The sequence below is a fragment of the Vibrio sp. QJM3NY_27 genome, from assembly GCF_057785955.1.
In genome coordinates this window covers 461371-1384116 of the sequence record NZ_CM173512.1, presented here as the reverse complement: position 1 = coordinate 1384116, position 922746 = coordinate 461371, and the positions used below count along the sequence as shown (strand labels likewise).

Annotated in this window: 742 protein-coding genes, 12 pseudogenes and 1 riboswitch (1 of these 755 only partly in view); of the genes and pseudogenes, 359 read left to right on the top strand and 395 right to left on the bottom strand. The window is 44.3% G+C overall.

The annotated features are described in order from the left end of the window. Both AC3CIA_RS21755 and AC3CIA_RS21750 read right to left on the bottom strand, forming a co-directional pair. Positions 1–810, bottom strand: the 5' portion of a protein-coding gene (locus tag AC3CIA_RS21755) for an NADH:flavin oxidoreductase (protein ID WP_054545620.1). 303 nt of this gene lie to the left of the window's left edge; 810 of the gene's 1113 nt are visible here — the first part of the coding sequence; it begins with the start codon at positions 808–810; the stop codon falls past the left edge of the window. A 293-nt stretch (positions 811–1103) separates the two neighbouring features. Continuing rightward, a complete protein-coding gene (locus AC3CIA_RS21750; protein ID WP_428784799.1) occupies positions 1104–1739 on the bottom strand; it encodes an SDR family oxidoreductase in 636 nt (211 codons plus the stop codon). Positions 1740–1970: 231 nt separating this feature from the next. Here AC3CIA_RS21750 and AC3CIA_RS21745 point away from each other — a divergent pair, with 231 nt between their 5' ends. Beyond that, positions 1971–3899, top strand: coding sequence for a winged helix-turn-helix domain-containing protein (locus AC3CIA_RS21745; RefSeq protein WP_488519052.1), 1929 nt, complete (start codon positions 1971–1973; stop codon positions 3897–3899). Positions 3900–4002: 103 nt separating this feature from the next. On the opposite strand, the pseudogene AC3CIA_RS21740 reads toward AC3CIA_RS21745, so the two are convergent. Together AC3CIA_RS21740 and AC3CIA_RS21735 are read right to left on the bottom strand one after the other, a co-directional pair. Beyond that, positions 4003–7050: pseudogene (locus AC3CIA_RS21740) on the bottom strand (efflux RND transporter permease subunit). 9 nt (positions 7051–7059) lie between these two features. Then, complete coding sequence (locus tag AC3CIA_RS21735) at positions 7060–8124, bottom strand: efflux RND transporter periplasmic adaptor subunit (protein ID WP_488519051.1); 1065 nt, start codon at positions 8122–8124, stop codon at positions 7060–7062. Positions 8125–8310: 186 nt separating this feature from the next. On the opposite strand from AC3CIA_RS21735, the gene AC3CIA_RS21730 reads away from it, so the two are divergent. The 4 genes from AC3CIA_RS21730 (at position 8311) to AC3CIA_RS21715 (ending at position 13659) form a co-directional block, all read left to right on the top strand. Next, positions 8311–9510, top strand: a complete 1200-nt coding sequence (locus tag AC3CIA_RS21730) for an IS4 family transposase (protein ID WP_488518938.1) — start codon at positions 8311–8313, stop codon at positions 9508–9510. A gap of 276 nt (positions 9511–9786) precedes the next feature. Further along, a complete protein-coding gene (locus AC3CIA_RS21725) occupies positions 9787–10047 on the top strand; it encodes a hypothetical protein (RefSeq protein WP_488519050.1) in 261 nt (86 codons plus the stop codon). Positions 10048–10193: 146 nt separating this feature from the next. Further along, on the top strand, positions 10194–11912 hold the full coding sequence (aspT, locus tag AC3CIA_RS21720; RefSeq protein WP_488519049.1) for an aspartate-alanine antiporter: 1719 nt from the start codon (positions 10194–10196) through the stop codon (positions 11910–11912). A 148-nt stretch (positions 11913–12060) separates the two neighbouring features. Next, complete coding sequence (locus tag AC3CIA_RS21715) at positions 12061–13659, top strand: bifunctional aspartate transaminase/aspartate 4-decarboxylase (protein WP_488519048.1); 1599 nt, start codon at positions 12061–12063, stop codon at positions 13657–13659. Positions 13660–13772: 113 nt separating this feature from the next. Here the strand turns inward: AC3CIA_RS21715 and AC3CIA_RS21710 are convergent, their stop codons facing one another. The 7 genes from AC3CIA_RS21710 to AC3CIA_RS21680 all read right to left on the bottom strand — a co-directional run bounded on the left by AC3CIA_RS21710 (position 13773) and on the right by AC3CIA_RS21680 (position 23092). Next, positions 13773–14462 (bottom strand): hypothetical protein, encoded by a 690-nt coding sequence (locus AC3CIA_RS21710; RefSeq protein WP_237298220.1) that lies wholly within the window; start codon positions 14460–14462, stop codon positions 13773–13775. Beyond that, positions 14462–15634 (bottom strand): OmpP1/FadL family transporter, encoded by a 1173-nt coding sequence (locus AC3CIA_RS21705; protein WP_488519047.1) that lies wholly within the window; start codon positions 15632–15634, stop codon positions 14462–14464. The genes AC3CIA_RS21710 and AC3CIA_RS21705 overlap by 1 nt, the downstream gene beginning before the upstream one ends. A gap of 93 nt (positions 15635–15727) precedes the next feature. Then, positions 15728–16540, bottom strand: coding sequence for a crotonase/enoyl-CoA hydratase family protein (locus AC3CIA_RS21700; RefSeq protein WP_488519046.1), 813 nt, complete (start codon positions 16538–16540; stop codon positions 15728–15730). 268 nt (positions 16541–16808) lie between these two features. Continuing rightward, on the bottom strand, positions 16809–18803 hold the full coding sequence (gene fhuB / locus AC3CIA_RS21695) for a Fe(3+)-hydroxamate ABC transporter permease FhuB (RefSeq protein WP_488519045.1): 1995 nt from the start codon (positions 18801–18803) through the stop codon (positions 16809–16811). Next, a complete protein-coding gene (locus AC3CIA_RS21690) occupies positions 18803–19756 on the bottom strand; it encodes an iron-siderophore ABC transporter substrate-binding protein (protein WP_488519044.1) in 954 nt (317 codons plus the stop codon). Before AC3CIA_RS21690 ends, fhuB begins: the two co-directional genes overlap by 1 nt. Positions 19757–19847: 91 nt before the next feature. Continuing rightward, the gene (locus tag AC3CIA_RS21685; RefSeq protein ID WP_488519043.1) at positions 19848–21977 is read right to left on the bottom strand and encodes a TonB-dependent siderophore receptor; all 2130 of its coding nucleotides are present in this window, start codon (positions 21975–21977) and stop codon (positions 19848–19850) included. A 206-nt stretch (positions 21978–22183) separates the two neighbouring features. Beyond that, positions 22184–23092 (bottom strand): AraC family transcriptional regulator, encoded by a 909-nt coding sequence (locus tag AC3CIA_RS21680; RefSeq protein WP_488519042.1) that lies wholly within the window; start codon positions 23090–23092, stop codon positions 22184–22186. A 220-nt stretch (positions 23093–23312) separates the two neighbouring features. Between AC3CIA_RS21680 and AC3CIA_RS21675 the strand changes: the two genes are divergently transcribed. Together AC3CIA_RS21675 and AC3CIA_RS21670 are read left to right on the top strand one after the other, a co-directional pair. After that, positions 23313–24074, top strand: a complete 762-nt coding sequence (locus tag AC3CIA_RS21675) for a siderophore ferric iron reductase (protein ID WP_488519041.1) — start codon at positions 23313–23315, stop codon at positions 24072–24074. 77 nt (positions 24075–24151) lie between these two features. Beyond that, positions 24152–24937 (top strand): ABC transporter ATP-binding protein, encoded by a 786-nt coding sequence (locus AC3CIA_RS21670; RefSeq protein ID WP_171309395.1) that lies wholly within the window; start codon positions 24152–24154, stop codon positions 24935–24937. A gap of 116 nt (positions 24938–25053) precedes the next feature. On the opposite strand, the gene AC3CIA_RS21665 is transcribed toward AC3CIA_RS21670, so the two are convergent. Further along, on the bottom strand, positions 25054–26247 hold the full coding sequence (locus tag AC3CIA_RS21665; protein ID WP_488519040.1) for a multidrug effflux MFS transporter: 1194 nt from the start codon (positions 26245–26247) through the stop codon (positions 25054–25056). A gap of 270 nt (positions 26248–26517) precedes the next feature. Here AC3CIA_RS21665 and AC3CIA_RS21660 point away from each other — a divergent pair, with 270 nt between their 5' ends. From AC3CIA_RS21660 to AC3CIA_RS21640, 5 genes are all read left to right on the top strand, one after another. Beyond that, complete coding sequence (locus tag AC3CIA_RS21660) at positions 26518–27603, top strand: PQQ-dependent sugar dehydrogenase (protein ID WP_488519039.1); 1086 nt, start codon at positions 26518–26520, stop codon at positions 27601–27603. Between the two features lie 449 nt (positions 27604–28052). Continuing rightward, positions 28053–28262 carry a cold-shock protein gene (locus AC3CIA_RS21655; protein WP_004731543.1) on the top strand — a complete coding sequence of 70 codons (210 nt, stop codon included), beginning with the start codon at positions 28053–28055 and terminating at the stop codon, positions 28260–28262. A 117-nt stretch (positions 28263–28379) separates the two neighbouring features. Continuing rightward, a complete protein-coding gene (locus tag AC3CIA_RS21650) occupies positions 28380–28919 on the top strand; it encodes a YaeQ family protein (protein WP_004731545.1) in 540 nt (179 codons plus the stop codon). Next, on the top strand, positions 28912–29493 hold the full coding sequence (locus AC3CIA_RS21645) for a hypothetical protein (RefSeq protein ID WP_065207122.1): 582 nt from the start codon (positions 28912–28914) through the stop codon (positions 29491–29493). The genes AC3CIA_RS21650 and AC3CIA_RS21645 overlap by 8 nt, the downstream gene beginning before the upstream one ends. Before the next feature lie 607 nt (positions 29494–30100). After that, the gene (locus AC3CIA_RS21640) at positions 30101–31573 is read left to right on the top strand and encodes a C69 family dipeptidase (RefSeq protein ID WP_488519038.1); all 1473 of its coding nucleotides are present in this window, start codon (positions 30101–30103) and stop codon (positions 31571–31573) included. Between the two features lie 66 nt (positions 31574–31639). Here the strand turns inward: AC3CIA_RS21640 and folE are convergent, their stop codons facing one another. After that, positions 31640–32293 (bottom strand): GTP cyclohydrolase I FolE, encoded by a 654-nt coding sequence (gene folE / locus AC3CIA_RS21635; RefSeq protein WP_004731548.1) that lies wholly within the window; start codon positions 32291–32293, stop codon positions 31640–31642. A 216-nt stretch (positions 32294–32509) separates the two neighbouring features. On the opposite strand from folE, the gene moeA reads away from it, so the two are divergent. The 7 genes from moeA to AC3CIA_RS21600 all read left to right on the top strand — a co-directional run bounded on the left by moeA (position 32510) and on the right by AC3CIA_RS21600 (position 41630). Further along, the gene (gene moeA, locus AC3CIA_RS21630) at positions 32510–33745 is read left to right on the top strand and encodes a molybdopterin molybdotransferase MoeA (RefSeq protein ID WP_488519037.1); all 1236 of its coding nucleotides are present in this window, start codon (positions 32510–32512) and stop codon (positions 33743–33745) included. 12 nt (positions 33746–33757) lie between these two features. Further along, entirely contained in the window at positions 33758–34507 is a 750-nt protein-coding gene (gene moeB / locus AC3CIA_RS21625) for a molybdopterin-synthase adenylyltransferase MoeB (protein WP_488519653.1), read from the top strand. Positions 34508–34762: 255 nt separating this feature from the next. After that, entirely contained in the window at positions 34763–36898 is a 2136-nt protein-coding gene (locus AC3CIA_RS21620) for an LruC domain-containing protein (protein WP_488519036.1), read from the top strand. Between the two features lie 11 nt (positions 36899–36909). Further along, the gene (locus tag AC3CIA_RS21615; RefSeq protein ID WP_488519035.1) at positions 36910–37524 is read left to right on the top strand and encodes a hypothetical protein; all 615 of its coding nucleotides are present in this window, start codon (positions 36910–36912) and stop codon (positions 37522–37524) included. A gap of 185 nt (positions 37525–37709) precedes the next feature. Next, on the top strand, positions 37710–38024 hold the full coding sequence (locus AC3CIA_RS21610) for a hypothetical protein (RefSeq protein WP_428783844.1): 315 nt from the start codon (positions 37710–37712) through the stop codon (positions 38022–38024). A gap of 71 nt (positions 38025–38095) precedes the next feature. Continuing rightward, positions 38096–38944 carry a sulfurtransferase gene (locus AC3CIA_RS21605; protein WP_488519034.1) on the top strand — a complete coding sequence of 283 codons (849 nt, stop codon included), beginning with the start codon at positions 38096–38098 and terminating at the stop codon, positions 38942–38944. Between the two features lie 394 nt (positions 38945–39338). Beyond that, positions 39339–41630, top strand: coding sequence for a putative bifunctional diguanylate cyclase/phosphodiesterase (locus AC3CIA_RS21600; RefSeq protein ID WP_237298232.1), 2292 nt, complete (start codon positions 39339–39341; stop codon positions 41628–41630). Between the two features lie 125 nt (positions 41631–41755). On the opposite strand, the gene AC3CIA_RS21595 is transcribed toward AC3CIA_RS21600, so the two are convergent. Genes AC3CIA_RS21595 through AC3CIA_RS21585 form a run of 3 tightly spaced genes read right to left on the bottom strand, consistent with a single transcriptional unit; the run spans position 41756 to position 45056 of the window. Next, complete coding sequence (locus AC3CIA_RS21595; protein ID WP_488519033.1) at positions 41756–42946, bottom strand: patatin-like phospholipase family protein; 1191 nt, start codon at positions 42944–42946, stop codon at positions 41756–41758. After that, positions 42936–43982, bottom strand: coding sequence for a DUF2955 domain-containing protein (locus AC3CIA_RS21590; RefSeq protein WP_488519032.1), 1047 nt, complete (start codon positions 43980–43982; stop codon positions 42936–42938). Before AC3CIA_RS21590 ends, AC3CIA_RS21595 begins: the two co-directional genes overlap by 11 nt. A gap of 9 nt (positions 43983–43991) precedes the next feature. Beyond that, a complete protein-coding gene (locus AC3CIA_RS21585) occupies positions 43992–45056 on the bottom strand; it encodes an HlyD family secretion protein (RefSeq protein WP_488519031.1) in 1065 nt (354 codons plus the stop codon). Between the two features lie 98 nt (positions 45057–45154). On the opposite strand from AC3CIA_RS21585, the gene AC3CIA_RS21580 reads away from it, so the two are divergent. After that, positions 45155–46033, top strand: coding sequence for a LysR family transcriptional regulator (locus AC3CIA_RS21580; protein WP_488519030.1), 879 nt, complete (start codon positions 45155–45157; stop codon positions 46031–46033). A gap of 171 nt (positions 46034–46204) precedes the next feature. Here AC3CIA_RS21580 and AC3CIA_RS21575 read toward each other — a convergent pair whose 3' ends face one another. Continuing rightward, complete coding sequence (locus AC3CIA_RS21575; protein WP_054545652.1) at positions 46205–47209, bottom strand: sugar-binding transcriptional regulator; 1005 nt, start codon at positions 47207–47209, stop codon at positions 46205–46207. Positions 47210–47666: 457 nt separating this feature from the next. Between AC3CIA_RS21575 and tal the strand changes: the two genes are divergently transcribed. After that, entirely contained in the window at positions 47667–48617 is a 951-nt protein-coding gene (tal, locus tag AC3CIA_RS21570; protein ID WP_029224345.1) for a transaldolase, read from the top strand. A 90-nt stretch (positions 48618–48707) separates the two neighbouring features. Beyond that, the gene (tkt, locus tag AC3CIA_RS21565; RefSeq protein ID WP_065207112.1) at positions 48708–50699 is read left to right on the top strand and encodes a transketolase; all 1992 of its coding nucleotides are present in this window, start codon (positions 48708–48710) and stop codon (positions 50697–50699) included. A 188-nt stretch (positions 50700–50887) separates the two neighbouring features. Here the strand turns inward: tkt and AC3CIA_RS21560 are convergent, their stop codons facing one another. Together AC3CIA_RS21560 and AC3CIA_RS21555 are read right to left on the bottom strand one after the other, a co-directional pair. Further along, a complete protein-coding gene (locus AC3CIA_RS21560) occupies positions 50888–52450 on the bottom strand; it encodes a methyl-accepting chemotaxis protein (protein WP_488519029.1) in 1563 nt (520 codons plus the stop codon). Positions 52451–52627: 177 nt separating this feature from the next. After that, positions 52628–53095, bottom strand: a complete 468-nt coding sequence (locus AC3CIA_RS21555) for an Lrp/AsnC family transcriptional regulator (RefSeq protein ID WP_017086398.1) — start codon at positions 53093–53095, stop codon at positions 52628–52630. A 153-nt stretch (positions 53096–53248) separates the two neighbouring features. On the opposite strand from AC3CIA_RS21555, the gene AC3CIA_RS21550 reads away from it, so the two are divergent. The 4 genes from AC3CIA_RS21550 to AC3CIA_RS21535 all read left to right on the top strand — a co-directional run bounded on the left by AC3CIA_RS21550 (position 53249) and on the right by AC3CIA_RS21535 (position 59289). Continuing rightward, the gene (locus AC3CIA_RS21550; RefSeq protein WP_488519028.1) at positions 53249–54214 is read left to right on the top strand and encodes a hypothetical protein; all 966 of its coding nucleotides are present in this window, start codon (positions 53249–53251) and stop codon (positions 54212–54214) included. Between the two features lie 137 nt (positions 54215–54351). Beyond that, on the top strand, positions 54352–55683 hold the full coding sequence (locus tag AC3CIA_RS21545; protein WP_488518170.1) for an IS4 family transposase: 1332 nt from the start codon (positions 54352–54354) through the stop codon (positions 55681–55683). A 476-nt stretch (positions 55684–56159) separates the two neighbouring features. Next, entirely contained in the window at positions 56160–56477 is a 318-nt protein-coding gene (locus AC3CIA_RS21540; RefSeq protein ID WP_474357232.1) for a hypothetical protein, read from the top strand. Positions 56478–56532: 55 nt separating this feature from the next. Beyond that, positions 56533–59289 (top strand): immune inhibitor A domain-containing protein, encoded by a 2757-nt coding sequence (locus AC3CIA_RS21535; RefSeq protein ID WP_488519027.1) that lies wholly within the window; start codon positions 56533–56535, stop codon positions 59287–59289. A 295-nt stretch (positions 59290–59584) separates the two neighbouring features. Here AC3CIA_RS21535 and AC3CIA_RS21530 read toward each other — a convergent pair whose 3' ends face one another. Next, the gene (locus AC3CIA_RS21530; protein WP_054545657.1) at positions 59585–60760 is read right to left on the bottom strand and encodes an MFS transporter; all 1176 of its coding nucleotides are present in this window, start codon (positions 60758–60760) and stop codon (positions 59585–59587) included. A 230-nt stretch (positions 60761–60990) separates the two neighbouring features. On the opposite strand from AC3CIA_RS21530, the gene AC3CIA_RS21525 reads away from it, so the two are divergent. Beyond that, the gene (locus AC3CIA_RS21525; RefSeq protein ID WP_488519026.1) at positions 60991–61881 is read left to right on the top strand and encodes a LysR family transcriptional regulator; all 891 of its coding nucleotides are present in this window, start codon (positions 60991–60993) and stop codon (positions 61879–61881) included. 132 nt (positions 61882–62013) lie between these two features. On the opposite strand, the gene AC3CIA_RS21520 is transcribed toward AC3CIA_RS21525, so the two are convergent. The 4 genes from AC3CIA_RS21520 to AC3CIA_RS21505 form a co-directional block, all read right to left on the bottom strand. Then, the gene (locus AC3CIA_RS21520; RefSeq protein ID WP_488519025.1) at positions 62014–66936 is read right to left on the bottom strand and encodes an ATP-binding protein; all 4923 of its coding nucleotides are present in this window, start codon (positions 66934–66936) and stop codon (positions 62014–62016) included. Then, a complete protein-coding gene (locus tag AC3CIA_RS21515) occupies positions 66929–67954 on the bottom strand; it encodes an HD-GYP domain-containing protein (protein ID WP_054545659.1) in 1026 nt (341 codons plus the stop codon). Before AC3CIA_RS21515 ends, AC3CIA_RS21520 begins: the two co-directional genes overlap by 8 nt. 223 nt (positions 67955–68177) lie before the next feature. Then, positions 68178–69152, bottom strand: coding sequence for a DHH family phosphoesterase (locus AC3CIA_RS21510; RefSeq protein WP_171309336.1), 975 nt, complete (start codon positions 69150–69152; stop codon positions 68178–68180). An 8-nt stretch (positions 69153–69160) separates the two neighbouring features. Then, entirely contained in the window at positions 69161–69295 is a 135-nt protein-coding gene (locus AC3CIA_RS21505) for a hypothetical protein (RefSeq protein WP_017101536.1), read from the bottom strand. Between the two features lie 249 nt (positions 69296–69544). On the opposite strand from AC3CIA_RS21505, the gene AC3CIA_RS21500 reads away from it, so the two are divergent. The 6 genes from AC3CIA_RS21500 (at position 69545) to AC3CIA_RS21475 (ending at position 75609) form a co-directional block, all read left to right on the top strand. Then, entirely contained in the window at positions 69545–71353 is a 1809-nt protein-coding gene (locus AC3CIA_RS21500) for a caspase family protein (protein ID WP_253656784.1), read from the top strand. 84 nt (positions 71354–71437) lie between these two features. After that, on the top strand, positions 71438–72100 hold the full coding sequence (locus AC3CIA_RS21495; RefSeq protein ID WP_171309335.1) for a hypothetical protein: 663 nt from the start codon (positions 71438–71440) through the stop codon (positions 72098–72100). Further along, the gene (locus AC3CIA_RS21490; RefSeq protein WP_171309334.1) at positions 72100–73074 is read left to right on the top strand and encodes an LPP20 family lipoprotein; all 975 of its coding nucleotides are present in this window, start codon (positions 72100–72102) and stop codon (positions 73072–73074) included. The genes AC3CIA_RS21495 and AC3CIA_RS21490 overlap by 1 nt, the downstream gene beginning before the upstream one ends. A 21-nt stretch (positions 73075–73095) precedes the next feature. Further along, positions 73096–74319 (top strand): murein transglycosylase domain-containing protein, encoded by a 1224-nt coding sequence (locus AC3CIA_RS21485; RefSeq protein ID WP_171309333.1) that lies wholly within the window; start codon positions 73096–73098, stop codon positions 74317–74319. Between the two features lie 9 nt (positions 74320–74328). Then, positions 74329–74781: a hypothetical protein gene (locus AC3CIA_RS21480; protein WP_488519024.1), complete on the top strand. Its 453-nt coding sequence runs from the start codon at positions 74329–74331 to the stop codon at positions 74779–74781. 9 nt (positions 74782–74790) lie between these two features. Further along, positions 74791–75609 (top strand): ETEC_3214 domain-containing protein, encoded by an 819-nt coding sequence (locus AC3CIA_RS21475; protein ID WP_171309331.1) that lies wholly within the window; start codon positions 74791–74793, stop codon positions 75607–75609. A gap of 203 nt (positions 75610–75812) precedes the next feature. Here the strand turns inward: AC3CIA_RS21475 and AC3CIA_RS21470 are convergent, their stop codons facing one another. The 4 genes from AC3CIA_RS21470 to AC3CIA_RS21455 form a co-directional block, all read right to left on the bottom strand. Next, entirely contained in the window at positions 75813–76577 is a 765-nt protein-coding gene (locus tag AC3CIA_RS21470) for an iron ABC transporter ATP-binding protein (RefSeq protein ID WP_102444260.1), read from the bottom strand. Positions 76578–76589: 12 nt separating this feature from the next. Further along, on the bottom strand, positions 76590–77540 hold the full coding sequence (locus tag AC3CIA_RS21465; RefSeq protein WP_488519023.1) for an iron chelate uptake ABC transporter family permease subunit: 951 nt from the start codon (positions 77538–77540) through the stop codon (positions 76590–76592). Further along, a complete protein-coding gene (locus AC3CIA_RS21460) occupies positions 77533–78486 on the bottom strand; it encodes an ABC transporter permease (protein ID WP_488519022.1) in 954 nt (317 codons plus the stop codon). The genes AC3CIA_RS21465 and AC3CIA_RS21460 overlap by 8 nt, the downstream gene beginning before the upstream one ends. Before the next feature lie 99 nt (positions 78487–78585). After that, complete coding sequence (locus tag AC3CIA_RS21455; protein WP_428785892.1) at positions 78586–79518, bottom strand: siderophore ABC transporter substrate-binding protein; 933 nt, start codon at positions 79516–79518, stop codon at positions 78586–78588. Between the two features lie 970 nt (positions 79519–80488). Here AC3CIA_RS21455 and AC3CIA_RS21450 point away from each other — a divergent pair. Continuing rightward, positions 80489–80698, top strand: a complete 210-nt coding sequence (locus AC3CIA_RS21450) for a hypothetical protein (RefSeq protein ID WP_004731601.1) — start codon at positions 80489–80491, stop codon at positions 80696–80698. 231 nt (positions 80699–80929) lie between these two features. Here AC3CIA_RS21450 and AC3CIA_RS21445 read toward each other — a convergent pair whose 3' ends face one another. After that, on the bottom strand, positions 80930–81523 hold the full coding sequence (locus tag AC3CIA_RS21445; RefSeq protein ID WP_488519021.1) for a hypothetical protein: 594 nt from the start codon (positions 81521–81523) through the stop codon (positions 80930–80932). 687 nt (positions 81524–82210) lie between these two features. On the opposite strand from AC3CIA_RS21445, the gene AC3CIA_RS21440 reads away from it, so the two are divergent. Further along, positions 82211–82750, top strand: coding sequence for a DUF3332 domain-containing protein (locus AC3CIA_RS21440; protein WP_029222428.1), 540 nt, complete (start codon positions 82211–82213; stop codon positions 82748–82750). A gap of 112 nt (positions 82751–82862) precedes the next feature. Here AC3CIA_RS21440 and AC3CIA_RS21435 read toward each other — a convergent pair whose 3' ends face one another. The 4 genes from AC3CIA_RS21435 to AC3CIA_RS21420 are packed head-to-tail and all read right to left on the bottom strand — an operon-like array spanning position 82863 to position 86777. Further along, entirely contained in the window at positions 82863–83522 is a 660-nt protein-coding gene (locus tag AC3CIA_RS21435; RefSeq protein WP_488519020.1) for a potassium channel family protein, read from the bottom strand. Then, on the bottom strand, positions 83523–84623 hold the full coding sequence (locus AC3CIA_RS21430) for an AI-2E family transporter (RefSeq protein ID WP_488519019.1): 1101 nt from the start codon (positions 84621–84623) through the stop codon (positions 83523–83525). A 23-nt stretch (positions 84624–84646) separates the two neighbouring features. After that, positions 84647–85666, bottom strand: a complete 1020-nt coding sequence (locus AC3CIA_RS21425) for a DUF2955 domain-containing protein (RefSeq protein WP_102554426.1) — start codon at positions 85664–85666, stop codon at positions 84647–84649. Then, entirely contained in the window at positions 85656–86777 is a 1122-nt protein-coding gene (locus tag AC3CIA_RS21420) for an HlyD family secretion protein (RefSeq protein ID WP_488519018.1), read from the bottom strand. The genes AC3CIA_RS21425 and AC3CIA_RS21420 overlap by 11 nt, the downstream gene beginning before the upstream one ends. A 159-nt stretch (positions 86778–86936) precedes the next feature. On the opposite strand from AC3CIA_RS21420, the gene AC3CIA_RS21415 reads away from it, so the two are divergent. After that, entirely contained in the window at positions 86937–87932 is a 996-nt protein-coding gene (locus AC3CIA_RS21415; protein WP_488519017.1) for an AraC family transcriptional regulator, read from the top strand. Between the two features lie 37 nt (positions 87933–87969). Here AC3CIA_RS21415 and AC3CIA_RS21410 read toward each other — a convergent pair whose 3' ends face one another. Then, entirely contained in the window at positions 87970–89043 is a 1074-nt protein-coding gene (locus AC3CIA_RS21410) for a sensor domain-containing diguanylate cyclase (RefSeq protein WP_488519016.1), read from the bottom strand. Positions 89044–89161: 118 nt separating this feature from the next. Next, positions 89162–90166 (bottom strand): Solitary outer membrane autotransporter beta-barrel domain, encoded by a 1005-nt coding sequence (locus AC3CIA_RS21405; protein ID WP_054545669.1) that lies wholly within the window; start codon positions 90164–90166, stop codon positions 89162–89164. A gap of 343 nt (positions 90167–90509) precedes the next feature. On the opposite strand from AC3CIA_RS21405, the gene AC3CIA_RS21400 reads away from it, so the two are divergent. After that, entirely contained in the window at positions 90510–90977 is a 468-nt protein-coding gene (locus AC3CIA_RS21400; RefSeq protein ID WP_004731619.1) for a hypothetical protein, read from the top strand. A 96-nt stretch (positions 90978–91073) separates the two neighbouring features. On the opposite strand, the gene AC3CIA_RS21395 is transcribed toward AC3CIA_RS21400, so the two are convergent. From AC3CIA_RS21395 to AC3CIA_RS21375, 5 genes are all read right to left on the bottom strand, one after another. Further along, complete coding sequence (locus AC3CIA_RS21395) at positions 91074–92273, bottom strand: carbohydrate porin (RefSeq protein WP_488519652.1); 1200 nt, start codon at positions 92271–92273, stop codon at positions 91074–91076. A gap of 164 nt (positions 92274–92437) precedes the next feature. After that, complete coding sequence (locus tag AC3CIA_RS21390; RefSeq protein ID WP_253656786.1) at positions 92438–92986, bottom strand: DUF3299 domain-containing protein; 549 nt, start codon at positions 92984–92986, stop codon at positions 92438–92440. Between the two features lie 202 nt (positions 92987–93188). After that, a complete protein-coding gene (locus AC3CIA_RS21385; protein ID WP_488519015.1) occupies positions 93189–94565 on the bottom strand; it encodes a metal-dependent hydrolase family protein in 1377 nt (458 codons plus the stop codon). A gap of 327 nt (positions 94566–94892) precedes the next feature. After that, positions 94893–95873: a helix-turn-helix domain-containing protein gene (locus AC3CIA_RS21380; protein WP_488519651.1), complete on the bottom strand. Its 981-nt coding sequence runs from the start codon at positions 95871–95873 to the stop codon at positions 94893–94895. A gap of 181 nt (positions 95874–96054) precedes the next feature. Further along, positions 96055–96483, bottom strand: coding sequence for a PACE efflux transporter (locus AC3CIA_RS21375; protein WP_488519014.1), 429 nt, complete (start codon positions 96481–96483; stop codon positions 96055–96057). Between the two features lie 139 nt (positions 96484–96622). Here AC3CIA_RS21375 and AC3CIA_RS21370 point away from each other — a divergent pair, with 139 nt between their 5' ends. Beyond that, complete coding sequence (locus tag AC3CIA_RS21370) at positions 96623–97525, top strand: LysR family transcriptional regulator (protein ID WP_061021942.1); 903 nt, start codon at positions 96623–96625, stop codon at positions 97523–97525. Between the two features lie 418 nt (positions 97526–97943). Next, positions 97944–98288, top strand: coding sequence for a thiamine-phosphate diphosphorylase (locus AC3CIA_RS21365; RefSeq protein ID WP_146456574.1), 345 nt, complete (start codon positions 97944–97946; stop codon positions 98286–98288). Positions 98289–98472: 184 nt separating this feature from the next. Here AC3CIA_RS21365 and thiE read toward each other — a convergent pair whose 3' ends face one another. After that, positions 98473–99090, bottom strand: a complete 618-nt coding sequence (thiE, locus tag AC3CIA_RS21360; RefSeq protein ID WP_372244639.1) for a thiamine phosphate synthase — start codon at positions 99088–99090, stop codon at positions 98473–98475. A 260-nt stretch (positions 99091–99350) separates the two neighbouring features. On the opposite strand from thiE, the gene AC3CIA_RS21355 reads away from it, so the two are divergent. Continuing rightward, on the top strand, positions 99351–101294 hold the full coding sequence (locus AC3CIA_RS21355; protein ID WP_488519013.1) for a methyl-accepting chemotaxis protein: 1944 nt from the start codon (positions 99351–99353) through the stop codon (positions 101292–101294). Positions 101295–101440: 146 nt separating this feature from the next. Here AC3CIA_RS21355 and thiM read toward each other — a convergent pair whose 3' ends face one another. The 11 genes and pseudogenes from thiM to AC3CIA_RS21300 all read right to left on the bottom strand — a co-directional run bounded on the left by thiM (position 101441) and on the right by AC3CIA_RS21300 (position 111640). Further along, on the bottom strand, positions 101441–102226 hold the full coding sequence (gene thiM, locus AC3CIA_RS21350) for a hydroxyethylthiazole kinase (protein WP_488519012.1): 786 nt from the start codon (positions 102224–102226) through the stop codon (positions 101441–101443). A gap of 29 nt (positions 102227–102255) precedes the next feature. Beyond that, positions 102256–102936, bottom strand: coding sequence for a thiaminase II (gene tenA / locus AC3CIA_RS21345; RefSeq protein WP_017109110.1), 681 nt, complete (start codon positions 102934–102936; stop codon positions 102256–102258). An 8-nt stretch (positions 102937–102944) separates the two neighbouring features. Beyond that, positions 102945–103901, bottom strand: coding sequence for an ABC transporter substrate-binding protein (locus AC3CIA_RS21340; protein ID WP_017067315.1), 957 nt, complete (start codon positions 103899–103901; stop codon positions 102945–102947). Between the two features lie 118 nt (positions 103902–104019). Beyond that, positions 104020–104754: pseudogene (locus AC3CIA_RS21335) on the bottom strand (ABC transporter permease); the annotation flags it as partial. A 103-nt stretch (positions 104755–104857) separates the two neighbouring features. Next, complete coding sequence (locus tag AC3CIA_RS21330) at positions 104858–105616, bottom strand: ABC transporter ATP-binding protein (RefSeq protein WP_488519011.1); 759 nt, start codon at positions 105614–105616, stop codon at positions 104858–104860. Further along, positions 105606–106499: a bifunctional hydroxymethylpyrimidine kinase/phosphomethylpyrimidine kinase gene (gene thiD, locus AC3CIA_RS21325; protein ID WP_488519010.1), complete on the bottom strand. Its 894-nt coding sequence runs from the start codon at positions 106497–106499 to the stop codon at positions 105606–105608. The genes AC3CIA_RS21330 and thiD overlap by 11 nt, the downstream gene beginning before the upstream one ends. A 96-nt stretch (positions 106500–106595) precedes the next feature. Next, a riboswitch (TPP riboswitch) is annotated at positions 106596–106707 on the bottom strand. Between the two features lie 98 nt (positions 106708–106805). Beyond that, the gene (locus AC3CIA_RS21320; protein WP_488519009.1) at positions 106806–107723 is read right to left on the bottom strand and encodes a DMT family transporter; all 918 of its coding nucleotides are present in this window, start codon (positions 107721–107723) and stop codon (positions 106806–106808) included. An 85-nt stretch (positions 107724–107808) separates the two neighbouring features. Then, on the bottom strand, positions 107809–108537 hold the full coding sequence (locus AC3CIA_RS21315; protein WP_372049542.1) for a helix-turn-helix domain-containing protein: 729 nt from the start codon (positions 108535–108537) through the stop codon (positions 107809–107811). 172 nt (positions 108538–108709) lie between these two features. Next, on the bottom strand, positions 108710–109738 hold the full coding sequence (locus AC3CIA_RS21310) for a DUF4382 domain-containing protein (protein ID WP_488519008.1): 1029 nt from the start codon (positions 109736–109738) through the stop codon (positions 108710–108712). A 422-nt stretch (positions 109739–110160) separates the two neighbouring features. Further along, entirely contained in the window at positions 110161–110412 is a 252-nt protein-coding gene (locus AC3CIA_RS21305) for a DUF2999 family protein (protein WP_009844829.1), read from the bottom strand. A 130-nt stretch (positions 110413–110542) separates the two neighbouring features. Then, complete coding sequence (locus tag AC3CIA_RS21300) at positions 110543–111640, bottom strand: ElyC/SanA/YdcF family protein (protein WP_428786070.1); 1098 nt, start codon at positions 111638–111640, stop codon at positions 110543–110545. A 498-nt stretch (positions 111641–112138) separates the two neighbouring features. Here AC3CIA_RS21300 and AC3CIA_RS21295 point away from each other — a divergent pair, with 498 nt between their 5' ends. Continuing rightward, positions 112139–112813 (top strand): glutathione S-transferase family protein, encoded by a 675-nt coding sequence (locus tag AC3CIA_RS21295; RefSeq protein WP_488519007.1) that lies wholly within the window; start codon positions 112139–112141, stop codon positions 112811–112813. Positions 112814–112982: 169 nt separating this feature from the next. On the opposite strand, the gene AC3CIA_RS21290 is transcribed toward AC3CIA_RS21295, so the two are convergent. The 3 genes and pseudogenes from AC3CIA_RS21290 to AC3CIA_RS21280 all read right to left on the bottom strand — a co-directional run. Beyond that, complete coding sequence (locus AC3CIA_RS21290) at positions 112983–113900, bottom strand: retron St85 family RNA-directed DNA polymerase (protein WP_017066175.1); 918 nt, start codon at positions 113898–113900, stop codon at positions 112983–112985. Continuing rightward, positions 113887–114837 carry a retron St85 family effector protein gene (locus AC3CIA_RS21285; RefSeq protein ID WP_488519006.1) on the bottom strand — a complete coding sequence of 317 codons (951 nt, stop codon included), beginning with the start codon at positions 114835–114837 and terminating at the stop codon, positions 113887–113889. Before AC3CIA_RS21285 ends, AC3CIA_RS21290 begins: the two co-directional genes overlap by 14 nt. A 451-nt stretch (positions 114838–115288) precedes the next feature. Next, a pseudogene (locus tag AC3CIA_RS21280) lies at positions 115289–115546 on the bottom strand (IMP dehydrogenase); the annotation flags it as partial. A 499-nt stretch (positions 115547–116045) separates the two neighbouring features. Here AC3CIA_RS21280 and AC3CIA_RS21275 point away from each other — a divergent pair. Next, positions 116046–117517, top strand: a protein-coding gene (locus AC3CIA_RS21275) for an IS3 family transposase (protein WP_488519005.1) whose coding sequence is annotated in 2 segments (ribosomal slippage) — positions 116046–116436 and positions 116436–117517 — 1473 coding nt in all. Because the reading frame shifts where the segments join, the coding sequence is not laid out codon by codon here. A gap of 712 nt (positions 117518–118229) precedes the next feature. Here AC3CIA_RS21275 and AC3CIA_RS21270 read toward each other — a convergent pair. From AC3CIA_RS21270 to AC3CIA_RS21240, 7 genes and pseudogenes are all read right to left on the bottom strand, one after another. Continuing rightward, complete coding sequence (locus tag AC3CIA_RS21270; protein ID WP_488519004.1) at positions 118230–119174, bottom strand: hypothetical protein; 945 nt, start codon at positions 119172–119174, stop codon at positions 118230–118232. Between the two features lie 289 nt (positions 119175–119463). Then, positions 119464–119660: pseudogene (locus AC3CIA_RS21265) on the bottom strand (hypothetical protein). A gap of 2 nt (positions 119661–119662) precedes the next feature. Further along, positions 119663–120079 (bottom strand): annotated as a pseudogene (locus tag AC3CIA_RS21260) (hypothetical protein); the annotation flags it as partial. Between the two features lie 116 nt (positions 120080–120195). Continuing rightward, a complete protein-coding gene (locus tag AC3CIA_RS21255; protein ID WP_488519003.1) occupies positions 120196–121239 on the bottom strand; it encodes a GMP reductase in 1044 nt (347 codons plus the stop codon). Positions 121240–122105: 866 nt separating this feature from the next. After that, positions 122106–122543, bottom strand: coding sequence for a PAS domain-containing protein (locus tag AC3CIA_RS21250; RefSeq protein ID WP_004731659.1), 438 nt, complete (start codon positions 122541–122543; stop codon positions 122106–122108). Between the two features lies 1 nt (position 122544). Next, positions 122545–123549: a response regulator gene (locus AC3CIA_RS21245; protein WP_488519002.1), complete on the bottom strand. Its 1005-nt coding sequence runs from the start codon at positions 123547–123549 to the stop codon at positions 122545–122547. Positions 123550–123868: 319 nt separating this feature from the next. After that, positions 123869–124114, bottom strand: a complete 246-nt coding sequence (locus AC3CIA_RS21240; RefSeq protein ID WP_004731665.1) for a hypothetical protein — start codon at positions 124112–124114, stop codon at positions 123869–123871. A gap of 225 nt (positions 124115–124339) precedes the next feature. On the opposite strand from AC3CIA_RS21240, the gene AC3CIA_RS21235 reads away from it, so the two are divergent. Beyond that, entirely contained in the window at positions 124340–124777 is a 438-nt protein-coding gene (locus AC3CIA_RS21235) for a Spy/CpxP family protein refolding chaperone (RefSeq protein ID WP_488519001.1), read from the top strand. 186 nt (positions 124778–124963) lie between these two features. On the opposite strand, the gene AC3CIA_RS21230 is transcribed toward AC3CIA_RS21235, so the two are convergent. Then, positions 124964–126316: an MATE family efflux transporter gene (locus AC3CIA_RS21230; RefSeq protein ID WP_488519000.1), complete on the bottom strand. Its 1353-nt coding sequence runs from the start codon at positions 126314–126316 to the stop codon at positions 124964–124966. A 100-nt stretch (positions 126317–126416) separates the two neighbouring features. On the opposite strand from AC3CIA_RS21230, the gene AC3CIA_RS21225 reads away from it, so the two are divergent. Continuing rightward, a complete protein-coding gene (locus AC3CIA_RS21225; protein WP_488518999.1) occupies positions 126417–127415 on the top strand; it encodes a LysR family transcriptional regulator in 999 nt (332 codons plus the stop codon). Positions 127416–127501: 86 nt separating this feature from the next. On the opposite strand, the gene AC3CIA_RS21220 is transcribed toward AC3CIA_RS21225, so the two are convergent. Beyond that, on the bottom strand, positions 127502–128902 hold the full coding sequence (locus AC3CIA_RS21220) for an alpha-amylase family protein (protein WP_488518998.1): 1401 nt from the start codon (positions 128900–128902) through the stop codon (positions 127502–127504). A 269-nt stretch (positions 128903–129171) separates the two neighbouring features. Between AC3CIA_RS21220 and AC3CIA_RS21215 the strand changes: the two genes are divergently transcribed. After that, a complete protein-coding gene (locus AC3CIA_RS21215) occupies positions 129172–130059 on the top strand; it encodes a DMT family transporter (protein ID WP_488518997.1) in 888 nt (295 codons plus the stop codon). A gap of 177 nt (positions 130060–130236) precedes the next feature. On the opposite strand, the gene AC3CIA_RS21210 is transcribed toward AC3CIA_RS21215, so the two are convergent. From AC3CIA_RS21210 to AC3CIA_RS21175, 8 genes are all read right to left on the bottom strand, one after another. Further along, positions 130237–130653, bottom strand: a complete 417-nt coding sequence (locus AC3CIA_RS21210; protein ID WP_132762292.1) for a VOC family protein — start codon at positions 130651–130653, stop codon at positions 130237–130239. Positions 130654–131008: 355 nt separating this feature from the next. Continuing rightward, positions 131009–131902 (bottom strand): DMT family transporter, encoded by an 894-nt coding sequence (locus AC3CIA_RS21205; RefSeq protein ID WP_488518996.1) that lies wholly within the window; start codon positions 131900–131902, stop codon positions 131009–131011. Positions 131903–132057: 155 nt separating this feature from the next. Continuing rightward, positions 132058–132822: a Fe(3+) dicitrate ABC transporter ATP-binding protein FecE gene (gene fecE, locus AC3CIA_RS21200; protein WP_488518995.1), complete on the bottom strand. Its 765-nt coding sequence runs from the start codon at positions 132820–132822 to the stop codon at positions 132058–132060. A 2-nt stretch (positions 132823–132824) separates the two neighbouring features. Further along, positions 132825–133796, bottom strand: coding sequence for an iron chelate uptake ABC transporter family permease subunit (locus AC3CIA_RS21195; RefSeq protein WP_488518994.1), 972 nt, complete (start codon positions 133794–133796; stop codon positions 132825–132827). Beyond that, entirely contained in the window at positions 133796–134830 is a 1035-nt protein-coding gene (locus tag AC3CIA_RS21190) for a FecCD family ABC transporter permease (protein ID WP_488518993.1), read from the bottom strand. Before AC3CIA_RS21190 ends, AC3CIA_RS21195 begins: the two co-directional genes overlap by 1 nt. Beyond that, entirely contained in the window at positions 134827–135804 is a 978-nt protein-coding gene (locus tag AC3CIA_RS21185; protein ID WP_114634940.1) for a Fe(3+) dicitrate ABC transporter substrate-binding protein, read from the bottom strand. Before AC3CIA_RS21185 ends, AC3CIA_RS21190 begins: the two co-directional genes overlap by 4 nt. 87 nt (positions 135805–135891) lie before the next feature. Next, positions 135892–138024, bottom strand: a complete 2133-nt coding sequence (locus AC3CIA_RS21180) for a TonB-dependent receptor family protein (protein ID WP_488518992.1) — start codon at positions 138022–138024, stop codon at positions 135892–135894. A gap of 206 nt (positions 138025–138230) precedes the next feature. After that, positions 138231–140267: a TonB-dependent receptor gene (locus AC3CIA_RS21175; protein ID WP_488518991.1), complete on the bottom strand. Its 2037-nt coding sequence runs from the start codon at positions 140265–140267 to the stop codon at positions 138231–138233. A 240-nt stretch (positions 140268–140507) separates the two neighbouring features. Between AC3CIA_RS21175 and AC3CIA_RS21170 the strand changes: the two genes are divergently transcribed. The 7 genes from AC3CIA_RS21170 (at position 140508) to AC3CIA_RS21140 (ending at position 149005) form a co-directional block, all read left to right on the top strand. Next, positions 140508–141719: an ATP-grasp domain-containing protein gene (locus AC3CIA_RS21170; RefSeq protein WP_065207057.1), complete on the top strand. Its 1212-nt coding sequence runs from the start codon at positions 140508–140510 to the stop codon at positions 141717–141719. Further along, the gene (locus AC3CIA_RS21165; RefSeq protein ID WP_237288727.1) at positions 141716–143527 is read left to right on the top strand and encodes an IucA/IucC family protein; all 1812 of its coding nucleotides are present in this window, start codon (positions 141716–141718) and stop codon (positions 143525–143527) included. Before AC3CIA_RS21170 ends, AC3CIA_RS21165 begins: the two co-directional genes overlap by 4 nt. Before the next feature lie 6 nt (positions 143528–143533). After that, positions 143534–144751, top strand: coding sequence for an MFS transporter (locus AC3CIA_RS21160; protein WP_237288726.1), 1218 nt, complete (start codon positions 143534–143536; stop codon positions 144749–144751). Beyond that, entirely contained in the window at positions 144723–146588 is a 1866-nt protein-coding gene (locus tag AC3CIA_RS21155; RefSeq protein ID WP_237288725.1) for an IucA/IucC family protein, read from the top strand. The genes AC3CIA_RS21160 and AC3CIA_RS21155 overlap by 29 nt, the downstream gene beginning before the upstream one ends. Next, a complete protein-coding gene (locus AC3CIA_RS21150) occupies positions 146581–147783 on the top strand; it encodes a type III PLP-dependent enzyme (protein ID WP_237288724.1) in 1203 nt (400 codons plus the stop codon). Before AC3CIA_RS21155 ends, AC3CIA_RS21150 begins: the two co-directional genes overlap by 8 nt. Positions 147784–148058: 275 nt before the next feature. Next, entirely contained in the window at positions 148059–148325 is a 267-nt protein-coding gene (locus AC3CIA_RS21145; protein WP_171308387.1) for a DUF3081 domain-containing protein, read from the top strand. A gap of 47 nt (positions 148326–148372) precedes the next feature. Then, complete coding sequence (locus AC3CIA_RS21140; RefSeq protein WP_237288723.1) at positions 148373–149005, top strand: CIA30 family protein; 633 nt, start codon at positions 148373–148375, stop codon at positions 149003–149005. A 111-nt stretch (positions 149006–149116) separates the two neighbouring features. On the opposite strand, the gene AC3CIA_RS21135 is transcribed toward AC3CIA_RS21140, so the two are convergent. Then, a complete protein-coding gene (locus tag AC3CIA_RS21135) occupies positions 149117–150142 on the bottom strand; it encodes a zinc-binding alcohol dehydrogenase family protein (RefSeq protein WP_237288722.1) in 1026 nt (341 codons plus the stop codon). Between the two features lie 156 nt (positions 150143–150298). Next, positions 150299–151066, bottom strand: coding sequence for a glycine betaine ABC transporter substrate-binding protein (locus AC3CIA_RS21130; RefSeq protein WP_237290150.1), 768 nt, complete (start codon positions 151064–151066; stop codon positions 150299–150301). A 267-nt stretch (positions 151067–151333) separates the two neighbouring features. Between AC3CIA_RS21130 and AC3CIA_RS21125 the strand changes: the two genes are divergently transcribed. Beyond that, entirely contained in the window at positions 151334–152266 is a 933-nt protein-coding gene (locus AC3CIA_RS21125) for a LysR family transcriptional regulator (RefSeq protein ID WP_488518990.1), read from the top strand. A gap of 156 nt (positions 152267–152422) precedes the next feature. Here the strand turns inward: AC3CIA_RS21125 and AC3CIA_RS21120 are convergent, their stop codons facing one another. Further along, positions 152423–152812, bottom strand: a complete 390-nt coding sequence (locus tag AC3CIA_RS21120) for a hypothetical protein (RefSeq protein WP_054545708.1) — start codon at positions 152810–152812, stop codon at positions 152423–152425. A gap of 171 nt (positions 152813–152983) precedes the next feature. Further along, entirely contained in the window at positions 152984–154177 is a 1194-nt protein-coding gene (locus tag AC3CIA_RS21115) for a benzoate/H(+) symporter BenE family transporter (protein ID WP_171308382.1), read from the bottom strand. Positions 154178–154276: 99 nt separating this feature from the next. On the opposite strand from AC3CIA_RS21115, the gene AC3CIA_RS21110 reads away from it, so the two are divergent. Further along, a complete protein-coding gene (locus AC3CIA_RS21110) occupies positions 154277–154843 on the top strand; it encodes a helix-turn-helix domain-containing protein (RefSeq protein ID WP_171308381.1) in 567 nt (188 codons plus the stop codon). Between the two features lie 105 nt (positions 154844–154948). Here AC3CIA_RS21110 and AC3CIA_RS21105 read toward each other — a convergent pair whose 3' ends face one another. Further along, positions 154949–155998: a cysteine synthase A gene (locus AC3CIA_RS21105; RefSeq protein WP_171308380.1), complete on the bottom strand. Its 1050-nt coding sequence runs from the start codon at positions 155996–155998 to the stop codon at positions 154949–154951. 175 nt (positions 155999–156173) lie between these two features. Between AC3CIA_RS21105 and AC3CIA_RS21100 the strand changes: the two genes are divergently transcribed. Beyond that, positions 156174–156389: a hypothetical protein gene (locus tag AC3CIA_RS21100; RefSeq protein ID WP_004731730.1), complete on the top strand. Its 216-nt coding sequence runs from the start codon at positions 156174–156176 to the stop codon at positions 156387–156389. A gap of 170 nt (positions 156390–156559) precedes the next feature. Here AC3CIA_RS21100 and AC3CIA_RS21095 read toward each other — a convergent pair whose 3' ends face one another. Together AC3CIA_RS21095 and AC3CIA_RS21090 are read right to left on the bottom strand one after the other, a co-directional pair. After that, positions 156560–157753, bottom strand: coding sequence for an acetate/propionate family kinase (locus tag AC3CIA_RS21095; protein WP_171315941.1), 1194 nt, complete (start codon positions 157751–157753; stop codon positions 156560–156562). 765 nt (positions 157754–158518) lie between these two features. Then, positions 158519–160528: a DEAD/DEAH box helicase gene (locus AC3CIA_RS21090; protein WP_029224327.1), complete on the bottom strand. Its 2010-nt coding sequence runs from the start codon at positions 160526–160528 to the stop codon at positions 158519–158521. Between the two features lie 393 nt (positions 160529–160921). On the opposite strand from AC3CIA_RS21090, the gene rnb reads away from it, so the two are divergent. Both rnb and AC3CIA_RS21080 read left to right on the top strand, forming a co-directional pair. Continuing rightward, positions 160922–162928, top strand: a complete 2007-nt coding sequence (rnb, locus tag AC3CIA_RS21085; protein WP_488518989.1) for an exoribonuclease II — start codon at positions 160922–160924, stop codon at positions 162926–162928. Between the two features lie 220 nt (positions 162929–163148). Beyond that, positions 163149–163955, top strand: coding sequence for a helix-turn-helix domain-containing protein (locus tag AC3CIA_RS21080; RefSeq protein ID WP_004731740.1), 807 nt, complete (start codon positions 163149–163151; stop codon positions 163953–163955). Positions 163956–164116: 161 nt separating this feature from the next. Here the strand turns inward: AC3CIA_RS21080 and AC3CIA_RS21075 are convergent, their stop codons facing one another. Further along, positions 164117–164479 (bottom strand): DUF3024 domain-containing protein, encoded by a 363-nt coding sequence (locus tag AC3CIA_RS21075; RefSeq protein ID WP_237288713.1) that lies wholly within the window; start codon positions 164477–164479, stop codon positions 164117–164119. A 309-nt stretch (positions 164480–164788) separates the two neighbouring features. Here AC3CIA_RS21075 and AC3CIA_RS21070 point away from each other — a divergent pair, with 309 nt between their 5' ends. Beyond that, complete coding sequence (locus tag AC3CIA_RS21070; RefSeq protein WP_488518988.1) at positions 164789–165604, top strand: phosphate ABC transporter substrate-binding protein; 816 nt, start codon at positions 164789–164791, stop codon at positions 165602–165604. A 158-nt stretch (positions 165605–165762) separates the two neighbouring features. On the opposite strand, the gene AC3CIA_RS21065 is transcribed toward AC3CIA_RS21070, so the two are convergent. From AC3CIA_RS21065 to AC3CIA_RS21055, 3 genes are all read right to left on the bottom strand, one after another. Then, the gene (locus tag AC3CIA_RS21065; RefSeq protein WP_004731744.1) at positions 165763–166449 is read right to left on the bottom strand and encodes a MaoC family dehydratase; all 687 of its coding nucleotides are present in this window, start codon (positions 166447–166449) and stop codon (positions 165763–165765) included. A 333-nt stretch (positions 166450–166782) separates the two neighbouring features. Continuing rightward, positions 166783–169935 carry an efflux RND transporter permease subunit gene (locus AC3CIA_RS21060; protein WP_474357195.1) on the bottom strand — a complete coding sequence of 1051 codons (3153 nt, stop codon included), beginning with the start codon at positions 169933–169935 and terminating at the stop codon, positions 166783–166785. Positions 169936–169946: 11 nt separating this feature from the next. Further along, positions 169947–171083 carry an efflux RND transporter periplasmic adaptor subunit gene (locus AC3CIA_RS21055; RefSeq protein WP_029405039.1) on the bottom strand — a complete coding sequence of 379 codons (1137 nt, stop codon included), beginning with the start codon at positions 171081–171083 and terminating at the stop codon, positions 169947–169949. Between the two features lie 259 nt (positions 171084–171342). Between AC3CIA_RS21055 and AC3CIA_RS21050 the strand changes: the two genes are divergently transcribed. Continuing rightward, positions 171343–171786 (top strand): dCMP deaminase family protein, encoded by a 444-nt coding sequence (locus AC3CIA_RS21050; RefSeq protein WP_054541800.1) that lies wholly within the window; start codon positions 171343–171345, stop codon positions 171784–171786. A gap of 134 nt (positions 171787–171920) precedes the next feature. Here AC3CIA_RS21050 and AC3CIA_RS21045 read toward each other — a convergent pair whose 3' ends face one another. The 3 genes from AC3CIA_RS21045 to pepT all read right to left on the bottom strand — a co-directional run bounded on the left by AC3CIA_RS21045 (position 171921) and on the right by pepT (position 174705). After that, positions 171921–172763, bottom strand: coding sequence for a mechanosensitive ion channel family protein (locus tag AC3CIA_RS21045; protein WP_054545721.1), 843 nt, complete (start codon positions 172761–172763; stop codon positions 171921–171923). A gap of 165 nt (positions 172764–172928) precedes the next feature. Then, complete coding sequence (locus tag AC3CIA_RS21040) at positions 172929–173396, bottom strand: DM13 domain-containing protein (protein WP_054545722.1); 468 nt, start codon at positions 173394–173396, stop codon at positions 172929–172931. A 76-nt stretch (positions 173397–173472) separates the two neighbouring features. Further along, the gene (gene pepT, locus AC3CIA_RS21035) at positions 173473–174705 is read right to left on the bottom strand and encodes a peptidase T (RefSeq protein ID WP_171328379.1); all 1233 of its coding nucleotides are present in this window, start codon (positions 174703–174705) and stop codon (positions 173473–173475) included. Between the two features lie 348 nt (positions 174706–175053). Here pepT and AC3CIA_RS21030 point away from each other — a divergent pair, with 348 nt between their 5' ends. The 3 genes from AC3CIA_RS21030 (at position 175054) to AC3CIA_RS21020 (ending at position 177543) form a co-directional block, all read left to right on the top strand. Beyond that, complete coding sequence (locus tag AC3CIA_RS21030) at positions 175054–175200, top strand: hypothetical protein (RefSeq protein WP_171315947.1); 147 nt, start codon at positions 175054–175056, stop codon at positions 175198–175200. A gap of 349 nt (positions 175201–175549) precedes the next feature. After that, a complete protein-coding gene (locus AC3CIA_RS21025; RefSeq protein ID WP_267136080.1) occupies positions 175550–176602 on the top strand; it encodes an aldo/keto reductase in 1053 nt (350 codons plus the stop codon). 206 nt (positions 176603–176808) lie between these two features. Further along, a complete protein-coding gene (locus AC3CIA_RS21020) occupies positions 176809–177543 on the top strand; it encodes an RNA methyltransferase (RefSeq protein WP_171311645.1) in 735 nt (244 codons plus the stop codon). 97 nt (positions 177544–177640) lie between these two features. Here the strand turns inward: AC3CIA_RS21020 and fdxA are convergent, their stop codons facing one another. Continuing rightward, positions 177641–177964 (bottom strand): ferredoxin FdxA, encoded by a 324-nt coding sequence (gene fdxA / locus AC3CIA_RS21015; protein WP_050650887.1) that lies wholly within the window; start codon positions 177962–177964, stop codon positions 177641–177643. 253 nt (positions 177965–178217) lie between these two features. Between fdxA and AC3CIA_RS21010 the strand changes: the two genes are divergently transcribed. Continuing rightward, the gene (locus AC3CIA_RS21010; protein ID WP_237298284.1) at positions 178218–179849 is read left to right on the top strand and encodes an NAD(P)/FAD-dependent oxidoreductase; all 1632 of its coding nucleotides are present in this window, start codon (positions 178218–178220) and stop codon (positions 179847–179849) included. 142 nt (positions 179850–179991) lie between these two features. Here the strand turns inward: AC3CIA_RS21010 and AC3CIA_RS21005 are convergent, their stop codons facing one another. The 3 genes from AC3CIA_RS21005 to bluB form a co-directional block, all read right to left on the bottom strand. Continuing rightward, positions 179992–181452, bottom strand: coding sequence for a hypothetical protein (locus tag AC3CIA_RS21005; RefSeq protein WP_054545726.1), 1461 nt, complete (start codon positions 181450–181452; stop codon positions 179992–179994). 176 nt (positions 181453–181628) lie between these two features. Next, positions 181629–183284, bottom strand: a complete 1656-nt coding sequence (locus tag AC3CIA_RS21000) for an ABC transporter substrate-binding protein (protein WP_488518987.1) — start codon at positions 183282–183284, stop codon at positions 181629–181631. Between the two features lie 137 nt (positions 183285–183421). After that, positions 183422–184078 (bottom strand): 5,6-dimethylbenzimidazole synthase, encoded by a 657-nt coding sequence (bluB, locus tag AC3CIA_RS20995; RefSeq protein ID WP_237298287.1) that lies wholly within the window; start codon positions 184076–184078, stop codon positions 183422–183424. A gap of 167 nt (positions 184079–184245) precedes the next feature. On the opposite strand from bluB, the gene AC3CIA_RS20990 reads away from it, so the two are divergent. From AC3CIA_RS20990 to AC3CIA_RS20980, 3 genes are all read left to right on the top strand, one after another. Next, positions 184246–185442, top strand: a complete 1197-nt coding sequence (locus AC3CIA_RS20990) for a DEAD/DEAH box helicase (RefSeq protein WP_017109066.1) — start codon at positions 184246–184248, stop codon at positions 185440–185442. Between the two features lie 113 nt (positions 185443–185555). Continuing rightward, positions 185556–185960 carry a PPC domain-containing DNA-binding protein gene (locus tag AC3CIA_RS20985; protein WP_488518986.1) on the top strand — a complete coding sequence of 135 codons (405 nt, stop codon included), beginning with the start codon at positions 185556–185558 and terminating at the stop codon, positions 185958–185960. Positions 185961–186026: 66 nt separating this feature from the next. Next, a complete protein-coding gene (locus tag AC3CIA_RS20980) occupies positions 186027–186650 on the top strand; it encodes a 3'-5' exonuclease (protein ID WP_237298291.1) in 624 nt (207 codons plus the stop codon). Between the two features lie 69 nt (positions 186651–186719). Here AC3CIA_RS20980 and AC3CIA_RS20975 read toward each other — a convergent pair whose 3' ends face one another. Further along, positions 186720–187556 carry a DUF6279 family lipoprotein gene (locus tag AC3CIA_RS20975; protein WP_488518985.1) on the bottom strand — a complete coding sequence of 279 codons (837 nt, stop codon included), beginning with the start codon at positions 187554–187556 and terminating at the stop codon, positions 186720–186722. Between the two features lie 304 nt (positions 187557–187860). Here AC3CIA_RS20975 and AC3CIA_RS20970 point away from each other — a divergent pair, with 304 nt between their 5' ends. Further along, a complete protein-coding gene (locus AC3CIA_RS20970; RefSeq protein WP_102537597.1) occupies positions 187861–188034 on the top strand; it encodes an RNA helicase in 174 nt (57 codons plus the stop codon). 84 nt (positions 188035–188118) lie between these two features. Here the strand turns inward: AC3CIA_RS20970 and dbpA are convergent, their stop codons facing one another. From dbpA to AC3CIA_RS20925, 9 genes are all read right to left on the bottom strand, one after another. Then, positions 188119–189498, bottom strand: a complete 1380-nt coding sequence (gene dbpA, locus AC3CIA_RS20965; RefSeq protein ID WP_017074818.1) for an ATP-dependent RNA helicase DbpA — start codon at positions 189496–189498, stop codon at positions 188119–188121. Positions 189499–189674: 176 nt separating this feature from the next. Next, positions 189675–190583 carry an aldo/keto reductase gene (locus AC3CIA_RS20960; RefSeq protein ID WP_237298295.1) on the bottom strand — a complete coding sequence of 303 codons (909 nt, stop codon included), beginning with the start codon at positions 190581–190583 and terminating at the stop codon, positions 189675–189677. Between the two features lie 217 nt (positions 190584–190800). Then, positions 190801–191385, bottom strand: coding sequence for a hypothetical protein (locus AC3CIA_RS20955; RefSeq protein ID WP_488518984.1), 585 nt, complete (start codon positions 191383–191385; stop codon positions 190801–190803). A 210-nt stretch (positions 191386–191595) separates the two neighbouring features. Beyond that, positions 191596–192540: a PstS family phosphate ABC transporter substrate-binding protein gene (locus AC3CIA_RS20950; protein ID WP_102467612.1), complete on the bottom strand. Its 945-nt coding sequence runs from the start codon at positions 192538–192540 to the stop codon at positions 191596–191598. Further along, the gene (locus tag AC3CIA_RS20945; RefSeq protein ID WP_488518983.1) at positions 192540–193178 is read right to left on the bottom strand and encodes an OmpA family protein; all 639 of its coding nucleotides are present in this window, start codon (positions 193176–193178) and stop codon (positions 192540–192542) included. The genes AC3CIA_RS20950 and AC3CIA_RS20945 overlap by 1 nt, the downstream gene beginning before the upstream one ends. After that, on the bottom strand, positions 193178–194491 hold the full coding sequence (locus tag AC3CIA_RS20940) for a TolC family outer membrane protein (protein ID WP_488518982.1): 1314 nt from the start codon (positions 194489–194491) through the stop codon (positions 193178–193180). Before AC3CIA_RS20940 ends, AC3CIA_RS20945 begins: the two co-directional genes overlap by 1 nt. A 34-nt stretch (positions 194492–194525) precedes the next feature. Further along, positions 194526–195851, bottom strand: a complete 1326-nt coding sequence (locus tag AC3CIA_RS20935; RefSeq protein ID WP_488518981.1) for an HlyD family type I secretion periplasmic adaptor subunit — start codon at positions 195849–195851, stop codon at positions 194526–194528. Beyond that, a complete protein-coding gene (locus tag AC3CIA_RS20930) occupies positions 195844–198003 on the bottom strand; it encodes a type I secretion system permease/ATPase (RefSeq protein ID WP_488518980.1) in 2160 nt (719 codons plus the stop codon). The genes AC3CIA_RS20935 and AC3CIA_RS20930 overlap by 8 nt, the downstream gene beginning before the upstream one ends. A 33-nt stretch (positions 198004–198036) precedes the next feature. Next, positions 198037–207213: a T1SS-143 repeat domain-containing protein gene (locus AC3CIA_RS20925; RefSeq protein WP_488518979.1), complete on the bottom strand. Its 9177-nt coding sequence runs from the start codon at positions 207211–207213 to the stop codon at positions 198037–198039. Between the two features lie 254 nt (positions 207214–207467). On the opposite strand from AC3CIA_RS20925, the gene AC3CIA_RS20920 reads away from it, so the two are divergent. After that, on the top strand, positions 207468–209315 hold the full coding sequence (locus AC3CIA_RS20920) for a M3 family metallopeptidase (protein WP_237298304.1): 1848 nt from the start codon (positions 207468–207470) through the stop codon (positions 209313–209315). A 92-nt stretch (positions 209316–209407) separates the two neighbouring features. Here AC3CIA_RS20920 and AC3CIA_RS20915 read toward each other — a convergent pair whose 3' ends face one another. The 3 genes and pseudogenes from AC3CIA_RS20915 to AC3CIA_RS20905 form a co-directional block, all read right to left on the bottom strand. Beyond that, a complete protein-coding gene (locus AC3CIA_RS20915) occupies positions 209408–209719 on the bottom strand; it encodes a hypothetical protein (protein WP_029222415.1) in 312 nt (103 codons plus the stop codon). Positions 209720–209900: 181 nt separating this feature from the next. Beyond that, a pseudogene (locus AC3CIA_RS20910) lies at positions 209901–210931 on the bottom strand (porin). 156 nt (positions 210932–211087) lie between these two features. Further along, positions 211088–211165: pseudogene (locus AC3CIA_RS20905) on the bottom strand (DUF3187 family protein); the annotation flags it as partial. 255 nt (positions 211166–211420) lie between these two features. On the opposite strand from AC3CIA_RS20905, the gene AC3CIA_RS20900 reads away from it, so the two are divergent. After that, a complete protein-coding gene (locus AC3CIA_RS20900) occupies positions 211421–212179 on the top strand; it encodes a response regulator transcription factor (protein ID WP_436404771.1) in 759 nt (252 codons plus the stop codon). Between the two features lie 40 nt (positions 212180–212219). Here AC3CIA_RS20900 and AC3CIA_RS20895 read toward each other — a convergent pair whose 3' ends face one another. Beyond that, positions 212220–213053 carry a RecX family transcriptional regulator gene (locus tag AC3CIA_RS20895; RefSeq protein ID WP_488518978.1) on the bottom strand — a complete coding sequence of 278 codons (834 nt, stop codon included), beginning with the start codon at positions 213051–213053 and terminating at the stop codon, positions 212220–212222. 234 nt (positions 213054–213287) lie between these two features. After that, entirely contained in the window at positions 213288–214892 is a 1605-nt protein-coding gene (locus AC3CIA_RS20890) for a mechanosensitive ion channel family protein (RefSeq protein WP_065207019.1), read from the bottom strand. A gap of 252 nt (positions 214893–215144) precedes the next feature. Here AC3CIA_RS20890 and AC3CIA_RS20885 point away from each other — a divergent pair, with 252 nt between their 5' ends. From AC3CIA_RS20885 to AC3CIA_RS20865, 5 genes are all read left to right on the top strand, one after another. Next, entirely contained in the window at positions 215145–215393 is a 249-nt protein-coding gene (locus AC3CIA_RS20885; RefSeq protein ID WP_004731805.1) for a hypothetical protein, read from the top strand. A 351-nt stretch (positions 215394–215744) separates the two neighbouring features. Further along, positions 215745–216221, top strand: a complete 477-nt coding sequence (locus AC3CIA_RS20880) for a hypothetical protein (protein WP_065207018.1) — start codon at positions 215745–215747, stop codon at positions 216219–216221. A gap of 95 nt (positions 216222–216316) precedes the next feature. Continuing rightward, on the top strand, positions 216317–218380 hold the full coding sequence (locus AC3CIA_RS20875) for a protein-disulfide reductase DsbD family protein (RefSeq protein ID WP_488519650.1): 2064 nt from the start codon (positions 216317–216319) through the stop codon (positions 218378–218380). A gap of 3 nt (positions 218381–218383) precedes the next feature. Beyond that, positions 218384–218953, top strand: coding sequence for a protein disulfide oxidoreductase (locus tag AC3CIA_RS20870; RefSeq protein WP_488518977.1), 570 nt, complete (start codon positions 218384–218386; stop codon positions 218951–218953). A gap of 127 nt (positions 218954–219080) precedes the next feature. Next, positions 219081–219800: a DsbA family protein gene (locus AC3CIA_RS20865; protein ID WP_488518976.1), complete on the top strand. Its 720-nt coding sequence runs from the start codon at positions 219081–219083 to the stop codon at positions 219798–219800. 261 nt (positions 219801–220061) lie between these two features. On the opposite strand, the gene AC3CIA_RS20860 is transcribed toward AC3CIA_RS20865, so the two are convergent. Continuing rightward, complete coding sequence (locus tag AC3CIA_RS20860; RefSeq protein WP_146456450.1) at positions 220062–221075, bottom strand: succinylglutamate desuccinylase/aspartoacylase family protein; 1014 nt, start codon at positions 221073–221075, stop codon at positions 220062–220064. Positions 221076–221451: 376 nt separating this feature from the next. On the opposite strand from AC3CIA_RS20860, the gene AC3CIA_RS20855 reads away from it, so the two are divergent. From AC3CIA_RS20855 to AC3CIA_RS20845, 3 genes are all read left to right on the top strand, one after another. After that, positions 221452–222450: a porin gene (locus AC3CIA_RS20855; RefSeq protein WP_171311613.1), complete on the top strand. Its 999-nt coding sequence runs from the start codon at positions 221452–221454 to the stop codon at positions 222448–222450. 153 nt (positions 222451–222603) lie between these two features. Further along, positions 222604–223494, top strand: a complete 891-nt coding sequence (locus tag AC3CIA_RS20850) for a DMT family transporter (RefSeq protein WP_017089881.1) — start codon at positions 222604–222606, stop codon at positions 223492–223494. Between the two features lie 68 nt (positions 223495–223562). Then, positions 223563–224180, top strand: coding sequence for a glutaredoxin domain-containing protein (locus tag AC3CIA_RS20845; protein ID WP_004731823.1), 618 nt, complete (start codon positions 223563–223565; stop codon positions 224178–224180). A 157-nt stretch (positions 224181–224337) separates the two neighbouring features. Here AC3CIA_RS20845 and AC3CIA_RS20840 read toward each other — a convergent pair whose 3' ends face one another. The 3 genes from AC3CIA_RS20840 to AC3CIA_RS20830 all read right to left on the bottom strand — a co-directional run bounded on the left by AC3CIA_RS20840 (position 224338) and on the right by AC3CIA_RS20830 (position 226488). Beyond that, positions 224338–224472, bottom strand: a complete 135-nt coding sequence (locus AC3CIA_RS20840; RefSeq protein WP_267136081.1) for a hypothetical protein — start codon at positions 224470–224472, stop codon at positions 224338–224340. A 337-nt stretch (positions 224473–224809) separates the two neighbouring features. Next, positions 224810–225160, bottom strand: a complete 351-nt coding sequence (locus AC3CIA_RS20835) for a hypothetical protein (protein ID WP_114634842.1) — start codon at positions 225158–225160, stop codon at positions 224810–224812. Positions 225161–225282: 122 nt separating this feature from the next. Beyond that, positions 225283–226488 (bottom strand): multidrug effflux MFS transporter, encoded by a 1206-nt coding sequence (locus AC3CIA_RS20830; protein ID WP_171311611.1) that lies wholly within the window; start codon positions 226486–226488, stop codon positions 225283–225285. 108 nt (positions 226489–226596) lie between these two features. Between AC3CIA_RS20830 and AC3CIA_RS20825 the strand changes: the two genes are divergently transcribed. Both AC3CIA_RS20825 and AC3CIA_RS20820 read left to right on the top strand, forming a co-directional pair. Continuing rightward, positions 226597–227493 (top strand): LysR family transcriptional regulator, encoded by an 897-nt coding sequence (locus AC3CIA_RS20825; protein ID WP_004731832.1) that lies wholly within the window; start codon positions 226597–226599, stop codon positions 227491–227493. 131 nt (positions 227494–227624) lie between these two features. Further along, positions 227625–229463 (top strand): putative bifunctional diguanylate cyclase/phosphodiesterase, encoded by a 1839-nt coding sequence (locus AC3CIA_RS20820; protein WP_488518975.1) that lies wholly within the window; start codon positions 227625–227627, stop codon positions 229461–229463. Positions 229464–229585: 122 nt separating this feature from the next. Here AC3CIA_RS20820 and shyA read toward each other — a convergent pair whose 3' ends face one another. From shyA to AC3CIA_RS20805, 3 genes are all read right to left on the bottom strand, one after another. Further along, complete coding sequence (gene shyA, locus AC3CIA_RS20815; protein ID WP_017077403.1) at positions 229586–230878, bottom strand: peptidoglycan DD-endopeptidase ShyA; 1293 nt, start codon at positions 230876–230878, stop codon at positions 229586–229588. Positions 230879–231109: 231 nt separating this feature from the next. Further along, entirely contained in the window at positions 231110–231409 is a 300-nt protein-coding gene (locus AC3CIA_RS20810; RefSeq protein ID WP_009845720.1) for an isoamylase early set domain-containing protein, read from the bottom strand. Positions 231410–231535: 126 nt separating this feature from the next. After that, positions 231536–232189 carry a hypothetical protein gene (locus tag AC3CIA_RS20805; protein ID WP_237298316.1) on the bottom strand — a complete coding sequence of 218 codons (654 nt, stop codon included), beginning with the start codon at positions 232187–232189 and terminating at the stop codon, positions 231536–231538. A gap of 32 nt (positions 232190–232221) precedes the next feature. Here AC3CIA_RS20805 and AC3CIA_RS20800 point away from each other — a divergent pair, with 32 nt between their 5' ends. The 4 genes from AC3CIA_RS20800 (at position 232222) to AC3CIA_RS20785 (ending at position 237459) form a co-directional block, all read left to right on the top strand. Beyond that, a complete protein-coding gene (locus AC3CIA_RS20800; RefSeq protein ID WP_488518974.1) occupies positions 232222–232704 on the top strand; it encodes a GFA family protein in 483 nt (160 codons plus the stop codon). A gap of 150 nt (positions 232705–232854) precedes the next feature. Further along, complete coding sequence (locus tag AC3CIA_RS20795) at positions 232855–233529, top strand: YoaK family protein (RefSeq protein ID WP_004731845.1); 675 nt, start codon at positions 232855–232857, stop codon at positions 233527–233529. A 229-nt stretch (positions 233530–233758) separates the two neighbouring features. Beyond that, on the top strand, positions 233759–235129 hold the full coding sequence (locus AC3CIA_RS20790) for a YjiH family protein (RefSeq protein WP_488518973.1): 1371 nt from the start codon (positions 233759–233761) through the stop codon (positions 235127–235129). Positions 235130–235587: 458 nt separating this feature from the next. Continuing rightward, positions 235588–237459 (top strand): methyl-accepting chemotaxis protein, encoded by a 1872-nt coding sequence (locus tag AC3CIA_RS20785; protein WP_114634832.1) that lies wholly within the window; start codon positions 235588–235590, stop codon positions 237457–237459. Positions 237460–237607: 148 nt separating this feature from the next. On the opposite strand, the gene AC3CIA_RS20780 is transcribed toward AC3CIA_RS20785, so the two are convergent. Beyond that, a complete protein-coding gene (locus tag AC3CIA_RS20780; RefSeq protein ID WP_488518972.1) occupies positions 237608–239014 on the bottom strand; it encodes an alpha-amylase family glycosyl hydrolase in 1407 nt (468 codons plus the stop codon). A 283-nt stretch (positions 239015–239297) separates the two neighbouring features. Beyond that, entirely contained in the window at positions 239298–239576 is a 279-nt protein-coding gene (gene ppiC, locus AC3CIA_RS20775; RefSeq protein ID WP_004731852.1) for a peptidylprolyl isomerase PpiC, read from the bottom strand. A gap of 282 nt (positions 239577–239858) precedes the next feature. Between ppiC and AC3CIA_RS20770 the strand changes: the two genes are divergently transcribed. Continuing rightward, positions 239859–240773 carry a chemotaxis protein gene (locus AC3CIA_RS20770; RefSeq protein ID WP_488518971.1) on the top strand — a complete coding sequence of 305 codons (915 nt, stop codon included), beginning with the start codon at positions 239859–239861 and terminating at the stop codon, positions 240771–240773. A gap of 93 nt (positions 240774–240866) precedes the next feature. Here AC3CIA_RS20770 and AC3CIA_RS20765 read toward each other — a convergent pair whose 3' ends face one another. The 4 genes from AC3CIA_RS20765 to hutW all read right to left on the bottom strand — a co-directional run bounded on the left by AC3CIA_RS20765 (position 240867) and on the right by hutW (position 244248). Further along, positions 240867–241409, bottom strand: a complete 543-nt coding sequence (locus AC3CIA_RS20765; RefSeq protein WP_488518970.1) for an ATP:cob(I)alamin adenosyltransferase — start codon at positions 241407–241409, stop codon at positions 240867–240869. Between the two features lie 178 nt (positions 241410–241587). Then, positions 241588–242118 (bottom strand): heme utilization protein HutZ, encoded by a 531-nt coding sequence (hutZ, locus tag AC3CIA_RS20760; protein WP_017074765.1) that lies wholly within the window; start codon positions 242116–242118, stop codon positions 241588–241590. Between the two features lie 141 nt (positions 242119–242259). After that, positions 242260–242781 carry a heme utilization cystosolic carrier protein HutX gene (gene hutX, locus AC3CIA_RS20755; protein ID WP_016784265.1) on the bottom strand — a complete coding sequence of 174 codons (522 nt, stop codon included), beginning with the start codon at positions 242779–242781 and terminating at the stop codon, positions 242260–242262. 57 nt (positions 242782–242838) lie between these two features. Further along, positions 242839–244248 carry a heme anaerobic degradation radical SAM methyltransferase ChuW/HutW gene (gene hutW / locus AC3CIA_RS20750; RefSeq protein WP_341634546.1) on the bottom strand — a complete coding sequence of 470 codons (1410 nt, stop codon included), beginning with the start codon at positions 244246–244248 and terminating at the stop codon, positions 242839–242841. A 161-nt stretch (positions 244249–244409) separates the two neighbouring features. Here hutW and AC3CIA_RS20745 point away from each other — a divergent pair, with 161 nt between their 5' ends. The 6 genes from AC3CIA_RS20745 to AC3CIA_RS20720 all read left to right on the top strand — a co-directional run bounded on the left by AC3CIA_RS20745 (position 244410) and on the right by AC3CIA_RS20720 (position 249317). Further along, positions 244410–245198 (top strand): energy transducer TonB, encoded by a 789-nt coding sequence (locus AC3CIA_RS20745; RefSeq protein WP_488518969.1) that lies wholly within the window; start codon positions 244410–244412, stop codon positions 245196–245198. Positions 245199–245200: 2 nt separating this feature from the next. Then, positions 245201–245902: a MotA/TolQ/ExbB proton channel family protein gene (locus tag AC3CIA_RS20740; RefSeq protein WP_017087354.1), complete on the top strand. Its 702-nt coding sequence runs from the start codon at positions 245201–245203 to the stop codon at positions 245900–245902. Further along, positions 245899–246312 carry an ExbD/TolR family protein gene (locus AC3CIA_RS20735; RefSeq protein WP_017077389.1) on the top strand — a complete coding sequence of 138 codons (414 nt, stop codon included), beginning with the start codon at positions 245899–245901 and terminating at the stop codon, positions 246310–246312. The genes AC3CIA_RS20740 and AC3CIA_RS20735 overlap by 4 nt, the downstream gene beginning before the upstream one ends. A 168-nt stretch (positions 246313–246480) precedes the next feature. Next, positions 246481–247371: a heme/hemin ABC transporter substrate-binding protein gene (locus tag AC3CIA_RS20730; RefSeq protein ID WP_488518968.1), complete on the top strand. Its 891-nt coding sequence runs from the start codon at positions 246481–246483 to the stop codon at positions 247369–247371. Between the two features lie 126 nt (positions 247372–247497). Next, the gene (locus AC3CIA_RS20725; RefSeq protein WP_488518967.1) at positions 247498–248535 is read left to right on the top strand and encodes a FecCD family ABC transporter permease; all 1038 of its coding nucleotides are present in this window, start codon (positions 247498–247500) and stop codon (positions 248533–248535) included. Further along, complete coding sequence (locus AC3CIA_RS20720; RefSeq protein WP_488518966.1) at positions 248535–249317, top strand: heme ABC transporter ATP-binding protein; 783 nt, start codon at positions 248535–248537, stop codon at positions 249315–249317. Before AC3CIA_RS20725 ends, AC3CIA_RS20720 begins: the two co-directional genes overlap by 1 nt. Before the next feature lie 420 nt (positions 249318–249737). On the opposite strand, the gene AC3CIA_RS20715 is transcribed toward AC3CIA_RS20720, so the two are convergent. Next, positions 249738–250199, bottom strand: coding sequence for a TetR/AcrR family transcriptional regulator (locus AC3CIA_RS20715; protein ID WP_004731875.1), 462 nt, complete (start codon positions 250197–250199; stop codon positions 249738–249740). A gap of 530 nt (positions 250200–250729) precedes the next feature. Here AC3CIA_RS20715 and AC3CIA_RS20710 point away from each other — a divergent pair. Then, a complete protein-coding gene (locus tag AC3CIA_RS20710) occupies positions 250730–251029 on the top strand; it encodes a YfcZ/YiiS family protein (RefSeq protein ID WP_065206993.1) in 300 nt (99 codons plus the stop codon). A gap of 39 nt (positions 251030–251068) precedes the next feature. Here AC3CIA_RS20710 and AC3CIA_RS20705 read toward each other — a convergent pair whose 3' ends face one another. Then, positions 251069–251368, bottom strand: a complete 300-nt coding sequence (locus AC3CIA_RS20705; protein WP_065206992.1) for a DUF1496 domain-containing protein — start codon at positions 251366–251368, stop codon at positions 251069–251071. Positions 251369–251469: 101 nt separating this feature from the next. Between AC3CIA_RS20705 and AC3CIA_RS20700 the strand changes: the two genes are divergently transcribed. Next, positions 251470–252069, top strand: a complete 600-nt coding sequence (locus tag AC3CIA_RS20700) for a hypothetical protein (protein ID WP_065206991.1) — start codon at positions 251470–251472, stop codon at positions 252067–252069. Positions 252070–252226: 157 nt separating this feature from the next. Here AC3CIA_RS20700 and AC3CIA_RS20695 read toward each other — a convergent pair whose 3' ends face one another. Next, a complete protein-coding gene (locus tag AC3CIA_RS20695; RefSeq protein ID WP_004731881.1) occupies positions 252227–253333 on the bottom strand; it encodes a 1-acyl-sn-glycerol-3-phosphate acyltransferase in 1107 nt (368 codons plus the stop codon). Between the two features lie 175 nt (positions 253334–253508). On the opposite strand from AC3CIA_RS20695, the gene AC3CIA_RS20690 reads away from it, so the two are divergent. Continuing rightward, complete coding sequence (locus AC3CIA_RS20690) at positions 253509–254135, top strand: hypothetical protein (RefSeq protein ID WP_017077381.1); 627 nt, start codon at positions 253509–253511, stop codon at positions 254133–254135. Between the two features lie 114 nt (positions 254136–254249). On the opposite strand, the gene AC3CIA_RS20685 is transcribed toward AC3CIA_RS20690, so the two are convergent. Then, positions 254250–254738: a hypothetical protein gene (locus AC3CIA_RS20685; protein WP_428783779.1), complete on the bottom strand. Its 489-nt coding sequence runs from the start codon at positions 254736–254738 to the stop codon at positions 254250–254252. 22 nt (positions 254739–254760) lie between these two features. Continuing rightward, the gene (locus AC3CIA_RS20680) at positions 254761–255282 is read right to left on the bottom strand and encodes a nicotinate-nicotinamide nucleotide adenylyltransferase (RefSeq protein WP_488518965.1); all 522 of its coding nucleotides are present in this window, start codon (positions 255280–255282) and stop codon (positions 254761–254763) included. A 109-nt stretch (positions 255283–255391) separates the two neighbouring features. Between AC3CIA_RS20680 and nadE the strand changes: the two genes are divergently transcribed. Then, the gene (nadE, locus tag AC3CIA_RS20675; RefSeq protein ID WP_065206987.1) at positions 255392–256222 is read left to right on the top strand and encodes an NAD(+) synthase; all 831 of its coding nucleotides are present in this window, start codon (positions 255392–255394) and stop codon (positions 256220–256222) included. 99 nt (positions 256223–256321) lie between these two features. Here nadE and AC3CIA_RS20670 read toward each other — a convergent pair whose 3' ends face one another. Beyond that, positions 256322–258178 (bottom strand): MOSC N-terminal beta barrel domain-containing protein, encoded by a 1857-nt coding sequence (locus AC3CIA_RS20670; RefSeq protein ID WP_488518964.1) that lies wholly within the window; start codon positions 258176–258178, stop codon positions 256322–256324. A 217-nt stretch (positions 258179–258395) separates the two neighbouring features. Between AC3CIA_RS20670 and AC3CIA_RS20665 the strand changes: the two genes are divergently transcribed. Both AC3CIA_RS20665 and pyrC read left to right on the top strand, forming a co-directional pair. Beyond that, complete coding sequence (locus AC3CIA_RS20665; protein ID WP_004731890.1) at positions 258396–258554, top strand: YqaE/Pmp3 family membrane protein; 159 nt, start codon at positions 258396–258398, stop codon at positions 258552–258554. Positions 258555–258756: 202 nt separating this feature from the next. After that, positions 258757–259785, top strand: coding sequence for a dihydroorotase (gene pyrC, locus AC3CIA_RS20660; RefSeq protein WP_488518963.1), 1029 nt, complete (start codon positions 258757–258759; stop codon positions 259783–259785). 138 nt (positions 259786–259923) lie between these two features. Here pyrC and AC3CIA_RS20655 read toward each other — a convergent pair whose 3' ends face one another. Next, complete coding sequence (locus AC3CIA_RS20655; RefSeq protein WP_488518962.1) at positions 259924–260829, bottom strand: DUF808 domain-containing protein; 906 nt, start codon at positions 260827–260829, stop codon at positions 259924–259926. A 174-nt stretch (positions 260830–261003) separates the two neighbouring features. Between AC3CIA_RS20655 and AC3CIA_RS20650 the strand changes: the two genes are divergently transcribed. Then, positions 261004–261930 (top strand): M14 family metallopeptidase, encoded by a 927-nt coding sequence (locus AC3CIA_RS20650; RefSeq protein WP_488518961.1) that lies wholly within the window; start codon positions 261004–261006, stop codon positions 261928–261930. Positions 261931–262182: 252 nt separating this feature from the next. On the opposite strand, the gene AC3CIA_RS20645 is transcribed toward AC3CIA_RS20650, so the two are convergent. The 10 genes from AC3CIA_RS20645 to xsc form a co-directional block, all read right to left on the bottom strand. Beyond that, entirely contained in the window at positions 262183–263790 is a 1608-nt protein-coding gene (locus AC3CIA_RS20645) for a BCCT family transporter (protein WP_061022093.1), read from the bottom strand. A gap of 486 nt (positions 263791–264276) precedes the next feature. After that, positions 264277–264849 (bottom strand): aldolase/citrate lyase/malate synthase family protein, encoded by a 573-nt coding sequence (locus AC3CIA_RS20640; protein ID WP_017094519.1) that lies wholly within the window; start codon positions 264847–264849, stop codon positions 264277–264279. A 236-nt stretch (positions 264850–265085) separates the two neighbouring features. After that, positions 265086–266006 carry a cache domain-containing protein gene (locus AC3CIA_RS20635; RefSeq protein ID WP_102457745.1) on the bottom strand — a complete coding sequence of 307 codons (921 nt, stop codon included), beginning with the start codon at positions 266004–266006 and terminating at the stop codon, positions 265086–265088. 11 nt (positions 266007–266017) lie between these two features. Continuing rightward, positions 266018–267358 carry a TRAP transporter large permease gene (locus tag AC3CIA_RS20630; protein ID WP_004731904.1) on the bottom strand — a complete coding sequence of 447 codons (1341 nt, stop codon included), beginning with the start codon at positions 267356–267358 and terminating at the stop codon, positions 266018–266020. Positions 267359–267395: 37 nt separating this feature from the next. Further along, complete coding sequence (locus tag AC3CIA_RS20625; protein ID WP_017074740.1) at positions 267396–267938, bottom strand: TRAP transporter small permease; 543 nt, start codon at positions 267936–267938, stop codon at positions 267396–267398. Positions 267939–268102: 164 nt separating this feature from the next. Beyond that, positions 268103–269104, bottom strand: coding sequence for a TRAP transporter substrate-binding protein (locus AC3CIA_RS20620; RefSeq protein WP_102513168.1), 1002 nt, complete (start codon positions 269102–269104; stop codon positions 268103–268105). A gap of 117 nt (positions 269105–269221) precedes the next feature. Beyond that, on the bottom strand, positions 269222–270688 hold the full coding sequence (locus AC3CIA_RS20615; RefSeq protein WP_146456495.1) for an NAD(P)/FAD-dependent oxidoreductase: 1467 nt from the start codon (positions 270686–270688) through the stop codon (positions 269222–269224). Positions 270689–270736: 48 nt separating this feature from the next. Further along, the gene (locus AC3CIA_RS20610; protein ID WP_004731912.1) at positions 270737–271174 is read right to left on the bottom strand and encodes a nuclear transport factor 2 family protein; all 438 of its coding nucleotides are present in this window, start codon (positions 271172–271174) and stop codon (positions 270737–270739) included. 264 nt (positions 271175–271438) lie between these two features. After that, the gene (locus AC3CIA_RS20605; RefSeq protein WP_488518960.1) at positions 271439–272254 is read right to left on the bottom strand and encodes an FRG domain-containing protein; all 816 of its coding nucleotides are present in this window, start codon (positions 272252–272254) and stop codon (positions 271439–271441) included. A 430-nt stretch (positions 272255–272684) separates the two neighbouring features. After that, the gene (gene xsc / locus AC3CIA_RS20600; protein WP_004731917.1) at positions 272685–274496 is read right to left on the bottom strand and encodes a sulfoacetaldehyde acetyltransferase; all 1812 of its coding nucleotides are present in this window, start codon (positions 274494–274496) and stop codon (positions 272685–272687) included. A gap of 262 nt (positions 274497–274758) precedes the next feature. Here xsc and AC3CIA_RS20595 point away from each other — a divergent pair, with 262 nt between their 5' ends. Both AC3CIA_RS20595 and AC3CIA_RS20590 read left to right on the top strand, forming a co-directional pair. Beyond that, the gene (locus AC3CIA_RS20595; RefSeq protein ID WP_488518959.1) at positions 274759–275742 is read left to right on the top strand and encodes an AAA family ATPase; all 984 of its coding nucleotides are present in this window, start codon (positions 274759–274761) and stop codon (positions 275740–275742) included. A gap of 3 nt (positions 275743–275745) precedes the next feature. Then, positions 275746–277467 (top strand): cobaltochelatase CobT-related protein, encoded by a 1722-nt coding sequence (locus tag AC3CIA_RS20590; protein ID WP_488518958.1) that lies wholly within the window; start codon positions 275746–275748, stop codon positions 277465–277467. A 50-nt stretch (positions 277468–277517) separates the two neighbouring features. Here AC3CIA_RS20590 and AC3CIA_RS20585 read toward each other — a convergent pair whose 3' ends face one another. Continuing rightward, complete coding sequence (locus AC3CIA_RS20585) at positions 277518–278285, bottom strand: TSUP family transporter (RefSeq protein WP_488518957.1); 768 nt, start codon at positions 278283–278285, stop codon at positions 277518–277520. A gap of 61 nt (positions 278286–278346) precedes the next feature. Further along, the gene (gene pta, locus AC3CIA_RS20580; protein WP_488518956.1) at positions 278347–279426 is read right to left on the bottom strand and encodes a phosphate acetyltransferase; all 1080 of its coding nucleotides are present in this window, start codon (positions 279424–279426) and stop codon (positions 278347–278349) included. Positions 279427–279579: 153 nt separating this feature from the next. Here pta and AC3CIA_RS20575 point away from each other — a divergent pair, with 153 nt between their 5' ends. Continuing rightward, positions 279580–280362 carry an IclR family transcriptional regulator gene (locus AC3CIA_RS20575; RefSeq protein ID WP_016767893.1) on the top strand — a complete coding sequence of 261 codons (783 nt, stop codon included), beginning with the start codon at positions 279580–279582 and terminating at the stop codon, positions 280360–280362. A 182-nt stretch (positions 280363–280544) separates the two neighbouring features. After that, on the top strand, positions 280545–281972 hold the full coding sequence (locus tag AC3CIA_RS20570; protein WP_488518955.1) for an NAD-dependent succinate-semialdehyde dehydrogenase: 1428 nt from the start codon (positions 280545–280547) through the stop codon (positions 281970–281972). 226 nt (positions 281973–282198) lie between these two features. On the opposite strand, the gene AC3CIA_RS20565 is transcribed toward AC3CIA_RS20570, so the two are convergent. Together AC3CIA_RS20565 and AC3CIA_RS20560 are read right to left on the bottom strand one after the other, a co-directional pair. Beyond that, positions 282199–284382, bottom strand: a complete 2184-nt coding sequence (locus AC3CIA_RS20565; RefSeq protein ID WP_488518954.1) for a malate synthase G — start codon at positions 284380–284382, stop codon at positions 282199–282201. Between the two features lie 174 nt (positions 284383–284556). Then, positions 284557–285510, bottom strand: coding sequence for a LysR family transcriptional regulator (locus AC3CIA_RS20560; protein ID WP_054545783.1), 954 nt, complete (start codon positions 285508–285510; stop codon positions 284557–284559). 141 nt (positions 285511–285651) lie between these two features. On the opposite strand from AC3CIA_RS20560, the gene AC3CIA_RS20555 reads away from it, so the two are divergent. Both AC3CIA_RS20555 and AC3CIA_RS20550 read left to right on the top strand, forming a co-directional pair. Beyond that, complete coding sequence (locus AC3CIA_RS20555) at positions 285652–287250, top strand: isocitrate lyase (RefSeq protein WP_488518953.1); 1599 nt, start codon at positions 285652–285654, stop codon at positions 287248–287250. A 252-nt stretch (positions 287251–287502) separates the two neighbouring features. Then, positions 287503–288081: a hypothetical protein gene (locus AC3CIA_RS20550; RefSeq protein ID WP_488518952.1), complete on the top strand. Its 579-nt coding sequence runs from the start codon at positions 287503–287505 to the stop codon at positions 288079–288081. A gap of 120 nt (positions 288082–288201) precedes the next feature. Here AC3CIA_RS20550 and AC3CIA_RS20545 read toward each other — a convergent pair whose 3' ends face one another. Together AC3CIA_RS20545 and AC3CIA_RS20540 are read right to left on the bottom strand one after the other, a co-directional pair. Beyond that, positions 288202–288576: a cystatin domain-containing protein gene (locus AC3CIA_RS20545; protein WP_017074727.1), complete on the bottom strand. Its 375-nt coding sequence runs from the start codon at positions 288574–288576 to the stop codon at positions 288202–288204. A gap of 263 nt (positions 288577–288839) precedes the next feature. Continuing rightward, positions 288840–291287: a M9 family metallopeptidase gene (locus AC3CIA_RS20540; RefSeq protein WP_488518951.1), complete on the bottom strand. Its 2448-nt coding sequence runs from the start codon at positions 291285–291287 to the stop codon at positions 288840–288842. 443 nt (positions 291288–291730) lie between these two features. Here AC3CIA_RS20540 and AC3CIA_RS20535 point away from each other — a divergent pair, with 443 nt between their 5' ends. Together AC3CIA_RS20535 and luxN are read left to right on the top strand one after the other, a co-directional pair. Next, positions 291731–292966: an acyl-homoserine-lactone synthase gene (locus AC3CIA_RS20535; protein ID WP_488518950.1), complete on the top strand. Its 1236-nt coding sequence runs from the start codon at positions 291731–291733 to the stop codon at positions 292964–292966. Continuing rightward, entirely contained in the window at positions 292959–295562 is a 2604-nt protein-coding gene (gene luxN / locus AC3CIA_RS20530; RefSeq protein WP_171327933.1) for a quorum-sensing autoinducer 1 sensor kinase/phosphatase LuxN, read from the top strand. Before AC3CIA_RS20535 ends, luxN begins: the two co-directional genes overlap by 8 nt. 144 nt (positions 295563–295706) lie before the next feature. Here the strand turns inward: luxN and AC3CIA_RS20525 are convergent, their stop codons facing one another. After that, the gene (locus tag AC3CIA_RS20525; RefSeq protein WP_488519649.1) at positions 295707–295997 is read right to left on the bottom strand and encodes a hypothetical protein; all 291 of its coding nucleotides are present in this window, start codon (positions 295995–295997) and stop codon (positions 295707–295709) included. Positions 295998–296885: 888 nt separating this feature from the next. Here AC3CIA_RS20525 and AC3CIA_RS20520 point away from each other — a divergent pair. Next, positions 296886–297806 carry a LysR family transcriptional regulator gene (locus AC3CIA_RS20520; protein WP_054545793.1) on the top strand — a complete coding sequence of 307 codons (921 nt, stop codon included), beginning with the start codon at positions 296886–296888 and terminating at the stop codon, positions 297804–297806. A gap of 43 nt (positions 297807–297849) precedes the next feature. On the opposite strand, the gene AC3CIA_RS20515 is transcribed toward AC3CIA_RS20520, so the two are convergent. After that, on the bottom strand, positions 297850–298776 hold the full coding sequence (locus AC3CIA_RS20515; protein ID WP_488518949.1) for a LysR family transcriptional regulator: 927 nt from the start codon (positions 298774–298776) through the stop codon (positions 297850–297852). Positions 298777–298906: 130 nt separating this feature from the next. Here AC3CIA_RS20515 and AC3CIA_RS20510 point away from each other — a divergent pair, with 130 nt between their 5' ends. Both AC3CIA_RS20510 and AC3CIA_RS20505 read left to right on the top strand, forming a co-directional pair. Beyond that, complete coding sequence (locus tag AC3CIA_RS20510; protein ID WP_054545795.1) at positions 298907–299695, top strand: hypothetical protein; 789 nt, start codon at positions 298907–298909, stop codon at positions 299693–299695. Between the two features lie 125 nt (positions 299696–299820). Further along, positions 299821–301332 (top strand): DUF1214 domain-containing protein, encoded by a 1512-nt coding sequence (locus tag AC3CIA_RS20505; RefSeq protein ID WP_488518948.1) that lies wholly within the window; start codon positions 299821–299823, stop codon positions 301330–301332. Between the two features lie 222 nt (positions 301333–301554). On the opposite strand, the gene AC3CIA_RS20500 is transcribed toward AC3CIA_RS20505, so the two are convergent. Together AC3CIA_RS20500 and kduD are read right to left on the bottom strand one after the other, a co-directional pair. Beyond that, a complete protein-coding gene (locus AC3CIA_RS20500) occupies positions 301555–302193 on the bottom strand; it encodes an RpiB/LacA/LacB family sugar-phosphate isomerase (RefSeq protein ID WP_054545797.1) in 639 nt (212 codons plus the stop codon). A gap of 63 nt (positions 302194–302256) precedes the next feature. Beyond that, entirely contained in the window at positions 302257–303018 is a 762-nt protein-coding gene (gene kduD, locus AC3CIA_RS20495; RefSeq protein WP_488518947.1) for a 2-dehydro-3-deoxy-D-gluconate 5-dehydrogenase KduD, read from the bottom strand. A 316-nt stretch (positions 303019–303334) separates the two neighbouring features. On the opposite strand from kduD, the gene AC3CIA_RS20490 reads away from it, so the two are divergent. The 3 genes from AC3CIA_RS20490 (at position 303335) to AC3CIA_RS20480 (ending at position 306176) form a co-directional block, all read left to right on the top strand. Then, the gene (locus AC3CIA_RS20490; protein ID WP_488518946.1) at positions 303335–304666 is read left to right on the top strand and encodes an MFS transporter; all 1332 of its coding nucleotides are present in this window, start codon (positions 303335–303337) and stop codon (positions 304664–304666) included. 143 nt (positions 304667–304809) lie between these two features. Continuing rightward, on the top strand, positions 304810–305691 hold the full coding sequence (locus AC3CIA_RS20485) for a DMT family transporter (protein ID WP_019825118.1): 882 nt from the start codon (positions 304810–304812) through the stop codon (positions 305689–305691). A gap of 239 nt (positions 305692–305930) precedes the next feature. After that, on the top strand, positions 305931–306176 hold the full coding sequence (locus tag AC3CIA_RS20480; protein WP_054545801.1) for a hypothetical protein: 246 nt from the start codon (positions 305931–305933) through the stop codon (positions 306174–306176). Positions 306177–306248: 72 nt separating this feature from the next. Here the strand turns inward: AC3CIA_RS20480 and AC3CIA_RS20475 are convergent, their stop codons facing one another. Next, complete coding sequence (locus tag AC3CIA_RS20475; RefSeq protein ID WP_488518945.1) at positions 306249–307436, bottom strand: GGDEF domain-containing protein; 1188 nt, start codon at positions 307434–307436, stop codon at positions 306249–306251. Positions 307437–308033: 597 nt separating this feature from the next. On the opposite strand from AC3CIA_RS20475, the gene AC3CIA_RS20470 reads away from it, so the two are divergent. After that, a complete protein-coding gene (locus AC3CIA_RS20470; RefSeq protein ID WP_488518944.1) occupies positions 308034–308822 on the top strand; it encodes a phytanoyl-CoA dioxygenase family protein in 789 nt (262 codons plus the stop codon). A 20-nt stretch (positions 308823–308842) separates the two neighbouring features. Next, positions 308843–309832, top strand: coding sequence for a zinc-dependent alcohol dehydrogenase family protein (locus AC3CIA_RS20465; RefSeq protein WP_488518943.1), 990 nt, complete (start codon positions 308843–308845; stop codon positions 309830–309832). 21 nt (positions 309833–309853) lie between these two features. Here the strand turns inward: AC3CIA_RS20465 and AC3CIA_RS20460 are convergent, their stop codons facing one another. From AC3CIA_RS20460 to AC3CIA_RS20450, 3 genes are all read right to left on the bottom strand, one after another. After that, the gene (locus tag AC3CIA_RS20460; RefSeq protein WP_488519648.1) at positions 309854–310801 is read right to left on the bottom strand and encodes a FecCD family ABC transporter permease; all 948 of its coding nucleotides are present in this window, start codon (positions 310799–310801) and stop codon (positions 309854–309856) included. Positions 310802–310902: 101 nt separating this feature from the next. Beyond that, the gene (locus AC3CIA_RS20455; protein WP_488518942.1) at positions 310903–311865 is read right to left on the bottom strand and encodes an ABC transporter substrate-binding protein; all 963 of its coding nucleotides are present in this window, start codon (positions 311863–311865) and stop codon (positions 310903–310905) included. Further along, positions 311862–312704: an ABC transporter ATP-binding protein gene (locus AC3CIA_RS20450; protein WP_488518941.1), complete on the bottom strand. Its 843-nt coding sequence runs from the start codon at positions 312702–312704 to the stop codon at positions 311862–311864. The genes AC3CIA_RS20455 and AC3CIA_RS20450 overlap by 4 nt, the downstream gene beginning before the upstream one ends. 372 nt (positions 312705–313076) lie before the next feature. On the opposite strand from AC3CIA_RS20450, the gene AC3CIA_RS20445 reads away from it, so the two are divergent. Further along, positions 313077–314981 (top strand): bifunctional metallophosphatase/5'-nucleotidase, encoded by a 1905-nt coding sequence (locus tag AC3CIA_RS20445; RefSeq protein ID WP_488518940.1) that lies wholly within the window; start codon positions 313077–313079, stop codon positions 314979–314981. Between the two features lie 345 nt (positions 314982–315326). On the opposite strand, the gene AC3CIA_RS20440 is transcribed toward AC3CIA_RS20445, so the two are convergent. The 3 genes from AC3CIA_RS20440 to AC3CIA_RS20430 all read right to left on the bottom strand — a co-directional run bounded on the left by AC3CIA_RS20440 (position 315327) and on the right by AC3CIA_RS20430 (position 317824). After that, positions 315327–315527, bottom strand: coding sequence for a hypothetical protein (locus AC3CIA_RS20440; RefSeq protein ID WP_108196711.1), 201 nt, complete (start codon positions 315525–315527; stop codon positions 315327–315329). Positions 315528–315684: 157 nt separating this feature from the next. Beyond that, positions 315685–316599 carry a hypothetical protein gene (locus AC3CIA_RS20435; RefSeq protein WP_488518939.1) on the bottom strand — a complete coding sequence of 305 codons (915 nt, stop codon included), beginning with the start codon at positions 316597–316599 and terminating at the stop codon, positions 315685–315687. Positions 316600–317071: 472 nt separating this feature from the next. Beyond that, positions 317072–317824 carry a DUF2971 domain-containing protein gene (locus tag AC3CIA_RS20430; protein WP_045407183.1) on the bottom strand — a complete coding sequence of 251 codons (753 nt, stop codon included), beginning with the start codon at positions 317822–317824 and terminating at the stop codon, positions 317072–317074. Between the two features lie 138 nt (positions 317825–317962). Between AC3CIA_RS20430 and AC3CIA_RS20425 the strand changes: the two genes are divergently transcribed. Further along, a complete protein-coding gene (locus tag AC3CIA_RS20425) occupies positions 317963–319162 on the top strand; it encodes an IS4 family transposase (protein ID WP_488518938.1) in 1200 nt (399 codons plus the stop codon). 127 nt (positions 319163–319289) lie between these two features. Here AC3CIA_RS20425 and AC3CIA_RS20420 read toward each other — a convergent pair whose 3' ends face one another. The 3 genes from AC3CIA_RS20420 to AC3CIA_RS20410 form a co-directional block, all read right to left on the bottom strand. After that, positions 319290–319712, bottom strand: a complete 423-nt coding sequence (locus AC3CIA_RS20420) for an HTH-like domain-containing protein (protein ID WP_203498367.1) — start codon at positions 319710–319712, stop codon at positions 319290–319292. A 525-nt stretch (positions 319713–320237) separates the two neighbouring features. Beyond that, entirely contained in the window at positions 320238–320417 is a 180-nt protein-coding gene (locus AC3CIA_RS20415) for a type 2 periplasmic-binding domain-containing protein (RefSeq protein WP_371963902.1), read from the bottom strand. Positions 320418–320694: 277 nt separating this feature from the next. Continuing rightward, on the bottom strand, positions 320695–321582 hold the full coding sequence (locus AC3CIA_RS20410) for a LysR family transcriptional regulator (RefSeq protein ID WP_016796941.1): 888 nt from the start codon (positions 321580–321582) through the stop codon (positions 320695–320697). A gap of 113 nt (positions 321583–321695) precedes the next feature. Between AC3CIA_RS20410 and AC3CIA_RS20405 the strand changes: the two genes are divergently transcribed. The 6 genes from AC3CIA_RS20405 to AC3CIA_RS20380 all read left to right on the top strand — a co-directional run bounded on the left by AC3CIA_RS20405 (position 321696) and on the right by AC3CIA_RS20380 (position 329203). Then, on the top strand, positions 321696–322562 hold the full coding sequence (locus AC3CIA_RS20405; protein ID WP_102338690.1) for an MBL fold metallo-hydrolase: 867 nt from the start codon (positions 321696–321698) through the stop codon (positions 322560–322562). Beyond that, a complete protein-coding gene (locus AC3CIA_RS20400; RefSeq protein WP_488518937.1) occupies positions 322556–323170 on the top strand; it encodes a DsbA family protein in 615 nt (204 codons plus the stop codon). The genes AC3CIA_RS20405 and AC3CIA_RS20400 overlap by 7 nt, the downstream gene beginning before the upstream one ends. A 539-nt stretch (positions 323171–323709) precedes the next feature. Beyond that, positions 323710–324345, top strand: a complete 636-nt coding sequence (locus AC3CIA_RS20395; RefSeq protein ID WP_488518936.1) for a protein kinase family protein — start codon at positions 323710–323712, stop codon at positions 324343–324345. A gap of 471 nt (positions 324346–324816) precedes the next feature. Then, positions 324817–325515 (top strand): ABC transporter ATP-binding protein, encoded by a 699-nt coding sequence (locus tag AC3CIA_RS20390; protein ID WP_488518935.1) that lies wholly within the window; start codon positions 324817–324819, stop codon positions 325513–325515. An 8-nt stretch (positions 325516–325523) separates the two neighbouring features. Further along, positions 325524–328070, top strand: a complete 2547-nt coding sequence (locus AC3CIA_RS20385) for an ABC transporter permease (RefSeq protein WP_488519647.1) — start codon at positions 325524–325526, stop codon at positions 328068–328070. Further along, positions 328070–329203 carry a lipocalin-like domain-containing protein gene (locus AC3CIA_RS20380; RefSeq protein ID WP_488518934.1) on the top strand — a complete coding sequence of 378 codons (1134 nt, stop codon included), beginning with the start codon at positions 328070–328072 and terminating at the stop codon, positions 329201–329203. Before AC3CIA_RS20385 ends, AC3CIA_RS20380 begins: the two co-directional genes overlap by 1 nt. A gap of 76 nt (positions 329204–329279) precedes the next feature. On the opposite strand, the gene AC3CIA_RS20375 is transcribed toward AC3CIA_RS20380, so the two are convergent. The 6 genes from AC3CIA_RS20375 to AC3CIA_RS20350 form a co-directional block, all read right to left on the bottom strand. Next, positions 329280–330311: an HlyD family secretion protein gene (locus tag AC3CIA_RS20375; RefSeq protein WP_473577731.1), complete on the bottom strand. Its 1032-nt coding sequence runs from the start codon at positions 330309–330311 to the stop codon at positions 329280–329282. Beyond that, on the bottom strand, positions 330308–330619 hold the full coding sequence (locus AC3CIA_RS20370) for a hypothetical protein (protein WP_010432893.1): 312 nt from the start codon (positions 330617–330619) through the stop codon (positions 330308–330310). The genes AC3CIA_RS20375 and AC3CIA_RS20370 overlap by 4 nt, the downstream gene beginning before the upstream one ends. Before the next feature lie 180 nt (positions 330620–330799). Continuing rightward, complete coding sequence (locus AC3CIA_RS20365; protein ID WP_488518933.1) at positions 330800–333154, bottom strand: sulfatase-like hydrolase/transferase; 2355 nt, start codon at positions 333152–333154, stop codon at positions 330800–330802. Between the two features lie 230 nt (positions 333155–333384). Beyond that, positions 333385–334230, bottom strand: coding sequence for a LysR family transcriptional regulator (locus AC3CIA_RS20360; protein WP_428785668.1), 846 nt, complete (start codon positions 334228–334230; stop codon positions 333385–333387). Between the two features lie 3 nt (positions 334231–334233). Then, positions 334234–335559 (bottom strand): anaerobic sulfatase maturase, encoded by a 1326-nt coding sequence (locus AC3CIA_RS20355; RefSeq protein WP_428785667.1) that lies wholly within the window; start codon positions 335557–335559, stop codon positions 334234–334236. A 297-nt stretch (positions 335560–335856) separates the two neighbouring features. Beyond that, positions 335857–336990: an OmpP1/FadL family transporter gene (locus AC3CIA_RS20350; protein WP_488518932.1), complete on the bottom strand. Its 1134-nt coding sequence runs from the start codon at positions 336988–336990 to the stop codon at positions 335857–335859. Positions 336991–337664: 674 nt separating this feature from the next. Between AC3CIA_RS20350 and AC3CIA_RS20345 the strand changes: the two genes are divergently transcribed. Further along, positions 337665–338594, top strand: coding sequence for a LysR family transcriptional regulator (locus AC3CIA_RS20345; RefSeq protein ID WP_054545821.1), 930 nt, complete (start codon positions 337665–337667; stop codon positions 338592–338594). A gap of 91 nt (positions 338595–338685) precedes the next feature. Here AC3CIA_RS20345 and AC3CIA_RS20340 read toward each other — a convergent pair whose 3' ends face one another. Then, positions 338686–339750: an alpha/beta hydrolase gene (locus AC3CIA_RS20340; protein ID WP_488518931.1), complete on the bottom strand. Its 1065-nt coding sequence runs from the start codon at positions 339748–339750 to the stop codon at positions 338686–338688. Positions 339751–340015: 265 nt separating this feature from the next. Between AC3CIA_RS20340 and AC3CIA_RS20335 the strand changes: the two genes are divergently transcribed. The 4 genes from AC3CIA_RS20335 (at position 340016) to AC3CIA_RS20320 (ending at position 344024) form a co-directional block, all read left to right on the top strand. After that, positions 340016–341107, top strand: coding sequence for a calcium:cation antiporter (locus tag AC3CIA_RS20335; protein ID WP_054545823.1), 1092 nt, complete (start codon positions 340016–340018; stop codon positions 341105–341107). A gap of 67 nt (positions 341108–341174) precedes the next feature. Then, complete coding sequence (locus tag AC3CIA_RS20330; RefSeq protein WP_248391936.1) at positions 341175–341825, top strand: DedA family protein; 651 nt, start codon at positions 341175–341177, stop codon at positions 341823–341825. A 9-nt stretch (positions 341826–341834) separates the two neighbouring features. Then, a complete protein-coding gene (locus AC3CIA_RS20325; protein ID WP_488518930.1) occupies positions 341835–343226 on the top strand; it encodes a magnesium transporter in 1392 nt (463 codons plus the stop codon). Between the two features lie 147 nt (positions 343227–343373). After that, complete coding sequence (locus AC3CIA_RS20320) at positions 343374–344024, top strand: MarC family NAAT transporter (protein ID WP_054545826.1); 651 nt, start codon at positions 343374–343376, stop codon at positions 344022–344024. Between the two features lie 467 nt (positions 344025–344491). Here the strand turns inward: AC3CIA_RS20320 and AC3CIA_RS20315 are convergent, their stop codons facing one another. The 7 genes from AC3CIA_RS20315 to AC3CIA_RS20285 form a co-directional block, all read right to left on the bottom strand. After that, positions 344492–347545, bottom strand: a complete 3054-nt coding sequence (locus tag AC3CIA_RS20315; RefSeq protein WP_488518929.1) for an efflux RND transporter permease subunit — start codon at positions 347543–347545, stop codon at positions 344492–344494. Continuing rightward, positions 347545–348636, bottom strand: a complete 1092-nt coding sequence (locus tag AC3CIA_RS20310; protein WP_488518928.1) for an efflux RND transporter periplasmic adaptor subunit — start codon at positions 348634–348636, stop codon at positions 347545–347547. Before AC3CIA_RS20310 ends, AC3CIA_RS20315 begins: the two co-directional genes overlap by 1 nt. 118 nt (positions 348637–348754) lie before the next feature. Continuing rightward, on the bottom strand, positions 348755–350554 hold the full coding sequence (locus tag AC3CIA_RS20305; RefSeq protein ID WP_054545829.1) for a mechanosensitive ion channel family protein: 1800 nt from the start codon (positions 350552–350554) through the stop codon (positions 348755–348757). A gap of 756 nt (positions 350555–351310) precedes the next feature. Continuing rightward, positions 351311–351994 (bottom strand): hypothetical protein, encoded by a 684-nt coding sequence (locus tag AC3CIA_RS20300; RefSeq protein ID WP_488518927.1) that lies wholly within the window; start codon positions 351992–351994, stop codon positions 351311–351313. Positions 351995–352293: 299 nt separating this feature from the next. Next, on the bottom strand, positions 352294–353238 hold the full coding sequence (gene secF, locus AC3CIA_RS20295; protein WP_428786289.1) for a protein translocase subunit SecF: 945 nt from the start codon (positions 353236–353238) through the stop codon (positions 352294–352296). Continuing rightward, the gene (gene secD / locus AC3CIA_RS20290) at positions 353225–354985 is read right to left on the bottom strand and encodes a protein translocase subunit SecD (RefSeq protein ID WP_488518926.1); all 1761 of its coding nucleotides are present in this window, start codon (positions 354983–354985) and stop codon (positions 353225–353227) included. Before secD (AC3CIA_RS20290) ends, secF (AC3CIA_RS20295) begins: the two co-directional genes overlap by 14 nt. A 10-nt stretch (positions 354986–354995) precedes the next feature. After that, the gene (locus tag AC3CIA_RS20285; RefSeq protein WP_428787147.1) at positions 354996–355433 is read right to left on the bottom strand and encodes a DUF1214 domain-containing protein; all 438 of its coding nucleotides are present in this window, start codon (positions 355431–355433) and stop codon (positions 354996–354998) included. Between the two features lie 308 nt (positions 355434–355741). Between AC3CIA_RS20285 and AC3CIA_RS20280 the strand changes: the two genes are divergently transcribed. Further along, positions 355742–356104 carry a hypothetical protein gene (locus tag AC3CIA_RS20280; RefSeq protein WP_054545834.1) on the top strand — a complete coding sequence of 121 codons (363 nt, stop codon included), beginning with the start codon at positions 355742–355744 and terminating at the stop codon, positions 356102–356104. A 47-nt stretch (positions 356105–356151) separates the two neighbouring features. Here the strand turns inward: AC3CIA_RS20280 and AC3CIA_RS20275 are convergent, their stop codons facing one another. Beyond that, positions 356152–356940 carry an AraC family transcriptional regulator gene (locus tag AC3CIA_RS20275; protein ID WP_054545835.1) on the bottom strand — a complete coding sequence of 263 codons (789 nt, stop codon included), beginning with the start codon at positions 356938–356940 and terminating at the stop codon, positions 356152–356154. A 98-nt stretch (positions 356941–357038) separates the two neighbouring features. Here AC3CIA_RS20275 and AC3CIA_RS20270 point away from each other — a divergent pair, with 98 nt between their 5' ends. From AC3CIA_RS20270 to AC3CIA_RS20255, 4 genes are all read left to right on the top strand, one after another. After that, on the top strand, positions 357039–357932 hold the full coding sequence (locus AC3CIA_RS20270) for a DMT family transporter (RefSeq protein ID WP_428785750.1): 894 nt from the start codon (positions 357039–357041) through the stop codon (positions 357930–357932). 194 nt (positions 357933–358126) lie between these two features. Then, positions 358127–359749, top strand: coding sequence for a peptide ABC transporter substrate-binding protein (locus tag AC3CIA_RS20265; RefSeq protein WP_428785751.1), 1623 nt, complete (start codon positions 358127–358129; stop codon positions 359747–359749). A 427-nt stretch (positions 359750–360176) separates the two neighbouring features. After that, the gene (locus AC3CIA_RS20260; protein WP_139685920.1) at positions 360177–360680 is read left to right on the top strand and encodes an acyl-CoA thioesterase; all 504 of its coding nucleotides are present in this window, start codon (positions 360177–360179) and stop codon (positions 360678–360680) included. 258 nt (positions 360681–360938) lie between these two features. Further along, positions 360939–361211 carry a hypothetical protein gene (locus AC3CIA_RS20255; RefSeq protein ID WP_186733082.1) on the top strand — a complete coding sequence of 91 codons (273 nt, stop codon included), beginning with the start codon at positions 360939–360941 and terminating at the stop codon, positions 361209–361211. Between the two features lie 9 nt (positions 361212–361220). Here the strand turns inward: AC3CIA_RS20255 and AC3CIA_RS20250 are convergent, their stop codons facing one another. The 5 genes from AC3CIA_RS20250 to malE form a co-directional block, all read right to left on the bottom strand. Beyond that, positions 361221–362873, bottom strand: coding sequence for an ABC transporter substrate-binding protein (locus AC3CIA_RS20250; protein WP_146456297.1), 1653 nt, complete (start codon positions 362871–362873; stop codon positions 361221–361223). A gap of 79 nt (positions 362874–362952) precedes the next feature. Next, entirely contained in the window at positions 362953–363564 is a 612-nt protein-coding gene (locus AC3CIA_RS20245) for an outer membrane beta-barrel protein (protein WP_146456299.1), read from the bottom strand. A gap of 622 nt (positions 363565–364186) precedes the next feature. Beyond that, a complete protein-coding gene (malG, locus tag AC3CIA_RS20240) occupies positions 364187–365077 on the bottom strand; it encodes a maltose ABC transporter permease MalG (RefSeq protein WP_017081399.1) in 891 nt (296 codons plus the stop codon). A gap of 11 nt (positions 365078–365088) precedes the next feature. Further along, complete coding sequence (gene malF, locus AC3CIA_RS20235) at positions 365089–366660, bottom strand: maltose ABC transporter permease MalF (protein ID WP_280621100.1); 1572 nt, start codon at positions 366658–366660, stop codon at positions 365089–365091. An 81-nt stretch (positions 366661–366741) separates the two neighbouring features. Further along, complete coding sequence (gene malE, locus AC3CIA_RS20230; protein ID WP_017084832.1) at positions 366742–367926, bottom strand: maltose/maltodextrin ABC transporter substrate-binding protein MalE; 1185 nt, start codon at positions 367924–367926, stop codon at positions 366742–366744. 665 nt (positions 367927–368591) lie between these two features. Between malE and malK the strand changes: the two genes are divergently transcribed. After that, the gene (gene malK, locus AC3CIA_RS20225) at positions 368592–369704 is read left to right on the top strand and encodes a maltose/maltodextrin ABC transporter ATP-binding protein MalK (RefSeq protein ID WP_017084833.1); all 1113 of its coding nucleotides are present in this window, start codon (positions 368592–368594) and stop codon (positions 369702–369704) included. Between the two features lie 250 nt (positions 369705–369954). On the opposite strand, the gene AC3CIA_RS20220 is transcribed toward malK, so the two are convergent. Both AC3CIA_RS20220 and AC3CIA_RS20215 read right to left on the bottom strand, forming a co-directional pair. Continuing rightward, positions 369955–370155: a restriction endonuclease subunit S domain-containing protein gene (locus tag AC3CIA_RS20220; RefSeq protein ID WP_017091765.1), complete on the bottom strand. Its 201-nt coding sequence runs from the start codon at positions 370153–370155 to the stop codon at positions 369955–369957. Between the two features lie 224 nt (positions 370156–370379). Then, on the bottom strand, positions 370380–372296 hold the full coding sequence (locus tag AC3CIA_RS20215) for a methyl-accepting chemotaxis protein (protein ID WP_171307597.1): 1917 nt from the start codon (positions 372294–372296) through the stop codon (positions 370380–370382). 458 nt (positions 372297–372754) lie between these two features. Between AC3CIA_RS20215 and AC3CIA_RS20210 the strand changes: the two genes are divergently transcribed. From AC3CIA_RS20210 to AC3CIA_RS20185, 6 genes are read left to right on the top strand one after another with little or no spacing between them, the layout of a single operon-like run. Next, entirely contained in the window at positions 372755–373711 is a 957-nt protein-coding gene (locus tag AC3CIA_RS20210; protein ID WP_017081852.1) for an AAA family ATPase, read from the top strand. 10 nt (positions 373712–373721) lie between these two features. After that, a complete protein-coding gene (locus AC3CIA_RS20205; RefSeq protein WP_488518925.1) occupies positions 373722–374648 on the top strand; it encodes a DUF58 domain-containing protein in 927 nt (308 codons plus the stop codon). Further along, the gene (locus AC3CIA_RS20200; RefSeq protein WP_280543928.1) at positions 374645–375130 is read left to right on the top strand and encodes a DUF4381 domain-containing protein; all 486 of its coding nucleotides are present in this window, start codon (positions 374645–374647) and stop codon (positions 375128–375130) included. The genes AC3CIA_RS20205 and AC3CIA_RS20200 overlap by 4 nt, the downstream gene beginning before the upstream one ends. Beyond that, positions 375123–376115, top strand: coding sequence for a vWA domain-containing protein (locus AC3CIA_RS20195; RefSeq protein ID WP_488518924.1), 993 nt, complete (start codon positions 375123–375125; stop codon positions 376113–376115). Before AC3CIA_RS20200 ends, AC3CIA_RS20195 begins: the two co-directional genes overlap by 8 nt. Further along, positions 376108–378060 carry a VWA domain-containing protein gene (locus AC3CIA_RS20190; protein ID WP_488518923.1) on the top strand — a complete coding sequence of 651 codons (1953 nt, stop codon included), beginning with the start codon at positions 376108–376110 and terminating at the stop codon, positions 378058–378060. Before AC3CIA_RS20195 ends, AC3CIA_RS20190 begins: the two co-directional genes overlap by 8 nt. Positions 378061–378062: 2 nt before the next feature. Next, entirely contained in the window at positions 378063–379745 is a 1683-nt protein-coding gene (locus tag AC3CIA_RS20185) for a BatD family protein (RefSeq protein WP_488518922.1), read from the top strand. A gap of 137 nt (positions 379746–379882) precedes the next feature. Here AC3CIA_RS20185 and AC3CIA_RS20180 read toward each other — a convergent pair whose 3' ends face one another. The 5 genes from AC3CIA_RS20180 to AC3CIA_RS20160 all read right to left on the bottom strand — a co-directional run bounded on the left by AC3CIA_RS20180 (position 379883) and on the right by AC3CIA_RS20160 (position 385944). Further along, on the bottom strand, positions 379883–382027 hold the full coding sequence (locus AC3CIA_RS20180; RefSeq protein WP_488518921.1) for a sensor domain-containing diguanylate cyclase: 2145 nt from the start codon (positions 382025–382027) through the stop codon (positions 379883–379885). Positions 382028–382362: 335 nt separating this feature from the next. Next, positions 382363–383112 carry a phosphate ABC transporter ATP-binding protein PstB gene (pstB, locus tag AC3CIA_RS20175; RefSeq protein ID WP_065111481.1) on the bottom strand — a complete coding sequence of 250 codons (750 nt, stop codon included), beginning with the start codon at positions 383110–383112 and terminating at the stop codon, positions 382363–382365. Between the two features lie 90 nt (positions 383113–383202). Continuing rightward, the gene (pstA, locus tag AC3CIA_RS20170; protein ID WP_004732038.1) at positions 383203–384066 is read right to left on the bottom strand and encodes a phosphate ABC transporter permease PstA; all 864 of its coding nucleotides are present in this window, start codon (positions 384064–384066) and stop codon (positions 383203–383205) included. A 15-nt stretch (positions 384067–384081) separates the two neighbouring features. Then, a complete protein-coding gene (gene pstC, locus AC3CIA_RS20165; RefSeq protein ID WP_004732040.1) occupies positions 384082–385011 on the bottom strand; it encodes a phosphate ABC transporter permease subunit PstC in 930 nt (309 codons plus the stop codon). A gap of 111 nt (positions 385012–385122) precedes the next feature. After that, positions 385123–385944, bottom strand: a complete 822-nt coding sequence (locus tag AC3CIA_RS20160; protein WP_004732042.1) for a phosphate ABC transporter substrate-binding protein — start codon at positions 385942–385944, stop codon at positions 385123–385125. Positions 385945–386405: 461 nt separating this feature from the next. Between AC3CIA_RS20160 and AC3CIA_RS20155 the strand changes: the two genes are divergently transcribed. Further along, a complete protein-coding gene (locus AC3CIA_RS20155) occupies positions 386406–388049 on the top strand; it encodes a methyl-accepting chemotaxis protein (protein WP_488518920.1) in 1644 nt (547 codons plus the stop codon). Between the two features lie 154 nt (positions 388050–388203). On the opposite strand, the gene AC3CIA_RS20150 is transcribed toward AC3CIA_RS20155, so the two are convergent. Together AC3CIA_RS20150 and AC3CIA_RS20145 are read right to left on the bottom strand one after the other, a co-directional pair. Then, on the bottom strand, positions 388204–389097 hold the full coding sequence (locus AC3CIA_RS20150; protein ID WP_488518919.1) for a lipase secretion chaperone: 894 nt from the start codon (positions 389095–389097) through the stop codon (positions 388204–388206). 38 nt (positions 389098–389135) lie between these two features. Continuing rightward, positions 389136–390077, bottom strand: coding sequence for a lipase family alpha/beta hydrolase (locus AC3CIA_RS20145; protein WP_488518918.1), 942 nt, complete (start codon positions 390075–390077; stop codon positions 389136–389138). A 529-nt stretch (positions 390078–390606) separates the two neighbouring features. On the opposite strand from AC3CIA_RS20145, the gene AC3CIA_RS20140 reads away from it, so the two are divergent. Beyond that, positions 390607–391854 carry an SGNH/GDSL hydrolase family protein gene (locus tag AC3CIA_RS20140; RefSeq protein ID WP_488519646.1) on the top strand — a complete coding sequence of 416 codons (1248 nt, stop codon included), beginning with the start codon at positions 390607–390609 and terminating at the stop codon, positions 391852–391854. Between the two features lie 154 nt (positions 391855–392008). Here the strand turns inward: AC3CIA_RS20140 and AC3CIA_RS20135 are convergent, their stop codons facing one another. After that, positions 392009–393340: a DEAD/DEAH box helicase gene (locus AC3CIA_RS20135; RefSeq protein WP_004732064.1), complete on the bottom strand. Its 1332-nt coding sequence runs from the start codon at positions 393338–393340 to the stop codon at positions 392009–392011. A gap of 361 nt (positions 393341–393701) precedes the next feature. Here AC3CIA_RS20135 and AC3CIA_RS20130 point away from each other — a divergent pair, with 361 nt between their 5' ends. Continuing rightward, a complete protein-coding gene (locus AC3CIA_RS20130; protein ID WP_029223276.1) occupies positions 393702–393968 on the top strand; it encodes an Lpp/OprI family alanine-zipper lipoprotein in 267 nt (88 codons plus the stop codon). Between the two features lie 145 nt (positions 393969–394113). On the opposite strand, the gene AC3CIA_RS20125 is transcribed toward AC3CIA_RS20130, so the two are convergent. After that, positions 394114–395190 carry a L,D-transpeptidase family protein gene (locus tag AC3CIA_RS20125; protein ID WP_488518917.1) on the bottom strand — a complete coding sequence of 359 codons (1077 nt, stop codon included), beginning with the start codon at positions 395188–395190 and terminating at the stop codon, positions 394114–394116. A gap of 347 nt (positions 395191–395537) precedes the next feature. On the opposite strand from AC3CIA_RS20125, the gene deoD reads away from it, so the two are divergent. The 4 genes from deoD (at position 395538) to AC3CIA_RS20105 (ending at position 401035) form a co-directional block, all read left to right on the top strand. Further along, positions 395538–396248, top strand: a complete 711-nt coding sequence (gene deoD, locus AC3CIA_RS20120; RefSeq protein WP_004732072.1) for a purine-nucleoside phosphorylase — start codon at positions 395538–395540, stop codon at positions 396246–396248. 81 nt (positions 396249–396329) lie between these two features. Then, positions 396330–397799 (top strand): lactate dehydrogenase, encoded by a 1470-nt coding sequence (locus AC3CIA_RS20115; protein ID WP_029222154.1) that lies wholly within the window; start codon positions 396330–396332, stop codon positions 397797–397799. 186 nt (positions 397800–397985) lie between these two features. Further along, the gene (locus tag AC3CIA_RS20110) at positions 397986–399455 is read left to right on the top strand and encodes a hypothetical protein (RefSeq protein ID WP_017090319.1); all 1470 of its coding nucleotides are present in this window, start codon (positions 397986–397988) and stop codon (positions 399453–399455) included. Next, a complete protein-coding gene (locus AC3CIA_RS20105) occupies positions 399455–401035 on the top strand; it encodes a GGDEF domain-containing protein (RefSeq protein WP_017081835.1) in 1581 nt (526 codons plus the stop codon). The genes AC3CIA_RS20110 and AC3CIA_RS20105 overlap by 1 nt, the downstream gene beginning before the upstream one ends. A gap of 119 nt (positions 401036–401154) precedes the next feature. Here the strand turns inward: AC3CIA_RS20105 and AC3CIA_RS20100 are convergent, their stop codons facing one another. Further along, positions 401155–402057: a DMT family transporter gene (locus AC3CIA_RS20100; RefSeq protein ID WP_488518916.1), complete on the bottom strand. Its 903-nt coding sequence runs from the start codon at positions 402055–402057 to the stop codon at positions 401155–401157. Positions 402058–402399: 342 nt separating this feature from the next. On the opposite strand from AC3CIA_RS20100, the gene AC3CIA_RS20095 reads away from it, so the two are divergent. From AC3CIA_RS20095 to AC3CIA_RS20070, 6 genes are all read left to right on the top strand, one after another. After that, a complete protein-coding gene (locus AC3CIA_RS20095; RefSeq protein WP_017073668.1) occupies positions 402400–402795 on the top strand; it encodes a DUF3302 domain-containing protein in 396 nt (131 codons plus the stop codon). Continuing rightward, positions 402795–403925 (top strand): HlyD family secretion protein, encoded by a 1131-nt coding sequence (locus AC3CIA_RS20090; RefSeq protein ID WP_488518915.1) that lies wholly within the window; start codon positions 402795–402797, stop codon positions 403923–403925. The genes AC3CIA_RS20095 and AC3CIA_RS20090 overlap by 1 nt, the downstream gene beginning before the upstream one ends. Positions 403926–404245: 320 nt before the next feature. Beyond that, positions 404246–404794, top strand: coding sequence for an ECF-type riboflavin transporter substrate-binding protein (locus AC3CIA_RS20085; RefSeq protein WP_048609818.1), 549 nt, complete (start codon positions 404246–404248; stop codon positions 404792–404794). A gap of 6 nt (positions 404795–404800) precedes the next feature. After that, a complete protein-coding gene (locus tag AC3CIA_RS20080; protein ID WP_488518914.1) occupies positions 404801–406495 on the top strand; it encodes an ABC transporter ATP-binding protein in 1695 nt (564 codons plus the stop codon). Beyond that, positions 406492–407331: an energy-coupling factor transporter transmembrane component T family protein gene (locus tag AC3CIA_RS20075; protein ID WP_017086560.1), complete on the top strand. Its 840-nt coding sequence runs from the start codon at positions 406492–406494 to the stop codon at positions 407329–407331. The genes AC3CIA_RS20080 and AC3CIA_RS20075 overlap by 4 nt, the downstream gene beginning before the upstream one ends. A 222-nt stretch (positions 407332–407553) precedes the next feature. Further along, on the top strand, positions 407554–408024 hold the full coding sequence (locus AC3CIA_RS20070; RefSeq protein WP_004732091.1) for a TetR/AcrR family transcriptional regulator: 471 nt from the start codon (positions 407554–407556) through the stop codon (positions 408022–408024). A gap of 80 nt (positions 408025–408104) precedes the next feature. Here the strand turns inward: AC3CIA_RS20070 and glgB are convergent, their stop codons facing one another. The 3 genes from glgB to AC3CIA_RS20055 all read right to left on the bottom strand — a co-directional run bounded on the left by glgB (position 408105) and on the right by AC3CIA_RS20055 (position 415271). Next, positions 408105–410285 (bottom strand): 1,4-alpha-glucan branching protein GlgB, encoded by a 2181-nt coding sequence (gene glgB, locus AC3CIA_RS20065; RefSeq protein ID WP_065206705.1) that lies wholly within the window; start codon positions 410283–410285, stop codon positions 408105–408107. Positions 410286–410460: 175 nt separating this feature from the next. Next, entirely contained in the window at positions 410461–412641 is a 2181-nt protein-coding gene (gene malQ, locus AC3CIA_RS20060; RefSeq protein ID WP_488518913.1) for a 4-alpha-glucanotransferase, read from the bottom strand. Positions 412642–412817: 176 nt separating this feature from the next. Then, positions 412818–415271 (bottom strand): glycogen/starch/alpha-glucan phosphorylase, encoded by a 2454-nt coding sequence (locus AC3CIA_RS20055; RefSeq protein WP_010431613.1) that lies wholly within the window; start codon positions 415269–415271, stop codon positions 412818–412820. A gap of 568 nt (positions 415272–415839) precedes the next feature. On the opposite strand from AC3CIA_RS20055, the gene malT reads away from it, so the two are divergent. From malT to sstT, 7 genes are all read left to right on the top strand, one after another. Next, on the top strand, positions 415840–418548 hold the full coding sequence (gene malT / locus AC3CIA_RS20050) for an HTH-type transcriptional regulator MalT (protein WP_171307614.1): 2709 nt from the start codon (positions 415840–415842) through the stop codon (positions 418546–418548). Between the two features lie 591 nt (positions 418549–419139). Next, positions 419140–420060 carry a polyprenyl-phosphate transporter gene (locus AC3CIA_RS20045; protein ID WP_065206704.1) on the top strand — a complete coding sequence of 307 codons (921 nt, stop codon included), beginning with the start codon at positions 419140–419142 and terminating at the stop codon, positions 420058–420060. 203 nt (positions 420061–420263) lie between these two features. Then, positions 420264–420704, top strand: a complete 441-nt coding sequence (locus AC3CIA_RS20040) for a hypothetical protein (RefSeq protein ID WP_017086565.1) — start codon at positions 420264–420266, stop codon at positions 420702–420704. Further along, complete coding sequence (locus AC3CIA_RS20035) at positions 420701–421297, top strand: SCO family protein (RefSeq protein WP_004732104.1); 597 nt, start codon at positions 420701–420703, stop codon at positions 421295–421297. The genes AC3CIA_RS20040 and AC3CIA_RS20035 overlap by 4 nt, the downstream gene beginning before the upstream one ends. A gap of 84 nt (positions 421298–421381) precedes the next feature. After that, complete coding sequence (locus AC3CIA_RS20030) at positions 421382–421840, top strand: copper chaperone PCu(A)C (RefSeq protein ID WP_065206703.1); 459 nt, start codon at positions 421382–421384, stop codon at positions 421838–421840. A gap of 544 nt (positions 421841–422384) precedes the next feature. Next, positions 422385–423449 (top strand): ribosome small subunit-dependent GTPase A, encoded by a 1065-nt coding sequence (gene rsgA / locus AC3CIA_RS20025; RefSeq protein WP_488518912.1) that lies wholly within the window; start codon positions 422385–422387, stop codon positions 423447–423449. A gap of 458 nt (positions 423450–423907) precedes the next feature. Next, on the top strand, positions 423908–425122 hold the full coding sequence (gene sstT / locus AC3CIA_RS20020) for a serine/threonine transporter SstT (RefSeq protein WP_004732110.1): 1215 nt from the start codon (positions 423908–423910) through the stop codon (positions 425120–425122). A 215-nt stretch (positions 425123–425337) separates the two neighbouring features. On the opposite strand, the gene AC3CIA_RS20015 is transcribed toward sstT, so the two are convergent. The 3 genes from AC3CIA_RS20015 to AC3CIA_RS20005 form a co-directional block, all read right to left on the bottom strand. Further along, positions 425338–426582 (bottom strand): tetratricopeptide repeat protein, encoded by a 1245-nt coding sequence (locus AC3CIA_RS20015; RefSeq protein WP_488519645.1) that lies wholly within the window; start codon positions 426580–426582, stop codon positions 425338–425340. A gap of 322 nt (positions 426583–426904) precedes the next feature. Next, complete coding sequence (locus AC3CIA_RS20010; protein ID WP_488518911.1) at positions 426905–427507, bottom strand: response regulator transcription factor; 603 nt, start codon at positions 427505–427507, stop codon at positions 426905–426907. An 11-nt stretch (positions 427508–427518) separates the two neighbouring features. After that, the gene (locus AC3CIA_RS20005) at positions 427519–429402 is read right to left on the bottom strand and encodes a sensor histidine kinase (protein ID WP_488518910.1); all 1884 of its coding nucleotides are present in this window, start codon (positions 429400–429402) and stop codon (positions 427519–427521) included. Between the two features lie 270 nt (positions 429403–429672). Between AC3CIA_RS20005 and dsrO the strand changes: the two genes are divergently transcribed. From dsrO to AC3CIA_RS19980, 5 genes are all read left to right on the top strand, one after another. Beyond that, positions 429673–430509 (top strand): sulfate reduction electron transfer complex DsrMKJOP subunit DsrO, encoded by an 837-nt coding sequence (gene dsrO, locus AC3CIA_RS20000; protein WP_488518909.1) that lies wholly within the window; start codon positions 429673–429675, stop codon positions 430507–430509. Beyond that, positions 430506–431699 carry an NrfD/PsrC family molybdoenzyme membrane anchor subunit gene (gene nrfD / locus AC3CIA_RS19995; RefSeq protein WP_065206696.1) on the top strand — a complete coding sequence of 398 codons (1194 nt, stop codon included), beginning with the start codon at positions 430506–430508 and terminating at the stop codon, positions 431697–431699. The genes dsrO and nrfD overlap by 4 nt, the downstream gene beginning before the upstream one ends. Positions 431700–431713: 14 nt before the next feature. After that, on the top strand, positions 431714–434806 hold the full coding sequence (locus AC3CIA_RS19990; RefSeq protein WP_488518908.1) for a molybdopterin-dependent oxidoreductase: 3093 nt from the start codon (positions 431714–431716) through the stop codon (positions 434804–434806). A 526-nt stretch (positions 434807–435332) separates the two neighbouring features. Further along, on the top strand, positions 435333–435974 hold the full coding sequence (locus AC3CIA_RS19985; RefSeq protein WP_016797888.1) for a c-type cytochrome: 642 nt from the start codon (positions 435333–435335) through the stop codon (positions 435972–435974). A gap of 9 nt (positions 435975–435983) precedes the next feature. After that, positions 435984–437045: a c-type cytochrome gene (locus AC3CIA_RS19980; RefSeq protein WP_171307570.1), complete on the top strand. Its 1062-nt coding sequence runs from the start codon at positions 435984–435986 to the stop codon at positions 437043–437045. 184 nt (positions 437046–437229) lie between these two features. Here the strand turns inward: AC3CIA_RS19980 and AC3CIA_RS19975 are convergent, their stop codons facing one another. After that, positions 437230–438159 (bottom strand): LysR family transcriptional regulator, encoded by a 930-nt coding sequence (locus AC3CIA_RS19975; protein ID WP_054545872.1) that lies wholly within the window; start codon positions 438157–438159, stop codon positions 437230–437232. Positions 438160–438185: 26 nt separating this feature from the next. Continuing rightward, positions 438186–438626 (bottom strand): Lrp/AsnC family transcriptional regulator, encoded by a 441-nt coding sequence (locus tag AC3CIA_RS19970; protein ID WP_010431662.1) that lies wholly within the window; start codon positions 438624–438626, stop codon positions 438186–438188. 141 nt (positions 438627–438767) lie between these two features. Between AC3CIA_RS19970 and AC3CIA_RS19965 the strand changes: the two genes are divergently transcribed. Then, on the top strand, positions 438768–439352 hold the full coding sequence (locus AC3CIA_RS19965) for a LysE family translocator (RefSeq protein ID WP_010431665.1): 585 nt from the start codon (positions 438768–438770) through the stop codon (positions 439350–439352). A gap of 57 nt (positions 439353–439409) precedes the next feature. On the opposite strand, the gene AC3CIA_RS19960 is transcribed toward AC3CIA_RS19965, so the two are convergent. After that, on the bottom strand, positions 439410–439799 hold the full coding sequence (locus AC3CIA_RS19960; RefSeq protein WP_372124634.1) for a DUF1294 domain-containing protein: 390 nt from the start codon (positions 439797–439799) through the stop codon (positions 439410–439412). Between the two features lie 179 nt (positions 439800–439978). Between AC3CIA_RS19960 and AC3CIA_RS19955 the strand changes: the two genes are divergently transcribed. Both AC3CIA_RS19955 and pulA read left to right on the top strand, forming a co-directional pair. Beyond that, the gene (locus AC3CIA_RS19955) at positions 439979–441751 is read left to right on the top strand and encodes an alpha-amylase family protein (protein ID WP_488519632.1); all 1773 of its coding nucleotides are present in this window, start codon (positions 439979–439981) and stop codon (positions 441749–441751) included. A gap of 403 nt (positions 441752–442154) precedes the next feature. Further along, entirely contained in the window at positions 442155–445814 is a 3660-nt protein-coding gene (gene pulA / locus AC3CIA_RS19950) for a pullulanase-type alpha-1,6-glucosidase (protein ID WP_488519644.1), read from the top strand. A 604-nt stretch (positions 445815–446418) separates the two neighbouring features. Here pulA and AC3CIA_RS19945 read toward each other — a convergent pair. Together AC3CIA_RS19945 and lamB are read right to left on the bottom strand one after the other, a co-directional pair. Then, positions 446419–447249 carry a MalM family protein gene (locus AC3CIA_RS19945; RefSeq protein WP_488519631.1) on the bottom strand — a complete coding sequence of 277 codons (831 nt, stop codon included), beginning with the start codon at positions 447247–447249 and terminating at the stop codon, positions 446419–446421. A 162-nt stretch (positions 447250–447411) separates the two neighbouring features. Continuing rightward, the gene (gene lamB / locus AC3CIA_RS19940) at positions 447412–448620 is read right to left on the bottom strand and encodes a maltoporin LamB (RefSeq protein ID WP_065206686.1); all 1209 of its coding nucleotides are present in this window, start codon (positions 448618–448620) and stop codon (positions 447412–447414) included. A 434-nt stretch (positions 448621–449054) separates the two neighbouring features. Between lamB and glgX the strand changes: the two genes are divergently transcribed. The 3 genes from glgX to AC3CIA_RS19925 all read left to right on the top strand — a co-directional run bounded on the left by glgX (position 449055) and on the right by AC3CIA_RS19925 (position 453866). Further along, a complete protein-coding gene (gene glgX, locus AC3CIA_RS19935; RefSeq protein WP_488519630.1) occupies positions 449055–451028 on the top strand; it encodes a glycogen debranching protein GlgX in 1974 nt (657 codons plus the stop codon). A gap of 230 nt (positions 451029–451258) precedes the next feature. Continuing rightward, positions 451259–453001 carry a sensor domain-containing diguanylate cyclase gene (locus AC3CIA_RS19930; protein WP_488519629.1) on the top strand — a complete coding sequence of 581 codons (1743 nt, stop codon included), beginning with the start codon at positions 451259–451261 and terminating at the stop codon, positions 452999–453001. Between the two features lie 142 nt (positions 453002–453143). Next, on the top strand, positions 453144–453866 hold the full coding sequence (locus tag AC3CIA_RS19925) for a tRNA (adenine(22)-N(1))-methyltransferase (protein WP_488519628.1): 723 nt from the start codon (positions 453144–453146) through the stop codon (positions 453864–453866). A 154-nt stretch (positions 453867–454020) separates the two neighbouring features. Here AC3CIA_RS19925 and yihG read toward each other — a convergent pair whose 3' ends face one another. After that, a complete protein-coding gene (gene yihG / locus AC3CIA_RS19920) occupies positions 454021–454965 on the bottom strand; it encodes a 1-acylglycerol-3-phosphate O-acyltransferase, YihG family (RefSeq protein ID WP_488519627.1) in 945 nt (314 codons plus the stop codon). Positions 454966–455320: 355 nt separating this feature from the next. Between yihG and AC3CIA_RS19915 the strand changes: the two genes are divergently transcribed. From AC3CIA_RS19915 to AC3CIA_RS19905, 3 genes are all read left to right on the top strand, one after another. Beyond that, positions 455321–456124, top strand: coding sequence for a ferredoxin--NADP reductase (locus AC3CIA_RS19915; protein ID WP_488519626.1), 804 nt, complete (start codon positions 455321–455323; stop codon positions 456122–456124). 64 nt (positions 456125–456188) lie between these two features. Continuing rightward, the gene (locus AC3CIA_RS19910) at positions 456189–456521 is read left to right on the top strand and encodes a TehB family protein (protein WP_017072581.1); all 333 of its coding nucleotides are present in this window, start codon (positions 456189–456191) and stop codon (positions 456519–456521) included. Between the two features lie 223 nt (positions 456522–456744). Beyond that, positions 456745–457737, top strand: a complete 993-nt coding sequence (locus AC3CIA_RS19905) for a 2-hydroxyacid dehydrogenase (RefSeq protein ID WP_017081793.1) — start codon at positions 456745–456747, stop codon at positions 457735–457737. A gap of 120 nt (positions 457738–457857) precedes the next feature. On the opposite strand, the gene AC3CIA_RS19900 is transcribed toward AC3CIA_RS19905, so the two are convergent. The 8 genes from AC3CIA_RS19900 to ltnD form a co-directional block, all read right to left on the bottom strand. Then, the gene (locus AC3CIA_RS19900) at positions 457858–458730 is read right to left on the bottom strand and encodes a patatin-like phospholipase family protein (protein WP_488519625.1); all 873 of its coding nucleotides are present in this window, start codon (positions 458728–458730) and stop codon (positions 457858–457860) included. Between the two features lie 242 nt (positions 458731–458972). Beyond that, complete coding sequence (katE2, locus tag AC3CIA_RS19895) at positions 458973–460424, bottom strand: catalase KatE2 (protein WP_237298453.1); 1452 nt, start codon at positions 460422–460424, stop codon at positions 458973–458975. A 200-nt stretch (positions 460425–460624) separates the two neighbouring features. Beyond that, entirely contained in the window at positions 460625–461794 is a 1170-nt protein-coding gene (locus tag AC3CIA_RS19890) for a glycerate kinase (RefSeq protein WP_054545883.1), read from the bottom strand. A gap of 113 nt (positions 461795–461907) precedes the next feature. Further along, positions 461908–463362 carry a GntP family permease gene (locus AC3CIA_RS19885; RefSeq protein ID WP_054545884.1) on the bottom strand — a complete coding sequence of 485 codons (1455 nt, stop codon included), beginning with the start codon at positions 463360–463362 and terminating at the stop codon, positions 461908–461910. Positions 463363–463523: 161 nt separating this feature from the next. After that, positions 463524–464300 carry a 2-oxo-tetronate isomerase gene (gene otnI, locus AC3CIA_RS19880; protein WP_054545885.1) on the bottom strand — a complete coding sequence of 259 codons (777 nt, stop codon included), beginning with the start codon at positions 464298–464300 and terminating at the stop codon, positions 463524–463526. Further along, positions 464300–464947, bottom strand: coding sequence for a 3-oxo-tetronate 4-phosphate decarboxylase (otnC, locus tag AC3CIA_RS19875; protein ID WP_200909001.1), 648 nt, complete (start codon positions 464945–464947; stop codon positions 464300–464302). The genes otnI and otnC overlap by 1 nt, the downstream gene beginning before the upstream one ends. An 11-nt stretch (positions 464948–464958) precedes the next feature. After that, the gene (gene otnK, locus AC3CIA_RS19870) at positions 464959–466215 is read right to left on the bottom strand and encodes a 3-oxo-tetronate kinase (protein WP_054545886.1); all 1257 of its coding nucleotides are present in this window, start codon (positions 466213–466215) and stop codon (positions 464959–464961) included. 2 nt (positions 466216–466217) lie between these two features. Further along, positions 466218–467132: an L-threonate dehydrogenase gene (gene ltnD, locus AC3CIA_RS19865; protein WP_054545887.1), complete on the bottom strand. Its 915-nt coding sequence runs from the start codon at positions 467130–467132 to the stop codon at positions 466218–466220. A gap of 280 nt (positions 467133–467412) precedes the next feature. Between ltnD and AC3CIA_RS19860 the strand changes: the two genes are divergently transcribed. Together AC3CIA_RS19860 and AC3CIA_RS19855 are read left to right on the top strand one after the other, a co-directional pair. Then, positions 467413–468177 carry a DeoR/GlpR family DNA-binding transcription regulator gene (locus tag AC3CIA_RS19860; protein ID WP_054545888.1) on the top strand — a complete coding sequence of 255 codons (765 nt, stop codon included), beginning with the start codon at positions 467413–467415 and terminating at the stop codon, positions 468175–468177. A 226-nt stretch (positions 468178–468403) separates the two neighbouring features. Beyond that, positions 468404–469303 (top strand): AraC family transcriptional regulator, encoded by a 900-nt coding sequence (locus tag AC3CIA_RS19855; RefSeq protein ID WP_102387921.1) that lies wholly within the window; start codon positions 468404–468406, stop codon positions 469301–469303. 291 nt (positions 469304–469594) lie between these two features. Here the strand turns inward: AC3CIA_RS19855 and AC3CIA_RS19850 are convergent, their stop codons facing one another. Both AC3CIA_RS19850 and AC3CIA_RS19845 read right to left on the bottom strand, forming a co-directional pair. Next, positions 469595–469894, bottom strand: a complete 300-nt coding sequence (locus AC3CIA_RS19850; protein WP_261383211.1) for a hypothetical protein — start codon at positions 469892–469894, stop codon at positions 469595–469597. A gap of 53 nt (positions 469895–469947) precedes the next feature. Then, entirely contained in the window at positions 469948–470286 is a 339-nt protein-coding gene (locus AC3CIA_RS19845) for a Fis family transcriptional regulator (RefSeq protein ID WP_488519624.1), read from the bottom strand. A gap of 222 nt (positions 470287–470508) precedes the next feature. Here AC3CIA_RS19845 and AC3CIA_RS19840 point away from each other — a divergent pair, with 222 nt between their 5' ends. The 7 genes from AC3CIA_RS19840 (at position 470509) to AC3CIA_RS19810 (ending at position 477083) form a co-directional block, all read left to right on the top strand. Beyond that, positions 470509–471234, top strand: coding sequence for an IclR family transcriptional regulator (locus AC3CIA_RS19840; protein WP_237298462.1), 726 nt, complete (start codon positions 470509–470511; stop codon positions 471232–471234). Positions 471235–471292: 58 nt separating this feature from the next. Then, positions 471293–472348 carry a TRAP transporter substrate-binding protein gene (locus AC3CIA_RS19835; RefSeq protein ID WP_050643400.1) on the top strand — a complete coding sequence of 352 codons (1056 nt, stop codon included), beginning with the start codon at positions 471293–471295 and terminating at the stop codon, positions 472346–472348. 135 nt (positions 472349–472483) lie between these two features. After that, positions 472484–472957, top strand: a complete 474-nt coding sequence (locus tag AC3CIA_RS19830; RefSeq protein WP_054545892.1) for a TRAP transporter small permease — start codon at positions 472484–472486, stop codon at positions 472955–472957. 9 nt (positions 472958–472966) lie between these two features. Next, complete coding sequence (locus AC3CIA_RS19825; RefSeq protein WP_048614493.1) at positions 472967–474235, top strand: TRAP transporter large permease; 1269 nt, start codon at positions 472967–472969, stop codon at positions 474233–474235. 14 nt (positions 474236–474249) lie between these two features. Then, positions 474250–475395 (top strand): mandelate racemase/muconate lactonizing enzyme family protein, encoded by a 1146-nt coding sequence (locus tag AC3CIA_RS19820; protein WP_488519623.1) that lies wholly within the window; start codon positions 474250–474252, stop codon positions 475393–475395. A 151-nt stretch (positions 475396–475546) separates the two neighbouring features. Further along, positions 475547–476455 carry a 2-dehydro-3-deoxygalactonokinase gene (locus AC3CIA_RS19815; RefSeq protein WP_054545895.1) on the top strand — a complete coding sequence of 303 codons (909 nt, stop codon included), beginning with the start codon at positions 475547–475549 and terminating at the stop codon, positions 476453–476455. Continuing rightward, positions 476445–477083, top strand: a complete 639-nt coding sequence (locus AC3CIA_RS19810) for a 2-dehydro-3-deoxy-6-phosphogalactonate aldolase (protein ID WP_054545896.1) — start codon at positions 476445–476447, stop codon at positions 477081–477083. The genes AC3CIA_RS19815 and AC3CIA_RS19810 overlap by 11 nt, the downstream gene beginning before the upstream one ends. 110 nt (positions 477084–477193) lie before the next feature. Here the strand turns inward: AC3CIA_RS19810 and AC3CIA_RS19805 are convergent, their stop codons facing one another. Beyond that, positions 477194–478168: a Gfo/Idh/MocA family protein gene (locus tag AC3CIA_RS19805; protein WP_488519622.1), complete on the bottom strand. Its 975-nt coding sequence runs from the start codon at positions 478166–478168 to the stop codon at positions 477194–477196. A 3-nt stretch (positions 478169–478171) separates the two neighbouring features. Further along, complete coding sequence (locus tag AC3CIA_RS19800; RefSeq protein WP_054545898.1) at positions 478172–478495, bottom strand: putative quinol monooxygenase; 324 nt, start codon at positions 478493–478495, stop codon at positions 478172–478174. A gap of 106 nt (positions 478496–478601) precedes the next feature. Between AC3CIA_RS19800 and AC3CIA_RS19795 the strand changes: the two genes are divergently transcribed. Continuing rightward, entirely contained in the window at positions 478602–479540 is a 939-nt protein-coding gene (locus AC3CIA_RS19795) for a LysR family transcriptional regulator (protein ID WP_054545899.1), read from the top strand. Between the two features lie 65 nt (positions 479541–479605). Here the strand turns inward: AC3CIA_RS19795 and AC3CIA_RS19790 are convergent, their stop codons facing one another. Then, the gene (locus AC3CIA_RS19790; protein WP_488519621.1) at positions 479606–480814 is read right to left on the bottom strand and encodes a winged helix-turn-helix domain-containing protein; all 1209 of its coding nucleotides are present in this window, start codon (positions 480812–480814) and stop codon (positions 479606–479608) included. Positions 480815–480848: 34 nt separating this feature from the next. Continuing rightward, complete coding sequence (locus AC3CIA_RS19785; RefSeq protein ID WP_488519620.1) at positions 480849–481496, bottom strand: DsbA family oxidoreductase; 648 nt, start codon at positions 481494–481496, stop codon at positions 480849–480851. Positions 481497–481709: 213 nt separating this feature from the next. On the opposite strand from AC3CIA_RS19785, the gene AC3CIA_RS19780 reads away from it, so the two are divergent. Next, positions 481710–482123 carry a GNAT family N-acetyltransferase gene (locus AC3CIA_RS19780; protein ID WP_102553343.1) on the top strand — a complete coding sequence of 138 codons (414 nt, stop codon included), beginning with the start codon at positions 481710–481712 and terminating at the stop codon, positions 482121–482123. A gap of 84 nt (positions 482124–482207) precedes the next feature. On the opposite strand, the gene AC3CIA_RS19775 is transcribed toward AC3CIA_RS19780, so the two are convergent. After that, positions 482208–483005, bottom strand: coding sequence for a Cof-type HAD-IIB family hydrolase (locus AC3CIA_RS19775; protein WP_488519619.1), 798 nt, complete (start codon positions 483003–483005; stop codon positions 482208–482210). 480 nt (positions 483006–483485) lie between these two features. Between AC3CIA_RS19775 and AC3CIA_RS19770 the strand changes: the two genes are divergently transcribed. Both AC3CIA_RS19770 and arsB read left to right on the top strand, forming a co-directional pair. Next, the gene (locus AC3CIA_RS19770) at positions 483486–483827 is read left to right on the top strand and encodes an ArsR/SmtB family transcription factor (protein ID WP_016794841.1); all 342 of its coding nucleotides are present in this window, start codon (positions 483486–483488) and stop codon (positions 483825–483827) included. Positions 483828–483929: 102 nt separating this feature from the next. Beyond that, complete coding sequence (arsB, locus tag AC3CIA_RS19765; protein WP_488519618.1) at positions 483930–484985, top strand: ACR3 family arsenite efflux transporter; 1056 nt, start codon at positions 483930–483932, stop codon at positions 484983–484985. Between the two features lie 159 nt (positions 484986–485144). Here the strand turns inward: arsB and AC3CIA_RS19760 are convergent, their stop codons facing one another. Beyond that, on the bottom strand, positions 485145–486032 hold the full coding sequence (locus AC3CIA_RS19760; RefSeq protein WP_488519617.1) for a LysR family transcriptional regulator: 888 nt from the start codon (positions 486030–486032) through the stop codon (positions 485145–485147). Positions 486033–486161: 129 nt separating this feature from the next. Between AC3CIA_RS19760 and AC3CIA_RS19755 the strand changes: the two genes are divergently transcribed. After that, a complete protein-coding gene (locus AC3CIA_RS19755; RefSeq protein WP_145569796.1) occupies positions 486162–486593 on the top strand; it encodes a PACE efflux transporter in 432 nt (143 codons plus the stop codon). A 58-nt stretch (positions 486594–486651) separates the two neighbouring features. On the opposite strand, the gene rtxA is transcribed toward AC3CIA_RS19755, so the two are convergent. The 3 genes from rtxA to rtxH are packed head-to-tail and all read right to left on the bottom strand — an operon-like array spanning position 486652 to position 502814. Next, the gene (rtxA, locus tag AC3CIA_RS19750; protein ID WP_488519616.1) at positions 486652–501960 is read right to left on the bottom strand and encodes an MARTX multifunctional-autoprocessing repeats-in-toxin holotoxin RtxA; all 15309 of its coding nucleotides are present in this window, start codon (positions 501958–501960) and stop codon (positions 486652–486654) included. A gap of 21 nt (positions 501961–501981) precedes the next feature. After that, complete coding sequence (gene rtxC, locus AC3CIA_RS19745) at positions 501982–502443, bottom strand: RTX toxin-activating lysine-acyltransferase RtxC (protein WP_102436863.1); 462 nt, start codon at positions 502441–502443, stop codon at positions 501982–501984. A gap of 26 nt (positions 502444–502469) precedes the next feature. Then, positions 502470–502814, bottom strand: a complete 345-nt coding sequence (rtxH, locus tag AC3CIA_RS19740; RefSeq protein ID WP_004732223.1) for a protein RtxH — start codon at positions 502812–502814, stop codon at positions 502470–502472. Positions 502815–503165: 351 nt separating this feature from the next. On the opposite strand from rtxH, the gene AC3CIA_RS19735 reads away from it, so the two are divergent. The 7 genes from AC3CIA_RS19735 (at position 503166) to glpD (ending at position 514745) form a co-directional block, all read left to right on the top strand. Further along, positions 503166–505271, top strand: coding sequence for a peptidase domain-containing ABC transporter (locus tag AC3CIA_RS19735; RefSeq protein ID WP_488519615.1), 2106 nt, complete (start codon positions 503166–503168; stop codon positions 505269–505271). Beyond that, positions 505268–506629 carry an HlyD family type I secretion periplasmic adaptor subunit gene (locus tag AC3CIA_RS19730; RefSeq protein ID WP_488519614.1) on the top strand — a complete coding sequence of 454 codons (1362 nt, stop codon included), beginning with the start codon at positions 505268–505270 and terminating at the stop codon, positions 506627–506629. Before AC3CIA_RS19735 ends, AC3CIA_RS19730 begins: the two co-directional genes overlap by 4 nt. Positions 506630–506715: 86 nt before the next feature. Further along, on the top strand, positions 506716–508824 hold the full coding sequence (locus AC3CIA_RS19725; RefSeq protein ID WP_488519643.1) for a type I secretion system permease/ATPase: 2109 nt from the start codon (positions 506716–506718) through the stop codon (positions 508822–508824). A gap of 590 nt (positions 508825–509414) precedes the next feature. Further along, on the top strand, positions 509415–510269 hold the full coding sequence (locus AC3CIA_RS19720) for an MIP/aquaporin family protein (RefSeq protein ID WP_488519613.1): 855 nt from the start codon (positions 509415–509417) through the stop codon (positions 510267–510269). A gap of 59 nt (positions 510270–510328) precedes the next feature. After that, positions 510329–511855 carry a glycerol kinase GlpK gene (gene glpK / locus AC3CIA_RS19715; protein WP_017072631.1) on the top strand — a complete coding sequence of 509 codons (1527 nt, stop codon included), beginning with the start codon at positions 510329–510331 and terminating at the stop codon, positions 511853–511855. Positions 511856–512131: 276 nt separating this feature from the next. After that, positions 512132–512917, top strand: coding sequence for a DeoR/GlpR family transcriptional regulator (locus AC3CIA_RS19710; protein WP_004732237.1), 786 nt, complete (start codon positions 512132–512134; stop codon positions 512915–512917). Between the two features lie 268 nt (positions 512918–513185). Continuing rightward, positions 513186–514745, top strand: a complete 1560-nt coding sequence (gene glpD / locus AC3CIA_RS19705) for a glycerol-3-phosphate dehydrogenase (RefSeq protein WP_488519612.1) — start codon at positions 513186–513188, stop codon at positions 514743–514745. Positions 514746–515016: 271 nt separating this feature from the next. On the opposite strand, the gene AC3CIA_RS19700 is transcribed toward glpD, so the two are convergent. The 7 genes from AC3CIA_RS19700 to AC3CIA_RS19670 form a co-directional block, all read right to left on the bottom strand. Beyond that, positions 515017–515253: an HP1242/YdcH family protein gene (locus AC3CIA_RS19700; protein ID WP_012600119.1), complete on the bottom strand. Its 237-nt coding sequence runs from the start codon at positions 515251–515253 to the stop codon at positions 515017–515019. A gap of 625 nt (positions 515254–515878) precedes the next feature. Next, positions 515879–516574 (bottom strand): aspartate/glutamate racemase family protein, encoded by a 696-nt coding sequence (locus AC3CIA_RS19695; protein WP_488519611.1) that lies wholly within the window; start codon positions 516572–516574, stop codon positions 515879–515881. Between the two features lie 204 nt (positions 516575–516778). Further along, on the bottom strand, positions 516779–517762 hold the full coding sequence (locus tag AC3CIA_RS19690; RefSeq protein WP_488519610.1) for an HAD family hydrolase: 984 nt from the start codon (positions 517760–517762) through the stop codon (positions 516779–516781). Between the two features lie 177 nt (positions 517763–517939). Continuing rightward, positions 517940–519205: a RidA family protein gene (locus AC3CIA_RS19685; protein WP_488519609.1), complete on the bottom strand. Its 1266-nt coding sequence runs from the start codon at positions 519203–519205 to the stop codon at positions 517940–517942. Between the two features lie 175 nt (positions 519206–519380). Then, a complete protein-coding gene (gene argF, locus AC3CIA_RS19680) occupies positions 519381–520427 on the bottom strand; it encodes an ornithine carbamoyltransferase (RefSeq protein WP_004732254.1) in 1047 nt (348 codons plus the stop codon). A 169-nt stretch (positions 520428–520596) separates the two neighbouring features. Next, positions 520597–521688 carry an agmatine deiminase gene (gene aguA / locus AC3CIA_RS19675; RefSeq protein WP_488519608.1) on the bottom strand — a complete coding sequence of 364 codons (1092 nt, stop codon included), beginning with the start codon at positions 521686–521688 and terminating at the stop codon, positions 520597–520599. Positions 521689–521704: 16 nt separating this feature from the next. After that, positions 521705–523141: an APC family permease gene (locus AC3CIA_RS19670; protein WP_488519607.1), complete on the bottom strand. Its 1437-nt coding sequence runs from the start codon at positions 523139–523141 to the stop codon at positions 521705–521707. A gap of 396 nt (positions 523142–523537) precedes the next feature. Here AC3CIA_RS19670 and arcC point away from each other — a divergent pair, with 396 nt between their 5' ends. Together arcC and AC3CIA_RS19660 are read left to right on the top strand one after the other, a co-directional pair. Next, the gene (arcC, locus tag AC3CIA_RS19665; protein WP_065206654.1) at positions 523538–524446 is read left to right on the top strand and encodes a carbamate kinase; all 909 of its coding nucleotides are present in this window, start codon (positions 523538–523540) and stop codon (positions 524444–524446) included. Positions 524447–524570: 124 nt separating this feature from the next. Then, positions 524571–525197, top strand: a complete 627-nt coding sequence (locus tag AC3CIA_RS19660; protein WP_065206653.1) for a TetR/AcrR family transcriptional regulator — start codon at positions 524571–524573, stop codon at positions 525195–525197. Between the two features lie 126 nt (positions 525198–525323). Here the strand turns inward: AC3CIA_RS19660 and AC3CIA_RS19655 are convergent, their stop codons facing one another. From AC3CIA_RS19655 to AC3CIA_RS19635, 5 genes are all read right to left on the bottom strand, one after another. Next, entirely contained in the window at positions 525324–526568 is a 1245-nt protein-coding gene (locus tag AC3CIA_RS19655; RefSeq protein ID WP_488519606.1) for an NADH:flavin oxidoreductase/NADH oxidase family protein, read from the bottom strand. Between the two features lie 177 nt (positions 526569–526745). Continuing rightward, entirely contained in the window at positions 526746–528194 is a 1449-nt protein-coding gene (locus AC3CIA_RS19650; RefSeq protein ID WP_488519605.1) for a DUF1254 domain-containing protein, read from the bottom strand. Between the two features lie 73 nt (positions 528195–528267). After that, positions 528268–529806: a sulfatase-like hydrolase/transferase gene (locus tag AC3CIA_RS19645; RefSeq protein ID WP_488519604.1), complete on the bottom strand. Its 1539-nt coding sequence runs from the start codon at positions 529804–529806 to the stop codon at positions 528268–528270. Between the two features lie 185 nt (positions 529807–529991). After that, the gene (locus AC3CIA_RS19640; protein ID WP_488519603.1) at positions 529992–530888 is read right to left on the bottom strand and encodes a LysR family transcriptional regulator; all 897 of its coding nucleotides are present in this window, start codon (positions 530886–530888) and stop codon (positions 529992–529994) included. A 17-nt stretch (positions 530889–530905) separates the two neighbouring features. Then, positions 530906–532057, bottom strand: coding sequence for an anaerobic sulfatase maturase (locus AC3CIA_RS19635; protein WP_488519602.1), 1152 nt, complete (start codon positions 532055–532057; stop codon positions 530906–530908). A gap of 242 nt (positions 532058–532299) precedes the next feature. Here AC3CIA_RS19635 and AC3CIA_RS19630 point away from each other — a divergent pair, with 242 nt between their 5' ends. The 3 genes from AC3CIA_RS19630 to nfsA all read left to right on the top strand — a co-directional run bounded on the left by AC3CIA_RS19630 (position 532300) and on the right by nfsA (position 535959). Beyond that, positions 532300–533700, top strand: coding sequence for a DUF1254 domain-containing protein (locus tag AC3CIA_RS19630; RefSeq protein WP_488519601.1), 1401 nt, complete (start codon positions 532300–532302; stop codon positions 533698–533700). Positions 533701–533886: 186 nt separating this feature from the next. Then, entirely contained in the window at positions 533887–534999 is a 1113-nt protein-coding gene (locus AC3CIA_RS19625; protein WP_146455078.1) for an OmpP1/FadL family transporter, read from the top strand. Between the two features lie 237 nt (positions 535000–535236). Then, a complete protein-coding gene (gene nfsA / locus AC3CIA_RS19620; protein WP_012600115.1) occupies positions 535237–535959 on the top strand; it encodes an oxygen-insensitive NADPH nitroreductase in 723 nt (240 codons plus the stop codon). Between the two features lie 140 nt (positions 535960–536099). Here the strand turns inward: nfsA and AC3CIA_RS19615 are convergent, their stop codons facing one another. Beyond that, on the bottom strand, positions 536100–537632 hold the full coding sequence (locus AC3CIA_RS19615; RefSeq protein WP_488519600.1) for a phospholipase D family protein: 1533 nt from the start codon (positions 537630–537632) through the stop codon (positions 536100–536102). Positions 537633–537793: 161 nt separating this feature from the next. Continuing rightward, positions 537794–538357: a TetR/AcrR family transcriptional regulator gene (locus tag AC3CIA_RS19610; RefSeq protein ID WP_237289677.1), complete on the bottom strand. Its 564-nt coding sequence runs from the start codon at positions 538355–538357 to the stop codon at positions 537794–537796. Positions 538358–538449: 92 nt separating this feature from the next. Here AC3CIA_RS19610 and AC3CIA_RS19605 point away from each other — a divergent pair, with 92 nt between their 5' ends. The 3 genes from AC3CIA_RS19605 to AC3CIA_RS19595 all read left to right on the top strand — a co-directional run bounded on the left by AC3CIA_RS19605 (position 538450) and on the right by AC3CIA_RS19595 (position 540106). Next, entirely contained in the window at positions 538450–538983 is a 534-nt protein-coding gene (locus AC3CIA_RS19605) for a dihydrofolate reductase family protein (RefSeq protein WP_488519599.1), read from the top strand. Positions 538984–539110: 127 nt separating this feature from the next. Then, positions 539111–539608, top strand: a complete 498-nt coding sequence (locus tag AC3CIA_RS19600; RefSeq protein ID WP_488519598.1) for a hypothetical protein — start codon at positions 539111–539113, stop codon at positions 539606–539608. A gap of 207 nt (positions 539609–539815) precedes the next feature. Next, positions 539816–540106, top strand: coding sequence for a putative quinol monooxygenase (locus AC3CIA_RS19595; RefSeq protein WP_114634517.1), 291 nt, complete (start codon positions 539816–539818; stop codon positions 540104–540106). 111 nt (positions 540107–540217) lie between these two features. On the opposite strand, the gene AC3CIA_RS19590 is transcribed toward AC3CIA_RS19595, so the two are convergent. The 6 genes from AC3CIA_RS19590 to AC3CIA_RS19565 form a co-directional block, all read right to left on the bottom strand. Beyond that, positions 540218–540778: a sugar O-acetyltransferase gene (locus tag AC3CIA_RS19590; RefSeq protein ID WP_171315254.1), complete on the bottom strand. Its 561-nt coding sequence runs from the start codon at positions 540776–540778 to the stop codon at positions 540218–540220. Between the two features lie 212 nt (positions 540779–540990). After that, positions 540991–541989, bottom strand: a complete 999-nt coding sequence (locus tag AC3CIA_RS19585; protein ID WP_171315252.1) for a LacI family DNA-binding transcriptional regulator — start codon at positions 541987–541989, stop codon at positions 540991–540993. Positions 541990–542088: 99 nt separating this feature from the next. Continuing rightward, the gene (locus tag AC3CIA_RS19580; protein ID WP_171327715.1) at positions 542089–543528 is read right to left on the bottom strand and encodes a 6-phospho-beta-glucosidase; all 1440 of its coding nucleotides are present in this window, start codon (positions 543526–543528) and stop codon (positions 542089–542091) included. 269 nt (positions 543529–543797) lie between these two features. After that, complete coding sequence (locus AC3CIA_RS19575; RefSeq protein WP_488519597.1) at positions 543798–544928, bottom strand: RHS repeat-associated core domain-containing protein; 1131 nt, start codon at positions 544926–544928, stop codon at positions 543798–543800. Further along, positions 544918–548610 carry an RHS repeat domain-containing protein gene (locus AC3CIA_RS19570; protein ID WP_488519596.1) on the bottom strand — a complete coding sequence of 1231 codons (3693 nt, stop codon included), beginning with the start codon at positions 548608–548610 and terminating at the stop codon, positions 544918–544920. The genes AC3CIA_RS19575 and AC3CIA_RS19570 overlap by 11 nt, the downstream gene beginning before the upstream one ends. Before the next feature lie 63 nt (positions 548611–548673). Next, positions 548674–549801 (bottom strand): hypothetical protein, encoded by a 1128-nt coding sequence (locus tag AC3CIA_RS19565; protein ID WP_488519595.1) that lies wholly within the window; start codon positions 549799–549801, stop codon positions 548674–548676. Between the two features lie 789 nt (positions 549802–550590). Here AC3CIA_RS19565 and AC3CIA_RS19560 point away from each other — a divergent pair. Then, entirely contained in the window at positions 550591–550899 is a 309-nt protein-coding gene (locus AC3CIA_RS19560) for a hypothetical protein (RefSeq protein WP_488519594.1), read from the top strand. A gap of 169 nt (positions 550900–551068) precedes the next feature. Here the strand turns inward: AC3CIA_RS19560 and AC3CIA_RS19555 are convergent, their stop codons facing one another. Together AC3CIA_RS19555 and AC3CIA_RS19550 are read right to left on the bottom strand one after the other, a co-directional pair. Then, the gene (locus tag AC3CIA_RS19555) at positions 551069–551593 is read right to left on the bottom strand and encodes a hypothetical protein (RefSeq protein ID WP_488519593.1); all 525 of its coding nucleotides are present in this window, start codon (positions 551591–551593) and stop codon (positions 551069–551071) included. Between the two features lie 51 nt (positions 551594–551644). Further along, positions 551645–552034, bottom strand: coding sequence for a VOC family protein (locus AC3CIA_RS19550; protein WP_488519592.1), 390 nt, complete (start codon positions 552032–552034; stop codon positions 551645–551647). A gap of 209 nt (positions 552035–552243) precedes the next feature. On the opposite strand from AC3CIA_RS19550, the gene AC3CIA_RS19545 reads away from it, so the two are divergent. Then, the gene (locus AC3CIA_RS19545) at positions 552244–553143 is read left to right on the top strand and encodes a DMT family transporter (protein ID WP_488519591.1); all 900 of its coding nucleotides are present in this window, start codon (positions 552244–552246) and stop codon (positions 553141–553143) included. A gap of 112 nt (positions 553144–553255) precedes the next feature. Here AC3CIA_RS19545 and AC3CIA_RS19540 read toward each other — a convergent pair whose 3' ends face one another. Then, the gene (locus AC3CIA_RS19540; protein WP_145562724.1) at positions 553256–554158 is read right to left on the bottom strand and encodes a LysR family transcriptional regulator; all 903 of its coding nucleotides are present in this window, start codon (positions 554156–554158) and stop codon (positions 553256–553258) included. 197 nt (positions 554159–554355) lie between these two features. Here AC3CIA_RS19540 and AC3CIA_RS19535 point away from each other — a divergent pair, with 197 nt between their 5' ends. Then, complete coding sequence (locus AC3CIA_RS19535; RefSeq protein WP_488519590.1) at positions 554356–556434, top strand: alkyl/aryl-sulfatase; 2079 nt, start codon at positions 554356–554358, stop codon at positions 556432–556434. A gap of 342 nt (positions 556435–556776) precedes the next feature. Further along, positions 556777–557607 (top strand): SDR family NAD(P)-dependent oxidoreductase, encoded by an 831-nt coding sequence (locus AC3CIA_RS19530; protein WP_488519589.1) that lies wholly within the window; start codon positions 556777–556779, stop codon positions 557605–557607. 152 nt (positions 557608–557759) lie between these two features. Here the strand turns inward: AC3CIA_RS19530 and AC3CIA_RS19525 are convergent, their stop codons facing one another. After that, on the bottom strand, positions 557760–558461 hold the full coding sequence (locus AC3CIA_RS19525; RefSeq protein ID WP_488519588.1) for a lipoate--protein ligase family protein: 702 nt from the start codon (positions 558459–558461) through the stop codon (positions 557760–557762). Positions 558462–558632: 171 nt separating this feature from the next. Then, the gene (locus AC3CIA_RS19520; protein ID WP_488519587.1) at positions 558633–559457 is read right to left on the bottom strand and encodes a DUF6602 domain-containing protein; all 825 of its coding nucleotides are present in this window, start codon (positions 559455–559457) and stop codon (positions 558633–558635) included. A gap of 98 nt (positions 559458–559555) precedes the next feature. On the opposite strand from AC3CIA_RS19520, the pseudogene AC3CIA_RS19515 reads away from it, so the two are divergent. The 5 genes and pseudogenes from AC3CIA_RS19515 to AC3CIA_RS19495 form a co-directional block, all read left to right on the top strand. Next, positions 559556–559746 (top strand): annotated as a pseudogene (locus AC3CIA_RS19515) (IS110 family transposase); the annotation flags it as partial. 143 nt (positions 559747–559889) lie between these two features. Continuing rightward, positions 559890–560789 carry a homocysteine S-methyltransferase family protein gene (locus AC3CIA_RS19510; protein ID WP_488519586.1) on the top strand — a complete coding sequence of 300 codons (900 nt, stop codon included), beginning with the start codon at positions 559890–559892 and terminating at the stop codon, positions 560787–560789. A 113-nt stretch (positions 560790–560902) separates the two neighbouring features. Continuing rightward, positions 560903–561913: a Gfo/Idh/MocA family protein gene (locus tag AC3CIA_RS19505; RefSeq protein ID WP_488519585.1), complete on the top strand. Its 1011-nt coding sequence runs from the start codon at positions 560903–560905 to the stop codon at positions 561911–561913. Positions 561914–561923: 10 nt separating this feature from the next. Beyond that, the gene (locus tag AC3CIA_RS19500; RefSeq protein ID WP_488519584.1) at positions 561924–563444 is read left to right on the top strand and encodes an SgrR family transcriptional regulator; all 1521 of its coding nucleotides are present in this window, start codon (positions 561924–561926) and stop codon (positions 563442–563444) included. 194 nt (positions 563445–563638) lie between these two features. Continuing rightward, positions 563639–564040, top strand: a complete 402-nt coding sequence (locus AC3CIA_RS19495; protein WP_488519583.1) for a DUF1090 domain-containing protein — start codon at positions 563639–563641, stop codon at positions 564038–564040. 111 nt (positions 564041–564151) lie between these two features. Here the strand turns inward: AC3CIA_RS19495 and AC3CIA_RS19490 are convergent, their stop codons facing one another. From AC3CIA_RS19490 to AC3CIA_RS19455, 8 genes are all read right to left on the bottom strand, one after another. After that, positions 564152–565246, bottom strand: a complete 1095-nt coding sequence (locus AC3CIA_RS19490; protein WP_488519582.1) for an HDOD domain-containing protein — start codon at positions 565244–565246, stop codon at positions 564152–564154. 234 nt (positions 565247–565480) lie between these two features. Continuing rightward, positions 565481–566536, bottom strand: a complete 1056-nt coding sequence (locus tag AC3CIA_RS19485) for an alcohol dehydrogenase family protein (protein ID WP_488519581.1) — start codon at positions 566534–566536, stop codon at positions 565481–565483. After that, complete coding sequence (locus AC3CIA_RS19480; protein WP_488519580.1) at positions 566533–567051, bottom strand: TetR/AcrR family transcriptional regulator; 519 nt, start codon at positions 567049–567051, stop codon at positions 566533–566535. Before AC3CIA_RS19480 ends, AC3CIA_RS19485 begins: the two co-directional genes overlap by 4 nt. 418 nt (positions 567052–567469) lie before the next feature. Then, positions 567470–568945: a glutathione synthase gene (locus tag AC3CIA_RS19475; protein ID WP_372243357.1), complete on the bottom strand. Its 1476-nt coding sequence runs from the start codon at positions 568943–568945 to the stop codon at positions 567470–567472. A 61-nt stretch (positions 568946–569006) separates the two neighbouring features. Next, positions 569007–570815 carry an ABC transporter ATP-binding protein gene (locus AC3CIA_RS19470; RefSeq protein WP_488519642.1) on the bottom strand — a complete coding sequence of 603 codons (1809 nt, stop codon included), beginning with the start codon at positions 570813–570815 and terminating at the stop codon, positions 569007–569009. A 40-nt stretch (positions 570816–570855) separates the two neighbouring features. Beyond that, positions 570856–572676 carry an ABC transporter ATP-binding protein gene (locus AC3CIA_RS19465; RefSeq protein ID WP_488519579.1) on the bottom strand — a complete coding sequence of 607 codons (1821 nt, stop codon included), beginning with the start codon at positions 572674–572676 and terminating at the stop codon, positions 570856–570858. Positions 572677–572682: 6 nt separating this feature from the next. Continuing rightward, positions 572683–574314 (bottom strand): glutamate--cysteine ligase, encoded by a 1632-nt coding sequence (gene gshA, locus AC3CIA_RS19460; RefSeq protein WP_488519578.1) that lies wholly within the window; start codon positions 574312–574314, stop codon positions 572683–572685. Positions 574315–574473: 159 nt separating this feature from the next. Next, on the bottom strand, positions 574474–575409 hold the full coding sequence (locus AC3CIA_RS19455) for a LysR substrate-binding domain-containing protein (RefSeq protein WP_488519577.1): 936 nt from the start codon (positions 575407–575409) through the stop codon (positions 574474–574476). Between the two features lie 120 nt (positions 575410–575529). Between AC3CIA_RS19455 and add the strand changes: the two genes are divergently transcribed. Both add and AC3CIA_RS19445 read left to right on the top strand, forming a co-directional pair. Next, a complete protein-coding gene (gene add, locus AC3CIA_RS19450; RefSeq protein ID WP_171315215.1) occupies positions 575530–576528 on the top strand; it encodes an adenosine deaminase in 999 nt (332 codons plus the stop codon). 167 nt (positions 576529–576695) lie between these two features. Continuing rightward, entirely contained in the window at positions 576696–577271 is a 576-nt protein-coding gene (locus tag AC3CIA_RS19445; protein WP_488519576.1) for a sugar O-acetyltransferase, read from the top strand. 46 nt (positions 577272–577317) lie between these two features. On the opposite strand, the gene AC3CIA_RS19440 is transcribed toward AC3CIA_RS19445, so the two are convergent. Then, the gene (locus tag AC3CIA_RS19440; protein WP_488519575.1) at positions 577318–578274 is read right to left on the bottom strand and encodes a helix-turn-helix domain-containing protein; all 957 of its coding nucleotides are present in this window, start codon (positions 578272–578274) and stop codon (positions 577318–577320) included. Positions 578275–578513: 239 nt separating this feature from the next. Here AC3CIA_RS19440 and AC3CIA_RS19435 point away from each other — a divergent pair, with 239 nt between their 5' ends. Beyond that, positions 578514–579758 carry a membrane dipeptidase gene (locus tag AC3CIA_RS19435; protein ID WP_341634258.1) on the top strand — a complete coding sequence of 415 codons (1245 nt, stop codon included), beginning with the start codon at positions 578514–578516 and terminating at the stop codon, positions 579756–579758. Positions 579759–580041: 283 nt separating this feature from the next. Next, the gene (locus AC3CIA_RS19430; protein WP_208774559.1) at positions 580042–580755 is read left to right on the top strand and encodes a GntR family transcriptional regulator; all 714 of its coding nucleotides are present in this window, start codon (positions 580042–580044) and stop codon (positions 580753–580755) included. A gap of 29 nt (positions 580756–580784) precedes the next feature. Here the strand turns inward: AC3CIA_RS19430 and AC3CIA_RS19425 are convergent, their stop codons facing one another. Then, positions 580785–581984 (bottom strand): enolase C-terminal domain-like protein, encoded by a 1200-nt coding sequence (locus AC3CIA_RS19425; protein ID WP_488519574.1) that lies wholly within the window; start codon positions 581982–581984, stop codon positions 580785–580787. A 261-nt stretch (positions 581985–582245) separates the two neighbouring features. Between AC3CIA_RS19425 and AC3CIA_RS19420 the strand changes: the two genes are divergently transcribed. The 3 genes from AC3CIA_RS19420 to AC3CIA_RS19410 all read left to right on the top strand — a co-directional run bounded on the left by AC3CIA_RS19420 (position 582246) and on the right by AC3CIA_RS19410 (position 585387). Beyond that, entirely contained in the window at positions 582246–583679 is a 1434-nt protein-coding gene (locus tag AC3CIA_RS19420) for a PTS transporter subunit EIIC (RefSeq protein WP_065206597.1), read from the top strand. A 106-nt stretch (positions 583680–583785) separates the two neighbouring features. After that, positions 583786–584754: a sugar kinase gene (locus tag AC3CIA_RS19415; RefSeq protein WP_488519573.1), complete on the top strand. Its 969-nt coding sequence runs from the start codon at positions 583786–583788 to the stop codon at positions 584752–584754. Positions 584755–584757: 3 nt separating this feature from the next. Beyond that, positions 584758–585387 (top strand): bifunctional 4-hydroxy-2-oxoglutarate aldolase/2-dehydro-3-deoxy-phosphogluconate aldolase, encoded by a 630-nt coding sequence (locus AC3CIA_RS19410; RefSeq protein ID WP_488519572.1) that lies wholly within the window; start codon positions 584758–584760, stop codon positions 585385–585387. A gap of 102 nt (positions 585388–585489) precedes the next feature. Here the strand turns inward: AC3CIA_RS19410 and AC3CIA_RS19405 are convergent, their stop codons facing one another. Continuing rightward, positions 585490–586044 (bottom strand): disulfide bond formation protein B, encoded by a 555-nt coding sequence (locus AC3CIA_RS19405; RefSeq protein WP_488519571.1) that lies wholly within the window; start codon positions 586042–586044, stop codon positions 585490–585492. Positions 586045–586053: 9 nt separating this feature from the next. Further along, a complete protein-coding gene (locus AC3CIA_RS19400; RefSeq protein ID WP_017075701.1) occupies positions 586054–586209 on the bottom strand; it encodes a DUF5993 family protein in 156 nt (51 codons plus the stop codon). Positions 586210–586506: 297 nt separating this feature from the next. Between AC3CIA_RS19400 and AC3CIA_RS19395 the strand changes: the two genes are divergently transcribed. Next, entirely contained in the window at positions 586507–588750 is a 2244-nt protein-coding gene (locus AC3CIA_RS19395) for a hypothetical protein (RefSeq protein WP_488519570.1), read from the top strand. 78 nt (positions 588751–588828) lie between these two features. Here AC3CIA_RS19395 and melR read toward each other — a convergent pair whose 3' ends face one another. Then, entirely contained in the window at positions 588829–589848 is a 1020-nt protein-coding gene (gene melR / locus AC3CIA_RS19390; RefSeq protein ID WP_488519569.1) for a transcriptional regulator MelR, read from the bottom strand. A 327-nt stretch (positions 589849–590175) separates the two neighbouring features. On the opposite strand from melR, the gene melA reads away from it, so the two are divergent. Beyond that, positions 590176–591528, top strand: a complete 1353-nt coding sequence (gene melA / locus AC3CIA_RS19385) for an alpha-glucosidase/alpha-galactosidase (protein WP_054545982.1) — start codon at positions 590176–590178, stop codon at positions 591526–591528. 72 nt (positions 591529–591600) lie between these two features. Then, the gene (gene melB / locus AC3CIA_RS19380) at positions 591601–593019 is read left to right on the top strand and encodes a melibiose:sodium transporter MelB (RefSeq protein WP_488519568.1); all 1419 of its coding nucleotides are present in this window, start codon (positions 591601–591603) and stop codon (positions 593017–593019) included. A gap of 130 nt (positions 593020–593149) precedes the next feature. On the opposite strand, the gene AC3CIA_RS19375 is transcribed toward melB, so the two are convergent. Further along, positions 593150–593410, bottom strand: coding sequence for a DUF5062 family protein (locus AC3CIA_RS19375; protein ID WP_004732406.1), 261 nt, complete (start codon positions 593408–593410; stop codon positions 593150–593152). A gap of 448 nt (positions 593411–593858) precedes the next feature. Here AC3CIA_RS19375 and AC3CIA_RS19370 point away from each other — a divergent pair, with 448 nt between their 5' ends. Next, entirely contained in the window at positions 593859–594074 is a 216-nt protein-coding gene (locus tag AC3CIA_RS19370; protein WP_237297626.1) for a hypothetical protein, read from the top strand. A 131-nt stretch (positions 594075–594205) separates the two neighbouring features. Here the strand turns inward: AC3CIA_RS19370 and AC3CIA_RS19365 are convergent, their stop codons facing one another. Beyond that, complete coding sequence (locus tag AC3CIA_RS19365) at positions 594206–594862, bottom strand: Qnr family pentapeptide repeat protein (RefSeq protein WP_054545985.1); 657 nt, start codon at positions 594860–594862, stop codon at positions 594206–594208. Positions 594863–595182: 320 nt separating this feature from the next. On the opposite strand from AC3CIA_RS19365, the gene AC3CIA_RS19360 reads away from it, so the two are divergent. After that, positions 595183–595773: a TetR/AcrR family transcriptional regulator gene (locus AC3CIA_RS19360; protein WP_488519567.1), complete on the top strand. Its 591-nt coding sequence runs from the start codon at positions 595183–595185 to the stop codon at positions 595771–595773. Between the two features lie 114 nt (positions 595774–595887). Here the strand turns inward: AC3CIA_RS19360 and AC3CIA_RS19355 are convergent. The 19 genes and pseudogenes from AC3CIA_RS19355 to AC3CIA_RS19265 all read right to left on the bottom strand — a co-directional run bounded on the left by AC3CIA_RS19355 (position 595888) and on the right by AC3CIA_RS19265 (position 618382). After that, positions 595888–597135, bottom strand: a pseudogene (locus tag AC3CIA_RS19355) (anaerobic sulfatase maturase). 118 nt (positions 597136–597253) lie between these two features. Next, a complete protein-coding gene (locus AC3CIA_RS19350) occupies positions 597254–598999 on the bottom strand; it encodes an arylsulfatase (RefSeq protein WP_488519566.1) in 1746 nt (581 codons plus the stop codon). A gap of 107 nt (positions 599000–599106) precedes the next feature. Beyond that, a complete protein-coding gene (locus AC3CIA_RS19345) occupies positions 599107–599538 on the bottom strand; it encodes a tetratricopeptide repeat protein (RefSeq protein ID WP_488519565.1) in 432 nt (143 codons plus the stop codon). A 195-nt stretch (positions 599539–599733) separates the two neighbouring features. Further along, positions 599734–600939 carry an iron-containing alcohol dehydrogenase gene (locus AC3CIA_RS19340; RefSeq protein WP_488519564.1) on the bottom strand — a complete coding sequence of 402 codons (1206 nt, stop codon included), beginning with the start codon at positions 600937–600939 and terminating at the stop codon, positions 599734–599736. A 213-nt stretch (positions 600940–601152) separates the two neighbouring features. Beyond that, entirely contained in the window at positions 601153–601596 is a 444-nt protein-coding gene (locus tag AC3CIA_RS19335) for a hypothetical protein (RefSeq protein WP_004732424.1), read from the bottom strand. Positions 601597–601681: 85 nt separating this feature from the next. Further along, complete coding sequence (locus AC3CIA_RS19330; RefSeq protein WP_488519563.1) at positions 601682–603097, bottom strand: coniferyl aldehyde dehydrogenase; 1416 nt, start codon at positions 603095–603097, stop codon at positions 601682–601684. 276 nt (positions 603098–603373) lie between these two features. Then, positions 603374–603856, bottom strand: a complete 483-nt coding sequence (locus tag AC3CIA_RS19325) for a MarR family winged helix-turn-helix transcriptional regulator (protein WP_004732429.1) — start codon at positions 603854–603856, stop codon at positions 603374–603376. A 362-nt stretch (positions 603857–604218) separates the two neighbouring features. Further along, on the bottom strand, positions 604219–605430 hold the full coding sequence (choV, locus tag AC3CIA_RS19320) for a choline ABC transporter ATP-binding protein (RefSeq protein WP_488519562.1): 1212 nt from the start codon (positions 605428–605430) through the stop codon (positions 604219–604221). 2 nt (positions 605431–605432) lie between these two features. Beyond that, positions 605433–606275 (bottom strand): choline ABC transporter permease subunit, encoded by an 843-nt coding sequence (gene choW / locus AC3CIA_RS19315; RefSeq protein WP_488519561.1) that lies wholly within the window; start codon positions 606273–606275, stop codon positions 605433–605435. A 95-nt stretch (positions 606276–606370) separates the two neighbouring features. Further along, positions 606371–607342: a choline ABC transporter substrate-binding protein gene (locus AC3CIA_RS19310; RefSeq protein WP_488519560.1), complete on the bottom strand. Its 972-nt coding sequence runs from the start codon at positions 607340–607342 to the stop codon at positions 606371–606373. A gap of 119 nt (positions 607343–607461) precedes the next feature. After that, complete coding sequence (gene betA, locus AC3CIA_RS19305) at positions 607462–609174, bottom strand: choline dehydrogenase (RefSeq protein ID WP_488519559.1); 1713 nt, start codon at positions 609172–609174, stop codon at positions 607462–607464. Between the two features lie 72 nt (positions 609175–609246). Continuing rightward, positions 609247–610707 carry a betaine-aldehyde dehydrogenase gene (betB, locus tag AC3CIA_RS19300; protein WP_488519558.1) on the bottom strand — a complete coding sequence of 487 codons (1461 nt, stop codon included), beginning with the start codon at positions 610705–610707 and terminating at the stop codon, positions 609247–609249. A 96-nt stretch (positions 610708–610803) separates the two neighbouring features. Then, positions 610804–611406 (bottom strand): transcriptional regulator BetI, encoded by a 603-nt coding sequence (gene betI / locus AC3CIA_RS19295; protein ID WP_017075682.1) that lies wholly within the window; start codon positions 611404–611406, stop codon positions 610804–610806. Between the two features lie 402 nt (positions 611407–611808). Further along, a complete protein-coding gene (locus AC3CIA_RS19290; RefSeq protein WP_102421243.1) occupies positions 611809–612990 on the bottom strand; it encodes a M24 family metallopeptidase in 1182 nt (393 codons plus the stop codon). A 37-nt stretch (positions 612991–613027) separates the two neighbouring features. Then, complete coding sequence (locus tag AC3CIA_RS19285; RefSeq protein ID WP_102421244.1) at positions 613028–614371, bottom strand: TRAP transporter large permease; 1344 nt, start codon at positions 614369–614371, stop codon at positions 613028–613030. Then, positions 614368–614910 carry a TRAP transporter small permease gene (locus tag AC3CIA_RS19280; protein WP_102421245.1) on the bottom strand — a complete coding sequence of 181 codons (543 nt, stop codon included), beginning with the start codon at positions 614908–614910 and terminating at the stop codon, positions 614368–614370. Before AC3CIA_RS19280 ends, AC3CIA_RS19285 begins: the two co-directional genes overlap by 4 nt. Positions 614911–615030: 120 nt before the next feature. After that, positions 615031–616074: a TRAP transporter substrate-binding protein gene (locus AC3CIA_RS19275; protein WP_488519557.1), complete on the bottom strand. Its 1044-nt coding sequence runs from the start codon at positions 616072–616074 to the stop codon at positions 615031–615033. 185 nt (positions 616075–616259) lie between these two features. Beyond that, a complete protein-coding gene (locus AC3CIA_RS19270; RefSeq protein ID WP_488519556.1) occupies positions 616260–617486 on the bottom strand; it encodes a M20 aminoacylase family protein in 1227 nt (408 codons plus the stop codon). Positions 617487–617587: 101 nt separating this feature from the next. Beyond that, entirely contained in the window at positions 617588–618382 is a 795-nt protein-coding gene (locus tag AC3CIA_RS19265) for a maleate cis-trans isomerase family protein (RefSeq protein ID WP_488519555.1), read from the bottom strand. Positions 618383–618691: 309 nt separating this feature from the next. Between AC3CIA_RS19265 and AC3CIA_RS19260 the strand changes: the two genes are divergently transcribed. Continuing rightward, positions 618692–619183, top strand: coding sequence for an Lrp/AsnC family transcriptional regulator (locus AC3CIA_RS19260; protein ID WP_029225134.1), 492 nt, complete (start codon positions 618692–618694; stop codon positions 619181–619183). 160 nt (positions 619184–619343) lie between these two features. Here AC3CIA_RS19260 and AC3CIA_RS19255 read toward each other — a convergent pair whose 3' ends face one another. Beyond that, entirely contained in the window at positions 619344–620543 is a 1200-nt protein-coding gene (locus AC3CIA_RS19255) for a diaminopropionate ammonia-lyase (protein WP_488519554.1), read from the bottom strand. Between the two features lie 337 nt (positions 620544–620880). Continuing rightward, positions 620881–621993 (bottom strand): alpha/beta hydrolase, encoded by a 1113-nt coding sequence (locus tag AC3CIA_RS19250; RefSeq protein WP_488519553.1) that lies wholly within the window; start codon positions 621991–621993, stop codon positions 620881–620883. 278 nt (positions 621994–622271) lie between these two features. Here AC3CIA_RS19250 and AC3CIA_RS19245 point away from each other — a divergent pair, with 278 nt between their 5' ends. From AC3CIA_RS19245 to AC3CIA_RS19225, 5 genes are all read left to right on the top strand, one after another. Continuing rightward, entirely contained in the window at positions 622272–622976 is a 705-nt protein-coding gene (locus AC3CIA_RS19245; RefSeq protein WP_017075673.1) for a response regulator, read from the top strand. Positions 622977–623012: 36 nt separating this feature from the next. Beyond that, positions 623013–624332: an ATP-binding protein gene (locus AC3CIA_RS19240; RefSeq protein WP_145569673.1), complete on the top strand. Its 1320-nt coding sequence runs from the start codon at positions 623013–623015 to the stop codon at positions 624330–624332. Positions 624333–624551: 219 nt separating this feature from the next. Further along, complete coding sequence (locus tag AC3CIA_RS19235; RefSeq protein WP_017075671.1) at positions 624552–624827, top strand: hypothetical protein; 276 nt, start codon at positions 624552–624554, stop codon at positions 624825–624827. A gap of 559 nt (positions 624828–625386) precedes the next feature. Continuing rightward, positions 625387–627771 (top strand): M4 family metallopeptidase, encoded by a 2385-nt coding sequence (locus AC3CIA_RS19230; protein WP_488519552.1) that lies wholly within the window; start codon positions 625387–625389, stop codon positions 627769–627771. A 143-nt stretch (positions 627772–627914) separates the two neighbouring features. Next, entirely contained in the window at positions 627915–629465 is a 1551-nt protein-coding gene (locus AC3CIA_RS19225) for a M28 family metallopeptidase (protein ID WP_488519551.1), read from the top strand. Between the two features lie 145 nt (positions 629466–629610). On the opposite strand, the gene lhgO is transcribed toward AC3CIA_RS19225, so the two are convergent. The 4 genes from lhgO to AC3CIA_RS19205 form a co-directional block, all read right to left on the bottom strand. Continuing rightward, positions 629611–630825, bottom strand: a complete 1215-nt coding sequence (lhgO, locus tag AC3CIA_RS19220) for an L-2-hydroxyglutarate oxidase (RefSeq protein ID WP_488519550.1) — start codon at positions 630823–630825, stop codon at positions 629611–629613. 25 nt (positions 630826–630850) lie between these two features. Continuing rightward, positions 630851–633028 carry a TRAP transporter permease gene (locus tag AC3CIA_RS19215; RefSeq protein ID WP_488519549.1) on the bottom strand — a complete coding sequence of 726 codons (2178 nt, stop codon included), beginning with the start codon at positions 633026–633028 and terminating at the stop codon, positions 630851–630853. Between the two features lie 213 nt (positions 633029–633241). Next, positions 633242–634255 (bottom strand): TAXI family TRAP transporter solute-binding subunit, encoded by a 1014-nt coding sequence (locus AC3CIA_RS19210; protein WP_010432072.1) that lies wholly within the window; start codon positions 634253–634255, stop codon positions 633242–633244. Positions 634256–634573: 318 nt separating this feature from the next. Then, complete coding sequence (locus tag AC3CIA_RS19205) at positions 634574–635917, bottom strand: sigma-54-dependent transcriptional regulator (RefSeq protein WP_145563432.1); 1344 nt, start codon at positions 635915–635917, stop codon at positions 634574–634576. A gap of 208 nt (positions 635918–636125) precedes the next feature. Here AC3CIA_RS19205 and AC3CIA_RS19200 point away from each other — a divergent pair, with 208 nt between their 5' ends. Then, entirely contained in the window at positions 636126–638201 is a 2076-nt protein-coding gene (locus tag AC3CIA_RS19200) for an ATP-binding protein (protein WP_237289919.1), read from the top strand. 120 nt (positions 638202–638321) lie between these two features. On the opposite strand, the gene AC3CIA_RS19195 is transcribed toward AC3CIA_RS19200, so the two are convergent. The 6 genes from AC3CIA_RS19195 to AC3CIA_RS19170 all read right to left on the bottom strand — a co-directional run bounded on the left by AC3CIA_RS19195 (position 638322) and on the right by AC3CIA_RS19170 (position 646310). Then, on the bottom strand, positions 638322–640772 hold the full coding sequence (locus AC3CIA_RS19195; RefSeq protein ID WP_488519548.1) for a family 20 glycosylhydrolase: 2451 nt from the start codon (positions 640770–640772) through the stop codon (positions 638322–638324). Positions 640773–640899: 127 nt separating this feature from the next. Continuing rightward, positions 640900–641535, bottom strand: coding sequence for a bifunctional 4-hydroxy-2-oxoglutarate aldolase/2-dehydro-3-deoxy-phosphogluconate aldolase (locus tag AC3CIA_RS19190; RefSeq protein WP_488519547.1), 636 nt, complete (start codon positions 641533–641535; stop codon positions 640900–640902). A gap of 14 nt (positions 641536–641549) precedes the next feature. Continuing rightward, positions 641550–642497: a sugar kinase gene (locus tag AC3CIA_RS19185; RefSeq protein WP_488519546.1), complete on the bottom strand. Its 948-nt coding sequence runs from the start codon at positions 642495–642497 to the stop codon at positions 641550–641552. Positions 642498–642627: 130 nt separating this feature from the next. Next, complete coding sequence (locus AC3CIA_RS19180) at positions 642628–644139, bottom strand: sodium:solute symporter family protein (protein WP_102556398.1); 1512 nt, start codon at positions 644137–644139, stop codon at positions 642628–642630. A 205-nt stretch (positions 644140–644344) separates the two neighbouring features. Then, positions 644345–644737: a RidA family protein gene (locus AC3CIA_RS19175; protein WP_004732497.1), complete on the bottom strand. Its 393-nt coding sequence runs from the start codon at positions 644735–644737 to the stop codon at positions 644345–644347. A gap of 139 nt (positions 644738–644876) precedes the next feature. Beyond that, on the bottom strand, positions 644877–646310 hold the full coding sequence (locus AC3CIA_RS19170) for an N-acyl-D-amino-acid deacylase family protein (RefSeq protein ID WP_488519545.1): 1434 nt from the start codon (positions 646308–646310) through the stop codon (positions 644877–644879). 176 nt (positions 646311–646486) lie between these two features. Between AC3CIA_RS19170 and AC3CIA_RS19165 the strand changes: the two genes are divergently transcribed. Continuing rightward, on the top strand, positions 646487–647761 hold the full coding sequence (locus AC3CIA_RS19165) for an amino acid deaminase (protein WP_488519544.1): 1275 nt from the start codon (positions 646487–646489) through the stop codon (positions 647759–647761). Positions 647762–647878: 117 nt separating this feature from the next. Then, on the top strand, positions 647879–648742 hold the full coding sequence (locus AC3CIA_RS19160; RefSeq protein WP_488519543.1) for a MurR/RpiR family transcriptional regulator: 864 nt from the start codon (positions 647879–647881) through the stop codon (positions 648740–648742). Positions 648743–648866: 124 nt separating this feature from the next. On the opposite strand, the gene AC3CIA_RS19155 is transcribed toward AC3CIA_RS19160, so the two are convergent. Both AC3CIA_RS19155 and AC3CIA_RS19150 read right to left on the bottom strand, forming a co-directional pair. After that, complete coding sequence (locus AC3CIA_RS19155; RefSeq protein ID WP_488519542.1) at positions 648867–649409, bottom strand: AAA family ATPase; 543 nt, start codon at positions 649407–649409, stop codon at positions 648867–648869. A gap of 53 nt (positions 649410–649462) precedes the next feature. Next, positions 649463–650002, bottom strand: a complete 540-nt coding sequence (locus AC3CIA_RS19150) for a hydrolase (protein WP_488519541.1) — start codon at positions 650000–650002, stop codon at positions 649463–649465. Between the two features lie 191 nt (positions 650003–650193). Here AC3CIA_RS19150 and AC3CIA_RS19145 point away from each other — a divergent pair, with 191 nt between their 5' ends. From AC3CIA_RS19145 to AC3CIA_RS19115, 7 genes are all read left to right on the top strand, one after another. After that, positions 650194–650763 (top strand): porin family protein, encoded by a 570-nt coding sequence (locus AC3CIA_RS19145; RefSeq protein ID WP_488519540.1) that lies wholly within the window; start codon positions 650194–650196, stop codon positions 650761–650763. Positions 650764–650996: 233 nt separating this feature from the next. Continuing rightward, positions 650997–652619, top strand: a complete 1623-nt coding sequence (locus AC3CIA_RS19140; protein WP_488519539.1) for a phosphoethanolamine transferase — start codon at positions 650997–650999, stop codon at positions 652617–652619. Between the two features lie 330 nt (positions 652620–652949). Further along, complete coding sequence (locus AC3CIA_RS19135) at positions 652950–653885, top strand: CorA family divalent cation transporter (RefSeq protein ID WP_488519538.1); 936 nt, start codon at positions 652950–652952, stop codon at positions 653883–653885. Continuing rightward, positions 653885–654460, top strand: coding sequence for a mechanosensitive ion channel family protein (locus AC3CIA_RS19130; RefSeq protein WP_102551883.1), 576 nt, complete (start codon positions 653885–653887; stop codon positions 654458–654460). The genes AC3CIA_RS19135 and AC3CIA_RS19130 overlap by 1 nt, the downstream gene beginning before the upstream one ends. 265 nt (positions 654461–654725) lie before the next feature. Continuing rightward, the gene (locus tag AC3CIA_RS19125; RefSeq protein ID WP_488519537.1) at positions 654726–655571 is read left to right on the top strand and encodes a GNAT family N-acetyltransferase; all 846 of its coding nucleotides are present in this window, start codon (positions 654726–654728) and stop codon (positions 655569–655571) included. A gap of 121 nt (positions 655572–655692) precedes the next feature. Next, on the top strand, positions 655693–656532 hold the full coding sequence (locus AC3CIA_RS19120) for a helix-turn-helix domain-containing protein (RefSeq protein ID WP_488519536.1): 840 nt from the start codon (positions 655693–655695) through the stop codon (positions 656530–656532). Between the two features lie 121 nt (positions 656533–656653). Then, entirely contained in the window at positions 656654–657286 is a 633-nt protein-coding gene (locus tag AC3CIA_RS19115) for an esterase/lipase family protein (RefSeq protein WP_488519535.1), read from the top strand. 132 nt (positions 657287–657418) lie between these two features. Here AC3CIA_RS19115 and AC3CIA_RS19110 read toward each other — a convergent pair whose 3' ends face one another. Then, complete coding sequence (locus AC3CIA_RS19110; protein WP_017061193.1) at positions 657419–658393, bottom strand: arginine deiminase-related protein; 975 nt, start codon at positions 658391–658393, stop codon at positions 657419–657421. Positions 658394–658979: 586 nt separating this feature from the next. Here AC3CIA_RS19110 and AC3CIA_RS19105 point away from each other — a divergent pair. After that, entirely contained in the window at positions 658980–660830 is a 1851-nt protein-coding gene (locus tag AC3CIA_RS19105; protein ID WP_488519534.1) for an ABC transporter ATP-binding protein, read from the top strand. Between the two features lie 297 nt (positions 660831–661127). Then, positions 661128–661832 (top strand): DUF445 domain-containing protein, encoded by a 705-nt coding sequence (locus tag AC3CIA_RS19100; RefSeq protein ID WP_004732525.1) that lies wholly within the window; start codon positions 661128–661130, stop codon positions 661830–661832. Between the two features lie 135 nt (positions 661833–661967). Here the strand turns inward: AC3CIA_RS19100 and AC3CIA_RS19095 are convergent, their stop codons facing one another. Then, positions 661968–662456, bottom strand: coding sequence for an Lrp/AsnC family transcriptional regulator (locus tag AC3CIA_RS19095; RefSeq protein ID WP_004732526.1), 489 nt, complete (start codon positions 662454–662456; stop codon positions 661968–661970). A 279-nt stretch (positions 662457–662735) separates the two neighbouring features. On the opposite strand from AC3CIA_RS19095, the gene AC3CIA_RS19090 reads away from it, so the two are divergent. Then, complete coding sequence (locus AC3CIA_RS19090; protein WP_017078425.1) at positions 662736–662906, top strand: hypothetical protein; 171 nt, start codon at positions 662736–662738, stop codon at positions 662904–662906. 617 nt (positions 662907–663523) lie between these two features. On the opposite strand, the gene AC3CIA_RS19085 is transcribed toward AC3CIA_RS19090, so the two are convergent. From AC3CIA_RS19085 to AC3CIA_RS19060, 6 genes are all read right to left on the bottom strand, one after another. Next, the gene (locus tag AC3CIA_RS19085) at positions 663524–664378 is read right to left on the bottom strand and encodes a nuclear transport factor 2 family protein (protein ID WP_488519533.1); all 855 of its coding nucleotides are present in this window, start codon (positions 664376–664378) and stop codon (positions 663524–663526) included. 122 nt (positions 664379–664500) lie between these two features. Continuing rightward, on the bottom strand, positions 664501–665391 hold the full coding sequence (locus AC3CIA_RS19080; protein WP_488519532.1) for a helix-turn-helix domain-containing protein: 891 nt from the start codon (positions 665389–665391) through the stop codon (positions 664501–664503). Positions 665392–665653: 262 nt separating this feature from the next. Then, complete coding sequence (putP, locus tag AC3CIA_RS19075; protein ID WP_029203037.1) at positions 665654–667144, bottom strand: sodium/proline symporter PutP; 1491 nt, start codon at positions 667142–667144, stop codon at positions 665654–665656. Positions 667145–667331: 187 nt separating this feature from the next. Next, positions 667332–668036: a hypothetical protein gene (locus tag AC3CIA_RS19070; protein ID WP_054546029.1), complete on the bottom strand. Its 705-nt coding sequence runs from the start codon at positions 668034–668036 to the stop codon at positions 667332–667334. Between the two features lie 11 nt (positions 668037–668047). After that, complete coding sequence (putA, locus tag AC3CIA_RS19065) at positions 668048–671185, bottom strand: bifunctional proline dehydrogenase/L-glutamate gamma-semialdehyde dehydrogenase PutA (RefSeq protein WP_488519531.1); 3138 nt, start codon at positions 671183–671185, stop codon at positions 668048–668050. A 181-nt stretch (positions 671186–671366) separates the two neighbouring features. Further along, complete coding sequence (locus tag AC3CIA_RS19060; protein ID WP_017075637.1) at positions 671367–672191, bottom strand: AraC family transcriptional regulator; 825 nt, start codon at positions 672189–672191, stop codon at positions 671367–671369. A 482-nt stretch (positions 672192–672673) separates the two neighbouring features. On the opposite strand from AC3CIA_RS19060, the gene AC3CIA_RS19055 reads away from it, so the two are divergent. The 3 genes from AC3CIA_RS19055 (at position 672674) to AC3CIA_RS19045 (ending at position 676972) form a co-directional block, all read left to right on the top strand. After that, a complete protein-coding gene (locus tag AC3CIA_RS19055) occupies positions 672674–673777 on the top strand; it encodes a PEGA domain-containing protein (protein ID WP_004732542.1) in 1104 nt (367 codons plus the stop codon). Between the two features lie 203 nt (positions 673778–673980). Beyond that, positions 673981–675810, top strand: a complete 1830-nt coding sequence (locus AC3CIA_RS19050) for an SUMF1/EgtB/PvdO family nonheme iron enzyme (protein ID WP_488519530.1) — start codon at positions 673981–673983, stop codon at positions 675808–675810. Between the two features lie 376 nt (positions 675811–676186). Next, positions 676187–676972: a helix-turn-helix transcriptional regulator gene (locus AC3CIA_RS19045; protein ID WP_065206539.1), complete on the top strand. Its 786-nt coding sequence runs from the start codon at positions 676187–676189 to the stop codon at positions 676970–676972. A gap of 133 nt (positions 676973–677105) precedes the next feature. On the opposite strand, the gene pdxH is transcribed toward AC3CIA_RS19045, so the two are convergent. Further along, positions 677106–677741, bottom strand: a complete 636-nt coding sequence (gene pdxH, locus AC3CIA_RS19040; protein ID WP_004732548.1) for a pyridoxamine 5'-phosphate oxidase — start codon at positions 677739–677741, stop codon at positions 677106–677108. 166 nt (positions 677742–677907) lie between these two features. On the opposite strand from pdxH, the gene AC3CIA_RS19035 reads away from it, so the two are divergent. The 6 genes from AC3CIA_RS19035 to AC3CIA_RS19010 all read left to right on the top strand — a co-directional run bounded on the left by AC3CIA_RS19035 (position 677908) and on the right by AC3CIA_RS19010 (position 687505). Beyond that, positions 677908–679830 carry a sensor histidine kinase gene (locus AC3CIA_RS19035; protein ID WP_488519641.1) on the top strand — a complete coding sequence of 641 codons (1923 nt, stop codon included), beginning with the start codon at positions 677908–677910 and terminating at the stop codon, positions 679828–679830. Between the two features lie 98 nt (positions 679831–679928). Next, positions 679929–681224, top strand: a complete 1296-nt coding sequence (locus AC3CIA_RS19030; RefSeq protein ID WP_488519640.1) for a sigma-54-dependent transcriptional regulator — start codon at positions 679929–679931, stop codon at positions 681222–681224. Positions 681225–681336: 112 nt separating this feature from the next. Beyond that, positions 681337–682728 (top strand): HlyD family type I secretion periplasmic adaptor subunit, encoded by a 1392-nt coding sequence (locus AC3CIA_RS19025; RefSeq protein ID WP_065206536.1) that lies wholly within the window; start codon positions 681337–681339, stop codon positions 682726–682728. Positions 682729–682787: 59 nt separating this feature from the next. Beyond that, positions 682788–683456, top strand: coding sequence for a transglutaminase-like cysteine peptidase (locus tag AC3CIA_RS19020; RefSeq protein WP_237298647.1), 669 nt, complete (start codon positions 682788–682790; stop codon positions 683454–683456). 5 nt (positions 683457–683461) lie between these two features. Further along, positions 683462–685372 carry a bifunctional diguanylate cyclase/phosphodiesterase gene (locus AC3CIA_RS19015; RefSeq protein WP_488519529.1) on the top strand — a complete coding sequence of 637 codons (1911 nt, stop codon included), beginning with the start codon at positions 683462–683464 and terminating at the stop codon, positions 685370–685372. Positions 685373–685390: 18 nt separating this feature from the next. Then, positions 685391–687505, top strand: coding sequence for a type I secretion system permease/ATPase (locus AC3CIA_RS19010; RefSeq protein WP_017078412.1), 2115 nt, complete (start codon positions 685391–685393; stop codon positions 687503–687505). Between the two features lie 148 nt (positions 687506–687653). Here AC3CIA_RS19010 and AC3CIA_RS19005 read toward each other — a convergent pair whose 3' ends face one another. The 4 genes from AC3CIA_RS19005 to AC3CIA_RS18990 form a co-directional block, all read right to left on the bottom strand. Then, positions 687654–689324: a flagellar assembly protein A gene (locus AC3CIA_RS19005; protein WP_488519528.1), complete on the bottom strand. Its 1671-nt coding sequence runs from the start codon at positions 689322–689324 to the stop codon at positions 687654–687656. A 419-nt stretch (positions 689325–689743) separates the two neighbouring features. Then, complete coding sequence (locus AC3CIA_RS19000) at positions 689744–691843, bottom strand: tRNA(Met) cytidine acetyltransferase TmcA domain-containing protein (protein WP_488519527.1); 2100 nt, start codon at positions 691841–691843, stop codon at positions 689744–689746. A 93-nt stretch (positions 691844–691936) separates the two neighbouring features. Further along, positions 691937–692911 (bottom strand): ParB/RepB/Spo0J family partition protein, encoded by a 975-nt coding sequence (locus AC3CIA_RS18995; RefSeq protein WP_004732564.1) that lies wholly within the window; start codon positions 692909–692911, stop codon positions 691937–691939. A 5-nt stretch (positions 692912–692916) separates the two neighbouring features. Then, entirely contained in the window at positions 692917–694134 is a 1218-nt protein-coding gene (locus AC3CIA_RS18990) for a ParA family protein (RefSeq protein ID WP_004732566.1), read from the bottom strand. A gap of 1260 nt (positions 694135–695394) precedes the next feature. Here AC3CIA_RS18990 and AC3CIA_RS18985 point away from each other — a divergent pair. After that, positions 695395–697374, top strand: coding sequence for a replication initiator protein RctB domain-containing protein (locus tag AC3CIA_RS18985; RefSeq protein WP_004732568.1), 1980 nt, complete (start codon positions 695395–695397; stop codon positions 697372–697374). A 445-nt stretch (positions 697375–697819) separates the two neighbouring features. Here AC3CIA_RS18985 and AC3CIA_RS18980 read toward each other — a convergent pair whose 3' ends face one another. From AC3CIA_RS18980 to AC3CIA_RS18970, 3 genes are read right to left on the bottom strand one after another with little or no spacing between them, the layout of a single operon-like run. Next, on the bottom strand, positions 697820–698302 hold the full coding sequence (locus AC3CIA_RS18980) for a hypothetical protein (RefSeq protein ID WP_054546038.1): 483 nt from the start codon (positions 698300–698302) through the stop codon (positions 697820–697822). Next, on the bottom strand, positions 698299–699231 hold the full coding sequence (locus tag AC3CIA_RS18975; protein WP_017078405.1) for an ATP-binding cassette domain-containing protein: 933 nt from the start codon (positions 699229–699231) through the stop codon (positions 698299–698301). Before AC3CIA_RS18975 ends, AC3CIA_RS18980 begins: the two co-directional genes overlap by 4 nt. 9 nt (positions 699232–699240) lie before the next feature. Continuing rightward, positions 699241–700065, bottom strand: a complete 825-nt coding sequence (locus AC3CIA_RS18970) for an ABC transporter ATP-binding protein (protein ID WP_054546040.1) — start codon at positions 700063–700065, stop codon at positions 699241–699243. 362 nt (positions 700066–700427) lie between these two features. Between AC3CIA_RS18970 and AC3CIA_RS18965 the strand changes: the two genes are divergently transcribed. Together AC3CIA_RS18965 and ybiA are read left to right on the top strand one after the other, a co-directional pair. Next, the gene (locus tag AC3CIA_RS18965; protein WP_017075617.1) at positions 700428–700622 is read left to right on the top strand and encodes a hypothetical protein; all 195 of its coding nucleotides are present in this window, start codon (positions 700428–700430) and stop codon (positions 700620–700622) included. 190 nt (positions 700623–700812) lie between these two features. Next, entirely contained in the window at positions 700813–701373 is a 561-nt protein-coding gene (gene ybiA / locus AC3CIA_RS18960) for a riboflavin biosynthesis intermediates N-glycosidase (RefSeq protein ID WP_102450073.1), read from the top strand. Between the two features lie 182 nt (positions 701374–701555). Here the strand turns inward: ybiA and AC3CIA_RS18955 are convergent, their stop codons facing one another. Beyond that, positions 701556–702314, bottom strand: a complete 759-nt coding sequence (locus AC3CIA_RS18955) for a substrate-binding periplasmic protein (protein WP_146455227.1) — start codon at positions 702312–702314, stop codon at positions 701556–701558. A gap of 88 nt (positions 702315–702402) precedes the next feature. Here AC3CIA_RS18955 and AC3CIA_RS18950 point away from each other — a divergent pair, with 88 nt between their 5' ends. Then, complete coding sequence (locus AC3CIA_RS18950; protein ID WP_488519526.1) at positions 702403–704832, top strand: response regulator; 2430 nt, start codon at positions 702403–702405, stop codon at positions 704830–704832. Between the two features lie 118 nt (positions 704833–704950). On the opposite strand, the gene AC3CIA_RS18945 is transcribed toward AC3CIA_RS18950, so the two are convergent. Then, positions 704951–705679, bottom strand: coding sequence for a UTRA domain-containing protein (locus AC3CIA_RS18945; protein WP_488519525.1), 729 nt, complete (start codon positions 705677–705679; stop codon positions 704951–704953). 211 nt (positions 705680–705890) lie between these two features. On the opposite strand from AC3CIA_RS18945, the gene AC3CIA_RS18940 reads away from it, so the two are divergent. The 7 genes from AC3CIA_RS18940 to AC3CIA_RS18910 all read left to right on the top strand — a co-directional run bounded on the left by AC3CIA_RS18940 (position 705891) and on the right by AC3CIA_RS18910 (position 712531). After that, positions 705891–706994 carry an ABC transporter substrate-binding protein gene (locus tag AC3CIA_RS18940; protein WP_488519524.1) on the top strand — a complete coding sequence of 368 codons (1104 nt, stop codon included), beginning with the start codon at positions 705891–705893 and terminating at the stop codon, positions 706992–706994. An 84-nt stretch (positions 706995–707078) separates the two neighbouring features. After that, positions 707079–708259 (top strand): IS3 family transposase gene (locus tag AC3CIA_RS18935; RefSeq protein ID WP_237290650.1). Its coding sequence is split into 2 segments (ribosomal slippage): positions 707079–707364 and positions 707364–708259, totalling 1182 coding nucleotides; the frame shifts between segments, so codons are not numbered across the junction. A gap of 38 nt (positions 708260–708297) precedes the next feature. Then, positions 708298–709176 (top strand): alkaline phosphatase family protein, encoded by an 879-nt coding sequence (locus AC3CIA_RS18930; protein ID WP_488519523.1) that lies wholly within the window; start codon positions 708298–708300, stop codon positions 709174–709176. Next, complete coding sequence (locus AC3CIA_RS18925; protein ID WP_488519522.1) at positions 709173–710066, top strand: ABC transporter permease; 894 nt, start codon at positions 709173–709175, stop codon at positions 710064–710066. Before AC3CIA_RS18930 ends, AC3CIA_RS18925 begins: the two co-directional genes overlap by 4 nt. Further along, complete coding sequence (locus AC3CIA_RS18920; protein WP_004732591.1) at positions 710066–710851, top strand: ABC transporter permease; 786 nt, start codon at positions 710066–710068, stop codon at positions 710849–710851. The genes AC3CIA_RS18925 and AC3CIA_RS18920 overlap by 1 nt, the downstream gene beginning before the upstream one ends. After that, on the top strand, positions 710851–711870 hold the full coding sequence (locus AC3CIA_RS18915; RefSeq protein ID WP_102551828.1) for an ABC transporter ATP-binding protein: 1020 nt from the start codon (positions 710851–710853) through the stop codon (positions 711868–711870). The genes AC3CIA_RS18920 and AC3CIA_RS18915 overlap by 1 nt, the downstream gene beginning before the upstream one ends. Before the next feature lies 1 nt (position 711871). After that, positions 711872–712531, top strand: a complete 660-nt coding sequence (locus tag AC3CIA_RS18910) for an HAD family hydrolase (RefSeq protein ID WP_488519521.1) — start codon at positions 711872–711874, stop codon at positions 712529–712531. Positions 712532–712625: 94 nt separating this feature from the next. Here the strand turns inward: AC3CIA_RS18910 and AC3CIA_RS18905 are convergent, their stop codons facing one another. Further along, a complete protein-coding gene (locus tag AC3CIA_RS18905; protein ID WP_081008141.1) occupies positions 712626–712808 on the bottom strand; it encodes a hypothetical protein in 183 nt (60 codons plus the stop codon). Between the two features lie 83 nt (positions 712809–712891). Here AC3CIA_RS18905 and hppD point away from each other — a divergent pair, with 83 nt between their 5' ends. From hppD to maiA, 4 genes are read left to right on the top strand one after another with little or no spacing between them, the layout of a single operon-like run. After that, positions 712892–713965, top strand: a complete 1074-nt coding sequence (gene hppD, locus AC3CIA_RS18900) for a 4-hydroxyphenylpyruvate dioxygenase (protein ID WP_114634421.1) — start codon at positions 712892–712894, stop codon at positions 713963–713965. After that, positions 713958–715118 carry a homogentisate 1,2-dioxygenase gene (locus AC3CIA_RS18895; RefSeq protein ID WP_488519520.1) on the top strand — a complete coding sequence of 387 codons (1161 nt, stop codon included), beginning with the start codon at positions 713958–713960 and terminating at the stop codon, positions 715116–715118. The genes hppD and AC3CIA_RS18895 overlap by 8 nt, the downstream gene beginning before the upstream one ends. 9 nt (positions 715119–715127) lie before the next feature. After that, a complete protein-coding gene (locus AC3CIA_RS18890; protein WP_488519519.1) occupies positions 715128–716165 on the top strand; it encodes a fumarylacetoacetate hydrolase family protein in 1038 nt (345 codons plus the stop codon). 21 nt (positions 716166–716186) lie between these two features. Continuing rightward, positions 716187–716891: a maleylacetoacetate isomerase gene (gene maiA, locus AC3CIA_RS18885; protein ID WP_488519518.1), complete on the top strand. Its 705-nt coding sequence runs from the start codon at positions 716187–716189 to the stop codon at positions 716889–716891. Positions 716892–717126: 235 nt separating this feature from the next. Here maiA and AC3CIA_RS18880 read toward each other — a convergent pair whose 3' ends face one another. Next, positions 717127–718056 (bottom strand): carbamate kinase, encoded by a 930-nt coding sequence (locus tag AC3CIA_RS18880; RefSeq protein WP_012601290.1) that lies wholly within the window; start codon positions 718054–718056, stop codon positions 717127–717129. A gap of 608 nt (positions 718057–718664) precedes the next feature. Beyond that, the gene (locus tag AC3CIA_RS18875) at positions 718665–720716 is read right to left on the bottom strand and encodes an acetoacetate--CoA ligase (protein WP_488519517.1); all 2052 of its coding nucleotides are present in this window, start codon (positions 720714–720716) and stop codon (positions 718665–718667) included. 199 nt (positions 720717–720915) lie between these two features. Between AC3CIA_RS18875 and phhA the strand changes: the two genes are divergently transcribed. From phhA to AC3CIA_RS18855, 4 genes are all read left to right on the top strand, one after another. Next, positions 720916–721710: a phenylalanine 4-monooxygenase gene (gene phhA / locus AC3CIA_RS18870; RefSeq protein ID WP_488519516.1), complete on the top strand. Its 795-nt coding sequence runs from the start codon at positions 720916–720918 to the stop codon at positions 721708–721710. Continuing rightward, positions 721700–722038, top strand: a complete 339-nt coding sequence (locus AC3CIA_RS18865; protein ID WP_488519515.1) for a 4a-hydroxytetrahydrobiopterin dehydratase — start codon at positions 721700–721702, stop codon at positions 722036–722038. Before phhA ends, AC3CIA_RS18865 begins: the two co-directional genes overlap by 11 nt. Positions 722039–722323: 285 nt before the next feature. Continuing rightward, positions 722324–722533 carry a DUF3283 family protein gene (locus AC3CIA_RS18860; protein WP_004732615.1) on the top strand — a complete coding sequence of 70 codons (210 nt, stop codon included), beginning with the start codon at positions 722324–722326 and terminating at the stop codon, positions 722531–722533. Positions 722534–722629: 96 nt separating this feature from the next. Continuing rightward, positions 722630–723346 (top strand): YebC/PmpR family DNA-binding transcriptional regulator, encoded by a 717-nt coding sequence (locus AC3CIA_RS18855; protein ID WP_004732617.1) that lies wholly within the window; start codon positions 722630–722632, stop codon positions 723344–723346. Positions 723347–723623: 277 nt separating this feature from the next. Here the strand turns inward: AC3CIA_RS18855 and AC3CIA_RS18850 are convergent, their stop codons facing one another. Further along, a complete protein-coding gene (locus AC3CIA_RS18850; RefSeq protein WP_488519514.1) occupies positions 723624–723890 on the bottom strand; it encodes a DUF2798 domain-containing protein in 267 nt (88 codons plus the stop codon). Positions 723891–723975: 85 nt separating this feature from the next. Between AC3CIA_RS18850 and AC3CIA_RS18845 the strand changes: the two genes are divergently transcribed. Beyond that, entirely contained in the window at positions 723976–724878 is a 903-nt protein-coding gene (locus AC3CIA_RS18845) for a LysR family transcriptional regulator (RefSeq protein WP_054546063.1), read from the top strand. Positions 724879–724890: 12 nt separating this feature from the next. Next, positions 724891–725766 carry an NAD(P)-dependent oxidoreductase gene (locus tag AC3CIA_RS18840; protein WP_488519513.1) on the top strand — a complete coding sequence of 292 codons (876 nt, stop codon included), beginning with the start codon at positions 724891–724893 and terminating at the stop codon, positions 725764–725766. Between the two features lie 151 nt (positions 725767–725917). Here AC3CIA_RS18840 and AC3CIA_RS18835 read toward each other — a convergent pair whose 3' ends face one another. Beyond that, on the bottom strand, positions 725918–726799 hold the full coding sequence (locus tag AC3CIA_RS18835) for a LysR family transcriptional regulator (protein ID WP_237298676.1): 882 nt from the start codon (positions 726797–726799) through the stop codon (positions 725918–725920). A gap of 116 nt (positions 726800–726915) precedes the next feature. Here AC3CIA_RS18835 and AC3CIA_RS18830 point away from each other — a divergent pair, with 116 nt between their 5' ends. The 6 genes and pseudogenes from AC3CIA_RS18830 to AC3CIA_RS18805 all read left to right on the top strand — a co-directional run bounded on the left by AC3CIA_RS18830 (position 726916) and on the right by AC3CIA_RS18805 (position 733846). Further along, positions 726916–727893, top strand: a complete 978-nt coding sequence (locus AC3CIA_RS18830; RefSeq protein ID WP_065206506.1) for a DUF1254 domain-containing protein — start codon at positions 726916–726918, stop codon at positions 727891–727893. Positions 727894–727896: 3 nt separating this feature from the next. Then, positions 727897–728088, top strand: a pseudogene (locus tag AC3CIA_RS18825) (NAD-binding protein); the annotation flags it as partial. Between the two features lie 417 nt (positions 728089–728505). Further along, a pseudogene (locus tag AC3CIA_RS18820) lies at positions 728506–730026 on the top strand (M20 family peptidase). A 94-nt stretch (positions 730027–730120) separates the two neighbouring features. Further along, entirely contained in the window at positions 730121–730729 is a 609-nt protein-coding gene (locus AC3CIA_RS18815) for a DUF3299 domain-containing protein (RefSeq protein WP_017075586.1), read from the top strand. 333 nt (positions 730730–731062) lie between these two features. Continuing rightward, positions 731063–732346 carry a serine hydrolase domain-containing protein gene (locus AC3CIA_RS18810; protein WP_488519512.1) on the top strand — a complete coding sequence of 428 codons (1284 nt, stop codon included), beginning with the start codon at positions 731063–731065 and terminating at the stop codon, positions 732344–732346. A gap of 177 nt (positions 732347–732523) precedes the next feature. Further along, positions 732524–733846: an IS4 family transposase gene (locus AC3CIA_RS18805; RefSeq protein ID WP_488518169.1), complete on the top strand. Its 1323-nt coding sequence runs from the start codon at positions 732524–732526 to the stop codon at positions 733844–733846. A 684-nt stretch (positions 733847–734530) separates the two neighbouring features. On the opposite strand, the gene AC3CIA_RS18800 is transcribed toward AC3CIA_RS18805, so the two are convergent. After that, positions 734531–735283, bottom strand: coding sequence for a hypothetical protein (locus tag AC3CIA_RS18800; RefSeq protein WP_065206503.1), 753 nt, complete (start codon positions 735281–735283; stop codon positions 734531–734533). Between the two features lie 324 nt (positions 735284–735607). Here AC3CIA_RS18800 and AC3CIA_RS18795 point away from each other — a divergent pair, with 324 nt between their 5' ends. The 16 genes from AC3CIA_RS18795 (at position 735608) to rlmJ (ending at position 755105) form a co-directional block, all read left to right on the top strand. Beyond that, positions 735608–736507 (top strand): LysR family transcriptional regulator, encoded by a 900-nt coding sequence (locus AC3CIA_RS18795; RefSeq protein ID WP_488519511.1) that lies wholly within the window; start codon positions 735608–735610, stop codon positions 736505–736507. A 405-nt stretch (positions 736508–736912) separates the two neighbouring features. Next, positions 736913–737527: a hypothetical protein gene (locus tag AC3CIA_RS18790; RefSeq protein ID WP_102460159.1), complete on the top strand. Its 615-nt coding sequence runs from the start codon at positions 736913–736915 to the stop codon at positions 737525–737527. 522 nt (positions 737528–738049) lie between these two features. Next, positions 738050–738418 carry a regulator gene (locus tag AC3CIA_RS18785; protein ID WP_488519510.1) on the top strand — a complete coding sequence of 123 codons (369 nt, stop codon included), beginning with the start codon at positions 738050–738052 and terminating at the stop codon, positions 738416–738418. Positions 738419–738743: 325 nt separating this feature from the next. Further along, complete coding sequence (locus AC3CIA_RS18780; protein WP_488519509.1) at positions 738744–740084, top strand: hypothetical protein; 1341 nt, start codon at positions 738744–738746, stop codon at positions 740082–740084. Positions 740085–740472: 388 nt separating this feature from the next. Continuing rightward, positions 740473–741153, top strand: coding sequence for a hypothetical protein (locus AC3CIA_RS18775; protein ID WP_488519508.1), 681 nt, complete (start codon positions 740473–740475; stop codon positions 741151–741153). 87 nt (positions 741154–741240) lie between these two features. After that, complete coding sequence (locus AC3CIA_RS18770; RefSeq protein WP_488519507.1) at positions 741241–741939, top strand: ABC transporter ATP-binding protein; 699 nt, start codon at positions 741241–741243, stop codon at positions 741937–741939. Then, positions 741927–743225, top strand: coding sequence for an ABC transporter permease (locus AC3CIA_RS18765; protein WP_488519506.1), 1299 nt, complete (start codon positions 741927–741929; stop codon positions 743223–743225). Before AC3CIA_RS18770 ends, AC3CIA_RS18765 begins: the two co-directional genes overlap by 13 nt. After that, complete coding sequence (locus AC3CIA_RS18760) at positions 743218–744018, top strand: outer membrane lipoprotein-sorting protein (protein ID WP_488519505.1); 801 nt, start codon at positions 743218–743220, stop codon at positions 744016–744018. Before AC3CIA_RS18765 ends, AC3CIA_RS18760 begins: the two co-directional genes overlap by 8 nt. Positions 744019–744026: 8 nt before the next feature. After that, entirely contained in the window at positions 744027–745319 is a 1293-nt protein-coding gene (locus AC3CIA_RS18755; RefSeq protein WP_488519504.1) for a hypothetical protein, read from the top strand. Next, complete coding sequence (locus AC3CIA_RS18750; protein WP_488519503.1) at positions 745319–746377, top strand: sensor histidine kinase; 1059 nt, start codon at positions 745319–745321, stop codon at positions 746375–746377. The genes AC3CIA_RS18755 and AC3CIA_RS18750 overlap by 1 nt, the downstream gene beginning before the upstream one ends. 51 nt (positions 746378–746428) lie before the next feature. Continuing rightward, a complete protein-coding gene (locus tag AC3CIA_RS18745) occupies positions 746429–747253 on the top strand; it encodes a LytR/AlgR family response regulator transcription factor (RefSeq protein WP_488519502.1) in 825 nt (274 codons plus the stop codon). Positions 747254–747468: 215 nt separating this feature from the next. Beyond that, positions 747469–750243: a M16 family metallopeptidase gene (locus AC3CIA_RS18740; protein ID WP_488519501.1), complete on the top strand. Its 2775-nt coding sequence runs from the start codon at positions 747469–747471 to the stop codon at positions 750241–750243. A gap of 317 nt (positions 750244–750560) precedes the next feature. After that, a complete protein-coding gene (locus tag AC3CIA_RS18735) occupies positions 750561–751025 on the top strand; it encodes a hypothetical protein (RefSeq protein ID WP_010432361.1) in 465 nt (154 codons plus the stop codon). Positions 751026–751296: 271 nt separating this feature from the next. Next, positions 751297–753096 carry a protein translocase subunit SecD gene (gene secD, locus AC3CIA_RS18730; protein WP_081008945.1) on the top strand — a complete coding sequence of 600 codons (1800 nt, stop codon included), beginning with the start codon at positions 751297–751299 and terminating at the stop codon, positions 753094–753096. Between the two features lie 2 nt (positions 753097–753098). Then, complete coding sequence (gene secF / locus AC3CIA_RS18725) at positions 753099–754037, top strand: protein translocase subunit SecF (RefSeq protein ID WP_237298696.1); 939 nt, start codon at positions 753099–753101, stop codon at positions 754035–754037. Between the two features lie 201 nt (positions 754038–754238). Continuing rightward, positions 754239–755105: a 23S rRNA (adenine(2030)-N(6))-methyltransferase RlmJ gene (gene rlmJ, locus AC3CIA_RS18720; protein WP_372334534.1), complete on the top strand. Its 867-nt coding sequence runs from the start codon at positions 754239–754241 to the stop codon at positions 755103–755105. Positions 755106–755412: 307 nt separating this feature from the next. On the opposite strand, the gene AC3CIA_RS18715 is transcribed toward rlmJ, so the two are convergent. The 3 genes from AC3CIA_RS18715 to AC3CIA_RS18705 all read right to left on the bottom strand — a co-directional run bounded on the left by AC3CIA_RS18715 (position 755413) and on the right by AC3CIA_RS18705 (position 758554). Continuing rightward, positions 755413–756501, bottom strand: a complete 1089-nt coding sequence (locus tag AC3CIA_RS18715) for an alkene reductase (RefSeq protein ID WP_488519500.1) — start codon at positions 756499–756501, stop codon at positions 755413–755415. A gap of 52 nt (positions 756502–756553) precedes the next feature. Further along, positions 756554–757762, bottom strand: coding sequence for an MFS transporter (locus AC3CIA_RS18710; protein WP_488519499.1), 1209 nt, complete (start codon positions 757760–757762; stop codon positions 756554–756556). Positions 757763–757870: 108 nt separating this feature from the next. Continuing rightward, complete coding sequence (locus tag AC3CIA_RS18705) at positions 757871–758554, bottom strand: SDR family oxidoreductase (protein WP_488519498.1); 684 nt, start codon at positions 758552–758554, stop codon at positions 757871–757873. A 143-nt stretch (positions 758555–758697) separates the two neighbouring features. Between AC3CIA_RS18705 and AC3CIA_RS18700 the strand changes: the two genes are divergently transcribed. The 8 genes from AC3CIA_RS18700 to AC3CIA_RS18665 all read left to right on the top strand — a co-directional run bounded on the left by AC3CIA_RS18700 (position 758698) and on the right by AC3CIA_RS18665 (position 765967). After that, entirely contained in the window at positions 758698–759627 is a 930-nt protein-coding gene (locus AC3CIA_RS18700) for a LysR family transcriptional regulator (RefSeq protein ID WP_488519497.1), read from the top strand. Positions 759628–760252: 625 nt separating this feature from the next. After that, the gene (locus AC3CIA_RS18695) at positions 760253–760657 is read left to right on the top strand and encodes a hypothetical protein (protein ID WP_171307424.1); all 405 of its coding nucleotides are present in this window, start codon (positions 760253–760255) and stop codon (positions 760655–760657) included. 14 nt (positions 760658–760671) lie between these two features. Beyond that, positions 760672–762234 carry an NAD(P)-binding protein gene (locus tag AC3CIA_RS18690; RefSeq protein WP_488519496.1) on the top strand — a complete coding sequence of 521 codons (1563 nt, stop codon included), beginning with the start codon at positions 760672–760674 and terminating at the stop codon, positions 762232–762234. Next, on the top strand, positions 762231–763022 hold the full coding sequence (locus tag AC3CIA_RS18685; protein WP_488519495.1) for a hypothetical protein: 792 nt from the start codon (positions 762231–762233) through the stop codon (positions 763020–763022). The genes AC3CIA_RS18690 and AC3CIA_RS18685 overlap by 4 nt, the downstream gene beginning before the upstream one ends. A 181-nt stretch (positions 763023–763203) precedes the next feature. Then, entirely contained in the window at positions 763204–763596 is a 393-nt protein-coding gene (locus tag AC3CIA_RS18680; protein ID WP_102550830.1) for a GFA family protein, read from the top strand. A 28-nt stretch (positions 763597–763624) separates the two neighbouring features. Then, positions 763625–764092, top strand: a complete 468-nt coding sequence (locus tag AC3CIA_RS18675; protein WP_114634386.1) for an OsmC family protein — start codon at positions 763625–763627, stop codon at positions 764090–764092. 122 nt (positions 764093–764214) lie between these two features. Continuing rightward, a complete protein-coding gene (locus AC3CIA_RS18670; protein ID WP_488519494.1) occupies positions 764215–765447 on the top strand; it encodes a MalY/PatB family protein in 1233 nt (410 codons plus the stop codon). A 175-nt stretch (positions 765448–765622) separates the two neighbouring features. Continuing rightward, positions 765623–765967 carry a ribosome recycling factor family protein gene (locus AC3CIA_RS18665; protein ID WP_488519493.1) on the top strand — a complete coding sequence of 115 codons (345 nt, stop codon included), beginning with the start codon at positions 765623–765625 and terminating at the stop codon, positions 765965–765967. Positions 765968–766154: 187 nt separating this feature from the next. Here AC3CIA_RS18665 and AC3CIA_RS18660 read toward each other — a convergent pair whose 3' ends face one another. The 16 genes from AC3CIA_RS18660 to AC3CIA_RS18585 all read right to left on the bottom strand — a co-directional run bounded on the left by AC3CIA_RS18660 (position 766155) and on the right by AC3CIA_RS18585 (position 778854). Next, positions 766155–766394, bottom strand: coding sequence for an RNA recognition motif domain-containing protein (locus AC3CIA_RS18660; RefSeq protein WP_010432413.1), 240 nt, complete (start codon positions 766392–766394; stop codon positions 766155–766157). 112 nt (positions 766395–766506) lie between these two features. Further along, a complete protein-coding gene (locus tag AC3CIA_RS18655) occupies positions 766507–767181 on the bottom strand; it encodes an SDR family NAD(P)-dependent oxidoreductase (RefSeq protein ID WP_488519492.1) in 675 nt (224 codons plus the stop codon). A gap of 201 nt (positions 767182–767382) precedes the next feature. Next, entirely contained in the window at positions 767383–767646 is a 264-nt protein-coding gene (locus AC3CIA_RS18650) for a hypothetical protein (protein WP_004732701.1), read from the bottom strand. A 278-nt stretch (positions 767647–767924) separates the two neighbouring features. After that, complete coding sequence (locus AC3CIA_RS18645) at positions 767925–768467, bottom strand: DUF3833 domain-containing protein (RefSeq protein ID WP_017075553.1); 543 nt, start codon at positions 768465–768467, stop codon at positions 767925–767927. Then, on the bottom strand, positions 768464–769051 hold the full coding sequence (locus tag AC3CIA_RS18640) for a chalcone isomerase family protein (RefSeq protein ID WP_488519491.1): 588 nt from the start codon (positions 769049–769051) through the stop codon (positions 768464–768466). Before AC3CIA_RS18640 ends, AC3CIA_RS18645 begins: the two co-directional genes overlap by 4 nt. Positions 769052–769054: 3 nt before the next feature. Beyond that, positions 769055–769576, bottom strand: coding sequence for a DUF2878 domain-containing protein (locus tag AC3CIA_RS18635; RefSeq protein WP_017082959.1), 522 nt, complete (start codon positions 769574–769576; stop codon positions 769055–769057). Beyond that, entirely contained in the window at positions 769554–770834 is a 1281-nt protein-coding gene (locus tag AC3CIA_RS18630) for a class I SAM-dependent methyltransferase (protein ID WP_488519490.1), read from the bottom strand. The genes AC3CIA_RS18635 and AC3CIA_RS18630 overlap by 23 nt, the downstream gene beginning before the upstream one ends. Before the next feature lie 118 nt (positions 770835–770952). Continuing rightward, a complete protein-coding gene (locus AC3CIA_RS18625) occupies positions 770953–771759 on the bottom strand; it encodes a DUF1365 domain-containing protein (protein ID WP_488519489.1) in 807 nt (268 codons plus the stop codon). Then, on the bottom strand, positions 771756–773027 hold the full coding sequence (locus AC3CIA_RS18620; RefSeq protein ID WP_019819977.1) for an NAD(P)/FAD-dependent oxidoreductase: 1272 nt from the start codon (positions 773025–773027) through the stop codon (positions 771756–771758). Before AC3CIA_RS18620 ends, AC3CIA_RS18625 begins: the two co-directional genes overlap by 4 nt. Positions 773028–773029: 2 nt before the next feature. Beyond that, the gene (locus AC3CIA_RS18615; protein WP_488519488.1) at positions 773030–773761 is read right to left on the bottom strand and encodes an SDR family NAD(P)-dependent oxidoreductase; all 732 of its coding nucleotides are present in this window, start codon (positions 773759–773761) and stop codon (positions 773030–773032) included. Beyond that, complete coding sequence (locus AC3CIA_RS18610; RefSeq protein WP_488519487.1) at positions 773761–774192, bottom strand: nuclear transport factor 2 family protein; 432 nt, start codon at positions 774190–774192, stop codon at positions 773761–773763. Before AC3CIA_RS18610 ends, AC3CIA_RS18615 begins: the two co-directional genes overlap by 1 nt. 14 nt (positions 774193–774206) lie before the next feature. Beyond that, a complete protein-coding gene (gene phrB / locus AC3CIA_RS18605; protein WP_488519486.1) occupies positions 774207–775652 on the bottom strand; it encodes a deoxyribodipyrimidine photo-lyase in 1446 nt (481 codons plus the stop codon). Continuing rightward, a complete protein-coding gene (locus AC3CIA_RS18600; RefSeq protein WP_488519485.1) occupies positions 775649–776596 on the bottom strand; it encodes a YbgA family protein in 948 nt (315 codons plus the stop codon). Before AC3CIA_RS18600 ends, phrB begins: the two co-directional genes overlap by 4 nt. Positions 776597–776772: 176 nt before the next feature. Further along, positions 776773–777483: a ChrR family anti-sigma-E factor gene (locus AC3CIA_RS18595; protein WP_488519484.1), complete on the bottom strand. Its 711-nt coding sequence runs from the start codon at positions 777481–777483 to the stop codon at positions 776773–776775. Further along, positions 777476–778123 (bottom strand): sigma-70 family RNA polymerase sigma factor, encoded by a 648-nt coding sequence (locus tag AC3CIA_RS18590; RefSeq protein ID WP_488519483.1) that lies wholly within the window; start codon positions 778121–778123, stop codon positions 777476–777478. Before AC3CIA_RS18590 ends, AC3CIA_RS18595 begins: the two co-directional genes overlap by 8 nt. A gap of 110 nt (positions 778124–778233) precedes the next feature. After that, on the bottom strand, positions 778234–778854 hold the full coding sequence (locus AC3CIA_RS18585; RefSeq protein WP_114634375.1) for an LON peptidase substrate-binding domain-containing protein: 621 nt from the start codon (positions 778852–778854) through the stop codon (positions 778234–778236). A 274-nt stretch (positions 778855–779128) separates the two neighbouring features. On the opposite strand from AC3CIA_RS18585, the gene AC3CIA_RS18580 reads away from it, so the two are divergent. After that, complete coding sequence (locus tag AC3CIA_RS18580) at positions 779129–779515, top strand: tautomerase family protein (RefSeq protein ID WP_065206470.1); 387 nt, start codon at positions 779129–779131, stop codon at positions 779513–779515. A gap of 133 nt (positions 779516–779648) precedes the next feature. Here AC3CIA_RS18580 and AC3CIA_RS18575 read toward each other — a convergent pair whose 3' ends face one another. Beyond that, positions 779649–780446, bottom strand: a complete 798-nt coding sequence (locus AC3CIA_RS18575; protein ID WP_488519482.1) for a DUF4344 domain-containing metallopeptidase — start codon at positions 780444–780446, stop codon at positions 779649–779651. Between the two features lie 374 nt (positions 780447–780820). On the opposite strand from AC3CIA_RS18575, the gene AC3CIA_RS18570 reads away from it, so the two are divergent. Both AC3CIA_RS18570 and gltS read left to right on the top strand, forming a co-directional pair. After that, complete coding sequence (locus AC3CIA_RS18570) at positions 780821–781177, top strand: YibL family ribosome-associated protein (protein ID WP_004732722.1); 357 nt, start codon at positions 780821–780823, stop codon at positions 781175–781177. A gap of 316 nt (positions 781178–781493) precedes the next feature. Beyond that, entirely contained in the window at positions 781494–782720 is a 1227-nt protein-coding gene (gene gltS / locus AC3CIA_RS18565) for a sodium/glutamate symporter (RefSeq protein WP_048660602.1), read from the top strand. A 113-nt stretch (positions 782721–782833) separates the two neighbouring features. Here gltS and norW read toward each other — a convergent pair whose 3' ends face one another. The 4 genes from norW to AC3CIA_RS18545 form a co-directional block, all read right to left on the bottom strand. After that, positions 782834–783982 (bottom strand): NADH:flavorubredoxin reductase NorW, encoded by a 1149-nt coding sequence (norW, locus tag AC3CIA_RS18560; protein ID WP_488519481.1) that lies wholly within the window; start codon positions 783980–783982, stop codon positions 782834–782836. A 1-nt stretch (position 783983) separates the two neighbouring features. Beyond that, a complete protein-coding gene (gene norV / locus AC3CIA_RS18555; RefSeq protein ID WP_488519480.1) occupies positions 783984–785474 on the bottom strand; it encodes an anaerobic nitric oxide reductase flavorubredoxin in 1491 nt (496 codons plus the stop codon). A gap of 555 nt (positions 785475–786029) precedes the next feature. Continuing rightward, positions 786030–786686: an NAD(P)H-dependent oxidoreductase gene (locus AC3CIA_RS18550; protein ID WP_009846099.1), complete on the bottom strand. Its 657-nt coding sequence runs from the start codon at positions 786684–786686 to the stop codon at positions 786030–786032. A 323-nt stretch (positions 786687–787009) separates the two neighbouring features. Then, positions 787010–787876 (bottom strand): hypothetical protein, encoded by an 867-nt coding sequence (locus tag AC3CIA_RS18545; protein WP_009846100.1) that lies wholly within the window; start codon positions 787874–787876, stop codon positions 787010–787012. A 565-nt stretch (positions 787877–788441) separates the two neighbouring features. Between AC3CIA_RS18545 and AC3CIA_RS18540 the strand changes: the two genes are divergently transcribed. From AC3CIA_RS18540 to AC3CIA_RS18530, 3 genes are all read left to right on the top strand, one after another. Further along, positions 788442–790328, top strand: coding sequence for a PTS mannitol transporter subunit IICBA (locus tag AC3CIA_RS18540; protein WP_488519479.1), 1887 nt, complete (start codon positions 788442–788444; stop codon positions 790326–790328). 192 nt (positions 790329–790520) lie between these two features. After that, positions 790521–791669, top strand: coding sequence for a mannitol-1-phosphate 5-dehydrogenase (locus AC3CIA_RS18535; RefSeq protein WP_488519478.1), 1149 nt, complete (start codon positions 790521–790523; stop codon positions 791667–791669). A gap of 50 nt (positions 791670–791719) precedes the next feature. Continuing rightward, a complete protein-coding gene (locus AC3CIA_RS18530) occupies positions 791720–792256 on the top strand; it encodes an MltR family transcriptional regulator (RefSeq protein WP_208638372.1) in 537 nt (178 codons plus the stop codon). Between the two features lie 264 nt (positions 792257–792520). On the opposite strand, the gene nagB is transcribed toward AC3CIA_RS18530, so the two are convergent. Together nagB and AC3CIA_RS18520 are read right to left on the bottom strand one after the other, a co-directional pair. Continuing rightward, positions 792521–793321 carry a glucosamine-6-phosphate deaminase gene (nagB, locus tag AC3CIA_RS18525; RefSeq protein WP_004732731.1) on the bottom strand — a complete coding sequence of 267 codons (801 nt, stop codon included), beginning with the start codon at positions 793319–793321 and terminating at the stop codon, positions 792521–792523. A 548-nt stretch (positions 793322–793869) separates the two neighbouring features. Then, entirely contained in the window at positions 793870–794223 is a 354-nt protein-coding gene (locus tag AC3CIA_RS18520; protein ID WP_017092459.1) for a MaoP family protein, read from the bottom strand. 156 nt (positions 794224–794379) lie between these two features. Here AC3CIA_RS18520 and AC3CIA_RS18515 point away from each other — a divergent pair, with 156 nt between their 5' ends. Further along, positions 794380–795270 carry a LysR family transcriptional regulator gene (locus AC3CIA_RS18515; protein ID WP_004732733.1) on the top strand — a complete coding sequence of 297 codons (891 nt, stop codon included), beginning with the start codon at positions 794380–794382 and terminating at the stop codon, positions 795268–795270. Positions 795271–795485: 215 nt separating this feature from the next. Here AC3CIA_RS18515 and AC3CIA_RS18510 read toward each other — a convergent pair whose 3' ends face one another. Further along, positions 795486–795689, bottom strand: coding sequence for a hypothetical protein (locus AC3CIA_RS18510; protein WP_004732734.1), 204 nt, complete (start codon positions 795687–795689; stop codon positions 795486–795488). A gap of 236 nt (positions 795690–795925) precedes the next feature. Between AC3CIA_RS18510 and AC3CIA_RS18505 the strand changes: the two genes are divergently transcribed. The 3 genes from AC3CIA_RS18505 (at position 795926) to AC3CIA_RS18495 (ending at position 798392) form a co-directional block, all read left to right on the top strand. Next, complete coding sequence (locus AC3CIA_RS18505) at positions 795926–797302, top strand: AlkA N-terminal domain-containing protein (protein WP_488519477.1); 1377 nt, start codon at positions 795926–795928, stop codon at positions 797300–797302. A 65-nt stretch (positions 797303–797367) separates the two neighbouring features. Further along, a complete protein-coding gene (locus AC3CIA_RS18500) occupies positions 797368–797850 on the top strand; it encodes a methylated-DNA--[protein]-cysteine S-methyltransferase (RefSeq protein WP_488519476.1) in 483 nt (160 codons plus the stop codon). A 158-nt stretch (positions 797851–798008) separates the two neighbouring features. Further along, positions 798009–798392, top strand: coding sequence for a hypothetical protein (locus AC3CIA_RS18495; RefSeq protein ID WP_488519475.1), 384 nt, complete (start codon positions 798009–798011; stop codon positions 798390–798392). 9 nt (positions 798393–798401) lie between these two features. On the opposite strand, the gene nhaD is transcribed toward AC3CIA_RS18495, so the two are convergent. Together nhaD and AC3CIA_RS18485 are read right to left on the bottom strand one after the other, a co-directional pair. Further along, complete coding sequence (gene nhaD / locus AC3CIA_RS18490) at positions 798402–799841, bottom strand: sodium:proton antiporter NhaD (RefSeq protein WP_237298742.1); 1440 nt, start codon at positions 799839–799841, stop codon at positions 798402–798404. Positions 799842–800139: 298 nt separating this feature from the next. After that, the gene (locus AC3CIA_RS18485) at positions 800140–800316 is read right to left on the bottom strand and encodes a hypothetical protein (RefSeq protein WP_488519474.1); all 177 of its coding nucleotides are present in this window, start codon (positions 800314–800316) and stop codon (positions 800140–800142) included. 530 nt (positions 800317–800846) lie between these two features. On the opposite strand from AC3CIA_RS18485, the gene AC3CIA_RS18480 reads away from it, so the two are divergent. The 4 genes from AC3CIA_RS18480 (at position 800847) to AC3CIA_RS18465 (ending at position 803600) form a co-directional block, all read left to right on the top strand. Then, positions 800847–801584: a nucleoside recognition domain-containing protein gene (locus tag AC3CIA_RS18480; RefSeq protein WP_017082976.1), complete on the top strand. Its 738-nt coding sequence runs from the start codon at positions 800847–800849 to the stop codon at positions 801582–801584. Beyond that, positions 801584–802051 carry a YjiG family protein gene (locus AC3CIA_RS18475; RefSeq protein ID WP_004732741.1) on the top strand — a complete coding sequence of 156 codons (468 nt, stop codon included), beginning with the start codon at positions 801584–801586 and terminating at the stop codon, positions 802049–802051. Before AC3CIA_RS18480 ends, AC3CIA_RS18475 begins: the two co-directional genes overlap by 1 nt. Before the next feature lie 623 nt (positions 802052–802674). Then, on the top strand, positions 802675–803061 hold the full coding sequence (locus AC3CIA_RS18470) for an MAPEG family protein (protein WP_054546115.1): 387 nt from the start codon (positions 802675–802677) through the stop codon (positions 803059–803061). A gap of 8 nt (positions 803062–803069) precedes the next feature. Beyond that, the gene (locus AC3CIA_RS18465) at positions 803070–803600 is read left to right on the top strand and encodes a DNA mismatch repair protein (RefSeq protein WP_237298744.1); all 531 of its coding nucleotides are present in this window, start codon (positions 803070–803072) and stop codon (positions 803598–803600) included. Between the two features lie 43 nt (positions 803601–803643). On the opposite strand, the gene AC3CIA_RS18460 is transcribed toward AC3CIA_RS18465, so the two are convergent. After that, the gene (locus tag AC3CIA_RS18460) at positions 803644–804279 is read right to left on the bottom strand and encodes an START domain-containing protein (protein ID WP_488519473.1); all 636 of its coding nucleotides are present in this window, start codon (positions 804277–804279) and stop codon (positions 803644–803646) included. Between the two features lie 260 nt (positions 804280–804539). After that, on the bottom strand, positions 804540–805016 hold the full coding sequence (locus tag AC3CIA_RS18455) for a YHS domain-containing (seleno)protein (RefSeq protein WP_017077045.1): 477 nt from the start codon (positions 805014–805016) through the stop codon (positions 804540–804542). Positions 805017–805126: 110 nt separating this feature from the next. On the opposite strand from AC3CIA_RS18455, the gene AC3CIA_RS18450 reads away from it, so the two are divergent. Next, positions 805127–805951 (top strand): AraC family transcriptional regulator, encoded by an 825-nt coding sequence (locus AC3CIA_RS18450; protein WP_237290027.1) that lies wholly within the window; start codon positions 805127–805129, stop codon positions 805949–805951. Positions 805952–806182: 231 nt separating this feature from the next. Further along, complete coding sequence (locus AC3CIA_RS18445; protein ID WP_488519472.1) at positions 806183–807061, top strand: 6-carboxytetrahydropterin synthase; 879 nt, start codon at positions 806183–806185, stop codon at positions 807059–807061. 124 nt (positions 807062–807185) lie between these two features. Here AC3CIA_RS18445 and AC3CIA_RS18440 read toward each other — a convergent pair whose 3' ends face one another. Together AC3CIA_RS18440 and AC3CIA_RS18435 are read right to left on the bottom strand one after the other, a co-directional pair. Beyond that, positions 807186–808226: an acyltransferase gene (locus tag AC3CIA_RS18440; protein ID WP_237290029.1), complete on the bottom strand. Its 1041-nt coding sequence runs from the start codon at positions 808224–808226 to the stop codon at positions 807186–807188. A 122-nt stretch (positions 808227–808348) separates the two neighbouring features. Continuing rightward, positions 808349–809305: an AEC family transporter gene (locus tag AC3CIA_RS18435; RefSeq protein ID WP_054546121.1), complete on the bottom strand. Its 957-nt coding sequence runs from the start codon at positions 809303–809305 to the stop codon at positions 808349–808351. Positions 809306–809480: 175 nt separating this feature from the next. Between AC3CIA_RS18435 and AC3CIA_RS18430 the strand changes: the two genes are divergently transcribed. Further along, positions 809481–810074 (top strand): TetR/AcrR family transcriptional regulator, encoded by a 594-nt coding sequence (locus tag AC3CIA_RS18430; protein ID WP_054546122.1) that lies wholly within the window; start codon positions 809481–809483, stop codon positions 810072–810074. A gap of 193 nt (positions 810075–810267) precedes the next feature. After that, positions 810268–811116, top strand: a complete 849-nt coding sequence (locus AC3CIA_RS18425) for an alpha/beta hydrolase (RefSeq protein ID WP_237290032.1) — start codon at positions 810268–810270, stop codon at positions 811114–811116. Between the two features lie 154 nt (positions 811117–811270). Here the strand turns inward: AC3CIA_RS18425 and AC3CIA_RS18420 are convergent, their stop codons facing one another. Together AC3CIA_RS18420 and AC3CIA_RS18415 are read right to left on the bottom strand one after the other, a co-directional pair. Beyond that, on the bottom strand, positions 811271–813811 hold the full coding sequence (locus AC3CIA_RS18420) for a glycosyl hydrolase family 18 protein (protein WP_372244740.1): 2541 nt from the start codon (positions 813809–813811) through the stop codon (positions 811271–811273). A 454-nt stretch (positions 813812–814265) separates the two neighbouring features. Beyond that, positions 814266–814730, bottom strand: a complete 465-nt coding sequence (locus AC3CIA_RS18415) for a DUF2850 domain-containing protein (RefSeq protein WP_004732753.1) — start codon at positions 814728–814730, stop codon at positions 814266–814268. Between the two features lie 307 nt (positions 814731–815037). On the opposite strand from AC3CIA_RS18415, the gene ppnP reads away from it, so the two are divergent. Further along, positions 815038–815319, top strand: coding sequence for a pyrimidine/purine nucleoside phosphorylase (gene ppnP / locus AC3CIA_RS18410; RefSeq protein ID WP_054546124.1), 282 nt, complete (start codon positions 815038–815040; stop codon positions 815317–815319). A 230-nt stretch (positions 815320–815549) separates the two neighbouring features. Here ppnP and AC3CIA_RS18405 read toward each other — a convergent pair whose 3' ends face one another. Then, the gene (locus tag AC3CIA_RS18405; RefSeq protein ID WP_488519471.1) at positions 815550–816422 is read right to left on the bottom strand and encodes a pirin family protein; all 873 of its coding nucleotides are present in this window, start codon (positions 816420–816422) and stop codon (positions 815550–815552) included. A gap of 177 nt (positions 816423–816599) precedes the next feature. Between AC3CIA_RS18405 and AC3CIA_RS18400 the strand changes: the two genes are divergently transcribed. Beyond that, complete coding sequence (locus AC3CIA_RS18400; RefSeq protein WP_054546126.1) at positions 816600–816881, top strand: hypothetical protein; 282 nt, start codon at positions 816600–816602, stop codon at positions 816879–816881. A gap of 28 nt (positions 816882–816909) precedes the next feature. Here the strand turns inward: AC3CIA_RS18400 and AC3CIA_RS18395 are convergent, their stop codons facing one another. Beyond that, the gene (locus AC3CIA_RS18395; protein ID WP_488519639.1) at positions 816910–818100 is read right to left on the bottom strand and encodes a GGDEF domain-containing protein; all 1191 of its coding nucleotides are present in this window, start codon (positions 818098–818100) and stop codon (positions 816910–816912) included. 333 nt (positions 818101–818433) lie between these two features. On the opposite strand from AC3CIA_RS18395, the gene AC3CIA_RS18390 reads away from it, so the two are divergent. The 6 genes from AC3CIA_RS18390 to manA all read left to right on the top strand — a co-directional run bounded on the left by AC3CIA_RS18390 (position 818434) and on the right by manA (position 825702). Then, positions 818434–818772, top strand: a complete 339-nt coding sequence (locus AC3CIA_RS18390) for a DUF1840 domain-containing protein (RefSeq protein WP_488519470.1) — start codon at positions 818434–818436, stop codon at positions 818770–818772. A gap of 404 nt (positions 818773–819176) precedes the next feature. Beyond that, positions 819177–820571: a hexose-6-phosphate:phosphate antiporter UhpT gene (gene uhpT / locus AC3CIA_RS18385; RefSeq protein ID WP_004732760.1), complete on the top strand. Its 1395-nt coding sequence runs from the start codon at positions 819177–819179 to the stop codon at positions 820569–820571. A 176-nt stretch (positions 820572–820747) separates the two neighbouring features. Then, positions 820748–821356, top strand: a complete 609-nt coding sequence (gene uhpA / locus AC3CIA_RS18380) for a response regulator transcription factor UhpA (protein WP_004732761.1) — start codon at positions 820748–820750, stop codon at positions 821354–821356. Then, the gene (gene uhpB, locus AC3CIA_RS18375; protein ID WP_488519469.1) at positions 821356–822852 is read left to right on the top strand and encodes a signal transduction histidine-protein kinase/phosphatase UhpB; all 1497 of its coding nucleotides are present in this window, start codon (positions 821356–821358) and stop codon (positions 822850–822852) included. Before uhpA ends, uhpB begins: the two co-directional genes overlap by 1 nt. 8 nt (positions 822853–822860) lie before the next feature. Further along, positions 822861–824201 carry an MFS transporter family glucose-6-phosphate receptor UhpC gene (uhpC, locus tag AC3CIA_RS18370; protein WP_488519468.1) on the top strand — a complete coding sequence of 447 codons (1341 nt, stop codon included), beginning with the start codon at positions 822861–822863 and terminating at the stop codon, positions 824199–824201. A gap of 295 nt (positions 824202–824496) precedes the next feature. Next, positions 824497–825702 carry a mannose-6-phosphate isomerase, class I gene (manA, locus tag AC3CIA_RS18365; RefSeq protein WP_488519638.1) on the top strand — a complete coding sequence of 402 codons (1206 nt, stop codon included), beginning with the start codon at positions 824497–824499 and terminating at the stop codon, positions 825700–825702. Between the two features lie 116 nt (positions 825703–825818). On the opposite strand, the gene AC3CIA_RS18360 is transcribed toward manA, so the two are convergent. Next, positions 825819–828500 carry a hypothetical protein gene (locus AC3CIA_RS18360; protein WP_237298760.1) on the bottom strand — a complete coding sequence of 894 codons (2682 nt, stop codon included), beginning with the start codon at positions 828498–828500 and terminating at the stop codon, positions 825819–825821. A gap of 396 nt (positions 828501–828896) precedes the next feature. Between AC3CIA_RS18360 and AC3CIA_RS18355 the strand changes: the two genes are divergently transcribed. Further along, positions 828897–831812 carry an alkaline phosphatase family protein gene (locus AC3CIA_RS18355; protein WP_488519467.1) on the top strand — a complete coding sequence of 972 codons (2916 nt, stop codon included), beginning with the start codon at positions 828897–828899 and terminating at the stop codon, positions 831810–831812. A 44-nt stretch (positions 831813–831856) separates the two neighbouring features. On the opposite strand, the gene AC3CIA_RS18350 is transcribed toward AC3CIA_RS18355, so the two are convergent. The 6 genes from AC3CIA_RS18350 to AC3CIA_RS18325 all read right to left on the bottom strand — a co-directional run bounded on the left by AC3CIA_RS18350 (position 831857) and on the right by AC3CIA_RS18325 (position 836293). Beyond that, positions 831857–832381 (bottom strand): GNAT family N-acetyltransferase, encoded by a 525-nt coding sequence (locus AC3CIA_RS18350; protein ID WP_488519466.1) that lies wholly within the window; start codon positions 832379–832381, stop codon positions 831857–831859. Between the two features lie 96 nt (positions 832382–832477). Further along, positions 832478–832735, bottom strand: coding sequence for an HP1242/YdcH family protein (locus tag AC3CIA_RS18345; RefSeq protein ID WP_010432560.1), 258 nt, complete (start codon positions 832733–832735; stop codon positions 832478–832480). A gap of 156 nt (positions 832736–832891) precedes the next feature. Then, the gene (gene trhO / locus AC3CIA_RS18340) at positions 832892–833881 is read right to left on the bottom strand and encodes an oxygen-dependent tRNA uridine(34) hydroxylase TrhO (RefSeq protein WP_488519465.1); all 990 of its coding nucleotides are present in this window, start codon (positions 833879–833881) and stop codon (positions 832892–832894) included. 268 nt (positions 833882–834149) lie between these two features. Next, positions 834150–834581: a GNAT family N-acetyltransferase gene (locus AC3CIA_RS18335; RefSeq protein WP_488519464.1), complete on the bottom strand. Its 432-nt coding sequence runs from the start codon at positions 834579–834581 to the stop codon at positions 834150–834152. Positions 834582–834654: 73 nt separating this feature from the next. Then, positions 834655–834990, bottom strand: a complete 336-nt coding sequence (locus tag AC3CIA_RS18330) for a 5-carboxymethyl-2-hydroxymuconate Delta-isomerase (RefSeq protein WP_488519463.1) — start codon at positions 834988–834990, stop codon at positions 834655–834657. Between the two features lie 154 nt (positions 834991–835144). Continuing rightward, entirely contained in the window at positions 835145–836293 is a 1149-nt protein-coding gene (locus tag AC3CIA_RS18325; protein WP_488519462.1) for an aminotransferase-like domain-containing protein, read from the bottom strand. Positions 836294–836408: 115 nt separating this feature from the next. On the opposite strand from AC3CIA_RS18325, the gene AC3CIA_RS18320 reads away from it, so the two are divergent. Both AC3CIA_RS18320 and AC3CIA_RS18315 read left to right on the top strand, forming a co-directional pair. After that, the gene (locus tag AC3CIA_RS18320; RefSeq protein ID WP_017085035.1) at positions 836409–837278 is read left to right on the top strand and encodes an AraC family transcriptional regulator; all 870 of its coding nucleotides are present in this window, start codon (positions 836409–836411) and stop codon (positions 837276–837278) included. A gap of 24 nt (positions 837279–837302) precedes the next feature. After that, positions 837303–837545: a hypothetical protein gene (locus tag AC3CIA_RS18315; RefSeq protein WP_054546140.1), complete on the top strand. Its 243-nt coding sequence runs from the start codon at positions 837303–837305 to the stop codon at positions 837543–837545. A gap of 139 nt (positions 837546–837684) precedes the next feature. Here AC3CIA_RS18315 and AC3CIA_RS18310 read toward each other — a convergent pair whose 3' ends face one another. The 3 genes and pseudogenes from AC3CIA_RS18310 to AC3CIA_RS18300 all read right to left on the bottom strand — a co-directional run bounded on the left by AC3CIA_RS18310 (position 837685) and on the right by AC3CIA_RS18300 (position 843844). Next, on the bottom strand, positions 837685–840540 hold the full coding sequence (locus AC3CIA_RS18310) for an FAD-binding and (Fe-S)-binding domain-containing protein (protein WP_488519461.1): 2856 nt from the start codon (positions 840538–840540) through the stop codon (positions 837685–837687). 163 nt (positions 840541–840703) lie between these two features. Further along, positions 840704–841843 carry an FMN-dependent L-lactate dehydrogenase LldD gene (gene lldD / locus AC3CIA_RS18305; protein ID WP_017083007.1) on the bottom strand — a complete coding sequence of 380 codons (1140 nt, stop codon included), beginning with the start codon at positions 841841–841843 and terminating at the stop codon, positions 840704–840706. A 307-nt stretch (positions 841844–842150) separates the two neighbouring features. Continuing rightward, positions 842151–843844, bottom strand: a pseudogene (locus tag AC3CIA_RS18300) (L-lactate permease). 247 nt (positions 843845–844091) lie between these two features. Between AC3CIA_RS18300 and AC3CIA_RS18295 the strand changes: the two are divergent. The 11 genes from AC3CIA_RS18295 (at position 844092) to AC3CIA_RS18245 (ending at position 860622) form a co-directional block, all read left to right on the top strand. Beyond that, positions 844092–845009: a LysR family transcriptional regulator gene (locus AC3CIA_RS18295; RefSeq protein ID WP_054546142.1), complete on the top strand. Its 918-nt coding sequence runs from the start codon at positions 844092–844094 to the stop codon at positions 845007–845009. A gap of 11 nt (positions 845010–845020) precedes the next feature. Then, a complete protein-coding gene (locus AC3CIA_RS18290) occupies positions 845021–847081 on the top strand; it encodes a prolyl oligopeptidase family serine peptidase (protein ID WP_488519460.1) in 2061 nt (686 codons plus the stop codon). A gap of 373 nt (positions 847082–847454) precedes the next feature. After that, positions 847455–848738: a carbohydrate porin gene (locus AC3CIA_RS18285; RefSeq protein WP_102445631.1), complete on the top strand. Its 1284-nt coding sequence runs from the start codon at positions 847455–847457 to the stop codon at positions 848736–848738. Positions 848739–848967: 229 nt separating this feature from the next. Beyond that, positions 848968–850986 (top strand): methyl-accepting chemotaxis protein, encoded by a 2019-nt coding sequence (locus tag AC3CIA_RS18280; protein WP_371706688.1) that lies wholly within the window; start codon positions 848968–848970, stop codon positions 850984–850986. A gap of 446 nt (positions 850987–851432) precedes the next feature. Continuing rightward, on the top strand, positions 851433–852440 hold the full coding sequence (locus AC3CIA_RS18275) for a LacI family DNA-binding transcriptional regulator (RefSeq protein ID WP_488519459.1): 1008 nt from the start codon (positions 851433–851435) through the stop codon (positions 852438–852440). A gap of 18 nt (positions 852441–852458) precedes the next feature. Next, a complete protein-coding gene (locus AC3CIA_RS18270; RefSeq protein ID WP_054546147.1) occupies positions 852459–853706 on the top strand; it encodes an ABC transporter substrate-binding protein in 1248 nt (415 codons plus the stop codon). A gap of 68 nt (positions 853707–853774) precedes the next feature. Next, positions 853775–854761: a carbohydrate ABC transporter permease gene (locus AC3CIA_RS18265; RefSeq protein WP_102551672.1), complete on the top strand. Its 987-nt coding sequence runs from the start codon at positions 853775–853777 to the stop codon at positions 854759–854761. Between the two features lie 46 nt (positions 854762–854807). Then, positions 854808–855656, top strand: a complete 849-nt coding sequence (locus tag AC3CIA_RS18260) for a carbohydrate ABC transporter permease (RefSeq protein ID WP_017077012.1) — start codon at positions 854808–854810, stop codon at positions 855654–855656. A gap of 17 nt (positions 855657–855673) precedes the next feature. Next, a complete protein-coding gene (locus AC3CIA_RS18255; protein ID WP_102299825.1) occupies positions 855674–857023 on the top strand; it encodes a GH1 family beta-glucosidase in 1350 nt (449 codons plus the stop codon). After that, positions 857023–858114: an ABC transporter ATP-binding protein gene (locus AC3CIA_RS18250; RefSeq protein WP_009846155.1), complete on the top strand. Its 1092-nt coding sequence runs from the start codon at positions 857023–857025 to the stop codon at positions 858112–858114. The genes AC3CIA_RS18255 and AC3CIA_RS18250 overlap by 1 nt, the downstream gene beginning before the upstream one ends. Positions 858115–858207: 93 nt before the next feature. Next, complete coding sequence (locus AC3CIA_RS18245) at positions 858208–860622, top strand: glycoside hydrolase family 94 protein (RefSeq protein WP_488519458.1); 2415 nt, start codon at positions 858208–858210, stop codon at positions 860620–860622. Between the two features lie 129 nt (positions 860623–860751). Here AC3CIA_RS18245 and AC3CIA_RS18240 read toward each other — a convergent pair whose 3' ends face one another. Continuing rightward, a complete protein-coding gene (locus AC3CIA_RS18240; protein ID WP_488519457.1) occupies positions 860752–861699 on the bottom strand; it encodes an aldose 1-epimerase in 948 nt (315 codons plus the stop codon). Between the two features lie 64 nt (positions 861700–861763). On the opposite strand from AC3CIA_RS18240, the gene AC3CIA_RS18235 reads away from it, so the two are divergent. Both AC3CIA_RS18235 and AC3CIA_RS18230 read left to right on the top strand, forming a co-directional pair. Then, positions 861764–864862 (top strand): GH116 family glycosyl hydrolase, encoded by a 3099-nt coding sequence (locus AC3CIA_RS18235; protein ID WP_488519456.1) that lies wholly within the window; start codon positions 861764–861766, stop codon positions 864860–864862. 80 nt (positions 864863–864942) lie between these two features. Continuing rightward, a complete protein-coding gene (locus AC3CIA_RS18230; RefSeq protein WP_004732795.1) occupies positions 864943–865956 on the top strand; it encodes a LacI family DNA-binding transcriptional regulator in 1014 nt (337 codons plus the stop codon). Positions 865957–866156: 200 nt separating this feature from the next. Here AC3CIA_RS18230 and AC3CIA_RS18225 read toward each other — a convergent pair whose 3' ends face one another. Both AC3CIA_RS18225 and AC3CIA_RS18220 read right to left on the bottom strand, forming a co-directional pair. Further along, entirely contained in the window at positions 866157–867785 is a 1629-nt protein-coding gene (locus tag AC3CIA_RS18225) for an ABC transporter ATP-binding protein (RefSeq protein ID WP_488519455.1), read from the bottom strand. 12 nt (positions 867786–867797) lie between these two features. Then, entirely contained in the window at positions 867798–868292 is a 495-nt protein-coding gene (locus AC3CIA_RS18220; protein ID WP_114634337.1) for a hypothetical protein, read from the bottom strand. 240 nt (positions 868293–868532) lie between these two features. Between AC3CIA_RS18220 and AC3CIA_RS18215 the strand changes: the two genes are divergently transcribed. Beyond that, positions 868533–870893, top strand: a complete 2361-nt coding sequence (locus AC3CIA_RS18215) for a Lon protease family protein (protein WP_017083022.1) — start codon at positions 868533–868535, stop codon at positions 870891–870893. A 202-nt stretch (positions 870894–871095) separates the two neighbouring features. Here the strand turns inward: AC3CIA_RS18215 and AC3CIA_RS18210 are convergent, their stop codons facing one another. Beyond that, positions 871096–871842, bottom strand: a complete 747-nt coding sequence (locus AC3CIA_RS18210; RefSeq protein ID WP_004732802.1) for a flagellar brake protein — start codon at positions 871840–871842, stop codon at positions 871096–871098. Between the two features lie 274 nt (positions 871843–872116). Here AC3CIA_RS18210 and AC3CIA_RS18205 point away from each other — a divergent pair, with 274 nt between their 5' ends. Together AC3CIA_RS18205 and AC3CIA_RS18200 are read left to right on the top strand one after the other, a co-directional pair. Continuing rightward, complete coding sequence (locus AC3CIA_RS18205; RefSeq protein ID WP_488519454.1) at positions 872117–872401, top strand: GNAT family N-acetyltransferase; 285 nt, start codon at positions 872117–872119, stop codon at positions 872399–872401. A gap of 11 nt (positions 872402–872412) precedes the next feature. After that, a complete protein-coding gene (locus AC3CIA_RS18200) occupies positions 872413–873546 on the top strand; it encodes a phosphotransferase (RefSeq protein ID WP_488519453.1) in 1134 nt (377 codons plus the stop codon). Positions 873547–873627: 81 nt separating this feature from the next. Here the strand turns inward: AC3CIA_RS18200 and dsbD are convergent, their stop codons facing one another. From dsbD to AC3CIA_RS18110, 18 genes are all read right to left on the bottom strand, one after another. After that, positions 873628–875424 (bottom strand): protein-disulfide reductase DsbD, encoded by a 1797-nt coding sequence (gene dsbD, locus AC3CIA_RS18195; protein WP_488519452.1) that lies wholly within the window; start codon positions 875422–875424, stop codon positions 873628–873630. Further along, positions 875421–876380: an FAD:protein FMN transferase gene (locus AC3CIA_RS18190; RefSeq protein ID WP_488519451.1), complete on the bottom strand. Its 960-nt coding sequence runs from the start codon at positions 876378–876380 to the stop codon at positions 875421–875423. The genes dsbD and AC3CIA_RS18190 overlap by 4 nt, the downstream gene beginning before the upstream one ends. Then, positions 876370–877596: a DUF3570 domain-containing protein gene (locus AC3CIA_RS18185; protein ID WP_017111396.1), complete on the bottom strand. Its 1227-nt coding sequence runs from the start codon at positions 877594–877596 to the stop codon at positions 876370–876372. The genes AC3CIA_RS18190 and AC3CIA_RS18185 overlap by 11 nt, the downstream gene beginning before the upstream one ends. Before the next feature lie 51 nt (positions 877597–877647). Beyond that, positions 877648–878148 (bottom strand): DUF4266 domain-containing protein, encoded by a 501-nt coding sequence (locus tag AC3CIA_RS18180; RefSeq protein WP_371715879.1) that lies wholly within the window; start codon positions 878146–878148, stop codon positions 877648–877650. After that, positions 878148–878612 (bottom strand): TlpA family protein disulfide reductase, encoded by a 465-nt coding sequence (locus AC3CIA_RS18175; RefSeq protein ID WP_488519450.1) that lies wholly within the window; start codon positions 878610–878612, stop codon positions 878148–878150. The genes AC3CIA_RS18180 and AC3CIA_RS18175 overlap by 1 nt, the downstream gene beginning before the upstream one ends. An 84-nt stretch (positions 878613–878696) precedes the next feature. Then, positions 878697–879905, bottom strand: a complete 1209-nt coding sequence (locus tag AC3CIA_RS18170; RefSeq protein ID WP_488519449.1) for a vWA domain-containing protein — start codon at positions 879903–879905, stop codon at positions 878697–878699. After that, positions 879898–880461: a tight adherence pilus pseudopilin TadF gene (gene tadF / locus AC3CIA_RS18165; protein ID WP_488519448.1), complete on the bottom strand. Its 564-nt coding sequence runs from the start codon at positions 880459–880461 to the stop codon at positions 879898–879900. The genes AC3CIA_RS18170 and tadF overlap by 8 nt, the downstream gene beginning before the upstream one ends. Then, the gene (locus tag AC3CIA_RS18160; protein WP_488519447.1) at positions 880448–880894 is read right to left on the bottom strand and encodes a TadE/TadG family type IV pilus assembly protein; all 447 of its coding nucleotides are present in this window, start codon (positions 880892–880894) and stop codon (positions 880448–880450) included. Before AC3CIA_RS18160 ends, tadF begins: the two co-directional genes overlap by 14 nt. Beyond that, positions 880894–881634, bottom strand: coding sequence for a tetratricopeptide repeat protein (locus AC3CIA_RS18155; protein WP_488519446.1), 741 nt, complete (start codon positions 881632–881634; stop codon positions 880894–880896). Before AC3CIA_RS18155 ends, AC3CIA_RS18160 begins: the two co-directional genes overlap by 1 nt. Further along, complete coding sequence (locus tag AC3CIA_RS18150; RefSeq protein ID WP_488519445.1) at positions 881631–882482, bottom strand: type II secretion system F family protein; 852 nt, start codon at positions 882480–882482, stop codon at positions 881631–881633. The genes AC3CIA_RS18155 and AC3CIA_RS18150 overlap by 4 nt, the downstream gene beginning before the upstream one ends. Next, positions 882479–883393, bottom strand: a complete 915-nt coding sequence (locus AC3CIA_RS18145; RefSeq protein ID WP_488519444.1) for a type II secretion system F family protein — start codon at positions 883391–883393, stop codon at positions 882479–882481. Before AC3CIA_RS18145 ends, AC3CIA_RS18150 begins: the two co-directional genes overlap by 4 nt. Next, a complete protein-coding gene (locus tag AC3CIA_RS18140; RefSeq protein ID WP_488519443.1) occupies positions 883393–884736 on the bottom strand; it encodes a TadA family conjugal transfer-associated ATPase in 1344 nt (447 codons plus the stop codon). The genes AC3CIA_RS18145 and AC3CIA_RS18140 overlap by 1 nt, the downstream gene beginning before the upstream one ends. Continuing rightward, positions 884736–885896 carry a CpaE/TadZ family protein gene (locus AC3CIA_RS18135; RefSeq protein WP_488519442.1) on the bottom strand — a complete coding sequence of 387 codons (1161 nt, stop codon included), beginning with the start codon at positions 885894–885896 and terminating at the stop codon, positions 884736–884738. Before AC3CIA_RS18135 ends, AC3CIA_RS18140 begins: the two co-directional genes overlap by 1 nt. After that, positions 885893–886516 (bottom strand): CpaD family pilus assembly lipoprotein, encoded by a 624-nt coding sequence (locus AC3CIA_RS18130; protein WP_488519441.1) that lies wholly within the window; start codon positions 886514–886516, stop codon positions 885893–885895. The genes AC3CIA_RS18135 and AC3CIA_RS18130 overlap by 4 nt, the downstream gene beginning before the upstream one ends. A gap of 7 nt (positions 886517–886523) precedes the next feature. Continuing rightward, positions 886524–887921 carry a type II and III secretion system protein family protein gene (locus tag AC3CIA_RS18125; RefSeq protein ID WP_488519440.1) on the bottom strand — a complete coding sequence of 466 codons (1398 nt, stop codon included), beginning with the start codon at positions 887919–887921 and terminating at the stop codon, positions 886524–886526. Further along, positions 887914–888795, bottom strand: a complete 882-nt coding sequence (gene cpaB / locus AC3CIA_RS18120; protein WP_488519439.1) for a Flp pilus assembly protein CpaB — start codon at positions 888793–888795, stop codon at positions 887914–887916. The genes AC3CIA_RS18125 and cpaB overlap by 8 nt, the downstream gene beginning before the upstream one ends. A gap of 30 nt (positions 888796–888825) precedes the next feature. Beyond that, positions 888826–889005 (bottom strand): Flp family type IVb pilin, encoded by a 180-nt coding sequence (locus AC3CIA_RS18115; protein WP_102548127.1) that lies wholly within the window; start codon positions 889003–889005, stop codon positions 888826–888828. Between the two features lie 64 nt (positions 889006–889069). Next, on the bottom strand, positions 889070–893914 hold the full coding sequence (locus tag AC3CIA_RS18110; RefSeq protein WP_488519637.1) for an Lcl C-terminal domain-containing protein: 4845 nt from the start codon (positions 893912–893914) through the stop codon (positions 889070–889072). Positions 893915–894156: 242 nt separating this feature from the next. On the opposite strand from AC3CIA_RS18110, the gene AC3CIA_RS18105 reads away from it, so the two are divergent. Both AC3CIA_RS18105 and AC3CIA_RS18100 read left to right on the top strand, forming a co-directional pair. Continuing rightward, positions 894157–896157 carry a hypothetical protein gene (locus tag AC3CIA_RS18105; RefSeq protein WP_488519636.1) on the top strand — a complete coding sequence of 667 codons (2001 nt, stop codon included), beginning with the start codon at positions 894157–894159 and terminating at the stop codon, positions 896155–896157. 206 nt (positions 896158–896363) lie between these two features. Further along, positions 896364–897545: an MFS transporter gene (locus AC3CIA_RS18100; protein WP_017075273.1), complete on the top strand. Its 1182-nt coding sequence runs from the start codon at positions 896364–896366 to the stop codon at positions 897543–897545. A gap of 100 nt (positions 897546–897645) precedes the next feature. Here AC3CIA_RS18100 and AC3CIA_RS18095 read toward each other — a convergent pair whose 3' ends face one another. Both AC3CIA_RS18095 and AC3CIA_RS18090 read right to left on the bottom strand, forming a co-directional pair. Beyond that, positions 897646–898560: a DMT family transporter gene (locus AC3CIA_RS18095; protein WP_488519438.1), complete on the bottom strand. Its 915-nt coding sequence runs from the start codon at positions 898558–898560 to the stop codon at positions 897646–897648. 270 nt (positions 898561–898830) lie between these two features. Next, positions 898831–899733: a LysR family transcriptional regulator gene (locus AC3CIA_RS18090; protein ID WP_488519437.1), complete on the bottom strand. Its 903-nt coding sequence runs from the start codon at positions 899731–899733 to the stop codon at positions 898831–898833. A gap of 113 nt (positions 899734–899846) precedes the next feature. Between AC3CIA_RS18090 and AC3CIA_RS18085 the strand changes: the two genes are divergently transcribed. Together AC3CIA_RS18085 and AC3CIA_RS18080 are read left to right on the top strand one after the other, a co-directional pair. Beyond that, the gene (locus AC3CIA_RS18085) at positions 899847–900155 is read left to right on the top strand and encodes an antibiotic biosynthesis monooxygenase family protein (RefSeq protein ID WP_488519635.1); all 309 of its coding nucleotides are present in this window, start codon (positions 899847–899849) and stop codon (positions 900153–900155) included. After that, positions 900155–900550 carry a RidA family protein gene (locus AC3CIA_RS18080; RefSeq protein ID WP_145563156.1) on the top strand — a complete coding sequence of 132 codons (396 nt, stop codon included), beginning with the start codon at positions 900155–900157 and terminating at the stop codon, positions 900548–900550. Before AC3CIA_RS18085 ends, AC3CIA_RS18080 begins: the two co-directional genes overlap by 1 nt. 109 nt (positions 900551–900659) lie before the next feature. Here AC3CIA_RS18080 and AC3CIA_RS18075 read toward each other — a convergent pair whose 3' ends face one another. From AC3CIA_RS18075 to AC3CIA_RS18060, 4 genes are all read right to left on the bottom strand, one after another. Further along, positions 900660–901313 (bottom strand): hypothetical protein, encoded by a 654-nt coding sequence (locus AC3CIA_RS18075; protein WP_065206761.1) that lies wholly within the window; start codon positions 901311–901313, stop codon positions 900660–900662. A 73-nt stretch (positions 901314–901386) separates the two neighbouring features. Further along, positions 901387–903069, bottom strand: a complete 1683-nt coding sequence (locus AC3CIA_RS18070) for a hypothetical protein (protein WP_488519436.1) — start codon at positions 903067–903069, stop codon at positions 901387–901389. A gap of 170 nt (positions 903070–903239) precedes the next feature. Further along, the gene (locus AC3CIA_RS18065; RefSeq protein ID WP_054546179.1) at positions 903240–904163 is read right to left on the bottom strand and encodes a LysR family transcriptional regulator; all 924 of its coding nucleotides are present in this window, start codon (positions 904161–904163) and stop codon (positions 903240–903242) included. 134 nt (positions 904164–904297) lie between these two features. After that, positions 904298–905191, bottom strand: coding sequence for a DMT family transporter (locus AC3CIA_RS18060; RefSeq protein ID WP_488519435.1), 894 nt, complete (start codon positions 905189–905191; stop codon positions 904298–904300). 125 nt (positions 905192–905316) lie between these two features. Here AC3CIA_RS18060 and AC3CIA_RS18055 point away from each other — a divergent pair, with 125 nt between their 5' ends. Together AC3CIA_RS18055 and AC3CIA_RS18050 are read left to right on the top strand one after the other, a co-directional pair. Next, positions 905317–905799 carry a MarR family winged helix-turn-helix transcriptional regulator gene (locus tag AC3CIA_RS18055; RefSeq protein WP_010432677.1) on the top strand — a complete coding sequence of 161 codons (483 nt, stop codon included), beginning with the start codon at positions 905317–905319 and terminating at the stop codon, positions 905797–905799. A gap of 274 nt (positions 905800–906073) precedes the next feature. Continuing rightward, a complete protein-coding gene (locus tag AC3CIA_RS18050) occupies positions 906074–906376 on the top strand; it encodes a hypothetical protein (protein WP_488519434.1) in 303 nt (100 codons plus the stop codon). A gap of 28 nt (positions 906377–906404) precedes the next feature. On the opposite strand, the gene AC3CIA_RS18045 is transcribed toward AC3CIA_RS18050, so the two are convergent. Continuing rightward, positions 906405–907310, bottom strand: a complete 906-nt coding sequence (locus AC3CIA_RS18045) for a LysR family transcriptional regulator (protein ID WP_488519433.1) — start codon at positions 907308–907310, stop codon at positions 906405–906407. Positions 907311–907515: 205 nt separating this feature from the next. On the opposite strand from AC3CIA_RS18045, the gene AC3CIA_RS18040 reads away from it, so the two are divergent. Further along, the gene (locus AC3CIA_RS18040) at positions 907516–907953 is read left to right on the top strand and encodes a DoxX family protein (RefSeq protein ID WP_017075257.1); all 438 of its coding nucleotides are present in this window, start codon (positions 907516–907518) and stop codon (positions 907951–907953) included. 122 nt (positions 907954–908075) lie between these two features. On the opposite strand, the gene AC3CIA_RS18035 is transcribed toward AC3CIA_RS18040, so the two are convergent. Beyond that, the gene (locus AC3CIA_RS18035) at positions 908076–908516 is read right to left on the bottom strand and encodes a GlcG/HbpS family heme-binding protein (protein WP_016795812.1); all 441 of its coding nucleotides are present in this window, start codon (positions 908514–908516) and stop codon (positions 908076–908078) included. A gap of 102 nt (positions 908517–908618) precedes the next feature. Next, positions 908619–910244, bottom strand: a complete 1626-nt coding sequence (gene aceB / locus AC3CIA_RS18030; protein WP_488519432.1) for a malate synthase A — start codon at positions 910242–910244, stop codon at positions 908619–908621. Between the two features lie 314 nt (positions 910245–910558). Here aceB and gcl point away from each other — a divergent pair, with 314 nt between their 5' ends. From gcl to AC3CIA_RS18000, 6 genes are all read left to right on the top strand, one after another. After that, positions 910559–912331, top strand: coding sequence for a glyoxylate carboligase (gcl, locus tag AC3CIA_RS18025; protein WP_488519431.1), 1773 nt, complete (start codon positions 910559–910561; stop codon positions 912329–912331). Between the two features lie 117 nt (positions 912332–912448). Then, positions 912449–913225, top strand: coding sequence for a hydroxypyruvate isomerase (gene hyi, locus AC3CIA_RS18020; protein WP_488519430.1), 777 nt, complete (start codon positions 912449–912451; stop codon positions 913223–913225). A gap of 37 nt (positions 913226–913262) precedes the next feature. After that, entirely contained in the window at positions 913263–914159 is an 897-nt protein-coding gene (locus tag AC3CIA_RS18015; protein ID WP_488519429.1) for a 2-hydroxy-3-oxopropionate reductase, read from the top strand. A gap of 252 nt (positions 914160–914411) precedes the next feature. Beyond that, the gene (locus tag AC3CIA_RS18010; RefSeq protein WP_488519428.1) at positions 914412–915722 is read left to right on the top strand and encodes a glycerate kinase type-2 family protein; all 1311 of its coding nucleotides are present in this window, start codon (positions 914412–914414) and stop codon (positions 915720–915722) included. Between the two features lie 192 nt (positions 915723–915914). After that, positions 915915–916523, top strand: coding sequence for a TetR/AcrR family transcriptional regulator (locus AC3CIA_RS18005; RefSeq protein ID WP_019826185.1), 609 nt, complete (start codon positions 915915–915917; stop codon positions 916521–916523). A gap of 259 nt (positions 916524–916782) precedes the next feature. Continuing rightward, on the top strand, positions 916783–918219 hold the full coding sequence (locus tag AC3CIA_RS18000; protein ID WP_488519427.1) for an amidohydrolase: 1437 nt from the start codon (positions 916783–916785) through the stop codon (positions 918217–918219). A gap of 172 nt (positions 918220–918391) precedes the next feature. Here the strand turns inward: AC3CIA_RS18000 and AC3CIA_RS17995 are convergent, their stop codons facing one another. After that, positions 918392–920788 carry a hypothetical protein gene (locus AC3CIA_RS17995; protein ID WP_341634406.1) on the bottom strand — a complete coding sequence of 799 codons (2397 nt, stop codon included), beginning with the start codon at positions 920786–920788 and terminating at the stop codon, positions 918392–918394. Between the two features lie 151 nt (positions 920789–920939). Continuing rightward, a complete protein-coding gene (locus AC3CIA_RS17990; protein ID WP_488519426.1) occupies positions 920940–922178 on the bottom strand; it encodes an alpha-xenorhabdolysin family binary toxin subunit A in 1239 nt (412 codons plus the stop codon). Positions 922179–922746 lie beyond the last annotated feature (568 nt).

The window sequence follows — 922746 nt, the reverse complement described above, 5'->3', positions numbered from 1 at the left end:
AAAACCATCGTGCGACTCGCCAATCATAGTGTCTGCTTTGCCATGAATATTGCCTGACACAACAATGCCATCCACACCAATTTCTTCGAGCTTCTTGCACACCAAGCGAGTTTCATCAAACGTCACTCCGCCCTCGAAAAACTCAGAAGCTGTAAGCTTAACTAAGATTGGGAAATCATCGCCAACTAGCTTACGAGTCGCGGTATAGATCTCTAACAAAAATCTCATACGATTTTCTAAGCTACCGCCGTATTCATCTTCACGTTGGTTGTAATAAGGGCTTAAGAACTGGTTAATTAGGTAAGTGTGAGCGGCATGAATTTCAACGCCATCAAAACCTGACTTCTGTGCTCTTAATGACGCTTGAGCAAAGGCATCAACAATGTAGTCGATCTCATCTTTGGTCATCGCTTTGCCTAGTGTTTGAGTTCCTTTTTCTGGGACCTCACTTGGTGCGTAGATTACTCGCTCGCCAAGATCATGCGTGGTTTTGGTGCCACCATAAGCCAATTGCATCACGATTTTAGAGTCGTTGTCGTGCACCAGTTGAGTCAGCTTCTGATACTCTGAAATGAATGAGTCGTTATACATACCCATCATGCCCGCATTCGGCTTTTCTTCTTCAACGATGTTCGCGTAACCCGTCACGATCAGGCCGACTTCACCTTGAGCCAACTCTTCATAGATAGCGTACAGTTTATCTGTCATATGCCCATCTTCGGTAGCCATATTTTCCCACGTTGCACTTCTCATGAAGCGGTTCTTTAGTGTCATCTTGCCAATGTGGGTTTCTGTAAACAAAGTGCTCAAGTGTCTTCCTCTCAAAATCGTGTTACGCGAGTTACCCATCAAGCATGGGCACTGATTCAGGCGGATACTACAGAGAATAAACTAGGGAAAACTTAATCTAGATTAAGAGAGCGGCACTCTCATATGAGAAAAAGGCAGAAAGAGATCAGAAAGACAGGAATTAGAGAAGACAAAGGAAGTAAACAGAAGCCACTTAATTTCACTAAACGGCTTCACCGATTTATAAGCTTATAGATTTATAAGCTTATAGCTATATAGCTTGAAGGCTTTACTAAAATTCAGACTTAACAGCGTTACCCATATTTAACCGTAGGATCAACACACTGATAGATCTGCCCAATGCTCGCTTCATTGGTTAACAAGGCTTCAATAAGGCGCGCCACTTCTTGCCGGTAAATCACACCATGAACTTCGACCTGCTGGGACAGCTCACCGTTGCCAGTCTCCTCGCCGTCTAACAAGCCACCCGGACGTAAGATTGTGTAATCCAGAGAACTCGAGGTTAGCCAAGCTTCAGCCAACGACTTTTCACGAACCGCTGCGCCAAACCCTTTTCTAGATCGCTCAGACAAATACTGCCAAGAGTCACCACAACCTAACGACGTTACCAGCACAAATCGAGCGATACCATTGGCTTCAAGCGCATCAGTCAGATGTCGGTGTCCAATATAATCAACGGGAACATCCGCTCTGAAGCTGCCCATACTAGAAACGACCAGTGCCGATTTAGGTAATTGAGCGACCACAGCTTCAACCTGTTCTTTATCGGTAGCATCACAACGCAGTGTGGTGATACCAAGTTCAGCCAAGCGCGTGTTCTTCTCTGGGCTTCTCGCAATCGCTATCACTTGATAATCTTGTTTGTGAAAATGCTCAACAATTGCAGCACCCAATCCACTTCCTGCTCCCCATACAACGACCGTACTCATAAAAAACCTCATAATATTCATGTTGTAGTGATACTAACCAGACAATTTAAACCGTTCCTTTATTGAGATCAACAGATGCGAATAAGTCTCAATATTATTTTTATTTTTTTGCTGGCTCTTACTAATCCGCTCAAAAGCACGACCACTTATCATAATTAGGCATTGGTTGATTGAATTGCCCAAACATGTCTACTAAAGTAATTTTAATACAATGACTTAGTCTCGGTGGTTATGAAAAAAGAACGCATTCAATACTCTTTCGACGTGTGGTTATTTATTCCTGATGAAGACAAACTCATCATGAATGATGAAGACGTGATCATCGACAATCGCTTGTCCAAGCTACTCAACTTTTTCTGCCAAAATCCTAAGATCGTATTCTCACGAGATGAGCTGATTAATGAAGTCTGGAATGGCTCAATCTTGACAGATCAGGTGATCACGCAAGCCATTTTTGAACTGCGCAAAATACTCAAAGCGGCTGAACGACATTCCATGGGACACATCATCACCGTGCCCAAACGCGGTTATAAACTCGATGTTGATGTACACAAAACCATCTTAGTACCTGCAAGTATCACCACAGATACCGTGTCAGTTGCAGACATGAATCATGCACCTAATGCTTTTGGTTCCTTTCCTTCAACTCAATCAGACGCACCAGATACATCGCCAGTTTTGGATGAGGATAAAAAACAACAAGTCGAACCAAAAGCAGAATCGGTTACTGGTGAGAACCTAATAAGCGATCAAGGCTCAGAGGCCAAAACCGTACTCGAAGAACCTAAAGAGAGTTCAATCGATGCAACCTCAGAAAAACCTGCTTCACAAGAGCCTGTCCAGCCTGTTGATCCGCAACCTAGCGCTTCGAGACCTAGCGATTCGAGCTATGTCGATCCAAGCCATACCGATTCGAGTACAGCACAGTTCATTCAACAGTCACCTGTAAATAAAACAGCAAACGACAAACAAGCGCCTATAGCAGCCAATAAACCTCAGAAAAGAACGTCTCGTGCTGTGATGTTTGGGGGCGCTATAGTTATTGCGCTTGGGCTTATTTGGTGGACGTTAAAACCGACCAGCCCTACATCGGACGCCTTCGATTTGAGCAGTTTAAATACCGCCGCTAATGAATCAAACCAACCACTCGCTGACTCAAATCAATCAACGGAACAAAATCGTCTTAATCAAACAGCAGACAGCCAAAATCTAGATGCCCACAAAGCACACGAATCTGTGCACTACTTGTCTTTAGAGCCTAGATACATCTACGTCAGTATCGATGACAACTTGAAGACGGATGCCTTTAAGCGTGGGATCATCCATAAATTAATGAGCTACTTGACCACCTATCGCGATTTTCGTGTCGTAATCGATGAAACCTTGGTGCCAAATTCAGCCAACGTGATCAGTTTCAAGAGTGAAATTGATGGTGATAGAGAATACCTTGATATCATCTACTTCAACCGAATTTCTAACTTCAGACACCTAGGTCGAGATTACCTGATTGACCCGGCTTCACTCCACACGACCATGCGTTCAATGCTTGATGACCTATTGGATTCATTTAATTTGGATATTCAAAAATCGATATTGAAGCAGCAAATCTCTGAGTTACCCAAACAAGAAGAAGCCTTAAAGCTCACCCTGGAAGCGCTCGGACTCACCTTCATGACGTTAGACAGAACCGACACCTTGTCTAAGATCGCCCAAGCCAATGAGCTAGAGCCCGACAACCATTATGTTATGTCGAACCGTTACATGTATGAGCTTGCCGACATTTTTATAATGAGATCGAAGAATAAGAATAAGCAGGTTGAAGCGCTCAATAAGAAATTCAAAAAACAGTTACTAAATGCTCAGAACAATGCTAACTCTTATCGAGTCTATGACGCGTTAGCAGCCTACTTCCTCACTGAAGATAACCCTGACCAAGCCGAATACTATCTGAGCTTGATCCCGAGGAATGAATACAGTGTGATGTCTATGATTATCTTGGCAAAAATTGAAGAATCTCAAGGCAACCCTTCAATGGCGGAAGAGTATTACTATGAAGCGATATTAGAATCTGGCCACCCTGTAGTTTTGAAAGTAGCTCAAACACTGTTTTTCAAAAGTAACATCACCGAGATTGAATCCAAATTGGGTATCAAGCATTGATGAGTTTATAATTCTCGATCATTAAGAAGCACACAGCCCATACAGGCGATGTGCTTCTTGTGAGCTAAATACTAGTGAATAAAATAACAAACTGGATAACGGACTAAACTTCTTGCTCTTGCCCGCGGTGATCCGCAGCCAAGTAGGTGTATATCGTTGGTACAACGAACAGAGTGAATAATGTGCCCACCGACATACCAACCGTGATGACCAAACCAATCGAGAAACGGCTTTGCGCACCGGCTCCGCTTGCAATGAGCAGCGGTACGACACCGACAACCATCGCAGCTGTGGTCATCAATACCGGTCTCATTCGAACAGTCGCTGAACGAATAGCGGCCTCGCGTCGGCTACATTTCAATTCCTGTTGCATTTGGTTTGCAAACTCCACAATCAGAATACCGTGCTAACTGATTAAGCCTATCAAGGTCACCAGCCCTACTTCGGTGTATATGTTGAGCGTATCAATGCCTAAATACAGTGGCATCAGAGCACCAAAGATAGACAATGGCACACTGGTTAATACCACTAGTGGGTCTCGCAAACTTTCAAATTGAGCAGCCAGAACCAAGTAAATAATCACAAGAGCAAGGAAGAACGTCGTAACCAGTGAAGAGCCTTCTTGTAGGAACTGTCTCAATTGGCCTGAAGTGTCCGTCGTATAAGACTTAGGCAATATCTTCGCCGCCCCTTCTTCCATCACTTTATAGGCTTCACCGATACTGATTCCCGGCATCATTTTCGCTTCAATCATGGCGCTATTAAGCTGTTGAAACTGATCCACTTTCGATGGCTGTACTGATTGGCTAATTTCAATCAATGACGCCAGCGGGACCATTTCATTGGTGTTAGAGCGTACGTGGTAGTTCTTCAAGTCATCCCAAGAGTTACGGTTCTCGTTAGGTACCTGAGTGATAACTTGGTAGCTGCGCTGATCCATCGAGAAGTAATTCACGAAGCCTTCACTGATAAAGCGAGACAACACGGTACCGATGTCTTGTGCGTTCACGTTCATCTGAGCCGCTTTATCGCGGTCGATGCGAATCTCTACCTGTGGTTTATTAAAATTCAGGTCGTTTTGTACATAGATGAATTTACCACTCTTCTGTGCGTACTCTTTCAGTTTTTCAGCGTACTGATAGAGATCCTGATAAGAACCCGTTGGCGTTTTCAGAACCATTTGGAATGGCAGACCTTGCGGCGTGCCTGGCAAATCCGGTGGAGAGAAGGTATACACCTGCAAACCCGGTAATACAGAACTCTCTTTTTCGAAACGTTGCATTACCTCTTTTGCCGTTGCGTCACGCGAATCCCAATCTTTCAATACACCCAAACCAAAGAACGCATTGTTGTTCATGTAACCGTTATCTAGCATGGTCATTTCGACTTCATCGTTCTTGCTGATAGAGTCAATCAGAGCCGGAGTAAAGTGGCGAATGTAATCGGTATTCGCTTGTGCAGGACCTTGTCCCATCACAATCATCACGCCTTGATCTTCTTCAGGTGCCAGTTCAGATGAAGTATTCATAAACATGAACACCAGACTGATCAGCAACGTTCCTACCACAAGCCAAATATAAACACGGTTATTCAACACATGTTCGAGCACTTTACGATAGCGCTCTGTTACGCCTTCAATTACCGCATCGATTTTCTTAACCAGTTTTCCGTCGAGAACCGATTTATTAAGCAGTTTTGAACACATCATCGGCGTTAGCGTTAAGGCGATGAAACCCGAAATTAGTACTGAACCCGCCAAAGTGAATGCGAACTCAGTAAACAACTTACCGGTGAGTCCACCCATGAAACCAATCGGCGCATACACTGCGGCCAATGTAATGGTCATCGCAATAACCGAGCCTGCAATTTCACGAGCACTGTCTATTGCTGCCTTAATTGGGCTAGTGCCGTCTTCTAAGTGGCGAAAGGTGTTTTCTACAACAACGATGGCATCATCAACCACCAGTGATATTGCTAATACCATGGCAAGCAGCGTCAACAGGTTAATACTGAAGCCCATGCTCAACATGAAGAACATAGAGCCAATCAATGACAAAGGAATCGTTACAAGTGGTATCAACATCGCTCGCATTGAGCCCAAAAAGGCGAAGATAACGATGACAACGATCAGTGCGGCTTCGATTAAGGTTTTCGCTACTTCATCAATTGAGGTTTCGATAAACTTAGTCGAGTCATAGATTACATCCGCTTTAATACCTTCAGGTAAGCCTGCTTGGATCTGTGGAAGCAATTCGTAAATGCCTTCAACAACGGTCAATGGATTAGATGTTGCCGTATTGCTGATCGCCGTTGATACGGTAGTCACACCATTGAACTCAACGTCTGAGTCATAGTTTGCTGCGCCTAGTTCAACCGTCGCCACATCTTTTAAGTGCACCAGTTGCCCGTCATGCGCTTTCAAAGCCATGTTCTTGAAATCGTCTACCGAACTTGAATCGGTATGGGCGTTAATATCAACTTCGATATAAGGGTTTTGCAACTTGCCCGCCGCACTCACAATGTTATTTGCACGAAGCGCGTTTTGAACATCTTCAGCCGTCAGATCATATGAAGCCAGTCGTTGAGGGTTCAGCCAGATTCGCATTGCAAAATCTTCTTGCCCCAATATGTCGACCTTTGACACCCCCTCAACAGTAGAGAAAGTCGGCTTAACTACGCGGCTCACATAGTCCGAGACTTGCTCCGTCTTCAATGTGTCACTCGAAAATGAAACATATAAGATCGGAGATTGAGACGTCGATTTAAGAATACTCGGGTCCAATACACCCGACGGCAGCTTATATTTCACTTGCTGCACGAGAGACAAAATTTCGGTCAAAGCACTATCAGACGGGTACCCTAGCTTCAAATAAACCGTGATAACCGACTTACCCAGAGCACTATCCGATGTCATGTAATCAATGCCCGCTGTTTGAGCAATTTCTGCCTGCAGTGGCTGCGTCACATACCCTTGAACGCTGGATGCACTGGCACCTGGATAACTCGTTGTAATGGTAATAACGCCTGTTTCAATTTCTGGATATTGACGCACTTGCAGTGAGGTGAAGGCTTTAAGGCCTAACACCAACAGTACAAGGCTTAATACCGTAGCCAAAACTGGACGTTTGATAAATACATCAGTAAATGTCATGGGAGTTTCCTAGTTACTTTGCTTAGTACTTTTGTCAGTAATCAACGGATGTTGGTTATTAACCAGAACCCATCCACTATTCTTGAGTTGGTGTTGGTTTGAAGTCACAACCACATCCCCTGCTTTCAAGCCCGAAACCACACCAACATAACCGCCTTGTTTGGGGCCGACTTCAACAGTGCGCTGCACAACCTTGTACTCGTAAAATGGTGATGCATCGTTGCTCGAATGTTCACTGGCCTTTTTAGTCGACGTATCCAACACAAACACGGTGTTCCCATACAAGGTGTAACTGATCGCAACAGAAGGTACCGCCACGATAGTGTCCGATTCTGATGTGATTAACGTAGCGTCGACATACATACCCGCCTCTAACGGCACGGCTTGGTTAGCCATGGCTCTCAATTCGATATTGTGCGTGTTGCTGTCTGAGCTCGGTTCAATGGCAGAAATAGTGCCGTGAAAGACTTCGTCGTTCGTTGCTTCTGAATTAAACTGTAAATCTTGCCCTACCTTCACATCGTGTAAATAAAGCTCTGGAATAGAGAAATCGACATACTGCTTTGATTTGTCTTCCAGCTCGACAATTGCTGTGCTTGAATTAATAAAATCACCCACATCGATATGACGAATCCCAACGCTGCCAGAAAATGGCGCTTTCACTTTCATGTAGTCAATTTGCGTAGCAATATATTCCAACTTTGCACCTTCAGCATTAAATTGAGCTTGTAGCTTATCAACCGAATTTTTTGAAACACTGTTATTTCTAAGGAGCAATTTGTTTCTCATCAATTCGACTCTTACCAATTCAACTTTGGATAGCTGGCTCTTATAGTTGGATTTCAACAACGCATCATCCAATTTAACAAGAACATCATCCTTATTTACTAGCTGACCTGAAGTAAATAGAATCTCTTTTACTTGGCCTGACATTTGGCTCGTCACATCAATAGATTGCTTAGAATGAATGTTACCAATGACTTTTAAACTTTTATCCCAAGTATCTTGGTTTACTTTTTCCGTTGTTACAGATATAGATGGCAATTTAAAATTAGCGACCTTCTCTTTGATCATTTCACCTTTTACATAATGAAAACCAAATACAAAAGACAGTAATATAAAAAGAGCTGACCCGACGATAACGCCTTTATCTTGCGAATCCCCTCATAATCAGGCGTAAAAACAACGAGGTAGACGCGCATCGCCGTCTTTGATCTAATGAATATCGCTGAACACACATTTCGAACAAGTGGGTTAATAATGCGCGACATTCAGATTCTACAACAAACCATACAAAACCAATGCCCCTCCATTCACAAAAAACGCGTTAGTTCTCTGATACTTGCTACAAAAAGTGTACTTGACGGCTCAGACTTAACGCTGACTAAACTAGGTCGCAAACTAGAAACTAATACCACGGTAAAACATGCGATCAAACGCGTTGATAGACTGCTTGGAAATCGCCAACTACATCGTGAAAAAGACCTTATTTATAAATGGCATGCCTACTTAATAACGGGCGCTAACCCATGCCCTGTGATCCTTGTGGATTGGTCTGATGTTCGTGAACAACTTCGTTATATGACGTTAAGAGCATCCGTTGCACTTGATGGACGAGCCATCACAATCTTTGAGCAAGTTTTTGAGTATGGCCAATACAATTCACCAAAAAGTCACCAAACATTCCTCGATAAATTGCAGAGTATTTTACCGAATAAAATCAGTCCGATCATCGTTTCTGATGCGGGTTTTAGAAATACTTGGTTCCGCCAAGTTCAGGAGAAAGGTTGGTTTTGGTTAGGTCGTGTCCGAGGTGAAGTATCAATCAAACAACCCCAAAAACCTTGGGTCTCAAATAAAACCTTTTATCCAAACGCTGTCCATAAACCCAAATATCTTGGCCACTGCTTATTAGCAAAGAGATCACCGATATCTTGTGAAGCCTATGTTTATAAAGGATTAGAAAAAGGCAGAAAAGCCCAACGCCATAGCAGAACCAGTCAAAAACACTCCGCTACACATCTCTATCAACGCAGTGCAAAGGAGCCGTGGCTACTCGCGACCAATGTCCCTAGACATATCTTAAATGAAGTACAAATTACCAACCTGTACGCCAAACGCATGCAAATAGAAGAAGCCTTCCGCGATCTAAAGAGTACCGCCTATGGAATCGCACTTCGTCACAACAGAACTCGTTGTACTAAGCGATTGGATATCCTGCTTCTTATTGCGTTGCTCGCTGAAATCTTGATGTGGTGGAATGGCCTCATTGCAGTACAAGCCAAATGGCATTTTGACTTCCAAGCCAACAGCATTAAACACCGCCGAGTTCTATCCATACCTCGTCTAGGGAGAGAGGTACGAAATCATCGGCGATATCAAATTAATGAATCCCAATATCAATGGGGAATGTTCGAATATCAAAGGCTCACACACAACGCAGGACTAGGGAAATTATGAGGGGATCCGTCAGCGCCTTTATACTTACTCATGTGTTCACCTTGTTTTTTAAGTCTGGTCATTCTACCTATCGACACTGCCAATAAATCAAACTCATATAACATCCACCCAACCTTATATAAAATAAAAATCAAACTTTAAAAATCAAACACTTATAATGAAAACATCAATCGAAACTCAATTTTTGTTTTATTGCTATTTTATTTGAACATGATTTATCTATTTTCTCGATCGATATAATTCTCATCGTTCCTTAAACAAATAAACGAGTTAACTATGTCGAATCAAATTAATAATACTAAAGTCGCTATTAAAGAAAAGATGAAACGTATATATGGAGAAGATGTTAACCATAAACATAATAAAGACCATTTAGAATATAGAGAGCATCAACCTTCTCATTCTGGTCAACATGGTGGCGCCCCAGAAGGTCATAAGCATTTAGTCAATCACCATTCTGATGGTCATCATGATAAACATCACAAAGATAAAATTCATGACCATAAAAAATCATCGCGACTGCATCATAAAAAGTAGAAGACTGGATGAAGTCCAGATTATTAAAAATAAAGCATTAAATCAGTTCTTCCACAAAATATGAATTAATGCTTAATCAAACGTTAAACCAAATTAATAAATGAAATAGCAAGTCAATGATGATGCTATTTCATTCAAGGATTACTATGTCATTTATTATTGAACAACTTAGAGACTATCCGTTTATAGCGCTCTTTTTATCACTCGGTCTCGGTTACTTAATCGGTAAAATTAAAATCGGTAAGTTTGAATTAGGTGGAATCGCAGGTTCACTGCTTGTTGCTGTAGCACTTGGTCAGATCGGCGGTATCACGATCTCTAACGAAGTAAAAAGCATCTTCTTTGCTTTATTTATTTTTATGGTGGGTTACAACGGCGGTCCGCAGTTTTTCTCGTCATTCCGCCTTTCATCGCTAACACGCTTATTCGCTTCGTTTGTGATGACGTTTGTAGGATTAATCACGGTTGTGTTGCTCTCTAAATGGGCAGGACTAGATAAAGGTTTAGCGGCGGGCCTTGCGGCTGGTGGCTTAACACAATCGGCAATCATAGGTACTGCAGGTAATGCTATCGATCAGCTGAACCTAGCGCCAGATGTCACCTCAACGCTTAAAACAAACGTGGCTGTGGGTTACTCAATCACCTACATCTTCGGCTCTCTTGGTCCGATTCTAATGATGTCACTCATTCCAATGGTAATGGGTTGGAACATAACCAAAGAAGCGAAGAAGCTTGCGGAAAAAATGGGCGCTGGCAGCAAGCAACTAAACGAGGGTGAATTCTCGGCATTGAACCGCGTATCTTCTCGTGCTTATCAAGTGACCGCGAACTCTATGTTTGTTGGAAAAAGTGTTGTCGAGTTAGAAGAAGCATTCGATGCCGACCTCACTATTGAAGCGATCTACCGCTCACAGAAAGACACAGAATCAACGTTAGATTTGGCGAAGAACCCTATTTTAGCGGCGGATGACAAAGTTTACCTAACTGGTCTGACTCAGGCATTTCCTAAAGTGACCTCGCTGGGTATCGAACTCGGTGAATTTAGTGAAGAAAGCAATGTTGTCCAAACACAACAGAAGGTCGTACTCACGAATAAGAAACTAGCGGGTATTACGCTACGTAAGCTTCACGATGAAACGAACGCACGTATTCGTCGTGGTGTTTATATCACTCAGCTATCACGCATGGGCCATGATATTTCGACATTGCCAGAAACTGAACTGCACATTGGTGACGAAATCACCTTAGTTGGACAAAAAGAAGACATAGCTAAAGTCATCAAAAAAATTGGCTACAACAGCCCACTGCCTAGTGTTACTGACTTCGTAACAATGTCTTTCGGCATGGTGCTTGGCTATCTGATTGGCGAGATTGGTTTCACTATCGGTGGTTCTCATATCGCTCTAGGTTCAGGTTTAGGTTGTCTGGTTTCCGGCTTACTTGTGGGCTACCTAAGAATGCGTACACCTCGTTTAGGCAGTGTTAACCACGGCGCAGCCAACTTTATACAGACATTCGGCCTTGCAGTATTTGTTGCGGTTGTTGGTATTAATGCAGGCGCTCCAGCGCTGACGGCAATCAAAGAGAATGGCATAACGCTCTTACTGCTAGGTGTGTTGGTCACTCTAATTCCTCAAGTACTGACGTTCCTATTCAACTACTACGTACTCAAAATCAAAAACCCAGTAGAAGCGCTAGCGGTTATCGCGGGTAGCCGCAGTGCAAACCCTGCATTCGCATCGCTACTAGAAAAAACACAAAACAGCACACCAGTACCGAGTTTCACGATGACTTATGCGGTTGCCAATATCTTCCTCACCTTATGGGGTCCGATCATCATCAACCTCATTACCAAAATTTCGTAATCAACACCGAATCAGGCAATTGATGATTCAACTTATTAATTAACGATTTAACACAGTAGCTAGCCAAGCAGGCTAGCTGCTCAAAGAAATTAACTCATTTATATATCCAAAAAACTTGGATCTTAAACAAATTTAAAGAGAAACGACTATGAAACGCACAGATGAAAAACGCCTAGAAACACTAAGCCCATTCGAAGTAAAAAACACACTGATCGACCTTGCTCAGCATTCACATGAAAAAACCATGATCAACGCTGGTCGTGGTAACCCAAACTGGGTCGCGACAGCGCCACGTGAAGCCTTTTTCCAATTAGGTATGTTTGCACTAGAAGAATCAAAATCGAATTTTTCAGGGTATGAAGGCTTTGGTGGAATGGGAGTTCAACAGGATATTAGCCTACGCTTTCTTCAGTTTTGTGAAAAATACGAAGACCAAGAAGGTGTGCAATTCCTCATTGAAGCCTTCCAGTTTATTACGGATCAATATCAGGTAGACGGTGATGCGCTTATTTATGAATGGGTTGAGGGGATTCTAGGTAACAACTACCCAGTGCCTGATCGCATGCTCAAATATTCAGAACTTATTGCTCGCAAATACATTGAGCAAGAAATGGCGGGCTCACAGCCATTACCTGCAGGAAAGTTTGACTTGTTCGCCGTTGAGGGTGGCACAGCGGCCATGGTTTACATCTTTAACACGCTAAAGAGCAACCGACTATTGAACCCTGGTGACACCATCGCGACTGGTGCTCCGATTTTCACTCCGTATATCGAAATGCCCGAGCTAGAAGATTACGCGCTCAACAAAGTAGAAATCATGGCGGATGAAGCGTCTGCGTGGCAAATCCCAGACTCTGAATTAGAAAAACTGAACGATCCAAGTGTTAAAGCTTTCTTCCTCGTTAACCCAAGCAACCCAGCTTCGGTTAGATTAAGCGATGAGACACTCTATAAGATTGCAGAGGTTGCTAACCGTCGCCCTGACCTAATCCTTCTTACTGATGATGTTTATGGCACTTTCGCTGATAACTTCACATCATTAGCAATGCTGGCTCCGAAGAACACTATTCTAGTGTATTCATACTCTAAGTACTTTGGTGCAACAGGCTGGCGTTTAGGCGTGATTGGCGTACATGAAGACAACAACTTCGACCGTATGATTGCTGATCTTCCAGAGGAAACCAGAAGCACACTAACGGCAAGATACCAAGGCATTGCACTTGAGCCGAGTAAGATTAAGTTCATTGATCGTTTAGTGGCAGACAGCCGTGCAGTAGCACTGAACCATACGGCCGGTCTTTCAACACCTCAGCAGATTCAGATGACAATGTTCTCGCTACTGTCTTTGATGAAGGATGGTGAAGAATACAAACGACTCGCGAAACAAATTGTGCGTCGTCGCTACCACACTCTAATGCAAAATAACTTAGCCGCGCCAATCGTTGCTGAAGGCGATCAAACCGGTGCATTCTATTACGTGGAGATTGATCTGAAAGAGATTGCTCAAACGATTCACAGCAACGATTTCTTCGCATGGTTAGAAGAAACGTATGAGCCGCTTGATTTCTTGGTACGCCTTGCAGAAGAACATGGTGTGATTGTGATGCCTGGGGCAGGTTTTGATGCGCCAACGTGGTCTCTGCGTGTGTCTCTCGCGAATCTAGAGGAAGCACAATACGCAAATATCACCAAAGCGATGAACGCGGTAATGCAAAGCTATGTTGAACGTTACGAAGCGGCTTGCTAACACGACCTCAACACTAGAAAGCTCATAGAAGAGCGATAAGTTCTGAGTGTAGATTCACTAAATTAGTGGGCCTACACTCAGTTCTTTTTATCTAAGACGATATGTTAGAAAAGCTATTTGAACTCATAGGTATAAGAAGCGCCAACACTGTTATTTTCACCGAAGTCATCCTCAGCAAAAATAGTGAAGAAGTTGAATGATTGAGCATCACTCAACTTGTAGCTAGCACCGACGCCTGCCCAATACCCTGAATAATCATCAGACCCCATTGAACCGCCACCGAAGCCCATGATCGACCATTCATCAGTAATCGTTTTTAAACCAAACGCACCAATGTAGCCACCGTGTGTTGAGCTTGGCATCAACACATAGTCAGAACCAACATTATCGTCATCGAAAACAGCTACTTCGCCGTCATTATAGCTATAACCAGCCATAGGGAAGATTTGCCAACCGAACGGCTCAATATCGAAATAGCTCAGTGGTATAAATGTGCCAATACTGTAGTTGTTCTTATAAGCATCGTTGTCATATTCAGAACGACTAAAGTTAAAGTTAACAATACCCATAGGCAACAGCCAAGAACCACCAAGTCGCCACTCTTCACCGTCTGCATTGACACGAGCATTTATCATGCGCGCTTCATCAAGCCCAACAGAGCCCGAAAACTTCAGTTCTTCGTTATAAGCAATGCCGGCTTTGGTTACGATCTTAGTGGGATCATCAGGGTGCTTCTCTTCAGCCAAAGCATCCATCGATCCGAACGTTGCCACAGCAACAAGTAATAGATTACGTAATGTCATTAGAAGGTCGCACTAACGCCAACAAAGTGGATACGGCCATCGAAAGAGCCATCAACCATTAAACGATCCATTTCAACCGAACCCAAATCCGCGTATTCGTAGAACACGTCGATCAAGATATCATCCCAATACGTTGAAGCACCTACTGAGTAGCGATACTGTTCGCCAACAGGGAGGTCAACCCATTGCATTGACGGATCATCTTGTGGCGAGGTCTCGTAAGAGAAGCCCGCTTTTAAACGCCAGTCTGAATTCAATTGATAATCAGCACCAACCGCAAATTTCCAAACATCATCCCAGTCACGCTTGATTGGAATTCCGCCTATAGGGTCACCACCAACTGATGCACCAAAGTCTAGTACTGTCTCGTCCCACGCGCTCCAACGATGGAACTGAATACTTGCCAATAGGTCAAGTTGTTGGTTCAAGGCATAACTAGCACTGACATCGACAATCTCAGGTAACGCAATATCCGTAGATAAAGAACGATTGCTACCAGGTAATGGGCCTTTTAACTCATTCTTAAACTCATGTTCTAGTTTCGAGCGGTAGCTGGCACCCAACTTAAGTTTATCCGTTGGTGTATACATCACACCAAGGTTATATCCATAGGTCCAATCGGTATCTTGTTTAGCTGTAAACCCAGAAGTTGACTGCTCAAATGCTGCCCAGCTCAATTGCACACCCGCGCCTACTGACCATTGGTCATTCAGCTTATAACTCAGTGATGGATTCACTTGCATTGCTGTGAGAGTGATATCTTCTAGAAGTGCAGCACCCGCCCATTCACTGCCGTAATCAAGGCTTGAACCGCCAACAGCACCAAGCGCAATACCAAGGTGTAATTTGTCGGTGACTTGATGTGCATGAAACGCGCCAAATGAAGGCAACACTGAATGGCCTTTACCATCCTGCTTGTCGCCGTTATCTTGATATTTCATCTCAAGATCAAACGCCATAGTATTAATGGTCGTCTTGCTTTCGCCCATGTGTGACATGGTGGCTGGGTTGGTCCACATCGCCGCAGCCGAACGAGTGTAAACACCATCACCAGCACCAGTAGTACCGGCATTGGCGACAACAGCTTCTTGCAAAAACAAACCACTTGCGAAAGCATTTAAGCTTGTAAAAATTGCGGTGGCAGCTAGCGAGTAAGTAAAAGTTTTGTTCATCAGATTGCTCATTTAGCCTTAGACATAAAATTGCTCTAAGGTTACCGCAAAGCCCCATAAACAAATGGAATATCCGTTATTCCTGTACAAACGCTATTTGAACTTTCTCGCGACGTATGAACGTGGCTTGTCTCGATGAATTTCACGTTGAGCAGCAATTGCTCTGTTCTTACCTAACCCTACCTTTATCTGATACCAGGTCTCGTAAAATACGGCCATGCCAGGGCTTGACCACCAAGTCTTGTTGTAGAGTTTCTTATTAGCAGCGACGACATCTGGCGACCGATTCGCACACTCAAGTGCCAATGCATAAGCTTCAGCGTAAGGGTCTTCGGCAATCTTAGTTACCAGCCCATAGTCTTTCGCTGTTTTACAATCGATCTCTTTAGCGGTCATCGCCATTTCTAAGGTGTGATCTTTACGCATTAACTCTCGAAATGCGATAGCGCCTCCCATGTCAGGAATCAAACCCCATTTGGCTTCCAGTATCGAGAAAGTCGCGTCTGGACTGGCCATCCTAAAATCACCACCACTGGCTAATTGAAGGCCGCCTCCCCAACAACGACCATGAATCGCAAAAATAACAGGACATGGGATCTCTCGCCAACCAATAGAGAAGTATTGCGCAGCATTCGGCAACGTTGGCCACCATTTAAATAAAAGCTTCAATGCCCCGGCTTTACTGTTCAATAACGATTTAACATCTAAACCAGAACAAAAATCGGAACCACTGCCTTTAACAATAACAGCTCGAATATCTCTGCTCTTCTTGAGCTCACTTATCATGTCATTAACGGCTTCAAACATCGCCATATCAATAGCATTGAGCTTATCGGGTCGATTCAACACAACCGTCGCAATTTGGTTTCCATCGATAGAACAAGTAATACGATCGAGGTTTGGCATGGTGGCTACCTTATAAGTGGTCAGACCTTTAGATTATACATTTTATTAACATATGCCAAACTTGCACATTAAGAAGCGAGACCTGTGTTGCTTAACACCGCCCCTTTAAACAAACGACATAAATAAAAAAGCAGTGATGGATCGCTCCATTCACTGCTTTTCATTCATAGCTTTTTTGCCAATAGCTTTGATCGCCAGTAGTTTTGAATACCAATAGCTTTGAATACCAGTAGCTTTGATAATCAAGGACTCTCAGTTTTGGGAGAACCTATGTTCTTCGAGATTTCAGTAACAAGAAGATGAAGTAGCTGCCACCAATAATGGAAACTAACGTCCCTGCCGCAAGCTGCGCCGGAAACACCACCACTTGCCCTAACCAGTCAGCAAATAACATGAGTGCAGCACCAATTAAAAACGACAAGATGATCTGTTCTTTAACCAAACGCGCACCCACCATTGCGGCAATATGCGGAGCCAACAAGCCGACAAACGCGACTGGTCCCATGGTGGTTGTCACGACCGAACATAAGATCGCAACAATACACAACAATGCCACGTAGGCGATATTGATATTCAACCCTCTGGCACTCGCGAACTGACGTCCCGCCGCAATTAAGGTCACCCAACGACTCAACAGCAGAGCCACACCAATACAAGCCGTTATCACTATGGCCATAATCATTGCTGACTCAGGTTCAACACGATAGGTAGACCCTGCTAACCAAGCCAATAAAGTGTATTTCCCCTCACCCACTCGCGTTAGAGAGAATTGCACCAAAGCTTCCAATACCGCGGTCAACGAGATACCTGTCAGAATTAGAATAGACGGAGCAAACTGATGCTTCTTTCCAAGAAACAGCAATAAACAAAGTGCAATCGCACTACCTAAAAATGCAACCCACGGGCTTAGTGAGTGAATCGAATAGCCCATGAATAAGCTACTGAAAATCAACGCCAGAACTGCACCCGCCGACACACCAAGAATATCTGGGCTTGCGAGCGGGTTGTAGACCAATCTTTGTAAAATCACACCCGCCACCGCTAAGCCGCCACCAGCGAATATCGCGGTTAACATTCTCGGCCAACGAATAGACCATTCAAATGCGTCTGGAATAACAAAGTAGCCCATATCAGAAGAAGGCTGAGACAATGTACTCAACGCCAACAGCCCCAAGATCATCGTCCCCAACAAGAAGTAAGCCACAGGTGAAATAGACTTTGGACCTTTAGGCATCGAGAAAAACAGCTGATCTTGAGCCGATAATTGCTTTCTCGCAATAATAATCAACGCAGGAGCACCAACCACAGCAGTTGCCGTTCCTGTTGGAATCATGTCCAAAGACCATTGCGCCAAGAAAATCGCCAAGCTGTCAGTGACACACAGCAGTAACGCACCTAATACACAGCTTGCGATGAGTTCAGATTTCGCCTTTAGAAAACCTAGATGTCTAGCAATGTTCGGAGCAATCAAACCGATAAAGCTGATCACGCCCACTGAGGTAATCGATACTGAAACCAACCAAACGCCAACCACCATCAATACAAAGAATGTGGTGCCAATATTGAGCCCGCGCGCTGCTGCCCCTTCTGTGCCGATGGAAAGCAAAGTCAGAACTCGCGGAGCTAAGAAGAATATGGCAAAAATCGGCAACAGCTTAGGCATCAACCAAAGCACTTGTTCCCAACCATTCTGTCCTAGGTCGCCCGCTCCCCACACAAATAGATTTTGTGCGTACTGATCGTTGAGCAGAATAATCGCTGTCGCAAATGCCCCTAGCAACAAGTTGACCGCCATACCCGCCAATACAATTGGCAAACCGCTCATGTTTTTGATTCCGACAATCGAAACAATCAGCCCCATCGCAAGCAGCGCACCAATTAGAGCAAACCAAACTGAATACTGAGCGACCAACATCGGCGCAACCACATTCAGAATAACCAGACCAAGCCAAGCGCCTGATGATGTACCGAGTGTAAGCGGAGACATCATGCGGTTTTGCGTTAACTGTTGGAACAAACTACCGATAGTACCGAGTGTCCCACCAACCAAAATCGCCATCACTAAACGAGGTAAATTGACATAGGCTAACGCCATCAACTCGAATGAATCATCGACCATTGAGTTGAATGTGGTGATATCACTGATCTGTGAGACTTGCTGGAGCAACTCACTAATAGGGCCAAATTCCGACTGCCCTAACCACAAATGAACAAGGGCAGCGCAAAACAGCGCAGCCCCCATCATAAAACCACTGGATTTCATTACTGCTCCGCTACCGTCAATAGCGATTTCGCCATGGCTTCTGCGTTATACAAAATCGACATTGCACCGCCGTAACTCCAACTTGCCGCGACTGGGCTAAATTGACCCTTGCGGACGAAAGGCATGCTCTTCCAAACCGGAGAACGGTCTAGCTTGTCTTGATATGGGAAAGGTTCAAAGTAAAGCGCAATACCGTTCTTCACGTTCTTAAGCTCGGTCATGCGTTTTTGACTGATGCCCCACTGACTTGCAGGAAGATCCATCGCATTGTCAAAGCCTAGCTGTTCAAGTGCGTATTGTGGAATAGAGTTATCGCCGTAAATGAACACCGATGTGGTGCTCGCAAAACGGAAAGAAGTGACTTTCGGTTTATCGCCCGGATACGCTTTGTCTAACTCAGCTTTTAAAAACGCGATACGTTCATCCATCGCAGCCAGTTTGTTGTTCGCTTGCTCTTCTTTGCCAAGCAATTGACCTATCTTCTTGAAGTTCTCGATAGCAGCCGCTGCATTGCTGTGCTGGTCACTGTATGTTTGGTAGTAAAGCACGGGCGCAATTTCAGAAAGTCGTTCCTGAAGATCTTTCTGAGGCGAAGCAATAAGAATCACATCGGGGTTTAGCTTCTTCAAAGCAGAAAAATTAGGCTCAGTTCGAGTGCCAATGTCCGCCACGCCTTCTGGAATCGCAGGCTGAACAACCCAATCGGTATAACCTGCAATATCAGGTACCGCTACTGGTGTTACGCCGAGTTCAATCACTTGTTCAGCGATGTCCCAGTTCAGCGCAGCCACTCTAGCCGGTTGTGCTTCAAGGGTTTTAAAACCCTCACTGTCTTCAACTTGAAAATTGGCCATCGCATTAAACGATAAAGCGCTCGCCAACACGGATACCACCAGCTTTGCATTCAAGCTCTTTACTTTAGAAAAATGGGAAGCTATTCGTTGTAAATTCATACTGTTGCCTACTCAATCTAAATTCTATATTTCTTCAAACGACAAAAGCAGCCTTAACTAGGCTGCTTTAAAATGGATAACCCTAACCTAGTTAGAATTCATAGTTGACATTGAATTCAACGGTTTGCTCTTGTCCGTACCAACAGTAGCTCTCATTCCAACAAGTGTAATATTCTTCATTGAAGATATTATTGGCAACAATATTAGCTGTCGCATTCTTTAAAGAACTGTTCATTTCACCTAAGTCATAACCAAGTGACAAATCAACTAACGTGTATGATGGAACGGTGCCTTTGTTTTTATCTGATGCATCGTTTAGTACTGTTTCACCTACATAACGTACGCCACCGCCAACTCTAAGACCATTCACGACACCGTCACGCACAAAGTAGTTAGCCCAAACATTTGCAGTATGATCTGGTACGAAAACAGGTGTTTGCCCAATGTTTGAAGCATCTTTATCTTCAGTGATTTCCATGTCGGTATACGTATAGTTGGCCAACAAGTCTAAGTTATCAGTTACTTGAGCACGTCCCTCTAACTCAATACCTTGCGAGCGAATCTCGCCAACAGCTGTCCACGGCGAAGCTCCGTCAGGACGAACGCCCACATTTTTTTTCTTAACTTGAAACAGAGCCATGGAGCCTGACAACATGTTTTCGTATGAGTCATACTTGAGACCAAACTCTACTTGCTCTCCTGTCTCTGGATCCAAGTTATTGCCGCTAGCATCCAGCTTTGCACTAGGTTCGAAACTAGTCGCAAAATTTGCGAATGGGGATAAACCATTATCAAATTTATATAGAGCACCTAAGCGGTACGAAAAGTTAGTATCATCAGTTTTAGTTTTACTTGGAGTGCCACCAAATACTGATACTTTTGTCGTTGTTTCGACTTTGTCAAAACGACCACCAGCAATGAACACCCAATTATCAATCAACATCTGATCTTGGAAGTAAAGACCAAGCTGACTCATTTCAATGTCGTCATTTTGATAATACACTTTTGTGAAATCGTCCGGATTCAGCTTATCGTTATTTGGGTTATAAAGGTTAATTCCATCAACACCTGCAAAAGCGTCGTAAGCTACATCACCTTCAATGTTTCTGTAATCTAAGCCAAAGAGTAAATAATGATCCAATGAGCCAGTGGACACTAAACCTGATAGTTGGTTATCAACACTGATGCCCTTAGAGCTTTCATCAGTACTATATGCTGAGCGCTCCAACTCTCCCGTTATCGCATCAAAATTGCCACTGGCGGCACTTTCTTGATAAAAATCAGCCTGCATATAGCGGAAGTTTTGTAAGAAAGCCCAGTTAGAGTTGAAGTCATGATTAAATTTGTAACCAGTAATCAAGAAATCTCTTTCGATGGTGTTGTAGTTAACGTCACCAGCAAATGTCGATGGTGAAATTTTACCTGATTCAATCGCAGCTAACGGTAGAGTCACGTTCTGACCGAGTGCAGGATCATTCTGATAATAAAGGTTAAAGTTAATAAAAGTTTTATCAGACACATACCAATCGATTGAAGGCGCAATCACATATCGATCTTCTTCAACACCGTCCACTTGCGTATCTTTTTTACGACCAAGAGCGACTAAACGATAAGCAACGTTGTCACTCAAAGCACCCGTTGTATCAATTGATGCTTCAACTAGGTTATCTAAACCCGTTGCTAAACCAACTTTCGTAGATTCTTCGAACTTAGGAGCTTTCGCAATGATGTTAACCATGCCTCCAGGTGGCATACTTCCATAAAGAACAGACGTTGGACCTTTAAAAATTTCTAAGCGCTCCATCGCAATTGGATCAATTTGAGGTTTTACATTCCATCCAGGAAGGATTGGCAACATCATCCCATCGTAATAGTTATTTGAAGACTCAAAGCCACGAATTTTAACCCAATCACTAAGAACCACTGCACCACCTTTGTTCTCAGTTGAAACACCTGGAGCATAACGAAGAGCTTGCATAACAGACTTAACACCACGTTGTTCCATCTGTTCACTTTCGATAACGTTGAGAGTCTGTGGCGTTTCTTCTGGATCTAAAACGGTTTTCGTTGCTGTATTACGATAGGCTTTACCCATAATAGTGACAGTTTCGATATTCGAATCTGCCGCTGTAACGGTTTCTTCCGCCAACGCTTGCGCTGAAAACGCAGTGAGCAACGCTACTGCAAGTGATGAATATTTAAAACGAGTGTGAGTGGTCATAATTCCCTCGGTACCAATGCTTAATATAAATAATAATAAATCTCATTTGCATTGTATGTATCTAGAGGTGGGATAATTAACAATTTGGTGCAAATTCAAAAAGAACTTGACCTATTTTTATCAGAAAACGGTCAATTGGTGATTTAAAAGACAATTGACCCTATTGATAGGAAAGCTTTGCTAGAAGAGAGTAAGCGGGAATATGACTACGATTTAATAATAGGAACCCAGTACTCCATTTCAGCGTCAGAGGCATGTGCTTGATAGGCAACCGGGTACACTTCAAGCTCATATCCATCGACGCCACGATAACCTGAACTTGGCATCCAATTCAGCACAAACCAACTCAAGGTGTGTCGTAAATTCTCAATTGGACCACAGTGCTTCACTACAGCATAAGTTTGCTTAGGAACCGTCAGGACCTCTAACCTTTCAGAGATAATACTCGGTAATTGCGGGATTGAAATTCCTTCCTGAAGCTCTACCCCTGCCCAATAGTGAATATTAGTCCCGTCAAAGCAAGACTGAGTCAGGTCAACCACGCCAATGAACTGGAGCACGTTGTCGTCAGGGATCTCAACCTCACCTTCTAAACGTGACCATAGCTGAGGGACTTTCTGAGCGAAGTCTTGCGTGAGTGAAAACAAACCACTGATTTCTGATGTCATACCTTTCACTAGGAAAGACTCTCTTTCATCAATGCGCACTTCCACAAAGCTTAACGCCCCTTTTTCAGAAGTACTCGCTGTTTCAGATACTTGTATCGGCTTTCTTAGCCCGACTCTTTTGCCAGCTTTTCTATACTGACTTGGGCTAGACCCAAACATCTGCTTAAACGAGCGACTAAAGCTTATTTCTGAATTGAACCCGAGCCCAAGAGCAATATCTATCACGCGCTCTTTTCCATCAAGCAGGTGTTCTGCAGCTTGGCTTAACTTTAGCTCTCTCACATAGTTAGCCACAGTAAGCCCTGTTTCGGCTTGAAACACTCTTTGAAGCTGCCAACGAGACCAACAGCTTTGTGTCGCAATATCTTCTAACGATAGCGAGGAGCTAAGGTTCGAATGGATATAGGTCAAAACGCGACTGATACGACCAAATGCAGGTGTGTTCATATTTAAGCTTTCATATTCTCTATAGTTGACAGCGACATATTCGATTCACCAATACTTTTATCATTTAAAACGGCTTTTATCACTCAAAAAAAGAAGCGTTCATGTGTGTTCTATAAAATGACCAAAAGACAGAGGCACCGAGTAGATGCTCCATTTTGTATGGTTATCCTCGACTATGTTCGTTATGATAACGCAACTGATTCTCATTTATTGATTTAAGATGTTTCCCCAACTGCACAATATTATCACCCGTCGGAAAGCCCCGTCTCTACATCAAAAAATCTTCGCTTACTCAAAACAAGTGACCCCCTATTTAAGCGGAAGCTTTGGTGCGCTTAATAGCAAGAGCATTGCGGTAACAAATGAGGATAGCCATAAAGAACTCAAACGGGTTTACGATGGTCTTTCGAAAAGTCACCCGGAAGCAGGCAAAGCCTATTGGTTAACGCGAACCTGGGATCTGGTGTGTTGGCAGCCTATCTATGTGACTTTCATTTCTATCTATGGGCTTCATTCATTGCCCGACATCAAGAATATCGGTCAATTTAGATACAAAGAGTTCATTACTGGTTACCGCTTCTTTAATGGTGATCATAAACATGGTTCACCAGAAGAGCTGATTCCAGGTGCTGGTGAAGCCATTCTTGCACTGACTGAGTTTTATCGAAGCCAGATCAGTGAATGGACACGTATTCGCCCAGGGTTTACCAATCATTTATTGGCCGATCTATTGTTAGGCAGTTTGATAAAACTTCAGCAACACGAACCAAGCCTGACCAACGATTACATTACTGCACAAGCAAAGCTTTGGTTAGAAGCATGTCAGTTGCCTGAAAATCATTTAGACAGCCTTAAAGTGGATTCTAATTCGGGGATGTTAAAACTGATCAGAATCAGCTGCTGTTTGGTTTATAAGTGTGATTCAAGAAAGTACTGCGACGATTGCCCAAGACACCCCGACAACAAAAAAACAGCTCAATAACACCCTCTATTTTTAAAAGCCAATAAAGCTCGTTTAATTTCACTGAAGCGCTTTATTAGCCTAGGCACAGGACTGACATGTTTCAGCTTTCAAACATCAAAATTGTTCGTGATGAACGAACGATTCTCTCAATCGAAGACCTCACGATTCCGACCAACGAACTGACCGTCGTTCTTGGCCATAATGGTTCGGGTAAATCTACACTCGTTAATTTGCTCTCAGGGCAAATGTCTCCGGATCATGGCAGCGTGGAACTAGACGGTGCTTCCCTTTCTTCATTCAAAAGCAAAGAGTTAGCAAAGAAGATTGCTTATTTACCGCAAAAGCTTCCTGCTTCTGCAGGCTTAACCGTAGAAGAGCTGGTTCGTTTAGGGCGTTTCCCATGGAGAGGCGCACTAGGTCGTTGGAATTCAGAAGACAAATCGATTATCCAACAAGCGATGGAAAGAACAGGTGTCACTGAATTCTCACAAGCTTTGGCGGATGATTTGTCTGGAGGAGAACGTCAACGAGCATGGGTCTCTATGTTACTAGCTCAGCAGTCACCGGTATTGATCCTTGATGAACCGACCTCTGCATTGGATGTTCATCATCAGTTTCAGCTAATGGGCTTACTGTCTGAACTCAACAAAAAAGAAGATGTTGGGGTGATCGTTATTTTGCACGATTTGAACCTAGCGCTTCGTTACGCGACGCATATTGTCGCCCTGAAAAAAGGTCAGATTGCGTTCGAAGGCAGCGCGGATAAGTTGCTTGATGAACAAGCGCTATCGGCTTTGTATGAGTCCCCTATCCGACTGATCGATCATCCAGTTCCAGCCAATACTGCAGCAAGTGAGAAGGTTGCAGTCGTCTGTGAATAGTTCGGGTATTTCAGTTTAAATCTAAGCTCTAAGCATAATAAAGGCCATTGAAATCATAAACTTCAATGGCCTTTTCGTTTTTCACTCGCTAGCTAAATAATTAAACAACCAAATAACTAGCTCAGCTGTGACTCTCTCGCTTCTTGGCTACTGAAACCACGTAAAATATTAAACAGGGTAATCAGTGTGAACAACATGATGACAAGCGATAGATGCCACGCTTCTCCTAGCCCTAATTGAACTAGCCCCATACTCACCATTGAAGACACCACCATCTGCCCTCCGCCAGACATCGCAGCAGCCGCGCCAGCGTTCTTCTTATAAGGCAACATCACCAAGGCCTGAGCACAAGGTAACGCAATACCATTGCCAAGAATCATCAAGAACTGGCCAAGCATTAAATATAGTGGCTCAAGTGGACAAAAGAAAAGCCATAACGCCGCAGCAACATGTAATACAGGTGTGCATAACAGAGTTTTCTTGTTGCCCAGCATAGGGCGAATACGGTTACATAAGCTTGTTCCGCCCAGCATGCCTAATGCAGGAATCACCGCCCACATCGCGTATTCATCTGACGTCATGCCAATCTGGTTTTGCATGATAAATGGCATCACTGATACGGTGGTGATCATCAAGCTAAAGTTAAGCCAACCGATACTCGCAAAGCTCATAAAATAACGAGAAGTAAGTAACTCTTTATATTGAGAAACCATTTTCTTCGGTGAAGGGATAGCTGAAACCTGAGTGACGGTTTCCTTAAACTTGAACGCCAATACCACCCAAGCCAATGATACATAGCCAAGTAGTGAGATAAACACCATACTCCAGCCAAAGTGGAAGTTAATAAATCCACCGATAACAGGCGCGATCAAAGGTGTTATAGAGGCAACCATCGCAATATAAGACATCGCCAAAGGCAAGTCTGCACCGTTGAATCTATCGCGCGTCGAAGCGCGAGCAAGTACAGCGCAACAGCCGGTTCCTAGGCCTTGCAGAAATCGCCCCATCACCATATTGGTAAACGAGTGGCTGAAGAAAATGATCATCAATAGTCCCAGCATGGCGATTAATAATCCGCTCAGCAGTACTTTCTTGCGCCCGAGAGCATCGGAAATAGGGCCATAAATAAACTGGGAAGGCCCAAAACCTAATAGATACACGCTTACCAATAGCTGGGCTTGCTCTAGGGATACATCGAAATCTTTGGCGATCCAAGGTAGTGATGGAAACACAAGCCCCATACTGAGCTGACCGACACTGATGACCAAACACGCAAGTAAGATCGATTTAAAATCAAATCGACGACTCATCGTTTAATACATCCGTTCGAAGAAAAAACGTGCGTATCTAACTCACAACATAAAAACAGAGAAAATAGCGGAAACGCTGCTGGCGAGTTGTTCATAATGCTCCGACTGGATCAAATAGAGAAAGGCACAGTAAACATACGTGAGCTTGTATAATCATACAATAGGCGTTCAACTAAATATGTGAATAGTCACTTTTCAGCAACCTCAGCTTTCCGCCTGCCCACGACAAGCGCTAGACTAACACTAGATGCTCATAATCAAGGGACTTCAATGAACACTCATCACCGTATTTTTTCATGTGCTTTGGCGCTGCTTGCCCTTGCTCCTACAACGTCAGCCTTTGCATGGCAGGCAGAGAAGATCACCGACGGACTCGTGATCCCTTGGGGGTTGGCTTATATCAACGACAACTCCATGCTAGTAACAGAAAAATCAGGCGTCATTAAACACATTGATTTAAAGACCGGTGATCAAAACACACTGTTCAGGCTGCCCAATGTTTGGGCGAAAGGCCAAGGTGGATTATTGGATATCGCACTCTCTCCTTTTGAAAGCGGAAGGTTCTACGTCACTTATAGTAAAGAGGTCGATGGTGAAGGTGTAACGACACTGGCTTCTGCTAATTACAGTAATAATGAAATCACTAATTGGACAGACGTGTTTGTGTCGAAATCCAGAACGGACACAGGGCGTCACTTTGGTAGCCGTATCACCTTTGATGAGAGCCACCTGTATTTTTCAATCGGCGATCGTGGTGACAGGGACAACGGCCAAGACACCATGACTCATGCTGGCTCAATATTGCGATTAAATGCCGATGGAAGCACGCCAAGCGATAACCCATTCACTGACAACAACAAGGTACTCAATGAGATTTGGAGCTATGGACATCGTAATCCACAAGGGTTGTTCTATGATGCCCCGACTCAAAAGCTTTGGTCGATTGAACACGGCCCGCGCGGTGGTGATGAAATCAACCTAATAAAAGTAGGCGCCAACTATGGATGGCCAGTCACATCGCACGGAAAAGAGTATTGGGGCCCAATTAGCGTTGGCGAGTCTAAAACCAAAGATGGTATTGAAGCGCCTAAAAAAGTCTACGTTCCTTCAATCGCTCCGGGGAGCTTGATTGTTTACCAAGGCGATAAATACCCAGAGTTAAAAGGAAAGCTGCTGGCTGGCGCTCTTAAGCTTACTCACATTAATATTGTGACAGTCAATGAACAAGGTGAGGCAATCAAGGAAGAGCGTATTTTAGAAGACTTAGGCGAAAGGATAAGAGACATCGAAACTTCACCAAGCGGCGACATCTTTTTCAGTACCGATAATGGCAACCTGTACCGCTTGAAAAAGTAGTCTAGTTCTCGTTCAAGTAAAGACATTTTCTTTACAACGACAGTTATAAATATAAGCCGTTAAAAGTGGGGCTAAGCTCCAACTAGCAACTTCAAAATTTGAAAAAATTAACGTACCAAAACAGTGCATTCACTCCAAATTTGTCATCAATTTCGACCACCATTTTCACAAAAACGACAACAAATCACCATACAACTGTAACTCCATGATATTTAAGGAATGCAAAGTTTGACTACCCCCAAGTTTCTGCAACCTTTCACTATGGATTCGATTGACTATCCCCTGATTTGATTTAGACTTCATCTCGGCTAGAAAGAAAGTTCTTTGTATATAAACATTTCGTTGGATTACTAGTAACCCCGTTGTGTTGTACGCAATAGCAATAAACTTTTCCGCGCTATCAGTGCCACAATTGGCTCAAAATAAAAATTTAATTTTAGGATATCATCATGTCTAACACAGTTACTGGTAAAGTAAAATGGTTCAACGAAACTAAAGGCTTCGGCTTCATCGAGCAAGAAAACGGCCCAGACGTATTCGCACACTTCTCTGCAATCACAGGCGACGGTTTCAAAACTCTTGCTGAAGGCCAACAAGTTGAGTTCACTGTATCTCAAGGTCAAAAAGGCCCACAAGCTGACAGCATCAAAGTACTTTAATTTAGTATTTTAAAGCTTTCTAAAAATAGCCAGCCTCTGCTGGCTATTTTTTTACCCGCTATTCAGAGATTTAAGGTAATATTCCCCCTCACTATTTCTACCTAAGACACCCTATCAATGGCTCTTAAACCGACAATCTATAAGTTTCGTATCTCTTTAACCGATATGAATCGCGACTATTACGACTCTTTTAATCTAACGGTTGCACAACACCCTTCTGAAACAGAACAGCGCATGATGGCTCGTATTATTGCTTTCTGTATCAATGCATCTCCTGAACTTGAGTTCACTAAAGGGTTGTCTAGCATTGAAGAACCCGATTTATGGCAGAAGTCGTTAGATGACCAAATCTTAGAGTGGATTGATGTTGGCGAACCCGATCCAGAACGCGTTAAGAAAGCGACTCGCTTATCTAAGTCTGTGAGCGTGTTCAGCTTCAACACTAAATCGAATGTTTGGTGGGAACAGAACAAAGGTAAATTCGGTTACCTGAAAGCTCAGATCGTTCGTCTAGACAACGATGGTATTGAGCAGCTAGCGGCGATGACACAACGTACGATGGATCTTTCAGTGATGCTGTCGGGTAACTCTGCGTTCGTAAACAGCGACACTCAATCTGCAGAAGTAACGTGGGAAGAGCTACAGAGTAATGACTGAGATCCAAACACAGACTGAACCTCAGCGCCAAACTAAGCTCGAAGCATGTTTGCAGCTCGCAGGTCTCGATTCAGTCAAAGCGCTGACGACGGGCTATGAAAAAGAGTTAAAGTCATTTATTGATGACAACCATGCTCTGTTTAAGCACGCTTGCGAGAACAAGCCAGACAACTCTGCACGTCAGACGTTGCTTGGTCTGTTAACCAAGGTACATATCGATGCAAGCTATCGCTTTGAAAGCAATAAAGAAGCGAATGAGGCGATGCAAAATGTATTCGATAATACAGTGGGCACTGAGTACAGCGACAAGTTTCAAAACTCTAACGCCCAGCAGTTAAAATTAGTGACGCATTTGTGGTTGTTCATTCAAGGACGACTAGGAATGGATTACAGCCTTGCCAATGATCATGCTGCTGTAGCCGCTACGCTGTTGTCTCGCATATCGAGAAGCAGTGATGATGAGATTCGCGTAGAGTTTATGGCCAGTTTTTATGATGGTTTGAACCTCTATCAAGCTGAGAATAAGCCGTCCGGTTTTGTTCACCACTTTAAGCGTTTGTTTAATCTTACTTAAGCATTCCACCAGCGGCTGTACCCAAATTTGCGCTTTATAGATTCTGTAGAGCGCATCTAATTTCCGTTCCAACCAACCCACATCGAAAATGCAGATTCCCTATTACGCTCGTTCCTCGCTTTAGGGAATGACAAAAGTTAACGAGTCTCTCATTCTGCAAGATCAGCAGCGTTTTTCTCTAAAAAGCTGTCGATATAATACACGCTGAACCCTCACACGCAGTCATTGCAGTTTACTTCATCACAAACAAAAAAAAACCCCCACAAGATCCTGCGCTTCAGCATCGTTGCTTATCCGATTGCAATCCAAAAACCATACTTTAGAAACGAACAAAGTTTTGTTGTGATAATGATACTTCCCATAAAACGACGAGTTAAAGCTACGTACGTGGCAAGGTTATTTTACAAATATAACTTATCAATTTATTCAAAAAGTGCATATTTTTCAGATAATTATTCTCAAATGGAAATGATCATTTATGTGACGAGCGGAAGCATTTTTTCCTATGATGATAAGTACACTGACTTTTATAAAATGATAATAAAAAACCTGCAAATACAACTAACGTTAACTTTAAATTATCTTGTTTTATAAGCGGAGAATTAAAATGAAAATATGGTCTGTATCCTTTCTTGCAACTGCAGTAACTGTCGCTCTAAGCAGTAATGCGATAGCTTGTACTGGGCTTATTGTTGGTAAAGGAGCCTCGAGCGACGGTAGCATTATGATTGCTCGTAATGAAGATTTTGGCATTAACAACTGGAACAAATACCTAAAGTATCGACCTGCGCAAGATAACCAAGAAGGTGACTGGCAGTTAGGTAACGGGTTAGTTGTTCCGATGCCAAAGCACTTCTTTGCTTACTCAGCGATACCAGACTGGGATGCGGATACCGTTAATCGCGATGGAAAGTTCTATGAAGAACGTGGGATTAATGAACACAACGTTGCCATTTCAGCAACAACCAGCGCAGAAATAAACGACAAAGTCGCCAAAGTAGATCCTTTAATCGATAATGGCGTAATCGAAGCCATTATACCTACGCTAATCCTTCCTCAGGCAGAAAACGCAAAACAAGCCGTAGAATTACTCGGTCATTACATCGAAACCTACGGTGCTGGCGAAGGTAACAGTCTCTATATTGCAGACACCAATGAGGCGTGGTTATTTGAAATTGGTTCAGGTCACCACTGGATTGCTGTAAAAGTGCCTGATGACAGTTACGCCATGATTGCAAATGGCTTACGTGTACATGATGTGAACTTGGCAAACAAAGAGGTACTGCATTCAAAAGATATATTCGAGTTTGTAGAACAGCACAAACTGCTTGATAACCCAGATAAAAAATCTTTCAATTTTGCTAAAGCATTCGGGGTTCTTGGTGATGAGTATAATATCGATCGTGAATGGTTAGGCCAAAAAATGCTTACACCTTCGCTGCATCAACAAAGTCGCATGACGCAATACCCTTTGTTTATGAAGCCAGATACAAAAATCTCAGTTGAAGATGTGGCAGAAGTACTTAGCGCGACTTATCAAGACACGGTTTTGGAAGGAAAATCGAAACGACCAATTAGAGTTGAGCGTCAACTAGAGTCGCATATTATTCAGCTTCGCCCTGAGATGCCAGAAGAGCTTCAAGGTATTATTTGGCAAAGCTTCGGCGTGTTACCAGAATCTGTTTTAGTGCCGTTATACTCAACCCTACAAGATTACCCCAAAGCGTACCAAGTAGGCGATGATAACTACAGCGATGACTCTGCTTATTGGCAGTTCCGTAGCTTAACCGCCCTCGCTTCTGCAAATCCAGACAAGTATTTACCAGTACTAAAAGCAACTTGGGACAAAGAAGAAACTCAACTATACAAGCAGGTCGCACACTTAGATAAAACGTTAACAGACATGTATAAAGTAGATAAACAAGCGGCTCTGAACATGGCTGCCGACTACTCATACGGACAGCTTATGCGTACATTGGATATGGCAACTGAGCTTAGATACAAAATGATTACAGATTTGACTAAAAGCACAGAGAAGAAATACTCAAAGGAAGAGTTTAAGAAAATAGTCAATCTGTAGGCTTATGAAGCAAACAATAAAAACGGAGCATAATGCTCCGTTTTTTTAATCTTAATCGGTTTAGTTCTAACGCAGGCCGTGTAAGAACTCATGGCGCGTTGCTGGGTTTGATCTAAAAATACCGCCCAGTGCTGTTGTTGTCGTTTCACTGGTTGCGTCCATCACCCCACGCGATTTCACGCAGTAGTGAACAGCATCCATAGTTACAGCAACGTCATCGGTTTCTAGTAGCGTTTGTAATGCAACAAGGATTTGCTGCGTCATGCGCTCTTGAACTTGAGGACGTTGAGCAAAGAAACGAACAATTCGGTTTATCTTCGAAAGACCAATGATCTTACCTTGCGGAATGTAAGCCACTGCGGTTTTACCATCAATGGTGACTAAGTGATGCTCGCATGTGCTGGTTACGGTAATGTCTTTTACTCGTACCATCTCACGAACACCCATCTTGTTTTCGATCACGGTGATTTTAGGGAAATTGGCGTAATCCAAACCAGAGAAAATCTCATCCACATACATTTTCGCAATACGTTGTGGTGTTTCTTCCAGACTGTCATCTGCAAGATCAAGTTCAAGGAGAGTTAGAATCTCACGCATATGGTGTTCGATTCGTTCCTTTTTCTCTTCTCGGCTAACCTGGTTAGGACGCATTGGTGTCTCTAATCCGCGGCTTGCTAGCGCATCTTTAACCAACTTCGCTGATTCGCTAAGACCTGACATTCAACTTCCTCTTTTATTGCCCCTTCTGGATGGCAAACAAGGATACTCGGAATTTTGAATAAATACACCCATATTTTAAGGGAGGTCATTATTTACGGGGCTTAAACTATGCTAAAGTGGCTGCAATTTCGTTGGCGAACAACCGTGATTTGATAATTATTAAACCACCATTGCCAACCACTAAATCAAAATAATAACGACCAAAGGATTTCAATTATGGGCTGTTGCGACGCTCCGGGCTTAATGCCAATTGAAGAAGCACTAGATAAGCTGCTATCACCAATTAAACCAATCCAAACGACTTTATCTCTACCTCTTGCTGAAGCATTAGGTTATGTCCTTGCTGAAGATATTCTTTCCCCTATTTTCGTACCTCCTTTTGATAACTCAGCAATGGATGGCTATGCATTGCGCTTAGCAGATCTAGAAAACGGTAAAGTACTACCATTAGCAGGCAAATCTTTTGCAGGCCAACCGTTCGAAGGTAAATGGCCAAGCAATACCTGTATTCGCATTATGACTGGCGCAAAGATCCCTGAAGGTTGTGACGCCGTCATCATGCAAGAAAATACGGCCGAAACTGAGGCTGGTATTGAGATTCAACAAGACAACATAAAGCTGAACAATAACATTCGCCCTACTGGTGACGACATCAAACAAGGCGATATCGTTCTTAGTCGCGGTGAGCGTTTAACACCTCGTGACATTCCAATGATTGCTTCATTGGGTGTGAGCCACGTGACAGTGTTACATAAGCCTAAAGTCGCGTTCTTCTCTACTGGCGATGAGCTAAAGCCATTAGGTCAACCTCTTGAAGACGGTCAGATCTACGACAGTAACCGTTACGGTATTAAACCATTAATCGAAGCCTTTGGTTGTGAAGCTATCGACTTGGGTATCATCCCAGATTGTCCTGCGACGCTTAAAGAAACCTTCGAAAAAGCACAGCAAATAGCAGACGTGGTTGTGACTTCTGGTGGCGTGAGTGTTGGTGAGGCGGATTACACCAAAGACATTTTGGAAGAAATCGGCCAAATCGGCTTCTGGAAACTGGCAATCAAACCGGGCAAACCGTTCGCATTCGGTGAATTAGATAACGCGTGGTTCTGTGGCTTACCGGGTAACCCAGTGTCGGCAATGATGACCATGTATGTTTTGGTTCAACCTATGCTGGCTAAACTGGCTGGCCACACCGCATGGACAGCACCAGAATCGATCCCTGCTATTACCAAGTCTGCATTCAAAAAAGGCCCAGGCCGTACTGATTACCAACGTGGTATCTACTCGATTGAAAACGGTCAGTTTGTAGTAGAAACAACAGGTAACCAAAGTTCAGGCGCTTTCCGCTCAATGAGCTTAGCAAACTGCTTTGTGGTCCTAGAGCGTGAACGTGGCCGTGTTGAAGTCGGTGAAAAGGTTCAGATTCAACTGTTTAACTCGACGCTTTACTAACGAGGCTTGATGATGGAAATACTGTCCGATGCTGAGATGCTTCGCTACAACCGTCAAATCATTCTTAAACAGTTTGATTTTGAAGGCCAAGAAGCACTGAAACAGAGCTCAATCTTGGTACTGGGTGCCGGCGGCTTGGGTTGTGCCTCTGCTCAATACCTAGCGACTGCCGGTATTGGCAAGCTGACACTGATCGACGATGATGTTGTCGAACTTTCAAATTTACAGCGACAAGTGCTTCACAGCGATGCTGATATTGGTAAAAAGAAGGTGGATTCAGCCGCTGAATCGTTACAGGCACTGAACCCTCACCTGACGATTGAAACTGTTGATCACAGGCTTGATGATCAAGCACTTGGCAAGTTGATTGAAACACACTCGCTTGTTCTTGATGCCAGTGACAACGTTGAAACGCGCAATCAACTCAACCGCTTGTGTTACGCCTCTAAAACGCCACTCGTATCAGGTGCAGCGATTCGCATGGAAGGTCAGATCAGTGTATTCACTTATCAAGATGCTGAAGCACCATGCTACCAGTGCTTAAGTGCCCTATTTGGCAACGCTGCTCTAAGCTGTGTTGAAGCAGGTGTGATGGCGCCTGTTGTTGGCATGGTAGGCGCAGCTCAGGCTTTGGAAGCTATCAAGGTTATTGCCAAGTTTGGACAACCAAAGCAAGGCAAGCTTTTGATTCTTGATGCCATGTCGCACAGTTGGCGCGAAATGAATTTAATGAAGATGCCTAATTGTTCAGTGTGTGGATAAACTAAATCATATCCCCTATTATCGAAAACCTAAGCCTTGACTATATGTCAGGGCTTTTTTAGGTCCCAACATCAGCTTCTCAAATCGCTTTATCAATTTGAAAGACTTTATGAGAGATTAGTTTCATTTGAGTTCTCATTTTGAGAATACAATAAAAACCCCAAGATCATAAAATATAAACAATAAAAATCAACAACTTAAAATTGGCACGTAACTTGTACAAGTATTTAGACCTTCCATGACAAGGATGTAAATATGAGAATTACAACGTTAAGTTTGCTATTAAGCGCGCCATTGGTCGCCAACGCAGCGCCCTTCGATACATGCCCGAGTAAGGCTTACCTCTTTCAATCGACCCCAGTGCAAGTTTGGGGCGTTAACCTAGTGACCGGCTCAACCACTCTGTTAGAAGACGATACGGGTATGAATGCCAATATCAATGGTGTCGGTTTCGACTTTCAAGACAGATATATCTATGGCTATGACACAACCAACAAACGCTTAGTGCGCCTTGGCCAGGATTTCCAAGCCGAAGTGATTAACGCTAGCGGCTTACCAACCGACCATACCTTCTATGTAGGCGATGTCTACGACCATGTTTACTACCTCTACCGCACCGGTAAGGGGCTGTTCACTGTTGATCTATCCCCTCTCGATTCAGATCCTAATGCAACTGTTACGGTCAACAAAATCGCAGGAAGCCCAGCAACTGTAAGATTGACTGATTTTGCCTTCCACCCAAGTGATGGCTCTTTATATGGTATCGACAATAACTCTGGTGGTTTGTACAGCTTCAATCCTACAACTGGTGCAGAAACCTACATCGGTGATACTGGAGAAACTGGCACATTCGGCGCAGGTTATTTCGATGTAAACGGCTACTACTACGTATCTCGAAATCAAGACGGTAAAATATACCGTATCAACTTATCTCCAGACAACGCGGCCAACATCGCAGCTGGGATTGTTCCTGCCGTTGAGTTTGTATCGAATGGCCCAGCTTCTGGCCAAAACGATGGTGCTCGCTGTGCTAATGCCCCAGTTGTTGATGAAGATTCAAATATCGACTTCGGTGACGCGCCAGATAGCTACCTGACTCTTCTAGCAAGTAATGGCCCTCGACATGAACTTGATGGCATCACATGGTTAGGTACAACACCTCCAGATGCGGATTTGGATGGTTATGTCACACCACAATCAGACGAAACCGTTGGAGTGGATGATGAATGGGCAAACGGGGGTATCGGTTTTGTTACCGCGCTTGAAGCCGGACTTGATTCAAGAGTTGTGATTGAAGCTTCAACAACCGGTTACCTTTCAGCTTGGATCGACTGGAACCAAGATGGCAGCTTCGATGGTGCCAACGAGCAAGTGTTTACAGATTACGCGCTCGATGCTGGTGAAAACGATCTGTTCCTAAATGTCGATATCAACGCACTAACGGGGACTACTTGGGCTCGCTTCAGATTCAGCCAACAAACCAACCTGAACTACTTTGGTGGTTCAACCTCTGGCGAGGTAGTTGATATTCAAGTTGATGTTCTTAACGACGGCGCTACAGCCCGTTACTTCCCAAGTGCTTCTGGTTACGCAACCTTGGCGTATGAAGATAACTGGCCTTATAAAGCCGACTACGACATGAATGATGCCGTGCTTATGTATCGAATCACAGAAATCCTAAAAGACGGAAAAGTGGTGAAATCCACCATCGACGGTCGCCTAGCTGCTGTTGGTGCAACCTATAGAAATGGTTTCGCCGTTCGTTTACCAAACCTTGCTCCAAACTCGGTAGACAGCGGTAATTCTTACATGAAACACAATGGTGTCTTTACTGACTTGGACATGGAGGAAGGACGTAGTGAGGCGATATTTGTTGCCGCCGAGGACTTAACTTCGAAAATAGACACGTCATGTACTTTCTACCGAACCAGTAACTCATGTAAAGAAAGCGAGCAGTTCTCTTTCCAAATCGGTATCAGCTTGTCTGACTCAGGTATCAGTACCGACACATGGACAGACATGCCTTACGACCCGTTCATCTTTGCAACACCGGGTTACTATCACGGTGAAAATCTACCTCTGCACCCAGGGCGCAGTTGGGAAGTTCACTTGCCAGACCAAGCACCAACAGAAGCCTTTGATACGGCTAATCTCTTTGAGGCTGGATTAGGCGTCGATGACAGTAATCCATCAACAGGTAAATACTTTAAAACAGCAGAAAATCACCCTTGGGCTCTCATAGTAACTTCGGATGACGAATGGGAGTGGCCTCTAGAGTACGTCGATATTGTGACCGCTTACCCAGAGTTTAAAGAATTCGCAGAATCCGGCGGTGACACGAACCAAACATGGTACCAATCACCTGCAGACAACCAACGTTACGAACCATAAGGAGAGACGTTATGACTATTCACACTAAACAATATCGAGACAATCATTGCGTTGATTCAAGTCGCAATCTCTCTGAGGAAAAACGTATGTCTGTACAAAGCACTTGGAACATGAAGAAGTCACTAGCCGTTATTTTAGCTGCAGCTCCATTAGTACTAGCCGGTTGTGGGGGCGGCGGCGGTGGAGGCGGAAGTGCATCTACTCCATCGCCATCTACCCCCTCGACACCTGCAACCCCTTCGACTCCGGTAACAGCAACGCCTTCGCCGTCTCCCGCCACAAGTGCGGTAGCTGCGCAAAGCTATACGATGAGTGATTTGGTAGTACCTGACGGGTTTGACTACAGCTCTGTTGAACAATTTGATCTCGACATCGACATCAGCAGCATTTCGACAGACCGTTCTTTTGTGACCGTTTATAGCCGTTTCAGCACACGAGATGACTCTACCTTAAAACCAGACTACTCAAGTAAAGTGATTGCAGGTTCATTAAACAACGGAGTCTTTGCGTCTAACTTTACGGCTCCAGTCAATCACGACTCACTGTTGGTCGAAATTTGGTTTTATGATGGTCAACCGCCATTACAACAAGTGGTATCAAGCAGTGACTCCCAGATCGTTTGGTAATCGGCGGAGACAGTTTGGTAGTCAACAGGTGCAAAACTGATTCTGTATCAATCCAAAGTGAGCAGCGATGCTCACTTTTTGATCGTATAAGAATGGATAGCCACTCAAACTTTCTGATTGATTACATTCACTTTTCCGCCAATCTCACTTATATTTTTCAATATAACCTTCAAAGACTTACTCTCATGAAACAGTTTAAAATAGGTCTATTTATATTGATGTGTGGTGTGGGGGTGCTATTGGCCCTTACCTATTTCCCGCTAACATCTGAGACGGGACAACGCATTCAAGCCAAAGTGATTTCGAACACGCTCACTCAGTCCTTAGATGGACACAGGCGTTATCTTACGGTTCAGACAAAAGATAATGACGTATTTCGCGTCTCTATTACTCCAACCACAGACTGCCCTATTGATTCTGTGGTCGCGCTTGATACATTAAACAATCAAATAACCGGACAAAGCAGTTATCAGTTCATCCACTGTCGAGCTGCACAGTAGTAATCGACGCAACAACTGTATTCGCAAAAGCAACAGTAATCGCTAAAATAACAAGAATGGATATAACAATAATGAATCAGCCACTCATCTCACCAGAACAACTTCAACAACGTTTGCTAGAAAAAGACAACATCATCCTCCTCGACGCCAGTATCGAATTTCAGATTCCAAGTGAGTCAGAAAAGATCAAAGGACAAATGATTCCTGGTGCGATTCGTTTTGATTACGACAAAGACTTTTGTAATAAGCACACTCTGCTTCCTCACATGTTCCCGACAGAAAAACACTTCAACATACGTGCACAAGAAATTGGCATCAATCAAGACAGTACGATTGTGGTTTACGATAACGCCGGAACCTTCGCTTCGCCCCGTGCGTGGTGGATGTTTATGGCAATGGGACACAACAACGTATACATCTTAGATGGTGGTTTACCAGCGTGGATCGAAGCCGGTTACGCGACAGAGACTGACTATCGAACCGAAGTGAAAACGGGCAACTTTGAAGGCAATATTCAAGACAACTATTTTGTCAGTGCTCATCAGATTGAAAGTTACTCAACTGACAAGAGCGCAAACATTGTAGATGCGCGTTCTCAAGCTCGCTTCGATTCAGAAGTTCCTGAACCACGTGAAGGTTTACGCAGTGGCCACATTCCAAACTCAGTTTGCTTACCGTTCGCTCAGGTATTAAATGATGGCAAATTAAGAACTCAACAAGAGTTAATTGAGATATTTTCCACCATAGAGATCGCCCCTTCTCAACCTATGCTCTTTAGCTGTGGCTCTGGAGTAACAGCCTGCATCATATTATTGGCCGCTAAACTCGCTGGCTATACAGGTGAAATGGGCGTTTACGATGGCTCATGGACTGAGTGGGGCGCTAACGAGAAGCTACCTATCGCCGTAACTGAAAAGTAATTCAACTTCACTCAGTGCTACTGTTAATCTTACTGACATAGCGTGCATCGTGTTCATAAGAAGCTTATTCACCGTGAGAATAAAACCTCATGGAGTAAGCTTTTTACTCTGTAGCTAACGGCTACCTCCGCTTGAAGCCAGAGCTCGATTAGCGTTACTGCTATAAACGACGACTGTTTGCTAACTATAAACTGTGATTAACCATGGGTTATTCGTCATCAAAATTCTGAATACTAATATTTCGCTCAAGAATCTCTGCTCGTAGTCGTTACACTATTTAATCATTAATACTTTCATTATTGATATTTGTATCCTTCGTTGCATGAATCACGCTGACAATCCACTCGTTTGTCACTTGCTCTCTGTTTAAGTAGTAATTAACAAAAGGCATCTCATGGCTCTATTTAAGAAAAATATCTGGTCGCTGTATGTTCTGATCGTACTGCTTACCCTGATACTTTTCGCTGTGTTGGGCGTAAGCAAGTGGCAAGCAAACAGAGACGATTTCACGGAGCAACAGCACATTCAGGTAGAACTTTTTTCTAGCTCTGTTAGCTCGCTGATGACCAGCCAAGAAGCACTACTTGAAGTTGTTGGGCACCAGTTAGCCCAACAATCTGACTTTACTCGCACGGCTTCTATCCAGATTCGACCAATATTAGATAAGCTACTTGATACTCACCCCGCGATAGCCGCATTTGGGTTACTTAATCCTGAAGGTGATTACCTTGCAATTAGCTCGAACCTACAGCTATCCGATCAGCATAATTTGCTTAACGACTCATACACCAGAGATTCATTTCTCGAGGCCATGTCTAGCGAAAAAATGGTGTTGGGACGTACCTATTTCCAGGACTCACTTAACAGCCTAGTAATTCCGCTAAGAAAGTCGATTTCAATCGATGGCAAGCACGTCGATGCAGTCATGACTGCGGGTTTGCGTTTGGACAGTACGATCGTATTTGAAAGCAACGCACACGCAGGTAGCTACAACACGTTAACCTTGCTTAGAACAGACAACTATCGTCAGTTCTTTTCTAGCGACATCGAATCTCTTGACGCCTATTTGAAACCTGTTGCTCACGACCTGATGAAGCGCATTACCAAAAATTTTTTAGAACAAGTGAATGTCAGTGTCAAAGAAGCAAAAACAGGTAAAGACACGTACTCTTTCAGTATCAGTGACGACACATATCACTCGCTCGTTAGCGCTAAATACATTCCAGACTACAAGCTTTGGGTGGTCGGCCGTACAGACCTATCGCACGTCGATGGCATATTCGTAAAAGAGTTTGGCATTCTTTTTGTTGCCTTTATTTTTCTTCAATTTGGTTTCTACTTTTTAGTAAAATCGATTGCCAAGAACGAACAACGCACTCGAAGCCAACTCATCTACCAAGCGAATCATGACCCGTTAACCTCTCTACCCAACCGTTTATACATGCGTAGAAACATTGGTAAATGGATTGAAGATGAGTCAGAGCCGTTCTCACTATTGTTTATCGATATCGATAACTTTAAATGCGTCAACGATACCCACGGGCACGACTTCGGTGACAAGGTGCTCAAGCAAATCGCTTTACGTTTGATGAGATTCCGCTCTCGAGTCAGCCTATTGGTGCGCGAATCCAGTGATGAGTTTTTATTCTTAACGCCTTTATCGAATGAAGTAGAAATTAAACGACTCGCCAAGCGAATTATTGAAGTGCTGTCTCAACCTTATGAAGTCGAAAGTGCGCAGTTCTTGTTAGGTTGCAGCATCGGCGTAGCGCGTTTTCCTGAACACGGAAAAGATTTAGATAGCCTGTTACGCTCTGCCGACATTTCCATGTACAAAGCGAAGCAGCAGCAAAACTCGTACAGTATTTTTACAACGGAGATGCAAGACGCCCACCTCTACAAAATGAAAGTAGAACAGAGGCTACGTATCGCGATCGAGAAACAAACTCTGTTCATGGTTTTCCAACCACTGGTCCGTGCTGATGAAAGTATTCACGGTGTAGAAGCACTCGTTCGCTGGATTGATGACGAGCTGGGTTTCGTTCCACCAGATGTCTTTATACCTGTGGCTGAAAACACTGGCTTAATGCAAAAGCTCGGCACTTTTATTATTGAGTCCAGCATTATGCAGATCGCCCATTTGCACCGAACGACGGAACAAAAAATCGGGCTTTCGATCAACATATCTGTTCGACAGTTTTCTCACCGATCTTTCTCTGAGCATTTATTTACAACGCTGGAGAGGTATCAGCTCTCCGCAAGTTGTCTAACATTAGAGATCACTGAAAGCCTGTTCATTGAAGACGTAGACATAGTAAAACCTATTTTCGAGGCCTTACACGAAAAGAATATTAAAATATCTTTAGATGACTTCGGTACAGGCTATTCATCACTAAGCATGTTGAAAGCACTCCCTATCGATGAACTTAAAATTGATAAGAGCTTTATTGAGAACATTGCAGTCGATCAACAGTCTCTTACCATGGTTCAAAACATCATCGCGATAGGTAAAAATTTCGGCATGGTGGTATTGGCTGAAGGCGTAGAATCGAACGAGCACTTCGCGATTCTAAAGGCATGTGGATGTGACTTAATGCAAGGCTATTACTTCTCTCGTCCTATTCCTTACGGTGAGTTGTACGAATTTTTATCTCCAGCCTCAGTCAAGGAAGTCGAACTGGCATAAACCGCAAGTTAACCAATAGCACCACTATTTCTACCCCTGGCTATTGCGACCTCAGAGTCTAATGAACCAAGAAAGTGAATTTACTGCCATGCCCCCTCAAAAGCATGGAGGTATTCAAATATAACTCAACCTGGATCCGGTAAGTTTCTACGCCATAAGTCACTATCTAGCGTTTTTTGATACCCATAGTCATACAATTTCTGCACATACTCTAAACTAAATGAACTTAGATCATCCTTCGAAAAATCATCATCGATATAGGCAAGATTAAAACCAATTTGGTTACGCTCACTGTAGTTATAAATATGCTCTATATCACCGATACTTTGACGACGAATCAATATTGATAACGCACGATAAGAAACTGATGTTAAGCCATTCTCTATCTCTTCAAACTCAGGTTTAAGAAAACCATTACGTATAACGTAAATGTTCTTTTCTATATTTTTGGGAACAAAGGTTTTTTGGAAACCCTGTGGAATAAGAAAGACCTGCCTTGAAACACCTCCATCCACATGCAATTCGTCGACCGTTCCCCCTCGATATGGCAATGTAATTCGAGTGGCAGGGAATAGCCCAGGAACGGCACTGCTCGCAATAATGATATCTTGTATCAACTGCTGGGCTTGAGGCGTTCCGATCTGGGCAATTTTTCCAACGTCCCAAATCGCCATTTTTTCATTGTCTAAGCTTGTTGTCGCGATAAGTAATATCCGCCCTTTGCTTCTCTCAACAGCAAGTTGATTGACCATTATAGCGTCGACAGCATCACGGACTTTGAATTCAAAACCACTAACATCCACCATTGAATTTCGAAAAGGTAACTGAAAAATTGAGTTACGTTTAAACATTTCATCGGCTGTCGTTCGCGTATAGTAACCCTTCAGTTTTTGATCGTATTCACTGCCTAAAAATGCAAATATCGACACAATCGCACCCGTTGATACCCCTGTAACAACATCAAATTCGGGTCGAGTTCCACTTTCACTCCATGCGTTCAAAACGCCCGCGGAGAAAGCCCCATTAAACCCACCCCCTGACAGCGCAAGATGGTTTACCTGCCCGGACTTGTTACTGTGCTCAACAAGAGATTCTATAGCGTGACTAAAGTCGTAATTATCAGTCGAGATAACGGACTCATCCCAAAACCTCAAACCCGGCGTGTCTAAGGGGTTTAACTGCTCAGAATTTAATAAGACGTTACGTTCAGGTGTATAGGCGCAACCCGATACCAACAACACGAATATTACGATAATGAACAACGCAGGTTTTGGTGTCATCAATGCTGTGTCTCTTTCAGGCGGCTTATACAGCACGATTTACCACCTTATACTCGAGTATTTTCTGCATCAATAAGATAAATAGAGCGCTGATCACTACTGCGATAAAAATAGAGCTAAATCGATATAAAATCGAGAAAAAGGCATCTTGTTCACCGGGAATAAGCACGGTTGTCAACGGCACCGTTAATGAAGCCATCGCAGAAGATGCTAAGGCCGACTTGAGCTTGCCTTGTGTGTGCCAATAACAAAATGGTCCCATCGCAATCGTGAATAAAAGCCAGTATAAAAATGCATTTGCGTACCATTGCCCTAATGTTAACTGCACCACTAAGCCTGCAGCACATCCTGCGGCAGTGCCAATCACTCTCACTTTGGCCATATCGACCGCGCCAGTACAAGTTAAAGGAGCTAAAATCACCAATATTGATGCGTAAGCCGCTGATGAGTCATACAGATCGACCACTTGGAAAACAATAAAAGATAGCATCACGACAACCCAAATCACCATAATTTGCGTGATGTCATACTGAATAGGGAGTTCTACCTCACCTTTCAGATTATCAGCGGGTTGATCTTGCTGCTGTTGATGTACCTCTTGCCGTTGCTGATATTGCTCATCACAAATCGGATCAGGAAAGAGCCAATACGCTATTGAACAGATAACAATATTCAATAAGCAATAAACCCCAATGGTAATAGAGATCTGCTCGACATCGATAAAGTCATAGCTACTTAGATGCAGTAATATAGAGACGACAATTAAGCCCATATAACCGACGACAAAGGTCTGCTTTTTTGTCATGGCGATACATTTAAACAAGAACATCACGGCCACAGCAGTCAGTAAAATAAGGGGATAGCTACCTAAGACTCCCCACAACACATTGGCCTGAATGATTGACCAAATAGCACTGACGAAAATGATCAGTAACAATGGCAAGTTCAAGCTATCGCTGATACTAAGGACAAAAAGAGGCAGCAAAATTGCCAAGAAACCCAGCTCCCAACCCATGGCCATACTAACAGCCAGACCAAAAGAACAACCAAACCATATTCGAAGTGTCTTCATCGCAACCGCCTAATAGATGAAATGAAACCAACTAATCAAACGGATACGCGTTTTTGCTACGAATCGCCAAAAACGGTTGTCGTTTGAATATAAAGCAAGCGTTGCGCGCGAACCTACGAATAACGGGCTTGGCAGTGCATCATCGCTTTGTAGGTTAATTCGAGTGCGCTGTGCATCTCGTACCCAACGGTTGTTCCCTTCAATCTGAGTCAATGTACCATTTGGATTTTGGTGTCCAGAAGCGACACCTAAGTCTCGACTCGCTACGCTGTAGTCAAAGATCTTCCCGGGATGAGCATCAAACGTAACCAGCGCTCGATAACGTTCTTGTACGTGAGCGACTGACTTTTCTCTGAAGTCTGCAGCGACCCACATAGAACCGTCAGAGATTAAGGTAATCAGCGGCATATTCGCGTTCGCCATTGCGCCAACTTCTAAACGCAAGTTAGTCACTACCCCCGCACTTTGTGAACGTACCGTCGTATTAGTCAAATCAAGCTTTGCTTGTCTTACACGGTTTTCAGCTAACAAGACATCTGTTGTTGGTATACCCGGCTCTCCTAAGCGCGCAACTAAAGTACCAAGATGATGTTGCTCAATTTCAAGAACTGAACTTGCCACTTGATACTGCTTGAACACATTATCCAAATTCGACTTTGATACGGCTTGGCTCTTAGCAAGCTCAGCAACTCGTTGGTAATCTGCACGCGCGTTTTCGTAGCCTGCTTCAGCTCTGGAGATACTGGCCATCGCCATCTTCTTTTGAGCGTATAGAGATCTTTCCTGCTCTTGAGCTGCTTTCAATGCGAGTTCAGCTTGCTCTAGTGCTATAACATATTTACCAGGGTCAAGAACAAACAAGATATCGTCCTTGTCTACCGCTTCGTTGTTTTTGACGAGGACTTCTGTGACCCTGCTAGTCACTTCAGGCGCGACTTGCACAACTTGACCATAAACACGTCCCTCTGTCGTAAAAGGAGCTCGACGATCAGCGACAATTAAATACACAAACGAGACAATAAACACGCTACCCAAAATTTTCATGACGCGTTGAAATACTTGCTTTTGCTGCATGATTTATCCTAAGCCTAAAGATTTTGTGCAATTATAGTCATAACAAGGTCATTCTGGTATGCTCATAAAAAGCCCCCATTTGAGCTAAAAATAGGACAATGAAAGCAAATTTTGACGATATCCGACTTTTTTCACAAGTCGTACTTCATGGCGGAATAAGTGCTGCAGCTAAAGCAAACGATATGCAGCGTTCCAAGGTTAGTCGTCGCCTAAAAGCTTTAGAATTTTCGTTGGGTTCAGAGTTGCTTATTCGCACGACACGCAATATTGAATTGACAGAATCTGGGAGACATTTTTACGAATTGGTGGCTAAGCAGGTTTATCATATCGAACAAGGAGTAGAAGCTTTACAGGAGAGCCAGAGAGATTTTAATGGTCTTTTACGTCTTGCGATTCCTTCGGCTTTGATGAGCTCAAGCATCTTTAACTCAACTATTGATGACTACTCAGCACAATTTCCCAACGTACAAATAGAAATTGAAAATCACCAAGACAGTGTAGATTTAAAACGATATGGTTTTGATCTACAAATACTACCTAATGTTGTTGAAGTCATTGATGATAGTTATATTCAGTTTAACTTACTGCAGTACGGATCTCGGCTCGTAGCGACCAAAAAATACCTAGAATCTCACCCATTCTGTGATACGTTAAATGACCTGAAACTCCATCGTATTTTATCCAATAGATACAGTGCAGACTTTCTTGATAAGTCCATTAAAGTACACTTAAAATCTGATGACCTAAACCTCTTACTCAAGTTAGCCTTACAACACCGCGGTATTGCTTTTCTACCTGATATATACCTGACACGTTCGGTTGACGATTCGAGCCTAGTACATGTATTACCCGATGTTGTTTTCCCAAAATTGAGCTTAACTATGCTCTACCCGTCTGCCAATTCTTTATCAAAAAAGACCCGTTCCTTTATCGACTTATTCAAGCTCAATTTAGAACAGAGTATTTCAATAGGTTAGAGGTCACCCTGACTATAATAAAGTTAATTTTATCAGTGTTTTACATCTAAATTATAAACAGAAATGCAAAACGGGAACCTAGATAGATTCCAGTTTTAGTGACGAATGAAGCTCATTTTCGTAAGAACAACAAGGGATAGGACAATAAAGTATATCTCCTTTGTCTTCTCTTTAGTTTTTATCAATCAGTTCAACATGCTTCATCTGCTCATCCAAGTTAAGTACCGTTAATGCATTACTTACACTGGTCGCAATCACGTCAACCACGCCAGTTCTTAACGCACCTAACAGAGCTAATGGCTTACTGTTCTCGGCAGCAATGGCGATTACTTCAGCGATAGGACGAAACTCTTCCAAACCTAAGCCGATGACTCGATCACTCATTACTGTGTTTGCTGCTTTGCCGTGTACGTCGAAAAAGTCATAACCCGCAAAGTCACCGACGACACCTTGTAGTAAACGAGACTGTACTACCTCACCCGCGGTAAACCAACCTAAGTCGACCATATAGCTGTTTTCACTCATATCACCGATACCCACTAATGCGACATCCGCTTTACGAGCTAGATCCAGTGTTTGCTTAACAGTACTGTTTTCCATAAAAGCGGTTTTTTGTGCTTTATTCTCTGCATAAGCAGGCGCATATAAAGTTTCTGATGAACCACCGTACTTCTTAGCTAGTTGTCTACATATATGGTCGGCATTAAACATACCGCCTCTTGGGTGAATACCGCCGATACCACATACAAACTTACAGTCACGCGGTGTAATCACCCCAGTATGGTGAGCAACCGACGATACGTTTCGACCTTGGCCTACTGTCACCACCATGCCGTTTTTCAGTGTACTGGTAAGATAGTTAGAGACTAAACCAGCCACTTGCAGTCGTTGCTTCTCTTCATTCGGTTGGTCTAGTGCAACCAGTGCCCGCTTCACGCCAAAGCGCTCGATCAAACGTTGTTCGATCTTCGCACTGAATACAGGATGGTATTTCACTGTAATCTCGACAATCCCTTCATCGCGAGCTTGCTTGAGCATTCGACCAACCTTTGCACGAGAGATAGAGAACTTTTTAGAGATCTCTTCCTGGGTGGCACCATCTTGATAGTAAGCAACCGCTACTTCAGTGAGGAGATCAGTGTTTTCTTCGGAAACATCTTGGATATTCTTACTCATATACCACTCAACCAATATTTAACAATTATTTTACCTGCTGTACTTCCTAATATAGGAGAGCTCAGTAAGTGATACACAAGCTTACACCCTGAACATATGTAACAACAAGGAACATTTGCTCAGCGTCATAACCATAGTTTCGTTGTTGATTAATTCACATCACTTTGTTCGTTAAACGTTTGCTTGCATACCCCATGATTACTAGAGCGAAATATATTTGACTGAAGTCACCATACGGCACTATTTACCGTTGACTTTGGGGCTAGATCGGATAAATATGGCTACATCATTTACTCATCGAGCGAACAAATGTTCTGTGCAAATGTTCGTTCGGAGAAAAATTTAAATTAATGTAAGTTAGGCTCACTGGTACAACCATGAGGAACTTCATTAGTTCGCTTGCAAATGCCCACACCTCCCATTAAAGGGGTGTTCTGCGATACATAGGATGATCAAAATGAGCAATAAATTAGAGCAACTTCGTAAACTAACAACTGTTGTAGCTGACACTGGCGATATCGAAGCTATCAGCAAGTACACTCCGGAAGATGCAACAACTAACCCATCTCTAATTCTTAAAGCCGCTCAAATTGCTGAGTACGCACCTCTAATCGATGCTTCTATCGAATACGCTAAAGCGCAAAGCGCTGATAAAGCACAACAAGTTCAAGACACTTGTGACATGCTTAACGTGAACATCGGTAAAGAAATCCTTAACGTTGTACCTGGCCGTATCTCTACTGAAGTAGATGCTCGTCTTTCTTACGACATGGAAGGCAGCGTTGCTAAAGCTCGTCAACTTATCAAAATGTACAACGACGCTGGCATCACTAACGACCGCATCCTTATCAAACTGGCTTCTACTTGGGAAGGCATCCGTGCTGCTGAAATCCTAGAGAAAGAAGGCATCAACTGTAACCTAACGCTTCTATTCTCTTTCGCTCAAGCTCGTGCTTGTGCTGAAGCTGGCGTATTCCTTATCTCTCCTTTCGTTGGTCGCATCATGGACTGGTACAAAGCGAAAGAAGGTCGCGATTTCGAAGCTTCAGAAGATCCAGGCGTAATCTCTGTTTCAGACATCTACAACTACTACAAAGAGCACGGTTACAAGACTGTTGTTATGGGCGCAAGCTTCCGTAACATCGGTGAGATCCTTGAACTTGCTGGCTGTGACCGTCTAACTATCGCTCCTCAACTTCTAGCTGACCTAGAAGCAGCTGAAGGCGAAGTAGTAGAGAAGCTAATCGACTCTAACGGTACTAAAGAGCGTCCTGCTGCAATGACTCACGCTGAGTTCCTATGGGATCACAACCAAGACCCAATGGCTGTAGAGAAGCTAGCTGAAGGCATCCGCAACTTCGCCGTTGACCAAGGCAAACTAGAAGACATGATCGCAGCTAAGCTGTAGTCACTACTGAATAAATAAGAGGAACGAATTTCGTTCCTCTTTTACATCTATCCACGAATTTTTAATTTCGAATCAATTTTGGAAGCAATTATGAACCGCAAACATCTAGCTAACGCGATCCGTGCTCTAAGCATGGACGGCGTACAACAAGCAAACTCTGGTCACCCTGGCGCACCTATGGGCATGGCTGACATCGCTGAAGTACTTTGGCGCTCTCACCTAAACCACAACCCGTCAAACCCAGAGTGGGCTGACCGTGACCGTTTTATCCTGTCTAACGGCCACGGCTCTATGCTGATTTACTCTCTGCTTCACCTAGCAGGTTACGAGCTTTCAATTGAAGACCTTAAGAACTTCCGTCAACTGCACTCTAAGACTCCAGGTCACCCAGAGTACGGCTACGCACCAGGTATAGAAACAACGACTGGTCCTCTAGGTCAAGGCATCACTAACGCTGTTGGTATGGCGATGGCTGAGAAAGCGCTGGCAGCACAGTTCAACAAAGAAGGCCACGACATCGTAGACCACTACACTTATGCATTCATGGGTGATGGCTGTCTGATGGAAGGTATTTCTCACGAAGCATGTTCTCTAGCAGGTACGCTAGGTCTTGGTAAGCTGGTTGCTTTCTGGGATGACAACGGCATCTCTATCGATGGCGAAGTTGAAGGTTGGTTCTCTGACGATACGCCTAAGCGTTTTGAAGCTTACGGCTGGCACGTAATCCCAGCAGTTGATGGTCACGATGCTGACGCTATCAACGCAGCTATCGAAGCAGCTAAAGCGGATCCTCGTCCTACTCTAATCTGTACTAAAACTGTAATCGGCTTTGGTTCTCCAAACAAAGCAGGTACGCACGACTGTCACGGTGCACCATTAGGCGCTGATGAAATCGCAGCAACTCGTAAGCAACTAGGTTGGGAGCACGGTCCTTTTGAAATTCCGTCGGAAGTTTACTCAGAGTGGGATGCGAAAGAAGCAGGCGCAGCTAAGGAAGCAGCGTGGAACGAGAAACTTGCAGCTTATGAAGCAGCATACCCTGAGCTGGCAGCTGAATTCAAACGCCGCGTAAACGGTGATCTTCCTGCTGAATGGGAAGAGAAAGCATCGGCAATCATCGCTGATCTTCAAGCTAACCCAGCAAACATCGCATCACGTAAAGCATCTCAAAATGCACTAGAAGCTTTCGGTGCTATGCTACCTGAATTCATGGGCGGCTCTGCTGACCTTGCGCCTTCTAACCTAACTATGTGGTCTGGTTCTAAGTCTCTTGAAGCAAATGACTTCTCTGGTAACTACATCCACTACGGTGTACGTGAATTCGGTATGACGGCTATCATGAACGGTATCGCTCTGCACGGTGGTTTCGTACCATACGGCGCAACGTTCCTAATGTTCATGGAATACGCACGTAACGCAATGCGTATGGCTGCTCTGATGAAGACTCAGAACATCCAAGTTTACACGCACGATTCTATCGGCCTAGGCGAAGATGGTCCTACTCACCAACCTGTTGAGCAGATCGCATCTCTACGTCTGACTCCAAACATGAGCACATGGCGCCCATGTGACCAAGTTGAGTCTGCTGTTGCTTGGAAACTGGCAATCGAGCGTAAAGATGGTCCTTCTGCACTTATCTTCTCTCGTCAAAACCTAGCACAACAAGATCGTGACGCTGAGCAAGTAGCAAACATCGCTAAGGGTGGTTACATCCTGAAAGATTGTGCTGGCAAGCCAGAGCTAATCATCATTGCAACGGGTTCTGAAGTTGAGCTAGCGGTTAGCGCTGCTGCTGAACTAACAGCTGAAGGTAAAGCGGTACGCGTAGTATCTATGCCTGCAACTGACGCTTTCGATAAGCAAGACGCTGAATACCGTGAGTCTGTGCTTCCAGCTGACGTAACAGCACGTATCGCAGTAGAAGCTGGCATCGCTGACTTCTGGTACAAGTACGTTGGCTTCGGTGGCAAGATCATCGGCATGACAACGTTCGGCGAATCTGCACCAGCAGGCGAGCTATTCAAGATGTTCGGTTTCACTACTGAAAACGTAGTAAACACAGCAAAAGAGATTCTTGCTTAGTCTGCTAATCCGTTAGCTGATTTCTAAGCACATAATAGAAAGCCCTACTCTTTTGAGTAGGGCTTTTTTGTATCTGTTGCCTGTTAATCTGTTATCTGTTATCTGTTATCTGTTCTTTTAGCTCACAAAAAAGCCCTGCAAATTTCGCAAGGCTTTCTCTTATCTCTCATTCAGCTTGTCTTTAACGGTTATTTCTCTTCGAAGCGCTTCGCCAAGTGATAGAACTCATTCACTTGCTCTTTTAGCTCAGTGGAGTGATCTTTCACGGAATGTGTTGCCACTAAGTTTTGCTCGGCGGTCGACGCGATAGACTGCATATGCAGGTTTACATCACTCGATAGCTGACGCTGTTTATGCGCGGAGCTTTCAACCGACTGCATCAAATCGTTCATCGATTGCATTAAGGTTTCGACTTCAGACAAGCGCTCTGCACTCACCTTCGCCACATCCCCACACGCGTCCGTTTGCTCTCGGTTCGCCAGAATATCCTTTTGCCAGCCTTCAATCGTCGCTAGCATGGTGTCGATACTCTCTTTGATCTGAACCGTCGCCTTTGACGTGCGACCCGATAGTGCACGTACTTCGTCGGCAACCACCGCAAAGCCTCGCCCTTGCTCGCCCGCTCTAGCCGCTTCAATTGCTGCGTTTAGTGCCAATAAGTTGGTCTGTTCGGCGATTCCACCAATCTCTTCCATTATCTTGCTGACACTTTGCGCTTGGTCGCTCAATTGGTAAGTCGTTTGAGTCGCCTTTTCAGCCTGTGAAGCCAAGCTTTCGAGGTTACGGTGTGTTTGATTAATACTCTCTTTCGCACCCGCACAGGTTTGCAGAGTAACGTCGACAATTTGATGCGCTTCTTCGGTACGAGATGACACTTCATTCGCGGTTACTTCAACTTCTTCAGTCGCCTCTCGTACTTGAAGGATGTCTTTTGTTTGTTGGTCTAAGGCTTCTGATACTTCAAATGACGTGGCATTCAGGTTGTCCGCCAAATCCTGCAGTGGCTTGGCTGAGTCTGTCATACGGCCTAACACTGTTCTGATTCGAGCAGACAGCAACTTCAGATGGAAATCGGCAATAGAGAACTGACTATTGCCTGAATAGACAAGGCGACTGACACTATCGAATTTAGATTGCAGCTTTTTTAACTGCAATGGAGTATCAATGACCTCTTGTCGGAAAAGCAATGCTAATGCGGAAACAGGAAGTAAGCTCAATAACCATTGCGATACTTGCCCTACTTCGATTAGGTTTGAAATCAAAGGGGCAGCTAAAGAACCGAGTAACACTGCGTAACGAACACTGTCACTGATCTGTAACGACCATTGACGACCCGACTTCTCAGCCTTCAATAAGCTTTGGTAAGCCTTATCCGCGACTTGTACCCATTCGTTTTTAGGCTTAACACGAACCGATTGGTAGCCACTCACCTTCCCGCCATCATAAATAGGGGTAACGTAAGCATCAACCCAGTAGTAACCACCAGATTGGGTTTTATTTTTTACGATACCGCGCCACGCTTTACCCTGCTTTAGGTTAACCCACATATCGGCAAAAGCCGCTTTCGGCATATCATTATGCCTCACGATATTGTGGTGTTGCCCTAGCAATTCTTGTTGGCTGTATTCTGCGATGCGACAAAAAGCATCATTACTGTAAGTAATCACACCTTTAAGGTCGGTAGTCGAGACAAGTTGTTCGTTTTCGCTTAGAAGCGTTTCACGAGATTGAGAAGATGAACTGACAGTCATTTATATTAACTTTTGTTAATTATTGTTTTAGGCGAGGAATATATACAATTATTAAAGTTATGACAAAATGTGAACGTCACATTTTATGTAAATGCCTGCTATTTATACAAAAATACGCCTGACACCTCACAAAGCTCAAAGCTTCACGTCTTTTCTCTTCTCTTCTCAAATTAGCGGTCATGACTCATCTAAGTTAACTGCAGTGGTAAATTTCACGGTTCTCATAGAAACAGAGGTATGGAACTTGCGAATGTTTAAATCTTTGCGCAGTACTCGTTCAACAAAATCTTCGTAGGCTTGAATGTCTTTGACCGTCACAATCAACATGAAGTCAAAACTGCCCGATATCTGATAGCACTGCGTGACCTCTGACGCCTTAGAAATAGAATGGCGAAAGATCTGATAAATATCCCCTCGGTCTCGTTCCATTTCTACGGACACAACCAAAGTCATCTTACTGCCTGTAAGTTCTGGGTTGATGATAGACACATCACTCACAATCACGCCTTCCTCTCTCAATCGTTTCACTCGCTTTAAGCAAGCCGGAGGCGATAACCCAACCATCTCAGCCAATGTGAGGTTTGGGATTCGGTTGTTCTTCTGCAGTTCAACGAGAATATTCCTATCTATACGATCAATTTCCATAATTTCTCAAAACTCTAATTTTGTGACCAATAATTTCTAATACTACAACAAATAAAAAATTGGAGTTGAATATTGATATAGATTTTGAAATAACCATCACAATAATCAAGGTAAGATCTTCTCATTCCAAACAATCGAACCATGGTCGTAACTATGAAATCAATCTATCAATTTTTTAAAGAACTCCTCAGAGAGATTTTCGATGTCACCTCGACTCTTTTCCGAATCATGATTCCAATCATCATCGTGATAAAGATCGTTGAAGAACTTGGCGGCGTCGTGATTCTTAGCGAATGGCTAAGCCCAATAATGCAAAGCGTCGGATTACCGAAAGAAATGGGCTTGGTATGGGCAACAACCATACTCACTAACATCTATGCGGGACTGATTATTCTTATTAATTCCGATGCTCCCTTAACGGTTGCTCAAGCCTCGGTTTTAGGCAGCATGATGCTACTAGCGCATTCATTACCGATTGAGGGTGCAATAGCTAAAAAGGCGGGTGTGAGTTGGCTGGCTACCCTATCAGTGAGAGTCGGTGGTAGCTTGGTGCTGGCATGGTTACTCAATCTCAGTTATCAATACGGGGATTTGCTCAACTACCCAGCAACCGTGCTTTGGCAGCCTGAAGTATCTGGAGACACTAGCTATCTTGGATGGGCTATTGAGCAGCTAAAGAGCTTTGCCGTTATCTTCATCGTGATATCAGCACTATTACTGCTACTCAAGATCTTAAAGATTCTAGGCGTTGAAAAGCTCATGGCAATATTGTTAAGACCATTCTTGAGACTACTCGGAATCAGCAAGGACGCGACTAACCTAACCATTATTGGAATCACGCTTGGTCTTTCGTTTGGCGGCGGCTTATTGATCAATGAAGCTAAAAAGGGACATATCTCTGCGAGGGATGTATTCACTGCAATCATGCTGCTCAATCTACTCCACAGTTTGATTGAAGATACACTTTTGATCATGTTAATTGGGGCTGATTTTTACACCATATTTTGGGGAAGGTTAGTATTCTCAGTGCTGGTTATCGCCTTAATATCAAACGTCATTAAGCGCATGAATCCACGTACTTGTGAACGTTATTTTTATCGTGATGTCTCTCAGTCATAAGTAAATCGCCAACGAGAATAAAAGGAAAAGAGCTCAAATACGGGTAATGCCGATCAGTTAAGAAATTTGTGAGATCATTTGACCGATCCTCAAAAGGCTTCAAAATCCGATATTAGGAAACTAATATCGGATTTTTTATGTCTTTAGAAAGCCAACTTGCGAATACTTTTCGATCATGTAACACCTTTCATCACTTTGATAGATATTCTGACATTCTTAGCCCAGACCTTATTCAGCAAGGCTTCGAACAAGCGGGGGTCGCAACGGTGAGAAGAAGGCGTTTACCTTTAGAGGCTGTACTTTGGTCCGTTGTAGGAATGAGTCTTTTTCGACAACAATCTGTTTGGGATATAGCTAATCAACTCGATATTGTCCTGCCAGACAAACAACGTTTTGTTGCCCCAAGCGCTGTTGTTCAGGCGAGACAGAGATTGGGCGAAGAAGGTGTTAAGCAAGTCTTTAAGAAGATGGCAGCGCATAGCTATCAATCGTCTAACTTCGAAACTTGGTGTGGACTAAACCTTCTATCCGTCGATGGTGTCGTTTGGAGAACGACAGATACACCTGAAAATCATCAAGAGTTTAAAGCACAGCGCAATCAATCAGCTGAAAATATTTACCCTAAGGTACGTATGGTTTGTCTGATGGAGCTTACGAGTCATCAGATAATCGATAGTGCATTCTCTGACTATCGAACCAACGAAATGCGCCTTGCAGAAGAACTCATTGAACAAACCCCCGATCATTCTCTGACTATTTTTGACAAAGGATATTACTCTCTAGGGCTACTTAATCGCTGGAATAAAGTAGGCCAAGAAAGACATTGGATGCTCCCTGTGAGAAAGGACTTTCAGTATGAAGTCGTTCATAAATATAGCCAGAGTGACGCTATCGTTGCTATAAAAACGACACCTCAAGCAAGAAAGAAATTCAGTGACCTCCCTGAGATAATAGAAGCACGGTTAGTGTCGAAAATTATCAAAGGAAAGAAATATCAGGTGCTTACATCAATGCGTGATGGGTTGCACTTTCCTGGTGAAGACATTGTAGAGCTCTATCGCTACCGTTGGGAAATCGAATTAGGTTATAGGGAAATGAAGCAAACCTTGCTTGATAGTGAGTATACATTGCGAAGTAAGCGCCCAGATATGGTCAAACAGGAGCTCTGGGGGATTTTGTTAGCCTATAACCTTATAAGGCAGGTTATGACAAAGGCAGCGAGCAAGTTAGATAGCGTCTGGCCGAATCAATTAAGCTTTACGAGTAGTGCCATGGCTGTGACTCAATACTTTGCAGCTTTACCTTTAACGAGTCCTGGGAAACTACCCAAACACTATGAAGTACTACTACAGCAAATATCGATGTTTATCCTACCACCTCGAAGAGAAGATAGAAGTTATCCTCGTTGGGTGAAACTGAAACCTAAGAAATATGCAACGAATAGAAAAAATGCCAGTCAGCTTAACTGACTGGCATTACTCAAATACGGGCTCTTTTTTACGACTTGGTGCTCCTATCACCTCCACTATTGTTAAATTTCACGCCCTTGAAACACTGAAAATCATTCTCAACACCCCAATTATTGATATTTAGAGTGAAAATAATTTCAGTATGGGTATTTACTAAACACTCAATTATTAAATGCAATTTTTAAACACCGATAATAAAAACGTATCTTATTATTTATCACCCCACACCTTGTATAAAGCGGTCTCAAGATAATAAACACTTACCAACCAATGTTATTAAAAATCCAAACTATCAGCTATTCATTCAACAAAACCCATTAAATAGCTGACAATAAAATAAATAACCATCCTTATTTGATATTAACTCTTAATGTTGAAACCGGAACGAATAATGATTTGTAATGATTATTCATTTGATTGGTTAATTTTATAAATATATTTTGTTACATAATCAAAACTGATGGCTTGATATAAGAATGTCACACAAAACAATGGCTTTAATGGTTCTCATTTTTTCCTCACTGTCACAGGCTTCCACTATTGAGAACGACGAACTATTGCTGAAGTCATTGATTGAACGAGGCGTTATCTGCCCTGGCTTAACCTATGAGGGCAATCAAGAAGCTTTGCGTATCTATCTAAACGCCAAAAAAGTAAAGAGCACTCCGTTTGATTCAAAAAATAGAAAAGAGACAACCAATACAAAAGAGATAGAAAGTACGAAACATACAGCAAACACACGTCAGTTAAATAAGACACCACAAGAGTGTATTAGGCCAGACTCGGACAACTGATTCGAATAAGGCAGTTGATACTGATATCGACATGGAAATATAAAAAGGAAATATAATGAAAATGATGAGAAAAACATTGTTGGCTTCAGCAATGCTTACTCTATTTAGCGTCAGTATTTATGCAAAAACACCTATTGATTTAGGCGTTGTTAATGAAGACAAACTTATTGAAATGCTAGTTAGACAAGGCTTAGTCGACCAAGATGCAACCGATGTGGCAAAGCACGACGCACTTGACCGTTACTTAAAAAATAAGATCAATTCCGGTTTTAAAGGCGACGCTCAATTCGGTAAAAAAGCACTTGAGCAACGAGCGAAAATACTCAAAGCCATCGAAAAAGGATCCGGTGTTAAAAAAGCGAGTGTCTTTGCTTTAGAAGTCGGCACCAAGCGTACCGATAAAGTACTCGCTCTGTTAGTCGATTTCCCTGATTTGAACTGGGATAATAACAAGCTGACCGAAGAGCACACGCAGATGCTCTATGAGAGCTACAACCCAGAGCATTATCAAGAGCTGTTGTTCTCAAATTCTGGCTACACAGGGCCCAACGGCGAGAACCTAATCTCGATGCGCCAATATTACCAAAGCGAATCAGGTGATAGTTACAGCGTTGCAGGTCAAGCGGCAGGTTGGTATCGCGCCTCTAAGCCTGCGTCATTCTATGGTGGCAACTCCCCTACCACCGACAACGACTTAAACGCACAGGAACTGGTTCGTGAAGCACTGAATCAATTGGCTCAAGATCCGAGCATCAACCTAGCCGACTACGACATCGAAGATCGTTACGATTACGACGGTGACGGGAACTTCCGTGAACCCGATGGTGTGATTGATCACCTAATGGTGTTCCACGCATCTGTTGGCGAAGAAGCCGGTGGTGGCGTATTGGGCCCAGATGCTATCTGGTCTCACCGATTCAACCTTGGTCGCACACATGTGCTTGAAGGTACCTCTAGCTCGCTTCCTGACCGCTTTGGTGGCCAATACGCAGCATTTGATTACACCATTCAACCGATTGACGCGGCAGCGGGTGTCTGTGCTCACGAGTATGGCCATGATTTGGGTCTACCAGACGAATACGACACACAATACACAGGCAAGGGTGAACCAGTATCTTACTGGTCAATCATGTCTTCAGGCAGCTGGGCTGGTCAAATCGGTGGCACACAACCAACGGCATTCAGCTCTTGGGCAAAGCACTTCCTACAAAAATCGATTGGTGGTCGCTGGGTTAACGATGATCAAATCTCGATTGATGACCTAGAAGACAACCCACAAGTTTATACACTGTTCCAAACAACGGATAACAGCCGTCCGAACATGATTAAGGTCGATCTTCCTGAAAAGCAAATTGAAAGTCTGAAACCCTTTGAGGGAGAGTATTCATTCCACTCTCAAAAAGGCGATGACCTGAAAAACAGCATGACACGCAAGTTGGTGATTCCAGCCGGTGATTCTGCATTGCTTTCGTTCAAAACGTGGTATGAAATTGAGAAAGACTACGACTTCGCTCGCGTGCTTGTGAATGGACAAGCAATAGCTGGCAACATCACCTCAATGGATGACCCATACAATACTGGCCTCGTTCCTACTATTGGCGGCGAATCTGGCGGGTGGATTGACGCTGAGTTTGACGTTTCACAATGGGTAGGCCAAGAAATAGAACTGTCATTTGAGTACATCACCGATGGTGGCTTGGCGATGGAAGGCTTCTATCTGGATAACCTCAGTGTGGTCGTTGATGGTGAAGTCACCTCAATAGACGATGGTGAAAGCAACTCCACCTTCGCCCTAAATGGCTACAAGCTGAGCAATGGATTCCACCAAGCGCAACACTACTACCTGCTGCAATGGCGTAGCCACATGGATGTTGATGAAGGCCTAGCCAACATCAAACGTATGGGGCAACTTATCTCATTCGATCCGGGTTTGATCATTTGGTACGTAGACGAGTCACTGACTGATAACTGGGTAGGCAAACACCCAGGTGAAGGTTGGTTAGGTGTGGTCGATGCAGACCAGAATGCCATGACTTGGGAAAAATCTGGTGAAGTCGCTCAAACTCGTTACCAAGTTCGTGATGCTGCGTTCTCACTCAAAGATCATACCCCAATGCGTCTTGTGAACAGCGACAATGATGTACTTGAAGATACTAGTTTGCTTGGTAACGCTAGCTTCTCTGACGACCAAGACTACACGTCTCCTCAAGCGCCTGATTCAGGACGTATCCTGACGGAGTTTGGTTTAGCCGTTGATATTGTGAATCAGAGTAACGACAACGAATACGGCGTGGTGCGCTTATCTAAAGTAAGCCAACACAACATCGCTCCTACTGCGAACTTCGAGCTTAATGTTAACGGTCTGAATGTTTCTACAAACAACTTCAGCTCTGATCAAGACGGTGAGATCGCCAGTTATCTATGGGACTTTGGCAACGGCACAACAAGTAACGAAGTGGCACCAACTTGGTCTTACGAGCAAGCCGGTGAATACACGGTGAACTTGACTGTTGTCGACGACAAAGGCGCTACCGATTCATTTAGCTCCGTAGTGAGTGTTGAATCTCCAAACGCCCTTCCAGAAGCGAGTGCAAAGTACATTCACTTGGGTCGTTGGGTAACCATGTGGTCTACAAGTTCAGACAGCGATGGTCGTATTGTTGATACCGAGTGGACACTTCCAAACGGAAAGGTGAAACGAGGTCGCACATTCACTTCTATCTTCCCTTCATACGGAAAGCACGAGGTGACTCTGAAGATAATCGATGACCAAGGTGGGATTACGACTAAGACAATTTTGGTCGACCTGTAGCTCATCTTGGGTCTTAGGTCTTAGGTCTTAGGTCTTAGGTCTTAGGTCTTAGGTCTTAGGTCTTAAACGATAGACCATCAAAATAAGTACGCGGCTCTATCACACGTACTTACAAGCAAGCTTAAGCACTGTTGTCTTCGAGCATGAGCCAAGACAGCAGTTTTAAGGAAACGTTATTATTTAAGCCGTAAGCAAAAGCCCTACCGATTTGGTAGGGCTTTTTATTGGTCGCAGTTCGAGATACTAGGGTTCTAATCACAGTAACGAATTTACTGAACCACTATTCGATGAGTCATTACACAGGCTGCTTTTGAATACGCGATTTACGAGCACTAAATGCGAACAGCAAGATAACAGCTAACACGAATGGTAATACGTAGATATTAAGGTTCTGCCACCCTGCTGTCGATTCTAGCCAGCCAGAGAGCATCGCTGTAATAGTCACACAGCCAAAGACAATAAATTCATTAAACGCTTGTGCCTTAGCTTTATTCTGCGATTGGTAGGACTGACTAAACAAACCTGTTGCCGCGATAAACATGAAGTTCCAACCCACACCAAGCACAACCAAGGCCGCTCTGAAGTGCCAAATAGATTCTCCATGAATGTTAATCGCGATACAGACGACGAACAGAATCCCGCCCGCCAAGATCATCATTCTTGAGCCAAACCTCTCGATAAGTGATCCGGTAAAAAATGCAGGTACAAACATCCCCAACACGTGCCACTCAATCACGCCAGCAGCTTTAGTAAAGTCAAAACCACAGCCAATCATTGCCAATGGCGTTGCAGTCATCAAAATGTTCATTACAGCGTAAGCAACCATGGCTGCAAAGACCGCACCAATAAAGTTCGGTGCTTTAACGATCACACCTAAAGGATCGGCTTTGGGAGCCTGACTATTAAAAGAGACTTTAGGAAATTGAATGGTTTGTAAGATGAGTAACGCAAGAATATTCAACCCAATCAAAGAAGCAAAAGCACCAATGTACAAGCCATCTGCTGACCATTGTTGAGACATGATCGCTAAGTTAGGCCCGAGTACTGCAGCAAGAACGCCACCAGCCATCGATATAGAAATTGCGCGATGTCGTGCATTTTCATCACACACTTCGATAGCAGCAAAACGATAAAGCGTGCCAAAACCTATACCTATCCCAAGTAAGAACGTGGCGAAACAAAACAGATAGAAATTTTGCTGAGATAAAGCGTAAGTTGCAAGGCTCGCCCCTGTAATGCCAACCACATTACCGATACTGAACCCTCGTTTTCGTCCTAATTTTCCTGAAATTAAAGATGCAGGAATAGTGGCTGCCATTAAACCCAAAAACTGCAGTGCTACCGGCAAGGTAATCATGCTCACACTGGGCGCAATCTGCTTACCGATCAAACCAATCACCGAGATCAACAATATGTTACCCGTCATCAATAAGGCCTGACACAGTGAGAGCAGCCAAACATTTCTATTCATCTTCGTTCCTAAATATGAGCACAGTGGGTCAATAGACCAAATAATCAACAAAGTCGCAACACTTTGTTACTCAAAAGAACTCCAGCAAACAACCGCAGGCTCTGCCTCGAACAATATTCAATCCAGCATACTTTGATCTTCGCTGCTTTACGCCCTAGGGTTGAAATTATCATTACTTAAGATAATAATAATTTTCTATTATTTATAGGCTTTAGCATTTGAAGGTGAGTATGATTAATCCACTTTGGCTCAATACATTTAAGACTCTGGTTGAAGTTGGACATTTCACCCAAACCGCAGAAAAGTTGTACATGACACAACCAGGGGTCAGCCAGCACATCAAGAAGCTTGAACAAGCTTGCAATTGTGACCTGTTATCGAGAGAAAATAAAAGCTTCGAGCTGACCGAACAGGGTCGGATTATTTATCGCTATGCGCTCAAGCTAGAAAAAGACCAAGAAGATTTATTCGAATCTCTGAGTTTTGACAATCCTTATGCTGGGCAATGTCATCTATCCTGTTCGGGTTCACTCTCTTTACGTCTGTATCCCAAGCTTCTTGAACTTCAGCAGCAACACCAAGATCTGAGCATTAACTTAGAAGCAGCTCCAAACAAAAAGATATTGAACGACCTAATCCAAGGCACCACCGATATCGGCATTGTTAGGCACTCCCCAAACGACAGTTACTATCAGAGCCAAGTCATTGGTAAAGAAGCACTCTGCCTCATCGTTCACAGCAGTCTGGCTCACTTAGAGATAACTCCACAAGTACTGCACGACATTGGCCTGATTGCGCATCCAGATTCTGCTCACTACCTGTCTTTGTATTTCGATCTGTGTGGAGACAAGGATCTCGCGAACATCAACGTTAATGAAATACCAAGATCTGGCTACATCAATCAGCTTCACCAGATCTTGCTGCCAGTATCGAAAGGGTTAGGCTTTACCGTCTTACCGGCAGGTGCAGTTGAGCACTTCCCGGAAAGAGACAAGTTGCACGTTGTGCCACCCAAAATAGAGGTTGAGGAAATACTGTATCTGGTTCAAAAACGAAACCGAAAACTGCCGCACCGATACGATACGGTTATCGATCTGATCAAACAGAACGTGAGTGGTTAGAAGCGTTGATTAGTTGATTAAATTTAAAACCTTTAACCCAGAAGATTAAAGGCTTTAGTACTGAAGCACTTATTATTCAGACAGTAATAGCGATAAGACAGCAACTGTTATATGCCGACTAAGCAAAGCGGCTTATTCCAAGGTACTGAGAACCTGACAGGCTCGCTCGAAGTCATAATTATCTAACGCACTTTGCGCATCGTTAAGCGCAACAGAATTTGGATACTCTTTAAGTAACTCGGCCACGTATTGCGTTGCATCGTTATCATAAGCTTCCAGCAGCGAGAGTAGCTTAACCCTTTGATCTTCTTTGACCACGGTTCCCATCGCACTTGCTTCACTCATGTATTCTACTTGTGGCTTCACAATCTGGCTTTCCGTTGCTGCAATAAGCTCAACTAACCTCGCCTCACCTTCTCTGAGGGCTTGATCATCACACAAACGATTGTGAGCTCTATCTTCTAACTCTCCCATCAAATCAGCAAACCGGAGGCCGCCAATCGACGCTGCCATACTTTTCAAAGTATGCAGGTTTCTTTCAAGCGTAATCCAATCGTCTTGTACCAAATTATCAACCGCATCAACCATCATGCTTGGGGCTCTGCTATGGAACTTCCCAATCAGTTTGTTTTGAAGTTCTGCATCATGATGAGTGAGCTGTTCAAATCGTTGCTGAGAAAACACACTGATCACATCAATGCTGTTAGGTTGATTTGTTAGGCCTTCGAGTTGCTCTGCCTGCCCATCTAACGGCGCTACCTTCTCTTCTACCATCACCTCTGGCACGATGTATTTGATAAGCAAAGAGGTCGCTTTATCAATGATTATCGGCTTATCTAAGAAATCCGTTACCCCTGCGTCTCTTGCTCTCTGTTTTGCATCAGCGAATACATTAGCCGACATCGCAATGATAGGAACTTTCGTATCAAACTCTCTAATTTTTCGTGTCGCTTCGAAGCCATCCATAATCGGCATTTGAAGGTCCATAAAAATCATTTCGTACTCGTTAGTTTGAGCTAACGCCACGGCTTCTGCGCCATTTTCGGCTAGATCAGCATTCAATTTAGCACGACTAAAATATGCCAGAGCTAAATCTTGGTTCAGCTCGTTGTCTTCAACCAACAACACCCTTTGTCCTTTAAACTCAATATGATAATCCAGTTTAAGTTCCTGCGACTTAAAGTCCGCGAGTTCCTCTGTGTTCGATCGAGGTAACGTCAAAGGGAAAGAGAACTCACTACCCTGTCCCAATATGCTCACTACTGAAATTTCACTGCCCATGGCTTGTACAAGCTTTTGACTGATATTAAGCCCTAAACCTGTGCCACCAAACCTACGTGTGGTGGTACTGTCTGCCTGGCTAAACGCTTGAAATAGTTTATGTCGGTTCTCTTCTGATATGCCTATCCCAGTATCCGAAACCATGATCTTCATGCTCACACTGTTCTCATCAGATTTGACCAGTTCAACGGCTAAGGTTACTTGCCCATGCTCTGTAAATTTAATGGCATTACCAATAAGGTTCAGGATTACCTGAAATAGCCTCAATGGGTCACCAAGCATTGGCGTCTCTAGTTCCGGTGCAATCGACATTGATAAATTCAGCTGCTTTTCGATTGCTTTCGACTCCATCAACTCAATCACATCTTTGAATGTCGTTACAGGATCAAATGGAATACTATCAATAACAAGCTGACCCGCTTCTATCTTTGAGAAATCAAGAATATCGTTGATGATAGTTAATAATGAATGGCCCGAACGATGCACTTTCTCGATATAATTTCGAGCAACCGGGTTAGATATTTCCCCAATCGCTAGATAAGATAAACCAATAATCGCGTTCATCGGCGTTCTTATTTCATGGCTCATGTTAGCTAAGAATTCAGATTTGGCTTGGCTCGCCAAATCGGCTCTCTTTTTCTCTTCTTCTAGTTGTTCATTTAGACGTTTCATTTCTGAAATATCAAAAGCCCAAAATAGAGTCGCGACTTCCCCATCAAGCTCGAGTAGGTAGTAACTAACAAGGGCGACAAAACGACTGCCATCAAATTTCCGAAGCACTAACTCCCTATTCACAACCTTACCGTTAAGACTCAGTTCTTTATACAAATTATCACGATCGGATAAAGTGTTATAAACGACTTCAACATCAATAGAAGAGAGATCTCTTCGTTCTACTCCAAAAAGGCGTTTCGCCGTATCATTCGCATAACGAACTTGTTCGTCGACAATAACACTCGCTGCTATCGGGGATGTGTTCAAAATGTTGTAAAGCTGATTTTGTGCTTTACGAAGTGCTTCGGTAGCGTTATTAGCAATAGTGATTTGCTTAGATAATTTCCTATTCCAAAATACAATCAACAACACTATCACCACGGAAAATATCGAGATCGTATAAACGAGTTGGTAATCAACTTTTTCAATTGCTTTAGGTGCCGCCCATTTAGCGGATATTTTTTGGTGGTCTTCTGCAGAGATACTTCCTATTGCTTTGTTAACAATAGACAGTAATAACGGCTCTGATTTAATGACGTGTAAGGTCGGCGACAAAAAGAAATCCAATCGACCAATAATTCCGATACCTCGATAACCAAATGAATTGATCAAATAATTCAACACATCGACAGTATCAATAAATCCATCGAGCTCACCAGATTCAACTCGATCCAACCCTTCTTTGGTGGATTCGACAAGATCCCATTCGATATTTGGGTAACTTTCAACAATGGCTTCGGTATTAGCACCACTGGCTAATATTCCAAGCTTCCAACCTTGAGCTTCTTTAAGCACAATACTATTTACATCACGTCTTGAAGCTATCGCAAGGCGACTAGAAAATAGCGCTTTTGCTGGTTTTACACTTTCGCCTAGTGAGCGATTCTCAACCGCAGCTGACACTAAATGTACTCGTCGATGATCAACGAGGCGACGCGTTTCTTGCCAACTTTCAACGTCGACATGACTAAGGCGCAGTCCGGTTTTTTGTTCAATTAACTTGAGGTAATCATCAATCATCCCTATATATTCATCCTTGTTTGACAAGGCTTCATAAGGTAATGAGTTTGGGTCGATACCTATCTTTAGTTCGGGATGGTCTTTGATCCATTGACGCTCTTTCTGACTTAAATTAAGAAGTTCACCAGTCAGGCTGTTCGATTGGTAAACATCAGAAATATAACGCTGAGCTCCTTCACCAAACGATTCAAATTGATCAATCGAAGGGAAATACACATAATTACTCTCAACCGAATTGACATCAAAATAAAATGTCATGAAGCCCGCATTTATACTTCCTGTTTGCGTTTTATAACCAGCGCCTTTGGTAACAGATGATAATTCAGACGTATTCTTTTTACTCAGTGAAGAATCTAATACTTCGCCTAAATACCAAGATTCAATAGGTCTTTTATTATTATCCGCTTGAGCAGAAATAACCTTAAAGGTGTGCTCAGCATCGAATATATCAAAGATCTCAGGAAGTTCTTCGAAGCGGTCATTCACAATAAAGTAAGCGGAGATTTGAGCGATAATATCGGCTTTTCTAAGTACAGAAGTAAGATCATTCTTAACTTGGGTTTCAAGTATCTGTTCAAACTCATCATCAGTTTGCTTTAAATATTTAATCGCTTCGTTAAAACTGTCTCTTAACTTGGGCGTTCTAAAATCAACATAAATTGGATAGTCGACTTTAAAATCTTCGTGTAGTTCGATTTCACGTATTTCAATGAAACGAGTATTTGTAACAAACCATCTTAATACCCGTTTTTCGACCATTAACAAGTCAACATTTTGTGCTCGTAGTTGAGAAAATGCAGACTCTAAGCTATCAATATCTTCAATTCGATCGATGCTCACCTTATCTTTAAGTAGTTCGACAGAATTTTTTATTGGTGATGTTTCATCGAATAACAAAGCACCTAAAGATAGGTTCTTGGCAGATTTGAGGTTCAAGTTACGTCTTTTTAACGAAACTGGCACGAACTCAACATCCATGACTTTGTCACTCAAAAAGTGCACTGAAGAGCCGTCAGCCTGTATCCCTGAGACAAACGATATCGAACTATTGTTATCGATGGCTTGTTTCGCAGCACTACGAGGCAACGTGACAACGTCACCCAATCGATAGCCCATATTGTTTAGAGCCCTTTGCATAATGTCGTGTTCGATACCGACAGAAGTGCTATCCGGGTACATGTATGGTGGATTACCAAAACCAAACACCCCTTTAACTGGAGTCCGGTAGGGTGAGTCTTTTAACCAATGCGATAGAATCCGGTTTTTCTTCCCAATATCAAACGTTGCGATTTGTTGGTTTAACAAAGCGAGCAATTCGGTGTCCTTAGTTCGAACAACCATTGCAGCTTCTATGTATTTCCAGCGGTCGAGAACGTAATTGACCGCTAAACTGTATACACCACTCTTGTGAGCAAGATTTAATGTTGTAACGGGCTCGGCGAGCATCCCATCGACTGAACCATCTTCCAGTGCTCGGATAGCATCAATCGCAGTATCAAATTGGACTCTTTCGATTGAGCTGAGTTGTACCCCCGACTTTTCTAGATCGATACTATCTTGAACCATGGCGATACGCCGCTTATCGGACTGCTCAATGTTGTCGGTGGTAGGGTCGTCGGTAGGAAGAATCACCGCGATTTGGTAGGGAATATAAGGGCTAGTAGCGAGAAATCGACCACCTTCGCTTGGGTCGAATTGCTGGAAAGGAAAAACATCGCCACGCCCATCAAGTAGGACCTGCTTTGCTTCGGAATGAGAGTTCACACTTATAAAGTTCGTTTCAATTCCATAATTGAGTTCAAACTCGTTCGCCCAATCCCGAATGATACCTGACACCTCCCCTCTATCATCAATAAACGAATAAGGATAATGACTGGAAAGCGCGATAAAGGTCACTTTAGGTTTACTTTCTAACCACCGGGTTAAATCATCTTCACTAACACTCACGGCATGAGCATGTGGTAAACCAATGAGAAGAAACAACAAACTGGAAATGAGTATAAAGCACTGCTTAATCCATATAACAAAGCGCTTATTCATCTTTAAATTTCTCTTTAATCGCTAGTATTTCGGGCAAGTTGACGAAAAAAAGATCGACGATAGTCGGATCAAAATGCTTGCCTTTCTGTTCTTCAAACAAGCTCAGCGCCTCATCGACACTCCAAGCCTTCTTATAAGGACGCTCTGCTGTCAGGGCATCAAATACGTCAGCAACGGCCGCAATTCGTCCGACCAATGGAATATCTTCGCCGGCTATCTGGTTTGGGTAACCACTGCCATCCCACTTTTCATGGTGATACTGCGCGACTTGAATGGCCATACGCATCAGTTTGGAATCGCCCTGCCTACCAAGGATTTCAACACCGAACTCGACGTGTTTCTGCATGGTGGTCCATTCATCGGCATCCAATTTGCCTGGCTTCAGTAACACACTGTCAGGAATGCCAATCTTGCCAATATCATGCATCGGCGCTGCATCACGTAAGGTCTCGGCATCTTCGTCTGTCATGCCCAAGGCTTTGGCTAATATCTCGCAATAATGGCTCATGCGCATAACATGCATGCCTGTTTCGTTATCTTTAAATTCAGCGGCTCTACCCAATATGTTGAGCGTTTCTAGTTTGCCGAGATTGATCTCTTGGGTTTTCTCTTTCACCTGACTAAACAAAGCTCGTTGCTGGTCATAAAGAGCAATATGGGTTTTTACACGTTGTAGTGCAATTTCAGGTGTAATTGGCTTCGTTAAATAATCAACAGCACCTAAGGACAAGCCTTTTACTTCGGCTTCAGGGCCAATCTTTGCGGTAACGAATATAATGGGGATATGCGCAGTATTTGGCTGAGCTTTTAATTGACGGCACACTTCGTAGCCATCGATGTCAGGCATCATGATATCAAGGAGAATAAGATCTGGCTGCGGCACCATCTTCGCTATTTTGATACCGATAGTACCGTTAATCGCGACCTTAACTTGATAGGTATCTTTGAGGATTGCCGTTAACACATCTAAGTTACTTGGGGTGTCATCCACGACTAACACTATAGGTTTACGACTCATTGACACCTCTTATAAAAATCAAACAGTTATAAACATAGTGTAGATGGGTTTTCGTACCTCTCAACATGAAAATGACAAATGATTGTTAAAAATGAAGAGTCGATCTTCGAGTGACATCAAACTAACGCTAGTTGAAGTATGACCAGTCAAAAATTCGGCATCCAGCCTTTAAAGTGAATCAGATAAAAACCATCGATTAGTTTCAAAAAACACTCGCTCCAATTCAACAAACAACCAGTTGAGGACGAATGAGATCATAAACAAAATTTTGTTCAATGGAGTGGTTAAAGACTTGATTAACAACACCGCCAGCCATATGTGAATGTCCTCCACCAAACCCAACGCCTGTATCATTGAGAGCTTTCTTTATCACCTTAGCCACGTCATTTTGGGGGCATTCAGAACGCAATGAAACGAATGTTCTCTCATGGGTACGGGCACTTAACACAACAATATCTATTTCATCAACAGTAAGTAGAAAGTCACCAAGCACTCCCAGCATATTTTTAGGGCACCCTTCTGGTAAGCTCCCAAATGCACAATTCCCGTCTTTCCTAATAGCCTCAAACATGGAATCAAATAACTTCAATTCTTGGTATTCGATTTGGTTGCGACAAATGCGATTGACCATATTCATATCAGCACAGCTTTGAAGTTGAAAGAGGGCTTTGATATCAGCTTTGTTCATTGCTCGGGTAAAATTTGCCGTATCGAACGTTAATCCAACAAGTAGAGCCGTTGCTACGCGTTCGGGAATTGGCAGGTCGTAATGATTAAAGTACTCAACCATAATGGAAGCTGTTGCGCCATAGTTAGGTCGAATATCGGAAAACCAAACGAAACTGGGGGCTTTAACCTGATGGTGGTCGATCACCCCAACTTCTATACCCGGTAAATCGGTAACGTTTTTTTCACCAATGCAGCCATCCACAACAATGATTTTATCATTGGGTTTTAGATCTAATCGGTGAGATTTAACGATGGGAATATCAAGCCACCCAATCAAATTATGTAAAGAAACACGGTCAATAAAGCCTTGATAGGTAATGAGTGGTTTAAAGCCCTTCTTCCTAAGTAAATAGGCGAGAGCAAAAGCGGAGCCCACCGCATCATGATCAGGAAAGTCATGAGCTTGAATAATGATTCGTTCGCAGTCTCTTAGGCGCTCGAGAAAATCGTCAAATGAGAAAATAGACATACTTCACCTTAACCTTTGAGCTTTTCTATTGTATTGAGAACAGTTTCAGTACCACTATCCAATTGACTAACCATCTCATCTCCATATTGAATTCCAATAAAAACGCCGATAGCGATTAAGAGAAGAGCAATAATTTTTAACATGAGAACACCACCATCTATAAATAAAGCGAATCAATTGAGCTCTAAAAGTAAGAACAACACCCTCCTAAGCCTCTCAAATAGAAGCAAATTAAGAAACACTCCTCCCAAATTAACTAAAACTTGCTCACATTTAACAAAACAAACATTGACTTATATCTCATTGCGATTGATGCGCTATTGAGTGATATTCAACTAGATTATATGGTCTTGAGCTCATCTGACACTACGGCCATACGGAAGACTTATCTAATGACACGGAATAGAATTGTCACAGGTATGCTATTTGCGCTAGCACCAACTCTTAGTTTTGCTAACGCTGACAATCAATTTGAATTTTCGCACTCTAAACAGGGAACTGTATGTTCATCTAATCCTGATATTTGGCAGCTTGGCGGTGAGCTGCAAGTTGATGCTCCTATTTCGCTGAATGGCAAGGTCATCACTCGCGGTGGACAAAGAAAAGCAAGCAATAATATTGACTTATTTACAGGAAAAGAGTCCTCTATCGAACAACAATACATGACGAGCTCTATCGGATGTATACAATCTGAGGACCCAATGTCATTGGTTGGCGCGGTCGCCTCTTTATACGAAGTACAACACACTACATTGACCAGTTCAGACATCCCACCACCAATTCGAGAGCCAGATCTGCCCAAGGCGCCAGAAATCGTCAAAGATCAATTTGAAACCAAAACCCAGTTTGATCAACGCGTTGAAAAATTGCGAATAGAACGACAACAACAGATAGCCGCTATACAACTGAAATATCGTCAACAAGTAGAAACTCGAAATGCCAAAATTCGAGTCCTACAAGAAGGTGCAGACTCTCGAAAGGGCAACTTGGGCGTGCAGAAAACTCGACTCGTCGCTAAGGCTTTTAGAGATGTAATGGGTAAGCCGGTCGTCACAACAAAGAGTTATGATGCTGAAAACCAGCAAATGCACCTGTTGTTTAAAGCGTCAAATCAAAACTATCAGCGAGACATTATTCTAAATGTACCTCTTGAGCAGGCGCGTGATGTCTTCAGCAATATCGATAACCTTGACCTCGCACTCACCTACTCTTATGACGAGAATCAACTAGAGCTCGTAAATATAAAAGGCAACTACAATGACGCTATGTTTTCTGGGGATGTAGCTAAAAGTAATTATCAGCCCGAAGCTCTGAGTGTAGTTCTTAACAGTGGCCCAAGTAGTGCCACGACTCCAGGGCTAGAGATGCAAAACCCTAACTTGATCGATGCTTTTGAAGTCGATTCACGCCTCTCGGCAACGGACAACACCGCTTCTGATGAATTGAAGCAACTACTTAATGGCTTTGTGCCTGTGGAAAGTAACTCATCCAACTGGTTCTTCAACCTATCGATCGAAGATTACGCAAATTCAGATCAAGTAGCCTTTGCGCGCAGCAGTGGTGAAGTGATGTCTGACGTCGCGACAAAAGTTCTGGGGGTTCCAGAAAGGCACGTCTACGAACTCATTGACCGTGACGCAACCAGTGGTGCGATTAAAGATAAGTTACGTTTAATGTTAGACAACGTCGATGAAGGCGATACGGTTTACTTCTACTACAGTGGTCACGGTATCCCTGCGATTCCCGATAATGATCCTTACATTCTCCCGCAAGATAAGATCCCTGACTACATAACTGATGATGAGTTCTTCAAACTCGATAACCTCTACAAAACACTGTCTAGCAGCAAAGCAGCCAAGATAGTCGTTATGGTAGACAGTTGTTTCAGTGGAGCGACTGATGGTGTATCGGTCATCAAAGGGGTTGCCGCCTCCAGACTGGCACCGAAAAAAGTCAGTATCGATCCTGAGCGTATGGTCGTGATCACCGCGGGACGCGATAAAGAGTATTCCAATATGTACCAAGAAAAAGGTCATCGCCTGTTTAGTTACTACCTCATGAAGTCAATGATCGAGGGAAACAAGGATGTGAATACGCTTTATCAAGATGTTTACGACAAAGTGAAATCTACCTCTTTTGAGATGGGGGATTTAAAACGTCAACATCCAACAATTACCGGTAACCAGACTATGTCACTTTAAGAGCATGTCTCTTTTAAGATCATACCACTTTTAAAACTATTTCAATTTACAACATATTTGAAACATTGATTAAGGCTTATATCCATGTTTAAGAAAACACTTTTAGCAACATCCGCTCTTCTAATCTCATCAACAGCCTTCGCTGCAGATGTAGAAAACTCGAATCTAGATATCGCTTTCCAAGGAGCTCATTTCCAAGGTGCTGGTAATCAAGTCACCATGCTGCGAGTTCCGTTAACCAACAAGGACACTGGGCAAACTCGATTCTTCGACATGAGTGCAGAATTCGCTGCGGACAAAAATGGCAACCTGATATTCAAAAATATGAGTTCAATAACATCAGTTGCTTTCGCAAGTGCAAATCAACTTATTGCGGGTCACTACTTGGATGGGAATAATTGTAGTTGGTTCGTAGAAGGCCCTTCTGTAACTTCTAATGGTAGAGCTAGTTGGAGCTTCTTTAAGCCATCTAATAACATTGGCTGCTCGAATAGCAACCCACGTTCAGGTCAGGTTCTTGACGGTCCTTTGGCAGGAAATCAACTAGCTGTTACGCAAAGTAAAACATACGATAAAATTATTAAAACATCCGAAGGTAATCTAAATTACGGAGTATATCGCGGCAGTTATGTGATGTCAGCGGTGCAAGCAGGGAAAAGCATCGCAATTAATATTTACAATCAATATGGCTTAGATGGTAGCTGGACAATCATGCAAGCACCTTACCCAGGAAAAAAAGAAGACTAATGAAAAAGTTAGCATTAATCGCAATACTCGCGAATTCATATGCTTTCGCTTCCCCGTCTTGGTACGGGGAAGTGCCATTGGACTCAACTTTGAGCTATGGATTCGGCAAAGGCAATACCTATCAACAAGCCAAAGACGCGGCCTATCATGATCTGGCTAAAGGTGTTGAAAACCGAATAGTCAGTAAAACCACCAGTACTAAAACCTTCGAAAATGGCGAGTTAAAAAAATCGGCTGCCTCTCATAAAGAGTCCATATCCAATGTGGTTTTTCGAAACAACGTCACCATTATCAACAGTGAAAAATCGCGAAAACAGTTTTATGTTCAAGTTCAATATGACCCTGAGTCATTTGCACAAAAGCTCTCGGCTTGGCTAAAAAAATCGCAATGCCACAGTGAATTACACCCATATTGGTCAACAACGACCATGCTAAAAAACTGGGTAGAACAACACCAATGTCTGCCGGATATAGATATCGAGCGGTTTGCTGGGGGCTGGATGCTTTCCAACAGTAGTGGCCAGTTAATACTACCGGAAGCAAAGTATAACCACCTATTTTTCAACTATTCAGATGAAAGTATAAATATTCACTCATCCAAGCCACGACTCAATGCTGGCGACCATTACTTTATTCAACTCAACTCAAACCAAGCGGGTTACCTCTCTTTGTTTCAAGTTTATGAAGATGGCAGTACAGGCGTGTTAGTTGAAAACTATCAAGTTACAGATGGCGACTCTATCGAGTTTCCAGATAGAAACAAGTATGACGGCATCGAAGCACTGCTCAACGATGGACAAGAGACATACGATATCAATATCGCATTGCTCTGCCCTACAAAAATTGACACCTCTCGATTTGAGCGATTGGATGAATCGCGTTTATCAACAGACACCCCAGGGTTTGGATTGATCCTGAACTATTTCGAGCACTGTGATTTTGTCATGGAACGACTCTCGATAGAGAAAGGTTAATCCCTCGGTCAAGGAACAGATATGAAGAAAATAATTTGCCACCTATCCCCTTTAGCAATACTGATCTCTAGTGGATGGGCATCTGCTGATACGCTGCAGCAAGCGTGTGAACTTTCAATTACCGAACAAAGTTGCCCTAGCGTCGAACATTTTGTCAATCAACCTTTTGAAGCTAAAGATGAGTTTGAAAAATACAAACTCTGCAGTGAAGCCCAATTTGATCTTTACAAAGTGCAAAAGAACTGCGAATTCGATCAATATGTGGCGCAAGCTCGACAAGAGTTTAATAAATTTAAAACCAAAGTTTCAGAGTCTTGGGATAATCCTACCTTTAGCGACCAATTTAAATGGGTCAGCTACAACCCCTCTTTACAAATAAAGCGTGAAGTTAACTTCGAGAAAAATACGATTCAAGTCACCACTATTGCAGGTGAAACAACCTCAATAGAAGAGCTCAAAGAAGAGATCGTGCGCACATCTCAGCTGACCATTGGTGAAGCCCAACAAGCCGATGCTTATACCTCTGAACTGATTGAAGCGACAAATGTTGAGAAACTCAGTGACAAAACATTCTTACCAGTTTCCGAAACACCTAAGGTTCAGGCCCAAGAGTTAGACAAGGCTCTTGAAACGGTGACGGTGACCAAAGTCAAAGACAGTAAAGGCAATACCGTTCTCAAAGCCGTTATTTCTTTTCCGCCAAGTTGGCTTAATCGTAAAGAACAACGCTTTTTTGATACCGTTGAGGTTTACGCAGAAAAATACAAACTTGAGCCTGAATTTATACTGTCCATCATCAAGACAGAAAGCGCCTTCGACCCGACAGCAACCTCACATGTTCCTGCCTTTGGCTTGATGCAAATTGTCCCAAGTTCCGCAGGGTTGGATGCGACAAATTTCCTATTTGGTGAGCAGCAGTTACTGAATAAAGAATACCTATTCGACCCCGAAAAAAACATTGAGGTTGGCACCGCATATTTACACTTACTGCGTTCTCGCTACTTCAAAGGTGTTACCAATGAAGAGAGCTTAAAGTACTGCATAACAGCGGCTTACAATGGCGGTATGGGGCCAATCTATCATATTTTCGGTGGCAAACGCTCAGTTGCAATCAAGAATATTAACCAGCTTGAGCCACAACAAGTATTCCAAACGATCCAACAAAAGCATTCTGCCGCGGAAACTCGTAACTACTTGAAAAAAGTAAGTAAAGCAGAAGTTAATTACGAAAATAATATGATTTAAGGATAAAACATGAAAAAAACTCTAATTATCGCTGCAATTGCTACATTATCATTTCAAGCAACCGCTAACTCCGAATTTCCTAGCTGGCGCATGAACCCACAATCTGATTTACCTGAAGGCTTAATCGCGGGTGTTGCTTGTGTTGAAAGTATGGGAGACATGACGCTTGATATGGACATCGCTTCAATGGAGGCGAGAGCATCGCTAGCTGCGTCTCTCGAAGCCATGGTGCAAAAAGAGCTCGATACAAATCGAACCTCGGAGAAAAAGAAGATTGTAACAGCCGATCGTAAAGACAATGTTGTGACTACAACCGTAACCGCTAAATCGACCACAAAACAACTGACCAACCAGTTAATGAAGTTTACCTGGGTAACAGAAAGCGTTTCTGTAGAAAAAGATATCGAAGAATATTTATGTACCCGTGTGGCTGCACGAGCACCTCAAGTTGTTGCTGAATAAGGTTTTATCATGTCAGAACAAGCTCTACCTTCATCTGTTGATAAAGCAGCACCAGAAGAAGACATGTCTTTAACTCAACAAGCTCCCAATGAAGATCAAAAAGATTTTCTTGAAATAATGAGAGAGAAGACACCAAACTCTATCCTTGCCATCATTGCGCTGATCATCGCAGGTGGTCAGTTCAACGATGCTATTGATATGGGAAGCAAAGGTTGGGATCTCTTAATTTCTAACTTTTCAGATGCTCCATCTAACGAGCGTCTTTCTAAAGTCTATATTCGTGCATCCAGTGGCATTTTAGAAGAGACATTTGGCTCTCCGGTTTATACCAAGATGTCGAATGGTGAGGTACAGATAAAGTACTACAAAGACAGTAAGTTTATTCTTTCCGCCATAACATCCAACGATACAATAGATGCCTTTCTCATTTTCCCTAAACCGGGATTTGTCGCTGATGTGAACTACCATGCGGGCAGCGCCACTTATTTGGAAACCAACTTCGTTAACTCGACGGCTGAACAGGATGCCATATCCAATATTGCGCGTTCAGGTAATTATTACATTGAAGAAGCAGAAGGTGGTCGCTATGAACTTTTATACAGCTCTGTCGGTGGTTATAGCGAATACCTATCCCCTCTCTCTGCGCAACAACTCAAGTTACTCGCTGATTTTAATGACAAATTGATGATGGAAGAGAATACAAAAGATTCTTTAACTAAGCTACGCCGTGAAATCAGGCCAAACTTCTATGGGTATACGACGGTCGATTTAGAATCACTCGCCCCTGCAATCCTTACCAAGCTAGAATATGAATTGATCACTGATTAACAGCGTTGTTCATTGATAGTCGGTATCCAGTAATTTGCATATCTGATTCGATTGGCTCTACGTACATTGATGAACTCTTCGAGTTTGTTAGAACTGAGCAAATGTTAGAAAGTGCCAATAACTGAAAACAAAAAAAGCTCCTCATATGGGAGCTCTTTTCATTTCGGTAACTAAGGGGTTAAGCAGGCTAGAGACCCAGTAATCTAACGACCTGAATAATACATACAGATTCGAACGCCATCGAACTCGCGAATCTCAAATGGGATCTCGTAGATCGATTCCATCACTGACTTTTCAACCACTTCAGAGACCTTACCCGACTTAACCACTTGGCCCTTCTTCATCGCGACAATGTTATCAGAGTAACAAGAAGCAAAATTGATGTCGTGAATCACGATCACCACCGCTTTATTGAACTCATGCGCTAAACGACGCAGCGTCTGCATGATTTCGACCGAGTGTTTAATATCAAGATTGTTCAGTGGTTCATCTAGGAACACATAATCTGTATCTTGCGCCACAACCATCGCGATAAACGCCATTTGACGCTGACCACCACTCAACTCATCAAGGTATTTGTTTTGGATATCGGTAATCCCAAGATGCTCTAGTGCCGTATCGACGATCTTATGATCTTCGTCTTTCAAGCGACCTTGAGAGTGTGGGAAACGACCAAAACAAACCAACTCACGAATCGTAAATCGCATATTGATGTTGTTTGACTGTCTTAACACGGCAAGGTGCTTGGCTAGCTCTTTGGTATCCCACTCAGCCAATAACTTATCGCCAATGACTACTTCACCTGCGTCACTGTCTGTTAAGCGACTCGCCATAGAAAGCAGCGTACTTTTACCCGCACCATTTGGGCCAATGATAGAAGTCACTTCGCCTTTCGGGAACATAGCACTGGCATCATCAACCACGAGTGACTTGCCATACTTCTTACTTAAACCTGTTAATTTAATCACAACTTACTACCTTTACTGAATTCTGGTGCGTAACAACAAGAACATAAAATACAAACCGCCGACCAAGTTAATGATCACACTCACAGTGGTTTCAAACGCCATCACTTTTTCGATAAACCATTGGCCAGAAACCAATAAAACGATCGCTAACAAGCTGCTTGCGATGATAAGCACACGATGCTGATAAGATCGGAATATCTGGCGAGCTAAGCTCACGGTGATCAAGCCAAAGAACAGCACAGGGCCAACCAGAGCCGTAGACACCGCGACCATCACCGACACAATCACCAAGGTAATCTGAGTCAATCGCTTGGTGTTCACACCCAGGCTTGTCGCGTTATCAACACCAAGCCAAAGTACATCAAGCTTAGGCGCCAGCAACCACAGGCCAAGCAAGCTCAAACCCAGTGGAATAAGACTGAGGTAAACCAGTTCGCCTTTTACGTTATTGAAGCTTGCGAACATAACATTCTGCAGCACCGCAAATTCATTGGGATCAATCAACATCGCAAGGAAGTTCGCTAAGCTCGAGAATACGCTGCCACACACGATGCCTATTAAAAGCAGTGTGAAAACGTTATTTCGCTTGCTCTTAAAGTAGAAATGGAACAGAGCAAACGAGAACAAGATCATCACAGTTACAGACATCGAAAAGTTTGCGATTGAATCAATCACCCAGAAACTGGTACTGCCAAACACAAACAGAAGTACCGTTTGAACCAGCATATACAAGCTATCAAAGCCCAAGATGGATGGGGTTAGAATTCGATTATTAGTGATGGTTTGGAAAACCAACGACGACGCAGAGATCGCCACCGCCGCCAACACAATCGACATCAGTTTGGGTAGTCGCAGAGACAAGAAGAACTCATAGTTATCCCACGTAAGTCCCTGCCCCACAAATACTGCCGCCATACACAAAGACGCGATGGTCAGAATCGCAATTTTTACTGAATCACGCATTCGACTTGTCTCTCATGATTAGGTAGATAAAAATCAAGCCACCAAAGATGCTGATTATCATCGAGATTGGAATCTCATAAGGGAAGATGACGATTCGAGCTAACAAGTCACAAACCAATACCAAGATCACGCCCCAATAGGCTGTCCAAGGCAGAATCTTCTTCATGTTATCGCCCATCATCAGCGACACGATATTCGGCACGATAAGGCCAAGGAATGGGATAACACCAACGATCATCACCACAGAAGAGGCACAGATAGCGACCAATGCAACACCAATGAAAACGATCTTCTGATAATTCAAGCCGATGTTTTTCGCAAAGCTCTCGCCAATACTCGCCGCACTGAACTGACTCGCGAAGTAGTAAGCCAACACACAAGCAGGCACTGCGAGGTAAAGAATTTCATAGCTGCCTTGCAACACACTCGCAAAGTTCGCCATTGTCCATGCCGACATGGTTTGTACTAAGTCGTACTTGTAAGCAATAAAGGTTGTTAGAGACGAAACAACGTTGCCATACATGATGCCAATCAAAGGCACCAACACCGCATTCTTAAACTTAAGGTGTTGTAGAAAGCGGACCAATAGCATGGTTCCGAAAACCGCAAACGCGAAAATGAAACCTAAGTAGCTCCATTGCGCTGCATTGCCCAGAACCAGAATACCGACTATGTAGCCAAGCATGGCGCAGTCAATGGTACCCATAGTCGAAGGCGCGGCAAACTTGTTCTGCACGATCTGTTGCATGATCAAGCCAGCGACACTCAAGCCCGCACCGGCAAGTACAATCGCGAACAGTCGAGGGATTCGACTAACAACATAAATAGAGTTGGCGTGTTGGTTGCCATTGAAGAAGTCGCTAAAACTGATTTCAGCGACTCCAATCATCAATGACATAATGCATAACACAACAAGAAATACAGCAGCGGCAATGGGTTTCAACATAGAAATAATACTAAAGGTAGGGCTCTTTGAGTCCGTATGAAAAGTGAAAAAGGGCTTATAAGAACGCTCTTATAAGCCCAAAAATCTGATGATTGATGACTATTGAATCGTTCGTTCAATATCACCCAACATTCTGTGAATCGCTGTCACGCCACCACCAGCCAAATACCAAGCACTTGAATCAAGGTAAACGATGTTGCCTTGCTGCGCTGCAGGTGTCGCCGCAACTAATGGGTTATCAAACAGCTGTTGTGCGCGCCCTTCTGATTTACCGATCGCTTTTTCGCGGTCAAGAACGTAAAGCACTTCAGGTTTTGCGTCAGCAATGTATTCGAACGAGATTAGGTTGCCGTGAGTCCCTTTAATTGGAGCCACTGTCGCACTCTTTGACTCCTCGAAACCAAAATCATCAAAAATGATCGAGAAGCGACTGCCCTTATTGAACATCGCAATGTTGTTGCCGTTGTTCATCAGCATCATTGCAGACGTTTCGTCAGACGCGACTTTGTCGTTTACCGCAGTGATAGACGCTTGAGTCTCTTTAATGATCGCTTCTACTTCAGCTTGCTTACCAAAGATGTCACCTAGCGCGCGCCAGTTTTGCTGAGCATCAGCCCAGTATTTATCACCTTCAATAGAGAACATGACCGTTGGAGCGATTTGTGCCAGCTTGTCGTAAACCTTAAGCATGCGGTTTTCCGCGATAATGATGTCAGGCTTCAACATGTAGATAGCTTCAAAATCCGGTTCACTCAATGATCCTGTATTTGCTGTCGTTTCTTTGTACGAAGCTAGGTAATCGGGCAGCAAGCTATGAGGCGCACCAACTGGCTGTACACCAATTTGATCAAGCACATCCAAGCTACCAAAGCCAAGTACTACAACGCGCTGTGGTACTTCAGTAAACTGCGCCGTGCCCTTTACGTGTTCAATGGTCACGGTTTTCGCTTGAGCGGTCATCAGTAATGATGATGCAAGAAGGATGGCAAGCCCGCTTAACAACTGGCGAACTGAATTGATTGTTTTCTTCATGTTTCTTCCTTTGCCATTGATACTAACCACCACTCATGACAATGAAAGTCACACTACTCATAGGCGAGCATGGGGCGAACACAACGGCTAAATAACGATAATTTAAAGTCTGTCATTGCTTTGATAACAAACCCGTAACGCAAGTGAGAACTATTATCAATTATATTTGCGTTAAACTGGCGACACAACAACTTTATTATTCAGAAATGTAAAAGTGAGTATTCATATTTTGCGTAGTCAGGAGAGATACTCGGGATCAGAAATAGCAAAAAGACGCGAAGAGGAAAATGATCATCAATCTGAAGAATAAACTGATGGGGAAAAGTGCCCAAACTTCTGTAATTACAACGCTAAATCACAGAATTACGACGCCAAACTCCAGAATCACAACGTTCAACCTCAGAGTCACGAATTGTAATTTACAATGTAAAGACCATATATAACAGATACTTAATCATCAATAAATTAGCTGAACAATTAAAACCACTAATGACAAAGAATACGAAGCGGTGCAAAGCCAAACATCTGTCAGGTATCATGGTGAATCACCTGCCCATCGCTCATTTAACTCTCAACAAGCGACGGCAAATCATTCAAAATTTTTTTTGAATTTAATTTAAAATAGGGTTGTAATTTCAAAAACTAGGCGTATAGTGCGCCACTTGGCTCTAATCTATAGAGCTGTTAATGCTAAAGTAAGTCCAAGTTCCTCAAAGACAGTTCTCGATTTCCTCGTTACACCATCTCTGCGTCAGCTTTCACCTAGATAGTCATTCAATAGCTTTTAAATTCGATCCTCACTACCGATCTATCGTCATTCGCTCTTTTGCTAGCGAAGTCAAAATAGATCGATCACTTAAATATAAATGTAATAAACACAAGGCACAGTTATGTCACGCAGAACAACACGACAAACCCATTGGTACCAACTATCACGCGACAAATCAGTCAATAAACTAAAAGGTAATAAATGCTCAAGATTAAAATAGACTTACACAAAGAAGAAATTTCATGGGTCACAGAGATTCGACAGCTCAATAGCGATATACTCCACCGCCACATATTGCCCAAGCTACAACATCACAGTTATCTCATCGACTTTGAATTTAATGAACGAGAAAGCATCGGAACTATTGTTTCAGGCAACGGAAACACCCTAGGACATTTCACACTCCTATAGCATTTCCCATAGGCTACAAAAAGAAACACCGTTTAGTCCCAAAGATGTAAAAGATGTCACCCTCAATTCGCTCTAGCAGAACAAAATAGAGTAGAAGTAAAACAGATCAGAAACCTAGCCCTTTTTGCATTTCACGCGCGGCTAACGCTAGCTAGGTTATCGTACTTCTATTGAAACCAACTTATATCAAACTCTGAATCACCAATGAGTCATTATCAGTGCATTCATGGACTAATAAGTTAACGGCATCGACCTTAACTTTTGATCAAGAGTATATAAGTGTTCTGCAGCTTGCATGTGTTGAGGGTAATCACTGAATTTCTCACGATTCTCCTCATTCATCTTACATGTCTCATCCACCAGCATTAACTTCCAATACAGCTTTGTTGTATGCAGCATCGCCAATAGCGGTTTGAATACTTCTTTCTCATAAGCTTGAATCAACTCTTCAATCAATTCGTCACGCTCGTCTTCACTTGCGATTGAACCATTGGTTGCCGACAATACTTTTTGATATTTCAGATTGAGTTGCAGCTTATCCATCACCGTTTGGTTATCTTCCGCCAGTTCGACAAGTTTTGACTTAATGATGTTCACCCAATTCTCTTGGCTAAGAACCCTATCATCGATACTCGCAAAATCTTCGCGTATTTGACGTTCGACGTCTTTTTGAGCTTTCTTTAAAACACCACGCACCTTTTGAAAAGGCAGCTGAAATTCCTTACTTAGCTCGATAATCAGTTTATGAAAACCACCATTTGGCAGGTGTAAGTTTTCCTTAAACGTGACTATTGCAGCTTCTTGTTGATGTGTAAGGTTACTCATTCTTTTTCCTATTCTTTATCACTTATGGTGCTGAGCCCGCGATCATACCACTATATAACCTCGTTTTTTCGGTAACTTGATAGGTTACATCTAGGTACGTACTTAATTTCTCTCAACACGTTATCTTTTGGCTAGTTTTCACACTACTTGGCATTAAATGGTAAGTTTCTATCGATGAATATTCGTACATTAGTCGTACAGGGTATATCGCCAGACAGGAGTCATTACTTACATATGAAAGACAACAGCGAGAAATGAGAAACCATATGACCTATTCCGAATACAAAGAATCCGATCTGCATAAGTGCGTTAGCGTTGGTGCAGAAGCAACGGTATCAATCGCCAAGTTTACCGTTAAAGCCACTACCCTTTTATTTCGATTTTTCCGCTGGCTTGTCGTATCGGCCTATTCTTATGTGATGAAGTAATTCTGTATTGGAGTCGTTGTTTTCATTACGACTTATCCAAATACCCAAAAGCGCGCCCTATTAGGTCGCGCTTTTTTTATGCTCCGATTTTTGTAGCCAGCTTTTCTATGTCCGGTTTTCTAGATCTAGCTTTTGATACTTAAAGTACATAACCAATTTTCTATCGTCAGTGGCGCTAAATGGTAAAACTCTGAATCGAATAAAAACCATACTACACCTGTTCCAACAAAACAGACTTCTAACTTATACAGGTACTAAAATGAAAAAGATTGCACTTAAAATTGTAGGACTAACGGTTTTGGCTTCTGCGCTAACTGGTTGTATCGGCAGCAACGCCGTAACAGGGAAAGTGATGAAATTTAACGTTGAAGTTGTCGATAACCGCTATGCTCGTGCAGGTGTAAACTTCTTATTAGCGCCTGTGTACGGTATTACAACCGCAGCCGACTATGTCGTATTCAACTCACTCGAATTCTGGACAGGTAAAAACCCAATCAGTGGTTCACCACACGTATTTGATACAAAAACAGATACACACTTTGAAGTAAACGACGACCTAGACCCAAGCCTGAAAGAAGCCCCTGTAGGTCCAATTTCAAACAATCGCACGATTGAAACGGGTGAGATGATTAAGATTGACGAAAACACGGTTCAAATGGACATCGTCTATACCTCTGGTGAAACGGCAACTCTGACAGGTATCAAAGAGGGTCAAAACGTTAGCTATTACATGGATGGTCAGCTTGTGTCACAAACGACCATCGCTGAATTAGAGAAGATACAAGGCACTGAAGCGTAAGATTCATCGCCCACACAGAGTTCAAACTTAAAAAGACTTTAAAGCTCACAAAATAGAAGAAGCCCAGCAACTGCTGGGCTTCTTCGTGTGTGCTCTATTATTTGTAAATGCCCTATTGATATTGAGACTGTGTAAGCCGAATACTCACCAAGCTCGCCACCATGATGGCTAAATAGAAACTACCGATGATAGATTCCATAAACACAAAGAACTGAGCAATAGGCAAAGTCGGTGAAATATCCCCATAACCAACCGTAGTCAAAGTGATGAAACTGAAGTACATCGCATTGAACAAATTCGTTAGCCAGAATTGCTCTTCTAACCCATTAAACGCATTTGGGAAGATTTCCAAAATCAACAAATAGATGGTCGACCAAGCAAATCCCAACAATAAGTAAATACAGATAGAGCCGATAATATGATTAGGTGTCACCGTTGTCGCTTTCATCACCTGTTTTAACGCCGAATAAATGTGTGAAAACAAAAAGATAGCTAAGGCAGACAGTGTCACTATCGACAGGTTATAGCCTTCCAAAAACGAAAACACACCGGACACCGTCGCCGTTATCAGCAATAATCCATACCAAGAACGGTACAAGGCTCGCTCTTTATGTATACCAACAATTGAACTCGCTAGAGTAATGATGATAAGGAATAGTATCGTTTTCTGGCCTTGCGGATAAAACTGCTGCATCACCGCACAACCAAAAAACAACACCAATAGTGCATAAAACAAGAAGTAGAAGTTGTCGTCTTTCGAGACTGCCTTCATCTATTTCTCCTCTGTCTCTTCTTGGTATTTCTCAGTTTCTTCTTGATTTGTCTCTTCAAGTCCAAGCCACGCCATCATCAACTCATAAGTCAAACTCAGAACCACAGCACCAACAAACAAACCGACTATTCCTGACATCGCCATTCCGCCGAGCGCACCCAGTAAAATGACCAACATTGGAATATGAGAACCACGGCTTAGCAGTACAGGCTTCAAGATAGCGTCACTGCCACTGACCAAAATACACCACACCAAGAACAAACTGGCAGCCAACGTCGATTCAACGCTGAACATGTAAATAATTGCAGGTAGCAAAGCAAGAATAGGTGGCAGTTGGATGATTGCAATGAGCAGCACAGCTAGCGCCCAAAACGCTGCAGCAGGAACGCCCGCGATAACCAAACCAATTGCCGACATGATGGATTGAATGACAGCAACCCCTATCACACCTTGTACTACGCTACGTACTGTTGCTTTTGAAAGTTGAACGAGCTCTTCACCTTTACCGTCCGTTAAACGCGCCACTAAGTGAGTCACACCTGTTTGGCATTTATCGGCATTACTCATGAATGCACCAGCAATAATAGTCGAGATAATAAATTGGATAAAACCACCACCTAAAGAACCTAAAACCGACGCCGCTTTAGACGCAAGTATCTTCAGTTCTTCGGCATACTTTATGAATACACTCTCGATATTCGAAGAAGCATGAACCAAGGAGGCATAAACTCTTTCGCCAACGAATGGGATATCTTGTAAGGATTCTTTGGGTTTAGGCAGAGATAAGGTTCCATCTTGTAACCCTGTCATTAGATCCGATGCACTGGTGTAAATACCCGAAGAGAGTGCGACCAATGGAATCAGCAGCAACAACACACCGATAAAGCTCAACAATGCGCTGGCTTTACCTTTCGACATCCCCGTTTTATTTGAAATAGCGACAGCCACTGGATACAGCGCAGTCGCAATAATCGCTCCCCATACCACCAATAAAATGAATGGGCGTAAAATCGAAAAACACCAATAGACGAGCATGGCAATGGCTGCAATTTTTATTGCGGCATCAATCGCCTGTTTTGAAAAATCATCGGTTAACTTCATGAGACGTCCTTGTAAGGGGAAAATTAAGGCTGATTTTGTAAGAACTTCCAATTCCTGGTTTCAAGGAAGAGTGAAGCCAAAATCATATAAACTCCAATTAACACTAACTGGAATATACGTATGAATGTGTTGCTATCAATATCACCAGAACTCATCAACGTGCTCCCTACCAGTACCAATAAGGTGCTGAATGCGGTGGCAAAAATAGGCGCTTTTTCTGGAACGGTATAAATTTTTGTCGCGATAAGAATGGCGATAAGGCCTATAAATAAAGAATAGAAGACAATATTGGGAACAATAGAAAGGATTGAAAAAGCAGCAATCGCTAGCAAGCCTCCAATACCATTACTGATCACCAGAAAAGCGCTCAGTTTTACGGATTTTTCTGAGGTAATCATTAACGACAGCAAAGCGATAAACATCATGGTAAGCAGTGCTTCAGATATCTGAAAGATAAAGAAAAAGCACACCACAGGGTAAGAGATGATCATCGCTCTAAAAGCAGCATACCAACGTTGTTTCTTTTCTAGCGGCGCTGCGGCGAAGCCTGAAAACTCCGATTTGGGCTCTGGAAAAAAGATATGCACCAGAGCAAAAATCATCACAGAAACAACACCAGAAGTCGCCAAACCTGATGCCAACAGCACGGACATCCCAGGATTTGAGATAGCCATGAAAGGCAGCATCAACACGGCAATCAATAAAATGGTCGCAAACAGATTCCATTTCGGGTCAACGAATAAGTAATAACCCCACAACATCATTAAGCCAACTAAGATCAACAGAGGGATCGGATAGTGTGTAATTCCGCGAGACAACAACAAACCTAACGCCATGGTGGCGACCACCGCCAACAACAGTTCGTAGACCGTTTCCTTATGTAGATTAGGCTTATCGATTAAGAACTTAGCCGTGAACACTGGCGCCACGAATGCAAGAGGCCAATTTATCCAAGCAGCCAAAAATACCGCCAACGTGACGCCTACGGTATACCGCAGGATCCGTTGTTGTATTTGTTGGTCAATAATCGGCTTATCGGACATAAGACAATACGCTTATAAATCGAATCCACAGCTTACCTATTGCGTTAAAAACAAAGTTGTCACCGCTATACACAATCACATCAGCCTGACCACCAACACGCAACATACCTTGCATATCACCACGTTCAAATTCAATCATGATCGGAAGCATCTGAGTTTGACGTAACCAGCCCGTTTGTTGACTCGCTTGAGCAAGCTTACCCGCTTGATCATTTTGCCCCCAGTCGACCCCCCAATCAATGCTACTCACTCGACCTTTAACGATTTGTCCCGGAGCAAAATCGAGAGCGATTTCAACCTCATCACCAACCGTGACATTGCCTAAGCTATTTTCACGATAATAAGCTTCAATCCAAATATCTTCAGTTGAGACAAACGTCATTATGGCTTGCCCTGCAGAGGCATAGAAACCTTCTGACAAACTGAAGTTAGACACTCCACCTTGAGTTGGTGCTTTGATAACCGTGCGTTCTAGGTTTAATTGAGCTTGCTCCAACGCCAATAATGCCGCTTTCACTTGGCTGTTCTCTTCGCCTTCTTTACCCATTTGTTGCTTCGCACCTTCAAGATCAGCCTCTGCATTCACAACAGCCGCCCGAGAGGTCGCTAATGCTGCTCGCGCTTTATCTGCATCTGATTTAGAAACCACACCTTTATCGGCCATCTCTAAAACCCGCTTGGCTTGCAGCTTGGTGTTTTGTCTTTCAACAATCGCTGAAGTAAGTTTCGCTTGAGCTGAAGCAATGCTCGCGGTTTGAGCACCGACATTTTGGCCTGCAATCTCTAAATTTTGCTCGGCTTGTTGTACTGCAATTTTGTAATCAGACTCATCTAAAATGGCTAACTTGTCGCCTTGATTAACCAGTTGGTTAGGTTGAACCAGTATGTCGAGTACTTTACCCGACACCTCTGGCTTGATTGGAACGATATAACCTTTTACACGAGCATTATCAGTAATAGGGATGATGCGGTCTGAAATGACACTGAAGATCAACATGAATGCAACAAACAACAATAGGTAGTTTGTGACCTTTCTTACTTTGTCTTTTCCATTTTCTTGCTGGCCAACTTCTTCATTGGCTTCTTGCTTATTCCCTTTGGCTTCTGACATGGGACTCCCTTCTAGATAACTAAGATCAACAAAATTAATACTTTAAAAATAAACCCAGCGATGGAAAACTCAAGTAAATAGGGTTAGATTTAGTAAACAAAACGTTGCAAATGATATGCACGTCTAATAATGCAACAATATATACAGGATTGTATTCCAATGACCTCTAGTCACTACCAAGTCCCGGTAATTCAAACGAACTACGCTAAAATTCTGGTTCAGGTTTTTTCTGACTATGGTCTTGATTTACATCTGTTGCTTAAAGATTCCGGTTTACCACCCGACCTTATCGAATCAGAAAGTGATTTTGTGCCATCGGAATCCATTAAGCGTTTGATTTATCTGACATCAGCACAACTCGGCGTATCTCGGTTCACCGATATTCTTGGACTCGCATTTCGACGTCGAATCATCCCAAATGTCTTGCATCAATTTACCGAATTCGAAACCATTGGTGATGCACTAAAACAGATCAATTCAATCTTTGCCTATGACTCCCCAGGCAGCAAAGTCGAGTTTATTCAAGAACACGGTCAGAGCTGGTTTTGCCGAACTGCCCCCGAAGACAATTCCCCTATGTTTCAATGGGGGGAAGCTTTTGCGATTACATATATCATTGAATTAATAACCATTTTATCCCAATCCCCATGGTTACCTAATAAGGTGCGTCTTCAAGGACATGACATCGATGTCGTCAAAACACTTGTGCCAAGTAGCTGCCAACTGTTTGTTGATCAGTCGTCGACGGCTGTGCTTATTCCTGAAGAAATCTTACAACTCCCAATTCGCCTAACCTCTAAAGAACTCAGTGCTAAACCGACACTGATTGAGTGGCACACCAGCTTTACCGATAGCGTTTATGAGCTTCTAAAGCCGTACATGAAAGAACAAGACCTCTCTCTTGAAGAAGCCGCTGAGCTACTCAACTTTTCGGTGCGAACGTTCCAACGCAAACTCAAGAACGAAAACACCACTTATCGAAAGATCAAAGAAAACCTGATGTTTTCGGTAGCTTGCGAACTGATGGAAGAAGGCCACACGCTGACCTACATTTCTAGCCAGCTCGGTTACACCAACATCTCGCATTTTTCTCGTGCGTTTAAGCGCGTTTCAGGGTTAACACCCAAGATCTATCAACGCTCGACTTCGGCTTAGATACCGCTCTCACCGATTAGTTAATTGCAACACACGCCTAACCAAGGACAATGGGCGCTGCACTGCCCGAGCCTGAGCTAGAACTAGAGCTACACACTCTATTTCGCCCATTACCTTTAGCGCGATAAAGCGCCTTATCCGCACTGCGATAGGTCGCTTCGGCTTGTGCCTGTATTTCAGACACACCACTGCTCACAGTCAGGTTCAGTGTTGTTCCTTTGGCAATCACTTCTTTCAATCGATACATCGCCTCAAACGCTTCTGCTAAATTAGTTTCGGGCATCAAGATAGCGAACTCCTCGCCGCCTACTCGCGCGACGATGTCGGTGTCTCGACTGTTATTTCTCAACAGTTCAGCGACCTCTTTCAGCGCTGAATCACCTTGATCATGACCATGATTATCATTGATGGCCTTGAAATGATCTAAATCGATCAACGCCAAACAAGAGTGTGTATAACCATAACGCTCCGCTAAGTTTGAATAATGGTTGAGATCTTTATCAAAACGGCGGCGGTTCCAGCACCCTGTGAGAGAATCTGTGTCCACCAACATTCTTAATCGACGTTCTAATACTTTGCGTCGACTAATATCCGTAAAGGTCACCACATATTTATTATTGTGCGACAGTATTTCAGCTAACTTTTCGACAGCCACATTCACAGTAAAATGTTCACCAAGTCGACTGACTCCACTCAACTCACCCTTCCATCTCTGGTTTTCCTTGAGTGAGCGAGTAATGGTCGATATTAAACTGCTGTTATTCATAAAACAGAGATCAGAAATCGGGCGAGACTCGACTTGATTAAAGGCATAACCTGAAACTCTAGAGAACTGTTGATTGACTTGTATTACCCTCAATTGACTATCGAGGATGATAAAACCAGCGACGCCATCAATGATCGCTTCAGACAAGCTATTCTTGCTTTGAGCCATTTCATGTCGATATAGGCGTGCGGTAATGAGGGTGCTGAGAAAAAACAACGCGCACACAGAAAAAGCCATGACTGCCGAAGAAGCCATACTCAATAACCACAAGCTAACTGCCATATTAAGGGCAAGTGTAGACACCACGTATAGCGGCATTTTTCGGTCCAAACTTAACTTATTCATAGTCTGCTCTAGTGATGGGCGAATGACTATGATGGCTAAGTTTTCACTAAGATATTTACCATTTTACGACACATACAAATTCAAATTATATGAGTACCATTAAGATCAATAACTTATGCTAATTATTGAGTAAGAATAGCAAGCTACCACCACTGAGTGAGCTGCCATAATTGAAGTTAATTCCAATCCCGAAGTTGTCAAAAAAGTAAGAATCGTAAGGCACATCAAATACTAATCCGGCCCCGAATTCATAGTAATAGTGCGTATCTAAAGGAGCAGTCAAATCACCCGCGACATCGATTCTTGTTAAGTTATAGTGGATTTGAGGGTTATTAAGCGACCAAGCATCGAGCGCTACATTTTGCCTAAACTCTAGTTCATTAATGAATCGCATCCCTTCTGGGTTACCGATATCGCCATCGTTCGCTTCGCCCCAGCCTGTTCCATAAAAGTAACGAACTCTGGAAGACACATTCCAACTGCCCCACTCCTTTGGTTGCAAGTATTGAAGTTTGACTGAAGGTTCAGCAACAAGCGCCCATGCTGATGTATTCAATGCGTAGCCATCTAGCTGAGATTGAAATGCTTGAGAGTAGCTGTTGTTGTATTCGTATTTATTGCGGTAATAGAGCAAGTGAGTGCCTAACCCATAGGCGATAGACCAATGCTGGTTTAAATGGTTTTGCCCTCCGAAAAAGCCATACAGGCCCAATACCGAGTCTTCATTTGGGTTAACACGACGGTCAGGAGTCACATCTGATGAGATCTCAATATCCTGTTCAGAAAGCGCATAAGACCCTCGCACAGACCAAATAAGGTCGAAGTCAGGGTCATCCGTTTTAATCACGGAAGAGTAAGGGATGGAGCCCACACTCACTTGGCTTCGAGTATCGATGGTTTTATCGGATCCAAAACCACTGTCGTTTAAATTGATAAACGAATTAGGATCAAAATCCACAAAGCCAATTGAAATGGCATCGCTGTCAGTCAGCGCAATTGACACAGAAAATATCTTCTCTAAGCGGTTCTGAATCAATTCATTGGATGCATAGGCCGAGGAAGAACTGAGGCCCATTAAGAGCAGAATAATAGAACGGGGATAGTGCGATAGGGGTGAAAGCATTAAGTTGACTCCATTCAAACTTATGCTTCAAGTGTAATTGGTAACTTAACTAATTCAATCAGAGAGTTAACGGTGTGGTTGATACTGCTCTCAGTTCCAGCTGCAAGAGCGTTGCTAAATCGATGGCTCCCCAAAGTTCTTCTACGTCTTGGATTCTAAAATGAATAATCATATGCGCCTCTGTCTAAATTGAAGTCTAATCATGAATCATTCTTAAAACGCTTACTTACCATAATGCGCCAAACTGACTTTAAGACCTATTTCGCATATAAAACAATAAGCGCTTGAAAATTATAGGATTATCTCCTAAGTTTTTTATAACCCTTTACTCAGGAAGAAGTAGATGAGCAATATAGAAAAAGTATATGGATTTAATACGCCCCAACGACTCTTTGTCGGTTACACGCTTGCGGTACTCGTCGATTTAACGGTTCTTAATTTTTTTGATGAATACTGGGACTTCGTCAATATCGAGTCTTTCACCATCTCATTTGCAGCTGCGATTCTGCTACAACTCCTGCTCAAACTGTCTATTGGCTTAGAACATAAGCTCGCAGATTACTTCAAATCTAAACCGGGTACAGCGCCTAAGATTTATCGCGGTTTATCCAGTTACGTGATTTTGGTGGGCTCTAAGTTTGTGATGTTGGAAGCCATCAATATCTTGTTTGGCGACAAGGTAGACTTCACAGGCCCATGGAATGGTGTGGTGGCATTCTTCGCTGTGGTATTCACGATTTTGGTCGCAGAGATTATTGTTTCAAAAATCTACTTCGCACTCGATGACACGCCCAAAGCCGAAAAAGCATAGCCGCTTTTGATACAGACCTAAGACAAAAAAAGTGAGCCAAACAGGCTCACTTTTTACATCTATTCTTTACGTTTCAGCGATTAACAAACAGAGAAGTTAGATAAAGACTCTCGCTCTAATACCAAACACCCAAGCGCTACTTTCATTGGAGAAAGCTGGATCTTTAATGTATTGAATATCAGGTGTCACTTGGATGAAATCGTTGAGTTGCATGTTGTAGTAAATTTCAGCCGTCCATTGCTCTGTATTACCGCTTATTGCTTTCGCATCAGCTGCAAAAGAATCACCATTCACTTCCGCCCAGTTTAGCGCAACACCAAGGTTGTTCGTCGGTTTTCCTAACCCGAAATATCCCATACCAACAGAGATTGATTTATCGTAAAGGGCAACATCACCTTCTGAGAAACCACCTCGCACAAACGGCATAACTTGCGGCGTGATAAACTGACTCCATGAGAAATTGACACCTGAGCCACCTTCAGTTGCAAGGCTATTACTGTGGCGAGTATCGTCACCAAAATCCCAGAACGTCACATGGAAGTTGTCTGTATAAATCAGGTCTTGTGAAGCCGTCCAACCTAATTCAAGTGTTGTAAAGTAAGACGCATCACTACCAAAAGCGCTATCAAAGCCATCAAAAATATCATCTGACTGACCATTTGCATCAGCGATACCACCGACCACATAAAAGTTTTCGCCTAGCATATGACCGGCAGAAAGGGCCAATACACCGTCATCCGGTAAGCCCATCGCACCTGAGCCTGTCGAGAATGCCAAGTTAGTAAAGCCAGACCACGGGCTTGCTAAAGCGTAAACATCCGCATAGTTCGTTACATCCTGCCAACCGACGACAATGGTGCCTTTGCCATCATTGATTTTTTGCTTCCAGTTTAAGTCCGTAACACGAAACCCTTGGTCGCTGTATGCCGGACCAATTGCACCGACATAGCCAAGCGGGCCGAATGAATAGTCTTTTGGCGGAGTATCACCATAGGCATGCCTATGTTCCACCTTCCAAACTAAGCTACCTGAGTTCTGTGTGCCGTTTCCTAATAGATGCCATGAACCGTATAATCGTACCACACCCGACGATGCATCAACGCTATCGCCGCCAACCCCATCCCCTGAGGTCAGCCCCAAAGCAAAGTAATCTGCACCAAATGTAAATCCATCTTCAGCTAATGACTCCCTCCAAGATTTCTTTTGTGCTTTCTGCTCTGCAATTGTATTTTCAACAGAATCTGGGCCTTCAAAGTTAGCGCCGTAAACAACGCCGCTCATTGGGCTAGCCGCCATCACAATAGCCATACTTACTTTAGAGAATCTTGAGTTCATCATGTCACCAGTGCTTTTTAAGTTAGTTTTATTTTATTCATTACTCACATTGAAAATTGTCATTTGATGACACTGAGTGATTTAGATACTTCCAACAAGAGATTGGATTCAACTAGATGCACTAGCTAAGGTTGATACTGTTCTATACCTTCCGCTTTCATCGCATACACCGACTGCACATTGGCTGCGCCGTCAGAGTAATTCACATTTTCTTTCGATTGATGACCCGTTAACTGACCTTCAACCCAAACTGGTGTCATTAAGCTGACCAATTCAATGCCCTCAGGAAAATCAATCAATACAAGCTGGTTCGCTGGAGGCGGTGGTGTATGAATACACGCTCCAGCAGAAGGCACTAAAAAGAACTTAGTCACCTTAGTTCCATCCATTTCAATCGGCGTGATGTAACCAGGGATACGATGTTTACTACCTACTACCTCTGTATTGGGTTTCGAACCTAACGCTTCGCGTTGCTTCATGATCTGAGCACGAGCAACGAACAATGCTTCTACATCTATATCTTGCTTTTTTAATCTTTCAGTAACGTCGACGATTTCTTGTCTCGCTTTATCACTTGCCACAAAACCGTCTTCAGCCTGAGCCTCTTTAAAGCGAGCAATAGTCGCCATGTCAAACATCTGATTTCTATCTAACTTTTGAAATGGATCCTCCATTAACTCCATACTCGGAACTAACTCATCCCAGTACGTCACTTTTATTTCACTAGCCAATGATGAAAATGACAAACAACAGAACATAAAAAATGAGCCTATTGATTTTAAATCAACCATCAAAATCTACTCCAACCAACACAACAAAAAGGAAGTAGGTAGAGGAAAAGCTCCTCTACCAAATGATTAAAAATCAAATCGTAAATTACATTTCGTTGCGGTATACAACACCATCTTTCATTACCAATTTGATAGTATCGATGGTTTTGTATTCAGGATCAGCGTCAAACCATTCCGGAGTCGCGCCTATCACTGCCATGTCTTCCAATGGGTTACCCTCAATCAATAAGATGTCTGCAACCGCTCCATTTTCAATAACGCCTAATTTCCCTTGTGTGGTGCCTCTAGGGCCTGACATCGCCAACATTTCACCAGCCGTTGAAGTCATTTGTTTCAATACTTCAAAGTTGCTACCGAAAGCTTGTGTGCGCCAATAAATTTCGTAACGACGAGCTCGCTCGGCATCGGAATCTGCGCCCACATAGTCAGAGGCGAAAACGACCTTCACATTGTTCTCTAACAGTCGTTTACCGTAATCACCGTATTCTTCTTGAAGTTGGGCCACCATTGGCAATTTCTCAGCAGGCATCAACGGATTTTTTGCTAGGTCTGGTGATAATCCCCACATTTGTGGAACAATATATCCGCCCTCTTTGGCAATTCTCTTCATCGTGTCATCATTGATAAAGAACCCATGTTCAAAGCTTTTAACGCCACAATCCAATAGGCGATTTACCGATCGATCGTTAAACGTGTGTGCCGCGACATAGGTATTCCAATCTTTAGTAGCTTCAACAATCGCACATGTCTCATCGATCGAGTATTGAGTGGTATCTATTGGGTCAAATCGAGATGAACCACCGCCACCAGCCATGATCTTGATTTGAGTCGCGCCATTTCGTAGGTTCAATCGTGTCGCTTTCAACACTTCTGGTACGCCATCGGCAACCGCACCAATCCCCATACGTTCAAAGTTAGAAATGTCACCCACAGAATTCGGAGTAAAACCTGGGTCACTTCGATCTCGGAAATCACCATGACCAGAGGTTTGAGAAATAAATGCACCAGAAGGGTAAATACGTGGGCCGACAACGTTACCCGCCTCAATTTCACGAGTTAGACCAAAGGCTGGACCGCCCATATCACGAACAGTGGTAAAACCATCATCTAAGTAGCGCTTAGCCACTTGAGTCGCATGAATTGAAATGTCAGTAAGGTCTTTATTAGATTCAATATCGCCAAAATTATAATTAATCATGACGTGAGCATGGCCATCGATTAAGCCGGGCATCAAAGTCTTGCCCTCGCCATCAATCACTTCAGCTTCGCCAGCCTCTATCGGGCTCGCAGAGATTTGCTTGATAAGATTATCTTCGACTAATACATGATGGTCTTCGTACAATTTGTTTTCAGTACCATTGAACACATCGACGTTAGTAAATAGCGTTGAAGCGGCATTTGCAGAAAGAGCAAATGAACACGAAAGAGCAACAACAGAGAGTTTTAAGCCTGCATTTTTCATTTATACACCTTGATTCCGTTTATGAGTGGAGTCCACTTCCCATAACGATTCCGTAACTACTAATGAGTGTTATGAGGTTTCAAAGGTGTTTTTGTTAGCCGCGATAATCACAAAAATCTAATCAAAATTCCGAGAAAAAATCGAGGCAAAAACAACTCATCAACATTCAATAACTTAGTAGTGATACTGCCAGTGTTCAAGGTTGATAAATGGCCATTTGGTGACAATAAATAATTATGCGTTCAGGCTCCGGTTTCTGCTTGATGGCTGGAGGAACTGTTATTGCCGGAGCTCTTACTGATAGCTTTGTACTGTTGCTTACCGACGTTAGCTGTGCTCTTTTCGGTACTGTCTTGGCGTCATGTTCATCTGTCTTTTGAACGCTCGGGTAAAGTGGGAAGAATCGGAATAGCCCATTTTCGCGCCTACTTGCGTGATCGATAGATCTGACTGCTTAAGCAATTCCAAAACCTGCTCAAGAACCATCTCTTCAATCAAGGTTTTGTAGACCACCCCTTCACTTTCCAACCGACGCTGGATCGTTCTGACATGAATATTTAGAATCTCAGAAGCTAAGCTAATTGGGAGTTTCCCCATCGTGAGATAAGGTTTAATAACAAGCTTAAAAGCGCTCAGGAATGAGCTAGGTAAAGGCTTAGTGAGGTCTGATACTTGAGCAATTTTGGGTAAAACAATCGGTGCAAGCATGATGTCTTCAGGGATCTCAAAGGCAGTGACCGGTCTATGCGTATAAAACTGAGCACTGCCCATTTGTGGTAGAGATTGAAAACATTCGAGATCGCCATTCTGAATTCCGACCTCAGACGGCTTCCAACGACCTTGCGTTAATACTGAAAGTAGCTCGTTAATGAAAATAACAGAAAACAGCTCAGCGAACTTAAACCAAGGTGCGTTAGTAAATGGCTTCTCACGAACCAACCACCACTTGCCTCCGGATTGCTTGGTATAAACATTCGCACCATTGGATACGAGCTTAAGCTGCTCACCAAATTGGTCTAGCGCGATTTTCAATGAACCCTGCTGGCTTAGCTTAGCCACAAACCTTGGCACATAGGTTTGCTTGCAAAAACTCCACATAAACAGCGAAAACTCTTCTCTCGACGCAGATTCCCCCATAATCTTGACCACGTTTTTAATAGTGGTCTCAGGGAGATAATCGTAATGGTCATTACTGGTGAGAATATCATTAGGGATTTGGGCACTGCGTAGTAAGGTGTAGATTTCACCATCAATATGTTTGAACAGTTCCGCGAACAATTCGACTTCTTTCTTATCAACAACCGTCATTGCCTGAGGGGTATTTGGCATCCTTTCCTCTTATCTATCCGTTCACGAACTCAAATTATCACCTTCTTTAAGATAGCAGAACAAACGCCGCGTTACCTAGAGTTACTAACCGAATATACCCGTCAAAATAACGAATAAACAAACGGTTAGTCGCTCAAATTACATTTACTGACTTGGTAGTTTACTGAACCGCTAAATCGGCTTTTCGTACCCAAAATGCTCGCACATGGTCGTAAATCAGATTAAACACAAACGCGTAAATGGTAATAAAAATGGTCACGCCGATGTCCATCAAAAATGCCTGCCATAACCCGACGTTGAGCAAGTACGCCATCACCGGGATCGTCGCCACCAGCAAGCCTGCCTCAAATAACACGACATGAAAAACACGTAACTTGAGCGAACGCTTTGATTTTTCACCCGTGAAATAACGGTCAAAAATGCGATTGAAACAGTAGTTCCAAATCATCGCGATAGTGGCAACAACTATCATGGTTCCTGATAAGGCATTCACATCGTGATCGGTAAATATCGCCAAGCCCATAATTGAAAGTGTTACGGCCAAAACTTCGAATAACACTGAGTGGAACACTCTTTCTAATGTACTCATACATTCCTCTAAATAATCTAGTCTATGTTGGATTAGCTCGGATTATGTCATCGAAAATAATAAGAGAAAGTTAACAGCCATCACGAACAGTGATAGCCTAGGAGTTATCCCCCCCCTTTGGTATTGAGCGAGAGATAGAATGTACAGTTTTGAGCAATTAAAAGTCTTCGTCACCGTGTGTGAAAGTGGCTCTTTTTCTGCTGCTGCACGCAAGCTGAAACGCGCTCAATCCGGCGTCAGCCAATCGATCGCCAATCTCGAAATAGCCATCGACCAAGAGCTGTTTAACCGCGAGAAAAACATCCCCGTTTTGACCAACACAGGCAAAGCCTTATTGCCTGTTGCCAAGTCGATTCTCGACCAACAAAAGTACTTCGACCAAAAAGTAGAATCGCTGACGCAAGAAGATGAACACGAACTGATCATTGCCATTGATGAGAGCATCATAGATAAGAATTTCATTAAGATAATCAGCTCACTAGCCGATCAGTTTCCAATCACACACTTCGATATTATTACGACATCTACCTTCGATGTTGAAGACTTAGTAAGGCGCGGAAAAGCACAGATTGGCATCATCTATGCGGATGGTGAGCTTAAGGTGGATATGGACTTTTTCCTACTTGGCCAAGCGCGCTTTCTTACTGTCAGCTCTGCCACGCACGAGCTGAGCCAAATGCCCGTCGTTCAAGACTCAGACCTAAAGCGCTACCGCCAATGTGTGCATCGCAGTTCGAAGCAGCGCGAATTGTGGTTCACCTATGGTATCAGCTCCATGCTTTGGTATGCCAACAACCACAAAACGATCATTGATCTCGTTGAACAGAACGTAGGGTGGGCAAATGTGCCTGAAATGATGGTGATGGAAGGAATTCAGAAAGGCGATCTCGTTGCACTGCCAGTGGCACACGAGCATGGTGGTTGGATTACTCCAGTGGGTTGCTTAGTGTCTCGCAGCCATATCAATGGGCCAGTGTTAACAAGTTTACTTGAAAAACTAAAGGGCCACTCATTAGAGAACAATCAATGGCAAGCCAACTAATCTTCCCCAATCCTTGAGTTCAGCCTATTTCAGCAACGGAATCCTAAGCCAATGACGGTGGTGTTTTCTCCAGCACTACCTCATTTCCGCTTTTCGTGCCGATAATTTTCTTTGTCGTGTGGATAAAACACCCTAGTTGATATCCCAAAGTGACATAACTAGTATGCGATCCCAAAGGATTTGTCTTATCAAACTGATATCGACAAAACCAAATCGCTCTTTAACACCACTGACCCAACTTCAAATCTCCCACATAAGTGCCCCTGCCCTGCAACCACTTGTGAAATCTTCAAATAGATCACTTTTGAATATTGATTCGCACCCAGTTTATGAGCCCTCTTAGAGTGCTTTTTTATATCTAAATGAACCTTTTGGAAAATTTGTCGTGAACGTTTTAAGAAATATTTGCCCTGAGAAAATGGGCAAAGAGCGTAACAAACGAGAGTATGATTTACGCGTACTTAATTGTGTCAGTGAAAGCGAGTATGAATCGCGTATGGCAGTTTGGAATAGCTTAACTTTGGTTGCTACTCCGTCTGTTTCAGAAACAAAAGGCTTCATCGATGAGGCTTTCAACAAACTTCAGCAAGACTTGAGAGAAGCGAGCCGCGAGTTATCGATTAACTACACAGACTTCATTGCCATGGCGCATGAAGAACTCAACTACATTAAGGTGTTTGTTGCTGATAAGACCGCACAATACGGCTGGTATGCCGCGATCGTTGTTATGATCATCGGTACTGTTGCTCTGTGTGCTCAGTAGATCAAACTGTGCATTCAATAGACGCTTTCAGGCTCAATAAAAACGTTATGCCTCATACACAGCATAGCGTGCTTAATAGTTTGCCTTAAAAGCTCAAGCGATAAACATAAGCACATCTCTGTGCTTGTGTTTTAGCTAAAAAAAACAAACAGTTAAAATCATTTATTTTCTAGTCTAAAAGACTTCACTCTCCCATTAGAGACAACAAATCCTGCGTCGCTTGTTTTGGATCTTCAGCGTGACATATCGCAGATACCAGTGCTAACCCATGAATACCGCTCTCAACTAACTGCGGGATGTTCGACTCGTTAATTCCACCAATACCGACAATCGGTAACTTCGTTGTCTCCAACGCCATTTTAATGCCGTCATAACCCCAATGTTTCTTAAGATTTGTCTTAGTCGGTGTGGCAAAAAGCGCACTGAGTCCAATGTAATCGATCGGCAGACTATCGGCTTCTTGAAGCTGTTGCTCAGTTTCGATCGACAGACCAAGAATCTTGTCTGGGCCAATCAACTGACGGGCTAACTCAGCAGGCATATCTGATTGACCTAAATGCAAGCCGTCAGCATCCACAGCCAACGCAACGTCCACTCGGTCATTAATAATCAACGGCACATTAGAACCTGCCAAAATCGACTTAACAGCTTGTGCTCGTTCAATGAAAGCTCTCACATCCCCATGTTTCTCTCTCACTTGGACCATAGTGACACCACCAGCGACCGCTTGTTCAACCACGAACTTGAGCGTTTCTAAATCTTGTTGGTCATCCGTTACTAAGTAGAGCTTATAAGGGTTCATATCGTGCCTTTGGAGTCGGAGTCTAAATAGAGTTGCTACCATTTTACCGACAAATCGCATCATGTGCATGGAAGTTAATACTAAATTAGCTCAATTAAGCGCGTGCCATTGAATATACAACTCGTTGAGAGCATGCCGAAAATCCTGAAATTTTTAACTAAAGCGTTACTTATTACACAAACTATTCACTTAAGCCTGCCCAGAACGCTGTTTTATGGAATACTTCGCTATGAAGGAATCAGGTAAATATAGGGATAGTTATGCGCCACCTTTCTATAGCGTTTAAGATCAAGCTAGGTTATGCCATCTGCTTACTCTTTTTCGTCATTTCTGGCTTTGTGAGTTACAAAGGTATCCAAACCTTGTCGAACGGCTTTAGCCAGTACAGTGAGCTCAGCCAGAAAGCGACACTGTCAGGCAACATTCAAGTGCATTTTCTTCAGATGCGCTTAGCCTCTGAACGTTACTTAGAGTCATTGGATGAGCAATACGAAACGAATTATCAATCAAGCAAACTCGCGATTGATGAACTGCTGAACAACTTAATCCAAACCACCACCAAAACCGATAGCCTAGCTAGCCTGCAATTAGTGCAAGACAGCGTGGCGGCATTTGACACGGCTTATGGCTCAATGAAACAGAGCCAGCGACTCATCGACCAATTGGTGAATGTCGAGATGGTCAAACGAGAAACCAACGCCCTCAAAGCCGCTCAGAGCTTGTTGTATGAGTCGTACAACAACAATGATCCAAACGCGAGCTTATACGCGGGTATGTTGATGGAGAACTTCCTCGCAGCCAAGATCACTGTACTGAGTTACTCAAACAACAACGATCTAAAAACCTATGAAGCCGGTAAAGATATCTTTGAATATGCATTGCCAGGCATCGAGGGCGATATTGAATCTCTTAAATCATCCCCTTACCAAAGCGAGCTGATTGAAGACTTCTCTAACCAGCGCGAAGCGTATGCAAAAGGCTTTGAACAAGTTCATCAACAGATGATTGAGAACACCCAAAGAACCGCAACCCTCGCCTCTATTGGTGACAGTTTAGCGATTGCGGTCGCGGATGCTCAAAGCATTCTCGAGCGACAGAAACAAGCATTAACGCCAGAACTGCAAGCCAGTGAAAAACGTTCAGTTCAAATCATCTTCTTGCTAACGGGTGTGGCTTTGGTGATTGGCATGGCGAGCGCTGTGTTGGTGACTCGTTCTATTACCAAAGGCATCGCACAGGTTAAACAGATCACCAATGAGCTTTCTCAAGGCAACTTAAATGTTGAAGTGAACATCGAGAGCAAAAACGAGATTGGCGAACTGCTGACCAACATGGAGATCACCATTGAATCTCTGCGCGATATTGTCGGCCAAGTGAACCGCTCTAGCGTGCGTATTGGTGAGATGTCGGAGTCGCTCAATCAAGTGACCAACAACAGCTCGACCAACGCGACACAGTTGAACAATGAGATGATCAATATCTCTTCTGCCGTTGATCAATTGGCTTCGAGCACATCAGAAATTGCTGCAAGTGCTAACCACGCGTCTCAAGTTGCAAACCAAGCAACCGAGAATGTGGCGATGGGACTTAAAGAAGTAGACAAGACACTGCATGAAATTGGCAGCGCCGATGAAAGCATGCAGGTGAGTAGCCAGAAAGTGACTGACCTACACAAAGAGTCGATGAACATTGGTGCCATTCTTGAAGTGATTAAAGGCGTTTCTGAGCAAACCAATCTGTTGGCATTGAATGCGGCTATTGAAGCTGCGCGCGCAGGTGAACAAGGTCGTGGGTTTGCAGTAGTAGCCGATGAAGTAAGAACCTTAGCTAAGCGTACTCAAGATTCTGCTAGCCAGATTGATGAGCTCATCACCTCGCTACAACGTGGCGCTAAAGACGCGCTAGAGTCGATCAAAGAGAGTCACAGCACGGTTTCAGATGCTTCAACTCAGGCACAACAAGCCTCTCAGAATTTGCATGTGATTAACCAACACATCCAAGATTTGAATCAGGCCAACAGCCAGATCGCAGTATCGGTTGATGAACAGGATTGCTTGACTAAGTCGCTGGGTGAAAATGCGCAAGGTGCAAACACCATCGCACAAAGTAACCAAGAGTCTGTAAGCAGTATTTCTGGCGCAGCGAGTGACTTAACCGAGGTTGCTCATCACCTAGAGAGCCAAGTGAATCGATTTAGAACCTAACGAAACCAATTGCTGATATAACGAGATAGCAAACACGACGACGAGTTAATACGGTTTTGAAACAATAATAGAAAAGCCCTCAACACATATGTGCTGAGGGCTTTTTAATAAGCTACGAATGCAGATCTAGATTGAACCTACTGAACCTACTGAACCTTCAAACGTTGGATCAACGTATCTTCATCCAATTGATATAACTCATCAAGTAAGTTCATTTGCAAGCTACCAGGGCCGCGTGAGTTCTCAGCCGCGATTTCGCCTACCACGCCCAATACAGCCGCAGCAGCCAAGCCACTGTCATCCCCGACAGCAGCGAAAGCACCCGTCAACGCCGTTAGCGTGCAGCCCATACCTGTCACATACGGCATCATTGGATGCCCGTTGTTTAATGTAACGACACTGTCTTTGGTGACAACGTAATCTGTCTCACCAGAAATAACCACATTGGCGCCGTATTCAGCCACTAAGCATTGCGCTGCGCCTAATGCAGCATCACTGCTATCTAGCGCATCAACGCCTTTGCTCTGTGCTTGCTCACCCGCTAACGCGATAATCTCAGACGCGTTACCACGAATGATCAACTTATCGGCTAAGCGTGCAATTTCACGAGAAGTCTCGGTACGCAGCGTACTTGCGCCACAACCCACAGGGTCAAGAACCACCACCTTGTTGTTTGCATTCGCTTGTTCAACGGCGAAGCGCATTCTTGGCGTCCACACACTGTCGAGCGTACCGATGTTAATCACCAAAGCGCCAGAGAATGACATCATCTCTGCCAGCTCTTGTTGTGAGTGCGCCATAATAGGCGAAGCGCCAATCGCCAATAACGCATTGGCCGTGTTGTTCATCACGACGTAGTTGGTGATGTTCACCACCAGTGGTTTTTGCTCTCGTACTGCGCGCAGCGATTGGATGATTTGTTCAGTTAGCATGGATTAATCCTTATTCGTGAAAGTCGCTTTTAAGCCGCGGTTGAGTCATTAAGTGCATTCAGACCTTGCTGCCAAAAAGCCACTTCCATACGCGTTGCCGTTTTGAAGATATGAACGATGTTCTGACCGCGCTCGCTGTTGATATCAATTTCAGCCAGTAGCTGATTGAAATACTCAGCGCCCGTCGCCACGCCAGACTGGAATTCTTCACCGCCGTAAAGCTGCAGCCAGCTTGCGTATGGGTTGCCTTCCAATACAGTATCACTGCTTTCTAACAGCGCTTTACCGATAACAGCGTAACCGATTGAACACGGAGCCAGTGCCGCATATAAGTCGACAAGATCACCTGTCATACCCGCATCTAGAACGTAGCGCGTGTAAGCAACTGTGCCGAAGTCTTCAGGTTCATTTTCTAAATCCGATTCGGTTAAACCCCACTGACCACAGTAAGTCACGTGGTGAGAGATTTCAGAATCTAGCAGAGCATGAACACTTGGCAGTGCACGGCGCATATCAGCCAGTGTCTTTGCCTTGTAAATTGCCAATGCATAAGCGCGAGCATACTGCTTCAAAAACAGAAAATCTTGCTTCAGGTAATGCAGAAAACACGGCTGAGCGAGGGTGCCGTTTGCCAGCGTTTTAACAAAATCATGCTCGGTGTAGTCTTGCCAATCTTGCTGACAGGCTTGGATTAAGTCTTGGTATTTCATGAGATTCCTTAGTCAAAAGTCGGTACGTAATCAGCGGCTTTTGGTAGTGATTTGATAATGCCTTTGTCGAACATGAACTGCGCGTAATCATCGTAACGCTTCATATCTACAGCTGAAGGGCGAAGTGCAAAACGAGTCAGTGTGTCGTTCCATGCGCGTTGGTTAAGTTCGTTGTTCAACGTATCTGGTGAATACGCCACAAACTCGCTCCATGACTCTTGTGGGTGGTTCACAATGTAAGTGGTTGCTTGTTCCAATGCTTTGTTGAACGCTTTGATTGCTTCGTCGTCATGCTGCTTTGCGTTCGCAACAAAGATAAGCTCATCGTAAGCTGGTACGCCGTGCTCTTCTGGGAAGAATGCTTTTGCTTTAAAGCCTTCAAGAGCTAACTGGTTGGTCTCGAAGTTACGTAAGCCACCCCAGATTGCATCTACCTTCCCTGATGCCAATGAAGACGACAGTGCCCAACCGACATTGATGGTTTGCACGTCTGTAAACGCAACATTTTCTTGCGCTAGCATAGTGCCAATAGTCGCTTCTTCGTTTCCTGCGATCGCAATACCGATCTTTTTGCCTTTCAGATCCGCTAGTGAATCGTTCTTGCCATTATCCAAAACCATCAGTGTGTTCAGTGGTGTCGCAATAAGGGTTGATGCACGAACCAGAGGCAGGCCTGCCGCTACATCCATGGTTAAACTTGGTTGGTAAGTTACCGCTAAATCGACTTTACCTGCCGCAACCAATTTTGCTGGCGTGCTTGGGTCAGCTGGTTCTTGGATTTCAACCTCTAAGCCTTGGTCAGCAAAGTAGCCACGCTCTTGAGCAATCACAATTGGGCCGTGGTTCGGGTTCACAAACCAATCCAACATCAGTGTCAGTTTCTTTTGTTCAGAGTCCGCTAGAGCATGACCTGAAACTAGCGAAGCAAGCAGTGCCACTGCACCTACCAATTTGGTGTTTTTCATAGTTAATCTTTCCTTTTGAATATTATTATTGTGTTTATAGAGCTAATTTTTAACGAAGTTTTGTTTAGATAAATAGCGTGAGCGAAGCTTTATTAAACAAGTGTTATTGAGCGAACCATCATTGGTTCTCCCAAGGGATAGCTTTTTTGAGTAATTTGTCTGTGATGAAGTAGAGCGAGATGGACAGCACCGCCAAGATGAACAAGGCGGCAAACATCTCATCAATGATCATGCGCGCGTTGGCCTGCAGCATTAGGTAACCTAGCCCTTCACTCGAACCCACCCATTCGCCGACAACCGCGCCAATTGGGGCAATAACCACAGCCACACGAATACCAGACGCCAGTGTTGGCAGCGCAGCGGGCAGTTGGATATAACGCAGCAATTGCCATTTCGATGCACCCATGGTCTTGGCAAGATCAAGGTAACCTGTCGGTGTATTACGCAGGCCGTCGTAACAACAGGTAGTCACAGGGAAGAAGATAATGATCGCCGCCATCACCACTTTTGATGCAATGCCATAGCCAAGCCATAGCATTAACATTGGCGCAATCGCAAACACAGGGATCGCTTGGCTAGCAATTAAGATAGGCAACAGCCAACGTTTCAACGGATCAAACATCAACATCTGCAAGGCGAAAAATAGCCCCATCGACAAACCGAGCAATAGACCAAGTAAGATCTCCTGCGCAGTCACCCAAGTGTGTTTGAGCAATACATCGTAGCGTTCGAATAGTTTAATAAAGACTTCTGCAGGCGCTGGTAGAATGAAGCTCGGCATCTCGAAGATAACGACCACCAGTTGCCATAAACCGAGAATCACAGCACTGCTGATCAGCAAACGCATTACGGGATTCATCTGACGAGGGCGCTTAGTCGTGATCTCTATGCTAGCTGAACTTTCTTCCATTGAGTTTTCTATCTTGGAGCTATCAGTAGCTTCACTTCGCGTTAGATCATTCATAATCACGCTCCAACTGATCTAAGATCGCTTGTTGTAGTTCAGCACATTCACCATCTAACACTCTTGGTGTCGCTGTATTCGGCACAGACAATGACTGAGCACTCGCAGGCGTGCCTTGCAACACATACAAGTTATCCGCCAAACGCACCGCTTCTTGTGGATCATGAGTGATCAACACGACAGTTTTATCTCTTAACAGTTCACACGCTAAGCTCTGTAACTTGTGTCTTGTTACCGCATCCAGCGCAGAGAAAGGCTCGTCCATCAACACGACTGGCTTGTCTTGCATTAAGGTGCGAGCCAAAGCAACACGTTGACGCATACCTCCAGACAATTGATCTGGCATAGTAGACGCGTGATCAGCCAAACCAACCGCAGCTAATAACTCTAGTGCTTGATTGGTTTGCAGTGCTTTATCAGAAATTGGATTTTGAAAGCGATGACTCAGGCATACATTGTCGATAACCGACAGCCATGGCAGTAACAAATCCTGCTGCGCCATGTAAGCGATGCGGTCCGTTAAAGACAATTCATCAGAGGTTGCCAATGTGCCCTGCCACTCTACCTTGTCGTCCAACAAGCCTGCCAGATAACGTAATACCGTGGTTTTCCCGCAGCCACTTCTACCCAACAATACCGTCCACTTACCTGCGTTTAAGCTAAGCGACAACCCAGACAAGGTCGCGTGCTCACTGTCGTTATAACGTAAGGAGGCATTGCTGAGTTGAACACCAACGGTATTAACGGACATTACCGTGTCCAGCGAAGAAGTGATTTACCGGGCCATGACCTTGGCCAACTTGCAACTCATCAGCGTGAGCAATCGCGCGCGAGATGTATTGTTTGCCTAGGTCGACAGCCTCTGACAGCGTATTGCCTTGCGCTAAGAAAGAAGCAATAGCAGATGAAAGCGTACAGCCTGTGCCGTGGGTGTTTTTAGTCGGGAAACGCTTCGCGCTAATCAATGCAGACGTCGTCGGGAGAATCAGTAGATCGTTACTGTTTTCATCTTTCTCTAAATGACCGCCTTTGAGAAGAACGGCTTTAGCACCTAGTGCGCGTAAATCGTCAATCATGCCCTGCATTTCGGCTTCGCTTTCAGGTACTGGCTTGCCTGTTAATGCTGCGCCTTCAGGCAAATTAGGCGTAATGATGTCTGCCAGCGGAATCAGTTCTTGCTTCAGCGTCGTGATGGCTGAGTTTTCTAGAAGAAGATCGCCACTTGTCGCAACCATTACAGGGTCAATCACTAAGTGTTTAGGTTGGTATTGCTTAATTTTGTCAGCAACGGCTTTGATGATTTGCGAATCAGCCAACATGCCGACTTTTACTGCCACGATATTGAGATCAGTAAACACTGCATCTAACTGACTAGCTACATGGTCGAGTGGAATAGGGAAAATGGCTGACACGCCTTGAGTGTTCTGAGATGTGATAGCGGTAATGACCGAACAAGCAAAACTACCGGTAGCAGACATCGCTTTAATATCAGCTTGGATCCCTGCACCGCCGCCGCTGTCTGAGCCTGCGATCGTCAATACAATCGGAGTGTTCGTTCGAATCGAACCATCAGCAGAGTGCTGTGAAACTGAGGCTTTGGGCGTTAAATCTTTTGAAATAGAACTGTGTGTCATTGTCGCTCCTACTATCTTACAAGACGTAGGAGAACGAACACTGATCGAAGGAGAAGTCGCATTAGGCTCATGAAAGTTTTCATGGGTGCAGACGTAGATCGAGTGCTTATAGTTCCCTACGCCAGTGTTAACTGAATCAGGTTCAACGGGTCTCGATTAACGATCTCAGCAAACACCAAATAAGGTATATGCCCCCCGACTATTGATAGCGATAGTAACAGCACTCTCACAACTGAGATACTGATTTTATTCAATTATAAGAATTACACATGAAAAAATTTCAATTAGGTCCAACAAAACAAATACTTATAACGTTCCTTTAGATGGCTTCGACTGTATCAACAAGCACAACACAATCAGAAACATACCTAGCCAGCCTGTAAAAGGAATCAGCTCACCGACAACGCAGACGGCAAGCACCGCTGCGACTACCGGTTCAAACAAAGTAAGTAGATTGGCACTACTCGCGGTCACGTGGCGTAAACCAAAACTGAACGCGATATAGCCCAAGCATTGTGGGATTAGCGTCAGATAACTGATGACTAATACGTTAATCTGCGAGGAAAACAGGTTCTCACCAGTAAACCAGAGCGTTGGCAGCAACAGCATCGCACCCAGGCCAAAAATACTGCCCATCGCCGCTTGTGACTTAATCCCTTTGTCGATCAGTGCTTTGGTCGCCCAAGAATAAATGGCGTAACACAAGCCTGCGAGCAAACCTAAAGCAATACCTAACAGCTTGAGATCATCACCGGATTCATTCGCCGATGAAGATTCTGAAAACACCAACAACCCAATACCCACGACACCAATCGCAAAGCTAGTGAGCCAACGTCGGTCAATATTACTCTTTTTGCTAATCAGACACTCTAGCAATGCGGAAAAGAAAGGTGCGGTAGCAATCGAAACCACGGTACCAATCGCCACGCCTGATAATTTCATTGAAGAATAGAAAGCTAAAGGATAGACCGCCAAAGCCAAAGCGCTCACTGCCAACAGCTTCTTGTTCTGCAAAAGTTTGTCGAAAGCGAATAGGATTTGTCGATACGCCAAGCCCGCTTGCATTAGGCCACCGACACCCATAGAGAAAGCACCAATCGCTAATGGGCTTAGATCAGGCGCAAAACTTGCGGCGGTGCCTGTCGTGCCCCATAAAATAGAAGCAAACAAGATGGCCAAAGTGCCCGTTTGGAATTCGTTAACGCGATTGATGGCAAGATTCATTTCTATTATCCAATTTTCAGTTCTGAAATAGATAATAGTGAAGATTGATAAAGGTTAGTTTGCCGAAAGGACGCTATTATTGTTTCTAAAGACTCTCTTTCATTGAGCCTAGAAACGCCCTTGGAGGCATTCCAAAGTGCTGAGAGAAGCGACGACTGAAAGCAGAGACATCACTATAGCCCACATTTTCAGCAATCAATTGAACCGGTAAATCGGTATGAGTTAACAAGGCTTGAGCTTTCTCCATACGATAGCGAGTGATGTATTTAAGCGCACTGATACCCAGACATTCTTTGAAGCGTTTTTTGAATTGAGTGGGGCTCAAACAGGCCGTTTCTGCAAGTTGTGAAATGGATAACGGCTGCGTGTAATTATCCGCTATCAGCCTTTGTACCGCACGGATTCTTGGGTCGATGCTCTTGCTGACTTGTTGTTGCTCTAACAGCAATGAAAACACATCCAAAACTGATGACTCAATGCCACTATCGACCTGATATTCCAGCTGCTTCTCAACAAACAGCAAGAAGCTCATCAAAGGTGGTGTGATCGTAAAAACCGAGAGCTCATGCTCTAACAAGTGCTGCGGCAACTCCGCCATATCCGCGACAATAAACCGCGCGGCTTCATCCGCCTTAAACGCATGTGCTGTGGTTACCGGAATCACCACACATTCGCCAACGGCCACTTTGCCAACATACCCCACCATTTCGATATTAATACTGCCTTGGATCGGCAATACCAATTGATGATGGTCATCATGAGCATGGGTATTAAATTGCTTGGTGTAAGATCGAATGCTTAAGCTAGATTTCATGAGCAACACCGGAATACATTTCGCTAGGTTAGAGTAAGAGATACAAAGTTACATTATCACTTCCCTAGAGTCACACTCAATGCTCATCAAATTCATCTAGCTAGGTGACATGATCAAAAACGGCCTCCAAATAAGAGGCCGTTTTAATTAAAAATCGTAATTCACATCAAGGTTAGAATGACACTTGGCTGTCTTGACCTACGGTTACTTGCACGCCATTTTGAGCTTCGAATATTGTGAACCCAGCAGCTAATGGCGCAGCATTGTCTTCATCACTGTCGAACTGCGCAGTACAGGTATAACCCAATGAATAAGTACCTGGATCAATGAAGCCCAGAGAAAACTCATAGTTGGTCTGCGCTTTATTCAATGTCACTGACGCTGAAGTGATCGGTTTTTTCTCCGCAGGACCACCAATCGGAGCCATGTCAGCTTTAGCGATGTCACCTTCATACAAATAAACCGATTGAACGAAGGTATTATCATTTGTAGGGTTACAAGCTCCAAAAGTTGTTGTCGCTACAGTACCTTCAATGTTTCCTGTCTCAACCGTATTGATAAGGCTCACAGATGTTCTTTGAATGGTGTAATCAGGGAGACTTGAACTGTTCTTTAAGCCGCGTCTCAGATCGAACTCAACAACAAAATCGTTACTCTGTTGGTTCACATTGAATGAGTTGTTAAAATACAGCACACCAGCGTTATCTTCTTTACCCACACCTTGCGGGCATGCACCTTCACCTTTCACCGTTAACTGACGGTTCGTATCATCGTTTTCTATAACGTAAGAAGGTGTTGTTGGGTGGTCACCATCATGGGCAAACACACACAACTTATAACTGCCTACCGGAATGACCTCATTTTCAATCAAAGGAAGCGCCTCGCTGCCTTGGTAATCCAACAAATTCACACTGAGTGGAATCGGATCCTCACCATCTGGCAATGGATCACCATTTTTATCAACGTAGTTGCCGTTTTCGTCCGTTTTATACACATCATAAATCAGTGGCGAACCTCCCCCTTGAGGAAGTAAAGCCACCTTACTGAATGTCACGGTGACGTCTTTAACATCATCAACGGGCGCATCACTCACGCTCAAGGTAATGGGTGTCGTGCTGCTTGATGATCCTGAGTCTCCGCCACAACCAACAAGCCCTGCCAACACAAGGCTCGCTAAAGCCGTTTCCTTTAAATATTTCATAACTCATTTCCTATAAAATCACTGCTCAATAAAGGGCTTATTTGAGTGCCCTCTTATTCTTTTTCTTGGTGTGACCCATAAATAAACAGCGCTATTGTTTAATGTTTATGTCCCTATTATTCAGGGCGTTCCTCATCCAAAATCACTGTTCATCAAGGTGCACATATCAAGTCGCACATAGGTTAATTAAGTCTAGTAAGTAAATTGTCAGTAGCAACGCATATTTGGCAAAGGTGCTGTCAATTGTGTTGAAATAGTCGTTGAGTAGAAAATGGGAAGCAGGGATTGAAAGCAACTTGATCAAAGTGAATAATCGCCACCAAGATCAAAAAAGGCCGTTAAGACAGCCTGTTGCTGAACTTAAACGACCTTTTCATTGAATTTTGATTAAGCTAAGACGATATCAGCTCATTCAAACTCACTTATTTTTGAAGTTGCTCTTTAGCGGCTTCAACCTTAGAAAAATCTAGGCCAAGCTCTTCAACTGCTTCTTTGATTAGCGCAGGGTTTTGCATTACCTGACCCATCAGCATTTGAAGCTTATCTTGTGGTAAACCAAGTTGGCTGATTGTCGCCATTGCTGCAAGAGGGTTCTCGGTCAACGTCTTGAATATCTCGCTGATCTGCTCGTCGCTAATATTGTTCTCTTTCAACATTGCTAAAATCGGGTTCATTTTTTTGCCTTTGAAACACTAAATTAAGTAGGAGCACAGCATACCATCTAGCTGTGCTCGATTGTACTAACAAGTGAAGCTTTGGTTTAACACGAACTGTGCTTTTCCCAAACGCAAATAATGCTTGGGCTTAACGAGACTCTAATGGGTAAGAACGGTAGCTCCACATACCATACGTTCTCAGTGCGTCACGGTAGATGCCTAGAAGCTCACCACTGCTCGCTTTCTTAAGATCTTCTAGCGGCTTATCTGGGTAAGAAACCGTATCGAAGGTAATGCCCTGAGGGCCAGTTTGCCAGCTAGCAATTTCAAACAGAGTTTGACCACGACGAACATGGCTTGCCGAGCTAATAATGGTCGCGTGTTTAATATCATGACGAGCAAGCGCGTAGCTACTGAACAAGGCATTGCCTACCGTGCTGGTCGCGTAGTTCTCTTCAATGATGCGGTCTTTGCTTACCCCTTTTGAGATAAGCCAATCCGCCATTAACTTGCCTTCTGTCTTATGGTTCTTAGGCACGCCGCCAGTTAACACGATCATCGCGTCTGGGTTAGCTTTAGCCATCGCCAATGTTGTCTCAAGGCGCTCAATCAAGATTTCATGCATAGAACCATCAGGGTTAAGCGCGTAACCCAAAGTGACGATGGCACCGTGGTCGCTTAACAGTCCCTTATCCGCAGACTCTTTCAGTGGTGTTTCTAACACGCGATCAACCGTTGCAAAAATACGTTTGATGTCTTCTGCCTTGCCCTTGTTTAGGCTTTCCAGTTTCTCCATGTGCTTGTTAGATTCACTGTCATTGCCTTCAAATCGCTGCCAAACCGCAAGGTAAGCGTGAAGGTCAACATCGTCTGGCGCAACCGTCAGTGCTTGTTCAAACAACTCAATAGCGCGCTCTGCATTCTTGTTGTAGATCTGAGCGTTCGCAGCCGAGATCAACAAGTCAGTACGGTAAGGTTCTAGCTGGTAAGCTTCTAACAATCGGTTAGTCACAATTTCCATATTGCTTGGCATTTTAGCCGTAAAGCCCGCGTGAGAAATTCTTGCCGGAGACTTAAACGCCTGCAACGCATCAAGAAGTAATTGGTCGACGACTTGTCGCTTAGTCACCAACTGCGCGTAATCCGCTGAAGCTTGCACTGCGCCATCGTTAGCAGCAAAAGAGTAAGGTGTTGCGCCAAAGGCTAGCATGCCACCAAGAGCGAGGGCGATAATGTTCTTTTTCATGGAAAGATCCTGTGTCGTTAAGTGTTCACATCAGATTTGCTCCCCAATGTAAGCCCCTAAGATTAAAAAACCGTGAACCACACCAGAATCTCCGAGGTTAATATTCATTTGTTGCATAAGGTGTGGCAACAGATCACGATTTTGAACTTACCACTAAGCCTGCGCATCGAGATAATTTTGGTTTCGAGGAGAATTTACGGGTAATTTTGGAATATCTAACTGCGGATTTCATACGCCCTATTCCACCGAAAACCACCCATCACAAATCCAAACTCCGCAGAAAACAACACTTCCAAACAGCAACTTTAAGCTCGTTTTTTCAACAACTTAAAATTCAACACACTGAATTGTTCGATGTTAATCTTCCCCCCTGATAACGAAGTTTTAAGCACATAGACTTGGAATACGATTCGACAGCTTTCCAAATAATTTAAAATCAATTATTGAACGATCGTTCAAGCGGTGCTTTAATGAATGACCAATACAAGGAGTTACCCCATGCTTAAGTTCTATTTTCACCAAACACCAAACCCAATGAAGATCGCTCTGTTTCTAGAAGAGACAGGCCTAGATTTTGAACTTGTTCCTGTCGATACCTTAAAAGGCGAGCAACACACGCCGGAATATCGTTTGATCAATCCAAACGGCAAAACGCCCGCGATTGAAGATGATGGACAGCGTGTATTCGACTCTAACGCTATCCTTCTTTACCTATCAGAGAAGACAGGTCAGCTAACAGGCCAACCAGAAGACAGAGCTGAACTGCTATCTTGGATGATGTTCATCGCGAGTGGTCTTGGTCCATATTCTGGCCAATCGGTACACTTCCGTCATGCAGCCCCAGCAGGCCTAGATTACGCTGTAAACCGTTATCTGCGTGAAGCACAACGTCATTACGAAGTGCTAGAAAAGCACATGGAAGGTCGTGAGTTTTTCGTCGGAAATGAGTACACCATTGTCGATGTCGCGGCATGGGGTTGGATTGATAAAGCACCTTTCGTGCTTGGTGAAGAAGGCCTAGAACCTTACCCGAATTTGAAGCGCTGGTTTAATGCCATCAACACTCGCCCTGCCGCACTGCGCGCCCGTGAAATCGGCAAAGGCATTGAGTTTAAGAGCGAACGTGATGAAGAAGCGAAACGAGCACTGTTTCCTTCGAATTATGCGAAGTAGAAGTAAAGTCTAATGATAAGGCTCAGTAGTTACCTGCTGAGCCTTATCATTCTGAAGTTGTTAATGAACTAAAAATCCACCTAAAAAATATTCAATAAAATATACGTTACGTACACTTATTATTAGAGATCTTATACTTGAACAATAACCCTTAAACAATCAAATATAGCTAATTATAAGTTTGAATCTTTACAATAACTTCTGAGCCGTATTTGTTACACAAAGAATTGATGAATTCTGGTTCAATAGAAGAACAAAATGATAAGTAGCCCTGAAGATAAAATTTATCTTTTTCATCTAGGGTATCCCAATTAAAAACCATTGTTCTAACTTTTCTTTTATTACATCGTCCTACAGAAACTTTTCCATCATTAGTTAGTATTAAGCCTGTCACACTCATTCTATTTCTTTTAGATGAATGGTACGTTTTATTTACATTAATCTTTAACTGACCTGGTTCATCTAATTCTGAAACAATCTTAAAAACTTCTTTTTGTATTTTTCTTAATACATTAGGTTTTGACGTGGAAAAAAACAGATCATCAGCATACCTACTATACTTTACATCATTTAAATAACAAATCTTCTCTAGCTCTTTATCCAATAAAAAGCAAATTGCATTAGAAAGGATTGGAGATGTAACTGAGCCCATAGTTAGCTTATGTTTGTAGCAAACAATATCAACAAGTAATTTAGTGTCACTATCAGTCCAACCACTCAACAATAAATCTTTGTTTTTGTTTATAAATGACGTTATATCCTTAGCTTTGATCGATTCAAAAAATTGTTTGAAATCTAGACGTAAAAGGTATCTTGCTGACAAATGAACTTTTGCATGCTGATCAATACCTTTTCCTTTACGATAAGCGAATGCTGATTCGTGGATGGGTAATTTTTTGAGGAGATTATCATGTAGAGCTCTTTGTAATGCTTTAAGCTCTCGACTTGGTTGATGAATAATTCTCTCACCACCTGACTTCTTGGGGATAGAAAAAGAGATATAATTAAGAGATGAGTTAATTGCTAAGTCTTTAATATAACCTTTATCTAAAATCAACTCCCTAGCTAAATATTCAAGCAATATCATGAACAATTTTACCTAATAGTTTTCTATATTCATCAATACGTATTAATTTTGATAAACTTCTTGCTCTCATTCTTTGAGAAACAACAAATACCCCAGAAGCTTCCCCATTCACAAAAAGTCTGGGGTAGTCAATACATGTATAGTAGTCAACACCATCAACCTCGATTACGTTAATTATTTTCAATGCTATGCAAACAGACAAAACAAATGAAATGTGTAGTTTCTCTTTCTTTGACTTGCCGTACTTATTAGTTTTTATACAAACATCAACCAACTCAACTTCATTAATCGGCCCTAGTGAACTAATTATATGAACAATAAAAAACAAAAATTCTTTAAGAGTTAGCGTATGCTCACCAAATGTATCTATTTTATTCCTAAATACTCTTTTCGGTTTTCGATTGAAACGCTCAATTACTTCTGGCATACATGTCAAAATAGTGGAAAAATCAGTGTAAATTGATGGCTTATAGTTAGAGTCTGCGTCTACCCACTTCACTGGACCTGTATTAATAAATGATACGTCGTTTTCATATTTTTTTTCTAATATTGGCAGTAGTTTTTTTCTTAAAGGCTCACTTAATGAAAATGCACCTAATTCAGCTACCGTACCAAAAGATTCAACTAAAATAACTACAACATCAGAAAAATCAGCAAGCCACTCTTCCAACTCTAAAGCATTCTCATTTTTAGCCTGCTTTCTTGTTGGAGAGGATATCGCAGCCCAAGCTCGCTCAGCTCTGAAGTGAAGGAACTCTGGATGATGACGATCAAGATACTCCTCCACTTTGCCTCTATTTGGGCAAAATTTAGGGTCACCGCCGCAGATGAACAATATCTTGGGTAACTGCTTAGATAAAAAGTTGAGATTTGAAGTGTTGGTTTCTTGAATAAAATTATTCTTTGCTACTAAGTAGTAAGGATGATCAAACCACATAATTAAATTACCAACTCAAAAAGAGGAGAAAAAGGTGCCCTTACTCAGGAGCTTGCGACTGTGCACATATGCGCATCAATTTCCGCTCTAGGAGGTACGAGTAGATCGGAAATTGATGCGCATATGTGCAACAAATACCGGTCAAAGAGAACAGATCGGCTATACACCAATCATAAAGGTTAATAGTGAAACTAACCTCATTCTAAGGGCCTAAAAAATATAACAAAACTAATTATTCTTTACTAGCTCTAATGTCAAATTTTGAACTCGAATAAGAGCTAAATTACTCTTTAGCAACCTCAGAAGAGTTAGCCCCAAAATAAACACACCAAACTCGTGCAAGCCTTCCACGTTTTACGTCGCTCGGCTGTCGCCACTTACCCAATTTCAGGTAAAAAAAGAGCCGCTAAAAAGCGGCTCTTGATTTTCAAACTATTCGAACTCGTTCAGATTACTCTTTGCCGAATACGTTGTTCTCTTGCTCTTGTACACGGATGAAAGTCGTACGCTTAGTTAGCTCTTTAAGCTTTGCTGCGCCTACGTATGTACAAGTTGAACGTACACCACCAAGGATGTCAGAAATTGTATTGTGAACAGAACCACGGTATGGAAGTAAAACAGTTTTACCTTCCGCAGCACGGTACTTAGCAACACCACCTGAGTGCTTGTCCATAGCCGACTGTGAAGACATGCCGTAGAACTTAACAAAAATAAGATAAATACCCATAAAATCAACAAGTTAAAGAAAAAAACAATGTATATAAAAACAGTAAAAAATGACGTTTCATACCCATAAATTGCGCTGTTTAACAATGAATGCCGCCATTTTTGCCGCCATTTTTATTGATTCAGAATGTTCGTTCGTCTTACTTCTATAATCAAACTTTCTGCAACATCCAAAATCTCACGCTCTTCACTTTCCACTGCCGTATTTACTATTATTAAGGCGTAGAAGTAGTCAAGCATCACTATCAAGTCGTGCATTCGATTAACTATATCGATACTTACACTTGCTATGTAGCTATCCAGTTCCGAATCTGAGTACCATTCTTTGGGTTCCCCGCCAAGTACTTTAGAAATAGTAACTCGTATGTAGCCCTATCTGGCAGGGTAGTTGTCACTGTTAAAATTTAACCAGTTTGGGCGATAAAGAGTAATTGTGTCTCGTATCTCAATAGAAAGAAAAGAAGCTATTACCTCCCTATTCGATGTCAGTTAAAGAAGTGTCGGAAGAGGAAGGAGTCAGTACTGCAACCCTGTATCATTGGCGCCAGCAACTCAGACGTTCAGGAGCCGCCGTGCCAAATAGTAACACTTCATCAGAGCAGTGGTCTGCTCAAACTAAACTAGCCATTGTCGCTGAAACCTACTCAATGACAGAAAGTGAACTCAGCCAATATTGTCGTGAAAAAGGTCTTTTTCCAGAGCAAATCCAAAGCTGGCGCAGCGAATGTATGCAAGGGTTTAAGTCGAGTAAAGAGCACGAAGCTGAAGCAAAGAAGCAGGCTAAAGCTGACAAACTTGAAATCAAAGAGTTGAAGAAAGATTTACGACTCAAAGAAAAAGCACTCGCTGAAACGGCCGCCCTCTTGGTACTAAGAAAAAAGCTGAGAGCCTTTTACGGGGAAGAACCAGAGGACGACTAACCTCAACCGATGAAAGGCAGACCATAGTGACTCTTATCCTTGAAGCGAAGCAATGTGGATGTCGTTTAGAGCCAGTTTGCCATGAAGTTCAAATCGACTTGAGAACATATCGCCGCTGGTATCAGCAAGGAGAAGTGCAAGCTGACAAAAGGCCAATATGCCTCAGGCCTGAGCCTGCTAACAAGCTGTCGCAGGAAGAGCGTGATGCGATAATCGAGGTGTGTAACCGCTCTGAGTTCGCAAGCTTGCCTCCAACTCAAATCGTCCCGACACTGCTTGATAGAGGTGAGTATATCGCCTCTGAGTCGAGCTACTACCGAGTGTTGAGTACGCAGGGGCAACTTCACAAACGAGGTCGTCAGCGGAGCAGACAGAAGCAAGCGAAGCCAACCAGTTACACAGCGACGGACTCGAACCAAGTCTATACTTGGGATATCACTTACTTACCCTCAAAGGTTCGAGGTCAACATTATTACCTGTATGTCATTGAGGACATCTACAGTCGAAAAATTGTTGGTTATGAAGTGTATGAGCATGAATGCGGTGAGCTGGCGTCACAACTTCTGCAAAGGACGTTGATGCGAGAGCAGTGCTTTAATCAAGCGCTGGTTCTTCACTCGGATAATGGTGCGCCAATGAAGTCGTTGACGTTCAAAGCTAAGATGGAAGAGTTAGGTATTACCTCGTCATATAGTCGCCCAAGAGTCAGTGATGATAACCCTTATGTCGAGTCATTGTTCCGTACAGTTAAGTACATGCCAAACTGGCCAACAAAGGGCTTTGAAACTCTCGATAGTAGCCGAAGTTGGGTTGAAGCCTTCGTACTCTGGTACAACACCGAGCACAAGCACAGTAAGCTAAATTACGTCACGCCTTCAGAGCGTCACAATGGAAAAGAGAAAGAGATCTTGAAGCGTCGTGTAGAGGTATTGTTCGCTGCAAAACAGCGAAAGCCTGAGCGGTGGTCTGGTGATATCAGGAACTGTGCGCCTGTTGGTGACGTTCATCTGAATCCAGAAAGAGAAGCTGCTTAATAAGCAAGCAAATGATGGCAACTACCTTGAAAAACACCGGTAGCGACATAATGGGACTAACTCCTTAGCAATGACCATTTACCTTCCTTCACAAACATATTTGTAATCTATATTCGATAGCAAGTACTCATTCATACAAGAAGATTAGTGCATAAATTCGTCTGACTTAACAAAGTAAGCGTATTTGAGTGCCAATTCCTCACCAACAATTAGCCAAAATCTATACTTATGCTCCCCAGAGGCTCTTCCATGATGATCTTGTAGGCTCAAATAGCAGTAGTAAATCGACACGCCCGATTGTTCAAACTTTCATACTATTGTCTTCAATAGAGTGAGAGGAAAGAAAAATGAGTGGAATCTACATAGCATTAATCCTAGTTTTAACTTATAAAACTAGGATTAATGAAACAGGAAAAAGGGAAATCAACCTTATAATTACCAACTTGTTACGACCATTATTATTGCCTTGCGTTTTGGTTTTTGGTTTAGCCGTAGCATTAGCAATATTTCTTACTAGTTGATGTAATCAATAAGGGAGACGGACCCATCTTAATTTGGGCTCGTCAAATGACTTGCTACTCCCCAGAAGAGCTTCACGCAGAAATTGCTACTTGAACGTTCTGCGTGATCTCGTCGACATGCGGTTTGAAAATGCTCGCGACAGTGCAAACCCCTTTTCAGCCCAAAGATTATCTAAGAGATGTAAACCTTTCTATCGAGTGACCCAAAACTGGTTAGGGTTTGTGGAGTGTGGGATAGCGAATCGCCCATCCCCGATACTGATAGCGTGCTCTTTATTATCACGCCAAAACTTATTTACATCATCTCGACCAAGTAAGCTAATTTCATTCCAAGTTATTGCACCTGTAACAAGGTCTATGGAATTACTTTCTTTCTTAAAATGCATAATAAACCCATTATTTTGCGGCAGTTTTTGAGCAATGACTACGCGTGCTTTAATAGGTTCTAAATAATCACTAACAATAGCAGGCTCAAGAACTATGTTTTTGCACTTGCCCGTAGAGGACACACTAGGGAAAACTATCCCTTTGAGATCAAACATTGATTGCAACACCCTGTAGATAGCAATGGTCTTCTTATATTTGTGAATATTGGATGTCGTTAGCTTCTCCAAAAATGATTCTCTAATCCACTTTTGAAGTAACGTCTGCTTTTTCAATTGCTCTGGAGAAAGTTGCAATTCTGATAAAGATTTCATCGTAGGGTTATTGAAGCTAGGTTTCGCGAGCCCAATTGATATTAGGATTGATATCTCTCGTTTTATTTTGAAGTAGAGCTGGGTTACTTCTGTACCATCTTCAAGCCTAATTTCATCTAACGAACCTAGTTGGGCATTACGATCATAACAAGCGTAGAATTTCGATTCTTGCTTGTCATTAACTCGACCTAGGTTGGTCACATACTGACTTGGAGGGTTCATCAGTTCAGAAACATTAGAAAAAAAACCAGATCTAGCTCGGCAAATAAACCGACTGTCATCGGCTGGCATTCTGACTGAGTGAAATATTGCTGCTTCAATTAATATCTTAATATGGTAGCAATAGTCTTCAATTGTAGACTTTCTAGCATCAAGTTTTTCTATCTTTTCGATTTGTCTTTTAATTCTATTAATTGATAACGCTATGTCCTGATACACTTTTCATCTCAATATTGAACAAGTTGCCTAAAAACAAACTATATCAGATAGTAGATAACAACTTAAATATATGTCTCAGAATAGCTGATATAAACGCCGAATTACCCCGTGATGCATCTCGGAAATCCGAATCTACAGTGCTTTAAAACTAGATAACTTTTAGTTGGTAAAAGCCCATTAACAGGACGTAAATGAGTAAAGTTCTAACGCAAAATAGGGCATTGATGAGTTTGAAATAGCAAGCTCAACTAGGAAGCTTCAAATTTCAACGACTAGGCAAGGTCCAACCCTATACTACATTGTAACTTCCCGCTGAACTCCCCGACTCTACTATCACCTTAGCGTTTTGATTGATTTCATCGACCACAGCGTTCGCGATAGCTTCGGCCATCATGCCGCCATTGCGAATTCGCCATCGAGCACAAAGCCCCGGGCTTTCAGTTCTGTTTCTATCTTTTTCTTTAATGATGCTTTGCTTATTGCCATTGTTACTTACCTGCATAAACGATTTTGGAAACGTCCACATGAGGCTTACCCACAAACGGGCAGATGCTCGCGCCAGTGCACACCCCTTTCCCGCCATTGAACTTGATGGTGTCGGCGTCTTCGGTAATGTTCTTAGCTTTGATGGTTCTATTGCCTTTGACGGTTTCGGTGTGGTTCCCATCAATTTCAGCGATTCGATTTTCTAGTACTTTGATTTGCTGAGTGAGGCATTCAAGCTTGTCAGCTTGGTCTGTCTTACGTTCAAAGTTGCCTTTCTGGTCGACTAACTGATAAACACCTTTGCGTTGTTGGTATCGGCTTTCACCTTCTTTGATACCTGGTAGCTTGAAACCAAGTGGCAGCACGCAACGAATAAAAGGCTTATCCGGTTGGCCAAACATAAAGCCGAGTTCAAACAATACTACCGATTTCCAGCAACTCTAGTAGCACAACAATCGTAGCTTTTGTCCCCAGACAAAAAAAAGAGCCGCTAAAAAGCGGCTCTTGATTTTCAAACTATTCGAACTCGTTCAGATTACTCTTTACCGAATACGTTGTTCTCTTGCTCTTGTACACGGATGAAAGTCGTACGCTTAGTTAGCTCTTTAAGCTTTGCTGCGCCTACGTATGTACAAGTTGAACGTACACCACCAAGGATGTCAGAAATCGTGTTGTGAACAGAACCACGGTATGGAAGTAAAACAGTTTTACCTTCCGCTGCACGGTACTTAGCAACACCACCTGAGTGCTTGTCCATAGCAGACTGAGATGACATGCCGTAAAACTTCATGTATTGCTTACCGTCTTGCTCTACTACTTCACCGCCTGACTCAGAGTGACCCGCTAGCATGCCGCCTAGCATTACGAAGTCAGCACCGCCGCCGAACGCTTTAGATACGTCACCCGCACACGAACAGCCACCGTCACCGATGATCATGCCGCCAAGGCCGTGTGCTGCGTCGCCACACTCGATGATTGCAGAAAGTTGAGGGTAACCTACGCCTGTTTTAACACGTGTAGTACAAACAGAACCAGGGCCGATACCAACCTTAACAATGTCTGCGCCAGCTAAGATTAGCTCTTCAACCATGTCACCTGTTACAACGTTACCAGCAGAGATAACTTTAGTCGGGAATTCTGCACGTACTTTCTGTACGAACTCAACAAGGTGCTCTGAGTAACCGTTAGCGATATCGATACAGATGAATACGAACTCTTCGCTAAGCGCCATAATCTTCTTAACTTTCTCGAACTCAGCTTCAGACGTACCCGTTGATACAAATACGTTGTTCAGAGTTTTCTTGTCTGCTGTTTTAGCGAACTCAGCCCACTGCTCTACTGTGTAGTGCTTGTGTACTGCAGTCATAACATCGTGCTCTGCTAGAGCGGCTGCCATTTCAAAGCTTGCTACCGAATCCATGTTCGCTGCAATTACTGGAGTACCAGACCATTGACGACCGCTATGCTTGAATGTAAAATCGCGGGTTAATTCAACTTGAGAACGGCTTTTAAGGGTAGAACGCTTCGGACGGAAGAGTACATCTTTGAAACCTAACTTAAGTTCTTGTTCGATACGCATGGTGTTTTCCTTGATTCATAAAATTATGTGTCTCTCGCGAAATGCGTAGTAAAACCGTTGGCAGACGAGTTTACTTTTCTTCGGACACAAAAAAACCGGAGCGTTGGCAGACGCTCCGGTTTTCAGCATTATAGGTCGTGATTTAGTAACAGCAAGTCTGATATTTCACTTTTTTTTGTGCTATCCTCTCAAAGATTCCATACCTGCTTCAAACCCCTCAGCTTTACTTTCCCACTAAATTCTTATTAATTAATAACTTAGCGAACTATTCACGCAAACGCTGTCGGTTTATTGCGCAATCGTTTTCCTCCCTATCTCACTCAATATCACCCTCATTAAGCAATAATGTGAAGAAAATGCCTCGAAATCACATAAAAATCACACTTTTCTCCAACAAAAAAATGTCTTTTTTCTTAAATAAATTCGATTTTTTCCCAAATTTTCTTTGTTTTCGACCAAATCCGGCAATCTCATCACCTTGTCAGTTCGCCTCAATTTGGAAAAGCACTGTGCCATGGGGCCGATTTATAGGTCGAGATTCACTTGGGTTTGAGAATCCAGCCCTCGCACTCCATTAAATAATGCTTTGAAGCTCAAACTTTATAAATCTAATTTCTATTAACCCGTAGCATTACCGTTCCAAAAGCACATTTCGTGGCTGCCCTTTCGTTCATTTAACCAGGAACATTCAGCAAAGCGCTTAGTAAAAGAGGATTGGTTGACGTGAAAAACTAGGGGAAAGATTAGATTTGAAGAATAGAAAGCAAAAAAATGGCTAAAGTGGTAAACCTTAGCCATTTTTATTCGCTGATCAGACTGATACTAATACGCACATAGAAAAGTGCTGTTTAGTGAATAGAGCAGTGCTAGTTCTTTTGAGAAACTAACGCTTCAGCGGTCGCATCTTGAATAGATAAGAACAATGAGCTGACTTGCCCTGTTGGTGAGCGCATTGGGTTCAGCGTCACGTTCTGGTACATGAAATCGGCTTGTTGAGTTACAGGGCGAACATTGCGGCACTTAAACAGATAAGGCCTTTGTTGCCATGTAATGAAGCTGCGGCAACCTAGGTCATAGACTGGCTTGGTTTTCAGTCTAAACCACTCTTCTGGGATCTCAGGAAATAACTCAAAGATCGACTTACCGATCGCATCATGCGATTGCTTACCGCTATGGTGCGTCATAAAGCCATTCCAAACTTGTACCTGAAAGTCACGATTAATGACCACCAGCCCCATATCGACGTTTTGAACCATGTCCACCATCCAGTGGAACTGTTCAAATTCAGCAGGAAGATTCAGCATATTAAAACTCCTCCATTAGGTAGGCCAATTTGTTGTCTAGAAGAGGCAGAGACTCATCGACAAACATAAACAGAAGGTCACAACGGATAGAAGTGCCATCAATGTTATAGCTGACTTCGAAAGTCATGGTCTTCTTAAATGAACCACTGGTGTTTTCAATCACAGAATCAATCGAGATGTGTTGACCTAGCAGTACAGGAGAGCTCTGGAAGAAACGAACTTCTGACTGCTCCCCTAACCCATTCAAGAATGAGCCGACTAAGATGTTCGACACATCCATCAGTAGCTCTAACTCTTCTAGCTGCTCGCTTTCAGTTGGCACCTTCATGAGCTTTTTAAGGTCGCTCACGCTGGAGTCACTCAACAAAACTAATGCTTCGCCTGCAATGCCTTCTCCGCTAAAACCTTGGCAAACACCCGACACTTGGTCGTTGTCGGCTAGGTCACGAAGCGCCATGTGCAATTCACTCACTTCGAAGATGTTGACGTTCGGCAGTGGTAAGTGGACAAATACATTAAAGTGACGAGCCAGTGCATCAGCTGCACGGCCTATCGCTACGTTCGCCACTTCCATATAGATATCGCGTCTGCGAAGTATTGGCAGTTCTAAAGCGGTTGGAGTAATGATCTGAGGCTGTTTTGGCGGCTCAACATGCTCACGTAAAATAGCTTTTAGCGCTTCTTTATCGATCGGCTTTTGTAAAAACGCTTTGGCGCCGAGCTCCAACACCTTCTGTTGTGCTTTTGGTTGTATGTCACCCGAAACAACGACAACAGGTGTGGTATCACCCAAACGTTGCATCTCTTCCAATGTGCCATAGCCGTCTAATTCTGGCATGGTGAGGTCGAGGAACATCAATTTAAATTGGTTTTGAGCGAGCTCTTCAAGTGCATTGAGCCCATGAACAGCAAAAGTTATATCTGCATTTAGAGAACTAGGCAGTGATCGAGCCATCTGCTTCCTTGCTAACGCAGAATCATCACATATAAGAACTGGGAACGACATAAATGCACCACCGACAAATTAAAGCTAATTCGGACGAGTGTAACAGAACATTATAGTATCAGGTACGGGGTGAATGAATTTATGTGTAGATTATTAGTAAGAATGATGGAACAAGCAGGTGAGCTATTATCTGGCATTATTCTTCATGAAAAACAATATGCTACAAAGGTAATAACCGTTCATCATAATAGCACTTTTTGATAGAACAATAGAGCTAGTTTATGAAATGGTAGCCTTAATAAGTGAGTTTATTAAGGCTCGGTTTACTCATTCATTTATCGGCTTTATGTAGCCATGATAAGAGACGTAGTGTGAAGAACTAGAACTGGTATGAAGGCCATAAGATCAGTAATGCGAAACGTATAACCACAGCAAACACCAATAAAGCGATACCCAAACGATACCATTTGTATTCCGCGATACTCATTGGGATACGCTTATAAAACATCGTAATCACGCCCTTCCAATCACTACTGCGTCTTCCGTACTGCATCATGCTCGTCAAAACAAACAGTGCGCCAAGCACTAACATTCCTTTTTCAGCCCAGAACAATCCAACTTCCATTTGTGTATTCCTTGATAAAACGGTGAGCAACTCGAATCATTCTAGTCACCTTTACGCTCAGTTTCTGTAAGACCAAGGTCTAACCCGCCCTGTACTATCTGAACATACCAATCTGGACGCTCTTAGTTGCACGTAACTCGCTGCGTGTACTTAACTGAACAGCGTGTTCATATCGAGTTCAGCTTCGCCATCTATACTCATGTTTCCACTAACAGGAGAAATTCAATGAAATCACTGAAAAAGTCGCTTTGTGTATTAACTGCTTCAGCTCTACTCGTTACCGCTCCGTTTGTGAGTGCTTCATCACCACAACAACCGCCACAACCCGCAGTGAGCCCACTGCAAATGGTTATTGCTTCTTTAAACCTAAGCGAAGAGCAACACGCGGAAGTCATCTCCCTTGTTGAAGGCTACCAATCTGATAGAACTGAGATTGATATGGATAGCGCGATCGAGCTCAAGAAGAAACAGATCAGCCTTGTGACTCAACCTGATTTCAATGAAGCCGAAATGGAAAAGGTCATCGACACCGTTCAAGCAACCGAGAAGTCGATGGTGATGCAAGAGATGCGTCTTAAGAACAACATCTATAACGTGCTGACTGAAGAGCAAAAAGAGCAATTCAAAACCATGATGAAGTCTGCGCTCTCTGGTGGAAAGTAGTTTGGTAGAAAATAGTTTGGTAGAAAGTAGCTTGGCAATAAATCGTCTGGCAGAAAATAGCTGCCCCTAATCCTGATATTGATTCTTCCCCTCTCCCCCAAAAGAGAAGAATCGGAATAGACAACAAAAAAGCCGCAGTCACCTTAATGACTGCGGCTTTTTGTTGTTCAGTGCGCCATTAGCAAATCACGTATAAGCATGATTCGACAAATCTGGAGATTGGTTGTTCTTTTGAATGACACGCATCAATTGGATAAGTAGCAGAATACCCGTCACACCTAAACCAACGCCGATTCCGCCCCAAATCCCTGCTAGCTGGAACTTATGCATCAAATACCAAGCAGCAGGTAAACCAAATACCCAGTAACCAATGGCTGTCATCACGGTTGGCATTGAAACAATCTTCATGCCTCTCAATAGGTTAATTGCCAGTAACTGCCAAGCATCAACGATGAAGCACAACGCGACCACCCAGATAACAGAAGCCAATAACGAAGTCATCGCGCCCGTGCCGTCGTCTAGCTTAAAGAGAGAAGCGATCATTTCAGGCCATATGATAAACACGGCAGACAACGCCACGCTCAACACCGACACCAAGATAAAGCTGAGAATCGAGGTTCTTTTGATCCCTTCGTAGTTACCCGCACCAAAATCACGCCCCACCAAAATCGCCGCAGCTTGTGAGAAACCGAAATTGAAGTTCCAAGTAAAGCTTAAGCATTGCAGCAGGATTTGGTGTAAGGCTAAAGAAGCAATACTGATCGTACCCGCCATCAAGGTGCCGCCGTAAATAAGGCCATGTTCGAGTAATGCTGCTAATCCGATAGGTAAACCCATCATTAAAAGCGGACTCATCAACTTAATTGAATACTCTTCTGTGTTTAACCAAGGGGCGAACTGCTTGAATTCGTCACGTTTGAATACCCAAACCGTGTATCCAACCATCACGATAAATGCCGCGATAGCCGTACCTAGCCCTAACCCCGTTAAGCCCATGTCTAATTGGAAGGTTAAGAAGTAGCTGACTGGCACATTCAGAATTACGGTGATAATAGACATCACAAGAATGGAGCGCACATTGCCAAACGCGCTGGTTAAGCCGCGAAGCACCAATAAGATCAGCGAAGGCAACATCACCCACTTCAAAGCATGGACATATTCCATGGCTAAAGTGATCACTTCAGGCGGCTGTTTGGCTGCTTCTAATACCAACGGAGCAAACCAGAAGCTGGCCATTAAGGTCACACTGAGCACGAATGCCAACATAGTTGCGCCTTTCACAGCCAATCTAATTTGCGTGTTACCAAACTCTGGACGAGCGACGCGCTGACCATAAGCGATCGCGATCAGGTTCGCGACACAACCCACGGTGCTGCTCGCAATAATGAAGATGAAAAAGTAGATAGAGGCGCCTAAGCCACCAGCCGCAAGGGCTGACACACTGATACGCGACATCATCCAAACATCAGTAAGGACTAACGCCATAGAGATCAGCTGTGAAATGATCAAAGGGAATGCGAGAGTGAGTATTTTTTTCATGAGCGCCTCAGGTAATTTCGCCCAAAATACGATCGATGGGGCTGGCGTTCAATTGATAAATTTGCGACTCTAACATTCCATAAACTCATGCGAACGAATTATGACCCCATATCCTAGCTTGCCATCCTCACATAATGGCTTAAAAGCCTTTGAAGCTGCAGCAAGGCTGATGAGCTTTACTCTGGCTGCCGAAGAGCTGCACGTGACACAAAGTGCAATCAGCCGACAGATCAAACAGCTTGAAGATGAGTTAAACGCATCACTGGTTATTCGTAAGCATCGAGCCATTGAATTAACGGTACAAGGTCATGATTTGTATGTGGCTTTGCGTGAAAGCTACGGCAATATCGAAGCTGTCATTGCCTCTTGGAGTGAGCCCAAGCAGAAACGTATTGTGATCAAAGCGACCTTAAGTTTCGCGACGCGAGTATTGATCTCTAAAGTGCGGGAATTAAACGAGCGTTATCAAGAGCATGAGATCGTCATTGTTCCTGTGATTGAGGAAGACGAATCAATCAATAGCAGCGAATATGATCTACTGATCTTCCACACGCGCTTCAAAAAGCGCTATGACAAAGCACCAGACATCACCTTCTTGCGTGAAGAGTTTATGGCACCGGTCTGCTCGACTAGCTTAACTAATTCTGCCAATTTAACTAACTCGACCAACTTAACGAATAAAGACACCGACCTCGATTCGATCTTAACCTTGCCAAGGCTCCATCCAACCTTAGATCATCACGACTGGAAAGTATGGTTGGCCGATGTTGAATTCCCACCAAAGAAACCCGTCAGAAATACCAGTTTCTTGTCTTTAGATATGGCGCTCAGTGCCTGTTTATCCGGTGAAGGCGTTACGGTCACAGATCTATTGCTAGTACAACAAGAGCTCCAACGAGGCTTCTTGTACTGCCCTAAGAATGCAAAGATCCAACACAGTGCTTGGACTTACTTTATGCACCAGCGTACTCACACGCCTATCATCAATGACCTTATTGAATGGCTTAGGGAAGAGACAGCAAAAGAGATCGAGTTGCTGAAATCATTAGCTCACCAGAATCATTGGTTTGGTGTTATTAGCGATCATCAGCAACGGTAAGCCGTAAGCCCAAATACAACTAAGCCGCAGAACTTGCTGCGGCTTATGCTTTCTACCAGTCGTTTATTGCTTTTATTTAGTGAGCATTAAAGCTTAAACATACGCGCACTGCGTGGTGGTAGATTGAAGGTATGGTAGCGAGAAGAAATTGTTTCTGTCGCGCTGCTTAATACGTCTTTGTATTGAACATTCCAGTTAAACTCATGTTGGTAGGTATCAACCGTCACGCCACGAGTTTCACCACACTTGTTAATACCAACAACGCCTTCTTTGCCACGCTTAAACAGCAAAGTACATTGGTCGCTGGAAATCATCGTCATCGATTTACCTTGCATCGCGTTATGGAAGCTCAGCATATTCTTCATATTCGAGCTATTCCAAACATTGCCCCAACGACCGTTATCCTTGTCTTCAGAATCCGGTAGGTCATCGCTGTAGATCAACGGCGTACCGCCATCTTTGCCAAGGATGTAAGTGTAAGCAAGCTGCTCGTCTTGTGGATCCATAATTTGGTAACGGAAACCGTCATTGGTTGGAATATCATGTGTGATCGCAAAAGTAATTGAGCGATTATCATCCAATGCTTGGCCGTAGGCTTTAGGATCATGCAGCTGATTCAAGCCACCGCCCATTGAGAATGCCGAGCGAATCGACGCAAACAGCGGGAAATCGTACGCGGAGTGATTAGTATTATTCAGGTACGGCGCTAAGAATGACTCATAGCCGCTGTTCCCGGCTCCACCGCTGGTAATGACTTCACCGAACACATGCATGTTCGCAGTAATTTCAGACGTGAATACCTGATCGATTTGGTACTGGCTCATGTGTTTTACCGCATCAATACGAAAACCTTTGATCCCCATATCTTTTAGCGCTTTCAGATATAAACGTTGCTGTGAAACCACCCAGTTATTCGGATCAAGGTCAGGTAAACCTACATCGCCATCGGCACCACACAAACGCCAGTACTGAACGTGACCTGGATCGTTCCAATCTGAAATACAACCTGCGGCATGGAAATCGTTAGCCGAGACAAAACCTTGCGCTAAGTTGCCAAACAGAGTCTGGTCAGCAAAGTAGCTTGAACGGCTCGCATAATCGTTTAGCACTTCTGTGCCAGGGTAATCCAAGTCACTTCGCTTCCAGCTTTCATTCGCCATATGATTCAACACCACATCGGCATACACATCAACACCCACACCTTTAAGTGCGGCAATCATTGCGGCTAAATCTTGTTTGTTGCCGAGAGGTGAATCAATGGCACGAAGGTCTTGAGGTTGGTAACGCGCCCACCATTGGCTGCCGCTCGATTTCATTGCCGGAGCGACGAGTACTTTCTTATAACCCGCTTGAGCAATCTGATTGGCGTTGGCCGTTACGTCCGAATACTTCCAATTGAAAGCATGCAAAATAGTGTCAGCATAAGTGGCTGAGCTAAAAGAACAAACGGCAAGTGCGGATATGAGTAGGGTATTGATTGGTTTCATAGAACATATCTCTCATTATAAATTCACAAGAATGATATGAATAAGAAAGACAATTAAAACGACGGATAAATCAGAGTTGAATTAGCGTCACCTTCTGTTGATGGTGATTTTATAAAACTGAGCTATCGCCGATGTTATGCTGGATGAATTTTGAAAAGAACTGAAATGAGAATTAATTGAATCAAGTTGACCTGAACAGGACAAAGGCTTTGGTCGGCTCTTCTAAACTACGTTATGATTCCTTTTCCCCTCAACCAATTGATATTTTTATGCCTTCTTTCTCTTTTTCACTGATCCCTGTCGGGGTTCGGTTCATGATCCTTTCCGCTTTTGGATTCGCACTGATGTCAGCTTGTGTGAAATACGTTAGCAATTACGGCATACCTGTATTTGAAATTGTTGCAGCAAGGGCTTTAGTGTCTTTGATCATCAGCTACATCGACGTCAAACGAAAAGGCATTTCTATCTGGGGCAATAACAAACCTCTGTTGTTTGTTCGTGGCGCTGTTGGTACCGCAGCCTTGATGTGCGTTTACTACGCTGTAACCACTCTTCCGTTAGCAGAAGCCACCATTCTACAATACGTGCATCCCGTATTTACTGCGTTACTTGGCGTACTGTTCCTGAAAGAACGCGTCCAAAAGTCGACCATGATATGCATTGTATTCTGCCTAGCGGGGTTATCGGTAATGGTACAGCCAAGCGCGAGCAGCGAGTTGCCTCTATTCAGTGTTATGCTGGCGTTATGTGGCGCGTTTGGTAGCTCAATTGCTTATGTGATTGTAAGAAAGCTTAGCCAAACTGAAGACAGCTCAGTCATCATCTTCTACTTCCCACTGGTCGCTCTGCCAATATCGACCGCCCTGATCTGGAACGACTTTGTGTGGCCTAGCCTTTTCTTAACCATGATGCTGGTTCTGGTGGGGATTTTCACACAAATAGGCCAGTACGGTTTGACCAAAGCAATGCAAACTCAAGCGGCTGGTAAAGCTTCAGCTTACTCATACGTTCAGATCGTATTCTCAGCACTATTAGGTGTTTGGGTGTTCAATGAGATTCCATCGGTTTGGACCTATCTAGGTGGTGGCCTTATTGTAACGGGTGCTCTTATCAATGTGTTTGGCAAACAACTATTGGTACCGTTTAAGGCTAAGTAGATAACCAAATAACAGAGCTGAATACCAGTTAGCCAATCAGCGATTAAATAGATCTAAAAAGGGCATTGCGGATTATTCCACAATGCCCTTTTCTGTAAGTCTTTCCTAGCACCTTTTCTCAGACGTTTTATTTCGAACAAACTCGCTCTAACACACCAACTCGATTAATGAGTTTTATTACGTGGCATTGCGTAGTTTAGGATCATCACTCAGGTATTCTACGAACTCGATTTCAAAACCTGCCGGATCCACAAAGTAGACGTTTTTACGATAAGGTTCTTCGGCTCCGGGTTTGGCTATTGGGAAGCCCGCATCAATAAGGCGTTCAATCACACTCTCAATATTATGGGTCACATAAGCGAAGTGAGCGAGACCAACGGAGTGTCCGGCTAAGTCTCTATTTTCACCCTCACCATGATCACTCATTGCGATATATTGATACTCATCGCCAAAGTGCAGCCAGTTACGTGGCTTGCCTGACCATTCACCTTTCCCTTCATCACGGACATACCAATGAGGGAACGCCGCTTTGTAGAAAGTCAGCATTTCAGGGATGTCTTTGACGACTAAATTTACATGTTCAAGTTGGATCATTCTTCTCTCCTTAAAGTATTCTCATAAGCAACGTTGTACATGCTAATACCTCAAGTTAAGTTGAGGTAAAGGGTTAATTTACGTTTATTTTCAAGAACGTTTTTAGAGTCCAAATTGTTCTATTTTTTGGTGCTATACAAACTTTAAGCATGAGAACTTTAATCACCTAAGTTTTAAACAATAGACGTTAAGTTTAGACGACCTACCCCAAACTGACTTGCTAATCATGCGGCTTGTTAAGCTCGTTTCTTAAGTCTTTAATAATTCAAAAACAAAAAAGCGAACCACTTAGGTTCGCTTTTCTTTCATCTAGCACGTTTCGTCTTTGCAATACGCGGCGGTTAAGCCACAGATATTATGACTTTGGCTGATCCACCTCTACATCGAGAGATGCTCTGTTCCCTAGACTAAAGAACTTCTTCCATTTAATCGGCATCATTGGAATAACAATGAGGCTGATACCAACCAGTGTCAGAATATCGGGGATCTCGTCAAACCACATCACGCCAAACAAGGTTACAAACACTAACCCCGAGTATTCTGCGAGCGCAATTTGGTTTGCTGGAGCCTTTTTATACGCGACCACCACCAATGCATGATAACCAAGAACAAATAGATTGATTGTCATGATCCACCCCACATGACGCCATTCAATCTCGGCCCATGCCGGCAATGCAAACGCCAGTGCAAGTGGCAGAGTCATAACACTAGTCCAAAATAAGGTCGAGATAATGTGTTGTTCGGCGTTCAAACGCTTGATCAAAATATTACCAACACCCATTGCAAGCGCACTGCCTAGCCCTGCAATCGCCGCCCAGTGAAATTGCTCAGGACGCAACACAATTAGCACACCCACGAAACCTATTAGTGTCGCGATCACTTTTGATGATGTCGGCCTTTCTTTCAACAACACAATAGAAAGAGGAAGCATCAGGATTGGCCCAACATAAAACATCGCGTTCGCCGTCGCCAAGGTAAGGTGTGTGATTGCAATCATCGCACAACCACTGCCCACTAATATAAATTGAGCCCGTAAAAAGTTGATGCGGCAACCGCCTTGCATGCGAGTTTCTTTAGGGAGCTTTAGCCAAAAAGGAAGCAGTAAGATCACGCTCAATAGCTGGCGGATAAACACATACTGAAATGTGGGAACTTCACCATTAAGTATTTTTAGTGAGACATCGGAAAAAGACGCCAATAAGTTTGCAAATACCAAAAGCAAGATGGCGTGGTTGGTGACTTTATTCATACGGAAACAGAGTTACACATTTGTCATACAATTATGGACAGGCATAATACATGAGAATGAAAAATAAGTAAGAACAAAGTTTCCGAATACTTATTACCAAAAACCAAAGGTATTAAGGAATAAGTATCCATCCTTTCCAGCTGCCTGATAGTCTCCTAAATAGCAACACACATTGGCGTATTTGAAATAGGATCACGAAACACGCTCGCTTTAAGATCAAATACACTACTGAGCATCGTTTCGGTCATCACCTCATCAGGCGAGCCTTCTGCTATTACGCATCCCTTTTCCAAAACCACTAAATGGTCGCAGTAACGACTGGCTTGGTTAAGATCATGCAGCACAACAACCACCGTTTTTCCTTTGGCATTCATCTGTTGCATCAGGTTCATTAATTCCACTTGGTGAGACATATCAAGGTATGTGGTCGGTTCATCCAACATCACTACGTCCGTATCTTGTGCAATTACCATCGCGATCCATGCTCTTTGACGCTGGCCACCAGACAGAGACTCAACCGGCTTATCAGCAAACTCAAGCACACCTGTATCTCGCATTGCTTGTTCGACAATCCTTTGATCGTCCTGCCCTAGCCTTCCCCAATGAGAGACATAAGGCGAGCGGCCATATTCAACCAATTTTCTTACCGTGATCCCCTCAGGACTGACCAAGATTTGCGGAAGAAGTGACAACGAACGAGCGAGCGCTTTATCGCCATAGCTTGATAGCGGTTTGTCTTCAAACAACACCTCTCCAGCCACTGGCTTGTTAATTCTGACTAACGTCTTTAACAAGGTGGATTTACCGCACCCGTTAGGTCCTATCAATGCGGTGATTTTTCCCTTAGGGATAGAAACAGACAGGTTCGGTATGATCGTTTGTTTGCCGTACGCGACGGAAAGATTCTGCGTTTTAAGCATGGTTACCAACCTCGATAACGATAAAGAAGAAAGATGAAATATGGTGCGCCCATCACAGACGTGAGAACGCCTGCTGGCAATTCAATAGGTGGTTGTAGACCTCTGGCCAACCCATCAGCGCTGGTAACCAGAATTGCCCCTACCAGTGCAGATGCTGGGATTAACAACTTATGATTATGCCCAAACAACAAGCGTGCTAAGTGAGGTGCCAATAAACCCACAAAACTGATCGTTCCAGCAACAGAAACGCTAACACTGGCAAGCAATACAGCGGCCAATAACGCGAGAGCCTGAATCTGTTTTGGCTTAGTGCCCAATGTGGTTGCACTTTCCTCGCCAAGCCCCATCACATCTAATCGCCAAGCAAGCCATAATGCCATAGGTAACAACAAGAGCAGTACGCTCCAAATAAAGGGAACTTGCTGCCAGTTTCGCCCCCAAAGGCTGCCAGTAAGCCACACCATGGCCGTGTTAATCTCGATCGGGTTGGTGACCAGCAAGAAGTCGATACAACTGGCCAGAAACGCACTCACCGCAATACCAATCAGTGCCAATTTGGCGGGTGTTGGCCTTGACCACCAGGCCAATGCAGCAATCAACCCTGCAGCCAATACCCCACCAAACATCGCCACAACAGGAAGCACACTGACAGATGCATTGGGGAACCAAACTAAACTCGCTGTCGCAGCAAGGCCTGCCCCAGCGCTAATACCCATAAGGTCAGGCGATGCTAACGGATTACGTATCACGCCTTGCACTAATACCCCAGAAAGCCCTAACCCTGCGCCCACGCTTATCGCGAGCAACATACGTGGTAACCGATACTGATGGATAACAAAGTCGTCACTGGAAAACGCGACCAAATGTTCGGTGACTTGAGGAATAGAAAGTGACGCTGCGCCAACAAACAAACCAGCAGATGCCACTAATATGAGAATCCCTGATAACAAAACTATCTTAGTGTGATGATGCATTAAGATCTCCTCGTCGCAATCAAAATAAAACAAGGTGTCCCGAGCAAAGCAGTAATAACACCAACGGGTGTTTCAGTCGGGAAAGCAATCGCTCGCGACAGCGCATCTGACCAAGACACTAATGCTGCGCCTGCCAATGCTGAAATAGGAATCAGTAAATGGTAATTGTGCCCAACCATAGGTCGAACCAAATGAGGCACTAACAGTCCTACAAAGCCAATTGGCCCTGCGATAGCGACGCTTGCTCCGGCAAGCAACACGATCGTCAATCCACTAATCAGGCGAGTAAACCTGATGTTACTGCCCAGCCCCACGGCAACCTCTTCGCCAAGTGCCAGCAAGTTGAGGTTGCGAGCAAGACTCATTGCCAACACCAAACCAATCACTACAGGCGGCCAAAGCTGTTGCCATTGCCCATCATCCACACTAGACAGTGAACCAGTAAGCCAATGCAAGACGCTATAAGCCATATCGTCAGCAAGAATCAGCGCTGCTCGTGTCAGTCCTAGCAATAACGCCGTAATGGCGATCCCCGCGAGAACCAAACGTAACGGATGAGAACGTGCGGAGAAAAAACCGCCTAGAAGCATTACGACACCGCCGCTTAGCAATGCACCAAGAACCGCATTAAGGATTGGGTTTAGCTCGCTAACCACAGGTATACCTATTGCAGATAACGCCATAAAACAGGCCGCGCCTGCGTTAATACCAAGAATCGACGGAGACGCGAGTGGATTACGCGTCAAGCCTTGCATCAATAACCCAGCGACAGCCAAACTCGCACCAATAAACAACCCTGCGTAAGCTCTTGGCGCTCTTAGCGTCGCCAATATTTGATGCGTCATGCTGCTTTCATCAAACGCAAACCAGTAGTGAATTAAGTCACTCAATGTTAGAGAGAAATTAGACCACCCGGTCATAGAGGCCGCGTAACCAGATAGTGCCAAACACGACACGAATGCCGTAAATAACGTGACTCGCCACGACAGTATTGGCCAGAATTTCTTACTTTTAGAGAACAACATCGTACTCATGATGGGTCCAAGATCTGCTCAAGATTTTTCGCCATTTGTTCTGCCGCTAACATGCCTCGATTCAATGACCAAAGCGCTGGTGATACTTCTACCACTTGTTTACGTTTCGCTGATGACAGTACGTTAAATAACGGATTTTTCTGCCAATCATTAATAATATTCGGGTGAGAGTAAGCACCAATCAGCAACCAATCCGGATTGGTTTTTAATAACAACTCAAAGCTGGTTGGCAAATACGCCTTCTCTGTTATTTTCGCAATAGGGCTAGCAATACCTAATGTAGTGAGCACTCCTCCGGCATAAGATGCAGGGCTATGTAACCACATACCTTTGTCCGACACGACAGCAAATTGGACGGTTTGTTTGAGCGAGAAATGACTTTTAAATTCAGCCATGGCGTGCTGATGTTGTTGAATTCGTTGTTCCATTGACGATTGCTTGTCGAGAGCGATGCCAATCTTGAGCGCAGACTCCAAATTTTCTTGATAAGTCTCACCGCGGCTTTTCAACAACAGAGTTGGCGCGATTCGTTGTAGATCTTGGTAAACAGTTCGGTGGCGCTCAGCGTCGGCAATGATCAGATCGGGCTTTAATATCGCAATGGCTTCTAGGCTTGGCTGAGAGCGCATACCAACCGACTCCCATGGTTGAACCAATTCACGCACCGCCGGAATCACTCGAGAAGCATCATTGTCGTCGGCGACACCAACCGGAGAAACACCCACCGCAGCGAGTGCATCTACAAATGAAAACTCCAACACCACAATACGTTGCGGGGTAGTCGCTATCTCAAACTGATCCTGCTCGTCTTGTATGACCCTGGTTTGTGCTGAACTGGAGTATGAGAACAAGCTTAAGATCAGCAAAGCTAAGGTTATTGCTATCCTGCTGAATAAAAACGGCCGATTAAATGACAGCAGTCCGTTCGACAGCTGCAATGGATTCGAAAACAAGATTCGGGAGCTGTTTTCCATATTTAATTTTCCTTAAACGCTAGAACCGTGAAAGCCGCCAAGAGTATTGGCGACTTTTATTCGTTATTACTTTCAATAAATTACGTATTAGAACTGATAATTCAGATCCAAAGTGTAAGAACGTCCTGGTGCTGGATAACGACCAACTGGGCTGGTATCAATACCACGGAAGTAATAGTCCTCATCAAACAAGTTGTTCACCGCAAAGTTCATGCGCAGCTTACTGTTTTCATCCTTGTACAAATCCGAACCTAGGTTGAAGTTCCAGACCATGTAGGCAGGCACTTTACCTGTCGCGCCCGTTGCATCTTCGGCACTTGTATTCGCATTGTCAGAATAAGATTCGCTAAAGTAGTAACCAGATAAAGTCGTATCTACCTTGCTAAAGGCGTAAGTCGCATCCCAACTAAATTGATGTTTAGACGTATAAGGAAGTTGATTACCTTTGTTTACGCCCTCTTCCTCGATCGTTGCATCTAAGTAGTTATAGCCAGCGCCTAAACTCAGAGCTTGCATCGCTTGAGGAATATAACGACCAGAGAGTTCAACACCTTGATGGAGGGTTTTACCAATATTGTCGAAAGTTTCAGTCGCTTTTTGCCATTGAAGCTGATCTTCAAAATCGATTCGGTAAAGCGCTACATTGAAACTGGTTGAATCTTGGTTGTAGCGAGCACCCAACTCATAACTCCATGCCAGTTCACTGCCCTCTTCACCTTTACCACGGATATAAGCAATTTGTGGTGCTCGCAAAGATTTCTGAGCATTGGTATAACCTACCCATTGTTCAGTTAGATGGTACGCCACCGTTAAACCAGGCAACCATTCTGTCACTTTGTTATTTGTCTTTTCTGCCTTACCTAGATCGTAAAATGCCATATCTATTGATTCATAGCGAATACCAGGTGTTACCTTTAATACATCATTAAACAAGCCAATTTCATTGCTGATATAGCCTGCGAAAGCGTCAGTATCTAAATGCCAATCGCGTGGCGTTGTGGTTACTCCACTAGAAATTGATGTTTGAGTGAGCTTGTAATCAATGTCTTCGTTAACATAGCGCGCACCCACAATCACATTTTGCGTCACGGTATTACCGTCAAAATACATCGCGAGTTTCGGCTCTACCCCATACACCTTAAATTCACGTGGTGACGTACGAATATCAGTAGATGGCTGCGACGGATCAGACCACTCCACACCTTTAGTACTGTTGTAACCCCACTGGAAGAAACGCTCAGAACGATGGCCAAAGGTCAGTACTTCTAGCTCTGCACTATCAGCAATATTCAAATCATGTAAGTACTTTAAGCTCCAACGTGTCGATTTACCTTGGTACTCATCATAAGGGCGCTTAGATTGGGTACGGTCATTCTCGTAATCTTCTGGCGATAAAGCGCCCGGCATTTGCGTGTCGGCATCATAACGCTGCACGAAAGCTTGTAGTTCTTGAGTATCACTCAGTAACCACTGCAACTTAGCTTGGAAGTTTTTGACATCGGTGTCTGAATGTTCACGGAAGCTTTCACCTTTTAGAAAATTACCTTCGACTTGAAGCGCAAGCGTATCGGTTAACCAGCCACCCGTGCGCAGGTAAAAATCATTAAGTGGCGTATCGCCACCCTCGAATACAGTAAAGCGATTACTGATTTCCGTTTGCCACTTATGTGGGATCGGCTTGGTCACCAAGTTGATCACACCACCGACGTTGTTTGGTCCGTACTGAACCGCTGCACCGCCTCGCACAATATCAATTCGGTCAAGCATCGACAGAGTCGCAGGGAAAATAGATTGTCCGGTATGACCATAAGGCGCAAGAGTCAGTGGCACACCGTCCATTAGAAATTGAGCATGACCACTGCGGCTGGCTTTCAAGCCACGCACCGAGATGTTAGGCAATACACCCGTACCCGTTTCGTCTTGAACCTTAATGCCCGGTACACTTTGGAAGGCCGAATCAATCGAAAGTGCGCCAGTCTTTTTAATTTGTTCTTTAGTTAGAACGGTACGCGCTCCCGGATACTCTTTCACATCCTCAAGCTCTGAATTACCGATCAAGCTACCTGTCACGACAACCGTTTCCATGGTCGTCGTTTGTGGATCTGACGCGGCAAATGCGCTAATGGAAGTCACTGAAGCGATGGCCATTGCAAGGGTACTTAGACGCAACGTTTGATGTGATTGAGTACAGGGTTTACCATCCAAATTCTGGTAAGGCATGAAAATCTCCTAAGTAGGCAGGTTAGGATCAAAGGCCGTGTTTGCGGTTATATCGGCGCTTTGATCCTATGGGCTAAACGGCCTCAAAATAAGGCCAACTTTTCACTAATTCGTAGTGAACAAAACAATCGTTTTTAGAGTTGAAATAGCTCTTTGAAATGAACTAACTCCTAGAGCTGAATTCGCTCTTAGAACTGAATTAACTTTTAAAACTGATAGCCATAGCTGAGCATAAATTCGGCTGGTGCTCCGTAACCAATCTGATTAGTACCAGACGTGCCGTTGGTTGCACCCAGAATGTATTTCTCATTAAGCACGTTGTAAGCGTTCGCTTGAACTTTGTGACGACCCGTGGTGTACGCTGCCATCAAGTCAACCGTGGTGTAGTCACCCAGAGCTACCGCTTCATCATTACCCGCGTAACGGTCACCTACGTATTTCACGCCACCACCTAAACGCCAGTTATCGTCTAGCTGATAAGTGCTCCAAAGCGAAAACAGGTGATCAGACACATCATTCGGCTTTTTGCCTGTCTCTTTTTTTTCTGCATCGAGGTAGCTATAACCCACCGAAATATCCCACTGCTCAGTAAATTGACCGCGAGCTTCTAGCTCAATACCTTGGTGGCGAGCTTCGATCTTGTTAACAACGTCTCCGTCTATATTCGTTTCTGGTTGCTCTTGATCAATTTGGAAGACCGCGGCATTAAGCATCAAGGCGTTATCTAGTAAGTAAGCTTTTGCACCCACTTCTTTTAGATCCGTATGGAAGAATTCAGCCAATTTAGGATTGATATAAATACCCGAGTAAGGCAATTGCCATGAGCGAGCTAAGCTTGCGTACACTGACATATCATTGTTGAGACGGTAGACCAAACCACCACGGTAGCTCACTTTGTCATCGTCTAGATTCTCTTTTGCTGAGCCCGCTTTTTGCTGTTCAAGCTCCATCGAGTCGTAACGCACATTGCCGATCACTGAAAGATCACCAAAGGTATAAACATCTTGAATGTAAACGCCAGTGGTCGTTGTGGTGTTGTCGCGGGAAGGTTTAAACCCCGGATCAGGCGTTGGGCCTGCTACAGGGTTATAGATATCTTTCGGAGGTAAGGTTTCATCTCTTGCGAGCATTAGGTCGATATTGATCTGATTATAATCCGCACCGATCATCATTTGGTTCGAATCCGTTTCCCAAACTAGCTCAGATTGAAGAGTCGTCGTGGTACGAGGGTCGTAACCGAGGTTATTTACACTCTGAGATACTCCATTCCCAGTTACCGTCCCTTGGCGTGTACCCTTTTGCTCAAGTTCGATATGGTTGTATGCTGCGCGGTTTGTCCATGCCCATTCGCTATTCAAAAGCCATTCATAATTAACGCCAACACGAATGCTGTCCGACTCTTGATAATCGTTCGTGCCACCGTAAAACGTGCTTTCAGAGACGTCGACAGGCTTACCATTCTTTGATGGAACACCACGATATGGCACCAACTCTTGGTGAGCATATTCGACATCGAGATCAATAATGTGTCCATCAGAAGGCATCACTCGAATTGTTGGCGCAATAAAGAAATCATTAGAGTCGACATGGTCTACATAGGAATCAGACTGTCGACTTTCCACGTTGATACGACCACTGACCTTGTCAGTAAACGCCATCGAACTATCAACTTGACCAACAAACAAATTGTTGCTGCCAACACTGCCATTTACGTTGGTGAAGTTATCACCGTTAGCTCGCTTGGTGACCAAGTTAATGATACCGCCCGCGGAGCCTCGGCCATAAAGTGCGCCCGCAGGGCCTTTTACCACTTCGACACGTTCGACATTCGCTAGGCTTCGGTACGATTGCATAGTCCCGTCATCACGCATACCATCACGGTAGATATCGTTGAGTGCATCAAAACCACGAATCACAAATTGGTCTCGACTTCCCTCACCCAGGGTATTGTTAACCCCTGCGACACCATCAAGTGCATCCACTAAACGTACCGCGCCACGGTCTTCCATTTCTGTCTTTGTAACAACCGATACCGCTTGTGGCACATCTAACCACTCGACATCCGTTTTGGTTCCTGACTGAGGCATATGCTCTGCATAACCTTCGTATTGATGGCCAATAATTTGCACTGTTTCATCTACAGTGGCTTGTTCTTCCGCCACTGCAGTTGACACACCAGCCACCGCCGCCAAGGCTCCGCCAATTGCCAAAGCAAGAGGGGACAAGGTCAATCTCATGTTCATTTTCTAATTCCGTTTTAGTTTATAAAATAACAATATTGCGAATAAGAACAAATATCATTTATATTTGCAATATATATTTTTTGATCTATATTTGCTTTGCAATATGCAACACTACTAATGACATAAGAATCAATAAAAACAATAAGATAGAAAAATTCTCTTTCTTTTAACCCCGAAAGAGAGCACTTGAAAGCGAGTTGTGAGCAGGCGACAACAACGTTTTAAAATTAGGAAAGCCCCATGAAATCTACGATTATTATCGTAAGTCACGTCGTGAATGATGCAGTCACTCACGGCTTCGTACCTACCGCAAAGGCGATGGGTCTTCACGTCGTTTTGATCACAGATCACAAGCTCAACCACCTGAAATTGAGCAGTGATGATGAACGCTTTAATCCCGATGAAATTTTAGAATGCGATGTCTTCAACCCTCTTGAACTCATCGAAATCATCACCGAGAAAAATCTAGCACCTCATGCTGTTTTCAGTAATAGCGACCACCTACAAACTTCCACTGCAATCTGTGCACAATTCTTTGGTTTACCCGCTAAAGATTGGAACGTGACGATTAAGGCGAAAAACAAATACTTAACTCGTCAGGTTCTCAACGAAAAATCGTTACCTAATACTCGAAGTGTTTTGTTAAGTCGAGAGAGCGCTCCTGTATTCGATTTCGATTTTCCTGTCGTTGCGAAGCCCAAGGAAGGCGTGGCTAGTTTAGACGTGCAGCGCTGCGATTCTGCGGCTGAGCTGGATAACTATTGCGATACGTTTTGGCAAAGGCACCCTACTACTCCCATCTTGGTTGAGGCGTTTTTGCAAGGCCCATTGATTACTGTCGAAACCATTGGCGACGGGGATCATTTGGTCGCGCTTGGTGGGTTTGATGTAGAGCTCTCAGCACCACCCTACTTCATCGAAACAGCGGCGAGTTGGAATGGTGTTAACAGCGTTCACTACCGTGATGAATGTATACGTCAGCTTCAAGAATTCGGGGTGGGGTTTGGTGTCTGTCATAGCGAATTCATCATCACAGATTCGGGGCCTGTACTGGTCGAAATCAACTATCGAAGTATTGGTGATGGACGAGAGTTTTTACTTGATAACCTTAGTGGTGGGAATTGGTTCAATACCATCTTAAGCCTTCACTTGGGTCACAAGCTTGATCCTACATTTCGTATTGATGGCAGTGCCCTTGTGCACTATGTAGTGGCCAAACAAAGCGGTTTAATTGAAGGGTCATCAACCTCTTTCATTCACCAAGAGGGCGATATTGTCATTCAGCAGCAAGTGCTTAAAAAAGTTGGTGATACGTTCCAACAAAGCTATTCCAACAAGGATTACTTAGCGAGAATTTCGGTCGTTTCTCCTTCTGGTCGAACACTAGAACCCGCGCTACAACAGGCAATCTCTCGCTTCAATCTAACAGCAACAAGCGAGGTAACAGCATGAATGAAAACGCGTTATACCTCACTCAGCGACTAATCGATACTTGCTTGCGTGAAGATTTGTTTGGATTAGTTTCCCAAAGCCAATTTAAATCTCAGCTACCAAATACACTCAAACTATCTTCTTATCCTCGTAATCAAATTTGGGCTATTTTTGCGGGTTCAGACTTTACACTCTACTTGCCCGTTACTCCCAGCTATTACATGCAGCGTTGGGTATACGGCCAACCAGATGGCTCGAAAGGTGATGGTTGGTTCATCGAGAGAAATGGTGTCGTTGAAACCCAGCAGCACTATCAAGATTGGATCGAATTATTGAAAGCAAGTGCTCACGAAAGCTCGCATTCGTTATTAGATGGTTATTTGCAAGAACTCGAATGCGCAGAAAAACACAAAGGATTGTGTGATAGCGCCTTCAGTCAGCAATCCGAATCACTCATGCAGCCGATTTCTCAACTAGAACGTTGGGAGAAAAAGTTATTACGTGCCGATCAAATCGCATCCTATCTTGACCACCCTTACTACCCGACAGCACGTGCTAAGTTCGGTTTAAGCGATCACGACCTAGAGCAATTCGCGCCAGAATTTGCACAAAACTTTGAACTTCGTTGGCTCGCAATCGAGAAGTCACTCGTTACATTGACCAGTCCACAACCAGAATGTTGGCCAACGATGGAGCAAGTAGGTCTGCCCGCCGATTTTGCTCTTAGCCATGAGCTATTCCCCGCACACCCATTAACACTAAGAAGTCTTGATGGCATTCCTGACGGTGTCATTGAAGCACCGGTTGCGTATCTTGAGGTAACTCCAACCCTGTCAGTGCGCACTGTGGTCGTGAACACAGCACCACAGGTCCATATCAAGGTGCCGCTGATCATGCGATCTTTGGGTACTAAAAACATTCGCCTAATCAAACCATCTACGCTCTATGATGGGCATTGGTTTGAACGTTTGTTGACGCACTTAGAGCAAACAGATCAAGACTTACATGGCACGCTTTTCCATTGTAATGAGAAACATGGCGGCCATGTTGGAGACGATAAAACCTTTGCTTACATTGTGCGTGAATACCCGCCGAATTACTTCCAAGACAAAGCACTGGTGCCTGTGGCTGCGCTTGCCAGTCCAATGCCTGATGAACGTTTGTTCTTGGAACACCTCGCCGAGCAGTATTATCAGCAAGATACGCTGACTTGGTTTAAAGATTACGTTGATCTACTTTGCAAAGTGCACCTTACATTGTGGATTCGTTACGGTATCGCTTTGGAGTCCAACCAACAAAACGCCATCATTGCATTCGATGAGCAAGGTAAGATGACCTTAGCCATGAAAGACAACGATGCAGCGCGTATTTGGCCAGAACGTTTCCAAACCTTTGAACAACAATCGCCTGTAAAATGTGCGCAGCTTTTAGATCAACGTATCACTGTAGATAACGAGCTTGCTCTTGGTCAGATGTTTACCACGATTACTTTGCAGTTAGACATTGCCGCGATTGTCGAAGCAATGGCGACGAAAGGAATCGCCACTTCAGCTTATCTGTATGAAATGGTCGCCAATAGCCTCTCCCAACAACTTAACCAGTTGGATGAACAAGGACACAACACCAAGCTCGCAAACGAGATGTTGTTTGAATCACCTAACCTATACGCTAAGTATCTATTGAGCTCGGGTAGCTTATTGTCTAAAGAGGCGTCTGGCGCAAGCGATATCAATAAGTTCTATGGCTTGTCGGCACCGAACTTTTTATTGCTAACCAGCGAAGAAGCACAACACGCTTACCTTGAAGACATCAAGCAGAGCGTGAGTTAACCCATCATGACCAAACTCATCTATTGCGTGCTTTTAAGCCACTTTATCGCCGCGTTTGCAGCCTTAGGCATGCCGCTGTTTTTACCAATGGTATTGCCAACACTGGATGCAAACATTACTTCGGATTGGGCGGGGGTACTGTTCATTTTGCCGACCTTTTGCACTGCCGTTGCGGCGCGATTTTGGGGGCAGTTTGCTGATAAATATGGCAGACGTCGCTCTCTATTACGTGCTCAACTCGGGCTTGCAGCAGGCTTCGCGCTGTGTGGCTTAGCCGATAATCTCTCAATGTTTGTGTTTGGTCTTATCGTTCAAGGAACCTTTGGTGGCACCATGGCCGCCTCAAACAGCTACTTATCCAGCCAAATCAAGGATGCAAAATCACTCGGTAAGTCACTCAATAAAACTCAGCTTTCTGCTCGTCTGGCGCTAATTATTGCTCCGATAGGGCTTGGCTGGAGCTTATCAGAAACAAACCCGCTGAACGCGTATCTGTGGCTGTCCGCTTTACCGCTATTCGCGCTATTGATCACCTTAACATTACCCATCGATGACTTAGCGAAATCTAAGGGGATTGTAAAAGATCAGGCGTCGAATAAAGCTCAAAGCAGCCAAACTAATTCGTTAAATACGCTTTATTGGGTGTTTGGCGCGCAGTTCAGCTTTGCTTTCGCCATGGTCGTCACGTTCCCCTATTTCTCGCCTTATGTGCAGCAATATGGCGTGACAAGCCAAGCGTGGATTGGGTTTTTATATGCCCTCCCACATGGTATTTATCTGATCTTTGCAGGAAAAGTTCATCTGTTCTCAGAATGGGTTGATCGCCACCAGCTTGAACGCAATCAAGCGCAGCGTACTTTATGGCTAGGCTTTGGTTTGCTTTCACTCAGTGCAGCAATGCATCTCACTCCTTATCAAGAAGTGTTGATTATTGCTCGTATTGTTTTCGGACTTGGCATGGTTTGCTGTTATCACGGCTTGCATCAAGCGTTAGCAAACCAAATTGATCGACGACAAAGCGGCAAAGTATTTTCGCGCTTTGATGCCATGTCTAAATGGGGTGGCGTTGCGGCTGGATTGAGCGCTTCTTTTATATCAAGCCTGGGCTGGCTTGAGGTTCCTTTCATACTTTCTATGTTGGTCAGTGGCATTGCGGCGATCGCGCTGATCATCCATTCAAAATTTGGACATCAACATGTTACAGACTCAATTATCTCCAAGTGAATATTCCGATGAAGACCAAGTTCTTCAAAATCGTAAAAAAGTACTGCTAAACCGAGAAAAAGCCCAACTCAATACCATCATGGGCGTGGTGAACTGTTACTTACGTGAATACGCGATACCAAAGAAACAGGTTAATTGGTGCTACAGTTCGGCCTCTCTTCCTCAAACTTTGAAAAGAAACTACAACGCTCACCAACGCGTGGCCATTCACCTACCTCACCAAGATCAACCTCAGAAATATGGTCTGATGGTTTTGCCCGTTGAGTACACCAGTAAACTGGGGAAAGTGAAGCTCAGTGATACACCTTGGGCCAAAATGCCTGGTGCAACTTGGTGCAAATTGGACGCAACTCAAACCCTGACGCTTCTACTCAGTTACCTAAAAGAAATGATGACGATTCCATTCAATCACGAGTTGGTCGAGCAAATGGAAAACAGTTTGTTGATTACCGAGCAGTTCCTAAACTCAGACAACTCACCTCAGCATCACAATGCGTTTATCGCATCAGAGCAATCGTTACTTTGGGGACATACTTTTCATCCAACGCCAAAGAGTCGATCAGGTGTCAGTATCGATGATCTGCTCGCGTGTTCCCCTGAGGTTGGCGCTAAAGTTCCTCTCTATTGGTTTAAGGTCGACACCACGTTGCTCGATGTCTTGAGTTCAGATGACCGTACCTCACCAACGACCATGCTTGAACAACTTGCACCTGATGAAAACAATTCAGCAGGTACCATGCTTTACCCTTGCCACCCTTGGGAAAGTTACACACTTTTGCAAAACCCAGTGGTCAAAACGGCCATTGAACAAGGCAGAATCATCCCGCTTGGATTAGGTGGTGAAAAACTCTTACCCACTTCATCCGTGCGCACTCTGTACCACCCAGATATGGATTGGTTTGCTAAGTTCTCTATCAATGTACGTTTAACCAACTGCGTACGTAAAAACGCATGGTATGAGCTCGATAGTGCCGTTCAATTAACCTCGATTCTGCATCCAATCAAAGAAAGCGAACAGTTACGTAATCCAGTATTCAAGGTAATGACTGAACCTTACGCGACCACATTGGATCTAGAGTCGGTTGCCGAGCAGGAACAAACTGAGGTTATTAAAGCTCGCGAGTCGTTTGGTATTTTGTATCGAGAGAATTTCACCTTAAGCGAAACCGATATTTTGCAACCAACGTTAGCGGGAGCCCTCTTTGCTTACGATACAGACGGGAACAGTTGCATCGCCACTCAGCTCAAACAAAAAGCGCAAACAACCCAAAGCCAATATGAAAATGTCGCCACACTGTGGTTTGAGCGTTATCTGCATTGTTTGATTCCGGGCGTCTTTAACTACTACTTCAAACATGGGGTTGCGTTTGAACCGCACTTACAAAATACATTGATTGGATTTGAAAAAGGCATGCCTTGCTGTGTATGGATTCGAGACTTAGAAGGTACCAAGCTACTACAAGAGTTTTGGCCATCAGAAACACTTCAGCAACTTTCAGAACGTGCTCGTCAATCGGTGTACTACAGTCGTGAGCAAGGTTGGAACCGTATTGGCTATTGCACCTTCATAAACAATATCAGTGAGGCCATTTTCTTTATCGCTGAGGGTAATTCGGCACTTGAGAGCTCGTTATGGGGAACTTTAAAAGACGCTATCGTCCGCTGGCAGTCGATCAATGGTCAGCAACCTGAGCTAATGGCATTGCTCAACGATGGTCATTTCCCAAGCAAAAATAACTTCACAACACGTTTGATGCAAAATGCCGATAAAGAGTCAGGGTACACCCAAGTTGCAGCACCGTGGCCAACTTATTCGAAAGGACCTCACCATGCTTAATTCACCTCAACTTCCTGCGAGCATCCACCAAGAAATACAGCAATTGGCCAAGCAACAAACGCAACCATTATGTGCTTATCTTTATGATCTCCACGCGTTGGAGCAGCACATTAAGCAGATGCGCCATGTATTGCCGAAAAACGTCGAACTATTTTATGCCGCGAAAGCAAATCCTTCTGCGCCAATACTGCGCACTTTAGCCCCTTATGTTGATGGTTTTGAAGCGGCATCAGGCGGTGAGCTTACACACCTCCACCAACAACAACTCGACAAACCACTGATCTTTGGTGGCCCGGGGAAAATGCCCAGTGAGCTAGAGCAAGCAATTGAACTCGATGTTGATGCGATTCATGTAGAGAGCCTCACCGAATTACAACGCATTGGTTCTTTAACACAAAAGTTGAATCGACCTGCTTCGATCTTCCTGCGTATGAACATAGACATTGGTGACATCACACTTAGCAAATTAGCCATGGGAGGAAAGCCAACCCCGTTTGGCCTAGATGAGAGTGAGTTAAGTAATGCCTTGATGTACCTACGCGATTTCCCCTTAATAAAGTTGAAAGGCTTTCACTTCCATTTGATGTCACATCAACTCGACGTTGATCGCCACCTCGCCTTGATGCAACGCTATTTCCAAGTGGTCAAAGAGTGGCAAAAAACGTTCTTACTCGATGAGTTGATCATCAACCTCGGTGGTGGCATGGGGATCAATTACCAAAACCCTAAACAACATTTTCCTTGGATGGAGTTTTGCGACAAATTGGAGTTCCTGATTTCCAAGGAACATTTACAAGATTGGAAGCTGCGTTTTGAATGTGGCCGCTACATCTCTGCACCTTGTGGCTATTACGTAATGGAGGTCTTGGATATTAAGCAAAATCTTGGCGAGCATTTTGTGATTGCCCGTGGTGGCACGCATCATTTCCGTACTCCGGCAGCGCAAAGCCATGACCACCCTTTTGTAATCGTGAAAAGTAATCAGCAAACCACTATTTCATATCCGATAAACCATGCCACAGCCACGTTGGTTGGACAGCTTTGTACGCCAAAAGATGTTCTGGCACGAAATCAACATATCGAGCAGGTCGATATCGGTGACTATGTGGTGTTCACTCTAGCAGGCGCTTACGCATGGAATATATCGCATCAAAACTTTTTAATGCATGAACCTCCGGTGTTTCATTACTTCTAAAGCTCTCCAGTGCTCTATGATTTCTAACTTACGGGTTGAGTCAAAACGCCATAGAGCCAGCTAAAGACACTAAATATAAAAGGCACTCAATAAAAAGGCGTTAGTAAACTCAAGCCTACTAACGCCTTTCTTCTGTTTATCGTAGCCCTTTTGCAAAACAGCTGCAGTGATTGAGTAACCGACTCCCCACAGTGATCGTAATGCAGAACCAAACCGTAGTTAATTCAAATACAAGCACTTAGCATTTTTCATCGACTGCGCAGCGGGAGTGGTACATGGACAACAGAATCACCATTTTAGAGTTTCTCAGAGTGTTCGACTGCATTCGCTCCTCGGGCAAGCAATTGGATAGCAAATATCAGTTGGACGAGATGGTAGCGTGGCACGATTACGATGGTTACACCTGTTGGTTGAGCTACCGAGACGTTACGGTAACCCTGATGTTCCACGGCTCATTGAAGATCGAATACGACAAGGCGTCGAACTATGAAGACTTCATCAATCGTTGTTTAACTATGCTTGAAACTGAGCCTTCTTCATAAGTGAACCATCGCTATCGAGTAAACAACGCATAGCCTACGGGGAAAGAGTGGAGAAAAAGATGAACGGAACCCATTGTAAAACGCAGTTACTCCTTAGGTTAACCACACCTTTATTCCTTCTACTCTGCCTACATTCGTTAGGTCTTAAGGCTGAGGCAATAGGAACAATCATGATCGACTTTACACAAGCGAGTGAGCATCAAAACTGGACAGTGACCAACGACGATGTAATGGGCGGCATCTCAACAGGTGAGCTCATTTATGTTGATAATATGAGTCGATTTAGGGGCGAGCTATCGTTAGAAAACAATGGTGGTTTCAGTTCTGTAAAGCGCTCCATTGAATCACCTGCCCATGAAATAGATAGTGCAGAGCTGATATTCGTTGGTGATGGTCGCACCTACCAACTGAGGTTCACCACTTGGAAGGAGGGTAATCGAGTTCAATACAAACACGATTTCGATACCATAAAGGGAGAGCAGCTAAACAAGGTCTTCCACTTCAATGATTTTCAAGCGGTGTTCAGAGGTCGGCTACTGAGCGATGCCCCGGAACTTAAGGCACAAGACATCAAGCAAATTGGCTTTTTGATTGCAGACAAACAGCCCCTGCCCTTCGAGCTAAACCTAATCCAGATTCAATTCAAAGTATCCCAAAAACCTGAGCAAGACTCTAAGTAAACCACAGACGAACAAAAGCCCCTGATATCTTACCGATTCGCGAGTAATATAAGGGGCTTGCTGTTCAAGAGATCATTACTTCAAACCGTCAAAGATCTAAATCATTAACTATTAATATTTAATGGCTGTTTTACCAATCGAAGCGCTGCTTTCAATACGTTGATGCGCATCTTTAATTGTGTCTACACTAAAGCCACCTAGGGTCGTGGTCAGCGTCGATTTAATACGGCCTGCATCAATCAGATTCGCTGCTTGGAATAAGATATCTTGTTGCTTCTGGATATCGTCGGTGTTGAACAGTGAACGTGTAAACATCAATTCCCAAATAAAGCCTGCTGATTTGCCTTGCAGCGCTGATAAGTCAATCCCGCCATCGAACTCTACAATCGAACTGATCAGGCCTTGTGGTGCAATCAGCTCTACCATTGCATCCCAATGACCTTTGGTATCTGCAACATTAAAGATGTAGTCGACATGTTGAATGCCCTGCTCTCGCACAGACTCAACCAAATTACGGTGATTAACCACATGGTCAGCCCCCATGTCTCTTACCCACTGTTCCGTTTCAGGTCTTGAAGCTGTTGCGATAACATTTAAGTTAGTGAGTTGCTTAGCCAGTTGAATAGTGATCGAACCTACACCGCCCGCTCCACCAATGATCAGGATAGACTTTTTCTCTTCAGGACGAACACGCAGACGATCGAACAAAGCTTCCCACGCCGTAAGTGTTGCTAGTGGCATAACTGCTGCAGCTTCATCAGAAAGGCTCTTAGGCGCTTTAGCGGTAATACGGTAGTCCACAGCTTGGTATTCTGCGTTAGCACCCATACGCGTTACATCACCCGCATAGTACACACGGTCGCCAACCTCAAAACCTTCAACGTCTAGGCCTTTTGCAACCACTTCCCCTACTGCGTCATAGCCAAGCACTTTAGGTTGTTCGAGTGTTTTATCCTTGGCATTGCGAATACGAATTTTTGCGTCTGCAGGGTTGATAGAAGTCGCGCTCACTTTTACCAACAAGTCATTATTTTTTAGTTCTGGCAGACTCGTTTCAAACTCAAATAAACTGTCTTGCTCTGTAATCGCAAGTGATTGAGTAAATCCGATAGCTTTCATTTTTGATGGTACTGACATTGTGCTTTCTCCTTGAATTAGACGAGTTAATCTTAGTCAATTCTCACTCTAGATAAACCGCCTAATATTTGAATAATTCTCAAATAATTTTTGATAATGGTGTTACCGCTATCTGGGTAATGCAGACATCTAACTGCATTGCCAAAGACTGAGAGGTTAAATCAGGCCTTTCTCAATCAACCAATCATGTGTGACTTGATCTTGTGGTTTACCTTCACGGCAAACTTTGTAATCCAGCTCTGCGATAATGTCATTCGAGAAGCGTAGGGAATCCAACTTCTGAATCTGCTCTTCGTTAAACAAGTGCTTCTTGTCATCTCTTAAAAGCAGTACCGCTCTGTCAACGATTCCGAGTAAGCCTTTAGGCTCTTTAAGTTCTCGAATATCGTAACGATGGTGCAAAAACTGAGGTTTCCACAGTGGCACTACCACCCACTCTTTGTTTGCCACTGCACTTTCAAAGGCAGTGAAACAATCGTCTTCACTGCCAGGCAAGAACTGGTAACCAGCATCGCTCAGGCCATAGTCTTTCATCATCTGGATAGAGAAGCGTGTGATACCAGCACCGGGGTTGATACCCTGGATGGTCGAGTTCATTTTCTCGATCACTTCGGCTTTTAATAAATCAGATACTTCAGAAACCGCTTCTTCAGGGACATAATCAGGTACACCCCATAACGCGTAAGGTTCATAATGAAGCCCAAGCTCGATAAGCGGCTCAACTTCTTCAACGCCCGCTTTGTAGATGCCGTGACTTGATGGCAGCCACGCAGAAGAAAGCATATCCACTTGGCCTGTTTTCAGCTTTTCAAAGTTCTCCTGATGTGGAGAGAAAATGCGCTCTACCTCAAAACCCATGGTTTTCAATACATTGGCAACCAATGAAGCGGTCGTACGGTGGAACGACAAATCCGTTACACCCATTGTGATTTTCTTAGTCATCTTGTCCCCCTAGATCGTAGGCTTCGTCCATACGGTGTGTACTGCGCTACGTTGTCGATAGGGGAAATGATAGTGAGAAAATTACTAATGAAAAACAGCTTCACATTTGAATTATTATCAAATTAATTTTGACAATAAAGTGTTTGAAGCTAACTTAGAAGCGACAAGTAGAGATAATCCATTTGCAGATTGTGATCGGGAAATATCCCAACCCCATGTTTAGAACATAATTCAATACAGGTAGATAATATGCTTCTTGAAGACTTACAGGTCATCTTAAAAGTGGCGGAGTTTCGCAGTATTACCGCAGCCGCGACGAACCTTGATATGCGTACTGCTACCGCAAGTGCTGCCGTGAAACGTGTTGAAGCCGCGTTAGGCGCTGAACTATTTGTAAGAACCACTCGCCACTTAAGGCTCTCTTCAGCAGGCGAACGCTATTTACCTGAATGCGAACAAGCCTTAAAAATGTTAGAACAAGCGAAGCTCAACATGCGAGAAGAGTTGGGCATCGTTGATGGTGAGATCCGTATTGCGCTTTCATCGGATCTAGGGCGAAACTTAATCACACCTTGGCTTGATGAATTTTTACTGGAATACCCTAACGCCGCACTACGTACTAGCATCAGCGATAGCAATATCGATTTTTACCGTGATTCTATTGATATGGCGTTGCGTTATGGCTCCCCGACAGATGCCAACATGTATGGCTTTAAAATCTGCGATGTACCCAGAATATTGTGTGCGGCCCCTGAATACTTGGCTGAGATGAGCACACCAAAACACCCGAGTGACTTAACTCAACATAATGGTTTGCTCTACCAACTTCATGACATATTGCAAGACGAGTGGATATTCAACGATGGCACTCAAGATCATAAAGTGAAACTAAAAGGGAACCGCGCTTCGAACGACGCTGACCTTGTAAGACGTTGGTGTATCGCGGGTAAAGGAGTGGCAATAAAATCTTGTCTAGACATGTCACCTCATCTGCTTTCAGGCGAAGTAGTTAAAGTCATGCCTGAATTTAAACCAACATCTACAGAGTTGTGGTTAGTATGCCCAAGTCGTCAATCCATCACCCCTACTGTGCGTCTACTGAGAGATTTATTCAGAGAGAAGACCGCAGAGATCCTTTCGCAACTTAGTGAGCAAGGCATTATAGAAAGCAAAATATCATAGGATCTAATACAGCTTAGAGATAAAAAGTAGAGATACAAAAAAGGCGTTAGCGAACTTCAATTCGCTAACGCCTTTAATCATTTGAACATCATATGGGTATGATGAACATACTGACTTTATTACAAGTACTTGGTTTAATAACCTTAATACAAGAGTTTAGTTTGACTCGTCTTCAACAACGTCACAACCTGCACAGCACTGAAGAGCAATTTCATGTTCGAAGGTGATGGTGTCTTCGCCTTCTTCCAGTAGCTCTGCGATTTCATCCGCGACTTCTTTCTCATCATCCGCTTCAATTTCGCTTGCTAGCTCTTCTTCTGAATAACCGAAGAAGTTAAGCAATAGGTACTCACGAGCTTCCTCTTTAGTACAGACCACGTTTGCTGAAAGATCAGGTGTAATCTCACCTTGCGCAAGAGTCGCTGTCAGTTGAGCGAGAGCATCCTCTTTCATCGCAGGCGTTAACCAACCAAGATCAGTACTTACTGTTGTTTTTTTACAGTCGAAGCAAGGCAGTTGGTGGAAGTAGTATTGAAAGGTAGTCATAGGTAATTTCTTCGTTAAGTGTTGTATAGCAAGATTATGCGCGTTTTGTAGCAAAATACTATCTCAATCAACAACCTAAGGCTGGTTCGAACTGAATATTTGTACCAAGTACAAAGCACCATGATGACTACTGATAAATTTAAGGCCTCGTTCACTAGGGACATCATCTCATTACGACGAAGTTTGCGAAGCCTTGCTTTCTCCACCCGACTTAGCTTTGTAATTGTGTAACCAGCAACAAAACAACCCAATACACAGACCCCAAAATGCACTGCCGATTCCCAGTAAATTAGTACCAGAAGCAGTGAATAAGAAAGTAAGCAGTGCGGGTTCTCTGTAATGACTGTCTGCCATTGATACCGCAAGGCAATTCATCAAGGTCGGCATCACCGCTAAGCCAGCAACCGCAATGACAATCTCGGAGGGCACAGCGCTAAACAGCGACACAAATGACATCCCCATAACGCCAGCTAGCAAGTAAAACCCGCCCATACAGATCCCCGCCATATAACGTGTCTTTCGATTACTATCCGCATTCGGGCCCATGCAAATAGCGCCCGTAATCGCTGCAAGGTTATACGCAAAACCACCAAACGGTGCGAAGATCAAACCTGTCACCCCTGTGGTGGTAATGATCTTCGATGAATCGACTTGGTATCCGTTCGCTTTTAGAACCGCAAATCCCGGTAAGTTCTGTGAAGCCATCGTCACTATAAATAATGGAATTCCCACGCTGAACAACGAAAAGAACTCAAAATCGGGCGTGATAAACACTGGGGTCGTTAATCCCATAGTCACCTGACTAACATCGAGTTTGCCAAACCCCACACACATGACCAATGCGATGATGAAAATGCTTGGGATCAGTAAATTTCCTAACCGCGCTTTCGCCAGAATAAATACTGTGAGCATGACAGCTACGACTTGTACCTCTTCCATTAACGACGTGAATAAACCTAAGCCGAATTGCAATAGAATCCCCGCGAGCATCGCAGAGGCAATCGATGTTGGAATCTGTTTTAGGACTTTCTCAAATATCCCCGCTAATCCAACTAACGTGATCAACATCGAACTGAACAAAAACACGGCCACGGCCTGATTCATTGTCAGCCCTTCAAGAGACGTGATTAACAACGCAGCTCCAGGCGTCGACCACGCTGTAACCACTGGCTTCTTGTAGTGAAACGAGAGCAGTATCGTGGTTACGCCCATGCCAATTCCCAACGCCCAAAACCATGACGCCACTTGTTCTTCGGTTGCTCCAGCACTCATTGCCGCTTGGAAAATGATCGCCGCGGCGCTCGCATAACCAATGAAAACAGCGATAAAGCCGGTACTGACGTGAGAAAATTTTAGCTTAGTCATGTTAATTTATTCCTTCGTGCGTTATAACGTCTATAGACTGAACTTAGCACTCGTGCGCTATAACGCACAACTAATTTTTGAAAAACTTGTAGAGAAAATATGCAAACAGAAATTAAAGTCGGCGTTAACTTGAAACGCCTTCGCCAAGAAAAAGGCTGGAGCTTAGACAAAACAGCGAAAGCAACAGGCGTGAGTAAAGCAATGTTAGGACAAATTGAACGTGGAGAATCAAGCCCGACAGTCGCTAAGCTCTGGCAGATAGCTTCTGGGTTCGAGGTGTCACTTTCGAGCTTTATCGCGGCTAGCCCAAACAGTGAACTGACGAGTTTATTCAGAGATGCAAGCGAACTAAGGCATGAGGAATACAACATTGGTTTTTTCGTCAGTTTGTTGTTTCCTTTTGAGGAAGCACTAGGGTTTGAAATATTCGAACTCACCCTAGCCCCCGATTACCAACATAAATCCGCCCCACATAACGCAGGCGTCACTGAGCACATCTTATGTATTTCAGGAGAGATGGCCGTGATGTTTGATGGTGAGTGGCATACGTTACGAGCAGGGCAAGCCGTTCGCTTTAATGCTAACCAGAACCATGGCTACAAAAATATCGGTGAAGGAAATGCCGTATTTCATAATGTGATTCACTACCCTAATAACAAGCAATAGTGCCGGGTTTGGTGATAACGGCTATAACCGGATGTTTAGCGCTAACGGATGTCCATCGCTAACGAAAGAGCAGGCATCCCACTGGCTAGTATTCACTGAGAACGACTATACGTTGACGACCATGCTGCCATCTTCTGCTTGGTAACGTGCCCATAGTTGAGAAAGGTTTTCTTTATTAAGCTGTATCTCTTTTTCTTTCAGAAACGCTTCGTTGTGCAGCTTCGAATACGAGCGCTCAGCAAGGTCACAGCTAAATGTAACGATGGTTTTCCCTTTCCCCATTCTAGCCGCAGCGTATAGCGCACCTGCTACGTTCAATGACGAACTGCTTCCTAGAAGAATACCGTCATGCTCCGCAACAAGGCGGGATATCGTCACCAAATCCTGATCGGGCAGCGTGATGGCACGATTGATTTTTGCTTGCCTGAAATTTTCAACCGTTCGCATGATCCCTATGCCTTCCGTGAACGAACTTCCCGTTGATTGATAGTGTCCATTACGTAGAAACGAATAAATGCCGGACCCATTTGGGTCAACTAACCAAGTTTCGAGGTTGGGTTGCTGCTCAGATAGATAGTGTGAGTTTCCGGCAATGGTTCCTCCAGTCCCCACCACTGAAACTAGAGCATCAATTTTCCCTTGGGTTTGCTGCCAAATTTCCGGTCCAGTATTTAAATAGTGCGCTCGATAATTACTGAGATTTTCAAACTGATCTGCCCACCAATAATTCTCATTTTCGACACCAATCCGCTTAGCCGTGTGGTAAAAATGTTCAGGGTTTGCAAAAGGACAAGGGTCGACCAATAACCGTTCAGCATTATAAAGCGAGATCATGCGCTCTTTCTCTTGTGCCTGCCCTTTTGGCATCACCACCAACATTTTGTAACCAAGGGATTTAGCGACTAGAGCAAGGCCGATCCCCGTATTTCCTGCGGTACCTTCAACGATTGTCATTCCCGGCTTAAGCTTACCGGCTTCTACTGCATCCATAACCAACTGAAGTGCCGCTCTATCTTTAATCGAACCACCCGGGTTCTGGTGTTCGCACTTAATAAGAATCTCACAACCTGATATCTCTGAAAGACTATTGATTCTAACAAGATCGGTATCGCCGATGAGTTCACTGAGATTGTTTGCAATGTGGGCAGATGACATCGCGACTCCATTTATTTATTTATTGAGGATGAGTTTGTTGATCGATTGATCTGTCGATGATCATAAGCGTAGCTCTGAGGTCTGCTTAGTCAAGGAGTGGCGAAATTGAAAAGACTCTCATTTTCAAAATAACAATTATAATTAGGGGTGATCGATTAGATTGAGGGTAAATAAGATGTTTCTAAAAGAGAAAAAAAGCGGTGACCTCGTAGATGTTACTGAAATGACCAAATTAACCAACTTATTTCAGGACAGTATCGAAGGTCGGTTTCAAGCTGGCGAAGAACAGCAAGACCCTGAGATGTTTAAAAAGTCCGAACTGGTGTTTATGTCAGGTGAAGAGTTACCTCGATGCTGGACAGATCCAAACTACCGCTCAGAGGTTAAATAACCTTAACTCTTCCAGAGTACCAAGTGAGTTGTAATTGAAACTCTGTTCTAAAAGCGTTTGACCATATGGGCTATTCCCTCTGTTAAAGCGTTCAAATGCATCTTTACTAAACACAAAAAAGCGAGCCACTTAGGCTCGCTTTTCAATTGTTTCTTAAGCAGTTGCTTCGATTACAGAAGCTCTACAGACTGTTGAGCAATAACAAATTCTTCGTTCGTTGGAATAACCATTGCTACTGCATCAAGCATTTCTGATTTAGCGATGATGCCTTCAGCGCCAAAGCGAGCTGCTTCGTTGCCCGCTACATCTTCAACAAAACCAAGAATCTTAAGGTTGCTTAGGATCTCACGACGAATCGGTAGAGAGTTCTCACCGATGCCGCCAGTGAAGATGATGCCGTCTAAAGAGTCTAGCGTTGCTAGGTAAGAAGCAATGTACTTTGATACGCGGTAAGTAAACACCTCAAACGCAAGCTTAGCGCCTTCATGGCCCTCTTCCATCGCTTCTAAAATGCCACGAGCATCGCTCGTAAGACCAGACACGCCAAGGAAGCCAGACTCCTTGTTTAGAGAGTTGAATACTTGCTCTTGTGACCAACCTTTCTTAAGTAGGTACTCGATGATACCTGGGTCTAAGTCACCACAACGTGTGCCCATCATAAGACCAGAAAGCGGTGTGAAGCCCATTGAAGTATCAACACTGTTACCGTCTTTGATAGCACATACAGATGCGCCGTTACCTAGGTGAACAGAGATGAAGCTCGATTCTTCTACTGGCTTGTTGACCATTTTCGCAGCTTCACGGCTAACGAAGTAGTGGCTAGTACCGTGGAAACCGTAGCGACGAACACCGAAGTCTGTGTATAGCTCTTTTGCAATTGCACCTGTAAATGCACGTTGTGGCATTGTTTGGTGGAAAGCAGTATCAAACACGGCGAACTGAGGTAGAGAAGGGAAAGCTTCAATTGCAGCACGGATACCGATAGCACCGGCTGGGTTATGAAGTGGAGCTAAGTCAGATAGGCTTTCAATCTCACTCGTTACTTCTTCAGTAATACGAACGGTTTGAGTGAACTTCTCACCGCCGTGAACGATACGGTGACCGATCGCCACGATATCAGCTGTGAAGCCTAAGTCTTCCATCAGGCCAACCAATTTGCCAATGGCAATTTTGTGGTGGTTACCCTCGCCTTGAATAGCAATTTCTGTTTTCTGACCTTGATGCTTCCAGCTCATGCGAGCATCTTCAAGACCAAAACACTCCCCTAAGCCACTTAATACTGCGTCACCAGAAACAGAATCGATGACAGCAAATTTAAGGGAAGAACTACCCGAGTTAATAACCAGAACAAACGAATTAGACATTGGATATGGATCCTGTTTCAGTACGAATTTAGTGAAGTTTGCGCTTCAATTTTAGTTAAGTCTATTATTCAATAATTTTTGAATCTTTCAACTTTTGTTTTGCAAAAACCACCAAATGAACACAATTAAGTTGATCTTAGTCATCAATTCATTTCTTTCGAGAACGAAAATTAAAAAATAGTTGAATTAGATGAAGTAAATGCACTTATGAAACTGATAGGTCCATACAAACCACATTGAGAGCAAAGTCACCTTGGATTGAAATATTACCCAAGAGTCCAATTCATAAATTAAGCCCATAAAGCAAAAAAACAAGCTGGCGTTCTACACTGCGACTTAAAAAATACAGCACGACACTTAAATATAGAGCTGTTGGTTGCCAATACCCGCTAATAGACTTTAAGACGTTTAACGTCGCCTCAGCACTATAAAGAGATCACTTATTCGGCTCGAACTGTTGAGCAGCTCTTACTTCAAAATCTATTTTCATTTTTCACTATAGCTGTGCATTTCTTTTGCTAGACATCGCTCGACTCCCATACATCTAGACTAGACACGCTAAACGGCGCTTTACGCACATGTCACTGTGGCAGCCTTATGATGCGAGGCACTATCTTAATCAGGGCTTAGGACGTGCTACAGGCGTAAAGAATAAAATAGCAGGCACAAAAAAGCCGAGCATAATACTCGGCTTCCAATTTCACTGTTTAAGCTATTCGTCTATAAGCACTTGGCTTGTAAATTTCAACTTAAACTAAAGGTTGATTAACCTTCGCTGCGCTCTGGACGACGACCGCGGTTGCCGCCATTGCCAGCTGCTGCGTTGCCATGGCCACGTTCGCCACGGTGGTTACCACGGTGATCACCACCACGGTTACGGTCAAAACGACGTTCGCCATCACGACCACCTGCAGAGTTACCATCACGTGCGCCGTCACGGTTGCCACGGTAGCCACCACGACCGCCATTGCCACCTTCACGGTTACCACCTTCGCGATTACCGCCTTCACGGTTACCACGGTAGCCGCCGCCATCACGACCGCCACGACCGCCATCACGACCGCCACGGTTGCCATCACGACCGCCGCCGCCACGACGAGGCTCACGGAAGTCGTTGAAATCAACAACTACAGCGCCAGCTTCTTTTTGACGAATGCGAAGTTTGCTTAGCTTACCAGCAGTTTCAGAGTTCATTGCTTTTGGCAGTTGAACGTAAGTAGAACCTTGGTCTAGCTTGATAGCACCGATAGAACCTTTAGTTAGGCCTAGTTCGTTTGCTAGTGCGCCAACGATGTCTTTAACCTGAACGCCTTGCTCACGGCCAACTTGTAGTTGGTACGTATCCCAATCTTGAGTATTGAAGTTACGACCACCACCATCACGGCCATTGTCACGATCTTCACGACGCTCTTTGCGACGGTTCTTATCACGCTCAATAGCAGCGATCATTGGGTCTTCGCCAACGTAGAATAGTGGGCTCTTACCTTGCTGACGCTTAAGAAGCATTGCAGCTAGAGTAGCAGCATCAACTTCTAGAGACTCTTGTAGTGTAGAGATTAAACCTGCGAAGTTTTCTAGAGCTTTGCTCTCTTTCTCTGTTTCAAGCTCAGCACCAAGCTTAGCAACACGTGCAGCAGCAACTTCGTCACGTTGTGGAAGTTGGATTTCTTCCATTTGAGACTTAGTTACACGCTCGATTGTGCGAAGCATACGGATTTGGTTAGTGCGAACTAGTAGGATCGCTTTACCTTTACGTCCAGCACGACCAGTACGGCCAATACGGTGGATGTAAGATTCAACATCGAATGGGATGTCGTAGTTAAATACGTGAGTGATACGTGGAACATCAAGACCACGTGCTACAACGTCAGTTGCAACTAGGATATCGATAACACCTTGTTTGATGTGATCAACAGTGCGCTCACGTAGAGACTGAGGAATATCACCATGCAATGCAGCAGCTTTGAAGCCACGTGCAGATAGCCAGTCAGCTAGACGCTCAGTGTCTTGACGAGTACGTACGAATACGATTGACGCGTCAGTTTCTTCAGTTTCAAGAAGACGAGACATTGCTTCGTCTTTCTCTACACCTTTAACAACCCAGTAATTCTGCGCTACTTTGTCAACTGTGTGGTTAGTACCAGCAACGTCAACTCTAGCCGGGTTACGTAGGTAACGGTCAACAATAGTCTTAACCATTGGAGGCATAGTTGCAGAGAAAAGTACACGTTGTGCAGATTCTGGAGCTTGCTCAAGGATCCAAGTAACGTCATCTACGAAACCCATTTTTAGCATTTCATCTGCTTCATCAAGAACAAATGTATGCGCTTCATCTAGGTGTAGACGGTCACGAGTTAGTAAGTCTTTAACACGACCTGGAGTACCAACAACAATGTGAGCACCGCGGCTTAGAGCACGCATTTGGTCAACAATTGAAGCACCACCGTAGATTTCAAGAACTTTAAGACCGTTGATGTCACGACCTAAGTTTTTGATTTCCGCAGCAACTTGAATCGCTAGCTCACGAGTAGGAGCCATGATGATTGCTTGTGGTTTGTGTTGGTTCAGGTTGATTTTGTTAAGTAAAGGCAGAGAGAATGCTGCTGTTTTACCAGTACCAGTCTGTGCTTTACCTAGTGCGTCACGGCCTTCAAGAAGAAGAGGAATAGCTGCTGCTTGGATTGGAGTCGGAGAAACGAAACCCATGCTATCAAGAGCTGAAAGAATGTTATCGTTAAGGGCTAATTCATTAAATTGAATTACAGATTCGGACATTGGGATCCCACTATATATAAGTAAACAAAAGGTCCCGGGAGCTCTATCAATTCCAATACTGATCCAATCAGATACTGATTCCATTCAGAGTTACGAAGCAGTAATAAAACACTTCAAGCCATTAGGGACGTCTAAGGGAGGCGGATTATTCCCTAAATGCATAAAAAAATCCAGAAAAAATTGAAATACATCACATATTTTTCGCTTTTACATCAATACTGGTTATCATATCGTCAAAATTTGATGAATATCTCGTCACAGCACCCATCTTCTAGCAAATTGACCTAGTTAAATAAGAGGGCAATTAATTAACGCTCACTTCGCCTTTAAGTAGTAATCAAGCCTCGCAATGATTATAGTGTGCTCAATTGTCCTCGATAGATAAAAGTCAAAATGTTTCAAGATAATCCTCTACTCGCTCAACTCAAACAGCAAATCCAAGAAACCCTCCCTAAAAAGGAAGGTACAATCAAAGCCACTGAAAAAGGGTTTGGTTTTCTCGAAGTCGATAACAAGACCAGCTTCTTCATTCCACCTCCATACATGAAGAAATGTGTACACGGTGACAAGGTAATTGCCATCATTCGCACCGAGAAAGATCGCGAAGTAGCAGAGCCTGAGGAATTGATTGAACAAGGCCTTACTCGTTTTATTGCTCGCGTGAAGTTGTTTAAAGGTCGTTTGAATGTAGTTCCTGACCACCCGCAACTGAAAAAGCTGCAACTAAAAGCGAAAGCAAAAAAGGGGCTAAACCCTGAAACGCTAAAAGAAGGAGACTGGGTTGTTGCTCATATCGTTCAACACCCGTTAAAAGGTGATAACGGTTTCTTGGCTCAAATATCTGAAAAAATCACAGATGCTGACGACAAGATCGCACCTTGGTGGGTAACGCTTGCACAAAACGACCTACCTAACAGCGAGCCTCAAGGCATCGACAACTGGCAGATCAACGACGATGCCGATCTTGAACGCGTAGATATGACGCACGTACCTTTTGTAACCATCGATGGTGAAAGCACAAAAGATATGGACGATGCGCTTTACGCTAAGAAGAAAGAGAACGGTGATTTTGAGCTAACTATTGCGATTGCTGATCCTACCGCTTACATCTCTCCAGATGATGCGATGGATAAAGTGGCTCGTGAGCGCGGTTTCACTATTTACCTTCCAGGTCGTAACATCCCAATGTTACCTCGTGATCTAGCTGACAACTTATGTTCACTAATAGAGAACGAAGTTCGCCCGGCACTTTGCTGCACAGTAACAGTATCTAAAGAGGGTGTTATCGGCGATGACATTAACTTCTTCGCTGCGAACATCAAATCTCATGCTCGTCTTGCTTACGACCACGTATCTGACTGGCTAGAAACCGGTGTATCAGACAAATGGCAACCATCAGAAGAGATCGCTGCGATTGTTTCTGACCTTCACCAATTTGCACAAGCACGTTCAGCATGGCGCTCAACAAACGCTGTTGTATTCCCCGACCGCCCTGACTACCGCTTTGAACTTAGCGAAGATAACGATGTTGTCGCTATCCACGCAGACATGCGTCGCACTGCAAACAAGTTGGTTGAAGAATCTATGATCAGCGCGAACATCTGTGCAGGTCGAGTATTAAAAGAAAGCTTCAACCAAGGTGTCTTTAACTGTCACTCTGGATTTAAAGCAGAGAAAGTAGCAGACGTTCTAGAACTGGTTAATCCAGAAGCCGAAACACCATTTACAGAAGAGCAGATCGTTTCTCTAGAAGGCTTCGCAACTCTGCGCCGTTGGTTAGGCTCTCTAGACAACAGCTACTACGACAACCGTATTCGTAAACTCCAAGCGTACAGCGAGATCAGCAATGAACCTGCGCCACACTACGCAATGGGTTTAGACATTTACGCGACGTGGACTTCTCCAATTCGTAAATACGGTGACATGATTAACCACCGTATGCTTAAGGCTCACATCCTAGGTAAAGCGCCAATTCAAACACCAGACGAAACTATTGGTGATGAACTTGCCCTGCACCGCCGTCACCACGGTATGGCTGAGCGCAATGTTGGCGATTGGTTGTACGCTCGTACTCTAGCAAACGCTCCTGTAGAAGAGACTCGCTTCCAAGCAGAGATCTTCGACATTAACCGTGCTGGTATGCGTGTGCGTCTGCTTGAGAATGGTGCAGCTGCATTTATCCCTGGTTCTCTCATTATTGATAATAAAGAGAGAATAGAGTGCAACGGTGATATGGGTACTGTATCTATCGATAAAGAAATGGTATACAAACTGGGAGACGTTTTAGAAGTAGTTCTCTTCGAAGTTAATCAGGAAAACCGTAACTTAGTAGCAAAACCTACTCAAGTATTTGCGGACTTGCCTAGCGAGCCTGAAACGACAAACGAAGCCGAAGCTTAAGAGCTTTAACGGTTACGGCTTTCAAGGTTTAGATCTTGCAAGGTTTAGATCTTTCAAGGTCAAAGCTTTCAAGGTCAAAGCTTTCAAGGTCAAAAGCTTCAAAGGTTCACTTCTAAAGGCGCTAATTATTAGCGCCTTTTTTGTAAATGTCTCATGCTTAAACAATACTTAAAAAAAATAATCAATAAGCAATCAGTTTACAACGTCAAAGAAGCGCACTATGTCATCAATCACAGTTACTCAATTCAGAAACTTCATTCCCAGGAAACGGGAACGTTACCCCGCCTCTAAAAACGGTATTTTCATCGTTTCTAAAGGCAGTATTTCTTTCGTGCTACCTGATGGGACTGAAGCCTCATTGCAAGCCGGAGATTTTACTCTTTACAATTCTGGTCAGATTAAAGACATCACCGTTGACACTGAGAATGGCGAATTCAGCGCAACCTGTGTAGATTTTGATTTAGCTATTTTTCAGAAATTCATTAATCAGTTCAGCGATTTAGAACCCACACGAGTCCCAGATAAATACATTAAGTTTAATCAAACTGATACCGAAATATGCCAATTGAAAGAGCTCATCATGTCGCTCGTTCATTCATCGACTCAGAATGACTACGCACTCACTCAATTAGGTTTAGGTTTGCTCTCTCTAATGGTGGAGCAGCACCCTGCTCTACTAGTTATTATTGCCCGAGCGTCAAGGTTAACCGTGACGCAAAAGGTCATTCATTACATTGAACAGAACATTGAGAATAATATCTCACTCGATACCCTAGCCAGCTATATGGGGATGTCACCAGCCACACTTAAGCGCCGTTTATCGGCTGAAGACCTTTCCTTTTCAAATCTATTAAAGATAAAACGAATCGCCCACGCAGCAACACAGCTCAGAACATCGAATAAATCTATTACTCAAATCGCTTATGAATCTGGATTTAAAAGCGCGGCACACTTCAGTACAGCCTTTAAAACCTATCATGGCAAGACTCCAAAAGACTTCCGCTCTTTGGTTGCACAGTCTTATTAGTTGCATAATATTATTGGCTGTACTGTCTTATTGGTTGAACAGTCTTAGAAAGTACGGGGGCAGGTGCAGGTAAAAGTATAAATCTGAAATGTGTTGATTGGAATTTACGAAGGTCGTTCGTTTTTGGTATCAAACCACCAGCGAACGCCTAAGTAAAATGGTCACGACCAGAAGTAAGATTTAGGGTCTTTTTCTATTTCAGCCAAAATAGCATCAAGATCCTTGGATTGAGGAAGATAAGGGTAAGGTCCCCAATTTACAGAGTCGGTTTCCGCATTACCTTCAAGTGGCACCATCACCAACCAGCAAGATAACGACTCATCAAAGGTAACGCAGGCGATCTCGTTGGTATAATCACTATGAGATGAGTCGAGTAGATAATGCGCTTGAGAAAACAGCACACCACCCTCACACTCTTCATAAAGGGATTTGCCTAGCTCTACAGGTAAACTACGATTTCGTGAAGTACAGAGCCTCTCAGCTCCAATTAAAAGACGATTCAGTTCTATATGAATAACGGACATAACACCCCTTGTAACTTCATAGAAACTTCTAAGTAGTGAATTCCTCTACTTAGCTTAGGACTCAACGATCATTTTAGCGAACAAGTGCAAACAAAATACCCGCCCTGCTCCCAGAAACGAATCCTTCTTCAGTAAACACATTCTAAAAGGGTAAAGCCGTCTAAATTTCATTAACCAGTGCCATTTTGGCAGCCACACTGTCTTTCACTCACCAGATTAACTGCTATAACGTATCCGTATAGAATTTCACAAAAGTGTCATATAACCGACCTATCATAGCCAACAAATGTTATTAACTAGGAGTTGTTTATGTTACGAGTCGCGCTTGCCTCTCTTTTATCCTTAGCCCTGTCTTCTCAAGCTGCTTTAGCACAAGAAACCACTATTTCGGGCTCCACTTCAGTATCACGAGTGATGGATGTATTAGCTGAGGAGTACAACAAGACTCACCCTGATAACTATATTGCGGTTCAGGGCATCGGTTCTACAGCGGGTATTACCATGGTTAACAAAGGTGTCTCTGATATCGGTATGAGCTCGCGTTATTTAACCGACCGCGAACAGGACGAGAAGTTGAAGGTGTTTCCAATTGCCTTTGACGGCCTAGCTGTCGTAACTAACCGCTCAAACGCTGTAAGCAACGTTACCCGTGAGCAGCTATTCGATATCTACAAAGGCAAAATTACGAACTGGAAAGCCGTGGGTGGTGCGGATCAGCCTATCGCAGTTGTAACTCGCGAAGCGTCTTCTGGTTCACGCTATAGCTTCGAAAGCTTGCTTGGTTTAACTCAAATCATTAACGACCGTCTAGTGTCTGATATCAATCCAAATAACTTGGTTGTAAACAGCAACAGCATGGTTAAAACGATTGTTAACCATAACCCACACGCGATTGGATTTATCTCTGTAGGTTCGATCGACCGTTCGATTAAGGCAATTACATTTGAAGGTGTAGAGCCAACATCTAAGAACATTGCTAACCACAGCTATGAATTGGCTCGCCCGTTCTTGTTGCTGCACAAAACTGAATCAGTTTCTGACGAGAGCAAAGATTTCATCAAGTTCGTGAAGTCAAAGCAAGGGCAAGATCTTATCGAAGAGTACGGCTACACACGTATTAAGTAGCTATTCACGAATGAAGTAAGATAAGTACTTTTAGTGATGTTATTAGGATGCTGATGATATCGCCTTGATAGACACAAACAAAAAGAGAGAGCCTTAAGCTCTCTCTTTTTTTGAATCTATAATCTTCGCTTAAAAGCAGTTCCACTTATAAAAAAGCTCTAGAAGTGCAGTTGGATTACCGAAACAATCACAGCGCCAGGACGACGAATACCTTCGATTTCTACGCGAATTTCGCGTTCAATCTCTAGGCCTTTCTTAATTGGCGTTACTTTTGTTAGCGTACTTTTAGCACGAACGTTACTGCCCGATTTGACAGGATATGGGAAACGAACTTGGTTAAGACCAATGTTTACAACCATCTTCGCTGTTGGGAATTGAGACTTATCAGGATCAACACTGTCAGTCAGTCTAGGAAGCAGAGACAAAGTCAAAAAACCATGTGCGATGGTTGTTTTGAACGGAGAATCTGTTTCAGCCTTAGAAGGTTCAGTATGGATCCATTGCATATCTTCAGTAACAAGGCCGAACTGGTTGATACGGTCTTGACTAACATTGATCCAGTCGCCAGTATGAATAACTTCACCGATCTGCTGATTAAGCTCATCAAACACAAGCTGTGCTTCTCGCGTTAATACGAGCGGCTGTTCTATTGGCATCTCTGGTGCATCTTCATTTACAGCAGGTTTGTGGTGATCACGAACCCAAGCAAAGAAATGGCTATTTTGCGTACGATTCAGAAAGTCACCCCAGTAATCTCTAAGAGCTGGAGACATCCATTGCATAAACTCTGAGTGTTGCGAAGACACGCTGTCGCCTCGGTGTTTAAATAAATCAATGACTTTCATAAGAACCTCAATGCACAAAAAATTTCAATATAACTAGCTAATTTTGAAACACTTCACACTATTGTGCAAATGTTTTCGAGCATACACTCGTTAGCTGAACACTGTTATTTCCATAGTAAACAGACACTTAATAATAAAACATCATTTTATTACAAAACCTAAATTAGAGTGTTAGCTCCATCACAAAACGAACATTTGATTATATAAATGGCGTTTTTATTCACAAGCGGAATAAAAAAGGCTTAGCGCAATGCTAAGCCTCAGTTTTTATAAAGATTTAATCCTGTAAGGGATTAGCCTTGCAAGGCGTTAATCTTACCGGAGTTAAGTCTCCTATTCGTCATCAAGTGGAATCAACTTAGTCGTGCCACCGTGTGCCTTCTCACGCTTACGTTGCACGAATGCATAGAAGCCTGGGATTAGGAACGTACCCGCTAACAACACACATAGCAGACCGCCGATCAGTGAAATACCCAACGAGTTCTGGCTCACGTGACCTGCGCCCGCTGCGAAGATAAGCGGGAAGATACCTAAGATGAACGACCAAGAGGTCATGTTCACAGCACGGAAACGCAGCGTACCGCCCTTCACTGCCGCATCTTCAATTGATGCGTCTTTCTCTTCACGCTCCACTTTTGCGAACTCTACAATCAAGATTGCGTTCTTCGCGGCCAAGGCTATCAAGAGAACCAAACCAATTTGCGCATAGAGGTTCAACGGTGTGCCTGTTAGATTCAACGCTAAGAAGGAGCCTAAGGTTGCAACCGGTACCACTAAGATAATCGCTATCGGTATTGTCCAACTCTCGTATTGAGCCACCATAAACAGGTAGATGAAGATCAGAGCCAGTGCAAAAGCAAAGATCGCTTGGTTGCCAGCCAATACTTCTTGGTAGGCCATGCCTGTCCATTCGTACTGATAACCCTGAGGTAAGACTTCAGCGGCTACACGTTCCATTGCAGCAATCGCATCACCACTTGAGTAACCCGGCGCTGGCTGGCCTTGAATCACGGCACTGCGGTACATGTTGTAACGCCATGCGACATCTGGTTCGAATATCTGGTCGTAAGTCACCAATGTACTGAGCGGGATCATCTCGCCATTAGACGAGCGCACGTGGAATCGTTGGAGATCATCCATGCTGCTACGGTGTTCACTATCAGCTTGCATGGTCACGCGGAAGTTCTTACCAAACATGGTGAAATCGTTCACGTACAGTGAACCAAGATTACCTTGCAGAGTTTGGAATATTTCCGACAACGGAATACCTAACTGTTGCGCTTTCTCACGGTCGATATCGACATAGTAGTGAGGAACGTTGGCACGGAAAGTACTGAACGTATGTGAAATCTCAGGCTGTTTGTTCGCCTCAGCAATCACGTCATTCATTACCATCGCCAGATCAGTACGACTACGACCTAATGTATCTTCTAGAACAAATTCGAAACCAGAAGCAGCACCCATACCCGGAACTGCTGGAGGTCCCATTGCAAACACAATAGCTTGAGGCAGTTCAGTGGCCGCTCGACCATTAATACGTTGTGAGATAGCTTGTGCGGAATGTTGACCATCCAGTGCGTTACGCATATCCCAATCATGCAGTTTGATAAATAGCGAAGCGCCATTCGAAGCAGAAGCGCCTGTCATGAATGCGTAGCCGTTTACCAGTGTCACACCATCAACACCCGGCTCTTGCTCAACCATCTCTAGCAACTGCTCAGTCACATCTTCTGTACGAGACAGTGATGCCGCGTCAGGAAGCTGCACGTTAACCAGCAAAATACCTTTATCTTCTTGAGGTACAAACGCGGTTGACGTCGTTTTCGCGAAGTAAGTAACTGCGGCTAGCGCCACAACAAAGAAGGTGAACAGCAGAACACCTTTTTTCACAAGGAAGCCGGCGATTTGGCCGTATTTGTTAGTAACAGACTCTAAGCCACGGTTGAACGCTTGGTACCAACGAGCTGTGTTGCCACCGCCCTGCTTGAGAACCAGTGAACACAATGCTGGTGACAGCGTTAGAGCATTAATAGAAGAGATAACAACAGCGATACAAATAGTCAGAGCAAACTGACGATACATGATGCCAGTAATACCCGGCAGCATCGCTACAGGGATAAACACGGCAAGAAGTACCAGTGTTGATGTAACGATAGGACCCGTTACTTCTTTCATCGCGATCAGTGTTGCTTTACGCGGTGAAATCGTTGGGTCTTTGGCCATCGTCGTATCGACGTTTTCGATAACCAAGATCGCATCATCTACCACGATACCAATCGCCAATATCAAACCAAACAGGGTTACCGTGTTGATGGTAAATCCTGTCATCTGCATGACGGCAAATGTACCAATCAACGACACCGGAATCGCAACCACAGGAATCAAGGTTGCACGCGCACTACCCAAGAACAGGTACGTCACCGCGATAACCAGCAAGATAGCTTCGATCAGCGTTTTCACTACGCCCTTAATCGACTCTGCAACAAAGACTGTGGTGTCATAACTCGCTTCGTAAGCCACACCTTCAGGGAAGTTTTTGCTTAGATTGTCGAGCATCGCCATGACCGCTTTACCACTTTCCAACGCGTTTGCGTCTGACTGAAGTGACAGCGTTACGATTGAAGCGTCTTGTCCTCGGTATTTACCATTGCCATCGTAGAATTTTTTACCTAACTCAACGCGTGCAATGTCTTTTAAGTAAACGGTTGAACCATCTTGATTTGCGCGAAGTACAACATTTTCAAACTCATCAGCCGTTTCTAAGCGACCTTTTGTCACCAAGTTGAACTGTACTTCTTGTGGATTGGCGTATGGTGCAGCACCAATACGACCGGCAGCGACTTGAACATTTTGTTCAGCCAATGCGCCATACACATCAGATGTTGTTAGGTTCAGGTTAGCCATTTTCTCAGGGTCTAACCAAACACGCATCGAATACTCACCGCCGCCCAACACGTTTACTTCACTAATACCAGACACACGTGCCAGTTGGTCTTTAATGTTTAAGTTTACGTAGTTGATTAGGAACTGATCGTCATACTCACCGTTTGGAGAGTAGAAGTTCAATACCATCAAAAGGTCAGGTGAACGTTTCTTAACCGTTACGCCGACCATTCTAACTTCTTGTGGAAGCTTCGATTCGATTTGGGCTACTCGGTTCTGAACGTTGACCTGAGCCATATCAGCATCAGTACCGACATCAAAGGTCACATTAAGATTGTATGAACCGTCGTTAGCACTTTTAGAAGACATGTAGATCATATCTTCTACGCCATTCACCGACGTCTCTATGGGGTCGGCTATCGCCTGTTCCACAACTTCAGCACTGGCACCCGTGTAGAATGCCGATACACTGACCGATGGTGGGCTAATTTTTGGATATTCGGCCACTGGTAAGATAGCGAGAGAGATCGCACCCGCCAGCGTTAATATTATGGATATGACAAGGGCAAACTTAGGCCTTTGAATAAAGAAACGACTTAACATAAATAGCCCTCTTACTCAGCTTGTTCAGCAGAAGCTTGAATACGAACGGACATACCATTACGTACACGCTGTAGGCCTTGAGTGATCACCGCGTCGTCTTTCTCTAATCCAGATTGAACAATCACGCCACCTTCAACTTGTCGCCCCATCTCAATATTTCTACGCTCAGCGACTGGTGCAGCTTCGCCTTCAACCAGTACCATTACAAAGTCACCTTCTAGGTCGGTTTGAACTGCACGTCGCGGGATAGTCACAACATCAATCGATTGTTTTTCACGTAGATCAACGCGAACGTGTTGGCCTGGAAGTAGTTGCTGATTCGGGTTATCAGCAATGGCGCGCATCGCGATTGTACCTGTATTAAGGTTGATACGGTTGCCCAAGAAATCAAGCTGACCTAGATGTTCAAACGCTTCACCATTCTCAAGTATGATCTGAACTTCAACCCCTGCAGAGTCACTGCTGCCGTCGCCTTCAATGCGATCCATCCCTAACTCAATACGCTCACGTTCACTGATGCTGAACGACGCATGGATTGGGTCTAGGCTAACCAACGTAGTTAATACACCTGAAGACGGCGAAACCAGGTCACCCGTGCTCACTTTGGTGTCGCTGATTCTTCCAGAAAAAGGCGCGGTAATTTGGGTATGGGAAAGCTGAACATTGGCTGCGTTTAGCTGAGCATGGCTAGCTTCAAGTTGCGCTTGAGAACCTAATAAGTTTGCCGTCAATGCATCAAATTCCGATTGAGAAATACTGCCTTTAGGAAGCAGATTCTTACCGCGGTTGAAATCAAGTTCGGCTTTTTTAAGGTTTGCATTCGCTTGAGCAACAGACGCTTTTGCGCTTGCGACTTCAGCTTCAAAAGAAGATGGCTCGATCGAGTAAAGCAATTGGCCCTTTTCGACCATTTGACCTTCATTGAAATGACGGCTTTGTAGATAGCCTGAAACCTGCGCGGTGATAGCCGTGTCTTCAACGGCTTCAATACGACCGATGTACGACTTACTTTGCTGGTGAGAAACAACGCTAACATCCTGTACAGCTACGAGAGGTAGAGGCGCTTGCTTGGCATTTTGAGCATCTTGCCCACACCCAGCAAGAATAAGAGAGCTTGCAAGAGCCGTAAGGATCAACTTTTTACGCATGGTTATACCGTCACTTATTAGTATTTGAACAGCATAAAATTTACGTAACACACTCGTCACCATTGTCCGAGGAATATCAATTATAACTAGCCAAAGTGTATCAATATGTTAATTGAAACCAAGTGCTTATAAAGTGATTACAAACGCGTTACAATTTCTAAGTAAATCAACCTCTCAGCTTTTGTTCTCTATGGATATTGTCTAACATCATGTATGGTCAGACAGATAAGCATTCACATTTAATTGTTAAGGAATTCTCATGATTTCAAAATGGGCTAAACGTTTCTATCAAATGGCGGAATTGGTCGGTTCTTGGAGTAAAGATCCTTCAACTCAAGTCGGCGCCGTAATCACTAAGCACAACCGTATTGTTTCCGTTGGTTTTAATGGCTACCCACATGGCGTGTCTGATAGTGCGGATACTGATGACAGGGAAATGAAGTACCTTAAGACGCTTCACGCTGAAGAAAATGCAATCTTGTTTGCTAAACGTGATTTAGACAGTTGTGAAGTTTGGGTGACTCACTTCCCTTGTCCGAACTGTGCAGCAAAAATCATCCAAACTGGGATTTCAGCGGTACATTGCCCAGAGCAAAGTGAAGACTTCCTTTCTCGTTGGGGCGATAAAATCAAGATAAGCCAAGATATGTTTGAGCAAGCTGGTGTGGAAATAGACTGGTTACCACTCGCTGATCTGGACTAATATCGAAGCTGAATTTCAGATACAAAAAAGCCGAGAGTCGATATATCGCTCTCGGCTTTCTTTTTTTCGGGCGCTATAGTTTGGACACTATAGTTTAGACGCTGTAGGTTGGTCGCAATAGACTGACGAGTAAATTAATCGTTGCTTGGGAATGCAAGAGCGTAAGCTTCCATGAAATCCTTACGGATATCTTGCTCAAGATGAATCGCTTTTTCGGTCGGACAGAAGATCATAAAGTGCACTTCTTGCTCACCCGTCGAACTGCTCGTGATATGGATATGAGGCTCAGATCCCGGAAGGTCAACGCCAGCGTGTTTTTCGATCACACCGTTATAACGACGGGCAACATCGATAAACTCTTCACAATGCTCTTCAATTTTCACGATAAGACCCGGCACCATTGGATATAGGTTAACGAAGTCTTTTACCGTCACAAAAAAGTTATGATAAACGTAGCGCTTCATGAAATTAAGGTTCTTGACCGGGTAGGTGAAGAACATGCTATTGGGCAGCGTAGCGGTCTTACCTGTGAAATGGTATTGCCCATGATATAGGTCGATTTCTTGAATCACAGTCGCCATCAAGTTGTGCTCAATCACCTCACCGCTGATTTTACCTACTTCAATCCAGTCACCAATTCTAAATGAACGAGAGCTTGCGCGCTGGATAGAGCCCGTGAAACACAAGATGATCTCTTTTGAAGCTACCACGATTGCAACAGCAATGGCGGTGACCGACAGTGCAAATTCGCTGATTTCAGATTTCCACAGCACAAATAAAGTGACCATAATAATGGCAAACGTACCGTTCTTGGTACGTGACATCCAGTTACGTTGATCTTCACTGAGAAAAGCGACATCACCACGGATTCGAGACAGAGTGATTCGTCGGATTATTAATATAATGCAGATGATCAGCACACTAAAAATAAACTTATTAGCGAGTAAGAAATCGATCACTTGCCACAACTTTTCCATTACGTATTCCTTTGTATTACAACAATTAAGCTTTATAACGACGAACTTTACAGCAACGAGCTTTACAACAATTGGTATTTGAAGAACTAGCTGGGCAAGCATTATAAAAAAGCGCTCAAAAATAGAGCGCTTTCTTTCATGCCTAAAGCAGCTTAGGTAAGGCTATCATTTTATCTTGGCAGAAGTAATAAATTGGCCAAAAGTTTCACACCAAATCACAACCGTATTAAATCGATTGAGATCAACACCTTCAGGCAACTCAACCATAAATCGGTCGAATGTTTTTACATCTCCGACTCTCAGTAAATCGCTTTTACTATCATTGAAGGCTTGTTCGGTTTCAATAAACTTAGGTGATAGGTAAACTTTGTAATCAGGCCCCGGTGCCAGTTCACCTTCAAAAGCTATCGCACTTTCAGAAACCGAAACGATGCCTTCTCCCCAATGCAAAAAGTCACTGTCTTGTCGGTCTTTGGTGAACTCACCTGTATAGATAGCCTGCTGACTGATCGCTTCAACAGAACTTGAGGAAGGAGAATCAGGCTCAATCAAGATAGGTAATGCATAGACACCAAGCCCAAAACCAAAAGCACCCACGGCTAAGTGGGTGCAAAGTAAAACTAACTTTTTCATCGCGTACTCCCTTATGCTCAAAGAGAGTATTATTGAATACTCTTAAAAATACAAAGAGATATAACGCTTTGATATCCTATTTTTGGTAATGAGTCGCCGTACGCTGAGACAATTCGACAATCACTTTTACCGCTTGCTCCATGCCTTGAATGGTAATGAACTCATGAATACCGTGGAAGTTATAGCCGCCAGTGAAGATATTCGGACATGGTAGCCCCATGAAAGATAAGCGAGCACCGTCGGTACCGCCTCGGATCGGTTTAATCATTGGCTCAACATCGCACTCGATCATCGCTTGCTTCGCTAATTCAATAATATGTTGATGCGGTTCAACCATCTCTTTCATATTGAAGTAGCTATCGGTTAGCACCAGCTCAACACGGCCTTTCTCAAGACGCTCATTCAGCTCATCCACTTTCTGTTGCATGAATGCCTTACGCGCTTCTACACCCTCACGTTCAAAATCACGGATGATGTAACCCAGTTCAGAGCGAGCCACACCCATTTCAGCTGATTTCAGGTGGTAGAAACCTTCATAACCTTCTGTGCACTCTGGTGTTTCTTGCGTTGGCATCATCAATTGGAATTGCGCCGCGATGTTCATCGAGTTCACCATTTTACCTTTTGCGGTACCCGGATGAACGTTCACGCCATGACAGATAACATCGGCGCTCGTGGCATTAAAGTTCTCAAATTCCAACTCCCCTACCGGGCCACCATCAATGGTATACGCCCATTCGGCACCAAACTTCTTAACATCAAACAAGTTAGCACCACGACCGATCTCTTCGTCTGGCGTGAAGCCAATACAAATATCGCCATGTTTAACGTCTGGGTTTGCTTTAAGGTAAGCAATCGCGCTGATGATTTCAGCGATACCCGCCTTATTATCAGCCCCAAGCAGAGTCGTACCATCGGTAGTGATGAGGTCATGGCCATGCAAGGCATCAAGATCTGGGTATTGGCTTGGATTCAGGCATTCACCGCTTGCACCTAATTCTATCGTTCCACCTTGATAATCTTTAATCACCTGTGGTTTCACGTTCGCGCCGGAAGCATCAGGAGCGGTATCCATATGTGCGACAAAGCCAATAGCAGGCACATCGTAATCGACATTCGACGGCAGTTTCGCCATCAAATAGCCATTTTCGTCTAAAGAGACATCAGTTAACTCTAATGCGATCAATTCTGATTTTAAGGCTTCAGCAAATGTAATTTGACCCGGTGAACTTGGGCACTGCTGATTAGAAGGATCGGATTTAGTATCAAAAGTAACGTAATTCAGAAAACGTTCTACAAGCTTTTCCATAATTCATCTCACCATGGATTAAGTAATTGATTTACTGACTTAATTATTATGTCGATAAGCGATGCATCGTTAAATTAAGACGAACATAGAGTCAGTAGCGAGGTTTTTCATCTTACGCCCCTGACCATGTATGTAATTGCTCTACATCATTATTGTGCGAAATTAGACGAGCTTCCTATACTTGAAATAAGAGGGTTTCGTCAGTTCAACATTGCATACGGATGATAAGAGATCGCTTTGTACGCATTCTACGCCCTCCGCTCTCAGCCTAAAAAAAGTACAAAGTGGATGATGATCACAATTTATCCTTGATGCAGAATCTGTCATACGTTACACGGAGACACAGTTATGACGATTAATAAATATTTCATTTTATCTCCTCAAGCCTCTGAGGAAACGCTTCAACCAGTATTAACTGAGAAAGAAGTTCAAAGGCAGGAAGCTCTAAGACAGGCGCAATCTCAAGGTGGGTTTGACACCAACGCGACCTCGTAACTTAATCAATACTCAGAACATATTTAAGAACCCCTAATAAAAGAGCTCTACTTCTCTATGATGTAGAGCTCTTTTGTCTTTGACTCTTCTTCTCTCTTTCTATGATGTCCTATTCAGGCGTCGAACCCATTCACGTTTTGTGACTCCCCTGCTTTATATCTATAGCTCCACGACTATGCAGCTAGCTCATTCGCTACGTTGAGAAATGACTCATTAAACTTCCCTCAGCCATACCTTGTCGTGTCATTTTGTGCTAATAATTTATATTCGTTTTCATTCCTCACTCGCTCTCTTTTCAAAAACTCTAATGCGAGTACCAGAGAACTTAACCACAGGAATCCCGAATTCAATGGAATATTCAAAACTAGGAAGTAGTCAAATTCCCGTTTCCCGCATCTGTCTCGGCAGCATGACTTGGGGGCTGCAAAATACGCAACAGCAAGCCGACCAACAAATCGAATACGCACTAAGCCAAGGTATTAACTTCATCGATACTGCAGAAATGTATGCGGTTCCCCCGTCTCCAGAGACCTACGGCAAAACAGAAGCGATTATTGGTAACTGGCTATCGCGCCACCCGCAGCGCCGCCAAGAACTGATCATAGCGAGTAAGATTGCAGGCCCAGGTCTTCCTTGGGTTCGAGATGGTGGTCCTATAACGGGTGAAGCCGTAATCGAAGCGGTTGATGCGTCATTAAAGCGTCTACAGACTGATTATATCGACCTATATCAACTGCATTGGCCAAATCGAAATACACCTCACTTTGGAAAACAGTTCCCAAATCAAATTCGCTTCAGTGATATCGACCGAAAGCAGCATGAAGGGGAAATGTTGGAGATCCTTCAAGCCCTAGCGAGCTGCATTAAAGCAGGAAAAATCCGTCATGTTGGTTTGTCTGATGACACCACTTGGGGCATCAACACTTATCTCAAGCTGAGCGAAAAACACGATTTGCCACGCATGGTCTCGATTCAGAATGAATTCAGCCTACTTCACGCAAAAGACTGGCCGTATCTGATTGAGAACTGTGTGCATGAAGATGTCGCTTACCTGCCTTGGTCACCGTTATCTGGAGGAATGCTCAGTGGCAAATACATTGATGGTGCGAGACCAGAAGGAAGCCGTTGGACTTACATGCAGCGTAAAGGCATTTTCCGCGACACTGAGTCTGCCAATGAAGCCGTAAAAGGATATGTCGAAGTTGCGAACTCTCATGGATTTACGCCGAGCCAGCTTGCATTAGCATGGTGTAATCAAGTCGATGGTGTTACCTCATCCATCATTGGGGCGACCACGATGGAGCAGCTAAAAGAGAACGTGGCTGCTTTCAGTAAGCCATTATCAGAAGAGATTCTTACCGATATCAACACAGTGTTTAAGCGCTATCCTGTTCCATATTAAGCTGTAGTTCACCCAGCCTTCTCAGTTTGTCTAGCCTGTTCAGCTTAATCTTTGGTAAGTAAATCAGATAAGAGCGTACTATTTAGTACGCTTTTCTTTTTGTAAGTGGGTCGCTTTGCTTTTTATGTGGATCGCATTGAGCTATCACGCTTTTGGTTCTCCAACCTTTGCTCTATAATGCGCGGGCTTATATCTAGGATAAAAACATGATTTCAAAAAACCAATTAAAACTCCTTCGTGCTTTGGGCCAAAAGAAACAACGTAAAGCCCACGGCTTGTTTCTAGTTCAAGGTGAAAAGAACGTTCTTGAGCTTTTCAATAGTGACTTAGTCGTGAAGAACGTCTTTGCTACCGCTGATTTCTTATCTGAAAATCACGCTTCACTTATTGAGTTTGATTGTGTTGAAGCCTCGCTGGATGACCTAACCAAAGCGAGTACTTTGGTGAGTAACAATGCCGCGATTGCTGTCGTTGAGATCCCAACATTTGAACTGCCAAAAGCAACTGGGTTGATGATTGCACTGGATGGCGTATCTGATCCGGGCAACCTAGGTACCATTATTCGCGTAGCAGACTGGTATGGTATTAAGCATATCGTTGCGAGCAGCGATTGTGCAGACCCATACAACCCTAAGACAATCAGTGCAACTATGGGTAGCTTTGGCCGAGTACACGTAAGCCAAACAGACTTACCGGCTTATTTAGAACAAGCGAACCTACCGGTTTACGGCGCGTTCTTAGAAGGCGAAAGTGTTCATAAGACAGAATTTACTGCCAATGGCATTTTGCTAATGGGCAGCGAGTCTCACGGCATTCGTGAACATACGGCTAAATACGTAACGGATAAGATTACGATTCCTGCATTCGGTGGCGCAGAGTCTCTGAATGTAGCAATGGCGACAGGTATCATTCTCGACAATATGCGTCGTCAACATAGCTAGATTTCATAAGCTAACGAGCCAATCGACAGTGTTCAGATATTAAAAAAGGCGTATTGATTAATATCAGTACGCCTTTTTATTTGAGTTCTCTCAACAATTACTTTTCTAGCATTGCCAACTTGTCAGCGACACCATTCCACTTTTCAGCTTCATCCATCGGTGCTTTGACTTCAGTTTGTACCGGCCAGATTTCGGCAAGCTCGGCATTTACTTCAATAAAAATCTTTTGATCTTCTGGCAGTTCATCTTCTTGGAAGATCGCTTGAGCATCGCATTCAGGTACACATAAACCACAATCAATGCATTCGATTGGGTTAATTACCATGAAATTAGGGCCTTCATGGAACGCATCTGCGGGGCATACCGCCACACAGTCTGTGTATTTACATTGAATACAGTTATCGCCTACGACAAATGCCATGATGCTCTGCTCTATAAGTTAGTCAAAATTGAAGAATGGGGGATAATACTCATCCCAAGGCAAAATTCAACATCATACGACTCTAATATCGTGTCTATTTGCTCGATGCTTCCAAATTAGTATGACAGATAAATCAATTTCTCGTAAAATGCGCGCCATTGTGAGCTTATCGCTTCTTTCAACATCAGCGTTTTATCAAACTCTGTATTAAGAAACGATCTAGCTAAGACACCTATAAAAACGAGACATCAAAATGATACGTTTAACCGAAATTAAACTCCCACTAGACCATGAAGAGTCAGCCATTCAAGACGCTATTGAAGCAAAGCTTGGCATTAACGCTGATCAGGTACTTTCTTTTAATATCTTTAAACGTGGCTACGATGCTCGTAAGAAATCAAAAATCTTACTTATCTACACGCTTGATGTTCTCGTTGAAAACGAAGCTGAGTTGTTAGAACAATTCATCAGCGACCCACACGTAAAAGTGACTCCTGACATGGAGTACAAATTCGTGGCTAAAGCGGTTGAGAACCAAACTGAGCGCCCTGTCGTTATCGGTTTTGGCCCTTGTGGTTTGTTCGCAGGCCTAGTGCTTGCTCAAATGGGCTTAAATCCAATCATCGTTGAGCGTGGTAAAGAAGTTCGTGAACGAACCAAAGATACCTTTGGTTTCTGGCGTAAGCGTACTCTGAACACAGAATCAAACGTACAGTTTGGTGAAGGTGGCGCAGGTACATTCTCTGACGGTAAGTTATACAGCCAAGTGAAAGATCCAAAGCACTACGGCCGTAAGGTAATCGAAGAATTCGTAGCTGCTGGCGCACCAGAAGAAATTCTATACGTAAGTAAGCCGCACATAGGTACCTTCAAGCTGGTTACCATGATCGAGAAGATGCGTGCTTCTATCATTGAGCTAGGTGGCGAAATCCGTTTCAGCACTCGCGTAGACGACGTTCATATGGAAGACGGTCAAATCACTGGTTTGACGCTTTCTAACGGTGAAGAGATTAAATCTCGTCACGTAGTACTGGCTGTTGGCCACAGTGCTCGTGATACGTTTGAAATGCTGCACGAACGTGGCGTTTACATGGAAGCTAAGCCTTTCTCTGTTGGTTTCCGTATCGAACACAAACAAGCAATGATCGATGAAGCTCGCTTCGGTAAGAACGCGGGTAACCCTATCCTAGGTGCTGCGGACTACAAACTAGTACACCACTGTAAGAACGGCCGTACTGTATACAGCTTCTGTATGTGCCCGGGTGGTACTGTGGTTGCAGCGACTTCTGAAGAAGGTCGCGTAGTAACCAATGGCATGAGCCAATACTCTCGTGCAGAACGTAACGCAAACAGTGCCATCGTTGTGGGTATCGATCCTGAACGCGATTACCCAGGTGACGCACTAGCAGGTATCCGTTTACAACGTGAGTTAGAAAGTGCAGCTTATGTTCTAGGTGGCGAGAATTACGATGCCCCCGCACAGAAAATCGGTGACTTCCTGAAAGGTCGCGATCCAAGTGAGATTGGTGAAGTAAAACCATCATTCACGCCGGGTATCCACCTAACGGACATTTCAAAAGCACTACCTGATTTTGCTATCGAAGCAATTCGTGAAGCAATTCCAGCGTTCGAGAAGAAGATCAAAGGCTTCTCTACGCCAGACGGCCTACTAACGGGTGTTGAGACGCGTACGTCTTCTCCTGTATGTATCAAACGTGGCAAAGACTTCCAAAGCATCAACTTAAAGGGCTTCTTCCCTGCAGGTGAAGGTGCAGGCTATGCTGGTGGTATCCTATCTGCTGGTATCGATGGTATTAAGGCTGCAGAAGCACTAGCGATATCAATGGCAGAACAGAACCAAGCTGAGAAAATTGAGATCGCTTAGGCTCTCAATTTGCATATCTAAATTGGCTGTATATCTAAAACAGATTGCAGGTAGCCAAAACTAAAAATCCAGTGTCTTGTAGACACTGGATTTTTTATTGCATTAAGGTATCTAGAGTTATTAAATCACGATTTCGTCAGCGTTACTTACAAGTGTCTTTTGACCAGTTCACACCATCATCTGAACACTCAAATCGACTTGTCCCATTCTGGTAATAATAACCTTTAGTCCAGTTACCTTGAGAATATCTAGACGTTATCGTTTGAGTATAATCAAACGGCGTATTTTCAATGTACGCATACTTATGTCTGTTCCAGCTGTCAGAGCCATATGAACTGTTGTCATTAAAATCTACCGATAGGTAATTGAGCGCATCAAAGTCGCTACGCGACACACTATCCAATGAATCACCTAGATTAACCCACTCTGGATGTGATGCGTTATTTTCAAAATTAAATTTCGCTTGTACTTGGGTAAACTGATCTTTGTAGTCACCGACAACATCTGCCGACAAGGTTTGCATGAATCCAGCACCGATATTTTGACGTGAACAACTTTCCCAATCAGGTTGTTTAGACCAACCACGGTTCAACACACCAAAGGTCGCGAGTGAGTTAGGCAAAACCTGCTGCTTGATCGTCTCTTGCACCGAACATGAATATTCAGTTCCATCACTATCCAATGAGAACCAAGCTTCTTTGTCATACTCTAAGCCATTTTTCTTTTGGCCATTACGCTCAATATGTTTATTTAAAGCCAGCTCAGTCTGCAGATCAGCGGACACTTCATGTTCAATGACAATCAGCTTGTCTGCGGTCATCACCGTTTTAACTTTATACCACTTATTAATTTCGTTCTTCTTGGAGTAATCCCAATGCTCCCAGTAATAATCAACATAAGCTTGCTGAGCTTTTGGATTCTCTTTTTGAATCTCTTTGGTCTCTTGATACGACTTTTTGATAGCCGGCATCATTTTTTGCGCTAAGTCATAGAGCTCAGTATTTTGATCTTTAACGAAATCTCCATACAAGTCTTCAACTGCGATGTTGTATCGATTGGCAATGCGGAAGTCATGATCTTTCACATTTTGGATAATGCTATTTTGGGTGTTTACGGCTTGCTTCAAAGCTGAACAACTGTTTAAGCCACCTTTGTGCAAATCAGCTTGAATCTCGTTCCATAACACTGTGGTTAATGGTGTCGTTGACTTGATTTCTAAATCAGAACTCACCGTCATGACTGGCGGAAAGACTAACTGATAAGGTTCAGTAATCGGCGAGTTTGGGCTATCCGCATCAATTGCGCCGACCGGTACGTTCACTACGATTGGAGCGTAGTCCATGCAGTCAGAATTAGAACCCGTTAAAGATAACTGATAGCTGCCTTCATCGTCTGTGATGCTGCTTGGCTCACCTTCATCTAACACACCGTTATAATTGATGTCCAAAAACGCGGTCGCCCCTGAAATATAACCATCGATAGCCACACCTTGTAAGGTTTTTGTTTGAGGAGCGGAAGCACTGGTACTGCTACCACCGCCTCCTCCGCCACAAGCCGTAAGGCCACCAGCGATAAGTGCGATAGAAATAAGCTTAAGTTTCATGCGATGAGATCCTAATGAAATACATTAATAAGTAGGGTTGTCATTGGAGGGATGACCGAGAATGACTGTGATAGTCATGGTCAGTCATAATAGCGATTGGTATTCAAAAGAAACATGAAAGGGTGCTAGGCAATTTATGCATGTTTTGTTCTAACGAAAGGTCTTAAATGGACTAATTACATATCGCTTGAAGATATCCAGAGTTTATAGAAATCACTGTAGCCAGTTTGATTGATCTCTACGCCTTGAACCTCAACACTATTAAAAACCTTCTCTTTGCCGTGAAATAACGGACAAAGTAACTTCTGTTGATAAAGCGAATCTTCAATTTCTAGCAAGTCGCTCATTGGCTTCTCGCCACTCACAGCGGCTCTAACTCTCTCGCAATGCGCCCTCATCTCCAAATTGTTGAAAATGAATCTGAGGCCAGATGAAGCAAGTAGCCAATCGTAAAGGCCATAATCGGCTGGCTGTTCGATAACTTCTTCAATGAATAACAGGTCTGCCGACTCACTCATGGAGCTAGGGTCACTGATATTGGGAAGCTCAACAACTTCAATAATGACACCTGTCTTTACAATCGTTTGTTGCAGCCAGTCAGCCATCTCTTGAAGTAAAGGAATCGTCATTCTAGGTCGTGTTAACACAACAGTGCCCGTCAAAATAGGAATGGGATTGCTGCATGTTAATTTACTAGGCGAGAAAGAGAGATCATCCGTCACCATATCAGCATCAAACTCTTTACTGCTGGACTTGATAAACGATACCAGCCTGTCGAGTTCTTCAGGGGTTATGCCTGCGTTTTCTCTACGATTAACTGCAAGATACGAAAGTGCATTGATTGTGGTTTCTTCTGCTACGCCAGATTGATTAAAACTCAGGGTGTGATCATTCAAACCTTCTATGTCGGTGAGCGTTATCTGTTCTAACAAGGCATTTTGAGCAAAGTAACCACGGTGACGTTTTAGAATAAGGCGCTCTTCGCTCCAATCATCTAAAGAGAAAGGCCCCGTTCCAATATACGCACTGCGTCCACTAGCAAAATAGCTACGCTTGCAACGGTAGATAGACGCGTGTGCACTACACAGCGCATAGATAAACATTGGGTTTGCGCGCGCTAGCTCGATAGTTAGTTTTTTCTCACCCACCACATGAACATCATTCACCTGCTCAAATAAAGACTGTACCGGGCCATCTATGTTTTTTAACCGTAACAAACATTGAACGACATCTTTTGCACTCAAGGTTTCACCGTCATGGAAAACAACATTAGGCCTTAACCAAAAATGCAGAAAGCGACCTTCTATCTTCCAATGGTGGGCAAGACTGGCTTGAGGCTCGCCATTAAGATCTTGAACTAACAAAGTATTATAGATACTTCTCAGAATTTGATGTTCAGCGATTCTATAGGTTTTGGCGGGCTCAAGATTATCAACCCAGGGGTATTGAGTAATCAACAAATGATCATGCTGTTGATTGAAAAGGTTATGTTTTTCAGTGGCTAGCGTCAGTGCCTTTATTGCGGTATCACCATAGCTGTCTAAAAGGCGAGGAATTACTTTAAAGCGACCTTGCTCTAACTGAAGCGCTAAAACTTGCTCTAATGCTTCAGGGAAGCTAAGCAAAATTTTAAATTGACTAAGCCTCCCTCGTCCTTTGGACGGAATCCAACAAATCCAGTGGTACTCAGATAAGCATTTCAGAACTATCGAGGTGTTTCTGCGCGAAGTCGAAAGCGAATGCTCTAGATCATCGATCGTGAGATGGTACTCTTCGCCTAATTCGTACTTTGCAGTAAGCTGTTGAAGTCTACGTAAGTTAGCGTCGTTCATTGGATTCCAGGCTAGAGCGGTGAATCAAGTGTCATTAATATCAGTATGGATTTTTAAATTCAACCTTATACTGAAATATCTATAACGAGTTTTGACACTTAATATCAATACATTACATAGATACAAGAGCCTTTATGTCACTCCGATTTACTAGAGTTCCACTTCCCTTCATGAATCGCAGAATTGACGTCTCTTCTTGGTAACCAGCCCATGGTTTCAAGTTCGGGTTTATCTTTGAAGTGTTCAACGTAGCCGATACATAAGTACGCCACGATATCGATGTCTTCCGGGATATCTAATGCGTCTCGCAGTGTTGAATCGTGAAGAATACTCACCCACCCTAATCCGAGGTTTTCAGCTCTTGCTGCCAGCCATAAGTTTTGAACCGCACACACGGTGCTGTAAAGATCCATTTCTTGTTTGATGGTTCTGCCTAGCACGACCTTTCCGGTTCGATTACGATCGCAAGTCACGCAGATTCCGATAGGTGATTCGACGATACCTTCAAGCTTTAGACGCTTATACATTGCCTGCTTTTCATCGGTAAACATTTCCGCGGATTCGGCATGAGCTTGATTGAAACCCGCTTTGATTTGTTGCTTGGTTTCGATATCACGGACAACGACAAAATCCCAAGGCTGCATAAATCCAACACTAGGAGCATGGTGCGCTGCGGTTAACACACGCATCAAAACGTCTTCTGGGATCTCATTAGGAAGAAACTGACCACGAACATCTCGGCGAGAAAAAATCGTTTTATATACTGCATCGCGTTCATTCGGCGTAATTTCCATACATCCCTGTCTTATCGTCGTCTTATTGAGCCAGTATTATCCAACTAAAGTGTCTATGTTACTAGCGGTACACAAGCAACATGGTAGAATGCCGCCATTAATCTTATCCTTGTATAAGATTGTTGAACCTTTCCATCGCTATTTAGCCAAATCATACCGAGAAACTTATGCCATTTTCCAAGCTTGGATTAAGCTCACCTATTGTTAAAGCCGTTGCAAAACAAGGCTATGAAAAGCCAACCTCTATTCAAGAAAAAGCAATTCCGATTGTGCTTTCTGGTAAGAACCTAATTGCTGCTGCACAAACAGGTACAGGTAAAACTGCGAGCTTTGTTCTCCCTATCTTAGAAATGCTAAGTAAAGGTGAAACACAACGTAAAAAACGTATTCGTGCTGTTATTCTGACACCAACTCGCGAGCTTGCGATTCAGGTTGAGCAGAACATTACTAAGTACGCGAAGTTCCTAAACCTAACATCATTAGCGATGTACGGTGGCGTCTCTTACCAACACCAGAAAGACCGCTTGATCGAAGGTGTTGATATTCTTGTGGCAACACCTGGCCGTTTGATCGATATGTACGGACAACGTGCCGTTCACTTTGATGAAGTTGAAGTTCTGGTTCTTGACGAAGCCGACCGCATGCTAGACATGGGTTTCATCGAAGACATCAACAAGATCATCGCGCGTTTGCCACAAAACATTCAAAACCTGTTGTTCTCAGCAACGCTATCAACGCCAGTTCGTGCGCTAGCGAAAAGCGCAATCAGTGAAGCGGAAGAGATTTCTATCGCCAAAACTGACGCTTCTAAAGCGAACATCGAACAATGGCTAGTTACTGTAGATAAAGACCGTAAATCTGCGCTATTAAGCCACATGATCACTGATGGTGAGTGGGACCAAGCGCTTATCTTTATCGAGACTAAACACGGTGCCGCTAAGTTGGTTGCTCAACTTGAAAAGCGTGGTATCGAAGCTGAAGCTTTCCACAGTGGACGTAGCCAAGCGATTCGTGAAAAGATTCTGGCAGACTTCAAAAAAGGTCGTCTAAAATATCTCGTTGCGACAGGTGTTGCTGCTCGTGGTATCGATATTGATAATCTAAGCCGCGTAGTGAACTACGACATCCCATTCCCAGCGGACGACTATGTTCACCGTATTGGCCGTACAGGCCGTGCTGATGCATCTGGTGAAGCGATCTCTTTCCTATCGAAAGATAACTTCAAGAACCTGTGCATCATTGAAAAACGTCTTGGCCACTTGATTGAACGTCGTGTTGTTGAAGGTTTCGAACCACGCAAAGAAGTACCAATTTCAGTATTGAACTTCGTGCCTAAGAAGAAAAGAGAACAGCAACAAGACTAAGTAATTTCAGCGACAGAAAATGCAAAAGTCGCGTTAGCCAAAATGAAAATAAAACGAAGCCCTATGTGGCTTCGTTTTGTTCTTTGAAATACAAATAAAACTGAGGCAATAAGATGATCACTCCTATCGCAACGAGATTAACCCGTGGGCAAGACCTAAAGCTTGAACTCCAAAAGCTTGTGACAGCGCACAATATCTCAGCGGGCTCTGTCGCGTCTTGTGTCGGATGTGTTTCTCAACTCAATATTCGTCTGGCTAATGCAAACAACACCAAGCTAATCACAGCTCCGTTCGAAATTGTGTCTGTAATGGCAACGCTAACCCCAAACCACCAGCATGTCCATATATCCGTTGCTGATGAAAATGGCAATGTGATTGGTGGGCACTTGCTCGAAGGGACGATTATCGCAACCACGGCTGAATTGATTGTTCATCGCTACGAGACTTTGACCTTCAACAGAGAGCATGACGAGTCTACGGGTTACACTGAGCTCACTATCAGCGAAAACACGCAATAGATCGCCCCGTAGCAACACTAAGCGCCCCATATAAAGCGATACAACCAAATAGCATTAGGAAACACGATGGCTCCAAACTCCGCAGACTCCGTTATTGTTCTCGATTTCGAAACCACAGGCTTATCACCAAACATGGGTGACCGAGCGATCGAAATCGGTGCGGTTAAATTAGTTAACGGCGAAGTCGTCGACACCTTCCAGCAACTCATGAACCCAGGATTTCGTGTTAGCGGGTTCATTGAAAGCTATACCGGGATCAGTAACCGTATGTTAAGCACGGCGGCCAGTTGCAGCGAAGTGATGAATGAGTTTGCAGACTTTATCCAAGGCAGCCAACTTGTTGCTCACAATGCGTCGTTTGATAAACGCTTTCTAGATGCGGAATTAGACTTTATTGGCCGAGACTACACAGGCAAGTTCGCTTGCTCAATGTTGATTGCTCGCCGCCTGATTCAAGACGCACCCACTCATAAACTGGGTGACCTTGTACGTTTCAAAAATATCGACAACGATGGTACTTTTCACAGAGCGTTAGCCGATTCAGAAATGACAGCACGCTTATGGTTATTGATGATTGATGAACTTCAAAATGACCACGGCATTCAACAGCCAAGCTTTCAATTGATGCAGAAAATATCTAAGACCGCTAAAGGATCTATTCCAAAGCTGCTAATGAGTAACAGAGGCTAACTCTCTGCGTTCGGCTTTGGGTTTGTCAGAAGGCTAGTAGCAAACAGTCACTAGCCTTAAATTGCTACCCTACTCCTGCAGTGACACTAACGTCGTCTTGAGGCTTTCTAGTTCACTCATAAAATAAGCCCATTGTTTATCACTGCTCACTGCGGCGATATCCACCAAGAACTTCGCTGATGTTTGCATATTCTTATCAAGCTTAGACTCTAGCTCTTGCGGATAATAAGCTTCATTGTTCAAAAGTAGTTTCATAATAATTGGCTGTGCAATATGTAAATCGGTCTTCTTTTGCATAAGTGTCGTTAGGTCTTGATACGTATTATTTTGATATTGTCGCCAGCTATCGTTAGTATTTACCCACTCTTGAGACCACGTCAAAATAATCGTTTTTTGCTCTTCCGATACCGACCCGAACCATCGCTCTAACCTATCTTCAATTCGACTTCGATAGCGTTCTCTCGAATCTTCATCATTCAATGATAATCTTTCTTCGTAATACTCTTGCTGCTTTTCCCTAAAGTTCTTTAAGAATTCGTTATCTTGCTCTGGGGTAAGCTGCATACTTAACGCGTAAATATCTGGAGCGAACTTGTTAACGATCGAGCGAATATGATTTTTAGTTTGTTCACTTTGATCAATTATAAAAGCAGAATTCATATCAGAACGGTCTAAGTTTTGAATCGCTTGCAGTTGCGACATATACAGCGGAAGTTGGATTTCTTTGTGCCATTGCTGTAATAAGTCGAGGCGCTCTTCGAGCTCTGATTCTTGACTGTTGGATAGAGAAACAAAGTCTTCAATATAGCTAACCGCAAACCAGCTTATATTGTTGTAGGCAAATTTAGTCCCGCAACCAGCGAATACAAAACAGACTAATAAGACTAACCATCGACACTTTCTCATTTAACCCTCTCACGATATTCAGCAAATCCACAAATCCATTAACTCACCCTTTTAAGGTTAGCTCTAGTTCTTATAACGCTATATTCTAGCTCTTATAAAAGTAGCCTTAATAAGCAGTGGCTGTAAAAACTTTGAGATAAATTGAGACTCAGACTTGCTAATCTAGCTATTTCGGCAAATGATTAAACTAAAAATAATTAATGGCAGTGATGTAACTTGATTTTTATTGCTCACTTGATGTAAACGAATCCTATAAACGAATGGTTTATTTATTTTCAAATGATTAATATTTGGGAGGTAAGCTATGGCCGCTACTCCTCATTATACAAGCGAGTTAGAGTACGAGCTTTGTTATTTTGACGATGGAAAACTAACCACAATTACGATATCCGCTAATAATCGACAGGAAGCGATGACTTGGTATCTTAGCGAAGGAAGACATATTAACGATTTCTATTCGATCAGACCTGATGAATAAACGTTTGATACGTTACTGATTGTGGAACACCCTTTACTGCATTATTACTAGCATGACTTAGCAGTAAAGGGAGACAATCTCGAATTACTTCAGAATTCGGGCGCGGAATTGACGACCCTTCATTTTACCTGATTCGATTTTACCTAATGCTTTCTTAGCCATTGATCTTTCTACAGCAACGTAAGCACGCATCGCGAACAAGTTGATCTTACCTACTGACTTACCATCAATACCGCCTTGGCCTGTCAACGCACCAAGGATATCGCCTGCGCGAAGTTTCGCTTTCTTACCACCATCAATCTGGATGGTTACCATGTTTGAGTAGTACGGCTTAGCAATTGGTTTAGCTGGCAACTGAGACGGTTCGATTGGCATATCCATGTACTCATCAATTTGAGCAACACGGTGCATCTCTTTTTCGCTAAAGAAGCTAATTGCGACACCTTTGCTTCCTGCACGACCAGTACGACCGATGCGGTGCACGTGTACTTCAGGATCGCGAGACAACTCAAAGTTGAACACAGCATCTAGGTTATCAACATCAAGACCTCGAGCAGCAACATCTGTTGCAACCAAGATAGAGATGGTTTTGTTTGAGAACTGAACCAAAGCTTGGTCACGTTCACGCTGTTCCATGTCGCCATGAAGCTCGATAACACTGAAACCACGGTGGCTTAGCTCATCATTTACGTTCTGTACTTCTTTCTTAGTATTACAGAACACAACCGCTGACTCTGGTTGATGATGAAGAAGCATTAGCTCTAGTGCGTCATCACGAGCTTCAGTACCTTCAACCTTATAAAAGTGTTGTTGGATGCTTGAGTGATCGTGCGTTGATTCAACCTTCACCATTTCAGGGTTATTCATGATGCGGTCTGCAACAGATTTAATCTGTTTAGGGAAAGTTGCACTGAACAATAACGTTTGACGATCTTTTGGTGCTGCTTCAATAACAGCATCTAGTGCATCTTGGAAACCCATTTCCAGCATGCGATCGGCTTCATCTAACACAAGTGTGTTCAACTCAGACAGGTCAATACGCTCTCTCTCTAGGTGGTCCAGGATACGACCAGGAGTGCCCACAAGAATGTGTGCGCCATGCTCTAATGAACCAATTTGAGGGCCCATTGGCATACCGCCACATAGTGTCAGCACTTTAATATTGTGAATGCCACGAGCAAGAGTACGGATCTCTTTTGCTACTTGGTCTGCAAGCTCACGAGTCGGACATAACACTAAAGATTGAACACGAAAACGCTTAACGCGTAGGTTTTGCAGCACGCCTAAACCAAAGGCAGCTGTTTTACCTGAACCCGTTTTACCCTGACCGATAACATCCTTGCCATCCAGAATAATAGGAAGACTTAACGCTTGAATAGGCGTCATTTCAGTATAACCAAGAGAATCTAACGTATTTAGAAGCTCTGGCTTAAGGGCGATTGAAGAGAATTTTGAAGTGCTCAATGGAAATATCCAACTGGTGAAAAACAGAGTGCATTATGAGTGTTTTTGAAAATTATTCCACCTTAATCACAGTTTTGGAGCAACATGTTAGGCGAATACAAAAAAACCAGCTGGGGTGCTGGTTTTTTACGTTGAAACATCTAAGTCTGTGGATAAATGCCAGACCCCAAAGGTCTCTATGGCACACCGTGGCCTTTAGATGCAACCCATACGCGGTACCACTGCTCACGAGTCAGTTCGATTTTCAGTGCATCAACGGCCGTCTTCACACGTTCAATCTTTCCTGAGCCAATAATCGCGATCGGGTTAGACGGTAAACGGCGAACCCAAGCGTAAATCACTTGGTCAATGCTGTCCGCACTCACTTCTTGGCGAATCGCTTCTAGCTCATCACGAACGCGAATTGCTTGTGCTGAATCGCCACTGAAGATGCTACCACCACCGAGACAAGACCACGCCATTGGACGAATACGGTTCATCTGCAGTTGATCCAGCGTACCATCGTGGGCTACTTCGAAGTTCAATGGATTGATTTCAACTTGGTTAGTCACCAGTGGCTTACCTAGTCGAGATTGCAGTAAGTCGAACTGACGTGGTGAAAAGTTAGAGACACCGAAGTGCTTAACTTTGCCGACCTTATGCAGTTCAGCGAACGCTTCTGCTACTTCATCTGCATCCATCAGTACATCTGGGCGGTGAATCAGTAATACATCCAGTTCGGTTACACCCAAGCGCTCTAGAGAGTTATTTACCGATTGGTAAATATGGTGCGCGCTGGTGTCATAGTGATTGATCTTGCGATCAGGAGTGTGGTCACCACACAAGTTGATGTCGCACTTGGTGACGATTTGGATATCATCACGAAGGCTTGGCTCAAGCGCCAATGCTTCACCAAACAACTTTTCACATTGGTAGTTACCGTAAATATCCGCGTGATCAACAGTTGTGATACCAAGATCAATGTGCTGCTTCAGGAAAGTCAGGCGTTGTTGCGGGGTCATGCCCCACTCTGCTGTACGCCAGTATCCTTGCACTAACTCAGAAAGTTCTGGGCCTTGTGGCGCTGTCGTTACTCTTGCAACCATGGGTTGTCTCCTTTATCAATACTGAACGTATCGTAAGCTCGTTTTACCGAGGGCTCAACGTATAACAAATGGCAAAGGTAAACGCTTACTAAAAATGTGAGAGCCACAGAAAAACGAACACTTAAATCAGTAATAGCTTGCTGTCTGCCCGTCAGCCGTTTTCCCAAAAGGCTTGTTTACCCTAATGAATTACGAAACTATCTATAAATTTGAGCAATTAAAGACGATTCAGTTCAACCGTTAAGTTGTCACCATCACTATGTAATTGAATCCAAGGAGCTGAAGAAGATGAGGAAGAACTAGGCACATTCCATAAACTCATTTGCTCAGAGGAATGATGTGGAGTATTGATGAATTTGACGAGTTGTTTATCTACCATGTCGTAACCAACTCCCTCACGCTTCGCTTGTTCGAGTTGAGCGACCACATCAAACTCATATTCCCCAATACGAATAGAACTGAGAGCAAAGCCATCTTGGCGAAGGTAGGCTTGAAGCTTTGTGTAACTTAGGTTCGAATATGACAGGTTTAAGCGAACCACCTCGACACTTGAGCCACCCAACTCCAGTTCAACATAAACATCCAAATCGTAATATTGGGTTAAGTCACTGCACAACAGAGTGCCTTCAACTTCGCCACAATCCATAAGATCGATATCGTTAATATAGTTTTGAGAACTCGGTTGAGTTGGGCTGCTATTGAATACCGTTCGCAACCACCAGCTTTCACTCGCTTGCGCAGAGAATGAAAGGGTATTCAGAACCAATAACAAAGGTAGGATTAAGACAGGAAGAGTTCTCATTAATTGTGCTTATTCGCGCGGTATGAAGCGCCCATTATACGTGACCAATCAATAAACAACCGCTCAAGCCACAAATTTTAGGCGAAAAAAAACGGGCATACATGCCCGCTAGATAAATTCTATCGCCGAATAACGTAATCCGTCACGTTGAGAACCATTACGGAACTAACAATACCATTCTGACGATCTACACACAGAACATCACACCAATTATTTGTAGCCACCTTCTATTGCAGGCTCTTCAAGCGATAATCTTACTTTATTACGTTGAATAGCTTCTGGTGGCAAGCTGATGAAACCATATTGGTTCAACACGCCTTGATGCTCTTCCGACAGCGTAAGCCCAACAAAGAACTTCTCTTGCTCCGTAAAGCCTTTGCGATGCGCTGGAATATTCAGGTACATATAGTAAACCGTTGCCAATGGATAACGACCAGAGAGAATCGTTTCTTTGTTTAAGTCGTAGTTCACCCCTAGATTATCAACCACACTCAGCCATTTCACATCTGAGATCTGTTCTGAGTAAACGGTGTAACCAATCGCGGCATCTTCGCCTTCTATCTTGTTAATCAGATCCGGCAAATCCGCTAAGAATTGAGTATTCGCATACTCCCCGTCAGCTCCACATTCAACCCAACTTGAAAAGGTGGTATGACCTTGCAGATTGTGGTCGATAGCGAAAGGTAACATGTGTGTGTCTAAGCTTTCTCCGTCACGAGTGTCACTGCTTGGTGTCCATTTAGGATGCTTAGGGTCGCTAGAACAACCAAACACATCGATAAGTTCAGCAACACTGATGGATGTGGCTGGGTTATTCTCGTTCGCCAGGATCGCTATTACGTCTGCGGTAAACATTAGCTCAGTCGGTCTGTAACCGTAGCGCATGTCGAACCTAGCCATCTCTTTGTCAGTCCACTTTTTGGAAGTAATACCAACACGTGAACGTTGCATGATCATCTGCTCAGGTACACTGTCACTCAACAAGATCTCTAAGTCGATCTCTTGGCTCTTAAGCAAGTCTTCAACAAGGCCCTGCATATTCGGCTCAATCGCAACCAAACCAATATCACTGGCGTCATTCGCTAACGTTGATACTGAGAATAACGCAGGTACAGCAGCAAGCAGTAAGCCCGATTTATTAGATAGACGTTTCATTACTGGCCTCCTACTGGGTCAATCGATGTCTTAGATTCAACATCGCTATTGCTGTCGAGTTGCATCTCTGAGGTGAAGATATTCCAAGATGGATTCACTTCCATGCTCTCGGTTTTTAACACCGCAATGGTTCTGCGCTTACGCTTGTGAAGATGCTGGGTTAAGCTGGTTATCTGAGTAAATTCTTGTTCGAAGATTCGCTCCCCATCGATACCTCTGTCAATCAACGCGTCTCGAATCACGCCTGTCCTCTTCTTAGCCAGTGCCTTGTTATAAACATTGGTACCTTCTGAACTTGTGTCTCCCACTAAGGTAACGGAGGCGTCTGGTTGTTCACCAAGCAAACGCACTAATTCGTTTAACACGACTGTGTGCTCTGATTTAAGCACATATTTATCGAAATCAAATGCCACGCTTAAGACTTCAACATCTTCGACAATTTTCCAGTTTGCACACCCTTTAATGTCTACCGTCACACCTTCTGGCGTATCAGCACAAAGGTCTCGTTGGTTAATCACACCGTCACGGTCATCATCCGCAAGGTCATCAATTTGATGACGAGTCATTGTCGTGTCGGGCGTTTCTGCACACCCCATCAGCAAGATAGAACTAAGTAGCGCTAGTTTAAAATGTCTCATTACTTGTTCTCCCCTTGCCACTCTTCTGGGTGTTCAACCCTTAATGCGTAAGTCAACATGCCCATCGCATTCAGTACGCGGTATGCCGCCAATGTTTGATCATATTCAGTGCTAATAAAGTTTCTTCGAGCCAAGAAGACTTCTACTTTCGCATCAAGTACGTCTAATAGGCTTCGTCTTCCGACATTGAATTGTTGGATATAACCAAGCTCTGCAATTTTTGCTGCATCTACGTTTTGTTGAAGTAGCGATTTTTGCTGCTCAAGCATTTTGTAGGCGTTCCAAGCAAGCTGAGTGCCCTCTTTAACCTCACGCTCTGTTCTCAACCTAATTGCCCTTGCCTCTTCAACTCGCCACGCAGACGATTCAACTCGAGAGTCGGTAGAGAAGCCATTAAACAAATCGTAATCCATGGTCAGCATGATTCGCGCGTCTTCATCAACACCGCCTGGCGGATTAGACACGTTGTCATTCTTGTTAGCATGAAGCTCAAGTTTTACTTCAGGATAATAGTCACCTTTTTCTCGGCGCATCTCTTTACGAGCTGCGTCAATATCCAATAGTGATGCTTGAATTTCAGGGTGATTTTCAACCGCTTGCTCAAGTGCGACCTGCGCAGAACTCGGTAACAACGCGTAATCAAAACGAGGATAAACGAGGTTAACAGCTGGCTTACCCACTAAGCGTAAGTACTTAGTTTGTAAATCAAACAGGTTATTCTGAGCCGCGATTGACGAAGATTGCGCCGTGGCAACACGAGCCGAGATCTGAGCCAGATCGGAGTTACTACTCAACCCTTTGCTCTTTTTGTCTTGAATGTCTTGATAGATCTCTTGGTGTTCTTTTACGTTACGTTTAGACAGTTCAAGTAACGTCTCAGCCTTAAGAATATCGAGGTAGTTTCTCACCACATCTAACGAGACATTTTCAGCGCGTGAAATCAGGGTTAATCGTTCAGCTTCAGCTTCGAACGTTAATCTGTCGACATTCGACGTCGTTTTAAAACCGTCGAATAGTAATTGAGATACCTTAACGCCAATTTCTGTTCGCGTTAGCCCACGATCATCGGTATCAAGCTTGCTGCCACTGTTGTAGCGAGTCTCTTCATAACCTGCCGCCGCGTACAAATTGACTTGTGGCATATACAAACCACCCGCAGCGTCCCCGTCTCTAACCACCGATTGGTATCGGGAGTACTGCGCCAATATCTCTGGACTGTAGTCGATGGCAAAGGCCACGGACTCTTCTAATGAGGCTGCTTGAGACAGCCCGCTCACTAATAAGCAAGAAGAGAGTAAGAATTTTGAATGCATTACACTTCCTTTTATATTTATGCTTTAACACACTTCATCGCTCGCGAAGTGAGTTTTCCTTAGCTCGTAAAATTGGCTTCAACCAATAACTCAATACTGTTTTTTCACCCGTTAATATATCCACCGCAACCTGCATCCCCGGGATAATACTGAACGCAGAGTTGTGTTGTTGATCTTCATCTAATTGAATGTGGGCTCGGTAATAAGCATTACCGTCTTCTGTTTGTAACGCATCGGCACTGACATAAGTCACTTTACCTTTGAGACCGCCATAGATAACAAAGTCATACGCAGAGAATTTGACGGTTGCGCCTAATCCGTTATGAACAAACGCGATGTCTTGAGGTGAAATTCTAGCTTCAACAATCAAATCACTGTTTGAAGGAATGATCTCGATAATCGGCTCACCCGGACGAACAACACCGCCAATAGTACGAACGAATATCTCTTTCACCGTTCCGTCAACTGGCGCTAAGATTTGAGTTCGTTTCAGTTGGTCAGCGATCGCCTGTTGGCTTTCATTCAATTGCGCTATTTTGCTGGCCACTTCGTTCAGTTGACCTTGTACTTTGGCGCGAAAATCTAACGCGATGCTGCGGTGATCGGCTATCGATTCTGAGTAAGCCGCTATCTGCTTTTGCGCTGCTACTTTTGAGCTGGCAATATCGCCTTTCAACTTGACCACATCACGGTTCAGTTTCAGCAGCTCAACTTCTGCAACCGCACCGCTAGCAACCACATCTTTCAACATATTGCGCTCTCGAATCACGATATCGAGGCTGCTTTCTAAAGTCTGAATATTATTGAGCGTATCGACACGTGCTTGGTCTTGTTGCTCAATGCGAAGTGCCGCCTCTTCCAGTTCCGATTTCAACTGACCTAAACGTTCTCGATAGTTGGCTTTGGCGTTCATTAATGCAGGATGGCTCGATACATCGATGACAATATCTTGTGGCACCAAGACAACTCGTTCAAACCACTCTTTTGCATCATTATTTAAAACGACTGTCGACAGCTCTGCTTTCAATCTTAATTGCTGAGCCAGTAAGGTATCCGCTTGTTGAGCCGACTCTAAAAAGGCCGCTTTAAAACGAGTGTCTTCTAACTTAGCTAAAGGCTGTCCTTTCAACACTGATTGACCTTGTCGCACCATGATCTCTTGAACTAGACCACCTTCTAAGCTCTGAATGGTTTGCACCGAAAGACTTGGAACGACTTTACCTTCACCGATCACGACCTCTTCTAATGTCGCCCACGTTGCCCAGCCGATAATTGAGACAATTAATAGTGCACTCAGCCAAATTAGCTTGCGAGAGCGGAATGCCAAATGATTGTTGGTCCATTGAATATCATTACTCATGACGACCTCCCTTCACCACAGATACCGTCTTAAAGCGGCTCGTACCTTTAGGTACACTTTTCTTCTGTAGAGAGAGAATGTCTTTTGGCTCACCCTCTGCCACGATCTGACCTTTATCTAATACAACCACACGATCACACATCATCAAGAAGGAAGATTTGTGCGAGCTGATCAGCATCGAGGTTTCTCTTGGCATACTTTGCAACGCATTGAAGAACTGTATCTCGGCTTGATTATCAAGTGCGCTGGTTGGCTCATCCATGATCAATAATTTTGGACAGCGATAAAGCGCCCTGGCGATGGCCACAGCTTGTCGTTGTCCTCCTGAAAGCAATCGACCACCCTCGCCGACTGGCGTTTCTAAGCCGTTGCTCAAGCGCCCCATGTAACCGTTGAGCCCTGACTGTTGCAGCGCTTGTCTTAGCTTTTCTTCATCAACGTTAGTCGCACCTAAGGTGACGTTGTCGTAAACACTGCCAAAGATAAGATTAGCGGTTTGCCCCACCCAGCCCATGCCACTACGCAGAACACTGGTTGGCCACAATTGCCCATCAATCTCTTGGTAAAAAGCTTGCCCTGTTGTTGGTAAATACTGACGAGCCACAATCGATAAAAGTGTGGTTTTTCCAGCACCTGCCGCACCGACAAGACCAACTCGCTCGCCCGGCTTAATATCAAGAGAAATCTCTTTCAACGCAGGGCTTTGAGTCTCTGGATAAGTAAACGTGACTTCATCTAGCCTAACCCCACCGTCAAAGTCACCCTTATCAATCACTTGATGCTTAGACTCTTCTTGCGGTAACTCCATGATCTGATTCAAACCTTCGACTGCAGAACGGGTTTGTTGAAACCTCAACAATAGAAGAGAAAGCTGGTTCACTGAGCTTGCAGCACGTCCACTCAACATCACCACAGCTATCAAACCACCCATACTCAGCAAGCCTTCAGAGATCTGATACACACCAAAGATGATGAGAGTGATGGTGACGATCTGCTGACTCGACTGAATGGAATGCGTCACGATATTAGAGTAGTGGCGAGATTGAGTCTGCCATTGAGAGAGCGATGAAATAGTCTGTTCCCAACGCTTCTGAGTGATTCCTTCAGCATTGTTTTGCTTGATATCCGGAAGGGTTGTTAAGCAATCAAACAGCTGTGCTTGTCTTTGTGTCGACAAACGTGCGGTTTCATCGAATGTTTTCTCGACTTTACCTTTCATCGCAATGCTCAGCACAATCAATACCAGCATAATTGCGACTGGGATAAACATCATTGCACCACCAAGCCAACCGATAAGGAACAGGAACAGCAAGGTAAATGGTAGGTCGACTAAAGTGACTAAAGAGATGGAGGTGAAGAAATCTTTCACGCTATCGAAATCTTGAAGCTGTCTGGCAAAGGCGCCTACCGACTGAGGTCGATTTTCCAGCTTCATACCAAGGACTTTAGAGAACAGTTGAGAAGACAACTTGTTATCAATATAGCGCCCAGCCATGTCGGTCACAGAGCTTCGTGAGCTTCTCAACACCCAATCAAAAATAACGACAATACCAACGCCTGCCGCCAACACCCAAAGCGTGTTAAACGCTTGGTTTGGCACCACACGATCGTACACATTCATGGTAAAAAGAGGCACGGCTAGCGCGAGCAAGTTGATCAAGAATGAAGCGATAAACAGGTCTCGATACCAAGGTCTCACTTCTTTGACGACACGCCATAACCAACGGGTGTTGGATTTATTCTCGCTACGTTCATGGGATTGAACACGCGCATCATCAAGCGCTTGAGCACCCACTTGCCACACATACGATTCCACTTGAGCAACCAAGTCTTTTAACGATGTTTCTTGGCTTGAGTTGTTTTCACAATCCAATACTTGAAAGTCGCCACCGGAGCCTTGAGTGACGACAACGGGACTCCCTGTCGCGGAATTAACAGCAACAACGGGGAACTGACATTGAGTCAGTAATTCTTTTTTAACGTGGCTCAAAGTTAACCCCGATTTCTCAATGGCTCTTGGGAAAAGGGATTCATTGAGCCTTCCTTCATTTAAAGGTAGGCCAGACACTATTTTGGAAGGATGGCTGCGAACATTAAAATGCTCACATAACCATTCAACACAACCTAGCCAGCTGTCTTTTTGTTCTACCAATCTAAACTTCCTTTTATAGACTGTACATCCAACTTACAGCGTTAAATTATTGTCTTCTATCATTTTTTGTAAAATTTGTGCTTCTAATGCACTGCTACTGTCACCTTGATACAGATCGTCGTACGCGACATCGGCTATTAAGATGTTTTGTTGAACGTCTTCGTCGCCATTAGGTTTAATAGAAATGGTCACGCCATCACCAGATTCTTCTAAATCTAGATATTGTGTTGCCCCTAGCCCTGTATTAAGCCCTAGGCTTCCCAAAATACCCGAGAGGTCAATTGCATCAGTATCTGGAGACGCATCAAAATCTTGAATCACATCGTAGCTTGGTGCTTCTGCACTCCCTAAGCCTGAAGATGCGAACACAAAATTATCTGAGCCCGTCCCGCCAATCAGCAGGTCGTTATCATCTGTCGCGGTAATCGTAGAATCCCCTTCAGCAACAAATTCAACCGATACCGTTTGAGGTAATCCTACCGCTTGGTTGTTGCCTATTTCAGCAGAAGGTTCGATGGTGATTTCAAATGGGTCAACGCCATCATAGCCACCCGTAATCGCTAGATTCGGTACATCTGCCAAGTCCACCACATATTGACCATCGACCATAGAGCCATGTGAGAACGTCAAACCTGCGGGAATATCATAAATTGTAATGAAGCCCACTTCTGAATCAGCAGGGTTTACAAGAGAAAGGTCTAAACCAAGAGGAATCGTGCCACTTGCTTCTGCCACGATCGAAGAGTATTCAACGCTCAATAACGGTGCATCAGGCTCTGGTGTGATAATAAGCGTCATGTCTTGCGAGCTCGGGTCACCCGTGTCGACCACTAACTCACCGAGTACCGTATTTTGATCAACCGTTCGGCCGGTAATCGTAATATCGAGGTTACCAAACGCATCACCTGCAAAGAATTCGAGCTCATCAACAGAGCTTGCTTTAACGAGGATCGTCGCCTGTATGATGCCACCAACACTAGTGAAAGAGCTGGTTTCTGATCCAATTCGAATTCGATCTAGCCCAACTAAACCTGATGGATCCGAAGTCGAATTCACCGTTACGGTAATTGCTAAGAATTCATCACTGTTGGTTTCAAAGCTATTAGCATCGAGAGGAATCACGATGCCATCATCTTCACTTCCAGTGAGCTGTTCAGGTAAATCGAAGAACTCCACTTTATCGCCGATAGGGTTTACACCAACGGTAAATTCAGATTCGGTATAACGAATATCTGTCGTGCCGATTTCCTGAGTAATCGCCTCAAGGACTAGATTCATATCACCACTAAAATCTCGTGGCGGCAGAATAACAAGATTAGCAAGCTGACTTGGATCGAGCTGCCACTCATAAGTAGGGTTACCATCAAAGGTACCGCCATCAACGCCATTATTTGGAACTAATTCGTAGCTATCGCCCACCTTTATCGCAACAACAGCGCCTTCAGGCACGCCTTTCAATGCCAAGGACATATTTTCAGAGCCATCTTGGTCAATCAGCTCCGCGCTAAGTGATGACAGTGAAATGTAGTTGTCTTCGTCGCCTACTATATCCTCCGTCACCAAGTTCGCCGCATCCGCAACAGGTTCAACGGTGATCGTCACCACGGTCGTCTTGTCTTGAGTATCGGTTTCAACGACACAATCCGCTTCATCGGTAATATTGGCCGTCACTGTTAAGGTAATTTCGCCGCTGTAATGTTCTGGTGGTGTTACCAACACATCGCTCAATCGGCTAGGATCCGTGACCGTCCACGTACCATTGCCGTTATCAACCAACAAACCAGTATCAGCAGGATACTCTGATAACGTACCGCCATTTGATACCGTTATCGTCAGAGAGTTAACGGTCTCTTTACCGGTAGCACTGTTACCCTCTCCCGTGATTAACTGCCCGTCTTCAACACTATCACCGAGAACTAACTCAAGGTTAAGGTCGGTTGTAATATCTTCCTGGATTGTTGTCGAATCCGTGGCAACGGTAATGTCATCCACAACAGGCAATACTTGAATACTGATAGTTTGATCTGTTGTGACGGTATCTCCGTTACAAGGAGAGGTCTCAATGGTTTTAATCGTAAAGTCGATACAGCCGGCAAAGTCTTCATCTAATCCTGTTAGCGTTAGTTTGGATAGTCCATCCGCTGTAATCGAGTAACCGACAACCTCACCAGAAGCGTCGTATTCGGCAATAACTCCATCACCTGAAATCTCTACGCCATCAGGCAGAGAGTCCGCAGGAATATAGAAAGAGATCTCATTGTCCGGATCACTACCTACATTGGTATTCAATAAACCGGTAAGGTCGATGTCCTCTCCCTCAGGCGTTTTGATATCACCATCAGGTTGAATTGGGCTTGGAGGTCCAACAGGATCACAAGTGCCGCCACCGCCATCATGGCCAGTGATCTGAATTTGGAATGAAGTATCAATATACTTCGAATCTTCACCGTCAATGACACGAGCACGTACCACTATATCTAAAACAGGCGTGTCGCTTGGGCTCGAGATAGTCATGCCACTTAAGATTTCTTGCGCCAACTCTTGGATAGAGTCACTCGTCAGGCCGTTCGCAGAGATAATCCAGTTTCCTGAAATATCTTGAGCGGCTCCGTTCGGGTGATCGATAATCAGCGAATAACCATCAGGCACATCGATCAAGATATAATCTAAGTACTCTGAGCCATCCATATCGGCGTCAACAAAAGTAACCGCATCCGACACGTTGACCGGAGAACCGTCCTCACTGATATATAGCTGACCAGAACTTTCCAAACGAGTATCTGACTCGACCCTCGCATCGACCGTGACACTGATTGATCCCGAGATATCTTTTACATCAGTTGCGCCTGCCGGCGAAGTATCAGTAACTTCATAGGTAATTGGGATCGAAAATGTACCGCTCAAATCTTCAGTAGCGGTTACTGACAGTCTTCCGCTACTTAAAAGCTCGGATAGTGTTGGTGTCGTAGAGTCTAATAAACTTTCTAAATCTAACCCTGAAACTGGCACTGCAATAACACTGCCATCGAAATAAAGAGTCAGATCAGCAGGTAGGCTATCAATCACATACCCCGTTAAAGACTCACTTCCATCAACATCTTGATTCACAGATGGCTCAAGGTTCAATCCAATTTGGCTGTCTTCAATACCTTGAGTGCTAACCGTTTGGCCATCTTCTTGATCGACAATCGGTGCCAACTCTACCTTCAATGTCATCGGGAATTCGCCCGAATCACCATCAGGTTCAGTTGAGATAGCAATAACGGTCAGTTCCATCTCACCACTGAAATCAGTCACTGGCTTGAGATACAAATCATTAAGTTGTGCGTTAGAGACCTGGAATACAGGGCCTGTTACATCGTCAATGTAGGCGATGGTTAACGAAACTGGCTCACCCAGTGAATCCACCAGCAAGGTGCCGTCAGGAATATTGGTCAGGAGTATATTGATCTCTTCAGAAGCATCGTCATCGGTTGTTTGGACGACAAAGTCGAGTTGAATCAAACCATCTTCATTAAGAACCGATTGGTTACTGATGACTTTGGTATCGCTGTCATATTCCCAATGCGTATTTCCTCCATCCACAACAGTAGGTTCATCAACAACGCCTTTGAGGAAGATATTGATGGTTTGAGTATCGCTTAACGCAGTCACATTGATAGGGTCTAACGAGTCAATTGTCGATTCATAAGAAACCGCAGTCACGTTAATGAATAGGTCTTCCGTAAAGGAACTGATGTCTTCTTTTGGTATTAGATAAGCGGTGCCGTTCTCTATCGCTTCAGCAGAAACGAGATAAGTATTAGGACCAATTAGGTCAAACAATCCACCTTGAATCGCCCAGCCGTCTTGTACTTCAATTTGATAACTTAACGACTCAGAACCATCGGTATCAGTCAACGCACCATTGATTACGTTCTTGAGGAAGATGCTTTCATCTTCCAGACCTTTGTAATCTTTAACAGATAAAATTGGCGTATCAGCATCCGGTGAGATCTCTACAACGACAGTATTAACAATATCGGCCGTTTTATCATCGGGGTCAGCGAAGGTGCTTCCCGCTTCGGTTGCAATCGCAGTAATCTCAAACTCAAATCGACCTGCAAGGTTTTCATCAGCTCTGATTTCCATTTTGTCGATTTGGGTCTGGGTGTACTCTTTGCCTTCTTTAACCGCGTTTCCGTTCAAGGTGATATTCAGCCCATCTGGAATGCCGCTAATGGTGTAAGACAGTTCTTCAGATGTATCTTGGTCAACCAACTGAGCGGTGATATCTAATTTAATTGGATTTGCATCATCTTCTACGGATTGGTAGGTAAATACAGAATCTGACCAATCTGGAGCATCGGCCACCGGTAAAACAGAAACAGAGACATCTGCGGTCAGCTCTTTTGGAACCGTGTCAGTACTTATAATTGCATTGATCGCTAGAATAACCGTTGAGGTCGTATTCGATTCATGGAGTGCAGGTCGATAAGTTAACTGACCATTCGGGCCGGTAAACTGACTGTCAATCGCCGTTAACTGATTACCTGAAAGCGTCACCTTGCCATCAACTACTTGAAGTAATACGCCATCTAAATACAGGCTACCGCCTTGCAAAGAAGCTTCTGAGAACTCGATAGCCGTAACGGTTTCGCTTTGGTCAACGTCTCCAGTAGAAACGCTCACAACGATAATCGCGTTGTTATCTTCTGTAGTTTCAGAATCTTCATAACGAATAAAACCTTCGTTATCATCCAATACAAGCTCTGCGTTACTGGTGACTTCATCACCGTCGGCATCTCGAACCAAATAATCAATGTCATCGACGATCTTAGGATCAGCAGGATCAGTCATCACATTGGGATTAGTGGTTAGCTGGTAGCTACCATCTGGTGAAAGGGTAAACTGACCGTAAATAGAATTACTGTCGTAAACATTAATGAGGTCAATGGTGATCGAAGTACCAGCGTCATCGAAGGTATACGTAACATTTCGATAGGTGAAGCTAATGATTTCGGCACCATCAGCTCCAGTAAACTCCTCCGTCAGGAACTGTCCATTTAGGTTATCACCCTCAACCATTTCAATTGATCCTGAACGCGCAACCGGAATGGCATCTTTCACAATCACTTCATAGATAGCAGGGGCAGAACTGTCTCCATCTGCGTCGTTAACAGTTAGTTCAAAATTAAGAGCCAGATTATTCTCTCCATCAGCATTGGCGTGATCGAGTGGAGCGTACAGGTCAAACTCAGTTGTCCCATCAGTATTAAAACGGATCCTAAATACATTGTTTCCATCAGAGTCTTGCCCGTAATACCAACCATCAGAATCAACTGCCTGAAGTGAAATATTTTGTCCTGCACTGGTGTACGAAAGTGCATCAAAAGCCGATGTATTTATCGTGACAGAAACGACATCATCAGAACCCTCAATAATACCTAAGGAAGGGCTAGAGACTTCTGTTCCTGATGGCTGACCGTCCCCTAATAAACCATCTTCATCAACAGAAATACTGCCGATGACAGATATTTCAGGGTCTTTACCATCATAGATCTTAATATCTGATTCTTGCGTATCTCGAGAACCATCAGAGTCAATGGTGACGATAGAAGCTGGAATTGTCAGTTCGGTGTCTTTAGAACCCAAGCCATGATCAATTGACTGGTATAGCTCAATAACTACGTCTACGTTTGTTGAACCATTGGCTTCAAGGCTAAAGTCATCTGGTAGTTTGATTTTGAAGACAGCATCACCATTACCAAGAACAGCATCAAAAGTACCATTGCCGTTATCGCGCCAAGTCAGCGCTTCACCATTGCTGGTTACCGCTACACCATCGCTATCAAGAACAGCTTGGCCCGTGGTCACATCCAAACCTAAGAAAACCAGAGGGTCATTACCAGCGGTAACTACCAAGCTCACGTTTGCTGTTGAGCCAACTCCCGACGGTGTGCTATCCGCAACGGGGACTTCACTCAATTCAACCGTTCCAGAACCAATCGTTGGCTCACCGCCATCAGTCACCGACACATTCAAGGTTAATTTGGCTTCATCGTTGTCATCATCTCTGGCTGTAACAACAAAAGGTAGTTCGTCTGTAATATTATCTTGGTCAAGTCCCTTAAACAGCTCAAAGGTATAAGTGACATCAGTATCTGCCTCACCTAAAGGAGAGGTAAAACTCAAGGTGAACGCTTTATTTTCAGCACTTTCAGAGCCAACATAACCAGTAAGTTCATTTCCGTCCGCAGAGACCACATAGATGATCTGCACGCCCCCACTAAATAACTGCGGCTGATCTCCAACATCAAAAAATACAGACTCAACAAAATCACTTCCGACGTTGAGGTTGAAAGTGCCAGTATCAGAAACACTGCCGTGAATAAGGTCTGATTCATCCACTGCCGCATTACTAGTGGAAGTTAATACCGGGTCGACTCCATCCTGGATAATCCAATCAAACTGCCCTTGCTTTAAAGAAGTACCATCCAAATCTTCCCCATCAATAATAAGAGGCAGGGTGATGGAGTCGTTACTGATCAGGTGGTTTATAGGCTGTTCTAACACTAGGGAGACATCTGCTAGAACATCAATACCACTAGCGGCTGCACTCAACGTTAGCGTGAATATCGTTTCACCATTTGCTTGCGCGGTAATCGTTTTACCATCATTCACTAACGTGTAGGTTAGAGGGTACTCTTCATCTCCAGTCGTCAAGCCCAAGGCGTCTAGCTGCACCAGAGTATTAGCATTAAATACAATCGAAGCAGGATCTGGATTATCTGAGCCAGCGGAAACGGTAAACTGACCGACTACAGTTTGAATTCCATCAGACACATCACCTTCAGAGCTGGTTGTTGTCCCATCAACAACTAACCCTGCATCACCATCAAAAATATCGATGACTGCAGTGCCATTTCCGAAGTCATTACTGCTATCGCCTGCGACATAGTTGAAAGTGATGTTTTGAGCTAAGGTGTGATCCAAATTTCTGTTGGCAACAAACGTCCAGTGACCATTTGAAAAAACAGTTAAAACCCCTTCATCCAAAGTAAATGAGACAGGGGTGCTACCGGATATTGTTTGAGTCGTGCCATCGACTTCGACACTTTTTATGGTTAGCTGAGTATCAAGATCGATATCGTTGTTTAGTACATTTCCTGACGTGACCTCACCTTCTATCACATCATAAGACTCATCGAAAATTAACGGCTCCGAATCTTTGATGACAATAGGTAGATGACCTATAACGAGCTCAGTAGTACCGTCCGCATCCGTTTGTAAACCTTCAATAACTAGAGCAGTCTGAATTGAATCTAATCCAGCCTCTTGGTCAATCGCCTTATAGAAGTTGATATTTACGTTACTGCCAGATATGGCAGCATCGAATACAATTTCGCCATCGCTTCTTGTTCCGGTTAGGCTTTGTTTGTCACCTGATACGGTAATCGTTATCGACAAGCCTTGAGAAGTTAGCGACTCAGCTATAGTTTGATCTGCGCTAAACGAGAAGTCCGCAAAATCGATCCTAATATCAGAAGTTTGTGTTTCGTCTCCAAAAATACCGATGATGTTTTCCGAAAACACAACTGATTCAGGAAGAATAATCGTCGGCATGTCATCGATGGCTTCGTTGCCGACTGTATTGAAAACTTTTGCGTCGATCGTCCATTCCGCAGAAGAATTTAAGGTAGATATATCAATATTCTCCACCACCCAGTTACCTGCGGAATCAACAACTCCCTCGAACACCAGTGTCTGAGTCCCGTCGTTTACTTCAATGTAAACCGGTAAACCTTCTGCAACATTGGTTGTACCCTGCATGGTTGTAAGTTGGCCACTACGAAATGCCAAAATGCTAAAACCATCTAGCGTATCAATATCAATCACAGGGGAAACGGTATCAATAACAATTTGCCCAGCAGTATTTATCGCTAAAGCAGGGTTACCAGCAACATCAACCGTTTCAGCCTCAATTTGTATACCACCGTCAGCAAAACTTGTTAGATCGACGCCTTCAACTGACCAAGCACCATTAACGACCGTTGCCGTCAGCACAATGATATTCGTTGTACTGTCAGAAATACGGATATTGACCGTTTGACCGTCTTCAACGTTCTGTACCGTACCAAAGAATTTAGCGGATTGAATTTCGAAACTGTTGAGGACACCATCACCTCCATCATCAACACTCGCTGTAATATTCGCCAACGTGTCCTTAACAATGGTGTCAGTCGCCGTGGTAGGGTTTCCTGCAATATCGACGGTACTAGCAACGACAGTGAGCTCACCTTCGGCAAAGCTAGAATAATCTTGAGAGACTAGTGTCCAAGTGTCGCCTGAAACGGTGGTTGTATATTCTTGTGTGAGACCTTGGCTATCGGTAATAGAAATGCTTATCGTCTGGCCATCTTCAACATTGGCAACAGTACCGGCTAAAACCCCGTTGGAAATTTCGAATTGATTGTAAAACTCATCACCAAAGCCATCGAAGTCAACCTCAATGTTGGCTAATGTGTCTTTGATTGTGGAATCGTTAGCGGTAATGCTATTTCCAAAGTCATCAGCAATGATCGCGTCGACCTTAAGGTCACCTTCCGCGAGCGAAGAAAGATCGACGCCGTCGACGACATAAGTTTCGTTGCTAGTCACGGCAGTAGTGGTAACGGTGTTGCCGTTAACATCAGTGATGGTCAGAACAACGGTACGCCCGTCTCGAACATCCACAGCCGTACCCGTAATCGTGACACCAGGTACTTCAAACTGGTTCTCGTAACCATCTCCGCCATCTAATATATCAACGGTTAATAGTGCACTAGGTAACAGAATATCAAGGTTACCTTCATTCGATGCTGTATCTTCTTCGACATATTCTGTAGGACGCGTATCAAAACCTGCCTCAGCGAGCGTTTCATCTAAGGTAGAACGAACATAAGCAATAAAAGAGGCACTGGAACTAGGTTGATCATTCACTGAGTTAGGCTGTTGAGGTGCGCTTTCAATGTTGTTAACGAGTTCAGTGACCACCTTTTCCAACTGTTGTTCAACTGCGGCTATTTGTGGCTCGGTTAGGGGCTGAGCCTCTTGTAAATTCTGAGGTTCAATGCTGACGACTTGCACACCTTCAACTTTTGGCTGCGTAGCTGGTAATTGAAGCCAAGTCCCATCAGGGAATACTTGCCACACAACACCACCAACTTCGATATATAAAATAGGATCCATCCTAAACCTCTTCCTTACAAAAACGCTGACCTTGAGAACATCAATTTACTCAATAAAAAGCCGGAGAAATCAGCACACTCTCTTTAGTTAATACTAGCAAACAACAAATCATTAACAGTTAATTAATTATCACTAATACGCTGTAAAGTAAACCGATAGGTTGTGACTTGCATTCAGTTATATCTATCGTCACAAAATACATTCAATGAATGTGTCATAATGTTGAAATTACTGGTTAATTTTCAAGGAATGTCATGACTGCAACGAACTATCTCAACCAATTGAATCAAAAGTATCTTGCGACTCATAAAGCGAAAGAAGACTTCTTTTGGGATACATATATGGGGATCAGTGACGACCACGATGGCTCGACACTCGCGCAGACTCAATGGACTGAATTTCTAAGCTCTACCGAACAAATTGCTGCTATCGAAACGCAACTAGCTGCTATCGATAAAATTCAAGATCCCCTAGAAAAAGAGAGTACGCTAACAGGCTTGAATGGTTGGTTAGCGACCTTTAGATCTCACGCTATTGAGTCTGAGCAGTCACAGAAGCTTAAAGCCGATCTCATAAAGTTTGAGGCTGAACTGTTTGAGAAAAAACAGAATCATGTGATGACTTACGTAAATGAAACAGGCGACGAAACAGAAGGATCACTGCCAGTTTTAGGTTCAGCAGTTAGAAGTAATGGTAATGAAAAAGTCAGATTTTCTGCACACCAAGCACTATTAGATTTAGAACAGTGGCTGCTGGCTAACGGCTTCATTGAGCTGATCAAAAAACGTAACCAATTTGCTCAATCACTGGGATTTAAAACCTTCTTTGATTACTCGGTGCTGAAAACCGAACAGATGACGACAGAGCAACTGTTTACGATACTGGATGACTTCGAAGCACGCACGCGTGATAGCCATCAGCAAAGCCTAGCCAATTTGGCAGAACAGAAAGGCGAGAATGCACTTCAAGCCCATAACTTTACCTACTCTTTTGCAGGTGACGTTATGAATGACCTTGATCCTTATGTTCCGTTCTCAAAGTCACTTCGACGCTGGATTGAATCTTTTGGTCGCCTAAACATCGAATACTCTCAAGCGACATTAAAATTGGATCTGCTTGATCGTAAAGGTAAGTACCCTAATGGTTTCTGCCATGGCCCTATCCCATCTTTCTACGATCAAGAAACTTGGGTAGCGGCTCAAGTTAACTTCACGAGCAACGCAAAGCCCGATCAAGTAGGTAGCGGTTATGATGGCATCAATACACTATTTCACGAGGGTGGTCATGCGGCCCATTTTGCTAACGTTAAAATGAACGCACCGTGTTTCTCGCAAGAGTTTGCACCAACCTCGATGGCTTATGCCGAAACGCAATCCATGTTCTGTGACAGCTTGTTAAATGACGCCGATTGGCTCAAACAATACGCGCTTAATGCAGATGGCCAAGCAGTACCTGATGAGTTAATCAAAGCAATCATCGATAACAAACAACCCTTCAGAGCTTATCAAGAACGCAGCATTTTAGTGGTTCCGTATTTCGAGCGAGCACTTTACGAATTGGCGGATGAAGATCTGACACCTGAAAAGATCACCGATCTTGCTCGTAGCAGTGAGAAAATGATTCTTGGATTGGCGAGTAGCCCTCGCCCATTGATGGCGATCCCACATCTGTTGTCGGATGAAGCGTCTTGCGCATATCAAGGTTACCTGCTGGCTCATATGGCTGTGTATCAAACTCGTGCATATTTCACCGATAAGTTTGGCTACTTAACGGATAACCCAGAAATCGGCCCTTTGTTAGCTAAGCACTACTGGCACAAAGGCAATAGCGTCAATCATAATGGGACAATCGAAAGCCTGACTGGGGGAGGTTTTAATGCCAAATACCTCGCTGACGAGTGCAACTTATCGCCAGAAGAAGCTTGGGCTATTGAGGAGCAAAAAATCAAACAGCTGTCGACAAGAGAACGATCACCAGTCGCTGATTTGAATGCGAAGATATCGATCGTTGATGGGGCCACCGAGTTGGCGAATAATGATAAGTCAAACCATCAGATGTGTGATGAGTTTGAACACTTTATCGTTGGGCAATACGGCCGATAGCGGGTGCTGAGCATCTATAACCAAGGTTGAACCAAAAGACCAAACGAAAAAAGGACGATAATTTATCGTCCTTTTTATATTCAGCGTTGGATCTATGCCGTGACACATATCGAGCGAGTTTCACAATTAAACTCAACATCAACAGAATCAACACTTCGCAATGATTTTCGATGAATGCCAAACACTTGCCCCGTCAAAACAATATAAAACTTCTCTGTTTTGAGTAGATTCCAAGCTTCATCAAGAGATTCAGCATAAACCTTGTTCTTGAGATCTTGCGGGCGAGTACCTGCTACTCTTCCATGTTTGCGCGCCAATTCAAATAATCCATTACGATTCGGTTTACACGTAAACAGGGTATCATTTCCGTAAATACTACCCTTAGCAGTAATGTTTTTAACCATTACATTTCTCCAAATAATAATTCCACTCGTAACACCTGAGTGGCATACCACATGTCGAACTGTGGATATTTAAACTGCGTAAAGAAGAGAATATGGTGTAAAGACCGGGCAAGCTATTACACCATTATCATCAAATTTCTTAGAAGTTCTTAAGTTCTTAAGTTCTTAAGTTCTTAAGTTCTTAGAAATAGTAGTAAGCTGCTGCGAATACGTGTGTTTCTTCGTCGTATTGCGCGCTAGTTTTACCCACACGGTAACCGTCTAAGTCTTGCTTGATATCAATACCCATGTCAGCGTTGTCAGCAATACGGTACATTGCAGCGATATTGATGTAAGAAGAATCTACGTCAGATTGACCATCTAATTCATTGCTGCTAGACGCGTAACCTGCTGCGATTGTTAGGTCTTCAGAAACTGTGTAGCCACCTGAAACGTAGTAACCCGTATTCTTAGCAGAATCACTCTCTTCAATCCAAGAGTTCATGCCTAGTTTAAGAGCACCAACCTTAACGTTACCTGTCACTGTGTAAACTTCGTAATCAGCATCGTCATCACGAGCTTCATAACCTGCGTATAGGTTGAATACCTCTTGCTCTAAACCGATGTAACCGTTAATGCCTTTATCCGCATCATTATGATCGTCACCTGTTTCAAAGTAAGAAATACCATAAGCGATACCGTTTGTTGCGCCTTGGAATTTAACAACATTGAAGCCGTCAGATGCATCACCAGCAGAAGCGCCAAACTCGTAAGTGTTATCGCCAGCGCCATCCACTTTGTCTAGTGCTGTGTCGTTTTCCCAACCGAATGAAGCAATACCGTAGCCAGTATCGAAACCTAACCATGCTTTGTCTACGTCTGTTGCTCAGTATCGATACCGTTTGTCCAACCAGCTGTTGCTGCGTCGTTCGCAGATACGTTGTTGTCTGTCGTGTAGTTCACCATCAAATCAGTTTCGAAATAACCAACAATACGGTTGTTACGGTAGTTTACGGCAAGAGTAAGACCCGTTGCCCAGTCATCGTAGAACGCTTTAGAGCCAGTGTCGTAGTAACCACCAACACCGAAAGAGCCTGATACTGAGAATTGATCTTTGTGCATTGAATCGAATGCAAACATGTCTTCGTTTTGGCTGTTTTGGCTGCTTGTGCTTACTGCGAAAGCTGAACTTGAAATGCTCGCAATCGCAAGTGCTACTAATGTCTTTTTCATGATAACCACTACCTATATATTAATTCGGCCTTGTTAGTCCGGCCTTTTGGAGTGGCGCTATTGTTCAAAAAAATACGTTATTGATATACCGTAAATTTACTGAAAATTTTATAGCTTTGGTGAATTAAATTACATAATGATATGTTGATATGGCTTTTATATTGAGAATCGCAAGCCGAGCGTAAACCCGATATCCGTGCTGTTATCCATATTCCGGATGTTCTCAATCATCACGGGGTTTGTTAGGCAGAATTAAAATCCTGAGCCTATAAAAAACACCGTTCAATTAATGCAGTAAATGTACTGCTTATCATTCGACAATCTAGAACTAAGAGTTATAAAAAACTTAAAAATAGAACCTATGATATATATAAGAATCTTATCTTGCACTGAGCCACTCGAACGAATATCTTCTGAGTATTGACCTAATGAATATATCGAGAAAGGAAAAACGTGCCTGCTTTAAGCCTAAGTTTTGAACAGCTATTAATGAAACAATCAACCTCTCTTATTAATAGCGATCCTAAAAACTTTCAAACAACGTGGTCAGAAGCAAGCTTTGACGTACTCGATTGGTTCGGGATTGATCGTTTAACGCTATACCCGAATTCAATGGTCTTACTCGAAGACGGGAAAACTTGTTCAGTATCCAAAGCAAACATACCTCCTGTCGATAAGAAAAGTTTGGTTGGCGGTAACTACCTTGATTACCTAAAGCTATTGAAAACCAATGAAACATATCTCACCTTTACCAGTGACGAACTCGTTTCAACCAAAAACTATGTGTTAAAGAGGATCTATAAAGAAGGGGGAAGATGGCACTGCATCATTCCTTTGCAGCTGTTTAACCAACGCTGGGGAGCATTGTCTTTCACTAACTTTCACGACAACGATACCACCTTCGACCTCGAAGACATCCAGCGCTTAAAGTTAGTCTGTGAACTTTGGCTCTGTTATTGGCAGCACTCAACGCTAGCGAGGACACTAAAGCAAAATGAGAATCGGCTAGCAGATGATAGTGAGAAGCTATTATTACTCACCAAAAAACAAACCAAGGTTTTGGCTCTCATTGCTCAAGGGTTTAGTGCAAAAGAGTGTGCAGAACAGCTCCACCTTAGTTCTCGAACGATAGAATCGCATAAATACAGAATGCTTGGATTGCTCGATTTAAACAGCCACAATGACCTGATTCAATTCGCCTTACGTAATGGCCTAGGTCTTACAGAAAGCCTACACACGACACGTTAAAGCAAGGCTATGCACACTTCTTTACGCATAATATTGATTGTTATTCGTTGCCTTCACTCAGAGCAAATTTGATTTCATCCGACGAAAAGCCTTTTCGACTTAACATTGCGTACGCCTTTGAACGCTCTTTGTGATCGTTGAGGTCATATGATTTCTTCTGCAGCTGTTCCAAACAAGATGAATAGAAATCCAGTTGCTCCTCATTAGTTAATCGGTCGACCAACGATGACAACTCGCTGGTGTCGATTTGTCGCTGTCTGAGCTCTTGCTGAATAGCAGTCAAGCCTTTGCCTTTACGAGCATATTTAAGCACCTCTTTTTCCAAATCAGCTTTCTCTGCCTTAATTTGAATATTACTTTTCAGTTCATGCGACTGCGTGTGCTGGTCAATCGCTACCTTCACCTGCTGGTAGCTAAAACCACGCTTTTGCAGGGTCGCGCCAAGCTTTTCACGGCTCATGGTAAAACTTGTATAGTAATGGTTGATGCGGTCTATCAAGATGGTTTGCTCATCAATAGACTTTTCGAAGGACACTTTATGGATTGCATCAGAAATCACTGAATCGGTCAGGCCTTTCTTCTTCAATTTTTCGACAATATATCGAGAACCGAATTCACCAGAAAAAGCTTGTTCCACGAATTGTTCTGCAAACACTTGGTCAGACTTGAGATACCCGAAGCCTTTCAGTGTCCCTAGAGTTTCATCGATCCATTCTTGATTGTCGGTTTTCACTTTGAGCTTCGCAACCAACTCGCTTTCCGTCATATCTCTCTGGGTTAGGTGCCACATCGCAGAGTTCATGACGCTTTCAATTCGTGTTGCTTTTCTTACCGTTGTATTTCTACTATTCGTTTTTTGCTGTGAATCATCCATTCGCTTTCAACTGTCCAAACTAAGCCTACCCCATCATAACGTAATTCTAAGGCGGTTGAGTGACATAAAAGAATGAAGCTCAATATAAACGGAAGCCAATAAAAATGGACGCTTATTCAGCGTCCATTTGATATCACATTAAGAATAATGGCTCTAAGCCATGCTTAGCTTTTTCGTATTAGCTTTTTTCGTAATCGCTCTTTTCGAAATTACTTCTCGTACTAGCTCTTTCGCTTAGCTCTCTTCGTGATTGTAAATATGCACATCTCGTTGAGGGAATGGGATCGTGATACCTTCTTCATCGAAGCGTTTCTTCACAGTTTCCGTCACATCCCAATACACATCCCAATAGTCATCGGTCTTAACCCAAGGTCTGACGACAAAATCAACAGAAGAGGTATTCAAGGTATGAAGCTTGATCATATGCTCCGGTTTTTTCAGTACTAGAGGGTGCGCAAGAATGATGTCGTTCAATACCGCTTTCGCTTTATCGATATCATCTGAGTAACCAATGCCGAAGACCATATCAACACGTCTCACACGTTCTGCAGTGATGTTGTTGATCACGTCACCCCAAATCTTGTTGTTCGGGATCACCAAGCGTTGGTTATCGATGGTTTGAATGGTCGTCGACACTAAGCTCATGTCTTTTACTGTGCCTTGAACGCCGGCCACTTTAACCATGTCGCCCACATCATAAGGACGATAGATCAAGATCATCAAACCTGACGCAAAGTTAGATAGTGTGTCTTGCAATGCGAAACCAATAATGACACCCGCAACACCGAAACCGGTTAATAGTGGCGCTAGCTCAATCCCAATTTGAGACAGAGCGATAAGCAAACCAATAAACACGACCGCTTTAGATGCGATGGATACGAAGAACTCCTGCATCAATACGCTAAAGTCCATTTTAGAGTGCGAGACACTCTTACGAACGGTCTTACGAGCCACGTTAGCAATAAGGCGAGTTACGTATAAAATACCGAGAAACAGAGCGAGTTTAACGATAAATGAAGGCGTGTTGTCAAACGCCCATGAACTGAACGATCGAAGCCAGCTATCCAATAGATCCAGTGCAACATCGACATCCAACACATCGGCGTTAATGTCCCCAGTCGTCGCTAATAGAATGCGCTTGTACGAAGTGACATCCACACCAAACGGGGCCATCATAGAGATACTTGTCTCTAAGCTGGCAACCATTACACTGGTTCGTTCGCTGAAACGTATTAACTCAGTTTTTATTGTCGCCTTTTCGTCTTCACTAACAAAAGACAAGCGACGCTCTAGATCTTGACGCTGCGTGTCTGTATACAGGATCGCATTGGTCAGATATTGAGAACGAGAAACCAATGCGGTTTTTAACTGGCTTTCCGCAGCCGATACATCAACACCTCGATCTTTTGACCAACTTAAGGTTTTAGAGAGTTGCTGATAGTAATCATCCATCATTCCGATACGTTTTTGAATCAACAATTCAAGACGCTTTTTTGAATCCCCCTCAGCCGAACGGTTGTCTTTGCTCATAGAGACAATTTTGACTTCGTTCAATGACAGTAAATGTTGTAAAAGATCTACCTGTTGGGCAAGAACAGCGTCTAAGCCTTCCTTCTTATCGGATGATAATTGCGAGGAAATCTCTTTACGTAGTGCTTGGTTCTTTCGTCTTAATATATCTTCTAGAAACGGCTTCTCAGCATCGTGTGCTGTTTCTAATGTTGTTAGGTCCAGCATTAGCTGGTCTTGTACTTCTGCTATTTTATCGACACTTTGTGCAAAACTCCCTGATGCAACAAACGCCAACATTAAAAATAGACAACGCCAAACCTTTATCATGTTAATTCCTATGAATGTCTAAATTGACCCCTTAAATAGTAGTAAAAAGAATATGGATAACAAGCATTTAAACGTATGTTGTGTTAAAAATTCGCAAAATATCAGTACGTATCTAATATTTGAGAGTTCCAATCCCCTCTTATGATCTGTAGAGTACGCAACCAACAAAGAACAACAGCCAATATCGTCACTTAAGCACATGCACAAAAACGCCTTAAATCCGATGTTAGCTAACAGCAAGAGAGCATAGAAATGAACAACGAACTTGATATTATCGAATCCTTAGAAGAACTAGAAAAGTTCCTAATCTCAGTGGAAGCTGGCGGTTTGGGTCTTGAAGGCGTTGAAGGTGTAGGCATGGCAACCAATAATTCAGATGGTCGTCACTTCGTTGCTGTATTCAACAGCAGCCACAAAGTTCTGCTCGCTCGCTGGATCACCAAAGAAGTTTTCGAAAATGGTAAAGACTTGGTACGTAATGGCCCTCGCCGTACTCACTAAGCCTTTCCAATAGAACCAACGATTAAGCCCAATAAGTTCCTCTAAGATCTGTTGGGCTTTTTGCATCTCCTCATCGTGAATAAACAAATCGATACAGAATAAATTAGTTCTAATTGCCGGTTGTTGTGAACTTTAACCAGAGCCCAATGTCGTACTCGCGTGAGTTGATGTTTATACGTCTTTTATCGTGTATATGCCGTTTCCCGCGTTTATATAGTTTCTCTAGTTTATACATGGTTTCACTTTAACAATTTTATGACTTGTGGCGCGAAGAGAACTTATCTAAGCTAGCCACAATTCAATGAGCTCGCTTTAGCTATTAACTATTAACAGATTTGATTACCGACTAATTTGCTGAACACATCGCTACTTTTCTTACCCACACAGAATCGCCAACAAAAGCAATCGCTTTGGGCGCTTCTCCTTACCGGACTGGTTATCATAACTTGCCTGGCGAGTACGCTGTCTGCAAATAAAGTAACGGCTTCAGCTTCCTTAGTTGGACAATCAATATTTGTCGGCGCAGAAACCAGCAACCCACATGCTGTCATCGCATCTTTAGATAAAATGTCTGAGCTTTATGCCAGCGTTTTTGGTTCAGAAGCATCTAAAGCTCTGACAACACCAAATTCAAGTTCATGCAGCCTGAGTTCGAAAATGCTGACCTTTGCCGCCCCGAAAACCGGCTGGCTGATCCCATTCGTACTTATTATTGCTGTTGCATTTAACTTACCTCCTCACATCTCGAGATTATCTAGAGACAATCATCGCTCTGCTCGACCTACAAAACACCGCTTACACCTAAAGCACTGTATATTTAGAGAGTAAATAACCGGGCTATTCCACCCTTTTATTTATTTTTTGGAGATACATTTGTGTACAACACACTACTAACTAAGTTTGTCGATTTGTTGGCATTCTGCATGCGCACATGCGCAAAAGCTTTCGTCACTGCAATCTTAGTCATGACGTCATTTACCGCCCTGGCTCAAACCACGGGCTGGATAAGCGTGCCTGAGCATCCGCCAGTTAAGATGCGAATGATGTCGACGGGGGAACAGTCGGATAACGGCGGTACCGTTCAAACTGTATTGGACGTTACACTCGACGGTGACTGGAAAACCTATTGGCGCAGTCCAGGTGAAGGTGGCATTCCGCCAAGCTGGAATTGGTCTGATTCAACTAATATAGAGTCTGTAGATTGGCATTGGCCGATCCCTAAATACTACGAACAACTTGACGTAATGACGCTGGGATACAAAAAGCACGTAAGCTTTCCTGTCACCCTAACGTTGAAAGACAAAACGCAACCCGCTGTATTTAGGGCTTCTCTCTCGTTCCCGTCGTGCACCAATATTTGTGTTTTGACTGACTATGACATCGAACTCCCTATCGACACACAGCAATTGAAGTTCGATGAAGAAGCGATGTTCTTGTTCAACCAAGGCATGAGCCAATCTCCAAGAGAAGCGAGCCGGACTTCAGTGAACGGTCTATTTTGGGACAAAAGCAAGCAACAACTGGTCACTCAACTAACCAGTAACGAAGGCTGGGATAAGCCGATGGTGTTGATTGACGGGCAAGAAGTCATCGATGACTTCTTTGCTCAACCAACCGTCCATATCACCGGCAATACGATGACCGCGGTATTTGACGTCAGCAACTGGATAGGCGAAGTCGACTTAACGGATCGCACCGTTAGTGTCACGGTTTCAGACACTAATTTTGCCGAAGAGATGACGGCTCAAGTCGGCTCAGAACCTATTGCTTATCAAGCAAGTAACAACGGTTTTCTTGCAATGATCGGCTTTGCTTTGATTGGCGGTTTGATCCTCAATATTATGCCATGTGTGTTGCCTGTATTAGGAATGAAGTTAAACAGCATCATTCAAAATCAAGGTGCATCCAATCGACATATCCGACTCTCATTCTTAGCTTCTGCGTCAGGTGTCATTACGTCATTTGCACTCCTAGCCCTTGGCATGACCGCTCTAAAAATGGGTGGCAATGCGATTGGTTGGGGAATCCAGTTCCAAAATGTTTGGTTCATCGGGTTCATGCTGATCATCACTTTGCTGTTCTCGATTAACCTACTTGGGTTATTCGAATTCAGACTACCATCAGGTTTAAACACTTGGATGGCGACTAAAGGCGACGACTCACATTCAGGCCACTTTATTCAAGGCATGTTTGCTACGCTGTTGGCAACACCGTGTAGCGCTCCATTCCTAGGAACCGCAGTCGCTTATGCACTTGGGGCAAGCTACCAAGAGTTGTGGGCTATCTTTATCGCACTCGGCATCGGTATGAGTGCACCTTGGTTAATTTTCGCGCTGTTCCCAAGTCTTACAAAACTGCTTCCAAAACCTGGGGCATGGATGTTCAGAGTTAAGCTGGTATTTGGCTTAATGATGTTCATTACCAGTCTATGGTTAGCAAGCCTAATGAGCCCATTCATTGGTAAATTCCCGACGATCCTGTTGTCACTGTTTATCGTGATTACAGTATTGATTTGGATTGGCCGTAAGTTGGGTCGCAAGGTACTTATTCCTATCGTCGCAACCACAACCTTGGTGTTTGGTGCTGCATTAATCGTAGGCAGTGTGACCGCAGACAATTGGGCGACACCGATTGTTGACGATCTCGCTTGGCAAAAGCTAGATGCAAAACAAATCCCTCAATTGGTTGAGCAAGGCAAAACGGTATTTGTCGATGTGACCGCTGATTGGTGTATTACCTGTAAGGCCAACAAGATTGGCGTCATTCTCCAAGACCCTGTCTACAGCCACCTACAGAAAGAAGATATTGTTTTAATGAAAGGCGATTGGACAACACCAAGTGAAAGTGTCACTCAATACCTACAAAGTAATGGTCGATTTGGTGTGCCATTTAATATCGTCTACGGCCCAAGCTATAAAAGCGGTATTCCACTGCCTGTCATTCTAGACAGTGACATTGTCGTTCAAGCCATCGACGCTGCGAGATAATTGATGAAGACTCCCAACAATGAAGAGAAATCTAGCACGACTGAAGACAGCGCTGTAAAGGGTGAAACCAAAAAGCCAAGTCGTCTTAAGAAGTGGGGAAAGGAACTCGTTTCAATGATACTGATCGTTGGCGTAGTTTCATTTGCGATGGACTTTTATCACAGCAGAAGCATGCCTCAAGGAAACGCGATTCCAATCGTGGGTCAGTCGATCCAAGGTAAGGATATTGATGTTATCGAGCTAAGCAAAAATGGTAAGCCCGTTATTGTCTATTTTTGGGCAACTTGGTGTAGCGCGTGCAAATTTGTGAGCCCAACCGTCAATAGCTTCAACGACTCCCATCAAGTGGTTTCGATCGCTCTGTCATCAGGCCCAGACGAACGTGTTCAGCGCTACTTAGAGGCGAAAGAGTATGACTTCCCTGTGATCAATGATCTCTCTGGATCGATCAGCAAAAGTTGGGGCATTAATGTCACTCCAAGTATTGTCATCATCAAAGATGGAAAGATTAGCAGTATCGCAACAGGCGTTACTTCACCAATAGGGCTCTGGTTAAGAACCTACTTTGCCTAACTCGCTTACAAAGAAAAACTGAGCAAAGCAAGGTGAATAACTCGATTTAGCCCGTTTAACGAACAGCATTACCGTGAGCGCGACCCAATGAGCGCTCACGATTATCAAGAATTAGAGAATATATAGCATGAAAAAACATCTGATTAGTACACTGATTTTAGGCTCACTAATGAGCACCGCTGCCTTCGCTGAGTTGAGTACAGAGCAAACCCAGCAACTTGAAGAGATTAACCAATTTCTGAAAGAGAACCCTTCTACGATCTCTGGCTTACATACCAGCTTAGAGCAGTACGTAGCAGGGCAAGAACAGTCGAAGAAAGCTCAAGCAGGAAGCCATGATTGGTTATACAACAATGACGCTCACCCAATCACGGGCAACCCGGATGGCAAATCAGTCATCATTAACTTTACCGACTATAACTGTCCTTACTGTAAGCGCTTGGAAAAAGGCTTGGTTCAATTAGCCTCTGAAAATAGCGACATCAAAGTGATCAACGTGTACTTATCGTTTAAACAACAACAAGTTGCAGGGCTAGACACCAACGCGGCGCTATACGCGATGAAAGTATGGAAAGATAACCCAGAAGCATTCCCTGAAGTTAATAGATTGCTGATGGCCAAAAGCGGTATTCACTCGAAAAGCTCACTAGAAGCCGTTGCCAAGAAGACGGGAACAGAGACGGAACTAAAAACAACTAAAGAACAAAACCAGGTTCTAACCACTAACCACCAAACGTTCAGTGCACTCGGCTTAACGGGCACTCCAACCATGATGATGAACGGAAATGTTTTACCAGGATATGTGCCTTACGACCGACTTAAAGATATCGTGGATGACGCTTTTTAATCGAGTGTAGATAGAGATAAAGACTCGAAAGATAAGTGAATAAAAGCCGACTCGCGCAAACCGCAGTCGGCTTTTTAATGAGCTTAAGATAATGTTTTCAATATTATTTTTGAAACAGAAAAGCAATCGAAGTGTCACTATCTTGCAATGGATTCTTAATTTACCCTCGCTACTCTAAAAGCTGTTCTGTCGATGAGTCAAAGACGTGTTAACTCAAGACAACTGTCCTTTGACCGAGCTTTGCTTGGTCTTTTTTTTTGCTTAACTCAGCAAGCGACAAACAAGCGCTCCCGGTTCCCTTAATGCATCCACGTTATAGCTGAGTACACGCCCAGAAGATGGTGCGTGGTAGCGGCGACATTCATTACCGAACGCATCATATTGGATGGCGAGCAGATCACCTTGTTCCACACTTTGCAAAAGCTCGACCTGAGGCAGCACAAAGCCACCAATATCAGCGCGGATAGACACGACGTTGTTGCCTTCTATCCAGTCCATACTTGGCAGCTGCTTTGCCTCTAACGGGTCTTCACCATTAAGCATTTCATAGTAAGACAGCATATTAAAAACACCGTCCACGGCTCGTTGAATCATGTCAGGCTGAGTAAACTTACCCATCCCCACTTCCACCGTAATGCTCGGAATTCCACTTCGATTCCAAACCGTTTCAAGAATACCTGGGTCACCGGGATCATTGAGAACACAATCTGGCGTCATCAACCTTGCCATTTCAAGGCATTGTTCAATTCGGTAGTCAGCAAAAACATAAAGTGGGTAGACAGCGCCACGAGTTTGGGTATGCAGGTCAACGGCGAATGTCGCATTGTGTTTGAGTAAGCGATCCCACAAAGACGCAACAAAGCGCTCTGCCGCTAAGCCATTCGCATCCCCTGGAAAGAGTCGATTAAGGTTGGCAGGGCAAGAGCCCGGATCCGAAGAGATAAAATCGCGGCTATGGTTAAGCAAACCCGACAAATTCACAGTAGGCACTATCGTTACCGTGCCTTTGAGAGTTTTACCGACTAAGTCTCTGATAATTTGCTGAGCAGCCAACACACCGTTGAGCTCATCACCGTGAATACCAGCGGTGATCATCAACTTAGGACCTGCTTGACTGCCTTTGAAAACAGAAACCGGCATGTTCTTGGGTTGCCCTAGCCCATCACTGGTTACTTGAAACCAAAACTGGTGCTCTCCAACGGGTAGGTCTTCAACATTCAAGGAGCCAATAACCTGCCTACCTTGTAAAACATCGCCTAAGTACTCTGTTTTCATCCAACGTCTCCATCTTGTTGAGCAAAATCTATTCTCTTCTAAGTTTTTGCATCATAGAGGATATCTTAATCAGTACAAACAGTTAATAAGATGAACAAGCTCTGACTTCCCCATAATACTCATTCATCTCATCATCACTTCCCCTAAATAGAAGCCTGTGAAAGTATGCACTCAAGAACATACAAGTTATATAACCATTCACAAACCACTCAGTCTATTGAAATAAAAGTGTAATAAAATCAACACTTAAAAAGTTCCCCATTCACGAAAATGTAATTTTATAGAAATGAAAGCTTAATTTAGCTGCTCTAAATTAGCTTCATATCGAAACGGAGAGCACATTGCTCACGGATTTTAAAATACAAGGTAAGTGATTATGAAAAAGGCAGTTCTAGCTTCTGCAGTGGTAGCGGCACTAGTTTCAGGTTCATCTCTAGCAGCAACAGTTTACAGCTCTGATGGTACTGAGCTTAAGATTGGTGGTCGTGCAGAATTCCGTGGTGATTTCATCGGGTCAGGCGGTAAAGAAATCGACGGAACCATGAAAAATAAAAGCCGTGTGCGTTTAAATGTTGGCGGCACTACTGAAATCACTAGCGATCTATCTGGTTTCGGTTTCTACGAAGCAGAACAAGGCGTAAATTCTTCAGCAGATAACGATGAAACTGATAACTTTAAACAACGCTATATGTACGCTGGCCTTGAAGGTAACTTTGGTGCTGTTTCGGTAGGTCGTCAAGATACAGCCGCTGCTCAAATCTCAGAAATGTCGGATGTTACTATCTACTCAGGTGATCAAAAAGCCTTCATTAACGCGGGCAACGAGCAGATTAACAACACGTTCGTGTACGCTTACGATGCTGATGCTCTTTCGTTGAAGGCAAGTTTAATCGCTGGCGAAGATAAAGATACAGACGGTTACGGTATCTCTGGTATCTACACATTGCCTATGGGCTTAGGTTTTGGTCTTGGTTACTCAGGTAATGACAATGGTACGGGTAATGGCTCTGCAACCGCTGTAATTGCTGGTATCAACTACAAAATGGATGCTCTATACCTAGGTGCCACCTACACAATGGGTGACCTAGACGACAAATCTAAGACTGAGTTCTCTGGTGTAGAAGTTGCGGCTAAGTACAAACTTACCGATCAATTTGAATTGGCTGCTTTGTACCAAAAACAAGAAAAAGACGCGACACAGAACATCACTGTAGATACAGCTGATTTCTTCGAGCTAACGGGTACATACAAGTTCAACAAGTCTATCCGTACTTACGTTGCTTACCAATTAAACAACCTAGACGATGTACAAGTTGCAGGTCTAGAGACACAAAGCGAAGATTCTCTTCGTCTAGGTCTACGCTACGACTTCTAATCTAAATCGGCTTTAGATACAGACTAAAAGGTTGGGCAATAGCTCAACCTTTTTCATATTCAAATATTCTGACTAACTTCATCAATGCTTTTTCTGGTTAAGTGGTGCTAAATCCGTATCATAGGTGAACCACATCAAATAATTAGAAGCATCATGTCACAACACCATCCGATCCAAGGCGCTAGCTGGATGCTAACCGCAGGCCTAGCCTTTGCCGTCATTAACAGCCTAACTCAAATCGCTAGCATTCATTTCGGACTTACTTCTACTACCGTTGCCGTCATTCAATACGCCATCGCGTTGTTCGCTATTCTTCCTTATCTGAAAACGCTGGGCATTCGCCGCGCGCTAAAAACCGACAACCTCAAGTTGCATGTATTCCGTGTGTTTTTATCGGTAATTGGTATTCAACTTTGGATATGGGCGCTGGCTTACCCTGTTCCTATTTGGCAAGGCATTGCCCTTCTCATGACGTCACCACTGTTTGCAACCATAGGTTCAGGGCTTTTCCTCAAAGAGAAAGTTGGAGCTGCTCGCTGGGGTGCGACCTTAGCAGGTTTCGTGGGTGCGATGGTGATTCTAGAGCCGTGGGCTGAGGACTTTAATTGGGCAACGCTACTACCGATTGGCGCCGCTTTCTTTTGGGCATGCTACTCACTAATGGTGAAAAAGCTCTCTTCACAAGACAGCCCTTCTACCATGGTGGTCTACCTTTTACTATTGATTACACCATTTAACATCCTACTTGCTGCGCCTGATTGGCAGACTCCAAGCGGCGGTACGATTTGGGCTATCTTAATTGTCATCGGTGTTATGACGGCACTCGCTCAATGGGCAATTGTAAAAGCCTACTCAGTCGCTGATGCTTCATTCGTACAACCATTTGACCACGCAAAATTACCGCTAAATGTCCTAGCAGGTTGGATTGTATTTAGCTGGGTTCCACCGGGTCGTTTATGGCTCGGGGCTGCTATTATTATTGCGTCAGTCGCATTTATAACGCACTGGGAAACGAAAAAGCCGTCAAAACTGAAGAAAGTTTAGGGTTAGTGAAATAAATAGTTCAACTGTCCGTTCTATATGGATAAGAGAATTCAAACGAGGCCGTAACCATGAAGAAACCAGTCAAGATTACACTATACCGTTGGGCAGGCAGCTGGGGTCCATTTAAAGTTAATATCCCATGTGGGGAATGTACCCTTACCAAAGACATTCTTAAGGATACTTTTGAGAATGAATTATCAGATGTCGATGTCGAACTGGAAGTGAAAGATTGGTTGTCTCACTGGTGGGAGCCTCTAAAACTGGGCTCTTGGCATGCTCCAATCCTTGTTGTTGAAGGCAAGGTTGTAAGCCAAGGCGAAGCGCTTAACCGCGGCGTGTTAGTTCAATCCGTGATCAAAGAGTGGACCAAACGCGACAGCCTAAAAGGCAACATCGTTTATGGTAAAGCGACCTGCCCATTCTGTGTTAAAGCAAAGAAAATGCTTGATGAAGCGGGTGTTGAATACCAATACCACGATGTTGTAAAAGACAGCGCAGCTTTGTATCGCATGATTCCAGAGGTCAAAGCGCACATTGGTGAGAAAACACCAGTAACCGTTCCTCAGATCTGGCTCGATGGTAAATACATCGGTGGAGCAGACAACTTAGAAGCGTGGATGAAAGAAAATGGTTTAGATACCATTCCAAATAACGTTGTCGACCTGTCCAACCAATCGGCAGGCTAAACTCACACAGAGTTACAAATCCGATCGTGAATTAATCAGTGTTTTTTTGTGTCCATCCACAACAAAACGAGCGATGACCTTCATTAATCGCTAAAACGCAAAAGGCCTTAAACTTCATCGAGTTTAAGGCCTTTTTAAATTCCGTTTTTGAAAATGCTTATTTCGCCATTTTCTTCATCATTCGCTTAAAGAACGACGGTTTCTTTGGCTTTGACTTGCCATACAATGCTTCGTGCATCATGTTTTTTGCTACCATTTGACCAAGGTATGCGTGGCCTAGTTCGTAATTCATGCTTATCTCCGCACATAATCGATTTTCTTATGCGCGGATTCTACACTTAAAGCGCCCAAAAACAAGATCTAAATCACACTTTGATGCAAGTAAATCATCCTATTGCAAAATCCGTATTCTTGTCTCTGCATCAGTCAGCATTGTATCTTTATATCAATGAGTTAATGTTAAGCCCGTCTAACCTTGATTCTCCATCCCCATTTGCAATCCAAGACATTGGTTTAGACATCCATAAAAAAAGCAGCTCAAGAGAGCTGCTTTTTAAATACTTAGCTTAGAAACACTGACCTTAAAAAGGACACTATTCGCTAATGCCTAATAATTAGTAACTAAAACACTAACTACGCTTTGGCTGTCTGTAAGTTTTACCAGCAATCTGGTACGTGTCTTTTTGCTTTAATTCGAACATAGTTTCAAAGAACCAAGCTGCAAATTTGATTAAGTCATCGCCTTCATTCATTACATGTTCGATGTACTCTTGCTCTTCGCCTTGTTCATTTTCTTGAAACGTCACGTGGTAAATACGCTTTTCGCCTTCTACTTCAGCTAGCGCAAATTGACCTGTTAGTGATCCAGCAGCCTCAGCGACTTCTGTATCCTCATTGGATTTCAATAGCTCAAGCGCTTGAGGCAGGCCATCTAGTGCGCAGATAGCTTTTACCAGTACTTCAAATTCATTTTGCTGCATGTTTATTACCTATTAAATGGACGCAGGTATTGTAGAAAACCATCCATACAAATACAACGTATTAACGACTGTACTCTGAACTATAGCGAGCTAGTTGCTTAACTGTACTCTACTTCAGCTGTTTAACTGTACTCTACTTCGGTAGCTGCGGCTTTCTTATTCATTTTGGTTGAAGACCAAAGGACTGTACCCATGCAAGCACCAATAATCAGATAAAACCCGCCGAGTTGTAAGTGAGTTGTCACCCAGCTTTCTACTAGATACCCACCCAATAAACCCGCTAAACACATCTGAATTGAGCCAGACAATGCAGACACTGCACCCGCTTGTTTCTTATGGGGTTCTAATAACATGCTGATTGATAGTGGGAACGAGATGCCTTGTGCTATCGCCAACCAAGTAAACGCCCAAACTAAGTTAAAGATGGATAACTCATGAGTAAGAAGCCAAGTTCCCGAAGACAAAATGATCAAAATCGCAAGGCTCATCAATTGCGGAGTGCTAAACCTACGGTTGAGCAAGTTCAAAGCCACGCTACCTATCAGTAAACCTGCCGAAGGGACAATCATCAATGAGCCATATTCAGCGGCGGTCAGCCCCAATTGCTCTTGCATTAAGAATGGAAACAGCGATAAAGATACCAAACTTGCCATGTAGCTCATCCAGTTATAACTGGCACTGGTCAACACTTGGCGGTTAGTCAACAAGCGTCCGTAGTTCTTCACTACTTGGCAGGCATCAAAGCGACTCTTTCCATATGGCAAAGTCTCAGGCAACACAAAGTAACCCAGCGTAAATATTGCCAGTAGATAAAGAAGAACAAACAGGAACACCGCCTGCCAACCGAGGTGAAATGAAATCCAACCACCAAATACGGGGGCAATGATCGGCATGATCGAAGCGGTGATCGAAATATAAGACAACGCTTTGGTCAGTTGAGGGCCATCATAGCTGTCGCGAAGCACACTTCGTCCGAGAACCGAGGCGCTGCCCGCCCCTAAACCTTGCAATAAGCGACCAACCTCTAGCGCCGTCATGTTGTCAGAAAAAACAACACAAACGACAGTACCAATCAAATAAACACCCTGACCTAACAAGAAGATAGGTCTTCTTCCCACTGCATCGGACATCGGCCCGTAAAATAGCTGTGACAGGCCAAAACCCACAAGAAACAGCGTGACGAGCAGCTGTACATCTACCTGAGTCACACTTAAATCAGAAGCAATTAACGGCAATGATGGCAAGTAGATGCTCACACCCACCTGCCCCGTAGCAATAATCATCATTGCTAAAAGTAACGGCGTTTTTTTAAAGGTCGATTGGCTCAAAAAATTCCCTATTCGTTTGATATTTGTTCATGATATAAGTTTATATTCAAAACCAGTAATTGATAATTAACCAAATTGGAATTTAATTAAGTCCTAGCAGGAAATAATATGGATTGGATTCTCAACGTAAAAAGCTACGTTAGAGTAGTGGAAGAAGGCAGTTTCAATGGCGCCGCTCGCAAACTTAATACCACCAGCTCAGCGATCAGCAAAAGAGTAAACTGGCTCGAAGAGCGTATCGGTACTCAACTTTTAAAGCGCACCACTCGCTCGATTAACCAAACCGAAGCGGGAGCACTCTTTTACTTGCGGGCCAAGGATCAACTCGACAATTGGCAATCAATTATTGATGAGACTCGCTCGGTTAACCAAACCCCGGCAGGCCTCTTAAAGATAGGCGCGACGATTGCTGTTGGCTCTAAATTTCTGGTGCAATACATGGACGACTTCTTAGAAAAATACCCAGACATTAAGGTACAGCTGATCACCACGACTCCTGGTCAATTACCTGAACTTGGCTTGGATCTGGTGATCAGTCGTGAACTGGAACAGCTCAACTCATTAAGCTTCAAGAAAACACCGCTGTTTGAACACAAGGCCAGTTTCTATGCTGCGCCGAGTTATCTTGCCAAACATGGTTATCCCACCAACGAGCAAGACTTAGAACAACACAACTCCTTAATATGGGGAGAGCGCCCTACCCGTGAAGTCACACTCACCAAAGGGCAGCGCATCACTTTGAACGGCAACTTTGCGACCACCAACCCTGAGGCTTTGTTTCACGCGGCGAAACGAGGAATGGGTGTGCTGTTAACCATCAAAGCAATGATCAAAGAGGATCTTAAACAAGGGACATTAGTTCCAGTATTGCCAAATATTACCGCCGACGAAGTGATGGTTTACGCGTACTACCCTAAGCTTGATTACTCACATACGCGAACCAAGTTATTTTTGGACCATTTGAAAGATAGGCTAGATAAAGAGAGAAATAACCAAATTTTGTGAAATAAGTCTCAACTTAATTTGAAAAATGATACAACGCGGCCAATAATAAACTAAGAGCATATAAAAATAGATGCGTATAAACTAAACACACAGGCTTACACGCTGGATCTGGTTAACTAGGGATGGTAGCTATGACTCAACAAACGTACAACAATATGATAGACACTGAGCGTATAGGGCGCTTGCTCAAGTTGGAAGGTATCGACCTTTTGGAATCAGCAGTGCTTACTCTACACCAAATGTTCGATACTAAGTACACCACTATCATTGAGAAAAAGTACTTTCCAGACCAAATTGTTCCTTTAGTTATTGCTCATTCTGATCACGTCTTGCATGACAGAATCAACCCTCGTCATGGGCAAATCTATCAGCAAGCCGTCAATCAAAACCACCCTGATTGCTCATTTGCTCAATACGTTGTCAAATCACTACCTACGTCTGCCTTTCGGCAAGAGATTACCTCACAGAATTCCATTGCGATTCCTACACGGACTCAAAGCGGTGAAGTCATGGGGGTACTTTTTTCTACGTTTACTTCCCCAATGAGTAATGCTCAGCAACAAGAAGCGATTAAACATCATCAACTTTTTTCGGATATCATCATCCACACCCTGCGTGAGATGTGGTTCAACGATCGCTCTGAGCAATTGGTCAATCAACTCAGTTATGAGGTCTCACACGATAGCTTAACAGGTTTACTTAACCGCAGTTGCTTATCCGATACGCTAGAATCAATCACTCAGCAAAACTCAACACCGTTCACGTTAGCAATACTGGACATTAATAGTTTTAAAGCGATTAACGATCTTCACGGCAACTATGTTGGAGACAAGGTACTGCAACATCTGGCTGAGATTTTGAGACGAACACTCCCTGAAAATAACCTCACCTTTAGAACGGCAGGAAATGAATTCGCCTTCATCACCTATTACGCCGACCCAACCGCAATTTGTGACCAAATCATCGCCAAAGTAAAACAAGGGTATAACAGTATTGATCTTAGGATCGATTTTGATATCAGCATAGGCATCGCAGGATCAGCCGGAGATAGCAAAGACGTAGAGCAAATCATCTTCAACACCAGCTTAGCGTTGAAAGAATGTAAGCAATATTCGGGTACCCATATCAAGTGCTATGACACCCACTTAAGATCTCGATATCAGAGAAAGACCGAGTTAATTGCGGCCTTGAGAAATGAACTTGAAAACTCTATCTCGCTGAACAGCGGAATGTATGTTGTGGCTCAGCCGATTGTTGGTCAACAAGACAAATGTTGGAAGTATTTCGAAGTACTCACTCGTTGGAAAACAGAAAAGCACGGCGACATATCCCCAGTTGAGTTTATACAGGTAGCAGAAGGATCCGGGCTAATTGTCGAGCTGGGTGAACGCATTATCGAACTGGTATGCCGAGCTAAAACGACATTAGAAAAAGGCTTAGGATACAAGGTTAAGCTCGGAATAAACTGTTCCGCCCATGAGCTTACCGACTCTAAGCGTTACATTTCCTACCTCACTCGGACCATTGAACAGCATCACTTTAAGGCTGATGAGTTTGTTATTGAGCTGACCGAAACAGTATTGCTATCTCCAACTCAAGACACCAAAGACGCACTCAACTTTTTGCGAGAACAAGGCTTTACGATTGCGCTAGACGATTTCGGCACCGGTTACTCTAGCTTGAATTACATTCACAGCTACCCGATTGACTGCATTAAAATTGATGCAATTTTCATTCAAAATTTACTCACCAATTCGACATCAGAGAGCGTTGTTTGGTTGATCATCCAGCTTGCTCATCGACTCAACGTATCACTTGTCGCAGAGGGTGTGGAAAAGCGTGAACAGCTAGAGAAACTTCACGATATGGGGTGCGACAAGATCCAAGGATACCTATACTCGCCTCCTATGCGACCTGAAGCTATCGTGAGTTTAGTGACTCATTCAGAAGCACTCATTCAAAGCCCATAAAAATTAAAAATATAAAGCAGTAGCCAGACCAAAATCTAAAAAGCCGCGAAGCATGACTAAATACTGAAGTATTTAGAAAAGCTCTCGCGGCTTGATTAATCGGCCTAATTTAGAGAAATCTATTAACTGTTATTAGATTGTGCTTCTAAAGCTACCTTTAACAACTTATCAGCTTCATCTCTTGACGCTACGAACGTCGCTTTTTCCTTTTTAGGCACTGAATCAGCCATCGGAATATTCGCTGTCATCGCGTTCACAGGACGACCACGTTCGATTAACTCATAATGCAAGTGTGCACCCGTCACTCGGCCAGTTTTACCTGACAAGCCAATACGCTGACCACGAGATACCGTTTGTCCTTTACGAACGAGGATCTTACTCAAATGGAGATAACGCGTTTTGTAAGTGCTACCGTGCTGAATAACGACGTAGTTACCGGCGTATGGGTGCTTACGGGTCATGATCACTTTACCATCACCCGTCGCTTGAACTGGCGTACCAATTGGCGTAGCGAAATCTGTACCGTTGTGAGGTGAGACTCGGCCTGTCACAGGGTGTAAGCGCTTGGGGTTAAACTGAGAACTCTGACGCCATCCACTGCTTACAGGGTAACGCTGGAAAGCACGTTGTAAGCTATCGCCATTGGCATCGTAATATTGCCCATCAGTGTGTAAGTACGCAGAAACAACACGATTACGATTCATGATCTTAATCGCTTCGATTTCACGCTTTCCGGTTGCGACACCATCAACAAATTGCGCTTTCTGAAGCACTTCAAACTGATCGCCAGCGCGCAGGTCGCGGCTAAAGTTCAGCTTATCTTTAAGAAGCGTCACAATATGGTCAATTTCAAGACTATTCAGGCCAACCTTGTTCGCCGACATAGAGAAACTACCGTGAATATCACCCACTAAAGGCTTTTGCTTCCATTCACCAGGAATAGAAATGTCTTCAAATTCATAGCTGCCATCTTCAAGTCGTCGGTAAACTGCTTTATCCGCAACACTAAATTGAATTTCCATTTTGGAAAGATTGCCCGTCGCCTCATCACGCCAAAAACGTAATGTGTTACCAGGACGAAGTGTGTCTAGGGCAAGGAAGTTTAAATCGGTTTCCATCACGCTCATCATCGATTTATAAGAAAATCCAAGTTGAGTGAAGATGCTACTCAAGTTATCGCCCGTTTGAATTTGATACTCAAACGTCGGCGGTTCGATAATCGCGACAGAAGAAGGTGATAGGATTGACTCAATAACGGTTGAGTCAGGTAAATCAAGATCGATCGTTTTCGTCAGATCCGATTCTGAAGATTGCAAAGCAATACCAAACGCTGCAATAAGTGGCAGTCCTAAAATAGCTACTTTTTTTACAGGTGAAAGCTCAGCAAACGGAGAAGAAAATATTTTTGAATACACGGTAAACAGGTCTTTCTACGATATAAAGGCATAGGATATGCTTTTCAAACGCATAAATCATCATTGCATTGTCATAATATGATGTGAATCTGCCCAATTTGGACTAAGTCATTGAGTTACCGTAAGTGAAAACTCGCTACACGATTAATAATATTAACCGCCAAATAAAAAATTAAAAAAGCAGAAACGGCTAGTTTCTGCTTTCTATTGATTCACGCTACTTCATCTCGATTAAGCGTTAACCGTCGATACCAAGCAATTGTCTTCACCAAACTCATTCGGGATATAACGATCAGCATTCGCATCGTTCACCCATTGTTGGTCATCAACTAGATAGCGGAATTGAAACTCGCCATCTTTAGGTAGGCGAGTTTTAAATTTGTAAACCTTCCCTTTGGCCAGTTTTTTCATTGGGGTGGCTTTCCAATCAAGAAAGTCAGCAACGATGGATACAGAGTTCGCTTCTTGAGCTTCTAGCTCGAAGGTCACTTCAACTTCATCTTTCGTCTTAAAAAAACGTTTATTAATCATTCGCAAGCTCCATTTGTAAAAATAGGCAGACACCAAGCATAAGGAGTGTCTAAATTTCATTCATCTAATTAAGATAATATGTAATTTAGCTCACATAAACAACAGATCCTTGCATTAACGAAAACGTTATTGCTTACCAATTGATTGCGTATCAAAAGAAAAGCTCATTAACACCTTTTCAGAAGGGGATTCTGCAAATGATTGTTCCGCAGAATGCTGAGTAAAGCCGATAAAACCTTCCCCTGTTTGTTTGCTAGCGGATTGTAAATCTTGCTGCTGAGCGACCTCTAAAGTCTGAATTTGCACTCTATCGCCTAGAAAAAGCTGGTTGACTAGCACGACACGGCTTCGCTGCTGGTCATGTTTAAACAAGCCAAGATAATAGAACACGCCACTGCCTTGGTTAGATACCCACATCGGTGCGACAAAGAAACTCGCCTTGCCCAACGTGACGGCTGAAAGGTTGTTGGTGTCTACCGTTACCACACCACGCTCAACACCCGAGTCATAGCGTCCAAAGGCTATAGCTCTAGGTTCATCGACTTCATTAATAAAAGCGTACGCGTTGGTTTCGGGTACTTTAATTGTCCATGGGTTGGTCGTCTTCAAATCAAAAACGGTTTCAACAACAGGGTCATAACTGACTTGAGAAGAAGGAAACTTCGCCAAGATCTCTTCGTCACTTAAGCTAAAGCGATAAATACCCGCCAGTATCACCACAACCAGCATGACAATTGGAATCAGTAAAATCAGAGGTATAGGTAAGATTTTCTTTTTCATGAGCAATTATATTCTTTTGTTTTCATCCAGTTGTGCAGACCATAAAGGGCTTTAGTATAATTATCAATACAGGGTTAACCAGAAGTGGAGCATGGATGGATATCAATCATATTAAAGATAGAAATATCAGAAGTTGCGAATGCCGCTGTGGAGCAGTCAACCTAGTATGCAGAGGCGAGCCTCAACGCACCTCTGTATGCCATTGCTATGAATGTCAGAAACGCACCGGAAGTGTGTTTGGTGTTCAGGCTCGGTTCCCAATAGAACAAGTCACATTAAACGGAGAAGTCACTTCTTTCTCACGCATCAGTGATACGGGTGGTGAAGTGACCTATCAGTTTTGCCCTAAGTGTGGCACCACCATGCTCTTACAATCTGTTGCTGCTGCCGATTTTTATATCGTCCCGCTCGGATTATTTAAAGAGCAAGACTTTCCGCTACCGAGCTTTTCAGTCTACGAAGAACGTAAACACGGCTGGGTCAAATTTGACCATCAAATGAGTCACTACAACTAGCCTGTTACTGACCTTTATCTCGATAAAGCAACGGCATTAGAACAAACTGCAATACTGTTGCCTAAGATCAAATATCAACGCACCACAGCGCTAGCGTATCTTTTCGCTAGCGTTATAATCGGCTCCTCTTTTTAACCCAGGGTGAACCACATGATTTCTAAGCTACCTCGCTGGGTTGAATACGGCGCTTTGCTGCTCGCAGGCCTTGCTGGCAGTGTTAATGCGATTGGCTTACTCGGCTTTCAGCATCAAGCGATCTCCCACATTTCAGGCACCATGTCTTTATTAGGCAGTAGCCTGCTCACACCAACTTCGGCTTCTTTACATCTTTTACTGATTATCATGAGCTTTATGTTAGGTGCAGCCTTCAGCGGATTCTTTATTGAGAACCAAGCACTGAAGTTAGGGCGTCGTTACGGCGTTGCTCTGTGCATTGAAGGGGGGTTGCTATTTTTAGCACTTTGGGCACTGTTACAGGGCTACACTTCAGGCCAATACTTCGCTTCAGCAGCCTGTGGTTTGCAGAACGCGATGATAACGACTTACAGCGGTGCGATCATTCGAACAACGCACATGAGCGGGATCATCACGGATCTTGGGATCATGATTGGTGCTCGCTTAAAGGGGATGCCTTTTGACCGTCGTAAAGCCAAACTACTGATGTTCATTGTGGTTGGCTTTCTGTTTGGTGGTTTAAGCGGAGCTTGTCTGTTCCAGCGCTTTGAAATTTTGGCGCTGGCTTTCCCTGCCTCTTTCGCTTTCATTATCGCATTTAGCTACTGGCTCTACCTGACCTATCGAACTGAAACGCCAGTCAATTTATAAATATCTGGCAATATATCCTCAAATTACGTAACATCCGCAACACTTTATTCTAAACTCTTAATGAGTTGCAGAATAACCAGTGTGAATAGTTAGCGATATTTGATGAATAGTATTGCAAGCACTATCAATACTGGGTAATCTTGCAGCCAGTGAGAAAATACGGATGTTTAGAGAATAAAAACGCCAAGGATGTGGCTTTTTTACATGTAGAAATACGAGAACAATTAACATGTCTAACAACACGAATACTGCTCAACCAGAGAAATCTAAAGGCAGTTTCTGGGTTTTCTTAATCCCATCTCTGATTGGTTTATTCCTTTTCATGGCGCCAATCAGCTACCAAGGTGATCTAACGATCCCTGTCGCTATTCTAGCCAAATCAATTCAAGCGGTTTTCGGTGAGTCTCTAGTTGCTATTATCACTGCAATCGTTGCCTTCATGTCTGTAGCTTCAGTTTTAAGCACCATTTTCAAACCTGCATTCATTACATCGAACTCATTTTTAAGCGGCCTTTTCAACCCATCTCCACTGTGGTTGTTGGTTCGTCTTATCGGTGGTGCTGCAGCATTCATGGCTTTCTTCCAAATCGGCCCTGAATTTATTTGGGAAGAAAACACCGGCGGTCTCGTACTAGAAGGCCTATTGCCGACTCTATTTTCAGTGTTTATCTTTGCTGGTTTGTTACTGCCACTACTACTTAACTTTGGTTTGCTAGAATTGTTTGGCACCTTACTAAGTAAAGTAATGCGCCCAATCTTCAACCTGCCTGGTCGTAGTGCTATCGACTGTATGGCTTCTTGGTTAGGTGACGGCAGTGTCGGTATCCTGCTTACAAGTAAACAGTACGAGAAGAAATTCTACACCCAGCGTGAAGCCGCTGTAGTTGGTACGACTTTCTCTGCAGTCTCTATCACGTTCAGCCTTGTGGTTATTGCTCAAGTAGAGCTAGAGCACCTATTCCTACCTTTCTACGCAGCAATCTGTCTAGCGGGTATTGTGGCTGCGGTAATCATCCCTCGCCTTCCGCCACTAAGCATGAAGAAAGACACCTTCATTGATGGCAGCAAGCCTCACAAAGACGCTGACGCGATTCCTGCAGGTCACTCAACATTCTCTTGGGGTCTTGAGCTAGCAGTAAACAAAGCATCACAAGTTAAGTCAGCTAAGTCAGTATTTGCTGAAGGCATCCGTAACGCCGTAGATATGGTATTTGGTGTACTGCCTGTTGTTATGGGCCTTGGTACGATGGCACTGGTTATTGCAGAATACACATCGGTATTCTCATTCCTAGGTCAACCTTTCATTCCATTCCTAGAGCTACTTGGTGTTCCTGAAGCGGTTGCAGCATCTGAAACCATCGTGGTTGGTTTTGCAGACATGTTCATCCCGGCAATCCTTGCGGCTTCTATCGACAACGAGATGACTCGCTTTGTTATTGCAGCAATGTCGGTAACTCAGCTGATCTACATGTCTGAAGTAGGTGCTCTGCTTCTAGGCAGTAAGATTCCAGTGAACATCCTCGAACTGTTTATTATCTTTATTCTGCGTACGTTAATTACACTTCCGGTTATCGCTGGTGTAGCACATCTAATATTCTAAATTAGACCCTACTGATATAGCGTAATTAAGAACTATTTTATAAAGCCTCACTTTTGTGGGGCTTTTTATTGCCAGTAAAGACATTCCCTACTCGCTTAAAATACATTCACCTACCCACCAAAAATACATCCAAGATATAAAATTGGCATATCATTTAATTTCATATCTGTTTACCTTCCTTCTCGTCTTATAATAGAAAACCACACACATAAACGTCTAATTAATAAATTATCAATACCCGTAGGCTCTAGGCTCGCGTGTATCTTCAACTCATTGAACCAAATGCTAAAAGTAACAAATATATGATTTAGTGAATTTTGTATTGTTTAGGTTGTTGTATTTTTGTAGTCTATTTTGTGAAATTACATTCAAGTAAATTTCAATCTCGTCGATATATATAATTAGAAAAACACGATTAACTTTAGACTTCGCAAAGCCTGTGAGAAGGGGAACACTCAATGAAATTTAGCCATAAGGTGGTTGCTGCATCATCAGCCTTGCTGCTAGTGACAGTATCATTGCTTTCAATACAACAACTTTACACCGTAAGAAGTGCTGTAGAAAACCACGTCAATGCGAGCCTAAAAGAGATGGTCTCTGGCGTAAAAAATACAGTCGTATCAGAAATGAACGCCAAGAAAGCGTTGGCTCAATCGACGACTGAAGTCATCGAGATTAACCCTCAAGACCGTACTTACGTAAAAGAAATCCTAGAAAAACCAAAGCTTAAAAACAGCTTCCTAGCGGTTGGCTTTGGTTATGAAGCAAACGGTTTCGTCATTGAGAATGATGACGGTTGGGAAGCCGGTCCAGATTACGACCCACGAATCCGCCCTTGGTACATTGATGCTAAATCCAAAAACAGTTTAGTGGTTACCGCTCCTTATGTGGATGCATCAAGTAAGAAAGTCATCATCTCTGTGGGTACGCCAGTTAAAGACAGCGGCCGCTTCACGGCAGGTATGTTCTACGACCTAGAACTGACCAACCTTGCGACATTGGTAAACCAAGTGAACTTGTTTGATGCCGGCTACCTATTCCTAGTCACTGCTGACGGCACAACGATTGCTCACCCGAATGCGAAAAACAACGGTGAAACGCTTTCAAGCTACATGCCACAAGCAAGCATTCGTGAAGGCTCTCAAGAAATTGAAGTCGACGGAAAAATGTTCCTAGTTAACTTCACCCACATCCCAAGTGAAGATTGGTACATTGGCGCAATCCTTGATGAAGAGATCGCGTTCCAAACCGTGGAAGATCTGAAGAACAGCTCGATGATCTACTCATTGATTGCGGTAATTCTCAGCATCATTGCACTGACTGTTCTGATCCGTGTGTTAATGCGTCCACTTGATGTGCTTAACCAAGCAATTCAAGATGTGGCGAGCGGTCAAGGTGACTTAACCAAACGACTAGACACCAACACAGACAAAGAGTTCTCTGACCTAGCAAAAGGTTTCAATACCTTTACTGAAAACCTGCAAAACCAAATCATTCAATCAAAAGCGATTGGTGTTGAGATTAAGCGTGGTACTGAAATCACGGTTAAAGGTGCAGGCGAATCAGCAAACGCGATGAATACCCAACTGCAAGAGCTTGAGCAATTAGCGACTGCAATGAACGAGATGGCAGTGACTGCAACAGAAGTCGCGAACAACGCTCAAGGCGCAGCAGCAGCGGCTCGTGAAGCTGACGAAGCAACGCTAGACGGTACATCTGTAGTCAGTGATACCACTCAAGCCATTGATAACCTTTCAGCACGTATCGACCAAGCGGTTGCAGAAGTACAAGTACTGGAATCAGCGACAGCCAACATCGAAACGATTCTTAAAGTAATCAACGATATTGCAGACCAAACTAACCTACTCGCATTGAACGCAGCGATTGAAGCGGCACGTGCTGGTGAATCTGGTCGTGGTTTCGCAGTCGTAGCCGACGAAGTTCGAACTCTGGCGCAACGTACTCAAGAATCGACCACTGAAATCCGCAACATGATTGAGCAACTCCAAGCGGGTGCAAGCTCAGTATCGAACGCGATGAACCAAAGTAAAGACACAGCCACTGACGCCGTTGAACGCGCTCAGCAAGCAAACTCTTCACTTGACCGCATCCGTGACGCGATTCAGCGTATCTCTGATATGAATATTCAAATTGCTTCAGCAGCAGAAGAGCAGAGCTTAGTAGCGGAAGAGATCAACAACAACACAGTTAAGATCAAAGACCTTTCAACACAAGTATCCAACGCGGCTCAAGAAGCAAACACGGCAATGCAGGTACAAACTGACAATGTTCGCCAACAAGACGAGCTATTGAACAAGTTTACGGTTTAACAGAAGTTTGTGTTAATCAGCGCTTAGCTTAACCAATACATAGGCTTAACCAACGTTCCGCCAAGAACCTAAAAAACAAAAGACCCGTTTACTAGATGCTAGTAAACGGGTCTTTCTTTTTTCGACTTCTCTTTCTAACCGATCAGACTTAACTCATCACAGGTTCGAACTCATTGGTCGTCAGCATCATGCACTGATTAGATTCAACCTGAATGGTTAGCGTCTTATCGACACAATCAAACACTGCACCAGACAATAAGTCAGTTACTGTACCAGTCCAAGCCAGTGATGCCGTTTTACTTCGCTTCGACTTGTTGATCACCACAATGCCTTTGTCTCCACGGACAAACACCAGCAAATCATCATTTGCCTCAACCACACGCATCGCTTCGCCATGAACATGGTTATGAAACTGAATCATGTTTTTCATGTAAGGCGCTTGCCAATCGTTAAGCCAACGAGGCTGAACGTTCTGATCCAGAATGCCGCTGGTACTTAGCTCACTGTAAACAAGCGGCACACCCCCGTCTCGACCAAGAATAAAGGCATGAGCTAATCGCTCGTCAACTTCACCCATTACGTGATCCAAAAATACTTCATTATTTGGAATATCATGAGTGACGGCAAAAGTGATTGCTCGCATATTCGATAACGCCTGACCAAAACAGTAAGGATTGATCAAAGACTTAAAGCTGCCCTGCTCTTCAAAGGATTTGAAGATGGTATTGAACAGAGGGAAATCGTAAGCGCCTAAGCGAGTGTGTTTGAGGTAAGGCTCAAGGAACAACTCATACTCTTCTTTGGTCGCACCACCATCAGTAATGATCTCGCCAAAAATATGCATTTCTTCGCAAATATCATCAGTCCACACCTTGCGTAGATGTGACAGTGTCATGTGTTTCGCTGCGTCTATGCGAAACCCTTTCACGCCAATCTCTTTTAAGGCTTTTAGGTAAGCTCTCTGCTGCGCGACCACATTGTCGTTGTCTAACAGCGTTGGCAAGCCAGGGTCACTAACTCCACCAGTAATACGTCCGTTCTGTACTTCCCAAGTGTCTTTCCAGTTTTTGATACCAAACGCTTCAACAAAGTCGTTTTCATCAAATAAAGGCTTAGAAAGATCGCCAAACAAACGTATGGATTCGTAATAGTCAGCATCTTCTTGATAAGACGCCATGTCTTGCTGATTTGGATACGTTAAATCGCCACGGATACCCGACTCATTGGCCATGTGGTTAAACACGACGTCCACATAGGTACGAAGCCCGTGTTGCTTTAACGTGTTCACCATCGCAGTGAAATCTTGCGTGTCACCCAGCTGATTATCAATCACACGATAATCTTGTGGTTGATAGCGCTGCCACCATTGGGTGCCAGAATCACGGTCGCAACCTTTAGGTCCGCGTAACGACTTCATTGCCGGTGATACTAAAACAGATTTATAACCCAATTCTTGGATCAGTGGGGCGTTCTTCATTACGTCAGCGTAGCACCAGTCAAAGGCATGCAATATCACATCTGTCGCTGGGTTGCTTAACATAGCTGAACTATCCATGTTGTTCTCCTACCAAACTTGTTTACAGCTTTCTAGATAAATACAAAGGCTAAAAGGCAAAGCTGCATAAATTTCCTTAAGAATGGTATTTATTATATGAGTTACTCATTAAAAACCCTCCTCCTCCCACCGATTAGTCACGGCGGATAGTCAAGGGCGTAGTGCCAATTATCGCATAACGTCTGGGATGAACACTCAACCGTAGTGCTTTAAACTGCACAAAAAAGTGACAAAAAAGGAGCGTACATACGCTCCTTTTATTCAATCTAACACATATTTATGACTAAGTTCTGTAAAGAACCTTCACTACGTGCCAGCCAAATTTTGTTTTAACAAGGTGTGGTACTAGCGTCTCACCAGAGAAACAAACCTTATCAAACTGAGGCACCATTTGACCTTTTTTGAACTCGCCTAGGTCTCCGCCCTTTTTACCAGATGGACACGTTGAATGCTTCTTCGCTAGCGTTTGAAACTTAGCACCTTTTTTAAGCTGCTTGATGATGTCTTCTGCTACTTCTTTGTGCTTCACCAAAATATGAAGCGCTGCTGCTGTTCTTGCCATGATAATTCTCAGTGCGTTGCGGTCAGTTTACTTACGATGGTTGCTTAGAGCATCGTTAATGAACTGACTATTGTAATTCTGTTTATCGCTAACGACTTGTCGACATAAAACCATCGACAGCGCGCGTTTAGCGTGATTTTAACCCAAGAACTGCCAATCTTCACTCTATAACCGAAAACAACTGCCTTAAAACCCCTAAAAACCGTATAGTGACTTGCCGACATCTCTGTTTCCCTTTAAATTAATCCTTATAAATTAAGCGGGTATTAAGTAGGAGCCACTATGGCCAAACCGATCAGTAAAGCGAGTCAGTCACAGGGAATGTTGATGTTCAAGTTATCCCTTACTCAAAGTTTTGCGATAGGCACGCTTAAAGTCAGAGAAATCGTCCCTTTCCAGCCAATGACCCAGATCCCCTACTCTCATCACCATGTGATTGGTACGGTGACCATCCGCGACCTTACGGTTCCTGTCATTGATATGTCTGCTGCGATTGGTTTTCGCCCTATCACACCCTCGGATTACCAAGATTGTGTGCTCATCGTCACCGATTGTTTAAGAACAGTAGTGGCATTTTTGGTTCGTTCGATTGATAAAATCATTGAATGTGATTGGAAAAGCATTGAATCGCCACCCGCCAGTGTGGGTCGTAATGTGTTTGTGACGGGTATTACGCGTTTTGAAGATCGTATCGTGCAAATGCTCGACGTGGAGTTACTACTTTCTAAGATCTACCCGGCTTATGAAAACGCGCATATTCCAATGCTGACTGATGTCGAAAGGGAACGCCTCAAAGCGCTGAACATCTTATTGGTTGATGATTCTTTGATTGCGCGTAAACAACTATCTGATGCCTTAGACAGCATCAACATCCCTTACAGCATTTGTAATAACGGCTTAGATGCAATTGACCTGATGCGACGCCAAGCTAGCGTAGGCAATGCGATTGATCTTCTAGTGAGTGATATCGAGATGCCTGGACTCGATGGCTATGAGCTTGCGTTTGAAGTACAAAATGACAGCGCACTGAGTCATGCCTACTGTATTTTGCATACCTCACTGTCCAGTGAAATCTGTGTCGACCGAGCCAATCAGGTAGGTGCACATGAAGCACTTGAGAAGTTCAATGCGGGCGAATTAATCGAAGCCATGCTACGCGGCGCAAAAGTCTTAAACGAAGCATCTACGGCTGCTTAGACGCTATTTTGGAAGCTAAACCTAGCATCATGCTTAATGGTTTAGCTTCTTAGCTTCTTTAGGATTAGAGATGATTCAATGTAGAACTCTTCCTTAAGATTTCTTTGGCATAGAATAGCTCTTACTCACAAATTCCACTTCCTCTACCTCATTGACATGATTGGTAAAAGACGCCAATGCATAGAGTGTGTTCGCGACTAAGTTAGCGTATTTAAAAAGAATCGGGTCTGGCGATTTTTTGCTTTCATGATGCTCAATACTCACCAATGCTCGCACGACTTTTTTAGCCTGACAGCGACACAAGTGAAGCTCGCTGGATACTCGATGCCCACCGGGTAAAACAAAACCTTTGAACCCGCCTTCTAGCTGATCACGAACATGATGATAATCTTGCTTGAGCTCGACCAATTCAGATTCTGTGATGGCGAGTTTCCCACGTACAGACCCATTTAAGTGATAGATATTCGGTTGTAGGCGTTGCAGGATTTCACGAACCTGAGGCTCCAATTCCAAAGAAAGCACCAACCCAACTCGACAACAGAGCTCGTCCGATAAGATTTCAAAATCACAGATAGGGCTGTCTTCATAAATAAATGGGTAACAGAACTCGTCCCAATCTCGACTTACTGGTTTCACGTATCGATCCTTAAACTTTAATATTAATCAGACGCCAATATACCAAACTCTTTGATTTAATCTGCTTTTTCTCGAGTTAAAGTCTCGTATTTACAACGTGGCCTTAAGAGACAGCGACAATATTTAGGCATAAAAAAGCCCTCACATTAGAGGGCTCTTAACATTAGATTAAACGAGATTACTCGTTAGATACTTTTTTGTGGCCTTCTTCCAGGTGAACGAAATCCACCAGATCGTCGCCAGATACTTGGTATGCCTGACCAAAACCTTTAACGAACAGGCCGTTTTCTGCTTTAAGGTTGAACAGAGAGAAGTCTTGCAGCTGGCTCAAACCATCAATGATTTCACCAAAACGCTCTTGCATCTGACCGATCACTTGAGTCCAAAGCTCAGTTTCACGCTCTACAACACTTGCTTGAGCATCAAACGTCAAACGCTTGCGTGCGTAAAGTTGCTTCGAGCTCTCTTCATCTTCAATCATCATCAACGAGACTTGAGGGTTTGCTTTCAAGTTACGCGCATGACGAGCAATATCAGAAATGAGAACAAAGTAACCCTCTTGGTTTTGAACGAAAGGTGCGTAACTTACGTTCGGGCGACCTTCTTGATCAACCGTTGCAAGTTGAAGGGTACGGCGCTCTTGGCGAAATTCTTTAATTTCTGGACCTAGGCGACCTTGTAGACGTTCTTGTTTTACTTGCTGTTCCATGGGTAATTCCTTTCTTCACTTTCTCTGATTTATTATTTTTCGCCCGAGGTTGAGCGATCATTAGCAAACTAAACGATCCTCGAGCATTGATGTATGTTCTAATGACCTGGCAACCTTAGTTAAGCTTGCCGTTAATTGTGCTTAAGCTTGTTCTTTTAGCGCTTTGAAGCGTTCTACTTGGTCGGCAATCAGCTCGCGCTTTTCATTGCGGCCTAGGTAGATCTTAAAAATGTTCTCGCCGGTTTCACTGAAGAAGCCGAAGTAATGACTTTCACGACCCATGAACGCCTTGCTCACCAAACCGATATGTTTAACGTTATCAAGCTTTAGGTGACCATGAAGCTCGCCCTCTTTGCCCATCAAGTTGTAGTAACCACGTGCTACTTTTCCTTTCGGGAATGGTGCTTTTACTTCAAAGATAGAACCAAATGAATGCACAATAGTGGTCACAGGGCCCCAACCAACTAAACCTTCTAGAATCTCTTGAGCACGGCTGCCATCTAGCATTACCGCCATGTCGTTTGGAAAAGCAGCAACCACTTCAACTTCTGAAACACCTAGCTTCTCAGCAATTGCTGTCGGCAGTAGTTTTGGCTCTTCTTCTAAAATTAGAGCTACGCGTTGTTCTAGAGTTTCTGTCATTTCTAATGTTGTATCTGTCATTGAATATGTTCCGTATAAACGAGTAATTTACGTAAGTTATAAACTAAAGATTCGATATTAAGCGTGCTTCAAACTTGCATGCGGGTGGCCGACCGAACCGGATGCCTTCGGTGTTGGATGCATAGCCTGATATTCAGCGTTAAGCACTTGAATCACACTTTGAGCGAGGCTTACTGCCCAGAAGCTGCCAGCAATAGTGAGGGTCAGATAATCTTCCGAAAGCTCAACTAGACCATTCTTTTCCCAATGCAAAAACAGAGGCTTCAGATAATCGAACGTGTCTTGCCCCATAAAGCTCGGTAAGGTACTTCTTCTCACAACACCAGAATCAAAACCGGCCTTCAATGAAGAGAAAGTTGGCTCTAATGAGCTTTGTTTCGTCATCATGGCTATTGGCAGTTGACCTTGCTTTATAGACTCCATGTAGCTGTCTAAAGTTCGATGTTGCATCACACCGTGGCCACCAATGTTGCCACCAGCGCCACAACCAATAGGCAGAACTTCGGCGTAGGTTTTCGCTAAGCTGTTATAAATACTGCGTTCACGGTTATCGCGAGTCCAATGATTCACGCTCAGTTGCTTGACCTTATTTTTTGCCATGAACTCGACACCCGCCAAGTACATGCTCGCTTTATCTGGCGTATTGGCCGGTGGTGGGATTTTTCCTTTCTCAACAAGATTAAGCATAGGTGCATTGCCCGAAACAATCAGTTGGTAGAGATCAATACCGTGTGCCCCAGTAGACATGTAGTCTTCTAAATCTTGTTGGAACACTTCCATCGACTGATGTGGTAACCCATATAGCAGATCAAGAACGATAGGCGCTTGTTCAGTACGGCTCAGTGAACTGATACGTTCCATCACAACCTCTCGGTCATCTAAGCGCTTAGCACTGCGCCTAACCTGAGTATTGAAACTCTGAATACCGAATGAGAAACGGTTGAAGCCACCCTCTAGTGCACGGTCAAACATTTCATCGCCAAATCGATTGATGCGCCCTTCCAAGGTCATTTCCACATCGTTTGCCAGTGGGAAATATTGGCGAATAGCCTTGCCTAACTGCTCTACTTGTTGAGGAGACAAATCGGTTGGTGTTCCACCGCCAATATAAACGGCGTGAAATAATCCAGATTGCGCCCAAGGAGTTCTGGCTTTTTGCTTCAGCTCTACCATTAGTGCATCGAAATACTCATCCACTAGTTTGCGGCTTGCAGCATTTTGGAAAAAGTTACAGAACGTACACCGCACGCGACAGAAAGGAATATGGATATACAAACAACGTTTATCCTGTTTTTTCCCTTCAATTAGCATCAGTTCATCAAAGATCTCTAACTTCTTACTCGGATCGACCGGAATTGAACTTCCCCCGGCATGTGCAGAATGCTTTTTTGCAAACGCAAAACGAAGCGGATCAGGGCTAGAAACACCCAAAACTGATTCGTCAAACTTATAAATATCAAGACTCATATAATCTCTCTAAACACTTACATAGCAAAGTCTGGAAGACTATTCGCTAAAAACTGAGAGAATCATAAATAGACGTAAATGATAATGCAATTGATAATTGATCTTATTTAGATTCTAAGCAATAATCCAATACAGATTTTAGATTTGGTAAAGGATTGAATGTGAACGTTCCTAGATATGTTATTGCAGGCGGTGCATCGTTAGTGATTCATGCAGCGCTGTTATTTGTCGCTCAAGAATCCAAAGTCTTTGCGATGCCTGCAGGTAGCCAATCGAACACGGTATCGATCAACTTCACGCCTAAGAGCACGCCTTCCCCGGCTCAACAAAAAACCATCACAGAGCCGGTTGAACCAGAACCAATCAAAGAAACGGTCTCACAAGCTGAACCTAAACCTGTCGAACCCAAGGCCGTTGAGCCAAAGCAAGCCAAACCGACACCAAAGAAAAAAGCGATCACCAATAAGCCTCAACCCAAGAAAGTAGAGAAAAAGGTTGTTGAAAAGAAGCCAGTAGCAAAGAAAAAGGTCGTTAAGAAAGAACGCCCAGAACCAAAGTCCAAACCAACGCCTCAACCAGAAAAACTGGCCGATAAGAAAGTCGATAGAAACCTGGCCGAGTCTGCCAACCAACCTCAGCAAGTAAACCAAGGCGTATCAAACCAAGAGCCTGTGCTAGTCACTAAGCCTTCGTTTTCAGCTCCCCCTACTCCCCCGACTTACCCTCGACAGGCAAGACGTCGTGGTATTGAAGGGGTCGCAATTTATGAGGTCTGGTTAGACGCGGAAGGCAAACAAATTAAGCAAGCATTAGTAAATTCATCAGGCGTACTAATACTCGACAACGCCGCTTTAGACGCCATTAAAAAATGGAAGTTCTCACCCCACACTGTCAATGGTCGAGCGATTGCTCACCGAGTACAACTACCTGTTCGTTTTAGGTTGGAATAATCATGCAACAAATCAGTTACTTACAAGATCAACTTGGCTTAATGACTTGGCCTCTTCTTATCTGTTCAGCATTAACCGCAATGATCATCGCTGAACGTGTCTTCCAAGTGATGTTAAGCATTGGTGTTGGCAAACGCGCCATTCGTCGCGAGCTCAATCAAATATCACCAACCAACAGCAAAGAAATTGAGGCTCTCGCTCAGTCTATTTCTGGTAAACGACCGCTGCTGTACAAGGGCGTCTCGATGTTGCTTGCTCACCACTCTTTTTCGAAAGGACTACGTGAAGATGCGGCAGGCATCTGGCTACAAGAAAAACGCCACCAGCTTCATGCAGGTTTAAGGTTGCTTGGTTTAATCGGCGTGATCAGTCCACTCATTGGCTTGCTTGGTACTGTGCTTGGTCTTATCGAGATGTTCAAAGGTGTAGCTGCTACCACCGGAAGTATTACACCTAACGATCTAGCTGACGGCCTTGGCTTAGCAATGAGAACCACAGCGGCAGGTTTGATGATTGCACTGCCTGCGATCTCAGGGTCTCAACTGCTTGGACTTTGGGCCGATAGGGTTTTGGCGCAGCTAGAACATACTTTGAATTATGTGAATGTGTGGTTAGAAGGCATGTCGATTCAAACTAATCAGTCTGACGAAACTAAAGATTCATCATTAAACAAAGTCGCTGTCGGTGATGCGAGACAAGCATGATTAAAACGCCCCACTCATCTCAAACACAAAGTTTAGCTCCGGACTTAACACCGCTGCTCGACATCATTTTTATCGTGATGGTTTTCCTGCTGCTGACAGCATCGGTGAAGTTGGAGTCATTAGAAGTCGAACTGCCGAGCTCTGATATTAAGAACGTTTCTGAAGTTCATAAAGATTCGATTAGCGTCAATATCTTAGACCACGAACCCTACTGGGCGATTAACGGCCAAGAGTACATCGACTGGGAAAACTTCAAGATTGCATTGCTAGAAGAAACAGGCACATCAGACAAGAAGCCGATCATCATTGGTGCAGATAAAGCCGCCAACGTTGAGAACCTAGTGAAGTTGCTGTCTTTCCTTCAAGAGAACGGAATACCAGCGACTCAATTGCTCACTGAAGATGGCTAGAACAACTCTCAATTTTCATGAGACCTAACACCTTTTATAAGGTTTGGCTATGTACTGGTTGAGTACTCAAACCAAACTTCTATCGATTCGAACTCAACATGCGAACGGACTGCTCACTGAGTATCTTCGCGATTACTCTCCATCAGAAGAAAGTATAAAGAAATTATTATGAAAGACTTAAAAATGCTCAACAAATTAAATAATAACAAAAACTTACTCGCAATCGCTGCAATGAGTTTGGTACTAACAACACCTATCGCCAATGCTAACGACGCTGAGCAACCTCGAATCATCAGTGCGGGCAGTGCTGTGACTGAATTGGTTTTAGCTCTAGGTGCTGAAGAGCAGTTAGTGGCGATTGATGTGACCAGCCATTTCCCTCAAGCAGGGAACCTGCCGAAGATTGGCTACCACCGAAACCTTTCAGCAGAAGGCTTGATTGCCTTAGAGCCAACGACACTGATTGGCTCGGATGAAATGGGGCCAGACAACGCGATTTCTCAATTGAAATCTGCCGGTGTCGATGTCGAGATCGTTAACACCGAAGCAAACGTTGAGGGGTTATTAAAGCGTATCGACCAGATCGCAAAAATTACCCACACCGAAGCTCACTCACAGCAAGTCAAAGCTGAAGTAAATAAGAAGATTGCGGCACTAAAAGCAAACCAAGTACCCAACAACGAAGCGAAGAAAGTTCTGTTCTTATTATTGCATGAAGGTCGCCCGGCGAACGTTGCTGGCGGTGAAACGTCACCAAACGCGATCATTGAATTGGCTGGCGGTGTAAACCCTGCGGCTAAAAACCTGACATCTTACAAACCACTATCGATGGAATCACTCGTTGAAATGCAGCCTGATGTCATCTTGGTGAGTGGCCGCAGCTACAAAAAAATGGGCGGCGCTGACGCCATTCTTAAATCGCTGCCTATGTTAGCAGCGACTCCTGCTGGCATGAACAAGCAAATCATTACCGTAAAAGGCAGTGCATTAGTCGGCGGACTTGGCCTCGAAAGCCTTTCAGAAGCCAAGCGATTAAACGCTCTTATCTATCCGTTATAACTTATCTACCCGCTATAACTCGACCACCCTATTCTTACTGTTGCTAGCTCAGTTTCCATTACCTACCCGCTTTTCCGCAATGTTGGTGATGGATATTGAAGCTAGCGATGGACATTGAGGCCCTTTATGTTGCTACGATCCGTCCCACTGAAAACATCGATGTTAGGCCTAGGGGCTACCCTAGTCTTCGTCGCACTGTTCTCAATTACCGTTGGGCCAATGAACATTAGCTTAGCTGACAGTGCAGCGAGCTTACTCCAACCAAACAATGATTTAGCCCCACACATCAATTTGGTGATTCAAGAAATCCGTTTACCAAGAACCATCTTATGTATGCTAATCGGCGCGATTCTCGCATTATGTGGTGCCGTCATGCAGGGGCTATTTAGAAACCCGCTTGCTGAGCCAGGGATCATTGGTGTGTCTGCTGGTGCGGCGCTAGGCGCAGCACTGGCCATCGTGCTTTTCTCTCAGCTATCGCTTCAATACCCTGCTTTCATGAACTTTGCTGCGGTTCCTGTGTTCGCTTTTCTTGGTGGCGCTTTAACCACACTCTTGGTCTATAAACTAGGCACGGGTAAGTTCGGCACTTCTGTCACCATCATGTTGCTGGCGGGTGTGGCGATCAGTGCGCTCTCTGGCGCTGGTATTGGGTTCTTGAACTTCATCGCTGATGACCAAATGCTGCGTGATCTTTCACTATGGTCGATGGGTTCACTAGCGGGAGCGAAGTGGTCAGGCATTTTGCTTGCTGCAGTTACGCTCGTAACACTGTTTATTGTTTTTTACCGTCAAGCGATGTCACTGAATGCCCTGCTCTTAGGTGAGTCAGAAGCGCAACACCTTGGCATTCCAGTACAAAAACTCAAACGAAAGCTCATTCTACTGACAGCCGCAGGCGTTGGTATCACAGTGAGCCTGTCTGGCATGATCGGGTTCATCGGGCTCGTTATCCCTCATTTAGGTCGTATGTTGGCAGGCCCTGATCACCGAGTTCTTTTGCCATTGTCAGCAGTGCTAGGCGCACTATTGCTAACAGCCGCAGACATGTTCTCTCGTGTGGTACTGGCACCAGCAGAATTGCCTGTAGGTATTGTCACCGCGATCATCGGCGCTCCATTCTTCTTGTATCTACTATTTCAACAGAAAGGGAGAATCCTTTAATGTTTCCTTCAGCGTTAAAAGCGACCGATATCGAAGTGAAGTTCGGCAGCAAAGTGATATTAGATGGCGTTTCTATTGAGATTGAGGCAGGAAAGGTAACCACACTGCTTGGGCCAAATGGCGCAGGAAAAAGCACGTTACTTAAAGCCTTGTGCCAAGAGATATCGAGCAACGGCGATATCCAATATTTTGGACACACCAAAGACAAATGGCCTTCTCAAAAGCTAGCAAAGCACTTGGCCATGCTTCCTCAGCACAGCACTTTGACCTTCCCGTTTTTAGCACATGAAGTTGTAGAGCTTGGTGGTATTCCTCTGCAAGAGTCCAACAAGAACCTCACCAACATCGCGAGTCAAAAAATGGATGTTGCTGATGTGACACACTTAAGTGAAAGGCTCTACCCTTCGCTATCTGGCGGTGAAAAACAGCGTGTTCACTTGGCGCGAGTACTAACGCAGCTTCATTACTCTGGTGACCAATGTATCTTGATGCTCGATGAACCAACGTCAGCACTGGATCTCGCCCACCAGCACAACACCTTGAAAATCGCGAGAGAGTTAGCCGACAACCACAATGCAGCCGTTATCGTGGTGTTGCATGACTTAAACCTAGCCGCTCAATACTCCGATCGATTGGTGGTATTGAAAGATGGACACTTAGTTTGCGACGGAAACCCTTGGGAAGCACTCAAGCCTTCGATGATTGAAAGTGTGTATGGCTACAGAAGTATCGTAGAAAAGCATCCAACCATGAGTTTCCCTCAGGTTCATCCCGCACAATAAACGCAATCAAAAACTGGCGCATTTAGAGTATTCGTTCCTTCTAACGCCGACACCATTCAAAGCCTCGATTTAGTCGAGGCTTTTTTATTGGCTCACAGCCTCTCTCTCGCCTTAAACTCAATTTTGTTAGTAACCATAGCAATAAGCTATAAAACGGCTCACCCAGAGCGTTTGAGGCTCTAGAAATAAACATAATCAGTTAGTGTCGCTAAGCTTTTCGCAATTGAGGTTGAATGTAAGACTCGAGCGTAAGCATATAAAAAGAAAAGAAATAACTTCATTTGGCACAAAGCAAGATAGCAGAAGCGATATGAGTTCGAGAGAGAAAGAGAAAGAGAAAGAGAAAGAGAAAGAGAAAGAGAAAGAGAAATTGCAGACACAAAAAAAGCCCCCGTAGGAGCTTCTTTTATCGTGTGTTGATTACTGACTCATGCGAATCAATGACTTACCAATCAACCACTCTAGTTCTTTACCGCTAGTATCACCAAACTGAGTTTCAGTCAGCTTGTATAGACGGTCAATACCGTTTGCAGCGAACTCATGAGCGCTCTCAGCAGTAACGATATGATGGAAAAGTAAACGTAAAATTGCTAGGAACTCAGCGTCTTCAAGTGCTGCAACCCAGCTAGCTGAAAATGCGTCAAGGCCATTTTCAAAGTCAATGTGTTCCATAAACATCTTGAAAATACGACCGTCTAAAGCAGCAGTAAAATCCGTTTTCTTAGGAAAGTGATGACTAATACCTGTACGAGAAACGCCTGTTTGTTGACTCAATGTCGTGTATGACATCTTGTCGTAACCCAATCTCAATAGCTGGTCCACAACGGCATCCATGATCTTCTGGATCGTGATTTCTGTATCTTCTTTACTACGCTTTGGCATATTCAGGCTCTTCTCTTTGTAAATCCATCTAACTCAATCAAATGAAGTCAGAATGAAAATCGTTATCAGCATTATGTGAGCAAGATGTTTTTTCGCAAGTATTTAGAACTAAATGCACACAAATACTATGTACGAACAATTTTACAGTGATGTCTCTTTGGACACTTTGTCTAATTATTCTTCGAAAATCACCTTACAATCCTAAGTCGATAATTTTAAATAACGACTTAGAATATGAAATACCCAACGAAAAATTCATTGTATAAATACCTATCAAGCGATAGATAGTCTTATAAAATCATTCCTGACGCAACTAAGTGAATGATATTCTGACAAATTAATAACATTCCTTTTCAACAAAACGTGAGGTAAATCACATACATATTTATCGGCGCGAATGTAGATATTCATTAAACACCTTAACAAACAACATAGCATACCAGTATAAATTAGTTCAAAGGTTTTAATTTTTGTAGATACAGTTCTAATTGCTCGTTAGAATAACCTCAGACTTTGTAAGAGGATTATTTATGAGCCAAGATATTGGTAACAACGATGTATGTGAGGCTTGCGGTTGCGCAGGTGAAATTGGCTTCATCATTAAAGAAGGCGACGAGGTTGCTGAGGTAACGGTTTACGGCAACTCTAAAGCCCTTATTGAAACTGAATTAGCTAAGTACGTTGAGTTAGCAAAGCAAGTGTCTAGCAATGTTGAATTTGAAGCATCAGAGATGACTGAAGACAGCACAGAATTGCACGCACGCTTTAAATTTGAAGTAAGCGCTGAGAAAATTATTTTCGAACTTAAGACTCGCTCTCTAGCGCGTTAATATAAGCACTTACACTCATAAAATTAAAAGACGAGTTTATTACTCGTCTTTTTTTATTATTTCAACCCAACCTAGAGCACCATTGGTCTCAAAGTCATTTTCAGCCGCACATTTAATCACAACACCGGAGACCTCAACGATAGCACCAACACTATATGCCTTATCATTGTAATAACAAACTCGTTGCTGTGAAGTACTCTGAGTGACAACCACTGCCGTTTTTGCAGGCGTTGATATTATTTTATTAGCACTTACTGATATTGAACAAAACGCAGAGGTCAGAATCACAACGCATTTTAGAATTTGATGCTTTATTCGAACCGAAAATTTACCTTTCATTGTCTCTTATTCCTTTCTACCTACCAACAAATGAGTAAAACACTATGCGAGAATAATTTTTTCTTTATAGTGTTAACGTCTATCGTAATAAGAAGCTTGTTATGCTCCGAATAATTGCACTTATTATTGGTTCCTTAACCATAACAAATGTGACTGCTGAACCACTCGATCAGTATCAAATATTGAACCATCTGGATAATTACGGAAACTTATATTTACGAAATAAGCCATACACATCACTGCCAACAGGGTTAATCGTTGATGGCAACCTCAATATTGAGAACACTGCGATTACCCGCCTACCCAAAGGGTTGGAAGTAAACGGAAGTCTTAAAGGCGGTAACAGCCAACTCACGCGGGTTCCCTCGGGAGTGAAGATAAAAGGCTATGCCGACTTGATTGGTAGTCAAATTACCAGTTGGCCACGAGGTGTGAGAGTGGGCGGATTTATTAACCTCACGGATACTCCCCTCCAGAGGCTACCCAATGGCTTTAGAGTGAAAGGCGACCTGAGCGTGATTCGTACGCCTTTGACAGAGCTACCAAACGGGATAGTGATTGATGGCGATTTATATATAGGCGGTTCTGGGATTACAACATTTCCTGACACCATGACAGTCAAAGGTAATATCTACCTCGGTGGTAACACGATTACCACGTGGCCGACCAGCCTAGAGCTCGGTGGCGCTGTCGCTCGCTAATTTAGCCTAAAGCTCTAATGCTCTATTGCTCAATTGCTCTATTGCTCTAAAACTCTAATGCAGCAGCAAGTAGTAATTCAGAAACAAAAAAGGAGCCCAAGGCTCCTTTTTCAATTCAATCAAGTTACTACTCAGCTAACAAGCTAACTAACGCTCGTTAACCAATGTTCTTCACTGGATTCGCATAGCTGTCGATTAAGTACTGACGAGCACCTTGTGGCAAGCCAGATAGTTTATCTTCAAACTCCTGCTTAACCGCTGCTGTAATCGACTCGTCTTCTTTTTCCGCTGCCAGCAAGTTTACTGGAAACAGTTTGTAGTTGTCGTGGATCTGGCGATCGATCTCTTGAGCAAGCGCTTCAGGCGTATCAAAATCTTGGTCGATAACCTGACCGAAACCAACATGAACACGTCCTTTATTGCCGATGATACCTTGAATGATACTTTCGATATCTTCAAATTCACCCTTTTCGTAACTGCCGTTTACGTCTTTTTCAAAAAGCTCGATCGCTTTCGCGATGTCACATGGATCGTTTTCGTAAGAAATAGACACAGGAACGATCTTCAACGACTTCACGTATTCAGGGAATGCGATTTTTTGCTTACGACCTTCAACGTGGAACATTTTCAAGATTGCTGGCTCAGTAAAATCATTGCCGTCTTTTGCACGGCCTTCTTTTTGAGCGATCCAGATAGAATTGCCCGTTTCCAAAGAATGCTTGATGTACGAAGACAACTGCCCTAGTGCTTTCATCATCTCACGCGGCCCTTTCAAAGAACGCTTTACAATAAAGCTCTTATTAAGGCGCATCAGTTCAGTCGCACATGGTTTCTTCAACAAGTTGTCACCAATTGCAATTCGGCAAGTTTGATGATTGTTGTGATGCAATGCGTAATTAACTAATGCTGGATCCATAGCAATATCACGGTGATTTGAAATAAACAGGTAAGCTTGGTTAGCATCAAGAGACTCCACACCTGTGTATGTCACACCATTCGTGGTTTTCGCTAATGTATCTCGCAAGTATTTCTTAACTTCAATCTGAATGGATTCAACGCTGGTCAGCTTGCTCCATTTCATTTTCAAGTAAACGCGCAAGATCGGGCTCATTAATGCTTTAAACCAAGACGCATGGTTTGAAAAACGATAGTGCAGAATCGCACTGATAAATTCTTCATCATTAATAAGACGGTTTAGTGCCGCTGGAATTTCATCATCGCCATAAGGACGAATATCAACATATGGATCGGTCGGAGAGGTCATTTTTTAATTCATATAATAAAAAGCTGGCTCATTCTACGCGTTGTTTTGACTTCTCGCAGCTACAGAGCCCATACTTTTGACAAGGTCAGACCAGAAACATTGAAAATACCCTGTTATTGTTGGCATTCTTTAAAATTAACGGTAATCTTGACGCCCCAAAATTAAGGTACTATCTATGAACTTCGCTATTGAATATACATCGGCTTACTTTTCACACTTGGTGATTACACCTCGCAAAAAAGTACTTAAACATAGCCTTGTATCGGTTCAAAGTGGCTTGGTTTTAATAAAGCTGGGTAAACAAGAGTATGCCGTCGAGCCAGGCCAGAGTGTATGGATTCCATATGACTGCCTAACATCACTGACCTACTTTCCAAACACCCAGGTTAATCGTGTCGATTTCTCAGTTCGTTTGACCGACTCATTCCCGAGACAAGCAGGATACATCACGCAAACCAACCTCTCTTCTGCGTTACTGGAAAAGTTGGAGCTAACCAAAGCTCGCGCTTCAAATGCCAATAATACGGAGCAAGCGTTTAAAGATATGCTTTCTGTTCTCAAGCAAGAAGTGTTGGCATTTAAGCCACTGCTTTGCGAAAGTGCTTTGTCTCAGCGATTCAATCAGTGGAACATCGATGACTCGAACCTACCGCAAGAACACACCTTGGTGATGGTAATGCGCGAGGCAAAGAAACGAATGCAGTCCGGTCAGAAACGTGCACTTGTGATTGATGATTTGTTCTCTGGAAAAGAAGAAGAGTTTGAACAGCTGTGCATGCTTGTTTTTGGTGAAGATTTATAGCTTAGCGATAGGTTATAGTTAATATTGAAAGCAGAAAACCAGATACTAAAAAGCCGCAAAAACTCAGTTTTTGCGGCTTTTTTAATTCTTAGCATCGATTAATAACCTAACGGTCTAGAACGGCAATTCAACCTGCATCATGAGGTCAGCGTCTCGTGAGTCATGCCAACGGTAATCAAATCGCATGCGCGGTTGCCCTTCTACTTTCTCACCAAAACCGATACTCAATTGAAGACCATGGTTCATCAACCACTCCTCTGTCGACATATCATATTGATCATCTTCGAGATCTTCAGGGAACCACATACCTAATCCAACGTAATTAGATTCAAGGCTTTGAGTTAATAGAGGCGCATCTTTGCTCTGAATAACCCAATCAGACCAATAGTCGGGAGCTTCAGGCTCTTCGTCACTTAGCCCGCTGATTTCCATCATGCGTTGACCAAAAGACTCAATACTCGAAGAGAAGTCTAAGCAGCTGTTTTCATCATCAGAAGTCAGCATTATCGAATCTAAGCTAAAGAAATCACAATCAGCTTGAGCAGGCATACTGCATGCTGCAATGATCATCGTCGCTGGTATCGCGCGCTTTAGCATAGTCATCAGACCTCTTAAATTAGTGAATCTACATTATTGTATACAGTTCACTATCTTGCAATATCTTTGTAACTGACTTTGTACTCAATTTCGCCACATTGCTCCCATTTTGCAAAGCAAGGCGGATATCGGTACTACGAATCTTTACTTTTTCAGGGCAAGCCATCACAGACCACTGCTTGGTAATCTCATCTGATTTATAGAAAGATGAGAATTTAAAGAAGTTATCTGGGCCAATAACAAACGTCAGTTCAGCGTCACGATGTAACTTTTGGAGTTCACTGAGCACTGCATAAGTCGTGACGCTTTCACTTGGAGTAAATAGGCTCTTTTCGATCAAAGAAAGCTCAACTTGATCCAGTGAAAGATCGCTAATAAATGCGTTAACTAACTGACATCTCGTATCAAAGTCTAGCATCTCTTTTCCCCAAGCATGGGCAATACTGGGAACAAGTAGAATTCTGTCAAAGTGAGCCAACGAATCAATCACACTTTTGTGCCCTAAGCTCGGCGGATTAAACGCACTACCGAAAATGGCTATTTTTTCCATTATTTATTACTGCCTTCTCTTTCTAAGCTTGTGCAAAGAGGTTTTTAAATCGGATGATTTAGGTATGATAACACTAGATTTTTAATTTGCTTGCAGGAAAGGAATACGAATGGAACAGTTAATTCGTGACGAAATGCGCGTACTACCTTCAATTGACCCTCACTTCGAAGTGACTCGCCGTGTGGACTTTATCAAAACTAAACTTCAGCAGTCAGGCTGCAAGTCTCTGATCCTTGGTATCAGTGGCGGTGTAGACTCAACGACCTGTGGCCGTTTAGCACAAATGGCAGTTAATAGCCTGAATGAAAGCGCTGGTAGCGACAACTACCAATTCATCGCCGTTCGCCTGCCTTATGGTGAGCAAAAAGATGAAGATGAAGCACAGCTTGCTCTGTCTTTCATTCAGCCTTCTCAATCCGTTTCTGTAAACATTAAAGCCGGTGTTGATGGGCTCCACGCAGCATCTCACGTAGCTCTAGAAGGCACGGGATTGCTACCAACAGATTCTGCAAAAATCGACTTTGTGAAAGGGAATGTAAAAGCACGTGCTCGTATGATCGCGCAATACGAGATCGCAGGTTACGTTGGCGGCCTTGTCATCGGTACTGACCACTCAGCGGAAAACATTACAGGCTTCTACACCAAGCACGGTGACGGCGCATGTGATTTAGCACCTTTGTTTGGTTTGAACAAACGCCAAGTTCGTGAGCTTGCAGCAACGCTAGGCGCTCCAGAGCAACTTGTTAAGAAAGTACCAACCGCTGATCTAGAAGAGCTTGACCCTCAGAAAGCCGATGAAGCAGCATTGAATCTTTCTTACGATCAAATCGATGATTTCCTTGAAGGCAAAGCCGTTTCTCAAGACGTATCAGATCGCTTAGTAAGCATCTACAAAGCAACACAGCACAAGCGTCAGCCTATCCCAACGATTTACGATTAATTTTTTGAGTTAATCTCAGAATCAAAAAGGCCGGAAGCTCATTCACGAACTTCCGGCCTTTTCTATTTAATGCATTTTTCTTTATGATCTAGCGAGCTATTAATCCACAACTTCGATATCAGTTTGCGGAACACTGCAACACGCCAGTATCTGCCCCATGTTACGCTCATGATCTTGCAACGCAGGTACATCTGGTTGGTGAACTTGCCCTGACTCAAGGGTCACTTTACACGCTCCACAGAAACCCGCACGGCAACTAGAAGCGATAGACACGCCCGCTGACTCAGCTTGCTCTAGCAAAGTGGATTGATTATTACCTTCGAACAAGTAGCCATTGACACTCAATTGCAGTTGCTTCACCGCCTCTTCAGTAGACTGAGCTACACCAAACGCTTCTTGGTGGTAATGCTGAGGATTAAGCCCCATTTGAATCAGTAGTTTCTTTGCATTGTCCATAAAGCCGTCAGGGCCACACACGAAAGCTTGGCGTTTGTGTAACTCTTCAATTTTAGCGACATGCGACACGCTTAGACGCCCAGATAAACCATCCCACTCTTTGGTTGGTTGGCTTAATGAATAAATCACACGAAGACCCGCGTGCTCACTGGCGATCTTATCAATTTCAGCTTGATAAGGGATGTCTTCTTCGCTGCTACATTGATGATAGAAAACCACATCATCAATTTGACCATGGTCTGCCAAGTAACGCAGCATCGACAGCATTGGCGTAATACCGCTGCCTGCAGACAAAAGCAGTAACGGGTGAGTTGGATTTGCTTCTAAGTAGAACGCACCATCTGGATTTTGAGCAACCAAAGTATCACCCACTTGGAAGTGATCATTTAACCAGTTAGAGATTTGACCATCGTCCACTCGCTTCACTGAAATCGCCAAACGACCCGCTCGTGAAGGGCTAGAAGATAACGTGTAACGACGAGACACCTTCTCGCCATCAATCACCATCTCAATCGGTAGATGTTGCCCTGGTTGATAACTTGGCAATGAATGGTTCTCTTTGGCAGGCTCTAACCAAAAGGTCGTAAAGTCTCGAGCGATCTCTTCACGCTCAACGCAAGTTAAGTGTAGCGATTCTACCCATGTATCTTCGTAGTGCTCTTTTTCTTTCGTTTCTAATACTTCAACAACATCACCGGCTTTGACTAAGCCTTCATTTTTAGCCACAAGGTTCTGACCAAAGAAAACGCCACAACGTTCATTAGCTCTGAATGATGAAAAGGTATTAAGCGGCTCTTTTGTCGCTCTGAATTCGCCGCTCTCAACATCAACTGTCGTTAGGATACAGCGCTCACAAGGCTTCACCGCTTCGAATTCAACTTCACCAATTCGGATACGCTTCCAACCGTCTTCGGCAAAGGCTTCTGTATTTGAAACAACAAAGTTAGTGCGGAACTGATCCATTGAATGAACTTCAGGGCTGCGGCGATTGAGTTCATCAAGAGAGGCTTGGCTGATCACTAACATTGGGTAACCGTCGGCAAAGCTCACATTGTGACCGAGCTTTTCACGAACACGATTCGATTGCTCACCAGAGAACAGTAGCTCAACACGAACACCAAGCACATCGCTGAACCAATCATCCGCCTCATCATTGGTGGTGTAAGCCGTGAAACGGTCTTTCCATACCGTTGCAGGCGCTTCTTGCATCTTGAAGTTTGCATACTTAAGGCGCAGTGGCTCTTTATCTTCGTAAGTGAAAATCAAACCGTCTGGCTGCAAGCTTGAAGACACCTTGACCATTTTAGGGTACTTACGCGCCGTCACCATTGATCCGTCAGCCAACGCCAACATAAAGCGTCTGTCGAAAGTAAGACCTTGTTTTTCGACCCAAGCAGAAGAGAGCGCAATCCCTCCCACTGACTTAACCGGAAATACATTGATTTGAGATAGAGAAGGCACTTGATGTGAAGCCTTTTGATCTGACGGTAGCTGCGACATAACGATTCCAATGTTTTGTTGTTTGTCCCAATGCTAACAAATGGTTATAAATAGATAAACTGGCAGGCATTAAACACTTGATACTAAGCTATTATCTTGAGATGTTTAGCTGTCTATTTTGATACATTAAGGCAGCAATGCAGTAACACTCTCCATACGTTCTATACTTTGAACACGATTACTGCATTGAACTTTCATTGAATAAAAAGGATTTATCATGAACAAACTCGTCATTATCATCTTGTGTGTACTACTTCCGCCTGTTGGCGTGTTCTTCGCTCGTGGCGCAGGTAAAGACCTATTGATTAACATCATCCTGACTTTCTTCTTCTGGGTGCCAGGAATGATTCACGGACTCTGGGTGGCGACTCGTTAACCCGTCTCCGACCACCTCCGAGAATTAATACCGAATAAAATACTCAGAAAAACAAGCTCCTAGCCCTGAAGAGTTAAAAATAGGATGAAATGAAAGTGCTTTTCCACTATCATCCTGTCGCCTAAACGTAAGCGATTGCTTTCACAGATTTCGCCGAGTTTAGGCTCCAACTACATAACACTTCAAATGGTGGGAGCCTTCAATGACACAACTTACGATTACTCGTCCTGACGACTGGCACGTTCATCTACGCGATGGCGAAGTATTAAAAGATACAGTGCGCGATATCAGCCGCTACAATGGTCGAGCGTTAATCATGCCAAACACCATCCCACCGGTAACCGATACCGAAATGGCTTTAGCTTACCGTGAACGCATCATGGCAGAGCAGCCAAGCGAGCAATTCCAACCTCTAATGGCACTTTACCTGACAGACAACACAACACCTGAAGAAATTCGCAAAGCGAAAGAGTCTGGTGCAGTAGTGGCTGCAAAGCTTTACCCTGCTGGCGCGACGACAAACTCGGATTCAGGCGTAACTTCAGCTCAAAAGATTTACCACGTGTTAGAAGCGATGCAAGAAGTGGGTATGTTGCTGCTTGTACACGGTGAAGTAACAGCTCACGATGTTGATATCTTTGACCGTGAAAAAGAGTTCCTAGACACGGTTCTAGCACCGATTGTTAACGACTTCCCTAACCTGAAGATCGTTCTAGAGCACATCACGACTGCAGATGCAGCGACTTTCGTTAAGAACGCTAACGAGAACGTAGCGGCAACCATTACAGCTCACCACTTGCTATACAACCGCAACCACATGTTGGTTGGCGGCATTAAGCCACACTTCTACTGCCTTCCTATTCTGAAGCGCAACACTCACCAATTAGCGCTTATCGAAGCTGCAACAAGCGGCAGCAAGAAGTTCTTCTTGGGTACAGACTCTGCGCCACACGCAAAAGGCGCAAAAGAGTCAGCATGTGGTTGTGCAGGTTCATACACTGCGCACGCAGCAGTAGAGCTTTACACTGAAGTGTTTGAACTAGAGGGTAAGCTTGAAAACCTAGAAGCGTTCGCGAGCCACAACGGCCCAGACTTCTATGGCATGCCACGTAACTCAGATACCATCACTCTAGTTAAAGAAGAGTGGAATGTTGCTGAAACCATGCCTTTCGGTTCAGACATCGTTGTGCCAATCCGTGGCGGCGAGACGATTGCTTGGTCGGTAAAATAAACGCTTAGTCGGTAAAAATAAGCGCTTGGGCTGTTAAATAAACACCCTCCATTTAGTGAAAAGGGTCACCATAATAATTATGGTGACCCTTTTTTGTTTCGATGAAAAACTGTCTTACTCTAAGAAGTAATTTAACGATTACTTACCACGAATTTTTCCAATAGCAGTCCAAATAGCAACAACAACCAATCCAGCTAAAACCCCAATCACACCATTCAACAGCGTTGGTACCACCGCAGTCGCAATCGTATGTCCACTGAAGTCCATAATAATCGGTTCAATTAAGTGATGAATTGCAGGCACGTTGTGTACCACAATACCGCCGCCAACCAAGAACATCGCAGCCGTGCCGACAACCGCAAGCATTTTCATTAGCTTAGGTGCAAATGCGACTAGCCCGTTACCCAATTGAGTTTTAATGGTACTCCCATTCGATGTTCGCTGGAGATAGAAACCTAAATCGTCCAACTTCACGATCCCAGCAACTAAGCCATAAACACCAATCGTCATCACAACTGCAATCAAACTCACGACAAGAATCTGAGTGACGATACTTGTACCCGTCACGGTACCCAGAGCTATCACGATGATTTCCGCAGATAATATGAAATCAGTACGAATCGCGCCTGCGACCTTTCTCTTCTCATATTCCTCTATGGATTCGCCAGTACTCGTATCCTCTCCCTTTTCATCATCTTGATGAGAATGAGGAAACAGCTTCTCTAAGATTTTCTCTGCGCCTTCAAAACAAAGAAACAGACCACCAATCAAAAGCAAAGGCATGATCAGCCAAGGAATAAAGGCACTGATCAATAATGCCGCGGGCACCAAAATCAGCTTGTTTTTAAATGAGCCTTTTGCAACCGCCCATACCACTGGGATTTCTCTTTCAGCAGAAACACCGGATACCTGCTGAGCGTTCAGCGCTAAATCATCCCCCAACACGCCAGCGGTTTTTTTAGCTGCCACCTTAGACATCAGTGCGACATCATCCAACACGGTTGCAATGTCATCCAGTAGCGTTAATAAGCTTGCTCCAGCCATTTTATGGTCTCTTTTAAGGGATTAAACAATTGATAAAATGTAACACCATCAATCCACTCATCAAAGTTATGAGTCTGTAAAAAATAGAGTCACAAGTTGTGTTTTCTATTGCTGTCTCAGCTAGACAGGACTAGTCTGTCTTCATCTTTCACGAACATAAAAGAAGAAGTATAGATGAAAAGTGAATACTCCTACCCAATCGGTGAGCCTGGAAAAAAATGGCAACAAGCAGAACGTCAAGCATGGTTCGCTCAAAGAACGGTTAAGCGTGAATATCAACAAGAAGTTGTGCCAAAAATCCAAGCACTCGCAGACCGCTTCGACATCGAACAATACGGTGCACTGAGTTACGACGAAGCTCGCTTCCCGCTTCTTGCAATCAAGAGCAAAAACTGGGATGAATCAAAACCGACGATCCTTGTAACGGGTGGTGTTCACGGTTACGAAACCAGTGGTGTTCATGGCGCGATCAAGTTCGCCGCAACTCAAGCAGAACAATACGCAGCGCACTTCAACATTGTTGTTGCACCTTGTGTGAGCCCTTGGGGTTACGAAGTCATCAACCGTTGGAACCCAAATGCTGTCGATCCAAACCGCTCTTTCTACGACGGTACGCCAGCAGAAGAATCAGCAAACCTACGAGCTTTAGTGGCCTCTTTGCCAGAAGTATTGGTTCACGTTGATCTGCATGAGACGACGGATTCTGATGAAACTGAATTCCGCCCGGCACTCGCATCCCGTGATGGCATTGAGTACATTGAAGGTATGATTCCAGACGGTTTCTACACGGTTGGCGATACAGAAAATCCACAGCCTGAGTTCCAAGCGGCGGTAATTGCTTCAGTTGAAAAAGTAACCCACATTGCACCAGCAGATGCAGACGGCAAGATCATTGGTTCTGAAGTTACACAACATGGCGTGATCAACTACCCTATGAAGAAGCTAGGCTTGTGTGGTGGTGTGACTGATTGCAAGTACGGCACAACCACTGAGGTTTACCCAGACAGCGATAAAGTAACAGATGAAGAGTGTAATGACGCTCAAGTTGCTGCGGTAGTCGGAGCTTTGGATTACGTAATCCAACACGAATTAAACGCTTAAGCGACTACTTAAGACCTCGCACCACGCACTTAATAGCGAGTTCCCTAATAGCTAGTCTCCTAAAGCGAATCCCTAAAACTAAAAAAGAGCCATAAGTGACGATTCACTTGTGGCTCTTTTTTGTCTTATCTGCTTGTCTTTGATTTCTTCTTGGGCATAAAAAAGCTCCCTTGCACACAGTACAAGAGAGCTTTGAAATAATACTTAATAAGGAGTAACTAGCGAACTATCTACTCCCCATACTTGATTAGTTTATTTAGCGGTTTCGCTAACGTTTTCTTGTCCTTTATCTACTTCAGTCAGTAGACCTTTCAACAAGCTGAAACAACCAATCAGAAGAATGATCGTAAACGGCAGTGCAGCAATGATCGTGATCGATTGCAGAGCTTGGATAGATTGAGTACCACCAATCCACAACATCACCATTGCAATAGCGCCTGAGATAACCGCCCAAACCACTTTCTGTTTCACTGGCACTTCTAATTTACCACCCGCTGTCATGCCATCGATAACGATAGAGCCTGAGTCTAGCGTTGTAACGAAGAACACAATGATCAGTGCAACTGCGAGAACTGACAAAATGCTACCGAACGAGTAAGCATCTAGCATGTAGAACAAGCTTAGAGATACGTCTGTAATGCCTTGGTCAAGGCCAAGTTGCCCTACATGATTAATCACCTGCTCGATAGCCACGCCACCGAAGATAGCCATCCAAGCCGACGTTACCAATGTTGGGATAATCAGTACGCAAAGTAAAAACTCACGAACCGTACGGCCTTTAGAAATACGCGCTACAAACATGCCGAAGAAAGGTGCATACGCAACCCACCATGCCCAGTAGAACACAGTCCAGCCATGCAGCCATGTTGTGTCTTCACGACCAGAGCTTTGGCTCAACGCTACGATGTTGTTCGCATAACCCGTCACCGCCGTTGCCACAGAATCAAGCACGGTTGTGAAGTTCAGAATAGCGATAAGACCAAGGAATACGAACGCAATAACCATGTTCAAGTTACTTAGGAACTTAACACCACCGTCCATACCACGTAGAACAGAGATGATCGCCAAGCCCATGATCAGAACGATAATAGATTGCTGAAGGAAGATGTTATTTTCCAAGCCAAATACATGGCTGATACCACTTGCTGCTTGTGTACCACCTAAGCCTAATGAAGTCGCTAGACCAAACAATGTAACCAGTACCGTCAGTACATCGATCACATCACCGGTTTTGCCCCATACTCGCTCACCCAGAATTGGGTAAAACACAGAACGCATAGATAGCGGCAAGCCTTTGTTATAAACAAAATACGCTAGACAAAGTGCCGTCATGCCATAGATAGCCCATGCATGAAAACCCCAGTGGAACAGTGTAGCGCCAAGAGCCAGTTCACGGCCTGCTTCTGTAAAAGGTTCTGCACCGAGTGGCGTTCCGAACCAGTTCGTGAAAAACGCGGTTGGCTCTGCAACACCCCAAAAAATAAGTCCTATACCCATACCCGCTGCGAATAACATTGCTATCCAAGATGACATGGAGTAATCCGCCGTCGCGTCTTCGCCACCTAGACGAATTTTACCCAACGGTGAAAACGCGAGAACAACGGCAAACGCTAGCATGATGTTGGCTCCCCACATAAAGAGGAAGTCAAACTTTGATAAAACAGCACCCTTGATAGAATCAATAGCAGCTTTAGCATCTGCAGGAGGAAGAGCAAGAAGAGTGATGATGAAGAGAAGAGATAAGCCTACTGAGGCTACGAAGACTGTGTTATGGACATCCATGCCCCATTTACTGACGTTGTCTTGACCAACTTGATAGTCAGTAGAATCAATACTGTATTTTTTTGATTTAAAACTCATAAATTATGATGTTCGCATATCCGAATCAACGAATATAAGGACGCTCTCCATATCCAATTACTACTTGATTGGCTCGCCGCACCACCTAAATAAAAAGGCGATAAAAATCACAATGATTGGTGACAAATGGACTTATTGGCTCAATCCCAAGGCGCGGATTATAGCACAGCTCAAAGCATTTTGACTGAGTTTTAGCTCAATAGTCACCCAAACCACCGTCAATAGTGATAGTTAAGCCAATAAAAACAGAATAAAATAAACAAATAAAAATCTTTAAATACAGTACCTTAAATTAAAATAACGCACTGTAAAATCTCATTCAAATTTTCTAAAGATAAAATCAACAACAGCCTAATTTATTTATAGCTCTAACAAAAAAGCCCCGCTATAGGGGCGGGGAAATTACCAAAGGTAAAAGAGAAATCAGTATTCAAATGTCAGTGCTACGTCTAGCAGAGCAGCACTTCACATTTCAAGGACAGCACATTAGATCGCGAAGCAAAAACCTAGGTTATAGTCTTCGCCATTTTTTGCCGTGAACTCTTTATCTTCACTTGAAGCGTTCGGTCGACCGCTTTCATCGCCTTTCACTAAGCTCACCCAGTGACGGATGCCAGAAGAACGGCTCGCCTCAGTTTGGCCAAACGTGGTGCATGTCTCTAACTGGATATCTTGAATATCAACCAATTCTAAGTAGCCAGTGCCTTTACGAGCACCGATTGTCACTTCAACGTGTGTACCGCTTTCATCACGAAATAGGATTGCTGAAGGCTTAGACTTATCGCCGGTGAAAGCAACAAAGTGCTTCGCTCGTTTTAGGCCAGTATGTTCGCCATTTTTGAAGTAAACCTGAACATGTCGGTAGTCAATCTCATAGCTCACTGCGTCTTCGTGTGAACCAGCCTCAAGAGGAAATAGAGTATCAAGCAACTGTTTCGCCATTTTTTGTTTTTCGAGCTGCTTATCTGCTTTCACCATTTCTACGGCAAAGACAGCTTCAGCAATAAATGTTGAATGGTTTCTGTGAAGTTCTGTTTTGTCTAGTGTCAGCATATTCATAGTCTTTCCCTCTTACGGCTTTGAATTTCATGTAGGTCAAAAATCCTGATTGACCCTTTTCAAAATTGTTCTTTACTGTGTTGCTTCCATGTATTTCATACTACTTGTATTTTCGAAACAATTTCACAACAAAAATTTCACAGTGTTAATTTTACTAAATTGCTTTTTTTCACAAACCGGTATTTTTAGCCCCTAGCCCTTTATCTAACTGGGTTGAGGGCTCAATAGAAACACTTTTACGTGTTGTTTGAATTTGTGTAATAACCAACACCAACCAGCTTATTGTCGATCACTCGATAGTAAGTGTGCTTGGTTTCCACTTTGCTCGACAGCGGGTTTAACCATTGATAGGTATAAACGCCTCGGCCATTTTCTTTAGCTAGGTTTAACATCTCAGTGAGAATTGGCTTATCGTCAGGGCTTAGGATTTCGTTGTGTGAACGCCCAACAAGCTCAGGGGATACACCGTGCGCGAGCAGCTTTCCAGAGCTCATATCCATCACGAACACATACAAGTCTCCCTCAACAAAGCTGCCTTCGGTATCATTGAACTCGGCGAGACTGTCCTGCTCTGATTCCACTATTGCGGCCATCGCTCTCGCCAATAATCGCTTAGCTTCTGTTGCACTAGAGCGTTCTGGGTAATACCCCACGGCAACAATCACATCACCCACACGTTCAAAGAAAGTGGTTTTAGGCTCGCCCATGCGGTCAGTCGGATTAGTCCAATGGTACTGAACTTCGCCAAACCCGTTGTGCACAGCCTTAGTGATCATTTCACGGAAAAAGGGATTACCGTAAACGTCTTGAGTATCCAAAACACTGTCGCCCACCAACACCATTGAAGAGCCGCCACTGGCAAGGAATTGGCCATCAATACCAAGAGCAAACACATAGAGCTCACCGTCTATATATTCGGCATCACTCATGAAGTCTTGAACGCTTTCATCGCCTTCTTTTTGTACATGGACAACCGCTTTAGCAAGCAAGGTTTTGGCTCTTCTTTCAGCATCGCTGACGACATGTGGCTCTGAAATATCGAGCACATTAACTGGCTCGTTTTCTTTTGCTGTTTCTGAATGTTCAGCACGTAGTCCAATGCCACTGATCACTGCAAATACGGCACAACCAATAAGGATAATTCTTGATATATTCATAATGACTTCTCCTAATAGCCGACTAAGGACGGTAGCCAAAGCGTAATTTGTGGGAAGAAAGCGATAACGAACACGCCAATGACGGATGCAAGCACAAAGGGATGGATCTTCGCGGTGATCTGTTCGACCGTGGCTCCGCCTATCCCTGAGGCGACAAAGATATTTTCACCGAGTGGCGGCGTAGCAAATCCTATCGAGAGCGTACATACCACCACAATACCAACGTGAGTAGGATCCGCGCCGAGCATGTACATAATTGGCAGCAAGACCGGTACGATAATCATGATCGCGGCTAACGTTTCCATGAACATGCCAACGAAAAGCAGCAACACAATAGTCAGTGCCCACACCATGTACATGTTGTCAGTGAACCCTAACAGTGACTCCGCCACCACAACTGGAATTTTTTGTTCTATTAACAAGCGACCAAATACCGTTGCCGCGAATAGAATCAGCAACACACGTCCGGTGATCCATGTCGTTGTCGACAATGATTTAATCGTGCTTTTGAACGATAACTCTCGGTGAATAAACACCCCGACAAACAGTGAATAGAAGATAGCCACAACCGCCGACTCTGTTGGTGTGAACATGCCGCTGTAGATGCCTCCGAGAATCAAAAACGGAGCCAGTATCGACCAGATACCACGACGCAAAGAGTGTCTTACTTCGCCAAATGACCAGTTTTCAGTCAGCCCTTTGTAACCTTCACGTTTAGCAATAAAGTAGTTAGTGACCACTAGCGTCGACGCCATAATGAAACCCGGCACAACCCCAGCAACAAACAGTTTTGGAATAGATAAAGAGGCAAACTGTCCGTGTTGAGCAATGGCCTCTGGCGGTGCCATTAATCCCATTGCGGAGATGCCGAAAATAACTAACGGGATGGATGGCGGGATAATGATACCTAATCCCCCTGAAGCGGCAGTCACCGCGGAGGCGTAGCTCTTATCGTAATCTCGCTTAACCATTGCTGGTACCATCAACATACCAACCGCAGCGGTCGTGGCTGGCCCTGAACCCGATATAGCACCAAAAAACAGACACGCCATTACCGTTGCGGCGCCAAGACCACCCGTCACGGGGCCGGCTAAGCTCTCGGCTATATCCACCAACCGTTTAGAGATACCTGCCGCCTCCATTAATGCGCCAGCAAGAACAAAAGCTGGCAGCGCCATTAACGGGAAGTTACCCACCGAGGTAAACGCGATTTGTACTAAAGCGATGGGATTTTTGTCGAGTAACATATAGGCCGCCATTGAAGCGCCAGCCAGTGATACGGTGATTGGTGCACCCAGAATTAACAGGGTTAAGAAGCCACCAAATAAAATTAGAGTTAAATAGGATTCCATTATTACATCTCTCTATTACGGCTATTCTCTGTGACGACTACTGTGATGACTTTTGTGCCGTCATTTTTCGCAGTTCTTTAACTTCAGGATCTTCGTTCTTAGCGCCTTTAAACAAACGCTCGTAGTTGTTCCAGATAATTCGAATCATCATCAACGAAAACGCGATAGGCAAAATCATATAGAAGTATTTCATTGGGATGCCTGTTGTCTGAGACTTCCAAAACAGGTTCATTTTGTTGAACACGAAATCGTAGCTGAGGTAGACAAAGTAACCGTTGAACAGCAACCATAAGAAGTCAGCGATGGTTTCACAGACGGTCTGAACAATCGGTGGGAAGAACTTGAAGTGAAAACTGACTCGGTTATGCGCTGACATTTTTGCCGCCACAACGGCTCCTAAATAAGCAAACCAAACAAACATGTAAGTAGCCACTTCATCACCCCAAGGTATGGAGTAATCAAAAAACTGACGAGTAAGGATTTGTGTGAACAGCAATAGGACAAAGCTTGCTAACAACAGACAACAGGTATATTCCTCGATGTTGTTAAGGTGCTTTTTTATCGTTTTAGCGACTGACATATAACCTCCAATGTTGATTTCCACATGACAACCAATCGCTCGCGGTACTAAAAAGATCAGGTACTGAACAGATCAACGAGTAAAGCCATGTAAAGGCCCTATCTCACTGTTCTATCGCTAGGTGATTAAGTAGCGGAGAACAGCAGATAGGGCGTATCTAATCGTTACTTTCTACCTAGTAACTCAAGAACGTCGTCTAGCTTGTCTTTGCCACCAATGCTTGAATAGAACTTAGGCCAAACTGATTTCGTTACCTTGCTAATCCACTCTTGCTCATTGTCTGCTGGGTCTGTGAATACCATGCCTTTTGCTTGTAGCTCTTCACGGATCTTGTTTTCAGTATTCTCTAGATAAGCAAAGCTGTGTTCTGTTGCTTCCTGACCCGCTTCAAGAATGATCTTTTGCATTTCCGGCGTCTGTTGCTGGAAGACCGTTTCACTCACGATTAGCGGCTCAAGTGAGAAGATGTAACGGAGGTTTGTTACGTACTTCTGTACTTCATTGAACTTCATCGCATGAACAGTGATGTATGGGTTGTCTTGACCATCAACCACACCTTGTTGTAGACCAGTAAAGGTTTCTGACCATGCCATTGGTGTTGGGTTTACCCCCCATGCTTGGTACGAAGCAATCATAATTTCGTTACGCGGAACACGAATCACTAGTCCTTTCAGATCCGCTGGTGAAGCGACTGATTTTTTAGAGTTAGTCAGAACCCTAAAGCCAGAATAAGCCCAACCTACGATACGAACGCCTGCATCACGAATCGTGTTATCGACAAGATCTTGGCCCACTTGGCCTTGAGTTAATAGCACCGCTTCTTCTGCACTTTGAATCACGTAAGGCATGGTCAGCAGGCCAACTGTAGGGGAGAAAGGCGTCACGTTGTTGATCGCCAATACAGAGAAGTCGAGAAGGCCTATCGCCGCGTCGTTCACGGTATCTTGCTCGTTGCCCAATTGACCATTCGGGAACAGGTCGATTTTGACTTTACCGTCTGTCTTTTGCTCCATCAATTCAGAAAATGATGTCGCTAATTCCCACTGAGTACCACCAGCAGCATCGCCGATAGCCATTTTAAAATTTGCTGCTGCCGCGGTATGAGATAGCATCGCTGTTGCTACAATTGTGACGCCAGCAATAATTTTATTTTTAATAAATTTCATAGTCTTAACCTTTCATATCATACAGACTTCCTGCCTGTACTTTGCTCACAAGGTGACCTGGTACAACTTTCCTGGTCGTAGTTCTATTTCCCTATTTTGGAAACAATGTTCGAGTAGTTAAAGCACTTCATCCTTTAACGAATACCACTGATAAAGGAACTGTTGCCCTACTCTTCGAAATGGTGCAAACATCTCAGATTCCACCACTTCCCTCACGTTGGGGAACGGAAGTTTTGATTCAAATATTGGCAAGTCAAGCTTATGACCTTCACCTGCAATCCACTGAGCAAGGCGCTTGCCTGCTTGAGCGGAGTACATCACACCATTGCCGCCATACCCTAGTGCGTAGAATATGGATTGCTTTGGATTCGGCTGATAGATTCTTGGCATCATGTCGTGGCTCACATCCACCCAACCCCACCATGAATAATCGATTTTGATCTGATCGAGAGAAGGGAATTTTCGGGTTAAATCCGATCTCAACATATCTTCGTATTTCTTTTCAGGTGCGTTCTTGCCACTGATGGCACTGCGTGTACCTATCTGCACTCGGTTATCGGGTAACAAACGGTAGTAATGACGCAAAATTCTGGTATCAGTAATCACCTGATTGGTTTTGAAGTTACACGCTGCGATTTCGTCTTGAGTTAACGGACGCGTCACCATCGAGTTAGAAAGTACGGGTAATAGGCGATTCTTAAGCTCTGAATGCAAACCTTGGCTGGTGTAACCACCGGTACAAACACCGACAGAACGAGCCTTAACCACACCACCTGGTGTTTTTAGGTAGTGCACACCGTTGCGTGTTTCCCAACCCATCACAGGGCTTGCTGGGTGAACTTTTACGCCGAGTGCTCTCGCCTTTCTCAGATAACCAAACGCCAATTTCCCTGCATGGATGCCAATACCTTCTGGCTCATGCATTGCGCCTGCCGCTTCTTGGTCACCAACGTAATCACGTTTTACGGTTTCTGCATCTAAGATCTGCGCATCGTAATCGAAGGTGTCACGCAGCAACTTGGCTTCTTTCTCGAGTGTTGCCATCACTTTGGGACGATGGGCAACGTATAAGTGGCCGCCCGGCTGTGGGTCACAATCAATGTCTTTGATCAGAGACTTAAAGGTGTTCATACCATCGACGCATTCGCGGTGCATTTTCAGTGCGGTTTCGAGTCCCCAGCGTTCAATCCACTGAGAGCGCTTCAAACGTCCTGACGCACACTGAGCCTGACCACCATTTCGGGTACTGCAACCCCAACTCATACGGTTAGCTTCAATCACAGTCGCTTTAATACCGTACATTTCAGCAAGGTGTATCGCGGTGCTTAAGCCTGTGTAGCCTGAACCGATTATCGCTACATCGACATCCATATCCGACGTAATTGGGCCATCATCTTCAGGTGGCGCGCCTGCGGTATCTACCCAATAAGTCGGGGCGTATTCCTTGCCGTGACCTGGGCTCTTGTCTTTAAGTGGATCGTATTTTGGGTCGTATCTTTCTTTTGCTTGGGTACTTTCTTGTGCTTGGGTGCTTGTCACCTTTGGCGGCACATCGGCTGCCGGTTGTTCCATTACTAAACTCATAATTCGACTCTCCTAGTCATAACACGTGGACTGATTTTGGTTTCGTGTCTAGCTCTTGGGAGTATTGCTGGGAGTCAAAAGAGGTCGTGTTTTACGGAAGGCATTTTTTACGCTGATTTTTCCATCTTTCAGGGTAAACACATCAACCATACGAGCTTCGATGACGGTGCCATCTGGGTTAGTCGCAGAGAACGTTGATTCGCTTACTGCGCGGTCACCACACACAAAGTGGACAGGGTCGCTCCAGGCTGCATCTGGAAAGTTCTGCCAAACCAATTCAAAGCTATTGCGAACGGCTTCGTACCCTTCGATAGTGTTTCCAAGTACGCCTTCTCCTGCCACGGTGTGGAAGACACAGTCTTCGGTCATAAACGACATTAGCGCTTCAATATCATGGTTATTCCATGCATCACTAAAAGACTGTAAAAAGGCGGTGTCGACTTGGTTTTCCAGCACGAATGTCGCTGCATTGGTTTGCATATTCATATTCCAGAATCCTTTATGTTTTCGTTATTGGTTTAAATTTCAGTAGCTTTGCGCCACTTTTTTATTAGAGTGTTTAAACTAGATCTGTGAAATTTAACAACTTGATAACAAGCTTCGCCACTCTAACTTCGAGTTACTTTATAAACAATCTTTAAGCTCACAGATTTCATCTTTTTATAAATTAATTAGTGTTCTAATTTTATTTACACAGTCACTCACTAGATTTATACGAGGTCTAAATAAAATAATTAGAAATATTAGACTTTAGTCGAAGTCAAAATCTTGATGGTACTTTCGGCCATACTGCTCAAGCTGGCGATCATGAGTATTAACTTGTAATTCGATATTACCCTCACCTTTATTAATTGCTTGATTGTTATCTACATGGGCTTCATTTTTCAAATCAGCCAGTTTCTCTTCAATATATTCTGTCGGTTCATTTAAAACATTCATGGAGGTTAATTCCTTTATCAGGTTTACTTTCGCTGATGGAAGAATATGAACGGACACTAGACCGTTTGAATATTCTTTCTCATCGTACAAAGGCTGAATGGCATCATTGCCACCTTCCTTAAATGGGTGAATGGAATACCACTTATCTTTTCGTTGCTCTTGCTGATCACAATCAGCCACATTGAATATCTGAGTTCTATTCAGGTCACATGGTGAGTTAAAAACACTAACCTTATGATAATCAATGGCTTTAATAATATTGATACAGTCTTTGCTTTGGCTATGACACACAGACCACAACGCATTGACCAGGTTATCTGTCCACTCAAGTAAACGGGTTGGAAACCCCTGTTTCTTGGCTAAACACATCAATAACCAATCGTTTATCTCGTTTGCACTCAACGAATGCCCGCCATAAACTCTCACGGTCGAAAGAAGCTCTTGTTCGACACGGCGAATATTCTTTCGATTTGAGCGACCTAAGCTTGGCATCAGGTTATTATTTTCATAATCACACACGTTATAAATCAAACCACGATGCCCACTACACTCTGTAATAAGTGAATCGATTATTTTATACAGGTCTTCGAGTGAGCTTATATAATGTTTATTTTTCACAACATGCATACTACGATTCACTTAATTTAAATCCGGTAAAATCCAAATATCAACAACCCTATCAATCGATTATAAAAATCAACTAATAATAACGATTGACCAATAGTCAACGAGTATCGTTATTGTATTTTTTCCTAAAATGATAATAAGTATATATCTTCATAAACAAGTATCAGTATTAGAACCATTCACTAAGTAGCTATGAGTTAATGGTCGATTAATAATAACGAGTAACAAAGTTTATATAGCTATAACCACTTATTTTCCTAATGAACATTTAATTAGTGTTCTAATGTTTAACTGGAAATTATTGAACTAAGCGTTTACGTTCTTTACCTAAGTCCTTTGCCAATACCCGTTGGTATTGCCCGACCACGTTCTCGATAGCACTTTCTCTAACACTCTCGAGATTTCTGTGGCCGGACAAACTTTCTATGACTTATACGTAATCTTTGTATTTATCTAGGAAACGAACCGGTGTTGATAGTGCATCTCGGCGGAACGGGTCGCCCAACTCCTGAGTACACATGATTTCAATGATGGTTGTTTTGCCTTCGTTCATCTGCATGTCGATGGCTTTTTGCAAGGTTGGACCTACATCTTCAAGCTTATCAACCGTGATACCTTCAGCGCCCATTGCTCGTGCAATCTCTGCAAAGCTTTGGTTTTCAAGTTCACCGGCAACAAAGCGTCGGTTGTAGAAGTCGACTTGGTTCTTCTTCTCAGCACCCCATTGACGGTTGTGGAATACCACAGCTGTCACTGGAATGTTATGGCGAACACATGTCATGGTTTCCATCAGGCTCATGCCCCACGCACCGTCGCCTGCATAAGAAATAGCGGGACGATGAGGTGCCGCGGCTTTCGCGCCAATGATGGTCGGGAATGCGTAACCACAGTTACCGAAACTCATTGCAGCAAAGAAGCTACGTGGTTTCTCAAAGCGTAAATAGCTGTTTGCCACTGAGTTGATGTTACCGATATCTGTCGAGACCATAACGTCTTCAGGCATCGCTTTTTCGAGCTCACGCAGAACTTGACGCGGGTGTAGATATTCACCGCCAGAGAACGGAGTCTCGTGAGAGTTTTCTTCAATCATATCGAGGCTGAAAGAGTCACGTTCGTGTGTCCACTCATCAAGCTCTTTTTCCCAAAGTGCTTTCTCTGTTGCGACCGTATCCTGACGAGCGCCTTTGTTGTCATCACACAACAGTGCACGGCCTTCCAATCTTTCAGATAGAGCAACCGCAGCTGCCTTCGCATCACCACAGATACCAACCGAAATCTTCTTAACCAAACCCAGCATCTTGTTGTCTGCATCAATCTGAATGATTTTCGCATTCTTCGGCCAGTAATCCATGCCATGTTGAGGCAAGGTACCAAATGGACCGAGACGTGTACCCAAAGCGATAACCACATCCGCTTGAGCCATCAGTTTCATTGCTGCTTTCGAACCTTGGTAGCCTAAAGGACCACACCATAATGGGTGACTCGCAGGGAAAGAGTCATTGTGTAGGTAGCTGTTAACTACGGGTGCACCTAGTCTTTCCGCCAACGCTGCACACTCTTGAACTGCATCTGCCATTACCACGCCGCCACCAGAAATGATGACTGGGAATTTCGCTTCAGCAATCAGGTCTGCCGCTTCATTTAGAGATTTCTCACCACCTGGACCTCGGTCTAAACGCGCGGGTTTAGGGATCTCGGTTTGAGTTTCGCCATAGAAGTAGTCACGTGGAATGTTCAGCTGAGTCGGACCCATTTCGCTCATTGCACGGTCAAAACATCGACCCGTGTATTCAGCCATACGATCTGGGTGCGTTACGTGTCCTTGATACTTAGTGAACTCTTGGAACATTGGAAGCTGGTTACACTCTTGAAAACCACCTAAGCCCATTGTTTTAGTGCCTGTCTCTGGCGTCACAATTACGACCGGGCTATGTGCCCAGAACGCCGCAGCAATCGCAGTCACACAGTTACTAATACCTGGGCCATTTTGCCCGATTACCACGCCATGGCGACCCGATACACGAGAGTAACCATCTGCCATGTGAGCAGCGCCTTGCTCGTGTACTACTGGGACCAATCGAATGCCAGCAGGAGCAAAGATATCCATTGCGTCCATAAATGCCGACCCCATGATGCCGAACATATCGGTAACATCATTAGCAACCATAGTTTCAACGAACGCTTCTGATGGTGTCATTGTTACTGTGCCGGAAACAACCGTACGTTTTTCTTGCTCGCTCATTCTTCCATTCTCCTTGAGTTAACCAAAATTTCATTTTTCGGAATGAATTGTCTCTTTTTCGAATTCATTTTCACCTTAGTAGTAGAATTTTTGCGCGTCAACTTTTTACATTAAATTAGAACAATTCATTCTAATTAATAAAACTAGATCACATTATTGGTAGTTTTTCGTACAAAAAGTGCCGTTAACTTAAGCAGAGCTGTTAATAATCGATGACATATCGCGATAGCAGCGACAAGTGATGAGTTATATAGAGGGAAAAATGATGAAAGAGGCGGAATTGATACCAACGCAACCAGTAAGTGTGAGAGAACGCTTTGGGATCGACAGCAACCTAACCGTGATGGCATTTGAACATGCGGGAGAATATGTTCCTAAAGTCGATCCTAACTACTGTTTCGACCCCGAAGTGACGCTAGCGATATTAGCGGGGTTCACCTCCAATCGCCGCACACTGATTCAAGGCACACACGGAACGGGCAAGTCGTCTCACATTGAGCAGATTGCAGCGAGATTGAACTGGCCATGCTTGAGGATCAACCTAGACGGACACTTAAGTCGCTTGGATTTCATCGGTAAAGACAGCATCGTCATTAAAGACGGGATGCAAGTAACAGAGTTTAAAGAAGGCATTCTTCCTCAGAGCATTCAACAACCCATCGCACTGGTCTTAGACGAGTACGATGCAGGACGACCAGATGTGATGTTTGTGATTCAACAACTGTTAGAACAAGACGGCAAATACACCTCTTTAGAACAAAACCGAGTGATCACGCCTCACCCTTCTTTCCGCTTGTTTGCTACCTGCAACACGCTTGGCTTAGGTAACTTCTCCGGTTTGTATTCTGGCACTCAAGTGCTTAACCACAGTCAGTTAGATAGATGGAACATCATTGCTACGCTCAACTATTTAGATCCACAACATGAAACCAAGATCGTGTTATCCAAGCTTCCAGAGCTGAATAATGAGAGTGGCCGACAACTGGTTGAAAAAATGATCGCCACCGCAGGATTAACGCGTAACGGGTTTCGGGCTGGTGACCTTTCTACGGTGATGTCTCCACGAACGGTGCTCACTTGGGCTGAAAACATCCAAATATTCGACGATGTAGCGACAGCATTTAGACTGTCATTCTTGAATCGCTGTGAAGACGAAGAGAAAGAACTGGTTAGCGAATACTATTTCCGTTGCTTTGGTGAAGATTTAGAAACGCATACTCAAAACTATTCACACTCGGAGTCGTAAACCATGGCCAATGTTTCTTCTCAGCAGAAAAAGATCCTCGATCTTGGCGTGTCTGTCGCCAGAGCGATCAGTGGCGAGTTGAGTCTGAATTATCGGGGAGAGCGTCTCTATAAAGGCAATAGCCCTTGTTATTATCAGTCTGCACATACTAACGATCTCACCTTTGTTTCTCGCCATGAGTTGAAGAACAGCAAGCTTTCGATGCAAGGCAAGATCGATTCATCGGCATTACGACTCTTGCTTTCAGATGCTGTTCTTCATTACTCATTGCGACCGAAAAACGAAGTCGAACGTCTGTTATATGATTTCTGCGAACAGGTACGAATCGAATCACAAGTCCCGTCTTACCTAAAAGGCGTCACTAAGAGTATTCAATTCAACTTTGCGTATTGGAGCGACCAGTACCATCAGAATGGCTTTACCGAATCACGAATAGGCATGTTGCTGTTTACTCTGATGCAAGTCATCCACACCCGTTTAACTGGTGTTCCCGTTTCTGAGCCTATCACTGAAACCATTGAATCGACTCGCGCCGGCATCGTGCCTACTTTTGGGCACAGTCTAAAACGTTTAAAGCAACATCGAGCCGACCAACAACTGTTTGCACACTGCGCCAACGAGTTGGCAGCCCTTGCACAAGAGCTCATCAACCAAGAGCAAGAGAGCGATAACTCGCCCACGCCAACCGTTGAAGAAGACATCAAGATCCTTGCGCAACTTGCCCTTATCGTTGATGGCGACATTCAAGATCAAGACGTCGATACTGACATCACAGGCAGTAGTAAGGTGTTCGAGCTTTCGGGCGCGAATTATCAGGTCTTTAATTCAGAATTTGATCAAGTCATCGCCGCAGACAAACTCGTCAGGCGCGCCCTATTACTCGAACTGAGACAGAAACTCACCGATGACATCATGGCGAGACAAGTAAACACTCGCCGTTTGGCCGCTATGCTCACTAGTTTTGTTGCCACGCCACAGAGGAACCGACGTCAGGACCATTTAGAAGAAGGCATTGTTAGCGCCACTACCATCACCAAGCTCATCACTTCGCCATTGGATCGTACTGTCTTTTATCAACCTGATATCGGTGCATCTCATCAATGTGCCATCACGTTTTTGATGGACTGCTCAGGTTCAATGCAAAAGCACAGTCACAAGTTAAGTTTGTTGATGGATACGATTCTCAAATCCGTTGGGCTGGCTGATATCCCATTTGAGATCATTGGCTTCACTACCAACAACTGGAACGGTGGCAAAGTTTATCGACAGTGGCTCAAGCAAGGTCAACCAAAACACCCAGGCCGCTTAAACGAAGTTCGACATATTGTGTTTAAAGATTTTGATACACATTGGAGACGCTCTCGCCTAGGCATTGCTAGCCTTCGGAAAGCAGACATATTTAAAGAAGGGATTGATGGCGAAGCGGTGCAGTTCGCTAGTCAGCGGTTGCAACAGCACAGTGCTCAACGAAAGGTTTTAATCGTGTTCTCAGACGGCTGTCCGATGGATACCGCCACCAGCACCGCCAACGATCAGTTCTATTTGGATAACCATCTCAAACAAGTGATAGAGCGTGAGTCGATCAAAAACGGAATTGAGATTCATGGCGTGGGGATGGGAGTAGATTTGAGTCCGTACTACCGCAGTAACATCACCTTAGATGTGCAGGAGAGCTGCTTATTTGGATTATCTAAGAGCGTATTTGAAATGCTGAAGCGTGTTTAAACAGGGAAGCTTAGGCTAGCGACTCACTAGTCTCCTTTGTCGAGAATGATTTACGAAGAGCCAAACAACGACCATGCAGAGACCGCCATCAAGTACCCACCAATCAACATCAACACAATAAACACTAACTTTCTGAGTTGATCATTAGACAGCGGTGGTGGAAAACGTCGAGCAAACATCGTGACAAGCGCCACCAAGGGAACAGCAATAGCAGATAACCACAGTATGCTCTGTTCCATGTCGCCTGCAGCGTAGACATTGACCGTACGCGACATCGACGTACAAGCGAACACCATCAGCAGTGTGCTTCGCACCAGATCGAGAGAAAAAGGTTGCCGATAGAGATGATAAACAATCGGAGGGCCCGCCATCCCAAATAATCCGCCCGCTAAACCAGAGCTAAATCCTGATATGAGGAATGATACCGTTGCCGAACGATCCTTTCTGGTTTTAGGTTTGAACATAAAACTCAAACCTGCGAATAACACCATCGCACCCAATAGCCCCCGCAAGATATTGGTCGCAGAGTCACTCAACTCGTCCAGCAAAAACACCCCCATCGATACACCGGGAATAATACCGATGACTAACACCACCAGAATTTTGAGCTCCCCAAGCAGTGGCTTACCCATCAAAGCGACAAAGCAATTAAACAAAGTCACAATACTGACCACAGCAGCAATAACGGGTAAGGAAACCAGATTAAGACTGACCGTTAAACCAATTACAATGATCCCAAGACCAAACCCCGTGACGGTTTGGAAATAGGTACCCACCGCGATGGTGGCAAGAATAGCGAGTAAAACAGGTAACTCCATTAGCAGTCCTAGTTAGGTTCTTTTTGGGGTGAATATGAGAGCAAGATTCAGGAGCGAGATGTTAATACCTAAAATCAAACGTCGACTCTTCTCTTTCTTCAACCTCAGCTTCAATATCAATATCAGCGTTAGAATCAGACACTTTCCCTTGCTGCGCTTGTACTGCGGTCACCGCGATTACATTAAAGATGTCTTGTGCGCTACACCCTCTTGATAAGTCATTGGCTGGTTGATTCAACCCTTGTAACAGTGGACCAATCGCAACTGCCCCACCTAACCTCTCCGCAAGCTTATAACCAATATTGCCGGCTTCTAAATTGGGGAATATCAACACGTTCGATTGGCCTTTCACTTCTGAATCGGGCAGCTTTTTCGCGGCTATTTCAGTGACAATCGCGGCATCGAGTTGAACGTCCTGATCGACGGCGATTCCGGGACAACGTTGCTTCACTAACTGAGCGGCATTACGAACCTTATCGACCGATTCATGCTTGGCACTGCCGTTGGTCGAAAACGACAGCATTGCGACTTTAGGTTCTTCCATCAGTAGCGTTTGAGCACTGTTTGATGCGGCTACGGCAATCGATGCCAGCTCGGTTTGATTGGGGTTAATCACCAAACCACAGTCACTGAAAATCATGCCGCCTTTAAGATTATGGAAAGGCTCACACAACATCATCAGAAAGAAACTGGACACCAATTCACTGTCTGGCGCGGGGCCGATAATCTGAAGCGCAGCTCGCACCACATCAGACGTGGTATAAACCGCACCATTAACTGTGCCATCGACCAGCCCCTCTCTGACCATCAAATTGGCAAAAACGAGTGGGTCTTGAACCAACTCTAACGCGTCGTCGTGAGTCATACCTTTCGCTTTTCTTAGCGTATACAACCGCTCAGCGAGCACTTCTTTGAGTGATGACGCCTGTGGGGAAACAATATGAATACCTACAAGATCAATGTGATGTAATTCTGCAGCAGCGATGATCGCTGGTTCATCCCCTACTAGGGTGATGTGAGCGAGCTGTTTGTCTATCGCCATTCTTGCGGCTGCTAGTACTCGCGGGTCCTCAGCTTCACTCAAAACCACTCGCTTACGATCTAAGTGAGCCTTATCAATAATCCGTTCAATCGCCTTCATCTTAAATTCCATTTATTGAGATTAATTGTTCCATAATTTATATCTATATTATTGGAATAATAAAAAAGGTCAAATTTTATTCAGATAATTGAAGAATAATGATTTGGTATGTACACTCTTAGGCATAGACATATCGCAAGGATGGATCATTATATGCAAACAGAAACACCACCAGTTCAAGGGGATACACCGACTCTCCGACTTTTTGCACTATTAGAGGTGATAGCGCAAAAAGACGAGTTTATTTCTCTTCAAGGATTAGTCGAAGAAACTGGACTGCCAAAACCGACCCTGCACCGAATGCTTCAGCAGTTAGAAGCAGCAGGCATCATTCAAAGAGACGGCGATGAGAAACACTACAGCTCTGGTATTCGACTCAGAAAGCTTGCCGAAAACCTATTGTTGAATAGCACCATGCATAGTGCCCGACGCACTATTCTTGAAAACCTGAGAGCAGAAGTTGGCGAAAGCTGTAACCTAACGGCGCTATCAAGTGGCGAGATCATCTATCTTGATCGCGCAGAAACTGAAGCACCCCTTCGTTTTCATCTACACCCAGGTTCTCGCGTCCCAGTGCATTGCTCAGCAAGCGGAAAACTGTTTTTGGCGCACATGTCTAAGTCACAGCGCAGACGATTAATTGAAAATGTGCCACTGACTCAATACACCGTGAACACCATTACAGACTATTCGATGTTAGAGAAAGACATCGAAGAAGCGAAAATCCAAGGCTTTGCGATTGATGACGAAGAATTTTTGCCGGGCTTAGTCTGTATCGCCGTGCTGATCCCATCATCTACGGGTCAATCAAACCTCGGCCTCGCGATACAAGCGCCTGTCATTCGATTAAGACCAGATGAAGCGATTAAATTCTTACCGGCGCTTCAAAAAGCGGCAAAAGCACTCGCAAAAATAGAATCTGATAATTGGGGTTAGTTTTGATAATTTCAGCTTAACAGTAGGTTCTGGCTTTAAGTACATATTGAAGCCAGTTGCCCCGTTGTCACTGTATTCGGTTAAACGGTATTCGGCCAAACGATGTTTGGTCGAAATCATTTTAACGCCCGCATTTATCATAAACAGCAACATACTAAAGTAATCACGACAAAGGAAACACGATGCTAAACATTAACAACCAGCACTTACTCTCTTTTATGGTGACAGAACCAACAAACGCTGTTTCGGTAACAAACCCGGCAACTGGGGAACTCGTAGGGCACGCACCTATTTTATCTGAGTCTGAATTAACAAGTGCTATCGAACGCGCTCACATGGCACAAAAAGAGTGGGCTCAAGTACCTGCTAAATCTCGCGCCGCATTACTTCATCGCTGGCATCAACTGATCCTTGAAAACAAAGATGATCTTGCTCGGCTAATGACAATTGAACAAGGTAAACCGTTAGCCGAAGCAAAAGGTGAGATTGTTTATGGTGCGAGTTTTATAGAATGGTTCGCTGAAGAAGCGAAGCGAACCTATGGCGATTCAATCCCGAGTACAGTCGCGGGTAAACGCTTGGTAACCATCAAGCAGCCTATTGGAGTCGCATGTGCAATTACGCCATGGAACTTCCCTATTGCAATGATCACTCGCAAAGCAGCTCCTGCTCTAGCTGCTGGTTGTAGCTTTGTCGTAAAACCTTCAGATGAAACACCGCTTTCGGCGTTTGCCGTGGTTGAGCTCGCTTATCAAGCCGGCATCCCCAAGAACCTACTTCAAGTCGTACTCGGTGAAAGCCCAGAGCAAGTGGGTGGTCTTTTCACCTCACACCCACTGATTAAAAAAATCTCTTTTACTGGTTCTACCCGAGTCGGCAGTATCTTGATGGCTCAAGCGGCGAAAGGCATCAAGCGCACCTCAATGGAGCTCGGTGGCAACGCTCCTTTTATTGTGTTTGACGATGCCGATATCGACGCGGCCGTTCAAGGCGCAATGGCGTCGAAATTCCGTAATGCAGGGCAAACCTGTGTATGTGCAAACCGATTCTACGTACACAGTAAAGTACACGATGAGTTTGTGGCTAAGTTCGACCAAGCGGTACAGCAACTTAAGATTGGCAACGGCTTAGATGAGGGTGTAACGGTTGGCCCTGTTATCAATGAAGGTGCTAAGCAAAACATTCAAGGATTGATAAATCGAGCTATTGAACAAGGCGCGACACCTGTGACGCCAACTCAAGAGCTTGATGGGCTTTTCCTTCAGCCTGTCATTCTTAAAAATGTAAAACACAGCATGGACATCGTTCAACAAGAGATTTTTGGCCCAGTCGCACCCGTGATGCAATTCGAGACAGACGAAGAGCTTATTGAGATGGCAAACGACACCATTTATGGATTAGCGTCGTACTTCTACAGTCAGAACATTCATCGAGTATGGAACATCGCAGAGGCACTTGAGTACGGTATGGTCGGTATTAATGATGGCCTCATCTCAACCGAGGTCGCGCCCTTCGGCGGTGTTAAGCAATCAGGTATTGGCCGTGAAGGCGCAAAAGAAGGCATCGATGAGTACATGGATATTAAGTATCTGTGTTTTGGTAGTAACTAGGTCTCGAAGTAGTTAGGCTTGGTCGTAACTAAGCCTGACTCTTAGACATCAGCAAGCTTAAACATCGAATAGCCCTACTAACACCTCTCTTCTGAGATTCCCACACACACCAAAAAAACAGCAAAAAAAAAGCCGCGCTATAAAAGCGCGGCACCTTGGGCTCGGTTAAAGGGGGTTTCTTTTTTTAGTATTTTACATTCTCTGTTTTTGTTATTCAGTTGCTTCGCTATTCCTGCGCTTTCAGTTTTAGACGCATAGCATGCAGCACTGGCTCGGTGTAACCACTAGGTTGAGCGCAGCCTTCGAATACCAACTGACACGCTGCTGAAAATGCAATGCTATTTTCAAAGTCAGGTGCCATATTACGGTAGCTCGGGTCGCCAGCGTTTTGCTCATCCACCACTGCGGCCATGCGCTTCATGGTTTTCATTACTTGGGCTTCATTACAAATTCCATGACGTAACCAGTTCGCAATGTGTTGGCTCGAAATACGCAGCGTAGCGCGGTCTTCCATCAAACCTACATCGTTAATATCTGGCACCTTAGAACACCCGACGCCTTGGTCAATCCAACGCACTACATAACCAAGAATACCTTGCGTATTGTTGTCCAATTCGTTTTGGATATCTTTCGCAGTCAGCTTTTGATTACCTAATAGCGGAATAGTCAGAATATCATCAACGTTCGCTCTCACTCGCTCACGAAGCTCTTTCTGGCGGCTTGGTACACTCACCTTGTGATAGTGCAAGGCATGCAAAGTCGCGGCAGTTGGAGAAGGAACCCAAGCAGTATTTGCGCCCGCTTGTGGGTGTCCGATTTTCGCGTCCATCATCTTCGCCATATTGTCTGGTTCTGGCCACATACCTTTACCAATCTGGGCTTTACCTTGCAGGCCACAAGCTAAGCCAAGATCAACGTTCTGATCTTCGTATGCGCCAATCCAAGTCATGGTTTTCAGCTGTGTTTTAGGAGCAAATGGTCCCGCTTCCATACTGGTGTGAATTTCATCACCGGTTCGGTCTAAGAAGCCTGTATTGATAAACACCACACGGTCTTTAGCTGCGCGAATACATTCTTTGAGGTTAACTGAAGTACGACGCTCCTCGTCCATGATACCGACTTTGATCGTGAATCGATCTAAGCCTAATGCATCTTCAATGCGGCCAAATAATTCATTAGTAAACGCCACTTCTTCAGGGCCATGCATCTTAGGTTTTACTATATTGATGCTGTTCGCTGTCGAGTTTTGGTAAGCGCTGTTGCCTTTTAAATCATGCATTGCGATTAGCGAAGTGACCATGCCATCCATAATGCCTTCAGGTACTTCATTACCTTGATCATCAATGATGGCTGGGTTGGTCATTAAGTGGCCCACGTTGCGTATAAACAACATACTGCGACCTTTAAGCGAAATCTCACCACCGGTGACACTGGTGTATTGGCGGTCTGGGTTCAAGCTACGAACGATGGTTTTACCATTTTTCTGTAACGACTCTTGCAAGTCGCCTTTCATCAAACCGAGCCAGTTACTGTAGGCCAGAGCTTTATCTTCACCATCGACCGCGGCAACAGAGTCTTCGCAATCCATAATGGTGGTGAGTGCCGCTTCCACTAACACATCTTTAATGCCAGCAACATCAACGCTGCCAATTGGTGCACTCGGGTCAATTTGGATTTCAATATGTAGGTTGTTGTGCTTTATCAAAATACTTGAAGGCGCACTCGCATCACCTTGATAGCCAATAAACTGGCTATGATCAATTAGAGTGACTTCTTCACCGTTATCTAGTGTCGCCGTCAGCGTGTTACCAATGCTCACGTTGCTGATACTGTATTTGGTCACGTCTTTATGAGAAACACCATTTAACGGCGCAGCATCATCAAGGAACTCACGGGCATAAGTGACTACTTTGGCGCCGCGAACTGGGTTAAAGCTTCCGCCTTTCTCTGCACCATCACTTTCGCTGATCACATCGGTGCCGTAGAGCGCGTCATATAAGCTACCCCAACGTGCGTTTGCTGCATTAAGTGCAAAGCGTGCATTCATAATAGGTACAACAAGTTGCGGCCCTGCTTGTGTAGCAATTTCAGGTTCTACGCTTACTGTGGTGACTTGAAAGTCATCGCCTTCAGGGACTAAGTAGCCAATCTGTTGTAGGAACTGTTTGTACTCTGCCGCATCCAATGTTTGTCCTGCACGCTCTTGGTGCCAAACATCAATTTGGTGTTGAAGGTCTTCACGCTTAATAAGCAATGCGCGATTCTTTGGAGCCAAGTCTGCAAGGATATCTGCAAAAGATTGCCAAAAGTCTTCTGCGATAATGCCCGTTCCAGGAATGACCTGCTCATTAATTAATTGGTAGAGGGTGCTATCAATGTTCAAGCTTCCCTGTTGAATACGACTGCTCATAAAATCTCTCTCAAACTAACTGATGACTACTCAATAATTCTACGTAACTGGCTTAAATTTACGTTCCTAGCTCAAATTTACGTTACTAACTTAAACTTACTTAACGGACATGAATTTAGCTAATTTATGCCGTTTATACTGGATATTCATATAAAAAATACCCTACAAACTGTGTTATTCCGTCACACCACTCTCTATTTCATTGGCAACACTTTTAATCAATCGACGCATCCACTGATGGTCTGGATTGGTTTGTAACAGTGGGCTCCATGCCATCTTCACCTCAAAGGGTTCAATCGCAAATGGCGCTGGCTTGATCAACAATCTAGGGTTATTGCGCTGCAGTTGAGCAGCTTTGGTTGGAATGGTAAGGATCAGATTTTTCTGTTGAGCAAAAAGAATCGCCGACAAATAATGTCGAGTAAACACCGTAATATTTCGGGTTTTACCGATACGCATTAGTGCTTCATCAATCCAACCCAGCTTTTGTGCTTCGCTTGGGTTGATCCCAACACCTGTGCCCATCCCTGTCTTACTCACCCAAATATGTTGCGCCTTTAAATAAGACAAAATATCAAAGTTATCAGCAATCGGGTTATCACAGCTAAATAAGCAGGAGAACCCGTCGTGCCAAAGGCTCATCTGGTGAAACGACTGTGGAATATCATCAAATCGGTTGATGATAATATCAACAGTGCCTTGTTCCACATCCTTATAGCTCACATCACTTGGCGTCATGATATCCAATCGAATTTTCGGAGCTATTTCGCTCAGTTTTTTAAGCAATGGCTGAATAATGGTCGATTCTGCATAGTCACTCGCCATGATACGAAACACGCGTTCGCTGTCTTCCGCATTAAACTCAGTTGTGGGTTGTAGCGTCTTCTCTACATTCGCCAATATATTACGGATCAGTGGTTGCAACTTATGCGCGCGCTCGGTTGGTACCATCCCTTCACTTGTTCTCACCAACAATGGGTCTTCAAACAGATCCCTTAATCGGCGTAGGCCATTACTCATGGCGGGTTGAGTAATTCCTAGCTGATTTGCCGCACGTGTTACGTTTCTTTCACGTAGCAACATGTCTAAATACACAAGTAAATTAAGGTCTATACGAGCAATATTCATATAAAAAATACCGAATATAATAACTATAAATTAACAAAATTATCACATACATGGTTATTCTTTGTCCATGGTTAGATTTAGTCCAAATCAAATGACCTCGCCAAATTGGCCAACATGTCCACGAGAAACTAAGGAATAGTTATGTCGCAAATTACACAAGATATCGAAATGATTGAAGTTGCAAAAAGCGCTGCTGGTGCTCCATGGGATGCAATCAACCCTGAATCTGCAGCTCGTATGCGAGCTCAAAACAAATTCAAAACAGGTCTGGATATTGCGCAATACACGGCAGATATTATGCGTGCAGACATGGCGGCTTACGACGAAGACAGCTCTCAATACACTCAGTCTCTGGGTTGCTGGCATGGTTTCATCGGCCAACAAAAGCTGATTTCGATTAAAAAGCACTTTGATGGCAAGACAGACCGTCGTTACCTATACCTTTCAGGTTGGATGGTCGCGGCACTTCGCTCTGACTTCGGTCCACTTCCAGACCAATCTATGCATGAGAAAACGTCAGTTGCTGGCCTAGTAGAAGAGCTATACACCTTCCTACGCCAAGCAGATGCTCGTGAACTAGGTGGCTTATTCCGTCAACTAGATGCGGCACGTGAAGCTGGCGATGTGAATCTACAAGACCGAATCCAAGACAAAATCGACAACCACGTAACACACGTAGTGCCAATCATTGCCGATATCGATGCAGGTTTCGGTAACGCAGAAGCGACTTACCTAATGGCTAAGCAGATGATTGAAGCGGGTGCATGTTGTCTACAAATCGAAAACCAAGTAGCCGATGAGAAGCAATGTGGTCACCAAGACGGCAAAGTAACTGTTCCGCATGCTGACTTCCACGCAAAACTTCGCGCACTTCGTTACGCTTTCCTTGAACTAGGCATCGACAACGGCGTTATTGTTGCTCGTACCGATTCACAAGGTGCTGGTCTAACAAAAGAAATCGCAGTAGTGAAAGAACCTGGCGACCAAGGTGACATCTACAACTCATACCTAGATGTTGAAGAGATCGATGTTGCAGATATGGCTGAAGGTGATGTTTGCTTCAACCGCGACGGCAAGCTAGTTCGTCCTAAGCGTCTGCCTTCAGGCTTATACCAATTCCGCGAAGGTACAGGTGAAGACCGCTGCGTATTCGACTGTATTGAAGCAATCAACGCGGGTGCTGACCTTCTTTGGATTGAGACTGAGAAACCACACATCGGTCAAATCAAAGAGATGATGGACGGCGTACGTGAAGTTCACCCTAACGCTAAGCTGGTATACAACAACTCTCCATCATTCAACTGGACGCTAAACTTCCGTCAACAAGCATACGATGCGCTGGCAGCAGCAGGTAAAGATGTATCAGCATACGACCGTGCAAGCCTAATGAGTGCGGAATACGATGAAACGGAACTGTCTGCAAGCGCTGACGAGAAGATTCGTACATTCCAAGCCGATGCATCACGTGAAGCGGGTATTTTCCACCACTTGATTACACTACCTACATACCACACTGCAGCGCTGTCTACTGACAACCTTGCAAAAGAATACTTCGGTGACCAAGGCATGTTGGGTTACGTTGCGAATGTTCAACGTAAAGAAATCCGTCAAGGCATTGCATGTGTTAAACACCAAAACATGTCTGGTTCAGACATGGGTGATGACCACAAAGAGTACTTTGCTGGTGAGAATGCACTAAAAGCAGCAGGTGAAGCGAATACATCGAATCAATTTGATTAATCGCTAGCACTTTTGATTAGTCGCTAACACTTTTGATTAATCGCTAACACTAAAGCCTCCCCCGCCCTTCTCTCTTACTTAGGTAAGATCCGGGGGAAGGCTTTGAGATAAAGCTACTACTGCCAGCTTTATCTCAAAGCCTCAGATTTGTGTTCCACACCACGGTTAACCGAACAACTTCTGTTTAAGCTAACTGTATACATATTTGTTCAGATTCCTATTTGTTGAGATTCTTATTTTTTGAGAGTGCCTATGACTTCAATACCGACACACCTACAAGATGCAAAAACACTGTTATCAGAAAATGGTTTCGCAACGGGTGATACTTGGTATCACGGCACATCTTCAGCTTTACTTGCGTCTATTCAAGGTCAAGGGCTAAAGCGCTCTGGAGACAAAGCGCTCAACGAAGCGGCTTCAAAAACCATGGCGACCATTGGCAACAACTACACAGAATCCGTTGAACCCGTCTTCTTAACTCAGAGTAAAGAACTGGCGTATTACTGGGCTCAGCAAACCATTCGCGAGCGCAGCACTCGTTTTGAGGGTGAAGAGCAACCTATCGTGTTAGCCGTCAATCTATCTGACAAACAACAAGCAAAAGTCAGACCGGATGTAGGCGCAATGAGCCTGTTGATGATGAGTGTTGGCGAGCAATTCATGTCTCACCTCACCGAGATCTATCAAGAGAACAACATTGCAGGCCCCGACATCGAGCTTTGCACAGCCGATCGTATGGACTATCTGAATAAACTTGGGATGGCCTACATTGATGAAGACATCAGCCGAGCTTGTGTTCAAGAGTTATTGGAACCTGAACTGACCAGCTAATACCGTTCAATCAACCGACCTTAATTAGAATTAAAAATGGCTCCCAATACACGGAGCCATTTCTACTTTCTGTATACAAACATAATTTACCTAAAAATATAGGTAGTGAAAATATCTATACTATAGACACAGACGGCCTTGCTGCGCAGCTTGCATCATTTCGATATCACCTTGTAGCGAACGATAAACGACGGTATTCCACACCTCACCATTATCCATTTCAAACTCGATAGCATAGTTCAAACCAGCGACGACCTGAGTTCGAACACTCAAGATTTGTTTGAGCTCGGCAGCAGTATTCATTTGACCAAGAACCGCGTTTAAAGCTTGCTCAGCTTGAGGTGTGATATCACTTTTCGACCAACCGCCAGTAAGGTTCTGAGTACTACAGATTGGATTCGCCTTCTCTTGTGATTGAGTCATCACTTCGCCCTTCTGACTGCATCCAGCTAAAACTACGACACCTACCAAAGTAACCAATAATGCTTTTCTCATAAATCCTCACTAAATAATTCATTCAGCCATTAACGAGAGTTCACTCTCAATGGTGTTTCATATGCCTTCAAGATTAAACCTCAAATGTCATCACTTCATCAGGAATCACGGTGTCGCTAATCCATAAACACAGAACAGTGTCAGAAAAAACAAAGCCGGACATTCATGCCCAGCTTTTATCCACCGGATATTGTGACCCTTTATAGGAGTAACGTTTTAGATGGTGCTATTTGTTAATGCCATTTTATCTAGTGCTATGTTGGTTAATGAAAGTACACCAACATCTCGACATCATCCCCTTGTTGTTCTGCACTCAGTAAGAAGTGTAAATAGCCTTCTTCTGTTACAGGGATTTGCAGATACTCATTACTGCCTGCGTAGTTAGACGCATACTCGTGCTGCCCGGCGGTTGGCCAATATGTACTGCTAGCAAACAGATCGACATTACCAGTATCTGGTTGAGCGGTGTTTTTGTCCGTTAACCACACTCGCACCTCTTGCACACCTTCTGGAACATACACCGCAGCATAGCGACGTTGATGAACAGTCAGGATTTGAGCTTTACCAGATTCAAAGAGCACTGGCGTTAAATCATCTTGTTCTTGGATTGGTGGTGTTGGCGTTTTTGTCTCTACGGATGCCACCAACGTCACATCACTAAAATCGGTGCGTCCTGCAATACTCATGTAGTAGCGACCCGGTTTGATGAAACCCGATGACTCTGGTTCAAACGTCACCATCTCATTACTTCCATTTCCGTATTGGCTGAATTCAAAATCATAGTAATGCGCTTGTTTGTTGTAGCTCATGTAAAGATCAGCATCACCTTGGCTTTGGCCTAAAGCATGACCTTCAATCGAAACCTCAAAATGCGTGGTGCTCTCTGGTACATCGACGTAGAACAACTGCTCGCTGTACGCCTCGCCGTTCAACACTACACCTTGGTTTGCTGCAAGCACTATGGCTTGGTCTGTTGGATTTGTAGGGTCAGTCGGTTCTGTGGGATTAGTAGGCTCTGTTGGTTCACTTGAAACAGTGTCTAGCCAACGCTCAAACTCACCATTGTATTGCTGGCCAAGCACTTTCACTTGTTGCGCCCATTCTGAAAATTTTCCAGTACGAGACAGTGCCAACAAGCTCTGCACTTCTTGAGGATGTTTTTCCATCATAAAGCGCACTGCCAAGTAGCCCCATCGATAGATACGGTTGGAATCATGAGAGTAAGTGGTCGCAAGCACATCCGATAGGCTCATCTTCCCGCTGTTAATCAAGCTTACCGCAGCATCGTAGCCTTGCTTGTAATGCATGAATTCGGCAAAACCTTCTAACCACCACACCACATAACCGTGTGCCAAGTTGTCGCTAAAGGAGCCATATTGGTTAAAGCGCGCATCGAGGTAATGAGTGTATTCATGTTCAAGATTAAGAATAGAGAGGTCATCGCCATTGGCGTAACGGTAAGCAACGAAACGCGCCACGTTCCCCACCTCTGCAGGGTTACCCTCTAAGTACTGACCGCCGTTGTCTGTGGTATTACCAAACAGGAACGACGAGTAATCGATATAACTGCCTTTGCTGCCAAACACCGCCACTTCAACTCGGTTGTTGTTATCGTCGGCGACAGGTTGTTGACCCGTATTCGCGACCTGGTGGAAATCGGCCTCTTTAACGGCCAACACATTACAAGCTTCCATCGCTTGTGCTTGCGTTAAATCTTGTGAGCGGATAATTGCAGGCCCTTGGCATTCATGACGATTAGGAAGAACACGCATCGCTAAATCACGTTTTGCTTGCTCAAGATCCAATCCGTTTAAGCCTTCAGGAGCGTAATACCCCATCATTTCAACCGCTGCTAACCAAAGTTTGTCGTGCTCACTGCCAAGCGGGTTTTGTACCATCACTTGCTGCATAAGTCGCAACGCTTTGTATTTAGTTTCTTTGTTTGGGCTTGCAAGCAAGCGACCTGTTTCACGGACTGCGTTATAAACAAGAAAGCCGGCATCAGTATCCAGTGCCCATGAGTTATCACGAGCGAACGCTGCAAGTGTATCAATATGTTGAGAATTGCTTGCCATGTAATCATAAAAATCATCTCTAGCCGCATGACCAGCCATTGCTCGAAACAGATTGTTTAGCCCGTCGACCCATTGTGAGTCTTGCGCGGTCTCTCTATTGAAGTGGCTCAGTGCCGCAAGTTGTGCATCCATTGTGAGTGGCAGTTGCTTTACGTTATCAACCATTAGCGTCAGGCTTTTCATTGCTCCAACTTGTTCACGACCTTGGTCTAGCGCAGTAGGATTAGCTAAGAAGGCAATGGTTGACTGAGCAAACCGCTGGCTCAACGCTTCACTGAAGTCTTGTGCTTGCGCGTTATAGCGAACGTAATAAGCCGCACGAACAAACTCGCCAAGGTTTTCTAGTTTACGAGCTTGTTCTTCTTCACCTCGATAACGGGCAATTTCTAGGCTCAGCGTGGCTTGAATGCGGCTTAAGCTCGCTTCACTATAAATATTGTTTAATGCATTCTCAGATGCAGAGAACCAAGAACCATAGCAACTGTAGTCCGCCGTAGAGACAGAAAGAGCGAGATCAGAGGCCAACTTAAGATCAGAAACATCACATTGATTTTCGGCAAAAGAGAAACTGGAAACACCAGCAAGCACACAAGCGATCGCCAAACGATGACGTGGGAATAAACAGGTATGAGACATACAACACTCATTAGTTAATTATATATTTTGGGTCGCCGTTATATTCCTTACGATTAACAAGGTGAATTCAGTTGCTTATGATTTATGAGGTTGGTTCAAAAAATAGATATTTTGCGTTATTTTATAAATTCAAAGATTTATGCTCGACAAGAACTCATAAGCTCAAAACACTATCGAACAATACAAGCTACTGATAATAAGGTAGTTTATTTGATCATTAATTGATTTAGATATGGCAAGGCTATGTTGTTAAGGATGACCGCAAGTAGTAAACTTGCGACCAATTATGCAACTTATCTCTCAAGTCATAGGCTCAAGTAACGTTACGACAGACTCGCTCCAAGTAACATGACTCAAAAAAATACTAAAAAATTTGTGTCCTGTAGACAGTGCAAATCGAATAAAAATAATTATATAAACCTAGGCTAGGTTCGGTTAATCAAATGAAAATAACGTCGTCTTTAGGCTTACTGTTGGCTAGCAGTCTGTCTATCGAAAAAAAACAGCGAGCGCTGATAGAGCTCGTTATCAATACTTATCAGCCACAAGAGCGCACTGCTCTTTTCCAAAGCGTGACTGAATATCGTAGAAGCCAATTAGAATTGCTTTTCCCTGAGCATCAAAACAAAAGCTATTCGGTATTGTTTGAGGTGATGGACTACCGCGATCTGATTCTGCGCTATCCAACTACACTATCTACAGAGGTTGCTCTTCTAGAGCAGGCCGCAGGACAGTGCTATATGCATTGGCTAGATTTCTGGTGTGAGTGCGAAATTGCTGCGATCAAAGCAAAATCGCCATTGAACACCAAGTCCCCTTCTCCTGTCGATCTGCCCATTAAAGATAGTGCCTACTATGGTGCAATCGTTGAACACATCGAAGATGCTCAACTTGTAGTGCAAACACCCTGTCACCCACAAGGAATGTCAATCAGCGATGCCATTGCTTTAAGCAATCTTGAGGTGTTCATCAAGGGTGAAAAATGGTTTGAGATGCTGCCTTTATTACACCTTTCCCAGGCAGGTAAGCATTTTATTCTACTCAAACATCCCGTTGATGAAGCCTTTCCGATACTGGTTTCCTCTGCGCTGATTCAAGATTGGTCTAAGAATGAAACTTGGTTAAGTTACGCGCCACCGTTCAGCAATGAACAGTGGCAATACTGTTTACCCGATCATGGTTACGATGATTTGGCTGAGTTACAGATATTCACACCGTCTACACTATCAAAATGTCATTCTCTCCTAGAATTTGATAATAAGTTTCAGTTACAATTGTCTGACAAAAGTGCCATATGTGAAGTGCTCCGCCTGACAGTAAGCGGTAATACTCAACAAAGACTCTATTTCCTCTATCTCGCCCAAAAAGAACTAATGAGTGTATTGCACCAAGTAGGGTACAAAATCGGCTTCACCATTATCGAGCAGCCTTTCATGCTTCAGTTTTATCAAACTATTGAACCCAATGCGTACTTCCACTCAGGGTATTGCGAATTAAATGATGACGGCACAACAATTTATCGTGGGTTCTGGAATTTCGAGATGATGGTAAAAGCATTCAATGACGTCGATTTTCGCAGCTACAAAAGCGCAGTGCGTGAGAGCAGAAAGCTAGGCTCAGTAAAAAAAGTAAGCTCGATAGAAAAACTAAGTTCGGTAAAAAGAGATGAACATGTTTGATTTCGGCCTAGAGGCGATCATCTATGCCAAAGCGATAACGCTTCTTATGACGGCAGCAATCGTAGTGATGTGGTTACTCTACTATTGCTATCGTCTGAAGCAAAAAAATGAAGCTATCGCGGGCACGCACCATGTGCCTTACATTGCTTACTCGGTTTGCATTGTTGCGTGGATCAGCAGCAACGCGTATTTCCATACCGACTTATTACCGGAGCTTGGCGCTTCGGCCGCGGTGTTGGCGGCAAAATTTGCCAATCTCGCCTCTTTCTTTGCGTTTGCATTTGCCTACTACTTCTCGTGTCAGCTCGCAGCCGAGCAACGCAATGGTAAAGTACACATATGGCAACAGGCTATTTTTGTCGGATCATCAGTCTATGCCCTCTTTATTAATTTAAGTCCGGGGTTAACCGTTGAACACGTCGACATTGTCGGCCCAAGCCAATTCGTTATTGAGTTTGGTCCTCATACGCCATATTTCTTTATCGGGCTGGTGAGCTTTGTTGTCCTGACCTTAACCAACCTTGTGGCCATGCGAGCGAATAGCAGCAAACTCATACTCGCCAAAACCAGTTACATGATTGCGGGCATCTTAGTTTTCATGCTTTCTACCGCAACCATTCACCTTGGCATGACATACTTCATGCATGATTTCTCACTAACCTGGTTACCACCAGCATTGTCTATTAGTGAGATGCTGTTCGTTGGTTATGCCCTGCTGACCTCTCGCTTCTACAGTGTTAAATACCTAGCTTATATGAGCCTTAACGCGCTATTGGTGTGTGCAATTTTAGTGATACCTTTCGGCGCAATATTCATCCCATTGACCGACAACAACCAATGGCTAATCGCAATACCTATCTGTGCGCTTATCGGCATCACTTGGCATGTACTCTACAAACGCGTGAGCCATTACGCCTCTTTATTGGTTTACAGAAACAAGAAAACGCCTGTACAGCAAATCCTTGCTTTAGAAGAAGACTTCAAACTATCTATTGATGATGCGATGCGTCGCTTGGGTAACCTACTGCAAATTCCAGAGGACAAATTGCGTCTCGTTAACAGCAACTACAACGAGACCTTCTACGAAGACTACCTTTCAACAAATAAGTCCGTTTTGTTATTCGATGAACTTTCTGAAGAGTTAGATTACGCAGAGCCCACGAAAAGCTCGATCAAGGCGCTTTATGACAAGATGAGCTCAAATAACACAGCCTTAGTTATGCCTTTGTTTGGTCAAGGGCAGTCTGTCTCGCACTTATTGATATCATCACACAAGAGCAACGACCAAATGTTTTCTAATGAAGAGATCTTGGCACTGCAAACCCTGTTAACTCGTGTGCAAAGTACCATCGAAGCTGATAGACGCATTCGTCAAAGTCGAGCACTAGCGAACTCAATTGCTCATGAGATGCGTAACCCGCTCGCTCAAGTACAATTGCATTTTGAAGTACTCAAGCAGCACATTGACAACCAAGCACCAGCAAAACAGATACTGCTTGATATTGAAAATGGCCAAGCTGCCATTCAACGTGGGCGACAATTGATTGACATCATCTTGCGTGAGGTCAGTGACAGCTCACCGGAGCATGGGCCGGTTGCGATGACCTCTATTCACAAAGCTGTGGATCAGGCAGTAAGCCAGTACGGTTTTGAAAACGAGAAGATTATTGAACGAATTCGTTTACCACAACATGCTGATTTTGTCGCAAAGCTCAATGAGACCTTATTCAATTTTGTCATTTTCAACCTGATACGTAATGCGATCTATTACTTTGATTCTTATCCGGAGAGCCAAATTGAGATCAGCACTAAAACCGGATCTTACGAGAACATTCTCACATTCCGTGATACCGGTCCGGGCATTGACGAAACCATTGCTCATAAGATTTTCGATGACTTTTTCTCGTATCAAAAAAGTGGTGGTAGCGGCTTAGGATTAGGTTATTGCCAACGCGTAATGCGCTCATTTGGCGGTCGAGTTGAGTGCCACTCTAAACTGGATGAATTTACTGAATTCCACCTGTATTTTCCAGTGGTACCTAATGCGCCCAAAGCAGACGCGCTTCGTACGCCTGATTTCAATGATTGGAAGCAAAGCCAATCAACGAGTGAAGATAAAACCAAAGCGGATATACAAGCAGGTTTACAAACGAGTCAACATGCTCCAAGTAGCGTTCAAGAACAATTAGACCACCTCGCACCCACCGTGCTCATCGTCGACGACAAAGAGGTACAACGCACGCTTGTTCAGATGTACCTGAGCCGACTTGGCGTAAATAGCTTGCAAGCCAAAAACGGGGAAAATGCTGTCGATCTGTTCAGATCACACAAAGTTGATTTGATCTTAATGGACGTACAAATGCCGATAATGAATGGTTTTGACGCAAGCCAGATCATCAAGGCGCGTTCACCTCAAACACCCATCATTGCTTTGTCTGGGGAGTCGGGACAACACGAGTTAGATATGATCAGCAAACTGATGGATGGTCGCCTAGAGAAGCCAACCTCTTTGAAAGCACTGCAACATGTACTCGATAACTGGCTGAAGAAAGACATGAGAGCGAACGTTTCTAAAGAAACACAAAGTGAAGACTAGATGCAATACAGCCGCTGATCCTATGAGAACAACGACTCGAGAAGTAAACCAGCAATTGGACAACCCAGTGATTAATCAAAAATCCCCGCAAGAGCCTTTCTTGAGGGGATTTTAAAATTCAAAGGGCTCGGTATCAATAATTGACTATAGCTCTTTAATCTCGATTTGGCGCAATGCTTCCATGTACTCTAGAGTCTCGTTTACATCGATTGGTTCGTATAAGCGCAGTACTCCCGCCCAACCTTCAGAAACTTCAAAGTCATATTCAGCACCAGTATCACAGTTGAACGTGGCCGAAACGGTACCATCACCGTTGTCACGCATGGACTCGCCAGACGCATAAAATTGCTCAGAATCAATCCAACCGTTTGCGCCATAAGTGGTCAAAGAGTAATAACCGCCACGACCTTCAAAGTCTAGGTTTGGTGTTGGAATAGTCCACTCTTGGCAGGTAGTTTTACCTTGGCCGGGAACACGCTCCAAATATTGCGCTGTATCTGCCGGTAGCCCTGCATAGCCAAACGCCGTCACATATTTAAAATGGTGATCTTCCACGTCATCTAACGTGGCTCCAAACCCTTTCAAGCCCTCAATCGGTGCGCCATGTTTCATCACGTTGTTGATCAGTTTTAAACGATAATCTTCAACGTCGCTTGGGTTGTAACCTTTGCCTTGATAAGGCGTGGCTGAGTTCGCTTTTATAGAGAGTAGACTCTGGCGACGCTTAGTATCTTCAATGGATTCTGCAATGCGTGTTCTCGCTAATACATGGACATGAGTACCGTTCGTCAGATCATCAGCGGTTAGAGTTAGCGTTTCGCCACGGCGAACCACTTTATGCAGAAGATGATTTTCGTCCATGATATGAATGATCTGGAAAGAATCGTTATCTTCTTTTGGTACATGGAACGTTGCACCTTCTGATACGTCAACCACCATCGTCGAGTAAACGACATCACGATTTGAGCGAATCACCGTTTGTGCGTCTTTGGATACTGGGTCTGCGTGCAGCCAATGGTTTACGCCCACTTTGTTTTGTAATCCAAGGAAGTTCCAATCAGACTCGGCTTCAGGGTAGTTATCCCAGTTAACACCACCAACGGCAGCATGGTCATAGGTAGATGAACGATTGTTGTCCTCTGCCGTTACACCAAATGCGGTTAATGCTAGTAGCGTCGCTAACGTCGTTTTATTCATGATGGTTTCTCGTGTTTGTTTCGATGAGCTCAGTATGTAGATGCGCCGTGATATACTCCAATTGATTATATGAAAACAAGATATACACTTTAGGTATATCTAATCATCTTTGTTCTGGATCCCACAATGATAATAAGTAACCGCTTTAAGCGCTTAGACCTCAACTTACTTAAAGTATTGAAGGTGTTGATCGAGGTGAAAAACACTCGAAAGGCGTCAGAACTCCTGTTTACGAGCCAACCCTCAATCAGTCGTTCATTACAAAAGCTACGCGACTACTTTGACGATGAGTTATTTATACGCTCACAACATGGTTTAGAGCCGACCGCTAAATTACTTGAAATTAAACAAACCTTGATGCCAGTGTTACTACAATTAGAACAAGTGCTTGAACCAGAATCTGAGTTTGATGTCGCTCAATTTGATGGCACCGTGAACATTGCTATCAATGGATTCATTGCCAATAGCATCTCGGCGAAGCTGATTAATATTCTGTTAGCACAAGCCCCGAAGGTGAAAGTGAACATCGTCGATTGGGGAGTAAATACATCGGACTTGATGACCTCTGGTGAAATCGACTTAGGAATCAATTACTACCCATTAGAATTATCTAAGCAGGTATACCAAAAACGAATAGCGAGTGATGACTTTGTCTTGATCTGCCGATCTGGGCATCCGCTTGCTGACTCATTATTACCACAAGATCAGGAAGAGCCGCTTCAATTAGCAAGCTTAGTCGTGAGTGATTGGAACGAGAATATTGCACTTGCCCCTAACGTGCTAGCGGACGTTGGAATCAATACTGAAGTGAAAATACGATCGACCTATCTACACAGTTTATTGTCAATCGTAAAACAGAGTGATGTGTTGTTCCCTTGCTCTAAATTACTAGCGAACTCACTATCTGATGAGTTTTCATTTGTGAAATTCCCTCACATACCCAATATGCCGAACAGTGATATTGGCATGACCATTGGACGTAAGCACCGTAACCAATCCAAAATACGCTGGCTTGAATCGTGTATTGAAGAAGTGTTCACAAGATAACGGTGTGCTTGTTATCACCGACAAAAACAAACCAGACTAGCGATTACGAGTGATTAGCATCCACCATCGAAGTTTCGATCAAATCCAGTAGCCATTTGTATTTTGAGGAATGTTGGTTTTTCTTGTGAAGATAGGCGAATACCTCCATTTCCTCAGCCCCCTCCTCTAATCCTTCAATCACGATTGAGCGCAATACTCCCTTATGTTGTTCAATCACTGGAGGCATACAAGGGGCAATAATGTTGGAGTGCTTGATCGTTTCGATGAGTCCAACAATTGACGTGGTTCGAAGCGCCATATTGATCGACTTGCCTTGGCTTAAAACTTCTTCTTCCAATCGCGAGTGCTTGTTTTGGTCGAAGTAAGCGAGGTCAACATGAGCGAATGGAAAGGACAACAAATCATCAATTGTAGCGATAGACGCCTTGAAAGGGTGATCAGCCCTTACCGCCAATACAAACTTTAAGGTCACGAGAGGCACGGCAATGATCTCGGCAGGCAAACTCTCCGCTTCAAAATGAATAACAAAATCAACTTCGTCACTTCGAAGTCTTTCTAACGAGTTTTGGGAACTAGTATGGCTTATCAGCCTAGAAAACGGACTTTCCATTGAGAGTTGATGAAAGAGAGCTGGTGTTAACCAAGGCAAAATATGAGGGTTCGTCTCTATCTTAAAATCTTCGTTTAGATCGGCAGGAGCAAACTGTTTGCCCTCCTCTATCGCCGTGACTAATCCGTCCAGTAGTGGAAAAACACGTCGATACAAATCATCGGAATAAGGCGTCGGTAGAAACTGCTTATAAGACAAAACAAACAGCTCTTCACCTAACGATTCCTTGAGCTTTTTTATGCTTTGGCTTACCGCGGGTGTCGAAACAAACAGTTTTTCGCCGGCTTTGCGCAAGCTCTTTTCCTGATACACCACCACAAAAACTTTCAGTAAGTTCAAATCGACATTGTTCAGTTTCATAACACAACCATAAAGCACAGATTAACGAGTGGTTAAGTTTATATTAATTAACTTAACAATGTCCACTTTGTATAGTTATCCCACATTCACGAATTACACGGACGTAGTGAGATAAATTTATGAGGCAACTATGTTATTACACCGTTCAATCCTTTCTCTTACTTCTTTCCTTTTCGCTGGTTTAGCTATCGCGGAAGAAACCGAAATTCAAGATATGTCCGACCCTCTGGCGGTGTATACACAAGGTGGCTTTGGTTACACAGATAAAGGCCTAAACCTAAAAATAGGCCAAACCTACGATACTGGTAGCGACACAACCATGGGCATGAATGTGTTCGAAATAAAAGGCATCGCCGGTGAAGCCGTTGGTTGGAACAACCGAGGCGCAGACGACAGTATTGATTCGATTCGTTTTAGAAATTTCGGTGTGGATTTAACCAATGGCCGAGGTACACAAGTCGATATGTCTTGGGATTTCGATAGTAATCAAGGTAGTGCGTCTTACAGCTTTATTCAGGCGCTACCACAGATGGGCATGTTTAACTTCTATCCGCTTGCTGGTCTCGGTATCGCTGCGGGTGAAGAGTTGGTTGAAGGGACTGGAGGCGACCTCGATGCCGCGCAGCTCAGCGATCGCTACAACATGCACGGTACTTTCTACGTAGCGGGTATGTACGCCAAGATGCAACTTACCGACAAAATTTGGCTGAACTATAACCCTATGTATTTAGGCACAATGTCAGGTTCTTCAACGTTCAAAGATCATGGCTTTGAAGGCAGTGATTCTGTACTCGCGCATGAGTTTGCAGCAAGTTACCAAATTAACCCAAGAGCCAACGTTCGTTATTTCGCAAACTGGACAGAAAACACCAGTATCGAAGACGGTGATCACCGTATCGAATTTAACTATCAGTTTTAAGCAGTAATTTTCTGTGCGGATAAGCTCTTGCAGTCTTAACCCATGATTTCTGTTTGACGAGCAATTTTAGTTTTAACGAGAAATTCCAGTTTTAACGAACAATTTTGAGTTTTTGAGGACACATTATGAATATGATATCTAAAGCCTTTGCCGGGAGTTTCACTTGCCCATTACGATCTGCTGCCATGCTCGTTTCTGTAACGGCTTTATTTTCAGCAGCGGCGATAGCCGGAAACGATGATGCAACAGAAACGATCCAGACGCGTGCAGGTGACTTTACTTTCGAAACCGACTTTCTTCACGGCATTCCAACACAAGCAAGCTCAGAGAAGCTATTTGAATTAATGGATTATCAACGCGCGTCACAAGCGTATATTTGGTCGGTACCTTTAGTCTCGAACTACGCGTGGAAAAAAGCGTATGCAGATATGGGGGCAGAAGATGGCCAAATCACCTACGTTGAGTCTCATGAATCCAAGCTGGGCGGCTTAACTTACAATACCTCTACGCCTTATGCGATTACCTGGTTTAACGTAGAGAAAGAACCAGTAGTGATTGAGATCCCGACGGATGAGTTGCGTGGCGCAGTACACACCATGTGGCAAATTGGCATTTCTCAGATGACAGAACCGGGTGTCTATGTTGTAAAAGCGAAAGGTTCTGAAACGCCGAGCAACCTTCCAAAGGGTGCGAAGGTATTTGAGTCTGACACAAACAATGTTTTCTTCGGTGTTCGCTTAATGGCTAAGTCAGAACAACAACGTATGAAAGATTTAGAAGCGCTAAAAATCACAGACCTCAGTGGCAAACTACTTAGCAATAAAGGGGTGAACTTCCCTGAGCGTGGCGAAGATGCCAAACACCCGCGTGGCATGGCATTTTGGGAAACGCTAAATGAAGCAATCCAATCTGAGCCAGTAGCAGAGCGCGATCGTATGATGCACGACATGCTGCGCCCATTAGGCATTGAGAAAGGTAATGCGTTTACGCCATCAGCTCAACAACGTGAGATTTTAGAGCAAGCTGTCATCATGGGTGAAGCTATGGTTAAGAACATCGACTTCAACAAAACGGAACGCTTGCCACACGCAGCTTACGGTAATGAAGGAAATTCGTGGGAAATAGCAACCGCTTCGACTCCAAACCAAGATCGTGACTACGGTATGGATCTCGATGGACGTGCGGCTTGGTTTTATGAAGCGGTGACCAACGATATTGCGATGCACGGTTTTGAAAACGGCGGTTGGGGTCAGATCTATCTAGACAATTACCGTGACGATAATGGCAACGGACTTAATGGCAGCAATCACTACACTTTGACACTGGATGGGGATGTAAATTTTGCCGATTTGTTCTGGACAATTACCGTCTACAACGTCGAAAACCGTGCCATCATCGACAATCAGATTGAGCGTGCCGATGTCGGTTCAAACATAGAAGGAACGGTTAAAGATACTCAAGGTAACTACACGTTCCACTTCTCACCAACAAAGCCAAATGGTGTAAATGAAGCGAACTGGGTTCAAACCCGAGAAGATGAAAACTGGTTTGTTTACTTCCGCGCTTATTCACCAAGCAAAGGATTTGTAGAGCAACGACCAGAAACATTATTACCGAACTTTAAGCGTGTAAAATAACAGCAACGCTCGTGAAGTAATGAATAACTGTAGAGAGGAGCCTAAGTGCTCCTCTTTTTTATTATCTCTAACTAATTAACTAATTAACAGGCTAAGAGGCTAAGAGGCTAAGAGGCTAAGAGGCTAAGAGGCTAAGAGGCTAAGAACACATCGTAGAAACGAAAGGAATTAAATAACAAACCTCAATACACCTCACCAAGTCCTCCAAAAACCTTCATAACATTAATCTAAAACCGAACGAACATAATCAGCAATGTCTTGGTTTTGGCAGTTATCAAAGAAACATTGCTGGAAACGCTCGCTGCCAACCGCTGTCTTCACTAACTCTTGATCGATCGCTCTTAGCGAGTCAATAAAGTTATCTTTCACTACCGCCGCTTTCACCTCATTTAACAGTGCTGCGTTACGCTGTTGTGGTTCTGCTCGCTCTAGCGGATACCCGTTACCACGCTCGCCTGTAAACGCTTTTTCAAAGATATAACGAATGTTGAGTTCACCAGCCCAGCCAAAGCCTTTAGCAAAAGCGAGAGCGAGAGCATTACCGTTATTGATTTGGTTAAACAAGAAAGCATCTGATGGCTCTAGGCAGTAACCACAAACCACACCCGGATGCAGGTTCAGTGACATCAAAGCACCTTGCCCTGTTCCACATCCCGTCACAACAAAGTCCACAGCCTTTGAGTTGATGAGAATACTAGCCATGATACCTAAGTGGATATACGTTAAGTGGTGATCATTCTCGTCGGTCATACCTAGATTAAAAACATCATGACCAATGCCACCCGCCACTGACTCTAGCTCAGCTGCAACCATGGCATTTTTACCTGCCTGACTGTTTTCCATCATTAGTGCGATTTTCATTTATGTTCTCCTGCAAGATTGCTGCAAATTTAAAATTCTTAACCGTGTTTGTTACAAGGTCAGTTAACGAGCTAACCAACCACCGTCAACAGCAATGGTATAGCCGTTAATGTAATCCGATGCTGATGAGGCTAAGAACACACAAGGACCTGCGATATCTTGCGGTTTACCCCAACGTTCAGCCGGAATACGCTCAAGAATCGCTTGATTGCGCACAGCATCTTCACGCAGAGCTTGAGTATTGTTCGTTTCCATATAACCGGGTGCTATCGCATTCACATTGATATTGTCGCGCGCCCATTCGTTCGCCATCGCACGTGTCACTCCCATCACAGCACTTTTTGAAGCCGTATAGGAAGGAACTCGAATGCCACCTTGGAATGAGAGCATCGATGCAATATTAATCATCTTTCCGCCAGTGCCTTGAGCCTTAAACTGCTTTGCAACAGCCTGAGACATAAAGAACACAGTCTTAGTGTTCACGTTCATTACGTCATCCCAATCTTGCTCTGAGAACTCAATAGCATCTTGGCGGCGAATAATTCCTGCATTGTTCACGAGAATGTCGACTTGGCCAAACTCAGCCAAAGTGCGCTCTATAACCTCTGGAATGAACGCTTGATCGAGAAGATCAGCACTCACGTTTAGGAACGAATGACCTGCTGCACTCATTTTCTCAATAGTCTCTTCAGGTTCTGTTCGGTTAACACCGACAACCTTACAACCAGCTTCCGCTAGGCCTAATGCAATACCTTGCCCAAGCCCCGTGTTGCAGCCAGTCACTATCGCTACTTTACCTTCCAGACTGAATGACTCTAAGATCATGCTCGCTTCCTCAATTACATTGGATTCATTGCGTATCATTACTACCAATGATTAAATCATACAATAAGATGTAAATGCGAGAGCGACGTTGTAGAAGTTCGATCTTGCACCAAAATCAGTCAAGCAAGTTGAAATGAGCACCACAAACTAAATGAATGGGAAGTGATTTGAAGAAGAGAAACCTATAACCCACTATGAACCATGATCTCGAAGATCACCCAAACCAGATATTTTAGGGATTTGACAACAATTCCATGATTTATAAGGTAAAACGGTTTATACATAATAATGTGTTATCTAAATTACTGAAATTATCATGACGCTCAAAGAGATCCTTAAAATTCCCAATGTCCGCTACTTCTTAATGTTTAGAAGCAGCTACTTTGCGCGTTTTTACTACCCTATATTCACCCTACTTTATTTAGATTACGGGCTAACCCTTTCTCAATTCGCGATGCTCAACGTAGTGTGGGCGGCCACCATTGTGCTTGCTGAAGTACCGTCGGGTGCATTCGCCGATACCTTAGGCCGCAAGAAACTGGTGGTGCTGTCTTCGATTGTGATGTTCGTTGAGATCGCAATGATCGCCTTAGTGCCAACCGGAAACCCCGACTTGGTGTTCATAGTCTTTCTGATTAACCGGATTCTCAGTGGCTTAGCGATGGCACTGGCCAGCGGTGCTGACGAGGCATTGGCATACGACACTTTAAAGGAACGAGGCAATGAAGAGTTGTGGCCTCGAGTGCTGCAAATCCAGCTTCGTGTCGCCTCAACGGTCGGTATCTTTGTCACACTAATTGGTGCGGCGATGTACGACGTGAATTTTATGACGAACATCTTTCATTTCCTTGGACTAGCCGAACCAGAAAGCACTAAAGATCTGATGCGTATTCCTGTGTTCGCCACCCTATTTGTAGCGATGATCGCTATCTATGCCGCGATTAATATGCGCGAAGAGAAAAAGCTGATGCCAAGCGACCAAACCAAATTGGCAACCACCATCTCAAGTCTTAAATTGACGATCGATGCAGGTAAATGGGTATTCGCTACGCCTTACGTGCTGTTCATCTTGCTCTACTACAGCCTATTCGAACACACCTCACGCATGTTCCTAACCATGAACAGCCAATACTATCTGGCGATTGATATTCCAATTATCTACTTTGGTTTTATTGGTGCGGGTATAAGTTTGCTTAAGATTATATTGGCAGGACAAAGCCGAAGATTAGCAGAGAGCATTGAGCCTAAAACCTTCATAGTGGTTATGGGATTGGCCAGCATGGCGACTTATTACTGGATCAGTTTAGGTTGGTCGATTTACGGGGTCATTCCGGCACTAGTATTAATCTTTATCATCATGACGATGAACATTTTCATCAGCTACCACCTGAATAAAAAGACCGAATCGCACAACAGAGCCACCGTTCTTAGTTTCAAAGGTTTGATGTTTAACCTCGGATACGGGCTGATCGGGGTCTTGTACGCTTACTACTATAAGTTGGTGTCTCAGGGCTACACCGAACAAGAAATAGAGCAGAACCTTGCCTTCTTGGCCTCACTGTCTTCGTTTTTCTATTACTTCGCCTTCCTGTTCATTTCGATCAGTGCGCTGTTCTATTTCAAAAACAAGAAACAGCCGATCTTCTGAAGAAAGCATCGAACTGTTGAAGAGATCTCTACTGCCGAATAGAGAATAAAGGTGAGTCTCTGGCTATATACGGATCATGACGCTTCTTATCATGTGATTTTTTGTTAGTATCACCATCAAATTACATAACACATGGAAGCGTCATGTCTTTTAGTTGGATCGCCTTTACCCTGCTTGCTGCCTTCAGCCAATCTTGGCGCAATGCCTTTCAAAGCAAATTAAGTGGCACCATGAGCGTGGCTGGCGTAACGTTAGCGCGATTTATTTGGGCTGGCCCAATCGCCCTTATTTACCTCTACGCCCTCTATCAATGGCAGCCAGTCTCCGCACCGGATTTTTCGGGTGAGTTTGTTTTCTACATTATTGCAGCAGCCATTATGCAGATCCTCGCGACCGGCTTAATGGTGATGTTATTTAAGCTCGAGAACTATGCGATAGGAGCAGGCTTAGCCAAGTGTGAAGCCCCCGTATCTGCTGTGCTATCCGTATTGTTTTTTGGTACTGCTTTGACACTAACAGGTTGGGTCGGCGTACTTATTGGTACTTTAGGCGTGCTAATCATGAGCAGCGCTTCTGGCTGGCGAAGCTTGTCCCCGAGAGTGTTCTTATTAGGTATGGCTTGTAGCACCGCCTTTGCTTTAACGTCTCTTTGGGTACGGGAAGCAAGTTTGAGCATAGGGTTGCCCTTCCCTCATAGCGCTGCTTGGGTGCTGTTCCTAGTTATTTCCCTTCAAACAGTGATTATCTGTACGTATCTCTTTTTCAGAGAACGCGACACGCTGCGCCTGATATTCAAGAAGTCGAAACTGGTCGTCATGACAAGCCTAGCGAGTGTTATCGGTTCTCTGGGTTGGTTTAGCGCAATGTCACTTCAAGCCGTTCCGTACGTAAAGACGCTTGGGCAAGTCGAAGTGATCTTCATGGTGTTGATATCCTACTTCTGGTTAGGGCAAAGCATCGCACGCAAAGACATTGTTGCACTCATCTTACTTTCTATCGCAGCGGTCTTGGTGATGTGGCAGTGATTTGGCCCACACTACCGGCTATGAGTGTAGAGCGAGCGGGAATTAGCGAATCATCTTGCCCACATATTCAAAGCTATATGTTCAAAGCCATACAGCCAAAGCCATAATCTCAGTAAATATGTTGTGCCGCCGTATAAGTTTTACGGTGGCGTAAAATGATAAGAACCATTTTCACATAATTTCTATAGTGCACGTATCAGCTATTCGTAATCTCCACTTACCCAATAGGATACAGCCTAATGAAAACACTCGCTCAAATCGCACTAGCAACAATCGTATTTACAACTTCACTAATGGCATTCGCTGAACCCACGACGACAAATGAAGCCCAATCAGAAGTGGCAACCATAACCGTGAAACATGAAGCAATGACGGTGACGCTAACAGATAAGCATTTTACGTCTGCAGAAGAAACTGAAGCCACTCCCCCTCAGAAGTTAACGCAAAGCCAAAAAACAGACTCAGCGCCACAGCCAACAATATAATGGCCGTGTCAAAACAGTGAACAGCATCAAACTAGTAATCTCATCAAACTACCGCTTAGAGATCTGAACTCATCAAGCAGTAGCGAGTTGATTAATATGACTAGGACAAATTGAAGTCATATTGCGACCGTTTGTCTTCGCTTGATATAACGCTTTGTCGGCTCGGCTAATAAACCCATTCCAACTCTCATGCGGGTGAAGCTGAGCAACACCAAAACTCGATGTCAGAAACATCTCATGTTCTTGTACTGCTGATACCTCTGAAATAGATAATCGCAGCTTGCAGGCAATAGCCTGTGCTTGGAGAAAATTAAAATTGGGCAATAAAATCATTATCTCGTCTCCGCCAAAACGAAACGCACTGGCTTTGGGCGATGTTTTTATCGCACCTTGAACCATTTCAGCAAAAGACTTGATGACGAGATCACCCACAATGTGCCCGTGTTGATCATTGATCGACTTAAAATTATCAATATCCATCATAATGGCACTGACAGGCGTAGTACCCGCCTGCTTCATGATGACTGGTACCATTTCATCTAATGCTCTGCGGTTTCCCAGTACCGTTAAGGGATCGCTGTAGGACAGCTCGTGAATAGAACTAAGCAACCTTGCATTAATCAGCCAAAGCATTGTAAAGCTCATCGACACGATAAGAACAATACTCACTAAAAAGGCAAGTTGATGAATGAGTGCGGCCGCCATGAAATCCTGCATTTCAGCTGAAAATAACGTCACCGTTACTCGGAAAACCATAAACCCGCCATATATCAAAAATGACAAGGCCATCATCCGAGTTGCTAAGGTTAAGTCATCGCGTTGACCCTTCAATACCGCAAAGGCAGTACAAACAGTCACAAAGGCCAAATAGAAACTAATGAGGATGATTCTAGCCTTGATGGAAGGTTCGTAGTACGTGAAATAAATAAAACATGGCAAAAGAGCCAACATCATCAGACTGCTGAGGTAGGTGCATTTTAGGGAATATTCTCGAAACAGGCATAAGCTATACAAAGCGAGATGAAAGCCAAGCGCAATGACCATGTTGGCGCCAATAACGGTTACCCAATCAGGGAGTTCCCCTCTTAGGCTCAACATCAAAGGTCCACTTCCGATAACAAATATTGAAATGGAAAAAATTGAAAGCCCTTTAATGGATTGTTGAGTAAATTGGAACAGCAATAAACCAATACAGTAAATGAAAGAGAACAAAATAATAATAAAATTAAGTGTTCTCATATCCAGCGAAAAACCATCCATGATTTACTCTCTTCCCTAAGCCAATTAAATAACAACATGGTCAATAATTATCGAAATCATAAATTTATTCACCATATGAATCATTACACTTTGTAAAATAGGGGATGTGTCACATATGGGGAGATCTGTATCGCATGAGTCCATGACATGGATAGGCATGTAAAACTCGCCCACACATGGCTTCATAGCATCACGGAATCTACAGGCTTCGGCACTCGTTACTTGGTTGAATGACGACTGTCTGGCATTATGCGCCCAAGAAATCTCTAGGGGCTGTTGACCTTTCGAGCTGGGTTTTGCAGCATCTTGTGGAAAATTTATACAAGGAAGAGGCTTTGACGTGTAGCCGGCCTACATGAAAAACCAATAACGCAGTAGAAATGAACCACAAGATCTGCCCGAAGGATTCGAGCTAGGCGCCCCCACAAAAATCGTTTTATGCTTTGTTGAAGAATATTTGCTTAGAATGACTAGGCTACATACTCTTCGCCGCGCCTAAAACGATTTTGACTAGGCGTCCCCATCCGAACAAAACTTAACCACGAAAGGTCAACAGCCCCTAGTTATTACACAGTAAAGAATGAATGAAGGTAGTCAGTGGTAGAAAACAGCCAACAATTAAGTGACCGTTACAACGAACATGGTTACTTTGTTATCAGAAATTATTTCGATGAAGCTCAAATTGCATCGCTTAGAAAAGTCGTGCTGAAATTCCATGAATCATGGAAAGCAGACAACGAAGAATTCTATAAAGAAGAAGCATTTAACTCGTCTTTAATTACCGGAAGCGAATATTTGCCTGCCGATGATAGAAGCGTGCTTTTTGACTTCATCAGCTCAAAACAAGTGATGGACGTAGTTGATGCGGTGATTCCGAACAAACCGGCATTCATGAATACACAGCTGTTCTTCAACCCGGTAAATCCGCAACAAAAAGACTTCTGGCATCGTGACTGTCAATACGACTACGACGTTAATGACCAGATGAAAGTCATCATGGAAACTCAAGTATTGCACCTGCGAGTCCCTATTTTTGACGAGCCCGGTATGGAGCTTATCCCCGGCACACACAAGCGTTGGGACAATGAAGAAGAGTACAATGTTCGCCAAGAAGAAAACGGCAAAGTGAGCAGTGATGATATATCTGGCGGTAAGCAGATACCGTTAGCCGCAGGTGACTTATTGGTGTTTTCAGCGGATATGATCCACCGAGGCCGCTATGGCTTGGATCGTTTGGCTTTGGATATTTTGATCTTTGACTCGGCGGCAGACTATGTCGACTACGTTGATGACGATTGTCTGCCAACGCCATCGATGTTGAGCAATATTACCGACCCAAGATTGTTTATGAACACGCTACACTTAAAATCAATGCAGTACTCATAATCCATAAAGGTACCCGAACTATGACTGACACTAAGCAAAACACCCGAATTAGCCAGTTCCGTTTCGGTCAGCCAAAAGAATCTCTCAAGTTAGAACATGTCACTTTAGGGGCACTAGACAAAGATAAAGTTCGCGTACAAATTGAAGCCACTAACATTAATCCTAGTGATCTGTTGTCGATTTATGGTGTGGGCCAATACAAACATAGCCACCAACCGCCGAGAGTGCCGGGATTTGAAGCGGTAGGAAGAGTTGTAGAGTCCAGCCATGCTGAGTTTGCAGTGAATCAGCGCGTGCTTGTGGCAACCAGTGGAACATGGCAGAACTATGTCGATGTATCACCAGATGACCTGTTCCAAATTCCTCAGCATCTAGAGAATGGCTACGCCTGTCAGTTGTACATTAATGCGCTAACCGCATGGGTGTTGACGACAGAAGTGGCTAAGCTGAACCAAGAAGATGTATTGATCATCAATGCTGGTAGCTCAGCCATCGGTAAGATCTTTTCCCAGTTATCAGCATCACTCGGCTTCAAAATCATTGTCGTTACATCACAGCCGGAACAATACCCAGCCACTTCTAGTTGGGCGTTAGATTCGAACGCTGATCTAGTTTCTCAAATTAAGGCGTTAGGCTTGCCTATGCCAACCGTTGCCTTTGATGCGATTGGCGGTTCACCCGGAACCGACCTTATTCACACCCTTGGCAACAAAGGGCGTTTTATCAACTATGGGACGCTGTCTCTAGATTTTTACGAACCACGCTTTTTTGAGCACGCGAAAAGCCAAGGCATCGATTTCAGCACCTTCTTCTTACGCTATTGGGAAGAAGCGGAAGGTAAAGATGTTCGCCGTGATAAATTCACGATCATGCTAGATCACTTCATCACAAACGACATTCAGCTCGACGTTGACCGCTATCTGCCATTCGATGAAGTGCAAACCGCGATTGATCTCATTGAATCGAAAACTACACGCTTGAACGGCAAGATCATCTTACTGCCTGTTTAGTTTGGTGGAATTGAGAGCACACTATTTACGCCAAACAAGATACAAAACGAACAACCCACCAAGAGCCGCCGTCACAATACCTACAGGCAGTTCTTGTGGCGCTAATATGGTTCGGCTAATCACATCCCCAAACAGTAAAAGCACCGCGCCCCACAAGGCAACCAAAGGCAGAGCTCGCTTGTGAGTGACACCTGAAAATGGTCGTACTAAGTGGGGTACCATCAAGCCAATAAAACCGACCACTCCGGTCATCGATACAATCGACGCAGTGCAAAACGCACAACAAAGAAAAATCTCGCTTTGTAGGCGGTGTACATTGATCCCCAATGAGCTTGTCGTCTGTTCACTCACCAACAAAGTATCGAGCTCCCGATAACGTTTGAAAATTAACACTATAAGACACAACACGCCCGCCAAGGCAAAAATCAAATTATCCCAACGTGCGAGTCCTAAGCCTCCCATCGTCCAGAATAAAATCGAACTCGCCGCTCTCTGGTCGCCTGAATAAATCAAAAAACTCGTGATGGCTCCGAATAAAAATGAGATCGCCAAACCACACAAAATCAAGTTGTCATTGCCTTTTTTCTTCTGCATCGAAAACAGAATCAGAACGGCCGTCGCCGACACAATACCGCCCGAGAATGCAGCCAGTGGCAGTGACCAAACACCCAGAGCATCTCCCACTTTGGTGATCACCAACACGGCACCAGCAGACGCGCCAGATGACAAGCCAAACAAAAACGGATCCGCTAGATCATTCCGTGTCGAGGTTTGAAGTAACGCCCCAACCATCGCCAACCCTGCACCCGCGATAACGGCTAACAATGCTCTCGGTAACCTCAAATCGATCAGTATTCGACTCGTCATATCCGGCGTTGGATCAGTGAAAGAGCTCAGCCCTACAATCACTTTCTTAAAAGACAAAGGAACCGAGCCAAATTGTAAACTCATCATGAAGGCGATCAGCATGGCAGTGATACCTATTAGCCATGCTGCTCGATATTTATCAAATAAAATCAAGGAACTACTACTCTTATCAAAAACAAGATTTTCTATGACAACCTTCCCGATCACTCAGAAACGAACGCCTCTGCAAGTTTCTCAATGGCATCGATATTGGCAGGCCCAGGAGTGAGTTGCTCATAACGTAGTTTGACATAGCGACTAGAAGTGACCGCATTGGTGTATTTCATTAATGGATGGGCTTCGAGGAAACGTTGCAACGAATCGGCACCACTCGCCGATTGGTAATCAAGAAGGATAATCACATCTGGGTTTTCACGAGCGACATTCTCCCAAGACGTTCTTGCCCAGCTTGCTTCCATGTTGCCTGTAATATTTTGGCCACCAGCAGCTTCAATCATTGCGTTTGGCATTCCATACTTACCCGCGGTGAAAGGCTTGTCTTCACCCGAATCAAACAAGAACACTTTTGGGCTCGGCTTACCTGATGCTTTTTGCTTTTCTGCTATTTTTTCAACTCTCTCTTTCCAGTTTTTCACCAAAGCCTCGGCCTCTGGTTGCTTGTCGAAAATAACGCCTAGCTTTTGCACATCACCATAAAGCAGAACCATTGTCGCACCTTCTTTTTGGTCTTGGGTATGAATACAGCTTTCAGAAAGTACTAAGGTATCAATTCCGTATGGCTTCAGTGTTTGAGGCGTCACTTCACCGCCCACTTTCATTCCGTAATTCCAGCCAGCGAAAAAGAAGTCAGCATCGGCAGCAATCAATGTTTCTAATGAAGGATACTTAGGTGCGAGCTCAGGAATGTCTCCTAAACGTTCTTCGAACGAACTCGACATCTTGTACCACCCTGTAATGCCCGTAACACCCACCATCTCCTTTTGAAGACCAAGGGCAAACACCATCTCGGTCATATTGATGTCGTGTACAACCGCACGCGAGGGGCGCTTTTCAATGGTCAGTCGGCTCCCACAGTTATCAACCGTCACTGGGTATTGAGTGCTTGTCGCATGCGCAAAAGAGAAAGGTAAAAGAAACAAAAAACTGGAAATTACAGGCCACTTCATTGGGCTGCTCCTATTAAAGAGTGATTAGAGAGAGTTAAGTGAGTTGAGTAAGTTGATGCAGCTTCAAAATGATGGATGGTGCTGCACAGATTAGGATGATTGAACGTGAGAACGCACAATCCAAAAACAGGGATCATGTATCGGTCATGCATCACGGTATCTGGGGCTGAGAACGCCACCATTTTTTGGCCTGACATCAACAGGACTTTGTCGGCGAATGGCGCTACTAAAGGTAAATCGTGCAGCACCACGACAGACGCAATGCCACGTTGTTTAATTAGGCTCAGAAGTTCAAGACGAGCGAGAGGATCAAGGTGGTTTGTAGGTTCATCTAAGAGTAAAAGCCTCGGCTCTTGTGCAAATGCGCGAGCAATACTTGCACGTTGCTGTTCACCACCGGATAGTTCACCAAAGCACCGCTGGCTTTTGTGAAGAAGTCCGACATCTTGCATCGCCTGCTGAACCGCTCGTTGGTGCTCTTTTGCGCTACAACAAAACGTATGAGGAGTACGGCCTAAGCCAACATACTCAGCAACACTCAAACGAGGGTCAACATGCTCATGTTGAGTAACCACCGCGACTTGCTTGGCTACCTGCTGCCGCTCAAGGCTTCCAAGCGCAATACCAGACAACATCAACTCACCCGCGGCGGTTTTATATTCGCCTGTAATGCCTTTCAGCAAACTGGACTTTCCACTTCCATTGGGGCCAATGATGGCAACGCATTCACCATCGTTCACATCAAATGTCACGTCGGAGACGGCTCTCCAGTTAGCCAAACCATCAGCGCAGAGCCCGCGCACAGACAATACAGGTTTATTCAAATTCCCACCGAGCATCCAAAAACAACATTTATTGTGATGTTATAACATAACAATAAATTAAAGGTATAGTTAATAATAGAAATATTAAGACCGCGCTAAGAAGCATTGGAAATAGCGGGATAACCCAATCACCTTGAACAAAGACAGAAGTGCTTACGGAAATTGATTCGCTTAGAAAGTTTGATTAAAGGAATTGAATATTGAGAACGTAGCAAAGAGTTGTAGTGAGTTTTGACCATAACTTAAGTGGTTACGAGATGGGCATTAATCACATTTATTTGAAAAATCAGTAAGTTATATCACTATAAATATGACACTGATCACCCATAAGGTAATCTCGATTCTATATGGTAGCGTCATACTTAAAACCACGATGTGAACATACTTATGAAAAGACACATACTATCAAGCGCCATCCTACTCTCTCTCGCCTTTCCCACCTTTGCAGCTGATGGCGACATACACGATGTCACGATACTGGGTACTTCAGATATCCACGGTCATTTTATGGCGTGGGATTACGCGGCAGATAAACTCAACACTCGTGGTAGCTTGAGCCAAATCGCGACCAAGGTTGGGGATATCCGTAAAGAGCAATCTAACATTATCCTTGTCGATGCTGGCGACACCATCCAAGGCAACTTCGTTGAAACCTTCAAAGACGAGCCCGTTGATCCAATGATGCTTGGCTTTAATCACATGAAATACGATGTGTGGGTTTTAGGTAACCACGAATTCGACTTTGGCCTTAAAACGCTTAACAGAGCCGTTACTCAATTTAAAGGGCAGTCTCTCGGTGGCAACATCAAGAACAAAGACGGAAACCCATTCTTGCCGGGTTACACCATTCTTGAACGCGGTGGCATTAAGATCGGCGTGATCGGAATGGATACACCAATGACGGAGGTTTTTGCGCAAGGCACCAACCGTTTAGAAGGCGTCACTTTCACTAACCCAACCTTGGAAGTGAAGAAAATCGTCAAAGAAATTGATGATAAAGTGGATGCCATCGTATTGGTTGCCCATATGGGGATTGAGAACGAGAATGACATTGCTGACACCGGTGTCACCGACATTGCCAATGCAAACCCAGAGCTTGATGCCATCGTCGCTGGCCACATGCACACTCGCATCGATAAAGCCGTTGTGAATGGCGTTATTATTACTGAACCCGACAAATATGGCCGCGCCCTATCTCGTATTGATCTTCAATTTGAAGAGCGCGATGGTAAATTCACTCTCGTTAACAAAGACAGTTTCACCTATAAAATTAAAGGTATAGATTCTGACGAGAATATGGACGAGCTATACCAGCCTTATCATAAACAACTCCGAGAAATGGCGAATAGACCTGTAGCTCAGCTTACCGGCGTTGATTTAGTCCCTGAAAATGAAATCCGCGGTATCCCTCAAGTCCACGTTCAAGACACAGGCATCAGTGCGCTATATCAAGACGCGAGCTTCTTCTATGCACCCAAAGCCAATGTCATCGCACTTCAAATAGACAACGACAATGCAGAGCTTGATGTGGGCCCAATCAAAGCCAAAGACATCGCGTACAACTACCAATACGCGGGTGGCGAAATCACTGTCTACCAGATGACAGGTAAAGAGCTGAGAACCTACATGGAATGGTCTGCTGGTTACTTCAATTCCGTACAACCCGGTGATGTGACCTACAGCTTTAACCCTGAACGTAGAGCTTCAAAATACTCAACCAACGACTTCTTCGCGGGCGTGACTTATACCATCGACCTTACTCAACCTGCAGGTACACGCATCACCAACCTCGCGTTTGCAGATGGCACTCCAGTTACAGATGAAACAGAAATCCGTATTGGTATGAATAGCTATCGAATGGGTCATCTAACCAAGAAAGGCGGCGTGCTAGAAGGAGATTCGTTCCCTGTACTCTTTGATACAGAAGCAGAGTATGGAGAAGAAGCAGGCACGATCCGTAACATGACTATCAAGTATCTTAAAGAAGAAAAGAACGGTCAGTATGAAGGCAAGCCTCAACAACGATGGGCACTTTCTGGTTTAGAAAACCGCTACAATGAACAGCGTGAGATCGTAAAGTCTTTGATTAATGATAAAACCATATCAATCCCAACCAGTGACGATGGCCGCTACACAAACATCGCTTCTATCAACGTGAAAGAACTGATGTTCAAATCTGACGAAGCCAAACAAACAGCCATAACCACACGTGAAAACAAACTGGCACAAGCTAGTGAACAAGAGAGCAAACAGATCAAACGCGAAATCACTCTGATCAAAGCACTCAACTAATCCCTGACCTCAAACCAATAACGACTTAACGACGCTTAGAGCGTGGTTAAGTCGTTCCCGTCCTACAACACCACACCTTTACTAATTACACGGTTGATACTGGATAAATGATCCGCAAAGACTAACTCATAGTTGGACATAAACAATTTAGACCTATAGCTCTAAATCGTTTATACAAGATTAGAAAAAGTATCTTGAAACCTTAAATGCTGGTATGTGTTTTTCCCTCGTAGTCCTATTAAGTTTCCAAATGGGCTCTCAACTTAGCACATTGAAAGCCCACCTTCGATATCCATTAGCCCACGATAAAGACACGCACCTAGTTCTTCAAAGTCCAACTTTTAACTAACCTTTCTTATATAGGAAGTCATTTAACTCTCTTTGTTTCTTATCCCAAGAATCAAGTCTCATTCCAGCCTGATTGGACCTAATTGGTGAGCTTGATTTCGATTCGATTAATAGCGAACTAATTGTAGTTTCGATCAACACACCATACTCAAGTAGTTCTTCTTCAGTCATTTTTTGAAGTTCATGTACTTTATTCATTATTTACACACCTTTGGATATTAGATAAGAACACCTACATTCCCACACTGACACACTACGCCTAATACAAGGGGCGCCACGACCAACTTACAAAGCGCACTTAACTCCGAACCAAAACCGCCGAGTGTAGAGCGTCACCTTTATGTTTTTGTTAGGTTTATCTACGCGTGCGTTCCGTTCTTTTCGCTATCTCAGGAACACTTTCCGAAGGGCTGACTATAGATTTAATAGATACGTTTTCATCTGATTCAAGTACTTTAGAAAAACAGTATTGAAGAGTTTTACCTGTTTTTCTGTGCATTTCTAAAGCTTCATCTATTTTTTCACCAGAAATACCACCATCAGGAGCCATTACCATTGACTGAATATGAACACTGCCATCGTCAGGATTTGATGCGGACATTGCACTCTCCATGTGACCATCAAAGTCTTTAGCGATATCATCCATTACCTCTTGCATACCTTTCCCAGCATATCCAAAGTTATGCTCAAAACCTGAATCCTGATCATTCTCCAAAGACAATTTAAGTTGGTCGTTATTTGAGAATTGTATGTGATAATCATTAAAATTAATAAACTGCCTGCCATCAATACGCATTTGAAAATGCCAATGAGGGAAGTCTGTTTTACTACCTGCATGACCTGCGAAATCATTATGAGAACAATCTAAAGTCCACTCAATATTTTTCCACTTAATTGTTACTTCAAATTTTTTACGATCCGAGCTTTCTTCTTTTAGGTTATTAATATTTTTTGCGCCAGATTCAGCAAAAGCCACCCACCTTAGATAGGCTGAAATCTGATAAAAATCGAATGCTTCACTTATTTTCTTAAAGTCTTTTTTCTTGAATTTGCAACGCCTTAACAGCCAATGTAAGCATGGTTTTTCAGTGCTAATACTAGAAAATGGCTTACCACACATATAACACTTATCTTCATCATATGCGCTTTTGAAAGATTTATACTCAATATCATAAGCTTTCTGCTGCTCAGAAAAATGCTTCATGGACTCTTCTTCAGACATTGTTGATACATGCGTTTTAAATTTTTTTACTTCATTTTCAATATTCATAATTTCAACTTCATAAAGAACTAACCTGATAAACCTAACGCCCTTCTTGAACAGTTTGTTATGTTCTGGCGCTAACAACACCTTACAAACCATTGAATATTATCTAAATCATGCTATGGTTATGCAACTAATTTTAATGTTGAGTTTTGAACTTAATATAAACTAATTGAGAGAATCAGCATTCGTTGATGACTTGACGAGCGGTATCTTGTCTCTGGTTGTATACGCAGGCGCAGTTTTAGGTTTAGCATGTACAGTTATGGGAGTTCCAGTTATGGACTTGAATACGATGATTGAATGGTGCGGCTCAGGGGTACTGCGGGTAACCAAAGATTCAGTTATTGCTTGATATGATTCACAGATGTTCTCGAGATAGTCCCCGGGGTTCGAATCCCCAACCCGCACCATATAATAAAGCTAGTGGAGGTACTTTACCCACTGGCTTTTTTTGTATTGGAACATAAACAGATTGTTATACAAATTCTAACCGATATTGCTCTTTAGCTTTTACTGCGCGCTTAAACGATAGACTTACGTCATGTTTACGTTCAAACGACTTAACTAATAGCTGCAACTCATTCAAATCTGCATCTGACATTTTAGCTCCAGCAATAACACCTGTTATCAACTTCGGATAAAAAGAATGTATTCCAGGACCTGTAATATGAGCTAAACACCTATGCTCTTGCTCGTATTCCCAATCTTTTGCTTTTACCAGAAATTGCTCAGCTAGAGCCTCAAAACCATCAGCCTTTCCCATCGTAACCTTGGGCATATCACTTTTGTACTGCACAGCCCATGCAATTAACAAATATTCAGGCGTCTCCAAAAACTCAGCAAAATTTGTTGGTGTTTCAAACTCTACAACAAAACCTTTATGATTATCCGCATAGTGTGACCACATTAAGATATTTTCAAAAGTCTCAGAAAGAGAACATATACCAAAACTTGAGGTCATGCTTTTAGTAAAATCTCCGGACACCAATGAACTTTTGAGGTTCTCGAGCATTGTCCCCTCATCTGCTACATTCCCTTGAAAAACCATCTTAGCATTCTCAAGTAAATCAGTTCTCGACAAAGCATATTCTAATGACTTTTCAACATCATAAGAGACAACACAATCAAATGGATCATTAAACTCCTCTGCTGACGAAAACTTCATAGTACAATTTGATAGGATGTTCTTAGAACCATCTGAAAATGGAACATATTTGTACAGCTTCAATTTTTCACCTATTTGTATAACGCCCAATTCTTGCGAATCCCCTCATAATCAGGCGTAAAAACAACGAGGTAGACGCGCATCGCCGTCTTTGATCTAATGAATATCGCTGAACACACATTTCGAACAAGTGGGTTAATAATGCGCGACATTCAGATTCTACAACAAACCATACAAAACCAATGCCCCTCCATTCACAAAAAACGCGTTAGTTCTCTGATACTTGCTACAAAAAGTGTACTTGACGGCTCAGACTTAACGCTGACTAAACTAGGTCGCAAACTAGAAACTAATACCACGGTAAAACATGCGATCAAACGCGTTGATAGACTGCTTGGAAATCGCCAACTACATCGTGAAAAAGACCTTATTTATAAATGGCATGCCTACTTAATAACGGGCGCTAACCCATGCCCTGTGATCCTTGTGGATTGGTCTGATGTTCGTGAACAACTTCGTTATATGACGTTAAGAGCATCCGTTGCACTTGATGGACGAGCCATCACAATCTTTGAGCAAGTTTTTGAGTATGGCCAATACAATTCACCAAAAAGTCACCAAACATTCCTCGATAAATTGCAGAGTATTTTACCGAATAAAATCAGTCCGATCATCGTTTCTGATGCGGGTTTTAGAAATACTTGGTTCCGCCAAGTTCAGGAGAAAGGTTGGTTTTGGTTAGGTCGTGTCCGAGGTGAAGTATCAATCAAACAACCCCAAAAACCTTGGGTCTCAAATAAAACCTTTTATCCAAACGCTGTCCATAAACCCAAATATCTTGGCCACTGCTTATTAGCAAAGAGATCACCGATATCTTGTGAAGCCTATGTTTATAAAGGATTAGAAAAAGGCAGAAAAGCCCAACGCCATAGCAGAACCAGTCAAAAACACTCCGCTACACATCTCTATCAACGCAGTGCAAAGGAGCCGTGGCTACTCGCGACCAATGTCCCTAGACATATCTTAAATGAAGTACAAATTACCAACCTGTACGCCAAACGCATGCAAATAGAAGAAGCCTTCCGCGATCTAAAGAGTACCGCCTATGGAATCGCACTTCGTCACAACAGAACTCGTTGTACTAAGCGATTGGATATCCTGCTTCTTATTGCGTTGCTCGCTGAAATCTTGATGTGGTGGAATGGCCTCATTGCAGTACAAGCCAAATGGCATTTTGACTTCCAAGCCAACAGCATTAAACACCGCCGAGTTCTATCCATACCTCGTCTAGGGAGAGAGGTACGAAATCATCGGCGATATCAAATTAATGAATCCCAATATCAATGGGGAATGTTCGAATATCAAAGGCTCACACACAACGCAGGACTAGGGAAATTATGAGGGGATCCGTCAGCGCCCAATTAAGGTGTGAGCCACGCTACCACTGCACTCAATTTGGACACCGTAAACACTGAACTAAACCCAAACCAAAAGTGCCAAGCGTGGGGAATCACTCTTAAATTGTTTGTTATGTACGTTCTTTTAGTTGCACATATTTAGCCAAGCCAATGCCTTTATTTAGCTCAGTTACATAGTTTGTGCTCATTCTAGCTTCGGTGACTAATGTACTGATACTTATGCTTTTTGTTCGGATTACGTCACCAAATTTAATACCAAACAGATGAATCATTAACACCTGCTCACCGCGGGGAGCATCCTGATACATGGCACGCAAAACCTCCGCAAAATCACGGATTGAGCTCGACTCGTTGAGAACTTTATGTACATCCAGCTTAGATTCAAGATAAGTTCCGCTTGTCCTTTCACGACGAACTGTTTGTTTGCAGTAAGGGCAGTCGATATCTTCTAGCTCTTCACCACCAACAAAGCCTGCACCAGAAACAAAAACTTTAAATGCCTTTCCACATTTCTCGTTTGAGCAAATTTCCACTTTTTCCTCCAAAGTACATAACATTTTAATATCGTGCCAGCACGAATTGGTGTATTTAGCATATATTAAGCACCCTCTCTAACCAACTGAAAATTATGTATATAATTCAGTTTTGATATAATTTCTAGTTAAAAACCGTGCAAACACACATTGCCTCCTATTCGAGGCACGTTATCAATCAAGAACTTCTATTTTGTTCTATACTATTCAATCGCTTAGAAACACTTAAACAACGTATTCGTGCGTAGTTGTGTTTGAAGAACAGTCTCTAGTGGTCTAGTGGTCTAGTGGATTAGGAATTTGGGGACAAAGTTAGAACTCTAGGCATGAGGGAAAGTAAGGCAAGTTCCTGAGTTTGAACCTGAGTTCAATCCCTATATGGCTCATTTTGGGGCACTTTCAAGTTAGAAAGTGCCACGAGTCAAAATTCAGATCGATGAAGCCTCTGGACAATTCTGAGTTACGAACCATCAGACACGCTGAACTTTCACATAACTTCTAGTATCGTAACTCTACGGGCATCAATTATGCAGAAGTCCAAAAAGTGTCGAGATAGTTTGGGTCGATATTGCCTTGAGGGGTACAGAGCCCATATGCCAATTGTTTGATTTTAAAGTCCTCCAATAAGACAGTCAAAGTCCCAGTTTGTATTTCGTTGACAATAAAGGGCAATGTTAAACATGATATACCTTTGCCATTAATCACGGCATTGAGAAGTATGGAACTATCATTTACAGAGTAGTTACTTGTGACCGTCACACATTAACGGGCTGAGCGTAGTTAGAGCCGACCTTAGGAACAAACAGCCAATCATTGTCTATTCGTTTGTGGGTTAAGCAATTGTGATCGAGTAAGTCTTCGGGGATAAAGTAGCGACATGTTCTGCTAGATGTGGAGGGGAGGCGCAAACCACCTATAGGCTATTGTAAGTTTCGAATGCGGACAGGAATCTCTTGTCCCACCACTATCTAACCCCCAAGTTCTACCAAGGATTGTCTTTGAAATACTCATGCAAATAATCAATTAATGCTCTTACGGTTGGAGATTGATGTTTTCTTGAAGAATAGAGCGCATATATTGTCAGATCGGCGGGTTTCCACTCTGATAGGACTGGCTGTAATGTGCCGCTCTCGATGTATTGATTAGCTAAGTAGGTTGGTTGAATGGCGACACCTCCACCAATAAGTGCTGCATGGAGTAATGTCGTAGCCTCGTTAGCGGTTAGTTTACATTCAACATCTATTGATTTTTGTTGAGTACCATTCGTGAGGTGCCATACGTGTCGCTGAAAGTTTTTATACCCCAGACAGTTATGCATACTCAGTTGCTCTGGCTCCGAGAGGTCTTTCCTGCTTGCTAAATATGCAGGTGAAGCAACTAGTACCGATTCGCAAATGGCTATCGGTTTACCAATCAAAGATGGTTCCGGATTAGAAGCAATTCTAAGCGCAAGATCAATTTGCTTTTCTGTTAGGTCAGCGACTGAATCCTGTAGGTCGATATCGACATGGACTTTGGGATGCATAGCCATGAAATTCAAAAGCGCAGGGACAAGCTGCGAAAACCCGAATGACATACTTGTCGCAACTCGTACTATCCCAGTTAGCTCTTCACTATTATCACTTAAAGCGACTAACCCGTTCGCTTGCTCAAGCCAAACCTCAACTTCCTTTAAACACCGCTCTCCGGTCGTTGTGAGCGTTACCTTTCGGGTTGTTCGGTGTAGTAAACGGGCGTTTAACCACTTCTCCATAGCTTCAACATAACGTGTCACCATAGGGCGAGACATCTCAAGTCTGTCAGCCGTAGCGGTAAAACTGCCTGATTGAGCAATATCAACAAATACTTTTGCAGCGGTTAATTTATCCATTTATTTGCTCGAATTAAGAAATAATGATGTTTGATTTTGTATGTTTTTCAGATCATGTCAATAATTTATGATTTATCACATCAAAACAAGCCATATAATTTACGGAGCAAGTCATGAAAAGAATCAGCCTATTAGCCGCATCCATCTTAGTCGCAGGTAGCGCCTTTGCCACAGAGCAAACGACACTGACTTTTGATGTTTATAACGCAGACGAAAACAGCTTCCACGCCAACTCAACATTGATTGTTGGAGAGAGTGAGGTAATGCTGATAGATACTGGCTTTACTAAAGCAGATGCTCTGCGAATTGCAGCCAAAATACAGGATACGGGCAAAGAATTAAAAACTATTTTCATTAGTCAGGCCGACCCTGACTTCTATTTTGGCGCTGAAGTATTACACACCTTGTTTCCCGATGCAGATATTGTGACAACGCCTGCGGTAAAGGAAGTCATAGAAAAGAAACTGCCTTCCAAACTCAAGGTGTGGAGTCCTAGAATGGGCAGCAATGCACCTGTTACGCCTTATATTCCTAAAGCAATAGAGGCGACAAGTCTTATTTTGGAAGGACACAAGATTGAGATAAAAGGTACGGATGGCATTTTACCGCACCGCCCATACTTATGGATTCCTTCAAGTAAAACAATATTAGGTAACATAGCAATATTTGGAAATTTGCATCTTTGGACTGCAGATACGCAAACCGAGCAGAGTCAAAATGCATGGAGTGAGCAACTTAAGGAGATGCAAGCTTTACAACCGGAAACGGTTATTCCGGGACATATGAAATCGGGAACTGCGTTAAACGTTGAATCCATTAACTACTCTTTGCAGTATCTTGAAGATTTCAGTGAGTCAAAAAAGAACAGTAAAAATAGCGAACAACTCATTGAAAAAATGTCTGAGAAATACAAAGGCTCGAAGTTACCTATTGCTTTAAGCATTGGTGCGAAAGTTCATATGGGAGAGATGACATGGTAACTATTCACTACTTCTATGATCCTATGTGTGGGTGGTGCTATGGCGCGACTCCATTGGTAGAATTAATTGCAAGCAGCAGTAAGTATCAGTTAGTAATGCACTCCGGAGGGATGCTTCCAGCAAAATTGATAGCACCATCGTTTCGTCAGCATATTTTAAATAGTGACCGACGAATTAGTGAACAGACCAATGCTCAGTTCGGACAGGATTATATCGAACGTGTAGCAGATAATGAGCAACTTGTTCTGGACTCTTATCTTCCTACTCGGGCAATTCTTGTTGGAGAATCTTTAGGGCTTGCTCCATTTGACATGTTAAAAGCAATACAAAAAGCACACTACATTGAAGGGAAAGCTGTCAATACTCTTAGCAGTTTGGAAGAGTTGGCTGTTCAATTAGGGCTCGACCAACAGTTATGGCGAGAGAAAATGCAAACAGGGGAACCCTTAGAAGACGCCGAAATCGATATTAGCCATCAAATGATGACCCGATTGGGCGTTCAGGGTTACCCAACACTTATGATTGAAGACAATGGGGAATTTAAGAGGTTGCCTCATACCGAGTTTTATGGCCGAACAGAGCAATGGAAGACATTATTAGAAATTTAACTAAACGCGACCTTGCGTTAACAGATAGTGTATAAAGCCCCACTCATAATGTTCGTGACGCAAATGAAATTGCGGCGCGAACTTCTTTCAACCAGATGATTATGCATCTTAAGTATTTTTTGCAGATGCCACATATGATAGCTTCTGGGGGTTTCCGTTCACCACCAAGGGTAGCCTGAAATAATAAACTTGAAACAAAACTAATGATGAAGTCTATCGGTGGTATATTGATCAAACACTTAAATGGACAAAGATGATTCAGCAAAGACCTTGCTGAATCGAAGGTGGACAAAAGCTTGTTAGCGTCATTTCTAAATTAGGATTTAACGGATTATCTTAGGTATCGAAAAATATCTAACCTAGTGGCCAAATTAGCTGTTCCACAACACCACAAGCCATAAGTAGAGATCTCAGCATAAACTAGGGGCTTTAGAATAACCCAATACAGAGGACCATATCCTACTTAAGAGATTATTAACTGAATTTATAAGGTAGTAACCTTTAAGTCAGTTGATATTTTCTTTTTTGGGAGGCCTGTTTTGTTATCAAGTAAAGTGGTAATTGATGGAGTTTACGAAACTTCAAAAATGCGTGTTGAAATTCATGATGATGTTGTTATAAAAACTTTCAAGAAAGGTCGTAACTCACAACAACGGTATACAAGAGAAAAGAGAGCACTCAATCTTCTACTCGAAAAGAAAGGCTTCCCACAAGTTTCTGAGTGTGATGACGATTTACTACAAATTGTCATGTCGAGAATCAGCGGAAAACGGCCTGAGACACTCACTGAATCACAGGTTTATCAATTGAGAAAGTTAGTGCATGAATTAAATGCAAACGGTATTTCCCGTCATGCAATGCCGTTACGTGATTTTATTGTTGATGAAGATGGTAACTTGGGTATGGTTGACTTTGAGAGAGTATCCTTCAGAGGTTTTCGTTACTCTCCAATTTGGTACGCCGCACTAAAAGTTAACCAATACAATCTGTTGCGCTTGATAATGGCCCATCAACCACAAGAATTAACAACAAGTGAATCCGAAATATTCAAAAAACTGTTATGGTCGAGAAATAACCTAACCAAATTGAAGCCTTTAAAAAATTCTGTTCGAAACTATTTAAGCCAAATAAAAGTGATGACTAAGTCCACTAATTTTGCATTCAGAGTTAGATGATTTCCACTATCTTACTCAATACTAGGTTAAGCGAGTTTTCAGTACGCGCTAAAGCGAATAAAGTTTATCGAATAAGTTTTGCTTATAGATCTTCCAAGGTGCTGAAACTTGCAATGGGGCAGCTCTGAGTTAGTCACGATGGCTAGCTCGTTGTGATCACCAACCCACCCCGCTTTCATAAATAAAACGTTTAATAATTTGAGCCATGATTTATTGCACTTAAACGAGATCACGAACCGTCTGACGAAAAATTCAAAGCCTCCGAGGTGACTCTAAGCTCCCACCACCAACTGTATTCTCCCCCCACACTGATCTATTTCCCTCTTTTTGAAGTACAAGTTATTAATAATTCGATATAAATCGCTCTGTTGTTTGAAATTGTTGTCTACAGTTTTATAGAGCTTGTCGCTTCAGTAATTGCCACAAGTAACGACACCTTTTGATGGTAAGTTTTGGTTATAAGGAAAGGAAATGGAAAGCCCAATTGTCACACTCACACATGCCAGCAAAAGCTTTGTTGATGGCAAAGATACCCATCACGTATTGGAAGGTGTCGACTTCGCTTTGGCGACAGAGGCAAGCGTGGCTTTGACAGGGGCGAGTGGCAGTGGAAAGAGTACTCTGCTGAACATCATTGCGGGGTTTGAACCTCTATCTGGTGGCGAGTTGTGGCTCGATGGCGAGAACACATCAAATTGGAAAGATCCACAATGGAGTCGATTCCGCCATCAAAAATTGGGGGTTATCTTTCAACAGTTCAACTTACTAACCCCACTCAACGTAAAACAAAACATCGCCTTCCCTCTCCATTTAAATCAACAGAAATGGAGTGGCTGGTGTGACTATTTGGTTGAGGCATTAGGCATCAGCGAGCTACTCGAAAGACATGTATCCGCACTCTCTGGCGGTCAGCAACAACGAGTCGCAATAGCGCGTGCGCTAGCCCATAAACCCAAACTATTGCTTGCCGATGAACCCACAGGCAACCTCGACCACAAAGCAGGCATTGAGGTAATGAAGCTGCTGAGTGAAATCACTACACAAGGCAACACTGCCGTGCTTTTGGTTACGCACAGCCCGGAATGTGCCAACTTTATGCAGACAAAATTGGTGTTAGATGATGGTTGTTTAAGGAACGCAGATCTAACCCTAAGAGCAGCAGCCTTGTGAACCATTCGATGAAGCAAACTGGCTTCGCACAGAACCAGCTCACCCATACTAAACTGACGTTGAATCTATTCGCGGCGCACTATCGTCAATCACCTTTGCAAGCCGCAGCGATTCTGATCGGCATTGTGCTAGCGGTCACCTTGTTTGTCGCCGTGCAAGCCATCAACCTCAATGCCAAGCGCAGTTATGCAGAATCGACCGAGCAACTTAGCGCCCAAGCACAAAACCTTATCATTCCACCAGCAGGGCAAAACTATTTGCCGGAATCGCTCTACTTCAACTTAAGACAAAGTGGATTAAGCGCAGCGCTACCCGTTATAGAAGGGCGAGTAAGAGACGAACAAGGCCGACGCTGGTCAGTTCAAGGCAGTGAGTTGATCGCCGCCCTCACTTCAAGAAATCGTCACGCTCGCGTCGACGAGAAAAGCAATACTCAAACCAAAGAGCCAAACATTTCCCTGTTCGACAATGTCTTACCTTTGCCGCAACTCTTAGCGGGTGAACCCATTGTGATGATGAGTCAATCTCAGCACCAGAGTTTGGACGAAGTGGACACGCTCACTTTGGATGAAGTACTCACCCAAGTGGTAGTGCTGCCCGATGAATGGCAACTGGGCAGCAGAATGTTGATGGATATTGGATTCGCTCAGCAACTGCTTAACAAGCAAGGGCAACTGAGCTACATCGCTGTTTTTGACACCAAGAGCGACACTAAGAGCGACACTAAGAGTAATACTCAAGATAAATGGCAGAGCCTCATAGGCGAGCAAGGGCAATGGATTTCCAACAACCAAAGCACAGATCTCGGTTCAATTACCGATAGCTTTCACCTTAACCTCACCGCCATGAGTTTGTTGGCGTTTTTGGTTGGCCTATTCATCGCTTACAACGGTGTGAAATACAGTTTGCTGAAACGTAATCGGCTGTTGGTGCAAATTCAACAAGCTGGGATTTCGCCGGGCATCGTGTTTTCAGCTCTGTTAGTCGAGCTGACTGTTTTAGTCACACTGGGCGCGTCGCTTGGTTTCATTCTCGGCATTCAACTCAGCCATTGGCTACATCCAACCGTCACGATAACGCTTGAGCAACTTTATGGTGCAACACTGCTTCCCGGCACATGGCAGTGGCAATGGTTAGTGCAGGCACTGCTACTCACGCTGGCCGCAACGCTTGTCGCGTGTTGGCAGCACTTTAAACAGCGGGTACGACAACCCCTCTCTTCCCATGGCGGTTTCTATCAAGCGCCGGAAACGTCTAACGAAAATCAGCTGTTTGTTATCGGGTCAGTATTAACCATTGTCGCGTTAGCAGGGTTATGGCTGAGCGAACACCACCGCTTCACCATGGCATGGCTCGGTGTGTTAGTGGTGTCGATTCCCTTGTATCTCCCCAAAACGCTCAGCGTGCTAGCGAATTGGAGCGAAAAACGCACCCAATCGGGGTTGATACAATATCTATTTGCTGAGCTGCGTGAACTTATCTCCCCTCTCTCCCTTGCCATGATGGCATTGCTTCTCGCCGTCACCGCCAATATCGGGATGAATACCTTAGTCGGTAGCTTTGAATCCACGTTAAAACAATGGCTTGAACAGCGCTTACACGCCGATATTTATGTTAGCCCTGCCCAAGCTGAAATCGCGAATGTGGAACGTGCGTTAGAGCAGTTTGAAAATGTTGAAACCGTTTATAAGCAATATTATGTCGACGATAACTTGCAGGGCTTACCGACTTTGCTCGGCACTAAAGACAAAGACACACTTGAGCAAACCATAGTGTTCCAATCCCGCGTTGATGACTTCTGGCAGCGCTTTTACCAAGGTGAGGTGGTGGCGATCAGCGAACCGACTGCTGTGAAGCTAGGCTTGTCCCTAGAAAGCCGACTCAAGCTCGATGCGCTCCAAGACAAAACACTCATCGTCGGGGCGATTTTCCACGATTACGGCTCACCGAATGGTGAAGTGTTGCTTGCACCTGATTTATGGCTTGAAAGCGGCTTTACTGACCTACCCACTAGCTTAGGGATAAAAGTCTCTGGCGACCCACAAGTGGTATATGAACAGCTACGCCAACAACTCAATTTGCACCCTAGCCAGCTTTACGATCAAGCACAGATCAAATCGATCGCTTTGGATATCTTCTCACAAACCTTTGCCATCACTCGGGCGCTTAATGGCGTCACATTAATGGTCGCGGTGATTGGGTTGTTCTGCGCCTGTTTCATGTTACTCGATGCACGCAAAGCCGCTATTGCAAGGTTGTATGCGCTCGGCGTTAGCCAGCAAAAATTGATGGCGATGGTGATCGGGCAAATCGTAGTTCTGGTCACCTTTACTCTGATTATCGCCTTACCACTCGGCGCTATGGTCGGTTATGTATTGACGGACATTGTCACCCTGCGCGCCTTTGGTTGGAGTTTAAATTACGTATGGAATTGGAGTGACGCACTCAGCATCGCAGCCATCACCATTTTAGTGGCTGTGTTTGCGACCTTGATTCCACTGTGGCATTTGGTCAGCAAACCCGTGGTATCCAGTTTACAGAGCGAGGTGTTGTGATGAATCGACCAATAAGAGTTTTCCTTCTCACATTTGGCATCTTGCTCCTTTTAGGGTGCGACGAGTCTACTCAACCATCAGCTCAAAATATGGGTTCGATACTCGGTACTGAAACACAAACCGAGAATGAAACGGCAATCGATCAAGCGCAATTTTCTCCGGTAGTAAAAGGTATCAACATCACCTTCCCTGCCGACCACCAAGCACACCCAAGTTTTCGTCATGAATGGTGGTATTTAACCGCTAACCTTATCGATGAGAATGGCAATGCTCTCGGCGTACAATGGACACAATTCCGCTTCGCGGCTGCCCCAAAGGATAGCTCGAATAGCACTAAGGAAACTACGTGGCAAAGTCAGCAAATCTACATGGCACACAGCGCAGTCACCACCAAAGACAAACACTACGCCGATGAAAAATGGTCACGTGACCAAGCTGAACTTGCGAGTGTTAGCGATTCGCCGTTTCGTGTTTATCTCGATGATTGGCAATGGACGTCGACGACCGATGACCTATTCCCAGCTACATTGGTCGCTAACTCGGATCAATTTGGATACTCGCTTAAGTTAACCAACAACGCACCTTATCAAAAGCAAGGCGAACAAGGCTACAGCACTAAAAGTAGCGATGGCAAAGTGGCTTCCTACTACTACAGCCAACCATTCATCGATGTATCAGGCGAAGTGACGATTGATGGCGTGACGCATCAGGTTTCCGGCAAAGGCTGGATCGACAGAGAATGGAGCTCACAGTTCTTACTCGACTCGCAACAAGGTTGGGATTGGTTTGCACTAAGGCTGAGTGATGAAACTAGCTTAGTCGTGTTCCAACTGCGAAACTCAGCAACAGGTGAAGCCAGTTATTCCCATGCAAGGTTAATGCAGCAAGATGGCTCTGGCATCGCGATTAAGCAACAAGACATCAACTTAACCGCCATCAAGCAAACGGAAATCGATGGAAGTGACTACCCAACAAAATGGCAAGTTTCAATTCCAACTCAACAAATCGAACTGACCGTTTCAGCTCTGAATCCAAATGCCAAAATGCCGCTGTCGGTTCCCTATTGGGAAGGCCCAGTCTTAATTGAAGGAACTCACTCTGGTACAGGCTACATGGAGTTGACGGGGTATTAATCAAAAAAGCAGCGTAAAGAACTATCCGCCTTTATGCTGCTTCATCACTCTATTCAAAGTTAACAAATGAAAGAGATTAAATAGCCAATAGATACGATTTAACAGACGCAAGACGTAAAGTGGCCCCACCAATGATGTCTATAAAACCGAGTATAGGGTAAGGCTTAGACGCACTGATCCATGCTGAGCCTGTCGCGCCAATGGGTATTTTTTTCATCGTTTCTTCATCAATTTCTAAAATAACGGTTCGACCAATTGCTGGAGAGCCCCTTTGAATGTGTGCCGAAACTCGCTGCTCTTGTGGGAGTAAATTTCCTTGAGCCTCACCGGTTGCTTTTACTTTGCTGTGAACTCGAGAGCGGAAAATTTGCCCCGGAAATGTATCAATAAAGAACTCACTAAACTGACCTTTTTCGATATTGGCAAACGCTTGATCAGGGATACGCATTTCGACAAATTTCTTCGATGTATCCCACACATGCAGAGAACCAACTCGAGATCCATCAGCAATAAAAACATGAGTGATCATGCCATTAAATGGCGCTCGAACCGTAAGACGGTCAAGGTCAAACATCAAACTTTGTTTCTTAGCGAGCAAGCCATCTTTCTTGGCGTGCAACACGTTCAACTCAGCCATAAAAAACTCAACGTTGTCTTGAGTTTCTTCTAACTCTTTAAGGCTAACATGTTGCTCTAAGTTCTGGTTACGCGATAGGTTTCGCTTAGCTTGGGCCACTTTCACTTCTTGAGCTTCAATGGTTCTATCAATTTCAATCAGACCAGAATCAACCTCAGAAATCGACGCAGAGATCAGATCATCTTTGAGAGTGTAAAGCACTTCGCCCTTTTTCACATCGCGATTATGGTCAACGTATATTTTGTCGATATGTTGGCCAAGCGCTGGAGAGAGTACTGCATGAGGTGCTTTGACAGTGGTTGAATTGGTCAAATCAATCGGAGAATAGAAACGATGGCCGACAAACAAACTCACCAGTAACAGCAAGCCAATCACAACAGACACAAAGTAATTCTTAGGGGTTCGTTTGAGTACATTAAATTTGAATAACAACCAAACCACTAATATGTAGGGGAGCATGATCTCTTTCATTGCGAAGCGCCTCTAATCCACTGTTGTAATTTATCCCAGTCCGTCACAATCGCGAGCACCGCAATAATCCAGAGCGGTTTGTAAAACATGCCCAATATGCACAGCCAAAAAATCAACTTGGCCTGAGCCAAACCACGCTCTTTAGCAAGGTGTTTGGGAATAGAATGGACATACCATAGCTTGCTCAATGTCCATACAAGGATGCCCAACGTGACTGCCACAATGAACCACATGAACAATGTCGATTCTAGAATGTTGTAGACCGAAGGATACGCATCGTAAACTAAGGTAGTTGGATGAATCTTCATACGATTTCCTAAATTATCATCCCGTCTCTAAGGCAAAGCCATTGGGACTATTCCAATCACTTAAGCACTTATGTACTTATGTACTTATGTACTTACGCACTTAAGTACTGAGCCCGGAATGAACAAAAAAAGCCGTCTATCAATACCCATTGTCATCGGTATCAATAGACGGCATACACTTTATTGTTCTAGGTACTTAACACGAACTTCTTTGATTTTTCCGTCAAATTTGAACGGCATATCATCATAATAAGCTTGTGATACTGGCGAGCCTAAATCAGAGCCAATATCAAACCCATCATTGAATGAGAAGAACGAAGGCGCTGTTTTTGGAACCACACCAGAGGCGAACGTTTCACCATTCACCTTGATGGTGATATCGAAAGGCGTAAACGGCCCCGGCTTAGTGGCTTTAGATTCAACTTCTATCGTCACTTCACCTTCTGGTAACACTTTCTCAGATTGGATATGTGTGTGTTCCATCAAAAACAGGTTGTACTCATAGTTAAGCTTTCCGTCTTTCACGTACACCGTCATACCACCTGAGAATGCACCGACCGCGTAGAGCACACCATTCGTATCAGGAGTAACCACCGCATCAAACTCGACGAGCGTAGAACGGTTGCCGACTTTTGGTGCTGCAATTTCAGGGATTCTGGTGATTTCATCAGGATACGTCCATTGCGTATATTTACTCTCTGGCGCATCTTGCGGGCTGTGTGCTGCAGTAGACCATAATGATCCACCAATCGGGAATGCTTTGTTATCCTGCGCTTCTTGCTTGAAAATCGCCTTCATTTCTTCCAGTTTTTCAGGGTACTTATCAGCCAGATCAACCGCTTGAGACCAGTCCTCATCAATGTGGTATAGCTCCCATTTATCCGTCTCAGGACTCCACTCTCTAAAACCTTCGGGCATACCTTGAACCCAAGGTGCTCTTGGCCCAAACGCACTCGCAAACCAACCATCATGATAGATACCGCGACTGCCTAAGATCTCAAAGTATTGGGTTTTCTTCTGCCCTTTCGCATCCGCATCGTCAAACGAATAAGTCATGCTTTTACCATCGATTTCATCTTGAACATGACCGTTGACCACTTTAGGTGGTGTAATGTCTAAGATGTCGTAGATAGTAGGCGCGATGTCGTTAACGTGGTGAAATTGCGAACGTGGCGTCGCATCGGGTTCAATTTTCGCCGGCCAACGCACCGCAAGAGGTTGACGTGTTCCACCAAAATGAGCCGCAACTAACTTGGTTGATTTATAAGGTGAGCTGCCTGCCCAAGCCCATGCCGCATGCGCCATGTTCTCGAATTTAGGACCGCCTAACTCATCAATTGAACCGACCTTGTTCATCGCTTCAATTTGTTGCTTTGTCGTGGTTGGAATGGCGTTTTGAGCGAGCAATTCAGCCAGCGTGCCATTTTGCCCTTCCGATGACGCGCCATTGTCACCCCACAAGTAGAAGAAGACAGTGTTGTCTTTGTAGCCAAGCTCATCGATTTCATCGACCAAACGACCAACCTGAGCGTCGGTATGCTCAATGAAGCCGGCGTACACTTCCATTAAACGTGCTTGGAATGCTTTTTCATCTTCAGGTACATCGTCCCACGCAGGCATACTTTCTGGCCTTGGTGTTAGCTGCGCGTTTTCAGGAATCCAGCCCATTTCCTTGGCTTTTTCGTATACGTCTTTTCTGTATTCATCCCAACCAGCGTCGAATTTGCCCTTGTACTTATCAGCCCATTCTTTGGTTACATGGTGAGGGCCGTGTGCCGCACCACTAGACCAATACATCATGAAAGGTTTGTCAGGCTGCAGAGACTTGTGCTGACGCATCCATTTGATCGCTTGTTCCGCAAGATCTTCACTCATGTGATAACCTTCGCGGTGGATTTTTTCTGGATCAACAAACGTGGTGTTTTCCACCATAGTCGGTTCATATTGAGATGCACCAGCACCAACAAACCCATAGAAATATTCAAAACCATAACCCGTAGGCCAGTTGTCAAAAGGCCCGGCAGCTGTGGAATCTAAAGGGTGAGTGTTGTGCCATTTACCAAAAGCAGAGGTTGAATAACCGTAGTTTTTAAGTACTTCAGGAAAGGTCGCACTGGTTTTCGGGATCACCCCTGCATAACCATCCCAATCGTTAGCGTATTCCGCAATAACACCTGCGCCAACACGGTGATGGTTTCGGCCAGTAAGCAACGAAGCTCGTGTAGGCGAACACATCGCTGTCGAGTGAAAACGGTTGTAGGAAATACCTTCACCAGAGATTTCATCTAACGTAGGCGTATTGATTGGACCGCCGTAAGTCGACGTTTGACCTGGGCCGACATCATCGATCATCACGATGACGATATTAGGAGCATCTTCAGGTAGATGGTTGGAAATAGGACGCTTGTTATGAGTAGATTCAGCAAGAGTATGTTTGGCCACCGAGGTCGATGGCTGACTAGGAAACGGTAAGACCTCTTGTGCGACAGAACCCGCAGCAAAACAAGACATCATGATGGCACTAAGCTTTTTCATTCGGACACCTTTGAGAACAGGAATTAACTCCGGTCTACCTGTTGTGCTAAAGACATCCGTATACCGTCATTTAGCGAAGCAAAATAGATCAGAGATGTAAAACTCAATGGCGAGGGGTCAAAGAAAATAGCCTCAGCACCAATGTAGTTTTTCAGTGCTAAGGTTATTCAAAAGGGGGATATGCAGGTAGAGCGTGGCGTTTATATCAGCAATAAGTGGGGGTTATAGTACTAATCCGCGCATTCTAGGTGGGCTCGAATCGCTTCTCTAACTTTTATGTGGTTTTCTGTTTTTTGATAGCGTCGATGGTAAGCCAGACAGTATTCCAATGGCTTATGCTCTATCGGGTTTTCCAGTACTTGAAAATTTAAACGCTCTTGCCAATTGAGTGCAAGATGTCTAGGTACAATCGCAACTCTATCGCTGATGGTGACATCAAGCAGCATCGCTGAAATTGAATGGGTCTTGCATTGGATATTCCTACTTTTTGGACTCTCCAAGCGGATATGTTCGAATCCATCCATTCCTTTCCATTGGGTAGCTAATGCGACATGCCCCTCTTCATAGAATTGATTCCGTGAAATATGACCATGAATTCTTGGATGGTCACGACGGCACACAATAACGGTCGATTCGCTGAATAACGGCTCAGTGACAATGGAGTGGTCTTTGACCATAAATATACCCACGGCTAAATCGACAGATAACGATTTAAGTTGGTGCAGCAGTATTTCCTGATCTAATGGAGTATGTTCTATCATCATTGACGGTAGAACGGGCAAATCCAATGCCAGCGCCTCGTTCACATAAACCGAATAAGTAAAACGCTCACTCAAGGCATTTTGTATTTCATCAAACCCAAGCCGAAATCGAGCGGCTAAACGAATGGCCATCGCAGTCGGTTTCATCGTCCGCCCCTCTCGATAAAACAGGGGCTCACCTATCTCTTGTTCCATTCGCTTTATAGACGCACTCACCGCAGGTTGTGTGATACCTATGGTTTCAGAGGCTTTGGTATAAGAGTGATACTGGTAAACTTCTAAGAATACTTTTATCAAATTCAGATCAAAATCCATGGTTTACCTTCTTACTCCGCAGCAATGTTTGTATTTTATACCACTTCCACAAGAACAGGATTGATTACGACCAATGGTCACCGAGCTTTTGCTTACAACTGCTGTCAGCTTCACATCTTGATAAGCCAATGCCCACATGATTTCATCGGCAAAACGACCAACAGATAATAGCCTACGCATTTCTTTCATGTATTGAGCACTGTACTCGAAAAATTTTCTATAGCCTTGGCAAAAATAGTTATGCCCTGGATGTCCGCTTGAACTGCGTTCAAAACGATGTTTTGGACACCCTCCATTGCAGGCAAACTGAAATGGGCATTTTTTACAGTCGGGAGTCAATGTTGTTTGTTTTTGTAGGCCGAATTCAATGGCTTGCTGGCTGTTATTGCATTCAGAAATCGATTTATGATGAATATTGCCCAAACGATGTTCTGGGTATACATAATGGTCGCAATTGTATAAGTCCCCATTCGCCTCAAGAGCAAAAGCATGACCACAACGTTCAGTAAAATGACACATTCCAGACTGCTGTCCGCACCAAGCACTTAACGTACTATCAAACATATTCACAAAAATGGATCCCACATCTTTGCGTACCCATACATCAAAAATGCCACAAAGAAATTCGCCATAGGCTTGCGAAGGCACCGACCATGACGTCACTTCCGCTAAAGGCTCATCGGGTAAGACAAGTTTTAAATCCGTTTGAGAACATGTTTGCTTCGTTCGTTCGACCAACGGAATAAACTGAATATACGTTGAACCAATCTCTTTCAAATGCTGATACACCCGCTTTGGATGTTTCACATTTTCATTATTGACGACGGTAAGCGTATTAAACTCAACACCATGCTTTTTTAACAATTCGATACCTTGCATAACTTGAGCATGTGTTTGTTTACCCGAGCGGGTGACTCGGTAAGCATCGTGTAGATCTTGTGGCCCATCAATGGACACACCGACTAAAAAGTGATGTTTTTTGAAAAACTCACACCAAGCATCGTTAAGCAAAATACCGTTGGTTTGAAAGGTGTGTTCAAGTTTTTTTCCCTTTCCGTACTGTTCACATAACTGCATGGCTTTTTCAAAAAACGCGAGCCCCATCATTGTTGGTTCACCGCCCTGCCAAGTAAATTGAACATGGTTGTTGCTTTGAGCTTCAATGGTCTGCTTTATATAGGAACTTAGCGTGTCATCACTCATTCGCCAGTTTGTTTGACGTTCAGGATAGAGTTGGTGTTTTTCAAGATAGAAACAGTAACTGCAATCAAGATTACAGACAGAGCCGGTCGGCTTGGCCATTACGTGACAATTGTGAGGTGCTTGCATGAGTGAACCTTATAGTCAGCCCATCCATTGTGGCTAATTAGTGAGAAGCGTCCATAAGTGTGTATCACCATTCTATCGATTCAGTTTCTGGCTAAATAGTCGGTGGTGGTTACATTTACTATAAACAGGATTTATAGTTCATACCTCTGAATAGCTCAAATCCACGACCACCGACAAATATCGACACATTTTAGTGATTAACCAAAGCCTTCTTCTGCTCTCTACTCTTATATTCTTCTGCTTTGGTTCTGGGTGAGTTTAAAGTGTATAACTCGGCATCTAGGCTTGTTAAACGAATCAGTGACGATAAGAAAGGGTCACAAAGTGAATACGGTTATCTTCATAACTTCCTGTTGGCTGGAGCGTCACGTTGTCGGCTGTGATATACGCTGTTCCATTATTTTGATATTGATACGCTAAACCTAACTTGTTGCCAGATTCAAGCTCATACTCACTACCAAACCCAATGCGCCATTGCTGGTCAACGGGCAGTAGTACGTCTCGCTCATTCTCGTTCACTGGAGAAGAGTCGTAGCTAGCGCCGCCATAAATCGTAAACTTATCCATCTTATGCGCTGCGCCAACGCCTACAGAATAGGTCCATGTATATTTGTCGTCATAATCTTCCCAGTTTTCAAACTTAGCGTTAACCATTACATCGGTTTGTTTGGAAAGAGCATGCTTAAGCCCCAAGTCGATACTAGTAACCCAAGATAAATTCGCGGTTGGATTCACATCTAGCGACGTTTCAATATCAATTTCATGGTCTGTTTTATGGCGATATTGCAGACCCAAGTGTGTATTGTCGCTCAACGTGTAGTACGAGCTCAGAGCAAAAGAAGGAGCAATACTGTCACCGGTAGCAAGTTCTTCCAATTGAGTGTTCACGCCACCAACGACGTCTATTTTCATGTATTGAAGAATCAAAGAACCGCCAAGGGAGAGCTTGTCTGTAACTTGATATGAAACACCAGTTGTAACATCGACGACAGCAATAGCGTTCTCTGAAATGACATTGATTGGATTAGCGCCGACACCATTGCTATATTCAGCACCTAAGCCACCCGCGGAATGAAGACTAATTCCAAGCACCGCTTTCTTATTCACTCTTTTAGCGTAAGAGGCGTGAGGTGCGATTAATCCCTTTGAGGCTTCAGTGCTCTCCCCTGAATCATCACGAGTGAACTGGTTGAATACATTGATATACTGAGCGCCCGAAACATACGAGCGATCTTCAATGCCAGAAAGTGCAGCAGCATTTGAGATTGTTGCAGAAGAGTCAGAACTGTTTGTAACGTTGGCGGCCCCTGCTGTTGCAACGCTTTTGGTTGTCGCTATTTGAGACATGCTTAAGCCAGCACTATTGACCCAAAAGGGGGTAAGAGTGGCACATGCAACCACAACATTGAGAGCGACTTGCGTCATCTTCATTTTATAGATTCCTTAGGATGTTTCGAGAGAATTTTTCGGCGTATCGCACACTTGCAACAAGCCCACACTTGAACCATCCGCAATAAAAGCTAGAGCGTTCACGTAATTAGTAATTAAGTGGCGCCCGAACCTTTCTTGTCATTCAACTCAGCCACAAACTCAATATTGTCTTGGATTTCGTTTAACTTAGACCAATTTCACTTGTAGATTTTCGATGCCCCGATTCATATCCGCATTTAACGTGTCATCACTCATTTAACAATTGATTGGGTGTCCAGGACAGAGTTGGTGTGTTTCGAAATAGAAAAGGGAGTTGCAACCAAAATGACAAACAGAACCCGTCGACCTGGCCATTAATGAAAACGGTCCATATAAGTGTGTTCCACTATTCTATAGGTTCAGTTTTGGTCTAAATAGTTGGTGGGGATTACATTTGCTATAAGCGGGGTTTATAGTTAAACCTTACGGCGTCGTCTTTATGCGATTTATATTTAGTGTGATATTAAGCATACGCTTTTGTAACCAAAACTAACTTTTTGCTTCTTGAGGTAGTTCAGTTGGATACCAACAACTTATGTTGCTCAAAGCCCACTTCACAACTGCGGACAAAAATGAGTTTGCGTCACCCTCGTTCAACACTACAATGGAATTCTCTCAATAGTTAAGGACTGACGATGAAAGAACTTCGCGATTTAGATTTAAACCTACTGAAACTATTGCAAGCGGTTGTAGAAACACGAAACACACATCAGGCCGCAGACAAACTAGGGATATCACAAACTAGCGTCAGTCGTGGTCTAGCTAAGCTGAGAGAAACGTTTGGCGATCAACTATTTATACGTAAGGCACATGGAGTAGAACCTTCTGAACTAGCTGAAAAACTGGCAGAAGCGGCCGATGAAATGTTCACGCCATTGGTTAAAGTCGTTGAGTCTTATCAAAATTTTGACCCTCAACAGTTCACCGGTGAAGTATCGATAGCAATGAACATTTTCCTGCTAGAGCAATACGGTGATGGTATTTTTAGTGAGCTGAGAAGCGTATTACCTAATGCCAACTTCAAACTGGTTTACTGGCAAGAACAAAGCTTGAGTGACATGCTCAATGGCCAAGTTGACTATATGCTCCACTTCGCCCAATTCCCATTACCACAAGAAATTTATCAACATAAATTGAAAGAAATCAAGCTGAGCCTTATTGCCCGCAAAAACCACCCTGTGCTTAGTAACGGCAGTGCTTGGGAAGATATTCACCACCTTCCTATAACTCGGATACTCGCAGATGGAATTAACTCGAAGCGTGCGCCAGTTGAAGACCTTTATTTAGCGAAAGGCTACAAGGCTAATATTGTGTTATCCACTCATAGTCTTCGAGTTTTACTTAACAAGTTAAAACACTCTGATGCCTTTTCATTCGGCAGTACCTTCATGACAGAAAATGAACCAGAGTTGAGTTGCTATCCTCTTCCTGTAGTCCCTAGAGAGATGAGGTCCATTCAAATTAACGGTGGCTACCTACAATCTAAACGTGGCTTCCCATTGAACCAACTGTTGCACCAAGCGATGCAAAGCTTCTTCGATAAAGTGGTGCAACCAGAGAAGTAACTCTTGAACATCAAGTTACTTCATATCGGTCACTTATTTTGGAGCCTTTTGTAAACTAAAACTAAAACTAAAACTAAAACTAAAACTAAAACTAATTGATATGCTTATTGAAGAATAAGCCAATCTCTTTGATAGCATCTTCCGATTCAGGCATGTCCGCAACGAGTCCATTCATATAATCACCATGAGACTGACCATCATAAACGTGAAGCTCAGTCTCAACATCAGCGCTGCGCAGTAATCGGTGCATTCGAACCGTATCACTCAGTAATAAATCACGAGTTCCTGAAATAAAAACAGTGGGTGGAAAAGCATCTATATTTGCGTAAATAGGTGAAATTAGTGGGTTATCCAATGCCTCACCATCAGCATATAAATCAAATGTCGCTTGAATTAATCCTTCACGATGACCTAATGAATCTAGCCCCTTCAATGTGTGCCAAGTATCCGATGTTTCTTTCAAATCAACCGCAGGTGTGCCAATAAAAAGCGCTCCCGGAGCCGGTAAATCCATATCTTGTATTTTTAGTGTCGTTGCCAACGTTAAATTACCGCCCGCAGATGTGCCAAAAATAGCCGTCGATTCTGCTGTTTGAGTTTTCATTAGCTCTTTCCAAACGGCAACGGCATCATCAATTGCAGCTGGAAATGGATGTAATGGTGGCTGACGATAATCAACTGAAATCACTTTTGCCCCTAACCCATTCGCGACCCAAATTGCCTCTCGAAGTGCCGATTCACCCCCACCAAAAACAAACGCGCCACCATGAATATGAACTAGCCACTTATCTTTATATTCAGATGAGACTATTTTGGGCGTGACAAAAAAGGTATCTACTCCTGCAAATTTTTTTGCTTCATACGTTACTTCAAAACGTTCCGCTACTGATTTAGCGAGTTCAACTCCGGGTGCATCAAACATAGACTGAAATTCAAGCCACTCCTCTGTACTTTCAGGGACAGGAATCTCTGAAATGCTGCCTCTACCTTCGATCATTTCAGCAAACGTTGTCGATATCCCCACAGGCGTTGGAATCGTGCGCTCAGCCAAGTTGATATCAGCGATTACCGAGGTACTTGAAAGACTAAGTACAAGCGCAGAGACAAGAGTAGTAGGAATTAAATTAGTCGGTATACATTTGCGTAATGTTTTCATTGTGACTCCAAAGGCAATTTATGAACTGCGGTTTGCAGTTTGTTAACGCCATTATTGAAATCAATGAACTTAAAATCGACGAATTAGAGAAATTCAGAATTGGGGCAACAATTGAAGCATTTATGAATTTCTCTAATTCATATTCAACCTCTTCCCACAACCATAAGCTATGAGCAAATCACTACCTTATGGAGGACGTAGTGAACATTCGCGAACCGACAAAGTCACTAGGACCTTACGATGTTGGCCTCAACGAGAAGCTCAAATGTATAAGATTTTAAAACAAGAGAAAACGCTGCTCCTTGGTATTTTGACTGTAATATTCTTCAAGACTTTAGGTGAAAGCATGCTGACCTCAAGTCTCTCAATCTTCTCTTATGTCATCACTACCGCCGTCCTCTTTTATGTCTCAATGACCGCCATTTTTGCGGTGGTTCGCCACTCAGACTCCTTAGCAATTAAGTTGGGAGACCCATTCGGCACCCTTATTCTGACATTGTCAGTCATCTCATTAGAAGTGATTATGATCTCTTCTGTCATGTTGACTGGCGATCCAAATCCAGTTCTTGCCCGAGATACGATGTTTGCTGTGATCATGGCGGTATTGAATGGCTTTGTCGGTATTACCTTATTAGTTGGTGGGATGAAGTATCACACCCAGTCCTACAATTTGGATGGCATTAAAGCGTATTTGGTTGCCATTATTCCTCTTGCGATGCTCTGCTTGATCTTGCCAAACTTTACCAGCAGTAGTGACAATGGAAACATGTCATTGAGCTTGATGGGCACATTAGTTCTCGCATCCATTGCGTTATATGGCGTATTCCTGTTCGTACAAACACGTAGCCATACTCACTTCTTCATTGATGCGGACAATAAAAGTGAACATGACCACCACGGCCCTGTAAGTAGCAATCTATTTCACACCGTCATGCTAATTAGTTACTTACTCATCGTAATACTTCTGGCAAAAGGTTTAGCCATTCCAATTAACGACAGTATTAGCGTTATGGGCGCTCCGGCAGCCCTTGGTGGCCTTATCGTTGCCCTTATTATTCTCGCGCCAGAAGCAGTTGGTGCCGTCAAAGCAGCTCTCACAAACCAGCTACAGCGTGCTATCAACCTGTTCTTCGGCTCAGTATTAGCAACGATTGCACTGACCGTACCGGCCGTTTTATTGATCTCTGGTGTAATGGATCAGCCCTTGAAATTAGGCTTAGAACCCGCAGAAATGGTGTTGCTGGCCGCTACACTTCTCATGACCAGCGTTAGCTTTAGCAGCGGTAGAACCAACTCGTTGAATGGTGCAACCCACCTTGTCCTCTTCTTCGCTTATTTAATTTTGATGTTCGACTAACACGAAGCACAACAGCCAGATCATTCGATCTGGCTGTTACGTCGTTTGATACCATTAAGGAAAGAGTATGAATGAAATATTATCCGCCATTTGGATACAAGATTTTGACACGCTACTTGAGATCAACTCACTCCATATCTTGCTGCTACTGCTTGCGGTTGTGTTATTTCTAGAGTCGAGTTTTGTGTTTTTGCCTCTCCCTGGGGATGGACTGGTCTTGTTTGTAGGTGGACTAGTTGGATTAGGTGCTGTGGATTTTTATACCGCCCTGACTGCTCTCAGCTTATCGGCTTGTTTAGGTACCATTATCGGTTATCTACAAGGACGCTGGTTAGAAGGTTCACGCTTCATGAACAAAATTGAAGTCGTACTGCCTGACGATTCATTACCTAGAGCAAGGCGCCTTCTCAATAAATTCGGGTTCCTATCATTGTTCGTGTCCCGCTTTATTCCTTTCGTTCGAGTTCTAACCCCGATGCTAATGGGCATTGCACACCTGAGCTTTATCCGCACTGTCATGATCAGCATGACCAGTTCCATCGTGTGGGTGTTAACCCTGCTTTATGCAGGAAAGTCCATTATGCGTCACCCGTTTCTACATCAACATCAAGAACTCATCACCAAGTGGTTTCTCTTCACCAGCTTAATGCTGATGGCAATTGCTTTTATCACCTTGTTTATCCGAATAATTCGCAAACGTAATCACATTGCAGTGTAGCCCATTATTATGACCTTAATAACCGTTCCATTACCTAACACTGACGCCGAGCTGCTGTACTCCGAGTTAATTTCAGCAATGCAGACCGGGACTAGTGATGGCATTATCAAACAAATAGAAAGTGCTAACCTGACCGATCTTCCATTCGTGATTAGAAAATTCACCAACGCACAGTGTGAACTGTTTTGGGTGTTGCTTTGTACTCAGCAGCCTAATCTGGCTGCTGACTTTCTGGATTACCTAACAGAGCCAGAGCGTGCACTCTTATTTTCAAACCTTCCTATCGACAGTGCGAAAGACATTCTTTTACATATGCGTTCAGACGTTCGCCGCTCTCTATTACGTAGCTTACCTAAACCACTTCACAAAGCCCTTGAATCCTCGCTACCCGAAACTTGGGAAAACGAAGAAAAATCCGCGATGTCTTTTCCTAATGGTTCCGTGGGGCGAATTTGCAAGAATGAGATAATCAAACTAGAAAGCTGGGCAACCATTTCAGACTTAGAAACCGTCTTGCGTGAAGGCGATCAAAGCTCTGAACGAATTGAATGGCGCTACATTTATTTACACGACAAACGCGGTAACTACTTAGGTACGGTCAAAACTAGAGAACTGTTTCTCGCTCAATCTTGGGATAGATTGCTCGATCATATTGATACAAGTGTCCCCACCGTACCTGCAGATTTTGATCTCCAATCATTAAAAAGTGTGCTCGACTCTACCTCACACTCTACCGTTCCTGTTATCAACGAACATGGCTTTCAAATTGGTATCGTTGGTCACACCCAGTTAAACCAGGCGTTATATGAGAAATCCGAACAACAACAACGTGAAGCCAGCGGTATATTTGGCGGTGACGAGTTTCGTACTATGCCGCTATTACAACGTAATATCCGACGCCTCACATTTTTGTTGCCATCGGTAATCTTGAGCTATGCCGCGGTATCGATCATCGCTTCCTTTGAACATATTATCGAACAAGTTGCCGTATTAGCTGCCGTTTTACCCTTAGTGGCTAACTTATCCGGGGCCGCGGGCAACCAATCCGTTGCTGTTTCTATTCGAGAATTATCAACAAAGCATATTTCCGCTAAAGACTGGTTGTTTGTCGTCGCCAAAGAGTTACCGATTGGCGCTATCAATGGTCTTGCAATTGGTTTGGTTATTGCCCTACTCATGTTGTTCACCCATGGTCAGCAAAGTCATTTATTACCGGTGTTAGTCGCGGCTGCCTACACGATATCGTCCACTTGTGCAGTCATGATCGGTGGCGCTTTGCCCCTAATTCTCAAGCGCGTAAACCTCGACCCAGCCATGTTATCTAGCCCACTGCTCACTACATTAACCGATGCGATTTCATTCTTTAGTGTTCTATATCTTGCACAGTTAATGCTTCTTTAACTTAGTTAACTAGTCAATCATTTATCTAGCCAATCATTTCAGTTAGTCAGCCATTTAGTCATTAATTTGATTCGAGATTAAGCGACACCTAATAATTTAACCACTACCCAATGACACAAAAACCCACCCACACTTAAAGGAAACTGTATGCACATAGAAACGTTATTCACCTATTTAACTCTAACTGTTCTCGGCTTGTTGCCAATGATGAACCCACCAGCCGCTGCCACCGTTCTTCTTGGTTTAAGTAAGGGCCGAGACAAGAGTTATATCGTTTCACAAGCGAAAACCGTTGGGCTTTACCTATTCATCGCCATGTGCATCACCTTTTTTATTGGTGCTTCTGTTTTGGAGTTGTTTAGTATTTCAATTCCGAGCTTACGTTTGGGTGGCGGGATCATCATTTGTGCGATTGGCTTTAACATGCTGTTTCCCAAACCAGAAAGTATGGATGGTAGTGTCGGACAAGATTCGATTGCTTTAGTGCCCCTTACAATTCCATCACTATGCGGCCCCGGAACAATGGCATTGATCATTAGCCTTGCTGCTGAAATCGCATCTAGTGAAGAAGAGTTAGAAAAGATAAGTATTTATACAGGAGTCATTGGCGGATTTGGTGTCGTGAGCTTAGTCGCCGCTTTTATTCTGAGTATGGCTTACCCGTTACTTAAAGCTTTGGGTCAAAATGGTATTAACGCGTTTACCCGAATAATGGGTTTTCTGCTTATCTGTATGGGTGTGCAGTTCTTTACTATCGGTATTACAGAAATCGTACAAGATATCGGCGCATTGCTGTAATTTTTCGTATCAAACCCCGCACTGTAGATTGCTTATTGTGTGGGTTTTTCTGTTTAAACAACGGCACCCAGTTTCCACTCCAACAGCCCACAATACTATCCCCCTCAAAATACCCACTCTAACTCTAATCGCTCGACTTGCTCTACGTTCTTCTATGTAAATGCTCCTCTGAACCAGTAAACATTGGTGCCTTTAACGAACATCTTCCCGAGTTTTCATCACAGAGAATCGATAGCAATGTATGGACGTTTTAAGGTGGTCACACTGGTGGCTTTCTAGCTGAATAGTACTGTTATATACATTGATAACAGCACGTATCTTTCTGCAAATTTGAGTACTAAATCGTTCACTTCCTCCAGGCTAATACGAACAAAAAAGCTGATACCAACATTATTGGTATCAGCTTAATCCTATGCACTTCTGGACGTTCTTTCTTATCCTAATGAAAGGTATTGAACATGTAGATGTTAACGATAGCTTACTCGGTACAACAAGGCATAAATCACAGGCAATGCCACTAAAGTTAGTAGTGTAGCAAACCCAAGTCCGAATATGATGGTCACCGCCATCGACTGGAAGAAGGCATCAAACACCAGCGGGATCATACCCAACATGGTAGTAATTGCCGCCATGCACACAGGTCGAACACGACTCACACTCGCATCTACAATTGCACGGTTAAGATTTGAACCTTGGTCGGTTTCGATATTGATTTGCTCCACCAGCACAATACCATTCTTCACAATCATGCCTGATAAGCTCAATAACCCTAGCAGTGCCGTGAACGAGAACGGAATATTCATTAATAGTAAGCCTGCACTCACACCAATTAATGCCAGTGGTACCGTCAACCAAATCGCCAAAGGCTGACGAATGGTGTTGAATAACAATACCGTAATCAAGAACATGATCAGGTATCCCATTGGCAATGAACCCATTAGGTTGTTGGTAGCCTTTTGCTGACTTTCATATTCCCCCCCCCACTCAAAATGATAGCCTCGAGGGAGTTCAATCGCTTCGATTTTAGGGGCGACCAAACGGCGCAAAGATTCAGCCGTATCATCACCAAATGGCGTCACATCGGCCATAACGGAAATCACGCGTTTAAAGTTACGACGAACAATTAAAGAGTCTTTCGTCGTCAAATTAAAGTCGGAAACGACCTGTGTTATTGGGATATAACGGCTTTGGTCTTGGCTCCACACTTGTAACTCAGGTAATCTATCGATATCAAAACGTTCTTCATCTGGCGCGCGCATGACAATCGGCATGATATGACTGCCATCTCTGAACAAGCCAATCTGCTCACCATTTAAATTGCGTAACAAGGTTCTATCAAGATCACTCTTGGTTATCCCGACTCGCCTTGCTGCTGCACCGTCAAGTTGCGGTTCAAGCACTTGAGTTTTCTCTCGCCATGAGTGACGAACTGCGGTTGCTTTTGGCTCATTACGCATGATCTCATTCGCTTGAGCAGCAAGTTGTCTCAACACCTGTGGATCCGCACCATAAAAGCGCGCTTCTACTTTAGCGGCAGGTGCAGGGCCCAAATCCATTAACTTAAACTTAAAATCAATATCAGGATGTAGACTTTCAAGCCTTGCTTTCATCTGGGGTAACATCGTTTCGATCGCGGCTAAGTCTTTCGCTTCAACAATCAATTGCCCGTAACTGCTGTATGATTTTTCAGGTGCATAAGTCAAAATAAATCGCTGAGCACCCGAACCTACGACGGTCGTGACATTATGAACGTCATTAAACCCGCTCACGGTACGTTCAATTTGTTTTAGGCGTTGTTCTGTTTCACGAACGTCTGTGCCTTGTTGCAGCCATACATCCACATAGAAAATTGGCGTATTCGATGGCGGGAAAAAGGCCTGTTTTACAGAGCCAAACCCGATCACAGCAGAAATAAGCAAGACCAGAGTGATGACCATAGTCGCGACGCGGTTTTTTAGTGCGGTATTAAGAACCGTGCGATACAGGGTAAATATCAACCCTCGATAAGGATCAATATGCTCTGACTCACCTTTGGCTATTTCTTCTTTAAACATCAGTTCGCAGAAGAACGGCGTTAACGTGATAGCAAGCACCCAACTTAGTAATAAAGAAATCGCTAATACTTGGAATAAAGACCCTAAGAAATCCCCCGTTGCGTCGGCAGACAAGCCAATCGGGGCAAATGCAATAATACCAATCAGTGTTGCACCAAGCAGGGGCCACTGGGTCTGTTTAACAACGGATTCAATGGCTTTACGTTTGGTCAATCCACGTTTCAGGCCAATTAAGACACCTTCAGTTATCACTATCGCATTATCAACCAGCATTCCCAGTGCAATGATCAAAGCACCAAGTGAAATGATTTGAATCTCAACGCCTAGAATACTCATTCCAATGAAGGTGCCGAGGATAGTCAGTAATAAAATAGCCCCCATTAAAATGCCTGAACGCAAACCCATGGCAAATAACAGTACGACAATAACAATCAATACCGCTTCGACTAGGCTCATCACAAAGTCAGACACCGACTTATCAACCGCATCGCCTTGGTCGTACACTTTGTTTAATTCAATGCCGATTGGGCGAGCAAAATCGAGTTCAGACAATTTATTACTGACACGTTCACTCACATCAACCACATTGACGCTGTTCGCAAACGAGATCCCAAGAGAAATGGCTTGTTCACCATTGTTACGATACAAGGTATAAGCTTTATCCTGAAACTGACGGCTTACCTCTGCGATATCACCTAATTGGATCAGGTCATTGCTTCCCGGCGGGCTAAATTTAAATGATTTTAACGCTTCAATTTCATTAAACTCACCAGAAGAATGGATTCGGATCGATTGTCCATCAAGTAGCAAATCACCACCATTAGACACCATGTTCTGATTTTGAATCAAACGAGAAAGCCAAGCAGGGTCAAGGTTCAACGTATTAAGATCTTGCTGGGCAATCTCAATCACAATGTGTTCAGAGACTAGCCCGGCCAAGTTAACTTTCTTTACCCCTTTAATAGCAAGAAGCTCACGCTGAAGGTATTCACCGTAATTTTGTAGTTCGCGATAAGTGTATTCATTACTCGTAATGTTGTAGAGAATGCCATACACATCGCTAAAATCATCAATGACTTGCGATGGATTCACTCCCGGTGGCATTCTCGGCTGAATATCATTCACCTTACGACGTAATTCATCCCATACCTGTGGTTGCTGCTCTGCTTGTATGGTCTCTTTTAATATCACCGCAATCTGAGACAGCCCAGCACTAGTAAAAGATTCGACATCTCTAACATATTCAAGCTGAGAAATCGCACGCTCAAGCGGTAAGGTGACCTCTTCCTCAACTTGCATTGCAGAGGCACCAGGGTACGTGGTGTTAACCATAGCTTGTGGAATAGGGAATGCAGGAAATTCCAATTGTCCTAAACCACGAAACGAAAGCACACCGCCCACCAATAAAATGGCAACGACGAGCCAGCTTATGACTTTGTTTTTAATTGCGTAATTAGTCAGGTTCATTATAAACCTCGCTCACGAACGACGGGCGTAACTCTCATCCCCTCTGACAATTGACTGACACCAGCACTCACCACATAGCTATTCTGAGAGAGATCTCCAGAAACAATCGCACCACGCGCCGACACTCCTTGAATGGTGATATCTAACGAAGAAACTAACCCGTTTTGAAATACCCAGACTTGAGGTTGACCAATCAGGTCATTGTCTAAAATGGCGCTAGCAGGAACGACAAAACGTTGAGCACCTTGCTTATCGGCAATGATTTTATCGATATCAAGGTGTAATGTTGCTCCCATACCTGGATACACAGTATGGTTATCTTTTGGCGCGACCAGAGTAAAGGTCACTTCATAGCTTTGTGTTCCTGCTGTTGCTTGCGTTTTATGCTGTTTATAAGTCACAGAGTATGAAGCCGACGAGCCATTAAAGGTCGCTAAGGGCTGATAAGATGGGTCAATTCTCTTAGCATCCATCTGGCTAAGTACGCTCTCAGGTAACTGGATCGTGACATCTATCATTTCATGATCTTGTAAAAGGACGATACCTTGGTGAGCTTGCACTTGTTGATGGTTTTCAATGTGAGTCGTTGCAATTCGACCACTGTAAGGCGCAGTAATGACGGTATCTTTCAACCTGTCTTGTGCAAGCTGTAAAGCTCCCTGTGCAACTTGAAGACGAGCTTGAATGCCATCAAACTCCGCTTGAGCCAATAGATTCTTTTTCATCATTTGGGTCGCTCGATCTAATTCTCTTTTGACTAAATCAAACTCCGATTTTTTCAATGTGACTTCAGTTTTAAAATCTCGCTGATCAAGTCGAGCAATGACTTCGCCTTTTGTCACTCTTTGCGATGGCTTTAAGTTAAATTCAACGACTTCACCACCCACTCTAAAAGCGAGCTCGACTTCCTTCGACGCAGAAACTTGAGCAGGAAAACGTCTTATTTCTTGATGACCCACGGCTTGGACTTCAGTCAAACGGACAGGGCGAGGCGTATCACCTATCAGTGGTGATTCTTCGGTCGAACACCCCATCGACATAAGTAAAACAGAAAAAGAAAGAAGTATGCGTGAAGAACGAATACGAGGCATGGATATCTCCAAAGTAGCTTAAATATTTTGACGCTACTTTGGAGTAAATAGAAGGCAAACACGATGAATTAGAGAAATTCAAATTAGCGATAATCACCTTAGGGTAAAGCTTTCTGTTTTAACCATTTCCATTTGCGCGAACCGCTGAACTTTTCGCAGGGTACATAATGCTGTCTTTGATTCCATCTTTAAATTCATAACTAAAGTCAGGGAATGGGTAGTTATTGTTATCCTGCCACTGCTTAACTGTTTCGGTCGCTTTCTCTTTGAGTTCATCCTCAATAGGGTTAAGTGCTTGCGCAAGTTGGTATTGATTAGAGAATGCCAACTGGGCACCTACCGCTTCAACTTGCTGCATCACCGAAAACATCACATCCTCTTGCACAGCAAGAAACTCTTCATGGTCTTTGCATATAATATAAGCGAGTATATCGATGTGTATCGCAAACTCACCAACGCCCACAAACCTTGCTCTCACCGGATCTTCATCCAGTTTAGGATGTTGTAACAACAGTCGCCTAATACCAACAACCAGGAGTTTGAGTTGGTCTTGAGTCAGCTCTGGCCGCAACCTCAAGCGGTGGCTCATTCTACGCTTATCACGACGCTCTAGATTATCAATTTCCATGTTGGCAAACTCGGAATTAGGAATAGTAATTAATGAACGTTCTAGCGTTCTAATTCTCGTAGACCGTAACCCTATGCTCTCAATCGTCCCTAGATTGTCGCCATAACGACAAAGTTCCCCAATTTTAATTCCACCATCAGCATACAAAGTCAGACCATTAATCACATTTTCCAGTACAGGACGAATGGCGAGTGCTACCGCCAAACCACCAACCCCTAAACCCGTCACGATCGGGGAGATAGAGAAGCCCATAAAATCGACCACATAAATGCCCAAGATGGCAATCGTGAGGCCACCAAAAATACGCGCGAGTACCGTAATTAAAGAGGAGTCAACATACTTACCTTCGTGTTTATTAAATACATACAGCTCAGCAAAGTAATTGAATATGGTCATGATCAACCACGCAACGAAGAAAAACTGGCCAATCAAAAAAGAGGTAGACAAAAACTGGTAGATACCTCCAGTGATCCATATTCCGTCATCAATCACTTTTCGGGTAATAAACAGGATAAAGACAACCCCAACCAAAGATAACTGGCGGCCAACTTGCCATTTCAGTCCATTTCGATACCAATGTAAGTTCCAACGTTCGCCAAGCGAGAAGCTTAACTTAATCATAAATCGACATAACAAAAAGACGCTCACTAAAGCGAACCACTGCCAAAGAGGAATCGATGCGTATAAGGTATTAAAGCTTTCTGGTAAAGATTTAATCAATGATATTGAAAATAGCGGGCCTGGGAGAATTAAAAACTCATGGTACAAATCAACGTCATGTTCACTTTTCTCCGTAGACGCTGAGATCAGGCGATACCATTTCGATAAGCTATTAATGGAAGTGGTCGTAAATAGATATTGGCCAACCTTCTCACCATTCGTCTGTCTAGCGATCAGAATGTCCGTATTAGCGAGACGCCATTGGTGACCAGTGTCACCCGTTGGTGATGCCATTTCTGAAGGATGTAATTGAACGTCTTGTCCTAACCTATTTAAAATTTCGTGCAGCAAAATGATTCTTTCCATCACGACCACGGTTCGACTCCGATTGGGAAGGTTCGACAGATCCATGGTACGCGTTACTTGGGCATAAGCATGTTGGGCTTCAGGTAAATCGAGCTGCTCAAGCTGCCAATAATGGATCACGTGCTCAGAATACTTAATAAAACCAGATAGAGTGCTATTGGGCGTTGAGGTATCCACAAAACTGGGCTTGTCTTGTCCGTGAGCGAATGAACTAAACCAAACAATTTGGATTGAAAAGAAAAGTGTTAAAAGTCGAGCGACCATAATTGACCTTTGATTTAGTAGAGAGCCCCTCTCAGAGGGAATACTATTATTACTATCAATATGATTAGTAAGAATAAAAATTGAAATGAATTAAGAATGGTTCATTATAAATTCGAGCGATAATGAATTTCTCTAATTCATGTGCTTCGTGAAGTAGTTATGCGATAAATAATCATCAATAATCGATGGAGATAAATCATGAAATACTTCCCACTTATTGCCGTTATTCTTGGTTACTTGATTTTTATGTCATTTCTAACATTACGAATATCATCATAAATATATTTTATCTTTAACTATCGCATAGCGAATTACTTCACTATGCGATTACACTTCCCTTTGCGATTAAACTTATCTATGAAGATCATTTTCTTTAACCCATCCCTCCTATCAAAGACAAAAAACCACACATAACAATTACATAAGAAGATAAACCAAAATAAATGTATTTAAAGGGAACTTTCCCATAAAGAATCAATGGCTGAGCAGTTATATTTACCATATATAGTTACACCTATCATTTAACATTTAACATTTAACATTTAACATTTAACATTTAACATTTAACATTTAACATTTAACATTTAATTAAACGTTACGCTTAGCTAATAATCAATTGAACTATCATTTGTTAGCTACTGGTTATTAGTTGTTAGTTATTGTCAATAAAATAAAGATATTATTCATTAAGTAACTGTACACTTCAAAATCAATGTAAATACAGTCACCTAACAAAGGGGGATTTTTTGTGGGAGCTTAAAAGCTCATGTTGTAACTGATACCAGTATGGTGATCATTGTTTTCATCGTAACGATATGTCGCTTCAACAAACTGATTTGGCGCTAATTTGAAACCTAAATTGGTTTCAATAGATAAATCACGGTAACTCTCTTTACCGCCGGCTTTCTGTTTTTGATCGTTAAAGCTATAAGTGTATTCTGGTGTAACATCAAGCCAAACGTGACTAGTGAATGCGTAGGTCATGGTCAGTGCTGCATTAGCTAAATAACTTGTGTTTGTCGATAAGTCATTGGTATTAAAGCCTAGACCCATTGATGGAGAAAGGCTGAAGTTAGAGTCAATAGAGGTTGTTTTTATGGCATTAAAAAATACTGTATGTGAGTTTTTACTTGTATCCTTGTAATCGGTGTCCCATAGGTAATCCAACTGAAGAGCGGCATCGCTATCACTATTCGCTAATGTCGCAATAAAATTATGTTGGTAGAAATCGTTAGAACCAATGTATTCAAACATGGTTGAACCATTGTTTAGCTCCTGGCTTGCAGCAATGCCAGCTGTAAAACCATCACTATCATAACCTAGATTCGCATAAGAATAAGTCGACACTGGGTTTGAAAAGTCGATGTTCTGGTTTGCGTTCGCAACAGCAGAAAGAGTTAAAGGTAAAATAGCAGAGATAGTTAATACAATTTTGTTCATAATGTGTTCCTCAATATTTAATGTCGAGTAAATTGTACCTAACCAACTATTGTTTACGACGAATTACAGAAATTCAAAATAGAGCTCACTGTAAATTATTAATAAACATACATTCATTCGATAAAATGAGCACACTACTATTTTAAATTTTCAATAAAATCCCAAATAGTCACCAATAGGAAATCTAAAATAATATTTGGTACATTAGACGAAAGATGATGAATAATTCCTTTGGCACAAAAAAGGCTCCAATATAGGAGCCATAAGTTTTCAATTAGCTATAAGCTATAAACGGCGGGCTATTCACTATGAATAGGATTACCGCCTTCATCTAACAAAGGAGCTTTTGGCTTATAATGCTCAGAAGACAAACCGATCCTTTCCGGTATTGCTGTACCGATCACTAATGAAGACCAAGTGCCCACAATAATCCCAGCAAACAATGCAAACGCAAATCCACTTAATGTACCGCCTGCGATAAGGCCAATACTGCTTACCGTCAATAACGTGGTTCCAGACGTTACTAGAGTCCTAAACAATGACGATCGTATCGCTTGATCCGTAGATTCACTGGTACTCTGATTCGGTCTACGGGTCAGGTACTCGCGAATTCGGTCTCCGATAACAATAGAGTCATTGAGCGAGTAACCCACAACAGCAAGCAATGCAGCAAGAGCGGTGAGATTAAATTCAATCGAAAACACCACAAACAATGCTAAAACCACCAGCACATCATGCAGTAGAGCAACAATCGCGCCCAGAGCTAATCGCCATTCAAAACGCACAGTTAAGTAAAACATAATGGCGATAGACGCAACAATCAGGGCTAAACCACCTTGCTCAAATAATTGCTCACCCACCTGCGCTCCAACAACTGAGCTCGACACTAGATTAAGCGGATGGCCTAGCTCCAACTCTACAGCTCTTAACCACTGCAACAACTCCAATTCACCCGTTCCGCCAATAGGAAACTGTAACTGCCAAGTTTGGTAGGTAACATCGGGCACTAGATTGGGTAATTCATCAAATACCGTATTCAAAGCTGACTGCATCGCTTCCAAAGTCACTGGAATATCTGTATTGACAACATGAGAGATACCACCGGTAAACTCAAGCCCAAGCGTGAAACCTTTGGTCGATATCAGGACAATTGATAAAAACATCAACCCAAGTGAAACCAATAAACCGTTCCACCTTACTTTTGACCACTGAATATCAGCGACCAACTGGTTAAACTTTGTCATTGTCATACCCCCAAAGTTTTGTCATCCACATTTGGCTATAAAATAATCCCGTAAACATACTGGTCAACAGTCCAATCCCGAGTGTTATTGCAAAGCCCTTCACGGCACCATAACCAATCGCAAACAGAATAATCGCAGTGATCAACGACGTAAGGTTTGCGTCAATAATGGTACTTCTGGCCTCTTTATAACCTCTCGGTATCGCACTCGCTAGCGATCTTCCTGAACGCATTTCTTCTTTGATTCGTTCAAACACTAGAACGTTAGTATCAACCGCCATGCCCATGGTGAGTACAAGGCCCGCAATACCCGGCAAAGTAAGCGTTGCTCCCGGTATCAATGATAAGAAACCCACAATCATGACAATGTTGGTGATAAGCGCGGCACAAGCTATAACACCGAACTTTCGGTACAAAACCAGCATCGACACAAATGTCAGAGCTAAACCTACCATCACCGCGAGCAAACCCTTCTGGATATTTTCTTCACCTAGGCTTGGACCAATCACTTGCTCATCAATAATGGTCACAGGTACGGTCAATGACCCAGAGCGTAGAATTAGCGCAAGGTCTTGTGCATCGGAAATTTGCCCGATACCCGTTATTCTAAAACGACTTCCTAATTGGCTTTGGATCGTAGCAATGTTGATCACTTCATGGCGTTGAACAAGTTGGTTGTTATGATCTTGATGATATTCGCTGTATAAGGTCGCCATAGGTTTACCGATGTTACTACGTGAGAAGTCAGACATTTTGCCGCCTCCCGCACTGCTCAACACTAGGTTCACTTCAGGTTGTCCAAACTCGCCAACCGATGCGGATGCACCAATAATGTACTCTCCCGTTAACACCGGTTGCCTAGACAAGCGTACAGATTCCCCATCACGCGTAGTATGAGTCTGTGCAGCTTGGTTTGAATCAACAACCGTATGAAAAGAGATCGTCGCCGTCGCACCAATAACACGCTTCGCTACTTGAGGATCTTGAACGCCCGGAAGCTCTATCAATATACGGTCAGCCCCCTGACGCTGGGTGACGGCCTCAGTAATACCTAAACTTTCAATACGCTGGCGCATAATATTTAGGGTTTGCTGCATAGCGAGGCTTGCCTGCTCTTCTTTAATGCTTTCATCAAGCGAAAAACGTAATACGTTGTCGTTTACACTGATTTTCCATTCAGAAAACTGTGAACGCATGTGGTCGGTTACGTTTTGAATACTGTTTGAATCACGACTACTTAAATTAGTAATAATGACCGAGAATCCATTGTTGTCTATGTCAGCAATTCGACTGCGTATCCCTTCTGCACGAGCCACGTGGCGAGCATTCGTCGATGTCGCTTCTACCAAACTTCTCACGCTATCATCTATTTCAACTTGCAGCATGAACTGCACGCCACCACGAAGATCTAATCCAAGGTTGATGGGTGTTAGCCCTACCTGGCTAAATAGCTGAGGTGCTGCACTGACGAATGAAAAATGAGAATGAGCTAACGGAAACGCCAATGACAATACCTGTTGCGCTTCTCGCTGTTCTTTTTTACTTTCAAAGATTAATGTAGTTTCGTCTTGTTGGTTCTCAATACCTAACGGAGTTATCTGATTTTTAACTAATGTGCTTAGCAAAGGCTCAATGGGTAATGAACTATCAGCGTGATTAAGAACCAATGCAGGCTTTTCGCCAAAAAAGCTCGGTATGGCGCTAATCAATAAGAGAATTAGCAGGAAATAGGCAAATATTTTTTTCATGTTATCTACCCTATAAGTACACATACTTTACGAGATAAAAGCTACCTTCTGGGGCTTGTAACCAGTTAGTAGCGTTCACATCACCAGGTCGGTACTTCGAGATTTTGATAAGTAAGCTACCATCGAGTTCTCGATGAAAATTCATATTGTCGATATTCGTAATCAATTGCTGACCACCATTTGCTATCTCGTCACTTTGTCCGTCCATGATAACAATCGACCATAAATCACTTTCGGCTTCTGCCTTTGTAATTCGATACGTCAGAGATTGATTTTTACTGATTTGTTTGACATTACTCGTCGCTTCAATTTGAGGTTCACTGTCATAAATGAGCTTGGCTATTGCAGATACGTCATCCAACATCGAGCTCGAAGACCATGCAAAACTTGAGAAAAAACCGTTTACAAAAAGAGAGAATAACAAAAGATATTTATTGATATTTTTCATTGGGTTGACAACTGTTGATTGATGCTACTTAGATTCTTTTTTGAACCTATCTCCTTTGCTGCATTAGGTTTCCTTTCCTAGAAAACCATGAATGCAGAGATCATAAATAACCAACAGTGTCCTGAATATGGTTTACAGAAATTCAAATATGACTTGAGAGATTCACATTTGAATTTCTCTAATTCTTTGAGTCTTTAAGTGAAGTTAAGCAAACTCAATTCAAACGACATTGAGTTAAAAATTAACGTCTAATCCCAACTCAACATTTTCATTTTGGCTGATTATTTAAATCTCGAGGAATCGATAACATGAAATTCAATATTATTTATCTCAATGATCGACGCTATAAGATCTACGATATCGGAGAGGGCCAAAGTGTGATGTTTATTTTCCACAGAGAGAAAAGCATGGCCGATTTAGAAGATATTGTAAGATTGAAGCTAAAAAAGCATCAACGAGTGATCATTGTCGATCTCAGTGATGATTTCCCCAGTGATATTTCAAAAGTGACTGAGGAAAGTTGCCAAGCATTGATTGAAGATCTTCACCTACTTGCAGATATTTACTGGCTTGACGACGTAGCAGTAGAAAGCGATTACATTAACAAGCCAATGATCGCAACGTTGTCGACCCTGTTAGGTAACAGGTGCGTTGCTTTGACTACGTTATAGTTGTGTCGGGGTTTCTCGTCATGTTAGCCATGTGAGATTAGATCGGGTTACAACAAACGGTTCTTATACTGTTCTGGCGTTTGGTTCGCGTAACGTTTGAACATGGTGATAAAAGGGCTTGCTTGGTTGTAACCCAATGTGAGAGCGACCTCCTTGACCGATTGTCCGTTTCTCAACAAGTCCATTGAATAGAGGTAGCGCACTCGCAATCGCCATTCTGTAAAGCTCATCCCAAGCTCGGTCTGGCAGTGGCGAGAAAGGGTTCTTTCCGTGGTGTGGACACGCTCAGCCCAATCTTTCAGTGTCACTTCATCGGTTGGGTTTTCTTCAACAGAAGCCAGTATAGGCGCTAGGTACTTATTGTCAGTTGAAGGCAAGAAGTGGTGTTCAACTTCACGCTGTGCAAGTTGGTCGAGTAGTACCTGAACAAGCCTTTGATCTTGTTCTGTTTCCGCAACATTGATCCCACGATCGCGAAAATCATCAATAATCGAAGACACAATCGGCGTGATCTTTATAAGGCTGGTTTTATCTGGAAGGTGTTGAGTTAGCTCAGGGGCGATATTTAGCGAGCAGTAGTCCAAAGGCTTACGGTTATAACTGCAATGCGTCACCCCGGCCGGTACCCAAATCGCCAAATGTGGTGGCGCTAGAAATCGGGTGCCTTCCGCTTCCATTTCTAATATACCGCCACTGATCAATTGAACCTGTCCCCATGAGTGGCTATGAACTCGGGTCTCAGTGTTCGAAAGAAACGCTTCAAAATTCATAAATACGTTGGATGGTGCCTTATCAATTGATAAGGATGGGTGAAGGTTTCTTGAGTGTTTTTTCAAACTTGTCTTCCTATCGCGCCTGATGTCTTTCTAAAGATACTTGTAAGTATAACGACCTGTCAAACTAGCCGCATCAACTCATTTGCGACGGAATTCACATGCATTATCTCTTACCATTTTTTACAGTCTGTATCTGGGGCGCCAATGCAATCGTCAACAAGCTTGCTGCAAGTACCATTGAACCTAGCGCGATGAGTTTTTACCGCTGGTTTTTTGCGATGTTAATTCTCACCCCCTTCTGTATTCGCTCAGTTATCAAGCAATGGCCGATCATTAAACCTAACTTGTCTAAGTTGGCTTTCCTTGGCTTTTTGGGCATGGTGTTAAACCAATCTCTAGGCTATTACGCGGGCTTAACCACAACCGCTTCTAACATGGCGTTGATCACCTCATTAGTACCCTTGATCAGTGTGTTCCTTAGCGTTCCTCTGTTACACAAGTCGATTTCTAGTTTGAGCATTGTGGGTGGCGTGTTGTCACTGTCAGGCTTAGCTCTGATGTTAGGTAAAGGCGATCCTTTGTTCTTCATGCATCAAGAATTGACTCAAGGCGATGGCTATATGTTAATTGCGGCCTTTGTATATGCTTCATACTGTGTGCTATTGAAACGCTGGAAAATGCCAATCAGTAGTTGGGTTGTAATTTACATTCAGGGTCTGTTTGCTGTCGCGATGCTTACGCCACTTTGGCTTACCAGCGAACAGCTTTTACCACCGCAACAAGCGATCCCATTAATCGCTTACGCCGCGGTTGCCGCTTCCATTTTAGCACCTTGGATGTGGGTGAAAGCGATTGATACCATTGGTGCGGACTCAAGTGCGATGTTCATGAACTTGATGCCAGTTATCGCAATTGTATTAGCTTCCACTTGGCTAGGCGAAGAGATTAATCAGTTCCACATTATTGGTGGTGTAATGGTGATTTCGGGTGTCATCCTTGCACAAATCAAAAGAAAACCAAGGCTTGAGGCTCCTCTCCCTCAACAAAGCTAAACGCATTACCCAACGCTCACATTAGGGTAAATATTCAAACTCACTTTTCTCACAGTGCCTACTCCCGAAGTAGGTACTGTTGTTTTATTCACAAGCCTTTCAAATGCTTTTAATACGCGTTCATTGTGGTTGCAACATGTTACCGACTCAGGTTTAATGCATTGAGTACCGTTTAAGTTGTAAAAGGAATTACAATGACTCAACCAACGATCCCTGTGATCATCTCGTCTCTGCTTGCTTTGTCATCTGCTTCAAGCTTTGCTGCCACTGTTCCTGCTGATACACCATTAGCTGAGGAACAACATTTTGTGCGTGGTAATGGCGCAGAGCCCAACACACTAGACCCAAGCTTCGTAAACTCAGGTATGCCCGGTGACATTATCGTCAATGATATGTTTGAAGGCTTTGTGATTGAGGACAGTGACGGGCAAATCATCCCAGGGCAAGCCAAAGAGTGGTCTATCAGCAAAGACGGCAAAACCGTGACGTTTGTATTGAAAGACAACCTCAAGTGGTCGAATGGTGAGGCAGTCACAGCATCCGATTTTGTCTTTGGTTGGCAGCGCGCTGTGTCTCCGAAAACAGGTAATAACACGGGTTTTGTTTTTTCGACGGCTAACATCGTGAACGCTAGCGAGATTCTATCAGGAGACAAAGCTCCCTCTGAACTTGGCATCAAAGCATTAGATGAGCGCACGGTTGAGATTTCACTTTCAAAACCTACGCCCTACTTTATGAGTTTAATGGGCATCAAGACCTTTTTCCCTTTGCCTGCTAAGTTGGTTCAAGAGAAAGGTGACCAATGGACTCGCGCAGAAAATATCGCGACCAACGGTGCTTACACTTTGAGTAAATGGGTGCCCAACGAATACGTTGAAGTCGAGAGAAACCCAAATTATTGGGATGACACATCGACAGTCATCAATAAGGTAACCTATCTCGGCCTATCCTCTCAAAATGCCGAACTGATTCGTTACCAAGCTGGTGAGATCGATATGACCAATCGCGTTCAGCTTGAGTACTACCAAAAATTAATCCAAGAAAGTCCTGAACAAATCAAAGCGCAAGCTCTATTGGGCTCTTACGTTTATTCATTCAATACACGTCAAGCACCGTTTGATGACGTAAGAGTACGCCAAGCACTCAGCATGGCCGTCAATCGTGAGATATTGGTAGATAAAGTCACTGGTCAAGGTGAGCCAGAAGCATACAGCGTGACGCCGAATAATATTCCTGGCTACACAGCTCCTTTATCCGAATTCAATTCTTTAGACAGCACGCAGCGTTTAACAAAAGCCAAAACGCTACTTGAAGAAGCGGGATACAACGAAAACAAGCCGCTCAAATTTACCCTGACATACAACACCAGTGAGAATCATAAAAAGATAGCTATTGCGATTGCATCGATGTGGAAGCCACTTGGCGTAAAAGTTGAGTTAGAAAACATGGAGTGGAAAGCCTATGTTGCAGCGAAGGGAAGTGGCGACTATCAACTAGCTCGCTCATGGGCATTTGGTGACTACCCAGAGCCTTCTGCACTGTTAGAGGCGTTCTCTTGTGGTCACACGGCAAATGAAAGTGGCTACTGTAATCCCGATTACGATGAGCTCTTACAGCAAGCAAGTAAAACGGAAGATCAGTCTAAACGCTTTACTTTATACCAGCATGCTGAATCGCTACTTAACAAATCGGCAGCAGTTATGCCTTTATATCATTACAATCACACCCGATTAGTGCGAAATACTCTCAAAGGCTTCCCTAACAATAATCCGAAAGGAAATATCTACGCGAAGGATCTATACTTTATTCAAGAGTAAAAATGAGCTGAATAACAAATATTTTTAACTACCACTTTAGTGGTAAAAAGACTAAAATAATTTAACTAAACCAGATAAACAGCGGTTAGTTGGCTAAAACAAAATAAGGTACCGCAATGAGTACCAAACGGCTTAGAAACACCTAGCACTGCGCTAGGTGTTTTTTTTGCAATCGACCTTTCTAGCTGTCAGCTCAACATTTATTGGTTCTTACTCAATATGGCTAGGCACCTGCTCAATATTGCTTCATCCGTGTTTGCCACTCGCCTCTACCGCCTTTAAACATCAATATTCATTCGTTCGTCACCCGTTTGAAAAAATAGTCTTAATCGTGAGAAACACCGCTTTAATTTATGTCATCTTAAGTATATTGTTATTAGCAAGTAACAAGCATGTTATACAGCACAATAATAATGAAGGAAGATAGATGAGCAGTAACAATAACCGACCAGATGGTAAACGAGACGTTACTCTGCGTTTTTTAGCTGAGCCTGGGGATGTGAACTTTGGTGGTAAAGTTCATGGTGGCGCAGTAATGAAATGGGTCGATTTAGCGGCTTATGCTTGTTCTGCTGGGTGGAGTGGTAAATATTGTATTACCGCTTACGCAGGGGGGATTCGATTCGTAGCTCCGATCCATGTTGGTAACCTTGTTGAGGTAAGTGCGAAGGTCATCTATACCGGTTCATCTTCTATGCACATCGCTATCGACGTTCAAGCCAGCGACCCTAAAGAACTCAACAACCGCCTAACGACTCACTGCATCGTTATTATGGTCGCTGTTGATGAAAATGGTAACCCGACTAAGGTGCCAGAATGGGTGCCAGAAACGTCAGAAGACATCGAATTAAGAGATTCGGCTATTCGCCTAATGAACATGCGAAAACAGATCGGTGAAGAGATGGAAGCACACGTTAAGTACCTTAAGTAAACTTCACCAACCACTCTACACTACAAAACCTTATTACAATGCCAAGCACCTGCTTGGCATTTACTTATCTAGCTCTACTCCCCTATTCACACTCTCACAGACAAAGCCGCGTCTTACCCAACACCGCTTGTCTCAATACGGCTTATATAACGTGATACTCAGCCAAGGGCTGAAATGAAGCCGCTATTGTTTAGCAATTTGCTCGAACTGTAATAAAGTCGTCATTTAGCTCTGGTTAAATACCGCCAATCATAATGGATGTATTTGAATTTCTTGGAGCCACTTTTGAGCGTCACACGCCCCACTCTTAGCGAATCTACACTGAACAATTTAAAGGCGGTTGAGTACCAATGGGTTAGAACCTTGTACGTAGAAGGTTACGATAGCAATGAAATTAACCACTATATCCAGACTTGTTTTGGCGGGGATAACACGTTTGCGGATCTCTTTCGCCGTGTCGCACTCGATCAAGAAAGCATTTATGTGTTGTTGCAACACTTGGGTTGTGCTCCTTCTAGTAGAGAATTCTAAACTCAAAAATCACTGTTCGACCCAAAGGCGATAAAAGTCACTATAACCTGTGTTTCTTACTTGAACCCCTCTGACTTGTTGAGTTCTAGACATCTCCTCATAACCAGAAAATAACGGCAAATAGGTATACCTTAAACGTAAACCTCTTTCTATCGCCATCAACTCACTAGATGGTGAATCGCCACTTATCGCTCGCTTGATCTTAGCTTGATGCTCATCCATTTCAAACCGGTCAAGACTAAATCGTAATCCAGTTGACACGCTTAACCATTCATAAGTTCCGTAATCAACGGGAGTCTCAATCACATCTTCAATAAGAAGAATATCCGCTAGCTCGGACACTAAGTGGGGATTGCTAATGTTATTGACGATGACAACTTCCAACTCGAGTCCTGTTGAACGGATGACATCATGTAACCATTTAGAATTACGAATTAAGTATGGAATAGTCCATTTGGGCTCAGCCAAGACAATCTTCCCTCTCAAGCTTGGGGCGTTTGCTATCATTGGCCTAGCTTTACAGGGATCAAAAGCCAAGCTTTCGACCGCATTAATGGGATCATGTAGCTGTTTTTGCTGATGGATATAATCAGCTAATTCACACCACGTCTCTCGAGATATTTTCGAACCAAATCTTTCTCGATAAGTTAAATAAAAGAGGGCGCTGATACTTTGAATTTCAACTTGGTCCGAAGGACAGTTAAAGCTGATCATATTCTGCATATCTGCATTGGCATGAGACAAAGTGACTCGCTCTAACAAAGCTCGAGTAGAAAAATAGTCTTTATGTGCTCGCAATTGAATACTGTCTTGACACCAGTGTTCAATCTTGAACGGTCCAGTTCCAATATGATAACTGTATTTGTCACCGAAACTTTGTATATCTCGGCAAACAATAGATGCGTTAGACATAGCTAGCATATAAGGAAAAAGCTTGTTGGCGTACTTGAGAGTAATAACTAAACAATTGGGTGCGACTGCATCTACGCGTTCGGCACATTGCCATAACTCTTTTATAGGGCCATTACCCTCAATTAAACGTCTAATACTCCAAACTACATCTTGAACTTGCAAAAGCTCACCATCATGTCGGTAAACGCCAGGACGTAGCCAAAGAGTCATCCTTGTATCTTCCATCACCCAATCATGAGCTAAGGAAGGCATTAGATCACCATCTGGACTCTGAACCAACAATACATCATATACGCTTTTTGCTATATGCAGTTCTGCATGGCGAAATGTCTTAATTGGATCAATAGTGTCTACCCACGGATAGGAAGCTATCAATACAGCATTACTTGATTCATTGGTTTGGTTAAGGTGTTCGGTCGCTAAAGTAAGAGCTCTGACTGCAGTCGAACCGTATAGGTCGACAAGACGCGATACTAGTTTAAAGCTACCTTTATTCAGTTCGCTAATCAATAGTTCTGTAATCGCTTGTTGCAACGATTTTTTAATCGTAAGTTTACTAGGGTTACTCCTACCGACTGCGGGGATCCATTCGATCCAATCTTGTTCGGAAAGCTTTCTCATAACAATTGACACATTACGTTTAGAAGTACACAGCGCGACCTCTAATTCTCCTAAACCTATAGAATGAGATAAGTGAATCTCAAAATGCTTAAGCAACTGATCTAAGTGTCTAAGGTTTACATCGTTCACAACAATTCCACTGCTATTTATCTCAGCTAAAACATAGCAAAGGGAGCTAAATATTCCTAGCCCCCATAGATTCTCGGTATTAGAAGTGGTAATTCATTCCAAGAGAAAAAACACTAATCTCAGCATCAACAGAAGCAGTAGCACCAAGTGCTTTTGCCACTTCTAGATCAGGTTTCATATAATCCCATGTTGCTTCAATACGAAGATTATCTGTCAATGAGAAATCGGCTCCCAAACCATACATACCCGTCATTGTTGTATCAGAGAATGTTGAATGGCCAGCAGCACCAAAGAAAGAGTTACTTACCTTAAACTCAGCATTAAAATATGCGACCCCAGCTTTCGCAAAAAGGTTAAAACGGTCATTAATCGGTAAAATAACTTTAGGCTGAATCGCTGCAAATTTCATGTCGCCGACAGTAACTGAATCACCGTCCAAAGCATCATAACCTCCAATTGAGCCTTCCAAAGCAATATAACGGTTGAACTGATACCCGCCGTAGATTTTGCCGGCTAAACTAGAATCATCATCTAACGTTAATGAAGTGTTGTTAGAACCAGATGCAGAATCAATAGAAAAGTTCGCGCTATCAAAATTTGCTTGACCAACAGATGCTCCAATATATGGGTTTGCATATACTGCAGAAGATAGCATCAGGAGAGTTGTTGTGATTGTTGTTTTTCTTAACATTGTATTTAACTGCCTATCTAAGAATAATATTTATTGTTTTTGCACATCCTTTAGCAACCAATGCACTCCCTTTCACTGGGTTTCGAAACAGAATAATATTAATGAATAGGAAACGATTAAAACACGTAATTGTTTATCATCTTTTTTCCACATATCTAAACAATTAAACACAACTGCTCACATTCAAGTTGTTAATCATAAAATCTCTTGGACTTTGGACTTTGGACTTTGGACTTTGGACTTTGGACTTTGGACTTTGGACTTTGGACTTTGGAGAATAGTGTGCTTAGATCACATATCAATGTGTAATTTAAGTATGAACAGTCAATATTTACGCTATACGTCGCATGCTAATTTGACTGAAGTGTTGTTCGGAAGTGAGATTATTATAATTGAGACAAGAAATTAAACACTGGGCATAAAAAAACCCAAGTAAATACCTGGGTTAGAGTTACAAAAACCACTAATCATTAATAGCGTAAGGAACCTGATTAGTAGCCAGCTATGCGTAACCTGAGGGTTATTTTTATTACTGATCGGCGGCCAAACCAAATGATGTAATAAAAATGCCAATACAGAGCGACCTATAAGGTCGCTCTTTGTCTTTCTTATAGGGTACAGCTTATCCTTTTACACCACCTGCCGTCAAACCGCCAACTAACCAACGTTGAGCAAGTAAGAACACGATAGTAATCGGAAGTGCTGAAAGTACAGCCGCTGCCGCAAAGTCACCCCATAGGTAGTTCTGAGGATATAGGTATTGCTGCATACCTACCGCTAGCGTGTAAGAGTTCACATCGGTTAGAAGGATAGATGCTACAGGCACTTCACCTACTGTTGCGATGAACGAAAGAATAAACACAACCGCTAGAATTGGTACAGACAGCGGTAATAGAACCAATCTGAATGCTTGCCAAGGCGTTGCACCATCCAGTGCTGCAGCCTCTTCCAACGAGTTATCAATCGTTTCAAAGTAACCTTTAATCGTCCAAACGTGCAGTGCGATACCGCCTAAGTACGAGAAGATTAGACCACCGTGCGTGTTCAAGCCTAAGAACGGGATGTATTGACCAAGCTTGTCGAACAGCGCGTAAATAGCGACTAGAGCCAGTACTGCTGGGAACATTTGGAAAATCATCATCGCTTTCAAGATAGTTTCTTTACCTTTGAAGCGCATACGAGCAAATGCATAAGCCGATGTTGTAGACAGTGCCACAATAAGAAGCGACGTCACACCCGCGACTTTAATTGAGTTCCATAACCACGTTAGTACTGGGAATGGAGGTGGTGTCACCGAGCCGTCAGCATTCGTTACCGACATACCAAGAGCCAGTTTCCAGTGCTCCAGTGATGGGTTATCGGGAATCAAACTACCTGTTGCGAAGTTACCTTCACGGAACGAGATAGCGATGATCATCAGTAGTGGGAAGATAATCATTGCCAAGAAGCACCACAACACTGCATGCGTTGCCCACACTCGGTATTTAAGGCCTTTACCTTGTACCATAGCCATTGTCGTGCTCCTTAATCTTGAGACAGTTTAGTGAAACGAAGGTTTAGTAACGCAAGTCCACCAACCAATAGGAAAATAAGCGTTGCGATTGCACTTGCTAGACCAAAGTCTTGACCGCCGCCGCCTTCGAATGCAATTCGGTAGGTGTAGCTTACAAGCAAGTCTGTGTAACCCGCTGGCTCTGAGGTGCCAATCATGTTCGGGCCACCGTTCGTCAATAGTTGAATCATTACAAAGTTATTGAAGTTAAAGGCAAACGCTGCAATCAATAGCGGTGTAAGCGGCTTAATCATCAATGGGAATGTAATACGCTTGAAGTTATCAAGGAAGTTCGCACCATCAATCGCTGACGCTTCGTACAAATCATCAGGAATCGCTTTTAGTAGACCCATACATAGAATCATCATGTAAGGGAAACCTAGCCACGTGTTAACCATCAACACCATGGTTTTCGCAAGAATTGGGTCAGAGAACCAGTTCGGGCTTAAGCCGAAGATATTCTCAAGCACCATGTTGATCTCACCAAAGCTCTGGTTGAACAGACCTTTAAAGATAAGAATCGAGATGAACGCGGGTACTGCGTAAGGCAGAATCAGTAGAACACGATAGATTGAACGACCTTTTAGCTCTTCCCATTGCACGATATTCGCAAGTACAAGCCCGATAACAAGCGTGAACGCTACGGTACATACCGAGAAGATCACCGTCCAAATAAAGATGCTGATGAATGGTTCTTTAATACCATCATCTTTCCAAACACGTTCAAAGTTATGTGTACCAATATTAACCACAAAGCCCGGGGAGATTGTGTTACCAGTAAACTCACCATTGGCATCAACAGGTTGATAGAAACCCTCTTCCATGTTCGGCTTGAGAACTTCACCCGTTTCATTGTTGATTAACGTTTGTTCATCGTCTTGTAGCGTGTAAAGCGGAGCAACAGAAGCAAACTTACGTAAGCCACTCATGCGGATGTCGTCGCCGTTAGGCAGATGGAAATCAACCGCATTAATCGCTGAACGGTTTTGGATGATCGCTTTGATCTTCTCTTTCTCACCTTGTGCAGACTCAATTGCAGATAGGTCCATCTCTGTTGCACTCATATCTTCAAAAGAAAATACGTCTGTTGCTAACAGCTGGTCGCCAGCTTTAACAACGATCTGGTGACCGTCATCAGTCTTGTACAAAGTAAATGGGTAGCTCTCACCACTTTGGAATGAGCGATCTAAAAGAACGGTTTGAGTACGCTCTAAAGACAGTTGATTTTTTGCGCTGTAGTTAGTGAACGCAAGCCCGACGGTATAAGCCAATGGGAAAAGAATGAACAAGATCATTCCGGCAATACCCGGGTAAATATAACGGTGGGCGTAAGTTTTCTTACTGCCAAAAATGTAAAGTGCCAAAGCCGTTAAAATCACAGTAAGCAGCGCAAAAGCGAGCTCACCGCGTGAATACATTAGAATTGTAGCGTAGCCGTTAATTAAGCCAACACTACCAAGCAACCCCCATTTGATGAAGACGCTTTTACTGCCTAGAAGGCTTGATGGTGCTGGGATAGCATCTGTACCTTGAACTGACTGCATAGAGGAACCTGCTAGCGATATAGATAAAAAATAGAAAAGTAAGGAGAGGTTACCCTCTCCTTAAAAGGTAGTGCTTAGTTGTTACTTAGTCATACGACCTTCAGCAGCTTTCAGTGCTTGGTCTACTGTTTGACGACCGTCAACTACGTTACCGATCGCTTCTTCCATGCTGTACCAGAACGTTGTGAACTGAGGGATGTTAGGCATGATTTCGCCATTCATCGCGTTGTCCATGGTTGCTGCAATACGAGTGTCGCTGTCTAGTTGACGTTGGAAAGAGTTAAGAGCAACAGCGCCTAGTGGCTTGTCGTCATTCAGGCTCTTCATACCTTCATCAGTTAGTAGGTAGTTTTCCATGAACTCAACAGCTAGGTCGCGGTTTGGAGAAGCAGTGCTGATACCACCAGCCCATACACCAACGAAAGGCTTAGACGCTTTACCGTTGAACTTAGGTAAAGTTGCTACGCCGTAATCGATGCCAGCTTTCTTGATGTTTTCCCAACCCCAAGGGCCGTTGATTGTCATTGCAACGTTACCTGCAACGAATTCAGACTCAGCAACTGAGTAATCCATGTCTGCAGAGATAACTTTGTCTTGTACCATCTTCTCGATGAAACCTAGAGACTTCTGAACACCTTCAGTCGCTACGCCCGCATCTTTAATGTCGTAACCTTCTGCAGTCTGTTTGAATGCGTAACCGCCGTCAGCTGCAAGTAGAGGCCATGTGAAGTAAGCGCCGCCACGTAGAGGCCACATGATCGCTTTTTTGCCATCTTTTTTAAGTTCAGCATCAAGTGCTGGGATTTCTTCCCAAGACTTAGGTGGGTTAGGAACAAGTGCTTTGTTATAAATTAGAGAAACTGACTCAACCGCTACTGGGTAAGCGATTGTTTTACCTTCGTATGAAACAGCGTCCCATGCGAAGTCTACGATACCTTCTTTAATTTCTTTAGAAGGTTTGATATCAACAAGAAGCCCCGCTTCTGCATAGCCGCCAAAACGGTCGTGTGCGTAGAAGATCATGTCTGGGCCATCGCCAGCCGCTGCAACTTGAGAGAACTTCTCTTCTAGTTTGTCAGGGAAAGCCACTGTTACTTTAACACCAGTGTCTTCTTCGAAGCGTTTACCTACTTCAGCCATGCCTTCATAAGCTTTGTCACCACCTACCCAGATTGTTAGTTGTCCTTCTTCGATAGCAGCATTTGCACCAAAAGAACCCAGAGCAACTAATGTTCCTAGAGCTACAGCGCTTAGAGCGTTTTTCATGTGAATATCCTTTTTATATTTATACGTAGGGCACATCTACCAAGACGAGCCAGTTTTCAGGGCTTATGATCTGAGAAAATAGACTCTAACTCATCATCCTAGCCACTACGCCCTAGCTATTATGGCTTAATTTCGTGATCGCCATCCGGTCAGATTAGAGACTGAAATCACAAAACCCATACTCATCGTGATCAACATCACCGTTATGGGGTGGATTTATTTGAACTGGATCGCCAATTATTAATAACCCCATTTATCTACTCCTCCCCTACTACTCCCCCTCGTTAAATTTTCATTGGGAGGATGTACCATTGCGCCAATTCACCGAAACTGCATCCATCCAAGAGTGGATAGTAAGAACCCTTTACCAGCGAATGTCGTGTGTAACCGCACTGTTCATTTAGTTGGCTTCACTGCCCGCTGTTGTCTTTATTAAGCATCGAGCTAAATCTGTGATTGAATCACGGGGGAGATTTAGCTGGATGTGGGGGAAATAGGCACCAGTTTGGCTATGACGGGTGGGCTTGGTTAAAGAATCCAAGTCTCACCCACTTTTTTTCTTACTCATTCAATACTTACCAATTCCTACAGTTACTGCTGACCCAAAAATTTCTTATAATGATAAGCAGTAAAACTTAAAATTTGATCGATCGAGGACTAGCTAGATGGCGAGTGTCACGTTAAAAAACGTTTATAAATCATATGGTGATGTACAGATTTCTAAGGACGTAACCTTAGACATCAACGAAGGTGAGTTCGTAGTATTCGTAGGACCATCAGGTTGTGGTAAATCGACGCTATTACGCTGTATCGCAGGTCTAGAGGACATTACGTCTGGTGATTTGTACATTGGCGACCAACGCATGAATGACGTTGAGCCTTCAAAGCGTGGCGTAGGTATGGTATTCCAATCTTACGCGCTTTACCCTCACCTTAACCTTTACGACAACATGTCTTTCGGCCTGAAACTAGCGAACGCTAACAAAGCTGAAATCGATAAGCGTGTTGAACATGCTGCAGAAATCCTTCAGCTTGGTCACCTTCTTGAGCGTCAGCCTAAAGCCCTATCTGGTGGTCAACGTCAACGTGTTGCTATCGGTCGTACTCTGGTTTCTCAGCCAAACGTATTCTTACTTGATGAGCCTCTATCTAACCTAGATGCTGCGCTGCGTGTTCAAATGCGTTCGCAAATCACTAAACTACAACGTCAACTTGGTTGCACCATGATCTACGTTACCCACGACCAAGTGGAAGCGATGACAATGGCCGATAAGATTGTTGTTCTTGATGGCGGTTATGTTTCTCAAGTGGGTAAACCTCTTGATCTTTACCACTACCCTCAAAACCGTTTCGTGGCAGGCTTTATTGGCTCGCCGAAGATGAACTTTATGTCTGTTCACATCGAGCAAGCTGAAGCAGAACGCGTCCAAGTTCAACTTTCTAACGGTATGACTTTCTGGATCCCAGTTGATGGTACGACTGTCAATGCTGGTGACCGTATGTCTCTGGGTGTTCGTCCTGAACACTTGTTGTCTGCTGAAACAGGTGATGCGACGATTGAAGCTGAAGTGATGATGGTCGAGAAACTAGGCAACGAAACTCAGGTTTACCTAAACCTCGAAAGTGCTGATGCTGACGTTATCTATCGCCAGCCAGACACGTTGACGATTGAGTCTGGTGACAAACTAGCGATTGGTATTCCTGCGCACCGTTGTCACTTGTTCCATAGCGATGGTCGAGCATGTCGTCGCTTGTACAAAGAGTACGGCACCGACTAGTCGGTTCGCCTTTTTAAGATATAACTTGCCCATATCGAATCCCTCTTACCAAGTAAGGGGGATTTTTTTGTTTAAAGGCGCCAACTACTTTCGCTTTGATTGTTTAACTTTGCGCACAGCTCAGTTAACTTATCGCGCAGCAATAAAAAAGGCCTAGCAATGGCTAGACCTTGATTTGTGTAGTCAGGCTAAGCCCAACTACTCATTCCACTCTATCTTAGACAAGATAAAATTGCCTTAAGCTTAGAACTTAGTGGATTGGCGTATCACTTGTTTTGTTGAACTGGCCAAAATGCTTTTCTAACACCTCTGGTGTTAGTTTGCCTTCCGCTTCTAGTCGCTTAAATTCAGCAACGATCGCTTTTTGCTCTTCAATTGATGGCAGTTGTACTTCTGGCTCATCACCCATCTCTTGAGTCATCTGCTCTAGTTCTTTTTCAAAATCGCTCATGATACTTACCTAAATATTAAACCTCATGAGATTTTACTCATTTACGCTCTGTGATGCTAGAGCGATTAAGTGCAAAGCCCGAAACCAGATCAAGCTAAAGCCAGTTAGAAGAAAACAGGCCCGTAAATAAAAAGAGCTGGATTCACGATTAAATGAATCCAGCTCTTCATCTGTGTCCCTTTCTAAGCCATGCTACAGCTTAAAGGATTTAAAGCTTTAAGAGATTAAAGCTTAAACGAGCCAACCATCTTATCTAGGCGAGAAGACAGGTCGCGAAGCTCTTGGCTTGCTTCAGCAAGTTGTTCAGCTGTGCCCGTTGTCACTTCGTTGATCGCATTGATCTCTTCAATGTTCTGGTTGATGGTGTGAACTACGGTTGATTGCTCTTCCGTTGCCGTTGCCACTTGTGTGTTACGGTCAGTGATGTCAACGATACGGTCTGAAATACCACCCAGTACGTCTACCGCTTCATCCGATGCAGCTACACCTTCAAGGGTAATGACTTTACCTGTACTCATTGCTGCTACTGCATCTTTAGCATCGCTTTGCAGTTGGTTGATCATCTTCTGAATCTCTTCCGTTGAGTCTGCCGTGCGACTTGCTAGATTTCGTACTTCATCTGCTACAACGGCAAAGCCACGGCCTTGCTCACCGGCACGCGCTGCTTCTATCGCTGCGTTCAATGCAAGTAAATTAGTTTGCTCTGAAATATCACGGATAACACCCAGAATAGAGCCGATATCTTGTGTTGTTGAAGCAAGCTGCTCCACCACTTGACCCGTGCTTTCGATATCTTGCGCTAAACGGCTGATCGCGTCTTTTGCTTTGTTTACCACAGAACGGCCCACTTCAGTATTGCCCGAAGCTTGAGTGGCTGTTTCTGCTGCAGTTGCCGCGTTTGATGCAATCTCACTGATGGTCATACCCATTTGGTTGATCGCAGCCACCACTTGAAGGGTTTGATCTCGTTGCTCTTGGCTATTGTCGTGAGTGATGTGTGCTTTGTTAGAAACACTCTCTGCCGCCACTTGAAGCGCTTGGCTTGTCGAACATACTTCTTTCATAGACTCGTGAATCTTTTCAATGAATCCATTAAAGCCCTTTGAAAGCTGGGCAATTTCATCGTTGCCTTTCACTTCGATACGTTGCGCCAGATCGCCATCACCTTCGCCAAGGTCACCGAATCGCTTAGCCAGAAGTTTAATCGGTTGAGTGATGCTGTTTGCTAACACTACGCCCATTAGGATAAAGACTAAAGCCACGATAGCAGTCATGATCAGCATCTTCTGCGCAGTCGCATCGAGCTCAGCAAACACTTCACCGGTTGGTACCACACCAATAACGAACCAGTCCATTGACGACACATACAAACTCGCCACAAACAGTTCTTGGCCTTGGCTTTCAGTGGTAATCAGATTGAAGCCCGACTTGTTCAATAGTTGGCTTGATTGAGGGCCGTAAAGTTGTTGAAGTGAAGAATCGCTACGAGAACGCTCACGGTGAATTTGTACATCACCTTGGCTATCGGTCAAAAATACAAAGCCTGTATTTTCAATCTTAAAACCGTTCAGCAGGTTAACCATGTCATCCATCGATTTTGATAGACCTGACATCGCCAAACCAGAAGGCTGTTGGTAGTTAGCAAACATCTTCACTTCACCATTGGCTTCTTGGAACATGCTCACCATGGTTGGCTGGCCTGACTGAGTAAAACCAAAGAACCAACCGTCTTGTTGTTGGTTTAGCTGGCGTAAAAAACCATCTTGGTTCCAGTAGTAAGCTGTTTGACGGTTAGCTACCGAGGCATCATTCAGCTGATATTGGTTACGAACATTGTTCAGTTGTTTAACCAGTTTATTTTCTAGCTCAGCATCACGATCGGTCGATTCGATTGCATCAGAAATGAATTCATTTGAAGCAATTTGCTCCGCCGCTAACAATAGCTGAGAGACTTCACGATCAATTTCACCATTGATTCGCTCCAACATACCGGGAAGCTCAATATCAACCAAACGGTGGCTCAATACATCTCTTGCTTGCTGTTGTGCCATCGCGCCGACAATCACTGTCGATGCAAGAACCGCAAAGGTAATTCCAAGTACAACTTTTTGTTTGATACTCAGAGAGTTAGTTTTAAACATATTTGGACCTTTAAAAGAATCGCTCGTTATTGGTATACCCTGGACAGGACTTTTCTAGTGCACTCCAACAAGCAATGCACAATCTGAGTGATGTATCGGCCAAAACCAATAAAACTAGAGACTTTTCTCTCAAAAAACTGCAAATATGATGTAACGACTCAATCATTTCTTGTGGGGTTGAGATTAATTAGCTAAATACGCCCCCTTATTGATATTCACCCTTAGTATCGAACCCTTTAATTTTTATCTGAGTCAGGCAGCAGCACACCTTTGAGCTTTATTGTATAAAAAGCGATTGATATGGTAAAAATTCACTGTTCAGTGATTTTTCTAGCTAAACACTTGTAAATCTTTCCAATTTTGAAAAAATAAATTCCGCAAATGTACTGGAACTTTTTCCTGGTAATCAGTGACCAATACTCAAAATAAGAATCAAATGGCCCCCAGAGAGTCCAAAAATGCATAAAAATAACTTCGAAATCCTTCAAAACTACCTAGAGTCTCAAATCATTGGTCAGCAAGAGCTCGTAAAACAACTGATGATCGCCTTACTGGCAGATGGTCATATTCTTGTTGAAGGGCCTCCGGGGTTGGCAAAAACCCGCGCCGTAAAGTCGCTAGCTGACTGTGTCGAGGGAGATTTTCATCGTATTCAATTTACCCCTGACCTATTGCCTGCCGACCTGACTGGTACCGATATTTTCCGTCCAGAAACGGGAGAGTTCACCTTCCAATCTGGGCCTATTTTTAACTCGCTTATTCTAGCGGATGAGATCAACCGTGCTCCGGCGAAAGTACAAGCCGCGATGTTAGAAGCAATGGCCGAGAAACAGGTGACTGCAGGTCGAAAAACCTATGCGCTACCGGATCTGTTTTTGGTGATGGCAACGCAAAACCCGATTGAGCAAGAAGGCACCTACCCGCTACCAGAAGCTCAATTAGACCGTTTCTTGCTGCATTTAGAAGTGGCTTATCCAGACATGGAAAGTGAGCTGGAGATCTTGCGCCTAAACAGAGGCGAAGCTCAAGGCAACGAATCTGTTCAGCCACAAGAGATATCTCAGCAAACGATCTTTGAAGCGCGCCAAGAAGTGCTCAACATTCACATGGCAGACACCATCGAGCAGTACATTATTCGACTGGTTATGGCGACTCGCCAACCTAAGCAATACAGCGACCAACTTGATCAATGGTTAGACATGGGTGTCAGCCCACGTGCAACTATTGCTTTAGACCGATGTGCCCGAGCGCACGCATGGCTAGCAGGCCGCGATTACGTAACACCGCAAGATGTTCAAGCGATGGCATTCCCTGTGTTACGCCACCGTCTACTGCGCAGCTACCACGCACAAGCTGAAGGGGTCACCGCAAACCAAGTGATCGCACACCTTATTTCATTGGTTGGCAGCGCATAGGGATACGCGCATGAATAATCAACTACCCAATCATAGTGACGGTGTCACGTTAAATCTAGATGAGCTGCTGCAATACAAAGCGCAGTCTGTTCGCTGGTTGCCTCCAGCCAAAAGCCTTTGGTCACAACTTAACGGCCAGCACGAGAGCAACCGCAAAGGTCGCGGCATGAATTTCTCTGAAGTTCGTCAATATCAGGCGGGTGACGATATCCGTAGCATTGATTGGCGCGTCACGGCGAGAACAGGCAAGGCGCACACCAAACTGTTTTCTGAAGAAAGAGAGCAGCCTGTGATTTTGTTCTTAGATCTGTCGAGCAGTATGATTTTCGGCTCAACCTTGTTGCTGAAATCAGTTCAACTCGCGCACTTTGCCAGCCAACTTTGCTGGTTAACCGTTGCTCAAAAAGATCGTATTGGCGCAGTGATCGATACTGGCCAAGAGATCATTGAGATTAAACCCAGTGCTAGCAACCATGCTCCGCTACGTATTTTACAAAAAGTCATAGAAATCAATAACGCAGCGCTGACCAACCAAGACAATCACAGCGACACAACCTTAGAGCATGGGCTGAAGTCTCTTCACCAGCTTTGTCCGAAAGGCAGCGATATCATTATGCTCAGTGACTTTGTGCGTTACCAAGAAAGTGACTACTCACTTATCAGTCAAATTCGCCGACACAACAGAGTACGTCTGGTGCATTTCTACGATCCGCTGGAGCAAGGTGAAACCGCCTATAAAGGTTCTAAACAGGTCACCGATGGCAGCAAAACCCAATGGTTTAATTTCTCTTCTAATAAAGAAAAGCAAAAGCTTAACCATGCTTTTTCGCTTAAGAAACAGCAGCTGCAACAGATGGGGTTGTCTCTCGCGATACCTTATAGCTCGCTGTCGAGTGCGCAGTCACTCATGAGCCAAGTAGCAGGAGTTCAGTCATGAATCAACCTCTCGACCTGAGCCCGATTATTACGCCAAGCGCACCGTCATGGTGGCCTTTGGCATGGGGTTGGTGGTTAATCATTATCACGGCCATCGTTCTGATCGCCTTAGTATTTTTCATTGTAAAACGCAGACAAAAGAACCAATACGCGAAGAACGAAGCACTTGCTTGCTTTCGTGATAGTCAGCCTTCCAATACCTTATCTCCGAGTGCAGCTCAAGACATCGTTCGTCAGGCTGCACTGAGCTATTTTCCACGCGACAAAGTGGCAGGCTTATCTGGTGACGATTGGTTGGCGTTCTTAGATGCGCAATTGGCGAAGCCGTTGTTCGCCGCAAAACAATCGCAATGGCAACAAGCGCTCTACCAAGATACAGCCTTAATGAGCGACGAACAGAAAAAGGCTCAACAGCAATTGGTTAATGATTGCGAAACATGGCTTCGTAAAGCCCTTCCTCCAAAGCGAGGTCGTTATGACTGATCTTTTAAGCACGAGCTTACTAAATATTGAATTCGTTTGGTGGTGGATGTTTTTCCTCGCGCCACTGCCGGTTCTCGTTTACTTTTTCTCTCCTAAGGCGGAATCGAACAATGCCCTAAGGCTTCCATTTCTGCCCGAGGACAGCAATACCAAAACGCCGAGCAGTCGCTTACCCAAGGCGTTGTCGGTCATCATCTGGCTTTTATTGGTAACAGCCATGGCACGCCCAGTTTGGTACGGTGAACCGGTTGAGTTTCAGCCAAAACACCGTGATTTGATGTTGGTTGTCGACCTCTCCGGCTCGATGAGCCAAGAGGACATGCAATTCAATGGTGAATACATCGACCGCTTATCTGCGGTAAAACATGTATTGAGTGACTTTATTGAGCGACGCAAAGGTGACCGAGTCGGACTGGTGCTATTTGCTGATCACGCCTACTTGCAGACGCCACTGACGTTAGACAGAGACACGCTCTCACAACAACTCAATCAGGCTGTGTTAAAGCTGATTGGTACTCAAACCGCGATTGGTGATGGTATTGGCCTTGCAACCAAAACCTTCGTCGACAGCGATGCCCCTCAGCGTGTAATGATTCTACTCAGTGACGGCAGCAATACCGCGGGCGTATTAGATCCACTTGAAGCCGCGGATATTGCTAAGAAGTACAACGCGACGATTTACACCGTGGGTGTCGGTGCGGGTGAAATGATGGTCAAAGAGTTCTTCATGACTCGTAAGGTCAATACCGCTCAAGACCTTGATGAACGCACACTAATGGAAATCGCCAAACGCACTGGTGGTCAGTACTTCCGAGCGCGAGACTGCAAAGAGCTGGCAACGATTTACGACACCATCAACCAGTTAGAACCCGTGACGAACGCCACTAAGATCTGGCGACCACAACAAGAGTGGTTTGTCTGGCCATTGTCTGCGGCAATGTTCTTCGCATTTATGCTGTTAGCCATTAGGAGAAACAATGTCTAACTTTACTTTTATCTACCCATATTGGTTCTTGGCGCTTGCCGTAATGCCCGCAATTTGGTGGCTGAGCAAGAGACAATCCAAGCAAGGATTATTGGCGTCACACATCGCCCGTTATTTGGCACCTGAATCGAGTAAACCCTCGAAAAACCGCAGTACTTACTTTGGTATTTGGTGGATAGTCGGCGTCATCGCGTTAGCTGGACCAAGCTTTGAAAAAAATGAACAGCCGAGCTTTGAAAAAACGCAGGCGCGAGTTGTGATCATGGATATGTCGATGTCTATGTACGCCACAGATATTAAACCGAACCGTTTAACACAGGCGCGATACAAGGCTTTGGATCTGCTCTCATTATGGCAAGAAGGATTGACGGGAATGGTGGCCTACGCAGGTGATGCTTACACCATTAGTCCTTTGACGTCAGACATCAATACCATCAAGAACCTAGTCCCTAATCTCTCCCCGGATATCATGCCCTTCCAAGGCGGGGATGCTGCATCAGCAATCAAACTCGCGATTGAGATGATGACTCGTGCTCATATCTATCAAGGCGATCTGGTACTGATTGGCGATGATATCGATGCTCAAGAGAAGAAAGAGATCGAATCGCTACTCTCTGGCAACAATTGGACGTTATCAGTCTTGGCTGTAGGTACGGAAAGTGGCGCGCCAATCTCTCTACCAAGTGGGTCGATGCTGCAAACAGATTCAGGGCAAACCGTGGTTGCGAAAACCAACTTAGACAATATGCGCGACCTGACTCGTCGCTCTGGTGGCACATTCACCGAGGTGCAATTTAATAACTCAGATGTTGAGCACATCGCAAGTTATCTCGACCGAGTTGCGACAACATCAGAAGTCACCAAGACCAATAACTCACTCAACACCAGAGTGAACAACGGTTTCTGGCTATTGCCGTTTCTGTTACTTCCTGCCCTTGGGCTATTTCGAAAAGGGGTCATTTGGTGTGGCCTAGCTGTGCTTGTATCATTTAGCCAGCCGAATACTGCGTTTGCAAATCCTTGGAAAACCGATGACCAAGTGGGTTATCAGTTGTATCAAGATGAGGACTTTCAACAAGCCGCAGAACAGTTCGAACAGCAAGAATGGAAAGGCATTGCGCAATACAAAGCCGGTGATTTCGAAGCGGCCGAACAGACGCTGCAAGGTCTTTCTGGCGAAGATGCTCGCTACAATCTCGCCAATGCACAAGCAAAGCAAGGTAAGTACGACCAAGCGATTGAAGAGTATCAACGTATTCTCGAAAGCAACCCTGAACATGCTTATGCGAAGAAGAACCTAGAGATTGTCGAACAGGCTCAGAAGCAACAGCAACAGCAACAGCAACAGCAACAGCAACAGCAACAGCAAGACGATTCTGAGTCCAAAGACCAAAACGAACAAGGTCAAGGTCAGCAAGGTCAGCAAGGTCAGCAAGGTCAGAAAGGTCAGCAAGGTCAGCAAGGTCAGCAAAATGATTCTTCGCAAAGCTCGCAGGATCAACAACAAGACTCTGCTGACAATGGCAAACCGCAAAGTCAAAGCGACAGCCAAGATCAAAGCAACAAACAAGATCAAAGTGAAAGCCAAACTCAGAATACTGACCAAAGCCAAGCTGATAGCCGCTCTGATTCCAAGGCGGATGAAGAAAACGACAAGCAAGCTGAGCAACAAAACAAAGCGGGTCAAAAAGATAAGCCGTCACAAGACAAAGATGACTCAGCATCTCAGACAGCCCAAGTTCAAGAGTCTGATAAAGAAGACAGTGATAACAACGCTCAACAAGCTGCAGCGCAAGTATCAGGTCAACCGATGTCGAGCGATCCTGATATGCGGAAACTTGAGCAAGTAGAAAGCGCCCGTGATCCGAGCCAACTGCTTAAAGCGCAAATGATTCTACAAGCACGACAAAAAAGTGCTCCTAACAACCAAAACAAAAAGTGGTAACCATGCGATTTTTAAACAAGCCATTTTTATCAATAATACTGACACTGCTAATCGGTGTTTTCTCGTCACATTCTGTATTCGCAGCAACCGCTGTTGCGAGCGTTTCGCAAAACAGTGTTACCAAAGATGAAGTCTTCCTACTTAGAGTGGCGACCGATGAAAAAGTATCGTCAGGTGCTTTAGACCTGACCTCCCTTCAGAAGAATTTCTACGTCGGCACCCCAAGCTTTGGGTCATCGATGCGAATCGTCAATGGTAGCCGCACTGTGTCTAGCGAGTGGAATATTACCCTTGCCCCACTTCGATTAGGCCGATTAGAGATTCCTAGCTTTGATATTGAAGGCGCAAAAACCCAACCGATCACCATCAATGTTGCGGTTAATAAAGCCGCTCCAAAGCAGAGTGATATGGCCGAGTTTCAACTTAATCTGAATAAAGATTCGCTATACCCTCAAGAGGTCGCGGAGCTTGATGTAAAACTCATCATTAAGGCTGATCCTAGAAGGCTGCAAGATCCTAAAATTGCGCCACCAAGTTCAGCGCAATTAGACGTGGAACCGATTGGAGAGTCTAAGCAATTTCAAGATGTTATCAACGGACAAGAAGTCACGGTTGTTCAGCAATCTTTCCATATATCGTCACAGCAAGCAGGACAATTTCAGCTTCAAGGACCAAAGTTAACCGGTGCCGTTGTTTACTCAACCAACAACTCAAGCACAACGCGCCTTTTCCAGCTCGACACGCCTGTTGAAACCTTAGATGTCACAGTGAATCCGGTACCCAAAGGCTATCAAGGTGAGTGGTTACCAACATCTAACTTTAAGCTGATACAACAATGGTCAGACAGCCAAGGTAATGAACTCACAGATGGCAATGCTTTGGGTGACGACAAACAGAAGATTGAAATGGAAGCCGGTGATTCGTTAACTCGAACCATCACCATGACAGCCAGTAACTTGACCCAACATCAATTGCCAAAACTGAATATCACCTACCCTAAAACGGTACGTGTTTATGAAGAAAAACCGCAATTTGGCACCACCCAATCCGGTGATGCTGTCGTTGTTTACAAGCAAGTCTTGATTCCGAAAGAGGCTGGAAATATCTCGCTTCCTGATGTTTCTCAAGCTTGGTTTAACACTGACTCACAATCACAAGAAATCAGTAAAGCTCTTGGTCTTGAGTTGTCGGTTCAGGCAAGTGAACGCGCTAGCTCAAGCTCGCCAGCGCCTGTTATGGAGACACCAACTCAGCAAGCCAGCCCGACGATAGTTACCGTAGAAAGCCCCGGAATCTGGCCTTACCTAACCGCGCTATTTGCTGCTTTATGGGTAATTAGCTCTGCAGTTGCTTTTTATTTCTGGTCACACCGTGGTACAGCAGTAAAACCAAAGCAAAAAGATGAACGTCAATCCGATACGACAGAAGCGCTTATTGCCGCTCTGAAAATGAAAGACGGTGTGAAGACCAGAACCTTGTTTGAGCAATGGAAAGCAGAAAATCCAGACTTGAGTGACGAGACAATAGAAGTGATCGAAGCTGAGCTCACCAAGCTAAATCAGAGCCTCTATGCTGAAGCTGGCTCACCAAGTCAGTCATGGGATCCTTCTGAGGTAATCAAAGCGGTTAAGAAACCAAAACGCATCTCGAACACAGCACACAAGAGCACATTAGAAAGGCTTTAATTAACCAGCGTTCTAAGTAAGCAGAAAGCTAGTTAAACAGAAAAGCTAAGTAAACAAAAAAGAACGAAGCCGTGATGACCACATTGTGATCATCACGGCTTCAGTCGTTTTTGAGATAGGGAAAAATAAACGCCAGGTTAAATCAGTGGCGTCGCGACCTTTCTTCGCTTTAGAGCAGAGACAATTCGATTTCGCCCTGAGTCTTTGGCTTGATACAAAGCTTTGTCTGCCTTGCCATACAGTAGATCGAAATCGAATTGGCGTTGATCGGAGGTGATTGAAGCATAACCGACAGATGCGGTTAAATACTGGCTGGTGCTGCTTTCACAATGAAGGATCTTCGCCTCTTCAATACATTTTCTGATCGACTCTGCACGCTGTTTAGTTTCAGAGTGATGAGTGCCGATCATCAACAACATAAACTCCTCACCACCAATACGGCAAAAGGTTTCCTTATCGCTATGAACATGGGCATTGAGTATCTTGCCGATGGTGCGCAGAGCAGCGTCACCTTCTGTATGCCCATAAACCGTATTGTACAAACCAAAATGATCAAGGTCGACGAGGATCAATCCGAATGTGACTTCATTTTGTATGGCAAACGCCCCTCGATCGTCACAATTTAGATCATCTAACACCTGCGACAACATACGCCGATTTCCAAGACGTGTCAGCGGGTCTAATTTAGAGATGATATCCAACTGCTCATTGGCTCGTTCAAGCTCTTGAGTGCGCTTGCTGACCTCTTGCTCTAGCGTCTCATTAAGCTTTTTGAGTTCCTCTTGCGCCATGGTTCTCTGTAGCACCTCAGCTAAACTAGAAGCGAAGATACGTATCACTTCACGCAGTTGTGACGTTAAAGGGCTGCGAGTTAACAAATTGTCCGCGGCTATAAACGCAATCGGCTCACCCGTATTGGTGGTGAGCATCGTCATTGCCGTCCAACCGACTCCCACAATATTGAAATCGTGATAGATAGGCACCGATTCTTCAAAGGCGACTTGATTAGGGCAAGCGCGAGCTGCGGCTACAATGTCACGCTCCACCAGCTCAGAGCGGTAATAGGATTCATCAACAATGTCGCCTTTTATGTCCGTGCCCCACGTGCCTTGCATGTAACTGCAATTTTTATCGGTGAGGAAAACCGCCAATCGATCAATGCCTAAATGCTGAATCGCAAAGCTTACCGCCGATTTGCACACTTCACTGACGCTATCGCAACGAGACAGCTCCACCATACTTGAGTGCAACATACGGATGTTCTGTTCTTGCCGTTTGCGGATGTAGATTTGAGAAAGCAGAGAACCAAAGGATTCAAGCATCTGCTTTTGGTAATTGGTAATTGGTGAACGGTGAATGTAGTTATCCATTGCAATCCAACCCACTGGTTTATCACCTTCACGTAAGATCAACATTCCATTCCAGCCTTGCCCTACTACTTTTCCTTCGGTGTAGAGAGGTGCCTGTTCGATAATAACCAAGTTGGTGTGATTGTCTGACAACGCTTCAATGTATTCCGCTTCGAGTTGATGCAAGTCGTACTGGGTATGATGTTCGCTGTTGGTTTTACCGGCCTCATCAGTACCATAAGTGCCGCTAAAACAGCGCTTTTTCATATCGAGTAACATGAAGATCGCACGGTCAAAGCCTAGACGGTCGCGCACTGCCTCAACAGAAGCCTTATACAAAGCATCCAAAGAGTCAGGATTAGAAAGCTCTAACGCGACCTGATGGACTAGTTTCATGTTCTCAACAAATAGCTCTCGCAGCTTAATTTCATCAAGGTACTGCGCTTCACGTGTGTCTCTGTGTTTGATCTCAAGTGCCGCGTTCTTTTCCGCACGAATACACTGCCAGCGAGCTGCGGCTAGTTGAAGGACATCAAGATCTTGGTCGAACGTTTGGTTGATCTGCTGAGCATTGCAATTTTGAACAATTAAATAAGTTCTGCAGGTAGGCGCGTTGTCTAGCATCATAATGAACGACTCGCCCCCCAGCACCTCCATGTGTTCCCACTTACAAGTATTGATAGACATTGGAAGCACACCATCCGCGGTATCAAACTGGGAAACCCAAGGCCAAAAGGTTGAGGGATACTTGTCGAGAGAGGTTAGCTCACCGCAAGAAAACAAGGGTAACGAATCGCCTTCTGGTGTTGGCTCGGCAAATACTCCGATCCCTTTTGGGGCGAGCACCTCAACAAGGTAACCAAAAAGAGATTCTGCCAACAGACGGTGGTCGCGAGTAGCAGGTATTTGTTTTGCAAAGGCTTTAACAGGCACAGCTTCCGTCCATTGGCTAATGAGATTGAAGCAAAAATACCGAAGCCTTGATATGCAATCAATGTAACTAAAAATGAGATGTTAAGCGGGTCGCAATTTCAATTTTTACATTATCACAAGCATGAGAAGGACGACAAAAATGGGATTTTCTGCCCAAAATTTCATCGACATTAAGACTTTTTTAACGACATAAAAAAGCCCCACATTAAAGTGGGGCAAAACTTCCATCGCTTATAGTTATAGTGATAATTCTGTCGAACGATTTGATTATCTAACCTGCGTTTCAGTTAGCGTGCTGTCCTTTAAAAAACTACAACAGCACTGAGTTAATCTAATTAACCAAAGTCACCGTTTACGTAACCTTTGGTACGATCATCTTTTGGTTCGCTGAAGATAACACTCGTTTCGTTGTGCTCTACAAGCTCTCCCATTAGGAAGAAAGCCGTGCGGTCTGAGATACGACGCGCTTGCTGCATTGAGTGCGTTACGATAACGATCGTGAAGTCTTTCTTCAGATCTTCCATCAATTCTTCAATCTTGTGTGTCGCGATTGGATCGAGTGCCGATGTAGGCTCATCCATCAGGATTACATCCGGTTCCATTGCAATGGTACGAGCGATACATAGACGCTGTTGTTGGCCACCAGACAAACCAAACGCGTGTGCTTTAAGACGGTCTTTCACTTCGTCCCAAAGTGCCGCACTACGTAGTGAACTTTCGACTACTTCATCAATGTGTTTCTTGTCTTTGATACCTTGAGCACGTAATCCGTAAGCGACGTTCTCGTAGATACTCATTGGGAATGGGTTTGGCTTTTGGAATACCATGCCGACACGAATACGTAGGTCAGCCACATCAATATTACCGTAGATGTTTGTGCCATCCATATCCAGCTTACCTTTAATAGTAACGCCTTCAATTAGGTCATTCATGCGGTTTAAACAACGTAGCAGCGTCGATTTGCCACAACCCGATGGACCAATCAGAGCCGTTACCTGACGCGTTGGAATTGGCAGGTTAATAGACTTAAGCGCTTGGTTTTCACCGTAAAACAGATCTAGGTTCTCAATATCAAATTTGTTCATTTTCGTCTTCTCTAAATTCTTAAATTCGTGTCTAACTTGATGCTTTCTTTATCACGGAGGCTCTTTTTATTGTTGAGCCAGCTAATTAGCTTAGTAAGTTGCCGTGTTGAAGCGTCTCGCAATCAGTTTTGTAACCATGTTGATCAAGAGAACCAATACGATTAGGACTGTCGCCGTGCCGTAGGCTTGGTTCCACTCATCGATAGTAAATAGCTCTGTTGTCAGCTTATATAGGTGAACCGTTAGTGTACGGCCAGAATCAAATACCGACTCAGGAACACGTGCCACCATACCTGCTGTTAAAAATACAGGTGCTGATTCGCCAATTACACGACCAATACTAAGAATGACCGAAGTTAAGATACCTGGCATTGCGCTTGGTAAGATCAAACGCCAGATAGTGTAGATTTTTGAAGCGCCAAGGCCGTATGAACCTTCACGATAAGTTTGTGGTACTGACATCAATGCTTCTTCTGTAGTACGAATGATTACAGGAAGAATCAGGATACTTAGTGTTAGTGCACCCGACAGAATCGAGAAGCCAAGACCAAGAATCGAAACAAAGAAGGTCATACCGAACAGACCAAAGATAATCGATGGAATACCCGCTAAAGATTCTGTACAGAAACGAATCACTTTAACCAGTTTACTGCCCACTTTTGCGTATTCGGTTAGGTATATTGCCGTCATAATGCCGAGTGGCGCCGCCACTGCAATCGATGCGATTACCATGTAGATCGTGGCAATGATCATTGGGAAAATACCACGTTCTTCACCGGTTCGAGTGTAGTCGTCGGTGATGAAGTTCCAGTCTACGTATTGCAGGCCATTCGATAGGATGTACCAAATGATCCAGAATAAGAAACCAACGGTGACTGCTGCTGCCGCCCAGATAAAGCCTTTCAAGACATTATCTTTCATTTGACGTGCTTGTTTTAGTTTTACGCGATCCATATTACTTATCCTCGCCTACTTCGTTTTTTCACGATTAAGATAAAGCAGAGCACCATTCAACATCATGATGAATACCAGAAGCACAACGCCGGTTGCGTACAGTGCACTCGCGTGAATACCACTTGCGTAAGACATTTCAATAGCAATGTTTGCGGTTAGCGTACGAGCCGAATCCAAAATACCTTCTGGCATTGCTGGCGCATTACCCATCACCATGATGATTGCCATCGTTTCGCCAAGTGCACGACCGATACCCAGAATCACACCCGTCATAATGCCTGAACGTGCAGCAGGAACGAGTAACTTAAAAATCGTGTAGATTTTCGAAGCACCCAGTGCAAGTGAACCTTCTTTGTACGTACGAGGTACAGCGCGGATCGAAGTTTCAGAAACCGTAATAACGGTAGGAAGAATCATGATACCCAGAACAATGATACCCGCGAAGATAGTGTTACCCGCTGGTACTTGGAAGATGTTCTGAATCATAGGAACGATGATTACTAGACCGAAGAAGCCGTAAACTACCGACGGGATACCCGCTAGAAGCTCTACTGCTGGTCGAATAATATCGGCAAGACGCTTAGGAGCAATCTCAGCAATAAAAATAGCGGTTAATACACCGACGGGTACACCAACAACTACGGCGCCAAGCGTCGAGACAATCGATGCAACAATCATGGTTGCAACACCGAATAGAGCTGGCGGTAACCAATCCACACCCAGAACGATGCCAGAAACACCGGCCTCTTGGAATGCAGGGATACTCTCTGCAACGATAAAGTAAGCGATAACGGCTAGTGATACGATGCCGATTACAGCACTCGATAAGAACAAGCCGTGGAAGATTCTTTCTCTCCAGTCGATGCGCTTCTTAGCACGTAGACTTGGCTTGTTGATTTGAGTCGCTTCAGTATTCATAAGCTTTTCACTATTTGCGATGGTCATATATAAAATCTCAAACTTTGTGGCTCAACAAGAGCTCGAAATAGACAAAGTTGAAAGAAAAGGCTCAGCCTAAGTTAGGCTGAGCAATAATTAAGTGTTGGTCAGTTAAGATTAGTTAACTGTGATGTAGCCTTTCTTGTCAGCGATAGCTTGAGCTTCATCTGCAACCATCCAATCTAGGAATTGTTGAGTTTCAGCTGTTGGAGCGCCGGCTTTGTAAAGAACTAGGAAAGGACGAGCAACTTTGTAAGAACCGTTCTTTACGTTCTCAACTGATGCTGCTGCGCCATCGATAGTTAGAGCTTGAACTGTGTTATCTACAGTACCAAGAGAGATGAAGCCGATAGCGTATGGGTTGCTTGCTACAGAAACTTTAAGTGCGCCGTTACCGTTTGCAACTTGTGCACGTTGAGAGATAGCCGATACTTTCTTGTCGCCAATCTTCTTCTTAAGCTTCATGATGTCTTCGAATGCACCACGTGTACCAGATGCAGTATCACGAGTGATTGCTACGATTGGCTTGTCAGCACCACCAACATCTTTCCAGTTAGTGATGTCGCCTTTGTAGATTGAAGTGATTTGCTCAGCTGTAAGAGCAGATACTTCGTTATTTGGGTTAACAACAACTGCGATACCGTCACGAGCGATAACGAGCTCTTTCAGGTCAGCTGTTTTCTCTTCTTCTTTTAGGTCACGAGAAGAGATACCAAGGTCAGCACTTCCATTTTTTGCTGCTTTGATGCCTGCAGAAGAACCTGGTGCTTGAATTTCGATGAACACTGGTTCGCCTTTATTCATGTAGGTTTCTGCAAAAACTTCAACCAGTGGAGAAGCACTGTTAGAGCCAACTACAGAGATAGTTTCTTTAGCTGAAGCTGTATTCACTGTTAGAGCGCCTAGTAGTGCGATTGCACCGATAACTGTCTTTTTCATCACAAATTTCCTTTAGTGGCGTTATTGCCGTAATGTTTTGCTTGAACGAGGCCTACTTTAGAATCCGAATGTGACAGTTGTGTTTCACTTAATTGAAGCCTATATGACAACTACAATTTATTTTCTTGTTTTCCCCCTACCAAATAGCCTTGAAGTAAAAAATTAGCCTCACTCATAGGCACTGAATATTCATTCCAACTTATTTAAGCCAAACCGCTCAATATCTCGCCCCCTGTCATTACCTAATACCGCACAAGGTTCCTCGTCAAATAACCCTATCTTAAAAATGGCTAAAGCCTTGTTTGTACGATAAATAATCAGAATTTATGAAATATCTATCGCATATATAAAAATAGCATCTATTACTGATTGAATTGTCATTCTCAATAGTTAGAATCACTGATTAATAACAATAATAACAATTGCTTCTGCTCATTTACTTATTCATAGAAGGACAATACATGCGCCAACTTCTCAGTGGCTTATCAATCAAAATACAAATTCTGATTCCAGTACTCTTTTCCGTCGTACTACTTTTGACGGGTGTCATTATCGGTGGTGACAAACTGGAAAATGCTTTTAAAGATGTATCAACAGCAACAGATCAGCTGATTCTACATAAAGAAGAACTTAGCGAGATCGTCGACAACAGTTACGGCATGCGCATCAAGGCGATCTATAGCTTATTTAATCCTGACGACGTCAAAACGCTTGTCGAAACGCTAAATCAAAAACGTGACCAAAATACTCGTCTACTGAACTCGCTTGATACCGTACCAGGCATGCAAGATGAAGTGGCCGCAATGAGCAAAGCGATGAATCACTACGTCGACTTTTCTCGCACCACTATGCTTCCTCTATTAAGAGCAAAGCATGGCAGCGCAGCGCTACCTTCTGACTTTGATAACCGCTATCAGATCGCAATCGACCAATATCGTCACGCGGGTAACGAAATGGTGCAGGCTATCAACCTCCTTTCAAAGCAACTGAACCGTATTGCCACTCAAGAAGTGGACATCAATGGCCAGCAACACACCAGCACACTCAATACCGCAACCATCGCACTGTTAGTGATTCTTTCAATCGCATTAGTCATCAGCTGGACGCTGGCTGGCATCATTGTTAAGCCTCTGAGCAATATTCAAGAAACGATGCGTGAAGTAGCAAAAGGTAACCTGTTAGTAAAAGCCGAAGAACATGGCGACAACGAGGTATCGCGCCTTGCCCAAGACGTAAACAAATCAGTTGAGCAATTGCGTGACACGGTAAGTTCACTGTCTCGAATCAGTATTGAAGTTGCATCTGCGTCGACAGAACTAGCTGCTGTAATGACGCAATCAAGTGCAAACTCAGATCAAGAGAAGCAAGAAGTGGAGCAGGTCGCTTCTGCCGTGAACCAACTTGAGAGTACAGCAGCACACGTTAACGAGAATGCGGTACAAGCAGATTCAGCGTCTAAGCAAGCTGACGAGATGGCAACACACAGCATGAGCTTGTTTAATGAAAGCAACCAAGCCAATGAGCAAATGGCGATTCAGCTTAGCGAAGCTGCGAACGTTGTAGGTACGCTAAAAGAGCACTCTGAACAAATTGGCAAAGTAATAGAGGTGATTCAAAGCATCTCAGAACAAACCAACCTTCTAGCGCTTAATGCAGCAATCGAAGCTGCTCGTGCAGGGGAAAGTGGCCGTGGTTTCGCAGTGGTAGCCGATGAAGTTCGAATGCTGGCTGCTCGTACGCAAGATTCAACCAAAGAGATCCAAGCAATTATCGAAGGCTTGCAAGTTCAATCGGGTAACGCCAATGAGAGCATGAGCAGTTCACTGTCTATGTTAGAGCACAACCAAACGCTCTCAGGCGAGGTGAGTGCAGCCCTTTCTGGTATTGCTAACTCAGTAACCGACATGACAGAAATTAACACTCAGGTTGCCTCTGCCGCAGAAGAACAAAGCCAAGTGACTGCAGACATCAACCGTAATATCTCAAACATCTACAGCCTAGTAAGCCAAAACGTAACCGGCATTACTCAAGCCGCAGCAGCGAGCCACGAGCTATCGAACCTAGCCGAACAGCAAAAACAGCAGTTGGATTACTTTAAGGTCTAAGATTTGAGGTTTAAGGTGCAACGCATAAAATTTAGGGTTTAAGAAATAAAGACACTTAGCTCTATTTATCTTGCAACTCACCTCACAACCAAAAAACCAGTCACTCGTGACTGGTTTTTTATTTTTGATAGCAGTTTTACTAACTCAGCAAACCTTACTGACCGAGCTCAGCAGCTCTGATTCTTTCAATCGCTTCTACCCTTCTAAGCTGTTGTGGCTGAAAATGAGCTTCCCTAAGCTGGGCAATCGTCTCTTTTTGTTCAATATCTGAGAGTGCAGAGTCATTCAAAATGTCATCGCGTTCAACAAAGTAAATCTCTAAAGCTCCATCAAAGTCCGCCCTTTGTTGATCAAGCGCTTCGAGTCTCTGCGTCGCTTCTTCGCCGACCAATTCATTTCTCTTCAAGTATTTGCCTTGTTCATCTGGGCCTTGTGAGCTGGATAGTTGCTGTAATAACACCTGATTTTGATGACTGGCTTGAACATAATCGGGTTGTTCAGATAGGTAAGATTCAAGCCTTTGCTGATATTCTGAATCGTCTAGCCCTTCTTGTTTCAGAAGTAACTTTTCTAAAGCGATTTCCCTCATTTTATTGTCATGGGTAAACAGAATACTTATCTCGCTCTCACTGAAAAACTGCGCTTGAAGATCGAGGAGAGCTTGATTCAGTGCGCGTAGGTCCTCAGCGGATATTGAGGTGGTGTCGAATTGAACATCCAATGTTGTCAGTGCCGACTTGTACTCAAGATACTTTGCGAACAATGCTTCATCGACCACCGCTGCTTGTGATTGCTCGTGGTGATTTGCCACATTGTCACGAATCTCTTCGAGGGTTAATTCTGTATTGCCTGACACGAAATATTCCATCATGTCTTTGGCTGACGCACTATCGATTTCGGTATCTTGTTGAGAGCTAACCTTCAATGAAGAAGCGCTTTGTGCGTTGTTATTATATGAACTGGTATCTTCCTTCTTTAGATATAAAAAGACCGCCGCTGTGCTCATCAGGGCTATCGTGGTTATCGACAAAATGGCGGTCTTTTTCATTCTATTTTCCTTATGAACTTAACTTTGGGCAGCGCGACTTACAGGCCAGCCAACTTCAATCGATTCGCGTGTTGACGATATAACGTCACTGGATCAGTCTCAAAGAGATGATGGATACCCAACAACCCATTAATCTCGTCTAGGTGGTTCATTTTGTAATCATCACCAATCACTTTGCCCAAATGCGCGCTACATGCTCCCACTAACCCGTCGTTAGGTTCATTAAAAGCTAAACCAAGGATTGTCATCGCTCCGTCGGTAGGATCAAGAAGGTTGGTAAAAGTGGAAGATCCTGACCATGAATAGTAATAAACACCGTTGTTTGCTTGCCATTCACCATCACCACACGCAGACGTCGGAACGCCTTCAGGGTAAAACTGATTGAATGCAAGCGAACCTTCAGTGGTCAACGCTTCAAGCGATGCAAGGCCATCTTGGTCAAGATCCGTTCCACCAGATAACAGGTTGATGAGCGTCGTCAATCCACCAGCCAACTTAACCGCAATACCTTCTGTCGCAGAGCCTTCATCTACGGTTCCACGCACTAAGTCAGCCACCTTTGAGCCTTTATGAACCCCGCCAATACTCGTCACGGACGCAACAAGATCAGGTCGAACCGACGCCACATAACGTGCAGTCGGCCCTCCGTGGCTATGACCAACCAAATTCACTTTGCTTGCCCCAGTCGCAGCTAACAGAGTCTCAACTTGAGCCAGTAACTGCTCTCCACGCACTTCAGAGCTGTTGGTCGCTGATACTTGCGCTACATACACACTCGCGCCATCTTTGGTTAGGGACTCAGGTACGCCATAGAAATAATCCACACCCGCTAATGTATCGAAACCAAACAGACCATGTACCAACATAATGGGGTATTTAGTTTCTGTGTACCCGCTGACTTCTAATGCCGATGCGCTTGTTCCGGCATAGACACCAAAACTCGATAGACAGGCTATTGTCCAAATTAATATTTTTTTCAATGCTCTTTCCTTAAACAGATTAGACCTCTGATGAGTAAAGGAACCGTAGGTTATAATTTTATAAAATAAAAAATTCGAGATTGATATTTGTGATGATGGGCTTAAATTAAACAGGGGTAATTAACATTGAAATATGTATCCCAATAAGCAGATTGCTTTTAACTCTTTGATTAAAAATACATTACCTTAGTTTTTAGCACATCTTATAAAGGTCGCATTAGATCTAACAACTTACGGAAACCGCACAGACTGCTAATTTACCCTCACTGCATACCTCTAAAACGGATACCAAAAACCTCAAAAAAAGTGACGAATATCATCCTGTACTTGAGTGTTCTAACAACAGAAAACACGTTGAAAATTTGATGTTTATGCCAGTTATAACCGACGGACAGTTGAATGTATTGACGTGAATTATTGATGTTAGATATAGGTCTTACCAGTTATTCGCTATTCAGTTATTAAAAGTAACAGGCAACAAGAAACAACGTTTTTTTGGCTTACCTAAATACAATAAGAGAATGCAGTGATGAAAAATACGGCTTTAATACTCGCGTTATCCATCCCTTTTGGTGCTCATGCAGCTGAAGATTCTATACCCACTCCAGAATCCATAACGTCTGCACAGGTTCTAAAAACGCAAGGGGAACAAACTTATTCGTATGTTCGATGTTGGTATCGAACCGACGCATCACACGACTCCTCGGCCACTGATTGGCAATGGGCAAGAAAAGAGAACGGGGACTATTACACCATCAACGGATATTGGTGGTCTTCAGTCTCGTTCAAGAACATGTTTTATAGTGACGCGCCTCAATCCGAAATAAAGCAGCGTTGTGAAAAGACGCTCGACATCCAACATGACGTCGCAGATATCACCTATTTTGCAGCAGATAATCGCTTCTCTTACAATCACTCCATCTGGACCAACGATAACGCTGTGCAAGCCAATACAATTAATCGTATTGTCACTTTTGGTGATAGCCTTTCCGACACTGGCAATCTATTTAATGGCTCTCAATGGGTTTTTCCGAATGCTGATTCGTGGTTTTTGGGACACTTTTCAAATGGTTTAGTCTGGACTGAGCACTTAGCAAAAGCTAAAGATCTTCCTCTGTATAACTGGGCAGTGGGTGGAGCAGCAGGCACCAATCAATATGTCGCGCTAACTGGTGTTTATGACCAAGTCACGTCTTACTTAACCTACATGAAAGTGGCTAAAAATTATCGCCCTGAGAACTCGTTATTCACTTTAGAGTTTGGTCTGAATGATTTCATGAACTACGACCGAGAAGTCGCTGATGTAAAAGCTGATTTCAGCAGCGCTTTGATTCGATTAACAGAGTCTGGAGCGAACAATATCTTGTTGTTCACATTGCCCGATGCGACCAAAGCGCCGCAATTTAAATACTCGACCGAGCAAGAGATCATTAAAGTTCGTGGCAAGATATTGGAATTCAACCAATTCATCAAAGCCCAAGCCGAATATTATCAAGGCATGGGGAAAAACGTGGTGTTATTCGATGCAAGCGCACTCTTCGCGAGTATTACCGATAACCCTGAACAGCATGGTTTTAGAAATGCGAGTGACGCTTGCCTAAATATCAACAGAAGCTCATCAACCGACTATTTACGCAGTCATAGTTTAACCAATGACTGTGCCACATACGGCTCTGATAGTTATGTGTTCTGGGGAGTTACGCATCCAACGACGGCTACTCATAAATACATCGCAGACCATATCTTGGCGTACTCATTCTCGACGTTCAATTTCTAACTAGGAAGAGCCCAGCGAGTATCATGAGTTACCTCCTGTAAGTACCGGAAGTTAAGGGCTTACACGAAGTACAGGTACAAAAAAACCGCCATCATCGGCGGTTTTTTATTTGCATCAACCTTTCAAAGCTAAGCTTTTAGGTCACGCAAGTTGATTACTCGTCGTCCACTTTTGGTGCGACTTTCTTCTTAGGGATAAACACGGTATCACCCACAGCCACATTTTGGTGGAAGCTCTTATCGCGCTTAACCGGTTTCTTCGGCGTTTTCTTAACTTGGGTGCTGGTCTTCTTCTTCGCAGGTCCGCCTTTAGCAAAAGCAGGTTTACGAGGCTTAATACCTTTGAATTTACCTTTTAGACCTTCAAGCACAGAGAAAGTAAGATCTTGTTGAAGGTAAAGCTCAACACGCTTAAAGCTGTCCCAGTCTTTTGGACCAACCAAAGAGATTGCATCACCTTTGTTACCCGCACGACCAGTACGACCAACGCGGTGCACGTACTCTTCTGTATGCTTAGGCATATCAAAGTTGATAACGTGGCTTACGTTTGGAATATCGATACCACGCGAAGCAACATCGGTTGTTACCAAGATCTTGTAAACCGCACGCTCAAATTGACTCATGATCGCGTTACGTTGCGTTTGGTTTAGATTACCACTCAATGCAACGGCTTTAAGCTTCTTCTCGTTTAACTTATCCGTTAAACGATCAGTATCGGCACGAGTTGCAGTGAAGATCATCACCTGACGGTATTCAGCTTCTTCAATCACACGATCCAAAATCGCTTCTTTATGATCGAGATGGTCACAAAGGTAGAATTTCTGAGTGATATCAAGGTGCTGCTCGTTAGAAACACCAACAGAGATACGCTTAGGTGCGTCTAGCATTTCATTTGCAATGCCATTCACTTCAGCGTGATCAAGCGTCGCAGAAAACATCAACGTTTGACGACGACGGTGCTTAGCTGCATTCGCAATGCGACGCAATTCAGGCGCGAAACCTAAATCCAGCATACGGTCAGCTTCATCAAGGATCAGCGTTTCAACACCATCTAAAAATAGGGAGCGGTGCTCAAGGTGATCCGCAAGACGGCCTGGAGTCGCAACAATAAAACGAGGGTACTTACGCAGAGCTTTAACTTGGTCGTTAAAGTTTTCGCCACCCAAGATAAGTGTTGCTTCGTAAGACAGACCGCCAAGCATGCTACGCAGCTCGCCGTAAACTTGTTTTGCTAGCTCACGAGTAGGAGCCAAAATTACACCACGAGGATCTTTAGCAGAAAACGCTTTTGTTTTTAATGCTTTATGTATCATCGGCAACACAAACGCCAATGTTTTTCCTGATCCCGTTTTTGATGAAGCCAATAGATCCTTACCAGCAATAGCAACAGGGATCGCTTTTGATTGGATCTCTGTCGCCTTCTTGAAGTCGTAATGTTTTAAGTTCTTCAGTAAGCGGTTATCTAAGCCTAAATCTTTAAAGTGCAAAGGACTCTCCAGTCATGATGGTATTGAATAAAATTAATTTAACGTGACATGATACCGCGAAAGTACTTTATAAGGATAGAGATCACAGTAAATTTATCCTTTTATCTAATGTTAGCCAGAATATTGTGTGCACCGCTAGCAAAGGGGTGACCCCCCTTTCACTGCCTTATTGCCGCACTAAACACTTCATCTCAAAAATGAGACAGATTGTGATACCTAGCTAATTACCTCAAAAATTTAGCAATTTCTTTAGTTATTGTTTTTGCAGTTAAAAAATTAGTCGCTACAATCATTAATGAAGCGACTATATGATAAAGAATGTATAGCGCATCTTTTGATGATAAATAAGCAAGGAGTTCTTATGAATAAGACGTTAATCGCAGCTGCAGCCTCAGTATTTATTTTAGCTGGTTGTTCTTCAGAGCCTGAAGAAGCAGCGGTATCAGAAATGGACCAACTAACTAACCAAGTTGCTGAGCTAACCAGCGAAGTAGAAGCACTTAAGAGTGACAAAGCGGCTGCTGAAATGAAAGCTCAAGAAGCATCTGCTGCGGCTATGGCAGCAAAAGAAGAAGCGGATCGTGCTAACGACCGTATCGATAACATTGCTGAGTCTTACACTAAGTAATTGAGATAGAAGCTCAATTAAGCTGTAGATTTCAAAAGACGTATATACATGCAGTAAATTGACAACACCACCTCTTTCGAGGTGGTGTTTTTTATTTAGGGAGAAGAGAAAGAAAGCTTTAAGGCTTTATTCACAACCTATCAAATTAGAACTCAATCACAGGCGGTGCTATTTCAACAGGCACACCATTTTGAGCAAAGATAACAGCTTTCGCCTTTGAGTTAGGAAGGTCTGCATCTTCAAGCCACCATTTTAATTCAACCGGGATTTGCAGTAGTTTCTTAGAGCCGTCACTTCGCGTCAATGGTTCGTGAGCTTCGACAAACACGCTTCTATCAGGCTCTAAAGACACTTTAATCGGCTCATCGATTATCGTGACTTGTTCACCACGACTCACCTGTTCAAAAAGCCACTCAATATCTTTAGGTTCCATACGAATACACCCGGAACTGACTCGTAAGCCAATCCCAAAGTCTTTATTAGTGCCGTGTATCAGGTAATCACCGGCACCATAAGCAAGTCGCAATGCATACTCACCCAAAGGGTTTTCAGGCCCAGCAGGAACCACTCTTGGCAACTCAACCCCTTTTTCTAAGTACTCTTTACGGATTGAATTTGGAGGAGTCCAAGTCGGGTTTGGACGTTTTTGGCTTATCTTAGTGATCATCTCGGGAGTATCACGCCCTACTCGACCAATACCGACAGGGAAGACATGCACCTGATTTTTCTCAGGCTCAAAGTAGTACAACCTCAACTCAGCAAGGTTAATCACAATGCCTTTTCTCGGAGTATCCGGCAGAATTAAACGGCTAGGAATGCTTAACACATAGCCTTCAGCAGGAAGAAAAGGATCGACCCCTTTGTTTGCCGCCATTAAAGAGAGAAAGCCAATATCGTATTGCTTTGCAATGATCGCCAAGGTTTCACCCGCCGCAACTTCGTGTTGCTGTATTCTGCCCACGATACGGCTTTCTGTTGGTGGCAACTCAAAAGTTGCAGCAGACACCCACGACGAAGTCATCACGCCAGCAAGCAAAATGATTACCCGAGCAAGTAAAGCAGTTCTCACAGCAAACAAAGTCGTTCTAGCCGTAATCAATGTGGACTTAACAGCAATCAATGTGGATTTAACAGCGACCAACGCTAGCTTATGTAACCTTGTTTTCGTCTGTAACTGTGTTTTCATCGAGTGCGAAGGCGTCGAGTTAGCGCAATACGACATACAATTCCTTGGTTTGTCTCTTTATCAAAGTTTAGATTATCGCTGATCAAACGTCTCTACAACGTATTGTTGCCTCCAAGGCAATATGCAACAGATTTATATTTCGAGCTTTATCTTTAAATATCGTGCAATTTACCCATACAAAATCGATTGCCTTTACGCTTTCAACATATTTGGTTATCAATATTAATAAAACTATAATGGCAAAGCGATTTTGTGACTAAAGTCTCATGGAGCCTCGTTTTAACTCGCTAATATTGCCTCAACAAAACGAATTCAATTCAACAGAATCGGTAATTGATTAAATCCTGTTCCTATCATTACCGTTTAAACTTTGGAGAACGACCATGGCTACACCTCATATTAATGCTCAAGCTGGTGATTTCGCAGAAACAGTACTTATGCCGGGCGACCCGCTTCGCGCAAAATACATTGCAGAAACATTCCTTGATGACGTGAAGCAAGTTTGTGACGTTCGCAACATGTTTGGTTACACAGGCACTTACAAAGGTAAGAAAGTTTCTGTAATGGGCCACGGTATGGGTATCCCATCATGCTGCATCTACGTACACGAGCTTATCGCTGAATACGGCGTGAAAAACGTTATTCGCGTAGGTAGCTGTGGTGCGGTACGTGACGACGTTAAACTAATGGACGTTGTTATCGGTATGGGTGCTTCTACTGACTCAAAAGTAAACCGCATTCGTTTCAACAATCACGACTTCGCTGCAATCGCTGATTTCGGTCTTCTAGAAGAAGCTGTAAACCAAGCACGTGCACAAGAAGTTCCAGTTAAAGTTGGTAACGTATTCTCTGCAGACCTTTTCTACACTCCAGAAGCTGACCTTTTCGAAAAAATGGAAAAGCTAGGCATCCTTGGTGTTGATATGGAAGCAGCTGGTATCTACGGTGTTGCTGCGGATCTTGGTGCTAAAGCCCTAACTATCCTAACAGTGTCTGACCACATCATCCGTGGCGAGAAATTAAGCTCTGAAGATCGTCAAAAATCTTTCAACGACATGATGAAAGTTGCTCTAGAGACTGCAATCAACATCTAACAGTTTGATAAAGATACATTGAAAAGCGTTACCTCGCAGCCGAGTACACTTGGCTGCTCAAATAATCCCGAGGGGGAGATCGTGTCTAACGACAAGCTGCCAAAAGATGCGGATGGTTTGCAACTCAACTTTTGTAAAACATTGGCGTGTGACAACTTTGGCTTGAGCGATGCAAAACGGTATGTTTTGCAACACGCGAACCCTAAGCGTCCAGCGATGGTTTGTCGTGAATGTGGAGCTTTCCCCCCCTTACTTAACAATCGTGAAGTGTTAAGCGAACTTCATCGCCTGCGACAACTTCACAGCGATGGCCTTCCTGCTTGCCGCAATGATGATTGCGATAACTTTGGCCTATCGGTTCATACCCACAAACATCTTTACCATGCCTTCGGCTACAGTGGCGACAGGCAGCGTTATCGATGTAAAGACTGCCAGTCAACCTTCGTTGACAAGTGGTCTGGATCCAATAAAAAACTTCAGTTTCAAGAAAACCTCATGGGCTTATTGTTCATGGGTTATTCCGTACGTGAAATCTGCAGAAAACTTGAGATCAACCCAAAGACTTTCTATGATCATGTTGACCACATCGCGAGCCGTTGCCGCCGTAAATTAGCGATGATCGATGCACGATGGGTTAATCATGCCAAAGATTATCAATTCGCTTCTCACTATCAACGTCTGCAACCGCAAAGCAACAATGGTGTGGTTTGGATAGCGACGGGTGAAGCGCATTCTGGCTATATCCTTTGCCAACACGTCAACTATTCTCAAAATGAAGAGCCTTCAGGGAATGTTGACCACAATCCTTACGATGATGTTGCGCGTTTTGTATCCAAAGATCACTCATCAGAAGCGAACCTCGAACAACCTCAGCCATCTGACAAGTTGAAAGAGCGTATTGAACAGCAGTACCAAGTGATTCTAGCGAGAGGTAACGTTGAGGATCCCATGGGTAACCTCACCACATTTAGCTACCCTTCGAAAGGCGCGCTGATTCGACCGCCTTATACCTCTTATGCTCACTTCTTACATGTGCTTGATATGTGTAATGAAGACAAGCATGTAGCTATCTATATGCCACAAGATCCATTACTAAGATCTGCCGCTTTAAGTGTATGTTTACCGCGTATTCAGAGTCAAAATATTGACCTTATGTATGTAGAGGAAGATCCTGGCTGGCAAGACGATCAAAGTTTCGAAAAGATCGACATCGTTCACATGAGTTGGTGGCGCGATCGTTGGGCTATCGCAAATCAAGGTGATAATCAGAAAGGCATTTGCTACCTGACGGGTAACAATCCAGAACCAAAACAGTGGTTTAACACGGCCTCAATTCAGCAAACCAAGTTCTATCAACAACGCTTCCAGCTGTTATTTGATAGCTTCATTAATGAGCCCAGACGTAAGCTTCGTCCTGGGGGCATTCTTCCATTACTCGACATATTCCGAGCTTGGCACAATCTGTGCTACCAAGATAAGCAAGGGCTCACGGCAGCGCAGCGCTTAGGTGTAGCAGAGCAGCCATTGACCTTAAAGCAACTACTTTCATAGACACGTATCAGCTAGATAATTATTCGGGAACTCATTGATTTTAAAGCAACAACATGAGGTAACACCCATAATTAGAAAAGATACATGTTCCTTTGACGCTCTAAGAAAGATAATTGGTGCTTATCTCAAATCACACACTTATAATGATTGTGTTATCAATATGTTCGATAATTATGGATCTAAGTCTTGGACAAAAACCAGTACCTTCTTGAAACAGAACTAGAACAACTCAAAACTCGTGTCGACTCTGAGCCATCGGTGATCCTAGAGATTGCTCAACAGTGCCTAGTCCGATCGGAGCAAGTTCTGTTTGAAGAGGGTGCTATCCAGTCGTTAATGTTAATGGCAAGGTGTAGCTGGAACCTGATGGATTACCAAAAAGGTTTGAAGTACATCAAGGAAGCATACAAGCGCCAGAACCGATTAGATACCGACCTTTTCCTCCCTGAAATCCTCCATTTACACGCGCTCCAGTACTGGGGACAAGCCAAGTACTATTCCGCCCAACAGTTCTGGATCAATGCCTTAGAGCAATCTGCACTGGTTGATGAAGTCGAGATTCAAATTGAATGTCTCATTGGGCTTGGCAACATTTGGAGAATGACTCATGAATATAAGCTTGCACGTTCTACCCATCAGCTTGCCGTTAAAGTGGCTAACAACAGCCGCATCGGTTGGCTAGAGGGCAAAGCAAGAATACTGCTCGCTTGGGATTACTACCTGCTTAACAACTATGTTGAAATGCTGTCGGTACTCGACGGTGCAGAAGAAGCGTTAAAAGAGCATAAAGATAACACTTGGCATGCCGAAGTATGGGACTTTCGAGGCCTTGCTCTGCTTGGGCTTGAACGCCTAGATGATGCAGAGCGCGCGACAGCCAAAGCGCACAATCTAGCCGTAGAACACAACCTCGTTTGGATGAAAGCGCACTCTTACATCAGTCGAGCTCGATTGGAGCTCCTGAGAAAAAGACCAGAACATGCGGCAGAATTACTGAAACTCGCTGAACACTCTGCAAATGAATTCGATAATGGTGAGTTGCTTAGCCAAATTTGTTACCAACAATCCTTGGTTGCCGAAGAAAACCAAGATTTCAAAGCTGCGTTGGTCGCCTTTAAAAAATACCGTCAATATTCCATCGGTATGCTTAAAGAGCAAACTAATCGTGTCGGTTTAGACAAAGCGCGCAGTTCAAAACGCCAGCTTGAACAGAGAGCACGAAAGCTGATTAATCGTATTCGTGGCCAGCATGAATACGATCCTGAAAAGCACCTCTCTTATGTCGTCTCTGAAACCTTTTGGTGGGAGAAGCTGGTCCTCTTTAAGACAGAACTTAAGCGTTCGAACCACAGCATCATTATGTTCCATCATGTCGATACCGATTACTTAGATGTCTGTACCGAGATTGCTCATACCTTGTGTAATCAAAACGACTTCATCGCTAGGCTGAGTTCAGAGCGTGTTGCTATGATGCTTTCAGAGAAAGGCGAAGCCGCAGAACAAACCTTCCAAACTCTCAGCACCATGCTAGAAATATATCCATGGCATAGAAAGGGATTAAAAGGTTCGAGACCTACCGTCAGCCTCAATGATATTTTGACGTTCCCGTTCACTCTTGAACAATTAGAAGAAGACGATGCTGAGGTAATAGAATAATGGAAACCCTATTACGCAAAATCACAGATGCTGGTTTAGACCCTTCATCGGTATCGGGTGAAGAAGCGATCATATTCTGGAACCACATTCGCCAGCACGTTTCGACCACGCAAACTGAGCAAGCGCACTGCTATATCATCAGCTCTGAGTACCGTGCCGAGTTACAACAAAATCAAACCAGTATCGAAGAACTCAGGCTGGCACTCGACCTACTCCACCTTCCTGTAGATATCGAAGACATTCTCACAGTAAAGACCAGCCTAAGCGACCGCTTAGTTGAAATTGGTGATTACACATCGGCACTGAATGAATTCGTCAGCTCATCGACAATTGCGGTTGAACACGGCCATATCGATGAATATGTATTGGCTATCTTAGGCATGGGGAACCTGTGTGATGCCTATGGTGATCACAACAGAGCTCTTCGCTATTACCAAAAAATCAGCAGCATAGACCACGCGATAAGCAGTCGCTCACTTCGCCTCAAATTCAAGCTGCATATGGTAGCAAGCCTACTTCTGCTCAACCGCATTACCGCGGCCAGTGATTTACTGAATGAGTGCGAGGAATTAAGTATTCTAGTAAGTGACAAGTTGCTCACTGCTCAGATATTGCTTTACCAGGCGAAAGTGCTTCGTGCTAAGAAAAAATACCATGAAGCCTTACGTTGCCTATCAAAAGTTCAATACCCAGCCAACAGCACTCAAGCAAGCTGGCTCGCAACCATGACTCGTCTCGAGTTAGCACATTGCCTAAGTGCAACCGGGAAGCAAGATTATGCTAGCATGATTTTGTCGAGCACAGACAAACGTGTAAAAGCCTACTCATCGCCGGTGCTTGCAAAGCGTTTCTATGACTCTTTGAGTGATGTATGTATGAATCAGGGCCGTTTTCAAGAAGCTCTGAGCTATGAGAAAAAAGGTTACCGAATTGAAACGGATCTGATGAAGCAGATCCCAATCAGCGAACTCGGTGCAAGCCAACTACGCCGCCTATCGCGTTTTGAGTTACAACTCAAACTTATTCTCTCTGAACAAGAAAATAGAGAACTCAAAGAGACGACTGAACAACACAAAAATACTGTTGCTCAACTGCAGCAAGATGTTTTCACCGACCCACTGACCGGGTTACACAACCGTCGATGGTTAGATGTGAAACTAAAAGACCTGTTGCTTCACGAAGCACCTTTCGCCTTGATGGTTGTTGACATCGACCACTTTAAGTCTATCAATGATGAACTCAGCCACTTAGTGGGTGATAAAGCGATTGTCAGCGTTTCTCAAGAGCTGCGCTCATACTTTAAGTTTAGAGGCGCGTCATGTGTCAGGTTTGGCGGAGAAGAGTTCCTAGTCATCCTTGAGAACACTGACCTTGCGAAAGCAGAAATGCACTCTGAAAATTATCGAGAGCGCATCTTCCAATTCGGATGGCATGAAATACTCGGAGAACGCGGTTTAACCGTGAGTATCGGTATCACTTTACATCGCGACGGAGAAAATACTCAGCGTACCTTCTACCGTGCCGATAAAGCGCTATACCGAGCGAAAGCCAACGGCCGTAATCAAGTGTGTACAGAATAGTGCTACGTAGGTCTGTAGGTCTGTAGGTCTGTAGGTCTGTAGGTCTGTAGGTCTGTAGGTCTGTAGGTCTGTAGGTCTGTAGGTCTGTAGGTCTGTAGGTCTGTAGGTAAGCCTGCATCTTATTGATAAAAGAACAGAGATATTCCAGCAAGGGCAGCAAGCGTCCCTATGACGCTTTGCTTTGACACCTTCTCCCCTTTAATCGCATAAATCACCAAAATAAAGACCGGACTGGTCGCTATCAATGTTTGTGCAATCGCAGGGTTCGCATTTTTCAGCGCCACTTGTTGAAGCCATAGAGCGAGAAACGTCCCGACAAAGATTGCCCCTAATAACCAAAGTTTATCGAGCTTGGTCATTTCCCATAAATCTCTTTTTATCGATGAATACGGCTTCTTTTCAACAAAAGGGATAATCAGCATTACGGCAAACACACCTATCGTGAGACGAATCAGTGCACCTAATAATGGTGGGATATCACCCGCCACTAACGCGTAATGAGAAATCACCACACCGGATGCCTGACAAACACTCGCCACAAGCCCATAACCAATGCCACCCCACTGTGCTTTGTCATTCGATTCACCGCTCGCCGGTTTTGATGGCTGAAAGACAACAAAGGTCACCGCTAATGTTGTAATCACGACTCCGAGCCAACTTTGCAACGTTAATGCTGCACCAAGAAACATTAATGCCAGTACGCCTGAAAGAGGCGGAGCCAAAGACTCAAGCAGCAACGTTTTATTCGCACCGATTCTTTTCAACGCAGCGAAATATGCGCTATCTCCAATTGCGATCCCAATGACACCTGAAATTGCCAGTATCCAAAAATGATTAGCACTCAATTGAAACTCTGGCATTGGGATAAGAGGCATCACAAGCAACATCATGCCAGAAGCGACGACACCCTTAACAATATTAAGCTGCATAGCAGAGAATCGATGGCCGAATTGTCCATAGATCCATGTCGCACACGCCCACACAATAGCAGCGCCTATTGCCGCAAGTTCACCTATATACATCCGTGTTTATCCTCAGTGATGTGTCTGTCGTCTCGAATCGTCATCTGTATTATTTCTAGCTTTTGAATTATTTCTGCTTTGGTAAACAAAGTTACTGTTGTTTACCACTCTGGATCGCTCCACAAATGAATGATTAACACTCATTTTAGACGTTAACCTAACCCCAAATGAGCCTCTATTTCACCTTACGTCCAAATGCATTTTATAAAAATTAATAACCATTTTGCTCACATTAGAAGCGAACACACATTATTTTCAACTAGGTAAATCATTTTTATAACAATTACTTGGATGATAGCGTAGTATCTTTATAACTAATATCTAACATTACAAGGATCTGTTATGTTTTTAGACTACTTTGCACTCGGCCTACTTATTTTCGTTGCGCTAGTAATCTTTTACGGCATCATCGTTATTCACGATATTCCCTATGAAATAGCAAAAGAACGCAATCACCCTCATCAAGATGCTATTCATGTCTCAGGCTGGGTTAGCCTATTCACCTTACACACTATTTGGCCATTTCTGTGGATTTGGGCAACGCTATGGCGTAAAGATCGCGGTTGGGGCTTCGCTAAACTCGAAGAAGAACAACACGATATTCACCATCGAGTTGATGCTTTGATCGATCAAGTCAGTACTCTTCAAGAAGAAATCGTTAAGCTTAAGCAAACTAATGCTGAACAAGCTCATTCCGAAAAAGCTCAGAACAACGCTCAAGATCAGGAGGTTAAGTAATGGATTTACTGCTGATAATGACCTACGCGGCGCTTTGTATCACCATCTTCAAAGTATTTAATATTCCGCTAAACAAATGGACAGTGCCAACAGCTGTTCTTGGTGGCGTCGTCATCATAGGTACCTTGATCCTATTGATGAACTATAACCACCCTTTCACCCAAATTGGTAACCAAGTCTACTCAACAACACCAATCGTTTCTGGTGTGAGAGGTAAAGTCATCGAAGTGCCTGTAGAGGCAAATAAACCTCTTAAACAAGGGGATATTCTTTTCAAAATCGACCCTATTCCGTTTGAAGCTGAGGTCGCAAGATTAGAGGCGAAGGTAAAAGAAGCGAGCCAAGGTGCGCTTGGAATGGAATCTGAAGTGGCTGAAGCAGAGGCTGCAAAAATCAAAGCCATCGCAGAAAGAGATAAAGCCAAACGTGAGTTTTCTCGTTACAAGCGCGGTTACGACAGCGGCGCTTTTACCGAGCAACAATTGGATACTCGCAGACAAGCTTACAAAGCATCGGAAGCGGCCGTGAAAGTTGCAGATGCAAACCTAGAACAAACAAAGATCGCCTTGGACTCTGAAATAGGTGGCGAGAATACAGCGGTTTTAAGCTTATTAGCTGAATTACGTAAAGCTCAGTTTGATTTAGAACAAACCGTGGTTCGAGCTCCCACAGACGGATACGTTACGCAACTAGCATTACGCCCAGGTGTAATGGCAGTACCACTTCCTTTAGCTCCCGTGATGACATTTGTTCACACAGAAGAACAGTTCTATACCGCTGCATTTAGACAAAACTCGCTACAGCGCCTACAACCAGGTTACAAAGCTGAGTTCCTATTTAGAGCATTGCCAGGAAAAGTATTTAAAGGACGTATTGATGAAGTGATTCCAGCTATTGGTGAGAGCCAATTCCAAGCTAGAGGCGCGCTTCTAGGTACTGACGCATTGCGCACCAGTGGTCGTGTGTTTGTTAAATTGAGCATCACTGATGATCTGTCTGACTACCATTTACCTATGGGCACTGCAGTCGAGGTTGCCGTTTATTCTGACAGCTTCACTCATGTGTCTATCATGCGTAAGGTCCTTATTCGCATGAAGAGTTGGCAAAACTATCTATATCTAGACCACTAACTATACCTAGACCACAAAATGGTCGTAGATATACGATGAACCCACTTAACACATTGTTAAGATGAATCAAAAAGCCAGACCCGTTCTGGCTTTTTTGTTGCTTGATTAACCGTAAAAGTGGGCTTTTTACATGATATTTGAGTGTTCGGATGGAATTTTAGACATCTAGACACTTACCTTCCCTTATGGAAGGGTTCTACTGTATAATGCGCGCCTTATTTTTTATATTTGCCCAAAAAACGTTCTCCTTGAGACACATATTAATAATGGCGAATATTCGTTCTTTATCATGCTTTATCTTTCAGTATTCGAGGTTATCTATGAACTTTTCAGCTAAAACAGTGGTCGTTATCGCCATTGGCGCGGCACTGTACGGCATTGGTGGTTTACCTATGTTTGGTGTCCCAGTGTTTGCTAACACGACATTGAAACCAGCAATGGCAGTCTTAGCACTATTTTCTGTTTTGTTCGGCCCTATCGTTGGCTTTTTGGTTGGCTTTATTGGTCACTGGGTAACGGATTTATTTGCTGGTTGGGGCGTATGGTTAACTTGGGTATTAGGCTCAGGTATCGTAGGTATGGTTATCGGCTTGTTCCCTATGATGACTAAGAACCGTCTTCAACAAGGCGAACTGCCAATGAAAGATTTTGTATTGTTCGTGGTACTTGCCCTTGCAGGTAACGTTGTAGGCTACGGCTGTTCCGCGTTCCTAGACACTATCCTATACGCAGAACCGTTTACTAAAGTCTTCACTCAACTGTCTATCATCGCAGCGGGTAATACCGTTCTGATCGCTGTTGTGGGCTTCCTGATCCTAAAATCAGTCGCTAAACGCAACAAACAAAGCCGCAACCTGACTGAGGCATAAGCGCCAATGACTATAGAATTTTCGAACTTCTCTTTTAGATATGAGTCGCTGGATAAACCGACGCTAAAAAATATCAATCTAAGGATAGAGAAAGGAGAGAAAATCGTCATTATTGGACCAAGCGGAAGCGGTAAATCTACCCTAGGTCAATGCCTCAATGGCCTAATACCTCATGCAATTAAAGGTGAGGTAACTGGCTCTTTAGAGATCAACGGCAAGAATATCTCTGAATTTTCGATGCACGACTATACCGAGCAGGTAGGCACAGTATTGCAAGATACTGACAGCCAATTTGTGGGTTTAAGCATCGGCGAAGATATCGCATTCGCATTAGAAAACCAGTTGATGTCGAACATTGACATGTACCCGTTAGTTAAGTCGACTGCAAAAATGGTTGACCTAGCGGACATGCTTGAGCGCTCGCCACACGATCTTTCAGGTGGTCAAAAGCAGCGAGTATCGCTAGCAGGCATCTTAGTTGATGACGTTGATATCTTGCTGTTTGATGAACCTTTAGCCAGTCTTGACCCTAAGACAGGTAAGGCGACCATCGAGATCATCGACCAACTTCATAACGAAACCAACAAGACTATCGTGATTATCGAGCATCGCCTTGAGGATGTCCTGCATCGCGATATTGATCGTGTGATTTTAATGGAGCGCGGTGAAATTGTCGCGGATATGACTCCCGATGAAATTTTAGCGTCTAAGTTACTTGATACGCATGGTATTCGTGAGCCTCTTTACTTATCTGCGCTTAAAGCGGCGAAAGCCCCACTAACCTGCGAAGATAAGTTGTCAAACCTCAAAGCTTTGGATTACAAAAGGTTCCGCCCAGCAGTTCAAGCTTGGTTTGCTGACCGCCCTGCCCCAGCTGCAGAAAAGCAGTATCAACCTTTACTCGAAGTTCATGGTCTGACTTATTCTTACGATGGCGAGAAGAACGCACTCGAAGATGTGAGCTTCAAGATTGGCAAAGGCGAGTTTGTTTCGATTCTGGGCAAGAACGGTTCGGGTAAATCTACCATCACCAAACTCATCATGGGTGTGATCGATGCCGATTCAGGCTCTTCCTATCTAAATGGTGAAGACTTATCTGAGCTTTCTATCTTCGAAAGAAGCCAAAAGGTCGGTGTAGTAATGCAGAACCCAAATCATATGATCTCGCATCATATGATTTTTGACGAGATTGCTTTTGGTCTTCGTAACCGTGGCGTTGCAGAAGATGAGGTCAAAGAAAAAGTTGAGAACGTTCTTGAGCTGTGTGGGCTGAGTAAGTTCCGTCACTGGCCTATCGAAGCTTTGAGCTACGGTCAGAAAAAGCGTGTAACCATTGCTTCTATCTTAGTGTTGGAACCTGAACTCCTCATCTTAGATGAGCCAACTGCAGGCCAAGATTACCGAAACTACACGTCAATGTTGGCGTTTATCCAAAAGCTTAACCGTGATTTGGGTATTACTGTGGTGATCATCTCACACGACATGCATCTCGTTCTAGAGTACACCACACGTTCGATCGTAATCGCAGACAGCAAGCTTATTGCCAATGCCGCCATGACAGAAGTGTTTAGTCAGCCATCGCTTCTAGAACGTGCAAACCTCTGTACCACTAGTATTTATGAACTCGCGACTATGATGAAAATCGACGATACCAATGCGTTTATGCAGTACTTCATCGACTACGAGAGAAGTTCTCTATGAACGCATCAAAAGTAAAATTCGGCATCAACTACATTGATACCAAATCCCCCCTGCACGCATTAAATGGCATCACGAAATTTGCACTCTTCTTAGCTTGGGTAACCGTGGTATTGACTACGTTCGACCTGAGATTGATTACGCTGCTTATTATGACTGGTTTATACCTATTAAAGCTCACCAATGTGCCTATACGCGTGTATAAGCCTTTGTTATTAGGTACGGCGAGTGTCTTAAGTCTAAATGCTTTATTCATGTTCCTGCTTGCTCCGCAACAAGGCACTGAGCTCATCGGTAGCGAAACTGTATTACTGACATTACCGGGTAACTACTCGTTGAGCCAGGAGACTCTGTTTTACCTAGTCACCGTCACGCTTAAGTACATGAGCATGTTTCCGATAGCGTTAATATTCGTCTTCACTACGCATCCGACTGAGTTTGCCGCAAGCCTCAACCGTATCGGTGTTCCGTACAAGATCGCCTATGCGGTAAGCTTAACGCTGCGTTACTTGCCAGAGGTTAAGAAGGACTTCATCAATATCATGCATGCTCAGCAAGCTCGTGGTGTAGAACTCTCGAAGAAAGCGCCCCTAATAACTCGAATCAAAAACGTGGCTAAGGTTCTAGGGCCACTCATTTTCTCTAGCTTAGACCGCGCAGACGAGATTTCAAATGCAATGACGCTTCGAGGCTTTGGCCGACACAAGGCACGTACTTGGTATAGCTATGCACCTTTGAAACGTATCGACTTTGTCTGTTTGAGTGTCATTGCTTTTATTGTGGTGTTGGCCATAGCGAAACGCATTCTTGAACCTGAATTGTTTTGGTATCCATTCTAAGTTTTCATTTACCACATACAAACAACGACTTAAAATAACACACCGCTCAATAGAGTGGTGTGTTTATGTGTGCCAAGATCTGATTAACAATTGAACCAATAACTCAATACTGACTATTTTTGACGATAAACTGACCGTTTACTTACGTCTTTGGTTTGAAATCTAATTTAGAAACTCTTAATATACACGCTTACAGAATGCTACACTCAATAGAGATTTGTAATGGCTCGAATTACTCAAGTACAGAAACTAGAAAATCAAAAGCACTACGATGAGATCGTACTAAACCTTTTTCTGGCTGAAGGACATGAAGCACTAACTTATGCAAGGATTGCTCAAGAAATTGGCATTAGTTTGACGACGCTTCAGGGCTATTATCCATCGACCCGCGCTATCCGATCAGCGTTACACCAACACATGCTATCAATTGTTATAGAGAATCTAGAGTTTTCATCGGAAGAAGTATTCATTCAATCTTGGCAAAACGCTCTAGATAATGATCAATTTCGATTCGTGATCAAATTGATGTTTTTCCATGCCTCCCAGGTCAAGAGCCCTGAACAGTTTAACATCAGTTCAGATGGTCAATTCCGCGAGATAATGTTTAATAGCTTTGGGCTTGATACCGTTCGAATCCTTGAGACTGTCGTAGGACGTTCAATGTTCTATCTCACAAACTTCAAGCAGCATTAAACCAAGCGTTAGAAATACAAAAATGGGAGCCTTTCGGCTCCCATTTTCTTTTTAGTTATCGCTTACTTTAACTTATAGACCTAATTTAGCTTGTAAAAAACGGTCGATAACGGTGGTAAACGCAGCTCAATCGATGTGTCTAAACCTTCGCTTTCTACTGATTCAACCTCAGCAACCGGCTTCACTTCAAAGCCACTGCCTGCATAATCCGCAGAGTCTGTATTTAATAACAAAGAGTACTGACCTTGTGCTGGAACACCTAAGCGGAAGTGCTCATGAGGAACGGGTGTAAAGTTAGAAACCACCAATACACGCTCGCCTGATTCACTGATACGCTCATGAGCCAAGATACTCGCTTCAGCTGAATCCTGTAGACGCCATTCAAAACCTTTCGGGTCGAAATCAAGATCATGCATTGCGGCTTCAGAACGGTACAGATTGTTCAAATCTTTCGTTAAGCGCTGAACACCTTGATGACGTTCATAATCTAGCAAGAACCATTGCAGTTGATCATCGTGGTTCCATTCCGCCGTCTGACCAAATTCAGCACCCATGAAATTCAGCTTCTTACCCGGCTGCGCGTACATGTAACCCATGTAAGCACGTAGATTTGCCGTTTGCTGCCACTCATCACCAGGCATTTTTTCGTGGATAGATCCTTTACCATAAACCACCTCATCGTGAGATAGAGACAATACATAGTTCTCACTGTGTGCATAAACCAATGGGAAGGTAATTGTATCGTGGTGATATTTACGATTGATTGGATCTTCTTGGATGTAAGACAAACTATCGTGCATCCAACCCATGTTCCACTTAAAGCCGAAGCCTAAGCCGCCCATAAAGGTTGGGGCTGAAACACCAGGGAAAGCCGTTGATTCTTCAGCAATCGTCATCGCATTCGGGAAGTGTTTGTACACTTCTTCGTTCATCCATTTAAGAGTTGCGATAGCGTCGTAGTTTTCGTTGCCGCCGTCAGCATTCGGAATCCATTGATCATGGCTACGCGAATAATCGAGGTACAACATCGAAGCAACCGCATCAACACGAATGCCGTCGATATGGAATTGTTCAAACCAGTACAGTGCGTTTGCAACCAAGAAACGGCGCACATGCTCTTTGCCTAAATCATAAATGTACGAATTCCAATCTTGGTGCCAACCACGACGTGGATCGGGATCATGGAACAAAGGTGTTCCATCAAAATTGGCTAAGCCGTGGTCATCACTAGGGAAGTGCGCTGGAACCCAATCCAGAACAACACCTAAACCAGCTTGGTGACATTGATCGACGAAGAATTTGAAGTCATCAGGAGAGCCAAAACGACTCGTTGGAGCGAACAAGCCTATTGGCTGATAGCCCCAAGAACCGTAAAACGGATGCTCTGAAACCGGCATCAACTCTACATGCGTGTAACCCAAGTCCGTTAAATATGGGATCAATTCAGCAGCAAGTTCACGGTAGTTTAAGAATTCCCCTTCAGCGTTACGCTTCCAAGAACCAGCGTGCAGTTCATAGAACGAAAGTGCTTCTTTACGCTTTTGCGTTACTGGGCGATTCTGCCACTGAGTATCTTGCCACTCGTAACGCGCGTGATCGTAAGTCACAGATGAGAACGAAGGGTACTGCTCAGAGTAAAAACCCCATGGGTCAGCTTTGTGTGGTAAGCCTTCGCCATCAGGTCCTTTTAATTCAAACTTGTATTGAGCGCCTTCTTCCAGTTCAGGAATGAATAGGCCCCACATGCCATAATCTAAGCGTTGCATTGGATGACGACGACCATCCCAAGCGTTGAAGTTACCCACTAAGCTTGCCGCTGTTGCATGCGGTGCATACACCAAGAAACGCGTACCTGAAATCGTCTGTCCATCACGCTCTAGCGTAATAAACTGAGCCCCCATGTGATGATACATATCTTTAGGTGTATGGAGATCTTCATAACTCGCGTACAGATCGTGGTACTGGTATGGATCATCGATGATCTGCTCGACTCCAGCCCAATCAACCGCGAGCTTGTAGTGAGTAAAACGTAAATCTCTCTCTTGCTTAAGAATGAAACCACTTTCACCCTCTCGCGCTAACTCAATACGAGGTTCCTTTCCAACAATCAACTCGACTTTATTTGCCCCAGGAATCCACACACGTAATGCACCTTGCTCAGAAGGTAGGTATGGCCCTAAAAACGCAAATGGGTCAGTGAAACAAGCCTGTGATAGTTGGGTATATATTTGTTTTTGCTTTGAAATCGAACTTAGTTCCAAAACGCTTCTCCCTAACCAAACATCCAAAAAATATAATACAAAAATGCCCGCTATTAGTGCGGGCAATATAACGACGGTTTATTCTACCAGATGAGCATTCATTATTGAGTGACCGAGGTTGTAGTTTCGTACGGCGTAAGCAAAAAACCACCTATTTTCAAGCCACTCAACGTCATTACTTAGCTGCTTTTTCTCGAACGTCAGTCAGCTTAGAAGCGATACGATTTACCCCTTCGTGAGCAAATATTTCGTCCAAGTTCATTGATAGTTTACGACGCCAGTTAGGGTATTCATCGACAGTGCCAGGAATGTTTACTGGCTTGTCCATCTCTAACCAATCTTCCAGTTGAACACTAAGAAGTGTCGAACCACCAGCCGCAACGTGCAGTTGAAGTGCTTCAGCAAGATAAGAGTCCATCGGTACTTGGCTTGCACCACGACCAACACCTTCAGGTAAGAAGCCATGCCATGCCACTGAATCTAAGATACCTTGTTTGCATTCCAGACGGTCGTCGAACAAGGTTTCTAGCTGTTCTGCATCTGGGTATAAACCAATCTCTTGACCCATTTTCAAGTCATCACAATGCCAGAAGCCGCGAAGCGTTGGCATATCATGAGTACAAAGTGCCGCCATCGATTGTGGTGCATAATGTTTTGGTGAGATAAAGCCACCGTCATCTTCTGATGTTTCGAAGAAGAATACTTTGTAAGAATGCACGCCCGCATCCGCTAGGATATCGACGATTTCATCCGGCACCGTACCTAAGTCTTCACCGATAACGCTACATTGGTAACGGTGAGATTCAAGCGCCAGAATTGACAGCATGTCTTGTACTGGGTAGTAGATGTACGCACCCTTGGTTGCGTTTTCACCTTTTGGAATCCACCACAAACGCAGTAGGCCTAATACGTGGTCAATACGAAGGGCACCACAGTGCTTCATATTGGCACGGAGTAGCTTGATATATGCGTCGTAGCTTGTTTCTTGAAGCACTTCAGGATTAAGCGGTGGTAAACCCCAGTTTTGACCTAGAGGACCAAGCACATCCGGTGGAGCACCGATGCTCGCATCCATCACTAGATTGCCTTCATCGGCCCAAGTTTCGCTGCCTGAATCCGCAACACCAACAGCTAGGTCACGGTACAAACCAACGGCCATGCCTTTCTCTTCAGCAAGAGACTGTGCATCGTTGATTTGGCAATCCGCTAACCACTGCAGGTACATGTAAAGATGAACATTCTCTAGGTTCTCTTTAATGTATTTCTGTGTCGCTGGGCTTTCGAATGTACGATACTTCTCTGGGAATACTGGCCAGCCCCACATACCTGAATCTTCGGCATGTAACTCACCGTGCAGAGCATCAAACGCCGCTTGATGCATCAGGCTTTCACCACCTTCTTCTACAAACGCTAAGAACGCTTGTGCACGATCGCTGTTCTTGTCTAGATGACGAGTCTTAAATTCTGCGAATAACAGAGGCAAGATACTCATCTTAAGCTCAGACACTTCGGTGTAGTTTACCCAGTGCGCTTCACGAGCTTTTTGTAGACGCTGTTGGAATTCAGCGCTGCCTACCGTTTGTTGTGCTTCAGCACTTAATGCGAATTCAGGTACTGAGCTCACATCAATGTATAAGATGTTCAACCAACGACGTGACGACGGGCTGTATGGGCTCGCGCCTTCTGGGTTCGCTGGGAATAATGAGTGAATTGGGTTTAAGCCAACAAAATCACCACCGCGAGAAGCGATATCAGCAACAAGCTGTTTAAGGTCACCAAAATCACCAATACCCCAGTTGTGCTGAGTTCTTAGTGTGTACAGTTGAACACTTGGTCCCCAAAGCTTTTTGCCTTGCTCGATTGGTGACTGCTTGAAACACGCTTTTGGCGTAATGATCAATGTCATCTCGTAAGGCTTCTTACGGCGCTTACGGCTCACAATCAGCTTGTGGTAACCCCATGCCAAATCACTTGGCAATGCAAACACTAAAGGGCCACCCTCGGCACGCTCGTCACGAACGACTTGAGATTGAAGATAGCCTTCAAGTACCTCTCCTTGCTCGGTTTCTAAGCGCCAGCTGAACTCACTTTCACGAGCACTAACACCTAGATTAAGCGCCACCTCTACTGGCTCACCGTCACGCAAGACAAGAACTGGGTCTAGTACATCTTTTTTGTGTTTTCTTTCTGCAGATTTAAGCAGTGCATCATCGCTGCTTGTATCGTAGCCCAATGAAGCCAATAGAGACGTAATCGTCTCTTCTGATACTTGTGCTTCATCGCCCCACGCACTAACGTAACTGTCGGCAATATTTGCCATTTCTGCGACTTGTTTTAATACGGTCTGTTCTTTCATCGCTCTCTCCGAAAACGTTCTGACGCTTTCAATTTTGTAGGGTTGTTAATTTAATTTTTTACTAATCAATTAGCTTGTGACAATCAGTTTGTAAGCATCGCTATCTTTATAAGCCATCTATTTGCCCACAAGCTAATTGAGCCAAGGCAGAAACTGCCTTGGCTACTTTGGAAGTATTAACGGTTAACCGCTTCAAGTTTCCAAATGTTGTTCACGTAATCGCGAATAGAGCGGTCTGATGTGAACTTACCAACCAATGCTGTGTTAAGAATCGCTTTCTTAGCCCAACCTGCTTGGTCTTTGTACTGCTTGCCCATGTCTTCATGTGCTTTCACATAAGATGCGAAGTCAGCAAGACATAGGTACGGGTCGCCACCGTCTAGTAGGCTATCAAACGTTGCACGTAGAAGGCCTGGTTGACCTGGAGAGAACTCATCGCCAGTCAGTAGGTCTAGAGATGCTTTCAGCAGTGGGTCTGCGTTGTAGTAATCGTATGGGTTATAACCCTGAGCTTGCAATGCCACTACACCATCAACGTCTAGGCCAAAGATGTAGATGTTTTCATCGCCAACTTCTTCACGAATCTCAACGTTTGCACCATCCATCGTACCGATAGTTAGCGCGCCGTTTAGCGCCATCTTCATGTTGCCCGTACCTGATGCTTCTTTACCAGCTAATGAAATTTGCTGAGAAACGTCTGCCGCAGGAATAATGATTTCAGCCATGCTTACACGGTAGTCAGGGATGAATACCACTTTCAGCTTGTTGCCAATGCGAGGGTCGTTGTTAATCTTCTCTGCGATCTTGTTAACCGCGAAGATGATCTCTTTCGCTAGGTGGTAACCCGGTGCTGCTTTTGCTGCGAAGAAACATACGCGTGGCTCACACTCGAAACCAGGTTCGTTAAGAATACGGTGGTACAGAGATAGAATGTGTAGCAAATCTAGGTGCTGACGCTTATATTCGTGAAGACGCTTGATTTGCACGTCGAAGATAGCGTTAGTATCTAGCTCGATACCCATGTTCTCTTGAACCCAATCAGCAAGGCGCTGTTTGTTTTCTTTCTTAACAGCCATGAATTCTTTTTGGAATTTCGCGTCTGTTGCAAACTTAGCGATGCCTTCTAGCTGCTCAAGTTTTGCTGGCCACTCAGTGCCGATCTTGCCAGTAATTAGCGTAGATAGCCCTGGGTTACAGAACTTCAACCAACGACGTGGCGTGATGCCGTTCGTTACGTTAGTCAGTTTGCCAGGGAAGATTTCGTTGAACTCTGGGAACAAGTCTTTCTTAACCAGTTGAGAGTGAAGCGCAGCTACACCGTTTACTTTGTAAGAGCCAATCACACATAGGTTTGCCATGCGAACCATGCGGTGGAAACCTTCTTGGATGATAGAAAGCTTCGCTTGCTTCTCACCGTCACCAGGCCACATCTTGCGAACTTCTTGCATGAAGCGGTGGTTGATTTCAAAAATGATTTCCATGTGACGTGGAAGAAGACGGTTGATCAAAGATTCAGACCAAGTCTCTAATGCTTCTGGAAGTAGTGTGTGGTTCGTGTATGCGAACGTATGAGCACTGATTTCCCAAGCTTGGTCCCAAGTTAAACCTTTCTCATCGATCAGGATGCGCATCAATTCAGGGATAGCGATCGTTGGGTGCGTATCGTTCAGTTGAATCGTTTCTTGCTTAGGCAGATCTTCTAGAGAGAAACCTGCTGCTTCGTGACGACGTAGAATATCGCGAACAGACGCTGCTGAGTGGAAGTACTGCTGCATTAGACGCAGTGTCTTACCTTTCTCGTGGTTGTCGTTCGGGTAAAGTACTTTAGTGATGTTGCCTGCATCGATTAGCGAGTGTTGCGCTTCGAAGTAGTCACCGTTGTTAAAGCTTGCTAATGAGAATGGTGCGATTGCCTGACATTCCCAAAGACGCAATGGGTAAACTGTGTTTGACTCGTAACCTACGATAGGTAGATCCCAAGGCATTGCTTTCACTTCCATACCCGGAACCCAAGTACGAACTTCTTTACCGTCGATATATTCAACTTCTACATGACCGTAAAAACCAATGTGTTGTGCTAGTTCTGGACGAGCTACTTCCCATGGGTAACCTTCAACACCACGCCATGCGTCAGGTGCTTCTTGTTGACGACCGTCTTGGAAAGACTGTTTGAATAGACCGTATTCGTAGTGAAGACCGTAACCTACTGTTGGGTATTCTTGAGCGGCACAAGAATCCATGAAACAAGCAGCAAGACGACCAAGGCCACCGTTACCTAGTGATGGGTCACGTTCTTCTTCTAGAAGGTCAGTTAAGTTTTGACCTAGCTCTTCCATTGCATGAGTGATTTGCTCATACAGACCCATGCTGATCAGGTTATTACCTGTTAAACGACCAATCAAAAACTCTAGTGAAAGGTAGTTAACGCTCTTCGCGTTCTTAATTTTTTCGTCATTTTCAGTTTCTAACAGATCAAATGTTGTCAATTCTGCTAGCGCACGCCCCATTGCTAGGTACCATGCGCGGCTATCTGCGTTTTCAATCGTTGTTGCGTAGGTTGCAGATAAATGCTTCTTAACGCTTTCTTGGAACGACACTTTATCGAAAGTTTTTTGCTGAGTTGGTTTCATTTCAGAAATCTCGCTTTTAATAGTTCTAATTCATCTGTCACATATCGTGCATGGTCACCATTAACTAAACATCCTCCCGCTAACGCGACAAACTAGGAGTAGATGGGAGGGCGTAGGGGGCGTACCGACATAGGGTTAGTGATCTGACTCTCATGTTCTGACTTCGAACAAAAACTTGGAGTGACTAAGATCACAAGCTCCCGTTCGATAACTTACCTTCAATTGATGTGACTTTTATTTAACCGGATTAAAGTCATTATCAAATTTGATATTCAGATCACGAAAATAATTTCTTCCTCTCATCTTTTGCATAGATTTACGTGTTGGGATGAAGGATGTCACATTCACAAACCAACCCGCTATGTGAGCAAAGTCTCAAATAAAGGGCGTAGAAGCCTAAAAACATGCAGGAGTGCAAGGTTTCTGAGGAGGATCATAGTCGGTGCCGTTTTGCTTCACGTAATATGATTGAAGACTTAAGTAATTAGGCTGATGTCATTCGATTACACTCAACGATAGATTGAGGTAATCCAGAACATAAGCCACGGAATAGGTGAAAAACTTCGACATGTGGATCCCTTCGAAACTGACTCGTCCCGGCCGCTTACATAATGCAATCCTACGACCTAGGGTTCTCGATCTGCTCCAACACGCAGATTGCTATAAGCTTGTATTATTCCGCTCTCCAGCGGGGTACGGCAAAACCACAATGGCAGCTCAATGGCTGGTAGATAAGCCCAATGTGGGTTGGTACAGCATTGATGAAAGTGACAACGATGCCTTTCGCTTTATCAACTACCTAATGCAATCACTCAATAAAGCGACTCAAAATGCCTGCCCTAATGCCCAAAAGCTGGCAGAAAAGCGACAATTTTCATCGTTGCATTCTTTGTTAAGTGAAGTGTTTGCTGAGATGTCTGAATTCCATCACGAATGTTTCCTTGTGTTGGATGACTATCACTTGGTCAACAATGACGATATCCACGAAGCTATGCGCTTCTTCCTTAAACACATGCCTGACAACCTGACGCTTGTTGTGACTAGCCGCGGGACACCACCACTTGGCACTGCAAACCTTCGTGTTCGTGATCTGATGATTGAAATTGGAAACGATTCGCTGGCTTTTGATACTGAAGAGACGACGCGCTTCTTCAATCAACGTGTCGCCGATGGCGTAGATGACACGACCGCTGGTAGTATCTGTACTTATGTTGAGGGGTGGCCTTCGGCATTACAGCTTATTGCCCTTCAAGCTCAACATCAAAAACGTACCCTTGCGCAATCTGCAGAATCGTTCTCTCACTTTAACCATGCCCACCTTTGGGATTACTTGGTTGAAGAAGTATTCGATCTACTGGATAAAGAAACCCGACAGTTCTTGATGCAGTGTTCAGTACTTGATCATTTCAATGACGAATTAGTCTGCGCGCTTACACAGCGTGAAGACGCACTGGGTATGATCGAATCACTCAACCGATTTGGCTTATTCATCTACCCGCTTGAAGGCGAGAAAAACTGGTACCGATTCCACAATCTATTCGGTGAGTTTCTTGCCCATGAGCGCCAAGCTCGAATTCCGCAACAAGAAGCCGAGTTGCACCGGAGTGCCGCGAAAGCGTGGATCAAACAGAAAACGCCTCATCAAGCACTGCGACATGCACAACGTGCTGAAGATCCAGAGCTGATCATCCAAATCCTGACTGAACACGGTTGGCCGATGTTCAACCAAGGTGAGCTTTCATCATTAGAGATGGCGATCAAGCAACTGACTACGGATCAACTATACAGTGAGCCGAAGCTATCAATGCTGCGCGCTTGGCTGGCACAAAGTCAGCACCGTTATGATCAAGTGGGTACTTTGTTGGAAGAGGCTGAGACTCAATATCAAGCTCGAAACATTGAACTCGATACTCAGCAACAAGGCCAATACAACGCCTTGCGCGCCCAAGTTGCCATCAACAGCAATGAGCCTGAGAAAGCATTGGAATTGGCTGAGCTTTCGTTGAGCCAGTTGAACACCACCGTTTATCGTAGCCGCATTGTCGCAACCTCGGTTGTGGGCGAAGTGAATCACGTAATGGGTAACCTAAGCCGTGCGCTACCGATGATGCAACAAACAGAAAAACTGGCACGTCAGTATCAGGTTTACCATCAGGCTCTATGGGCAATTCTGCAGCAAAGCGAAATCTTGATTGCTCAAGGTTATGTTCAAGCTGCATTTGAGCTACAAGACAGCGCATTCAAATTGATCGAAGAGCATCAACTTCAATACGTTCCTCTACATGAATTTTTGCTGCGTGTTCGCGCTCAGATCTTCTGGTGTTGGAACCGACTAGATGAAGCGGAAGAATGTTGCTACAAAGGCTTAGATATCCTTGGTCACCACTCACCAAGTAAACACCTGCACAGTTACTCAATGCTGGCTCGAATTTCATTGAGCCGTGGCGAGATTGATAAAGCGTCGAAGTTTATCGACCAAATTCAACACCTGCTACGTCAATCAACTTACCACGTAGATTGGACCGCAAATGCTTCTCTTTCTTTGATTCTATTCTGGCAAGTAAAAGGCAATAAAGAGGCAATCCGTGATTGGCTAAGCGTGGCGGTTCGACCTGAATCGGCAAGTAACCACTTCTGCCAGCTTCAATGGCGAAACATCGTACGTTCTCACATCATCCTTGAGCAGTATGAAGATGCGGAAGAAGCGCTGATTTTTCTTAAGAGTGAAGCGCAGCGTTCACATCTGATTACAGACACCAACCGAAACTTGATCGTTGAAGCGGTGTTGCGTACACAAATTAACGATGAAGACAGCGCACGCGTGCTACTTGAAGAAGCGCTTCATATGACCAACCAAACCGGTATGGTTGGTAACTTCTTGGTCGACGGTGGGACTATCGGGCATATCTTGGATAAATTGAGCAACAAGCCAGGCTTAGGTGACTTAGAACGCCATCGCGCTCAACAGATCATGAAAGATATCTCAACCACCCAACGCAGCCGCTCGGTTCACTTCGATGAAGACTTTGTTGAGAACTTGGTTAATCACCCGAATATTCCTGAGCTTGTGCGCACTAGCCCACTCACCCAGCGTGAATGGCAAGTACTTGGTCTGATCTATTCTGGGTTCAGTAATGAGCAAATCGCTCAAGAGCTCGATGTAGCGGGGACCACGATCAAAACTCACATCCGTAACCTTTACCAAAAGCTGAACATTGCTAACCGCAAAGAAGCAATCAGCACAGCAGAGAACTTGCTGCAATTGATGGGGTACTAAAACGGATTCGAGATTGATTCGAGATTGATTCGAGATTGATTCGAGAAAAGCTTAAGCTAGTCACCAATGGTGGCTGGCTTTTTTTTCATCTGAAGTTTAGAGCTTAAAAATGTAGGAACTGGAAAAGAAAAAAGACAATCACCAAACGACAGGCAAAAAAATAGCCAACCGCAATAATCGCGATTGGCTCTATATATTTGTGAACAAATCATAAGTTCACTAACAACGTCAGTTGGCTAGGTGACCCTCGGCTTAAGAAGGGTCAATGAATTTAATGCAGTTAGCGTGCCAACTTTAATTCGGCGTTTTATAAGCCCTGCATCGCATAAAAACCATGAATTTGTCATGCGAATTGCAAAGTGCATTTGCATAATGCAACCAAGATGCAATATTGATAAGAGATCAGTTTCATCTCTGCTCTTAATGACAAATTACTAAGTGGTTGTATTTTAAATGTAAGGCAAATGTTCACTTCAACTTATTGCCTTACAATTAAGAGAGTAATAAAAGCCCTTCCCCAATGGCATATTCATACTTTTTTTACACTAAAGTTTGTATACTGCACAAAATCACCCTCAACTCTATGAAGCAATGAACTACTTAAGTACTTTTTTCAAAGGCATGGCAATGGGCGCAGCAGACGTTGTTCCTGGCGTGTCGGGCGGAACCATCGCATTCATCACTGGTATCTACGATACGCTGCTAGAAAGCATTCGCAGGATTAACCCTAGCGTACTTGGCTTATGGAAACGCGAAGGCTTCAAAGCCGCGTTTAACCACATCAATGGTTTCTTCCTGATTTCACTGTTCGCAGGCGTATTCACGAGCATTGCGACATTTGCAAAACTGATTTCTTGGTTATTAGTCACCCACCCCGTTCCACTGTGGTCTTTCTTCTTTGGCCTGATCTTGGTGTCGGTTTTCCATATTCTTAAGCAAGTAGAGAAGCGCGATATGATTCGATTCGTGTTTTTGCTGCTTGGCGTTGCTTTCGCCTATAGCATTACCGTGCTTAAGCCGCTGCAAATGGAGCCTACCAGTATCAATATCCTCATTGCGGGTGCGATTGCGATCTGTGCGATGATTTTACCGGGTATCTCGGGTAGCTTCATTCTGCTATTGATTGGTATGTATGGTCCGGTTCTTGGTGCGGTTAAAGAGTTCCAAATCGATGTGCTTGCGCTATTCCTTAGTGGCTGTGTGATTGGCCTACTGACTTTCTCGCACGTACTTTCTTGGTTACTGCGCTCATTCCGCGATTTCACACTAGTGTTCTTAACTGGTTTGATGATCGGTACGCTGCCTAAGATTTGGCCGTGGAAAGAGACCATCAGCTGGCGAACAAACTCAAAAGGTGAACAAGTTCCTCTGATTCAAGAAAACCTATCACCGTTTGATTTTGAAGCCGTAACCTCTCAGCCTTCTCAGCTGGTAATGGCGATTGTGATGATGTTGGCTGCTATTGCCTTGGTTCTAGGACTAGAGAAATTTGCAGAGCGCAACGTTGACTAATCATTCAACCAACTTCTGGAAAGCGTTTAGAACGGATAATGCTTAGAAATACTAAGCTCACTTCTCGATTGAACAGACAAAAGCGAAGCCAATGGCTTCGCTTTTTTAGTTCTACCATACGCACAAAATTGCTTTTTGATACAAGCACGTATTGAGGGGTATGATAACATCGCCGCTCTTATAAAATTAGATGAGAACACGACATGCACCCAGCATTAAAGGTGGTGGCTCTTGGCATTGCTCTCGTGGCAGGTTTTTATGGGCCGCAAGTATTTCAAAAATTTAAGTCGGTCATTGAGCACTCAACTGCCGAAGTCAACTTGGATGACTACTGCATGCTTTCAACCACATCGTGTGAGCAGGAATCCATTTCAATGTCGCTTGACCGAGAAACCGCGCAACCTCTTCTACCCACAAAGATAAAGGTAGTTTGGGAAGGTGCTGCATCTGAGACACTGATGTTATCGCTCACAGGTTTAGAAATGGAAATGGGATCAGCGCGTTTTCAATTAAAGAGCATTGGCAACAATACCTATGAAGGTGATGTGATTTTACCTGTATGTACTTTAGATAAAATGACATGGGTCGGTGAACTCACTGATGGTGTCGATACTGTAAACCCTGCAATAAGGATGGCAAGATGAGTAGAAATTGGTCGTTAGCATTGGTTGTCGCTTTTGTACTTGGCTTTGGTGTCAAAAGCTATCTTGATGGGCAAAACGAAGTTCAAGAACAACACGCTGCAAAACAAGAGTTCTCCGCTACGACTCTTTTCGGCAAAGACAACCAACCAACGGAAATCTTTGACCAAACCGATGACAGAATTCGTATCGTTTACTTCGGTTTCACACGTTGCCCGGATGTATGCCCCACTTCTTTGGCTATGTTGGCCGGAGCACTTAACCAAGTTTCTGATGAAGCAAAAGCCAAGATTCGCCCAATGTTTGTTTCTCTTGATCCTGAACGTGATGCCGCTGAAGCCTCGTATGAATACGCGCAATATTTCCACCCGATGATGGAAGGACTAAGTGGTCCATTGGATGTCACCACTACTCTGGCTCATAACTACGGCGTTATTTTCAGAAAGACCAAGCTTGAAGGTTCAGAGTTGGAATACACCCTAGACCACAGCTCATATTTTTATTTTTTAAAGCCCGACGGTACTTTGATTACCAAAGTACCTCATACGTTAACGCCAGCACCAATTGTTGAGGCTATCAACAAGCTGACGCAGTAAAACGTAAAAACAAAGAACTTAACCAATAAAGTTCAAACATAAAGTCAGGTCCCAGACCAAAACATAAAAATTAAGGACAACAACATGAAGTTAAAAGCACTTGCTCTAGCAGGCTTATTGCTCACCCCTTTTGCTCAGGCTAGTAGCGATATTATGGTTCATGACGCGTATGCTCGTGCTACCCCGCCTTCAGCAGTTAACAGCGCGGTGTTCACGACTCTGATGAACCACAGCGATAAAGATCGCGCTATTGTTTCTGCAACAACACCTGCAGCAGGTAAAGTAGAACTTCATGATGTAATCATGGATGGCGATGTTATGAAAATGCGCCAAATTCAAGAGATCACCATTCCTGCGAACGGTGAAGCGGTACTTAAACCAGGTAGCCTACACATCATGTTGTTCGACCTAGCAAGCAGCCTAAAAGAAGGTGAGAAAATCGAGATGACACTGACTTTCGCCAATGGTGAAACACAGACCTTCGATGCGCCGGTTAAGAAAGTAATGAGCGGCATGAAAAAGATGAATCACGATCATCATTAATCGTATTCACAATTGATAAAATAATTTAAGCCACGATGACTTCTCGCCATCGTGGCTTTTTGTTAAACTGAGTTCGCTTTTTATTCAAAGCCTGAACACATAAATAACCCAAGGAGAATAGAAGATGATTGTAATGAACACACTAAAACTGGCAGTAAAAGTAGCGCGTTAATTTGTTTGGTTAATCAAACTTAAATACCGATCGACCAACATCTCGTCACCCGTGACGACCGTACACTTTTACCCGGTTTACTATTGATCGTAAGTGATCAATACCTGCATGCCCAATAGCGCATGACTAAATCCGGGGTCCTATCTATTTGAATTCGACCCAAGCTCAAAACATTTTTGACGTCTCGACGCTTTTTAATCTCAGCAATACTTTTTGGTCTCATTAACTCTTTTGATCTCATCAACAAATAAGAGGTCTCACAAGATGTTAATGCTCTCATAAGACTTTAATGCTCTCATAAGACTTTAATGCACTGATAAGACTTTAATGCTCTCACAAGAAAAGAAAGCTCGCACGTCTGGGTAAATAGACATGAATTCACAAAACGCATTTTCTCATCCAATGTCACTTCAACAGCTTGGATGGCAACCTGTATTCCTGCAACAGCTGACACTCGAAGACTATGACCAATCCGTCATTGCTCGCATTACCGCGCACCATCGCAGCGGCTATACGCTTGCGTCAGAACAAGGCGAAATCGTTCTACCCGTTCATCAAAACCAACCCGTAATGACGGTTGGCGACTGGGTGATATTAAACGCTGATTTACAATTCGACCGCTTACTTGAGCGTCAGTCGCTCTTCAGCCGTAAAGCAGCAGGCAGTCGCGTAGCTGAACAATATATTTCAGCCAATATCGACACCGTGTTTATCGTGGTCTCGCTAAATAATGACTTTAATCTGAGCCGCATCGAACGCTTTCTAGCACTCGCCAATGAAGCACAGGTTGAAGCGGTTATAGTACTTACCAAGAAAGACTTGTGTGACGACTACCAAGACAAAGTGCAACAAGTGCAACGCTTAGATTCTATGCTGATGATCGAAACCGTTAATAGCCTAGACCAAGACTCTACTCAAGTATTGTCACCTTGGTGTAAAACGGGCAAAACGGTGGCTTTGATGGGTTCGTCTGGTGTCGGGAAATCGACGCTGGTCAACTCGCTGCTTGGGGAGACTCAACAAGAAACGGGCGGTATTCGTGAAGACGACAGCAAAGGCCGTCATACAACCACGTCACGATCGCTCCACTTGCTAACATCGGGTGGTTTATTGCTCGATACTCCTGGTATGCGAGAGTTACAACTCGCCGATTGTGCTGAAGGAGTAAGTGAAACCTTTTCTGATGTGGAAGAGTTAGCGATGCATTGTCGCTTTTCTGATTGCAGCCATGAGTCAGAACCAGGATGCACAATACGCAAGGCCATTGAAAGCGGTGAGCTTTCTGAAAGACGATTCTCTAACTATGAGAAGCTACTCAGAGAGCAAGCAAGAAATGGAGCCTCATTGGCAGAACAGAGAGCGAACAGTAAACAGCTTTCTAAAATGTACAAAACCGTGCAATCAGAGAGCCGTAATATCAAGAAATCGTCTAAATAGCCGATTATTGGATTAGGTTTACAACACGTAAATAAGCCCTATGTCCCTATCGCGTATTAGCTCATTAACTCATGAGCTCTTTAACGCATTGGGCTGGGGCTTTTTGTATCAGCGGGGCTTCTTTGTATCAACAGGTCTTCTTTATATCAACAGGAACCCAATGGGATCATTTCTGCACACAATGATCTTGCTAATCGACTCTGACGGCACCAGAACCAGAACATTGACCCGAATGAGTATTATCATGCAGATTTATATCTCAACAAGAGTACAAAAATTTAACATTTAGCTCTAAAAACACCACGTAGCGCAAACAATCACCCTAAAAGTAAACTATTCCTAGACACCCTCTTAGATCCCGCTAATATGACCGCCCATTCCACTAGTGTATAGTTGGATTTGGTACAACTTTATAAAAAAATACATCACTATAATAAATTAACAATTGCAGGTATTTTATGCAAAATCACAACATGCTCGCCCGCATCGCTCGTGGAAATCTCGTTCTACAGATCCTTGCTGGTATTGTTTTCGGTGTCGTTCTCGCCATGGTTTCTCCTTCAGCAGCTCAAGATGCAGGCCTATTAGGTAGTCTGTTTGTTGGTGCTCTGAAAGCTGTTGCCCCAATTTTAGTATTCATTCTTGTTGCAGCTTCTATCGCAAACCAAAAGAAAGGTCAGCATACTCATATGCGTCCAATCATTGTGCTTTACCTGATTGGTACGTTCTCTGCAGCACTGACTGCTGTAGTACTGAGCTTCATGTTCCCAACCACTTTGACACTGGTTGCTGGCGCTGAAGGTGCTAACCCTCCTCAAGGTATTGCAGAAGTTCTTCATACGCTTCTATTCAAGCTTGTAGATAACCCAGTTAGCGCACTAATGAACGCTAACTACATCGGTATTCTTGCTTGGGCTATCGGTCTTGGTCTTGCACTGCACCACGCATCTGCAACAACCAAAGCGGTTTTCGAAGACCTTAGCCACAGTGTTTCACACATTGTTCGCTTCATTATTCGTCTTGCGCCATTCGGTATCTTCGGCCTTGTTTCGACTACATTCGCAACAACGGGCTTCGATGCACTAGCAAGCTACGGTCAACTGCTAGCGGTTCTACTAAGCTCAATGCTGATCATTGCTCTTGTCGTTAACCCACTGCTTGTCTTTGTAAAGACAAAACAGAACCCATACCCACTTGTACTGCAATGTATTCGTGAGTCTGGTGTAACGGCATTCTTCACTCGTTCAAGCGCTGCAAACATCCCAGTGAACATGAACCTTTGTAAGAAGCTAGAGCTAGATGAAGATACTTACTCTGTATCAATCCCTCTAGGCGCAACCATCAACATGGCGGGTGCTGCAATCACCATCACTGTGTTAACGCTTGCAGCTGTACACACAATGGGTATTGAGATTGATATCTTCACTGCGATTCTACTAAGCCTTGTTGCTGCAATTTCAGCATGTGGCGCATCAGGCGTTGCCGGTGGTTCACTGCTACTGATTCCTCTAGCTTGTGGCCTATTCGGTATCTCAAACGATGTAGCGATGCAGGTTGTAGCGGTTGGTTTCATCATTGGTGTGATTCAAGATTCGGCTGAAACAGCGCTTAACAGCTCAACTGACGTCGTGTTCACTGCGGCTGTATGTAAAGCTGAGCAAAACAAAGCTTAACAGCTCTTGGGTATTAGGCTTAAGCTCTAAGCTCTAAGCTCTAAGCTCTAAAAGCAAATAGCACACAAATAAAAAGGGAAGCATTCGCTTCCCTTTTTTGTTGTCTTGGTTTTCTAGATTACGGCTAGAAGCTATATAGATTTATAGCTTTATAGCTTTATAGCTTTATAGCTTCAGTCATTCTTGTCTAACTCATCAAAGCTAACCAACACGTTTTAGTGGTTGCTTTTCCAGCTTGGATCCACGGCTGCCTGACTGAAGTCTAGAGAGTTAAGGCTTGCTTCTTTGTTATGCGTTGCTTGATCGCTGGGTGACCCTTGATTCGCAGCACCGCTATCATGGTTTGGCGTCGTCTGCTGGCTGTAATCGACGTTAGAACCTTGCTCACTCGACGCTTTGGTCTCTAAATGATTACCATCGACATTTAACTCCTCACCTTCTTCATCGGAGGCTTCTTTAACCTTCTTAGGGACAGGTATATTGCGTTTGTAGAGCTTGTTGAGCGCCTTAATGATTGAGTGCTTAGTGATTGCTTCTTGGGTCAGCTTAGTCATTATCGGTTTAGTCAGAGCCTGTAAGCCCACGACAGCATCCACACCAAGTTCCCCGCCGACTTTATCCCTCAAATGCTTGGCTTCTGAGTAACCAAAATGAGCCGATAGAAATAGCCAGATATAAGCAATGGCATTGCCGTGTTCACCATGGTCAATCCAAGCTTCACCTGCTCTAAACATCGCTTCTGCACTGTTCTTTTCTGCGGCCGTCTCAAACCAGTAAACAGCCTCGCCATGGTTAGGCTCAACACCCACACCGTTCAAATAACTCATACCAAGTTTGATCTTGCCGTCTAAGCTATTCTTTTCCGCAGCTTTTTGGTACCACTCGACAGAACTTTCGGCAGAGTAGTCTGGGTTTTCTTTATCTAGACACCAGTCACCGATGAACAGCATCGCTTCGGTATTACCACCAGCCGCAGACTCTTCAATATAGGTATAACCCTTAGGGATGTTCTTATCGGTTCCGCGACCAAAGACGAGCGCTTTACCCATCTCGAATTTCGCAGACACGTCATTGTCCAATGCGGATATCGCAAGCTGCCAAAAGTTGGCTTTCTCTCTTAAAATCAGGTCTTCTTTGCGCTTCATGCTTAGGCGCACAATGCCGTACATGCCATTGATATTATCGAGTTGCGCCGCTTTGTCGTACCAATACAGAGCTTCCTTAATATTGTTACGTTCAGCTTCTTTTGCCAAATACAGTATCGACGGTACATGCCCAGTTTCGGCTTTGAAGTGACGCTCTTTTTGCTCTTGTATGCGCGCTTTTTCAATCGCTTTTCGATAAGCGACAGCACGAGCCTTACGTTCTTGTTCCAAGCGCTGCTTTCTTAGCGATAAAGAGATCAGCCACACGGCGACAAGTATTAACGAAAGAGCCGTCGCACCAATTGCGATTCCCATTGTACTCATAAAATATTTTAACCTAACTCGGCTGATACTAGCCCCGATATCGGGAAAGTGATCAACCCATAGTGAATGGTATGTTTCTAACTACAGGGAAAAGCGCCGTTATTAAAACGTTCCGCCCTAAAATGAACTTAGTTCAGTATCTCAGGAATACATAGCGATAAAAAGTCTACTAAGACCTATCCTTATGCACTCCATAAATGGTGTGATCTTGCTTCAATAGAGTTCGATAATGAAGACCACCTTTGAGCAAAATAATCTTAAAAAACGACAACGAAATTGATGAATACCTATCTGCAATTTCGTGTCGCTGTAGTTAGTTCAGTTGACCGTATATGTAAGCTAGCTCAGCAACCGTTTTAGCAGAAAATTTCTTCATTAAACTCGCTCGGTGTACTTCTACCGTTCTCATCGCGATACATAATTCATCGGCAATTTTCTGGTTACGTTTGCCGTCGATAATCTGCTTAAGAATATCGATTTCTCGCTCAGTTAACGACGCATACGCTTGGCGATAAACATTCATGTGTAAATGCTTTTCAGAAGCCTCTAGCCCTTGCTTGATCGCCTCAGCTAACTCACTGCCTTTAACCGGTTTTTGAAAGAAGTTCACCGCACCAGCTTGCAACGCTTCAACCGCCATTGGCACATCACCGTGACCCGTCAGATAAATCACCGAAAGTGGGCTCTGCGCTTTCACCATTAACTCATGAACTTGTTGCCCTCTCATTTCAGGCATTCGGCTGTCTAACACCACGCAACCTGGCGCACTCAAATCCACTGAATCCAGAAAGCTCAGGCCATCTTCATAGGCTGACACCGTAAAATCATGCTCTTCCAATAAGAACACCAATGAGTCACGCATCGACTCATCGTCATCAACCACATAGACCGGCAACGTTTGATGAAGTTCAGACATAACAAGATTCCTTATGAATCATTTGAAAGAGAAAAAGGTAACGTCACTGCGACGTGACAGCCATGAGGAGTCAATGATTTGATGGCCATTTGGCCGCTGTGGTCTTCAATCACGTCTTGGCAAATCGCAAGCCCTAAACCCAAGCCATTTTCTTTGCTACTCACAAAGGCTTGAGTGACTTGTTGTTCGGTTAAATCTAAACCCGTGCCGTTATCGATAACCGACAGCATCATTTTATCCAGTTGATACTCGGTAATCACTTTAATTGTTGGTGGTTCGCTGTTTTTGTTATCAATATCAGACGCAGCGCTTTGTTCGCGATGCTGTTGTGCGTTACACGCGTCAGTCGCATTGTTGATCAGGTTTACAATCACTTGCTGCAATCCCACAGGGTCGACATGCAATTGGATAGGCTTACCTACAGCGTGGCGTTCAATGGTTATCTTGTGTTTCTGTAATCGAAATTGCAGCAGCTCAATGGTGTCTGTGAGTAACTGCTCGATGTCCGTCTGAGACTTATCTGATGAGCGTTTCTTTATCATGTTTCTTAAGCGTTGAATGATCGCATCAGCACGATCCACTTGAGACTGAATCTTCTCAAACACAGGTTCAATATCAGTCAATGGTTTGTTCTTCGAAATCCGTAATAAACCGCCTTCGCTGTAGTTGCGAATGGCCGCCAAAGGTTGATTGATCTCGTGCGCCAAACTGCTACCCAGCTCACCAACCACCGCGATACGTTGCGAATGTTCCAGCTGTTCACTCTTGCTTTTCAGCTTGTGTAGCGTCGCTTCTAACTGTTTTTTACTACGGCTGAATTTGTACTCTAACCAGAAGTGGTAAGCATTCAGTAACACGACAAAAATAAAGAACGCCCAAGCCCACTGTTGATTGTATTTAAGCCAGATTAACGCTTCTTTCCACCAAGGTTGTTGCAGTGGGTGCATGTCGAGTTGCTGATAAAGCTTGTCGATTGAGAGCAAGCTTGTGGGTGACGTCCAACCCGAGGCATTCGCAGCAATGGCTGGCACACTGCTCTTTGGCATTGAAAACAGCACCTGACTCATTTGCTTAGCTAATGCCGAAGAGGCTCGCTCTGTTTTGGCAAACGACCAGTTGGAATACAGAGGCGTAGACACTTGGCATCGAAAGCCTTCAGGCGCTTGATTACCGATAACGCGATACTGACCCGCCACCAGCAAGCCTTCACTGATCATGCTCTCGACCAAACACGCAGGCACCACAGCCGCTTCAATGTGTCCTTCTCGCAGTTGGTACAAGCTGGCATCGATAGGGAAACCTAAGAACTGCGTATTGGAAAAAAAGTGGTTGGGATTAAGCCCTTCTTGCATCACTTGGTAACGCATTGTTAAGTAACCACCAAATGCATTTTCCGAGACCGCTGCAATCGGCTTACCACTGAGTTGTTCGAAAGAGATATAGGGCGACATTCTTCTTACCACTAAAGCAGAACCAATGCTGCGGGTATTGTTAGAACTGGGCTCTTCGAAGTTATGACTGGTCATAGTCGCCATCCAAGAGAGCGCATACTGTCGTCCTAAGCGAACCGCCTGACCTGGGTTAGTAATAACGAAATCGACCGTCACATCTTTCACCGCTTCGGCCATCTCTTCCAAATTAAAAGGCTTGAGAACAAAGTGCTTACCCGGAATACGCTCAGACAGCCAATCCATCGTAGGCTGCCAACGCTGCTGCGCCGCAAGTTTGCCTCTGATCGCCAATACTCCGACCTCAATGGCCTGATCGGACTCAGTGATGTTTGGGCTTGAGCTTGGGGCTGCTATCACTTGTTCTGATTGAGCCGCAAAACACACTCCTGCGGTTAGGCTCAGCCAACAAAGGCTAACGACTGTCATTAGGTTTCGAACGGTCACTGAAATCTCTTTCTCCAAGCAGATTGTTTATTCAATTTATTCTCTAGTTATTTCACTTTTTCTTGAAGCTGACGACATGTTCAACGCTTAACTCATCCTTTAGAGCGCTTTAGATCAGCCTCTAAAACAAAGCATAACAGCTAGATAACGAAAACCACATTTGTTCTAGATCAACTTTGATCTGGGTATGTGGAAATCCACAATACCCCGTTAACGGTCAAAAACTGACAATGAGCCTAACAGATCGAATACCCATTTATAGGTACCTCTATGGACTCATTGAAAAGACGGTTTCTCAGCCAATTCGGTAAAGTTTCCGCCGGTGCTGCGCTCATTCCCATTACCGGAATCAACACCGCAGTCGCGAGCACAGCCATTCGCAATAACAACCAACCTGACCGCAAAGGCGAAGTAGGTAAACGCTACGCGATGGCGATTGATTTACGTAAATGCGTTGGTTGTCAGGCATGTACTGTTGGCTGTAGCGTTGAAAACCAAGCGCCGATTGGCCAGTTCAGAACCACTGTAAAACAGTATGAAGTCTCCCTTGATGATGGTTCGACAGCTCAACAAAACGTGAAATCGTTCATGTTGCCTCGCCTTTGTAATCACTGTGACAACGCACCCTGCATAAAGGTTTGCCCTGTTCAAGCGACCTTCCAACGTGAAGATGGCATCGTGATGGTCGACAACGAACGCTGCGTTACGTGCGCTTATTGTGTTCAAGCTTGCCCTTACGATGCGCGTTTCATTAACAACGACACGCTTACCGCTGACAAATGCACCTTTTGTGCACACCGCCTTGAAGACGGCTTACTGCCCGCTTGTGTCGAAACCTGTGTTGGAGGCGCACGTGTCATTGGTGACCTGAAAGATCCAAACAGCGAGATCAATCGTCTGCTGAATGAAAACCAAGACGACATCAAGGTGCTCAAGCCAGAGCAAAATACCAACCCACATGTTTTCTATATCGGCATGAACGAACGTTTCGTTAGCCATATCGAAGGCCAGCCTGCGATTTATGATCCAGCCGCCATCGATAACTCATCCTCTAGAAAACAAGAATTGGCAATCGCGACACAAGGCAAACAAGGAGAGACAGCATGAATATCACTGAGGTGTTAGTTCCCGCTCAAGAGATCGCTTGGCTACCGTGGGCGGTTCAATATTTCTTCTACATCGGTTCGGCTTATGCGGCGGCTATTCTGTTTTTAATTGCACTGATATTCAAAAACTCAACCAGCCATCAATTCCGTTCAGCGCTTGTGCTTGTGATGGCCATCGGCGCGATTGTTGGGCCATTAGCATTAACCGGTGATTTGCACCAACCGGGACGTGCTTGGCACTTCTACGCCCACATCACGCCTTGGTCATGGATGTCGTTAGGCTCTCTATTCCTACCTTTGTTCTCTGGTCTGGCTGTTGCGACAGCTTGGGTTTACCTGCGTGACGACATCGCACAGCTTAAAGAAAGTGAAAACCCACTTCTAAAACGTTTGGCTTGGCTGACGCTAGGTCAATGGAAAATATCGTCAAAGCTGATGATTGCACTCGCTGCTGTGACGGCTATTTCGGGCCTAAGCATCGCACTTTATACAGGCGCAGAGATTGCAATTTTGGCGAGCCGACCGCTTTGGCATCAACCGGCTTCTCCACTACTTTGGTTCACGACCGCATTCTTTGCTGCAACAGGTTTAACGCTGTTGATTTGGGCTCTACTGCCTTCAAGCAAGCCAAGCTTAAAACCAACAGACCTAGCTCTGATACAAAGAACCATTACCTTAACAGGTGGCCTTGCCATCATTCTCACGTCGATTTGGGCATCTAACCATGGTCCCTTCAATCTCTATGAGAACAACGCTTGGGGAATCAATCTAGGCATCATGACCACCAGTATTCTGCTATGCATGATCTTAGTTTTGCCACTGCAACGTCTATCGCAAAGCAAGCTAGGAATTGTCTGCATAGCGCTTGCTACCATCGTTTCAGCATGGGCGGTGCGTTGGGTCACCATGATGGAGGTTCAAACCATTCCACGTTTTGATGTAGGTCCATTCCCCTATGAACTGCCAATGGGCAGCGCTGGTTTACTTGGCATTGTTGGTATGTGTGGCCTTTGGTTAGCACTTGCGTTGTTCGCCTCTGAAATCGTGTCTACTCGAACTATTGGATCTACACAAACTATGGTATCTACACGAACTATTGGGTCTACAAGAACAACTGGCTCTGCGCCAAAGGCAACATCAAAGCCAAACCAAAATACATCGTCACCACTTAACCGCTCACATAGCTTGTAGTCTGAGGAATCATCATGGATAACAAACGTCGTCAATTTTTGAAAACAGGCCTTGCTGCCGGTGGTGTTGGAGCTTTTGCTGCAGGTTATGCGACAACCACAAAGCATATGGTTCACGGTGCTATTGATGGCACCGCTGGTAAGAAAACCAATCACATCCATCACGGTAATTCGTTAGAGACGGAATACAGTGTCGATGAACAAGGTAAGATCTCGCCGAATCCAAACCAACGCGTTGCACCATCAATGTGTTTTGGTTGCTGGACATTGTGTGGCCTGCGTGTACGTATCGATAATCGCAATGACGAGATCTTGCGTATCTCGGGTAACCCGTACCACCCGCTATCAAGCGACCAACAAATCCCGTTCAAAACGCCCGTAAAAGACGCCTACATTGGCTTGTCTGGTGAATCAGGTATCAATAACCGCTCGACAGCCTGCGCCCGCGGTAACGGCATGTTAGAAATTCAAAACAGCCCGTACCGAATCACTCAACCGCTCAAACGTGTAGGTAAGCGTGGTGAAGGTAAATGGGAGCCGATCAGTTACGAACAACTCATCTCTGAGATCACCGAAGGTGGTAACTTATTCGGAGAGGGCGAAGTCGAGGGCTTACGTTCGATTCGTGATATCGAAACACCACTTGATCCGAACAACCCTGAATACGGACCAAAAGCCAACCAACTTCTGGTGACCAACGCGGGTAATGAAGGTCGTGACGACATCTTGAAGCGCTTTGCATTCAACAGCTACGGCACTCGTAACTTCGGTCACCACGGCTCCTACTGTGGCTACGCATTCCGTGCTGGTTCTGGTGCGATCATGAATGACTTAGATAAGTTCTCGCACTTAAAGCCCGATTTTAACAATGCTGAATTCATCCTTTTCATCGGTATGTCTCCGGCTCAAGCGGGTAACCCGTTTAAGCGCCAAGCACGACAACTTGCTGAGGCTCGTACTAACGGAAATCTCAGCTACACCATAGTAACGCCAAGTCTTCCGGCAGGATCGTCAAGCCTTGCGGCGGGCGATCGCAACAACTGGCTCCCGATCAAACCGGGAACTGATTCAGCATTAGTTCTGGGTATGATCCAGTGGATAATCGAGAACCAGCGCTACAACCATGATTTCTTGTCTCGCCCAAGCGCACAAGCGATGCAGAAAGCAGGCACTACACACTGGTGTAATGCATCTCACCTAGTGATCAGCGACGAAACACACCCACAAAACGGCCGTATGCTTCGCACATCGGATATTGGTTTGCTAGAAACGGGCGAACCGATGTCTGACGATGACGGATTTGTCGTGCTTGATGTTACAACGTCACTGATCACGTCGAATGTTAAGGTCGATGAAGCTGCGTTGTTCGTTGATCAAGACGTAGAAATCGATGGTCAAACCGTTCGTGTTAAGTCTTCTCTACAAAGATTAAAAGAAGAAGCCTTCAAATATGACCTTGCTTACTACAGTGAGCAGTGTGAAATTCCACAAGACCAGATTATTGCACTGGCGAAACGCTTCACCAGCTACGGAACGAAAGCCGTCGTCGATACCCACGGTGGCAACATGCACACCAACGGCTTCTACAACTCGTTCTCAATCCTAATGCTGAACGCGCTGATTGGTAACATCAATGCAAAAGGCGGGGCGATGGCGAAAGCAGGTGGCTACCCAACTTCTGTTGCTGGCCCACGTTACGACTTTACCAAGTTCAAGGGTAAGACTAAGCCGCAAGGTGTGTTCTTGTCTCGCAGCAAATTCCCGTATCACAAGACCAGCGAATACAAACGCCGTGTTGCTGCAGGTGAATCACCCTACCCAACACGTGCGCCGTGGTATCCAATATCAGCACCGCTTTTAACCGAGCATTTATCAGCTGCGATTGATGGCTATCCTTACCGCGCAAAAGCGTGGATCAACCACATGGCAAACCCACTTTATGGCGTTCCGGGTTTAGACAACTTGCTAGGTGAGAAGCTTAAGGATCCAAAACAGCTTGGTTTGATCGTCTCTATCGATGCCTTCATCAATGAAACAACAGCATTATCAGATTACCTTGTGCCGGACACGGTGACCTACGAGAGCTGGGGTATGGCAACACCTTGGCATGGCGTTGCAACTAAAGCGATCACTGCTCGTTGGCCGATAGTTGAGCCTAAAACCTCACGCACTCAAGACGGGCGTGCCATCAACTTAGAAAACTTCTTTATTGATCTGGCGAAAGCCCTCAACTTGGGCGGCTTCGGCGACAACGTAATCAAAGACAACCAAGGTAACTGGCACGGCATCCATAGTGCGGAAGATTTCTACTTACGCTCTGCGGCTAATCTAGCGTTCGTTAAAGGCGGAGTGCCGAATGTAGATGCCGAAGATATCGTTTGGTCTGGTCTAGAGCGCCTAGTGCCTGTAATGAACAAAACGCTTAAGCCAGAAGAGATGCTCAAAGTGGCGTACATCTTTGCGCGTGGCGGTCGTTTTGAAGACGCAACCAATGCCTACACCAATGAAACTATGAAGTACAAATGGACCAAACCTTTGGCTATCTGGAATGAAAAGCTGGGGACCTCTCGCAACACCATCAGTGGCGAACAGTACATGGGTTGCCCGACATGGTATCCACAGAAGCTAGCAGACGGCACACCTTTGGCAGAGCAGTTCCCGACCAAAGAGTGGCCATTTACTCTAACCAACTTTAAATCCAACATTCACAGCGCGGTGTCTAACCTGTCACCACGTTTGGAGTCGATCAAAGGCGTGAACCCAGTTTACATTCACCCGCAAGACGCCTCTTCTGCTGGCATCAAAACAGGCGACGTATTTGCCATTGAAACACCGAGTTCAACTACACACGCGTTGGCGATGGTGATTGATGGCATCAAACAAGGCACATTAGGCTTTGAACACGGCTTTGGACACAAAGAGCTCGGTGAACGTGCACACTGGATTGGTGACACACAACAACCAGTGAAGATGAAGTCGAACGATGGAGTTAACATCAATGATATAGGCTTGATTGACCCGACGAGAGAAGGCAAAGGCGTGATGTTAGATTGGGTTGTGGGTGCAGCAGCAAGACAAGCGCTTCCGGCTAAGATCTACAAGGTCTAGCTTAAACTCTGTAAGCTCTAACTTAAGCACTTAATCAAAACACTTCTTTATCTGATTTGCAGATGAGAACACAACAGGGCAACTTCGTCATTCGAGGTTGCTCTGCTTTTTCATCCCCTTGATCTGGAAAAGCACCCTATTTGGATAAAACGCCCAATCTACATACAGCATCGGAGCTAGATAAAGCATCCGGTCTAGATAGAGTAATTAACCCAAAGCCATTAGTAATCTTCATTTCACCACAACTTTTTTAGCCAGCATTCATAAAGCAGCTATGCTTATACAATCGGTGCCATAAAAGAGCCTTAACAAGCAGTTACACCGAGGCGAACATGGCAGTTCCCTTGCATTTCGTTAACGATAGTTGGATCAGCCTATCAAAGTTCACATCAATGCCATTATGGCGATTGAGGTTATTAATGTGAGACTCACCTCAAGTTTCGAGTGAATTAATGTGGAAATCCACAATAGCGCGAACAACCAATTATGTCGAAAATGCGTGCATTATAACCAATAGCGACGCCTCATGACTAAGCTGACAATTAAAACTCAAACTTTAACGCTTTGCATCGCTGCTCTAGGAAGCCTTTCTTTATCCGCTTTTGCACAAGCAGCGCCTAACCCTATGCCAGAAGCTGCAGAAACCTGTAGCGGCTGCCACCAAGCCGACGGTAAAGGCATGCCCAACATCGCCCCTATGCTTGCAGGGCTCAATGCTGATTACCTCGAACACCAACTAATCCTGTTCTCAAGTGGTGAGCGTCAAAGCGCAATCATGAAGGGAATGGCTGACGGTGTGTCTGACCCTGCCGTTCGTCGTGAAGTCGCAGAATACTTTGCATCACTGCCTTCATACGAATTCACCGATTTAGAACAGCGCGGCTCACAAGCTGATATCGATAACCCTTATCGTAAACTTGTATTCCAAGGCGATTGGGACCGAAACATCCCAGCTTGTGCAACCTGCCACGGACCAAGTGGGATGGGCGTAGACAAATTCCCCCGCTTGGCCAGTCAACACGCCGACTACATTCAAACTCAGCTCAACGCTTGGAAAAACGGCACTCGGAAGGGTGATGATTTGAACATGATGGGCAACATCGCGGGCAAGCTAACCGACGATGAAATCAAAAACCTGTCGTACTACTTCGCATCTTTCCGATACTAAAGGGCTCGCATGAAAACACTACTTCTAATTACCGCAACCCTTGCCTCGGGAATCGCTTATGCCGAAGCTGAGTTGCCTGATCGCCAAACCGAATTACCAGCCGTTGAGAAGCCTCAAGATAACAAATATCTGGTGCCACGAGACTTGGTAGATATTCCTGCAGGGGAGTTTGGCGACAAAGTAAAACTGGGTTATTCGCTGTTTGTCGATTCACAACAGATGCGTGGTACGTTCGTAGGCAATGAACAAAACTGTGTCAACTGCCACATGCAAGCGGGCATGAAACCAAATGCTGCGCCTCTTTGGGGAGCGTATATGGCTTACCCTGCGTATCGCTCTAAAAATGACAAAGTAAACAGCTACGCAGAACGTATCCAAGGCTGTTTCACTTACTCAATGAATGGTTTACCACCAGCAGTGGGCTCAAAAGAGATGGTCGCGCTAACCGCTTACTCGTACTGGTTGGCAATGGGCGGTATCTTGGATAAGAACGGCATGCAAGACACACCCGTTCCTGAGATTAGTGATGCAGATTTACAAGTCGGAGGAAAAGCGGAGAGCTTCCCTCTTCCTGAAGAGCTGTTAAGCAAATACCCAATCGATGACCGCAGCAAGCTTGCAGGTCGCGGCTACCCTAAGATTGCTAACCCTGAACAAGAACCGTCGATAGCGCGTGGCGAAAAGGTTTATCAAACCAGCTGCCAAACGTGTCACGGACAGAATGGTGAAGGTATCAAAGGGGACGACGGCCGCTCATACCTACCACCACTTTGGGGCGAAAATTCATTCAACTGGGGCGCAGGTATGCACCGCGTAAACACCGCCGCGTACTTCATCTACGAAAACATGCCGCTTGGAAAAAGCCAACAGCTGTCAATTCAGGATGCGTGGGATGTGGCCGCGTTTGTAAACAGTCATGAACGCCCACAAGACCCTCGATACAAAGGCGATGTTGCCGGCAATGCTAAGCGTTACCACAGCCACCAAGGTTACTATGGCAAAGAAGTCGACGGTCATGTACTGGGTTCAAAAGCCTACCCAAGTGGTAAAGAAGTGATTAATGATCACTAATTCGTTTTAAAGAGCAGTAACCGGTATTCGTGAGTAGTCATGCATTTCAGTGAGACCGGATAGTTGCTTACACCAGCTATAGCTAAGCTTTACATTGTAAATTAGTGACAACTGGACGAATAAAAAGGAGCCAAATCGTTTGACGATCTGGCTGCTTTTTGTGTTTGAACGATTAGAAAAATAACTAACCTTGCTGCATCTTCTCCCAAATCGTCGGAGAGCCAATATAGTCTTGAACCGTAGTGATGAATTCTTTCACCAGCTTGGTCTGCTTACGGTGCGGGTAAACGGCATAAATAGCCGTATCAGCAGTAGAGATTGGATAATCTGGAAGTAAAGTGACCAAGCCGAGTTCTTTCATTGATGCATACAGGTTTGATTGATCAAGGAAGCCATAACCTAGACCATCTTTCACGCAAGACACCATGGTGCGAACATCACTGACCTTATAGTTGCCACGAATCGTTAGGCTCTGGAAAGTATTTCCTCCCGGCTCTTCACTGATTCTCAGATGATCGACCGTCATATCACCATTGGTATAAATCACAGCGGGTAACGCGAGCAAATCTTGTGGCGTTTTAGGTTCACCATGCTGCTTCACAAAGTCGTTCGAGGCAACCAACATAAAGTTACTGTCGGCAATCTTCTTGGCAATCAAATTCGATTCAACAAGCTTGCTGAAGCGAAATGCGATATCAAACTGCCCTGCGATAATGTTGGCGATCTTGTCGTCCAATGACAGCACGATCTGAACATCCGGGTACTTTCTCATGAACTGCGTGATGATAGGTTGCAGATATTGCTGACCAAAATAGATCGGTGAAGTAATTCGCAGCACACCTTTGGGTTCAGACTGATAGGAATCAGCAATACCTTGAATCTGATTGATAGTATCTTTCAGCACATAGGTTTGCGCGAGAATATCTTCCCCTGCTGACGTCAGCGAGAACGAGCGCGTGGAACGGTTGAGCAGCTGAACACCTAAGTCTTGCTCGAGTTTTTTTATCTGTTTAGAGAGTGATGAGTTGTCCATATCATGCAAGGTTGCCGCTTTGGTAAACGACCCCTGTTGAACCACATCTAAGAACAATAACAACTGATTAGTATTTGGCACTGCGCCTCTCCTGATATAAAACTCGACTAGCGTTCATCTTTGGGGGTATCCATCACAACCATGGTTGTAATGGATTGAACCTGAGCACATTCCCCAAGTACATCGGCATGAAACTTCTTATAGCCCGGCAGATCTTTGGTTTCTACCCTCAGCAAATATTCGTTAGCACCGGTAATGTTGTGGCACTCCACCACCTCTTTTTCCATGCTGACATGCTGTTCAAATTCAAGCTGAGCCGATTTGCTGTGGCTCGATAAACCAATCGAAACATAAGCAATAAAGCCGACACCCATCAGGCCATTATCCAGAACTGCGCGGTAACCTTGAATGATCCCTTTACGTTCGAGATCTTGAACTCGCCTTAGAGTCGCTGAAGCCGACAAGCCAATTCGTTCTGAAAGCTCAATGTTGGAGATTCTGCCGTCCAATTTAAGCTCTTGCAATATCCTTTCGTCAAATCTATCCATAGGTACTTATTATTGTGCATTTAGTGATAATAAGTGAAATAAAAGCACATAATTGCCTCACTTTCCACCTACTATGTTTCTCAACACGTGAAAGTCATGATCGGTCAGTCACTTCGTTCATTTTATTGCAGGAGAACCATTATGCCTTTAGAACAACTTAGCGCACTTGCCTTGTTTGCGTTTGTCTCGACGTTCACGCCGGGTCCAAATAACATCATGCTCATGACATCAGGTGCCAATGTTGGCTTTGCCCGTACTATTCCGCACATGCTTGGGATAGCTCTGGGGTTTGCAGCCATGTTGTTGTTGGTTGGTTTCGGCTTAATGGGAATTTTTAACGCCTATCCGGTCTCTCACCAAATCTTGAAATATCTAAGCCTGACTTACCTTGTGTACCTAGCAATTAAGATAGCATTGAGCGGCAAAGCCAAAAGTACCGAGGCTTATAAACCAATGACCTTCATTGGCGCGGCAAGTTTTCAGTGGGTGAACCCTAAAGGTTGGTCAATGGCGCTGACTGCGATTTCAGTTTATAGCAGCGGCAGTTCATGGTGGGAGCTTGCGATCATCGCAGCGATCTTCACGCTAGCCAACTTACCGTCAGTGACATTCTGGACAGCTGCAGGCAAACAGCTACAGCACTGGCTAACAACGCCAGTACGCATCAAAAGCTTTAATTACGGCATGGCGGGCTTACTGTTAGCCTCGACGATTCCAATGCTCTAATCGAATAAGTTTCTTATCTTGTGATGGTTAGTACACAAGTGCTAGCCATCGTTCTGGTTAAAGATATCCAATAATCTCACTTAACCAACGACCAAATAACGCCTGCCCGCTAGGGGTTAGCGTCCACACAAACACCGCTACATTCATTGCCACTGTCAGCCAATAGATAGATCTGAACGGCTGCTTCTGCGTTTTATGGCGCAGCTTATCTTGAGCAATCAAAGCCCCTAACCAACCACCAGCAACAGACAAAATATGGAGAGTTTTCTCAGGCACACGCCAATTACCATTGATTGCTGCTCTTTTGTCTTTTGCGTATACAAAAAACGTCACCACACCGATAACTAAATACCACGCCAACAGCGCTTTAGAGCTTTCTGCAAACAACACAGACACCGCCACCAGAACCAGATAGGTGATGGCGATTTGAATAGATGAAGACAACATCAACTCCTTTTGGGTAACAGCTCACATACTGTAGCAATTACGCCCTGTAGATTTTGATAAGGATGAGCCGTTATTTACCACGATTGGTATAAATAAAACAGCAATTAGGTCAGCCTCCCAATTCAGAGAAAGCCCTTTCATCCCTACATAACATGATGGAAGTTAAAGGAATTATAAATATGTACAACCAAAAGTACGCCATCTATCAAGTTTTTACGCGTTTATTTGGCAACAAAAACACTCAACATGTTCCGTGGGGCACAATAGAGCAAAATGGCGTCGGCAAGTTCAGTGATTTTACAAACAAAGCGCTGTCTGAAATCCGCAAACTCGGCATTACGCATATTTGGTACACCGGAGTGCCACATCACGCCGTCATCAATGATTACAAACACATAAATATTTCTGACGATCACCCGAGCGTAGTGAAAGGCCGTGCGGGATCACCTTATGCCGTCAAAGATTACTACTCCGTAAACCCTGATCTCGCTGAGAATCCTGAACATCGATTAGAAGAATTTGAGGCACTAATCAAAAGAAGTCACGACAGCGGCTTAAAGGTGATCATCGATATCGTCCCTAACCATGTTGCACGCCATTATAAAGGCTTAAACAATCCAGAGGGAGTCAGTGACTTTGGCGCTCACGATGACACTGTGCTGGAGTATCACCGAGACAATAACTTCTACTATATTCCCAACAGCGCCTTTGAACTGCCAGATATAGCTCCTGCCTTTACCCCGCTTGGTGGTGAACAGCACCCTAACCTACGCTCTCCGTTTATCGAAACGCCCACCAAATGGACGGGTAGCGGCTCTCGCTTAGCCAAGCCCAATTTCGATGATTGGTATGAAACGGTGAAGATCAATTACGGCGTGCAACCTGACGGTTCAAAAGACTTCCCTGAACTGCCAAGTGACTATGCTCAAAGAAATTACATGGATCATTTCCGCTTTTGGGAATCTGTTGATGTGCCTAGCTCTTGGGTTAAATTCCGAGACATAGCCTTGTTTTGGTTAGAAAAAGGCGTTGATGGGTTTCGCTACGATATGGCTGAGATGGTTCCAGTCGAATTCTGGAGCTACCTCAATTCATCGATAAAGATGAAAAACCAAGATGCCTTTCTGATGGCAGAGGTTTATCAACCGGACTTATACCGCGACTACATTCATCTCGGCAAAATGGACTACCTGTACGATAAAGTTGACCTTTATGACGGTCTAAAAGACATCATTCAAGGCAAGGCTTCAACGGCAATCATCCCCGATATCCAACATCAGATGATGGATATTGAACATCACATGATGCACTTCTTGGACAATCACGATGAGCAACGAATTGCTTCTCCCGAGTTTGTTGGCAACCCTAATATCGCGAAGCCTGCAATGCTCGTCAGCGCATTATTAAGCAGTTCACCGACCATGATCTATTTTGGACAAGAAGTTGGCGAACCGGGAGCGGAAGATGCAGGCTTTGGACAACCCTCACGCACTTCTATATTCGATTACATCGGAGTTCCACAACATCAAAAATGGATGAACCACGGTGCCTTCGATGGCGGTTTATTAGACCATAACGAAAAGCAACTACGTCACTTCTATCAGAAGGTAATGAACTTTTCGCTTGAGCATTCTTCAATGACTGGAGAATATCGAGACTTACATCGGAGCAACAACTTGAGTGATTCAGTCTACGCATTCCTGCGCTATGATGACCAAGAACTCACTATTGTTGCCGCAAATTTCAGCCAACACGCCACTGAGAGTATTCACTTGAAGGTCCCAAATGATGTCATCCAAAAGCTTAAAACAACGGATGGCAATTACTTGCTAGATGAACATATTGAGGGCGTTCACCAACAAGTATTCAACGTTGAAAATAGCATCGGAAATTTTAATATCGAATTAAAACCGCTCGCATCTTTGGTTTGGGTATTATCGTTAGATGAATAACCTATCGTTCAATATTAGTTACCGAACAACTATTAACTTACTAATTGATAATTAACTTAATTCCCAAGTTAAATTAACAACCTCTCAATTCGATACCTTCCTCACATTAATAAGGATGAGCTCTCATCCTTATTATCTACTCCTAGCTTCTACGCCTTATGTTATTAATATCGAACATATGAGCTATTGATCCAATTAATTTCACTTAAACCAAATACAAAGCGTGATACTGACACTAGGTTTCCTATTTTTACGTATTAAAAACAACTTTACATATAGCCATCACAAATAGTTGGCCATCATTCGGACTAGGATATTCATCTTCATAAAAAGTGAAATATGGATATCAAACGTGAACAACATAAATATTAATAAGAACATCACTCTACAACGCACCTTCGACATTACAAAAAAGAGAAGCTTCAGACGGTCAACGCTAGCCAAAGCGATTCTACCTCTCTTCACCGCCACCCTTATCGCAGGCTGTGGTAGCGATAACGACAGCGACACGGATGCTGGCAACAGTGGCTTATACAAAGCAGGCGAAAACGAAGTCGTTGTGTATTACAAACGTGATGTTGCAGCTGCAAGCACTTCGGGCTCTACTTACGACGGCTGGGGACTTCACCTATGGAATGGCGAAGGCTGCACCAGCACCGACTTAATCGCGATGGGTCTCAGCGAAACCGGTACTAACTGGGAAGCACCTTACGAATTTAATGGTATCAGCGATACCTACGGTGCCTACTATGTGCTAAAAGTCGATCCAGATGCTTCTGACCCGCATAAATGCATGAACTTCATCTTACACAATGGCGACGAAAAAGCGTTTGGTAGTGCCAATTCGAAAATCGAGTTGACCAAGCTTGGTGATTCGCAAGGTGTATTCGGATTCCATGGCAGCAGCGAGTTGTACTACGACCCAATCTCAGAAAGACCAGTCAATATTGATGGCCAAAAAGCACATTGGTTGGACGCAGAGACAATCGCTTGGGAAGCCGCTGGTAACGCCGATTCGGTGAAACTGTTCTACGCACTCGATAACAGCATCACAATGAACGACGACAAAGAGATCGTGGGCGGCACTGCAATTGAACTAAGCAAAGATGGGGAATTGTCTTCTGAATTGAAAGAGCGTTTCCGCCACCTTGCAAGCTTACCTGCCCTTGCTATCGACGTTGACGACAACACATTACGCACCATCTTAAAATCTCAGATAATTTTTGTTGCCTATAATGCCAATGGCGATGTTATCTCTTCAACTGAGGTTCAAAAGCCAGGTGTGCTTGATGCGGTATTTGCTAGCGAAGATGCTGGTAATGCAATGGGTGAAGAACTAGGCGCGATTGTTGAAGGCAGTGCGGCTACCTTCAAACTTTGGGCACCAACAGCGCAAGATGTAGAACTCGTCCTATACAGCGAAGATCTGCAAAATTCACAAGTGTTCCCAATGACGGAGAGCACTGAGACAGGTATTTGGGCGACTGATGCTGTGTCTAATGCAGTCAACAGTTACTACCGTTACCAAGTGAAAGTCTACCATCCAACCACAGGTAACATTGAAACTCGCCTAGTAACCGACCCTTACTCACTCAGTTTGTCGAAAAACTCTGCATACTCTCAAGTTATCGACCTTAATGATGCGGCATTAATGCCTGAAGGTTGGGTTGGATATAAACGCCCAACGGTAGAGAAAGACGAAGATCACGTACTCTACGAATCACACCTGCGTGACTTTAGCTTCAGCGATACCCTAGGAAAAAAAGAATGGAACGGCAAATACCTAGCTCTCACAGAAGCAGACCGTGAGTCGGTCAAGCACCTAAAAGCTTTGAAAGATGCAGGCTTAACTACGCTGCATATCTTACCGGCATTCGATATCGCTACCGTCGATGAAGATGAAGCGAGCCGTGTCGATATTACTGATACCGTTGGTAAGCTATGTGATGTAAAACCTGCTGCCGCTTTGTGTGGAAACGAAGACGAAAATAAGGTCATCGAAGATGTACTCGATGGTTATGATCCTTCAACAGGCGATGCGCAAGCGCTAATGAACGACCTGCGTATGCTCGACAGCTTCAACTGGGGCTACGACCCATTCCATTACACGGTTCCAGAGGGCAGCTACGCGACAGATCCAAACGGTTCTCAGCGTATTCTAGAGTTCCGTCAAATGGTAAAAGCCACGCACGACATGGATCTAAAGCTGATCATGGACGTGGTATACAACCATACCAATGCGTCTGGTGTGAACGATAAATCGGTACTGGATAAGATTGTCCCTGGATACTATCACCGCCTTAACGTCAACACAGGTGGCGTCGAAAACTCGACTTGTTGTGACAACACTGCGACTGAAAACCTGATGATGGGTAAGTTAATGGTCGATTCACTTAAGGTGTGGGCTGACGATTATAAAGTGGATGGTTTCCGTTTTGACTTAATGGGCCACCAGCCAAAAGACGTAATGGTCGAAGCATTGAAAGAAGTGCGCAAAATCGACCCGAATACCCTGTTCTACGGTGAAGGTTGGGACTTTGGCGAAGTAGCGGATAACGCACGCTTCGATCAAGCAAACCAAATCAACATGGCAGGCACAGAAATCGGTACCTTCTCGGACCGTTTACGTGACGCCGTACGTGGCGGTAGCCCGTTTGATGGTGGCGTCGATTCAGAAGGCAACCACCCACTTCGCTTCAACCAAGGTTTTGGTAATGCCGCGATTGCCAATGAAGAGACCAAAGTTGATCAAGATTCAATCAACGGTCGCTTACACAACCAAGATCTTGTTCGCTTAGGCATGGCAGGTAACCTCGCAGAATACGTGTTGATTGATTACAAAGGTGATACTAAGCTCGGCAAAAACGTTGACTACAACGGCGCGCCTGCTGGCTACACCAAGATGCCTTCAGAGAACATCTCTTACGTTTCCAAACACGATAACCAAACGCTTTGGGATAACAATGCTTACAAGATCGCTGCAGGTACTAGCTCTGCAGAGCGTGCTCGCATGCAGTCTGTATCGCTCTCTACTGTGATGTTAGGCCAAGGCATACCATTCATCCATATGGGTTCTGAATTGCTACGCTCTAAGTCTATGCAGCGTGATTCTTACGACTCTGGCGACTGGTACAACCGCGTAATGTTCGATGGTACGGGCAACAACTGGAATGTTGGCCTACCACGTGAAGACAAAGATGGTGCTAACTGGGATTTGATCAAAACTATCATTGCTGACAGCACGGCTAAACCAGACGCAGACGACATTGAGCTGACTAAGCAGCAATTCCTAGAGCTATTGAAAATCCGTAGCTCAAGCGAACTGTTCCGCTTAGACACAGCAGACGAAGTCATGAAGCGTGTCGACTTCCGTAATGTAGGTGAAGATCAAGTCGAAGGACTGATCGTGATGTCTATTGATGATGGTGTTTCAGCCGGTGCTAACCTAGATCCTGCCAACGATGCGATTGTTGCTGTTGTAAACTCAACCAATAAATCTCAATCGTTCAAAATCACAGGAGCATCCGGCTTTGCACTCCACACCGTTCAACAAAATTCTGAAGATGACATTGTAAAAGGCGCAACCTTCGCCGCTGAAACCTTCACCGTACCTGCGTTAACAACCGCAGTATTCGTACAAGCCCAAAATAGCGACGTACAAGGAGCGGGGTTGCCAGTTGATAACTCAGACAAGGATGTATCTAGCATTCCGCCTTACGGCCAAACGACGGTTTACGTTCGTGGTGACATGAATGGATGGGGCGCAGCTGATGATTGGGCGATGAACTTTGTTGCTAATGGTGTTTACTCTTTGACAGTGCAGGTGCCTATGCCTGAAAAGGATAAAGATGGACACGGCTTTAAGTTTGCCGATGCTACTTGGGATCAACTTGACCTTGGTTGTAATTCAGTTGAACTTGCCGATGGGTCAATCGACCTAGGTACTGATGGTAACTGCCAACTAAGCGTAACTGAAGCTGGCAACTACACATTCACTCTGAATGCGATTCATGAGTTAGATGACAATGTGGAGAAAGCCGTAGTTTCAGTAGTCAAGAATTAAGCCTTAAACCTCTAATAAACAGATAATAAAACCAGCGCAAACTAGCCTTTGGGAGACGTCAGTCTCCCTTTTTTTGTGCTCAATAAACTCCAACCCAAATGCACCATTACCTTTGCCTCCCATCGATTAATGCTCTTCACTAAAACGATGTACAAACTATATTAGTTCTTAGTTCTTAGTTCTTAGTTCTTAGTTCTTAGTTCTTAGTTCTTAGTTCTTAGTTCTTAGTTCTTAGTTCTTAGTAGAAAGGATGACGACTTCGTGTGAACTGTTAGTTTAATCGAGGGTAAATATCATAAATCTAATTTAAGGTCAGTAATGGAGTGGCTACTAGTCCATAGAATTCGCATACAGTATTAAGTTTTTCGAGAAGAGTAAAAGAGGTGATAGTGTTTTTATTAAACACCTAGTTAATCAAAGCTATAAATAGCCGATATCATCCACTTACATTGGCTATCTATAATTATGCATAGGTCAGTGGTTATTTCATAATTAGGTATTGAGTGAATATAAACATTTCACTTCCATTTATCACAAGCAATAAAAAAGGCCCCCAACTGGGAGCCCTTTTTTTAATATCATTCAGTTTTTACAAACCGTTTGATTACTTTTTATTGACGGCTTTTACAAAAACTTCTTGCGCACCTTCAATACCTAATGCTTTTGCTTCATCTAATAAGCTAAGTGCTTTAGGAATATTGTCTTCACTTACTGCCGTTTGAATTGCATTATGGTAGTAAGTTTGCGTCTCTGGTTGAATTGTATCTATCTTAGTCGCAGCGGCTGGTTTAGCCTTAGATTCGCTGTTTGATGAACCAATTGAGAAGAAGCTCGCTTTATCGATTGTAACTTCTATCTTACCAACGTTAGCATTTGGGATCGGGATATCTTTCACTTCAGGTAAATAATTACCACGGCCTTCCGCGTCCAAGCGAGCAGGATGGATCACATCAGTAAAACCACCAAGATCAGCTTGATCTGTATAGATAACTAAATAAACTGATTTTGCTGTTGTCGGTGGGTAAAAATCGTTCTCAGCAACGAGGCGGTTTCCTAAGTGTAGTCTTGGTTTTGCGTATTCGAAGCTCTCTTTACCATAACGCTCTAGCTCTCGACCGTTTTCGTCATAGATGACCGCATTTGGCACAAACGCTGTGTCACCGATAATACTCGTGATATTAATCGAATACTCGCCGCGGTCTGCAGGTAGTTCAATCGCCACTACAGGGCTGTTTATGCCTTGATAGTTTAATACTTGGCTATTTGGCGTCACATCAAAAATTGCCGAGCTTGGCAGCTTCATTGGGGCAAATTGAAGACCAGCAATAGAATTCACTTGTTCTGCTTGTGCCACTTGAACTTGCTCGACTACTTGCGCAGATTGGCAACCAGCTAACGCAACACAACCACTCAACATTAGAGCGCGAAAATACATAGTTCTTCCTTATTTTTATTTTTTTAAGAAATTTACTTAGTTAATTACCATAACGAAAATAATTAACCTAGGAAACCTTTTTACTAATCGTACATTCCTTAAAAAAATAGCCGACGCAAGCCGGCTATGAATTAGGACAGTTTGGAATTTTTAGCTAGTGGCTTACCACCAAGCTTCAACTTGGATACCAACAACGAAATCGTTGTCTGCGCCTTGACCTGTAACAACGCCGTTTTCATCTTTAACTTCACCGAATGAATCGTTTTCTAGATCCATCAGGTAGCTACCGTATACGCGGATTTCAGGACGAGCCCAGAAGCTATCACCCATTGCCCATGCTTGAGCAACAGTAAATTTAGCGCCACCAAAGTCAACGTTGTCTACTTCACCAGCGTTATAGCCCGCTTCGAAGATAGTACGCATTGTGTCGTTCCACTTATACATTGGACGAGCTACGATAGAGTATTGGCTTGAATCATGCTTATCAGCACCTAGGTCAGAACCAGCAAGGAATGCAAGTTGGTGACCCATTTCCCAAGATTCGCCTAGGTTCATTACACCCCAGTTAAGAACACGGTAACCAAAGCCATCATCTTGAGCACCAGAGCGATCATAGTACGCACCAGAACCCCACAAGTTAGCCATTTGAACGCCGTAACCAGCAGTACCTAGTTGAACAACAGTTTGGTTAAAACCATTACTCATATTTTGGTGGATGATACCTGTAGCAAGTAGACCGTCATCACCATCGTATTTGCCATTCTTATTTTCAGTACCGAAGTTGTATACAACTCCAAGCTCTAAACTAGCATCTTCCCATAGACCGATATTCGCTAGACGAGCATCAGCCATGTAACCAGCACCGTTCTCATCTTCACCATCTTGAATAATCGCTAAAGAAAGTTTTTGGTTACCAACTGAAATATTTTCAATACCACCACCAGTACCTGATGTATTTAGGAAGTAGAAGTCAGTGATGTGAATATCTTTACGTTGGTAGTATGTTTTACCAGCCCAAAGTGTCGCTTCCTCATCGAAAGATAGAACGCCTGTTGCTTTAACAGCAAACTGAGCAACGTTAAAGTCACCGTCTTCCCAACCATTTGCGCCATCAGCTCCAGAAGCAATCATTGACTCTAAACGCCAAGTTTGCTCACCAGTTTTCAGTTCTTCAGCCAAGCCAAACTCAGAATAGTTGTCGTTTTCATTACCTAGACGACCAATACCATTCTTCATGAATGAAACGTCACCACCATCATTCCCGCTAATACCAGTACCAGCACGCATGTAGCCATTAAAATCTACAGCGAACGCAGAGCCAGCAGCTAATGTAGTTGCCACTGCAGCAGCAATCAAACTTACTTTTTTCATTCTTAACTCCATTAAGGACGATTTATTTTAGGTTTTTATATTTTTGCTCTCTTGCGGCAACCAAAGGCAGTAATGGTAGTCGTAAGATAGAGAGGTTTAGGGTTGCCCCTGATTCGTTTCAACGGAGTCAATATTAAGAGGGGATGACAAGTTTGACTTCCTCCACCCCTAAGTTAATTAAGGGGGACTAGAGGGGAGTAGAAAATAAACAGAACGGTGTTTTAAAGAGGTGGATCACTTAATCTAGGAGGAGTAGACAGCACACAGATCTAATTATTCAGCATAAGTGCGATCTAGTTCAAATATATAATTTGAACTTCATCGATGAATTATTTTTTTAACCGTAATTAATCTGTGAAGTTGCTTGACCTTATTGTGACAAAGCTTTTTACTTATAGTTCACTGATGTCGATAAACGAACAAGAAATCAAGCAATGACTAGAACGCTCGCTCGCCCTTATCCACTAGGCGCAACGCTAGGTAACACTGGCTGCAACTTCTCAATTTTTTCTCCTGACTGTAAATCACTTTCCCTCGCACTCTTTGACGAGAACGATGAGTTCACCACTTATAAGTTGGAAAATGAATACGCTGATATCAGATATGTGTTTATCGACGGTATAAAAGCAGGACAAAAATACGGCTTCATTGCTGAAACTGAAAATGGTCCAATCCTACTTTCAGACCCGTATGCAAAAGCAATCAGCGAACCGCTCGATTACGTCACGCCGTATACCAATGAAAAAAGCTTTTCGATGGCGAAATGTGTCGTTATTGATGACACTTTCGACTGGCAAGATGTAGACAAGCCGCGTATTAGCCGAGAAGAGACCGTTCTTTTCGAAACCCATGTAAAAGGCCTATCTAAGCTTCACCCTGAAGTCGCGCCCCATACTAAAGGCCGTTACTTAGGGTTAGTTAGCCCTGAAATGCTCGCGTTCTACAAACAGCAAAATATCAACTCTCTACAACTTTTACCTATTGCTGCGTGCATGCATGAGCCTCACCTACTAGATATGGGGAAAGTGAACTATTGGGGTTACAACCCATACTTATTCATGGTGCCTGACCCACGCTACGCAGAAAAGGACGCCGTGAATGAGCTAAAAACTGCGATTCGCGAACTGCACCGTAATGGCATCGAGGTCATTCTAGATGTCGTGTACAACCACACAGCAGAAGGCGGTGAAGGTGGAACTACCTTCAACCTAAAAGCACTGGATAGTCGCTACTACATTAAACATGGTTGTCATTATGCGAACTTTACTGGTTGCGGTAATACGGTCGACCTAACCCACCAGCCAGCACTCAACTTAGTGATGGATACGCTTCGCTATTGGGTTAATGAGTTTAAAGTTGATGGCTTCCGCTTTGATTTAGCAGCAACGCTAGGCCGTGAAGGCGATAATTACAATCCTGAGGCCGCTTTCTTCAAAGCCGTTGCTCAAGATCCGATACTTAAAGAAACCAAGTTAATTGCGGAACCTTGGGACATCGGCCCGAATGGCTACCAAGTTGGTAATTTTCCTTTAGGTTGGAATGAGTGTAACGACAAGCTCAGAGACATTACACGCAGCTTCTGGCGCGGTGATCAAGGCTATCTGAAAGAGTTTGCAACTCGCTTGATGGGATCGCGTGATATCTACAGTGCAGCGCACTGGCCGTACAAATTGACCGTCAACTACATCACTTACCATGACGGGTTCACCATGCAGGACCTTGTTTCTTACAAGCATAAGCACAACGAAGAGAATGGTGAGAACAATCGCGATGGGCACGGCGACAATCGATCTGAAAACTATGGCGTTGAAGGCGAAACCGAAAACCTCTTGGTCGTCGCAACACGTGAAAAGCAGAAGCGTAACTTCATGGCAAGCCTGCTGTTCGCCTTTGGTATTCCGCATATTCTGACAGCTGATGTGTTATCTCATACTCAAAAGGGTAACAACAACGCTTACTGCCAAGACGGCGTAACCAGCTGGCTGAACTGGGAAGATTCAGAGCGTAAGACTTACTTCAAGACTTGGCTGTCTGAGATGATATCCGCACGTCAGCAATACATGGTGCCTTTTATTAAGGCATTCAGTGGCGAAAAGCGTAACTCTAACCGCATCTTCTGGAGCCGTGTCGATGGCACTCTCATGGAACATGATGATTGGAACCGTTTAAGCTCGGTTGCGTTGCATTTAGGTATTGGTAAAGATGGTGACGAGTTGATTTATTTGATCAACCAAACCAACGCACCCGCTCGCTTCTCATTACCGACTGATCGTGACCAAAACTGGGTAACTATCTGTGATACCAACCTGCGAAATGTAAAACCAGGTCATGCTGAAGGGGAGATGTTGTTATCACCGACTTCAATGGCAATTTTGCATTATGCGCCAGAAAAGGCTAAGTCAGCCTAATAAAACACCAAAATCAATAAGAGCCAGTTATATTTATAGCTGGCTTTTTTGTTAGCTGAATATCACAGAAATCATTCTTTTATATGGATTCATTTGCATTGATGTGATGGATGAAACTGTTTAGTATTGCCGTACTATAAAAATGAATCTATAACGTCTTGGATATCATGGCTTTACCTAAAATACTTATTCGGCTTTTCAAACCATACATACTCTTATTAACCGGAGGAATGCTCTATCTAGCAGTAGCCCAATTAGAGAAAGTAGAAACAACAGCAACCCACCAATCATCGTCAAATATTCGAATTGCTAGCTCCACAATTCGTTCAAACATCGAAGCCGTGTTCGGCAAGCTTTACTTCCTAGAGACCAGCTTGGGCTCACCTAAGAATTCCAGTTTTGATGACAAAAAATTTCGTGAACTCAGCGATAACATCCTAAAAAGAACACCAAAATTCTCTGATATCATCCGATATCAGCCTCAATCTCATAACTATATTTCCACCCGAGGCCTTCCCCTTTCGAACGAACAAATCGCCTCAATACAGTGGCACTCAATAGACAACGTCGTTGAGGATTTCTACATATCTTCCGTTTATCAAAAACCTGATGGGCGTTGGGTGTTTGCGGTTAAACACACAGCAGAAAGATTGAATGAAGAAATATGGATTGAGTTTGACCTATTGCATACCACGCAAGGCCTGAGAGATCTTAAAACACTCAACAATGGTTACGTTTTTGTTGTCGATCGAGCAACTGAAAGGTTGGTCTTCCACCCTGACCCGAAACGTATTGGCTCCAAATCCATTAGTTATCATGCAGGTATCAGCAAGCAACTCTCAGAAGGTGAAACTGGTGGCCTGCACGAATACTATTATCAAGATAACTTTAAGATATCGGTTTTCGATGCTGACAACAGTTTAAACTGGGTTTTCATCGCTGGGACTGATCGCCACGATATATTAACCAGTTCACATCAATTCACGTTAACGGGCGTGGTGCTGGGCTCATTGCTTCTATTGTGGATTGGGGCAAACTATCTGGCTTACCGCTTAAACGTGTTGTTATCACGACTCAATAAAGTCGATGACCTCGCCAGCTTTAAGCGAGAGTTAAAATCAATATTGGATAGCTTTACGTATCATAAAGGCATTCAGTTTTGCCTCTATCAACCAGAAAGCCATTCGTTTAGTACCATTGATTATCACGGGAACAAATCAACTGTACATTGTGATAAAGCCCTTGCGGAGCGCTTTCCACCCGACACCATGGTTTATCGAAACGGGAAATACGCCGATCCGTTGGCATGCAAACTAAAAATCCATCAACGTCATTACTGCATACCATTGCACTCTCGCAAACAGTTAATTGCGATTCTCTATGTGAATGCGAGTTTGCCGATCAGCCAGAGCATTCTGCGCATGATCAGAGATTACACCGAAGTCTCTTTATCTAACTTGCTGCTTCATCGCCAATTGAGCAGCAAAGACCTGATGACGCAGCTAGATAACAAAAGCTGTTTCAATATCGCTCTGGAAAACTACGCAAGTGAACCAGAGACCTATGTTGCTTTGCTTGATATCGATAACTTTGACCACGTAAACCGCGCCTACGGTGAAGCGATTGGCGATAAGATGATAAAACTCACCGCAGAAACCATACGCTCATACTTCCCTAAACCGAAAGGTCTGTGTCTTGCTCGAATTGGTGGGAAAGAGTTCGCAATCTTATTCAAAGCGAATGATGCTAAGGATGCCAAATTCCAGTTGGATCAATGTCGAGTGAGAATTGCAGAGAAGACGATTACTACGCCAAACATCACGCTATCGTTAAGTGTCAGTGTCGGGTTCTCACAATTAGAAGGCGAAAGAGATTCAGCGTTAGCTCTGGCGGAACAGGCCAAACTTATCGCCCAACAGCTAGGAAGGAATAGAGTGGAAGGTCATATAAGAGCAGTCGCGAAAGCATCTTAAATAGCCTTTGAGTCACGCCTTTTCTTAAGCAACGAATTCTCAAGCACCTAGGGGTTAATTTCTAGGTGCTTTTGTTTTTATAGAAAGTCATTACAATGCGCCTTCACCACAAAAACATCCCATTTATAACGACACCAACTTTATGAAGCTAAGTAACCGACTGCAAACACTCCATTCTCTTGTCAGCAATGATTACCAACACATTTGGGATTGTTGCTGTGATCATGGCTTCTTGGGTGTTCAACTGTTGTCGGATCACAAAGCACCTCAGATTCACTTTGTCGATATTGTCCCTTCGTTGATGAACGAACTTGAAGGCAAGCTAACGCGTTACTTTCCTCAAGATAACAACGTTGATCAACATGAGCAGAGTCAGTGGAAAGTCTATTGCTTAGATGTCGCAGCCATCCCACTGGATAAGCACGCGGGCCGACATCTCGTTATTATTGCGGGTGTAGGAGGCGACCTAACTCAAAAGTTAGTCGATGATATTCATCGTCAACATCCAGACAAAGCGATCGATTTCTTACTGTGCCCAGTACATCAACAGTTCGAACTGAGAAGCCATTTAAAATCACTCAAATTTGGCCTTATCAATGAAGTGTTGATTGAAGAGAACCGTCGTTACTACGAGATTCTATTGGTTAGAAACAATCGACATGAAAACGAAACAAGCTCGTTGCTGACTGAGGTTTCAAATGTTGGCGATAAGATCTGGACTCCGAGCGGTGAACAACAGAAGCAAGTATCACTGCAATACAAAGCTAAAACATTGCAGCACTACTTGCGCATTCATCAAGGACAAGAGAAGCAAGGTAAGTCTAGCGAAGTAAAGCACATCATTGATGCTTACCAAGCAATTTAGCACTCACTGATGCTTCATCTAACTTTGCCTGTAAAGCGACTAGATTATAGTGAGCACTAACTTCACGATTTAAAAATCACAAAGAATATTCAATAAAAAAGCCGCTAGTTCATTGAACTAACGGCTTTTTTGATGCTATCGATTTGGTTTGATATTACCGCTCTTGTGTTTTATGAACCGCATCAGGCTTATCAATCGTTTCAACCTCATAGAGCGTATCAACCCCATATACCGTATCAAGATAGTCGTCTTTCTCTTTCCAGGTGTTATTCAGCCAACTGTGGAAACGACGCTTAAACGCTTTGTCTTCAAAGTAGTTACCGTTGACGTTTTCGTCCATCGGATGCAATTTAATACGCACGACCACCTTCTTCATTTTACCTTTCAGCATGTCTTCAAACGGAGAGCTTTTGTTTTCAGGGTAAGCCAAAGTGACATCCACGATACCATCCAAGATTGGGCCCATTGCCGATAAGGCAAACGCCACACCGCCAGTTTTCGGCTTCAGTAGGTGTCGATATGGTGTTTTCGCTGTCGCCAGTTTGTCGAGGTTTGCACGCGTTCCTTCGACAAAATTCACCAGTGTTGTCGGTGCTAGTTTGAATTTAGTACACGCCTTGTTGATTGCATCAAAGTCATCATTGCGACGCTCAGGGTTACGAATCAAAAACTCACGTGAGTGACGTCTCATGAAAGGCATATCCAAGCCCCAACATGCCAATCCAACAAAGGGAACATACAACAGTTCGTGCTTGAGGAAGAACTTAGTCATCGGCATCTTGTCTTTCAAGATTGAAGACAAAATCACGATATCCGCCCAGCTCAGGTGATTCGACATCATCAGGTACCACTGCTTAGTCGAGATATCTTCCCCTCCTTCGACTTGCCACTCGATATCGTTATTCACATTCAACATCCAAAGGTTAAGCGAAGCCCAACACCAAAACGTGAAATTCGCTAAACGAGTACATGACTTTTGAACAATAGAGATTGGAAGAATCAGTTTGATGAGGCCAAAGAAGCTCACGGTAAACGCAGTCATTGCGGTATTGATAGTCACGAACAATACGTTCAAGACCATACGAAGATTATCAAGCATAAAACACGGCTATATTGAGATCGAAAGCCGACATTATACTCATCTGTAAATTATTCTCTTCAGTTATTGGTGGAATCGTTCAAGGGTCAAACCACTCATTGAGATTGATCAAGCTCAATTCAAAAATTAGCCATAGCAAAGCCACCAAGATCCAACTTCCAATAAGAACAAAAAAGACCACAAGTAGTCATTAAGACTCAATTATAAGTGTGTATTTTTGACTCTATTAAAAGCAATCCCTCTCAACAATTCAGTATTGATAAGCATTCTCATTATTGGCATGGTACATGCAACTCCAAAGTGTAAATAGTTGAGTATCCTTAATGAGATAACTTCTCTAAGTAAAGGTGATGATATGACAGATATTCCTCATGGTTTGGTAGCTGGCAAAGTCTTACATAAAACACAATGGACAGATCAACTGTTCTCGCTGCAAGTCAGTGCTCCCGTCTCTCCCTATCAGGCAGGTCAATTCACGAAACTTGGCTTGCTTAACAGAGAGGATGAGTTCGTAAGGCGAGCCTATTCAATGGTGAACGCGCCAGAGCACGAACAAGGTCACCAACATCTGGAGTTTTTGATTATTAAGGATCAGAACGGTCAGCTTTCACCTCAACTTCATGAGTTGAAGGTAGGCGATGACATCTTTGTCGGCAAAGACCCAAGCGGCTTTATGACCTTAGATGAGATCCCAGAGATCGCCGACGATCTATGGATGCTTTCAACCGGGACTGCCGTTGGGCCTTTTATCTCAATGCTCGAAAGCATGCAGATGCAGCAGCAAAATGGCTCAGATGTCGAAAGAGTAATGTCATTCAAAAACCTTGTACTAGTTCATGCCGTAAGAACAGAACAAGACCTGACTTATCGAGACCGTATCGCTCAACTCGTTAATCACTTCCAAGGGAAACTACAATATGTGCCAATTATTTCTAGAGAATCAGTCACCGGAACTTTGCGCGGACGAATCCCAAGCTTGTTACTTGGAGGCGACCTTGAGCAAACCACATCTGTCGCTTTCAATCAAACCCGCAGTTTTTTCTACCTTTGTGGCAATCCGCAAATGGTTCGCGACACAAGTGAAGCACTAACCAGCTTAGGTTTCGAGAAGCACTTACGCCGAAAGCCCGGCCAATTCAGCAGTGAAAACTACTGGTAATCACGGTCACCAATTCAAAAAGCTAAAGCTTGTATTCAAAATACAGGCAGATAAGAGGTTTTATATGAGTCATTTACGCATTCCTTCACATTGGAAGATTCAACGTTCAACACCATTCTTCACTAAAGACAACGTGCCTGCCGCGTTAATCAGTCACCACAACACCGCAGAGGGTGTATTCGGTCAATTATGTGTTATGGAAGGTACGGTTACCTACCACGGTTTTGCAGACGCAGATGCGACAGAACCAGAAGTCACCGTTGTCATCAATGCCGGGCAATTTGCGACAAGCCCTCCGCAATATTGGCACCGTATCGAACTTAGTGACGATGCTCAATTCAATATCAACTTCTGGTCAGAAAAAGAGACCAAGAAAATGTTTAATACTCGAAAGTAAGATCGATTCAATATGAATGAACTTATGAGCAAGCTACTTCGTAGTGTGATTTTTAATGTTCAAGAAGTGATGGTAGAAGATCAAATAACCATAGTAATTACAGTGACTAATGGTGATAGACAAGACAAAAAAACTCTAGCACACTGGACAAAGTTATTAGTTTTAATCCCGTTTCAGATAATGAATAAGTGGATTATTTATATTTTAGGTAAGAGAGGAAGCCATGCTCAACATTGCTTTTTTTAGCTCAAAATCATACGACGAAAAATCATTTGAACTTGCAAAAGGCGAACTCAACGCCGAGTTCCATTTTCACGATTTTCGACTCACTACAACAACAGCAAAAATGGCGCACGACAACGAAGTCGTTTGTGCGTTTGTAAACGATGACCTATCGCGAGATGTGCTAGAGATTCTAGCAAAAGGCGGCACGAAGCTGATTGCGATGCGCTGCGCGGGCTTTGATAAAGTCGACTTAGACGCAGCCAAAGAGTTTGGTCTGCAAGTCGTTCGTGTCCCTGCTTATTCTCCCGAGTCTGTAGCAGAACACACCGTCGGTATGATGATGTGTTTGAACCGCAAGTTACACAAAGCATACCAACGTACTCGTGATGCGAACTTCTCTCTTGAGGGACTAGTTGGCTTCAACTTCCACGGTAAAACCGTTGGTGTAATTGGTTCAGGAAAGATTGGCTTAGCGACGATGCGTATTCTGAAAGGTTTAGGCATGAACATCTTGTGCTACGACCCGTACCCAAATCCTTTGGCAAAAGAACTTGGTGCTAAATACGTAGAGCTCGATGAGCTTTACCAAGAATCTGACGTGATTTCTTTGCATTGTCCAATGAGCAAAGAGAACTATCACCTGTTGGATGCAACGGCATTTGGCAAAATGAAAGATGGCGTAATGATCGTGAACACCAGTCGTGGTGAACTGCTTGATTCAACTGCAGCCATTGAAGCGCTGAAGCAAAGCAAGATTGGCGCGCTTGGCCTTGATGTTTACGACAACGAGAAAGAACTGTTCTTCCAAGACAAATCTAACGATGTGATTGTGGATGACGTATTCCGTCGCCTATCCGCTTGTCACAACGTGTTGTTCACCGGTCACCAAGCCTTCTTAACTAAAGATGCTCTGTTCAACATTGCTAATACAACGCTAACCAGCGTCGATGCCTTCTTTACAGGCAACACCAGCGGCAATGAACTCGTTTAATAGAAGATTGAGTTAATAGCAGACTGAGTTAAAAACAAACGAGATCTACAAATACAAAGCCACGCTATTCTGAAGTGAACAGCGTGGCTTTTTCGTTTATCTAGTATTCAAAAATAGTTCTTAGACGCAGAAGTGACAATCTTCGGTGTCTAAACCATAAATGCCTTTTCGAATAGCAAGGTGCTCTTCCCCTGCTTTAACCCCCATCTCATAACCGGTATCAAGCGTTGATTGATCCATAGTTAAACGCTTCACCGCGAATGCTTCAGGTGGCGCAATCACCTTGATGGTCGCATCTTTTGGTGGATTACGAATGAACTCCAAAGATTGGTTGTAGTTTTCAGCACGCACTGCCATTGATTCTGCAATGTGAGGGAATTTCTTTAATAGTTTTTTCAGCATCCATTGGTGCTTTTGAGGCTTCATTCGGTAACTCAAAGGATGAGAAAGAATCACGGTAATGTCTCGTGCGCCGCGACGATAGGCTTCACGAACCGGAATTGAATCGGCCACACCACCATCGGTATAACAACCACCCGAGAAGCACGGCGTTTCGCGGTAAGCAATAGGTAGAGCGGTGGTCGCTTCCACCACGTTAGAAAGGTTTTCTGGCTTGATATGATAGTAGTCTGCACTGCCCGTATCGACATTTGTTACAGCAGCAATGAGTGGGATACTTGAAAACAGTTCACCACAATCTAGGGGATAACGTTGATTTGATTCATCCCACAACCACTTAACGTCCACCAAGTTACCCCCTTTGGCAAAGCGAGCAGGGTTAAAAAACGTCTTGTCAGTCGCCATCGTGGTAATCACGTGATAGCTGCGTTTCGGCGCTTGAGATAAGTAACCCACCAAATTCGACACACCCGCAGACACGCCAATAGCAAAATCATAAGGACGGAAATCGTCTTGCATAAAGGCGTCCAACACTCCAGCTGCGAAGATGCCTCTCATAGCCCCACCTTCAACGATTAATGCGCTTTTACTCATCTAAAACTCTATTACTTTATAAACTGATAGCCGTAGGATAATCCCGCCCATCTTATAAAGATAATGGGATATGTTTATCAATTCGATAGGTAAAAGCTATCAATAGAAATGGTGCTGAACTTCAGGGAATTCGCACTACTCACATGGATCGCGAATAGAGGCCAACTAATACTCGCATGATCAATAAAGGCCGCTGAGTGATTAACTCAGCGGCCTTCTGACTATTTAAGCGAGTTTATTGATTACGACTTAAATTCGCTCACATCGATTTGAAGCAATTTACCAATGCCTTCACCGTATGCAGGGTCAGCTTTGTAACAGTGTCTTAGGTGACGCAGTTGAATCTCTTTTGGCACGCCGCCTAGGTTACGAGCAGTGTTATCAAACAGAATAGCTTGCTTCTCTGGTGTCATTAGACGGAACAAGTCACCTGGTTGCGAGAAGTAATCTTCATCTTCGCGGTGATCCCAGTGTGCCGCTGCGCCATCTAAGTTCAATGCTGGTTCAGCGAAATCTGGTTGCTCAGCCCATTGACCTTCGTTGTTTGGCTCATAACCCAATGTGCTACCAAAGTTACCATCAACACGCATCGCACCATCACGGTGATAGCTGTGAACTGGGCAACGAGGTGCGTTCACTGGAATGTGCTGATGGTTAACGCCCAAACGGTAACGCTGTGCATCACCGTAAGCAAACAAGCGACCTTGCAGCATCTTGTCTGGTGAGAAGCTAATACCCGGAACCACGTTAGCAGGGTTGAATGCCGACTGCTCAACTTCAGCGAAGAAGTTTTGCGGGTTACGGTTCAATTCAAATTCACCCACTTCAATTAATGGGTAATCCGCGTGTGGCCAGATCTTAGTAAGATCGAACGGGTTATAAGACACTTTCGCTGCATCCGCTTCTGGCATCACTTGCACTTTCAGTGTCCATTTCGGGAAGTCTTGATTATCGATGCTGTCTAGCAAATCGCGTTGATGGCTTTCGCGATCATTACCGATCAACTGTCCTGCTTCTGCATCAGACAAGTTCTTAATGCCTTGCTGAGATTTGAAGTGGAATTTCACCCAGAAACGCTCGTTGTCTGCGTTAATAAAGCTGAACGTGTGGCTACCAAAACCGTGCATGTGGCGGTACGTAGCAGGAATACCACGGTCACTCATTACGATGGTGATTTGGTGAAGCGCTTCAGGAAGAGAAGTCCAGAAATCCCAGTTGTTTTTTGCACTGCGCATGTTGGTGCGCGGGTCACGTTTAACCGCGTGGTTTAAGTCTGGGAACTTAAGAGGATCACGAAGGAAGAATACTGGCGTGTTGTTACCCACCATATCCCAGTTACCTTCTTCGGTATAAAACTTCAATGCAAAACCACGGATATCACGCTCAGCATCAGCGGCACCACGCTCACCCGCAACTGTTGTAAAACGTGCAAACAGGTCGGTCTTTTTACCTATTTCAGAAAACAGTTTTGCCTTGGTGTATTTGGTAATGTCATGCGTAACAGTAAATGTGCCATAAGCGCCTGAACCTTTCGCGTGCATACGACGCTCTGGAATGACTTCGCGGTCAAAATGCGCCATCTTTTCTAAAAACCAAACATCTTGAAGAAGTTGAGGACCGCGCTTACCCGCAGTTTGAACATTCTGGTTATGAGCAACAGGACAACCCGCAGCCGTAGTTAGTTTTTTACTCATGATCTATTCCTTAAGGTCCAAAGGTGCAGCAATAGTGAGTGCACCTTGATATTTATGCTGGCTTCCTTTCAAAAGCCCCTAAAATACTATGGATATAGAATAGACCTCTAATGGCATAAAATATAATCGTTTCTATTTATCGTTATAATCTATAAAACCTATTAAACGCCTGATTTAGGAATCATATTCTAAGGCACTGACTATTCGAGTATTTTCCTTCCTAGTTTAAGCGTCGCTGCAATATTCCTAGCCGTTCTAGTTAGATTTTTTTCCGCCTCCTGCAGAACTTGGTCAAGTGACTGAGGAGAACGTACTGTTCCAAACAAGCTGCTCATTTCTCCATAAAGTGCTTCTACTTCAGTTCCCAATGAGCCAGCAATAGCTATGGTTGGAATGCCTTGTAAGCTCGCTCGTTTAGCAATGCCATAAGGTGTTTTTCCCTGTAGCGTTTGGTTGTCCATCTGCCCTTCGCCAGTAATCACAAGGTCGGCACCTTTCAACACGTCATCGGCTTGTAAAACATCCAGTACCATCTCAATACCGGGTTTGATTTGCATGTTAAATAGCAAACCAAGCCCCATCGGTGTGCCACCAGCCGCGCCATAACCAGCACGCTCTTGAACGGGTTCACCACCAACAACACAACCTTGCGATTCAGCAACTTGAGCAAAGTTCGCAAGCGCTTTATCCAGCGTCACAACTTGTTCTGGGCTTGCGCCTTTTTGTGGGCCGAATATATGGCTTGCACCCTTATCACCACACAGTGGATTATCAACATCACACGCAACGATAAGGTCAATATCAGTACAGCGTGAATCTAAGCCGGTAAGATCTATTGATGCGAGTTCTGCAAGTGCAGCGCCACCTCGGGCAAACTCTTGTCCATTTCTATCGAGTAAGCGCCCACCTAACGCTTGAACAATACCCGCACCACCATCATTAGTCGCACTGCCACCCAATCCAAGAATGATGGTTTGAGCACCCTGCTCTATTGCTTCCAAAATCAATTGCCCTGTGCCGAATGAAGAAGCAATCAAAGGATCGCGCTTCTCTGGTTTCAATAAATCCAAGCCCGATGCTGCGGCTATTTCAATCAATGCCGTTTTGTTCGGGTTGCTATCGGATGGCTCAAGCATCGCCCATTCAGCATTAACCAATTTGCCCAATGGCCCTTCAACTTGATGTGTTCGCTTTTGCCCTGCCAAGCCTTGCAGCAATACATCTACCGTACCTTCGCCACCATCGGCCAGAGGTAAGGTCACATAGTCAGCGTCTGGGAATATTTCACGAAAGCCCTTTTCAATGCACGCCGCCACCGATACAGCCGATAAAGATTCTTTAAACGAGTCTGGTGCAATAACAATTTTCATACTGAGAGATCCAAAAGAATATTAGGTTTGATGAGTGCCCGATCCAAAAATGCCCCTATTGAAGATCAGCAAGCTAATCACTTAATAGGGGCAGTATATAAAGGTCAGCAGTATTAGTTAGTAACGGCTGTCTTTACTTGTGATTTCTCTTTGCTTTTTAGCCACACAAATACAGCACCTAGAACAGCAATTGGAATCAGTGGGTCGATCAGCGTACCGCCTTTACCAAACACCAGGTTAAGAATCATTATGATGCTTGCACCAATTGCCCATGCTACGGTTGAAGATACAGACCAGATTTTGATTTGGTCAGCAAGTTCAGTAATACCTAAGGTACGGTTGATAATATGGAAGTAAGAGTCGTTCAAGTGTGAGAAGCCAACAGGGCCTACCGCACAAGCTAGTGCAACGAACACAGGGTCTAGACCTAACGTTTCAACTAGAGGCAGTGTCATCGTTGCTGCCACCATCATTGATGCCGTTGCTGAACCTTGGATTAAGCGAAGCATTGATGCGATGGCTAGCGGAACTAATAATGGAGGAATACCGCTGCTTGCAATCGCTTCTGCTACTTGGGGACCAGCACCTGATGCTTTAAGTACAGCCCCCATAGCACCACCACAACCAGTTACAACAAGAATCAGACCTGTAGTAGACAGCGCATCGTCCATAGAGCTCACCATGTCTTTACGTTCGATATGACGAGTCAGGCCATAAAGCGCCATAAGAACACCGATACCAACTGCAACCACAGGGTTACCAATTAAAGAAATAACAGTGTGCATAGCGCTGTCACCTTGACCAACAAGCGTGTTGATTAGGATGAATGCGATTGGCAGTAGAATTGGACCAAATGACAGAAAGTTGCTTGGCAGTTCTTTATCGTCAGTTTCTTTTACTTTTTCAAGGTTTGCCCAATCAGCTTGGTTAGTAATCCATGTTTCACCGTTTGGTACACGGTAGTATTCATTGCCTACGCGGCGAATGTAAATCATAGAAAGCAACATCATAGGGATAGATACCATCAAACCCCACATCATGTACTCACCTAGATCAACGCCTAGAATACCCGCAACAGCAACTGGTCCCGGTGTTGGTGGCACAAGTGCGTGAGTGATCAGTAGACCAAGCGCTAGAGTCACACCAAGGCCAACTGCTGACTTACCAGTGTCACGTGAAATTGCGCGAACAAGCGAGTGTAAAATGATGTACGCAGAGTCACAAAATACTGGGATAGCGACAAGTACACCTGTGAAACCAAGTGCCAAGTCTTCACGACCTTTACCACATAGCTTTACAAACGTTTTTGCCATTCTGACAGCAGCGCCAGAACGCTCAAAACATGCGCCCATAATCACGCCAAACGCGATAATTAAACCAATACCACCAAGAACGCCACCAAAGCCCGCTTTGATTGCATTAATAAGTTCAGTGGGTGCCATCCCAGCAAACAGACCCATGATGATGCTTGCGATAATCATAGCAAGCGCCACTGGGATTCTTGTTTTTATGATCATGCCCATCATGGCTAAAATGCCAATTACGATGCCTATCAGTGCTCCATCCATTGTGTATTCCTTTTTGTGTCTATTTTTGTTGTGTAGGGTTGCAAACGAGAGACATAGGTACGCCTCCCGCTGCACTTTGTTGTACAGCGACTTTTTGTTCTGGCCGCTTTATCTTATTTTTACGAGTTCAAATCTGCCTTAAAGGCTCGTGCTGCCTGCGTCTATAAATACGGTTTAACCCATTCCAAACCAGCTTCAGTTGTATTTTTGGGGTTGTATTCACAACCAATCCATCCTTGGTAACCTGAATCATCTAGAACATTAAATAAATGTGGATAATTCAGCTCGCCTTCCGATGGTTCGTGTCTTTCTGGTACAGAAGCGATTTGAATATGACCGGTATAAGCAGCAACTTCGCGAATCAAAGTACTTAAGTCGCCATCCATGATTTGTGCGTGGTACAGGTCGAGTTGCAGCTTCACATTTGACCTATCGACCAACTTAATAAGTTCGACAGCATCACGTTGGTGAGCAACAAAGTAATTAGGAACATCACGGCTATTCAGCGGTTCAATCATCAATTCAATGTCTTGCTCAGCAAACTTATCTGCGGCAAAACGAATGTTTGAGATGAAGGTTTCAACGTGTTGCTGTCTCGTGAAATTCGCATCATGTAGACCCGACATCGCATGGACTTTTTTGCAGTTCAGCGTTTTAGCGTACATAAGTGCGGTATCAACACTGACTTTAAACTCATCTTCACGGCCAGGAATCGCTGCGAAGCCTCGTTCGCCTGCGTCCCAATCTCCTGGAGGCATATTAAAAAGTGCTTGTTCAAAACCAAATTTCTGCATTTTTGCTGCAAGATCTTCGGCCTCAAATGCATAAGGGAATAGGTATTCAACTGCTTTGAAACCCGCTTGGTATGCTTTCTCAAAACGCTCTAGAAATGGCACTTCTGTGAATAACATCGTTAAGTTTGCTGCGAACTTAGCCATTATTTGCCTCTCCCTTTTAAATCCATCACTTCTTCGTTCGTTAAGTAACGGATATCATTTCCTTTCAATAAGAATGCTAATTTGGCGGTCTCTTCTAGCTCTTCAGCGTTATCAACGGCATCAACAAAGTCAGTGCCTGTTACTACTGGGCCGTGATTAGCCAACAAAAATGCTCGGTAGTCGCCCGCTCGCTTTGCCAATTCTTCAGCGATTTGTGGGTCGCCCGGACGCAAGTAAGGAATCACTGGTAACTCACCAATACGCATCACGAAATAGGGAGTGAACGCTTTAATTGCATTGTTGCGATCCAACCCTTCAAGGCAAGACAGTGCAGTTAGGTATGTAGAGTGCAGGTGCACAATCGCATTGCACTCTGCATTATTTCTATAAATCGCTAAGTGGAACGCGGCTTCTTTTGACGGCTTCTTTCCTGATATATGATTGCCATCGATATCGACAACCGACAACTCCTCAGCCACAAGACGGCCAAATGAAGAACCAGTTGGTGTTGCTAGAAAATGTCCATTTGGCAATTTGATAGATAGGTTACCTGCGCCACCTGTGGCGTAACCTCGTTCGAACATTGAACGAGCGAGCGTGACCATTTGCTCTCTTAACTGCTGCTCGTTCATCAAAACTTTACTCATTTGAATCTCGCTTATGAAAAGAATGATTGAGCTTTAGCGAAGAAGTTTTCATCACCAAAGTTGCCAGATTTAAGTGCCAATGAAAGATCACCTTCAACCGACCTCACCCAAGGCACACCTGGTGCGATTTGAGGGCCAATATGAAAACCTTTCACAGCCAAGCTTTGGGTCACTACACCAGAGGTTTCACCACCAGCGACAATGAAGTTCTTCACTCCGTTCTGCTGCAACTTAATAGCTAGCTGGCTAAAGAACTGTTCAACCGCATGACTAGAGGCATGCGCGCCATACTCTTCTTGAATAACTTTTAGTGCCGTTGCTTCAGCCGTCGCGTATACCAACGGTGCAAATTCACTTTGAATATGAGTTATCACCCAATCGAATACTTCATTGGCGTATTGATCATTGGTTAAGCAAGCCTTCACATCGATAGCAAAGTGAGGAGCAAGCTGTTTGTATAGCGCAACTTGTTGGTTAGTCATCACTGAACAAGAACCAGAGAATACAACCGTTGGTGCTTTGACTGGGCTACCTGCATGTTTTGCATCACTTTGGTCAGCAAGATGTTTCGTCCAATTTTTAGCAATACCAGCAGCTAGGCCTGAGCCACCTGTGATTAGTTTCAGAGATTTAGCCGCTTGACCTAACGTCACCAAGTGCTCTGCATTAAATGCGTCTACCACGGCGTAGCGACTACCTTGAGCTTTGAGTTCGTGAAGACGAGCGGTAACCGCATCAGAGCCCTGTTCAATCGTTTGAAAGTTAACTAAACCGGAAACACCTGCTGACTGTGCGTCCATCATTCGAACCACACTTGAATCCGTCATTGGTGTAACAGGGTGATAACGCATACCTGAATCACAGAGCAACTCACCAAAAACAAACAAGTGACCGTTGTAAACCGTACGACCATTTACTGGCAATGCAGGGCAAACCATCGTAAATGATTCCCCAAGTTCCGCTAAAAGCGCATCAGTGACAGGCCCAATATTGCCCTCAGCCGTGCTGTCGAAAGTGGAGCAATATTTGAAGTAAAACTGTTGGCAACCTTGTGCTTGTAGCCATTTAAGCCCGGCAACGGAGTCGGTAATAGCTTCATCAACGGGGCAAGAACGTGATTTAAGGCTGATCACGACCGCATCCGCTGCAACCTCAAAATCACCAGTAGGAATGCCATTTAATTGGATAGTGCGCATACCGTTTTCAACAAGGAAACCCGCGATATCTGTCGCACCAGTAAAGTCGTCTGCAATAACACCTAATAACATGATTATTTCTCCACCTTTGACGTATTTACACCCGGTAGATCAATACCTTGGAAGACTTTAATCACCGCGCTGTCATCTTCTTGACCAAAGCCAGCATTACTCGCGCTAACGAACATGTTCAGTGCAGCACTTGATAGTGGGAGTGGGAATTTCAGGTCTTGAGCGGTATCTGATACCAAGTTCAAATCCTTCACAAAGATATCAACCATAGATTTTGGAGAGTAATCACCATCGACTACATGCTTCATGCGGTTCTCGAACATCCAAGAGTTGCCCGCTGCATTCGTAACAATGTCGTACATCAAATCAAGCGGAATGTTTGCGCGTGCGGCTAGTGCCATCGCTTCAGCACCCGCAGCAATATGAACACCTGCAAGCAATTGGTGGATAATCTTCACTGTCGCACCAAGGCCAATCGCTTCACCGATATTGTAAACCTTAGCAGCTGTTGCATTAAGAACAGGAGCAAGCGTGTCGAATGTGCCTTGAGCACCCGATGCCATTATCGTCATCTCACCAGCTTCCGCTTTCACCGCACCGCCAGATACCGGAGCATCAAGCATTACAAGTTTATGCTCAGCGAGCTGGGCTTCAATTTGTTTTGCATCTTCAGCAGAGATAGTTGCGGACACCATCACTGGAGTATTTGGCTTTAGTGCCGCAGCAAGGCCAGTCTTAAACAAAACTGTGTTCACTTGTTGTGCGTTCACAACCAACACCAATACCGAATCAAGTTGATCTGCAAACTCGACAGCATTCGTCGATACCGCTTTTGCACCAAACGAACCCAGTTCTTCTAGTGCTTGTGCATTTAGGTCAAAGCCATAGACATCAAGGCCAGCACGTACACATGATTTCGCAGCGCCCATTCCCATTGAACCTAAACCGATCACTCCGACAGATTGAACTTCACTCATAATATCAATGCCTTCTTGGTAATTTCGTACATTTTAAGTTTGTTAATTCTTGTTTATGTTTGTGATTATATGTGAAGAGGCTACCAGCGACTTAGTGACAAGTCACATTTTTAACAAAATTTAACACAACCACTCAATTTAGCCCTTTAGAGGCAGCACAAATTCACGTAAAGGCGGCTATCACACTTTAAAGTCCAAACAGGGAACATAAGTTCACAGATCTTCACAAATAAGATAAAGGTTGTTAGGATGATGAAAAACAAGAACATAGAAGAAAACCATGATTCCAGCAGAGCGTCAGAGAACCATTTTGTCACTGTTATCACACCAAGAAGTGATTAGTATTTCTGAGTTAGTCGAACAGCTCGACGTGTCACACATGACCATTCGTCGAGACATAGTAAAGCTGGAAGCTTCTGGAAAAGTCGTTTCAGTATCTGGAGGGGTCCAATTAGCTCAAGCCTTGCATCGCGAGCTGTCTCATGATGCTAAAGTAGAACAGCAAGCAAACGAAAAGGTCCAAATCGGTAAGCTTGCTGCCCAACTTATCGAAAAAAATGCCACTGTCTATTTAGATGCTGGAACGACCTCATTGGAAATCGCCCATCAGTTAGCAACACGTGAAGATCTGTTAATCATCACCAATGACTTCTCAATCGCGGCTTATTTAATGAACCACTCACCATGCGAGATTTATCATACGGGTGGTAAAGTCGATCGAGAGAACCAATCGAGTATTGGGGGCAAAGTAGCTGAGTTCTTGGCAGGGATGAATATTGATATTGCGTTTATTTCCTCTTCTTCTTGGAGCTTAAAAGGCTTATCGACACCAAACGAAAATAAAGTATTAGTGAAAAAGGCGATTGTAAAATCAGCCCAAACCAATTACTTGATCTCGGATTCCACCAAATATGGTCGAGTAGCAAGCTTTCACGCACTTGATATGGAGTCACTTGATGGTGTCATTACCGATACCAATCTCCCAAGCAGCGTAATTGAAGAGTTAAATGACAAAGGTATTGAAGTAATTAACGCTTCGGCATAATGGTCATCAAATAATTGGATGTGCGAGCCTTTAATGGCTCGGTTATCTACCCAACCAGTTTTCCTTTTCTTCTGTAGAACACCTAAACGATCTGGGGCCCTTCATAAACATACTGTGATTTCCGGTACCTAATCTCACCTTTACACTGTGAATATTGAAACTCTGTTTGGATAGGTTAGGCTCTCTGTCTAATACCAATAACAAGCCAAGACAGGCGAGCAAAGCAATGAAAGTTGACTATCAAAAACGGCTGATTCCCGTTATCCGTTATCTAGAAAAACGCTTTAATGAGCCATTAAACCTGCCAGAAGTAGCGGCGTTAGCCAACTTTTCACCCTACCATTTTCATCGTACTTTTAAGGCCGTTCAAGGCGAGACGCTTGCTGATTTCATCAGGCGATTGAGGCTTGAAGCGGCAGCCAATGATCTCTTCAAATCCAAACAACCTATTATTAACGTCGCATTGGATTATGGCTTTTCATCGTCTCAGAGCTTTGCTAAGGCATTCAAGCAACACTTTGGTGTTACGCCTAGTGCCTTTCGTGATTGCGAAGATTACCAAGCGTTCAGCGAGTTAACTCGAAATAGCAAGATTGGACACTCATTGCGCAAGAATGGAAACGATGCAACTGACGGCAATTCATATACTAACTCCGAACTTTCAACATGGAGTATGACAATGAAAACACAACAATTTGAAGCATCGAAACTGGCGTATGTACGAGTGACTGGCCCCTATGGACAAGGTTATGAAGAGCCAAGCGGTCGTCTTTATCAATGGGCAGAAATGAAAGGACTAGCGAGTAATAGTTGCATCTTTATCTATCATGACAATCCAGAAATCACTCCAACAGATAAGTGCCGAACAGACATCTGCTTGATGGTTTCAGACGACACTGAAGTGCCAAGTGGGATCGAATTAAAAGATTTTCCCGGTGGGCAATATGCGGTGATGAGACAAACGATCACCGAAGTCGGTCAATATGCAAAAGCATGGGATGATTTAATGAGTAACGTCATTGAATCCGGCATTGAAACCGAAGACCGACCTTGTTTTGAGCTCTACCACAGCTACGACCCGCAAACTCACCATTCAGACGTCAGCTTCTGTACTGCAATTAAGTAACAAGAGTAAATACAATAACAAAGCCTACTTCGCGTAGGCTTTCGTCTCATTAGATCGCTTTCCAACAGCTTTGTTACGTAATTAGGTTGGAGATAGAGCCGGCCTGTTTCAAAGCTTTTTAGTCAATAAATGAGAATAAATATTAGTGACACCAGTAATGTCATAGCCCAAACGGATTTGGACCATGACAATCAAAATGAGTGGGATACAAACTGGAGGTAAGCTAAATTTTGCCTTACCATTTCCATCTAACAGTTAAGACAGTTCAAAGCGAAACCCTTACTGATTTCATCAATCGCTTGAGGCTCGAAGTACTTTCCTAACGCGTACAATAAAAAACATCACCACACACGCGATATAGAGCTTACCTACCCATAGGCCGATATTGATCAGCTGAGTTTCTTGCTCAATTAGACGTTGATACTCAGTATCAGAGAGGTAAGGATCGTCAAAGGGGACAACGTTAATCCCCCACACAAACCAAACAAACCAAACGACACTTCCTGCGAGCAGCCATAAGGCTAATATTGAAAATTGCTCGAACACACCTAGTAGTGTGTTCTTGTTAAGCGATATTTGAGCTTTTCTCATTTCACGACCTTTTTATCACAACACAGGGGGGGATCTCTAAAGAAGTAAGAGTACTAAAGCCTTTTATTCCACTTACCTTGATGGTCACGGTCGCAATTCTCTTGTGTATCGAAGCTCACGTGCTTATCGATATTCTTCAATGTAATCCCAACCTGACTAAACGCCTTTTGGATGGTAACAGAGACCTCCTGCTGACCTCCTCCCTCTAAGAAGTTAGCTCTATCTTGATTGGTGTCGAATACGCAGACGATTTTTAGGCTCTGTGGAAAAGAAGAGAAATTGACCGTATGAGTCACCCAAAGAAAACCATCGTAGCCTTTCAACGTAGCTTCACAAACGTCAGTTAGCACGTCTCTGATCTGGTTTTCGGTCTTCTTATCTGATTTACGCATGAAGTAAGCATCCTATTTAACACCTTAAAAAATAAGGTTTTTCGGTCAATATTGTTTGAACGACATTGGACACTGTGACTGTTTCAAATGCAAAGTATTTATACTCCACTGATAAATTCCACAATGTGGGACTCTTGTTTCACAAAGTGGAATGTTGATAGTTATCACATTATCAATAGCAAACTACCGCTATATTTCTCTCATACAACGAGAGGCGGTTTTATGAGCAAGTTACAAGGTAATCAAGCATTGGTAAAAGCAATCGCGGTCATCGACTCGATCGCGGAAGGTAATCGACAACTCAAAGATGTGTGTGAACATTTGCAGCTGCCGAAATCTACGGTGCACAGAATTATCCAAGGCCTTATTGAAGCTCGCTATATCCGAGAAGTGAAAGGGATTGGTCTAGTGCTAGGTACTAAAATGATTCAACTTGGTATCCGCGCCCAACAAGACATGCCTCTCAAAGAAATTGCGAAACCCTTTATTCGCGAACTTGCTGCTCAAACTAAAGATACCGTCCATCTAGGCATCAAAGATGAGGATCAAATCTTCTACCTAGATAAAATCCCGGGAGAGCGTGCAATTCAACTGCGATCTCAAGTGGGAGACCGACTGCCAATGTCTGCAACAGGGATTGGAAAAGCGTTAATGATTGATATGCCAAAGATGGAATGGATTCGACTTATTTCATCGCAAACTAATCATGACGTCGAGTCGATGCTAAAAAGAATGAATGAATATTCTAAGCATGACTATAGCTATGACTTAGAAGATAACGAAGACCTTGTACGTTGCGTTGCTGTACCAATAAGAAATAAATATAACAATATTATTGCGGCTATATCAGTAACCAGCATTAAAGAATACATGTCTGACAAAAGAATGACGGAGTTAATTCCTGTTATTACTGAATATTGTCAGAAAATATCCAAGCAACTTAATTAAACCTACAGGTGTATGTAACGTACACTTTATATAAATAATAAATTAATCAGGTACGACTATGTCTAGAACCGGAAAAATTCTAGCCATTGGTGGGGTGTTTGTCGCCTCAATCATTGGTGCAGCTATTGCTACAAATTCTCAAGGTAATAACCAATCGAGTATTGCAGCAGGTGAATCTCAAGTTCAAACATTACGTTTCAGCATGAGCTCTAATAACAAACACCCTATCTATGATGGTGCTGCTAAGTTTAAAGAAATTGTTGAGAAATTTACTGAACTGAAGGTGGATATATACCCTTCAGCGCAATTAGGTGATGACCGTGCGGCGATTGAAATGCTGCAATTAGGAACACTTGACGTATCTATTCCATCGACGGGTCCACTGGCTAACTTCTACCCTGAATACAATGTGTTCGACCTTCCCTTTATGATCACCAGTGAAGATGTCGCAGATAAAGTGCTACGCAGCGAATTTGGTGACGACATGCTGAAAAGATTAGAGTCAAAAGGCTTAGTCGGTCTGGATTTCTGGGAAAATGGCTTCCGTCATGTAACTAATTCACGTCGCGCTGTGAAATCGATTGAAGATGTGAAAGGCCTAAAGATCCGTACTATGGAGAGCCCACTTCACCTAGACGCATGGAAAGCGATGGGCGCAACCCCAACGCCGATGGCTTTCAACGAACTGTTCACAGCACTACAACAAGGCACAGTTGATGGGCAAGAAAACCCATACCCGAATATCGCACTGAACAACTTGTTCGAAGTACAAGAAACCTTATCAAACACAGGCCATGTATACACGCCATTGGCTTTAATTGTTAGCCAAGCGACATGGAACAAGCTAAGCCGTCACGATCAAAGAGTTCTGCGCCAAGCCGCTATTGATGCTGGCGATTACGAGCGTCAAGTTAACCGTCGCGTCAATCTTGAAAGCTTGGATGTTATTAAACAAAACATGGAAGTTGTCACACTGACACCTGAAGCACTGGTTGGCTTCCAAGAAGCGACTAAGCCCGTTATTGAGAAATACACACCAATCATTGGCAAAGATGTTGTCTCCGCTTTCCAAGAGCAAATTAAAAAAGCTGAAAACGAATTAGCCGCTCAGTAACTTAAGCCATCACTTAACATTTAGACCCTTACATTATTAATACTGACTATTTTAATGATTAACCCTCAATAACTATCATTAATAAACAATAGAAAAGTAATAGTTCTAAGTAATAAGTGAACAAGGAACCTTATTATGTTGAATTGGTTAGATAAGTATTTTGAAAATACGATAGCCGTAATACTGCTCGTTATTATGACGGCGGCAATATTCTTACAAGTAGTATCCAGAACTTTCGATTATTCAATTGCTTGGACTGAAGAGTTAGCTCGCTATTGTTTCATTTGGTTAGTTTATATCGGTATCAGCTTTGCTGTCTCCAGAAAGAGCCACATAAAAATAGAAGCCATAGCAATGTTAATTGATGAGAAGGAAAAAAAGTACCTAAGCCTATTTTCGGACTTCGTTTTCTTAGCATTCTCTGTTGTTATTTTATTTAAATCAACGCAGATGGTAGCGAACCTATATTACCTAGGTCAAACATCACCAGCACTTGGGTTGCCAATGTGGATCGTTTATCTAGCTGGCCCAGTAGGCTTTGCACTTACATCAATCAGGTTGATTCAACAGATGGTATCCACCACTGATGACATCAAAACAGCGAAATAGGAGGTAATCATGTCAGTATTTATTTTGTTTGCGACTTTCGCACTACTCGTTATTGCCTCTGTGCCCATTGCTATCTCATTGGGTATGGCAACGCTACTCACCATTATTTCAACCGGCACCTTAAGCGTTGATTTTCTTGTGAGTACCTTAATCACCTCTGTCGATTCTTTCCCAATTATGGCAGTACCATTTTTCATCCTAGCGGGTGACATCATGGGCAGCGGCGGTATCTCGCAACGTTTGGTGAACTTTGCTAACTCACTAGTGAAAAACATCACGGGTGGCTTCGCGATTGCTTCAATCATTACATGTATGTTCTTCGCTGCTATCTCGGGCTCAGGCCCAGCTACAGTAGCAGCGGTTGGCGGCATCATGATTCCAGCGATGATCAAGTACGGCTACGACAAGGGCTTTGCAACCGCAGTTGTCACAGCGGCAGGTGCGATTGGTGTCATGATTCCACCAAGCATCCCAATGGTGATGTACGGCGTATCTGCAGGCGTATCAATTGGCGACTTATTCATTGCAGGCATCATCCCTGGCATCTTGGTATCGCTTTGTTTGATGGCTTGGGCATACATCTACTCTAAGAAAAAAGGCTACAAAGGATCAGACGAACCATTTAGCTGGAAAGAGGTGTGGGCTCAATTTAAACACGCTCAACTCGCTCTGCTTATCCCAGTAATCATTCTTGGCGGTATCTACGGCGGTATTTTCACCCCAACAGAAGCAAGTGTAGTAGCGGTGGTTTATGGCCTTATTGTGAGCCTATTCGCCTACAAAGAAATTACCTTTAAAGACTTACCAAAAATCTTCACTAAATCGGTGATTACTTCCGTGATTGTGTTGTTGATTGTAGGTACCGCGACTGCCTTTGGTAAGTACTTAGCACTTGAGCAAATTCCAACACAAATTGCTAACGCGATGCTTGAGTTCTCTGATAGCAAGGTGATCTTCATTATCTTGATGGTAGCACTACTGCTCGTTGTCGGCTGCTTCATGGAGACCGTTGCGGCAATCATTATTCTGACGCCAATCTTGGTTCCAGTGGCCATGCTATTCGGTTTCAACCCAGTACACATCGGCATCATCATGGTGGTGACATTGGCTATCGGGTTTATCACTCCTCCTCTCGGTCTAAACTTATTTGTTGGCTCGAGCGTTTCAGGGGTCTCTGTTGAGAAACTTTCTAAGGCCATTATCCCGTTCTTCCTAGCCATGATGTTCGCGTTAACGCTGATTGTATTTATTCCTCAGATATCTCTGATTCTGATTTAAGTAAGGTATTTATTGTGAAAATTATTGATGTCATTCCACACGCAATCTCAGTTCCACTAGAGACGCCATTTTACTTCGCACAAGGCTGGGTTCATAACCGTAGCTCAATGATCATCGAAATCGTTACCGATGAAGGGGTTGTTGGTTTTGGTGAAGCTCTATGTCACGGCCTACAGAGCCCGCACATTGCGGCGGCATTTATTGAACATACCTTTAAGCCACTACTGCTCGGACGCAGCCCGTTCGACGTGGAAGTGCTTTGGGAAGAGATGTACAACGTGACTCGCCCATACGGCCAAGGTGGTTCTGCGGTGAACGCGATCAGCGGTGTTGATATTGCACTGTGGGATGTCATTGGTAAGGCTCTCAATAAACCAATTCACTCACTGATTGGCGGTGCTTTCCGCAAGGAAGTCACCCCGTACGCAACTGGCTTCTATCGTGTCGCAGACGCGAAATATCCAGAAGCAGCTATTGAGGAAGCACATCGCTATGTCGATGGTGGCTTTGAAGCGTTCAAACTCAAAATTGGATTTGGCGTAGATGAAGACATCGCCTTCATTCGTTCAATTCGTGAAGCCGTTGGTAATGATGTGAAGATCATGGCTGATGCTAATGGGGCGTACAACGCCGCTGCTGCACGTCGCATCATCAAAGAAACAGAAGAGTTAAACCTGTACTTCTTAGAGGAGCTGTTAGCTCCAGAAGACATTGCTGGCTATCAAGAAATCAAGAACCTTTCTACGACTTATATCGCCGCAGGTGAGCAACTGTTCGGGAAAATGGGCTACCGCCCTTGGCTTGAACAGAGAGCATTAGACGTGATTCAACCTGATCTATGTTCTTCAGGTGGTATCACGGAATGTAAGAAGATTGCAGCAATGGCACAAGCAAACCACACCATGATGATTCCACACGTGTGGGGTTCTGGTATTGGTATTGCTGCCTCTTTGCAGTTTATTGCTTCGCTACCAAGTTCACCACTATCACTCAACCCTATCGAGCCAATGCTTGAGTTTGACCAGTCTTCACACCCATTCCGCAAAGATCTCATTTGCGATGGCATCAAGATGGAAAACGGCAAGGTACAAATCTCTACCAAACCGGGCATCGGTGTCGATGTGAATACCGACATCATCAAGCAGTACAAAGTTAACTAAATAAGCAAAGTTAACTAAAGAGGCAAGGTTAACTAAATAAACAGAGTTAGCTAGACCCGAAACGTTAACGGTTCGACAAAGTAAACCGATAAAAAGTACATCAACTAAACCTAAAACTGCGCGCCTTAGGGCGCGTCTGTGAGCTGTAATTATGAATCAAAAAAACAAAACCAGTTGGCTAATTCTGGATTGGGGAACGACAAACTTTCGTGCCTTTGCCATGGATGAACAAGGACAGGTCGTTGATAAAACAGAACGTAAGATGGGGCTGCTTCAGGTTGAAGATGGTGCCTTTGCAAGCGAGCTTGAATCATTGCTGAGAGAGTGGCTCGGCGAATACCAACACTTTCCAATTTATATGGCAGGTATGGTTGGTTCTGCACAAGGTTGGGTCAACGTCCCTTATGTTTCCACGCCAACTAATGTGCAGTCCTTGGCTCAAAACACCCATCAATTCGACCTCCCTTGGGGGGCAACAGCCACCATCATTCCGGGTGTCAGCCATTGTGATGAGCATGGCCACTACGACGTCATGCGTGGTGAAGAGGTTCAGTTGTTTGGACTTCTTGAGTTAGCAGGCAAACCGACGCTTGAAGCAGCCTTTCCGGGTACTCACAGCAAACACGCAAATATTGAAGCGGGTAAGTTAGTCTCGTTTTCAACCTACATGACTGGCGAACTTTTCTCTGCACTGTCGACACACACAATCCTAGGGCGTGGCTTACCTAAACAAGTCAGCTCTAACGCTGCTTTTGTGAAAGGGGTAGAGGAAAGCTCGAACCCGTCAATCACTAATCAGCTCTTCAAAGCCAGAACGCATCGTCTATTCGGCAATCTAGAAGAGAGTGAGGTGTTTGATTACTTATCAGGGCTGTTAATCGGCAACGAAGTACGAGAACTGCATCAAGAGAGCATCTACTTGGTGGGCGGAAAAGTCTTATCAGAACGCTATGACCAAGCCTGTCGTCAGCTAAAGAAAACAACCGAATACGTGAATGGCGATGACACTTTCATCGCTGGAATGTTAAAAATTAAAGAGGCAATGAATAATGACAAATAAAGACTTTAACCTAAGTGATCACTTACCACTCGTTGCCATTATCCGTGGTGTAGAACCGGCAGATTGTATTCGTGTGACGCAGATTTTGATTGAGGAAGGCTTCTCAATGATTGAAGTGCCATTGAACTCACCAGATGCATTGACCAGCATTAAAATGCTAGTCGAACATTTCGGCGACCAATACTTAATTGGCGCGGGTACCGTTACCACACCAGAAAAAGCACAAGCTGTGATTGATACGGGTGCAAACTTAGTCGTAACGCCGAACTTCAACGAACAGGTCGTGAAAATGTCAGCGGCTGCAGGTTGCGTCAGCTTCCCTGGTGTTGTTACGCCAACAGAGGCGTTCGCTGCACTTGCTGCCGGCGCGACAGGGTTAAAACTATTCCCAGTTTCTGTGCTTGGCCTTGATGGCTTTAAAGCGTTGAATTCCGTACTGCCTCCCGAAGCAATCTGCTTACCTGTAGGAGGAATCAACCCTACCGTCGAGAGCATGAAACCGTACTTAGACATAGGTGCGAAAGGCTTTGGTTTAGGGGCGTCACTTTACAAGCCTGGCTTATCTGACGACGAGATTCGCGCCAATGCAAAGGCATTCAATACCGCCTTTAAAGCGTCTGTAGCTTAAGTAAGATCGCCCAAAAAGTAAGCAGAACCAACAATACGGCTCATATTTGTCTATGTGATTTGTTATCAGTCATACAGAACAATATGAGTCGTATTTCTTTTACTAAGACACTAGCTCGCCGCTTGTTCCCAATCAGTCAGTAACTTCATGATTACACGAGAGTCTTGATGAGTCGCCATCGGTGCAATAAGTTGTGTGTCACCTCGCTCAACCGCTTGGCGAATATTACGTACTTGATAATGGAAGCCATCGCCTTGCGCTTCAACTTTCACTTCACGTGTCGATGTTTCGTAGATCTCAACCGTGAATGTGTTTTCGTCAGTCGGTAACCATGGATTTGTGTCGAGCGTGATACAGCCTTTGCTACCTAAAATCGTGAAGCCATGCTTTAAGCCGTGATCTTCTGCGGTATGGATTTGCGCGGTAAAACGGTCGTTGAAACGCATCATTGCCGATGATTCACAGATATTGCCATCTAGGCCTCGTCGACCGAATGCTGAGATCTGTACATCATCGAACACGCTCTCGCCAAATTGTTGCTGCGCAACAGAGTGAATCAGCGACATTGGATAACAGCCAAGGTTGTACAACGCGCCTTTACTTGCAGGATTCACAAACTGATCAATCGCCGCAACATAAGACCCTTGAATTGAGCGCACCTCACCAATCTCACCGGTTGCCAACTCTTGATGAAGCTTGGCGATAAGCGGGTGGTTTAGATACATCAAACCTTCAGCGAAGAACACACCGGATACTTTCACCGCTTGCAGAGCTTGTTCGGTTTTTTCCATATCAACCGACAACGACTTTTCACACAGAATCGCTTTGCCTTTTTGAGCGGCTTTAATAACGTATTCGTGGTGAACATGGTTTGGTAGAGCAATGTAGATGATGTCGACTGACTCATCTTCAATCAAAGCTTCATAGCTGTTGAAGGTCAGTGTTGGCTGATATTGCGCGGCAAACTCATTGAGTGTTTTCTCTGTGCGCCCAGCGACGGCATACAGTTCACTTTGTGCATCGCCTTTGATCGCATCAGCCATTACGCCTGAGATAAAGCTTGTTCCTAATATTCCCCACTTCATGGCTTACTGCTCCTGCTTTTTTGTTTCAGCTGATTCAAGTTGCGTTTCGAACGCTTGAACCAACTCAGTAATATCACGCTCAATAAACGCTTGGGTATGAGGCATAACAAAATGCTGGTTAATTGCTTCACGGTTTGAGTACTGCTCCAGCAAAATCACGCGATCGCTTTGGTTTTGGTCATAGGTTGCTATTGCTTGTAGGCAGCCCGATTCGCTCTGCATGTCTCGGCAAAACTGTTCGATGGCTTCTACAGCAACATCACGTTCAATGTTCGCTTTAATCTTAAGTTCGGCAGTGACAAAGATGGTTTCGTTCATTTGAGACATTTCACGCTCTTATTTTAGTTAATTATCGGTTTGCCATTAATATAATTAACCCCTAATAATTGATAAACTCACCTTTTGTTTATTATTTATCAACCGAGAGTGTTTAATGGATAAGTTAACCAGCATGAAGGTCTTCGTTTACGTGGTCGAGCAAGGCAGCTTTCGCAGCGCCGCAAACCACTTCAACCTGTCAGCAACCATGATCAGTAAACATGTTCACTATCTTGAAACAAGCCTCAACTCTCAATTGATTCATCGCACCACACGTAAGCAATCATTAACCGATTCTGGTCAGCTTTACTATCGGGAATGTAAGCGAATTATCGAAGACATCAGCAATGCTGAAAACCTGATTCAAGCCTTAGAAAATCAGCCCCAAGGCACGGTAAAAATAAACTGCCCTGTCACCTATGGAAACAAGGTACTTGCCCCGATAGTGGCGAACTTTCTCGCGAGTCACCCAACAATCAACATCGAACTCGTGCTGAACAACGACCTTGTCGATCCTTATTCTTCCGACATTGATTTGATTGTGCGAATTGGCGACCTGTCTGACTCTAGCTTGGTCGCAAGATACTTAGGGGATTATGAGATGTGTTATTGCGCAGCTCCTGAATACCTTAAACAACATGCTGAGATCAGCATATTGGAAGACCTTGCACAACACCCGTCGCTTGGGTTCAGCTATAGCAGTCGTCGTGATGTGATAGGACGTGATACTCACATCCGCCATATCCAAAATAGTGAACCTCAACCCCGAGAACCTCAGAATCACCAAGCAACCCACACCACACCGAATAAAGGGGGTGCGCGTTTGATGTCAAATAATGGGGATGTATTGCGATATGCCGCCCTACAAGGCGTGGGCGTTTTGTTGCAACCAACTATCTTAGTCGCAGAAGAAATTGAGCGTGGAATGCTATTGGAGATCTTACCCGGCATGGCACCGTTACCAAAACCGATTCACTTACTGTACAAGACCAAGCAACTTTCATTGAAGAACAGAACCTTTGTCGAGTTTTTACTATCCACTCTTTCTGACTAACTAAGCGCTGACGAATTAGCAAAGAGGCTTCTAAGTAACGAAGCGTTTTCTAAACAACAAAACCGCTAAACCGTTTGCCAATGGCTCATCAAGCGCTTGCCAAGATCAGAAGGCGTGGTGTTGTGAACGATCATCTCATCACATTGGTTGAACACCATAAAGTGTTTTAGCTCTTCGCATAAAGCGTGAACTAATGATTCATGGTTTTTGATTCGATCTTCCACAACCAAGTTACGAATATTGAGCAAACCACTCTTCCTGTCGACCTTGCAATCCATTCGTGCCACCAGCTCTCCTTGCCACAAAATCGGCAAACTAAAATAACCAAACTGGCGCTTGGCTTCTGGAACATAGCACTCAAGAAGGTAATCAAAGTTGAACAATGATTGCATTCGCTTACGTTGAATCAGCAAGTTATCAAATGGCGAGAGTATCTTAAGCTTGGTTCTAGAAAGAAGCTGATTCAACAGTTCAAAACCATCCGGCAGCACATAATAATCAGCACCTTGAACATCCACCTTCACCACTTGTTTGTCTTCAAGCATCTGCTGGAGTGTCTTCTGTATCAGTGGTTTGGTGTTCTTAAGCAGATAGCTCATTTCCGATGCGATTCCCACACCGTTCGCTTCTAAATAACGCGTGATCAGATGCTCGATATACTCTTGTTCCGTTGGCTCAGAGGTATCAAGGCCGCTCGGCAAAACTCGCTCGGTTAGGTCATACACCTTATGAAAGTTCACTCGGCTCGGCACCATTAAATCACCTTGCATAAACAAGGTCTCTAGCGCCTGTTTGGCAGGTTTACCGCCCCATCCGCCGGGGTTTGGTCTATCCCCTTCAAAGTCTTTCGCCATCAATGGCCCTTCGCTCTCAATACGCTTAAGAACATGTGCCATCAGTGCGTCGTCTTTTTTATACCAATGCTTGAGCTTACCGCTCGCAAAGCCATTCTTTCGATGCAGGCTGAAGCGGTAGTCGCGCATGGGTAAATACGCGGCGGCGTGCGACCAATACTCAAACACTTCTCGACGTTCTAACAACTTATCCAGATGGTTCAGTTGGTAGTCTTGATTACGATTCCACAGCGTATGATGGTGAGCTCGCTGAATCACAGAGATGGTATCAATTTGAACATACCCAAGGTTTTCAATCGCAGATAGCGTGTTCGCCAAAGCACCCCCATTACGTTGCTTTTTAGGTGGCAGCTTCTTAGGCGGCAGCTTTTGCGAAAGTAGTACCATTTTTTGCGCCTGAGCGAGTGACAGTGATTCCATGTAATTCAGACTCTAATTGATACCAATGATCGGTTTATGATTCAGCAATAAGCTCTTGAAGAATTTGCTTGTAGGTTTCGACCGTCTGCGCACCTGTTACCGCACTCTTGCGGTTGAACACCACGGTAGGAACCGCAGAGATGCCCATGCGTTGCCATTCAAACTCTTGCGCTTCAATTTGCTTCAAGTTGTCGGTGTTCTTCAAGCGTTTCAGTGTCTTGGTTGAGTCTAAACCAACCGCTTCAAGTTCTTGCGCGATAACCTCAAGATCAGACAGATCTTTTTGCTCTGTGAAATGAGCCGTAAAGAAGCGTAGCTTTAACTCAGTCTGTTTACCGTGCGCTAGAGCAAAATCGAGCAGCACATGCAGATGACGTGAATTCACCATTCTCATGCTGTCATAGAAATTGAAATCGAACCCGATCGCTTGGCCACGAGCAGCCAGTTGCTCACGCGAACTTTGGCTCTCTTCCGCACTAGAACCGTATTTTCTCATGATATGATCACGCAGGTTTTCACCCTCTTGCGGCATATCGGGATTCAGTTCAAACGGCTGCCATTCAAGTTCAATTTGCTCCGCTAAGCCAAGTTCCGCAATGGCTTGCTCTAAGTTTTTGTAGCCGACCACGCACCAAGGGCACATTACGTCAGAAATAATATCGAGTTGAATTTTATTACTCATAGTCATACCAAAATCTAGTTGGAAACAGGCCGTATATAAAACGGTCACCTTGTATTGCCACTGAGTATAACAAACCTGAACACTCGTTCAATTATGTATTGTGAGAAAAGTGAGGCATCTATGAGTTGCTTAGATAAAAAACAACCTTTACGCTTTCGCTTAATTCAACTAGAGCGCTTACTCTCACGTCTGAAACCCGAGACAAGGATTCTCATGAAAATCGAACTGACCACAAACCCAACTCAATCCGACATAGATGAAATTCGGTCTGGGCTTCGTAACTACAACACCCCCTACCTGGAAAACGTATTCCATAGTGATGTCGTGTGTTTCACCAAAGATATCAATGGGGCTAAAACAGGTGGCTTAGTTGGGGAGATATGGGGAAATTGGTTGGTCATCAAATATCTATGGGTATCACCAGAGCATAAAGGACAAGGGCTTGGCAGTCAGTTGTTGTTAGAAGCCGAAAACTTCGCAAAAACCAAAGGCTGTCATTCGTGCTTCTTAGATACATTCAGCTTTCAAGCCAAACCTTTTTACATCAAACGCGGCTATCAACTGCAATTTACGTTAGAGCAGTTCCCTGAAAACTCCGAAAGACACTACTTCACCAAACACCTTTAAAAAGATGGCAATTACCGTCGATTAAAAAAGCCAACTCATTAACGGAGTTGGCTTTCAATAAAAATCTACACCAGTGTCTGTGGGCTAGGCTAGGAGCTTCTCAAGTACTTGGTACACACCAGCATCTACGTTACTCGGAGCACCAAAACGAGCGATCTCTTTCAGTTTTGGATGTGCGTTTTCCATCGCGTAAGAGTGATAGCTCTCTTTAAGCATTTCCAAGTCATTTAGGTAATCACCAAAGCTCATGGTCTGCTCGTAAGTGAAGCCTAATGTGTTTTGTAGATGCTTAATCGCTGCGCCTTTTGAAGCTTCAGCATTCATCACATCAAGCCAAATTTTTGCACTTACCACCACTTGGTAGTTGTCACCAAACTTGGCGTTGATGCTTGGGTTCACTTTCTCTTGTGAACCATCAAAATGGCAAATAGCCACCTTGATGAAATCGTCTTCTACCGCCAGTAAGTCTTCTACTTGCTCACGGCGATGGTAATACTTAGATATCTCCGCTAAAGCACGCTCATCTTTGGTTTCAATGTATGCAGACTTCTTACCACATAGCACCACATGAGCACCTTCAATCGCGCGAGCTTCTTTAATGATCTCTTTGATGGCATCAGTATCAAGCAAACAGCTGTAAAGCTCTTGGCCTTTATGCATCACTAATGTGCCGTTTTCAGCAACGAACATCATGCGATCTTTAAGCGGGGCAAAGGTTTCCATCAAGCTGTAATACTGACGACCCGATGCCGCAGCAAAAATAATGCCTTTCGCTTCTAGTCGCTCATAAAGATTGAAGAATTCTGGGTCTAACTTTCCATGTTCATTAAGCAGAGTGCCGTCCATATCAGCAGCGATAAATTTGATGTTCTGTTGTGGCATTTCAGGGCTTACCTATAGTAATACCAATCGTAGTAAATAACTGTTCATCCTAGCTGGTTAAAATACTCGATAACTGCGTTAGAATTTTTGATTGTAGAATAACTACTTATCAAAAAATTCCGCCTTGTTCTCAAGTCTTTTTCCTGCGCTATTTCTGATCATTTACTTACTGTGATTGGTATGAAAATTAAATAGCTAATTATGATTTTTCGTTATCTTGTGTAACGGTTATGCGTTCGATTATATCTCTAGAGTAGCCAATGAATGCAATGCTTTTCGGTCGATTTCGTTGTTTAAATCTAAGATCTTATTTTTGCGCAATAAGGAGCTAAAACAGATAGAAATCGAGTATCAAACGCAACTAAAACCACTGATTTAATATGCCAACTTAAGCCGACTTTTAAATTTCGCGTTGACCAATAAAAGAAATAGGCTTACCATTAATCGTCTTTTAACGATTATGGAAAGCGAAACATCAATATGAACGAAACTTGCTCTACAACTGGTGGCTGTGCTCTGCCAATCGGACATGGTGATGTCGAAGCTGAAAAGCAAATGGCAACTCTAGCGAAAGCGCTCGCTCACCCGGCAAGAGTTCGTATATTGAGTATCCTTTCAACGTTAGAAAAATCGGGCGGCTGTTTGAACAGTGACTTGGTGAGTGAATTAGGTTTGGCTCAATCAACAGTATCAGAGCATCTAAGAATCTTGAAAACCTCAGGCTTCATCACTGCTGAATCGATACCACCGAAGATGTGCTATCGCATTAACCGAGATAATATTCAGCAATTTGAATCGCTTATCGACACCATTTTAAAATAGATTAACCACGCTTAGTTTGTCGAACACAATAAACTAAGCGTATTTTTTGCCTTTAAATATCGTTTTTCGACGATTAACGATAACAACCAAAGAGATAATATAATGAAACCAAAATTAGGTTTTCTCGATCGCTACTTAACGCTGTGGATCTTCATCGCCATGGGTATTGGTGTACTGCTTGGCACCTTGTTCCCACAAATCGAACAGTGGAACGAATCAATGTCTGTTGGCACAACCAACATTCCACTGGCAATTGGCCTTATCTTAATGATGTACCCACCTCTGGCTAAGGTTAACTACAACCTGCTAGGCACCGTGGTAAAAGATAAGAAAGCCATCAAGCTATCTTTAATCATGAACTGGTTAGTTGGCCCAATTCTAATGTTCGTGCTGGCACTGACGTTCTTGGGTGACCACCCTGGTTACATGGTGGGTGTCATTCTGATTGGTCTTGCTCGTTGTGTGGCGATGGTTCTGGTTTGGAACGATATCGGCGGCGGTAACAAAGAGTACGGCGCAGCATTGGTTGCTTTGAATAGCGCATTCCAAGTCGTGAGCTACAGCTTTATGGCGTGGTTATTCATCAGCGTTCTACCACCTGTATTCGGTTACGAAGGCATGATGGTTGATATCTCGATGATCGACATTGCACACAGTGTACTTATCTACCTAGGTATCCCATTCCTAGCGGGCTTCTTAAGCCGTAAGATCCTTGTGTCAATGAAAGGCGAACAGTGGTACAACGATGTGTTTATTCCGCGTATCTCTCCAATCACACTGACTGCATTATTAGCAACTATCGTTCTGATGTTCAGCCTAAAAGGCGAGATGATTATAGAACTGCCAATGGACGTATTGTTGATTGCGGTTCCACTGACTATCTACTTCACAGCGATGTTCTTCATCAGCTTCTTCATTGGTAAAAAGATGGGCATTGAGTACGACAAGAACGCATCAATTGCATTCACAGCCACGGGTAACAACTTCGAACTAGCGATTGCAGTCGCTATCTCTGTATTCGGCATTAACTCAGACCAAGCATTTGCCGGCGTTATAGGTCCACTGATTGAAGTACCTGTGTTGATTTACCTAGTGAACGTGGCGCTTAAGATGAAAGACAAGTATTACAATGGTCAAACAGTTAAACCTAGCGTCTAGCATCTACATCTACATCTACATCTACATCTACATCTAGAACTAGAACTAGAACTAGAACTAGAACTAACAAAATCAGCATCACTTAAAACAGAAAGGCTCACACGTTAAACGGTGAGCCTTTTCTTTATGAAATCTCGTACAATTTAAGTCTCGTCCAGTTTACGTTTCGTCCAATAAGCCTTTCAGGGCTTGCTCAAGCCAAAGCAATGCGGGCCCTTTTGATCGTGTTTTAGACAAAACAAGATCAACGGGCGGCGACCATGTTTTGTGATCGAATGAGACATTAATCTCCACTAAACGTTGCTTATCCAACTCCTCTTCGACAAGGTGTTTGGGTAAATATGCCCAGCCAATATCACTGCCGAGCACCACCTCTTTGATAACAATAAAGCTGTTTGACCACCATACCTTACCGGCAATCAGCGGAAACTGATCCATCACCTTACCTTTGTCTCCCCTCAACATTAACTGACGATGCGGGAGTAAGTCAGAGAGTTTCGCAACACCTGTTTTTGCGAGCACATGACTTGGATGACACACAGCAATAAACGGCAAATGGCCGATAAAGCAAGGCTCAGAGCCGACATCAAAAGCCAAGTTGGTAAACATCAATCCAATATCGGCTCTCTCTTCTATAATCAGCGGATTGACCTCCGTTGTGGTACACGCAACCAGTTCAACTTCAGTCGCAGGGAATTGTTTACTGAATTCACTCAGGATTTTAGATAGGTTCGGAACCAGTAATGAATCATCTAATGCAATTTTGATGAGCCCTTCTTCACCGCTACCCATCGCATTAACCGTCACATTCAGATCTTCAACCTGAAGCACGATCGCTTTCACCTGTTTGAATAACTGCTCGCCCGCTTTGGTTAGTGAAGGCTTTCGAGTCGAACGATCAAAGAGCTCAACATTAAAATCTATTTCAAGATTACTGATACCTTGGCTCACTGCCGACTGCACTTTACCCAATTGACGCGCACTAGCAGAAAATGACCCTAATTCAACGGCATACACAAACATTTTTAGCTGTTCAATGTTGTACATTCGGTTTCTCCTAATACTTACTATCACCATATGTGATGCTAACTATCTTTATATTATCATTTAAGCAGATATTATCTAGCCAAGTCATTAGCCCATCAGAGGCTAGAAATAGATAAAGAGAGTAAAAAGATGTCACATAAAGAACGCATGTTACACATGGTGCTATTTGAATTAGTTGCTTTGATTTTTATGGCTATAGCGGCAACTTACATTGTCGGTGGCGGAGCAGTAAAAATGGCAGGGTTAGCTCTATCTTTGTCATTGATTGCGATGACGTGGAACTACGTCTATAACTACGGCTACGATAAAATTTACGGTGCTGACCGCAGCAAACGAACCAAGAAAACACGTATTCTGCACGGCTTAGGTTTCGAACTGGGTTTGATGTTGGTGTCGTTCCCACTACTGATGTGGGTACTTCAACTCGATTTCTGGACTGTATTGGTAATGGATATAGGGATTGTTATCTTCTTCGTACTTTACGCGATTGCGTTCAACTGGGCGTATGACTCGATCCGAGATCAATTGGTTGCGAAAGGGAAAGTAAGTGTGCTGAATTAATAAAGCCGTCTTCAAAAGAAGACGGCTCATATTATTTACCTAAAGTAGAGATTATTTGCTACGAGATAGCACTGTTCCCTTTAGATACATCGGACCATGCTGTTGTAATCGCAACGCGAGATTTACTATCAAGGTTATCGATAAAGCCATTGTCACCAACCTGAGGTTCAAAGCCACTCATAGCTTGAACCAATGCATCAACCGCATTATTGGACAACACAGTATGATCTTGCGATGTGCCTTGATCTCCCATCGCAACAACAACTTGCGCACGGTTACCATTGAAGTAATCATTGAAAGTTACAGAACCAATGTGTTCAAACTTGGCTTGGTCAGTATCACTTTCAGGATCGCGCAGTATCGACAATTTAAGATCATAGCCACTGCGTTCTAACCACAATTTCTGCCAATCAATCCCATTGAAAACAATGTTGTCTTCGCTGCGAATGTCTTCAACGAGGTTGTCAATGACGTCACCACTTACAACAAAGCTATCTACGCCAGTGCCGCCCTTGAAGGTATTTTGGAATCCACCAAGTACCATCACGTCACTTCCTTCGCCACCATTGAACTGGCTGAACTTAGAAAGCGCAGCAGCAATTAGATGATCATCACCTTCGCCACCGTTGAGCACCGCGTTATAACCCATTAACTTAACAACATCATTGCCGTCACTAGCATTGATACGGTTGTAATTGCCAAAGACATTGGCGAAGTCATTACCAGCCCCCAACTCAACTTGGTTATTATTACCAATCGTAACTGAGTAGTCTTGGTCGCCGCCTGTATCAACACGGTTATAGTTACCAGATGTGACGACATAATCACGGCCAGCTCCAGTGTCAATTTCACCACCTTCACCAAAGACAAACGACTCATCATCACCCGCGCCCAAGAACACGTGATTGATTCGTCCAGCAACAACGGCTGTATCATTGCCTTCGCCACCGAACATCATATTTTCACGTCCCATTAGCACACCCATATCATTGCCTTCACCGCCGGTAAAGATATTAGATGTTCCTGTTGCATAGTAGACATCATCACCTCGACCACCCCAGAAATTATTGTTATCTCCTAGGTACGCGCCGAGATCTTTACCATCACCACCCCAGTTGAAGTTGTAATTGCCTAAAGAAACGTTGATGTCTCCATCGCCTTGCAAGTGACCGCTATTACGAAGGAAATCAAATGTTTTCTCCTTCATATTCAGTAGATCAGCCGTCAGGTTTTCTTTTAAGTTTTCCACCAACGACTTCATTTCTGTTTGCTTATTTTCACTGAAAATAGTCGCAAACAAATTAGGTAAGTTTAGCGAATTAAAACCAAATGCACGATCTTCTTTAGCGGAACTATCTGTCGTTATTGCATCGCCGTTATTCTGAGATCCATCGACATTAGTGCCATTAACAGAAACGGATGAATTATCTTCTTCCTCTTCCGGCGCTTTTTCTTTCAAGCCGTGCGTTTCTGCGAACGTCTTAATGCCGTCAGCACCCATATTGACGCCCGACTCTAGGTTGTCTAGCAACTTAGCTGGGTCAACGAAGGCTTGTAATTGATCGCCACTAAACTCGCCAACAACTTCTAGCATTTCTTTTAGGATTGCGACGCCATCTACTGATTCGCCAGTACGAGACACAATATGCCCTGCAGCTGTGTAATCCACACCGAAGATATCACCTAGCGTCGTATCTGCACCTACACCGGCTAGTTGGCCTAGAAGCTTGTTTTTTAACTGACGAGGAAGATCTTCGGGGCTGTAAGTAAACGTTGTTTTAGCTTGCCCCGTTGTGGAAAATTGTTGAGTCATAAGACCAAACAACGAACCCAAATTGGTATCAAGAATCGACTGAATATTATCACCGAACATAAAGTTCCAGTTACCCGTCGTCACTTGAATATCAGCACCTTGGCCACCAACAGCAAAATTAAACGCTAGCTTCTCATTCGCTTGACGGAACTTATCTGCACGACTCATTTTACTTGAGTCAGAGTTATCACTTCCGCCTAACCACTGGTTGTATTGCTTGTTTAACGTCGCTTCAGCGTCATTTTTCAAGCCGCGGCTACTGCGTTCATTTTGAGAATCCAAGTCAACCAAGCTTGTGTAATCAACACTGCTACTCTGATCTAATCCAGACATATCTTTAACGAACTTTTTAGCCCCAGATAATGTCCACTGTTGCTCTTGAGCGGCTAACCAATCTTGACCCTCACCTGAACTCGCTATGCTTTTTAACACACCAGAGATTCGAGAGGCGCCGTCAAACGGATTAACCAGAGGAGGCGTAGGAATTGATTTATCCATCATCACAATAAGATCGTTGCTTTGCCCCAAATTGAAGCTCACATTACGATTACCGATGAACATCTGTGCGCCTTCTAGAGCTTGATAGCCGCCAATATCAAAGCTGTGTTTACTTTTCCCATCACCGACATGCACCATCACGTTGTTGTCACCAAAAGCTAGAGATTTAAAGCCACCTGTACCGACTTTAATGCCAACGTTCGAAGTACCCCAGTTAACCGCGGTAAACTCACCATCACCAACATTGACTTGAATATTGCCAGAGTAGCTGAGCTTATTACTGCTGTTATCAGATGAAGAGGATTCAGTCTCATTCTTACGTTTTTCTGGGGCATTAAACACATCACTGTTTTCAGCAATTGCGCCGCGAGCGGTATCATCAACGTCGCTAGTACCTACGCGAGAAAGATCGATGTCTCCTTCTGCGATACCATTTCTTATACGCTCATGTTTTTCGGTCACTTCGCCTTGTTCATCCCAGCTAAGTGTCACTTTGTTACTTTTCTCTTTTTGTACCCAATGACCATTTTCGTCATGGGTATGTTTACGACCATTCGAATCAACAGCAACTTCTGAGCTACGGACAGAAACATCGCTACGGATATCGTTGTCACCCATCGATTGAATAAGAAGTCTTCCGAAGCCATTTTGTTTGTCATCACTGATTAGCGAACAACCGACCACACTAATATGATCAGGTTTAGCCTTCACATTTTCAGCTTCACTAAACGCTTTATTAAACGCTTTATTAAACGCTTTATTAAACGCTGCTAGTTTCACGGCTAACTCATCTGCGCTGTAACCACTTAAATGAGTATTATTGTTTTCAGATTCATCTCGACCATGACCAACAAGTTGCCAACGTAATTGTCCAGCTAACTTATCTTTAGGTAGCTTAGATGGGTCACCGTAAATCACACGATAATTGCCGTCTGAATCAAGCTGTACAACCACAGTGCTATCTGGATGTTTGCCAGCTAGATTTTCAGCAGCTTTGGAAACCGCAGAATCATTCTCCATTTGGATAATGATTTGACCCTCAAAGCGCGTTTCACCACCGTCAGATTGAGGGGATACTACGAGGCGTTCCCAACTGTTAACGTCTTTGTTTTTAACCGTGTCATCCGAGCCATTTAAGCTCACTTGGAAATCAATATTAGGTTTATTTGCTACATCATCGTAGACAGCACGCAAAGTCTTATCATCTTGTTCGATGACAAACTGATCCGAGGCACTCACTTTAAGTGCAGGCAACCCTAAACGATGGGTAATACCTGGAACAAAGCTTTCGATACCTTTATGTGACTGCAAGTGCGCTTTCCCGTAGATAGCGACAAACTTTTCACCATCAGGAAGAGCTTGCAATGCATCGACGGCAACGTTGTTCGCAGCACCAGCACGGTACATCAAGCCATGCTCTGTACCTTGAACTGTAGGTCGCGCTGTACTATTTGCATCTAGAGCAAGAATACGCATCCCGTTAGCACGGGCGTTTTCAAACAACGTAATATCTAAATGCTTAGTTTTGATCATTGCACTCAACTCACTAGACATAATGCCTGTGGACAAATAGTTGTCGATCAGTGGTTGGGCAAGGTCAGAACGGAGATGCTCTAAGCCGATGACTGTCACACCTTGCTTTTTGAGCGCGTCCATTTGTTCATTAACAAAGCGCAGACCATTCACATCGCTTCCATGAACTTCCCCAATTAGGAGGCCTTTGCGCTCATTGAGAAGTACTGACAATTGTTCTTCAACATCGCCTTTCGCACCCGCAAGCTTGTCGCTTAGCTCATCATAACCAGCACCAGAATAACGGTGATCCCAATTGTCGACGTCGGTCTCATGACTGCTGCGATATATACCCTCAATGTGATCCATACGATCTGTCTCAAGCTGAGATATATAGCTTTGATCAGCGAATTTTTTCAGCAGTATCATTTCAGCGGAATCACTGGTCGTTGGGTCAGACTTTTTAGCGGCTTCTTTCAAGAAGTAGAAAGCCATTTGTACCGACTCAACCCCCGTCAAATCCTGAAGCTCCTGATAGCTATAGCCAAGGTGAACGGTTTTTGTTGCCTCATCCAAAACAGCTTTGCTAAGCAAGTCAGCAGACTGTGATTTTTCTAACCATAGTTTAAAGTCAGAATACTGTTCACCAAGCTCGATGTGATACTTCGCGTCAAAGCCCAAGTCACTCGGAGTTTCTCCTGCATAACCTTGTTGTGGCGATAAGTATGGGTCTTCATTAGCCCAGCGCACCATCATGTCCGTTAGGCCAATATGCTCGCCATTTGCTTCTTCCATAGCAACAACATAAATACGAGCGGCCAAATCAGTTCGTGTCTGTGCAATAGCATCAATGCTCTCTTGGGTTACTTTCATCTTGCCACTGAACAGCGCAATGTTTACTTGCTCTTTCAATGTCGTCAACGCAAGGTTACGTCCAGAGGTTGGATGTTCAGCCAAATAATTATTGATCTGCTTGTTCAGTTCAAAACTCGCCCCCACCTGATCTCGACCAATAGAACTATGCACTAATTCAACTTGATCCAAGATGGCTTGATAAGAAGCACCAATCGGTTTAGCAAAGACTTTACCGCCATCTTTCAACTCTTGCTTCGTCATGATGGTAGACAAATCAACGACTAGTTTTGTCTTGTTTCCTAACGATTCAAGGTCCGTTACTTTTACTTCTGTTGACTTCTTAATTGGTGTTGCGTCAAAGACAGGTAAATCAAGAATTCCCTGCAATGTCGTCTTGTCACCTAATGTAGGCTTGTAAGTAGCTAACGTATTGCCGTCCATCACCACAACACGGTTGAAAATAGCTTCTCCAACATCATTTTTTGGTAATCTGTAACGTTGAGCCATGTTCAGGTCGGACTTACCGAAGAAACGCGTTAGGTAGGCATCAAATTTCTCTGCGGACGAGAACTCAACGATGCCCGCATTTGGGTCATAGAAACCGTAAACACGATCCTCTACTGAGCCTTTTGCCCAAGCCGCCATCGCGTGACCCGGCGCATCAAGTTCCAACAACACAGGTTTACCGTTAGCCGATACATCGGTGATCTTTTCAACCACACCGTTTACGGTCAGCGCTCGCTTCCCTTCCAGCTTTTCCTGCCATACTTTCATAGAAGTATCATGCATTGGGTTCTTAGCATGAATCGCAGCCAAGCTGCTGAGCAACTTGCTTGCATTGGCTTTTTCACTGTCGGAGTAAAGCGTTGGATTGCTCAGCACCGCCGCCGCAGAATACATTTTCTCCAGCAGTTGTCTTGCAACGCCAGTTTGACCATCGCTTTCTAACTGTTTCGCAACCAGAACAAGTTTAGAGAGAGGATCACAGCGTCCACCAAAACCGTCGTTCGATAGGTTCAACAGCATTAACTGCGGTGCGAGCTGCTCGGTGGCTTTCGCATCCACCACTCCAGCAGAGGCAACCTCACGGAACAGTCGGTTATACTTCTCAGACTTGTTCTGGAACGTCACTTTCAGTGCACGACTTTCGATTTCCCAAGCAAGCGCACCTTTTTGCTCTGCACTCCAGCTACCTTTAACAAACAGATCGACCAGTTGCTTGATGCTCATATCTGAATGGAAGCCGTCAACGATGTCCTTAGCATGGTCGTTTTTGTAACCATTTAGGAAATCTTTGGTGGTACGAATATCTTTCGATTTTCCTGGTACGCTAGTATCCGGTTTCAGCGCATCGCCATAGCGTTTAAAGTCTTTCTCTAGCCCTTTAAGCACTTCGCCCGCTTCTACCGCCGCTTGTTCAGCATTGAACAGACCCGAGACAATTTGATCGGCGTATTGCCCCATCAAGCGGTTGCTCGCTTCGTGGCCATAGAAGGTTTGTTCACCCGTGACGTTGTAGCCAGCAATCGCGAGTTTGGCACGCAGCTTCTCGCCTTCACCGCCTAGACCTTCGTTGTCTGTCAGCAGCAGAACTGGCGTCTCTTTTGGCAAGCCTTTAAGGTTCTTCTCTACCGAAAATTGACCGTTAACGGCTTTCGCGATGGCCCCTACAATGCCCGCAGGATTCGCCACTTCATGGGCTGTAATGGCCTTGGTCATACTTGGCATAGGACGGTCAAGCAATAAGCCCGAAACCGCTTGGCCATTTTGTGCAGCATAACGCGCTAAATCTGCAGCAATTGGACCACCCATTGAGTAGCCGTGAATGATGATGTTGCTTGGGTCAATACCCTTGTCATTCACTAGATACTTGAACATGGTGCGAGCGTCTTGATACAAGCCTTTTTCGCTTGGTCCGCCATCGCTTTCACCATAGCCACGCAGATTGACTGCGAGCATGTCGATGCCTTGTTTCTGATAATGACTGCGAATCGCGCTCGCTTGCTCTTCTGAGGATGAACCAGATCCGTGTAGGAACAGCACTACTTTGCCGTTTCCTTTACTCTCTTCACCTTCAGGTGCTTTCGCTCCCTTATGGAAGTATCCAGACAAACGACCAGCTTCACCTTTCAGAGTCACTTTTTGAGACTCGTCTTTTTCGACAGCAAGCCCTAGCAATGTTTGGGTGATATCACCAACCTTACGACGAGCATCTTTAGTTCCGAACAACTCATTGTTTAGGAAACGAGTTAACGGACTAACAGACTCTTTGTCGCGCGGTGGTGTACCATCATTTTCAATCGCTACGTTTTCTTTGTGCTTCTCATTGCCTGATAAGACATCACTAACTTCCGGTTTACTGATTGGCGTTGCATCAAACACAGGCAAATCAAGGATTCCCTGCATAGTCGTCTTATCACCAATTGTCGGCCTATAACTCGCTAACGTGTCGCCATCCATCACCACCACGCGGTTGAAGATCGCTTCACCTACATCGTTTTTGCCCAGCTTGTAGCTTTGAGCCATGTTCAGATCGGACTTACCGAAGAAACGCGTTAGGTAAGCACCAAATTTCTCTGCTGACGAGAACTCAACAATGCCAGCATTTGGATCATAGAAGCCGTAAACACGGTCGTCACCTGAGCCTTTTGCCCAAGCCGCCATCGCATGCCCCGGAGCATCAAGTTCCAACAACACAGGTTTACCGTTAGCCGATACATCGGTGATCTTTTCAACCACACCGTTTACAGTAAGCGCTTGCTTCCCTTCCAGCTTTTCCTGCCATACTTTAATCGACGTATCATGCATTGGATTCTTCGCATGGATAGCTGCCAAGCTGCTGAGCAACTTACTTGCATTGGCTTTTTCACTGTCGGAGTAAAACGTTGGATTACTCAGCACCGCCGCCGCAGAGTACATCTTTTCCAGCAGTTGTCTTGCAACGCCGGCTTGACCATCGTTTTCCAGCTGCTTTGCGACCAGAACAAGTTTAGAAAGTGGATCACAGCGTCCACCAAAACCGTCGTTCGATAGGTTCATCAGCATTAACTGTGGTGCAAGTTGCTCGGTGGCTTTCGCATCCACCACTCCAGCAGAGGCAATCTCACGGAACAGTCGGTTGTACTTCTCAGACTTGTTCTGGAACGTCACTTTCAGTGCACGACTTTCGATTTCCCAAGCAAGCGCACCTTTTTGCTCTGCACTCCAACTACCCTTAACAAACAGATCCACCAGTTGCTTGATGCTCATGTCTGAGTGGAAGCCGTCAACGCTATCCTTCGCATGGTCGTTTTTGTAACCATTTAGGAAATCTTTGGTGGTACGAATGTCTTTAGATTTTCCTGGCACGCTAGTATCCGGTTTCAGCGCGTCGCCATAACGTTTAAAGTCTTCCTGTAGTCCTTTAAGCACTTCGCCCGTATCAACCTTCGCTTGTGTTGACGTGCTCGTCTCATTGCTTTCGATATAAGGCGCGGTGATTTTTGCCCATTTATCAGCATGCTGCGTCATTAACCATTCGGCTTTGTGATTCGCAGAAGCACTGGATTTAGGCTTTTTAACTGGGGGTTGGCCTTTGCTTGCGCGATACTCCTGATACCAAGTATCGAAATCATCACTACCACTAACCAAAGCGTTCACTTCAGCAATAATGACTTTACGGCTTGCAAAATCAAAATGATCGAGTGCCTTCACATCAACTTTTGCCGTGGATTCTGTTTTAGGCACAAATTCACTTAACACGTTCGGCACACTGCGGAACTCAAACAAGATAGCGGGCTCTGGCTGCTGCACATTTCCTGTCGTAGCGTTGTTGATGCCATGTCCTGCCACTTCGCCGCCATACTGGAAGTATTCAAATACACTCTTAGCAAGGCTTTCTGAATATGAACCTTTCAGCTTGCCAATGATTTGTTGTCTCACGTATCGTGAATCATCTGCACTAAGAAGTTCCAGCATTTTGACAGGCTTAGTTCTTGGCAAAATCTCCCAAGCATTTTTTACTTTCGGATCGGTTAACCCTTGAGCGTTTGGAGAGAAACCCTCCGATGCAGGATCCCAATCATTGATGTAGATACCGTACTCTTTGGCCAGATCTGCAGTTTTTGAATAGACCGATGTGAGATAGGCATACACGTTTTGCGCAGCCGTCGGATCATCTAATTTGTGCTCATTAGAGTTAACTAAAAACTCATCTCTAAGTCCCGACTGGTACCAAGGTGCCGATTCTAGAAGTCTGACTTCCAATGACGAGCTTGAACCAAATTCTTTCGCATTAATGCCCATAGTGGCTTGTTGTCCACTAGGGGTCATCCCTATTGTCTGCCCTTGAGCTTCAATTGCAGTGCCGTTACCAGCCGCGATGAGGTGCTTCGAATTCGAGATAACCAGCGTAAAGTGTCCATCATCACTCACCAATTGAGGTAAGCTTTGGTGGTTTGACTGGTTGATATGGCCTGTAAACTCTTTCGCTAACCAAAGCATTGCTTCTTTACGACTTTCAATCGCCGTCGTATCACTGGTTTCACTCGGATACGTAACCAATTCAATTGTGTGCGTCTGCCAGTTGTTCACCCCATTGATATCCGCAATACGAGCTGGGTTGCTATAACCGCCTTGATTCATATCTTTGGTTAACATGAACAATGGGTTACCCTGTGAATCATGCACATACCCAAACGTCTGTGCTGAATTCTTAGGTAAAACAACAACTAGACCAGATAGTTCGTTTTCTATACCAATTGATGTCGAGGCAAAATGACTTTGAAACCCAGGAACACTTTTTGAACTATGTTGACCCGTTGCTTGATTTCCTTGTCCACCACTTAACCCTTCTAAGTTCACCCCTGAAATACGAATATCTTTTCGGTTTACATCCTGTGACGCTCGATCTGCAACAATGATGCTATCGGCATTGCTCTCAGTGAACAGAGAAGTGATTGAACTTCCGGTGTTTTTAGAACGAACACCCGCATTGATTTGTAGTCGATTTACGGCTTGAACCGCACCGTCTAGCGCTTCTTGCTCTTGATCGGTTAATCCTTCACTGAATCGACCGTCGGCACTCTGTGGATTTACCGTGTCGACATCGCTACTGGTTGTCTCTTCACTTTGAGTAAAGTGACTTTCATTAGATAAGCCGCTGCCAGAGGCACCTTGACGATCAGGGCGGTCACTTTCATTTTGCTTAGAACCTTTCGCGTCCGCTTGTGCTTGATGTGCTTTATTTTCAGCATTTCTTGCATCACTATTACCACGTTCTTCAGCGTCTCTAGCTGAATTATTGGCATTCGATTCAGCTTGTTTAGCTTCATTGGTTTTCGTGGTCGCTTCTGCTTTACGTGCATCAGCATCGGCTTTAGCGTCCGCAATATCTTGCTCTGCACTAGAACGATTATCTTCGCCTTTCGCAACGCCTGCTTCTGATTTAGCCACCGAATCGTTGACGTTCTTTTGGTTACTTTCGTGGGTCTGTTTCGCAGCAGTGATCTGTTCGCCAGACACATCTTTGGCATTGTCTAATTGGGTTTGTACATCCTTTAGAAGACCACCAGCAAAACGATCGCGCCAATGATCACCAGACACTCCCGTATACTCAGCTTTGTTGTCAAGTACATCAAGGCCTTGAGCCATTGCCGTTAGATCTTTAGTTACCGCTTCAGACTCTTCGTTCACAGCGTCGCGCTGCGCTTGACCATTACTCTCTAATGCTTCTTGATCGGTTGATTCTAATTGAGCCTGAGAACCTGATACAGCTTCAAGTTGTTTCTGCTTTTCTTGCTCTAAACGCTGGCGATCGGCTTCCGCTCGTTCTTTGTCAGACATTGCATTTTTTGCAGCTTGATTTTGTTCCGCATTATCGGCAATAGCATTAGCTTGGTGTGACGTTTCAGATTTCGCCACCACATTATCTAAAACATAGCCCAACCCATCATTATGGCCTGTGCCTTTGAATTCTATTCGGTTGCTGCCAGAATTTGCAGTCAACTTAAGTGTTTTTTGTTGCCAAGCTGCTTCATCGCCAGAGGTTGAAAATACAACATCACCGTTCCAGAGAACCTCTATGCCTTCATTGCTTGAAATGCCTGCACGCTTCGCAAAATCAAAGCTAACCGCAATGACCTCACCTTCCGCTAAATCAGTTAAATCTTGAGAAAGACTTGTATTAGTATAAGTATCTAGCTCTGTTACACGTGAGCCATGGCCTTCGCCACTTACGCCATAAGCGCTACTTGAATATGATGCTTCTACGCCATGAGTAGATTCCCAACCGTCGCCACCTTGTTCAAAATCGCCATTAACGATCAGGTTAGGTGCTTGCGCTTGATCTGAAGACTCTTCGATGTTGAGTTCATTTTCCATGCTGCTGAGATCAGGCGTTTCAACGTTAGTCACGCTTCCACTTAGCCCGTCTCCTAGATCGGAACCTACTTCTTCGATTTCATCCAGAGCGAAACCATCAAGTTTCGTGATTTCAGGCGTTGAAATAGCACCTCGCCCTTTCTGAATTCCTGATGACGAAGCTTCATCACCTTGAACTAGGTAATTAATCGCTTGGCTGCCACCCACTCCAAGAAGAGTTTGTTTAATATTATCAAACAGTGCGGAAAGCTTATTGCTGCTAGTGTTACTTGACGCGACGGCTAGGCTATAGAAATCACCGTTACCCACTTTGATAGCAACGTTATTTCTGGCATAAGAAGCGTTAATCCCTAAGCCATCACCTACGTGAATATTCACGTTTGCTTTGCCTTTCATCACCGCAACATTGAGACCGTCACCCACTTTGGTGTTGACGTTATATTTGCCCCATGCAACGTTAACTGAAATACCGTCACCAATTTTGGTGTTGATATTCGCATCACCATAGGCAGCCGTTACACTCAGGCCATTACCCACGGTTGTCGTAATGTTAGCTTTACCTTTCGCCGCCGTGACCTGCATACCATCACCGACTTTAGTGACAATATTGCCCTTGCTCCAAAGTGCGTTGAAGCTATCTCCGTCACCCACTTGAGTAACGACGTTCGCTTCACCTTTCGCTAAAACAACATTACGGCCATCACCCACTTTCGTAATGATATTCGCTTTGCCCCAAGCTCCCGTGTAATCATCGCCATTACCGACGTGAGTAATGACATTCGCCTTACCTTGAACCACAGAAACTTCTTGGCCATCACCGACTTTGGTAATGATGTTCGCTTCACCTTTGGCGAAGTTGTATCGATCACCGTCACCGACGTGAGTGAAGATATTTGCTTGTCCCCAGGCCACGTTAACGCCTAATCCATCGCCCACTTTTGTGATGATGTTAGCTTTACCTTTCGCCAAACCAATAGTCGTACCATCACCCACATGGGTCATGACATTACCCACTTTTGATATCAGTAAACCAACGGTGGTTCCTTCACCAACTTTGGTTAAGATATTACCTTTACCCGCCAACACAGCTGCGGTTGTTGCATCACCAACATGGGTAACTACGTTTGCTTTCGCAGCTGCGACAACACCCATGAAGTCATCACCGACTTTCGTTATGATATTCGCTTCACCAAGGGCTAGTACGCCAGTAAGACCATCTCCTACGTGAGTCATAATGTTTGCTTTACCAAACATCGCGGCTAAGGTTGTTCCATTACCCACTTTCGTCATCACGTTTAGTTCGCCAGCAAATAAACCTAAGCTTGTGCCATCACCAACGTGAGTATAGATATTCGCTTTACCGATCATTAATGCAGCAGTTAGGTCATTACCCACTTTAGTCATGATATTGGCTTGGCCAAGCATTGCAGCAAACGTGCTGCCGTTACCCACCTGAGTGAATATATTTGCGTTACCTACCATCGCGGCTATCGAAGTACCATTGCCCACTTTGGTTGCGATATTACCTTTCGCCACCATTAATGCGACTGTTGTACCGTCACCAATATGCGTAAAGACATTGGCTTCCGCGACCATAAGCGCTAATGCATCACCATGACCAACCTTGGTAAATACATTGCCTAGGCCACCCATTAGCGCCCACGCGTTGCCTTCACCAACGTGAGTGAAGATATTGCCTACGCCGATCATAGCGGCTATTGAAGTGCCGTCGCCTACTTTGGTGAAGATATTACCCGCAGCACCCATTACGCCAATTGTTTGGCCATCGCCGACATGAGTCAGTACGTTACCAATACCCAACATAATGCCAGTGGTATCACCATCGCCCACCTTGGTTAGAATGTTCGCCCCACCAACCATTACGCCAGTTGTCGAGCCATCACCAATATGTGTAAGTACGTTAGCACCTCCTCCCATAACGGCAAGCGCATTGCCATTGCCTTTTTTGGTTAGGATATTTGCACCACCAAGTGCGACTGCGGTCGTATTTGAGGCCGTATCATCACCGCTAATATGAGTAATGATATTGGCACCACCAAGCATACCTGCCGTGAGGTCACCGTCACCCACTTTAGTCATGACATTCGCGCCACCGACAAGTACAGATGCGATGTCACCCTTACCAACCTGTGTCATGACATTAAAGCCACCAACCGCTAACCACAGCCCGTTGCCAGAACCAATTTGGGTGTGTGTGTTGTAGCCGCCTAGCATAGTCAAACGACTATTACCGTTACCTTTGTGAACTGAAATATTGCCATAAGCAAGTAAGTGAGCTAAATATTCGCCATCACCAATACGAACCAATACATTGACTGCACCGCCTGCGTAGACATCCATTTTGCCTTGCTTGCTCTGATGGACTAATACGTTAGCCAAGCCAGCACCACGGAAAGTAAGATCGCCTTCATCGCCACTTTTAACAATAACGTTAGCCGCGCCGCCACCAATAAATTCGGTATCACCAAACTTAGAGCTATGAAGAATAACGTTAGCAATCCCTCCGCCATTAAAATGAACATCGCCGCGGGTAACGTTGGACTTGATAACGTTACCGCCACCTATGCCATTAAAACGAACATCCCCAGAGCTTTCACCGGTATCGGTAGAAGGTTTGATCAATGCTTGTTCATTGTACTCGTCAATATCTGAGACCGTTTCGCTTGTACTTCTTACCGCATTTACACTGTACTGAAGATCACTCAGCGAATATCCGCCTCGGCCCATTGAGTGATAGCCATTTGCTGTCGAAATATCCTCATTGGCCAAATTTCCGGTGTAATTACCTTCTTTGTACCAAGAGCGGGCCTGGTACTTTAACTCGCCAGTTTCTGAATCATTCGCTAATTCAACCACCACAATTTTTGTATAAGGGCCAAGCACTTTCGCATATACATACGTGTTTGATTTGCGATTTGACTTAACACCTTTAACATCAACTGTTGTGCCATTTGTAGAGATAGCATGGCCACCCATTTTTGCATCGGCCAAAACAACATCTTCAGCATCGATTAAGGCACCGTTTGCGTATGTAACCCATTCATATTCAGTCAGGTCTTTCTCAACAGCATGAACGGTTACTGGCTGTTGATGCTCCACCGTAAGATCAGATAGTGTATACGCGCCATTAATGTTGACAGCATTGAACCCTCCCTGAGAAGAGATATCCAGATCTGATAGGTTATCAAGGTGATTACCCGCTTTATACCAAGCGGTAGAGTAATACTCTAACAAGCCAGTTTGAGGATCGTTACGAAGCTGAACTTTGTTGATTTTTGTATAAGTATCGTCTGCGAATGCAAACAGGTAAGTATTAGGTTCACGAGATGAGCTGATGCCAGTTACTTGATGATTTTGACCAACCCAAGAGCCACTCATTACAGCCTTAGTAAGCACGATTTCATCGGCATTGGCATTGGCTAACCCTTCGCCTTTGAAATCGTTACCAGACCCTTTACGGGTAATCTTGTTGTAAGCCCCGCCTCCAGAGAAATGAATATCACCGTGTGCCACATCAGAATAGATACTGTTGTATCCACCAACTCCTTCAAAACGAATGTTGCCACGTGTTTCCACATAGACATCATCCGATTGTCGCGTACGTTCAATACGGTTTGATGCGCCCGCACCCTGCAATGTTATATCACCGACTTTACCTTTTCGAACGAGATGGTTATCGGCACCAGCACCACGGAAAGTGATATTACCCGTTTCTACTCGTGAGCTAATACTGTTGGCAGCACCAACACCATCAAACGTCACATTACCGCGAGAACCCTGGTATTTATTGAACCAAGTTCGGTCAAGTTTGTTTCCGGCCCCAGCTCCAGTAAAGGATAAATTACCTTGATTTGTTTCATGCCAAAGGCTGTTATAGCCACCAGCACCACCAAACGTCACATTACCACTTAGACCTTTACGGGTTATCCCATTATATGCAGCAACACCGCCATAATTTACGTCACCGCGATTACCTAGATGATCAATAGATACTCCACCAGCAGCGCCAGCGAATGAAACGTTCCCATCGCCACTTTTGTTAATGTCCGCATACCCGGCAGCACCTTTTACATTTAGGTTGCCAACAGAGTCTTCTACTCTTAGATATGCTGCACCACCTACTACCGTATCATTTCCGCTACCCGTATAAACCGTCGCCCCAATGGAACCGACAGTGACGTGATCATCACCTCCACGAGCATGTATTTCGCCGCCAAAACCGATAGCAACAATGTTGTTGTTACCTTCATCGGCGGAATAGTTCCCTGTAAAGAAGTATTCAACACTTCTCCAAAATGGTTTTCCCATAAAAAAAACTCTAAATTTGGGTTAAATAGAAAACCACTGTACTTTTCTGATACAGCGATCATTTTGAACATCGACCTTGCCGCGGACAGTGCAAACTTTCTGCCCCTTCCACGGAAGGAATACACGGCGTCGAAGGTCATTTACGACCTCTCGACCATGCCCGAATGGTGCTATCATCTCTGGAATATAAATATGCTGACCGGACCTCCAGTCAGATAAAGAGATTTCTCGATCCCCTGATAGCAGTGCATCTCGACTCTGCTCAGACAAAAACGCCCAATTACAAAATGCAATTGGGCGACCTTGTTCATCTTCGTAATAGCAAAACTGGTTTAGCTCAAACGCCGGCATAATGCGCTGCTGCCATTCAGCAACAACGTATCTGCTGTGGAGAGGAGAATGCTGACTTAACAACATCACCCCACCAATTAAATTTTTAATTTGAGCTAAGGTAAGATTTGCTGATTGATGTGTAATAGACATAGGCTCTATATCACCGAATACAGCTATTATTTAGCTTTAGAAGCTCTCTTCTTTGGCGCAGGTTTTTCTTCTGTCTGCACTTCTTCAGTCTGCTCAACATTAGGCTCGTCTGAAGGTAAAAAACCTGCTGCAACTAGCTTGTCAAATTCTGCCGACATACGAGGATCTTCGAGCATATTTTTAACCATTGAGACCATATACATAAAACCAGAAGCTGGCATATGAACGACTTGTTTAAGTTCGAGGTCACCATCATTTTCAGCCATTACGCCGCTAGCCATATTGTTTTGATCTTGACCTACGAAATAAAGAGAGAAAACACCTTTATTGTAATTAACACTCGATACTGTTTGAACAAACTTTTCTGTCATAAATTAAACCCGATTAATTATATACAACGGCTTGATTAGCCTTGGAAACAACTATTATTAAAATAGAAAAACACAAAATAAGAATTAGTTGCGTTTTATAAATTAATTTTACACCTCAAAAAAATTTGAATCAACTTACTTTTATTTTTGTTTTAGAGTATATATTCTATTAATTGAAAAACATAAAAATCTCATTATCATAATAAAAAAAATAAACAATGCATTTTCCAAGAAAAATGTTGCATGTTTTATTTTACTTATTAGTAAATATAAATTTGAAGAGTTTCTAAGGTGCTGATACTATGCCGCCCTTTTTTAAATATCATAAAAATCAGCAATGAAGCTTAAATAATGACACAAAATGAAGTTCTAACCCTGAAGTGTATAAACCTATACTTAAGTATTTTAGGCGTAAAAAAAGACATAACTAATATAAAGAACACAACTGAAGAATCAAAAAACTTCAACGATGAATTAAAGAAAATACAAACAAACAACAAAGTTAATGTTGTAATTAAACGTTCAAAAACAAAAAAGATTAACAATATAACAACACCTGTTATTCTATTTGATACTCAAGGCTTACCATTTATTTTAGCTAAAGCTAATAAAGAATCTTGTTTAATACAAAACCCTAATAAAGAATCTCCTGAAGTGATTCCCTATGATAAAATAAACTCGATATGGAACAAAAGTTGGCTTGAAATAAAACAACCTCAATCACGTTTTGATATCACCTGGTTCATTCCTGAGTTTTTGCAACACAAAAGAATACTCGGGGAAATTTTTTTGTTTTCTTTTGTATTGCAAATACTCGCCTTAATCTCACCGCTATTTTTTCAGGTTGTGATGGATAAAGTGCTTGTACATCAAGCCTGGTCAACCCTTGACGTGCTTGTGATAGGGCTTGTGATCACTGGCATTGTAGAGGTTATACTTCGCGGCTTGCGCGAATATCAATATGCGCACACAGCCAATAGAATTGATATTCAATTAGGGCTTAAGTTGGTAAAGCACTTGTTTGGCCTTCCTTTGATGTTCTTCAAAACACGCCAAGTAGGCGCTATCGTCACTAGAGTACGTGAGCTAGATACCGTACGAGAGTTTTTGACAGGCTCGATGTTTACTTTAACTGTCGAGTTCTTGTTCATGTTTGTCTTTCTCTACGTAATGAGCTTACTTTCGTCGACCCTTACATTGTTATTTATTGCAACCATTCCTCTTTATGTATTGCTCGCTTGGTGGCTTACGCCTCGAATGCAAACGGCGGTAGAAGAGCAATTTACACATGCTGCTGCAAACACCTCATTTCTAACAGAAACAGTGGCTGGCAGTGAAACTCTAAAAAGTTTAGCCGTAGAGCCACGCTTTGTTCGCCGTTGGGACGAACAAACAGAAAAAATGGTTTCTACTGGATACGTAGTCCAACAAATTAACAATCGCTCTAATCATGCTGTTCAACTTATACAGAAGGTAACCAGTGTCGGTATTTTATGGCTAGGAGCAACTGAAGTATTGTCATTGGAGATGACTATTGGCCAACTCATTGCCTTCAACATGATGACGAATCACATCGCTCAACCCTTATCTCGTATGGTCGAACTATGGGGGCAGTTTATTCAAACCCGCGTAGCGTTAGAGAAATTAGGAGACATGCTCAATTTGCCGGTAGAACAACATACAGGTAACGACATGGTGACAATGCAAGGGGCTATTTCTTTCAAAAACGTTCTGTTTCGTTACCAACTTGATACCCCTCCTACTCTCCATAATTTATCTTTGGACATACAAGCAGGACAAACCTTAGGCGTTGTCGGCACATCTGGTTCTGGGAAAAGCACCTTAGCTCGATTATTACTGCGACTATACAACCCAGAGCAAGGGTTAATCACGGTTGATGACACTCCACTGAATCAAATTAGTATTCAGCAACTGCGTCAACAAATCGGCATAGTGCTGCAAGAAAACTACCTATTTAACAAAAGCGTTTGCGAGAATATTGCCCAATCAAAACCTGAGGCAAGCTTAGAAGAGGTTATCGAAGCGGCGAAGCTCTCTGGAGCTCACGAGTTTATTATGAAGCTCCCAATTGGCTACGACACGATATTAGCAGAAGGCGGGCAATCTCTTTCTGGCGGGCAGAAGCAAAGGCTCGCGATTGCAAGAACTCTGCTTTCTAACCCCAAAATCATTATTTTAGATGAAGCTACTAGTGCACTTGACGATGAATCACAGGCGTTGATTCAATCCAATATGGCGAACATCGCAAAGGGCCGAACGGTCATTACTATCGCTCACCGATTATCCACCGTACGAGATTGTGATCGAATTATTGTTCTTCATCAAGGGAGTATCGTCGAGCAAGGCAGCCACCAACAATTATTAACGTTGGGTAAACAGTACAAACAGTTGTGGCAACTTCAACAAGAGCTCAAACAAGAGGATTCAAACGCATGAAAAGCGTAATCAAGCAATTCTTGGCTAGATTAAAGTTCAACCAAGCCACAGAGAACCACTACGAGTTTTTGCCTGCACACCTCGCTTTGTCACAGCGCCCTCCTTCACCATTTGCTCGTTTAACGGCAATCACTCTTAGTCTAGGGGTAATAGCGGTATTACTTTGGGCGTATTGGGGGAAACTGGACGTACAAGCGACAGCAACCGGGCGTTTCGTTGTCTCTGGACGTTCACAAGTAATTCAATCTTATGAACAAAGTAGAGTCCTCTCCATTCACGTTAAGGACGGGCAGCGAGTTGATAAAGGCGCGCCACTTCTTACTCTCGACACCCTAGGCATTAATCAAGACATTACACGTCTCATCACTCAATCCGAATATCAGACAAATGAATTAGTTCGCTACCGATCTCTGAACAGTGGCCTTCCACTCTCTAAAGACCTTCTATTTTCGACCTTACCATCGGCACAGCAGACATTAATCAATGAAAACCACCTTAGCGAGAAACGCGAGTACGAGTCGACTCTTGCAAGTATCAAGGCAGAAATGTACGTCAACAATGCATCACAGGCAGCCCGTCAAAGCGACATCAACGCCTTAATTCAGTTGACCGACAATATTAGCCAAAGACTCGCGGCACGAAAAACGTTGAATCAAATAAAAGTCATTGGACACGTAGAATATCTAGAGCAAGAAAAAGAGCTACTGGAGGTTCAGCGTCAAGTGTCTCAGCAGCGAGCTGAACTAGAGGTTTTGAAATCCCAATATCACAGCCTTAAAGAGAGGTTAACCGGTTTCAAAGCACAAAAGCAAAGAGAGTGGCTTGAGAAACGAAAGCAAGCAAAGTTGCAGTTGGTTGGGTTAGCTCAGGAGTTATCTAAAGTTCGTGAGCGTGAACAATTAGAAATAATCCGCTCCCCTGTCGATGGCACAGTGCAGCAACTCAGCATTTACACGCTAGGCGCGGTACTTCAACCTGCACAAAACTTGATGATTATTGTCCCTGGAAATTCCGTTCATCAAGCAGAGATACAGATTCTCAACAAAGATGTTGGTTTTGTTTATCCCGGACAGTCAGTGACCGTAAAAGTAGATGCGTTTCCATATACTCGCTACGGCACTATCGAAGCGGAGTTGTTAAGTATTTCTCGTGATTCGACCACGGATGAACGTCTAGGGCTTGTTTTCCCAGCCCAAGTTAAACTCATCAATAACAATATCTTAATTAACGGAGAAAGCGTTGAGCTAACGCCTGGTATGTCCGTTGTTGCGGAAATCAAAACGGATAAGCGCCGAGTTATCGACTATATACTTAGCCCAATACGTGAATACCAAGCTGAGTCGCTACGAGAGAGATGAGAATGGATATGACCTTATCAACAACACAAGATGTGTCTATCGCCCAAGATACCTCTTGCACTCAAGATACCTCTAGCAATCAAGATATATCTACCACAAAAGATAATGGCGGAATAGACGCCGTCGTTTATGCTGGAAATCACTTTCACAAGAAATCGACTAAAACACAGCTAAAACATGCATTGGGTGTCAATCATTCCAATTTGAGCGACATGCAAATAAGGGAAGCGGCGGATTATATCGGCCTGAAAAGTCAAGTAACGAAAGTAAAATCAAACGAGCTAGATACCCTTCCACTACCCGTTTTAATTGAAATCGACAATAGTTGGAAAGTGCTTACAAAGTCAGCTGATGGTTCCTCTCTTTTATATGACCCAACCACTCAATTAGACCAACAGAGTGAGCTTAGTCTGAATAGTCAATTATCGATTTACAAGGTAATGCTGGTCGCGGATGAAAGACTAAGTAACAAAGAAGTGAAATTTGGCCTTAGTTGGTTTGCCCCCTCTATTTGGCGTCAAAAAAGCCAGATGCGTGATGTGTTCTTCTATGCTATTGCACTTCAGATATTCGCACTAGTAAGCCCGTTGCTATTTCAAAATGTCATCGACAAAGTACTAGTAGGTCGCAGTTTATCAAGTCTTCATGTGCTCGCAATGGCCATGCTCGCATTAGCTATTGCTGAACCAGCATACAGTTACTTACGCAATACCGTATTTGGTCATTTGGCGAGTCAGGTTAATGCAGAGCTATCAGGGCGCCTTTATCGTCACTTAGTTGGCCTTCCACTCACTTATTTTAAGCAGAGACAAACCGGGCAAATCATTGCGCGAGTTCGTGAAATGGCACAAATCCGTCAGTTTTTAACGGGTTCGACGTTAATGTTAGTACTCGACTTAATTTTTGTGGCTGTCTTTATCGCCGTCATGTTCCACTATGCTAGTACTCTGACTTGGTTAGTCATCGGTTCATTGATCATCTATTTCTTACTTTGGCTTATCGCAGGCCCCTTAATAAGAAAAAAAGTGGAATCAGAATACGAATCAGACGCCGACGCCACAACCTTTTTAACTGAAGCGGTAACAGGCATTGAAACCATTAAAACAACTGCGACTGAACATCGATTCTTACATCAATGGCAACGTATACTCAGCCAGCAACTAAAGCGTAGTTTCGATGCTCAAAAGTCTGGGTTAATTGCAGGGCAAAGCATCGCACTTATCCAAAAGCTTACCGCCGCATTATTGCTATGGTGGGGAGTCAGCGCTGTACTAAATGGTGAGCTCACGCCCGGTGAATTGGTCGCATTCAATATGTTAGCTGGTCATGTTACCCAACCGGTACTTAGACTTGCTCAAATTTGGCAAGACTTTCAACATACTCTCATTGCATTGAAACGAGTGGGTGACATTCTTGATGAACCAAAAGAAAACAGTAAACAGGGGCTAGCTTCTGTCCCTGAACTCAATGGTGGCATAGAGTTTAACAACATTAGATTCCGTTACCACGAAGACGCTCCGGAGGTACTAGCTAACCTCTCATTAGAAATAAAACCAGGGCAATTTATCGGTATTACAGGCCCATCGGGCTCAGGGAAAAGCACCATAACCCGGCTACTACAACGCTTGTATGTTCCCCAGCATGGTCAAGTGTTGGTCGACGGTATGGACCTAGCTATCGCGGATCCTATATCGTTACGCCGCAATATGAGTGTTGTGTTGCAAGACAGCATTCTTTTCTCAGGAAGTGTTGCAGATAACATTCGCCTAAGTAAGCCACAAGCTTCAGATGAAGAGATGCGCCACGCAGCGCAACTTGCTGGCGCTCTAGAATTTATTGAAGAGCTTCCCCACGGATTCGATCAACCGGTTGGTGAGAAAGGCTCTTCTCTATCTGGTGGTCAGCGTCAACGTGTCGCATTGGCAAGAGCCTTACTCGTAAACCCTCGAATTTTGCTGCTTGATGAAGCGACTTCTGCTCTCGATTATAACTCTGAAGCTGCCATCATGAGCAACATGGACGAGATCTGTCGAGGTAGAACCGTAATTAGCATCGCACACCGCCTCAACACTCTTCGTCATGCGAATAACATTCTAGTTCTTGATAAAGGCCAAGTGTGTGAAAACGGAACCCACGATGAGCTGGTTGAGAAAGAAGGGCTTTATGCCAAACTCTGGAAACAACAGATAGGGTAATAAAATTATCGTATCTATTGCGAGAGAAACTCGAACTGAGGCTGTACCTGAGTATCTGTATTTGATTAATTCAATATCAAACATCGTTCAATAACTAGAGTCTCAAACACCGATCGTAGACAATTCTTTATAACTTGTTGTTAATCAACTACGGCAAGTTAAAAGCCATGAACTGACTAACTATTAAAACTGCCAAACTACAACATAGTTGGCAGTTTATTCATTTATGCATATAAGCTCATTTGTTAACTCCCTTGTTACATAGCAAAAACATCACACAGCCCTCCCTACTTAAGTCTAATAATCCGCCACCCACGAAGTAGCATCACAAATCCAAACATAAACTCCTCGTACCAGTTGCGCATTCATTTACATATAGGTAGTTTGAGCGACTTCGCAACCTATCAATTCGAGTAATGACGTTCATGCGAGCATCTTTTTCGAGCAAAAGTGTTCGGATTAACATTTCAAGTGACTTTAATTAACAATTTTATGCTCAAACGCTCACTTTTGATGTTCGTTTATTTTCGAGTTCGCAAATATATGCACAATACACGTGCTAGATAAGCAAAACTAAAAAGGACTCGAACATGACAACAAACAAACACCCTTCTTTATTTGGGCAATGCTTGGCTGAATTTATCGGTACAGGATTACTCATATTCTTTGGCGTTGGCTGTGTGGCCGCTCTAGTATTAACTGGTGCGACATTCGGACAATGGGAAATCAGCATCATCTGGGGCTTCGGTGTTGCGATTGCAATTTACTGTACTGCCGGCGTTTCAGGCGCACACATCAACCCAGCCGTAACGATTGCACTGGCCATGTTCCATGGCTTTGATAAAGCGAAAGTGGTGCCTTACATCATTTCGCAACTGCTTGGCGCTTTCTGCTCTGCAGCATTGGTTTACAGCCTATACAGCAACCTATTTACTGACTACGAAATCGCACATAACTTTGTTCGTAGCAGCCAAGACGCACTATCAACTGCTGGTATCTTCTCGACTTACCCACATGCTTCACTTTCTTTCTTCGGCGCTTTTGCTGTGGAATTCGTGATTACTGCAGTGTTGATGTTTGCCATTTTAGCGTTAGGTGATGAGAACAACGGCGCATCTCGCGGTGCAATGAACCCTCTACTAATTGGTGTACTGATCGCGGTTATTGGTGGTTCTTTAGGTCCACTGACTGGTTTCGCAATGAACCCTGCTCGTGATTTCGGACCAAAACTGTTCGCCTACTTTGCAGGTTGGGATTTCGCACTAACAGGTGCTCGTGATATTCCTTACTTCATCGTACCAATCCTTGCCCCAATTGCTGGTGCATGTTTTGGTGGCTGGTTGTACCCACGAGTTATCGGTGCTTACCTACCCGTTGAAGGCCAAGGCTGCACAATTCCAAACCAATGTGAAACAGAACAAGAAGCTGAACAAGCTCAAGCTTAATACCTAAGCGACCTTACATTTACTAAAATATAAATAACGAGACAAAAAGGATTCTTACCATGACCGAGCAAAAATACATTGTTGCCCTAGACCAAGGCACGACAAGTTCTCGCGCTGTAATCCTCGATCACGATGCAAACATCGTTAGCTCTTCTCAAAGAGAATTCACTCAGATTTACCCTAAAGCGGGTTGGGTTGAACACGATCCAATGGAAATCTGGGCAACTCAAAGTTCTACATTGGTTGAAGCCCTAGCGAAAGCAGGTATTCGCAGCGACGAGCTAGCGGGTATTGGTATTACCAACCAACGTGAAACAACTATCGTTTGGAACAAAGAAACTGGCAAGCCGGTATACAACGCAATCGTATGGCAGTGTCGCCGTACAGCAGACATCTGTGAAGACCTTAAAGCACGTGGCCTAGAAGACTACGTACGTGACAATACAGGCTTAGTCCTTGACCCGTATTTCTCAGGTACCAAAGTTAAATGGATTCTAGACAACGTTGAAGGCGCTCGTGAAGACGCTGAAGCAGGCAAACTGTTGTTCGGTACGGTTGATACTTGGTTAGTTTGGAAAATGACTCAAGGACGTGTACACGTTACGGATTACACTAACGCGTCACGTACTATGTTGTTCAACATCAATGACCTATGTTGGGACCAGAAGCTACTTGATGAGATGGGTATTCCGGCAGTAATGATGCCTGAAGTTAAACGCTCATCTGAAGTTTACGGCCAAACGAACCTTGGTGGTAAAGGCGGTACTCGTATTCCAATCGCAGGTATTGCAGGCGACCAACAAGCCGCACTTTATGGTCAAATGTGTGTAAAAGCGGGTCAAGCTAAGAACACTTACGGTACAGGTTGTTTCCTTCTAATGAACACCGGCCAAGAGAAAGTAACGTCGAAAAACGGCCTACTAACCACACTGGCATGTGGTCCTAACGGCGAACCAGCTTACGCACTTGAAGGTGCGGTATTCATGGGCGGCGCATCAATCCAATGGCTACGAGATGAAATGAAGCTACTGGCTGGCGCAGAAGACTCTGAGTACTTTGCAACGAAAGTTGATTCTTCAAACGGCGTGTATGTTGTTCCTGCCTTTACTGGCCTAGGTGCACCATACTGGGACGCTTACGCTCGTGGTACGATTGTTGGCCTTACTCGTGGTGTTAACTCGAACCACATCATTCGTGCGACTCTGGAAGGCATTGCTTACCAAACTCGCGACGTATTAGACGCAATGCAAGCGGACTCTGGCATTAAACTAGCAACCCTACGTGTTGATGGCGGCGCGGTAGCGAATAACTTCCTAATGCAATTCCAATCAGACGTGCTTGATACTGAAGTTCACCGTCCTGAAGTAACGGAAGTAACGGCATTGGGTGCAGCTTACCTTGCTGGTCTAGCGGTCGGTTTCTGGGGCAGCATTGATGAGCTTCAAGATAAGGCTGTGCTAAACCGTACGTTTATGCCACATCACGATGAAGAGAAGCGTAACCGCCGTTACAAAGGTTGGAAACGCGCTATCAAGTGTGCACAAGTTTGGTCTGAACTTCATAACGAAGACGAAGGTGAAGACTAGTCACAAGACCAAGACTAGAACTAAGACACGAACAACCGTACCTAACTAAAACGGTTGTTCGAATCTCAGTAAACGAAACCCAAAAGAGCACAATCTTGTGCTCTTTTTTGCGTTTCAGGGGCTGTTTCTACATTTTGCGCTTCGTTTTTGCGGTTTAGACACGATTCCTCACCATCATTACTTCTCTCTGAGTATCAATTCGAGCACAATAGCGCGAGGTGATATTTAGAATTAAGTGCGCTAAAACACAGCAGCGCGCAGGGAGTGGTAAGTAAAGTGAAGCAAATACCAAGACACCAGCAGATCGTCGACCTGGTTAAAACACAAGGATATGTGAGTACCGAAGAGCTAGTAGAGAAGTTTGATGTAAGCCCTCAAACCATCAGACGCGACCTAAACGAACTCGCTGATAGCAACAAAATTCGTCGCTATCATGGTGGTGCAACCATTCCTTTAAGTTCAGAAAACACCTCTTACAACACGCGTAAAGCGCTTAACTTCAACGAAAAAGACGTGATCGCCGATGAACTGGTTAAGCACATCCCAGATGGCGCTACCCTGTTCGTTGATATCGGCACCACACCAGAATCCGTTGCCCGTGCACTCAACAAGAACCACAAGCAATTAAGAGTCGTGACCAACAACATCAATGTTGCCAGCATCCTTCTGCCGAATCCTGAGATAAAGGTTATCTTGGCGGGCGGCGAAGTAAGAAACCGTGACGGCGGCATTGTTGGTGAAGCGACACTCGATTTCGTGAAGCAGTTCCGCCTTGATTTCGGTATCTTGGGCATCAGTGGCATCGACTTTGATGGCTCACTGCTCGACTTTGATTACCACGAAGTTCGCGTAAAACAAGCGATCATCGAAAACAGTCGCAGCATCTTCTTAGCCGTCGACCACACTAAGTTTGGCCGTAACGCGATGGTTAAGCTCGGTAATATCTCTCAAGCGCACATGGTCTTTACCAATAAACAGCCACCAGAAGAGATTCTCAATATCCTTAAAGATTCAGCAATACCATTAGAAGTGATCGATACCGCTCGTCCGGTGAGCGAATAACTCGACATAAGTGCTCGGTGACCCACTTTCTTAAATGAATCACGATTCTTTATAGAAAAGTTAATAAAGTAAAACTTGCTCGCTGTCACTGTCGCTTCTATGCTCGAATTAGACTTATTTGAACCTCTGCTTTCATAAGCAGAGGTTTTTTTATGCCCAAATCACATAAAACGCGCATAAACGAAAATAATAAATGACCGCAAACGAAAGTTCATATAGGATTCAATTATGTTCTAAAATGCTCGTTCGCTCAGAAGAGGTCAAAACCATGAGTGCTCAACAAAATAATTCAAACAACAGTACATCTTCCACTTTAGACTTGATCGTGATTGGCGGCGGCATCAATGGTGCAGGCATCGCGGCAGATGCAGCAGGTCGTGGTCTAAACGTTGGCTTATACGAAGCAAATGATTTCGCGTCTGCGACGTCTTCTGCTAGCTCAAAGCTTATCCACGGTGGCCTACGCTACCTTGAACATTACGAATTTCGTTTAGTTTCAGAAGCACTTGCAGAACGCGAAGTATTGCTAAGAAAAGCACCTCATGTTGCTCAACCAATGCGCTTCCGTTTACCTCATCGACCATTTTTACGCCCAGCTTGGATGATTCGCTGTGGCCTATTCCTTTACGATAACTTGGGTAAACGTACTACGCTTCCTGGAAGTAAGACAGTCAACCTAGCAAAATCAGGGCTACTGAAGCCAGAGATGAAGACAGGTTTCGAATACTCAGATTGCTGGGTAGATGATGCACGCATGGTATTGCTCAACGTGCTGGCGGCAAAAGAGAACAACGCAGAAGTACGTAACTACTGCCGTGTTGAAAAAGCGCACCGTGAAGGTGGTGTTTGGCATGTAACGATCCTTGATGTCATGACAAACCAACGCTTTGAACGCAAAGCAAAAGCGCTTGTTAACGCTGCTGGTCCTTGGGTTAAACAGTTCTTTGATGATGGATTAGAGCAGGCTTCGCCTCGTAATATTCGTCTGATCAAAGGCTCACACATTGTTGTGCCACGCATTCATGACGAACCACAAGCGTACATTCTGCAAAACAAAGACAATCGTATTGTGTTCATGATCCCTTACCTAGATAAGTTCTCGATCATCGGCACTACCGACCTTGAATACAAAGGCGACCCACGTAACGTCGCAATTGATGATGTCGAAGTGGATTACTTGATTGATATTGTTAACCAGCACTTTGTTAAACAGCTCGGTCGTGAAGACGTAGTTTGGACATACAGTGGCGTAAGACCGCTTTGTGACGATGAATCTGATTCACCACAAGCAATCACTCGTGACTACACATTGGAATTGGACGCAGAGCTTGATCAAGCACCACTGCTTTCGATCTTCGGTGGCAAGTTAACCACTTATCGTAAACTCGGCGAAGCGGCACTTAAGAAGCTTGAACCACACCTAACCAACATGGGTGCACCATGGACAGCTAACGACACGCTTCCAGGTGGTAACTTTAGTTGCAGCAGAGAGCAGCTTGCGAAGATGATCCACACTAAATACCCTTGGGCATCTGAAGCGCTATTGCTTCGCTACGTGACTCAATTTGGTACTTACACGTGGAAGCTACTGGAAGACGCAAATAGCGAAGCTGACCTTGGCGTCCAATTCTCAAGCGAAGCACATGGCGTTTATCAAGTTGAAATCGATTACTTGATCAATGAAGAGATGGCGATGACTGACGAAGACATCTTGTGGCGCAGAACCAAGCTTGGCCTGTACATGAGTGAATCAGAGCAGCAAGCAGTAACGGATTATCTGAAAGAGAAACGACAAAGCAAGGTAGTGAGCTTTTCTCAAGTAGGCTAATTCCACCAGCCTAGACATGCTTCAGAACATGATTAACAACGAAGCTTAGCGTCCCCCGCGCTAAGCTTTTTTACATCCGCCCTATTTACAAAATCTTAGTGCTAATTGAGTTTGCCTATATCTATGGTTTCTTGTATCTAAATATTCTCATGCGCTCGATAGAGACTGGAACGCAGAAACGAAAAAAACTCCCGAAGGAGTTTTTATTGTCTCAATCTGCAATCCGCTAACTAACTATTTAATTTAGCTATTCAGCAAAATAACCCGCTAGTTAGGCAATTAAACGAGCATGCAGTGAATCTTTAAGCTCAGAACGATCATGTTTTAGTTGGTGCATCGAGCCGTCATCAATGGGTGAATCTTTCAGCTCTAGTTTACGAATCTCTTTATCAAGGTTGTCGTATGTCTTCATATCTGCTGCAAAGCCATCGTCAGTTTTAGCAAGCTCAGCAATTTTGTCTTTCATTTCAGGAAATTCGTGAACAAGAGAGTGATTTTCACCTAGCATAGAAACCTCTTAAGTTGAGTAAAGTGATTGGTATTAAGCACATTTCATTATTAACCTTAGCAAGTGCTTCAAATAACAAATGAGATCCAGTACACAGCCTAGAATATAGACAATTCAGATTCACAAATTTACAACATAAATCGGTGGGATACGCTATTTTACATAGAAGAAAGCCTCGTGTAATCACAAGGCTTTTTAGGGGGCTCTTTATAAGAACAGTGACAGAAATGATAATAACAGCAGCTAAAAAGTATTTTCAAAAAAGGATTAGCTGCTACACCCACCAGAATGAACTCGATTCATTTGATCATGTGAAGATGTGTCAGAGCCTGTCGATTGGCATCCTGCCACAAACAATAGCGTTACAGATAAGATAAGCCATTTCATAATTAATCCTCTTTTTGTCATGACTAAAGCATAGTGCTTAAAAACGCAGATACCTCAGCCATTAACTAAAGCCTTACCTACCGATAAAGCCTTGGTTAATGAACAAAGCATTGCTTCATTAATTAACGACCTGCTTTTGTACAAAAAACTTTCACTCAACTGAATAAAAATCGATCAAAAGCTGAAAGAGGACAGTTGTGGAGCCATGACGAGGATCTAAAAAACGAGTCGCTAAATGTTAGTCGCTCGTCGCCAAACGTACTGCCGCTTCTGCATGAATAGCAGTGGTATCAAACAGAGGAACATCGGTGTGGTGCTGTTGAATCAGCAGGGCTATTTCAGTACATCCCAAAATAACGGCCTCTGCACCTTGCTGGCTTAGCTTCTCAATGATTTGACGATAGATAGCTCGAGATTCTTCTCTTACTTCACCTCGGCACAGCTCTTGGTAAATGATGTTGTGCACTTTCTGTCGGTCACTCTCATCTGGAATCACAACATCAATACCAAACTTGTTAGTCAGGCGCCCTTTATAGAAATCTTGCTCCATCGTGAAAGCGGTGCCGAGCAATCCGACTTTCTTCACTCCTTTCTCAAGTAACTTCTGCGCCGTGGTATCTGCGATATGTAAGATAGGAATCGTGATCTTCTCTTCGATCTCAGGAACGACCTTATGCATGGTATTGGTACAGATCAGGATAAAGTCCGCCCCGCCGTTCTCAACCGATAAGGCCGCGTCTGACAAGATATCAGCAGCCTCAGCCCAGCGACCTTGGTGCTGCAGCTTTTCTATCTCATCGAAGTTCACACTGTACATACAAACCTTTGCAGAGTTGAGCCCACCAAGGGTCGCTTTAACGCCCTCATTGATGGATTTGTAGTAGCTTACTGTCGACTCCCAACTCATACCGCCGAGCAAACCGATCGTTTTCATGTTTCTATTCCTTTATTTTTCGACTATCCGATTAAACCGTCATGAGTTAAGAACTTATAGTACGTTCTTGCTTATAGCGAGGCATTCAGACTTCATTGTTTTCAAGCGTTCATTCCAAACCTCTGATTTCAAAAACGTCCGCGAACAAAAAAGCTCGAATTAAAAATCCGAGCCTTTGTGGTTTTGACTAAGGTAAACTAGACGTTAGTACACCTCGCACCAATCTGATTTCATGTCGATCAGCGTCCAATCATCTCTAGAGTTCGCCTCATCTAGCGCTTTATCCAACTTACCAACATGAGACTTACGATCGTACTGCCACTCGCGCTCAGCGTCAGTATGATGAACAATCATAGCCATTGAATTTGGTTGGCTCGTTGCCCATTGCATCATTGCTTGATCACCGTCTGAGTTACCTACGGCTAAAATAGGCTTCTTACCGATAATATGCTGAATGTTAGTGACCTTTCCGGCTTTGTCATCGATGGTCAAAATGGATGATTCCTTGATAACCGTCGGTTTACCATCGTTGTAGCTGTAATTGTATTTAAGCGCGCTGCCGATGATCTGTTCTTTAGGAATGTTGTAAGCTTGCGGAGCCCACGCTCGCATGAAATCAACACCTCCGCCCGATACAATGTAAGTCTTAAAATCATGCTCTTGTAAGTAGGTCAGCATCTCTTTCATTGGCTGATAAGTCAGGTCTGTGTACGCTTTATTGAAGCGTTCGTCTTTTGCTACCGCCAACCATTGCTTAACGTCTTGCTGGTATTGTTCAACTGTCATACCAGAATGTGTCGCCATGATGATTTTCAATAGCCCTTCCTCACCGCTGCCCAGAACACTTTCAATATCATCTTTAAGCACAAACTTAAACGGTGCTTCTGTTTTCCATTCAGGGTGTTCAGGCGCCATCTCTTTTACACGGTCTAGTGCAAAGGCTAGTTGGAAGTAGTAAGGTTTTTCTGACCAAAGCGTACCGTCGTTATCGAATACGGCGATACGATCTTCAATCGCCACGAACGTATCAGATTCAGCTTGGGTGGCTTGCCCAACAAAGTCGACGATAGCGGATTTACTCTCGCTTTCCTTCCAAGAAGGCAACAAATTGGGATCACAATCTTTAGAAAAAGATGAGAAAGAGAGACTGGATAAGATCGCGACGGATAAAAGAGTTATTTTCTTCATAGCAACTACCATGTTGTTGAATTAATTGTAGGGTTTAATTCAATTCATCCTAGTTGGTCTACTCTAATTTTCCACTTATGGACAGTATAACCAATACTCATGTTGGTATTGAAACAAACGTAAAACGAGGGTTAACCTCACGGCCAACCCTCGTTGTTTTGAGGCTACATAGAACGCTTAAAGGCTAGGCGGGGTTCCCTCACCATTGGAAGCAATTGCATCAATTTGCACCAAAGCGCCCGTAGGAATATCAGAGACACCGATAACCGTGCGCGCAGGCAATGGACCGTCAAAGTAATGCGTGCACACGTCATTGAGCACATCTAGATCTGCCATGTCTCTTAATTGGATATTCAACTTCACGATGTCATCCATGACATGACCAACGCTCTCAATCACTTCTTTAATGTTATTCAGGCACTGCATCGCCTGCTCTTTTGCGCCATTCGAAACAATCGCTCCAACTCTTGGATCCATCGGTAATTGAGCGGAGATATTGTTGTAGTGTGAAAAGGCCACAGTTTGCGTTGAAAGCGGGCTTATTGGCGCAGCTTTGGTATTGTTCGCATTAATTACAATCCCATGTCGGTCTTCAACCACTTGTGGCGGAGTGCCATCGCCGTGTGACACGGTCACATCCATCTGTACTAACGCTCCCATTGCAAGGCCTTCAACTACCGTCACCGAGCGCGCAGGCATGTATCCGACAGCCCTTGCAATAGCGGAGTCCGGGAAGAAGGTGGTATACACTTCATTGACTGCTGCAAGGTCATCAAGGCTTCTCACATGAATATTCACCTTCACAATGTCATCAAGAGGAACATCAACATTTTCCAGTATCGATTTAATGTTTTTGAGGCATTGAATCGCGTGCTCTTTTGCTCCACCAACGACGATGCTCCCCGATTGCGGGTCAATCGGTAGCTGAGCTGAAATGTGATTATAGTGAGAGAAAGCAACCGTCTGAGTCGATAGAGAACTGACTGGCGCGTATGGAGTATTTCTGGCGATTTTAACTAGCTCACAAGCTGCTTGTGGGTAAGTGCCTTCACCATTCGAGATCACAGCGTCCATCTGCAAGTGAGCGCCTTCGAGCGGTAAATCAGCGACAGCGAGTGTCGTGCATGTGGGAACATAGTGTTGGAAAAACGACGCATAGATTTCATTAACCACATCGATATCTACAATGTTTTTTAAGTATATATTTACTCTCACAACGTCGTGCATGCGGTGTCCAATACTCTCCACAATCGCTTGAATGTTTAATAGGCACTGCTTGGTTTGATCTTCTAAAGAGCCAGAGATCAGGCTGCCTGTTTTAGGGTCAATCGGTAATTGAGCAGAGAGGTTATTGTAGTGTGAGAATGCCACCGATTGTGTCGAGAAAGGGCTCAGTGGTGCATCTTCAGTGTTTCTTGAAACTTTAATAATATCGGCACTCATGTCGATACATCTCCTATTCGAGTATTGATGTCAGATAGAGCCAGTCGGCCACGTGTTTATCGATAGTTCAAAATAAAGGGCACAAAAATAGCCGAACCGATAAATCGTGATAAATACTGGTCCAGCTTAATTCACTTTAAACAGTGGAGGCAGTGATGCCCCCACGAATAAACATCTACAGCGTGCTTAAGAAGCTGCTGATTTTTTCTTCGTGATGCTTAACGGTTTCTTGGGTTGGGATAACCGCATCTTTATGTGTGAAGTACACTAAAATCGCCATCTGAGCAGTGAGTCGGTTTTCTGCTTCATCGAACGCCACTGAGTATTCACTTTCTAGCGCGCCGCGAGTCACTTCTTCTTTGTCATTCGCTGGTAGGCAGTGAAGCAACATTGCACCTGGGCGAGCCTTCGCCATTAGCTCTTCTGTGATAACGTAGTTAGGCATGAATGCCGCAAGGCGCTCTTCCTTCTCATCCATCTGCGTCACCCAGTAGAAGCTATCGCCGTACACCACATCACAGTCGCTGATGCGTTCTACATCATCAGTAATTTCAATCGTGCCACCAGACTCTTCACAGAAGTTCAGCGCCATATCGATCCATTCTTGCTCCATGTGGTACTTCTTAGGACCAATTTGCTTAAAGCCCATACCGTACTTAGCACAAGTCAGCATCAGTGAACGGCACACATCCGTCGCGTCACCCATGAATGCTAAGGTTAGGTCTGATAGCTTACGTCCATCTGTAATGTGCTCTCTGATCGTGTAGAGATCCGCAAGCATTTGAGTTGGATGGAAACGCGTATCAAGGCCGTTGATTACTGGTACTGTCGACATTTCAAGTAGGCCATCTAGTGTTTCAGGGCTATTGGTTCGAGCCATGATGATGTCGCACATACGTGATAGCACACGAGAAGTATCATCAATCGACTCTTTGCCACCTAAGTGAATGTCTTTTGGTGATAGGAATAACGCATGACCACCCAGTAGTGTTGCCGCCACCTCGAAAGAAACGCGTGTACGAGTAGAACCCGCTTCGAAGATCATCCCAACTGACTTGCCTTTGAACAGTGGTGGAATCGCGTTGTCTTTGCGCGCCTGCTTCAGGTGAGTCATCAGCTCCATCATGTTGTCCATCTCTTCTACAGAGAAATCTTTCATGGAAACCATGTGCTCTAGGTTTGCTTTGTTTAGTTCAGTTGCGCTAGAAGAAGGTAATTTCATAATAAGTTCCTATTTTTCATAATTTTGTGCGCGGTTCTTTCAGTTCACTTTCATGGCAATTTGATTTTGAATACCTGCCATCACTTTCAAGAACCGCTACGTTTGGGATTAAATATTGGTGTTAACGACTGTTCTCAGTCTTTAGTTGCTATTAGGTTTATCGTTGTAACTAAACTCTTGGTACTTGTTGGGTGATGCAGTGGATGTTGCCGCCACCTAACAAAATTTCTCGAGCCGGGACGCCATTCACTTCGTAGCCCGGATAGATGCCTTCCAAGATCCCGATAACATCGTTGTCGTAGCGTTTATCCAACAAAGGCAACACGATTTGGTTATTGGTAATCAAGTAATTGGCATACGACGCCGCTAAACGCTCACCCGCTTCTCGCTCCATTCCATCTGCGATATCGATACCTGCCGCTTCTTCCTCGGTCATGAAAAGAGGGCCTGGCATCGGCAGCTTGTGTACTTTTATCTGACGACCTTTGGCATCGGTCTGACTGGTGATGTAGTCATAGGCTTCTTTGCTGATCTCATATTGAGGATCGTTCTTGTCATCGCACCACGTTAGAACCACTTCACCCGGCTTCACGACGTGGAGAATGTTGTCCACGTGACCATTGGTTTCATCGTTGTATAAACCACGAGGTAGCCAGATCACTTTCTCGACATTGAGGTGCTCGCAAAGCACTTCCGTCAGCTCTTCTTTGCTCATGTCTGGGTTACGGCTTTCGTGTAATAAGCACTCTTCGGTTGTGTAGAGCGTGCCTTCTCCATCCACGTGAATTGAGCCGCCTTCTAGTACGATTGGAGCGCGGTATCTGGAGTCACGAATGGTTTCACACATCTTTTGCGCGACTTGGTTGTCGCGATTCCACGGTGAATACAAACCATCCACAAACCCGCCCCATGCATTGAATTCCCAATCCACACCTCGGCGCTCACCACTGTCATCAACAACATAAGTTGCACCGATGTCGCGCATCCAAGAGTCATCAGTCGAGATTTCCAACACTCGAATGTCCTCTGGTAAACGAGATACCGCGTTATCGTATTGCTCAGAACTCGCAAGCATGGTGACTGGTGTTGTATGGCTGATCTTGGTAGCCACATCTGCAAACACCGCTTGTGCTGGTTTGGCACCATTGCGCCAGTTGTCAGTGCGCTCTGGCCAAGCCATCCAAATTTCGCTATGTGGCTCGTGTTCTCCTGGCATTCTGAAGCCATCATGTTTTGGAGTGGTATCAATCAGTTTTTTCATCGTTATGTCCCCTAAATTATGCTTGAGCTTCTTTTTTATCTTGTGTCTCGGTCGTGTCGTTATCGTCTAAACCCTGCTGCTTCTTGCGTTTTAGAGCGCCTAGAAGAATCCATTCACCAGCAAGGATGGTGGCAATCACGCCAATCAAAACAGGTCCTGTGTATCCCCAATCGGCAACGGTTAGATCAAGAGCCTCTGGGAAAATGAATAAGATCACGGCTTGAAGGACGACCAAGAAACAAACAATCGACATGACCCATTGAGCCGCCATACCGCCAGGTACTTTGAATGGGCGTTCGCGTTGACCATCAACCACTCGAAGCTTTAGGTATGCCGGAAACATGAACAGGTAAGGAAGTAAGAAAATGCAGCTAGAGAAGGCAAATATCGACCAGAACAGATCATCATTGCCCTGAGCAAACAGCGCGTAAGACAGAATGACGACCGTTGATACCGTGCCAGTAATGTTGTTTGCACCAACAGGGGAACCTTTCTCTGACACTTTCGCGACAGGCGCTGGAAGTTCACCTTCTTGAGCGGCTTCAGCAGCAGCTCGGCTGGCGCCCATTGTCCAACTCACCATGTTGCCGATTAGCGTTAACAAAGCGAAAGTACCGAAGATGTACACCATAGCTGTACCAACCACACCAGTGCCGAAAAGTGTTCTAAATGTGTCGATAAGGCCAGACACCAAGCCAATGCTTTCGACAGGTAGCGCCATCAAAATCCCTACCGTACCGAAGATGTATAAGAAAGCGGTGATACCGATAGAGAGGAAGACGGCCTTAGGCATATCACGAACGTCTTTCATTTCTTTAGTCATTGTCGCAACCAATTCAAAACCCATTAGGTTGAACACAATCGCTGGTAAGAAAGAGACTGCAGAATCCAATGAAGGCATCATAGCTGGCAACGTAAATTCGTTGGCAACGCCGTTTTTCATTGCATAGATAAAGCCGCCTACACCCAATGTACTGATCACGACAATTTTTAATATTGCGCCAATATTGGTGACCCACACTCCGATGTCGGCCGACACATTACAAATCAAAACCGTTAACCAGGTGAGTAATATACAAATGGCGATTTGTCCCCATAAAGACAGATCTGGCATGAAGATTTCGGCAAACATCCCTGCAAACATGATGTATACCGCAGGCATCCATAAACCCACGTTAATCCAGTAAAACCACGTTGTTCTCACTGCCCATTTAAAGTTGAAGGCTTGTTTTACCCAATCGTAAATGCCACCTTCACCTGGGTAGGTGGTACTCAGTTCGGAAGTAATTAAGCCATATGGAATGACAAAGAAGACCAGCATTAACACCCACCAACCAATGGCACTGACACCAATACTGGCTGACGCGGTTAATGTGTCGACCACCAAGACGGCACACAGTGTAAAGAGTGCAATTCCCGTAACCCCCATTTTTCCTTGCGTTTCGTTACTCATCTCTTAGCTCCTTAATCTCTAATTCGGGATTAATTAAACGGCAAAGCGATGAAGTGAACTGGGATGAAAATTGAATATCGGTTTTACACAAACGAGTTCGGGGTAAAAACAAAATAAACCCAACAAATATTAGATTTATAATGCTAAAAGTCGGAATACTTGATTTTGGTCAATAACCATTCGATTAATAAATACATTTTCTATTTCAAAACCAAGATCACATATCTAGTTAATCTAGGGATAATTAAGGCTTTCTGTGACATATAGACGACTAAAACTATGGAATATTGAGCACAAATCGAATTGTGATTTTTATCCCCACGACACCGACAATATTTAAATACAATTCAAACCAACTTATTTGCCAAGAGCAAAATATTATTTGGAGAGTTAAACATGTCGAAGCCTATTATTGTTGTTGCTGTCGGGGGGAATGCTTTACTACAGCGTGGTGAAGTAATGAGTTGTGAAAACCAAAAAAAGAGCATCGCGCAAACCGCCAGCTCTTTGGCTGAACTCAGCAAAGATTACCGTTTAGTGGTTGTGCATGGAAACGGCCCTCAAGTCGGCCTGCTCTCATTGCAGAACAATGCTTATAAAGATTGCCCCCCTTATCCATTTGATGTGCTTGGTGCCGAGACTCAAGGGATGATTGGTTACCTTATCCAGCAAGGGCTAAATGCTGCGATTAAAGACCGCTTTACGACCACGATTCTGACTCGAATTGTTATCGACGAGAATGATCCTGCAATTGCCGACCCAGCCAAATTTATTGGCCCTATCTATACAGAAGAACAAGCCAAACAACTCGCAGAAGCCAACCAATGGATTGTGAAACCTGACGGGGCACACTGGCGTCGCGTGGTGCCATCGCCTTCGCCAAAAGAAGTGCTAGAAATAAAGGCTATCAAAGACTTACTTGAAAAAGAGCACCTTATTATTTGTGGTGGTGGCGGTGGCGCTCCAGTAGTGGAAAAAGATGGCGCTTATGTGGGTTTTGAAGCGGTAATCGACAAAGACATGACAGCGGCTCTTATCGCAGAAGAAATCGGCGCAGAACATTTGCTGATCCTCACTGACGGCTCTCATGTTTGTTTAGATTGGGGAACCCCAAAGGAAGAGAAGCTTGAGAACGTGTCAGTTGAACAAATGAAAAAGTACACTTTCCCAGCCGGTTCTATGGGGCCGAAGGTCGACGCATGTTGTCAATTTGTAGAAAAAACAAAACAGCATGGATACATTGGTGATCTATCTAGCGCGTTAGAGATCATAGAAGGAAAAACGGGGACACATATTAATGCTTAATATTGGGTTATAATGCTTTATATAAATAAAGGGTAATAAAGCCTAAGTTTTTATATTCCAGTTGGAACTTTGCTTGAAAACCCTTTATGTTTTTTGTGTTCCATATAATAGTGAGAATCATTAGATGCGTAAAGTAACCACCGAAGAAAAGTTAATTCGAATTCATGATGCTGTTGTGCAACTAATGGAACGCCGCGAAGCTACTGATATTTCAATGTATGATGTTGCTAAAGAGTGTGGAATGGCAACATCCACGGTTTATCATCACTACCCAAATATAGAAAATTTATTCCATAATCTATTAGATGACGTTTTTATTGATTTCGACTCTCTGCTCGGTAAATGTATAGATGCAGAGCATGTTAATCATTGGACTGACATCAATCGCATGATTGAAACAGCGTATGTGAATTATTACAACGATCACCCGATTGCCAAAAAACTTATATTAGGTCGTCATACGTTCACGGAGTTAGGTCATGCAGACACCGAGAATGACTTAATTCTTGGTAAAGAAGTAGAAACGATTTATCGACAGTTTTTTGATGTTCCTCAGTTACCACAATCCATCAATGTCTTCGCTATCTCACTGCAAGTCGCAGATAAAATATACTCGTTATCTTATCGCCAACATGGCTGCATCACACCAGAACTTGCCAATGAAGCTATCCGACTGACTGAGTCTTACCTTAAGCTGTATATTCCGCATATCTGTCAAAGAACAGAACCCAACATGCAGCATACGCATTAAGAGAAACTGTAATCCCGAAAACGTCTTACCTTTCTATTTGCGCTCGCAGACCAGACTAAACTCGCTGACCAAACAAAAAAGCAGAACTTCAATTCCTCAAAGCTCTGCTTTAACAAGCCATTACTTCTACGCTCTGCGCTTCTTGAAAGTGTGCCAGCCGGCGCTGAGAATTGTTTTTGCCACCACACCTAATGCGCTTAGTTTAGGGTCGGCGTTCTTGCCAGAAGCGATGCGCCACATCTGATGTTCATACCAAACCAGCCCGACCATCGCCATTTTGTCTAAAGCGGGCTTTCCTGTGGTTGGCACCGTTAGAGGCATGCCGTGGCTAGGGTTTTCAATTAACTTGTTAGGGAAATCAGGATCAACCGCCATTGTGCGCGCAATACCAATAAAATCGGTCGCCGAAGTGTTTAATGCTTCATTCATTGCTTGCGCGGTTCGAAAACCTCCCGTGACCACCAGCGGCGTGCTCACAAGCTTTCTCGCCTTAACCATGTAATCCATAAAATACGCTTCACGCTTTACTGTGCTGGTCTTCAATGGCTCGGCTTTGTTTTTCGACCCCATCATTGATGGGCTTTCATAGGTGCCGCCGGAGATCTCAATCAGGTCGATACCGTTATCACTCAGTGTTTGCACAACCTGCATCGACTCTTCTTCAGTGAAGCCACCTTTCATGAAGTCGGCGCTGTTAAGCTTAATCCCGACAGGGAAATCGTCACCGACCTCTTTTCGAATCGCGCGATAAACCTCAAGTACAAAACGAAGTCTGTTTTCAAGTGACCCACCCCATTTGTCTTGGCGTTGATTGTGTCTCGAAGATAAAAACTGACTGACAAGATAACCATGAGCACCGTGGATCTGCACACCAGTAAAACCCGCTTGTTTTGAAAGCTTTGCACTCAGCGCGAATTTATCAATGATTGCGATTATTTCCGTCTCAGTCAGAGCTCGTGGCCTATTGAAGCCTTTTTCTAATCCACGCTCTAAAGAGATAGCCGAAGGAGCAACCGGGCTATCGCATAAGAACTTAGGAATTTGCTTACCAGGATGATTCAGTTGCATCCATATCTGAGAGTCATTCTGTGTTCCGGCACTCGCCCACTCACGAAATACGGTTAAGTCACTTTGTTCATCCAACACAACGTTTTTAGGTTCACCAAGTGCGCCTCTATCGACCATCACGTTGCCCGTCATGGATAGGCCAATTCCTCCTTTAGCCCAACGCTCATAAAGCGTGACTAAACCTTGCTTAGGATTATGGTGTTTATCACCTAGCTGTTCACTCATTGCTGATTTAAACAGGCGATTTTTGATCACTTGGCCATTAGGAAGAGAAAAAGGGTCGTTGAGGCAGATCGGATTCATGCGCGTGGTTACTTTCTTTGGTCTATATATTGCATCCAGTATGCCCTATTTTATCCGACAGTTCTGAGCATTTAGTGCCTATTTCGAAGCAAGTTTCACTCAATAATAAAATGCCAGCGGCATAGCAGCTGGCATTAATCGATTATAAACAAAACCTTAAACAGGCAGTTTAAGTCATCACTTTATCGTGGTTTTTTTGACCTTGGTAAATGGTGTCGATTTCCATTTATCTGTTCTTACCTCTTCACCGGGCGTGTACATGCGTAACACTGAATACCATTGGTGATCGGGGATAGGTAAGAAGTTAGGATCATCTTCATGCCCTTTTATATCGCTACCCATGTAAATGGTGTAACTGCCATCAGCATTAGGCGTTAGCGTTCTGTCTCCACGGGAATGACGGTTTAACTCGTTTTTCTCCATCAATCGGGTTTCACCACTGTAAGCCGTGTATGACCAAAAACCACCCTCTTCTAGCGGTGGCGCATCGAAGGTCACCGTGTAATCATACTTACTACCGTCGAGCGCACCACCTTCACTATCAAAGAAGTCACCGCTATACATAGTGTGTTTTGCAGGCAGCCCCCATTGGCCCATTAAGGTACCGTAGGCGTGTTGAAAGCTTGGAACCTTGGTCATTTCATCGCGAGTGCCTAACACGTCACGTGAATCATCAAAGCCCGCATTAATAATTCGCTCCAGTCCATCTTTTTGACCAGACTCGATCATACGAAGCTGCTCTTTCGTAAATGGATGATTAGCTTTGCCTAATTCAGAATCTCCCAAGCTAATGTACTCGAATTGTTCAAGCAGCTTTTGGTCATGCGTCTTCATTGTTCCTTCAGACAGGATGAAATTGGTTCGCTCGACCCAATTAGAGTCTTCAGGATCGGGATACACGCGCTCAACAGGAGCAGGCCCTTTTTGACCTAAGTATTCCGACAACGTCCTAATATTCCATTGATCCATTAACTTTTGAGCAGTTGCAGAATCGTCGCCGCCAAGGTCCATGATTCGACCCATCATTTTGACCAGCGGGTGCTCGACATAGATCACTTGGTCGACACTCGCAGGCACTTCACCTTTCCATCCTTCAACTGCATACATGAAACTGCCGCCTTTTGTGCCTCGCTGTGGAGAGCCAAAAGCCGAGTCAGTAAAGTGCTGCATATTCATGGTATGGAACAACCAATATCGATTTTCATCATGGTCTGGAATCGTAATGATGACCGGCTCTGCTGCTAGGTCCATCCATCCCATCAAGTGTAACGTGTCATTGTTAATCGTCGGATGCGCAGTGTAAGTGTCGTCAGCAAGTATTCGAATATTTTGGAATCGATTCAAAGGGTAGTCTTGCTCAACGACGGTTTTGTAAAAGTATTTGTAGGCTTCATCTATTGAGTACGCGTACTCGTAGGCAAGTTGTGCCAATAGCTGATTATCCTTTTTGAGCGACGCTAAACTCGCCATCTCAACGGGTAGAGTTTCCGTTTTTATCGCCATTGCTGTTTTTGTTGCCATAGTTGCGCTCGTCGCGTCCACGGATTGGCTCGCTAGTACCGGCGACGGAAGTGCAACCATGAAAGCACAAGCCAGTGCTGCCGCAAGTCTATTTTTTTTCATCATTTAATGTCCTAACTAAAAGCGATTACGGAAGGTGCGCTTGTTACAGCACACCTTGCATTAGTCGTATTTGGCGTTAATCAGCAACCACTGATTTGTCTGCCATACCAATACCACCAGCCTTCTGTCTTGGTGGAAACGCTTCAAGAGACTTCTGATATTTCGCGGCTGCTTTGTGCAGTTTTGGTAATACCCAAGACTTCTCTTTCATCCATAAGAACCAACCTCGAGTATCAGGGCTACGCTCGTAAGGATCGGCCTTGATGTTAATCAGCATCCCTAGTGGCCACTCTTCAGGCGGCGCAATCCACTCCGTTTTGGTTTTTAGGTGCACTTTCCAGTCATCAACTCGGAAGGCATTCAAATCTTGCTCGTTGTAGAAGAAGAACTCATGACGTTGACTCGGCTCGCCTTTGGTCAACATGTCCAGTTGGTTATAACCATCCAAGTGAACTTGATAACGCTCGCCGTTTAACTCTTTTCCATCAAGCAATTCTTGTTTAATGTCGCCTTCACCCACTGCAGCCATAATGGTTGGCACCCAATCTTCAGAAGTCATGAAGCCATCTGTGTATTCACCTTGAGGGATTTTATCTGGCCAGCTGACCAGCATAGGCACACGGAAGCCACCATCCCAAGTCGTACCCTTTTGTCCTCTGAATGAGGCAGAGCCGGAATCAGGCCAGTGATCTAGGTTTACGCCATTGTCAGATGTGAAGAGAATGATGGTGTTGTCGATTTCGCCCAAGTCTTCAAGCTTATCGAGCAGCACACCGATCTGGTCATCAAGTTCGATCAAGCCATCGTAGTAGGTGTTGATTTGGCTCGCGCCTTGGTACTCCGGACGAACGTGCGTTTTTTGGTGCATGCGCGTTGGGTTGTACCACATGAAGTAAGGCTGTTCGTCTTTCTCGGCTTCATGCTTATCAAGCCAGTTCATGGCAAAGTCTAAGAACTCACCATCGATTGTCTGCATACGCTTCGCACCGAGCGTGCCTTTGTCTTCAATGGTCTGTTTACCGACAACACCAAACCTAGGGTCTTCTTTCATATTCACCGTATCGGTTGCCACAGTGTGAAGCACATTACGAGGGCGACTTCTGAAACTCGGGTCTTTAGGAAACTCTGGCTGTTCTGGCATTTCCATCACGTTAAGGTGATAAAGGAAACCGAAGAATTCATCAAAGCCGTGCACTGTTGGAAGGTGGCTATTGTTGTCGCCTAAGTGACTTTTACCGACATGCACGGTCGCATAACCTTTGTCTTTCAGCATTTCGGCTAAGGTTGGGTCTTCTTTTTGAAGGCCAAGGGAAGAGCCCGGCTGACCGACAGACGTTAAGCCTGTACGAAATGGATACTGCCCCGTGATAAAGGCAGAGCGACCTGCAGTAGAACTGCCTTGTGCGTAATAATCACTGACCATCATGCCGCGCTCTGCAATTCGGTCAATATTCGGTGTGTCCACCGCACCTAAGCCACGATGGTAAGCTGACAGATCCGTTGGGCTCACATCATCGAGCATGATAGCAACCACATTGGGTTGGCTAGCTGCATGTACGTTGACGCTCGCCAATACCGAGAGCGCCAAAGCGGATTTAACAAAAGACTTATACATTGATAACCCTCATTCACTATGAGTAAATCGCTGGAGTCACAACGAAAATTGTGTATGTCTCAGCGAACCGTTGTGAGGTAAATGGTATAAGAAAGACGCCAAAAATGGCTTGATAGCCACTATTACGATTTTTAATAGTGGCTGCTAGAAGGGGGGCGTTATTTAGATGGAATAGTAGCGTGACGTTAGGATTGAATGATTGCCGTAATTTCTTTTTGAAGCCAATCCGTGAACGGGTTATTGCGGTTTGCTTGGTGAGTAAATAGGGCCAACTCTCGACGATAGGTGTCTTTCAACAGTTCCGGCGGTAGCTCAATACAGCGATAAGAGTGATCAAGCAAATAGCGGCATTTCGACGATGTCACATAGATGAAGTCGCTGTCCTTAACGATCTCCAGCATCAAATTCATATTGTTGCTTCTGAGCCCGATATGTTTATCTAAGTCGTATTTTTTAATCAACATTTCAGTCTTGGATGGCTGAATGTAACCAGGGATCATATTGATACAGAGTGGGTATTTCAGAATGTCCTCAAGGGAATTACCTTGAATTGGGTGATCAGCTCTTAGCACCAACATGAACTTATCAAAGCCAACCGGTCGCTCAGTCAGGGTTTTATTGACGTCCATAGGAAGATAACTCACTCCCCAACACATGCGGTTGGTCTCTAGGGATTGGACGCCATTATCTAACCAAGGTGAACATTGAAACGTCACTTGTGGCGCTTCTTTGGTCAGCTTTTTGATTAACGGCACACCCACTGGGATCAACAATGGGGAAGGCAACATGATTTGAACCTCCCCTCTTAAATCTTCCAAGTCCCACTCTTCATTGGGGATATAAAGGTTGTCTAGCTGCTCTAATAGCAGAGGCAAGGTTTCGATAAGCTTCAAGCATTTTGGGGTAGGTTCAAGCCTCGCTTTATCTCTAACAAACAATTCATCATCAAATTGTTCTCTGAGCTTACGAAGCATGACACTGATTGTCGGCTGACTTACGTTCAAGGCTTTTGCTGCGCTTACCGTTTGGCGAGTTTCATTGAGCACCAAAATAAGCCGCAGTAAGTTTAGATCTCTGGTCATGCCCGACTCCAAGTTATTTAGAAAAGTGGGAAGTACGCTGGCGAATACCCTTTTTTCATCGCTTCTACCATTGGCAATAATTTGGGTAATGCGTGACGAAAAAACATCTCATACCCTTGGCATAAATGATTCATCGCGCTGCCATCTTCGGTTGTTGCTATTCTATTCTTAGGGCAGCCACCTTGGCAAAGCTCAACAAAATCACAACCTCGACAAGTGCTGTTCAGTTCATGATATTTGTTGGTGCCAAACGCTATTTGTTCAGGTGAACTCGCCATGGTTGCAAGCTTATCACTATTCACAGTACCCAGTTGATGATCTTGGTACCCATAATGGTCACAACTGTAAACACTACCGTCATGCTCAACCATTAATTGCTGTCCACAAGTCGCACTGTGATGGCACATTTGGCTTTGGTAGCCCATCAACACCATTAAACAATTTTCAAAAAACTGGATATACACTTTACCGACATCATTGGCGCTCCAAGCATCAAACAAATCACAAAGGAACAGCCCCCATTGCTCACCGGTTAGCGACCAGTCGTGCCCTGTTCGCCTGTCCAACTCATGATCGATACAAGGCTGAAACTGCATATAACCACTGCCATTTTCAACCAAAAATTGATAAATCGTTTTGCCGTGTTTGTAGGTTTTATTATTCACGACCGTTAACGTATTAAACTCAACGTTGTGCTTTTTTAGATAAGACATCCCACGCATTGTACGTTCAAAAGACGACTGACCATTTTTATCGATCCGAGCGATATCATTCAGAATGTTGGGGCCATCGATACTGATGCCCATCATGAAATTGTGTTTAGCAAAGAAGCTCGCCCAGCGATCGTTAATCATGGTTCCATTGGTCTGCATGGTATTTACGACACGCTTTTTCGTCGCTTTGCTTGCCTGTGCTTTCATTGCCGTTTCATAGAAATCGAGCCCTCTTAACATGGGCTCGCCACCATGCCAGATAAAGTCCACTTGCTGAGCTTTCATTGGCTGCGCGTCGATATGAGCACCGACAATTTGCTCCATCATGTCCAGAGACATCGAAGACCTTTTGTCGCCATCTTGTCTATTGAGGTAATAGCAGTAGCTACAATCCAGATTGCACTGAGCCCCTTCGGCTTTAATGAATAAGCTAAAAGGATGAGTTGATGTGTTCATATTGATTCCCGTACTTTTTTGTCAACATATCAACCGCAAATCAATCAAACAATAGCGCCTCAGTCGCCCTATTAACATACGCTATCCAAGCGCCTTACCACTTAGAAAAAATACCAACTAAAGCAATGAGTTAAATTACAAAAGTAGCGTATTAACATCCTTAATATCGGCTATTACACTCCTTAATCTCACTTACTCATATGATAAATGCCTAACTCTGTTCCTACGATCTAAGGTGTTCCATGAGAAAGCTGCTCTATAAGAAAAGTGTACTGACCTGTTTAGTGTGTTCTTTGTCCAGTATTATCGCGATGCCATCCCTTGCCCAACAATCTATTAATCCTGAAGAAGAGCTCGCTTACAACTTAGGTGTTCAAGCGTTTATCTACGGTACGGGTCCATTAACCGTGGCGGCGGTTAGGCAAACAACCACATCGGTTGACGCGCCGATGGACAACGCCATGGCACCATTGAATGAGATGGGTAAGACACGCGTTCTATCTGGGCCTCAGGATAGAATTGTGCCTACTGTCAACAACGATACGCTCTACTCACAAGCTCACTACGATCTCGATTTGTCGGGCCCAATGGTGATAGATATTCCTCGCACCGATAACCGTTACTACATTGTTCAGTTATTGGATGCTTACTCAGATTCGATTGAAGATCTGCACGTGAAGAATGTCGGCGACCAAGGTTCCAAAGTGCTGTTGGTCAACAAAGGATGGGCTGGCGAAGTGCCAGAGGGAATTGATCGTGTCGTAGAGTCTCGCACTCCTATGGTTTGGTTGATTCAACGAACGGGCGTGTTTGGCGAGCAAGATCTCGATGACGCACTGGTTACTCACGATAAATTCCTCAGCTACCCACTCGATCAACTCGGCGCAGAGCATGACATCGTAGAACTCAAAGCTTCGACAGGTCGCATCCCACCCATGGCCAGGCCTGAAGGGTTAGAGTGGTATTCATTGATTGACCGTGAGCTACGTAAAAACCCGATTCCAGAAGATGCTGCCATCGTTGATCAATTCCAACAAATTGGTATTGGAGGATCGACCCCCTTTAACCCGAAAGCGCTAACTTCAGCACAGAAGAAAGGACTAATGCGCGCGATTGAGTCTTCACAACAGATCATTCAATACGCAGGTCGAAGCATCGGCGATGTCAATAACGGCTGGTCGATGATGTACGAGGGAGGTCGTTACGGAAATGATTATCTAAGCCGAGCGAGCATCAATATGCGTGCGGCAGGTTTGAATGTGCCAGAGCGAGCACTCTACCCAAATAGATACACAGACTCGAATGGCGAGCAGCTTTCGGGAGACAATCAATATCGAATGACCATGCCAGCCGATGCACCCGCTGACGCCTTTTGGTCGTTGACTATGTACGATGCTGAAAACTTGTTCATGGTTGAGAACTTCATTCAACGCTACTCCATTTCAACCAATCGTAAGGATGAACTGAAATACGCAGAAGACGGCACCTTGCCAATATGCATTCAATACGCAAAACCAACCGATCCTACGTGTAACTGGCTGCCTGCACCTCAAGATGACTTCTATCTTCACATGCGCCTGTATGAGCCAACTCAAGCCGTTCTCGACAATGAATATCGACTGCCACAAGTTGAAAAGCTCTAGCCTCAATTAAGTTAATTACGTCGATTAATCCAACTAAGGCAATGAAGTCGATCAAGTCAATTGCCACGGCGTTCTTAGTGTTCGCTCGTGGCAATGACTTCTCTCTAAGAGCATGGCTCGAACTGCTAGAAACATCACCCAAATTACTGGAAACATAACTCATACACTGAAAATGAGGTTCTATTCTTGAAAACACCTTTCATCACACTGTCTCTTTTAGTAACAGCGATAGTCAGCTCTCTTGCTCACGCGGGAGGATTAAACCTATCTCAGATTGCAACTACCAAAAGCGTTGGCACAGCAGGCGCAGGAAACGTAACCGCGAACGATGCATCCGCAGTGATCACCAACGCTGCGGGGTTATCGGCCATTGAAGAAAGCGCTTGGATTCTCGGCGTTCAATACCTCGATGTTGAAACCACTTTTGTCCGTGACGATAACTCGGCTTCGACCACAGGAAGCAGCGCGGATGTTCTCCCTCACCTGTCTTACGCATCAAGGCTCAATGACCAATGGGTCGTTGGCACAGCATTGCACGCAGCTGGCGGCACTGGCGTTGAATACTCACACGGCGTTGGCGCGCACCCTGCTTTATTGATCAAAGAAAATAGCATTTCAGCACTCAACTTAACGTCGTCATTGTCATATCAAGTTAGCGAACAACTGTCTCTTGGTGGTTCTTTGATATTGCAGCACGCAGCACTTGAAACTCAAGCTTTGAACGGGCGCGAACTTCAAGGAGATAGCCTTGACCTAGGGTTCGGCCTGAGTCTCAATCACCACATCAGTGACAACACACAATTGGGTGTCAGTTATCAGGGCCAATTTGATCACGACCTTTCCCTTGATAACGTCAACGCTTTTGGAATTAGCTCCGAACTGACATGGGTTCGAAGCTTAAACTTAGGGTTGAAGCATTCATTAAATGAAGACTTAAACCTTCTACTCAGCTCCAACATCGAAACATGGCAAGATTATGATGACAAATACTCAACCACCTATTCTCTTGGGGTTGGTGTGGAATACACATATGAGGATTGGTTGCTGTACAGTGGATTGAGCGGTGACACGAGCCCTGTAAGCAGTCAAAACAGGGATGTGTTACTCCCGCTCGATAAACAGTGGCGTATCGGATTCGGCGCTGAGAAGAAGATATCCAATGACTTACATCTAGGGTTGAGTTACCAATACCAAGATTTAGGTCATGGTGAAATTAATGCTGACTCAGGACTATTTCAGCCTTCTGGCAGCTATTCGACCAACAGAGTTCACTTCATCACTTTGTCTCTTCGCCATTAAAGCTAACTCTTAAGCGTTATTCACTTCTAGCTTCTAGCTTCTAGCTTCTAGCTTCTAGCTTCTAGCTTCTAGCTTCTAGCAGGAAACCGTACAAAAAAGGATTGGCTGTGGTAGCAATCCTTTTAAATTCATGAATATCATTCTGCCAACCAGAAAGGCTCGAACACCCTTTACGCTCATGGTAATTGTCGTTATTGTGATTCTCTACGTCATCACCACAAGGACTGTCTGAGAGTTATGAACAGCACGATTGAAACTATTCTGGGGCATCGCTCCATTCGTCAATATACAAATCAACCGATTGAAAAAGCACAACTTGATGTGATTATTCAGGCTGGTCTCGCGGCTTCATCATCGAGCTTACTACAGGCTGTTTCTATCGTGAGAGTGACAGACAAAGAGAAGCGCAAACTGTTAGCCGAATACGCAGGCAACCAAGCTTACGTTGAGAACGCGGCTGAGTTTTTGGTGTTCTGTATCGACTATCAACGCCACGCTCAAATCAACCCTGAAGTGAAAACCGACTTTACTGAACTGACCCTGATTGGCGCTGTCGATTCTGGCATCATGGCGCAAAACTGCATGCTGGCTGCTGAGTCTCTTGGCTTGGGTGGCGTGTACATTGGCGGGCTGCGTAATAGCGCACAACAAGTCGATGAACTGTTAGAACTGCCACAACACACCGCCGTATTGTTCGGGATGTGCTTAGGTCACCCGGCACAGCAACCAGAGGTTAAGCCTCGCCTTCCTGCTCATGTAGTGATGCACGAAAACCAATACCAACCGCTGAGCCTAGATGAAATTGCCAGCTACGATGATTCAATGCAGAGCTACTACGCAAGCCGTTCAAGCAACCAAAAGCAGAGCAGTTGGTCACAACAGATCACTCAAAAGCTGTCTGGCGAATCTCGCCCGCATATCCTGCCTTACTTGAACAGCAAGCAGCTGACCAAACGTTAAGCCGTTAAGCCGTTAAGCCGTTAAGCCGTTAAGCCGTTAAGCCGTTAAGAGCTTGCAACAAACCACAGCAAACCGCAGCACAAACAAAAATGTCAGCGTATTATGCGCTGACATTTTTTATTTCTACGGTGCTAACTCTTTTATAAGTATTTCTCAATCGGTAACAACTGTAAGAAGCCTGATTGCATGCGTTCCCACTTACCGGTTTCTGGTTCGCTGTCCCAACTTTGCTCGCCTGAATACCAATACACATCACCGTCTTCCAGTTCCAAGCGCCAACTGTTGTCTTCTCTCATTGCTTGCTCAATGGTTTCTGCTAACGTTTCTGCAATCGCTTTGTTCTCGATGATCAAAACCGATTCAGTATTGAGATAGGTAGAGCGCAGGTTGAAGTTAAATGAGCCAATACTCGCGATGCTACGGTCAAACACCACTGACTTTGCATGCAAGCCATAGGCAGTCTCAGGCGCACATTTAGACACATCTTGAGTCGATGCTTCACATAGCTTTGATTCTGGTTTTAGCTCGAACAGGTCGATGCCATGTTCTAACATGTCGTAACGTCTGCCCGCATAAGCAGAATGATTAGTCACCAGATCATTAGACGCCATTGAGTTAGTTAGCGCTTTTATCTCAACGCCCTTATTGTCCAACACTTGCCACTCTTCAAGCTGACCATCATCAAACACTAGATAAGCCGATTCCAACAAGATCTCTTGTTTCGATTCACTTGCAAGCTGTCCTAAAAGAACCGCCGTTGCTTTCGGTTGATCAGTATTATCGGAATCGACGGGCACAGGACGATCGTAAGCAAAACGAGCATTAACCCAAGTCATCTCGTCAAGAACCTCTTTCAACAGGCTATCTGCCGCTTCACGATTTAGTGGTAACTCTGGATAGTTTTTGTATTGTGGAACGGTTATATCATCAATCGTCGAGAGATCCGGTTGTTCGTCATCACCCAACATATCGACAGGGTAAGACCAACGACTGTCCCAATACTCAATAAAGCTGGTTTGTATCGTGGTAACCACTGTGCCCATCACCAATACATCACGATCTCGGAAGTTGATCTCGTCAGAAAGATCGAAGTATTCATCACCAATATTACGTCCACCTACCACAGACAAAGTACCATCGACGGTAAACGACTTATTGTGCATACGGCGGTTTAAGCGAGAGAAGTCGCCAAGGAAACTTAGCCATTTACTGAAGCCACGGCGTGTGGGTGTTGGATTGAATATTCTAATCTCAACATTCGGGTGTGCATCCAATGCCGATAATAACCCTTCACGCTCATTGAGGTTGATATCATCTAGCATCACCCGCACCTTAACGCCGCGATCAGCCGCCGCTAATAAACGGCTGGCTAGGTATCTGCCCGATTCGTCAGAGTTCCAGATGTAGTATTGAATGTCGATGGTGTGCTCTGCACTTTCAACCAACGCTAATCGCTGAGCTAACGCATCCCAACCGGACTCTTGCAGACGAACAGCTGTAGTGGCCTGCTCTGATGCTTCGGGTTGATATTCATCCGTTAAAACCGACAAAGTGCTTGATCCATAAGAGGTGTACGGTTCTGCAGGGTGGTCGATGCCTTCGGGTAATGAAGAACAGCCGCCAAGAATGGCGACTAAAATTAAGGTTAAACTGATGCGTTGGTGCACAGGCATGTATCTGACTTCCTTTTCACGATGACGTCTTTAGAAACTTTCCGTACAGCTTTTCAATGAACAAGCTATTCCGATCTATTCATTGATTATTACTGCTAAAGCCTGAAATTTATAGGTAATTATCCAGTATAAATTTAAAGGTCGGTAAATTGGCCTACAGATCACTTAAGTTGAGTGAGCGCCAAACAGTATAAACTCAGCGGCTTTTCGACCATTTCAATGGTGAGCTCTGTTCGGTCTGGGTTACAGTTCAACGCCAAAGCGTATCCGTGTAAATAATCCACCAGCAAGTCCAACGCATTTTTGGTTTGCTCATCAGTTAACGCTAACGGGTTCAACACCGCTTCAAAACGTTCACTAAATACCTCCATCGGCCCGAGAGATTTCATGGTCAATAAGGTCTCTAACAAGCCTCTATATTCGTTGAGCATCGACAAGTAACTCACACTGAGCCGATAAAGGTTATCTCGCCAGTCATGATTCAGCTCTGGCTGTGCCACTTCTTCAATCAAGGAAACCGTGATTGCCTCAAGCAGATCGTTTTTGTTTTTGAAGTAATGGTATATGGCCATCGCATCGACCCCGAGTTCTGTCGCCAACCCTCGAATGCTTGGCACTTTGCCACTCTCTCGCATCATGCTTTTGGCAATGGTGAGAATTCTCTCGGCGCTGAGTTGGCTTGATCCACTCTTTGGTCGACCTCGTCTCTGATCCTTGACAGTCATACCGTCACCTCTTAAACTTTATTTCTACACTGTAGAATATTTTAATTTATTACCGTGTAAATGCCAAGTTTCTCATCAATATCGGAGTTAAAATGTCAAATATTGTATTTATCGCAACCAGCCTTGACGGTTACATTGCAGACAAGCAAGGCGGCTTAGATTGGCTGCAATCAATTCCAAATCCAGACGGTGACGACATGGGTTACAACGCCCACACCGATCGTATTGATGCGTTGATCATGGGACGAAATACAATGGATATGGTGTTGAACTTTGGTATCGATTGGCCTTACAGCAAGCCAGTCTATGTACTTAGCAATACTTTGAATGAAGTACCTCAAGAGCTTGAAGGTAAGGTATTTTTGATGAAGGGCGAGCTTAAACAGATTGTCGCGGATTTGAATAACAAAGGCCTAAAAAACTTGTACATCGATGGCGGCGTCACCATTCAAAATTTCATGAAAGAAGACCTGATTGACGAACTGATCATCTCGACGACCCCGATTGTTCTTGGTGGTGGGTCTCCACTATTTGGTGACTTAGTTTCTCCTCTCGACTTTACACTGAAAGGCGTCACGACTTACCTAGATGAGATAGTAACCACTCACTACCTACGCAAACGCTAGAACAGTGATCGGATTGTACCCACGTCGAAATCATTGTTCACGTTACAAAAGAACAGCCGCATCTATTCAAGGCTACCCAAAAGTAGTACCATTTATCGCATCTCATTCTCAATGATATCTGGATCTTATGAAGCTTTTAGTCGATCGCACTGGTGAACAGTTTTTAGAAATTCTGCAAGAATCAGGAGATACATTGACGGTTCAATTCATTAGCAATGAAGGCAATCGAAAAGGTAAACCCTTCCAAGATAGCTTGAGTGGATTATTCCTCACAGGTTGGAAGCCTCGCACGACCTCAACCGCGATTGGTCTAGAACGCTTTAAACAAGGCAAGCTACAAGATCCTAAGGTCAGCTTCGCTCTGCACCAACTTTACCCACTAGGCAGAGACGTAAAGTTGCCTTCTGGTGACATTGCGACCATCGCAAGTTACGCCAATACCCATGCCGATGGCTACTATATGTTTGTGCGCCTCAACGATGAGTTAACACGACTCAAGATTACGCCTGATTGGGAACTGCAACCTTCCATTCAAAGATTAGCTCTGCCTTATTACCCCGCGCCAAGAAGCCAGCAAGAACTCGACAACATTGATGACTTTGATGCTTGGGCGGGTGGGTTTTAAACACTCTTCACCTACGCCTAGTAGCACATAATCCCCAGGTTATTATCAATTTATCTTTGAAAATAATTCAAATGTGGCGCTGTTTATCGTTTCAAATATTCCTACTATTATTTATCCATCGATACAGACTGTAGCTCAATGAACAAAGAGTGGCGCTGTAAACACAGACAACTCACCATTTCGGTGAAAAGTAATATAGGTACGAACATGACTCAACTAACTATCGTCGCAAACATCGTCGCTAACGAAGACAAAATCGAATTGGTTAAAGCAGAGCTGCTAAAGCTGATTGATATTACTCGCGCTGAAGAAGGCTGCATCAACTACGACCTTCACCAAGACAATGAAAATCCAGCACATTTCACTTTCTACGAAAACTGGACGTCTCGCGAACTTTGGCAAGTACACATGGGCAATACTCACCTTGCTGAATACATGGCAGCAACCGAAGGCAGTGTTACGTCGTTTACACTTAACGAGATGACGAAGATCGCTTAAGTACAGTTCCAGTAGTCTGTTACTAGAAAGCACACTGACAAGCTATCGAATTCGATTTAAAAGCCCCGCGTCACGCCTAGGTTCGCGGGCTTTATCTATTCAATCTGATTATTACGCATTATCGATCGCTTTCAGCACTTTACACGGGTTACCGACCGCTACCACATTGGCAGGGATGTCTTTGGTTACCACACTGCCCGCGCCAATCACGCTATTCTCGCCAATAGTCACACCGGGGCAGATGATCACACCACCACCTAACCAAACATTGTCACCAACGTTAATCGGTGTGCCAAATTCGACGCCTTCTTCTACTCGGCCTTTCACATCGAGTGGATGACCTGCGGTAAGGATTTGAACGTTCGGACCAAGCAATACATTGTCGCCAATGGTGACTTCAGCGACATCCAAAATCACGCAGTTAAAGTTAGCGTAGAAGTTCTTACCCAACTTGATGTTTGAGCCGTAATCACAACGAAATGGGGGCTCTAAGTGCGCGTTCTCGCAACCCGGAATAAGCTCTTGCGTCGCCGCTTCCCATTCAGGTGTGTCAGGAATACTGTTATTGAGTTTTTGAAGCACCTTACGGCATTCGATACGAGCGGCATAAAGCTCTTTATCCCAAGCCTGATAAGGTTCGCCTGCTAGCATTTTTTGTTTTTCTGTTTTCACATTACTTACCTGTTCTCACATTACTGAGCTATTTTCACATTACTAAACTGATTTCACACAACTTAACTAATGGTGGTCAATTCATCGACCAAAAACGCAATATCGCATATCTAAACAACAGTGAATAAGAAGTGTTTGAGCTTGGTTGAAGAGCTGCGCAGCTCGTCACTTTTTGTAGGTGAAATATGAAACTCAATCGCGGTTAACTAAGCCTAGACACGCGGGGTAACCGAGTCGCGAATAACCAAGCTGCCAGTGGTATTGATAGTGGTCGCTTGCTCTGTTTCACCGACAATTTGCAGGATTACCTTTTGAATCATTTGTTCCAATGGCACACTCACAGACGTGAGGCTTGGCGTTAAAAACGCACCCACCTTACTATTATCAAAACCAACGATAGAAACATCTTTAGGTAATGAATAACCAAGTTCAGTTAGCGCTTTAATCGCACCAATCGCCATGTCATCGTTTTCAGATAAGATAGCAGTGAACGTTGCTTTGCTTTTTACCAAGGCTTGAACGGCATGATAACCGCTCTCCATCGTCCAATCACCTTGAACGACTTTAGATTCATCCAATGCAATATCGTGCTTGGTTAGCACATCTTGATAGGCTTTATAACGCTGTTCATCGGTCGAAGACCCGGCTTTACCACGAATCGCCGCAATGTCTGTATGGCCTTGCTCGATGATGTATTCAACCATCAAACAAGCACTCTGATAATGGTCGGTGGTAATGGCATGAGTGGGCTTCGACGGCATTTCTCGGTTGAGTACCAAAATCGGTGTGTCAGTGCTTTCGATGATCTTTGCAATCTCGCTTTCGGTTAAGCATTGCGGATAGATGATGATGCCCGCGCACTTCATATCCAGCAGGAAGTTGATCGCCTTTCTTTCGTCTTCAGCGCTGTGTTTGCCATCGGTGATCACCAACTGGTGATTCGACTTTTCGCTATAAGAAGCCGCGTGATACATCAAGGAAGAAAAATAAGGGCCATTGAACAACTCATTGGTGATTACAAAGCCGATGAAATTGGTCTTCTTGGTCGCCAATTGCTGAGCCAACAGGTTTGGTCGATAGCCTGTTTCTTGAATCGCATCGAATACCTTTTTCACCACATCTGGGCGCACGATGTTCTTGCCATTTAAGACACGAGAAACGGTCGATTTAGATACGCCTGCACGGTTCGCGACATCAAGCATGGTTACCATTCGCTTCTTTTCCTTTATAAAAAATTAGCCGACATAGGCCGACTAATTCATTGCAAAATGACAGCTCACAGTTCACATAACTGCGCTGGGAAATGCATTCTAAATAGTGGCACCGTTAGATGCAATCACGCCTTTATACCACTCGAACGACTTCTTACGTTTGCGATCTAAAGAACCTGATTGGTCATTGTGCTTATCTACATAAATGAAGCCATAACGCTTTTTCATCTCACCGGTGGTGAACGACACCAAATCGATACAGCCCCAAGGGGTGTAGCCCATCAAATCAACACCGTCGATCGCAACGGCTTTTTTCATCTCTTTGATGTGGTCGCCAAGGTAAGCAATGCGGTAGTCATCATTAATGCTGAAATCTTCTTCAATGGTATCAACAGCGCCAAAACCATTCTCAACGATGAACAATGGCACTTCATAACGTTCATACAGAGACGCTAAACAGAAACGTAAACCCGTTGGATCAATTGGCCAGCCCCAATCACTAGACTGGATGAACGGGTTATCGACCGAGTTTTCATGACCGCCGTCCATCGCTTCTTCTGTAGATTGGTGAGAAGAAGAATCCAAGGTATTCGACATGTAGTAGCTAAAACCTAAGTAATCGGCCTTACCTTCTTTTAGGATCTGCTCATCTTCAGGTTGCATCTCGATGTTGAAGCCTTTGATTGCCCAGTCACGCTTAGCGTAATTTGGGTAATGACCACGCACCATTACATCCGAGAAGAAATAACGGTCACGCATCGCTTGTTGTGCCACCATGATGTCTTCAGGCTTTGAAGAGCGAGGGTAGAAAGGCACCATCGCACACATTGCGCCGATTTGAAGATCTGGATTGATCTCGTGACCTTTCTTAACCACCAACGCACTTGCCACAAACTGGTGATGAACCGCTTGATACATCGCTTCTTGCGGCTTTTCGCATTGTGGGAACTTCACGCCAGAGCATAACCAACCGAAGATGTCTGCCGAAGTGTTCATCTGGTTGTTGATCTCGTTAAACGTCATCCAGTACTTCACCTTGTGCTGGTAGCGTTCCATCACCGTGGTTGAATACTTAACAAAGAAATCGATCACTTTGCGGTTCATCCAACCGCCGTATTCTTTGGCTAGGTGATAAGGCATTTCAAAATGGCTCAGCGTCACTACTGGCTGAATATCGTATTTCAACAGCTCATCAAACAGATCGTCATAAAACGCTAATCCCGCCTCACACGGCTCGGCTTCATCGCCATTCGGGAAGATACGTGTCCAAGCAATACTGGTTCTAAAACACTTAAAGCCCATCTCAGCGAATAACTTAATGTCTTCTTTGTAACGGTGGTAGAAATCAACAGCCACTTGGTTTGGGTAGTTTTCACCATCAATCACACCATCTGTAATTCGACGTTGTACACCATGAGCGCCTGCCGTTAATACATCGACCACACTCACACCTTTACCATTCGCATCCCAGCCGCCTTCTAGCTGATGCGCAGCAACCGCACCACCCCATAAAAAATCGTTCGGAAATTCGTTGTTCATACCATTACTCACTACAAGTTGTTCGTGAAAAAGATTGAGATTAGAGAAGCTACCGCAACTCTGAAACCGATTTCAATAAAAGTAAAGATATAGATTGAAACCGGTTTCAGCAAGGTGGTTTTGATCTTTTTTTGATCAGGAAGTGGGATCTAAGGAAAGTACTCATGGTTGATGGATAACGTTCGAGAACGCCTACACAGAATGCAAAAAAGCCAGTTCAATAAGGATTGAGCTGGCTTTGTGTTGTTAGAGAAAAAGAATAAATCAGACTACGACAATGGCAACTGACGGATCATCTGCTGAACCTCATTACCATATTTTATTCGTTGTCGTGTCTCTTCGAGTGCGTACATTTGCGTCTTCTTAGCTGCAGGGTTGGCACTTCGACCTTCCGTAACCATGGTATCCGCAGAAGACTTTTCTTCATCTAATCGCCCAGGGATTGTTTTAACCGATGACCAACCTAAACCACCAATCGAGCGCGCCGTCATTATGCCTTGATAGATGGTATAGCCTCGGGCGCCCACTTTGACTTGTCCAAGAAGAATCTTGGTAAACCCACCATGAATGGGAGGAGGCGTGTACGTCATCGTCTTACCGCCCTGCGTCATTCTGGTCGCAATCACCTGTCCCTTAGAGCTGCCTATACGCATAGCTGGGTTCGTTTTAGAGGCCCACGCAAGATTGTACTCACCGGAAGGTCTAATCTTGTTCATCAAACGAGAACCAAGACCGGGCTGAGTGACATCTTCCAATGCCCCACCCGCTCTTACCCAACGTAAGTTCTGAACCGACTTGTAGGCTGAATATCCGCCACTCACCACACCAATGATATCGAATGGAATGGTCGCAATATCGAGTTTATGAGAGATATCCCCATCATCGATAACACCCGAGGCAATTTGTAGCGCACCACTAGTCATACCTGCAATACCACCGATGATACATGCAGCCAATACCAAGCTAGAACCGCCCGTTGGTGCAGCTAAGGCAATACCAACAATACCCGCAATAACCCCAAAAGCACCAAATAAGATCTTACTGATATTCAGATGTCCGCTTGGGTCGGTAAAGTTAATCGGATCGTTATGGCAATACACATAAGCATTGTGAACCCCCTCATTGAAAGGGGCCAAACTGTCCGGTGCATTGAAGCGCATCAACTTCGGCTGGTAAACGCGATAGCCTTGGCCTAGATGGTAGCCTTGCAGTACAGGATCTAACCACTCGCCATTAAAGCCAATCTCCGAATGAGAGATGGTCATCGACTGCGCCATCGCCAAACGAACCGAAGTCGGAAGCAGTGAGATACCACCAGCCACCGCTGCAGTTTGACCAATTTTAATCAGGAACTCACGTCGATTAAGTGGGGTAATAAATACCGAGTCTTTATTGTTCATTTGCACTCCCCGCTTGATCACGTTGCCCATATGGAGAGTAACGGTACATAGACCCTGTTTTACCCGACATATTTGACGCGATTACCGAACCATTTTGATCCGTTGCCAATAACGTGGTTTCCGAGTCCATCTCTGACCATTTAGGCACTCCTTCGTGATAGATATACTGAGTGAGTTTGCCATTTTCCTCGATCGAAGCGAGGTCACCCCATAGATAGTTAAAGTGACGAGATTCAGAAACGGACTGTTGTGCAGACAGTCGGTCGTTGCTGTCATATTGATAGAGCCATTCGGTATTATCAGCTAACACACGCTGTAATCGGTCGAAATTGTCATATTCAAGAATTCGACCATCCGCATCTTCAATCATGTTGCCATTCAAGTCGTATTTCACTGTTACCTGACCGTCGAGTTGTGGGTGGGAATGAGTAATACGAGTCAACTGGCAAGGGTCATCCGACTCATAAAAGTAACGAGCGAAATCCTCAGATTCAGTCGTCGCTGTGCGTTGCGTCAGCATGTTACCTAGCTCATCATAGCTCCAATCAATAGACGTCATAGGCTGAGACCAATCACTCAGTGGACCCGCGCCAACGAACTCGACTTTCGTCAACTGAGAGAGTTCATCATAGGTATAGATTTCCGTCAGATTACCTAAAGTTGCACACTCCTTTTCACGAGAATGAAGCAGCCCTAACGCGTTATATTCTTGTGATTGCTCAAAGATATAATTATTGTTCAAGGCTACAGCTCGGTTGACTTCGCGGCTATATTCATCCCATTCGAGTTCAGTGACTTGGGTTTGACTACCCGATATCAATGTTTCTAGTATCACTCGATCAAACTCATCATATTCGTAGTAAACCGTTGTTGAATTTGAGCTCAGCTTCACCAAGCGCCCGAGTTCATCATAACCATATTGGCGAGTGTCCGTGTCACTCTCAACTGCAGCGATAACCCCACCATCGGAGTAGCTGTAATAACGAGACTGACCATCATTCACCTCGGCTTCAGGCAAGCCTTTCGTTGAGTAGGTAATGGTACTTTGATTGCCTTCACTGTCCTGACTCCCTGTCGGTAAGCCGGATATTGGATCATGGCTGTAACTAGAAGCCTGCCCATCAGACGACTTAGCACTTAACACACCCAATTGGCTATCGCGAGTAAATAGCCTTGTTGGTGCTGCCATACTCGTTTCAGTTTCTGGGATATTGCTGCTATCCGCATAAGTCCACGCCAATGAAGCTTGGGGACTCGCTCCTCTGCGCAAAGATCTCGGACGCCCCAATCCATCAATATCGCGTTGCCCTAAAGTCACCCCACCAATTTTCAGGTCTACAACTTGTGACTGATCGGTGTGTTCAGCGTAAGTGATATCTTGATCGACACCGTTCGCTTGAGTCATGCGAATAACACGATCAAAACGGTCGTAATGGTAATACTTGGCTCGAGCGAGAGGATTCGTTTCTTTAATCAATCTTCCCCATGAGTCGTACTCATAATTCCAACTGTTGATGCCTTGCTCTTTTTTCTCTTCTAGCCCCCAGCTGTTCAGAGAACTGACCGTCATGGTCAAGCCTTCAATACCTTGGGTTTTCTTACGTGAGGCGAGATTATTGAACTCGACACGACGTTTTCCATTGGCTAACAGAGTCGCTTTAACCTGATCCCACTCATCGTATTCATAGCTTTCTGTCAACACCACCGGAGCCGATCTGGAATTGCGATCAGGCAGCACATCATAGGTACTCTTGCTTTGGAGTCTGCCCAACGCATCGTACATTTTTGACCACACAACTGAGCTGCCGATCTTCGCCTCTAGTTCGCGTCCTTGACCATCCCAGCTTTGTTCGCACACATTGCCTTTGCAGTCGGTTAACAACAGAGTTTGTCTGCTCAAACCAGTATCAACAATGTATTGATACGAACGAGCAGCGCTTCCTTCAATCCTTTCTTCAGTAGTTCTACGAAGCGAATCATAAGTGAATGCACAGCTGACTCCGTCTGAGTCGACATGACGCGCGAGTTCTCCAATATCAAGGTAGTGCCCAACAGCAAGATTGGTTTTCGTATTGTCGTGACAGGTCAGCTCTTCGTGTTCTTCAAGGACATCGTTATCCAACTCATAGCGATAGTGAGAAATAGCAGAATACGTGCCGTTAGGATGAAGAATGTCATTTTGGACTGAAGCCAATCGGCCGAAAGAGTAAGTCTCACCAGTATCAGTTTGATAAGCGTAATGACTTCTATAGCGTTGGACGTCTTCTTCCAAACTCAGAACCACATCACGATGGCCATTCAGCCCCTCAAGAGAAGCGTATTGATAAGAGATCACTCTCTGTTCTGATCCATTGTTGAGCGTACGAGATTTTACGAAATTCACCATGTCAGTAGGCGATGCAGGGCAATCTGCTTCACCATTTTTTGCGTAATATTCGTAACGTTCAGAAATGTCATTCTCATCAACGAACTTAAGCATGTTGCCATATTCGTCGTAGTCCCATAATCGACTTTGAGTTTGGCTATCCGATCCAGAAAACCAGATTTGTTCCTCTTTACTGATCAAAGAATACTGAGCAGGTTGATCCGAAAACTGCTGGTTATCAATCGCTGGGTATTCCAGCCTTTTCAAATGAACAAGGTCTCCGTTTACCTGCCGGGCTTCTTCTACGAGTAGGTGAAATTGATTGTATGTTTGCGCGGTGACAATAGAGCCATTTTCGATTTTTTGTACGCGATAAGTATATTCGTAACCACGCTCAAGCAAATTATCAAGCCCTTCACTTAATTCACCACCACGCACGCCATAACCCATAAAATTACGACTATCTGTGCCAACACTGTCGTAGGTTGTGCCAATAACTGGCGAATTAAGGGTAAGGACATCGTGCGCTGTCACTGCTGGTAAATAAGTCATTGAGTTAACTCGAATACCGTCAGCTTTATATCTCAAACGCTCGGTCAAACCACAAGGGTGATTTACCTCATTGATTAACATATATGAACCAATGCTTTCATAACCAAAACTATAGCTACCTGCTTGTTCTGGTAAATTGCATTTGACGAGCTTGTTATTGCTAAGAGTAAGACTGAAATAAGCTTCATGGGTACTGCCAATATTAGTAAAAATATTAACGCGCCCTACCGAGATATACTCAACCCACAAAAGTGCGGTTTGCTTAGTTGTTCTATCATCCCAAATTTTATCTAGGCGCTTATTTTGTCCCACGTTGAGCCAAGAAAAGTAGAGAGCATGGCCATTGCTTTGAGTGATCTTAATGATGTCGCCATCTTTATCCAAAAGATCGGTGCGACCATTTTTATACGTAATTTCATAGCCATTCGCGCTAGATGATACCGAGAAATCGAGCAGTTTCTTGTAGCGAATACTCATTTCGATATTGGCATTTAATTCAGCACGGTAGGATTGTCCATTTGCAAGATAGAGCTGTTTGTTCTCGATGTCGTATCTTGGGAGGTTCAATTTCCAGCCTTTACCGAAGCCAAGGTTATCCGTCGAGTAAGGTGAGAATTGAATGGATATATCGAGGTTTGGTCCCTTAAGCCAGTTACCAATAAGAGAACCAAGTAAGATTTGATATGAATAGCTTCTGGTTCTTTGGTCTACGCCACCCGAACAAAAGCTATCAAAGTTAAAAGCGTTTGAAGTCCAATTAGACATAAATTTCCCCTAAAGTGAATGAGTTAGCCCAAATGGTTGGGCTAACTCTGTTTTATCCGAATGTTACTGGCTAACCAGGTTCCAATAGGTGTAATCCCATTTCTGGCCGCCACCGGTAAATTCACTTTGCGGATAAATAAGCTTTAGTGGTCCCTTATTTCCGTATTGGTCAAATACAGTAAATCGGTACTCTTTTTGAGAATCATTGTTCGATGTCCCGCTATTTGAATAAAGCAATTGGCTCAGAGTCACTGATCTTAGTTGCTGGTTAACTCGCCATACCGCCGTGCGACCTTCGCCAGCGGCGCTATTCCAAACATATTCATCAGATACATTACGCTCTGAACCTGGAGCGAACACATAACCTTTCACTGAACGAAAACCATTAGTGCAATCTGAATAACAACCTAACCACTCATCGTTTAGGAACACCTTATCGCTGTCCGACTCGTCGAAGTTATCCATAGCAACCTCGACCAGTTTCACTGAAGTATCTTTGGGCGTCACATAGAAGTTATACATCTCAGCTTTGTCGAAATAGAACCCATCAGCATTACTTTCTTCCCATACCTTGTCACCTTCTCCAATCTCTGAAAAGTCAGCAGCACTATAGGACTTAGGCTGTACGCTTTGATAGAAGGCACTTGATTCATTTGGATAAGCGCAGCTGTCGTAATAGTTATTGTCATACTGGCTACCAGTATTAAATTTAACTTTCATACAAACTTCGCGATGCTGAGCGATTTCGTTACTGTAAACCCAAGCGGTTAATTTGGTATCAGATGATGAAACACGAGACGTTGGTAGGCCTTTAGAATACCGATAATTGCTGCCCATTTGATGAGAATAGTCATTTGGGTTCAATGTATACCCCCAGCAATCTCTTCCGTAGGTACAGTCTTTATTTTTGCCTAACTCTTGTTCACTATTCTTAAGGTAAAAAGATATCGCACCTTCTAAGTCACTCTTAGATACGGTCACTGGTCTGCCGTAGCTATCTGCGAAGGAAACAGAAACACTGAGTTTTGACTGCATTCTCCCGTTAGCATAAAAAGGCATAGGTACGCCGTTGCTTTCATTATGATCAGCCGTTAAGTCATCGGCCACCACATGATAATCACTATTAATTCCTGCAAAACTTGCACTAGAAAAAAAACACGCTGACATTGCTAGTAACAATGATTTATTCATCGACAACTTCATAGTATTAACTCTACATATTATTAGGTAAGAAATTAAAGAAAAGACAATGATATCTCTGGGTATAACAACTTTGTTGATAGTTAAATTCACCCTAGGGTCTTTGCCCTATTTTAAAATTCACACTATCAACGATTACAAGTGACATTATCCATTCTGATAACCATTGCTTACACGCCATTTAATTGATTAAACAGACAGCGCTAATTTAATTAATCAATTCATCAATGTAAAATTTAAAAGTCTTCTTAGCCCTAGCCAAGCCATAAAATCTAATGAAAAACTATACCCATAAAAAACAACAGCTTAAATTATCACATGTAACATTATTTCAAATTCATTCATGCAATAGCCACACTCAGAATCGAGAGGGAATTACTTTTTATAAAAATAAGCCTGTTTATTTGTGGTGACTCGCATCGTTACACCACCTTACTGTTGATACTATCAGCGCTTTTACATTGTTTTTATATTAAGAAGAACTATTAGAGATAATTACCCTTACCAATAAAATGGTAATATTCATTATTCAGCTTATATCCTCAGATATCTACCGCGTTCGTTAATTACGTCAAAATATAAAAACCACCATAAAATTACTACTGCGTTCAATTATTAACCGACAAGATGATAATTTATATGCTTTTATCTAATTTCTATTAATATAATTAATGAAAAGTTAATGAGTTCTTATTAATGCTCTCTCTCAATATTTTGAAAACTCTGTTTGCCCCCTCTACCAAGGTAGACTTCCCACTCTAGAAAGCGAGTCTCTGTTCTATGTTGTTCTACGTTGGAACTCGGCTTAGTGGCCACGTTAGGCACAACGATTGCCGCTATCTGCGTAAGGAAAATGGCGAATGTGGAATAGAAGGTCGTAGTGCTAGCTTATCAAGTCATATTCGTGGGGGTGTTGCGCTGATTCCGCCGCTTATCGAGTGGCAATGGCCGACGTGGTATGAGTTGGTGCTGTTAGTGTTGGTCGGTGTTATTTCTTCTATCGGCCAATGGTTTGGTGTCAACGCTTACAAATGGGGAGAAGCGAACATGGTTTCGAATGTTGAGTTCTCACAGATAATCTACTCATGATTCTTGGTTACTGTTGTTTGCCGAGTTGCCAAACACCATAACGCTGATTGGCGCCGCGGTGATTGTTTTCAATGCCATTATGCCTTTTATAATCCAACTCAAGAAAGGTCAATAATTCACGGCTCCATTTGCCCCTACCAATTCGATAGGGACGAATGGCACCCCAACATCAATGCTGCTCAAAATACTGGTCATGCTGTGATTTACCAGATTGGTCTTGAGTTCCAGGGTAGAACTGAACGAGCGTTTGATCGGCTAGTGTGAGGTGAATCCAACCCTCTTTAACTTTCAGCCAATTGGTGCCGTTGGTTTCATAGACGGCAGGAAAATTGCCCCAGCCTGACTCTGATACCTGCAGCTCTTGAAAGCGGTTAATCGGGGTTAGTTTATTGCTGTAGAAATTTGCGTCGGCATAGACTGATAAAGGCTCGACAGCATCGGTTGGTTTAAACGTATAACAGCTCACAGAGGCTGAAGTGCGATCAAACCACTGGTAAGGTTGTGCACCTGTTAGATCATAGACCGTACAGTCGTTAAATTGAATGGCCCATTCTTGATGGGCTTTGAAGCCAAGGTATCCAACGGGTTGGGATGGTTCAGGCTTCGAGTCAGCCTTTGGTTCATATACCGGTTCTGAGGTAGCACATCCCATAAGCCCAAGACTAAAAAGGAAAGTCAAAACACGCTTCATCATTGTAATACCTCCGTTCCGTTAGTAGATGAGTAACTCAATTAAGTCTCTACATTAAACGGTAAGTTCCAAGCGATTTCCATCAGGATCGAGTATACAGCTCTCATAATAGCCATCACCTGTTCTTCTTGGACCATCTAAGCGCTCATAACCGTCTTGAATCAAGCGGCTTGTTAACTCATCGACCGCTTGTTCTGAGCCCAATGAAATCGCCATATGAATGAAGCCTGTGAATTGGTCATAAATATCATCCTTTGATTCAGGAACCGAATCCATTTCCATAATCTCTAAACGGCTACCGCTATCAAAAGACAAGAAGTAAGACGAGAAGCCTTTGGCTGGGTTGTGATACTTCTGGTTAGACGCCGCACCAAAGTAATTTTCATAAAACCGCTTAAGTACTTCGAGCTGTTTGGTCCATATTGCGATGTGTTCAATCTTCATTCTGTTCACCTAAGTTTGATGTCTAACGTTAGATTACTCATCAAAAAAGGAACAATAAACAGAACGAAATTCATCTAATGTGTTCCTGTTTAACGGTCAGTTGAGTTATCAAAATAATAACAAGTAGCTGCACAGTATTAACATCTAAGTTTGTGTAATACATAGCTTTGATCCATAGTCGATGTTTTACACATTCTGAGATTGAAGCTGTGAACTTTTTAAAACTAATAACTCTTGCTGCGATATGGGGTGGCTCGTTTCTTTTTATGAGAATAGCTGCGAATCCATTGGGGCCAGCAGTATTAATTGAAGCACGAGTGATGTTTGCAGCAATCACGCTACTGTTGGTGTCTTTGTATTTAAGAAAGAAATTGGCGTTCAACGATCACGCTAAACATTTCTTTATTCTTGGGCTGTTTAATACCGCTGTACCCTTTTTATTGTTCGCTTACGCTGCGCAAACACTTAACGCTTCTACCCTTGCCATTCTCAATTCAACGGCGCCAATATGGGCGGCGATCATAGGTGCTATATGGACGAAAACCGCACTTGAAAGCAGAGTGTTACTCGGGTTAGGTATTGGTGTGGCTGGCGTTGGTGTGTTGGTGGGTTGGGATGCGATGAACATTGGCCAAGAGGCAATTGTTCCTATTTTGGCTGCTATGATGGCCGCGTTTAGTTATGGGATAGCGTCTAATTACACAAAACAGGCGCCAAAAGTTGAGGCGTTCAATAATGCTCATGGCAGCATGTGGGCTGCCGTATTGATCGTGTTGCCGTTCGTCTTTTTCTTCCCGATGAGAGAAGCGCCAGACTTGACGATTACAACATCCGTCATACTATTAGGGGCTGTTTGTACGGGTCTCGCTTACTTGCTTTACTTCAACCTTGTTTCAGAATTAGGTGCGCCTTCGGCTCTGTCTGTCACCTTCTTGATTCCGGTATTTGGTATATTGTGGGGCAACTTATTCTTAGACGAAGCGATTGGTCTTAACACCATTTTCGGCTCTATTCTTGTTATTACTGGCACCATGCTAGTAACGGGTATGACGCCTTCTAAAATGATAGAAAGTGCAAAACAAAAACGAGCGGCAAGAGCGGCTCGTTAATCAGATTCCTATAAGCTCTTAGCACATCAGCAATGAACACATAGAACCTCAGCAATGCATGCTTGAATGGCTTTAGACAGTTAACCAACTGACGGTTAACCTGGAGAAGCCTTTAGTCAGCCATGTATTGTTGAATCCTGTTTCTCAACCACTGATGAGCGGGGTTCGACTCTGTTCTTTTATGCCAAATCATATATTGCTGCATCGGAAGCACCTCAAATGGCTGTTCAAGAACTTGAAGTTGGAATCGCTCCGCAAATTGATAGGCAAAGTCACGAGAAGTACTTCCGACACAGTCAGAGCCAGAAACCAACACACACATCATCATCAATGAATCACACTCAGAGCTCACTTTTCTCGGTTTGATAGCCTGTTTAGTAAAATAGTCGGCAGTGTATAGGCGAGAACGACGCATTCTAAAAGTAACGTGCTTTTCATCGTAATATTGTGCTTCTGTTACTGAACCATCAATTCTTGGGTGCCCCTTGCGAGCGATCAACACCAACCTATCCTCAATCACTTTCTGATTCATGTATCCATTAACTTGCGGGTAGTGGATATCGATAGCTAAATCGGCTTGCTGCATACTTAAGCTTTGAAGAAGATCCTCCTCATTACTCGGTACCATATTGAACTCAATAGAGATATTTCCAAGAGTATTGTCTTTTTCCACAAGAGGTTGAAGCTTGGTCAAACCGATCTCATTAACCAGAATTCGAAACACATGATGTTGTTGATTATCGAACTGTTGCAATGAACTTACAGCACTAGAAATACCGTCTAACGCAGGTTCGATTCTAAGAGCTAATTGCGTTGCAGCATTCGTCGGACTGATCCCTCGCCCCTCTCGGATAAACAGATCAGTGCCTAACTGAGACTGCAATCGCTTCAGTGCACCACTCACACCCGGCTGTGTCATACCCAAAGACTCAGATGCCAAAGTTATCGACTTCAATCGATACACTTCTAAAAACACATTCAGCAAGTTTAAATCTAATTTTTCAACGTCACTCACAGACGCACTCCCTATTTAAAACCGTTACTTCAGGCTGCGTCTCAATAAAACAACGCGCTAAAGCCTGTCCTTGATTAAAGTTTAGCTTATACATAACAGTTCGTGATGTATTAACTAAAGTTTACTTTATTTCTCACTATGTTTTACAGTCCTATAATCCTCTCAACGAAACAATTTCCCGAATTGAAGAGGCTCCAATGACAACTTCACGCACTTTCAAAAATGCTTCACTGTTCCTTGCAATCTCTCTTGCGTTTCCTGCTGTTGCTGCAAACCATGACCATGACCATGCACACTTCAGTGAAATTGGCGATCAAGGTGGTAAAGATGCTACCGAAATGACAACACAAGCTAATCAAGAGTTCGCAAAAACACTGAATTTTTCAGACACGCGAGCCTTCGATAATAACAACAAAGGGTTGATTGCAAGTTTCGACCAAGAAACAGGCGACATCATCCGCAATAGCTTCAACTTTATCGAACCAAGTGTATCAAACGCAGACAAAGCGCCTGATTCGGTTAACCCTTCATTGTGGCGCCAAGCAGTACTAAACCAAGCAGCTGAAGGTTTGTATGAAGTTGTTCCTGGTAAGGTTTACCAAGTTCGAGGCGCAGACTTAGCGTCTATCTCTTTCATCCGTAGTGACAACGGTTGGATCGCCTACGACGTTCTTCTCACCAAAGAAGCAGCCGCTAAATCACTCAAATTCTTCAAGAACAATGTGCCTGATGGTGGTGAACTGCCTGTTGTCGCAATGATCTACTCACACTCGCACGCTGATCACTTTGGTGGCGCAAGAGCGATTAAAGACGCTTACCCAGATGTGAAAGTGTACGGTTCGAAAAACATCACTAAAGAAATCGTCGACGAAAACGTACTGGCGGGTAATGCCATGTCTCGTCGTACCGCATATCAATACGGCGCTACGTTGAACCGACATGAACACGGTATTGTTGATGCCGCGTTATCTAAAGGATTATCGACGGGTAGCATTACTTACGTACTGCCTGACTACGAGCTGAACCATAACGAAGAAATTGAAACGCTGGTGATTGACGGCCTAGAAATGCAATTCATGGACGCTTCAGGCACAGAAGCGGCATCAGAAATGGTGACGTATATTCCAAGCATGAAAGCGCTTTGGACAGGTGAACTGACTTACCAAGGTATGCATAACCTGTACACGCTTCGCGGTGCAAAAGTACGTGATGGTTTGAAGTGGTCGAAAAAAATCAACGAGATGTTAGTCACTTGGGGCGAAGAAACAGAGGTGCTATTTGCGTCTCACTCAGCCCCAATCTGGGGTGAACAAGAGATTTCCGATTACCTAAAAATGCAGCGCGATGCTTACGGTTTTACTCATAACCAAACGCTTCGTTTAGCCAATAACGGTGTGGTTCTACAAGATATCGGTGACGAGATTTACAAGGTAATGCCAGACAGCATTCAACAGTCTTGGCACACCAATGGTTACCACGGTACCTACTCTCACAACGCTCGCGCTGTGTACAACATGTATCTTGGGTACTTCGACATGAACCCAGCTAACCTAAACCCATTACCAATCGAGCCAGAATCGGTGAAGTTTGTTGAGTACATGGGCGGCAGCGATGCTGTGGTAGAAAAAGCACAGCAAGATTTCCAAGAAGGTGAATACCGCTTCGTTGCAACAGCACTGAATAAGGTGATTCAAGCTGAACCAGAGAACAAAGTTGCACGTGGCTTATTGGCAGATACTTACGAGCAATTGGGTTATCAATCAGAAGGCGCTGGTTGGAGAAACATCTACCTAACAGGTGCTCAAGAACTGCGTATTGGCACACAACCGGGCGCACCGAAAACAGCATCACCGGATGTATTGGCTAACATGACCATTGAGAACTTGTTGGATTACTTAGCGGTAAAAGTGGATTCATTGAAGGCTCAGAACACGCCATTTACGATGAACATTCAATTACCTGATGTAAAAGAGTTCTACTACGTTGAGATGTCTAACGGTAACCTGAACAACATTCAAGTATCAGAACTGCAAGACGCAGAGACCACATTGATCATCAATAAGTCTGACGTGTCTGATATCGTACTTAAGAAAACGACACTCAATAAACTGATAGAAGCAGGTCAAGCAGGTGTGAAAGGTGATAAGACATCATTGAACAAGCTGTTGTCTTCACTAACAGAAGCTGACACCTCTTTTGAGATTGTGCCTCGCCCGAATAAAGGCGAAGAAGTTGATGCAGAGCTATACCAAGATTCAGCTGTGCACGCTCATTAAGATCTAAACAACAGAATAATAATAACGTCAACGAAGCCAATATAGGCTATCACTAGGCTAATACCGACCAAGCCTCAGCTAATATATTTAGTTGAGGCTTTTTCTTATCAAGATATAAACTTACGCCCTCCCTTTCCGTACCCCACCAAACTTTAAAAATAACAACACCCGATCTGGTCACCCTAGTTATCTTAGTTACCTTAGTTACCTCAGTATTGTCATATTTCTCACTTACAACACATCTCATACTCTTTCTTTATTCCATCATGTGAACCAATAGAAATTTTGCGTAGTAAAACTTTGTTATAAAAGTTCCACGGACAATGTTTCAAAGGAAGGAAGATGCAAAAAAAGATCATGATTACAGGTGCGACAGATGGTATCGGTTTAGAGACCGCGAAAATGTTAGCCCAACAAGGGCATCACATCCTTATACATGGACGTAACCCAACAAAACTCAGCAAAGTAGAAACCGGCCTTTCTCGATTATCCAAGGATGCGATTATCGAAAGTTATGTTGCTGATCTCTCTTCTCTTTCTGAAGTTAAAGCCCTAGCCAACCAAATAAAGTCGAAGCATGAAGAGCTCGATATACTCATTAACAACGCTGGCGTCTACAAGGTTTCCGAGATCACCACCAAAGACAATCTCGATGTCCGCTTTACCGTCAACACCATTGCCCCTTATTTACTGACTCAAAAGCTGCTACCACTTTTTGATGCCAACGGTCGCATCGTCAATCTATCTTCAGCCGCTCAGTCATCGGTCGATCTCGGGGCGATAGTCAGCCCAAACCCTGACGCTTTAGATGGCCCCATCTACGCACAAAGTAAGTTGGCGTTAACGATGTGGTCAATCCATCTTGCGCACCAATTAGGAGATCAAGGGCCCCTAATCATTCCCGTTAATCCGGCCTCATTTCTTGGCAGTAAATTGGTTAAAGATGCGTATGGTTTGGAAGGCAATGACTTAGGGATTGGTGCTGATATCTTGTGCAGAGCTGCACTGTCGAAAGAATTTTCTGATGCCTCAGGACGGTACTTTGATAATGATTCGGGATTATTCAAAGACCCTCATGCTGATGCATTAGATACGGAGAAAAATCAAAAGCTGGTGACAACTCTCGACCAGTTACTTGCAGAACAGCTCGAGCTGAAATCCCACTCTCGCTAGCCAGATACAATACAAGGAGTGCTCCATATTTAGGGGCACCAAAAACTCAAAACTGTCTGATGTCGTGACGAGAGAGCTTCAACTATTATTTCGATAGCATTGAAATGGTTCCTCTCCCAACAAATTGGCATAGCGTTAACGACATAGCGACATTACGCGTACTTGATAAAAGCTTGGCTCAACCGTTGAAAAAGTGAATCTACGTTGGGTAGAGTTGTGAGATGTTCGGACAATGGAGTATGAACCTGCGCATCCACCACGGTTGGGTTATCGCAAATTTGATTATAAAAATTTACGGGCGCAACGATGTTCTCTAAGTCGACATCTAATAAGATACAGGCTTGCGAAAGTACGATTTGACCGCCCCCTTGTTTAAGCAAAACACGCTGCGCAGTACCCACTATTTTTTGTTTATTGATATTGAGGTTGTACTCACCATCACAATAAGAACCGGGGGTTGCGTGTACGTCCACATCAACGCCTAACTCTTTAAAAAACTGAGTTAAAACATCACATAAATGCAGATACGCTTTTTGGATGTTGTAGGCTTCATCACGAGGCCAATGGTAAATGTGCGATAGGTTAATGATACCCGGCAATTGGGGAACGGGAGCGCCACCTGTTTTACGTGAGGTGAGTTGCCAGCCTTGTGCCGCAAGTTGTTTTCTAGACTCTACCGTCACTGGCCACTTTTTACCTGCGGGTAAAACGAGTGTTGGCATTTTTGCTTGCCACAGCATTAAGGCTTGTCCAATCTCACCCGCCTGAATTTGCTGTAATAATTCAGCTTCTTTTTCAAACGCACGAGCAACATCAATGTGCGGGTAACGTACGAGTTTATTCGTTAACTTCAATGCACTTTTCCTCTACAAATTGTGGTGACTTAGCATTTAACATTCTGCAATGGTTGATGAGATAAGCATATCTCCAAAGCCCAATCGTACAATTTACTTAATAAAGTGGCTTCGGGCTTGTTCAACACTCGGGATTTAGTGTTGGCTGCGCAACACCTTAATCCTTATCTGTTAGAGTTGCTTTTCTCTAGGTTTGGTATAAATATTAGAGCCATCTGAGCGGTTAAGCTCCTCGAGTTCAATCATGCCTTCACCATATTTAAATACTTTGTGCTTTAATGTAAATAGTTTATCAAAGTCCCCTGAAAATATAGAACTGATTGTTTTATCGCTATTTACTCCAGCCTTTAATTCACAGAGTTTCATTACAGAAAATAAAAAGTGCGTTAATAATGCTTCTGATTTTTCCTCGACATTATCATTACATACAATACGGCACGAACCAGTCGGCAGGGTTATTGGCGCAGGAAAAGACTCTATAATACAATCATCGAGTATTGTTATGCTCTTAGGGTAATTAAGCCACGTATCTTCAATATCTACACTTTTAAACCAACCATTTATCGTTTCAATTTTTACTACTTTAGTTTTAAAGCATAGCGCTAAAAGATTAAATCCTGCTGGGTTTGACTTTCGATACTGTTCTGATTTTTTTGCTATATCTAAGAAAGCCTCTTTATCAAAATTTGTCTTAACTTCAATAGCGCATACGACAGCATCAGGGACGGATACAACAAAATCATCATCTTGAAAAAGATATGCTGATGGAACATTTTCATCAATTACTAATATATCCATTTGGGGACTTACTTCATTAGTTTCAGAATTGTACACAAAACCCGTTTTTATTGAGAAGCGTCGAGATATAAAATTTCTTAAGTAATTTCCAACGATATTTTCATGATATGTACCTATGGAAGGTGCGTGCCCAACAAGATCGTTCAACCGACCTAACTTACTCATTAATTCTTTTGCATAGCTTTGATATAGTGCCATTTAACTCCAAACTCCTGAGTAACTCTAACGAATGACATGGATTCCCCCTACCGAGGATCTGCCACACTTATGTGGTACTTATTTGCATCGGAGGCACCATGTCTGATTATTCTTATTTCTGCGGTATCGACCTAGCTAAAACCACTTCAGTGTTCATGCTGTAGACCAAAATGGTAAGGTCCTGCTTCATAAGTCAGTAACCCGCTCTAAACTACTGACTACAATAGCAAATATGCAACTCATACGTATAGGTGATGATACGTGTGGTGGTGCACATTGTTGGAAAAGGATGAATCTAAATTATGCCGTGGCTATCTCCAAAACAGTCCGACACCTTTTCTCGATAACACAGGGTCTTGATGGCTTCTGTCTGACAAGGTTGTCTGATATGGTGACGGCAGAACTTCAGCAATTGTTTAGATAGTATTGAATATGAAAACACTAACCATACTTGATGGCGGCATGGGCCGAGAACTCAAAGAAATCGGCGCGCCATTTTCTCAACCGCTTTGGAGTGCTCAAGCGCTGATTGAAGCACCCGACTTTGTTAGCCAAGCGCATCAAAACTTTGTCGATGCAGGTGCTGAAATCCTGATCACCAATAGCTATGCGTGTGTGCCTTTTCACTTGGGTGAAGAGCTGTTCGAGCAACGAGGTTTTGAGCTAGCAGCAATTTCTGGCGAACTGGCTAAAGCGGTTGCTGATAATGCCCCTCACACAGTAAAAGTCGCGGGCGCGATTCCACCGCCATTTGGTAGCTACCGACCAGATTTATTTAAGGTCGAAAAAGCGGCGCCAATCATCCAAACGCTTTACGATGCCCAAGACCCAAACATCGATCTTTGGATAGCAGAAACCATCTGTAGCCTGCAAGAATTCGAATCCATTCATGCGGTACTTAAGCAGTCCGATAAGCCGTGTTACTACGCATTCAGTTTGGAAGACACCAAGGGCGATTGTGCCAATATTCGTTCTGGCGAGAGCGTAACAGACGCCATCAAACTTGCCTGCCAATCAAACGCGACAGGCATTATGTTTAACTGTTCAGTGCCTGAAGTGATGGATCAAGCCATTATCGATGCTAAGAAAGTGATCGATGAGCTAGGCAGTGATTTAGAAATTGGTGTCTACGCCAATAACTTTGCGCCCATCAGCAGCGAACATGAAGCTAATGACATGTTTCAAGAAATGCGTGAGCTGGATGGCCAGGGTTATTTAACTTATGTAAAACGCTGGTACGCATTGGGTGCGAATATTGTCGGTGGCTGTTGTGGCATCGGGCCAAAACACATTCAAGCCCTAGCCGATTGGAAACGCTCCATACAGAGCTGATCCAGAGCTTCAACTAGAATAAAATAAATAGAGAACAGGTTGAGAAATCTGTTCTCTATTTGTATGTGGCGTCTCTGAGTACACTGATACAAAACAACGATTTGGAGCAACTGATGAGCGACAGGCAACGAAAAATTAAATGGGGCATCGCAGGGCTAGGCAATATCGCCAATCGATTCGCAACAGCTGTAACAGAGCACTGTCTGCATGGTGAACTTTATGCGGTTGCCGCGAGAGACCATAAACGCGCAGCTACGTTCGCCAACAAGTTTGGTTGTGACAAGGCTTATGGCTCTTATGAAGAAATGGCGAATGACCCAAATGTTGAAGTGGTTTACATCGCTACGGTTCACCCATACCACCAGCCACTCGCCGAGTTGTTTCTAAAGAACAATAAACACGTATTGGTCGAGAAGCCGGCTTTCACCAATCTTGCTGACTGGCTTGAGATGAAAGCCCTCGCGAAACAAAATGGCGTGATGCTGTTAGAAGCGATGAAAACTGTGGTGTTTCCCGCATACCGTGAGCTTCAATCATTCTTGGTCGACAACAACATTCAGGTAGACTCAATCGAAGCCAGCTTTGGCAACCATCACGACTATGAGCCCGATTTGTTCATCTTCAATCCGGTTTTGTCAGGCGGAGCAACGCTCGATGTTGGAGTCTATGGGCTTTGGTTCTTCTACGATTTGTGTCGAGCACTGGGTGTGAATCCTTCAAAACCTCAGGTAGAGATGTCATGTCTGTATGAGGGGGCGAATGTTGATACCGATGCGTGCTTTACCTTCTCTGGTGATATAAACGGTAAGATATCGGCATCAACAGTGCAAAACCTTCCCCGATCAGCACACTTGACTGGGCCCAACACTAAGATCACCATTCACGAAAAATGGTGGAACCCGGCCTTTATTGAGATTGAACATCAAGGGCAGAAGTCGACCATCAATAGCCGAGTGACGGGGAATGGGTTCGAATTTGAAATAGACCATTTTTCAGATTTGCTGCTTCAAAGCAAAACTGAATCGAATATCCTAAGCTCAGAGATAACCTCTCGTGTTCTCGACACGATGGAAAAAGCACTCATTGACTCTGGTTATAAACATTTAACTCAACCTCGTCGTTAGGAAAAGAAAATTGGGCAACCTTAAGCGCAAGCTTGAACTGTATGAAAAGATATTTCAGGCTTTTGGGCCTGGAGTATCGCACTGTCAGGTCAACCAACTGGCCACACTGCTGCACGTGAGTGAACGTCACGTTCAGACCTTACTCAAAGCAATGACAGCGCAAGGTTGGATTGAGTGGCAAGCTAGCTCAGGCCGCAGCAAGAAGGCACAACTCACGTGTTTGGTTGAGCCCATTGAGGCGTGTTACCAATACGCTCAAACCCAAGCTGACGCAGGCAACATAGAACAGGTGTTTAGCACCTTAAGCTTCAACGGCCGCAATGCTGGCGCTGAGTTACAAGCCTTTCTAAGCAGCACCAATCAATCTGCGCAGAATATCGCGTATATCCCATTTCACCGAGAACTCGAAGCGCTTCACCCTCAACGAGTACTTAGACGCACCGAACGTTTCTTAGTGATGCAAACTTGCCAACGCCTAACCTCCGTTAAGCACGGTAAACTCAGCGGCGATCTGGCTTATCATTGGCAACCTAATGAAGATGCGACACAGTGGCACTTTCAAATTCGCAATGGCGTTCAGTTCCATAACGGTCGAACACTCGAACCTCAAGACATAGCACGCAACCTTAACTCGCTAATTCAAAGCAAAATATGGCGTCGTTGTTATCAGCATATTGATGAGGTCTCTGTCTCGACTGGTAATGTGGTTGTCGTGAAATTGAATCAACCTGATTGGCACTTACCACGCCTACTTGCCAGAGTTGAAGCCTCCATATTTGATCACTCATCACCGACTGAAAGGCTGATTGGATCTGGCGCGTTCTCATTAGACATCTTCTCGAGCAATATGTTGAGATTGAGCCGCAATAGCGCCTATTCACACAGCACGCCGATTCTCAATCGAGCCGAGTTATGGGTCTATCCAGAGTGGGCACAAAGCAAAGCCTGCGCTCAAAATCAGGTGTGTGTGAAACTGCCCGAAAAAACGACCACCGTGCGTGGCGATGACCATGCTTCCCAACCGGATTTCGGTTCAACGTTTTTCAAGGTTCAGAACCCAGCATTAACTAAATCAGTTCGTGAATTCACCGTTGAAGACACCTCTGAATGCCAAACCCTTTTCGAGCAATTATCAGTATCCGGCGACAGCAAAACCAGCGTGGAATATGGGCACTACCTAACTAACTACCTAACTACCAAAGACGTCGCGCTGTGCAGCATTATTGATGAGAACGACACCTTTACTTCGTGGTTAAGCTTTTTCACTCGCTTCCCGTTTGAGGACTTAACTTTACCTGCTGAAATGCTAGAAACAATCCAACAAGGCTTAGCCTTAATAAGAAACCAGCCAAACTTTGAATTAGCGATGAATGCACTGTTGGCACTGAAGCATTGGTTGAATGACTCAGGGATTGTGGTTGAGCTCAAGCAAGAGGTGTTCAATTTACAAGTTTCTGAAAGGATACACGGCGCGCAAGTGAATGGTTTCGGTTGGTGCGAACTCGATCAGTTGTGGATTAACCATTTGTAAATCTAGCCATGTTCAAAAATAAGTCATTAGGCACAGAGACTTATCTTTAACACTCCCCTGCCAATAGCGAAGTGATCGGGTGCTAAAGTAAAATAGACATGAGGCTAGGCTAAATTAGTCTCAACCAAGGTAAGCTTGAGAACAGTAAAAACAAAATAAGCTCAAGCTAAATAGACCCAGTGAGAAGGTAAATCATGACTCGACACCTAAAAGGCTCAATACTGTTTCTTTGCGCATTTTCGTTTAACAGCGTAGCTGCTAGCACTCAATGCGACGCGCTAACGGGCTGTGAGAAGAAGTTCTGTGAGATCGAATATCAGATAAAGAAAGCGGAACAGTACGGCAATCAGTACAAAGTAGAGCGATTAACCACGGCGTTGAAAGCGGCGAAAGAGAACTGCACCAATGAAGGTTTGAAGGATGATCTGCGTGAGAAAATTGAATCAAATGAGCAAGATTTGACTGAATACCAAGCCGACCTAGAAGAAGCCAAGAGAGATGACAGAGCTGATAAGATTCGAAAGTATGAAGGTAAGATCGAAAAAGAACTGCGTAAAATCGATAAATTGAAGCAAGAACTGACTGAGATCCCTTAATCGAAGCTAGATACAGAAATGGTCTTACTGCTTTACTGCTTAGTAAGACCATTTAGAAAATACCGCTTTTTGACGACCTCAAGAATCAACCTAGCCAACGCTAGGCCGTTATTATCCTACCAGCGCTAACTCAGACTCTTTATAGATACGGTTAGCCACTTTGTATGCCGCTGGTGAAATCAGTGTCTCTTTGCATCTGCGCTTAAACTGCTCGACTTCAATCGTTTGTTCTTCTAGTAAATAGTACAGCTCACTCAGGTAGTTAGCTTCAAACACAGCTTGACCAAGTGGCGTGCATTCGTATCGGTTCGACTCTTGATAACCAATCACCGTCAGCACAGATTCTGGCAACTCCCAGAACTTAGCAATGGTGTAAGTCAGGCGAATAGAGTAGCTGTTCATCAAACGCTTCAATGCTAATGAGTTGGGTGGAACAGAAGGATCAACATGCTTGAAGGCTTCGACCATCATTTGGAAAATGATCATCTTGCCTAAGTTGCGAATCAACCCAACAAAGTACGCCGCCGCTTGATCTTCTTGGGATGAAGAGTCTTTCATCAACTCCTTAGAAAAAGACGCGGTTTGAACGCTGTGATTCCAAATTTTCTCACCGAAATGACGCCAGTAAATATTGTTGCCCGGCGTGAAGTTCTTCATGTAGCTATTCACAACCCCTTCAACAAGTCCTTGAGAACCCATATTTAGGAATGCTGTTTTTAAGTCGGTTACCTGTTTTTCACTGCGTTTGTAGAAAGCACTGTTAGCCAGTTTAATTACATCGGCAGCCATACTCGGCTCGCGCTCAATTACTTTTAGCAATGCATCTACGTCAAATTCGTCACTCTGTAATTCTGCCATTAATGTGGTCACAGAGGCTGGCATCACTGGCAATTCATTGAGCAAGGCTTTTGGAGAGCGAATCAAACGTTCGATCTGACAAGCAACAAAATCACTAAATGGGTCTGACTCTGTTCGCAGGCGAGACTCTCCAAACAAGTAATCAAGGAACTCACCATCGTGAAGGCTAAGCGTCTTATCGACGATTAATGATGATGGTTGAGCTGACGACGGCGGAACAAAGGTTGAAGACTGAACGGAATCAGTAGCAACGGTTTGTTGTTGCTCTTTTGAGACAGGCTCTGCAAAGGGTTTGTTTTTTGGATCAACAAAAGGTGAGAATAATGCCTGCAATACCCTTTTAAACATCAATACGGCTCCTAGATGAATACAACATAGATAGGGATATATAACGGCGGTGATTATCGCACAGACAACTCATAAACCATACAGTGACAATTGAATCATTAACTATTCAACTGTATAGGATCTGTTACTCAACAGCCTGCGAAACTAGGCCTCCTGTATTCGTCAGAAACAAAAAAGCGAGCACATAACACTGGCTCGCTCTTACATAGGTTAGATGTGTGGCACTGTCTGAAGTTAGCTCTGGGACACTTCCAATACGATCTTACCGACATGCTTTTTCTTCAAGAACTCGTCTTGTGCTTTGTGGATATCAGCGAGCGGATAAGACTGCGCGACGATTGCTTCGATCTGCTGTTTCTCGATACGATTGACTAGATTCTGGAACACTTGTGGTTCTAAAACCGTACAACCAAAAAAGCTGAGATCTTTGAGATACAAAGTTCGTACATCGAGCTCGACCATAGCGCCACCAATTGCGCCAGATACGGCATAACGGCCACGGGGTTTCAGTACTTCAAGGAACTGAGGCCACTTGTCACCGGCAACTAAGTCGATAACCACATTGACGCTGTTTGCGCCTAACGCTTTAACCAGATCAGCATCACGAGCAACCACTTCATCTGCGCCAAGTTCAAGTAACTGTTGGTTTTTACTTGGGCTAGTAATGGCAATCACATGAGCACCGCGAGCTTTGGCTAGTTGAATAGCAGCCGAGCCCACACCACCCGATGCGCCAGAAATAAGCACGCGATCACCTTCGGTTACGTTGGCACGGGTTAGCATGTTTTCTGCGGTCGAGTAAGAGCACGGGAAAGACGCTAGCTCAACATCCGACATAGTGCTGTTCACCGCATAAGCGTGTTTCGCGGCCACTTTGGTGTACTCCGCAAAGCCACCATCGCACTCCGAACCGAAATACCATGGCTGTGGCAGATCTCGTCCGTAAACTTCAGTCAAACAAGGTTCGATAAGAACACGTTCACCAATACGATCGGTAGAGACTTCATTCCCAACTGCTACGATAAAACCACACACATCAGCGCCTTGGATACGAGGAAACTGCAACGCTTCACCCGACCAACTTGCGTCGTCTGAGTCATCACTTTTTGAGTACCAGCCGATTCGAGTGTTGATATCCGTGTTGTTTACGCCCGCAGCCATCACTTTGATCAGCACTTCATTAGGTTCAATTTCAGGAACAGCGATACCTTCACGGTAACCAAGCATTTCTGCTCCGCCGTGTCCTAACATCTCTACGCCTTTCATTGTTTTAGGTAGTTCGAATTTCATCGTGTTTCCTCGAGTAATTTTGTCACCATATTCTGTGCTGATGTCACCGCTTCTTCGCCTAATACTGGCCACGCGCTTGATACACCTTCATGAAGTAGAAAAAGCTCTGAAGCCAGATCGTCTCGTTGACTCTGCTTACCCAGAAGTGCTTTTACTTCTCGTTTATGTTCAGTAACAGCTTGGTTAATTATCTCGTTGTCAGGAAAAGCCGCCATCGCATTCATCGACATACAACCGTGCGGCGCATACTCTTCCATCCACTGTTGTAACTTGTTGAAGATATCAAGCATCGACTCAAGGCCACCAGCAGGTGCATTTTCTAATAGGAAATTTAGGTAACGGTGATGACGGTGCTCTAAGGCGCCCACTATCATCGCTTCTTTCGATGGAAAATGTTTATAGAGCGTACGTAGGCTCACGTTACACGCCGTCTTCAGTTGAGCCACACTCGGCTCAGCAAACCCTTGTTGGCTAAACGCCACTTCAAGACTTGCTGCAATCTGTTCTCTTAACAAGCTGACCTCTTATACCTAACCAAAGGTAGAATGATTGTTCTACATACATAGTAGAGCGATCATTCTACCCATGTCAATATGCAAATTTGCGAAAGGATCAGATGATAAATCCCGCAACAAATAGGACGCGGGATTTATCAATATGAATGAGAGACTTACCGTTAAATCTAGAGTCGGCTGCGTATCAACATCAACATCAACATCAACATCATCGGAAACAAGAACCAGATAGTTAGTTCACTCAGTTGGAGAAAATACCAAAACACTTACTCGATTATTCAAACAACAAACAGGACAAACACCGCTGGCTTTTACTAAGTCAGCAACGTGATTCTTTTTGTACCCACACATTGACTTTGCGGATGACAAATACAAAAAAACCAGAACGTGGGTTCTGGTTTTTGTTCGATATCTTGGGTTAATCAATCAACACCAATGAATCGAGAATACCTTTTCCGCTGTGGATCCCGCCTTCGTTTTCACTGGCTGGTTTGCTGCGGATTAAGTAGCCCGCGTAGCCGTCTAATTCGGTAACTGGCTTACCTTGGTAGTAAGCGGTGAATAGGCCGACTTCGCTGACTAAGTCTGTCACTAGCGTTTGCTGAGTGTCACGAACTGCAATGGTAGGTACGTCTCGTTCATGTGGGTACAAGCGTTGCATCAATGCCCATGCATCGTATTCTTCTGGTTTAAGTTGGCTCAGTTTTTCACTGATATCGTCACCAAATACACAATGGCCACCGCCCTCGCCTTGGTTTTTCAGCACCCACTCTTGCTTGTCGGCTTGCGTGTTAAACCATTCAATCGATTCACTGGTGATTGGTTTCATGTCCGCCAATACACTCTTCACCAATTCAGCCTCTTCTAGTGTTAAACCCCAACGTCCGTATTCTGACGCAGGCATCATGGTCAGCAACATTTGCATGGTTTTGCTGGTGGCGAGTTGTTGGCTTATCGTCGCATTCATTGCCACATGGTGCTGCTCTATGAACAAGCGAGTTTGGCTAAGCGTATGACAGCAAATAGATTCGTTTAGCTCTGGAGCCCAATAGTCAGAATACTGATAGCCGGCGCGCAGATACACCACATCAATAGCGCCAATGCCTTCGAGCAATAAACGCTTGTTATCGCCTGAAGAAAGCTGAGAGCTGAGCTGCTCAAAGGTACGTCGAACCGTGCGAATACCCTGCTTCTGCAGTTCCACTTCTAGTAAGTGTTGGTCATACACATTGTCTTCATTCTTCTGCACCACCATCAAAAATGTTGGTTTTTCAGGAGCATTTTTGTCTGAACAATTGAAGTCCGCTCTCACCTTTCTCGCAGAAGTCGCAATACCGAAAGCCAGTTGTTCAAGACCTTGATTTCCAGCCGGAGTCGCCGATTTATCTTCCAACCATTTTTGGTAAGTTTCAGGCCATTGATTTTGCATATAGGCATGAAACTCTGTCGCTTTCTGGCCAAACGGAGCCATGCCTGCCGCAATACCATTAAACTCAATCACTTTTGCACCGTGTTGACGGTCATCCATGAAATCAGTGCGCATTAACAACAGTGGCTGACGAGCAGGATTCAAGCGTTCATCAGCACTGCCATGCGCTTGTAAGTGCAGCTCCATCAAACGACCAAAAAACGGGTCAGCCTTAGCCATATCGCTCAATGATGACTGCAAGAAATCATGATCCTCAGATACGTTACTCACCAACTTAGTCATCAGAGGCGTAACCTTACGTAAGTGCTCATATACCTTACGTTCCATTGTCATTGGCGCGATACTGAAAGGACAATGCCTCGCCGTATTATCGGCCTGACGGAAAGCGACACCATGCATAATTGCCCATTCGCAAGCGTCTTCAATCGTTTGTTGTGAAATCAATGATGCTTTTTCGATATTCATTATTTTTACTCTCAAGTATTAATGATTAGCCGTGTCATTCTTCTAATAACACGCCCATCAACTATGCTGTGGCAGCCGACAATCCTAGCTTGCTGCTTAGATGTTCTTGTTCTTCTTGCGCCTTTTGGGCTAGATATAAATCACGGTAGTCGCCATCTTGAGCAACCAATTCGTGATGCGTGCCGCTTTGAACAATTCGCCCTTTGTTCATCACCAAAATTTGGTCAGCGTGTTTGATCGTTGAAAGTCGGTGCGCCACCGTTATAACCGTTCTGCCTTCTTGGATTTTCTCTAATGCTATCTTCACTGCCTCTTCCGTATCACTATCAATGTTAGCGGTGGCCTCATCTAACAGGAAGATTTTAGGATCATGCGAGAGCGCTCTTGCTAACGCCAACAGCTGTTTCTCACCAACGGAAAACGAAGCTCCACCGTGACTAGGTTGATGGTCATAACCATTGGTTAAACGTTCAATAAATGAGTGCGCTTTGACTTGTTTCGCAGCATCGATAACCTTGGTTCTTACTGCTCGCTCACGTTCAGTTAGGTAGCTTCCAGACAGGTCTATGTTCTCAAGCACTGAACCACTGAATATGGTCGGGTCTTGAGACACTAAACCAAACAGTTGCCGCAGTTGCTCCTCTGGGAATGCCGATAAAGGTTGTCCACCCACCAAAATTGCACCCTTTTGATGATCGTAGAAACGCATCAGTAGGTTTATCACCGAACTTTTACCACTTCCGCTATGACCAACAATCGCTGTGAATTGGCCACCTTTAGCCGTAAAACTAACGTCGTTTAGTACTAGCGAACCTTCTTCATAGCTTAATTGAACATCTTTAAACTCAATGTCATACGGATCTGAAACCTCGACCAACCGGTGAGAATATCGATGATGTTCCGATTCATCATCCAGCAGCTCGAATACACGCTTAGAAGAAACCGTCGCCACTTGTAACTTTCTTAGTTCCATGGATAACTGGCGGAATGGGTCGAAAAATCGTTCTATATAGTTAAGAAAAGCATACAAAGTACCGACTTCAACGACCGTGCTAAACGAAGCGCCAGCAAACCAAGCCACAATGCCCGCAGCCGTTAATGTAGAGACTAAACGAGTGAGCGGGATCAGCATGAAGCTGTCTATTGCGATCGATTTGGCTCTAAATTCAAACCAGCTTTGGTTTTCTTTTTCAAACTTTTCTTTAAATGACTTTTGCTGGCGGAAAGCTTGAATGAGCGCCATTCCCTGCAAAGATTCATTCAATCGACCGTTGATGTTACTCACTTGAATGCGAATACCATCAAATACTGGCATCGAAATTTTTCGATACAAATACATGGTCATCAGCAGAATTGGGATCAGCACTAAACTCAATAGCATCAAACGCCAATCAAGTAGTGCAATAGCAATGAAGATCACCGTAATACGTAGTGCACCTTGGATAATAGTCGGAAACGTAGAAACAAACATGTTGCGCATCGCTTCGGTATCATTGGTGATGTACGACACCAGTTTACCCGCCGCTAACTTATCAAAAGTATTGATTGGAAAGTTGAGCACATGGCTAAACAATTCTCGGCGAATATCATTAACCACCAGCAGTGCACTATGACGGAATGTGACAGCCTGCAGGTAAGTAAACAGGGCGGCAATGATGTAAAACATCATCACTCCCCCAATTAATATAACAAGGTGTTGCAACTCAAATGTCTGAGGAACAATCACATCGTCCAAGATAATTTTAGCGAGCCATGGGATCGCCATTTCAGCACTCACGGCAACGGTCAACATCGCAAAGGCTAAGATAAAACGTGCTCTATGTGGCAATGAATAAGCCAACAATCGACGGTACATTGAATTGGCCTTCATATCTGTTTGTCTTTGAGACCGTTGAGTTTTTTGTGTTGGCTTAAACATAACTTGCTCCCGTTTCAACAGCCTTAGAATTAAACGTGTGAGCCGTTTCTGTAACATCGGTAGTGGTCTGAATATCGTCTTTACCGAGCTGGCTTTGACGTTGATAAACCATTGAATACCAACCTTGCTTAGCAACAAGTTCGTGGTGAGAGCCTTGCTCTTCAATTTGACCTTGGTTCAATACCAGAATATGGTCAGCTTCTATCAAGTTGGTTAAGCGTTGAGTGACCAACAACATCGTTTTGTGGCCGTAATGCGCCTTTAAGTTTCGGCGAACCACCACTTCTGTTTTCATGTCCAACGCACTGAACGGGTCATCAAGCAATAAAATATCGGCACCTGAAAGTAATGCTCTCGCAAGGGTTAACCTTTGCTTTTGACCTCCAGACAAATTATTACCACCTTCGCGTAGTTCAGTATCAAACCCATCAGCCATAGCTTCAATCTCAGCTTGAATACCAGCCATTTTCGCCACATGCTTAATCTCTTCATCGGTAGCGTCCGGCTTTGCTAACGCAATGTTTTCAGCAATCGTCCCTGAGAATAAAAATGGTTTTTGAGGAACCCACGTCACTTTGCTTCGCAACGAATCAAACGTCAGGTCATCGATCGAATTACCGTCCAATGCCATCTTCGAATTTCCGTCCAACGGAAACTGCCTCATCAACAATTGCAACAGCGTACTCTTCCCACCACCAGTCGGGCCCGTAATGCCGACTAAACCGCCTTCACTCACGCTGAATTTGATCGCTTCTAACGTTCGTCTATTTGCACCTTGGTGAGTAAATGAATGAATGTTGACGTCAAGGCTTGATCTCACGTCGTCTGATAGGGTTTTTGTTCCTTCCGTTACGTCTTCTGGCTCTGATAGTAGGCTGTCGAGGCGTTCCCATGATTTACTGCCACGTTGGAATACATTGAACTGCCAACCAAACTGTAAGAATGGCCCTAGCAACTGACCAAGATACAAAGTGAACGTTGTGAACAAGCCCACCGTAATGCTGCCTTGCTCAATTAACCAAGCGCCATAACCCAATGAAATCACAAACGACAAGCCATAAACCAATTGGATCGTTGGAGCAAATGCCGAATCCACCTTTGCCACTTTAAGGTTCGCTTCCAACGTCTCATCTAACGTCTTACCAAAACGTTGCTCTTGTCGTTGACCAATACCATGTGAACGGACGGCACGAATACCAGCAACGGTTTCACGAGTCTCTTCGCTTAGTTCAGAGAAGCTCGCTTGCGCATGTCCAAAGGCGGTATGTAAACGAGCACCATAACGACGAGTAAAGTAAACCAACAGCGGGAATGGTAATAACGCCACAGCGGTTAAGTGACCACTGACGACAAAAATCATCCCGAAGATCACGGTAAAACCAGCGATAAGAGAGTCAACCAGCGTCATGATGCCCATGCCTGTCGCCTCTTCCACGGCATTAAGATCATTAGTCGCATGCGCCATCAAATCTCCCGTACTGCGACGAGAATAAAATGATGGCGATAAGCGTGAGAACTTATGGAAAAGCTCGCTACGCATGACTCGTGTAATGCCAATCGCCGCGCCATAGAGTTTGCTCTGCCATACATAACGCAACCCGTACATGGCAAATGCCGAACCCGCTATACCACCCACATAAAGCATGAGCAATGATAGAGTCAGTTCACCATCACTGATGCTATCAACGATGCGACCAATCAGCCATGAAGGTACTAGGTTGAACAATGCGACCACTTGTAAAACAACAAAGGCGATCAAATATTGGCGGCTGAACATTTTAATGTAGCCACGTAATTTCCAAAGAATATCCATAACTTGTTAAACCATCATTTCTTGTTGTTTGCAGTCGCGCTGTAGTTGATTTTGCTTTTTCAAAAAATCATCAAAGCTGATGTCTGGCTGCCTTTCCATTTGTTGCTGCTTGGAAAGCGATTCATCAACCGACGCTGTTAAGTTGTCCATTTTTTCCGTCTCAACTTGGTGTTGCAAATGCACTAACAAGTGCTCATCAGAAAGACGTTGCATTAAGCCTTGATGACTCAATCCTTGGTCTTTCATTTGTGCCAACAGTTTTGCCGAAGGGGTTAAGTCACTGTTTTGCAGTTTCATACGTTCACTGAAGATACTGGTTTGGTATGAATCCGTAGAAAAAGCATCATCAAACAGCGCTGCTATTTGTTGGATAGCGTCCAACAGATCAAGCCCCAAAGTTTCTAATGACACTTCGCCTTCTAATGTAGGAAGTGTTAAGTCCGGTTTTCGGCCTTGTGTTGCCACGAGTTCTTGACGTTGAACGACAATGGCGCGTTCCTCTTCGGTCAACTCGGGGCTTGGCGCTAATGCACTGTAAACCAAAAAAAGATCCAAAAAGTGGCTCTGCTCTTGCGCAATACCAAGTGGTAAATATGGATTGTTATCCATGCTGCGCAGCTCAACATACTGCACACCGTAATGACACATCGCATACAACGGACGCAGTGTATCGTTAACGATTTTTGGCCGCACCGAGCCATACAATTCGTTTTCCAGCTGTAACACAGAACCATTCATTTGCTGATCGATGTCTAGATGCAAATAGCGCTCACTTGGACGAGTCAAAGCGTTATGCAAATCAGATAAATACTGCTGCCTGTTATTAAAACTTATTGGGTACGATGACTGCTCATCACTGCTGTAACCGAGATTACTCAGACGTAATGATGTCGCCCACGGTAAGTAACAAGTCTCGTCATCAAACACTTCAAGCGCATGTGCTTTGCCTTGCAAATAACTGTTATCTACCGCAGGGGAAGCACCAAATAAATAGGGTACTAACCAACCATGACGCAGCACGTTGCGAATCATATGAAAGTAGCGTTCAGAAACGAATGCTTCCAGAGGCATTTGAGCGACACTGCTATCGATACTCTTCTGGTGATCGTACAGCGCAATCCAAAATGCTTCCGGCAGAGAAAAGTTGTAATGAATTCCAGAGATAAGCTGCATGCGTTTGCCATAACGATTGGCTAACCCTTCTCGATAACGTTTTTTCAGTAGGCCAGCATTCGAAGTGCCATAGCTAGCGATTCTAATCGCGCCCTCACTTTCTGCCTCATCATTCGGCAATTGTGGTGGCATGCTCGCACCCCATAAGGTTTCACCCTCAGGTAAGCGAGTCGCAACAAAATGATGCAGTGAAGCAAGAGAATCGAATGTCGCAGTTCGGTCATCCATCGCAGGAGTCACTAACTCTAATTGAGCCTCGGCAAAATCAGTGGTGATATAAGGGTGTGTGAGCGCAGAACCAAGTTCGACTGGATGAGTTTTATCTGAGATACCACCGGTCGCTTGTGTGCGAATTAACTCTCGTTCAATACCACGACGGATACCCGCCAAAGAAGCATGAACTTGTTCATTTTGTAGGAAGGAAGCAAGATTGGCTTCAATTTTTAATACTTGATTATTTTTCATTGTTTCGTCTTAAAAAAGCTATAGCAACGTAATTAAGACGAGGCTCATAATAAAAAGACGAAATAAAAACAAAAAATATCCAACAAGTTGCTAATTCGAAATTTTTCTTTTAATTTTCAATAAGTAACTAATACTAACTCTTAATTATATTATCGTTTATTATTGAATCTGTTTGATGATCAAATCGCGAAGCCACTTATGGCTCGGCTCTGAATCGAAGTATTTATGCCATAGCAAGAACAAACCTCCTGGCACCAAATCGACCGGTACGGGCTTCATCACCAACTCACCGCTATCAATGTAATCACGCACTGAATTATATGGGTAGCACATCAGTAAATCACTCTGCTTACACAGCTTAATGGCGCTGGTGATGTCTGACACGTTAGCGGCTTTGTTGATTTCCAACTGCTTAGAGTTCAGCACTTCCATCAATAGCCAATCCCCCGCTCCGCCCGTCACCAACTGTATGTGTCGATACTTCAAGAAGGTGTCGAGGTTCCACTCTTCCTTTAACGCCGGATGGTCATTTCGCATCAAACACACAGAATAGTCCAAGCACAGTTCTACGTAATCCAGATCATCGGGAATACATTGCACATGGGTAGATGCTCGCTCATCCAGCTCAAAAATACCGATGCCAAAATCCACTTCACGTTTTAGCAAACGCTTGAAGCTGTCGCTGCTCCACGTTGAGCTGTTGATGGTAATGTGAGGCGCTTCCGCGAGAGCAGTCGGCATGAAGTGCGGATAAATCGCGGTGTAGGCGGTTTCGACAAGGTCTATAGTGAAGGTACGCTCACTGGCTTTAGGATCGAAAACTTCGGGAACGGTCAGCTTTTCAATTTGCAGTAGGATTTGGTGGACCTTAGGTGCCAAAGCGAGTGCTTTGGGCGTTGGGAACAACCCCTTTGATTCTCGCTCAAACAGCGGATCATCAAACAAAGCTCTGAGTTTAGTGAGCTGTTTACTTACCGCTGACTGGCTCAAAAAGAGTCGATCTGCCGTTTTGCTCACACTTCGCTCTTCAATCAGAACGTGTAAGCAAAGCAGCAAATTCATATCGCATTTAAGTAAGCTTTTCACATCTACCATGATATTCCCTAAATTCAGGTTAATGATGATTAATTGTCACTTTAAATCATATCATTGTCTTGGTAAATTTAGCGCATGTGAGTTAACACGCTCAAATAATAATAGAATTAAGGAATACTCATGGATTTTCTAGCACTACCAAAGATTGATTTACACTGCCACCTAGACGGAAGTGTTCGTCCAGATACGATTATTGACCTAGCAAAACAATACAATATCGAACTACCTGAAGATCGCGATGCGGTTGTTCAATCTCTAACGGTGCCAGAAGATTGTAAAAACTTAGATGAGTACCTGGCTTGTTTCAGCCTGCCATTACAAGTAATGCAGACTGAAGAAGCGATTGAACGTATCTCTTTCGAGCTTTACGAAGACGCTGCACTAGAAAACGTTAAGTACCTAGAAGTTCGCTTTGCACCAATCCTGCACGTAAACAAAGGTCTGTCTCTTGATGCGATCATTGCAAGCGCAGTTAAAGGCATGAAGCGTGCTGAAGAGAAATACGACATCAAAGGCAACTACATCATGTCTGTGCTTCGTATGTTCCCTAAAGACTCTATCAAAGACGTGATCGATGCAGGTCAACCTTACCTAGGTAAAGGTGTTGTAGCATTTGATATCGCTGGCGGTGAAAAGCCAGGCTTCTGCGCTGAATTCCCTGAGTACACACAGTACGCTCTTGAAAAAGGCTACCGCATTACCGTGCACGCTGGTGAGCAATGGCATGGTCAAAACGTTTACGATGCGGTTACTTTGCTAGACGCTGAGCGTATCGGCCACGGTGTTCACATCCAAGGTAACGAAGACGCGTACAACATCGTGAAAGAAAAGCAGGTTGCGCTTGAAACTTGCCCAACAAGTAACGTGCAAACTAAGTGTATTCACAAGTTCAGCGACCACCCAATTGCTGAATTCAAGAAAGACGGCATCGTTGTCACTATCAACACAGATAACCGCACTGTGTCGAACACAACCATGACTAACGAAGTGAAGCGTGTGTGTGAAACATTCGGCCTAACAAAAGAAGACTACGTAGAAATCTACAAGTACTCAGTCGACAGCGCTTTTGCTTCAGACGAAGTGAAACAACACCTAATGGGTTTCGTTGAGCAAATCTAATTTAACAAAGCGCGCCTTTTGCTGAATAGCTGGGCTCACTTAGCATTAGTGCTTAAAGCACAAAATAGGAAGAGAAAGGCTGAGGCTTTTCTCTTTTTTTATGTCCAAAAATCGCTAATCTTGCAGTATTCGTCATTTAGACCAAGACTCTCGGAAAGTGGGCAAGCATGAGTAATACAAGCGATAAAACTGAACTGGAAAAGATGCTATCTGGGCAAGTGTATGATGGTGCAGACCAAGAAATTGATACCATGCGTTCCAATGCAAAAAAGGCGCTAATGGCTTTCAACAACCACCAAACCCCAGATCAACAACACACATTGCAAGAGCAGCTATTCGGTAAGGTTGGTAGTAGCAGCTTAATCCAGCCCCCTTTTCATTGTGAGTTTGGTAAAACCATTGAGATTGGTGACGACACCTTCATCAACATGAACGTGGTGATGTTGGATGGTGCGAATATCAAGATCGGTAACAATGTTCTAATTGGACCAAGTGCCCAATTCTATACGCCATCACACTCCCTTGATTATCGTAGCCGCCGTAAATGGGAAACCTTCTGTTTACCAATAACAATCGAAGATGATGTGTGGATTGGCGGTAACTCAGTGATCAACCAAGGCGTGACGATTGGGGCTCGTTCAGTCATCGCAGCTAACTCTGTGGTCAACAGCGATGTACCACCAGACTGCTTATACGGTGGTACGCCAGCCAAGTTGATTCGACACTTGAATACTGAGCAATAGAGTGACTAGTTCTACAACAATCTAAATCTAAGAAAGGCCATGTTTATCACTCAACATGGCCTTTCTTCCATTGATAAGGTGTAATCCCATTTACTCGCTTAAATGCTCTTATAAACTGCGATGAATCGGCATAACCTAAGTGAAGTGCGACATCAGAAATAGTATAGGTTTGCTGTGAAATAACCCGCTTAGCGAAATCAAACGCGAGCGTCTCTTTTATCGCTTTGAAGGTCGTATTTTCTTTATTCAACGCTCTTTGAATAGTACGCTTTCCAATCCCGATTAAATCGCAAAATGTATCTAAGTCGATATCGACTCGACCAATATATGGCGACAAAGCCTCAGTGACTTTGCGAGCATCGGCCATGGGTTTCACTTTGGTTTCCAGCAAATGTTCCACTTCTAACCGATCGTATTGAATACGCGTATTCTCTTGCCCAAGGTATTGAGGTGTCTCAGTTTGGATTTTTAACTCGCTTAATGCCTGCGACTTCGTTGTCACTAAATCATATCGAATTGGGTTACCGAGCTCAGCATATTGCGCCTTCAAATAAGCGTGAGTATAAGCGATAAGAAACAACTCAGATTCAACGTGACTAACTGACTGCATTGACGTCTTAAACGAGACAGAAAACTTTGCCCCACTTTGTTCCACAGATAGCTTTTCAATGGGGAAAGAATAAAGGAAATCTTGCATCGAAAGAGCAGGAAATCGAAGTTCTTTAGCTGCTCGGGTTGCACTCTCTAACAGCACAACAATGAAGTCATTCGGGCCTAGGTTAACCCTGATATGGTGTAAGAAGAGGGAAAAAACGTTATACGGAACATAGCTAGCCGATGACGTATCCATACTGAATGGAAGTTTCACTTCTAACGCCAGATCTACAACCAATGAACGGCCGAGAGCAAGCGAGTTATCTTCTTGCAAACACTGTTGAAAGTGGTTCACCACACGCTTATCAATCAGAGGAATATCAAGCCCCATCACTCTATCCTTTTCCATATTAACTAGTGACGCAAAATGCACATTTTCATTTCAGAGCTTAGCTACAATTATCTCAAGTTAACAAGGTTCACTTACAGTTTTCACTAATAAAGTGAACCACATAGCCAACAAGAGCAGCTTTGATTGCAAAGTATGACAGGGTTATCAATTTTAAATAATCCCGAGATACCGTCAGGGTCTACTATTAAATATAGATATTGAATAAATGGACTTAAACCAATAATTGAGAGGTTTTCATGTTTAAAAAGATCACGTTAGTAGCAGCGAGTATAGCAATGAGTTTTGGTGTTGCTAACGCCAGTGTTGAAAGCAAAACTTGGCCAGCATCAGACAAAGCCAAAACATTCGTTCAAGACACGATCGTCATTGGTATGCTCGCGAGCCCATATGGAGCGGGCTGGAGTGACGACCAACAATTATTGGATTACTTCCAAGGTGCACGTGACGCGGGTATTACAGGGCATGAATACACCATTACTGCTGCCGACCACAACTTTGATGACTTCTTGTTCCACCATCACAAGCATCGTTCTGTGATGGCAAAACAACCTGATAAGTTCATCGTTGCCCACTCTAATCACGATATTGAAAAAGCCCATACAGAAAGAAAGACTGCCGTTCTATGGAATAGCCAAACTGCGACAATTTTGGAAGAAGATGTCACCAAGATGGCGATCCTTAAAGATATGGGTCTCAAAAGCATGATCTTGTCTTATAACGACATTTTCAGAACAGGTTCGGGCCAACTTGCTGCATATAATGGCAGAGACATCGGCTTAACATCTTGGGGAGAGTCTGTTATCGATTCGATGGTCGAGTATCAGGTGATTCTAGATCTCAGCCACACAGGCTCAAAAACGGCTAATGATGCCATGGGTTATATGGAAGAAAACTACCCTGATGTGCCATTTGTATACACCCACTCTGTGCCTGCCGGTTTATACAAAAACGAAGCGAATGCGACACCAAAAGGCTGTTACCGTGCCATTCCTGATGATGAAGCAATACGCGCAGCTAAATCAGGAGGCTACGTTGCTCCAACCTTCACGGAATGGATGATGGACGGCGTTTGGCCTGAAGATATCTCTCCAGTTCAAGCTGCCGATATGATCGACTACTACGTAAAATTGGTCGGCGTTGACCACGTAGGTATCGCCACCGATGACATGTTCTCAACTGACATGGTGGTTGATTTCGCAACCAAGAACGCGAAAATGTACGACGATGGTGGTTACATGATCGAGGCGTTCAACAAAGGCGCGACGGGCAATGGTGAATTAGCGAAGATCCTTGCAGCCATCACCGATGAACTGTGGAAACGTGGCTACAGCAATGATGATCTTGCGAAGATCTACGGCGGTAACAAGATGAGAGTTTACGCTCAAGTTTCTGAAGGTGCAGACCCCGACAAGTTCCAAAAAGAGTATGCAAAACGCCTAAAAGAACTAACCAAGTTAAGAAATGAAAACTTAGCGATGTAGCTCGTAACTAACAAAGCTCAAGCATTCGAAGCACGTCCTATTGGGCGTGCTTTTTTATTTAACATCTTGTAGACAACATCCTCATTCAGCCGCTATATATCGAAGAAAGAGAATGAAGTCACACACCCAGAAGTAATACTCAAATTCGCCCTCCAAAACACCCTATATCCCATCATCTAATAGGCCTTCTATGTTAGAATTAACGGCTGGTTCGGAATGCGCTGAGTATCTGATCTAGTTAACTATAATTTAATCACCATAAGTGCTTTTTTAAGTTTTTAGAATGAAAAAATATGAATTAGTTGTCCAAGATATTGTTAGCAAGATCTGTCAAAACAGTATCAATCATAAGCTTCCTGCAGAAAGGGAACTCTCTGAAATATATGGCTTATCTCGATTTACTATTCGAAAAGCGCTAGCCAAGCTAGAAGCGATTGGCATGGTGACATCTAAGGTGGGCTCAGGGTACTTTGTTAATACATCTTTGATTGGAACCCCTCTAGTTTATAACTCGATTACTGAAAACAGCTTTGAAGAAATATCTTATAAAAAGATTCAATTAAATAAGGCGTTACCAAACAACCACGAACAACAAATATTTTCTCTACGTGACGATGAATATATTTGGAAGATCAAACGTCTTAGGTTAATTAATAATAAAGTCGTTCAAATTGAAGAAACAAAAATACCTGTCAGTATCTTTCATGAAATGAACACAGACATCATCGAGAGTTCGCTTCAAAAACACGCACTCGCTCAAGGCTTAGAGATCGACAGTTACTTAACGACTTATCAAGCCATCAACGTATCCAAAGATGATGCCGATTTACTGGGCTGTAAGAAGAATGTCGCGGCAATGAACATCACCAACCGTGGCTTCCTTACCTCTGGCGAATTGTTCATCGTCAGTGACATTATCGACATCAACTATCAATGCACTTATCACACGCCTTTTAACAACGAGAGCATGAATTTCAGAGATAAAAATAGCCGCTAGTGCGGCTAAATTTTGATTGAAATAACAGACTATGGCGTATGAATTGAGCCATCTGGTAGTCGACTTTGAGTCCACTCATGAGGGCGGTACATCACAGGAAACTCTGCAGCAACCTCTCGATCCATCTCTACGCCGATCCCGGCGACTTCCGATGCATACAAATAACCGTTGATAGGCTCTGCGGCATTCGGGAATACTTTGTGTGTGTTTGCGTTGTATTCAACATGCTCTTGAATTGCTGCATTGTGTAGGTGCACATTCAAATGCGTATTTACCGCAGCGCCAATTGGCGTCATGTCTGGCGGGCAGTGCCATGCAATACGAACACCAAAGTTCTGACATAAATGTCCCAGTTTAAGCGCAGGTGTAATGCCACCAATTTGTGAAACATGACAACGAATAAAATCAATACGGCGGTTGGCAATCAAAGACTTCCACTCTTCAGGGTTGTTAAACAACTCCCCTAAACCCAATGAAACCGAACTTTGGCTACGAATATTATCCAACCATTCTGTTTGATTTGGCGGAAGAATATCTTCAATGAAGTAAGGCTTATATTGCTCGACTTCTTTGGCAAATTGTATCGCTTGATTTGGGAAAAGGCGCTCATGAACATCGTGAAGAATATGGAATTGGTTACCGTATTTTTCTCTAAGCGACTTAAACATCGTTAGTGTATTGTCCATGTACTGATCTTGGTCGTAGTACGAACCTTCAGTTGGAATTTTTGTGGTATGCAAATCGGTTGGAACACCGCCATAGAAACCAAGCTGACAACGAATATGCTTGTAACCTTTGTCTAGGAAAGATTCAACCAACTCATAAATACCTTCCATTGTGTCGCTAGTCGCGTGTGTGTATACAGGAATAGCATCACGAGACTTACCACCAAATAATTGATGTAACGGCATACCCGCTAGTTTGGCTTTAATATCCCACAGTGCCATATCAACACCGGAAATTGCATTATTGATAACAGGGCCATTTCGCCAATAAGCATTGACCATCATCATTTGCCATAAGTCTTCAATATTATTAGCATTTTTACCAACTAGAAGAGGTTTTAGATACTCATCGACCATTGTTTTTACAGCAAGCGGTCGTTGTTGGAAGGTCGCGCAACCAAAGCCTGTCACACCTTCATTGGTTTCAACTACAACCGTGATGAGGTTATGCCTATCTGGCTTGGTAATAATACAATGGATATCGGATATAATAGTTTTTTTCACAATTAAATAACCTAAACTAACTTCAACTCTTATTATCTAACCGTGTTAAAAAGCACATTTCAAGCGTTAAATTTCATGCAAAAATAATTGGTACGTTTAGTGTTTTTTTTTGATAAACAAAACATACCAATTGGCCCAAAACGGTAGAAAATAATTTATTCGAATTTTAAGTGTGATTGAAGTCTCTTTTTACCCCATTGGCTTTAAATAAGTTATCGATATGATTACTGGAGTTAAATATATCCCAGTAACAGGTGTAGTATGCAAATTGTTGAAAATAATGATGCTGTTATGAATAACTCTAAGTCATCGTCTAAAAAGAAAAATTTCAGAGAAAATATACAGTTATTAGTCACTGCACTTGGTGGTGAAGATAATATCGTGAGTCTCACGCACTGTATGACAAGACTAAGATTCAAATTGGCAGACGAGTCTCTGGTAGACGAAGAGGCTATTAAGCAGATCGCTGATGTGAAAGGTGTGGTACTTCAACAAGGCCAAACTCAAGTTATCATTGGAGTTGAGGTAGAGAAGTGGTTCAACGCTCTATCAAACACTCAACAAGCTGACGCTAATCCGGCTGATGAGCTAGAGAAAGGCAAGCTGTTCCAGGGCGTGATGCGCATTGTCGCAGGCATCTTTGGCCCTGTCGTGCCTGCAATTGCTGGCGCTGGTATGTTGATGGGCCTGTTGTCTGGTCTTATTGCGACCAATGTTATCTCTGAAACCTCAGACACAGTTTATTTCTTCCGCTCAATATCTGTTGCTGTGTTCTTCTTCTTACCTATGCTGGTTTCTTTCTCTGCAGCTAAAGTATTCAAAGTAAACGAATACATTGCGCTTGCTGTTTCCTCCGCAATGTTAGCACCCAAGCTAGTAGATAAAGCGGCGATGCTAAAAGATGCTGGCGCAGCTCCGGAGCTGACGGTTCTTGGCGTGGTTCCGATTGAACTGCTCAACTACGGCGGCGCAATTGTTCCTGCGATTCTAGCAATCTGGTTATTGTCTAAAGTGACTCCGTTAGTTGACCGTCTAGTTCCTTCTTCTGCGAAGCCTGTATTTACACCACTGCTTGCCTTTACGGTAACTTCGACCATCACGCTATCATTTGTTGGCCCTGCTGGTATCTGGCTAAGTAACGGCGCGGGTTGGGTAATGAGCTCGCTACTGGAGATCTCTCCGACATTAACGGGCTTTGTGTTTGGTCTAACTCGCCCGATTACCATCGTATTTGGTATTCACCACAGCATGACGCCGATTAGCCTGAACAACTTTGCTCTGTATGGTAAGGATTTACTAATGCCGATCATGTGTTTAGGTAACATGGCAATTGCTGGCGCGACAATGGCTATCTGGCACAAGCAACGTAAAACAGTTTCTAAAGAGCAATCTTCAATCACGATGGGCTCAAGTGTTACCGCTATCTTAGGCATCACGGAGCCGGCTCTATTTGGTGTACTTACGAAATACACCAAAGCGATGATGACCGCGAGTTTGGCTGCAGGTGTGTTCGGTGCTATCTCGGTAACAATCGATACGCACTTAACGAGCTACATTCTTTCTTCTGTATTCAGCTTGCCAGCTTACCTTGCAGCCGGCACACAGAACTTTATCCAAGCGATTATGGGTGTGGTTGGTGTGTTTGTACTGTCTTACGTACTAACACTGTTGTTCGTAAAGCTAGACAACAAATAACACTTCCTCCCAACCTATTGGGAAAAGAATCAACGTGGCTACTTTCCTTGTAGCCACGTTCCATCATTTATACCTAGCAATACCAATCTTTCTGTAAGGGCACACTATGAGCCACATTGCGATTATCGGCGAGTGCATGATAGAACTGAACGGCGCTCCATTCGGTACCATGCAACAGACCTATGGTGGGGATACGCTCAACGCCGCTGTTTATTTGAACCGAAGTGCCACCAGCTATTCCTGTTCGTCAGATACACCTATGATTCGTACCAGTTATGTCACGGCTCTTGGAGCAGATTCCATTAGCCAAGAGATACTTAAGCGTTGGCAAGATGAAGGGTTATCAACCGATTTAGTGCTTATCGACGAACAGCGCTCGCCAGGCCTGTATCTGATTCAATTAGACGACGTTGGCGAACGCACATTCTTGTATTGGCGTAATGACTCTGCTGCTCGTTACATGGTGCAGCACCCAGATTTCGATAAGATAACAGCCCAACTTTGCGATGTTGATATGGTGTTTTTGAGCGGGATATCTCTGGCGATCTTGCCTCATGGCGATCAGCTAAAGTTACTCACTATCATCCAAGGTCTACGTGAACGTGGTGTGGCCATCGCCTTTGATAGTAACTACCGACCAAAGTTGTGGGACTCACAAGACGCAACCAAAGAAGCTTATCAGCTTGCCTATCAAGCGACAGATCTCGCCTTGGTTACCTTTGATGACGAACAACTATTGTGGGGCGATACAACGCCGCAAGACACCATAAGAAGGCTGCATTCACTCGGCGTCAAAACCGTTGTTGTGAAGCTTGGTGCTGAAGGCTGCTTGATCAGCGAAAACCCCGAAAATGAGCCAGTGAAAATCACAACGACACCTGTCGAGACTGTGGTTGATAGCACCTCTGCTGGCGACTCTTTTAACGGCGGTTTCTTATCTTGCTATCTCGCTGGAGGTTCTGTTTCAGAAGCCTGCCAACAAGGTAATGCACTCGCAAGACTAGTGATTCAGCACCACGGTGCAATTATTCCAAAAGTCATCACCGATACTCTTTCAAACCCTATTAAGAAGTAAACCATGCCTACAATTAACGAACAGCTAAAAGCACTTAAAGTTATCCCTGTTATCGCGATTGATAACGCAGAGGATATTATCCCTCTAGGCAAAGTATTGGCTGAGAATGGCCTTCCTGCTGCTGAGATTACGTTCCGTTCAGACGCCGCTGTTGAAGCTATCCGACTGCTTCGCGAAGCTCAGCCTAACATGCTGATCGGCGCGGGCACCATCTTGAACCGTGAGCAAGCACTCGCAGCCAAAGAAGCGGGCGCAACGTTTGTGGTATCACCGGGATTCAATACAAACACGGTTAAAGCATGCCAAGAAATCGGCATCGATATCATTCCTGGAGTGAACAATCCAAGCACCGTTGAAGCGGCATTAGAGATGGGCTTAACAACCTTGAAGTTCTTCCCAGCAGAAGCTTCTGGCGGTATCAGTATGGTGAAATCGTTAGTCGGACCTTATGGCGACATAAGACTCATGCCTACAGGCGGTATCACGCCATCAAACATTGGCAACTACCTAGCCGTTCCTCAGGTATTGGCATGTGGTGGCACCTGGATGGTGGATAAGAAGCTCGTCGAAAACAAAGAGTGGGACGAGATTGCCCGTCTAACGCGAGAGATTGTTGAGCAAGTAAATCAATAAGCAGATCCGTCGCTAGCCCAAAGCGTTAGCGGGGTTTGAGAATACAACGCATACAAAAAGAGCGAGAAGCTTGCCTCTCGCTCTTTTTTCTAAACACAGAAATTATCCACCAGCACCTTGATTGAGTAACCAATAGCTCACCGGATTATCAGGGCACTGATAAGGACCACATTCGACAAATGTAGCAATAGCATTCAATGCCACCACCACGATTGCTAGTAAACACACAATCCGTCCAAAGTTACTCATTTTGTAAGGTTCGTGAGACTCGGCCTTATTGGTTAGTATCAAGATCACGGCTACACCCAATATGGTTGCAGCGAACAACACAAAGGCCCAAGTGTAATAATGCATCCCCAAAATAGGGCTACCGTAACCAGGAGTGCCCGGAATCACGTGTAGGGAAACTTGTCTTAACGATGTGGCGACACCATACAAAGCGCCAATTAGCACAACCCCATAGTGACGCGGTTGAGGCCCATAAACCACATTCAGCATGAAGCCAAACGCGACCATCACAAAGCCAATCCGTTGCAGTAAACACAGTGGGCAAGGAAGTTCATTGAGGACAAACTGAAGAATAAAGCCGATCAACAAAACGGCTGTCATACCCAGTAAGCCAAGCGTATTCAGAAGAGTTAACTGATTTCGATTCATGTTAGCTCCTTACAATAAGATCGACAGAGGGTCAGTCGCATGGTGATTAAACCAATACAAACCAAGGATCACTGAGCCAGCGAAAAAGCCATACGCGGCGGTCTTCTTGCCGAAAAACCCGCACACCATCGCCACAAGTAATAACAAAAACAGTAAAGACATCATAAGGGGCATCCCCTCCTTACTTATCGAGTTCAGTCATATTGAACATCACAAAACACCCGCACCTACGTCCTTAGTCATTCAACTTAGGTGAACCAATGGATTACGGATTAAAAATCATCAACTTAATAGTTGGTAGTAACCTCCAAACTGTCAAGTTAGAAGCTATATGCTGATATCTATTCGAGCTAACCACCCGATGAACACCGAACCCCAATACCGTGCTTTGCTACACTGACATAGCGTGAGATGCTTAATTTGGCTGATATAAAATCGCTCCCATTGTGACTAGGAAGCTTGATGAAAAAACACCGTACTCGACTACTATTGGCCCTTCCCTTTACATGCCTTGTGTCTTCAAACACCAGCTTGGCAAGCTATACCATTGTGCTACCAAGCCAACATGAGAATGGGTTCAACTTACATGGCTCCTCCTTATCAGCCAGAGAGGTGATCGATTGGGAGGTCAACAATAGTGACTTGGTGTTTGGGGCTTACGCCGATAAAAATGATAACGAAAGCGTCAGCGCGATTGGTTATATGTACAACCAAAAATTGGATCTGAATTCAGGAGAATTAGAAAACGAAATTAGAAATGCCGCAGAGCGAAATGGCATTGATTACGAAGATTTTTTCCTACACTTTTCAGAAGACACGATTCTGGCAGAGCGTGATACGAGTCACGGTGCCAATACCACTTTAAATCGCAAACCTATAATTATCGGCTATACCGCTGATGAAAAGCACGCGGGCTTTTCTCTTTATCAACCACCACCTTGGGATGCTGATGTGTTTGAACATTTTGACAAAGGTGGCGCTCTCTACGTTTATCACTCTGAGAAATTCAATCACTTAGCATTTGAATTTTCACACTTTGCACAGGGCGGAGAGTTTCAGATTGAGTATCCATCATCGATGAACGTTGAGGGCAAAGTCACGGCATGGTCTAGCGTCGTTATAATGGAAGATAACACAAGCAACATGACCCGAAACCAAGCCGTAAACTGGCGAGTGCCCTCGAATTGGGTCAGAGCAACGACTCATGATGGAAGTGGCCAGAGTTATGGTGGGGGTCAGTATTTTGGTTCTACGTTTATTCGCGATGGCGGGCGTTTATACGTTGTTAGGGTACGCTGGCAAGGGAACCAAAATGATATTCGCCCTCGCTTAAATCAAGTTCAATTGAAGGACCATTTCCCGAAAATCGAACTCAAAGATCTGCAGACTTCAAAGACAGATTCACAACCACCAAACGAAACCAAGTATTGGCGCAAGATCCGTGGTTTTGACCAGTCAGCCGATCTCGACCAAGACAACTATTTATCACCTTCTGAATATGAAAATAGGAATAACAAATTGGCTACAGCTCGATTTCGCTGGGAGTCTCGCGTCATTCCTTTCGGCCGAATGTGGAACCAAAACTCATCATGGTCATTGACCAACCTTACTAACCCAGATCTACTGATGTTGATGCGAAACTACTATTCCAAACATTGGGGGCAACAAGGGCTCAATGGCGCCTACAACGACGATACCAACAAACTCCTTGGCAGCAATCAATTTGAGGTTCATTCAGGAGGAACCATTCAAGAGCTTGGTCTTGTCGTAGGGTCTAATGAAGCGGATAAGCAATACAAGACGCACTTCGCCGCCTTTCTCAAACAGTTATCAGCTAACGACGATACTCTTTCAATTGGCCTTAATATTGGAACGGCCAACCTTTATGGCCGAAACGGGCAATCACACTTAATTAACTCAGGAAACCTGTACTTTAGGGAGCACTACTTATTCCCCTCTACAGGCTTTAGTGGTTATGCCGGATTGTCTAAGTTTTGGGATAACTCAGCGTTAGCTAACACTGATTCAAGCGTTATATTCCAAGCCACTACTCGCTATGGGCGCGTTCAATACCTAGGTAACAGCCAAGATAACTGGCAACAAGATCAGTATTCAACCCTCGCTATTTATTACCTCAGCTACCAGCCACAACATAGTTATTTTAACCAGTGGAATAGCAGTTATGTGTATGGCAGTGGCAATACTACCGAAGAGAATTTTTGGAAGAGTGGTGTGCCGAAAAACATCGCTTACCGACCGACACAGCTGCTCAAGGTCGACCTAGGCTTTCCAGCCAACCGGATTCCGAATAAATTAGAGCCCATTCCGTTAATGCTTTCGACCACACACTCAACACCCAGTGACTACACCATTGTCGGCAATTCAACCAAGCATCAAGTTGTGCATGCTGATCTGCCAAACGGTAAGGTTCAGCTGTTACCAACCTATACCTATTTTCTTTATCGTTCGGAAACAAACATCGTAGAGGGAGGCCCTCAAGAGATGGTGCTCTCAAGAGAGTTTGAGCATGGGCGCGTACTTTATCGAACCGATTTCTATGGTAAAAATCGTGACTTCTATTCGGCACCGAAACTCAGTATTCCATTAAACAAGCCAATGAGGCCAGTCGATATGAATGGCAAGGTTGGTGAGTATGTGACAGAAGTTAAGCTTGGGGGGTATCAAGGGCTATTTCTGCTTTATTAGCCCCTTAGCCCCTTAGCCCCTTAGCCCCTTAGCCCCTAGTTCAGGGTATTAGCCATCTTTACGCAACGGAATAAACACTTACCACTTTTCCTTTAAATTATCGGTGACCGTTAGCGGCCTTTTACCATCACACGCGCCTTTCTCAAGGTCGTAGACGGGGCTGGCTCCATGACTGCTCCACCGATGATCTTCCCTCGCTACTTTTCGATATTGCGTCGGCGTGACGCCAATGTACGTTTGGAAAGTTTCATAGAATCGGCTACTCGAATTGAAGCCCACCGTGAGTGAAATATCGAGAATGGTTCTGTCGGTATCACTCAGTAAAGCACGAGCATGATTAATTCGCATCGCAGTAATGTACTGCTTGATGGTCATCTGTATCGTTCGCTGAAATACGTTCATTGCATAGTTGGCATGTAATCCAATATGTTCTGCGATATCTTTCACGGTTAATGGCTGGTTGTGATGCGTGGCGATGTATTCCAACATTTGGCTGACATAAAATTGAGAGTGTTTCGACACCCCTTTTGAGGTCGATTTTTCCTGTCGATTTACGAGCAGTTGTTGCCAACCATCAAGGCAGATTCGCTTAAGCATCAAGCCAATTTCATCGATAGCCAACTGCTGGCGACTTTCTGACGAATGCTTTATCTCTTGTACCCAACGGGCAATTTCAAATTCACTCACTAACGAACAAGAATTCGATTGCAACACACTGCCGTGAGTTATCTGATTGACTAAATCTCGACTGAGAGTCCACGACATAAAATGATGAATCGGTATGTTGATGATCCCCATATTATGGCTTTGGCCGGGATTGGTGAGTCGATGAGGTACCGATGCCCAAAACAAGCCAATCGATCCACTCTTAACCACGATTGGGCTGCCGTTAATGATGTATTCCACATCGTCCCCAAAAGGAATATTCACCTCAATTTGACCATGCCAATGATAGCCGGGCATGGAGTGAGGAGCTCTAAGTTCGATATCGATTTTCTCATAGGAAGAATAGAGAGAAAGCGGACTTACCGACACGGTCTCGGATGAGTACTTATCTAAAGTGATAATTCTCAGCGTATCAGGGGTTGATTGCGGCATATCTCGTTCCTTAGGAAATCGTATAAATGACTTTTAGCAGTTCCTCGATAATAAAACTCTGAAGGCGATCATAGTGCCGAAATACCCCATTTCATAAGATTAGTACAATGTGATTAGAGTCAGCACCTTAAGTGCAAAACTCGCTTCATTGCACACCCCCTCTCCTCAAAAGCCAGTAAGTTATCCCATTTCCTAAGATTTCCATTCAATGATTTTAAAATATTAGAAAACGGGAGAGCTATTTGATTATCTGAGACGAATCGACGTGGGTTCTAGGTGTACTTTGTCTGTATCAACAAAGAACTCAGAGAGATAAAGGATTCCACTATGCAAAGCCCTAAGATCACATTCATCGGCGCAGGATCAACCATTTTTGTTAAGAACATTCTTGGTGACGTTTTCCATCGTTCTGCACTACAAAACGCTCATGTCGCCTTGATGGATATTGATGAGACCCGATTAGAAGAGTCACACCTAGTCGTCAGTAAACTCATGGAATCATCTGGTGCTACTGGCTCTATTTCATGCCACTTAAATCAAAAAGAGGCACTACAAGATGCAGACTTCGTTGTCATCGCTTTCCAAATCGGCGGTTATGAACCCTGCACAGTCACAGATTTTGAAGTGTGTAAACGCCATGGTCTGGAACAAACGATCGCAGACACGCTAGGTCCGGGCGGCATTATGCGTTCACTACGCACTGTCCCACACCTTTGGAGCGTGTGTGAAGATATGACCGAGGTTTGCCCGAACGGCACTATGCTCAACTACGTCAACCCTATGGCGATGAACACGTGGGCGATGTACGAGAAATACCCGCACATCAAACAAGTCGGTTTATGCCACTCAGTACAAGGCACAGCAGAAGAATTAGCGCGCGACCTGGACTTAGATTATTCAGACCTTCGCTATACCTGCGCTGGCATCAACCACATGGCTTACTACCTCACTCTTGAGAAGAAAACAGAAAGTGGTCAATACATCGATATTTATCCAGATCTACTTGAAGCTTTTGAGAGTGGGCAAGCGCCTAAACCGGGTATTTATCACAATGGTCGCTGCACCAACTTAGTTCGCTATGAGATGTTTAAGAAGCTTGGCTACTTTGTGACTGAGTCTTCTGAACATTTTTCGGAATACACCCCCTACTTTATCAAGCCGAATCGCCCAGATTTAATTGAACGTTATAAAGTGCCACTTGATGAGTACCCGAAGCGCTGTGTCGAGCAAATAGCCGATTGGAAGCGCGACCTTCAAGAACTCAAAACAGCTGACAAAATTACCGTTGATGAGTCTCATGAGTACGCCAGCACCATCATGAATTCTATCTGGACAGGTACTCCGAGCGTCATCTATGGCAACGTTAAAAACGAAGCTTTAATAGACAACTTACCGCAAGGTTGCTGTGTTGAAGTCGCCTGTTTAGTTGATGCTAATGGTGTTCAACCAATCAAAGCTGGACGTCTACCAAACCACTTAGCCGCATTGATGCAAACCAATATCAACGTCCAAACTCTATTAACCGAAGCCATTCTCACTGAAAACCGCGACCGTATTTATCATGCTGCGATGCTCGACCCTCATACAGCTGCAGTACTTGGAATAGAAGAGATATACGCGCTGGTTGATGACTTGATTGAGGCACATGAAGGTTGGTTACCAGAGTGGGTTAACAAGTAATTTCATACTAATAAAAACATACAATAACGTGAATATTAGCGCCTTCTCACAGGGGAGGCGTAAGGAGTGGCAATGAGTATCTCTATGAATACCAAGCTCAGTTATGGCTTTGGCGCATTTGGTAAAGACTTCGCAATCACCATCGTCTATATGTACCTAATGTTTTACTACACGGATGTAGTCGGTATTTCTGCCGCTACCGTCGGTACCATCTTTCTCGTCGCCCGTATTTGGGATGCGGTCAACGACCCAATCATGGGCTGGTTGGTCAACAATACGCGCACCCGTTGGGGCAAATTCAAACCTTGGATTTTAATTGGCACGCTCGCCAACTCTGTCGTGCTACTCATGGTGTTTAGTGCACATTACATCGAAGGCCCTTGGTTAATCGCCTACGCCGCTATCACTTATATTTTGTGGGGTATGACTTACACACTAATGGATATTCCTTTTTGGTCGTTAGTTCCAACACTCACCTTAGATAAACGCGAACGCGAAGAGTTAGTCCCATATCCTCGCTTCTTTGCCAGCCTCGCGTGGATTGTAACCGCTGCCATTGCAATGCCCTTCGTCAACTATGTAGGTGGTGACGACAAGGGGTTTGGGTTTCAAATATTTACGCTACTGTTGATTGCCTGTTTCTTAGTCTCGACGTTTATCACACTGCGTAATGTCAAAGAACGCTATTCAACCGCAAACCTCGACACCACACAGCCGGAAGAAAAAGTATCACTGAAAAAGCTACTGTCACTTATCTACAAAAACGACCAATTGACCAGCGTTCTATGCATGGCACTGTCTTACAACTTGGCGACCAACATCATCACAGCCTTCGCGGTCTACTACTTCACCTATGTTGTAGGTAACGAAGAGTTGTTCCCTTATTACATGGCTTATGCAGGCATCGCGAACCTCATCACACTGGTGTTGTTTCCTAAACTCGCAAAAATGTTCTCACGCCGTACTCTATGGGCTTGTGCTTCCACTTTCCCTATTTTAGGCAGTGCTGTTCTTATCTATGTTGGCATGTACGACAAACAAAGCATTTTGTTGATTTCAACGGCGGGTGTGTTCCTACAAATCGGTACCGCTTTATTCTGGGTTCTTAACGTCATTATGGTGGCAGACACCGTCGACTATGGTGAATTTAAACTAGGCTCTCGTTGTGAAAGCATTGCTTACTCTGTGCAAACCTTAGTCGTAAAAGCAGGCTCTGCATTTGCCGCTTTCTTCATCGGTATCTCGCTCACTGCCGTCGACTATGTACCTAATGTAGTGCAAAGCCCTGAAACCGTATTTGGCATGCAATGCATCATGGTCGGCCTACCTGCTTTCTTCTTTGCCATTGCATTAATCATCTACTTCCGCTTCTACAAGCTGAACGGCGCGTATCACCAAAAAATTCAAGATCACCTCACTGAAAAGTATGACCACATCACCAACGATGGCTCAGAAAATCACAAACCAACAGAACCAGTACAGGCTGTGTAAACGAGAACATAAACATTTGTCGTTGAAAAACAGGCCCTAAAAACAACAAAGCCTAGCGAGGGATCGCTAGGCTTTTTCAATTAGAAACACATATGAATTCTCATTGAAGACGATAAAGGCGAAGGCGCCCTTACTTCAATGGGTCATTATCAGGCAATGCTTTGTGAATCCATAGCGCCAAACGTTTTTTAATGTTGGCACCATCAAGCTTATCGTCAGGTAACGGTGTGATCTGATTAACCTCTACAAGGAACAAATACACCGCTTTAACCTTTATCGGTTGGGATGAATGTGGCAAATCAAAACCTTGTAGTTTTGCCATCTTAAAACCGACCTCAACTGCTTTTTTTACCAGCTTATCTTCATTAATGATCTTCGCGGTTTTCGACATATCATCTCCATCATCTTCATCGAATAAGCGTTGAGTATATCAAACAGAAAAATTCGAAAGATTACTTCGTTCTCAGTTTGAGGGGTCGCTTTGATAAATAACAAAAAGGGATAATAGGCTAGAAACCTGCTTGTAGCTTGCGTGACATTTATAAGAGGAATAGGAGTAAGCAACCAGCCTCTTAACAGAAGGCTCAATAAATGAGACATTCAGTCAAGAAAGTGAAAATCGAATAATATTTGACTTACTATTCTAAAGAATACGGAATACCATGGTCGTCATTTAGATGAAAAACATCCTTTAAAATAAAAATAAACCTCTGTTATTTAATCAGTTTTATACTAGAACGACCCAGATCATATTTACAGTCACCTGCAATCAAAAATTATTTACAAAACACTCATTAAGCAAATAGAATAAAACCACTAATTTTATACTGGTGTTAAAAATGCGTTACCTATGGGCTTCATTTTGTCATAAGAATCCAATCGTCGGACGAATCGTTCATATCCTTGTTATGTTAGTAGCGTTAGCCTCTATCGTTATCCCATTGATGTCAAAAGATGCAACAACAATCTTAGTTTCACTGGGTGTTGCTCTAGTATGTTTTGTGTTGTTTGTCTTCTTTGCGCTTGCCGATAAAATGCGCTCAGGTATGCACTAATCAGCTCAATATTCGCCAAGCATTCTCTTTTCTAAACTTCATTATAAAATGCTGGTTGCCAAATACGGAAAAGCCCAAAGTTATTAGCTTTGGGCTTTTCTTCTATAGCCTGCAGTTGGAAATTACAGCGATCAATCGGGCATGACCACAATACCCATGGTTTCAAGCAGTTGCTCTTGCTGCCAAGCGACAATTTTAATCCCCGATGTGTCTACCTTGCGAGGATCTAACCCTTCTAATTCAGCATGACACAAGTTAGCCCCCTGCATACTGAATTGCCCCCATACATCTTCCGAGAACACGCCTCGGCTAAGATCGGACTCTTTTAGTGACGCTCCGCCAAGGTAAGTACCTATCCAGCGGTTTTCAAATAACTCACACTTCTCTAAACAAGCCTGTTCAAAATTGGCGTATGACAGGTTACAGCCCGTAATATATGCTGAGCAAAAGTACATTCTATTGCTTACCTGATTAGCAAAGTTAGCACGAGTGAAGTTCGCCCCTTTCAAATCGCATTCACGTAGCTCAATACCATAGCAATTCGCGTTACTAAAATTCGCCATCGCCAACTGGCAATTCTGGAAGCTTGCATCTCGTAAGTCGGCAATATCAAAGTGGCATCCCTCAATATCGCCTTGTTCGATAAACTTACAGTTAATAAACGTTGCATCACGTAAGTTCGAACGTCTGAAATCACAACGGATAAACGTGCAGGCTGTAAATGTAAGCTCTGATAAATCTTGCTGAGCAAAACTGTGCTGATGATAAGTGCTGTTATTGGTGTCCATTTAGCCCCCTAAAGAAATTAAGCTAAGACTACCATTGCGATTCCAAGAAAACACCAAATTAAAAACCAACAAAAACAGTAACTTAAAATGCCCTGATTTAGCCATTTTAAGGCACCAAACAAGCCCTTTAAGGTTGTTATTTTCGATTTATAGGATGTGTTTATCTTGAAAAAAGCTTTGTCGCTTAGAAGTGCCAATAAGAGAAAATGTTACTTTGACGAAACGAGTCAATTATTGACCGCGTCCTAACGCGCTAGACTGGACGGTTGGTATGTTGCTCGTTACACTATTCCTCATTCTCAGCATAAAGAGTAAGAACAATGAAAGACATGCGACAAGCTATGCTCGATGCAGGTTTTAGCCTTATTAATGAACACGGGTTTGCTGGTGTTGGCCTGATGAAAATCATCAACCAAGCGGAAGGCACGAAGGGTTCTTTTTACCATTACTTCAAATCCAAAGAACACTTTGGTGAGATCCTTCTTACTAACTACTTTTATGAGCATCTCGCTAAGCTAGATGACTTTTTAAGTGATGAGTCGCTTTCTCGTCGGGACCGCGTAAAAGCCTATTTCGAGTTTTGGTGTGCATCGAAACTGACTGAAGACTTCAATATCCAATGTCTTGTCGTAAAACTGGCGGGAGAAGTATCTGGGTCTGCTAACCCGTTACAGTCCACAATGGCAATAGGCGCAGAAAAGATCATCCTGCGTATGGCGAAGCTATTTGAAGAAGGCAATGAGACCGGTGATTTCACGATCGCAGAGCCCGAATCGCTGTCTCGAATGCTTTATGGTCTATGGCTAGGCTCAACGCTCATGGCCGCCATGCAGCGTAACCGTTCGATTCTAAACAATGCCATGGAAGAGACTCTTCTCGCCATGAACCCAGCCCAAGAATCGGCTGACTAGATACCCGTTACCAAATACCAAATACCAAATACCAAATACCAAAAGGCTCGCATAATTTATGCGAGCCTTCTATCTTACTGTAAACATTGATTAAATCGATTCACGCTTACTCCCTCACCCCAGACGAGACGGAATATTATTAGCTTTGAGTAAGCCCTTAATAACAGGGTCGATATGCTTGAAGAAGCTCAGCCATCCTTCACAGAGATAATTTAACCCAGCCTCACCATCTCGACTTTTGATGATGCGGTTTTTAGGGCACTCGCCATGGCATGCAAATTTAAACTCACAGGCTTGGCATTATTTCGGCAGAGACTTCTGTTTGGCGAACCCAAAACGCTGCTGCGCTGATGAGAAAGCTAAGGTGGAAAGTTCTTGCTCCTGAATGTTACCCAACTGAAATTCAGGAAAAACATAATGGTCACATGAATAGACATCACCATTCGGTTCAACCGCGAGCCCTTTCCCGCAAATCTCACTCAATGTGCACATCGTGCTTTCTTTCCCCATCCACACACCAAAGAAGTTTTCAAAATAAGGCACGAGCACCTGACCAAAATCATATTGGTACCATTCATCAAAAATCGTAGAGAGAAACTCTCCCCATTGCGCTGATTCAACACTCCACGGCTCTAGATCGCCTGAAACAGGAATGATCGCCTTCTGGTTGGTGAGCCATTTGTTGTTAGTATGAGCAGCACGCTTATCGACCACAGGAATAAACTGCAATTGCTTCGAACCCACTTCATCACGCAGAAAGCGATAGACCTCTAATGGATATTTTCCTGTCACATCATTCACGCAGCTTAGGGTCGCGAACTCGACGTCATGCTGCTTCAAGTAGCGAATGCCACGCATTGTTTGAGAAAAAGTGCCTTTGCCTGCACGGTTGGTTCGGTAGTGATTGTGTAAGTGCTCTGGGCCGTCAATGCTCACACCAATGATAAAGTCATTCTTTTTGAAGAAATCACACCACGCATCATTCAGTAACGTGCCGTTGGTTTGAAGGTCATTGCTGATCTTACTGTAGCTAGGACAATATTTTTTCTGCAGCTCGACGACCTTTTGAAAGTACTCAATCCCCAACAAGGTAGGCTCTCCACCATGCCAAGAAAAGATGATTTCAGGCGTATTCTGCCCTTCTATATATTGCTTGATATAACGCTCTAACAGAACTTCATCGATCGTATATTGAGAGCCTTTTGGGTATTCAAGCAGCTGTTGTTTTTCTAAATAATAACAGTAGGTGCAACTGATATTACACACCGCACCTATCGGTTTTGCTAAGGCCTGAAGTTTGCTGTGTGCTTTGCCATTGAACTGCGGAACTGAGCTCAAATTTGATAGCGATAATGTCGTCATGAAGAGTGCCTCGATGTAAAAGTTATTGTATTAGCCAAAACAATTCGTAATTCCTTTACACGGTGTTCATCGGCCAACCAAGCTTGATAGCATTAGGTTGGCCGAATGGTTTTTTCCTCTATTTCACGTTTTCAAACGGGTTCCACGTTTCGTCAACTGGGACGATATTTTGCGCTTTTTCGTATTCTTGATATTCAGCGACCATTTCAAGGAACAGATCTGGCATTTCATTTCTCAAGTCATGTTGCTCTGCAGGATCTTTCTTGGTGTTGTATAGGTGCCACTCACTGTCACCGCCCATTCCCGTAGAGATTCGGATGATCTTGTAATCACCTTTAAGCAAAATCCCGCTACCAAACAATTCAAATGGAATCGCATTGTTGGCACTGTGCACGTCTGCCGTTTCCCCTTTGAAGTAAGGCAACAAGCTCACACCACTCATCGGCGCCACTTCTCGACCTTGATATTCCGTTCCTGGATGATCGACCTCTGCAATCTCAAGAATCGTGGCTGCAATGTCCTTCACTTGGGATAAGTCGTCTGTCTGAGTTCCCGGTTGCAACGCATCTTCACCGGCTAAAAGCGCTTTGGCTGGCTTAACGATAAATGGCACACGGATACCGCCCTCTGCTGTGTAAGCTTTGTACCAAGATAGGCCACCGGTTGAAGCGCTTGCCCACTCAGGACCAAGTGACACACTGGAGTTCGCGTTACCCAAATTTTCAGTCGAATTATCGAAATGATGAGCAGTCCATGTTCGGATCAAATCACTGATATTTTCACCGGTAATATCCGCCGCTTCTGGGCCGTTATCCGCTAGGTACATAATGTAAGTATTATCGTATTCCCCGATTTCTTTCAGGTAATCGACTATCTGACCGACTTGTTGGTCCTGCATTTCCATCATGCCCATCGCGACAGCCATTTTCTTGCCGTACCACTTTTGTTCTTTCTCAGAAAGCGAGTCCCAAGGGCGGCTTAATGCGTTACGATCTGAAATATCGGCGTCTTTTGGAATCACGCCCATCTCTTTCATGCGTTGGAAACGATCTTCTCGAACCGAGTCCCAACCATGCTCGACGTAATAATCGACTTTATCTTGATAGGCAGACTCAGGCGCTTGCAATGGCAGGTGAATACCGGTGAATGGGACGTAAGCGAAGAAAGGCTTACCGTCGTCTTTTTTGCTGTCGATCATCTTGATGATCTCGTTGGTGTAAATTTGGTCTGAATACTCGCCTTTGTACTTGTCCTCAACCACTTCACCGTTACGGTAAGTTGGCTCAACTTCGACGCCGGGAATATCCCCTTTTTGCAGCGCATCCGCTGTCGCAGCGTTTTTGGCCGGGAACATCATATCTCGATTAAAGTGATTCGAGCCGCCCGCTAAGATACCGTAACTCTCTTCAAAACCTCGATCGTCAGGTAAGAAACCATCGTCGTGCCCCAAGTGCCATTTACCAGAGAGGTAAGTGTTATAGCCACTCTCTTTAAGCAGCGTTGCGACCGTAACCCCTTTCTTGGTGAGGTAACCTTCATAACCCGGCTTGCCAATCGCACCCGGATAGACAGCATAGTCGAAGGTGCCTAGCCCAACCTCGTGGCTATTTGCTCCGGTTAACATCATAGAGCGCGTTACCGATGAGGTTGGTGACGCGTGAAAGTTAGTAAACTTAACCCCTTCTTCAGCCAGCGCCATTAGGTTTGGTGTATTGGCTTCTGAGCCATAAGGCTGAGTATCGGCAAAGCCCACATCATCGCCAACAATGACAACAATATTCGGTTTTTCTGATTCTGCGGCCAGAGCAGCACTGCTTGCCGCGGCCATTGCAGTGAAGACTAAAGATTTCTTGAATGTCTGCATAAGACGTTCTCCAATTTCTGTGATTAACTTTTTCAGTAATTAACTTTTCTGCGAATAACTTTTTCTGAGGCTAACCTTTCTGTGATTAACCTGAGTTAGGATTTGAATTAGTGCGCGGCTTGCGACATCCAATGTAATAAGTCGAGCGCGGGGTTATACTCTTGAGCTGCTGCCATGCCAATCCAGGTGACAGCCTCCACTTGGCTGGCTTGAACGCCACTTCCAGAGATATACATCAACCCAAGCTGTGTTTGAGCTTCAGGGCTACCGTTATTGGCTGCGGTGACGAACCACTCCGCGGCTTTTTCATCATTCTGTTCTACGCCATCTCCGCTCAGATATAAGTAAGCGACAGAGAGCTGGGCATCCAATTGCCCTTGGTAAGCTTCATCCAACAGTTGCACGACGTCTTGATGCTGCTGCGCTTTCGCCATTGTTGCTTCATTCTCAAAGCTCTCGCTTCCAAAGCTTGCCTTGGCAAAAAACAGAACAACCAAAACACCCGCCAAAATCACGGTAGTTAAACGTTTATTGAGCATTTATTTCCTCCTCGGGAATAAAGGTCTCGACGTCCCTGTTGAATGAATTAGGTGAAAAGTAGGAATGGCGCGATGATGCACAAGCTTGATAGCAATACGTTTTCAATTTTCATAATTGGCTCTCGAGTAATGATTGTTGAGTGAATCATCGACTGAATTAAATGGTCATAACATTCAGTCGATTAAAACAGAGACTTAAATCGCTTTCTCTATGATGGTTTCAATCGTCTGTTTCGAGATTGGGTAGAACTGAAAACAGATGTCTTTTTCAATCGCTTCTGCAATGTTGCTCTTCTCTTGCTCATCAAAGTCCCAGCTGCAGAAACGCTTCATCGCACCGACACTGGTTTGGAAGTTATTTAAGAAATCCAACACTCTCTGGTAAACCATCTCATCGGTTCCCGTAGTGTCGACAGAGAATGCTTGAGCTAACTTCGCCGCATTCGGCATGTAGAACTCTGGCAGTGCTTCAATCACAACCGGCATTAATACCGTGTTGGCATCGCCATGTGGAATGTGGCTAATCGCACCAAAGGCATGAGCACAGTTGTGAATCGGAATACCGCCCAAAGACGAATAAAATGCAGAGATCGCCATGGTGCTTGCTTGAAGAAGATTGCCACGTGCGGTTAGGTTTTCTGGCTCTTTCAATGCCAAGGGTAAGTTTTCAATAATCAGTTTTGCTGCCTGAATGCCGTAAGCGTCAGTGAATGCATTACTCATTGGCGAGACAATCGCTTCAACAGCGTGTGTTAGTGCATCCATCGCGGTAGAACGAGTCAGATGATCAGGCAGCTTAGTGGTCACCGTTGGATCAAGGATCGCGATATCAGCTTCCAATCCAGACGCGACTAGACTTGCCTTAATGTTTTCATGTTCATTGTAAAAAACAGCAATCGGAGAGGCTTCTGCGCCCGTGCCAGCCGTTGTCGGAACCGCAATGTGTGGCACTCGAATATCTTCATTGTTTGGCCACACATCCATATGACCGCCGCCCGCAATCACCGTACGGATATCATCTATCTGTTTATGAAATGCGTATTTCACACCTTTAGAAGCATCAATCACACTGCCACCACCAACAGACAAGATCGCATCAGCATTGACGCTGTTTGCAAATTCAATGGCAGCGTTGATGTTGTCGCAAGTCGCGTCTGGCGCGATATCGGTGTACACACCAACAAGTTGAACTGCTTGTTCATTACCTGGCTGGTTCACCTTTTCGTTTACAAACAACGCCGAGAACTGCTCAACAAAACCAAGAGACTCCAAGCCTTTATCAGAAAAGAGCACGACTCTTTGCGCACCTAAGCGACCAAAAAGAGAAGGGATATTTTCAATGCCATTCTCTTGAGCATGAACAATGGTTTTAAGTTGAAAGTTAAAATTATTGGTTGTCATGGTATTTACCTCATTTCTAGTTGATGACTAAACAATAACCAATACAAACCGGTCGGTCTAGAGTGTTAATGTCAAAGATATGTCAATTAAGATCTTTATGGATCATTGCCCAAAAACGAAAAAAGCCCGCAAATGCGGGCTGTAGTAATAAGTAAGCTAGTTAGTGATCATTGAATAAGTGTCATTGACTCACCATGAGCAACTTATTAACTATTAACGAAGATGAGCTGGCACCTTGCTTTTGTCTCTAGTGAGGTAGTAATACAGGTAAACTAAAGAGTAGACAGTCACAAATCCATCGAGCGCAAACACACCGCTCCATCCGTAAAACCACTCATAATCGTTGATACATACGTTGTATAAGAATATGCCCACAAACATCGACTTCTCAAATGCACTGTAAATCATGGTCGAAGTGCGCAGCGATTTGTACTTCGCCGAGAACATCAACAACACACCAATACAGCCAACCATGACTCCCCAGTGTTGATAGGTACCCATAAGATACTCTTTGTTCACCATCATCGTATCGTTGTACGAGAACAGCGTTTGCATACTCCAATCAGGCGCAAGGAAAGTAGAGAAAGCGGTTGCGGTTAAGAATCCTGTAACCATCAAATACGCTTTCATCGTTCGTTCAAAAAATCGTTCTAACATAAAAATAACCTCTTAAAATAACGTCGTAAAAATAATTTCTTATAAATAACTTCTTGTAGATAAATTGAGTAATGACAGAAATGATTTACTTGCCAAGCATGCTCATCACTGCGGTCTTTAATTCGTTGTCTTCTTTTGAAAACAGATGCTTAACTCGATGATCTAAGCCTGTTTCCAAGACGGTTTTGGCATGGGAGAAGGTAAGGAAACCTTCTTTACCGTGATAATTGCCCTGCCCTGATTCACCAATGCCACCAAACGGCGCGTCATCAACCGCTAGATGGAAAACACAGTCATTGATACACATTCCGCCGGAATGAACTTGGTGCTTAACCTGAGCTTGTAAGCTCAAATCAAAGCTCATTAGATAGAGCGCTAACGGCCTTGGTTTGCTATTGATGACTTGGAACGCCTCTTCGATATTGCGATACGTAATCAAGGGTAATAGTGGGCCGAAAATCTCTTCGTTCATCACCTTGGATGACAGGCTTGGTTCAACAATTAGGTGCGTCACCAGTCGTTGGCAATCTAAGTCCATTGCTTCGTCATGGCAAGCGACGGTTCGCGTTCCTGCTTGTTGCTCTTCATTCAACAAGCCGACAATACGATCGCATTGACGAGGATTGATTAGGGACGTCAAACTCTCGGAATAGACCCCTTCATCGAACAGCAATTGGTACTGTTTTTTATACTCTTGAATGAAAGATTCAACTTTCCCTTCAGGTAGCAATACATAGTCAGGAGCCACACACACCTGCCCGTTATTGAGGCTCTTACCATAAATGATTCGCTCAACCGCGATATCAATTGGCATGTCTTCTGCAACGATAACCGGTGACTTACCGCCTAGCTCTAGCGTGACTGGAGTTAGCGTGTCAGCCGCTGACCTCATCACTTGGCGACCCACTTGGGTTGACCCCGTAAACAGAAGATGCTCAAACGGCAATGCCGAAAATGCGGCTGCGATTTCTACCTCACCTTCAACCAAGCACACCTCATCGGCATGGAAAACTTCTACCAATAGCGATCTTAATACTTGGTTCGTCGCAGGGGTAAATTCACTCATCTTGATCATGGCGCGATTGCCCGCTGCCAACGCCGAAATAAGCGGGCCGACGGATAACATGATCGGGAAGTTCCACGGAGCAATGATCCCAACAACGCCTTTGGGTTGATAAACCACTTCAACACGAGAGGTTGAAAGCAAAGGGCCGGAATGACGAATCGAAGATGTCGACCAATGAGGTAAACACTCAATGCTGTGATCGATATTTCCGATACAAGGCAATATGTCGGCCATCAAAGTGTCTTGTCGACTGCGGTGACCATAGTCCTCACTCACGGCTAAACACAAACGATCTGTGTAATCGATAAGCGCAGATTTAAGTGCAAGCAACTGCTCAATTCTCACCGATACCGCTGGCATCGGGTTCTGTGCAAAAGCTCCCTGCATGTTGTTCAACGTCATGGTCATTTGTGTTGGCGCCAATTCGTATTTCATACATCACCTCATGGTTAAGATGAGCACACAATAATACAAATCAGACCGGTCGGTCTATATTTTTATTGTCAGAGAATCGTCAATGCATTTTTTAATACAAATAAATAAGGTGATTACAACGTAGGGTTAAAAACCAGGGAGATTTAAAATAGAAGGACGTAGCGAACAGGCAGTATAACTAGAAACTTTACATGGTGAGATCAAAAATGGCCGCTTAATGCGACCATTTAATAACTATTTAAGTTTTTGTTTTAAATAAATAATTTAAAACTAACGTTAGCTTTTAGCTACGTTTGCAATGCCTTCAAGCTGAAGCACTGGAGCAGCGTCGATGTCTTCTGCATTCATCATTGCTGATACGCGCTGCATCGAAGAAAGCAGTAAGCTTTGCTCCCACGTCTCTAGGTTTTGGAATTTTTTCACGAAGTTATCTTGCAGCGGCGGTGGCGCATTGTTTAGCAACTCTTGACCTTTCTCAGTCAGGTTCGCGTGTACTTTGCGGCGGTCCGATGAACTGCGTACTCGTTGTACATAGCCATTTAACTCTAGGCGGTCGATGATCGTCGTCGTCGTTGCTTGGCTTACATTGGTCTGATTAGACAATTCTTTGATCGTCACATTACCCATTTCTTGGATTGCTCTCATTAAGATTAATTGAGGGCCAGTCAAACCATACTCTTTACTCAGCTTCTTCGAGTGTAAATCGATAGCGCGAATAATTTGGCGAATAGCGACCAGGATTTCGTCATGTTTGTCCAAGATGCAGACCTTTGTACTAATATACTGTGAATGGTTTTACAGTGTCGAAGCGATGAAATGTCTCGAGTGATTACGTCACGCGCGCTCGAATTACACTGTAAATTGATAAATTACTTCATTGATTTTTCCGCATTGTACTGATGTTCATACTATTCTCAATCTTTTCTATACCACTAAACTTGCGTGGTACGGCACTTTTACTTAATGAAGGGGGAATGAAAGCTTCAATGAAGGCAAAAATAATGAATCAGAGAATACAAGTTCAAAGAATAATATATTTTAATAATCATAGAGGTAGAGATATTTAACCCTCTCCACCCAATAAAAAATCAGCCCTAATCTCCAAGCTGGAAAACGAAATTTTACGCGGCTGTATTCATCTGAAAATTACCCGTAAGCGCGTTGTAAAACTCGCTGTTATCCAAAATCCCTACCAATTGATTGTTTTCAACCAACAGAATTGGGTGGTTACTGATCTGCTTAAGCTTAATCGCATCACGCATACCAATCTCCGGGCTTGTCACTACCACACTAGACGCGTTAATCGCGGTTAGGTCGTCAGACTCGCTCCACTCAACAAGCGCCAAAGTAGATTCACCTTTCACTGATAAAGCACCTTCACTCTGTTCAATCCAGAGATCTTTAGAATCGCAGATCTTCCAGCTTTCATCCTCTTGCGTCAGTGAATCAAGAGGCTGCATCAAAGAGCGACCTTTAAGTACATTCAATGGATTGGTGTGAGCCACGAAATCTTTTACGTATTCTGTTTTTGGCGTCAGCACGATCTCTTCAGGCTTACCGTGTTGAATCAGTTTGCCTGACTCCATGATCGCAATGTTATTGCCAATCTTCAGTGCTTCATCTAGGTCGTGACTCACGAACAGAATCGTTTTGTTGAGTTTGTTTTGCAGCGTGATCAATTCATCTTGCAGCTGCGCACGAATCAGTGGATCAAGCGCCGAGAACGGTTCATCCATTAATAGAATATCGGTGTCCATTGCAAACGCACGCGCCAAACCAACACGTTGCTGCATGCCGCCAGAAAGCTCATGCGGGAACTTGGTTTCCCATTCCGCTAGGCCGACCATTTCTAATTGTTCACGCGCTTTTGCACGACGAACATCTTTCGCTACACCCTGCATTTCAAGACCAAACGCTACGTTGTCTAATACGTTAAGCCATGGCATCAAAGCAAACTTTTGGAACACCATGGATACGCGGTGAGTACGTAAGTGGCGCAGAGTCGCTTCATCACATTGCGCTAAATCGACTTGTTGGTCACCGTCTTTGATTGTTAGTGAACCACGGCTGATCTCATTCAAGCCGTTAACTGCGCGAAGCAAAGATGATTTACCAGAACCAGACAAACCCATCAACACACAGATCTCGCCTTCTTCAACCGTCAGCGACACATTGTCTACGCCGACAACTTGACCAGTCTCATCGATGATCTCTTGGCGAGTTTTACCTTGGTCGAGTAGCTCAAGCGCTTGTTTCGATTTATTACCAAACACAACATCGAGGCTCTTAATGGTAATCGCGTCCATTGTCTTTTTTTCCTGAGAGTTAGACATGATTAAGCTTCCTTCTGGTTTGGTGTTTTGCACAAGCGGTCAAGGATGATTGCGACTAATACAATCGCTAATCCAGCTTCAAAACCTTGTGAGATGTTCACTGTGTTCAATGCTCGAACAACAGGTTTACCAAGGCCGTCAGCACCGACAAGAGCGGCGATAACCACCATCGAAAGCGACAACATAATACACTGTGTTACACCCGCCATAATGCTTGGTAAAGCGGCCGGTAACTCCACCTTCATCAGTAATTTCATGCGGCTAGCACCAAAAGCTTTACCCGCTTCAATCAACTCTTCAGGCACTTTGGTGACGCCTAAGTAGGTCAAACGAATTGGCGCGGCAATGGCAAAGGTGATGGTCGAGATTAAGCCAGGAACGATACCCAAGCCGAATAAAACCAACGTCGGAATCAGATACACAAACGTTGGAACCGTCTGCATTAAATCAAGAATGGGTCTAAGCACCGTATATAACCAAGGGCGATGCGCGGCCATAATGCCAACTGGAACGCCAATTAATACGGAAATCGTTGTCGCTGCAAATACGAGGACAAAGGTTTCCAGCATTTCTTGCCAGTAGCCAAGGTTTAAAATAGTCAGCAAAGCTGCAACCACGAAAATCACAAGCGAGGGTTTACGGTGTAAGTACCATGCAATCGCCGCGGTCATCACGATTGGTAAAGCCGGTGGCATCCACTTAAATACATCGACTAAAAACATAATGACGGTTTCTAAAAAGATAGAAATAGCATCAAAAAAGCCTGCTGCATTGATTGTTAGCCAATCAACACCCGCTTCCATCCATTGTCCGACAGGGATTTTTTTTTCCGTAATAAAATTCACAATATTGCCTTTTATTATGGGTGGGCTACTTCAAACCAATCGATAAATTGGCAAGCCCACCTTTATTATTTATGTAGCTGTTGAGATAGGTAGAACTAAGCTTTAACTTGTTTTAGGTATTCAGTAACCGCTTGAGTCGCTGATTCGCCTTTATGCGTTTTTACGTTGTCTAACCAAGCTTCAACTTGTTGAGAATTGTTGATCAACCATTGTTGAGCGGCTTTTTCTGGCTTAGTTTTCTGGTTAAGAATCTCTTCCATCAACTGGTTTTCCATCTCTAGAGTGAATTCTAGGTTTTGTAGAAGTTGACCGACGTTTGCACACTCAGACAGGTAGTTTGAACGAACGTTGGTGTAAACATTCGCGCCGCCGTAGTTAGGGCCGAAGAAGTCGTCACCACCTGAAAGGTATTCCATTTCAACATTGCTGTTCATTGGGTGCGGAGCCCAACCAAGGTAAACAATCCATTGGCTACGACGTGCTGCACGTGATACTTGAGACACCATGCCCGCTTCACTTGATTCCACTAGGCTGAAATCTTTCAAGCCAAACGCGTCAGAATCAATCATTGATTGGATTAAGCGGTTACCATCGTTGCCCGGTTCGATGCCGTAGATACGGTCTTTAAATTTGTCGGCATGTTTTGCTAGGTCTGCGAAGCTTTTTACGCCAGAGTCGTACACATATTTTGGTACAGCTAGTGTGTATTTTGCGCCTTCAAGGTTGGCACGAACGGTTTCAACCGTGCCCGCTTCACGGTACTTAGCAATATCGCCTTCCATAGTTGGCATCCAGTTACCTAGGAATACATCAATATCGCCGTTCGCCATTGAAGAGTATGTCACCGGTACTGAAAGTAGGTCGGTTTTGGTTTTGTAACCAAGGCCTTTTAATAGTTCAGAAGTAACGGCGGTTGTTGCGGTAATGTCAGTCCAGCCTACATCAGCGAAGCGGACGTTTTCACATTGCTGTGGTTCAATAGAAGCGTTAGCACCAAATGCAAATGAACTGATGGCTAATGTTGCTAATACCTTTTTTGTAGCGGTTTGTTTATGTTGAGTCGTCATAATGATTCCTTTTTATCTTTCCTTTTTCTGCCCTAACTCATACTAATCAGGGCAGTTTTGCTGACTTTTGACTAATTTTGGTTGTTACTTTTTATTATTTTTATATCAATAACAGAGGCTTACGCTTCTCTTACTGGTTTATTGATTCTTTGCTTGTCTTGCCATTCAGGTGCAATCCACACTGGAACGTCCTGCTCTTTGAGCATTGGCTTACCCAAAATCAAATCGGAAGCACGCTCAGCCACCATAATGGTCGGGGCGTTAAGGTTGCCGTTTGGAATAACAGGGAAAACCGACGAATCGACAACGCGCAGATTATCAATACCGCGAACGCGACACTCTTCATCAAGCACTGCCATTGGATCATCATCAGCGCCCATTTTGCAGCCACATGAAGGGTGATACGCACTTTCCACGTTCTGCTTAACCCATTCGTCGATTGCTTCATCAGAAGTCACACTTAGACCCGGCTGAATCTCCTCGCCTCGGTACACATCCATCGCAGGTTGCGACAAAATCTCACGCGTCAAACGAATACAATCGCGCCAATCTTGGCGGTCTTGCTCAGTCGAGATGTAGTTGAAAATGATCTCTGGCTTGGCATGCGGGTCAGCAGAAGTGATCGCAACCGTACCGCGACTCTCTGGCTTATTAGGCCCAACGTGTACTTGAAAACCATGACCATCAAAGGCCGCTTGTCCGTCGTAACGCATCGCTGCTGGCAGGAAGTGATATTGAATGTTTGGCCACTTCAACCCTTTGCGAGAACGAATAAACGCGCACGATTCAAAGTGGTTAGTGGCACCAAGGCCTTTGCGAGTCAGAATCCACTCGGCGCCAATCATGCCCTTGCTGACCAAGCCAAGCTTACTGTTGAGCGTGATAGGTTCGTTGCAGTGATATTGAAAGTACACTTCTAGGTGGTCTTGAAGGTTCTCACCGACACCGCTTAGTTCGTGTTTAAGCTCAACGCCGGCCTTTTCAAGCACGGCTTTCGGGCCGATACCAGAAAGCTGAAGCAGTTGAACGGAACCGATAGAACCCGCTGAAGAGATCACTTCTTTGTTCGCCACAGCCACTTGAGTATTGCCTGACTTTTCAAACTCGACACCGACTGCTTTCAGACCTGATTGGCCAGTTGAGTCTTGTGCTTCAAGTAAGAAACGGCGCGCCACGATGCCCTTCTTCAAGGTCAGGTTTGAACGCTTCAATGCTCGACGTAGATAAGCGTTAGAGGTTGAGGCTCTAACACCCTTGTCTACCGTCATATGCATGGTGCCGAAGCCTTCTTGCTGGTAGCCGTTATAGTCTTGTGTTTCTGGGTAACCAGCGTCTTTACCTGCATCAATGAATGCTTGGTAAAGCGGGTTAAGCTCCATATCGTTACCATTACAAGTGCCGACTGGGCCATTGTCGCCACGGTATTGATCGCCACCTTTATTCCATGATTCAGCACGGCGGAAATAAGGCAAACACGCTTGGTAATTCCAACCGGCAGCACCCTCTTCTTCCCACTGGTCAAAATCACACGCGTGACCACGCACGTAAACCATGCCATTGATTGATGAGCTACCACCTAACACTTTGCCGCGTGGGCAGTGCAGTTCGCGTCCATCAAGGCCTGGCTCTTGTTGAGTCTCAAACTGCCATGCGTACTTTTCGGTATTCATCGGGTAAGAAAGCGCCGTTGGCATTTGGATAAAAATACTCTTATCCGTACCACCCGCTTCCAGTAATAAAACGCTATGTTCACCGCTTTCCGTTAGCCTATCCGCTAACACACAGCCGGCCGAACCCGCGCCGACGATAATATAATCGTAGCGTTGTTCCATATTTTAAGTTCCCTGAGATGAGTCAGTGAGGCTAACTCTTTTAAGCTAGCCCGTTGAATTAAGTGTTACGCGTTAGGCATAAGGGCTGGCGTAGTCGCCTAGCTCAATAAGAATGCTCTTAGTTTGCGTATAGTGGAGTAGAGTTTCTGGGCCATTTTCACGACCAACACCCGAAAGCTTGTAGCCACCAACAGGCATTTCTGCAGGTGAGTCACCCCACGTATTAACCCAACAAATACCAGCCTGCATTTGATGGATCACGCGGTGAGCACGAGAAAGATTTTGCGTGAACACGCCAGCCGCAAGGCCATATTTGGTGTCGTTAGCACGGCGAATCACGTCGTCTTCATCGCTGAATTTTAGAACCGACATTACAGGGCCAAAGATCTCTTGTTGAACGTGTGGCATGTTGTCTTCGCAGTCCACAAACACGGTTGGGATAACAAAGTTGCCGTTCGCTAGCCCGTTGTCAGTCACTTGATAACCGCCAGTCAGCAATGTTGCGCCCGACTGTTTTGCTAGCTCAATTGCTTCAAGGACTTTTGAAAGATGTTCTTTAGAAATCAACGCGCCGATCTGAGTATCCATGTCCATTGGATCACCAATGATCAGCTTCTCAGTGCGTGTTTTAAGTTGATCGATGAATGCGTTGTAGATGTTTTCGTGTACATAAACACGGGTACCGTTAGTACACACTTCGCCTTGGGTGTAGAAGTTAGCAACCATCGAAGCTGAAACTGCATCATCCAATTTCGCATCATCAAACACGATCATTGGTGACTTGCCGCCAAGTTCCATGGTGATTGATTTCAGCGTCTTAGCGCTGTCTGCCATTACCGCTTTACCGGTACCGGTTTCGCCCGTGAACGACACTTTTGCGATGTCTGGGTGCGCCGTTAGCATCTGACCAACACGGTAATCGCCCTGAACCACGTTAAACACGCCATCAGGAAGACCAGCTTCAGTAAAGATCTCTGCAAGCTTTAGAGCTGTGAGCGGCGTTTCTTCGGAAGGTTTGAAAATCATCGCGTTACCCGCAGCCAATGCCGGAGCTGATTTCCACATCGCGATTTGAATCGGGTAGTTCCACGCGCCAATGCCTGCACAGATGCCAAGCGGTTCACGACGAGTGTAGAAGAATTGAGATTCACTAAGGGGTTGTTGATCGCCTTGTAGCGTAGGCGCAAGGCCTGCGAAGTATTCAATCACATCGGCGCCAGATGCCACATCCACTTCAATCGCTTCTTGCAGTGGCTTACCCGTATCAACAACCTCAAGGTTTGCAAGGTCATCATTTCGAGCTCTAAGTATTGCTACCGCTTTCAAAAGAATACGACTGCGTTCCACGGCTGTCATTGCTGACCATACCGCAAATCCACGTTTCGCTGATTCAATAGCGCTATCCACGTCCGCTGAAGAGGCTTGGCCTAGCGTTGCGATAGGTTCGCCGTTTGCCGGGTTGATACTATCAAAGGTTTCACCAGACGTAGCTTTAACCGCTGCGCCATCGATGTATAACGAGTTCATTTCCATTTGAGATTCTGACTTAATTATTGTTATTAGACTCTGCTGGTCTATATGTGAGTGTTTGCCGTTCAGGTACTATGATTGCAATGCTACGACCGCGTTCTATGCGGTGTTACACGAGTAAAACGTCAGTTGTTTATCAAGATAATCATTGATGATGGCACGAGCCTTTTGAGCATCGATACCTTCAGGGTTTAACGTGCCTCTCAGCCATAACCCATCAATCAGAGAAGCAATCCCGTGAGCAACGAGATCCGCCTGTTCATGATTCAAAATACCTTTCAACTCAAGACGTAAATGCGAAATCAAACGTTTTTCATTCACACGCTGCAGTCTTTTCAGTTGTTGGTCATGCATTGAATAGGACCAAAATGCCAACCATGCCTTCGCGACTTTATTTTCGGCTTGGTAACCTTCGAAGTTACCGTCGATGATCGCGTTAATTCTCTGTTGGTGAGCATCAACAGGAAGCGCTTTTAGTGAAGTCGTGATGGTGTTGGATAATTGGCGAAGGATTTCACGCATCGTCTCTTCGAGCAGACCGTGTTTCCCACCAAAATAGTGATTAATGATACCTGTAGACACGCCCGCTTCTTTGCTGATTAACGCAATACTCGCGGCATGCAAACCCACTCGATCAATCACCGTCATGGTAGCTTGAACAAGCTGTGGTTTACGTATGTCAGGCATCCCAACCTTCGGCATTTCTTAGTCCTTTTATTTTATATTGAACGTTCAGTTAAGTATAAAATGACAGAAATTTAATTAGGGTTCAAATGATTATTTAAAACAAACTCGTAACAATACAGCATTCAAAACAACAAAAATCATTATAAAACAATAAATTAAATATCATTTAGAGCACTAACGAAAACAATTAAAGATTTGAGGTGTGATAGTTATTGGTCAAATGTTTTTGCTCAATAAGCATAATATTTAAACAGAAAGAGAGATTCTAGAAACAAGAAGGCATTCAACAATTAGAGGTCTTTGGGTGTAAAAAATGAAGGGGTATGATGCAGTAAAAAATAGAACAGAGCGTCCAACAAAGTGCTTGAACGCCCTCCTCTACTAGGATTCAACATTATGGCTAGATTCTAAGCGTAACTAACCGATAATCGGCATCGATTGCCAGGTTCTTTGATGCAGCATCTCGCAACCAGATTCTGTGATAACAATGTTCTCCTCGTGCACCATCATTCGGTTTTTCGCAAACGCCATGCCCGGCTCAAGGGTTAACACCATACCGGGTTTTAAGATCACATCCCCATTTGGCACATGTGATGGCCACTCGGTTAGCTGCATACCCAAGCCGTGCCCCATTCGACCCACATCGTTGCCAAGCGCGCCGTTCTTTTCGAGCACCGACCACATGGCTTGCCACACGTCTCCGGTTGTTCGTCCCGGCTCTGCAATCGCGAGCCCTGCTTCTGTCGATTGATAAACGGCGTCATAAGCCGCTATCGTATCTGGCTGCGCATGACCAAACGCATAATTGCGGTCAAAGTCGCTGAAGTAGCCGTCAAAGTTAGCCCCCGTGTCGATTATCAACACGTCACCTTCACCGAGCACACGATCCGTTGGCCCCATGATGATGTTGTCATAGCCACCTTGGCCTGATGCAGAGATCAAGTAAGGACACGCATCGGCACCCAAACGCAGCATCTCCAAATGCATGGCTTTACACGCCTGTCGTTCTGTCATCCCTATCGCGAGATGATGACGAAGATACTCAAAGCCCGCCGCCGTGACTTGGCAAGCAAAGCGTACTTTATCGATCTCCGCTTGAGACTTAACACTGCGAAGATCGCGAACCATCAGTGACACATCAACCACACTGTGTTGGCTCAGCTTCTGCTGTAACAACGCATAGTTAGTGGCAGGCATACGCAGATGTGTTTCAGGGCCAATCATCGAACCGATTCTGCGAGAACCCTTGGAGACTTCAGATAAAGTAGAAGCTAACAAAGAGATACCGTCATCTTCTGGCCTTGGTGAAGGCCAACTGCGCACATCGTCAATCCATGTCTCGTCAAAACCAGCCACACCGATCTCTGGCACTACCGCTATGGGCTTACCAACCGCTGGCACCACCAAAAACCAAGGTCGAGTTGGGCTTTCCCAGAACTGCGATTTGAAGCCACTGAAATAGCGGAATTCAGGCTCGGTCGTGAAAAACGCAGCATCGATGTTTTGCGCGCGAAGACGTTGTTGCAACTCGACAGTACGTTGCTCTAGTTCTGCTGATTCAAACCCTCTCTGCGGAGGTGTTAATGGCAATATACTCATATCTCTATCCTTGATTGAATAAGGGTAACTCGACGGATTAATTGAATAAAATGTCTCTTGGTAACAGAGCGATACTTGGGAAGAAAATCAGCAACGCAGACATCAATATCAAGATAAGGAAAAACGGTAATGTTCCGCGGATGACTTCCATATAAGGACGCTCGAAAATCGCAATTGCGGTAAAGATGTCACAACCAAATGGAGGTGTTGCCGACCCAATCGCCATTTGTAGCGTCACCATCACACCGACCAAGATCGGATCGATACCTGCTGCATCAACAATCGGCATGAAAATCGGCGTCAAGATAAGTAGAACCACCAATGAATCCACGAACATACAACCAACAAAGAAAGTCAGTGCGATAACAAACAAGATATACTCTGGAGAGGCACTCTCTAAGTCCAAAGGTGCTAACAGTTCTTGAGGGATTTGTTCGAAAGAGATGTACCAAGAAAAAGCCTGACCAACACCCACCAGCACAAATACCACCGCCGTAATCAAGCCAGTATTTAGCGCCGCATCGCAGATATCTTTAACGCCAAGTTTGCGATAGAAAATGCACTCGACAATAATCGCATACAGCACCGCAAACGAAGCCGCTTCCGTTGGCGTGACAATGCCCGAATAGATACCGCCGATAATCAAAGCAGGGAAACCAAGAGGCAGGATCGCTTTCTTGATCGCTTCAATACGCTCTGCAGTGTTGGCTTTTTCAACCAAAGTGATGGTGTCGCTGTGTTTTACGCTGTAGGCATAGCTGTATAAAGAGAACAGGCTCGCGAGCACTAAACCTGGGCCAATACCAGCAATGAATAATTCACCCACACTGGCGTTGGCTAAGGTGCCGTAAAGAATCAAGCCGATACTCGGTGGAATAAGAAACGCGATGTCACTGGCATTGATGATCAACGCCATCACAAAGCTGTCTTTGTAGCCCGCTTGCAGTAACTTCGGACGCATGATTTGGCCGACCGACACCACGGTCGCTTGGGTCGAACCGGAAACAGACCCAAACAAGGTACAACTGATACACGTGGTAATCGGCAAACCACCACGAAGGTGTCCAACAAACGCTTGAATCAGGCCTAGTAGGTTATAGGCCGAGTGTCCACGCGTCATGATATCGGCCGCCAGGATAAACATGGGAACCGCAATCAAGGCGTTCGGCGATATGCCTGTAACCATCTGCTGAATCAGTACTCCCGGCTCAACCTGAGAGAAATGAATCAAGCCAATTAAAGCCCCAACCGCTAACGGCACAATCATCGGGAAACTCAAAAAAAGCAGAATCACCATCACAGAGACAAGAGTAAAGGTAATGACATAGATATCTAATTCACCGGCAATAATGTCCGAGAAAAACTGTGCAACATCACTCATTCGAACTCACCTACTTTTGTGTTTCTATTTTCAATCACGTCAAATGACACGTAGATCTCTTTGTGCAGTAAGTTCATCAAAAAACTCATGCTGTATTGCAATCCGGCAATAAAAAATCCAATTGGAATGATCGCGTATACCCAATAAACCGGGAACTGCAGGGCTGGGCTTAATCGATTGATATCTTTGAGCTCTTTGACGTAGAAGAACGCATGGTAGGTCAGGTAAAACATCAGCATTGCGGTTAGAAGTGCAATGATGGTTGTGAGAACTTTCTGAGCTTTAGTACTCAATGAATCGTAGACCGCAGTCATACGAATATTTCGACCTTGGCGTACCGCATAAGCGAAACCAATAAAGGTGACTGAGACGATCAAAAACTGATTGAGCTCTTCTGAGAAGAACAGGCTTTTGTTAAAGGCGTACCGACCAATCGCATTGGCAGTGGAGTTGGTCATCATCGCGATAATGGCGGTCATGATTAAAAAGCGTTCTAGCTTTTCTGTCGCGACGCTTATTTTATGTAGCAGTTCTTTCATAACAGGCAGTGCTCCATACTTCGTTCAGTGACAGGGGTCCATTGCCACAATTTGGAGAAGGTGGGAATAAGCTACCCGCTGCCAATAAACAGCAGATAGCATTCATCCTAACAACGCTTTCTATTGCGTCGCTGAAGCAGCCTTCACTTCATCTAGGATTTCTTCGAGAATGGTTTTTGCCCCCTCGCGCGCTTCACTTTGCTCTCCTGAAGGATAAGCATTTGCCACCACGTCATAGTAAGTGGTGTGCAGCTTTTGACTGAGTACCTTGAAGCGCTCACGCTCTTCCTCAGTTAACACAACCACTTGCATGTCTGGACGCTCTTTTAAGATCTTGTCCATGTTCTCTTTGTTGATGCGTACCTGATAGTCGTAAGCCGCTTGGTCTGCCGCTGTGATTGCTTTGTCGACCATAGCTTGCTTCTCTTCAGACAGGCCGCTGTACCACTTGCTGTTGGTCGAAACCGTGCTCACATAAGGTTGCTGGCCTGGGAACATTAGGTAGTCCTGAACCTCATGCCACTTCGCGTTGTAGATGAAGTAGATCGGGTTAACCATGCTATCAATGGTCTTAAGTTGCAGTGAACCGTACACTTCACCCCAAGAAAGAGGAGTAGGTGTTGCACCAAACGCTTTGTAGGTTTCAACAGGAATGGTTGACGTGAAAGTACGGATTTTCTGGTTAGCAAAATCTTCAGGTGTACGGATAGGTTTGTTGCCACCCCAAACCATTTCGCCTTCAGACATCATCGACAACAGTTTGAGGTTTACGCTCTCAAACTTGGGTGCCAACTTGTTGTAGATGGTTGGGCTTTCCGTTAAGACCTTATGCGTGATCGCTTCGTTAGTGCCCAGGACATACGGTAAGCTCACCGCTTGAACTTCAGGTACGTAAGACCCTAAGTGACCCGCGCCAACAGACACAAATTGAATCGTGCCTTTAGCAGCCAGTTCTACAATGTCATTTTCTGTACCCAGCTGACCGTAGTAATAGATGCGAACACGGATGTCGCCATCAGATTCCTTCTTAATCACTTCCGCAAATTTTTGCGCATAGATGTCTTGAACGTCTGTTTTGTCCTCTTCTGAAGCAAACTTCCATGTTTCGGCATGAACGCCAAAAACCATGCTCAAACTTAGCAGTGCTACGCCTAATCGTTTCATCCTGTCTTTCCTTTTTATTATCCTAATTACACGCTGATGACCTTGGTCACTTCACGCGCTTCAGTTTTGACTGTGTCGACAATAAACTCCGTTTAAAGTCAGCCATCTTGCAGTGCCAAATGCGTCACTGCTGAATTTGTTTCTCTTCTGATTGCTTCTAATTGAGCTGCTTCAATTAAGTGTCTCTAAATTGATCGTGCTAAACGGTCGTTCACCAACTGAATCCAGTAGCTCGCGCCGAGCTTTAAGATGCCGTCGTTAAAGTCATATTCAGGGTTATGCAATGCGCAGCCGCCGACCGATTCCGTGCCATTACCCAACAGCACATAACAGCCCGGTTTAACGCGTAACATGCTTGAGAAATCTTCCGAAATTGTCAGTGGGTCGCAGGCGTCATTAACGTTCTCTACACCAAGCACCTTCTGCGCGGCAGCTACCGAGTATTGGGTTTGTTGCTCGCGGTTGATGGTTGGGTAGAAGGTATTGATAAACTCGAAGTCGTAAGTCGCGCCTCCTGCCTGACAAATGCCCGCCACAATTCGCTCCATGCTCTGCTTGATTAGATCGAGAGAAGATTCAGTGAAGCAGCGACAATCGCCTTTAATGATTACTTGAGTCGGGATGACGTTAACCGTGCCATCGGTAATAAATTCGGTCGCAGAGACTACAGCGGTGTCGTGAATCGCACTCAAATTACGAGACACGATGGTTTGCAGACCAAGAATGACTTGCGAGCCAACAACGAGAGGATCGACCCCTTGATGCGGCAGAGCAGCATGTCCACCCACACCATTGATGGTGATCTCAAAGCTACTCTCACTGGCCATTAATGATCCGGGGCGAACCATCAATTCACCTTCCGCTAAGCCGGGAAAGTTATGCACGCCATACACTTCATCAATCGAGAATCGTTCAAACAAGCCATCATCAATCATCGCTTGCGCGCCACATCCGTGTTCTTCATCGGGTTGAAAAATGAAATACACCGTGCCATCGAAAGTTGGGTTCTCGGCCAATAGGTTTTGGGCTAATAGGTTCTCGGCCAAATAGCTTGCAGCGCCGAGCAGCATTGCGGAGTGTCCATCGTGACCACAAGCGTGCATCTTTCCATCGTGTTGTGAGCAGTGTGTGAAGTTGTTTTGTTCGTGAATATGCAGAGCGTCCATATCAGCTCTAAGACCGATGCTCGCTTCACTTGATCCAGAACGAAGTATCCCTACCAATCCTGTTTTTCCAATATTGCGTACCACTTCGATACCAAAGCTGTGTAACTTCTCAGCGATGAAATCAGAAGTGAGATTGACATCAAAGCCGCACTCAGGAAAGCGGTGCAAATGCTGACGCCACTCCGTCATATTTTGAATAAGCTGTGAAGACAGTTGGTCTGGTTTGATCGAGAAAGTAGACGGCATAGTAGTGATCCCAAAGTGTGATTCTTTGTATTAACGTTAAATATGGAGTTAGCTTGGCTGCTGAATGTAAACGCAAAGCGAGCAGCCTTAATCAAAGGTCGTTACAACGACTGCGACCTTCGGTAATTATCTGAGGATGGCTGAAGATGGTGCTCTAATAGTGCACCAAAGCCTTTAATGGGTATGGGGTAGTTCATCAACTGAAGCGAATGCCAAGCCAACACCTGATTACTGCTGACTACGGGTTTATCTAATTCTGCTTCAATGGATTCAACTACGGATGCTGCGCGGAGTGCCGTGCAAGAGATAAACAACAGGTTAGCTTCAGGGTCACAGACGGCTATCGCGGCTTGCTTAATATCCATTGGAGAAATGAAGGTCATCGCGGTGTCATCTTCAAAACCAAAGCCTGCGATGCTCAACACTTCAATGCCTTGCGATACAAAAAATGCCGCCACGTCTTTATTCACGGCTTCGGTATAAGGCGTTAATACCGAGATGCGCTTTGCCTTAAAGCTGTCGAAAGCCGCTAAGGCAGCGGTCACCGGATTCGTTACCGCAGCGTTTGGGCGAGACTGGTGAATGAGCTGCGTAATTCGTTCACTGCCAATCGCTACGGTGCCGGAGGTACAAGCGTAAATCACCACATCCAATTCAGTGCCCGGTAAGATGGTATCAGCACAAGCAGCGATTCCCGGCTCCATCTTGCGTAGGTTTTCTATCGTCAACGGGTTGTAGTTTCTCAGGCGGCTGGTGAACGATTGCACATCGTTTGGATACAGCGCGTTTAAATCACGCTCAATATTGAAATCTGTCGCTAACGCAATCACACCGACGCGTCCTGCTGGTGCTAATTTTTCTAATTCAAACTGTAAAGTAGCGGTTGCAGATTTCATACTTTCCAACTCCTTGAGCGAGAGTTAACACCGCAAAATGATGTTAACAACATGTTTCATATAAATTTCAAACTCTGTTGATTTGATCTTTACATTTCGTTCACAAGATTAATAATGCACCGATAACTTTAAGGATTATCATTAAATGATTACCTTGTTGTGCAGAAATTCCGCATTTTTTCTGCGTTATAGTGATTTTTTGTTCTCATTCATCGAGGGCTAATTATTAAGGCTAAATACCTTTAACTCGATCACACACTGGTTCAAAAGAAACAATTAATTTACAAACAGATATTGGGAAGTATGGGTATGACACAGCAACCTGCATTGGTGGTCGACAGTTTCGACAAGAAGATCCTCAACATCGTACAAGACTCAAATAGAGCTACCTCAGACAAGATTGCAGAAAAGGTCGGGCTGTCTCCTGCTGCCGTTCAGCGCCGTTTAAAACGCATGAGGGCGCAAGGTGTCATTCAAGCTGATGTCTCCGTTATCAACCCAAAAGCAGTCGGTCATGCGATGACGTTTATCGTTCAGGTGACATTAGAACGCGAGCGTGTGGATTTGATGCACAACTTCAAAAAAGAGATGAGTTCCAACCGCTCAGTACAGCAGTGCTATTACGTAACTGGCAGTTCAGATTTCATCATGATTGTCACGGCAGCGGATATGGAGGGTTACGACAACTTTACTCGTGAAGCCTTCTTCGATAATGCCAATATCAAGAGTTTTCAAACCAATGTGGTGATGGATAACGTTAAGGTAGGGCTGACAATTCCGATTGATGATCAGCGCGATTAAAAGGCAAGGCGTGTCATGAAATGAAGTCAAAAAAGAGAGGAAAAAAGACGGTATGAAGAAATCTTACATACCGCCAACCTTGGGGCTTGCTTTGTTATTCGTTGTTCGCGATTCGCTGTTAACTATCAGCTATTAATTATTAGCTATGTACTTTTAGTTATTAGATTTTGTTGTCGATGATCTGTTGGTAGAGCTCAGGGTCGGTTGCCCCTTCAGTGCCAATAACCAACACTCGACTGTCTTGAGTCAAATTCAATTTTTCAGCGAATTTCGGATCTTGTTTGGCGATGATCGCAGCGGCAAAACCTGGTACTGCAGATTCCCCCCCTTCTATCGACACTTCCGTTTGTTCACCACTTGCCAGCATACGCATCGCTTGCGGAATGGCCTCTTCGCTCAGCGTCATAAAGTCATCAGCGCCATTTTGTAAAATCGTCCAGGCTAAGCTTGAAACCTCACCACATGCGAGCCCTGCCATTAGCGTCTCTAAGTCGCCCGTAACCACGATAGGTTTTCCAGCTTGAGCGCTCTTCTGAAGACAGTTAGCCTGCTCAGGTTCGACGATTACAAAGCGTGGACGCTCAACGCCCCATAGATCCCAGAAGTAACCACTGACAGCGGATGCCAAACCACCCACTCCACCTTGTACGAAGACATGGGTTGGGATGTCACCATCCAATTGCTCGACAATTTCAGCCAACATCACGGTGTAGCCTAGAGCAACGTCTTTAGGGATCTCCATGTAGCCTTCATAAGAGGTATCCGACACAATCACGCGGTTTTTCGTTTTGGCTTCTGAATCGGCCAACCGAACGGATTCATCGTAGTTACCGGTAATGCGAACCACTTCTGCGCCGAACGCTTCCATCGCTTGCTTACGCCCTTCCGATACGTCACGGTGAATGTAGATAACACAGCCACAACCAAACATTTGTGCGCCCCATGCCACTGAGCGACCATGATTTCCATCGGTTGCACAGCTGACAACAATTTCAGCAACTTCAGATTTCCACTCCCCGTTGAGCAGCTCACTGATGGTCGGGTTCTTACCATAGCGATTGGCGATCTCAATCTGAAGCTGACGAGCAACAGCATAAGCGCCGCCCAGTGCTTTAAAGCTCTTTAGGCCAAAACGCTGCGATTCGTCTTTGTACCAAAACTTGTTTACGCCGATCTCAGCAGAGATAGCATTCAGCTCATGCAAAGGAGTAACAGAGTAGCCTGGCCATTGAGAAATATCTTTAATCGCCTGTTGTGAGTTCGCGACACTTAAAATGTCACGCTGCTCACTCGAGTATTCCAATTCAGGGCGTGCTTGTGGGTTAGCGTAGTGTGTCAGAGTGCCTGCCAGTAACTGCATAAATGATCGTCCTTATTAGTCATTCACATGCTCCTTACATCGTTAGATTATAGAAACCTATCGGCCAGTAAGGCTGCGGATAATAAATTCTATCGACAAAAAAGTGCCGTGATTACACATTCTTATCACTCGATCTGCGGGAATTAATTGTTACACCACAGTTAAATGCAGTATTTGTTCATCTTATGACATTGTGTAAAACATTCGTTGTTAGAACGGATAAAAACCTTTATTCAACCACTACAAAGATCAAATTAAAAACACCACGCACAAAAAAGGCCGGTAATGACAGAGCCATGACCAACCTTTGCGGAGTCGTTATTGCTACTTTCTTTGACTACTCAATACGAGTAATGAAATCGTACTTATCAGAGTCGGCTTTCGTCATCCAGTGCTCACCGGAAGCTGGGGCGGAATCTAAAGTGAAAATATAGAAGTCGATCCCTTTGTCTCCCATCACCTTTTTAAAATAGGTCGCTTGCTTGCGATGGCTTTCGTCAGTGTATGGGAAATCTTTGGCTGTTTTATCATCCTCAGCCCAACTGTGCACACCGACCTGCTTATTGAGTTCAATAGCTTTAGAAGTATCAGCGCGTTGTAAAACTCGTGGATGACCTGCAGCGAATAGATCCGTACCTCCAGAAAATACCGAACCCGTTGGCGTTACAACCGTCGTCATTTTATTATTTTTAATCATGCGTCCGGTGTACATATTGATGTCATCGTCGCCACTGCCACCAATATGATTGTTAAACTTCAAGGTCATCTCACTGCCTTGGTATAACTTCACAATATCGAAAAGCTGGGAATAGGTTGTCGCCCCAAGGGTAGAGGTAATGCGCTCAACGGTTCCAGTGTCTCTTAACACATCACGATAAAAGGCATTGAAAGCAAACGAAGTCGTGATCGTGACTTTGTTACCATTTTTAGTTTTGCTCAGAATCGTCGAACCAAGGCTAGTCACGTGCTGCGACATCACATTGTGATATTCAAGCTCAACCGGTCGTTTTTTATCACTCGTCGTCGTTTGAATTAACGTGGTGTCATTCCCAATTGAGCGTTGAGCCACACCACAATCAAATGAATCAAAAAAATTACCTTCACTGTAAATCGCACAGTCATCAGCTCCAGCATCAGGGAGGTACAGATCCACGCTTTGACCTAAACTATCCGCAAGCCTAATTACTTTTTGTTCGTCACTAATATCTTCAGCAAACTGCACTGTTTCATACTGCACACCATCATAAGTCAGTTTCATTGACTCTTGGATCTCTTGTCGCTCTTGATACAATTTACCGAGTTTAGCCGATGAAAATACGTAATCCGCTTTAGGTTTAACTTGCGCTTTAGTCGCCGCGTTACCAGAACTTGAGCCCGAGTTAGAGCTTGAGTTACACCCAACTAAAATAATCAAAGGTAATGCCAGTAACGTTTTTCTATAGCTATTCATGTGGTAATTCCCAAAATGTTTGATGGGAAAATTCTATTATTTAAAAGCGCAAACATCTGTCGTGCGAATGTATGAGAATGTATACCTTTTTGAACATTGTTTTTTATTTTCGCATAAATTCAAAATCATCATTGAACTGGCGTAGAAAGTGTTTAATCATTCACGTCAGGTATTTTACGTAAAGCATGCAAATTGGAGATGCCACAATAGCTAACCACTAGATAAGGCACCCTCACGTAATCTCAATACGAGAAACGCACGACAAGGCTGATAATGGAATGACAAAACCTAAAATGATCATCGTGGAAGACGATTTGAAACTTCAGAAAATGTTGCAAGACTACTTTGTCGCGCAAGATTTTGACGTCACTGTGCTAGGTGACGGCGGTAATGCCGCGCAGACCATCCTCGCGGAACAACCTGATATCGTACTACTGGATTTGATGCTTCCTGTAACGGATGGACTGACAATCTGCCGACAGACGCGTACACACTATAAAGGTAAAATCTTGATGCTCACCGCTAGCGATGACGACTTTGATCACGTCGCTGGTTTAGAGACAGGGGCTGATGACTATGTCACCAAGCCAATCAAACCAAGAGTTCTGCTGGCCAGAGTTCGTTCGCTATTACGCCGCCAAGACGCCAATACCGCTTCAGTCGATGACTCAGACAACCTTCAGTTTGATCAACTCGTTCTGAAAAACACTTATAAGAAGTGTGAACTTTCAGGTGCGGTTTTATCACTTACTGACAGTGAGTTTGACCTACTTTGGTTATTAGCGAGCAACCCTGATACTCCGCTATCACGTGACTATTTGACGCAAACACTGCGCGGCATTGAGTACGATGGGATCGACCGAACGATTGATAACAAGGTCGTGCGTCTAAGAAAGATACTCGGTGACGACCACGCGCCAGCAGAGAAAATTCAGACCATTCGCGGCAAAGGCTACCTATTTGTTTCAACCGCCTGGCATTAACTTCGCTCACTACGAGCGTAATGAAAGAGATCGATTATGCGACGTATCTATTTGGAGTCCCTATTAGGGCTGTTAGTTTGCTTTATGGCCGGCCTGGTCGCCTACGAGATTAGCGTCTACGAGCTCAATACCGACTACGAATATGTACTGGAAGATTACGAAGCGGCTGCCCACCAGCAACTCATAGAAAACATTGCGAAAAATCAGGGGCTTGAAGCGGCTCAACAAGCCATGAACCAGTTTGTAGAAACCACACGAAATAAATTGGTTACATTAAGCCCAGACGATGAAATACCTAGCCCCGTTTCAGAGTTCTTCAGCACTAACCCGAACACTTTTGTTTTTCACGATGATGAACGTGACCTATGGTTTCGCTTAGCAAGCAGTGACAATACCTATCATTACCTACCCAACAGTGAAGCGTTCGTTAGGCAAAAGATAGAGTTGGAGGATGACCTCATTTGGTTGTTCTTCCTAGCAAGCTTTATCTTATACGGCTTATGCCATCTGATAATTATATTCCGCCGAGTTAAAAAGCTTGAATCTGCCACTCTACGCTTTGCAGAAGGCGATCTCTCCGCGCGAGCCGAAACGTCAAGCGGCATTGCCATCGGCTCACTCAATAAATCCTTCAACCTAATGGCTGACCGCATTCATCGCTTGATTGAGAGTAACCGCTCGCTCACCAATGCGGTGGCTCATGAACTGCGCACGCCAATATTCCGTATCCAATGGCAAGCTGAAATGCTCAAGGACACGCCACTCAACGAGGCACAACAAAACACCGTAGAAAGTATTGTCGAAGATACCGAAGAGATGGAAAAGATGGTCGACGAACTATTGTGTTACGCCAAGCTCGATAGCATTGACCTTGAAAACCTACAACAGCCACTAGAGATAAGAGACTTTCTTAATCACGCAATGGCACGCTGGAGCAAAGACACTGAGCTCAACATTGACCTATCACTGCCTGAACTAGCTCACTCAATACTGGCGGATAAAATACTACTCAACCGCGCTTTAGATAACCTAGTACGCAACGCGATGAAATTCGCACGCTCTCAAGTGTTGATTGAAGCCAGCGTGCATCAAGAACAACTACAGATTGCAGTACATGATGATGGTGATGGTGTGGCTCAAGAGCATCAGGCTCGCCTGTTTGAACCCTTTTACGTTGGTGACAAAGCACGTAACAAAGCCAAGAGCGGCCATGGTTTAGGGCTTTCTATCGTCGAGAAGATCTGTGCTCAACACGGCGCAACCGTGGAGGTTGGTCAGAGCCAAACTTTAAAGGGTGCGGTATTCACCATAACCATTCAGCTATGTAATGATTCAGCTGACAAACCCATACAGTAACTACAAAACACCTCTGGAATAATGTTCAACATCGGTCGGGGGATGCTGTCTCCCAGTGAACTTATGAGTCTAGATAATCATGACATTGTCGTTTATGGCTTGTCATCACAGCACTGCTGAGTAGTAGCAAAGCAACCCGTTACTCGTTAACTCGCGCTTTGCTAGCAGTTCAAGCCATAGGCTTACTATCTAAATTCCAATCATTCTTAAGGTATTTTTATGAAAAAGTTATTATGTGTTTTAGGCGTTATCTCTCTAGCAGGTTGTTCTGGTATTAACCACAATGAAGAAGTTTACACAGCGCACGCAGAGAGCTTTAACATTGTAGGGTTCCAAGTCCCTGGCAACACTCAAGACCGTGCAATGGAATTGGTTCCTGAAGGCGCAACCGTTGATACCGTTACATCAACAAACTCTGATACGACTTCTGTTTTAGGTGTTATCAACCGAATTATTGGTATTGAATACGTTCAAGTTGGCGGTACAAAGCAATAATTCTTAAAAAAACAGCAGCTTGCTAAAGCTTGCGTGCCTTTAAACGCTAGCTAGTACAAACTGAAACAATCTAAGCCAGTGACCATCCGTCGCTGGCTTTTTCATACCGCTTGTTTTGTGCTCTGTGCCAAAGAAATACCCAATTACCCTTCCCTCTTGCAACTAACAATTCGAAAAATCAGCCTAAAAATCTTCAATTTCTTATCAAAATTGCCCTTAAATTCGCTCAATAGCCTTCCGCTTAAACTGACACTCCCAAATCATTGATCCTTCTATCAACCCAGAATCCGTTAATTGAGGCACAGATCAATTTCCCCAGAAATCTTAATTTCCATAAGAAAACAACACTTAATAAAAGTGTCATGATTTTATAAATAAAACATATGAGTGCGTTCAAAAATAAACAGAAACGATAACTATCTGTAAATATGAAAAATATAAGTTTCATGAATAAAAGAGATCATTGCCATGCTACTAATTAATCAGATCGAATGATGTAAATTCATTGTGATAATTTTGTTACGTTTTCTTTGTTTTTACATGGAAAGAGAAAATAACAATGAAAATAAGAAAACGTTTAGTTGCCGTTGCTATAGCCAGCGCTATGTCTTTGTCTGTTCATGCAAGTGAATCAGTTCAAATCAATCAACCGATCAACTTTACTAGCTTTTCTGGGTTAAACGCTCAGTTGGGTGTCAGTAACGCTTCTAGCTTCAAGATGGTAAAAGAAGTTAACCTCAAAAAGCGTGGTCTCTACAAAGTTAAGATCCAACAGAACATCTGGGGAACACCTGTTTGGGGGCACTACCTAAACGCCACCCAAAGCGTACAAGGTGGTGCACTTAAGTCTGTTCAAGGCAGCTACCTTAAAACGACGACCCTAGAGCGTTCTTTTGTTAAGCCATCAATCAACAGCTCCCAAGCCGTTGAGCTTGCGAGTAAAGATCTCAAGGTTCAGGGCTTAACCAGCAAATCTCTAGACAACGTACAGCATGAGTTGTTTATTTATCAGGGCATTGCTAACCAAGGAGCCGATAAACAAGGCCTTGGCAAACAAGGTGTCGATAAAACACGCCTAGTCTACGTTATCTCTTACCTTGTCGAAGGCAGCGAACAGCCGACTCGACCATTCACCATGCTAGACGCCCACACCGGCGAAGTTATCGACCGTTGGGAAGGCATTGCTCACGCACAGATCGGAACAGGCCCCGGTGGTAACGAAAAAACGGGCATGTACGAATACGGTACCGACTACCACTACCTTGATGTGGTAGAAAATGGCACAGAGTGTGTGATGGAATCGGAAAATGTTGTCACCGTTGACCTAAATGGTGCGACCGATGGCGACACCACATATAGCTACGAATGTCCTCGTAACGAACATAAAGAAGTGAACGGAGCCTTCTCTCCACTCAACGATGCGCACTACTTCGGTAACATCGTGTTCGAGATGTATAAGAATTGGTTCGACACTGCGCCACTCTCTTTCAAACTCATGATGCGTGTTCACTACGGTAACAACTACGAGAATGCATTTTGGGACGGCAAGGCAATGACCTTTGGCGATGGTGAGAGCTTCTTCTATCCACTTGTTAGCCTAGACGTGTCAGCGCACGAAGTCAGCCACGGTTTCACAGAACAAAACTCAGGTTTAGTTTACGCGAATCAATCCGGTGGTATGAACGAAGCGTTTTCTGATATGGCAGGTGAAGCGGCAGAATACTACATGAAAGGCACCAACGACTGGATGGTCGGCCGTAATATCTTCAAAGGAGACGGGGCGCTGCGTTACATGGACGATCCATCACGAGATGGTTCTTCAATCAATAATGCATCCGAGTACTACGATGGTTTGAACGTGCACTACAGCTCTGGAGTGTTCAACAAGGCCTTCTATCATCTTGCAACCACGCAAGGTTGGGATACAAAAAAAGCATTCGAGCTTTTCGTACTATCCAATCAAATCTACTGGTCTGAAAACAGTGATTTTTGGCAAGGTGCTTGTGGTGTGAAAAACTCAGCAACCGACCTTGGCTACAATGCCGATGACGTTGTTTCTGCGTTCGCTCTCGTGGGTGTTACCCCATGTGCAGAGCCACCACTGCCGCCTGAACCTGAATATCAACGCCTTGAAAACGGTGTTGAAGCCGCAGTTGCTGGTGAAACAGGCTCAAAAACATACTTCGATATCGAAGTACCAGAAGGCCAAGACAAGCTAACGATTGATCTTGCTGTGTCTACTGGTGATCCGGATATGTATGTCGGTCTAGATTATGCGCCAAGCTCTCAAGAGAATATCTGTAAGAGTGAAAGCGTAACCGATGAAGTGTGTGTGATTGAAAACCCAACAGCTGGTCGCTACACGGTGAACATTCTGGGTTACTCAGATTACACCGATGCAAATCTGAAAGCATCGTACGAATCAGGTAACGCTAACGTGCCGCCAGTCTCTTCTTTCGAGCACACCATTGTCGGCAAAGAAGTCGAACTGCGCAGCACAAGTTCAGACAGCGACGGCCAGATCGTCTCTTACCAATGGAACCTTGGCGATGGCAACACACAAACCGGTGAAGTGACTCGTTATACCTACGCTGAAGCTGGCGACTACGTGGTGACTCTAACCGTGACTGACGATGCAGGCGTTGCAACATCAACAAGCAAGTCGATTACGATTGAAGGTGACTCAGCGGAAGGCTTCCCACTAAAACTGAAGTTTGGTAACAAAAACCCGAATGGCAAAGCTCGCGTTAAGCTGGCATGGGATTACGACACCAACGACTACTTTGTGATTAAGCGTAATGGCAAAAATGTCGGAGCTACAGACTTTAACTCATACGTCGACAAGTTCCGTCACAACGGCACAGTGGATGTGGAGTACCAAGTGTGTACCTCAAGCGATATCTGTTCAGAAACCAAGCACTACCGTTTCATTAAAGCACAGTAATCAATAGCAAATTCAGGGCTCCGAAAGGGGCCCTTTTCGCGGTTATCTGTTTAGAAAATGAAACATCTACACAAAAACATCCACGCACTAAACAAAATTCACACCAATCAACACAACAATACTCACCATAAAAAGGACGACAAATGGCTATTCAAAAAAGCATGCTAGCTTTGGCTGTACTCGGAGGTTCTTTAGCCTTAATTAACAGTACTTCGGCTTACGCATCCCTTGGCATCACACCACTAGCGAACGAAGAAGTTTGGATCACCACCGATGCTGACGCACAGCATATAATGACTCAGCATGGCGCAACGGTTTATCCAAGCGTGACCGGAAACAAGCATTCCATCGTCGCGAAAATCAACCAGAAAGAGCTGGCGAAACTATCCAGCCACATGCACGAAGAAACCCACCGTTGTGGTGGTTACATGGTGCACGAAGACAAAGCAAGCGCACTCAAAGCCGCAGCGATGCCACTGACAATGAGCACCTTCGAAAAGCCGGTGATCAGCCATCAAGACACAGTGAACGACCTACTCGCTCAGGTCGAGCCGAACAACATGGTCACAACCATTGAAAATCTAACCAACTTCACCAACCGTTTTTATACTACTTCTACTGGTGTCGCTGCTTCAGATTGGCTTTTAGATCGTTGGGAATCAGAAATTAAAGACGTACCGTATGCGTCTGCACGCCAGATCACGCATGCCGAATATCCGCAAAAATCCGTTGAAGTGACACTGCTTGGCGCTAAATATCCTGAAGAGATCGTCGTTGTTGGCGGACACCTTGATTCAACCGTTGGATCTTGGACGAGCGAAGGCACCATCTCACCGGGAGCCGATGATGATGCTTCGGGCATTGCGACCGTAACTGAGTCACTTCGCCTGATGGTCGCCAGTGGTATTCAGCCAGACAAAACCATTAAGTTCTATGGCTATGCCGCAGAAGAAGTGGGACTGCGTGGTTCACAAGATGTCGCTAACGCTTTAAGAGACGAGCAAGCAAACGTTGTGTCGGTGTTGCAATTAGACATGACCAACTACAACGGTTCAGCGCACGATATCACCTTCATCACGGACTATACCGACAGTAACTTAAACGCCTACTTAAGCGAGCTGATCGACACTTACGCTAGCGACATCAGTTACGGTTTCGATGATTGTGGCTATGCCTGTTCTGATCACGCCTCTTGGCACAATGTTGGCTACCCAGCCGCCATGCCATTCGAGAGTATGTTCAACGACTACAACCCAAGTATTCACACTGAGCACGACACGCTTGAGAACTCCGATCCTACGGCGACACACGCGACCAAGTTCGCCAAACTGGCGATTGCTTACCTTGTTGAAACCAGCCTTGATTCGCCCGTTGCAGGCCCTAAAGAGCTGCAAAATGACGTGCCTGTTGAAGGACTTACTGCAGGATATGGTGAAGAGCAGTTCTTCACATTTACGACGGAAAGTGCAGGTCAGTTAACGGTAACATTAACAGGCCCTCGTAGTGGCGATGCCGACCTATACGTGAAACACAACGGCACCGTATCCAAAGCGAGTTACGATTGTCGTCCATACCAAAATAGCAGCAACGAACAGTGTGTATTGAACAAACCAGCCGGTGAATTCAACATCATGGTGCATGGTTATCGTAACTTTAACGATGTCACCATCGTCGCAACCTTCGTTCCTGATTAGCTTTAAGTTTAGTTGCTTGCTAACCACTAACCCGAGCAAACACGGCTAAAACTAAAAATCCGCGAGTTCGATCCTAAATAGGATGGAGCTCGCGGATTTTTTATTATCCTCGGAGAAAAGTTCGATCAATGATCTTCAGTTATCATCAAGCCGTCTTTTTCATCACCTTGCCACAAATATACTCACCAATCGGCATTGCCGAAGTCGCTGCCGGCGATGGCGCATTGCACACATGCAGGCTTCTTGGGCTTTCGGCAAACAGAAAATCATGAACCAAAGTACCATCCTTGAGGACCGCTTGGGCACGAATGCCTGCTGGGTAAGGTTTGAAATCTGACACCGTAATGCTCGGGCAATATTTGTTGACCAACTTTAAATAGCCCGGCTTCCACCACGAGTTCTTAAACTCGACCAAACCAGTTTTCAGATTATTTGCAGTCACTTTCCAAAAGCCCGCAAAACTCAGCATCTGCCAAGTGTCCTTAAAACTAAAGTTAAGCTTGCCATAACCTTCTCTCTTCCAGCCTTGAACCGCATTTGGCCCTACTGTTACGGAGCCATCAATCATGCGTGTTAAATGCACGCCCAAGAAAGGCAGTTCTGGGTCAGGGATCGGATAGATAAGGTGATTCACCACTTGGTTGTGCTTCGCGTCCAACTGATAATATTCACCGCGATACGGCACGATTTGGAAGTCGGTTTCAATGCCAAGCATGCTGGTCATTCTGTCGGCCATCAAACCAGAGCAAGTGATTAAGAATCGGCTGTTCAGTTGAAGAGTCTGACCATCTACTTTGCACGTTAGCTGCACTTCATCTTCCAGTTCATCCGCCATGATCACTTCTGTGCCAAGGCTAAGTTTGCCACCCGCTTCAACAAACTCTTGAGCCATTACTTCGGTGACTTTTTTGTAGTCGACGATACTGGTGGTTTTGACATAAATCGCGCCCAAGCCCGTGATGTTAGGCTCGGCAAGTTTCAGTTGCGCTTGGTCCAACAAATCGACATCAATGTCGTTATCATGACAACGCTGATAGAGCGCGTTCATGCGCTCCACTTCCTGCTCATTGGTCGCAACCAACAACTTGCCACAATTATCAACGGGGATATCGTGCTGGCTACAAAAGGCGATAGTTCGCTCTACACCACGCTTACAAAAATCCGCCTTTAAACTGCCCGGAGCGTAGTAAACGCCAGCATGAATCACACCACTGTTATGACCCGTTTGGTGTTGTGCAAAGCCGCGCTCCTTTTCAACTAAAAGGATACTTTTATCAGGGTGAGCTTGCTGTAATTGCCATGCAGTAGACACGCCAACAATGCCACCACCAACGATAATATAGTCGTATGTTGAGTTCATAATATTCCTACATTCAATCCTTTAATTATAGGGAAGACACGACAGTGTTAGACCCGGTTTGAGGTAACTTTTTTTCCTCAATTTCTGATTCCTTTTTCACTTGATTAGCATCGTATTTACGACCGCTGTAGATAAAGATGCCAACAAAAATGGCAACACATACCAAACGGATCACGACTGAAACATCAGGCCATACTAGAGCTACACCTATCGCAACCAACACTACTCGAGTAATAATATTAACTTCGCTCTCTAGATAACCTTCAATCGCCGCGATAAACGCGTAAGTACCAATAACAGCAAAGCCACCCGTGACTAACACGGAGGTCACATCCCAACTTACCAAGTTAGTGTAGGCAATCAACAATGGTACTAAATACAAGCCTTTGGCGATCTTCCATGCCATTAAGCCTGTTCTCATCGGGGGTGTTTTAGCAATGGTTGCAGCCGCAAATGCAGTTAAACAAACAGGCGGAGTCACGTTGCTGTCTTGCGATAACCAGAAAATAATTAAGTGAGCCGAAAGCAGTGCGAGACTGATTGCTTCTAAGCCAAGGCTCTGTTCAAGCAGAGTTTCCACAAAATCAGCAGGAACCAACGCAATCATCTCTTTCGCCGTTTCCAACGCCATCGGTGCGTTCAATAGATCAAGCTTATCTGGCGCAGCCAACATAAAGATGGCTTTAGCTTGCTCAGGAAGCTGCCCTGACACCAACAAGTCGAGCAGCTGACTTTCAGCAATCAATTTATACAAGGCAGGGGCAGACAATGTTCCCAACACAATATAAGCCGCCGTTACTGGTAACCCCATACCCAGAATCAAAGACGCCAGTGCGATCAACGCAATCATCACCAGTAACTCGCCATTCGCCCAGCTGTTGATCATCAAAGAGAAGGTGTTACCAATTCCCGTAGTGCTAATGACATTAACAACTAGACCAATACCAACTAATAACACAGCCGTTGTCGCCATGTTTTTTGCGCCTTGAGACAAGGCTTCAATGATCGCTTTCGGTCCCATTTTGTGATTTTTAGAGAACCATGATGCCACCACCACAGAAAGAATCGAAATACCCGCAGCGTAAGTCGGCGTAAAGCCCTGAACGAGCAAAGTCACTAACACGGCCAATGGGATCAGGTTGTGCCAACCCGACAGCAATACCTTTAACAAAGGTTCACAGCCAGAGGTCACCTTTTGTACACCACTACGCTTCGCTTCAATACGCACGAAAAAGGCCACAGACAAAAAGTAGATAAGCGCAGGAACAAAGGAAACCGCAATAATATCGACATAAGGAATTTGCGTATAAGACGCCATGATGAACGCGCCCGCACCCATCACAGGTGGCATTAGCTGCCCGCCAGTAGATGCAGCCGCTTCAACACCTGCCGCGAAACGCGAAGGGAAACCTGCCTTTTGCATCAAGGGAATACTGATCACGCCCGTCGATACTGTGTTTGCTACGCTCGACCCGGAGACAGAGCCCATCAAGCCGGAGCCAATAACGGCAATGAAACCAGGGCCACCAATCACTTTGCCCGCCGCGGCACGGGATACATCAATAATGTAGTCGCCGACACCAGATCGAACTAAAAATGCGCCAAATAAGATGAACATGAACACGAAGGTCCAACTGATTCTTGAGATCGAACCAAACATCCCTTCTGATGAATAAAAGCTTCGATAAAGTAACGTCTCAAGGCTTAAACCCGGAAAATGAAAAATACCGCTGGTCCATTGTCCCCAAAGCACTACATAACTTAAACACACTAAGATAAGCACTGGAATGAACCAGCCCATAGTGCGTCTAATCAGCTCAATGACGATGGCAATCGCCAAGATAGAGAAAAACCAATCACTGGCGATAAATTTTACGCCTCGGTCATACAACGCATCTTCGGCAAAGGGAATGTAGATAAGGCAAGCTAAAGCAGCCAAGGCAATCCCAATATCGATAGCTAATGCTATTTTGCTTTTTTTAAGCGATACATGGGCGGGATACCAAAGTGCGCAAATGATTGCGAAACCAGCGAAATGCGTCGCCGAAATCCAAAGCTCTGGCAAGGTAGATAAGGTATTAAACCAAATATGTAGGAGGGAGAGTATCACTCCCATTGTCGTTATTGCTTTGCCTACCCAAGGGAAATCTGTTCGGGTAGGCAATTCGAATTTTTTCAGTTCCTGCTGCAGCGAATCGCTCATAGAAAACTCCTGCTCTCCACAGCCAAACGCGCAGAGAAAATCCATAAAGTAAGGTGGTGCGTTTTCACTTCAAATAATCGAACAAGACGGAGACGGTCAAATCAGACAAAGTAGCCGAAACAGATGAAAACGCACCAAGCAATTAATTAACGCGAATATTCAGTTCACGCCAAATAGCGAGTTAAAGATAAATGGCTAATCGAAGACAAAGGGTTAGTCGACGATCAACTCAGAAGGGATTTCTATGCCCACTTCTTTATAGTAACGAGCAGCACCTGGGTGAAGCGGAACAGGAAGGCCTGCGATCCCTTTCTCAAGTGCCATTGCTTTGGTTGCTTTGTGGATACCTTGTAGGAAAGGTAGGTTTTCATAGATAGCTTTGGTCAATTGATACACATCTTCTTCAGAAATGTCTTCACGAACCGCTAGGAAGTTAGGTTGGGCAATCGTAGTAATTGGTTTATCGACACCTGGATAAGTGTTTGCTGGGATCTCATACTTGGTCCAAATATTGTAATCACCATTCGCTTGTTTGATTTGTGCATCGGTAAACGACAAGATTTGAATATCTTCACCCAGTGCTGCAAAGGCTTGCGTCACCGCACCAACAGGAACACCAGCAGGCGTGTTCATACCATCAATTGTGCCATTTTGTAATGCGCTCGCACTGCCACCGTAACCCATAAAGGCGAGTTTAAATTGTTCTGGGTCCACGGATAAGCCTTGCATGATTTGACGACCTGAGTTTTCAGTCCCAGAGTTCTTCTTACCGATAGAGAATTTCTTACCGTTTAGGTTCTCTAGATCGCTTACCGTACCTGTTTTTGCTAGATCTGAACGCACAATAAAGTGTTCTACGTTTTGCCATAACATGGAAACTGAACGCAGTTGAGTTTGTCTGCCAGATTTCTCATATGGCCCCAAACCCTGCCAAGCCCAAGCACCATACAAACCTTGTAGAATGGCGAACTGAGCTTCGTTCTCGTTCAACAACTTTACGTTCTCACCCGAGCCCGCAGAGCTAATAGCCGCTAAAGAAAAGTGCTGCTTAGGCGCAAGCTTAACTTTACTCAATGTCGCTAAGGCCACACCTACCGGATAGTAAGTACCACCCGTTGAGGCCGTCGCTAAAATATAGCTGCGATCCTCTTCAGCTGACGCATTACTGATAAGGCCAAGAGAAGCCATTGCTATCGCTAAAGTTTTAACTAGCTTGTTGTATTTCATTGTTACTCTCCATGTAGGGTTATTCACGTTATATTTTTGTTAACAACAATCACTAGATAGCAAGCACAATGCCAATTTTTAAAATACTGTTTTTATTGAAATTTATTTTAAAACCCACCTAAAGTAAGCCATTTTTTGCTTATTTCACTACTAATGAGTAAGCTATTTTTTGCTTATCCAAAGCCGCAGTTAACATCCCCTTAAAGGTGGTCAGGTCACATCATGTTATATTTATGTGATCAATGTTTATAAAGTGATAAATATACGATGAGCCATTTATTGCTCATCAATATCCAATAAACACGACTGTCAAACCGATCATTGAGAATCGACGTAGTCACTTCGATTCAACGCATAACGCACCATCTTTTGGTTCAATGTTCGACGAGGTAAATCCAAGTCTTGCATAACATCATTGATGCGACCTTGATAACGAACTAAGGCATCATGAATCACTTTCCGTTCAAAGCTCTGCACTTGAACCGCCAACGGGATGCCTGCCGTTGTGGACTCTGTGACAGAATTAGGACGACACGCCAAAATATCACCAACGGTCAGGCTTTCATCCAGCGCAAAACGAATCGCAACATTACGCAGTTCACGCACATTGCCCGGCCATGCATACGACAACAAGGCATAGCGATCGGCTTCACTGGCCGCTCGGGTTTCGCTGTTCGCTTCTTGAGTGAAGTGTTCAAAAAGGATAAGAGCATCGTCTTCTCGTTCACTAAGGGGAGGTAAATGCAGTTGAGCAACGTTCAAACGATAGAAAAGATCTTGGCGAAAGTCCGGATGATTTAAAAGGTCGCATTTCGAAGCTGAAACTATTCTTAAATCAACATGTTGCTGTTGATTACCACCGACACGCTCAACAACATTGTCTTGTAAAGTACGTAGCACTTTGACTTGCATCGACAACGGCATACTTTCTATTTCGTCAAGAAAGACCGTACCTTTGTCGGCAAATTCAAGCTTACCAATGCGTCGTTTAGCAGCACCAGTAAATGCCCCGGCTTCATGACCAAACAGCTCGCTTTCAAATAGATTCTCTGGAATCGCACCACAGTTTAGTGGCACAAAAGGATGAGGTTTACGCTGACTAAATTTATGTAAACAAGAGGCAACGAGCTCTTTCCCACAGCCAGTTTCACCATAAATGATCACGTTGGTATCAATTGAAGCGACTTTTTGTATTTGTTCTCGTAATGCACACATCACTCTGCTGCGGCCAATCAGAACTTGTTCAATGCCCTTCAGGTTATCCAAATAGCTTTGACGATTTATCCTATCTTGACCACTTTGATGTTTATCTACCGCTTCCGATACCGTTTGAGACAAACGCTCTGGATCGAACGGCTTTTCTATAAAATCATACGCGCCTTGCTGTAATGCCTTAACGGCCATATCGACATCACCATGTCCGGTGATCAAGATAACAGGTACTTCTGGCACCAAATCTTTAAAGCGACTTAACAGTTCAACACCATCAATATCAGGTAAGCGCACATCGCTAATGATGGTCTGAAAATCACCTTCCACGACCGCATCTAACGCGTCTTGTCCAACCTCAAATGCGGTGACATCGAAGCCTGCCAACTGCAACCATTGGCTGGTTGCTTGACGCACAATTGCGTCATCTTCAATCAAAGCAATACGTTGCATGATCTCTTCCCATCGCTTACACCTAAATAATATCGACCACGGTATGTAAAAAAGCCGCAGACTAAAAGGAGCTAGCTCCCACTTTGAATAACACTCCTTTAACAGTTTTATAATGTTTGCTAGCTTCAATTTGTTCCAGATTCAACCTTCCATGTGGTAATAAAACGCAGCTTTTCAACTCAATAATTTAAAAAGGATTTAATCAAGAATGGTTAACAAAAATCGATATTGGTTGTTCCTGTTTGCCTGTTTATTGATTGGTTTAGTTCAGGTAACCACCAAAAGTGGCATAAGCCAATGGAAGCTAGAACAAGCTCAGCGTTACGCAGAACAGCGCTTCCTTGGATACATTGCCGAAGCAAGACGCACGCTCAAACGTTTTTACTATTTGCCTTATCTCGTGACGAACGATGAAACCAGCGTGCGTTTTATTGATGGTGACATTCGCCTCCAAAAACACATTAAAAAACAGCTGATTCAGTTAGACAAAGCGGCTAACACCAAAGGATGGTATCTACTTTCCGCAAACGGTGATTTGCTTGTTTCTAGCGTAGAAAGGAACAAACTCAGTAAAAAAAGCGCCAGCACTATTGTGTCCAAGATCCACCAGCAAGGCGGTGCGATCTCCCTAGTAACCAAAAATAAAGGCGTCACACCCGATTATTTTATTGCTGCACCCGTTTATCGAGCATCCGATGTGGTAGGCATTGTTGCAGTACAAATTGATTTATCATTACTGATCGACCAATGGTTTGCCGATGGTGAAGCCATCTTGTTTCAAAACCCTCGCGATCAGTTTTTTCTATCGAGTGATCACCGATTGAATGCAGATTGGTTCAATGAAAATTTCACTTCACAACCGCTCGCTACAAAGCGTGAGCTATATGACCAAACCCACATTCGAGTATGGCGACTGAAAGATAAAGATTACCTTATTCAATCCATAAAGTTAGACGACCTCAATTGGCGCTTAACCTACCTAACGCCGTTAACCAGCCTAAACCAAACCACAAGTTGGATAAGTTGGAGCGTCGCGGTAGGTTGTCTGTTCATTCTGTTATTGCTGGTTATTCTTTATCAAAGACGTCAGAAAAAGCTCAGCAATTTACGAATACAAAAACTCATCGAAGAGTCGGAAAAGCGTCTGTCTGGGATGATCAATAAAACGCACGTTGGGCTAGTGCTGATCGACAAACATGGTCATATCCATGATATTAACCTCATGGCCAAGAACTACTTCTCACTATCCGATTCAATGATCAGTAACATCAAAGCTTGGCAGTTATTTGAGGCAGGCAATCCAAATTCAACCACCTTGCAATTGCTTCAGAACCTAGATCAACACCAAGAACTGGCCGAAATAACCAGCGTCGAAACCATGGCAAGGCGCAGCGATGGTAGCTACTTTCCGGTACTGTTCTCTATAAGTGCCTTTCCTTGGCATGCGACCACTTATTATCTGTGTACCGTGATCGATATTAGTAAGCGCAAAAAAGCAGAAATTGCAGTGCAAAATGCTAATAAAACGCTTCAACTACGTGTAGAAGAGCGAACACAAGACCTGAAAGACGCACAACAAGAACTGGTTGAATCAAGCAAACTTGCCGCACTAGGGCGGATGTCGAGTGCGATCACTCATGAGCTCAATCAACCGCTTACTGGTCTAAAAACCCTGCTTTCAAGTAATCAACTACTGATGGAAAGAGGCGAGACCAAGATGTTGAAAGCGAACATGGACTTAGTGATGAGCCTCATCGACAGAATGGCCAACATGACCAGTCAATTGAAGTCGTTCGCATTTAAAAGACTTGAGAAGCCCTATCCAGTTTCACTGACTGACGCACTGCAAGAAACCCTACGAATTCACCAAGCCGAATTAGACAAAATCGATATTCGCGTGCGTGTTGCTTCTAATATTTCGATGGTGATGGGAGAAGAGGCGCGACTTCGTCAAGTGCTTGGCAACCTAATCAGAAATGCTGTGGACGCTACGCAGAATCAAACACCCGCGACCATTGTTATCAGCGCACATACCGATCAACAACGTGTGATCATCAAGGTGCAAGATAATGGCTGTGGCGTGTCAGAAGACCAACTCGAAACCATTTTCGAACCCTTCCATACCAACAAAAAGATGGGCGAAGGCTTAGGACTCGGGCTGGCTATAACAGCAAACAATGTTCGGGATATGCAAGGTACCTTGATAGCGAAGAACAACCCAGACCAAGGCATGACATTCACGTTAACGCTACAGAATATTGATAGTGATAGTGATTATAAGTAGCCGCTTACATAGAGTTTAGAATTCCCACCTGGTTGAGAAGCTAGAACTAAAAAACCGCCCACAGAGGGCGGTTTTGATTCACTTGTTGGCGTGTGACTTATTCGCTAATCCGTTAACGGCTTACTCAGCTAACTGCTTCAACAGTAGCTCTGTCGGACGAACAATCGCGATGATCGATTCGTCGTAGATCTTCGCTGAATCAGACAGTATCGCTTGGTAGGCATTCGCATCTGATGCTCTAACTTTTTCACCCGCTTGTGCTTTAGCAATCAAGGTTAACGCCAAGTCTGCGACTTCCGCCGTTTTCTCTGCGACAACCACAGTCTCTACCGAAGATACGTTGCCAGCGAAGACAGTTTTAGCCGCTAGTGCAGCCGATTTTGCTTTCTGATAATGCTCAGCAAGTTGCTCAAGCGCTTGTTGATTACCCGTCGCAACGTCGTTGACCAAATCTTGCATCTCATACACGGCGTAGCTTTCCACTGGTAGCGCATCAACAAAGCGGTTTAGGCGCTCGTATTGGCTGTATAAAGTGCCCTTAGGTTCAGTCGAATTCCACTTCTCCCAGTTGCGCGCGTAGTACTGTGCTGGCTCGGTGTACTTGGCAAGCACGCGCAGGTCGTGAATATCCTGCCCTTTGGTAATACGTTTTAACAGCATGTCAGCGTCCGCATGATGACGTAGGCCAACCGACACTTCAGACCATGTATCCATCGCTTTCATGCGCTTGTACATGCTGCGCTCGTCCGTCAATTCCGCATCAGACCAGAAACGTTCTGCAATTGCATAGCTGCGTGGCCATAGGTAGTTTTCGACCGTGAGGCTGTCTTTGTTCTCTAGCCACATGGTGATCTCGCCGCCCAAGATAAGCTCTTTTTCTTTATCCGTTAATTCTGCTGGGTAACCACCATTCGGTTCAGGAATCACGCTGCCTTCAACATCACTGCTCGCAATCACTTCACCAGTGGTTGGCCAGCGCACGTTACCCACCAGTTGATAACTGCTTTCTGCAAAACCCTTTGGATTTAGGTTTAAGTTGAACTCGGTGTACGACATGAAGTTATCGAAGTGGCCAACAAAGGTTTTGCCCGGCACATAATCAAGGATAAAGATCTCTTCGCGAGACTTACCGTTGTAATCACTGAAGGCACGGAAAGTACCGTCTTTCGCTTCAATGATGGTCAGTGTTCCCTTACGTGGGCCGCCTTTTGAACGTGGCTTTTCCCATTGATACGTCACGAATTTTTCGCCACTGTGCAGCTTATCGTCAACAGTGATACCGCTTGGCATTGGGTCATTGCGATAATGGTAGCTAGTCGGCTGAGGTTGATCTAGGTAGTAACCCGTAGAAAGAATACCTGGGTAGCCCTCTTTCGCCGCACGGCCAATGCTGTCGTGCCCTTGCCAGCTTTGAATCACGATCGAAGTCGGCAGATCTTTATGCCAAATCTCATCCCAACCCGTCATCTTCTTACCGCGCTCTTCGAGCATCTTCTCGACTTTTACGTTGAGGTAAGACTGCAGACCACGTTCGCCATCGATATTGTTCTCTTCAATGAACTGTTGGTGCTTTTCGCTGTTTTTCCACTGCGCATAATTTGGCTCATCGCCACCAATGTGGAAGTACTCATCAGGGAACAGCTCGGTCACTTCATCAAACACATCACCAAGCATCTCATAGACTTCTGGGTTCAGTGGATCCATGAGCGGTTCAAACACACCCCAGCCACGTTCTTGTTCGTAGCTTTGACCTTCACCACCAGACATCAAGCGTGGGTAAGCGTGAGCAACCGCAGAAGAGTGACCCGGAAGAGACACCTCTGGAATCACACGAATACCAAGGTTACGCGCGTATTCAACTAGGTAGCGAACTTGGTCTTTGGTGTAGTAATTACCATCAGCGGTTTCAGACCACAGACGCGGCCATGATTCGGTTTGAATGCGAATGCCTTGATCGTCCCAGAAGTGCCAATGGAACACGTTCATTTTCGCCGACGCCATCGCATCTAACTGACGAATCAACACATCGAATTCAATAAAATGACGTGACGTGTCGTAAGAAACACCACGCCAGCGGAAACGAGGCTCATCGACAATCGTAACAGCAGGAATATGGTAACCAGTTGCTGTGGTTTCGACGAGTTGTAAAAGGGTTTCGATGCCGTGAATAGTGCCGTATGGGCTTGGAGAGCTCAGCGTGATTTGTTCACCCTGAGTGGTAATTTTGTACGACTCTACAGAGTCGATGTTTTGTACTTCAGATTTTGGTGCTGCGTCGATATCTATGATCAGGTTCGCTTCGCCTGCACTATCCACCTGCCAATTTAGAATCGGAACACCTGTCTGACGCTCAAGGCGATCAATAAAGCGTTTCGCCGTGTATTCAACACGATCAGAATTAAAGCCTTTGATGTAAACCTTGAAGTTACCGTCGACCTTAACTTGTCCAGCTTGCAGCTCGACCGTTTGCGGGTACGGCATTAAATTTAGATCGGTATTTGGAGCCATTGCTAACGCCATTGGGGACACTACTGAACCTGAAATCAATAGGGATAATATAGTTTTTTTCATTATTAGTTTTCCTATATAAATATGGTTCTGTTTTGTTTCTCGGAGGCGATTCACAAAACAGAACCATCAGCCACTGCTATTGCTCGTTATCTCTCATTCGAAAGGTTGTTATCGCTAGTTCAAAAGCTTATTGCTCGTTAACAAGAGCGACCGCTTCACGAACCAATACTGCAATCTCATCCCATTGCTCGTTCTCGATCATCTTTGGCGACACCATCCAAGTACCACCACAGCACATCACGCGATCGACGGCTAGGTAGTCATTGACGTTGTGTTTACCGATACCGCCCGTTGGCATCAAAGACACATCAACGTATGGCGCTAACAGAGATTTCACCATGTTGATGCCGCCAGACGCTTCTGCAGGGAAGAACTTCAAGAAGTTAAGGCCAAGTTCCAGCGCTTGCTCTACTTGGCTTGGGTTGTTTACGCCCGGAACGATTGGCATGCCGATTTCTTGGCAACGTTTTACGGTATTTGGGTTCAGGCCCGGAGCTACGATGAATTCGCTGCCCGACTCTTTCGCAAGGTCGATCTGCGCTGGCGTTAATACTGTGCCAGCACCGATACACATCTCTGGGTATGCATCGCGCATCGCACGAATCGCGTCTGCTGCCGCTTCAGTACGGAATGTTACTTCAGCAACTGGTAGGCCGTTTTCTACCAACACTTTTGCCAGTGGAATCGCGTGTTCAACCTTGTTGATTTGGATAACAGGGATAACTTTGAATTGCTTAAGTTTGTTGATCATTTCTTGAGACATAATAATTCCGCTTTTTATTTTTTAATCAGTTGGCTCATAGCGCTCATAGGGATGATTGCGCCAGAGTATTGAATAACGATGGAAGCCAGTTGGTGGCCAAGTTCGGCTGCGTCGGTGGCGCTCTCGCTAGTAAGACGCGCAGCTAAATAACCCGCGGCGAATGAATCGCCCGCAGCACAGGTATCAACCACGTTAGAAACACGAGTTGCTGAGACATAATTCTCAATAATGTTGCCCAGTTCAACTTGAACAATCTTGCATGGCTCGCAGCCACGTTTGATAACGATCTCTTGGCAACCCAAACGAAGGCAGCGTTGTTGAACGCTCTCTGAGTTACCCCATACAAGCAGATCGTCGTCTTCGGTAATTAAGGCGATGTCTACCAATGGCAGTAACTTGGCGTACCAATGTCGAGCTTGCTCAGTGCTCCAAAGTTGCGGGCGATAGTTGTTATCAAAAATCACCTTGCCGCCTTGGTTTGAGAACACGCTAATGGCTTTGAATAAACGCTCGCGAGAGGCGTCATCTAAAATCGCGATACTGATACCGCTGATGTAGACCGCGTCGACTTGTTTCTCTGTCAGTGCGATTTCAAGCTTATTCAAGTCATTAGCAAGGAAGTAAGATTTTACTGCCGCGTCGTTGCGCCAGTAGTGAAAGTGTCGCTCACCAGTCTCGTCGGTTTCGACCATGTAGAGCCCAGGAAGCTTGTTCGCAATGCGTTCAACGAAATTGGTTTGAATACCTTCGAGCTGCCAGTTATCGACCATATTCTGAGACAGTTCATCGCTACCAAGACCCGTCGCGTAATGAACAGAGAGGTTTTGATGCTGGGTTAAGCGTGAAAGGTAAAGTGCGGTATTGAGCGTGTCACCGCCGAATTTTTTGGTTAATGGAGAGCCGCTGATTTCGACCATGCACTCGCCAAAGAACGCAATATTGAAGTTAGAAGATGCAGGCATAGCCGATCCTAAAATAGAGAGATAAATGGGGAAGAAGGCCCTACCGAGAAGCAGAGCCTGAGCTAGCTAAATCACTCCACAACTTGTTGTACTGAATTTGTTGTACTAACTAGCTGTGGAGCGTTTTAGATTAGCTTGTTTGATTAGCAGGACGTTGAGAAGACGCTTCTTCAAGCACACCTGAATCTGACAATTCCATTTCCATCAGAGCACGCTCGTCATCAAGAATTGCTTTCGCCATTTCTGGTGTCACTTGGTTAGCCGGAGTACATAGGCTCACCAGCACGCCAGCCGTTAGAGCCACTAGACAAGAAGGAATCACAGGGTTGCCCCAGAAAGCCGTGTAGTCTGCATTTAGCATTACGACAAATGAAGCCACAGATGCACCCGCTAGCGTAGCAAGCGCACCCTGCCAGTTGTAACGTTTCCAGAATCGACCCAACATACCGCACACAAACATGCCCGACATTACGGTTGAAATCATTTTCGTGATGTAGCCAATGATGTCGTTTGACGTTAGTGCGAACAACAGTGCAAAACCAATCACCACAATCAGTGCCAAGCGAGAATAGTTCACCATTGACTCTTTGTTTGGTACGCGGCCAGTGAACATCACGTAAACATCACGAAGTAGGATAGAAACACCTGCTATCGCATCTGAACTTGCGCTCGACATCGTTGCAGAAAGACCCGCGATAAGAACAATCATGCCAACGCCAACCGGAAGAACCGTTGCAGCAACATAAGGGAACGAGTAGTTCGCATTATCCAATGTTGGGTCAATGGCATGTGCTGCCATACCGATGATTGCAGGGATGATTGAGAAGAAAAGGTACAACACACCCGATGCAACAAATGAGCGACGAACCGTTGATACATCTTTACCTGAGTAGATACGCTGACGGAATGAAGGCGTCGCCAGTACACCCACGCCGATAACCACAGCCAGAGATACAGCAGGCAGAAGGCCCAGTTTATCGATTGCTAAAAAGCTTGTAGCAGCAGGGTCCATCGCAGCGTAAAGGTTATCCATGCCGCCGATGTAATCGACTGACATTACCGCCATCAAGATGAAGCCAGCAAAAAGGATGATCGCTTGAATGGTATCGGTCCATACAACCGCAGTGTAACCACCGATCACCACGTAAATAGTGAATGCTGCAGCAATAATGATTTTCGCTAGGTTGAGATCGATGTCTGCAATCCATGCTAAGTACATGCCGCCACCTAGAATGTGAGCGCCTAACCAACCAATTGAGGCGACAAAGATCAGTACACCTACAACGTTTTTCACGATGCGGTTAGCGCCAACATAGTAAGCCAGCTCTTCACTCATGGTCATGAAGTTCAATTTACGAACCGGAGCAAACCAAAGTGCAAGTAATAGGATGCCTATCGCACCACCAATGCCGTACAGAGCACCTGCCCAGCCATTTGCGTAGCCGAAGCCAACCGCACCCATACTTGAACCCGTACCGACCATCGTCGCTACTGTTGTACCAAGTACTAAGAACATAGGTAGGCCACGGCCACCTAATAAGAAATCTTCGCCAGATTTTTGGTTACGCGAGACAAACCAGCCTAACCAAATTAAAAATAATACGTACACGCCGAAGCCTGTAAGAAAAAGTGTGCTGTTCATTTGACACCTCTCAGTGAAATATTGAGTTCATTCTTGAACTTTATTTATGATTCATTCATTTTATATTTCATATAATTACTTTATTGATTTTATCTTTTTTAATTAAAGTAATTTTTATAAATGTAGGGTGAGAGTATTAAAGGATAATAACAGGGATAACTAACCCCTAATACTCTCTAAGTAGGTAATTGTGATTAGGTTATTACTATCCGCGATCGGCGCGGTAGCAAGTCACATCTACTTCAACCTTCACGTCTACAACTAAGTCGCAAACCATGCAGATACGAGCCGGTGGATTAGCACCGAAGAACTCTTTGAATACCTTATTAAAAGATTGGAAGTAACGAGAATCCGTTAGCACAACCTTTACGTGCATTACGTCTTCTAGGCCGTAGCCCGCTTCAGTCATGATATCGACACAGTTTTGGATCGCTAGGCGAGACTGGTCAACAATACCACCCTCAACCACTTCACCATCTGTCATCGGTGTCTGGCCAGAAACGTATAGGAAACCACCTGCTTCAGTTGCACGTGCAAATGGTAAATGTTGTCCGCCTGTACCTGTACCGCCTTCAACACCGTAACGTTTAATAGTCATTTTTTAACTCCACTTATTTATAGATAATATTGGCTTTATAGATAACATTGTCTTTATAAATAAAACAGTTTCTATTCCAATATATTCAAACTAATTCGCCGTTTTTATAATCACCTGAATTTAATAAATAATTTAAATTCTAGTTTCGGTAAATAAAAACGCCTGAACGATTATTTCTTACTTTTCCTTGCTGGTAAGTTAACTCACCATTTACAAATACACTTTCTATTCCTTCAGCAACTGAAATAGGATTTTCAAATGTTGCTGTGTCTTTAATATTCTTTGGATCAAATAAAACTAAATCGGCAAAGGCACCACAGCGAACTTCGCCTCGGCCCGCTAAGTTGTAACGCTGAGCCGACATTCCGGTCATCTTGTGAATCGCTTCTGGCAACGAGAACAGTTTTTCATCTCGGCAGTAGTGACCTAGCACTTTCGGGAAGGTGCCCCACAATCTTGGGTGTGGATGCGGGTCATTAGGTAAACCGTCTGAGCCGACCATGGTCAATTTGTATTTCAATACACGCTTTACGTCGTTCTCATCCATGCAGTGGTAAACCGCACCCGCAGGTTGAAGCGCTTTTGCTGCGTCCATCAGGGGTAAGTTCATTTCATCAGCAATCTGCTTCAGCGTTTTGCCTGCATGTTCTGGTTTTGCTTCAGACCAAGTAATGAAGATGTCGAAATCGTCGGTCACTTGTTTCAAATCTAATGTCGAAGAGCTCGCAGAGTATGGGTAGCAGTCGCAAGACACATCTTGGTGCTCAGAAACCTTGTCCATCAAATCAAGAACTTCAACAGTTCTGCCCCAGTTGCCCGCACCTGCACATTTAAGGTGAGAGATAACAACCGGCACTTTCGCGTATTGTCCTGTCTCAAACGCCTCTTCCATCGCGCTTAAGATCTCTTCAAATTCGGTACGCATATGCGTGGTATAGATGCCGCCGTGACTAGAAAGCACTTTCGCTAACTGCATCACTTCGTTGGCATTCGCTTGTTTCGCGCTGGCGTAAGCCAAACCCGAGCTCAAACCTAATGCACCTTGCGCCATCGCTAAATCAAGGTTGGTTTGCATCGCCACGATTTCGTCTTCACTTGCGGTGCGTTGCAGGTCGTCCATCACTTGGTTACGCAGTGTGGTATGGCCGACTAACGCGGCAACGTTCACTGCGGGTTGAGCTTGCTCTACCGCTTGTGCATACGCGGCAAAGGTTGGGTATTTGAAATCAGCTTGTGCGCCTAAAAGATTCATTGGGTCTGGTGGAACGCTAGCCAAAATGGTTGGCGATGCGCTGATGCCACAGTTGCCAACAATCACGGTTGTGACACCTTGGCTGATCTTAGGCAGGCAGTCTGGGTAACGAATTACATTGGTATCGTCATGTGTGTGTACATCGATAAAACCAGGAGCCAATGCTAAGCCTGCTCCCTCAACCAACTGGCCACAATCTTCGTGATCGATTTGACCAATTTCGGCTATTTTTCCATCTCGGATTGCTACATCGGCACAAAACGATTGTTCGCCGGTGCCGTCAAACACCTCTACATTTTTGATTATCGTATCGAACAACATTTTTCACTCTCTCAATCCACTGTGTTGATGGAGCTATATTAGAAATTCAGCCGATTATTTTCAGTGACAAAACACACATAATATTTTAATTTGTGTGATAGTTTCTACCACAAAACAGATTGTGGATATATTTAAATATTAAATAACAACAACTTAAATCATGTTAGGAATCAGAAATGAAACATAACTCGGCACAAAAATATGTTATAAAGTATCAAAACGATAGTTTTGTCTTGACTGAAAAAGGCCAAAAAGGGAGAGCAATATCACAATCTGAGAACGGTATTTATCGACTGGTTGATGAAGATGTTTCACTTCCGGTTGCAGTTATCAAACAATCGGCATTGACCAATAACCTAAATTGGATGCAATCATTCGCTGATCATCATCAGGTTAAATTATCGCCACACGGCAAAACTTCCATGACTCCTGATTTTTTCCGCCAACAGCTAGAAAATGGCGCTTGGGGCATAACAGTAGCCACACCTGCACAGGCAGAAGTTGCCGCAATGGCGGGTGCGAAACGCATCATCATGGCCAACCAGTTAGTGGGTAAAACCAACATGGCGATCATCGAACAACTTATTCGCGAGTTTGATGTCGATTTCTATTGTTGTGTGGATTCATCGGTAAACGTGCAGCAACTTAACCAATATTTCGCCAATGCAAAGCAGACACTAAAGGTACTGATCGAGTTTGGTGTACCGGGCGGTCGTTGTGGATGTCGTTCACCACAAGAAGTTCTAGAACTGGCTCAAACCATCCAAGACACACCAGCCCTTTCGCTGGCAGGTATTGAGGTGTACGAGGGTGTGATTCACGGTGACAATGCCGAACAAGACATTCGTACCTTCTTAAATCAGGCGCTCACTTCGGTCGAAAGCCTCGCATCAGATGGCCTAATTGCAGGGCAACCTATTATCACTGGCGCAGGTTCTGCTTGGTATGACGTGGTGGCAGAATGCTTGGCAAACCTAACCGATTACTTGGCGATCATCCGCCCGGGCTGCTATGCCATTCACGACACAGGTATTTACCTAGACGCACAAAGCAAGGTGTTGCAACGCGCCCAAGTAAACCAAGGTTACGCGTGTGAATTGGGTGGTGATTTAGAATCGGCACTTGAGGTGTGGGCTTATGTTATCTCTCGTCCTGAACCGACCAAGTTAGTGGTTGGGCTAGGCAAGCGTGATGTGGCCTTTGATGCGGGTTTACCGATTGCCGAGCGCGCCTATCGCAATGGCGAAGCAATCTCAGTGAAAGGCTTAACCTCTACTGCGGTGATGGATCAACATACCTTTGTGGAAACCGACGGTTCTTCTGAGATTGAAGTGGGCGACATGATTGCTTTCTCCACCTCACATCCGTGTTTAACCTTCGACAAATGGCGCTACATTGCCATCAGCGATGACGACCATCAGATCACAAACTGGGTGGAAACCTGTTTCTAAATCGAATTCTCGATAAGCTAGAATCAGCGAAACAATAAGATATACTAACGGGGCTAAGCCTTAGCGACCAATGACTAGGTATTAGCAAATAGCCCCATCAACAAAGGATCAGGATTCTTGAGTTTAGAAGTAGATATCATTTCACAGATAACAGAGCGTTTTCCTGCTCTTCGTGATGCAGAAAAGAAAGTCGCCAAGCTGATCATGGATGACATTGATTTTGCTGCTAATGCCAGCATCACAGAACTTGCTGAAGGTGCTCAAGTGAGCGAAGCCACCATTACGCGTTTTGCTAAGGCGATCGGCTGCAGCAACGTACGTGATATGAAGATTAAGTTGGCTCAGACACTAACCGTTGGCCAGCGCTTTATCCTTGAGCCTGTTGACCAAACGGGTTATCAAGGTATCTACGAATCGATCAAGCAGAGCCTAGACATCAACCGCACTCTGTTCAAAGAACAAGACGTTGAAACCGCAGTCAACTGGCTGCATAACGCCAGACAGATCATTGCTATCGGCATGGGTGGCGGCTCGACTATCGCCTCACAAGAACTGCAACACCGACTGTTCCGATTGGGCTACCCAGTGGTATCGTACAACGATGGTTTGATGTCAAGAATGGTTGCCGCTACAGCCGATGCCAATGACGTCATGGTGATGATCTCAGCGACCGGTTTTACGCCAGTGATCACTGAAACTGCCGAGCTAGCCAAGCAGTACGGACTTAAGATCATAGCGATTACCCCACAAGACACACCGTTGGCAAAGATTGCGGATATCTTGTTACCAATCAAACATATGGAAACCGACTTCATCTACAAACCATCGGCTTCTCGCTACGCAATGTTGGCGTTAGTGGATGTGCTTTCGATGGGAATCGCGGTCAATCATAAGAACCGATCGCGCGACAAACTGCGCCGCTTGAAGGTCGCGCTTGATTCCTACCGAGGCGGAGGCGATAGACAGCCTCTCGGTGACTAAATAGCTCGGTCACTGAGTAATCTTCGACTAATTTTTCAGCTAGTAGATTTCAATAAAAAGCCCCGCAGTATTCACTCAATCGAGTCGATACTGCGGGGCTTTTTCACTTGTGTGTTACAGGCTGTCACTCGCCAGAATTAAACGAAGCTAAGATAAACTCGACTCGGTCCTCAATAGATAGCTTGGGCACTTCCACCAGCTGATAACCAAACTGGGTATAAGCTGTCACCATATTTTCATAAGTGGCGGTCGCTTCGTCGAAATCTTGTTTACGTTCTTGATCATTGATGAAAATCGAATCCCATGGCGGGAAGATAAATACCTTGCTGTTGTATTCAAGTTCATTACAGCTACTCAACAAGAATTGAGGGATAGGCAGCGTTTCTAACAAGCTGTAACCATATGAATCCACGATACTTCTATCAAAGAAAACCAGCTGCTCACTCGATTCAAACGCTTGATAATTGGCCAACTCTTCTCGCACCATTTCATCGCGAAATGCCACTTTGTCTAACCATGGTAAGGCACTCCCTTGTTGCTCGACCTGTTGCTGAATCACTGTACGTCCAACTTCTGGTGCGCAGCGATAGCCCTGGATTTTCAAAGCGTCGATGACCGAGGTTTTGCCTGATCCCGGACCACCTGTAAATACAATTAGGTTATTCAAATGAACCTCTTCAAAGGGGGAAATTAACGAATCGGACCTTAACGAAACCCAAGTTAACGAATCAAGGACAGAATGGACTTAAATTCTGGTGCGCGGCAATCTTTCACCAGTTCGTATAAGCTCATTTCCAACCCCGAAATTTGGACACCAGCGTCCCGCAGTTGGCTGATTGCCAATTTCTTATTCAATGCTGTTCGTGAACTAATGCAATCACCAACTACCTGAACCTTATACCCAAGCTCCAACAAACCCATGGCAGTTTGATAGACACAAATATGAGCCTCAATACCACACACCAACCACGTATCCACATCTTTGGCTTGCACTGCTTCAACAAACTTGGGCTCATCACACGCGTTGAACGTGAATTTAGTTACTGGCTCAACATCGCTCAATAAGTCATTCAGTTCGCTGACTGTTGCTCCCAATTTATCTGGATTCTGTTCCAAGTAAATGATGGGCAACCCCAAAACCTGCGCGCCCTTAATCAGCTTCCGACAGTTAGAAATAAGTGTCTCACTCTCATCAACAAGGCGTGCGAGCTTGCCTTGTACGTCCACAACCACCAAACCTGTGTTTTGCTTCGTTAGCATGTTTATTCCTTGTTTGAACAACCTGACTCAATAGGCAATCTGATGTGTATCTTTTCTACTATGTAACGATTCAACTTACAAAGCCATACAGTAATAGGTACAAGACTACGGAATAATGCTCACCAACGGTCGAAAGGTCGCAAAACAAAAATTATTGATACTAGCATGACATTTAAGAGTGAGTAACAAAGATGAACAAGATAACGAAATCAGCATTAGCACTGGGCTTAATCAGCGCAGTTTCTCTTCCAGCTTTAGCTGCGGGTACTGACGGCGGTGCATACATTGGTGGCGGCCTTGGCATATACCAAGATTCTGATACCGATGGTCAAGGTAGTTTAGATTCAGACGGTATGGGCTACAACCTATATGGCGGCTACCAATTCAACCGTATCGTTGGTGTTGAACTGGGTTACAACGATTACGCAGACTACAAAAAAGGGACTGCAAAAATGTCTCCGACGTCTGTTTCTTTGTCAGCAAATCTTGGTTACACATTCGACAACACAATCCGCCCATTCGTATTGGCTGGTTTAAGCTCTGTTGACCTGAACGCAAACAAAAGCGCTGGTTACGATGACGATAGCGGTACTGGTTTCCACTTTGGTGTTGGTGTTGAATACACGCCAATCGAACATCTAACATTGCGCCTAATTTCTCAAGCAGACGCAGTGAGTGTTGAGAACGACTACGGCTTTAAGAAAGAAGACAAAACACTTGCCTTCAACAGCATTAGCTTCGGTGGTTCATACAACTTCTAGTGTGATTGAACCACATAGAATAAGCTGAACATACTAATTCACTTTGCTGTTCCACCTTGTCATGAAGGTCACTCAGTAAAGTGAATTATTTGTTTCTACACGCCCTACCGCGTCATTTCACTTTAACCAGTTTATCGCTCGTCACGCCTAATTGAGATTTATGCGTTGATATTAGAGCTTTCTTGGTAGCGAGACTAAAATAAAGGGATAAGAGACGCAGGAACTCAACTACGATGAATCTACCACGCTTAAATATGTCGATAAACAAACTCCCTTTCGTGCTGGCTGTGTATTACCTGCTTGTCATTAACTTACCTATCTCACGCGAACTGTTCAATATTCTTAGTGCCTCACAAGCCGAAAGCATTGGGTTTATCATCTCGATCCCATTTTTCTTTCTCGCCGCATTCAACTTTATCTTTCAAGTATTCAACTGGCCTATATTCGCCAAAGCCTTTTTCATCTTATTACTGCTTACTTCCTCTTTAGTCAGCTATAGCATGTTCAGCTATGGCATTTTTGTTGACTATGGAATGATAGAAAACGTTTTTGAAACCAACAGCGGAGAAGCAGCAAGTTATCTAAGTCTCTATTCGATTTTATGGTTTGTTCTAATGGGTGGTCTCCCATCACTTATGCTTTTATTCACAAACCTTAAGAGGGAATCTTGGAAAGATTTTGCTATTTGGAAAAGTATCGGTCTATTAAGTTCATTGATCGTAATCGCGATTATTGCAGGGTTATTTTACAAAGATTATGTCTCGATTGGTCGTAACAACTCTCACCTTAAAAAGATGATCATTCCAACCGAATACGTCGCTTCAACTGCAAAGTACATTAACAATACTTACATCAAAAAACCGATTCCTTACCAAGAGATCGGCTTAGACGCGCAGCTAAAACCGGAAGCTAAACAAGCAACTAAACCAACGCTATTGGTCTTTGTTCTTGGAGAAACGGCGCGTGTGTATAACTACCAATATTATGGCTATGAGAAAGAAACCAATGCTCATACCAAACCCTATAACCCGATCTTTTTCTCTGATGTCCAGTCATGCGGAACAGCCACTGCGGTTTCTGTGCCATGTATGTTTTCTAACATGAACCGAAGCAACTACGATCGCGACAAAGCCTACAACCAAGATAACGTGGTCGACATTATGAATCGCGCGGGCATTCATTCTATCTGGCGAGAGCACGATGGTGGAGACAAGGCAGTCGCACATCGAATCAAAGAGATGACTCTCGTCGCCAAAGACAGCGACCCGCTGTGTAATAAAGATGTGTGCTATGACACAGCCATGCTAGAGAACTTCGAACAAGATACACAAGATCTAACTGAAAATAACATCCTTTTTTATCATATTTCCGGATCTCACGGGCCAACTTACTTTGAGCGTTACCCAGACGAACATAAGAAGTTTGTGCCAGACTGCCCACGTTCTGATATCGAAAACTGCACCAAAGAGCAAGTGGTCAACACCTACGACAACACCATCTTGTACACAGATTTCTTTCTATCACAGGCTATTCAGAAGCTAGAGAAACTCACCGATAAGTACAATGTCGCGCTGATGTACATTTCCGATCACGGAGAATCATTGGGAGAAAATGGCGTCTACTTACACGGCATGCCTTATTCATTGGCACCGAAAGAACAAACCCATGTGCCTATGATCATGTGGATGTCTGATGGTTTCGCCGAACAAAAAGGGATAAACCAAACCTGCTTAAGAAAGGCAGGCAAAGAACAGAGCTTCTCCCAAGACAACCTGTTCGACTCTTTACTCGGCCTAATGGATGTACAAACCAAAGAATACCGAGAGAACCAAGATATTTTTGCTTCGTGTCGGTAGTGTTTTTGCTTATGTAAATCATCGGAAAACTCGAGTTGCCTGAGCAAGCTCTCCTCAACTTCCCCCGAAAAAGAAAAGACCTCGGTCTTTTCTTTTTTTTTCGTCGCTAACATGGATCCAGAGTGTTAATTTATAACGACGAAACAATGAGCTACATTTAATAGAGACAATAATGGAACAGTCCGTCGTGCTCCAAAGACCAACCTGTCTTATTAGACTTTATCTCACTCACATCGCTCATTGAACTTACCACGATTAAGCTCAGTTCAATACGGCACCTGAATGGCGCCGCAATATCAATGTTTACGTCATATCATTAAGGACAAATGAATGGACGCTTTCATAATTTCAAGCTGGCAATTTTCTGAGGGTGTGGCACATGAACACACCACCAGCCCAGCCTCATTCGAGCAATCAACTTGGTACCACTGCCAAAGAGATGCTGAAGGGTTGAGAGAATGGCTCCACAGTAATACGGTTCCAAATGCCATCATCGATTCATTACTCACAGACGACACTCGTCCTCGATTTGAGCAGTTTGGTCACGACTGCTTTTTGATGATCTTGCGAGGCATTAACCTAAACGAAGGTGCGAACCCTGACGATATGTTGAGCTTACGCATCTTATGGTACAAAGGCACCTTAGTCTCGACACGTAAAGTTCCTTCGAAAGCGGTCAGTAATCTAATATCCGATCTAAAACAAAACCAAGGTCCAACATCATTACCTGATGTCTTACTGGGAATGATCCGTGGAATTAACCATTACATATCAAGCTTCTTGACTCCCGTCGAACAACTGATTGATGAGCTAGAGTCTGAATCTCATATCGATATTAAGTCCATCAATGCTCTGCATTCAAGGCTACTTCGACTAAGGCGCTATTTGAAGCCACAGAAATACGTTTTTGAGGATTTAATGAGTGAACTGCCAGCTCCATTGAGTAAGCACAACAGTCATATAAAGAACAGCCTTGATACCATACTCAGGATTAACGAGTCGGTTGAGTTTTATATCGATCAAATTAATGTATTTTTGGCCAGTCGAAGTCAGCAGCAAGCTGAGAAAATGAATAGAAATACGTACCTATTTTCTATTATTGCGGGTATTTTCCTCCCTGCTGGGTTTTTCACCGGTTTACTCGGGGTCAATATTGCTGGTATCCCAGGAACAGACAACCCCATGGCGTTCCCACTATTTTGTGTTGGACTGCTCGCGGTCGTGGCGATTGAAGTCATTATTTTGAAAAAATTGAGGTTTATTTAATGGTTGAGTTTTTGCAATCCAATATGTGGCTTAAACAAGTGGGTTTAGGTTTACTGCTTATCGTTGTGTATTGGGTGATAAAACGCTTGGGGAAGAACTGGATAGAAACATTAGCGGAAAATAAGCGGGTCGAGTTGAAGCGGAAGCAGTTCGTGATTAAGTGTTTCAATATCGTTCTATTTCTACTCTTCATCGCTGTGTTTACGATTGTTCTTAACTTGGGCTTTGGTGATATTTCGCTGTTCTTGTCATCCATATTCGCGGTGTTGGGTGTCGCTTTATTCGCGCAATGGTCGATTCTAAGTAACCTCACAGCCAGCGTACTAATATTTTTCGTATTCCCTTATCGCATTGGTGACAGAGTAAGAGTCGCGGAGAAAGACGAAGACATCAGCGGTGTGATCATCGATATCACCATGTTCCACGTTATTCTTCGACACAGTTCGGGCAACATCATCACCTACCCTAATAACCTGATCCTACAAAAAGGCGTGATAAAGGTATTAGTTGATCCTGAGTTAAAGAGTGAAACTGTCGATACAAAACTCATCAAAGCTGAAGACTCAGGAAAGTAATGCGCCCTATTCAACGTCCCAATCAATAAGTTCAGCAGAGGGCAAAATATCTTGCCCTCTTTCAATTAACATCAGCTCTTCTGTTAACACCCACACACCTTTCAAAACTGTCGTTTTTATTCAATACCGGCCTCAAGCCGTCGCCTACAATTGCTGTTATTGAAACGTGGCTCAACTAATCAATTATCTCATCGTCAATTGACGTACCTGAGAACAAGATGACGACCACGCACTCTACCGAATCAAAACAGCAGGAATTCAAGCGATGTTAGACATCAAAAAAATCTCAACACTTAGTGACCTAAGCGAACTTAAAACGGCTTACTTTACCGAATCAACAGCACCACTCGATGGCATGTGGCATTTTGGCTTTGTGCCAATGTCTGACAATTTTGGTTTTTACGAAAACGGTAATCTTGTCGGTTATTGCGTATTAAATGGCGAAGGCTACTTACTTCAGTTCTATCTAGCACCAACAGCCAGCACTCATATTGAACACTTGTTCCCATTAATCGTAGAGAACAACAGCTCTGTGATTGGTGAGGTGAAAGGCGCATTCGTGAGCACCGCTGAACCACAATATTTATCACTGTGTGTCGACAACACAGAATCATTTAAAGTGAATGCGATGATGTACCGCCAAAACTCTCAAGCCAGATCTGATTGTGATTCAGACCGCATTGAAGAGATAGAGATGAGCCTCGCGACAGAAGAACAACTGGAGCAGTTCGTTGAGTTTGCTTCATCAGCGATTGGCGCACCAAAAGAGTGGATCACCAGTTACTACGGTAATTTGATTGCCCGTCAAGAGCTATGGGGCTACTGGGAAAGTGACGACATTCTCGCTACTGGAGAGTGCCGTAAGTTCGATGAGCATCAAACACAGTTTGCCGACCTAGGTATGATTGTCGCACAAGAAGAACGCGGTAAAGGCTTTGCAACGCGTGTTCTTAACTTTCTAAAGCAGCACGCTAATAGCCAAGGGTTAGAAGCTATGTGCTCTACGGAAAGCAGCAATATTGGCGCACAAAAGGCCATCACACGCGCTGGGTTATCATCAAAGCATCGTATCTTGCAGTTTGATTTTAGCGAATTAAAGGAAACTGATTAGCCTTGATTCGGATTAACAAACATCAAGACTAAGTTCTAACAATAGATACTGATAAAAACTGTCACCTCCAACGATATCCACATATAGTTGGAGGGGCCAGTCATCTGAAATAGAAGGTCTAATGATCAATTGGTTACAGTCTCCAAAATCCCCTGTAGTTGCTCAGTTCATTGATTGCTACTGGCTGATTGAAAAGACGCCCGACGCTCAAACTCATCAATTTCCGATACTCAATCCCGATCCATCGGCGCACCTGATCTTATCGCCAAGCGAGCAGGCATATCACTACACGATTGAGCAACAGGTCGATCAAGGCGTTGGTTGCCATCTACTGCTGCCACACCATAAAGCCATCGAATTGGATCACTCGAAGCCCTTTGTTCACTTGGGCATTAAATTCCATGTCGGTGCCTTGTATTCACTGGTTATCCCAGATTGCCCTCACCCTAGCTTGGACAGCGTTAGCCCAGTCAATCTCGCAGGTTTACTAAACAACCCAAACGCCGATGCAACGCTACTGATCAAGCTCGCTCAAACTGATGTTGAGGCCTGCTGTCAGCAGTTAGATGATTTTCTACTTCCTTGGATATTGACAGGTAAAACGGATAGGCACAGCGAACTGACACGTAAGGTGTTGGGTGTGCTTGGTTCGACACCGATTGCAGAGCTTGGCGACAAGCTGTTTTGCTCGCAAAGAACACTGGAAAGAAGCTTCAACAAGGTAACTGGGCTGACATTAAAACAGTGCCAATCGATGAACAAACTCGAAGCGATGTTGGAATATTTGTATAAGCGAAATTTGGATGACATCGACTGGATGGACGTTGCCTTTCAATTTGGGTTTAGCGACCAACCGCACCTGATTCGTTACCTAAAGAAAACCATCGGTCTAACACCCAATACTTACGCTAAACAAGGCGGTTTAACTATTGATGTTTATGGTGGAGTGAGATCGGACTAACCCACCCTTTACCTTTACCCATCAAGCACTCTCTGCCTTTTGTGTCCCATTAGTAGCAAGTTTTATTGAGTTTAGATTTGCGACTAAATATACTGGGGACACTATCAGACGGAGGACAAAAATGAATAATAAAAACAAACATATAGTTTTAATTCATGGTCTATATATGCCTGCGTTGATCATGCAATATCTGGATAGAAACTTCAAAAAACGCGGCTTTACAACGCACAAGTTTGCCTACAACTCGCTGCGTTTTCCTTCTGCAGCCAAACGCCTCAATCGCTTCGTGAATGCACGCTTTAATGAGTACGATGAGGTCTATTTCTTCGGTCACTCACTCGGTGGCTTACTCATTCGTCACTACTTTAAGTTTTATCAGCCCAATTTTTCCGACACCTGCATTATTACCGCAGGGACTCCGCACAATGGGGCAACTATCGCCAAAACACTGTCGAATCATGGGCTTGGATTTATATTTGGTTCGAGCAAAATGATCTTAAGCGATGGCCTGGGTGACTACGATATTGATGTGCCGATTGGCGTGATTACAGGTACCTACGACGCCGGAGTCGGACGTATTGTTCTGGGAAGAAACCCTGGCGATGGCACAGTCACACTCGAAGACGCCAACCTGAGAGGAGCAACGGATACTTACGCCCTCAAACTCAACCACACGGCGCTTGTCTACTCCAAAGAAGTCGTAACACTGTCGGCGCAGTTCATTGAACACAGAGCTTTCAAGAGCGCTTCATAGCTTATTTCCGTTAGCTTTTGCGCGTTTACTCCGGTATCGAACTCTTGTTCTCTTATTCGTGATAGATAAAAACAAAAATACCACTCTGAGATCGAGTGGTATTCAAAGATCGATTGCTGGAAGTGGTGCTTGTTACAGACGATTCACTCGCGTTGGCAAAAACACCTCACCCAGCATGCATCGCACCGAACCACCGCCAATGTCTTCAATCGTTTTCACGTTAAATGGTAGCAGCTTGCCATGTGTCGATAGCTGAGCTAACTGAGCTGGAGAAAACGCATCGTAAGCCGATTGAGACATCGCGATCACCTTGTCGCCATTCACCGTCTCCAGTTGCAAAATGTTGCCGCAAAATCGGTTCATCTGATCAATTGAGATAGAGATAACCTGCTTGTCTTTAGCAAGAGATTTCACCACAAAGCGGCGTTCAAATTCAGGGATCACTTCATCACAGATCACGCAGAAGTTATCGCCAATCGCCATCATCACATTGGTATGGTAAATCGGCTGACCAGACGGTAATGCCGTTTGGAAAGAGACCACACGAGAATAGCCAATACGCTTCGCGTAATCTTCCAATACTTCACGGTCACAACGCTGAGAAAGCGCCGCATAGATAGTCTTGTTGATATGGTCGATAACCATCACGCCCGTGCTCTCTAGATAAGAACCCTGCGCGATGTAAGACTCTAGAGATTCACTGTGGTTAACAATACGACCCGACGCTTCTAACGCTTCAATAAGAGCGTTTGGCTTAACTTCATTCTGACGGTTTTCACACGCCATAGGGAACGTGAATAAGCTTCCATCACTACAGGTACTGAACCAGTTGTTTGGGAAAACAGCATCCGGAGTTTCAACGCCCAACTCTGGGTAATCAAACTCTACAACTTGCACACCTTCTTTACGCAACGAAGCGACCATAGCCTTAAATTCGGCCATGGTTTCTACCTTCACCTCAGCTTCGGTCAGATTCACTCTGTGCTGAAATTCGTTATCACGTGCTGTTTCTTCGTTAAATTTAAACTCTTTTGGCGGCACCATAACAACGCAATTGGCGTTTTGAACATTAGTAATATGAAGTGATTTTTTGTGTAGGTTTAACATTTCAACCGTCCCTATCTTTTATTTACTTCAGAATTGTAAACAACTTGTTACGACAAGATTCACTGAAAAGAATATTGATTTGAATATTTATCCCAAACAATTACTGCAGATCTTAGATTAATCGGTAATTTTTACTGCAAGATAACAGCACATCAGAAAGAACCAACTGTATGCATATTCGTTAAGTCACTTTATGGATAAATATTCTGATTCCATTTTCTCGCCTATCACGAGTTTTGATTACAATTTAATCCATTTAACGTTAGGATTATCACCGTTGCATAACAATCAATTACGTTTGAAATAAGCTTAACTTTTCCTGTCTAATTCAATCTAAAATAAGCGTCATGAAAGACATTCTTTGGACCTTTCCTGCATTGCTTAGACAAAGTTTTAGTGTTTTAAAGCCAAGTGCCTAAATAGGCGCTAGAACAAAATCCATCGAATGACTTAATACTGATAAGAACCCATTGGCGCTTATATAATTTCAAACTAAGACAGTTAAATTTCAAATCAAGACCATAAAAACAAAGCTGCACCAACGATGCAGTCGCTTATAGATGCACTAGTTTATAAAGGGAAATCTATGTACAAGAAATTTGAAGGCTTTACTGAAGCCTTTCCAAAGGGAGAGCCGATACAACCTCCTACTGGAATACTGGCATTCTGCCACCATTACACTCGAGGCTTTGAAAAACCGTTAATCGTGCTCGGACTGATGAGCATGACCATCGCGATCATCGAAGTCGCGCTATTTGGTTACATGGGACAACTGGTTGATTGGCTATCAACAAGTAATCCAGAAACCTTCCTAGCGGACAACAAATCTACGCTGATGGGGTTGGGCGTTTTGCTTCTGGTCGTGATGCCAATATTGATCAGTGCCTACTCACTATTGCTTCATCAAACTTTACTCGGCAACTACCCAATGTCTATCCGTTGGTTAGCCCACCGTTACCTTTTGAAGCAGAGCCTGTCGTTCTATCAAGATGATTTTGCAGGACGTGTCGCAACCAAAGTGATGCAAACCTCACTTGCGGTGCGTGAAACCGTGACCAAAATGGTCGATGTATTCGTCTATGTAACGGTCTACTTTACGGCAATGTTATTCATACTCGCAGAATCAGATTGGCGCTTGATGGCTCCGATGCTGGTTTGGTTGTTCATTTACGTCAGCATTCAGCTGCACTTCGTACCGAAACTCAAAGATGTGTCTTCTGAGCAAGCCGATGCTCGCTCGTTGATGACGGGTCGTATTGTGGATAGCTACACCAACATCGCAACGGTCAAACTGTTCTCACACAGCAAAAGAGAAACAGAATACGCCGAAGAAGGCATGGAAGGCTTCTTAGATACCGTCCATCGCCAAATGCGCTTAGTGACCGGCTTCAACATCTGCGTTGAGTTCGCTAACTACTTGTTGGTGTTCAGTATTGCCGGCATCTCTATCTACTTATGGCTAGACAACGCGATCACCGTGGGTGCAATTGCCATCGCAGTCAGCTTGGCTTTGCGTATTAACGGTATGTCGAAATGGATCATGTGGGAAATTGGTGGCTTGTTTGAAAACCTAGGCACCGTGATTGATGGTATTAAAACGCTGTCTAAGCCCATCGCTATTGAAGACAAAAAAGACGCTAAGCCTTTGGATGTGCCACAAGGTGGCATCAACTTCGATAACGTGAGCTTTAACTACGGCGAGAATAAGGGTGTGATTAACAACCTAAACCTCAACATCAAACCGGGTGAAAAAGTCGGCTTGGTTGGCCGTTCAGGTGCAGGTAAATCAACCTTAGTTAACTTGCTACTGCGTTTCCACGATGTAGAAAATGGCCGCATCCTGATTGATGACCAAGTGATCTCAGATGTCACGCAAGACTCACTGCGCAGCAACATTGGCATGGTGACTCAAGACACCTCATTGCTTCATCGTTCAATCAAAGAGAACATCCTTTACGGTCGACCTGACGCGACAGATGAAGAGGTGTATGCCGCAACCAAACAAGCGCACGCGCACGAGTTCATTGAAACGCTCACCGACCCGTTTGGTAACATTGGTTACGATGCTCAAGTTGGTGAGAGAGGCGTTAAGCTTTCGGGTGGTCAGCGTCAACGTGTTGCTATCTCACGCGTACTTCTGAAGAATGCACCGCTGTTGGTTCTGGATGAAGCAACATCAGCACTTGATTCAGAAGTAGAAGCCGCAATTCAAGAGAGCTTGATTGAGCTCATGGAAGGCAAGACCGTGATTGCAATTGCACACCGTTTATCGACGATTGCAGCAATGGATCGCTTAATCGTACTCGATCAAGGCAATATCGTTGAAGAAGGCACTCACCAAGAGCTGATTACACAAAATGGCATCTATGCTCAATTGTGGAATCACCAGACCGGAGGCTTCATTGCCGATAATCTTGACCAAGCGTCGAGTGCTTAATTTATGTGCTACTTTAAAAGTGCGGCGTAATTCACACCAATTTGTTAACTAATGGTAAATTACACGTGGCAGAATGTTATGTCGTAATTATATAATGACATTAACACCAAAGACGCCTCGCTTGCGCGTTCTGGAATAAGGCTAGACTTCGGGGGGAGGCTAGCCTTTTTTATGCCTGTTATTCTTCACCCCTTTCTCATCTATTTTCGTCTTCCCCATAAACTTCATCGATCCTTTTGTTTTTTTCTTGGCGTTTTTTTCTTAAAATGCGCGCAGTATTCTTTCTAGAGATCAACCATGAACAAAAGTGTCTTAACTAACGTAATCGCGTTAGCACTGCTTGCTGGCGGCTATGCGACAGCAAACCAATACTTGCTTTATGCAGGCCTATTCGCCTTTTCTGGTGCCATCACCAACTGGCTTGCGATTCACATGTTGTTCGAAAAAGTACCCGGCTTATACGGTTCTGGCGTTATTCCAGCTCGTTTTGAAGAGTTCAAGGCGGCTATTAAACAACTGATGATGGAACAATTCTTTACCGAAGGTAATATCGACCGCTTCCTAAGCAGCGAGATGAGCGGTAAGTCGCTCAACCTAGAACCCGTAATTAAGAAGATCGACTTCAACCCTGCATTCGATTCACTAGTGCATGTTATCGAGAACTCACAATTTGGTGGCATGTTAGCGATGGTTGGCGGCACTGAAGCACTAGAGCCAATGAAAGCGCCATTCGTGGAGAAGATGCAAGAGTCTGTGATTGAAATCAGCAAGAGTGATTCTGTAAAAAATGCCATCAAGGACGAACTTGAATCACCTGCAATGATGGATGAAATCAAAGAGAATATTGAAGCGATCATCGATCAGCGCTTGAATGAACTGACACCAAAGTTGGTTAAAGAGATGGTTCAAGCCATGATCAAGAAACACCTTGGCTGGTTGGTCGTTTGGGGCGGAGTATTCGGTGGTGTGATTGGCTTAATTTCTGCGGCAATTACGCTATAAGCAGTTTATCTGTTCTCACTTTATTTGCTCTAACTTAATCTGATTGACCTTTTCTCGGGCACTCAACAAAAAATGGAAGCTTATCGGCTTCCATTTTTTATATCTAAATAACCTTGGTAAGGCGAAAGCAGGCCACTATTTTAGGGTGGCCAACAACTCAGGGTTAACACCAAAGCCTTTCTTATGCTCTTCAATCACTACTTCGCTGCGAGTCTGAATCACGCCCGGCAGTGTACCCAGCTTGGTTGCCATAAACGCTTGGTATGCCTTCATGTCTTTCACTCGAACCTTGATCATGGTGTCAAAATCACCCGACAGCGAATAACACTCTTCCACCTCAGGCATCATTTCAACCGCTTGGGCGAATTTATCGAAAATCGAAAAGCTGGTCTGGTCGAGACGAATATGGATAAAGACCTGGACATCGAGTCCCAGCTTTTCTGAACAGAGCTCGGCATGGTAGCCCGTTATGTAGCCTTCTTTCTCCAATCGCTTCAATCTATCAGAACAAGGGGACGTCGTTAGGTTGACCTGCTTTGCCAACTCAACAACAGGTAAACGCCCTTTCATATGCAGAATTCTTAGTATCTCTTTATCGATACGATCGAGTTGATGCTGAGACATAACATTCCTTAAACATTCTAAATTCCGCTCAGTATATTCCATACCACGAACAATCGAAGAAAACCTCGCTCACACATTTAAAAAACTAAATATGCCTTTAGCATTCACATCAAATATAAATCAACATGGAACGATAAGACCCCTTATAAATCAATCTTTGACTATTAACAAATTATTATAGAAATGACCCAGATAACAAATAAGTTGAGCCAGAAACGAAAGAAAGGATATAGGCCAAAGTGAATAATGGGATTATCAAAGAGAAAGGATAACTCTATTATGAAGACACAAGAACTCGCGTACAAACCATACGGTATTGGCTCATGGACACACGTAACAGTATCAAAAGATGTTGCTGAAGCACTCGCAAGTGAATACTCGAACTATGGATGGGAAGTGAAGATTGATGGCAACGCCATTGATACAAAACTTGCACTCAAAGCGGCATAGAAAACGAAAAAAACCTCCATTAAGGAGGTTTTTTTATCTAGGTTGGTAAGCACTTACTATAAGTTAAGCCATTCCAACTTGGGGAACTGTACTTCCTGTTTCACAACGACAATTACACGTTCGACAGAAGTGCTGAGTTTCCATATCGTAATACAGGTTTCCACTAAATAGCTTTGACGTCCATTGCATCATACGGCCAGAGGTTGTCTCGGGCTCAGATTCACAACGTTTCATTATAGACTTATGTAGTGTTGTTTTTTTACATCCTTTGCAATAGAGATCAGGCATACCTTTGTCCTATAGGTCTTTAGTGGTTACTGACAATTGACACATCATGTCGAATTTGGTTGCACTAATCACCGAGCTAATCACAAAAGTGAGCGCCAAGTTCAAAAAATAGCCATTTTTCTCTTTCGTTTTTTGACATCAAACGCCATCAAGATCCTTCTTCTTCCATTTATCCTCCCTCGTTCATGCGGTTTCGATTTACATTGTAAAACCCCATAACGACAGTACTTCCCCCGTATTAGTCATCAAATTGATCGATAAAAAAACGGTACTTCCTCTTCGAAAGTACCGCTTAAGCAAACCATGTTTGGTTAAATTTAGCTCACATTTTAAAAGCCAAATTTACCATTGTCATTTTTCCACTCTGAACGAGCAGGAATGGTTTCAATGGTATCCCAATGCTCTACGATTTTTCCGTTATCAACACGGAATAAATCATAAAAAGCAACGTGATTATTCATGAACTGGCCTTCACTGATCGACAACACAAAGTTACCTTGGCCTAAAATCTTATGGTTGGCGGTATAAACCATTGGCATACCCGCTTCTGCTAGCGCACCCAAAGCTTCACCCAAACCGCTTAGACCATCAGCTACTCCTGGGTTATGCTGTAAGTAAGCACTGTCTTCATTATCGATATAGTTATTAATCTTCGCCATATCACCGCCGATCAGGATGTCTTTAACGAAACCACTGACCAACTGCTGATTTTTGTCCGTTTGATCGAGATCTACGACTTTAGTCGTGCCATCTAATTGAGTTCGTCCACTTGCGTTTGGCTTGGCAATTTCTTGCAAGTTGTCCCAATGCTCAACTATCTGTCCATCTTCAAAGCGGAACACATCAAAGCCGACTTTCGGACCAAAGAAGTTATATTCGGTATGAATGACAACATAGTCGCCATCTTGAAATGAGCGCGTCACTTGTGCTTTCGCAGAGCCTTCAGGCAGCATTTGTAGCACTTCACCAAAGCCCGCTAAGCCATCGCCAACTGCTAGGTTATGTTGAATGTACTTTTCAGGGTTAATGTAGCTCACCGCTTTTGCGTCGCCCGTTTCAATGCTCGAAATAACCGCTACCGCTTTTTCTTGAATTGACAGCTCTTGTGCAGTCGCAGTGGTTGCGAAAGTAGAAGCGCTAAATACGCTTGCCGCTAGTAATGTAGATTTAGTTATTGTTTTCATTTTTAAAGTCCTCTCGTTGGCTTGGAAACTATCTTAATCAACGAGAGAGACTCACGGCAGAGTGGATTTAGGCAGAAAAATGGTAGATATCGAACCTTAGATGATTCGTGTCGACCCATTCACTATTCAGAGAGGGAAGGCTTGGAATATTTCTTTTGAAACTCGCTCGGCGTCATTTGAGTATGATTTTTAAAGTACTTAACGAAATTACTGGCGTCTTCAAAACCAAAATCCGACGCCATTTTTTGAGACGTAATATTGGTTACCACCAGCTGACGCTTCATCTCTAAAACGGTAAAAGAATCGATGATTTGCTTGGCAGTTAACCCCGTTGCACCTTTGCACACTTGGTTCAACGTCTTGTAGGTGGTGTTAATTTGATTGGCGTACCAGTTTGCATCACGCACGCGCAGGTAGTTGTTTTGAAGAAGCTCAAAATAGCGGGCAAACTTAATGTTCTGCTGCAAGCTCAGGGCGTCTTGCTTCACTTCTGGTCGCAGGCGATGAAGAATCAGTGCTAGTGCTGAGAACAGGTACATCACAATCAAGGGATCGGATTCTGACTGTTTCAGTTCCGTCATAATTTGCTGTAACAGGCTCTGCGTTCGATCTTGATGGGATACGTCTAGTGACAACAGTGCAGAATGTGTCTTGTTCAAATGAGTAGGCGTGTAGTTCGGCAACTTCATGTTAGCGTGAACGCTGTCTAAGAACGCTTGAGTAAACAAAACCGCTGTGCCTTGTGGCTTATTACTAAAATCAAAGGCGTGCACCTGCTCTCTTTGAATGAACAACACGCTCCCTTGGCTAAAAGGGTAGTCCTCAAAGTCGACCATGTGCGTGCCAGAGCCTTGCTCGATAAACAAAATCAGGAAGAAGCTGACACGATGGGGCAGTTGAGGATCGTGGTTAATATTGCTTTCTGAATAGAGCCGAGACAAGGGCACCAACTCCAGCTCAGCCTGCGCCGTTTTTTCATGGTTAAAGCCAATATTCGGGATTACTTGAGGCACGGTCACCTTCCTATTCATTTACTCAACTGCTCTTAGCAAGAGTAATGTATCCCTGTGGGAACTGAAATGATCCGAGCCTAGAAGTATGACTTAGCCAACGTCACCAACAAGGTAAACATGCTCAATACACTCAACTTGCCAGACGCAACAAAAGTCGAAAGGTCAAAGCATTGGGGTATAGTCAAAAAATAGAGCCACCGAAGTGACTCTATTATTTTTAGCTAATGTTCGTTGCTAATTCACATCTGTTTTACAATGTAAATTAGTCTAGCTCAACTAGGTTCTTCTTAAATTCAGCGTGTTGCTTCTTAACTTCGTCTTCTGGTTCGCCAGTAATTAGGCTCACAATAACGATAGAAAGAGTCGATAGGATGATTCCCGGTACGATTTCGTAAACATCGAACCAACCGCCCGTGAACTGTTTCCAAAGAACAATCGTAACACCACCAACCACGATACCCGCAAGAGCGCCGTTACGGTTCATACGAGACCAGTACAGGCTCAACACGATAGCTGGACCAAACGCAGCACCAAAACCTGCCCATGCGTAAGATACAAGGCCAAGAACTGAACTGTCCGGCGTCATCGCTAGCACAAGAGCAATCAGAGAAATTAGGATAACCGCGAAACGGCCAACACGAACAATCTCTTCTGACGTTGCGTCTTTCTTCAGAATTTGCTTGTACAAGTCTTCTGCCATTGCAGATGAAGAAACAAGAAGTTGTGAATCAGCAGTACTCATGATTGCCGCTAGGATTGCAGCAAGTAGGATACCGGCGATTACTGGGTGGAACATTGCGTTAACAAGAAGCATGAAGATCTTCTCGCCATCGTCTAGTTTAGGCGCGCCAGAGTTAGTTACGTAAATTAGACCAACAAGACCCACTAGCATTGCACCAACCATAGACAATGCAGTCCAGATAACCGCAATGCGGCGTGCTGTCACAAGATCTTTGTTTGAACGAGTTGCTTTAAAACGAGCCAAGATGTGTGGTTGACCGAAGTAACCCAAGCCCCATGCCGCTAGCGAGATGATCGCAATAGCAGACAATGGCTCACCTTTCGCATCATTCCATAGCGTTAGAAGCTCTGGGTTGATGTTATGTAGGTCGCTAGATAGCTGACCAAGGCCACCGTTCATTGCCGCGATTGGTACAATCAATAGCGCAGCAGACATTAGCAAGCCTTGAACTAAGTCAGTCCAAGATACCGCAAGGAAGCCACCAAACAGGGTGTACGAAACCACACATACCGTACCGATAATTACCGCAGTTGTGTAATCTAGGCCGAATACCGTTTCAAACAATTTACCACCTGCTACCAAGCCTGAACTTGTGTAGAAAAGGAAGAATAAAAGGATAAAGAAAGCAGAAATTGTTTGGATCAGCTTAGAATTATCATTGAAACGACGAGATAGGAACTCAGGCAGCGTCAGTGATTCAGTCGTAATGCTGTAAGTACGTAGACGTTTTGCACTGATTAACCAGTTTGCCCAAGTACCAACAAGTAGGCCACCAGCAAGCCAAAATGCTTCAAAGCCAGCAGCGTAAGCGTAACCAGGCAGGCCAAGTAGCAACCAACCACTCATGTCTGATGCACCAGCAGAAAGTGCAGCAGGCCATGGGCCTAACGAACGACCACCTAGGAAGTAGTCAGTTGAGTTAGATGTACGTTTGTAAGCAATAACACCGATCGCTAGCATCATAATTAGATACGCAATGAACGTCGTCGTTATTGCAAAACTGTTTTCTATCATTTGATAGTCCTCATTTTGTAGAAAGCCTTCCATGCCTAATTCAATGCAAGGCACTCACCGTAAAGGCAAACAAGTGCATTGAGTTAGGTATTCAGGCTCCAAAGCACTATGAGTTAAATCCAAAGATGGAGAAAACCCAAAAATGGAAAAAACCAAAAGTGCTTAGAGCCAATTTTACTGAAGGTTAGTGAGCTTCGCTTCCAAGTTCGAGCAAGGTCGCGTTACCGCCCACGGCTGTTATATTTATAGTTCGCGTACGCTCGGTAATGAAGCGCAGCGATAGGTGTGGATCATTGGCAATATTCATTGCGGTCAGATCCGTTTCAGCCACTAAACCGACGATTGCACCGTCACGCTTAGCAAGCTGTAAATTGATAGCTTGTGCCGTTTGTGAATTACCTACGTAACCCGCGCTTCGCACATCGCAAGACAGCAGCTGTTGAGCAGCGTCGTACGAAGCAACCTGCACCAAGTTGGTTGGTAGATTCGCTTGTTTCGCGGCATCTGCAATTAAGGTGTTGAACTGCACGTCATCACTGCACAATTGAACGCTGTTACCTGCCAATAGTGCTGCAGTAATCATCGCTGTTGCAGTTTGCAGTGCGGGCACTTTCTCTTCGCAATCATCAACAATCACCAAAGCCACACCGCGGCCTGCGGCATACAACTCATTGGTTTCGCCCGTAGGACCTGCCATTAGGTGATGTTCAGAAAGAAGCGCAGATGCTTGCTCTAGATGATAAGTTGCCACTGCAGCCAAAGGCACAGATTGACTTTCGATCTCTGATTTCAGCGCAAGTACCTGAGCACTCTTGTAATCAAAGTCGGTAAGGTTCCATTGTTCCCACGCTAACAAAGCATCAGAAAAACCTGTCACTTGATGAACCATGATACTGCTCCTTATGCCTTGTCTTGTGATTGAGAGAAATGAACATCTGTAAAACGGTATAGATAGTGAGGACCACCCGCTTTAGGGCCAGTACCTGACAAACCTTGACCGCCGAATGGTTGAACCCCAACAACGGCGCCCACTTGGTCACGGTTGATGTAGCAGTTACCCACGCGCACGTGTTTTTCGATCCAACGGTAAGTTGTCTCGTTACGGCTGTGAATACCCATGGTCAAGCCAAAACCGGTTTGGTTAATTTGGCCTACCACTTGCGCTAACTCACTCGCCTTGAAGCGAACGATGTGCAGCACAGGGCCAAACTGTTCTTCTTTCAAGCAGCTGATGTCATCAATTTCAAAAGCACTTGGTGGAACAAAATCACCATGTTCACAATCAGCACCTAAAGAAAGTTGAGCCACCTTCTTCTGGGTATTGGTCATGTTTTCTAAGTGAGCCAACAACTTCTGTTTCGCATTTTGGTCGATAACAGGACCAACATCCGTTTTATGAAGATGCGGGATACCTACACTCAGTTCGTCCATTGCACCGTGAATCAATCCAACCACGCGGTCTGCGATGTCTTCCTGAATGTAAAGCACACGCAATGCAGAACAACGCTGGCCTGCTGAAGCAAATGCCGAACGAATCACATCACGAACCACCTGTTCAGGCAGTGCGGTACTGTCGACGATCATTGCGTTCTGACCACCAGTTTCCGCGATAAACGGAACAGGTTTAGCATTGCGACTTGCCAGTGACACGTTGATACGTTGTGCTGTCGGTGTTGAACCCGTAAAGGCAACGCCAGCAATCGCATCATGGCTAGTAAGCGCACTGCCGATTTCAGCACCGCGACCCGGCAGTAACTGAATCGTGCCAGCAGGGAAACCCGCTTCATTCATCAGTTCAACCGCGCGAGCAGCAATCAAGCTTGTTTGCTCGGCAGGCTTCGCCACAACCGTGTTACCTGCCACTAGTGCTGCAGTAATTTGGCCAAGGAAGATCGCTAGAGGGAAGTTCCAAGGGCTGATACAGACGAACACACCACGACCTTGTCGAGAAGCGATTCGTGTTTGGCCATCAAAACCTTTTAGTTCGAAACCTTGTAGGTTGTCAGCTTGTTTTGCGTAGTAACGACAGAAGTCGACCGCTTCACGTACTTCATCAACGCTATCATGAATTGTTTTACCTGCTTCTTGGTGACAAATCGCTACCAATTCAGCTAGGTTGTCTTCCATCAGATCAGCCAGTTTATCAAGTGCCGCCGATTTGGTTTCAACCGAAGTTGCGTTCCAATCAGCAAATGCTGCATCTGCGCCAGTGATCGCTGCGGAAACATGATCAAGGTTAGCGAAAGCCACCTGACCGACATTGATTCGACGATCGTAAGGTGCCGTTACTTGCTCAACGTTCTGATCAGCCTTGATCATGCTTTCGGCAAGAGATTCACCGTTGATCACAGGGCCAGCAGTCCACTGATTATTAAGGAAAGCTTTAACCTGCTCTTCAAACTGATGCGCTTCACTTTCGATATCGATGTTCACACCGTAAGAGTTTTTACGCTCAGGGAATACCGCTGGAGGCAGAGGAATCTTAGTGTTGTGCAATGTATCGAACGCCAGAAGCATATCGACAGGGTGTTGAGTCAGCTCTGCCACAGGGCAACGCGCATCAACTAGACGGTGGACAAACGAGCTGTTTGCGCCGTTTTCTAGCAAGCGACGTACTAGGTATGGCAGTAGATCTTTGTGGCTGCCAACCGGTGCGTAGATACGTACCGACTGTTGGTAAGCTTCCATCGCATGGTTATAAAGAGAATCACCCATGCCGTGTAAGCGTTGAAATTCAAAATCTTTATGTTCAGTCATCACTGCGATTGCAGAAACCGTATGAGCATTGTGGCTCGCAAATTGCGGGAAGATATTGCCACGAACGCTTGGGCTCAATAGGTAACGTGCACATGCAAGATAAGCCACATCCGTCGCTTCTTTACGAGTGTAAACTGGGTAATCAGCGAAACCAGCCTGCTGTGACCATTTGATTTCGCTGTCCCAGTACGCGCCCTTCACTAGGCGAAGCGGGATTAAATCACCCTGCTCTTTCGCTAGGCGGTTTAGCCATACTAGAACCGGTAGTGCACGCTTTGAGTAAGCTTGAATAACCAGACCAAATTTGCCCCAACCTTTTACAAGATCAGTGCGGTACAGTTTTTCGAATAATTTAAGAGAAAGCTCTAGGCGATCCGCTTCTTCCGCATCAATCGTAATCGCAACGTCTAGCTCTACTGCGCGGCGCAATAGCTGCTCTAACGTGTCGCAAAGTTCCGTCAATACGCGGTCTTCGTTCGCCACTTCATAACGTGGGTGAAGCGCAGAAAGCTTGATAGAAACCGATGGAGCAGGACTCGATTTTGAAGAGACATACGTATCTCGACCTACGGCTTCAATCGCCATTAGGTAATCTTTGAAGTATTTGTTTGCATCTGCCGTGGTCAGTGCCGCTTCACCTAGCATGTCGTATGAGTAGGTAAAACCTTTGTCACGCATAGGCTTACCGTTCTTTTGCGCTTCAGCAATGCTGCGGCCAAGAACGAATTGGTGACCCATCACCTTCATCGCTTGGTGCATCGCTTTACGAATCACCGGCTCAGAAAGCTTGTTGACTAAACGGTTAACCGCTTGGCCAGCGCTCTGTTCATTTGATGAAAGTCCAACAACCTTGCCTGTTAACATTAGGCCCCAAGTCGATGCGTTAACAAATACTGAATCAGAGTTCTTTAAGTGAGATTTCCAATCCGCAACGCTTAGTTTGTCGCGAATCAGCGCATCAGCCGTTGCTGAATCAGGAATACGCATCAAGGCTTCCGCCAGACACATCAGCAAGATGCCCTCTTGAGTATCTAAACTGTATTCAAGCAACAGTGCATCGATCATCTGGATAGAAGTCTTATCCGCGCGGATAGCTTCGATCAATGATGTCGTTTTGTCTGTGATTTGCTGCTTTTCAGACTCAGAAGGGGTAGCTAGCGGCAGAAGTTGCTCTAGCCATTGGGTTTCATCCACCATATATAATGGTGAGATAAGCGTCCAAAGATCAGCAAGCGACTGCTCGTTGAATTCTGGCTTTAACACATCAGTAGCTGTAAACATGCGTTTTCCTTAATCTCACACCCGAAAAGAGTTCGGGATCTCTACAATGGCTGCAGTGTATTTAGAGTATATAAGGATTACTTGTCAAAAACTCCGAGTTTTTTGCTAAAAACTCGCTTTATTAACAAAACAAACACAAGGTCACATATGAAACTTTAATATAATATGCCGTTTTGTTTTTTTATTTAACAGAAATTTGCTTTTTGTATTGAGATGGTGACATGCCTTGAAGGCGAGAAAAGGTGTGAGTAAAGGAGGATTGACCGGAAAAACCAGCCAGTTCTGCAACCTGTCCAAGGCTTAAATTACCTTGTTCAATAAGGCGTCGAGAGCGGTCGATACGCTTTCCTAAAACATATTGGTGAGGGGTAATGCCCATTTGATCTTTGAATAGCATGTGGAATTGGCTTTCGCCCAAGAACACACTGCCTGCAAGCTGCGCGACTGAGATCTTATTAGCCAAGTGTTGTTCGATGTAGCGATCCAACGACTCAAGATCGAAACGCGAATCTTTAATCGAGGTTTCAAATGCCGAGATGTGTCTTTGCATCAACGCAATCACCGTGTCATTACAAGCTCGACTCAACAACAGATCATCAGGACTGGCCTGCATCTCTTGCACCAACATATGGATAAGCTTTTGAATTTGCGCATCTAATTGGAAGTAGACGTTCGAGGATTCTAACTGGTTAATCTTCTCTAGCATCAGAGGGTCATCATCGGTTGGCATAGGCATATTGAGTACGAGAATATCCGACTGACCAACCACTCCACCGAAAGCATGATCAGAGCGAGCCGTGACTACACAGCCTTGCCCTGGACCGACAAGATTACCTTTACCGCTCACTTCAAATTCCGCCTGACCTTTTAAACCAATGACTACCTGCGAATAATGGTGATCGTGACAATCCATATGCGAAGGCAAAGTAATGATCTCCGCAGGGCGAGGGCCAGTAAGGCTTAGCGGGGACAAGTCAAAGTTCGGAAAGGGTAACGGTTTAGGCATAACATCAAAATACTCAGGTCGACATAGTAAGAATAATACTCTGAAATCTGCATAAGATGAATTTGTAAATGATCATGAGAGTCATTTCCTCGCCTCAAACAAAAGATCATTATCGAGATCGTCTTGATCATGCCTCCGGAAAGATGATCAAGAGTGCACAAACTACGGGCATTGTAAAACCAATCGTTCCGGTGAGTTTAGGGGCTTCACAAGCAATCACATCGACAAGCAAACCATGCCACCAATAAATACTTTGTCGCCGCAACATAATGAATAAATTTTCTTATATAGCTCAAATAATTGGCGATAAACCTGCAAAAAGTGTATCCGAAGTACCGAAACTTGGCTTTTGAGTAGATTGGATAGCAATAAAACGGTATAAAGACGGGTACTGTGTTAATTGCTAATAACTAGTGACTCACAACTAGGAAGTAGACACTTTATTAACGAGCCAATTTTCAATCTACAAGTTGCAGGGACCTATGACTAACTTTCGAATTTCAGCGCTTTTACTCGCGCTATCCCCACTTTGGGTATCTGCATCGGTATCCGCTGAAGAACTGAATCAAGTCGATCCCGTTTCAGCTATCGATGCAAAGCTAACAGAGAAAAACTCAGATATTGAGCGTATTTCAGCAACCAAAGTATCGGCGACTGAAAACCTAAAACAACTTCAAAATAAGAACAGCAAGTTGTTACGCGAAGGTGAAGAACTTAAGGCAAAACGTAACAGAGCCAAGTCTGTACTCGACAAACAGTACAGTCGCTTGCTTGAAGATCCAGAAACGGATTTGGTCTCTTTCCAGAAAAGTTACCAAGACGCTTGGGCTGCGGTTAAAGAGAATCAATCGTCTCAGCTAGATAACGAACAAGCGATGAACGAGAGCGAAATTCACCTTTCTCAAATCAAACAAAAGCAAGCTCGCCTGAATAATGAGCTGGCAAACTTGAGAGAGTCGAAAGTTGAAGCTCGCGTTAAACGTATTGCATCAGAACTTCGCGAAAGTGCCGTTCTTGAAACCAGCTACACCACCACATGTTCATCAACGATGACATTGGGTGAATGTACTGCTCAAGGTAAACACCTGACCAATCAAAAAGCGGTGAAAACGTTCAAGAGCCAATTACTTGAGCAGCTCACGGAAAGTTCATTAGCAAAACAGAACTTGCAAGGTGTTCAACTGAACATCCATGTTCAAGACAGCCAAGCGATCAAGAGTGGCTTTTCTGGTAACAACTCTTACTTCATGCAGATGCAGGCTCAGCTTCAAGCAAAACCTGAAGCGGTTGCAGCATGTAACTTATTGAACGTTTCAACGCGCTACTGTTTAACGGGCAGTGACGCTGCAGTCGTTAAGAAGAGTGACAAACAATGGGCTAACGTGACGGTACGTTCTGATCAGTACAATGACTCAGTGACCATCAACGGCATTAAGTATGGCAGCACCCCTCTTGAGGTTGCGCTACCAAGTGGTCGTCACCAAGTAACCATTTCAAAACAAGGTTACGAGTCTTACAACCGCACAGTGACCATCAACGGTAGCGACACTATTTGGGTTAAGCTTCTTCCAAGCAAGGAAAGCTAAGTCCAGTATGAATAGTTCAGCGCTCTAATTAAGATAGCCGTGCCTATTTCACAAAGCTGAATGAATACTCGCCATTTTGTTGGTAGTTATAAACTGTATGAACGTTATAGACAGTATGATCGTTATAAACAGTAGCTGCAGACGAAATGGCGTTTTCGTTTAGAATATTCGATTAACCTAAATTACGATTGAAGTAGCCCATCATGCGCCAAGGTCTTCCTACTCTACTATTTGCACTTGCTCCCTGCCTAATGACTCCTGCTGTTTTCGCTGAGGCGACACCACCAGCGATCGCGTCTTCTGTCAGCGACATTGAAAGCTCACTTTTCGAAAAGCATGCCGAGTTAACGGCAGTTGAGAAGAAACTAGCTGACAAACAAAATGAAGTCGACAATCAAGCGCAGCAAACGGCACGTCTAGCCAAGTTATCGTCTCAAGCAGAGCTAACACTCGCAAAGGCGAAAGCCAGCCTAGAGCAAGATTACACGCGCATGATTGATGAGCCCGATTTCGATATCTCACCGGCTCAAAACCGCTTCCAAGACGCTTGGAAAACAGTAAAAGAAGGCAAGCTTGCGATTTCAGATTCAGAGCAGAAGCAGCAAGGCTTGATGATGGAGCTTGAGGCTATCCAAGCCGAGAAAGCAGCAGCAGAAGCTTCAATCGCTAATCTGAACCAAAATAAGCTAAGAGCAAGAGCTGAGCGACTCAGAAACGAGATCACTCAGACGGAAGAGCAAACCGTTAGCTTTACGAACCGTTGCAGCAGCGATATGACACTGGCGCAATGTTCAGACCAAACGGTGACCTTAGCACTTCAAAAAGCGGTAAAACAATTCCAGCACAGCCTTGTAGACAACGCGACCGAATCGAAAACAGTGAAAGAGCACCTTGCGTCTGCTTCATTGAATATTCACGTTCTGCAACACAAAGTGAAATCCTCGGGCTTCTCTGAAGATAACCGTTACCGAGCGGTGATTGCGGCGAACCTAGAAACTCGTCCAGATAAGAACACACCTTGTCGTCTGCTTGGTATTCAGTCATCAAACTGTTTCACTCAAAGCGAACAACAAGCCAACGACCAGCAAAAAGAAGTCGCTTGGGTTAACTTGGTGGTGCGTTCAAATCAATACAACGACAAGGTTTCTATCAACGGCGTGAACTATGGCAGCACACCCGTTGAAGTGATGTTACCAACAGGCCAGCACATGGTCACGATTGAGAAAGAGGGTTACCTTTCTTTCCACCAAGAGCTGAAGATAGCCCGCGATCACAACCTACGAGCCGTATTACAGGCCAAGCAGAACTCATTGAATGTCGGTACCAAGTTTGCAGACCCGATGGGAAACAACATTCAGAGCCCTGAAATGATTGTTGTCGGCTCGGGTCGCTACCTACTCGGTGAAAACAACGCACAGCAAGTGACGATCAAACAGCCGTTCGCATTAGCCGCAACACCAACCCGTGTTCAAGACTTTAGAACATTTGTTGACAGCACTGGCTACCAAACAGACGCAGAACTGATGAACACCTGCGATACGTTCGTGAATGCAGAGATCACAACCGTTTCAGACAATGACTGGCTAAGCCCTGGCTTTAAACAAGCAGATAACTCACCCGTTGTATGTGTCAGCCAAAATGATGCAAAAGCGTATACTCGTTGGTTATCTCAAAACACCGGCTTCACTTACCGTTTACCTACACCACAAGAGTGGGAAGCTGCAGCAAGAGCAGGCCAAGACACCAACTTCTGGTGGGGTAACGAGTTCCGCTCAGGTAAGGCCAACACTGGCTGGGCGGGTACGCCTTGGGCAAACGTTAGCACATCTCCAGTTAAATCATTCCTGCCAACACCAACAGGCTTCTACGACATGGTGGGTAACGTATGGGAATGGACAACCATTCAGAAAGGTTTAGCGAAAGGTGGCGCGTGGAGCTTTTCTCCAGAGGAAGCAAAAGTGTTTAACGAACTGTATGTACCGCCTTCAACGGCAGCGAACTATCTAGGATTCCGAGTCGTGCGAGAGCTGTAGGCTCCCAATCACAGGCTCAGAATCTCAAATATTTACTCTAAGTTCTCAATTATCACATTGAGCAGCATTTATAGGGGAATTCCCCCCTTATGCATAAGCATTCCTAGGAGTAGATTCGTCGATAGAGTAGTAAGTCACTCTGGGTATCAAATTGATGCCTCAGTTTAATTTACCTGACCCTCGTAAATTAAGCTGAAAATCTTCTACATGTCGACAAGGCATATCTTGTCTTTAGCCAGCCCCTCTTCAGGCTGGCTTTTTTTTGCCTGTTTATCATTCTTTCTGACCACCTATTCCCCGTGATTGAAGCAGTTAGTCAGCAATCTGTTTAACTGTCATTCACCACCCTATTTTTCGAACAGAGTACAAACTCTAATTGCCATTGCAGCGCTATAAGAAACTGATATTATTGCTATACCTCTGCTTACGAGATAAAACCTTGCCAGATCCATTCAACGCCATACATCGTTCTTTATTTGAACAACTACCAGGTTGCTGGGGCTGCAAAGATACTGATTCGGTCTTCGTGTACGCAAACCTTGCCTACAACAAACTGATTGGCTTAAAACCCGATGAGACTTGTACTGGTTTGACCGACTTCGACATGCCCAGTCAAACCATTGAGTGCGCGCAAGATTTCAGAGCTCAAGACAAACATGTGATGGATACACGCAGTACCCTTAAAATCCTCGATATTCACCCTTATCCAGACGGACGCTGGCACGCCCATATCTTTACCAAAACCCCTTGGCTTGATGATAATGACAATGTCCAAGGCACTATCTTCTATGGGCAAGAGCTCACTGATACTGCAATCTTAGAGGTCGGTCATTGGGTTTGTCAGGCAACAGGAGCGAAAGGTAATCAAGCATCACTTGCGGGATCAGAGCCGCGTGTGTCTAAGCTGCAAAAGCGGCTGACTTCGCGAGAATCAGAGGTGTTGTTCTTACTGCTTTTCGGCAAGAAGCCTCAATACATTGCGTCTACGTTAGACATTTCAATCAAAACGGTCGAAGGTCATGTCGCGAGATTGAAACAGAAGTTCGATGCGCGCAGCAAAAGCCAATTAATTGAGTATGCACTGGACTCGGGCTTAGGGTCCGTGATCCCAGAAACTCTGCTCAATAAACAGATCTCCGTTGTGCTGCACAGTGATAAATGAGTTGAATGACCAACTCGTCGATGAATCTGGGAATGTACAGATAAAAAAATACCGCTGCTTGATGTTTCTAATCACCAAGTTAGCGGTATTTTTGTATGTTCTATTCGGTGTAGACCACTTAAGATCCATAAGCCTAAGGCGCTAGGCGATCAATATCCCAGCTGTTGTCTTGGCGTGAGAACAAGAAACGGTCATGCAAGCGGTGTTCCCCCCCCTGCCAAAACTCAATGCTATCCACGCGAACTCGGAAGCCACCCCAGAAAGAAGGCACCGGAATCTCTCCTTTAGCAAACTTCTGTTTAAGCTCTAGATACTTACCTTCTAAAATGCCACGAGCTGAGATACGGCTACTCTGCTTACTTGCAATCGCGGCCAATTGGCTCTCTTTTGGACGTGACGAGAAGTACTTCATGTTTTCCATTGCTGTCAGCTTTTCAGCGGTGCCAGTAATGTGAACTTGTCGCTCAAGTGGATGCCAAGGGAAGTGCAGGCTTATCTTACTGTTGTGCTCAAGTTGGTGCGCTTTACGGCTACCTAAGTTGGTGTAAAAAACGAAACCGTCTTTATCAACATTCTTTAGCAAAACAATTCGTTGGAATGGCTGACCATTTTCATCAACCGTGGCAACTGTCATGGCAGTAGGGTCAGTCATCTTAGCTTCGATGGCTTGCTCTAACCATAGATTGAATTGCTCAATAGGGTCTGCGGCTAAGTCTTTACGTCTCAGTCCACCCTTAGCATATTCACGACGAATATCTGTCAGTTCCATTTCGTTGCTCCTTTCAATTTTTTGTGATTTTGCGCTGTAATCCTTTGAAACACAAGTCTAAGCCATGGTTTTGTCTCACAGAAGGTATTCGGTGTTAACAAGATCTCGGTACTCAATCAATCATATTGATAACCTTTATACAAACCGATTACACGCTGAGATCCAAGTGACCAAGATACTGCCTAACCTAATGACTCCTTTTGTTTTATTCTCATTATTATTGGGAACTGCAGGACTGACTGCAACCCACTTTGTGGCAGTACAATTCCAAGAAAAAATCGTCACTCAGCAACTCAATGAAGCGGCCAATAAAGCCAATCTACAAATCGATTCTGAACTGGATAAGTTCAAACAGATCCCGGATTTACTCAGCCATGACCCGCGTCTGCTCTCTTATTTTGACTCATCACCACAAACAGACAAGATTTCCGCCACTCAACTCAATCAATTACTGTTTGAATGGTCTAATCAAAGCCAAGCTGACACCATCTATATTCATGACCAGAGTGGTACTGTCGTCGCTTCCAGTAATTACCAAAAGCCTCGCACTTTTGTAGGCGAGAACTTCTCGTTTCGCCCCTACTTTGCCTCCGCCATTCAAGGCAACAATACACAATATGTCGCGCTAGGCGCTCGCTCGAATGTACGCGGTTATTTTTTATCTTCACCACTGTATGTTGAGAATGACATTGTTGGTGTTATCACCGTAAAGGTGAGTTTAGAGAACCTCGAAAACATCCTAACCAGCGACGACTATGAGATCGTGGTACTCGACTCTAACCAAGTAGTCTTTCTATCAAGCCAGGCTCCATGGCTTTACCATTCATTGTTGCCATTAACTCAGCAACAACAAACGGATATCGCACTTCAACGCCAATACGGTCAAAGCGAAATTTCGATCATCGAAGCCTTCCGTGCTTCAAGCTCTCAGTCAGAAGCTGGCAACGCCAATCAATCTAAGAACCTTCAATCCAATGAAATCCGAAAAGAGCTCACCGCTAACCAGCTATTCAAGCTTGGTGCTTTTAATCTTTACCCTGCAACGGTCAACAACAACCAGTACCAAGTCGTCGCGCTAAAAGAGACCAGAGCTGAGCTTATTAAAGTCGTGCAGATCGATGTCATCTTCGTAGTGATTTACAGCTTGGTGATGCTCATCGCTTGGTCGTGGCGCCAGACTTATCTCGCGAAAGTGGCGTTGACCCGACTCAACCAAAACCTAGAGCAAACCGTTGATAAACGCACTCACTACTTGAAGCAATCCAATCAACAGCTGCAACAAACCCTTTTTCAATACCAAGAGTCGCAGTCGAAGTTGAAACAGACAGAACAAGAGCTGACACAAACCGCAAAATTAGCGGTACTCGGTGAGCTGTCAGCCAGCATTAACCACGAAATCAACCAACCACTTGCAGCGCTGCGAACATACAGTGAGAACAGCTTAAAGCTGCTTGAAATGGAACGGACTGACTTGGTCAAAAGCAATCTCGATAAGATGATTGCTTTGAATACCTCAATTACCGAGATCATCGCGCGTCTTAAAGTCTTCACTCGCAAGGTCACCAAGCAAGAACATCACGTCGCAAACCTGCATCAATCGATCAACAACGCGACCAGTATTCTTAGTGCGCTAATGATCAAACAAGGCATCACGTTAAGATTAAGCACAGTGTCAGACGACATTAACATTGCGATTCACCCAACCGAGCTCGAACAAGTACTGGTTAACCTGATTCACAACGCGACTCAAGCGCTTCAACAGCAAGTTCTTGAACAGAAAGTCTTGCAGCAGCAACAAAACCTGGAGAACGTAGACCAACAGGCTAGTCCACAGATAGGCATTGAATGGCAACTGCATCATGACTCTTGTCAGGTGATCATTTGGGATAACGGAATTGGCATGCAGGACGACAAATTAGAAAAGTTGTTCGACCCGTTTTTTACCACTAAACCGGAAGGCTTAGGGCTAGGGCTCTCAATATCGAAACGGATTATTGAGGCGTATCACGGCACGATCAGCGCGAACCGATTAGAGCCTTCAGGCATGGTATTCTCGCTAAACATCCCGTTATATAACGATAAGGGCTGACGTGCGGTTGTTATTGTGGATTAGAAAACGAATGTTACATACTGCTCATCTGACATACAGCAAATCACATACTGTTAAGGACTCGACTTTTGCACTCTATGCCTAAACTCTATTTTGTCGACGATGAACCCGCAATCCGAGACTCCGTAGAACAAGCCATGCTCATTGAAGGCATCGATATCGTCTGCTTTCCTAATGCTATTGAGGCATTGAAGAAAATAGATACCGCGCAAGCTGGAATTGTCATCACCGATATTCACATGCCAGTGATGGACGGCATTCAATTGACACAAAAGTTGCTGAGCCAAAATCCTCATTTTCAGATCATAGTCCTTACTGGGCATGGTGACGTGCAAACAGCGGTATCTGCGATGAAAGCCGGCGCCTACGATTTTCTGGAAAAACCATTTGTGGTCGATGCCCTGCTCACCGCGGTAAAAAAAGCCGCAGATAAACTCGCACTGGTTGAAGAGAACAACTTATTGCGTAAAGAGTTGGCGATGCAGAATCAGGTTGGCCCAAAACTGATTGGTCAATCGCCATCCATGCAGGCATTACGCCGAGAACTGATCACCTTAGATACCAAAACTCACCCTCTTCTACTGTTTGTCGGCGATCTAGGAACAGGTAAAAGGGTCACGGCGCAGTACACGCACGATCTACACAGCCATCAATCCGCAGAACTTTGCCCTGTCGCTGCGTTCAATTTACCACGCAATGACCAAGCTACGTTTGATCAGTTTGTTGTGCAACTATTCAGCAAACATCAGGGCGGAACACTTTATATCCATGAAACAGAAGCATTAACTTCACAACAATGGCGCTGGTTAGCAGCTCTAAAACCCACTCTACTTCGTGAAAACTCATGCAAGACCAATGCAACTTGTATCATTATCGCAACCACAATAGTTCCAACTACAATTGTAGGTGAGTTCCGCCGATTTGATTTGCTAACCTTAGCGCAACGAACCGAAGATATTGGCTCCTTGTTTAAGCATTTTGCTCGTGGTGCGGCAAGTCGATATCAGCTGCCGCCACCTGTCATTACAGAAAAAGAGATTCAACGACTCATTACGACTCATTGGACGGAAAACATTCGTCAGCTTCGCCAACATGCCGAACTCAGAGTGCTGACTCAAATTAAGCAGCCGTCGCTCGACGGTGATACTGGTGAGCAAAGTGACGCGGATGAACGTGACGTGAGCATTGAGGAGCAGCAACAGTCGTTGAACCAACGCACTGATAGCTTTGAACAAATTATCTTAATTGAGGCACTACATCGCCATCAAGGGCGTTTAAAAGAAGTGCAACAAGAGCTGCAAGTGTCGCGAAAGACACTGTATGACAAGCTGAGAAAGCACCAATTGGATAAAACAGATTTCAAGAACCGATAAGTCTTAAAAAATATATAAATTCAAAGATTTAAAGGAGCAAAATCTTAACATTTATCAAAAGTAAGAATACACTCAATAGGCTTGCACTTTTATTTAGCAAACAAGGACTGTCATGAGCCAGAAGAATTACAGCAAATTGAACGAAACCGAACTTGAGTACGTCGATGATAAAACAGCGGCACTACTACTCAATACGCCCACCAGTGCGCGTATTATGTTATGGGTGATCGTTCTGTTTTTTATTGCTGCTATTGGGTGGTCCGCTTGGGCTGAGATCGATAAAGTCACCGTTGGCCAAGGCAAGGTCATCCCCTCTTCCCAAATCCAAGTGGTGCAAAACCTTGAGGGCGGCCTCGTAAAAGAGATATTAGTAAGGGAGGGTCAACGCGTTCAAAAAGGTCAACAGCTGCTGTTGATCGATGACACTCGATTCCGTTCTGACTTCCGAGAGCGCGAACAACAAGTGGCAAACTTAACTGCCAGCGTGTTGATGCTTTCAGCTTCATTTAACAGCGTGGTCATCAACGAAGAGTTCTCCGTCGAAGACTGGAAACAAAGTGTGTTACTCGACTACGGCAAACTCGCCTTCCCACCAAAGCTATACGAACTTCAACCTAAACTGGTTAATCGCCAAAAAGCCGAATATCGTCAAGACCTAAACAATTTAAGAAACCAACTTTCCGTTTTTGATCAACAAGTTGAACAGAAGCAACAAGACCTTGTTGAAATAAAATCTCGCGTCAATAACTTAAGACAAAGTTACAAATTTGCCCGCCAAGAATTAGATATAACAAAACCGCTTGCCGATGAAGGGGTGGTACCAAGAATTGAACTCCTCAAGCTTCAAAGACAAGTGAATGACACTCGCCGAGAAATGACCTCGAGCGAACTCAAAATCCCTCTTCTACGTTCCGCCATCAAAGAAGCGATGCTCAGCCGTATCGATGCTGCATTGAGCTTCCGCTCAGAACAACAAGAAAAACTGAACCAAGCACAAGACAAGCTCTCTGCAATGACCGAATCTTCGGTTGGCCTTGAAGACAGAGTAAACCGTACCATCGTGGTCTCTCCCGTAACGGGCACAGTCAAAACGCTAGGTATTAATACCGTGGGTGGTGTTATTCAGCCGGGTATGGACATTGTTGAGATTGTACCGACTGAAGACTCGCTATTGGTTGAAGCTAAAATCGCTCCGCAAGATATCGCATTCCTACGCCCAGAACTGACCGCCATTGTTAAATTTAGTGCCTATGACTTCACAAAATATGGCGGTTTGGAAGGTGTGCTAGAACACATCAGCGCCGATACCACTCAAGATGAAGAAGGCAATAGCTTCTACATCGTGCGTGTACGTACCGATAAATACAGCTTTGGACACAACGAAGAGTTGCCGATCATTCCTGGTATGACAGCCTCTGTCGATATCATCACGGGCAAGAGAACCGTACTTGAGTACATGTTGAAGCCACTATTAAGCGCTCAAAACAACGCATTAAAAGAGTAAGGACGTTTGATGCTTGATAGCGCCTTTCAATACACAGTGAACAGACAAGAGCAGAGGCTATGAAATCTCGGGTTTCGTTATTGTTGCTGGTCCTCACCTCTTTTACCTCAGTGGCGCTCAACAAGAGCGACCAAAGGTGGATAGACGCGGTTACTGCAACCTACGGGGAAAGAGCCGGAAAACGAGTGGCAACATGGCGCTCCAATATGACGTCGTACGAAGGGCTAAGTGAAACGGAAAAGCTTGATTCGGTAAACCGGTTCTTCAACCAAATGTACTTTGTCGATGACAACATACTGTGGGGAAAGAATGACTACTGGGCGACACCACTGGAGTTTTTAGGCAGCAACGCGGGTGATTGCGAAGACTTCACTATCGCAAAATACTTCTCTTTACTTGAACTCGGCGTCCCAGATAAAAAATTACGATTGGTGTACGTAAAAGCACTTGAGTTAAACCAATTCCATATGGTGTTGGCGTACTACTCAACACCCAGTGCAGAACCACTAATTTTAGATAACTTAAACCCTGAAATAAAACGCGGTTCTAAACGCGGAGACCTGCGACCGATATACAGTTTCAATGGTAAAAACCTTTGGTTAATTAAGTCGGCAGCAGGCAGCGGTAAGCTGGCAGGGAAATCTTCAAGATTGAGCTTATGGAACGACCTACGTTCTCGTGAGCGCTCTCTAAATTTAAACAAACCCATTATCAATTACGATGAGTAGGTACAATGACTTTATATAAACAGCTTGTGGTCGGGATGGTTGCGGTATTCATACTGCTGATGACGTCAGTTTTTATGATCGAATTCAATACCACCCGTGGATACTTAGAGGAGCAGCAACGCTCTGAGGTAAGTAATACCATTAATACTGTTGGACTGGCTCTCGCCCCTTACCTAGAAGAAAAGGACAAGGTGGCAGTGGAGTCTGTTATCAACGCCCTATTTGATGGCAGTTCTTATTCCGTCGTGCGATTGATTTTCCTAGACACCGGAGATGACATTCTCCGTTCATACCCTGTAAAGCCAACTGGCGTACCAGAGTGGTTTACTAACCTTAACCTATTTGAGCCTGTTCATGACCGCCGCGTAATTACCAGTGGCTGGATGCAACTGGCAGAAGTCGAGATCGTAAGTCACCCTGGTCCTGCCTACGATCAGCTTTGGCAAGCGTTCATCCGCTTATTAACCATCTTTAGCTCGATCTTTCTACTTGGTTTGGTGTCTATCTCTTGGATCCTTAAACGCGCATTACGCCCGCTCTCGTTGATCATTACCAAGATGGATCAGATCGCGAAGAATCAGTTTGGCGAACCACTGGCTCGTCCGAAAACAAAGGATCTCACCTTAGTTGTCGACGGTATCAACCACATGTCGACCCAAGTTGAACTGGCCTTTAAAAACCAAGCGAAAGAAGCTCAAAAGCTGCGTGAAAGAGCGTATATCGACCCTGTATCTCAGCTAGGCAACCGCGCTTACTACATGTCTCAATTAACTCAGTGGTTAGAAGAGTCCAGTTTAGGTGGTTTAGCCGTATTAAAAGCCGAATTTATTAGTGAAGAGTACGACGAAAAAGGCTATCAAGAAGGTGATGCCTTGGTTCATCAACTGGCTGAACAGCTGCAAGCTTCAATCTCATCACCAGATATCACCATCGCCCGTATTTCTAGTGACGAATTCGGTTTCATCATGCCAAACATTGATGAAAGCGAACTTAAGCTTGTTGCTGGCAGCATCGTAAACTGCATTCAAAACCTAGGCTCAGACCCAACAGGTACTGCGAACCCACACATCGCGCTAGGTGTGACATACAGCAACACGCGAAAAACCAGTACCGAAATCATGTCGTTGGTCGATAACGCGCTCTCAAGTGCGAAGGCGAACCGTGAACTGACTTATGGCTACGTAACGGCAGACGATCATGGTGCTGTGATGGGCAAACAACAATGGCGTATGTTGGTTGAAGAAGCAATCATCAACGACCTTGTCACCTTCCGTCTGCAAGCTGCAAACAATAGCTTTGGCAAAACGTATCACCAAGAAGTGTTCTCTGCGATTGAAAAAGACGGAGTTCGTTACAGTGCAAACCAATATCTATACGCACTAGAACAGTTAGAAATGAGCCACATTCTCGACCAATACGTTATCGAGAAAATGATTGAGAAACTGAATGCGAAAGAAATAACTAGCCCCGTTGCTATCAATATTTCGCCAAGCAGTATTTCTCAGCCGAGCTTCATCCGCTGGATTGGTAAAACTCTTGAACACAATGCCTCAATTGCTCACCTGTTGCATTTTGAGATTCCAGAAAATTGTTTCATCAATGTTCCGCACTACACGGCGCTGCTGTGTAACACCATTCGTAACGCTGAGTCCGTATTCGGGGTTGATAACTACGGACGTAATTTCCAATCGTTGGATTACATCAACGAGTACCGCCCAAGCTATGTGAAGTTAGATTACTTGTTTACGCACAACCTTGATGATGAAAAGCAGAAATTCACCTTAACGTCGATCTCTAGAACCGCTCACAACCTAGGCATAACCACCATTGCGTCTCGAATAGAAACTCAGACTCAGCTAGATATCCTGTCTGATAACTACGTAGAAGTGTTCCAAGGCTTCATTGTTGATAAATAGTTGTAAGGGTTATATCGCATGCAAGATCCACTATTAAACTCACTGATCTACGTTAGTCGGTATTACGGGTTAGCTAACTCGCCCGAAGCGTTGATCAATGGGCTACCACTATCCGATGGAAAGCTAACCCCTTTCCTATTCCCTCGTTCAGCTGAACGAGCGGGATTAGTGGCGAAAGAAAACCGTTCCGAGTTAGAAAGTATTCCTCACCTGATTCTGCCTGCTATTCTACTTCTCAAACAGGGCGAAGCATGTGTTCTAAATAGTATCGATTTAGAAAAACAAGAAGCAGAGATCATCACCGCAGAAAGCGGGATGGTGCCTATCGTCATTCCAGTCGATGAACTCAAAGAACAATTCATCGGCCGCTACTTCTTGGTAAAAAAACAATTCCGTTATGATGAACGTTCACCAGAGGTTCTAAAAACACGCAAAGGTCACTGGTTTTGGAGCACTATTTGGGAATCTAAAAACATCTATCGTGACGTGTTGATAGCATCCATTCTGATCAATATCTTCGCCATTGCCGCGCCAATGTTTACTCGTTTGGTGTACGACAAAGTAGTCCCTAACCTTGCCTTTGAAACCCTGTGGGTGTTGGCGAGTGGTATTTTCGTCGTCTTCCTTTTCGATCTGCTTCTCAAGTTAATGCGCAGTTACTTCATTGATGTCGCGGGGAAAAAATCCGATATCTTAATTTCCTCTAAACTGTTCAGTAAAGTTCTGGGGATTCGCATGGAAGCAAAGCCCGCCTCTGTTGGCGCTTTCGCGAAAAACCTGCAAGAATTTGAATCAATCCGTGAGTTCTTTACCTCAGCAACTATTGGCTCGTTAATCGACTTACCATTCGCGCTGATGTTCTTGGCGTTAATTTGGCTGATGGCCGGAAACCTTGTGTTTGTTCCTGTCGTCGGTGTGGTCATTTTGATCATCTATGCACTGTTAATCCAAGGGCCACTGCGTCGTACGATTGAAGAAGGCTCTCGACTTGCTTCTCAGAAGTACGCGAACTTAATTGAGAGCTTGGCTGGGTTAGAAACCGTTAAGCTATTCAGCGCGCAAAGTCAGTTCCAATTCCGTTGGGAAGAAGCGGTTGCGCACATGGCAAACTGGAATATCAAAAGTCGCCGCATCACCGACAGCATCCAAAACACGGCTGGCTTTGTTCAACAAAGTACCAATGTAGGTATGATCATTTTTGGTGTGTACCTCATCGCAGAAGGTGAACTCACTATGGGTGGCTTGATTGCCGCGACCATGTTGAGCGGCCGTGCAATTGGCCCTCTTGTTCAACTGTCTTTGCTTTCTACACGTTACAACCAAGCGAAGTCATCAATGACTTTGATTGAACAAGTAATGTCGATGCCTGATGAACAGGAAGAAGGTAAGCGCTACATCCACCGTCCGATTATTCAGGGTCATATTGCGCTAGATAAAGTGACGTTCCACTACCCAGACTCGCCTGTCGCTTCTATCAGAGACCTAACCCTTAATATCAAACCCGGTGAAAAAGTCGCGATCATTGGTCGAATTGGTTCAGGCAAGACCACGCTAGAACGTTTGATTATGGGCCTATACAAGCCAACAGAAGGCCATGTGCGCATTGATGACACTGACATGGAACAACTGCATCATGTCGATGTACGACGCAATATAGGCTGTGTACCGCAAGACAGTAATCTGTTCTACGGTTCAGTAAGAGACAACATTACCTTAGGTCGACCGTTGGTCGATGACCGTGATGTGATGGACGCAGCCAACCGTGCAGGCGTGACCGCGTTTACTCAGCAAGATCCAGCAGGCTTAGAACGCCAAGTGGGCGAAGGTGGTGCTTTGCTATCTGGTGGTCAACGTCAGTCGATTGCCATAGCGAGAGCTTTCTTAGGACGTCCACCCGTGCTTTTGATGGATGAACCGACCAGTGCGATGGATAATCGCTCAGAGATGCACATCAAACATCAACTCAACCAGTTATTGCCAAGCGAGACATTGATTCTTATCACCCACAAAACATCAATGTTGGATATTGTAGATCGAGTGATTGTGATGGAGAGAGGCAGCATTATTGCCGACGGCCCGAAAGCACAAGTTCTGTCAGACTTGAAGCAAGGCAAGGTTAGAGCAGCAAGTTAAAGCGCTCATGTGACTTAAAGAATCTAACTAAATCAATATCAGCAAAAGCAAAGGGGGAGCATCTGCTCCCCCTTTTTTGTTTGTTCTAATGAGTAGAAAATAGCTCGAGCCGCTCTATTCAGAGTCGGTCAATTTCAAAGTATTTCAATTACAACGAGATATCTTCTTGTTCCATTTTGAATGAACATTGAATCTCGTATTGGTTGAACGAGAAAATACTGCCGCCATGGGTTCGCTTGGTGGTGACTGTCTCATCACCAAATTGAATCGTCACTCGGGTATACACCTTTTCATGCGCCTCAACTGTGCACTCGGCAAGGTTAGTTTCAAACTCAGCTTCAAGCGTATCCAACTGTGATTTAGTATTTTCGATCGCAAGATTATTTTTTTCTCTTTGCTGCTCAATTTCTAGTGCTTGCTCTTCGCTTCGTTCCGCTTTTGGTCGCTTCTTAAATTCGAGCTCTTGGCGAATCACATCCATGGTCAGCTCTTGAGCGTGTTTATAAGTTTCTTTCAGCTCGGCTATCTTTTGTCGGTAACCATCGTAACGTGCAAATCCGTGTACCTTGGTTGCGGTATCGCCTTCTACGCCTAAAAAGACACACTCCACTTTCCCACCGACTCTAGCTTCGCCGCCACTGAGCGTACCGTGCTTCTTCAAACTGTCCATCACGATAAGGTTGTTACCACAACGAATATCATTACTCATGCTGTGCACACCCAGTCGAAGGTCGGTGGCGGTTTGGAGTTCGGCGTTCTGCGCATAGCTTGCTGTGATAGAACCTTTGCTAAACACCTTGCAACTTTTCGGCTCACCCTCTTTAGTCGTATGACCGATAATCCCCTTCGCGACTTTTATGTCACCCTGTGCTTGGACTTCTGCCGATTCAATAAAGCCACCAACCGTGACACTTCCTGTCGCTTTAACGATCATTCCCGGTTCAATGTTCCCAGAGACAAAGACATTGCCTTTGAATTTAACGTGTCCGGTTGAGACATCTACGTTGCTAACACACAAGGCGTCATCTACTTCAATAGTTCTATCTTTGATTATGGGTAATCCAGGAAAGGAAGCGAGTAATAAATTGGGGTCGTCAGGGGAGATGTAAGTACCCTTTCCAGGCTTAATTAAACTGTCTTGTCCAGGAAGCGGTGGGATAATTCGACCTTGGACGGTAAAGCCAGCGATGCCTTTGGTAGCGGGAGTACGCTTCATCAAGTGATCATTTTGACCAACAGTAATGGTTTGCCCCAAGTCTCGCATATCAATCTTGCCTTCGTCTTTACTGCGAGGCTTCAAGACTTGGCGAGTAATGTCTTCAACCAAGGCGGCAAACTTAGCATCTTTGCCCTTTACTGGCTGCGTCCCTTTCGCGACGGGTTGAGTAAACTTTTCACCGGGTTTAAGCTTGTTACTCATCATCAGCACTTTTCTGAGCGCTAACTTATTAATTCCCTTTGTTATGTGGGCTTGGGCTAAACAATGAATGATGTCGCTCCCGCGCAGTGCGTGTCCATGATGTGGTCCCGTCACCACCAGACTCGCCAGCATCTCGTCATCAGACAGTTCGACGGCAACGCTTGCGTTACGAACTTCGGCAATCAAGACTCCTTCGTAAGCTTCCCCTTTACCTTCTTTGGCAAGAGTGACGAAGCGCAACACCTCTTCTTCAAAAAGAAAATAGTTTGATGCGTCCAAAGCTTCCAAGGTTGGTGGCAACGTCGTGTTATCAAAGCTTGCTTCAACCACAAACCCCGACGGCAGACATGCCACCACTTGTTTCTTGTCTTCTGACAATGTAACAATGTTATCCCACATTCGAATTGAGTATCCCTAATGACTCAGTTGTTATTCAGTCTATATAATTCGTTCTGCGCTGAGTATCACATTATTAGAATAATCAGCGTCACATCACTTACTTTCGATTCTGCAAACATGACTCATAAATAAGACTTACACATTTTATGATCTACTTCGCCTTTACAAATACATAGGGAAATTTTTCAGAATATTTCGTGTGATTGAATGTCGATTCGATATTAGAGCAAGATAGTAAAGGCGAATAGCTTTAGAAGACTAAAGGCTGTTGTGGAGAGGTGGAACAGAAGTGATGAAGCTGATAATCAGGGTAAAAACGGATTTCAATATGGAGCTTCAGTTTACAGTGTAAATCCAATATTCTAATTTACACTGTAAATCTAATTTGTAACGGTCAGTCTATTTAAATGATGGCTTGTCTATTTACACTGTAAATTTGCTAGCAAAACATCGACGTCTTTACGAAACTGAATTTCTGCTTGTTTGCGACCAACAAGATTAAACTGTTCAACACAAGTCCCCCACTCTTTCTGCTGAACGACCTTTGCGATGAGTAAGTCAGAAATACCTATGTTTCGATCGTTACCAAGTAGAATCAAGTTCAGTACGCTGAAGCTAATCGCATCGTAACTGTTGCCACCGTTCACGTAATTTCTAACTAACTGAGTTTCAAACTCGCTAACGGTATCGACACTCTTTGGCAGCAGTACGCGCACCATTTCGGTTTCAAGTGAAACCAAAGAACCTGAAACAAGAAAGCAGTAGCTACGCTCGAAGTGACTTAGAGCTTGGTTAATCCAGCTTTGGGAGTTTGAGGTAAGCGCCTTAACCATCAATACCGAGTGGCAGCCACTTGCCTGATCCCGCTGGTGGCCAATATGGACAGGTACAAAATCGTTATCGCGCCAGAATGAAATCAACTCACTAGTCGCACCGAAGCTTGTCGCCAGATAATCCGCTTGGCTGGTTTGCTCTGATAACTTAGCCAACATCCAACCACCAATGCCCAAACCTTGATGAGGCGTTGAAACTGCAATGCGCATCACTCGAAGGCAGCGACTGGTCGCCGCTTCTGTACAGCCAAGTTGGTTCGCCAGTAACACAGGAGCAAGGTGTCCTTGAGGCCTGCGTTTTCCAATTTGAATCTGAGCAATCAAATCTTTATCTAAACCACCCTCTTCAGTGACCAACATGCAACCTAAACATTCATCTTGCTGCCAGGCTGCGTACAAGTGGATTGCTGGATTGTTAAGGAACTGCATTAAGTCATTGGGCGACGTCTGATAATGAGCATCCACAAGAAGAGAAAAACATCGTTGTAACTTGTGTGGATTAGCCAAACAATCTGCTTTTGATAGTTCAACTAAATTTAATTGGTTGATTGTCTTATCAGAAAAGTTATCTAACTCATGAATCGCCGAGTCACTTAGCGACGCGTCGTTACCAAGCAGGAAGCAGTCAAACAACCAAGCTTCTAGTGGGTCGTTGTTATTCCAACGAATAGGTTGTTCGAGCTTAAAGCCCTTCCAACCAGGGCGGTGTACAGAAAGCCAAGATTCAAACTTAATCCCAAACCCTCGACCACTACCCTCGTAACCGTGTACCGTGGTTGAAAAAACCATACGGTGATAACTGACGACCATAGATTTAAGTATCGGGATTGGAATGGCAGCCGCCTCATCGACCAATATCAAATCGCAATCAGGCTTAGATTGAAGTAGTTCATCCGGTGCGACGAATCTTAGGCTGCCACCTTGATGGCCGATGTTAGTAGTACTTATAACTTCACAAGGGCCTAGCTGTTGGCTTGCGTGAGCAAATACCGGCTCAACCGCTTTAACAGAAGGAGCGGTAACAATGATGTTAAGCCCGTGACGCTCAACCAAAAGCTCCGCTGCCGCGATACCTAATGTCGAACTCTTGCCGCGACCTCTGTCTGCAGTGAGAATCAAGGGACGCTTTCGATGTCCAGAGACGACTTTCTTGACTAACTCTACTGCCGTCTTTTGTTGCTCAAATCTATCGAACAAAATCGGTTGGGTTAATTCTTCAGGCAAAGGATTACGAGTATAGAGTTGCGTTAGCTGTTCATCGTCTTGTGAAACAGAAAACAGTTTGGCGAAGTTAGACGCTAACCAACGTTTTCCAAAAGTAGAATTCAAACCCTCTTCATATTCATCGGATTTGGGCGGGATAACCAACAACAAACCGCCACCGACTAACGCACCTAGTGCCGCACTAAAACTGTTGGCATCAAACTGCTCTCTAAAATCACAAACAAGAAGTTGGCATTCACGGCCTAAGAGTTGTTGCCCCTTTTTAACCGGAACATGTGTTACCGATAGAAAAGGCGAACCACCCATCTGGAAAACTGTTTGTGCTGAAGAGGCATCAAGAAAGCTTTGAATCGTAGCGTCTTGCCAACCACTATCACCAGAAAAGACAACACCATAACGATGCTGATTATGCTCGGCTGTTTGGGAAAGAGTATGTAGGAAAGTGTTTGTTGGGTTCTTCATAATTAGCGTCCAGATTCATCTAGACACAGTTTATCACAGCCAAATAAAAAGCCGCATAATGCGGCTTTAGAGTCGTAATGGAAAGTCGTCGACTTAGTCGAGCTTCGATTGAACGAAGGCTAAAATCTCTTCCATTGTCGCATCATCCACTTTCTTAAGGTTCAACGCTAAGTTTGAACCCTTACGGCTGTATGAAGCGCGGCCTTTAATAAGCTCAACTTTTGGAGAAGCTTTCTTCGCTGGCGCTGGCGCCAATTCAAGAATCCAACCTTCCAAAGTTTCAGTAACGTCTTTAGTTAAACGCGTAACACCTTGTGCTTCGCTACGCTGCCATACAAAACCTTCAGAAGCATCACACTTAGTCAGTAATGTTTGCTGCTGTTCGCCAGTCAGGCCACCAAATTGTTTGTGTAGCTTAACAATGGTTGGTCGACCAAGATCGCTCACATTTGGGTAAGCTTGTAGCAGTTCAAGAGGCAAAGCCGCCGCTTTCAACGCGCCACTCACCAAAGCTTCACTGCACTGGAACATTTTCGCTAGTGCTTTCTGGTCTTCAGCTTCGCCTTTATCTAGCTTCGCTTGCATCTCTTTACCCTTCTCATACAGAGAAAGCGGTTTATGAGCGTTAGCAACATCAGATAGGAACTTAGCGTGTTCGCCGTTGATGTTTTCAGCAACATAGATAAGGAACTCTTTGTCAGCCAAAATACACGACATACGACGACGGCTACCATCAAGAACTTCAATCTTACCGTCTTTGTTTTTACGACCAACCGCTGGGTATTGCTGGCCACGTTCTTTCAATGTTGTAAGAACATCAGAAAGCGCGTGCTCGTTTAAGAAAGATTGCTCACGAGCATTTTCTTCGAAAACAACCGTTTGAGTTGCTACGTCAGCCGCCGGGATTCGAACTAGTTCAAATGAAACCAATTCTTCGCCTGCAACAGAAAGCTCTATCACTTGAGCCTGCTCTTTAGCCGCTGTTTGAGCTTCTTGTGGTGTAGCTACGCGACGTTTGTTTGCTTTACCAAATAGCTTTGCATTTAAGTCAGATGTTTTAATCGCCATTCTTGTTATCCCTGATTAAGTGAAGGCCAGTTGCTATGTAATACACGCTCTAATTCTAGAGCACTTTTTTGTACTGCGTCTTGAGCGACAGCCAGAGTTTTCTTACCACCCTCAAAGTCGCTCACCGTTAGATCGAAAACCGTGCTGTAAGTATCTGCACAGGTTTCAAAAGCGCGGCTTCTTGGAATAGTGGCCATCATTACTTGGTCATTCAACAGGTAGTTCATCTCAGTTAATACTGATACCTGCTTCTTGTTGTCGTCTTCAAACATGGTTGGCATTAGACGAACAAATTCGAGCCCTTTCCAGTCGTCCGGGAACATCTCGTACACGGTTGGTAAGTGCTGGAAGAAGTTAACCGTTGAAGCCCAATCCAAACGCTTGGCAGCACATGGAATCAGAAGAGCGTTCGATGCGTACATTGCGTTCCACACTAGAGGGTCTACGTGCGGGCCGGTATCAATCATAATCACATCAAAATCATCCGCAATTTTGTCGATAAGCTTCTCTTTTAAAAGACGAACAATATCAAGTGACTGATCTTGAGATAGGCTTTGCCACGCTTCAGCGTTAAACATCGCGTCTTCTGGGAACGCCGAGATCGTCTTTAGATTCGGATACTGTGTTGGTAAAAGTACGTTCTTACGCAAGAATTCAAGATCAACATCTTGGCCTTCTGGTACGTTGTCCAACATGATATCAACAGCAGAATAGATACTGTCGTGCTCTGCACCACTAATTTGTGGGTTTAAGAACAGACGCAAAGAACCTTGTGGATCCAAGTCAATCAGGCAGATACGGTAGCGCTTATCTAAGTTCAAAGACAGACAAGCCGCTAGGTGAACCGCTGTCATTGATTTACCCGTACCGCCCTTTTGGTTCTGTACGTTAATAACCCATGGCTTATTGTCTACATGCTGCTTACGTTGGTGGAACTTCGGCACTTCAGCTGCGTCCATCAGCATGTGAGCTTCAGTCAATGAAATCGAGTAATGATTGGCGTTGTTCTTTGTAAACTGATGACCATCCGCTTCAAGCTTGTTGATAGCCTCATCCAATTTTCGACGAGTTAAGCCTGAACGCGTCTCCATCATAGCTTTAGACATTGGAGGGAAATGTTCATCACTTCGCTCTTCCAGAATAATCTCAATTCGGTCAGCCTGAACTTGTTGAGTTTGTTCGGCTAGCTGATAGAGCTTATCAATCGTTTGTTCTCTTTTCATTGCCAGTTTCCGTAATGATTAACCTAGAACAAATTGTACAGCGATTAACAACAAACACAACAAAAACATGAACATACATTTATGAGTAAAATCACACAAAATAGACTGTATTTTTACAGTTTGATGAAACAACGGCTAATACAAACACAAAAATGACCTTTTTTGTCATGTATAACCGTTCTATTTCTTCTTTACATTTAAAATGTTACAGCATCACTTATTTACAATGTAAATAGAATTTCAGAGAAAAATCTTCGGAACGATTGAAACACAAGCATAGATTACGGTTGGTGTGATTTGCATTCTAAATTGATAGATTTTCAACCAACAAAGAGTAAAACCTAAAAAGTCGCTTGGTTAATAGGAAACAAAGCGACGGCGAGATGTCACTAAACAAAAGAAAATTGAGCCTCAACCGGAAGAATGATCATGGGATAGATAACTCGTAAGAAAATTGATAAGTCCATATTATGAAGCATGATCAAGGTGTAAACTCATCAATAATGATCCGTATGAATGCCCGTTCGAAATGATCAACCTCCGGAAAAATGATCAAGTAAATATCGTTCCGGAAGCATATAAATTTAGAGCTAACTTACGGACAAATGCTTTTGCAATGGGGATTCAAGCTCTATAAGGCCTGATTGGTTAGAAATTCAATCGACACAGAATGGAAATGCAGAAACATGACAATTTCATGATCATGCTTCCTGATTTATTGTGTTGCGAGCTAAAAGTGCCCAACCACTGACGCTGTGACCAATATCGACCAATTTTTAAACATAAAAGGGGAGGAACGACATAAAAGCCCCATTACTTGATCATTGTTCCGATGAATTGGCTGTCAAAAATATCCACATAGGTGACTTAGAAGCCGCTTAATACTACTTGATCAATTACGGACTGTGGATAAGCTGTATAAGCATAATGATCATGCTTTCGAACCTATAATGATCATGCTTACAATGACTTAATGATCATCGTTCTGAAGTTCTGTGATCATGCTTTCTTTAATTTAATGATCATCGTTTCGGGTTCTTTATGATCATGCTTTCCAATTGGATTTTTTTTAACACTTATAATTCAGACACTTAAAAGCAAATTCAAAGCCAGATCATTAGATCACTTAATCATTTAAGATCATATTAATCAAAAAGATCAGTTATTTAAAAGCCAATAAATTCTCTTTATTTATGATCATTCTTTCTTTATCATTCAGGAACTATAGTGAAATTACGGTTAGTGTGATACGGATCAAAAATGAAACCAGAAGAGAAATTGTTAATTAAGGCACGAAGCCACAAAGATGGTCATTTATTTGAGGTATCTGAAACAGCCGTTGAATGGATAGAACAATATCAACACTTCAAAGGGGTCACCAAAAGCATCGTTGAGCTTCTTAACCTAATTTCACTACGTGGGTTTAGCAGCAAAGATGGATACGTCTCCACCACCGAGATCATTGAATCAACTGATGGTCAAGTGACTCGCGCCGCCTTGCAACAAAGGCTGAGAGCCGCTGTAAGTATTGGTCTGTTCAAACAAATCCCAGTTCGTTTTGAAGAAGGCCTTGCGGGTAAAACCATGTTGCATCGCTTTGTGAACCCAAACCAATTGATATCGGTTCTGGGTGCTACCAGTTTAGTGACAGAAAGCGTCAAGCAAAATGAAAAACAGAAGCGTTCTAAAGCGCTAGCTCAAACCAAAGTAAACAAGCGCTTACTGAATGAACACGGACTGAATACGCCACCGACGATGAAAGACGAAGCGGATCAATTCATTGTTTCTCCAACCAATTGGGCGGGGATTATTGATCAAGCGTTGGCGCCACCTAGAACCCGTAAGAGCTACCAGAAATCTATGGTTTCGATCTCTGGCACTCGAGCGGTGATCGAGACACGATCTTCTAAAAACATCATGACGGTTGACGATCTGATGACGCTGTTCGCGTTATTCACGCTTACTGTCCAATATCATGATCACCACCAAGATGATTATCATCTCGACGCGAAACACACACCGAACAAAACACCACTCTACATCACGGATATTTTGTCTTTGCGTGGCAAGAAAGACAGCGGTCCTGCACGCGATTCGATCCGTGACAGTATTGACCGTATCGAATTTACCGATTTCCAACTGCACGAGCTCACGGGCCGTTGGCTTAGCGAGAACATGCCAGAAGGCTTCAAGAGTGATCGTTTCCGATTCTTAGCTAGAACCATTACGGCATCGGAAGAAGCGCCTACAGAGGGCTCTGATGGCGAAATTCGCATTAAACCGAACCTGTATATCCTTGTCTGGGAACCTTCGTTCTACGAAGAGCTCCTGACGCGTGATTATTTCTTCCTATTTCCGCCAGAAATCCTGAAACAACATACCTTGGTCTTCCAAATGTATTCGTACTTTAGAAGCCGTATGGCACGTCGCCACTCAGATTGTATGTTGCTGAGCGAGCTGAACCAGAAGTTGGCTCGTAATATCGATTGGCGTCGCTTCTCGATGGATTTGATCCGCGAACTAAGAAAATTGGGTGAAGTAGGGGATCAAGAAGATACTTTCCTAGTGAATCTTTGGGGTTATCACTTGACGATCACGGCGTTGATCGAAAAAGGCAAAACCACCGATTATCAGGTTGATATCAAATGTAATGTTGAAGAGGTGTTGCGTTATTCAAGAGCGCGTACCACCAACGCTGGTAAGCGTAATATGGCCCCAACGCTACCGAACCCGCTGCGTAATGAGATGGTGTCTAAGCAGAAGCTGGAAGAGCTGTCTGAGATTATCGATGGTGAGTTTGAGCCAATTCAACGTAAAGCTCCGTCGCCAAGAGGCAAATTGGGACGTCGAGTTAAGCAGCGTAAACATTCTGTTGAGATCAACGCTGATGAGATCATGATTACTCTCTCTAAATATACCTCCACAGAGGCTCTAGAACGCAGTATAACGGCTTTATCTGCTATGACCGGGCATTCACATGCCTCAATCAAAGAAGAGTGCTCAGAGCTCATTGAGAAGCTTGATTGGTTGAGAGTAGGGGAGGATGTTATCCCATACGAAACACTGAGTCGCTTAATTGAGCTGTACAACGACCGTGACAGCACCAGCAATCGACACCTGTCCATTGAACGTTTGATTTCTGGTTTGGCTGTACGTCGTAAAGTGTGTAAACAAGTTCACGAAGGCCATTTGGACGAGAATGTGTTTCTAGCGCTCGATGAAATGGCGATTGGCCATTAATCACGAGGGCGTGTTGATCTTTCGACCTGATTTTTGCAGTAGAAATACCCAGTAGCAAGAAGCCACTATTTACGGTCGATGAATGGATAGTTTGAACACATTAGGTGCTGATTAAAACCGCACCTAACGCTGACAAAGTTCTGACAATGTAACGCATCCAGTTGATTATTATTTATTCCGAATAGACAACCTTTGTCCTTTCTTATGATTAATAGATTGGCTCATATTTTGTTACATCATACTGAATAGATTTTTGCGAGTTCCTAAGGGACTCGCTTTTTTTTACCTGAAATTCGCATAATGATTAAAATTCAATAGCTTATGTATTAGTCATTACTGCTGACCCTGAAGCATGATCAAGGTTAGATCGTGCTTTTTACGGATCCTATTTGTGAAAGGATTCTGCTTTGGTGTTTGATCGATCAGGGTTAAACCGTGGAGTGGATCAGTGGCGTTGACGTAGAGCTGCACCTTGATCATCGTTCTGGTGTTGGCTTGCCATAAAACGCACATGCGATTCGATCAGTTTTTCTGATTCTTCCTTCCAGCGCGGTTCTTGTTGTTGGTTAGCAAACTCCAAAGCCAGTACACATAAGTGTTGTACCCGCTTGGTACACCACTCTTGTAGGCCGGGTTCCGCTTTTGGGTCACAAGACACCGCCTGAAGCTTACCGTAAGCAAACATCAGGTATTGATAGGCCTTTTCTTGATGGTGCGGGTTTTCGATTGAGTTTCGATAGAAAGTAAAGATTCTCAGGCACCCATCCAACCAACACGCGATGCCTTTGCTTTGTTCATCCGTGATCAAAGGCCCCCAGAGTGCATCTGGAGGCGTTAAGATCAAAGGTTCTAACCGGTCCACTTGATCATGCTTTCGGTCTTTGTACCAATCTCCGATCCGCTCTAACCAAGTGTCTAGTTCATTCATGCAACGTTATCCCACTGTTTTACAAAGTGATTATCAGCAACTTGCTTGATTTCATGCTGTATTTCACAGCTCTGCTCTCGAATTCGATCTGCGTTTATTGAATAGTTTGGCTCATTTTTGACGAGTTCGCCAAATGGCAGATCGGGATCGGGAACGGCAGAGATCAACAGTTTAGTGTACGGATGTTGTGGATTGGTTAAGATCGACTGTGTTGATCCCCATTCGACGATCTGCCCTTTGTACATTACCGCCGTCTCTTCTGCGATGTAATGTGCCGTAGCAAGATCGTGAGTTATGTACAAAAAGCCAATCCCCAACTCTTTCTTCATTTTTTGCATCAGGTTTAACACGCCAAGTCGTATTGAAACATCCAACATCGAGGTAGGTTCATCGGCAAGGATAACCTCGGCCCCAACCGCAAGCGCTCTTGCCAGGTTAACCCTCTGTCTTTGGCCTCCACTGAGCTCGTGTGGGTATTTGGCGAGAGTTTCTATGGGTAACTCCACCAGCGTTAATAACTCCTTGAGACGCTCTGTGAGAGCCTGTTTCGTGGCAACTTGCTTATGGATTTTAAGCGGGCGCGTTAAGTGGTGCTCAATGGTGTGAGTTGGATTAAGTGAGCCAAATGGGTCTTGAAATATCATTTGTACGCGGCTGCGGTAATCCAAGATATCTTTACGGCTTTTTAGGGTAGAGATGTCTCTGCCATTGAACAGTATCTCTCCCTCTGTCGGTGCGTAAACCTTGGTCATCAATCGGGCGCAGGTGCTTTTCCCGCAGCCTGATTCTCCAACCAGCGCCAATGTTTTACCGGCATGCAAATCAAAACTCACCCCATGTAGTGCTCTAAAGATTGCTTCTTTGCCAAATCCACCGCCGACGGTGAACTCTTTAACGAGGTTTTTCACTTGAAAAATAGGTTGTGACATGGAGCTCTCCTAGCACGTAGTCGCGTGCGCATGTTCGTGAATGTTAGGGAAAGAACTCCATAGCTTTTGGGTATAGGAGTGCTGAGGGTTGTTACGAATCTCATAGGCTTGGTTGATTTCAACGATCTGGCCGTGGCGCATGATGGCAATGCGGTCACATAGCTGGCTCATTAGTGCGAGGTCGTGGGTGATGAACAGTATCGAAAACCCAAACTCTTCTCTGAGTTGGTGTATTTGCTGCAGAATTTCGCGTTGTACAACCACATCAAGCGCCGTTGTCGGCTCGTCCATGATGATCAGCTTCGGGTTAAGGGCGAGAGCAATGGCAATCACCAAACGCTGACGCATGCCGCCACTGAACTGATGCGGATATTCGGTGAGGCGGTTACGAGGAATGTTTACAAGGTCGAGGAGCTTCTCTGCACGATCTTTAGCTTGTTCGTTGGTCATTCCTTTGTGATGACGTAAAACATCAGCGAACTGCTCTTCAATGGTCAGTACAGGATTGAGTGAGTTCATCGCACTTTGGAAAACCATGGCGATTTCGCTCCAGCGCAAGGTGTTCAAGTGGTCGTCAGATAAACCGAGCAGATCTTGCCCGTCGAACAGTATCTTCCCTCCAGAGATGAAAGCAGGCGGTTTGTGTAAACGGTTAATGGCAAACGCGATGGTACTTTTTCCGCACCCTGATTCGCCAGCCAAACCAAAAATCTCGCCTTGGCCTATGCTAAAGCTTACGGATTTTACGGCATTAAAATCGCCGTCATCGGTGATGTAATCGACACATAGATTCTTCACTTCGAGAAGTGGTTTATCTGGATTTTCCCTAGACATGATAAATACTCAGTTATGATATTGATAACTATTATCATTAGCATGAAGTGAATTTAGTGAAAGCGATGAGCACAAAAAGAATGAAGTGCCTCGAAATTTATCTTGGGTTATTTCACGAAGTTTCAGTGAGAAACAAGAAATGAGAACGGGGAAAATGAGAGATGGATCAAACCACATTTCTTATGGGGAATCTTGTAAATGTAATTGCAGAAAATGGCTTTGGCAAAGTTTAAATGAGGCATTTATTAATTAGCTTTGTGAAGCGTCGGAATCATCACATTTCAGTACAGAATGTCTTAACAAGTGAAATAGCATTTGCTACAGATTACCTGTCCATTACATGGTGCTTTTCGGAGGAAAACATGTCCATTAATTCTATCAACCATGATGAAATGACAAATATTGCAAACAAGTGGGATGCTGAAGAAGAAGTATCTTTCAAACCAGAAAAGAAAATGAAGTCCGCTGAAGCTCGTCGTCGTATTGAAGTTCTAAGAGAAATTAGAGAAAGCGGTTTTAGTCTGGAAGAAGCGAGGGAACTAGGTCTTATTCACTAAGGACCCCTATTGCATTTAAGAGGGTGGTGCACCGCCACCCTTTGATTTATATGACTTTTTAAAAGGGCTGTGAGTTTTTTATAAGTAAACCATGCTCCTTGTCTCCCACCATTTAACTCCATTGTCCGGCCTTTACATTGCTTGTTCCCGACTAAAAACATGCCCATGGCATACTCTTGAACTAAGTTGTTTGACAGCAATATGCAACGCCACTAATTTTAAAGTTAAAGCAAAAATATGCGATGTCGTTGGTAAGGAGAAGGCTATGTCTAATTCTGTGGCTAAAGCCAAAGAAGTGCTGTTTTATGAACCTGAAGATCCAAACGGATACCTGTCAAATTTTGCAGCTTGTCCCATCAAGGTTAACGATCAAGTTTGGGCAACCAGCGAACATTATTATCAAGCGATGAAATTTGCTTCTGAAGCGTTACGCAATACTATTTTGGAAGCCAGTACTCCTGCTGAAGCGTTCTCTTTAAGTCGTGATTATGAAGACCAAGTTCGAGAAGACTGGTATGACATTCGTGTTGAAGTGATGCAGTTCATTGTGACTGAGAAGTTCAGACAGAACCCCCAGTTTGCGCTGTTTCTGACTAACACCGGAGATTCGGTGATCAAAGAGCATTCTCATAAAGACCATTTTTGGGGCGATGGTGGTGATGGAACTGGTGAGAACCGCTTAGGTGAAATTTTGATGGCGGTGCGACAACAGCTTCGTAATCAACAACTGCATTTGATTGCTTCGCACTAACCTATCGATTACAAGTTCAAAGATAGTTTCCCTAAACGTTAAATTTTAAAGGCCGCTCTGCAATTTAGTATTAAGCTAGACTAAGCAGAGCGGCCTTTTCGTTGCAAGTCGAGCTAAGGTGACTGAGAGTAGAAAAGTGCTCTACAACGTCAACTAGGCGCTATTACAGATAAATGAAGGATCTATAAGTACCCTTGCACGATGTCATCGAGCTGACCATCGTCTTTCATTTGGTCGAGACGTTGGTTGATGAAGCTTTGCAGCTTAGGATCCATCTCAGGGTCAAACGCCAAATGGATAGGGTAGTTATTGATCACTGAACCAAAATCTTGCATCTGGTAATCATCAATACTTAACTTCTGCTCGTTTAGGTTGTATTTGATTCTCGATTCCATCTCAACAAAAACGGTATCGCCCGGAGTTCGGTTTAATACACGAAAAGCCGCGCTGTAATCTTTAACTCGAATCTCGTTGAGCTTACCTTGTTTGATGTAAGGCTCTAGGTTTGGATATTCAAACCCCACCAGCAAGACCACCGCTTTTCCGTTTAAATCGTCGATAGTATTGAACTCAAATGGTTCCTTGCCACTGCTGAGTAACACGTGTTTTACATTGTAAATCGGATCTTTAGACAGGTTTACAGATTGGATATTTCCCCAACTAGGACTGCCGTAGGTTACCCAGTTTGGATTCTCTCTCGCGTCGAGCTTGTCAATCATGCGGTTGAAAGGGTAGGTGTGGTAATCGATCTCGTATTGGCTGTCATCAAATACGGCCTCAACAATATCCGAAACCATTCCTCTGTGAGATGACCCGTCAGTTTCGATCTGAAAAGGTTGCGCTTGGCTCGCAATAATGTAGTAGTGAACAGGTTCGCTTGCAAAAGCATAACTGCTTGAAAACAAACTGACTATGGATGCAAATATAAGATGTTTTTTCATAACCTTCCCTAGTTATTTGATGAATGACTACTATTATACTAGTTGAGTAATTGTAGTTTGCTAGGATAACAATAATGGTAATTTGTGTATGGTGACAAAAGGAAAACGCTATATTGGACTCTCCCGACAGTTGATCGGGACTATAATAGCAATCAGCACCTTATTCACAGTTATAGTGACAGGTCTAGGGTTGTATGTGGAGTACCAAAGTCGAGTTTCTTTTATCAGTTCTCAGATCGAACAGGTTAAGGCTGGCTATCTTTCGGGTTTAACGTCCAGTTTGTGGGTTGAAGATCGAGAGCAACTGTTTGTGCAAGCCGAAGGTATCTCCCGCTTACCCTCGGTTAGTTACCTTCTTATCGAAAGTCCCGATGAAAAAATTCTAGAATTAGGTCAAAAGACCTCAGGTCAGTCTTATTCCCAGTCTTGGGAAATGGTGCACCAGATGGGGGGGACAGATTTCCCATTAGCGACGCTCACGGTGCAATCTGATTTGAGCATGATCCTCAACGACTTTGAAGAACGAGTTTTACTATTGCTCGCCTTCGAAGCCGTTAAAATCTTCTTATTGTCTCTGGTTTGCTTAACGATCGTCTATCGCCTCGTGGTCAAACGCTTAATGACTATGTCTTCCCAGATCAACCAGCAACAGGTTGAAGACAACAAACCACGCTTCATAACGCCAACCGATTCTACTTATAGAGACGAGATCTCGACACTAGAGAGTAGCTATAACCAGTCTGTTGAACGTATTCGTCAACAATACCAAGAACTGGAAAAAGCCAAAGATGTCGCTGAGGTTGCCAACCGCAACAAAAGTGAATTTCTTGCCAACATGAGCCACGAGATCCGCACCCCGATGAATGGGATTATCGGACTGTCGTCTCTACTCTCTGAAATGGATATGCCGAAAGAGCAAAAAGAGTATGTCGATATGCTCAATACCTCTTCGCTTACTCTCCTTGATCTAATTAACGACATTCTCGACTACTCGAAGATAGAAGCGGGTCGTTTAGAACTGCAACAAGAACCAATGAAGATGATGGGTATTGCTGCCGATGTTGAATCGACGTTTAGAGTTAAAGCCGAGCAGAAAGGGCTCAGGTTCCAACTGGCGATTGATCCTAAGATCCCAACTATGGTGATTGGCGATGGCACCCAGCTAAGACAAGTGCTTAATAACCTAGTCGGCAACGCCATCAAATTTACCGAGCATGGTCATGTCACACTCTCACTTCGCTTGGAAGAAGTCATAGAGCCAGACCAAAAGCTCAGAGTGAAATTTGAGGTAACTGACAGTGGTATTGGTATTGCTGAAGACAAGCAACAATCGGTGTTCGATAAGTTTCAACAAGCCGACGGCAGCACCACCCGTATTTACGGAGGCACCGGGCTTGGTCTGACGATATGCGATAAGATCGTGACCTTAATGGGCAGCAAGCTTGAGCTAACCAGTGTCGTAGGTAAGGGGAGTACATTCTACTTTACCGCTGACTTTGACCCGAGCTTGGACGTTGACGAAAGCAATATCGATTTTAATAAAGTTTCGGTACTTCTGGTTGATGATAGTCAGCTGAATATGCGTATTACCTCAACACAGCTTCAATCATTCGGCGTTAAGTCTGAGTGCTGTGAAACCGCGACCCAAGCGTTAGAGCTTGTTTCGGAGTCTGTGGCGAAGTCATTGCCTTATGATCTGGTGCTGATTGATAAAGTGATGCCGTCTATTGATGGATTCCAGTTAGCAAGAAGCTTGATTGAGCGTTTTGACAAAGCGTGTCCTAAGCTGGTGATGATCTCTGCAGACCCACGAAAACAAGATGAAGCGCGCGCTAAACAAGTGGGTTTTGTTGCCTACATTGCTCGCCCTTATCAAGACAACCAGCTTAAATGGACGTTGAGTGAAGTTCTCGCGAGAGCAGCGGATACCTCAAACTTTACTTATCCAAATAGAGGTGAGGTCGCGTTCAAAGACAATGAACCAGTACCATTAACCAAACCAACGGGTTCTGTTGAAGCGACACCAACGGCTTCTGTCACAACCACACAAACAGACAAACAAGCTCCAATCAAAGAAGAGCCAGAACCAGTGGCTGCTTCGTTTAGTGGCAAAGTATTGGTCGTTGAAGACTCGCGAGTGAACCAACAAGTCGCCAAGATGATGCTCAAGAAGCTTGGGTTTGAGGTTGATATTGCCGATAACGGGGAAATTGGTGTCGAGAAGTTTAAGGCCAATGACTATGTGATGATCTTTATGGATTGCCAGATGCCGGTTCTCGACGGTTTCGAAGCGACGAAGCAGATCCGAGCGCTCGAAGAGGGTTCTTCAAAGCACATTCCTATCGTTGCGCTGACGGCCAACGTCGTGCAGCGAGACAAGCATTTGTGCTTCGATGTAGGCATGGATGAGTTTTTACCAAAACCGGTTAATCAAGGGAAACTGAGAGAGATCGTTGCCAGTTTTTTATCTAAGGAAAGCGATTCGACCAAAGAAGAAGATGAGCAAAAGATTGTTTAGTTAGTGCCTCATCAAACGCAACCGTTGAAAATAAAAACTCCGACTGAATCAGTCGGAGTTTTTGTATGTGCTCGCTTTTTCTTCCTAAGCCTAAACCTAGGCAAATAATCATGTGACGCTAACCAATGCTATCAATATGGATCACCACAGAATCGGGTCGCCAGTATTCCAGTTCGCAGTCCATTAACTCGCCATCTTGTTTGTAGTTCACTCGGCAGATCTTAAGAACAGGCTGGCCCTCTGCCAAATTCAATGCCTTGGCGACATGGGCAGGGGCAGAGGTAGGGACCACGTCAAAGCGAGAGCGTTGGGTCTCGTAGCCATATTTTTCTCGGTAGATACCTGTCAGTGACATGGTGAGGTTTTCCGACAGCACTTTTTCAAACAACGGCGCTTTTAAGACGTTTTCAACAAACAGCACCGCTCTGCCATCAATAAATCGTAATCGCTCAATCACGTGTATCGGGGTTATCTGTTCTATCTCTAATGCCTTGGCGTAATCGCCTGCCGCCATCTCTGTACGGGTACTCAGCAGTTGTGTTTCAGCAATACGATGCTGTTCGCGAATCATTTGATGAAAGTGAGAGCGTGACAGCGGGTTGTAGCGGATACGTTCGGGTGACACATACCAGCCTCGACGCTCTTCTCTGTATATCAGACCTTCGGTTTCTAATGACACCAATGCATCTTTGAGCGTGATTCGTGTGGTGGAAAACAGTTCGCTGAGGTTTCTTTCTGATGGCAACTTTTGCCCCTCGGTGAAGATACCTGATTGAAGTTGTTCTCTAATGCTCGCCTTAATTCTTCCTAGTTGTGTCCCTGATTGTCCGGTACCCAATGTTCTCATTACTGATCTAGTCCATAAGTTCGTGTGCTCAATAAGGTAAACCATGGAGTTAACAGGAATGTGACAGTAAACAATGGCTTACTGTCATGTAAGTGACATATAACTGCCACACAAATGCATCCTAACTGTCAAATAACTTGCGCGAAAGCGTCACACTCCGGCGATAGCATACAAAACGAACTTACTGATCTAGTCCAGAGGGATAGAGACAATGAAAACTTTGCTTAGCCGTTCAACTGTATCGCCAAGAAAACTGATGGGTTCACCTACAAAGCTAATAGGTGCGACGCTAATAACGGCAACACTTTCAATGCCAGCGATGGCAAAGGATGCCGATCTTGAATCACTGGTAAAAGCCGCTCAAAAAGAGGGTGCGGTTTACAGTGTGGGTATGCCAGACAGTTGGGCAAACTGGAAAGGCACATGGGCAGACCTGAAAGCAAACTACGGTTTGAAGCATCAGGATACCGATATGAGCTCGGCTCAAGAGATCTCGAAATTTGAAGCAGAGAAGAAAAACGCAACCGCTGATATTGGTGATGTGGGTTTTGCATTTGCACGTGTGGCAGTGAAGAAAAACGTCACTCAGCCATACAAACCAACCACTTGGAATGACATTCCAGACTGGGCAAAGGATAAAGATGGTCACTGGGCTCTGGCTTACACCGGTACTATCTCTTTCATTTCAAACAACAACCTTGTTGAAGATGCGCCGAAAACTTGGAGTGACCTACTAGAAGGTGACTACAAAGTAACAGTGGGCGATGTTGGCGTAGCAGCGCAAGCAAACAACGCGATTCTAGCGGCTGCGTTTGCTAACGGTGGTGACGAGTCAAATCTAAAGCCAGCGATTAAATTCTTTGGCGAGCTAGCGAAGCAAGGCCGTCTGTCTTACACAGACCCAAGCATCGCGAACCTTGAAAAAGGTGAAGTGGAAGTGGCAATCATGTGGGACTTCAATGCACTGAACTACCGCGACACGATTGACCGTGAGCGTTTCACGGTGAGTATTCCACAAGATGGTTCGGTGATCTCTGGTTACACCACCATCATCAACAAATACGCGCAAAACCCGAATGCGGCGAAGTTGGCTCGTGAATATATCTTTAGCGACCAAGGCCAAATCAACCTAGCAGAAGGTTACGCACGTCCAATCCGTAGCAGCGTTACGCTACCTCAATCAGTACAAGACAAGCTGATCTCAAACGATGAATACAGCAACGTTCACCCAGTGACTGACTTCTCAGCATGGGAAAAATCAGCACGTCGCCTGCCACGTCAATGGCAAGAAAGTGTATTGATTCACCAGCAGTAATCCGTATTCAAAACAAGCAATAGAGAATAGACCATGTAGTTGACCCGATCTAATGGACGCCTTCAATTGTAATTGGAGGTGATTATGCCAGCTTATAAATCAGGTAAAAAAACTCAACAATATCTTACGGAATTTAAGGTAACTGCCGTCCGACTTTCGCTTCGAGAAGGAGCTACAGTTAAAAGCGTGGCGCTATCATTAGATATCCACCCTTATATGCTTTCTAAATGGCGAAAGGACTATAGAGAAGGGGTTATTATGGAAGATAAACGTAAGAAAAGGACTCAGATCCCGAGCCAGAAAACTGAGTCTAGTCGGATTGCAGAGCTCGAACGTCAGAACGAACAACTTAAGCTCGAGAATGACTTGCTAAAAAAGTGGCAACGATTCGTTGCCCAAGAAAATCGACAAAATTCCGATTCATAGCCCATTACAAAACGCGTTATTCCATTGTATTGATGTGCCGTTTTCTATCTGTTTCTAAGTCGGGTTACTACGCATGGCTTGATAGAGAACCAAGCCGCTACGATCAAGAAGAGCAGGCTTTGAAGAAGCGGATAATTAAAGTGTTTACCCAGAGTCGAGAGACTTACGGCAGCCCACGAGTTCATGCAGAATTGAGGCGCCAAGGAGTTTTGGTTAGCCGCAAGCGTGTGGCTCGGATCATGAGAGAGCAAGGGCTAAGAGCGCGAAGTTATCGTATTTACATGAAAATGGCCAAGCTACATCGGTTCTATCAATCGATTAAGAATATTAAGAAAGACACACCAAAACCAACGGCAGTTAATCAACAGTGGTCTGGAGATCTGACGTATATCAGGCAAGGCAAACGTTGGATGTATCTAGCGGTCGTTCTTGATCTTTACTCGCGTAAAGTCGTCGGTTGGTCGCTTGGTAGTAAGAAGAGTACACAACTAACGATGAGTTCGCTGAGAATGGCCATTAGAAATCGAAAGCCACAAGAGCGCCTGTTATTTCATACTGACAGAGGCTCTGAATATCGAGCCCATGAAGTTCAAGCTTTACTATCAAAAAATGGAATTGTCCCAAGCATGAATCGCCCAGGTCATTGTACTGATAATGCAGAGGTGGAGTCGTTCTTCCATACGCTCAAAGGCGACATAATTAGGAAAAATAGCTTTAAAAGTGAGAAGCAGCTTAGAGATAAACTTGTCGGTTATATCCAGCATTTTTATAACCGTTATAGACTGCACTCAAGTCTTGGATATCGAAGCCCGCATGAATATGAAGTCATGACGGGTTAAAGAAGATAGGGTGTCCATTTTATCGGGTGAAGATCACCATGAGCAATAAGGTTATCCTTGTTGTTCTAGATGGACTGAACTATCAGGTAGCCCGTGATTGCATGGGCTACCTGAACGGTCTTCTAGAACTAAGTGATATGCAGACAAAACAGGGTGATTCGTACAATAAACAGAGCACTTCGCAGAGCACGCAAAAAAACAAGCTGCGCGCCACGCTTTACCCTGTGCAGTGTGAGCTGCCATCTATGTCACGCCCACTGTATGAGTGCATTTTAACGGGAGTTCGCCCTGTCGAAAGCGGTATCGTTAACAATCAAATCGTGCGTTTGTCGAATCACGAGTCGGTATTTAGCTTGGCGAAGTCGCAGAACAAAGTGACGGCAGCTGCGGCTTACCATTGGGTGAGCGAGTTATATAACCGAGCGCCATTTGATGCCGTACGCGACCGTTTCACCAACGATGAAAGCATGAACATCCAACATGGTTGTTTCTACCATTGGGACCACTACCCAGATGAAGCCTTGTTCTTGGATGCAGAGCATCTGCGCGTCACTCATCAACCTGATTTCTTACTGATTCACCCAATGAACATTGACGACATGGGGCACAAGTATGGGCTGGATTCTCGCCAGTACCGTAACAGTGCTCGTGGCGCGGATATCTACCTGTCGAATTACCTTGAGAAGTGGGTAGATGATGGCTATCTGGTGATCATCACCAGTGACCACGGCATGAACAATGACTTGTCTCACGGTGGCATTTTGCCTGAAGAACGCGAAGTACCCTTCTTTGTGATTGGCGATAAGTTCACACACCAAGAATGTTCAGTGAAACAGACCGACATTTGCGGCAGCGTGTGTCAGTTACTCAACCTTGAACACGATAAATCTTACACTCAGGAATTGTTGGCCCTATGAGCAGTTCTGTAATCATGCAGAGCGATGGCGCTGCGCTCAAACCCAAAACCAAATCTTTGTTTCAACGCTTCAAGCCCGCTTTGTGGCTTGCGCCTTTCGCACTGTTTTTCTACCTGTTCCAACTGGCACCTATGGTTTGGGTGTTGATCAACAGCTTCTTTTACGACGATGAGTTATCTCTCGAAAACTATTCTGAAATATTCGACTCTGCTTTCATGATGCAAGCCTTTGGCAACAGTTTATGGCTGTCGATTTGGTCGAGCATTGTTGGCTTGGCGATTGCGACTCTGTTGGTCTCTTCATTGCGCCGCGTTGATTCTAAAATCCGTGATGCGGTGATTGCCTTCACTAACATGAGCAGCAACTTCTCTGGTGTGCCTCTGTCGTTCGCTTTCATCATCATCCTTGGCACAAACGGTGCAATCACCTTGCTGCTAAAGCAGTACGGGCTATTGGGCGATTTTGACTTGTATGGAAAGTGGGGCTTGCTGGCGATTTACATCTACTTCCAAATCCCATTGGCGGTGCTGTTGCTGTATCCAGCGTTCGATGCATTGAATGACGACTGGCAAGCTGCCTCGGCACTGCTTGGCGCGAAAACTTGGCAGTACTGGACCAAAATAGCGCTGCCTGTGTTGTCGCCTGCCTTGCTTGGCACCTTCATCATCTTGATTGCTAACGCGATTGGCGCGTATGCGAGTGTGTATGCGCTAACCTCGGGCAACTACAACGTGATTACGATTCGTATCGCGAGTTTGGTATCGGGCGACTTGTTCTTAGAGCCTAACCTAGCTGCCGCAATCTCCGTGATTCTGATGGCGATGCTGGCCTTTATCACTGTGATTAACCAATGGCTGATCAGCAAAAGCTACGCGGGGAAGAGAAAGTAATGAACACCGTAAATACTCGCTTTCATAAAACGGTTGTCTATTCGATTGTCGGCATCATGATGATCCCGATCTTAGCGACCTTTATCTACTCGATCTCTTCTCGATGGGGCGCAACGATCCTGCCGGATGGCTTTACGTTAGATTGGTACATCAACCTGCTGACGGATCCTCGCTTCTTGCAAGCCTTTGGTCGTTCACTGTTTATCTGCGTGGCGGCACTGTCATTGAGTGTGGTGTTGGTTCTGCCTGCGATTTTCGTGGTGTTTTACTATTTCCCGAAACTCGACAAGGTGATGAATATCCTGATCTTATTGCCGTTCGCGGTGCCGCCTGTGGTGTCATCGGTTGGTTTACTTCAATTGTATGCAGACAGCGAAATCTCACTGATAGGCACGCCGTGGATTTTGATTGGCACCTATTTCACCATCGCGCTGCCATTCATGTATCGCGCGATTGCCAACAGCTTTGAAGCTATTAACTTGCATGACTTGATGGACGCTGCTCACCTGCTCGGTGCAAGTACCACCAAGGCGTTCTTGTTGATTATTCTGCCAAACCTTAAGAAAGGCTTAATGGCGTCGCTGTTCTTGTCGTTCTCGTTCCTATTGGGCGAGTTCGTGTTTGCCAACATCTTGGTAGGAACACGCTACGAGACACTGCAAATCTACCTATACAACATGCGTCAAACCAGTGGCCACTTCACGTCAGCCCTTGTGATGACGTACTTCCTGTTTATTTTCTTACTGACTTGGTTGGCAAGTCGTTTCAGCCAAGGAACAAAATAATGAGCTATGTAAATGCGAAAAACCTCACCAAGCGTTTTGGTGACAACACAGTGTTTGAAGACATTCAATTTTCAATTGAGAAGGGCGAATTCATTACTCTGCTTGGCCCGAGTGGCTGTGGTAAATCGACTCTACTGCGCAGCTTGGCAGGCCTGAATCCGGTCGATGGTGGTGAAATCTGGGTGAACGGCGAAGAGATTACTCATCAAGTGCCGCAACAGCGTGGCATCGGCATGGTGTTTCAATCTTATGCGCTGTTCCCGAACATGACGGTTGAAGGCAACATTGCGTTTGGCCTCAAGATGAAAAAGCTTGCTGCCGATGAAATTAAACGCGAAGTCGCGAAAGTGATTGGACTGGTGGACTTAACGGGTAAAGAGAAGTTTTACCCGCATCAGCTATCAGGCGGTCAGCGTCAGCGTGTCGCTTTGGCAAGAGCCTTGGTAGTTAAACCACGTATCTTGTTGTTGGATGAGCCACTTTCGGCGTTGGATGCGAAGATCCGTAAACATTTGCGCCAACAGATCCGAGATATCCAAAAAGAGATGAATCTAACCACGATCTTCGTGACCCACGATCAAGAAGAGGCGATGATCATGTCTGACCGTATCTTCTTGATGAACAAAGGCGAGATCGTGCAAGCCGGTACACCTGAAGAGATCTACACTCAACCTGCCAATGAGTTCGTGGCAGGGTTCATGGGGCACTACAATTTGGTGCAAGCGAACAAGGCTAAGCAGCTGTTCAATATTGAAACCGAGTGGAAAGTGGCGATTCGACCTGAATCTATCTACGTTAAAGAGCAAGGTCGACAATATGGCGAGCATATCTCTGCGCCGAAAACGGGCACCATTCGTAACCACCAGCTCTTGGGTAACGTTATTCGATACCAAGTGGACGTTGATGAGTGTGAATTAACCGTCGACTTACTTAACCGTTCCTCTGAACGACTGTTGGCCAATGGCAGCCAACTCGAACTCCTGTTTAACCTTAACGAAATTCAACCTGTGAGAGCCTAAGATGTTCAAACCTTTGTATGTATTTGATATGGACGAAACGTTGATCAATGCTGATGCAGCGATGCTTTGGAATGCGTTCTTGGTTGAAAAGGGCATTGCCACTGCGCCCAACTTTATTGAAGAAGATAAGCGCTTAATGGGCCTGTATTCGGAAGGCAAACTGAACATGGAAGATTACCTCACGTTCGCTATGCAGCCACTCGCGGAAATGCCAACAGAGCAAGTCACTGCTTTGGTGGAAGAGTGTGTTGAACAGCATATTTTGCCTAGACAGTTCAAGCAGTCGAAACCTTTGATTGAGCAGCTAGAGAATGATGACATCGACATGTTGATCATCTCGGCTAGCGTGACTTTCCTAGTAGAAGCGGTCGGTCGCAAGATTGGTATCGAGAACGCACTCGGTATCGATTTGGTCGAAAACCAAGGCCGTTTCACGTCTGAAATCTTAGGTGTGCCAAGTTACCGAGAAGGTAAAGTGACTCGCTTAAAAGAATGGTTAGATAAGCAAGAAACCAATTACTCAGACATCCACTTTTATACCGATTCAATCAATGACTTACCTTTGTGTGAACACGCTGATTTTGCCTATCTGGTGAATCCGTGTCCGCGTTTAAAAGTAATAGCCGATCAACCGAATTGGTCGATTCTCGACTGGGATTAACGCGAATCTTATATTCGAATTAGCTTCGTTCTAGAACTCATCAAGCCGCTGACGACAGCGGCTTTTTTGTATCATCAGTCTAATATTCGATTTATCACCTTAGCTGATAAAAGTACGTATGTAACAATTCAATAACATCTATTACTCTGCTGTAAATCAAACCACCATCTTTCAATCCCTTGATAGCACTCACTTTCCTGTCGTGAGGGTTTGTGTGTAACAAATATTTTACAATTTGACGGGTTTTTAGCGTTATTGCCCATTTCCTTCGATGCATTCCAATCTTTCCGCTTGTGGGCCAAATTTAATTAAGGACAAAAAACACGTAATACAAAACCAATAGGTACAAGGAGAAAGTTCATGGTGGATACATACAACCCGCTTGGCACGGATGGATTCGAGTTTGTTGAATACACGGCCGTTGACCACAAGGGAATTGAGCAACTTAAAGCACTGTTTGTGTCACTTGGTTTTGCTGAGGTCGCCAAGCATCGCTCAAAAGAGGCTTGGCTGTATCGACAAGGTGACATCAACTTCATCGTTAATGAACAACCGCACAGCCAAGCGGAAGCGTTCGCTAAAGTGCATGGGCCATCGGTCTGTGGCATGGCTTTTCGTGTCAACGAAGCGACAGCTGCAATGGAACAAGCTTTCAAGGGCGGTGGTGAAGAGTACAAAACAGAAATAGGGCCGATGGAGCTGAGCATTCCGGCTATTTACGGCATCGGTGAGAGCCTGCTCTATTTTGTGGATCGTTATGGCAAGCAGAGCATCTATGACGTCGATTTCCGATTCTATGACGATGCGGAAGAGCGTATGGCCGAAGCCAATGTTGGTTTGTTCGAAATCGACCACCTCACGCATAACGTGAAGCAAGGCAATATGGATGTGTGGTCTGGGTTCTATGAGCGTCTTGGCAACTTCCGCGAGATTCGCTACTTCGACATCGAAGGCAAGCTGACAGGCCTTGTGAGCAGAGCCATGACCTCACCGTGTGGCAAAATCCGCATCCCTATCAATGAGTCTTCCGACGACAAATCACAAATCGAAGAGTTCATTCGTGAATACAACGGCGAAGGTATTCAACACATCGCACTCGCCACCGATGACATCTACAAAACAGTGAAAACCCTGCGTGATCGCGGCATGGACTTTATGCCAACCCCAGATACCTACTATGAGAAAGTTGACGATCGTGTGAAAGGCCACGGGGAAGATACCGACCTGCTGCGTGACCTGCGTGTTCTGATTGATGGCGCACCGACCAAAGACGGCATCTTGCTGCAAATTTTCACGCAGACAGTAATCGGGCCTGTGTTCTTTGAAATCATTCAGCGTAAAGGCAATGAAGGCTTTGGCGAAGGTAACTTCAAGGCGTTGTTTGAATCGATTGAAGAGGACCAGATTCGTCGAGGAGTATTAGACGATGCATAAATGGATCTCGTTTCCTCATCGGGAGGGGGTGTGCTCTAAACAAGCGCACGCCGATTTTCCCGAAGAGGCAATTTATGAGCGAGAAGCGGGTCGGAGTGGTTTCTTCGGCCCTGCCGCTCACTTTCATCACCAACATGCCCCAACAGGTTGGTCGGGATGGGAGGGTGACTTACGTCCTCGCGCTTTTGATTTCACGTTGGTGGAAAAAGCCAGCCAGATAACCCCTTGGGCTGTGCCTCATCTTTTGCACAATGCGGACTGCAAAATCCGTGTATGGCGCATGGATGAGAAGATGGATTTCTTGGTGCGTAACTCCGACGGTGATGAGCTGCTGTTCATTCACCAAGGCAGCGCCGATCTCTATTGTGACTATGGTCATCTAGCGGTGAGTGAAGGGGATTACGTGATGATCCCGCGCTCGACCAACTGGCGTTTAGAGCCAAGCGAGCCGATGTTCATCTTGATGATTGAGAACACAGACGCGGCTTACTCCCTGCCAGAGAAAGGCATGGTCGGTAATCACGCGGTGTTTGATCCTGCTGTGCTCGACATACCTTCAATCAATGATCAATTCCGCGCTCAGTATTCAGAAAACCAGACTCAGGTTCAGGTGAAACGCCACGACAAAGTCAGTGTCATCACCTATCCGTTCAACCCATTGGACGCAATTGGCTGGCATGGCGACTTAGCGGTGGTGAAAGTGAATTGGCGTGATATCAGACCGCTGATGTCACATCGCTACCACTTGCCACCTTCTGCGCATACGACGTTTGTTGGCGCTGGATTTGTGGTGTGCACCTTTGTGCCACGCCCGATTGAGAGCGACCCTGGTGCATTGAAAGTACCGTTCTACCACAACAATGATGACTACGACGAAGTGCTGTTCTATCACGCTGGTGACTTTTTCAGTCGCGACAACATTGAAGCGGGCATGGTGACTTTCCACCCTGCGGGCTTCACTCATGGGCCTCACCCTAAAGCCTTTAAGGCAGGTCAGGCGCATAAGAAGAAGTTTACCGATGAAGTGGCGGTGATGATCGATACTCGCCATGCGCTGCAGTTCTCTGATGAACTCGATAGCGTTGAGAACAAAGAATATGTCTACAGTTGGCAAGACTCTGGTTTGAAAGAAATGGCTGACGATAAGAAATAAGGGACAAGGATGAAATTAGCAACCAAGAAAAATGGCACTCGCGATGGCCTGTTGATGGTCGTAAGTAAAGATTTAAAGCAGTGTGTGGCTGCCACTGAAATCTTCCACGCGATGCACCTTGCACCCACCATGCAGGTGGCTTTGGATAACTGGGACAGCGTGGCTTCTCAGTTAGAAGAGTTATACACCTCGTTAAACAACGGGCATGTGACTGGCAGTGAAGTGTTTGCACCTCAGTATTGTGAATCACCTCTGCCACGCGCATATCAATGGGCTGATGGCAGCGCTTATGTAAACCACGTTGAGTTGGTGCGTAAAGCGCGTGGTGCTGAAATGCCAGAAAGTTTCTGGGTTGATCCACTGATGTATCAAGGAGGTTCAGATGCGTTTGTCGGCCCTCGTGCCAACATCGAATTTGCTAGCGACGAGTGGGGCATTGATTTCGAGGGTGAGGTTGCGATTGTGACCGGTGATGTACCGATGGGCGCTAGCGCTAAACAAGCGCACGATTCGATTCGCTTGCTGATGTTGGTGAACGATGTGTCGCTGCGCGGTTTGATTCCGGCGGAGCTTGCTAAGGGTTTTGGCTTCTTCCAGTCTAAACCGTCTTCTGCTTTTTCTCCTGTTGCGGTAACACCTGATGAGCTTGGCGAGCAATGGAAAGGCAGTAAGGTACATTTACCGTTGATATCGACCTACAACGACCAGCCTTTTGGTTGTCCGAATGCCGGTGTAGATATGACCTTCAATTTTGCAGAGTTGGTTGTGCATGCAGCTAAAACTCGACCATTATCGGCAGGCGCGATCATAGGTTCAGGCACGGTATCGAATAAGCAAGGCACTGACCATGGCACCTCAATTGCCGAGGGCGGCGTGGGCTATTCATGCATTGCCGAGGTGCGCATGATTGAGACGATTCGAGATGGCAAGCCGTCGACTCAATTCATGTCGTTTGGTGACTCGATCAAGCTTGAGATGTTTGATGCGGCGGGTGACTCTATTTTTGGTGCGATAGACCAAAAAGTGAGCCAGTATCGAGCACTATAATCCACGTAATAGGGTTTCAGTATGAGCGAGAGCATCGTGAACAAGAACATTATACTTTACGGTTACTGGCGCTCGTCCGCAGCCTATCGAGTGCGTATTGGATTGAACCTAAAGCAACTCAACTATGAGTCTAAATCGGTGCATTTGGTGCGTAATGGCGGCGAGCAACATGATCCACAATATCGTGAGCTCAATGCCAGCCAATTAGTGCCAGTGCTGGTGGATGGTGACGTTCAGCTCAATCAGTCGCTTGCTATTCTTCAATATCTCGATGAACACTATTTGTGTGAGAGCAGCCCTGACACCTTGTTGATTCCAGAGCAAACACCACTGCGCTATCAAGCACTGGCGATGGCTCAGGACATTGCGATGGAAATCCACCCTCTGAATAACCTGCGCGTGTTGCAGTATTTGGAGCGAGAATTATCATGCGGGCAAGAGGTGAAAATGGATTGGATTCACTATTGGATGAGCCAAGGATTTTCAGCGTTAGAAGAGAAGCTGGCGAAGCACAGAAAAGCACATGGCGATTCAGTGTATAGCCTCACTGACTCCCCTTGTATTATCGATATTTGCTTAGTGCCGCAGGTGTATAACGCGTTGCGCTTTGATGTTGATATGTCACCGTATCCGTTGATTAACTCGATTGTCGAAGCGTGTAACCAGTTACCTGCTTTTATTGGGGCGATGCCAGAGAACCAAGCGGATGCGAATGCACCGATGTGAACGTATTGAATTGTTTTTTTATGAACTGGAAACGTTATTTGGATTAAGTCTCGTTATAATTATTCTTTGGTATATTTAAAGATATTATGTATTAATTCTTTTCAGGTTTAATTTCCAATTTTATGACTATTTATCTCATCTAGCATTAAACGGGCCGAATAAAACAAGCCTCATTATAATTAAATAAGAGGCTTGTAATATAATTTATATTAGTGGTGTTTATCACTCGATAATATTAGTAATAAACAATACCTTCGCCTTTCGTTATCAGAGTGCCAGCTTCATTGGTGATTATTTTATCTAAATCAAATAATGAACCAATCGCCGCATTACCCAATCCAGCTTCAACGAATTTACAAACGGCATCAATTTTTGGCCCCATAGAACCAGCAGGGAATGAAAATTCTGCTAAACCAGCAGGCGTTGCTTGCTTCATTTCTGCTTGGTCTTCTTTACCATAGTTACGGAAAATCGACCCATCGGTTAAGATAATAAATAAGTCGGCATGGATTTTTTCAGCCAGTAGTTCAGCCGTAAGATCTTTGTCAATGACGCACTCTACGCCAGTACTCTTACCTTGCTCAATACTCACGGGAACACCGCCGCCGCCACAAGCGATAACAAGGTTTTCTGTATCTAGAAGAGTTTCAATTTGCTGAATTTCAACAATGCTTTTTGGCATAGGAGAAGGCACAACGCGTCGGTAGTACTCGCCATCAGCTTTAAATTGCATTGTGCTTTGAGCCATTAATTCTTTAGCTCGTTGCTCTGTATATACAGGGCCAACAAATTTAGTCGGGTTAGCAAACGCAGGGTCTTTTTTGCATACTTCAGTTTGCGTGACTAGCGTCGCTACGTCTAATTCAGGGTCAATGTTTCTTAGCTCTTGTTGTAACATGTAGCCCACCATGCCACAGGTTTGAGAGCCGAGCACATCCATTGGATATGGGGTAGTCTCTGGCGAATATTCGCTATAGGCCGCGTTTTGTTCCATCAACAAACCTACTTGTGGGCCATTACCATGAACGATAACAATCTCATGCTCGCGTGCGATTGCAGCAATACTCGCCGCTGATTTGATTATATTTTCACGTTGGTTCTCAGCCGTTAATGCTTGGCCTCTTGCTAAAAGAGCGTTACCGCCTAAAGCTAATACTATCCGCATGATAATGTCTCCGATCATTTAATAATGATTTTATTTATTTTACGTAGGGATTAACCGCTTGTTTATAATTAAACTCAAGCTTATTAATAACAATGACTAGGTTTTTTAATTACTCTTAAGTAATTAACATGCCGAGATAGTATGGGAAAATAACTGTTCTAAATGTGATAGCTATCAAATTATCATTTCACTAGAAATAGAGCTGTGGGAGCGGAAATTATTATAATTCGATTAAATATCCATAAGCTGGGATACAATCCAGTGGTGGACTCTTTTTTTGTATAAATGATTCGTCTTTAGTGAATATTATCTCAGCCCAAAAAATGAATAATTTAACATTTTTGTTTTAAATATGACGTTCAGATCTCATTAAGAACTTTAGAAAAGGTACGGGGTCAAACTGAGGCGAGGGTTTACGAGCTCAAAGAGTGGCTTCGATTCGGTTTTTATTGGCCAATCAAGGGCTGCTTAAAGTGTTCAGTGTTTAATGCTTCTCCCGTTGCTTGCTTCACTCAGTCATCGGTTTTCAATCGGCTGCCTTTACTCTAGATGTTATCTGACAGCCAAGTGAAAAGTGGAGATAGCTTGCTACGTTCTAGGCCTAGTCGCTAAAGCGAAACAACGTGCTTTATCTCTTCTAAAACCTCGGCGTTAGCAATAGCTCCGAGGTTTTCTACTCTTTTACCGTTCACTACCTGTTTCACCGCTAATTCCACCAGTTTGCCCGAACGTGTTTTTGGTACGTCGCTGATGGAAAAAATTTGGCTCGGCACATGTCTTGGTGAGCATGATGATTTGAGCTTCCTCTTGATGGCCGTTAGTAATGTTTCATCTAGACTCACACCTTGCTGCAGTTGAACGAACAACCAAATTTGCTCATTGCGGTCGACATCTTTACCGACTGCTATCGAATCAACAATACCCTCAATGGTGTTCACTTGCTGGTAGATCTCGGCAGTACCTATTCTTACTCCTCCAGGGTTGAGTGTGGTGTCGCCTCGTCCGTAGAACAGGTAGCCACCATGCACGCTCTGTGCGACTTCGTCACCGTGATGCCACACATTATCGAATCTATCCCAATAAGTGCTGTGATAGCGCTCTCCGGTGTCATTCCAGAAGCCAACAGGAAAGTTGGGGAGGGAATTTGCACACACTAATTCGCCACGTTCGTGATTGACTTTGTGGCCAGAAGAGTTGAACACCTTGATGTCGACCCCGAGCCCGGCCTGTTGGCACTCACCGTGATACACAGGCGAGATAGGGTTACCCAACACAAAGCAGCCACAAATATCCGTACCGCCAGAGATAGACGCTAAATGCAGGTCTTGTTTGATGTGTTTATAGACGTAATCGAACTGCTCTGGGTAGAGCACTGAACCCGTCGAGCACAGTGTTCTTAATTTAGGAAGGTTGTGACTGTCGATCGGTGAGAGTTCCGCTTTCTCAATCGCTTCTAAATACTTGGCTGAAGTGCCAAATGTCGATACATCAGCTCGCTGCGCTAAATCCCACAGAACGTTAGGTTGCGGATAAACTGGGCTACCATCAAATATCACCAAACACGCACCACTGGCGAGCGCAGATACGTGCCAGTTCCACATCATCCAACCACAAGTGGTGTAGTAGAACACGCGATCTCTTGGTTTAATATCGCAATGAAGCTGATGCTCTTTTAGGTGATTGATGATGGTGCCGCCGACAGAATGCACTATGCATTTAGGCTTTCCGGTGGTACCGGAGGAATAGAGTACAAACAGTGGTTCATTGAAGCTGACACGAGTAAATCGAAGAGGCTTTGGTTGATAGTAATTAATGATGCTTTGCCAGCTTTGGGTCGACACATCATGTTCAACCTTGTTTTTCTTTAAATCGCGCTTCTCTAAATGGCTCTTCTCTAAATCACGACTCGGTTTCAAATAACCGATCTCACACACCTGTTTTAGCGCGTTTAAGTGTTCAATGATTTCACGGTTCTTGTCCGTCATATCGAACATTTTGCCATTGAAGGTGTAACCATCACAGGTTAACAGCACCTTAGGTTTCACTTGGCCAAATCGCTCAATCACGCTCTCGACGCCAAAGTCGGGAGAGGTCGATGTCCAAATCGCACCTAAGCTGGTGGTCGCTAGCATCGCAACTACGGTTTGTGGCAGATAAGGGGTATAAGCGGCAACCACATCGCCTTGTTGAACGCCACAATCCACGAGCCACTGTTGAATACGAGAGACTGATTCACACAAGGTTTGCCATGTGTAGCTTTGTTGTTCGCCGCGCTCATTCTCAAACCAAATCGCAAGCTCGTTTGGCAACGTTTTGGCTGAATGCAGCAAGTTTTCTGCGTAGTTAACTTGAGCATTCGGAAACCACACCGCATCGCGATTTGATTTCGGCTGCTGCCAGCGGCTCCCACCTTGAGTTTTGATGTGCTCGCCTTGTGCTTTATCAATACAGTCTTGCGAGCCGACCATTCCACAAAACTGCCAGACGTTTTGCCAAAACGACTCGGGATGTTCCACAGACCATTGATGAAGCTCCGCGTAGTTTTTCAATTCCCGATCGAGTATGCCCTGCTGATTAAGGCTATCCATGAATCGGGTCACGTTGGCTTGTGCTATACGCTGCTCACTAGGTTGCCAAATTGGCTTATTGCTTTCGTGCATTCCTTTACCTTTAACAAAAAGTTAACGATTTCAGTCTGGTATTTAGGTTTTACAAAGTCAAAAGATCAGCAAAATAAGGGGTTGCCGAAATTGTGTAAATAAAATGTTACACGATTGCCTGTTTCGAAAAATCGTGCAAATTGGCGGATATAAGGAGTCGAGATAGGCTTAAAGGGAGACATTCGAAAGGAGGTGTGTAATGACTCAATATCATTCTAAGCCCGTGAGCCAAGAGGGATGGGTTGAGTGGAGCCTCGAAGAAGACGCCATGTGGCACGACTTAGTGAAAAGGCAACTGGACGTCATTAATGACCGCGCATGCGATGCCTATTTGCACGGTTTGACCCTGCTGGATCTGCCATTAGACAGAGTTCCCCAGCTTCCAGAGATAAATAAAGTGCTAATGGAAACAACAGGTTGGCAGGTTCAGCCTGTGCCTGCATTGATCGATTTCGACCGTTTCTTTGATTTGCTCGCCAACAAGAAATTTCCAGTCGCGACATTTCTGAGAACACGAGATGAGTTCGATTATTTACAAGAGCCTGATTTCTTCCATGAAATTTTTGGCCACTGTGCCATGCTCACCAATGCCGATTTTGCGACATTCACTGAGCATTACGGAAAACTTGGCCAAGCAGCCACACCTAAACAGCGCGCGTATCTTGCCCGTTTGTATTGGTTTACGGTTGAGTTTGGTTTAGTAAAAGAAGGTCATCGGCTGAAAATCTATGGCGGTGGCATTCTTTCGTCTCCGGCGGAAACCATGTATGCGTTGGGAGGGGACTTGGCCGTTCGTGAGCGGTTTGACCTGCAAACCGTGCTAAGAACGCCTTATCGTATCGATATTATACAACCGAAATATTACGTGATTGATGAGCTGTCTGAGCTCTTCAAAATCAGTCAGGAAAACCTATTGCAGCAAGCAGATCTCGCGATAGACGAGGGATTACTACCACCACTTTTTGAACCTAAGGAACCAACACATGTTGAATGAACAAAAATGCGAAGCCTGCAGTATCGACTCGATTGCCTTAAGTAAAGACGAGCAACAGCCTTTACTGTTGGAGTTATCTGATTGGCAGATCATCGAAAGAGATGGCATCCCACAGCTTGAGAAGGTATTTAAGTTTAAGAACTACAAACAAGCATGGGCATTCAGCAACAAAGTGTCAGAGTTAGCAGAAGAAGAGTTCCATCATCCTTCGATCTTATTGGAGTGGGGCAAAGTGACCGTAACGTGGTGGAGCCACTCAATCAAAGGTCTGCACAAGAATGACTTCATCTGCGCCTCACGCTGCGATGTGTTCGCCGTGAGTGAATAGTCTTTTTTGGTCTAGATGAGGCTTTTTTCCGACATCTGTGATGTGATTATCTTATTATTCGGCTCATAAGGTGAGTCGAATAACTGCTTAAACGGCTCATGGTATGAGTTGAATAAGCGATACTTTCGTATCATAGAGCGTAACTTCTCCCAAACTAGCTTGACCTGCATCAGTGACTTGCTGCTTTCTCGTCCGACAACCCCCACTATTGCTCATAGTATTGGTTTTATGAGGCTGCTCTATGATATATTTCTCGGCCAAGCGTATTACAGACGAAGGCTAATAATGTCTATCAACCTTTCACTCCTTCCACCCAGCGAGAAAAATAAAATCGAACTGGATAAGCAAGCATCGTTTCTTGTATGGAAACTGAAGCAAGCGAAATGTGGCCCTGAAGCCATTGTTGAAGAAGCAATGAAGCTAGGTGACCCAGAAGAAAAGGCTTGGTTTGATCAGTCTGTTGAAAAATACAAACGGGTAATGGGTGTCGCATAAACGCAGATAAACCTTACCCAGCAAAGCTGTTGAATTGAAATGACACAGTAATTTGCTAGAATTTGCACCGTTAATTGAATCAGAGAGAAGATCCCGATGGGAAGAAGTTTTGAAGTGCGCAAGGCCTCAATGGCGAAAACTGCAGGCGCAAAAATTAAAGTTTATTCTAAATACGGTAAAGAGATTTACGTACTGGCTAAGAACGGCAGCTCTGACCCAGACATGAACTTACCTCTTAAGCACCTGATTGCTAAAGCGAAGAAAGACCAAGTACCCGCTCACGTTATCGACAAAGCGATCGATAAAGCGAACGGCGGCGGCGGTGAAGACTTCCAACCAGCTCGTTACGAAGGTTTTGGCCCAGGTGGCACAAGCGTAATCGTTGACTGTCTAACTGACAACGGCAACCGTACTTTCCAAGACGTTCGCCAATGTTTCGTTAAGACTGGCGCGAAAATCGGTGTTGAAGGTACTGTTTCTCACATGTTCGCTCACCAAGCTGTATTCCAGTTTGCTGGCGAAGATGACGAGATCATCCTAGAAACGCTAATGATGGAAGACGTAGACGTGACTGACGTTGAGCTAGAAGACGGTGTTATCACTGTATTCGCTCCAACGACTGAGTTCTTCAAAACGAAGACTGCACTACACACTGCGTTCCCAGAGCTAACTCTGGACGTTGAGGAAATCACTTTCGTTCCTCAAACGACTACGCCAGTAGCTGAAGAAGATTCTGAGAAGTTCCAGAAGTTCTTAGACATGCTTGACGACTGTGATGACGTTCAGCAGGTTTATCACAACGCTGAGCTGTAATATCAATCTATAATTGATAGCTTTGCTCTTGTGAGTAGAATGTAGAATACAAAAAACCGAGCCTAGTGCTCGGTTTTTTTATGCCGTTTATTCAGAGATAGAAGAACTTAAAAGTGTGCCTCTGAGTGTTGGCTGTTTTCTTTGGTCTGCTTCTGTGATTGCTTACTGTTTTTATTCACGGTACCCGTTCGCAGTATCTGTTCGGAACCGCTGATCGAATTCCCCTTGATCATCGTTCCGTGGGTAGCGACATGATCCGCCGAGACTCGTGATCGACTTAGTTAGTCGTTTCAGTTGAAATTAATGGGTTAGGTATCGCTTTGGTTCTTGGCTTACATATCCACGCTGCTAATTTTCGAATCAATGGCAGTACGGTTAGGTTAAGTGTTAATGCGCAAGGCCAAGCAATAAAGAAGCTTTGTAGCCAAATAGGCGGCCATTCGTGGCTGAACCCCATTTTGTAGCCTGAGATAACCCCAGACATAATCATAGCCATGGTCAGGGAAGATAAAATAGCAGTTACCCAAAATTGTTTATTGTTCATTGTATGTTTCTCCCGTGATTTTCTGTTGTTGATGAGATAAGGTTACATCTATCCATTAATGAGAAAAATAGGCACATATAGAAGTATGAATTCCATATTTGGAAACATTGATGATCTGTTCTTATTCTGTGCAGTGGTTGAAGAGGGTTCTTTGCTTTCGGCATCGAAACGCCTGCAATTACCTGTGTCGACCATGTCGCGTCGATTAACCGCATTGGAAGAGCGCCTGAGTATCCGACTTTTAGAAAAGAAAGGTCGTGAGTTGGTGGCCACTAAAGATGGCGAGGCGGCCTTTGCTGCGTTGAGCAGCGGTATGGAGTCGCTGCATCAAGGATTCAGTAGCTTGTTGGAAGAGCGCGATGCGATTCAAGGTAAGATAAAGCTTGCAGTGCCTCATAACTTCTACAGTGGCTTTCTACGTTCGACCATTGAGCAATATCTTGTTGAGTATCCCAATGTGCAGCTTGATTTAACTCTGAGTCAGCAGCAAGTGGTTCCTCAAACTGATCGTGATTTGTTGATTACGTTTAAGATTTCCGACATGGAAGGCATGATTGCTCGGCCACTGTTTAAAGCCAAGCACGGTTTCTTTGCGAGCCCAGATTATTTGGATTCCCACAGTGCGATTAAAAATCCAGGTGATCTAGAGCACCACGACTGGATTAATGTCGATGATGTTTTTGATATGCCGCTCTACAAATCCGACCGCTTAGAGCAGATGGTGACGATTAAACCGAAGTTTATTGTTAATGACATCAATGCTGTGGCCGCCGCAGCGTTGAAGGGGTTGGGGCTTGCTTCACTGCCTTTTCGCCATGTATCTCCAGAGATGAATCTGATTCAAGTGCTCCCTGAGTATCATCGGGGTGATCGCCAAGCGTATTTAGTGTACAAAGAAAGAAAATATCAGCCAAAGGCTTTGACCCTGCTTATCGATGCATTGATTGAGAGTGTTCGATCTTTCCATAGTGATGACTTGGTCAAATAAAAGGAGAAAGGAATGAAAGTAAGTTTTATCGGGCTAGGCGTTATGGGTTTTCCAATGGCAGGCCACCTAGTCAAAGCCGGTTTTGAAGTAACGGTATTTAACCGCACTCATAGTAAAGCGCTAGACTGGGCTGATAAACACCAAGGTAAAGCCGCAGAAAGCGTAGCTGAATGTGTAGCAGATGCGGATGTTGTACTTGTCTGTGTTGGCAACGATGACGACGTACGCAGCATGACGACCAGCGAAACAGGCGCACTAGCAGCAATGAAGCCTAACGCGATTCTTGTCGATCACACCACAACGTCTGCAGTACTGTCTGAAGAGCTTGAAGTTGCATCGAAGGAAGCAAATGTTCGCTTTATGGATGCACCAGTGTCTGGTGGCCAAGCGGGCGCAGAAAACGGCGTGCTAACCATCATGTGTGGCGGCGAACAAGCGCTATTCAATGACCTTCAACCTGTGTTCAAAGCTTACGGTAAGTCGTCGGTTCTGATGGGTAAAGTAGGTCAAGGCCAACGCGCGAAAATGGTCAATCAGATCTGCATCGCAGGTGTATTGAATGGCCTTTCTGAAGGCTTGGTACTTGCTGAGAAATCAGGTTTGGACATCCCAACTCTGGTTGATTGCCTTAAAAACGGCGCAGCTGGTTCATGGCAGATGGAAAACCGCGCCACCACAATGGCGCAAGATAAGTTTGATTTCGGCTTCGCCATTGATTGGATGATCAAAGACTTGGGATTCTGCTTAGATGAAGCAGAGCGTCAAGGTATCCAGCTTCCGTTGACGGAAAAAACTAATAACGCATACAAGGCACTGTCTGCCGAAGGGCAAGGCCGCATGGATACCTCGGTATTGATGAAAGCTGTCGTTGAAGAAACTAAGAAGTAGAAGAGACGAAGAAGTAGTCGCAGCGAAGAAGCAGTAAAAGCTTTGCTTAGATAACTAAAAATAGCCGCTGATTAGCGGCTATTTTTGTTTGCGTGAAACGATAACGAGCCTTTTTAACTCGTTTCGGGGCACTAACTATCTAGATTAAAGCCTATCTAGATTGAAGCATGACCCTTTTAATCACGTCATGAACGGCAAGGTTTAGAGGGCTTTGGCGATCGACAAGACGCATGCAGGACACAAGGTTTAGATCGATTCTAAACTCTTTGGGTGGCTCTATGGTATTAAGCGAAGCGTCCTTCCAACTATCGCTTAATACGCAGGCGTGGTCACCCTGTTCTAGAATTTGCCTCGCAACTGAAAAGTTGTCTACCGTGATACTGATGTGTGGCTCAATCCCACTACTTTTCAACATTTCTAAATATCGGTAACGATCTTCATTCCAGCCTTGGCTTCGGATCTTGATAAAAGGCAATTGCAACGCCTCTTCCCATGTTAATTGCCCCAATGACTTTGAAACAGCAATCACCAGTTGATCGGCCATGATGCGTTTCTGGAAGATATTCGTACTGCGGTCTTCATTTAAAAAGTGCACGCCTAGAGTGATGTCACCCTCTTCTAACTTTTGCTCTGTATCTGATGCCCAAGTCTTCAGTTCTATTTGCGCTTTGGGAAACGTTTTCGAGAGTTCCCTAAATAGATCAACACCTGAAAACTCCAGTGTGTAGGCGAAAAAAGCAAGAGTGATTGGCCCATCATAGGTGGCAGAATCGAATGTCACAGGTGAAGTCGCAGAGTGCATCAAGGACAAGGCGTGTTCAATATTGGGCAAAATAGATTTGCTATAATGTGTTGGCCTTAGTCCTTCAGTGGTGCGTTCGAAAAGTGGGTGCCCTAATTGATCTCTGAGCTTGGTCATTTGCTTGCTGACTGCGCTCTCAGAGATCCCTAGCTTTATCCCCGCCCTTTTCAGGCTGTTCGACTGACACAGCAATACAAAAGTACGCAGCAAATTCAGGTCTATACTTTCCATTTGGGCAAGTCCTATTTTCCACACTTTCCTTTTGGGAAGTATAAAGTAATCACTATCGGCAGAGCAAATAATACTCTTCCAAATGACATTCACTTTGAAATATAAAGGTCGCTATTATGAAAAAGCTATTCCCTCTTACTGCTGTCGCTTTATTCTCAACCAGCGTTTTTGCAGCGCCAACTATCGTCACGGAAGATAATTTTGCTCAGGCATACACCAACATGCGTCTCGGCTCGGTGGTAGAGAAAGCCGGTGGTATTAATACATTCTTTGAGATGCCAGTGCCGAGCAGCGTTCCAGAAGAGCAGTTCGTTGTACGAATGAATCGAGACACTTTTTATTCCGTTTCTGTCATCGATATGTCGAACGATGATGTCTATGTGACTGTTCCAGAAACTGACCAATATGTGTCACTGCAAGTCGTAGACGAAAACCACGAGACACAGCCAATGATCTACGGTTCCGGTCGTCATAAAATCAGTTCAAAAACCGACCACGCATTTGTCATTGTCCGCGCTCTTGAAGATGACGCACGCCGTAACCTGAAGATTGAAACAGGCAGTGAGAAGCCGTTTGAAGTAAAAGAGTGGGACATGGCGTCTTTTAGTGCCACAGATAAAGCTGGCAACATAGATTTCAGTGACGGATATGACCAATCAAAGGCGTTTGGTAACAAAGAAAGCGGCCAAACTGATTATATGAATTACGTTGGCGCAGCTGGTGGTTGGGGTGGCGCGATGGTCGAAGACAATATCTATCAAACCAGCCAGTACTTCGATGCGAATGCATGTTATGAGACGACTTTCAAAGATCCGAAGGCAGGCTCATTCTGGTCCGCGACCGTATATAACGCTGATGGGCGAATGTTTAACGATAAAGCCAATATTTCGAGTGAAATGGTCCCCGTAATGAACAGCGATGGAACCTACACTCTCCGTTTTGGGTGTGAAGGTCAACCAAACAATATCCCAACGATGGAAGGTAATAAGACCGGTAAATTTAATGTTCTTATACGCCATTACAACCCGAGTGAGCCAGTTAGCAAAGGCGAGAAAGGTTACAATCCAGCGACGATGATTAAAAAAGTAGGCTAATTTAAATCGTCGGTTCTGAAGGGTAAAGTCGGTCAAGTCCAACGCGCGAAAATGGTTAATCAGAACTGCATCGCAGGTGTATTGGATGGCCTTTCTGGAGGTTTAGTACTTGCTGAAAAATCAGGTTTGGACACCCCAACGCTGGTTGATTGCCTTAAAAACGGCGCTGCAGGTTCATGGCAGGTGGAAAACCGCGGTTGAAGAGACAAAGAAATAGAAGAAATTAAGAAGTAGAAGATACGAAGCACAAGAGGCTAAAAGTCATCGAAGCTTCGTTTAAATAGTTTAAAAATAGCCGCAGATTAGCGGCTATTTTTTTGCCTAAGATAACTTAGAAATACAGAGAAGCATTTGTTCTGAAACTCACCATTGAACAAAGTTTTGTTACGAATTTAATGCCACAGGGTGATCTCGGATCATTTCCGCGACTGTAAAAACCTTCCTCCCCTAGAAAGTCATGCTCGATTTACTCATCCACTACAAATTGTTACCAACGTCTTCTGATGGGTTGAGTCCTTCGCTAGAGATTGGTTTGGTCAGTATTGTTCATTAATAATTGCCGCATAAACCAAAAACACAGATTTACTTTCTACCTAATTAAGGCGTCAAATCATGACAAAACCATCAAAACTCTTTACCAGTATCGCTTCTGCTTTGGCATTGACCGCTAGTGTTTCAGTATGGGCTGATGAGTAAGACTTTAGTTCGATGCAAATGCAAGGCGTCGAAAAAGTGGATATTCAAGTTGATATAGAAGGTGCTGCGCAACGCTTATCGCAAGCGGTTCAGTTTCAAACTATCTCTAACCAAGATCGCAGTGATTTTGATGAACAGGCTTTTCGTGACTACCACCAATTTCTTGAAGAATCGTACCCATTAGTGCACAAAACACTCAAGCGAGAAGAAGTCGGTGACCCGCGCCCTTTCAGCTTGATTTACACTTGGGAAGGTAAAGAACCATCACTCGCTCCCGCTATTTTTATGGCGCACCAAGATGTGGTACCAATTGCAAAAGAGTCTCGTGATGAGTGGAAAGAAGATCCGTTTTCAGGTGCGATTAAAGACGGTTATATCTGGGGCCGTGGTTCATTAGATGACAAAAACCAACTTCAAGCACTGTTAGAAGCCACTGAAATGAAGCTAAAAGAAGGTTTCCAGCCTGAACGTACCATTTTGTTTGTATTCGGCCACGACGAAGAAGTTGGTGGGCCAGAAGGTGCTAAGCACGCCGCTGACATCATTGAACAACGCTATGAGAAAATTGCGTTTGTTATGGATGAATCTGCTCCTCTTGTCCCTGGTATATTCCCTGGCATCCGTGAAAACACGGCACTAATCGGTATTGCTCAAAAAGGATTCGTTAGTCTAGAGATTGCCATCAATGGTGTTGGTGGTCACTCATCACAACCGGGTGAAGAATCGAATATTGTCGCGTTAGCAAAAGCCGTTGAGAAAGTTGAAGCAGCGCAATTCCCTTACAAAATTCATGATGCGGTGAGATACCAATACCGATACATGGGGCCGGAACTTCCAGAAGCGCAGCAACCACTTTACAAAGCCGTAGCCTATGGCGAAAACGACACGGTGACGGACTTAGAGAAAAAGTTTATTGATGTAATGTCTAAAAATGAGGTTACTCGCGCCATGCTTCATACCACAACGGCAGTTACTATGTTTAATGCTGGTATTAAAGATAACGTATTACCGCCAGCAGCTACTGCAGTTGTAAACTTTAGACCAATGCCAGGTGACACTCCTGAGGTGATTATTGAGCATGTGAAGAAAGCGATCGGCGACGAAAGAATGACCATTCGTGATATCTCAGCATCAACGCCTGCAACTAATGTTGCGGATCCTAGCGGGCCTGGTTACGCCATGTTGGAGAAAACGATTCGCCAAACTTGGGGAAATGACCTGATTGTCTCACCGTTCTTTGTTATTGGTGGTTCAGATTCTAAGCACTTTCAAGCACGAGATTTTGCCCCTGATGTATATACAATGACGGCGATACAATTAGAAAGCGTAAAAGAATTCGAAGGCTTCCACGGTGTGAACGAGCGTATCTTAGTTGAAGAATACGGTCGCTCTATTGGGTTCTTCTACCAACTAATGGATAACCTCGAAAGTCTGTAATTCAAATATTATTGACTGATATAAAACGAGACGATGGCTAAGACTTTCTTAGCCATTTTTTCATTAGCCCTTGTTCTAATTAGAAAATATTGACATGAAAAATACATTATTAATGGTTATGGCTTGTTGTTTTAGTTTGTTCACACAAGCTGCTGAAACGATATCTTGGGAGTCATTAAGACCTGTGCAAAATCAGTATCAGGTTCTTTCTCCTGGGAATAAGGCGCTACTTTCTGAGATTTACGCCTACGAAGCCGTTCAAAAAACGCGTCAGTTAAGTCCAATGGAAAACGATGGATACAATCAACGTGTGGTATTGGCTGAAAAGTTTGGCTTAAACGTACGTGAGCTGCTTTTACAAAGAACACAACAAGCGAACGATATAGTTCCCGAGCTTAGTATTAACGATATGAAACTGGCCGGGTTTTTAGTACCGCTCGAAATGGAAGGTTTAATAGGAAAGCAGTTCATTTTGGTGCCAACTGCAGGGGCTTGCATTCACACACCTCCCCCACCTGTAAACCAAACGATTTTAGTCGAATTTCCTGAAGGCCATGAATTACAAAGTTTATACACACCAGTATGGGTGACAGGAAACATTAAAACAGGGGCGGTTGATACGTCGATTGCACTTTCTGATGGCAATCAAGATATTGAAACTGGGTATGTCATTGACGCGTCGGATATTGAGCTTTATCACTAAATCTGATCAACGAACTTAGAATTGAAAAGGTGACTAACGGGGAACAGTTAGACTAAATTTGATCGGTATGTGCCGTTTAATTCATTTCTCTTCATGCTCTACACATAGCAACACTAAATATAGTAAATATTAGAATCACTTGGGGTAGGTAAAACCACCGAAAACACAATATTCATGTTTCTAACTTCAATGTTTGATGGAAGCAACCCATCGGAGGCGATGAGGCGTTATTACGTTTTCCTTGTAACGTGTCTGTATTAACAAAGGCAACTGGCTCGCAGCTTTTGCATACAGTTCGCACTACAGCACTTATATACCAATAGGAAAACCAATATGAAAAGCTTAATCGCTATATCCATAGTAACGGCTCTATCTGCAGGCTCAGCGTTTGCTAATGAGATCGTTAATGAATCATCCACAAATGTAGATGTTTACAATACTCATGACTTCTTCTTGCAAAAAGGCAATCGCGTTAAACTTCAGTTTCCTATTGAACAGTCTAAGTTTGCTTGGCAGAACCTAAGCCGTTTCTATCCTACCGCTCAAATTGAACGTGATGGACCTGTCTACCAATTCCCATATCAGATTGACCTAGAAATTGGTGAAATATCAGCGACTGTGCACGGTGAAAGCAAGACATTAAATGAACACCTAGATTCTTACCCTGTCGATGCTTTTCTTGTTGTTAAGAGTGGAGAGGTTGTCTTTGAACGTTACAACACGATGCGAAAAACAGATAAGCATAATTGGTTTTCAAACTCGAAAATTACAGCAGGTATAGAGCTGGCTAAGTTAGTCAATGAGGGTAAAGTTAACCCTAATGACCCTATTTCTAAATACATTCCTGAATTAAAGGGATCTGACTGGGATACAGTATCTGTTTCTGATACTGCAAATATGGCGACAGGCTTGAACGCAACAGAGCACGATGAGCCAGAGGCAGACTCACGTATAAACCCAGAACAACCTTGGTTTAAATGGGCGGTTTCCATTGGCGTGTTTGAGGGTGAAGGCAACCAAAGCCCACTTGAAGTGCTGGCCGAAATGAAGCGAAGAGCACCGGGCGGAAAAACATTCGAATACAATTCAATTAATACGTTTGTTCTGGCTCGACTTATTGAGAATGTTCGTAACTTACCCATGAATGAGATTGTCAGTCGTGATATGTGGCAGAAAATGGGGGCAAATAATGACGCTTACACTGTCGTTTCTCCACAAGGGGGATACCCTTTAATGTTTTTCTCAATGAATACCACAATTGAAGATATGACTAAATTCGGTATGTTACTTACTCCGTCAGCCACAAAGTTGGGTAATGGTGGTGTTAGCAAAGAAGTCATTACGTTAATTCAAGACTCTGGTAACCCTGAAGCTTACGGTGGTGGTTATGTTGGTAAGATGATGGAAAACTCTTTCTACAACGACACAAACCTCAAGAATGGTTATCAATTTGATGCAATCTTTGAGGATGGCGACTTATTCAAGGCCGGTGTTGGCGGTCAAGGTGTGTATATTTCACCAGAAAAAGACTTAGTTATATCTTTCTTTTCAACCAGTAATGGCAAAAACCAAGAAGAAACTTATGCTCGTGAGATTGCGAAATATTTTAGCCGCTAATTATGCAATCGGTGATTGCCACTTGATGTGATTAATCACTGATAGATTTGATTATTGAATAGAGTTTTATCTTTTTGTAACGCCAGTCGCCTGACTTAATGCCGATCGTTTAAGAAGACTTGAACGATCCTGCAGTTAGAAGATAATCCTCATCAACAATGTTGATGGGGATTTTTTATGCTTGAACAAGAATTAGCAATGGCACACGAGACCATTGAAGATGCCGATAATTATGAATCTGTCGTCGACGCTATTCAGATTGAGTGGATAGAACAAGCTCTTCTTGAAACAAATAAAGCGAGCATAAGACGACGCCGACTTCCCGCGCAGCAAGCTGTCTGGTTAGTTATTTGGATGGGGTTGCAACGCAACATGTCTATCAAAGAGGTATGCAGTTCATTAGACATTGCGCTTCAGCCTAAACCTGAAGATAGTTGGTCTCGTGTCGCACCTAGTGTCCTAACTGATTCACGTCGACGTCTAGATGAGAGCCCATTAGCAGCTCTATTTAACACAACGGTGAAGGCTTGGCACGGAGATATCCTTCAACAAGACAGAGACTTAGAACTTAATGTACTTGCTGTGGATGGAACAACATTTAGATGTCAAGATTCCACAGAGAACGCTGAAGAATTTGGGTTCATCTCTAAAAAATTGAAACCTTACCCTCAACTTCGTTTAGTCGCTTTGATGTCAACAGAAACACGAATGATTATGGGGGCGGCTTTTGATGGTTGTCATGTCGGTGAAACGACCTTAGCTAAGCGCCTATTCAATGATATCCCCGCACACTCATTGACCTTACTTGATCGTTGTTATTTCTCGGCAGACCTTTTGTTGTCGTGGCAAGAGAGTGCGGAAAATACTCACTGGTTAATGCCTGCAAAACGTAAACTACGCTATGAAGTGTTGGAGAAATATGCGGAAAACGACATGCTCATTTCAATGCCTATCTCTCCTCAAGCTCAACGGCAGAATCCGAATTTACCCGCACGTTGGGAAGCCAGATTAGTCCTATATCAAGAGCCAAAAGGTGAGATAAAAGGTTTTATTACTTCACTTACAGACCCTAGCAAATACTCGCTAGAAAGCCTGCTGCGTGTTTATTGGCAACGCTGGGAGATTGAAGAGGGTTATGGTGAAATTAAACAGACTCAACTGCAAAGTCACGTCACTTTACGAAGTCGTTTTTCTGCCGGTGTGAAGCAAGAGCTTTGGGGCGTATTACTTGCCTATAACTTAGTGCGATTAGAGATGGTTAAGATAGCTTCAGAAGCCGGGGTTCGAGCGACTAGGGTAAGCTTTACTGCTGCAATTAACCTTATAGATGCTCAGTTACGTTGGTTAGCTTTAAGTCCAGACGGAACCCTACCAGTCAAACTTAAAAGGATGAGAGAAAGTCTGAGTCACTTCATTCTTCCAGATAAAAGAAAGGACCGAACGTTTCCACGTTCAGTCCTCTTTGTTCCAGCCAAATATCCGTTTAGGTTCAAGCAGTAATGCTTATCCGAACGGCATTAAGTCGCCTGACTGGCGTTTTTTTGTTTGTTGAACTTGGTTATTGATTCCCTGTGATCGGGTGATTAAGTACCACGATATCTTTGGGTCATCCCAACACCACTATCCATTATCGCTTGTGTTAACGCTTTTATGCGCTTTAGGCTCGTGGTTACACACCAATGCCATGGCGTAAAGAAGTTCACATTATATAGATACGATTGTTTGAGCTTCTTCCCGTTACTCATTGTGTTCAGACGATACATTCGATCTCCTTACCCTCTACTCATTGGCAATGCGCGTAGTGTTGGGGTGCTATGTAAGCTCAAGAGTGGCTTCGTTTGAATCAAGCTATATTGATGGGGTTTAGGTATGCACTAGCAAACGTAAACAGTTAAATATCAATCAATAACGGTATTGAAATAGGCCGCTAGAATAAGGTTTTGAGTGTTGAATCAATATGGGATGTAGGCGTAACTTGATAGAGATAGAGATAGAGATAGAGATAGAGATAGAGATAGAGATAGAGATAGAGATAGAGATAGAGAGTCAGTTCAAGGTAAGGCCGAACTGAATAGTCAATCGTCGTTATTTTAATAAAGAAGAGTGAGAGGGTGTAAGGAAAACAAAACTAAAAAAAGGCGAATCTCTCAATTCACCTTTAACATATTATGGATTTTGGTCGTTTTAGAAGAATACTTTGTATTGGAACCAAACCACGGTGTCGTCAATGTCTAGTTTTTGATTGGTTGATTCCATGCTTCCATAAGTATTTTCAACCTTGACTTGTCCCCAACGTGTTTTGTCTGCCGAAAAAGGAGTCGCTGCGAGTAGAGTGGTTTTAACGGTACTCGTTTCAATATCACCATCCATGTATGTAAATTCTGGGTAGGCTGCAAAATAAGTACCATCGGCGCCCGGCTTCCAAACTGCATAAGCAGCAGCCATACCACCTACGATGCTATTGTCTGTCACACCGAAGGCACTTGTTGTGCTGTCTGAATATTCACCGCCCATCACTGCTGCACGGCCAAAGAAGGTCAGAGAGTCGATTGGAGTTCTAAAAATAGCGACACCACCTACTGCAGCAGTAGTAAAGCTTGCATTATCAATGATATCTAATGATGCGGCTACACGAGGTGTAATAGCACTATTTATGTTGAACACATGGAAATATTGAGCTCGGCTGTCTTTATATTTACCTTCATTATCCATCGAACCTTCCAATGTGAACATAGACATCTGCCCGTTGTCATAAGCGTATGATAGTGCCCCTGATAGCTTTAGGTCACCTTTGTTGTTGGTTGCTACATACATATTAGAGCTGGCACGAGTCATATCGGATGGGTCGACTTTTTGAATGTCATCGCCAGCAAATGCAGAAATAGAAATAGTAGCAAGTAAAGCCGTAGACAAAGCGGTCATTTTTAGAGTGTTCATGGGACGTTCCTGAGTTATTTAAGTTAAGTTGCCGAAGCAATGACGCAACTTTACACAAGGTTTTTAGACTCATTAACTCTCTAGCGATGGGCTCGAACCATCGTTGTTATCCAAACAGCGTCGGTAAAGGGGGGGAGGGCGGTTTCTGGTGGTAAAAAGTATATCAATTCGTATGTTTAATGTGTATTTGGGAAGATATTTGAATTCAAGTCAGAACGTGCTGATAAAATGTGTCACTTAATAAGAGAAACATACGTTGTATTGGTTAATGTAGACTCTGGTGGTAAGATTTATTATCGAATATAAGGACTCGCAGGGCATGATATGAATTTTAGTCTTGAACAATTAAATACTTTCGTTGCGGTATATGAACAGCAAGCTTTTAGTAAAGCAGCGATAAAATTGAATAAGCACCGAACAACGGTTGCACAAGTAATTACGAGTTTAGAAGACCAGTTAGCGATCACTTTATTCGATAGATTGAGCCGCAGTGTCGAACCGACTGAAGATGCAGTACTCCTTTATCATTACGCAAAGCAAATTCTAGAGCAGGCTAAAACTCTTGATAGATTTGCATTAAGCCTTTCATTTGGCGGGCTAGAGTCAGTGACGATAGCCTATGCGAGCTTTTTACCTCATCACGTTGTTTCTAAAATTCGTCGACAGCTTTATGAAGACTTCCCATCCATGCGTGTTAATTTTTTGGTCAGAACGAAACCAGAAATAAAAGCAGGGATCGAAGATGGAAGCATTCATTTTGGGATTGTGAATATATACGAAAGCAAAGTGATTAATAGTATTGATTTTACCTTTTTGGGGAATATGCCTTTTGTTCCATTTGCTCATGCAGGAAGTGAATTATCGGCTAAGCCCTCAAACGAAACGCTCTCAACGATGAAATCTTTACGCCAGTTTGTACTCAAATCTATGGTCGATGATAAAATGACGGAGAAGGTTGTTGTTTCTTCAAAACATGAATATGTTGATCAATTAGCGGTCATTGTTAAGCTTGTCCAAGATGATTTTGGCTGGGCTCTTTTACCAAAATCGATAATTGAATCTGAATATATGACAGAGAATTTGGTAGAGATAAAATGTGACGAGATCAAACAAGAAATAATGGTTCCCATATCCCTTTGGTGTCCACATTCAAAACAGATTGCTCAGGTAAAAAAATCGATCGTCAAGGTCGCTGATTATTATATAAATAAATCAGCGTACTAAAAAACGGACACTTTATTGGGATGAGTTCATCAGGCTATAGAAGTATTTATCTTGATGAGCTATCTATTATGAGTTTGTTTTAGCGCACTTTGAGTCATAAAGTGCCACGAGCTAAAAGTCGGTCTATCCAAGTTGTGGACAAAAGTTTCTTAGAGCCATCACATTAATAATTTTCCATGGGGGAAAATTCAGTCTGAGAGGTGTCTGGACAAAAAACTTGCTAGTACCTTTTCTAATTTCATAGATGACCAATTATCACTGGTATTAAATAGTAAGGATTCGTTAGTTATGTATTTTAGCTAACTGAAGATATATAGTATATATACATATTAATTCATTCAATGATACGTTATGATTGGCAAATTTAATATATAAGATAGATTTAATATTTACCGGAGTGATTCATTGAAATTTCATCATTTTACTTTTTTTGTAGCAATATTTTTAAGTGGTTGTTCAACAGTTCCAGATGTAAAGTTGACTAAAGAAAACTTCGAACATCTGAAAACTATAAAACTCGAATCAAGTGAAAGTGACAACTCGATACTAACTGTAATAAGTACGGTTCATCTTGAAGGTTCGGGCTTAACTCCAGTAGGCGGAGATGGTTTAGGTTTAAAAGAAAAAACCCTGATTTTTATGGATGAAAATCAAGTTAGTTTAAATCAGATTATTCAGAAACAATTTTCCGAAAAAGTAGAGCAAGGTAACGTTAAAGTAGTATTTGACGATAGTTCCCCAAATAAACTCGTCATTACACTTAATCATGTCGTTTTAGGAAAGGCCCCGGGGTTTCCTGGTAGTTTTGACGTCCGCTACAATATTACTGCTCAATTACTTGATGGTAAAAAAAATATACTGTGGTCGTATACTCCTTTGATACCATTCATAGCCGATGGATACTCTATATCTTTGGTTGAACTCTTTTCATCCGAAGAGTCAATGACTCACTTCTTTAGCTCTGCCTCAGAGCCAACTGTGCAAAGGATATACGACCATTTTATGAAAAACCTAATTTAAGTGATGTGACTGTTTCTGATAACCAATCAAACAATTAACTCGATATAGAATCGTACTAAAAGTAATTTCTATTCCAAGATAAACCACGTTACAAACCTCATAATTGGAACCTTCTGATTATGAGGTGTATTAGGGCTAGTTTAGTTAATCCTCAGTGCGAAGCTAATAAAGCGACACCAACGAGCTATTTATACCGCACTTTTACTCTACGCACGCTATCGTAATCACGATCTTTTCCCCACGGAACCAAACATGTCAAGTAGCTCATAACGTCGGTACCCGTCACGAATTAGATAGCGTATAGAAAAAACTAGCATTAATGTTTGTAGACCTGCTGCTCTAACTCATTTTTGGACAAAAATGAGTTTCAGGAAACCTAACATTAGCAATTCATGAATAACTTTTTATAAGGCAAACTCGCCAGTTAATACGCCGTCGTACAGTGCGCACTTTGTCTGCTTATGTTCAATCGTGCATATCTCCTTGAATCAGTGCAACCTCTTGTATTTAGAGGTTTTATCATTGAAGTATCGCGAAATGAGTAAGAATTACATTTTTCGAGAGTTAGAGTGCCAAATGACGAAGGAAGAGGTTTCTGAACTCTGTTTTAAAACTGTGAGAACCGTCACGGGTTGGGATGAAGGAAAGCCGATACCTCCCGAGTGCAAAAGACTAATGAGAATGGCAAAAGGTCGGGAACTGAGCATTAGTGAAGATTGGTTACAGTTTAAAATGTTATACGACAGTATGGAGCTGCCGACAGGTCAAGTGGTGAGGCCACAACAAATACTGGCAGGGATTGCACTATTGGGCATTCAATCTGAGTTAGAGATTAAGACTTCAACACATTTACTTGGTCTTGCTAGAGCGATAGCTAATATCAAGAAATAGGATTAGAAAAGTATGGATTTTTCAGGCGCATCGCAAAGGCTTACAGTAGTGGACTACGTGGTGCGATGATTACTTGTTAAAGTTACTAAGACTGGGCACGAGAAGTTCTTTGTGGGATGAACCAGTCCTCCTTTTTGGTCATATCAAGGAGAAAGAAGCCGGACTCATTGAGTTCGGCTTTTTTATTTTCCCTGTAATTTATTGAAATCCAAATTCAAGGTGCAATATGTGTTTGTAGACAACCTACATGGAAGTGAACCATTAAAATCGACTAGATTAAAAATTAGGGATATTATGCATTTAAACTACTAATGAGAGAAATATCGTGAGTGAACCTGAAGAACCTATGCTGAAACTCATGCGTGACTTTGCGACTGAGACATCGATACCCATTTCCAAGGCTGCTAGCAAATTTGTATCTCAGGCCTCAAACGGTCAATACAATTTTTTAAACAGATACATGCTTGAAGAGACCTTAATGTTTTTCAAACGACAAGACCCTTACTGGATAACCACAGTTGATTTTGACGTTCGAACACATGGTGTTGACCTTAGACTAGAGCTTATTGACGCTTCTGGTAATAGTGTTGTGATATTACCAAATAGCAGAACCCCTTATGTACATAGTGAATTAGTAACCTTTAAGGTTGGGCATGCCGCTAGTCAAATATCCATAATAAATGGTGGTGAAAAATCGGTTAGCCTAGCAGCCTTAAATATTTCTGGGCGAAATATCGGTGAGTTAGTTGCTCTAATGAAGTCAGCTAGTATTACTTGGAAAAATCTAGATTACTCTTATCAACAAATTAGAGAGGTTGTAGCCTCTGATTTAGAATTTGAAAGAACAGAGGTTTTGAGGTTAAAAACTGAATCAGAAGACGTCGAAAATAGGCTTTCTCACTTAAAACAAGCAATACAACTTGATGAAAAACAAGCCAAAACTGTCTCAAAGTATCTGTCAGATATTGAGAGCCAACATAACACCCTAACTGAACAAGTTGAGAAACTCCTAAAAGACAAAGCAATACTATCAACGTCTAATCGCAAAGTTGAGAGTGAACTAGTTGATAGAAATGCTCAATTAGAAAATATTTCAGAAAAATTGGAAGATACCCAAGAAAAACTCAAAGCGTTCAAAAGTGAGTCCTCCCTTTACAGTGAAGACTTCTCAGAATACAAAAGTGAAATTAATCGGCAAAACACAGTCTACAAAATGATTTTGGTATTTTTGTTGATAGTTGGGTCCATAATTAGCGTCAATATGTATGATGGTGTTAGGCAAATGTCTTCTGACCTTCAATTTAACTTTGACATCTGGAGCCTACTAGTAAGTAGACTACCGATTATAAGCTTAAATATTTTCTTACTTGGGGTTTGCTCAACAATTTTTTATAAAATGATCGAGCTTCTTACCAAAAATAATGAACGCTTGTCTTTAACAAAACAAGTGGCATACCTTGTAAAAGAATGTACTGATAGTCAATCAGAAGACTTAATTTTAGATGATGAACAAATTCTTAAACAACGTGTTTCAAATAAAATGTTGTTAATTAGAGAGTTCATTAATAGTCAATCAGCGAGTAATTTTGACAATTCAAAAAGTCCGAGTCTTGATAGCAAATTTGACGAATTAAAAGATGCTTTGCTTCAAAAAAAAGTTCCTTAACAAGAAAGAAAAGCCCTTGTTAACCTGTTCGTATGTCGAATTTACCCCCGTGATACAAAACGGGGATTTACGACGAACAGCACTAGAAGAATGGATAACTTCTAGTAGGGCAAAACCCAATAAACAGGATATGAATGAGTAAAAGGTCTAGCTTACAATGGGGCAGAAATGAGTCAGCTCTGATCAAGGCCTGAAGTAGGAAATGTTAGATACGTTTTTGCCCACTCATTTTATCCTTTCCTACTCGTGCTTTTTGTTTGGATCTCCCACCACTCACGCCCCGATTCAACCATTCACTCCTTGTTGCTACCGTTCGTCGCATTGATAAAACGGCGTGACAAATTCTAGTTAACCTTTCAACGTCAACATTTGAAAGGGATTAGAAATCATGACTACTTCACACTCATTAAATTCAGGCTCTGCCACTTCTCTGCTTAAGCGTTCATTACTGATTGCTCTTGTTTTGTTTGTACCATCATTAGCTTTGGCTAACCCAAGTTCAGACGTGCTTGATATCTACAACCAAGCCGCGCAAGGCAATGAAGACTTGGTTGAAGTAGCGTATGAACGCCTGAACGACACGCTGCAACAAGATGGTGCTACGCCACTGACCTTGGTTTACTTAGGTAGCACGGAAACCTTAATGGGACGTGATGCATTCTTGCCTTGGAACAAGATGAAGTATGTGGAGAAGGGCTTATCGACAATTGATAAATCACTGGTGCTGCTTAAAGACGAAGTCCAACCGATTCATGAACAACCTCGCGTTCAAGGGTTGCCAGATTCTTACCTAACTCGCGCCATGGCTGCGGTGACTTACACCTCTCTGCCAGACATGTTTAACCATTTTGATCGTGGTTATGACTTGTTCCTATCGTTACTCGCTGAAGATGATTTCCAACAACAACATTTCGCTGCGACATCGTGGATTTACCGTTACGCCATTGCTGCATCGATTCGAGCTGAAGACCTCAAGCAAGCACAGGTGTGGCTTGAGAAAATGGAAAGTACCGATGCCGGAAACATCGAGACCATGACTGCGAAGGCCCTAATAGCGAAAGCCAAATAACAGCTGCGAAAGCAAAATAATGAGCGCGAAAGCTCAATAGTGGCTTGCGAACGCTTAAGAATGGATTGGCAATCAGAGGACAACTAAATGATTGAATTTAACGATATCGGTAAAGCGTATGTTACGGGTGGTCAACGTGTTGATGCATTAAAAGGGGTCGATGGACACATCCAACGTGGTGAAATGGTGGCGTTATGTGGGCCATCAGGGTCTGGCAAAAGCACACTTTTGAATATTCTTGGTTTGTTGGATATGGATTATCGAGGGCAGATTAATATTGATGGCCAACCGTATCCGACAGAGCAAATCGCCGCTGCGCGTTTTCGTCGTCAGTCGTTGGGTTTTGTGTTTCAGCGCTTCAATCTGGTTCCTGTAATGACAGCACTTGAGAACGTGGCATACCCATTGATGTTGAACCAATGCTCTAAGCAAGAACAACAGAGCAGAGCGCAGGACATGTTAGAGCGTGTTGGGCTAGGAGATTACGTTCATCACCGACCGGACAACCTTTCTGGTGGCCAACAGCAACGTGTTGCGATAGCCAGAGCGCTGATTCACAACCCAAGCCTCGTGATTGCTGATGAGCCGACCGCGAGCCTAGACAGCCACACCGCCAACGTGGTGATCGACATTATGAAAGAGCTTGGCCACGAAATGGGCACGACTTTTATTGTTGCGACGCACGACCCAAGAATGGCGCAGCGTTGCGATCGAGTGATTGAACTTATCGACGGTCAATTGGCTCCACAAGCTGCAACCACGGAGGCGATCTCATGGGCAAGTTAACACAAAGAATGAGCACGTTTTTACTTCCAACTTCGGTGCGTTTAGCGTGGCTTAATTTATTAAGAAACGGTCGACGCAGCCTGCTTTCAGTGTTGATCATCGCCATTGCGGTATTTGCACTGACCAGTGCCGGTGGTTATGGGCTTTACACCTATGAGTCACTGAGAGAATCGACTGCGCGTGATACTGGCCACCTTACCTTGAGCACGCCGGGTTATTTTGAACAAGACGAAGATATGCCGCTAAGCAATGGTCTGGACAACGTTCAAGTGCTAACCAAGAGCATTATTGGCGACAGTGACGTGCGTGGTGTGCAGCCGCGAGTCTATTTCAGTGGTTTGGTTTCTAACGGCAGCAAGTCGACCATTTTTATGGGAACGGGCGTGAATGAGCGTGAGTTCGACATGAAAGGCCCTTTCCTTGATGTACGTAGCGGGCAAACCCTGTCGGATGTGAAATCCCCAAGATACGACAGTCAAGAACCACAAGTGATGCTGGGTACTGACTTGGCTCATAACCTTAAAGTTGCGGTAGGAGATTGGGTGACTCTGCTTGCGACTACAAGTGACGGCGCATTGAATGCCTTTGATTTTAAGGTGCAGGGCATCTACTCGACTGGGGTTCCTGAGCTGGATAAGCGTCAGTTGTATGTTCATATCACTGCCGCTCAAGAGCTTTTGGCCTCAGATAAAGTCAGCACATTGTCGGTGTTCCTATTTGAAACAAGCAAAACCTCGACCGTTCAACAGCGCATCCAAACTGCTTTAGAGCGAAATAGCGCTAGCCAAAACGATCCAGGCTCAGAGATCGAGATTACCCCATGGCAAGATCGCGCGTTTTTCTACACCAAGGTTAAAGATCTTTACGACCGGATCTTCGGCATCATGGGCGCAGTGATGGCGTTGGTGGTGTTTGTGTCGTTGTTTAACACCATGACTATGTCGGTGACGGAACGTACTCGAGAGATCGGCACCTTGTCAGCACTCGGCAGTTACCCCTCTGAAATCGTCGCAGGCTTCTTAAAAGAGGCGGGTTTGCTGGCACTGATTGGTAGCGTTATTGGAGCACTAGTGAGTGGCTTGATGTCGTTGCTACTGCTGGTGGTTGACATACAAATGCCGCCACCTCCCGGCAGAACCGAAGGTTACCCACTCAACATTTACTTCTCATTGGAATTGGTTGGTTACGCCACTTTAGGTGTGCTGACAATATGTTTAATCGCTGCTTATTTCTCTGCTCGTAAAGGCGTGAACAAGCCAATCACGGAGGCGCTGGTTTATGTCTAAATTAGCTCGCTCAATTAAAACGTTGGGCTCTGTTTTGGTCTTGGCCTCGGTTCTAACACTAACTGTAACATCGACACCAAGCTGGGCAGTCGATTCACAACAAGTCACTGAGATGATTGCCAAGGCGGATAGCTACCGCTTGAACAGTGCACAAGCCTCTAAAGTGGTTTCTCTGGTGGCGCTATACCAAGATGAACAACTGGATAAAACCCGTGAATACAACGTCTACACAAGACCAAATCGAGAGTCATTAGTCGTCTTTAAATCAGCTGTTGAGGCAGGTCAAAAGATGCTGATGATTGAAGATAACTATTGGTTACTGATGCCGAAATCTCGTCGACCAATTCGTATCACACCGATGCAAAAGTTATTGGGTGAAGCCTCGGTGGGCGATATCTCGACACTCACTTGGAGTGAAGATTACCAAGGTGAGTGGGTTGCCGATCAACTGGTTGAGATGCCGACTGGCGAGACAATTGATACCCATCACCTAAAGCTAGCGGCGAAAACTAAGGGTGCCAGCTATCAATCGATTGATCTGTGGTTAACGACAGACCGATCGTTTCCAGTTAAAGCGGATTTGTACCTGCGTTCAGGAAAGTTAGCGAAGCAAGCGTGGTTTACTGAAGGTGTGCGAGATGGCTTGCCAAGTGTGGTATCGATGACCTTGCTCGATAAGATTCAGCCGAGTAAGAAAACCGTGATTGAGTATCGTGAAGTAATAGAACAAAGCTTGGAAGACAAATACTACAACCCTGCTTATTTGTCGCGTAACAGTGTATCTGGATTGTAGGTGATCGTATGAGAGCGCCCAATCGCCGATTCCACATAAAGTCTTCAATCACTACGTTGCTTGCCTTGTCTTGTGTGAGTAACACGAATCAAGCGGACGATCTGAGCTTGGCGTGGGACTGGCAACTGAGTGCAGAAGCGGTTGAATCGAGAGAGTCACCATTCAGTCCTTTAGCATCAGATAATCGTCAGTCATTCAATGGCTTGCTGGATCTAGAGGTTGGATATAACAATTGGCTTGGTCTGTTCGCAGTGAAAGCCAACGATATTCTAAGCAACAACCCTCAAGAACAAGACGTGAGCTTTGAGTCTGAATTCATTGTGCGTGAGTTGTTTTGGCAAGGTGGTGTTGAGCTGTCGAATTCTGCTTTCGGGGATCACTACCTTGATGTGACGCTCGGTAAGGTTCGTCTCGATTGGGGCGTGGGTTATGGCTACCGACCTTTAGACATCATCAAGCCTTATCGACAAAACCCGGTAGGCATTGTCGCAGAAGAGGGCGCGGGTGTGGCCTCGGCGTCACTGTTCGATATGACGGGCGAGTGGACACTGCTTTACAGTGATTCTTCGTGGACTTCTCAGGACGTAAATGAATTCGAAAAGCAGAACCAGCAACAAGGGCTTGGGATACGTCGTTACAATCTTGTAGGTGATCACGAGTATCAATGGGTCGCTTATTACGATGATGTACGCCACGGCTTGCTCGGGGCTAGTTTGGTTTCGGTATTAAACCTCGCGTGGGAGTTTCACGGTTCTGTGGTTTATCAAAGACAAAGCCTTGGCTATCGCCAGCCGAGCTCAATGCTTAAACCGGTTTATCTCGAAGAACAGGGCGAGGCCTATCAAGCGTTAGCCGGATTAACATGGGCCAATGATACTGGCCACAATGTGGTGTTGGAATACTGGTTTGATAGCCGTGCTTGGAGTCATTCTGAGTGGCAAAGCGCAATAGAAAGTGCCGAGTCTTTGTCAGTTAATCCGATGACAGCATCATTGGCAGGTTCTTACGCTCAAGGTTATCAACACGCCAATTTGGTTCAACACAACATCATGCTTCACTGGTCTCTGGATTCGACACATGGCTGGCTTGAAGATATCACGCCAACATTCGACGTCATGTTATCTCCACAAGACGGCGGCTTTATTGCTACGCAGTGGCTCAACTATCAGGCTTTAGATAATGGCAATTCATCGTTGGATTTGGAACTTGCTGCACGCTTTCTAGGCGGTAAAAGTGATTCTGCTTACGCCAACTTACCCGATAGTCATATGATTCTTTTAAATATCAAAGGACGATTTTAATGAACACTTTTTCAAACAGTAAGTTTCCATGGATTAAAAGCTTTACGCTGACCACTCTGTTTTGTTTCGTTATCGCCATCACCACACAGACAATTTGGGGCGGCGATCTTGTGGTCAATCTCGCGATAAGCTTTGGTTTTGGCTACAGCGCGGTGGGTTCTTCTTTTATCTTGGTTGAGGTGTTTAAGAGGAAATCAAAGGTGTTTGATGTCGGGATCTCAATGGTGATTGCGATGACCTTTGGTACCTTGAACGCGCACTATTGGCTTAATGGATATTTCGGAGCCAATATTTCTGACCTTAAATCTGTAGTGCTATTGGGCGTGATCTTCTGTTCGGTTTGTTACTACTATTTTTATACGAGAGGCGAACAACTCAGAGCCGAAAATGAGTTGGAGATTGCTAAACGCCGTCAAGCTGACCAAGAGAAAGTCGTGGTGATGAGTCAGCTAAAGCAACTTCAAAGCCAAATTGAACCTCATTTTTTGTTCAACACTCTCGCCACCATAAGCGTGCTAATTGAGACTGATGGCGCTAAAGCCAAGCTGATGTTAGAAAAGCTGACGGATTTATTGCGCGTGACATTAAAAAATAGTCGTGCTGATCAATCTACGGTTTCTCAAGAAGTCGATTTGATTGATGCTTACCTTAATATTCAGAAAATTCGATTGGCAGAACGATTGGAGTTTTCGATTGAAACGCATGGCATCAGCGACTTGCAGGTGATTCCGCCATTCTTGATTCAACCTTTGGTCGAGAATGCACTCACGCACGGTATCGAACCTAAAGCCGCGGGTGGCCAAGTGAATATCCGCATAGCTCAACAGGCGCAGCAACTAAAAATTGAAGTTGCAGACAATGGCGCTGGGCTGAACTCCCCTTCTATTAGTGCGGGCCATGGTGTGGGACTTAGCAATATTCGTCAGCGAATCGAAACCCTTTACGGTGAGAAAGCTAGCTTGACGATCACTGAGCAAGCTGAGGGTGGGTTGGTATCGACAATCTTATTACCGCTTATCAGCGAAACTAGATCTGAGAACGATGAGCCGAACCTCTAAGATCAGTGATTACAAACAGACGATTTACAGTGTGAATTTAAAGGAATAATAATGACTAACCCAGCAGTAAAGCCGAACGTAACGGCAATTATCGCAGACGATGAAGCACTGTTAAGGCACCATTTAGACAAAAGCCTTGCTGAGGTTTGGCCTGAGCTAGAGATCGTCAGTAAGGCAACCAATGGTTTAGAGGCGATGCAGAGTATTCAACAGCTTAAGCCCGATGTGGCCTTTCTCGATATTCGCATGCCAGAGCTCGATGGAATCTCGCTGGCGAAACAATTGAACAAGTTAGACTCTCCGCCGTTGGTGGTATTCATCACCGCTTATGACGAATATGCAGTCAAAGCCTTTGAGCACAATGCGATGGATTACCTACTGAAGCCAATCAACGAAGAGCGTCTACTCGCTACCTGTCAGAAGGTTCAAGCGCGCTTGTCGATCAATCAAACACAATCAGGTAGCACGCCTGAGCAGCCTGATATTGCTGCGTTAATGAGTCAGCTTCAACAGTTATCCCAGTCAACCTCACAGCAACCTCAATATCTCACATGGCTTAAAGCCAGTGTTGGGGAAGACATTCATCTTATTGCCGTCGATGATGTGGCCTACTTCAAAGCGGAAGATAAGTACGTGTCTATATTTAAAAAGGGTCAAGGCGGTTCGTTAGAGGAGTATATTCTTCGCGTGTCGCTAAAAGAGTTGATCGCTCAACTCAATCCTGATGAGTTTTGGCAGATCCATCGTTCAGTGGTGGTTAAAGTGTCGGCCATTGATAAGGTGAAGAAAGGGCTCTCCGGCCAAATGTCGGCGTATGTTTCTGGAGAGAAATTACCCATTAGCCGAGCCTCGCAAGCTTTGTTTAAGGGTATGTAGAGAACTAGCTTAAAGGGATGTAGCCATTGATTTTAAAGGTATGTATTAGGTTCTTATCAAAACGCTGCTTTAAACGAGTACAGTCAGTCTTACATAACGTATAGAGATTTATAAAATAAAGATCCAGATCACAAAGATACTCATCCGGTTCAATATTAAATAATAATCGTTAACTCAATCTGTATATTGTCGATGAATGACATTAAGAGGTTGTTATGAAAACATATTATTTAGCGGCGGCTGTATGCCTCACCTTAGTTGGCTGTAGTTCAACATCAAGTATCACCGAAACCTTAATCCAGCCGGATCCGGCATGGGCATCAGGCCAACTAGAAAATGGCCTTACCTATCATGTTTATCCAGATCATGAAGAATCCGTATCTGTTCGTTTAGTTGTGCACGCGGGCTCAATTCAAGAGACTCATCAGCAAGAAGGTTATGCTCACTTTCTGGAGCACATGGCATTCAATGGCAGTAAGAATTTCTCTCAAAATGATGTGATTCGTCTATTCGAAGATGCAGGCGCTAGCTTTGGTGCAGATATTAATGCCTACACCTCTTATGAAGAGACGGTATACCAGTTAGATTTGCCAGATAACATCCAATTGCAGTCTGCTTTGACGTGGATGCGTGACATTGGTGATGGCCTGGATCTATCAAGTTCAGAAGTAGAAAAAGAAAAAGGCGTGGTTCTTGGTGAGTTCCGTATGGCTCGCCTCGATGATAAGTCGTTCCCCGAGAAATATGTTGATTACCTGTTCGAAGGCAGCCCTTACGAATCGCAAGATGCGCTAGGGACTAAAGCTTCGGTTATGGCTGCCACGTCGGAAGGGCTTACCGACTTTTACCAAACTTGGTATCAACCCCAAATCGTTGAGCTAGTGGTTTCTGGTGATGTGGACCTTAAAACAGTGCTCCCACTGATTGAAGAGAAGTTTTCTAGCTGGGAGCGTGGCGACACGCTGCGACCAGAGAAACAGAAAGTGACGTCATTCAATGAAGATGATTATGTTGAGTACGCAGGAAGAGAAGCGCCAAGCATCGCTCTGACGTTTAACCGGGGTTTAAATCGAGTTGAAAATCATGCTCAGCAGAACCAACGCAGGTTAGATGAAACCGCTCAACAATTGATTCGACAGCGATTAAAAGCGGTGTTCAATGATGCCGCGCTGCCGACTCAATGGATTGCGTCTGATAGCTATCGAATGGGTTCTCTGTACTATTCGTCAATAAGTGTTGGGTTTCCGGCTGGAGGCCGCGAAGTTATCCAAAAAGATCTGCTTTCTACATTGGCATCACTGCGTGATTTTGGTGTTTCGGAAACGGATATTGCTGGCGAACTGCACTACTACCAAGACTTGCTGGATAACATTGAGCATGACTGGGATAAAATGGACAGCGTTGAACACGCGAACTACAAAGTGAGTGCGTTAGTCACTGATCGAATTGTCCAATCACAGAAAGACTATCAAGTCAGCTTGGAAGCCTTCATTGATAACTTGAGCCTTGAAGTGATTAACGACAACATCAAGAATCTACTTTCTGATGATTACTTTATTGTTATTGGGATGGATGATTCCGAAGACAGAACAGCGGTCATCAACTCTCTAGATAGTTTAAAAGCCGCGTATAGCGAAGCGGGAGTTCCGCCGCTTGCGATTGGAACAGCCAGTGCCTTTGCTATACCTAGCTCGCAAGGCGAGGTTGTACTTGCTGAACAAATGTCCGTAGACCCATACATCCAAAAGTGGACGTTAAGTAATGGTATCGATATGTGGTACCTGCGTGATTATGTGGCAGGTGATGATGTCGGTGTAATGTACATGAGCCTCGGCGGAAAAGCCGCTTTGGATCCGAGCTTGTACCCAGCGGTTGAGGTTGCGTTACCTACCTTCGCTCGAAGCGGTGCCGGTGAGTTTACGGGCTCTGAGCTTTTAGCGTACTTTGATCGTGAAAATATTCGCGCCGATTCCTTCATTGGTAATACTCGTCATGGTATTGAATTTAATATTAACAAAGATGGGCTTGAAGACACGTTTGCTGCGCTTTATACCTTCATCACTGCGCCTAAAATTGTTCCCGAGCAGTTAGAGGCGGTGAAGCAGGAGTTTGTACAAGGTCAAGAATCTTTCTTGAGCAGCCCTGTTGGTCAGTTTGAACGCGCAAGAAACCAGAACATCTATGGTCAGGACAGTGGCCACCTCTTTGTTGATAAAGAACGTGTTGAAGCGGTTTCTGTGGAAGACATCGCTAATCTTCACCAGCAGCTGTTTGGTCAAATGAGACATAACCAATTGGTTATCGTGGGTGATATCGACCCAAGTGAGTTAAAGCCTTTGGTTGAGCAATACTTGGCTTCGATTCCATTAGAAAAAGCCGAGGTTCCTGACTTTAAGGTGGCTTACAAGCAGCCATCTGAATCACGTATTGATTTAGCCATCAACAATGTGAATAGCGCAGAGTACGTCTTACGAGTCATCTCTGAACCTGCAACCGAAACCGACCAAGGCGTAACGGCAAAAGATATCTTCACGGAAAGCTTGCTAGAACGACTGCTGGCGACTCGCTTAGATGCTTATATTCGTGAAGAGTTGAGTTTAGATTACTCACCTTATGCATATTCGGCGTCTGCAGATAGAGAGCTGAGTCATGAGTGGGTTATTGGTGCGATGATAGCGCCTGAGAACGTTGATAAAGTGGAAGTAGCGATCGATAAGGTGATTGCAGACCTTCTACAAGGTGTCTCTGAAGAGGAAATGCGAGCGGTAGTGAAACAGTTTGAAGCTGACTTCACGCCTCTCGAGATGAGCTCTATCGACCAAGCGTGGTACCTGTCTCGTTATTTACTTCATGGTTACGACATCGAAGCGTTGTCTCAAGTTAAGCGTGTTGCGAGGTCGATCACTGCGGATGACATGGATCAACTTGTGCAGCGTGTATTTGGTGAAAATAGCCGTAAGGTTAAGAATATCATGCGTCCTAAAGCCTAAAGCCTAAAGCCTAAAGCCTAAAGCCTAAAGCTATAAGCAAAAAAGCAAACAGAAAGAGATGACTCAAAGCCAAGCGCACACTGCTTGGCTTTTTTGTTTTTTTTTACATCATTCATAACGTCAATGTATTACGTGTTGTTGGACGTATTTAAAGGCATGTAATTCTAAATGCGAGAGTGCTTAATCGGTTGCTTCGTCTCATTTTCTAAAAAAATGTTTTAAATCAAGACAGCATTTCATTTGTATTGTAGATTGGCGATCTACGAGAATGTTGTTTGGATATTAGATTGCTTAAATTAGGTACCCGATTAGTCTTAATGTTGTTTTTACTGAGCTTTGGCTTAGTGAATTCTAACGGCTATTCGTTCCCTTCTAAGCCATTCCAAATCCACTCCGCTCAAGAGCAGCCTTCGCAGAATAATCTTTGTAAACAAGCTGCTGCGGATAACCCGTCGAGCTACATGGAATGCGATCAGGTTCAGTTTGACACTGCGTCTTTAGGTGATAGTTCCAATTATCACGACACTGAATCGAGTCTCCAAGCGGTAACCTTTAGACGTATGCTCAGCAACGAGCAAGAAAGTGTGGCTGACCTCGAGCCTGCTTATCATCTATTGATCGACTTCTCTCCCCCATCATTACTGGCTTCTCTGCTCTTCAACACGCCGATGTTGGATACTAAGCAGCATTGGACCAGCATTGTGAGTTCTCCGTCCTCCCGGCTTTCGGGGTGGAAAGAGGGCAACATCCAATACTCGCATTTCCGAGAACTTCTTAGCTAATCGTTTGACCCTAAATTGGTCGTATCGATGGCCATTTGTGCCCGTTGAACTCGCCAATTAACCAAAACAAACATAGCGACATCAGCTTTAGCATCACTACCGTTCAATCAGCTTGTTCTGGTTTCAGCTATCGATCGTGTTCGCAAAACATTAGTTATACCAATCGTAGTAAATAACTGGTCACCCTAGCTGGTTAAAATGCTCGATCACTGCTTTTTTTCAGCGCAATTTTTGAGCTCGTGTTTACGGTGATTGGTAATAAGAAGAGATCTTGACTGTGAAAAAACGCATTCCAAGAAAACAAATTAACCACTACTCAAAGTGGAAATACGTGGTGCTTATCGCCACTATCATCGTTATGGTTCTGAGTGCTTTACCTTCTTGGTATGGCGAGAACGCCTCGGTTCAAATTAGCAACCGTTCTGAACAGACGATCGACGCCACTCAAATTACTCAATATCTCGCGAGCGAAGGCATCCAAGCGACATCAGCCTTTCAAAAAGACAAACGTTTAGTGGTGATCTTAGAAGATGCAGAGCAGCAAGCGAAAGCTAAAGAAGTACTTAATGAGCGTCTACTAGACAGCGCAACCGTTGCTCTAGCGATGGAGCCAGCTGCACCTAAATGGCTAACTGATATGGGTTTTGCGCCGATTCAACTAGGCCTTGATTTACGCGGTGGCGTGCAGTTCTTGCTAGAAGTGGATATGGCTCCGGTTTATCACGCGCAAGCTCAAGCGGTGGTCGACGAGATCACCAGTGAAGTCCGCTATGCACGCGGTGAAGTGGTGAATAACCAAGTTAAGTTTAATTTCCGCACTGATGCTGATTTCGAACAAGCGCAAAAGTTGATTCGTGAAGAGTTCCCACAATGGCAACGTGATCGTTCAGATAAATCGCTAACGTTAACCCAATCTGAAGAAGAGCAAAGAACGCTACGTAACCTAACGGTTCAACAAAACCTGCAAATCATGCGCAGCCGTATTGAAGAGCTAGGCATCACAGAAGCATCAATTCAACGCCAAGGTGAAAGCCGTATTCGTATTGAACTGCCGGGCGTACAAGACCCTGCAGCAGCGAAAGATGTGATTGGTGCAACCGCATCACTTGCTTTCTATTCTGTGTACGACAACCCAACGCGCAGCACTCAAACGCTGAAGGACACAGACGGCAACCGCGTGATAGTCGACCGCAAGGCTGTGTTGAGTGGCGAACACATTATCGATGCTCGTAGTGGCATTGGTGAGATGGGCAGCGCAGAAGTAAACATCACACTGGATTCTTCTGGCGGCAAAAAAATGTCTGAATTTTCTCGCCATAACATCGGTAAGCCAATGGCGACTGTTTACAGCGAATACAGCCGCGACAGAGCCGGTAACAGCGAGAAAACCAGTGAAGTGATCAGCGTTGCGAACATCCAATCTCAGTTGGGTAGCCGTTTCCGTATTACAGGTGCTGGCACGCTAGGTGAAGCACAAGAGTTGGCTCTACTCCTTCGTGCGGGTTCATTAACCGCGCCCGTTACCATCATTGAAGAACGTACTATTGGCCCATCTCTGGGTGCAGAAAACGTAACCAACGGCTTTGCTGCTCTGGCGCTTGGCCTTGGTCTTACTCTGACGTTTATGGCGCTATGGTATCGCCGCTTAGGTTGGGTCGCGAACTGTGCATTGGTGGTGAACATGACCACATTGTTTGGCTTGATTGCCTTGCTACCAGGTGCGGTATTAACCCTGCCGGGTATTGCGGGCTTGGTACTGACCGTCGGTATGGCGGTGGATACCAACGTGCTTATCTTCGAGCGTATTCGAGACAAGATGAAAGAAGGGCGCAGCTTTGCGAGTTCTATCGATCGTGGCTTTGACAGTGCGTTCTCTTCTATTTTCGATGCCAACGTCACCACCATGATTGTTGCTGTAGCCCTATACACCATTGGTAATGGACCGATTCAGGGCTTCGCTCTGACACTGGGCTTAGGTCTTCTAACCAGTATGTTTACGGGCATTTTTGCTTCACGAGCGATCATCAATTTGGTTTGGGGGCGTGACCAACGCCACGATGTAAGGATTTAAGCATGAGTATTTCAAAAATGACTATTTCAGACCGCTATTTTTCAAATAGCAATATGACTCGCCTTCGTAAGGTGATGTCTGTGATTTCTATTGTGCTGTTCATGAGCTCTGTGATGCTGGTGGCAGTGAAAGGTTTTAACTGGGGTTTGGACTTTACTGGCGGTGTGGTTGCCGAGGTTCAACTCTCTGATCAAGTAACCAAAGATGCGTTAAAAACAAAACTTGATACGGCTTTCCAACAAGACGTTCAAGTGGTCGGCATGGCAGAGCAGGATCGCTGGACGATTCGTTACAGCCAACTGACAGACGCTCCACAGCCAAACTTAGTGGATGCTTTGTCATCGGTAAGTGACCAAGTAAAAGTGCTTAACAGCAGCGTGGTTGGGCCTCAAGTGGGTCAAGACATGGTTGACCAAGGTGGCTTGGCTGTATTGGTGTGTTTCCTAATGATCATGCTGTACCTGAGTGTACGGTTTGAATGGCGTTTGGCTCTGGGTGCGCTTGCCGCGATCATCTATGACGTGACGCTCATCTTGGGTCTGTTCGCTTTTACTCAGTTTGAGTTCAACCTGACCGTATTGGCGGCCGTGCTAGCGATTCTCGGTTACTCATTGAATGACTCGATCATCATCGCCGACCGTGTACGCGAAATGCTGCGCGGCAATCCAAACGGTGATACTGATAACCTGCTTAACGAATCGGTTAAAGCGACCTTCTCACGCACCATGGTGACTTCAGGTACAACGCTAATCACCGTATCGGCACTTTGGCTACTTGGCGGTTCTGCGCTGCAAGGCTTTGCAATCGCATTGGTTGTCGGCATTGTCAGCGGTACGTGGTCTTCAGTGTCTGTCGGCATCACACTGCCTAAGCTACTTGGTCTACAACCTTGCCACTACCAAGTGAAAGCGCCAGTAGAAGTTGAGGGAGAGTACCCTTAGGTTGTCTATGCTCTAGCAGTACAAGTTAGCAAGTAACGTCAGTAAAGCCCTTCGTTTGTAATAAAACGAAGGGCTTTATTTTTTATAAGAGTCAGACAGTTAGCGAAAAGAGAAGCTATTTCAAAAAACAGTGGATTGAATAGGCAACTGCGTGTGATATGAAGTATGTTTAGATGACGTTAGTAGAAATGAGGCAAGGGAATGGAATATCGACATCAATGTCATGTAGGCGACCATGGTGATGCACTGAAGCATCCAGTATTGAGTGCACTTGTTCAGTCATTAATGCAGCAGCATTCACGTCTCAATGTTATCGACACGCACTCAGGTACAGGGTGTTATGACCTCACCACCGCACCAAGTAATCATGCAGGTGAGTTTGCTGAAGGGGTCGGGTACTTGTGGCGCAATAAGGCTTATCTTCCTCCGGCATTCGCTTCTTTTATGTCGGTACTGGAATACTACAATCCGAATCAACTTATCTCTTTGTATCCGGGTTCTGCCGCCATCACTTACCAACAAGGTCGCAGCCAAGATAGCTTCTATTTTTCAGACATTCAGCAAGATGAAGCTGATTTACTGCAAACCAATATCGAGAGGTTACAGTGTAACTTAGATATTTCAAGCAAGCTTACGATTAGCGCAGGTGATGGGCTTAAAGCGTTACCTGATGACGTAGCTAAACATGACAATCATCATCTGATTGTTATCGACCCACCCTATGAAACCGATTCAGAATATCTCGCGGTGATTGATGCCTTAGTTAAGGCATATCAGCAGTCGGAGAAAGTATCTGCACTAATTTGGTACCCGCTCTACACGGATGACAAGAGCTCACTGATTTTGAACCACTGTGTGACCGCAGTGAAAGATGGTTTGCTGCCAAGTCCGATTAAGTCGGAGCTTCGCCTTCGAGATCCTAAGGGTGATGATCGCCTGATCGGTAGTGGTTTACTGTTGTTCAATCCACCGCAAGGCATTGCCGGAACGGTCGCGGATACGCTTGATTATTTACACAGCCAACTCGCGACTAACGGTGAAGGGTATTGGCAAATGAGAAGTCTATAAATCTGATTTCTATGGATTTTATGATGATTTTCTAGACGTCGTTCACTAAAACACTGTTATTTATGTGGTTTAAATTGACCGAACGCTAACTTTTATCGATTGATTAATTGCAGTGAATCATTTAAAAATAGAATATCAATGCGCACAAGTGCATAATGGCTCATAAGTTAAATAATTAATCTTAAGATTAAACTAGATTGTGGTTTACCCCCTAAACTGCATAAGGCTCGCACTAGTCATGCGAGCCTTTCTTTTGCCTGTCGGAAATGTTTCTAGTGGTTAGAAACCATCATCTCCTCCAAATTCATTACAACGCTGGGTAATCGATATAGCCTTTTTCGTTGCCGCCGAATAGCGTTGCGCCGTCAAGATCGGATAGTTCGTTGCCGTTTTGTAGGCGTGAAACTAGATCTGGGTTCGCAACAAATGGACGGCCAAATGCGACGAGATCGGCGTAGCCTTTACTCAATACTTCTTCGGCACGTTCTGGTGTGTAACTACCAGCGACAATGATGGTGTTGGAGAACAACTCTCTTAGCTCGACACGGAAGCTTTCAGGTATCACAGGCGCGTCATCCCAGTCGGCTTCTGATAGATGAAGATAAGCGATGTCACGCGCTTGCAGCGCCTTTGAAGCTTCTAAAATCGTTGGCACGATGTCTGGGCAGTTCATGTCTTTGAAGGTGATGAAGGGAGCTAAACGCACACCAACTTTGTCAGCGCCGATCGCTTCAATCACAGCATCGACCACTTCGATTAGGAAGCGAAGTCGGTTCTCGCGGCTGCCACCATAGTTGTCGGTGCGCTTGTTTGAATTGGTGCGTAGAAATTGATCGATGAGGTAGCCATTGCCACCGTGGATCTCGACGCCGTTGAATCCTGCCTCGACTGCTTTTTTCGCTGAGTGAGCAAAATCTTGAACAACGCGATCGATGTCTACTTGCGTCATTTCTCTTGGTTGGATGCAATCGACCATATTGCCGTTACCATTCTCATCAGAAATCCAAACTTGAGTTTCGACTGGAGCTAGTGCAGAAGGGGCAATCGGCAGTTCACCTTTTTGAAAGGTAGGGTGAGACACGCGACCTACATGCCATAGTTGGCAGAATATCGCTGCACCTTGCTCTTTTGCTGCTGTTGTTACTGATTTCCAACCTTCGATTTGCGCATCGGTATAAACGCCGGGTGTGAATGAGTAACCTTGGGAGTCATCTGAAATTTGTGTGGCTTCAGTGATGATTAGCCCTGCACTTGCTCGTTGTTGGTAATAAGTCGCCATCATGTCGTTTGGCACGTTTCCAGGTTGGCTAGTACGAGCGCGTGTCATGGGGGCCATAACCACACGGTTTTGTAGTTCTAGATCTTTGAGTTCTGCAGTTTCGAATAATTTGCTCATGGTATTTACCTTGTGTCGGTCATGTGTTGATTGATTTAGCGTGCGGTGGTCACTATTTCGATTCCGCAGGGCTGAAGATAGAGTCGTTTTGTGGCTTTTCAGATCGGTTGGCTTTTGCAATAAGCAACAAACCAATCACTGGGACAACAACGGCTGTGAATGGAATCATTCCTGCGCCTAGTTGGCTGTCGAGTACCATGCCGCCTAGGAAGCCACCGAAGGCATTGGCCAAGTTAAACGCTGAGATATTCGCGGTTGCTGCTAGCTCTTGTCCTTCGCCACCGTGGTTCATTACTCGAAGTTGCATTGCTGGAACGTTGGCAAATGAAGCGATACCAAAAATGAATGCGGCTGCAACGAATAGGATTTTGTTGTCTACCACAAGGCCAACCGCAATCAATGAAGCGATCATCGCGACAGCCCAAAACATTGAAGCTTTGCCTAGGTTTTTGTCAGAAGATCGTCCGCCTAAGGTGTTACCGATGATTAAGCCAACTCCAACAACCACTAAAATCCAAGTTACTGATTCTTGACTGTAGCCAGTGATGTGCATGGCGATTGGCGCAAGGTAGCCGTAAAGCGTCATGAAGCCAGACCAAGCAAAAGCGGTGATTGCTAAGCTGATAATGAGCATTGGGTTTTTGAATGCCATGAGCTGAGTTTTGATGTCTTTCGCTTCACTGTGACCTGTGGATTTGATTGACGTTAGGATAGAGATCATTGCAACTGTGCCAAGTGCTGCCACGGTAAAGAAAGTGGTGTGCCAGCCGAATTGCAAGCTCACCCAAGTACCTGCGGGAACGCCAAGAACGTTAGCGAGCGTTAAGCCTGCGAACATTTGGCCAACGGCACGACCTGCCATTTTCTCAGACACTAAATTGGTCGCGACAACTGCCCCTATGCCATAGAAAGGACCTTGCACTAAGCCTGCGATAACACGGCTTGCAAGTAGAAGTGGGTAGCTAGGAGCAAGGGCTGATAAGACATTGCCAATAATGAACAGAGCCATTAAACCGATTAGCACTAACTTCTTATTAAAGCGTGCGAGGTAGATGGTTAAGATTGGCCCTCCGATAACGATAGCAAGCGCGTAAGCACTGATTAGATAGCCTGCTTGACCTTCCGTGATCGAAAGCGATGTGGCGATTTGTGGGAGAATACCTGCAATCACAAACTCAGCCGTACCTATGGCAAAAGCCGCGAGTGTCAGTATCCAAACCTGAAACGGCATCTTTTCTTGTTTCATGACTTGTTGTTTCATGTTGAGTGACCTGTGTTGATATGGTTGTTAAGGGCGCTTGAATTACGCGCCCTGCATTCAATTTTTCTGTGAGTTATACAGCCTGAAATTTTGAAAAAAATTCGGGAACTAGCCGAGCAGTGCACCGCCATCAATGTCGATGATCGAGCCCGTAACGTAAGGGTTATTAATCGAGAACAAGTAACCCATAGCTATCTCTGAAGGTTCACCAACCTTGCCTGCGGGTAGATTGTTTTTGGCGTTGTCATACATGCTTGAACGAGTTGAGTCGTCCATGTTTTTGTAGGCTTCCGTCATGGTAAGGCCGGGGCTGACGGCGTTTACTCGAATCGGTGATAGTTCTTTCGCTAACACTTTAGTGACGCTTTCTAGCGCTGCATTTATCGCAGTTTTTACGTAAGTGCCAGCAACAACTTTGCGTGACAGCATGCCGGTTGTGAGTGTGATAGAGCCGTTTGATGTCATGTAACGTGCAGCATGTTTAGCAACGTTTAGGCTTCCCCAGAATTTGGTATCAAAGGCTGTTTTCGCGTCTTCGATGGCAACGTCGGTGACTTTTCCGCCCGGAGCGTATGAGCCTGCCGTTACTACCAAATGATCAAAGGCACCAATTGATTCAAAGTAATCACAAATCGATTTTTCATTGCTGATATCAACGCCGGTGTGTCGGCTTGCAATGTGTACCGTGTGCTCTTCATCTCTCAATTGCATAGCCAAAGCTTTGCCGATACCTGATGTGCCACCAATGATGACGAATGTGTGTTTTTCTTGGTTTTTAAGTTCGTTGTTCATGTTCCGAATTCCTGCATTGTTCTGCTGATGGTTGTTATTATATTTATTCGATTAATTTTGATAATTAGCTAAAATATAAAATAATTATTCGGTTAGGCTGAATAATGAGATTGAGTAACGGCGAATAAGCGAAAGGGCGAGAAATGGACAAATTTTCAGATATGGCAATGTTTGTGGGTATCGTGAAGCATCACGGGCTAGCAGCTGCAGGGCGTGAATTGGGCTTGTCTCCTGCGACAATGACAGCAAGGCTGCAGGCGCTTGAAGAGCGATATGGTGTGAAGCTGTTGAACCGTAGCACTCGCCATGTGTCGTTGACCGATTCAGGGGAGCTGTATTACAAGGCGTGTCTGGAGATATTGGATAACGTCAGCGAGGCTGAAAACCTGATTCAAAATGGCGTCAAAGAGGTTAAAGGCCCACTAAAGATTGCGGCACCTAAAGACATCGGAAAGCAGTACATCCTTCCTATTCTTTCGGAATTTTGTCAGCAGTATCCAGACGTTATTCCCTACTTGTATTTGAACGATAACCTATCGAATATAGCCGAATCAGGCATGGATATCGTGGTCCGTTATGGTGAGTTGGTCGACAGCAGTTTGATATCCAGACGCTTATCACCGAGCCGACGTGTGCTGTGCGCTTCCCCAGAATACCTCGCCAAATACGGGACGCCGATCAAGCCTCAAGATTTGGTTGATCATGCGTGTCTGGCGATGCTTCGTAGCAACGAAGAACTCAAAACCTGGCACTTCCAAGATCATGACATGAAGAAGGCTGTGACGGTGGTTCCCAAGCGATTTTCGGATGATGGCGAAGTGATCCGTTATTGGGCGCTACAAGGAGAGGGGATTGCACTGAAATCCATTCTGGATGTGCAAGATGACATCAATAATCAGCGCCTTGTGACGTTACTTAACGGCTACATGAAGAACTTCAATACCGCGATGTCTGTGTCCAGTGCCGACTTGAATGTGGTGTACATCAGTAAGAAATATCAGCCGAAACGTATTCGGCTGTTTTTGGATTATCTACTTGAGAACTTCAGTGGTTTGGTCGAGAGGTCAGGCTGAGAACAATTATTGTTAATTTATCAATAGTGAAGCTTCAATGCTGGCCAGCTTTGTCTGGCGGCAAATGTTTATGATGAGAGGTCTGTCAGTGAAAAGATCTCTTCATCGAAGATGACACCATTCCTCCTGTTCGTCACACGTTCGTACTTCATCCTTATTGAAATATATCCTCCTATGTAATCCCCTTTTGCCGCCAAAAATAGAGGTCGGAAGGAAAGATCAAGCTCTCTTCTCGCAAGTTTAGGTGAGAGATTGTCCTGTTTTATAAAATCTTAATAATCAATGTGTTAGTAAGGAAGCCTTTGAGTTGTTATTTGAGTTTTTTATGATTTAAAGTGTATGTAATTACTTAGGTTTATCAATCCCCTCATCCAGAACCTAAATAAATCACGATATCAAATAAATTCGCGTAGCTCTCTTTTTCTACCCAACTGGTCATTTGTTGTCTTTTTTATCTATTTAACCCTCTAATATTTATCAGTTTTTTATTTTTCGTCGCCTTCCCTATCAATGGTGTATCTCTCACAGAATTAAAATACATAAGCCAATAGTTGTGACATTGAATTTGAGATAGATTCTCATTTGGGAACATTCCCGCTAATAAATATAATAATGGAGAAATATAATGAAAAACGTTCTTGGCTTCGTGACCCTTCTTGCTGCTTCTTTTGTTCACGCCGAAGACGCGATAACTTTCCCAAATCAACAAGCTACTGAGGTGAATGAGTCGATAGTCTTTCCGACCGTTCAGCATCCAATCGCGTTAGTTGGTGGATACGAAATAGAAAATGGTATTTTGCATTCTCGCACTTACGATTGCGGAATTAATATCAGTGATCTAAACCTATCGGCACAACTTGTCTGGGAAGGTGCGACACCGAAAGTGATGATTGTTGGGGATGACCTAATTATGTGTCGTTCACTGGCTAATAGTCCGTTTGAATTAGACATCAACCCAGTATTGAATCAGCTTCCGAATCACGACCTATATCGTTTAGAGCTCGCGAATCATATCATCTTGAACCGATAGTTTAAGGAGAAAACATGACCTGTTATTATGTAAATGAGAGTGAAGGTGAGGTCGGTGTTAGCACCGGCCCTACGCGGCCCAAAGTTGCCATTTTCGGTGCTGGGATTTCTGGCTTAGCAGTGGCTCATAATTGTGTAAAACAAGGCTTCGATGTGGCTGTTTACGATAAGGAGCTCTACACCGGAGGAAAATGTGTCGGAACGGTGGATGAGGGAGGCTTGGTTCATGAGCTTACTCATCGACAGTTTTTCGCCAAAAACTACAACTTGATAAACTTCCTTAAAGAGGTTCCTCGTGAGTCTGGCAATTGTTTAGATTCACTATATCCCCAGAATATGGTTCAGTTTTCTTGGGCGCAAAATAATAAGACGATACAGTTTCAACGCGGGTACTTTTCCCGCGTTGAAAAGCTATGGGATGACGCAAAGTCTGCTTATTCAATGCTTTATGCTCAAGTTCCTATAAAGGACACGCTTTGGTTTAAGCAAAGGTTACAGAAACCGTATTCGATGGAGGAACTGCTTGGGGTTCCTGTTAGTGAGTTTTTTTCTTATGAGTCTAGGCCTGGACTTGCTGGCTTCCTTCGTTCGGTCTTATTAGGTTGGATTGGAGCAACGGATGATACGCCAGCGTTGGCCATTTTGGATTTGCTCAACAATAAAGATGGAGAACTGCATGCCTCTGCCCCCGACGCGTACAGTTTGGGAATGAAAGAACCGATTAGTGATGCGCTTATTAATCCGTTGACTCACCATCTTAAAAAGCAAGGAGTTCAATTTCACTTAGGTTACAAAGCCAAAGCCATTTGTCCCAATAAAAAACGAACTCGGATTGATAGTGTGCTGCTACATAATGATTGTCGTGTCTTCGCTGATTATTACGTCTTCGCGCTTCCCGCTCACGTTATCAAATCTTTATTCTCAGAGATCAGTTCAGTATTAAATTATGGGTATGTACTGAGCCACGGGTTTCAGTTCTATTTCTCTCAAGTCCCTTCGATATTGAAGAATAGGACGGTGGGATTAGTTCTCGATTCTCCTTGGGGATTGAGTTATCACGTGACGACTCGAAGTACGTCAGAAGGAGAGATGACATGTCTATCGGTAACAGCGACTGATCTTGATAAGGCGCTCGGCCTCCTTTACCAAAAGCCGATGTTGTCTTGTACAGAGAAGCAGGTAAAGGATGAATTACTGTTCCAGCTTTTTGGGCAATTAGATTTACTCGACCATTCTGCTTATCAAGGTTTCAGAGTTGGTCTTGGTGCGAAAATGGTGACACCTCAAGAATTGGAAACCTTATATTCCGATTACTTTTGTGGCGATGTGGTGACTAATGAGCGTGGGCAATCCCGTTATTGGGTCCTGCAACACGCATTAACTCAGCCAACAGCTCAGAATTCGCTATCAACAACGATGAATAACTTTTCTAACGTCTTTTTTAGCGGTGAGTATCTGTCTGATCCAAGACAAACTTGGCGAGTCCCCGTTACGCTGGAACGATGCATTGAAACGGCCAATCTATGTGCTGCAGATTTGGTTGAGCGTGTCTCTTCTGAGCGCGAGGAGCGTCGATGAAATCAAGTGTCTATTCTCCTTTATCATCCGGGCTATTTTTACTTGTTTGCCTAGTGTACGGCAGTGGTTTCTATCTACTTGTGCAAAGCTCGATTTGGCTTGCACTAGCTCTGACTTTAGTTTTGCCTGTGTTGTTCTGGCCGTTGACAAAACCAGTCGAAAACGCCAGTGAGATAAAGCGAATCCTTGGTCTCGAAATGGGGTTTAACCTACTGTGTTTTATGGCGGTGAGTCAGTGGTTGAGTGTCGAGTATGTCGATAAAGGTTTGGTCGTGTTTTTTGTCCTCCAGTCTGTTGGTTTTGTATTGGTGCAACTCAAAAAGCAGGCCTACCTGTCGATGTTTATCTCGATGGTGCTCGCGGCGACAATTGCGTATTGGGTATATACGGGTAAACAAACCTTGCTGTTAGGAGAGGGTAAGATTCTCTTATTTGGTGAAGTGGTTCCTTGGCAATTAAAAGTGATTTATGGCTTTTGGTTAATTCAATTGCTGTTGGTGGAGTATCGCTCAGTTTTGCCGAAACTTACTCTCGCTATCTGCCATATTGCATCCTTTATGATAGCGATTGGTGCGGAGGATTTTTTCCATGCTCGTATCGTGACAGCCTGCCACCTTCTGTTTCTCAGCTTATGTTTCGATTTTAAGCGTTTAGATTGGGGAGGGAGGGACTTTGCTGTATCAAATCGATTAAGCGGCTTTATTCAATTGCCAATAGTTAGTAAGACGCTCTCTGGACTGATTCTGGGTGTCGTTGTTATCACTTATCTCGGAATTTTCTTTATGTAAATTGGTTCCGTTTTTCAATATGGAATGACGTGGGTGTTTAACTTGCCTCAAACTCTCCACGCCATTCGGAGGCACCTCTCTCAACCCATGACGTATCTCTCGAACTCAACGTCAGCTTAAGGACAGAGTTCATTGAACTGGTTATGATACGTGCAATACAAGGACGTGATTGGAGAGAAAAATGAAAGTAGTCGGCAACACGGTTATCCAACCTTTTCACAAAGCCACCTGCCACTGTGGTGCAATCGAACTAGAACTCAGCCTACCTAACGGGATAGAAAAACCACGTCGTTGTGATTGCTCTATCTGTCGTCGCAGGGGAGCGATTGTGGGCTCTGTTGCGCTAGATGGCATCAAGATCCTCAAAGGTGCGGAGCATCTTAAGCTTTATCAATTCAATACCAACACCGCGAAGCATTACTTCTGCTCAAACTGCGGTATCTATACCCATCATCAACGCCGCTCAAGCCCAAATGAATACGGTTTTAACATCGGTTGTTTGGAAGGAGTGAACCCTTTTGATATTGGTGATGTGGTGACCAACGATGGTGTGAATCACCCTGCCGATCGTTAAGTAATGAACATTAAAAAGGAACGGTTCTATGTCTGAATATGGTGCGCTCATTCGTTGGCAAAAAGCGGCAGATGAAGCCTTTAGCGACAATCAATACAGCCGCGGTCATACGTGGGAATTTGATGGTGGAATCACTGTGCCTGCTTCATCTTCTCCTCATGTTGTGCCGCTCCCATTCTCGGTGGAAGCGAATGTTGACCCAGAAGAAGCCTTTATTGCGGCACTCTCTAGCTGTCATATGCTGACTTTTCTGGGAATCGCCGCGAAGCAGAAGTATGTGATCGAGTCTTATGTGGATGATGCGATTGGTGTGCTTGAGGAAGATGAATCAGGCCGCTCATCGGTCACTAAGGTGACTCTGCGACCTGACATTGTGTTTCTAGGCACCAAACAACCAACCGCCAAACAACTCGAAAAACTGCATCACTTGGCACACAAAAACTGCTTTATCGCGAACTCGGTAAAAACAGAGATAAAGGTCGAGATGCGAGATTGATTTAAATTAATCGCAAGATTTCTTTAAAAGCTTCGTCTTTTTGATTTTGCCGTCGTCTTAAGGGTATTCATGCAATTCAGTTGATTGCAAAAAGACCGAACACACTATTTGAGGACACCTCCATGACAGCGTTTAACAGTACATCGAACTATGGTGAAAATGCGTTTATCAAAAGCAAACCACAGATGCTACAGAACATTTATAACACCACAGATGTATTCCCTTATTGGGTTGCCGATATGGATTTTCAGGTGGCAGAGCCGATCACTCAAGAGCTGAATCGTCTGGTTGAGCGCGGTGTGTACTCTTATGAGTTTCATGAGCAAACAGTGTTTGAAGCGCTGTCGCAATGGTATTCAAAGCGTCATGGTTTGAACCTATCTGCTGATAAGTTCGTTCAGGTGCCGGGTGTGCTTTCTGGTATTGCATTGTTACTGCGTCAATTCACCAATGAAGGTGATGGTGTGCTGATCCATACGCCGGCGTATCACCAGTTTTCTAACTTGGTGAATAAAGCAAATCGTCAGGTGGTGAAGAGCCCACTTATCAATGATGAGCAAGGTTACCGCATTGATTTCGATGGTATGGAGCAACAGATCATCGAGCAAAAAGTGAAGACGATGATTTTCTGTAATCCACACAACCCAACAGGCCGAGTGTGGACACCGCAAGAAATCGAACAGGTTATCGAAATTGCCAAGCGTCATGATGTATTGATCATCAGTGATGAGGTCCATTCAGACATTATCTTTGAAGGTCACTCTTTTACGAGCTTGACCAGTTTTGACTACGATAAGGTCATCACCTTAATTGGATCTCCGGCAAAAACATTTGGTATGCACAGCATCTCCAACGGTTATTTGTACACCAACAATGATGAGCTATTTGAAGCGTTCAAAACCAATGTGGTCGCAATGTATCTTGATCACGGGAATGCATTCAGCACGTTCGCAACCGTGGCGGCCTTTGAAAAGGGTGAAGAGTGGTTAGATGGCATGTTGGTGTACCTGCAAGACACGGTTAAGTGGATTACCGAGTTTGCAGAGCAGCGAATTCCTCAGTTAAAAGTCTTCCAACCGCAAGGGACTTACCAAGTGTGGTTTGATTTCTCAGGCTTAGGCTTTTCGGAAGAAGAGCTAAAAAATGTGGTGTTTGAACAGGCGAAGATGGGGTTAACGCCGGGCGGTTGGTTTGGTGCTGAAAGTCCTAACTTTATGCGAATGAATATTGCCACTTCGCGCGACAATATCGAGCAATCATTTACTGCTTTAGCAGACGCGATTGATGGCTTTGAGCGAGGAAGCCAGGAGAGTTCAAACTGCTGTGATAGCGGCGCTTCAAAAAGCTGCTGCTGATATCGAGCGTTAGGCTCTAAAGAACAAAAAACCGCGAGGCTGCTTAGTGCATCACTGGCGGTTTTTTTATGTCTGTGTAATCCTACGTACGGTTTTATTGAGTGACAGTTAGAAAGTACTGAGAGATAGGTAGCGATCTCTTGAATGGTAGGAATAGATTGGTTAGCAGAGAGTTATGTTTAGCGTCCCACTGAATAGTTTTGTACATCGTGTGAGTGATAAAAGCCAAGTGGTGGCGCATGCTGAAGAATGTGGATGCCAGTTGAAGCGAGTTCGTCGTTCGCGCAATTGGCTGTTGGTCGCTCAAGAGCATCAACTCGTTGAACTTAAAACGATGTTAACTCACGAAAAAGACGGTTGGATAGCAATCGCAATCGATAAAGTGCTGCCTAAACCTGTTGTGTGTTTGGCATCTCAGTTGGCCGCGACACCCTCAATGACCGTCGCTCAACTGGTGATGGAATCTGGATGTTCAATGGCAGAAGCAAGGCGTGCCATTGATGAACATGAAGGGCTGTAGGCGCAAACTATAAGTGAATAGGTTGTGTTGTGAAATGTTGTAAAAGAGAATCGCGAGCAGCAAAAAGCCCGTAACGATATTATGCTTTTTCAGCGGAATATCGTTACGGGCTTTATCATCTGTGCTTACTGTGAAGCTAGATCACGAGGCAGTTCAATTGCCTGTTCATGTATAGCGCTAGTTCTTATTAAGAGTTAGCTACTTTTACACGAATCGTGTTTTTGCCAAGCTTTGACATGTTTAGCTTGTTTAGTGCTGCTTTAGCTTCTTCGTGCTCTGGCATTTCAACAAAAGCAAAGCCTTTAGATTCGCCAGTTTCTTGGTCTAAAACTAGGCTGCACTCTTTTACTGAGCCGAACTCAGAAAATAGAACACGGATGTCTTGCTCTGCAGTAGAGCGCGATAGGTTACGAACTAGAAGTTTCATAATAAACCTTGAATATGAATTTACGCCGAGCATTGTCGCACACTTTCGTGCTCACCCTCACAAATAATTAGCGGAATAGCTCGGTTTACCTGTTCGCTGCTCTCATTAGCCGTTAACCGCGGTTTATCGTGATATCTGACACATATCCATGCTCGGTGCTGGTTAACGCCTGCTGCAGCATTTGAGCGGCTTCTTGTGCGGTCATAAAGCTTGAGGTATCCATCGCTTTGCCGCTGGTTCCCCAGAACTCGGTTGCCATCCCGCCGGGGTAAACTGCAACGATCTTCATCGGATGACCTTTGAGCTCCAACCTGACCGATTCGATAAAGCCTTTAACTGCCCATTTGGCTGCGCAGTAAGTAGACTCTTCTGCTTTAGCGCCTTGAGCTGCGGTCGACATCACAACAGCAATAGTGACGGGTTTATCTTTGTAGCGTTGAACAAGCTCGCGAATCAAAAAGATGGAAGACTCGATGTTGTTTTTCAGCATGTCGCTGATGGCGGCGGGATCTTGTTGTTCAATTTTACCGAAGTACCCACTGCCAGCACTGTGAATCACCAGCTTTGGTGTTTCAGGCAACGCATCCAATAACTCGCTCACTGATTGTGGATCACACAAGTCACAGGCTTGGCTAACAGTATTCGCTGGCAGGCTTTTCGCTAATTCAGCTAAACGTTGGGAGCTGCGGCCAGTGACCATTAAGCGCTGACGGTTGTTCGATGTGTTCGCATATTGCTTGGCTAAAGCTGCGCCTAAACCGCTGCTTGATCCGGTGATTAAAATCATGGTGACTCGGAATTGTTGAATTGAATCGAGATAGTAAGGCTTTGAATACCTGTTTGCTGAGATCTAAAACCAAGATGCAGAGATCCATGAGTAAGATGGATAAAACAGAGGATTGAGAAAGTAATGTAAGTAGGGAGGGGAAAAGAAGGAGAACTAAAAAGTAAAAACGCCGGCACAGGGCCAGCGCTTTTGAAAATCAGATTACTCTTCGTCGAACTGTTTGGTCGTGAACGAGTCTTCGATTCTGTTGAGCTCTTCTTGATCTTTCACTCGCTGTTCTTCTTGGCGAATGACTTTCGCTTCATTGAAGCGTTTCTTTTCCGACTTAGTCAGGAATTTTACAGCTTTCTTGTTGGTCAGTGCGTAAGCAACTACGTCTTCGCCTTTTTCTCTGCGGTCGTTTACACGTTGTGAGAAACGTTCATTGTCGCGAGCTTTACGCTCCGCTGAGGTCAACTTGCTCATGCTTTAAAGCCTTTTCAATTAATCATGGTAGGGAATCTACACTTAGCGAAACAAATAGGAACTGTTGTGTATGAGTCTAGCCCATTTGCATGCTGGTGGCGCATCTTAGCACAGAGACTTAATCTTGCAGATATGCTATTCGAGCGATTAAAAAAAACAGCCCACAATTTTTTGTTGTGGACTGAAGTTTTCTTGTGGGGTGGAGACGCCCTGTAAAATGAATCGAAAGGTTAATGAAACAAAGAATAATTAGCCTTGAAGCATCAGCCTTGGTTTATTCAAATTTTCTCAATGTATAAGATTACTTCACCAACTTTGAACCCAAACTTGGACATTTCGGTTTTGTTGAACAATCGTTTGTCATCCATTAAGAACATCCAATCGTCTAACACCACTTCATAGGTGCTGCCGTCTACTTCGATTTCTAAGTCATATTTCCAATACAAAGCCGAGCCTTGGGTTTCACCATAAGCCGTACCAACCACATCATTGGCGGTGCCAGTGTAGGTGTTTTCGCCTGTTTTGATTAAGTTCCAAACTCGGGTGGAACGCTCGCCATCAGCGAAGGAGAACCACTCTTTAATTTGTCCATTGTTCCCTTCCCAAGTAGCGATAAGCTTGACGTCAAAGCGGCGCAGTAAGTCTCCCGAACGATCGAGTACCATGCCATAGGCCTTCAGTTCACCATTAAAAAAGGTTTCAAGCTTAAGTTCCGGAGTGGTGTCTACGTGGTTATCTAAACTTGCGGAACCACAGCCTGCTAGCCAAGTCAGCGACAAAATGGCTACCGCGAATTTTATTATTTTTGTTTTTGGATTCATTTGTTCAAACCTAATAGTTGTTTGCGTAGGCCTGGCTCGGATGTGTTTTCAGATAACCAAATCGCTAGAAAGGCTTCACCAAATTGCTTGTCTTGGATGGTGCCTATGGGTTGCTCATCGAAATAGAAGCGACTTACGTTGTCTTCAGCGACACGGATAGTGAGGGTACTTCCTTCTTCAACACTGGGCCACATTGCGTACAAAGGCTTCAACCAACGTTGGATATTGTTGTTGGAGTAACCAAGTTTGCTCCACTGGTCTTTGGTTGCGTCTACAAGGTCTTTGCTGTCAATTGCTCGGTAGTACTCAAGTTTCAAAGCACGCTCAGAGTTAGACGGAGTGGTGTAGAACTCTGCAGAATACAAAGTCCAAAACAAGTAGCTCATTTCTCCCTGACCGCGCTTATTTAAATCATCGACAGCAGAAGCTTTGGCATTCCCGGTAAATAGGAGTGCTGCGTAAATGAGGGTTAAGGTGACTAAGCTAAATAGTCGGATTCTTGATTGCTCGCTTGTTTGAGTGCGAACGCGACTAATATCGCTCTCAGATTTGAACGCTTGCGTAGGGTTGCGTGGAAAAGCCATAAGTCACCTCGTTGTTGCCATTTTGGGTTGTACTAAGTTGGAGTAAGCGGCCACCAGTAAGGGCAACAAAATCCCCCAACTTATTGCAAGGGCAGCTAACACCGATGCGTCTGGCCAAGTAGTCAGAAGGGCGCCTGCTTTGATGCCTCCCCAATAACTACTAGTACCTGCTACGAACCCTATGACAAACAAGATCACTTTCGAGCATTTTAAAAGCCAATTTAGGCTGTGGTTAAAGCTGATTAAAAACATGATCCACAGGCAAACGAGCCAGACTGGAAACCACGATTGATTCGCAATTTCAGAGTCGACTGCAAACACGCCGAAGTGAAGCAAGAGGCTATCAAGCAACAGCCCTAATGGTAATAAAATGAGTATTTTCAGATCGCTACTGCGAGTAGGGGAGAGAAGGAAGTGAACGGCCACAATCAGTGGCGCCACGAACGGGGCTTGCGCGGTAAAGAACGCGCTGCAAACCCAGGTCGCTTGAAACAGAACGAGATTAATAATCCAAAACCGTTTCATCTTTTGCTCCAAAGTAACGAGGTTTTCTAGCAACTAAGTGATGAGTACTGATCACGCGCTCTTTGAATGCACCTTCACAGTAGCAGAAGTAGAAGATCCACAAGCGCTTAAACTCTTCTGAATAGCCGAGAGACTCTAACTCTTCCCAACTGTTTTCAAAGGCAACATTCCAATCATTAAGCGTTCGAGCGTAGTGCAGGCCAATGTCATCGATTTCTTGGACAACAAGGTCTGTACTGGTCGCAAGGTGTTGGGTCATCACTGAGACCGAAGGTAGGCAACCGCCTGGGAAAATGTATTTCTGAATAAAGTCGACGCCTTTGCGGTATTTGTCATAACGACTGTCGGCGATGGTGATTGCTTGAATCAGCATTTTGCCTGATGGTTTCAACAATGAAGAACATTTCTCAAAGAAGGTCTGTAGATATTCATGGCCGACCGCCTCGATCATCTCGATAGAGACCAACTTGTCATACTCACCAGTGAGGTTACGATAATCCTCTTTGAGCAGGGTGATTTTGTCGGTTAAGCCAAGCGCTTTGACTCTCTGTTCTGCAAGCGCGTGTTGGGCATCTGAGATTGTGGTTGTGGTGACATGGCATCCGTAGTGTTGCGCCATGAATATCGCTAAACCACCCCAGCCCGTGCCTATCTCGACCACGTTATCTTTCTCTGACAACTCTAATCGCTCACAGATGGTTTTCATTTTGTTTTGCTGAGCTTTGGATAGGGTTTCTGCTTCTTCGCTGTAGATAGCGGAAGAGTATTGCATCGAGCTGTCTAGGAAGCGCTCGTACAACTCATTGCCAATATCGTAGTGCGCAAGAATATTACGTTTAGAGCCTTGCTCGGTGTTAGCATTCTTACGACGCAGCAATAGATTTTTGATGCGAGAAATCCATTGCGTTTTATCGTCAAGCTCGTCGAGTTGAGATTGATTTCGAGCCATGATTTGAATCACTTTGGTGAGATCTGGGCTTGTCCATTTTCCATCAATGTAGGCCTCAGATGCGCCAATACTGCCGTCAATCACGACATCTCTAAAAAAGGTTGCATCGTGAATCACGATTCGACCTTTCAAGTCGGCTTCTCGATCGCCGAACATCGAATGCTGGTCGCGCTCAATGATCTCAAGCGTCGCGAATTGCAGGCTTTCTAAAACCTTAAAGATTAAAGCTCGATATTTACAGTTGCTTGAAACAGCAACGGCTTTAGCTTGTTGTTCAATGTTGTTGTTTTGTTTGGCAAGCTGTTCCATGTAAACCTCGCTGATAACTCATTCTAATATTTTGTGCCAACTTAGCTGGGTTGTGCCCCTTGGTTGGAGCCAACCCAAGCTTGGGTCGAGTTCTATTATTTAGTTGCTGTGAAGACACTTAAGATGTTGAATCTGGATGCCCCACAAACGGTACTTTTTTCAGGAATAATTTGAGAGCCTGATAATAAATTCCCATCACGACTTTAATCGTCATTGCCGGAATCTTGAATACCGTTCGTCTAATGTTTGTCTTGGTTACTGACTGTTTCGTCAAAGCCAGTGTCGCATCGAAAAGCTTGTCGTCTCGGCGGCTTTCAATGTGGACCAAGGTGCGTTTCGCTGGTGGCTTAATCTTCCAAAAATAAGTCATGTTCAAATCCATAAACGGCGAAACGTGAAACTCTTTTTTTACTTTCAACTCTTGGTGCATGTCGATCAGATAATAGTGTCTTTCTCGCCAAGGCGTGTTACTCACCTCAGCCAACATATACTTACAATCGCCAGTTTCGTCGTAACAGAAGAAACAGTTGATTGGGCTGAAGTAGATACCTAAACAGCGGCACTGAGCCAGCATAGTCACACGGTTTGAATCAGACCAAACCCCACCAAGTTTTTGCACTTTGGAAGCTATACGTTGTTTAAGTGATTTTGGTTCATCCGTGGTGGCATTTTCTTTTTTTTCAGCTAGATAATCCGATTCGACAAAGCGAATCGGGTTGTACCATCGAGTTCCGAACAGCGCACTACGCGCTGTGGTTTGGGGCAGCTCATCAAGATCTAACCCCATCATATACAGCTGATAACTGAACTCATGGGTGATGTCGCCAAAGCGGCGATGTCTGACGTTACCCCAATAGATACCGCTGAGCTCTTCACTCTTTTCGGATGCTAACTCCATCTCGGGTGTCAGGGCTTGACTGTTCATAGCGCTGAACTCGTGCTCAAATCTAAACCGAAGCGTTTGGTCACATCGAGTGCACTGTGGACACCATCTTCATGGAACCCGTTGTACCAGTAAGCACCAGCAAAGTGAGTCTGGTTTTTACCACATATCTGCTCACGCTTGTGTTGAGCTTCGACCGTGTTCGAATTAAGTACCGGGTGATGATAAACAAAGCTGCGAATGATTTTTTCTGGGTCGATGGCTTCGCTTTGATTCAAGGTGACACAGAAGGTGTCTTGGCTTTCGATGCCTTGCAGAATGTTCATGTTGTACGTGACACAAGCAGGTCGTTTACTGTCACCATCCAACATGTAGTTCCAGCTTGCCCAAGCCAGCTTTCTGTCTGGTAACAAGCGAGTATCGGTGTGCAGAACCACTTCATTGCGGCTGTATGGGATCTCGCCCAGTACCTGTTGCTCTTGTTCTGTCGCATCACCAAGCAGACGTAATGCTTGGTCTGAGTGGCAAGCAAAGATTACTTCGTCGAAGCCTTGTGTGCTGCCATCTTCAAATTCAATCGTGACGCCTGTTTCTTGGCGAGTCACTTGTTTAATCGATGTATTGAGTGCAACAGGCTTACTTAGGCGTGAAAGGATGATTTCAACATAAGAACGCGATCCTTTAGGTATCACATACCATTGTGGACGGTTCGCAATGTCGAGCAATCCGTGGTTGTAGAAAAACTGGATGAAGAACTTGAGCTCAAATTCTTCCATCTCTTCCAAGCTTGTCGACCAAATCGCCGCGCCCATCGGTAGAATATAGTGCTGACTGAAAAAGTCGGAAAATTGATTATCACGTAGGAAGCTGCCGAGGGTAACGTCTGGTGTGAATTCATTGCTTTCAAACTGAGCCTTACACAGTTTGTTGAACTTGAGAATGTCAGACACTAAAGACCAGAACTGAGGTTTGAAGATGTTGCTCCTCTGCGCGAATAACGAATTTATGCTGTGGCCGTTGTATTCAAACTTGGTCGTCGTGTTGTGGACGCTGAAGCTCATCTCGGTAGGTTGCCTTTCGACCCCGAGTTGTTCTAGAAGCTGATTGAAATTCGGGTAGGTTCGATCGTTGAATACGATGAAGCCTGTATCTATCGAAAACGCCGAGCCTTGATGTTCAATATCAACGGTCGCTGTGTGCCCCCCTACGTAATCGTTCTTTTCGAATACTGTTACGTCGTGGTGCTTGTCTAATATATGCGCGCAAGTGAGTCCAGAGATACCTGAACCAATAATGGCGATTTTCTTCATTGTTATACCATCCTTGAAGCGAGTTTTTGCCAAACTGGGGTTGGAAGCATTCTTAGTAGCTTCATCAACATGATGAATCGTCTTGGGAAATCGATTTCACTCTTTCCTTGAGCGATACCATTTACGATTCGCTGAGTTGCGGCCTCACTACTAATAATCATAGGCATAGAGAACGTATTTCGCTCGGTTAATGGCGTTTCAACAAAGCCAGGGTGCACAATTGAGACATGAATGTTGTGCGTTGCCAGATCAACCGAAAGTGTTCTGCCTAAGTAGGTGAGGGCTGCCTTTGAAGCGCCATAAGCCTCGGCTCTTGGCAGAGGTAAAAAGCTGGCGCTGGAGCTGACTAAAACCAAACGGCCGCCGGGCTTGATGTTTTTTAACCAGGCTTTAAGGGCGTAGCCAATTGAAATTAGGTTTATGTTGATGACGCGTTCGAAAAGCTCGGCATCGAAATTCACTGGGTCGTCGATGTACTCACAATCACCCGCATTTAAAATCAGCAGGTCGAGCGGCTTGTCTTGGTCGAGCTCTGGAAAGTTGTGGTAATCAGTCAGATCGAAACTGAGCGGTGTAATTGATGAATGCGCGATGTCTGTATCGTGAGAATCAACCAAGGCTTGCAGTTTGTCTGGATTGCGGCCACAAGCAATCACCTGATGCCCTTGCTGAGCGTAATCTTTAGCTAGGGATTGGCCGATACCTGAGGTCGCGCCTGTAATCATAATACGCATTATCGACTCGCTCTCTTTTTGATGGATTTGATCGCGCAGCCCAGTACTGGAATGTGTTCATACAACATAGAACCGACGTCGAGGTAGTCTCTGTGGTAAATCACTTGACCGTCGAGCATCTTGAGGTGGCTGTGTCCTTGTACTTCGATTGGCTTTTGCCCATTTAATTGCTTGTGAGCAAATTGCATCGTCCAGTAAACAGAAGCTTCGTCGTTCGCTTCGAAAGTGTGTTCGATATGAAAGTAACAGCTCGTAACCTGTGTGTAGAGGTTCTCGAAGTAGTGCGTGAGCGCCGAAATACCGTTGACATGATGCAGCGGATCTTGGAATTCAATATCAGGGTGATAAACCGTCTTAAGCACGTCGAAATTTTCGGTTCCGAGTTCTCGATACATGTTGAGAAAGTTATCAAGCCATAGAGAGTTATCCATAATATTCACTCTAATTATTTGAAGAAGGCTAAGGCTCTCAATCGTGCTTCTTTATGCTCAACGATGGGTTGCCAGTATTCGCTGTCTAATCCGTTTTTAGCGATAAAGTCATGTGGGAAATGCACATGCTTATCTGGGATATTTTGCAGCTCTGGTATGTACTTACGAATAAAAATTCCTTTTGGATCAAACTTTTCACTCTGAGTGATTGGATTGAAAATTCGGAAGTAAGGTTGAGCATCACAGCCCGTACTTGAAGCCCACTGCCAGCCACCATTATTCGCGCTGAAATCACCATCGATAAGGTGCGACATAAAGAAACGCTCACCCCAACGCCAATCGATCAGCAGGTGCTTGGTTAGGAAGCTTGCCACCACCATTCTGAGCCTGTTGTGCATCCAGCCTGTCTCAACTAATTGACGCATTGCTGCATCAACCAATGGATATCCGGTTTTTCCTTCGCACCACGCCTTGAAGCTAGGGTTGTCGTGATACCAATCTAAGCCGTTGTATTTCTGCTGAAAGTTCGCACCTTTAACCAGTTTAGGATGATGGAACATCAAATGCTTATAAAAATCTCGCCAAATCAATTCATTAAGCCAAGAAAAGGCTGGTAGTTGTGTGTCAAACAACAAATCGGGTTGTTGCTGTATCAACTGAATCGCTAACCAACGTGGGCTCACAGCGCCAATCGCCAAGTAAGGAGAAAGGCCAGACGTGCCTTTTAACGATGGAATGTCTCTAAGGCGAGAATAGTCATTAACTTTATTGGCTAAGAAATTGGGAATCACATTGCCCAGCACATCTTGGCTTAATGGCCAACGGCTTGAATCAACACGCGGAAAGTCGAAATCGTACTCGCCAGAAAAACCACTTAACGATTGTTTCAGTTGTGATGGATTCTGAAGCGAATCCGTTTCAGATGAACCTGCTTGCGCTGATCCTGTTGAATGCACTGGAGCGTGGCTGCAAATGATGCCTTTCGCTTGCACTTCTTTTAACCATGCGTTTTTGAAAGGTGTGAAAACCTTGAACATCTCGCCTTGTTTATTCAGCACGCTACCTAATGGCAGAATCGTATCGCAGTCGGTTATCTTCAGTTTTATACCGCTAGCGATTAAGCGTTTGTCACGTAACTGCTCGTCTACTTCAGGCTCAGAATTGGCGTAAACACACGTCGCATCAAGCTGTTTGTATAGATGAGTGAGTTGTGCGGCTTGGTCGTCAAAATCGCGGGCTTTGAGGTGCAGAAGATCGATCCCAAATTCAGCGAGTTGGGATTCAAGTTGCTGCAGGTGACGATAGATTAAATCGGCTTTGATTGGCGCAAGGTGGTGTTGCTGCCATTGCAGTGGCGTTGAAATAAAAACGGCGATAGAGGCGCCGTTTTCAACTGCAGAGACGAGCGCTGGGTTATCGTGAATCCTCAGGTCTCGTCTTATCCATAGAATGTCGCTCAATATCCGTATCTCAGCTTAAGTTCTTGTGGGTGCGGGTTTAGGTAAACCTGTGATTCAAGGTACTCGTTTGGGTATTCCATCAAGTAGTGATTGATCAGTGTGAGTGGAACTAACAGAGGAACAAGACCTTCTCTGAATGATGAAATCTGATTGGTAAGCTCTTGCTTGTGCGCGCTGCTCAATTGTTTCTTAAAGTAACCTTGCAAATGATGCAGAGTATTGGCGTGGCTACCACGGTTCGCGTGGTGAGATAATGCCGTCATCAAGCCTTCAATATATTGTTTTGCCAACTCATCGATTTCAAGATCGTTGCTTGCTAATAATTTCCCAAGTTTCTTATAGCCTTCAATGTGGTGACACATTACCAAGTACTTGTGAGCGCTGTGGAATTGAATCAGCTTGTGTTTAGTTACGCCTTCGTCAACAAGGTTGAGCCACTTCTGATAAGTGAAGACACGTGTCATGAAGTTTTCGCGCAAAATAGGGTCATTGAGGCGACCATTTTCTTCAACGGGAAGTAACGGGTTACCGTCCATAATTTGTTGGGTGAACATGCCTACGCCAGTCGATTCAGATCCGCGACCGTGGTGGTGATACACCTTAACGCGCTCCATACCGCAGGTTGGGCTTTTTTGACACACAATGAATCCTGCGATGTGCTGGTTGCTCTTTGAATAGTTTTGTCCAAACTCGATCAGATCATTGGTCACATCACCAGAACCGTCAGGTCTAGAAACGTGAATGATATTGTCTAGCTGACGAACTTGGCGAATGGTTGGGCGAGGTGTTGGAAGACCCACTGCCATTTCTGGGCATACTGGTTCTAGTTCAACATAATCTGCAAGGTCATCTGTACAAAAACGAGAGCGTTTGTGACCTGTATCGAAACGTACCTTATGTCCTGCAACACAAGCACTAATGCCTATTTTAATTTTCTTTTCCATTGGCCAACTCCTTTGCTCTTGCTTTGAGCTATTTATTATATTTCAACATTGCTAATCGTACTTACAGAGCCGGGTGTGTTTTAAGTCTCAACACCGTTGATGTTTTAAGCCAGATGTATTTGACGATATACAGGATAACTTCATGCCATCCTGTATATTTATAGCGTGCAACTGGGTTAATAGATATATTTACCGAGTGGATTGAATAACTGGCTCACACCTTTTGTGAAGTAAAGCGCATCACTTGAAACAGTTAAACACACACAACCTTCTTTGGTGGCTGGTTGGTGAGTGTGGTCACCATCTAACCAGATGAAATCGCCTTTGTTGTAGACTCCCATTTCATCTTCGAAACTGCCTTCTAAAAGAAGCGTAATCTCAAAGCCTTTGTGGGTGTGGCATGGCACTTGTCCATCTTTGTCGATGTGCAGCAAACTGGTGTGGTGTGCTTCGTCGTCAAAATCGAGTCGCGCTCGCGAAATTTTGCCTAAGTTCATCCAGTCTTTTCTCGCCACTGAATTCAACGCGCGAGGAATAGTGAACGTGGTGTCTGCAACCGTAACTTGCTGAACTTCGGGTGTCACTTCGATAGCTTGAGATGAATCAGCAGTGATTTGAGCAATCGCATCAAAATCAAACTCTCCATCATCGGATAGGAACGCATCCATTTTGCTGTCAGAAAGTTGAAGCCCTGAGGTATCACTTTCAAAGGCAGATGTATCGCTTTCAAAGACTGAGTCAGCAGCTTGCGCCGTCAGCATGCTTACTTGTTGTTGGCAGTGTTCACACAGTTCTACATGGCTAGAGACAATCAAAGAAACTGAGTCTGCGAGTGTTCCATCGACAAAATCTTTCAAAATTGCGGCATTTGGGTGATGTTTAATCATGATCTTGTTCCCCCATGTGAACCTTAAGTTTGGCTAAAGCGAGTCTCAGACGTGATTTCACGGTTCCAAGTGGGACGCCGAGTTGTTGAGCGAGTTGCTCTTGTGACAACTCCTGAAAGTAAACGCCTTTGACAATCGTTTTCTGAGCCAAAGGCAGCTTCTCTATTTGAGTCATTACATGGCGGCTCATCAAATGATCACCAAACGGTAATTCATCGCTTTGAGATTCCGCGACCATTGCATCTATTGGCCAAATGTCGTCAGCGATTGTTTGTTCTGCTTTTGCTTTCACCTTTCGCAGCATGTCGAAGGCTGCATTTCGCATCACGGTATAGACCCAAGTAGTCCCAGCGCCTTTCTCTTCGTTGTAGAGATGCGCTTTCTTCCAAACGTTAGTCATCGTGTCTTGAACTAGCTCGTTTGCAGCAGCTTCGCTGCCCAACTTACTGATTCCAAAACGCTTGATCTTAGGTGCGAAGAACTTGAACAAACAGGTGAAGGCTTGTTTGTCTCGGTCTGAACCAACCAAAATCAACCAGCTTGAGAGCTCTTTAGGTACCTTATTTTCATTAGGTAATTTGTTGTCGGGAATAATGACATGCTCCTTGCCGTTCCCTGAACTTCTGCTTTCGACTTGCATAGTACTTAACCATCATGCGAATTTGAGTGACACTACGTGAAAGGAGAAGGTCGGGATCACTTTAATTTAAATTAATTTCCACTATACAAAATTATAGTGAAGAAAAGTGCTTATTGCCCCGTAATGATTTGATTCAAAAAAGGAACTAAAGAAGGAAAGCTAGCGGGTTCGGTAAATTCTGTTTTCTTTTCCAATGGGATAGGCATCATTTCGAGTAATCGCGCACAAATCCATCGTGGGCTTTCGAAGTCTGGAGTGGGGTAGAGCGTTCTGATTGAATCGTGGTCTCGAAACAGCTGTACTAAGAATGCAGTAAATACGTTCGGTACTTTGCATTCTAGATCTGGCCAATGAGGTAACAACCTGAACTGGCTTTTTATCAGGTCATCGTCGTCTCGAAATGGTCCGTGAAGCTGAACCAGCTGTTGGCCTTCGACATCGATTTCCAAAATTTGGTCGTCAGACATGTTGAAATCAACGATGGACACTTTGGTTCCCCAAGAACTGAGATGTTCAGAGTTGGTGCTGTCTTGGGTGGCAATAATGAACCCGTCTCCTTGGGCCGCATGTGCAACCATAGCAAGATATTTTGGTTCAAAGATGCGTAGCCTCTGTCGACCTCCGGGCAGAAGGAATATCGGAAGGGGAAATACGGCGAGCTCGAGAGAAGACTCTACGAGTGCCTCTGGTTCGGCGTCTGGCCGTGTGATCTGGCTCGATGAATTCGGCACATAGCACTCCTTAGTTCAAATTTAATTTGAGAAGATATACGCGGAGTCGGTGGTGTTCGATCAATTGATTGTGGTTGTTATTGGGTGATGAGCTACAGACATGAGCCAAAGCAGATTGTTTTTTGTTGCACATGCTCATAAATTCATTGTTTTTACCTTCTTTCATACGCGTCATTAGGTAATATATGTACGAATAGTAAGCGGATGGGTGGTCGCCAAACGATGCTTCTATCTATCCTTCTTCTTTACCTGACATCGCATCAAAGGAATGGTCATGATTGTTATATATGGTATCAAAGAGTGCTTGAATCCAATTAAGTTGCAGCTCTCTAATGTGTTGCAACAGTGCTTAAACAGTGAAATGGGTTTACCCGATGACAAGCGAGCGCATCGATTTGTACCATTGGAGCGAGATGATTTCTTTTATCCAGAAGGAAGAACAGAAGCCTATACCGTTATAGAGATCAATATGATGGAAGGTCGAGCGGTCAATACCAAGAAGCGCTTAATTAAGAAGATATTTTCTGAGATAGAGAGGCAGTTAGCTATCTCTCCTATTGATATCGAAATAACCATCAAGGAACAGCCTGCACACTGTTGGGGATTTCGAGGCATGACCGGTGATGAAGCCCAAGACCTGAAGTATAAAGTGAAGGTCTAAGGTCTAAGGTCTAAGGTCGCAGGACTAAGATATATTCCACTTCAAATCTTGGATTTATAGATTACTGAGAGCGGCTTTAGAAAAACACTAAGCCGCTTGTTATTGAAGAAGACCGTTAGAGAAGGTTAAACCATTAGCTCTCGTCGTTCTCTTTTAGGTAACGGTGCCAGTTGGCATTGATGACATCAAAGTGCTCAACACAGAACTCTTTCCTATCTTTCAAATAGTCGTTTTCTACTTCATCGAGCAAGTTCTTGTAGGCATCCGGATCGCTGCCATACACCAAGCATAATGTGGAGAAGTAGCGCTGTAGATCAAAACTGTGCTCATCAATGTATTCACCCAAGTCGTAATACTCAGGGCGGTCTTCTGACTCGAAAGCGAACATGTCAGCGGCGCTGATTGCGGCATCACCTCCATGTTCTACGTAGTTAAGTAAAAGCATTGTCGCGAGGTTATCAACGGCATCTTCTTCTTTGCCCAGTATGGCAATATTCTGGTCTTCGATATAAGCGTGCCCAGCTTCGTGCAGTAGAGTATGAAGCAAGGTATCGATAGCACCAGTTTGCGCGGTCTTCCCATACTCTTTTTCGTATTGATTCTTTTCAAAGTAATTAAGCGACTCAGAGTAGAAGCTATACGGGATAAGCACTTGATGCGTTTGTGGATCGTAGAGTGGACCTTCTTCCCCGCCGTATTGAATGGTTAATGGCTTTTCAAACATGAAGAGTTGGTTTGACAGGTCAATCACAGTGTCATTGACGCCACTGTTTTGAATTTCACGTTTGAGCTGCTCTTCTTCAGTATTTTGTGGTGAAGAGAACTTAACGATCAGGTTACTTTGGGTTGTTTGTTCACTAGATGCATAAGTGGCGGCAAACACTGAGCTAAGGGCTAGGCTGTAGGCCAGTGTTCGTTTCAATAATGTCATCGGCTATCCTTGTGATTATGCGGCGAGTCAGGCTCGGTGTTAAGGTGATCCCCCTAAGTCATGTAACTCAAGTTACGCGATCCAAGTTATGTACCTTAAGCTGTTTAAGCTGTTTGAGTTATTTACTGTGGTTAGATTACAAGTTTAGACTGAATTTTGAAGCATCGAGGACAGCAATTTTTGAAGTCGACACGAGCTGATTAATGAGTGACCCACTTTGAGGTTCGGCTACAAAGAATTGGCGAGCTGAATGACCAGCGGTGATGTGATTCGTTTCTGTTGGTAATTGATAGATAAATTTCGGTTCAAGTGAACCCTTGTGCTATACTCCGCGCCCCAATCCGAATTGGCTTGTTAAATCTTAGGAAATTATTATGAGTGTTAAAAACGAACTTCAACAAATTAACAACCGTCTAGACAAATGTCGCAACAAGTTAGCGGCTGCTAAAACTCGTAATGATCGTCCTGTTGTTCGTCAATTTGAAGACGAGATTAAGAAGCTAACCAAGAAAATTGCTCAGTTGAAACACAAAGAAAGCTTCGATGTAAATCAAGAGCGTAAGTCTTTGGTTGATATGCCATTTAGCCGTGAGATTACAAAAGCTGAGCAAGCGGATATGGGTAAACTTAAGAAGTCTGTAAAAGGGCTCGTAATTGTTCACCCAATGACGAAGATCGGTAAAGAGCTTCGCATTGAGGTTATGACTGGTTACGCACCGAAAAAATTCTAATTACCAGTGATGGTGATGAAAGAGGAGCTAGTAATAGCTCCTTTTTGCTTTTTTAGGTATTAAAAAAGCAGAGTTAGCGGCAAGGATACTCACGCCGTTATCAACTTTTTGGAGGTGATTTTTGTCACAAATCCTTTTATCTCCTATAAAAGTTAACGTGTCACTAACATGGCACCAAGTGAACGCAGTAATGTGTTCGCTTTTCGAATCTACAATTTCTCTCCAGTTTGTATAAATATAGGTAGAGCAGCACAGATAATTACAGATAAAACTAGACTCATTAAGGAAGATGAGAACGTAAAAAAATAGAGGTTATATGAATCAATTAATTTCAATTGGACCACTAGAATCCTTCCTAATCGCGATTAGTGTTTTGTTTCTAGGTCATTTCGTCAATGCAAAGCTTCCGGTTCTCAAAAAGTACAATATTCCAGAGCCCATTGTCGGCGGCTTGATTGTCGCTTTTGCTATTACAGCCCTGCACTTTAATGGCCTTGATCTTGAATTTTCTTTGCCCTTGCAGAACACTTTCATGTTGATGTTCTTTGCAACGGTTGGTCTTGCGGCGAACTACACACAGCTGATGAAAGGTGGTGCCAAAGTATTCCTATTTTTAGGGGTGGCTTCGGTTTACATCATTATCCAAAACGGTGTGGGCGTAACACTTGCGACGGCTCTAGGCCTTGAACCCTTAATGGGTTTGATTGCTGGCTCTATCACGCTTTCTGGTGGCCACGGTACGGGCGCAGCTTGGTCTCAAACCTTTGCAGACACGTTTGGCATTGCGAATACTCTCGAAATCGCGATGGCTTCAGCGACCTTTGGTTTGATTATCGGTGGTATTATCGGTAGCCCCGTCGCTCAAAAGTTGATTGATAAAAACCAGCTTGAATCTGAGTACGGCACTGGCACGCAAACCCACGAACGTTTCCCGGAACTTGTTACTTACAACGAGTACGAAGAAGACAAGGTGACAGCGAAGAAGGTGATTGAAGTATTGTTCATTCTTCTTATCTGTATTACGGGTGCGAAATATTTAGAGCAGTGGGTAGCGACTTTTGAAATTTCTTGGTTGATGATTCCAGACTTCGTTTACGCGCTGTTTATCGGTGTGTTCATCACGAACGTGTTCGAAGTGACTAAGCTGCATAAGACGGACAGCGAAACGGTCGATATTCTTGGTACGGTGTCATTGTCGTTGTTCTTAGCGATGGCATTAATGAGCCTTAAGCTTTGGAACATCTTTGACCTTGCGATTCCGTTCTTGGCTATCCTTGCGGTTCAGGCTGTGGTGTTGGGTATCTTCTCTTACTTTGTGACGTTCAAAGTAATGGGTTCTAACTACGACGCAGCGGTTATGGCGGGTGGTCACTGTGGTTTCGGCCTAGGTGCAACACCAACAGCGGTAATGAACATGGGTTCTTTGGTGAACCGATTCGGTCCGTCGCCACAAGCCTTCATGGTTGTGCCAATCGTTGGTGCCTTCTTTATCGATATCGTTAACCTGATCATCCTTCAAGGTTACATCTCGTTTATCGGTTAATGTTCGCCTTTGCTTAAATGCGATGAGCTAATCGCACTAAGATGAATACAAGAAAGCCAGTCTGTTGACTGGCTTTTTTATTGTCTAGCGTATACGAACTTATAGATTTTATCTTATGTCGGTGAGCTGGTCTGTAGTTCTTTAAGCAGAGGAAATGCTGCTTTAGTGTGTTCCCCTGTGACAATGAATCCGACGAGTTGGTTTGCCTCATTAAAACCTTTGGCGACAATCCCTTTTGGATCAAACCGAGTCTCCCAACTCTGAGCAGTTTGAATATCACGGCCTGCCAGTTGAATCGGATAACTAGGCGTTTTCACTTTAGTCATAATATGCGGCAAGCTTAGCTTTCCTTCACCCGTAGTGAGTTGTTTCGCTAATACGTTGGCCGCTAATATCGCGGGTTGCAGGTAAGCCATTACTCGTCCTTGAATCTCAGCACAGTCCCCAATGGCATAGACATTTTTGATGTTAGTTCTCATTGCTTCATCAACGATGATACCTCTGTTCACTGCCATTCCTGTCTGTTGCGCGAGTGCTGTATTTGGCATTAACCCAGCTGCAGCGATGACCACATCGGTTTTGATTAATCGAGAAGAGGTCGTTTGTAACCTTACTCCGTCAGCGAGATAGGTGGCATGGCTTACCATTGCATCCGTCTCAACTGTCACACCGGCTTTACGAAGCTCTCGTTCCAGTTCTAAAGAGATAAAAGGTGGCACCAAACTACCTAATAGATAACTTGCTGGTTCAATGATCGTGACACTTTTCCCCGCAGTTTGAAGGTCGAAAGCTAACTCGACGCCAATGAGCCCGCCACCGATAACGGTGATTCGTTGCGCAGCGTCGATCTGAGCTTTGTGTTTTTCGAACTCTTCCAAGCTATTGAGAGTAATCGTTGCCTGAACACTCAACCCCTCAGCAGCAGGTATGAAAGGCGTAGCACCGGTCGCCAGCACTAGTTTTGAGTATGGGATGACATCATCGCCAGCGACAATAAACTGTTGCTCGGTGTTAATCTCGTTTACCCAAACGTTGGTTTTAATGACAACGTTATGCAGCTCAGCTAATTGTTGAGCAGTATTGATCGCAAGTTGCTGAGGTGTTTGAGCTTGACTGAATACATGCGAAAGATTCGGCTTACTGTATTCAATACCCGCATCAGCAGTGACCATTGTAATAGCGATATTTGGGTCAGTTTTACGGATCATCTTTATGGTTTGTAAGGCAGCGAAACCAGCGCCCACAATAACAATGTTGTCCATATTACTTCTCCACAAACACTTCTTTGCCTAAATGGCATTCTGGGCAAAGGAAGTCATCCGGCACTTGTGCCCAAGGTGTTCCTGGTTCAACGCCTTGGTAGGGTTCACCCAATTGTGGGTCGAACACCCATTCACAGACAGTGCAGCGCCAGCAAGTGCAGTCTGCAGTGTGTACTGACTTATCTTGAGCTACTTCTGTTTCTTGCTCTGTCGTGTCTTTGAGCTCGGCAGTGGTGTTTGCCTCAAGCGGTGTAACATTGCGTGATACTTGCTTTGGTGCGCTGACTTCGTCTGGATTTACACGCCAAACTTCAGCAAGTGTCATTCCGTAATCAATACATTGGCGAAGTGCGTCTGTATCTGGTTTCCAGTGAATATGCTGAGGTGCGCTCACTTCGAAGTTGGCTTCACGTAAGCGAGCATCGATGCGTTTTACTGCGCCGCCAGTCCACCCTGAAGAGCCAAATGCTGCGGCTCTTTTTTCTGCAAAGCGGAGGCCGTGTACTTCTTCAAGTAGTGCGGCGATTTGCGGCATCATCACATTGTTCATGGTCGATGATCCAACAAGCACGCCCTTTGAACGGAAGATATTGGCAAGGATGTCATTCTTATCGTGCTTAGAGATATTAAAGACTTTGATTGCTGTTTCTGGGCTGCCTTTACGGATACCTTTTGCGATTGCGTCAGCCATCATGCGAGTGTTGTTCGACATGGTGTCGTAAACAATGGTGATACGATCTTCTTTGTAGGCTTTAGACCACTCGTAGTATTGCTCAACAATTTGCGTCGCGTTGTCGCGCCAAATACAGCCATGAGAGGTTGCGATAACATCGATAGGCACACCTAAGCTCAATACTTCTTCTATCTTCGCTTTCACCAAAGGCGCGAAAGGTGTGAGGATGTTCGAGAAGTAACGCAGACATTGATCATGAAGCTCGACTTGGTCTAGCTGATCGTTGAATAGGTTTTCATCACAGTAGTGCTGACCGAACGCATCGTTACTGAACAGGATCTCGTCACCAGTGAGGTATGTTGCCATTGAGTCTGGCCAGTGCAGCATTTTCATCTCAACAAAGATGAGTTGCTTACCGTTACCGACATCGAGCGTGTCGCCTGTTTTAACGGTTCGGAAGTTCCAGTCAGGCTGATGGTGATGGCCAACAATCGAGTTAACGCCAGCTTCTGTGCAGTAGACGGGTGTGTTTGGAATTTTGGCTAATAGTGCTGAAAGGGCACCTGAGTGGTCTTCTTCAGCATGCTGACAAATGATGTAGTCGATCTCGTTGATGTCGATTTCCATCTCAAGGTTTGCAAGGAATTGTTCAGTAAAGCGATGATCAACGGTATCAACAAGCACCGTTTTCTCTTCACGAATCAGGTACGAGTTATAGCTGGTACCTTTGTTCATGTGGTATTCCTTACCATGGAAGTGTTCTGTTTCCCAATCGTGGACGCCAACCCAGTGAACATTTGATTTAACGTGAATAGTCATAATGATAATACCTTATTTAAATATCTAAGGTCATCATTGCACTAGTTGTGCCATGTTTTTAAGTGCCTGTTTTCAATGTGTTTGTTTGGAGTTTATGTTGTCTGGTGAGTCATTTTGACGTGCTGAGTTTTATGGTTAAAATGAATCTTAGATGTCTTTATGACTTTGTGAATTTATAGCGGTTTGGCAAGAAAATTAATGATGTTTGCTCAGAAAGAGCAGGGTGAGGAACCTGTTTTAACAAAGGGGATTATAGCGTAACTCCTGCGCTTCGCGAATTAGAACACGTGGATTGATTAGGTATTGATGGTCTAAAAAGCGGCTGGGATGGCTAAAACTGAGATAGAAAAGATGGATGCGAAATACAGACATGAAAAAGGCCAGACGAGTGTCTGGCCAAAACAAGGCAGTGTAATTTAACAGTCTGAAGTGCTGTTGAAACTATATTTTGTAAAACGAAAAAGCGTTTTAAAAATTAAAGCGTTGTAGCAGTTAAGCGTTGTAACTGTTTAACGTGTTATAGCTGTTGATTCATTCGTCATCTTAATTAACGTGTTAAAGCGTCGTCACGATTTCATCAAGAGCTAGACGTGCTTTTGGTTTACCGTGGTTATAGTCTTCGCCGTCTTTGTGGTAGCCGATTGCTAGCGCTACATCAACAACGTGACCGTCTAGTTCGTCAGCAAACTCTTCACCGATCATAGCGGCATCTACGCCTTCCATCGGTGTTGAAGCAATACCAAGACGAGCCAGTGTGTGCATTGTGTTACCTAGTGCGATGTACACCTGAGACTTAGTCCAGTTACCGTTGAAACCTGTTTCGTCTGTGTTCATTTCTGCGAATGCGTAAGCCCCTAAGAACTGCTCGTACATTTCAGCGGGTAGGTGACCAGAGCTTACTTCTGTGTCAGCACGCTTTGCGAATTTCTCTTTAGTGTACTTAGGATCGTGAGCAAACAGGATCGTATGTGACGCTTCTTTCGCATGCGGTTGGTTAAACTGGAACATGTTCTCGAAAGTATTGTGGAAGCGTTGTTTTGCTGCGTCGCTCTCAATGATGATGAACTTCCAAGGCTGAGAGTTGATAGAAGAAGCCGACAAACGAAGTGCTTCTTTGATTACTTCCATGTCTTCCGCAGAGATGCGCTTTTCTGCATCGTATTTTTTAGCTGTGTAGCGAGTGTTTAGATCTGAAATGATTGGATGAGTCATGTTGAATCCTAATATCTATCAATATAAATGTTGTAGGGTTTTATGTTCGGTAACGTCAACAATAAACGGATAACGCATTTAGGCTATATCTCTATAGAAGTCGTTTCTAGAACAGTCAGCCTCTAAAAGGCTGAACGCTTAAATGGCTATCGAACATGCCCCAATAAATCGAGTATCTGCGGTAGCTCAAGTCGATGGGTGTAAGATAATAGAAGATTGGCTTGGGAAAAATAGCGAACACATCAAATCACTATGGTTAATAATGTCCATAATGATTTGATTAGTGTGATCTGGATGTGTGTTGGTTTTCGAAAATCAGCCAGTTAGTACGCTTTGATTCCATATTGGCGTAATAAAGAGGGAAGTACACTGTCGAGGTTTGGGATATCTTCAGGGTTAAGTTCAATCAAGCTAAAACCGTGCTCTTGGTAAACTTTCTTGGTCGCATTTCGTTTGTCTTCTTCTATAGGGCCTGAATCTGTTCCCCAGAACTGAATGTATACCTTGCCGCTTGGCAGGTAGAAATCGCTCATTACTTCTTTTGATATCGGGAGCGGACGTTCATAGGCATGAACCACTCCCGCCATATAAAGCCAGTTATCAATGATCAGCTCTCCCTTTGAACGTACATAATGTCCGTCTAAGGTTCGGTGTTTCGCCTCAAATTTCTGACGAAAGCTAGAAAACGAGACATCGGTAGAGTGGCTTTCAGCATCATGCCCTAGAAATTCGACAACAGACTGCTTCAAACGTTTATTGCGAACCAATGAATCGTGCCATACCACAAATAGGTTTTGAGTCGCTTTATCTTCCCTTTGCTCACCGCCTGCTTTTAAGCCTGTTGAGGTGACATGCCAACCATCTTCTTCACGTGTTATCCAACCAAGCTCGCTGAGCAACAGGTTAATTTTTTTTGCGCTAAGTTGAAAGGCACTGCCTAGTTGAGTTGCCGTTAGCGTTTTTCCAGAGAAAGAATCTAGGTCGATGAGTAGTTTTTCTGGCCAGACAATAAAGACACCAAACTTCTTGTGTTCGACATACTCCCCACCAAAGCTTTCGCCTCGTTCTGTGAGTACCCAACGCTCCTGTGAACGCACGATATAGCCAGCTGTTTTCAAATCACTGAATAGAGCCTTTGCTTCTATCCCTTTTTGTTTGGCTAGTGCTGATGTGGAAATCTTGTCTGGCATAGTCTGTTTCTCAATTAGCAGTAGAACTGCTGATTAATGTTGAGGGGCTGTTGTATAGAATAGGGAAATACAATAACACAACTGTTGATACTAACTGCAGTTCACTGGTCCATGTTTTTAGTGAGTATTCGCTCTCATTTTGAATGTTAAGCAAAATGTCGCCTGATTTGTAATTAAATTACAGTTTTAGGGTTTTTGCCCATCTTGGTGCATATTTATTATTCGTAACACGATGTTCTTTTATACGGGTTATATAGATCTCAGATGCTATATTTTATTAAGTGTGATTTACATCACTATTTATTTTTAAGTATTACAAAATAAAATGTGATCTAGATCTTGTGTTAATGATATCTATTCTCATTAATTTGGCTTTGTAATTTAAATTCATGATGTTTTTGTGATCTAAGGTGTACTCGTTAACCCGAAAGTGTTTTTTGCGTGTGATGGTTATCACGAAAGTTGGGCTGAGGTGCATTTTAAAAATGTTGTGATACATTTTAATCGACTTTTGAGTACACACTTTCGGTCATTTGACCAACCAATACATTACGGGGTTCTACCTATGTTATCACCAGAAGCAAAGATTAAGGTTCAAAACTTTGGTCGTTTCTTATCCAATATGGTAATGCCAAACATCGGCGCATTCATTGCGTGGGGTTTCATTACTGCACTATTCATTCCAACGGGTTGGTGGCCTAACGAAACGTTAGCATCAATGGTTGGCCCAATGATCACATACCTACTACCACTATTGATCGGTTATACCGGTGGTAAAATGGTTGGTGGCGACCGCGGTGCCGTAGTGGGTGCTATCACAACAATGGGTGTTATCGTTGGTACTGATATCCCAATGTTCATGGGTGCAATGATTGTAGGTCCACTGGGTGGTATCGCAATTAAGAAATTCGATGAAGCTGTTCACGGTAAAGTGAAGAGTGGTTTCGAAATGCTAGTGAACAACTTCTCTGCTGGCATCATCGGTATGATCTGCGCAATCATCGCATTCGTTGTGATTGGTCCTGCAGTTAAAGTACTGTCTGGTGCTCTTGCTGCTGGTGTTAACGCAATGGTTGAAGCTGGTGCCCTTCCTTTAGCTTCTATCTTTGTTGAACCTGCGAAAATCCTTTTCCTAAACAACGCAATCAACCACGGTATCTTTTCTCCATTAGGTATCCAGCAATCTGAAGAGATTGGTCGTTCAATTTTCTTCCTAATTGAAGCGAACCCAGGTCCTGGTTTTGGTCTTCTACTTGCTTATATGGTATTTGGTAAAGGTAGTGCGAAACAGTCTGCTGCTGGCGCATCTATCATCCACTTCCTAGGTGGTATCCACGAAATTTACTTCCCTTACGTACTAATGAACCCACGTCTAATTCTTGCTGTTATCGCAGGTGGTATGACAGGTGTATTCACTAACGTAATGTTTGATTCTGGCCTTATCTCTCCAGCATCTCCAGGTTCTATCTTTGCAGTTCTATTGATGACGCCAAAAGGCTCTTACGTTGGTGTTGTTCTTTCTGTTATCGCATCAACCGCTGTGTCTTTCATCGTAGCTTCAATCCTACTTAAGACTGCAGCTCAAGGTGACGACGAAGATTCACTAGAAAAAGCATCAGCGCAAATGAAAGACATGAAAGCGTCTTCTAAAGGTGCGGCATCAGGTGCAAACGTGAACCTAACTGATGTAGAAGCAGTGTACGTAGCGTGTGATGCGGGTATGGGGTCAAGTGCAATGGGTGCCGGTCTACTGCGTAAAAAAGTAGAAGCAGCAGGCCTGAACATTGTGGTAACCAACTACGCAATCAACAATCTACCAGCTGATTCGCAAATTGTTATTACACACAAAGACCTAACAGACCGTGCACGTAAAACCGTACCAGGTGCAATGCATATGTCTCTTAACAACTTCTTAGATGGTGCTGTATACGACCAGTTAGTTGCAGACCTTGTAGAAGCAAAAAGTGGCGAAGCGAAAGCGCCAGTGACTGCAGCTGATCCTACACAGAAAGGCAACAAACTTGCACTAACTAACGACAGCATCTTCCTTGGCCTTAAAGCTACGCAGAAAGAAGACGCTATCAAGTTTGCTGGCGACCAGTTAGTAAAACTTGGCAACGTGTCACCTGAATACGTAGACGGTATGTTTGCTCGTGAAGAGCTTGTGTCTACTTACTTAGGCGAGTCTATCGCGGTACCACACGGCACAATCGAAGCAAAACAATACGTACAAAAAACCGGCATCGTGTTCTGCCAATACCCTGAAGGCATTCAGTGGGGCGAAGACGAAGATGATATCGCTAAGATGGTTATCGGTATTGCAGCACAAGGCGATGAACACAACATGGTGTTGATGGCTATTACCAATTCACTTGATGACGAAGAAGCAGTGGAATGCTTACAGAACACAACTAACCCAGATGATGTTCTACGTATTCTAAACGGAAATTAATACGCTCTAGTCAAGCTCCTGAGTGAAGGAGGCCGGTGTCCCCCCACTGGCCTCATTTTCGGTCTTACTCTTTATCGGTTTATTAAAGATTCAGTCTGAATAGCTTACTGCTTAATGCTCAGAACGACGATTTCAAGGCATGTTGTTGAGTGGTTAGCTATCTAGATTCAAATATTTATAAGGTCTAAAATTATGAAAGCGTTACATTTTGGTGCAGGTAATATCGGTCGTGGTTTCATTGGTAAGCTTCTTTCTGATGCTGGTATGAAGGTTACGTTTGCAGACGTAAATGAAACGGTTGTTAATGCGTTAATTGAACGCCAAGAGTACCCAGTAAAGATTGTTGGTGAAGAGTGTGTTGTAGAAGTGGTTAAGAACGTGACAGCAGTAAACTCAGCGACAAGCGCTGTAGTAGATTGCATCGCTGAGTCTGATCTTGTAACAACAGCGGTAGGCCCAACGGTTCTTAAGATTATCTCTAAATCTATCGCTCAAGGTATTGAAAAACGTGCTGCGGCAGGTAACACAGCTCCAATGAACGTAATCGCGGCAGAAAACATGGTTCGCGGTACTAGCCAATTAAAAGCAGCAGTTTTAGAGCACCTTTCTGATGAAATGAAAGCGTTCACTGAAGAGCACATTGGCTTTGTTGATTCAGCGGTCGACCGTATTGTTCCACCGGCAGAAGCGGGCGAAACAGACCCTCTAGCCGTAACCGTTGAAACGTTCAGCGAGTGGATCGTAGATCAAACACAATTTAAGGGTGAGATTCCAAACATCCCAGGTATGGAATGCACTGACAACCTAATGGCTTTCGTTGAGCGTAAACTGTTCACGCTAAATACGGGTCACTTGGTAACGGCATACCTTGGTGTGCTTGCAGGTCACGAGACAATCAAAGACTCTATCGAAGATGACGTAATCCGCGCTGAAGTAACTGCAACAATGGAAGAAAGCGGTGCTGTGCTTATTAAGCGTTACGGTTTTGACCCGGAAGCTCACGCAGCCTACATCCAAAAAATCCTTGGTCGTTTTGCTAACCCGTTTCTACGTGATGAAGTAGACCGTGTTGGTCGTCAGCCAATTCGTAAACTGAGCCCACAAGACCGCCTAGTCAAGCCATTAAACGGCACATTGGAGTATGGTCTTCCAAACGCTCATCTCGTAAAAGCGATTGCAGCGGCTTTCCATTACAAGAATGAAGATGACCCTCAAGCGGTTGAACTTCAGGCAATGTTCGCAGAAAAAGGGTTTGCTGAGACATTAGCGCATTATTCTGAGCTGAATAGTAACTCAGAAGTTGTTAAACTAGCGGAAGAAGCTTATCTAGCATTGAAATGATAAACCATCAAAGTGCCACACCAGTGGCACTTTCTTATTGTCGAGCCGTTATGCCAATACAAACTAGCCACGAAACTGAATTACTCGAAGCCCTATCTGAAGCTGAGAGCGCTAGCGCCTGTCTAATGGCGGCTTACGATGCATTGGATGACACGGTAGATGCCGTATTAAAAAACATTTTCAAGAAAGACGACACGGCAATTAAATTTGTTGTTGAACCACTTCTCAACAGTGGCGGGCCGTTGGGCGAGATTATGATCCGCGCTAAGCTACTATTAGGGCTTGGTGTGATCAGTAAAGAGCTCTACGATGATTTAGAGATTTTCGTTACCTTGAAAGAGTGGGCGAAAATACAGGGTGAAGACACCAGCTTCACAGAAGTCGACGTTATATTTGAGCTTAACAAGGTGCACGCGGTTCAGCGTATCATGCCTATCGAATATGATGCGGAGATGGTGGAAACCATGTCTGGCCCAATGCTTCAAATGTTCTTGGGTCGACACAATCAGAAAGTGAAGTCGACGATCGTTTTGGCTATCACTGACATTATCACGACCTTATGCCGAGATAACGCACTGAGTTCTTAGTTCTAGTTTGCAGTCCTGCTTATCTTGTTTCGCATCCTACATATCTTGTAGCTGTTCGTTCGTATCAATACAAAGTTTAAAATGATGGCGGTTTCTCTCGTTGGAGAAATCGCTTTGTTGTTTTTGTGTCTATAAAAAATACCCGAAACCTCTCTTCCCATTAAACACAAAAGCAGCAGGTACAAAAAAAGCCACATTCAGTGGCTTTTTCTATTCAAGACGTTCTCTTTATTAAAAACGCCCTTCTATCCAAGACTATGCGGATTATAGGTCTTGGATGTTCTCAGCTTCTAGCTCTTGGAAGTAGCGTAGAGTCTTAACTTTTAGCTCTTGTTGAGCTGGCTCATCAGCAACGATGATAGCTTTACGGTGCATCTGTAGAGCTGTAACAGTCCACATGTGGTTTACAGAACCTTCGATAGCCATTTGAAGCGCTTGCGCTTTGTTGTGGCCTAGAGAAAGGATCATTACTTCTTCAGAATCTAGAAGAGTAGCAACACCGATAGTTAGTGCGTATTTAGGAACTTGGTTGATGTCGCCATCGAAGAAACGAGAGTTCGCGATACGAGTGTCTTCAGTCAACGTTTTGATACGAGTGCGTGAAGATAGAGAAGAACCTGGCTCATTGAATGCGATGTGACCGTCGATGCCTACGCCGCCCATGAATAGGTTGATTTTGCCGTATGAACGGATTTTCTCTTCGTATGCTGCACAGTGAGCATCGATGTCTTCAGCTTTGCCGTCTAGCAGGTTGATGTTTTCTGCTTGAATATCAACGTGGTTGAAGAAGTTCTCGTGCATGAATGTGCGGTAAGATTCTGGGTGGTTAGGGTCGATACCAACGTACTCATCCATGTTGAATGTTACAACGTGTTTGAAGCTTACTTCGCCCGCTTTGTGTAGTTCAATTAGCGCAGCGTAAGTAGTTAGAGGTGTGCTACCAGTAGGAAGACCTAGAACAAATGGACGCTCAGCAGTAGGAGCGAATTTGTTGATAGAATCTGCGATGTGACGAGCAGCCCATTTACCTACTTTAGCTTTGTTGCTTAATGGAATAAGTCTCATTGATTTTGCCCCTAGAAATAAAATTTTATAGTGTTCTGAAACATTAATTCGCATTATAAAATAAGTTATTAAATTCCGCTATTGTTTTAGGTCAAGTTTTTGCTTTTTTCGTCGTATCTGTGACCAGAACTCTCAATTTTGCACAATTATTGTATGGATATTTGGTAGCGTTAAACAAGATTAATACGTTTGTCATATATCGTCAGGTGGTTTTGATTCAGGGTCTGAAAGATCAACAAGCTTCATTGAGTGGATGGTCAGGAGCGCAATGGACGTATGATCAAAGAGTGATACTTATGTGGCACTGCCGTGCAAAAAAGAGGAGAAAAAGTGAGGAAGTATCACCGACAGGCGTGAATGAGCATGGATATATTTAAGAATAGTGATTATTCAAAGCTATCACTATGAATTTTATATAAATATTGGTAAAACTGGACAGGTTGGCTAAACTTACTAATTACGAAGAAGATGCGTGTTTGTTTTAAGTTGCCGCTAATATGCTATGAAAAAAAGCCCAAAGTGATTAGGTATCACTTTGAGCAGTTTTACTAATCTTCTAACACTAACTCTCTGTCGTATTCTTCCCTAGGCACTTCACCGCGTTTGCAGCCGTTTAGGGTATGAAAGCGACGGCGTCCACGAGCCAGTTGAATGTACTTCAACCAAACACGGTCTAACTTGGACTTAGCCTTATGAGGGTGAGCCAATACTTTGATGAAATGTCTTTCTTCAGCATTGGTCGGTGTTAGTTCACCAGTCTCAAGTGCAAGCATAGTGTCACCAAACAAGGTTAGGATTTCTTCTTCTGAAAGAGTAAAATCACCTGACTTAGCGAACCCTCGTGGGAATTTAATGGTGTCATAAAAACGTTTTTTTCCGTGTCGGAATTCGGTCTCAGACATATCAGCCTCAGTAATGTGGTTAGATAGAAATTAGTGTTTATTGCTCACGCGAAAATATTGTTAAAAGGCTAAAATAGGAAACAAAACGTTTTTGCCTTTACGATAAACAATCCTAGATCGGCTAGTTAGCAGATTTATTACAGAGATGTATTTTTGATGGATGTGAAAGTATTTAGAACCTTTCTTGAGGTTGCAAGGGTGCGCCACTTTGGGCGCGCAGCTGAAAACTTGTATTTAACACAAGCAGCGGTGAGTGCGCGGATCAAACAGCTTGAAGGCTATTTTGATACTCAGCTCTTCATTCGTGACCGCAATAACATCAAGCTTACCTCTTCCGGTGAGCGTTTGATTGGTTATGCTGAAGTGATGGTATCCACCTTACAACAAGCCAAGTTTGAGCTGTCGTTAGAGAGTGGAAAAGCCTTGCAGTTAACACTAGGTGGCACTCCGAATATTTGGGATGCGTATCTGCAAAACTGTTTAAGCGTAGTGACCGATTCTTTTGGTGGTTATGGCTTCATGGCTGAGGTGATGGGGCGCGAGCAACTGAACCGTAATTTGCTAGAGCGAACCTTAGATATGGCTTTCGCCTTCGATCAAATTAAAGCGGAAGAGCTGAACTGTAAAAAAGTCGCTGATTTGGTTTTGGTGCTGGTATCAACGCAGCAAGATGACCTGGAATCTGTGTTCCAACATAAGTATGTGTATGTCGATTGGGGAACGCGCTTCGGTTCAGAACACGCAGAACGTCACCCTAAAGTTCCAGCTCCGTATTTACGTACCTCTACGGCTCGTATTGCCCTCGATTTCATCTTAGAGAAAGGTGGCAGTGCGTATTTACCTGTTTCTATGGTTGAACCTTTTATCGATTCGGGTCAGCTGCATAAGGTGAAAGGGGTAGAAGATTGGTATCGTCCGATTTATCTGAGCTATCGCAAAAGCAGCACCTCGGTTGATGCGATCATGCAGGTCGAGAAGTTGGTTAACGAAATTGATCCATCGACCGCTTATACGTTGCAACAAGCCGCTGAACAAGCACCAGAGTAGCGGCATTCGCGGTAAGCAACGGCTTTGTTGATTAGATTCAATAAAAAATGGCTCCTAACTAATTGTATAGTTAGGAGCCATTTTTGTTTTAAACCAGAGATGATTTTCTTTTCCAAATCAGGAGATAACCCTAACTCGGATAAAACCGTTTAAGCCTGGTATGCGTAACCTTTTTTAAAAGCCCTATCACTTCAAAGCACTATTCTTCGAAAATTCTAGAGATTCATTAGATTCTCAATGGACTCTTCAAGAGAGTGTGACAGGTATGAATGGATTTGATTTCCATCGGTAGCGTCAATCTCAATTTTAGAAATCCCCTTACTCGCTTCGTCTTCAAGAAAGCTGAGAGACTGCTCGACTGATTGACTGGTGAGAACCTGTTGGTTTGATAAAACAATACGACACGTGTGAAGAACCATAGCCTTTTCCTTTTTATATTCGACAGGTCTCTGCATCTTAGTGTGCTAAGTACCTATCGTTGACGTTGTGAGAAGAGTTTCTTCTCAAGGTTAAATTTAGTCGAATTGCGTAAAAAGAAAACCCTTTTTTGTGATTTATCTAACCTTCAGTTCCGAAAGTGGCTAGCGACAATGACAGTTCACGGTAAACTTTTAGGTATCGGAGTAAAAGTTATGGCAAATGGGAAGAGCACAGCATGTCGAGAAATATTCATCACAACAGTACGTTAACGAGTGAGCAGTGCCATTTGGCTCGATATGCGCGAGACGCTCGCTTTGACGGAATGTTTTTTACAGCGGTAAAAACCACCGGAATTTTTTGTCGTCCGATTTGCCCAGCAAGCCCGCCCAAAGAAGAAAATGTCGAGTATTTTTCTCATCAAGCTCAAGCCTTGAAGGCTGGATATCGCCCATGCTTACGTTGCCGGCCAGACAGCGCACCTTTTTCTCCGGCTTGGAAAGGTGTTGAAACGACTTTCTTGCGTGCTTTACAGTTGATTGATCATGGTGCGCTGAACTCAGGATCAATCGTCGACCTTGCCACACGATTAGGTATTTCAGACCGCTATTTACGAACCTTATTCGATAATTATATTGGGGTGTCGCCGAAGCAATATAGCCTTTATAGCCAATTGATGTTTGCCAAGCAGTTGCTGCACACTAGTAGCATGAGCATTACCGATGTTGGCTTTGCAAGTGGCTTCAATAGCACGCGCCGTTTCAATGATGCCTTTCTAAAAGAGCTTCAGCTCTCGCCAAGCCAAATCCGACGAACAAAGTTAAGTGAAAACCTGAGCAATCATATTCAGCTAGTCTTTCACGGCCCATTAGACTGGAAGCATTTACTGGGTTTCTATCGACGAAGAATGATTGAGGGCTTAGAAGACGTTGGCGAAGACTATTACAAGCGCACAGTGAATGTTAATGGGTCAAAGGGTTGGTTCAAGGCCACTTTGGCTAAAGAGAACCGCTTAGATATTGAATTTGAGTTGGACGATATAAGCCAGTTAAGAAGCTTGATTGCGAACATTCGACGCATGTTCGACCTTGATGTCGATATTGCCAAGGTTGAGGCCTTCTTTACAACCATTGACCCCAACTTAGTGGCTAAGAGTGGCATCCGCATTCCTGGCGTGTGGAGTGCTTGGGAAGCCGGAGTAAGAGCGATTCTAGGGCAGCAAGTTTCAGTAACCGCGGCGATTGGGCAGCTTAACTTGTTGGTCAAAGAGCTTTCTGATGCACATGAGAAGGTCAGCTTCCCGACACCTAAACAGATAGCGGAGGCTGATGTCAGTTTCTTAAGAATGCCGGGAAGCCGCAAAGAGACCTTAAAGCGTTTTGCTGAATACATGGTCGACAATGAAGCAGAGCACCCTTCCAAATGGATTGAGCTAAAGGGCATTGGGCCTTGGACGATTCAATACGCGCTGCTTCGCGGGTTAAGTGAACCTAACCACCTGTTGGTAGGCGATTTGGTGGTGAAGAAGTTCATTGAGCATCGCCCCGCCATCAACACAGAGAGTGTTTCGCCTTGGGGTAGTTACGCCACGTTCCACTGTTGGAATCAGTCTTAGTAGAAAGAACAATCTACAAACATCAGTAATCCACAAACATCTGCAGTAGCAGGCTAGGAGAGATTATGACTCACCGATTTACTTATTATGAGAGCCCATTGGGAACCGTGACGTTACAGGCGAACGAAGAAGGGCTGCTCGGCCTTTGGTTTGAAACATACACCACCAAGCCAGAACAGTTAGGCGTTCAAGATGCTAGCTTTCCGATCTTTGAATTGGTCGCCGACCAGCTCAACCGTTATTTTTCTGGTGAAGCAATCCAGTTTTCTGTACCGATCGCCGCAAAGGGCACGCCATTTCAGCAATCGGTTTGGCAAGCGCTCATGACTATTCCTTATGGAGAAACATGGAGCTATGCACAACTGGCTGATGCGATTGGTAACCCAAAGGCCGTTCGAGCCGTGGGTTTAGCGAATGGTAAAAATCCAGTGTCAGTGATTGTGCCGTGCCATCGAGTTATTGGTAAAAATGGCAAGCTGACCGGGTATGCGGGTGGCGTAGAACGCAAACAACGCTTGTTAGTTATTGAGGGAAGAGAAGAAGATTAAAGAGTCTTTTTCGGAATGTTTGTTGAAAATTGCGTATCAATTATTGGTGAACGTTAAGGGTTCTTAAAGTGTGACTTTGCAATAAAACTGCCACTTGCTGGAAAATACTTGTTTGGTTGCATATCCTTTAACCATGTTCTCTAGGCAAGGATGCCCAAATGAATAGCCATCATTCACTTATACTCTGCTGCAGTAGCGCACTATTGCTGACCGGTTGTTTAACCGACACCAGTCGACCCTTCGAAGTACCACAACTTGTTCTGTTTAAGGGCATGTATGAGAACGCTGACAATGGCAGTTACTTGCTTTTTGAATCTGGGCAAGTGACTTATCAAACAACGGATAAGTCTGTTACTCGAACTTATCGTGTTGAAGATGACTTAATCAATATTGAGTTGAATTCAGCGAACCGCCGATCTGACTCCGGGCTAGTGATGCGAATTCAACACGAGGGTGCAGTGTTAACCTGCAACCAGTGTCCAGCGATGCAGTTAAGTAACGTCTGGACACGCGTTGAGAAGCCTCTAGCTGATATGCATTAGAGCGTTTTACTAGAAAAGATCGCCATTCAGCCATAGGTGAGCAGCGATACTGACGGCATAGCCAATCATGATCACTGGCATCCATTTCAAGTGGCCAAAGAAGGTGTATTTGCCATGCGCCGCGCCCATTAACGCCACACCTGCCGCACTACCAATTGACAACAAACTACCACCGACGCCCGCGGTTAAGGTGATCAGTAGCCAGTTGCCCATCGACATTTGGGGTTCCATGGATAACACGGCAAACATCACCGGAATGTTATCGACAATAGCCGATAAGATCCCCACCATGACGTTGGCCCAAATTGGATCCCATTGGCTATACATCACGCCCGAGGCTAATTCCAAGTATCCAAGTAAACTCAAGCCACCGACACACATTACGACGCCGTAGAAGAACAGCAACGTGTCCCATTCGGCATGCGACACTCTTCGAAATACATCGAATGGTACAACAGAACCGAGTCGCTTTAGGGCGCCTTCATCGTTATTGGCGATCGCCACCGCTTTTTTCTTCGCGAGTGAGTTGGGTAAAGTCTTACGTAAGTAATAACCAAAGAACTGCAGATAGGCGAGCCCCATCATCATCCCCATCACAGGAGGGAAGTGGAGTACGGCATGGAAAGCAACCGCGGTCGCTATTGTCATGATGAACAAGCAGACGATTCGTCTTGCTCCACGCTTTAATTCTATGTGCTGATGGACCGTGTCAGGTTGAGTCGTCGGAACAAAGTAAGACATGATCAGGGCTGGAACAAGGTAGTTCATCACTGAAGGAATAAATAGAGGAATGAACTCGGTAAAGCTGACATGGCCAGCCTGCCATACCATCAGCGTTGTGATATCTCCAAATGGACTAAATGCGCCGCCAGCATTGGCTGCTATGACAATGTTCACACACGCGAGATTGACAAATTTAGGGTTAGAGCCTGCGACCTTGAGAACAACGGCACACATCAATAGAGCTGTCGTGAGGTTGTCGGCAATAGGTGAGATAAAGAAAGCCAGAATACCGGTTATCCAGAACAGAGAGCGGAAATTAAAGCCTTTGCCTACCATCCACGCTTGCAGCGCATCAAACAGTCTTCTCTCTTCCATGGCACTAATGTATGTCATGGCGACGAGTAGAAAGAGTAATAGCTCGGCGTATTCCAGAAGGTTGTGTTCAAGCGCTTGTTTGGCCACTTCGACAAGGTTGTGTTCTTGGTAGGTAAAACCAATGATTATCCAGATCAGGCCCGCCGCAAGTAGAACCGGCTTGGATTTTCGGAGTTTTAGGTATTCTTCCATCATCACCACGATGTAGGCGACAACGAAAATGGTCAGCGATAGGTAGCCAGCAAATGAACTGGTTAGTTTGAGCGGCTCTCCCAACTGAGAAGTGGCAGCGCCTGCTACCGTAGAAAAAAATAATAAAGAGAGAACAGCAGAAAGCTGGATACCTAACATGGATTACGCTCCGAAGTTAATAAGTTATTAACACGGGTAAAAGCGTAGACCTAAATAACCATGTGCAGTGTGATAGATATCTTAATAATTCAATAGATTATATAGAAAACAGTAGATTGGGTGAAAACGTGAGGTCACAGTGAAAGCCGTCGATTATAGGAACCCATCGTTCATAGGAAAACGGTCGATCATCGGTAACTCGTCAATCATAGAGAAATAGAGAAATAGAGAAAATAGAGGTTAGGGAAAAAGCCCTACCGGGTTTATTACCGATAGAGCTTATTCGCCATTGCCAATATTATGCAGCATTGAGATCAAACGTTAGTGTTTGTTCTGCGGCACATACTTCAACAGGCCAGCCGTAGGATTGATATTCCAGCGCAAGTTTGTCCGCTACTGCGCGAGATACTGTTACAGTGATCCACATGCCTTTGCCCATTACTTGATATTTAAGCGTTCTCATTTCCATCATCATCACCACCGTTCTCCTTCGATATTGGCAGCGCGAAGTCTATAGCACCTCTGAGGGCTGAAATTTCGGATTAAGCTCAAATTCTTTATAAAATGGCTCACGGTTTAGCCATGGTTCAAAACTCAACCAATAATAGGTAAACGATTGCATTTTAGAATGCGTAACCACGATTTAAGCCGCTGTATTATAATCGAATTAAAATTGAACAGAAAAAGCATGTAAGAGATCACTTACATCATTATCAGAGATCAGACTAGGTAAAAACCTGTCATTTGAAACCTTATTTGTGTGGTGATTGTGTGCGTTTTTGGTTGCGCTGTTGAAGCGAATTTTGTTTAGTTTTGTATGTGAAATATTCTAATTATTTTAGCGTATACCTCTGCTTTTAAATCTAAATCACAGTTTTATATGTTGCTGTGGTTCTTTTGTTCAAACCGATACGCTATTTGATTTTGGTCATTAACCTATTGCTCATTAGTTTGCACTATCTATACGTGTTCTGTTCCACATAAACGAGATGTATAGAGGTCCTTATGACTAATCCAACTAAAACCGATCGTAAAGTCACGATCGGCAGCTATATCGCACTCGCATTCGCGATTGTGTTCTTTTCAGGCTTAATGCAGTCCAATGAATGGTATGGAGTGCTCGATTTTACAACGCTCAACGGTTCATTCGGTAAGGTCGCTTACGATGTCAGTGAAACGGCCGATGGTATCCAAGCGGCAACGACGTCACTGCGTGGTAAAGGCGGTAGTGGTGCTCGCGACGGTTTCATTTTTGCTTTGACACTTATTCCGACCGTGATGTTTGCACTGGGTATGATCAACGTACTTGAGCACTACGGTGCACTGGACGCGGCTCGTAAACTACTGACACCGCTGCTTCGCCCTCTAATGGGTATTCCGGGTAACTCAGGCTTGGCACTGATTGCTTCTTTGCAAAGTACCGATGCAGGTGCAGCGATGACCAGGCAACTGAAAGATGAAGGGCATCTGACTAAGCGTGAAACCGATGTCTTCACCATGTTCCAGTTTACGGCGGGCGCGGCGATCGTTAACTTTTTCTCTTCAGGTGCGGTTCTGTTCACTCTAACGGCGATGGATGGTTCTTTGGCGGTAACATCGTCAATTGGTTTGGCTGTGGCTGTGATGTTCATCTTCAAGTTTGTCGGTGCGAACCTGTTCCGTATTTACCTCAACATTACTGAAGGCAAAGAAGACAAACCAAAATCAGACAAAGAACAAAAACTGGAAGAGGAAGTAGCATAATGAGCGAAGTTAAAGCAAAGAAACCAATGGTTACTGATATTTTCGTTGAAGGTGCTAAGAAAGGCTGGGTTATTGCGACTACCTCTACGGTACCGAATGTTCTGATGGCGTTTGTGATCATCAAGGCATTGCAGATCACCGGTGCGCTGGATTTGATGGGCAGTGTATTTGCTCCAATCATGGCGGTATTTGGTTTACCTGGTGAAGCGGCAGCAGTATTGATTGGCGCGTGGATGTCGATGGGCGGTGCTGTGGGCGTGGTGATCACGCTGTTTGACCAAGGTATCTTGAACGGAACTCATATCGCTATCTTAGCGCCAGCTATCTACTTGATGGGCTCTCAGGTGCAATACATGGGACGTATCATGGGGCCAATTGGTACTGAAGGTCGTTATATTCCAGTGATGATCGCGATTTCAGTATTGAATGCGTTTGGTGCGATGTTCTTGATGAATATTATTCTATAACTTTTGTAGAACGACTGTTCTCGAAACTTTTCAAACGCTGAAAAAAGGAAACCCCGTTTGGCTTTCACCAAACGGGGTCTATTCTTTTCGTAGCCATCCTGCTACTGCGCGTTACTTATCTTTCAATAGGTAACTGGTGCTCCATGCATCATTCCTTGACGTGGCTAAATCCTTTAACCTATCCAATTCATCGCCTTCCTAGCGGTGTCCTTGCTAACTCATCATCCTGACAAGCGACTCTATCCTAGAGCAAAACTTCCTTGCTGATAACTCATCCTAAGTCATCAAATCTTCATCCTGAAGATACCTAATCCGTTAGGCTTTTTCCTGTTCCTGCCAACTCCCTGTCGACATGTGTATTAAACACTGCAGAGGCTTTACTCACAATCCACCTCAAGAAATAAATGTACTCACTAACCGAAAGAAATATGCGTGGATTCATACAAAACAAGGGGTTGGGTTTGTATTTTAGGAATTTTCTGCGAAGCTTGATTGTGATCTCTTACGTTCGGTGTGAGAGATCTCTTACAAACTTTCGGGCTCGACTATCATTTTGCGTTGACCGCATCAATGAATTGATGGGTAATGGATGATGAATAAACACCAAGTAATAGGGAAATATAATGGTTACAGCACTTTACGCAGCCTTGCTTACGGTAGTAATGATCTGGTTAGCGATCGAAGTTATTAAGCAAAGACGAATCAATCTTGTTGCTCATGCCGATGGCGGTGTTGAGTCGTTACAGATAGCTCGATCGGCACAAAGTAACGCAATGGATTACATCCCAATCACGGTGATTTTGATGGGGTTGCTAGAGGTGAATGGGGCTGGTGTGTGGCTTATTCATGTCATTGGTGTGGCGTTTATTCTGGGGCGAGTGATTCACGCGAAAGGGATCTTAGCGAAGAATTTCAAAGGCAGAAAAGTGGGTATGGTGTTAACGCTTATCTGCATGATCTCTTTGATTGTCCTAAACTTAGCTTACCTACCTTTTGATAAAATGTTCTAGGGAGCATTATGGCATTGCGCCTTCCTCCTGCTTGGGCGATTGTCCTTGCAGGGTTAATACTCAACATCATGGCGATTGTCATGTCGAGCTTGGTGTTGGACAAAATTGAAGCGGAGAAATCGGAATACAACGATCGTAAATACGGCAATGTGTACTCGATACAACTTTCCTGGAATACGATCGAAACCTTAGAGCGTAAGCGTGAAGCGATTCTGATTCACCTTGATAAGCTATCCCCAGAAACCGCTCAACCTGCCACTGTTCTTAATGAAGCGCTTCGCGGCCAACTCCGGAGTTGGGTGAGTGATGAGGTGCCAGCCATCTCGTTGGCTAATTTACCTAAGCTTATGATGCTGATAAACAGTGCCCAAGAATCGCAACGAGCACGAATCGATGACTACTATTTGGATAATCTGACCTTAGTTGAGTTAATCCAAAGGCTCGATGAGAAAATGGCTTTCTACAAGAACATCGCCCTGTTTCTTCAGGTGTTTGGTTTAGCGCTTATCTTAGCTCGCGACCTAGCAAGAAGACCTTAGATTATCTAGCACTGTCGCTGCCTGCCTCAATAAACCTGTATAGTTAACGAGACTCACTTGGCAGGTTGGGGTGCTGCTGGCCTTGGTATTTTGGTAGCTGTTCTTTCAGCCCCTTAAACGTGCTCAGCGCACTGCCTATCGATAACTTATTCATCAACCAATTGGGTAATATCCCCCCCGCGTTCGCATATGCGGTGTAGGTAATGTAGGTATTGCCGTTGGTGAGCGGTTGCAGCGTCCAAAGTGCGTCCACATCATAAATTCGAATGTACCCCGACTCTTTTGCCAAATAATTAGATGCATCTTTAATCGACAAGACAAACTGGCCATCCTCAATGCTGTATTTTGAGTAAGTCACCATATCGCGATCTCTAGTAGGCCATGGCGCTTTGAATTGGGTATAGACGATATTTTCATCCTCAGATATCTGCATCAAGACACGACTTTCCGATACGTTATCTATCCAGTTTGGCACGTTCTCGCTGTCTTCCAATAACAGTAAAAAACCAGAATAAGTGGTGGGCGTTTGCATTTGTGCTCGTATCTCTACCAAGCCTTCAATGTGAGGTCTCTTATCAATGATGATGCCATCTTCACTTTTGACGAACTGCCACGGGTTGGCATAAGTCAGTGTTGATAAGGCGCAAAGTCCGAGTGCAAAAATCCTAGGTAATATCATTATTCTTCCATGAAAAGAAAAGCTTATCTTCTAGGAGTATAGAACAGAAATGGGCTTGATTCGTGCTAAAGGCTGACGGGTTTTTCCTGATTTGAGCTGCGCATCGCTATTTATTGTGGTGATGCCAATAGCTGGAGGCTTATTAATATTTGGAACGTCGAAATGAAAACGGAAGCGTTCGGTCGCTTCCGTTTTTATTAATGGGCAATGGATAAAGGTTAAAGTTACTAGGCTAAAACTTGTAGGTTAAAGCTTATAGACTAAAGCTTATAGGCTTCTACGGTTTTGATCGTCGTCCAGTTGCTGTTGGCGTCTTGGATGAACTCTTGCGTATCTTCCAACCATCGTTTTTGTACTGATTTGTCTAAGTTCAGATACAGCTTTCCATCTTCGACTTTCCAAGCGTTAGGGTCGGTCTCAAATTTCTTACCCATAGCCACACCAAAGGCGCAATAGCCACCGTATTGAGGCGCATAAGCTTCAGGGTTGGTGCGGAACTGATCTCGGTTGTCACTGTTTGCGAACTGATAAATAGCGTTCTTATAAGTAGCAGTGAATTCTGATGAACCTTGAACGGCACCAGCATCAGTAAAGTAAGCCACTGGGTCATAGCCTTTGATCGCGATGTCATTGCTATCAACGCTCATGTCGATGTCTGCTGCCATCAGTGAAAAGCTGGTTCCTAGTAACGCGGCCAATAGAGTGATTTTTTGACTGGTCGATTTCATGTGTGACATATCAAGTTCCTTGTCAGTGTTGGTTATCTTGTTTGAAGTAATTTAGCCCACTCGTCCGGTCTATAGAGGGACAAAAGAACTTAAAAGTAAGCGAATCGTTCGGAGGATGCATGGATCTGCTTTCACAATTAATGGAACACTTCTCGATACGTACCGGTGTTTTCTATTCTGGCAATTTGTGCGGAGTGTCGTCATTTAAGCCGCAACAGGGTAAAGAAGGGCATCTTCATGTATTGAGCGCGGGTGAGTTGACCTTGTCTAGCGCGCACACGGAGTACAGGCAACTGTCACAGCCCTGCATTGTTTACCTTCCAAATAGCACACCACATGTGATTGAAGGTGTGGGAGACGGTGCTGAGGTCGTGTGTGCGAATGTCGAATATCGTTCAGGGCAGATGAATCCTTTATTGTCTGCTCTGCCTGACGTGATAGTGATTCCGTTTGCGGATGCACCTAACTTAATGCCAGTGATTGAGGTGCTATTTCGAGAGTCGAGCCAAGAGTCATCGGGGCAACAATATCTAATGGATAAGTTGAGTGACGCCTTGATGGCTTTGATTTTTCGTCATCTCATTGAACAGCAGCAAATTGATCAAGGGGTATTCTCAGCCCTAGCTCATCCACGATTGGCTTCGGTGGTTACGGCCGTTCACCTATTGCCTGCTCGCCACTTTTCGATTGCGGAAATGGCGTCACTGGCCGCGATGTCTCGAACTCAGTTTATTGAAGCGTTCAAACGAGAAGTCGGTGAGACGCCTGGAGATTATGTGCAAAAGTGGCGAGTCTCAGTGGCTCAATCCCTCTTATTGCAAAATAAGCCCATCAACTGGGTTGCTGATGAAGTGGGTTACAGCAGCTATTCGGGGTTTTCACGCGCTTTTCAGCATGTTGCTGGGGTGTCACCGCGCCTTTGGCTAAAGCAAAATGTATCGTGAAACGCTCGGCAACCTTACCCAATATATGGCTATTCGCATCGGGCTGGTCTATGTTTTAGCGGAAATTGTGCAGAGTTTGTTCTTTTCTCAAAAGAGGGTCTAAAAAGGTGGACTTTTTGAGCTTGTCGTAACATCCTGCTCGTCCTATTTTATCTAGACACCAATGAGACGAAGTGCCTGCTGGACATTATTCAGCCTCCCGTATCTCATTAAAGTATTAAGGAGTTCAACTTGAACCTATTTGTAAGAGACCTTACCGTTATCGATTCTTCATACATCTGTGAACACAGAGGGGTCGTAGGAGATAGTTGGATTTTAGATGTCACCATGTCTGGTGAACTTAATGAAATGAGCATGGTGCTGGATTTTAGCAAGGTCAAAAAGCAGATCAAACACCTCGTTGATGAGCACGTTGATCACCGTTTGCTACTGCCGATGCAAAGCGCTGCAGTTGTTCTTCAAGCGAGCAAAGCGGGCTACTCTAAGGTTGATGTGTTGCGTGGTGACAAGAGTCTCTACCTACATTGCCCTGACGAAGCATACTGTCTGATTGATGCAGAGGCGATCACCATCGAGAGTGTGACCGCTCATGTTTATCATATTATGCGTGATAACCTTCCAAGTAACGTCACTGGGTTAGAGATCACCCTACGTCATGAGAACATTAATGGCGCGTTTTACCACTATACCCATGGTTTGAAAAAGCATGATGGCAACTGCCAACGCATCGCACATGGCCACCGTTCTCCAGTCGAAATCTTGGTTGATGGTCAGCGTGACGAACAACGCGAACAGGCGTTTGCTCAGCGCTGGGAAGACATTTATTTAGGTTCTAAAGAAGACCAAGTTTCAGTTTCATCACTTAATCTGAGTGAACACGCGCAAAGCGTTAATGATGAAAGCCACTATGGCTTCCGCTACACGGCGCCTCAAGGTGAATTTGAGCTAGCGATTGCTAAGAGTGAAACAGAGATTTTGCCGACAGATACCACAGTAGAATTACTGGCAGGCTATATTGCGGATCAAGTTGAGCCGAGCCTAGCAGAGAACCAATCACTACAGATCGTCGCTTATGAAGGGGTCGGTAAAGGTGCGATGGCGTTCCTATAGCACCTCACGAGTGAGATAATCTCGGTTCCAATATGATGAAAGAAAGGCAAGATATTAAGTTATCTTGCCTTTCTTTTTTGTGGCTCTTTAAAATTGATTTAGCGGATAGTTTTAGGCATAAAGACTAGCGAAGTAGCACGCGTCGCAGTGGCGTTTTTTCGATCCCAACGACCAACAAGAAACTCAACAATACGGTGCCAAAAAATACCGTAACGTCTTTTGCCAATTCCGTAATGCCTAAGACTCCACAGACATTGAACAACACAATAATGATCAGTAAATGGCTTACGTAGATACCCAGCATACGATTCGAAATGGCACGAACCCAAGCGTAGTTACCCATGTTTGGATTTGCTAAAAGCCACATGAACACGCCCATCCCCCATAGCGCCGTGCCAAACAAGAAATCATTCATGTTGAATCCGACGTCGAACGTGGTGAGCCATGCCGCCTCAGCAAAGTGAATCAACATGCCTAACGCTAATAACCCCCACGCTTTAGTTGATGACACCTTCCATTGATTCTGACGAATAAGGAAACCTAAGGTCACCATTAACGTGCCAAAGAACGGGCCATTACGCGTGAAGAAGGGGGCTTCTAATCCGGTCAGCGTTGCGTAGCTTCCTGCCAAAACACCATAGCCATAGAGCGCTATGGCTATCGGTAATAGAAGTTTGTTGAGCTTCAACTCAACCAATAAAGCGATGACCAACACTGCGCAAACAAGGGCTGGAATAAACCACAAGTGAACCAGCCCACCCTCTAAGAAAGAGTTGAGCGGGGTGTTCATTAAAAAGCCCCAGTAGCCTTGGCGTTCGCCTAAGTAACCCAATTCTTCAACCTTAGCGAGATTAAATGGCATGACTAGGCAGATGACGCTCCATACCAACCAAACTTTGAGTAGTGGTTTGGAGTAGTTGATGAAGGTTGTCCAAGGCGACGCTGTGAGCTTGGGTTGGATCAGATAGCCGGAAATCAGAAAGAACAGAGGCACGGCGAAGCGAGCGACTTGGTTAAGCACATAACCAATCCATGGCACTTCATCGATTTGCCAATAAGTAAGTGCCATTTGGCCGTGTAAGCCAATGATCGCCAAGATAGCAATCACTCGACCCAACTCGATACTGGCGATGCGCTGTGAAGGCGTATGTTGAACGGAAGACATATCAGATCTCTAAGAAAAATTTCGTAAAATCTAACAGTCTTTATGTGGAATCAGTTAGTCCTAAATCAAAGCTGGAGGCCTTTGACTTAAGGCTTATATTGATTTTTTGAAGCCTGTCGCAGCTATATTAAATCCATTGCAGTTAATGCAAATATGCCAAGTGTGCAAGTGATAAGCGAAACGACAGTGGTTAGCGCGATAATATTGGCGGCCAATGTGGAGTTCCCACCCATCGCACGCGCCATAACATAGCTTGCAGCTGCGGTTGGCGCTGCGCTCATCAAGAAAATAAGACCAAGATCTAACCCTCTAAAACCGAAGAACAGGGCAGCTAGAGTGATCAGTAGCGGAGCCAAAACCAGTTTGTATCCCGTAGAGAACCAAGTTGGGCCTTTATCTTTTTTCAGAGAGCGTATATCAAGCGACCCTCCAGTACATAGCAGGGCTAATGGTAACGTCATATTGGCAAAATACTGCCCTGCATCTGTCACCATTTTCGGTACTGGAATCGATAGTAAGTAGAACAAAACACCCATAGCGATCGATATAATAAGAGGGTTTTTGGTGAGAGTTTTAACAATCACTTGAATGGCTTTGTCACCCGACTCTTGACCTTTCGGGGTGAGCGCGATAACTGCCTGAATGTTATAGAGAACCGTCAGCGAGGCGACATAAAGTGCAGCGAGCGCGACACCGTCGTTGCCGTATATATTGGCAACATAAGCAAGCCCGATAATAGCAGTGTTGGCACGAAAGCCACCTTGTACTATGACGCCTTGGTCTTGAGGCTTTTTAAAGGCTATTTTGGTGCTTACTGTGGTGAATACGAAGAAGGCTAGGTTGGCGACTAAGCCAAAAATGACAAGCTTTCCACTTGCGGCAAAGTCGTGGTTAGACTGAACAATGCTCAAAAACAGCATTGCAGGCAGGGTGACTTGAAACACGACCTTGGATGCGACATCAATGAAGTTGTCATTGATTAAGCCGATTCGCTTGAGCATGACACCAAGAAACAGCATTAAACAGATGGGGCCTGTCACCGAAGCCGAAAACGCAAACTGTTCCCAAAGTGTGTTCATTCTCTTTCCCTAGTTATTAAACTCAATAATCGGTTAGCTCAAATTCCTTTGAATACTGTCGCATTTTTCCACAATTCTTTGATAATACAAAATGAATACCAAGGGTTAAGTAAAAAACTTGAAAAAAAGTACGAACGTGCTAAAAATAAAGCATCAGATTTATTATTGGTGAATAATGAGCAAAGGAAAGATAACCAAAGAGTATATTTTGAGCCATGCATTTTCACTTGCGAGTGAGAATGGTCTTGAGAGTTTGACGATTGGCGAATTAGCCAAGCAGTGTGGTATGTCTAAGAGTGGATTGTTTGCGCACTTCAACTCTAAAGAGAACCTGCAACTCTCTGTACTCGAATATTCCAATGCCATATTCACTGAAAGAGTCATCATTCCGGCGAGAGAGTTGGGCGACGGTGATATTGAAGCTAAGCTGAAACAACTGCTCGATAACTGGCTGGGCTGGAACCATTCGTTCCAAGGCAGCTGCATGTTTATTGACGCTTGGAAAGATGCAGGCAGCGAAACCTCTGTGATTCAGAAGGCACTGCAGAAAACCATTTCAGTGTGGATTGACTACTTGACGATTCAGGTAGCAAAAGCGGTTGAGAGCAAACAATTCAGAGCCGATTTAGACCCGAAACAGGCAACCTTCGAGTTGTACGGTCTCTACTTAAGCGCGAACTTGTTCTACTCATTACGAGGCCAACAAGCCAGCCACACGCATTTTTGGAGTGGTGTAGAGCGCTTGGTAGCCAGTTGGAAAGCGGTTTAATACATACAGCAGGTTAACTCGCAAATCATGTGAGTCTTGCTGAAGTAAGGTTTACAACAAAATTTTAGATAAGTGGTGGTAAGCGATGATAAATCGCAGTAGCGCCATTTTTTATATCAACAAATAGCACGGTCGTTCGATTTTTAGGGCCGAGCTCGATCCGCCAATAATGATGGCGATACAAGGAACGGTCATGAGTGACAAAATCTATTTCAATACATCGAACAAATTTAGCTTCAAGCGCAGCTTAATTGGCGCAACAACTAATTTGCACTACATTTTAGCGCCAAGTCATGCAAAGAAAACGGCACGTAAACTGCTGCTCACTCCGATGCGTACCGAGCAAAAAAATGCAGATCCGCAAGGGCTTATCAAGAGTGAAATCGAAGGTCGTGATGGCGTTATAAAAACGTATTCTCTGGGTACTGGTCCAGTTTGGGTGCTTACCCACGGTTGGTCAGGCACCGCGAGTCAGTTCTTTCCTTTAATGGAACACATCGCTGCTAAAGGCTTTACTGCAATGGCTTACGACCACCCTGCTCATGGTGGCAGTGATGGCGTACATGGTCATATCCCAGCGTTTGTGAATGGTTTGGAAGCTGTTCTCGATTCGGTGGGTGAAGTGGCAGGTTTGGTCGGTCACAGCATGGGTACCGCTTCTGCGTTGGAATGTAAGCACGTTAAATTGGAAAGCAAGCCGTTATTGCTCATTGCACCTGTGTTGGATTATCTAGAAAACCTATTTGGCAGCGTTGCGCGTTCTGGTTACTCAATGAAGCTGTTTGAGGCGGTAGTAGGTGAAGTGGAAGAGCAGTTTAATTACCCAATTCAGTCTGTCGATCCTTATGGAAAGCTGGCGCTTCGTGAGTCTCAGACGATCATTGTTCATGATGAGCAAGACAAGTTTACTAAGTTTGATGTGTCTCAGCGTGCAGCTAATGAAATGGGTCGAGTTACCTTGATTGCGACTCAAGGCCAAGGTCACGGGCGAGTGATGAAGTGCCCACAAGTATTCGAGAGCTTTGATAACTTAATTGGCTAAGTCCAACGATCGCAAGTCAGTAGAACACCAATAAAAAGATCGTAAGCCCAAAGCTCAGAAAACATAAATAAAAAGGCCAACCAGACATTATCTGGTTGGCCTTGCTTTTAGGTGTTTAGTCGACGCTTAGTTAGCGTTTAGCTAAACCCTATTTTTAGCTTGCACAGTTTGCAGGGCCGATCTCTTTCCACACGCCCCATTGGCCTGTCGTTGTTGGATCTTCACCTGTTGTCCACCACTTCGCTTCCCAAACCTTACCGCCTTGAGTCACTTGGTCGCCGCCAGTGTAGACCGCACTTGAATCCCAAGCGTTAGTACACGTACCGCCGCCTGTGGTTTTCTTAAGAACGTTCACTGAAGTAGCCGCTACCGATGTATCAGTGCCATCGCTGACCGTTACAGAGAAGTTCAGCGTCGTATCTTGCGTGTATTCCGCCGCGACAAAGCTCACTGAAGAACCTTGAACCGTAGCATCAATACCAGCAGGCACATCCCACGTGAAGGTCAATGTATCTTGGTCAGCATCGCTCGAAGCCGAAGCATCAACCACGACTACATCACCCGCATTAACTTCAGACGGAGCCGTAACCACAGCAACTGGTGCTGTATTGACTGGGCCTGTGTCTTTAGGAGTTACCGTTACAACAACGGTGTCAGTTGCAGTAGCACCTTCGTTGTCAGTTACCGTTAGGCTGAACGTGAGTACTTCTTGTTGAGCGACTTCAACCACATCGAAGCTTGCAACTGCAGCATTGGCGTTGGCCAGAGTTACGGCTGTTCCGCTTACTTGTGACCAAGCGTAGCTTGCAATCGTGCCGTCGCTGTCTTTTGAAACGCTACCGTCTAGAGAAACAGAAGCTGGGCCTTCAACCGATTGGTCTGCGCCCGCTGCTGCGGTTGGTTTACGGTTTACAGGGTCAGTAGTTCCACCTGCTAGACCTTCATGCATCGCATTCAGGATATCGCCGTTATCCGCATCAATTTCCCAAGAGAATAAACCCGCAAGACCAAGGCTACGAACGTATGCGCCTTTTGCTTTTACTGAGCGGTCATCATCAAATGTGATCAGCTTGCCCGAAGTACGGTTCCAAACGTAAGGCGCTTCTGCCATTTCGTCGTAACCATATTCAAAGCCGTTGATGCCTTGGTTGTTTGCACCAAGCATGTTCGCTTTAATGCCTTTGTAATCGATAACGCCATCTTCCCATACACCCTGAGCAGAGCTGCCGGTCAGTTTGCCATTACCTACGCCAGTCATTGGATCATTAGGATCTGAAAGTGATGATGGTAATACGCCTTCCCAACCACGGCCGTACATCGCTGTACCAACCACAAGTTTGTTCGCAGGAACGCCTTGCTCAAGCAGCAATTGGATGCCGTTGTCTGTGGTGTAAGCTGGGCCAGTGTATTGTTCGCCATTTTCATCAAGGCCTGTGCCATCACATTGACCAGGGCGCATGAAGTTACCGCAGTTTAGTGCTGTTTGGTGACCTAACACGTTGTTCCAACCGCCGTAGAAGTCGTAAGTCATTGCGAAGATGTAATCCATGTATTGGATAGCATCGCCGTAGTTCACGTCTTCAATCTTGTCGTGACCAACACCGATCGCAGATGTGAGCTCGTAAGTACGACCGTTTTCCGCTTCTAGCTCATCCAACATAACGCGCAGTTCTGCCATCAATGCAATGTAAGCAGGGCCGTCATTCACAGGGTCACCAAGATCGGGAGCAGCACCGCCTCCACCAGGGAATTCCCAATCGATATCGACACCGTCGTAGAATTTCCATGTGTTGAGGAATTTCTTAACCGATGCAACGAACGTGTCGCGGTTGGCTTTAGTCGTGAAATCGAAGAACGGGTCAGACAGTGTCCAACCACCAATTGATGGGATGATTTTCAAGTCTGGATTGCGCTGTTTTAGCGCCATCATCATTGCGTAGTTACCCTTGATAGGTGAGCTGTATTCGTGACCAGCTTGCGGGAAACTCTTTTGGAAAGCGGCCCAAGGGTCATGAATCACCACTTCGTAATCGTTTACACCCTGACAGGCTGTCATGAGTGCGTTGTAGCTGTTGCCGCCTACCGATTTTACTGATTCATTAGGACCACAAATTGGGATGAAGCCATAAAGGATATGGGTCAAGTTGTCAGCGGGTAGGTTATCAACGGTGTAATCACGACCATAAATACCCCACTCAACAAAGTAAGTACCTACTACCGTGCTTGGGTCTGTATTGTATGACTTGTTGTTCGGATCAACATTCATTGCAAGTGGTGCTAAGTGTGAACCATCGGTATCTGCAATCGTGATCTGAGCAGGAGCACTTTTGGCGCAGCCTGTTTCGTCACACGCTTCGATTTCCATCTGAAATAAGCCGCCTTGGCCGTATTCGAATGAAGCTGTAGTTTGGCTGCCAGTAATAGGGCCAGTGGCCACTTTAACGCCATCGAAGTAGATGTTGTACGTGTTTCCTGACGTTCCGCTCCATTGGTTGAACTTGACGTCGACCTTTGCTTTGTCGTGATATTTAACCATCTGGTTGTAGCCTGATGTGGTTTCCATCGCGAGTTCAATTTTGGAAAACTGCAGGTTGTTGGAACCGTACATGTCGATGCTAGGTGCTGTTGGAGCAGCTAATGCTGTACCAGATAGCGCTAGAGCAATGCTCGCAGCACAGGTATTTATACGAATCATACTTTTTCTCTCATTCCTTGAAGGTTACGAGAACCAAATGGCCCCATAAACGGCTCCAGTCAGTTTTGAAGGAGCTTCCCAGTCAGTATTCGAGAGAGTTTTAATTTTATAACTGAAAATAAATCCGTTTTCGATGGACAACTAAAAAATAGTATCTCGTTACAATTCTGTTGCTTAATGAGTGAGAGGCTGAGTCCATGTTTTATAAAATAAAATGCCCTTCAGAAGTAAAATCTCATAAGTGAAAATCCACGACATGAAGTTATGAAAAGATGCGACAAACGATAAGAAAATATCGCAAGTTGAAGCAGTATCACAAAGCGAAGTGTGTTGAGTGAGCGGCGCAGATCGGTAGGTAAATATGAAAGTAGTGATGCGGAGAATACTTTTTACGGAGAAGACTATTTACGGAGAAGACTATTATTTAGACGACTGAAGAAGACTGAGAAGGGGATTATCTTTTGAATTGCTCAGCTAAGGAAGCGCGTCTTTGTTGCATAACACTGTGGGTATCACCAGCTGCAGTATCTTCGTAGCCTTCTTTAATAAATTGCTGAGATGGTACGCTTGGCTCTAGTCGCTTCAAGCGAGGAGAATCGTAAGTTCCACTGATGGTGTAAACGGTGGTTCCAGAGCCTGTGCTGATCGTGACAATCTTGCCATCAAAATCAAACGAGGTAGCAATGAGGCGATGATTCATCATCACACCATTATCTGAAAGTGTCAGGGTATCAGTATTGTAAGGTGGTGCTGCAATCTCTATCCATGTGCCATAGACATTACTTGGGCTGACAGATTGTTGGTGGGCTTGGTAAGCAAAATAGCCCGCGGTGAGGGCAATCATAAAACCAGCTAATAGGAAGCTGTAGAGTAACGAGTTGGCAAATAAATCTCTGCTTTTGATCGACTTTTTTGCCATTATCTCTTCATTTTCCCACTGATATTATTTTAGATTCTATTAACTAAAACCTTAGTTTGCAAAAATTGTTATAAGAGTTAGAAGCAGGATCGAATGTTCCAATAAATTTGGTTGCGTTGGCGATTTTTTGCCTGATTCCTTGGTATTTACGTTATCAATGAAAGTGAATTCAAGAAATGCCTAAGCTATGCGTATTTATTTCTTGTAGGACAGTCTCGAATTGGTTAAAACAATTATCACCTAGATTTACGCATAGGCTCATTCGTTGAGTCCAATAATTGCAATTTGAAGATAACAAGGAAGTACAATGATTAAAGAGAATACATACTTTGATGGTGGCGTTAAGTCGTTAGCGTTTAACCAAGCTGGCGCTGATGTGAGTGTTGGTGTGATGGCGGCTGGCGAATACACATTCGGTACCGCGGCTCCAGAGAAGATGACCGTTGTTAAAGGTGCTTTAATTGTAAAGCGTGTTGGCGATGATGACTGGACGACATACCAATCTGGTGAGTCTTTTGACGTTGCGGGTGATTCTTCATTCGACCTACAGGTAAAAGAAGCGACAGCTTACCTGTGTGAGTACCTGTAACTCGCTCTAAATTCGTTTAATCAGGACATCGTTGGTCTCTGATTTAATAGAAAAAAACCACGCTCTAAGAGCGTGGTTAAATAAGTGATAGTAACCGGCAGTGGATAGTGTCACTTGTTTTTGCAGTCATCAAATGGATGACCAAATCGTTGTTCGTTGCAAAATATCTTCAATCTTCAATCTTCAATCTTCAATTCAAATCTCAAAGCTCAAAGACAGACATCTGTAAATCAGTAAGTCTCAAATACGCCGTTGTTGTAATCCTGAATCGTCTGTTCAATCTCTTCCATTGAATTCATGACGAACGGACCATAGTGCACAACAGGTTCATTAATCGGCTGACCAGAAAAAATCAGTACACCTGAATCTTCTAGGCTTTCTAAAGACAACAATTCAGCTTTTGTTAACAGGGCAAGCTGACCTTGCTTGATCACTTTGTCGTTGATCTTAATACTGCCTCGGTACACATAAGTCATGGCATTGTGATTAACATTAGTCCCTAACGTCACTTTTTGCCCAGAATGAGAGCGCCAATCCGCAACGCTTAATGGCACACCTGTTTTCTGCAATGGACCTTGCGCTCGTAAAGCCTCTGAATCATCGTTAGTTTGGTTATGCAGTTCAAACCCACCGGCTATCACTCTCAATAAACCACGTTGTTCACTTTGGTGTTCTGTAATGCTTTCACTCTGGAAGTCGTGATATTGCGCGGGCAGCATTTTGTGTGACGCAGGCTGGTTTATCCAAATCTGAAAACCGTGCAGTGCGCCTTCTTCCATCATCGGCATTTCGCTGTGAATAACACCACGACCCGCAGCCATCCACTGTGCGCCACCGCTGCGTAGCTCTCCAATATTCCCCATGTGGTCTTTGTGTTGGAAGTGACCTTGGAGCATGTAAGTGAGCGTTTCTATCCCACGGTGAGGGTGTGGAGGAAAGCCACCAACATAGTCTTTGCTTTCATCCGACTTAAGTTCATCAATCATCAAAAATGGAGAGAAACGCGTGTTATTGAAACCAGCGAGTCTTTGGATTTTGACGCCATCACCATCGGAGGTAGCATGTGCTGCAATCACATGATCTACTGTTCTTACACTCGTCATTTTGAAATCCTCATAAACTTGAATAGCTGTAGTTTATGTAATTCGATTTAAAAAGAAGATGGCATAGCGTTGAGTGACTTATTCGAAAATTTTGAACAGGTAACAATAATTTTGAACAGGTAACAATATGAAATTATGTCTATACTCAATATAGAGTAGACCGCCAAGGAGGCCGCTATGGCAGTACAGCAAAAACATGGCGAAAGGCAAGGTCGGATGGGCTTTGATAACGACTTTACAACGGAGCAAGGGCAGCGTTTTACCGAGGTTGCGAACAGCGCTGTTAAACGTCGCGTGAAAAAACGTGAGATTGAAGCACCGTTTATTCAGTCGGCTAAGCAAGCTGCTTTTAAAACGGTAGTGAGACCTAGAGGCAATAACCCAAACCGAACACGACAAGTCGTATGGATTATTGTGATCGGGTTAGTGAGCCTATGGCTTATGTATATGGCAGGTTAGCGCGCTTAGCAGTAAGCGATGTCAATGGTTAACGTTGACGCGTTTTTAACAGCGTAACATTGTTCCCTTCGACTTTTGCTTCAAGACAATCTTCAAGCTCAGATGAATCCGATTCTGAGAAGGTGAGATTCGTCGGTAGTTCTTCTATCAAGGACGATACTGGATTGTCGTGATAATAAGCGTATCGGTTTTTTCCTGAGTGCTTAGCGACATACATCGCTTTATCAGCACATCTCGTCAGTTCATGTAATTCTTGAGCATCTTGCGGATACAAAGACACCCCAACACTGAGCGTCAACTCCTTTATTCTCTCGTTTGTCTGGCAACCACTTTCGAATAACCCACAAATCCTATCTAAAATACCGTCTAGATCTTTACGAGTTGGTACATCGTAGAGCATCAAAACAAACTCGTCGCCAGCAAAGCGCGCAATCGAATAATCGTATTCATGGCTTTTTCTGTCTCTGGTTCGAATGTTGTTGCTCAAGCGATTAGCAAAGTGCTGTAAGACACTGTCTCCTACGTCGTGCCCGTAGCTGTCGTTAATACCTTTAAAGTCATCAATATCTAAGAAGACCAATGCCGTAAGTGATCGCTCACTATCCACTGTCGCAAGCTTTTCTACCGCCCAGCGCTCAAAACTCCAGCGGTTTGCCAATCCGGTAAGTTGGTCTCTGTAGGCGAGATCTTCAATGCCTTCTTTATACAGGCGTTGGATGTAACTGACGGCTTTTGTGTAGTAATAAGCGGATGTGTGACACACCAAGCTCATGGTAAACAGGCTAAGAATAAATCTGTGTGTGTTGTTAAATGGCAAAGAAAAGTTGTTGGGCATCGCCGTAATTAAGATGCTGATAAATAGGCAAAATGAGGTGCTGAAGACAATGCCAATTCTGAAATCGTTAATGAAAATGACGGCTGCCAGAATCGGATAGAGCCAAAGTATCCGGTCGGGAATAGCGTGACTATACAAGAATAGGATAACCCCTTGTACTAGAAGAACGCCACTCAGAATCAATTCTGAATATTCAGGGTTAATGACTTTTCTTACGTAAAATGCATTGGAGATAGCGATCAGTGCAAAACACAATTCGAAAACCGATAGTGTGTAATGTTGGCCTTGGAAGTAAGCCCAAGTGTAGAAAATGAATAACGCAGCGGCAGTCAGTGAAAAGGAGTGGACAATCTTTTGCTTGCGGGTGGATCGTATGTCCGCCATTTCTTCTAGATGTCTGCCGACCAGCCTTTTCATGTGATTTGTGCCAAAGATTTTGATAATGAAGTTAATAGTAGATTAAATAATAAGCTATGCGGATACTTAGATGGCTATTTAGTGTGATTATTATCAAGGTTTTATATTAAAAACACCCAACCGATAGTAAATAGTGATGCGTATCACTGACGGCGCAAGCTTGTCCGAGAGGGAGGATAATCAAGGTTCGAGTTGGCAAAAGCGATTTAGTTATTATCCACTTGCTTTCCAATGATTTACTCAACATAGTTTGTAGATAGCTAAATGTTTATAGATACCTAAATTTGATAGAGGCTCATTATGTTAATTACCTTTAGTTGCAAGGCTCATGCTAGCGTCACGATGTTTGGTGAGGTCGGTCTTCAGTTCATTAAGATGCTTGGACATAGTGGCGCGATCCCAGGAGCGATTGATGCTTCAGAGGTTCCTCAAGCGCTAAACAACTTACGTGCTGCGATCGCCGCTGAGCAGAGCAAACCGGTAGAGCAAGAAAATGCTGATGACGACAGTGAAGAAGAGGTTGTTGAAGCGCCTGTTAAGATCGGTAGCCGAGCTTTTCCGCTAGTCGAACTATTGAAAGCGGCAATCAAGGATGAATGCGAAGTGATGTGGGAAGACGGCAGCGGTAAACGACTGTAGTACGATTCGCGCAAAACACGTAATAAGCCTATTGAATCTATTTTAATAGGAATGAATGTTGAGCCAGTATTGATCATGTCATGGAGTTTGATGGTGATGAATCGACACTGGCGCTTTTTTTAGGCGAAGTGTGTCACTTGTGTCTGTTCGTTTACAAAGTTCATCAGCCTTGAAATGAGTTACTTTTGTTATCGTAATATCAATACATAACAGACCGTAAACAAAGTGATGCTGTTCACGCTTTCTTGACTCCCAATTCTGAACTAGGAATTTTTCTTAGTTATTCTAAGACCCTCTCTCATGCGGTCGATTTTTAGACTCTTTATTATTTCACGGTCAACTAACAAAGAATGCATGGTCGCAATTATGCCGTGCAGACCTCATAAATAATAAGAGAGTTCACAATGTTAAAGTTCCTAGATCAGGTTCGAAAACCGACACTGGATCTTCCGGTCGAAACTAGAAGAAAAATGTGGTTTAAACCCTTCCTACAATCTTACCTAGTCGTGTTCATTGGTTATCTAACCATGTATTTGATCCGTAAGAACTTCAATGTCGCGCAAAACGACATGATTTCTACTTATGGGTTATCAATGACGGATCTAGGTCTTATCGGTCTTGGTTTCTCAATCACTTATGGTATCGGTAAAACCGTCGTTTCTTATTACGCCGATGGTAAAAACACCAAGCAGTTCCTACCATTCATGCTTGTCCTTTCTGGTATTGCCATGTTGGGCTTCAGCTTCAGTATGGGTGGCGGCAGCGCTAGCTTATTCATGATGGTTGCCTTCTACGCATTGAGTGGTTTCTTCCAAAGTACGGGTGGCCCTTCAAGTTACTCAACGATCACTAAATGGACGCCTCGTAACAAGCGTGGTTCGTATTTAGGTCTTTGGAATATGTCACACAACGTGGGTGGTGCTGGTGCTGCTGGTGTTGCTCTGTTTGGTGCGAATTACCTATTTGATGGCAACGTAATTGGTATGTTCGTTTTCCCATCTATCATCGCGATTGTGGTGGGTTTTATTGGCATGCGTTTTGGTAATGATTCTCCAGAAGCATACGGTCTAGGTACGGTTGAAGAGTTGTTTGATGAAGAAATTAGCGAAGAAGATACTATCGCTGAAGAAAATCAAATGACCAAGAAAGAGATCTTTGTTGAATACATTCTAAAAAACAAAGTGATCTGGTTGCTCTGCTTCGCGAATATCTTTTTATACATTGTTCGTATCGGTATCGATCAATGGTCTACCGTTTACGCGTATCAAGAGCTAGGTCTATCAAAAGAAACGGCGATTTCAGGCTTTACTCTTTTTGAAGTCGGCGCACTGGTTGGCACATTGATGTGGGGTTATTTATCAGACCTTGCGAACGGGCGCCGTGCTTTAGTTGCTTGTGTATCGCTTGGACTGATTATTGTCTCTCTAGAGTTCTACCAAAATGCAACGAGCGAGTTCATGTACCTAGCATCACTGTTCGTACTTGGCTTCCTAGTGTTCGGTCCTCAACTGTTGATTGGTGTTGCTGCGGTAGGTTTTGTACCTAAGAAAGCAATCAGTGTTGCTGACGGCGTGAAAGGTACATTTGCTTACCTAATTGGTGACAGCTTTGCCAAACTTGGCCTCGGTATGATTGCGGATGGCACACCTATTTTCGGCTTAACGGGTTGGAAAGGCACATTCGCAGCATTGGATACCTCTGCTGCTATTTGTATTGTTTTGCTGCTATTCGTTGCGGTTGCGGAAGAGAAGAAGATTCGTCACGCGAAGAAGATGCACCTAGCGGCTCAAAACGCCTAGCGAGTTTTCGTAAATAGAGTTTCGGGTAGTTAGTCTCACGTGCTTTATTTGATTAAAGCACGTGAGATCATACCAATCGCTAGTTCGATTCAGTATCATCTCTATCAATAAACTTAATATCAAATAGCTCCTGTCGGGGCTATTTTTCTTTCTTACTCCTAATTTTGGTTAATATCATGATTAATGTTGCGCTTGTTGATGACCACGTCATTGTTCGTTCGGGCTTTGCTCAGTTACTCAGTCTTGAAACTGATATTACGGTCGTGGGTGAATTCAACTCTGCGGCAGAAGCGCGCCTCGGATTGCCAAGTTGTCACCCTGATGTCGTTATCTTGGATATTTCAATGCAGGATGAAAGTGGCTTGAGCTTATTGGAAGAAATTCCATCAGGCATTGCCAGTATCATGCTGAGCGTACATGACTCTCCGGCGATGGTTGAGAAGTCATTAGAGTTAGGAGCCAAAGGTTATCTCAGCAAGCGCTGCAGCCCAGATGAGTTAATCCAAGCCGTACATACGAGCGCAAATGGTGGCTGTTATCTCACGCCTGATATCGCTATAAAGCTTGCGACACCAATGAAGAATAAAGCCTCTTTAAATCAACTCACCCGTCGAGAAAGCGAAGTGTGCCAGTTATTGGCAACAGGGCTCGATGTGAAATCTATCGCCGTTGAGTTAGGAGTTAGTCATAAAACGGTTCATGTACACCGTGCCAATGCCATGGACAAACTCAATGTTAAGAACAACGTTGAGTTAGCCAAATTGTTCACTCAAGATCAGTACTAATGCGCTCCTATCTAGCCACCTCCCTATGTGGGGTTTTTATGGCTGGCTGCGCATGGTTTTGTTTATGGGTTATTGCCTTTTATTTCATTAATGACCCTGAGTTAGCCATTCTGCTTTTTCCATTCTCACTCAGGTTAGGAATGACGCTGCACACTCGCACTCACTATTGGCCTGCTATCTATATTGCAGAGTGGGGGCTCGCGATCGCCCTAGCTCTATTACTGGATGAACCCCAATGGCTGACGATACTAATCGCCAGTGGACTAAGTATTCCAGCTACTCTAATTGCCAAACGTTATTATTCTGGTGACCAGAATCGTCACTTGTTAGTGATGGCGAGCTTAATCATGGTCACCGCATCAATTAACGTTGCCGTGGTGGGTTCTCATGTTCCAGCCGTTTACATGGTGTGGTTAGCGAGTATCACGGGTGGACTGATGCTGGTGCCTATGTGTTATCTGGTCTGGAACTATCTATTCCAAAATAAGTGGGCGCCACTGAGCTCTTACTTAATCCATAATATTGTAGAGTTCAAAATCCATCACATCGCTTTATACAGTGTGTTGCTGGTGGCCAGTATTTTGATACAAACCAGTTTGCCTGATGAACTAAGGCGCTTCGCCCCATTCTGTATGGCTATCCCTATTATCTTGCTGGCCGTTCGTTACGGATGGCAAGGCGCTTTGCTCGCGACCCTGTTAAACAGTGTTGCGCTGATTGCTGCTCATAGCGGAACGTCAAAACTTGAAATTACCGATTTACTCTTATCTCTTTCCGCTCAAACCATCACTGGTATATTGCTGGGTCTTGCAGTTCAAAAGCAAAAAGATCTCAATTCGAAATTGCGCAGTGAGCTCTCCAGGAATCAAAATCTTTCACGTCAGTTAATCACGGCTGAAGAATCGGTTCGTCGTGACATTGCTCGTGAGCTACACGATGAAATCGGTCAAAACATCACGGCAATTCGCACTCAAGCAAGCATTATTAAGCGTGTCGACGCGGCTGAGATGAGCGTTCGTTGTGCGGGCACGATTGAGTCGTTGTCTTTGAATGTTTATGACACCACCAAACGCCTACTCACAAAACTAAGACCTAAGATGTTGGACGATCTTGACCTAAAAGATTCTGTGGAACAGCTTATTCGAGAGATGGAGTTTTCGGATCACGGCGTTGATATCCAGTTAAATTGGCAAGGTGATTACTCGTGTTTGAGTGACACGCTCAAGGTCACTCTCTTCCGACTGTGCCAAGAATCCTTAAACAATGCCCATAAATACGCCGGTGCGAGCGAGATTAAAATTGAACTGATTCTAGATGATCAGGCTTATCTTCGGATCTCAGACAATGGCGTTGGTTTTACAGCGCAAGACCTTCTCAAAGGAATGGGGGTTCGTGGTATGCAAGAGCGTGTTCAGGCGCTCGGTGGCAAGATGACAATCAACGCTAATGGCTCATCTTCGGGTACCAATATCAGCGTTACATTACCTAAAGTGTGAGAACGAATATGTTTGGATTTCTGCGCTCAACAACGTCAAAGAGTGATGCTCTAACAGATGATGAAGTCAATCAGAGTTATCGCTACTGGCGCCTCCACATCATGATAGGAATGTATGTCGGCTATGCAGGTTTTTACTTCACTCGTAAAACCTTTAATTATGCCGCGCCAGCCATGATCACCGACCTTGGTTTGGACAAAGGCGATATCGGCTTAATTGGCACGCTCTTTTATCTTTCTTATGGCTTATCGAAATTTATATCAGGCACGATATCGGATCGGTCGAACCCGCGTTACTTCATGGGGCTCGGCCTAATCGCGACAGGTTTGATCAATATCGCGTTTGGCTTTTCGAGTTCGTTAGCGGCTTTTATCTCGCTTTGGGTACTGAATGCATGGTTCCAAGGTTGGGGCTGGCCATCGTGTTCTAAGTTATTGACGACCTGGTATTCTCGCTCCGAAAGAGGCTTTCGCTGGGCTATATGGAATACAGCACACAACGTTGGTGGGGCGCTCATTCCTATTCTCGTGGGTTATCTAACGCTGCAATTCAGTTGGCGAGCTGGGTTTATCTGGCCGGGTGTGATTGGTGTATTTATCGGTCTTATCGTTTGTTGGCGCTTACGTGATAAGCCCACCACCATGGGACTTCCGACGGTAGGGAAGTGGCGCAGTGACCATCTAGAATTGGCGCAAGAGAGCCATGGGCAGGGGTTAAGCTATCGAGAAATCCTGAAAACCTATGTGTTCAGCAATAAGTACATTTGGCTGCTCGCCTTTAGCTATGTGTTGGTTTACATCGTAAGAACGGCGGTCAACGACTGGGGTAACTTATACCTCACCGAAGAACACAATTACAGTTTGATAAACGCCAACGCTGCCTTGTCTCTGTTTGAGATTGGCGGTTTCGTTGGTTCACTTGTTGCTGGGTGGGGCTCGGATAGGCTGTTTGGTGGCAACCGCGGTCCAATGAACATCTTGTTTGCCATCGGCATATTTCTTTCAGTTTCTGCATTGTGGTTGATGCCTTTAACCAACTTTGTGTTTCAAGCTGCTGGGCTGTTTTGTGTAGGCTTTTTTGTTTTTGGTCCTCAAATGCTTATTGGTATGGCGGCGGCAGAATGCTCGCACAAAGACTCTGCTGGGGCGGCGACAGGCTTTGTTGGCTTGTTTGCTTACATGGGTGCAGCACTTTCTGGTTACCCATTAGCGCTCGTTCTAGAAACTTATGGTTGGAGTGGGTTCTTCATTACTATCTCTACTTGTGCGGCCGTTATTGGCTTGCTGCTGCTGCCTTTCCTACAAGCTCAATCGCCTCAGAAAAGTGCAGAGGTTCGCTCTGGCTTTTAAGGACTCTTCCCGATAACAAGATAGTCGCTGGTGTTTGTATTGTTGCTTGTATCGCTGCTGTAACCAGTGCGATACAAGCAGCTATCTTATTCTCAGCGCTTTCTACTAGTGATATTCAAATGTGACTCTTTTCACGCTTTTCATCGATCTCACCTGTTTCTAAGAATTTTTCCTATTGCGTCTAAGACCTCATCTCATGTGGGTCCTAGCTGCTCTCTGTAGTCTTTCTAATTATTTACGTTATTAGAAATCAGCTCTCTGAATTATGTTCAAAGGGCTCACTATGGAAAACGCCATGTCACTCAGCCACTTCTCAGAACACTCATTTTTCCCAATGGAAAACACCATCCAAAATTATGCATGGGGGAGTATTTCTTCGATACGTGAGCTGTTTGGCTTTAAGAATGAGTCACAAGAGCCGCAAGCGGAAGTCTGGATGGGAGCGCATCCGAAGGGCTGCTCAATGGTCAAGCTTGACCAACATTTGGTGCCTCTATCTGAGCTGATTAACAAGAATAAACCCGCTTATCTATCTACTGATATTGCGCAGGAGTTCGGTGAGCTACCGTTCTTGTTTAAGATCTTGGCAGCAGAAAAAGCGCTGTCTGTTCAGGTTCACCCAAACAAGCGCCAAGCTGAAATTGGCTTTGCGAGAGAAGAGCAAGCAAGAATTCCCCTAAACGCAGGGCATCGCAATTACAAAGACTCGAACCACAAACCTGAATTGGTTTACGCGATCACTGAATATCAAGCGATGAATGGCTTTCGAGAGTTCGATGAAATATTAGGTCTGTTCAGAAAGTTGGATTCGAGCGAGCTGGCTGGCTTGGTTGAAGAGTTTGGTAACAATATTGACTCTCTTGGCTTAGAAGCGTTTTTCCGCGATCTGTTAACGCTGAATGACCAACGTAAACACCGAGCATTAGAGCAACTTCTGACTCACGCAGCCGCTCACCAAGATCAAGCTGAGTTTGCCTTGGTTACTGAGCTTAGCCATCAGTACCCGAACGATATCGGTTTGTTTTGTGTTCTGCTACTTAACTTGATCACACTAAAGCCGGGTGAAGCGATGTATTTGAATGCGAACACGCCGCACGCTTACATCAAGGGGACTGGGCTCGAGATCATGGCGAATTCAGACAACGTGCTGCGAGCAGGTTTAACGCCCAAACACATTGATGTCGCTGAGTTAGTCGCCTGCACAAAATTTACGCCAATTCCCTTCGAACGCTTATTATTAGCACCCTCAAAACTGGGTCAATGTGATAGCTATGATATCCCGGTCAATGATTTTGATTTCAATATTTTTCACCGCCCTCAGCAAGAAGAAGTCATCACAAGCGGTGCTGAAATTTTAATGGCAATAGACGATGATCTAACGCTAGTGAGTGAGAAAGGCGAGCACTTAACCCTCACTAAAGGACAATCGGTATTTATTCCAGCCTATATTGGTCATTACGAATTGAGCAGTAAAGGACGAGTGGCTAGGGCGTTTAACTAGGGGAAGCGATGAGCTTGAAATGCTACCAAGTTTTGTGAATGGAGATGTTGGCTTAAAGAGCTAATACGAAAAAAAACAAGCCAATAAGATATTGGCTTGTTCATATTATCTAACGATTATTGAATAGAAGGTAAGCTTTTTGCTTTCATATTAATCGACATACCCCAAGAGGACTCCTCTCGAACGGACTTAATAGATCCTCGGTTAGTGAGCCATGTTGTTTGAGTGTCACGAGGTCCGTCATTTTCGAATTGTGTCTCACTTGTTACTTTACATGCAGCAAAGGTACCCGCAGGCACAGTAACTTCTTCTTTACCTAGGTAGGTTTCTTGGTAGTTGAAAGTGGGTAGAAAGTAAGGTTGTCCGTAGATAATATCGTCTAGTGAAGTCTCTACAGAAACGGTTCTTAATCCAGGGTACTCAGTTTCACCGAATTCACCGCTGATCTCGTCATACCAATAATCAAACTGAGAGGCAAGTGGTGCGTTAGTTGACGTTCCAAAGTCTACCGTTTGATTGATGATTTTTTGGTTGTCAGTAATCGTCAGTGGTAATGCTGCTTTAGCCGACCCCCAACCTAGTGAGTCATCAGAGTTAAAGCCCTCTTGACCTAGATAGTGATCTTCAGAGCTATATGAGTACTCATACCCCATTAAAGCACCTTCCGAATCTTTGATATCGATACGCGTTTTTTCTAGGCTACCTTCTAAGTCAGTAATCCAGCTTGGAAGTCCAGTGACTAACGTAACGTCATTCAGCCAAGAGAAAGTGTCGCCCAAGTAGGTAAACTCATAAGTTAGGTTCTGTGTTTTTGCCTCCTGATCCCACATAGGTGTGCGTTGTACATCGTAAACCGTGACGTCATTAGCCGTCGCAATGAACTCAGCATCCGGCAGCGAGTCAAGACAAGCCTGTAGGTTGAGAGGGTGTAAAGGTTGTGGTGTTAATGCGTTATCCAAAATGAACTGCTTAGTCGCTTCATCAAAAACATAAGCCTCACTGCCTGCATCTTCAACTTCCTTGTAGGTAATACGTACAAAGCCTTCGACTACAGACAAGTAAGCGGAGTTATCTTCTTTTTGGTAGTTAGACCATGTAGCTTGCGAGTGGATAGATTCAGGGATCGTAACTTGACGTAATACCTCGCCATTTACGGATTCATCTTTCCACGAACCGAGTTCCGACAATTTGGAGAATGTAGAATCTAAATTCCATGCTCTTGTATAATAAACAACGGTGCCGTTAGAAAGCAGCTGTGCAAATATTTCAGCACTTTCCATGCCTGCCATTGGAATTAAATCTGCATGATTGTTAGACGCTGTGTCATGACGGTCTGATTCATCTTCAGCAATGGTCGATGCCAAAGTGGCAAGCCATGTATCGCTGCCATTCTTAAAGGCGCTAATGCCGTTACACATGTTATTGAGCGCTTCATAGCGATCCGGAGCGTGCTCGGCACACCAATCACCTTTGTAAAAGGTATAAATGTTGTCGTTGATGTCTTCTACAGACAATTTATATGCGGTTGTGTTGTCAGGGAATTTTAAACCTACTGGCATAATGTTAGACCAAACGTTTTCATCATCCGTTTGATCCATGATGGAACGAACATTGAGCCCACTGATATCTAATTGCTTGGCACTAGCAACTTCACTAAAAATCGAGCTTCTAGATTCTAGAGTTAAGCTGCCGTCTTTGTTCGGCTTAATGCTGGTTAAGGTATCATCGCTCGCTTCCCAACCGTTTTGTCCTAACACCATGTTATTTGTGTCAGGGGTATATTCAAACTCAACAAATTGCTCAGCAAAGTAATCATAAATATAACTGGTTTCGGTCACTGAGTTATCTGAATCAGACTTCAATGTTCCATAGGCAACCACTAAATCTTTGCCAGTGTCATTATCGCCGCCAAACCAATTGATACCGTCTGTTTTGATAAGCTTCGCAAGGTCGGCTTGCTTAGAGCCTTTATTTGCCTCATTTTCTTTAATTTTATCTTCGAGATTAGAGTCATCAATGGTGATATGATCGCGATTAATACTGCCAGCAATATCGCTTGGGTCGAAGTTTTCACCAGCGGCTTCAATATTCTTAACGACTTCGTCGAGAACTCGTGTTACTTCCTCTGCAATTAATGCGGTTAGTGCCTCGACAGAAATACCGGCGCCCGCTGCCGTTTCTGATAACGCATCCGTGTTCTCAGCCATGACTGAAGCGGTAACTTGAGCTACGCGGTGTAGGTTTTCAAAAGCCGCTTTTTGTGAATCGGCTAAGTCATTATTGTTTTTGGCTTCGATATAATCTTGCGTTAAGTCGAGTGTGGTTCCCAACTTTTCTTGAATAGCTGTTTTGGCTTCTTCTAACGAAGAACCACTCTCGATTTCATTTTGAATGAGAGTAGTTAATGGACTAATAAATTCCGATTTTGGTGGGGCAGTTAGGCGATAGCTCTTGCTTAGAACGACACCTGGGTTATCGGTATCGATGGTTTGTCCGGCAACCACTTCGATCAACAGAGTACCTTGTTCAAGTTGTTCTTGAGTTAGATTATCAATTGTAAACGAACCATCGTCACCCGTTACGGCACTTGGCTCATCCTTATCACAAACTTTATTACTGTTTAGATCCAAACACGCATTGGCTCCTACCAAGTAGCCATCAGCGGCTTTTGCTGTTAAAGACGCTGAAGTTGCTGTTGAACCGCCAGTATCAGTTGCGGAGTTATCTGAACTATCGCTACCACAACCTGCCATCCCTAGGGCTATTGCCACTGCTAACAGTGAACGTTGACCATTCATGTTAGTTCTCCTATTAAGTTATTGATAAAAATTATTACTCTGGAATCAATCGGGAGAATGTCATTGATAAATATGACTATTTATAAATTGAATGCCATTGATGAGAAATGTATCAAAACGGTATGTGGCAGAAATAGCAGGAGTGTTTATTCTAGAGACATATCTAATTAGCTGAGTTATATATGCGAGTGATATCTATGGTGAATGTTTAGTGTTTGTAATTGATGTTCCTGTCAATTGTAGGTTGGCTAAGTGATTGTTATTTATAGATGTATATGTATTTTATAGGTATTGGTTGTCTGTATAACCTTTAGAGATGGCCGTAGGTTGACTAATCAGTTGAAACTGAAACAATAAGTCGTATTTATAGAAGTGTGTTGATCTAAAGGAAATTTGATGAGCTCTTATTCTCACGTTCGCAGTTACGCCAGTTTATTCAGTGTCTTATCGTTGGCGGTTGCGTCAGGTCCGAGTGCCGCTGATATATCAACAACGCCCGTCATTGGTGGCGTGTTTAGCTCCAGTGAAGTGTTGAAAAATCAGGTGCTTTTAAGCCTAAGTTACTCTGCCAAACTCACTCGTGATGCAGCTCTTTTCACGATTGGTGGAGTTACATTAGATGCGTATATTCTCGCTCTCCCTTTAGATGTCAAAACAAAAGCCAGAGTCGTTGCTCAGTTATCTAACCCGACGTACTCAATTCCTCTGGGTTATTTTCTCTATAGTTATTACGACCGCTATTCAGGCTTGGGCAGTGAAGATGTATTCAAATCTTACTTGTCGACGGTTTATGATGAGCAGGCGCTAAAGGGCTTTGAACATAGCCTCTATCATGTTGGAGATAAGCCAACCTCAGAGCATCACGAGCCAGATACCTCGACTGAAGCAACGGGGCATCATGAAGGTATTCGTATCGATGAACAGTTCATTGCCAACATGGTGGTTATCTACGACGCGTTATTCGAAATTGGTGTTTGGCAGGATATGGACACGCTCCCTGCGAATTACACATACTTAACCAATAGCCCTGAAGATCTAGCGATCATCGCTCAGATTCAACCAATCATCGTTGATTTGATTGGTAAAGCGGCATTGGGAATGGATGACGGTGACATGAAATCTGCAATGTTGGCGATTGCAGAAGATGGCAAACCAGAAAACGCCGATAAGCCGAACAATAAAGCGCAAGCCCTCACCATCACGCTCATCGATTTTGTGCGCTTAAACTTGCTGAAAGCCTACCGACAATTTGTGTTTAAAGAAGAACGCGCAGCAGCACTCGATGATTGGATGCAGCAAGCGTTCAGTGACCAGCCTGACGCGCTCATTCAGTTCTTAGAATCCCAACAGAACAAGCGCTTTGCGGTCCAAGTGACCGTCGATGGTTTACAGCAAGGATTGATCGAAGGTTTGGTCGATGAGAATGCGCCTTTCATCTCGGTTGCTTACCAAAATCATAAAAACCGAGCGCAATACAAACCTCAGCTAGAAACGGTGATTGAGCCTGAACACCAACAGCAGGTGAGGTTCATGGAAGTTCTGTCTGAACAAACCTACCGTGATCCGAATTACCTTCCGTTCTTCAAAAAACTCTATCAAGAGCATCGAGACAATATTAGCCGAGTGGGTATCTCTTCGACTCCGACGATCAGCGTACGCAATCTACCTATCATTAAAACGGGCGCGAAAGTATCGGGGCAAGGTGGCACTGGTATCCCTAATTTCCACTTTGTCGACCGAGAGATCGACCGAGCGTATTACTTCTTTGGTAATGATGCCCTGCAGTTGGATGTGTTGATGGCAAGCAACAAGGTGCAGACCATGTTTGATCGCCTTGATTACCTGAAAACGTTGAATTGCAACGCTCAATATGATTGGAATGCTCACACCACTTACGATGGGCTAGTAAACCTAGGTTTGGGTGAGTCACTGCGTGATTATGGTGAGAAACGCTGCGTTAAAGAGCTTCAAGAACGTTCAGAAGTCGAAGTGGTTTTGCAAGAAAAGCGTCAAGCCTTGATTGAAGATATTGAAGCGTATCTGTCTATATCTGGCTTTGATTTTTTCACTAAGTTTTCAAAGAGAGCTCAGGTTAAACAGTCGATCACTCAGTTTGCCGAGTTAGATGGAAAAGGGATGCCAGACTACACCTTGGTGTATAACCCATGGCCGGATCACTTCGCGCACTTTACCGGTCCTTTTAGTGACGAAATTCTGATGCCGACTGGAGAGCTTAACCGACTGGACTATTGGATTCGCCAGATTGAAGCGACCTACCGCAGTGCCGGCGTTTACGATAAAACGCTATGGGGCATGGCAGGGGATCATGGTTTAACGCCGGTGTTCTACGCGCTCAATCCCGAAAAGCAGGTATTTGAAGGCTTACAAGCAGAGCTAGAGTATCCAATTGTGGTTAAGAAGATATCTTCAGACGAGGGTGAAGGGCCTAAAATTACCAATGCTCTAAGCTACCCAAGCTCGAAGGAATTGGATGTGGTGGTCGCCTCGACTGCCGGTGGTAACTTCATGATGGACTTCTTTAATTCGGCTCAAGGGTGGCAGGTTCAGCCGGTTTACCAAGAACTCACGCAGTGGTCTCCGATTGCAGCGCCAGCTGGTCAGAACATAGACATCATTAATCAGATAGCGCAACGCTTGCCTGAAAGTCTTGATTATATGGTCGTAAGAGAAAGCACATGTGATCAACAACGTTGCGCTGTTCGTGTGATTGGCAACCGTGATTTAAAACGGGTTGATGAATTGATCACACGTGAAGGTGACAAGCTTTTCTATGAGTCATTGGAAGACAACCGAGCGCCGATTTTGCTCAATACGCAAAGGTTAAACCCATACCTAGCATCACCAAGCGAAGCTGATTTTTCACAATATTCTCAATTGGTCGAAAAGTGTATTAACCGAGCGGTTAAGGCGGATGTGACAACGTGGTGTAGCAGTGCAGAGTGGACTTCATTAACGCAACCAACACCTCGACCAGATTCAGTGAATCAACTGACTAATATCTACCTTGAAGATAGGGCTGGCACGGTTAACTTGTTCCCTAAAGCGGGAATTGGCTACAACACCAAGGTGCCAGGGCGTCATGCTGGTGAGGATTACTTAGAGAAAGATGCCTTCATCGGATTCTGGGGAGCGCCAATTGGCGATAACTCTCAGAAATTGAAAATCGAAGCTAATGGATCTTTAGCACCAACGCTGTTTGAGTATTTGACCGGAGAACCTGTGGTCGAAGGCGAGAACGGTTGGGGTTTTCCGTCGTTGATTGAGAAATTAGATATTTCAAGCGCGCGCTAAAGTAAACGCTCTCTGCCTACTCGCTATCTGTATTTTCTCTATGGTTAGCGAGACTGAGAGTTAGCTAGGTTGAGAGCCATCCCCACAAAATCTTTATCACTGTCATCAATAACCTGATAGCCAAGTGACTGATAAAAGCGAATGGCGCGAGTGTTACTTCTAAAGCTCGATAGCGTGACTTGCTCACGTCGCTCTTTCGTGGCGCTCTTATGTATGAGGAACATGACTTTTTTACCAAGAGACTGATCTTGGTATTGATGGGAAATTATCAGAAGGTGAACATGGTATGCGTTGTCATAAGGCTTAAAACACACAAGCCCAACCCTTTGTTTTTCTAGGTATACCCAATGAAACCAAGAGGGATGGTAATCGTTTAAAAGTCGTTGGCGTTGGAAGTCGTCATCCCAACCGAAAACACTATCGACGTGTATGAAAAGACTTTGTTTAACACACGTAAACCGTTCTTCGAATTCAGAATTTGAAACGAGCTGGAATTGTATATTCTCTTCTTTTATTACCACTCTGATTGCTTCCTTATCAAACGCCTTTGAATAAGCAAACAGTAACATAATTGAAGAAGCCGAATTAGCTTAGATTTGCGATGTGATGAAACCAAAAAGCCATGCGTGATGCATGGCTTAGAATAAAGTCTTGGGTTGATTTTTCTATACGATCTTAAGTGCGTGGTGGCGCGTGAGCTGTTTGTGTAGCGAGTCTTTTAGCGCCATGCGTTCAACTTTGAGGTTGTGCATGCTGTCGTCATCGATAGGGCTGCCAGAGATTTCTAGCTGACGGATGTCGTAGTCGAGTTGGTGGTATTTCTGCATGTCTGCTTTGAATTTTTCGTCGTCGTGGTTGAGCTGAACAATGTCTAATTTAAGATCTGGGAAATCTAAGATAAAGGCATGGTTTTCATTGAGCATTGGCACTTCCTCTCTAGTCGAATTATCTTCAGTATAGAGCCTATTTTTGAAGATAAATGTGTTCCTAGACACAAAGCGAGAGCAGGATCAAAAAAGGGCATTGGCGTTCCATTATGGATTCGCTGATGCCCTTTGTGATTTGCGTAATATTAAAAACTACTTCGCTTTCTTACCTGAGCGTTGCTGCTCTTTGTGTGCTAGCTTTTCTTTCTTACGTTGATCGATAAGGTGAGCAGCATCGCCGCCTACGTGGGTTTCGCCACGAGCATTCGACAGTTGGACTTGCTTTTCACGTTCACGGAAACGCGCTTTCTGCTCGTCGCTGTGCTTATCAATACACTTAGGGCAGCTTACGCCTTTCTCGAAGTGCTCAGAGGCTTTGTCTTCGTCAGTGATTGGCAGACGACACGCGTTACACACATCGTAGCCGCTCTTTTCTAGCTGGTGGTTAACTGCAACACGACCGTCAAATACGTAGCAGTCGCCTTCCCACATGCTCTCTTCTTCTGGTACTTCTTCTAGGTACTTAAGAATGCCGCCTTCAAGGTGGTAAACCTCATCAAAGCCTTGCTCTTTCATGTAGGCTGTTGATTTTTCGCAACGAATACCGCCAGTACAGAACATCGCGACTTTCTTGTGCTTCTTAGGATCAAGATTTTCTTCAACGTACTGAGGGAATTCACGGAAGGTTTCTGTGTTTGGGTTTACAGCATTTTTGAATGTACCGATATCGACTTCGTAGTCGTTACGAGTATCAACCAAAATTACATCTGGATCAGAGATGAGGTCGTTCCATTCGTTTGGTTTCACGTAAGTGCCGACAACGTGGCGTGGGTCGATACCCTCAACGCCCATGGTTACGATCTCTTTCTTAAGCTTAACCTTGGTGCGGTTGAATGGTTGTTCTTCGTTGAACGACTCTTTGTAAACAACATCAGCCAAACGAGAATCTTGTTTAAACCATTGAAGAAGGGCGTCGATCGATTCGCGCTTACCTGCAACGGTGCCGTTGATACCTTCACTCGCAAGTAGCAAAGTACCGCGGATTTGGTTGGCTTCTAACACGTCGGTTAGTGGCTGGCGAATTTCTTGGTAATCATCAAGTGCTACGAATTTATACAGAGCACATACAACATATTGAGACATGGTTTTTCCTTTCTGCGAGCTGGAACGTAAATCCAGAGCGGTTGCCTTTTATGATACAGACTGAGTTTAATTCACTCAGGTTTGCCCATATTGGCTTATTAAAATCCGCCGCAGTATAACCAAGCCAAGGAAGGACAAAAACCAACCAAAAGTAGGGCTATTTATAATTTTGATTTGTGTGGTTTTAGGTGTGTGGAGGTGGTAGCTATTTGATAAGCAGTTTTAGCTCAGATAAGTAGTGGTATCTTGTTGCTTATTGAATATTTGGCTACGAACTTATGTTGTATCTCATTTCAATGAGCTGGTGTTCCCCGACGATTTCTACTTCACGAATGAACTCAAAGCCAAACTTTTCATAGTAATTCTTTAGGTACTGATGAGCGTGGATTTCAATTACTTTAGCACCATGTTCAGAGGCATGTTTTAGAAGTGCCATGACAATTTCAGATGCGATACCAGATCCTCGATAAGGCTGTAGAACAGCAACACGCGCCATAGTTGAGTATCCTGATTCATCAATGCGCAAGCGTGCAGTAGCGACTAAATTATCTTCATCGGTGATCAGTGCATGATGTGAGACAAGATCGAGCCCATCAAGATCCAATATGTGCGGTATGCCTTGTTCAACAACGAAGACTTGATGACGAATTGATTGTGCTTTCATTATCAATTCAGGGTTGTTACCAATCACCACTTCCATTTATTGCTCCATGCTGTCTAACTAATGCTTTGAAAATACTCTATTTGAGGGGCTGTTCGTTTGTGACTTGCCTTTAAACTAAGGCTTTTGAATAGCTACTTGTGTCTATATCAATGATCTCTACGGTCAGCGAAGCATTGGATAGTGGAAGAGTCAGTAATTGTTCCAAAATGGACTTGGAGAGCATCGCTTTATCGCTTTCGTTACGCCCTGATAAAATACGCACAGAGACATGCACGAAGTCTTCTTTTAGCTCACCGGTTTGGTAATGCTGGTAGGCAAAGCTGCGTACCTTGATGTCTTCCCCTATAGGTGAAAACAACTGAGATTCCATCGCGCCGAGAAACACTTTTTGATTGAGTTGCTGACCATCAATCGTGGATGAGTGTTCGATAATGCAATGAGGCAAAGTGAAGTCCTTTCTGTGTTTTATAGCGACCTAAAATTAAGGCCAATGTGACTCTCTTGTTGAGAATGACATTGGCTCTTAATGCTAATTCGTTGCGGCTTTCTCGGCAATAAGCCGATCAGGCAATCACCAAAGCGGTCAGTATCGTCAGCGATTACGCTTGGTTCAGTACTTCCGCTAAGCGTTTCACCGCTTCTGTTAATTCTTCTGGGTTGGCGTTGGTGAAGTTTAAGCGCAGTGCGGCTTTAGCTTCATCAGCTTTTGGATAGAATACAGGGCTTGGTACAACCGCTACACCATTCGAAAGTAGAGTTTTAGCCAGTTCAAAGGTGTCACACTCTGGGATTTCAACCCAAATGAACATCCCGCCATCTACGGCTTTTAACACGCAATCTGCAGGCAGTTGTTTTTCTAGCTCTGAAAACAACACTTCATAACGAGACTTGTACAAAGTACGAATATTTTCCATATGTACGTTGAAGTCTTCATGCTTCAGAAGACCGACAAGCAGCGCTTGCATGGGTACACTTGAGTGCAAGTCAGCGCCTTGCTTCACTTTGATCAGTGGCTCAAGGTAGCCGCGTTTGCCTGTTACCGCGCCAATACGTAGACCTGGCGATGCAATCTTAGAGAATGAACGAAGAACGATAGAGTTATCAGGGCAGAACGAAGAAACCAATGGCAGTTCCGTACCAGTGAAACGTAGCTCACGGTATGGTGCATCTTCAATGAAGGCTACGTTGTATTTGATACACAGCTCAGCCACTTTTTGACGAGTTTCTGTTGCCCAGCACACGCCGGTTGGGTTGTGGAAATCAGGTACGGCATAGAACATTTTCGGCGCTTGCTGTGCAAAGCACGTTTCCAGCTCATCCAGGTTCGGGCCAAATTCTGTTTGAGACACAGTCGCAATGTTTGCTTGAACTAAGCCAAAAACCTGCATCGCACCTAGGTAACTTGGCGCTTCCATCACAACCAAATCACCCGGATCAACATAAGCACGTGCAATCAAATCCAAACCTTGCTGAGAACCTGTACAGATCATTGCCGTGTGAGATTCTGGCAATTGGTAGCTTTGTGTTAGGTGATCAAGCAACGGGCCATAACCTGCGGTCGAACCGTATTGGAAAACTTCAGGCATGTTCGCTAGATTTTCTAGCGTAGGCTTCATTAAATCGATAGGGAATGTTTTCGCATCGGGTAAACCACCGGCTAACGAAATAACATTTGGATCGCTTGCGGCTGCGAGGATCTCTCGAATGTATGAAGATTGAATCTGTTGTAATGACTGTGCGATTTCCATGTGTTGTGTCTCGTCGTTTATCGTTTTTATTCTATCGCTTGATATTACACGGCAATTGTAAAAACTGGCGTGTCCGTTTATGCTCTTAAACATGTCCATTTATGCTATTTGAACGATGTCACGACAACACATATCCCGAATCAATGATGTTTTGTTCCATATTCACCAAGACATCAGTCAGCCTTTGTCGGCAAAAGCGCTCTCTGAGATTGCTGCGTATTCAGAGCAACACTTTCATCGCACGTTCAAAAGTGTGGTTGGGGAGTCGTTGCATCAATACATTAGACGCACTCGAATGGAGTATGCGGCTAATCAATTGATGTTCGATACCAGCTCGTCTGTGGTTGAGATAGCCCATAAATGTGGCTTTAGCTCTGTGTCCTCGTTTAGTCGAGCATTTAAAGCGACCTTTAATATGTCGCCCGGAGAATGGCGTAAGCATGATTTACAGATTGCAGAAAAACCTTACCTGAAAGATCCCGAAGTGGCGGCAGGCTATTTGAATGTGTCGCAGCGGGAGTTGCCGGAACCTAAAATTGTTGAAGTATCAGACCGAATGGCAGCTTATGTTCGACATACTGGCTATAACCGATCCATTCGTAATGCGTGGTTGATACTGAAAGCATGGGCGAACTCCGAACAGCGTGACTTTTCGAGTCAGTTCGGCTTGCATCACTCCAACCCCGCTTGGGTTGAAATGGATCAGTGTCGTTATGTAGCGTGCATCGCGATTGATGAACCGATTAAGTATCGCAGTGTGGTTAATCAGATGGTGATTCCAGGCGGTTTGCATGCCGTATTTCGACTTAATGGTCGTTATGGTGAGCTGCTACCACAGATCAGTATGGTATTGGAAAAATGGTTGCCGGCTTCTGGTTTCAAACAGCGTTCGACTCCTGCGTATGTGCATTATCATCGGAACCATTTTCTTAATAGTGATGAAGTGTTTGAGCTTGATTTCTACCTCCCTGTGAGTTTTTATTAGTAACCCCGTTTTTGAGGAAAAATTATGTATCTCGTTTTGTATTGCCACAATATTGGTATGACCGACTTTTCATTCTTTGAAACAGAAGATTTTGACAAAGAAGATGGCTATATCGTAAGAGGTAAATGGCCGAATGAGAAAGCGTTTCGTGATTACTTAGTTAAAGAGTTTGATGACATGAGTGAGTTCCAAGTGATCGACTTAATCGCCAAAGGCGTAGAAGCAGAGCACTACTCACCAGAAGAGTTGATGCGCTTAGCTGTCTAGGCGTTAGATCTGTAACCACTAGCTTCGTAATACCTAGCTCAGTAACATCCGTCAAATAACCGAATAAAGAAATGGCAGCCTGATTGGGCTGCCATTTTCGTTTTAAGTGGGAGCAAATTGCTCTGTACTAAGAGTGAAGCTACTGCGCGACTTCGTCCACCAAGTACAAGATTGATTGATACGGAATGCCACTGTGATGTGATAAACCAATCTCACAGGTTCGGCTGTTGCTGAATCCACGAGTGCAGTTGCTCGGCACTTGTTCCTTGAGTGGGTGTACCGCCGCTTCATTCAGCTCTGGAGTGGTAAAACCTTTATCACCCGCCCAGCCACAACATTGAATATGCTCTGGAACGATGACCTCTTCGGTACAGGCTTTAGCAAGGCTTAACATAGTGCCTTCCAAACCCATACGGCGAGAACTACAGGTTACATGCAGCATCACGGTTTCTTGCAGCGGCTCAAGTGTCAGATGTTCAAGCAAGTATTTGTTCACAAACCCTGTTGGCTCTAATACCTCTAACGGTTTGGTGAACTGTTCAATACTGCGTTTAGCACATGGGCTAGTATCCATTAGGACTGGGTATTCACCCTGGCAACTCGCTTGCCACAACACTTCTTCGAGCTGTTGCGCTTTAGATTGGGCTAAATCGGTCATCCCTTTGCTGTCGTAAGGCATGCCACAACATTGGTCGTCTAGCTTCTTCGGAAGAATTACCTCAAATCCGGCTTTATTAAGTAAAGACATGGTCACTTCAGTTAGGGGACATTGGTCGCCCGCATCACTCTGTTGTCCCATGGTGCGACTCGCACACGAAGGCAGGTAAACCACCTTCTTATGATTGCTTGAGTTTTCTGCCGTCATTGGTGATGAGGTTAGCGAGTGGCTATTGGATTGCGGCATCTCCGGCATCCAAACGGGTGTCGCACCTTTAGTTATTGAGCGCAAGCCGTTGGTTAGCTTGCCGACGGTATTTGCGCCTAACACTTTACTCGCCACTTGGTTGGTTTTGAGGCCGGCCTTGGTCAGCTTGGTGGTGGTCGAGAAATGATCCGCTGTCCACTTAGCAATAGGTGTGAATTTCTCATACTTAGCAATACGAAGCTTCTTAATTAAGTCGCCAGTGTTGATTCCCACTGGACAACGCTCGGCACACAGGCCAGTCGCCGCGCAGGTATCAATGCCTTGGTATTCGAAGGTTTTCTCTAGTTCGTTTGCTTCTATTTCCTCACCTGCAGCACGGCGGCGTTGTAACTCACGGTACAACACGATACGTTGGCGTGGCGATAGGGTTAAGGTACGAGACGGACAAACAGGCTCGCAGAAGCCACATTCAATACAGCGGTCGACAAGGTCGTCAGCAGAAGGCATTGGCTTCAAATTGGTGATGTGCGAATTTGGATTGTCGTTAATAATAACGCCGGGGTTGAGCAGTCTTTCTGGATCGAACAAGGCTTTGATTTGTTGCATCAAGGCGTAGCCATCTTTGCCCCATTCCAATTCGACATAAGGTGCCATATTACGGCCAGTGCCATGTTCTGCTTTCAGTGAACCTTGGTATTTCACCGCGACTAGTTCGGCAACGTCATCCATGAAACCGCCGTAGCGATCGATTTCTGTTTGGCTATCAAAGCCTTGAGTAAACACAAAGTGCAGGTTGCCTTCGAGGGCGTGACCAAAAATGATCGCTTCGCTGTATTCGTATTTGTCGAACAGCTCTTGCAGCTCTCGAATACCATTAGCGAGGTTTTCGACAGGGAAAGCCACGTCTTCAATGATAACGGTCGTACCGACTTCACGAACGGCACCAACGGCAGGGAACATGCCTTTTCGGATGCCCCACAGAGTTGCGACTGTCTTTGGATCGGAAGTGAAAGGCACCGATTCAACAATCGTGTATTCAGTCAATGCATCCAAAATTGATTTACATTGTAAATCTAAGTCCTGCTGGGAGCTGGCGTGTGATTCAACCAAAATAGCCGCGGCTTCTAAATCCAAGCTTGGCATAAATGCAGGCATACCCGGTTTATAAGCCACTGAACGTAGTGCTCTGCCATCCATCAATTCAACGGCAGCAACCGGTGTTTTTGATAGCGTAGTAACGGCTTTACTTGCTTGTTCGATGTCGGCAAACACCAACAGGGCCGAAGCTTTGTTTGGGTGTTCGATAACCGTGTTGTAGGTAATCTCTGCGATGAAGCCTAGCGTGCCTTCTGAGCCAATCATCAGGTGTTTGATGATTTCAATTGGGTCGTGGTAATCAACCAAAGCATTGAGCGCGTAGCCAGTGGTGTTTTTGAGGCGGTATTTGTGGCGGATTCTGTCTGCAAGTTCTTGGTTTGAAGCTGTCTGTTGATGTAATTCAACAATGCCTTCAAACAGTTCTTTGTGTGATTGCTTGAATGCCTCAACACTTGCATTATCAGCCGTATCAAGCAGGGAGCCATCACTCAATACGATTTTCATGCTCTCGACGGTGCGATACGAGTTTTGCGCAGTACCACAGCACATACCGCTGGCGTTATTCGCTGCAATACCACCGATTTTACAGGTATTGATAGAGGCTGGATCTGGGCCGATTTTACGTTGGAAAGGGGCAAGGTATTTGTTGGCATCAGCGCCAATCACTCCCGGTTGAAGAATGATCTGATTGCCGTTATCGACAATCTCATGACCGCGCCAGTCGTCGGTTAGGGTGATGAGTACCGAGTCTGAAACCGCTTGTCCTGACAGGCTAGTGCCCGCGGCGCGAAAGGTAAAATGAATGCCCAGCTCGCGACAGCTTTGAATGGTGAATATGACTTCGTCTAAGTTCTTGAGCCTTAGAACCATTTTCGGCACCAAGCGATAAAAACTCGCATCGGTGCCGTAAGCCAATCGCTTTGCCTCTTGAGTGACAATGCGTTCTGTTTCTATTTTTTGAGCCAGTATCGCTTCAAGCTGCTGATAAGCTTGTGCGTCTATTACTCGCTCATTAGATGTGGTTGTCTCCATCTTTGCTTCCTTGTGCTTCTTATTTGGCACTGATTTGTTTTATATATTATTTTCCAGTGCTTAAACGGTGTCACAACGGCAGTGTAATTGCTGTGACACCGATTGAACTTCAGTCTAAGTAGACCAAAGCATTAATCCGAATCCGAACCTAAATCGTTGAGGTTTAATCTAGCCCCACCAGAGAATCACGAGTTAAGTCTTTGATTGTCTTGGCGCCAGTTAGAGTCATCGCAACGCGCATCTCTTTGTCGTAAAGGTCGAGTAGGTTCTCAACACCTGCTTGTCCCTGCGCTGCTAACGCGTAGACGAAAGAGCGACCAAGCAAGGTGCAGTCTGCGCCCATCGCCATCATGCGAACTACATCTAAGCCAGTACGAATGCCAGAGTCGACCAGAATCTTGGTGTCGCCTTTTACCGCGTCTGCAATCGCAGGCAGTGCTTTAGCACTTGATAGAACACCATCAAGCTGACGACCACCGTGGTTTGAAACTACGATACCGTCTGCGCCAAATCTCACGGCGTCTTTTGCATCTTCTTCATCAAGAATGCCTTTGATGACCATCGGGCCGTCCCAGAAGTCACGGATCCACTCTAGGTCTTTCCATGAAATCGACGGGTCGAAGTTGTCACCCAACCAACCGATGTAGTCTTCCAGTTTGGTTGGAGAACCTCGGTAAGTCGAGATGTTGCCAAGATCGTGTGGCTTACCGAGTAAACCTACATCAACTGCCCAACTAGGATGACGCATAGATTGAAATACGCGGCGTATTGCTGCATTTGGGCCACTCATTCCTGAGTGCATGTCACGGTAGCGAGCGCCTGGTACCGGCATATCAACCGTGAAAACCAGCGTTGTTACGCCTGCCGCTTTTGCACGTTCCAATACGTTCTTCATGAAGCCGCGATCTTTTAGCACGTAAAGCTGAAACCACATTGGGCGTTCGATCTTAGGTGCGACTTCTTCAATTGGGCACACCGACACGGTAGACATGGTAAAAGGAATACCCTTGTTGTCAGCCGCTTTAGCCGCTTGTACTTCGCCACGTCGTGCGTACATACCGGTTAAGCCAACTGGCGCTAAGGCGATTGGCATTGCCAGCTTTTCGCCGAACAACTCGGTTTCCAAATTCAGATCTGACATGTCATTGAGGACACGCTGCTTGAGCGCGATCTCTGCCAGATCGGCGGTGTTGCGGCGTAGGGTATGTTCTCCGTAAGAACCGCCGTCAATGTAGTGAAAAAGAAACGGTGGTAATTTCGCTTTTGCTGCGGCGCGGTAATCAGTCGATGCGGATATGATCATAATTTCAGTCCTAAATTCTTGGGATGTTGCCCTTCTATGAGAGCTTGGCTTGGGCTGCTTTAATTCTTGAAAAAGTAAGTGTTGGCTCTTTCTTAAACGGTGAAGCGATTAACCGGTGAAGTAACTAATTGGTGAAGCAACTAGTCTATGAAGCAAATAAACAGTGAAACAATAAAATGGCGTTAATACCCGAGGGTGTTGATGTGTTTTAGTATCCATTCCGAAACTCATCAACTGTCTTATTAGACGATGTTGCAGTCGGGGAATTGAGTATTAACGCCAAGTGCTTTTGTAACGACTTATGGATTTACATAAGTGCGTCTGTCATTTTGAAACCGTAGACAACTACTAGGCCGATGATGCCGGTCATCACCAAGTAGTAGAACGTTGGGATAATCGTTTTACGTAACGTTGCACCTTCACGTCCTAGTAAGCCTACGGTTGCCGATGCGGCGACCACGTTGTGAATCGCAATCATGTTACCTGCTGCTGCACCAACGGCTTGCAGAGCAACAACCACGGCACTAGAGATAGACAGTGTTTGTGCTACTTCGAATTGGAACTGGCTGAACATCATGTTTGAAACGGTGTTCGAACCTGCAATGAAGGCACCTAACGCACCAATCGTTGCACTTAACGCTGGGAATGCGCCGCCGACTAGGTCAGCTGCAAAGTTAGCAGTTGTTACTGGCATACTCGCTAAATCAGAACCGTTCACACCTGAGTTAATGAAGATACGGACCATTGGGATGGTGAACACCAATACAAAGCCGGCACCAATCAGTGTTTTGCTCGATTCCCCAAAGGCTTTAGCCAATGGTGCTGCGCTGCGTGATTGCATTAGAACTGCGACTAGTGCGACGAAGACCAAGATACCGCCAGGTAGATACAGAGGTTGAATCGCTGTGCTTACGCCTGTCTCGCCAAGGATGTTGCTGAAAGAAAGGCTAACGCTCTTAAGTAGGCCTTTGAACTCAGGGCTCACACGGCTAGCAACTAGAGTGACAGCGAGCAGCACGTAAGGTGCCCATGCCATCGCCATGCTCATTTTCTTATGGCTTTGGTGTTGTCATCAAGGTCGATTTTCAAAGAACCTAACCATTCTGCTGGCCACTTGTCTTCGCTCTCAAAATCCCATTTTGATTTAGGTACTAGGAAGCCGCGTTTTGCTGCTGTTACAACAATCGCAAGGCCAACCAAACCACCAATCAGTGATGGGAACTCAGCACCTAAGAAAACACCTGTTAGTGCGTAAGGAATAGTGAAAGCAGCACCTGCGAACAGTGCGAACGGCAGGATATCAAGACCTTCAGTCCAGCTTTTGTTCTTACCGAAGAAGCGAGTCAGCATCATCGCCATCAATACAGGAATCATCACACCAACACAGGCGTGGATGATCGCAACACTTGACGTGATTTGTTGTAGGTAAGCGTCCCATGTTGAACCATTGGCAATCAGGCTTTCACCGATGTTGTGCGTATCTAAACCTTTGTTCACACCAACGATAATAGGAGTGCCAACCGCGCCGAACGATACCGGCGTAGATTGAATCATCATGCCCATCAGTACCGCAGCTAATGCTGGGAAACCGATTGCAACGAGTAAAGGAGCGGCGATTGCAGCGGGTGTACCGAAGCCGGATGCGCCTTCAATGAATGAACCAAAACACCAAGCGATGATGATCGCTTGTACACGACGGTCTGCTGAGATATCAGTAAAACCGTTGCGGATGGTGGTGATAGCTCCGGTGTGTTTCAAAGTGTTTAATAAGAAGATGGCGCCAAACACAATCCAGAGAACCGACACGGTAATGCCGAAGCCTTGGAATACTGAAGCCAACACGCGAGTGCCAGACATGTCCCAAGCTAATAGGGCGATAGCAACGGTTAATGCAAATGCCACTGGCATCGCTTTTTTTGCAGGCCAGTTAAGGCCAACCAGCAGAATCGCTGCAACAACTATTGGCGAAAAGGCCAATAATGCTAGTAGAGTTTCACTCATGGGTACTTCCTCGTACTTGTTTTCAAACGTTCATGTTTGAAGTGAATAACACGTCATTAGTTTTGTAGGTGTAATCTGAATCTCGAGGATTCAATTGTTGTAATTAGAGTCGCTTTATTTGTAACCGATGTGATTGCAAAAGCTGTTTTTGTAATTGTTTTGTTAATTTGGCGTGAATTTACCCCTTTATTTTTTATTGATATAGGGAAATAATGAAAATAATTAATTCCAAAATTGGCATAATCAAATGCGAGCAGACGATTTGATCCTGTTTTCACAGGTAGTAGAGCTGGGCAGTTTTAGTAAGGTGGCAGAGCAAAATAACCTTACAAATTCGGTAGTTAGTAAGAGAATTGCGCGTTTGGAAGAAGAGATTGGCGTGCAGCTATTATATCGAACCACGCGTAAATTGACGCTTACCGAGGCGGGTAAGGCAATGTTACACGGAGCCAAAAATGTGAAGCAGGCGGCTCAAGAGGCTATGGACGCAGTTTCAGGCTTTGGTGAAAATGTCAGTGGTCATATCAAAATGTCAGTGCCTACTATCTCCGGAGATTTGATTCTGGCAGACGCTGTTGCCGAGTTTTGTAATATGCACCCAGGTTTAACGGTCGATATGTCACTTAACAATCGCTTTGTCGACTTGGTTGATGATGGCCTTGATTTGGTTATTCGAACGGGTTATTTGGAAGATTCCAGTTTAATCGCTCGTCATATCCTTGATTCGCAATGGGTGGTGTGTGCTTCTCCGTCTTATATCGCCAAAAACGGTAAGCCGATGCAGCCCAAAGATTTGGTGGATCACAACTGCCTGCAATACGCTTATCAAACAACGGGCGCCAGTGAGTGGCAGTTCCTACATAGTAAAGACGGCTTTACTGATAACGATAAATACATCGTGCGTGTTTCTGGTTCTTTTTCTACCGATAACGCCACGGCACTTCGTAAAGCTGCGTTGGGTGGTCATGGTGTTGCGTACGTGCCGCGTTGTCTGGTGTATCACGATATTAGAAATGGGCAGTTGGTGGATATCTTTCCAGATTTAGTCGGCAAGAAGCTCGGTATCTATGCGGTGTACCCCTTTACGCGCCAGCCACCGAACAAGATTAAGTTATTGATTGAACACATCAGAACGCGTTACCTGACGATTTCACATTATTTTTAATAAGGATCACGATGAGCTATTTAAAAGAGTATCAATATCCAATCACCAATAAACAGATCGTTAGCGATGACTATTTTGGTCAGATAATCGAAGACCCATATCGCTGGTTAGAAGACGACAGAAGTGACGAAACCGCGCAATGGGTGGCGAGTCAAAATGAAGTCACATTCGATTACCTTGCTCAAATTCCGTATCGCACTGAACTGCGAGAAAGGCTGGCGAAAGCGCAAGACTATAAAAAGAGCTCGCAGCCGTTTGTACGAGGAGATTACACCTACTTCTATAAGAACGATGGCTTGCAGAATCACAATATTCTTTATCGTCAGAAAGAAGGTCAGCCGATTGAAGTATTCCTAGATCCGAACACTTTTTCGAAAGATGGCACCACATCACTTGGCTCGGTGTCGTTTTCTAAAGACTACAGCTTAGTGGCGTACAGTATTTCAGAGGGTGGAAGCGACTGGCGTAAGATCTTTGTTATCGACACCGAGACTAAACAGCAGCTTGAAGCCGAAATCACCGACGCCAAATTTACCGGCATTTCTTGGTTGGGTAATCGTGGCTTTTATTACTCTAGTTACGATAAGCCAGACGGTAGCCAGCTTTCTGCACGTACCGAACAGCACAAACTTTACTTCCATGAGTTGGGTACAGAGCAAGCTAGCGACAAAGTGGTTTTTGGCGAGAACAACGCTGAGCAGCACCGCTATGTATCAGGCTATACCACCGAAGACGACCGTTACTTGATCATTCTAGGTCGAGAGTCGACATCGGGTAACAGACTGTTCTATATCGATTTAAATTCACCTGGACAATCGCTGAACACGCTGATTGATCATGTGGATAGCGATACGTACCTCATCGATAACCAAGATGAAGTCTTCATTTTATACACCAATCTCGATGCGCCTAATGGCAAGGTGGTGAGCTTTGATACTCGCAGTCAACAGTGGCTCGATATCATTCCTGAAAAGCCACAGCCGTTAGATATCAGCACTGGCGGTGGTTACTTGTTTGCCCACTACATGGTCGATGTGGTGTCTAAGATTGAGCAGCTGGATTACCAAGGCAATCTGGTTCGTGAAATCCACTTACCGGGTCTCGGAACGGCCAGCGGCTTAGGTGGAAAAAACGAGCAAACCCAGCTTCATTACACCTTTACCAACTACGTAACGCCGCCAACGATTTTCTCTTTTGATGTTGAATCTGGAAGCTCTGAAATCTACCAACGCTCTGAGTCTCCGTTTGAGTCGGATCAATTTGAGTCTAAACAAGTCTTCTATACCTCGAAGGATGGCACTCAGGTTCCGATGCTTATCTCTTATAAGAAGGGATTAGTGTTAGATGGTAGTAATCCGACCATGTTGTACGCGTATGGTGGTTTTAATGTCAGCTTAACCCCTTCCTTCTCGGGAACAGTGGGTAGTTGGCTAGAGCTTGGCGGTGTGTATGCGGTGCCGAACTTACGCGGTGGTGGCGAATACGGTAAGGCGTGGCACAAAGCCGGTACACAACAACAAAAACAGAATGTATTTGATGACTTCATTGCTGCTGCGGAGTTCTTAATCGAAGAAAACTACACCAGCAGCGATAAGTTAGCGATCCGCGGCGGTTCTAACGGAGGCTTGCTGGTAGGCGCTTGCATGACACAAAGGCCTGAGTTGTTCCAAGTGGCTTTGCCAGCGGTTGGTGTGTTGGACATGTTACGTTACCACACCTTCACGTCTGGCGAAGGCTGGGCGTACGACTACGGTACATCAGCGCAGAATAAAGAGATGTTTGAATACCTGCTGGGTTATTCTCCGGTTCATAATGTGGTGCGCGGCGCGGATTACCCTGCGACATTGGTGACGACTGCCGATCACGATGATCGCGTGGTACCGGCTCACTCTTATAAATTCATTGCAGAGCTGCAAGACAAGCATGAAGGTGGCGTGCCAGTGATGATCCGTATTGACGTCAATGCAGGGCATGGGGCAGGTATGCCGTTGAGTAAAGCTATCGACCTCGCTGCTGATATCTACGCATTTACCCTGTTTAATATGGGAATAGAGTCCCTAGGTTCAATCTAGAAAATACTTAATTTTAGATAACTGGGTATTTAACTCAGACCAAAAAGCCTCAAAATCTGCCTTAGATTTTGAGGTTTTTCATATATATGAAAACCAATCAAATTCACACCTCGTTCTCTTTGCTTTTCGGCACCCTTTTACGTGATAGCCGCCACCATTACTGATGAAATGAAAGCGATTTCAAGCTGATATTTTACACATTTTCCACTATAACCTGTTGATCTAAAATCAGTAGTTTTCGTCATGGATTTTCTAAAAGTTTCATGGCATTTAAGTTGATTTATCAGTGTGAACAGCGACCAACTTTTCAACTCTTTCATTGCTTAATATTTCCCTGTTCGATGAAAACTCAAAAAAATAATAGGGAAATACAATGCAAAAATTTAAGCTTTTGCCAATAACGGTCGCAGTGGCGGCATCGCTTGCTTCACTCTCTTCTTTTGCTGCTGATACTAATATCGAAGCATTAGAAAAACGAATCCAAGAGTTAGAATCTAAGGTTGTTGAAATTGATTATGTTAACGATCAACAGCCAGCAGTTTTGACTCCAGACACGAAAGTGCCAGAAGGGATTGTATTCTCTGGTTACGCTCGTTACGGCGCACATTACTCGGATGGAGACAATCGCTATGTTGAAGTTGGTAGCTCAGGCCGCTCTCTTGGTCGTTTAGGTAACGAAGCCAACGGCGGTGAGTTTCAATTAGGAAAAATTTTCCAAGCAGATAGCGGCGCGAAGTGGGACGTAGTGCTCATGCTTGATGATTGGAACAACGATCAGTGGGGTTCTTCTGGCGGCGTAAACTTGAAGAAAATGTACGCTGGTGTCACTAATTTCGTTGAGAGCCAACCTGAGCTATACGCATGGGCTGGTCGTGATTTCCATCAGCGCCCACAACAAGGTTTGAACGATTACTTCTGGATGTCTCACGATGGTCAAGGTGCGGGCTTTAACAACTTAAACCTTGGTGGCATTAAGCTAGATATGGGTTTTGTTGGTGCGGTTGATAGCGAAGACGGTGCTCTAGGTAATGATTCAGGCCGTTATGGTATTACGTCGAAACTTCACGGCATCAATGCTGGTATTGGCAACCTAGATTTGTATGCTAACTATGGTTTCGCGTCTGAAGAAGCCGATACTATCGGGAATAAAGTAAGCGATGAAAATGCATGGCAAATCGGTGCAACTCTTGGCTTAGGTGATTCCAACAAGTTAGTTGCTAAATACGCTGACGGTGCTGACAACTCAGTATTTGAGTTAGCGGGCGATAAGCAAGTTATCTATGTAAGTTTAGAAGGTAACTACGCAACGAGCGATCAATTCATTATTGATTACCTTATATCGTATAAAGACATCTCTGGTGACGATGCAACAGAGCAGAGCGAATACGCTGGTATCGTTCGTCCACAGTACCAATGGGATGACACGCATTCTACATGGTTAGAAGCGGGCTATGCGATGGAAGATCGTGATGATGGTTCTGAGAAAAACGGTTGGAAAGTCACGCTATCTCAAAACGTATCACTTGGTGGTCTACCTTGGAGTCGTCCAATGCTACGTTTCTACACAACAGTGGGTGATGTGGAGACTAAAGGCACAACTGAAACGGTTACTGCAGATACACTTGCGTTCGGCGCAATGTTTGAAGCTTGGTGGTAATCACAAGCTAGAAACAATAGCTCTTTGAATTAGGCATATTTTCAAAGAGCCATACTTTTGAATATCCATGCTTGTTAAGAGCATACGTTGAAATACCTATGCTTTTAAAGAGTAAGTAATACTGTCCATTTTAGCCCTAAAGGCAGATTGATTAGGGCACGTTTCAATTAACTCCATTCTTGGGCACATTTTTGTGCCCTTTTTTTCGCCACTAGATCAAGGAATAACGATGAGACTTTCTTCCATTGTGTCTCGAGTCTATTTAGGTTTCTTCACGCTGATAGTAATCATGCTGGGTAGCGCATGGTTGAGTATTAGCAGCAACAAGAACATAACCTCACACATCGAAACCATAACCCAACAAGCCACCCCTTTAATGCTCCAATCCTCCACGCTCACCATTCGTTTCTTGGACATTAATCGCAGCACTACTCCCTATTTATCCGCCAACTACATTGATGAGCTCGAACCGCTGAAACAAACCGTCGTGAGTAACATCGCGCAATATCAGCAGCAGTTGAATTGGTTTGATGGCAAGGCTGAATCGGGCTCACCACTTGAACCCATGCTCCAAAATATTGAAGAAGCGGGCGTTGCCACCATCAATAAGATAGAACAGTCCTTGGACTTATACGTCTCTTATTTGGATAGTAAAGATCTCGGTTCGATGGAGCAGGAACAATTTCAATCGGTAGTGGGTCAACTCAATAATACCTTGGTGAATCAATTGGCGAGCACGAGCTCAGATGCAACGCAAAAAGCGGTAGAAGCCTTGTTGGTTCAGTTGAGTTTGATTGCAGCAGAAGCGAATGAAGCTTTCTCTCTGCAAACGTCATCGGAGATTCGTGGTGTTGAGCGTCGTCTACAAAGTCGTAAAGAGCGATTCGAACAAGCTGTATCAGACTTGGATAATCTGGACTCATCTTTGTTACGCCGCAGTAAACAGTCTTTATCACTGCTCGCTTCACATGTATTTTCAGCGCAAGGATCTGTGTCAACGCATATGGAAACCGTGAAGCTACATGAGAGCATTGCTCAGCAAAGAGTGGAGATCGAACAGCTAATTGATGTGCAGTTAAGCCATTTTGATGAGCTTTCTATGTACGCGGAAGACACGGCTAAACGTTTATATAACGAGTCGATGGACTTCTCTCATCAAGTACTGTTGATGCAGGCCATCATTGCTATTGGGTCGGTTTTTATTGCGCTGCTAATCGGGCTGAACATCGCTAAAGGGATTCGCAAGCCAAGTAAATTACTGCAAAGTGCACTAGACCAAGTCGCCAAAAAAGACTTGAGCGTGATGGTTCAGTATCAAGCCAATAATGAATTTGGTTTGGTGAGCGATAAAGTCAATTTGGTGATCAGTCACCTGACTCAAATGATTGACAACATGCGCCACTCCTCTACACGTCTAAAAGAAGCTTCCCTTGAGAACCAAAGCACCAGTCGTTCCCTGCGTGAAGCGATGCAAGAACAAACCAATCAAACGGTGATGGTAGCGACAGCGATGGAACAAATTGAGTGCTCAGTGACGGAGATCACTCAGGCGGCCAACCAAACTCTAACGCTAGTGACCGAAGCGGTATCCAGTTCCTGTGATGGGCAAAAGACCATGAATAAAAGCGTCGAATTGATGGGCAGCCTAGAAAATAAGCTGGCGGAATCAACAGCGACCATTGGTCAGCTTGAAAGCGAAAGCGCCAGTATTGGGTCCATTCTGGATGTGATATCTGGGATCTCTGAGCAAACCAATCTACTGGCGTTGAATGCGGCAATAGAAGCCGCGCGAGCGGGAGAACAAGGGCGTGGTTTCTCTGTAGTTGCGGATGAGGTTCGAGTGTTAGCAGCCAAAACCAATGCTTCTACGCAAGAGATACACAACAAGATCGAGCAGTTGCAAACTAGCTCTAAACTGGCGGTTGAACAGATCAATCAGTGCGTGGTGGGTATGGTTCAATGCGTAGAACAAACCAGCGAAGTGAATCACTCGATATCGACGGTGTCTGATCTGCTTAATGAGGTTGAGCAAAGGAGTCATCAAATCGCGACCGCGACGACAGAGCATCAAGTCGTTGCCTCTCAAGTCACGCAAAATATCAGTCAGATACACACCTTGGCTGAAGATAACTCGCAACGTTCCCAAGTGCTTTTTTCCCACGGTCAACAGCTTGAAACCATGTCGCAACAGCAATTCTCATTAACTCAAGAGTTTAAGTTAGCGGAATCATCTAATCACAAAGATTAGAGCCAGTTAATTTCTTCCATGATTTCACGCCCAGCCTTCCGCTGGGCGTTTTCGTATCTGGTTTTTTGATGAAAAGGCTTTGAGCTAAAAATCACCGTGAAATGTTCTCATACAATTTCGAAAGGCCATTGAAATAACAAGGTCACTTTCCCCGTGTATATTGCCGTCAGCTGCGGATTCATCATCAAATGACGTTTTAAAAAAATGGATTTAGGCGGACTTGTTTGACCTGACGAACAAGTAACCGAGCGCCATCTTGATAATATGAACAATAATCTCATGAAACAGTTTCATGGCGTGAAGTTAATCTGTAAGCGCTTTCATGATTTCCACAACTGGCCTTTTTACCTCCAACTTTAGTGTGATGACACTCACTTCAACCAAGACGCCTTTCTTTAATAATCGTTTTGTAAGCGGTTACAAGCTAATGAAGTATCGAGGTTCGAGTGGCAACAATTAAACACGTATCAGAACATGCAGGTGTGTCTCAGGCGACAGTGTCTAGGGTTATTAATGGCACTAGCCGAGTCAGTCATGACAAGAAGCTGAAAGTAGAAAAAGCGATCAAGGAGCTGGGTTATCGCCCGAATTCTATCGCCCAAGCTTTGGCTTCAAGTCGTACCGGTAGTGTTGGCGTTGTTGTTCCAGAGCTTGGTGGCTCTTTCTATTCAGGCATCTTGCATAGCATAGAAGAAAACCTACGCCGCTTTGGTTACCACGCTGTTGTTGCGGCGGGCTCGAACACCGAACAAGGGCAGCGCGAGTCGGTGGAGTTTCTATTGGGGCGTCGTGTTGATGCTTTGATTCTTCACACTCAACTGCTCAGTGATGACTATTTAATTGAATTGGAAGAACAGGGGACCCCTGTGGTTTTAATTAACCGCTTCATCCCAGAAATGGCGATGAGTTGCATTGATGTTGATAACGAAGTCGGGGGGCTACTCGCTACTCAATATCTATTGCAAAAGGGACATACAGATATCGCGTGTATTACCGGGCCTTTAGATAAAGCAGATGCTAGGGGGCGTTTGCAGGGGTATCGAAAGGCCTTGGAAGAAGCGGGTGTGCCATACGATGAAGCATTAGTCTCGGAAGCGGGCTTTACTGAAGAGACTGGCATCAGTGCGATGAAGAAGCTGATAAATCGTAAGTGTCATTTCACAGCAGTATTTGCTTCGAATGATCACATGGCATTTGGCGCCTTCGAGGTGTTGCATCAAGAGGGGCTGTCTGTTCCTAAAGATGTATCACTGGTGGGCTTCGATAACACCATCTTCGCGCGCTATCTGACCCCTAGTTTGACCACCATTAATTTCCCTATTGAAGAGATGAGCGTTGAAGCAGTACAGCTCACTCTACAGAAGCTAAAAAAAATAAAACATGACGTGAACTTTAAATTGCTGCCGACGTTGGTCACTAGAAACTCGGTATCGGATTTACCAGTTACCCTATAAAAATATTAAGGATAGAACATGAAATTTAAGACCTTAGCGCTTTCATGCGCGGTTGCTTTAGGATTAGGTACAACAGCTGCGAATGCAGCAGACAAAGAAATTCGTTTCGACGGTTTCCCTGATTTCGATAGCAGCCTAAAGGTATTACTGCCTGATTTCGAAAAGGAAACGGGTATCAAAGTTGATTACCTTATGAACAACCACGGTGACCACCACACTAAACTGACAACGAACCTTGCAACGGGTTCTGGTGCGGGTGATGTGATTGTTGTCGACGTTGAGAAAATTGGTCCATTCGTGGGTTCTGGCGGCCTAGTTAACTTGTCTGAAAACTACGGTGCAGATAAGTACGAAGAACGATTCGCATCTTATGCGTGGGCACAGGGCAAAGGCGCTGATGGTGATATGTACGGCATCCCTGTCGACCTTGGTCCAGGTGTTATGTACTACCGTACCGATGTATTTGAAAAAGCGGGCATTGATGTTAATGAAGCAATCAAAGATTGGGATTCATACATCGCTGCTGGTGAAAAACTGAAAGAGCAAAACGTACAACTTATCGCTTCAGCATCAGATGTTGCACAAGCCATTATCTTCACGACGGTTCCTGAGGGTGAAGGCCTTTATTTTGATAAAGATGGTAACCCAGTGGTGACATCAGAGCGTTTTGTTCACGCTTTTGAAGTAGCAAAAGAGATTCGCGACAAAGGCTTAGACGGCCGCATTCTGGCTTGGTCTAACGAATGGTACGAAGGCTTCCGTAACGGTACGTTAGCAACTCAATTATCTGGCGCATGGCTATTGGGTCACCTTCAAAACTGGATGGCTCCAGATACTGCGGGTAAATGGGCAGTCTCTAACCTTCCAGATGGTATCTACGGCAGCTGGGGTGGTTCATTCCTTTCTATTCCAACTCAATCGGACAACCCAGATGAAGCGTGGGCTCTTATTGAATACATGACGACTGATCGTGATGTTCAGCTGGGTGCCTTTGAGACTATCGCGGCCTTCCCTTCTAACGTAACCACGTATGACGATGAGCTTTTCCAAGAGGAGATGGAGTTCCTTGGCGGACAAAAAGCACGTCTTCTTTTTGCTGAAGTTGCGCAAAATATCAAACCAGTATCTCCAGCACAAGGCGATCACGTTGCACGTTCTATAATTTTGGAGAACGCGTTAATGGAAGTGCTTGATGAAGGTAAAGATATCAAGACAGCGTTGAAAGAGGCTGAACGTCTAATCAAGCGTCGCACACGCAGTTTGTAATTTATTTTTACTTTAAGTAAGTGAGGAAGCGTGGATAACGCGCTTCCTTTTTTTAAGAGGTCGTTACTATGAATCATACAGCGAGCACAACGATGGAACCTGCGGATAAAAGTCTTTTTTCTCGTCTAAATTTGAAAGCGCTTACACCGTATGGATTTCTTCTGCCGTTTCTGATCATTTTTTCTGTATTTGGGATCTTCCCGCTGTTGTTCTCCGTTTACCTGTCGTTCCACGAGTGGAACCCGGTAAGAGGCATGGATGCAATGGAGTTCGTTGGTTTTGAGAACTATCATATTGCCTTGACTGACCCGTGGTTATGGCGTTCATTGAAGAATACGTTTTGGTTAGCTATCACGTCAGGTGTGGCTCAGCATTTAGTTGCTATTCCAGTGGCTTACATGTTGGTTTCTATGGGTGATCGCATGCGTCACTGGCTAACATCAGCGTACTTTTTACCGTTTATCACTTCAACGGTCGCAGCGTCACTGATTTTTTTCAACATGTACTCTCCTAACTCAGGAATCATTAACCAAACGCTGATGGCTCTGGCCGATAGCACGCTGTTTGGTTGGGCATTTGCTTGGGTTAACGATTTCCAACCAATCCGTTGGTTAGACGATGCCACTATGGTGAAGCCGTCTATCGCGATCATGGTTTTCTGGAAATACACCGGTTTCAACATCGTTCTTTACACCACCGGTTTAATGACGATTCCTAAAGACATTTTAGAAGCTGCACGTATGGATGGTGCCAATGCTTTCCGCCGCTTCTGGAACATTTCACTACCAATGATTCGTCCATTCATCTTCTTTGCTATCACGATGACCATCATCGGTAACCTGCAAATGTTTGAAGAACCGTTCGTACTAACACGTGGTACAGGTGGTACGGGTCAATCAGGTCTAACTATTTCGATGTACCTCTACAAAGTGGGTTGGGAATGGCTAGAAATGGGCACAGCATCTGCTATCTCATGGTTACTGTTTGCACTCATCGCGACTTGTACATTGGTTCAATTTTTACTCTTCGGTAAGAAAGGCTTAGGGGAACATTAAGATGTCGACATCAATTAAGACAAATACCTCACCACTAAGTGGACTGATGCCAAGCGAACGCAGCATGTATATTCTGACTAAGATCTTGATGGTCATGTTAGGCATTTTACTGGTTGTTTCAGCGCTAATTACAGTCTTTCCATTTGTATGGTCGGCACTGCTATCAACGCGTGACCGTTCTGAAATTTTCGGCACGGGCATTAGCTTTGCGATTGGCGATAGCCTGGCGATTAACTACGCCAAATTGCTTGAAATCATGCCGTTTTGGAAAGCGATGTTTAACTCGATTTACGTGGCTTTCTTAGGCACCACCATCTCGCTGCTGTTTTGTAGCATGGGTGGTTACGCGTTTGCTGTGTTTAAGTTCCGCGGTAAGAACGTGTTGTTCGGCATGCTGGTTGGCTCAATGGCGATTCCGCCGGTGCTTAGCTTGATCCCTTACTTCATGATCGTGAAATTCCTAGGCTTGTTAGACAACCATATGGCGGTGTGGCTGCCGTTCACAACGACACCATTTGGTATCTTCCTGATGCGTCAGCACGTGATTGCATCGATTCCTAAAGAGCTATTGGAAGCCGCAAAGCTGGATGGTGCTGGTGAGTTTAGAACGTACTGGAGTGTGGTATTGCCACTGATGAAGCCCGCATTAGCAACACTGGCTATCGTTCAATTCGTTTTCTTCTGGAACATGTTTATGCAGCCTCTCGTGGTGCTTAACAACCCAGATAATTACGTGATTACACAGGCGCTACGAAGCGTTCAAGGCATTCCAAATACGCCATGGGGCGCGGTGATGCTAGGTACTACAATTTCAATTTTACCACTCGTGATTACTTACTTGTTCGCATCGAAACAGATGATCAGTGGTTTAACGTCCGGCGCAGTCAAAGGTTAGGTTTAAGGGTTATAACAATGAATAAATATCAACTTCCAAGTGATTCAAAGTTACGCAGTAAGGAATTTGTATTCGGTGTCGCGACATCTTCATACCAAATTGAAGGCGGCGTTGAAGAGGGCGGTCGTACACCGTCTATCTGGGACACATTTTGTAAGACGCCGGGCAAGGTCGATAACGGCGACAATGGTGATGTGGCGTGTGACCACTACCACTTATGGCAACAAGACATCGAGATGATTCAAGGCTTAGGCGTTGATGCTTACCGTCTCTCTATTGCATGGCCGCGCATCCTGCCGCAAGACGGTGTGGTGAACCAACAAGGTCTAGAGTTTTACGGTCAGATCATCGATGAGTGTCATGCTCGTGGCATGAAAGTGTATGTGACTTTGTACCACTGGGATCTTCCGCAATACCTTGAAGATAAAGGCGGCTGGCTAAACCGCGAAACGTCTTACAAATTCGCAGAATACGCAGAAGTGGTGAGCAAATACTTTGGTGACAACATCGATGTGTACACCACGCTCAATGAACCGTTTGTTTCTGCATTCCTAGGTTACCGTTGGGGCGAACACGCGCCAGGCATCAAGGGTGAGAAAGAGGGCTACCTAGCGTCTCACCACCTAATGCTGGCACACGGTTTGGCAATGCCGATCCTTCGCAAGAATGCACCTCATGCTAAGCATGGTGTGGTATTCAACGCGACGCCAGCTTACCCGCTGACGCCACAAGACCAAGCGGCAGCCGACTACTGCGAAGCGGAGAACTACCACTGGTTCATCGACCCAGTATTGAAGGGCGAATACCCACAGCTGGTGGTTGAGCGCCAAGCGATGAACATGCCGATGATTTTAGAAGGCGATCTAGACATCATCAGTGCACCGGTTGATTACATCGGTATTAACTACTACACACGCAATGTCGCTCGCTTCAACGAGAACGGGGATATTGAATCAGTAAAACAGACTGACGCTGAACACACTTACATCGGCTGGGAAATTAACCCACAAGGTTTAACCGATTTATTGGTAAGACTGGATGCTCGTTACGAAAATATGCCACCTATCTACATCACCGAGAACGGTGCTGCAGGCAACGACGAGCGCGTTAATGGACAAGTGATGGACGACCAACGAGTTCGTTATTTCCAAGGTCACATCGAAGCGGTTCACAACGCGGTTGAAGCGGGTGTGAAAGTTGATGGTTACTTCGCTTGGAGCCTGATGGACAACTTTGAGTGGGCATTTGGCTACTGCCAGCGTTTTGGCATTGTCCATGTTGACTACACCACCCAAGAAAGAACATTGAAACAGAGCGCAATTGCGTACCGAAATATGCTGCTAGAGCGCGCTGAGGAGAACAGATAATGGCTAAAGTAGAATTTAAGAACATCAAAAAATCATTCGGTGATGTTGAAGTCGTCAAAGAGTTTGATTTTACGGTTGAAGACGGTGAGTTCGTGGTTTTCCTTGGCCCATCTGGCTGTGGTAAATCGACAACGCTACGCATGCTTGCTGGCCTTGAAAGTATCAGTTCTGGTGACATCGTGGTTGGCGGCAAGTTGATGAATAAAGTCGACGCGAAAGACCGTGACTTAGCGATGGTATTCCAAAGCTACGCTCTGTACCCACATATGACGGTGTACGAGAACATCGCCTTTGCGCTAAAACTGAAGGGCATGCCAAAAGCAGAAATCGACGTAGAAGTGCTAAAAGCGGCGAAAATGCTAGAGCTTGATCCGCTACTCAACCGTAAGCCTAAAGAACTTTCTGGTGGTCAACGTCAACGTGTGGCAATGGGGCGTGCAATGGTTCGTACGCCTAAGGTTTTCTTGTTTGATGAGCCGCTATCTAACCTAGATGCAAAACTTCGTGGCGTGATGCGTGAAGAGATCAAACACCTACACCGTGAACTTAAAACCACAACGATCTACGTAACCCACGATCAGATCGAAGCGATGACACTAGCGGATCGCATCGTGATCCTGAAAGACGGTTATGTTGCTCAAGTTGGTACACCAACCGAGGTGTTCCAGCGTCCGGCAAACAAGTTTGTCGCGCAATTCATTGGTAACCCATCAATGAACATGTTGGAAGCAAAACTGATTGAAAAAGAAGGCGAGTACTTCGTTGAAATCGGCGATGTTCATATCCCACTGCCTGAGCGCTTTAAGTCTCTGGCGTCTAAGAACCTAGCGCTGCATTTTGGTGTTCGTCCAACAGACATTCACCTACGTGCCGAGCAAGTTGACCACGACCGCGTGCTGCCATTCCCTGTGAAAATCAAAGACAAGGAGTTACTGGGCGCAAGCATTCTTCTGAAAACAGAAATTGGCGGTCAACCGCTGATGGTTGAAACCCAAGCGGCTGAAGTCGATGTAAAAGATCTGACGCTTTATTTGGATTTGGATGCTTTCCACTTGTTCGATGCTCTGAGTGAGAACTCGCTAGCGAGCTAGTCAATCAATGCAAGTCTGCCATTGAGCTGACACCAACCAACTTACGACAAATTGTTTTGGCTCCTCCTGATTTGGGAGGGGCTAGGGATAGTGATGATGAAATTCGGATATTTTGACGATAAAAACAAAGAATACGTAGCAACCACACCGTGCACACCGATCAAATGGTGTAACTATGTGGGTACATTAGATTTCGGTGGCATTGTCGATAGCAACGGCGGTGTGCTGTTGTGTAAGGGCGACCCTGCACTCAACCGCATCACCAAGTACATTGCACAACTGCCAAATTCAGATTTCAAAGGTTCGACAATGTACCTCAAGGTGCGTGATAAAGCGGGCAATGTAGAAATATTCTCACCGTTCTACACACCCACTCTGAAGCCGCTCGATAAGTTTGAAAATCACACCGGTTTGTCATACACCACCATCATTGCAGAAGCATTTGGTGTGCGTTGTGAAGCGACTTTCTTCGTACCAAAAGCTGACCAAGTACTGCTACAAGACATCAAAGTCACCAACATTTCAGGTAAAGCTCTGCACGTTGATGTGGTACCTGTGTATGAATTCACACACTTCGATGCACTTAAACAGCTACTCAATGCGGACTGGGTGCCACAAACCATGACGCTTAAAGCGCATCAGCAAGAATCGGGTCATACCGTGCTTGAGCAGTATGCCTTTATGAAGCGTGACTACGCGGTGAACCTGATGACAGCGGATCGCCCTGCGACGTCTTTTGATGGTGACCGCCAATCGTTCCTAGGTAATTTGGGTTACGGTACATGGGCAGCGCCAGAAGCACTAAACAATGATGAACTAGGCAACACCGAGTGTTTGCGTGGCGACAATATTGGTGCGCTTAACCTACGTCTAGGTTGGTTATCTCCAGAGCAGACAGAACGTACAATTGTACAAATCGCACAAGAAGAGAGTGTTGAAGCGGCGCTGCCTTTATTGGCTAAATATCGTGACCATCAAGTTGTCGATTCGGCTTTCGCTGAACTGGCTGAACATTGGGATGGTTACCTACAAGCGGTTCAGGTTGAAACGCCAGATCCGGCAATGAACTCAATGCTTAACGTACATAACCCACGTCAGTGTCACACAACCAAAAACTGGTCTCGTTACCTGTCTCTGTACCAGCTTGGTTATGGGGCTCGTGGCATCGGTTTCCGTGATTCTTCGCAAGATACTTTAGGCGTAATTACTCACATGCCGGAAGAGGCGCGTGAGTTTATCGAGCGTCTGTTGTCTGTGCAAAACACCAACGGTTCTGCGATGCACCAGTTCTTCCCATCAACCATGGAAGCGAACGCGGGTGATTCGCGAGAAGAAGAAGATCGCCCTGATTATTACGGCGATGATCACCTGTGGATCATCTACGCGGTGACGCAATATGTGAAAGAAACGGGCAATGCAGACTTCTTGAATAAAGATATTCCGTTCTATCAAAAAGACAAAGCGGGCAACCCAGTCGAAACGGGAACCGTGTGGAACCACCTGTGCCGCGCGATTGAGTTTACTTACACCAATACCGGTGAGCACGGTCTACCGCTATTAGGTTTTGCTGACTGGAATGACACGGTGAACCTGCCAACGGGTGCTGAGTCGATGATGGTGGCGAACATGTACGGCAAAGCATTGCTCGACATGTTGGACTTGTGTGAGCTGCGTGGTGAAGCGCAACTGACAGCTAAGTTTAAAGATCAGTACCAACAGATGCAGAGCACAGTCAATGAATGCGGCTGGGATGGCGAATGGTTTGTTCGTTACTTTGATGAGCAGGGCTTGCCGATTGGTTCTCATAAGAATGAGCAAGGGCAGATCTACACCAACGGTCAAAGCTGGCCTGTAATTTCTGGTTTCGCGACTCAAGAACGTGCAACGCAAGCACTAGATTCAGTTTACAACAAACTGAACACCACTAATGGCATCAAGCTTTCAACACCGGGTTACAACGGCTTTGATCCACAGCTAGGCGGTGTTTCAACTTACCCACCAGGTGCGAAAGAGAACGGTGGTATCTTCTTGCATTCAAACCCGTGGGTGATGATCGCAGAAGCGAAAATGGGCAACGGTGAGCGTGCTTACGAGTACTACCGTCAAATCAACCCAGCGTCTAAGAATGATGACATTGATACCTTTGAATCTGAACCTTACTGCTACCCACAAAACATTTTGGGTGACGAGCACAAACAGTTCGGTTTAGGACGTAATGCGTGGCTTTCTGGTACTTCATCTTGGACATATGTGGCGGGTACGCAATGGATTCTAGGTGTTCGCCCTGAAGTGGATGGCTTGCTGGTGGACCCATGTATTCCTGCTGAGTGGCCAGAGTTCAAAGTCCGTCGTCAGTTCCGTGGTGCGACTTATCATATTCATGTCACTAACCCGAATAACGTGTGCAAAGGTGTGGTTGAAATGAAGGTAAATGGTGACCTAATTTCAGGCAACCAAGCACCGGTATTTACATCGGGTGAGCACACCATCGAGGTGATTCTAGGTTAACAAGAGAAGGGCGCTTTATGCGCCCTTTATTGCTTCTTTAGTTTGATTCATTCGTTGTAGTTGTTTCGTTAGCAATGCGTTCTCTGGGGGGCTGATTTCGCATTCAGCAGTTGCCTTGATTTGGTTTAGTTATTTTGGTTGATAGGTGGCTTGGCATTGCCAAGTAAAGGTTTGAGATTGGTTCGGACTAAGCGTCAATAAGCCAATCTGGTTATTGAATGCATCAGCTGGGCAAGTCATTGGTTCTATTGCAATACTTTGCTCGCTAGTCGGCGTGTACAGCTGAACGAATGGATAGCTTGCATCTTGTTGATAGCGAATAGCGGCAGACGAATCTGAGCGCGTAAACGCAAGTTGATTGGTTGTCTTGGAATCAAATTCAAAGCAGTGATTTAAGCTTTGATTGGTGAGTGAATCACCCAAAGACAAACAGTCAAAAGCCAGTTTTTCACCATTGGGTAGGTCGTTTTCGTGGATGACCTCAGAGCAAGGCGACATAGCGAGTCCACATTGTTCTAGCTCAGTGCCGAGTGAGAAATAAGGGTGCCAAGCATCACCGAATGGGAATGCAGAATCACCAAGATTAGAGACGGTCGTTGAGGAAGTGAGTTTACCCGTGATGTCGACATTGAAGGTTACTTCAAGGTTGAACGCAAACGGGAAAGCAGGATGCAAAGACGACGTTTGATACTGCAACGTCACACTGGCGGATTCTTCAGTGGCTACGCTGTTTGTGATTGAAAAAGGTTGGTTGTAGAGCAGGCCATGTACGGCGTGATCAGACCAAGGAAAGTTAGCTGGGAGTTGATGGTTTTGGTTATCGAAACTGTAACGACCTAAGTTTAAACGGTTTGGAAAAGGGAATAATTTAGCACTGCGGGAAAAGAACGGATGTTGGTTGATCAGTTCATCATAATTCTGATAACCACAAATAAAAGAGAATGGACTGTTATTTACGATATATTTATTAATAATAGAACCAAATCCATTGATTATTTGAAGTTCTATACCATGTTGGTGGTTTATTAATGTGACAGAGTCAATATTTCCAAATTTTTCATTTATAATTTTAAACATGTTGATGTCTCCATTTTTAAAAGATATTAACAAGAAGAAAAAAATATTCAATGGCGGTTTTAAAATGAATAATAAAATTCCATATACGAGCTACTCAGGAAATTCGGAACACTTATGTAAAAAAGGTGATGCAGTTGAATTTATTCAACCTTGGTACACGCCAATTTCTACCACACCAGAAAATACCGGTATGGCGGTGGGCGGAATTGGTAACACATTTACACTGACGCCAAACGGCAAAACACCAAATTTCAGCTTTATTCCGGGAATATTTGTTGATTGTTCAGAGCAAGTTATTAATTTTAATGATTTTTATGCGTCAGTGATGAATGTGCCAACCATCGACACGCTGCAAGTTCTTAATGAACAAGAGCTAAGCGTTCACCTGAACTTTTATCCGGCTTTGTTCGATGGAAAAAAGATTGAAAGTAGAAACATGTCGAATGCGATTAGTCTCATTCAAGCAGCATTAAAAAATGGTCGCTTCTACCAAGAAAATAAAGCTAACTTTACAAAATGGAACGTTGAATTTTCAAATAAGACTCAATTGTTAATTGAAGAAGATTCAGGCTCAACTATTTGTCAATTATATGTCGCCTTAGATTTCTTTAATGGTTTATTAATAAATGATACAACGAGATTATTATCACTTACTGCGAGTGATAATAATGATATGGATAATATCAATGGCAGTGATATAGATAGAGTTAATGGTAGAGATATAGAATATCAAGCTTTGTATCCATTGGCTGAATATAAATACAGCAGCTTCGAAGATATTAATATAAAGCGTAAGGTAGTCTCTCCGATCGTTAAAGAGAACAAACGCCTTTGCTCTTTACCGATGCACTGGAATCACTTCGAATTAACCAATAATTCAGCGCAAACTCGAGTTATTACGCTTGCTCAACCGCTACAAAACTTGATTGGTTCAACCTATCAAAAAGGTCGCGATGGCATTCAAGATTCGGCGTGTACCTTGTCTCAAAACCCGATCGCTCAGCAGCATGAAGTGGTTAACTTAAAAGGCGAAAGTCACAGCTTTACGGGAGTTCAGCTTTCTAGCCAATCGCCTTATCAGAGCGATATTGAAGGCGAAGTGGTGTTTGGTGTTCAAGCGGATAACCATTTGGTGGAATCTGGCAAGGTCTCGATTTCTGTGAAGCCAACGCTTTACACCTCTAAGAGTGCTCAGCAAACAGAGTTCGCACTGAAAACAGGCCGCACAAACACTGAGTTCCAAACAGGAATTTACACAGGGCGTGAAGCGTTGAGCGCATTGGTGGTGGTTCAGGTTGAATTGGAAGCGGGAGAGTCTGTTGACCTGCGTTTTGCGCAAGTAATGGCACACAGCAAAGTCATGCTTAATGGTTGGCATTCAGAGAAGGCTTACACGCAATTTTACCCGCAAACGCAACCAGCTCTGCCGATGTTAGAAGACGTATTGCCTGAGCTAGAAGCGATTGAGCAACAGATCGTGAAGCAACAAGCAACCTTCCTAGAGCAAGCTCAAAGCAAGATCTCGCAGCCTGATTCAGCACTTCGCTATGCGACGATGGCGATGAATTCATTGTCGTTCTTAGCGGAATCAACGGTATGGGATAAAGAAGATAAATTCTTAGTAAAAGAGTGTGTCGACTACCCATTCTTTAACTCTCTGGATGTGTATTTCTACGGCTCATTCTCACTGCTTTATTTGTTGCCTGAGCTTGATGGCTGCGTGATGAAAGAGTTTTCTAAGGCCATTTTGGCGGAAGACTTTACCGAGCGCCGCTACTGGGAATACGAAGCGACGCCCAATGCCGAATTGATTGATGACAAGTACCAAGGCGTGCGTGCCATTCGAGGTGCGGTAATCCACGACTTGGGTAGTCCGTTTGACATCCAGCCCGATGCTTACAGCTGGCACAACGTGAAAGAGTGGAAGGACTTAGCGCCGAAATACATTCTGATGGTGTACCGCCATTACCAAAACACCCAAGCTCTCTCTGTGGTTAAAGAGTGCTGGCAAGCGGTAACTGAAAGCATCGATTTCTTATCGAATTTGATCGCTGAAGGTGACGATTTACCACTAACCCGAGGCACAGACGATACCTTTGATAACCTCGCGTCTCACGGCATCTCAATTTACTGTGCGAGCCTTTGGGTTGCTGGCCTACAAGCCGCGAGCGAACTTGCACAATTGATGGGTGAAAGCGAGCTAGCTAGCGGTTACTTAACGCGTTCTAAAAAGGCGTTAGCCACGGTTGAGCAAAGCTTGTGGGATGACAAAGAGGGTTACTACCACTTCTTCGTGACGCCAGTTCAAGCCAAGCACTTAACGGGACAAGGCTACCAAGTATTGGAAACCTTGGGGCTTACGTTGACTGGCGATACGATTGCCGATAAGAACATTCTGAACGACTATCTTAGCCAAACAGATATTTCAATTGATGTTAGTAAGGTATCTCAAAGAGTCTCCAAGAAACATTTGTTGAGTGAGACAGCACCTCACGCCTTTACACAAGAGTACTTAGACTTAGTGCCGGACTCTGACAACAGTTTTGGTGATGCATTGTTAGCCGACAGTTACTTAAAGCTCATCGGTCTAGAGGGCATTTTCCCAGAAGACAGAATCCAACGTGCACTAGACTATGTTTATAAGCACAACTTTGAGATCAACAGCCCTAAGTTGGGTGTTGCAAATATGACGTTAGCCGACGGCTCACCACATGAAGCATTTCAGGCTCAAGATGTGTGGATTGGTGTTCAGTTTAGTGTGGCAACGGCGTTGAACTTAGCGGGGAAATCGCAACAAGCAGAAACATTGATGGATACCGTGTATACCGCGCTCTATGACTATTCGAAAATTCCATTTGCAGCACCAGAGGGGTTCAATTGCTCTGTGTCTGTCAATGAGAAAGATCTTATAGAAGTGTTTAAAGTATCGCAAAATGATGCGAAAAACTGGCTAAGTGTACTTAAATGTCAAAAGTGTGTGCTGTCTGACGGTCGTATCAACCCAACATTAACGAAAGATACTGACAATTTTGTTAAAATGATGGGCGGTGAAATTCCGCTAGAAAAACTGGCAGGCTTACACAAATGGCTATCGAGTACTGGCTTGAAATATACAGCTGGCCGCTATTTTAGACCGGGGATGATCTTCGCCTACTTGTACTGAAAGAACTAAAAACTAACTGGTGAAATGAAAAAGAGGGGGCGATTACGCTCCCTTTAATCGATTGAATTTAAGGTATCGAGATGCGTACTAAAACAAAAAAAACCACCGTATACGATGTAGCAAGACTGGCTGGCGTTTCTCCCAGCACCGTGTCTCGCTTCCTTAATCGAACCACTTATGTGTCTGACGATAAAAGCCAAAATATTGAGCAAGCGATTAAAGATACTGGCTACAAACCTAATTTTCAAATGCAAGAAAACACCAACCGACGTTCACTCACCATTGGTGTGTTGGTGCAACACCCTGACAGCCCTTATACCAGTCGTATTCTCAATGACATGGAGAAAACACTGATCGCTCAAGGCTATTCGTTAGTAATCGCGACAGGGCATTGGCAGAAAAAGTTGGAAATGCACGCGTTGGAGTATCTCGCAAAAAGTAACGTGGATGGCATGATCATCGTGACAGGAAGCATTACTCAGGAAGAGATTGCCAAGTATGCACAAGACATTCCTATCGTGATGGTTGGCTACGATTTTGTTGAGAATAACGTCCGCTCCATCAACATTGATAACGTGTTGGGCGGCTACATGGCAACCTTACATTTACTGCAACAAGGGCATGTGAATATTGCTCATATTAAGGGGCTTTCAAGTCAACCTGATTCGGGAAATCGCTTTGAAGGCTATAAGAAAGCACTTCAAGAGGCGGGCATAAAAGTGATGCCAAAACTCGTTAAACAGGGTGATTTCAGTAGTGAGTCAGGCTACGAGAAAACCGTTGAATTGATAGAGTCGAAGGTTCACTTCTCCGCCTTATTTGCTGCTAATGACCAAACGGCTTACGGTGCGATTAAGGCGCTGTCTGACCACGGTTATAAAGTGCCAGAAGATGTGTCTGTGATTGGCTTTGATGACTTGCCTACGTCTAAGTATTTCACGCCAGCCCTGACGACGCTGAGACAGCCGATTGAAGAGATTGGCGAGGTGTGTGCGCAGTCGATTTTGAACTTACTCTCCGGTGAGAGGCATGAAGCCCGCTTGCCACCGATTGATTTGATTGTGAGAGAGTCGACCAAGTCTTTGTATCGTTAGTATGCCATGAAGTGATTTGATGCCAGGGAGTGACACTTCGAGAAGAATTATTTCCCTTCAGAAACGAAAAATGTCGCATCCATGCGACATTTCTCTTTTGGCGGCCAAACCAGTTTTGCTATATCCATTCTAGATTTCAATCCATTAGGAGATTATTCAGAATGTACATATAAGACGCTGTTAATGTTGATTAGTTCCCGTTACGCCGCATTTTTTTTCGATTTATTTTCTAAGTCGAATGACGCTGCGATTAACTTCTTGGTGTAGTCATTTTTCGGTGCATTGAAAATCTCTTCTGCAGACCCTTCTTCCATCACTTCACCCTTCTGCATCACCAATACGCGATCCGACAGTGCTTTCACTACCGAGAGGTCGTGGCTGATGAACAGAAAGCCAATATTGTGCTTGGCTTGAATGTCTTTAAGCAGGTCAATCACGGTCAGTTGCACTGACCGATCGAGTGCTGAAGTCGGTTCATCCAGCAAAATGAAAGAGGGCTCTAGAATCAGTGCGCGAGCAATCGCGATACGCTGTCTTTGCCCGCCTGAGAACTCATGCGGATAACGGTTTATTGAATTCGGCTCTAAGCGAACTTCAATCAATGCTTTGCGCGCTCTTTCTAAACGTTCTTGCTTGGATAGATGAGGTTGATGCACCGTTAAGCCTTCGGTGATGATTTCCCCAACTGTCATGCGTGGTGATAAAGAACCATAAGGATCTTGGAACACCATTTGGACATCTTTCTTGAGCTTGTGACGCTCTTTATCATTTAATAAGCTAACGTCTTGGCCTTTGTAAACAATACGTCCGGTACTTGGCAGCAAGCCAATTAATGCACGTCCAAGGGTCGATTTACCTGACCCTGATTCCCCCACAATGCCTAGCGTTTCGCCTTGTTTAAGATTCAACGAAATGCCTTTTACGGCTTCGAAGTACTGACTTTTACTCTTGATGAAATGTGATTTAACCAAGAACTGAACTCGGATATCGTCAGCAGACAATAGCTCTGGGGCTGACGCCTCAACAGGAACCTTAGCGCCTTTAGGAATCGAGTTAATCAGCATGCGTGTGTAATCGTGTCTTGGATTCTCGAATAAGGCTTGAGTCATCCCTTCTTCAACTAGCTCACCTTTGCACATCACCAGAACACGGTCGGCAAAATGTTTTACTACGCCAAGGTCATGGGTGATAAACAAAATCGCCATGCCCATCTTGCTTTGAATCTCTTTGATCAAAGAGAGCACTTCAGCCTGAACCGTTACATCTAATGCCGTAGTGGGTTCGTCGGCAATCAAAATATCGGGCTCATTAATCAAGGCCATTGCGATCATGATGCGTTGCAGCTGACCACCAGAAAACTCGTGAGGATACTTAGTGTAGGCTTGCTCTGGCATTGGTAGGTGAACCAGTTCAAACAGCTCAAGTACGCGCTGTTTGGCCTTTGACTTTGATACCTTACGGTGACACATAATGGCTTCAGCCACTTGAATACCCACACGCAGATATGGGTTCAAAGAGGTCATCGGTTCCTGAAAGATCATGCCGATTCTGTCGCCACGAATCGACTGCATTTCTCGTTCAGTCTTGCCAAGTATTGATTGCCCCTCAAATTCTATTTCAGATTGAGCATCAATGATGGCGTTATCAGGGAGCAAACGCATGAGTGCGTTAGAAGAGACTGATTTACCTGAACCTGATTCACCAACAATGGCCAAGGTTTCGCTAGAATTAAGGGTAAAGTTAACCTTTTTTACCGCATCAATGATTCCATCATTGGTTGTGAAGCTAACGGAGAGGTTATTGACTTTAAGAATGGCCCGGTCCGACATGATATATCCTTATCAATTTAAGACATTAGGTGAAGATTTCACTTCTGACGTGGTTTTAAGTTGCCCAAAATGGTGATGAGCACGTTGAATTTGTTCTAGTTCGAGCATCCAATACGAACTGCGTTGAGCACTGCAAAAAGCGATCAAATGATTGAGTAGATCTTCACTCTGTTTTTCCAGCAGTGAATAGGTGCGTTGGATCAGTTCTGTGCTTTCGAGAGAGATAAATTGCATCAGTGCGTAAGACTGATTCAAGGTGTCGAAGGCTTTCTGATGATGGCCTAAACGGTTGAAAATCTCTGATTGAGCGACACTTGCGTCTCTAAGCCCTGCAAGTAGACAGGCAAATTGGCAGGGCTTGATGTCGCTTTGGTATGCAGCATCTTGGATGTGGTGAGGAAGAGACGTTAGAACATCACCATACAGGCGCTGTGCTTCTGGCCAGTGACCTTGTTCCATTAACTGTTCAGCTTTTAGGTAGTGCATCCAGCATCGTTCAATTTCCATATCCACATCCTCAATTTATAATATCTTAAAATGTTAATGATATTTATTATCAAATGCAAATTAAAATCATTCACGTGTTAAGTTGATGAATAAAATGGCCGGTTATTCTTAAAAATGGCTCAAATTGTGCGTTATTTGTTCGGTTGAACAGCGGTGTTGCGTAAGTCACTAAATTTATAGGAAATTACATCTACACTGATTTTATCTACACCCAAGTAATGAAGGACTAAGGAGGCGGCGATGGCGATGCAAAGACTCAATACAGAACAGCTGTATAAGGTAGCGGAACTCGATAAGCTACCATGTAAGTCGACCAAAGAACTGGCTCCAATTGACGAAATCGTTGGGCAAGAACGTGCACAAAAGGCCGTTGAGTTCGCGATGTCAATCAAGGAAAAGGGTTACAACATTTATGCGATAGGGCGAAATGGTCTTGGTAAGCGCACCATGATTTTGCGCTATCTAAACCGACACACTCAAGAGGTCCAAGAGCTCTTTGATTGGTGTTATATCGCGAACTTTGAAGATATTCGCACACCGAAGGTACTCAAGTTGCCACGTGGCGTGGGCAGCAGCTTAAAGCAAGACATTGAAAAGCTGATGCGTAAATTGCTTAAAGCCATGCCGCTCGCATTCGACAATGAGATGTACTTTAGCCGTGCTGATAGGCTTAAAAACCAATTGGCCACGAAGCAACAAGCTGCGCTCGAAACAATTAGCCAAGAAGCGAAAGATAAGGGCATCAACCTGACGATTACCACTCAGGGTGATTACCAGTTTGTCGCAATGAATGGGGATGATCTTCATACCGAAGAGAGCTTCGATCTGCTTTCGCCGGAAGAGCAAGACCAGTTCGATAAAACCATTGATGGATTGGAAGTGGGTCTACGAACCATTTCTCGCGAACTGACCGAGCTTGAAGAGACGTATACAGAGAAAATTCAAAAGCTTAATGATGATACGGCGCGAGATGTGATAACGCACTTCATCAAGCAGTTGAAGCAAGACTACAGCCAATATCCAGATATCAAAAAGTACCTGACGGCACTGCGTAAAGACATTGTCGATAACGCAGATATTTTCTTGGAAGAGAGCACAGAGCAAGCAGAAGTTGCGACCGCCTCTTTGGATAAGAAAATGCCGCGTCGCTACAAGGTTAACGTGATTGTGAGCCAGAAGGAGGAGACGCTGCCGATCGTGGTTGAAGAGAATCCGAATTATCACTCTCTGTTTGGCTATGTCGAGACGGCAACTTTTAAAGGTACTGTATTTACGGACTTCTCATTGATTCGCGCTGGTAGTTTACATAGAGCCAATGGCGGTGTGTTGTTGATGGATGCGGTTAAAGTGCTCGAACAGCCTTATGTTTGGGAAGGCCTGAAGCGCGCGCTACGTTCGCGTCAATTGAGCTTCACTTCATTAGAAAAAGAGGTCACGTTAACGGGCGCGGTATCGCTTGATCCAGAACCCATCCCATTAGATGTTAAGATCATTTTGTTTGGTGATTACCGCACTTATCAACTGCTGCAACATTACGATGCGGAGTTCGGTGAACTGTTCCGTGTCACGGCCGATTTTGAAGATGAGATGAAGCGTACTGCGGATTCTGAAATGCATTATGCACGCTTCATTTCGAGCATCGTACATGACAACAACATGCTGCATTGTGATCGTAAAGCGATTGCTCGCATCATTGAGCACAGTTCTCGTCAGGCGGGTGACCAAGGTAAGTTGTCGCTGCACTCGGCACACATTGCGAATCTGCTTCGTGAGTCAAACTACGTAGCGAGAGGCTCAAAATCGAACTTGATTCGTGCAACGCACGTCGACCAAGCGTTATCTAACCAACAGATGCGTGTCGGACGACTGCAAGACAGCGTAATGGAAACCTTCACTAACGGTACAACGCTGATCCACGTAGATGGTCAGGCGGTTGGGCAGGTCAATGCGCTTTCTGTACTCAGTACGACCGATCATATGTTTGGTGCGCCGAACCGAATCACGGCTACCACAGCTTACGGTGACGGTGAAGTGATTGATATTGAAAGAAATGTAGACCTAGGTGGCAGTATTCACTCGAAAGGGGTGATGATCTTGTCTGCTTATCTTTCTTCAGTGTTTGGTAAGACAGCCAAAGTTCCGCTCACCACTAACATCACCTTCGAACAATCGTATGGTGGCGTCGATGGTGACAGTGCGAGTATGGCCGAGTTTTGTGCGGTGGTATCGGCGTTTTCTAAGCAGCCGAACCGTCAAGACATCGCAATTACCGGCTCAATGAACCAGTTCGGTGAATCTCAGCCAATTGGTGGTGTGAACGAGAAAATTGAAGGTTTCTTTGATGTGTGTGAAATCAAAGGACGTTCAAACGAACAAGGGGTGATAATCCCACGTTCGAATGTTCATAACTTAATGCTGCGCGGTGACATCGTGAAAGCAGTTGAAAAAGGCGAGTTCAATATCTGGGCGATTGACCATGTAACAGAGGCGATTGAACTGTTCACAGGCAAAGCCGCAGGTGAGGCAAGTGATGAGGGGAGCTATCCAATTGATACTATCTTTGGTATCGCTCAAGCCAAACTGAACGCACTGCGTAAATAGTTGTATAGCTAGATAGTTTATGCCTAGATAAACAGATAAACAGATAAACAGATAAACAGATAAACAGATAAAAACAGCCAAAACGCGAAAGCCATCGATTCTTGAGTCGATGGCTTTTTTATTGGTTGCGACTTTGCTCGCGAGTGAGTGGTTTGTATTTGGTCAATTCACGAATTAGACGAGCGCAGTGTGTTAAATGATCTTAGCCATTTCGTAAGCAGAGCTTGGTGCCATCGAACTTCAATTTTGCCAACAAGTGTTTGGCGTTAGCTCGGCCAATATCATCAAATTCCACACCGTATCGAGCGTAGTGCGTCGATTTTTGCAGATTACAGATGATGCCTCTCAAAGGAGGGATAAGAGGGCCATTGTAGTTTTCAGGTGTAATCTCGATAGACACTCGATCGGCAATCTGAATTGCACGAGAGGTCGGAGAGGTCACAAAACGACAACCACTTTTCGATAAGTCTCTTATCTCACAGTTTGCTCGTTGGTCGTTGAAGATGATTCTTGAAGCCAAGTTCACTTCATAGCGTGTTTCTTTACGCAGCTGAGTGACTTGCATCGTGCTTGGTGTCGAAAGCACAAGAATAGGGAAGGGTTCACCAATCTTATGGTGAATTTGGCTTCTAAAGTGAATAAGTGCGCCTTCACCTCGCAGAGAATAGGCACGAGCGGTCATCCAAAAACCTTCTTGAAAGAAAAAATTCAGATCTTCATTGGATACCTCGGGAACCTCAACCACAATACAGTTATCACTGTGCGTACCGATAAATTTGGTGGTGGCGAGAAACTTCGTGCCAACTGGAGTCGAGACATTTAATGTCAGCTCACTGCCGTGCTCAATCATGGCCAATGCATCGGTGCTGTTTATCGTAGAAACGGTGCGGTTACGAGGATCTTGAAGTGCCTGATTATGCTCCAAAGGCTTCTTCAGTGGTGCGTTCATTATATATTCTCCATGCGCCAACATGCGTCTGTTAGTTATATTGGTAACTTGCTAACAAGGGGTTATTACGTGCTAGATTGAGTAGGCGTACTCACATAGATTTATAGAGTGCCTTTTATCATTGCTGTTTTTATATTAAGCCGATGGCACTGAATTAACTACTTTGTTTGTAAGTACTTAGTTTTATTTATATGCACTTGCGTTAGTCTATTACAAGGAACTCATACTTCAAACTTTTATTGTTTGTCGTATCAATTATTTGCAGGAGTTGAGAATGCAGGCAGTAAAATGGGATCAAGAAGTGAACCAGATCACAGTTGAGCTAGAACCCAACCAGTTCGCGGTCGTTAAGTATCAAAAGGACGGAGATGTACTACATATCACTTCGACACGAATCCCTGATGAACTACAAGGCAAGGGCTTTGGCAAGGTGATGATGGAGTCGGTCTTGCCTGAAATTGAACAAGCAGGTTTCAAAATTGTGCCAGTTTGTAGCTATGTCGTTCACTACATGAATAGGCAGCTACAGTGGTCACATCTTCTATCTGATAAAGCATAGCAACGAGTAATATGTCTCAATCAATACCGTCAAATAATCGGGCTCAACCTGAAGCGAATTCAAGTCAAAATCAGCCTGATCTTTATCAACAAGAGCTTTATCAAAATAAGCTTTATCAAAAAATAGCGACCTCGTTGGGTTGTCATGAAGGGTTTGATGTCCAAGTGATTCAACGCCTGTGGGGTGGATATGGCGAGTTAGTTCGCTTGGTCTTTTCTCAACAAGGCCATGCTGAACTGAAAAGTGTGATTGTTAAACATGTCGCGTTGCCAGATAAAGCAGAACACCCAAAGGGTTGGAATACCAAACTCTCTCACCAACGAAAGGTGCACTCTTACCAAGTGGAAACGGCTTGGTATCAATCATTCACTCAACAGTGCGATGAGCGTTGCCCTGTACCTGTAGGGTTGCATTGTGAGCTACAAGAAAACGAGTGGCTGATTGTGATGCAAGACTTGGCCGAAATCGGCTTTCCGTTGATCTCTCAGTTTGATGTGCTTGCTGCTTCTGACTATCAGGCGTCTAGTTACACACGAGAAGAGCAAAAACAACGCGATGCTTGCCTTAAATGGCTCGCTAATTTTCACGCAAAGCACATCAATATCAATCAACAACAGTCGTCATCATTGTGGCAAGTCGGTACTTACTGGCATTTAGATACACGTCCTGATGAGTTAAACGCGTTGGCCGACTTACCATTGAAGAATCAAGCGCAACACATCGATCGTTTACTCAGAGAGTGTCCGTATCCAACTTTGGTGCATGGTGACGCCAAGCTTGCCAATTTCTGTTTTGATTCAGAAAGCCAAAATGCAGCTGCGGTCGATTTCCAATATGTGGGTCATGGTTGTGCGATGAAAGACGTGGCTCTGTTTATGAGCAGTGCGGTGAGGCCGCAAGATTGCGCTGCACTTGAATCAGAGGTACTGGATTCTTACTTCTATTACTTGAAAGAGGCAGTGACGTACTATCAGCCACAGCTTTCCTTCGATGATGTTGAAGCCGCATGGCGGCCAATGTTTTATGTAGCGTGGGCTGATTTTCAACGTTTTGTAAAAGGCTGGAGTCCAGAGCATTGGAAGATAAACCCGTATACTGAGCATTTGACTCAAACGGTGATTGAGCAGCTAGAAAGCCCAGAATAAATTGCCTCTTATCTGCAAACCAAATAAGAAAAAATCGCCCAATTTATGATTGGGCGATTTTGATTTTATCTAGCGTAGGCCTTAGTTCGTTTGGCTATCAGCTTCTGTTGTTCGTGTGTAAGCGAGCTTATTGGCAAGTTTGAGTTTTTTATTGAAACTCTCTTTATCAATATCTCCCATTACACGCGCAGGCTCTATTTCACCGCTGGCGGGTGAGTAAAAGAAAATTGCTGGTGGGCCAAATACATTCTTATCATTAAGCCACGCCATTTGCTCTGGAGAGCTTTCTGTCACATCAAGCTTTATTGTCTTCCACTCTTTAAGTTTTTGGCTCACTTGTTGGTCGTTGAACACGTTGGTTTCAATCACTTTACAAGACACACACCAATCTGCGTAAAGGTCGACTAGCACCTTTTGGTCGCTGCTCGCTGCGGTTTGTAACTGTTGTTCTAGCTGAACAATAGAGTCAGTTTTTTCAAAGGGAGTGACGGCAATGGATTGGGTTGATTCTCTATTCGCGAGCGGGTTAAGAGGATCGGTATTACCTAAGAAAAATCCGACAAACAAAATTAAACCATAGCTCAATGGTAGCAAAGCAGAGAACTTACGAGTACGCGCCCAACCCGGTTGTGCGGCTTCTAAAGCACCGAAATGCACACCGGAACCGATAGCAAGCAGCGCCCATAAGATCATAATGATCGATGGAGCGACAAAGCGGCTCAACAGGACAATAGCAACCGCTAACAACAGCACGCCAAACACTTGCTTAACTGAAACCATCCACGCGCCACTTCTTAATAACAGACGCCCGCCACTTGCGCCGATCGCGATAAGCGGTATGCCCATACCAAGCGCCATAACGAACAGAGTCGCTCCGCCAAACACCCAATCTTGAGTTGTGGAGACGTACAGCAACGCACCAGCCAATGGAGCACTGACACAAGGTGATACAACCAAGGCTGATATTGCGCCCATGGCAAAGACACTGGCGATCTTACCGCCTCCAAGCTTGTCTGAGCCGCTGTTGAGCTTTTGCTGCAGGGCGGCAGGCAGTTGGAGTTCATAGAATCCGAACATCGCCAATGCGAGCAGAACAAAAACCGCTGCAAAGCTACTTAACAACCAAGGTTGTTGCATCGCGGCTTGCAGGTTGACCCCTTTTGCCAAAGTGGTGACTAAGATCCCCGTCATGGCATAGCTGGTCGCCATTCCCAAAACGTAAGAACTGGAGAGTGCCGCGCCTTTCTTGCCTGTCATCGCTTTTTCGCCACCGATGATGCTAGCCAGAATCGGAATCATCGGCAGTACACATGGTGTTAGGGACAAGCCTATACCAAGCAAGAAGAACACAAGAAGCGCTTGTAACTTACCGGCTTCGGATAGGAACGAAGATAAGCCATTCGTATCCTCACTGATCTCACCTAGGGTTTGATATAGAGAGTTTGATGGCTCCTCAACCAGAGCTTCAGCTACGGTTTCGAGCATAGGTAAATCGAGCACTAACTTTTGCGGCAGATAACAAAGTCCTTTGTCTGCGCAGCCTTGATAACGCACGGTGAGTTTCCCACTTCCCGAGTAAGGAACAGTAACGGTAACGGGCTCATGAAACACGATGACGTTACCAAAGTTAGGGTCCTCTTTCTCTTCACCTGGCAGCGAATAACTCGGTTCTAACGTTGATAATGAAGACTCCCCTTTGAACGAAAATCGAGATTGATACAGGTAGTAACCCTTGTGGGTATCAAAGCTGATGATCGCGCCTTGGTCTGTGGCTTCCCATGTAACAGGGAAGGCCTCTTCAACGGGAAGAAACTCGTTTTCTTGAGCATGTAACAATCCGCTAAATAATAGAATTAACGTAAGTAGGTAGCACTTCATGGATGAAGGAACTCCGTGTTTTGGTGAATGTGTAATTGATCGTCGATGTAGATAACAGCACTGTCTTCGGGTACTGAAATGTTCGGGTTCAGTGTCAGAGAAGTGCTGAGCACACCTGCTTCCAATGTGGATGACGAGATAGCGGTAACAGAAAGGATCTTCTGCTCAACATCCTGCTTCGACAAGATATGAGAAGTGGTCTTATCGCCAAACTGCATCTGACGCTCACTGTGAGCTGAGGTCGTGAGTGCTGCGTTCGTTAACGGAACGGCGAAAAATGGGGTCTTGTTGTCTCTTGGGTCTAAGACAGCAATGTTAAATGCCGAGCCATCCGGTTTGGTGCCTAACGCATAGATGTCACCGCCAAAATTCACTAACATCGACGTCGCGCCGAGCTGTTTGCCGATCACTACCGCTTGGTCAACGGCGTACTCTTTGATGACGCCGCCAAAATCGAAACGAGTACGGGAATCAGGGACGTGTAGCCTTGTCTTTTGTAGATCGAGGGTCCCTTGTAGATCGACGGTTCCTTTTAGATCCATTGCTCCTTTCAATTCCCAAGCTTGCTTACCCAAAGCAGAAGACAAGGCTTGGAAAGCATGACTGTGCAACATCTTCGGCTTTTGTTTTAAAAGATGTTTGATGCTGCCGACCGTAGTATCAAAGGTATCGAACGTCAGTTGACTTAATCGGTCGAGATGTTGAAAAACCTCGGCAGATTCTGGGTCGAGTTCGATATCACATGACGCTCTTTGATTAATGCACTGTGTTAGCCACGAATCGTCGCAGTAGAAGTTATATTTGTCTTCCAATCGGCGTGTGTTTTGCTCTATCTCATCGGCGATTGCTTTTGCGCTTGTTTCTGGAAAGTTAGCCAAATCCATCGACAAAATTTGCACTTCACACGGTACGGTCATGGCATGAAAGCGGTACACAAAGGGTAGATTAGAACTCATAGGTTGCTCCAACCGCCCACCATTGCGCTTCAAAACCGTTGCTCTGTTCGTAATACGCAGCAAGCGCATTTAAGCGTAATTTCTTATGTACCTTGATACTTGCCCCTAGTTCATAGGCATTGGCGGTGAAGTTGCCTAAGCGAAGGTCTGAAGTCGCGTAGCCTGACGATGCAAAAGAAGGATCGGCACTACTAGGGTCGCGATAGAAATCGGCTGCATCTTGCGTGTACCAAAAATAGCCCGGTGCCAAGGTTAACCATTCACTCACTCGCCAAGATAATTTGCCGCCTAATTGGTGAGACATTACGCCCCAATCATCCATGAACCATTTGTATCTTGGTCGGATTTTTAGACTGTCGGATAATGAATAAAAGGCTTGGATATTGATACCGCCAGAGAGTCGCGTATCCGGTCGAGAATCTTGTCCCAAGAACACTTCATCATCATCGATTTTACCGTCGTCATTGATATCGACTTCACGCAGAACCGTTAAATAGTGATTACTCAAATAGCCACTCCGGTAACCCGTGTAAGCGGTAAAAATGCTGTATAGATTCGGTGTGAAGGTTTGAGATAATCCGGCTTCTAAACTGCCGGTGAAAATGTCTTCCCAGCTCTGGCTGTTTGATGACGCCAACGAGTATTTGCCGAACGCTTGAGTTTGATCGAAAAGGACAGAGCCACCTAGACTGTAAGAGCGGTTCTTAGTGCTATCGGCATAGATCAAACCTTTGGCGTTAATACCAAGGCTTTCATAATCTTCTTCTTGAGATGCGTTGCCACCTAAGGTCCATTCATTACGTAACGTGTCACGATAGGTCGCGCTTAAGCTGATGGACTTTCTGGTGTCTTCAAGCCCTACTTTTTGGATTTCATAGCCACTGCGGTGAGGATCGTAGCCTGCACGAATAACCTCGTCGGTTTTATTCTGTGCTTGTTGAGTTTTCAGGGCGCGGTTGACCTGATCCGCATCCGAAGCGAGAGGTGTTGTTGGCCCCCATGCCGGAGATGCGCCAGAAACACTGTCGTAGCTTATCTCTGCGTTGAGTGTCCAATCTAAGCCGATACTTTTCTCAATCGAAACCATTGTGTCATTGGCTGATACTCTGTCATCGTATTCCTCATAGCTCAGGTAATGAACAGAGATATGATCTTCAGCTAATGCCACGTTAGCCACTGCCGCTGCACTCAGCAGCGTAATTGGTAATTTTTTCATTTTGTTCTTATTTTGTTTTTTTAAATACTGATTTGTTCATTGATGGAGCGGTTAGTTACAACCACAGCCACCGCCACCAACACCACTGCCGCCGACGGAACCTTGTTTGTAAGCGAAGACCTTTTCAGAAAAGACGTCGAATTCAGGCACCGGGCCACCGGGTTTCATCTCTTTTTGAGCCAATGTGCCTTTTTCCCAAGGCTTTACAGGTTCAATACCAAGAAACTCATCAACGAAAGCCAGAGCGGAAGGTTTGTTGCTCACTTCTGGTGCTTTCTGTTCGATAACCAATTGCTTTGCCTTGGGTTTCACCATTTCAATGTTTCGTCTGGTTGCACGTTTCGCTTCTGGGTTTGAATAATCACCGCCACTTGAATAAACGGTGCTGGAGATGATCTCTTCTTCAATGATTGGACCATCGCTATTTGTGCTGCTATTACTTGTTTGCTGTTCTGTGGGCTTCTTTCCTAAACCACTAAGATCGAGTTCAAGAGCCGCATTAGCAGTCATTGGAATAGCGAGTAGCCCAACAAGGGTGGCTTTGGTTAGCATTACAGTTGCACTCCCATCTTGGTGAGGTCGTCAGTAATGACGTCGCTAATGTGGTTGATGGCACCAAAACGAATCTTGATAACCTTGCCTTGATAGATGTAATAAAGCGCTGGCATGCCGATCGGCTTGAACTCGGCAATCAATGCTTGTTCAGGGTCGTTAACAACAGGGAATTCCAGTCCGAGCTGCTTTTGAAACGCTAAGCCAACCACAACATCTTCATCAACGTCCACGCCTTTAAACGTGACACCAGTGCCTTTGAGTTCGGTGTAAAGCTGATTGACTTCCGGTAGCTCTTCGCGGCAAGAGACGCACCACTCTGCAAAGAAGTCGACAATGGTCAGTTCATCCTTGTTGAGTTGAAGTTTTTCGATGACGTCTGGCGACAACGAATCCCCTTCTTGATAAGCCAATGCAGGTAAAGAAAGGCACAGCGCCAATAGCGCTAGGGCTCGTGTAAACATGTTTTTCTCCATATTGTTTTTAACTTGTTTGTTTTTAATTCAATGCTTAAATTCAGGTGTTTCGAATCAAACGCTTTGTTTGGATTAGCGAGTGAGTTTGATGGTTGCCGAGTATTCAACCGCTAAAATATCGGAAAAGTACTCGTTGAGTTGAGCCGTGCTGGTGGCACTAAACACGCGTTGTGGATCCCCGGCACAGTTCTCGAATTGAGTGATTCGAGAAGGGCTGACGCCATAGCCGATGAAGTTCATTTCGATGCCATATTGATTGATTGCGGTAGTACAGAACCCGGCGTTAACCAGTCGGTCAAACGTGTCTCCTTCGTCAGCACCGTCGGTGAAGAGCACTAGCTTTCTTCTGGTTTCAGGTACTGTGCTGACGTTGATTCCCCATGCTTGTTGCCAGCTCGGGATCAGTTGTCTCACTCCCCATAACAAGCCGTGAAAAGAGCGAGTACCGCCATTTGCTGTTAGGTTGTTTATCGAGTTTTGGACGCGGGAAAATACGCTGGTCAATGGCAGCATTGGTGAATCTTGATTGCAGTCGCTTAACCACTTACTCGGTGGTGTAAATTTCACTGGTCGCTCTGAGTGAAGCGTCGCGAGGTTATCGACGGTCAGTGCCGCAGAGAAATCGCCATTACGATAGCTAAGCCCATCGATACAGTAGATTCCGGCTGCTTCTTTGGATAACCAAGGTGGGCGCTGCGCTGCAACGCCAGAGTCGAAAGGAACGATCGAAATTCTCACAGAATCTAAATCGTTAGTGTTATTGCTCTGAGATTGAATCGTATTCAAGGCGTTGGATAAAATGGATTTCAACGACTGGATGTTTGAACCCATCGACCCAGAAACATCAAGGACCAATACCAGCTCCGTTGGAATCGACGATTGCTTGCTTTCAACCACGCCTTTATAACCACCACCCGTCGCCGTTACCTTGTTTGCATAGCTCTCATATTGGAAGTTGGGCAGTAAGGGTGACAATGAATAACCTAGGCTAATTCGACAGTCTTGGTTTTCCGGCGGTAATCCACTCACCCCTTTCAGTGTTGGGCGATAGTAATCTTGGTAAGCCTGCATCATTCTTGGAGTCGCCTTTTTAGCATAAGCACAAGCTAATGCGGCCGAGTCGGCGGCTTGCGCAGCGCGGTTTGAAACCATCACTTGCGCCGAGACCATCAGGGTGCCAACGGCGATGAAAAGCGCGGGAAACAGTAACGCCAAGAATGAAATGGTCATGGAGCCTTGCTGTTTTTTAAGCGCATTACTACCGAATATTGGTTTAACCATAATGCTTTCCTATCACGGCTGATGAACTTGAGAGTGTTTTAGGAAGATCGAGTCGCTTGTAGTCAAACGGTGTATTCACACATAAAGTGAGTTGAACCAAGGTGGATGGTCTTCCAACTAACGCAGGGTCGCCGCTTCCCTCAACGATAAGTGTCTCTAGTTGATCGATGGGAGTGTACTTTTGACAGGTAATCCCGGCATGGATGATGGGCTTGTATTCCCAGTTCGAAGCGGTGGTATCAAATACACGGCTTTCAAGTACCAGCCCAATATTGCTGCGCTTAATGTCTTGCGGAAGATAACGTTCGGCGAGATCGAGAAGCTGATCCTTTAACGTATTAGGTAATCCGTTTGGGCCTTGCTCTGGTTTCAATTGCGTTAGTGAAACGGCGTTGACTAGGTTATATGTCACGTTGTCGAGCTGAGTCTGTAGGTTGAATAAGCGGTAGGTAGCAACAAGCCCCCACAAAATGATCATGAGTGCGAGTACAACGAAGGGGAATTCAATCGCTGCTGAACCCGCTTGTTTTTTTCGAGGTGTTTTATTTGTTGTCATAACTAACCAGTACCTTTCTTTTCAAGGTTGTCATGTTGCCGATAGACTCAGAAAACTGAGTTGATAGATTAGGTAATAAGGCAAATGAAAATGAGTAAGACACCTTGTACTCGCCTAACACTGCTCTGCTTTTGGATACCGGTTTTTCATTAACTAAATCTGAGAAGTTTTCGGCGTATAGCGGTGAAGATAAGCTGATTTTATCCTTACTTATCAATGGGAACTTTGCGATAGTCTCGGCAAAAGCTTGGTCTGAAATAGGACTAATCGGCCGTGTCTTGGCCTCACGAACACCCGCATTAACGGCTACATCAAGGGTGATGTTGACCAACAGCAGGCGGCAGATCTCAAAGAAACCGATGATCAGTATCAGGAACGGTACCACCAACATTGCAAACTCGACGGTCTGCGCACCTTTTTGACGTGAGAGCATCACAGTTCTCCTTGCTCATTTTTGGCAGCAAGCTCTTGGTAATACAGACTATTGTTGGCGAACTCAGGTTGAGATAGATGTTCACGAGCGATACTTTTCGCGGACGCACTGTCTCCAGAAAGCGCATAAGCCAGTGCTAGGTTGAGCTGGAGTTTTACACTCGCTTCCCCTCGGACAAAAATCGGGTGCAGAATTCGGATCCCTTGCTCTGGTTTACCATCGAGTATCCAAGCCATGGCTAAGTTGTTGCGATACTCATTACTGGATGGCATCAAACTAAGGGCATGAGAGTAAGATTCACGCGCTTTTGAATACTGCTTATTGAGCGAGTAACTCACGCCTAAACTATTTTGGGCAACGTCATCAGTTGTTACTAACCTGACAGATTCTTCGAGCGCTGATGTGGCTTGTTCAAGCTCACCGAGCGCCAACCACGCGCGGCCAAGTTCTCTGTAAATCGCGCTCGATTGATTAAGATCGATACCACGTTTTAGGTAATGCAGCGCCTCATCATAACGACTCGCTTGATTTGCAGCGGACCCCATTAGCAATAGTAACTGCGGATCATCAGGCTTCGATACCAGCATCTTTCGGTACAGATCCATGGCACTCTCTGGTTTGCCATTCATCAGTGCAACCTCTGCGACTTTCATGTCTTCAGAGGCCTCTTTTTCAACGTTATTCGTTGACTGACAGCCGACTAAAATTAGCGCTAAACCCAAGAGAACGATCTTGTTCATAAGCCCCCCAGAGTTTGTTTAAGGGATAACATGATTGGCACAACAATAATGCCCACAACAGGTAGCATGATGAAGACCACTAAAGGGAATGACATCTTGGCTGGTATTTTTCCTACCCACTCTTCAAGCTCTAAGAAGTGATATTGGCGGCTATCAGAGGCAATTAGCTTTAACGCTTCAGCGAGAGGTGTGCCGTATTGAAGCGCTTGATTCATGGTGGTCACAATATTGTTGATGTCAGAAAGCTGGACTCGTTTGTCTAGGTTTGAAAGTGCCGTTTGTGGTGAATCAAGAACCGATATCTCAGTCGCAGTGAGTAGCCATTCGCGTGACAACGCTGGAGAGATAGCACGCATCTCTTCACCGACACAGCGGAATACTGCTTCGAGTGTTAGACCTGATGCGACACACACCACCATCAGATCGACGGCATCAGGAATAACGCGGCTAATTTGCATTCGTACTTGGTTCACACGCCAATCTAGAATGCGGTCGAACAGGATGCCGACCACAATGGCGATTGCGATACATTCGGCCATAGAGTTCATGCTAAGCACTTGGATTCGAGTGACATACCAAGCAATAGATCCTGTCACCATCGTCAATAGTCTTAAGCCAAGAAAATAGATCTCTGCATTAGGACTCAACCAGCCCATGAGGATTAACTTCTGGCGTCGTGGTTTTGCACCTTGGAAGCGCCATTTACTTGAAGCGGTGGTGTACTTAGAGGAGTAGCTCGATACGCGAGTCAGTCGTTCAGCGACTACATCTCGTTTGAAAGAAGACAAGTGCGCGACAACTGTCAGTAGTAATGCACATCCCAACAGAAGCAAGGCAACATACATCATGATGAGAACCTTTTGTTACGAGTCAGAGCGTTCAAAATGAGTGTGCCTGAGCTGATGCTGATGACGGCGTAGGTCAGTACACGCTGTCCCGATTCTGTGTTGAATAATTGGACTATCATGGTGGGTTCCATCAAATAGATACCACCCAATAACCCCAGGGGTAAGATTGAGAGAAAGAGGGCTGTCATACGAGGCTCCGAGGTTAAGCTTTTGACCTTTTTTCTCATCGCTCGATTGTCATGCATGGTTCTGCTTAAGCTTTGAAGAATGTCGCGCAGTTGGCCACCATTCGATTGATTCAGGATCAACGCGACCGAGAAGTAGCGGAAACTGCTGTAAGGAAGCCGAACGCATGCATCATCGAGGCTTTGGCGAAGGCTTAAACCGAGCGTTAAGTTGTCGCGAATATAGGAGAACTCACGTCCTAATAGCCCTGGTTGGGTTTCTGACACTTGCTCAATTGCTTGTGGGATTGAGAGCCCCGCAGCCACAGCTCTAGAAATCAGCCCTAGCACATTGATGATGCCTTGTTCGAACTCTTCTACCTGCATTTTTCGGCGGTATATCACCAAGGCACATGTGCATACAAACCAAAGTCCAATAGCGGCCAGAAGTTGATGATGCATTGCCAGTTGGGGAAATAACATGTGACCAGATGCAGGGAAGCCGATAGCTGATAAGGCAATAAAGTACTTATCCCAAACTGGCAGCAATGCATTCATTCGCAAAAAGAAAGCATGCAGTTTGTTGCTGGGCTGGTGGTTGGTTTTTTTGATTGAAACGTCAGCTGTGAGCGAGCGTTGACTGCCGCTTACCAATAACAGCCGTTTATTGACGATAGCTTGCTTTGAGCTCAATCTGATTAACCCGATCGCGACAAACAAAACAAAAACAGTGAGAACTAGGATCATCAGGCTTCAAGCTCCATCGCCACTCTGAGTTGAGCATCGAGTTGGTGATACTTGGCTTTTTCATTGAAGCTTGGTACGCACTTAGCACTCTTGTATTCGCCAATTAGGTTACCTTGTTGATCTTCCGATAAAGGCTTGAATTTGAACAAGTCTTGAGTGATGTATTGTTCTCCTTCTAACCCTTGCACCTCGGTGATCGAAACAATGCGTCGTTTGCCATCACGCATTCTTTCGACTTGTATAACCACATCGATGGTGTCTGCGATTTGGCGGCGCAATGAGAACAGAGGCAGGGTCGCTTGGCTCATCATCAACATGTTTTCCATGCGAACCAGTGCGTCAGTCGCCGAGTTTGCGTGCAATGTACACAGTGAACCATCATGGCCGGTGTTCATTGCCTGCATCATTTCAAAGGCTTCATCGCCACGAACTTCGCCTAAAATGATGCGATCTGGTCGCATACGTAGAGCATTTCGCACCAACTCTCGCTGGGTTATTGGCGTTAAGCCTTCGGCATTGGCTGGGCGAGTTTCAGCGCGCACAACATGAGGCTGTTGTAGACGCAGTTCTGCGGTGTCTTCGATGGTAATGATGCGCTCTTGAGGTGAAATGCTAAAAGACATCGCATTGAGCAGTGTGGTTTTACCTGCACCAGTGCCTCCCGCAACAAGCACATTAAGGCGTGAGCGAACAATAATATCGATAAGTTTGACCATCGATTTCGACATTGCGCCAAACTGAGCCAATTGGCTGAGTGTTAGCTTATTCTCATTGAATTTTCGGATGGAAATGTAGGTTCCATCAAGCGCGAGCGGTGGGATCATCACATTGACACGGCTACCATCATCCAATCGAGCATCGACTAATGGATTCGATTCATCGATTCTTCGTCCAACCTTGCTGACGATGCGTCGCGCTAGGTTGAGAAGTTGTTCTTCATTGCGAAATTGAACGGCCGTTTTTTGCAATTTTCCTGAGCGTTCTACGTAGACTTCACGGTACCCATTGACCATGATGTCGGTAATGCCTTGGTCTTCAATTAAGGGCTGAAGTGGACCTAATCCTAGAAACTCATTAAGCAATTGTTCCACCGAATGAGCGACATCTTTGTGACCAAGCGGTAACTGTTTAGAGATCACGATATCTGACACCATTTCGGCAATTCTAGCTTCAAGATCGGGTGCGCTTAAACTCACTACAACCGATGGGTCGATCGCCTTGATGACCTCTTCATGAATCACATGATAATGCTCACGAACTGAGGGTGTTGATGTGAGGGCTTCATGTGTTCGAGCTCTATTCGCTTCAATCGGATCTATGGTTTGTGTGTTCTGACCAAACATTATGCGCCTCGCTTCCAAAAACGGCGGCTGGCTTGTTGCGGCTCACCAGTGACTAGTTCAAGTAGAGAGTTAAACGCGAGCTTCACTTTCCTATTGCCTTTATGGGCAGGCTGACCAAGCGATGACTTGCTCAGGAAATGGTTAGGCAAAAACGGGATCACGACGTCTACGGATGTGCCGAGTGATTTCTTCACATCATTGACCGAAATAAGGGATGCGGAATCGGACTTACAATGGTTCAACACCACAATGGTTTGCGAAGCTGCTTGGTTTTGAAGTCGTTTGATTATCTGGCCTGCATTGCGAATGGAGCTGAGTGTAGGCTCGACCACAATGATTCGGATATCGGCACTTTTTAGCGCTTCAAAGCCAACTTGGTCACGCAATGAATAGGTCGGGATGTCGATCAATAAGTAGTCTGAACTTTGCAGGCAGAACTTTGTAAACTGATCGAATGCACTCTTTTGTGGCCAAAATGGTGTGGTGTCTAAAGGTAGATAACCGGTAAAGAGCGTGTGCTCGGGTGACACACTGATCCCACTGCGCTCAAACACGAGAGGTTCTAATCTTTCTGGGTATTGTAAAAGCTCTACCAACGCCGTGTTGCCTTCGACATTGAGTAGCAAATCTAAATCACCCATCGAAAAATCGAGGTCCATACAAGTTACTCGTTTATCGAGTTCGGCAAGCTGCTGCGATAACGTCGCGATAATGGTGCTGCTTCCTGAGCCACCTTTTGCACTGACAATGGAAACGATTTTTTCATTTCGTTTTTCGTTGTTGAGTTGCAAAGCAGCAAAGGAGACGTGTTCAAGATCTTGTGGTGTCACAGGGTTGACTAAATAGTCACTGGCACCGGATGCGAGCATTCCACGGTAAGCAAAAATTTCGGTTGAATGACCAATCGCGATAACTTGGCACCCAGTACGTTGTATTAAACGCTGCACAACCTGTTTCGATTCTGGCAATTCGCTATTCAGTACATCGAGGAAGATGGTTTTAACATCGTTCTTAAGTACCTGTCTCACCACGTCATCTTCTTGATTCGAAGAGGTTGTGATGTTGTTGATACCGAAATCATTCAATGTGTATGTGAGCGCTAATGTATCGAGCTGCTCTGATGCCGCGATCAGTACCGTTAAGTTGTGTACTTGGTTCATTGCGAACCTCCTAGCGTGGTATTCGAAGAACCAGAGTTTGTCTGTTGGTTTTGTGCTGGTGGTGCAAAGTAGTTATCGATGCTAGACACCGCTTTTTGTCCTTGTGCACTTTCGATGGGCTGACCAACTATCAGGTCTTTTGGATTTGCGACCATTTGCGCCAGTGCATTGGCATTCGCACAGCCAAAATTGCGCTGAGTACGATAAGCGTTGAGTGTGGTTCTTGGTGTTTTACCCGCGTCACATGCCGTTACTTTGGCACGATAAGATTCAACAAAAATCGTGATGTCGCCTTTACCTTGCGCCGCAGTGTCTGACACTGAAATTTGCGAAGGGTAGAGGCCTGACTCAATCAGACGAAGCCTGACTTTTTCACTTTGGCTTTCTCCTTTCTGAGTCGTATTTTCAATCTTGATCATTAAGTTGGATAGCGTGCCTCGGCGAGCAATAAAGTCAGAGATATCAGCTTTCTCTTGAGCCGATAACGTTTTACCCGACAGTGTTAAAGTCAGCTTGTTTGTCACGGACACCACATCCACAGACGGTTGCTGGGTTGTAGGCGTTGGCGCGCAACCCGCAAGCGCAATGAGAGCGGGCAGTAATAAGGATAATTTGTTCATGATGTCCTCAGTAGTAGAACCCGTTGTCACCCAGTAAGCGAGGCTTCTGGTTGTCGGTGTAAGTCGCTTTATTATTTGATGTTTTTTGTTGCTCTCTTGGCCATGCCAGTAATCGTTCAACATCGCTCAATGGGATTAAGCCATCGGTTGGTAGTGGCATTGAGTCCGAACGAGTTGGCTGAACTAGGTAAGCCGTTACAATGATGATCAGCTCTGTTTCTCTACGAGTGAACTCAGTCGAGCGGAATAGGCTACCGAGTACTGGTATCTCACCGATAAGTGGGACTTTTTGTAGTTGCTCAATGTCTTCCGATTTCAACAACCCGCCTAAAGCAAAGCTCTGCCCACTCGCCAATTCAATGGTGGTGGAGGCGCTACGAGTGGTAAAAGAAGGGAAGTTAGTTCCGTTTATCACTTGTTGGCTCTCGATTGAGATGTTACTGACCTCGGGATTTACTTTTAAGCTGATACGGTTTTGACTGAGCACGGTTGGGGTGAAGTTCAGTTTTACACCGAAATCCTTGTATTCAATCTGAGTGGTGTCAGCCGTAATCAGTGGTAGCGGTACTTGTCCACCAACCAAAAACTCAGCATCTTCACCTGACATTGCGGTCAAGTTAGGTTCAGCAAGCACAGACATCATGCCGTTGGTTGCTAGCGCATCAATCAGAGCAGTAATGCTCGGCTTGCCCCAACTACTGACATTAGGCAGCTTTGAAAACGAAAATTGCCCCACACCACCAGCGATTGAACCCCATTTTATTCCCAACTTGTTGGATACATTTCTTGAGACTTCAGCGATTTTTACACGAATGTTGACCTGATTTGGCATGGTGACAACCAATTGATTGATCAGCTCATCATCATTGGGTGGAGTCTGCTGATTTTGATTGGTTGAATTACTGCTGTTGTTACTGTTTCCCTGTGAATTCGAGCTCTCTTGTTGTTCGGTAGAACCGACAATAGGAGATAAGTAGCCTTTCGCGAGCGACACGATATTGTGTGCCATCATCGGAGAGGGAACGCGTCCTTTAAGCCAGAGTTTTCCGCCCAGAGATTCCGCGTTGACTGACGCTTCTGGGAACTTGTTTTTAACCAGTTCATTGAACTCACGGCTGTTATGCGTGACGCGAATCTTGTTGGTATAAATCACGCGTTCTTGTTCATTCAAAACGGTGATCGTAGCGCTGCCCGCTTGCTTACCGAATATCATCACCTTGGTATTGGTTAAGGTTTGGTAATTAGCGATATGGGTGTTAGAGATGAAAATGGATTTCGCTTTTTCGGGTAAGCGAATCATTCTCGCCTCATTGATCGTGACATCAAATGTTGATGCTGCAGATGCAAAAGAGACACATAGGCTTGATAGCAGGAGAACACCCCACCAACGACAGATGTTAGCCATTGTTATCAGCTCCAGTTTTATTATTGACGGTTTTACTTTCGGCTCTAAATTCCACCAAACCCACGTCAGGTAATACCTGAGTTGTGTCTGGAGAAATGACTTTCAGCGTCACGGCATTTGCGTGTTGAGGTTGATGTTGAGCCTCGTTTTGCCCGCGTAATACAAGCGTTAACTTTCCTAATTGCTTCGCAAGTACTACTTGGTTTGCTTGCTCGGGTGTCACTTCTAAAGAGACACTGCTGTCGTCAGGGACAACTTTTTTATGTTGATTAGATTCACGGGCCTTTTGATAAGACTCTGCCGTTTGCTTGTCATTAAATGCCAAGACTCTTGCATCATGCACTATCGTTGTAACGTACAATCCTTGAGATGAATTGCCATAACGAAGTAGCTCACCATCTTGTGAACCGAGTAGGAGAATATCCACTCGGTCGCCCGGCTCAATGAAGCCTGAATTAGACGTGACTTGATCGACAGGGACTGAAATCGCGCGATAGCCTGGTTGTAACTTCAATGAGAGCGAGTAGCCACCTTTAGGTTCTGTAATATCGGCCTTGGATAACACTGAGTCTTTGACTAACTTGGTACGCGCTAGCCCTGACATCGTGTGGTCGGCAGAAATATCTTCCGGTGCCACGTGGTCGATGTAGTTCTCTAACTCTTGCTGTGGAACTTCTTTCCATCGAAACGAGTTTGGCGTGTAGGCTTGACCTATCTCTATCGTGCGAGTCGGAACCAGCACTTTGACCGTTTGCTTAGCGGCTTGTTTAGAAGAGGTGGTCGCAGACTCGCTATTGGTTTGGCTCAACAGTAAAACGGACAATCCGAGCACCGAGCAAAATAACGACAGCAACATGAGTCGCTTGGCAGTCATAACTATTCCTTTAATTTACGGTAAACGGGCTTATTCTGATTTTTGAGCGTCTTTGAGCTGATCGACGACAGTTTGGTAAGCGCCAGTAATGGCTTCGGTTAGATCACCATTCTCGCCGCCTACAAAATTAAGCAAGACCACAGACATTGCTGCTGCGAGAATTGCGTATTCGATAGCGGCCGCGCCGCGCTGCTTTTTCTTGTTAAACATGTTGTTATTTCCTAAATGAAAGCAGCCTCAGCTGAGGCTGCTGTGATAATTAATAAAGGTGTCGTTAGTCTGCAACTAATCGATATAGATAAGCTGATGAATAGCTCGCGGTAGACACATCAGTCTCCGTCATGGTTGTCATATTTAACCCTTTGAAGCGGCCATAAGGTGCTGGGTCGCTGGTGATGTAATAGTCATAGCTACCACCTGTTGCTTCGTTGAACTCAAACACTTCGTTGTTGAGTGGCAATAGGCTATACAGTTCAGCTTTTGTCGGGTAACGCCAATTGGCTTTGCCACAAATACTCTTGGTATTTTGTGCTGTGATAAGAGGGGCAATATCTACGTATTTCTTGAAACGGCTACTATCACCTCGAGAGAAGAGTTGCCAAACCAAGTTGCTGTCTGTGTCTTGAGCACATACTGCATTTTGTCGATTGGTTACTACCGTTCCTTGCGCATTTAGATACTGATAATGAGCAGACTTTTCTCTGAATAATCGAGCTAAGACGACTTTGTCTTCAGAACCATCGGTACGAGCTTTAGTTAGGGTTTGGCTACTTTCTTTAGTGTCGTAACTTGTGATGTATTGTTGATCACCGCTTGCAGCACTAGACCAGTAATAAAACGTGGTTCCATCATCGAAATAAGATTTGTCGTATTCTGGCTTTAGTCCTAAGTAATTTGGAAATACGTCTGTATCCAAGGTCATTTTCGAATTTGAACCTTCGACAGCTTTGGTGTTAATCGATAGTAACTGCGCTAAGTGCGGAACTTCCCAGTCACTAAAACCACACAGCTTGTTGCTATTAGTGCTAGCGAGTAATTCGTTGCTGCCTAGTATGCTCGCGTATCCGGTCGCTGAAGCATCATAGGCAAGATCGTCAGCACCATGCGGTAGCCCATCTTTGAGCAGTGCCCATACTCGACGTTTTCCTGAAATTTTCGTGTCTTCAACACAGCGCCAACCTTGTTGATAGGTTGTGTCGCTTGGCAGGTAGTTTCCTAGTTCATCCAATTTGGCGAAGCGATTACTTACCATTGCGTTGGCTTGAGAAACACTAAACCCATTGTCTGCCGCTTGTTTTAGTCCATCTCTTGCTAACACCTTAGATTGAGCGAGATCGTGGAGTGTGGCTGTGGTGCTCATCTCTTTGATGAGTGTTTGGTATAGGGCGATGAGCGAATCAAACTCAGAGCCAATCCCGTTGGTTGCGGTATTCAGTTGAGTAATGAAGTCAGTGACTAGCGCATATTGGCTCTCTAATACTGAAATGGCATTGTAGAGATCCAAGCTTGCTTGATGCAGCTCTGAAGCCAATGACGCTGAGCCTATTGCACTTGTGGCATCGGTTAGCATCACCGAGTTTTTCTGGATGAATGCCATTTTTTGAGCAAACTTAGCACCTTCAACTAGTGCATTTAACCCGTTCGAGTTTTGCTGTAGTTTCGTTGCTTTTTCTTTGTAAGCTTTTACTTTGGTAATGAACTCAAGGCTCTTCGCATCAGTGCGGCTTTGAGCAACCAATGCCTGAAACTCGTAAATGGTGAGTTTCGTGGTCACTGCACTCAATTCGTCAAGCCATGGCTTAGTAAAGGCCGCCAGTTCAACCGCTTTAGCTTGTGCTTGGGTTTCTAAAGTCGCGTAGCTTTGCGCTTTTTTCTGATTGTTCGCTAGCCATGTTGTTAGGTAAGCCTCAGCCGCCTTTACTATTGAACTTTGTGTATTGAGTAGGGTTTCAACAGCAGTTGTTGAAGCATCAATGTGACTGACTAGCTGCGCTCCAGACGGTAATTGCCATTTAGGGTATGCGTATTTACTGTAATACTGCTCAACAGATTCTTGCCCTTTGTTTATAGTGACAGCGACGCCATTCTTATCCGCTAATACATTCTGTGTCTGATTCGATACTAAGTAACCTCTTAAGTTTGAAGGCAGTGTTGCTGGATCTCTCTGTGATAGCGTGATGACTTCACTGCTCTCTGGAAGATTCCAACCTGCGATACCACAATCATCTACTTGTGCGACTTTATCGAATACAGTATCGATTTCTGAAGAGAATCGTTCCGCCCAAAACGTCGGTTCCCCTTGTCCTTTGTCATCGTATTCAGCAATACAATTTAGGGAGTAGGAATTCCATGAGCCACCGTAACTAAAATCAGCGGCCTGCGAACGGGTTTTCATCGGTACGAATTTTAATGCAGTGAAGCGACTACTAGCATCTGTAGCCCAAAGGGTGTCACTGATTGAGTTTGATACACCTTGTTTCGCATTCTTTTTTAATCGAACACCGACATTGGCTTTGTCGTACGCTTCTGGGCCAATAAATTGAGGTTTTGAAACAACAGGGTGCCAAGTGACACCTTTATCGTTGGTAAACTCATAGTATTCCGCTTGATCAAAACGAACCGATTGACCCTCAACGTTGGCGGTTAAGTAAGCCCATTGAAATCCGTTGGTATTGATTGGGTTGCTGCCTGTGAAAGTATTTACAATTTCAGGCGAGGTTGGCGCGGGTATTTCAAACACTTTGGTAAAGGCTTGTGCTGTTGGAGTTGCAACGCCATGAGGCATGCCATTAGTTGGGTTCTTGCTTACTCGCAATTGCACTTCAGCGATGTTCTTGTCTACATTGCCAATCACAACAGGCTTCGCAGTTACTTTTGTCCAAGTTGAACCAGAGTCGAGTGTGACTTCGAAGTGCTCGGGCTGAGTAAATTCGCCGAAGTATGCCCAATCGAGAGTATTGTTTGTGTCGTCAACCACCAGACCCGTCGGGGCGTTTGGTGCTGACGGACGAACAGTAAAAGGAACATCGTTCGTCAACTCTGAACCGCTAGGACGACCCGTAATCGGATCTCGTTTAATGCGTACTTGGATTGAATCGATAGCGTAAGCTTGATCGTTTAGTTGATATGGTTTTGTGGTAACGACGGTCCAACCGGTGTTGAATGCATTGATCTCGTAATCCGTTGCCTCTGAAAATCCGCTTACGAACGTCCAGTCAAATGTATCTAATCCATCATGAGATATTGGTGATGTCGGTGCGGCAGGCATACTAGGAGTAACAGAGTAGCCCTTGTCTGAACACAAGGTTTCACCAGGGTCATGCTGAGGATCCGATTCTGCTTTTACTCGCACACAGACTTGCCCCTTGGAAAATATCTCATCAGGGATAGCTTGTGGGGTGCTAGTTACAGGGGTAAAAGTAATGCCTCTATCGAGAGAGTATTCGTAGGAATCACTCCCCGTGAACCCTTCAACATTCGTCCATGCGAATGTGTTTTCTGCGTCGTCAACAATCGGTGAGGTTGGTGCTATAGGTTGATTTTCTGAGCGAGTGAATACAGAGCTGATAACCAACGGAACTCCCGCGGGGCGGGCATCCAGTGCATTTGACTTAACGCGAACCGAAATCGTGTTTGCAGGAAGTGAAACATTGCCAACAAGATACGGCAGTGCGGTTACGTCCTGCCAACCATTGTCTAGATTAATCTCGTAGAAAGACGGATCCTTGTATCCAGCTACCCAAAGCCAATTGATTTGATTGGTGCTGTCGTTAGCAAAATCTAGTACTGGTTGCGCGGGTTGGACTGGGGTTACCGTCATCGATTGTTCTGATGCTGAACTTAATCCTGTTGGGTGACCTAGCGAGTCATCTTTGGCTACACGAACTTTTAAATGTCCAACTGGAATATCTAGGTCTTGAATGTCTTGAGGCTTTTCAGTCGCTTGCGTCCAGCTTGAGCCGTTATCTAATGAATATTCATACAAACCTAATTCATTAAACGAGTCGACAAATGCCCAATCAAATTGATTGATCGCGTTATTTACAGTAATCCAAGCTGGAGCAGCAGGCACTGTCGTTAGCGTAAACGCTTTGTCTGAAAGCATGGGCTTTCCGGCAGGGGTATTACGAACGTTAGACGCAGCAACTCGAACTTGAACGGCTCCTTTGTCGAACGCCAGTTTCCCTACAACAATCGGCTTACGAATTACCGTTGTCCAAGTCTTCCCTGAATCCAATGAATATTCGTAATCTGTGTTGTGAGTGAAGCCACGTACAAGCTGCCAATCGAAGGTGTCTGAGGCATCATTGACTTGACCGTGCTTAGGAGCTGGCGGCCTTGTGATGATTTCATTTCCATCGATGTCTTCTTGGGAAACTTTGAGTTGGTCTCGGTATTCCTTACCAAGTTGTTTCAATGCGCTGTCGGTTCCTGATGCGCCAAGAGACAGCAAATCGGTCTTGGCTTTAAATTCTGCTAAATCAAGCTCTGCCAGCTTGTACATAGATCCTTTTCGAGCATTTACTTGGTCGACACCTGCATCAACAGAGGCCATTTGTGCTTCTTGAAGTACGCGAGTAACACCGCGCGCAAACATGTGTACTTCACGGCTTTTGGTTGAGTTTGATGCGGAATAATCACCAACAGCCAGTTGTTTATCTATGCCTAAGTCGCTGGCTACAAGCTGGGTTGCATCATCAAAACTGATTCCACTGGTTCTCGACACACTGGCAATGAGAGATGTCACGGGGCTAATCACGTCCGAGTTGCTACTCGGTACTTCTAGCGTAAATCCGGATTCGATAGGTTGATTCGGTGAATCCATATCGATGGTTATGCCAGCAATCGCTTCGACCAATATTGGGTATTGAACGGCATCATTGTCGACGTCTAGCTCAAATCGTCCTTCGGTGTCCGTAGTGGCAATTTCTCCATCAGCAGAGTCGCACATGGCATTGCTATTTTTGTCTAAACAGACCTTCGCATTGTGCAAATAACCATCCAAAGCTATGCCTGAAATATTCTGAGAACTTGGCTTAGTTTGTGACTGTTTAAGCTTCGGATCTGACTCTGCCCCGCCACAAGCAATCAGCATTGTGGAAACGAGTGAAACACTCATTAATTTGTATGGATTTCTTACCACCTGAACTCCAAATAATTTATAAATTACCGATAGGAAAGGCGGGGGATATTAATTTAAATGATAGTAATTATCAATATCATTTGATCTTTTATTTCGTTAAGTGATTTAATAGCAAAATAAAATACTATCAATCAAATCATAAACTAGGTGAATCGGTCGAAAAAATGCACAATAAATTTTTAATATGCAAGCTGTCACTAGCAATATCTGGTGTCTTAATGGTCTCTGGATGTGGTGGCGGTTCGGACGGGGATAGTTCGGTTGGAACATCGGCTTCAGGCTACGCCTATCAAGGTTCATTAGTATGTGCTGATGCAGATCTGAACGGCGTATGCAGTGACCAAGAGAAACAGCTTGAAGAGGTTTCTGGGTACGCGAAACAGAGGCAATATGATGGTGCAATTTTGACCGCTTCTCCCAATATGGAATTGGTCACACCTTTCACGACCTTGATTCATAGTGAGATGATGTTTAATCCCGGCGTAAGCAACGATATTGAACAAGCAAAATCATCACTTCAAAGTAAGTTGGGTGATCATGTTGGTATCAATTTCAGTACGCTCGATACCACCTATGGCCCTAAAGATTCATCTGATTTGTTGCTAAATTCTTTGAAAAAGGCACAAAGTGACGGCAAGCAAGCGCCTTATACTAATATTGCTCACGCGTTAGATCTAATGATTGAGCACAAGACTCTAGATTTATCAGCTATCGATGTGGCTGGGGCGGTTTCTAGACATCTGCAAATTGAAGATTCATTGATCGTGAGAGGCTCCCAATCAGTGCCAGAATTATATGGTGCTAAATCGATAGCGTTGAACCCTGCGAACAGTCAGATTGTGTTTTTAACGGCTAATGATGTGGTTATGCAAATTGATAGTTCTTCACGTAATAAGCCGGTGACAATCAATGGTGATCCTGCATCTAAAACGGCTTCTGGTTTGGTTAGCATCCGTTCGCACGACGACGATGATGATGATGATTACGACGACCATGATGACGACGATGATGACGACCATGGCAGTGGTACTGGAGGCGGAGAAATACCGGTAGACTCGAGCGAAATCATTCAGTTAGTTCCTACGTTAAATGGTGTTCAGGCATACAAGGTTTACAAACCAACCGCTTACGTTTCACCCACATCGAGTGATATTTGTAATAGCCAAGGCGCTAATGGTGTTTTCCTCACGAGCCTCAATGGTTCGAATAACAACAATGTTGGCGTGAAGGCTTTTGCGATTGATACATACAGCAGTCGTAGCGGAGGCACACTTCCACCCATTCCAAAACCTAATCCAGCCGTTCCGCCTAAATCAAGTGAGTCGTGCATCAATGATAACTTCGCAGCAGTGGTTCCTCTGTTACAAAGTGGCTCGTTACTGGCGATTAAAAATACCGGAAGCTCGATATACTCACAGCAAGAACTCAAATTGCTAAGTGCTAATAAGCTTGATATGAAAAGCTGGAGTCACGCATTGAAAGCTTCCTCACCGCAAGTCATGTCATCTTATGACGAAAGTGAAGCATTAATTGTTTATAAGAATTACTTTTCAAACAGTAATTTAGCGGCAGAAATTATCGATACGGCTAACCTATCCACTAAGATGACGATTGATAAGTTAAACCTTAAAACAGCCAATATTGTCGTGAATCAGCAGATATTGTTGGGGTTGGATAGCAATAAGGTTGAGTGGGTGTCTAACTCGATACAACAAACCGTACTTGGGGATCTGACCGTTGATTCTGCTATTAGCAAAATAGCGACATCGCGAGACGGAAAAACCAGTGCTATTACCACAGCAAGTTCTCTTTATATCGTTGATAACATGACGAGAAGCTTACTTGTAACAGAGTCTTTGAGTAACAATGCCATCAAGTCTTTGTATGTGTTAGAAGATAAGGTGATTGCGTTAACTTCTTCGGGTGCGGACTATTATCAGTTCCGAAATATCAGCGGCCCGGCTCTCAAGGTTGGCAGCCAGTTGGTGACCAAAGAGCTCCTCAAAAAGTGGGAAGACAGCGGTAATTCAAATTGGAATTCAACCAACTTGGGTTATGTTCTTTCTCAAACGGGGACAGAAAGTGAAATCTCCGATAAATTTAAAAATGTAAACCTGTCATTTTTGCCAGCGAATGCAACGGCCTCGAATAGTATCACTGGGGTACATGTGAGTGGTTTGGAACGAGGTGAGTGGTTAACCTTCTATAAAGGCCTTTAACGGTTTTTAGTTTCAAAGAAGGGAGGTTTCCTCCCTTCTTATTTTAATGTCCTTCTCTACGCGTAACTGCCTATTCCCCTAGCTTATTGCTTTCTGTATTTTCTATTTATAGCCTTTATATACATCAGAAAAACAAAAGTTAATCGTTTGTTAATCGCCATAAAACCGGAGTATGATACTGGATTACTATTTAGGATTTGGCTGTCATGAGTGCATCAACAGCGAGCTGGAAAACGCCGCAAAACTTTTTATTACTGATTTCGATTGTTGTCCCTGTCGCGTTTTCAAGCTGGATGGCTCTGCTGAATAACTTCGTGATAGAGAAAGCGAACTTTGATGGTGCCGATATTGGCTTGTTGCAAAGCGTTCGTGAGATTCCTGGTTTCTTAGCGTTTACCGTGGTGTTTGTTTTGGCATTCATTCGTGAGCAACGCTTTATGTTGATATCGCTGGCGATGCTGACCGTAGGCACGGCGATTACCGGTTTATTTCCTACACTCACAGGCTTGTTACTAACTACGATTTTGATGTCGACGGGCTTTCACTATTTTGAAACGCTTAAGCAATCTTTATCTTTGCAGTGGCTGAATAAAGAAGAAGCACCCGAGATGCTGGGTAAAATGATCTCTGTGGGCGCGCTCGCGTCATTGATAACGTACGGATCTATCTGGGTGATGTTGGAACAGCTTAAGCTGGATTTCGCTTGGGTGTACGGCATTACTGGAGGCATTGGTTTTATTCTGGTTTTAGTGATGACCTTTGGTTTCCCTGAATTTCAAACCAAGACTCAGCAAAATAAAAAGTTGGTATTGAGAAAGCGTTACTGGCTCTACTACGCGCTAACGTTTATGAGCGGCGCAAGAAGACAAATCTTCACGGTGTTCGCAGGCTTCTTGATGGTAGAGAAGTTCGGTTACTCGGCTGCAGACATCACGCTACTGTTCTTAATTAACTACTTGTTTAACTTTTTGTTCGCCAAACGCATTGGTCGATTTATTGGTGTGGTTGGTGAGCGGAAGGCGCTGATCTTCGAGTATGTCGGTTTGATTGGTGTGTTCGTTGGGTATGCTTTAGTACAAACGGCGGAGTGGGCAGCCGCGCTGTATGTTGTCGATCATCTGTTCTTTGCGTTGGCATTGGCGATTAAAACCTACTTCCAGAAAATTGCAGATCCTGCTGATATGGCATCGACTGCTGGTGTCTCTTTCACCATCAACCATATCGCCGCGGTTGTTATTCCAGTCGCGTTTGGTGTGATTTGGTTGTCTTCCCCTGCGACAGTTTTTTACATTGGTGCAGCAATGGCAGTGGTTTCTCTGGCGCTGTCTTTAAACATTCCTAAGAAGCCTGAAGAGGGTAACGAAGTCCGGATGTTTAGCTGGCGCTAATGTGCATTTCAATCTGATGAGATAAACAAAAAGCTCCAATAGCGATATTGGAGCTTTTTTGTATGTGCTATTTGGAATACCTAATTAACTTTTAATCGGATTAGCTTCTTACGGTTTTTAATCCACCACGCAGCTTGAAGATTCCCTTTGGTGCCTTGGTCAGCAAGATGCCACAAAGTAGAGGGAGCATCATAAGAAGAGACTGTTCAGATAGAACTTCACCATTGACGTAGCAAGAGATCAGTAGAGCAACTACAGGGAAAATCAGGAAGCAGATAGAAGCTTGGAAAGGTGACGAAACCTGTCCCAGCTTGAAGTAAGCAACAATGCCCCCAACACTCGCTACCAAGCCTAGGTAAATCACGGCTGAAATCGAATCCCAAGTGAACGATTCAACATTGACGTTTTCACCGATAGCCGAGACAGCGAATAAGAATAGAGAAGCAATAAAGCTCGGTAATGCGTTGTAAGTCAGCACTTCAATGCCCTTGCAGTGTTTCTGAACCAACACATACATAACAGCGTGAATGGCGACAGCAAGTCCTAGGCAAATGGTACCCATTAGGTAATCATCGCCACCCATCTGCATTTCGTTGCCAAGGATTAAACATAGGCTCACAACAGCCGTGATCAAACCGAATATTTGGTGCTTTGCCAATCGTAGGCCTAGGAATAAGCCAGACATTAGCATGACAGCAACTGGCATGTTCGCGAAGATGATCGACGCTAAACCAGAAGAGATATATTGCTCGCCGTAGATCATCAAAGTAAACGGAATCGCGAAGTACATCAGTGCCACAATAAGTAACCACTGACGCTTACCTTTTGGGAACAGGAGTGGTTGATTAAAGACTTTTGCTAAAACGACTAGCAGAGGTGCTGCAAGGAAAAAGCGCAGTGCAGTGGCAAAAATAGGTGGGATAGAATGCAATGCCACTTCCATAGCGAACCAAGTGGTTCCCCAAATTAAGCAAACAGAGACAAAAAGCAAGATAGTTAGAGACTTCGAATTCATGGTGACTACTCATTAATAATTATTTTAAATCATAGGCTTGTGGCGCCTTAATGACGTGGCACAGTATAGATAAGTAGTCGGAGAAATTTTTTGTCTTTTTGTCTCTGATTTTGCTTTTTATAGAAATAAAATCTCCAATCTTACAATTATAAGTAAATTATTTCTTCAATGTTTATATTTAACAATGTCATTATTCTTTGTGGGGTCAAATTAAATATTAGAAATGGGCCTTCTAATATTTAATTCTCTTCGTTTGATTGTGTGAGTCACTTATGAATAAGATTCAGCGTGTCGTTTTAGGTCGTCCATAAAAGCTCGAATCCTGGCTGGCATTTGCAAGCCATAGTTATGCACGATATAGAAAGGGGCTTTAAGTATCTGCCCTTCCGGCAAAAGGCTCACTAATGTACCTTTGAGTAGTTCTTCTTCAATAGCTTGTTTTGGTAAGCAAGCAATGCCTAATCCAGATAAAGCCATCATTTTCATGGTAGGAACACTGTCACCTGTACGATTGGCCTTGAATTGGTAGGTGTTCACTTTCCCTTTGCTCACTTCAAAACTTCTTTGGCTGTTAATACCTTCCCACTGATTGGCAATATAATCATATTCGGAAAGATCATTTGAGGTGACGGGTAACTGTAATTGTGTGTTCGCAAGATAGTCTGGGTGGCAGCACAGTACCTGTTGAAGGTCACCAAGCTTTATTGCTCGAGATGTTGAATCTGGTAGGTCGCCTACTGTGACCGATAGATCTATGTATTTATCGATGAGATTGAGGCGCATATCGCTGGCTAATAATTGAGGTTCGATACGGGGATGGGCTTTCATGAACTCACACATCGCCGGTCCAATAAGATTTGTCATCAATGTGTGTGGCGAGGTGATGATGATGGTGCCTGCAAAATCAGAACAGGACTCGCGTGCTTCTTCCTCAGCAAGTGTCATTAATTTTCGCATTTCCAAACATCGTTGATACAAGCGCTGACCAGCATCAGTTAGAGATTGTCGACGTGTTGTTCGAGTGAGTAGTTTTACATCAAGGTATTGCTCAAGTCCTTGTAAATGGTGACTAACGACAGACTTTGATAGCTCTAGCTTATCAGCCGCTTTGGTTATAGAGCCAGAATCTACGATTTGGGCGAATACTTGCATACGATGTAATTCGTTTTTCATTGTTGTTATTGTCTCATAAAATCGAACGATGTTTGAAATCCTACTGTATTTATCTATTTTCACAAACAAGTAAGCTTCTCCTCGTACCTTAACAAAATAAGAAAACGGAGAGAATAATGACTATTTTAGTGCAATTCACCTTGAGCCATGCTGAAGATAAAACGGCAGAGATCGTTGAATTTTTTAACGAAATATTGCCAGATACTCGAACTTTCAACGGTAACCTTTCTGCGGAACTTTACCAAAAAGATCTGTCTGAAAACGCCTTGGTTCTATGCGAAGAATGGGAAAGTAACGCTCACTTCAATGAATACATTGCTTGGCGCAAAGATATTGGCGATTTTGACCGTTTAGGCGCGATGCTTACGGATATGCCAATTATCACCGTCATGTCAAAAATCGTCACAGTCTCTGAGGCGTAATGATGAATAAGATATGGAGCCCTTCTTCAGTACCCGCTCCGGCCGCTAATTATCACCAGTGTGCGTTGATTCCTGCTGGCTCGACGCGGTTACATATAGCCGGGCAACTAGGGATTGATAGCCAAGGTATGGTTGCTGAGAGTGCGGAAGAACAAATTGTATTAGCTTGGAAAAATTTGAGAGGCGTGCTTCAGGCCAATCAAATGGATGTGGAAGATCTTATCAGTGTAAGGCTGTACTTAGTTGATCGAAATGATATGCCTGAGTATCAAGCTGCAAAGCAACGCTTGCCTTTCGATGTTGGTGGTCTCCCAACGACATTATTGTTTGTTAGTGGGTTATTTGATGAGCGATGGAAAGTTGAAATTGAAGCTGAGGCGGCGAAAGTGATTTAAGTCGATTGCTGTATTCTCAATCTCATTGAGATGGAATCTTAATGGCGTAAAAAACCCCTTTATTGAATCAGACTATAAAGGGGTGAGAGCTACCACACGAAACGGTAAACTAAAAACGAAGGTTGAAACCTAGCTCGACGCTGCCATCTGAACGAAATACATCTCCGGGGCTAACGCGCTTTTGACCGAATGTGTATTTCACATAAGGTTCCACCCATTTGGGTTTCAGCGTAAAAGTGACGTCTTGGCTGTTGTAATAACCTTTTGAACCCGTTAATTGGCGATCATGACTGAACGAATAGGAAAAGTTCATAAATTCTGTAGGAGAGTAACTGGTACCAACCGTGTTCTTCCATTCCCTATCTGTCATATCTATGAGGGACAAAGAAACATCGCGCCATTCATGCGATGTGTTCGCAAATACCATAATATTGTTCGTGATTGCAGTACCCCCAAATAAGCCTATGTCGTAGATATCGATAAGGTCTGCTCGGCCATAACTCACGAAAGCTTCAGTGTAAAAGTTACCCAACATTAAGCCGTAACCAGTGCCTATTTCTAGGTAACCTTCCGAGTCGATTTCGGCACTGACGTTGATCTCCTCGGTTGCTTGAATTACTCCAGAAACTGTCCCTATCCAACTATCGCCTGCTTTAGCAGTTTGAAAGCTTAAACTCGGCTCGTGGTAACTTAATGTTTGTAATTGATGGTCGTTTGCATATATGGCAAAGGGCATCAATAAAGTGATCAATAGTCGTTTCATCGTGTTCTCAACTCTCAAATAAAAAGGAGCCGCTAATAAGCGGCTCCTTTGCTTTTATATTTATTATTTTTTCTTAGCTACGACTAGCGCGGTCTTTGACTGTTTGTTTAATTTGCTGACGTTGTTCTTGAGATAGAGATTGCATTTTACCTTTTAATTCTTGTTTCTGAATATCTGAAAGGCCTCTCACTTTTTCCTGTGCAATGTTTTTAATATCATCGATGCTTTGTTTCTTGCCAGTCAACAGGTAGTAACCTAGTGAGTATGGTTCTTTCCCTATTTCGTCAACTTCAATAGCAATGATATGTAGCATTTTTGCTGTATTTTCTGGTGACTGTTTAGCCCACGCTAATGTGGAGTCTTTTTGAGTTTGCCAGAGAGCTCGACGCGCATCGTCATTAATAACGTCACCACTTTGGTTTACTAAGAACACAGTAACAAGAGCTTTTTGCTCATCGATGGATAGCAATTCAGCTGCTTGTTTATAAGCGTCCATAGTTGCTTTTGAAACTGTTTTTGTTCCCTCAGGACCAATAATCACACCACCAGCTACGCCATTGTCTTTGATCTCGACTTCAGTACCATCCAGAAGAGTGACAGTAAGGGCATTTCCATCGAGGTTATAACCAATAGTTGGTAATTCGATAGACGCTTCACCTTCTATAGGGTTTAAAGGGGCTGGGTGTTCAATTGGATTCTCAATATTTGGCTTGCCAGTTATTGCGGCGAAAAGGCGTCCATCATCATTACGGAACGTAATTTCTGCGCCATTTTCTAAGCTCACAACAAAACCGATCTCTTGCATTTCAGCGTGAGCGATAACTTCGCCATCCATATTAGTGATTGTACCGTCAGCATTGAGCACAGCTCCGCTGTCTGAGCTTGGGTGGTATAAAACACCATCCTTTAAAATCAGTGTCTCACCGTTGTCCATAGTAATGATAGTTGTGCCTAGAACGTCATCTATGTCACCGTAAGTAGGCGCGGAATCAGGGCCTTCGTGCTCATGACCGTGACCAAAGACTGTAGCGATTAGACGGCCGTCTTCATGGCGAATAATGATTTCTTCACCGCGAGGTGTATTGAATGTCAGATGTGTAATTTTACCATCAGTACGGTGAGTTTCTACTGTGATTCCAGTGCTTTCACCAGACATCGTTAGCACTTCACCCTCTACGATTTTGTGAGTTGGTTTAGCATCTGAACCGTTGATGTTGAGGTAATAAGCATCATCTCCTTGGATGATCCACATGTAGTTACCGTTGTCACCTTCGATAAGCGCTACAGGCATTCCAAGGTCGTCTACAATCATGTAATTAGCAAAGAATTCATTGCCAGCAAAAGGTCCCCATTCGTCATCACCAAATTCTGGGTCTAACACTGAGCCTTCGATGATCAATCGGCCATTTTCAACAGCTAATGTATATGATTTGTCGTTGATATAAACGGTCGCAACACCATTATCTGTAACCACAGTGCCAACGATGTCACCATTCGCGTTGACCACAACATCGCCTTGAATTGTGAATATTTCACCGTTTACTGTTACTACAGCGTTGCCTTTACCATCTCCAACAACCACAGCATTGTTACCTTCATCGCCAGTAATATAAGCAGTATGTAGCTCTTCGTTGTAAATAACATCAGCAACGCCAACCTGTGGTTCAGGGCTTGTACCGTTATCGCTGCTACCAGAAGAAGAACAGCCAGCAAGGAATGTCGCCGCGATAGCAGTACTTAGTAGTTTTAGTTTCATGGTTTACTCTCAAATAATTGTTAGGAACAAAGTTTGCTTCTTGCAGTGTTATGTGGCGTTCCTAGCCGATGAGAGAAGTATATGGACTGAACAAAAAAGCCTCTAATCTCTTAAAAGAATAGAGGCCTTAACGATTAGTTATTAATGAAACAGAGTAAAGAGGGTGATAACTACTGGTTATTATTGAGAAGGTTATCCAATATCTTCTTAAGCCACAGGGTTGTCGGACTGTTACGATGTTTGTGGTGAAAGTATGCACAAACGATAGGGTTGATATCCTTGTTGTCAAACAAGATGTCGATGGCTCGTAACGAGGTTTTCTTCTCTATGCCTAAAAATTTCGAGGCAGGGAACATCATGTCGGAGTTTTGTACTACATCAATAACCGCTGATGGCAGCTCTGAACGGAAGCCTATTCTTGCTTCTAGCCCTTTGATTTTCATTATTTTTTCTGCAAGTGTTTGATGAGAGTTCCAATCTATCGCAATAATTGTAGCTAGCTCAAACTTAACGCCATCTTTGATTTCAATAAAATCTTTCTGATAAGGATGGCCTTCTCTCAAGTAACCTTTAAAACTGTCTTGGGCTATCGGTTGTTGTAAGAGCTCTTTGGGGGCGTGGTTAATTTCATAATTGAAACCAATCAGCACCTCATCATTAATGATGTCAGCCATCGTCGTTTTAGACCAGTTTAATAACTGAACTTGAACATGCGGAGCTTGAGAGCGAATTGCTTTGAATAACTTACTTGATAGCGAACTGAGAAGGAAAGGAGATAACGCTAACTTGAGGGGCCCGCGTAGTTCACTAGGGTTGAATTCATTACTATTATTGAGTGCTAAAGAAAGATCATCCAAGATTGGCGAAATACTCTCGGCGAGCATATTTGCATGCTCAGTTGCACGTAATCCGTGGTGCGTTTTTACAAATAGCTCATCGTCAAAATGATCGCGCAATCTTTGTAGAGCTTTACTGATCGCCGGTTGAGATACGAACAAACGTTCGGATGCTTTGCGCATATTCCGCTCTTGATGCAGGATCATAAAAGTTCGCAGTAGATTTAAATCTAAGCTAGAAAACAAGTCTTTTGCCATATTGAGCACCTTATTATTAGTTATTTAACTATAAGGTTGGGTCGGTACGAGAACAAATACATATTTTATATAGGTGTGATGCCTGTAAAGAAAAACCCGCACTTGGCGGGTTTATAAGTAACAATCTAAATCTTTTACTGCGTAACGGGTTTGACCGTTTTGGTTTGCCTTACTGCTAGAATAAGCTGTGGTAGTAGTGACATCACGATCATGCCTGTCATCAGTGAATACTGTACTGGAGTGAAGGATTCACCCATCAACACCATCCCCGTAACTATGCCAGCCACTGGGTTAGCGATGCCACCGAAGGTGAAATCGACCACTGACATGCGTTGTAGTAACCATACATACATGCCGTAACCTAGTGCTGTATTTAGCCCAATTACCCACAATAGACCCATTGCATTGCGAGAATCGAAATGAGTGACAGCATTAACATAAGGTTGTGGGTCGATGAACGCATGAACGCCAGACGCGACAGACAAAATCGCACCGCCTAGAATCAGCTGCCACGTTAATACCTTCCACCAGTGCATGCGATTACCCAGTGATTTGGTAATGCTGCTGCCGATGACTATACACATGATCGCGGCGAACATGGCACCTAAACCAATTGGATTCAAAGCGATTTGGCTTGGGTTGAACAATATCCACGCTAAGGTGATCAAGCCAATACCAGATAGGGCTTGAATCAAATGCGGGCGCTGCTTTTTCACTACCCAATGAAAGATCATTGCGAATACAGGCACTGAGATCATACCTACGCCAGAAATCGCTGAAGGCAGCGTAAGCGCCATTACGAAGATCAAACCAAAGAAGGTCGCGATGTTAATCAGACCTAAGGTGAAAATGATCTGCCACTCGCCTTTTTTTGGCAGGCTAGGTTTTACTGCAAGCAGCAATAAGCCAGCAGGCAAGGCGCGTAAAGCACCAAGTAGCAGAGGAGGCCATTCCTGAAGAGTAAACTGCGTCACTGCATAAGTTGTTCCCCAAAAGAACGCGGGGATCATCGCGAGTAATATGTTCATATGAAATATCTTTACGTTAAGATAACTAATTGTGTGAACTGTATACTTAGATCATGTGGTTGTAAAGTATCTTTATGTTAAACTAGTTTGAAGTAATCAAGACTAATAACGGAGCGAGATTGCAAATGGATGCTATCGACCGCGTAGTAGAGCAATGGGCAAAGGAAAAGCCTGAGCTAGAAACTGAGCCTATGGCAATGATGGGCCGGATTATGCGTATTGCCAAGTATATGGAGACTCAAGTTGCCGAGCTTCATAAAAAATACGACATGAAACTCGGTGAGTTTGATGTGCTAGCCACCTTGCGACGTTCTGGAAAGCCTTACCGACTCACGCCATCAGAATTGATTGGGTCGATGATGCTGACATCCGGCGCGATGACTAATCGCCTTGATAAGCTAGAAGCTAAAGGGCTGATCAGTCGTGAGCACAGCAAAGAAGACAGACGCAGCGTGAGTGTTCAGCTAACCAAAGATGGTCTGATTCTGATTGACCAAATGATGACTGAGCATGTTGAAACGCAGAAGAAGCTGGTGAAATCTCTGTCTGCGAGCCAGAAGAAAAATACTAACCAGCTGCTGAAAACATGGTTGAGTGCTTACGAGTAATTGACTAGCTGGAGCGGCTTGTTGAATTTATTGAACTGAGCTAGCTTAATCTGATTTGAAAACCGAAGTGATGAGCTTCGGTTTTTTTTGTCTGCAATTTGGTGTTGCGCTATTTAGTATCAGTTAATTTGGGAACGGCACTGAGCCAGAAAACCGAACAAGTTCCATCGATGTAATTCAATATTTTAGGACATCTTATTTAAGACTTCCCGTTATCAATAGAGAGTCCCCATCCGTATATTTCTCGTATTCCCACAATACAGAGATGACCGAAATGAAACTTAAAATAGCCCTTAGCGTAGCACTACTCGCAACCTCATTTGCATCCCATGCAGAGTTGAAAATGTCGATCAATGAACAAACTAATGGCGTCGTCGTCACGGTTCATAAAGATGGAGAACGCGTCCCTAATGCGCAGGTCACCACTAATATTAGAGGTCAGCAGGTGACAGAAACATCAGGCAGAGGGCAAGCCTTTTTCTATAAGGGAAATATCCCGAGGGTGTATCGATTTGAAGCAACCACACCTCAAGGTGAGAGTGTTCAACAAAGTCGATTTATTGGACGAGATAAATAGATTTTCGGAGTGCCTTAATCGAATCGAGCTAGTGAGTTGGAGCCGACGCTCTCCAGCATTTTTCTAACTTTTTCAAAGCGAGTGTTTTTGCTTTCCCCATGTTACCTATTTGCCACGCGAGCACGATATCAACGGTTCTTGCGTGGCCAATTTCCACTAAACTCCCGGCTTCTAACTCGGCGGTTATAAGCTGTTTAGGCAGAGTGCCTATACCCAAGTTCCGTTGAATTGCCGTTAACTTACTGCTCATTGAACTGACCGTACTGGTTTTTTGATTCAGTAAGATGTTTTTGGTGACTTTAGGCGCAGACTTCGCGGTATCGGCCACTGCGATGATCGTGTGTTCACGTCGTGTGGATTCACTGAGCGGATTTGGTTCGTTTAAAATGGAGGCACTTTTCGCGGCCACCCAGATCATTTCTACACGGCCGATAGTTTTACTGTTCACGGTATTCGGTAGTTCGATATTGGGCATCGATGAGATAAGAATATCCGCTTTTCCTGAGATTAACGCTTCCCAACCTCCCGACAAAATATCCTCTTGGACATACAGTTGCGTGCTGCATTCTGTTGCCATGTCGGCGATTAACGACAACGCAATGTCTTGTCCGATAATGCCGTCATAGGAAACAAACAGTTCGCTTTCCCAACCACTTGAGAAACGTTGTATTTGGTTTATGAGTTCATCTGACCCAGTTAGTAACTGTCGGCCATTTTCCACTAACATTTGTCCTACCTGAGTAAACACGGCTCTGTGTCCTGAACGATCTAAGATCAAGATGCCGAGTTCATCTTCCAATTTTTGAATCTGATAACTCAATGCAGAAACGGATCGATTGAGATGCGCAGAGGCTGACGAGTAAGTCCCTTCACGTTGTAGAACATCCAATATTTGTAAGGTGTCGAGCGGCAGTGTTTTCTTCAGAGTCTTCATAAAATCAATAAAAATGGGGCAAGTGTTTCAATGAGTTTAAGGCATGGTAACAGTATTGAGGTTGTTGAATCTTCGGATTTAGTCAGTAATTTGTATGCGAGTATGTCTACTAAAATTTCAAACAAGTTGTTCTATTTTTCTCGTTATCATCTTAATGCTAAGTCGAATAACCTATCGGCAATGAAACTTATCAAGGCTTAGAACTATGAACACTAGATTGAACGACACACTGACTTTTTTCGCTCGTATTTTATTGGCTTACTTGTTTATTCAAGCGGGTTGGGGAAAGCTATTTAGCTATGAAGGAACCGCGGGATATATGGCATCTCAAGGAGTTAGTGCTCACTTGTTGCCTTTGGTTATCTTGCTTGAACTCGGTGGCGGGCTTGCAATTTTAGCTGGATTTATGACTCGCTTTACAGCGTTCTCGATTGCATTTTTCTCTTTAGTCTCTGGTGTTATGTTTCACTTCGACCCAAGTTCATCGGGGCAAATGATTCACTTCTACAAAAACGTCTCTGTTGCTGGTGGGTATTTGGCGTTAGCGGTACTTGGTGCGGGATCGTTTAGTGTTGATTACTGGTTGTCTAACAAGTTTAAGCAAGACGCCAAATGGACGCGCTTAATGGTTCTTGTTCGTTAGTGGTTTTTGTCTAATCGCAGTTTATTCGTTAGTGTTGTTGGCGCAACTTATGAATAAAAACCGAAGCTCAGGCTTCGGTTTTTTGTTTCTGTTTAAGAACTTCAGTACAGTGAATTGGCTAGTTAAGCTTGCAGCATCTCGTCGCTAAACAGTTCAGCACAGCCAATGCCATTAATGGCGCAGCTTTCGTCGATATCTGATATATCGCCGCTAACCCCGATAGCGCCCAGTACCGTTTTATCTTTGTCTCGAATCAGTAGCCCCCCTGGTACTGGTACCATGTTTCCGTGTGCGAGCACGTTTACGGCGGAGATGAATGCTGGTCGGTTGTCAGCATCTTGGGCGAGTTTTCTAGAGGAACAGCCCAGTGCGAGAGCTCCCCACGCTTTAGCAATCGCGATGTCTGGTCGCATCATGCTAGAACCGTCTTGACGTTGCAGGGAAATCAGCTTGCCACCACTGTCTAAGACGGCGACCGTCAAAGGTTCTGTGTGGATCTTACTTCCTGCTTTTAAGGTTCCATCGATGATGGTTAACGCTTGTTGTAGAGTCAAACTTCCCATGTTATCTCCTAGTTTTTCAAGGGGCCGTGTACCAAGCTCAGCCAGCCAATCATTACTCTAGTTTGTGAATATCATTGACTGATTCAGCTCGGTACAAGAGTCCTAACTGGACTCTTGTAACAGCCCATAGCTGGGTAAAGTTAGGAAGGCAGCGAACTCATCGGCTGTAGAAAGTTGATAGAAAAGATCAGCTGTCTCTTCAAATCGACCTGCTGCATAGCGCGAGTCTCCGACTTCATGTTTTATGGTGTCTAGCTCTTGGTAAAGCCAAGAGTGGAATAGTGATTTGGTAAAGGTTTGGCCATCATCGAGTGTTACCCCGTGGTGGATCCATTGCCAGATATTGGCTCTCGAGATCTCAGCGGTCGCGGCATCTTCCATAAGGCCGTAGATAGGTACACAGCCATAGCCTTGAATCCAAGCTTCGATGTAATACAGTGCGATGCGTATATTCTTACGAACGCCCGCTTCGTCACGACTGCCTTCACAAGGTTTTAGTAACGAGTCTGCATTGATCACATGCTCTGGGCTTTGGAAATCCATTTGGTTTACTTTGCCATCAAGGTGCTTATCGAATATCGACATCGCTAAATCAACCAGTGCAGGGTGCGCTACCCAAGTTCCATCGTGTCCGTTTTGAGATTCTCTCTGTTTGTCTTCAATTACTTTGGCAGTCACACGCGCCATCTCTTGCGGGTCTTTTGCTGGAATAAAGGCCGACATACCACCCATCGCCAGTGCACCGCGAGCGTGACAAGTACGTACCAACAGCTGGCTGTAGGCATTTAGAAACTCTTGATCCATGCCGATCCCGTGGCGGTCAGGCAGGATGCGGTCTTTATGGTTTTTCAGCGTTTTGATGTAGCTAAAGATGTAATCCCAACGGCCACAGTTCATCGCTACGATATGATCACGCATGGCGTACAAGATCTCTTCCATTTGGAATACGGCTGGAAGTGTCTCAATCAAAACCGTCGCACGAATGGTGCCTTTGGGTACGTGGAAATAGTTTTCGGTGAAGCTGAAGATATCGTCCCACCACTGTGCTTCTTCCATACTCTCAAGTTTGGGAATGTAGTAGTAAACCCCTAAACCTTGTTGTGCACGTGATTGATAGTTGTGGAAAAAGTACAAAGCGAAGTCCATCAAGCAACCGCCGATAGGCTGATTGTTGAATTGGATGGATTGCTCAGGAAGGTGGATCCCTCGTGGGCGTGCGATCAGCAGTGCAGGATCGTCGTTTAATTGGTAACGCTTCTGCTTCTTCTCATCGAAATAACTAATGGTGCCAAGGTTGGCATCTCTTAGGTTGATTTGCCCTTCGACCATATTGGCCCAAGTAGGAGAAGACGCATCTTCAAAGCAGCACATGAAGACTTTCGCGCCTGAGTTTAGCGCGTTGATCACCATCTTTCTTTCGATAGGCCCGGTGATCTCTACTCGGCGATCGAGTAGCTCTGGTGGCGGTGTCGCCACTTTCCACTCTTTATTCTGGCGAATGGAAACGGTGTCTTCTCTGAAGTTGGGTAACTCACCCTCGTCATATTGAGCTTGTTTTATGTCGCGGTCACTTAGCAGGGTATGACGGCGATCTCCAAACTTATTGACGAGAGCTTCTAAGAATTTTAATGCATCTTTAGACAAGATCTCTTTGTACTCGGAGTTGTCCACCTTCCCAAGTACCTGCATACACAGCACATCTTCTCTCTCTTTCACGTCATTCATCATTGCTTGTCTCCTTTACACAATATGATGTCATTTTGTATACAAAATGCTCTTTTTAAGGGTATTTATATGGTAGAAATTGTAAACAAGCAAATGCTATTTAACATTTATTTATCATTTGATTTTTTTGTTATTTATTTTTACGTAAAGATATTTTATGTAAAGCAATGAATTGTAAGCTTTTCAGGATAAGTACGTACTTAATGTGACGGGTTGATGTAATGAAAATGTTTCATTTTGGGCTTGATAAATGCTGAGGATGATTCATAGTACACAAAAGTTAGTTTAATTGTATACAATCTGAACTGGAGGTTCGAATGGCAGTTATGAAAGCGATTGAAGCAGCGGTTGAAGTGCTTAAACGTGAAGGTGTAGACATCGCATTTGGTGTTCCCGGCGCAGCAATAAACCCTATGTATGCGGCTATGAAAAAGCTCGGAGGAATCGACCACGTCTTAGCTCGTCACGTAGAGGGTGCATCCCATATGGCTGAAGGGTACACACGTACCAATCAAGGCAATATAGGTGTGTGTATTGGTACTTCTGGTCCTGCGGGAACGGACATGATCACGGGCCTTTATTCTGCGACTGCAGATTCGATTCCAATTCTATGCATCACAGGTCAGGCTCCGCGTGCTCGCCTTCATAAAGAAGACTTCCAAGCGGTTGATATTGAATCCATTGCTAAGCCAGTGACTAAGTGGGCAACCACGGTGCTGGAACCTGCACAAGTGCCACGCGCATTCCAAAAAGCCTTTCATTTAATGCGTTCGGGTCGTCCGGGGCCAATCCTGATTGATCTACCGATTGATGTTCAGCTGGCTGAGATTGAGTTTGATATCGATACCTATGAACCGCTAGAACCTTACAAACCGCAAGCAACCCTAGCGCAGGTTGAGAAAGCATTAACCATGATGTCTCAATCGGAAAAACCGCTGATTGTATCGGGTGGTGGCGTGATTAACGCTGGCGCATCTGAATTGTTGCAACAATTTGCAGAAATCACCGGTGTGCCAGTGATCCCAACCTTAATGGGCTGGGGCTCTATTCCAGATGATCATGATTTAATGGCAGGCATGGTGGGCCTACAAACCTCTCATCGTTACGGTAACGAAACCATGCTCAACTCTGACTTTGTGTTTGGTGTCGGTAACCGCTGGGCTAACCGTCATACCGGTTCTGTGGATGTTTACACCGAAGGTCGTAAGTTTGTACACGTCGACATTGAACCTACGCAAATTGGCCGCGTGTTCTGCCCAGATTTAGGCATAGTCTCTGATGCCAAGGCAGCGCTAGAGCTAATGGTTGAAGTGGCACAAGAGTGGCGTGACGCTGGCAAACTGCCGAACCGAAATGCTTGGGCAAGTGAGTGTCAGGAACGCAAATCGACCATGCTGCGTAAAACCAATTTCGATGAAGCGCCAATGAAACCGATGCGTGTTTATGAAGAGATGAACAAGGCATTTGGTCGTGACACTTGTTATGTGAGCACCATTGGTTTGTCGCAAATTGCGGCCGCTCAGTTCCTACATGTTTATAAGCCTCGTAACTGGATCAACTGTGGTCAAGCTGGCCCATTGGGTTGGACAACACCAGCCGCATTGGGTGTACGAGCAGCTGATCCTGATCGCGATATTGTCGCTATCTCTGGAGACTATGATTTCCAATTCATGATCGAAGAGCTGGCCGTTGGCGCGCAATTTAACTTGCCATACATTCATGTGTTGGTGAACAACTCGTACTTAGGTTTGATTCGCCAAGCACAGCGCCAATTTGATATCGATTATTGTGTACAACTGGCGTTCGATAACCAGAATGCGCCAGAGCTTGAAGGCTACGGTGTTGACCATGTAGCCGTTGTTGAAGGCTTAGGTTGTAAGGCGATTCGAGTTCGTGAACCAGACCAAATTGCCGCGGCGTTTGAGCAAGCCAAAGAGCTGATGAACAAGCACAAGGTGCCAGTGGTCGTTGAGCTGATTCTTGAGCGAGTAACCAACATTGCGATGGGCGTAGAGATCAACGCCATCAATGAATTTGAACCGCTTGCCGAAAGCCGTGGCGATGCCCCAACAGCGCTAGCGTACAAGTAATCATTAAGTCATGTGTATCCGTAGAGCTGAGGTTTAGCTCTACGGAAAGTCTCCAATAGAGCGAGGCTTTACTACAAATAACCCAGATTTTTACAGATAAAGAATAAGGACAGAGTCATGGCAAAATTTGCAGCAAACTTGTCAATGTTATTCACGGAAGTTGATTTTATGGATCGCTTTGAAGCTGCCGCAGAAGCGGGCTTTCAAGGTGTGGAATATCTTTTCCCTTACGCCTTTGATGCTCAGGCAATCAAAACAAAGCTCGACGCTAATAACCTAGAGCAAGTGCTATTTAACTTGCCTGCAGGTGATTGGGACGCTGGCGACCGTGGTATTGCGGTAGACCCAGCGCGAGTTGAAGAGTTTCAAGCGGGTGTGCCTAAAGCGATTGCTTACGCGAAGGCTCTTGGCTGTACACAAGTGAATTGCTTGGCCGGGATTGTTCCGCAAGGTGTGACCCAACAAGACGCGCAATCGGCGTTTGTGATCAACCTGCATTACGCGGCGAACGCGCTAGCAGCAGAAGGCATCAGCCTAGTGATAGAAGCGATCAATACCCGTGATATTCCGGGCTTCTTCTTGAACACCACAGAGCAAGCCAAAGCGGTCATTAAAGAGGTAGGGAGCGATAACCTTTCTATCCAATACGATATTTATCACATGCAAATTATGGAAGGCGATCTTACGCCGACCATGCAACAAAACATTGGCCAAATCGCACACGTGCAACTGGCAGATAACCCAGGCCGACACGAACCGGGTACTGGCGAAATCAATTACCCATTCGTGCTCAATTATCTTGATGAGCTTGGCTATCAAGGCTGGGTTGGCTGCGAATACAAACCTAAAACGACAACGACAGAAGGCCTTGGTTGGCTGCACCAGTACCGTTAATTACGTCTGGTAACCCTCAAACGTTAAGGAGAACAACATGTCTAAAATTGCATTTATCGGAACTGGCATCATGGGTAAACCTATGGCGAGTAACCTTCAAAAAGCAGGTCACGATTTGATTCTGTCGGATCACTTTAATGCAGCACCTGCCGATCTTGTCGTAGCGGGCGCAACGGTCTGTCATTCACCAGCGGAAGCGACTGAAGCCGCGGATATCATTATCCTAATGGTGCCGAATACCCCTCAAGTAGAAGACGTCCTGTTTGGTGACAACGGCGTTGAGCAAGGCCTCATAGCAGGTGGCGCAACGGGGAAACTGGTTATCGATATGAGCTCCATCTCGCCTATCGCCACCAAAGCAATTGCAGCGCGAATCAATGAAGGCGGCGCGTCATACATTGATGCTCCGGTATCCGGTGGCGAAGTAGGCGCTATCAATGCCGCGCTGACTATCATGGCGGGCGGTGAGCAAGACGCCTTTGATAAAGCACGACCTCTGTTCGAAATCATGGGCAAGAACATCACGCTGGTGGGTGATAACGGTGCAGGCCAAACGTGTAAAGTGGCTAACCAGATCATTGTGGCACTGAATATTGAAGCCGTATCTGAAGCCTTAGTGTTTGCTTCAAAAGCCGGTGCTGATCCAGCACGTGTACGTCAGGCTCTATTGGGTGGCTTTGCTAATTCTAAGATCTTGGAAGTGCACGGCGAACGCATGGTTGAAGGCACATTCGACCCGGGCTTTAGAATATCGCTTCACCAGAAAGACCTGAATCTTGCGCTAACGGGCGCACAAGAGTTAGGGGTTGCATTACCGAATACGGCTAACGCTCAAGAGCTGTTTGGCGAGTGTGCCGAAATGGGCGGAGAAGGTTGGGACCACTCTGCGCTTATTCAAGCGATTGAGAAACGTTCTGACCACTCGATTCGTTAATCTAATTAACGGTTTGTCCGTTTAGTGGTTAGTCAATCAACTGATTATCCATTAATTAATTCGGGCTGCTATTGATTCGTAGCCCACCAGTTTCAAACAGTTTGTTTATAAATCGCGTAGTTTCGTCTCCTTTTATACGCGCTCCTGATACGAGGCAGAGGTTGAAGTTGTTCCTTTCCAACTTGATCTTAGCAGGCACCCTTTGGCCTTGTATCGGGGTTCTTTTTTTCTCCGTCAACTAAGGAGTGGCTGATGGACATTGATGCTAAGCAGTTTCTGCAAACCCTTTTCTCAAGTGCTGTTAATCAGGCGCTACCTAAAAATCACATCGAACCTTTTCTTCCTCAAGACATTTTTTACCGCTCAGCTAACCAAGCTGGGCGAACTGTGGTAATTGGCGCAGGAAAAGCCGCCGCGTCGATGGCCGCTGAGCTTGAAGCTGTTTGGCAAGTTAAGCAACAGCAAGATCTCGCACTGCGTGATCTTGAAGGTTTAGTCGTGACCCGCTACGAACACACCGCACCTTGCGAACACATTGAGGTGATCGAAGCGGCGCACCCCGTCCCGGATGCGATGGGCTTAGAAGTGAGCCAACGTATGCTGGAATTAGTGAGTGGCCTGAGTGCTGACGACACCGTTATTTGTCTACTGTCTGGCGGCGGTTCTGCTTTGCTAAGCCTGCCCGGTGGCGACATCAGCTTGGCAGAGAAGCAACAAATCAATAAAGCGCTGCTCAAATCAGGTGCCGCCATTGATGAGATGAATTGTGTTCGCAAACATCTATCTTCAATAAAAGGCGGTCGACTCGCCAAAGCGGCCTATCCTGCAAGGGTTGTGTCACTGGCGATTTCAGATGTGCCGGGCGATGACATTAGTGTGATTGCCTCTGGCCCAACCGTACCCGACACCACGACACGTTTTGATGCGATGGCAATTTTAGAACGTAACCAGATAGAAACACCACGCTCGGCATTTGAATGGTTAAATAACCCAGAGTCAGAAACCGTGAAGCCGGATGATGCTTGTTGGAAAAACGCAGAGCACCATATTATTGCCACGCCGATGTCGGCATTGGAAGCAGCCGCGGCAGAGGCCGAAGGTTTAGGTATTCCTGCTTATGTGCTGAGTGACTGCATTGAGGGGGAAGCTCGAGATGTAGCGAAGGTTCATGCTGCGTTGGCCAAGCAAGTGGCCAATAACAAGCACCCATTCGAGACGCCTTGCGTGATACTTTCCGGTGGCGAAACCACAGTAACTGTTAAAGGCAATGGTCGCGGTGGGCGTAATTGTGAGTTCTTGTTGAGCCTATATAACGAGCTTAAAGGCCAAGACAACATATTTGCATTGGCTGCTGATACCGACGGGATTGATGGCGTGGAAGACAATGCGGGCGCGTGGATTACCCCACAAACATGGCAACAAGGTTCGAGCCTGTCGCTTAAAGCGCAAGACTATCTCGATGCCAACAATAGCTACGACTTCTTTAAGCAAGTCGGTGTGCTGTTGACCACAGGGCCGACGCTAACCAACGTGAATGACTTCCGCGCAATATTGATTCTTTAACCTGAACAGTTCGAATAGACTGAAAAACCTTAGATTTCGAAAACACATACTATTGAATGGTCGCTCTTCCCCACATAAGAGCGACCATTTTATTTCTATCAATGTTGTGACCTCGAGTTCTGAGATTATCTTCTGGACTAATGAAGCACGTTGATTACTATGGCTTTAGTAATGAGCTGTAAAGGATGCAACATGTCTAGGATCAGACAAAAGAATCAAGATTTAATCATCGAAGTCGCGTGTGAACAATTCGCTACTCATGGATATGCCGCAACAAAAATGGCTGATATCGCGAAAGCGGCCGACATCCCTAAACCTAATGTATTCTATTATTTCAGCTCCAAAGATAAGCTCTATAATGCCGTTTTAGAAACCGTCACTCAGCCCTTACTGGAAGCGTCTCGTCCGATTGAAGAGCTCAGCGACCCTGTTGAAGCCTTGTCTCAATATATTCAAACCAAGCTGATCATTTCTCGCGATCATCCGCACGCCTCTAAGGTATTTGCTAACGAAGTGATGTCTGGCGCTAAAGTATTGCCGAAAGAGATTGGTGACGAGCTGTATAAGCAATCCCAGATGATCCTTGATAAGTTCTCAACGTGGTCAGCACAAGGCTTAATGGATGACGTTCCTGCACACCACCTGATGTTTACCATCTGGGCAGCCACCCAAACCTACGCCGATTTTGGCTGGCAGATTTGCAGCGTGATGCAGAAAGATCAGCTCGATGACAAAGACTATGAAGATGCCGCTGAATTCATCACGCAGCTAGTGATTAAAGGGTGTGGTGTGAAAAGCTAACGTTATTTGAATGTTTTTTTGGGTCTGCGATTGCAGGCCTTTTTTGTTTGTGCATGTGAGTGAGCATATGTGCAAAGCTACTTTTGTGACCTGTTGTGCAATAACTTATTTATCTTGAATTTGGCTCGATTAGGTATGCCATTTTATTTAAAGTTAGCGTTATAGTATCGGCAAAAATTCAACTCCCTCATTTTTATTAAAGCTAGAAGCTAATATTAGACTTCTATATTTATTACACGCACAACATTAAGGTTTAGCAATGACGCTCAAAAGCTTGGCATGCACCATCAGCGCAGTTCTACTGGCAGGTTGCGGTTCGACGGTCGCGACTCAAACATACAACGCCGATCTGATCATCACCAACGGACAGGTTCTAACAATCAACTCTGAAATGGATGTGATTGAAGATGGCGTTGTAGTGGTGAAAGACGACCAGATCATCGCAGTCGGTAACGAGGATTTAATGACTCAATATCGCGCCGAAAAGGTGATTGATGCTCAAGATGGGATTGTTATGCCGGGCATGGTCAATGCTCACAACCATTTACCGATGATAGCGTTCCGTGGCCTAGGTGAAGAGGGTATTTCGAACCGCTTGTTCGCATACTTCTTCCCACTTGAAGCCGAAAAGTTAAGCCGTGAACTGATTTACAACGCAACTAAGCTAGGCAGCATAGAGCTGGCACAAAGCGGCGTGACCACTTATGCCGATATGTATTACCACATGGATGAGATGGCGAAGGCGACCAAAGAAGTTGGTTTGCGCGCCGTGTTGGGCGAAACCGTGATTAAGTTCCCGGTGGTTGATGCCAAAGAACCTTACGGCGGGATTGAATATGCCAAAGGCTTTATCGAGCAGTACAAAAACGATGAGCTAATCACGCCTGCTTATGCACCACATGCGGTGTACACCGTGAGCAAAGATAAGCTTCAAGAAATTAATAAGCTATCGGCTCAATACGATGTGCCAGTGCTGATTCACGTTGCTGAATTTCCGAATGAAGAAAAGCGTATCAAAGATGAAACCAAAGCCACGTCACCAGTCGAATACATGGATGAAATCGGTGTGCTTGATGCGCGCGTAGTGATTGCCCACGGTATCCACCTTTCAGAGAACGACCAAAAATTATTGAAACAGGCCGATGCGGGTATCTCATATAACCCAATGGCGAATGCCAAAGGTGCGACAGGAATAGCTCCTGCGTGGGAAATGTACCGAGCTGATATGCGTATTGGTTTGGGCACAGACGGGCCCATGAGCTCAAACCAAGTTGGTATCATGCGTACCCTAAGTTACGCAGCGAACATGCAACGCTTAAAGCATTCCGATCGCACCATCATGATCCCTGAGCAAGTGATTGAGATGGCGACATTAGGCGGTGCGAAAGCTTTGCACATGGAAGATCAAATCGGTTCTCTTGAAGTTGGAAAGAAAGCAGATATCGTGATTGTAGAGACACAATCAGCGAACATGATGCCAAGCTATGACCCATACGCGACATTGGTTTACCAAGCGAACCCAAGCAATATCGACACCACTATCGTTAACGGTCAAATCGTAATGGAAAACCGCGTGATGCAGACGGTTCAACTGGATGAAATCCGCCAAAGCGTCGATGAGTTTGAAGCCGATATCAAAGCCTTTGCCAAAGAGCTTTCTAAGAAAGCGATCAAGTCGAAGAGTTTGATGGACTAAGACGTAAACTTGATTCTAAAATCGAATAGAATGAATAAGTAAGGCCGACATCATGTCGGCCTTTTTTGTTACGAACTCTCTCCAGAACCGTACTCCTTGAACCTCAGTTCTTTGGATGAAAGCAACACTGTGTTAATTGAAGTTGCGCTTGGTTAATTAAAGTAGCACTTAGCTAATTAGAGCAACTATTCCCGTTCGGGATACCGCTACCTAAGAATTCGACGCGAATTTGTTCGACATCTTTTAGGTACTGGTTGTTCGTTTGCTCGGTTTTATCAAAGTTGTTGAGCGTGACATTCCATGATGAAAACGGAGTGGGTTGGAAGTAGGCGTATTCGAATTTATTCGCCACGGCACCATCGGTGATGATGCTAACATCGTTGGTGGTTGGATCATCTAGGCGGTAATAGAACGCGCGTGAAACAGGGTTAGAACTGAACTGATAGTCCTTGTTCTCATATCGGTCTAAATAATTACCCGAACTGGAAACTCGTAAGTTGAGTTGCTTGCCATAAGGTAAGTTTTCCCCTTCTAAGAACACTCGTACCGTGGAAAGCCTAACGCGGTCAAACGAACACAATTGGACTTGTTCTAATGGAATAGTGAAGTTTAGTTGTCCGGTTGTTGCAAAGCTCTCTAGTTGCTCGGGGCTAGAAATGGTGTAGTTGTCGATGGTGAAATCTTGTGGTGCTGGTTGGAAAGAAGACAGAGCATTTACATACTCACTTTCGACAGTAGCCAAATCAAATTGGTAGTCCAAGTAGCTTTTATTCAGAGAAGGCGTAACTTCGCTTGGCTTCAATGCCCAATATTCGTACGCCTGAACATAGTTAGACAAAGCAACGAACATCGGACGTTTGAAGTGCATCAATACTCGTGATAGTTCACGTTCAATCGAATCGAAGCTGTCGGTGTCTACTTGATAACCCTCGATCCCATCGTTCAATCTTTGTTGTTGATTGATAGTCACATTATTGGTGAGTAAGAGGTCTACCAACTTCGCTTGCTCGTGAGCAAAGTTAAGCTGCGTGATGTTAATTGCCTTACCCAGAAGAACCTGCTTTTCGAGTTCGAGTAGGTATTGTCTTGATCCTTTGATACCTAAGCTATCGGCATATCTTAAGTTGCTGCGGATCTCGGTGATCATCAGATCCCACGCCAGATTGCTTTCATTGATGGTTGGGATGTTGAAGTTAAAGCCGTCCATCGCTTCAGATACCTTCTGGAGCTTGATGGTTGATTTAATATCCGCGGTTAACTGAGAAATGCCAGAAATCGTTTTGGTCACGCTATCAATAATGCCTGTGACGGACTTGATATTGGTGACGAGGTTTTTCGCTTTTTCTAATGCTTCAGGTGTTTTAGCCAATTGCTCGGTTAGGTCATTCACACCAGAAAGGTTGCCTGTGAATACCCCACTCACGGCACTTCCAATTTCGGCTATTGCTTTGAATATTGCTAGAGCCGCATTGAGTTGTTGTTGGGTTTTCCAATTCTCGACACCAACTAAATAAGTGGTTCTTGAACTGAGAGTGACCAGTTCTTGTGCTTTATATTGGCTATCGACCTCGGTCAGGCTATCGCCTATCTTGTCTATGTTGGATTGGGTTTGTGTGATGATCGAACTCTGAGCGCGTAGAACGTCTTCGATGTTAGCGAGTGCTAACTTGGCGGCTTCAATCTTGTCTTCAATGACCGTGTTTCTATCTTGAATAATGTCCCATTGAGTTTGATACGCGATCATAGCGTTCAAATAGGCTTCGTATTTATCTTGATATAACACCTTGTCGAGATAAGGAACGTAATTGCTCTCTTTGGTGCTGAAGCTAATGAATTGCTTGAACGCGACCGTTTGTAGGTAAAGGTCGGAAAGAATTGGATCGTCTTCAACCACTGAGCCTGAGTAACGCAAGCTCTGTTCAATCCAGTTGATGAGGTCGAGGCTAAGCTCTGGGTTGGTGTCATATAAGCTGGCTGCCATATCAAACGAGCGATTAACAATGTCTGTAAAAGGTTCAGTAGCCAGTTTCATTTGCCCAGTAATGTTCGAGTCAATGGTCGTTCTTCGGTAGTGTTCTCCTGCCAATACCACGGATTCGCCATCACCAGTTTTTCCTGTTAGGGCGTCTCGTGTAATGCTGCCATCGCTTTGGAAAGCGAGTACATTAATCGGTGTTTCTATTTCGCCGGCAATCACAGAAATTGAGGCTGCAGAGCCTTGCTGTCCGAGCACAAACGTCGGCGTGCCTTGGCCAACGATTTTCCGCGCAAAAATAAGGATGTTTTGGTTGTTTACAAGCAAGTTGAAATTCTCTGGAATTTCAATGGTATCTGCAAAAACGACGATTTTTGAGGGTTGAGTGACGTAAAGGTTTTGTTCTGCTATCCAATCACTGAGGTTGATGTGTAAATCGGATGTGGAACGAGATAGAACGCCGACATCGGAATAGGCCGATTGAACCCAAGTTGGGTATTCGGTTGAATTGGGTAAATTGTTCAGTTCAAGCCAATCGCTAGAAAAAGCCTGTGGAGAGAATGAAAGAGAAATAATAATAGGTAGAAGTCTCATATTGATGTCCTGTCGAAATTAGTATTTGCCAAATTTTGGGTAGCAGAAGCCAGCACCTTAATTTTGATAAGGTGCGGCTTTCTGTTAGGGATATATTTTTGGCTATTGCGTTATATTTTTTGTGTTTTTATATGATCGAGAGGTCTATGGACTATTCCATTTCTTGGATATATGCATTGTTTGCGAACGCTTTTGCTTTCTCACTAATATTACTCCAGTTACTTTCTGCAACCGTTGTATTGGCAAGAGCGCCTATTGCGCCTAGCATTGCGTCGTCTTTCATGATGTCGGCATTATTCTGGGCTTGTTCTAAGGCAACGAGCAGTGAAGTAAAGTCGGCATTCATTTTCTGCCAATTTAGTTTCAGCTTATTAATATGTGGAATCGCATTTTCTATTTGTTGAGAAATCATATCAATACTCTCTGAAGAGCGATGATAAGAGTTATATATTTTCTGTGTGTAAGTTAACTGTTCTTGAAGCTCTTTTACTTCGTTTTGTAATTCGTTACGAAGCTTACGCGCTTTTTCTGCTTTATCGCCGTATACACCCATGATTGGTCCTGCAACCAGAGGGAACCATGCATAAGTTACTGCGGTAGAGGCGACCGTAACATAGTGAGTGTAGTCTTTGTTGAGTTGAGTGATACGTGCATTGATGTCATTCACTCGTTGTTGAAGCGCGCTGCCATCATCGCTTAGGTAACCGTTGTGAGTGCCTTCTAATACATCTAACTGCAATTTTTGTGTATCTAATGTAGCTGAAAATTCCAATAGGTTACCGCCAACGTCAGACACTTCTTGTTGGTATTTCATGGAAAAACTCTGCAGGCTTTTCAGGTAAGCGATCGCCACCTTTCTATTGCGTTCTACCGCTTCGATATCTTCCGGGAGCGGCGAGAATGCTTTGGCCAGCATTTCATTCAAAGCATCGCTAAGTGGGTTAAGCATGTAGTCTTTAATTTGGACGTAATTGGCCAAGCTTAATGAAAGACCAACGATGCTTGGATAAAGATCTTTTTTCCAATAAAAGGCGGTATCGTGAATATTTGAGTATTGCTGAACCAGTGCTTGGAAATTAGAGAAAGGAATGTCGTTAGGAATACTTAAAGTAGATTTCATACTGGCTTCTGTCACCGGCAGCGCTAAAGCGCCTTCGACATACGCTTGGATTTGATACCACTCTTGTTGCTTAAGAATAAAATTGTCGGTCTCTAGATCGATAAAAACCCCATTTTCACCGATGATCGTGTCGTAGGTGACTTGAGGTATGTTTTGTTCAGCTGACGCTTGGTTGATTTGAACTGGAGCTGCTTGAGAAGTGAGTGCAAAAGAGGAAAGTAGCCCAATCGAAATCGAAGATAATACGAGTGTTTTTGTGATTTTTTTCATTATTTAGCCCTGTTAGATTTGTTATTAGCTTTTTGCAAAGTCAATAATTCCCTACCATTTAGATGGTATTTTTAAATATTTATGAAGGGTTATTGAATATTTTAATATTGTTATTTTTGTGATTATTTTTTGTTCTTTAAAATTAACCTCTTTAATGTGTTTTTTGTTTTTATAAGATTTGGCCAATCTATAGCAGATTTATAATGAAAAGTTCTATTTAGGTCACACATTTGGATTCATATTGATCGTTTGTTGATCTATTGAATTTAATGATATTTGAATCATTAGTTTTGGTTCTTTTGTCAGGCTAGGTATGGAAAGGTCTCGAGAGGTTTTCATTCTATTCATAAAGGTGGTAAGTGATAAAAATATAATTATCGCCATTATTCGTATTATTACTAAATCTGTTGATTAATTTGATGAATATATAAATAGAACGAACGTTTTAAATTTGATCTGTGCCAAATAATGTACGGGTGATTTGATATTTACCGAAGGGGTTATGAGTGATTTTTTATTAGTGAATGTTTTATTAGTCAATCTTATATTAGATAGAGTTAAATTAGGT

Excerpts from the sequence above, each read along its gene's own strand:
- AC3CIA_RS20500 (WP_054545797.1), bottom strand. The coding sequence starts at position 302,193 with ATGAAAATCGCACTAATGATGGAAAACAGTCAGGCAGGTAAAAATGCC.
- AC3CIA_RS20925 (WP_488518979.1), bottom strand. The coding sequence starts at position 207,213 with ATGGATCCTATTTTATATATCGAAGTTGGTGGTGTTGTGTGGCAAGTA.
- yihG (WP_488519627.1), bottom strand. The coding sequence starts at position 454,965 with ATGCTTGATAATCTTCGTATGGTCTTGAACGTATTGTTCGTGACTATC.
- AC3CIA_RS18310 (WP_488519461.1), bottom strand. The coding sequence starts at position 840,540 with ATGGAGACAACCACATCTAATGAGCGAGTAATAGACGCACAAGCTTAT.
- AC3CIA_RS18175 (WP_488519450.1), bottom strand. The coding sequence starts at position 878,612 with ATGTTTACACGAGCCCTAGCGCTATTGGCGCTGTGCCTTTCTTTACCT.
- otnC (WP_200909001.1), bottom strand. The coding sequence starts at position 464,947 with ATGAGTAAAGTTTTGATGAACGAGCAGCAGTTAAGAGAGCAAATGGTC.
- AC3CIA_RS18740 (WP_488519501.1), top strand. The coding sequence starts at position 747,469 with ATGAAAACATATTATTTAGCGGCGGCTGTATGCCTCACCTTAGTTGGC.
- AC3CIA_RS19855 (WP_102387921.1), top strand. The coding sequence starts at position 468,404 with ATGAAAGTTGACTATCAAAAACGGCTGATTCCCGTTATCCGTTATCTA.
- AC3CIA_RS19395 (WP_488519570.1), top strand. The coding sequence starts at position 586,507 with ATGAAAAAACACCGTACTCGACTACTATTGGCCCTTCCCTTTACATGC.
- AC3CIA_RS19550 (WP_488519592.1), bottom strand. The coding sequence starts at position 552,034 with ATGAAGATTGAACACATCGCAATATGGACCAAACAGCTCGAAGTACTT.
- betB (WP_488519558.1), bottom strand. The coding sequence starts at position 610,707 with ATGGAAATGAACTCGTTATACATCGATGGCGCAGCGGTTAAAGCTACG.
- AC3CIA_RS21555 (WP_017086398.1), bottom strand. The coding sequence starts at position 53,095 with ATGGAAATTGATCGTATAGATAGGAATATTCTCGTTGAACTGCAGAAG.
- AC3CIA_RS21590 (WP_488519032.1), bottom strand. The coding sequence starts at position 43,982 with ATGAAGACACTTCGAATATGGTTTGGTTGTTCTTTTGGTCTGGCTGTT.
- AC3CIA_RS18205 (WP_488519454.1), top strand. The coding sequence starts at position 872,117 with ATGCAGGCAGTAAAATGGGATCAAGAAGTGAACCAGATCACAGTTGAG.
- tenA (WP_017109110.1), bottom strand. The coding sequence starts at position 102,936 with ATGAAATACCAAGACTTAATCCAAGCCTGTCAGCAAGATTGGCAAGAC.
- AC3CIA_RS18815 (WP_017075586.1), top strand. The coding sequence starts at position 730,121 with ATGAAAAATACATTATTAATGGTTATGGCTTGTTGTTTTAGTTTGTTC.
- AC3CIA_RS20030 (WP_065206703.1), top strand. The coding sequence starts at position 421,382 with ATGAAGTTAAAAGCACTTGCTCTAGCAGGCTTATTGCTCACCCCTTTT.
- AC3CIA_RS18390 (WP_488519470.1), top strand. The coding sequence starts at position 818,434 with ATGTTAATTACCTTTAGTTGCAAGGCTCATGCTAGCGTCACGATGTTT.
- AC3CIA_RS18395 (WP_488519639.1), bottom strand. The coding sequence starts at position 818,100 with ATGGCGGACATACGATCCACCCGCAAGCAAAAGATTGTCCACTCCTTT.
- AC3CIA_RS20480 (WP_054545801.1), top strand. The coding sequence starts at position 305,931 with ATGAAAACACTCGCTCAAATCGCACTAGCAACAATCGTATTTACAACT.
- AC3CIA_RS20405 (WP_102338690.1), top strand. The coding sequence starts at position 321,696 with ATGAAAAGAATCAGCCTATTAGCCGCATCCATCTTAGTCGCAGGTAGC.
- AC3CIA_RS18690 (WP_488519496.1), top strand. The coding sequence starts at position 760,672 with ATGACCTGTTATTATGTAAATGAGAGTGAAGGTGAGGTCGGTGTTAGC.
- malQ (WP_488518913.1), bottom strand. The coding sequence starts at position 412,641 with ATGAAAGAACAGACCGTATTAAAACAAGTCGCAGAAATGGCAAATATT.
- otnK (WP_054545886.1), bottom strand. The coding sequence starts at position 466,215 with ATGTTATTAGGTGTTATTGCAGACGACTTTACTGGTGCGACAGATATC.
- AC3CIA_RS19930 (WP_488519629.1), top strand. The coding sequence starts at position 451,259 with ATGCTCTATCTAGCAGTAGCCCAATTAGAGAAAGTAGAAACAACAGCA.
- AC3CIA_RS20740 (WP_017087354.1), top strand. The coding sequence starts at position 245,201 with ATGCAACAAATCAGTTACTTACAAGATCAACTTGGCTTAATGACTTGG.
- AC3CIA_RS18630 (WP_488519490.1), bottom strand. The coding sequence starts at position 770,834 with ATGGAACAGCTTGCCAAACAAAACAACAACATTGAACAACAAGCTAAA.
- AC3CIA_RS20045 (WP_065206704.1), top strand. The coding sequence starts at position 419,140 with ATGAACTACTTAAGTACTTTTTTCAAAGGCATGGCAATGGGCGCAGCA.
- pyrC (WP_488518963.1), top strand. The coding sequence starts at position 258,757 with ATGACACAACTTACGATTACTCGTCCTGACGACTGGCACGTTCATCTA.
- AC3CIA_RS19335 (WP_004732424.1), bottom strand. The coding sequence starts at position 601,596 with ATGTTAGAACGATTTTTTGAACGAACGATGAAAGCGTATTTGATGGTT.
- AC3CIA_RS21025 (WP_267136080.1), top strand. The coding sequence starts at position 175,550 with ATGGAATATTCAAAACTAGGAAGTAGTCAAATTCCCGTTTCCCGCATC.
- AC3CIA_RS21215 (WP_488518997.1), top strand. The coding sequence starts at position 129,172 with ATGCCTTCTTTCTCTTTTTCACTGATCCCTGTCGGGGTTCGGTTCATG.
- AC3CIA_RS21370 (WP_061021942.1), top strand. The coding sequence starts at position 96,623 with ATGTACAGTTTTGAGCAATTAAAAGTCTTCGTCACCGTGTGTGAAAGT.
- hutW (WP_341634546.1), bottom strand. The coding sequence starts at position 244,248 with ATGAGTCTTGATATTTATAAGTTTGACGAATCAGTTTTGGGTGTTTCT.
- AC3CIA_RS18110 (WP_488519637.1), bottom strand. The coding sequence starts at position 893,914 with ATGAGTGTTTCACTCGTTTCCACAATGCTGATTGCTTGTGGCGGGGCA.
- AC3CIA_RS20255 (WP_186733082.1), top strand. The coding sequence starts at position 360,939 with ATGTATTTGAATTTCTTGGAGCCACTTTTGAGCGTCACACGCCCCACT.
- AC3CIA_RS18290 (WP_488519460.1), top strand. The coding sequence starts at position 845,021 with ATGAGCTATTTAAAAGAGTATCAATATCCAATCACCAATAAACAGATC.
- AC3CIA_RS21660 (WP_488519039.1), top strand. The coding sequence starts at position 26,518 with ATGAACACTCATCACCGTATTTTTTCATGTGCTTTGGCGCTGCTTGCC.
- choV (WP_488519562.1), bottom strand. The coding sequence starts at position 605,430 with ATGTCTAACTCTCAGGAAAAAAAGACAATGGACGCGATTACCATTAAG.
- AC3CIA_RS18250 (WP_009846155.1), top strand. The coding sequence starts at position 857,023 with ATGGCTAAAGTAGAATTTAAGAACATCAAAAAATCATTCGGTGATGTT.
- AC3CIA_RS19925 (WP_488519628.1), top strand. The coding sequence starts at position 453,144 with ATGAAGCTAAGTAACCGACTGCAAACACTCCATTCTCTTGTCAGCAAT.
- AC3CIA_RS19370 (WP_237297626.1), top strand. The coding sequence starts at position 593,859 with ATGCGTTACCTATGGGCTTCATTTTGTCATAAGAATCCAATCGTCGGA.
- betA (WP_488519559.1), bottom strand. The coding sequence starts at position 609,174 with ATGGAACAACGCTACGATTATATTATCGTCGGCGCGGGTTCGGCCGGC.
- AC3CIA_RS19130 (WP_102551883.1), top strand. The coding sequence starts at position 653,885 with ATGGTTGAGTTTTTGCAATCCAATATGTGGCTTAAACAAGTGGGTTTA.
- AC3CIA_RS20835 (WP_114634842.1), bottom strand. The coding sequence starts at position 225,160 with ATGCAGCAAAATGAATTTGAAGTACTGGTAAAAGCTATCTGCGCACTA.
- AC3CIA_RS18245 (WP_488519458.1), top strand. The coding sequence starts at position 858,208 with ATGATGAAATTCGGATATTTTGACGATAAAAACAAAGAATACGTAGCA.
- sstT (WP_004732110.1), top strand. The coding sequence starts at position 423,908 with ATGCAAAATCACAACATGCTCGCCCGCATCGCTCGTGGAAATCTCGTT.
- AC3CIA_RS21390 (WP_253656786.1), bottom strand. The coding sequence starts at position 92,986 with ATGGAGGATCCATTTCAAAAGTTAGATAGAAATCAGATGTTTGACATG.
- AC3CIA_RS18985 (WP_004732568.1), top strand. The coding sequence starts at position 695,395 with ATGAAACCAGAAGAGAAATTGTTAATTAAGGCACGAAGCCACAAAGAT.
- AC3CIA_RS18775 (WP_488519508.1), top strand. The coding sequence starts at position 740,473 with ATGACTACTTCACACTCATTAAATTCAGGCTCTGCCACTTCTCTGCTT.
- AC3CIA_RS20715 (WP_004731875.1), bottom strand. The coding sequence starts at position 250,199 with ATGCCAAAGCGTAGTAAAGAAGATACAGAAATCACGATCCAGAAGATC.
- AC3CIA_RS18200 (WP_488519453.1), top strand. The coding sequence starts at position 872,413 with ATGTCTCAATCAATACCGTCAAATAATCGGGCTCAACCTGAAGCGAAT.
- AC3CIA_RS19185 (WP_488519546.1), bottom strand. The coding sequence starts at position 642,497 with ATGCCTGCATCTTCTAACTTCAATATTGCGTTCTTTGGCGAGTGCATG.
- pstA (WP_004732038.1), bottom strand. The coding sequence starts at position 384,066 with ATGGATCGCGTAAAACTAAAACAAGCACGTCAAATGAAAGATAATGTC.
- AC3CIA_RS19105 (WP_488519534.1), top strand. The coding sequence starts at position 658,980 with ATGTACAAGAAATTTGAAGGCTTTACTGAAGCCTTTCCAAAGGGAGAG.
- AC3CIA_RS21455 (WP_428785892.1), bottom strand. The coding sequence starts at position 79,518 with ATGAAGAAAACAATCAATTCAGTTCGCCAGTTGTTAAGCGGGCTTGCC.
- AC3CIA_RS21560 (WP_488519029.1), bottom strand. The coding sequence starts at position 52,450 with ATGACTGTCAGTTCATCTTCTCAATCTCGTGAAACGCTTCTAAGCGAA.
- AC3CIA_RS18480 (WP_017082976.1), top strand. The coding sequence starts at position 800,847 with ATGACTAATCCAACTAAAACCGATCGTAAAGTCACGATCGGCAGCTAT.
- AC3CIA_RS20400 (WP_488518937.1), top strand. The coding sequence starts at position 322,556 with ATGGTAACTATTCACTACTTCTATGATCCTATGTGTGGGTGGTGCTAT.
- AC3CIA_RS18105 (WP_488519636.1), top strand. The coding sequence starts at position 894,157 with ATGGTCTCTGGATGTGGTGGCGGTTCGGACGGGGATAGTTCGGTTGGA.
- AC3CIA_RS18520 (WP_017092459.1), bottom strand. The coding sequence starts at position 794,223 with ATGTCTGAGACCGAATTCCGACACGGAAAAAAACGTTTTTATGACACC.
- AC3CIA_RS18925 (WP_488519522.1), top strand. The coding sequence starts at position 709,173 with ATGAGCAGTTCTGTAATCATGCAGAGCGATGGCGCTGCGCTCAAACCC.
- otnI (WP_054545885.1), bottom strand. The coding sequence starts at position 464,300 with ATGGCTAAGTTCGCAGCAAACTTAACGATGTTATTCACAGAAGTGCCA.
- AC3CIA_RS18475 (WP_004732741.1), top strand. The coding sequence starts at position 801,584 with ATGAGCGAAGTTAAAGCAAAGAAACCAATGGTTACTGATATTTTCGTT.
- secD (WP_488518926.1), bottom strand. The coding sequence starts at position 354,985 with ATGAAAAAAATATTTGCCTATTTCCTGCTAATTCTCTTATTGATTAGC.
- AC3CIA_RS19010 (WP_017078412.1), top strand. The coding sequence starts at position 685,391 with ATGCAAGATCCACTATTAAACTCACTGATCTACGTTAGTCGGTATTAC.
- argF (WP_004732254.1), bottom strand. The coding sequence starts at position 520,427 with ATGAAATTACCTTCTTCTAGCGCAACTGAACTAAACAAAGCAAACCTA.
- aspT (WP_488519049.1), top strand. The coding sequence starts at position 10,194 with ATGTCATTTATTATTGAACAACTTAGAGACTATCCGTTTATAGCGCTC.
- AC3CIA_RS20285 (WP_428787147.1), bottom strand. The coding sequence starts at position 355,433 with ATGAAAAATATCAATAAATATCTTTTGTTATTCTCTCTTTTTGTAAAC.
- AC3CIA_RS21220 (WP_488518998.1), bottom strand. The coding sequence starts at position 128,902 with ATGAAACCAATCAATACCCTACTCATATCCGCACTTGCCGTTTGTTCT.
- AC3CIA_RS19145 (WP_488519540.1), top strand. The coding sequence starts at position 650,194 with ATGAACAAGATAACGAAATCAGCATTAGCACTGGGCTTAATCAGCGCA.
- AC3CIA_RS19505 (WP_488519585.1), top strand. The coding sequence starts at position 560,903 with ATGAGCGACAGGCAACGAAAAATTAAATGGGGCATCGCAGGGCTAGGC.
- AC3CIA_RS19430 (WP_208774559.1), top strand. The coding sequence starts at position 580,042 with ATGAAAAAATATGAATTAGTTGTCCAAGATATTGTTAGCAAGATCTGT.
- AC3CIA_RS18255 (WP_102299825.1), top strand. The coding sequence starts at position 855,674 with ATGAATAAATATCAACTTCCAAGTGATTCAAAGTTACGCAGTAAGGAA.
- AC3CIA_RS21550 (WP_488519028.1), top strand. The coding sequence starts at position 53,249 with ATGAAATCAATCTATCAATTTTTTAAAGAACTCCTCAGAGAGATTTTC.
- AC3CIA_RS20105 (WP_017081835.1), top strand. The coding sequence starts at position 399,455 with ATGGAAACCCTATTACGCAAAATCACAGATGCTGGTTTAGACCCTTCA.
- AC3CIA_RS21530 (WP_054545657.1), bottom strand. The coding sequence starts at position 60,760 with ATGAATAGAAATGTTTGGCTGCTCTCACTGTGTCAGGCCTTATTGATG.
- AC3CIA_RS18135 (WP_488519442.1), bottom strand. The coding sequence starts at position 885,896 with ATGAACCAAGTACACAACTTAACGGTACTGATCGCGGCATCAGAGCAG.
- AC3CIA_RS18980 (WP_054546038.1), bottom strand. The coding sequence starts at position 698,302 with ATGAATGAACTAGACACTTGGTTAGAGCGGATCGGAGATTGGTACAAA.
- AC3CIA_RS18505 (WP_488519477.1), top strand. The coding sequence starts at position 795,926 with ATGTCGAGAAATATTCATCACAACAGTACGTTAACGAGTGAGCAGTGC.
- AC3CIA_RS20055 (WP_010431613.1), bottom strand. The coding sequence starts at position 415,271 with ATGAAACCAACTCAGCAAAAAACTTTCGATAAAGTGTCGTTCCAAGAA.
- AC3CIA_RS19945 (WP_488519631.1), bottom strand. The coding sequence starts at position 447,249 with ATGTATTTTCGCGCTCTAATGTTGAGTGGTTGTGTTGCGTTAGCTGGT.
- AC3CIA_RS19980 (WP_171307570.1), top strand. The coding sequence starts at position 435,984 with ATGAAAACACTACTTCTAATTACCGCAACCCTTGCCTCGGGAATCGCT.
- AC3CIA_RS20375 (WP_473577731.1), bottom strand. The coding sequence starts at position 330,311 with ATGAAAGAGATCATGCTCCCCTACATATTAGTGGTTTGGTTGTTATTC.
- AC3CIA_RS18850 (WP_488519514.1), bottom strand. The coding sequence starts at position 723,890 with ATGAACAATAAACAATTTTGGGTAACTGCTATTTTATCTTCCCTGACC.
- AC3CIA_RS20735 (WP_017077389.1), top strand. The coding sequence starts at position 245,899 with ATGATTAAAACGCCCCACTCATCTCAAACACAAAGTTTAGCTCCGGAC.
- AC3CIA_RS18075 (WP_065206761.1), bottom strand. The coding sequence starts at position 901,313 with ATGAAACGACTATTGATCACTTTATTGATGCCCTTTGCCATATATGCA.
- AC3CIA_RS19730 (WP_488519614.1), top strand. The coding sequence starts at position 505,268 with ATGAAAAGCGTAATCAAGCAATTCTTGGCTAGATTAAAGTTCAACCAA.
- AC3CIA_RS18160 (WP_488519447.1), bottom strand. The coding sequence starts at position 880,894 with ATGCTCTCACGTCAAAAAGGTGCGCAGACCGTCGAGTTTGCAATGTTG.
- AC3CIA_RS20670 (WP_488518964.1), bottom strand. The coding sequence starts at position 258,178 with ATGTCGCAGCTACCGTCAGATCAAAAGGCTTCACATCAAGTGCCTTCT.
- AC3CIA_RS21425 (WP_102554426.1), bottom strand. The coding sequence starts at position 85,666 with ATGTCCGATAAGCCGATTATTGACCAACAAATACAACAACGGATCCTG.
- AC3CIA_RS21340 (WP_017067315.1), bottom strand. The coding sequence starts at position 103,901 with ATGAAAAACACCAAATTGGTAGGTGCAGTGGCACTGCTTGCTTCGCTA.
- rtxC (WP_102436863.1), bottom strand. The coding sequence starts at position 502,443 with ATGTCTATTACACATCAATCAGCAAATCTTACCTTAGCTCAAATTAAA.
- AC3CIA_RS18840 (WP_488519513.1), top strand. The coding sequence starts at position 724,891 with ATGAAAGTAAGTTTTATCGGGCTAGGCGTTATGGGTTTTCCAATGGCA.
- AC3CIA_RS19230 (WP_488519552.1), top strand. The coding sequence starts at position 625,387 with ATGAAAATAAGAAAACGTTTAGTTGCCGTTGCTATAGCCAGCGCTATG.
- AC3CIA_RS21465 (WP_488519023.1), bottom strand. The coding sequence starts at position 77,540 with ATGCGTGATTCAGTAAAAATTGCGATTCTGACCATCGCGTCTTTGTGT.
- AC3CIA_RS18930 (WP_488519523.1), top strand. The coding sequence starts at position 708,298 with ATGAGCAATAAGGTTATCCTTGTTGTTCTAGATGGACTGAACTATCAG.
- AC3CIA_RS20590 (WP_488518958.1), top strand. The coding sequence starts at position 275,746 with ATGGCCAATGTTTCTTCTCAGCAGAAAAAGATCCTCGATCTTGGCGTG.
- AC3CIA_RS17990 (WP_488519426.1), bottom strand. The coding sequence starts at position 922,178 with ATGAAAAAAATCACAAAAACACTCGTATTATCTTCGATTTCGATTGGG.
- nfsA (WP_012600115.1), top strand. The coding sequence starts at position 535,237 with ATGAACAGCACGATTGAAACTATTCTGGGGCATCGCTCCATTCGTCAA.
- pepT (WP_171328379.1), bottom strand. The coding sequence starts at position 174,705 with ATGGAAAAGCTTGTAGAACGTTTTCTGAATTACGTTACTTTTGATACT.
- AC3CIA_RS18955 (WP_146455227.1), bottom strand. The coding sequence starts at position 702,314 with ATGAAAAAACATCTTATATTTGCATCCATAGTCAGTTTGTTTTCAAGC.
- AC3CIA_RS19270 (WP_488519556.1), bottom strand. The coding sequence starts at position 617,486 with ATGCCGTCTACTTTCTCGATCAAACCAGACCAACTGTCTTCACAGCTT.
- AC3CIA_RS20635 (WP_102457745.1), bottom strand. The coding sequence starts at position 266,006 with ATGAATATATCAAGAATTATCCTTATTGGTTGTGCCGTATTTGCAGTG.
- AC3CIA_RS18335 (WP_488519464.1), bottom strand. The coding sequence starts at position 834,581 with ATGGAAGTGGTGATTGGTAACAACCCTGAATTGATAATGAAAGCACAA.
- AC3CIA_RS20795 (WP_004731845.1), top strand. The coding sequence starts at position 232,855 with ATGATTTCTAAGCTACCTCGCTGGGTTGAATACGGCGCTTTGCTGCTC.
- katE2 (WP_237298453.1), bottom strand. The coding sequence starts at position 460,424 with ATGAGTAAAAAACTAACTACGGCTGCGGGTTGTCCTGTTGCTCATAAC.
- AC3CIA_RS18805 (WP_488518169.1), top strand. The coding sequence starts at position 732,524 with ATGCTTGAACAAGAATTAGCAATGGCACACGAGACCATTGAAGATGCC.
- AC3CIA_RS19235 (WP_017075671.1), top strand. The coding sequence starts at position 624,552 with ATGAAAAAGTTATTATGTGTTTTAGGCGTTATCTCTCTAGCAGGTTGT.
- AC3CIA_RS19695 (WP_488519611.1), bottom strand. The coding sequence starts at position 516,574 with ATGAAAACGATCGGTTTGCTCGGCGGTATGAGTTGGGAGTCGACAGTA.
- AC3CIA_RS18470 (WP_054546115.1), top strand. The coding sequence starts at position 802,675 with ATGGTTACAGCACTTTACGCAGCCTTGCTTACGGTAGTAATGATCTGG.
- AC3CIA_RS20515 (WP_488518949.1), bottom strand. The coding sequence starts at position 298,776 with ATGAAACTGAACAATGTCGATTTGAACTTACTGAAAGTTTTTGTGGTG.
- AC3CIA_RS21155 (WP_237288725.1), top strand. The coding sequence starts at position 144,723 with ATGTTACAGACTCAATTATCTCCAAGTGAATATTCCGATGAAGACCAA.
- AC3CIA_RS19340 (WP_488519564.1), bottom strand. The coding sequence starts at position 600,939 with ATGACAACCAATAATTTTAACTTTCAACTTAAAACCATTGTTCATGCT.
- AC3CIA_RS18400 (WP_054546126.1), top strand. The coding sequence starts at position 816,600 with ATGGCAGTACAGCAAAAACATGGCGAAAGGCAAGGTCGGATGGGCTTT.
- AC3CIA_RS21520 (WP_488519025.1), bottom strand. The coding sequence starts at position 66,936 with ATGAATAAGCGCTTTGTTATATGGATTAAGCAGTGCTTTATACTCATT.
- AC3CIA_RS18440 (WP_237290029.1), bottom strand. The coding sequence starts at position 808,226 with ATGTCTTCCGTTCAACATACGCCTTCACAGCGCATCGCCAGTATCGAG.
- kduD (WP_488518947.1), bottom strand. The coding sequence starts at position 303,018 with ATGATCTTAGAGTCATTCAGTCTGGAAGGTAAAGTAGCGATAGTGACT.
- AC3CIA_RS21705 (WP_488519047.1), bottom strand. The coding sequence starts at position 15,634 with ATGAACAAAACTTTTACTTACTCGCTAGCTGCCACCGCAATTTTTACA.
- AC3CIA_RS20215 (WP_171307597.1), bottom strand. The coding sequence starts at position 372,296 with ATGTTTAAAACTAACTCTCTGAGTATCAAACAAAAAGTTGTACTTGGA.
- AC3CIA_RS21440 (WP_029222428.1), top strand. The coding sequence starts at position 82,211 with ATGAAAAAGATTGCACTTAAAATTGTAGGACTAACGGTTTTGGCTTCT.
- moeB (WP_488519653.1), top strand. The coding sequence starts at position 33,758 with ATGGAAATACTGTCCGATGCTGAGATGCTTCGCTACAACCGTCAAATC.
- AC3CIA_RS20085 (WP_048609818.1), top strand. The coding sequence starts at position 404,246 with ATGAACTTTTCAGCTAAAACAGTGGTCGTTATCGCCATTGGCGCGGCA.
- AC3CIA_RS20730 (WP_488518968.1), top strand. The coding sequence starts at position 246,481 with ATGAAAGACTTAAAAATGCTCAACAAATTAAATAATAACAAAAACTTA.
- AC3CIA_RS19140 (WP_488519539.1), top strand. The coding sequence starts at position 650,997 with ATGAATCTACCACGCTTAAATATGTCGATAAACAAACTCCCTTTCGTG.
- AC3CIA_RS18430 (WP_054546122.1), top strand. The coding sequence starts at position 809,481 with ATGAGCAAAGGAAAGATAACCAAAGAGTATATTTTGAGCCATGCATTT.
- AC3CIA_RS21255 (WP_488519003.1), bottom strand. The coding sequence starts at position 121,239 with ATGCGTATCGAACAAGAACTTAAGTTAGGTTTCAAAGATGTACTCTTC.
- AC3CIA_RS18835 (WP_237298676.1), bottom strand. The coding sequence starts at position 726,799 with ATGGAAAGTATAGACCTGAATTTGCTGCGTACTTTTGTATTGCTGTGT.
- AC3CIA_RS21385 (WP_488519015.1), bottom strand. The coding sequence starts at position 94,565 with ATGAAAAATGCAGGCTTAAAACTCTCTGTTGTTGCTCTTTCGTGTTCA.
- AC3CIA_RS18060 (WP_488519435.1), bottom strand. The coding sequence starts at position 905,191 with ATGAACATATTACTCGCGATGATCCCCGCGTTCTTTTGGGGAACAACT.
- AC3CIA_RS19420 (WP_065206597.1), top strand. The coding sequence starts at position 582,246 with ATGCAAATTGTTGAAAATAATGATGCTGTTATGAATAACTCTAAGTCA.
- aguA (WP_488519608.1), bottom strand. The coding sequence starts at position 521,688 with ATGAAAAAACTGATTGATACCACTCCAAAACATGATGGCTTCAGAATG.
- AC3CIA_RS20210 (WP_017081852.1), top strand. The coding sequence starts at position 372,755 with ATGCATAAAAATAACTTCGAAATCCTTCAAAACTACCTAGAGTCTCAA.
- AC3CIA_RS18455 (WP_017077045.1), bottom strand. The coding sequence starts at position 805,016 with ATGTCACACATGAAATCGACCAGTCAAAAAATCACTCTATTGGCCGCG.
- AC3CIA_RS20350 (WP_488518932.1), bottom strand. The coding sequence starts at position 336,990 with ATGAAGATGACGCAAGTCGCTCTCAATGTTGTGGTTGCATGTGCCACT.
- rtxH (WP_004732223.1), bottom strand. The coding sequence starts at position 502,814 with ATGACAGAAAAGTTTGTTCAAACAGTATCGAGTGTTAATTACAATAAA.
- AC3CIA_RS20205 (WP_488518925.1), top strand. The coding sequence starts at position 373,722 with ATGAATAATCAACTACCCAATCATAGTGACGGTGTCACGTTAAATCTA.
- AC3CIA_RS18465 (WP_237298744.1), top strand. The coding sequence starts at position 803,070 with ATGGCATTGCGCCTTCCTCCTGCTTGGGCGATTGTCCTTGCAGGGTTA.
- AC3CIA_RS21460 (WP_488519022.1), bottom strand. The coding sequence starts at position 78,486 with ATGTTGAAACCCATTGCCGCTGCTGTATTTCTTGTTGTGTTATGCATT.
- AC3CIA_RS20490 (WP_488518946.1), top strand. The coding sequence starts at position 303,335 with ATGACGCTCAAAGAGATCCTTAAAATTCCCAATGTCCGCTACTTCTTA.
- AC3CIA_RS18035 (WP_016795812.1), bottom strand. The coding sequence starts at position 908,516 with ATGGGAAGTTTGACTCTACAACAAGCGTTAACCATCATCGATGGAACC.
- AC3CIA_RS21235 (WP_488519001.1), top strand. The coding sequence starts at position 124,340 with ATGAAATCACTGAAAAAGTCGCTTTGTGTATTAACTGCTTCAGCTCTA.
- AC3CIA_RS21475 (WP_171309331.1), top strand. The coding sequence starts at position 74,791 with ATGTCAGAACAAGCTCTACCTTCATCTGTTGATAAAGCAGCACCAGAA.
- AC3CIA_RS21665 (WP_488519040.1), bottom strand. The coding sequence starts at position 26,247 with ATGAGTCGTCGATTTGATTTTAAATCGATCTTACTTGCGTGTTTGGTC.
- AC3CIA_RS18100 (WP_017075273.1), top strand. The coding sequence starts at position 896,364 with ATGAGTGCATCAACAGCGAGCTGGAAAACGCCGCAAAACTTTTTATTA.
- AC3CIA_RS20875 (WP_488519650.1), top strand. The coding sequence starts at position 216,317 with ATGCGCACATGCGCAAAAGCTTTCGTCACTGCAATCTTAGTCATGACG.
- AC3CIA_RS21225 (WP_488518999.1), top strand. The coding sequence starts at position 126,417 with ATGACCCCATATCCTAGCTTGCCATCCTCACATAATGGCTTAAAAGCC.
- AC3CIA_RS18590 (WP_488519483.1), bottom strand. The coding sequence starts at position 778,123 with ATGCAAGTCGAAAGCAGAAGTTCAGGGAACGGCAAGGAGCATGTCATT.
- AC3CIA_RS20505 (WP_488518948.1), top strand. The coding sequence starts at position 299,821 with ATGAATATGATATCTAAAGCCTTTGCCGGGAGTTTCACTTGCCCATTA.
- AC3CIA_RS21610 (WP_428783844.1), top strand. The coding sequence starts at position 37,710 with ATGAAACAGTTTAAAATAGGTCTATTTATATTGATGTGTGGTGTGGGG.
- AC3CIA_RS20570 (WP_488518955.1), top strand. The coding sequence starts at position 280,545 with ATGCTAAACATTAACAACCAGCACTTACTCTCTTTTATGGTGACAGAA.
- AC3CIA_RS18595 (WP_488519484.1), bottom strand. The coding sequence starts at position 777,483 with ATGATTAAACATCACCCAAATGCCGCAATTTTGAAAGATTTTGTCGAT.
- AC3CIA_RS19640 (WP_488519603.1), bottom strand. The coding sequence starts at position 530,888 with ATGACCAGAGATCTAAACTTACTGCGGCTTATTTTGGTGCTCAATGAA.
- AC3CIA_RS19255 (WP_488519554.1), bottom strand. The coding sequence starts at position 620,543 with ATGCAGTTACTGGCAGGCACTCTGACACACTACGCTAACCCACAAGCA.
- AC3CIA_RS19330 (WP_488519563.1), bottom strand. The coding sequence starts at position 603,097 with ATGAAATACGAATTGGCGCCAACACAAATGACCATGACGTTGAACAAC.
- nadE (WP_065206987.1), top strand. The coding sequence starts at position 255,392 with ATGGAACAGTTAATTCGTGACGAAATGCGCGTACTACCTTCAATTGAC.
- AC3CIA_RS19470 (WP_488519642.1), bottom strand. The coding sequence starts at position 570,815 with ATGAAGGCCAATTCAATGTACCGTCGATTGTTGGCTTATTCATTGCCA.
- AC3CIA_RS19350 (WP_488519566.1), bottom strand. The coding sequence starts at position 598,999 with ATGCAGACATTCAAGAAATCTTTAGTCTTCACTGCAATGGCCGCGGCA.
- pstB (WP_065111481.1), bottom strand. The coding sequence starts at position 383,112 with ATGAACAAATTTGATATTGAGAACCTAGATCTGTTTTACGGTGAAAAC.
- AC3CIA_RS20265 (WP_428785751.1), top strand. The coding sequence starts at position 358,127 with ATGACTCAACCAACGATCCCTGTGATCATCTCGTCTCTGCTTGCTTTG.
- luxN (WP_171327933.1), top strand. The coding sequence starts at position 292,959 with ATGTTTGATTTCGGCCTAGAGGCGATCATCTATGCCAAAGCGATAACG.
- AC3CIA_RS20700 (WP_065206991.1), top strand. The coding sequence starts at position 251,470 with ATGCTCCGAATAATTGCACTTATTATTGGTTCCTTAACCATAACAAAT.
- AC3CIA_RS19805 (WP_488519622.1), bottom strand. The coding sequence starts at position 478,168 with ATGAAGTGGGGAATATTAGGAACAAGCTTTATCTCAGGCGTAATGGCT.
- AC3CIA_RS18990 (WP_004732566.1), bottom strand. The coding sequence starts at position 694,134 with ATGAAAAGAGAACAAACGATTGATAAGCTCTATCAGCTAGCCGAACAA.
- melR (WP_488519569.1), bottom strand. The coding sequence starts at position 589,848 with ATGCCGCAATCAACCCCTGATACGCTGAGAATTATCACTTTAGATAAG.
- AC3CIA_RS18550 (WP_009846099.1), bottom strand. The coding sequence starts at position 786,686 with ATGACTCATCCAATCATTTCAGATCTAAACACTCGCTACACAGCTAAA.
- AC3CIA_RS18415 (WP_004732753.1), bottom strand. The coding sequence starts at position 814,730 with ATGGCAAAAAAGTCGATCAAAAGCAGAGATTTATTTGCCAACTCGTTA.
- AC3CIA_RS20585 (WP_488518957.1), bottom strand. The coding sequence starts at position 278,285 with ATGGAGTTACCTGTTTTACTCGCTATTCTTGCCACCATCGCGGTGGGT.
- AC3CIA_RS18975 (WP_017078405.1), bottom strand. The coding sequence starts at position 699,231 with ATGTCACAACCTATTTTTCAAGTGAAAAACCTCGTTAAAGAGTTCACC.
- dsbD (WP_488519452.1), bottom strand. The coding sequence starts at position 875,424 with ATGAAGTGCTACCTACTTACGTTAATTCTATTATTTAGCGGATTGTTA.
- AC3CIA_RS19095 (WP_004732526.1), bottom strand. The coding sequence starts at position 662,456 with ATGTCTCAGCATCAACTCGATCGTATCGATAAAGAGATACTAAGAATT.
- AC3CIA_RS20450 (WP_488518941.1), bottom strand. The coding sequence starts at position 312,704 with ATGCTCGGTGGGAATTTGAATAAACCTGTATTGTCTGTGCGCGGGCTC.
- AC3CIA_RS18150 (WP_488519445.1), bottom strand. The coding sequence starts at position 882,482 with ATGATGTATGTTGCCTTGCTTCTGTTGGGATGTGCATTACTACTGACA.
- pta (WP_488518956.1), bottom strand. The coding sequence starts at position 279,426 with ATGAAGGCGATTGAACGGATTATTGATAAGGCTCACTTAGATCGTAAG.
- AC3CIA_RS19200 (WP_237289919.1), top strand. The coding sequence starts at position 636,126 with ATGGTTAACAAAAATCGATATTGGTTGTTCCTGTTTGCCTGTTTATTG.
- AC3CIA_RS21125 (WP_488518990.1), top strand. The coding sequence starts at position 151,334 with ATGCTTCTTGAAGACTTACAGGTCATCTTAAAAGTGGCGGAGTTTCGC.
- AC3CIA_RS21710 (WP_237298220.1), bottom strand. The coding sequence starts at position 14,462 with ATGACATTACGTAATCTATTACTTGTTGCTGTGGCAACGTTCGGATCG.
- AC3CIA_RS20190 (WP_488518923.1), top strand. The coding sequence starts at position 376,108 with ATGTCTAACTTTACTTTTATCTACCCATATTGGTTCTTGGCGCTTGCC.
- AC3CIA_RS20535 (WP_488518950.1), top strand. The coding sequence starts at position 291,731 with ATGAAAATAACGTCGTCTTTAGGCTTACTGTTGGCTAGCAGTCTGTCT.
- AC3CIA_RS21005 (WP_054545726.1), bottom strand. The coding sequence starts at position 181,452 with ATGAAACTTAAGCTTATTTCTATCGCACTTATCGCTGGTGGCCTTACG.
- AC3CIA_RS18145 (WP_488519444.1), bottom strand. The coding sequence starts at position 883,393 with ATGATCCTAGTTCTCACTGTTTTTGTTTTGTTTGTCGCGATCGGGTTA.
- AC3CIA_RS19800 (WP_054545898.1), bottom strand. The coding sequence starts at position 478,495 with ATGTCTCAAATGAACGAAACCATCTTTGTCACTGCCGAACTTAAGATT.
- AC3CIA_RS21495 (WP_171309335.1), top strand. The coding sequence starts at position 71,438 with ATGTTTAAGAAAACACTTTTAGCAACATCCGCTCTTCTAATCTCATCA.
- AC3CIA_RS19575 (WP_488519597.1), bottom strand. The coding sequence starts at position 544,928 with ATGAACAATAAAGACTCGGTATTTATTACCCCACTTAATCGACGTGAG.
- AC3CIA_RS19240 (WP_145569673.1), top strand. The coding sequence starts at position 623,013 with ATGCGACGTATCTATTTGGAGTCCCTATTAGGGCTGTTAGTTTGCTTT.
- AC3CIA_RS18040 (WP_017075257.1), top strand. The coding sequence starts at position 907,516 with ATGAACACTAGATTGAACGACACACTGACTTTTTTCGCTCGTATTTTA.
- hutX (WP_016784265.1), bottom strand. The coding sequence starts at position 242,781 with ATGACAGATACAACATTAGAAATGACAGAAACTCTAGAACAACGCGTA.
- AC3CIA_RS20885 (WP_004731805.1), top strand. The coding sequence starts at position 215,145 with ATGAACAACGAACTTGATATTATCGAATCCTTAGAAGAACTAGAAAAG.
- fdxA (WP_050650887.1), bottom strand. The coding sequence starts at position 177,964 with ATGGCATTTGTCGTAGGCGATAACTGTATTCAATGTAAATACACAGAC.
- AC3CIA_RS20510 (WP_054545795.1), top strand. The coding sequence starts at position 298,907 with ATGTTATTACACCGTTCAATCCTTTCTCTTACTTCTTTCCTTTTCGCT.
- AC3CIA_RS20370 (WP_010432893.1), bottom strand. The coding sequence starts at position 330,619 with ATGAAGATTCATCCAACTACCTTAGTTTACGATGCGTATCCTTCGGTC.
- AC3CIA_RS18660 (WP_010432413.1), bottom strand. The coding sequence starts at position 766,394 with ATGAAACTTCTAGTTCGTAACCTATCGCGCTCTACTGCAGAGCAAGAC.
- AC3CIA_RS19120 (WP_488519536.1), top strand. The coding sequence starts at position 655,693 with ATGATCAATTGGTTACAGTCTCCAAAATCCCCTGTAGTTGCTCAGTTC.
- AC3CIA_RS20630 (WP_004731904.1), bottom strand. The coding sequence starts at position 267,358 with ATGGAATCCTATTTAACTCTAATTTTATTTGGTGGCTTCTTAACCCTG.
- AC3CIA_RS20125 (WP_488518917.1), bottom strand. The coding sequence starts at position 395,190 with ATGTCGTATTGCGCTAACTCGACGCCTTCGCACTCGATGAAAACACAG.
- AC3CIA_RS18130 (WP_488519441.1), bottom strand. The coding sequence starts at position 886,516 with ATGAACAAATTATCCTTATTACTGCCCGCTCTCATTGCGCTTGCGGGT.
- AC3CIA_RS19915 (WP_488519626.1), top strand. The coding sequence starts at position 455,321 with ATGACAGATATTCCTCATGGTTTGGTAGCTGGCAAAGTCTTACATAAA.
- AC3CIA_RS20605 (WP_488518960.1), bottom strand. The coding sequence starts at position 272,254 with ATGCATGTTGTGAAAAATAAACATTATATAAGCTCACTCGAAGACCTG.
- AC3CIA_RS20945 (WP_488518983.1), bottom strand. The coding sequence starts at position 193,178 with ATGAGACATTTTAAACTAGCGCTACTTAGTTCTATCTTGCTGATGGGG.
- AC3CIA_RS19415 (WP_488519573.1), top strand. The coding sequence starts at position 583,786 with ATGAGCCACATTGCGATTATCGGCGAGTGCATGATAGAACTGAACGGC.
- nrfD (WP_065206696.1), top strand. The coding sequence starts at position 430,506 with ATGAATATCACTGAGGTGTTAGTTCCCGCTCAAGAGATCGCTTGGCTA.
- cpaB (WP_488519439.1), bottom strand. The coding sequence starts at position 888,795 with ATGACTGCCAAGCGACTCATGTTGCTGTCGTTATTTTGCTCGGTGCTC.
- AC3CIA_RS19060 (WP_017075637.1), bottom strand. The coding sequence starts at position 672,191 with ATGCCTAAACCGTTACCCTTTCCGAACTTTGACTTGTCCCCGCTAAGC.
- gshA (WP_488519578.1), bottom strand. The coding sequence starts at position 574,314 with ATGAAAAATAATCAAGTATTAAAAATTGAAGCCAATCTTGCTTCCTTC.
- AC3CIA_RS21670 (WP_171309395.1), top strand. The coding sequence starts at position 24,152 with ATGTTTCAGCTTTCAAACATCAAAATTGTTCGTGATGAACGAACGATT.
- AC3CIA_RS21285 (WP_488519006.1), bottom strand. The coding sequence starts at position 114,837 with ATGTGGTTTGATCATCCTTACTACTTAGTAGCAAAGAATAATTTTATT.
- AC3CIA_RS18645 (WP_017075553.1), bottom strand. The coding sequence starts at position 768,467 with ATGAATCCAAAAACAAAAATAATAAAATTCGCGGTAGCCATTTTGTCG.
- putA (WP_488519531.1), bottom strand. The coding sequence starts at position 671,185 with ATGTTTACAGCTACTGATGTGTTAAAGCCAGAATTCAACGAGCAGTCG.
- fecE (WP_488518995.1), bottom strand. The coding sequence starts at position 132,822 with ATGCTTAAAACGCAGAATCTTTCCGTCGCGTACGGCAAACAAACGATC.
- AC3CIA_RS19565 (WP_488519595.1), bottom strand. The coding sequence starts at position 549,801 with ATGAATAAATCATTGTTACTAGCAATGTCAGCGTGTTTTTTTTCTAGT.
- AC3CIA_RS20725 (WP_488518967.1), top strand. The coding sequence starts at position 247,498 with ATGTTGCTACGATCCGTCCCACTGAAAACATCGATGTTAGGCCTAGGG.
- AC3CIA_RS20360 (WP_428785668.1), bottom strand. The coding sequence starts at position 334,230 with ATGGATTTTGATCTGAATTTGATAAAAGTATTCTTAGAAGTTTACCAG.
- AC3CIA_RS21210 (WP_132762292.1), bottom strand. The coding sequence starts at position 130,653 with ATGATCCAACTTGAACATGTAAATTTAGTCGTCAAAGACATCCCTGAA.
- AC3CIA_RS20380 (WP_488518934.1), top strand. The coding sequence starts at position 328,070 with ATGAATCGACCAATAAGAGTTTTCCTTCTCACATTTGGCATCTTGCTC.
- norW (WP_488519481.1), bottom strand. The coding sequence starts at position 783,982 with ATGGACAACATTGTTATTGTGGGCGCTGGTTTCGCTGCCTTACAAACC.
- AC3CIA_RS20950 (WP_102467612.1), bottom strand. The coding sequence starts at position 192,540 with ATGAAACGTCTATCTAATAAATCGGGCTTACTGCTTGCTGCTGTACCT.
- AC3CIA_RS20015 (WP_488519645.1), bottom strand. The coding sequence starts at position 426,582 with ATGGGAATCGCAATTGGTGCGACGGCTCTTTCGTTAATACTTGTCGCC.
- AC3CIA_RS19560 (WP_488519594.1), top strand. The coding sequence starts at position 550,591 with ATGTTGTTCTACGTTGGAACTCGGCTTAGTGGCCACGTTAGGCACAAC.
- AC3CIA_RS21480 (WP_488519024.1), top strand. The coding sequence starts at position 74,329 with ATGAAAAAAACTCTAATTATCGCTGCAATTGCTACATTATCATTTCAA.
- AC3CIA_RS20810 (WP_009845720.1), bottom strand. The coding sequence starts at position 231,409 with ATGATTAATAAACGTTTTTTTAAGACGAAAGATGAAGTTGAAGTGACC.
- AC3CIA_RS20445 (WP_488518940.1), top strand. The coding sequence starts at position 313,077 with ATGAAAAGACACATACTATCAAGCGCCATCCTACTCTCTCTCGCCTTT.
- AC3CIA_RS21310 (WP_488519008.1), bottom strand. The coding sequence starts at position 109,738 with ATGAAATATTTAAAGGAAACGGCTTTAGCGAGCCTTGTGTTGGCAGGG.
- ppnP (WP_054546124.1), top strand. The coding sequence starts at position 815,038 with ATGATTAAAGAGAATACATACTTTGATGGTGGCGTTAAGTCGTTAGCG.
- AC3CIA_RS21065 (WP_004731744.1), bottom strand. The coding sequence starts at position 166,449 with ATGAAAGTCATTGATTTATTTAAACACCGAGGCGACAGCGTGTCTTCG.
- AC3CIA_RS21250 (WP_004731659.1), bottom strand. The coding sequence starts at position 122,543 with ATGCTGAATCTTCCTGCTGAATTTGAACAGTTCCACTGGATGGTGGAC.
- AC3CIA_RS18580 (WP_065206470.1), top strand. The coding sequence starts at position 779,129 with ATGATTGTTATATATGGTATCAAAGAGTGCTTGAATCCAATTAAGTTG.
- AC3CIA_RS18945 (WP_488519525.1), bottom strand. The coding sequence starts at position 705,679 with ATGAGAACATTGGGTACCGGACAATCAGGGACACAACTAGGAAGAATT.
- AC3CIA_RS18435 (WP_054546121.1), bottom strand. The coding sequence starts at position 809,305 with ATGAACACACTTTGGGAACAGTTTGCGTTTTCGGCTTCGGTGACAGGC.
- folE (WP_004731548.1), bottom strand. The coding sequence starts at position 32,293 with ATGTCAGGTCTTAGCGAATCAGCGAAGTTGGTTAAAGATGCGCTAGCA.
- gcl (WP_488519431.1), top strand. The coding sequence starts at position 910,559 with ATGGCAGTTATGAAAGCGATTGAAGCAGCGGTTGAAGTGCTTAAACGT.
- AC3CIA_RS19650 (WP_488519605.1), bottom strand. The coding sequence starts at position 528,194 with ATGATGAAAAAAAATAGACTTGCGGCAGCACTGGCTTGTGCTTTCATG.
- AC3CIA_RS20300 (WP_488518927.1), bottom strand. The coding sequence starts at position 351,994 with ATGAACAAAATTGTATTAACTATCTCTGCTATTTTACCTTTAACTCTT.
- AC3CIA_RS18535 (WP_488519478.1), top strand. The coding sequence starts at position 790,521 with ATGAAAGCGTTACATTTTGGTGCAGGTAATATCGGTCGTGGTTTCATT.
- AC3CIA_RS21690 (WP_488519044.1), bottom strand. The coding sequence starts at position 19,756 with ATGAATTTACAACGAATAGCTTCCCATTTTTCTAAAGTAAAGAGCTTG.
- AC3CIA_RS19965 (WP_010431665.1), top strand. The coding sequence starts at position 438,768 with ATGCCTTTAGAACAACTTAGCGCACTTGCCTTGTTTGCGTTTGTCTCG.
- AC3CIA_RS20705 (WP_065206992.1), bottom strand. The coding sequence starts at position 251,368 with ATGAAAGGTAAATTTTCGGTTCGAATAAAGCATCAAATTCTAAAATGC.
- AC3CIA_RS18750 (WP_488519503.1), top strand. The coding sequence starts at position 745,319 with ATGAACACTTTTTCAAACAGTAAGTTTCCATGGATTAAAAGCTTTACG.
- AC3CIA_RS20955 (WP_488518984.1), bottom strand. The coding sequence starts at position 191,385 with ATGAGAACTCTTCCTGTCTTAATCCTACCTTTGTTATTGGTTCTGAAT.
- AC3CIA_RS18545 (WP_009846100.1), bottom strand. The coding sequence starts at position 787,876 with ATGCCAGACAAGATTTCCACATCAGCACTAGCCAAACAAAAAGGGATA.
- malK (WP_017084833.1), top strand. The coding sequence starts at position 368,592 with ATGGCGAGTGTCACGTTAAAAAACGTTTATAAATCATATGGTGATGTA.
- AC3CIA_RS19285 (WP_102421244.1), bottom strand. The coding sequence starts at position 614,371 with ATGAGTGATGTTGCACAGTTTTTCTCGGACATTATTGCCGGTGAATTA.
- thiD (WP_488519010.1), bottom strand. The coding sequence starts at position 106,499 with ATGACACACAGTTCTATTTCAAAAGATTTAACGCCCAAAGCCTCAGTT.
- AC3CIA_RS20685 (WP_428783779.1), bottom strand. The coding sequence starts at position 254,738 with ATGACTATGCTAAAGCGCGCGATACCAGCGACGATGATCATTGCAGCA.
- AC3CIA_RS20475 (WP_488518945.1), bottom strand. The coding sequence starts at position 307,436 with ATGGATGGTTTTTCGCTGGATATGAGAACACTTAATTTTATTATTATT.
- AC3CIA_RS18070 (WP_488519436.1), bottom strand. The coding sequence starts at position 903,069 with ATGAAACTAAAACTACTAAGTACTGCTATCGCGGCGACATTCCTTGCT.
- AC3CIA_RS20485 (WP_019825118.1), top strand. The coding sequence starts at position 304,810 with ATGTCTTTTAGTTGGATCGCCTTTACCCTGCTTGCTGCCTTCAGCCAA.
- AC3CIA_RS20560 (WP_054545783.1), bottom strand. The coding sequence starts at position 285,510 with ATGAATATTGCTCGTATAGACCTTAATTTACTTGTGTATTTAGACATG.
- AC3CIA_RS20195 (WP_488518924.1), top strand. The coding sequence starts at position 375,123 with ATGACTGATCTTTTAAGCACGAGCTTACTAAATATTGAATTCGTTTGG.
- AC3CIA_RS20550 (WP_488518952.1), top strand. The coding sequence starts at position 287,503 with ATGACTTCAATACCGACACACCTACAAGATGCAAAAACACTGTTATCA.
- AC3CIA_RS19840 (WP_237298462.1), top strand. The coding sequence starts at position 470,509 with ATGAGCAAGTTACAAGGTAATCAAGCATTGGTAAAAGCAATCGCGGTC.
- AC3CIA_RS19900 (WP_488519625.1), bottom strand. The coding sequence starts at position 458,730 with ATGAGTAAAAGCGCATTAATCGTTGAAGGTGGGGCTATGAGAGGCATC.
- AC3CIA_RS21410 (WP_488519016.1), bottom strand. The coding sequence starts at position 89,043 with ATGAATAAGTTAAGTTTGGACCGAAAAATGCCGCTATACGTGGTGTCT.
- AC3CIA_RS20520 (WP_054545793.1), top strand. The coding sequence starts at position 296,886 with ATGATAATAAGTAACCGCTTTAAGCGCTTAGACCTCAACTTACTTAAA.
- AC3CIA_RS19530 (WP_488519589.1), top strand. The coding sequence starts at position 556,777 with ATGCAAAAAAAGATCATGATTACAGGTGCGACAGATGGTATCGGTTTA.
- AC3CIA_RS18240 (WP_488519457.1), bottom strand. The coding sequence starts at position 861,699 with ATGTTTAAAATTATAAATGAAAAATTTGGAAATATTGACTCTGTCACA.
- AC3CIA_RS19400 (WP_017075701.1), bottom strand. The coding sequence starts at position 586,209 with ATGATGTCTTTACTGTTTTTGTTATTACTTGTGGCGATGGTGTGCGGG.
- AC3CIA_RS20935 (WP_488518981.1), bottom strand. The coding sequence starts at position 195,851 with ATGAGTAATGATATTCAATGGACCAACAATCATTTGGCATTCCGCTCT.
- AC3CIA_RS19700 (WP_012600119.1), bottom strand. The coding sequence starts at position 515,253 with ATGCTAGGTGAAAATCACTCTCTTGTTCACGAATTTCCTGAAATGAAA.
- AC3CIA_RS21305 (WP_009844829.1), bottom strand. The coding sequence starts at position 110,412 with ATGAACCCGATTTTAGCAATGTTGAAAGAGAACAATATTAGCGACGAG.
- AC3CIA_RS19290 (WP_102421243.1), bottom strand. The coding sequence starts at position 612,990 with ATGAGTATATTGCCATTAACACCTCCGCAGAGAGGGTTTGAATCAGCA.
- AC3CIA_RS21130 (WP_237290150.1), bottom strand. The coding sequence starts at position 151,066 with ATGGGTGTAACGGATTTGTCGTTCCACCGTACGACCGCTTCATTGGTT.
- AC3CIA_RS19520 (WP_488519587.1), bottom strand. The coding sequence starts at position 559,457 with ATGGCACTATATCAAAGCTATGCAAAAGAATTAATGAGTAAGTTAGGT.
- AC3CIA_RS19445 (WP_488519576.1), top strand. The coding sequence starts at position 576,696 with ATGAGTAATACAAGCGATAAAACTGAACTGGAAAAGATGCTATCTGGG.
- AC3CIA_RS20545 (WP_017074727.1), bottom strand. The coding sequence starts at position 288,576 with ATGAGAAAAGCATTATTGGTTACTTTGGTAGGTGTCGTAGTTTTAGCT.
- AC3CIA_RS21515 (WP_054545659.1), bottom strand. The coding sequence starts at position 67,954 with ATGAGTCGTAAACCTATAGTGTTAGTCGTGGATGACACCCCAAGTAAC.
- AC3CIA_RS21180 (WP_488518992.1), bottom strand. The coding sequence starts at position 138,024 with ATGCCTTACCAGAATTTGGATGGTAAACCCTGTACTCAATCACATCAA.
- AC3CIA_RS18000 (WP_488519427.1), top strand. The coding sequence starts at position 916,783 with ATGACGCTCAAAAGCTTGGCATGCACCATCAGCGCAGTTCTACTGGCA.
- AC3CIA_RS21450 (WP_004731601.1), top strand. The coding sequence starts at position 80,489 with ATGCTCAAGATTAAAATAGACTTACACAAAGAAGAAATTTCATGGGTC.
- AC3CIA_RS20035 (WP_004732104.1), top strand. The coding sequence starts at position 420,701 with ATGAGTAGAAATTGGTCGTTAGCATTGGTTGTCGCTTTTGTACTTGGC.
- lhgO (WP_488519550.1), bottom strand. The coding sequence starts at position 630,825 with ATGAACTCAACATACGACTATATTATCGTTGGTGGTGGCATTGTTGGC.
- AC3CIA_RS19595 (WP_114634517.1), top strand. The coding sequence starts at position 539,816 with ATGACTCAACTAACTATCGTCGCAAACATCGTCGCTAACGAAGACAAA.
- AC3CIA_RS20315 (WP_488518929.1), bottom strand. The coding sequence starts at position 347,545 with ATGAACCTGACTAATTACGCAATTAAAAACAAAGTCATAAGCTGGCTC.
- AC3CIA_RS18890 (WP_488519519.1), top strand. The coding sequence starts at position 715,128 with ATGAAATTAGCAACCAAGAAAAATGGCACTCGCGATGGCCTGTTGATG.
- AC3CIA_RS18510 (WP_004732734.1), bottom strand. The coding sequence starts at position 795,689 with ATGGTTCTTCACACGTGTCGTATTGTTTTATCAAACCAACAGGTTCTC.
- moeA (WP_488519037.1), top strand. The coding sequence starts at position 32,510 with ATGGGCTGTTGCGACGCTCCGGGCTTAATGCCAATTGAAGAAGCACTA.
- AC3CIA_RS20465 (WP_488518943.1), top strand. The coding sequence starts at position 308,843 with ATGACTGACACTAAGCAAAACACCCGAATTAGCCAGTTCCGTTTCGGT.
- AC3CIA_RS20865 (WP_488518976.1), top strand. The coding sequence starts at position 219,081 with ATGAAAAAACATCTGATTAGTACACTGATTTTAGGCTCACTAATGAGC.
- AC3CIA_RS19375 (WP_004732406.1), bottom strand. The coding sequence starts at position 593,410 with ATGTCGAAAACCGCGAAGATCATTAATGAAGATAAGCTGGTAAAAAAA.
- ltnD (WP_054545887.1), bottom strand. The coding sequence starts at position 467,132 with ATGAGTGAAGTTCAATCTGTCGGAGTGATCGGTTTAGGTTCAATGGGA.
- AC3CIA_RS18625 (WP_488519489.1), bottom strand. The coding sequence starts at position 771,759 with ATGAACAGTCAAGCCCTGACACCCGAGATGGAGTTAGCATCCGAAAAG.
- uhpB (WP_488519469.1), top strand. The coding sequence starts at position 821,356 with ATGCGCTCCTATCTAGCCACCTCCCTATGTGGGGTTTTTATGGCTGGC.
- AC3CIA_RS18810 (WP_488519512.1), top strand. The coding sequence starts at position 731,063 with ATGAAAAGCTTAATCGCTATATCCATAGTAACGGCTCTATCTGCAGGC.
- AC3CIA_RS20845 (WP_004731823.1), top strand. The coding sequence starts at position 223,563 with ATGAAGAAACCAGTCAAGATTACACTATACCGTTGGGCAGGCAGCTGG.
- thiM (WP_488519012.1), bottom strand. The coding sequence starts at position 102,226 with ATGCTAACTGAACAAATCATCCAATCGCTGCGCGCAGTACGAGAGCAA.
- AC3CIA_RS21100 (WP_004731730.1), top strand. The coding sequence starts at position 156,174 with ATGTTTCTAAAAGAGAAAAAAAGCGGTGACCTCGTAGATGTTACTGAA.
- AC3CIA_RS19630 (WP_488519601.1), top strand. The coding sequence starts at position 532,300 with ATGAGAAAGCTGCTCTATAAGAAAAGTGTACTGACCTGTTTAGTGTGT.
- AC3CIA_RS19790 (WP_488519621.1), bottom strand. The coding sequence starts at position 480,814 with ATGGAATCACTGTCACTCGCTCAGGCGCAAAAAATGGTACTACTTTCG.
- AC3CIA_RS18235 (WP_488519456.1), top strand. The coding sequence starts at position 861,764 with ATGAATAATAAAATTCCATATACGAGCTACTCAGGAAATTCGGAACAC.
- AC3CIA_RS21030 (WP_171315947.1), top strand. The coding sequence starts at position 175,054 with ATGACGATTAATAAATATTTCATTTTATCTCCTCAAGCCTCTGAGGAA.
- AC3CIA_RS21175 (WP_488518991.1), bottom strand. The coding sequence starts at position 140,267 with ATGAACATGAGATTGACCTTGTCCCCTCTTGCTTTGGCAATTGGCGGA.
- AC3CIA_RS19910 (WP_017072581.1), top strand. The coding sequence starts at position 456,189 with ATGAGTCATTTACGCATTCCTTCACATTGGAAGATTCAACGTTCAACA.
- AC3CIA_RS21115 (WP_171308382.1), bottom strand. The coding sequence starts at position 154,177 with ATGACTAAGCTAAAATTTTCTCACGTCAGTACCGGCTTTATCGCTGTT.
- AC3CIA_RS21295 (WP_488519007.1), top strand. The coding sequence starts at position 112,139 with ATGCTTAAGTTCTATTTTCACCAAACACCAAACCCAATGAAGATCGCT.
- AC3CIA_RS21725 (WP_488519050.1), top strand. The coding sequence starts at position 9,787 with ATGTCGAATCAAATTAATAATACTAAAGTCGCTATTAAAGAAAAGATG.
- AC3CIA_RS19135 (WP_488519538.1), top strand. The coding sequence starts at position 652,950 with ATGGACGCTTTCATAATTTCAAGCTGGCAATTTTCTGAGGGTGTGGCA.
- AC3CIA_RS20655 (WP_488518962.1), bottom strand. The coding sequence starts at position 260,829 with ATGGCTGGAGCAAGCTTATTAACGCTACTGGATGACATTGCAACCGTG.
- AC3CIA_RS19030 (WP_488519640.1), top strand. The coding sequence starts at position 679,929 with ATGCCTAAACTCTATTTTGTCGACGATGAACCCGCAATCCGAGACTCC.
- AC3CIA_RS21375 (WP_488519014.1), bottom strand. The coding sequence starts at position 96,483 with ATGAGTACATTAGAAAGAGTGTTCCACTCAGTGTTATTCGAAGTTTTG.
- AC3CIA_RS18230 (WP_004732795.1), top strand. The coding sequence starts at position 864,943 with ATGCGTACTAAAACAAAAAAAACCACCGTATACGATGTAGCAAGACTG.
- AC3CIA_RS20645 (WP_061022093.1), bottom strand. The coding sequence starts at position 263,790 with ATGAGTTTTAAATCAAAAAAATACAGTATTGATTCTACTGACTATCAA.
- fhuB (WP_488519045.1), bottom strand. The coding sequence starts at position 18,803 with ATGAAATCCAGTGGTTTTATGATGGGGGCTGCGCTGTTTTGCGCTGCC.
- AC3CIA_RS18695 (WP_171307424.1), top strand. The coding sequence starts at position 760,253 with ATGAAAAACGTTCTTGGCTTCGTGACCCTTCTTGCTGCTTCTTTTGTT.
- AC3CIA_RS18495 (WP_488519475.1), top strand. The coding sequence starts at position 798,009 with ATGAATAGCCATCATTCACTTATACTCTGCTGCAGTAGCGCACTATTG.
- AC3CIA_RS19690 (WP_488519610.1), bottom strand. The coding sequence starts at position 517,762 with ATGAAGAAAATAACTCTTTTATCCGTCGCGATCTTATCCAGTCTCTCT.
- AC3CIA_RS19615 (WP_488519600.1), bottom strand. The coding sequence starts at position 537,632 with ATGCCTGTGCACCAACGCATCAGTTTAACCTTAATTTTAGTCGCCATT.
- tal (WP_029224345.1), top strand. The coding sequence starts at position 47,667 with ATGAGCAATAAATTAGAGCAACTTCGTAAACTAACAACTGTTGTAGCT.
- AC3CIA_RS21060 (WP_474357195.1), bottom strand. The coding sequence starts at position 169,935 with ATGTTAAGTCGTTTCTTTATTCAAAGGCCTAAGTTTGCCCTTGTCATA.
- AC3CIA_RS21415 (WP_488519017.1), top strand. The coding sequence starts at position 86,937 with ATGACCTCTAGTCACTACCAAGTCCCGGTAATTCAAACGAACTACGCT.
- AC3CIA_RS18425 (WP_237290032.1), top strand. The coding sequence starts at position 810,268 with ATGAGTGACAAAATCTATTTCAATACATCGAACAAATTTAGCTTCAAG.
- AC3CIA_RS18190 (WP_488519451.1), bottom strand. The coding sequence starts at position 876,380 with ATGAGTTCTAATCTACCCTTTGTGTACCGCTTTCATGCCATGACCGTA.
- AC3CIA_RS20895 (WP_488518978.1), bottom strand. The coding sequence starts at position 213,053 with ATGGATGATTCACAGCAAAAAACGAATAGTAGAAATACAACGGTAAGA.
- AC3CIA_RS19795 (WP_054545899.1), top strand. The coding sequence starts at position 478,602 with ATGGATAAGTTAACCAGCATGAAGGTCTTCGTTTACGTGGTCGAGCAA.
- malE (WP_017084832.1), bottom strand. The coding sequence starts at position 367,926 with ATGAAAAACGCTCTAAGCGCTGTAGCTCTAGGAACATTAGTTGCTCTG.
- AC3CIA_RS18065 (WP_054546179.1), bottom strand. The coding sequence starts at position 904,163 with ATGGCAAAAGACTTGTTTTCTAGCTTAGATTTAAATCTACTGCGAACT.
- AC3CIA_RS18860 (WP_004732615.1), top strand. The coding sequence starts at position 722,324 with ATGTCTATCAACCTTTCACTCCTTCCACCCAGCGAGAAAAATAAAATC.
- AC3CIA_RS20095 (WP_017073668.1), top strand. The coding sequence starts at position 402,400 with ATGTTTTTAGACTACTTTGCACTCGGCCTACTTATTTTCGTTGCGCTA.
- AC3CIA_RS18485 (WP_488519474.1), bottom strand. The coding sequence starts at position 800,316 with ATGATGATGGAAATGAGAACGCTTAAATATCAAGTAATGGGCAAAGGC.
- AC3CIA_RS21045 (WP_054545721.1), bottom strand. The coding sequence starts at position 172,763 with ATGGAAAAGTTGTGGCAAGTGATCGATTTCTTACTCGCTAATAAGTTT.
- AC3CIA_RS18910 (WP_488519521.1), top strand. The coding sequence starts at position 711,872 with ATGTTCAAACCTTTGTATGTATTTGATATGGACGAAACGTTGATCAAT.
- AC3CIA_RS19050 (WP_488519530.1), top strand. The coding sequence starts at position 673,981 with ATGCGCCAAGGTCTTCCTACTCTACTATTTGCACTTGCTCCCTGCCTA.
- AC3CIA_RS21120 (WP_054545708.1), bottom strand. The coding sequence starts at position 152,812 with ATGACTACCTTTCAATACTACTTCCACCAACTGCCTTGCTTCGACTGT.
- AC3CIA_RS20100 (WP_488518916.1), bottom strand. The coding sequence starts at position 402,057 with ATGTATATAGGTGAACTTGCGGCAATAGGCGCTGCTATTGTGTGGGCG.
- AC3CIA_RS20010 (WP_488518911.1), bottom strand. The coding sequence starts at position 427,507 with ATGTCTGAACTTCATCAAACGTTGCCGGTCTATGTGGTTGATGACGAT.
- malG (WP_017081399.1), bottom strand. The coding sequence starts at position 365,077 with ATGGCTATGGTACAAGGTAAAGGCCTTAAATACCGAGTGTGGGCAACG.
- aceB (WP_488519432.1), bottom strand. The coding sequence starts at position 910,244 with ATGATGAATGACGTGAAAGAGAGAGAAGATGTGCTGTGTATGCAGGTA.
- melB (WP_488519568.1), top strand. The coding sequence starts at position 591,601 with ATGAGTATCTCTATGAATACCAAGCTCAGTTATGGCTTTGGCGCATTT.
- rnb (WP_488518989.1), top strand. The coding sequence starts at position 160,922 with ATGTTTCAAGATAATCCTCTACTCGCTCAACTCAAACAGCAAATCCAA.
- AC3CIA_RS21095 (WP_171315941.1), bottom strand. The coding sequence starts at position 157,753 with ATGTCTAATTCGTTTGTTCTGGTTATTAACTCGGGTAGTTCTTCCCTT.
- AC3CIA_RS19170 (WP_488519545.1), bottom strand. The coding sequence starts at position 646,310 with ATGTTGTTCGATACGATAATCAAAAATGTAGAGGTGTTTGACGGCACC.
- AC3CIA_RS20080 (WP_488518914.1), top strand. The coding sequence starts at position 404,801 with ATGACTATAGAATTTTCGAACTTCTCTTTTAGATATGAGTCGCTGGAT.
- AC3CIA_RS21620 (WP_488519036.1), top strand. The coding sequence starts at position 34,763 with ATGAGAATTACAACGTTAAGTTTGCTATTAAGCGCGCCATTGGTCGCC.
- AC3CIA_RS21445 (WP_488519021.1), bottom strand. The coding sequence starts at position 81,523 with ATGAGTAACCTTACACATCAACAAGAAGCTGCAATAGTCACGTTTAAG.
- AC3CIA_RS19845 (WP_488519624.1), bottom strand. The coding sequence starts at position 470,286 with ATGCGTAAATCAGATAAGAAGACCGAAAACCAGATCAGAGACGTGCTA.
- AC3CIA_RS21020 (WP_171311645.1), top strand. The coding sequence starts at position 176,809 with ATGATTTCAAAAAACCAATTAAAACTCCTTCGTGCTTTGGGCCAAAAG.
- deoD (WP_004732072.1), top strand. The coding sequence starts at position 395,538 with ATGGCTACACCTCATATTAATGCTCAAGCTGGTGATTTCGCAGAAACA.
- AC3CIA_RS19960 (WP_372124634.1), bottom strand. The coding sequence starts at position 439,799 with ATGTTGTCTTCATCTATTCAAATCGCCATCACCTATCTGGTTCTGGTG.
- AC3CIA_RS20435 (WP_488518939.1), bottom strand. The coding sequence starts at position 316,599 with ATGAATATTGAAAATGAAGTAAAAAAATTTAAAACGCATGTATCAACA.
- hutZ (WP_017074765.1), bottom strand. The coding sequence starts at position 242,118 with ATGGAACAGCAAGTAAAACAAGAACGTCTACAAGGTCGCCTAGGTCCA.
- AC3CIA_RS19660 (WP_065206653.1), top strand. The coding sequence starts at position 524,571 with ATGCGTAAAGTAACCACCGAAGAAAAGTTAATTCGAATTCATGATGCT.
- AC3CIA_RS19735 (WP_488519615.1), top strand. The coding sequence starts at position 503,166 with ATGACACAAAATGAAGTTCTAACCCTGAAGTGTATAAACCTATACTTA.
- secF (WP_237298696.1), top strand. The coding sequence starts at position 753,099 with ATGAGTATTTCAAAAATGACTATTTCAGACCGCTATTTTTCAAATAGC.
- AC3CIA_RS18115 (WP_102548127.1), bottom strand. The coding sequence starts at position 889,005 with ATGTTTAACAAGAAAAAGCAGCGCGGCGCGGCCGCTATCGAATACGCA.
- AC3CIA_RS20310 (WP_488518928.1), bottom strand. The coding sequence starts at position 348,636 with ATGCCTCGTATTCGTTCTTCACGCATACTTCTTTCTTTTTCTGTTTTA.
- hyi (WP_488519430.1), top strand. The coding sequence starts at position 912,449 with ATGGCAAAATTTGCAGCAAACTTGTCAATGTTATTCACGGAAGTTGAT.
- AC3CIA_RS19090 (WP_017078425.1), top strand. The coding sequence starts at position 662,736 with ATGAAGACACAAGAACTCGCGTACAAACCATACGGTATTGGCTCATGG.
- AC3CIA_RS19055 (WP_004732542.1), top strand. The coding sequence starts at position 672,674 with ATGACTAACTTTCGAATTTCAGCGCTTTTACTCGCGCTATCCCCACTT.
- AC3CIA_RS18800 (WP_065206503.1), bottom strand. The coding sequence starts at position 735,283 with ATGAACACTCTAAAAATGACCGCTTTGTCTACGGCTTTACTTGCTACT.
- AC3CIA_RS21575 (WP_054545652.1), bottom strand. The coding sequence starts at position 47,209 with ATGAGTAAGAATATCCAAGATGTTTCCGAAGAAAACACTGATCTCCTC.
- AC3CIA_RS21535 (WP_488519027.1), top strand. The coding sequence starts at position 56,533 with ATGAAAATGATGAGAAAAACATTGTTGGCTTCAGCAATGCTTACTCTA.
- AC3CIA_RS20455 (WP_488518942.1), bottom strand. The coding sequence starts at position 311,865 with ATGAAGTGGCCTGTAATTTCCAGTTTTTTGTTTCTTTTACCTTTCTCT.
- AC3CIA_RS20440 (WP_108196711.1), bottom strand. The coding sequence starts at position 315,527 with ATGAATAAAGTACATGAACTTCAAAAAATGACTGAAGAAGAACTACTT.
- uhpC (WP_488519468.1), top strand. The coding sequence starts at position 822,861 with ATGTTTGGATTTCTGCGCTCAACAACGTCAAAGAGTGATGCTCTAACA.
- AC3CIA_RS19015 (WP_488519529.1), top strand. The coding sequence starts at position 683,462 with ATGACTTTATATAAACAGCTTGTGGTCGGGATGGTTGCGGTATTCATA.
- AC3CIA_RS18170 (WP_488519449.1), bottom strand. The coding sequence starts at position 879,905 with ATGGTTAAACCAATATTCGGTAGTAATGCGCTTAAAAAACAGCAAGGC.
- AC3CIA_RS19635 (WP_488519602.1), bottom strand. The coding sequence starts at position 532,057 with ATGAACACATCAACTCATCCTTTTAGCTTATTCATTAAAGCCGAAGGG.
- AC3CIA_RS21380 (WP_488519651.1), bottom strand. The coding sequence starts at position 95,873 with ATGACGGTTGTTGATAAGAAAGAAGTCGAATTGTTCGCGGAACTGTTC.
- AC3CIA_RS20825 (WP_004731832.1), top strand. The coding sequence starts at position 226,597 with ATGGATTGGATTCTCAACGTAAAAAGCTACGTTAGAGTAGTGGAAGAA.
- AC3CIA_RS21090 (WP_029224327.1), bottom strand. The coding sequence starts at position 160,528 with ATGTCCGAATCTGTAATTCAATTTAATGAATTAGCCCTTAACGATAAC.
- AC3CIA_RS19885 (WP_054545884.1), bottom strand. The coding sequence starts at position 463,362 with ATGGATGGAGCACTGATAGGCATCGTAATTGGCATTTTAGCCATGATG.
- AC3CIA_RS20540 (WP_488518951.1), bottom strand. The coding sequence starts at position 291,287 with ATGTCTCATACCTGTTTATTCCCACGTCATCGTTTGGCGATCGCTTGT.
- AC3CIA_RS19005 (WP_488519528.1), bottom strand. The coding sequence starts at position 689,324 with ATGTGGGATAACATTGTTACATTGTCAGAAGACAAGAAACAAGTGGTG.
- AC3CIA_RS21505 (WP_017101536.1), bottom strand. The coding sequence starts at position 69,295 with ATGTTAAAAATTATTGCTCTTCTCTTAATCGCTATCGGCGTTTTTATT.
- AC3CIA_RS18600 (WP_488519485.1), bottom strand. The coding sequence starts at position 776,596 with ATGGAAAAGAAAATTAAAATAGGCATTAGTGCTTGTGTTGCAGGACAT.
- AC3CIA_RS20820 (WP_488518975.1), top strand. The coding sequence starts at position 227,625 with ATGACTCAACAAACGTACAACAATATGATAGACACTGAGCGTATAGGG.
- AC3CIA_RS18755 (WP_488519504.1), top strand. The coding sequence starts at position 744,027 with ATGAGAGCGCCCAATCGCCGATTCCACATAAAGTCTTCAATCACTACG.
- AC3CIA_RS18405 (WP_488519471.1), bottom strand. The coding sequence starts at position 816,422 with ATGACGAGTGTAAGAACAGTAGATCATGTGATTGCAGCACATGCTACC.
- AC3CIA_RS19985 (WP_016797888.1), top strand. The coding sequence starts at position 435,333 with ATGACTAAGCTGACAATTAAAACTCAAACTTTAACGCTTTGCATCGCT.
- AC3CIA_RS21655 (WP_004731543.1), top strand. The coding sequence starts at position 28,053 with ATGTCTAACACAGTTACTGGTAAAGTAAAATGGTTCAACGAAACTAAA.
- AC3CIA_RS18280 (WP_371706688.1), top strand. The coding sequence starts at position 848,968 with ATGAGACTTTCTTCCATTGTGTCTCGAGTCTATTTAGGTTTCTTCACG.
- AC3CIA_RS19835 (WP_050643400.1), top strand. The coding sequence starts at position 471,293 with ATGTCTAGAACCGGAAAAATTCTAGCCATTGGTGGGGTGTTTGTCGCC.
- AC3CIA_RS21000 (WP_488518987.1), bottom strand. The coding sequence starts at position 183,284 with ATGAACGACGCTAACTTACGTAGACTTCAACAGCTTACTGCAAAGTAC.
- AC3CIA_RS19210 (WP_010432072.1), bottom strand. The coding sequence starts at position 634,255 with ATGAAATACAACAAGCTAGTTAAAACTTTAGCGATAGCAATGGCTTCT.
- AC3CIA_RS21605 (WP_488519034.1), top strand. The coding sequence starts at position 38,096 with ATGAATCAGCCACTCATCTCACCAGAACAACTTCAACAACGTTTGCTA.
- AC3CIA_RS20785 (WP_114634832.1), top strand. The coding sequence starts at position 235,588 with ATGAAATTTAGCCATAAGGTGGTTGCTGCATCATCAGCCTTGCTGCTA.
- manA (WP_488519638.1), top strand. The coding sequence starts at position 824,497 with ATGTCACTCAGCCACTTCTCAGAACACTCATTTTTCCCAATGGAAAAC.
- AC3CIA_RS21320 (WP_488519009.1), bottom strand. The coding sequence starts at position 107,723 with ATGAATCTTGCCATCAATCGCGTTAACGAATTCCAAACGGGCACTTTG.
- AC3CIA_RS18315 (WP_054546140.1), top strand. The coding sequence starts at position 837,303 with ATGTATCTCGTTTTGTATTGCCACAATATTGGTATGACCGACTTTTCA.
- AC3CIA_RS21545 (WP_488518170.1), top strand. The coding sequence starts at position 54,352 with ATGTCTTTAGAAAGCCAACTTGCGAATACTTTTCGATCATGTAACACC.
- AC3CIA_RS21490 (WP_171309334.1), top strand. The coding sequence starts at position 72,100 with ATGAAAAAGTTAGCATTAATCGCAATACTCGCGAATTCATATGCTTTC.
- AC3CIA_RS21355 (WP_488519013.1), top strand. The coding sequence starts at position 99,351 with ATGCGCCACCTTTCTATAGCGTTTAAGATCAAGCTAGGTTATGCCATC.
- AC3CIA_RS18360 (WP_237298760.1), bottom strand. The coding sequence starts at position 828,500 with ATGAATGGTCAACGTTCACTGTTAGCAGTGGCAATAGCCCTAGGGATG.
- AC3CIA_RS20890 (WP_065207019.1), bottom strand. The coding sequence starts at position 214,892 with ATGATAAAGGTTTGGCGTTGTCTATTTTTAATGTTGGCGTTTGTTGCA.
- AC3CIA_RS21190 (WP_488518993.1), bottom strand. The coding sequence starts at position 134,830 with ATGAGTACGATGTTGTTCTCTAAAAGTAAGAAATTCTGGCCAATACTG.
- AC3CIA_RS21500 (WP_253656784.1), top strand. The coding sequence starts at position 69,545 with ATGACACGGAATAGAATTGTCACAGGTATGCTATTTGCGCTAGCACCA.
- AC3CIA_RS19125 (WP_488519537.1), top strand. The coding sequence starts at position 654,726 with ATGTTAGACATCAAAAAAATCTCAACACTTAGTGACCTAAGCGAACTT.
- AC3CIA_RS21650 (WP_004731545.1), top strand. The coding sequence starts at position 28,380 with ATGGCTCTTAAACCGACAATCTATAAGTTTCGTATCTCTTTAACCGAT.
- AC3CIA_RS19070 (WP_054546029.1), bottom strand. The coding sequence starts at position 668,036 with ATGGTTCATCAAGTGACAGGTTTTTCTGATGCTTTGTTAGCGTGGGAA.
- AC3CIA_RS18265 (WP_102551672.1), top strand. The coding sequence starts at position 853,775 with ATGAATCATACAGCGAGCACAACGATGGAACCTGCGGATAAAAGTCTT.
- AC3CIA_RS19025 (WP_065206536.1), top strand. The coding sequence starts at position 681,337 with ATGAGCCAGAAGAATTACAGCAAATTGAACGAAACCGAACTTGAGTAC.
- AC3CIA_RS21105 (WP_171308380.1), bottom strand. The coding sequence starts at position 155,998 with ATGTCATCTGCCCACATTGCAAACAATCTCAGTGAACTCATCGGCGAT.
- AC3CIA_RS21730 (WP_488518938.1), top strand. The coding sequence starts at position 8,311 with ATGCGCGACATTCAGATTCTACAACAAACCATACAAAACCAATGCCCC.
- AC3CIA_RS19970 (WP_010431662.1), bottom strand. The coding sequence starts at position 438,626 with ATGGATAGATTTGACGAAAGGATATTGCAAGAGCTTAAATTGGACGGC.
- AC3CIA_RS21160 (WP_237288726.1), top strand. The coding sequence starts at position 143,534 with ATGACCAAACTCATCTATTGCGTGCTTTTAAGCCACTTTATCGCCGCG.
- AC3CIA_RS19780 (WP_102553343.1), top strand. The coding sequence starts at position 481,710 with ATGAAAATCGAACTGACCACAAACCCAACTCAATCCGACATAGATGAA.
- AC3CIA_RS20665 (WP_004731890.1), top strand. The coding sequence starts at position 258,396 with ATGAACAAACTCGTCATTATCATCTTGTGTGTACTACTTCCGCCTGTT.
- AC3CIA_RS21645 (WP_065207122.1), top strand. The coding sequence starts at position 28,912 with ATGACTGAGATCCAAACACAGACTGAACCTCAGCGCCAAACTAAGCTC.
- AC3CIA_RS18875 (WP_488519517.1), bottom strand. The coding sequence starts at position 720,716 with ATGCACGAAAGCAATAAGCCAATTTGGCAACCTAGTGAGCAGCGTATA.
- betI (WP_017075682.1), bottom strand. The coding sequence starts at position 611,406 with ATGCCGAAGGTTGGGATGCCTGACATACGTAAACCACAGCTTGTTCAA.
- uhpT (WP_004732760.1), top strand. The coding sequence starts at position 819,177 with ATGTTAAAGTTCCTAGATCAGGTTCGAAAACCGACACTGGATCTTCCG.
- AC3CIA_RS21170 (WP_065207057.1), top strand. The coding sequence starts at position 140,508 with ATGAAATCTACGATTATTATCGTAAGTCACGTCGTGAATGATGCAGTC.
- AC3CIA_RS19670 (WP_488519607.1), bottom strand. The coding sequence starts at position 523,141 with ATGAGTAACGAAACGCAAGGAAAAATGGGGGTTACGGGAATTGCACTC.
- AC3CIA_RS20565 (WP_488518954.1), bottom strand. The coding sequence starts at position 284,382 with ATGAGCAGTCGTATTCAACAGGGAAGCTTGAACATTGATAGCACCCTC.
- AC3CIA_RS18220 (WP_114634337.1), bottom strand. The coding sequence starts at position 868,292 with ATGGAAATTGAACGATGCTGGATGCACTACCTAAAAGCTGAACAGTTA.
- AC3CIA_RS20680 (WP_488518965.1), bottom strand. The coding sequence starts at position 255,282 with ATGGAAAAAATAGCCATTTTCGGTAGTGCGTTTAATCCGCCGAGCTTA.
- ppiC (WP_004731852.1), bottom strand. The coding sequence starts at position 239,576 with ATGGCAAGAACAGCAGCAGCGCTTCATATTTTGGTGAAGCACAAAGAA.
- AC3CIA_RS20130 (WP_029223276.1), top strand. The coding sequence starts at position 393,702 with ATGAATAAGACGTTAATCGCAGCTGCAGCCTCAGTATTTATTTTAGCT.
- AC3CIA_RS21430 (WP_488519019.1), bottom strand. The coding sequence starts at position 84,623 with ATGAAGTTAACCGATGATTTTTCAAAACAGGCGATTGATGCCGCAATA.
- AC3CIA_RS20900 (WP_436404771.1), top strand. The coding sequence starts at position 211,421 with ATGAAACAATCAACCTCTCTTATTAATAGCGATCCTAAAAACTTTCAA.
- AC3CIA_RS20460 (WP_488519648.1), bottom strand. The coding sequence starts at position 310,801 with ATGCTGATCGCCTTCATGATGAGTTTACAATTTGGCTCGGTTCCTTTG.
- AC3CIA_RS19465 (WP_488519579.1), bottom strand. The coding sequence starts at position 572,676 with ATGGATATTCTTTGGAAATTACGTGGCTACATTAAAATGTTCAGCCGC.
- AC3CIA_RS19365 (WP_054545985.1), bottom strand. The coding sequence starts at position 594,862 with ATGGACACCAATAACAGCACTTATCATCAGCACAGTTTTGCTCAGCAA.
- AC3CIA_RS18795 (WP_488519511.1), top strand. The coding sequence starts at position 735,608 with ATGAATTTTAGTCTTGAACAATTAAATACTTTCGTTGCGGTATATGAA.
- AC3CIA_RS18285 (WP_102445631.1), top strand. The coding sequence starts at position 847,455 with ATGCAAAAATTTAAGCTTTTGCCAATAACGGTCGCAGTGGCGGCATCG.
- AC3CIA_RS18765 (WP_488519506.1), top strand. The coding sequence starts at position 741,927 with ATGGGCAAGTTAACACAAAGAATGAGCACGTTTTTACTTCCAACTTCG.
- AC3CIA_RS21110 (WP_171308381.1), top strand. The coding sequence starts at position 154,277 with ATGCAAACAGAAATTAAAGTCGGCGTTAACTTGAAACGCCTTCGCCAA.
- AC3CIA_RS21580 (WP_488519030.1), top strand. The coding sequence starts at position 45,155 with ATGAAAGCAAATTTTGACGATATCCGACTTTTTTCACAAGTCGTACTT.
- AC3CIA_RS20695 (WP_004731881.1), bottom strand. The coding sequence starts at position 253,333 with ATGACCTCTCCGACCGATCCATATGTTGATATTCGTCCTTATGGCGAT.
- AC3CIA_RS20555 (WP_488518953.1), top strand. The coding sequence starts at position 285,652 with ATGTCGCAAATTACACAAGATATCGAAATGATTGAAGTTGCAAAAAGC.
- AC3CIA_RS20365 (WP_488518933.1), bottom strand. The coding sequence starts at position 333,154 with ATGAAAAAGCTTAGTGCCATCATGATGTCTTGTTTTGCTGCGGGTTCT.
- AC3CIA_RS19085 (WP_488519533.1), bottom strand. The coding sequence starts at position 664,378 with ATGAAAACAATAACTAAATCTACATTACTAGCGGCAAGCGTATTTAGC.
- AC3CIA_RS21135 (WP_237288722.1), bottom strand. The coding sequence starts at position 150,142 with ATGTCAGTACCATCAAAAATGAAAGCTATCGGATTTACTCAATCACTT.
- AC3CIA_RS18350 (WP_488519466.1), bottom strand. The coding sequence starts at position 832,381 with ATGTTACTGTTTGCTTATTCAAAGGCGTTTGATAAGGAAGCAATCAGA.
- AC3CIA_RS19580 (WP_171327715.1), bottom strand. The coding sequence starts at position 543,528 with ATGAACAACGAATTTCCGAACGATTTTTTATGGGGTGGTGCGGTTGCT.
- AC3CIA_RS18665 (WP_488519493.1), top strand. The coding sequence starts at position 765,623 with ATGTTTAGCGTCCCACTGAATAGTTTTGTACATCGTGTGAGTGATAAA.
- lamB (WP_065206686.1), bottom strand. The coding sequence starts at position 448,620 with ATGAAAAAAGTAAGTTTGATTGCTGCTGCAGTGGCAACTACATTAGCT.
- AC3CIA_RS21745 (WP_488519052.1), top strand. The coding sequence starts at position 1,971 with ATGAAAAAAGAACGCATTCAATACTCTTTCGACGTGTGGTTATTTATT.
- AC3CIA_RS20330 (WP_248391936.1), top strand. The coding sequence starts at position 341,175 with ATGAATGAAATATTATCCGCCATTTGGATACAAGATTTTGACACGCTA.
- AC3CIA_RS21400 (WP_004731619.1), top strand. The coding sequence starts at position 90,510 with ATGAGCAATATAGAAAAAGTATATGGATTTAATACGCCCCAACGACTC.
- AC3CIA_RS18710 (WP_488519499.1), bottom strand. The coding sequence starts at position 757,762 with ATGAAACAACAAGTCATGAAACAAGAAAAGATGCCGTTTCAGGTTTGG.
- AC3CIA_RS18215 (WP_017083022.1), top strand. The coding sequence starts at position 868,533 with ATGGCGATGCAAAGACTCAATACAGAACAGCTGTATAAGGTAGCGGAA.
- AC3CIA_RS18450 (WP_237290027.1), top strand. The coding sequence starts at position 805,127 with ATGGATCTGCTTTCACAATTAATGGAACACTTCTCGATACGTACCGGT.
- AC3CIA_RS19890 (WP_054545883.1), bottom strand. The coding sequence starts at position 461,794 with ATGAAAATTGTTATTGCACCAGACTCGTTTAAAGAATCTTTATCGGCT.
- AC3CIA_RS18705 (WP_488519498.1), bottom strand. The coding sequence starts at position 758,554 with ATGAACAACGAACTTAAAAACCAAGAAAAACACACATTCGTCATCATT.
- AC3CIA_RS20595 (WP_488518959.1), top strand. The coding sequence starts at position 274,759 with ATGATGAAAGAGGCGGAATTGATACCAACGCAACCAGTAAGTGTGAGA.
- AC3CIA_RS20160 (WP_004732042.1), bottom strand. The coding sequence starts at position 385,944 with ATGAAAAAGACAGTTATCGGTGCAATCGCACTACTAGGCGCTCTAACA.
- AC3CIA_RS21435 (WP_488519020.1), bottom strand. The coding sequence starts at position 83,522 with ATGAAGGCAGTCTCGAAAGACGACAACTTCTACTTCTTGTTTTATGCA.
- AC3CIA_RS21735 (WP_488519051.1), bottom strand. The coding sequence starts at position 8,124 with ATGATCAAAGAGAAGGTCGCTAATTTTAAATTGCCATCTATATCTGTA.
- AC3CIA_RS21145 (WP_171308387.1), top strand. The coding sequence starts at position 148,059 with ATGGACAACAGAATCACCATTTTAGAGTTTCTCAGAGTGTTCGACTGC.
- AC3CIA_RS18355 (WP_488519467.1), top strand. The coding sequence starts at position 828,897 with ATGAGCTCTTATTCTCACGTTCGCAGTTACGCCAGTTTATTCAGTGTC.
- AC3CIA_RS19495 (WP_488519583.1), top strand. The coding sequence starts at position 563,639 with ATGACTCGACACCTAAAAGGCTCAATACTGTTTCTTTGCGCATTTTCG.
- AC3CIA_RS19815 (WP_054545895.1), top strand. The coding sequence starts at position 475,547 with ATGAATCAAAAAAACAAAACCAGTTGGCTAATTCTGGATTGGGGAACG.
- add (WP_171315215.1), top strand. The coding sequence starts at position 575,530 with ATGGATTTTCTAGCACTACCAAAGATTGATTTACACTGCCACCTAGAC.
- AC3CIA_RS19535 (WP_488519590.1), top strand. The coding sequence starts at position 554,356 with ATGACAACTTCACGCACTTTCAAAAATGCTTCACTGTTCCTTGCAATC.
- AC3CIA_RS18620 (WP_019819977.1), bottom strand. The coding sequence starts at position 773,027 with ATGAAGAAAATCGCCATTATTGGTTCAGGTATCTCTGGACTCACTTGC.
- AC3CIA_RS20990 (WP_017109066.1), top strand. The coding sequence starts at position 184,246 with ATGCCATTTTCCAAGCTTGGATTAAGCTCACCTATTGTTAAAGCCGTT.
- AC3CIA_RS19100 (WP_004732525.1), top strand. The coding sequence starts at position 661,128 with ATGAACAAAAGTGTCTTAACTAACGTAATCGCGTTAGCACTGCTTGCT.
- AC3CIA_RS19555 (WP_488519593.1), bottom strand. The coding sequence starts at position 551,593 with ATGATGAAGCGTGTTTTGACTTTCCTTTTTAGTCTTGGGCTTATGGGA.
- AC3CIA_RS18270 (WP_054546147.1), top strand. The coding sequence starts at position 852,459 with ATGAAATTTAAGACCTTAGCGCTTTCATGCGCGGTTGCTTTAGGATTA.
- AC3CIA_RS18320 (WP_017085035.1), top strand. The coding sequence starts at position 836,409 with ATGTCACGACAACACATATCCCGAATCAATGATGTTTTGTTCCATATT.
- AC3CIA_RS19110 (WP_017061193.1), bottom strand. The coding sequence starts at position 658,393 with ATGTTAAACCTACACAAAAAATCACTTCATATTACTAATGTTCAAAAC.
- AC3CIA_RS18125 (WP_488519440.1), bottom strand. The coding sequence starts at position 887,921 with ATGGCTAACATCTGTCGTTGGTGGGGTGTTCTCCTGCTATCAAGCCTA.
- AC3CIA_RS21150 (WP_237288724.1), top strand. The coding sequence starts at position 146,581 with ATGCTTAATTCACCTCAACTTCCTGCGAGCATCCACCAAGAAATACAG.
- AC3CIA_RS19570 (WP_488519596.1), bottom strand. The coding sequence starts at position 548,610 with ATGTCTAATTGGACTTCAAACGCTTTTAACTTTGATAGCTTTTGTTCG.
- AC3CIA_RS18685 (WP_488519495.1), top strand. The coding sequence starts at position 762,231 with ATGAAATCAAGTGTCTATTCTCCTTTATCATCCGGGCTATTTTTACTT.
- AC3CIA_RS18010 (WP_488519428.1), top strand. The coding sequence starts at position 914,412 with ATGGACATTGATGCTAAGCAGTTTCTGCAAACCCTTTTCTCAAGTGCT.
- pstC (WP_004732040.1), bottom strand. The coding sequence starts at position 385,011 with ATGACCATCGCAAATAGTGAAAAGCTTATGAATACTGAAGCGACTCAA.
- AC3CIA_RS18090 (WP_488519437.1), bottom strand. The coding sequence starts at position 899,733 with ATGAAAAACGAATTACATCGTATGCAAGTATTCGCCCAAATCGTAGAT.
- AC3CIA_RS20850 (WP_017089881.1), top strand. The coding sequence starts at position 222,604 with ATGTCACAACACCATCCGATCCAAGGCGCTAGCTGGATGCTAACCGCA.
- AC3CIA_RS21165 (WP_237288727.1), top strand. The coding sequence starts at position 141,716 with ATGAATGAAAACGCGTTATACCTCACTCAGCGACTAATCGATACTTGC.
- AC3CIA_RS19655 (WP_488519606.1), bottom strand. The coding sequence starts at position 526,568 with ATGAATCCGATCTGCCTCAACGACCCTTTTTCTCTTCCTAATGGCCAA.
- AC3CIA_RS19955 (WP_488519632.1), top strand. The coding sequence starts at position 439,979 with ATGTACAACCAAAAGTACGCCATCTATCAAGTTTTTACGCGTTTATTT.
- AC3CIA_RS21290 (WP_017066175.1), bottom strand. The coding sequence starts at position 113,900 with ATGATATTGCTTGAATATTTAGCTAGGGAGTTGATTTTAGATAAAGGT.
- AC3CIA_RS20915 (WP_029222415.1), bottom strand. The coding sequence starts at position 209,719 with ATGGTTAAAAACATTACTGCTAAGGGTAGTATTTACGGAAATGATACC.
- AC3CIA_RS19405 (WP_488519571.1), bottom strand. The coding sequence starts at position 586,044 with ATGAATCGAAATCAGTTAACTCTTCTGAATACGCTTGGCTTACTGGGT.
- AC3CIA_RS20155 (WP_488518920.1), top strand. The coding sequence starts at position 386,406 with ATGCGCCAACTTCTCAGTGGCTTATCAATCAAAATACAAATTCTGATT.
- AC3CIA_RS21510 (WP_171309336.1), bottom strand. The coding sequence starts at position 69,152 with ATGTCTATTTTCTCATTTGACGATTTTCTCGAGCGCCTAAGAGACTGC.
- AC3CIA_RS18655 (WP_488519492.1), bottom strand. The coding sequence starts at position 767,181 with ATGATTTTAATCACCGGATCAAGCAGCGGTTTAGGCGCAGCTTTAGCC.
- AC3CIA_RS18260 (WP_017077012.1), top strand. The coding sequence starts at position 854,808 with ATGCCAAGCGAACGCAGCATGTATATTCTGACTAAGATCTTGATGGTC.
- AC3CIA_RS21330 (WP_488519011.1), bottom strand. The coding sequence starts at position 105,616 with ATGTCCGTTAATACCGTTGGTGTTCAACTCAGCAATGCCTCCTTACGT.
- rsgA (WP_488518912.1), top strand. The coding sequence starts at position 422,385 with ATGAATTCACAAAACGCATTTTCTCATCCAATGTCACTTCAACAGCTT.
- AC3CIA_RS19830 (WP_054545892.1), top strand. The coding sequence starts at position 472,484 with ATGTTGAATTGGTTAGATAAGTATTTTGAAAATACGATAGCCGTAATA.
- AC3CIA_RS19485 (WP_488519581.1), bottom strand. The coding sequence starts at position 566,536 with ATGAAATTCGAACTACCTAAAACAATGAAAGGCGTAGAGATGTTAGGA.
- malF (WP_280621100.1), bottom strand. The coding sequence starts at position 366,660 with ATGCAGTCAGTTCAAGGTACAGATGCTATCCCAGCACCATCAAGCCTT.
- AC3CIA_RS21420 (WP_488519018.1), bottom strand. The coding sequence starts at position 86,777 with ATGTCAGAAGCCAAAGGGAATAAGCAAGAAGCCAATGAAGAAGTTGGC.
- AC3CIA_RS20075 (WP_017086560.1), top strand. The coding sequence starts at position 406,492 with ATGAACGCATCAAAAGTAAAATTCGGCATCAACTACATTGATACCAAA.
- AC3CIA_RS20790 (WP_488518973.1), top strand. The coding sequence starts at position 233,759 with ATGTCTAACAACACGAATACTGCTCAACCAGAGAAATCTAAAGGCAGT.
- AC3CIA_RS18640 (WP_488519491.1), bottom strand. The coding sequence starts at position 769,051 with ATGGCTTTTCCACGCAACCCTACGCAAGCGTTCAAATCTGAGAGCGAT.
- AC3CIA_RS18700 (WP_488519497.1), top strand. The coding sequence starts at position 758,698 with ATGGACAAATTTTCAGATATGGCAATGTTTGTGGGTATCGTGAAGCAT.
- AC3CIA_RS21245 (WP_488519002.1), bottom strand. The coding sequence starts at position 123,549 with ATGTCGTTCCCAGTTCTTATATGTGATGATTCTGCGTTAGCAAGGAAG.
- AC3CIA_RS20340 (WP_488518931.1), bottom strand. The coding sequence starts at position 339,750 with ATGAAAACATTACGCAAATGTATACCGACTAATTTAATTCCTACTACT.
- AC3CIA_RS21750 (WP_428784799.1), bottom strand. The coding sequence starts at position 1,739 with ATGAGTACGGTCGTTGTATGGGGAGCAGGAAGTGGATTGGGTGCTGCA.
- malT (WP_171307614.1), top strand. The coding sequence starts at position 415,840 with ATGTGGATCCCTTCGAAACTGACTCGTCCCGGCCGCTTACATAATGCA.
- AC3CIA_RS20855 (WP_171311613.1), top strand. The coding sequence starts at position 221,452 with ATGAAAAAGGCAGTTCTAGCTTCTGCAGTGGTAGCGGCACTAGTTTCA.
- AC3CIA_RS18015 (WP_488519429.1), top strand. The coding sequence starts at position 913,263 with ATGTCTAAAATTGCATTTATCGGAACTGGCATCATGGGTAAACCTATG.
- pdxH (WP_004732548.1), bottom strand. The coding sequence starts at position 677,741 with ATGGAACTGACAGATATTCGTCGTGAATATGCTAAGGGTGGACTGAGA.
- AC3CIA_RS20280 (WP_054545834.1), top strand. The coding sequence starts at position 355,742 with ATGAAATTCAATATTATTTATCTCAATGATCGACGCTATAAGATCTAC.
- AC3CIA_RS21010 (WP_237298284.1), top strand. The coding sequence starts at position 178,218 with ATGATACGTTTAACCGAAATTAAACTCCCACTAGACCATGAAGAGTCA.
- AC3CIA_RS21700 (WP_488519046.1), bottom strand. The coding sequence starts at position 16,540 with ATGCCAAACCTCGATCGTATTACTTGTTCTATCGATGGAAACCAAATT.
- AC3CIA_RS19115 (WP_488519535.1), top strand. The coding sequence starts at position 656,654 with ATGAATAATAAAAACAAACATATAGTTTTAATTCATGGTCTATATATG.
- AC3CIA_RS18670 (WP_488519494.1), top strand. The coding sequence starts at position 764,215 with ATGACAGCGTTTAACAGTACATCGAACTATGGTGAAAATGCGTTTATC.
- AC3CIA_RS21040 (WP_054545722.1), bottom strand. The coding sequence starts at position 173,396 with ATGAAAAAGTTAGTTTTACTTTGCACCCACTTAGCCGTGGGTGCTTTT.
- AC3CIA_RS21680 (WP_488519042.1), bottom strand. The coding sequence starts at position 23,092 with ATGAACACACCTGCATTTGGTCGTATCAGTCGCGTTTTGACCTATATC.
- AC3CIA_RS21185 (WP_114634940.1), bottom strand. The coding sequence starts at position 135,804 with ATGGAAAACAGCTCCCGAATCTTGTTTTCGAATCCATTGCAGCTGTCG.
- AC3CIA_RS19720 (WP_488519613.1), top strand. The coding sequence starts at position 509,415 with ATGACAACAAACAAACACCCTTCTTTATTTGGGCAATGCTTGGCTGAA.
- AC3CIA_RS19215 (WP_488519549.1), bottom strand. The coding sequence starts at position 633,028 with ATGAGCGATTCGCTGCAGCAGGAACTGAAAAAATTCGAATTGCCTACC.
- AC3CIA_RS19990 (WP_488518908.1), top strand. The coding sequence starts at position 431,714 with ATGGATAACAAACGTCGTCAATTTTTGAAAACAGGCCTTGCTGCCGGT.
- AC3CIA_RS19905 (WP_017081793.1), top strand. The coding sequence starts at position 456,745 with ATGCTCAACATTGCTTTTTTTAGCTCAAAATCATACGACGAAAAATCA.
- AC3CIA_RS20355 (WP_428785667.1), bottom strand. The coding sequence starts at position 335,559 with ATGCAAGCACCTCACAATTGTCACGTAATGGCCAAGCCGACCGGCTCT.
- AC3CIA_RS20270 (WP_428785750.1), top strand. The coding sequence starts at position 357,039 with ATGCATTATCTCTTACCATTTTTTACAGTCTGTATCTGGGGCGCCAAT.
- AC3CIA_RS20410 (WP_016796941.1), bottom strand. The coding sequence starts at position 321,582 with ATGGATAAATTAACCGCTGCAAAAGTATTTGTTGATATTGCTCAATCA.
- AC3CIA_RS19825 (WP_048614493.1), top strand. The coding sequence starts at position 472,967 with ATGTCAGTATTTATTTTGTTTGCGACTTTCGCACTACTCGTTATTGCC.
- AC3CIA_RS17995 (WP_341634406.1), bottom strand. The coding sequence starts at position 920,788 with ATGAGACTTCTACCTATTATTATTTCTCTTTCATTCTCTCCACAGGCT.
- AC3CIA_RS19760 (WP_488519617.1), bottom strand. The coding sequence starts at position 486,032 with ATGTACAACATTGAACAGCTAAAAATGTTTGTGTATGCCGTTGAATTA.
- AC3CIA_RS20610 (WP_004731912.1), bottom strand. The coding sequence starts at position 271,174 with ATGAATATGCAAACCAATGCAGCGACATTCGTGCTGGAAAACCAAGTC.
- AC3CIA_RS19440 (WP_488519575.1), bottom strand. The coding sequence starts at position 578,274 with ATGGAAAAGGATAGAGTGATGGGGCTTGATATTCCTCTGATTGATAAG.
- AC3CIA_RS21675 (WP_488519041.1), top strand. The coding sequence starts at position 23,313 with ATGTTTCCCCAACTGCACAATATTATCACCCGTCGGAAAGCCCCGTCT.
- AC3CIA_RS18615 (WP_488519488.1), bottom strand. The coding sequence starts at position 773,761 with ATGCGTATTATGATTACAGGCGCGACCTCAGGTATCGGCCAATCCCTA.
- AC3CIA_RS18185 (WP_017111396.1), bottom strand. The coding sequence starts at position 877,596 with ATGAAAAAATTACCAATTACGCTGCTGAGTGCAGCGGCAGTGGCTAAC.
- AC3CIA_RS20425 (WP_488518938.1), top strand. The coding sequence starts at position 317,963 with ATGCGCGACATTCAGATTCTACAACAAACCATACAAAACCAATGCCCC.
- AC3CIA_RS19265 (WP_488519555.1), bottom strand. The coding sequence starts at position 618,382 with ATGAAATCTGCAACCGCTACTTTACAGTTTGAATTAGAAAAATTAGCA.
- AC3CIA_RS20140 (WP_488519646.1), top strand. The coding sequence starts at position 390,607 with ATGAAAAATACGGCTTTAATACTCGCGTTATCCATCCCTTTTGGTGCT.
- AC3CIA_RS20090 (WP_488518915.1), top strand. The coding sequence starts at position 402,795 with ATGGATTTACTGCTGATAATGACCTACGCGGCGCTTTGTATCACCATC.
- arcC (WP_065206654.1), top strand. The coding sequence starts at position 523,538 with ATGTCGAAGCCTATTATTGTTGTTGCTGTCGGGGGGAATGCTTTACTA.
- AC3CIA_RS20720 (WP_488518966.1), top strand. The coding sequence starts at position 248,535 with ATGTTTCCTTCAGCGTTAAAAGCGACCGATATCGAAGTGAAGTTCGGC.
- AC3CIA_RS19245 (WP_017075673.1), top strand. The coding sequence starts at position 622,272 with ATGACAAAACCTAAAATGATCATCGTGGAAGACGATTTGAAACTTCAG.
- AC3CIA_RS19785 (WP_488519620.1), bottom strand. The coding sequence starts at position 481,496 with ATGAGTAATAAAATTCAACTCGATATTATTTCTGACGTAATGTGCCCT.
- AC3CIA_RS21685 (WP_488519043.1), bottom strand. The coding sequence starts at position 21,977 with ATGACCACTCACACTCGTTTTAAATATTCATCACTTGCAGTAGCGTTG.
- AC3CIA_RS20970 (WP_102537597.1), top strand. The coding sequence starts at position 187,861 with ATGGCCGCTACTCCTCATTATACAAGCGAGTTAGAGTACGAGCTTTGT.
- AC3CIA_RS21070 (WP_488518988.1), top strand. The coding sequence starts at position 164,789 with ATGTTACGAGTCGCGCTTGCCTCTCTTTTATCCTTAGCCCTGTCTTCT.
- AC3CIA_RS19345 (WP_488519565.1), bottom strand. The coding sequence starts at position 599,538 with ATGCTCAATAAACGTTTAACTACCGTGATTTTGGCGGGTGTTTTGGTT.
- AC3CIA_RS18155 (WP_488519446.1), bottom strand. The coding sequence starts at position 881,634 with ATGAACAAGATCGTTCTCTTGGGTTTAGCGCTAATTTTAGTCGGCTGT.
- AC3CIA_RS20840 (WP_267136081.1), bottom strand. The coding sequence starts at position 224,472 with ATGAATTACGAACTAGGCCACGCATACCTTGGTCAAATGGTAGCAAAA.
- AC3CIA_RS19000 (WP_488519527.1), bottom strand. The coding sequence starts at position 691,843 with ATGAAGAACCCAACAAACACTTTCCTACATACTCTTTCCCAAACAGCC.
- AC3CIA_RS19510 (WP_488519586.1), top strand. The coding sequence starts at position 559,890 with ATGAAAACACTAACCATACTTGATGGCGGCATGGGCCGAGAACTCAAA.
- thiE (WP_372244639.1), bottom strand. The coding sequence starts at position 99,090 with ATGAACCCTTATAAGCTCTACTTAGTAACGGATGACCAACAAGATTTA.
- AC3CIA_RS20650 (WP_488518961.1), top strand. The coding sequence starts at position 261,004 with ATGAAAAGTGAATACTCCTACCCAATCGGTGAGCCTGGAAAAAAATGG.
- AC3CIA_RS19410 (WP_488519572.1), top strand. The coding sequence starts at position 584,758 with ATGCCTACAATTAACGAACAGCTAAAAGCACTTAAAGTTATCCCTGTT.
- xsc (WP_004731917.1), bottom strand. The coding sequence starts at position 274,496 with ATGAGCGAGCAAGAAAAACGTACGGTTGTTTCCGGCACAGTAACAATG.
- AC3CIA_RS19020 (WP_237298647.1), top strand. The coding sequence starts at position 682,788 with ATGAAATCTCGGGTTTCGTTATTGTTGCTGGTCCTCACCTCTTTTACC.
- AC3CIA_RS18570 (WP_004732722.1), top strand. The coding sequence starts at position 780,821 with ATGAGTGTTAAAAACGAACTTCAACAAATTAACAACCGTCTAGACAAA.
- AC3CIA_RS18635 (WP_017082959.1), bottom strand. The coding sequence starts at position 769,576 with ATGAAACGGTTTTGGATTATTAATCTCGTTCTGTTTCAAGCGACCTGG.
- AC3CIA_RS19770 (WP_016794841.1), top strand. The coding sequence starts at position 483,486 with ATGAACGAAACTTGCTCTACAACTGGTGGCTGTGCTCTGCCAATCGGA.
- AC3CIA_RS20185 (WP_488518922.1), top strand. The coding sequence starts at position 378,063 with ATGCGATTTTTAAACAAGCCATTTTTATCAATAATACTGACACTGCTA.
- AC3CIA_RS20320 (WP_054545826.1), top strand. The coding sequence starts at position 343,374 with ATGCACATAGAAACGTTATTCACCTATTTAACTCTAACTGTTCTCGGC.
- AC3CIA_RS19165 (WP_488519544.1), top strand. The coding sequence starts at position 646,487 with ATGAAACATAACTCGGCACAAAAATATGTTATAAAGTATCAAAACGAT.
- AC3CIA_RS19475 (WP_372243357.1), bottom strand. The coding sequence starts at position 568,945 with ATGAATATCGAAAAAGCATCATTGATTTCACAACAAACGATTGAAGAC.
- AC3CIA_RS18830 (WP_065206506.1), top strand. The coding sequence starts at position 726,916 with ATGAAAAAGCTATTCCCTCTTACTGCTGTCGCTTTATTCTCAACCAGC.
- AC3CIA_RS19225 (WP_488519551.1), top strand. The coding sequence starts at position 627,915 with ATGGCTATTCAAAAAAGCATGCTAGCTTTGGCTGTACTCGGAGGTTCT.
- AC3CIA_RS20150 (WP_488518919.1), bottom strand. The coding sequence starts at position 389,097 with ATGAAAAAGACCGCCATTTTGTCGATAACCACGATAGCCCTGATGAGC.
- AC3CIA_RS19850 (WP_261383211.1), bottom strand. The coding sequence starts at position 469,894 with ATGAGAAAAGCTCAAATATCGCTTAACAAGAACACACTACTAGGTGTG.
- AC3CIA_RS21540 (WP_474357232.1), top strand. The coding sequence starts at position 56,160 with ATGTCACACAAAACAATGGCTTTAATGGTTCTCATTTTTTCCTCACTG.
- AC3CIA_RS18050 (WP_488519434.1), top strand. The coding sequence starts at position 906,074 with ATGAAACTTAAAATAGCCCTTAGCGTAGCACTACTCGCAACCTCATTT.
- gltS (WP_048660602.1), top strand. The coding sequence starts at position 781,494 with ATGAATCAATTAATTTCAATTGGACCACTAGAATCCTTCCTAATCGCG.
- AC3CIA_RS18325 (WP_488519462.1), bottom strand. The coding sequence starts at position 836,293 with ATGGAAATCGCACAGTCATTACAACAGATTCAATCTTCATACATTCGA.
- AC3CIA_RS19150 (WP_488519541.1), bottom strand. The coding sequence starts at position 650,002 with ATGCTAACGAAGCAAAACACAGGTTTGGTGGTTGTGGACGTACAAGGC.
- AC3CIA_RS18540 (WP_488519479.1), top strand. The coding sequence starts at position 788,442 with ATGTTATCACCAGAAGCAAAGATTAAGGTTCAAAACTTTGGTCGTTTC.
- AC3CIA_RS21050 (WP_054541800.1), top strand. The coding sequence starts at position 171,343 with ATGATTTCAAAATGGGCTAAACGTTTCTATCAAATGGCGGAATTGGTC.
- AC3CIA_RS18895 (WP_488519520.1), top strand. The coding sequence starts at position 713,958 with ATGCATAAATGGATCTCGTTTCCTCATCGGGAGGGGGTGTGCTCTAAA.
- AC3CIA_RS18045 (WP_488519433.1), bottom strand. The coding sequence starts at position 907,310 with ATGAAGACTCTGAAGAAAACACTGCCGCTCGACACCTTACAAATATTG.
- AC3CIA_RS18675 (WP_114634386.1), top strand. The coding sequence starts at position 763,625 with ATGTCTGAATATGGTGCGCTCATTCGTTGGCAAAAAGCGGCAGATGAA.
- AC3CIA_RS18500 (WP_488519476.1), top strand. The coding sequence starts at position 797,368 with ATGACTCACCGATTTACTTATTATGAGAGCCCATTGGGAACCGTGACG.
- AC3CIA_RS18080 (WP_145563156.1), top strand. The coding sequence starts at position 900,155 with ATGATGAATAAGATATGGAGCCCTTCTTCAGTACCCGCTCCGGCCGCT.
- AC3CIA_RS19860 (WP_054545888.1), top strand. The coding sequence starts at position 467,413 with ATGATTCCAGCAGAGCGTCAGAGAACCATTTTGTCACTGTTATCACAC.
- AC3CIA_RS20615 (WP_146456495.1), bottom strand. The coding sequence starts at position 270,688 with ATGAGTTTAGTAATGGAACAACCGGCAGCCGATGTGCCGCCAAAGGTG.
- AC3CIA_RS18295 (WP_054546142.1), top strand. The coding sequence starts at position 844,092 with ATGCGAGCAGACGATTTGATCCTGTTTTCACAGGTAGTAGAGCTGGGC.
- AC3CIA_RS20040 (WP_017086565.1), top strand. The coding sequence starts at position 420,264 with ATGCACCCAGCATTAAAGGTGGTGGCTCTTGGCATTGCTCTCGTGGCA.
- phhA (WP_488519516.1), top strand. The coding sequence starts at position 720,916 with ATGACTCAATATCATTCTAAGCCCGTGAGCCAAGAGGGATGGGTTGAG.
- maiA (WP_488519518.1), top strand. The coding sequence starts at position 716,187 with ATGAGCGAGAGCATCGTGAACAAGAACATTATACTTTACGGTTACTGG.
- AC3CIA_RS18745 (WP_488519502.1), top strand. The coding sequence starts at position 746,429 with ATGACTAACCCAGCAGTAAAGCCGAACGTAACGGCAATTATCGCAGAC.
- AC3CIA_RS20620 (WP_102513168.1), bottom strand. The coding sequence starts at position 269,104 with ATGAAATTTATTAAAAATAAAATTATTGCTGGCGTCACAATTGTAGCA.
- AC3CIA_RS18735 (WP_010432361.1), top strand. The coding sequence starts at position 750,561 with ATGTTGTTTTTACTGAGCTTTGGCTTAGTGAATTCTAACGGCTATTCG.
- AC3CIA_RS18575 (WP_488519482.1), bottom strand. The coding sequence starts at position 780,446 with ATGACATTATTGAAACGAACACTGGCCTACAGCCTAGCCCTTAGCTCA.
- arsB (WP_488519618.1), top strand. The coding sequence starts at position 483,930 with ATGAAACCAAAATTAGGTTTTCTCGATCGCTACTTAACGCTGTGGATC.
- bluB (WP_237298287.1), bottom strand. The coding sequence starts at position 184,078 with ATGGAAATTACGCCGAATGAACGCGATGCAGTATATAAAACGATTTTT.
- lldD (WP_017083007.1), bottom strand. The coding sequence starts at position 841,843 with ATGATCATATCCGCATCGACTGATTACCGCGCCGCAGCAAAAGCGAAA.
- AC3CIA_RS20870 (WP_488518977.1), top strand. The coding sequence starts at position 218,384 with ATGAAGACTCCCAACAATGAAGAGAAATCTAGCACGACTGAAGACAGC.
- melA (WP_054545982.1), top strand. The coding sequence starts at position 590,176 with ATGCAAAGCCCTAAGATCACATTCATCGGCGCAGGATCAACCATTTTT.
- AC3CIA_RS19810 (WP_054545896.1), top strand. The coding sequence starts at position 476,445 with ATGACAAATAAAGACTTTAACCTAAGTGATCACTTACCACTCGTTGCC.
- AC3CIA_RS18950 (WP_488519526.1), top strand. The coding sequence starts at position 702,403 with ATGGTGACAAAAGGAAAACGCTATATTGGACTCTCCCGACAGTTGATC.
- norV (WP_488519480.1), bottom strand. The coding sequence starts at position 785,474 with ATGACTATTCACGTTAAATCAAATGTTCACTGGGTTGGCGTCCACGAT.
- AC3CIA_RS19205 (WP_145563432.1), bottom strand. The coding sequence starts at position 635,917 with ATGCAACGTATTGCTTTGATTGAAGATGACGCAATTGTGCGTCAAGCA.
- AC3CIA_RS19685 (WP_488519609.1), bottom strand. The coding sequence starts at position 519,205 with ATGAGTGCCGATATTATTAAAGTTTCAAGAAACACTGAAGATGCACCA.
- AC3CIA_RS21300 (WP_428786070.1), bottom strand. The coding sequence starts at position 111,640 with ATGAAAAAGAACATTATCGCCCTCGCTCTTGGTGGCATGCTAGCCTTT.
- AC3CIA_RS20940 (WP_488518982.1), bottom strand. The coding sequence starts at position 194,491 with ATGCATTCAAAATTCTTACTCTCTTCTTGCTTATTAGTGAGCGGGCTG.
- AC3CIA_RS20335 (WP_054545823.1), top strand. The coding sequence starts at position 340,016 with ATGTATAAGATTTTAAAACAAGAGAAAACGCTGCTCCTTGGTATTTTG.
- AC3CIA_RS21315 (WP_372049542.1), bottom strand. The coding sequence starts at position 108,537 with ATGAAATCTAGCTTAAGCATTCGATCTTACACCAAGCAATTTAATACC.
- AC3CIA_RS20220 (WP_017091765.1), bottom strand. The coding sequence starts at position 370,155 with ATGAGCGATTTTGAAAAAGAACTAGAGCAGATGACTCAAGAGATGGGT.
- AC3CIA_RS20860 (WP_146456450.1), bottom strand. The coding sequence starts at position 221,075 with ATGAAAACAGAGTACTTAGGCGATGTTTTACAAGGTAGGCAGGTTATT.
- AC3CIA_RS21615 (WP_488519035.1), top strand. The coding sequence starts at position 36,910 with ATGACTATTCACACTAAACAATATCGAGACAATCATTGCGTTGATTCA.
- AC3CIA_RS21075 (WP_237288713.1), bottom strand. The coding sequence starts at position 164,479 with ATGTCCGTTATTCATATAGAACTGAATCGTCTTTTAATTGGAGCTGAG.
- AC3CIA_RS18140 (WP_488519443.1), bottom strand. The coding sequence starts at position 884,736 with ATGTTTGGTCAGAACACACAAACCATAGATCCGATTGAAGCGAATAGA.
- AC3CIA_RS19280 (WP_102421245.1), bottom strand. The coding sequence starts at position 614,910 with ATGAAAGAACTGCTACATAAAATAAGCGTCGCGACAGAAAAGCTAGAA.
- AC3CIA_RS18055 (WP_010432677.1), top strand. The coding sequence starts at position 905,317 with ATGGATGCTATCGACCGCGTAGTAGAGCAATGGGCAAAGGAAAAGCCT.
- AC3CIA_RS21405 (WP_054545669.1), bottom strand. The coding sequence starts at position 90,166 with ATGCTTTCACCCCTATCGCACTATCCCCGTTCTATTATTCTGCTCTTA.
- AC3CIA_RS20780 (WP_488518972.1), bottom strand. The coding sequence starts at position 239,014 with ATGGATAGTTCAGCTATGTTAAGCAACCCAGCGACAGATGTGATATTG.
- nagB (WP_004732731.1), bottom strand. The coding sequence starts at position 793,321 with ATGAGACTTATTCCATTAAGCAACAAAGCTAAAGTAGGTAAATGGGCT.
- AC3CIA_RS18420 (WP_372244740.1), bottom strand. The coding sequence starts at position 813,811 with ATGATTCGTATAAATACCTGTGCTGCGAGCATTGCTCTAGCGCTATCT.
- AC3CIA_RS20385 (WP_488519647.1), top strand. The coding sequence starts at position 325,524 with ATGAAGCAAACTGGCTTCGCACAGAACCAGCTCACCCATACTAAACTG.
- AC3CIA_RS21485 (WP_171309333.1), top strand. The coding sequence starts at position 73,096 with ATGAAGAAAATAATTTGCCACCTATCCCCTTTAGCAATACTGATCTCT.
- AC3CIA_RS18845 (WP_054546063.1), top strand. The coding sequence starts at position 723,976 with ATGAATTCCATATTTGGAAACATTGATGATCTGTTCTTATTCTGTGCA.
- AC3CIA_RS20960 (WP_237298295.1), bottom strand. The coding sequence starts at position 190,583 with ATGGTTGCAAGAGTAACGACAGCGCCACAAGGCCCAGAACTTTCTGAG.
- AC3CIA_RS18680 (WP_102550830.1), top strand. The coding sequence starts at position 763,204 with ATGAAAGTAGTCGGCAACACGGTTATCCAACCTTTTCACAAAGCCACC.
- AC3CIA_RS20260 (WP_139685920.1), top strand. The coding sequence starts at position 360,177 with ATGAGCAGTAACAATAACCGACCAGATGGTAAACGAGACGTTACTCTG.
- AC3CIA_RS20390 (WP_488518935.1), top strand. The coding sequence starts at position 324,817 with ATGGAAAGCCCAATTGTCACACTCACACATGCCAGCAAAAGCTTTGTT.
- AC3CIA_RS21205 (WP_488518996.1), bottom strand. The coding sequence starts at position 131,902 with ATGAATAAAGTCACCAACCACGCCATCTTGCTTTTGGTATTTGCAAAC.
- tkt (WP_065207112.1), top strand. The coding sequence starts at position 48,708 with ATGAACCGCAAACATCTAGCTAACGCGATCCGTGCTCTAAGCATGGAC.
- AC3CIA_RS19175 (WP_004732497.1), bottom strand. The coding sequence starts at position 644,737 with ATGACTATTAAACGTTACGGTGTTGAAGGCGGTACAGGTACAGGCGGA.
- AC3CIA_RS20710 (WP_065206993.1), top strand. The coding sequence starts at position 250,730 with ATGAGCCAAGATATTGGTAACAACGATGTATGTGAGGCTTGCGGTTGC.
- AC3CIA_RS19600 (WP_488519598.1), top strand. The coding sequence starts at position 539,111 with ATGAAGCTTTTAGTCGATCGCACTGGTGAACAGTTTTTAGAAATTCTG.
- AC3CIA_RS19755 (WP_145569796.1), top strand. The coding sequence starts at position 486,162 with ATGTCACATAAAGAACGCATGTTACACATGGTGCTATTTGAATTAGTT.
- AC3CIA_RS20245 (WP_146456299.1), bottom strand. The coding sequence starts at position 363,564 with ATGTTAAGAAAAACAACAATCACAACAACTCTCCTGATGCTATCTTCT.
- AC3CIA_RS18715 (WP_488519500.1), bottom strand. The coding sequence starts at position 756,501 with ATGAGCAAATTATTCGAAACTGCAGAACTCAAAGATCTAGAACTACAA.
- AC3CIA_RS18920 (WP_004732591.1), top strand. The coding sequence starts at position 710,066 with ATGAACACCGTAAATACTCGCTTTCATAAAACGGTTGTCTATTCGATT.
- AC3CIA_RS18530 (WP_208638372.1), top strand. The coding sequence starts at position 791,720 with ATGCCAATACAAACTAGCCACGAAACTGAATTACTCGAAGCCCTATCT.
- AC3CIA_RS20625 (WP_017074740.1), bottom strand. The coding sequence starts at position 267,938 with ATGTCAGTCGCTAAAACGATAAAAAAGCACCTTAACAACATCGAGGAA.
- AC3CIA_RS21230 (WP_488519000.1), bottom strand. The coding sequence starts at position 126,316 with ATGAAAAAAATACTCACTCTCGCATTCCCTTTGATCATTTCACAGCTG.
- AC3CIA_RS19585 (WP_171315252.1), bottom strand. The coding sequence starts at position 541,989 with ATGGTAACCATGCTTGATGTCGCGAACCGTGCAGGCGTATCTAAATCG.
- hppD (WP_114634421.1), top strand. The coding sequence starts at position 712,892 with ATGGTGGATACATACAACCCGCTTGGCACGGATGGATTCGAGTTTGTT.
- AC3CIA_RS19605 (WP_488519599.1), top strand. The coding sequence starts at position 538,450 with ATGTCAAATATTGTATTTATCGCAACCAGCCTTGACGGTTACATTGCA.
- AC3CIA_RS18915 (WP_102551828.1), top strand. The coding sequence starts at position 710,851 with ATGAGCTATGTAAATGCGAAAAACCTCACCAAGCGTTTTGGTGACAAC.
- AC3CIA_RS20690 (WP_017077381.1), top strand. The coding sequence starts at position 253,509 with ATGAACTTCGCTATTGAATATACATCGGCTTACTTTTCACACTTGGTG.
- AC3CIA_RS20770 (WP_488518971.1), top strand. The coding sequence starts at position 239,859 with ATGGCCAAACCGATCAGTAAAGCGAGTCAGTCACAGGGAATGTTGATG.
- nhaD (WP_237298742.1), bottom strand. The coding sequence starts at position 799,841 with ATGTTAGGTATCCAGCTTTCTGCTGTTCTCTCTTTATTATTTTTTTCT.
- AC3CIA_RS21715 (WP_488519048.1), top strand. The coding sequence starts at position 12,061 with ATGAAACGCACAGATGAAAAACGCCTAGAAACACTAAGCCCATTCGAA.
- AC3CIA_RS18005 (WP_019826185.1), top strand. The coding sequence starts at position 915,915 with ATGTCTAGGATCAGACAAAAGAATCAAGATTTAATCATCGAAGTCGCG.
- AC3CIA_RS18995 (WP_004732564.1), bottom strand. The coding sequence starts at position 692,911 with ATGGCGATTAAAACATCTGACTTAAATGCAAAGCTATTTGGTAAAGCA.
- AC3CIA_RS19360 (WP_488519567.1), top strand. The coding sequence starts at position 595,183 with ATGAAAGACATGCGACAAGCTATGCTCGATGCAGGTTTTAGCCTTATT.
- AC3CIA_RS20805 (WP_237298316.1), bottom strand. The coding sequence starts at position 232,189 with ATGAAAAAGAAAATCTTACCTATACCTCTGATTTTACTGATTCCAATT.
- AC3CIA_RS19180 (WP_102556398.1), bottom strand. The coding sequence starts at position 644,139 with ATGAACAGCACACTTTTTCTTACAGGCTTCGGCGTGTACGTATTATTT.
- AC3CIA_RS19645 (WP_488519604.1), bottom strand. The coding sequence starts at position 529,806 with ATGTATAAGTCTTTTGTTAAATCCGCTTTGGCGCTCTCGGTATTGGCG.
- glgX (WP_488519630.1), top strand. The coding sequence starts at position 449,055 with ATGACTAGAACGCTCGCTCGCCCTTATCCACTAGGCGCAACGCTAGGT.
- AC3CIA_RS20305 (WP_054545829.1), bottom strand. The coding sequence starts at position 350,554 with ATGGTCGCTCGACTTTTAACACTTTTCTTTTCAATCCAAATTGTTTGG.
- tadF (WP_488519448.1), bottom strand. The coding sequence starts at position 880,461 with ATGACAACAAATAAAACACCTCGAAAAAAACAAGCGGGTTCAGCAGCG.
- AC3CIA_RS19260 (WP_029225134.1), top strand. The coding sequence starts at position 618,692 with ATGACACAGCAACCTGCATTGGTGGTCGACAGTTTCGACAAGAAGATC.
- AC3CIA_RS19610 (WP_237289677.1), bottom strand. The coding sequence starts at position 538,357 with ATGACTGTCAAGGATCAGAGACGAGGTCGACCAAAGAGTGGATCAAGC.
- AC3CIA_RS19195 (WP_488519548.1), bottom strand. The coding sequence starts at position 640,772 with ATGAAAAAAACTATATTATCCCTATTGATTTCAGGTTCAGTAGTGTCC.
- AC3CIA_RS20920 (WP_237298304.1), top strand. The coding sequence starts at position 207,468 with ATGACTGCAACGAACTATCTCAACCAATTGAATCAAAAGTATCTTGCG.
- secF (WP_428786289.1), bottom strand. The coding sequence starts at position 353,238 with ATGACAAAGTTTAACCAGTTGGTCGCTGATATTCAGTGGTCAAAAGTA.
- glpK (WP_017072631.1), top strand. The coding sequence starts at position 510,329 with ATGACCGAGCAAAAATACATTGTTGCCCTAGACCAAGGCACGACAAGT.
- AC3CIA_RS18770 (WP_488519507.1), top strand. The coding sequence starts at position 741,241 with ATGATTGAATTTAACGATATCGGTAAAGCGTATGTTACGGGTGGTCAA.
- AC3CIA_RS20070 (WP_004732091.1), top strand. The coding sequence starts at position 407,554 with ATGGCTCGAATTACTCAAGTACAGAAACTAGAAAATCAAAAGCACTAC.
- uhpA (WP_004732761.1), top strand. The coding sequence starts at position 820,748 with ATGATTAATGTTGCGCTTGTTGATGACCACGTCATTGTTCGTTCGGGC.
- rtxA (WP_488519616.1), bottom strand. The coding sequence starts at position 501,960 with ATGGGAAAACCATTTTGGAGAAGTGTTGAATACTTCTTTACAGGGAAC.
- AC3CIA_RS18210 (WP_004732802.1), bottom strand. The coding sequence starts at position 871,842 with ATGAACGCACCACTGAAGAAGCCTTTGGAGCATAATCAGGCACTTCAA.
- AC3CIA_RS19190 (WP_488519547.1), bottom strand. The coding sequence starts at position 641,535 with ATGTCTCAAGAAATGATCAACAAACTTAAGCAATTCAAAGTTATCCCT.
- AC3CIA_RS21240 (WP_004731665.1), bottom strand. The coding sequence starts at position 124,114 with ATGGAAGTTGGATTGTTCTGGGCTGAAAAAGGAATGTTAGTGCTTGGC.
- AC3CIA_RS18940 (WP_488519524.1), top strand. The coding sequence starts at position 705,891 with ATGAAAACTTTGCTTAGCCGTTCAACTGTATCGCCAAGAAAACTGATG.
- AC3CIA_RS20640 (WP_017094519.1), bottom strand. The coding sequence starts at position 264,849 with ATGAATATGCTGACACTAGACAAAACAGAACTTCACAGAAACCATTCA.
- trhO (WP_488519465.1), bottom strand. The coding sequence starts at position 833,881 with ATGTCTCAATATGTTGTATGTGCTCTGTATAAATTCGTAGCACTTGAT.
- AC3CIA_RS18970 (WP_054546040.1), bottom strand. The coding sequence starts at position 700,065 with ATGTCTAGGGAAAATCCAGATAAACCACTTCTCGAAGTGAAGAATCTA.
- AC3CIA_RS21600 (WP_237298232.1), top strand. The coding sequence starts at position 39,339 with ATGGCTCTATTTAAGAAAAATATCTGGTCGCTGTATGTTCTGATCGTA.
- AC3CIA_RS18460 (WP_488519473.1), bottom strand. The coding sequence starts at position 804,279 with ATGATATTACCTAGGATTTTTGCACTCGGACTTTGCGCCTTATCAACA.
- AC3CIA_RS21585 (WP_488519031.1), bottom strand. The coding sequence starts at position 45,056 with ATGCAGCAAAAGCAAGTATTTCAACGCGTCATGAAAATTTTGGGTAGC.
- AC3CIA_RS20200 (WP_280543928.1), top strand. The coding sequence starts at position 374,645 with ATGAATCAACCTCTCGACCTGAGCCCGATTATTACGCCAAGCGCACCG.
- AC3CIA_RS18880 (WP_012601290.1), bottom strand. The coding sequence starts at position 718,056 with ATGCGGATAGTATTAGCTTTAGGCGGTAACGCTCTTTTAGCAAGAGGC.
- AC3CIA_RS20325 (WP_488518930.1), top strand. The coding sequence starts at position 341,835 with ATGACCTTAATAACCGTTCCATTACCTAACACTGACGCCGAGCTGCTG.
- AC3CIA_RS18180 (WP_371715879.1), bottom strand. The coding sequence starts at position 878,148 with ATGCTAACCAAAGCCACCCTTGTTGGGCTACTCGCTATTCCAATGACT.
- AC3CIA_RS21080 (WP_004731740.1), top strand. The coding sequence starts at position 163,149 with ATGTCATCAATCACAGTTACTCAATTCAGAAACTTCATTCCCAGGAAA.
- AC3CIA_RS18905 (WP_081008141.1), bottom strand. The coding sequence starts at position 712,808 with ATGCATCGAAGGAAATGGGCAATAACGCTAAAAACCCGTCAAATTGTA.
- AC3CIA_RS18965 (WP_017075617.1), top strand. The coding sequence starts at position 700,428 with ATGTCCATTAATTCTATCAACCATGATGAAATGACAAATATTGCAAAC.
- AC3CIA_RS19455 (WP_488519577.1), bottom strand. The coding sequence starts at position 575,409 with ATGGTAGATGTGAAAAGCTTACTTAAATGCGATATGAATTTGCTGCTT.
- AC3CIA_RS19490 (WP_488519582.1), bottom strand. The coding sequence starts at position 565,246 with ATGTTTAAAAGGGTATTGCAGGCATTATTCTCACCTTTTGTTGATCCA.
- AC3CIA_RS21365 (WP_146456574.1), top strand. The coding sequence starts at position 97,944 with ATGGGCAAAGAGCGTAACAAACGAGAGTATGATTTACGCGTACTTAAT.
- AC3CIA_RS21395 (WP_488519652.1), bottom strand. The coding sequence starts at position 92,273 with ATGGCGGCTAGCCCAATGAGCGGCGTTGTTTACGGCGCTAACTTTGAA.
- AC3CIA_RS20980 (WP_237298291.1), top strand. The coding sequence starts at position 186,027 with ATGGCTCCAAACTCCGCAGACTCCGTTATTGTTCTCGATTTCGAAACC.
- AC3CIA_RS20985 (WP_488518986.1), top strand. The coding sequence starts at position 185,556 with ATGATCACTCCTATCGCAACGAGATTAACCCGTGGGCAAGACCTAAAG.
- AC3CIA_RS18650 (WP_004732701.1), bottom strand. The coding sequence starts at position 767,646 with ATGAGCAAGTTGACCTCAGCGGAGCGTAAAGCTCGCGACAATGAACGT.
- dsrO (WP_488518909.1), top strand. The coding sequence starts at position 429,673 with ATGGACTCATTGAAAAGACGGTTTCTCAGCCAATTCGGTAAAGTTTCC.
- AC3CIA_RS19775 (WP_488519619.1), bottom strand. The coding sequence starts at position 483,005 with ATGCCACAACAGAACATCAAATTTATCGCTGCTGATATGGACGGCACT.
- AC3CIA_RS18865 (WP_488519515.1), top strand. The coding sequence starts at position 721,700 with ATGTTGAATGAACAAAAATGCGAAGCCTGCAGTATCGACTCGATTGCC.
- AC3CIA_RS18760 (WP_488519505.1), top strand. The coding sequence starts at position 743,218 with ATGTCTAAATTAGCTCGCTCAATTAAAACGTTGGGCTCTGTTTTGGTC.
- AC3CIA_RS19310 (WP_488519560.1), bottom strand. The coding sequence starts at position 607,342 with ATGACGACTCAACATAAACAAACCGCTACAAAAAAGGTATTAGCAACA.
- AC3CIA_RS18610 (WP_488519487.1), bottom strand. The coding sequence starts at position 774,192 with ATGGATAACTCTCTATGGCTTGATAACTTTCTCAACATGTATCGAGAA.
- rlmJ (WP_372334534.1), top strand. The coding sequence starts at position 754,239 with ATGGAATATCGACATCAATGTCATGTAGGCGACCATGGTGATGCACTG.
- AC3CIA_RS20575 (WP_016767893.1), top strand. The coding sequence starts at position 279,580 with ATGCAAACAGAAACACCACCAGTTCAAGGGGATACACCGACTCTCCGA.
- AC3CIA_RS18345 (WP_010432560.1), bottom strand. The coding sequence starts at position 832,735 with ATGCTCAATGAAAACCATGCCTTTATCTTAGATTTCCCAGATCTTAAA.
- AC3CIA_RS21525 (WP_488519026.1), top strand. The coding sequence starts at position 60,991 with ATGATTAATCCACTTTGGCTCAATACATTTAAGACTCTGGTTGAAGTT.
- AC3CIA_RS19435 (WP_341634258.1), top strand. The coding sequence starts at position 578,514 with ATGTTTAAAAAGATCACGTTAGTAGCAGCGAGTATAGCAATGAGTTTT.
- AC3CIA_RS21195 (WP_488518994.1), bottom strand. The coding sequence starts at position 133,796 with ATGCATCATCACACTAAGATAGTTTTGTTATCAGGGATTCTCATATTA.
- AC3CIA_RS18515 (WP_004732733.1), top strand. The coding sequence starts at position 794,380 with ATGGATGTGAAAGTATTTAGAACCTTTCTTGAGGTTGCAAGGGTGCGC.
- glpD (WP_488519612.1), top strand. The coding sequence starts at position 513,186 with ATGAGTGCTCAACAAAATAATTCAAACAACAGTACATCTTCCACTTTA.
- AC3CIA_RS18855 (WP_004732617.1), top strand. The coding sequence starts at position 722,630 with ATGGGAAGAAGTTTTGAAGTGCGCAAGGCCTCAATGGCGAAAACTGCA.
- AC3CIA_RS20345 (WP_054545821.1), top strand. The coding sequence starts at position 337,665 with ATGAAAGAACTTCGCGATTTAGATTTAAACCTACTGAAACTATTGCAA.
- AC3CIA_RS20975 (WP_488518985.1), bottom strand. The coding sequence starts at position 187,556 with ATGAGAAAGTGTCGATGGTTAGTCTTATTAGTCTGTTTTGTATTCGCT.
- AC3CIA_RS21055 (WP_029405039.1), bottom strand. The coding sequence starts at position 171,083 with ATGCGTAAAAAGTTGATCCTTACGGCTCTTGCAAGCTCTCTTATTCTT.
- AC3CIA_RS19275 (WP_488519557.1), bottom strand. The coding sequence starts at position 616,074 with ATGAAACGATTAGGCGTAGCACTGCTAAGTTTGAGCATGGTTTTTGGC.
- AC3CIA_RS18225 (WP_488519455.1), bottom strand. The coding sequence starts at position 867,785 with ATGTCGGACCGGGCCATTCTTAAAGTCAATAACCTCTCCGTTAGCTTC.
- AC3CIA_RS21640 (WP_488519038.1), top strand. The coding sequence starts at position 30,101 with ATGAAAATATGGTCTGTATCCTTTCTTGCAACTGCAGTAACTGTCGCT.
- AC3CIA_RS18095 (WP_488519438.1), bottom strand. The coding sequence starts at position 898,560 with ATGAATTCGAAGTCTCTAACTATCTTGCTTTTTGTCTCTGTTTGCTTA.
- AC3CIA_RS19250 (WP_488519553.1), bottom strand. The coding sequence starts at position 621,993 with ATGAATAGCTATAGAAAAACGTTACTGGCATTACCTTTGATTATTTTA.